General features: G+C 42.6%; 792 protein-coding genes, 16 tRNA genes, 3 rRNA genes, 20 pseudogenes, 1 CRISPR repeat array, 4 riboswitches and 2 other annotated features (2 of these 838 cut by a window edge). Of the genes and pseudogenes, 611 read left to right on the top strand and 220 right to left on the bottom strand.

Translation table 11 applies throughout. From position 1 onward, the window contains the following. The 10 genes from GKZ87_18225 to GKZ87_18180 all read left to right on the top strand — a co-directional run. On the top strand, positions 1-136 hold the end of the coding sequence (locus GKZ87_18225) for a hypothetical protein (GenBank protein QSI27288.1). The gene continues 353 nt to the left of window position 1, outside the view; only the last 136 of its 489 coding nucleotides appear in the window; the start codon falls outside the window, past its left edge; its stop codon occupies positions 134-136. A 19-nt stretch (positions 137-155) separates the two neighbouring features. After that, positions 156-788, top strand: coding sequence for a ketohydroxyglutarate aldolase (locus GKZ87_18220; GenBank protein ID QSI27287.1), 633 nt, complete (start codon positions 156-158; stop codon positions 786-788). Position 789: 1 nt separating this feature from the next. Next, entirely contained in the window at positions 790-1,740 is a 951-nt protein-coding gene (locus tag GKZ87_18215; protein ID QSI27286.1) for a 3-phosphoglycerate dehydrogenase, read from the top strand. Positions 1,741-1,928: 188 nt separating this feature from the next. After that, positions 1,929-3,116: a mannitol dehydrogenase gene (locus tag GKZ87_18210; GenBank protein ID QSI27285.1), complete on the top strand. Its 1,188-nt coding sequence runs from the start codon at positions 1,929-1,931 to the stop codon at positions 3,114-3,116. Continuing rightward, positions 3,113-4,243, top strand: a complete 1,131-nt coding sequence (locus GKZ87_18205) for a mannitol dehydrogenase (GenBank protein QSI27284.1) — start codon at positions 3,113-3,115, stop codon at positions 4,241-4,243. The genes GKZ87_18210 and GKZ87_18205 overlap by 4 nt, the downstream gene beginning before the upstream one ends. A gap of 1 nt (position 4,244) precedes the next feature. After that, positions 4,245-4,931 carry a ribulose-phosphate 3-epimerase gene (locus GKZ87_18200; GenBank protein ID QSI28011.1) on the top strand — a complete coding sequence of 229 codons (687 nt, stop codon included), beginning with the start codon at positions 4,245-4,247 and terminating at the stop codon, positions 4,929-4,931. After that, a complete protein-coding gene (gene rpe / locus GKZ87_18195; protein ID QSI27283.1) occupies positions 4,928-5,575 on the top strand; it encodes a ribulose-phosphate 3-epimerase in 648 nt (215 codons plus the stop codon). The genes GKZ87_18200 and rpe overlap by 4 nt, the downstream gene beginning before the upstream one ends. Before the next feature lie 83 nt (positions 5,576-5,658). Further along, on the top strand, positions 5,659-5,952 hold the full coding sequence (locus GKZ87_18190; protein ID QSI27282.1) for a hydrolase: 294 nt from the start codon (positions 5,659-5,661) through the stop codon (positions 5,950-5,952). Then, on the top strand, positions 5,949-7,154 hold the full coding sequence (locus GKZ87_18185) for an altronate dehydratase (GenBank protein ID QSI27281.1): 1,206 nt from the start codon (positions 5,949-5,951) through the stop codon (positions 7,152-7,154). The genes GKZ87_18190 and GKZ87_18185 overlap by 4 nt, the downstream gene beginning before the upstream one ends. A gap of 261 nt (positions 7,155-7,415) precedes the next feature. Beyond that, a complete protein-coding gene (locus tag GKZ87_18180) occupies positions 7,416-8,930 on the top strand; it encodes an IMP dehydrogenase (protein ID QSI27280.1) in 1,515 nt (504 codons plus the stop codon). A 531-nt stretch (positions 8,931-9,461) separates the two neighbouring features. Here GKZ87_18180 and GKZ87_18175 read toward each other — a convergent pair. From GKZ87_18175 to GKZ87_18165, 3 genes are all read right to left on the bottom strand, one after another. Beyond that, positions 9,462-9,833, bottom strand: a complete 372-nt coding sequence (locus GKZ87_18175) for a hypothetical protein (GenBank protein ID QSI27279.1) — start codon at positions 9,831-9,833, stop codon at positions 9,462-9,464. After that, entirely contained in the window at positions 9,830-10,099 is a 270-nt protein-coding gene (locus GKZ87_18170; GenBank protein ID QSI27278.1) for a DUF3795 domain-containing protein, read from the bottom strand. Before GKZ87_18170 ends, GKZ87_18175 begins: the two co-directional genes overlap by 4 nt. Positions 10,100-10,204: 105 nt before the next feature. Further along, the gene (locus GKZ87_18165) at positions 10,205-11,782 is read right to left on the bottom strand and encodes a diguanylate cyclase (GenBank protein QSI27277.1); all 1,578 of its coding nucleotides are present in this window, start codon (positions 11,780-11,782) and stop codon (positions 10,205-10,207) included. Between the two features lie 200 nt (positions 11,783-11,982). On the opposite strand from GKZ87_18165, the gene pgk reads away from it, so the two are divergent. The 9 genes from pgk to GKZ87_18120 all read left to right on the top strand — a co-directional run bounded on the left by pgk (position 11,983) and on the right by GKZ87_18120 (position 22,272). Then, positions 11,983-13,161, top strand: coding sequence for a phosphoglycerate kinase (gene pgk, locus GKZ87_18160; protein ID QSI27276.1), 1,179 nt, complete (start codon positions 11,983-11,985; stop codon positions 13,159-13,161). A 28-nt stretch (positions 13,162-13,189) separates the two neighbouring features. Further along, a complete protein-coding gene (locus tag GKZ87_18155) occupies positions 13,190-13,936 on the top strand; it encodes a triose-phosphate isomerase (GenBank protein ID QSI27275.1) in 747 nt (248 codons plus the stop codon). 532 nt (positions 13,937-14,468) lie between these two features. Further along, entirely contained in the window at positions 14,469-15,266 is a 798-nt protein-coding gene (locus GKZ87_18150; protein ID QSI27274.1) for a response regulator, read from the top strand. An 80-nt stretch (positions 15,267-15,346) separates the two neighbouring features. Continuing rightward, positions 15,347-17,023, top strand: coding sequence for a diguanylate cyclase (locus GKZ87_18145; protein QSI27273.1), 1,677 nt, complete (start codon positions 15,347-15,349; stop codon positions 17,021-17,023). 135 nt (positions 17,024-17,158) lie between these two features. Next, positions 17,159-17,716 (top strand): VanZ family protein, encoded by a 558-nt coding sequence (locus GKZ87_18140; protein ID QSI27272.1) that lies wholly within the window; start codon positions 17,159-17,161, stop codon positions 17,714-17,716. A gap of 90 nt (positions 17,717-17,806) precedes the next feature. Further along, entirely contained in the window at positions 17,807-18,469 is a 663-nt protein-coding gene (locus tag GKZ87_18135) for a response regulator (GenBank protein ID QSI27271.1), read from the top strand. Continuing rightward, complete coding sequence (locus GKZ87_18130) at positions 18,466-19,461, top strand: sensor histidine kinase (GenBank protein QSI27270.1); 996 nt, start codon at positions 18,466-18,468, stop codon at positions 19,459-19,461. The genes GKZ87_18135 and GKZ87_18130 overlap by 4 nt, the downstream gene beginning before the upstream one ends. Positions 19,462-19,550: 89 nt before the next feature. Continuing rightward, a complete protein-coding gene (locus tag GKZ87_18125) occupies positions 19,551-20,315 on the top strand; it encodes an ATP-binding cassette domain-containing protein (GenBank protein QSI27269.1) in 765 nt (254 codons plus the stop codon). Then, positions 20,302-22,272 (top strand): FtsX-like permease family protein, encoded by a 1,971-nt coding sequence (locus tag GKZ87_18120; protein ID QSI27268.1) that lies wholly within the window; start codon positions 20,302-20,304, stop codon positions 22,270-22,272. The genes GKZ87_18125 and GKZ87_18120 overlap by 14 nt, the downstream gene beginning before the upstream one ends. A gap of 160 nt (positions 22,273-22,432) precedes the next feature. On the opposite strand, the gene GKZ87_18115 is transcribed toward GKZ87_18120, so the two are convergent. Next, positions 22,433-22,804 carry a hypothetical protein gene (locus tag GKZ87_18115; GenBank protein QSI27267.1) on the bottom strand — a complete coding sequence of 124 codons (372 nt, stop codon included), beginning with the start codon at positions 22,802-22,804 and terminating at the stop codon, positions 22,433-22,435. Between the two features lie 573 nt (positions 22,805-23,377). Between GKZ87_18115 and GKZ87_18110 the strand changes: the two genes are divergently transcribed. Then, positions 23,378-24,028 (top strand): site-2 protease family protein, encoded by a 651-nt coding sequence (locus GKZ87_18110; protein QSI27266.1) that lies wholly within the window; start codon positions 23,378-23,380, stop codon positions 24,026-24,028. A gap of 320 nt (positions 24,029-24,348) precedes the next feature. On the opposite strand, the gene glmS is transcribed toward GKZ87_18110, so the two are convergent. From glmS to GKZ87_18095, 3 genes are all read right to left on the bottom strand, one after another. Continuing rightward, positions 24,349-26,166 (bottom strand): glutamine--fructose-6-phosphate transaminase (isomerizing), encoded by a 1,818-nt coding sequence (gene glmS / locus GKZ87_18105; GenBank protein QSI27265.1) that lies wholly within the window; start codon positions 26,164-26,166, stop codon positions 24,349-24,351. A 447-nt stretch (positions 26,167-26,613) separates the two neighbouring features. After that, positions 26,614-27,372: an AIM24 family protein gene (locus GKZ87_18100; protein ID QSI27264.1), complete on the bottom strand. Its 759-nt coding sequence runs from the start codon at positions 27,370-27,372 to the stop codon at positions 26,614-26,616. Positions 27,373-28,004: 632 nt separating this feature from the next. Further along, positions 28,005-29,063, bottom strand: coding sequence for a hypothetical protein (locus tag GKZ87_18095; GenBank protein ID QSI27263.1), 1,059 nt, complete (start codon positions 29,061-29,063; stop codon positions 28,005-28,007). 994 nt (positions 29,064-30,057) lie between these two features. On the opposite strand from GKZ87_18095, the gene GKZ87_18090 reads away from it, so the two are divergent. From GKZ87_18090 to GKZ87_17985, 22 genes are all read left to right on the top strand, one after another. Next, a complete protein-coding gene (locus GKZ87_18090) occupies positions 30,058-30,705 on the top strand; it encodes a hypothetical protein (GenBank protein QSI27262.1) in 648 nt (215 codons plus the stop codon). Between the two features lie 19 nt (positions 30,706-30,724). Further along, positions 30,725-31,255: a signal peptidase I gene (locus tag GKZ87_18085; protein QSI27261.1), complete on the top strand. Its 531-nt coding sequence runs from the start codon at positions 30,725-30,727 to the stop codon at positions 31,253-31,255. Positions 31,256-31,264: 9 nt separating this feature from the next. Next, positions 31,265-32,242 carry a hypothetical protein gene (locus GKZ87_18080; protein ID QSI27260.1) on the top strand — a complete coding sequence of 326 codons (978 nt, stop codon included), beginning with the start codon at positions 31,265-31,267 and terminating at the stop codon, positions 32,240-32,242. After that, the gene (locus GKZ87_18075; protein ID QSI27259.1) at positions 32,226-33,635 is read left to right on the top strand and encodes a hypothetical protein; all 1,410 of its coding nucleotides are present in this window, start codon (positions 32,226-32,228) and stop codon (positions 33,633-33,635) included. Before GKZ87_18080 ends, GKZ87_18075 begins: the two co-directional genes overlap by 17 nt. A 14-nt stretch (positions 33,636-33,649) precedes the next feature. Beyond that, on the top strand, positions 33,650-34,459 hold the full coding sequence (locus tag GKZ87_18070; protein ID QSI27258.1) for a hypothetical protein: 810 nt from the start codon (positions 33,650-33,652) through the stop codon (positions 34,457-34,459). A 305-nt stretch (positions 34,460-34,764) separates the two neighbouring features. Beyond that, positions 34,765-35,958 (top strand): ABC transporter substrate-binding protein, encoded by a 1,194-nt coding sequence (locus GKZ87_18065; GenBank protein ID QSI27257.1) that lies wholly within the window; start codon positions 34,765-34,767, stop codon positions 35,956-35,958. A 72-nt stretch (positions 35,959-36,030) separates the two neighbouring features. Further along, positions 36,031-36,909 (top strand): branched-chain amino acid ABC transporter permease, encoded by an 879-nt coding sequence (locus GKZ87_18060; GenBank protein QSI27256.1) that lies wholly within the window; start codon positions 36,031-36,033, stop codon positions 36,907-36,909. A gap of 4 nt (positions 36,910-36,913) precedes the next feature. Further along, entirely contained in the window at positions 36,914-37,873 is a 960-nt protein-coding gene (locus GKZ87_18055; GenBank protein QSI27255.1) for a branched-chain amino acid ABC transporter permease, read from the top strand. A 1-nt stretch (position 37,874) separates the two neighbouring features. Continuing rightward, positions 37,875-38,651 (top strand): ATP-binding cassette domain-containing protein, encoded by a 777-nt coding sequence (locus GKZ87_18050; protein ID QSI27254.1) that lies wholly within the window; start codon positions 37,875-37,877, stop codon positions 38,649-38,651. A gap of 1 nt (position 38,652) precedes the next feature. Continuing rightward, positions 38,653-39,357, top strand: a complete 705-nt coding sequence (locus GKZ87_18045) for an ATP-binding cassette domain-containing protein (GenBank protein ID QSI27253.1) — start codon at positions 38,653-38,655, stop codon at positions 39,355-39,357. A gap of 4 nt (positions 39,358-39,361) precedes the next feature. After that, complete coding sequence (locus GKZ87_18040) at positions 39,362-40,009, top strand: CBS domain-containing protein (protein QSI27252.1); 648 nt, start codon at positions 39,362-39,364, stop codon at positions 40,007-40,009. Between the two features lie 68 nt (positions 40,010-40,077). Continuing rightward, positions 40,078-40,995: an ABC transporter permease subunit gene (locus tag GKZ87_18035; protein ID QSI27251.1), complete on the top strand. Its 918-nt coding sequence runs from the start codon at positions 40,078-40,080 to the stop codon at positions 40,993-40,995. A 12-nt stretch (positions 40,996-41,007) separates the two neighbouring features. Then, entirely contained in the window at positions 41,008-41,946 is a 939-nt protein-coding gene (locus tag GKZ87_18030) for an ABC transporter permease subunit (GenBank protein QSI27250.1), read from the top strand. 14 nt (positions 41,947-41,960) lie between these two features. After that, entirely contained in the window at positions 41,961-42,974 is a 1,014-nt protein-coding gene (locus GKZ87_18025; protein ID QSI27249.1) for an ATP-binding cassette domain-containing protein, read from the top strand. After that, a complete protein-coding gene (locus tag GKZ87_18020; protein ID QSI27248.1) occupies positions 42,971-43,945 on the top strand; it encodes a dipeptide ABC transporter ATP-binding protein in 975 nt (324 codons plus the stop codon). The genes GKZ87_18025 and GKZ87_18020 overlap by 4 nt, the downstream gene beginning before the upstream one ends. Positions 43,946-44,068: 123 nt before the next feature. After that, the gene (locus tag GKZ87_18015) at positions 44,069-44,647 is read left to right on the top strand and encodes a guanylate kinase (GenBank protein ID QSI27247.1); all 579 of its coding nucleotides are present in this window, start codon (positions 44,069-44,071) and stop codon (positions 44,645-44,647) included. Then, on the top strand, positions 44,644-46,542 hold the full coding sequence (locus GKZ87_18010; protein QSI27246.1) for a prolyl oligopeptidase family serine peptidase: 1,899 nt from the start codon (positions 44,644-44,646) through the stop codon (positions 46,540-46,542). Before GKZ87_18015 ends, GKZ87_18010 begins: the two co-directional genes overlap by 4 nt. A gap of 530 nt (positions 46,543-47,072) precedes the next feature. After that, positions 47,073-48,698: a peptide ABC transporter substrate-binding protein gene (locus GKZ87_18005; GenBank protein ID QSI27245.1), complete on the top strand. Its 1,626-nt coding sequence runs from the start codon at positions 47,073-47,075 to the stop codon at positions 48,696-48,698. 150 nt (positions 48,699-48,848) lie between these two features. Continuing rightward, a complete protein-coding gene (locus GKZ87_18000) occupies positions 48,849-50,051 on the top strand; it encodes an amidohydrolase (GenBank protein QSI27244.1) in 1,203 nt (400 codons plus the stop codon). 417 nt (positions 50,052-50,468) lie between these two features. Then, positions 50,469-51,131, top strand: coding sequence for an LPXTG cell wall anchor domain-containing protein (locus GKZ87_17995; GenBank protein QSI27243.1), 663 nt, complete (start codon positions 50,469-50,471; stop codon positions 51,129-51,131). 1 nt (position 51,132) lies between these two features. After that, positions 51,133-51,798, top strand: a complete 666-nt coding sequence (locus GKZ87_17990) for a sortase (protein ID QSI27242.1) — start codon at positions 51,133-51,135, stop codon at positions 51,796-51,798. Then, positions 51,795-52,634: a hypothetical protein gene (locus GKZ87_17985; protein ID QSI27241.1), complete on the top strand. Its 840-nt coding sequence runs from the start codon at positions 51,795-51,797 to the stop codon at positions 52,632-52,634. The genes GKZ87_17990 and GKZ87_17985 overlap by 4 nt, the downstream gene beginning before the upstream one ends. 272 nt (positions 52,635-52,906) lie before the next feature. Here GKZ87_17985 and GKZ87_17980 read toward each other — a convergent pair whose 3' ends face one another. From GKZ87_17980 to GKZ87_17945, 8 genes are all read right to left on the bottom strand, one after another. Then, the gene (locus tag GKZ87_17980) at positions 52,907-53,917 is read right to left on the bottom strand and encodes a hypothetical protein (protein ID QSI27240.1); all 1,011 of its coding nucleotides are present in this window, start codon (positions 53,915-53,917) and stop codon (positions 52,907-52,909) included. 54 nt (positions 53,918-53,971) lie between these two features. Beyond that, positions 53,972-54,535: a hypothetical protein gene (locus GKZ87_17975; GenBank protein QSI27239.1), complete on the bottom strand. Its 564-nt coding sequence runs from the start codon at positions 54,533-54,535 to the stop codon at positions 53,972-53,974. An 8-nt stretch (positions 54,536-54,543) separates the two neighbouring features. Next, on the bottom strand, positions 54,544-55,017 hold the full coding sequence (locus GKZ87_17970) for a hypothetical protein (protein QSI27238.1): 474 nt from the start codon (positions 55,015-55,017) through the stop codon (positions 54,544-54,546). 15 nt (positions 55,018-55,032) lie between these two features. After that, positions 55,033-55,467: a hypothetical protein gene (locus GKZ87_17965; GenBank protein QSI27237.1), complete on the bottom strand. Its 435-nt coding sequence runs from the start codon at positions 55,465-55,467 to the stop codon at positions 55,033-55,035. 17 nt (positions 55,468-55,484) lie between these two features. Beyond that, positions 55,485-57,131 carry a hypothetical protein gene (locus GKZ87_17960; protein QSI27236.1) on the bottom strand — a complete coding sequence of 549 codons (1,647 nt, stop codon included), beginning with the start codon at positions 57,129-57,131 and terminating at the stop codon, positions 55,485-55,487. Positions 57,132-57,153: 22 nt separating this feature from the next. Then, on the bottom strand, positions 57,154-60,279 hold the full coding sequence (locus tag GKZ87_17955) for a DUF87 domain-containing protein (protein QSI27235.1): 3,126 nt from the start codon (positions 60,277-60,279) through the stop codon (positions 57,154-57,156). A gap of 105 nt (positions 60,280-60,384) precedes the next feature. Continuing rightward, entirely contained in the window at positions 60,385-60,714 is a 330-nt protein-coding gene (locus GKZ87_17950) for an NINE protein (GenBank protein ID QSI27234.1), read from the bottom strand. A gap of 84 nt (positions 60,715-60,798) precedes the next feature. After that, a complete protein-coding gene (locus GKZ87_17945; protein ID QSI27233.1) occupies positions 60,799-61,947 on the bottom strand; it encodes a tyrosine-type recombinase/integrase in 1,149 nt (382 codons plus the stop codon). A gap of 1,086 nt (positions 61,948-63,033) precedes the next feature. Between GKZ87_17945 and GKZ87_17940 the strand changes: the two genes are divergently transcribed. The 18 genes from GKZ87_17940 (at position 63,034) to GKZ87_17855 (ending at position 83,679) form a co-directional block, all read left to right on the top strand. Further along, a complete protein-coding gene (locus GKZ87_17940; protein ID QSI27232.1) occupies positions 63,034-64,194 on the top strand; it encodes an iron-containing alcohol dehydrogenase in 1,161 nt (386 codons plus the stop codon). A 593-nt stretch (positions 64,195-64,787) separates the two neighbouring features. Then, positions 64,788-65,207 carry a hypothetical protein gene (locus GKZ87_17935; GenBank protein QSI27231.1) on the top strand — a complete coding sequence of 140 codons (420 nt, stop codon included), beginning with the start codon at positions 64,788-64,790 and terminating at the stop codon, positions 65,205-65,207. Between the two features lie 420 nt (positions 65,208-65,627). Continuing rightward, on the top strand, positions 65,628-66,158 hold the full coding sequence (locus tag GKZ87_17930; GenBank protein ID QSI27230.1) for a sigma-70 family RNA polymerase sigma factor: 531 nt from the start codon (positions 65,628-65,630) through the stop codon (positions 66,156-66,158). Next, complete coding sequence (locus GKZ87_17925; GenBank protein ID QSI27229.1) at positions 66,149-66,889, top strand: hypothetical protein; 741 nt, start codon at positions 66,149-66,151, stop codon at positions 66,887-66,889. The genes GKZ87_17930 and GKZ87_17925 overlap by 10 nt, the downstream gene beginning before the upstream one ends. After that, positions 66,882-68,030 carry a hypothetical protein gene (locus tag GKZ87_17920; protein QSI27228.1) on the top strand — a complete coding sequence of 383 codons (1,149 nt, stop codon included), beginning with the start codon at positions 66,882-66,884 and terminating at the stop codon, positions 68,028-68,030. Before GKZ87_17925 ends, GKZ87_17920 begins: the two co-directional genes overlap by 8 nt. Positions 68,031-68,270: 240 nt before the next feature. Further along, on the top strand, positions 68,271-69,137 hold the full coding sequence (locus GKZ87_17915) for an ATP-binding cassette domain-containing protein (GenBank protein QSI27227.1): 867 nt from the start codon (positions 68,271-68,273) through the stop codon (positions 69,135-69,137). Then, positions 69,134-70,468 (top strand): ABC transporter permease, encoded by a 1,335-nt coding sequence (locus tag GKZ87_17910; GenBank protein ID QSI27226.1) that lies wholly within the window; start codon positions 69,134-69,136, stop codon positions 70,466-70,468. Before GKZ87_17915 ends, GKZ87_17910 begins: the two co-directional genes overlap by 4 nt. A 184-nt stretch (positions 70,469-70,652) precedes the next feature. Further along, positions 70,653-72,320 (top strand): hypothetical protein, encoded by a 1,668-nt coding sequence (locus GKZ87_17905; GenBank protein ID QSI27225.1) that lies wholly within the window; start codon positions 70,653-70,655, stop codon positions 72,318-72,320. 781 nt (positions 72,321-73,101) lie between these two features. Next, entirely contained in the window at positions 73,102-75,927 is a 2,826-nt protein-coding gene (locus GKZ87_17900; GenBank protein ID QSI27224.1) for a PRD domain-containing protein, read from the top strand. Positions 75,928-76,083: 156 nt separating this feature from the next. Continuing rightward, positions 76,084-76,518, top strand: a complete 435-nt coding sequence (locus GKZ87_17895; protein QSI27223.1) for a PTS mannose transporter subunit IIB — start codon at positions 76,084-76,086, stop codon at positions 76,516-76,518. Further along, a complete protein-coding gene (locus GKZ87_17890) occupies positions 76,512-76,982 on the top strand; it encodes a PTS mannose/fructose/sorbose transporter subunit IIB (protein QSI27222.1) in 471 nt (156 codons plus the stop codon). Before GKZ87_17895 ends, GKZ87_17890 begins: the two co-directional genes overlap by 7 nt. Before the next feature lie 17 nt (positions 76,983-76,999). Beyond that, complete coding sequence (locus GKZ87_17885) at positions 77,000-77,791, top strand: PTS sugar transporter subunit IIC (protein ID QSI27221.1); 792 nt, start codon at positions 77,000-77,002, stop codon at positions 77,789-77,791. Further along, a complete protein-coding gene (locus tag GKZ87_17880) occupies positions 77,784-78,605 on the top strand; it encodes a PTS mannose transporter subunit IID (protein ID QSI27220.1) in 822 nt (273 codons plus the stop codon). The genes GKZ87_17885 and GKZ87_17880 overlap by 8 nt, the downstream gene beginning before the upstream one ends. Before the next feature lie 20 nt (positions 78,606-78,625). After that, positions 78,626-79,699 (top strand): SIS domain-containing protein, encoded by a 1,074-nt coding sequence (locus tag GKZ87_17875; GenBank protein ID QSI27219.1) that lies wholly within the window; start codon positions 78,626-78,628, stop codon positions 79,697-79,699. A 370-nt stretch (positions 79,700-80,069) separates the two neighbouring features. Further along, positions 80,070-80,327 (top strand): HPr family phosphocarrier protein, encoded by a 258-nt coding sequence (locus GKZ87_17870; GenBank protein QSI27218.1) that lies wholly within the window; start codon positions 80,070-80,072, stop codon positions 80,325-80,327. A gap of 2 nt (positions 80,328-80,329) precedes the next feature. Beyond that, complete coding sequence (locus tag GKZ87_17865) at positions 80,330-80,968, top strand: HAD-IA family hydrolase (protein QSI27217.1); 639 nt, start codon at positions 80,330-80,332, stop codon at positions 80,966-80,968. 30 nt (positions 80,969-80,998) lie between these two features. Continuing rightward, positions 80,999-82,342, top strand: coding sequence for an MATE family efflux transporter (locus tag GKZ87_17860; GenBank protein QSI27216.1), 1,344 nt, complete (start codon positions 80,999-81,001; stop codon positions 82,340-82,342). Between the two features lie 287 nt (positions 82,343-82,629). Then, on the top strand, positions 82,630-83,679 hold the full coding sequence (locus GKZ87_17855; protein ID QSI27215.1) for a hypothetical protein: 1,050 nt from the start codon (positions 82,630-82,632) through the stop codon (positions 83,677-83,679). 298 nt (positions 83,680-83,977) lie between these two features. Here the strand turns inward: GKZ87_17855 and GKZ87_17850 are convergent, their stop codons facing one another. Together GKZ87_17850 and GKZ87_17845 are read right to left on the bottom strand one after the other, a co-directional pair. Next, a complete protein-coding gene (locus GKZ87_17850) occupies positions 83,978-84,868 on the bottom strand; it encodes an XRE family transcriptional regulator (protein QSI27214.1) in 891 nt (296 codons plus the stop codon). A gap of 105 nt (positions 84,869-84,973) precedes the next feature. Next, positions 84,974-86,413: pseudogene (locus tag GKZ87_17845) on the bottom strand (DUF4368 domain-containing protein). A 179-nt stretch (positions 86,414-86,592) separates the two neighbouring features. Here GKZ87_17845 and GKZ87_17840 point away from each other — a divergent pair. The 17 genes from GKZ87_17840 (at position 86,593) to GKZ87_17760 (ending at position 105,104) form a co-directional block, all read left to right on the top strand. Next, on the top strand, positions 86,593-86,811 hold the full coding sequence (locus GKZ87_17840; protein ID QSI27213.1) for a hypothetical protein: 219 nt from the start codon (positions 86,593-86,595) through the stop codon (positions 86,809-86,811). Between the two features lie 128 nt (positions 86,812-86,939). After that, positions 86,940-87,884, top strand: coding sequence for a helix-turn-helix domain-containing protein (locus GKZ87_17835; GenBank protein QSI27212.1), 945 nt, complete (start codon positions 86,940-86,942; stop codon positions 87,882-87,884). A 36-nt stretch (positions 87,885-87,920) separates the two neighbouring features. Next, positions 87,921-88,394: a DUF3801 domain-containing protein gene (locus GKZ87_17830; protein QSI27211.1), complete on the top strand. Its 474-nt coding sequence runs from the start codon at positions 87,921-87,923 to the stop codon at positions 88,392-88,394. Beyond that, positions 88,391-90,175 carry a TraM recognition domain-containing protein gene (locus GKZ87_17825; protein ID QSI27210.1) on the top strand — a complete coding sequence of 595 codons (1,785 nt, stop codon included), beginning with the start codon at positions 88,391-88,393 and terminating at the stop codon, positions 90,173-90,175. The genes GKZ87_17830 and GKZ87_17825 overlap by 4 nt, the downstream gene beginning before the upstream one ends. Before the next feature lie 64 nt (positions 90,176-90,239). Continuing rightward, a complete protein-coding gene (locus GKZ87_17820; protein ID QSI27209.1) occupies positions 90,240-90,455 on the top strand; it encodes a conjugal transfer protein in 216 nt (71 codons plus the stop codon). A gap of 82 nt (positions 90,456-90,537) precedes the next feature. Further along, positions 90,538-91,389 carry a hypothetical protein gene (locus GKZ87_17815; protein QSI27208.1) on the top strand — a complete coding sequence of 284 codons (852 nt, stop codon included), beginning with the start codon at positions 90,538-90,540 and terminating at the stop codon, positions 91,387-91,389. 70 nt (positions 91,390-91,459) lie between these two features. Further along, a complete protein-coding gene (locus tag GKZ87_17810; GenBank protein QSI27207.1) occupies positions 91,460-92,302 on the top strand; it encodes a radical SAM protein in 843 nt (280 codons plus the stop codon). 1 nt (position 92,303) lies between these two features. Continuing rightward, positions 92,304-92,696: a PrgI family protein gene (locus tag GKZ87_17805; protein QSI27206.1), complete on the top strand. Its 393-nt coding sequence runs from the start codon at positions 92,304-92,306 to the stop codon at positions 92,694-92,696. Beyond that, positions 92,656-95,052, top strand: a complete 2,397-nt coding sequence (locus tag GKZ87_17800) for a conjugal transfer protein TraE (GenBank protein ID QSI27205.1) — start codon at positions 92,656-92,658, stop codon at positions 95,050-95,052. The genes GKZ87_17805 and GKZ87_17800 overlap by 41 nt, the downstream gene beginning before the upstream one ends. Further along, on the top strand, positions 95,049-96,005 hold the full coding sequence (locus tag GKZ87_17795; protein QSI27204.1) for a site-specific DNA-methyltransferase: 957 nt from the start codon (positions 95,049-95,051) through the stop codon (positions 96,003-96,005). Before GKZ87_17800 ends, GKZ87_17795 begins: the two co-directional genes overlap by 4 nt. After that, complete coding sequence (locus tag GKZ87_17790; protein QSI27203.1) at positions 96,002-97,969, top strand: peptidase M23; 1,968 nt, start codon at positions 96,002-96,004, stop codon at positions 97,967-97,969. The genes GKZ87_17795 and GKZ87_17790 overlap by 4 nt, the downstream gene beginning before the upstream one ends. Positions 97,970-97,990: 21 nt before the next feature. Next, positions 97,991-98,257 carry a DUF4315 family protein gene (locus GKZ87_17785; GenBank protein ID QSI27202.1) on the top strand — a complete coding sequence of 89 codons (267 nt, stop codon included), beginning with the start codon at positions 97,991-97,993 and terminating at the stop codon, positions 98,255-98,257. Next, on the top strand, positions 98,247-98,978 hold the full coding sequence (locus tag GKZ87_17780) for a DUF4366 domain-containing protein (GenBank protein ID QSI27201.1): 732 nt from the start codon (positions 98,247-98,249) through the stop codon (positions 98,976-98,978). Before GKZ87_17785 ends, GKZ87_17780 begins: the two co-directional genes overlap by 11 nt. Beyond that, the gene (topB, locus tag GKZ87_17775; GenBank protein QSI27200.1) at positions 98,975-101,050 is read left to right on the top strand and encodes a DNA topoisomerase III; all 2,076 of its coding nucleotides are present in this window, start codon (positions 98,975-98,977) and stop codon (positions 101,048-101,050) included. The genes GKZ87_17780 and topB (GKZ87_17775) overlap by 4 nt, the downstream gene beginning before the upstream one ends. Further along, positions 101,047-101,415 (top strand): conjugal transfer protein, encoded by a 369-nt coding sequence (locus GKZ87_17770; protein QSI27199.1) that lies wholly within the window; start codon positions 101,047-101,049, stop codon positions 101,413-101,415. The genes topB (GKZ87_17775) and GKZ87_17770 overlap by 4 nt, the downstream gene beginning before the upstream one ends. 124 nt (positions 101,416-101,539) lie before the next feature. Next, positions 101,540-104,890 carry a DUF4316 domain-containing protein gene (locus tag GKZ87_17765; GenBank protein QSI27198.1) on the top strand — a complete coding sequence of 1,117 codons (3,351 nt, stop codon included), beginning with the start codon at positions 101,540-101,542 and terminating at the stop codon, positions 104,888-104,890. 4 nt (positions 104,891-104,894) lie between these two features. Further along, a complete protein-coding gene (locus tag GKZ87_17760; GenBank protein QSI27197.1) occupies positions 104,895-105,104 on the top strand; it encodes a hypothetical protein in 210 nt (69 codons plus the stop codon). Between the two features lie 201 nt (positions 105,105-105,305). Here the strand turns inward: GKZ87_17760 and GKZ87_17755 are convergent, their stop codons facing one another. From GKZ87_17755 to GKZ87_17745, 3 genes are all read right to left on the bottom strand, one after another. Beyond that, a complete protein-coding gene (locus tag GKZ87_17755; GenBank protein ID QSI27196.1) occupies positions 105,306-106,640 on the bottom strand; it encodes a relaxase/mobilization nuclease domain-containing protein in 1,335 nt (444 codons plus the stop codon). Further along, the gene (mobC, locus tag GKZ87_17750) at positions 106,601-106,930 is read right to left on the bottom strand and encodes a plasmid mobilization relaxosome protein MobC (GenBank protein ID QSI27195.1); all 330 of its coding nucleotides are present in this window, start codon (positions 106,928-106,930) and stop codon (positions 106,601-106,603) included. The genes GKZ87_17755 and mobC (GKZ87_17750) overlap by 40 nt, the downstream gene beginning before the upstream one ends. A gap of 201 nt (positions 106,931-107,131) precedes the next feature. Next, positions 107,132-107,488, bottom strand: coding sequence for a helix-turn-helix domain-containing protein (locus GKZ87_17745; GenBank protein QSI27194.1), 357 nt, complete (start codon positions 107,486-107,488; stop codon positions 107,132-107,134). Between the two features lie 398 nt (positions 107,489-107,886). On the opposite strand from GKZ87_17745, the gene GKZ87_17740 reads away from it, so the two are divergent. From GKZ87_17740 to GKZ87_17710, 7 genes are all read left to right on the top strand, one after another. Further along, positions 107,887-108,072 carry a conjugal transfer protein gene (locus tag GKZ87_17740; GenBank protein ID QSI27193.1) on the top strand — a complete coding sequence of 62 codons (186 nt, stop codon included), beginning with the start codon at positions 107,887-107,889 and terminating at the stop codon, positions 108,070-108,072. Between the two features lie 16 nt (positions 108,073-108,088). After that, positions 108,089-109,072: a radical SAM protein gene (locus GKZ87_17735; protein ID QSI27192.1), complete on the top strand. Its 984-nt coding sequence runs from the start codon at positions 108,089-108,091 to the stop codon at positions 109,070-109,072. A gap of 473 nt (positions 109,073-109,545) precedes the next feature. Then, the gene (locus GKZ87_17730; GenBank protein QSI27191.1) at positions 109,546-109,983 is read left to right on the top strand and encodes a sigma-70 family RNA polymerase sigma factor; all 438 of its coding nucleotides are present in this window, start codon (positions 109,546-109,548) and stop codon (positions 109,981-109,983) included. Beyond that, positions 109,967-110,209 (top strand): helix-turn-helix domain-containing protein, encoded by a 243-nt coding sequence (locus GKZ87_17725; GenBank protein ID QSI27190.1) that lies wholly within the window; start codon positions 109,967-109,969, stop codon positions 110,207-110,209. The genes GKZ87_17730 and GKZ87_17725 overlap by 17 nt, the downstream gene beginning before the upstream one ends. 47 nt (positions 110,210-110,256) lie before the next feature. Then, positions 110,257-110,436 carry a hypothetical protein gene (locus tag GKZ87_17720; protein ID QSI27189.1) on the top strand — a complete coding sequence of 60 codons (180 nt, stop codon included), beginning with the start codon at positions 110,257-110,259 and terminating at the stop codon, positions 110,434-110,436. A gap of 231 nt (positions 110,437-110,667) precedes the next feature. Further along, on the top strand, positions 110,668-110,841 hold the full coding sequence (locus GKZ87_17715) for a hypothetical protein (protein QSI27188.1): 174 nt from the start codon (positions 110,668-110,670) through the stop codon (positions 110,839-110,841). Between the two features lie 77 nt (positions 110,842-110,918). Beyond that, positions 110,919-112,592, top strand: a complete 1,674-nt coding sequence (locus GKZ87_17710; GenBank protein QSI27187.1) for a DUF4368 domain-containing protein — start codon at positions 110,919-110,921, stop codon at positions 112,590-112,592. A gap of 7 nt (positions 112,593-112,599) precedes the next feature. Here GKZ87_17710 and GKZ87_17705 read toward each other — a convergent pair. Further along, a pseudogene (locus GKZ87_17705) lies at positions 112,600-112,776 on the bottom strand (resolvase). Positions 112,777-112,887: 111 nt separating this feature from the next. Further along, complete coding sequence (locus GKZ87_17700; protein QSI27186.1) at positions 112,888-113,106, bottom strand: tRNA wybutosine-synthesizing protein 3-like protein; 219 nt, start codon at positions 113,104-113,106, stop codon at positions 112,888-112,890. Positions 113,107-113,183: 77 nt separating this feature from the next. On the opposite strand from GKZ87_17700, the pseudogene GKZ87_17695 reads away from it, so the two are divergent. After that, a pseudogene (locus GKZ87_17695) lies at positions 113,184-113,428 on the top strand (hypothetical protein). Positions 113,429-113,882: 454 nt separating this feature from the next. On the opposite strand, the gene GKZ87_17690 reads toward GKZ87_17695, so the two are convergent. From GKZ87_17690 to GKZ87_17665, 6 genes are all read right to left on the bottom strand, one after another. Beyond that, positions 113,883-115,097, bottom strand: a complete 1,215-nt coding sequence (locus GKZ87_17690) for a helix-turn-helix domain-containing protein (GenBank protein QSI27185.1) — start codon at positions 115,095-115,097, stop codon at positions 113,883-113,885. Positions 115,098-115,509: 412 nt separating this feature from the next. Further along, positions 115,510-115,977 (bottom strand): 6,7-dimethyl-8-ribityllumazine synthase, encoded by a 468-nt coding sequence (locus GKZ87_17685; GenBank protein QSI27184.1) that lies wholly within the window; start codon positions 115,975-115,977, stop codon positions 115,510-115,512. Continuing rightward, positions 115,978-117,183, bottom strand: a complete 1,206-nt coding sequence (locus tag GKZ87_17680; protein QSI28010.1) for a bifunctional 3,4-dihydroxy-2-butanone-4-phosphate synthase/GTP cyclohydrolase II — start codon at positions 117,181-117,183, stop codon at positions 115,978-115,980. 19 nt (positions 117,184-117,202) lie between these two features. Beyond that, positions 117,203-117,838: a riboflavin synthase gene (gene ribE / locus GKZ87_17675; protein QSI27183.1), complete on the bottom strand. Its 636-nt coding sequence runs from the start codon at positions 117,836-117,838 to the stop codon at positions 117,203-117,205. Then, positions 117,823-118,923: a bifunctional diaminohydroxyphosphoribosylaminopyrimidine deaminase/5-amino-6-(5-phosphoribosylamino)uracil reductase RibD gene (gene ribD / locus GKZ87_17670; GenBank protein QSI27182.1), complete on the bottom strand. Its 1,101-nt coding sequence runs from the start codon at positions 118,921-118,923 to the stop codon at positions 117,823-117,825. The genes ribE and ribD overlap by 16 nt, the downstream gene beginning before the upstream one ends. A 135-nt stretch (positions 118,924-119,058) precedes the next feature. Then, a riboswitch (FMN riboswitch) is annotated at positions 119,059-119,173 on the bottom strand. 107 nt (positions 119,174-119,280) lie between these two features. Beyond that, complete coding sequence (locus GKZ87_17665; GenBank protein QSI27181.1) at positions 119,281-119,418, bottom strand: helix-turn-helix domain-containing protein; 138 nt, start codon at positions 119,416-119,418, stop codon at positions 119,281-119,283. A gap of 130 nt (positions 119,419-119,548) precedes the next feature. On the opposite strand from GKZ87_17665, the gene GKZ87_17660 reads away from it, so the two are divergent. Then, positions 119,549-120,280, top strand: coding sequence for a diadenosine tetraphosphatase (locus tag GKZ87_17660; GenBank protein ID QSI27180.1), 732 nt, complete (start codon positions 119,549-119,551; stop codon positions 120,278-120,280). Positions 120,281-120,350: 70 nt separating this feature from the next. Beyond that, positions 120,351-121,172: a MerR family transcriptional regulator gene (locus GKZ87_17655; protein ID QSI27179.1), complete on the top strand. Its 822-nt coding sequence runs from the start codon at positions 120,351-120,353 to the stop codon at positions 121,170-121,172. Between the two features lie 90 nt (positions 121,173-121,262). Here GKZ87_17655 and GKZ87_17650 read toward each other — a convergent pair whose 3' ends face one another. Next, positions 121,263-122,231, bottom strand: a complete 969-nt coding sequence (locus GKZ87_17650) for an alpha/beta fold hydrolase (protein QSI27178.1) — start codon at positions 122,229-122,231, stop codon at positions 121,263-121,265. A 572-nt stretch (positions 122,232-122,803) separates the two neighbouring features. On the opposite strand from GKZ87_17650, the gene rplK reads away from it, so the two are divergent. From rplK to brnQ, 14 genes are all read left to right on the top strand, one after another. Then, positions 122,804-123,220, top strand: coding sequence for a 50S ribosomal protein L11 (gene rplK / locus GKZ87_17645; protein QSI27177.1), 417 nt, complete (start codon positions 122,804-122,806; stop codon positions 123,218-123,220). Between the two features lie 17 nt (positions 123,221-123,237). Then, positions 123,238-123,924 (top strand): 50S ribosomal protein L1, encoded by a 687-nt coding sequence (rplA, locus tag GKZ87_17640; protein ID QSI27176.1) that lies wholly within the window; start codon positions 123,238-123,240, stop codon positions 123,922-123,924. 33 nt (positions 123,925-123,957) lie between these two features. Then, positions 123,958-124,084, top strand: a sequence feature (ribosomal protein L10 leader region). A gap of 43 nt (positions 124,085-124,127) precedes the next feature. Next, positions 124,128-124,649: a 50S ribosomal protein L10 gene (locus GKZ87_17635; GenBank protein ID QSI27175.1), complete on the top strand. Its 522-nt coding sequence runs from the start codon at positions 124,128-124,130 to the stop codon at positions 124,647-124,649. A 21-nt stretch (positions 124,650-124,670) separates the two neighbouring features. Then, complete coding sequence (gene rplL, locus GKZ87_17630; protein QSI27174.1) at positions 124,671-125,042, top strand: 50S ribosomal protein L7/L12; 372 nt, start codon at positions 124,671-124,673, stop codon at positions 125,040-125,042. A gap of 71 nt (positions 125,043-125,113) precedes the next feature. Next, positions 125,114-125,725 (top strand): methyltransferase, encoded by a 612-nt coding sequence (locus tag GKZ87_17625; GenBank protein QSI27173.1) that lies wholly within the window; start codon positions 125,114-125,116, stop codon positions 125,723-125,725. Positions 125,726-125,825: 100 nt separating this feature from the next. Beyond that, positions 125,826-130,037: a DNA-directed RNA polymerase subunit beta gene (locus GKZ87_17620; protein ID QSI27172.1), complete on the top strand. Its 4,212-nt coding sequence runs from the start codon at positions 125,826-125,828 to the stop codon at positions 130,035-130,037. Positions 130,038-130,041: 4 nt separating this feature from the next. Further along, a complete protein-coding gene (gene rpoC / locus GKZ87_17615; GenBank protein ID QSI27171.1) occupies positions 130,042-133,902 on the top strand; it encodes a DNA-directed RNA polymerase subunit beta' in 3,861 nt (1,286 codons plus the stop codon). A gap of 167 nt (positions 133,903-134,069) precedes the next feature. Beyond that, a tRNA-Ser gene (locus GKZ87_17610) sits at positions 134,070-134,158 on the top strand. A 140-nt stretch (positions 134,159-134,298) separates the two neighbouring features. Then, positions 134,299-135,609, top strand: a complete 1,311-nt coding sequence (locus GKZ87_17605; GenBank protein QSI27170.1) for a hypothetical protein — start codon at positions 134,299-134,301, stop codon at positions 135,607-135,609. 387 nt (positions 135,610-135,996) lie between these two features. Further along, positions 135,997-140,265: a DEAD/DEAH box helicase gene (locus GKZ87_17600; GenBank protein QSI27169.1), complete on the top strand. Its 4,269-nt coding sequence runs from the start codon at positions 135,997-135,999 to the stop codon at positions 140,263-140,265. A gap of 1,078 nt (positions 140,266-141,343) precedes the next feature. Beyond that, positions 141,344-142,885 (top strand): 16S ribosomal RNA (locus GKZ87_17595). A 235-nt stretch (positions 142,886-143,120) separates the two neighbouring features. Continuing rightward, positions 143,121-146,029 (top strand): 23S ribosomal RNA (locus GKZ87_17590). Positions 146,030-146,079: 50 nt separating this feature from the next. Further along, positions 146,080-146,193 (top strand): 5S ribosomal RNA (gene rrf / locus GKZ87_17585). The 16S, 23S and 5S rRNA genes sit together here, the layout of an rRNA operon. A 353-nt stretch (positions 146,194-146,546) precedes the next feature. Then, positions 146,547-147,890 carry a branched-chain amino acid transport system II carrier protein gene (gene brnQ, locus GKZ87_17580; GenBank protein ID QSI27168.1) on the top strand — a complete coding sequence of 448 codons (1,344 nt, stop codon included), beginning with the start codon at positions 146,547-146,549 and terminating at the stop codon, positions 147,888-147,890. A gap of 161 nt (positions 147,891-148,051) precedes the next feature. Here the strand turns inward: brnQ and GKZ87_17575 are convergent, their stop codons facing one another. Continuing rightward, positions 148,052-148,876, bottom strand: a complete 825-nt coding sequence (locus GKZ87_17575) for a Cof-type HAD-IIB family hydrolase (protein QSI27167.1) — start codon at positions 148,874-148,876, stop codon at positions 148,052-148,054. A gap of 217 nt (positions 148,877-149,093) precedes the next feature. On the opposite strand from GKZ87_17575, the gene rpsL reads away from it, so the two are divergent. From rpsL to GKZ87_17360, 43 genes are all read left to right on the top strand, one after another. Then, positions 149,094-149,516: a 30S ribosomal protein S12 gene (rpsL, locus tag GKZ87_17570; GenBank protein ID QSI27166.1), complete on the top strand. Its 423-nt coding sequence runs from the start codon at positions 149,094-149,096 to the stop codon at positions 149,514-149,516. A gap of 25 nt (positions 149,517-149,541) precedes the next feature. Further along, on the top strand, positions 149,542-150,012 hold the full coding sequence (rpsG, locus tag GKZ87_17565) for a 30S ribosomal protein S7 (GenBank protein ID QSI27165.1): 471 nt from the start codon (positions 149,542-149,544) through the stop codon (positions 150,010-150,012). Between the two features lie 15 nt (positions 150,013-150,027). Further along, positions 150,028-152,106: an elongation factor G gene (gene fusA, locus GKZ87_17560; protein ID QSI27164.1), complete on the top strand. Its 2,079-nt coding sequence runs from the start codon at positions 150,028-150,030 to the stop codon at positions 152,104-152,106. A 68-nt stretch (positions 152,107-152,174) separates the two neighbouring features. Further along, positions 152,175-153,359, top strand: a complete 1,185-nt coding sequence (tuf, locus tag GKZ87_17555) for an elongation factor Tu (GenBank protein QSI27163.1) — start codon at positions 152,175-152,177, stop codon at positions 153,357-153,359. A 218-nt stretch (positions 153,360-153,577) separates the two neighbouring features. Beyond that, positions 153,578-153,796, top strand: a complete 219-nt coding sequence (locus GKZ87_17550) for a hypothetical protein (protein ID QSI27162.1) — start codon at positions 153,578-153,580, stop codon at positions 153,794-153,796. Next, on the top strand, positions 153,777-154,088 hold the full coding sequence (locus GKZ87_17545) for a heavy metal-binding domain-containing protein (protein ID QSI27161.1): 312 nt from the start codon (positions 153,777-153,779) through the stop codon (positions 154,086-154,088). Before GKZ87_17550 ends, GKZ87_17545 begins: the two co-directional genes overlap by 20 nt. Before the next feature lie 128 nt (positions 154,089-154,216). After that, positions 154,217-154,305, top strand: a riboswitch (TPP riboswitch). 60 nt (positions 154,306-154,365) lie between these two features. Then, positions 154,366-155,133, top strand: coding sequence for an ABC transporter permease subunit (locus GKZ87_17540; protein QSI27160.1), 768 nt, complete (start codon positions 154,366-154,368; stop codon positions 155,131-155,133). Continuing rightward, the gene (locus GKZ87_17535) at positions 155,130-156,125 is read left to right on the top strand and encodes an ABC transporter substrate-binding protein (protein QSI27159.1); all 996 of its coding nucleotides are present in this window, start codon (positions 155,130-155,132) and stop codon (positions 156,123-156,125) included. Before GKZ87_17540 ends, GKZ87_17535 begins: the two co-directional genes overlap by 4 nt. A gap of 22 nt (positions 156,126-156,147) precedes the next feature. Then, a complete protein-coding gene (locus tag GKZ87_17530) occupies positions 156,148-156,888 on the top strand; it encodes an ATP-binding cassette domain-containing protein (protein ID QSI27158.1) in 741 nt (246 codons plus the stop codon). After that, positions 156,878-157,603, top strand: coding sequence for a hydrolase TatD (locus GKZ87_17525; protein QSI27157.1), 726 nt, complete (start codon positions 156,878-156,880; stop codon positions 157,601-157,603). Before GKZ87_17530 ends, GKZ87_17525 begins: the two co-directional genes overlap by 11 nt. A 300-nt stretch (positions 157,604-157,903) precedes the next feature. After that, the gene (gene rpsJ, locus GKZ87_17520; protein QSI27156.1) at positions 157,904-158,215 is read left to right on the top strand and encodes a 30S ribosomal protein S10; all 312 of its coding nucleotides are present in this window, start codon (positions 157,904-157,906) and stop codon (positions 158,213-158,215) included. 13 nt (positions 158,216-158,228) lie between these two features. Beyond that, a complete protein-coding gene (gene rplC, locus GKZ87_17515; GenBank protein QSI27155.1) occupies positions 158,229-158,915 on the top strand; it encodes a 50S ribosomal protein L3 in 687 nt (228 codons plus the stop codon). Between the two features lie 3 nt (positions 158,916-158,918). Continuing rightward, positions 158,919-159,548, top strand: coding sequence for a 50S ribosomal protein L4 (rplD, locus tag GKZ87_17510; protein QSI27154.1), 630 nt, complete (start codon positions 158,919-158,921; stop codon positions 159,546-159,548). Next, positions 159,548-159,844 carry a 50S ribosomal protein L23 gene (rplW, locus tag GKZ87_17505; GenBank protein ID QSI27153.1) on the top strand — a complete coding sequence of 99 codons (297 nt, stop codon included), beginning with the start codon at positions 159,548-159,550 and terminating at the stop codon, positions 159,842-159,844. Before rplD ends, rplW begins: the two co-directional genes overlap by 1 nt. 59 nt (positions 159,845-159,903) lie before the next feature. Beyond that, positions 159,904-160,737, top strand: a complete 834-nt coding sequence (gene rplB, locus GKZ87_17500; GenBank protein ID QSI27152.1) for a 50S ribosomal protein L2 — start codon at positions 159,904-159,906, stop codon at positions 160,735-160,737. Positions 160,738-160,756: 19 nt separating this feature from the next. Continuing rightward, the gene (gene rpsS / locus GKZ87_17495; GenBank protein ID QSI27151.1) at positions 160,757-161,035 is read left to right on the top strand and encodes a 30S ribosomal protein S19; all 279 of its coding nucleotides are present in this window, start codon (positions 160,757-160,759) and stop codon (positions 161,033-161,035) included. Between the two features lie 15 nt (positions 161,036-161,050). Beyond that, positions 161,051-161,386 carry a 50S ribosomal protein L22 gene (rplV, locus tag GKZ87_17490; protein QSI27150.1) on the top strand — a complete coding sequence of 112 codons (336 nt, stop codon included), beginning with the start codon at positions 161,051-161,053 and terminating at the stop codon, positions 161,384-161,386. An 11-nt stretch (positions 161,387-161,397) separates the two neighbouring features. Further along, a complete protein-coding gene (gene rpsC, locus GKZ87_17485; protein QSI27149.1) occupies positions 161,398-162,189 on the top strand; it encodes a 30S ribosomal protein S3 in 792 nt (263 codons plus the stop codon). Positions 162,190-162,192: 3 nt separating this feature from the next. Next, entirely contained in the window at positions 162,193-162,609 is a 417-nt protein-coding gene (gene rplP / locus GKZ87_17480) for a 50S ribosomal protein L16 (protein QSI27148.1), read from the top strand. A 2-nt stretch (positions 162,610-162,611) separates the two neighbouring features. Then, positions 162,612-162,812 carry a 50S ribosomal protein L29 gene (rpmC, locus tag GKZ87_17475; GenBank protein QSI27147.1) on the top strand — a complete coding sequence of 67 codons (201 nt, stop codon included), beginning with the start codon at positions 162,612-162,614 and terminating at the stop codon, positions 162,810-162,812. A 16-nt stretch (positions 162,813-162,828) separates the two neighbouring features. Continuing rightward, complete coding sequence (rpsQ, locus tag GKZ87_17470) at positions 162,829-163,089, top strand: 30S ribosomal protein S17 (GenBank protein ID QSI27146.1); 261 nt, start codon at positions 162,829-162,831, stop codon at positions 163,087-163,089. Between the two features lie 17 nt (positions 163,090-163,106). Beyond that, entirely contained in the window at positions 163,107-163,475 is a 369-nt protein-coding gene (rplN, locus tag GKZ87_17465) for a 50S ribosomal protein L14 (protein ID QSI27145.1), read from the top strand. Between the two features lie 12 nt (positions 163,476-163,487). Next, positions 163,488-163,811 (top strand): 50S ribosomal protein L24, encoded by a 324-nt coding sequence (rplX, locus tag GKZ87_17460; protein ID QSI27144.1) that lies wholly within the window; start codon positions 163,488-163,490, stop codon positions 163,809-163,811. Positions 163,812-163,823: 12 nt separating this feature from the next. Continuing rightward, on the top strand, positions 163,824-164,363 hold the full coding sequence (gene rplE, locus GKZ87_17455) for a 50S ribosomal protein L5 (protein QSI27143.1): 540 nt from the start codon (positions 163,824-163,826) through the stop codon (positions 164,361-164,363). A gap of 16 nt (positions 164,364-164,379) precedes the next feature. After that, complete coding sequence (locus tag GKZ87_17450; GenBank protein QSI27142.1) at positions 164,380-164,565, top strand: type Z 30S ribosomal protein S14; 186 nt, start codon at positions 164,380-164,382, stop codon at positions 164,563-164,565. Between the two features lie 21 nt (positions 164,566-164,586). Then, entirely contained in the window at positions 164,587-164,982 is a 396-nt protein-coding gene (gene rpsH / locus GKZ87_17445) for a 30S ribosomal protein S8 (GenBank protein ID QSI27141.1), read from the top strand. A gap of 21 nt (positions 164,983-165,003) precedes the next feature. Next, entirely contained in the window at positions 165,004-165,549 is a 546-nt protein-coding gene (gene rplF / locus GKZ87_17440) for a 50S ribosomal protein L6 (GenBank protein ID QSI27140.1), read from the top strand. A 21-nt stretch (positions 165,550-165,570) separates the two neighbouring features. Beyond that, positions 165,571-165,927, top strand: a complete 357-nt coding sequence (gene rplR / locus GKZ87_17435; GenBank protein QSI27139.1) for a 50S ribosomal protein L18 — start codon at positions 165,571-165,573, stop codon at positions 165,925-165,927. A 12-nt stretch (positions 165,928-165,939) separates the two neighbouring features. After that, entirely contained in the window at positions 165,940-166,452 is a 513-nt protein-coding gene (gene rpsE / locus GKZ87_17430) for a 30S ribosomal protein S5 (GenBank protein QSI27138.1), read from the top strand. Positions 166,453-166,467: 15 nt separating this feature from the next. Next, positions 166,468-166,908 carry a 50S ribosomal protein L15 gene (rplO, locus tag GKZ87_17425; protein QSI27137.1) on the top strand — a complete coding sequence of 147 codons (441 nt, stop codon included), beginning with the start codon at positions 166,468-166,470 and terminating at the stop codon, positions 166,906-166,908. A gap of 2 nt (positions 166,909-166,910) precedes the next feature. Beyond that, entirely contained in the window at positions 166,911-168,215 is a 1,305-nt protein-coding gene (secY, locus tag GKZ87_17420; GenBank protein ID QSI27136.1) for a preprotein translocase subunit SecY, read from the top strand. A gap of 20 nt (positions 168,216-168,235) precedes the next feature. Continuing rightward, the gene (locus GKZ87_17415; GenBank protein ID QSI27135.1) at positions 168,236-168,883 is read left to right on the top strand and encodes an adenylate kinase; all 648 of its coding nucleotides are present in this window, start codon (positions 168,236-168,238) and stop codon (positions 168,881-168,883) included. A gap of 1 nt (position 168,884) precedes the next feature. Continuing rightward, positions 168,885-169,658, top strand: a complete 774-nt coding sequence (gene map / locus GKZ87_17410; GenBank protein ID QSI27134.1) for a type I methionyl aminopeptidase — start codon at positions 168,885-168,887, stop codon at positions 169,656-169,658. Further along, complete coding sequence (gene infA, locus GKZ87_17405; GenBank protein ID QSI27133.1) at positions 169,651-169,869, top strand: translation initiation factor IF-1; 219 nt, start codon at positions 169,651-169,653, stop codon at positions 169,867-169,869. The genes map and infA overlap by 8 nt, the downstream gene beginning before the upstream one ends. A 24-nt stretch (positions 169,870-169,893) precedes the next feature. Then, on the top strand, positions 169,894-170,010 hold the full coding sequence (gene rpmJ / locus GKZ87_17400; GenBank protein ID QSI27132.1) for a 50S ribosomal protein L36: 117 nt from the start codon (positions 169,894-169,896) through the stop codon (positions 170,008-170,010). A gap of 15 nt (positions 170,011-170,025) precedes the next feature. Further along, positions 170,026-170,391, top strand: a complete 366-nt coding sequence (gene rpsM / locus GKZ87_17395; GenBank protein ID QSI27131.1) for a 30S ribosomal protein S13 — start codon at positions 170,026-170,028, stop codon at positions 170,389-170,391. Positions 170,392-170,412: 21 nt separating this feature from the next. Then, the gene (gene rpsK / locus GKZ87_17390; protein ID QSI27130.1) at positions 170,413-170,811 is read left to right on the top strand and encodes a 30S ribosomal protein S11; all 399 of its coding nucleotides are present in this window, start codon (positions 170,413-170,415) and stop codon (positions 170,809-170,811) included. Positions 170,812-170,839: 28 nt separating this feature from the next. Continuing rightward, positions 170,840-171,799 (top strand): DNA-directed RNA polymerase subunit alpha, encoded by a 960-nt coding sequence (locus GKZ87_17385; protein ID QSI27129.1) that lies wholly within the window; start codon positions 170,840-170,842, stop codon positions 171,797-171,799. A gap of 27 nt (positions 171,800-171,826) precedes the next feature. Beyond that, the gene (gene rplQ, locus GKZ87_17380; protein ID QSI27128.1) at positions 171,827-172,192 is read left to right on the top strand and encodes a 50S ribosomal protein L17; all 366 of its coding nucleotides are present in this window, start codon (positions 171,827-171,829) and stop codon (positions 172,190-172,192) included. An 878-nt stretch (positions 172,193-173,070) separates the two neighbouring features. Beyond that, the gene (locus tag GKZ87_17375) at positions 173,071-174,057 is read left to right on the top strand and encodes a D-alanyl-D-alanine carboxypeptidase family protein (GenBank protein QSI27127.1); all 987 of its coding nucleotides are present in this window, start codon (positions 173,071-173,073) and stop codon (positions 174,055-174,057) included. Next, positions 174,054-175,229 carry a CapA family protein gene (locus GKZ87_17370; protein ID QSI27126.1) on the top strand — a complete coding sequence of 392 codons (1,176 nt, stop codon included), beginning with the start codon at positions 174,054-174,056 and terminating at the stop codon, positions 175,227-175,229. Before GKZ87_17375 ends, GKZ87_17370 begins: the two co-directional genes overlap by 4 nt. Continuing rightward, positions 175,229-175,807 carry an SAM-dependent methyltransferase gene (locus tag GKZ87_17365; GenBank protein QSI27125.1) on the top strand — a complete coding sequence of 193 codons (579 nt, stop codon included), beginning with the start codon at positions 175,229-175,231 and terminating at the stop codon, positions 175,805-175,807. The genes GKZ87_17370 and GKZ87_17365 overlap by 1 nt, the downstream gene beginning before the upstream one ends. Before the next feature lie 311 nt (positions 175,808-176,118). Next, the gene (locus GKZ87_17360) at positions 176,119-176,820 is read left to right on the top strand and encodes a hypothetical protein (GenBank protein ID QSI27124.1); all 702 of its coding nucleotides are present in this window, start codon (positions 176,119-176,121) and stop codon (positions 176,818-176,820) included. 203 nt (positions 176,821-177,023) lie between these two features. Here GKZ87_17360 and GKZ87_17355 read toward each other — a convergent pair whose 3' ends face one another. After that, positions 177,024-177,452, bottom strand: a complete 429-nt coding sequence (locus tag GKZ87_17355; GenBank protein ID QSI28009.1) for a hypothetical protein — start codon at positions 177,450-177,452, stop codon at positions 177,024-177,026. A gap of 574 nt (positions 177,453-178,026) precedes the next feature. Between GKZ87_17355 and amt the strand changes: the two genes are divergently transcribed. Next, complete coding sequence (gene amt, locus GKZ87_17350) at positions 178,027-179,706, top strand: ammonium transporter (GenBank protein ID QSI27123.1); 1,680 nt, start codon at positions 178,027-178,029, stop codon at positions 179,704-179,706. Positions 179,707-179,857: 151 nt separating this feature from the next. Here amt and GKZ87_17345 read toward each other — a convergent pair whose 3' ends face one another. Further along, the gene (locus tag GKZ87_17345; protein QSI27122.1) at positions 179,858-180,880 is read right to left on the bottom strand and encodes a DUF2804 family protein; all 1,023 of its coding nucleotides are present in this window, start codon (positions 180,878-180,880) and stop codon (positions 179,858-179,860) included. A 174-nt stretch (positions 180,881-181,054) separates the two neighbouring features. Here GKZ87_17345 and GKZ87_17340 point away from each other — a divergent pair, with 174 nt between their 5' ends. The 22 genes from GKZ87_17340 to GKZ87_17235 all read left to right on the top strand — a co-directional run bounded on the left by GKZ87_17340 (position 181,055) and on the right by GKZ87_17235 (position 211,230). Continuing rightward, a complete protein-coding gene (locus GKZ87_17340; GenBank protein QSI27121.1) occupies positions 181,055-181,765 on the top strand; it encodes an ATP-binding cassette domain-containing protein in 711 nt (236 codons plus the stop codon). Then, a complete protein-coding gene (locus tag GKZ87_17335) occupies positions 181,755-183,347 on the top strand; it encodes a hypothetical protein (protein ID QSI27120.1) in 1,593 nt (530 codons plus the stop codon). Before GKZ87_17340 ends, GKZ87_17335 begins: the two co-directional genes overlap by 11 nt. Positions 183,348-183,748: 401 nt before the next feature. After that, complete coding sequence (locus GKZ87_17330) at positions 183,749-187,909, top strand: leucine-rich repeat protein (protein ID QSI27119.1); 4,161 nt, start codon at positions 183,749-183,751, stop codon at positions 187,907-187,909. Positions 187,910-187,913: 4 nt separating this feature from the next. Then, positions 187,914-188,432 carry an LPXTG cell wall anchor domain-containing protein gene (locus GKZ87_17325; protein ID QSI27118.1) on the top strand — a complete coding sequence of 173 codons (519 nt, stop codon included), beginning with the start codon at positions 187,914-187,916 and terminating at the stop codon, positions 188,430-188,432. Continuing rightward, positions 188,422-189,144 carry a hypothetical protein gene (locus GKZ87_17320; protein ID QSI27117.1) on the top strand — a complete coding sequence of 241 codons (723 nt, stop codon included), beginning with the start codon at positions 188,422-188,424 and terminating at the stop codon, positions 189,142-189,144. Before GKZ87_17325 ends, GKZ87_17320 begins: the two co-directional genes overlap by 11 nt. 63 nt (positions 189,145-189,207) lie before the next feature. Beyond that, positions 189,208-189,717: a hypothetical protein gene (locus GKZ87_17315; protein QSI27116.1), complete on the top strand. Its 510-nt coding sequence runs from the start codon at positions 189,208-189,210 to the stop codon at positions 189,715-189,717. A 164-nt stretch (positions 189,718-189,881) separates the two neighbouring features. After that, positions 189,882-190,229, top strand: coding sequence for a hypothetical protein (locus GKZ87_17310; protein ID QSI27115.1), 348 nt, complete (start codon positions 189,882-189,884; stop codon positions 190,227-190,229). A gap of 164 nt (positions 190,230-190,393) precedes the next feature. Continuing rightward, positions 190,394-191,701, top strand: coding sequence for a hypothetical protein (locus GKZ87_17305; GenBank protein QSI27114.1), 1,308 nt, complete (start codon positions 190,394-190,396; stop codon positions 191,699-191,701). Positions 191,702-191,867: 166 nt separating this feature from the next. Further along, the gene (locus GKZ87_17300; GenBank protein ID QSI27113.1) at positions 191,868-194,378 is read left to right on the top strand and encodes an ATP-binding cassette domain-containing protein; all 2,511 of its coding nucleotides are present in this window, start codon (positions 191,868-191,870) and stop codon (positions 194,376-194,378) included. 132 nt (positions 194,379-194,510) lie between these two features. Next, positions 194,511-194,678: a hypothetical protein gene (locus tag GKZ87_17295; protein ID QSI27112.1), complete on the top strand. Its 168-nt coding sequence runs from the start codon at positions 194,511-194,513 to the stop codon at positions 194,676-194,678. Positions 194,679-195,001: 323 nt separating this feature from the next. Further along, on the top strand, positions 195,002-195,829 hold the full coding sequence (locus GKZ87_17290; GenBank protein QSI27111.1) for an energy-coupling factor transporter ATPase: 828 nt from the start codon (positions 195,002-195,004) through the stop codon (positions 195,827-195,829). Next, positions 195,805-196,665 (top strand): energy-coupling factor transporter ATPase, encoded by an 861-nt coding sequence (locus GKZ87_17285; protein ID QSI27110.1) that lies wholly within the window; start codon positions 195,805-195,807, stop codon positions 196,663-196,665. Before GKZ87_17290 ends, GKZ87_17285 begins: the two co-directional genes overlap by 25 nt. Beyond that, positions 196,658-197,458 carry an energy-coupling factor transporter transmembrane protein EcfT gene (locus GKZ87_17280; protein ID QSI27109.1) on the top strand — a complete coding sequence of 267 codons (801 nt, stop codon included), beginning with the start codon at positions 196,658-196,660 and terminating at the stop codon, positions 197,456-197,458. The genes GKZ87_17285 and GKZ87_17280 overlap by 8 nt, the downstream gene beginning before the upstream one ends. Then, positions 197,451-198,212, top strand: coding sequence for a tRNA pseudouridine(38-40) synthase TruA (truA, locus tag GKZ87_17275; protein QSI27108.1), 762 nt, complete (start codon positions 197,451-197,453; stop codon positions 198,210-198,212). Before GKZ87_17280 ends, truA begins: the two co-directional genes overlap by 8 nt. Before the next feature lie 266 nt (positions 198,213-198,478). Next, positions 198,479-199,009 (top strand): hypothetical protein, encoded by a 531-nt coding sequence (locus tag GKZ87_17270; GenBank protein QSI27107.1) that lies wholly within the window; start codon positions 198,479-198,481, stop codon positions 199,007-199,009. Between the two features lie 5 nt (positions 199,010-199,014). Continuing rightward, the gene (locus GKZ87_17265; GenBank protein QSI27106.1) at positions 199,015-200,640 is read left to right on the top strand and encodes an auxin-responsive protein; all 1,626 of its coding nucleotides are present in this window, start codon (positions 199,015-199,017) and stop codon (positions 200,638-200,640) included. Next, positions 200,633-203,158 (top strand): diguanylate cyclase, encoded by a 2,526-nt coding sequence (locus tag GKZ87_17260; protein QSI28008.1) that lies wholly within the window; start codon positions 200,633-200,635, stop codon positions 203,156-203,158. The genes GKZ87_17265 and GKZ87_17260 overlap by 8 nt, the downstream gene beginning before the upstream one ends. Before the next feature lie 409 nt (positions 203,159-203,567). Next, positions 203,568-204,971 carry a cation:dicarboxylase symporter family transporter gene (locus tag GKZ87_17255; protein QSI27105.1) on the top strand — a complete coding sequence of 468 codons (1,404 nt, stop codon included), beginning with the start codon at positions 203,568-203,570 and terminating at the stop codon, positions 204,969-204,971. 934 nt (positions 204,972-205,905) lie between these two features. After that, a complete protein-coding gene (locus GKZ87_17250; GenBank protein QSI27104.1) occupies positions 205,906-206,658 on the top strand; it encodes an ATP-binding cassette domain-containing protein in 753 nt (250 codons plus the stop codon). Then, on the top strand, positions 206,651-209,257 hold the full coding sequence (locus tag GKZ87_17245) for an ABC transporter permease subunit (protein ID QSI27103.1): 2,607 nt from the start codon (positions 206,651-206,653) through the stop codon (positions 209,255-209,257). The genes GKZ87_17250 and GKZ87_17245 overlap by 8 nt, the downstream gene beginning before the upstream one ends. Positions 209,258-209,351: 94 nt before the next feature. Further along, positions 209,352-210,446: a 2-aminoethylphosphonate--pyruvate transaminase gene (gene phnW, locus GKZ87_17240; protein ID QSI28007.1), complete on the top strand. Its 1,095-nt coding sequence runs from the start codon at positions 209,352-209,354 to the stop codon at positions 210,444-210,446. A gap of 1 nt (position 210,447) precedes the next feature. After that, positions 210,448-211,230, top strand: coding sequence for a phosphonoacetaldehyde hydrolase (locus GKZ87_17235; protein QSI27102.1), 783 nt, complete (start codon positions 210,448-210,450; stop codon positions 211,228-211,230). Between the two features lie 277 nt (positions 211,231-211,507). Here GKZ87_17235 and GKZ87_17230 read toward each other — a convergent pair. After that, a tRNA-Arg gene (locus GKZ87_17230) sits at positions 211,508-211,584 on the bottom strand. 478 nt (positions 211,585-212,062) lie between these two features. On the opposite strand from GKZ87_17230, the gene GKZ87_17225 reads away from it, so the two are divergent. The 18 genes and pseudogenes from GKZ87_17225 to GKZ87_17140 all read left to right on the top strand — a co-directional run bounded on the left by GKZ87_17225 (position 212,063) and on the right by GKZ87_17140 (position 228,773). Beyond that, complete coding sequence (locus GKZ87_17225) at positions 212,063-213,508, top strand: hypothetical protein (protein QSI27101.1); 1,446 nt, start codon at positions 212,063-212,065, stop codon at positions 213,506-213,508. Between the two features lie 160 nt (positions 213,509-213,668). Then, a complete protein-coding gene (locus GKZ87_17220; GenBank protein ID QSI27100.1) occupies positions 213,669-214,847 on the top strand; it encodes an FAD-binding protein in 1,179 nt (392 codons plus the stop codon). Between the two features lie 29 nt (positions 214,848-214,876). After that, positions 214,877-216,688 (top strand): thioredoxin, encoded by a 1,812-nt coding sequence (locus GKZ87_17215; GenBank protein ID QSI27099.1) that lies wholly within the window; start codon positions 214,877-214,879, stop codon positions 216,686-216,688. Between the two features lie 28 nt (positions 216,689-216,716). Next, on the top strand, positions 216,717-217,376 hold the full coding sequence (locus tag GKZ87_17210) for a helix-turn-helix domain-containing protein (protein ID QSI27098.1): 660 nt from the start codon (positions 216,717-216,719) through the stop codon (positions 217,374-217,376). Between the two features lie 146 nt (positions 217,377-217,522). Next, positions 217,523-217,855, top strand: a complete 333-nt coding sequence (locus GKZ87_17205; protein ID QSI27097.1) for a DUF3784 domain-containing protein — start codon at positions 217,523-217,525, stop codon at positions 217,853-217,855. Positions 217,856-217,907: 52 nt separating this feature from the next. Then, positions 217,908-218,117: a hypothetical protein gene (locus GKZ87_17200; protein QSI27096.1), complete on the top strand. Its 210-nt coding sequence runs from the start codon at positions 217,908-217,910 to the stop codon at positions 218,115-218,117. A gap of 66 nt (positions 218,118-218,183) precedes the next feature. Beyond that, positions 218,184-218,588, top strand: coding sequence for a hypothetical protein (locus tag GKZ87_17195; GenBank protein ID QSI27095.1), 405 nt, complete (start codon positions 218,184-218,186; stop codon positions 218,586-218,588). 61 nt (positions 218,589-218,649) lie between these two features. Beyond that, positions 218,650-219,249 carry a DUF1349 domain-containing protein gene (locus tag GKZ87_17190; GenBank protein ID QSI27094.1) on the top strand — a complete coding sequence of 200 codons (600 nt, stop codon included), beginning with the start codon at positions 218,650-218,652 and terminating at the stop codon, positions 219,247-219,249. A gap of 59 nt (positions 219,250-219,308) precedes the next feature. Next, positions 219,309-219,746, top strand: coding sequence for a GNAT family N-acetyltransferase (locus GKZ87_17185; protein ID QSI27093.1), 438 nt, complete (start codon positions 219,309-219,311; stop codon positions 219,744-219,746). Positions 219,747-219,843: 97 nt separating this feature from the next. Continuing rightward, complete coding sequence (locus tag GKZ87_17180) at positions 219,844-220,005, top strand: hypothetical protein (GenBank protein ID QSI27092.1); 162 nt, start codon at positions 219,844-219,846, stop codon at positions 220,003-220,005. A 50-nt stretch (positions 220,006-220,055) separates the two neighbouring features. Further along, entirely contained in the window at positions 220,056-220,748 is a 693-nt protein-coding gene (locus GKZ87_17175; protein QSI27091.1) for a hypothetical protein, read from the top strand. Between the two features lie 240 nt (positions 220,749-220,988). Next, positions 220,989-221,963, top strand: coding sequence for a gfo/Idh/MocA family oxidoreductase (locus tag GKZ87_17170; GenBank protein QSI28006.1), 975 nt, complete (start codon positions 220,989-220,991; stop codon positions 221,961-221,963). Positions 221,964-222,572: 609 nt separating this feature from the next. Further along, a complete protein-coding gene (locus GKZ87_17165) occupies positions 222,573-223,355 on the top strand; it encodes a DeoR family transcriptional regulator (protein ID QSI27090.1) in 783 nt (260 codons plus the stop codon). Continuing rightward, positions 223,339-224,289, top strand: a complete 951-nt coding sequence (locus GKZ87_17160; GenBank protein QSI27089.1) for a mannose-6-phosphate isomerase — start codon at positions 223,339-223,341, stop codon at positions 224,287-224,289. Before GKZ87_17165 ends, GKZ87_17160 begins: the two co-directional genes overlap by 17 nt. 3 nt (positions 224,290-224,292) lie before the next feature. After that, a complete protein-coding gene (gene hxlA / locus GKZ87_17155; GenBank protein ID QSI27088.1) occupies positions 224,293-224,925 on the top strand; it encodes a 3-hexulose-6-phosphate synthase in 633 nt (210 codons plus the stop codon). A gap of 512 nt (positions 224,926-225,437) precedes the next feature. Then, positions 225,438-226,436, top strand: a pseudogene (locus GKZ87_17150) (Rpn family recombination-promoting nuclease/putative transposase). 436 nt (positions 226,437-226,872) lie between these two features. Further along, positions 226,873-227,889, top strand: a complete 1,017-nt coding sequence (locus GKZ87_17145; GenBank protein QSI27087.1) for an ROK family protein — start codon at positions 226,873-226,875, stop codon at positions 227,887-227,889. Continuing rightward, a complete protein-coding gene (locus tag GKZ87_17140) occupies positions 227,886-228,773 on the top strand; it encodes a PHP domain-containing protein (GenBank protein ID QSI27086.1) in 888 nt (295 codons plus the stop codon). The genes GKZ87_17145 and GKZ87_17140 overlap by 4 nt, the downstream gene beginning before the upstream one ends. A 67-nt stretch (positions 228,774-228,840) precedes the next feature. On the opposite strand, the gene GKZ87_17135 is transcribed toward GKZ87_17140, so the two are convergent. Next, positions 228,841-229,758 (bottom strand): hypothetical protein, encoded by a 918-nt coding sequence (locus GKZ87_17135; GenBank protein ID QSI27085.1) that lies wholly within the window; start codon positions 229,756-229,758, stop codon positions 228,841-228,843. Positions 229,759-230,309: 551 nt separating this feature from the next. Here GKZ87_17135 and GKZ87_17130 point away from each other — a divergent pair. The 9 genes from GKZ87_17130 (at position 230,310) to GKZ87_17090 (ending at position 242,224) form a co-directional block, all read left to right on the top strand. Further along, complete coding sequence (locus GKZ87_17130) at positions 230,310-230,750, top strand: PTS glucose transporter subunit IIA (GenBank protein ID QSI27084.1); 441 nt, start codon at positions 230,310-230,312, stop codon at positions 230,748-230,750. A gap of 12 nt (positions 230,751-230,762) precedes the next feature. Beyond that, positions 230,763-231,602: a PRD domain-containing protein gene (locus GKZ87_17125; protein ID QSI27083.1), complete on the top strand. Its 840-nt coding sequence runs from the start codon at positions 230,763-230,765 to the stop codon at positions 231,600-231,602. Between the two features lie 374 nt (positions 231,603-231,976). Continuing rightward, on the top strand, positions 231,977-233,362 hold the full coding sequence (locus GKZ87_17120; GenBank protein QSI27082.1) for a protein-N(pi)-phosphohistidine--sugar phosphotransferase: 1,386 nt from the start codon (positions 231,977-231,979) through the stop codon (positions 233,360-233,362). 93 nt (positions 233,363-233,455) lie between these two features. After that, a complete protein-coding gene (locus tag GKZ87_17115; GenBank protein ID QSI27081.1) occupies positions 233,456-234,898 on the top strand; it encodes a microcystin degradation protein MlrC in 1,443 nt (480 codons plus the stop codon). 155 nt (positions 234,899-235,053) lie between these two features. After that, the gene (locus GKZ87_17110; protein ID QSI27080.1) at positions 235,054-236,496 is read left to right on the top strand and encodes a microcystin degradation protein MlrC; all 1,443 of its coding nucleotides are present in this window, start codon (positions 235,054-235,056) and stop codon (positions 236,494-236,496) included. Positions 236,497-236,597: 101 nt separating this feature from the next. Continuing rightward, the gene (locus GKZ87_17105) at positions 236,598-237,971 is read left to right on the top strand and encodes a M24 family metallopeptidase (protein ID QSI27079.1); all 1,374 of its coding nucleotides are present in this window, start codon (positions 236,598-236,600) and stop codon (positions 237,969-237,971) included. A gap of 134 nt (positions 237,972-238,105) precedes the next feature. Continuing rightward, the gene (locus GKZ87_17100; GenBank protein QSI27078.1) at positions 238,106-239,530 is read left to right on the top strand and encodes a family 1 glycosylhydrolase; all 1,425 of its coding nucleotides are present in this window, start codon (positions 238,106-238,108) and stop codon (positions 239,528-239,530) included. 162 nt (positions 239,531-239,692) lie between these two features. Then, positions 239,693-240,592, top strand: a complete 900-nt coding sequence (locus GKZ87_17095; GenBank protein QSI28005.1) for an SIS domain-containing protein — start codon at positions 239,693-239,695, stop codon at positions 240,590-240,592. 132 nt (positions 240,593-240,724) lie between these two features. Further along, entirely contained in the window at positions 240,725-242,224 is a 1,500-nt protein-coding gene (locus GKZ87_17090; GenBank protein QSI27077.1) for a family 1 glycosylhydrolase, read from the top strand. Between the two features lie 335 nt (positions 242,225-242,559). Here GKZ87_17090 and GKZ87_17085 read toward each other — a convergent pair whose 3' ends face one another. Beyond that, entirely contained in the window at positions 242,560-244,059 is a 1,500-nt protein-coding gene (locus GKZ87_17085) for a carboxypeptidase M32 (GenBank protein QSI27076.1), read from the bottom strand. A 94-nt stretch (positions 244,060-244,153) separates the two neighbouring features. Then, a riboswitch (TPP riboswitch) is annotated at positions 244,154-244,258 on the top strand. 65 nt (positions 244,259-244,323) lie between these two features. Here GKZ87_17085 and GKZ87_17080 point away from each other — a divergent pair. The 3 genes from GKZ87_17080 (at position 244,324) to GKZ87_17070 (ending at position 247,811) form a co-directional block, all read left to right on the top strand. Beyond that, positions 244,324-244,956 (top strand): HAD-IA family hydrolase, encoded by a 633-nt coding sequence (locus GKZ87_17080; protein QSI28004.1) that lies wholly within the window; start codon positions 244,324-244,326, stop codon positions 244,954-244,956. 10 nt (positions 244,957-244,966) lie between these two features. After that, entirely contained in the window at positions 244,967-245,764 is a 798-nt protein-coding gene (gene thiD, locus GKZ87_17075) for a bifunctional hydroxymethylpyrimidine kinase/phosphomethylpyrimidine kinase (GenBank protein ID QSI27075.1), read from the top strand. A gap of 352 nt (positions 245,765-246,116) precedes the next feature. Beyond that, the gene (locus GKZ87_17070; protein ID QSI27074.1) at positions 246,117-247,811 is read left to right on the top strand and encodes an EAL domain-containing protein; all 1,695 of its coding nucleotides are present in this window, start codon (positions 246,117-246,119) and stop codon (positions 247,809-247,811) included. 383 nt (positions 247,812-248,194) lie between these two features. Here the strand turns inward: GKZ87_17070 and GKZ87_17065 are convergent, their stop codons facing one another. The 3 genes from GKZ87_17065 to GKZ87_17055 form a co-directional block, all read right to left on the bottom strand. After that, positions 248,195-248,767: a sugar O-acetyltransferase gene (locus GKZ87_17065; protein ID QSI27073.1), complete on the bottom strand. Its 573-nt coding sequence runs from the start codon at positions 248,765-248,767 to the stop codon at positions 248,195-248,197. A 62-nt stretch (positions 248,768-248,829) separates the two neighbouring features. Further along, positions 248,830-250,245: an MATE family efflux transporter gene (locus GKZ87_17060; protein QSI27072.1), complete on the bottom strand. Its 1,416-nt coding sequence runs from the start codon at positions 250,243-250,245 to the stop codon at positions 248,830-248,832. A gap of 155 nt (positions 250,246-250,400) precedes the next feature. Continuing rightward, a complete protein-coding gene (locus tag GKZ87_17055) occupies positions 250,401-251,768 on the bottom strand; it encodes an MATE family efflux transporter (protein QSI27071.1) in 1,368 nt (455 codons plus the stop codon). A gap of 133 nt (positions 251,769-251,901) precedes the next feature. Here GKZ87_17055 and GKZ87_17050 point away from each other — a divergent pair, with 133 nt between their 5' ends. Together GKZ87_17050 and GKZ87_17045 are read left to right on the top strand one after the other, a co-directional pair. After that, complete coding sequence (locus GKZ87_17050) at positions 251,902-252,609, top strand: SDR family oxidoreductase (protein ID QSI27070.1); 708 nt, start codon at positions 251,902-251,904, stop codon at positions 252,607-252,609. 1 nt (position 252,610) lies between these two features. Then, positions 252,611-253,567 carry a helix-turn-helix domain-containing protein gene (locus tag GKZ87_17045; GenBank protein ID QSI27069.1) on the top strand — a complete coding sequence of 319 codons (957 nt, stop codon included), beginning with the start codon at positions 252,611-252,613 and terminating at the stop codon, positions 253,565-253,567. Positions 253,568-254,788: 1,221 nt separating this feature from the next. Here GKZ87_17045 and GKZ87_17040 read toward each other — a convergent pair. Further along, complete coding sequence (locus tag GKZ87_17040; GenBank protein QSI28003.1) at positions 254,789-255,982, bottom strand: tyrosine-type recombinase/integrase; 1,194 nt, start codon at positions 255,980-255,982, stop codon at positions 254,789-254,791. A gap of 83 nt (positions 255,983-256,065) precedes the next feature. After that, a complete protein-coding gene (locus GKZ87_17035; protein QSI28002.1) occupies positions 256,066-256,269 on the bottom strand; it encodes an excisionase in 204 nt (67 codons plus the stop codon). A 256-nt stretch (positions 256,270-256,525) separates the two neighbouring features. On the opposite strand from GKZ87_17035, the gene GKZ87_17030 reads away from it, so the two are divergent. Continuing rightward, on the top strand, positions 256,526-256,768 hold the full coding sequence (locus GKZ87_17030; protein ID QSI27068.1) for a hypothetical protein: 243 nt from the start codon (positions 256,526-256,528) through the stop codon (positions 256,766-256,768). Here GKZ87_17030 and GKZ87_17025 read toward each other — a convergent pair. From GKZ87_17025 to GKZ87_16975, 11 genes are all read right to left on the bottom strand, one after another. Then, positions 256,690-256,923, bottom strand: a complete 234-nt coding sequence (locus GKZ87_17025; GenBank protein ID QSI27067.1) for a helix-turn-helix domain-containing protein — start codon at positions 256,921-256,923, stop codon at positions 256,690-256,692. The genes GKZ87_17030 and GKZ87_17025 overlap by 79 nt on opposite strands. 6 nt (positions 256,924-256,929) lie before the next feature. Then, positions 256,930-257,361 carry a sigma-70 family RNA polymerase sigma factor gene (locus GKZ87_17020; GenBank protein ID QSI27066.1) on the bottom strand — a complete coding sequence of 144 codons (432 nt, stop codon included), beginning with the start codon at positions 257,359-257,361 and terminating at the stop codon, positions 256,930-256,932. A 587-nt stretch (positions 257,362-257,948) separates the two neighbouring features. Beyond that, positions 257,949-258,557 carry a D-Ala-D-Ala dipeptidase VanX gene (vanX, locus tag GKZ87_17015; GenBank protein QSI27065.1) on the bottom strand — a complete coding sequence of 203 codons (609 nt, stop codon included), beginning with the start codon at positions 258,555-258,557 and terminating at the stop codon, positions 257,949-257,951. 5 nt (positions 258,558-258,562) lie between these two features. Beyond that, on the bottom strand, positions 258,563-259,591 hold the full coding sequence (gene vanB / locus GKZ87_17010) for a D-alanine--(R)-lactate ligase VanB (GenBank protein QSI27064.1): 1,029 nt from the start codon (positions 259,589-259,591) through the stop codon (positions 258,563-258,565). After that, positions 259,584-260,555 (bottom strand): D-lactate dehydrogenase VanH-B, encoded by a 972-nt coding sequence (locus tag GKZ87_17005; protein QSI27063.1) that lies wholly within the window; start codon positions 260,553-260,555, stop codon positions 259,584-259,586. The genes vanB and GKZ87_17005 overlap by 8 nt, the downstream gene beginning before the upstream one ends. After that, the gene (vanW, locus tag GKZ87_17000; protein ID QSI27062.1) at positions 260,552-261,379 is read right to left on the bottom strand and encodes a glycopeptide resistance accessory protein VanW-B; all 828 of its coding nucleotides are present in this window, start codon (positions 261,377-261,379) and stop codon (positions 260,552-260,554) included. Before vanW ends, GKZ87_17005 begins: the two co-directional genes overlap by 4 nt. A gap of 17 nt (positions 261,380-261,396) precedes the next feature. After that, positions 261,397-262,203 carry a D-Ala-D-Ala carboxypeptidase VanY-B gene (locus GKZ87_16995; protein QSI27061.1) on the bottom strand — a complete coding sequence of 269 codons (807 nt, stop codon included), beginning with the start codon at positions 262,201-262,203 and terminating at the stop codon, positions 261,397-261,399. A 170-nt stretch (positions 262,204-262,373) separates the two neighbouring features. Beyond that, entirely contained in the window at positions 262,374-263,717 is a 1,344-nt protein-coding gene (gene vanS, locus GKZ87_16990) for a VanB-type vancomycin resistance histidine kinase VanS (GenBank protein QSI27060.1), read from the bottom strand. Positions 263,718-263,719: 2 nt separating this feature from the next. Then, a complete protein-coding gene (locus GKZ87_16985; protein QSI27059.1) occupies positions 263,720-264,379 on the bottom strand; it encodes a VanB-type vancomycin resistance response regulator transcription factor VanR in 660 nt (219 codons plus the stop codon). A gap of 212 nt (positions 264,380-264,591) precedes the next feature. Next, on the bottom strand, positions 264,592-264,810 hold the full coding sequence (locus tag GKZ87_16980) for a hypothetical protein (protein QSI27058.1): 219 nt from the start codon (positions 264,808-264,810) through the stop codon (positions 264,592-264,594). Positions 264,811-265,321: 511 nt separating this feature from the next. Beyond that, a complete protein-coding gene (locus tag GKZ87_16975) occupies positions 265,322-265,507 on the bottom strand; it encodes a DNA-binding protein (GenBank protein QSI27057.1) in 186 nt (61 codons plus the stop codon). Between the two features lie 144 nt (positions 265,508-265,651). On the opposite strand from GKZ87_16975, the gene GKZ87_16970 reads away from it, so the two are divergent. From GKZ87_16970 to GKZ87_16950, 5 genes are all read left to right on the top strand, one after another. Beyond that, entirely contained in the window at positions 265,652-266,023 is a 372-nt protein-coding gene (locus GKZ87_16970) for a helix-turn-helix domain-containing protein (GenBank protein QSI27056.1), read from the top strand. Between the two features lie 257 nt (positions 266,024-266,280). After that, positions 266,281-266,610, top strand: a complete 330-nt coding sequence (mobC, locus tag GKZ87_16965) for a plasmid mobilization relaxosome protein MobC (protein ID QSI27055.1) — start codon at positions 266,281-266,283, stop codon at positions 266,608-266,610. Then, positions 266,571-267,899, top strand: coding sequence for a relaxase/mobilization nuclease domain-containing protein (locus tag GKZ87_16960; protein ID QSI27054.1), 1,329 nt, complete (start codon positions 266,571-266,573; stop codon positions 267,897-267,899). The genes mobC (GKZ87_16965) and GKZ87_16960 overlap by 40 nt, the downstream gene beginning before the upstream one ends. Further along, positions 267,896-268,267, top strand: coding sequence for a hypothetical protein (locus GKZ87_16955; protein QSI27053.1), 372 nt, complete (start codon positions 267,896-267,898; stop codon positions 268,265-268,267). Before GKZ87_16960 ends, GKZ87_16955 begins: the two co-directional genes overlap by 4 nt. Before the next feature lie 182 nt (positions 268,268-268,449). After that, positions 268,450-268,686, top strand: coding sequence for a helix-turn-helix domain-containing protein (locus tag GKZ87_16950; protein QSI27052.1), 237 nt, complete (start codon positions 268,450-268,452; stop codon positions 268,684-268,686). Positions 268,687-268,985: 299 nt separating this feature from the next. Here the strand turns inward: GKZ87_16950 and GKZ87_16945 are convergent, their stop codons facing one another. The 16 genes from GKZ87_16945 to GKZ87_16870 form a co-directional block, all read right to left on the bottom strand. Then, positions 268,986-269,189, bottom strand: a complete 204-nt coding sequence (locus tag GKZ87_16945) for a hypothetical protein (GenBank protein QSI27051.1) — start codon at positions 269,187-269,189, stop codon at positions 268,986-268,988. A 3-nt stretch (positions 269,190-269,192) separates the two neighbouring features. Then, the gene (locus GKZ87_16940) at positions 269,193-270,137 is read right to left on the bottom strand and encodes a hypothetical protein (protein QSI27050.1); all 945 of its coding nucleotides are present in this window, start codon (positions 270,135-270,137) and stop codon (positions 269,193-269,195) included. Next, on the bottom strand, positions 270,138-274,058 hold the full coding sequence (locus GKZ87_16935; protein ID QSI27049.1) for a DUF4316 domain-containing protein: 3,921 nt from the start codon (positions 274,056-274,058) through the stop codon (positions 270,138-270,140). It abuts the gene before it with no gap. A gap of 148 nt (positions 274,059-274,206) precedes the next feature. Continuing rightward, positions 274,207-276,288, bottom strand: coding sequence for a DNA topoisomerase III (gene topB / locus GKZ87_16930; GenBank protein QSI27048.1), 2,082 nt, complete (start codon positions 276,286-276,288; stop codon positions 274,207-274,209). Beyond that, positions 276,285-277,514: a DUF4366 domain-containing protein gene (locus tag GKZ87_16925; protein QSI27047.1), complete on the bottom strand. Its 1,230-nt coding sequence runs from the start codon at positions 277,512-277,514 to the stop codon at positions 276,285-276,287. The genes topB (GKZ87_16930) and GKZ87_16925 overlap by 4 nt, the downstream gene beginning before the upstream one ends. Continuing rightward, positions 277,504-277,755 carry a DUF4315 family protein gene (locus GKZ87_16920; protein ID QSI27046.1) on the bottom strand — a complete coding sequence of 84 codons (252 nt, stop codon included), beginning with the start codon at positions 277,753-277,755 and terminating at the stop codon, positions 277,504-277,506. Before GKZ87_16920 ends, GKZ87_16925 begins: the two co-directional genes overlap by 11 nt. A 22-nt stretch (positions 277,756-277,777) precedes the next feature. Continuing rightward, positions 277,778-279,769, bottom strand: a complete 1,992-nt coding sequence (locus GKZ87_16915; GenBank protein QSI27045.1) for an NlpC/P60 family protein — start codon at positions 279,767-279,769, stop codon at positions 277,778-277,780. Positions 279,770-279,800: 31 nt separating this feature from the next. Beyond that, positions 279,801-282,200, bottom strand: a complete 2,400-nt coding sequence (locus GKZ87_16910; GenBank protein ID QSI27044.1) for a PrgI family protein — start codon at positions 282,198-282,200, stop codon at positions 279,801-279,803. Beyond that, on the bottom strand, positions 282,130-282,552 hold the full coding sequence (locus GKZ87_16905; GenBank protein ID QSI27043.1) for a PrgI family protein: 423 nt from the start codon (positions 282,550-282,552) through the stop codon (positions 282,130-282,132). Before GKZ87_16905 ends, GKZ87_16910 begins: the two co-directional genes overlap by 71 nt. Positions 282,553-282,565: 13 nt before the next feature. Beyond that, the gene (locus GKZ87_16900; protein QSI27042.1) at positions 282,566-283,108 is read right to left on the bottom strand and encodes a DNA methyltransferase; all 543 of its coding nucleotides are present in this window, start codon (positions 283,106-283,108) and stop codon (positions 282,566-282,568) included. A gap of 30 nt (positions 283,109-283,138) precedes the next feature. Beyond that, positions 283,139-284,002 carry a hypothetical protein gene (locus tag GKZ87_16895; GenBank protein ID QSI27041.1) on the bottom strand — a complete coding sequence of 288 codons (864 nt, stop codon included), beginning with the start codon at positions 284,000-284,002 and terminating at the stop codon, positions 283,139-283,141. Positions 284,003-284,093: 91 nt separating this feature from the next. Further along, a complete protein-coding gene (locus tag GKZ87_16890; protein ID QSI28001.1) occupies positions 284,094-284,309 on the bottom strand; it encodes a conjugative transfer protein in 216 nt (71 codons plus the stop codon). A gap of 76 nt (positions 284,310-284,385) precedes the next feature. Continuing rightward, positions 284,386-286,194: a TraM recognition domain-containing protein gene (locus GKZ87_16885; GenBank protein ID QSI27040.1), complete on the bottom strand. Its 1,809-nt coding sequence runs from the start codon at positions 286,192-286,194 to the stop codon at positions 284,386-284,388. Continuing rightward, positions 286,191-286,667: a DUF3801 domain-containing protein gene (locus GKZ87_16880; GenBank protein QSI27039.1), complete on the bottom strand. Its 477-nt coding sequence runs from the start codon at positions 286,665-286,667 to the stop codon at positions 286,191-286,193. Before GKZ87_16880 ends, GKZ87_16885 begins: the two co-directional genes overlap by 4 nt. Positions 286,668-286,741: 74 nt before the next feature. Further along, on the bottom strand, positions 286,742-286,954 hold the full coding sequence (locus GKZ87_16875; GenBank protein ID QSI27038.1) for a hypothetical protein: 213 nt from the start codon (positions 286,952-286,954) through the stop codon (positions 286,742-286,744). A 21-nt stretch (positions 286,955-286,975) separates the two neighbouring features. Continuing rightward, a complete protein-coding gene (locus GKZ87_16870) occupies positions 286,976-288,175 on the bottom strand; it encodes a helix-turn-helix domain-containing protein (GenBank protein QSI27037.1) in 1,200 nt (399 codons plus the stop codon). A 245-nt stretch (positions 288,176-288,420) separates the two neighbouring features. Here GKZ87_16870 and GKZ87_16865 point away from each other — a divergent pair. After that, a pseudogene (locus tag GKZ87_16865) lies at positions 288,421-289,116 on the top strand (AAA family ATPase). Between the two features lie 227 nt (positions 289,117-289,343). After that, the gene (locus GKZ87_16860) at positions 289,344-289,577 is read left to right on the top strand and encodes a hypothetical protein (protein QSI27036.1); all 234 of its coding nucleotides are present in this window, start codon (positions 289,344-289,346) and stop codon (positions 289,575-289,577) included. Between the two features lie 47 nt (positions 289,578-289,624). On the opposite strand, the gene GKZ87_16855 is transcribed toward GKZ87_16860, so the two are convergent. After that, positions 289,625-289,699 (bottom strand) — tRNA-Arg (locus tag GKZ87_16855). Between the two features lie 284 nt (positions 289,700-289,983). After that, complete coding sequence (locus GKZ87_16850) at positions 289,984-292,338, bottom strand: HAD-IC family P-type ATPase (protein ID QSI27035.1); 2,355 nt, start codon at positions 292,336-292,338, stop codon at positions 289,984-289,986. A gap of 201 nt (positions 292,339-292,539) precedes the next feature. On the opposite strand from GKZ87_16850, the gene GKZ87_16845 reads away from it, so the two are divergent. Then, positions 292,540-293,322: a DeoR family transcriptional regulator gene (locus tag GKZ87_16845; protein ID QSI27034.1), complete on the top strand. Its 783-nt coding sequence runs from the start codon at positions 292,540-292,542 to the stop codon at positions 293,320-293,322. 114 nt (positions 293,323-293,436) lie between these two features. On the opposite strand, the gene GKZ87_16840 is transcribed toward GKZ87_16845, so the two are convergent. Both GKZ87_16840 and GKZ87_16835 read right to left on the bottom strand, forming a co-directional pair. Continuing rightward, positions 293,437-293,727, bottom strand: coding sequence for a Dabb family protein (locus GKZ87_16840; GenBank protein ID QSI27033.1), 291 nt, complete (start codon positions 293,725-293,727; stop codon positions 293,437-293,439). A 15-nt stretch (positions 293,728-293,742) separates the two neighbouring features. Then, entirely contained in the window at positions 293,743-294,363 is a 621-nt protein-coding gene (locus GKZ87_16835) for a DUF4230 domain-containing protein (GenBank protein QSI27032.1), read from the bottom strand. A 501-nt stretch (positions 294,364-294,864) separates the two neighbouring features. Here GKZ87_16835 and GKZ87_16830 point away from each other — a divergent pair. Next, positions 294,865-295,428, top strand: a complete 564-nt coding sequence (locus GKZ87_16830) for a hypothetical protein (GenBank protein ID QSI27031.1) — start codon at positions 294,865-294,867, stop codon at positions 295,426-295,428. 467 nt (positions 295,429-295,895) lie between these two features. Here the strand turns inward: GKZ87_16830 and GKZ87_16825 are convergent. From GKZ87_16825 to GKZ87_16810, 4 genes and pseudogenes are all read right to left on the bottom strand, one after another. Beyond that, positions 295,896-296,549, bottom strand: a pseudogene (locus GKZ87_16825) (collagen-like protein). Between the two features lie 97 nt (positions 296,550-296,646). Beyond that, a complete protein-coding gene (locus GKZ87_16820; GenBank protein ID QSI27030.1) occupies positions 296,647-298,326 on the bottom strand; it encodes a hypothetical protein in 1,680 nt (559 codons plus the stop codon). A 188-nt stretch (positions 298,327-298,514) separates the two neighbouring features. Next, a complete protein-coding gene (locus tag GKZ87_16815) occupies positions 298,515-299,723 on the bottom strand; it encodes an AAA family ATPase (GenBank protein QSI27029.1) in 1,209 nt (402 codons plus the stop codon). A gap of 601 nt (positions 299,724-300,324) precedes the next feature. Further along, positions 300,325-300,786: pseudogene (locus GKZ87_16810) on the bottom strand (collagen-like protein). Positions 300,787-301,324: 538 nt separating this feature from the next. Here GKZ87_16810 and GKZ87_16805 point away from each other — a divergent pair. From GKZ87_16805 to GKZ87_16785, 5 genes are all read left to right on the top strand, one after another. Continuing rightward, complete coding sequence (locus GKZ87_16805; protein QSI27028.1) at positions 301,325-302,074, top strand: putative N-acetylmannosamine-6-phosphate 2-epimerase; 750 nt, start codon at positions 301,325-301,327, stop codon at positions 302,072-302,074. 30 nt (positions 302,075-302,104) lie between these two features. Then, on the top strand, positions 302,105-304,375 hold the full coding sequence (locus tag GKZ87_16800; GenBank protein QSI27027.1) for a pyruvate formate-lyase: 2,271 nt from the start codon (positions 302,105-302,107) through the stop codon (positions 304,373-304,375). Then, complete coding sequence (locus GKZ87_16795) at positions 304,368-305,264, top strand: glycyl-radical enzyme activating protein (GenBank protein QSI27026.1); 897 nt, start codon at positions 304,368-304,370, stop codon at positions 305,262-305,264. The genes GKZ87_16800 and GKZ87_16795 overlap by 8 nt, the downstream gene beginning before the upstream one ends. 297 nt (positions 305,265-305,561) lie before the next feature. Beyond that, positions 305,562-305,984, top strand: coding sequence for a hypothetical protein (locus GKZ87_16790; protein ID QSI27025.1), 423 nt, complete (start codon positions 305,562-305,564; stop codon positions 305,982-305,984). Between the two features lie 261 nt (positions 305,985-306,245). After that, entirely contained in the window at positions 306,246-306,455 is a 210-nt protein-coding gene (locus GKZ87_16785) for a hypothetical protein (protein ID QSI27024.1), read from the top strand. Positions 306,456-306,685: 230 nt separating this feature from the next. Here GKZ87_16785 and GKZ87_16780 read toward each other — a convergent pair whose 3' ends face one another. After that, the gene (locus GKZ87_16780) at positions 306,686-308,524 is read right to left on the bottom strand and encodes a hypothetical protein (GenBank protein QSI27023.1); all 1,839 of its coding nucleotides are present in this window, start codon (positions 308,522-308,524) and stop codon (positions 306,686-306,688) included. Positions 308,525-308,972: 448 nt separating this feature from the next. After that, entirely contained in the window at positions 308,973-309,383 is a 411-nt protein-coding gene (locus tag GKZ87_16775; protein ID QSI27022.1) for an XRE family transcriptional regulator, read from the bottom strand. A 309-nt stretch (positions 309,384-309,692) separates the two neighbouring features. Here GKZ87_16775 and GKZ87_16770 point away from each other — a divergent pair, with 309 nt between their 5' ends. The 10 genes from GKZ87_16770 to GKZ87_16725 all read left to right on the top strand — a co-directional run bounded on the left by GKZ87_16770 (position 309,693) and on the right by GKZ87_16725 (position 323,943). Further along, positions 309,693-310,358 carry a response regulator gene (locus GKZ87_16770; GenBank protein ID QSI28000.1) on the top strand — a complete coding sequence of 222 codons (666 nt, stop codon included), beginning with the start codon at positions 309,693-309,695 and terminating at the stop codon, positions 310,356-310,358. Next, positions 310,345-311,769: a HAMP domain-containing protein gene (locus tag GKZ87_16765; protein ID QSI27021.1), complete on the top strand. Its 1,425-nt coding sequence runs from the start codon at positions 310,345-310,347 to the stop codon at positions 311,767-311,769. Before GKZ87_16770 ends, GKZ87_16765 begins: the two co-directional genes overlap by 14 nt. Further along, entirely contained in the window at positions 311,759-312,514 is a 756-nt protein-coding gene (locus GKZ87_16760; protein QSI27020.1) for a hypothetical protein, read from the top strand. Before GKZ87_16765 ends, GKZ87_16760 begins: the two co-directional genes overlap by 11 nt. Before the next feature lie 176 nt (positions 312,515-312,690). Further along, on the top strand, positions 312,691-313,407 hold the full coding sequence (locus GKZ87_16755) for a response regulator (protein QSI27019.1): 717 nt from the start codon (positions 312,691-312,693) through the stop codon (positions 313,405-313,407). Next, positions 313,404-314,756 carry a GHKL domain-containing protein gene (locus GKZ87_16750; protein ID QSI27018.1) on the top strand — a complete coding sequence of 451 codons (1,353 nt, stop codon included), beginning with the start codon at positions 313,404-313,406 and terminating at the stop codon, positions 314,754-314,756. The genes GKZ87_16755 and GKZ87_16750 overlap by 4 nt, the downstream gene beginning before the upstream one ends. 281 nt (positions 314,757-315,037) lie before the next feature. Next, positions 315,038-317,176, top strand: a complete 2,139-nt coding sequence (locus GKZ87_16745; GenBank protein QSI27017.1) for a hypothetical protein — start codon at positions 315,038-315,040, stop codon at positions 317,174-317,176. A gap of 461 nt (positions 317,177-317,637) precedes the next feature. After that, entirely contained in the window at positions 317,638-319,245 is a 1,608-nt protein-coding gene (locus GKZ87_16740; GenBank protein ID QSI27999.1) for a carbohydrate-binding domain-containing protein, read from the top strand. Positions 319,246-319,563: 318 nt separating this feature from the next. Then, positions 319,564-320,880 (top strand): hypothetical protein, encoded by a 1,317-nt coding sequence (locus GKZ87_16735; protein QSI27016.1) that lies wholly within the window; start codon positions 319,564-319,566, stop codon positions 320,878-320,880. Position 320,881: 1 nt separating this feature from the next. Continuing rightward, positions 320,882-321,607: an ATP-binding cassette domain-containing protein gene (locus GKZ87_16730; protein QSI27015.1), complete on the top strand. Its 726-nt coding sequence runs from the start codon at positions 320,882-320,884 to the stop codon at positions 321,605-321,607. Further along, entirely contained in the window at positions 321,604-323,943 is a 2,340-nt protein-coding gene (locus GKZ87_16725) for a hypothetical protein (protein QSI27014.1), read from the top strand. The genes GKZ87_16730 and GKZ87_16725 overlap by 4 nt, the downstream gene beginning before the upstream one ends. 57 nt (positions 323,944-324,000) lie before the next feature. Here the strand turns inward: GKZ87_16725 and GKZ87_16720 are convergent, their stop codons facing one another. Beyond that, on the bottom strand, positions 324,001-325,434 hold the full coding sequence (locus tag GKZ87_16720; GenBank protein QSI27013.1) for a collagen-like protein: 1,434 nt from the start codon (positions 325,432-325,434) through the stop codon (positions 324,001-324,003). A 657-nt stretch (positions 325,435-326,091) separates the two neighbouring features. Here GKZ87_16720 and GKZ87_16715 point away from each other — a divergent pair. From GKZ87_16715 to GKZ87_16695, 5 genes are all read left to right on the top strand, one after another. Next, positions 326,092-326,853 (top strand): DeoR family transcriptional regulator, encoded by a 762-nt coding sequence (locus tag GKZ87_16715; GenBank protein QSI27012.1) that lies wholly within the window; start codon positions 326,092-326,094, stop codon positions 326,851-326,853. Positions 326,854-326,946: 93 nt separating this feature from the next. Next, on the top strand, positions 326,947-328,338 hold the full coding sequence (locus GKZ87_16710; protein QSI27011.1) for a family 1 glycosylhydrolase: 1,392 nt from the start codon (positions 326,947-326,949) through the stop codon (positions 328,336-328,338). A gap of 269 nt (positions 328,339-328,607) precedes the next feature. After that, positions 328,608-331,028 (top strand): formate C-acetyltransferase/glycerol dehydratase family glycyl radical enzyme, encoded by a 2,421-nt coding sequence (locus GKZ87_16705; GenBank protein QSI27010.1) that lies wholly within the window; start codon positions 328,608-328,610, stop codon positions 331,026-331,028. After that, the gene (locus GKZ87_16700; GenBank protein QSI27009.1) at positions 331,022-331,927 is read left to right on the top strand and encodes a glycyl-radical enzyme activating protein; all 906 of its coding nucleotides are present in this window, start codon (positions 331,022-331,024) and stop codon (positions 331,925-331,927) included. Before GKZ87_16705 ends, GKZ87_16700 begins: the two co-directional genes overlap by 7 nt. 404 nt (positions 331,928-332,331) lie before the next feature. After that, positions 332,332-333,297, top strand: coding sequence for an Rpn family recombination-promoting nuclease/putative transposase (locus GKZ87_16695; GenBank protein QSI27998.1), 966 nt, complete (start codon positions 332,332-332,334; stop codon positions 333,295-333,297). A gap of 475 nt (positions 333,298-333,772) precedes the next feature. On the opposite strand, the gene GKZ87_16690 is transcribed toward GKZ87_16695, so the two are convergent. Continuing rightward, positions 333,773-334,552, bottom strand: a complete 780-nt coding sequence (locus GKZ87_16690) for a DeoR family transcriptional regulator (protein QSI27008.1) — start codon at positions 334,550-334,552, stop codon at positions 333,773-333,775. A 237-nt stretch (positions 334,553-334,789) separates the two neighbouring features. Between GKZ87_16690 and GKZ87_16685 the strand changes: the two genes are divergently transcribed. Both GKZ87_16685 and GKZ87_16680 read left to right on the top strand, forming a co-directional pair. After that, a complete protein-coding gene (locus GKZ87_16685; protein QSI27007.1) occupies positions 334,790-335,863 on the top strand; it encodes a transaldolase in 1,074 nt (357 codons plus the stop codon). Between the two features lie 68 nt (positions 335,864-335,931). After that, on the top strand, positions 335,932-336,645 hold the full coding sequence (locus GKZ87_16680) for a PHP domain-containing protein (GenBank protein QSI27006.1): 714 nt from the start codon (positions 335,932-335,934) through the stop codon (positions 336,643-336,645). Positions 336,646-336,808: 163 nt separating this feature from the next. Here GKZ87_16680 and GKZ87_16675 read toward each other — a convergent pair whose 3' ends face one another. Continuing rightward, entirely contained in the window at positions 336,809-337,426 is a 618-nt protein-coding gene (locus tag GKZ87_16675; GenBank protein QSI27005.1) for an NUDIX domain-containing protein, read from the bottom strand. A gap of 389 nt (positions 337,427-337,815) precedes the next feature. Between GKZ87_16675 and GKZ87_16670 the strand changes: the two genes are divergently transcribed. The 8 genes from GKZ87_16670 (at position 337,816) to GKZ87_16635 (ending at position 344,879) form a co-directional block, all read left to right on the top strand. After that, positions 337,816-338,133 (top strand): hypothetical protein, encoded by a 318-nt coding sequence (locus GKZ87_16670; GenBank protein QSI27004.1) that lies wholly within the window; start codon positions 337,816-337,818, stop codon positions 338,131-338,133. A 181-nt stretch (positions 338,134-338,314) separates the two neighbouring features. Next, positions 338,315-338,542, top strand: a complete 228-nt coding sequence (locus GKZ87_16665; GenBank protein ID QSI27003.1) for a hypothetical protein — start codon at positions 338,315-338,317, stop codon at positions 338,540-338,542. 140 nt (positions 338,543-338,682) lie between these two features. Beyond that, the gene (locus GKZ87_16660; GenBank protein ID QSI27002.1) at positions 338,683-339,141 is read left to right on the top strand and encodes a thioredoxin; all 459 of its coding nucleotides are present in this window, start codon (positions 338,683-338,685) and stop codon (positions 339,139-339,141) included. A gap of 390 nt (positions 339,142-339,531) precedes the next feature. After that, complete coding sequence (locus GKZ87_16655; protein ID QSI27001.1) at positions 339,532-339,990, top strand: pyridoxamine 5'-phosphate oxidase family protein; 459 nt, start codon at positions 339,532-339,534, stop codon at positions 339,988-339,990. Between the two features lie 623 nt (positions 339,991-340,613). Next, positions 340,614-341,591 carry a substrate-binding domain-containing protein gene (locus GKZ87_16650; GenBank protein ID QSI27000.1) on the top strand — a complete coding sequence of 326 codons (978 nt, stop codon included), beginning with the start codon at positions 340,614-340,616 and terminating at the stop codon, positions 341,589-341,591. Between the two features lie 2 nt (positions 341,592-341,593). After that, on the top strand, positions 341,594-342,901 hold the full coding sequence (locus GKZ87_16645) for a sensor histidine kinase (protein ID QSI26999.1): 1,308 nt from the start codon (positions 341,594-341,596) through the stop codon (positions 342,899-342,901). After that, positions 342,901-343,578, top strand: a complete 678-nt coding sequence (locus GKZ87_16640) for a response regulator (protein QSI26998.1) — start codon at positions 342,901-342,903, stop codon at positions 343,576-343,578. Before GKZ87_16645 ends, GKZ87_16640 begins: the two co-directional genes overlap by 1 nt. Continuing rightward, positions 343,575-344,879, top strand: coding sequence for an extracellular solute-binding protein (locus GKZ87_16635; GenBank protein QSI26997.1), 1,305 nt, complete (start codon positions 343,575-343,577; stop codon positions 344,877-344,879). The genes GKZ87_16640 and GKZ87_16635 overlap by 4 nt, the downstream gene beginning before the upstream one ends. Before the next feature lie 428 nt (positions 344,880-345,307). Here GKZ87_16635 and GKZ87_16630 read toward each other — a convergent pair whose 3' ends face one another. Both GKZ87_16630 and GKZ87_16625 read right to left on the bottom strand, forming a co-directional pair. Continuing rightward, positions 345,308-346,009: a response regulator gene (locus GKZ87_16630; GenBank protein ID QSI26996.1), complete on the bottom strand. Its 702-nt coding sequence runs from the start codon at positions 346,007-346,009 to the stop codon at positions 345,308-345,310. Continuing rightward, positions 346,006-347,511, bottom strand: a complete 1,506-nt coding sequence (locus GKZ87_16625; GenBank protein QSI26995.1) for a HAMP domain-containing protein — start codon at positions 347,509-347,511, stop codon at positions 346,006-346,008. The genes GKZ87_16630 and GKZ87_16625 overlap by 4 nt, the downstream gene beginning before the upstream one ends. A 235-nt stretch (positions 347,512-347,746) precedes the next feature. On the opposite strand from GKZ87_16625, the gene GKZ87_16620 reads away from it, so the two are divergent. Next, positions 347,747-348,193 (top strand): hypothetical protein, encoded by a 447-nt coding sequence (locus GKZ87_16620; GenBank protein ID QSI26994.1) that lies wholly within the window; start codon positions 347,747-347,749, stop codon positions 348,191-348,193. Between the two features lie 583 nt (positions 348,194-348,776). On the opposite strand, the gene GKZ87_16615 is transcribed toward GKZ87_16620, so the two are convergent. Next, positions 348,777-349,655: an alpha/beta hydrolase gene (locus tag GKZ87_16615; protein QSI26993.1), complete on the bottom strand. Its 879-nt coding sequence runs from the start codon at positions 349,653-349,655 to the stop codon at positions 348,777-348,779. A 142-nt stretch (positions 349,656-349,797) separates the two neighbouring features. On the opposite strand from GKZ87_16615, the gene GKZ87_16610 reads away from it, so the two are divergent. Then, complete coding sequence (locus GKZ87_16610) at positions 349,798-351,855, top strand: PRD domain-containing protein (protein QSI26992.1); 2,058 nt, start codon at positions 349,798-349,800, stop codon at positions 351,853-351,855. A gap of 211 nt (positions 351,856-352,066) precedes the next feature. Here the strand turns inward: GKZ87_16610 and GKZ87_16605 are convergent, their stop codons facing one another. Then, positions 352,067-352,525, bottom strand: coding sequence for a hypothetical protein (locus GKZ87_16605; GenBank protein QSI26991.1), 459 nt, complete (start codon positions 352,523-352,525; stop codon positions 352,067-352,069). A gap of 149 nt (positions 352,526-352,674) precedes the next feature. Continuing rightward, positions 352,675-353,451: a DeoR family transcriptional regulator gene (locus GKZ87_16600; protein ID QSI26990.1), complete on the bottom strand. Its 777-nt coding sequence runs from the start codon at positions 353,449-353,451 to the stop codon at positions 352,675-352,677. 157 nt (positions 353,452-353,608) lie between these two features. Here GKZ87_16600 and GKZ87_16595 point away from each other — a divergent pair, with 157 nt between their 5' ends. Together GKZ87_16595 and rhaD are read left to right on the top strand one after the other, a co-directional pair. Further along, positions 353,609-354,667: a 3-phosphoglycerate dehydrogenase gene (locus GKZ87_16595; protein ID QSI26989.1), complete on the top strand. Its 1,059-nt coding sequence runs from the start codon at positions 353,609-353,611 to the stop codon at positions 354,665-354,667. 1 nt (position 354,668) lies between these two features. Next, a complete protein-coding gene (gene rhaD, locus GKZ87_16590) occupies positions 354,669-355,496 on the top strand; it encodes a rhamnulose-1-phosphate aldolase (GenBank protein QSI26988.1) in 828 nt (275 codons plus the stop codon). Positions 355,497-355,582: 86 nt separating this feature from the next. On the opposite strand, the gene GKZ87_16585 is transcribed toward rhaD, so the two are convergent. Together GKZ87_16585 and GKZ87_16580 are read right to left on the bottom strand one after the other, a co-directional pair. Then, entirely contained in the window at positions 355,583-355,819 is a 237-nt protein-coding gene (locus tag GKZ87_16585) for a hypothetical protein (protein ID QSI26987.1), read from the bottom strand. Positions 355,820-356,871: 1,052 nt separating this feature from the next. Next, entirely contained in the window at positions 356,872-357,561 is a 690-nt protein-coding gene (locus GKZ87_16580; protein QSI26986.1) for a hypothetical protein, read from the bottom strand. Positions 357,562-357,936: 375 nt separating this feature from the next. On the opposite strand from GKZ87_16580, the gene GKZ87_16575 reads away from it, so the two are divergent. The 4 genes from GKZ87_16575 to GKZ87_16560 all read left to right on the top strand — a co-directional run bounded on the left by GKZ87_16575 (position 357,937) and on the right by GKZ87_16560 (position 361,512). Then, positions 357,937-358,662 carry a response regulator gene (locus GKZ87_16575; protein ID QSI26985.1) on the top strand — a complete coding sequence of 242 codons (726 nt, stop codon included), beginning with the start codon at positions 357,937-357,939 and terminating at the stop codon, positions 358,660-358,662. A gap of 10 nt (positions 358,663-358,672) precedes the next feature. Then, a complete protein-coding gene (locus GKZ87_16570) occupies positions 358,673-359,437 on the top strand; it encodes a response regulator (protein ID QSI26984.1) in 765 nt (254 codons plus the stop codon). Between the two features lie 161 nt (positions 359,438-359,598). Beyond that, complete coding sequence (locus GKZ87_16565; GenBank protein ID QSI26983.1) at positions 359,599-360,165, top strand: hypothetical protein; 567 nt, start codon at positions 359,599-359,601, stop codon at positions 360,163-360,165. Positions 360,166-360,222: 57 nt separating this feature from the next. Continuing rightward, positions 360,223-361,512 (top strand): GHKL domain-containing protein, encoded by a 1,290-nt coding sequence (locus GKZ87_16560; protein QSI26982.1) that lies wholly within the window; start codon positions 360,223-360,225, stop codon positions 361,510-361,512. A 149-nt stretch (positions 361,513-361,661) separates the two neighbouring features. On the opposite strand, the gene GKZ87_16555 is transcribed toward GKZ87_16560, so the two are convergent. The 3 genes from GKZ87_16555 to GKZ87_16545 form a co-directional block, all read right to left on the bottom strand. After that, positions 361,662-363,344 carry a recombinase gene (locus tag GKZ87_16555; protein QSI26981.1) on the bottom strand — a complete coding sequence of 561 codons (1,683 nt, stop codon included), beginning with the start codon at positions 363,342-363,344 and terminating at the stop codon, positions 361,662-361,664. A gap of 118 nt (positions 363,345-363,462) precedes the next feature. Then, positions 363,463-363,729 (bottom strand): hypothetical protein, encoded by a 267-nt coding sequence (locus tag GKZ87_16550; protein QSI26980.1) that lies wholly within the window; start codon positions 363,727-363,729, stop codon positions 363,463-363,465. Positions 363,730-364,198: 469 nt separating this feature from the next. Then, entirely contained in the window at positions 364,199-364,609 is a 411-nt protein-coding gene (locus GKZ87_16545; protein QSI26979.1) for a sigma-70 family RNA polymerase sigma factor, read from the bottom strand. Positions 364,610-364,773: 164 nt separating this feature from the next. Here GKZ87_16545 and GKZ87_16540 point away from each other — a divergent pair, with 164 nt between their 5' ends. Then, positions 364,774-364,980: a hypothetical protein gene (locus GKZ87_16540; GenBank protein ID QSI26978.1), complete on the top strand. Its 207-nt coding sequence runs from the start codon at positions 364,774-364,776 to the stop codon at positions 364,978-364,980. A 93-nt stretch (positions 364,981-365,073) separates the two neighbouring features. Here the strand turns inward: GKZ87_16540 and GKZ87_16535 are convergent, their stop codons facing one another. From GKZ87_16535 to GKZ87_16505, 7 genes are all read right to left on the bottom strand, one after another. Beyond that, positions 365,074-365,439, bottom strand: a complete 366-nt coding sequence (locus GKZ87_16535; GenBank protein ID QSI26977.1) for a metal-dependent transcriptional regulator — start codon at positions 365,437-365,439, stop codon at positions 365,074-365,076. Between the two features lie 18 nt (positions 365,440-365,457). Next, entirely contained in the window at positions 365,458-367,206 is a 1,749-nt protein-coding gene (locus GKZ87_16530; protein QSI26976.1) for an ATP-binding cassette domain-containing protein, read from the bottom strand. Further along, entirely contained in the window at positions 367,207-368,991 is a 1,785-nt protein-coding gene (locus GKZ87_16525) for an ATP-binding cassette domain-containing protein (protein ID QSI26975.1), read from the bottom strand. It lies immediately after the preceding gene. A gap of 15 nt (positions 368,992-369,006) precedes the next feature. Beyond that, positions 369,007-370,479: an ATP-binding cassette domain-containing protein gene (locus GKZ87_16520; protein ID QSI26974.1), complete on the bottom strand. Its 1,473-nt coding sequence runs from the start codon at positions 370,477-370,479 to the stop codon at positions 369,007-369,009. Further along, positions 370,476-371,249, bottom strand: a complete 774-nt coding sequence (locus GKZ87_16515; GenBank protein ID QSI26973.1) for an energy-coupling factor transporter transmembrane protein EcfT — start codon at positions 371,247-371,249, stop codon at positions 370,476-370,478. The genes GKZ87_16520 and GKZ87_16515 overlap by 4 nt, the downstream gene beginning before the upstream one ends. A 113-nt stretch (positions 371,250-371,362) precedes the next feature. Further along, positions 371,363-371,965: an MptD family putative ECF transporter S component gene (locus GKZ87_16510; GenBank protein QSI26972.1), complete on the bottom strand. Its 603-nt coding sequence runs from the start codon at positions 371,963-371,965 to the stop codon at positions 371,363-371,365. 146 nt (positions 371,966-372,111) lie between these two features. After that, the gene (locus tag GKZ87_16505; protein ID QSI26971.1) at positions 372,112-373,077 is read right to left on the bottom strand and encodes a helix-turn-helix domain-containing protein; all 966 of its coding nucleotides are present in this window, start codon (positions 373,075-373,077) and stop codon (positions 372,112-372,114) included. Between the two features lie 172 nt (positions 373,078-373,249). Between GKZ87_16505 and GKZ87_16500 the strand changes: the two genes are divergently transcribed. Further along, positions 373,250-373,609, top strand: a complete 360-nt coding sequence (locus tag GKZ87_16500; protein ID QSI26970.1) for an XRE family transcriptional regulator — start codon at positions 373,250-373,252, stop codon at positions 373,607-373,609. A gap of 202 nt (positions 373,610-373,811) precedes the next feature. Here GKZ87_16500 and GKZ87_16495 read toward each other — a convergent pair whose 3' ends face one another. The 20 genes from GKZ87_16495 to GKZ87_16400 form a co-directional block, all read right to left on the bottom strand. Further along, positions 373,812-375,239 (bottom strand): relaxase/mobilization nuclease domain-containing protein, encoded by a 1,428-nt coding sequence (locus GKZ87_16495; protein ID QSI26969.1) that lies wholly within the window; start codon positions 375,237-375,239, stop codon positions 373,812-373,814. A 77-nt stretch (positions 375,240-375,316) separates the two neighbouring features. Then, positions 375,317-375,664: a plasmid mobilization relaxosome protein MobC gene (gene mobC, locus GKZ87_16490; protein ID QSI26968.1), complete on the bottom strand. Its 348-nt coding sequence runs from the start codon at positions 375,662-375,664 to the stop codon at positions 375,317-375,319. 173 nt (positions 375,665-375,837) lie between these two features. Beyond that, positions 375,838-376,422, bottom strand: coding sequence for a hypothetical protein (locus GKZ87_16485; protein QSI26967.1), 585 nt, complete (start codon positions 376,420-376,422; stop codon positions 375,838-375,840). Positions 376,423-376,435: 13 nt separating this feature from the next. Further along, on the bottom strand, positions 376,436-377,395 hold the full coding sequence (locus GKZ87_16480) for a hypothetical protein (GenBank protein ID QSI26966.1): 960 nt from the start codon (positions 377,393-377,395) through the stop codon (positions 376,436-376,438). Positions 377,396-377,575: 180 nt separating this feature from the next. Continuing rightward, entirely contained in the window at positions 377,576-377,929 is a 354-nt protein-coding gene (locus tag GKZ87_16475) for a hypothetical protein (protein ID QSI26965.1), read from the bottom strand. A gap of 177 nt (positions 377,930-378,106) precedes the next feature. Further along, on the bottom strand, positions 378,107-378,856 hold the full coding sequence (locus tag GKZ87_16470) for a DUF4366 domain-containing protein (protein ID QSI26964.1): 750 nt from the start codon (positions 378,854-378,856) through the stop codon (positions 378,107-378,109). 2 nt (positions 378,857-378,858) lie between these two features. Continuing rightward, the gene (locus tag GKZ87_16465) at positions 378,859-379,113 is read right to left on the bottom strand and encodes a DUF4315 family protein (GenBank protein QSI26963.1); all 255 of its coding nucleotides are present in this window, start codon (positions 379,111-379,113) and stop codon (positions 378,859-378,861) included. A gap of 14 nt (positions 379,114-379,127) precedes the next feature. Beyond that, entirely contained in the window at positions 379,128-380,846 is a 1,719-nt protein-coding gene (locus GKZ87_16460; GenBank protein QSI26962.1) for an NlpC/P60 family protein, read from the bottom strand. Next, a complete protein-coding gene (locus GKZ87_16455; GenBank protein ID QSI27997.1) occupies positions 380,827-383,097 on the bottom strand; it encodes a DUF87 domain-containing protein in 2,271 nt (756 codons plus the stop codon). Before GKZ87_16455 ends, GKZ87_16460 begins: the two co-directional genes overlap by 20 nt. Before the next feature lie 46 nt (positions 383,098-383,143). Beyond that, complete coding sequence (locus GKZ87_16450) at positions 383,144-383,533, bottom strand: PrgI family protein (GenBank protein QSI26961.1); 390 nt, start codon at positions 383,531-383,533, stop codon at positions 383,144-383,146. Positions 383,534-383,536: 3 nt separating this feature from the next. Continuing rightward, the gene (locus GKZ87_16445) at positions 383,537-384,091 is read right to left on the bottom strand and encodes a hypothetical protein (protein QSI26960.1); all 555 of its coding nucleotides are present in this window, start codon (positions 384,089-384,091) and stop codon (positions 383,537-383,539) included. 17 nt (positions 384,092-384,108) lie between these two features. Further along, positions 384,109-384,888 carry a site-specific DNA-methyltransferase gene (locus tag GKZ87_16440; protein ID QSI26959.1) on the bottom strand — a complete coding sequence of 260 codons (780 nt, stop codon included), beginning with the start codon at positions 384,886-384,888 and terminating at the stop codon, positions 384,109-384,111. After that, positions 384,878-385,609 carry a SpoVG family protein gene (locus tag GKZ87_16435; GenBank protein QSI26958.1) on the bottom strand — a complete coding sequence of 244 codons (732 nt, stop codon included), beginning with the start codon at positions 385,607-385,609 and terminating at the stop codon, positions 384,878-384,880. The genes GKZ87_16440 and GKZ87_16435 overlap by 11 nt, the downstream gene beginning before the upstream one ends. A gap of 15 nt (positions 385,610-385,624) precedes the next feature. Beyond that, positions 385,625-386,491: a hypothetical protein gene (locus tag GKZ87_16430; protein QSI26957.1), complete on the bottom strand. Its 867-nt coding sequence runs from the start codon at positions 386,489-386,491 to the stop codon at positions 385,625-385,627. An 11-nt stretch (positions 386,492-386,502) separates the two neighbouring features. Continuing rightward, complete coding sequence (locus GKZ87_16425; GenBank protein QSI27996.1) at positions 386,503-386,715, bottom strand: conjugal transfer protein; 213 nt, start codon at positions 386,713-386,715, stop codon at positions 386,503-386,505. A gap of 95 nt (positions 386,716-386,810) precedes the next feature. Then, the gene (locus GKZ87_16420; GenBank protein QSI26956.1) at positions 386,811-388,646 is read right to left on the bottom strand and encodes a TraM recognition domain-containing protein; all 1,836 of its coding nucleotides are present in this window, start codon (positions 388,644-388,646) and stop codon (positions 386,811-386,813) included. After that, positions 388,633-389,031 (bottom strand): DUF3801 domain-containing protein, encoded by a 399-nt coding sequence (locus GKZ87_16415; GenBank protein QSI26955.1) that lies wholly within the window; start codon positions 389,029-389,031, stop codon positions 388,633-388,635. Before GKZ87_16415 ends, GKZ87_16420 begins: the two co-directional genes overlap by 14 nt. 124 nt (positions 389,032-389,155) lie before the next feature. Beyond that, the gene (locus GKZ87_16410) at positions 389,156-389,869 is read right to left on the bottom strand and encodes an antirestriction protein ArdA (protein ID QSI26954.1); all 714 of its coding nucleotides are present in this window, start codon (positions 389,867-389,869) and stop codon (positions 389,156-389,158) included. Further along, complete coding sequence (locus tag GKZ87_16405; protein QSI26953.1) at positions 389,869-390,210, bottom strand: hypothetical protein; 342 nt, start codon at positions 390,208-390,210, stop codon at positions 389,869-389,871. Before GKZ87_16405 ends, GKZ87_16410 begins: the two co-directional genes overlap by 1 nt. Before the next feature lie 283 nt (positions 390,211-390,493). Beyond that, positions 390,494-391,942: a ParB/RepB/Spo0J family partition protein gene (locus GKZ87_16400; protein ID QSI26952.1), complete on the bottom strand. Its 1,449-nt coding sequence runs from the start codon at positions 391,940-391,942 to the stop codon at positions 390,494-390,496. A gap of 273 nt (positions 391,943-392,215) precedes the next feature. Between GKZ87_16400 and GKZ87_16395 the strand changes: the two genes are divergently transcribed. The 11 genes and pseudogenes from GKZ87_16395 (at position 392,216) to GKZ87_16345 (ending at position 400,914) form a co-directional block, all read left to right on the top strand. Continuing rightward, positions 392,216-392,788, top strand: a complete 573-nt coding sequence (locus GKZ87_16395) for a hypothetical protein (GenBank protein QSI26951.1) — start codon at positions 392,216-392,218, stop codon at positions 392,786-392,788. 15 nt (positions 392,789-392,803) lie between these two features. Beyond that, the gene (locus tag GKZ87_16390; GenBank protein QSI26950.1) at positions 392,804-393,544 is read left to right on the top strand and encodes a hypothetical protein; all 741 of its coding nucleotides are present in this window, start codon (positions 392,804-392,806) and stop codon (positions 393,542-393,544) included. 103 nt (positions 393,545-393,647) lie between these two features. Further along, positions 393,648-393,998: a hypothetical protein gene (locus GKZ87_16385; GenBank protein ID QSI26949.1), complete on the top strand. Its 351-nt coding sequence runs from the start codon at positions 393,648-393,650 to the stop codon at positions 393,996-393,998. A 443-nt stretch (positions 393,999-394,441) separates the two neighbouring features. Then, positions 394,442-395,134, top strand: coding sequence for a response regulator (locus GKZ87_16380; protein ID QSI26948.1), 693 nt, complete (start codon positions 394,442-394,444; stop codon positions 395,132-395,134). 354 nt (positions 395,135-395,488) lie between these two features. After that, positions 395,489-395,971, top strand: a complete 483-nt coding sequence (locus GKZ87_16375; protein ID QSI26947.1) for a PTS sugar transporter subunit IIA — start codon at positions 395,489-395,491, stop codon at positions 395,969-395,971. After that, positions 395,968-396,270, top strand: coding sequence for a PTS fructose transporter subunit IIB (locus tag GKZ87_16370; protein QSI26946.1), 303 nt, complete (start codon positions 395,968-395,970; stop codon positions 396,268-396,270). The genes GKZ87_16375 and GKZ87_16370 overlap by 4 nt, the downstream gene beginning before the upstream one ends. A 52-nt stretch (positions 396,271-396,322) precedes the next feature. Next, positions 396,323-397,738, top strand: coding sequence for a PTS galactitol transporter subunit IIC (locus GKZ87_16365; GenBank protein QSI26945.1), 1,416 nt, complete (start codon positions 396,323-396,325; stop codon positions 397,736-397,738). A 3-nt stretch (positions 397,739-397,741) separates the two neighbouring features. Next, the gene (locus GKZ87_16360) at positions 397,742-399,031 is read left to right on the top strand and encodes an iron-containing alcohol dehydrogenase (GenBank protein ID QSI26944.1); all 1,290 of its coding nucleotides are present in this window, start codon (positions 397,742-397,744) and stop codon (positions 399,029-399,031) included. A gap of 8 nt (positions 399,032-399,039) precedes the next feature. After that, entirely contained in the window at positions 399,040-399,735 is a 696-nt protein-coding gene (gene araD, locus GKZ87_16355) for an L-ribulose-5-phosphate 4-epimerase AraD (protein ID QSI26943.1), read from the top strand. Positions 399,736-399,765: 30 nt separating this feature from the next. Then, positions 399,766-400,572, top strand: a complete 807-nt coding sequence (locus GKZ87_16350; GenBank protein ID QSI26942.1) for an HAD-IIA family hydrolase — start codon at positions 399,766-399,768, stop codon at positions 400,570-400,572. A gap of 150 nt (positions 400,573-400,722) precedes the next feature. Further along, positions 400,723-400,914 (top strand): annotated as a pseudogene (locus GKZ87_16345) (hypothetical protein). A gap of 317 nt (positions 400,915-401,231) precedes the next feature. On the opposite strand, the gene GKZ87_16340 reads toward GKZ87_16345, so the two are convergent. Then, positions 401,232-401,307: transfer RNA gene (locus GKZ87_16340), tRNA-Val, on the bottom strand. A gap of 546 nt (positions 401,308-401,853) precedes the next feature. On the opposite strand from GKZ87_16340, the gene GKZ87_16335 reads away from it, so the two are divergent. From GKZ87_16335 to GKZ87_16310, 6 genes are all read left to right on the top strand, one after another. Continuing rightward, positions 401,854-402,450 carry a TetR family transcriptional regulator gene (locus GKZ87_16335; protein QSI26941.1) on the top strand — a complete coding sequence of 199 codons (597 nt, stop codon included), beginning with the start codon at positions 401,854-401,856 and terminating at the stop codon, positions 402,448-402,450. Between the two features lie 21 nt (positions 402,451-402,471). Continuing rightward, positions 402,472-404,544 (top strand): MMPL family transporter, encoded by a 2,073-nt coding sequence (locus GKZ87_16330; protein QSI26940.1) that lies wholly within the window; start codon positions 402,472-402,474, stop codon positions 404,542-404,544. Positions 404,545-404,557: 13 nt separating this feature from the next. Beyond that, the gene (locus tag GKZ87_16325) at positions 404,558-406,750 is read left to right on the top strand and encodes a hypothetical protein (protein ID QSI26939.1); all 2,193 of its coding nucleotides are present in this window, start codon (positions 404,558-404,560) and stop codon (positions 406,748-406,750) included. Between the two features lie 129 nt (positions 406,751-406,879). After that, entirely contained in the window at positions 406,880-408,130 is a 1,251-nt protein-coding gene (locus GKZ87_16320; protein ID QSI26938.1) for an HD domain-containing protein, read from the top strand. A 142-nt stretch (positions 408,131-408,272) separates the two neighbouring features. After that, positions 408,273-408,347 (top strand) — tRNA-Thr (locus GKZ87_16315). A gap of 210 nt (positions 408,348-408,557) precedes the next feature. Beyond that, positions 408,558-408,851 carry a hypothetical protein gene (locus GKZ87_16310; GenBank protein ID QSI27995.1) on the top strand — a complete coding sequence of 98 codons (294 nt, stop codon included), beginning with the start codon at positions 408,558-408,560 and terminating at the stop codon, positions 408,849-408,851. Between the two features lie 577 nt (positions 408,852-409,428). On the opposite strand, the gene GKZ87_16305 is transcribed toward GKZ87_16310, so the two are convergent. Then, the gene (locus GKZ87_16305; protein ID QSI26937.1) at positions 409,429-411,423 is read right to left on the bottom strand and encodes an NAD(P)-binding protein; all 1,995 of its coding nucleotides are present in this window, start codon (positions 411,421-411,423) and stop codon (positions 409,429-409,431) included. Positions 411,424-411,554: 131 nt separating this feature from the next. On the opposite strand from GKZ87_16305, the gene GKZ87_16300 reads away from it, so the two are divergent. From GKZ87_16300 to GKZ87_16275, 6 genes are all read left to right on the top strand, one after another. After that, entirely contained in the window at positions 411,555-412,151 is a 597-nt protein-coding gene (locus tag GKZ87_16300; GenBank protein QSI26936.1) for a TetR family transcriptional regulator, read from the top strand. A 119-nt stretch (positions 412,152-412,270) separates the two neighbouring features. Beyond that, positions 412,271-413,182 (top strand): nucleotidyltransferase, encoded by a 912-nt coding sequence (locus GKZ87_16295; protein ID QSI26935.1) that lies wholly within the window; start codon positions 412,271-412,273, stop codon positions 413,180-413,182. A gap of 274 nt (positions 413,183-413,456) precedes the next feature. Next, positions 413,457-414,635, top strand: coding sequence for a helix-turn-helix domain-containing protein (locus GKZ87_16290; protein QSI26934.1), 1,179 nt, complete (start codon positions 413,457-413,459; stop codon positions 414,633-414,635). Positions 414,636-414,715: 80 nt separating this feature from the next. After that, positions 414,716-416,644: an NAD(P)-binding protein gene (locus tag GKZ87_16285; protein QSI26933.1), complete on the top strand. Its 1,929-nt coding sequence runs from the start codon at positions 414,716-414,718 to the stop codon at positions 416,642-416,644. A gap of 17 nt (positions 416,645-416,661) precedes the next feature. Beyond that, a complete protein-coding gene (locus tag GKZ87_16280) occupies positions 416,662-418,590 on the top strand; it encodes an FAD-dependent oxidoreductase (GenBank protein ID QSI26932.1) in 1,929 nt (642 codons plus the stop codon). Positions 418,591-419,171: 581 nt separating this feature from the next. Continuing rightward, positions 419,172-420,545, top strand: coding sequence for a sodium-dependent transporter (locus GKZ87_16275; GenBank protein ID QSI26931.1), 1,374 nt, complete (start codon positions 419,172-419,174; stop codon positions 420,543-420,545). Positions 420,546-420,734: 189 nt separating this feature from the next. On the opposite strand, the gene GKZ87_16270 is transcribed toward GKZ87_16275, so the two are convergent. Beyond that, a complete protein-coding gene (locus GKZ87_16270; protein QSI26930.1) occupies positions 420,735-422,225 on the bottom strand; it encodes an AAA family ATPase in 1,491 nt (496 codons plus the stop codon). A gap of 20 nt (positions 422,226-422,245) precedes the next feature. Further along, a complete protein-coding gene (locus GKZ87_16265; protein ID QSI26929.1) occupies positions 422,246-422,428 on the bottom strand; it encodes an AAA family ATPase in 183 nt (60 codons plus the stop codon). Positions 422,429-422,859: 431 nt separating this feature from the next. Between GKZ87_16265 and GKZ87_16260 the strand changes: the two genes are divergently transcribed. Further along, positions 422,860-424,032, top strand: a complete 1,173-nt coding sequence (locus GKZ87_16260) for an iron-containing alcohol dehydrogenase (GenBank protein QSI26928.1) — start codon at positions 422,860-422,862, stop codon at positions 424,030-424,032. A gap of 173 nt (positions 424,033-424,205) precedes the next feature. On the opposite strand, the gene GKZ87_16255 is transcribed toward GKZ87_16260, so the two are convergent. Both GKZ87_16255 and GKZ87_16250 read right to left on the bottom strand, forming a co-directional pair. After that, on the bottom strand, positions 424,206-424,475 hold the full coding sequence (locus tag GKZ87_16255) for a DUF2087 domain-containing protein (GenBank protein ID QSI26927.1): 270 nt from the start codon (positions 424,473-424,475) through the stop codon (positions 424,206-424,208). 99 nt (positions 424,476-424,574) lie between these two features. Next, complete coding sequence (locus GKZ87_16250; GenBank protein ID QSI26926.1) at positions 424,575-424,997, bottom strand: hypothetical protein; 423 nt, start codon at positions 424,995-424,997, stop codon at positions 424,575-424,577. A 395-nt stretch (positions 424,998-425,392) separates the two neighbouring features. Here GKZ87_16250 and GKZ87_16245 point away from each other — a divergent pair. From GKZ87_16245 to GKZ87_16225, 5 genes and pseudogenes are all read left to right on the top strand, one after another. Beyond that, a pseudogene (locus GKZ87_16245) lies at positions 425,393-426,094 on the top strand (DUF1361 domain-containing protein). Next, complete coding sequence (locus tag GKZ87_16240; GenBank protein QSI26925.1) at positions 426,072-426,917, top strand: Cof-type HAD-IIB family hydrolase; 846 nt, start codon at positions 426,072-426,074, stop codon at positions 426,915-426,917. Before GKZ87_16245 ends, GKZ87_16240 begins: the two are co-directional and overlap by 23 nt. After that, positions 426,910-427,743, top strand: a complete 834-nt coding sequence (locus GKZ87_16235) for a Cof-type HAD-IIB family hydrolase (GenBank protein QSI26924.1) — start codon at positions 426,910-426,912, stop codon at positions 427,741-427,743. The genes GKZ87_16240 and GKZ87_16235 overlap by 8 nt, the downstream gene beginning before the upstream one ends. Before the next feature lie 208 nt (positions 427,744-427,951). Then, complete coding sequence (locus tag GKZ87_16230) at positions 427,952-428,671, top strand: branched-chain amino acid ABC transporter permease (protein ID QSI26923.1); 720 nt, start codon at positions 427,952-427,954, stop codon at positions 428,669-428,671. Then, positions 428,664-428,969 carry an AzlD domain-containing protein gene (locus tag GKZ87_16225; GenBank protein QSI26922.1) on the top strand — a complete coding sequence of 102 codons (306 nt, stop codon included), beginning with the start codon at positions 428,664-428,666 and terminating at the stop codon, positions 428,967-428,969. Before GKZ87_16230 ends, GKZ87_16225 begins: the two co-directional genes overlap by 8 nt. A 148-nt stretch (positions 428,970-429,117) precedes the next feature. Here the strand turns inward: GKZ87_16225 and GKZ87_16220 are convergent, their stop codons facing one another. Further along, the gene (locus GKZ87_16220) at positions 429,118-429,468 is read right to left on the bottom strand and encodes an XRE family transcriptional regulator (protein QSI26921.1); all 351 of its coding nucleotides are present in this window, start codon (positions 429,466-429,468) and stop codon (positions 429,118-429,120) included. A gap of 336 nt (positions 429,469-429,804) precedes the next feature. Next, positions 429,805-430,551 carry an SDR family oxidoreductase gene (locus GKZ87_16215; GenBank protein ID QSI26920.1) on the bottom strand — a complete coding sequence of 249 codons (747 nt, stop codon included), beginning with the start codon at positions 430,549-430,551 and terminating at the stop codon, positions 429,805-429,807. 135 nt (positions 430,552-430,686) lie between these two features. Here GKZ87_16215 and GKZ87_16210 point away from each other — a divergent pair, with 135 nt between their 5' ends. The 4 genes from GKZ87_16210 (at position 430,687) to GKZ87_16195 (ending at position 432,856) form a co-directional block, all read left to right on the top strand. Continuing rightward, on the top strand, positions 430,687-431,211 hold the full coding sequence (locus tag GKZ87_16210) for a hypothetical protein (GenBank protein ID QSI26919.1): 525 nt from the start codon (positions 430,687-430,689) through the stop codon (positions 431,209-431,211). Next, on the top strand, positions 431,208-431,735 hold the full coding sequence (locus GKZ87_16205) for a hypothetical protein (protein ID QSI26918.1): 528 nt from the start codon (positions 431,208-431,210) through the stop codon (positions 431,733-431,735). Before GKZ87_16210 ends, GKZ87_16205 begins: the two co-directional genes overlap by 4 nt. A 274-nt stretch (positions 431,736-432,009) precedes the next feature. Next, positions 432,010-432,567: a PadR family transcriptional regulator gene (locus GKZ87_16200; protein QSI26917.1), complete on the top strand. Its 558-nt coding sequence runs from the start codon at positions 432,010-432,012 to the stop codon at positions 432,565-432,567. Positions 432,568-432,586: 19 nt separating this feature from the next. Beyond that, positions 432,587-432,856: a DUF3795 domain-containing protein gene (locus tag GKZ87_16195; protein QSI26916.1), complete on the top strand. Its 270-nt coding sequence runs from the start codon at positions 432,587-432,589 to the stop codon at positions 432,854-432,856. 627 nt (positions 432,857-433,483) lie between these two features. Here GKZ87_16195 and GKZ87_16190 read toward each other — a convergent pair. Continuing rightward, on the bottom strand, positions 433,484-435,418 hold the full coding sequence (locus tag GKZ87_16190) for a PRD domain-containing protein (GenBank protein QSI26915.1): 1,935 nt from the start codon (positions 435,416-435,418) through the stop codon (positions 433,484-433,486). A gap of 293 nt (positions 435,419-435,711) precedes the next feature. On the opposite strand from GKZ87_16190, the gene GKZ87_16185 reads away from it, so the two are divergent. The 5 genes from GKZ87_16185 to GKZ87_16165 all read left to right on the top strand — a co-directional run bounded on the left by GKZ87_16185 (position 435,712) and on the right by GKZ87_16165 (position 440,492). Then, the gene (locus GKZ87_16185; protein ID QSI26914.1) at positions 435,712-436,716 is read left to right on the top strand and encodes a gfo/Idh/MocA family oxidoreductase; all 1,005 of its coding nucleotides are present in this window, start codon (positions 435,712-435,714) and stop codon (positions 436,714-436,716) included. Positions 436,717-436,970: 254 nt separating this feature from the next. Beyond that, positions 436,971-438,395 carry a PTS mannitol transporter subunit IIBC gene (locus tag GKZ87_16180; GenBank protein ID QSI26913.1) on the top strand — a complete coding sequence of 475 codons (1,425 nt, stop codon included), beginning with the start codon at positions 436,971-436,973 and terminating at the stop codon, positions 438,393-438,395. 59 nt (positions 438,396-438,454) lie between these two features. Further along, positions 438,455-439,114: an HAD-IA family hydrolase gene (locus GKZ87_16175; GenBank protein ID QSI26912.1), complete on the top strand. Its 660-nt coding sequence runs from the start codon at positions 438,455-438,457 to the stop codon at positions 439,112-439,114. An 18-nt stretch (positions 439,115-439,132) separates the two neighbouring features. Further along, positions 439,133-439,582 carry a PTS sugar transporter subunit IIA gene (locus tag GKZ87_16170; protein ID QSI26911.1) on the top strand — a complete coding sequence of 150 codons (450 nt, stop codon included), beginning with the start codon at positions 439,133-439,135 and terminating at the stop codon, positions 439,580-439,582. A 4-nt stretch (positions 439,583-439,586) separates the two neighbouring features. Next, positions 439,587-440,492: an ROK family protein gene (locus tag GKZ87_16165; GenBank protein ID QSI26910.1), complete on the top strand. Its 906-nt coding sequence runs from the start codon at positions 439,587-439,589 to the stop codon at positions 440,490-440,492. A 373-nt stretch (positions 440,493-440,865) separates the two neighbouring features. On the opposite strand, the gene GKZ87_16160 is transcribed toward GKZ87_16165, so the two are convergent. Further along, entirely contained in the window at positions 440,866-441,687 is an 822-nt protein-coding gene (locus tag GKZ87_16160) for a MerR family transcriptional regulator (protein QSI26909.1), read from the bottom strand. A gap of 86 nt (positions 441,688-441,773) precedes the next feature. On the opposite strand from GKZ87_16160, the gene GKZ87_16155 reads away from it, so the two are divergent. Together GKZ87_16155 and GKZ87_16150 are read left to right on the top strand one after the other, a co-directional pair. Further along, positions 441,774-443,504: an ATP-binding cassette domain-containing protein gene (locus tag GKZ87_16155; protein QSI26908.1), complete on the top strand. Its 1,731-nt coding sequence runs from the start codon at positions 441,774-441,776 to the stop codon at positions 443,502-443,504. Next, positions 443,497-445,296 carry an ATP-binding cassette domain-containing protein gene (locus GKZ87_16150; protein ID QSI26907.1) on the top strand — a complete coding sequence of 600 codons (1,800 nt, stop codon included), beginning with the start codon at positions 443,497-443,499 and terminating at the stop codon, positions 445,294-445,296. The genes GKZ87_16155 and GKZ87_16150 overlap by 8 nt, the downstream gene beginning before the upstream one ends. Positions 445,297-445,447: 151 nt before the next feature. Here the strand turns inward: GKZ87_16150 and GKZ87_16145 are convergent, their stop codons facing one another. Then, positions 445,448-445,789: a Tat (twin-arginine translocation) pathway signal sequence gene (locus GKZ87_16145; GenBank protein QSI26906.1), complete on the bottom strand. Its 342-nt coding sequence runs from the start codon at positions 445,787-445,789 to the stop codon at positions 445,448-445,450. A 298-nt stretch (positions 445,790-446,087) separates the two neighbouring features. Here GKZ87_16145 and GKZ87_16140 point away from each other — a divergent pair, with 298 nt between their 5' ends. From GKZ87_16140 to GKZ87_15945, 40 genes and pseudogenes are all read left to right on the top strand, one after another. Further along, a complete protein-coding gene (locus GKZ87_16140) occupies positions 446,088-446,450 on the top strand; it encodes a hypothetical protein (GenBank protein QSI26905.1) in 363 nt (120 codons plus the stop codon). Positions 446,451-446,540: 90 nt separating this feature from the next. Further along, positions 446,541-447,317 carry a histidinol-phosphatase HisJ family protein gene (locus GKZ87_16135; protein ID QSI27994.1) on the top strand — a complete coding sequence of 259 codons (777 nt, stop codon included), beginning with the start codon at positions 446,541-446,543 and terminating at the stop codon, positions 447,315-447,317. A 17-nt stretch (positions 447,318-447,334) separates the two neighbouring features. Then, the gene (locus GKZ87_16130) at positions 447,335-447,898 is read left to right on the top strand and encodes a histidine phosphatase family protein (GenBank protein ID QSI26904.1); all 564 of its coding nucleotides are present in this window, start codon (positions 447,335-447,337) and stop codon (positions 447,896-447,898) included. Between the two features lie 466 nt (positions 447,899-448,364). Beyond that, positions 448,365-449,057, top strand: coding sequence for a hypothetical protein (locus tag GKZ87_16125; protein QSI26903.1), 693 nt, complete (start codon positions 448,365-448,367; stop codon positions 449,055-449,057). Between the two features lie 11 nt (positions 449,058-449,068). Beyond that, positions 449,069-450,070 carry a GGGtGRT protein gene (locus tag GKZ87_16120; GenBank protein ID QSI26902.1) on the top strand — a complete coding sequence of 334 codons (1,002 nt, stop codon included), beginning with the start codon at positions 449,069-449,071 and terminating at the stop codon, positions 450,068-450,070. A 578-nt stretch (positions 450,071-450,648) separates the two neighbouring features. Beyond that, positions 450,649-451,581 (top strand): Rpn family recombination-promoting nuclease/putative transposase, encoded by a 933-nt coding sequence (locus tag GKZ87_16115; GenBank protein QSI26901.1) that lies wholly within the window; start codon positions 450,649-450,651, stop codon positions 451,579-451,581. Positions 451,582-451,885: 304 nt separating this feature from the next. Beyond that, positions 451,886-452,266, top strand: a complete 381-nt coding sequence (locus GKZ87_16110) for a hypothetical protein (protein QSI26900.1) — start codon at positions 451,886-451,888, stop codon at positions 452,264-452,266. 171 nt (positions 452,267-452,437) lie between these two features. Continuing rightward, positions 452,438-453,409 carry an MreB/Mrl family cell shape determining protein gene (locus GKZ87_16105; GenBank protein ID QSI26899.1) on the top strand — a complete coding sequence of 324 codons (972 nt, stop codon included), beginning with the start codon at positions 452,438-452,440 and terminating at the stop codon, positions 453,407-453,409. A 173-nt stretch (positions 453,410-453,582) separates the two neighbouring features. After that, complete coding sequence (gene amrA, locus GKZ87_16100; GenBank protein QSI26898.1) at positions 453,583-454,902, top strand: AmmeMemoRadiSam system protein A; 1,320 nt, start codon at positions 453,583-453,585, stop codon at positions 454,900-454,902. Further along, positions 454,886-455,710 (top strand): AmmeMemoRadiSam system radical SAM enzyme, encoded by an 825-nt coding sequence (gene amrS / locus GKZ87_16095; protein ID QSI27993.1) that lies wholly within the window; start codon positions 454,886-454,888, stop codon positions 455,708-455,710. The genes amrA and amrS overlap by 17 nt, the downstream gene beginning before the upstream one ends. Before the next feature lie 92 nt (positions 455,711-455,802). Further along, positions 455,803-456,972: pseudogene (gene asnB, locus GKZ87_16090) on the top strand (asparagine synthase (glutamine-hydrolyzing)). 181 nt (positions 456,973-457,153) lie between these two features. Beyond that, entirely contained in the window at positions 457,154-457,759 is a 606-nt protein-coding gene (locus GKZ87_16085) for a hypothetical protein (GenBank protein ID QSI26897.1), read from the top strand. Beyond that, entirely contained in the window at positions 457,731-458,591 is an 861-nt protein-coding gene (locus GKZ87_16080) for an AAA family ATPase (protein QSI26896.1), read from the top strand. Before GKZ87_16085 ends, GKZ87_16080 begins: the two co-directional genes overlap by 29 nt. A 1-nt stretch (position 458,592) precedes the next feature. Further along, on the top strand, positions 458,593-459,303 hold the full coding sequence (locus GKZ87_16075) for a hypothetical protein (protein QSI26895.1): 711 nt from the start codon (positions 458,593-458,595) through the stop codon (positions 459,301-459,303). A 1-nt stretch (position 459,304) separates the two neighbouring features. Next, positions 459,305-459,511 carry a hypothetical protein gene (locus GKZ87_16070; GenBank protein QSI26894.1) on the top strand — a complete coding sequence of 69 codons (207 nt, stop codon included), beginning with the start codon at positions 459,305-459,307 and terminating at the stop codon, positions 459,509-459,511. A gap of 2 nt (positions 459,512-459,513) precedes the next feature. Next, positions 459,514-459,882, top strand: a complete 369-nt coding sequence (locus GKZ87_16065; protein ID QSI26893.1) for a hypothetical protein — start codon at positions 459,514-459,516, stop codon at positions 459,880-459,882. After that, entirely contained in the window at positions 459,869-460,267 is a 399-nt protein-coding gene (locus GKZ87_16060) for a hypothetical protein (protein QSI26892.1), read from the top strand. Before GKZ87_16065 ends, GKZ87_16060 begins: the two co-directional genes overlap by 14 nt. Positions 460,268-460,610: 343 nt before the next feature. Further along, entirely contained in the window at positions 460,611-461,615 is a 1,005-nt protein-coding gene (locus GKZ87_16055) for a phosphoadenosine phosphosulfate reductase family protein (GenBank protein QSI26891.1), read from the top strand. A gap of 24 nt (positions 461,616-461,639) precedes the next feature. Continuing rightward, positions 461,640-462,137 carry a hypothetical protein gene (locus tag GKZ87_16050; GenBank protein ID QSI26890.1) on the top strand — a complete coding sequence of 166 codons (498 nt, stop codon included), beginning with the start codon at positions 461,640-461,642 and terminating at the stop codon, positions 462,135-462,137. Continuing rightward, positions 462,134-463,105: a DUF3991 domain-containing protein gene (locus tag GKZ87_16045; protein ID QSI26889.1), complete on the top strand. Its 972-nt coding sequence runs from the start codon at positions 462,134-462,136 to the stop codon at positions 463,103-463,105. Before GKZ87_16050 ends, GKZ87_16045 begins: the two co-directional genes overlap by 4 nt. Before the next feature lie 195 nt (positions 463,106-463,300). Further along, the gene (locus GKZ87_16040) at positions 463,301-464,227 is read left to right on the top strand and encodes a hypothetical protein (GenBank protein ID QSI26888.1); all 927 of its coding nucleotides are present in this window, start codon (positions 463,301-463,303) and stop codon (positions 464,225-464,227) included. A 4,451-nt stretch (positions 464,228-468,678) separates the two neighbouring features. Beyond that, positions 468,679-469,605, top strand: coding sequence for a DUF5011 domain-containing protein (locus GKZ87_16035; GenBank protein ID QSI26887.1), 927 nt, complete (start codon positions 468,679-468,681; stop codon positions 469,603-469,605). 48 nt (positions 469,606-469,653) lie between these two features. Then, a complete protein-coding gene (locus GKZ87_16030; protein QSI26886.1) occupies positions 469,654-470,445 on the top strand; it encodes a hypothetical protein in 792 nt (263 codons plus the stop codon). An 18-nt stretch (positions 470,446-470,463) separates the two neighbouring features. Continuing rightward, positions 470,464-470,706: a hypothetical protein gene (locus tag GKZ87_16025; GenBank protein ID QSI26885.1), complete on the top strand. Its 243-nt coding sequence runs from the start codon at positions 470,464-470,466 to the stop codon at positions 470,704-470,706. A 9-nt stretch (positions 470,707-470,715) separates the two neighbouring features. After that, positions 470,716-471,252, top strand: coding sequence for a hypothetical protein (locus tag GKZ87_16020; protein QSI26884.1), 537 nt, complete (start codon positions 470,716-470,718; stop codon positions 471,250-471,252). Positions 471,253-471,327: 75 nt separating this feature from the next. Then, positions 471,328-472,881 (top strand): hypothetical protein, encoded by a 1,554-nt coding sequence (locus tag GKZ87_16015; protein QSI26883.1) that lies wholly within the window; start codon positions 471,328-471,330, stop codon positions 472,879-472,881. 294 nt (positions 472,882-473,175) lie between these two features. Next, positions 473,176-473,721, top strand: coding sequence for a hypothetical protein (locus GKZ87_16010; GenBank protein ID QSI26882.1), 546 nt, complete (start codon positions 473,176-473,178; stop codon positions 473,719-473,721). Further along, complete coding sequence (locus GKZ87_16005; GenBank protein QSI26881.1) at positions 473,718-476,153, top strand: hypothetical protein; 2,436 nt, start codon at positions 473,718-473,720, stop codon at positions 476,151-476,153. The genes GKZ87_16010 and GKZ87_16005 overlap by 4 nt, the downstream gene beginning before the upstream one ends. A gap of 1 nt (position 476,154) precedes the next feature. Next, positions 476,155-477,045: a peptidoglycan DD-metalloendopeptidase family protein gene (locus tag GKZ87_16000; GenBank protein QSI26880.1), complete on the top strand. Its 891-nt coding sequence runs from the start codon at positions 476,155-476,157 to the stop codon at positions 477,043-477,045. Between the two features lie 32 nt (positions 477,046-477,077). Then, a complete protein-coding gene (locus GKZ87_15995; protein QSI26879.1) occupies positions 477,078-482,225 on the top strand; it encodes a hypothetical protein in 5,148 nt (1,715 codons plus the stop codon). A 2-nt stretch (positions 482,226-482,227) separates the two neighbouring features. After that, complete coding sequence (locus tag GKZ87_15990; protein QSI26878.1) at positions 482,228-482,503, top strand: hypothetical protein; 276 nt, start codon at positions 482,228-482,230, stop codon at positions 482,501-482,503. Between the two features lie 11 nt (positions 482,504-482,514). Beyond that, positions 482,515-483,108 (top strand): HD domain-containing protein, encoded by a 594-nt coding sequence (locus GKZ87_15985; protein ID QSI26877.1) that lies wholly within the window; start codon positions 482,515-482,517, stop codon positions 483,106-483,108. Then, complete coding sequence (locus GKZ87_15980) at positions 483,029-483,727, top strand: hypothetical protein (protein ID QSI26876.1); 699 nt, start codon at positions 483,029-483,031, stop codon at positions 483,725-483,727. The genes GKZ87_15985 and GKZ87_15980 overlap by 80 nt, the downstream gene beginning before the upstream one ends. A 13-nt stretch (positions 483,728-483,740) precedes the next feature. After that, positions 483,741-483,965 (top strand): hypothetical protein, encoded by a 225-nt coding sequence (locus GKZ87_15975; protein ID QSI26875.1) that lies wholly within the window; start codon positions 483,741-483,743, stop codon positions 483,963-483,965. Beyond that, positions 483,962-484,510, top strand: coding sequence for a hypothetical protein (locus tag GKZ87_15970; protein ID QSI26874.1), 549 nt, complete (start codon positions 483,962-483,964; stop codon positions 484,508-484,510). Before GKZ87_15975 ends, GKZ87_15970 begins: the two co-directional genes overlap by 4 nt. Before the next feature lie 10 nt (positions 484,511-484,520). Further along, positions 484,521-485,015, top strand: coding sequence for a hypothetical protein (locus GKZ87_15965; GenBank protein ID QSI26873.1), 495 nt, complete (start codon positions 484,521-484,523; stop codon positions 485,013-485,015). Continuing rightward, the gene (locus tag GKZ87_15960) at positions 484,996-486,831 is read left to right on the top strand and encodes a hypothetical protein (GenBank protein ID QSI26872.1); all 1,836 of its coding nucleotides are present in this window, start codon (positions 484,996-484,998) and stop codon (positions 486,829-486,831) included. The genes GKZ87_15965 and GKZ87_15960 overlap by 20 nt, the downstream gene beginning before the upstream one ends. Before the next feature lie 359 nt (positions 486,832-487,190). Next, the gene (locus GKZ87_15955) at positions 487,191-489,188 is read left to right on the top strand and encodes a TraM recognition domain-containing protein (protein QSI26871.1); all 1,998 of its coding nucleotides are present in this window, start codon (positions 487,191-487,193) and stop codon (positions 489,186-489,188) included. A 39-nt stretch (positions 489,189-489,227) separates the two neighbouring features. Continuing rightward, positions 489,228-490,409, top strand: coding sequence for a hypothetical protein (locus GKZ87_15950; protein ID QSI26870.1), 1,182 nt, complete (start codon positions 489,228-489,230; stop codon positions 490,407-490,409). A 191-nt stretch (positions 490,410-490,600) separates the two neighbouring features. Continuing rightward, positions 490,601-490,927, top strand: a complete 327-nt coding sequence (locus GKZ87_15945; protein QSI26869.1) for a helix-turn-helix domain-containing protein — start codon at positions 490,601-490,603, stop codon at positions 490,925-490,927. Here GKZ87_15945 and GKZ87_15940 read toward each other — a convergent pair. Beyond that, entirely contained in the window at positions 490,905-491,585 is a 681-nt protein-coding gene (locus tag GKZ87_15940) for a hypothetical protein (protein QSI26868.1), read from the bottom strand. The two genes, GKZ87_15945 and GKZ87_15940, sit on opposite strands and share 23 nt — an antisense overlap. A 166-nt stretch (positions 491,586-491,751) precedes the next feature. Here GKZ87_15940 and GKZ87_15935 point away from each other — a divergent pair, with 166 nt between their 5' ends. Next, positions 491,752-492,099, top strand: coding sequence for a helix-turn-helix domain-containing protein (locus GKZ87_15935; protein QSI26867.1), 348 nt, complete (start codon positions 491,752-491,754; stop codon positions 492,097-492,099). A gap of 67 nt (positions 492,100-492,166) precedes the next feature. Here GKZ87_15935 and GKZ87_15930 read toward each other — a convergent pair whose 3' ends face one another. Then, positions 492,167-492,511, bottom strand: a complete 345-nt coding sequence (locus tag GKZ87_15930; protein ID QSI26866.1) for a helix-turn-helix domain-containing protein — start codon at positions 492,509-492,511, stop codon at positions 492,167-492,169. A gap of 243 nt (positions 492,512-492,754) precedes the next feature. Here GKZ87_15930 and GKZ87_15925 point away from each other — a divergent pair, with 243 nt between their 5' ends. Both GKZ87_15925 and GKZ87_15920 read left to right on the top strand, forming a co-directional pair. After that, on the top strand, positions 492,755-493,471 hold the full coding sequence (locus GKZ87_15925) for a hypothetical protein (GenBank protein QSI26865.1): 717 nt from the start codon (positions 492,755-492,757) through the stop codon (positions 493,469-493,471). Further along, on the top strand, positions 493,468-494,088 hold the full coding sequence (locus tag GKZ87_15920) for a hypothetical protein (protein ID QSI26864.1): 621 nt from the start codon (positions 493,468-493,470) through the stop codon (positions 494,086-494,088). The genes GKZ87_15925 and GKZ87_15920 overlap by 4 nt, the downstream gene beginning before the upstream one ends. A gap of 48 nt (positions 494,089-494,136) precedes the next feature. Here GKZ87_15920 and GKZ87_15915 read toward each other — a convergent pair whose 3' ends face one another. The 3 genes from GKZ87_15915 to GKZ87_15905 form a co-directional block, all read right to left on the bottom strand. Continuing rightward, the gene (locus tag GKZ87_15915; GenBank protein QSI26863.1) at positions 494,137-494,547 is read right to left on the bottom strand and encodes a TIGR04076 family protein; all 411 of its coding nucleotides are present in this window, start codon (positions 494,545-494,547) and stop codon (positions 494,137-494,139) included. Positions 494,548-494,635: 88 nt separating this feature from the next. Continuing rightward, the gene (locus GKZ87_15910; protein QSI26862.1) at positions 494,636-495,349 is read right to left on the bottom strand and encodes a hypothetical protein; all 714 of its coding nucleotides are present in this window, start codon (positions 495,347-495,349) and stop codon (positions 494,636-494,638) included. Positions 495,350-495,450: 101 nt separating this feature from the next. Next, positions 495,451-495,813, bottom strand: coding sequence for a hypothetical protein (locus GKZ87_15905; protein QSI26861.1), 363 nt, complete (start codon positions 495,811-495,813; stop codon positions 495,451-495,453). A 470-nt stretch (positions 495,814-496,283) separates the two neighbouring features. On the opposite strand from GKZ87_15905, the gene GKZ87_15900 reads away from it, so the two are divergent. From GKZ87_15900 to GKZ87_15870, 7 genes and pseudogenes are all read left to right on the top strand, one after another. Beyond that, the gene (locus tag GKZ87_15900; GenBank protein ID QSI26860.1) at positions 496,284-496,700 is read left to right on the top strand and encodes a sigma-70 family RNA polymerase sigma factor; all 417 of its coding nucleotides are present in this window, start codon (positions 496,284-496,286) and stop codon (positions 496,698-496,700) included. 537 nt (positions 496,701-497,237) lie between these two features. Further along, positions 497,238-498,812, top strand: coding sequence for a hypothetical protein (locus tag GKZ87_15895; GenBank protein QSI26859.1), 1,575 nt, complete (start codon positions 497,238-497,240; stop codon positions 498,810-498,812). After that, positions 498,805-500,796 (top strand): hypothetical protein, encoded by a 1,992-nt coding sequence (locus GKZ87_15890; protein ID QSI26858.1) that lies wholly within the window; start codon positions 498,805-498,807, stop codon positions 500,794-500,796. Before GKZ87_15895 ends, GKZ87_15890 begins: the two co-directional genes overlap by 8 nt. A gap of 43 nt (positions 500,797-500,839) precedes the next feature. Continuing rightward, positions 500,840-501,511: pseudogene (locus GKZ87_15885) on the top strand (asparagine synthetase B). Between the two features lie 456 nt (positions 501,512-501,967). Continuing rightward, complete coding sequence (locus tag GKZ87_15880; protein ID QSI26857.1) at positions 501,968-502,237, top strand: type II toxin-antitoxin system RelB/DinJ family antitoxin; 270 nt, start codon at positions 501,968-501,970, stop codon at positions 502,235-502,237. Further along, on the top strand, positions 502,215-502,496 hold the full coding sequence (locus tag GKZ87_15875; protein ID QSI26856.1) for a type II toxin-antitoxin system mRNA interferase toxin, RelE/StbE family: 282 nt from the start codon (positions 502,215-502,217) through the stop codon (positions 502,494-502,496). The genes GKZ87_15880 and GKZ87_15875 overlap by 23 nt, the downstream gene beginning before the upstream one ends. Positions 502,497-502,900: 404 nt before the next feature. After that, entirely contained in the window at positions 502,901-503,062 is a 162-nt protein-coding gene (locus GKZ87_15870) for a hypothetical protein (GenBank protein ID QSI26855.1), read from the top strand. A 318-nt stretch (positions 503,063-503,380) separates the two neighbouring features. Here GKZ87_15870 and GKZ87_15865 read toward each other — a convergent pair whose 3' ends face one another. Continuing rightward, entirely contained in the window at positions 503,381-504,256 is an 876-nt protein-coding gene (locus tag GKZ87_15865) for an EamA family transporter (protein ID QSI26854.1), read from the bottom strand. A 101-nt stretch (positions 504,257-504,357) separates the two neighbouring features. Here GKZ87_15865 and GKZ87_15860 point away from each other — a divergent pair, with 101 nt between their 5' ends. The 4 genes from GKZ87_15860 (at position 504,358) to GKZ87_15845 (ending at position 508,775) form a co-directional block, all read left to right on the top strand. After that, entirely contained in the window at positions 504,358-504,993 is a 636-nt protein-coding gene (locus GKZ87_15860) for an ATP-binding cassette domain-containing protein (protein QSI26853.1), read from the top strand. Continuing rightward, the gene (fetB, locus tag GKZ87_15855) at positions 504,986-505,765 is read left to right on the top strand and encodes an iron export ABC transporter permease subunit FetB (GenBank protein QSI26852.1); all 780 of its coding nucleotides are present in this window, start codon (positions 504,986-504,988) and stop codon (positions 505,763-505,765) included. Before GKZ87_15860 ends, fetB begins: the two co-directional genes overlap by 8 nt. Positions 505,766-506,160: 395 nt before the next feature. Next, positions 506,161-507,048, top strand: a complete 888-nt coding sequence (locus tag GKZ87_15850; GenBank protein ID QSI26851.1) for a helix-turn-helix domain-containing protein — start codon at positions 506,161-506,163, stop codon at positions 507,046-507,048. 158 nt (positions 507,049-507,206) lie between these two features. Continuing rightward, positions 507,207-508,775, top strand: coding sequence for a peptidoglycan DD-metalloendopeptidase family protein (locus GKZ87_15845; GenBank protein QSI26850.1), 1,569 nt, complete (start codon positions 507,207-507,209; stop codon positions 508,773-508,775). Positions 508,776-508,882: 107 nt separating this feature from the next. On the opposite strand, the gene GKZ87_15840 is transcribed toward GKZ87_15845, so the two are convergent. Continuing rightward, positions 508,883-509,566, bottom strand: coding sequence for a hypothetical protein (locus GKZ87_15840; GenBank protein ID QSI26849.1), 684 nt, complete (start codon positions 509,564-509,566; stop codon positions 508,883-508,885). Positions 509,567-510,303: 737 nt separating this feature from the next. On the opposite strand from GKZ87_15840, the gene GKZ87_15835 reads away from it, so the two are divergent. From GKZ87_15835 to GKZ87_15730, 22 genes are all read left to right on the top strand, one after another. Then, on the top strand, positions 510,304-511,257 hold the full coding sequence (locus tag GKZ87_15835; protein QSI26848.1) for a biotin--[acetyl-CoA-carboxylase] ligase: 954 nt from the start codon (positions 510,304-510,306) through the stop codon (positions 511,255-511,257). Beyond that, a complete protein-coding gene (locus tag GKZ87_15830; GenBank protein ID QSI26847.1) occupies positions 511,254-511,838 on the top strand; it encodes a biotin transporter BioY in 585 nt (194 codons plus the stop codon). Before GKZ87_15835 ends, GKZ87_15830 begins: the two co-directional genes overlap by 4 nt. Beyond that, positions 511,816-512,775: a biotin synthase BioB gene (bioB, locus tag GKZ87_15825; GenBank protein ID QSI26846.1), complete on the top strand. Its 960-nt coding sequence runs from the start codon at positions 511,816-511,818 to the stop codon at positions 512,773-512,775. Before GKZ87_15830 ends, bioB begins: the two co-directional genes overlap by 23 nt. Beyond that, positions 512,772-513,437: a dethiobiotin synthase gene (gene bioD / locus GKZ87_15820; protein QSI26845.1), complete on the top strand. Its 666-nt coding sequence runs from the start codon at positions 512,772-512,774 to the stop codon at positions 513,435-513,437. The genes bioB and bioD overlap by 4 nt, the downstream gene beginning before the upstream one ends. 114 nt (positions 513,438-513,551) lie before the next feature. Next, positions 513,552-514,475, top strand: coding sequence for an FtsX-like permease family protein (locus tag GKZ87_15815; protein QSI26844.1), 924 nt, complete (start codon positions 513,552-513,554; stop codon positions 514,473-514,475). Between the two features lie 567 nt (positions 514,476-515,042). After that, entirely contained in the window at positions 515,043-515,528 is a 486-nt protein-coding gene (locus tag GKZ87_15810; protein QSI26843.1) for a PTS mannose/fructose/sorbose transporter subunit IIB, read from the top strand. A 21-nt stretch (positions 515,529-515,549) separates the two neighbouring features. Beyond that, on the top strand, positions 515,550-516,350 hold the full coding sequence (locus tag GKZ87_15805; GenBank protein ID QSI26842.1) for a PTS sugar transporter subunit IIC: 801 nt from the start codon (positions 515,550-515,552) through the stop codon (positions 516,348-516,350). 1 nt (position 516,351) lies between these two features. Beyond that, a complete protein-coding gene (locus GKZ87_15800) occupies positions 516,352-517,209 on the top strand; it encodes a PTS system mannose/fructose/sorbose family transporter subunit IID (protein QSI26841.1) in 858 nt (285 codons plus the stop codon). A gap of 12 nt (positions 517,210-517,221) precedes the next feature. Next, a complete protein-coding gene (locus GKZ87_15795; GenBank protein QSI26840.1) occupies positions 517,222-517,635 on the top strand; it encodes a hypothetical protein in 414 nt (137 codons plus the stop codon). Next, positions 517,632-518,771, top strand: a complete 1,140-nt coding sequence (locus tag GKZ87_15790) for a hypothetical protein (GenBank protein ID QSI26839.1) — start codon at positions 517,632-517,634, stop codon at positions 518,769-518,771. Before GKZ87_15795 ends, GKZ87_15790 begins: the two co-directional genes overlap by 4 nt. A 49-nt stretch (positions 518,772-518,820) precedes the next feature. Beyond that, positions 518,821-519,207: a PTS mannose transporter subunit IIA gene (locus GKZ87_15785; GenBank protein QSI26838.1), complete on the top strand. Its 387-nt coding sequence runs from the start codon at positions 518,821-518,823 to the stop codon at positions 519,205-519,207. Then, the gene (locus GKZ87_15780; GenBank protein ID QSI26837.1) at positions 519,200-519,619 is read left to right on the top strand and encodes a hypothetical protein; all 420 of its coding nucleotides are present in this window, start codon (positions 519,200-519,202) and stop codon (positions 519,617-519,619) included. Before GKZ87_15785 ends, GKZ87_15780 begins: the two co-directional genes overlap by 8 nt. Beyond that, complete coding sequence (locus GKZ87_15775; GenBank protein QSI26836.1) at positions 519,525-522,308, top strand: PRD domain-containing protein; 2,784 nt, start codon at positions 519,525-519,527, stop codon at positions 522,306-522,308. The genes GKZ87_15780 and GKZ87_15775 overlap by 95 nt, the downstream gene beginning before the upstream one ends. A gap of 62 nt (positions 522,309-522,370) precedes the next feature. Beyond that, entirely contained in the window at positions 522,371-523,429 is a 1,059-nt protein-coding gene (gene mutY, locus GKZ87_15770) for an A/G-specific adenine glycosylase (protein ID QSI26835.1), read from the top strand. Then, entirely contained in the window at positions 523,429-523,995 is a 567-nt protein-coding gene (locus GKZ87_15765; protein ID QSI27992.1) for an NUDIX domain-containing protein, read from the top strand. Before mutY ends, GKZ87_15765 begins: the two co-directional genes overlap by 1 nt. A 117-nt stretch (positions 523,996-524,112) precedes the next feature. Next, positions 524,113-524,787 (top strand): putative N-acetylmannosamine-6-phosphate 2-epimerase, encoded by a 675-nt coding sequence (locus tag GKZ87_15760; GenBank protein QSI26834.1) that lies wholly within the window; start codon positions 524,113-524,115, stop codon positions 524,785-524,787. Between the two features lie 401 nt (positions 524,788-525,188). After that, a complete protein-coding gene (locus GKZ87_15755) occupies positions 525,189-525,917 on the top strand; it encodes an aspartate kinase (protein QSI26833.1) in 729 nt (242 codons plus the stop codon). Between the two features lie 206 nt (positions 525,918-526,123). Then, the gene (locus tag GKZ87_15750; GenBank protein QSI26832.1) at positions 526,124-526,315 is read left to right on the top strand and encodes a hypothetical protein; all 192 of its coding nucleotides are present in this window, start codon (positions 526,124-526,126) and stop codon (positions 526,313-526,315) included. A gap of 48 nt (positions 526,316-526,363) precedes the next feature. Beyond that, entirely contained in the window at positions 526,364-526,780 is a 417-nt protein-coding gene (locus tag GKZ87_15745; protein QSI26831.1) for a GNAT family N-acetyltransferase, read from the top strand. A 315-nt stretch (positions 526,781-527,095) separates the two neighbouring features. Beyond that, complete coding sequence (locus tag GKZ87_15740; GenBank protein ID QSI26830.1) at positions 527,096-527,725, top strand: redox-sensing transcriptional repressor Rex; 630 nt, start codon at positions 527,096-527,098, stop codon at positions 527,723-527,725. A gap of 246 nt (positions 527,726-527,971) precedes the next feature. Continuing rightward, a complete protein-coding gene (gene asnS, locus GKZ87_15735; GenBank protein ID QSI26829.1) occupies positions 527,972-529,354 on the top strand; it encodes an asparagine--tRNA ligase in 1,383 nt (460 codons plus the stop codon). Between the two features lie 453 nt (positions 529,355-529,807). Further along, the gene (locus GKZ87_15730; GenBank protein ID QSI26828.1) at positions 529,808-530,395 is read left to right on the top strand and encodes a GNAT family N-acetyltransferase; all 588 of its coding nucleotides are present in this window, start codon (positions 529,808-529,810) and stop codon (positions 530,393-530,395) included. A 237-nt stretch (positions 530,396-530,632) separates the two neighbouring features. Here GKZ87_15730 and GKZ87_15725 read toward each other — a convergent pair whose 3' ends face one another. Then, on the bottom strand, positions 530,633-530,944 hold the full coding sequence (locus tag GKZ87_15725; protein QSI26827.1) for a helix-turn-helix domain-containing protein: 312 nt from the start codon (positions 530,942-530,944) through the stop codon (positions 530,633-530,635). A 321-nt stretch (positions 530,945-531,265) separates the two neighbouring features. Here GKZ87_15725 and GKZ87_15720 point away from each other — a divergent pair, with 321 nt between their 5' ends. From GKZ87_15720 to GKZ87_15710, 3 genes are read left to right on the top strand one after another with little or no spacing between them, the layout of a single operon-like run. Continuing rightward, the gene (locus GKZ87_15720; GenBank protein QSI26826.1) at positions 531,266-531,448 is read left to right on the top strand and encodes an AAA family ATPase; all 183 of its coding nucleotides are present in this window, start codon (positions 531,266-531,268) and stop codon (positions 531,446-531,448) included. Positions 531,449-531,493: 45 nt separating this feature from the next. Then, complete coding sequence (locus GKZ87_15715) at positions 531,494-532,180, top strand: AAA family ATPase (GenBank protein ID QSI26825.1); 687 nt, start codon at positions 531,494-531,496, stop codon at positions 532,178-532,180. Next, on the top strand, positions 532,174-533,025 hold the full coding sequence (locus GKZ87_15710; GenBank protein QSI26824.1) for a hypothetical protein: 852 nt from the start codon (positions 532,174-532,176) through the stop codon (positions 533,023-533,025). The genes GKZ87_15715 and GKZ87_15710 overlap by 7 nt, the downstream gene beginning before the upstream one ends. Before the next feature lie 99 nt (positions 533,026-533,124). Here GKZ87_15710 and GKZ87_15705 read toward each other — a convergent pair whose 3' ends face one another. After that, positions 533,125-533,451 (bottom strand): helix-turn-helix domain-containing protein, encoded by a 327-nt coding sequence (locus GKZ87_15705; GenBank protein QSI26823.1) that lies wholly within the window; start codon positions 533,449-533,451, stop codon positions 533,125-533,127. 447 nt (positions 533,452-533,898) lie between these two features. On the opposite strand from GKZ87_15705, the gene GKZ87_15700 reads away from it, so the two are divergent. From GKZ87_15700 to GKZ87_15625, 16 genes are all read left to right on the top strand, one after another. Beyond that, positions 533,899-534,714 (top strand): LicD family protein, encoded by an 816-nt coding sequence (locus tag GKZ87_15700; protein QSI27991.1) that lies wholly within the window; start codon positions 533,899-533,901, stop codon positions 534,712-534,714. A 44-nt stretch (positions 534,715-534,758) separates the two neighbouring features. Further along, positions 534,759-536,051, top strand: a complete 1,293-nt coding sequence (locus GKZ87_15695) for a hypothetical protein (GenBank protein QSI26822.1) — start codon at positions 534,759-534,761, stop codon at positions 536,049-536,051. A 32-nt stretch (positions 536,052-536,083) separates the two neighbouring features. Further along, positions 536,084-537,943, top strand: a complete 1,860-nt coding sequence (locus GKZ87_15690) for an ATP-binding cassette domain-containing protein (protein ID QSI27990.1) — start codon at positions 536,084-536,086, stop codon at positions 537,941-537,943. Positions 537,944-537,959: 16 nt separating this feature from the next. Then, a complete protein-coding gene (locus GKZ87_15685; protein QSI26821.1) occupies positions 537,960-538,958 on the top strand; it encodes an NADPH dehydrogenase in 999 nt (332 codons plus the stop codon). 1,113 nt (positions 538,959-540,071) lie between these two features. Continuing rightward, a complete protein-coding gene (locus GKZ87_15680; GenBank protein QSI26820.1) occupies positions 540,072-540,992 on the top strand; it encodes a cell division protein FtsZ in 921 nt (306 codons plus the stop codon). A gap of 58 nt (positions 540,993-541,050) precedes the next feature. After that, on the top strand, positions 541,051-541,968 hold the full coding sequence (locus tag GKZ87_15675) for a WYL domain-containing protein (GenBank protein QSI26819.1): 918 nt from the start codon (positions 541,051-541,053) through the stop codon (positions 541,966-541,968). Positions 541,969-541,972: 4 nt separating this feature from the next. Next, the gene (locus GKZ87_15670) at positions 541,973-543,148 is read left to right on the top strand and encodes a hypothetical protein (protein QSI26818.1); all 1,176 of its coding nucleotides are present in this window, start codon (positions 541,973-541,975) and stop codon (positions 543,146-543,148) included. A 69-nt stretch (positions 543,149-543,217) separates the two neighbouring features. Then, on the top strand, positions 543,218-544,636 hold the full coding sequence (locus GKZ87_15665) for a spore germination protein (protein QSI26817.1): 1,419 nt from the start codon (positions 543,218-543,220) through the stop codon (positions 544,634-544,636). Positions 544,637-544,696: 60 nt separating this feature from the next. Then, positions 544,697-545,047, top strand: coding sequence for a hypothetical protein (locus GKZ87_15660; protein QSI26816.1), 351 nt, complete (start codon positions 544,697-544,699; stop codon positions 545,045-545,047). 72 nt (positions 545,048-545,119) lie between these two features. Further along, positions 545,120-546,325 carry a diphosphate--fructose-6-phosphate 1-phosphotransferase gene (locus GKZ87_15655; protein QSI26815.1) on the top strand — a complete coding sequence of 402 codons (1,206 nt, stop codon included), beginning with the start codon at positions 545,120-545,122 and terminating at the stop codon, positions 546,323-546,325. A gap of 294 nt (positions 546,326-546,619) precedes the next feature. Further along, positions 546,620-548,317, top strand: a complete 1,698-nt coding sequence (locus GKZ87_15650) for an ABC transporter substrate-binding protein (GenBank protein QSI26814.1) — start codon at positions 546,620-546,622, stop codon at positions 548,315-548,317. A gap of 85 nt (positions 548,318-548,402) precedes the next feature. Beyond that, positions 548,403-549,383, top strand: coding sequence for an ABC transporter permease subunit (locus GKZ87_15645; protein QSI26813.1), 981 nt, complete (start codon positions 548,403-548,405; stop codon positions 549,381-549,383). 11 nt (positions 549,384-549,394) lie between these two features. Continuing rightward, positions 549,395-550,312 (top strand): ABC transporter permease subunit, encoded by a 918-nt coding sequence (locus GKZ87_15640; protein QSI27989.1) that lies wholly within the window; start codon positions 549,395-549,397, stop codon positions 550,310-550,312. A 12-nt stretch (positions 550,313-550,324) separates the two neighbouring features. Beyond that, entirely contained in the window at positions 550,325-551,323 is a 999-nt protein-coding gene (locus GKZ87_15635; protein ID QSI26812.1) for an ATP-binding cassette domain-containing protein, read from the top strand. Between the two features lie 2 nt (positions 551,324-551,325). Further along, positions 551,326-552,309, top strand: coding sequence for a dipeptide ABC transporter ATP-binding protein (locus GKZ87_15630; protein QSI26811.1), 984 nt, complete (start codon positions 551,326-551,328; stop codon positions 552,307-552,309). Continuing rightward, the gene (locus GKZ87_15625) at positions 552,303-552,500 is read left to right on the top strand and encodes a hypothetical protein (GenBank protein ID QSI26810.1); all 198 of its coding nucleotides are present in this window, start codon (positions 552,303-552,305) and stop codon (positions 552,498-552,500) included. The genes GKZ87_15630 and GKZ87_15625 overlap by 7 nt, the downstream gene beginning before the upstream one ends. Positions 552,501-552,682: 182 nt before the next feature. Here the strand turns inward: GKZ87_15625 and GKZ87_15620 are convergent, their stop codons facing one another. After that, the gene (locus GKZ87_15620) at positions 552,683-554,869 is read right to left on the bottom strand and encodes an EAL domain-containing protein (GenBank protein ID QSI26809.1); all 2,187 of its coding nucleotides are present in this window, start codon (positions 554,867-554,869) and stop codon (positions 552,683-552,685) included. Positions 554,870-555,190: 321 nt separating this feature from the next. Between GKZ87_15620 and ptsP the strand changes: the two genes are divergently transcribed. The 6 genes from ptsP (at position 555,191) to GKZ87_15590 (ending at position 564,041) form a co-directional block, all read left to right on the top strand. Then, complete coding sequence (gene ptsP / locus GKZ87_15615; protein QSI26808.1) at positions 555,191-556,894, top strand: phosphoenolpyruvate--protein phosphotransferase; 1,704 nt, start codon at positions 555,191-555,193, stop codon at positions 556,892-556,894. 495 nt (positions 556,895-557,389) lie between these two features. Further along, positions 557,390-558,952 carry a diguanylate cyclase gene (locus tag GKZ87_15610; GenBank protein ID QSI27988.1) on the top strand — a complete coding sequence of 521 codons (1,563 nt, stop codon included), beginning with the start codon at positions 557,390-557,392 and terminating at the stop codon, positions 558,950-558,952. 310 nt (positions 558,953-559,262) lie between these two features. Beyond that, positions 559,263-560,234: a substrate-binding domain-containing protein gene (locus GKZ87_15605; GenBank protein ID QSI26807.1), complete on the top strand. Its 972-nt coding sequence runs from the start codon at positions 559,263-559,265 to the stop codon at positions 560,232-560,234. Beyond that, positions 560,224-561,699, top strand: a complete 1,476-nt coding sequence (locus tag GKZ87_15600; GenBank protein ID QSI26806.1) for a sensor histidine kinase — start codon at positions 560,224-560,226, stop codon at positions 561,697-561,699. Before GKZ87_15605 ends, GKZ87_15600 begins: the two co-directional genes overlap by 11 nt. Next, positions 561,692-563,206, top strand: a complete 1,515-nt coding sequence (locus tag GKZ87_15595; protein QSI26805.1) for a response regulator — start codon at positions 561,692-561,694, stop codon at positions 563,204-563,206. The genes GKZ87_15600 and GKZ87_15595 overlap by 8 nt, the downstream gene beginning before the upstream one ends. A 613-nt stretch (positions 563,207-563,819) precedes the next feature. Further along, positions 563,820-564,041, top strand: a complete 222-nt coding sequence (locus tag GKZ87_15590; protein ID QSI26804.1) for a cell filamentation protein — start codon at positions 563,820-563,822, stop codon at positions 564,039-564,041. Between the two features lie 121 nt (positions 564,042-564,162). Here the strand turns inward: GKZ87_15590 and GKZ87_15585 are convergent, their stop codons facing one another. From GKZ87_15585 to GKZ87_15560, 6 genes are all read right to left on the bottom strand, one after another. Continuing rightward, positions 564,163-565,914 (bottom strand): peptidase M3, encoded by a 1,752-nt coding sequence (locus GKZ87_15585; protein QSI27987.1) that lies wholly within the window; start codon positions 565,912-565,914, stop codon positions 564,163-564,165. 587 nt (positions 565,915-566,501) lie between these two features. Then, positions 566,502-567,152, bottom strand: coding sequence for a UPF0016 domain-containing protein (locus GKZ87_15580; GenBank protein ID QSI26803.1), 651 nt, complete (start codon positions 567,150-567,152; stop codon positions 566,502-566,504). A 264-nt stretch (positions 567,153-567,416) separates the two neighbouring features. Then, a complete protein-coding gene (locus GKZ87_15575; GenBank protein ID QSI26802.1) occupies positions 567,417-568,439 on the bottom strand; it encodes an aminopeptidase in 1,023 nt (340 codons plus the stop codon). Positions 568,440-568,448: 9 nt separating this feature from the next. Next, positions 568,449-568,964, bottom strand: a complete 516-nt coding sequence (gene pyrR, locus GKZ87_15570) for a bifunctional pyr operon transcriptional regulator/uracil phosphoribosyltransferase PyrR (GenBank protein ID QSI26801.1) — start codon at positions 568,962-568,964, stop codon at positions 568,449-568,451. Between the two features lie 24 nt (positions 568,965-568,988). Next, entirely contained in the window at positions 568,989-570,482 is a 1,494-nt protein-coding gene (locus GKZ87_15565; protein QSI26800.1) for a hypothetical protein, read from the bottom strand. A gap of 590 nt (positions 570,483-571,072) precedes the next feature. Continuing rightward, positions 571,073-574,306, bottom strand: a complete 3,234-nt coding sequence (locus GKZ87_15560; GenBank protein QSI26799.1) for a calcium-binding protein — start codon at positions 574,304-574,306, stop codon at positions 571,073-571,075. Between the two features lie 180 nt (positions 574,307-574,486). Here GKZ87_15560 and GKZ87_15555 point away from each other — a divergent pair, with 180 nt between their 5' ends. From GKZ87_15555 to GKZ87_15530, 6 genes and pseudogenes are all read left to right on the top strand, one after another. After that, positions 574,487-574,897, top strand: a complete 411-nt coding sequence (locus tag GKZ87_15555; GenBank protein QSI26798.1) for a hypothetical protein — start codon at positions 574,487-574,489, stop codon at positions 574,895-574,897. 201 nt (positions 574,898-575,098) lie between these two features. Beyond that, positions 575,099-575,261: pseudogene (locus GKZ87_15550) on the top strand (ATPase). 469 nt (positions 575,262-575,730) lie between these two features. Next, entirely contained in the window at positions 575,731-577,356 is a 1,626-nt protein-coding gene (locus GKZ87_15545; protein QSI26797.1) for an ATP-binding cassette domain-containing protein, read from the top strand. Positions 577,357-577,580: 224 nt separating this feature from the next. Further along, positions 577,581-577,814 carry a hypothetical protein gene (locus tag GKZ87_15540; GenBank protein QSI26796.1) on the top strand — a complete coding sequence of 78 codons (234 nt, stop codon included), beginning with the start codon at positions 577,581-577,583 and terminating at the stop codon, positions 577,812-577,814. 149 nt (positions 577,815-577,963) lie between these two features. Next, on the top strand, positions 577,964-578,272 hold the full coding sequence (locus tag GKZ87_15535) for a hypothetical protein (protein ID QSI26795.1): 309 nt from the start codon (positions 577,964-577,966) through the stop codon (positions 578,270-578,272). 220 nt (positions 578,273-578,492) lie between these two features. Further along, a complete protein-coding gene (locus GKZ87_15530; protein ID QSI26794.1) occupies positions 578,493-578,960 on the top strand; it encodes a low molecular weight phosphotyrosine protein phosphatase in 468 nt (155 codons plus the stop codon). Positions 578,961-579,444: 484 nt separating this feature from the next. Here the strand turns inward: GKZ87_15530 and GKZ87_15525 are convergent, their stop codons facing one another. From GKZ87_15525 to GKZ87_15500, 6 genes are all read right to left on the bottom strand, one after another. Beyond that, the gene (locus tag GKZ87_15525; protein QSI26793.1) at positions 579,445-580,266 is read right to left on the bottom strand and encodes a formamidopyrimidine-DNA glycosylase; all 822 of its coding nucleotides are present in this window, start codon (positions 580,264-580,266) and stop codon (positions 579,445-579,447) included. A 233-nt stretch (positions 580,267-580,499) separates the two neighbouring features. Continuing rightward, positions 580,500-580,883 (bottom strand): hypothetical protein, encoded by a 384-nt coding sequence (locus tag GKZ87_15520; protein QSI26792.1) that lies wholly within the window; start codon positions 580,881-580,883, stop codon positions 580,500-580,502. 538 nt (positions 580,884-581,421) lie between these two features. Beyond that, a tRNA-Trp gene (locus GKZ87_15515) sits at positions 581,422-581,495 on the bottom strand. Between the two features lie 711 nt (positions 581,496-582,206). Then, positions 582,207-583,331 (bottom strand): diguanylate cyclase, encoded by a 1,125-nt coding sequence (locus GKZ87_15510; protein QSI26791.1) that lies wholly within the window; start codon positions 583,329-583,331, stop codon positions 582,207-582,209. Between the two features lie 253 nt (positions 583,332-583,584). Continuing rightward, positions 583,585-584,352: a methyltransferase domain-containing protein gene (locus GKZ87_15505; GenBank protein QSI26790.1), complete on the bottom strand. Its 768-nt coding sequence runs from the start codon at positions 584,350-584,352 to the stop codon at positions 583,585-583,587. Between the two features lie 114 nt (positions 584,353-584,466). Further along, entirely contained in the window at positions 584,467-585,708 is a 1,242-nt protein-coding gene (locus GKZ87_15500; protein QSI26789.1) for an XRE family transcriptional regulator, read from the bottom strand. Positions 585,709-585,969: 261 nt separating this feature from the next. Here GKZ87_15500 and GKZ87_15495 point away from each other — a divergent pair, with 261 nt between their 5' ends. Next, a complete protein-coding gene (locus GKZ87_15495; GenBank protein ID QSI26788.1) occupies positions 585,970-587,034 on the top strand; it encodes a flippase-like domain-containing protein in 1,065 nt (354 codons plus the stop codon). 320 nt (positions 587,035-587,354) lie between these two features. Then, complete coding sequence (locus GKZ87_15490) at positions 587,355-588,632, top strand: EAL domain-containing protein (protein QSI26787.1); 1,278 nt, start codon at positions 587,355-587,357, stop codon at positions 588,630-588,632. A gap of 360 nt (positions 588,633-588,992) precedes the next feature. Here the strand turns inward: GKZ87_15490 and crcB are convergent, their stop codons facing one another. Further along, the gene (gene crcB, locus GKZ87_15485) at positions 588,993-589,358 is read right to left on the bottom strand and encodes a fluoride efflux transporter CrcB (GenBank protein QSI26786.1); all 366 of its coding nucleotides are present in this window, start codon (positions 589,356-589,358) and stop codon (positions 588,993-588,995) included. 158 nt (positions 589,359-589,516) lie between these two features. Here crcB and GKZ87_15480 point away from each other — a divergent pair, with 158 nt between their 5' ends. The 3 genes from GKZ87_15480 to GKZ87_15470 are packed head-to-tail and all read left to right on the top strand — an operon-like array spanning position 589,517 to position 592,209. Beyond that, on the top strand, positions 589,517-590,845 hold the full coding sequence (locus GKZ87_15480; GenBank protein QSI26785.1) for an MATE family efflux transporter: 1,329 nt from the start codon (positions 589,517-589,519) through the stop codon (positions 590,843-590,845). Between the two features lie 9 nt (positions 590,846-590,854). Next, on the top strand, positions 590,855-591,550 hold the full coding sequence (locus GKZ87_15475) for a noncanonical pyrimidine nucleotidase, YjjG family (GenBank protein QSI26784.1): 696 nt from the start codon (positions 590,855-590,857) through the stop codon (positions 591,548-591,550). Then, positions 591,547-592,209, top strand: coding sequence for an HAD hydrolase-like protein (locus GKZ87_15470; protein ID QSI26783.1), 663 nt, complete (start codon positions 591,547-591,549; stop codon positions 592,207-592,209). Before GKZ87_15475 ends, GKZ87_15470 begins: the two co-directional genes overlap by 4 nt. 150 nt (positions 592,210-592,359) lie before the next feature. Here GKZ87_15470 and GKZ87_15465 read toward each other — a convergent pair whose 3' ends face one another. The 3 genes from GKZ87_15465 to GKZ87_15455 form a co-directional block, all read right to left on the bottom strand. Then, the gene (locus GKZ87_15465; GenBank protein ID QSI26782.1) at positions 592,360-593,247 is read right to left on the bottom strand and encodes a YegS/Rv2252/BmrU family lipid kinase; all 888 of its coding nucleotides are present in this window, start codon (positions 593,245-593,247) and stop codon (positions 592,360-592,362) included. 95 nt (positions 593,248-593,342) lie between these two features. Further along, on the bottom strand, positions 593,343-593,840 hold the full coding sequence (locus GKZ87_15460) for a cytidine deaminase (GenBank protein ID QSI26781.1): 498 nt from the start codon (positions 593,838-593,840) through the stop codon (positions 593,343-593,345). 367 nt (positions 593,841-594,207) lie between these two features. Beyond that, positions 594,208-594,699, bottom strand: coding sequence for a thiol peroxidase (locus tag GKZ87_15455; protein QSI26780.1), 492 nt, complete (start codon positions 594,697-594,699; stop codon positions 594,208-594,210). A gap of 192 nt (positions 594,700-594,891) precedes the next feature. Here GKZ87_15455 and GKZ87_15450 point away from each other — a divergent pair, with 192 nt between their 5' ends. The 6 genes from GKZ87_15450 (at position 594,892) to GKZ87_15425 (ending at position 602,713) form a co-directional block, all read left to right on the top strand. Continuing rightward, complete coding sequence (locus GKZ87_15450) at positions 594,892-595,659, top strand: threonine/serine exporter (GenBank protein QSI26779.1); 768 nt, start codon at positions 594,892-594,894, stop codon at positions 595,657-595,659. Position 595,660: 1 nt separating this feature from the next. Then, positions 595,661-596,119: a hypothetical protein gene (locus tag GKZ87_15445; protein ID QSI26778.1), complete on the top strand. Its 459-nt coding sequence runs from the start codon at positions 595,661-595,663 to the stop codon at positions 596,117-596,119. Beyond that, positions 596,106-598,412 (top strand): U32 family peptidase, encoded by a 2,307-nt coding sequence (locus GKZ87_15440; GenBank protein QSI26777.1) that lies wholly within the window; start codon positions 596,106-596,108, stop codon positions 598,410-598,412. Before GKZ87_15445 ends, GKZ87_15440 begins: the two co-directional genes overlap by 14 nt. Positions 598,413-598,465: 53 nt before the next feature. Then, positions 598,466-599,248 carry an HD domain-containing protein gene (locus GKZ87_15435; protein ID QSI26776.1) on the top strand — a complete coding sequence of 261 codons (783 nt, stop codon included), beginning with the start codon at positions 598,466-598,468 and terminating at the stop codon, positions 599,246-599,248. A gap of 620 nt (positions 599,249-599,868) precedes the next feature. Next, entirely contained in the window at positions 599,869-600,579 is a 711-nt protein-coding gene (locus tag GKZ87_15430; GenBank protein QSI26775.1) for a response regulator, read from the top strand. A 13-nt stretch (positions 600,580-600,592) separates the two neighbouring features. Then, positions 600,593-602,713, top strand: a complete 2,121-nt coding sequence (locus GKZ87_15425) for a sensor histidine kinase (GenBank protein ID QSI26774.1) — start codon at positions 600,593-600,595, stop codon at positions 602,711-602,713. A 203-nt stretch (positions 602,714-602,916) separates the two neighbouring features. Here the strand turns inward: GKZ87_15425 and GKZ87_15420 are convergent, their stop codons facing one another. Continuing rightward, positions 602,917-603,057: a hypothetical protein gene (locus GKZ87_15420; GenBank protein ID QSI26773.1), complete on the bottom strand. Its 141-nt coding sequence runs from the start codon at positions 603,055-603,057 to the stop codon at positions 602,917-602,919. A 2,522-nt stretch (positions 603,058-605,579) separates the two neighbouring features. On the opposite strand from GKZ87_15420, the gene GKZ87_15415 reads away from it, so the two are divergent. Further along, on the top strand, positions 605,580-607,748 hold the full coding sequence (locus GKZ87_15415) for an N-6 DNA methylase (GenBank protein QSI26772.1): 2,169 nt from the start codon (positions 605,580-605,582) through the stop codon (positions 607,746-607,748). A gap of 22 nt (positions 607,749-607,770) precedes the next feature. On the opposite strand, the gene GKZ87_15410 is transcribed toward GKZ87_15415, so the two are convergent. The 3 genes from GKZ87_15410 to GKZ87_15400 are packed head-to-tail and all read right to left on the bottom strand — an operon-like array spanning position 607,771 to position 609,317. Further along, positions 607,771-608,514 carry a restriction endonuclease subunit M gene (locus tag GKZ87_15410; protein QSI26771.1) on the bottom strand — a complete coding sequence of 248 codons (744 nt, stop codon included), beginning with the start codon at positions 608,512-608,514 and terminating at the stop codon, positions 607,771-607,773. Position 608,515: 1 nt separating this feature from the next. Then, entirely contained in the window at positions 608,516-609,082 is a 567-nt protein-coding gene (locus GKZ87_15405; GenBank protein QSI26770.1) for a hypothetical protein, read from the bottom strand. Beyond that, positions 609,075-609,317: a helix-turn-helix domain-containing protein gene (locus tag GKZ87_15400; protein QSI26769.1), complete on the bottom strand. Its 243-nt coding sequence runs from the start codon at positions 609,315-609,317 to the stop codon at positions 609,075-609,077. The genes GKZ87_15405 and GKZ87_15400 overlap by 8 nt, the downstream gene beginning before the upstream one ends. Before the next feature lie 214 nt (positions 609,318-609,531). Here GKZ87_15400 and GKZ87_15395 point away from each other — a divergent pair, with 214 nt between their 5' ends. Next, positions 609,532-610,554 carry an ISL3 family transposase gene (locus GKZ87_15395; protein QSI26768.1) on the top strand — a complete coding sequence of 341 codons (1,023 nt, stop codon included), beginning with the start codon at positions 609,532-609,534 and terminating at the stop codon, positions 610,552-610,554. Positions 610,555-610,855: 301 nt separating this feature from the next. Beyond that, positions 610,856-611,362: a hypothetical protein gene (locus GKZ87_15390; protein ID QSI27986.1), complete on the top strand. Its 507-nt coding sequence runs from the start codon at positions 610,856-610,858 to the stop codon at positions 611,360-611,362. Between the two features lie 417 nt (positions 611,363-611,779). Here GKZ87_15390 and GKZ87_15385 read toward each other — a convergent pair whose 3' ends face one another. Beyond that, positions 611,780-613,294, bottom strand: a complete 1,515-nt coding sequence (locus tag GKZ87_15385; GenBank protein QSI26767.1) for an FAD-dependent oxidoreductase — start codon at positions 613,292-613,294, stop codon at positions 611,780-611,782. A 134-nt stretch (positions 613,295-613,428) separates the two neighbouring features. Between GKZ87_15385 and GKZ87_15380 the strand changes: the two genes are divergently transcribed. From GKZ87_15380 to GKZ87_15365, 4 genes are all read left to right on the top strand, one after another. Next, positions 613,429-614,139 carry an alpha/beta fold hydrolase gene (locus GKZ87_15380; protein ID QSI26766.1) on the top strand — a complete coding sequence of 237 codons (711 nt, stop codon included), beginning with the start codon at positions 613,429-613,431 and terminating at the stop codon, positions 614,137-614,139. Continuing rightward, positions 614,136-615,707 (top strand): UDP-N-acetylmuramoyl-tripeptide--D-alanyl-D-alanine ligase, encoded by a 1,572-nt coding sequence (locus GKZ87_15375; protein QSI26765.1) that lies wholly within the window; start codon positions 614,136-614,138, stop codon positions 615,705-615,707. Before GKZ87_15380 ends, GKZ87_15375 begins: the two co-directional genes overlap by 4 nt. Positions 615,708-615,768: 61 nt before the next feature. Beyond that, positions 615,769-616,923, top strand: coding sequence for a D-alanine--D-alanine ligase (locus tag GKZ87_15370; protein QSI26764.1), 1,155 nt, complete (start codon positions 615,769-615,771; stop codon positions 616,921-616,923). Between the two features lie 599 nt (positions 616,924-617,522). After that, positions 617,523-618,617: a hypothetical protein gene (locus GKZ87_15365; GenBank protein QSI26763.1), complete on the top strand. Its 1,095-nt coding sequence runs from the start codon at positions 617,523-617,525 to the stop codon at positions 618,615-618,617. Positions 618,618-619,023: 406 nt separating this feature from the next. Here GKZ87_15365 and GKZ87_15360 read toward each other — a convergent pair whose 3' ends face one another. Continuing rightward, positions 619,024-619,890 (bottom strand): AraC family transcriptional regulator, encoded by an 867-nt coding sequence (locus GKZ87_15360; protein QSI26762.1) that lies wholly within the window; start codon positions 619,888-619,890, stop codon positions 619,024-619,026. A 262-nt stretch (positions 619,891-620,152) separates the two neighbouring features. Between GKZ87_15360 and gnpA the strand changes: the two genes are divergently transcribed. Further along, a complete protein-coding gene (gnpA, locus tag GKZ87_15355; protein ID QSI26761.1) occupies positions 620,153-622,324 on the top strand; it encodes a 1,3-beta-galactosyl-N-acetylhexosamine phosphorylase in 2,172 nt (723 codons plus the stop codon). Positions 622,325-622,922: 598 nt separating this feature from the next. On the opposite strand, the gene GKZ87_15350 is transcribed toward gnpA, so the two are convergent. After that, the gene (locus GKZ87_15350) at positions 622,923-624,128 is read right to left on the bottom strand and encodes an MBL fold metallo-hydrolase (protein ID QSI26760.1); all 1,206 of its coding nucleotides are present in this window, start codon (positions 624,126-624,128) and stop codon (positions 622,923-622,925) included. A gap of 22 nt (positions 624,129-624,150) precedes the next feature. After that, positions 624,151-626,055 carry an acyl-CoA dehydrogenase gene (locus GKZ87_15345; GenBank protein QSI26759.1) on the bottom strand — a complete coding sequence of 635 codons (1,905 nt, stop codon included), beginning with the start codon at positions 626,053-626,055 and terminating at the stop codon, positions 624,151-624,153. Between the two features lie 514 nt (positions 626,056-626,569). Here GKZ87_15345 and GKZ87_15340 point away from each other — a divergent pair. The 3 genes from GKZ87_15340 to GKZ87_15330 all read left to right on the top strand — a co-directional run bounded on the left by GKZ87_15340 (position 626,570) and on the right by GKZ87_15330 (position 629,960). Continuing rightward, positions 626,570-627,172 carry a sugar O-acetyltransferase gene (locus GKZ87_15340; GenBank protein QSI26758.1) on the top strand — a complete coding sequence of 201 codons (603 nt, stop codon included), beginning with the start codon at positions 626,570-626,572 and terminating at the stop codon, positions 627,170-627,172. A 619-nt stretch (positions 627,173-627,791) separates the two neighbouring features. Further along, positions 627,792-628,607, top strand: coding sequence for a purine-nucleoside phosphorylase (locus tag GKZ87_15335; GenBank protein QSI26757.1), 816 nt, complete (start codon positions 627,792-627,794; stop codon positions 628,605-628,607). An 18-nt stretch (positions 628,608-628,625) separates the two neighbouring features. Then, the gene (locus GKZ87_15330; protein ID QSI26756.1) at positions 628,626-629,960 is read left to right on the top strand and encodes an AAA family ATPase; all 1,335 of its coding nucleotides are present in this window, start codon (positions 628,626-628,628) and stop codon (positions 629,958-629,960) included. A gap of 398 nt (positions 629,961-630,358) precedes the next feature. Here GKZ87_15330 and GKZ87_15325 read toward each other — a convergent pair whose 3' ends face one another. Continuing rightward, positions 630,359-631,090, bottom strand: coding sequence for a sugar isomerase domain-containing protein (locus GKZ87_15325; GenBank protein ID QSI26755.1), 732 nt, complete (start codon positions 631,088-631,090; stop codon positions 630,359-630,361). A gap of 196 nt (positions 631,091-631,286) precedes the next feature. Here GKZ87_15325 and GKZ87_15320 point away from each other — a divergent pair, with 196 nt between their 5' ends. The 14 genes and pseudogenes from GKZ87_15320 (at position 631,287) to GKZ87_15255 (ending at position 641,710) form a co-directional block, all read left to right on the top strand. Continuing rightward, positions 631,287-631,643: a helix-turn-helix domain-containing protein gene (locus tag GKZ87_15320; GenBank protein ID QSI26754.1), complete on the top strand. Its 357-nt coding sequence runs from the start codon at positions 631,287-631,289 to the stop codon at positions 631,641-631,643. Positions 631,644-631,656: 13 nt separating this feature from the next. Further along, positions 631,657-631,992 (top strand): annotated as a pseudogene (locus tag GKZ87_15315) (hypothetical protein). A 529-nt stretch (positions 631,993-632,521) separates the two neighbouring features. Then, positions 632,522-632,759: a binding site (T-box leader), on the top strand. 44 nt (positions 632,760-632,803) lie between these two features. Continuing rightward, positions 632,804-633,928 (top strand): ATP phosphoribosyltransferase regulatory subunit, encoded by a 1,125-nt coding sequence (hisZ, locus tag GKZ87_15310; protein QSI26753.1) that lies wholly within the window; start codon positions 632,804-632,806, stop codon positions 633,926-633,928. After that, positions 633,925-634,557, top strand: a complete 633-nt coding sequence (locus tag GKZ87_15305) for an ATP phosphoribosyltransferase (protein QSI26752.1) — start codon at positions 633,925-633,927, stop codon at positions 634,555-634,557. Before hisZ ends, GKZ87_15305 begins: the two co-directional genes overlap by 4 nt. Beyond that, the gene (hisD, locus tag GKZ87_15300; GenBank protein ID QSI26751.1) at positions 634,551-635,834 is read left to right on the top strand and encodes a histidinol dehydrogenase; all 1,284 of its coding nucleotides are present in this window, start codon (positions 634,551-634,553) and stop codon (positions 635,832-635,834) included. The genes GKZ87_15305 and hisD overlap by 7 nt, the downstream gene beginning before the upstream one ends. After that, positions 635,831-636,865 carry a histidinol-phosphate transaminase gene (gene hisC / locus GKZ87_15295; protein ID QSI26750.1) on the top strand — a complete coding sequence of 345 codons (1,035 nt, stop codon included), beginning with the start codon at positions 635,831-635,833 and terminating at the stop codon, positions 636,863-636,865. The genes hisD and hisC overlap by 4 nt, the downstream gene beginning before the upstream one ends. Beyond that, entirely contained in the window at positions 636,862-637,458 is a 597-nt protein-coding gene (gene hisB, locus GKZ87_15290; protein QSI26749.1) for an imidazoleglycerol-phosphate dehydratase HisB, read from the top strand. The genes hisC and hisB overlap by 4 nt, the downstream gene beginning before the upstream one ends. A 1-nt stretch (position 637,459) precedes the next feature. Beyond that, the gene (hisH, locus tag GKZ87_15285; GenBank protein ID QSI26748.1) at positions 637,460-638,107 is read left to right on the top strand and encodes an imidazole glycerol phosphate synthase subunit HisH; all 648 of its coding nucleotides are present in this window, start codon (positions 637,460-637,462) and stop codon (positions 638,105-638,107) included. After that, on the top strand, positions 638,104-638,820 hold the full coding sequence (hisA, locus tag GKZ87_15280; GenBank protein ID QSI26747.1) for a 1-(5-phosphoribosyl)-5-[(5-phosphoribosylamino)methylideneamino]imidazole-4-carboxamide isomerase: 717 nt from the start codon (positions 638,104-638,106) through the stop codon (positions 638,818-638,820). The genes hisH and hisA overlap by 4 nt, the downstream gene beginning before the upstream one ends. A 4-nt stretch (positions 638,821-638,824) precedes the next feature. Then, positions 638,825-639,586 carry an imidazole glycerol phosphate synthase subunit HisF gene (gene hisF, locus GKZ87_15275; GenBank protein ID QSI26746.1) on the top strand — a complete coding sequence of 254 codons (762 nt, stop codon included), beginning with the start codon at positions 638,825-638,827 and terminating at the stop codon, positions 639,584-639,586. Further along, positions 639,583-639,909 carry a phosphoribosyl-AMP cyclohydrolase gene (gene hisI / locus GKZ87_15270; protein QSI26745.1) on the top strand — a complete coding sequence of 109 codons (327 nt, stop codon included), beginning with the start codon at positions 639,583-639,585 and terminating at the stop codon, positions 639,907-639,909. Before hisF ends, hisI begins: the two co-directional genes overlap by 4 nt. Beyond that, the gene (gene hisE / locus GKZ87_15265; GenBank protein ID QSI26744.1) at positions 639,906-640,229 is read left to right on the top strand and encodes a phosphoribosyl-ATP diphosphatase; all 324 of its coding nucleotides are present in this window, start codon (positions 639,906-639,908) and stop codon (positions 640,227-640,229) included. Before hisI ends, hisE begins: the two co-directional genes overlap by 4 nt. Before the next feature lie 529 nt (positions 640,230-640,758). Continuing rightward, the gene (locus GKZ87_15260; GenBank protein ID QSI26743.1) at positions 640,759-641,004 is read left to right on the top strand and encodes a hypothetical protein; all 246 of its coding nucleotides are present in this window, start codon (positions 640,759-640,761) and stop codon (positions 641,002-641,004) included. A gap of 106 nt (positions 641,005-641,110) precedes the next feature. Beyond that, positions 641,111-641,710, top strand: coding sequence for a tyrosyl-tRNA synthetase (locus GKZ87_15255; protein QSI27985.1), 600 nt, complete (start codon positions 641,111-641,113; stop codon positions 641,708-641,710). Positions 641,711-642,188: 478 nt separating this feature from the next. Here GKZ87_15255 and GKZ87_15250 read toward each other — a convergent pair whose 3' ends face one another. Beyond that, positions 642,189-642,395, bottom strand: a complete 207-nt coding sequence (locus GKZ87_15250) for a hypothetical protein (GenBank protein QSI26742.1) — start codon at positions 642,393-642,395, stop codon at positions 642,189-642,191. 547 nt (positions 642,396-642,942) lie between these two features. Here GKZ87_15250 and GKZ87_15245 point away from each other — a divergent pair. The 4 genes from GKZ87_15245 to GKZ87_15230 all read left to right on the top strand — a co-directional run bounded on the left by GKZ87_15245 (position 642,943) and on the right by GKZ87_15230 (position 647,017). Beyond that, a complete protein-coding gene (locus tag GKZ87_15245; GenBank protein QSI26741.1) occupies positions 642,943-643,803 on the top strand; it encodes a helix-turn-helix domain-containing protein in 861 nt (286 codons plus the stop codon). A 300-nt stretch (positions 643,804-644,103) separates the two neighbouring features. After that, positions 644,104-645,141, top strand: a complete 1,038-nt coding sequence (locus tag GKZ87_15240) for a putative sulfate exporter family transporter (protein QSI26740.1) — start codon at positions 644,104-644,106, stop codon at positions 645,139-645,141. Between the two features lie 175 nt (positions 645,142-645,316). After that, positions 645,317-645,940: a DUF308 domain-containing protein gene (locus GKZ87_15235; GenBank protein QSI26739.1), complete on the top strand. Its 624-nt coding sequence runs from the start codon at positions 645,317-645,319 to the stop codon at positions 645,938-645,940. A 198-nt stretch (positions 645,941-646,138) separates the two neighbouring features. Then, complete coding sequence (locus GKZ87_15230; protein ID QSI26738.1) at positions 646,139-647,017, top strand: helix-turn-helix domain-containing protein; 879 nt, start codon at positions 646,139-646,141, stop codon at positions 647,015-647,017. Between the two features lie 410 nt (positions 647,018-647,427). Here GKZ87_15230 and GKZ87_15225 read toward each other — a convergent pair whose 3' ends face one another. Further along, positions 647,428-648,372: a magnesium transporter CorA family protein gene (locus GKZ87_15225; GenBank protein ID QSI26737.1), complete on the bottom strand. Its 945-nt coding sequence runs from the start codon at positions 648,370-648,372 to the stop codon at positions 647,428-647,430. Positions 648,373-648,597: 225 nt separating this feature from the next. On the opposite strand from GKZ87_15225, the gene GKZ87_15220 reads away from it, so the two are divergent. From GKZ87_15220 to GKZ87_15195, 6 genes and pseudogenes are all read left to right on the top strand, one after another. Next, positions 648,598-649,485 carry a GNAT family N-acetyltransferase gene (locus GKZ87_15220; GenBank protein ID QSI26736.1) on the top strand — a complete coding sequence of 296 codons (888 nt, stop codon included), beginning with the start codon at positions 648,598-648,600 and terminating at the stop codon, positions 649,483-649,485. Between the two features lie 179 nt (positions 649,486-649,664). Further along, positions 649,665-650,093: pseudogene (locus GKZ87_15215) on the top strand (hypothetical protein). 9 nt (positions 650,094-650,102) lie between these two features. Next, positions 650,103-650,576, top strand: a complete 474-nt coding sequence (locus GKZ87_15210; GenBank protein ID QSI26735.1) for a GNAT family N-acetyltransferase — start codon at positions 650,103-650,105, stop codon at positions 650,574-650,576. 92 nt (positions 650,577-650,668) lie between these two features. Further along, positions 650,669-651,370 carry a hypothetical protein gene (locus GKZ87_15205; GenBank protein ID QSI26734.1) on the top strand — a complete coding sequence of 234 codons (702 nt, stop codon included), beginning with the start codon at positions 650,669-650,671 and terminating at the stop codon, positions 651,368-651,370. 68 nt (positions 651,371-651,438) lie between these two features. Beyond that, positions 651,439-652,062 (top strand): chloramphenicol acetyltransferase, encoded by a 624-nt coding sequence (locus GKZ87_15200; protein ID QSI26733.1) that lies wholly within the window; start codon positions 651,439-651,441, stop codon positions 652,060-652,062. Between the two features lie 48 nt (positions 652,063-652,110). Further along, positions 652,111-652,560 (top strand): DUF4624 domain-containing lipoprotein, encoded by a 450-nt coding sequence (locus tag GKZ87_15195; protein ID QSI26732.1) that lies wholly within the window; start codon positions 652,111-652,113, stop codon positions 652,558-652,560. 298 nt (positions 652,561-652,858) lie between these two features. On the opposite strand, the gene GKZ87_15190 is transcribed toward GKZ87_15195, so the two are convergent. Then, positions 652,859-653,392: a DJ-1 family protein gene (locus GKZ87_15190; protein ID QSI26731.1), complete on the bottom strand. Its 534-nt coding sequence runs from the start codon at positions 653,390-653,392 to the stop codon at positions 652,859-652,861. A gap of 111 nt (positions 653,393-653,503) precedes the next feature. Here GKZ87_15190 and GKZ87_15185 point away from each other — a divergent pair, with 111 nt between their 5' ends. The 6 genes from GKZ87_15185 (at position 653,504) to GKZ87_15160 (ending at position 661,272) form a co-directional block, all read left to right on the top strand. After that, positions 653,504-654,850, top strand: coding sequence for an amino acid carrier protein (locus tag GKZ87_15185; protein ID QSI26730.1), 1,347 nt, complete (start codon positions 653,504-653,506; stop codon positions 654,848-654,850). Then, a complete protein-coding gene (locus GKZ87_15180; GenBank protein QSI26729.1) occupies positions 654,851-656,002 on the top strand; it encodes a glycerate kinase in 1,152 nt (383 codons plus the stop codon). A 517-nt stretch (positions 656,003-656,519) separates the two neighbouring features. After that, positions 656,520-656,879 carry a metalloregulator ArsR/SmtB family transcription factor gene (locus tag GKZ87_15175; protein ID QSI26728.1) on the top strand — a complete coding sequence of 120 codons (360 nt, stop codon included), beginning with the start codon at positions 656,520-656,522 and terminating at the stop codon, positions 656,877-656,879. Between the two features lies 1 nt (position 656,880). Continuing rightward, positions 656,881-657,483 (top strand): methyltransferase domain-containing protein, encoded by a 603-nt coding sequence (locus GKZ87_15170; GenBank protein QSI26727.1) that lies wholly within the window; start codon positions 656,881-656,883, stop codon positions 657,481-657,483. 31 nt (positions 657,484-657,514) lie between these two features. After that, positions 657,515-660,154 carry a cadmium-translocating P-type ATPase gene (gene cadA, locus GKZ87_15165; GenBank protein ID QSI26726.1) on the top strand — a complete coding sequence of 880 codons (2,640 nt, stop codon included), beginning with the start codon at positions 657,515-657,517 and terminating at the stop codon, positions 660,152-660,154. 887 nt (positions 660,155-661,041) lie between these two features. Then, entirely contained in the window at positions 661,042-661,272 is a 231-nt protein-coding gene (locus tag GKZ87_15160; GenBank protein QSI26725.1) for a toxin-antitoxin system protein, read from the top strand. 158 nt (positions 661,273-661,430) lie between these two features. On the opposite strand, the gene GKZ87_15155 is transcribed toward GKZ87_15160, so the two are convergent. Genes GKZ87_15155 through GKZ87_15135 form a run of 5 tightly spaced genes read right to left on the bottom strand, consistent with a single transcriptional unit; the run spans position 661,431 to position 667,702 of the window. Beyond that, positions 661,431-663,140 (bottom strand): ATP-binding cassette domain-containing protein, encoded by a 1,710-nt coding sequence (locus GKZ87_15155; protein QSI26724.1) that lies wholly within the window; start codon positions 663,138-663,140, stop codon positions 661,431-661,433. Further along, positions 663,133-664,896, bottom strand: a complete 1,764-nt coding sequence (locus tag GKZ87_15150) for an ATP-binding cassette domain-containing protein (GenBank protein ID QSI26723.1) — start codon at positions 664,894-664,896, stop codon at positions 663,133-663,135. The genes GKZ87_15155 and GKZ87_15150 overlap by 8 nt, the downstream gene beginning before the upstream one ends. A 3-nt stretch (positions 664,897-664,899) precedes the next feature. Beyond that, positions 664,900-666,372: an ATP-binding cassette domain-containing protein gene (locus GKZ87_15145; GenBank protein QSI26722.1), complete on the bottom strand. Its 1,473-nt coding sequence runs from the start codon at positions 666,370-666,372 to the stop codon at positions 664,900-664,902. Continuing rightward, positions 666,369-667,094, bottom strand: a complete 726-nt coding sequence (locus GKZ87_15140) for an energy-coupling factor transporter transmembrane protein EcfT (protein ID QSI26721.1) — start codon at positions 667,092-667,094, stop codon at positions 666,369-666,371. The genes GKZ87_15145 and GKZ87_15140 overlap by 4 nt, the downstream gene beginning before the upstream one ends. Beyond that, a complete protein-coding gene (locus GKZ87_15135; GenBank protein QSI26720.1) occupies positions 667,091-667,702 on the bottom strand; it encodes an MptD family putative ECF transporter S component in 612 nt (203 codons plus the stop codon). The genes GKZ87_15140 and GKZ87_15135 overlap by 4 nt, the downstream gene beginning before the upstream one ends. A 186-nt stretch (positions 667,703-667,888) precedes the next feature. On the opposite strand from GKZ87_15135, the gene GKZ87_15130 reads away from it, so the two are divergent. Beyond that, on the top strand, positions 667,889-668,857 hold the full coding sequence (locus GKZ87_15130; protein ID QSI26719.1) for a helix-turn-helix domain-containing protein: 969 nt from the start codon (positions 667,889-667,891) through the stop codon (positions 668,855-668,857). Positions 668,858-669,133: 276 nt separating this feature from the next. Here GKZ87_15130 and GKZ87_15125 read toward each other — a convergent pair whose 3' ends face one another. The 5 genes from GKZ87_15125 to GKZ87_15105 form a co-directional block, all read right to left on the bottom strand. Next, the gene (locus tag GKZ87_15125) at positions 669,134-669,844 is read right to left on the bottom strand and encodes a hypothetical protein (protein QSI26718.1); all 711 of its coding nucleotides are present in this window, start codon (positions 669,842-669,844) and stop codon (positions 669,134-669,136) included. Further along, positions 669,822-671,543: a conjugal transfer protein gene (locus tag GKZ87_15120; protein QSI26717.1), complete on the bottom strand. Its 1,722-nt coding sequence runs from the start codon at positions 671,541-671,543 to the stop codon at positions 669,822-669,824. Before GKZ87_15120 ends, GKZ87_15125 begins: the two co-directional genes overlap by 23 nt. Before the next feature lie 32 nt (positions 671,544-671,575). After that, a complete protein-coding gene (locus tag GKZ87_15115) occupies positions 671,576-671,824 on the bottom strand; it encodes a hypothetical protein (GenBank protein ID QSI26716.1) in 249 nt (82 codons plus the stop codon). Further along, positions 671,824-672,138 (bottom strand): relaxasome subunit MobC, encoded by a 315-nt coding sequence (locus tag GKZ87_15110; GenBank protein ID QSI26715.1) that lies wholly within the window; start codon positions 672,136-672,138, stop codon positions 671,824-671,826. Before GKZ87_15110 ends, GKZ87_15115 begins: the two co-directional genes overlap by 1 nt. Positions 672,139-672,282: 144 nt before the next feature. Further along, entirely contained in the window at positions 672,283-672,513 is a 231-nt protein-coding gene (locus GKZ87_15105) for an excisionase family DNA-binding protein (protein ID QSI26714.1), read from the bottom strand. A 174-nt stretch (positions 672,514-672,687) separates the two neighbouring features. On the opposite strand from GKZ87_15105, the gene GKZ87_15100 reads away from it, so the two are divergent. From GKZ87_15100 to GKZ87_15005, 20 genes and pseudogenes are all read left to right on the top strand, one after another. Beyond that, positions 672,688-673,317, top strand: coding sequence for a helix-turn-helix domain-containing protein (locus tag GKZ87_15100; GenBank protein QSI26713.1), 630 nt, complete (start codon positions 672,688-672,690; stop codon positions 673,315-673,317). 86 nt (positions 673,318-673,403) lie between these two features. Then, positions 673,404-674,699, top strand: a complete 1,296-nt coding sequence (locus GKZ87_15095; protein QSI26712.1) for a tyrosine-type recombinase/integrase — start codon at positions 673,404-673,406, stop codon at positions 674,697-674,699. A gap of 125 nt (positions 674,700-674,824) precedes the next feature. Further along, positions 674,825-675,178 (top strand): annotated as a pseudogene (locus GKZ87_15090) (bacteriocin). 192 nt (positions 675,179-675,370) lie between these two features. Continuing rightward, positions 675,371-676,396, top strand: a complete 1,026-nt coding sequence (locus tag GKZ87_15085; GenBank protein ID QSI26711.1) for an alpha-hydroxy-acid oxidizing protein — start codon at positions 675,371-675,373, stop codon at positions 676,394-676,396. A gap of 14 nt (positions 676,397-676,410) precedes the next feature. Then, the gene (locus GKZ87_15080) at positions 676,411-676,800 is read left to right on the top strand and encodes an Inorganic pyrophosphatase (protein QSI26710.1); all 390 of its coding nucleotides are present in this window, start codon (positions 676,411-676,413) and stop codon (positions 676,798-676,800) included. Between the two features lie 290 nt (positions 676,801-677,090). Continuing rightward, entirely contained in the window at positions 677,091-677,576 is a 486-nt protein-coding gene (locus GKZ87_15075) for a DUF4358 domain-containing protein (protein QSI26709.1), read from the top strand. Between the two features lie 53 nt (positions 677,577-677,629). Further along, complete coding sequence (locus tag GKZ87_15070) at positions 677,630-678,448, top strand: hypothetical protein (protein QSI26708.1); 819 nt, start codon at positions 677,630-677,632, stop codon at positions 678,446-678,448. A 19-nt stretch (positions 678,449-678,467) separates the two neighbouring features. Next, positions 678,468-679,778 (top strand): 23S rRNA (uracil(1939)-C(5))-methyltransferase RlmD, encoded by a 1,311-nt coding sequence (gene rlmD / locus GKZ87_15065; protein ID QSI26707.1) that lies wholly within the window; start codon positions 678,468-678,470, stop codon positions 679,776-679,778. 331 nt (positions 679,779-680,109) lie between these two features. After that, the gene (locus GKZ87_15060) at positions 680,110-680,928 is read left to right on the top strand and encodes an AAA family ATPase (GenBank protein QSI26706.1); all 819 of its coding nucleotides are present in this window, start codon (positions 680,110-680,112) and stop codon (positions 680,926-680,928) included. Between the two features lies 1 nt (position 680,929). Next, positions 680,930-681,115: pseudogene (locus GKZ87_15055) on the top strand (hypothetical protein). Positions 681,116-681,365: 250 nt separating this feature from the next. Next, on the top strand, positions 681,366-681,905 hold the full coding sequence (locus GKZ87_15050; GenBank protein QSI26705.1) for a hypothetical protein: 540 nt from the start codon (positions 681,366-681,368) through the stop codon (positions 681,903-681,905). Between the two features lie 143 nt (positions 681,906-682,048). After that, positions 682,049-682,318: a hypothetical protein gene (locus GKZ87_15045; protein ID QSI26704.1), complete on the top strand. Its 270-nt coding sequence runs from the start codon at positions 682,049-682,051 to the stop codon at positions 682,316-682,318. Between the two features lie 92 nt (positions 682,319-682,410). Continuing rightward, complete coding sequence (locus GKZ87_15040) at positions 682,411-682,683, top strand: helix-turn-helix domain-containing protein (protein QSI26703.1); 273 nt, start codon at positions 682,411-682,413, stop codon at positions 682,681-682,683. Next, positions 682,673-682,978, top strand: coding sequence for a hypothetical protein (locus tag GKZ87_15035; GenBank protein QSI26702.1), 306 nt, complete (start codon positions 682,673-682,675; stop codon positions 682,976-682,978). The genes GKZ87_15040 and GKZ87_15035 overlap by 11 nt, the downstream gene beginning before the upstream one ends. Before the next feature lie 191 nt (positions 682,979-683,169). Then, positions 683,170-684,030 (top strand): tyrosine-type recombinase/integrase, encoded by an 861-nt coding sequence (locus tag GKZ87_15030; GenBank protein QSI26701.1) that lies wholly within the window; start codon positions 683,170-683,172, stop codon positions 684,028-684,030. Between the two features lie 462 nt (positions 684,031-684,492). Then, entirely contained in the window at positions 684,493-685,302 is an 810-nt protein-coding gene (locus tag GKZ87_15025) for a regulator (GenBank protein QSI26700.1), read from the top strand. 14 nt (positions 685,303-685,316) lie between these two features. Beyond that, on the top strand, positions 685,317-685,508 hold the full coding sequence (locus GKZ87_15020; GenBank protein ID QSI26699.1) for a hypothetical protein: 192 nt from the start codon (positions 685,317-685,319) through the stop codon (positions 685,506-685,508). Continuing rightward, complete coding sequence (locus GKZ87_15015; protein QSI26698.1) at positions 685,505-687,229, top strand: EAL domain-containing protein; 1,725 nt, start codon at positions 685,505-685,507, stop codon at positions 687,227-687,229. Before GKZ87_15020 ends, GKZ87_15015 begins: the two co-directional genes overlap by 4 nt. 22 nt (positions 687,230-687,251) lie before the next feature. Next, positions 687,252-687,884, top strand: coding sequence for a signal peptidase I (locus GKZ87_15010; GenBank protein ID QSI26697.1), 633 nt, complete (start codon positions 687,252-687,254; stop codon positions 687,882-687,884). 94 nt (positions 687,885-687,978) lie between these two features. Continuing rightward, positions 687,979-688,635, top strand: a complete 657-nt coding sequence (locus GKZ87_15005) for a hypothetical protein (GenBank protein QSI26696.1) — start codon at positions 687,979-687,981, stop codon at positions 688,633-688,635. Between the two features lie 949 nt (positions 688,636-689,584). Here the strand turns inward: GKZ87_15005 and GKZ87_15000 are convergent. Then, positions 689,585-689,899 carry a hypothetical protein gene (locus GKZ87_15000; protein QSI27984.1) on the bottom strand — a complete coding sequence of 105 codons (315 nt, stop codon included), beginning with the start codon at positions 689,897-689,899 and terminating at the stop codon, positions 689,585-689,587. 528 nt (positions 689,900-690,427) lie between these two features. Here GKZ87_15000 and GKZ87_14995 point away from each other — a divergent pair. The 15 genes and pseudogenes from GKZ87_14995 to GKZ87_14925 all read left to right on the top strand — a co-directional run bounded on the left by GKZ87_14995 (position 690,428) and on the right by GKZ87_14925 (position 727,716). Then, on the top strand, positions 690,428-690,934 hold the full coding sequence (locus GKZ87_14995) for a signal peptidase I (protein QSI26695.1): 507 nt from the start codon (positions 690,428-690,430) through the stop codon (positions 690,932-690,934). Further along, on the top strand, positions 690,921-691,430 hold the full coding sequence (locus GKZ87_14990) for a hypothetical protein (GenBank protein QSI26694.1): 510 nt from the start codon (positions 690,921-690,923) through the stop codon (positions 691,428-691,430). The genes GKZ87_14995 and GKZ87_14990 overlap by 14 nt, the downstream gene beginning before the upstream one ends. 14 nt (positions 691,431-691,444) lie before the next feature. Then, positions 691,445-692,284: a hypothetical protein gene (locus GKZ87_14985; GenBank protein ID QSI26693.1), complete on the top strand. Its 840-nt coding sequence runs from the start codon at positions 691,445-691,447 to the stop codon at positions 692,282-692,284. Beyond that, entirely contained in the window at positions 692,235-700,127 is a 7,893-nt protein-coding gene (locus GKZ87_14980) for a leucine-rich repeat protein (GenBank protein ID QSI26692.1), read from the top strand. Before GKZ87_14985 ends, GKZ87_14980 begins: the two co-directional genes overlap by 50 nt. Positions 700,128-700,242: 115 nt before the next feature. After that, entirely contained in the window at positions 700,243-700,677 is a 435-nt protein-coding gene (locus GKZ87_14975) for a recombinase family protein (protein QSI26691.1), read from the top strand. 351 nt (positions 700,678-701,028) lie between these two features. Beyond that, positions 701,029-701,310: pseudogene (locus GKZ87_14970) on the top strand (hypothetical protein). Between the two features lie 79 nt (positions 701,311-701,389). After that, positions 701,390-701,851 (top strand): hypothetical protein, encoded by a 462-nt coding sequence (locus GKZ87_14965; GenBank protein QSI26690.1) that lies wholly within the window; start codon positions 701,390-701,392, stop codon positions 701,849-701,851. 270 nt (positions 701,852-702,121) lie between these two features. Next, positions 702,122-702,982 carry a tyrosine-type recombinase/integrase gene (locus tag GKZ87_14960; protein ID QSI26689.1) on the top strand — a complete coding sequence of 287 codons (861 nt, stop codon included), beginning with the start codon at positions 702,122-702,124 and terminating at the stop codon, positions 702,980-702,982. Positions 702,983-703,548: 566 nt separating this feature from the next. After that, positions 703,549-705,366 carry an EAL domain-containing protein gene (locus GKZ87_14955; GenBank protein QSI26688.1) on the top strand — a complete coding sequence of 606 codons (1,818 nt, stop codon included), beginning with the start codon at positions 703,549-703,551 and terminating at the stop codon, positions 705,364-705,366. Beyond that, complete coding sequence (locus GKZ87_14950) at positions 705,363-706,169, top strand: hypothetical protein (GenBank protein QSI26687.1); 807 nt, start codon at positions 705,363-705,365, stop codon at positions 706,167-706,169. Before GKZ87_14955 ends, GKZ87_14950 begins: the two co-directional genes overlap by 4 nt. A 12-nt stretch (positions 706,170-706,181) precedes the next feature. After that, positions 706,182-706,358, top strand: coding sequence for a hypothetical protein (locus GKZ87_14945; protein QSI26686.1), 177 nt, complete (start codon positions 706,182-706,184; stop codon positions 706,356-706,358). Between the two features lie 45 nt (positions 706,359-706,403). Next, positions 706,404-721,346, top strand: a complete 14,943-nt coding sequence (locus tag GKZ87_14940) for a hypothetical protein (protein QSI26685.1) — start codon at positions 706,404-706,406, stop codon at positions 721,344-721,346. Positions 721,347-721,722: 376 nt separating this feature from the next. Next, on the top strand, positions 721,723-722,157 hold the full coding sequence (locus tag GKZ87_14935; protein ID QSI26684.1) for a recombinase family protein: 435 nt from the start codon (positions 721,723-721,725) through the stop codon (positions 722,155-722,157). Positions 722,158-722,677: 520 nt separating this feature from the next. Continuing rightward, complete coding sequence (locus GKZ87_14930) at positions 722,678-724,975, top strand: EAL domain-containing protein (GenBank protein QSI26683.1); 2,298 nt, start codon at positions 722,678-722,680, stop codon at positions 724,973-724,975. 743 nt (positions 724,976-725,718) lie between these two features. Next, the gene (locus GKZ87_14925) at positions 725,719-727,716 is read left to right on the top strand and encodes a prolyl oligopeptidase family serine peptidase (GenBank protein ID QSI26682.1); all 1,998 of its coding nucleotides are present in this window, start codon (positions 725,719-725,721) and stop codon (positions 727,714-727,716) included. Positions 727,717-727,830: 114 nt separating this feature from the next. Here GKZ87_14925 and GKZ87_14920 read toward each other — a convergent pair whose 3' ends face one another. Next, positions 727,831-729,234 (bottom strand): FMN-binding glutamate synthase family protein, encoded by a 1,404-nt coding sequence (locus GKZ87_14920; GenBank protein QSI26681.1) that lies wholly within the window; start codon positions 729,232-729,234, stop codon positions 727,831-727,833. Between the two features lie 174 nt (positions 729,235-729,408). Then, positions 729,409-730,057: direct repeats of the CRISPR family, unit length 34 nt; unit sequence ATTTAGATCCACAGGCTCCCGCAAGGATCCTGAC. Between the two features lie 356 nt (positions 730,058-730,413). Between GKZ87_14920 and GKZ87_14915 the strand changes: the two genes are divergently transcribed. The 4 genes from GKZ87_14915 (at position 730,414) to guaA (ending at position 735,420) form a co-directional block, all read left to right on the top strand. Then, positions 730,414-731,583 (top strand): aminotransferase class I/II-fold pyridoxal phosphate-dependent enzyme, encoded by a 1,170-nt coding sequence (locus GKZ87_14915; protein ID QSI26680.1) that lies wholly within the window; start codon positions 730,414-730,416, stop codon positions 731,581-731,583. Then, entirely contained in the window at positions 731,580-732,182 is a 603-nt protein-coding gene (locus tag GKZ87_14910; GenBank protein ID QSI26679.1) for a dipeptidase, read from the top strand. Before GKZ87_14915 ends, GKZ87_14910 begins: the two co-directional genes overlap by 4 nt. Before the next feature lie 88 nt (positions 732,183-732,270). Then, positions 732,271-732,370, top strand: a riboswitch (purine riboswitch). A 52-nt stretch (positions 732,371-732,422) separates the two neighbouring features. Further along, the gene (locus GKZ87_14905; protein ID QSI26678.1) at positions 732,423-733,757 is read left to right on the top strand and encodes an NCS2 family permease; all 1,335 of its coding nucleotides are present in this window, start codon (positions 732,423-732,425) and stop codon (positions 733,755-733,757) included. Between the two features lie 121 nt (positions 733,758-733,878). Continuing rightward, positions 733,879-735,420 carry a glutamine-hydrolyzing GMP synthase gene (gene guaA, locus GKZ87_14900; protein QSI26677.1) on the top strand — a complete coding sequence of 514 codons (1,542 nt, stop codon included), beginning with the start codon at positions 733,879-733,881 and terminating at the stop codon, positions 735,418-735,420. An 89-nt stretch (positions 735,421-735,509) separates the two neighbouring features. On the opposite strand, the gene GKZ87_14895 is transcribed toward guaA, so the two are convergent. Beyond that, positions 735,510-735,980 carry a helix-turn-helix domain-containing protein gene (locus tag GKZ87_14895; protein ID QSI26676.1) on the bottom strand — a complete coding sequence of 157 codons (471 nt, stop codon included), beginning with the start codon at positions 735,978-735,980 and terminating at the stop codon, positions 735,510-735,512. 157 nt (positions 735,981-736,137) lie between these two features. Here GKZ87_14895 and GKZ87_14890 point away from each other — a divergent pair, with 157 nt between their 5' ends. The 6 genes and pseudogenes from GKZ87_14890 (at position 736,138) to GKZ87_14865 (ending at position 739,795) form a co-directional block, all read left to right on the top strand. Then, positions 736,138-736,332: a DNA-binding protein gene (locus tag GKZ87_14890; protein ID QSI26675.1), complete on the top strand. Its 195-nt coding sequence runs from the start codon at positions 736,138-736,140 to the stop codon at positions 736,330-736,332. A gap of 4 nt (positions 736,333-736,336) precedes the next feature. Next, a pseudogene (locus tag GKZ87_14885) lies at positions 736,337-737,416 on the top strand (tyrosine-type recombinase/integrase). Continuing rightward, entirely contained in the window at positions 737,416-737,757 is a 342-nt protein-coding gene (locus GKZ87_14880; GenBank protein QSI26674.1) for a hypothetical protein, read from the top strand. The pseudogene GKZ87_14885 and the gene GKZ87_14880 overlap by 1 nt, the downstream one beginning before the upstream one ends. An 85-nt stretch (positions 737,758-737,842) precedes the next feature. After that, positions 737,843-738,163, top strand: a complete 321-nt coding sequence (gene mobC / locus GKZ87_14875; GenBank protein QSI26673.1) for a plasmid mobilization relaxosome protein MobC — start codon at positions 737,843-737,845, stop codon at positions 738,161-738,163. Next, positions 738,163-739,454: pseudogene (locus tag GKZ87_14870) on the top strand (relaxase/mobilization nuclease domain-containing protein). Before mobC (GKZ87_14875) ends, GKZ87_14870 begins: the two are co-directional and overlap by 1 nt. Then, a complete protein-coding gene (locus GKZ87_14865) occupies positions 739,451-739,795 on the top strand; it encodes a TnpV protein (GenBank protein QSI26672.1) in 345 nt (114 codons plus the stop codon). The pseudogene GKZ87_14870 and the gene GKZ87_14865 overlap by 4 nt, the downstream one beginning before the upstream one ends. Before the next feature lie 35 nt (positions 739,796-739,830). Here the strand turns inward: GKZ87_14865 and GKZ87_14860 are convergent, their stop codons facing one another. Together GKZ87_14860 and GKZ87_14855 are read right to left on the bottom strand one after the other, a co-directional pair. Continuing rightward, the gene (locus GKZ87_14860; GenBank protein ID QSI26671.1) at positions 739,831-740,034 is read right to left on the bottom strand and encodes a helix-turn-helix domain-containing protein; all 204 of its coding nucleotides are present in this window, start codon (positions 740,032-740,034) and stop codon (positions 739,831-739,833) included. Positions 740,035-740,106: 72 nt separating this feature from the next. Beyond that, complete coding sequence (locus GKZ87_14855; GenBank protein QSI27983.1) at positions 740,107-740,310, bottom strand: helix-turn-helix domain-containing protein; 204 nt, start codon at positions 740,308-740,310, stop codon at positions 740,107-740,109. 99 nt (positions 740,311-740,409) lie between these two features. Between GKZ87_14855 and GKZ87_14850 the strand changes: the two genes are divergently transcribed. The 12 genes from GKZ87_14850 to GKZ87_14795 all read left to right on the top strand — a co-directional run bounded on the left by GKZ87_14850 (position 740,410) and on the right by GKZ87_14795 (position 753,923). Then, the gene (locus GKZ87_14850) at positions 740,410-740,640 is read left to right on the top strand and encodes a hypothetical protein (GenBank protein QSI26670.1); all 231 of its coding nucleotides are present in this window, start codon (positions 740,410-740,412) and stop codon (positions 740,638-740,640) included. Continuing rightward, positions 740,630-740,884, top strand: a complete 255-nt coding sequence (locus GKZ87_14845) for a hypothetical protein (protein ID QSI26669.1) — start codon at positions 740,630-740,632, stop codon at positions 740,882-740,884. Before GKZ87_14850 ends, GKZ87_14845 begins: the two co-directional genes overlap by 11 nt. A 185-nt stretch (positions 740,885-741,069) precedes the next feature. Beyond that, the gene (locus GKZ87_14840; GenBank protein QSI26668.1) at positions 741,070-742,146 is read left to right on the top strand and encodes a hypothetical protein; all 1,077 of its coding nucleotides are present in this window, start codon (positions 741,070-741,072) and stop codon (positions 742,144-742,146) included. Between the two features lie 5 nt (positions 742,147-742,151). Next, the gene (locus GKZ87_14835; GenBank protein QSI26667.1) at positions 742,152-742,577 is read left to right on the top strand and encodes a hypothetical protein; all 426 of its coding nucleotides are present in this window, start codon (positions 742,152-742,154) and stop codon (positions 742,575-742,577) included. A 1-nt stretch (position 742,578) separates the two neighbouring features. Beyond that, positions 742,579-744,360, top strand: a complete 1,782-nt coding sequence (locus tag GKZ87_14830; protein QSI26666.1) for a hypothetical protein — start codon at positions 742,579-742,581, stop codon at positions 744,358-744,360. Positions 744,361-745,180: 820 nt separating this feature from the next. After that, the gene (locus tag GKZ87_14825; protein QSI26665.1) at positions 745,181-745,477 is read left to right on the top strand and encodes a DNA methyltransferase; all 297 of its coding nucleotides are present in this window, start codon (positions 745,181-745,183) and stop codon (positions 745,475-745,477) included. A 232-nt stretch (positions 745,478-745,709) separates the two neighbouring features. After that, complete coding sequence (locus GKZ87_14820; protein ID QSI26664.1) at positions 745,710-746,525, top strand: Cof-type HAD-IIB family hydrolase; 816 nt, start codon at positions 745,710-745,712, stop codon at positions 746,523-746,525. A 138-nt stretch (positions 746,526-746,663) separates the two neighbouring features. Continuing rightward, positions 746,664-747,353 (top strand): response regulator, encoded by a 690-nt coding sequence (locus tag GKZ87_14815; protein QSI26663.1) that lies wholly within the window; start codon positions 746,664-746,666, stop codon positions 747,351-747,353. Continuing rightward, complete coding sequence (locus GKZ87_14810; protein QSI26662.1) at positions 747,341-748,285, top strand: GHKL domain-containing protein; 945 nt, start codon at positions 747,341-747,343, stop codon at positions 748,283-748,285. Before GKZ87_14815 ends, GKZ87_14810 begins: the two co-directional genes overlap by 13 nt. A gap of 315 nt (positions 748,286-748,600) precedes the next feature. Continuing rightward, positions 748,601-750,409: an ATP-binding cassette domain-containing protein gene (locus GKZ87_14805; protein ID QSI26661.1), complete on the top strand. Its 1,809-nt coding sequence runs from the start codon at positions 748,601-748,603 to the stop codon at positions 750,407-750,409. After that, positions 750,381-752,171, top strand: coding sequence for an ATP-binding cassette domain-containing protein (locus tag GKZ87_14800; GenBank protein ID QSI26660.1), 1,791 nt, complete (start codon positions 750,381-750,383; stop codon positions 752,169-752,171). Before GKZ87_14805 ends, GKZ87_14800 begins: the two co-directional genes overlap by 29 nt. Positions 752,172-752,507: 336 nt before the next feature. Beyond that, a complete protein-coding gene (locus GKZ87_14795; protein ID QSI26659.1) occupies positions 752,508-753,923 on the top strand; it encodes an amidophosphoribosyltransferase in 1,416 nt (471 codons plus the stop codon). Between the two features lie 116 nt (positions 753,924-754,039). On the opposite strand, the gene GKZ87_14790 is transcribed toward GKZ87_14795, so the two are convergent. After that, positions 754,040-754,288: a hypothetical protein gene (locus GKZ87_14790; protein ID QSI26658.1), complete on the bottom strand. Its 249-nt coding sequence runs from the start codon at positions 754,286-754,288 to the stop codon at positions 754,040-754,042. Positions 754,289-754,393: 105 nt separating this feature from the next. On the opposite strand from GKZ87_14790, the gene GKZ87_14785 reads away from it, so the two are divergent. The 21 genes from GKZ87_14785 (at position 754,394) to pepT (ending at position 773,710) form a co-directional block, all read left to right on the top strand. Continuing rightward, complete coding sequence (locus GKZ87_14785; protein ID QSI26657.1) at positions 754,394-755,032, top strand: TetR family transcriptional regulator; 639 nt, start codon at positions 754,394-754,396, stop codon at positions 755,030-755,032. Between the two features lies 1 nt (position 755,033). Next, a complete protein-coding gene (locus tag GKZ87_14780) occupies positions 755,034-755,741 on the top strand; it encodes a hypothetical protein (protein QSI26656.1) in 708 nt (235 codons plus the stop codon). Further along, the gene (locus GKZ87_14775) at positions 755,734-756,438 is read left to right on the top strand and encodes a hypothetical protein (GenBank protein ID QSI26655.1); all 705 of its coding nucleotides are present in this window, start codon (positions 755,734-755,736) and stop codon (positions 756,436-756,438) included. The genes GKZ87_14780 and GKZ87_14775 overlap by 8 nt, the downstream gene beginning before the upstream one ends. 513 nt (positions 756,439-756,951) lie before the next feature. Next, positions 756,952-758,304, top strand: coding sequence for an MATE family efflux transporter (locus GKZ87_14770; protein ID QSI26654.1), 1,353 nt, complete (start codon positions 756,952-756,954; stop codon positions 758,302-758,304). Positions 758,305-759,000: 696 nt separating this feature from the next. Then, positions 759,001-761,589: a GTP-binding protein gene (locus GKZ87_14765; protein ID QSI26653.1), complete on the top strand. Its 2,589-nt coding sequence runs from the start codon at positions 759,001-759,003 to the stop codon at positions 761,587-761,589. Positions 761,590-762,134: 545 nt separating this feature from the next. Continuing rightward, entirely contained in the window at positions 762,135-763,559 is a 1,425-nt protein-coding gene (gene dgt / locus GKZ87_14760) for a dNTP triphosphohydrolase (GenBank protein ID QSI26652.1), read from the top strand. A gap of 3 nt (positions 763,560-763,562) precedes the next feature. Next, positions 763,563-764,186 carry a uracil-DNA glycosylase gene (locus GKZ87_14755; GenBank protein QSI26651.1) on the top strand — a complete coding sequence of 208 codons (624 nt, stop codon included), beginning with the start codon at positions 763,563-763,565 and terminating at the stop codon, positions 764,184-764,186. Positions 764,187-765,119: 933 nt separating this feature from the next. Beyond that, entirely contained in the window at positions 765,120-766,448 is a 1,329-nt protein-coding gene (locus GKZ87_14750) for a pyridine nucleotide-disulfide oxidoreductase (protein QSI26650.1), read from the top strand. 469 nt (positions 766,449-766,917) lie between these two features. After that, positions 766,918-767,232 carry a thioredoxin gene (gene trxA, locus GKZ87_14745; protein ID QSI26649.1) on the top strand — a complete coding sequence of 105 codons (315 nt, stop codon included), beginning with the start codon at positions 766,918-766,920 and terminating at the stop codon, positions 767,230-767,232. A 9-nt stretch (positions 767,233-767,241) separates the two neighbouring features. Next, on the top strand, positions 767,242-768,471 hold the full coding sequence (locus GKZ87_14740) for a redoxin domain-containing protein (GenBank protein QSI26648.1): 1,230 nt from the start codon (positions 767,242-767,244) through the stop codon (positions 768,469-768,471). Positions 768,472-768,520: 49 nt separating this feature from the next. Continuing rightward, positions 768,521-768,952: a transcriptional regulator gene (locus GKZ87_14735; protein ID QSI26647.1), complete on the top strand. Its 432-nt coding sequence runs from the start codon at positions 768,521-768,523 to the stop codon at positions 768,950-768,952. A gap of 114 nt (positions 768,953-769,066) precedes the next feature. Then, complete coding sequence (locus GKZ87_14730; protein QSI26646.1) at positions 769,067-769,351, top strand: hypothetical protein; 285 nt, start codon at positions 769,067-769,069, stop codon at positions 769,349-769,351. A gap of 220 nt (positions 769,352-769,571) precedes the next feature. Further along, positions 769,572-769,647 (top strand) — tRNA-Val (locus tag GKZ87_14725). Positions 769,648-769,655: 8 nt separating this feature from the next. After that, positions 769,656-769,731: transfer RNA gene (locus tag GKZ87_14720), tRNA-Thr, on the top strand. A 15-nt stretch (positions 769,732-769,746) separates the two neighbouring features. Beyond that, positions 769,747-769,830 (top strand) — tRNA-Tyr (locus GKZ87_14715). A gap of 8 nt (positions 769,831-769,838) precedes the next feature. Beyond that, positions 769,839-769,914: transfer RNA gene (locus GKZ87_14710), tRNA-Gln, on the top strand. A gap of 21 nt (positions 769,915-769,935) precedes the next feature. Continuing rightward, positions 769,936-770,011: transfer RNA gene (locus GKZ87_14705), tRNA-Lys, on the top strand. Positions 770,012-770,021: 10 nt separating this feature from the next. Further along, positions 770,022-770,095 (top strand) — tRNA-Gly (locus tag GKZ87_14700). Between the two features lie 630 nt (positions 770,096-770,725). Further along, complete coding sequence (locus GKZ87_14695; GenBank protein ID QSI26645.1) at positions 770,726-771,745, top strand: IS200/IS605 family element transposase accessory protein TnpB; 1,020 nt, start codon at positions 770,726-770,728, stop codon at positions 771,743-771,745. Positions 771,746-771,983: 238 nt separating this feature from the next. Continuing rightward, on the top strand, positions 771,984-772,430 hold the full coding sequence (locus GKZ87_14690) for a DUF2383 domain-containing protein (protein QSI26644.1): 447 nt from the start codon (positions 771,984-771,986) through the stop codon (positions 772,428-772,430). Between the two features lie 62 nt (positions 772,431-772,492). Next, positions 772,493-773,710 carry a peptidase T gene (pepT, locus tag GKZ87_14685; protein QSI26643.1) on the top strand — a complete coding sequence of 406 codons (1,218 nt, stop codon included), beginning with the start codon at positions 772,493-772,495 and terminating at the stop codon, positions 773,708-773,710. Between the two features lie 319 nt (positions 773,711-774,029). On the opposite strand, the gene GKZ87_14680 is transcribed toward pepT, so the two are convergent. Further along, entirely contained in the window at positions 774,030-774,665 is a 636-nt protein-coding gene (locus tag GKZ87_14680) for a pentapeptide repeat-containing protein (GenBank protein ID QSI26642.1), read from the bottom strand. Between the two features lie 366 nt (positions 774,666-775,031). Between GKZ87_14680 and GKZ87_14675 the strand changes: the two genes are divergently transcribed. The 3 genes from GKZ87_14675 (at position 775,032) to GKZ87_14665 (ending at position 779,105) form a co-directional block, all read left to right on the top strand. Then, positions 775,032-777,179 carry a S1 RNA-binding domain-containing protein gene (locus GKZ87_14675; protein QSI26641.1) on the top strand — a complete coding sequence of 716 codons (2,148 nt, stop codon included), beginning with the start codon at positions 775,032-775,034 and terminating at the stop codon, positions 777,177-777,179. Between the two features lie 169 nt (positions 777,180-777,348). Continuing rightward, positions 777,349-778,176, top strand: coding sequence for a transketolase (locus GKZ87_14670; protein QSI26640.1), 828 nt, complete (start codon positions 777,349-777,351; stop codon positions 778,174-778,176). Further along, the gene (locus GKZ87_14665; protein QSI26639.1) at positions 778,176-779,105 is read left to right on the top strand and encodes a transketolase family protein; all 930 of its coding nucleotides are present in this window, start codon (positions 778,176-778,178) and stop codon (positions 779,103-779,105) included. The genes GKZ87_14670 and GKZ87_14665 overlap by 1 nt, the downstream gene beginning before the upstream one ends. A 329-nt stretch (positions 779,106-779,434) precedes the next feature. On the opposite strand, the gene GKZ87_14660 is transcribed toward GKZ87_14665, so the two are convergent. Further along, on the bottom strand, positions 779,435-780,445 hold the full coding sequence (locus GKZ87_14660; protein QSI27982.1) for a D-alanyl-D-alanine carboxypeptidase: 1,011 nt from the start codon (positions 780,443-780,445) through the stop codon (positions 779,435-779,437). Between the two features lie 149 nt (positions 780,446-780,594). Here GKZ87_14660 and vanR point away from each other — a divergent pair, with 149 nt between their 5' ends. The 13 genes from vanR (at position 780,595) to GKZ87_14595 (ending at position 792,061) form a co-directional block, all read left to right on the top strand. Beyond that, positions 780,595-781,284: a VanR-ABDEGLN family DNA-binding response regulator gene (gene vanR / locus GKZ87_14655; protein ID QSI26638.1), complete on the top strand. Its 690-nt coding sequence runs from the start codon at positions 780,595-780,597 to the stop codon at positions 781,282-781,284. Then, positions 781,274-782,374, top strand: a complete 1,101-nt coding sequence (locus GKZ87_14650; protein ID QSI26637.1) for a sensor histidine kinase — start codon at positions 781,274-781,276, stop codon at positions 782,372-782,374. The genes vanR and GKZ87_14650 overlap by 11 nt, the downstream gene beginning before the upstream one ends. Further along, complete coding sequence (locus GKZ87_14645) at positions 782,371-783,492, top strand: sensor histidine kinase (protein QSI26636.1); 1,122 nt, start codon at positions 782,371-782,373, stop codon at positions 783,490-783,492. The genes GKZ87_14650 and GKZ87_14645 overlap by 4 nt, the downstream gene beginning before the upstream one ends. 29 nt (positions 783,493-783,521) lie before the next feature. Continuing rightward, entirely contained in the window at positions 783,522-784,037 is a 516-nt protein-coding gene (locus GKZ87_14640; GenBank protein ID QSI26635.1) for a hypothetical protein, read from the top strand. Between the two features lie 104 nt (positions 784,038-784,141). Then, entirely contained in the window at positions 784,142-784,411 is a 270-nt protein-coding gene (locus tag GKZ87_14635) for an ACT domain-containing protein (GenBank protein ID QSI26634.1), read from the top strand. Positions 784,412-784,423: 12 nt separating this feature from the next. Next, positions 784,424-785,782, top strand: a complete 1,359-nt coding sequence (locus GKZ87_14630) for a DUF711 family protein (GenBank protein ID QSI26633.1) — start codon at positions 784,424-784,426, stop codon at positions 785,780-785,782. Positions 785,783-786,064: 282 nt separating this feature from the next. Then, a complete protein-coding gene (locus GKZ87_14625; GenBank protein ID QSI26632.1) occupies positions 786,065-786,769 on the top strand; it encodes an ATP-binding cassette domain-containing protein in 705 nt (234 codons plus the stop codon). A gap of 9 nt (positions 786,770-786,778) precedes the next feature. Next, complete coding sequence (locus tag GKZ87_14620) at positions 786,779-787,699, top strand: ABC transporter permease (GenBank protein ID QSI26631.1); 921 nt, start codon at positions 786,779-786,781, stop codon at positions 787,697-787,699. A gap of 347 nt (positions 787,700-788,046) precedes the next feature. After that, the gene (locus GKZ87_14615; GenBank protein QSI26630.1) at positions 788,047-789,072 is read left to right on the top strand and encodes a methyltransferase domain-containing protein; all 1,026 of its coding nucleotides are present in this window, start codon (positions 788,047-788,049) and stop codon (positions 789,070-789,072) included. A gap of 110 nt (positions 789,073-789,182) precedes the next feature. Beyond that, positions 789,183-789,983 (top strand): helix-turn-helix domain-containing protein, encoded by an 801-nt coding sequence (locus GKZ87_14610; GenBank protein QSI26629.1) that lies wholly within the window; start codon positions 789,183-789,185, stop codon positions 789,981-789,983. Continuing rightward, on the top strand, positions 789,980-790,255 hold the full coding sequence (locus GKZ87_14605) for a hypothetical protein (GenBank protein ID QSI26628.1): 276 nt from the start codon (positions 789,980-789,982) through the stop codon (positions 790,253-790,255). The genes GKZ87_14610 and GKZ87_14605 overlap by 4 nt, the downstream gene beginning before the upstream one ends. A gap of 45 nt (positions 790,256-790,300) precedes the next feature. Continuing rightward, positions 790,301-790,921 carry a thermonuclease gene (locus tag GKZ87_14600; protein ID QSI26627.1) on the top strand — a complete coding sequence of 207 codons (621 nt, stop codon included), beginning with the start codon at positions 790,301-790,303 and terminating at the stop codon, positions 790,919-790,921. Between the two features lie 240 nt (positions 790,922-791,161). Beyond that, a complete protein-coding gene (locus GKZ87_14595) occupies positions 791,162-792,061 on the top strand; it encodes a MerR family transcriptional regulator (GenBank protein QSI26626.1) in 900 nt (299 codons plus the stop codon). A 441-nt stretch (positions 792,062-792,502) separates the two neighbouring features. Here GKZ87_14595 and GKZ87_14590 read toward each other — a convergent pair whose 3' ends face one another. Next, positions 792,503-793,702: an MBL fold metallo-hydrolase gene (locus GKZ87_14590; protein ID QSI26625.1), complete on the bottom strand. Its 1,200-nt coding sequence runs from the start codon at positions 793,700-793,702 to the stop codon at positions 792,503-792,505. 202 nt (positions 793,703-793,904) lie between these two features. On the opposite strand from GKZ87_14590, the gene nagA reads away from it, so the two are divergent. From nagA to GKZ87_14560, 6 genes are all read left to right on the top strand, one after another. After that, positions 793,905-795,044, top strand: a complete 1,140-nt coding sequence (gene nagA, locus GKZ87_14585) for an N-acetylglucosamine-6-phosphate deacetylase (GenBank protein ID QSI26624.1) — start codon at positions 793,905-793,907, stop codon at positions 795,042-795,044. Positions 795,045-795,665: 621 nt separating this feature from the next. After that, positions 795,666-796,451, top strand: coding sequence for a Cof-type HAD-IIB family hydrolase (locus GKZ87_14580; protein ID QSI26623.1), 786 nt, complete (start codon positions 795,666-795,668; stop codon positions 796,449-796,451). A 443-nt stretch (positions 796,452-796,894) separates the two neighbouring features. After that, positions 796,895-797,758: an aldose 1-epimerase family protein gene (locus GKZ87_14575; GenBank protein ID QSI26622.1), complete on the top strand. Its 864-nt coding sequence runs from the start codon at positions 796,895-796,897 to the stop codon at positions 797,756-797,758. A gap of 464 nt (positions 797,759-798,222) precedes the next feature. After that, positions 798,223-799,143, top strand: a complete 921-nt coding sequence (locus GKZ87_14570) for an aldo/keto reductase family oxidoreductase (GenBank protein ID QSI26621.1) — start codon at positions 798,223-798,225, stop codon at positions 799,141-799,143. Positions 799,144-799,331: 188 nt separating this feature from the next. After that, on the top strand, positions 799,332-800,048 hold the full coding sequence (gene nagB / locus GKZ87_14565; protein QSI26620.1) for a glucosamine-6-phosphate deaminase: 717 nt from the start codon (positions 799,332-799,334) through the stop codon (positions 800,046-800,048). Between the two features lie 337 nt (positions 800,049-800,385). Beyond that, positions 800,386-801,243 carry a Cof-type HAD-IIB family hydrolase gene (locus GKZ87_14560; protein ID QSI26619.1) on the top strand — a complete coding sequence of 286 codons (858 nt, stop codon included), beginning with the start codon at positions 800,386-800,388 and terminating at the stop codon, positions 801,241-801,243. Between the two features lie 162 nt (positions 801,244-801,405). Here GKZ87_14560 and ybaK read toward each other — a convergent pair whose 3' ends face one another. Next, positions 801,406-801,888, bottom strand: coding sequence for a Cys-tRNA(Pro) deacylase (gene ybaK, locus GKZ87_14555; protein QSI26618.1), 483 nt, complete (start codon positions 801,886-801,888; stop codon positions 801,406-801,408). Positions 801,889-802,001: 113 nt separating this feature from the next. Here ybaK and GKZ87_14550 point away from each other — a divergent pair, with 113 nt between their 5' ends. The 5 genes from GKZ87_14550 (at position 802,002) to GKZ87_14530 (ending at position 807,444) form a co-directional block, all read left to right on the top strand. Further along, on the top strand, positions 802,002-802,874 hold the full coding sequence (locus GKZ87_14550; protein ID QSI26617.1) for a Cof-type HAD-IIB family hydrolase: 873 nt from the start codon (positions 802,002-802,004) through the stop codon (positions 802,872-802,874). Positions 802,875-802,939: 65 nt separating this feature from the next. After that, complete coding sequence (trxA, locus tag GKZ87_14545) at positions 802,940-803,248, top strand: thioredoxin (protein QSI26616.1); 309 nt, start codon at positions 802,940-802,942, stop codon at positions 803,246-803,248. Positions 803,249-803,701: 453 nt separating this feature from the next. Beyond that, the gene (locus GKZ87_14540) at positions 803,702-804,415 is read left to right on the top strand and encodes a DUF554 family protein (GenBank protein QSI26615.1); all 714 of its coding nucleotides are present in this window, start codon (positions 803,702-803,704) and stop codon (positions 804,413-804,415) included. 794 nt (positions 804,416-805,209) lie between these two features. Next, positions 805,210-806,517 carry an MFS transporter gene (locus GKZ87_14535; protein QSI26614.1) on the top strand — a complete coding sequence of 436 codons (1,308 nt, stop codon included), beginning with the start codon at positions 805,210-805,212 and terminating at the stop codon, positions 806,515-806,517. A 525-nt stretch (positions 806,518-807,042) separates the two neighbouring features. Continuing rightward, positions 807,043-807,444 (top strand): hypothetical protein, encoded by a 402-nt coding sequence (locus GKZ87_14530; protein ID QSI27981.1) that lies wholly within the window; start codon positions 807,043-807,045, stop codon positions 807,442-807,444. 369 nt (positions 807,445-807,813) lie between these two features. On the opposite strand, the gene GKZ87_14525 is transcribed toward GKZ87_14530, so the two are convergent. Then, positions 807,814-808,014 (bottom strand): cold-shock protein, encoded by a 201-nt coding sequence (locus GKZ87_14525; GenBank protein ID QSI26613.1) that lies wholly within the window; start codon positions 808,012-808,014, stop codon positions 807,814-807,816. 799 nt (positions 808,015-808,813) lie between these two features. Between GKZ87_14525 and GKZ87_14520 the strand changes: the two genes are divergently transcribed. After that, positions 808,814-809,281: a hypothetical protein gene (locus GKZ87_14520; protein ID QSI26612.1), complete on the top strand. Its 468-nt coding sequence runs from the start codon at positions 808,814-808,816 to the stop codon at positions 809,279-809,281. A gap of 171 nt (positions 809,282-809,452) precedes the next feature. After that, positions 809,453-811,210: a DEAD/DEAH box helicase gene (locus tag GKZ87_14515; GenBank protein ID QSI26611.1), complete on the top strand. Its 1,758-nt coding sequence runs from the start codon at positions 809,453-809,455 to the stop codon at positions 811,208-811,210. Positions 811,211-811,346: 136 nt separating this feature from the next. On the opposite strand, the gene GKZ87_14510 is transcribed toward GKZ87_14515, so the two are convergent. Next, positions 811,347-812,243 (bottom strand): mechanosensitive ion channel, encoded by an 897-nt coding sequence (locus GKZ87_14510; GenBank protein QSI26610.1) that lies wholly within the window; start codon positions 812,241-812,243, stop codon positions 811,347-811,349. Between the two features lie 147 nt (positions 812,244-812,390). Between GKZ87_14510 and GKZ87_14505 the strand changes: the two genes are divergently transcribed. From GKZ87_14505 to GKZ87_14455, 11 genes are all read left to right on the top strand, one after another. Next, complete coding sequence (locus tag GKZ87_14505; GenBank protein ID QSI26609.1) at positions 812,391-812,852, top strand: hypothetical protein; 462 nt, start codon at positions 812,391-812,393, stop codon at positions 812,850-812,852. Positions 812,853-812,912: 60 nt separating this feature from the next. Next, positions 812,913-813,695 carry a hypothetical protein gene (locus tag GKZ87_14500; GenBank protein QSI26608.1) on the top strand — a complete coding sequence of 261 codons (783 nt, stop codon included), beginning with the start codon at positions 812,913-812,915 and terminating at the stop codon, positions 813,693-813,695. 291 nt (positions 813,696-813,986) lie between these two features. Continuing rightward, positions 813,987-815,084, top strand: a complete 1,098-nt coding sequence (locus GKZ87_14495) for a hypothetical protein (GenBank protein QSI26607.1) — start codon at positions 813,987-813,989, stop codon at positions 815,082-815,084. An 11-nt stretch (positions 815,085-815,095) separates the two neighbouring features. Further along, positions 815,096-815,947 (top strand): ATP-binding cassette domain-containing protein, encoded by an 852-nt coding sequence (locus tag GKZ87_14490; protein QSI26606.1) that lies wholly within the window; start codon positions 815,096-815,098, stop codon positions 815,945-815,947. Positions 815,948-815,953: 6 nt separating this feature from the next. Then, positions 815,954-818,287 (top strand): hypothetical protein, encoded by a 2,334-nt coding sequence (locus tag GKZ87_14485; GenBank protein ID QSI26605.1) that lies wholly within the window; start codon positions 815,954-815,956, stop codon positions 818,285-818,287. Positions 818,288-818,563: 276 nt separating this feature from the next. After that, on the top strand, positions 818,564-819,370 hold the full coding sequence (locus tag GKZ87_14480) for a hypothetical protein (GenBank protein ID QSI26604.1): 807 nt from the start codon (positions 818,564-818,566) through the stop codon (positions 819,368-819,370). A gap of 260 nt (positions 819,371-819,630) precedes the next feature. Further along, entirely contained in the window at positions 819,631-826,923 is a 7,293-nt protein-coding gene (locus GKZ87_14475; GenBank protein ID QSI26603.1) for an S-layer family protein, read from the top strand. A 208-nt stretch (positions 826,924-827,131) separates the two neighbouring features. Continuing rightward, positions 827,132-830,638 (top strand): pyruvate:ferredoxin (flavodoxin) oxidoreductase, encoded by a 3,507-nt coding sequence (gene nifJ, locus GKZ87_14470; GenBank protein ID QSI26602.1) that lies wholly within the window; start codon positions 827,132-827,134, stop codon positions 830,636-830,638. Positions 830,639-830,703: 65 nt separating this feature from the next. Then, positions 830,704-831,915 carry an AI-2E family transporter gene (locus GKZ87_14465; GenBank protein QSI26601.1) on the top strand — a complete coding sequence of 404 codons (1,212 nt, stop codon included), beginning with the start codon at positions 830,704-830,706 and terminating at the stop codon, positions 831,913-831,915. A gap of 112 nt (positions 831,916-832,027) precedes the next feature. Next, complete coding sequence (locus GKZ87_14460; GenBank protein QSI26600.1) at positions 832,028-832,762, top strand: N-acetylmuramoyl-L-alanine amidase; 735 nt, start codon at positions 832,028-832,030, stop codon at positions 832,760-832,762. A 93-nt stretch (positions 832,763-832,855) separates the two neighbouring features. Beyond that, positions 832,856-834,055, top strand: a complete 1,200-nt coding sequence (locus GKZ87_14455) for a helix-turn-helix domain-containing protein (protein ID QSI26599.1) — start codon at positions 832,856-832,858, stop codon at positions 834,053-834,055. Positions 834,056-834,444: 389 nt separating this feature from the next. Here the strand turns inward: GKZ87_14455 and GKZ87_14450 are convergent. Then, a pseudogene (locus tag GKZ87_14450) lies at positions 834,445-834,872 on the bottom strand (hypothetical protein). A gap of 175 nt (positions 834,873-835,047) precedes the next feature. Here GKZ87_14450 and GKZ87_14445 point away from each other — a divergent pair. The 3 genes from GKZ87_14445 (at position 835,048) to GKZ87_14435 (ending at position 838,915) form a co-directional block, all read left to right on the top strand. Next, positions 835,048-835,209, top strand: a complete 162-nt coding sequence (locus GKZ87_14445) for a hypothetical protein (GenBank protein QSI27980.1) — start codon at positions 835,048-835,050, stop codon at positions 835,207-835,209. Positions 835,210-835,303: 94 nt separating this feature from the next. Continuing rightward, positions 835,304-837,049, top strand: coding sequence for an IS1634 family transposase (locus GKZ87_14440; GenBank protein ID QSI26598.1), 1,746 nt, complete (start codon positions 835,304-835,306; stop codon positions 837,047-837,049). Between the two features lie 231 nt (positions 837,050-837,280). After that, positions 837,281-838,915 carry a putative manganese-dependent inorganic diphosphatase gene (locus GKZ87_14435; protein QSI26597.1) on the top strand — a complete coding sequence of 545 codons (1,635 nt, stop codon included), beginning with the start codon at positions 837,281-837,283 and terminating at the stop codon, positions 838,913-838,915. Positions 838,916-838,951: 36 nt separating this feature from the next. Here GKZ87_14435 and GKZ87_14430 read toward each other — a convergent pair whose 3' ends face one another. Then, positions 838,952-840,994 (bottom strand): diguanylate cyclase, encoded by a 2,043-nt coding sequence (locus tag GKZ87_14430; GenBank protein QSI26596.1) that lies wholly within the window; start codon positions 840,992-840,994, stop codon positions 838,952-838,954. 333 nt (positions 840,995-841,327) lie between these two features. On the opposite strand from GKZ87_14430, the gene GKZ87_14425 reads away from it, so the two are divergent. Both GKZ87_14425 and GKZ87_14420 read left to right on the top strand, forming a co-directional pair. Then, positions 841,328-843,910, top strand: a complete 2,583-nt coding sequence (locus GKZ87_14425; GenBank protein ID QSI27979.1) for an HAD-IC family P-type ATPase — start codon at positions 841,328-841,330, stop codon at positions 843,908-843,910. A gap of 709 nt (positions 843,911-844,619) precedes the next feature. Further along, positions 844,620-845,939 (top strand): HAD hydrolase family protein, encoded by a 1,320-nt coding sequence (locus GKZ87_14420; GenBank protein ID QSI26595.1) that lies wholly within the window; start codon positions 844,620-844,622, stop codon positions 845,937-845,939. A 64-nt stretch (positions 845,940-846,003) separates the two neighbouring features. Here the strand turns inward: GKZ87_14420 and GKZ87_14415 are convergent, their stop codons facing one another. After that, the gene (locus GKZ87_14415) at positions 846,004-846,894 is read right to left on the bottom strand and encodes a hypothetical protein (protein QSI26594.1); all 891 of its coding nucleotides are present in this window, start codon (positions 846,892-846,894) and stop codon (positions 846,004-846,006) included. 1 nt (position 846,895) lies between these two features. Further along, positions 846,896-847,111, bottom strand: coding sequence for a helix-turn-helix domain-containing protein (locus tag GKZ87_14410; protein ID QSI26593.1), 216 nt, complete (start codon positions 847,109-847,111; stop codon positions 846,896-846,898). 159 nt (positions 847,112-847,270) lie between these two features. On the opposite strand from GKZ87_14410, the gene GKZ87_14405 reads away from it, so the two are divergent. The 8 genes from GKZ87_14405 (at position 847,271) to GKZ87_14370 (ending at position 854,630) form a co-directional block, all read left to right on the top strand. Further along, positions 847,271-848,188 (top strand): ATP-binding cassette domain-containing protein, encoded by a 918-nt coding sequence (locus GKZ87_14405; protein ID QSI26592.1) that lies wholly within the window; start codon positions 847,271-847,273, stop codon positions 848,186-848,188. Then, on the top strand, positions 848,185-849,408 hold the full coding sequence (locus GKZ87_14400) for an ABC transporter permease (GenBank protein QSI26591.1): 1,224 nt from the start codon (positions 848,185-848,187) through the stop codon (positions 849,406-849,408). Before GKZ87_14405 ends, GKZ87_14400 begins: the two co-directional genes overlap by 4 nt. A gap of 23 nt (positions 849,409-849,431) precedes the next feature. Next, complete coding sequence (locus GKZ87_14395) at positions 849,432-849,848, top strand: hypothetical protein (GenBank protein ID QSI27978.1); 417 nt, start codon at positions 849,432-849,434, stop codon at positions 849,846-849,848. A 167-nt stretch (positions 849,849-850,015) separates the two neighbouring features. Continuing rightward, positions 850,016-850,720: a UTRA domain-containing protein gene (locus GKZ87_14390; protein QSI26590.1), complete on the top strand. Its 705-nt coding sequence runs from the start codon at positions 850,016-850,018 to the stop codon at positions 850,718-850,720. Between the two features lie 114 nt (positions 850,721-850,834). Further along, positions 850,835-851,821 carry a PhnD/SsuA/transferrin family substrate-binding protein gene (locus GKZ87_14385; GenBank protein ID QSI26589.1) on the top strand — a complete coding sequence of 329 codons (987 nt, stop codon included), beginning with the start codon at positions 850,835-850,837 and terminating at the stop codon, positions 851,819-851,821. Positions 851,822-852,199: 378 nt separating this feature from the next. Next, the gene (gene phnC / locus GKZ87_14380; protein QSI26588.1) at positions 852,200-852,988 is read left to right on the top strand and encodes a phosphonate ABC transporter ATP-binding protein; all 789 of its coding nucleotides are present in this window, start codon (positions 852,200-852,202) and stop codon (positions 852,986-852,988) included. Further along, complete coding sequence (locus GKZ87_14375; GenBank protein QSI26587.1) at positions 852,985-853,773, top strand: ABC transporter permease subunit; 789 nt, start codon at positions 852,985-852,987, stop codon at positions 853,771-853,773. Before phnC ends, GKZ87_14375 begins: the two co-directional genes overlap by 4 nt. Then, complete coding sequence (locus tag GKZ87_14370; GenBank protein ID QSI26586.1) at positions 853,773-854,630, top strand: ABC transporter permease subunit; 858 nt, start codon at positions 853,773-853,775, stop codon at positions 854,628-854,630. The genes GKZ87_14375 and GKZ87_14370 overlap by 1 nt, the downstream gene beginning before the upstream one ends. Before the next feature lie 334 nt (positions 854,631-854,964). On the opposite strand, the gene GKZ87_14365 is transcribed toward GKZ87_14370, so the two are convergent. Both GKZ87_14365 and GKZ87_14360 read right to left on the bottom strand, forming a co-directional pair. Beyond that, a complete protein-coding gene (locus tag GKZ87_14365; protein QSI26585.1) occupies positions 854,965-855,384 on the bottom strand; it encodes a hypothetical protein in 420 nt (139 codons plus the stop codon). Positions 855,385-855,577: 193 nt separating this feature from the next. After that, positions 855,578-856,540, bottom strand: a complete 963-nt coding sequence (locus GKZ87_14360) for an Rpn family recombination-promoting nuclease/putative transposase (protein QSI26584.1) — start codon at positions 856,538-856,540, stop codon at positions 855,578-855,580. A 353-nt stretch (positions 856,541-856,893) separates the two neighbouring features. Between GKZ87_14360 and GKZ87_14355 the strand changes: the two genes are divergently transcribed. After that, complete coding sequence (locus GKZ87_14355) at positions 856,894-857,289, top strand: hypothetical protein (protein ID QSI26583.1); 396 nt, start codon at positions 856,894-856,896, stop codon at positions 857,287-857,289. Positions 857,290-857,496: 207 nt separating this feature from the next. Here GKZ87_14355 and GKZ87_14350 read toward each other — a convergent pair whose 3' ends face one another. The 3 genes from GKZ87_14350 to GKZ87_14340 all read right to left on the bottom strand — a co-directional run bounded on the left by GKZ87_14350 (position 857,497) and on the right by GKZ87_14340 (position 860,385). Beyond that, positions 857,497-858,228 (bottom strand): hypothetical protein, encoded by a 732-nt coding sequence (locus tag GKZ87_14350; GenBank protein QSI26582.1) that lies wholly within the window; start codon positions 858,226-858,228, stop codon positions 857,497-857,499. Continuing rightward, positions 858,212-858,970 (bottom strand): ATP-binding cassette domain-containing protein, encoded by a 759-nt coding sequence (locus GKZ87_14345; protein ID QSI26581.1) that lies wholly within the window; start codon positions 858,968-858,970, stop codon positions 858,212-858,214. Before GKZ87_14345 ends, GKZ87_14350 begins: the two co-directional genes overlap by 17 nt. 470 nt (positions 858,971-859,440) lie before the next feature. After that, complete coding sequence (locus tag GKZ87_14340) at positions 859,441-860,385, bottom strand: mannose-6-phosphate isomerase (protein ID QSI26580.1); 945 nt, start codon at positions 860,383-860,385, stop codon at positions 859,441-859,443. A gap of 186 nt (positions 860,386-860,571) precedes the next feature. Between GKZ87_14340 and GKZ87_14335 the strand changes: the two genes are divergently transcribed. Continuing rightward, positions 860,572-861,327 (top strand): DeoR family transcriptional regulator, encoded by a 756-nt coding sequence (locus GKZ87_14335; GenBank protein ID QSI26579.1) that lies wholly within the window; start codon positions 860,572-860,574, stop codon positions 861,325-861,327. A 358-nt stretch (positions 861,328-861,685) separates the two neighbouring features. Here GKZ87_14335 and GKZ87_14330 read toward each other — a convergent pair whose 3' ends face one another. Beyond that, entirely contained in the window at positions 861,686-862,531 is an 846-nt protein-coding gene (locus tag GKZ87_14330) for a DUF368 domain-containing protein (protein ID QSI26578.1), read from the bottom strand. A 386-nt stretch (positions 862,532-862,917) separates the two neighbouring features. Between GKZ87_14330 and GKZ87_14325 the strand changes: the two genes are divergently transcribed. The 3 genes from GKZ87_14325 to GKZ87_14315 all read left to right on the top strand — a co-directional run bounded on the left by GKZ87_14325 (position 862,918) and on the right by GKZ87_14315 (position 868,366). Then, the gene (locus tag GKZ87_14325) at positions 862,918-863,505 is read left to right on the top strand and encodes a cell wall hydrolase (protein QSI26577.1); all 588 of its coding nucleotides are present in this window, start codon (positions 862,918-862,920) and stop codon (positions 863,503-863,505) included. 337 nt (positions 863,506-863,842) lie between these two features. Continuing rightward, complete coding sequence (locus tag GKZ87_14320) at positions 863,843-865,876, top strand: AAA family ATPase (protein QSI26576.1); 2,034 nt, start codon at positions 863,843-863,845, stop codon at positions 865,874-865,876. A 369-nt stretch (positions 865,877-866,245) separates the two neighbouring features. Beyond that, a complete protein-coding gene (locus tag GKZ87_14315) occupies positions 866,246-868,366 on the top strand; it encodes an EAL domain-containing protein (GenBank protein QSI26575.1) in 2,121 nt (706 codons plus the stop codon). Between the two features lie 434 nt (positions 868,367-868,800). Here the strand turns inward: GKZ87_14315 and GKZ87_14310 are convergent, their stop codons facing one another. After that, on the bottom strand, positions 868,801-869,400 hold the full coding sequence (locus GKZ87_14310) for a hypothetical protein (GenBank protein ID QSI26574.1): 600 nt from the start codon (positions 869,398-869,400) through the stop codon (positions 868,801-868,803). A 161-nt stretch (positions 869,401-869,561) separates the two neighbouring features. On the opposite strand from GKZ87_14310, the gene GKZ87_14305 reads away from it, so the two are divergent. Further along, positions 869,562-870,389 carry an SDR family oxidoreductase gene (locus GKZ87_14305; protein ID QSI26573.1) on the top strand — a complete coding sequence of 276 codons (828 nt, stop codon included), beginning with the start codon at positions 869,562-869,564 and terminating at the stop codon, positions 870,387-870,389. Between the two features lie 141 nt (positions 870,390-870,530). Here the strand turns inward: GKZ87_14305 and GKZ87_14300 are convergent. The 4 genes from GKZ87_14300 to GKZ87_14285 all read right to left on the bottom strand — a co-directional run bounded on the left by GKZ87_14300 (position 870,531) and on the right by GKZ87_14285 (position 873,347). Continuing rightward, positions 870,531-870,606, bottom strand: a tRNA-Asn gene (locus GKZ87_14300). Between the two features lie 599 nt (positions 870,607-871,205). After that, on the bottom strand, positions 871,206-872,408 hold the full coding sequence (locus GKZ87_14295; GenBank protein ID QSI26572.1) for a methyltransferase domain-containing protein: 1,203 nt from the start codon (positions 872,406-872,408) through the stop codon (positions 871,206-871,208). Positions 872,409-872,701: 293 nt separating this feature from the next. Next, a complete protein-coding gene (locus GKZ87_14290; GenBank protein ID QSI26571.1) occupies positions 872,702-872,911 on the bottom strand; it encodes a helix-turn-helix domain-containing protein in 210 nt (69 codons plus the stop codon). Between the two features lie 360 nt (positions 872,912-873,271). Then, positions 873,272-873,347 (bottom strand) — tRNA-Glu (locus GKZ87_14285). Between the two features lie 588 nt (positions 873,348-873,935). Between GKZ87_14285 and GKZ87_14280 the strand changes: the two genes are divergently transcribed. The 3 genes from GKZ87_14280 to GKZ87_14270 all read left to right on the top strand — a co-directional run bounded on the left by GKZ87_14280 (position 873,936) and on the right by GKZ87_14270 (position 876,113). After that, entirely contained in the window at positions 873,936-874,931 is a 996-nt protein-coding gene (locus GKZ87_14280) for a type I asparaginase (protein QSI26570.1), read from the top strand. Positions 874,932-875,277: 346 nt separating this feature from the next. Continuing rightward, entirely contained in the window at positions 875,278-875,808 is a 531-nt protein-coding gene (locus tag GKZ87_14275; protein ID QSI26569.1) for a DUF1836 domain-containing protein, read from the top strand. An 89-nt stretch (positions 875,809-875,897) separates the two neighbouring features. Further along, on the top strand, positions 875,898-876,113 hold the full coding sequence (locus GKZ87_14270; protein QSI26568.1) for a hypothetical protein: 216 nt from the start codon (positions 875,898-875,900) through the stop codon (positions 876,111-876,113). Here the strand turns inward: GKZ87_14270 and GKZ87_14265 are convergent. Next, entirely contained in the window at positions 876,073-876,957 is an 885-nt protein-coding gene (locus GKZ87_14265; protein ID QSI26567.1) for a metallophosphoesterase, read from the bottom strand. The two genes, GKZ87_14270 and GKZ87_14265, sit on opposite strands and share 41 nt — an antisense overlap. A 182-nt stretch (positions 876,958-877,139) precedes the next feature. Between GKZ87_14265 and GKZ87_14260 the strand changes: the two genes are divergently transcribed. Then, positions 877,140-878,312, top strand: a complete 1,173-nt coding sequence (locus tag GKZ87_14260) for an NAD-dependent malic enzyme (protein QSI26566.1) — start codon at positions 877,140-877,142, stop codon at positions 878,310-878,312. A 378-nt stretch (positions 878,313-878,690) separates the two neighbouring features. On the opposite strand, the gene fumC is transcribed toward GKZ87_14260, so the two are convergent. The 3 genes from fumC to GKZ87_14245 all read right to left on the bottom strand — a co-directional run bounded on the left by fumC (position 878,691) and on the right by GKZ87_14245 (position 881,028). Beyond that, positions 878,691-880,055 (bottom strand): class II fumarate hydratase, encoded by a 1,365-nt coding sequence (fumC, locus tag GKZ87_14255; GenBank protein ID QSI26565.1) that lies wholly within the window; start codon positions 880,053-880,055, stop codon positions 878,691-878,693. An 80-nt stretch (positions 880,056-880,135) separates the two neighbouring features. Further along, complete coding sequence (locus GKZ87_14250; protein QSI26564.1) at positions 880,136-880,423, bottom strand: hypothetical protein; 288 nt, start codon at positions 880,421-880,423, stop codon at positions 880,136-880,138. 41 nt (positions 880,424-880,464) lie between these two features. Then, positions 880,465-881,028: a hypothetical protein gene (locus tag GKZ87_14245; protein QSI26563.1), complete on the bottom strand. Its 564-nt coding sequence runs from the start codon at positions 881,026-881,028 to the stop codon at positions 880,465-880,467. 286 nt (positions 881,029-881,314) lie between these two features. Here GKZ87_14245 and GKZ87_14240 point away from each other — a divergent pair, with 286 nt between their 5' ends. After that, on the top strand, positions 881,315-882,340 hold the full coding sequence (locus GKZ87_14240) for a hypothetical protein (GenBank protein ID QSI26562.1): 1,026 nt from the start codon (positions 881,315-881,317) through the stop codon (positions 882,338-882,340). A gap of 59 nt (positions 882,341-882,399) precedes the next feature. Beyond that, the gene (locus tag GKZ87_14235; protein ID QSI26561.1) at positions 882,400-882,633 is read left to right on the top strand and encodes a hypothetical protein; all 234 of its coding nucleotides are present in this window, start codon (positions 882,400-882,402) and stop codon (positions 882,631-882,633) included. Between the two features lie 278 nt (positions 882,634-882,911). Here the strand turns inward: GKZ87_14235 and GKZ87_14230 are convergent, their stop codons facing one another. Further along, a complete protein-coding gene (locus GKZ87_14230; protein QSI26560.1) occupies positions 882,912-883,415 on the bottom strand; it encodes a flavin reductase family protein in 504 nt (167 codons plus the stop codon). A 134-nt stretch (positions 883,416-883,549) separates the two neighbouring features. On the opposite strand from GKZ87_14230, the gene GKZ87_14225 reads away from it, so the two are divergent. The 4 genes from GKZ87_14225 (at position 883,550) to GKZ87_14210 (ending at position 887,381) form a co-directional block, all read left to right on the top strand. Next, positions 883,550-884,224 (top strand): metal-dependent hydrolase, encoded by a 675-nt coding sequence (locus GKZ87_14225; GenBank protein QSI26559.1) that lies wholly within the window; start codon positions 883,550-883,552, stop codon positions 884,222-884,224. Positions 884,225-884,307: 83 nt separating this feature from the next. Beyond that, positions 884,308-884,805: a hypothetical protein gene (locus tag GKZ87_14220; protein ID QSI26558.1), complete on the top strand. Its 498-nt coding sequence runs from the start codon at positions 884,308-884,310 to the stop codon at positions 884,803-884,805. 305 nt (positions 884,806-885,110) lie between these two features. Next, a complete protein-coding gene (locus tag GKZ87_14215; protein ID QSI26557.1) occupies positions 885,111-886,067 on the top strand; it encodes an Rpn family recombination-promoting nuclease/putative transposase in 957 nt (318 codons plus the stop codon). Between the two features lie 516 nt (positions 886,068-886,583). Beyond that, on the top strand, positions 886,584-887,381 hold the full coding sequence (locus tag GKZ87_14210; protein QSI26556.1) for a ZIP family metal transporter: 798 nt from the start codon (positions 886,584-886,586) through the stop codon (positions 887,379-887,381). Between the two features lie 167 nt (positions 887,382-887,548). On the opposite strand, the gene GKZ87_14205 is transcribed toward GKZ87_14210, so the two are convergent. Next, positions 887,549-889,534, bottom strand: coding sequence for an FAD-dependent oxidoreductase (locus GKZ87_14205; protein QSI26555.1), 1,986 nt, complete (start codon positions 889,532-889,534; stop codon positions 887,549-887,551). A gap of 213 nt (positions 889,535-889,747) precedes the next feature. Here GKZ87_14205 and GKZ87_14200 point away from each other — a divergent pair, with 213 nt between their 5' ends. The 3 genes from GKZ87_14200 (at position 889,748) to malQ (ending at position 894,270) form a co-directional block, all read left to right on the top strand. Continuing rightward, the gene (locus GKZ87_14200) at positions 889,748-890,365 is read left to right on the top strand and encodes a TetR family transcriptional regulator (protein QSI26554.1); all 618 of its coding nucleotides are present in this window, start codon (positions 889,748-889,750) and stop codon (positions 890,363-890,365) included. A gap of 165 nt (positions 890,366-890,530) precedes the next feature. Next, positions 890,531-892,789, top strand: coding sequence for a glycogen/starch/alpha-glucan family phosphorylase (glgP, locus tag GKZ87_14195; protein QSI26553.1), 2,259 nt, complete (start codon positions 890,531-890,533; stop codon positions 892,787-892,789). A gap of 8 nt (positions 892,790-892,797) precedes the next feature. Further along, complete coding sequence (gene malQ / locus GKZ87_14190; GenBank protein ID QSI26552.1) at positions 892,798-894,270, top strand: 4-alpha-glucanotransferase; 1,473 nt, start codon at positions 892,798-892,800, stop codon at positions 894,268-894,270. 628 nt (positions 894,271-894,898) lie between these two features. On the opposite strand, the gene GKZ87_14185 is transcribed toward malQ, so the two are convergent. Next, entirely contained in the window at positions 894,899-896,188 is a 1,290-nt protein-coding gene (locus GKZ87_14185; GenBank protein QSI26551.1) for a PDZ domain-containing protein, read from the bottom strand. A 313-nt stretch (positions 896,189-896,501) separates the two neighbouring features. Between GKZ87_14185 and GKZ87_14180 the strand changes: the two genes are divergently transcribed. Together GKZ87_14180 and GKZ87_14175 are read left to right on the top strand one after the other, a co-directional pair. Next, complete coding sequence (locus GKZ87_14180) at positions 896,502-897,920, top strand: neurofilament protein (GenBank protein ID QSI26550.1); 1,419 nt, start codon at positions 896,502-896,504, stop codon at positions 897,918-897,920. Between the two features lie 567 nt (positions 897,921-898,487). Further along, positions 898,488-898,563, top strand: a tRNA-Glu gene (locus tag GKZ87_14175). Positions 898,564-898,703: 140 nt separating this feature from the next. On the opposite strand, the gene GKZ87_14170 is transcribed toward GKZ87_14175, so the two are convergent. After that, positions 898,704-899,954: an EAL domain-containing protein gene (locus GKZ87_14170; protein QSI26549.1), complete on the bottom strand. Its 1,251-nt coding sequence runs from the start codon at positions 899,952-899,954 to the stop codon at positions 898,704-898,706. A 265-nt stretch (positions 899,955-900,219) separates the two neighbouring features. Between GKZ87_14170 and GKZ87_14165 the strand changes: the two genes are divergently transcribed. The 4 genes from GKZ87_14165 to GKZ87_14150 are packed head-to-tail and all read left to right on the top strand — an operon-like array spanning position 900,220 to position 903,190. Then, complete coding sequence (locus GKZ87_14165) at positions 900,220-900,546, top strand: PadR family transcriptional regulator (GenBank protein QSI26548.1); 327 nt, start codon at positions 900,220-900,222, stop codon at positions 900,544-900,546. Then, entirely contained in the window at positions 900,533-901,147 is a 615-nt protein-coding gene (locus GKZ87_14160) for a DUF1700 domain-containing protein (protein QSI26547.1), read from the top strand. Before GKZ87_14165 ends, GKZ87_14160 begins: the two co-directional genes overlap by 14 nt. Further along, complete coding sequence (locus GKZ87_14155) at positions 901,134-901,985, top strand: DUF4097 family beta strand repeat protein (GenBank protein ID QSI26546.1); 852 nt, start codon at positions 901,134-901,136, stop codon at positions 901,983-901,985. The genes GKZ87_14160 and GKZ87_14155 overlap by 14 nt, the downstream gene beginning before the upstream one ends. Then, positions 901,982-903,190, top strand: coding sequence for a hypothetical protein (locus tag GKZ87_14150; GenBank protein ID QSI26545.1), 1,209 nt, complete (start codon positions 901,982-901,984; stop codon positions 903,188-903,190). Before GKZ87_14155 ends, GKZ87_14150 begins: the two co-directional genes overlap by 4 nt. A gap of 97 nt (positions 903,191-903,287) precedes the next feature. On the opposite strand, the gene GKZ87_14145 is transcribed toward GKZ87_14150, so the two are convergent. The 4 genes from GKZ87_14145 to GKZ87_14130 form a co-directional block, all read right to left on the bottom strand. Continuing rightward, a complete protein-coding gene (locus GKZ87_14145; GenBank protein ID QSI26544.1) occupies positions 903,288-904,976 on the bottom strand; it encodes a DUF1653 domain-containing protein in 1,689 nt (562 codons plus the stop codon). 80 nt (positions 904,977-905,056) lie between these two features. Then, positions 905,057-905,470, bottom strand: a complete 414-nt coding sequence (locus tag GKZ87_14140) for an Hsp20 family protein (GenBank protein QSI26543.1) — start codon at positions 905,468-905,470, stop codon at positions 905,057-905,059. Positions 905,471-906,368: 898 nt separating this feature from the next. After that, positions 906,369-907,952: an amidohydrolase family protein gene (locus tag GKZ87_14135; GenBank protein ID QSI26542.1), complete on the bottom strand. Its 1,584-nt coding sequence runs from the start codon at positions 907,950-907,952 to the stop codon at positions 906,369-906,371. A gap of 31 nt (positions 907,953-907,983) precedes the next feature. Then, positions 907,984-909,582 (bottom strand): MFS transporter, encoded by a 1,599-nt coding sequence (locus tag GKZ87_14130; protein QSI26541.1) that lies wholly within the window; start codon positions 909,580-909,582, stop codon positions 907,984-907,986. 128 nt (positions 909,583-909,710) lie between these two features. On the opposite strand from GKZ87_14130, the gene GKZ87_14125 reads away from it, so the two are divergent. Then, the gene (locus tag GKZ87_14125) at positions 909,711-911,498 is read left to right on the top strand and encodes an HTH domain-containing protein (GenBank protein QSI26540.1); all 1,788 of its coding nucleotides are present in this window, start codon (positions 909,711-909,713) and stop codon (positions 911,496-911,498) included. A gap of 230 nt (positions 911,499-911,728) precedes the next feature. On the opposite strand, the gene GKZ87_14120 is transcribed toward GKZ87_14125, so the two are convergent. From GKZ87_14120 to GKZ87_14110, 3 genes are all read right to left on the bottom strand, one after another. Beyond that, the gene (locus GKZ87_14120; GenBank protein QSI26539.1) at positions 911,729-914,659 is read right to left on the bottom strand and encodes an EAL domain-containing protein; all 2,931 of its coding nucleotides are present in this window, start codon (positions 914,657-914,659) and stop codon (positions 911,729-911,731) included. After that, entirely contained in the window at positions 914,659-916,095 is a 1,437-nt protein-coding gene (locus tag GKZ87_14115) for an extracellular solute-binding protein (GenBank protein ID QSI26538.1), read from the bottom strand. Before GKZ87_14115 ends, GKZ87_14120 begins: the two co-directional genes overlap by 1 nt. Positions 916,096-916,807: 712 nt before the next feature. Beyond that, complete coding sequence (locus tag GKZ87_14110; GenBank protein QSI26537.1) at positions 916,808-917,368, bottom strand: hypothetical protein; 561 nt, start codon at positions 917,366-917,368, stop codon at positions 916,808-916,810. A gap of 120 nt (positions 917,369-917,488) precedes the next feature. Here GKZ87_14110 and GKZ87_14105 point away from each other — a divergent pair, with 120 nt between their 5' ends. Both GKZ87_14105 and GKZ87_14100 read left to right on the top strand, forming a co-directional pair. After that, a complete protein-coding gene (locus GKZ87_14105) occupies positions 917,489-918,160 on the top strand; it encodes an HXXEE domain-containing protein (GenBank protein QSI26536.1) in 672 nt (223 codons plus the stop codon). 10 nt (positions 918,161-918,170) lie between these two features. Beyond that, entirely contained in the window at positions 918,171-918,695 is a 525-nt protein-coding gene (locus tag GKZ87_14100) for a diguanylate cyclase (GenBank protein ID QSI26535.1), read from the top strand. A gap of 225 nt (positions 918,696-918,920) precedes the next feature. Here GKZ87_14100 and GKZ87_14095 read toward each other — a convergent pair. Beyond that, positions 918,921-919,004, bottom strand: a tRNA-Leu gene (locus tag GKZ87_14095). Between the two features lie 357 nt (positions 919,005-919,361). Here GKZ87_14095 and GKZ87_14090 point away from each other — a divergent pair. The 3 genes from GKZ87_14090 to GKZ87_14080 all read left to right on the top strand — a co-directional run bounded on the left by GKZ87_14090 (position 919,362) and on the right by GKZ87_14080 (position 922,585). Further along, on the top strand, positions 919,362-920,279 hold the full coding sequence (locus tag GKZ87_14090) for an Rpn family recombination-promoting nuclease/putative transposase (GenBank protein QSI27977.1): 918 nt from the start codon (positions 919,362-919,364) through the stop codon (positions 920,277-920,279). Positions 920,280-920,848: 569 nt separating this feature from the next. Beyond that, positions 920,849-921,811, top strand: a complete 963-nt coding sequence (locus GKZ87_14085; GenBank protein ID QSI26534.1) for a gfo/Idh/MocA family oxidoreductase — start codon at positions 920,849-920,851, stop codon at positions 921,809-921,811. Positions 921,812-921,817: 6 nt separating this feature from the next. Next, on the top strand, positions 921,818-922,585 hold the full coding sequence (locus tag GKZ87_14080) for a GNAT family N-acetyltransferase (protein QSI26533.1): 768 nt from the start codon (positions 921,818-921,820) through the stop codon (positions 922,583-922,585). 27 nt (positions 922,586-922,612) lie between these two features. Here the strand turns inward: GKZ87_14080 and GKZ87_14075 are convergent, their stop codons facing one another. After that, a protein-coding gene (locus GKZ87_14075) for a GntR family transcriptional regulator (protein QSI26532.1) crosses the window boundary here: on the bottom strand, positions 922,613-922,746 show its end. Its footprint extends 1,333 nt past the window's final position; only the last 134 of its 1,467 coding nucleotides appear in the window; its start codon lies beyond the right edge, outside the window; its stop codon occupies positions 922,613-922,615.

Below are 922,746 nucleotides of genomic sequence, written 5' to 3'. Positions count from 1 at the left end.
GTTGATTGGTGCGGGCTTGTTTCTCTGTCTGGCACTGGGACAGACGCACAATACCATAGAAGCTGTGACGGCTGCGGCAGGAGGCTGTATCGCCCTGTTTGTAGGCTTGCGTCAGCTTTATAGCTTAAAAAAGTGAGAAAGTGAGGTCATGCTTTATGATGGCAGAGACAATTTGCAGAATTAAAAAAACAGGCTTAATGGGAATCGTGCGTGTGGATACCATTGAACGCGGAATAGAAATTGCACAGGGCTGTATCGACGGTGGTGTAGATGTACTGGAAATCAGCTATACAAATAACAATGCGGGTGAGGTCATTCGCGCATTAAAAGAGAAATTCGCTGACCAACTGCTGGTTGGTGCCGGCACGGTTCTGGATCCGACTACAGCACGGTTGGCTATCATGGATGGTGCAGAGTTTATCATTGCGCCTACCTTTAACAAAGAGGTGCAGGAAATGGCAAATCTGTATCAGATTCCCTATGCGCCAGGCTGTACCAGCTATACGGAAATGATAGAAGCCTTAAAGGCAGGAGCTTCCTTTATCAAAGCCTTTCCGATTTCCAATTACTATGGCCCAGATCTTGCCAAGGTGTTTAAGGTGCCTTGTCCGCAGATTCCGATTCTGGCAAGCGGCGGTGCTAATTTTGACAACCTGCACACCTGGTTTGAAAACGGTGTTGACAGTGTAGGATTGGGTGGTCTTTTGACAAAGGGAAGCAGTGCGGATATCGCAGCAAATGCGAAAAAGCTGCGGGCAATCGTGGAAGAAAGAAGAAGGACTGTGTAGCATGCATAAGGGAGTAATACTGGTAACACCGCGCGGATATGCGGCCTATGGTGCACAGGCAGCCAAGCGCTTGGAAGCCTTGGGATATGAAATGAATATCAATGATACTGGAAAGCCGCTTCCAAGAGAGACCTTTGTGGAATATGCGAAGCAAAGCACGGGCATTATCGTCGGAGTGGATGAGCTGGACGGCGCATTGTTAAGGGAATGTACAAAGCTGAAGGCAGTCGTGAAATTCGGTGTTGGTACGGATAATATTGATATAAAGACTGCTGAGGAATGCGGCATCCGGGTGGGACGCTGTGTCGGCTCCAATTCCAATGCAGTGGCTGAGCTAACCATCGGCATGATGTTTGCGGCGGCAAAGGGACTGGTTTCCAGCAATGTTCACGTGCGTGAGGGCGGCTGGAATAAGCCAACCGGACGTGAGCTGACCGGAAAGACCATCGGTATCATCGGATTTGGAAATATTGGACGGCAGGTAGCCCGCATGGCAAACGGCATCGGGATGAAGGTGCTGGCCTATGATGTATACGAGATTGCGGAGGATGTAAAGGAAACGTATAATGCAGAGCAGTGCAGTGTGGAGGTCATCCTGAAAGCCGCTGATTTTATATCCATCCATACACCGCTTACAGAGGAAACAAGAGGAATGATAGCGGATGAACAATTTGACATGATGAAGGAAACCGCAGTCATCGTCAATGCGGCCCGTGGAGGCATCATTGATGAAAAAGCGCTGTATACCGCTTTGAAAAACAGGAAAATCTATGCGGCCGCAAGTGATGTATTCACCAGTGAACCGCCTGCATCCGACGACTGGATTCAGGAGCTGATTCATATGGACAGCTTTATACTGACGCCGCATATCGGATCACGTACAGTGGAAGCAGAATCCAATACCGTAGAGATGGCAACGGATACGTTAATAAAGCTGCTGGAGGAAGCATAAGCACGATATGCTGGATGATTGCTGTGCATGATGAAGCATAGCATATATAGAAGCAGTGTACGGGAGTGAATGTGAACAGGCAGGCATTGTCTGTCTTAGGAAAACAAAAGAAGCTGCACTTTTGAGAAGATAGATGGATCTTTAACAAATGTACAGATATAAAAATAATATAGAAAGAAGGGACGCATTTGAAGGCGATGATTTTGGGAGCCGGGCGTATCGGAAGGGGCTTTGTCAGTGAACTGCTGCATGCCAATGGTGTGGAAATCACCTTTTTCGATGCCAGCTCAGCAATGGTAGAAAAGCTGAATGAAAAAAAGGAATATACGATTCATGTATTAGGAGCGGAGGAGCTGAATACCCATATGGAAGGGGTACAGGCACATTTGTTTTATGACATTGACGCAGTAAGCGAATGCTGGAAGGAAGCGGATTTCCTGTTTACGGCTTGCGGCGGTAAGAATATGGGCAACGTTGGTGAAACACTGGCGAAAGCATTTAAAAGGCTGGTGAAGGATAATGCAGTTCACGTATCCAATATCGTTACCTGCGAAAACTGGATCGATCCGGCAACGGATTTGAAGAAAGCGATTCTTGACAATTTGAATGCTGAGGAACAAAAGCTGTTTGAGGAAGCAATCGGTGTCAGTGAATCCGTTATCATGTGTACGGGTACGGGTGCACCGGATCCGGATAAGGTTACCAATGAAATGGATACCTGGGTACAGAACATGCGCTACCTGCCGATTGACAGGGATCGTATCCGGGGAGAGCTTCCTGTATGGGACTATGTGGAGTTTGTAGGGTATTTCGGTGATTTACTGAAACAGAAAATTTATACCAACAACACGAGTGTTGCGACGGTTTCCTATCTGGGAAAGCTGAAGGGCTTGACCTATGTGGCAGATTCTGCGAATGATCCGGAAATTGAGCCTATTCTGGATCAGGTATATGAGGAAATCAATTATGCACTGATTCACGGGATGGGGATCAGCGAAGAGAGTCAGATCAAATTCTCCAAAACGGCAAAGGCGAAGTATACCGATCGTGCTATCGTCGATCTGGTGGATCGTATTGCACGGGATCCCATCCGTAAGCTGGGCCCGCAGGATCGCTTTATCGGCCCGATGAAAATTGCACTTGCGGCAGGAATCAAGCCGAAGGCCATCGCACTGGGTGCTGCTGCAGCGCTGTACTTTGACAATCCGCAGGATCGCGATGCACTGCGCCTGAAGGAAATTCGGGAAAGTAAGGGCATTGACTACATCCTGGAAACAATATCAGAAATTGATCCACAGGGAGAGGTGGCACTGCTGATTAAAGAGGCAATCGAGGATCTGAAAAGCAGAGGCTGGATCAGGGAGGCGGCTATATGAAAAAAGCAGTCGTCATAGGAGCCGGACAGACCGGACGCGGATATGTGACCCGCTTCCTGTTTCAACGGGATTATGAAATCACCTTTCTTGATAAGAACGAAGAGCTCATCCGTATGCTAAGTGAGGATCGCGCCTTCTGCATTCATTTCTATAAAAAAGACCGAACACCGATTTATGTGAACGGCTTTCATGCATACCCGACCTATTCCAGTGAGGCAGATCAGGCAATTCATGAGGCTGACTTCATTGTAACCGCAACCGGAGAACAAAATCTAAAGGATGTGGCACAGCAGGTGAAAAAGGGAATGTGCAAAAAAACAAAGAAAACGGTATTTCTGACTGCTGAAAACGGCATCAATCCGGCAAGGGTACTGCGTACACACCTGCAGGAAGCCGGTGTTGAAGGGGACTATACGGTAACACAGACAGCAGTCTTCTGTTCCACAGTCAGTGTCCATGATACACGCCTGGATATTTTATCCATGAATGAAGCATATTTTCCATATGATGCAGATGAGCTGGATACCCTGGATTTTGAAGGGGCAGTTCCCATTCATAATTTTGAAAAGTTCTTTAAGCGCAAAATTTATACGTATAATTGCCTGGCAGGACTTATTTCCTATTGCGGCTATATCAAGGGCTATGAGGTCTATGGCGATGCAGCCTGTGATCCGGATATTGATGCTGTCATGATGCGTCTGATGGAGGAACTGAATCCCGCTTTACAGGATTACTTCCAGATTACGAAGGAGGATCAGGAGGCATTTACCAACCGTGCGCTTGCGAAATTCCGCGATAAGAGCATCTTGGACTATAATATTAAAAACGGACGCGCACCACGCAGAAAGCTGGGACCTACAGAACGTATCATGTCACCGATGCAGATTCTGCTGGATCATGAAAAAGACCCTCGCATTCTGGAATTTGTCGCTGCGGCTGCCCTGGTTTACTGGGATGAGCTGCAGGGAAAGACTGAACCGAAAATGGATAAGGATTTAATTACTACCTTCTGTGAAATCAATGCGCTGGAGGGGAATGAGCCTGTTGTCGAGCATGTAAAGCATTATCTGTATGAAATCAAAAAGAACAGAGACAACATCTGCATCATGCAGATTCTGTTTGGATAGTATGCGCCGCGTAACGTCCAGCCGCAGGACACTGGTGAGTGCATCCCTGTCCTGCTGTGATCTGCTGCATCTGGCGGATGCGATTGCGGAAATCAATGCATCGGATATAGATTTCGTGCATTACGATGTTGTGGATGGCTGCTTCAACAACTGCTTTGTATTCGGGGATCTGATGCTGGAAAAGCTGCGTCCGATCTGTGAAAAGCCGGTTGAGGTACATCTTGCAGTAGAACATGTACGACCTTATATTGAACCCTTCGCAAGAGCCGGGGCAGATTATATCGCCGTGCATTATGAGATTGCGGATGATCTGGAGGAAATATTTGCATTGATACGCCAGGCAGGCTGCCGTCCGATTCTGGCTATGCGAAGTGATACAGAGGTTCCTCAGGATTTCGTGAAGCTGGCTTCTCAGGTGGATTGGATTTTGAAGCTGATGGTACAGCCAGGCTATGCCGGACAGACGATGCAGCCGGATGCTTTGCGCCATATTCGTACGATGAAAGAGGAAATCCTGAAGCATCAGTTGTCTGTACGAATTCAGGCGGACGGAAATATTCATGCAGGTACCATACCGTTGGTAACGGCAGCCGGTGCCGATATACTGACAGGCGGTACCAGCGGTCTGTTTCGAAAGGGAACGCATCTGCAGGAATCCCTGCGCCTGCTGAAGGAGGCTGTTGTATGATCTTATGTCCGAGTATGATGTGTGCGGATTATGCCCGTCTGAAGCAGGAAGTACAAGAGCTGGAAGCAGCGGGAGCGGATATCTTTCACTGTGATGTGATGGATGGCTGCTTTGTGCCGAATATCACTATGGGGCTGATGGATGTTAAAACGGTGCGGGCCCATACAAAGGCCATGTTGGATGTACATCTGATGATTGAGCATCCCGCAGATAAGGTTGATTGGTTTCTGCAGGCGGGGGCTGATTTGATTTATATTCACCCGGAAGCAGAGCCGCAGGTAATGAAAACACTGATGTATATCCGTGCACAGGGGAAGCTCGCCGGTCTTGCTATCAATCCGGATACGAGTGTCAGCACGATAAAGGAGCTGCTTCCTCATTGTGACTATATTCTCATCATGAGTGTGTTTCCCGGCTTTGCCGGTCAGTCCTTTATACAAAGCATAGATGCTAAAATCCGTGAGTTAATCAGCAGGAAGCAGGAGTACGGCTATCGGATTGTACTGGATGGCGCCTGTTCTGCAGAGGTTATACAGAGGTATCATGCATTGGGGGTAGATGGCTTTGTTTTGGGAACAAGTGCACTATTCCAAGGGGAAGGCAGTTATGCGGATAACATGAAGAGACTGCGTTCCCTGCAATAGGTAAGAGGAAGAGGATGGATGCATGAAGCGTTGTGCATCCTTTTTCCAATAGAAAAGCAGGCAATGCCTGCCGGGAGGATATCATGAAAAATGCAATACGATTGAGTGAACGGGATAACGTTGCGGTATTACTGGAACCGCTGAAAGCCAAAGAGCAGCTTATTTATATGGATGAAGCTGCTGCATTGCATAGCTGTACCGTCATGGAGAATATCCCTATTTACCATAAGGCAGCCCTCTGTGACATACAAGCAGGGGAGCGCATTATGAAATATGGGGAATGCATTGGTATTGCCAGTACAAATATCGCAAGGGGGATGCATGTCCATGTACACAATGTTGCCGGAAGCAGCACACAGAAGGGAGAGGCACAATGAAATTTTCGGGCTATCGAAGAAGTGACGGCCGTGTGGGGATACGGAATAAGGTATTGATTCTGCCAGCCAGTATATGTGCGAGCGATGTCGCCCGTATCGTCAGCGAACAGGTACAGGGGACGGTTACCCTTCATAATCTGCTGGGCTGTTCCCAGACTCCGGTGGATCAGGCATGTACCCTGCATGCGTTAGCAGGGATGGCAGCCAATCCCAATGTATATGGAACGATTGTGATTTCTCTGGGATGTGAAAACTGCCAGATGGATCTGGTCACGAAAGAAATACAGAAGCGCTGTGATAAGCCGCTGGGAACCTTTATTATTCAGAAATGCGGAGGGACGCTGCATACGGTGGAGGAGGCGGTACGCTGTGCAAGGCAGATGGTGAGTGACGCCAGTTGTATGAAACGGGTAGAGGCTGATTTGTCAGAGCTGATGATAGCAACCGAATGCGGGGGATCAGATCCCACCAGCGGTCTTGCGGCGAATCCGTTAGTCGGGGCAGTGAGCGATGAAGTAGTGAAGGCAGGGGGAACCGCTGTCCTGTCGGAAACAACGGAATTTATCGGTGCCGAGTATCTGCTGGCACGTCGTGCTGTCAATGCAAAGGTGGCCAATCAGATACTGGAAATCGTCATGCATTATGAGGATGCCATGCGTCAGGTACAGGATGATGTGCGAAAGCGCAACCCGTCTCCCGGAAATAAGGCTGGCGGTATCACTACGCTGGAGGAAAAATCCCTGGGCTGTATTTATAAATCCGGGCATGCACCGATTCAGGCAGTTTATGATTATGCACAGCCGATTCACCATAAGGGTCTTGTGATTATGGATACACCGGGCAATGATCCCATCAGCATCACCGGTATGGTCGCAGGCGGCTGCCAGCTTGTCCTGTTTACAACCGGACGCGGGACACCAACCGGAAATCCGATCGTTCCGGTTATCAAGCTGTCCGCAAATCGGGAAACGGCAGCTATCATGAAGGATAACCTGGACTTCGATGCGAGTCCTCTCTTATATGGAACTACAACAATGGAAAAATCCTGTGCTGCCTTATTGCAGGAAATCCTGCAGGTCTGCAATGGAAAGCTGACCCGCAGTGAGGTACTGGGCTATTATGAAACAGCCATTGCGCGTGTCGGGCGGTATGTGATGCATGATGCGGATGGTACATCGCATGTGGAATCCTATTATTATTGATTACTAGGCTGTGCTGAAATATGTGAGAGCTCCATAAGGAAAGCCCCACATGATACCGATTGACGATACAGCTCTTATAGCGGTTAAAATATATGAGAAATATACGATGAAGACCCTGTTTCTAACCGCATCTTCTGATTCATGAAAATTTTTTCAAAAGCTTATTGACTTCAAAAGTGAATGTCATTATAATGTATTAAAATATCAATTTTTAATCGGGAAAGTTTATAAAAAATTGAATATGGAAAAGGAGATGTGAAAATGGCATATTATTTTAATGAACCTTCACGTACATTCAGTGAATATCTGATCGTTCCAGGATATTCCTCGACAGAATGTACCCCAGCAAATGTTTCTTTGAAAACACCACTGGTAAAATTTCGTAAAGGCAAGGAAGAACCGGAGCTGTCTTTGAATATACCGATGGTATCCGCAATCATGCAGTCTGTTTCAGGCGAGAAGATGGCATGTGCACTGGCAAGAGAAGGAGGCATTTCCTTCATTTACGGTTCTCAGACGATAGAGAATGAGGCTGCTATGGTGCGCCGTGTAAAAGCGACAAAGGCAGGCTTTGTATACAGTGATTCCAATATCCGTCCGGATGCGACCTTGCAGGATGTACTGGATCTGAAGGAAGAAACCGGACATGCGACAATGGCAGTTACAGAGGACGGCACTCCGGAGGGAAAGCTGCTCGGTATTATCACAAGCAGAGACTATCGTACCTCCCGTATGGATCCAGCTACTAAGGTAGCAGACTTCATGACACCGTTTGAAAAGCTGATTTACGGCAATGAGGGCTGTACGCTGAGTGAAGCAAACGATCTGATTTGGGAGCACAAGCTGAACCAGCTGCCAATCATTGATGAAAACAAGCACCTGAAGGCATTCGTTTTCCGTAAGGACTACGATTCCCACAAGGAGCATCCAAATGAGCTGCTAGATGATCAGAAGCGCTATGTGGTAGGTGCCGGTATCAATACGCGTGACTATGAGGAACGTGTTCCTGCACTGATTGAAGCGGGTGCGGATGTATTGTGTATCGATTCCAGTGAGGGCTTCAGTGAATGGCAGGCACTGACGCTGAAATGGGTTCGTGAAAAATACGGAGACAGCGTGAAGGTAGGTGCCGGAAATGTTGTCGATGCCGAAGGCTTCCGTTTCCTTGCGGAGGCAGGCGCAGACTTTGTGAAAATCGGAATCGGCGGCGGTTCCATCTGTATCACCCGGGAACAAAAGGGAATCGGGCGCGGACAGGCTACTGCTACGATTGAGGTTGCCAAAGCGCGTGATGAATATTATAAGGAAACCGGAATTTATGTTCCAATCTGCAGTGATGGCGGTATCGTACATGACTATCATATCACTCTGGCACTTGCTATGGGGGCAGACTTCGTAATGCTGGGAAGATATTTTTCCAGATTTGAAGAATCTCCAACCAAAAAGGTTACAATCAACGGTACCTATATGAAGGAATACTGGGGTGAAGGAAGTGCCCGTGCAAGAAACTGGCAGCGTTATGATATGGGGGGAAGCAAGAAGCTGTCCTTCGTGGAAGGTGTTGACTCCTATGTTCCTTATGCAGGTGCTTTAAAGGATAATGTCGATCTGACGCTGAGCAAGGTGAAGCATACTATGTGCAACTGCGGTACACTGACGATTGAGGAGCTGCAGAAAAATGCCAAAATCACACTCGTATCTTCTACAAGTATTGTCGAGGGCGGGGCACATGATGTTGTTGTGAAGGATAACACATTGGATGCCAAGGTAAAATAATTTATTATTATATATAAGGAAAGCGGGATAGACAAAATCTGTCCTGCTTTTTTTCATAATTAAACATGTTACACATAAATGTTTTAGCACAAGGAAAGCTGGATAGATAAATCTGTCCTGCTTTTTTCATGATTAAACTTCCCACACATAAATGTTTTAGCACGAGACGATCAATAGAAACATAACAATAACAAAATATAAGGATACCCATTATATAACCGGGTTGGAACTCAATTTAAGTTATGTGCTATTTATGCATCAGCACTAGCGTCGATTGGAACCGGTTCGATAGAGGAAGCATAACCGTATATATAATAATCGAATAGGATTCCTGTATCTAAGTAATACCTCAAAGACTTTACATATATTATCAGGTGCATGCATTATTATGCCGCTACACCTTCATTTCACTTACATATGAGGACAGCTAAATCCGGCTGTGCTTCATATCACGCATATCCTTCCCTTGTACATTGAAAGCAGAAGATAGTGTAAATAAAAAATGCGGATATCCATTTCTGAATCCGCATCCTATTTGCCGTGCTGTAGCTCATAAATCTGCTGTTGTTGCTTTTTCGTCAGCGTATGCAGGAAATGCTCATAGCTTTTATCCATAAGCTCCGCAAGCAGCTGCTGATCTGTTTCTTCATAACGTACACTGATCCAATGCACCTTATTCATATAATAGCCCTCGGTTATAAAGTCATATTCCTCCCGATACCAGGTCCCTTCCTCTGGTGGAAGCTTCAGTGTCAGAATCGGCTCCCTCTCCTTATTATAGCCGAGCATGGCGAACATTTTATGAAACAGCAGAAAACGAAAGGCATCCCATTCCAGCTTGAAATCCATCTCCACTCCCGCTTTTTCCTGTATAGCTTCCTTGATCCAGTCAGCACTCGTCATCCGGGCATACCATCCTTCCAGCAGCGGCAGGTTTCCAGACGCTTTCCGCCATCGCCCTGCTTTTCATCATAGGCAAATGATTTCGCAAGCTCACAGGGAAAGGCTTCACACTCTCCGCAATGAGAAAGCTGCTTTTGTTCCACACAATCCTTGATTGGACAGGCTTCCCCCCAGAAGGTTTTTTTTATGTAAATACAGCCTGCACATCCCATCTGTTCCTTGTATTCACAGCTATTACATCTGATACCGCAACGTGATTCTATCATATACACACACTCCTTATTTACTATATATATCATGATACAGGATAAACAGCCAAATGGATTGTAAAAAACCGCCAAATGATTTGACGGTATTACAAAAATTGTTACTTAACAGCAGCTATGCTTATTTCTGCCGCTGTTTTTTGATTGATACAATGCCGTATCTGCCATCATGATGGATGTTTCCAAATCAAAGCTTTCATCATTAAGAAACAGGGAGTACCCGATGGAAACCGTAGCCAGCGATGAAACCGGAGAGCTGGCATGCTCAATATGGGCAAGCAGCAAATCCTGATAAACTCTGTGCAGATAGCTTTCTATTTCCGTCTTGTCCGTATTGACACACAGACAGATAAATTCATCACCGCCATAGCGTGCCGCAAAAAAGCGGGAATCACCGTTTTCATCCAGACAGCGTGCCACCTTTCGCAACAGCTCATCTCCCTTGTAATGACCGTACAAATCATTAAATTCCTTAAAGTAATCCACATCGACCAGAATAATGCCGATGGAAGTAACATCCGGATTCTTTTGCATTACATCACACAGTGTATTAAAATAGCTGCGGTTGAACAAACCGGTCAAACCGTCAATTTTGACCCGCGTTTCCAAAACGTTTTTCTCCCGAACGATTCGCTCCTGTTCCTCCAGCATATGCTCCATCAGTATTTTTTCCTTCATGCTTTCCGCCTTGGTCTTGTTGGTTACATCCACCACCAGCTTTTGCAACAGATAATACTGCTTATATGAATTGATCAGGGTATCCTCCATATGAAAAACTTCCGCAAAATTGATCCAGCTTAAATGCAGCTGCAGCTGCTGCTCGATATCATCCTCGAGACAGATTTCCCCCATATATTGCAAATACCGTTCACAGCGCTTTTTATCCTTGATGTTTAACAGGATATCAAAAATATCATTATAAAAAGAAAAATACATATTGCGGTTTAAATGCTGATGCAGCTGCTTGGATTCAAATGCATCTGACAGTCTGCGAATTTCGTCCTCACGGTGAAAGGCGGCTGCCAGATACAGCTCACACAGGAGAAGAACATGCAGACGGATTCCCTCAGGCTGCTCTTCATGCAGCTCCGGAGAATAAGCATCATAAATATCCACAGCCTTTTGTACTTGTCCGTTTCGTATATAAAGCTGGATCAGATTGAGAATCACAATCAGCTGTGCATGCTCCCTTAACGGTGTTTGCTGCTTAACGAATACCTCATAGGCGCTTCGGATATAACGCAGTGCTTCCGCAATGTCGTTTTTCTGCATAAACACGACGCACAGATTATTGAGAATCACCATCTGCTCATGAAGATTTTCCGTATCCTGTGCGATATGATAGGCATTCATATAATACTGAACAGCACTGATTTCATCAAAATGAGAATTGTAATACAAGCCTGCAATCGTATAGCACATAAGCAAAAGGTCATCATAATGATTTTCCTCGGAAAATGAGATTGCTTCATGCAAATGCTGCAGACAGATATCCTGCTGTCTGGTCAGAATATAGTAATCCGCAAGATAGGTGTGTGCAAAAGCCTGCGCATAGGTATCCTGATGCTGCTCTGCCAGAAGTAAAAGCCTTTGTGAATTTTTATATTCCTGCTCCATATCACTGTTTTTGGATCTTTTTATGATATCCATGAGATCCTGCATGGTTTCTTTTATCGTGTTCATAGGAGGCTCCCTTACTATATGATCTGCTTCTTTCTCATTATACTATAAAAGCTGGCTTAAAAACACAGAAAACCAATGCTTCCGCTTGATTTTCACAGAATCGTTCAGAATTGTGATTTTTTTCGCAAAAAGTGAAATTTCGTTTACGAAAAAGGCTCTTGGTGGTATAATAAAGCCGATACATAAGGAGGAATTTTACTATGGCCAAAAGAACTGTAAAAGATTTAGATGTTGCTGGAAAACGTGTCATCGTACGCTGCGATTTCAACGTTCCTAGAAAAGATGGCAAGATTACAAATGACAACCGTATTATTCAGGCTCTGCCAACCATCAAATATTTAGTGGAAAACAACGCAAAGATTATTCTGATGTCCCACCTTGGTAAGGTTAAGACAGAGGAAGATAAAGCAAAGAACGATCTGCGCTGTGTTGCTGAGCGTCTGAGTGAGCTGGTTGATACGAAGGTTACCTTCGTTCCGGTTACACGCGGTGAAGAACTGGAAAACGCAGTTGCTGCACTGAATGACGGGGAAATCGTCGTAATGCAGAATACTCGTTATGAAAAAGGCGAAAGCAAAAATGATCCGGAGCTGGCTGCTTACTGGGCAAAGCTGGGCGATCTGTTTGTAGAGGATGCATTCGGTAGTGTACACCGTGCACATGCTTCCACTGCAGGTATCGCATCCATTCTGCCAAATGCACTGGGCTTCCTGGTAGAAAAAGAAGTGAAGATGCTGGGTGCTGCAGTTGATACACCAGAGCGTCCGTTTGTCGCAATCATCGGTGGAGCTAAGGTTTCCGATAAGATTGCTGTTGTAGACAACCTGCTGAAAAAGGCTGATAAAGTCCTGATCGGTGGCGGTATGGCTTATACCTTCCTGAAGGCTATGGGCTGCAATGTTGGTAAATCCCTTGTAGAAGAAGACAAGGTGGAGCTGGCAAAGGAATACATCGAAAAAGCAGAGGGCAAGCTGATTCTGCCTGTTGACCATGTATGTGCAGACAAATTTGCAGAAGATGCAAATACAGTAATCGCTGACAATGACAGCATCCCTGCAGATTACATGGGTCTGGATATCGGACCAAAATCTATCGAGCTGTACAAGAAAGCACTTGCTGGTGCAAAAACGGTTGTATGGAACGGCCCAATGGGTGTGTTTGAAATGGCACCGTTTGCTAAGGGAACTCTGGAAGTATGTACTGCTATTTCCGAGCTGCCGGGTGCTACAACTGTGATCGGTGGTGGTGACAGTGCTGCTGCTGCAATCCAGCTTGGCTTCGCAGATAAATTCTCTCACATTTCCACTGGTGGTGGAGCTTCCCTGGAATACATGGAAGGTAAAGTCCTGCCTGGAATCGCTGTAATCGCAGATAAATAATAAAAAAACGAAAATAGGAGAACGAGACATGAGAAAACCAATTATTGTTGGAAACTGGAAAATGAACAAAACCATGAAGGAAACAAAGGAATTCATGGAAGCTGTAGATGCTGCTGCAGCAAGTGAAAATGCTGTATTCGGTATTGGTGCTCCTTACACGGCACTGTCTGCTGCTGTTGCAGGTGCGAAAAACCTGGTAATCGCTGCAGAAAACTGCCACTGGGAAGACAGTGGAGCCTTCACAGGAGAAATTTCTGTACCTATGCTGCAGGAGGTTGGTGTTACACATTGTATCATCGGACATTCTGAGCGTCGTGAAATGTTCAATGACACAGACGAAACAGTAAACAAAAAGGCAAAACGCCTGATTGATGCAGGAATTACACCAATTCTGTGTATCGGTGAAACAGAAGCTCAGTATGATGCAGGAGATTCTGAAAAAGTAATCCGTGATCAGCTGACTGGTTCTCTTGCGGATATGTGTCCAAAATGTGTTGGAAACATGGTAATCGCATATGAGCCAATCTGGGCAATCGGAACAGGAAAGAGCGCTTCTGTTGAAATCGCAGAAAACTGCTGCCGTATCGTTCGTGACCAGGTACGTGTTATGTATGGTGACGAGGCTGCTGAAAACGTTCGTGTTCAGTATGGCGGATCTGTAAAGCCAAACAACATCGTTGAATACATGGCTCAGCCGGATATCGATGGTGCACTGATTGGTGGGGCAAGTCTGAAAGCAGACAGCTTCATCGAAATTATCGAAAAAACAAAATAATTTACAGTTGTAATACATGAATAAAATACGCCTTCTTATCATACACAAGGCGTATTTTTTTTGTCCATCCTTATAGAAGGGAAAGAAGTGCTTGGTAATATATAATCATACAAAGACATTAGCGGAATCCCGTTATCCTGTAGGACTCCTCCTGTCCAGACATTTTTTATTTTTCACGGCGAATGGAAAAAAGAAAATTTTTATCCAATAGCTTTTTAAGGCTTTTCTTATATAATATACAAGCTTATACGGTATTCCTGTCCATGGAATCTCTCTAATGCTTCCTCCTTATAAAGCGTAAAGAAAGTCCTACTGCAGTATATTAGAAAATCCAAAATCCAGCCGATGCTTTATCGCTGTGATACGCTTTTGATACATTATCTATGGTAAAATTTACAAGTAAATTTATTTTTGAATGTTTAAGATATCAAAGCTGTTATATAGGGCAGATAACATTGGCAGGAAATTATTCCGTATAACAAATGCAGAATGACAGATGCTTCAATTACCGTATTGCGAGGGAGAAATTCATATGAAAATTGTATGTGTCGATGATGAAGTAAATGCATTGGCAGCGATAAAAAAAGAAGTGGAGAAAATAGAAGGAATCACCGAGGTACAAGGATTCACCTCACCACAGGCTGCACTGCAATATATCTGTACACACTCCTGTGATGTTGCACTTCTTGATATACAAATGCAGGGTATTGATGGTCTTGAGCTTGCGAAAAAAATCAGGGAAGGCTCGAAAGCCACCTCTATTATTTTTTTAACAGGATACAGTGAATATGCTGTATCAGCGTTCCACTTGCACGTATCTGGCTATATTTTAAAGCCGGCATCCAAAGAGGATATCGAAAGGGAATTGCAATATATTAAAGAACAGCCTCTGTTTCAGCAATCCCGTCTGCTTCGTGTTCAGTGTTTTGGGAATTTTGAGGTGTTTGTAAATCAAACACCTCTGAAATTTGAAAGAATGAAAAGCAAGGAACTGCTGGCATATCTGATTGATCGAAAGGGAGCTGCTGTCACGACAGGAGAATTGTGTGCGGTTTTGTGGGAGGAGCGTCCGGATAGTCTGTCACTGCGTAACCAGCTTCGTACGCTGATTGCGGATCTGACACGTACCTTAAAGCAGGCTGGCATGCAGCAGGTCTTGATAAAAAGACGAAACCAATATGCAGTCGCAGTAGATTGTGTGGATTGTGACTATTATCATTTTTTACGAGGTGATACTGCAGCGGTGAATCACTATTATGGTGAATATATGGCACAATACAGTTGGGGTGAGATGACCCTGGGCATGCTGGAATGCATGAAAACCCGATAGATACAGCGCGGCGGTTTCATACGAAATAGAAAAGAGAGAATACGATGAAGCGTATTCATATGAAAAGGAAGAGATGTATTATGCGATCAATTCAAACAAAATTTATACTACTCATTCTGGGCTGTGTCCTCCTTTCTTCTTGCGTCATCGGCGGTGCTGGTATCTATAATGCAGAAAAGGTCGTTGAACGGGACTCTGCACAGGTTATGAATCTCCAATGTATGGAGAAAACACAGGAGCTGAACGCATTGTTTTCTCGTATTGAACAGTCTGTGAATACACTAGCCGTTTATGCAAATTCGCAGCTGGTAAGTGCAAAGCTGCTTATGAATGATGCAGAATATCGGAAAGCATATACAGAAAAGCTGGAGGAAGCTGCAGTAAATGCTGCAGAGAATACAGAGGGTGCCCTGGCTGTATATGTGCGCTTTAATCCGGAGACAACGCCGCCTACCTCTGGATTATTCTGGAGTAAGACATCGTTAGATGGGCGCTTCAGAAAGTTAACACCGACAGATTTTTCAGGGTATAGTCCTGAGGATGTGGAGCATGTCGGCTGGTATTATATACCAGTGAAAAATGGAAAAGCAACCTGGATGAGTCCGTATATGAATGAAAATATCAATGTACAAATGATATCCTATGTCATACCTATTTACAGAGATAATGTGACAGTGGGAGTAGTGGGCATGGATATTGATTTCGACGTTGTAAAAAAGCTGGTGGCATCTACCAGTCTGTATGAAAGTGGATATGCGTTTCTGGTGGATAAGGATGGAACGATCGTACAGCATGAGGAGATTGCGATGGGTACGCCCATGGAAAAAAGTGATAGCAGTCTGCAGAAGGTTGTAAATGAACTGGAAGCCGGAACGAGCGGAAGCAAGCTGTATTCCTATAGCTGGCATAAGGAAGATAAACGAATGGCTTTTCGCAGCTTAAAAAATGAAATGCGCTTTGTTGTAACTGCGCCGTCCAGGGAGATTGATGCAGAGAAAGATACACTGATTCTGCAGATTGTTATATCGGTTCTTTTTATTGGCTTGATTGCTGTTATACTTACCATATATATGACGCGCCGCCTGATCAAACCGCTGCGTGAATTAAATACTGCCGCAAAGAAAATTGCGGAGGGAGATTTAAGTATATCCCTTACACAGCCGACGAAGGATGAGGTCGGAACACTTGCGGAAAGCTTCCAACAAACAGTGAATCATCTGCAGAAATATATTACCTATATCAATGGACTTGCCTACCGGGATTCCCTGACTGGCGTAAAGAATAAGGCGGCTTATCAGGAAGCGGAGCAGCGGCTGGAAAATGAAATGAAGCTTGGTAGACCGGAGTTTGCGGTCGTCATGCTGGATATCAATGGATTAAAGTATGTAAATGATACCTATGGCCATGATTTTGGTGATATGCTCATCATGGATGCCTGTAAAATTATTTGCAGATGCTTTCGACACAGTCCTGTCTATCGTATTGGCGGTGATGAGTTTGTCGTTATTCTGGAGCATCATGATTTTACTCATTACCGAGAGCTGCTTGCAAATTTCGAAAAAGAAATCGAGGAGTATAACAGACATAATCCTGCGGATACGGGCATTTCGATTGCACGGGGAATCGCTATTTATAACAGTGCGACAGATCTGGTGTTCGCCAATGTATTCAAGCGTGCGGATGAAGCGATGTATCAGAATAAAGCGGATATGAAGCTGCGTATGCAGAAAGCAAGGGATGGAGCAGGCTATCCGTAAAAACCATCTTCAAACGTAAACCAGCAGGATGCGGTAATTGGAACTGAGAAACCTTAAATTTTTGTTATATTTAACTATATCTTCTTGCGCATACGGCTCATTTGTTTTACAATAAGGCAACAAGGTGGTGACCGTATGAAGAAGAGAAAAAATATGGGAATCCGCATCCTCTGTGCATTGATTTTTCTGGGGGTCTGCGGTTCCGTCATGTTCGCGATATATTCACTTTCTGCAGAGGATGGACAGGTCTCCAATGCACGCAGTGAGGTAGTAACGGAGAAAATCAAGGAACAGGTGAATACCAAGCTGGAAACAACACAGGAAGGTATTGCACTGAGTGAACGTATTAAATACTTTGTTATTTTGCACTCACCTTATGGTAGTGACTGGAATGCCAACATTAGAAAGCTGGCGCATTTTTCCATTTATTTCACATTGGCAGCCGGAGTCTATATCACACTTGCCATATTGGGAGTAAACAAATTCTGGCGGTTTCTGTTTACCGTCGGTATCTGCTTCTGTTTTGCTTTTGGCGATGAGTATCACCAGAAATTCACAGGCAGAACCTCCTCGATGAGTGATGTGTATTTGGATACGTTTGGTGCACTTGTTTCCACCTGTATCTGGACGGTCATATCCATTATTTACAGCGGTATACATCTGCTGGTGAATAAGGCGTATGGTGATGCCTAGTTCTTACAGTATTGAAAGATGGCTTTGGTCATCTTTTCTTTTTGCCGTGTGCTATTGTATAATGAAGCTGAAAAGAGAGGGACTGTGTACATGTATACGATATTACTAATTGAAGATGATGAGGCAATCTGCAAGGAGCTGCAGCTGCTGTTGGAGAAGCAGGGCTATGAGGCGGTATGCTGGAATCTGCAAAGCGATATTTGCGATGTGATCAGGCAATGTGATCCGCATATTATATTGCTGGATATCAATCTTCCCCAGGTGGATGGCTTTACGCTGTGTTCCCAGATTCGCAGCTTTTCCAAGGTGCCTGTAATCTTTGTGACAAGCAGAAATACGGATATGGATGAGCTATGCAGTATGCAGATGGGAGGAGACGATTTTATTACTAAGCCCTATAATACCAGCATCCTGCTTGCACGAATCGCTGCCTTATTGAAACGCTCCTATGAATGGAAGGATCAGAATCTGACACACAACGGTGTGACTCTGGATGTCGCAATGAGCAGAATCAGTTTTCAGAAGAAAACAAGAGAGCTGACGAAGAATGAAGTAAAAATTCTGCATTACATGTTTCAGCATAAGGGAGAGATTGTTCCGCGCGAGGATCTGATTGATTATCTGTGGGATAATAAGCTGTTTATCGATGATAATGCGCTCAGTGTCAATGTAACCAGAATCCGTAATAAGCTGCGTGAGCTTGGTGTGGATGATTTTATCGTTACCCGTCACAGACAGGGATATCAGATATGAAGGCTTATGAATATCTGGAGGATCATGGCATTCTATTCGCCGGTATCGTATTGCTGTTTCTGCTGCAAAGCACACTATTGGTGTTCTTAGGCTTATCCGCTGGATTGTCCATTCTGGTATGCAGCATATGGCTGTTATTTTTCACGGTATATTTTTTACAGGATTATCTTAGAAAGAAACGGCGTGCAAGGCTGCTGTATGAAACTGCAGGTGCGTTAAAGCAGCGGTATCTGCTGCATGAGGTACTGCCAAAAAGTGGAAGTCATGAGGAAGCATGTTACCGCTGGCTGCTGTATCTTGGAAATAAATCCATGCTGGAGGAAATCAGTGCGGTGCAGCGTGCACATAGGGAATATCAGGAATATATTGAACAGTGGGTACATGAAATCAAAACACCGATTGCGGCAATGAAGCTCTTTGTGGAAAACCAGCAGGGAGAGCGGAAACGTCAGCTTTTTCAACAGCTGGAGCGATTGGAGCATTATGTGGAGCAGGCGCTTTTTTATGCACGCAGTGAATCGGTGGAAAAGGATTTCCGCATTCAGCAGATTTCCCTTTCCTCATGCATTCAGGAGGCTCTTTTGCAGTGTAAATATTTATGTACACAGGCCGGGGTGTCCATTCATTTTCCCAAGGAGGATGCGCTGGTGTATACGGATGAGAAATGGCTGATTTTCCTGCTGAACCAGCTTATTGAAAATGCGGTGAAATACCGGAGAAAGGAAGGGGCTGTTTTGTGTCTGGACATACAGCAGCTGCACCATACGGTCATATTGTCGGTAAGGGATAATGGCATCGGTATTCCGGAACATGATCTGCCCAGAATATTCGACAAGGGCTTTACCGGAGATAATGGCAGACTGGTGCACTCTCATTCCACCGGTATTGGGCTGTATCTTTGTAAAAGGCTGTGCACCTTCCTGCAGATTGATTTGCGTGCACAATCAGGAAGGGAAGGAACGACCATGGTTCTGGAATTTGCCCATGTATAAGATTACAGAACTGTCATATTTCCGTAAGGTAATCTCCTACACATGGAACGGCATATTTTGTATACTTCGGGTAGAGAGGACGTGAGTATATGAGTGTTGTTAACGTTTCCCATGTGGAAAAATATTATGGAAATCAGGGGAATATCACCAAAGCGCTGAATGATATTTCCTTTGCTGTGGATAAGCAGGAATTTACAGCGGTTATGGGGGCAAGCGGCAGTGGAAAGACTACGCTGCTGAATGTTATTTCCACCATTGACAGCGTAAGTGCCGGAGATATTCAAATTAACGGGCAAAGTATTTGTACTATGCGGGAACAGGAGCTGGCGCAGTTTCGTAAAAAAGAGCTGGGCTTTATCTTTCAGGATTTTAACCTACTGGATACCTTAACGCTGCAGGAAAACATCGCATTGCCTTTGACCCTGTTGAAAACAAAAGCGGATCTGATAGATTCCCATGTGGAAAAGCTGGCAGAGGTTTTGCAGGTTCAGGATATTCTGGACAAATATCCGTATCAGGTAAGCGGAGGACAACGCCAGCGCTGTGCCTGTGCGAGGGCAATGATCCATGATCCGAGCCTGATTCTGGCAGATGAGCCAACCGGAGCATTGGATTCTCATTCCTCCTATCTTTTGATGGAGCAGTTTCAGAGGATGAATGAGTCGTTGAAGGCTACAATTCTCATGGTAACGCATGATGCCTTTTCCGCATCCTATGCAAAGCGCGTGCTGTTTTTAAAGGATGGAAAGATATTCAATGAAATATACAAGGGAGCACTGACAAGAAAGGAATTCTTTCAGAAAATCCTGGATGTAATGCAACTGCTGGGCGGTGATGTTCATGCTGTACGCTAAGCTGGCTTTTCGTAATCTGAAGCGCAGCCTGCAGGAATACAGTATATATGTATTCACAGTAACGATTACTATGACGCTGCTGTATGCTTTTTTTGCGATTGCTTTCTCAACGGAAATGCACAATCTGGTTACAACCTATGACAATATACAGAGTGCGCTTCTTATGGTGAGTATTCTGGTAACGCTCATCATTGCATGGCTGATTTATTATATATCCAATTTTATATTGCAGAAGCGAAGCCGTGAATTCGGTATGTATTTGTTACTGGGAATGAGGCGTTCTCAGGTAAGTCGTATGTTTCTGTGTGAACAGCTGGCAATGGGGGCCTTCGGTTATTTGTCAGGCTGTTTTCTGGGAGTCTTTGTTTATGAGCTACTGCATGCGATGCTGCTGAATATTTTCGGCTATGGATATGCATTTCAGCTTGCCTTTTCCTGGCAGGCATGTGGCAGCACCCTTCTGTGCTTTCTTGGCATTTATGTGCTGGAGCTGCTTAGGGAAGGCAGGGCACTTCAGAGGCAAAGTATTCACAGTATGCTGTATACTGAGCGTAAGAATGAGAAAACGGTGAAGGGGACGCGTTTGTCTGTATTCTATTTTCTAGTGGCGCTCATTCTTGCGGCAGCAGGACTGCTTCTCACAAAGCAGTATCTTGACAGTATGATCAACAATCAGGGATCTTCCACACTTGTGTTTATGCTGGGGGCTTTCTTTATCGTGATTTCTATTTATTTGTTTTTTTACGGGATTGCAGCAGTCCTCGGTGTTTTTCTGAATCGTCATAAACGCGTGAAATATAAGGGAAACCGTATGTATCTGTATGGACAGATTGCAGGACGTCTGCGATCCAACCGGACTGTGCTTGCAACGCTGTCCCTGTTAACCCTGCTGACGCTGCTGTTCCTATGCATTGCATTAAAATTCAATGAGGTTAAGCAATTAGGAGATGCACGCTTTGCCCCTTATGATATTATGGCAAGCGGAAATGAGCAGCTTACGATGAAATCGGTGGAACGCTATCTGAATGACAATCACATTACGTACAAGGCTGCAGATATCATTTACTACCAGTCTGCGAACGAGGATACGTTCTTTTCTGCCATTAAGGGAAAAAGCTATTATACCGACGATGAACGGCATTCCGATTATATGAAGCTTTCAGATTTTAACAGGCTGCGCTATGTAAAGGGATACGAACCGATAGCTGTCTCTGATGAGGAGTATTTGCTCGTAGCGGCTGCGGATATTAAGGAGCCTTTACACAAGTATGCGATGCAGCATCCGGTTATTGTACAAAATAAGCGCCTGACCTTCGCCCGTGTGGATGATGAGGAATACGGACAGTCAATGAACAGCGGATATTTTATCGTTGTTGCAGATCAGTATCTGGAACAGGCAACGCCATGTTACCGAGAGTGGGTGGCAAATACGCAGCCTAAATCTAAGGTTTCCTGGTATCAGGATACGGCGGATCAGGTATACGAGGATAATAAGGAAAAGGTGGATGACAGCTATTACAGCTATACTTCCTATCGTGTAAAGGCAAAATGGCAGGAGGAAAATGCTGTTGGCTTTGTCAGTATCTGCTTCTCACTCTTTTATCTGTCCTTCATTTTTATTTGCATCAGTGCAACAATCCTTGCCGTACAGCAGATGTCGGATGCACACAGGCAGCGTTATTCCTATGATATGCTGCATAAGATGGGAGTGAACCAAAGAGCACTGCATGCACTTCTCGCAAAACAGATAGCTGTATATTTTATCATACCGCTCCTGTTACCTCTTGTTTATCTGCTTCCGATCATTACGATGGTGGATTCCATTTTCCAAATGACCTATGCTAATGCTAATGTATTCCTGTATCTGATAGGAAGTCTGCTGTTTTTCCTTCTTGTTTACAGTTGTTATTATGTCATGGCATATCTGAGCTGCAAGCGTAATATTGATCAGATGTAATGTATGTTAATATGAAAACAGATTCCCATGAAGCTGCATGGAAATCTGTTTTTCTATATAAGGATGTGTGCTGTATGTGAGAATGTTGGATATATGCAAGGTATTTCAATATCCAGCGACTTCTGATAAAATCTTCATTCCTGCTGGAAGAAGCGGTGCCTTAGCTCGTTAAGATGTATGAGAATAAGGCTTTTTCAGGATTGAATAGGAGGTTGCTGCAGCATCCATGCTTTGCCGCTTTTTCAATTTCCTTGATAAGCTGCTTTGGATTTATTAGAACACAGCTGGAATCTGTTTCTATACCCAACTGTATGAGCTTCATGTTATCTCCGCTTGCATAGGCTGTTTCCAAAAATTGCTCAGCAGTCAGCGTCGGATCGATTTGCAGGCATAGTGCATACATACCTGCCATCCAGGGAGTTGACCAGCTAAAACCACCACGTGCAAAGTGGGCATAATCCTGCGTGGATAAAGGTCCGGCAGTTGTTCGATTATCCATTGGAGTGAAGATGATCTTCTGTGTTTGAAACATGGCTTTGTTCTCCTCTTTGTTTAAAAATTCAGGAAGACCATAGGATGAACTTTTCTCAGGGTCAGCTAAGCTGCTTCTGCCTGCTTGCTGCAGCCGCTTACTGTAAGAAGCAGAAAGCTGAGCATGCTTGATATGATTTTTTTCATTTTCTGTACGCATTATCTTTCCTATAGATAATTCACCTTTCTATGTGACTTTTGATGATTACAGAATCGTATGCTGAAGCAGCTATAGAGCGTACAATTACAGGGATTGGTTCTCTCTCTTTATCATACCATTCGTTTATGTGTCTTACAAGACTGTCAAAAAGGTAAACAGGATGTATGCTCTGCAGGAACATAAGAACGTGTACACGCCTATGACACAGGTTTTTATTCATCAGTCAGATGTGTTGTAACACCTAAATACAAATATCTATATGAAAATAGAAGTAACGTCATATAAATTGTTTATGAAATAGTATTTTAAAATTATTCATACAGGATTCAGATTTTTTATACACTATCCTATTTCCGGAACTTGTGTTTCCTTTAAAATATGGTATACTAACAATATTCTATTGGAGGAATGTTTATGGATATTCGTGGTTTTTTTGCTGAACTGATCTATATACTGCCTGCTGTTGCGATTGCACTTTCCGTACATGAATTTGCACATGCATTTGTTTCCTATAAGCTGGGAGATGTTTCGCAGAAGGAGCGCGGCAGACTTACCTTAAATCCCTTGAAGCATCTGGATCCGTTTGGTACCCTGTCTCTGATTTTCTTTGGCTTTGGATGGGCAAAGCCGGTGCAGGTGGATCCTTATTATTACCGTAATAAAAAGGATGGCATGATTTGGACAGCTATGGCCGGACCGCTGATGAATTTTATTGTCGGCTTTCTGATGGTTATCCTGTATATGCTGTTCATCCGTTTTGGTTTGCTTTATAAAAATCAGGTTACTTATTATTTATTTCAAGTAATTGGTACAACGGCATCTATCAATGTCGGTCTTGGAATTTTCAATCTGATTCCTATTCCACCACTGGATGGTTCAAAAATCCTGATGGGTGTTTTAAAGGAGGAAACCTATTTCAAGCTGATGCAGTATGAGCTGTATCTGTCCTTTCTTATGATATTCCTGCTGGTCAGTGGTGTTTTAAATGGCCCGTTGATTCATGCAAGAGAGGCTATTCTGGATGTGTTTGTAAAGGTGGCAAGCATGATTACCGGGCTTGGTTAAGAGAATTTGTTTTTTAGTGTTACATAGAATGCAGAGCATGGAAGCTGTTGCATACATTCAGTTGAAAGTCATATTACACCCAATAAAAGGGTGTATTTTTATAATACGTGCTTCTCGGATTTAATGCGAATGCTTTTTAATTATGCCGGTATTTTCGCTTAACTGAATAATCTTAGCAGGTCTTCATTAGAGAAAGCATGCTTCTCTTATAATAAAAAGGGCATTTTTCATGCCCTCTTTTCTATATTTAACCGCAAATGTACATGTGTGTGTAGTATCAGGAAGTTGAATGCAGCGTACACCTGCGTTAAATACCTATCTTACTCTACGGTAACAGATTTTGCCAGATTCCGCGGCTGGTCAATTTCACATCCGCGAAGCCGTGCAATTTCATATGCTAATAGCTGCAATGGAATGACGGTCAGGATTCCCTGAATCAGCTTATCCACCTTTGGTACGACCAGTACATCATCGTAATAATCAGAAGCGATATCCAGATCATCGCTGATCAGCAGCAGAACATAGGCACCACGTGCTTTTACCTCTTTGATATTGCTGATTGTTTTTTCATACAGATCCTCATCCGTTGCCAGTGCGATGACCGGTGTTCCTTTTTCAATAAGAGAAATCGTGCCATGCTTCAGCTCACCTGCCGCATATGCCTCAGAATGAATGTAGGAGATTTCCTTCAGCTTCAGACTGCCCTCCATGGACAGGGAATAGTCCAGCCCCCTGCCGATAAAGAAGACATCGTTATGCTCATATATTTTCTTTGCGAATGCTTTGTACTGGTCGGAAGCGATCAGCTTCTGCATATGCTGTGGAAGCTCCTTCAGCTCCTTTGTTATCCGTGATGCTTCTGCTTCCTCAATGTTTCCATGTACATAGGCTAGATTACAGGCAATTAAAGACAGCACAGCGACCTGCGTACAATATGCTTTCGTTGTGGCGACACAGATTTCCGGGCCTGCTTTTGTATATATGACAAAGTTCGCCTCTCTTGCAATCGTGGAACCGACAACATTGACGATTGCCAGTGTATCCACATCATGCTCCTTTGCAAGCTGCAGCGCTGCGATAGTATCCGCAGTTTCTCCCGATTGCGATACCAGAATCACAAGTGTGCTGTCAGTAAAAATCGGATTTGCATACCGGTATTCACTTGCACATACACAATCCACATGGATACGTGCTTTCGTTTCAATCAGCGATTTGGCAATCATGCCGGCATACATGGCGCTTCCACAGGCAACGATATGAATATCGTTATACTTCGCTAAATTTGGCATCGTATTCAGTAAATCCTTCATATCCACCTGCATTAAAGAATCAATGGTCTTTTTTACAACCTCTGGCTCCTCATGAATCTCCTTCAGCATGAAATGCTCAAAGCCGTCCTTTTGAATGTCTTTGATATCCATATCCGTAACAAGAATGTCACGCTTAACAAATTCTCCGCTCAATGTCTTGATAACAATACCCTCACTGCTGCAGCGTGCGATTTCTTCATGCTCCAGAAGCAGATATTTATTTGTATACTTCAGAAAAGCAGAGATATCGCTGGCCAGAAAGGCCTTATCACTGGCAACACCGAGTACCAGCGGTGAATTTTTACGCATTGCATAAATCGCATCCTGTTCGTCCGCAAATATAATGGCAAATGCAAAGGAGCCGCGGAAATGCCGGTACGCACAAGACAGTGCCTGCTGTTTATCCTGCTTTAGAAAGTAGCAGTAATCAATATAAGCACAGGCGATTTCACTGTCTGTATCACTTTGAAAGGTATAGCCTGCGTTTTCCAGTTCCTTCTTTATTTCATTATAATTCTCTATGATTCCATTGTGAACGAGTGTTGTATTACCGCTTTGGTGCGGATGAGAGTTGACTTCACTCAGCTCTCCATGTGTTGCCCATCGGGTATGAGCGATACCTACCTGTCCGTCAGCCATATTCATAGCCTGCATTTTTTCTTTCAGAAAGCTGACCTTACCCTTTGCTTTGACGATGCTTACAGTTCCATTGTTTACAACGGCAACACCAGCAGAGTCATAACCTCTATACTCCAGAGCCTCCAGGCCCTCAATTAAAACACTATTTGAGATATTGCATAATCCCGCATAGCCAATGATTCCACACATAAGTTTTCCTCCGTTTTCGTTCGTTTCGTCTTTTATGATAATTTTTGCATACTAAAAAAATGTTTTACATGAAGTATCATGCTGATTATGATTTCAAAATTTTGATAAGGCATGATAAAAAGAGCAGTAAATCTTAAATGATGGTATAAAAACGTGTGATGAAATCAGTTTTGTAGCATATGATCTTGCTTTTGTCTGATATCTTTCGATCCACACATGACCGTAACAGTACCCGCCGAATCTTTCGATAACTGTTATCCTCGTCAGCCCGTAGGCTCAGGCGCTTATTACTATATTCCTTTTGTCCCTCCCTGAAACATAATAACTGTTACTAGTATACTATACTTTCATGAGAATGCAACTTAATTTTTTTATAAATTTAACTTCAAAAGGAGGGAGATTATAAAAAAGAATCTGTGCATGCTAACACAGATTCCCTGTTCATAATCAGATTACGGGAGCAAGCAGTACCTTACCGGTTCCACGATATACATTTACCAGACCTTCTCCGGATGCCGCAGAACCAATCAAAGTTTTTCCTGATCGTTCAACTGTAAAATCCAGAGAACCGCTCCAGGCGATTGCCATATTGCCGTCAATTTTTAAAACATCATCTTTCAATGTGATTTCAATCAGCTCTTCACGAGGACAAGGCGCTTCCAGACACAGAATGCCGTTTCCTGTAATACCAAGATTGAATAAACCTTCATTGCCGGCAACGGCTGAGGATAGATTGGATCGCATAACAGCCTTATGCTTTAAGGCTGAATCACAGGCAAGGAAGAGCCCGTCGTCGAGTACAATAGAACCGTTCCACTCTGCGACATCCACAAGGAGGATGTGTTTATAAGTCGGCTCAAGAACCATGATTCCATCACCCTTATATTCAGGCTTGATTGCGGATTCTCCTGTCACCTTTCCCCGTACAGCCTTGCTGAATAAATCTCCAACACCCTTCACACCTGTGGTTGCATTCACATTACCCGCCATCCATTGCATTGCACCTGCCTGCAAGGTGATGTGAGCTTTGCTTAAATCACAGATAACCTGACGCTTTCTGACATTCATTTCATTGCAGAAATAAGCCTGCTGTGCATCTGAAGGCATGACACTGAGATCCCGTATATACTCAATTACGGTAAAAGGCCCCAATTTCGCCAGTGTTCGAATATCATCATTATTTGTAAAATTTTCAATTTGAAACATAAGCAATCCTCCTGTTTTTAATTTAGTAAAGCATGCTTCTAATAGAAGTATAAAATATTAGAATAAACATTACAATATAAAATCCAACCTTCATCTACATTTTTATGAAATTGTAAGCTATGTATACATACGACGGAGTGTTCCTTAAAACAGAAGCTAGCTGCTTTTACTTATGAAAGGAATTAAGATAGTGTCTTTGATTTAGCTGCTGCTTTAAAATTGGAAGCATTCTCTGTTCCTTTTTCATATCTTGATGAACTATAAATTTATGATGCTATGTATATATCGTGTTTTAGGTAATTTGAATAGATGCACTCATAAACAAGGATAGAACCACAACAATACCTAATAGCAGTATTGATAGATTTTTTTAAATGCGCATAACAGATAACGCGCTGCATTGCTTTTGTAAGCCTCATCATAAGCCTTAGCATCATGATGTTACAAAGAATATTTACTGAATGCTCAGGTCAAATCTTATTTCAGGATGCTTTCATCAGCTGTTTTCATACGCTCATTCCATGTATAGATACATTCTTATGATAGTATAAAGCTGATAAATTAAAATCTATGGATACAGAAAAAGAGCTGAAAATTTACAGCCCTTTTGTTTATGGATGGATATTACTTTTTTAAGAATGATGCAGAGCTTGTAAAATGGAAGGTCGAATATCTTCTTCAACGTCCAGTATATTCATAGCATCCATTGCACTGACGTTAATTCTCTGCATCAGCTTTTTTACGTGAAGAAGAGTTGCTTCCACTTTTCCCTCTGTCTTACCCTCGGCTTTTCCCTTTAATAAGCCTTGCTCAATCCCTCTTTGTTCAATAAAATCACTGAAGTTGCACATATTCATGACCTCCTTATCTAACTCTCTCTCCATAAGTATACCATACCCCTTCTGTAATTGTTCCTTTTTATCCTCTACAGCGAGATTTTTTATAAACAATATTTTTAACAGCTCCAGCAGCCTCTGCTTGTTCTCATCCATATGCTCCAATGCATACGGTATAGCCTTTCCGTTACGAACAGTTTCCTTTTTTGGATACACCATGACTGCAGTTATCAGGTCGTAGTCCTCCTTCGCTGCATGCCATATGTTTGTTTCACATGTTTCCTGTATCTGATAGGTATTGATAACATCATTCTTCTGATTGTTATGACCGATGCAGATCCAGATGGAACAGACCTTCTTGATGCTGCCATAATCGGAATGCTGAAATCCATCCTTAGGATGCTTCTGCTTTGCCATCAGTCTGCCGCAATAATACAAGGCACGCTTGATCAAAGGATAACCGGGATCATCCCTTGCCTGGCTTTCCAGATTGATAATCATGCGAAGCCTCTTTTCTGTCGAAGTGCCTTTACCTGCTTTCTTCTGTTTGAAAGGTAGCATTGCTTCAAACTGGATATCGTATTTGATCTGTGATCCCGGTATGGACTCATCCGTAACCTCTATCTGCTGATCATGAATATGTTCGCACTCTGCTGTATTCTTTATGGAAGACATTTCAATATAGGAAGGTATGTCTTCCAGTGGAATATCTGCAAATTCCGGAATGCAGGCCTTCATGACATAGGCGAGAATCTGTTTATTTGATAACAGCCTTTTACAATACATATCGTATGTCTTTTTATCATTGTAATGGGTGATAATAGATGCAGCCTCTGTATATTTCTTCATAATTATATCCCTTCTTTCTCAGATTGCTATCTATGCTTCAGGAATATAATCAGGCGGAGCTCTTGTTCTGCTATTGTTTTCGTTGACAGGAATTTGTGCAACGAATTCAGGGCTGTTAGTGCCGCCGACAAGCGATGCTCAACTGCAGCCTTTTACACAGGAAAAGTGAAGAATACACTAGAAAACTATAAACATAAGAAAAAACGCTACAAGCAGTCTGTTGAAGTATGGAAAGGCCGGGGCTTTTGCGTATGTAATACACGCGGATGAATTGTGTTTCCTATAAATTTACTCATGGGTCAGCCTCTCCTTTTTTTGTATCTACAGTGTAGCATAAATTCTATTGAAAATATAGTAAACTCCTGGAATCAGAGTTTGAAAAGGAGGGAAAGAATGCTCTTCCTTCAGGGTGAGTAAGCAGGGTGCGGTATTTCCTATAGAGATTATAATTTAAGCAAGCTGAGAAGGGGGAATACTATCCGTCTGCTGTGCAGGGGATATTGGTATGCGAACAGCTTTTTCAGCTGCCTCTTTTGTATAAAGCAGTAAGCTTCGTGTATATATGCTGATTACATGTAAAAATGTTTAACATACATGTTAAAAGTGTATTTATAAATTTGAGTCATGAAATAACATTGCTATAGCTTACAATACCCATAAAGTAGTATCGGCTTCAGCTGCTGCTCAATTTTCATTACTTGTCTTTTTGTGACAGCACAAGTTTTGTGAAATACATATAACAAGAATAGGTTAAGATGTATAAATAAATACGATTTTTCTGTCTGTAATGTATGCCTAAAAATATAACCTTTGATTTTATTCAGCAATCTTCCATAAATTGGCAAGAAAACGCTTGCATTTCCTTTCCTGTCCTTGTATTATATGGTATAGACCAAATGGTATATACCATGTGGAGCCATGACTTGGGAAACCTTGTGATGGATGCTGCAGTCCAGTATCAGAGCTGCTGCAGCTTTACGTAAAGAGAGGAAAGAGACAAATGAAAAAAATGTTATTTATGGGTGCTTTAGCACTGACGATTGGAACGTCTATGGTTGCGGGAACTATGGCGGTTTACACTCATGCAGATACACTGGCCGGAAGTAAGAATGATACGGTCAGCGCAAAGAGGTTTTATATAAACTCCACAGCAACGAATGATATCAGCATAAAGCTGGCACCGGGTAACGAAGAATTCTGGGATTTCCACGTGACAAATTATCAGGGAGATATCGTTACCGAGGTTCCGATGGATCTAAAGCTGAAGGTGGATTTGAAGGATGCAAAGGCACTGCCGGATTTAGTATGTACGTTATATCGCGTAGATGGCGATAAGGCTGTTGCACTGGCAAGCGGAACACGAAAAGATGGAAGCACAGCGATTGAATTAGAGAAGCTCGGTGAATTTGCCGCTAACGATAAAAAAGACAGCACCTATAAGCTTGGCTTCTATTGGAAGGATACAGCCGGAAGCAATGATGCACTGGATACGGCAATAGGCAGTGATAACGCTATTAAAGATGACGGACAGACGAGTCCGGGAGATAAGCTATCCAGTATTTCTGTAACAGTAACCGGAACGCAGACCACGGATGCACAAACCTTAAAGGATATGAATCAGCCGGAATATAAGCCTGCTAATAAATAAGTAAGGAAGATTCAGGACTATGAGGCAGGATGTGTATACCAGCGAAGCACAGCTGCAGGCAATGCTGGACGAACTGGCGCATGCACATGATCTGGACAGTAAGGCACATACGCGTATCGCCAGAAAAAAGCTGTTTAAGCTGATTGGTAATCTGGCAGGTGTGCTTATCATTGCCTTTCTGTTTATCACATGGCTGCAGGTGGAGGATGCAAGAAGCAAGGGAGAGGTACCAACCGTATGCGGTTATCAGATATATGAAGTGAAAACCGGCAGTATGGTGCCAACCATTCCTGTAAAATCCCTCATCCTCTCCCGCATACCAAAGGACGCGGCAAAGCTGCAGATTGGAGATATTGTCACCTTTCAGGATGATGGGGTAACCATAACACACCGTATTGTGGAGGTGATACAGGAAAACGAATCGATTGGCTATCGTACCAAGGGAGATAATCCCGCTAATTCTGTAGACCCCAATATTCTCACACCGGATCGTATACAGGCTGTTTATGTGATGAAGCTTCCCTTCCGGTTCACATCGGAAAGTGATTAGGTGATTGCTATGGAACAAACAAAGAAACGCTCTCAGTGCGTACTGATGGAGCATGTCGGCTCCATGGAATATTATCAGAGTCCACAGCAGGAGCCGAAGCAGGTGTTTTCAGATATTAACTTCGAAGCATTGGAGGGTGAGGTATGGGCTGTCCTTGGCACCAGTGCGTTTGAGGTGCGCTTGCTGCTGGAGATTATAGCGAATGCAAGGCCCTATAAGGATGGCCGCTGTGTACTGGCGCAAAAAGGCATGATGCGCAAAAAGCGAACCATCCTTCCACATGTATATTATATAGGAAGTACGAATATGCTGTTCACCAATATGAATGTGCTGGAATACCTGATGTATATCACAGCGCATGAACAGGAGGATGCGGTTATCCGGCAAAAGCGTATTTTGGAAAAAATCATTGCGCTGAACATGGGCTATGTCGCATTATCTGTTATAGGTAAGCTCACACCGTCTGAGCGCTCTGTGGTCACACTTCTTGTATCTCTGTTCACGGAAAGTAAACTGATTATTTGGAATCTGGCACGGCTGGAATACGATGAACGCAGTCTTTTGGCGATTGCCGCAATCTGTGAAGAAATCCGGAAACAGAAGCGGACGCTGTTGTTTTCCACATTTGATGATCAGCTGATTGAACGCTGTGCAACACATATCGCTCCACTGTATGATGGAAGGCTGTTATATACTGGAACGGTAGAATCCTTTGTACAGACCTGGGATCATTTGAGTACGATTATACAGGATGCGCATATTACAGCGATTCGAACTACAATAAAAACGGCACACAGCGACTATACCATTCTGGAACAGGATCAAACGCTATATGTCTGGGATCAGGAACAGAAAACGGATACCTATCACAGCATCTGGCAGGTGCTTACCAAGCATCAGCTATATCCGGATAGCATCTGCCGCCATCCGCCTTGTGTGAAAAATGCCTGGAAGGAAATAAGAAACCATCATGATTTACAACCATAATATAATTACAAAGGAACAGAAGCAGGCGTTTGTGGAGCGGAAGGAGAGCCGCAATAAGATATTCTTTTACGGAATCATTGTAGCCCTCTTAACCTTTTCCCTGCATTTCATGCTGCAGACCCTGACACGCAGCGTACTGTCCACAGCCCTGCCGCAGCTGATGATGCCAAGCTACTTTTCCACACTGTCTCTGTATATCGTCATGGCCTTTATCCTGTATACGGCCTACATGATTCGCTATTATGATTTTCTGACGTATGCGGAAATTTCACAGAATAAATGGTATACCCTGGCAAAAAACGGTTATGCGCCTCATCGCATGATTGTGGTCAAGCTGCTGATGCGCTTGTCCGAGGTGATTACCTACTATACCATTGGCTTTGCGGCTACGCTGTTTCTGACCATGTTTCTGAAATATCCGTTTGTTGTATCATATATGCTTCCTTTATATATATGTGGACTGATTGATTTGATTTTTCTGTCCCTGATTACCATGAGTGCCTCCTTGTTTATCACTCGTCAGAAAAATGCACGTTATGTAATCATCATCAGTGCGGTATGCATCTGGATGCTGCGTCTGCTATGTGGCTATTATCATTTGATCAGCGATCGTATATGGATGAGCACACCTGGCAATTTATTCGATTTATCACAAAGCTTTTACCTTATGTACTTTATCATTATGATCATCATTTGTAGCCTTGTGGTTATCATTCGTGCGAAAAGAATTGCCCAGTATACCAATTTCCCGTTTTATGAGCGGGATATGGATATGGGAGAGGATGTGAATATCGTTGTTCTTCAGGAGGATGGATATCGTGAGGTTAAGGAGCAGTATGTACGCAGACAGCGCAGAAAGGGAATGGATACACTGGTGAATCTGGTAATGGTTCTGATCATTACTTGCGGCGTAGCGATCAATATATTTGTGCTGTTTGTATCCTTATCCTCTCCAGAGCGGGAAACCAACTTCTTTGGAGTGATACCGTTTGTTTTCCACACGGAATCCATGGAGCCGCAGATTATGTATAATGATCTGGCGTTCTTTGACGCAATTGACAAACAGGAGCCATTGCATGTTGGACAGAGTATTTTGTATCATGAGGATGACAAAGCGCAGGTCGCCAGCATCAAGAAGGTAACGAAAGAAAAGCTTTCCGTTGATATTTTGAAGTATACGGATGCTGTGAAAAAAGGCGCCTATGAAAAGGTCATTGCACGTGATGCCGTTTATGGACGCTACAGCGGTAGAAGCCGATGGCTGGGCGCAGTGATTTTGTTTGCCAATACTGTGCTGGGAAGACTTATTCTGCTGCTAATTCCTGCGTTTATGCTGTATTACTACAAACCGATTCTCGCCTATTTGAAAAAGAAAGGGTTCATTACAGAGTAAGGAGGAATGTGAATATGAGAAGCTACGCAATGCTTGCTGTTGTTCTGCTGTGTGCGATTGTGTTATCCTCTGTTTCGGATACCTCTGCGATCTATACACATTCCCAATCCTACAATGGCGAGCTTACCCTTCACAGAGAAATAACGATTGATGATTTCTTTCATTATGAAATGGTGGATACCGTGGCAAACAGTACCGCAATCTATGACAAGGAACAGAAAAGCATAATCCTGCAAAATGAAGCAGGAGCGTTCATTCAGCATACCAAACTGCCAGCGAAGGGAGATTACATGGCCACTGTGGAGCTGACATCACTTACGCCGGATGCCCTGCAATCAGTAGCCTTTCAATTCGGCGGCTCTGCGAGTGTGACCAGTGAAGGCGAGGAAGACAGGACGAACTATACCGCGATGGGAAACATTCTGAAGTTTGAAGATAATGGGGATCTTGTGATTATCAATCAGGGCTTTCAGAAAAATATAAATCAGCATGATCAGTATGTGGAATATTCCAACAATCAGGTATATCATCGAATCTTACAGGCCGATTTGCCTGCTTTGCATAGCTGTCCGGTTACGCTTCGTGTATTTGTGAAATATAATAGAGATAATGAAAACTGCGCCATTTACATTGTCATCAATGACAAGCTGTTAAATGAGGATGCTGTGATACCGGCAGGCAGGGCAATGAATACCCAGTTTGCAGATCAGGTGGGATCCAATCAGATTATCACCGGTGTATCCTCTTATGGTGCCGGCAGGCAGGTAACCTTTACAAAGCTGAAAATCGAACCATGGGATGGGGAACGAAGCTCTGTTTATTAAAGCAGGGCTTTTTTTGACAGTAGAATTGAGGAAGGAGGCGAATGAAGACCTGGCAGCTAAAGCCCGATAGCCAGACATAAGATTGGCGGAATATCGGACTTTTCATCATGAATAGCTGTATATTTCTATCTTTTTACTAAATATGGAAGCATTCTGGCAGAGCTGCTGTAATAAATTACATAATGTCATGAAAATGTGTGAAAAATTTGCAGAAAGCACTTGAAAAAGAATGCGTAAACGCCTATAATAGAACTATCAATTTTAACGGTAATTGATTATTCTTTAGGAAAAGAGGAGAGAGGAACATGGGAAACTTTAAGAAATTTATGGCCATGGCTGCAGTGAGCTGCATGGCTTTGACAACAATGACTGCCTGTGGAAACAGCGGTGATGCAGGCTCTGGTGACGGAGATACAAAGGAAATCAAAATCGGTTTAAACTATGAACTATCCGGGGAAACGGCAAACTACGGTACGCCGGAATACAACGGCTCCATGCTTGCCATCAAACAGGCAAACGCAAACAAGGACAACAAGTTCAGCTATAAGGCAGTAAAAGGGGACAACAAATCACAGGCGGATGAATCGACAAACGTAGCTACCAAGCTGATTACATCCGATGGCGTAAAGGGAATCGTAGGGCCGGCAACCTCCGGTGCTTCTGCGGCTACCTATCAGATTGCATCCGATAACAAGGTGCTGGTTGTATCTCCATCCGCAACTGCAACCAATGTAACACTGCAGGATGGTAAGACAAAGGAAAGCGTTTATCCATATGTATTCCGTGTCTGCTTTGAAGACCCTTATCAGGGTGCCGCAATGGCAGTATATGCAAAGGATACCTTAAAGAAAACGAAGGCTGCTGTCATTTCCGACTCCAGCTCCGATTATGCGAAAGGACTTTCCAAGGCATTCCAGGATAAGTTTAAGGAAAAGGGCGGAAAAATCGTAACCGAGCTGAATTATCAGGCTAAGGATACCGATTTCAACGTACAGCTGACAAAAATCAAGGGAATGGACTTCGATGTCATCTATATCCCTGGATATTATAATGAGGTAGGTCTGATTATCAAGCAGGCTCGTGAAATGGGAATTGATGTACCAATCGTCGGCGGTGACGGCTTTGATTCCACCGATCTTGTGAAGCTGGCAGGTAATAAAAACCTGAACGATGTATTCTTCACGACAGCCTACACAACGGTAGATGCAAGCGACGCATTGACAAAATTTATCGCAGACTATAAGAAAGAATACAATGAAGATCCTAGCATGTTCTCCGCGCTGGCTTATGATGCGACAAACGTTTTGATTCAGTCCTTTGAAAAAGCAGGAAGCGCAGATACAGAGGCTGCACAGAAGGCTATGACTGAGCTGGATTTCAAGGGTGTAACCGGAGATTTCACATTTGATGAAACACATACACCAAAGAAGGCTGCACTTGTTGTAGAGCTGGTAGACGGCGAACAGAAGAATGCAGTCGAGGTCGATCCAAACAAATAGCAGAATACGATGAAGTATAGAATAGGGGAAAGATATTCTTTCTCCTATTTTCCAGTATAGAGGGGTGAAGGTATGACAGAATTTTTTCAACAGCTGGTAAATGGCCTTTCCATCGGCAGTATCTATGCATTGATTGCATTGGGATATACGATGGTGTATGGAATTATCAAGCTGATCAACTTTGCGCATGGTGATATTTACATGCTTGGTGCCTATGTGGGATTTATCTCCATAGCACAGTTACATTTGGGCTTTTTCCCGGCATTGCTTATGGCCATGGTGGTCTGCGGTGTGCTGGGTGTTGTAATCGAACGCATTGCCTACAAGCCACTGCGGAATGCTACACGGATTGCAGCGCTGATTACGGCAATCGGTGTCAGCTATTTTCTGGAATATTCCACACAGAAGGTCATGGGGCCGGGGGTAAAAACCTATCCATCCGTATTAAGCAATCAGACCTTTCATGTGTTTGGTATCCAGATTCAGATGCAGCAGATTTATATTCTGGTAATTACGATTATCCTGATGCTTGCGCTGCAGTTTATCGTTCGTAAGACGAAAATCGGTCGTTCCATGCGTGCTGTGTCCGTGGATGCGGATGCCGCAAAGCTGATGGGGATCAATGTGGACGCAACGATTTCCTATACCTTTGCCATTGGTTCCGCACTGGCAGGAGCAGGTGGTGTTCTTGTTGGTATGTATTATAATACCATCAATCCACTGATGGGAATGGTTCCCGGTATCAAGGCGTTTGTTGCTGCGGTATTCGGTGGAATCGGCATTATCCCGGGGGCGATGTTTGGCGGCTTCTTCATCGGTATCGTTGAGGCGCTGGTCACGGCTTATGGAAGCTCCTTATATAAGGATGCCGTTGTATATGCCATTCTGATTCTGATCCTGATCATCAAGCCGGCAGGTCTGCTGGGTAAAAATGTGAAAGAGAAGGTGTAGGCGTATGAAACATATCTTTAGTAAGCTGAACCTTTGCTGGATCTTATTCACGACGGCATTGTTAACAATCATTACGCTGCTCATGCAGGGCGGTGTGATTAACTTCTATTATCAGAGTACCTTATATACCATTGGAATTAACATGATTCTGGCAATTTCCCTGAATCTGATCATCGGTGTGACCGGACAGTTTTCGCTGGGACATGCGGGATTTATGTGTATCGGTGCCTACGCGGCTGCCATCATCACAAAGGCAACGCCGAATCTGGGCGGCTTTGCGATTGCTGTTGTAATCGGCGGTGTGATTTCCGCACTGGTTGCTCTGGTTGTCGCTATTCCAACCCTGCGGTTAAAGGGCGACTATCTGGCGATTGCGACACTGGGATTCTCGGAAATCGTTCGTATCATTGTATTGAATATGACCATTACCAACGGGGCAGCCGGACTGTTCGGTATTCCAAAGCTGACAACCTGGCCGCTGCTGCTGTTCTGTTTGATCGTATCACTGCTCATTGTGCTGAACTTTTCACGCAGTGCACCCGGACGTGCCTGTATCTCAATCCGTGAGGATGAGATTGCATCGGAAGCGATGGGAATCAATACAACGAAATATAAAACGATTGCCTTTGTCATCGGTGCTGTTCTGGCATCCCTGGCAGGTGCCTTGTATGCCTGCAACTTCTATGTCGTAAAGCCGGACTTGTTCACCTTCAATAAATCCGTGGACATTCTGATCCTGGTGGTATTCGGCGGTATGGGAAGCTTTACCGGTTCCATCGTTGCGGCAGTTGTCATCGGCTTTATCAATATGTATCTGCAGAACTTCGCGGATGTACGTATGATTATCTATGGTGCTGCTCTGGTACTGATTATGGTCTTTCGTCCGGAGGGTCTGTTTGGCACGAAGGAATTTACCTTCTCGGGTCTGTTAAAACGGTTCTCGAAAAAGAAGGAGGTGCGTTGAGATGGCTTTATTGAAGGTCAGTGGATTGACAAAGAACTTCGGCGGTCTTTGCGCCGTATCCAACGTCAACATGGAAATCAATGAGCAGGAGCTGATCGGACTGATCGGACCAAACGGTGCCGGAAAGACAACGCTGTTTAATCTGCTTACCGGTGTATATGAGCCCAGTGAGGGGAAAATCGAGCTGAATGTCGATGGTGCGATGAAGGAGATCGGTGGTATGAAGCCGTATGCGGTAACGCGTATGGGATTGGCAAGAACCTTTCAGAACATCCGTCTGTTTAAAAATCTGACAGCACTGGACAATGTGAAAATCGCAATGCATAAGAATATTAAATACGGAACCCTGCAGGCGATCCTGCGTACACCGAATTTTTATAAAGAGGAGGAACGTGTGGAGCAGCAGGCAGAGGAGCTGTTAAAGGTGGTAAACCTGTACGACAAGCGAAATGAGCTTGCCAGCAATCTCCCTTATGGAGAGCAGCGCCGTCTGGAAATCGCCAGAGCGCTTGCCACACAGCCGAAGGTGCTGTTTCTGGATGAACCGGCTGCCGGTATGAACCCGCAGGAAACAGCTGATTTAACAAAGCTCATTCATCAGATCAAGGATGACTTCCATCTGACGGTAATCCTGATTGAGCACGATATGTCGCTGGTAATGACGATCTGTGAGCGTATTTATGTGCTGGATTATGGAAAATGCATCGCCAACGGTGTTCCGGAAGTGATCAAGAACGACAAGCGCGTCATTAAGGCGTACTTAGGGGAGGATATTTAAGATGCTGAAGGTAGAAAAATTAAATGTCCACTATGGTGTTATACACGCATTGAAGGATGTATCCATGGAGGTAAAGGAAGGCGAAATCGTTTCGCTGATCGGTGCTAACGGTGCCGGTAAGACAACCCTGCTGCAGACCATCAGCGGGCTGCTGAAAAAAACGAGCGGGGACATCCTGTTTCTTGGCAAATCCATGAACAAGGTCAGTGCGAAAAATATTGTAAAGGAAGGAATCACACAGGTGCCGGAGGGACGTCATATTTTTCCCGGTATGAGTGTGTATGAAAACTTATTGATGGGGGCTTATCTGCGTAAGGATAAGGATGGTATCAAAGCGGATTTACAGGATATCTATCAGCGGTTTCCGATTCTGGAAAAGCGAAGCTCACAGGATGCCTCCACCTTATCCGGAGGAGAACAGCAGATGCTGGCGATGGGCCGTGCGCTGATGGCTAGACCGAAGATTCTGCTGCTGGATGAGCCGAGCATGGGGCTTGCGCCGATTTTGGTGAAGGAAATATTCAACATCATTAAGGATATCAATGAAAAGGGAACGACCGTCCTGCTCGTCGAACAGAACGCAAAGATGGCATTGTCCATTGCGGATCGTGCCTATGTTATGGAAACCGGAAATATCGTTATGAGCGGAACCGGTGCAGAGCTGGTCAACAGTCCTGAAATTCAGAAAGCATACCTGGGAGGATAACACTATGTACGTAAAAAACAGAATGACAAAGCATCCGATCTGTATCGATGTAAACAGTAAAATCAGTGATGTTGTCGATATCATGAGTGAAAAGGAGCTGCACCGTATTCCGGTCGTCAGCGGTAAAAAGCTGGTCGGTCTGGTCACCGAGGGCATGATCTCCAAAAAGGGTGCCAGCAAGGCAACCAGTCTGAGTATTTATGAGCTGAACTATCTGCTTTCCAAGACAAGCGTGGATGCGATTATGATTCGCGATGTGATTACGATTCACGAGGATCGTTTTCTGGAGGATGCGGCACTACTGATGTACAAGCATGATATCGGCTGTCTGCCGGTTGTCAACGATGCCAATGAGGTTGTCGGCATCCTGACGAGTAATGATGTGCTCTCTGCGTTCCTGGATATTCTGGGCTATCGCACAAGCGGAAGCCGTGTCTGTATCGAGGTCAAGGATGAGCTGGGAACGATTGGTAAAATATCGGAAATCTTTGTCCGCAACAACTGCAATATCACCCATCTAGGTGTATACTCCCAGCATAACGGCTTTGCGGATATGATCATTCGCATCGACACCTTCCAGACGGATGCTTTGGCAGCGGATTTGGAGGAGCATGGATACAAGGTTTTGAGCATTACCAAAAATCCGAATTAACACAACAGGATATTTCTGCGCAGGGAATATCCTTCTATCATATAGAGACGAGAAAAGGGGTTGTTTAGATGCCAAAGTATATCATCAAACGTGTGCTGATCGGATTTGTGACACTGTTTGTACTAGCCAGCGTAACCTTCTTCCTGATGAAGGCAACACCGGGATCACCATTTTCCCTGGCGAAGTATAAAACACCGGAAGCACTGGCTGCCGCAGAAGCAAAGTATAATCTGGATAAGCCGCTGATGGAGCAGTATGTGATCTACCTGAAGGGGGTCGCACAGGGAAATCTCGGCGAAAGTATGATCAATACCGGACGCAGTGTTTCCTATTATATTAAAACCGGATTTCCGGTAACGGCCCGTCTGGGGCTGATTGCCTTTGTGCTGGCCTTGGTTGGCGGAATAGCATTGGGAACAGGGGCAGCCCTGTCCCGGCATAAATGGGTGAACAACCTATGTATGTTTGTGGCGACGATCGGTGTCAGTGTGCCGTCATTTCTGATTGCGATGATCATGCTGATCGTATTCGGGGTACAACTGCACATCCTGCCGTTTATCGGCTTGAACAGTCCGCTGAACTACATCATGCCGGCACTATCCCTTGCATTTTATCCGATTGCCATGATTGCTCGGCTGACCCGTTCCAGTATGCTGGAGGTTATGAATCAGGATTATATCATCCTGGCACGTTCCAAGGGTACACCGTATAAGAAGGTTGTCATTAAGCATGCACTGAAAAATGCCATGCTGCCGGTGGTGACCTATGCAGGGCCGATGTTCGCCTTCATGCTGACGGGAAGCTTCGTCATTGAAAGCGTATTTTCGATACCGGGTATCGGCAGTGCCTTTGTATCCTGTATCACAACACGAGACTATCCAATCATCATGGGGCTGACGATATTCCTTGGTTTCCTTGTCATCACCTTTAATCTGATTACGGATATCCTGTCCGCGATTATTGATCCGCGGATCAAGCTGGATTAGGAGGTAAAGGCTATGAGTGAGAAAATACTGCAGGAGGAATTGAAGGACGAGCTGTTTGAGCGTCTGGACGATTCTGAAAAAAATGCGGAAAAAATAGCATATGAAAGCCGAACCTATCTGGCAGATGCCTGGCATCGGTTCCGGCAGAACAAGCTGGCGTTTGTGGGCTTCTGCTTTCTGATGTTCATGCTGCTATGTGCCATCATCATACCGATGGTATCCCCTTATACCTATGACGGACAGAACCTGGCAATACGCAATGCAGGGCCATCCCTTCAGCATCTGATGGGAACGGATAAATTCGGCCGTGACATTCTGGTACGTATCATGTGGGGAGGGCGTGTATCGTTAAGCGTCGGCTTTGCGGCTGCCTTTATTTCCCTTGGTGTCGGCGTCCTTTATGGCGGAATTGCCGGCTACTTTGGCGGTAAAATTGACATGGTGATGATGCGGTTTGTGGATATGATGTATTCCATTCCGGATATGCTGTATGTCATTATGATCGTTGTGGTCATGGGGCCTTCGATGAGCTCCATTCTGATCGGTATCTGTATATCCTCCTGGATGGGAATGGCCAGACAGGTGCGGGCACAGGTCATGACATTGAAGGAACAGGAGTTTTCCCTTGCGGCCAAGGTGCTGGGCGCGGGAACCGGTCGTATTATTTTCAAGCATCTGATTATCAACAGTATGGGGCCGATCATCGTATCCGTTACAATGCTGGTGCCGAGTGCAATTTTCTATGAGGCCTTTCTGGGCTTTTTGGGAATCGGTCTGAGTGCGCCACAGGCAAGCTGGGGAACGCTGGCGAATGAAGCAAGAAGCACCCTGACCTCTTATCCGCTGCAGACGCTGTGGCCGATTCTGGCAATCTGTCTGACGATGCTGGCATTAAACTTTATCGGTGACGGACTGGGGGATGCCCTGGATCCGAAGAAAAAAAAGAAGTAGGGAGGTAAAAACATATGAGTATGCTGGAAATTAAACATCTCTCTACGGATTTTGAAACGGAAAACGGCTTGGTACATGCTGTACGCGATGTATCTCTGTCTGTGGATAAGGGAGAGGTTTTGGGAATTGTAGGGGAATCGGGCTCCGGAAAGAGTCAGACGATGTTTTCCGTGATGGGGTTGCTGTCCGGAAACGGTATTGTGAAGGAAGGCAGTATCACCATCGACGGTAAGGAAATATCGCCAAGGGCGTTTTCCGACCGTAAGGATTATGAGCAGGTAATGGATCAGATCCGCGGCAATGATCTGGCGATGATTTTTCAGGATCCAATGACCTTTTTGAATCCGGTTCTGCGTATTGAAACACAGCTGATTGAACCAATCATGAATCATATGAACATATCGAAGGAGGAAGCGAAACAACGCGCCATCGAATTGATGCGCAAGGTTGGTATTCCTTCTCCGGAGGCGAGAATACGGCAATATCCGCATCAGTTTTCCGGCGGTATGCGGCAGCGTATCATCATCGCCATCGCCCTGGCCTGTGATCCGAAAATCATCATTGCCGATGAGCCGACAACGGCCCTGGATGTAACCATTCAGGCACAGGTTCTGGAGCTGATCTCGCAGCTGAAGGAGGAAATTGATTCCGGCATCATCATGATTACCCATGATTTGGGTGTTGTTGCGAGCATTTGTGACCGTATCGCTATCATGTATGGTGGGAAAATCGTTGAAACCGGCTCGGTATTCGATATCTTTGAACACCCGCAGCATCCGTATACCAAAGGATTGCTGTCCTGTATATCCAATCCGAACGAGCTGGAGAAAAAGGAGCTGCACCCGATACCGGGAAGTCCTCCTGATTTATTGAATATTCAGGATACCTGCCCGTTTGCGGACCGCTGTGCATCCGCTATGAAAATATGCAAGCTGAAAATGCCGGAGGAGACAGCAGTCAGTGAAAGCCATATATGCTCCTGCTGGCTGCAGCATCCCAAGGCACAAAAAGGTGGTGAGGTTCAATGAGTGATGCAGTATTAAAGGTGGAAAGCCTGAAGGTTCACTTTCCTGTCAAGGGTGGTCTGTTTACCAAAAAGCAGGTGGTCAAGGCGGTGGATGGCGTCAGCTTTGAAATCTATCCGAAAGAAACCTTTGGGCTGGTTGGAGAAAGCGGCTGTGGAAAAAGTACGACCGGACGGGCCATCGTCAAGCTGTATGAGCCAACCTCGGGAAGCATCTATTATCATGGTGAGGATGTTACCAAAATCAGAGGCAGCCATCTTGCGGAATTCCGCAGAAATGTGCAGATGATTTTTCAGGATCCCTATGCCAGTCTGAATCCCCGTATGACGGTTGGAGAAATCATTCGCGAGCCGATGGATATTCATCACATCTTCCAAACGAAGGAGGAGCGTGAACAGCGGGTGCGTGAGCTGCTGGATATCGTAGGCTTAAAGCCCGATCATATCCGCCGGTATCCGCATGAATTTTCCGGAGGCCAGCGGCAGCGTATCGGTATCGCCAGAACGCTTGCCTTAAATCCGCAATTTATCGTCTGTGATGAGCCAATCAGTGCATTGGATGTTTCCATTCAGGCGCAGGTCATCAATCTGCTGGAGCATATTCAGAAGGAGATGGGGATTTCCTATCTGTTTATAGCCCATGATCTGAGCATGGTGAAGCATATATCCGATCGTATCGGAGTTATGTATCTGGGAAATCTGGTGGAAATCGGAGACAGTGATGATGTATATCATCGTCCGCTGCATCCGTATACGCAGGCTCTGTTGTCTGCTGTGCCGATTCCCGATCCGCGTGTTGCCAGAGAAAAGAAAAGAATCGTACTGGAGGGTGAGCTGCCAAGTCCGCTGGACACACCAAGCGGCTGCGTATTCCGTACCCGTTGTCCCAATGCTACGGAGCGCTGTGCAAAGGAGAAGCCGGGAATGGTGAATGTTGGAAAACGCAGGGTTGCCTGCTTCCTGTATGAAAAATAATAGATCATAAGAATGGATAAACGAAGCACAGCCAAAGGGTATGTGTTTTCGTTTTTTTGAAAGAAAGGAAAAGGTATGGGATACAGCCGTATATGGGTTGTGTACTATATCAGGAGAAGGATCATGAACAAGGGTTTGCTGTTTGTATTAACAGGCGCCAGCAGTGTTGGAAAAAAGGATATCCGTGACCGACTGCTGCAGGATAACGAGCTGCATTTGAATTATTCCATTTCCATGACAACCCGTCCAAAGCGCGAGGAGGAAGTGGATGGAAAGGATTACTATTTTGTGGATCATGAGGCATTTGCCCATGCACTGAGAAACCGTGAATTACTGGAATATACGGAGTTTGACGGCTATTATTACGGAACACCGAAGCATCAGGTGGACTTTCTGTTAAATAGTGGAAAAAATGTCATGATAGAGGTGGAGGCGCAGGGAGTCGGACAGATCAAGCTGCAATATCCGGATGCCCTCTGCGTGTTTGTGGAGCCGGAAAGTATGGAGGAGCTGGAAAAACAGATCATGCTGCGCTACAGGGATGATACTGCGAGTGCACAGCGCCGGATATCCAAGGCTCTTGTCGAGCTGGAATTATCCACACTGTTTCGCCATACCGTGAAAAATACGGATGTGGATACGGCCTATCAGGAAATATGCAGGCTGTTAAAGGAGCATAAGCACAGGGAGGAATCCATATGAAGCAGCGTGTGGAAAAGGATGATCTATACCAGCTGCATCTGCTGAGCGGTCTGCAGGCGTCAAACAGCGGAGAGCGGCTGGTGTATGTACATGCGCAAATGGATGAGGAATCAGATTGCTATGAAAAAAGCCTCTGGCTGCTGGAAAATGAGGTATCCCGATGTATCTATCAGAAACAGCCGTTTGCTTCCTTTTTATGGGAGGATGAACACACCCTGCTCATACAGAAGCCAACCGAGGGACAAAAGAGTGCCTTTGTGCGTCTGCATCTGGAAACCCTGCAATTAACAAATGCCTTCACGCTGCCCTATATGGTCGTGCAGATCAAGAAAATCAAAGAAGGAAGCTATGCATTTCTCGCAGAGGAATCCATACAGAAAAACAACGAAGATGATACCATTGTATTGACGCAGATTCCGTTTTGGGATAACGGAAGCGGCTATATCAGTGGAAAACGCAATCATCTGTATATATTTGATGAAACGTCGCAAAAAGCTACGGCGTTATTTACGGGAAGCTGGCATGTGGAAAACCTTACGGTATCCGATACGCAAATCGTATGCAGTGCACAAGAGTACACAACGAAAAAGCCGCTGACACAGGGAGTTTTCAGCTTTTCCACCGATACGCTGAAGCAGACGCAGATTCTGCCATGTGATGAATTGCAGATCGATGCTGTTGTGTGTGAACAGGACAGGGTAGTATTCACAGGGACAGATATGAAGGAGTATGGCAGTGAGGAAGCTGCGGATTTCTATTCCTGGACAATCAAACAGGGCGTACAAAGGCTGCTGGCGTGTGAGCATTATGCGTATTGCAATATCGTAACGGACTGCCATGTAGGCGCTGCGACATCAATCATCATGAAGAATCAGACGGTATACCATTTGAAAAATGAGGAGGGCAAATGTCTGCTGTATGCTCTATCAATGGATGGGACCGATACATGTATAACACCGCAGGCAAATATGATTCGTGATTTTGCCATCAGAAAGCAGGGCTTTTTCACCCTGGAAATGGAAGCGAACAGCCTGGAGGAAATTTATGTATGTGCAAATGGATGCAATACGCGTGCTACCCGGTGGAATGCAGAGTATCTGCGTACGCATGCATGCATGGAGCCAAAGGAAATCGTGTATGCCGCAAAGGATGGAAGCAAGCGCAGGGGATGGATTTTATATCCGTACGGATATGAGGCTGATAAGCAATATCCGGGACTGCTGAGTATTCACGGCGGGCCGCGCTGTGCCTTTGGAAATGTATTTCATCATGAAATGCAGATGTTTGCGTCTATGGGCTATATGGTGTTTTATACGAATCCAAGAGGCAGTGATTCCTTTGGTGAGGCATATGCGGATTTGCGGGGGAAATACGGAACGGATGATTATGAGGATTTCATGACATTCACCGATGCAGTGATACAGCAGACCCCGGCACTGGATCACAGGCGTTTGGGGGTGCTTGGGGGAAGCTACGGCGGCTTTATGACAAACTGGATCATTACCCACACAGAGCGTTTTGCGGCAGCGGCATCACAGCGCAGTGTTGCCAACTGGATCTCTGATTTTGGTACCAGCTGTATCGGGTTCACCTTTGATCCCAACGAGATGCAGACAACGCCATGGGAGGATGTAGACAGGTTTTGGAAGGCATCCCCGCTGGCATATGCAGACCATGTAAAAACCCCGACGCTGTTTATCCATTCACTGGAGGATTATAACTGTCCCCTGAGTGAGGGCTTGCAGATGTTTACCGCTTTGCAATATCACGGAGTGGAAAGCCGCATGTGTCTGTTTCCGCAGGAGAATCATGAGCTGAGCAGAAGTGGAAAGCCTAAGCACCGTCTGCGCAGATTGCAGGAAATGGCGGACTGGTTTGATGCACATTTGAAATAATGAGAGAGCGATTATCAAAAGGACGGGTAATCGCTTTTATTTTACTTTAGCATATTTCACTGCTTAATTATCAAAAAGGGGTGAAATAGCCCGCAGGGAAGAAAATCCTTCCTTTTAGGGTTATTTTTTATTGAAAAGGATGTAAAGAAACGTATACACAAGCTTTGCATCATATCGCTTTAGAAATTAATAGGGTATGGATAGCATGAAATGATGTTGCTTCCCTCATTAGGTAGTGTAAGGTTAATTATGTTGGTGAAGAATGATATATATGCAAACTGAAATAAAAAATTAGAATAAGAAAGTAAGCAATCCATGAAGGAGTTGAATATAAAATACTTTATGTAATGCATAAGAATGATTTCTATACACTGGCTTTATACAAATATATCGGCAGTTGAGGAACAGTGTATAAACATTTCCTTCATTTTTATTGCTTTTATATAAGTTTTGTGTTGAAAGTATTTACATTTATTGAAAAATATTTAAAAAGAATGTATGATAATAAATGTAAAAAGGAGAGAAACTGTATGAAAAAGCTAAAAAAACTAATGTTATCGCTCTTTATGGGTATCAGTGTTCTCAGCCTGAGTGCCTGCGGGGGCGGCGGGGAAGAAAGCAGTAAGGAGCTCAAGGTTGCACTGGGCGGTCAGATCACGAGTCTGGATCCAGCGCGTGCGGATGACACATACTCCATGATCGTTATTCAAAACATGTATCGTACATTGTTCAAGCTGGATAAGGATGGTAATCTGGTAAAGGATCTTTGTGAGGACTATAAAGTCAGCGAGGATGGGAAGACCTATACTTTTACTATCAAGGATGCAAAGTGGAGCGACGGTGAAGCGGTAAAGGCCGATGATTTCGTTTACGGTATCAAACGAGGACTCACGTATGGTGCTGACAATGCCTATAATGCTCAGGATGGCAGAAAGTACATCGTTGGAGCGCAGAAGGCTTTCGATAAGGATATGAAAGTAAAGGACATGAAAGATGTCGGCGTTAAAAAGGTGGATGATAAAACCTTTACTGTAGAGCTGATACAGCCGGTTCTGTACTTTGACAAGCTGATGACACAGGGTATCTATACACCACTACGTTCCGATATCGCAAAGGAAAAGGATTCCGAATGGTCTTTATCGGCAGACGTACCAGTGAATGGTCCGTTTAAAGCAGAAAGTGTAAATCCTGCGGATGCAGTAGATCTGGTAAAGAACACCGATTACTATGATGCAGAAAAAACAACATTGGAGAAGCTGCACTTTAAAGTTATGGAAGATAGTGTTTCCCAGTATCAGGGCTATGAGGCTGGAGAAATTGATTTCGCTACCTATGTTGCAAATGAAGGATATACTAACTATAAGGGAAAAGATGATTTGTATCGTGTAGACCCATATGTATCTAATTACTTTATTGACATCAATTCCTTATCCACAGACAATAAGGCATTGCAGGATGTCAATGTCCGCAAGGCGATGGCAATGGCAGTTGACCGTGACGGTATTGTAAAGGTGCTGGATACAGGTGATTATGTAACTCCATTATTTGGTCTTGTTCCGCATGGTATTCAGGGAGAAAAGGAAGACTTCCGTAAAGAAGCAGATGATGCCGGTGACTATATCAAATATGATGTTAAGGGTGCACAGGCACTGATGAAGAAAGCAGGTTATTCTGACAGCAAGAAGCTGACAATCAAATATAAGACAACCGGTCAGCAGGTGAATATGGATATTGCACAGATTCTGCAGGAACAGTTCAAGAAAATCTATATTGATCTGAAAATCGACCAGGTGGAACAGGGTGTCTTCTATACGCAGGTTGATGGCGGCCAGTTTGAAACAAGCCGTTACGGTCTGAGTGCAACAACACTGGATCCTGCCGCAGCGTACCTAGGTATGTGGCAGAAGGAATCCCAGCCGGTTCTGATTTTTGATGATGCAGAATATGAAGACCTGATGGCGAAGGCTGCACTGGAAACAGATGCCGCAAAACGTATGCAGCTGCTGCATGATGCAGAAAAGCGCATGATTGTTGAGCAGGCATACTTCATTCCACTGGTAACAAATACACAGGTTATGTTGAAAAAGCCAAGTGTTAAGGGTCTGGAGCGTACACCGGCAGCAATGTTCTATTTTGAACATGTAACAATCGAATAATATAAGAAAGAAACAGGGAGACACTCTCTGTTTCTTATTCATAACTGCAGTTCATAATACGCAGGCTGAAGGAAATGAAGCAGGCAGTGCAAGCAGCAGTGAAAAACAACTATAAAAATAGTAAAGATAAAGAATAAGAGAGGCTAACCTATGAAAAATGAAAGAAAAAAACAGCTGGAACAGCTCTATGCAGATCGCGTGCAGAAAAAGGCAGAGGAGATTAGCAAATGGATTTATGACCATCCCGAGGATGGTGACCAGGAGTTTTTATCAAGTGCTTACATCTGTGAGCAGTTGAAGGAGGCCGGCTATTCCATACAGCTGCCGTACGGCTCTTTAAAAACGGCATTTCGCTGTGAGCTGAAGGGAGACAGACCGGGCCCGACCTATGCGTTTTTAGCAGAATATGATGCATTGCCGGGGTATGGTGAACAGCATAATGAACTCGGCCATGCTTGCGGACACAACTGGATCGGTGCAGTATGCGCAGGCGTAGGACTTATGTTTGCACACATGCGAAAGGAGCTGGAGGGAACTATTGTGATTATGGGAACTCCGGCAGAGGAAACGACCGGAGGAAAATGTGTCCTTGTTGAGGAAGGGGCATTTGATGATGTGGATTTTGCATTCCAGCTGCATCTTGGTGCGGAAAATAATGCACATGTCGTTACGCTTGCCATGGATTCACTGGAATTCACCTTCCATGGAAAAGCTGCTCATGCTGCTGCGTATCCTCATCTTGGCGTTAATGCACTGGATGCAGTGAATCTGATGTTTACGGGAATCAGCTACCTGCGCCAGCAGCTGCGCTGTGACACCCGTGTGCATGGAATTATCACAAAGGGTGGTGAAGCATGCAATATTATTCCGGATTTGTGTACCTGCAAATTTTATATCCGGGCGCGTGATAAGGCGTATATGGAGGAAATCAGTGCTAAAATTATCAATATAGCGAAGGGGGCTTCGCTGATGACCGGGGCCCAGATGGAATATCATAATTTTGAAAATACGTATTATGATCTGGTCAATCTGGACAGCTTTCAAAAGCTCTATGTGGAAAACGCAAGGCTTTGCGGCTCCGGTGACTTTGTGGACAGCGATGCAGATGCCAGCGGCTCCAGTGATGTGGGAAATGTATCACATGTCTGTCCGATGATGTACAGTGAGCTGGCCCTGGGAGGCCCAACGCCTGCCTATGCGCACGATGTTAAATTTCTGGAATATCTGAAGCTGCCCTGTGCTGATGATAAACTCAAAAAGGGAATCATTAGTCTGTGTATGACAGTATTCGATCTGTATAATGAAAAGCAGCGTAAAATAATCAAGGATGAATTCATTGCAAGAGGCTGTTGAGGGGGTGACTGTAACATGCTGTGTATCAGTAAAAATCAGATATCCGATAGATCAGCTGCCACTGAACGCGTAAAAATATGAAAACAATCTGCTTTATACGATTCCCTGTAATTTGGTGTTATAGAATTACAGGGGTACATGATGGCAAAGGGCATTTATATTTTCAATTCACTGCTAGGATGACATGCTGTATACAGGTACACTAGAACGCTTATTTTTCAAATATTTTAGAAGCAGGTGTTAAGACCGTAGCCATATAGTTTTAATCCTTTCGCTTTACCGGATGGTGAACAGCAGTCTTTTATCCGAAACTTATGAGCAGTTTTACAGGAGTAATCTTGCATTCGTAGCTTATTTATTATATGATAAAGGTACAGAAAAGTTGTGTTTTTATATATTGTAAGAGCTTACCAATATATGACAAACGGAAAGAGGGTACGTATGAAAAAATTATTAGCTGTTGCGGCGTGTGCCGCAATGACATTGGGCGTGCTGGCAGCACCGATTCACGCTGCGAGCGGCATTAACAAGGCAGAACAGGAAATCCTGGACTTTATGGAAAAGGGGATTCTGATTCAGGGAGAAACACTGTCTTATGGAAAGAACACAGATGTGTATGCTGCTGTTGAAGATTATTTTAATACTGATGGTGTTGATATTTCACAGGAAGCAGTTGATACCGTTAAAACTTCAGCGAAAAATACACAGGCTTTCCTGGAGAAATATTGGGATCAGACAATGACTCCGGAACTGGTTCAGGAAATGCTGGATACAATGCAGCCAGGTGTGAACGCATTAGGTGTCAAGGTGGCATATGATGTCACAACAGATGAATTGATTTTCATGACTGTGGATGGACAGGTAATTCATAAGGTTCCAAACTTTATCTATGAAGATGGGGAAGATACAGAGGAACCAACAAAACCGGGACCAACGATCAAGGACAAAACCAAAACAGAACCTAAGCTGGAAAATACCGGTGAGGATTTCTCAAGTACATACGCAATTTTTGGCAGCTTAGCAGTAATCCTGGCAGGTGCTGGTATCGTTGCTTCCAGAAAAAAGACTGTTAAAGAATAACGTGAATAAATCCTTCAAAAAAATAATGGTGTGGTTCACTATACCATTATTTTTTCTTCTTATCGGATACCTGATCATGTTTCTGATTGCGCAGCCGTATATTCGGCCGATTACATCCTTGTATCAGATGATTGCACAGAATCAGGCTCCGGATTTCTCCAGCACTGCCAGAAATTTATATACGGATAAAAAGGGACTTCCGACGGATGGTGAAATCAATGCAATGGATATTAAATCCGTAAGAGTTGGTGATACTATGGGAAAGGTGATCATCGAGGATGCGGATATTGATGTACCCTTGATTTACGGTTCTACCGATGAGTGTTTGTATATCGGTGCCGGTATCCGTACACAGTCAGGAAAACCCGGTTATGGAAAACCTGTTATGATAGCCGGACATACGATTCCTTATTTTAAAAATCTGGGAATTGTGAAAAATGGACAAATCATAACGATTGAAACGTATTACGGAATTTTCAAATATAAGATTACAGGTTCACGGGTAGCGGATGCCAGTGATTCATCCGCCTATGATCTTACACAGAATAAAGAGCAGCTGATTCTTTTTACCTGCTATCCGCTGGACGGGGTAGGAGAAAAGGAGGATCGCCTGTTTGTCTATGCGGATAAGGTGAGCGGGCCAATCGTGGTAGGTGATACAAAATGAGACGTAAAGAAAAGCTGTTAGGCGGATTATTTTCATTTTTCATTGCATTCTTCCTGTTCCTGCTGCTGTTTATTTGTGTATCAAAGGCAACGCTGCTGAATAAGGGATTCCTATTATCAACGCTGGATAAGAGTGAATATTATACAGGGGTCACGAGGGCACTTACTGAGGATTTTAAAAAGAGTGCAGGAGCGGCTGGATTTCAGCCCTCTGTGTATGATGGGTTTCTGAAGGAAGCAGATGTGAAAAAAGCGGCAATTCAATATATTGAAACAAGCTTTACCGGAAAGGAAGCTGCTGTTGATCAGGAAAGCTTTAAGAAGCAGCTCAATGATCATTTGCAGAAGGTCATAAAAACAGAAAATATTAAGCTGGATGAAGACAGCAAATTGCGGCTGGAAAACTATATCAAGGTAAATGCAAAGGGTTATAAACAATTTGTACAGTTTCCCTTCATTCAATATATCGTGATGGGAATTCAAATGATGGATAGAGTTCTGCCCTTTGCCATTGCAGCGTGTGTGTTATTGCTGCTGCTTTCTGTGTTTTTTCTAATACATATGAAATTGAAAAGGAAGGATACCCTTCTGTTTCTTGGAAGTGCGGCAGGAGGGGCAGGATGGATGCTGACATTGCTTCCTGCAGGTATATTGCTGGGAGGCTATACGCATCGGATACGTCTGGAGCCGGAATACTTCTATAAGTTCTTTGTGGCGTTTTTAGATGGATATCTGTGGATGCTTATTCTTTTTGGTCTTGCCCTGATATTGATGGGAATCATACTGATTTTGTTTATTTATAAAAAAAGAAATACCGTACATGCTGCTGGAGAATAAAATCCAGCAGCTTTTTCGTGTATTTCGTAATCATTTATACTGCCCTCAGTTATTGAAATGAAATAGAAAGTAATAAGTAACGTATAAGAGTAAGTGCACACAATTTATTATAATAAAGATATTGCTCAGTCTTGGAGAACTTACGCAATGAGCATGTATCTGAATATGCGGGATGCCTCAGAGGCAATTGTATATCATTTATAAGAATAGTATATGTATTTTATAAAGAAAGAGCTGTTATCTGTATAACATTTATGTATTAGCATTAAAATTTATTTTATGTTTTTCGCTTTAATACGATCTAAGCATTGTTCATCAATAGTGAATTGTAAATAATCGATAAGCTCAAGCAGTTTTTGTTTTGCCTTTGAATTTGAAAAGATTTTTAAATTCAAACGTGCTTCATTTGCATATATGTGTATCTTTTTAAGCGTGTATTCAAAGCCCCCAGCTTTTTCTATCAATTCTGTAATGTGAATATCAACATCACTATTTTGATTATGAAACTGCAATTGTTGTGCGATTTCCTTCAATGAATTACCATAAACTGGATTTTCAAATGTATAAATTGCAGGTAATGTATAATACCCACTCCAAAAATCATTATGGATAGTCTTTTTTGAAATATCCTGAGATGAAATAAAATCCATTAAGTCATCTCTTATCTGAAACAATAGTCCGAAATTACGTGCAAAGGACTGAACGTACTCTCTTTCGTCCATACTGCATTTCCCTTCATACGCACCTGCTCCACATGCGATTTCAAACATTGAGGAAGTTTTGCCTATAATATTATCAAGATAGGTTTGTTCCGTTATCTCGATATTGAACTGACTGTCAAACTGACCAACCTCACCATCACACATAATTTCAAGTTTCTCAAACATTTTTTTATACCATGGCTTATTCATCAGATTAGTCCGTCCGATTGTTGCAAAAATCATAAAATCGCCTGCATAAACAGCCATTTCTTTTCCAAACTTCTTTTGAAGTGAGAGTTCTCCTCTTCTTATATCAGCTTCATCAATGATATCATCATGTATTAAAGATGCAGTATGACATATCTCTATTACTGCAGCAATTTCCGTAGCATCTACTCGTTTTCCCTTTAATTTTGAACAAAGTAATGTCAAAATAGGGCGAAGCTGTTTTCCTCTTGCTAACAGAATCCAATCCATCATGTTCTGCATAGAGGTATGATTAGAATGACATAGGCGCTCCATATGTTGATTTACTTTTTTTAGGTCTAATTCCATCTCTGGAATATCACATAAATTTATCATTTTCTTCCTCTTTTCTGTGTTTTCAATTTTTTATAGCAGCGAAACTTTACTTGTTCATATAAGCGAATCACGCTGTAAATCTACAATGTCAAGATGTTTTTCAGACATTAGTTTATCAAAAGCATCAATACCCTGTTCCTGAATAAATGCTGATTCTTTATCTGTTATAGGAATGGTAAGAAGCCATGTTACAGTATAATCAAGCAGGTTTAGCGACTGAATTTTCCAAAATGCTGGGCGCATTAAAACGATGTGATGACAATTTACTTCACTGAAGTATTCCAAAATTGCATCGTTGATAATCATTCCATATTTGCAATAATGTGAATCCATTATGTTAAATGCAGCTGTGGCCAAAATATTCTCCCAACGGTGTGTATGGTGCGGTGAAAAGCATAATAATTCAACTCGTAATGGCTGGTAATCACTAATAAGCTTTATATCATGTTGTGATAGTCCTATCGTAGCAAGACTGTCAGACATCCCTTGCGTATCTGCTTTACATGTCATGATATCAACTTGCTTAGTTTCATCATCATTATAATAACGATGAACTGTCGGTGTACCTTTCAAAAAATTATATGCATGAATGGCTACTTTCTTATTGTTATTTTCCATATATCTCCTTAATCTCCAAAATAGGCATCTGTTTTATCTTCACCCTTATGGCTTCTATTTGAACTTGGCAATTCAGGTCGTAAATGTTGTGGGTTATTATATTCATCTAAAAATGTTTTCCTGTCTATCCCTCTTTGTATTGCACTCTCTCTATGCTTTTTAAACTCGTATCCTGGTTTGTGTCCCATATCCCAAGGCTTATCCTTTGACATAAATTGTCCTGTTACACTATCACGGACGCGACCGTTTACTTTCGCATTTTCCCAAACCGCATCTCTCATTCCACTCCTCCAGCTTGTGGGATGAGTATACGGGTCAGTTTCTCCATTGTTTTCCATTTCTTTCATTTTATTTGAATTAGCTTTTTCGTAATCAGATAAAGACAATTTTTGCTTATCCTCCATCTTAGGGTGCGTCAGCTCGTTACTTTTTTCTGTTTGTTCAGGACTCCAAAGCTCTTTTAACGTTTTATGATGCCTCATAATGAAATATCTCTATCATCTATCATCCATATCCATATCGCAGGTATGGGCTCTTTCTTTTTCTAAACTGCCTATATTGGGATCACCGTCTGTATTATTATCCCCCTCTGGTTTTTTTAGTTTTTCCATATTGCTATTTGTAGGTGTGGAAACTTTAATGCTATCAAGAAAGTCATTTTTCTTTTTTGCATTTTTATCAGGCTGTTCATCTAAACTCTTATCTAATACTTCAGATTCAGGTTTTTTCAATTTCACAGATTCATTAGAGGGTGATGGAGCTTCTCTGACTTTTTCGAACAGACTGTTTTTAGAATTGGAGGATGTATCAAGCGGTTCTTTTGCTACTTTATCAGGTGTTTCTATAATCGAATTAACAACTTTCCTATCTGGATTATCATTTTCATCAATATCTTTATTTTTAACTTCCTTATTCCGATTGAATAATTTCATGAAAGTCACCTCACCTTCTAAGCTTGTGATAACCAGACAAATAGAGTCATCAGACTTCCAATTGCACATATGATATATGTTCTTTTGGATTCTGCTTCTGCATCATGTGTCATACCCCAAATACTGGTAGCCATAGATATCAGTAGCAGGAAAGGAAGGAAAATACCAAAAATCCAGCAGGTAATTGCGACTTTTCCATATTTACTATGTTTGCTTCTTCGATATACTTCGAAATTACAAATCGCACTTAGATTTGTATCAGCATCATAACATCGAATATTACCTTTCCCTTCATAGTTAAGTGCTGCAGTTATTTTGCATTTTTTACCATCCTTTGAAGGATTAAAGGAGGCAATCGTTTTATTGTCTAGTGACCATGTTAAACCATCGGATAAAGCGTTTGGCGGTGTGAGCATGCATTCCAAAATCAATTGGTCGCCAGTTTTAAGGCGAAGTGACGACTGGGCAAAATAGATACTTTGCAAGACTGGTTTAATTTCTATCTTCAACTCAGCTGATACCTTTTTCCCAGATATACGTATCTTTGCAATCCCCTCACGTAAAGCTGTAACAATACCTTGTGTATTTATCTGTAATATTGTAGAATCAGAGGATTCATAAATTAATGAATTTACATCTTCAGCATTTGATGGAATCGGAATCACATTGATTTTTCCCTGGTCATGTACTTTTAAATAAGTAAAATCAGGGACAAGCTGAATTTGATTTATGTATTGATGTTCTATGATTTTTATTTGTATTATTTGTACATTTACATTATCTTGATTTTTTATTAACAGCTGTGCTTCACCTTTATGGAGTGCAGTAAGAAAGTCATTTTTATATGAAAGTAAGGAAGGGTTATCGCATTCAATAGTAAAAGACGATACAGGATAGCTATGGAAATGAAATGAACAGCTGTCGTGAACTTCCATTACTGAGGGGACTTTGGAGATATAGTAGGTTGGTTTTCCATATTTAAAAAATCTAATCTCAATCTGGTGCTCTTCATTCAGGTTCTTATACTTTAATGCATCAAAATATTGCTCTATATACGGTACCATCAGCTGATAAATATAATAAAACTCCCAAAAGTTCGATAAATTGTTTTTAGTTACCTTTACGATAGCAGTACCAGAATCATAAGAAATGTCAATATATTCGTCCAGTATAATTTTCCAGGGAAGACGCATATTCTGTGCTGTTTCTTCGGAGTCAAAAACACCAATAGTAGCTTCTAAAAAATTAGTAGTTTGAACAAAGTGCTCGTTTAATAACGGAAAGCAGGAGTTATCAAAATAAACAGATGTTGCATCTAGAGAAATAAAATCTATTCCGTAATAATTTCCAATCTCTAAGAGTCGTATATTTATATCTTCTATGTTTTGATATTCCGTTATATCATGAAAGTATATATTCTGGCAAAATTCTGAGCTCTGCATATACTGCTTTAATATCTTATATTGAAATGTTGTGGCATGATAATCAATTTCATAATCATCAAATACCTCATTGTCTATTTCTTTCAAAAGAATATTTGCTATCTGGTGGAAAGGCTTGTGTGCAATTGTAGCTAATTCACTATAAGGACTGACGGTTTCATTATTGATACGAATATCCATGAATGGATTGATGTAAGAGCATGTGATAACGATGTTGTTCATTGGTTTTCCTCCTTTGATGAACTTAATAAATTTGCTGATACAGGAGACTGTAATTTATAGCATGTTGTTCAAATCTCATAGCATACAAAATGTATTGAAGCATAATTTTTTTATGTTGATCGGTAACTTCAATATATTGTGGAAGAGCTGCATCAATTTTTGAGTACCATTGTTTTAATGAATGCTGCGTATATGCTAATGCTGTTTCAGATTCCTTTGTTTCATATGTAAGGTATTGCTCAGCTTTTCGAAACACATCAGAACAACCAATTAAACGCAGCATCGTTCGTCCGAACAAGATACTGTCGTATCCTTTTTTCATACGATTATCGAAGGCTCTTACCAAACGTCGCATTTCTTCTTTTTTTGATTCATGTATAGCAACATGATCTATGGATTCTATTATTTTAAGAATATTTTGCTCATCTTTCATTTCATATTGCTCTATTAATTCCATAAGCACTGTGCTTCGTAATGATTTTAGCTGTCTGTATTCAATAGGATCTTCGCTTTTTTTGTAAATATTTGACGCTGCATCTATTTTTGCTAAAACAGGTTGCTCCCAGTTGTTCTGCATCATAACTGCAACACCTGTTTCAAGTCTAGCTAGTTGCATAGTTTGCTGTTCGGATAGTGATACAGCATGTCCTGCAATTCCGCAATCCTGCTCTTCAGGTAATCTCATAATTATCTTTGTATTTGTATTTTTAATTGCAGCTATATCAACAGAGGTAGGAGATTGATCCACAATAATAAAGCCTTCACCATATGTCCTCATTTCAGCGATACCGTTCACAATCATTTCTACTGATTTCGCTATTACATTAGTCCCAGCAGAGCTCTGCATATTTTCCGAATTTTTTAAGATGTTATGTGCTTCTTCAAGAACTGTTATATGTTGCAGATTTCTATTCCCTTTGTTGCTTTTCGCCATTCGATACTCGTTTAACTTTAATATAATTATCCCCATAAGAAGGGACTTTGTTTCTGTAGAACCAATTCTGCTTAAATCAATGATCGTATTCTGATCAAATAATACAGAATCATCTATATCAAAATCGTCACAAAAAATCTGCCCATAAATACCGTTTGTCATAGAATGTACACGTGTGACAAGTGCACCAGTATAATCGCCTTTTGTGTCTACAGAGTATTGAGACTGCATAATGATTTTTGGAAGTTGAATCAAAACATCTGCAAATGTTGGAAAAACAGGAGGTTGATCTTCCATGTATATAGAATTCAGAAGATCCCAGCCTTTACTGACATAAGCCTCTTCCATAGCTTCTTTTAAAATTGCAGGCATTGCTGCGTACATTTCCCAGCATGTGTTGAATATTTCAATAAGGCGATCTAAATGCTCCAAAACATGAATTCCCTCACAAAAGGAAAAGGGGTTGATTTTTAACATTTGATCTATTAGCGGATTTGTACTAAAGAGATGAATATTCTTTAGTAAGCGGAATTGATCTCTGTATTCACCTTTTGCTGGTTCTATAACGAGAAAGGGAATTTTATGATCAGAATCAATAAAATGCTCTATCAGCCTGTAAACAGTATTCGATTTCCCGCTTCCTGTCGTCCCTGTTACAAAGCAGTGTGAGCTCAGACTATTTATGTTTAGGCTAACATGAGAGGATTCAACAGTGCCCATATGATAGATTGAACCCATTTTAAGTACATCATTTTTTTGATCAAATGCAAGAACATTGCGGCCAAATTCAGCCATTTCATGTACCATAACACCTTGGACTGATTTCCTCGGAAGATTAAAGAGAACAGCAAGTTCTTTACTGTTAACGTAATTTGTCGGTGTTGATATTTGTGTTCTACCAGTGGATATGGATGGTATTAAAAAACGTGGATGCTCGCAGTACCGAAGAAATTCTTTTATTGATGCAGTTTTATTCTGTGCACTGTCAAATAACGTGAGGGATGTACGTTGTGTTCCTGTTTCTTCCCCTAGCATAAGCGAATGATAGGTACTAGCAGTAATGGCTGCAGTTTTCTTATCTTCTGCAATAAAATATGCTGCAGTTTCCCACATGCCATAGGCGATTCCAGAGGTTAATCTGCTCATATGACTTTCAATTTTCTGTAGAAGGTTTTCAATATTTTTATTGCGAAATTCAATCGTTAGATTGTCATTGCTTCCCAAGGATTTCGTTGTAGACTGTTGTGTGCCATACGTATTGCTTTTCGTTGTAGTAGTAGAATTTGTTTGCATATCATTTGTGCCTGTTGTCCAGCCTTCTTGTGTCCCTGACATCATACCAAAATTGAATAATATATTTGCTCCCATGTTTGTACCAGAGCTTTTACCTGTTGAGTGACCATCAGAACGGCCTGAGGCTTTTGATATGCCTTGAGATATTGAATTAGTTATGCTTTCGTTCATACCTTCTGTAAATGAAATTCCATCATTCCTTCCGTGCGATGCTGTTTTCTTTGAGAATGGAAATAAGGCAGTGTATAATTCCTCAAAACCGTTAAGACGTTTTTCTACTTCTAATGCAGATACGGATGCAGCAATTATTTCGCAGATATAATCGTGACCTTTCATAGTATCAATAAATTTTTCAAGCCCCTGTATATATGTTTGTGATTGCTGACGCTGTGATGGTAAGAGGGTAACCTGCGCAATATTAAAATTCATCTTGGATTGTGAAATGTCATCACAACCTTCTTCCAGAAAAATATGGTCTATTGCTTTTGTAGAAACACTATTAATACGACTTCCTGGGAAATTCCCAATGAAGGAATCATGTAAAATCGAACCAGCAATTGCCGCATCGCTGATTTGTGTTGCTCTAGTACCGATGTAAAGATCTGTATGATTAGCAGATCCTTTCAAAATCAGAACCATATTCTTACAAAATGGCATGACAGAATGTAACACGCTTATCAGTTTTTCATTGATATCCTCATCTTTATCAAAAACTAGGCGTGTAATATGGAATAAACGGGTAAGATTGTGTTTTTTCTCTCTATTCTCTAATTCCTGAATATGATATTCCTGAAGTGAATCCATATATGTCGTATTGATGAACTCTTCCGCTAGGTTAAGCTGTTTTTCTAACTGATTGTTATCCATCATGATACCTCTTTCCTCAGCATTTTTCTTTATAAAAAAGCATGGCATAAACATCGATATCCATGACTGGAATCTGAGTTTTGCCAAGCTTTCTGTCTTGCGTGAAAAACGAATTTAATAATGGACTTGCTGGCATATTCATTTCTTAAAGAAATTAGTTTAATTTAAACGTTTACCTTCGCCATCTGCAAAACTTCCCACTAAAATTCTAATAAGGTCAATTACATCCCATATAAATACTGCAAATATGATAATGAAACCAATAAATAACGCTGTTGTAATCCAACCGATAATCGTGAGAATAAGCATAGCAACTCCAGAGCCAACTTTCCCCATATAAAATCTGTGAATGCCAAAAGCCCCTAAAAATAGACAAAGTAATGCTGCTACAGCTTTACTTTTTTCAGATACAGTTGACTGTGTTACAACTTCACCTTCAACACCATTCTGACTAAATTCATCACTCATTTCTTTCTCCCTTCCTTGCATAAAACCGCAATGAGTTCACATACTGATTACGTAGAGTATCTTACTCTACGAAAAGATGATTTAGGGTTAGAAGAAGTGTGCTTTCTAGCATCTTTTGACGCTATCTTTGACGGCGAATAAGGTAGATAGCTTCTGCATATTATCGGTTTTTAATTCTAATGAAGGATGGACATAACGATTCATTGTTAGGTTCACATTGGCATGACCTAGAATTTCACTTAAGCTCTTAATATCAAAGCCAAGTTCAACACAGCGTGTTGCAAAGGTATGACGTAGAGAATGAAAATTTGCGGTAGGAATTTCTAACTTTTCCAGCACTCGTTTAAATTGGTACTGCATTACTCGGGGTTCTATATATACATCTTCATTGCATGTTAAAAAAAAGCCAGTAGTTGATTGTTGATAACGCTTCATAAGAGTTAACAGATTATCTGGTATTGGAATTGTTCTGATGGAGCATTTGCTTTTCGGCGTCGTTATGATTACTTTTGTTTTATGCTTTTTATTATCCTCTATCTGAATACGCTGCATAGTCTGATGGATATACATTGTATGTTCAGAAAAAGATATATCATTCCATTTAAGGGCACAGAGCTCACCGATTCGAAGACCTGTGTATAAACATACCATAATGCCAATATGGAAAGGATTTAGATCCTCTTGGAGCACTTTACATAGAATGATTTGCTCACTGCGACTGAATATTCGCATTTCTTTTTCAGAATGTCTGATTATAATAGACTTTGTATCACAAGAGATAGGAAACCCTCTTCTGTGAGAAAAATTGAATACTAAACGTATTACAGACATTATATCAGCAACAGTTTTTGAAGAAAGTCCTGTTTGTTTTCTACCACCATTGCATAATAAATCACGACAGAATGTGTCTAATGTATGATATGAAATATCACTGATGGAAATATTTCCGAGTTTAGGAACGATATAGGAATACAAAAGATTTTGATAACGTATTTTCGTCGATAATTTAATTTGTGGACTGAGCATAGAGAGCCATTCTCTGCATTCATCTTGGAGCATAGGAATTCGTAATTTATCAGGGACTATTTCTGTATTCGTTTGTATAGCAGTAAGGAGCTTTTTCTTTACATCACGATATGATTTTGCGTATACATAGCCATATTGTCGTCGCCCATTACAGTCTTTACCTTTTAAAAATCGTCCTTCCCATCTTCCATCTTTTCGCTTATAGATATTTTCACCTTTTCTTGACATATTTCTTCCTCCTTATTATTGACTATTATTATGACGGTGATTCGTAAAGATTTGTAAATAAACCTTTGAGCTTTTAAAAGCAAAAGACATTTTTTTGTCTCTAATTCATTAAAATAGAAAAATGCATGTATACTTATCATCTATTTATCGTACTTTTGATTTATGTATTCAAAAATCTATTGTATTTCTTAGAAGAAAACTACGAATTATTCAGGGAAATCTTGACAAATCAAGTGTCTTTTTGTAAACTTAAATTAGTTTGGGTAAGGATACCTGAATATCCTGATTTTCGTAGAGTAAGATACTCTACGATTTTTTTTACAGGTTTTGCAAAATTACATAATATCTTATATTTAAGGTATGCATATGGCCATTGGCATTCTTATGTGTTCCTTATGTAATAGATATTTTTGAAATATTAGTAAAGGATTTGTCATTATTTTGAAGCTTTATAAAGACAGTATACATATGTAGAGCCGTATACTTTTTTATTCTTTGATGTTTCAACAAATACATTAATATCTCTTCGCTATGTTGCTCAGGAAAATTTACAATAAAGCAGAGGAGGCAAATCTTGATGTAAACTATTAATCAATTTTCAAAATCATGCAATCTTATAGTGAAAGTATGATGATATTGATAACACAGAGGAACTGCTGAAGCTGCCCTTTCATAAGGCTGAAAATCACTATAGCTATTTCAGTGATGAGAATTTAAAGATTATACGGCATAAAATAGAGTGGCATTCGATAGATGGAGAGCCGTGGAAGCAGCGGTCTGTCTATGGATTATAAATACGGTTTTCTTTTTCGGGTATTGTCTAGCTTGCCAGATAACTGCCGCATGATGATTTTTGTAAAGTAAAATGGCAGAGAAACAGCAGATTCTAATGGAGATTCTGATACGGTATCCTGAAGGGAAATTCTAACCTCTCTTGAAAGCTTATACATAGTATGAATTTCCCGGGAAATATCTGTAAGCTGATATTTTGAAATTTATCTGTTGCCGATTAGTTAAACATAAAAGAAAGAGCCATGTTCAAGAAGTCGCGAACGTTGTATAATAAAGGCAAGGAGGGTTTTGCTAATGGAAAACTTTATGTATTCAATTCCCACAGAAATTTATTTTGGTAAGGGGCAGATTGCTCATATCGGCGATATCGTATCCAGATACGGCAAGAAGGCATTGCTGGTATATGGCGGAGGCAGTATCAAGCGCAATGGCATTTATGATGACGTGGTTAACATCTTCAAAGAGAATGGCATTGCATGGTGCGAGCTATCCGGCGTGGAGCCAAATCCGAGAATTACCACAGTGCGTGAGGGTGTTAAGCTGTGCCGTGAGCAGGGCGTTGAGGTCGTAGTGCCGATTGGCGGCGGTAGTACCATAGACTGTGCCAAGGTGATTGCAGGTGCTGTCAGCTATGCTGGAGATGCATGGGATATCGTTTTGGATCCGGGAAAGGTTGTCAGCGTGCTGCCAATCGTAACAGTTTTAACGCTGTCTGCAACAGGAAGTGAAATGGATACCTTTGCCGTTATCAGCAATATGGAAACCAATGATAAAATCGGCACCGGGCACAATGATATGCGTCCCAAGGCATCCATTCTGGATCCAAGCTATACCTGCAGTGTTTCCGCATATCAAACGGCGGCAGGAACAGCAGATATTATGAGTCATATCTTTGAATGCTATTTCTCCAATGTGCAGGGATATATGCAGGATCGTATGGCCGAAGGACTGCTGAAGACATGTATCGAATTTGGTGTTCGTGCTGTAAACAATCCGGATGATTATGAAGCGCGTGCCAATCTGATGTGGACAAGCAGCTGGGCAATCAATAATTTCATTAAGCTGGGGAAAACTGTAGAATGGACGGTGCATCCGATGGAGCATCAGCTTTCTGCATATTATGATATTACACATGGTGTGGGACTGGCGATTCTGACTCCGCACTGGATGAAATACGTGCTGAATGATGAAACTGTGGATAAATTTAAAACCTATGGTGTTAATGTATGGGGCATCGATAAGGACAAGGATCCATTTGAAATTGCACATGAAGCAATCGAAAAGACAAGAGATTATTTTGTAGCCATGGGCATTCCGACAACCCTGCGTGAAGTGGGAATCATGGACGAAGCCAAGTTCGATGTGATGGCGGAAAAAGCGGCTGCGGATCTCAAGGGTGCTTACGTTGAACTCACAAAAGAGGATGTAAAAAACATTTACCGTGCTGCATTATAAAAACAGAAGCCTTTAAATTCGTATCAGGATAAGGAGAGTCACAATGTATTATGACTTTCCTTTTCTATAATTATAATACGCAAGGAGTACAGTTACCCTTCTTTGTTCATCATATAAATACATAACCTGGCAAGCCATGCTCCTTATCCACGCTCCGCTATTTTTATTCTTTTCTATCTGCATTTTTATAGCACACGATTATATGCCAGTAAGGAGCCGTTATGTGTATAAAGTGCAGTATCTGCTTTTGTTAAGCTAGTAAAAAATAGTCTATAATCAGAAAGTGTCCATTTAAGAAAAGCATATGTAGAAACTACTAAGGAAACCTATATAAGCAAAGGGATGTAAGCAAAACAGCTCTTTCTGATTTTAAGGCACAGGGAAGGTAAAAAGATACAAAAGGATGGATAGACATGATTTATTTGTATTTCATGACTTTCATATACCCGTTAATTGGGAAAGAACCAGCAAACTTATCCACCTGTAATTTTGAAAAACAGTAGGATAGCATAAAATGAGCGTTATGTACGTGTATTCCTGTTTTTTCTTATGTTAAAATGACAGTGAACGGGATAAATGAAGGAGGTAGAATTATGCGTAATGGTGAAGTACTGGATTTTGAAGATTTTATGTGGAGATATCTGCAGGACGGATTTACTCTGGAATGTTTGAGCAGGGCATGTGATACGCCTGTTGAGTTTCTTCAGGAATATACGCCCGGAGGCTGCAGTGAAACGAAAAACCGAAAAGATTTGCCCTGGGTCTTTAATTTCATCGTAACCTTATACTGCAATGGTTTTTATGAAGAGGATGAACATATGCTGAAGGAGTATATGAAATCCATATGCGGACTTTATGCCATTCCTGAACGTGCACTGGCAAAGTATTTGAAAATGGAGGATGGGGAATTTAAAGCATTTTTAGATGACCCGGAATCCTATCCGGGCGGTTTCCGTTATGCACTGAAATTGATGTTTGCACTTTCCTTATTCAGTCGTGTGAAAAAAGAATAAGACTGTGGTTTGGAAAAGAAGCCTTACCTTAGAATCTGCGTAATCAAAAGGCCGGGATGCATAAACAGACTGTATAAATTACATAATTATTTATATCATATGAAAAAAAGGACGTCTAAATATTGGTTAGAAAAGTAATTTATGAGGAGTGATATACAGCATTCCTCTGCTATTTTCTTATAATAAAATTTTAAATACGACGTCTTTTTTTATTCGCAGGAATGCATGAAAGCCTGCAAACATTATAAAATACAAATGTGCATATCGCCTTACACAGACTTATAGTAACTCTGTCAATTATATAGGGATTCTGTTATATTTTACTTTATGAATCAATCCGTGAACATAAGGTGAAAGAAACGTATCCTTTTTTTCGTCTTTTTATAAACGTAAACGTTATACAGAGTGAGGAGGGGCGTCATGCAGATAAAAATAAAAAAGAATGCTGTTCCTACGGATGCACAACTGGAAGCAGCTATACAGGATGCCTATCCGAAGGTGTATTCCTATCTGTATCACCGAACACTGGATGCGGCCCTGTCGAAGGATTTGACACAGGAAACCTTCTACCGCTTTTATAAGCATCTCGATCAATATGAGGAACAGGGCAAGCTGTTGAATTTTCTTTATCGCATCGCCCTGCATCTGGTGTATGATTACACGAAAACAAAACGGTTCCATATGGATGAACTGCAGGAGGAGCTGGTACGTGATGAAACCTATAACGGGGAGCGACTGTTTCAGAAGAAGGAGGAATTTATAATTCTTCGTTCCTGGATAGCAGAGCTACCCCCGCATTTGCAGGATGTGATATTGCTGCGGTATGATGAAGGCCTGAAATTCAAGGATATATCTCATATTACTGGGATTCATGTATCCACTGTGAAATCACAGGTAGCACTGGCGCTTCGTATATTAAAAAAGCGCGCCCAAAAGGAGGGATGGCAGTGAAAAAAGAAAAGATACAGCTGGAGCAATTGGATATTCCGGATATTTTGCAGGAGGATATTCTGGAGGTTATTACGAATGTAAAAGAGCTGCTGCGTATTCAGCCGGTGAAAAAGTATGAAAGCAGTACGTTTCGCATTCTGCGTGAGCTGCTGCATATACATGGGTGGAAAAGTATTCTGATACAGGCAGCGCTGACACTGCTGGTTGCCCTTGGTGTATGGCTGTGTCTGCCCAGTGGCTATAAAGTTAACTCTGTTGCCTTTCTTTCACTGGGAAGCTCTTTGCTGTCTGTCGCTATTACAGTAGAGGTTTTCCGCTGTGATATCTATGGTATGAAGGAGCTGGAAATGGCCTCACCTTATTCTCCACAGCGTCTGTTAATGTGGAAAATGCTGTTGCTGGGAGGTATTTCCTTTCTGGGAATCCTGATTATCGCTGTCTGTATTTCCATGCATTCGGATATCCGTCTGCTTACACTGCTGTATAGCGGCTGTATCCCTTTTCTGCTGCTGAATGCCTTTACCCTGCATTTGTATATCCATGATCAGGTGCTGCAGGTGTTTCTGTCGGTATACGCCTTTGCGGCAGGTTGTTTTATTGTGCTGGAGCTATACCAGGCGAGCTATTGGATGTCACTGCTGGAACGATATGGCGGACAGCTGCTTCTTATTGCGCTGGCATACAGCGTCTATGTACTGTGGGATCGCCGCAGGAGGAATGCTTATGCTTAGACTATGCCAGAGTGAGCTGCATAAATTTTTCCATTCCCGTTTGCACTGTGTACTATTGTTGATATTGCTGCTGTTTCCGATTCTACAGCTTGCCTTTACCCTGCATATAGAGGCACAGCAGCCCTCTGCCCAGCTCTATCATACCGTGGTAAGCGTAAAGGAAGCAAAGCTCATAGCGGATGACTTGCGCAGAAATATGCAGGAAACAGTACAGAAAAGCTGGGTTACCGCACGAGAACAGGAGTGGGAAGGATTATTAAAGCAGGGAATCAGTAAAGAGGATATCCGCTATCAGATACTCGATCAGGCGTATTGGGACGGCTTTCGCACCCTGGAAATGCGGGATGCCATCCTATCTGATTCGCAGACACCTGCCATCGTACGTCAGGATTTAGAGCAGCATACATGGCGCTATGGGCCGTATGAGGGCTGGCTCAGCCGTATGAAAATATTTGAGAATACAGCCAGGGTCTATGCTGTTGTCTGTCTGTTTCTGTTTGGAAACATGTTTAACCAGGAGGATTCCTGCGACATGCTGGAGCTGTTGAAAAGCTGCCAAAAGGGAAGAAAAAACCTGGCCTGTGCCAAACTGAGCGTATCCCTTTTCCTGGCAGTGATACTGGCTGCCCTGCTGTATCTCATGCTTTGCGTATCCACATCCCTCACACTTGACTTATCCGGTGGAGATACGACGCTCATGATGCTGAGAACATTGCATATTTATACCTTTTCACAGGTTGATCTGCAGGCCCTGGGGCTGCTGCTGCTCAGTGGTATAGTATGTACGCTGTTTGCTGTGTTCACCTCTGTTGCAGTAAAAAAACAGGCTGTGTCCCTAGCACTTGGCATGCTGTTCTATTTGCTTCCAATGCTGGTAACCATAAGTGGACTGCAAACCTCGTGGACATCCTTTTTCCCATCCAACTTCCTATCCTTTCAGGCGATGGGACAGCTTTTGATGACACCATGGGTTGCTGTGCTGGGAAAGCTCTATCATCGACTCCCTCTATTATGGACTGTCTGGAGTCTTTTGAGCATAGTGCTGATTGCTATAATTATCGCAAAGCACTGCAGTATTTGTTCATGGACATTTAAAAGAAGAATGTGCGGTATATCGGAAAAAGCAAAACTGCATATATAATATAAATCACCAGATATAACAAACCGGCTTATATCAGCTTGCGGAAGTCTTCTTGAAAAGCAATCCTACAGGCTGCCGGTAAGATGCGGTAAAATAAATGAAAGCCCCCCGCAAGCCGTAGGTATTTCATACGGGTTTTGAATGGATGAGGCTTAATGATATGATAGAAACAACTGCTATAAGCAACTGAATTACAGTTAGAATTATTTCACTCGTATAAATGAGAGAATGGAGGAGCATATGAATGTAAAACTGGAACAACTGTCCAAGCGGTTTGGAAGCGTAACGGCAGTTCAGAATATGAATGCTATATTAAAGCCTGGAATTATCGGTCTGTTGGGAGCGAATGGCAGTGGAAAAACAACGCTGCTGCGTATGATGGTTCATGTATTGCCTCCCGACGAGGGTCGTATTTTATACGGAGATATCGACATTCGGGAAAAGCATGAGGAATATCTTGCCAACATCGGCTACATGCCGCAGCATCTGGGGATGTATCCAACCTTTCGGGTAGAGGAATTTCTACAATATATGGGGGCTGTTAAGGGTCTGACAAAAGCCTATACCACACAGCGTATCCAGGAGCTGCTTCCTGCCGTTCACCTGGAGGCTCAGCGGAAAAAGAAAATTCGTACGCTGTCCGGTGGCATGCGGCAGCGGCTTGGCATTGCACAGGCGCTGTTGAATGATCCTGCCGTACTGATTCTCGATGAGCCCACAGCAGGACTGGATCCAAAGGAGCGAAACCAGTTTACCCAGCTTTTAAGCGAGCTGTCAAAGGATAAAATCATTCTGCTGTCTACCCATATCGTCAGTGATGTGGAATCTATAGCTGATCAGATTATGATTATGAAAAAGGGTCGCCTGATTGCTCATGATACGCCGCAAAGGCTTCTTGCAGTACTGGATGGCAGGGTGAAGGAGCGCCATGTTTCACAAAAGGAGCTGGTACAGCTGCGCAAAACCAGTACGATCTGCTATCAGCGTGCATCAACACAGGGAACACTTGTCCGTTACCTGGATGCTGCAGGCAGTCAGGATGCCTATAGTGTGGAGCCTTCCCTGAACGATTTGTATTTGTATCATTTTCAGGAGGAAGAGGTATGAGACTGTATTTACTGGAATGTAAAAAAATAATGACCTCCCGCTTTCATCTGCTGCTTTTGCTGCTGTTTATGATTTTGCCTGTGGTAATCTTTCAAAACAGGATTACAGATACGGGGAAGTATATGAATCCCTATTTGCATGAAGATGGAAGCCGTATGAGTACAAAAGAAATTCAGGCAGAGGTACACCGTGAAAAATTGAAGTGGACTGGTACGATGGATGCGGACTGGTGGCAGCGGTTAACGGCGGCAAGCAGAGCTGCTGAGAAACGCCTGGATACTCATTTTTATGATATGGAGAAAATGAATGCCTTGTATGGTGATGACTGGTATGAGCAGTATCAGGAGGATAAAAAGGCCTATGCTGGTGAGAATGAAGCAAAGGAGCAAAAGAAGGGAAAGAAAATTCTGTATCAGCGTAAGGAGCCTCTGCCGAATTACAAAAAGGATATCGCTGATGAGGTTGTCTTAATGCTGTATATGGGTTATGGAAAAACCATGCTTGCCAATAAACCTTGGAACAGCGAGGATGGTACATTTGGGACTATGTACAGTGCCTTTAATAATGAAAAGGTGGCATCTCCGGTATATTCTCTTGACGTAAGCAAGCCTGAGCTTCAACTGCTGAAAGCTTATATGAATGAGCAGGGGTCCTTTCATTATGGAGATAGTAAGGAATGGTTTTCTTTACTGGAAACCTATTCCACTGTAGGCATCGTACTTATGGTATGGGTGCTTGTGATTTCCAGCAATCTGATCTGCAGGGAGCGCAAGCAGAATATGCTGGAGGTATTAAGCTCCTGCAGCAGAGGCGGCAGCTCTTTGTTTTTATCCAAGCTGGCTGCTGTAATCACCTGTGCATGGGCTGGTCTGCTGCTGATGGTTCTGCCTGTGACACTGTATGCATGGCTGTCGGGTAATCTTGGCGACATGGCGGTCAATATCACAGAGGGACTGCATCTTGTTTCCATATTCACCTATCAGGAGGGCTTCCTCATATCTCTGGAGGTGCTTGCTCTGGGAGCTGTCGTCTGTGCGGTTTTTGGAGCGCTGGCTTCCACCTGTGTGAAATCCTCCTATGTATCGCTGGGGGTCTGCCTGCTGTTTCTGTTTGCAGGTACAGCACTGTCCTCTTATACCTCGTGGATGAAGCTGTTCCCTGTTAAATTTATGGAAACCACAAGTGTCGCTGTCAGAGGCTTTACCTGCAATCTGTTTCATCATGCCTTCTTCCTGTGGAAGCTGCTCCCTCTTATATGGATACCTGGTGCTTTGATTATTGGATATATTGCCCTTCGCATCTATCGCTCCCCATCCTATCAAAGGGTTTAATACCTATGCTATAAACTGTATGGATTCCCATATATCGCCTGTTTCAACGACAGGCGCATGCTGAGAAGAAGGGCGCAGATTTTTACATAGCAGTTGTTTGATTGACGAACTTATTAGGAAAACAGTGTACGAACAGGTCGGAATATGATATATTTATAGCAAATTCAAAAGCGAGGGACAAGCAATGAAAAAATATATATATTTTCTGATTCCTGTATATGCATTGTATATATTCGGGATGTTTTATGTGATGCTGCCGCCGTTAAACTGGCATGCCCCAGCCTTCTGGAAGTTTCTGGCACTGAGCGTTGGGCCGCTTCTGGTGCTGCTGATCGTGTTCTCCTTTACCAAACGGCAGATTGATTCCTTTCAGAACTGGCGTTCAACCTTTCATAACAAGAATGTCGTTAATCTGTCACGCGAACAGAAACGCTGGGGTACCATTTGCAAGGCTTCCATTCTGGCACTGATCTTTGTGGTTGTCTTTCCATCTGCCGCTACACTGGTTACCTCCCGTATTTTCCATGCAAAGGCATTTTCACAGCGAATCGAGCCAAAGGATGTGGATTTCAGCGAGGTTCCGCAGGTGGATTTTAAAAAGACACCGATCATTGACCGGGACAGCTCCATCCGTCTGGGGGATAAGGTTATGGGAAACATGACGGAATGGGTTTCCCAGTTTGATGTAAGTAATGAGTATACGCAGATTTCCTATAAGGATAGTGTGTACCGGGTAACGCCGCTGACCTATAACGGCTTTATCAAATACTTTAAAAATAAAAGTGGCGGGGTACCGGCCTATATCACCGTTGACAGCACCAGTGGAAAAACACAGCTGGTAAAGCTAAAGGATCTTGGTCTGGATGGCATGAAATATGTGCCATCCGCATATTTCAATAATAATCTAAGCCGGCATTTACGTTTTCAATATCCGACAGAAATCTTTGGTGAGCCATCCTTTGAAATCGACGAGGAAGGAAAGCCGTGGTATATTTGCACCACCTATACGTATTCTGGTGTCGGTAATAAAAAGCGGGTAAGTGGTGCGGTATTCCTGGATCCGATCACCGGGGACAGCACGAAGTATGATACCAAACATATACCATCCTGGGCAGACCGTATTTATCCGGAATCTCTGGTTGTGGAAGAGCTGGATGACAATGGAAGTCTGAAAAAGGGCTTCTGGAATTCCCAGTTTGGACAAAGCGGCGTTATTGTAACCTCCGAGGGCTATAACTATCTGGAGAAAAACGGCGATATCTGGCTGTACAGCGGATTGACCTCCGCAAATGCGGATGAATCCAATCTGGGCTTTGTACTGGTGAATCTGCGCACACATGAGGCTATGAAAATCGCAACAGCAGGCGCCAATGAAAAGAGCGCTATGAAAAGTGCACAGTCAGAGGTCAAAAATTACGGCTATCAGTCCACCTTCCCGTTATTGATCAATATCAAGGGAAATCCGGTTTATCTGATGTCGCTGAAGGATAACGGTCTGATCAAGATGTATGCGACAGTTTCTGCTGTGGATTATCAGAAGGTTGCTACCGTGTATACGGATGAGGGTCTGGATGCATTATTCAAAAAGACCTTAAATCTATTGGGAAGCGGCAGTGAGGATACCATCAGTAAGGATTCTTTGAAAACAGCGGATATCACGGTTGCCGGTGTGGAAAAAGTTAATGTGGACGGCAATACGATGTATTACATTCAATCGGAAAAGGGCGATATCTATAAAATCGGCTTTACGACGAAGTATGAAAATCAGCTTGTATTCCTGAAAAATGGTGCTAAGCTGAAAATCTCCTACATTGATGCTGAGGGCATTAAGACGATAAAGGAATTAAAATAATTAAAATAAGAGAAGCATCCCTGCTTTTATATGGGGATGCTTTTCTTATGAGCGCCTTTCAGAAATTATGAGATTTCATACCGCTTGATTGAACAGCTTTTATATAAGAAGTTCACAACGCTTTAGTAAAGAACCATTAAAATAGGAATTTTAAAGCACTTAGTAAAGAAAAAAGCTTTACAACGCTTTCGTGATAATCCTTTAGAAAAATTTCTTTTGAGGGCTCAAGCTGGGGATAGGTAGTTATACGAGTAGAATAGTTGAGGTTATGAAAAAAAAGATATTACGGTTCATAGATAAAAAACAGAATAATCATAAACAGTATACTTATAAAAGATGCAAACGCCTTCTATTGAATATAACATTGGAATCCGTATGCTCTCCCTGTTAACCATACAACTCATCGAACGTAGTATTGGCGCTTTGAATCGTGGCTAAGAACAGAACCAAACGATATCTATATGTTAAGCCACACGGCTAAAATCAAACATATGCGGTTACACGTTGGATGTCCATGCGTATCGGCACATGTTAATAACAAAAAAATTCCACAATAAAAGCGATTACGAATCATACAGCAATCTTCATTCTGAAAATCGCACAGCGCCTGTCTGGAAACTATTGCCCTTTCTCTGCGAAACTGAAGGAATTTCATGTATAATAAAGAGTAACAGGAAGTATTTTGTATAATCAAAAATAATATATAAAAATTATACAGAATACGTATGGGTGGTTCACTTCATGAAATATGAATACTTCATGAAAGAAAAGGAGAGAGTGCATGAGCGATAATGCGATCAAGCAGGGCATTCTGGAACTGCTGGAAAGGGAATGTAATATTCTGGATTTTGACAAATTATGGTCACCTGATGAGCTGGAGGTATTGACGGCGGCCTGGCTAAGTGAACATTTTCAGTGCAGCCGAAATCTTATTTCCCATTACATGAGTGAGCTGCAGCAGAAAGGGCAGGTTATCAAAATCAATACACGCCCGGTATATTTCTTTCTGCGGAAAACATTAGAGGAACGCTTTTCCGTACAGCTGCAGGCGGATATTTATGAAACCCTGGATGAAATGCGTGATGAATTGAAAACAGCGGATAAAAAACATGCGTTTTTGAATCTGATTGGTGCGCAGGACAGTCTGAGCTATGTGGTAGAACAATGCAAAGCGGCTGTTTCATACCCTGACCATGGACTTCCCATTCTTTTGCAGGGGCCTACCGGTACAGGAAAAAGTCTGATTGCACAGCTGATGTTTCAATATGGACAGGATACGGGTATCCTGTCTTCAGACAGTCGGTTTGTAACGGTGAACTGCTCGGAGTATGCAAACAATCCGGAAATGCTGATGACTAATTTATTCGGCTATAAAAAGGGTGCCTATACCGGGGCTGATAAGGATACCCTCGGGCTACTGGCACTGGCTGATGGCGGTATTCTGTTCATGGATGAGGTGCATGGTCTGAAGCCGGAATGTCAGGAAAAGATATTTCTGTTCATGGATAAGGGCATTTATCACATGGTAGGAGATAATGACGTCTGGTATGAATCCAAGGCGAGACTGATATTCGCAACAACGATGCAGCCAAGTGAGGTACTGCTGAAAACACTGCTGCGAAGGATTCCCCTGATTGTCAAGGTACCCTCCCTTGCAGAGCGGCCCCTGCAGGAGAAACGAAGACTTTTGCAATTTCTGATACAGGAGGAGGAATTGCATATTCAGCGGGAAATCTGTCTGTCGGATCTGGTCTATCGCACTCTGGAGCGTCACGTATTTATCGGAAATGTCGGCGGCCTGAAAAACTGTATCCGCGCAAGTGTTGCCAAGGCGTTTTTACGCAGTCAGGAGAAACAGAAGCAGGTGGAGCTGCATCTGTATGATCTTCCTAGTGACTTACTGGAAAGCACCGGCAAGGATCTGACGCTGTACAGCTATGATGATAAGACGATGATACGCAGCAGCGATATGCTGGTAAATATGCAGAAGGACGGACATCTGTATAAGCTGAATTCCTATTTGATTCACAAATATCGTACGATGAATCATACAGAGCTAAAGCCTTCCTCATATATTGAAAGCTGCTGCCGCAAGCTGGAGCAGTATGTGGATTATCTCTTTGCCGGAAACACCTATGAATCACCGAAGCTCGATATGATGAATCATCTGGTAAAGAACATTATGAATATCGTCATTCATAAATATCACCTTGAGAAATTTTCAAATAATGAAATATCTATGCTTGTTCATTTTATGAATGATTATATGCAGAATTATGCTTCCATCAACCAGCTGAGAATCAGCAACCGCAAGGATGTAGAGCAGCTGCAGAATCTTCTGCATCGTGAATACGGGCTTGAATATGAGATCGTCTGTGATATCTGGCAGCTTGTCAGTGACGCTTTAAATTTTGTACCGGGGCCGTTTGGTTTTCTTGATTTATTCCTCTTTATCCGCTATTTTGACCGGGAGCTGCAGGCTGCGGATATCCCTGCGGTGATTATCGCCCATGGCTATGCGATCGCCAGCGGAATTGCGGAGGTTGCCAATCAGCTGTTGAAGCAGCGGGTATTCGATGCAATCGATATGCCGATTGAGAGTGATTTTGATGTTGTGGTAAAAAAGCTGAGTGAGTATTTAAAAGGAAAGGAAAGCAGTAAGGAAGTTATCGTCCTTGTCGATATGGGCTCTCTGGAGGATATCTATCAGCGGCTGGGAAGTGTAAAGCTCATGGATATCGGTATCATCAACAATGTCACAACAAAGCTGGCGCTGGATATCGGAAGTATGATACTGGAGGGGATGGCGATACACGATATTTTACGTGAGGCCAGCAGTCATCTTCCTTACCATTATGAAATTATCAAAAACCGGGTGAAGCAGGATGCCGTCTTATCGGTATGTGAAACCGGCATCGGCACTGCGGAAAAAATCAGCAATCTGATGGAAGCATCCTTACCGGATCATGTCTCCATCAGTGTAATTCCCTATGATTTTGATTCTCTGATTAAAACGGGCAGAAGCTCCTCTGTTTTTGAAAAATATAATATTCTGTTTATCGTTGGTACCAAGAATCCAAAAATAGCCGATATTCCTTTTATTTCCCTGGAGGAAATGATCGAACAAAAGAGTGTGGAGAAAACGAATTCAGCATTCGCACAGCGTATGCGGCCGGATCAGATTGAAGCCTTTAATGAGAATATGATTAAAAACTTTTCTATGGATAATTTACTGGATTATCTGACGATTTTAGACAGCGATAAGATTATCAACAGTGTGGAAAAAATCATTAAAACGATCCAGAAGGAGCTGCAGCTGGTACTCAGCAGCAATATCACATTGGGCCTGTATATCCATATCAGCTGTCTGATTGAACGGCTGATTATCAATAAGAATGTGACAAAGTTTCATGATCTGGATTCGTTTATACAAAAGCACGGGGATTTTATCGCGATTGTAAAACGGGCATTTCATGATGTAGAGGTACATTACAATGTAGAAATTCCAGTCAGTGAGGTCGGTTATATTTACGACTATATCTTTAAGCGGGACAGTGTCAAGGCGGTGGATGACAGTGTCAATGAATTATGGGAAACGATTGAATGATGCTTTTTTAGCGGTAGGTATAAGGCCTTCTATAAAATTAAATAAGCCCCTGTTTAAAGGGGAAAACAACAACTGCGTGCCGGCTTGATGAAAACTGGCACGCAGTTTGCTTATAGATAAGTGAAGCGTGAAATATCAGGAAAGGAGGGGAGGAGCTTGAGAAATATCATACTGGCTTCTCATGGTTCACTGGCCGAGGGCATGCTGAGTGCAGCACAGATGATCATGGGTTGTACGCAGGGAATTACCGCATACGGGCTGGATACATATAAGACTCCGCAGGATATCTATCTGCTGCTGAAGGATCAAATCGAAAATAATCAGGAACAGGAATATATCCTGCTCTGTGATATCAATGGCGGAAGTGTTCATAATCAGCTTATGCATTTATGTATCTATCCCAGGGTCTATCTGATGACCGGAATGACGCTGTCTATTGTATTGGAGCTGCTGCTGACACGGGATCGTGGAGATACAGAAGAGCTTTTAAGAAAAACGATGGACAATGCCAGAAAAAACATTCTGTTGTTTAACTATCAAAGTGTAAAAAGTGAAATAGACAAAGGAATCGAGGATGATAAATTATGGTAGAACTTTGTAGAATTGATGATCGTCTGCTGCATGGACAGGTGGCGGTAACCTGGGTCGGGGCAGTGGCACCGGAAGCTATACTGATTGCGAATGATGAGGCAGCGACTAATGAGATGGGCAAACTGGCATTAAAAATGGCAAAGCCTGCCGGTGTAAAGCTGGCAATCAAAACGATTGATGATGCAATAGCTCTCCTCAACAATCCAAATGCAGCGAAAATTAAAATCTTTTTAATAACAAGAACGATACAGGATACCCTGAAGCTGGTAAAATCGACAGATTGTATCCATCGCGTAAACATTGGCGGTGTAAAAAATAAGGAAGGAGGAAAGATGATTGCAGCCGCTGTATGTCTTGACGATGAAGACCTTGCTGCTTTAAAGGAGCTGAGAACACTGGTAGACAGCTTAGAGCTGCGGATGGTTCCTACAGAAAGCCGCACAAATATTGATAAATACTTATAAGAAAAGGAGGAATGATTATGATTCAAGCACTATTAGTCGGGTTAACGGTAGTTATCCTAGGCTTTATCGAATGCTGGTGCTGCTTCCCTATGGTGGAGAGACCTCTAATCGTTGGAACAGCGATCGGCATCGTCTTGGGAGATGTGAAAACAGGTGTTGAAGTCGGGGCTTCCCTGGAGCTTGTATTCATGGGGGTTATGGCAATCGGTGGAACAGTACCTCCGGATGCAGTATCCGGTACGGCTGTGGGTACAGCATATGCAATCATCCTTGGGGCAGGTATTGAAACAGCATTTGCATTGGCAGTACCTACATCTATTATTTGCCAGATGCTCTTTGTACCGAAGGTTGCATTGCGTTCCCTGTATACACCTTTTATCGACAGAATGGTAGAGAAGGGAAATTACAAAGGGATTCAAAGGCTTTTCCCGCTAGTTGCAGTCACAACCTCGTTGTTTAGCGGGCTGGTGTGTGCATTGGGGGTTGGGCTCGGTGCAGATGTTATGAAGGAATTTATTAACAATGTTCCACAGACCTTACTGGATGGTATGGGCGTTGCCGCAGGTATGCTGGGGGCTGTCGGATTCGGCTTGCTGTTAAAGATGATGTGGCAGAAGAAGCTGGCTGTTTATTTCTTCCTTGGCTTCATTATGGCATCCTATTGCGGTATGCCGCTGATGGCGATTGCAATTTGCGGTATGATTTTGGTTATCATCCTTTATTTCGAAGGTGAATTTAGTAAACGCAGACAGGCAAATAAGCTTGTCACTGATACAGATACCGATGAGGAGGAGCTATTCAATGATTAAAGAAAAATTTGGTTTAACCAATGAAGAAGGAAAATTGATGGCTAAGGTGGCTCGGCGTTCTCACCAGGTTGATGCAGTGTATACTTGGGAGAAATTCCAGGCTATGGGGTATATGTGGGTTATGATTCCGGTCATCAATGCGATGTATGATAATGAGGAGGATCGTATTGCAGGCTATAAGCGGCACTATGAATTATTTAATACGAATCCGGTTGTTGGAGGGTTCATCACAGGACTGAGCACGGCAATGGAGGTACAGGCAGCGCATGATCAGAATTTTGATAAGTCTTCGATTGCCGCAGTTAAAACTTCCCTGATGGGGCCATTTGCCGGTATCGGTGATTCCATTTTTCAGAGTACATGGCGTGTTATCACTATGGGAATCGGCTTGAGCATGGCAAAGGACGGGAATATATTAGGTCCTATCGTTTTCCTGGTGCTGTTTAATCTTCTGGCAGAGCCGGTTCGTATTCTGTTCCCGTATATAGGCTATAAAATGGGAACAAAATTTATGACGCAGGCAGAGGAAAGCGGCATTATGAGCTTTGTTACAAAAGCGGCAAGTATTGTAGGTCTGATGACGGTCGGAGCCATGACGGCTACCATGGTATCCTTGAATATCGGCTATGTCTTTACAATGAATGGTGCAGAGCAATCCATTCAGGAAATGCTGGATTCCATCTTCCCTTGCATGCTTCCGTTACTGCTGACACTGGGCTGCTTTAAGCTTCTGAATAAAAATGTTAAGCCAACCCTGCTGATCGTTGTGATTATGGTACTTGGAATTGCAGGGAAATATATTGGTATTTTCTAATAGAAAAGAGGAGAAATAAAATGAGCTTACTTGATACGATTAGACGTGTCCCCAACATTGTGGATACGGTGATACAGGAAAGAAAGGAACTCACTGCTGGATTATTCACATATCTGGGTGATAGGCTTTCTTCCATCAATGAAATTGTTTTGATAGGATCAGGTACAAGCAATACCTGTTCCATGACATCCCATGAATTTGTGGAAAAAGCAAGCGGTATCTCAACAGCTGTGCTGCTGCCGAATATCTTCTTAAAGAAGCATGTGTATAATCCGAATGCTCTTTACATATTCACATCGCAAAGCGGTACATCTACATTAACACAAAAAGCCCTGCTGAAAATGAAGGAGCTGGGTAATTTGACAGTTGCTGTTACAGAGGATGCATCATCACCGCTTGCAAAGGCTGGCGGCTGCCATATTCTGATGGAAACAGATCATGAAGAATACGGCTGTCGTACGATTGGATATTGTATGTCTGCCTTTACACATATGATTACCGCTATGGAAATAGGGCTTGCCAGAGGGACGTTATCAGAGAGTGCATATGCGTCCTATATAGAGGACGCAAAAGCTGCAGCGGCGCATCATGGTGAACTGTGCGATGCTGCTATGTGTTGGTTTGATAAGAATAAATGGCGTTTAATGAACAAGAGCGGCTATGCTCTGTATGGCAGCGGCGCCCTGTATGGTGTTGCAGTGGAAGGCGCTTTAAAATGTCTGGAAATTGCAAAGCGTTATCTGTGTGTAGGGTATGAGATGGATGATGGCATGCATGGCCCGACGATGGGCTTTACCAATCAAACTGCTGTAATCATTTTGAATAATGGAAGAAATGAAAATATTGCAAACGGTCTAGCAAGCTATATCAAAACCGAGGTGGGAGATGCGTTTGTCATCGGTATGAATGCTGTAGATGAAAGAGATCTTGCCTTTGAGCCTCGCGGAAATGATTTTGCATATCTTGAATATGCACCTGTTGTAGAGATTCTGGCAGCACGTCTGGCTTCTGATTATGGAATTATAATTAAGCCTTTTGGAGCGGATGAGGAACCGATGCCGGAGGCAAAATACTTTAATACGCATGATGAATAAGGAATAAACACAGTTTACATAGAGATGCTGATAATTGCCAAATCCATAGCACTGTACAATTCCATAACGGCTGATGTATGTATGGCTGATACCGTTATGCCAAAAGCACTGTGAAAGAGGCCTTGTCAGCATCTTCTTAGTTCATGCGAATCTCTGCGGGAAGATGGAAAACGTTTTGTGCCGGATAATGATGTTGTATTATCCTGACCAATGCTTGCATCACGGAAATAAGAGAGTCTCCTGTTCCTGAAATTACCAGTATATCTGTATTTACGGTAGTGTGCTTTGATGCTATGCTAAAGGTCTTCAAGGATACAAATGAAAATTCATACGATGATTTAATGATTTATATGATATGAGAGGTGACAGAATGATTACATTCCAATATACAGTAAAGAGCCACATGGGGCTTCATGCACGGCCGGCAAGTGATCTATCCGCAATGGCACGAACATTCAGCAGTACGATAACAGTGTATAGCAGACAGCGAAGTGCCAATGTACGCAGAATCGTAGAGCTGATGGAAATCAATGTAGGAAGGAATGAAATTCTGTTCTTTGAAATTGAAGGCAGCGATGAACAGCAGGCAGCGGATGAATTGCGCCGATATTGTGAAAGAAGGTTGTAAATGTGCAAAGCTATAAAATGATTGTATTTGACTGTGATGGAACGCTGGTTGACTCTGCCGTTATGATTTCTATGCTTTATGAAGGATATCGGGTCATGTATCCCAATCGCAGCCCTTTATCATATGAACATTTTATTCCCTGCTATTTTCAGACGGATGAGGAAAATTGTACATATCTGAAAATACCGCCAGAGGATAAGGAACGCTTCGAGGATATCTGCTTTCATCAGCGTGAGAACGAAATGAATACGGTAAAGCCATTTCCCGGAATTGATGAGCTGTTAATAGAATTGCACAGGCGCGGCTATGCACTTGGTATTGCGACCTCACGCAGCTATGCAGCATTTTACGAACTGAAAAACCAACTGACAGAGGAAGCCTTCGCCTGCTTTTCCTGTATCGGCGTCCAGGATGTCGTTGCTCATACCAAGCCTGCCCCTGATGTGCTCCTTTATATCATGCAGAAAACCGGATACTCTTCAGGACAGCTGCTGTTTGTTGGAGATTCTATGAACGATGCGCTCTGTGCAAAAGCGGCATCTGTTGATTTTGTCTGGGCAAAATGGGGCAGTGTTACTCAGGTTACCCTTCCCTGCAGCTATGCCATAGAAACACCGCAGGAGCTTTTGATGATTTTATAAGCTGATGAATGCTGATCAGGAGGGAACATCATGCAAAAGAAAATAGATTTACTGCATGGCAATTTATATTCGGCCCTGCTGTGGTTTGCCCTGCCCTTTCTGGCAGCTAACCTCATACAGGTGCTGTACGGCACCGTCGATTTGCTGGTAGTGGGATGGTACAATAGCGAAGCGCAGATTTCTGCCGTATCCCTGGGTTCTCAGATTACCCAGCTTCTGCTCTCTTTTATTACCGGTCTGACAATGGGAAGTACCGTACTGATTGCACAATATGCCGGCAACGGAAAAGAAAGGGATATAGAAGCCTCTATTGCGACAACCTTTACCCTTTTTTTGTTGCTGGGAATCCTGTTAACAGTTGTAATGCTGGTGATGACACCACAGCTGCTAAGGCTCATTCAGACACCGCAGGAAGCCTACCAGGATGCCTGCAGTTATGTTTATATATGCAGCATGGGCATTATTTTCAGCTTTGGTTATAATGCTGTCAGTGCTGTTCTCAGAGGGCTGGGAGATGCCAAAAGTCCGTTGTATTTTATCACGATAGCCTGCATATGTAATATCGTACTCGATTTTCTGCTGGTTGCCGGTTTGCAGATGGGGGCTGCAGGAGCTGCCATTGCGACAACACTTTCCCAGGGGGTATCGCTTGTTTTGTCCATCATTTTTCTGCGCAAACAAAAATTCAGCTTTGATTTTCATTTATCCAGCTTTCACATACGAAGGGATAAGGCGTTCCTGCTGTTAAAAATCGGTCTTCCTATTTCCCTGCAGGAGGTTATATCGGCAATTTCATTCCTATGTATAGCTGCTATCATCAATGGCTTTGGCGTCGCTGCCAGTGCCGCTGCCGGTATCTGCAATAAATTTGAAGGCTTTGCCATGCTGCCATCTACGGCCATCGCATCCGCCATCAGTACCGTAGCTGCACAAAATATCGGAGCCGGAAACTGGAAACGTGCTGGAAAAGCCTTATGGATCAGTGTTTTATTTGCATTCAGCGCTTCTATGATTTTCTTTATCTGGGCTGGTATATCGTCTGAGAGTATTTTGCGGATTTTCAAGGCAGAGGGTGCTGTCATCATCGCGGGACAACAATATCTGCATTATTTCCGATATGATTTTCTGCTGGTTGCCTTCGGATTTACAATGAACGGCTTCTTCAATGGCTGCGGACGGACTCTATTCGCCATGATCAACGGAATCGCAGCCTCTCTTTGCATTCGCATCCCTTTGGTATTCATCCTGTCCCAGTATGGAACTCATGATCTTACCGGGATCGGTCTTGCGATTCCTGCGGCAACACTTGTATCTGTGATAGCCGGAATTATCTATTATAGACGTGGAAAATGGAAGCAGGCATTGCTTGTATAACAGCTTGCTTTTATCAAAGGGAAGAAGGGCAGGTATGTATATATGCCTGTCGTTGAAACAGAAAGGCAAGACTCCGCATTGCTTTTTTGCTGTATAGTTAATTGCGATATATATGCTTCAGACTCAAAAATACCTGGCAGCCTGTAGAAAAGCTCATCGTCTAGCATGAGGAACTACCACAGTCCTGCCGGGGTTTTTGTATTGGAAATAACCGGAATCAATTTCTGTAAGTGCTATTTATCAGGTTTTCCTGTATAATGAACGCATATGGATAAAGGAGATTATACATGAAACAAATCAAGGAAACGAGTCTGAAATTTTCAGACTCACCGCTGTGTCCGATTGCGGCCGATGTAATCAGTGACGGGGAAAGCATTTATTTTTATATGTATGACCTGGATTTTGAAAATGAACGACTGATTGCCCGCTCTGCCTGCTGGGTGAAAAATCTGATTGCGGCACCGCAGGCCTTCCAGAAGGAAAAAATCGAACAGGATCATCAACCGGTATTGCCAGGCATGTTTGTGGATGAGGATATGAATACGGAGCCCTGGGATGAGGAAGCGCTGGAAATCGTCTGGAGTAAGGAGGGGCATATTGCCGGCTTGCTATATAACGGTGAGGTTGTCTGTGTGATACCATCCTGGGCAGATGGACATAATTTTCCTGGCTATGCTCTGTATGCAAAGGAAAACAGCATGGTGGCCTGGAAGCTGAAGGATGCAAGTCCTATGGTGGAGCGCATCCTGGAGGGAAAGGCGTTTTGGAAGCAGGAATTCAATGAAGTATGGAAACACTACAATACAACGTACTTTTCCCAGCTTAGTAAAATTTTCGGAGCAGCTACCAACTGCTATGATTTAAACAAGGATCGCTTTCCCAGCAGACTGCTGCTGACCTTTGAACAGGATGGGGAAACCTATGCCTTCACAATCGGCACCGGTATGTTTTCTATGCCGAATGCAGACCGTTATTATGCAGAATATGAAGCATATGCACGCTGTGAATTTGCTGTAAAATATCCAAGCAAGGCCCTGAGCAAAGAAGAAGAGCTCGAGCTGTTTTCGTCCATTGGCGGTCTATGCTCACTGCCATGGCATGCCATAGACTGTGTCGGACACGGACATACGCTGGATATCCGTGTAAAAGGAAATTCCGGCTGTGTTTTAATTGATGATGATAAAAGTGCGGATCCACTTCCACTGCATCTAAAACAGGAGGGTGTACATCTGTACTGGATTCGCAGTGTGGAGGATGAGATTTTTGCCAAGCTGCGGGATGAAGAAAAAAAGGATTCCCTGCTGGAACAACTGAGTTTGCGAACAGAGTTGTTATAGCTGCCTATCTAATGTGAAACAAATGCAGACAAAGCCGGCTTAAACGCTTTGCTTGCATATATGCAAAATAAATAAGCCTAGCTATATACATAATACATACGGTTATGAAAAAAGACAAAGAAGCATACCCTGTAGGATCACTGCTCTTTGTCTTTTATTTCCTTTTGCGTCAGTCTCTCTGCTTTACGGGCATTTTGCCATCCTTTAAATACTCATGAATAACGTCTGTCAAGGATCCTATTCACAATGCTTTTGCTTTGAAACACCGATACCTTTTACAGTACAGCCTTTTTCTATCTTATTGCCTGGAAAGCATGCGTATTTCCTTTTTCAATAGCTCCTGCACACTCTCAAACGAAAGGGCTTCACACTGCAACATCTCCTCCAGCAGCTCCTTTACATGCGGCTGCATGATTCCCTTCGGCAGTTTTGTGCCGCTCAGCTGTACATGATCAAACCATGGATTGTTATGCAGCTGCGCCATATACTGCTCTTTAAGCTGATCCATCGTTTTCAGCTGTGCAATATATTCCTTTACATAGCGCAGTGTACGTTCCTCATCCTGCAGCTCTGCTGTATACCTGTATAGCTGTGTAGTGATGGAAAGCGGAAAACCAAATAAACGGTTTAATGCTTCTATCAGCTCCAGATAGATGTTGACTGCATCCAGGTGATGATGACGCATTGCCAGACTGCATAAATTCATCAGTATCATACCGATTTGATTATAATGTGAGAACAGCTGGGCCTGCAGCATCTGCTTTGCCTCATCCTCATCCTTGATTTTTAAAGCAAGCGTTCCCTGTAAAGCAGAGGTATCCGCAAGCCTTGGCAGCCTCTGCAGCAGCTCCAGACCTTCCTCATAGCGCTGCTCCATCGACATAAAATTTACGCAGAGTATACCCGCAAGCTGCTTGTTTTCCAAATCTGCGGACTGTAAAACCTCCTGTGCCAGCTGCTTCGCCAGCTCCAGAAATTCGTTTGCCTGCGCTTCCTCCTGTACCAGTAGAAGTACCTGCATATATAAGCGTGCTGTTGATAATTTCAGGGCCTCACTATTGGGATACTGGCGTAAAATTCCGTTCACATACGCCATGGCCTCTTTGAATGGCGCAGCTTGAAACTGCTGCAGCATTTCCTCGCACAGCTCCTTGACCTGTTCATCACTCAGGTTTTTTTCAAAATTCAACAGTTCATCAATACTGACATCAAAAATTCGTGCTAAAATGGGAAGTGTAGATATATCCGGAAAGCTGCTGCCGGTTTCCCTTAGTTAAAGATATGAACCTCTTTATCAGTCTATTTTTCCAATAAATCGGTAGTATATCTCTATTTCCTGTATTCGTTCGTTATCCTCGTTCGTTGTTGCTTCGTGAACAAGGATTTTTTCTATCATTGCATTTAATAACGGTGCTGTCAGTTCCTTTGGTACAGAATATTCCTTGATTAGCTCAATCCACTTTTCAGCACCTATCATATCCTGTTCCATTTTATTTAATTCTTCTCTTAGGCTCGCTATCTGCTGTTCCAGTTCTATCTGCTCCTGCTGGTATTTACTAGACAGCATGACGAAATTTCGTTCCGTTATCTTCTCACAGGCTCTATCTTCATACATCTTCGCAAACAACTGGTCAATCTCATTCTGTCGGTTTTCCGCTTTCTTCAATGCACTTGCTTTTTTCTTCTTTTCCCGTATTCTTTCTGCATTGCCTGCTTTCTGTATCTTGTTCAGCACTTTTTCCTCGTCCTGCTGAACAACCTTAGCCCAATACTGCAATCGTTCCAGTACGGCTTGATACAGAACGTCATAGCGGATATAGTGCATAGAACAGTTACCTTTGCCAAACTGTCCGTAGTAACTGCACGAATAATAGCTGTATGGTGTCCTGTTTGCCTTGTTTGTCGCAAATCGCATAGACCAGCCACAATCCGCACATTTGACAAGCCCTGCAAATATCGGTGTTTCTTTTTGCTTTGTCTGTCTGCGTCTGGACTTTATCTGCTCCTGCACACGATAGAACACTTCCTTGTCAATTATCGGCTCATGGGTGTTCTCAACTCTGAGCCATTCATTTTCGGGCTTTCTTACTTTCTTCTTGCTCTTAAATGAAACCGTAGACTGCATATTGTGAACGCTGTTTCCTATATAAACCTCACTTTTTAAAATTGCCTTGACATGAGCGATTGTCCACTCATAACGCTTGCTTTCTGGCTTTCCCTCAAAGATATGTGCAAACGTACCATATCTTGTAAAATTCAGCCAAGACGCTGTCGGAACTTTTTCCTCTCGCAGTATCTTTGTGATTTTAGCACTACCGTAACCTTGATAGGCAAGAGAAAAGATTTTTTCAACAATCCATTTTGTTTCTTCATCAACAAGCAGTTTTCCTTTGATGTCTGGGTGCTTCTTATATCCTAACGGAGCATAAGCCCCATAATGAGCACCCTCTGCAAACTTTGTACGAAATGCCGATTTCACTTTACGGCTCGTATCTCTTGCCACCCACTCATTGATAATGTTCTTAAATGGTGCAATCTCGCTTTCTCCTTTTTCGCTGTCTACACCGTCGTCAATCGCTATGTAACGGACGTTATGGCTGGGAAAATACAATTCCGTATATTGTCCTGTCATGATGTAATTTCTTCCCAGACGGGAAAGGTCTTTCGTTACCACGCAGTTGATTTTTCCTGCTTCTATATCCTCAATCATTCTCTGAAAGCTCGGTCTTTCAAATAATGAGGTGTGATAGCGATAGCGGCAAAAAGCTAATAAAATCAATGGTTTTGCGGACAGCGGATAGACAGGGAATGTGTTAAAAACTGAATACGCACACAAGCGGCGTTACCTTAACCCCTTTTGGGGAGAAAGTAACGCCGTTTTTTTATGCCCGCAGGAAAGGAGGCGCAGCCGGAATGTATTTCACAAAGGGCAAGCAGCGGGCGTTTGAACTGATCATGCAGCAGAAGCCGGGATTTGACCGCTATCAATCCGGTTGTGCCGGAGATGATGAAGATTGCGGTACTTGCCGTTTCTACCGCCCACAATGGAAATATGAGTTTTGCGTTTTCAAAGAGTGTCCCTATTGCCCCGGCAAAAGGACGCGGAAAACGCACGCCAGCATGGACAAATAGACGGGCAAAAGCCCTTGTGCCATGCGGCTTTGCAGACGCGAAAACGGCAAAGGGCATATTGCAATACCAAAACAGCCGAAAACGGCTTTCTAATTGTCCACGCATACCAAGAGAGGAAGTGAGGAAATATGGCAGTTTTCAGAGTGGAGCGAAATACGGGATATACCGTTATGAGCAACCACCACTTGCGAAACAAGGAATTGTCCTTAAAGGCAAAGGGCTTGTTGTCGCAAATGCTTTCGCTGCCCGAAGATTGGGATTATACCCTTGCGGGCTTATCCCATATCAACCGGGAGAAGATCGACGCAATCCGCGAAGCGGTAAAGGAACTCGAAAAAGCCGGATATATCGTGCGCAGCCGGGAGCGCGACGAAAAGGGACGCTTGCGGGGCGCAGATTACGTCATATACGAGCAGCCGCAGCCGCGAGAGCCGGAAGCAGCTACCAGCGGCGGACAGCCGCCTATATTGGATTTACCTACATTGGAAAATCCAACATTGGATAATCCAACGTTGGAAAAACCTACGCAGGAAAAACCTACGTTGGAAAATCCAACGCAATTAAATAAAGATATATCAAGTAAAGAACAATCAATTACTGATCTATCAAGTACCCATTCCATTCCTTTCCATTCCCTAAATCCCTTGCCTTATGAGCAGGACGAAGCGGCTGCGCCGCCGGAAAGGAAAAGAACGGAAGCGAAAACAAACAGTGCAATAGAGATTTATCGGGAAATCATCAAAGAAAACATCGACTATGACATTCTCATTCAAGACCCCAAAATGGATAAAGACCGTTTGGACGAGATTGTAGAAATCATGCTGGAAACCGTCTGCACAGCCCGAAAGACAATCCGTATCGCCGGGGACGACTACCCCGCCGAACTTGTCAAATCAAAGTTTATGAAGCTGAACAGCAGCCACGTTGAGTTTGTTTTGGACTGCATGAGGGAGAACACAACCAAAATCCGCAACATCAAGCAGTATCTAAAAGCGGTGCTGTTCAACGCGCCGAGTACCATTGACAGCTACTATACCGCCCTTGTCAATCACGACTTTTACGGCAGCAAATGAGCATAGCCGCAGTTTACCGGGAAAGGAGTTGATACCTTGCAGGAGGAAGTAACCCAAAAAACGATTGCCCTATCCGTCAACGTGGGAAAAGGCGCGGCAAGGCTTACCGAACAGGCGTTACAGAAAGCAATCAAGAAGTTTTTGGAGCAGAAAAGCAAAGCACCGCATGGGAAACAGACCATGCGGCAGCTTATGAAGCAAAATGCGGGGGTTTCCAACATCGAGATCACCGACAGCAATATCAAAGCCTTTGAGAGTACCGCGAAGAAATACAACATAGATTTTTCGCTGAAAAAGGTTAAGGGCGAACAGACCCGTTACCTTGTGTTTTTCAAAGGCAGGGACGCGGACGTTATGACCGCAGCGTTTCAAGAGTTTTCCGCAAAGAAGCTGAACAGGGATAAAAAGCCCTCTATCCGCAAAGCCCTTGCCGCAGCAAAGGACAAGGCGAAGCAGCTTAACGCCGCCCGCGACAAGGTAAAGAAAATAGACAGGGGGCGCGAGATATGAAGCAGATAAACTACAAAAAGCTGATAATCCCGAATATCCCGTATGTGTTCTTTGTCTATCTCTTTGATAAGGTGGGACAGGCGGTGCGGCTTGCCCCCGGCGCGGATATTTCCGAAAAGATACTCAATATCACACAGGGATTTTCCGAAGCGTTTTCAAATGCCTTGCCGAGCGTTCACCCGTTGGATTTGCTTATTGGCATTGTGGGCGCGGTGGTTATCCGTCTGATTGTCTATTTCAAAGGGAAAAATGCCCGCAAATACCGCAAGGGCGCAGAATACGGCAGCGCACGTTGGGGCAACGCCGAAGATATAAAGCCCTATATCGACCCGGATTTTCAGAACAACATCATTTTGACGCAGACCGAACGCCTTACCATGAACAGCCGCCCGAAGCAGCCGAAATACGCGAGAAATAAAAACGTCGTGGTGATCGGCGGCAGCGGCAGCGGCAAGACAAGGTTTTTCGTAAAGCCTAATTTAATGCAGCTTCATTCTTCCTACGTCTTGACCGACCCGAAAGGCACCGTCCTAATCGAGTGCGGAAAGCTGCTGCAACGGGCAGGCTACCGCATTAAGGTACTGAACACGATAAACTTTCGGAAAAGTATGCACTATAACCCCTTTGTCTATATCCGCAGCGAAAAGGACGTGTTAAAGGTTGTCAATACCCTTATCGTCAATACCAAAGGCGAGGGAGAAAAGAGCGCGGAAGATTTTTGGGTGAAAGCCGAGAGGTTACTATATTGCGCGTTGATCGGCTACATTTGGTATGAAGCCCCCGCCGAGGAAATGAACTTTACAACGCTGCTTGAACTTATCAATGCAAGCGAAGCACGCGAGGACGACGAGGAATACCAAAGCCCCGTTGATCTGCTCTTTGCCGATTTGGAAGAACGCAGCCCCGACCATTTCGCGGTAAAGCAATATAAAAAATACAAATTGGCGGCGGGCAAAACGGCAAAGTCAATCCTTATTTCTTGCGGTGCGCGGCTTGCCCCTTTTGATATAGAGGAACTCCGGGAACTCATGTCCTATGATGAATTGGAACTTGACACATTGGGCGACCGGAAAACCGCGCTTTTCCTCATAATGAGCGATACCGACGACACTTTTAATTTTGTTATCGCTATTTTGCAATCACAGCTTTTCAACTTGCTTTGTGATAAAGCAGACGACGAATACAACGGCAAATTGCCTGTTCACGTCCGCTTTTTGCTTGACGAGTTTGCGAACATCGGACAGATACCCCGCTTCGATAAATTGATTGCTACAATCCGCAGTAGGGAAATGTCCGCTTCTATCATTCTGCAATCGCAGAGCCAGCTAAAAGCCATTTACAGGGACGCGGCAGAAATCATACTTGATAATGCCGACAGCACCTTGTTTTTGGGAGGACGTGGGAAAAATGCAAAAGAGATTTCGGATAACTTGGGACGGGAAACAATCGACAGTTTCAACACTTCCGAAAATCGCGGCACGCAGGTTTCTCATGGACTGAATTATCAAAAATTAGGAAAGGAGCTGATGACACAGGACGAAATAGCAGTTATGGACGGTGGGAAATGTATTTTGCAGCTACGCGGTGTGCGTCCCTTTTTAAGCGACAAATACGACATCACGAAACACCCGAACTACAAATACCTTTCCGACTTCGACAAAAGAAACGCTTTTGACGTGGAACGGTATATGTCTACCCGTCCGGCAATCGTAAAGCCCGATGAAGCCTTTGACATATACGAAATAGATTTGTCCGACGAGGACGCAGCCGCCGAAGAATAACGGCGGCATTTTTCATTTTCCATAACATTTTTTGAGCCGCACAACGGCAGAAAGCGAGGTTTATATGGATTTCTTTAACAGCGCAGTTGGTGTATTGCAGACTTTGGTTATCGCGCTTGGCGCAGGTCTTGGCATTTGGGGTGCCATTAACTTAATGGAGGGTTACGGCAACGACAATCCCGGAGCCAAAAGCCAGGGCATGAAGCAGCTCATGGCGGGCGGCGGCGTCGCTTTGATCGGCGGCACCCTTGTTCCGCTTCTTTCCAAACTTTTTGGATAATGCCTAAAACAAATACCACCCGCCGCGCCCTCTCGGAAACGGGAGGGCGCGGGAAAGGAGGGATTAACTTTTGATATGGCAGATGATTGAAGATTGGTTTCGTGGCATTTTGACAGACGGGATTTTATCGAACCTCTCCGGCTTGTTTGACAGCGTAAATACAGAGGTTGGAGAAATCGCAACGCAAGTCGGCACGACCCCCGCCGGGTGGAACGCGGGCATATTCAACATGATACGCAGCCTTTCGGAAAATGTCATTGTACCGATTGCGGGCGTTATCATTACCTTTGTCATGTGCTACGAACTAATCCAGATTGTAATTGAAAAAAACAATCTGCACGATCTCGACACTTGGATTTTCTTCAAATGGATTTTTAAGACCTTTGTTGCGGTGCTGCTGGTAACAAACACTTGGAACATCGTCATGGGAGTTTTCGACGTTACGCAGAGCGTCGTCAATCAGAGCGCGGGGGTTATCATATCCGATACAAGCATAGACGTTACCACCGTCATTACCGACATTGAAGCAAAACTCGACGCTATGAGCGTGGGCGGTCTTTTGGGGTTATGGTTTCAATCCCTCTTTGTAGGGCTTACCATGAAAGCCCTGTCAATCTGCATTATGCTTGTGGTGTATGGGCGCATGATTGAAATATATCTTGTAACGAGCGTTGCCCCTATCCCTATGGCAACAATGGTAAATCACGAATGGGGCAGCATGGGACAGAATTACTTAAAATCTTTGCTTGCGCTTGGTTTTCAGGCGTTTTTGATTTTGGTGTGCGTGGGCATTTATGCGGTCTTGATACAGACAATCGCAGCAACCGACGACATTTCCGGCGCGATCTGGGCTTGCATGGGCTATACCGTCCTCTTGTGCTTTACCCTTTTCAAAACGGGGAGCCTTGCAAAGAGCGTCTTTTCGGCACATTAAGGGGGTGAGTTATGATTTGAAAATCGGCTTAATCGACGTTGACAGCCATAATTTCCCCAACCTCTGCTTGATGAAGCTATCCGCGTATCATAAAGCAAAGGGGCATACGGTGGAATGGTGGAACGCAAAGGGGCGGTACGACCTTGTATATAAAAGCCGCGTCTTTACGGACACCTATTCCAAAGACACGATAACCGTTACCAACGCGGAACAGGTTATTTTCGGCGGTACGGGCTACGACACGAAAAACCGCTTGCCGCCGGAAGTGGAACACAGTTACCCGGATTATTCTATCTACCCGCAGTTTTTCGGGATTGCCTACGGCTTTTTAAGCCGGGGTTGTCCGAGAAATTGCGGGTTTTGCATTGTCAGCGGTAAAGAGGGGCGCAAAAGCGTTAAGGTTGCGGATTTGTCCGAGTTTTGGAAATGGCAGCCGGAAATAAAAATCATGGACGCTAATCTGCTTGCCTGTCCCGACCATGAAAATCTCATTGAGCAGCTTATACGAAGCCGCGCATGGGTGGATTTTTCGCAAGGGCTGGATATTCGCCTTGTGAACAGGGATAATGTCAGCCTGTTAAATCGGGTACGGATAAAAGCGGTACATTTTGCATGGGATAATCCCGACGAGGACTTGACCGGGTATTTCCAACGTTTTTTGGATTTGACAGCCATTAAAAGCAGCCGCCAGCGGCGCGTGTATGTTCTTACCAACTACGGCAGCACTCACGAACAGGATTTATACCGCGTGAACACCTTGCGGGCTATGGGCTTTGACCCGTATGTGATGATTTACGAGCGTCCAACCGCCCCGCCTGTTACCCGCCATTTGCAACGATGGGTAAACAACAAGCGGCTTTTCTATGCTGTTCCCCGCTTTGAAGATTACATTCCGGGCAGAAAGGAGGTATGAAATGGCGTATGTAACCGTCCCAAAGGACTTAACAAAAATCAAAAGCAAGGTAATGTTCAACCTTACGAAACGACAGCTAATTTGTTTCAGCGCGGCGGTGGCAATCGGACTGCCGCTGTTCTTTTTGGTAAAAGGCAGCGTTGGAACGAGCGCAGCGGCATTGTGCATGGTGCTTGCCATGCTGCCTATGTTTTTGCTTGCCATGTACGAGAAAAACGGGCAACCGCTGGAAGTGATTATTCGGCAATTTGTGGAAGTGAAGTTTCTTCGCCCCAAAGAGCGACCTTATCAGACCAACAATTTTTATGCCGCCCTTGCGCGGCAAGAGCAATTAGATAAGGAGGTACGGGCGATTGTCAAAGGAAAAGAAAAACACCCAAAACGAAAAGCGTAAACTTTCCCGACAGGAAAGAAAACAGATAGATACCCTTATCCGACAGGCAAAGGGCGACGGGAAGCCCCATACGGCGCAGGACAGCATACCGTTTGAGCGAATGTATAAGGACGGGATTTGCCGCCTTGCAAACGGGCGGTATTCCAAGTGCATTGAGTTTGAGGATATAAATTATCAGCTTGCGCAGCCGGACGACAAAACCGCCATTTTTGAAGCCCTTTGCGATATGTATAACTCGTTCGACGCTTCTATCAGCGTGCAGCTTTCCCTAATCAGCCGCCATGCGAACAAGGACGATTTTAAGAACAGTATCACGATTGCACCGCAGAATGACGACTTCGACAGTATCAGAGCAGAATACACCGAAATGCTTAGGACGCAGCTTGAACGCGGAAACAACGGGCTTATCAAAACCAAGTTTCTCACCTTTACCGTTGAAGCAAAGGACATTAGATCGGCGCGGGCGCGTCTTGCCCGCATTGAAACGGACACCCTCAACCATTTTAAGGTGATCGGCGCGGCGGCGCGGGTATTGGACGGGAAACAGCGTCTTGAAGTGCTGCATGGGATTTTTCACCCGGACGGGGAACGCTTTAACTTTGCGTGGGAATGGCTACCCGCAAGCGGGCTTTCCGTCAAGGACTTTATCGCCCCGTCCTCTTTCCGATTTGGCGACGGGCGAATGTTTCAAATGGGCGGCAAGTTTGGTGCGGTTTCCTTTTTGCAGATCGTCGCGCCGGAACTCTCCGACCGTATGCTTGCCGACTTCATGGACGCGGAAAACGGGATTATCGTCAATCTGCACATTCAGAGTATCGACCACAACGAAGCAATCAAGACGATTAAGCGCAAGATCACCGACCTTGACCGCATGAAGATTGAAGAACAAAAGAAAGCAATCCGCAGCGGTTATGACATGGATATTATTCCGTCCGACCTTGCCACCTACGGCGGGGAAGCAAAAAACCTACTCCGCGATTTGCAGAGCCGCAACGAAAGAATGTTTCTGCTCACGCTGCTTGTCTTAAACCTTGCAGATACCAAGCAGAAATTGGATAACGAAGTATTTGGGGCGGCGGCAATCGCACAGAAATACAACTGCATTTTGACCCGCCTTGACTACCGGCAGGAACAGGGGCTTATGTCCTCTATCCCGTTGGGGGAAAACCTTATCCATATCCAGCGCGGCTTGACGACCAGCAGCACCGCCGTTTTCGTTCCCTTTACGGTGCAAGAGCTGTTCCAAAGCGGCGAAGCATTGTATTACGGCTTAAACGCCCTTTCCAACAACATGATTTTGTGCGACCGAAAGAAGCTGAAAAACCCCAACGGCTTGATACTCGGCACACCGGGCAGCGGCAAAAGTTTTTCTGCAAAACGCGAAATCACAAACGCTTTTCTTATTACGGCAGATGATATTATCATTTGCGACCCCGAAGCCGAATATTACCCCCTTGTCGGACGTTTGAAAGGACAGGTTATCAAGGTTTCGCAGAACAGCACGCAGTACATTAACCCTATGGATATTAACCTCAATTACAGCGAGGGCGACACGCCCATAGCCTTAAAGAGCGATTTTATCCTTTCCTTTTGTGAGTTGATTATGGGCGGTAAAAACGGGCTGGAAGCTGTTGAAAAGACCTTGATTGACCGCGCTGTTATCAGCGTGTACCGCAACTACCTTGCCGACCCGAAGCCTGAAAATATGCCGATTTTGGGCGACCTCTACGACGAAATCAAGAAGCAGCCGGAAAAGGAAGCGCAGCGTATCGCGGCGGCATTGGAACTCTATGTAAACGGCAGCTTGAACATTTTTAACCACAGGACAAACGTTGACATTCATAATCGCCTTGTCTGCTTTGATATTAAGGAACTCGGTACGCAGCTTAAAAAAGTCGGTATGCTTATCGTCCAAGACCAAGTATGGAACAGAGTAACGGTAAACCGCAGCGAGGGCAAGGCGACGCGGTATTACATCGACGAGTTTCATTTGCTCTTGAAAGAGGAACAGACCGCCGCCTATTCCGTCGAGATTTGGAAGCGTTTTCGCAAGTGGGGCGGTATTCCGACAGGTATCACGCAGAACGTCAAAGACCTTTTGACGAGCAGAGAAGTTTCAAACGTTTTTGAAAACAGCGATTTTGTCTATATGCTCAACCAAGCCCAGGGCGACCGGGAAATCCTTGCCAAGCAGCTTAACATTTCGCAGCAGCAAATGACCTATGTAACCCATTCCGAAGCGGGCGAGGGACTTATCTTCTATGGCAACGTGATTTTGCCCTTTATTGACCGTTTCCCGAAAGATACGGAACTCTACCGCGTAATGACGACCAAGCCCGGCGAGGTGTCGGCATGAGGATAGAAACGGATAAAATCTATTGCGGCGACAGCTTGCAGGTGCTTCAAACCTTGCCGGATAACTGTTTGGATTGTTGCGTAACGTCCCCGCCCTACTATGCTTTGCGCGATTACGGCACAGACGGGCAGATCGGGCGGGAAGCAACGCCGGAGGAATATGTTTCCCGCATTACGGCGGTTTTCCATGAGGTAAAGCGGGTGCTTACGCCGGAGGGTACTTGTTGGCTGAATATCGCGGACACTTATTGCGGCACAGGCAGCAAAGCCGACCACCAAGACCCGAAATACCCCAAAGGCAGGAACGGGCAGCAAGTGGCGGTAAACCACCGCGCCCCCGGCTGCAAGCCGAAAGACCTAATCGGTATTCCGTGGCTTGTAGCCCTTGCCTTGCGGGGCGACGGTTGGTATTTGCGCAGTTCTATCATTTGGCACAAGGGAAACGCCATGCCGGAAAGCACGCGGGACAGACCGACGCGCTGCTATGAATATGTGTTTCTGCTTACCAAGTCAAAGAAATATTACTATGATTGGCAAGCAGTAGCCGAGCCGATAGCCCCCACAACGGCGGTACGGCTGAAAAGCGGAGTTGGGAAAGGCAACAAATATGCCGCTACCGTTCCGGGGCAAAACCAGCCGCAGAAAATCAACCGTCCCCGCAGGAAAGGCGCATACACCGACGAAATGATTTCCCCCGTCCGCAGCCGCCGCAACGTTTGGCAGATCAACACAGCTTCCTATCGCGGCGGGCATTTTGCAGCGTTCCCGCCCAAACTTGCGGAAACGTGCATTTTGTCGGGCTGTCCTGTCGGCGGGATTGTGCTTGACCCGTTTTTAGGCAGCGGCACGACCGCAGCGGCGGCAAAAAGCCTTTCCCGCCGCTATGTGGGTATAGAGATCAACCCCGAATACTGCACCCTTGCAAAACAGCGTATTGGAGGTGATGAACATTGAGCAAGGAATTAAAAGCCCCCGACAAGGTAACGCAGAAAATGACCCGCGACGGGGCGATTGCGGAAAACCTTACGACGGGCGAAACAACGAGTATCAGCGAAAGACCGCCGGAGGAAAACTATTCAGCCCCCGTAGCGGGAGCAGCAGAAAAGACAACCCAACGTATCAGCACAGAGGTTAGCCGCCACTTTGAAAAGGGCGCGGAGAAAAAGACCCTTGACGCAGCACAGCTTAAAACCCATACGTCCCGCTTGCAGTTTTCCGAAGCGGAACGGGCAACGCCGGACCTGCAAAAGGCAATCAAAAAATCCGATACGGCGGCTGACCGTTTAGACAAAGCGCGGGCAGCTATCCCCAAACAGACCAAAATCACAAAAGAGCGCGTTTTTGACGAAGCCAAAGGCAAAGCAAAGACGCGCCTTGCTTTTGAAAAAACGGATAAGCCCCCAAACGGCAAGTTGCGTCATAACCCGTTATCCCGTCCGGCGCAGGAATTGGACGCCGCCGTACATGGAAAAATCTATGAGGTGGAGAAAGAAAACGTCGGTGTGGAAAGCGGACACAGGATAGAACTTGTGGGCGAGAAAGCGGGCGGCATGACGACGCGGGCAGTAAAACGCGGCATACGCAGCCATAAGCTGAAACCTTACCGGGCGGCGGCAGCAGCCGAGAAAAAGGCAGCAAAGGCAAACGCCGATTTCCTCTACCAAAAGGCGCTGCATGATAACCCCGCCCTTGCGCACTCCAACCCGATTTCCCGTTTTTGGCAAAAACAGCGCATTAAAAAGCAGTATGCAAAGGCGTTGAAAACGGGCGGCAAGGTGAAAAAGACCGCCGAAGCCACCGCAAAGGCGGCGAAGAAAACGGCGCAGGAAACCAAACGGGCGACGTTCTTTGTCGTCCGGCATTGGAAAGGCTGTTTGATTGTGGGCGGGATTGCCTTTATCGTGCTTCTGTTTTTCGGCGGCTTGTCCTCTTGTTCCCTGTTCGGCGGCAACAGCGGCAGCGGCTTGATTGCGTCGTCCTATCTCTCCGAGGACGCGGATATTACAGGCGCAGAAAGCGCGTATGTCGCTATGGAAGCCGAGTTACAGGATATGCTGGATAACATCGAAAGCGAATACCCCGGCTATGACGAATACCGGGTAACGGCTGACGAGATCGAGCATGACCCGTATGTGCTAATCTCTATCCTCTCCGCTTGGCATGAGGGCGTGTTTACTCTCGATGAAGCGCAAAGCACCCTTGAAATGCTCTTTGATAAACAGTATATCTTGACGGTTACGGAGGAAGTCGAGGTACGCTACCGCACCGAAACGCGGACGGACAGCGAAGGCAACGAATACGACGTTGAAGTAGCCTATAACTATTACATTCTCAATGTGGATTTGGAAAACTTCAACCTCTCCCATGTTCCCGTTTACATTATGGGCGAGGAACAGCTATCCATGTACGCTATGTATATGTCGTCGCTGGGAAACAGACCCGATCTTTTCCCGCAATCCGGCTATATTTCAAAATACTATGAAAACCCGCCAGCGGATTATGAAATCCCGCCCGCCTATCTGGAAGATGAACAGTTTGCGCGGCTCATTGAGGAAGCGGAAAAGTATGTCGGTTTTCCTTATGTGTGGGGCGGCAGCAGCCCGGAAACCTCTTTTGATTGCAGCGGTTTTGTTAGCTATGTGCTGACGAACAGCGGCTTATACAATACGGGCAGACTTGGGGCGCAGGGGCTTTACAACATTTCAACCCGCGTTTCCAACCCGCAGCCGGGGGATTTGGTTTTCTTTACGGGTACATATGACACACCGGGGGTATCTCATGTGGGTATCTACGTTGGCGAGGACGGGGACGGAAGCCCCGTCATGCTGCATTGTGGCGACCCGATACAATACGCAAAACTTGATACAAGCTATTGGCAATCCCATTTTTACGCCTATGGGCGGCTACATTACAACTGACTTTGAAAGGAGTTTATTTCTATGGCAAACACGAAACTTGACCGTATCGAAAGGGATATTGAGAAAACGAGGGCGAAAGTCCTTGAATACCAAAAAAGGCTGAAAGACCTTGAAGCGCAGAAAATCGAGGAAGAAAACGCGCAGATCGTTCAAATGGTGAAAGCGGTACACCTTGACGGGGCGCAGCTTGCCGCGTTCCTCTCCGCCTATGCCAACGGCGAAATCATTTTGCCGCAGCCGGACACAGACTATACCGACGAACAGGAGGAAACCGAAGATGAAGCATAAAAAACTGTTCCGCAGCGTTACCGCTTTGCTTGCCGCCCTTGTACTCATGGGCGGCTTTTCTGTTACCGCTTTTGCGGGCGGCGGTGATGTGAGCGACGAGCCGCCTACCCCCGTAACCGAAACCGAGCCGGAAGAAACGACGGGCGGCTATGAGCCGCAGCCCTTAACGCCGGAGGGCAACATGAGCCTTGTGGACGACATAACGGGCGAAGCGTCCGGCGATAAGCAGTTTATTACCGTCGTTACGAAAAACGGAAACTATTTTTACATCATCATTGACCGCGCCGAGGACGGAGAAAACACCGTCCATTTCCTCAATCAAGTTGATGAAAAAGACCTTTTGCAGCTTATGGAGGACGAACAGACCGAAGCCCCCGCTTGTAGCTGTACTGAAAAATGCGTTGCCGGAAGCGTCAACACCGATTGCCCCGTTTGCAGCGTCAATATGAGCGAGTGCGCGGGCAAGGAAGCCGAGCCGGAGCCGGAAGAAACCGAGCAGCCGGAGCCGGAGGAAGATAAAGGCGGCGGCATGGGCGGTGCTATTCTGCTTGTCGTGCTGCTTCTTGCCGCAGTGGGCGGCGGCGCGTTCTATTACTTTAAGATTATGAAGCCCAAAAAGGACGCGGCAAAAGGCAGCAGCAACCTTGACGATCTCGATTTTGACGAGGACGACGAGGACGAGGAAGAATTAGAAACCGAGCAGGAGGACGAGAAAGTATGAAACTTGTAATTGCAGAGAAACCGAGCGTCGGGGCGGCGATTGCCGCCGTACTTGGCGCGAATGAAAAGCGCAGAGGATATTTTGAGGGCGGCGGCTACCTTGTGTCCTGGTGTATCGGGCATTTGATTAGCCTTGCGGACGCGGCGACCTACAACGAGCAGTACCGAAAATGGAAGTATGACGATCTCCCCATTGTCCCGCAGGATTGGCAGTTTACCGTTGCCAACGGCAAGGAGCAGCAGTTTTCCGTACTCAAAGACCTTATGCACCGCAGCGACGTTTCCGAGATTGTCAATGCGTGCGACAGCGGGCGCGAGGGAGAACTCATTTTTCGCTTTGTCTATGAACAGGCAAATTGCAAAAAGCCCTTTTCCCGCCTTTGGATTAGCAGTATGGAAGAAAGCGCAATCCGCGAGGGCTTTTCAAACCTCAAAGACGGGCGCAGCTATGACAACCTCTATCAATCCGCGCTTTGCAGAGCAAAGGCAGATTGGCTTGTCGGGATTAACGCGACCCGCCTTTTCTCTATCCTCTATCACAAAACGCTGAATGTCGGCAGAGTGCAGACGCCCACCCTTACCATGCTGGTAAACCGCGACTATGCGATCAGCAGCTTTAAGAAAGAAAAATATCATGTTGTCCGTCTGGACGCGGGCGGTGTTTCGGCTTTGTCCGAAAGGTTGAACGACGAAGCGGCAGCGCAGCAGATGAAAGCGGCTTGCGAGAAATCGCAAGCCGTTTGTACTTCCCTCAAAAAAGAGAAAAAGACCGTTGCACCGCCGAAGCTGTTTGACCTTACCGCGTTGCAGCGCGAAGCCAACCGCCTGTACGGGTTTACGGCGAAACAGACCCTTGATTATGCGCAAGCCCTCTATGAAAAGCGGCTTTTGACCTATCCCCGCACCGACAGCAAATATATCACTTCCGATATGCAGGACAGCACAAAGGAACTCATTACCGGGCTTTGTTCGCTGCTTCCCTTTATGCGGGACGTGAAGCTGCAAGCAGACCTTACAAGGGTTTGCGACAACAGCAAAGTAACCGACCACCACGCTATTTTGCCGACAGCCGAGTTTTTGAAAACGGGCTTTTCTTCCCTTACCGACAGCGAAACAAAACTTATGACCCTTGTATGCGCGAAGCTGCTTTGCGCCGCAGCCGCGCCCTATGAATATGAAGCGGTTACGGCGGTTATCTCTTGCGGCGGTTATACCTTTACCGCAAAGGGAAAGACGACGCTTTGCGAGGGGTGGCGTGAGATTGAAAAGCTGTCCCGCGCCGCGTCCGAGGAACAGGACGAGGACGCAGAGCCGGAAACCGTTTTGCCGCCGCTTGCCGAGGGGCAGACCTTTGACAATCCGGCAGCGGAGATCTCCGAGTGTTACACGCAGCCCCCGAAAGCATATACCGAAGATACGCTTCTGTCCGCTATGGAGAACGCGGGCAAGGAAGAAACGCCGGAGGACGCAGAGCGCAAAGGGTTAGGCACTACCGCAACGCGGGCGGGTATCATTGAAAAACTCATTAGTGCGGGCTTTGCCGAGCGCAAGGGCAAAAAGCTAATCCCCACAAAGGACGGGTATAACCTTGCCGCTATCCTGCCCGACAGCCTTACGTCCCCGCAGCTTACGGCAGAATGGGAAACGCGCCTTACCGGGATTGCAAAGGGCAGCGACAGCCCCGCCGACTTCATGCGCGGGATTGAGGAAATGACAGCGGGGCTTGTCAAGACCTATTCCGCGATTTCCGAGGATAAAGCGAAGCTGTTTACCCCGCAGCGGGAAGCAATCGGCACTTGCCCCCGTTGCGGCGCGGCGGTTTACGAGGGCAAGAAAAACTTTTACTGCTCCGACAGGGCTTGCAGCTTTGTGATGTGGAAGAATGACCGCTTTTTTGAGCAGCGCAAAAAGGCTTTCACAAAGGCGATTGCCGCCGCCCTTTTGAAAGACGGAAAGGTAAAAATCAAAGGTATGTACTCGACCAAGACGGGAAAGACCTTTGACGGAGTTGTGCTGCTTGCCGACACAGGCGGCAAGTATGTAAACTTCCGCGTCGAGCAGAACCGAAAATGATAAGGCTTGATGAAAAGCAATACCGCGCCGTAAAGAAAATGACCCGCGCCGCTTGTGCAAACAACGATTGCGGGAATTGTCTGCTGCTGGACGACGGGGAAACTTGCGTGTGTGTGCAGAGTATCAGCTATTCGCTGTTATGCCGCTATTTCCGCGAAGCGGTATTACCCGCCGACAGGCAGCTTTGCGAACAGATCACCCGCAGCGGGGAAACCGATTTGAAGCGTTGCGCGGTATGCGGCAGCACGTTTGCGGCGGGCAGCAACCGGGCGAAATACTGCCCCGATTGCGCGGCAAAGATACGCCGCAGACAGAAAGCCCAAAGCGAGAGAAACAGGCGTTTACGGATAAAAACAACTACATAGCAAGCACAGCAAACGAGTACCCGTTTGCGAGAAATGCCCGCGCTTCCCATAGAGAGCGCGGGCATTTTGCTTGTTGGGATAGTCCCAAACCCTTAAAAATCGAGAAAGGACGTGATGAAACAATATGCCGTATTCTTCATACGACCATGACAAATTGGAAACCGCCGAAACCATGCGGATAGAACGCCGGATATATTTTGAAGCAAAGGACGGGGATATTGCCCCCTATGTTTCCTTGCCGCCGGAGCAGCTACACGCCATGCGCGAGGAAAGCGCGGCAGCGGAACAGGCGATTTTTAACGATCTCTCAAGCCGCGCCGCCGCATGGGAGGAACAGGCGGGCAAAACGCTTTTGCTTGACAAAGCGATTGAATACACAAGGACAACCGTTGTGCAGCACACCGCTAACGAGTGGCAGACCACCGAGCATAACCGCCATATTCGCAGCAACCGGGTATATCAGATGAATTACTACATTTACGAGAATACCCGCTACGACAAAGAAGCGCAGAAATCTATCCCGTATTCATGGACGCTTACATGGAGCGTGCGCACCAACAGCCCAAGCAGAACCCAAGCGAAGATTGCCGGACAAGATAGAAAGGTTTTCACCGACAAGGCAGCTATGGAAAAGTATCTGAATGGGCGTATCAAAGCGTATGACCGCTTGTTTACGGAAATCTCCCCGCCTATCCCGCAGGAGTACGCCGACTATTTCAAAGTAAACGGTATGCTCATGCCGGACTACACCATAGAGGGCGAAGAACCCCCGCAGCAGCAGCAACAGGCGGCAGCTATCCCCGAAACTACCGGGCAGGAAAAGGAGCGTGAACACATGAGCGAACAGTTTTCTATTATGATTGGCAACCGCAGCCGTTTTGAAGCGGGCGACCCAAGCGGCTATTGGCTGGATATGCCCGCCACAAAGGAGCAGCTTCACGAAGCCATGCAGAGCGTCGGCATTACCGCCGATAACCCGCAGGATTTTTCCATTCGCGGCTTTTCCGACGACCCGGAGAAACATATTGCCTTGCCTTATGAAATGGTATGCGCCGCCGACGTGGACGAACTCAATTTTCTTGCGGCGCGGCTCGAACAGCTTGACCCCGCCGAGGTTGGCAAGCTGAACGCAGCTTTGCAGCAGAAAAACGGGCTTGCAAATATTGGACAGGTAATTGACTTCACCTACAACGTGGATTTTTACGTCCATATCCCCGAAGTACATAACTACCACGATTTGGGCGACTATTACTTAAATCAATCCGGCATGGTACAAATGCCCGAAGAATGGAAAGGCGGCATTGACCTTTCTACTTTTGGCAGGAACGCTGCCGCGCAGGAAAAAGGCGCGTTTACCGAGTACGGCTATATCGTGGAAAGCGGCGACGAGTGGGAGCGTCAGTTTGAGGGGCGCGAAGTGCCGGAAGAATACCGCATTATGAGTTACCCGCAGCCGGAGCGCGGCGAACAGGACAAAGCCTATATGGACGCAGCCGAAACGCAGCAAGCAGACGCACAGGCCGCAGAGCCGCAGCAGCCCCGCCCCGTCGTCCCCATTATCCTTACTTCCGAAAAGCCCGCCGAAAAGGTAAAGGAGATCACCGCGCGTTTGGAACAGGGCGTACAGGCGATTTTTGACAGCGACCGCTACAAAGAGTTTCTAACCGCTATGTCAAAGTTCCATGATTATAGTTTGAATAACACTATCCTAATTGCTATGCAGGGCGGCAATTTGGTAATGGGCTTCCGTCAATGGGAAAAGGAGTTTGACCGCCATGTAAAGAAAGGCGAGAAAGGCATTAAAATCTTTGCCCCCGCGCCCTACAAGGTGAAAAAGCTGGTTGATAAAATCGACCCCGAAACGAGAAAGCCCATGCTTGACCGCGAGGGAAAAGTGGTAAAGGAAGAAAAGGAAATCACCGTCCCCGCCTTTAAGGTTATAACCGTCTTTGATATTTCGCAGACCGAGGGCAAGGAGTTTCCCGACCTTTCCGTTAAACCGCTGCTTGCCGATGTGGAGCAGTACGAGGATTTTTTCGCCGCCCTTGAAAAAGCGTCCCCCGTCCCGATTGCATTTGAGCAGATCACAAACGGCGCAAATGGGTATTTCAGTTTGACCGACAAGCGTATTGCAATCAAAGAGGGCGTGAGTGAATTACAGGCGGTAAAGACCGCCATTCACGAAATCGCCCATGCGAAGCTGCACGACGTAGACTTAAACGCCCCGCCGGAGCAGCAAAACCGCGTTGACCGCCATACCTGCGAGGTAGAAGCGGAAAGCGTCGCTTATACGGTTTGCCAGCATTTCGGCCTTGATACTTCCGATTACTCTTTCGGCTATGTGGCTGGTTGGAGCAGCGGCAAGGAAATGACCGAGTTAAAAGCGTCCCTTGAAACAATACAGACCACCGCAAAGGAACTCATTACCGAGATTGAGGGGCATTTTACCGAGTTGCAGCAGCAGCGGCAAGCCGAGCAGGAGCAGGGCGATACCTTTTCCATTTATCAGTTAAAGCGCGGGGACGAAACAAGGGACTTGCGCTTTGAGCCTTATGACCGTCTGCAAGCGGCTGGACTTACCATTGACCGGGTAAATTATGAACTCGTCTATACTGCACCGCTTACAAAGGATATGACGCTGGGCGACATTTGGGAAAGGTTTAATATCGACCACCCCGCCGACTTTAAGGGGCATAGCCTTTCCGTTTCCGACATTGTTGTGCTTCATCAGAACGACGAGGACACCGCCCACTATGTAGACAGTATCGGTTTTCAGCAAGTGCCGGAGTTTTTGCAGGAGCAGCAGACCCCCGTATTTGACAAGCTGCCGCCCGAACAGCAGCAAGCCTTGTCCGACACCGTACAAGACACTTTGCAAATGCTGGTTGACGCAGACAAGCGGATTTATGGCGACGTTACGGGCAAGACCCTTGAAGCAATCGCGGCGCAAGGATATTCCTACAAGGACGGGCAGCTTGAAAAGCAGCAGCCGGAAGCGACCCCCGACAGCCTTTTGACGGGTGAAACCGTTAGAACGCCGAGGGGCAATTTTCATATTACCGATATGAGCCGTGAACAGATCGAAGCGGCGGGATTTGGTTTTCACCATGCGTCGGAGGACGGGAAGTATCTCATTATGGGGAATGGCACACAGGCTTATGCCATAGCCGCCGAGCAGCCGCAGCGGGATAATCCCTTAAAGCACGTCGAGGACACCATAGAGCAGAACGACAACAATTTTGACGGGCTTATCAACAATACGCCGCAAACGCCCACCGTTGCAGATTTTGAGCAGCGGGCAAAGGCGGGGGAAGCGATTTCCGTTACCGACCTTGCAAAAGCGGTAAAAGCCGAGAAACGGGAACAGCCGCAGAAAAAACCGTCCATTTTGAAGAAGCTGGACGAATACAAGAAACAGGCGGCGCAGCAGCCGAAAGATAAACAGAAAGAGCATAAAAAGGATTTGGAGGTTTGATAGCATGAATACCCGCTTTACCATTGAGGAAGAAAACATTGTTGCGATCTACGCCGAGGACAGCCGGGAAACAACGCTTGAAAATATCCTTGCCGCCATGCCCTACATGGACGAGGATATGCGCCAGCTTGCCGCCGCAGCGGTGAACAAGCTGCAAGCCATGACGGACAGCGAGTTTTCCGAAAGGGAGTTTATCTTGACCGACGAGGAATAGCCCATAGAGAACAGGGGCGCGGTTGCCGATTTCCGGCACCGCGCCCCTGTTCTTTTTTTGTCCTTGCGTGGACAATTAGAAAGCCGTTTTTGCGGGTTTGAATATACTTTATCGTCTATGTCGTTTTCATGCGCTGGAAGCCGCAGAAACACAGGCGTTTTCAGCCCTTAACATTCCACTTGCCACCCCATGTTTTGCGCCTTATCGCTCCTGCTCCCGCGCCCTGCTTTGGGACGGGTAAAGAATACTATCGACGTTCTTTTTGACAACGCCGTATTCCTGCATTTGCTTCTTGGCTTGCCGATAATCTTCATACAATTTGGTTTTCCTGTCGTTTAAGCTTCTATACTCCTTGCGCAGCGCGGCGAGATCGGGCAGCTTCTTTATCTGCATTTCCTTTAATGCCCTTGCCGCAGCTTCAAACAGGATAATTTCGCTTTCATGCCCCCGCAGATACTTTTCCTTGTCCGGCGATTTTCGGTATTCATCGTAAATCGGTTTTAACTGTCGGTATGTGGTGGTGTGCTTGATAAGCAGCGACAAATCAGACATACGCTGTTCCACTTCCTTAACCGCCTTTGCCGCCGCGTCATGGGCGGTCATAATATCCGCAATTTTGCTTTCAAGGTCGCTATAATATTCAATCTTGTTTTCGGTCAAGAAGTTCATGCTTTTCGCAGCCTGTTTCAGATTATGGATTTTCGCCCACCGTTCATAGCCCGCCGATTGTTGGGCTTTGATACTGTTTTCAAGATCGACGACAAGCCGGATTTTCTTATCTTCCCGCAGCGTTTTTGTTTTGGCAACATACACGCCCTTGATACGCTCCTTTATCGCTTCTTCCGTATAGGCCGCGCCGAGCGTCTTTGTGCGGGTAAACCGTTCCTGTCCGGCAGCGCGAAAGGAAATGTATTTGCCCTGTTTGATTTCATACCCCATTTCCTGCAAGCGGCGCAGCAGTTCGTCAAAATCTTTCACTTGGGGAATGAGAGTATCTATCGCCGTTTTCAGCTTTGCTTTGTAGCTTGTCCCTTGCTTTTCGGCGGTGTATTCTGCATAGCTTTTTCCCTTGTCCTGTCCCGGTACGACGACGGATAGCCCATGCTCTTTACATATCCTGTCGCTGGTGCGCCGGATAAAGTGATAGCTTTGCTTGTTGGAATGGTACTTTTTGTAGTCAACGAAGCTAACCGCGTTGAAAATCAAGTGATTATGCAGATGGTCTTTATCGACGTGAGTTGTCAAAACAAACTCATACTTGCCGCCTAATACCGCCCCGGCAAGTTCCATGCCGATTTTGTGCGCTTCTTCCGGTGTGGTTTCTCCCACCGCAAAGGATTGTATCAAGTGCCGCCCTAAATGTGTGCCGCGATCTCCGGCAGCTTCCCGCGTCCATGCAAACTCAATATCGGCGGTTTCCAGCCCGCAGCCGAAAGAGGACGCAAGCAGCTTCCCGTCTGTCTTTTCGGGATTTAAGATATAGTCTATCGCAGCCTTTAAGGTTGATTTAATAGGGTGCGTCTTTGTAACCGCCATATCTCGTCCACCGCCTTTTTAATGTCCTCTATATCCTGCCTGTAAACCGTCCCCGTCGCATTGGCGCGTTTTGCAATTTGGTTGATGTTCCGGCTCACCGCTTGCAGTTCCCGGATATATGCTTTTGTGTCGCTTCGGTCAACGACAAGAATATACCCGTCTATCGCCATTTTACGGAAGTATGCCCCATACTGCTTTATGGGAAGCTGCTTCATCTTCTCGTCGATCAGCCGCTTTTCTTCTTCCGTAACGTAAAACTTCATCTGTATATTTCTCTTTCGGTTTTCCATTTCCGCACCGCCTTTCGGTATAAGGGTTTGGGATTATCCCAACAAGCATTTTCCGCAAACGGGTACTCGTTTGCTGTGCTTGCTATCTACTCCATACCCCCACCGAAAGGCGGTATTTGTTGCGCGTTCCTTTGATTTTGGACGCAAAAAAAGATTGCAGCCGCCATGCGCTGCAATCTCCCGATTTCTCATATTGTGAGGTTAATCCTCTGCTTTTTCGACTTCCGTTATCTCCCTTGCTGTTGCGGTTACAATCCGTATGCCTTTATCGCTCATACCGTCCAGCAGCGCGTCAAGCTGCCGCCGCCCGGTGGATTTCTCCGCATTGCTGTTCGGGAAGAAAAATTGATCTACCGAAATATGATACCGGGTTACAAGGTCATAGAATACCTGTAAACTCGGCTGTTGTCCCTTGTTCTCGATATTCGCAAGGTAGCGCGGGGAAATATATAACTCGTCGCTTACCTTTTTGCGGCTCTCGCCGTATTCATTTCTCGCGGCTTTTATAGCTGCCCCGAAAGCCTTAAAGTCGTACAATGGTACGGGTCTTTTTGCCATTTTCATTCACCCTGTTACATTTTACAGTTCACCTTTCTTTTTGGATATGTCCACACAATTCATATCATTAGGTTAAATACTTCCTGTTGTGTATTGACAGTAGACTGATTTTCTGATAAAATAAAATTTATGTAAAAGGAGGCGGCGTTTATGTTGCATAGCATGCGTATTAGATAAGCATTGAAAAAAAGGATTTTCCCATTTTCAACATGGGCTTTTTTGTCATGCTTATTTTGCGGATGCTATACAAAAAACTAACGACGTATAGATATAGTATAGACATAGTGCAAGCTATGCCTTAGTTTTGTTGTACTGCTCTGTGCATTATAAATGCAGGTCAATGCTCATGTTGAGGATTGACCTGCATTTTTTTGTGTAAAAAGGACGAGTGAAATATAATGCTTAAAAAATATTGGATAAAATGTCCGATTTGTAACGGAAAGACGAGAGTTCAAGTATTTCATAATACTGTATTAAAAGATTTTCCTCTTTTCTGCCCTAAATGCAAATTGACGCATATCATTGATGTAGAAAAATTAGAGATTGTAATCAAAAATACAGAAAAACAAACTTTTATTATTTAGAAGAAAGGATATAAAAATGAAACGTTTACCTAAATATACGCCTGCGGAAGTACGGAATGATCCATACGGATTTACTTACAAAGAAATGTCGGAAGTTATTGGCGAGAATGAAGCAAAAGCCTTATATGAAGAATTATATAAGCAATTACCACGCAAAAAAAATCTATCAATGTTGGTAAAAAATATTTGCAAAAGCAGTGATACTGAAAAGTATGTTTACGAACTGAAAGACAACAAATACATTGAAACGGTTTTTATCAAGCGGCGAGATGGTGGAACTGTTTGCGTGAGCACACAAGTCGGTTGTCCTGTTGGTTGTATTTTTTGTGAGTCCGGGCGAAATGGCTTTGTTCGTAATCTAACATCGTCAGAAATCGTACAACAGATTATATTGTTGCGTCGAAAAGTAAACCGTATCGTTTTTATGGGTATGGGAGAGCCTTTATTCAATTATGACAACTTGATAAAAGCAATCCATATTCTCCGAGATAGATATGGGCTCAACTTTCCAACCGACGGCATTACCATATCAACAGTTGGTCCGGTCGATCAATTAAAAAAATTGCGCGAGGAACATCTTAAAATTCAGTTGACAATATCTTTACACGCAGCAACACAATCTGCAAGAAATCGTATTATTCCTCACATGCGCATATATGCTATTGAAGATGTTGTTAAGCAAGCCTTATCCTATTCTGAAAGGCATAATCGCAAAATTGTCTTTGCGTATTTGCTTTTACCGGGTATAAATGACCGGCCCTCAGATGTAAGACAACTTGCAAAATGGTTTCGGGGCAAAAAAGTTATGATTAACGTGTTACAATACAACCCAACAAGCAATTCAAGAATTAAAGCACCACAGAAACGGGAAATAGTTGCATTCAAACATCAATTAGAGCAAGCAGGACTTGAAGTTACTATGAGAGTTTCTCATGGCAGAGAGATTAACGCGGCTTGTGGACAGTTAGCTAACACATATAATAAATTCAAAAAAAAATGATTAAAAGTGCCAGACGCATAGACGCAGAGCCGATAACGCATTAGGTCAAAAAACCTATGTGTTATCGGCTTTTTTATTTAATATTGCGCAAAAGCCGCTGTTCCCTATTATAGAATGGATTGCGGGTAGTGTATTAAAGTCGCCCTTTTTTAAGGATACGGCGGTATCGGGGAGGTATCGCCGTGTCCATTTTTATTTACTGTAACCCGCCTAATGCTTTGCGGTCAAAAAAAGCTATGCTCCGCAAGCGGGATATTCCGGCTATGAATGTGAACTGTCAATACATTTAGCTACTGCTTACATTTCCTTTGCGCCCGTCCGCGTCTTGCGGACGGGCGCATTTTGCTTTTTTCAACTTTTTTCTGAAAAGCGCACTCAAGAGCCATCTCCCGAACGGGTACGGAGCGAAAGGGGCAGAGAGGACAAGCCCTTAACTCCCGTCCTCTACTCCACGCGGGAAGGAGGTGAACTCTATGGAGCTATCTTCTTCCGACAAGGAAAGAATACAACATCAGTACGACGCATTAGCAAAGAAAACTTTGGTCGGCGAAGCGAAAAGCCACCGCCGCACTCTTGCGAAACGCGCAGCACGCGAAGTTACTTTTTCGGATTTGAGCGAAAGCGAACTCGCGCAGCTTTTCACAACGGACGAATACGAAAGCGATTATTTCCGTTTTCAAGTGTCCGGCTTTGATGTACTCGTCAAAAATGAACTGCTTGCCGAAGCCCTTAACGCTTTGCCCGAAAGGAAACGCGACATTATCCTTTTGTCCTACTTCTTGGATATGAGCGACGCGGAAATTGGCGAACTGCTGAATGTTGTACGCACGACGGTTTTCCGGCACAGGAAATCCGCGCTTGCGAAAATCAAACAGTATTTGGAGGGAAAAGCAGATGATGAATACCGTTAGGAAGTCTGAAAATCTGTTGCCGTTCCCTGTCATTTCCGCAGCGGCAAACGGCGACACAACCGCCATGTGCGCGATCTTGAAGCACTACGAGGGTTACATAGCGAAACTTTGTACCCGCACGCTGAAAGACGACGCGGGCAATACCTATTCCTATGTGGACGAGGAAATGCGTAACAGGCTGCAAGTGCGCCTTATTACCCGCACCCTTGCTTTTCATGTAGGATAATCTTTTAGCCCATGCGGGGAGCGTGTCCCCTTTCCACGCTTCCCGTTATGGGCTATTTGTCGTTCCGCAAAAGCATATCCGCTGTTGATGTGCTTTTGCAGGCCGACAAAGCCTATTGTTCTTTGACAAAGAAAGCGGCCTTTGGTGCGCAGCATAACAGGCAAACGGGTACATTCCGTCTGTACCGAGCCAGTCGGCGGGTACGCCATGACAGCTTTTCCCCGTAGGGGAAAAGCCGAGCGAGAACTACCGCGCCGTAAAACAGGTTTAGCAGCTTGTGGGCGACGACATACAAGGCGGCACAATGATACTCCCGCGTTGAACACCCTCAAAGTATTGCGCGGCGCACCCATAAGCATGGGCCGGGGTGAAACTCCCGTGAGGTTGCAGCTAACAACCGCCCGTTTTTGCCTTTTGACGAATATAGTTTATCCATACAGGAAAAGGAGGTTTTTCTAATGGATAAAAAACAGACAATTACAACCGAACGCAAAATAGGGAAAATCACCTATCTTGTTCAAGCGTTGCCGAGTGAAAAGGCAACCGATACAATCCATAAAAAGATTGAGAAACTCATTGTAAAGGATTTGCAGAAAAAGCCCGGAAATCCGGGATTTTTAGCGTCCGAGTAGTGCATTAGGCGGCGGGATATGGTATAATGATAGCAACACATTATACCTGTTTATTCGGCTGTCGGAAAGGAGGACTAATGTTACAGTCGAATAAAATCACCGCCCTTTACTGCCGTTTAAGTCAAGAGGATATGCAAGCCGGAGAAAGCGGAAGCATACAGCACCAAAAAATGATACTTCAACGCTATGCGGACGAACACCATTTTTTGAACACAAAGTTTTTTGTGGACGACGGATTTTCCGGCGTGAGTTTTGAGCGCGAGGGGCTGCAAGCGATGTTGCAGGAAGTGGAAGCCGGACGAGTGGCGACGGTCATTACCAAAGACCTTTCCCGTCTTGGCAGAAACTATCTGAAAACGGGCGAACTCATAGAGATTGTATTTCCCGAAAACGGAGTACGCTATATCGCGATCAACGACGGAGTTGACACAGCGCGGGAGGATAACGAGTTTACCCCCTTGCGGAACTGGTTTAACGAGTTTTACGCCCGCGACACAAGCAAGAAAATCCGCGCAGTTAAACAGGCACAGGCGCAAAAAGGCGAGCGCGTCAACGGGGAATATCCATACGGCTATATCCCAGACCCGAACAACCGCCACCACCTTATACCCGACCCGGAAACCGCGCCGATTGTCAAACAGGTTTTCGCTATGTTTGTTAGCGGTGTGCGTATGTGCGAAATCCAAAAATGGCTTGCGGAAAACAAAGTCTTGACGATTGGAGCGTTGCGCTATCAGCGTACAGGACAGGCGCGGTATCAGCGGGCAATGATCGCCCCCTATACTTGGCCGGACAAAACGCTCTATGACATATTAGCAAGGCAGGAATATTTAGGGCATACCATAACCGCGAAAACTCACAAGGTATCCTACAAGTCGAAAAAGACCCGGAAGAACGAAGAAGAACAACGCTATTTCTTCCCAAACACCCATGAGCCGCTTGTTGACGAGGAAACCTTTGAACTTGCGCAAAAGCGGATTGCTACCCGCCACCGCCCGACAAAAGCAGCGGAGATTGATATTTTTTCCGGCTTGCTGTTTTGCGCTGGTTGCAGACATAAGATGTATTACCAACAGGGCGTAAATATCGAGCCGCGCAAGTTTTCCTATTCTTGCGGCGCATGGCGCAACAGGGCAAGGACAGGCAGCGAGTGTACCTCTCATTATATCCGCAAAAACGTACTTCTTGATTTAGTGCTGGAAGATATGCGGCGGGTTTTGCGGTATGTTAAGGAACACGAACAGGACTTTATCTGTAAAGCTACCGAGTACGGCGACATGGAAGCGAGAAAGGCATTAGCGCAGCAGCAAAAGGAACTTTTCAAAGCACAGGCGCGTATGACCGAACTTGACACGCTTTTCCGCAAGCTGTATGAGGACAACGCATTAGGCAGACTGACAGATGAACGGTTTGTGTTTCTAACTTCCGGCTATGAGGACGAAAAGAAATCCCTTGCCGCAAGGATAGACGAGTTACAACAGCAGATCGCAACCGTTACCGAGCGAAAAAGGGATATATCAAGGTTTATTCAGATTGTCGGGAAATACAGCGACATACAGGAATTGACCTATGAAAACGTCCATGAGTTTATCGACCGTATTTTGATACATGAATTAGACCGGGAAACCAACACCCGGAAAATCGAAATCCATTACAGCTTTGTCGGACAGGTTGATACCGAGCAGGAGCCGACGCAAGTTGTCAACCATGACCGCCGCAACATGGTAGATGTAAAAAGTATCGCTATCTAACCTCAGCAAAATTCGTTCCCGACCAGCCGTCGTCGATATATTCATCAATGACGTTCAAATGATGTTCTTTGGCATACAGACGCAACATACTTCTTTGTGTGGTAATGCTGGAGCTTTCGCCCTGTAATTCATCATCTCGGCTCAGCCTAAGATAAAGTGCAGTATTGTAAATCTGTTGTTTCATTGTCAGTTATCCTCCTTTATAACTAACCCGTGTTTACAATACCTGCTTGCAAGTAAAGTATAACACGGGTCTTTTTTCTCATTCAATCTATTTCTCACAACTGCACCGATTTTATGCGATTGTCTGTTTTGCCTTTTCCAGCATGACATCAGTCAAAAGTTCTTCCATTGTCTTTCCTTTTTCAGAAAAATGTTCTTTTACTACAATCTTCGTTTTTCCTCTGTTGCCAATGCTACGTTTGTTTTTCTTCTGCATTGTCTTTACTGAATTATCAATAGCACATGCCCCCTTTCTATGATTTTTTATAAGCAATCCAACGGCTTTTGTCACAGCCCACAGGAGTTCCACCTCTGCATAGTTCTTATGTAGCCGTACCCATTGCGTGCGACGCTCTTAACGCTCAAGCTGTGGCTGTACGGGAGTATCATTATCTGACAGTACAGGTCATGGCGGTAGGAAAGGACAAATTTCTTACAGGAACACAGATAAGGTTCGCTCGCTTTTGCAGGGGAAAGGTCATGGCGTATCTGTTTCCACGGCTCGCTGTCTGCCAAACGTATCGGATTGCTTTATTCCGTTGTCAAAGAACACGAAAGAAGAAATTTTCCTTTCACATCATATAGGGAACGGAAAGTGCCTTTTGCTAAGCTGAAAATGAAATATTTCTCTTTTCACACCAAAACTCGACTGCAAAGCCCTGTTTGAATACAAAAGCAGGATATTTTTCTTCTTTACATACAACACTCTCCTGCAAAGGGCATTTTGCTAACCAAAACAGAAAAATTTTTTACTTTTTTCTTCTTTCGCACCATATAAGGACAGAAAAGGTATATATAATGACCTTTTTGAAAATTTTTTCTTTCTTCGCTCCATATAGGGAACAGACAAGCAGTTTTGCTTCCAATTTTCAAAAATATTTCTTCTTTCATCTCATATCTGTACAGCAGATGAGGTTTTTATGACTAAATCCATAAATTTCTGTCCCTATATACACATATCAGTACAGCAAAGACTGATTTGCTAAGCTAAACTGAAAAAAAGTTGAAATTTCTTTCACGCCATATCTGTACACGCTTTGATGTTCTGTTGCGGATTTTTCATGGAAATTAAAAAATACCGTCAGTTTCCTTTGAAACGGCGGTATCTATTCTTTCTTCTATGGTTGTCTTTTCAAGTTCCAGCAAGTGTCTGTACTTGTCTTTCAGCTCGGTATGCTCCAGCATATCGTCCAGTATGGTTGTATGATTCATCTTGTCCAGTTCCTGCACCATTTTAAGCGTAGGTGCTACCTGTCTTTGTAGCCAATGCAAGGCTCTTTCCATTGTGAACGGTTCTGGCTGTGTGGTTAATCGAATGGGTTCTCGGTTATCTCCTACAAAATACGCCCACTCTGGATTGATTTTCCAGCGGTTCTTCGGCTTATCTTCTTCTGGGTCTACGAAACGGATATAATGATTGATGATAGAAAATGCTGTCCTCTCTGCGTCATAATAAGTCAGCAAATCCACAACAGCCTTATAGGCTCTTTCGTTCTTCATGCGGATTTCAAAGCGGTTCTTGATTTCGCTGTCCTCAATGGCAATGCCTTTCTTGACGTATTGTTCCTTTGCCTTTTCATAAATGCAGAAATACAGCTCGCTTTGTGTTGAGCCGATGTACATCGTATTTCCTGTGCTTTCGGGTATATCAGTGCTGTTCTTGTCCGTTCCGTCATACCGCTTTTGTCTGCGAAAGTAGGAGATACATTCTCCACGCTGATACTTTTCTATGAGCTTTGGAATATCCAGCACCCCAACTCTGTCATTTATCGCAAGGTCAAGACGCTTTATCACGCCGTCAGAAGTCAGACAGTCCATCATCAAATCAAACCAGCTTCTTTGCTGTGCCAGAAGATAGCCCTCAATCTGCCTGCACCCTTTGCCTTTCAGTTCCAGCAGGACACCCAATGACGGGTTGGAAGATACCAGCACGGTAATATCGCCTAAAATATACTGTTCTTCATAGCCGTAGCGTCCGTATTCTTCATGGAGCATGTGTCTGGGCTTGATATGCAGAATGTCCTTAATAACGGTCAACGGGTCTGTGGTAGGGAAACGGACACGGAAATAGTCAACCAGTATGAACATAGGCTCTAATGGATTGAATCGTTCCAACTGCTTTTGAATTTCCGCTTTCAGTTCTTCTGTCAATGGAAGTTTTCCCGTTTCAATGCGGTTATAATGTTCTCGACTGATACCGCAGGCAACGGCAAGTCTTTTTTGCGATACTCCGTATTCCTCACGCTTAAGCTTTAATTCTTCAATAAATTTTTTATCATTCATTCTTCAATTCCTCCAATCAAAAAGGCAACTACCATGTACTGATAATTGCCTGCATTTCATTTTTGCAAAAGAAAAAGACAATCAATTTCTTATTTGAAATCAACTGTCTTTCCTATGTTGTTTAATTTTTCAAAGTGATAATAACATGATTTATATCACGCTATGTAAAATGCGGTTTTGCCCTGTACTTACAGCGTTTTCCGCTTGCTAACGTCTATTGTTTCTTGTTTTTTATGCCCCCCTTGTTAGATAACGGGGGCTTGATAATCGCTCGCCATAGGCTCGCTCACAGACGAAGTGAACCATTCCCTCGCCAGCAAGCTGGCGTGGCTCTATGTCTTCGACAGCCACCGCGAATGGATCACTTCGCCTATTATGCTTTTTCGCTCTAACTTTTAATCTACCAATCAAATTATACCTCTAATGTACGAATTAAATTTACCATTTCAATAGCTCCTTGTGCACATTCAGAGCCTTTATTTCCTGCTTTACTACCAGCTCGTTCTATCGCCTGTTCAATCGTATCTGTCGTAAGAACACCGAACATAACAGGTATTTCGGTATTTAAACTGATTTGGGCAATTCCCTTTGATACCTCACTACACACATAATCATAATGGCTTGTACTGCCTCGAATAACTGCCCCTAAACAAATAATCGCATCATATTTTTTACTTTTTGCCATTTTAGACGCTATCAACGGTATTTCAAATGCTCCCGGAACCCAAGCCACCTCTATATCCTTTTCGCTAACATTTTCTCTTTTCAAATTGTCTAATGCTCCTGCTAATAGCTTTGAAGTTATAAACTCATTAAACCTTGCTACAACAATACCTATTTTAATATTTTCTGCCACTAAATTGCCTTCAAAAGTATTCATTTATTTTTCCTCCATATTCAAAATGTGCCCCATTCGGTCTTTCTTTGTTTTCAAATAAAAACTATCATAAGGATTTGCTTCTATTTCAATCGGTACTCTGCTTGAAATTCTCATTCCATAATCTTCTAACTGATAAACTTTATCAGGATTATTTGTAAGTAAATGCAATGATTTTATTCCCAAATCTCTTAAAATCTGTGCTCCAATATAATATTCTCTTAAATCGCCTTGAAATCCTAATGCAAGGTTAGCGTCAAGGGTATCCATACCGTTATCCTGCAAATGATAGGCTTTTAGTTTATTGACAAGTCCGATACCTCGTCCTTCTTGTCGCATATAAAGCAATACACCTGAACCATTTTCTGCAATCATTTTCATAGCTTTATCTAACTGCTGTCCGCAATCACAGCGTAAAGAACCAAAAACATCTCCTGTTAAGCACTCTGAGTGAACACGACATAACACATCGTTTCCATTATCCAAATTTCCCATAACCAATGCAATATGATGTTCTCCATTCAGTTTGTTGATATAACAATGTGCTTTGAATTTTCCGTATTTTGTGGGCATTTCTACAATCGAAACACATTCTACAAGTATATCATATACTTTTCTATATTCCTGTAATTCTTTAATTGTGAGGGTAGGTATATGGTGTGTTTGAGAAAATTGAATTAAATCAGGTGTTCTCATCATTTTCCCGTTTTCATTCATGATTTCACAGCATAAGCCACATTCTTTTAATCCTGCCAACCTCAATAAGTCAACAGTTGCTTCCGTATGTCCGTTCCTTTCCAGAACACCTCCATTTTTTGCAATCAGAGGAAACATGTGCCCCGGTCTACGAAAATCAAAGGGATTTATATTCTCAACCACACACATACGAGCCGTCAATCCTCTTTCTTCGGCAGAAATACCTGTTGTAGTATCCTTATAATCAATAGAAACCGTAAAGGCAGTTTCATGGTTATCTGTATTATTTTCAACCATAGGGGAAAGCATAAGTTGGTTAGCTAGACTTTCACTCATAGGCATACAGATTAAGCCTTTTGCATAAGTCGCCATGAAATTAACATTTTCTGTTGTAGCCGATTGTGCCGAACAAATCAAATCTCCCTCATTTTCTCTCTCTTTATCATCCATAACCAAAACAAGTTTTCCCTCTTGTAACGCCTGCAATGCCGCTTTTATTTTTTGATATTTCATTATTCCTTTATCCTTTCTGTTAAAATCCATATTGGCATAATAACTCTTTCGATAACTCCGTTTTATTGCTGTTGTCTATGAGTTTCTGCACATATTTACCTAATATATCATTTTCAAGATTAACCATATTCCCAATTTGTTTATCCTTGAGAACTGTTTGCTCTAAAGTATGTGGGATAACGGATACTAAAAAGTCTGTTTTCGATACTTTTGCGACAGTAAGACTAATACCGTCAATAGCAATCGAGCCTTTTTCGACAATTAAATTTAAGATTTCTCTTTTCGTATTGATTTGATACCACATAGCATTTTTCTCTCTACGCACAGAAGATATTCTGCCTGTTCCATCAATATGCCCTGTAACAATATGACCGCCCAACCTGCCATTCATAGGTATAGCTCTTTCTAAATTCACACAACTTCCATGTTTTAATAGACTAAGAGCTGTTCTATTCCATGTTTCATTCATCACATCAACTGTGAAAGACTGGCGATTAAAACAAGTAACTGTAAGGCAAATGCCATTTACTGCTATGCTATCCCCTAAATGTATATCTTCTAATATTTTTGAAGCCTTAATGGATAGTTTACAGTTACAAATATCTTTCTGTATTTTTTCTATTTTACCGATTTCCTCTATTATTCCTGTAAACATGAATAAATCACTTCACTTTCTATGAGATAATCATTTCCTACTTGAGAAAAAGCATACGGTTTAAGCATAACGGCATCATCAGGAAAAGCAACCCCTTGCCCGCTTACAGGACTTTTTGCACTCCCACCAAATATTTTGGGTGCTATATAGACTTGCACCTCATCGACAATTTGTTGTTCAAGAGCACTCCAATTCATTGCACTTCCGCCCTCTAAAAGCAGGCTATCTATCTGCATATTTCCTAAACATTGCATTAAATTCATTAAGTCAATATGATTACCTTTTTTCTTTGTATGAATAATTTCACAACCGTATTTTCTATAAAGACCTATCTTACTTTCATCACTAGAAGAAGTAGCAATATAAGTCTTAATATCATTCGCTGTTTTTATAATTTTTGATGTAATGGGTGTTCTTAAATTTGTATCACATACGATACGGATAGGATTTTTTCCATTCTCTAATCGGCATGTCAGTAAAGGATTATCTTGAATAACAGTATTGACTCCTACCATGATTGCAGTAACCTTATGCCGAAGTTGATGTACCTGTTTTCTCGCTTCTTCTCCACTTACCCATTTTGATTGATTTGTATAAGTTGCTATCTTTCCGTCTAGTGTCATTGCATATTTCATAAAAACATAGGGAATGTGCTTTGTAACATATTTTCTAAAAACTTTGATTAACTGCTGGCACTCTTTTTCTAAAATGCCCACATCAACTTGAATATTGTTTTTCTCAAGTATTTTTACACCTTTTCCAGACACAATAGGATTACAGTCTAAAGTTCCAACGACTACTCTTGTAATGCCACTGGCAATAATTATTTCTGTACAAGGTGGTGTCTTTCCATAATGACAGCATGGTTCAAGTGTTACATAAAGTGTTGATCCTATAGGTGATTCCCTGCAATTTTTAAGTGCATTTCTTTCAGCATGCATTCCACCAAAAGTTTCATGGTATCCCTGTCCTATAATCCGATTATCTTTTACAATTACTGCTCCAACCATAGGATTAGGATTGACATAGCCAGCACCTTTTTTTGCCAATTCTATTGCTAATTTCATGTATTCTGCATCGCTCATTTTTACACCTCCAAAAAAATACATGCCTTGAATAAAAGCTATCCAAGACATGCAAAAGAGGATTTATGCGATTAAATAAAATGCTCCGAAACGATACGAAATCATTTCAGAGCACGCAAAAAAGCATAAATATACTTTCATCTTCTTTCATCCAGACTATACTGTCGGCTTTGGAATTTCACCAAATCATGCCTTTCGGCTCGTTGGCTGTACCACCGGTAGGGAATTGCACCCTGCCCTGAAGATAGTTATTCAATTACAGACAATTATAATATTTGACATTATTTCTGTCAATAGAAAGTTTTTTCTCATTCGTCAAATACAATAATTTGCAAGCAGGTAAACACAGGTTATTTCTTAATATCCTTTTGTTTGGGAAACTCCATGTTCCCATTTACTGACAGCCGCAGAGCTGACATGAAGCCGCGCTGCCAGTGCTTCCTGGGTATAGCCCAATTCATGACGAAGACGGGCGATGTTTTTTCCTATATCCATACATATTACCTTTGCTTTCTACAAGTACCTGTATCTATAGTATACGGCAGGACAGAGCTTCCTGCAATGGAGCACAGGTTAACATTTCGTTGAAAAATTCAACTGGCAGTTAATGAGAGGAGGGACTTTTATGAGTACCTATGTCATGAGTGATGTACATGGTCTGAAGGATCGCTATGATGCCATGCTGGAGGCTCTTGCACTGAAGGAGGAGGACACCCTGTATATACTGGGGGATGTGATTGACCGCGGGCCAGATGGGATTGCCATACTCCGCGATGTGATGACGCGTGAGCATGTTGTGATGCTGCTGGGAAATCACGAATATATGATGAAGCAGTACTATGAGGCGGTACACCATGTGATAACCGATATGCAAACGGCTTGGGAGGTAATCGACCGCTGGAAACGCAATCACTGTATTACGACCATAAATGCCTTTGAGCGCCTGAAGGAAACAGAGCAGCGTGAACTTCTAGACTATCTGGATCAGCTCCCGCTTGCCGTCTGTGATCTCAGAGTGAAGGATGAGCTGTTTTATCTTGCACATGGCAGTGCTCTTCCGCAATTTACACAGGGTATCGTTACACAACAGAGTATCAGGGACAGTGATGCGACAATTGAGCAGTTTGTATGGGACCGCATGGATGTGCATGAAATACCGTTTTCTGACCGCACGGTAGTTGTTGGACATACACCGACATTGTTTTTTCAGGATACCCGCCCGTATGCCGTCTGGACAGATACTGATGATCTGAAAACAGCTCATATTATGGACATTGACTGCGGCTGTGCTGCTGATGATATGCATACCCGCTTGGGTGTTGTCTGCCTGGATACACGAACTGTACAATATTTTTAAAAGAGGGATTGACTCTGACATTGTGTCATAGCGTATACTTCACATGAGCTCAGGAAAGGCAGGTACCTGTATGTTAAAGATCGGTGATTTTTCGAAGCTGTCTAGGATCAGTATCCGGATGCTGCGCTATTATGAAAAGCATAATCTGTTGAAGCCGTGTCATGTGGATGAGGAGAGCGGATATCGCTTTTATGCACATGAACAGATTTTTGAGGCTGCTAAAATACGGTTTCTAAAGGAAGCCGGCTTCAGTGTTGCCATGATGGAGGAAATCATGAGGCAGTACGACAGCCCAAAGCAGATTCAGCGATATTTTCAGATACGCAGGAAGGAGCTGGAGGAGGAACAGCAAAAAATTTCGAATACACTGATCCGACTGGAACGGGCACAGCTGCTGCTCGATAAGGAGGATACGTTTATGGATTATACTGTAGAAGTCAAACAGATTAGGGGTGTGTATGCCGCAACCCTGCGCACCGTGATTCCCGCATATGAACGGGAGGATCTGGTATGGAAGAGGATGTACAGCATTTTTGCGGAAAAGCATCTGAATGTCACCTTTGCACAGCCCCAGCACGCACGCGCATATTTCTATGATGAGGGCTTTAAAGAAAAGGATGTCGATGTGGAAATTGCCGTTGAGGTAGTCGGCAGCTGTGAGGATGTTGAGGATATCCGGTTTCGTCAGTTGAAGGATGAAGCCGTGGCAAGTGTGACCTTTACCGGAGATTACAGCCAGATCAGTGAGGTCTGTATGGCGATTACCATGTGGATCAAGGAAAACGGCTATGAGCTGGATGGCGCAAATTTCTGCATCTATCACAAGGGCTGGGGGCAGTGTGACAATCCGGAGGAATTTGTGACAGAAATTTGTTTCCCAATTCGTAAATAATTAAAGAAGACAAAAGAAAACAATCCTGTTTTAGAAGCGCACAGGATTGTTTTTGCTGTATACGTTCAGTGTTAGCAATTCCGGTATAAGCTATTTCATATGCTCATCGAGAAAGCGGAAAATCTTTTGATAATATGCCTTTGGCTGCTCATACATATTGGCTCTGTGTCCGCTGTTTTCCACAATGTAGAGATCCTTTGCGGACTGACAGGCATCATATAAGGAAAATGCCATATCACAGGGTACATGCACATCCTTTTCCCCATGCAGAAACAGCGTAGGAAGAAGGGCTTTTTCCATCTTCGGCAAAGCGCTTGCCTTGCGGATGGAGAATTTCATTTTCTGTTTTACAAGGACGCCCATGGAGTCCAGAATCGGGAAGGGAGGCATTTTATAATAATGTGTCATCTGCCAGGACAGGATGTCATATACAGAGGTGTAGCCGCCGTCTTCAATGATACAGCGTACTGCAGCAGGCAGTTTTTCCTGCGGACAGAACAGAATTGTATCTGCTCCCATAGAGATGCCATACAGAACGATTTCCGCCTGGGAATCCATTTCCAGCACCGCATCAATCCAGCGTAGTAAATCCCTGCGCTCATTCCAGCCAAGGGAAATCAATGAGCCTTCACTTTCTCCGTGTGCGCGTGCATCCGGGGTAAGCACATGGTAGCCCTGTTCATGAAATGCTCTTGCCACAGGACGCATATCCTCCTTGCAGCAGGCGTAATCATGCAGAGCAATCACCCAGCGATGGGATGTATGGTCAGGGGAAGGATAAATCATACCCACCAGTTGAACCTGATCCTCACTCTCCACGGATACCTTATCAACCGCAACATTCTGTATCCATTTCTTACACAGCAGCAGCTCCTTGTGACGCCGTGTCTTCTGTTCATCGTTTAAATCCGCATCTGCCAGACTCAGCTGCTTCCCCTTTTTCAGCTTTTTGCGGTTCAGCGTCTGGTCAAACAATGTCCGGCATAAAAAGAAATCCGTAGCGGCAGCCAGTGTGGACGCTGCCCCCAGCCCGGTAATGATTTTTAATTTTTTGCTCATGTTGTCAGCTCCCATCTATTTCGTTTGTTATCTATATTATATAATGAATTTGCTAAAAATACGAGTGGAAACGTTTACATATCGCGCATGGCATGTATCGGATCAAGCTGCTGTATCAGATTTCGATGAAAGGAGCGTATGCCGATAAAGGTTTTCTAGGAAAACATCATGTCAGGTGGGGTGTAAACAATAGCCGTATGCGTGGAGTATTTTTGAATGATCCATATGCTTCCAGCACCCATCCTGCTATATTGTATAGGAAGGCGTTACTATACACAGCCAAATCATCACTATATAAATGAACTAGGAGCTGCCAGAATAGAAGCCAATGAAACCGCTCCTATTGTATCGTTTTCTATCGCATACTGATATTTTTCTATTATCCAAAGGACTGTGTACAGGAACAGGAGGACTGCTGCATGTAATTTATGAAAAAAACAGTTGCAATTCCGATTGAATCATATTACAATACTAAGTACCGCGGTTTCGTGGTATTTTCATGCGTGGGAGAAGGAGGCAACCCTTCATTCTGACCACTGCATAAGACTTTTTAAATATAGGAGGAATGTCTTGTGAGTAAGAAAGTTGCAAAAGTTTGTAAACTTCAGTTCCCTGCAGGGGGAGCTAGACCGGGACCTGCACTGGCTTCTGCCGGTATCAACATGCCGCAGTTCTGTACAGCATTCAACGATGCTACGAAAGAACGTGCCGGTGATGTCGTTCCAGTTATCATTACTGCATACGAAGACAAGAGCTTTGACTTCGTAATCAAAACAACTCCGGCTGCTATGATGATCAAAAAAGCTGCTGGAATCAAAAAAGCTTCAGGAAACCAGAAAGAGATCTCTGGAAAAATCACAGTAGATCAGCTGCGTGAAATCGCAGAATACAAAATGCCAGACTTAAATGCTAACGATGTGGAAGCTGCTATGCGTATTGTCGCAGGTACTGCTAAAAACATGGGTGTTGAAGTTGAAGGTTTTGAATAAGAAAGGCGGAAAACAAAATGGCAAAATTCGGTAAAAAATATGCAGAAGCTGCTAAAAAAGTTGATCGCACGAAAACTTATTCAGTAGCCGAAGCAGTAAAATTAGCAAAAGAGACAAACATCGCTAAATTCGACGCATCTGTTGAAGTTAGCTTCAAATTAAACGTGGATCCTCGTCACGCTGATCAGCAGATCCGTGGTGCGATGGTTCTTCCACACGGAACTGGTAAAACACAGAAGGTTTGTGTTATTACTCAGGGACCAAAGGAGCAGGAAGCTAAGGATGCCGGCGCAGATTTCGTCGGTGGAAAAGAACTGCTGGAAGACATCCAGAAGGGATGGTTCGACTTCGATGTTATCGTTGCGACTCCTAACATGATGGGTGAGCTTGGTAAACTGGGACGTCTGTTAGGGCCAAAGGGCTTAATGCCAAACCCTAAGACAGGTACGGTTACCATGGATGTAGCAAAAGCTGTTGAAGATATCAAAAAGGGTAAAGTTGAATACCGTGTAGACAAAGAAGGTAACATCAACCTGATGATCGGAAAAGTAAGCTTTGACGATGAGAAGCTGGTTGACAACTTCAATGCACTGCTGAAGGTTATCTCAAAAGCACGTCCTGCAGCTGTAAAGGGTACTTACATCAAAAACCTGGTAATTTCCACTACCATGGGACCTGGTGTCAAAGTAGCTGTTGAAAAATAACGATTGACAAAGTATCGTTAGCAGGTTAAAATATCAGATGTTATCAATATACCATAGACAGTAACGGCCGTCAGGCTTAATCATGTTACCGAGGTAAAAGTTAGATACTAAACTTTCACCCGTAGTCTGTCTATGTCTGCGGGTGTTTTTATATCACTCTTAAAGGGTATATTGTTACATATAAATTTAGGAGGTGTGAAGTTATGAACCAGGCGATTATCGATAGCAAGAAAGCGGTCGTTTCTGAAATTGCTCAGAAAATGAAAGAATCTCAGTCAACTGTCGTTGTTGAGTACCGTGGACTTAGCGTTGCCGAAGTAACCGAGTTACGTAGAAATCTGCGCGAAGAAGGTGTTGAGTTCAAGGTTTACAAAAACTCACTGGCTCAGCGTGCTGCTGTTGAAGCAGGTGCGGATGATCTTACAAAGGATCTGATCGGACCTAACGCCATCGCATTTGGTGGTGACGCAGTTGCTCCTGCGCGTGTTCTGGCAAAATTTGCTAAGAAGCATGAACACTTGGTATTGAAAAGCGGAATCGTAGAAGGAAAAGTTGTTGGTGTAGATACCATTAAGGAACTATCCAGTCTGCCGAACCGTGAAGGTATGTTATCAATGCTGTTAAGCTGTCTGCAGTCTCCAGTACGTGGATTCGCATGTGCTGTTAAGGCAGTGGCTGACGCAAAAGACGGAGGTTCTGCTGAAGAAGCAGCTCCACAGGAATAAACTTACAGGAGGAAAATGAAAATGGCAAAATTAGCACAGGAAGATATCTTAGCTTACTTAGAAGAAGCTACCATCTTAGAACTTAACGAATTAGTAAAAGCAATCGAAGAAAAATTCGGTGTAACAGCTGCTGCACCAGTTGCTGTAGCTGCTGTAGCAGACGACGCTGCTGCTGCAGGACCTAGCGAAGTAACTGTAACACTGACTGACATCGGTGGAACAAAGGTTGCTGTCATCAAGGCAGTACGTGAAATCACTGGTTTAGGTCTGGTTGACGCTAAGGGTCTGGTTGACAAGGCACCAAGCGTAATCAAGGAAAACATCAAACCGGAAGAAGCAGAAGAAATCAAGAAGAAACTGATGGACGCTGGTGCTTCTGTAGAAATCAAGTAATTCACACTTACACATTTTACAAACAACAAAAAGCCGAAAGGCTTTTTGTCACCTAAAAAGGCGGGATAACGATGGATCATTACTTTACAGATAATCGTCATTTAGCAGAAAACCGGAAGGAAATATCTTTCCGGTTTTGGTGTTTTAACGTTTCTTTTATAACCGATAACGGTGTATTCTCCAAGGACAGTGTTGACTTTGGAACACGCGTGCTGCTCAATACGCTGCATGAGCATGAGGAAGAGCTGGGAAACCAACTTCTGGACATGGGCTGCGGCTATGGTGTTGTGGGAATCGTTGCCAAAAAGGCCTGGCCAGATAAGCAGGTTGAAATGGTGGATGTCAATCCCAGAGCGGTGGCGCTTGCCAAAGACAATGCTGAAAAAAATAATATTGAGGCAAACATTCATGTATCCGATGTATATGAACAGGTAAGTGGGAATACTTTTACTGATATCATAACAAATCCACCGATTCGTGCCGGTAAAAACGTCATCTATAAAATCTTCGAAGAGGCATGGAATCACCTGGCAGATCAGGGTACCCTGTGGGTCGTGATACGAAAACAGCAGGGAGCACTCAGCGCCGTAACGAAAATAAAAGAAGTGTTTGGAAATTGCGATATCATTCACAGGGAAAAAGGATATTTCATACTAAAAGCAAAAAAAGCATTGACAATTTGACAAACAGTTGATATTATAATAAATTGCATAATACTAAAATATTAAAATGGGTTTTTATGCCTTATTTTGATAGGTGAAACTTGTAGAAAGGATGGCGTACATGGACAAAAAACAGCCTTATCGTATTGTCGCTTCCGGTAAAAAGGCAGAGCGTCGAGACTACTCAAAAGTAAGCGGGCATCTGGAACTGCCAAACCTGGTAGAAATTCAGACGGACTCCTTCGAGTGGTTCAAGAACGAAGGAATTGGGGAAGTTTTTAATGAGATTTACCCGATTCAGAACTATGGAGGAAATATCAAGCTGAAATTCGCCGGCTATGAATTTGGAGAGCCGAAATTCAATGCGGAGGAATCAATGTATCGTGAATGTAACTTCGCGGCACCTTTGAAAGCCCGTATGGAGCTTGAAATAACAGATAACACAACTGGTGAGGTTATCAACAAATGGGAGGATGTCTTCCTTGGGGACTTCCCGCTGATGACGGAAACCGGTACCTTTATTATCAATGGAGCGGAGCGTGTCATCGTTTCGCAGATCGTGCGTTCCCCGGGTGCGTACTTTTCCACTGGATATGAGGAAAAAACAGGAAAGGAATCCTTTGCCTGTGAACTGATTCCAAGCCGTGGAACATGGCTGGAATTTCTGACAGAAGTGAAAAAAGCGTCTACAGGACGTGTTTTAAACATGAGCATTGACCGGAAACGTAAAATGCTGTCATCAATTCTGTTCAAAGCCATCGGTATGTCTGTGGATCTGGACAGAAGTGAGGATGCACATGATACCATGCAGATCAAAACCTTCCTGAAGGCTATGGGAAGAGATATCGTGGAAGATGTAGCGATTGATGATGAAGACCGCGAGTTCATGAATCTGTACCTTACATTATATGCATCTTTCTTCGGTAAGTACGAGGAAATCGAAAATACATTGATGGCAGATAAGGTCAAGACAACACAGGAGGCGTTACTGTCCATCTACGAAAACCAGCGTTCCGATGAAATCCCTACACTGGATGGTTCCATCACACTGATGAACGCGAAGTTCTTTGATCCGCGCCGTTATGACCTGACCAAAGCAGGACGTTACAAGCTGCGTAAAAAGCTGAATGCGATCAACCGTATTGATAAGCACCATCTGGCACAGGATATTCTGGATGCGGATGGGAATGTGTTTATGCCAAGCGGCACCATGGTAAACCGTGATGAGAGAAATGCACTGCGCAACGAGCTGGAAAAAGGTATGCATGTCAATGCATTCCCGTTCAATCCGCTGTTCAATCATCCGGACAAGGTTTATGTACCTAGCAGCAATCATCTCGGTCTTGTCGGACGTGTTCTGGCAGGCGATGTTGAGCTGGAGGATGGTACGCTGTACGAAGGAAGCATCCTGAGTGAGCAGGATGTGGAAGCGATTGTCAAGGGTGTGGAAAAGGTAGCGGTTCATGGCGGTATCATTGCCAAGAAGGTTGCCCTGACCAGAGAAAACGTTAATGCTGTCCTCAATTATGGACAGAGAATGTATGCATTTGCCCGTTTGACGGATACAAATGGGGAAGATGTTGTCAACGAGGAAGGCGATTTCTTCGTGGATGGTTACACGCCTCGTCACAAGCCGGAAGCACTGAGCGTAACAGCGGTTGATGAAATCAAAGCGAAGGTAAACAACGGTGCTGTCTTATATGCATGGCTCGTCGGTGCTGCGATTCAGGAGGTCCTGGTTCGTGACCACGATGGAGCAGTTGTCAAGGTGTTGGGAAATGACCCATACGCTGACAAGCACACCATTACTATTTCCGATATGTATGCATTCTATGCCTACAATCTGAACAATATGGAGGGTGTTGGAGATACCGATGATATCGATATGCTGGGAAACCGTCGTATCCGTTCCGTCGGAGAGCTGATTCAGAATCAGTTCCGTATCGGTTTAAGCCGTATGGAGCGTGTGGTTAAGGAGCGTATGTCCATTGCGGATATCGCAACCCTGACACCGAAGAAGCTGACCAATATCCGTCCGCTGACAGCGGCAATCAAGGAGTTCTTCTCCTCCTCTCAGCTGTCTCAGTTCATGGATCAGCAGAATCCGCTTGCTGAGCTGACAAACAAGCGCCGTATTTCCGCATTGGGGCCTGGTGGTATCACCCGTGACCGTGCGAGCTATGAGGTTCGTGACGTTCACAGCTCTCACTATGGACGTATCTGTCCGATCGAGACACCAGAAGGTCCAAACATCGGTCTGATTTCCAATCTGACCACCTATGGAAAAATTAACGAATACGGCTTCATTCAGACACCGTACCGTATTGTAAATGCGGATGGAACCGTACAGGAAGAAGCAATTTATCTGTCTGCGGATGAAGAAGCCGATTATGTCATCGCACAGGCCAACGAGGTAGTGGAAGGCCGTTTGATTAACGAGCATGTCGTAGCACGTAAAGCTGGAGATACCATCATCGCAAGACGTGAAGAGGTAGAGCTGGCCGACGTTTCACCGAAACAGATCGTATCAGTTGCGACTGCCTGCGTACCGTTCCTGGAAAACGATGATGCTTCCCGTGCCCTCATGGGTGCGAACATGCAGCGTCAGGCCGTTCCTCTGTTACAGCCGCATTCCCCGTATGTAGGAACCGGAGTAGAGTATAAAATCGCAAAGGATTCCGGTGTCGGTATTGTTGCGAAAGAAAACGGTGTCGTTGAATATGTCGACTCTCAAAGAATCATCGTCAGCGAGAACGACGGAAACCGCAGAGAATACCGTCTGCGTAAATTCCAGCGCTCCAACAACGGAACCAACATTAACCAGAGCCCGATCATTTCCAAGGGAGAGCGCATCGAAAAGGGTGATATCCTTGCCGATGGTCCATCCATGGAAAAGGGAGAGCTGGCACTTGGACAAAACGTTACCATCGCTTATATGACATGGTACGGATATAACTATGAGGATGCCATCATCATGAGTGAACGTCTGGTTCGCGATGATGTGTATACCTCCATTCATATTGAAGAATACGACATTGACTGCCGTGAAACGAAGCTGGGGCCGGAAGAAATTACCCGCGATATTCCAAACGTGAGTGAGAACGCATGCCGTAATCTGGACAGCCGCGGTATTATCATGGTCGGTGCAGAGGTTATGGAAGGCGATATCCTGGTCGGTAAGGTAACACCGAAGGGGCAGAGTGAAATCTCTCCAGAGGAAAAGCTGCTGCTGGCAATATTCGGTGAGAAATCACGTGAGGTACGTGATAACTCCCTGAAGGTACCGCATGGTGGTGCCGGTATCGTTCACTCCATCCGCGTCTTCAAAAGAAGCGAAGGACACGACCTTCCGCCTGGAGTCAATGAAACAGTAAAAGTATACATCGTTCAGAAGCGTAAGATTTCTGAGGGTGATAAAATGGCCGGACGTCACGGTAACAAGGGTGTCATCTCCAAGATTCTTCCTGTAGAGGATATGCCTTATATGCCGGATGGAACACCGGTTGATATCATGCTGAACCCGTTTGGTGTGCCTTCCCGTATGAACATCGGTCAGGTACTGGAGATTCATTTGGGATATGCTGCGAAGAAGCTGGGCGTGAAATTCTCCACGCCGGTATTCGATGGTATCAACAACACCGAGCTGAGTGATATCATGAAGGAAGCGGAAATGACCGTGGATGGCAAACAGGTACTGTATGATGGTCGTACCGGTGAACCGTTTGATGAACGAATTTCTGTCGGTGTCATGTATATGATCAAGCTGGCCCACATGGTTGACGATAAGCTGCATGCGCGTGCAACCGGACCATATTCCCTGGTAACACAGCAGCCGTTAGGTGGTAAGGCACAAAACGGTGGTCAGAGATTTGGTGAGATGGAGGTTTGGGCACTGGAGGCTTATGGTGCCGCTCATACTCTGCAGGAAATCCTGACTGTGAAATCCGATGATATCGTCGGCCGTACAAAGACCTACGAAGCAATTATCAAGGGAAAAGATATTCCAGAACCGGGTATTCCAGAATCCTTCCGCGTATTGAAGCACGAGCTGCAGGCTCTTGCCATCGACGTGAAGATGCTGGATGAAGACGGTAACGAAGTAGACATCAGCAAGGAGGACAACAGCGAAGCAGCCGCAACTCTGCCTCCGATTCCTGCCGCAGAGCCTGTCGGTGAGGAAGATATCAGTGATTTGGAAGTAGAAGAGGAAGATGCTGTCGCAGAAGACGAATCCGAAGATGAAATTCTTCTGGATGACGATGCAGTGGCTGATGACTTCATGGAAGATGAAGACATTGAGCTGAGCGATGATGAAAATGAAGAGGAGGCGTAAGTAAATGAGTGTTAATAATTTTGCCTCAATTCAGGTAAGCCTGGCTTCACCTGATCGAATCCACGAATGGAGTCATGGTGAAGTAAAGAAACCAGAGACGATCAACTACCGTTCTCAGAAGCCTGAAAGAGATGGATTGTTCTGTGAAAGAATTTTCGGGCCGAGCAAGGACTGGGAATGCTACTGTGGAAAATATAAGAAGGTACGCTACAAGGGTGTTGTATGTGACCGTTGTGGTGTAGAAATTACAAAATCCAGCGTTCGTCGTGAGCGTATGGGACATATTGAGCTTGCGGCTCCGGTTGCGCACATCTGGTATTTGCGCGGTATTCCAAGCCGTATGGCACTGCTGCTGGATGTTACACCAAAGCAGCTGGAAGAGGTTGTGTACTTCGTATCCTGGATCGTAACGGATCCTAAGGATACGAAGCTGGAATACAAGCAGGTACTCTCTGAACGTGAGTACCGCGAAAACATGGCAATTTACGGCCCGGGCAGCTTTACTGCCCAGACCGGTGCCGAAGCAGCGCTGACGCTGTTGACAGAGGTTGACCTGGAGGCTGAATTCAAGCATATTCAGGATGCTCTGGAATCAGCACAGGGTGAAAAGCGTAAAAAGCTGATCAAGCGTCTGGATACTGTTGAAGCCTTCCGTAACTCCGACAATAAGCCGGAATGGATGGTCATGACGGTAATTCCGGTAATCCCGCCTGATCTGCGTCCGATGCTGCAGCTGGATGGCGGTCGTTTTGCGACAAGTGATCTGAATGATCTGTATCGCCGTGTCATCACACGTAACAACCGTCTGAAAAAGCTGCTGGAGCTGGGTACACCGGCTATCATCGTACAGAACGAAAAGCGAATGCTGCAGGAAGCGGTGGATGCACTGATCGATAACGGACGCCGTTCTAAACCGATTACGGGAGCCGGCGGACGTGCATTGAAGTCATTGTCTCATTCCTTAAAGGGTAAACAGGGACGCTTCCGTCAGAACCTGCTTGGTAAGCGTGTTGACTTCTCCGGACGTTCTGTTATCGCGGTCGGACCGGATTTGAAAATGTATCAGTGCGGTCTGCCTCGTGAAATGGCAATTCAGCTGTTCAAGCCGTTTGTCATCAATGAAATCGTAAACAAGGAAATTGCAAGCAATCCGAAGACAGCGGAAAAGCTGATCGACCGTCAGGATCCGCGTATCTGGGATATTGTGGAAAGTGTCATTGACGGCTATCCGGTTCTGATGAACCGTGCACCTACGCTGCACCGTCTGGGAATCCAGGCCTTCAAACCGAAGCTGGTGGAAGGACGTGCTATGCGTCTGCACCCACTGGTATGTACTGCCTTCAACGCCGACTTTGACGGTGACCAGATGGCTGTCCACGTACCATTGAGTGAAGAGGCAAGAGCCGAGGCACTCGTCATGATGCTTGGTAGCAACAACATCCTTGGTCCAAAGGATGGAAAACCAATCGTTACACCTGGTCAGGATATGGTCATGGGTAACTTCTATCTGACGATGGAGGAAACCGCAGAGGAATTTTATCAGGAGGCTGACCGCTACAATGCGGTTGACTGCCCGAAATCCGCTGCAATCTGGAGCCGTTACGGTGATAATGAGGGACATGTGTTTGGAAGCATCAATGAGATTTTGATGGCATATCAGACACAGCAGATTCATCTGCACTCCCGTATTGCCATTCCTGCCCGTGCCTTAAACAAGGCAAGCTTTACCGAAGAGCAAAATAGAAAATACCTGCTGACAACGGTCGGTAAGGTCATCTTCAACAATATGTTCCCAACCGACTTCCCGTTCCTGAACGAAGTCAGTGCGGAAAACTTTGTAGCGACACCGGAGCGTTTCTTCCTGGAAATGGGAAAAGATGTAAAGGAAGCTATCAAGGCAATGCCGGTTACTGCGGCTTTCAAAAAGAAAGACCTCGGAAAAATTATCGGTGAAATCTTTAAACGCTATTCCACTGAGAAAACAAGTGAGATTCTTGACCAGATCAAGGATATGGGATTCCAGTATTCCACCGTTGCCGGTGTTACCGTATCTCTGTCCGATATCGAGGTCGCACCTCACAAGGAAGAGCATGTGGAATATGGTAAACAAAAGGCCGAAGAGCTGAAAACACTGCGTAAGAAGGGTAAGCTTACCATGATGGAATGGGAGCGTCACCTGAATAAGCTGTGGGCAGATGTCAAGGATGATATCGCCGAAGAGCTGCTTGGTAACCTTCCTCGTAAAAATCCAATCAGTATGATGGCGCGTTCCGGTGCCCGAGGTAATACCTCCAACTTTACACAGCTGGCTGGTATGCGTGGTCTGATGGCAAAGCCAAACCAGTCCAAGTCTGCCAAGGGTGAATATGTTCCTACCATCATAGAGGTTCCGATTTACTCCTGCTTCCGTGAGGGTTTGAATGTGTCCGAGTTCTTTATCTCCACTCACGGTGTGCGTAAAGGTCTGACCGATACCGCGCTGAAAACAGCCGAGTCTGGATATCTGACACGTCGTCTGGTTGACGTAGCACAGGATGTTATCGTTAAACAGGAGGACTGTGGTACGGATAAGGGCTATTGGGTGGAAGCAATCGTTGACCGTAAGACAAATACGATCATCGAAAGTCTGTTTGACCGTCTGGTAGGACGTTACAGCAAGCAGGAAATCACGGATCCGAAAACCGGTGAGGTTATTTTGGAAAGTGATGAGTTTATTACCGATGCACTTGCACAGAAGGTTGTGGATGCAGGTGTTGAGGGTATGTATATCCGTAGTGCATTTACATGTAAATCCATCTATGGTGTATGTAAGAAATGCTACGGCCGCAATATGGCGACCGGCAAAGATGTTGAAGTCGGAGAAGCTGTCGGAATCATGGCTGCCCAGTCAATCGGTGAGCCTGGTACCCAGCTGACCATGCGTACCTTCCATACCGGTGGTGTGGCAAGTGCCGATGGTGGAGATATCACCCAGGGTCTTCCTCGTGTCGAGGAGCTGTTTGAGGCTCGTTGTCCGAAGGGTGTTGCCGTATTGGCACAAATCACAGGTGAAATCACCGATATTCATCAGATAGATACTGGATACGAGGTTACCGTATCCAATGATAAAGAAAGCATTGTCCACAAGGTTACCCTGATCCAGGCAATTCGTCCTTGGATGAAGGTGGGAGCTCATGTGGAAGCTGGTGACAAGATTACCGAGGGTCAGGTCGATCCGAAGGAGTTATTGAAGGTTGCCGGTGTACGTCAGGTACAGAACTACATTCTGAAGGAAGTCAAGAAGGTTTACCAGAGTCAGGGTATCGAAATCAGCGACAAGCACGTTGAGGTTATGATTCGTCAGATGCTTCGTAAGGTTGTCGTACTGGAAGGTAACGATACACATCTGAATCCTGGTGTCCAGATTTCCCTGACGGAAATTACGAAGATCAACCGTAAGGCTCTGCTGAGCGGTCAGGTACCGGCTACCTTTAAACCGGTATTGCTGGGTATTTCCAAGGCATCTGTCGAAACAGATTCCTTCCTGTCTGCCGCATCCTTCCAGGAAACCACAAAGGTTCTGACGGATGCCGCAATCAAGGGTAAAAAGGATTACCTGATCGGTCTGAAGGAGAATGTCATCATCGGTAAGCTGATTCCTGCGGGAACCGGTGTAGGTGATGAGCGTCCAATGAATCTGATCATTGGTGAAAAGGCAAGAGAGCTGAAGGAGATCCGTGAGGAGCGCAACCATAAGGAAGACGATGACAACTTTATGGCTTACGTACCTGCCGGTCCTGAACGTCTGACTAGTGAAATGGTTCAGCAGATCATGGACGGTGAGGATATACCGGCAGAACAGCCTGCTGTTGAAGTACAGGAATAATGATTAAGAACATGTAGTAATGGCGTAATGCCATACTGCATGTTTTTTTCTTTTATAATGTAGATAGAATATAGACAAAATAATCAGGAAGATCAGATAAAGCAGCATGATTTTTCAAATAGTCTTGAAAAAGGTTTCTATTCTGTTATATAATCATCAATAGATATGCAGCAGTGGCAGAGTTTGGTTTAATGCACCGGTTTCGAAAACCGGCGTGTCATTGACACCGGAGGTTCAAATCCTTTCTGCTGCGCCAGAATAAGTATTAGGTATATTTACATTTCAAAGAAAGTCAATGAAGTCCTTATGTAAAGACTTTCCATGTATCTATACCTTTTTTATATATTTGGTGTCGAAAATGTGAAGTCAATATTTTAAGAATAGAGGAATCATCATATGAATTTTAAAATAAAATCATCGATTACGCATATCGATTGCCATGTAGATATATCAGAAGTACCTGTTATCAAGGAAGCACAGCTCGTATATGTAAAAGGTAAAGGTGCGCTTACAACCCGTTATCATTCTGAGCGCAATTATAATTCTATTAGCAGGAAATATGATGAGTATCAATATTACAGCCAGATCATGCTGAATAATATTCCCTTATTACAAATCAACTCTTCCGGATGTCCAACATGCAGCAGCCTTCTGGCAACAGGCTATGGGTTAGAACATACTGAATGTGAAGAGCTTACAGCCATACAAAATAGAATGAATACGCCATTTACATCGCTAAAACAATCGATTGACGATATAACTCCTATTCTTGGATTGGTTGATGCAGGACTTTATGTGATTGCCGATGCAGTATGTTATCCAACAGATGGGAACGGTAAATTTTTCTGGGATACGAGCAATGTGTTATCAGAGAATCCTGCTACTGCAGGGGTATATCTTCCGGATGATGATTATCGCTATATTTTTGGACACCCGATTTACCTGTATCCTACGCTAAGCGCTTCATGTCTTCATGAGAAGCGTGTTGAATATTACATAGATAAATTTACAAAGGAGGCCGAGCATCCTCGTGCTATTGTATATAATTTCAGTGAATTTATGAATTTCATCATAGATGGTCATCATAAGGCATGTGCTGCTTTTCTATTGAAAAAGCCGTTACATTGTATTGTAATCCTTCCGTTTACAGGAATGAGCTATAAAGAAGCAGATAAAAAAAGTATTCTGGACAAGCTTTGGTTTTCGTCTGTTACCGTGAACGCAAAGGATGTACCAAAAAAGCATATCACTTTAAAAGAAAAACGCAAGGAAGTGCCATTTTCTATCCAAACAGGGATTGTTAATAACATCACATGGGAAGAAAAATATAAGACTTCTTCAAAAAGTTATCCGACACGGATGGAATATGCTAAGTTTACTGCCTTAAAGCTTACTTATGGAAAGCCTATAGAGACTGTATTGATTATGGAGTGTTTAAACGATATAACAGACGAACATCAACAGAAATTAGAGGCAATTCTGTACTATTTGAAGTTACAAAAGGATCAAAGATTGAAACAAACAGCCCTGTTATGTGCCAAAAAGCTACCATCAGGAATAGTGAAAAAAAGTGCCTATCAGATTTTGGCTGATATTAAAAATGATGAAGATATAGAAAAGCTGTTTATTGAGTATATTGTTGAATGTGAGGATCCGCATGACAGCGTGTTACCTATTGTTGAATCCTATTGGGATGAAGAAGCATAAAATCTTATGAAGCTCTGGTATAAAATACACGTTGCTTCTTGCTTTTTGAAAAGGAAATGAGAGAAGGTCACTTTTGCAAATGACTTCAATATCAATTTTTAACGGATTCCTGCCTTTTGTATCAGACTTCAGAACAGCTATATCTGCTCTTTGCTTCTTAGTGAAAATCAAGCCTGCTTATATTACTTGCCTGTGAAGCAAGCATACGCGAAGGTATGGATAGCTCCTCTACAGAATTCTATAAAGGATTATCCTAATAACAGCAATTCTCATCCCTGTAGCTCAGGGCTGTAAGCACGTATAGCACAACTTTTTGAAATATGATAAAATCGTTATAAGTATACAAAATATGCAAAGGATATAAAGGTACATGCAGGAGGATATGGTATGGATAAAGAAAGCAATGATTATCTGAAAATGTTTACACAGCCCACAAAGGACTGGATCAACCATACCTTTTCTGCACCGACAGCCGTCCAAAAGGAAGCGTGGCCTGCGATAGCCGAAGGCGGCTCTGTATTGATCAGTGCGCCGACTGGTACGGGAAAAACACTATCAGCCTTTCTGGTCTATGTGGATAAGCTGCAGGAATTGGCAAGTCAGGGCATGCTGAAGGAAAAGCTGTATCTGATCTATGTATCTCCTTTGAAATCACTTGCTCAGGATATCCGCGAAAATCTGAATAAGCCCTTATCTGGCATTGCACAGGAGCAAAATGGACAAGGTGCTGCGGATATCAGCGTGGGGATACGTACAGGAGATACGTCACAAAGAGATCGTCAGCGTATGATCAAGCATCCTCCACATATTCTGATTACTACACCGGAATCCTTATATCTCATGCTGACCAGTGCCAGTGGACAGCGTATCCTGCGTACGGCTCAGGCTGTAATCATCGATGAGCTGCATGCATTGATTGATACAAAACGCGGAGCCCATCTGATGCTTTCAATAACGAGGCTGGAAGCATTATGTGGTACGCCGTTACAGCGCATCGGATTATCTGCGACCATTGAACCCCTGCAGACTGCGGCTGATTATCTGTCACTGCAAGCTGTGGAAATTATAGCACCAGCAATGCATAAACAGATTCACATTGAAGTAAACGGTTTAACACCTGCTCTTGGCAGACGTAAGGATCCCGTCTGGGAGGAGCTTGCAGAAAGCGTCTATGCAAAATGCCTGGAATGCAGAAGTGTGATCGCCTTTTCAGAAGGACGGCGGTATGCTGAAAAGCTTGCATATTATGTAAATCAGCTTGGCGGTGAGGAATTTTCCCGTGTTCATCACGGCAGTATGTCAAAGGAGCAGCGCCAGGAGGTGGAGACATCTTTAAGAAATGGAACACTCCGTCTGCTTTGTGCAACATCCTCTATGGAGCTTGGCATTGACGTGGGAAGCATAGATCTGGTCTTGCAAATTGGATGTCCGCGCTCTATTTCAAGCACGATGCAGCGGCTGGGCCGGGCCGGTCATAATCCGGGACGCATCAGTTATATGTATATGTATCCAAGAACATCCCTGGAAACATTATTTTGCGGGATGAGTGCTGCAGTTGCCTGCCAGGGAGGAATCGAACAGGCGGCACCACCGAAAAAATGTCTGGATGTACTGGCACAGCATTTGGTATCCATGGCCGCAACAGCGAATTCTACATATAAAAGTATGAAAAAGGAATACAGAAATATGGAAATCGCTTATACAGTTGATGAGGTCATGGTGCTATTACAGAAAACAAGCAGCTTTCAAACTGTAAGCAGACAGGAGGTTATCGGTATTTTATGTATGCTGGCAGGTGATTATGAGCACAAAAGAGAGCTGCCTGTCCGACCGCGGATTATTTATGATCGTGTACATGAATGTGTACTTGCGGATGCCTATAGCAGAATGCTCGCAGTGGCAGCAGGAGGAACGATACCGGATAAAGGACTGTATACCGCCAAAACGGAAGACGGTGTAAAGGTAGGAGAGCTGGATGAGGAATTTGTTTATGAAACACGCTTAGGTGACCGATTCATGCTGGGGGCAAATGCATGGAAGGTAGTACGGATGGATAGAGACAGTGTTATCGTTACACCAACCTATACACAGGGGGCACGCCTCCCCTTCTGGAAGGGTGAAATCAAAGGACGCAGCCTAAAAACAAGTCTGGCCTTTGGTGCCATTATGAGAAAGCTGTCAGAAGCCTATCATCGCAAAGAGCTTCCTCAGGCATTGCAGCAGCTTGGACTGAATGAGGCAGCTGTTGAGAATACCGCAGGCTTTTTGGAGCGTCAGATCAAGGCAACGACGATATTACCCGATGATCAGACTATTCTGATCGAACATTTTAAGGATCCATCCGGTAGTCCACAGGTTATGCTGCATACCATATTTGGCAGAAGAATCAATACCCCGCTCTCCCTGCTGCTGCAGGATGCTGTGCAAAGACTGAGCGGTACACATATCGGAAGTGTGGATGAAGAGGATGGAATTCTGTTATATTCCTATGGAGAAGGCAGGATTGAAGAAGGACTGCTTTATAATATTGACCCACAGCAGGTACAAAAAATCTTGGAGATCATGCTTCCTCTTACACCTGTGTTCAGTATGAACTTTCGCTATAATGCAGCACGTGCTCTCATGATGGGAATGCGCAGGAATGGCAGACAGCCGTTATGGATGCAAAGACTGCGTAGTACAGAAATGCTGGAAGCTCTGCTTCAGGAGGAACAGCATCCACTGATTGCAGAGACGAAAAGGGAATGTATGGAGGATCAGTGGGATATCCAGGGTCTTATGGAAATCCTGTATGCTATACGAAGTGGTGAAATTCGGGTGCATGAGGTACATCTGGACACACCATCACCAATGTCCTTGCCTCTGCAATGGCGTGTAGAGGCTGCAGAAATGTATGAATACACACCGACAACCCCGGGTATTCGTCAGTCTGTTTATGAGGAATTACAAAACCTGGAACAAATCAAGCCATCCATTGAGGCACTGAAAAAGGCAGGGAAGCAAAGCAAACGACCACAATCTGCCACAGAGCTGCATACGCTGCTTATGATGGAAGGCGATATGACAGCACAGGAAATAAAGGCTGTATGTCTGGATATCGAAGCTGATGAGCATTTGCTTGAAGAGCAAAAAGCAGCTGACTGGCTTAATGAGCTGGTGGCCAGGCAAAAGATAACCTACATAGAACCGGGACTTTGGATTGCCGCTGAGCATCGCAAGGAATATGAGCAGGCACTGCTTCAGAAGGAGCAGGCTGCAGGTATGCACATAATTCGCCGTATGCTGTATTACCGCCATGCACAGACATTGGAACAAATTCAAGAACGGTATTTACCAGGGAATGAAAGCATTGCCTCTTGGCTGCAGGCTCTTTGTGAGGCAAAAGAGGTAGTAGAGGATGCAGGCTGCTATTATCATGGCAGACTTTATGATCGTGCGCGGAAGCAGACGATAAAGAATCTTCGTGAACAGGCGGTAACACAGCCTCCTCATCACTATGCTGCATTGCTTTTGCACCGGGTGCTGCATAATGCACCGCCAAAGGATCAGCTCAGAGATGTCCTTGGTATGCTATGCAATCAGAAATTTCCGGCATCGTTATGGGAAAGTGTCTTACTTCCATCCAGAGTCAACGGCTATTGCGGTGAACTGCTGGATCATGAGCTGGCACAGGGAGAATATTTTTGGAAGCTGCATGATGATGGAATGCTGAGCTTTCACCGCTATGAGGATATCGACTGGGAGCAGCCAATCAATCATCAGCTGCATGTACAGCCTTCAAATGCTGAACAGGAAAATCAGGAACAAAAGGTTTACGACAGACTTTGCAGACAGGGGGCAAGCTTTCTGCATGCTCTTAACAAAATACCGGATGTCAGGGATGTACATGCCAGTCTTTTAAAGCTTGCGGAACAAGGACTGGTCTGCGCTGATAGCTTTATGCCCGTACGACAGTGGATGAAACGAAACAAAATGAAAAATGCATCGGTAAAGCAACAGCTTCATGCCCGCGTCAACGCATTATCAGCTGGCAGATGGGATGTCATTCATCCGTTGAAACCAATCTCCATGGAGGAGCTGCTGCTGTCATGCTTTCGTGAATACTGCATTGTGTGCAGGGAAACCTTTCGCCTGTTTCTGCAGCAGATGGATGAAAAGCAAAGCTTTGGCTGGAGTGAAGCCCTGGAATTGCTGAGGATTTGGGAATTTACCGGACGTGTACGCAGAGGATATTTTGTCAAAGGAATGTCCGGTGCCCAATTTATCATAAGACAGGAGTATGAAGGGATATTGCATACGTTATCACATCCGAAGAAACAGATACACTGGCTGAATGCACAGGATCCCATGCAGCCTTGGGGAAAATTACTGGAGCATTATGAAGCTACAGCGTTTATGAATATTGCAGGAACAGCAGTTGCATTCCATGCAGGTGTACCGATTATGGCGTTTGAACGTCAGGGCAGTGTGTTGAAGCTTTTTCATAAGGAATACATGGAAAAGGCCCTGCAGATATTTGTACAGGAATATCGCGGTCAGCGAATCTATCCGGATAAAAAGCGTCTGCTCGTAAAGGAATTCCCAAAGGAGGCAGTACCTTTTCTGGAGAAAGCCGGTTTTTATAAGGATATGCTGGATTATATGTTATATCGCTAGTGATGGATGTAGGGATGGTACTAATAGGTGTGGGATTTTGTAAGAAGCAGAAGCCTTTATCAGAATTTTTAAATACTGTAATATCATATTGATCCTTGATATTGTATAAGGGGATAAACAAAAACATATGTAAAATTACAGCGGTGAAACAGTCAGAGATGTACTATGAATGTGATTCTGGCAGAAAGAGTAGAGCTAAAAAATATAGTGAGTGACTGTTGAATAGGGGTCAATATGAAGCTGGAGATATCTTCTTGCTGATTCTGCTAATCCTTGTGCTTAAAGCATAGGTTCCACTGTATAACTATGCTTTCCCTTCTGTCATTTTCTGACAGCTTTGTACTATAGTTTATTTTTAAGCTGAAATTTTTCATGTTTGGATAGCGGGATGGATATATCCGCATTTAAAATCATCATGTCTGGGTTATTGAGATATCTAGGGATGATATGAAATCCATATGAAGCGATGGCGAAATGGATAGCAGGATTCCGATATCGCTATGACTGTGAGGAATTTATAAAACTAAAGCTATCAATGAAATCAGAAATAAAAGGTAAAAATGAAGAAGAGAAGCGCAGGTGATATGAGCGTGTATGAGTTGTAGAAATGTATATCTTTGATATTTGGAATAGGCGGGAGGAACAAAATTCTATCGTATGTCTTTTACATAATGGAATAAGGGATCATTTCTGAGCTGTTCAGTTAATTGCTTCCTATAGACATTGTGATTTATAAGCAGGTAAAAATAGAATACAGAAAAAGGAAATGGCTAGAAAACTACCTGTGTTTGATAAGAATATGAGACCAAACAGCCTTAAAAGTTGAAAAAATGTTACATTTATAGCAGTATGAAATAAAAAAGGCAAAAAAATAGAAAAAAAGGTTATAAAATCGTTGACAATAATCTTTAAAAGATGTATTATATACAGGCACCGAACGAAAGAACGGCGCGCACGAAATAGAAATTTCGGTCTTTGAAAACTGAACAGGAAACGTCAATTATTTGAGAAAACAATATTCTCGGAATAACGATAACTAAAATGAAATTCAAACGCAAGTCATGCGTTAGAGCTAAATCAAATGGAGAGTTTGATCCTGGCTCAGGATGAACGCTGGCGGCATGCCTAATACATGCAAGTCGAACGAAGTCTCTAGGAAGCTTGCTTCCAAAGAGACTTAGTGGCGAACGGGTGAGTAACACGTAGGTAACCTGCCCATGTGTCTGGGATAACTGCTGGAAACGGTAGCTAAAACCGGATAGGTATACGGAGCGCATGCTCTGTATATTAAAGCACCCCTCAAGGTGTGAACATGGATGGACCTGCGGCGCATTAGCTAGTTGGTGAGGTAACGGCCCACCAAGGCGATGATGCGTAGCCGGCCTGAGAGGGTAAACGGCCACATTGGGACTGAGACACGGCCCAAACTCCTACGGGAGGCAGCAGTAGGGAATTTTCGTCAATGGGGGGAACCCTGAACGAGCAATGCCGCGTGAGTGAAGAAGGTCTTCGGATCGTAAAGCTCTGTTGTAAGTGAAGAACGGCTCATAGAGGAAATGCTATGGGAGTGACGGTAGCTTACCAGAAAGCCACGGCTAACTACGTGCCAGCAGCCGCGGTAATACGTAGGTGGCAAGCGTTATCCGGAATCATTGGGCGTAAAGGGTGCGTAGGTGGCGTACTAAGTCTGTAGTAAAAGGCAATGGCTCAACCATTGTAAGCTATGGAAACTGGTAGGCTAGAGTGCAGAAGAGGGCGATGGAATTCCATGTGTAGCGGTAAAATGCGTAGATATATGGAGGAACACCAGTGGCGAAGGCGGTCGCCTGGTCTGTAACTGACACTGAGGCACGAAAGCGTGGGGAGCAAATAGGATTAGATACCCTAGTAGTCCACGCCGTAAACGATGAGAACTAAGTGTTGGAGGAATTCAGTGCTGCAGTTAACGCAATAAGTTCTCCGCCTGGGGAGTATGCACGCAAGTGTGAAACTCAAAGGAATTGACGGGGGCCCGCACAAGCGGTGGAGTATGTGGTTTAATTCGAAGCAACGCGAAGAACCTTACCAGGCCTTGACATGGATGCAAAGGCTCTAGAGATAGAGAGATAAATATGGATCACACAGGTGGTGCATGGTTGTCGTCAGCTCGTGTCGTGAGATGTTGGGTTAAGTCCCGCAACGAGCGCAACCCTTGTCGCATGTTACCAGCATCAAGTTGGGGACTCATGCGAGACTGCCGGTGACAAACCGGAGGAAGGTGGGGATGACGTCAAATCATCATGCCCCTTATGGCCTGGGCTACACACGTACTACAATGGCGACCACAAAGAGCAGCGACTTGGTGACAAGAAGCGAATCTCATAAAGGTCGTCTCAGTTCGGATTGAAGTCTGCAACTCGACTTCATGAAGTCGGAATCGCTAGTAATCGCAGATCAGCATGCTGCGGTGAATACGTTCTCGGGCCTTGTACACACCGCCCGTCAAACCATGGGAGTCAGTAATACCCGAAGCCGGTGGCATAACCGTAAGGAGTGAGCCGTCGAAGGTAGGACCGATGACTGGGGTTAAGTCGTAACAAGGTATCCCTACGGGAACGTGGGGATGGATCACCTCCTTTCTAAGGAGAAAGTACAAAAGAAGTAAGATGGTTAAGGAACATTTCCTGTTCAGTTTTGGAAGGCTGAGACTTTCCAAACGAAAAAGAAGTCGATCTTTGAAAACTGAATAACAGAAGACATATGAAGGTCTATAACGAAAGTTGTAAACGAACATAGATATTCACGAGTAGAAAGTTAAACAAAACAGAAAACTCAAGCAAAAACCTAAGCAAGAAAAGAACGCTTAAACTTAATCGTGATTAAGTGAATAAGGGCGTACGGTGGATGCCTAGGCACTTGGAACTGAAGAAGGACGCAACAAACGGCGAAACGCGACGGGGAGTGGTACGTACACAAAGATCCGTCGATATCCGAATGGGGAAACCCGGCAGCAGTAGTGAGCTGTCACCGATGAGTGAATACATAGCTCATGCGGGAGGTACCCGGAGAACTGAAACATCTAAGTATCCGGAGGAAAAGAAAATAAGAATGATTCCGTAAGTAGCGGCGAGCGAACGCGGAGGAGCCCAAACCAGATCTTGATCTGGGGTTGTAGGACCACGATATGGCAAGAGCATGGCTAAGAGAACGGCATTGAAAGGCCGACCGGAGAGGGTGCAAGTCCCGTATCTGAAAGTCTAGCGAAGCCTAGTGGTATCCTGAGTACGGCGAGACACGAGAAATCTTGTCGGAAGCAGGCGGGACCATCCGTCAAGGCTAAATATACCCAAGTGACCGATAGTGGACCAGTACCGTGAGGGAAAGGTGAAAAGAACCGCGGGAGCGGAGTGAAATAGAACCTGAAACCGTATGCTTACAAGAAGTCAGAGCCCGTTAAAGGGTGATGGCGTGCCTTTTGTAGAATGAACCGGCGAGTTACGTTATCGTGCGAGGTTAAGTAGAAGATACGGAGCCGAAGCGAAAGCGAGTCTTAATAGGGCGGCAGTACGATGATGTAGACCCGAAACCGTGTGATCTAGCCATGACCAGGTTGAAGTTCAGGTGAAACTGAATGGAGGACCGAACCGACCCCCGTTGAAAAGTTGGCGGATGAGTTGTGGCTAGGGGAGAAATTCCAATCGAACACGGATATAGCTGGTTCTCCCCGAAATAGCTTTAGGGCTAGCGTCGAGGAAGAGTCGTATGGAGGTAGAGCACTGAATGTACGATGGCCCCATCCCGGGGTACTGAGTATAATCAAACTCCGAATGCCATACAGATATACTCGGCAGTCAGACTGTGGGTGATAAGGTCCATGGTCAAAAGGGAAACAGCCCAGACCGCCAGTTAAGGTCCCAAAATGTATGCTAAGTGGAAAAGGATGTGGGGATGCACAGACAACTAGGAGGTTGGCTCAGAAGCAGCCATCCTTGAAAGAGTGCGTAACAGCTCACTAGTCGAGTGACCCTGCGCCGAAAATGTACCGGGGCTAAGCATACTACCGAAGCTGCGGATTCAACTTCAGAGTTGAGTGGTAGGGGAGCGTTGCATGCACGTAGAAGCCATACCGTAAGGAGTGGTGGAGAGCATGGAAGAGAGAATGCCGGTGTGAGTAGCGAGATGTAGGTGAGAATCCTACACACCGATAGCCCAAGGATTCCAGGGGAAGGTTCGTCCGCCCTGGGTAAGTCGGGACCTAACGCGAGGCCGAAAGGCGTAGTGGATGGAAAACAGGCAGATATTCCTGTACCCGCGATGGAAATGAAGGAATGACGGAGAAGGCTAGTGTGAGCCACTAAATGGATTGTGGTCGAAGCATATAGCAGGCTGACAGTGAAATGCGTCAGCGGGATGTAAGATGTGACAGGTAAGGGAACGCCTTCGGGCAAGTACTGAAGCACATGATGCCAGCTTCCAAGAAAAGTTTCTAGTGATAATTCCATAGCGGCCCGTACCAAAACCGACACAGGTGGGCAAGGAGAGAATCCTGAGGTGAGCGAGAGAACTGTTGCCAAGGAACTCGGCAAAATGACTCCGTAAGTTAGCGATAAGGAGTGCTCTTGTAAAAGAGAGCCGCAGTGAAGAGGCCCAAGCGACTGTTTAACTAAAACACAGCTCTCTGCAAAGTCGCAAGACGAAGTATAGGGGGTGACGCCTGCCCGGTGCTGGAAGGTTAAGAGGATTTGTCATCCGAAAGGAGAAGCAATGAATTGAAGCCCCAGTGAACGGCGGCCGTAACTATAACGGTCCTAAGGTAGCGAAATTCCTTGTCAGGTAAGTTCTGACCCGCACGAAAGGCGTAACGATTTGGGCGCTGTCTCGGCAGCAGACTCGGTGAAATCTTAGTACCTGTGAAAATGCAGGTTACCCGCAACTAGACGGAAAGACCCCATGGAGCTTTACTGTAGCCTGATATTGAATTTTGATCAAAGATGTACAGGATAGGTGGGAGGCGAAGAGACGTGTACGCCAGTATACGAGGAGCCGATGTTGGGATACCACTCTTGTTTGATTGAAGTTCTAACCTGCACCCATAAGCTGGGTGAGGGACCGTGTCAGGTGGGCAGTTTGACTGGGGCGGTCGCCTCCTAAAGAGTAACGGAGGCGCCCAAAGGTACGCTCAGATTGGATGGAAATCAATCGACGAGTGCAAATGCAGAAGCGTGCTTGACTGTGAGACAGACAAGTCGAACAGGGACGAAAGTCGGGATTAGTGATCCGGCGGTGCCGAATGGAAGGGCCGTCGCTCAACGGATAAAAGCTACCCTGGGGATAACAGGCTGATCTCGCCCAAGAGTTCACATCGACGGCGAGGTTTGGCACCTCGATGTCGGCTCATCGCATCCTGGAGCTGAATTCGGTTCCAAGGGTTGGGCTGTCCGCCCATTAAAGCGGTACGCGAGCTGGGTTCAGAACGTCGTGAGACAGTTCGGTCCCTATCTGTTGTGGGCGTTGGAGATCTGAGGAGAGCTGTCCTTAGTACGAGAGGACCGGGATGGACCTACCGCTGGTGCACCAGTTGTTCCGCCAGGAGCATAGCTGGGTAGCTAAGTAGGGAAGGGATAAGCGCTGAAAGCATCTAAGCGCGAAGCCTACTCCAAGATGAGATCTCCCATTCGTCAAACGAAGTAAGACCCCTTGAAGACGACGAGGTAGATAGGTCAGAGATGGAAGTGTAGCGATACATGGAGTTGACTGATACTAATAGGTCGAGGACTTAATCACAAAGAAACAAGTCAACTGTTATTCAGTTTTGAGGGAACGACCTCAAAGAGATCTGGTGGCGATAGCGATGTGGACACACCTGTACTCATCCCGAACACAGAAGTTAAGCATATCAGCGGCGACAATATCTGGACGAGCTCCAGTGAAGATAGCACGCTGCCAGGTAAAGTGACTCATCTTTGGATGGGTCTTTTTTAGTTTCTGGAGCACATGAAATTGATGATAGCGTATGATGTTGATTGTAGGATATGACACCGTTTATAAAGTGTGAGGCCTGTTTTGAGATACTATGGACTCAGCAGCATTATTCCTGCGATTATGTTAGGATAATAGTAGGTCACATTAGCATTGTTACCCATCTGTTTTTAAAGCAGGCTTCATTCTTTTTATGCTCCTTAGATATCGGTATAAACATGAAGAATGCTGTATACAAATGGAATGGAAAAAATCATATAAAAATAATTGCTTAAAGAGATATTATCCGCTATGATGTATAGGCATTGAATAAGGAGTTCTTTATGAAAAAACTATCTGTATTACAAATTGTATCTGTTTCCATGATGCTGTTTGCTATATTTTTTGGTGCTGGAAATATGATCTTTCCACCAGCCATGGGACAGCTTGCCGGAACCAGCTATATCAGCTCACTTGCAGGTTTTATTCTGACGGATGCTGGAATTGCCATACTGGGCGTCACTTCTGTCGTTCTTGCAGGGTCCTCAATGAGTGATCTTGGAAAGCTGGTGGGCCCCAGATTCGCCCTTTTTCTTTCGATTGGTGTATATCTGCTCATTGGCCCGCTATTTGCTTTGCCAAGAACTGGCAGTGTTTCCTTTGAAATAGCACTGCTTCCCTATATAAGCGAAAGCAGCTCTACGCTGTGGTCACTGCTGTTTACAGCAATATTTTTTGGAGTGACCTATTATCTCAGCAGCAATCCGAGCAAAATTGTCGATGTTGTCGGGAAATATCTGACACCTGTTCTTCTGCTGAGTATCCTTGCTATCTTTATCGCCTCCCTGTGTGCTTCACCATCCACTGGTTCATTCAGCTTTGGCACCATGCTGGAGCCCTCTGCGGCATATGCGGACATTCCGTTCTTTAAGGGGATGATTGAAGGGTATAATGCATTGGACGGGCCTGCCGGACTTGCCTTTGCAATCCTTGTGATTACAGCAATTCGCGGCTATGGCATAACGGATAAAAAATCCATCGCCCGCTATACCATTCTTTGCGGCCTGGGAGCTGCCGGCTTTCTTGCCATTGTATACTTCATGCTTACCTATGTCGGTGCTATAACAAATACTGCCTTTTCAAACGGCGGTGCATTACTGCATGCAGTTACCAATCATCTATTTGGCGGTATCGGCGGCATTATCCTCGGGATTGCGGTCTTATTTGCCTGTCTGACAACCTCGATCGGGCTTACTACTTCATTTGCGGATTACTTTCAGACAATTTTACCAAAGAGCTGGACATATAAACGGATTGCAGCGAGTGTCTGTCTGTTTAGCTTCGTCATATCCAACATCGGCTTGAGCCAGTTGATTACAGTTTCTTTACCTATTCTGATTATGATTTATCCTGTTACTGTTGTACTGATGCTGCTGTCTTTTATGAAAAAGCGTATAGGCTCACGCCGTATGGTATATATCCTTGCCATGCTGTTTACCTTTGCAGTGTCCTTCGTAAATGGGATGGAGAGTGCGGGCATGCAGCTAGGTATCCTTAGCAAATGGTGTGGTATGCTGCCGTTTTATGATCGAAGCATCGGCTGGATTCTACCTGCTATCCTTGGTGCGTTGCTTGGCCTGCTTCCCATATGGCCTGTTAATCGCAAAGCAGAAGAACTGGTGCTGTAATAGCAAACCATAGCTGCCCTGTGCATTGCAATACAGGAAGCAAATGAAAAAGAGATTTCCAAAATGACTGTAGGTTAACTATCATTTAAGAAATCTCTTTTATGTTTAGATATTGAACAGGACTTATCCCTATGTGAAATTGAATAGAAATGCTCCTGCTTTTATTTTTGTCCTTCGTATGCAATATCCAGATGCAGTATCGTATTCAGTGCACTGGCAACACCGTTTTCATATACTGAGGTGGTAACCATATCGGCGAAGGATTTAACATAATCGGAAGCACTTCCCATGGCGACTCCCATACCTGCCATTTCCAGCATTTTTATATCATTGGTGCTGTCACCGAAGCAGATGCACTCCTCCCAGGATATGCCTTCCTTTCGGAGAACCTGATTGATACCGACAAACTTATCATTATTTGCATTGAAAACATCAAAGCAGAAATGATCCTGTGCAACCTCGATCAGATCGCTGCGCAGCAAAGGATGCTTTGCCAGAAAGTCCTCTAAAGAACGCTGATCCTTTGTCATCAGGACTGCATTGTAGGCATTATGGCGCTTATGGTAGGAGCGCTGCTCGTCATAGAACAGATAATTTAATACATGGTGATCACGGCAGAAATAATAGAACGGATAAAATTTATCATAAATATAAGAGGTATCACCAAAATGAAACATCAGTCCGTTTTCCTGCTCTTCGCACCAGTCGACAATATCCTGTGTGGTCTGTCTGCTGAGCGGGTTTTCAAACAGCAGGCTCTGATCACGATCCAGGACATAGCCACCATTGATCATCACCATATAATCAAACTGGACACGCTCCAGAATCAGATTCATTTGATTCAGCGGCCGTCCGGTAGCCGCACATACGATATACCCCTCCTCCTTCAGTCTTTTGATTGCCTGAAGACTGGATTCCTGTATAATGTCGTTTTCCGTTTGGTACAAGGTACCATCCATATCAAAAAACACAATTTTATAAGTCATATTTGAACCTCTACTTTCCCAATATTCGTATCCGAACCCTATTATACTAGAATCATGTACGTTTTACAAAGAAAAATAAAAAAAGGTGTTGACAAGCAAATCCAGTTGCTTTATGATTATTAGGCAAGTGGATTTTTGAGGTTCCCGTTCTGCGGGAACTACATTTACACTTCAAAATGACACACCCGGAAATGTGTGTTAGTGAAAGGAGGATATTATGCCAACAATTAACCAATTAATTCGTAAAGGTCGTGAACAGAGCGTGAAGCTTTCCAAGTCACCAGCTCTGAATAGAGGATATAACTCAATCAAGAAACGTCCTACAAACTTAAGTGCACCTCAGAAACGTGGAGTTTGTACTCGTGTCGGAACAATGACACCGAAGAAACCAAACTCAGCGCTGCGTAAATATGCCCGTGTTCGTCTGAGCAACGGTATGGAGGTTACTGCCTACATTCCAGGTATCGGACACAACCTGCAGGAGCATAGTGTTGTAATGATCCGTGGAGGACGTGTTAAGGATCTTCCAGGTGTTCGTTACCACATCATCCGTGGTACACTGGACTGTGCCGGAGTTGCGAACCGTAACCAGAGCCGTTCCCTGTACGGAGCTAAAAAACCAAAAGAAGCTAAGAAATAATCAATTGTGAAAGGAGGAAATTCGAATGCCTAGAAAAGGACATGTAGCAAAACGTGATGTATTAGTAGATCCAATTTACAACTCCAAGCTGGTTACTCGTTTAATCAACAAGATCATGATTGATGGTAAAAGAGGGGTTGCACAGAAGATTCTGTACAATGCGTTCGATATTATTGAAGTAAAAACTAACGAAAAACCAATGGAAGTTTTCGAGAAAGCTCTGGAAAACGTAATGCCATTACTGGAACTGAAGGTTCGCCGTGTTGGTGGTGCCAACTACCAGGTCCCAGTGGAAGTATCCGCTGAAAGACGTCTGACTCTTGGTCTGCGTTGGATCGTAAACTACGCTCGTTTAAGAAACGAGAAAACAATGGAGCAAAGACTTGCTGCTGAAATCATGGATGCAGCAAACGGAAGTGGTGCATCTGTTAAGAAGCGTGAGGACACTCACAAGATGGCAGAGGCAAACAAAGCATTTGCTCATTACCGCTGGTAAGAAAGGAGATCCATTATGCCACGTCAGTATTCATTAGAAAACACACGTAACATTGGTATCATGGCTCATATCGATGCTGGTAAGACAACAACTACAGAGCGTATTCTGTACTATACAGGTGTTAACCACAAAATCGGAGAAACTCATGATGGAGCTTCTACGATGGACTGGATGGCACAGGAGCAGGAACGTGGTATTACCATCACATCTGCGGCAACAACTGCAGCATGGAAGGGTACCCGTATCAACATTATCGATACTCCAGGTCACGTTGACTTCACAGTTGAGGTAGAACGCTCCCTGCGTGTACTTGATGGTGCCGTAACGGTGCTGGATGCAAAAGCCGGTGTAGAGCCTCAGACAGAAACTGTTTGGCGGCAGGCTACTACATATGGAGTACCTCGTATCGTATTCTGTAACAAAATGGATGCAACAGGAGCTGACTTCCTGATGTCATGCAAAACAATCGTTGATCGTCTGGGAGCAAAATCCTGTCCGATTCAGCTGCCAATTGGTGCAGAGTCCACATTCACTGGTATCGTAGATATCATTGAAAGAAAATCTGAAATTTATACAAATGACTTAGGTACTGATATTCAAGAAGGTGATGTTCCTGAAGATCTGAAGGATCTTTGTGAGGAATACCGTTCCAAGCTGATCGATTACCTTGCAGATTATGATGAAGACTTCATGATGCAGGTATTGGAAGGTGAAGAACCAAGCGTTGAGGATATCAAACGTGTTCTGCGTATCGCAGTATGTGCTGGTGATTTCTTCCCAGTATTATGCGGTTCCGCATACAAGAATAAGGGTGTTCAGATGGTTCTGGATGCAGTTGTTGATTATCTGCCTTCTCCGCTGGATGTTCCTGCAATTAAGGGAACGCTGGAAGATGGTACGGAAGCAGAACGTCATTCCAGTGATGAAGAACCATTCGCTGCCCTGGCATTCAAAATCGCAACTGACCCGTTTGTTGGAAAGCTGTCCTTCTTCCGTGTGTACTCCGGTACAGCAACTGCAGGAAGCTATGTATTAAACTCAACAAAAGGTAAAAGAGAGCGTTTCGGTCGTATTGTACAGATGCATGCAAATGCACGTAAGGAAATCGACCAGGTATATGCCGGAGATATCGCTGCTGCCGTAGGTCTGAAGGTTACTACAACCGGAGACAGCTTATGTGCAGAGGATTCTCCAATCATTCTGGAATCCATGGAATTCCCGGAACCAGTAATCGAGCTGTCTCTGGAACCGAAAACCAAGGCTGACCAGGATAAGATGGGTCTTGCTCTTGCAAAGCTTGCAGAAGAGGATCCTACCTTCAAAACCTACACAGATCAGGAAACAGGTCAGACAATCATCGCCGGTGTCGGTGAGCTTCACCTGGACATCATCGTTGACCGTCTGCGCCGTGAATTTAAGGTAGAAGCAAACGTTGGACAGCCAATGGTTGCATACCGTGAAACAATCCGTGGAACTGCTGATTGTGAAGGTAAATACATCAAACAGTCCGGTGGACGCGGACAGTATGGTCATGTATGGATCAAATTTGAGCCTCAGGAAGAGGGAAAAGGATTTGAATTCGTGGATGCTACTGTCGGTGGAAGCGTACCTCGTGAGTATATCAAGCCTACAGAAGAAGGTCTGAGAGACGCACTTGGAAACGGTATCGTTGCAGGCTACCCTGTTATTGATATCAAAGCGACTCTGTTTGACGGTTCCTACCATGATGTCGATTCCAGTGAAATGGCGTACAAGATCGCGGCTAGTATGGCGTTAAAGGCTGCTGCTAAGAAATGTAACCCGGTAATCCTGGAGCCTATTATGATGGTGGAAGTAACTGCACCAAATGAATATCTTGGATCCGTTATGGGTGACGTTAGCTCCCGTCGTGGTGCAATCGTTGACCAGGAGGAAAGAGGTAATGCGATTATCGTTAAGGCGCACATTCCTCTGTCAGAGATGTTCGGTTACGTTACTGACCTGCGTTCCTTCACTCAGGGACGTGGAAATTACTCTATGAAATTCGACCATTATGCCGAAGTACCAAAGAGTATTGCAGAAAAAATCATTAAAAACAATAGTTCTGAAAATTAACTGTTGCTTTTATAAAAACTTTGAATTAGAATATACTTGGAAACTATTAAATTAGGAGGAAAATTAAAATGGCAAAAGAAAAATTTGACCGTTCCAAAACACATGTTAACATTGGAACTATCGGACACGTTGACCACGGTAAAACTACGTTAACTGCTGCTATTACAAACGTACTTGCAAAAGACGGTATGGCACAGGCACAGGCTTACGACCAGATCGATGGTGCACCTGAAGAAAAAGAACGTGGAATTACAATCAACACTGCACACGTTGAATACCAGACTGAAAAGCGTCACTACGCACACGTTGACTGCCCAGGTCACGCTGACTACGTTAAGAACATGATCACTGGTGCTGCACAGATGGATGGTGCTATCCTGGTTGTTGCTGCATCTGATGGACCTATGCCTCAGACTCGTGAGCACATCCTGCTTGCTCGTCAGGTAGGTGTTCCTTACATCGTTGTATTCCTGAACAAATGCGACATGGTTGATGATGAAGAACTGGTTGACCTTGTTGAAATGGAAGTACGTGAGCTGTTAAGCGAGTACGGATTCGACGGAGACAATGCTCCAGTTATCCGTGGTTCTGCTCTGAAGGCTCTGGAAGGTGACGAAAAATACGTTGGCGCTATCAAAGAACTGATGGACGCTGTTGATGAATTCATCCCAGATCCAACTCGTGAAACTGACAAGCCATTCCTGATGTCTGTCGAAGACGTTATGACTATCACAGGTCGTGGTACAGTTGCTACAGGACGTGTTGAGCGTGGTGTAGTTAAACTGGGAGAAGAAGTTGAAATCGTTGGTATCAAGGAAACTCAGAAAACTGTTGTTACCGGACTGGAAATGTTCCGTAAACAGCTGGACTTCGCAGAATCCGGAGATAACATCGGTGCATTGCTGCGTGGTATCAACCGTGACCAGATCCAGCGTGGACAGGTTCTTGCTAAACCAGGATCCGTACACCCACACACAAAGTTCAAGGCTCAGGTTTATGTATTAACAAAAGAAGAAGGTGGACGTCACACTCCATTCGTTTCTAACTACCGTCCTCAGTTCTACTTCCGTACAACTGACGTAACTGGTGTTATTACATTACCAGAAGGAACTGAAATGGTTATGCCTGGTGACAACGTTGAAATGAACGTTGAACTGATCGCTCCAATCGCTATCGAGAACAATACAAAATTCTCTATCCGTGAAGGTGGACGTACAGTAGGTTCCGGAAACGTTACTGAAATCATCGAGTAATTAACAAAACAAATGAAAAGGGCACACTTGTGCTCTTTTTTTCGGTTCATTCTTGACTCTGGGTATAGGAAAAGAGTTAAATACAAAATGAGAGATGCTTATCAATCCTTTTGTATATCATATACTTTTGTACCTTACCGTGAGAAAGAACCTTTTTTTCTACCTATACTACCTTTTCTGTAGTATAATACAGATAACAGCAGAAAGGGGAGTACGGTATGAATAGGAAAATGATGGCACCGATAACCATTGGAATTGTTATTGCATTATATATGATGCTTTGGATCAGCTCTTTGTTTTTTCTAGATGCACCAAAGCCTGTGATATTCTTATTTGGGGTTCCTATGCTTGCACTGCTTTTTCTGTGGATTCATGTAGTCAAGGAACGAATTGACGAGATAAGGAGCGGAGAAGAAGATGATCTTAGTAAATACTGATTATATTACAGGAAAAACACTGAATATGCTGGGACTGGTAAAGGGCAGTACGATTCAGACAAAGAATATCGGAAAGGATATTTCTCAGGGCTTTAAGACACTGGTAGGCGGTGAGCTGAAGGCTTACAATGAAATGATGAACGAGGCGAGAGCACTGGCGACAAAGCGCATGGTGGAGGAGGCTGAGGCACTTGGTGCGGATGCTATCGTCAATATCCGATATGCTTCCAGTGCCATCATGGGTGGAGCAGCCGAGGTTATCGCCTATGGCACTGCCGTTTGCTTTATGTAACAAAGAGGATGTCCTGTTAGGGATAGAAGGATTGCTTCGGCGTGCTTCTATCCTTTTTCTATGGACAGTAAAAAGTATCTGCATCCTGTTTTTTCTTTTCTTTTTTACAGGATACGTGTATAATATGGTTGTCATGACAGGGGTGCCGTTAGGCTGAGACAGTCCCTTATGACCTGATCTAGTTAATGCTAGCGTAGGGAGTCATATCTATCTTATTTCTTAGATTGGTTCACTTACGCCTCATGGAGGTGTTTTTTTATTGGAAAGGAGAAGAAAGATGCAGCGGTTAAAAAAAATTGGGATGCCATTGTTTACGCTGTTGCTGGTGCTTGCGGTGTGGGAAGGCTGTGTCCGTATATTTGCTATTGATTTGTATATCCTGCCGGCGCCCTCAAAAATTGTGCAGGCACTGTTTACAAATCGTGAGGTCTTATGGATGCATTCTCTGGTAACGCTGCAGGAAGCAGTTGCCGGGCTGCTGATTGCTACCCTGCTTGCTGTTGTCATTGCAATCGGTATGGATGTATCACAAATCTTTAAACACAGCATATTTCCGCATCTGGTCGTTACACAGACTGTTCCGGTCATGGTACTTGGACCGCTGTTTTCTATCTGGCTGGGATTTGGCATGGCACCGAAAATTCTGATGGTTATTTTCATGTGCTTCTTTCCGGTAGTAATTGCCTTCTGTGATGCGCTGGGTAAAGTGGATGAGCATCAGATCAGTCTGCTGAAAAGCTTTGGTGCCAAAAAATGGCAGATTTATGCATATGTGAAAATACCGGCAGCCTCTACTGCATTATTTTCCGGCTTGAAGGTGGCTGCGACCTATTGCATCGGCGGGGCGATCGTCGGAGAGTGGCTGAGTGCCTCGGCAGGTCTTGGATATTATATGATACGTGTGAAAAACGGTTATATGCTGGATAAGGTTTTTGCCTGTGTGGTTGTGATTATCGCACTGAGCCTTTTACTGCACGGGGCAGTGGTTTTACTGGAAGCGGTATTGTTTCCATATGCAGGAAAGAAGAAAGGAAGAAAAGCATGAAGAAAATTAGCTGTATGCTGCTGGCTGCATTGATGGCTGTTGCAGTAAGCGGATGCTCCGATAATAAGGAAGCATCCAAGGAGAAGGAAACGGCAAAGAAGGTAACGCTGATTCTTGATTATTTACCGAATACCAATCATACCGGATTTTATGTTGCTAAGGATAAAGGGTATTTCAAGGAGGAAGGTCTGGATGTGGATATCATCGAGCCTGGGGATGATGCCACAAGTGCAACACTGGTCGCCGCAAACAAGGGAGAGTTCGGTGTCAGCTATCAGGAGGATGTGACCTATGCGAGAACGGCGGAGGAACCGTTGCCGATCCGGGCGATTGCGACAATCATTCAGCATAACACGAGCGGCTTTGTGTCATTGAAAAAAGAACATATCAATACACCGAAGGATTTTGAAGGCAAGGTGTATGCAGGCTGGCAGGCACCGAGTGAGGAGGCTGTTATCAAGGCGGTTATGAAGGCGGCGAAGGCGGATTTCTCTAAGCTGACAATGGTTGGTGCAGATGGAAGCGGCTTTGCGTCTCTTGGAAAAACAGTGGATATTCAGTGGGAGTTTGAAGGCTGGGCTGTGACAAAGGGAAGAATGGAAGGCTATGACTTAAATTACATACCGCTGCGTGAGCTGGATGAGCGTTTGGATTATTACACACCTGTTATCATTACAAGTGAGAAAATGATCAAGGAGGATCCGGAAACAGTTCAGAGATTTATGAATGCAGTGAAGAAGGGATATGAATTTGCAATTTCAAATCCGGATGCGTCCGCAGAGATTCTGAGTAAATATGCACCGGATTATGATCTGAAGTTTTTGAAAAAGAGCCAGCAGTTTTTAAGCAGTGAATATGCAAAGGACGCAGAAGGCTGGGGTGTTATGAAGGATTCTGTATGGGATAACTATACTGCCTTTATGTATGAGAATAAGCTGATTAACGAAAAAATCAAAGCGGATGAGCAGTATACGAATACGTTTGTGAAATAAGCTGCTTCTACAGGAGGTCATCATGAAATTACAAGTGGAGGATATGGCAATCTCTTTCAACAGCAGAAGGATTCTGGAGCATGTCAGCTTTCATGTGGAGAAAGGTGAATTTGTGGCACTGATCGGGCCCAGCGGCTGTGGGAAATCAACGCTGCTGAATATACTGGCTGGACTTCTGGACAGTGAGCAGGGTACCTTTTCTGTGGATGATGTGCGTGTGCAGGGAGTTTCCTCACACTTTGCCTATATGCCGCAGGATGACCTGCTGCTGCCATGGAAGAATATTCTGGATAATGTCTGTCTGTATGGCAGGATACACGGACATGTTAAAGAGGCGAAGGAAAGCGCATTGCAGGAGTTTGAGACCTTTGGCTTAAAAGGTTATGAATATGCGTATCCAAATGAGCTGTCCGGGGGGATGCGGCAGCGTGCTGCGTTTCTTCGCACAGCCTTATGCAGTGCCGATATACTGCTGCTGGATGAGCCCTTTGGTGCGCTGGATGTCATTACACGCAATGATATGCAGGATTGGCTGCTGAAACTGAGGAAAGAGTTAAACAGAACGATGCTGCTGGTGACCCACGATATTGATGAGGCGCTGTATCTGGCAGACCGTATTCTGATTTTGGGGGGCTCACCCGCTTCCATCTGCAAGGAGATCACTTTGCAGCGATGTGAAAAAAGCCGGGAATGGCTGTATGATCAGGGGGAGCTGAAGAAGGAGATTTATCAGCTTCTGAAGGAGGGCGTTTATGATCATTGATGCACATATGCATATGGACTCTGCAACCACACCGGAAATTTTAAAGCAGCAGGGTATCACCTGTATTGTGAATGCGGCAACGCCAAAGGAATACAGCAAGCTGAAAAAGCTGCAGGCGGAAAACCCGGCGATATGGATCAGTGCCGGTATCCATCCATGGCAGGCGGATACAGTCACATGGGATGAGATGCTGCCAATGCTAAAGGAAACGAAAATTATTGGAGAGATCGGATTGGATTCCGTCTGGTGTAAAACGGATGAGGCTCTGCAGTATAGCGTGTTTGAACAGCAGCTTACGTTTGCACAGCAGCAGAAAAAGCCGGTCATTTTGCATCTGAAGGGAAAAGAGAAAGCGGCGCTAAAGCTGTTGCGGCGTTATGAAAACCGCTATCTTGTACACTGGTATTCCTGTGCGGACTGGCTTTGGGAATATATCAATATGGGCTGCTGGTTCACAGTCGGGCCTTCCTTATTGTCAGATGAAGCCGTGCAGCAGGTGGCAGCCTCCGTCCCCCTGGAGCGTCTGCTTGTGGAAACTGATGGTATCTCAGCCTGTGCATGGTGTGAGAACCGTGCAGTGACACCGCATGAGCATGGTGCAATCTTAAAGCGCAGTATGCTGCGCATCAGTGAAATGCGCAATATTCCATATGAGCAGCTAGAGCGGCAGCTGCAGCAAAACTGTGAGGCATTCCTGCAAACAACCCTGCGCTAAGGTGAAGAGCTTCTATTGATTTAGAAGCTTTTTTTCGTTTTTTTCACCGAAAATGCTATGAAAACGCTCTCATGAACAGCGGATTTCGTGGAGTGCAGAGGTTCTGAAAAAATTATGAAAAAAAGTAAAAAAAGCCGTAATTAACGCTTGTAATCAACATTTGGATGTGTTAGAATATTATCACGACCGCGAGGACATGCGAGGTTGCCGACCCACTGAGAAACGTTGTCATGGACGGCGAGGCCGGGGAATTCGCATCGAGCGAGTCTATAGTCCATATAGGCGAAAGGAGATATATTCATGGCAAAAAATAGCGTAAGAATTCGCTTAAAAGCTTATGAGCACAGAATCTTGGATGCATCCGCAGAAAAGATCGTGCAGGCAGCACAAGCTCACGGTGCTAAAAAAATTGTTGGACCAGTACCTCTTCCAACTGAAAAGCAGGTAGTAACAATCCTGCGTGCGGTACACAAATACAAAGACTCTCGCGAGCAGTTCGAGATCAGAACTCACAAACGTTTAATTGAGATTGTCGGACCTACAGCAGAAACAATCGACTCACTGAGTCGTCTGGAGCTGCCAAGTGGTGTTGACATCGAAATTAAGCTGTAATGGAGGTGACATCATGAAAGGTATTCTAGGACGTAAACTTGGGATGACACAGGTCTTCACAGAGGATGGAACGCTGATTCCTGTAACTGTAGTAGAGGCTTGTCCAAATGTTGTATTACAGAAGAAAACAGTGGAAAACGATGGATACGAAGCTGTACAGTTAGGTTTTGAAGATGTTAAGGAAACACGCAGCACAAAGGGTGAAGCCGGACATGCTGCAAAAGCGAATACGGCTCCGAAAAGATTCGTTAAGGAAGTTCGCGACAGCGAATTTGCTGATCTGGAGCTGGGTGCTGAAATCAACGTAGGAATCTTCAGCGCTGGAGAAACAGTAGATGTTATCGGTACATCAAAGGGTAAGGGATTCAATGGTACGATCGTTCGTAATAATGCGAAAATCGGTCCTAAGAGCCATGGTTCCGGACACCACAGACACATCGGTTCATTGGCTACCAACGGTATAACCTCCCGTCAGGGTAAGATTATCAAGGGTACCATCATGGCCGGTCAGGAGGGTGGTTACAGAACTACAAACCAGAACCTGACAGTGATCAAGGTTGATGTTGAAAACAACTACTTACTGATCAAAGGAAACGTGCCTGGACCAAAACGTGGAATGGTAATGGTACGCACTGCTAAATGTTCCAAGGGCAATACAGAGCCTGTGACATTAGTAGATTACACGAAAGAGGAGGAATAAGAGATGCCTAAGATGGTCGTATTAAGCCAAACTGGTAAAGAGCTGAAAGAAATCACTCTTGCAGATACAGTATTTGGCATCGAGCCAAATCAGCAATGTATCTTCGATGCTGTCATTATGCAGAGAGCATCCATGCGTCAGGGTACTCACGATACCAAAAACCGTACAGAAGTACGCGGTGGCGGACGTAAGCCTTGGCGTCAGAAGGGAACCGGACGTGCTCGTCAGGGATCCATTCGTGCTACACAGTGGAGAGGCGGAGGAATCGTATTCGGCCCGACTCCTAGAAACTATGGCTACAAGCTGAACAAAAAAGTTCGTCGTCTGGCTCTGAAATCAGCTCTGTCTGAGAAGGTGCTGGAAAACGCAATGGGCGTTGTTGACAAGTTTGAGCTGGAAGCTCCAAAAACAAAGGCGTTCAACCAGATTGTCGCTGATATCAACGCACCAAAGAAAACCTTATTCGTAGTATCTGAAGGTGAAGATTTTGAAAATGCATTCCTGAGCATGAGAAACATCCCTACTATGATGATGCTTACTGCTGATGGATTAAATGTTTACGATATCGTAAATGCTAACAAAATCGTCTTTACAGAAGCTGCTGTGAAAGATGTTGAGGAGGCACTTGCATAATGGAAAACTACAAGGATATCATCATCCGTCCAATCATCACTGAAAAAACGATGAGATACATGGACGCAGATAACAAAGTAACGTTTGAAGTTAAAAAGGGAACCAACAAAACACAGGTAAAGCAGGCCGTGGAAGCTATCTTCGGTGTCGATGTTGAGAAAGTGAACATCGTAAATGTGAAACCAAAAACCAAGAGAATGGGTAAATATGTTGGTACAACAAAGAATGTCCGCAAAGCCTATGTGAAAATCAAGGAAGGTCAGGACATCAACTTATTCGGCGAAGAAGCTGAATAATATCAGGAAGAAGCACGCTATTTCCTGACTAAATATTGCGTAAGGAGGAAATTGACACTATGCCAATTAAGAAGTATAAGCCGACCACTCCAGGTCGTCGTGGTATGACTAGTCTGTCCTATGAAGAAATTACGACAGACAAGCCTGAAAAAAGTCTGCTGGAGCCGTTAAAAAGCAAAGGTGGACGTAACAACAACGGACGTATCACAACCCGTCATCAGGGTGGTGGACATAAGAGGGCTTACCGTGTTATCGATTTCAAGAGAAACAAAGACGGTGTGCCTGCTCGTGTAGCTACCATTGAATACGATCCAAACCGTTCCGCTAACATTGCGCTGCTGAACTATGCAGACGGTGAAAAGCGTTACATCATCGCTCCTAAGGGATTAACTGTTGGTATGACAGTCGTTTCCGGTGAAGGTGCCGATATCAAAGTCGGTAACGCAATGGAGCTGAAAGATATCCCAGAAGGTACTTTCATTCACAACATTGAATTAAAGCCAGGTAAGGGTGGCCAGATGGCTCGTTCCGCTGGAACATCTGCTCAGATCCTTGGTATTGAAGAAAAATACACAACGGTTCGTTTAGCTTCTGGTGAAGTTCGTAGAATTCTGTCTAATTGCCGTGCTACAATCGGTCAGGTTGGTAATGAAGACCACAGTCTGGTAAACTACGGTAAAGCCGGACGTATGAGATGGAAGGGTGTCCGCCCAACTGTTCGTGGTTCCGTTATGAACCCTAATGATCACCCTCATGGTGGTGGTGAAGGACGTACTCCAGTAGGACGTAAATCTCCAATGACACCTTGGGGCAAGAAAGCTATGGGTGTGAAAACACGTAAAGCGAAAAAAGCGTCAACGAAACTGATCGTTCGTCGTCGTAATGGCAAATAGGCAAAGGAGGAAATGAAAAATGAGTCGTAGTCTTAAAAAAGGCCCGTTCTGTGATGACCACTTAATGAAAAAAGTGGAAGAGCTGAACAAAGCCGGTAAAAAACAAGTTATTAAAACCTGGTCACGTCGTTCAACTATATTCCCTCAGTTTGTGGAACATACATTTGCCGTTTACAACGGTAAGGAACACCTGCCTGTTTACGTTACAGAGGACATGGTAGGACACAAGCTTGGTGAATTCGTGCCAACCCGTAAATACGGTGGGCATGGCGATAATGACAAGAAAGCTAAACGATAAGGAGGAAACGTTATAATGGAAGTTAAGTCAACAGCGAAAACATTACGTATCCCACCTAGAAAAGCTCGTATTGTTATCGATTTGATTCGTGGGAAAGATGCTGCGGAAGCGGCTGCAATCTTGAAGTTTACACCAAATGTTGCAGCAGAAGCAGTTGGTAAGGTATTGAAATCTGCAGTAGCAAATGCAGTGAATAACCATGATATGGATGAAGAAAAGCTGTACGTAAAGGCATGCTATGCAAACGAGGGAGTCACTCTGAAACGTTTTATGCCACGTGCAAAAGGATCCGCTAGTGCGATCCACAAACGCACCAGCCACATTACTGTTGTGGTTGACGAGCGTGATTAAGGAGGTAGCTCATGGGACAGAAAGTTAGTCCGATCGGATTGCGTGTCGGTGTCATCCGTGACTGGGAGTCCAGATGGTATGCAGACAAGGATTATGCCGATTTATTATTAGAAGATGTAAAAATTCGTGAATTCCTGTTCGCTGAATGCAAAAATGCATCAGTGTCCAGAGTTGAAATCGAACGTTCTAAAAACCGTGTGGAAATCATGATCCGTACAGCTCGCCCTGGTGTGATCATCGGAACAAACGGTGAAAACGTAGAAATGCTGAAGAAAAAGGTTGAGAAGCTGACTGGTGGAAAGAACATCTACCTGAAGGTTCTGGAAATTGCAAACCCTGATCTGGATGCAAAACTGGTTGCCCGCAGCATTGCGGATCAGCTGGAGCAGCGTGCTTCCTTCCGTACTGCACAGAAGAAGGCTATTCAGAGAACGATGCGTGCCGGAGCAAAGGGTATCAAAACTGCCGTATCCGGTCGTTTGGGCGGAGCTGATATGGCTCGTACCGAAGGCTATAGCGAAGGTGTTGTACCTCTGCACACACTGCGTGCGGATATCGATTACGCTTGGGAAGAAGCATCTACGACTTACGGTCGTTTAGGTGTAAAGGTTTGGATTTGCCGTGGTGAGGTTCTGCCAGGACAGATGGTTCAGGAACCGGAAGCTCCGAAGAACAACATGAACGACAGACGTCGTAACCGTCGCGGTAACCGTGGTGGAAACAGAAACAACAGCCAGAGAAACAATAACAACAGAAACTCTGCTGGTGGAAATGCTCCTAGAAAAGCGGAAGGAGGAAAATAATTTATGTTAATGCCTAAGAGAACTAAATATAGAAGACCTCACCGTTTAAGCTACGAGGGACGTGCAAAAGCCGGCCGTGAAGTATCCTTTGGTGAATATGGTCTAATGGCTGACACTGGTGCTTACGTCAGCAACCGTCAGATCGAGGCCGCTCGTATTGCCATGACTCGTTACATGAAGCGTGGTGGTAAGGTTTGGATCCGTATCTTCCCTCACATGGCAAGAACGAAAAAACCTCTTGAAGTACGTATGGGTTCTGGTAAGGGTGCTCCTGAAGGATGGGTAGCAGTTGTAAAACCGGGCCGTGTTATGTTTGAAATCGCTGGTGTACCTGAAGAAGTGGCACGTGAGGCATTCCGTCTTGCGGCTCACAAGCTGCCAGTGAAGACAAAATTTGTTGTTAGAAAAGGAGAGAAGTAATTATGACAGCGAAAGAGATCAGAGAAAAAAGCAACACTGAATTATTACAAGAGATCGAAACGCTTAAAGATGAACTTTTTAATCTTCGTTTCCAACAAGCTACAGGTCAGTTGACAAACACTGCACGTTTAAAGACAGTGAAAAAGACAATTGCCCGTATCAAAACTGTGATGACTGAGCGCGAGCTTGGTAGTCAGGATTAAGGAGGATCACTAAGTTATGGAAAGATCTAACCGTAAAGTATATCGCGGGACTGTAGTTTCCGACAAGATGGATAAGACGATTACTGTTATTGTCGAAACAAAGAAAACACACCCGTTATACGGAAAACGTGTAAAATATTCTAAGAAATTCAAAGCGCATGACGAAAACAATGAAGCTAGAATGGGAGATAAGGTAGAAATCATGGAGACTCGTCCATTATCCGCTACTAAGAGATTCCGTCTGGTGAAAATCGTCGAAAAAGCTGTACAGCTGTAATCAGGAGGTAGACATTCATGATCCAGAATGAAAGTAGATTACGCGTCGCTGACAACACGGGAGCCAAGGAAGTTCTGGTTATCCGCTGCTTAGGCGGAAGCGTTCGTAAGTTTTCAAACATCGGGGATATCGTTGTCTGTGCTGTAAAGCAGGCTGCTCCTGGTGGAACTGTAAAAAAGGGTGACGTAGTCAAGGGTGTAATCGTACGTACAAAGCGTGGCGTTCGCCGTGACAACGGAACATACATCAAATTTGATGACAATGCGGTTGTCCTGATTAAGGACGACAATACACCGCGTGGAACTCGTATCTTCGGACCTGTTGCACGTGAGCTGCGTGACAAGGACTTCATGAAAATTGTATCCTTGGCACCAGAAGTACTGTAAGGAGGTGTCTTTGTGAAAATCAAAAAAGGTGATAAGGTTCAGGTTATTACAGGTGCTTACAAGGGCACGATCGGTGAAGTAACCAAAGTTTTCCCTAAGGAAGACAAAGTAATCGTGGAGGGTGTCAACCTGGTGAAGAAGCATCTGAAGCCTACACAGGCAAATCCGGATGGCGGAATCATCGAAAAGGAAGCTCCGATCCATGTATCCAACGTAATGGCTTACGATTCCAAAGCGAAGAAGGCAAGCCGTGTCGGTTATGAAACAAAGACTGACAAAAAAGGTAACACAGAAAAGGTACGCGTCTACAAAAAAACCGGCGCTGAAGTTAAGTAGGGAGGCTAAAGGATGAATCGCCTAGAACAGAAATATAAAGAGGTCGTAACACCGAGCCTGATGAAGAAATTCAACTACAAATCAGTCATGGAAGTACCTCACGTAGATAAAATCGTTATCAATATGGGTATCGGTGAAGCTATTTCGAACCCAAAAGTGCTGGATGAAGCTGTTGCAGAGCTGGCACAGATCACTGGACAGGCTCCGGTAATCACAAAAGCTAAGAAGTCCATCGCAAACTTCAAACTTCGTGAAGGAATGCCGATCGGATGTAAGGTAACTCTGAGAAAAGAAAAAATGTATGATTTCTTGGATAAGCTGATGAACATCTCACTGCCTCGTGTACGTGACTTCCGCGGTGTCAGTGCCACTTCCTTTGACGGACGTGGAAACTACACTTTGGGTGTAAAGGAACAGCTGATTTTCCCGGAAATTGACTACGATAAAATCAATAAGGTTCGTGGTATGGATATCGTTATCGTTACGACAGCCAACACGAACGAAGAAGCAAAGGCACTGCTGGAAGAAATGGGCATGCCTTTCAAGAAATAGGAGGACTTAGACGTATATGGCAAAAAAAGCAATGGTTAACAAATCAAAACGTCCTCAGAAGTACAAAGTGCGCGAGTACACCAGATGTGAGCGTTGTGGACGTCCTCACTCAGTTTTACGTAAATACAAACTCTGCCGTATTTGCTTCCGTGAGCTGGCTTACAAAGGTCAGATCCCGGGTGTAAAAAAGGCAAGTTGGTAGTCAGATAGGAGGAATACAGTCATGATTATGACAGATCCGATTGCAGATATGCTTACTAGAGTTCGTAACGCGCTTCAGGCTCGTCACGAAACAGTGGAAATTCCTGCAAACAAAGAAAAAGTTGAAATCGCTAAGATTTTAAAGAATGAAGGGTTCATCACAGACTACACAGTAGCTGGTGATGTTAAGAAAACCATCACCGTTACGCTGAAATATGGGCCTAACAACGAAAAAGTAATCAATGGGCTGAAGAGAATCTCAAAACCAGGTTTACGTGTTTACGCTAAGGTGGATTCCATTCCTCGCGTAATGAACGGTCTGGGTATTGCGATCATCTCTACATCTCACGGTGTGATAACAGACAAAGAAGCAAAAGCTAAACATGTTGGCGGTGAAGTCATCGCTTACGTTTGGTAAGAGCTTAACGGAGGTAAGAAAATGTCACGTATCGGTAATAAAGCGATTACCATTCCTGCCGGTGTTGAAGTAAGCATCGCTGCCGGGAATGAGGTGACTGTTAAAGGTTCCAAGGGAACTTTAACTCGTCAGTTTAATCCTGCTTTGGGAATCAAGGTAGAAGAAAATGTATTGACAGTAACTCGTCCTAACGACGAAAAGCATATCAAACAGCTGCATGGTACAACCCGTGCACTGCTGGCGAACATGGTCGAAGGTGTTTCCGAAGGCTTTACAAAGGAGCTGGAGCTGGTAGGTATCGGTTTCCGTGCTGCTGTAAGCGGAAGCAAGCTGACCTTGAACGTTGGGTACTCCCACCCGGTTGAGTTCGCTGTGGAAGACGGTCTGAAGGTAGAATGCTCTTCTGCTACGGATATCAAAGTATCAGGAATTGACAAACAACGCGTTGGTGAATTCGCTGCAAACATTCGTGCTGTGAGAAAACCAGAACCTTACAAAGGAAAAGGTATTCGCTATAAAGGTGAATATGTTCGTCGTAAGGAAGGTAAAACAGCAGGTAAGAAATAGTGGGAAAGGAGAAATTGAACAATGCTTAAGAAAGTTTCTAGAAATGACGAGCGTATGCGCCGTCACGTGCGTGTTCGTACCAAAATCAGCGGTACTCCTGAATGTCCCCGCCTGAACGTTTTCCGTTCAAACAGCAACATTCACGCGCAGATCATCGATGATGTCAACGGTGTAACCCTGGCATCTGCAAGTAGTGTAGAATTAAAGTTAGAAAACGGTGGAAATGTTGAAGCCGCTAAAACTGTTGGAACAGAAATTGCAAAGCGTGCAATTGAAAAGAACATCACTGGTGTCGTATTTGACCGTGGTGGATATGTTTACACAGGGCGTGTAAAGGCGTTGGCCGAAGCAGCAAGAGTTGCTGGCTTGAAATTTTAGGAGGTTATGCGAATGGAACGTAGACCAAGAAGAAATCGCGATGCTGAAAAAGAATTTGAAGAACGCGTAGTTACCATTAACCGTGTAACAAAGGTAGTCAAGGGTGGACGTCGTTTCCGCTTTGCAGCTCTGGTTGTTATCGGTGACAAGAAGGGCCGCGTCGGCTTTGGTACAGGAAAAGCCAACGAAGTACCTGATGCAATTAAGAAAGCAATCGAAGATGCTAAGAAGAATGTCTTCACAGTACCTGTTGTAGGAACTACAATTCCTCATGCAATCACTGGAAGATACGGAGCTGGAGAAGTATTCCTGCGCCCTGCTTCTGAAGGTACCGGAGTTATCGCCGGTGGTCCTGTTCGTGCAGTCCTGGAGCTGGCTGGTATCAACGATATCCTTTCCAAATGTCTGGGAAGCCGTACACCAATCAACATGGTTCGTGCTACGATCTCTGCCTTAAAAGATCTGAAAACGATCGAGGAAGTTGCTCGTCTCCGTGGTAAAAAACCAGAAGAAATTCGCGGTTAATAGGAGGATTAGAACATGAAATTACATGAAATGAAATATACTGAAGGAGCTAGACAGAAAAGCTACCGTGTTGGTCGCGGTCATGGCTCCGGAAATGGTAAAACAGCAGGAAAGGGTCATAAAGGACAGAAAGCAAGATCTGGCGGAGGCGTTCGTTTAGGTTTTGAAGGTGGTCAGACACCACTTGCTAGACGTTTACCAAAACGTGGATTTACAAACTTCAATCGCAAGGAATATGCTATCGTAAACGTTGCATCCCTGAACGGATTTGAAGACGGTACGGAAGTAACTCCGGAACTGCTGATTGAATGTGGATTAGTTAAGAAAGAACTGGATGGTATTAAAATCCTGGGCGAAGGTGAATTAGAGAAGAAGCTGAGCGTAAAAGCAAACAAATTCTCTAAATCAGCAATCGCTACCATTGAGCAGGCAGGCGGAAAAGCAGAGGTTATCTAATCATGTTTAGGACCTTTGCAGACATGTTCAAGAATAAAGATATTCGTAACCGAATATTCTTTACTCTTGCCATGTTGTTCGTCTTTCGTTTTGGTTCAGCGATCACTGTACCAGGCGTTGATGTAACCGAATTGACAAAAGGTATACAGGATAACTCACTGTTTGCGATGATCAATATGCTGGGCGGTGGTGGTCTGGAGCAGCTTTCCATCTTTGCGATGGGTGTTGGTCCATACATTACTGCCTCCATTATTATTCAGCTGTTATCTATGGATGTGATTCCTGCCCTGACAGAACTTGCCAAGGGAGGCGCAACCGGAAAGAAGCAGATCGACCGCTATACACGTTATCTGGCTGTCGTATTGAGCTTTTTCCAGGCATCTACACTGGTTTACAGCTTTTCCACACAGTATACAACACTGCTGGTAAATGGAAGCGGATGGGCTTCTATTTTATACGTTGCGACTCTGTTGACGGCAGGCAGTATGTTTATCCTGTGGATTGGAGACCGCATCAGTATGAAGGGAATCGGAAACGGTGTTTCCATGATCATTGCTGCCGGTATCATCGCCAGACTGCCATATCAGTTTACAACGGCATGGCAGACGCTCGTTGATCCAAGCAACAGCAGTGCTACCTTCAATGGTATTCTGACATACGGACTTTATATTGTCTCTTATCTGCTGATTATCGTATTCGTCGTCTTTATGCAGACGGCAGAACGTAAGATTCCGATTCAGTATACATCCAGTACCGTAACGACCCGCAAGAAGGACATGACGTACCTACCGCTGAAAATCAATTCCGCGAGTGTAATTCCTGTTATCTTCGCATCCGCTATTCTAGCGGCACCGCTGCAGATTTGCAAGATGGTGTGGCCTGCAGCCGGATGGGTCAAAACGATGGAAACCTATATGGGAATGCAGACTCCAATCAGTCTGGTAATCTATGTGATTCTGATTTTTCTGTTCACCTTCTTCTATACGAAGCTGCAGGTGGATCCGGAAAAGATCGCAGAGAACCTCGGAAAATCCGGTACCTATATTCCGGGAATCCGTCCGGGTACGGAAACAAAAGAATATGTTAATAAAGTATTATGCAGAATCACGGTTCTGGGGGCTATCGGTCTTGCCTTTATCGCTGTACTGCCGCATGCACTGCCTCTGATTCCAGGTATCAATCTTCCACAGTCGATGGGAATTGGTGGAACCGGAATCATCATCGTTGTCGGTGTGGCAATGGAAACGGTAAAACAGATTGAAGGACGCCTTACTCAGAAATCCTACCGTGGATTCCTGCAGAGATAAAACGATAAGAAGGTGAACCTATGAATATCCTGATTATGGGAGGACCTGGTGCCGGAAAAGGTACGATGTCCGCCAAAATCGTCGAGAAGTTTCATGTTAACCACATTTCCACCGGAGATATCTTCCGCAGTGAAATTGGAAAGGGAACAGCTCTTGGCATGGAGGCGAAAAGCTTCATGGATAAAGGACTGCTGGTTCCCGACGAAGTTGTTAACAATATGGTAAAGAGTTATCTGGAAAAGCTGGAAGACAAGAAAAACGGTTTCTTGCTGGACGGCTATCCGAGAACGCTTGACCAGGCCAAAGCATTCGATGCACTTGCCCAAGGCAGCGAGCTTGCCATTGACAAAGTTATCGCACTTGAAATTGACTTTGAAAAGCTGGCAGACCGTGTAACCGGACGCCGCATCTGTAAAGAATGTGGAGAAATCTACCATATTAAATCCAAGCCGAGTAAAATCGACAATGTTTGCGATGTGTGTGGTGGAGAATTGTTCCAGCGCAAGGACGATACAGTGGAAAGCTTAACTGTTCGTCTGGAGGAGTACAGCTTGCAAACAGCTCCGGTGCTTGATTACTATGAAGCAAAGGGAATTGTGACAAGAATTGATGCAAGTCAGCCAATCGAAGGCGTATGGAATGATACATTGACAGCTCTGGAGAAATAAGATGGTGAAAGCCAAAACAAATCAGGAGTTGACAAAGATGAGAAAAGCGGGTATAATTGTTGCGCTTGCACATCGTGCAGCAAGTGCAGCAATGCAGCCCGGAATTACCACGCAGGAATTGGACAGAATCATTGAAAAAGTGATTCGGGAAAACGGTGCAACGCCGTCATTCAAGGGACTGTACGGCTTTCCGGCAGCAGCCTGTATTTCTATAAATTCTGTCGTAGTACATGGTATCCCAGGCGATACCGTTTTATGCGATGGAGACATTGTTTCAGTAGATATCGGTGCCTGTTATCAGGGGTACCATGGAGACTCTGCCTGGACCTATGGTGTTGGTCAGCTCAGTGATGATGATCTCAGACTGATGCAGATCGGTGAAGAATCTTTGTATGAAGGTTTAAAAATGGCCAGAGCGGGGAATCATTTAACTGATATTTCTCATGCAATCGGAGAGTATGTGTTTACGCACGGATATTCGATTCCAAGAGACTATGCAGGACATGGTATTGGAACTTCTGTCCATGAAGATCCGACAGTTCCAAATTTTGGCCCGGCAGGCCGCGGCATCCTTCTGCAGGAGGGCATGACGCTGGCAGTGGAACCGATGGTTCACGCGGGCAAACCACAGACAAGCGTGTTAAAGGATAACTGGGGTGTCGTCACAAGAGACGGCAGTAAGGCAGTTCATTTTGAGCACACGATTGTGATTACAAACAGTGGGTATGAAATACTCACAACACTGAATAAGGAGGAACGTCCAGATAATGGGTAAACAAGATGTTATTGAAATTGACGGAGTAGTCGTAGACACTCTGCCAAATGCAATGTTTAAGGTGAAACTGGCCAACGGACACGAAATTCTGGCTCACGTTTCTGGTAAAATCCGCATGCACTACATTCGCATTTTACCAGGGGACCGTGTTACCGTAGAGATTTCACCGTATGATTTAACACGTGGGCGTATAACATTCCGACACAAGTAAGTCGTGAATTAAGGAGGAAAACGCATGAAAGTAAGACCATCTGTCAAACCAATATGCGATAAGTGCCGCATTATCAAACGTAAAGGCCGCGTCATGGTTATTTGCGAAAATCCAAAACACAAACAGAGACAGGGAAACTAACGGAGGTGTAATGTAATGGCTCGTATTGCAGGTGTAGACTTACCACGCGATAAGCGCGTAGTAGTATCATTAACGTATATTTACGGTATCGGTCGCTCCACATCAGAAAAAATTCTGGCTAAAACTGGAATCAGCGAAGATATCCGTGTAAAAGACTTAACAGAAGATCAGGTAAATGCAATCCGTAACGAAATCGATGGTGTAAAGGTTGAAGGTGACCTTCGCCGTGAGGTTCAGTTAAACATTAAGCGTTTAATGGAAATCGGATGCTACCGTGGAATCCGTCACAGAAGAGGATTGCCAGTGCGCGGACAGCGTACAAAGACAAATGCTCGTACGCGTAAAGGTCCAGTTCGTACAGTAGCAAACAAAAAGAAATAGGACGATAGGAGGAAGTAAATAATGGCAAAGAACGTAAAAGCGGGCGCACGTGGTAAACGTAAGGCACGCAAGAATATTGCTCGTGGAGTTGCACATGTCCACTCAACATTTAACAATACCATCGTTACTATTACTGATGAAAACGGAAATGCTGTAGCATGGTCTAGTGCTGGTGCTTTAGGATTCAAGGGATCTCGTAAATCCACTCCTTTCGCAGCACAGATGGCTGGAGAAGCTGCAGGTAAAGCAGCAATAGAGAATGGTATGAAGGTTATTGCAGTTAGCGTAAAGGGTCCGGGACCAGGACGTGAAGCAGCTGTAAGAGCTCTGCAGGTAGCAGGACTGGAAATTACATTGATCAACGATGTAACACCAATCCCGCACAACGGTTGTCGTCCACCTAAACGACCACGTGGTTAATGATTAACTGTAATTGAGGAGGTAAACTATGCAAAAATTCGAACGTGCACATTTTGAAGTAAAAGAATATGATGAATCTCAACATTACGGGAAGTTTGTGTTTGAACCTTTGGAAAGAGGTTTTGGTACAACCATTGGAAATGCACTAAGACGTGTTTTGCTCTCCTCTTTACCGGGAGCTGCCGTATTTTCAATTAAAGTTGATGGTGTTTACCACGAGTTCACTTCAATTCCTGGAATTGTAGAGGACGTAACGGCAATCATTTTAAATATCAAAACCCTTGTGATGAGTATTCAGGATGATGAAATCTATACTCTGCGTATCTCAAAACAGGGTCCAGGCGCAGTAACCGGTGCTGATATTATTTGCCCGGAAGGTGTGGAGGTAATAAGCAAGGACTTGCACATCTGTACACTGGAAGAGGGCGGAATGCTGGAAATGGAACTGCAGGCTCGTATTGGACGCGGGTACGTAAGTGCTGACACGAATAAGCAGCTGTACCAGACACCAAATCAGCCTCTGGGAATCATTTATACAGATTCAATTTATACACCAATCGAGAAGGTATCCTATAATGTGGAGCCGACTCGTGTTGGACAGGATGCTCACTATGACAAGGTTACTCTGGAAATCTGGACAGACTCTTCTCTGAGTCCGGCAGAATCTGTTGCTCTGGCAAGCAGAATTCTGATCGACCATCTCGAACTGCTGACGAATGTTCACGAGGCAGTAAATGATATGGAATCCGTGATGAAGGAAGCACAGGGTGAAGTACAGAATAAGGGACTTGTCATGATGATTGAAGACCTTGACTTATCCGTTCGTTCTTATAACTGTTTAAAGCGTGCAGGAATCCAGACTGTGGAGGAGCTGACGCAGAGAACAGAGGATGAGATGATGCGTGTAAGAAACCTTGGTAAGAAATCATTGAAGGAAGTTAAAGATAAGATCTATGATTTGGGACTGAGTTTCAAATCATACGAATAAATATTCGCAAGGGAGGTTAATGGACCAATGTGGAATCGTAAATTAGGACGTAAAGCTGACCACCGTAAGGCTTTATTACGCAATATGGCAACATCTGTGATCGCTTACGGTCAGATTGAAACTACTGAAATGAAAGCAAAGGAACTTCGTTCCGTTGTTGATGAACTGATCACACTGGCAAAACGTGGAGACCTGCACGCTCGTCGTCAGGCTGCAAGCTTTGTACGTGATGTGGTTGTCAATGAAGAAACAGGACAGACTGCATTGCAGAAGCTGTTTGAAGAAATCGGACCTGCTTATGCAGACCGTAAAGGTGGATATACTCGTGTTGTTAAGACAAGAGTACGTCGCGGAGACGCAGCACCTATGGCAATCATTGAATTGGTAAAATAATTCACTAAGGAAAGACTCTGGCTATCAGGGTCTTTTTTTTTCTACAATGTCATTTTACTTTAAACAAAAAAACAATCATGTACTTCATGATAATTTAGATATTTTATCCCTTTTTCGTTTCGCTGATACAAGAATGATACATTCCTATGATAAGCTTTTTGAGCTATAGTTAACAAAGCAATAGAAAATGTAAGGCATTTTGACATTTATAAAATACAGGATATAACAATTCATGGTAAAAGGTTTGTTATAAAGGGATAGAATACAGTCTCTTTGGATATAGAAAAGAGTGGGCTGCTAAACGATAGGCATGTAGCTTATACCAAATACCTTAACCAGCTATCTTACAGCGTAAAACTCCTTCTAACGAGTAAACGGATCGTATAGCTATGAATCTATATTTATTTACTTAAGACTGCTTATATCAGCTTTACAGTCAGTCAGAAATGAAAAAGCTTCTGACAAACCTGTCCACATTTTCCATATCTGTCGAAAAGAAGCGGTTATTCGAAAATAAGTAAGCAGGAAGGGATGCGGGAAAAGGAATAACAAAACGATTAGGGGACAGAGGCAATACCTGTGTAATTATTCATTAAGCAGTATGTGGCTTTTTTATATAATTAGCGATGTTTATTTTATTGCAAAGCATCTGATGAATCATGACTCTTAGGTAAGTTTCTTTCCATAGCAATGGATACAGATATTATATTTGAAGAACAACCTGGAAAATGAGTGAATGATTACATGAACTTATGTACCTTATGGAGAATGACTGTAAGGATGTCTTAATAAACAATGAAGATTTCCCTGCTTTTTATGGAAGACCCTGTACGAATGAGAGGAACCTGTTATAATATTGAGGAGCGAGGTAATACATAATGAGAAAACAAATGGTAATACTGCTTGCGGCCGGCCTTCTGGTTACAGGCTGCAGTAAGAATGAAACAGAGGATACATTGAAGAAGCACGGTATAGAAGACATAAAATCCTGTAAAAATATAGAGGCTGTGAAGGCTGCCGGGGATGCTGTGGTTAAGGATAAGGGAAGTGTATACTGTAGTATTGATACAGATAAAAACCTGAATCAGGCAACTGCCTTTGTGAAAAAGGAATACAATGCTGATCGCATTACAAGCTTTTTAAAGCTTCCGTATTATCGCAAGGAGCTGACAGAGCGTTACATTGCTTATGATGATGGAAAGAAAGCAGTGGAAGATATTGTCACCTATGTGAATATCGGACTGGATCAGCCATATTTTACGAATGTGGATGTTATCAAAGATACGGAGGATGTGCTGATGCTGGTAAATAAGTATCATCGCCTTCCCGATAATTATGAGCCTAAAAATCTGGTAAAAACACCGAATGCCTGTGTGATTGGTGAGGATTATTCCTGTCAGAGTGAGCCACAGTATTTGCGTAAGGAGGTAGCGGATGCATTCTCAAAGCTGGTACAGGCGGGGAAGGTGGAACATATCAATATCAAGGCAATCGCCAGCTATCGCAGCTATGCATATCAGAAAAATCTGTATGATTATTATGCGCAAAGTGAAGGAAAAGCATATGCGGATAAGTATTATGCCAGACCCGGGCAGAGTGAGCATAACAGTGCACTGGCTGTGGATGTGACCATAAATGATGAGAATTTCAATGAAATAGAAAAATCCGTTCATTATGACTGGCTTTTACAGCATATTGCGGATTACGGATTTATTCTGCGTTATCCAGAGGATAAGGTGGATGTGACCGGGTATCAGTATGAGTCCTGGCATCTGCGATATGTGGGAAAGGCTGCCGCAAAAGATATCGTAAAGCAGGGGTTGACCCTTGATGAGTATATTGCGAGAAAGGATGTGGAGAAATGAAAAAGCTGACAATGTTACTGCTGAGTCTGCTGCTGTGTGCGTGCAGCTCTGCAGATCAGAAAGAGAAGGAAGCACCAGACAAAAAGCCGGTGAAGGAGAATACAACGGTATCCTTTATAGGCGTTGGTGATAATCTGATACATGAAATGATTTACAAGCAGGCGGATGGAGCTGCCGGAGAGATGAATGACGGGAAATATGATTTCTCTGAGATGTATTCGCATGTGAAAAAGGATATACAGGGGGCTGATCTGGCTTATATTGATCAGGAATCCATCATTGGCGGTGATGATCTGGGAATCAGCGGGTACCCTACCTTTAATTCACCTGCCGATCTTGCGAAAAATGTGGCAGATACCGGCTTTGATATCGTAAATACAGCGAATAATCACTGTCTGGACAAGTATCAGGAGGGGATTGATTTTTCCCATGATATCTGGGCAAAGCAAAAGGGAATCATTACCGCAGGAACGTATACCTCACAAAAGGATCGTGATACGATACGTACCATAAAACGTAAGGGAATTACCTTCTCCTTTCTAGCGTATACCTATGGAACCAATGGCATAGAGCCGCCGAATCCATACAGCGTTGCCTATTTTGACGAGGATCAGATACGTGCGGATGTGAAAAAAGCAAAGGAAGTCAGTGATGTGGTGATCGTTTCCGCTCACTGGGGGGATGAGAATGTGAGCGCACCGACTGCATTCCAGAAGAAATATGCCAAGCTGTTTGCGGACCTGGATGTGGATGTCGTTGTGGGGGAGCATCCGCATGTCATACAGCCGGTTACCTGGATCAAGGGCAAGGACGGCAATAAGACACTCGTTATATATTCTCTTGGAAACTTTCTGAACGGCATGCTGGATGTAAATAACGTGCTGGGTGGCATGATCCGCTTTGATTTTGTCAAACACGCAGACAACAATGAAATTACCATAGAAAACGTGAAATGGGATCCTATGATTTCTCATTATACAGGGGATGCTTCCGATATCATGAATTCACGTAAGAATTTCACCATGTATAAGCTGAGTGACTATACGGAAGCACTGGCAAAGCAGCACGGGTTAAACGGTGTCGATGGTCAGAAGGTGCGTCTGGATGATTTGTATGCCCGTACGAAAAAGGTTATAACGGAAATACCGGTTATGGGAAGCGGGGATGAATAATGACATTGATTGAGGAAATGGAGGCATATGCAAAGGCATATGATGTTCCCATCATGCAAAAGGAAGGCATTGATTTTATGTGTGCATTCCTGAACGAGCATAAATTAACAAGGATTTTAGAGATTGGCAGTGCAATCGGCTATTCCGCTATCCGCATGGCGATGCTGCATCCGGATATTCATGTAACGACCATCGAGCGTGATGAGGAGCGATATGCCAAAGCAGTGGAGTTTGTAGAACGCAGCGGTTTGCAGGAGCAGATTACCCTGTTGTATGGCGATGCGCTGGAAACTAATGTGGAAGGCAGCTACGATATGCTGTTTATCGATGCTGCCAAGGCGCAGTATACAAGATTTTTTGAACGCTATGAGCCGTTGCTGATACAGGGCGGGTATGTGATTACGGATAATCTGAAATTCCATGGTCTGGTGGAGCATCCGGAAACGATTACAAGCCGCAATTTGCGCAGTCTGGTGCGTAAAATCGGAAATTTTGTAGAATATCTGAAGCAGCGTGAGGACTATGATACGCAATTTTATGATTTCGGCGATGGTGTGGGAATCAGCAGGAAAAAGTGAAGGAAACAGCGTCTGTGTGACTGATGCAAGGTTTCTTTCCTATGCGTTCAGCTGGGTGCGTTCTTCGTGGAGCTGAACGTATCGTTATCGCCGTCGTGAAACTCTGCAGGCTTTCTGTCACCTGTGTTTGGAAAAGCAGAGTGAAAGGCATCCGGTTATGTTTGGGATGAGGAAAGCAAAAGCTTTCATAATTCATATTTTATTAACCCGGCTGCGATGAAAATATCTCTGTTTTTGTCGCAAAACCTTTGTATTTCCTGTATCATTTCGCATGTTTTGTGATACAATAGAAACAAGAAAGTGGTGATACTATGAAAAAGATAATACCTGCACTGGCGGTACTTGCCGGAGCTGCGGCATTGGTTGCCTACAAGCTGAAAAAGGATGAGGAAAAACAGATCATAGATCTGGATCAGGGACTTCTGGAGGATGAGGATGATCTGGATGATGTGGATATGGACGACGAGATTGAAGAAGGGCCGATCAGTGATCCTGCATCCTGTATGGAGGCTGTAAAAGAAGCGGCAGCAGATACGGCAGAGGATGTAAAAGAGCTTGCCAAGGATGCTGTAGAAGAAGGAAAAGAAGTTGCTGAGGAGCTGGCGGATACGCTCAGGGATAAAGCAGAGGATGCAAAAGAAACAGTGCAGACTGCGGCAGAGGAATTCGATACAGATTTCCCGTCTCTTTTAAAGAGTGAAGTGGCTGCATTGAAGGAGCAGGCAAAAAAGCTGATGGATGATATGCTGCAGGAAGGTGACGTACATGAAAATGAACGCCCTGTTCAGCACCGTGTTGTGTTTAAAACGGCAGAGGATATGGATGCCTTTAAAAATGAAGTGATCAACAAAGGGTTTGTCATCACAAGAGGGGATGAGGATCTGGAATTGATCGTGCTGCATATCACGCCGATTGATGATATCAAGCTGATGGGAAACATCCTGTATGTTGCCGCTGAAGCTAAACTCCATCGTGGAGAATATAAGGGCTGGAGCAGTAAGGTTATTTACTGATTATCATAAGTGATACAAAAGGAAAGGACGCCAGGATATGCTGTGGCGCCTTTTTTACTACAAAAAGCCTTTGGATAGCCTGTGGAGCTTATGCGGTCTGAAAACAGCTTGAAACAGTGCATCAGCAAAATACCTATCCTTACAGAATAGAAATCCATTCCTGCATAGAAAACCCCGGCTGCTCGCACCGGGGCATGTATTCTTTAATCAAGAAATGCTGTTTCGTCTATGCGCTTTCCGTTTTTATCATAAAAACGAAGCTGAGAAATACTGGTATAAGGTGGAAGAAAGTTGTAGTTTTTGATGAGATAGGTATCCTTATTTGATAATCCACCCAGCGATATGGTAAGCATATCCTCATTGTCATTGTAGGTACTAAGATCAAATTCATAGCGTTCGGCCTTAACGATACTGTTATCAAGATAGACAGTAACACGGGTATTATCAGAAGTTCCTACGATCATATGGCCGTAAGGGATATCGGATATACTGCCGCCTTCATATAGGAAGGCAGATCCTTTTTCTTTGAATATCAACAAATTATACTCCTGTTCCTGTTTTACCAAATACATCATAAGCTGCTTATCCTCTACCACATTTAACTGCTCATAATTTTTAAAATGATTATGAATATAGTCTTCCGGAATAACGGTATCTGTGCTGTATTCGCAGGCAGAAAACAGAAGGAGACAGAGCAATAAAAGAGCTGTGCGTAATAGTTTTTTCATAAACGGTACCATCGCATTTTAGTGGGTGCTTGTATGAGGGAGATAGGATTCAATAAAATGCGATATATTCCTTTCCTGCAGGATCGACTTTAAAAGCGTATATAGATATAGGACGGTAGGGATGTATATCCTTCATCTGTATTATCTCTTATGCTGTGAATTTTACAAGACTAAAATAAATTCAGTTTATGTGGTATACTAAAGATAGACGATATAGAATGCAGTATGCAGCTTCATTTAATCGCTTTCAAAGGAATATTCTTGAAATAAAATGGAAATTATTTGAAATAAATTGTAAATTCTGTTGACAAGTATGTTTGTTTTTCATAAAATAGAGAGCATGAAGAGCAAGGGCGCTTTCAGATCACTCGGTCTAAAGGCGTCTTTTCTTTTCTCAGCATGCAGAAAGCAGCGTGTGCACAAGGGCGTGCCGTCATCGTACGGTATGCCCTTTTTACGAGAAAGAGGAGGAAATGTTATGTTATCATCAGTAGACACCATATGGGTTTTATTAGGAGCCGTACTGGTATTCTTCATGCAGGCAGGCTTTGCCATGGTGGAGACAGGCTTCACCCGTGCGAAAAATGCCGGGAATATCATTATGAAGAATCTTATGGATTTCGCTTTGGGAACGATTGTATTCTGGCTGATTGGCTTTGGACTCATGTTTGGCGGTGACGGGCCGCTGGTGGGTGGACTGGATTTTTTCATTCAGGGGAATTACGGTGGAAGCTATCCATCCAGTGCCTATATTATTTTTCAAACGGTGTTCTGTGCAACCGCCGCAACGATAGTCTCCGGTGCGATGGCAGAGCGTACGAAATTTTCTGCCTATTGTATGTACTCCGTTCTGATTTCACTGTTTGTATATCCAATTTCCGGTCACTGGATCTGGGGCGGCGGTTGGCTGGCAGAGCTTGGCTTTCATGATTTTGCGGGCTCCACTGCCGTGCATATGGTTGGCGGTATTGCAGCGTTGATTGGTGCCTCCATTCTGGGACCGCGTATTGGAAAATACGATAAGGATGGAAAACCAAAGGCAATACTTGGGCATTCTCTGACCCTGGGTGCTCTCGGTGTCTTCATTTTGTGGTTTTGCTGGTTTGGCTTTAACGGTTGTTCCACAGTATCTATGACAGGGGATGATACGATTACAAGTGCCGCAAACATCTTTGTGACAACCAATCTTGCGGCAGCGACAGCTACGGTTGCTGTTATGTTTATTACCTGGATCCGCTATAAGAAGCCGGATGTTTCCATGACCTTAAACGGCTCTCTGGCAGGACTTGTGGCAATCACGGCAGGCTGTGATATGGTAGATCCCTTCGGAGCCTTCTTCATCGGTCTGATTGCGGCCTTCGTGGTGGTGTTCGGTATTGAATTTGTGGATAAAAAGCTGCACATTGATGATCCTGTCGGAGCGATTGGTGTGCATGGCTGCTGTGGGGCTGCCGGTACGCTGCTGGTTGGTTTGTTTGCGACAGATGGTGGTTTATTTTACGGGGGAGGCTTTCACTTTCTCGCTATCCAGGCAATCGGTGTGGTAAGTGTTGCGGCCTGGGTCAGCGTCTGTATGCTCATTATTTTCACTTTGATTAAAAAGACCATCGGTCTTCGCGTCAGTGAGACAGAGGAACTGGATGGTCTGGATATCCACGAGCATGGACTGGCAAGCTCCTATGCGGATTTCATGCCGACAACCGGCGGTGCAGAATTCACAAAAACACTGGCAATGGCTCAGAATGCTTCAAGCAAGGCAGTAGTGCAGCTGAAGGAAATGCCTGCCGCAAGTGGAGATACCTCCTCTAAAATGACGAAAATTACCGTTATTACAAATCAGCGTCGCTTCGATGATTTGAAAAATGCGCTGAATGACCTTGGTATCAACGGAATGACATTCTCACAGGTACTCGGCTATGGCGTACAAAAGGGACATACTGCTTACTATCGCGGTGTGGAAATGGATGCGACGCTGCTTCCGAAAATCAAGGTTGAGGTTGTCGTCTGTGCTATTCCTGTTCAGACAGTCGTGGATACGATCAAGCGTGTTCTGTATACCGGACAGCCTGGTGATGGAAAAATCTTCATTTATGATGTGGAAAATGTGATTCGTGTAAGCACCGGACAGGAAGGAGGGGCAAGTCTGAACGACGAATAATAAAAAATAAAAAGCACGCAGAAAGAGCTTCTTCAGCTACGTTTCTACGTGCTTTCTTTGTATGCTCACAGCTACAGGATACGGACATACAAAACTGCTCGATAGCACAGCTACAGGCAGTATGATTATGCAACATAAAACCAGATGCTGATCAGTAGCGGTTGTGCACCTTTTCAAAGAAGCAGAGCATATGATCCAGCTTCAGCTCTTTTCCATCATCCAGCACTGCAGAGCCGCTAAGATAACCGAATACCTGGTGCTGATCCGTAACTATGACCACTGCACTTGTTTTGGCACAGCGATCGAGAATGGGCTGAAATATCATCTCAAAACGGCCATCGCTGGAGGTGATCTGCCATGGCTTCAGATAGCTGTCCTCAGGAATGTGGAAAACTACATCATCCAGCTTGTGCGCAACACCGTCATACAGCAAGAGATTTTCACTTGCCGCTGCGGTATCCCCAAAGCCGTAACCGACATTAAAGCCGAAGGGCTTGCCTTCTATGATGCCGTTTCCATTACCCCAGTACCAGATATTATCATATGTCCATACACCGCGTCCCCAATCCAGAGTAGCGAAATCCTTTTTAGGATCAAAATGGAGGATCGTGTTATCGAAGCGAACCTCTCCACTTGCTCTCATACAGTTGATTTTCTGATTATAGTAAAAGGCGGTTTTCTTTTCTTTCCATGGCGTTGCGATTACCATGCTGTCCATGGGCGGCTGCTGCAGCGTAAGCTCGCAATGTAACGGCAGACCGTGATAGAAATTTTGAAAATCACAGCGAATTGTACGTGCTCCCTTTGTGACCTGAAATTCGATATCCAGACGCTTGTCCTTATACCGGCAGCTTCCGGCAGTGGATGATGCAGGCATATGCAGCTTGCCCATAGGGAAGGCAGTGAGGATCGTTTCCGTATGCTCCCGCTTATTTTTGAAATCCAGCAGAGATATCGATTGTAAACCGATATAGCCATCATCGGATATGGTGAACGCAACACCATAGCTTTTGCTGAGAATCAGATAGTAATCCCATTTCTTAATCCGCCAGCGCGGTGCCTTAATATCCTTCCTTGCATATTCCTGCAGCAGGGAGCGTGACCAGCCCGGCTCTGTCAGTGTACCGGCTGCATCCAGCAGCGGCTGCCGCTTTGTTATTTCATGGTTTCGCATATCCTAAGCTCCTTTCCTTATATCTCCATTATAGTAAGAGGCTGTGTAAATTACAAGGCGGCTGGTAAATATGTGAATTTGATTGACAAATGGTTTTCACACAGGTATGCTGATACCAAGACATGGGACATTGTAGTTTTAAATAGATTACTATAAAGATGGGAGGTATTTGACATGAAGCTTCATATCAGGAATGTAAAGAAAAGCTATGATGAAAAAAGTGTGTTGGAAAATTGCAATGCCACCTTTACACAGGGGAATATTTACGGATTGCTTGGAAGAAACGGCAGCGGAAAGACAACCTTATTTAATTGTATAGCTCATGAAATTTCCTGTGACGGCGATTTTCTAATTGAAGAGCAGGGAAATTTACGCAAGGTTGAGGACAAAGATATCGGGTATGCATATTCCAGCCCGATTCTGCCTGAATTTATGACCGGTTATGAATATATACGATTTTATATGGATATTCATGCAAAAGAAATAGATGTAACGAAGAGCATTGATACCTATTTTGATTTGATGCGGATCGCACCCCAGGATCGTCACCGGCTGATTAAGGGATACAGTCACGGGATGAAAAACAAACTGCAGATGCTTGGCTTTCTCATCTCCCGCCCCAGGGTAATCCTCTTGGATGAGCCGCTGACTTCCTTTGATGTTGTTGTGGCAAATGAAATGAAGCATTTGCTTCTGGAAATGAAGGAGGAGCATATTCTTATTTTTTCAACCCATATCCTGCAGCTGGCAAGCGACCTCTGTGATGAAATTGTGCTTTTGCATAACGGAGCCCTAAAGCAGCTGGATCATGAGCTTCTGGAACAGAACGATTTTGAGGAACAAATCGTTTCTCTGCTGCAGGAGGATGATGTGCATGCTGTATGATATATTGCTGCTGTTTCGTATACGGACAACACGGAAGGTTAACGGTTTTTTCTATTTTTTCAGAAGACTTCCCTTTTTAGGAAGGCTGTTAAAGGAAGGCTGCTATGCCGCTGTTCATTTAAAGGCAGTACTGAGTGTTTTTTCATTTCTGCTGGATATCCTGATGAACCTTTTGAAAAATCTGCTGTACCTGTTTGTCATCATTGCTGTACCGCTGATCAATCTGCAAAAGGATGCGTCCGATGAACAAATATCCAACGGATTCCTGTTTGGGTTTGTCCTGTTAAGCCTTGTGGCAGGGGCTGTTTGTAATTCCAAGCTGTTAATTGCGGATGAGGAGACTTTTATTCTCAGCCGTCAGATGCGCATGGAGGCAAAGCGCTGTCTGCAATCCCGCAGCTGGTACAGCTATGGTATGAATATGGTTGGATTAAGTCTGAGTACATTTCTTTTATCCTTTATGCTTTCATTCCCTTACTGGTATGCACTTCTGGCGGGCTGCGGATATCTTGGCTCCCATCTGCTTGTGGATGCAATACAGATGCACCGCTTTGCTGTACACCGGCGCTTCTATTTCAAAAAGAACACCTATCAGCTTCTGATACCACTGGGTTCCCTGCTTGTATTGTATCTCCTATACTGGCTGCAGCTGGACATATCCTTTGCCCGGCCTCTGTTTTGTGTGAGCGCTCTGCTTTGCGCAATGGCTATATTTCCCTATCTGCGCTATGCACATACCTATTCTTGCTACAGTGAGCTTCTTACCAGGCTGCTTGTGGAGAATCACGAGATTTTAAAGCTAAACGACATGGAAATGAAGCAGATGGAGGTTGCCGTGGATGAAAAAAGCTTCACCAGTGAGGAGCTTCACCTTCAAACAGATAAAAGCGGCTATGCCTTTTTAAATGAACTGTTTTTCCGTCGTCACAAGCATCTGATTTATAAGCCGGTACGATTTCGCCTGGCAATCATGACGATTCTCTGGGGAGCTGGTACCATAGCAATAATCGTTTTTCAAGAGGATATGAAAATCACAAAGGATATTCTGGAGCTGCTTCCACCGTTTGTATTTCTTTCCTATATTCTCAGCATTTCCCAGCGCGTCTGCAAGGCAATGTTCATGAATTGCGATGTATCCCTGCTGCATTACAGCTATTATCGAAGGAAAGAGGCGGTGCTGGAAAACTTTCGGCTTCGGCTGAAAAGGCTTTGCTTTTACAATATGATGCTGCTTATGGTTTTGTGCCTGTATGTAAATATAACTGTTATCCTGTGCGGAATATCCTATACGCTGCCAACCCTGCTGTTGTTTGATTTTGCAGTACTGTGTCTGGCTGTATTTTTCAGTATTCATTATCTGTTTGTCTATTATATCTTTCAGCCGTATAACGAGCAGTTTGATATGAAGAATCCGTTTATGTCTATACTGAACGGTTTGGTGTATCTGCTGTGCTATTTGTGTATGCAGATAGAGGGCAGCCTGATGTTTGTCAGCGGTGTCCTGGCCGCTACCATAGTGTATATCGCATTCGCACTTGTTTTGGTATATCGTCTGGCACCGAAAACCTTTCATTTAAAATAAATGAATTTATATGTGGAGTATGCAAAACGTTATTATTTTGCAGAAGAATTAAAAAAGCATTGCTATAATTGGTAAAATTTGGTAATATATAAATGTAGTTGATTGTACATAAAATTATACATTTAGAGACATTTCGTTTTATAGCGATATTGTCTTTTTTTTATTCTTTTTTTCCTTTTTCCTGCATTTTTTCTATTTTCTACCACTATTTAATAAAGTATAACATTCTGCATAATCCCTGCACATATGTTGTGAACGGACAGAAAATAGTGGATATATCAGAGAAAATGTACCTTGTCTATACCCTATTCGGTAAATAAAGATATAAGTATCTTATTGAAAATCGGCAGATAACAGAAATTGAGAAGTTTCAATCATGGTGCAAAGATAGGAGGATGTATATGAAAAGAAAGTTTTTAACGTGCTTGCTAATGATAGGGATGCTACTGATGATGATTCCGCAAAATCTTATACATGCAGTTACAATGATTAGGCCTGAGGCGCCAAGTACTGAAAGTAATCACAAACATGAAAAAACTGCACTTTATGTTGGAAAAAAAATAGATACAGTGGTGCAGAGAACAGCCTTATTGTCTGCGGTATCGGTTCCAACAGATCCGACATTCTTCACATTTGATACTGCAAATCCGGGAATGATCGTAAACTATTCCGCAAGACCGGATGCACCTAAGGATATTGTGATTCCGGATTCCTATATAAAGGATGGGAAAACGATTGAAATTACAGCAATCGGACAAAGTGCTTTTTCAGGTCAGCAGCTTACATCAGTTGTGCTAAATGATAATCTTATTACAATCGGGAATAGCGCTTTTTCCGGAAATACTGGAATAACCTCCATTGTTATACCAAACAGCGTAACATCGCTGGGCAGAAATGCATTTAATGGCTGTAGCTCTTTATCCTCAGTAACACTGTCAAATCAGCTAACAGAACTTCCTGCCTCTGTATTTGAAGAAACCAAAGTTGATAATTTGATCGTACCAGAGGGTATTTTGAGCATAGGTACTAGGGCTTTTTACAAAGATAGTGCATTAAAGAACATTCAACTCCCCTCAACACTGACATCAATTGGATCATATGCATTTTACAATACTGGTAGTTTGCAATCCATCGTGTTACCTAGTAATCTTCAACTAATTTCAGAGTATGCTTTTGCATACAGCGGATTAACAAGTCTGTCACTACCGGATACTATCACGAGCATTTCCAGCAATAGCTTTTACTTCTGTACCTCTTTGCAGTATATCAAATGGCCTGTCAATCTGAAATCAGTTAAGAGCAGTGCGTTTTCAAGCTGTTTCAAACTTACAGATATAACATTACCTGAAAGCGTTGAGACGATTGATAATAAGGCATTTTATAGTTGTTCAAGCTTACAGAAGATAGTATTTGGTTCATCAATAAAGACAATAGGCCAGAATGCATTTGATGGAACAAAAAGCGGTATTGAAATTCATTTAGAGTATAAGGCTGTTAATGATGTGGTAGGGGCTCCCTGGGGTGCAGTAAATGCGCAAATATATTGGCAGAGCAATGATGATTCCTGTTTTTATATTAGTAATGACGGTAAAATATTAGGCTTTAAACCGTTGAACCATACTACAAATTCATCACAGCATACGGCATCTCAAAATCATACTATAGTTAATATCCCTTCAGTGATAAACGGAATTACCGTGACATCCATCGCGGATAATGCATTCAATAGTAATTCCAGCATTTTAGCTGTTAGTTTTCCAAATACGTTAAAAAGTATTGGTACAAGAGCCTTTTATCAATGTGGGAAATTAGGATTAAATGATAAAAAAATAGTATTTCCTGATTCTGTTACTGATATTGGGGAGGAAGCATTTGTCTCCTTTAGCCTTGCTGTCACACAGATTCAATTTGGTTCAGGGATTAAAACAATCGGCAAAAACGCTTTTAATGTAACAAACACTATGAAGATTTATTTATTGTCTAAAAATGTAAATGAAGTCATAGGAAGTCCTTGGGGAGCAAATAAAGCCTCTATTTATTGGAAGGATAGCGATAATTCCTGCTTCTATGTAGACGATGAGGGAACCTTGATTGGTTTCAAGCCATTGGATCATAACGGTCAGGATACCTCGCAGCATACGGACTCACAAAATCACACAGTTGTTACGATACCGGAAGAGGTTCGGGGTATTAAAATAACGAAAATTGGAGAAAGTGCGTTTGCAAAGACTGATATCACCTCAATTTATTTCCCTGATACGGTTACAGAAATAGCAGATGAAGCCTGCAATAATTGTACATCACTAAGCTATGTCAGATTGCCAAGAAATTTGAAAACCATACCTAAGAATATGTTTTATGGCTGTACACAATTAAAATCAATCATTCTACCTGATGGATTGACAACAATTTCGGATTACGCTTTTAGCTACAGTTCATTAGAAGCTGTGACATTACCTGATACATTGCAAAGTATTGGAACCTATGCTTTTCAAAAGACGCAGCTTACATCTTTGCGCATACCTAACAGCGTCACCAAATTGGGAGCAGGGATATTCGGCTATTGTCCAGAGCTTACGGAGGTTATTCTACCAAATACGTTGAAACAAATTCCCTCAAGCATGTTCACCAGCAATAAAAAGTTGCAAACAATCGTGCTTCCAGAATCCATTAAGACAATCAATTCATATGCATTTTCTAATTGTAGTGCGCTAACTACCCTCACATTACCATCAGGGCTTACAGAAATCTATGATAGTGCATTTCAGGGCTGTACCTCCATAAATGCTCTAAACCTGCCGGAGGGATTGATTCGGCTTGGAGAAAATGCAATTAACGGCACGAATATAACACAAATCAAACTTCCATCAACCCTAGAGTATGCATCAAAGTCTTTAACTGGCTATAAAGGAAATATTATTTATGTTCATCAGGCTCGCGACTCCTCATCAATTGCCTGGGCACAGCCATGGGGAGCAGAAGGTGCTACAGTATATTACGATGGAGAGTATACTGATATCACAACTTCTGTTACATACGATGCAGCACATAGCAGGGCGGTGATTCATGCAGTGATTACAGCACCCGAAAATGCTAATATTAAATCCGTTACGCTGCCGGATGGTGAAAAAAAAGATTTTCTGAATGTTCCAGTGTATGAATTTGATTATCCGGTTACGATGAATGGCGAATATTCCATAACCGCCTCTACAAATAGTGCGGATACGACGCAAACGGTTACTGTTCAGGAACTGGTTTATGCGTGTATAGAAGCAAATAGCTTTTCTATATCTCTTGACAAGGTGGCAGGTCTTACTGAGCAAAGCATCTTAAACAGTGCACAGGCACATGCATACCGTAACAATGATGAACAAACACCAATCACAGTAACACTGGAAACACCGCTGCAGGATATTAAACAGGCGTTGAATGCATCCGGAAACCGCATCACTGCAGTGCTATCTGCTAAGACAAAGACACCGGATGATAAGATGGATATCACAGTGAAAAAGGAAATCATCATTTCTGTCAGCAATGTAGTACGAGTTACCTTCAAAGATTGGGACGGTACGACACTAAAGGAGGCAGTAGAAATAGCTGTAGGAAATAGTGCAATTCCGCCTGCGGATCCAAAACGTAAGGGATACACCTTTACCGGCTGGGATCGTCCATTAACGAATATTCAAGAGGATACCGTTTTTATTGCCCAGTATATGCAGAAGCAATATTTAGTAAAATACGATACTAAAGGCGGTACACCTACTTATACGGATAAGCCTGTAACCTGGGAGCAGAATGGCTTACTGCCAGGAACCCCGAGCAAAGAGCATTATGAATTTCTAGGATGGCTCGTTGCAGGAAGTGATGAAAATATAACTGATGAAACTGCTTTTAAGGAGATTGCTTCTGATGATCAAATTTCATCCGTCACACTGACTGCCGCATGGAAGCCTGTATCTTATAATCTGCATCTAGTTACCAATGGAGGAAGAGAACCGGATACTGTTCGATCCTTTACAATCGAAAACAATAACGTGGATATCAGTGATGTTAAGGTCACAAAAACAGGAAACAGCTTTTCCGGATGGAATACAAAACAGGATGGCTCTGGAGATACAATTGAAAATTTGAAGAATTACAAGCCGCCATTACAAGATACATATCTGTATGCCGACTGGACAGCACAGGATGCTAGCTATTATGTGTCAATCCCTAATCGAATCACTTTAAAAAATTTATCAGGAAGCGGTTTTGCAGGTTCCACCGAAATAATCCGTGTAGATGAGTCGCATGCTGAGGATGCTACAATGCCGGATAAGACAGTTGAAATTTATTGTACACCGTCCATCACACTGACTAATGCGGAGTCAAAGCATGCTTATACTGTTACAGTGTTGAATGCTGAACAAAAACCATATGTAGATGCGTCCAAACCACTCATGATTTTAAGTATGAAGGGGACGAAGCAGAAGGAATTCCACCTCCGTACAGCAACAAATAGTCAATGGAAACGCGGCATATATGAAGGAAGCTTAATGTTTAGCTTTAAATTGGGAGAGTGATGGTATGCATAGCAAATATTACAGGCTCGCAGTAGTTCTTATTCTCACATTGATCAGTATTACTATCCTTCCTGTAAGTGCGTATGAGGTTGAGGTAAACTATGTACCGCAAGATAATGAATTAAAAACATTTCACATGGAAGTTCGTGTACAGGGAGAAGGGACCTTGATAGACCAGGGAGTAGCATTGAAAAATCCAACAATCTATACATTGCATTATGATGAAAGCAAGCACTTTATATTAAAACCTGCATATGGATATGAAATCGCCACTATTCAATATGACGGGGAAGATATAACCAATCTACTGCAGCAACAAGCCTTTACTGTAAAAGGAAAGGATCATGATACAAAGCTGATAGTTACCTTTTGTAAACAATCATCGTATGTTCAAAAAGACACAGATACAACGAACACAGGGGATACTACAAATACAGTGAATTACCTTTCGATTATATTGCTATCCACAGGCTTTATAATTTTTATAAAGAAGAAAAGGGGAAATCAGTACGATGAGAGGTAAGAGAGAGTTTAGAAGCAAGGGTGTCAATTGGCCATGCTTATCATATAAGGATATGAAAGAAAAATATCAGGATAAGACCTATGCAGTGATAGGTGAGGTTGGAACAAAAGCAATAAAAGGAAGAACAATAGATATTCCTGTTGGGAATAAGCTGATAAAGGCAGTGCCGACTGGAACCTATAGGGCCTTGTTATATCGTACATATGGTTATATTGAAGTAGAAAAGGATACATATCTAGCAGCAAAAAAGAGCAATATAAATTATATATTCTTAGTTTTTATGATGATTGCCTTGCTCATCAGTATGTTTTGGAACACTCAGGGCAATGTACCGCTTGACCCGAATTCACAGGATTATAAAGGGAAACTGCAGCGACCTTCAAATTGGGATGCAAACTCCATATTGATACCTGGATTTGATAGTCTTCGTATGAAGGCTGATACGGATATAATTTATGTGGCGTTCAGCAACCCAAGAGAGAATCCATGTTATTTCCAGTATACGGTTGTTTTAGATAAAACAGAAGAGGTTATTTATACGAGCGGTTTAATTGAGCCAGGCAAAGCAGTCGTTAAAGAAAAGCTTAGTAAACCATTGCCGGAAGGTGTTTATCCAATAACAATTAAAATTCGCTCCTATTCATTAGAAGATTATGAAAAAGAGCTGAATGGTGGTGCTGTCCAAACGAATCTTATTTCACTAAAGGAATAAAAACAGATGGTAAGAAAGAAGAAATCTTCTTACAAATAAATAAGAATAGAGGAGGAAAAAAAGATGAAAAAACTATTCGCAACAGCAGCAGCTATGGCAATGTTCCTGTCATTAGGTGCGACAACAGTATTTGCAGCAGATGAGGATACCAAGGATGTAGATGTTACGTATGACAATTCAGAAACAATTGTTGATCCTAGTGATCCTGATGCAGGAAAGTGGGGTGTACGAGTACCAGCATCTATTCAATTTACAGAAACAACGAAATCGGTAAATGCGGATCTTGAGCTTGTTGGATTGAATGGTAATGATATTGTCGCATTGAATAAAAGTGTCGATGTTACAGTAAAATCAGCAAAGGGAATGAAATTATCTCTATCTGATGGAACCGATGAATTACCGTATACTCTGGAATATGGATCTAAAAAAATGGATGGTTCAACACCAATCACTGTGAATCTGACATCACAGGCTACAAAACAGGCCGGTACTGCAACTTTGCCTGGCTCATCCATTGCTACCAAAAAAGGTGTACATAAGGATATCTTAACATACACGGTAGCAATGCATTAAAAGATCGTACAGATAAAGTCACAAGCCTATATCGCGATGTAAAGGTATTTCTGATTATATTGCAATTTAAAACGCTGACAAACGGAATCAAATTGAATGAGGAGCCTTTTCATTCTGTTTGATTCCGATTTTTTTCAACAGCTTTATAAAGATAGGAGCGTAATATGAAAAAGTCAATGAGAAACGAACAATTCAGGATAATAAAAAATAAGGATACATATTCAGTGACAATTGATATTAAAGACCATATGAAGGAATTGTTCATAAAGCATAAAGCTGATGGCTTTGTGTGCTGTGGTTATGACTGGTGCACTCTTTTGATTGCATTCATGTATCATGATGAAGTATTGAAAGACTTATGGTATGTTTTTGATTATGAACCAACCGACGATCAGCTATGTGTATTGTCAAAGGATGGTGATGCATTACAACAGCTAATGGAGGCGTTTGGAAAGGCATATAACGATGTTGATTTTATAGAGCATTTGATGCAGGAGATTGATTATAATTAAAATCCTATGGGTATAAAGAATTCCCTATTGCTTATTTATATTCAGATAGGAGGAATGTAATAACGATGATTCAGATGCAAATTGAGTATATGAAATATCCTGAAAAAATAGATTGCGGAATTTTTTCTTTTCGCTATAATTATAGGAAGTAGGGAGTTGAGGGTATGCTGAAAAAAAACTTTAATTATTTTACTATGTTTGCGACCGGGCTGTTTTTCTGTGTGCTCGGTTTTTCCTTTATCTTTGATTCTCTTGCTGTATGGAACTGGCTGTATACAACGCTCGTTATCGGAATCTCTATTGCAGGGATCATCCGTATTTTCAATATGATTCTGAACTATCGCAAGCTGAAGCACAAGGGGGGACAATTTCTGGATATCATCGTATGGCTGATTGCCATCATCATATCCCTGACAATTCCGGAAACCTTCTTTGCAATTTTTCCGCGTTTGATTGGCTGCTGGATTCTGCTACATGCCATTATCAAAATCATCGTATTTTATATCAAAATTAAGGATCGGCTTCCCATTCCGTTTATGAAGGTAATCTTTTTATGCGGAGATTTGATTATTGCCTTCTTTCTGCTGGTGAATCCAATTGCACATGAGGATGTTATCAGCTTCTTTCTGGGAGCCTATTTCATTATTTATGGGGGAAATACGCTGCTTGATCTGATTCGTGAAATATTGCCAAGAGGCAGCGGGGATAAGCTGGATCAGAAAATACAGCTATCCGTTCCCCCGGTGTTGTCTGCCGTGATTCCCCCGCATCTGATGAGTACCCTTTTGAATAAAGATAAAGAGGACGAAATCAAGGAACGCTTTGATGCAATCAAGGAGGATATACCGGTGGATATGGAGGTACTGATACATCTGGCACCAAGCGGGCCTGCGATGTTTGGACATGCAGATGTCGTGTATCGTGGACTGGTTATTTCCTACGGCTGTTACGATCCACACAACCGTCATTTGTTTGGGACGCTGGGGGATGGCGTGGTTATCATCGCTCCGAAGGCTTCCTACATACGAAACTGTCTGGAAAATGAAAATAAGACACTGATCGGCTTCGGTGTATCCCTTAATGAGGAACAGAAAAAAAGACTGAATGACCGTATTCTGGAGGTGTTTGGAACATTTTGTGACTTCGAGTGTGATGAACAGCTAAAGCAAAAGGGCCTTCCTTATAAAGGGGAATGTGATGATTATCTGAGCCGTGTCACCCGTACATCTCCGGATGCGAGATTTTATAAAATACGGGAAGGCAAGCTGAAAACCTTCTTTGTCGTATCCAGCAACTGCGGCTTCTTTCTCGGAAACCTGTTAAGCTCAATCGGCTTGAATCTGTTTGACCTCAGCGGTATTATATCACCGGGCGCATATTATGACTTTTTAAATAAGCAGTTTAAAAGTCATAAAGGATTTATCGTTTCACGAAAGCTATATCGGAAGAAGGATGCTTCCTTATTTGAATAAAGCAGGATCTTATGTGATTCTGTTTTTTATTATCCATTCAGCATAGAAACCTTACAAAATGGTCACATTTCTTTCAGACCATTGACAAAATCTCATAATCCATATAGTGTATTAGTGTAATAGATACAGTAGTACAGTTTATGAAATGTACAGGAAGGGAGTTACTATGCTGGAGCTTAAACATATAGCAAAGACCTATAAAACAGCAAAGGGAGTGAAAACGAGGGCACTAAAGGATATCAATCTGCGCTTTCCACAGCGGGGGATGGTATTTGTATTAGGTAAATCCGGGTCAGGGAAATCCACGCTTCTGAATATCATTGGCGGTCTGGATCAGGCGGATGAGGGAGAAATGATCATCCACGGGAAAAGCTCTGCGGATTTCAAGCAATCGGACTTTGATTCCTATCGAAATACGTATGTAGGCTTTATCTTTCAGGAATTTTATCTTATGGAGGAGTATACCATTGAGAAAAACATCGCCATGGCATTGCAGCTGCAGCAAAAAGAGGCAACCCATGAGGAGGTTGAGCAGATACTGGAACGTCTGGGGTTAAGCGGATATGCTGCGCGATATCCAAATGAGCTTTCAGGCGGGCAGAAGCAGCGTGTGGCGATAGCCAGGGCATTGATTAAGGAGCCTGAGATTTTAATGGCAGATGAGCCTACCGGAGCTCTGGATTCAACAACCGGAAAAGAAATATTCGATACACTGAAGGAGCTGAGCAGGGAAAAGCTGGTTATCGTTGTCAGTCATGACCGGGATTCTGCGCAGACTTATGCAGACCGGATTATCGAATTTTCCGATGGTATGGTGGTTTCAGACAGTGCCCCGCAGGTGGAAGAGCATACAGCAGCATTTGAAGCCATTCATTCTCATTTGCCGTTTAAAGACAGCTTTCGCCTCGGCTTTTCCTGCCTTGGACATAAAAAGCTGCGTATGATTTTTACGATTCTTCTCACCAGCTTTGCCTTACTGCTGCTTGCCTTGTCGGATGCGGTGGGAAGCTTCAGCTCTGTGAATGCGCAGTATAAGGCTTCTTCCGAGCTGAAGGAGCAGCTTGCCGGTGTACGGTATCAGTATCTGGATGCGTACGGAAACAGTATTTATTCCGATCTGGAAATGCAAATCAGTGACGCTGATATCCGTACCGTGTTAAAGGATAATCCCGGGCAGAAATTTGCGCGTGTATACACTTGGGAGGATGTGCCTCTGCGTCTGGGAGATCTTGGTATTGAAGCATTTGACAGCAGTGCCTATATGGCAGTGGTGGATACGTATAAGCTAACGGAAATGAGCGGCTTCGATGTTCTGGGATTTCAGGATATCCTGGGAAGCTATCCCAACAGCTATGAAGAAACAGCAATCTCCTCCTATCTGGCAGATATTATTCTTGCACAGGGCATTGCAGATCAAAAGGGCACCATGCAGTTTCCAAAGTCCTATGAGGATATTATGCAAAGCATCCAGCTTCCTATCGGAGGCAGGTGGCTGCGCATCAGCGGTATTGTAAAGCAGGATTACAGCAAATACGACATGTTAAAAAAGGTCAGTGCTGGAAATTATGACAGTAAGACCTATAAGCTCATCCGTGAATTCAGAAACATCGCAAGAATCAGCAGTGATAAAATCTTTGTGAAGGAAGGCTTTGTGAAAACGCTGAAGCAGGAAAAGAAAACCATGCTGGACAGCCGGTTATACAATCTGTATCTGCGTATGAATGATGATACCATGGGGATTTCCACGCTTTCTTATCCAACGAGTGAATTTACGTATTATGACGGAAAAGCAGTGCGTTCCACAAGGAGTGTGAAAAAAGAGGAGATCATGCTGACTCCAGATATGCTCATGCAGCTGCTTGGGAAATCAGACATTTTTTACAGCGATGCGATGGCGAAGAAGTCACCGGAGGAAATGCGTGCGTTTTTAAAGGAGAATGCTGTAAGGCTCATCGGAAGAAATGTGGAGCTTCATATCGATAAGGGCTTTAGCGAAGATGGGGAATTAGTGAAGCAGAAGGTAAAAATTGCCGGAGTTCTGATGCCAAAGGGAAATTTCACGATAGAGGATGTGTATCAAATCAACGATATCATTGTAAATAAGGCGCTGATTACGCCATACATTACAGACGCTATCTATGTAAGTGAGCTGCTTAGCAGCTTTGATGATGACACCATGAAGCCGTTTCTTGAAAAATACGACATTGACAGAAATCTGTATGCCAATACGGTTGCTACACAGGATGTGAAAAGCATTCAAAGCTTTGCGTCCTTCGCTACACGGGTATTCTTTTATGCAAGCATCGCTCTGTTTATCTTCGCGGCCGTTTTAATGATGAATTTCATCATCGTATCCATTTCGTATCGGAAGAAGGATATCGGTATCCTGCGCGCTATCGGTGCAAGGAGTATGGATGTTTTGAAAATCTTTATTTGGGAAGGTGTCATGCTGGCGGCTATTTCCTATGTGATCACCATGGTGGGATTGCAGATCGTGACGATGATAACAAATAATTTCGCCAAGGAGGAAATCGGTGTATTGATTTCTCCAGTTATCATCACACTGCGTCAGCCACTGCTCATGCTGGTAATCGTTGCTGTGGTGACCTTTATCGCCTGCATTATTCCGGTTACCAGAATTGCCCGCCAGCGTCCAATTGATGCAATCAAAAAATAAGCGGCAGTACAGCCTTTAAGAGTTACTTCAAACACATAACTATATGAGAAAGAACAGTATGAGGGCATTTTGGATACTGTTTTTTCATGCTTTAGACAAGGGCTGTGAAACAGCAGCTAATGCATTTGCAGCATGGGTCTGCTTAACGCAATCGAGTGTATCGTTATCGCCTCCTGTGTTCATTGCTTCCACAGGGGTAAAATGTTAAACCATCTGCATATCGAATGGAGGAACATAATCACGCATGCAGATGTACGCTATGGGCTTGCGATTGCTGTGAATATCCGTCAGAGTTTATAATCATTGGGCAGAAGGCCAGCGTAAAACCGGAAGCTTAAGCATCCCCTCTTTACATTCGATATCGGTAAGGATGAATTTCCATAGACTGCTTTTGCATACAAAGCTGTTTCATACCCGCGGTATATGTATATAAGGAACTATTTGAAAGCTATTCGTCATATGGGTACATATCGCATGTATTTCCCTGTTTCCTTCTTCGAAACCTCATACATATAGGAAAGATAGCGCGCTTTGCACGGTTAGTTTTGTTTTACACGGTAGATTTATTGTGTTCACTTTCGTTTCGTTGTATAATAAAAACGCTATAATTTTGAGGTGAGAACATGGAAAAGATACGTGTGGAGGATCTGACATTCTCTTATGATAAGGAAACCAATGCGGTTGAGCATGTTTCTTTTACGATTGATGAGGGAAGCTATACAACGATTATCGGGCATAACGGAAGCGGTAAATCTACGATTGCCAAGTTGCTGATCGGTCTGCTGGATAAGGATCAGGGACATATTTATGTTGATCAAGAAGAGCTGACGATGGATACGCTGTACGATATCCGTGACAAGGTAGGCATCGTGTTTCAGAATCCGGACAATCAGTTCATCGGTGCTACAGTTGCGGATGATATTGCGTTCGGACTGGAAAATCATCAGGTGGAAACAGAGAAGATGCAGCCGATCATTGAACGCTTTGCACAAAAGGTGAAAATGACGGACTACATGCAGAGTGAACCGACGAAGCTCAGCGGCGGGCAGAAGCAGCGTGTAGCGATTGCCGGTGTACTTGCCATGTCACCGCAGATTATTATTTTTGATGAATCCACAAGTATGCTGGATCCACAGGGAAAAGCGGAAATCAACGAGCTGATTCAGGAAATCCATAAGGAAAGCAATATCACGATCATTTCCATTACGCATGATATAGAAGAGGTCAGTAAATCTGACCATGTGATTGTCATGGATGGCGGACATGTGGTCATGATGGGACTTCCGGATGATATTTTGCGGAAAGAAAAGGAGCTGATTGATCTTCAGCTGGATATTCCTTTCGCTTTGAAATTTACAAAGGCCATGCGCAGGCATGGTGTGGATATGAAGGATTGTACAACTATGGAAAAGGTGGTGGACGAAATATGCCGATTACATTTCAAAGGGTAACCCATACCTATCATGCGGATTCCCCTTTTTCCTATGCGGCCTTAAAGGGCATTGATCTGGAGATACCGTTGGGAAAGGTGACTGCTATCATCGGAGAAACGGGCAGTGGAAAGTCCACACTGGTTCAGCACCTGAATGCGCTGCTGCTGCCAACAGAGGGAGAGCTGCATATCTTGGACAAGACGATAACAGCCGGAAGCAAACCGAAGCATTTGAAGGAGCTGCGCCGCCAGGTTGGTCTTGTTTTCCAGTTTCCGGAATATCAGCTGTTTGAGGAAACCATAGAAAAGGATATCAGCTTCGGTCCGAAGAATTTTGGTGTCAGTGCAGAGGCTGCTGCACAGCGCGCCAGAGAGGTGCTGCAGGTTGTAGGACTGGATGACAGCTATCTGCAGCGCAGTCCGTTTGATTTATCCGGCGGACAGAAGCGAAGAATTGCGATTGCCGGGATTCTGGCAATGGATCCGGACGTTCTGGTTCTGGATGAGCCGACAGCTGGACTGGATCCGCAGGGAGCCAGGGATATGATGCAGTTGTTTGTGGATATGAATAAGAAATATGGAAAAACGGTTCTGATTGTAACACATGATATGGAGCATGTCCTGCAGTATTGCGAAGAGGTTGTTGTTGTGCAGGATGGACGTATAAAGAAGCACTGTGATGTGCAGTCCTTTTTTGAAACCGTGGAGCTGTTAAAGGAGCTTAATATCAATCCGCCTGCCGTCATACGGCTTCGCGAGGAGCTGCGAAAGCGGGGCTTTGAAATTGAGCGCACCATTCTGGATATGGAAAAGCTGGCTGCCGCTGTTGCAGGTGAGGTGAAGAGGCATGAATAATATCGCACTTGGAAAATATCTGCCGTTGGATTCCATTATTCATCACATGGATCCTAGAGCCAAAATCGGGGCAATGCTGATCATGATGATTGCCATATTTATACCGGCTGGCTATGTTGGCTATGCTGTAATTGCTGTTGCGGTGATCGGTACCGCATTGCTGGCAAGATTAAAGCTGTCCTTTCTGTGGAGAGCGATGAAACCGATGCTGTTCATGCTCGTTTTCTTACTGGTGATCAATCTGCTGGTCATTCATGATGGGGAAGTGCTGTTTACTATATTCGGACTTTCCGTCTATACGGGAGCCATATCTCAGACACTGTACATCGTCGTACGTCTGGCGCTGATGATTATGATTACGACAATTCTGACTGCCACAACAAAGCCGCTGGAGCTAACGCTGGGAATTGAGGATCTTCTGAAACCGTTTCAGGTCATTCATGTACCAGCACATGAGATTGCGATGATGATTTCCATTGCACTGCGTTTCATTCCTACCCTGATTGAGGAAACACAGCGTATTATGAAGGCGCAGGCATCCCGTGGTGTGGATATGGAAGAGGGAAATCTGATGGAAAAGGTCAAGGCTATTTTGTCATTGATCGTGCCGCTGTTTGTGTCTGCTTTCCAGCGTGCGGAGGATCTGGCATATGCCATGGAGGCCAGAGGCTATATTCCAAACCGTACAAGAACCCGTTACAAGCAGTTGAAAATGGAAGCCAGGGATTATATTCTGCTTTTTGCATCTGTGCTGATCTTTGGCGGTATGCTTGCTTTGATGCTGTATGCCTAGATATAAAGTAATACTCAGCTATGATGGTAGTGCTTATGGGGGATGGCAGCGGCAGACAAACACACATTCCATACAGCAGGAGGTGGAAGCTGCTATCGAAAAAGTGGAGGGCCGCTTTGTCAGTATTACCGCAAGTGGAAGAACCGATGCGCATGTACACGCTCTGGGACAGGTGTTTCACTTTGATTCCGTTAAGCATTTGGAGCCGGAGAACTGGAAACGGGCATTAAATTCCCTGCTGCCGCATGATATTCGGATTCAGGAGGTATGTCTTGTGGATGACGCATTTCATGCCCGCTTTCATGCAATCAGCAAGCGCTATGATTATCTGATAACGACGGAGGTACAGAATCCGTTTTATTACAATTATATGGGGAAGGATCGCACAAGGCTGGATGTGGAACGGATGCGGGAGTGTGCCTGCATATTTCTGGGAACCCACGATTTTACAAGCTTTACCAGCAGTAAGGTTGATCCGCGAAAGTCGAAAATTAAAACGATTACCCGGCTGGATGTCGTACAGGAGGAGCATGCCGTGCGGATGATTTTTGAAGGAAACGGCTTTCTGCGTTATATGGTGCGCATGATTGCACAGACACTGATTGAGGCGGGAAAGCATCGTTTGAGTGTGGCTGCTGTAAAAGAGATGCTGTATGGGAAGGATAAGCATCTGTGTCGGTATAAGGCACAGGCAGAGGGTCTTTATCTGGTTGAGGTAAGGTATCCAAAGGATGAACAGATAATCGAATCGTAAAATAACGGCCTGCAGGTTTCTGCGGGCCGATGCTGATTCTGAACAGGATAAGGATGGAATATATAAGATGGTAATTTATTATGATACCATCTTTTTTTATATTTGTGTAAATTTCTTTATAATAATTGAAAATGAAAGTTATAAAAAACCATAATTAAATAGAATGAAAATATTGAAATCTTTACCAGTTCCATGTATGATGATACTGCAGAACAAAAAAGTATGAAAAAGAAAGTTTTGAGGAACCCGCCATGATCGACTATACTATGATAGTATTCGCATTTCTACTGTTTTTCCTTTATGATTTCAATCAGCTGTTCTTACACGCTCCGTGGCTTCAGCCATCCTTTTTCCTGGGCTGTGTTTTCATACTCACAGCCGTTACTCATACGGTGATTGTGTGCTGGCATGACGAAGTATTGTGGCTGCCGCTTGTTGGGGCGCTGCTGTTTGCCCTGCTGCTGATCTACGTGCTGTTTTTTGCCTTGCCCTTTTCCGATACCTATGTTACAGAAGGGCATCGCTGTGTATGCCGCAGCGGTGTATATGCCTTATGCAGGCATCCCGGCTTCTGGATGATGCTGTTCAGCTTCGTGTGCTTAGTACTGGCAATACAGAGAATCCATCTTCTGTATGTGGCATTGCTGTGCAATGGGGGCAATCTGACGTATATATTGTTTCAGGATATCGTGAGCTTTCCCAGACAGTTCGATGATTACGTACAATATAGACAGGAAGTACCATTTCTGATGATAACTGGTAAGTCTCTGCGGCAGTGCAGAAAGACATGGAGGTGAGTTCCATGAGGTTTGAAGATAAACGAAATACGTACACCAAGGAAGAAATATGGGAGGAATATTGCGGCTTTCTGGAGCTTTCATTAGAGGATTTTATGCTCATACAGCACCGTTTGCTGCAGGAGCAGCTGGAGCTGTGGAAAAACAGTGCGCTGGGACAATCCATTCTGAAAGGGAAGCCGCTTTCCACCTTTGAAGATTTTCAACAGCATATTCCATTAACAGACTATGCGGATTATGCGGAGCTGCTGCTGGGCAGAGATTCCTCCTGTCTGCCGCAGGAGGCTGTGCTGTGGATACAGACAACCTGGGAGGGTGGCAGTCATCCGGAAAAGGTGGCGCCGTATACAGAAAGCATGCTTCGCAATTTCAAACGCAATGTCATTGCGTGTCTGCTGTTATCAACAAGCGCAAAGCGCGGGGATTTTCATGTACAGAAGAAGGATACGATTCTCTACGGCCTTGCGCCTTTGCCATATGCGACCGGACTGGTTTCCCTTGTATTTGAGCAGGAAACGGATATCGAATTCCTGCCGCCTGTAAAGGAAGCGGTTAAGCTGTCCTTTTCCCAGCGGAATAAGGCCGGCTTCAAGCAGGGACTGGGAAAGGGAATTGATTATTTCTTCGGTCTTGGCTCTGTCACCTATTACATCAGCAAATCTCTGGACAGCATGAGCAAATCCAAAGGCTCCTTCTCTATTCGTTCATTGCCGCTTTCCCGTCTGGCAGTGCTCGCAAAGGCAAAGCTGCGCTGTCATAAGGAGAAACGCAGTCTGCAGCCAAAGGATCTCTTTCAGCTCAAGGGCTTTATGGTGGCAGGTACAGATAATGATTTATATAAGGATGATCTGGAGGAGCTGTGGGGAATTCGTCCGATGGAAATCTTTGCCGGAACAGAGCCGACACTGATTGGTACGGAAATATGGAACAGAAACGGTTTGTATTTCTTTCCGGATGCCTGCTTTTATGAATTTCTGCCAATGAGTGAGCGGCAGCGTATGAAGGAACAGCCCGGATATCAGCCACGCACCTGTTTACTGGATGAGGTCAGTGTGAATGAAACCTATGAAATCATATTAAGTGTATTTAAGGGCGGGGCCTTTATGCGGTACCGGGTAGGTGATCTGTACCGCTGTGTTTCTCTGGATAACCGCAGTGAAAAAATTACACTTCCCTGCTTCAAATACATAGACCGCGTACCGGAGGTCATTGATATTGCGGGCTTTACCCGTATCACACGCTCATCCATCGATCAGGTGATCGCCCTTTCCGGCCTGCCGATTCAACATTATTGCGCCTGTAAGGAGCTGCAGAAGCAAAGACCGTTTGTCCATCTGTATGTGGAAATCGAGCAGGCATCCGCAGGACAAAGAGCGATTACTGTTGAGGTACTGCGCCAGCACCTTTCTGTTTATTTCCGGCATGTCGATCAGGATTATAAGGATTTAAAGAAGATCCTCGGTATAGAGCCATTGCAGATCACACTGTTGAAAATCGGAACGTTTGCACGCTTTCAGCAGGCTTACGGACATGAACCGGATGTCATAAATCCTTCCAAGCATGAGCTGTATCAGCTGATGGCCCTGCAGCAGGAGTCCTATGACAGAAACCGGGGTGATCGATATGAATAGCTATGCATCCATCTCCATCATGGCACTGGTTTGTTACCTGTATCTCTTTCTGGCACTTGCGGCCAGTGAGAAAACCAGGCTGATTCGCTCCTTTATGCTGCTGCTTGCAGCTATGATTTTATGGACGGGCGGCTCCTTTGCCATGCGTATGCAATTTGGTCCATCCGTGCGCTTCTGGTATGATGTTTCTTTACTGGGACTCATGTTTCTACCGTATGTATTTTATAATTTTACAGCGATTTTCAGTGGTAGGACAAGGGATGGCTTCTGTTATGTATGGCTGGCTTTTTCCGTTGTTATGAGTATCATCAACACACGGACACATTTCTTTCTGGCAGCTCCGCAGCCTGTGAATCTGCATGGGGCAACGGTCTTTCTATATGATTTTACATGGCGTACCTATGTTATGGCGGCACTGTTTGCTATATGCTTCTTACAAATCGTGGTGATGGTTTTACGCTGTGTGCGTGACAGTGAGCTGCTGCGTCATCAGTTTCTGCCCATTCTGGCAGGCTTTGGTATTCTGCTTATGGGAAACAGTCTGATCATGCTGGATGTGTTCAAGGGCTTTCCACTGGATATCCTAAGCGGTGTTATCAATGCCTTTCTGCTCTTTTATGTCTTATATAAACGCAGGCTGTTTAAGCTGACACTGCTTGTATCACGGGGAAACTGCTATGCGATTTCCGCCGGTATCACCGTTCTTTTGTTCAGTAACCTTCTGCTGCCGATGCGTTCCTTTATCGATCAGAATTTCAAGCCGTTCGCAGCCTATTCTCTGCTTCTTGTATTTCTGCTGTTCACGCTGGCAACAGCCTTCATTTATTCTTTATTGAAAAGATTCATTGATACGGTGTTTATCAGAGAGGAGAAGCAGCAGGCGGACAGTCTGAAGATTTTTTCACAGAACGTACGCAAAACACTGAGCGTTTCGGAAATTGCAGAGGATATTTGCAAGGTCATAACCGATACGATCGATGTGAGCAGGGTGTATGTATGCATGAAGGACAGCGAGGGGAGCGGATATCATATCCTGTATGGTAATGCTCCTTTGGAACGGCAGAATTATGCCATTGACGGGGGAAATCCAATTCTGTCTGTATTAAAACAGCAGGCAGACTGTCTTTTGTATCGGGATTTCAAGCGTACGGCAGGCTATCGCTCCATGTGGGAACAGGAAAAAGAGCTGTTTGATTCTCTGCATATTGAATGCATCGTACCCTTGATGGAGCAGGAGCTGATTGGTATGATGCTGCTGAGCCGTAAGGTGAAAAAAGCATCCTTTAGCTATGATGAATTGAATTTTCTTTCCTCTGTGGCTTCCATATCCACGATTGCCTTGAAAAATTCACAGCTGTATGAAATGGCGTATCATGAAGCGATCAGTGATGAATTGACCGGACTGTTGAATCGAAAATATTTTTATAAGAATTTTTATGAGATATACAATGCCAGAAAAAAAGACAGCACGCTAACGCTGATTCTCGTTAGTCTGGATGATGTGCGTCTGTATAATCAGCTGTATGGAACAAGGGAAGGCGATAAGGCGATTGCTCAGGCCGCGGAAATTATGCGGCGTGTTTTGGGAAGCAATGCTGTGGCAGCACGCATCTCCGGTAAGGAATTTGCGATTTTGTTAGAGGAATGCAGTCTGCAGGATGCGAAAAAGCTGGCAGAAATGATTCGTCAACAGATTATGAATATGAATAAGGCAGAGGAGGGCTATGCGTTAAAGGTGGTAACCGGAAGCTTTGGCATCGCTTCGATTCCACTGCTTGCGAGCAATCCGAAGCAGCTGGAGGAGTATGCAAACCAGGCATTGTACCAGGCGAAGCGGAAAGGAAAGAACCGCGTTGTCATCTATAATGAGGAGGAAAGTGAACCAGTATCCGCAAGCCGGCAGGAGCAGGATAAGGAAAGCATCTATTCCGAATATGCGTCCACTATTTATGCACTGACTGCCGCTATAGATACGAAGGATCATTACACCTTTACCCATTCCAAAAATGTTGCCTACTATGCCACGGAGCTTGCCTATGCCATCGGCTTGAAGGAGGATGTTGTGGAAATTATAAGAGAGGCGGCACTTCTGCATGATATCGGAAAAATCGGTATCCGTGAGGATATTTTAAATAAGCATGGCAGACTGACAAAGGAAGAGTATGAAATCATGAAGGGACATGTGGAAAACTCAATCGGTATCATACGGTATCTGCCTTCTCTGGATTATGTAATTCCTGCTGTCATTTCCCACCATGAGCGCTGGGACGGGCACGGGTATCCTAGAAGAATCGCTAAGGAGGATATACCTCTGGGAGGACGTATTTTATGTATTGCGGATTCCTTTGATGCCATGACCTCAACACGCTCCTATAAGGATGCCTGTAACCTGTCTTATGCGATTCATGAGCTTACAGAGCAGGCGGGCAGGCAGTTTGACCCTTATCTTGCGGAGGTATTTGTGAAGCTGTTGAAGGAGCATACAATAACCATTCAGGAGGAACAGATATCTGTATGAGGTATTGGCAAAAAGCCCGAAGCGTAAAGAAACATAGGCCGACAGAAAAGACGGGATAAGTAAGAGTAAGCAAGACCTTAACTATATACATAGGATGCAGGATCACTTTGGATGAAATGATTTTGCATCTTTTCATTATCCCTAATATGGATTTTTACGATATATATCATAATCATAGGGAAGCAGTAACGGTTAACTTCTAAAGCTGGGAAATACATAGAGTCCACTTGAAAATAAGGACAAAACATTGTAAAAACATCCTTTCTGCATACTAAAAATTTTCATAGTATACACTAAGTGGTATAAAACCGCGGTTCCTGTTCATAACATAAAGGAAGCAGTAAGCATATGACTTGAAAATATAAAGCTGCTTGTATATAATAGTCAGGTACAAACGAGGAGGGGTTTTATGAAAAACGTATTTCTAAGCCAGTTTCTGATGATTAGTGAATGGAAATCCATACTATTCATCATCGCATATCTGCTTCTGGCTTTTGCAGTATATAAGCTACCAAAAAAGAAATTCAGCTTTTCCAGCAAGGTGCTGCTTGCGACGGTTCTGGGTCTTGCGCTTGGTTTAGCCATGCAGACGGTATCCGGCTTTGCGTCCGATCCGATGAAGATTACATTTGTGAAGGAAACAACATTATGGTATTCTCTGATTGGAAACGGCTTTATTGATTTTATCCGAATGCTGGTGATCCCGCTCGTGATGGTTTCCATTATCCATGTGATTCTGCATATGGATGAGCGTGGTGATGTGCGCAAGCTGGTAAACCGCAGTATCATCACTACGATGGGAATGGTGGCAGTGGCTGCTGTTGTCGGCCTGACGCTGGGTATTGTCTTTCAACTAGGCGGCAGCGTTTCTACGTCTATTTCCGGCGGGGAAATGAAGGAAGTCGTTCCTGTAGTTACAACACTTCGTAATCTGATTCCGGCTAATCCGGTGGAGGCCATGGTCAACAGCAATGTTGTCGGTCTGGTAATTTTCTCTGCCTTTTTCGGTCTGGCAGCCCGCCGTATGCAAAAGAAATATCCCGATACGATCAGGGTGTTTTATGAGCTGATTGATGCGCTGCATAAAATCATCATCAGTATCGCCATGACGATTATCAAAGGAATGCCGTATGCTGTTCTGGCACTGCTGGCGAATACGATTGCACAGCGCGGTCTTGACAGTATTCTGGAGGTTGGTAAGTTTATCGTGATTTTGTATGTGGCCTGCATCCTTCAACTGCTTATTCAGCTTGTTGCGCTTTCCTTTTTCAAGGTCAATCCGCTTATCTATTTGAAAAAAAGCTATTCTCTATTACTGCTCGCCTTTACATCCCGCAGCTCGCTTGGTGTTCTGCCGGCAACGATTGATACGCTGACGCAGAAGCTCGGTGTCTCCCAGGGAACGGCCAGCTTTGTATCCAGCTTTGGGACAACTGCAGGAATGCAGGGCTGTGCGGGAGTATTCCCGGCGTTGCTGATCGTCTATGTAGCAAATACCAGCGGAACACCGATTGATATCAGTTTGATCATCATGTCCGTTATCGTTATCACCATCGGGTCTATCGGTATAGCAGGGATTCCAGGAACCAGTACCATGGCGGCATCTGTTTCTTTATCCGGTGTAGGGCTGGGGTCCTCCTTTGCCTATATCACACCGATTTTGGCTATTGATCCGATTATTGATATGATGCGTACCATGCTGAATGTATCCGGTTCTCTGACCAATGCTATCATGGTTGACCGCCAGCTGGATTTAATGGATATGAAACGCTATCATGACAAAGAGCTGACAGATCCGCTGCAGGATATGTAAAAGCAGAAAATCAGCGGCTCTATACACAGCATTACAAAATATATGCGGATTCCATACATGCACTGGTGTCCGCTTTTTTTTGACAGGCAGTGACGATATAATTCGCAGGCGATCCTTTGTTATTTTATTTATGAAATTTTGCTCGATTGTATGTAACATTTTTTAAAGCGATTGCACAGGAAACGTATAGTATGGATACAAAATGTCTTTAAACGAACCTGCATACGGCTACAGGAACAGCTCCCTATACATGTGTGATATTAAGCATAAAGCAAGGCGGTGGGGAAATTATGAGCCGTTAGCCTGTCAGACAGAAGTACAGCTTGAAGCAATTTGGGAATATATTGGCAGTATTTTGGGAGTAATTGCCTAAAGCCTACAGGAAATGACAACAGAGGCAGAAGGAAAGGCTGAATATGCTTGTTGTATACATTCCATTGATTTTGGTCATATATGTATCCCGCAGGTTGCTTCTCTCTGTTATGAGCTGTATGTATGGGAGGAGCTATGTCTGCGTTAAATTCATGAAAAGCGGCAGTAGCTTCTGTTGTTTTTTGTGATTGGGCTTCCTGGTTGCATTGTATATGATGCCTTTATGTAACGTTGGAGATGCCTTACTCTTGTCACAGGGGATGAACATTTATCAGGCTTTCAGTGATTTTGATGATAAATTTCATTTTTTGTTTTTCCTTTTGAAATATGAACGAAGAACTGTCTTTATTTACAAAATTGTTAAATAAAGGCTTTTTGTGTTGCCTTAATGTGAACAAAAGCGAGTGAAAACTCTAAAAATAACTGAAAATTTACATAATTTATAAAATGTTAAGGAATGGTAAAAAGGCCGTTAACACTTTATGAAAGCTATTGTAATCTTTTTCCACTTTTCTATAATGGATGCAAGCGGACAAAAGGTTCGCGATGAGGAGAGTGAAGTATGCTGACACTGAAGAATTTGAAAAAGTCATACGACCAGACAATGATTCTCAATGGAATCAGTCTGTCTATAGAAACCGGGGAAATTGTTTCCATTCTGGGGCCAAGCGGAAGCGGGAAGACAACATTGCTGAATTGCATTCTGGGAATCACGGATGTAGATAGCGGAAGTGTTGTGTTTGACGGTCGGGATGTGACCGGCGTTTCCATGGAGAACAGGGGCTTTAATATCGTATTTCAGGACTATGCCCTGTTTCCAAATCTGAACGCTTATGAAAACATCACCTACGGCTTGAAAAACAAGCCCGGTATTTCCACACAGCAGGAGGTAAATGAACTGATTGAGCTGCTTGGCCTTTCCCAGCATCTGGATAAACACATCGACCAGCTGTCCGGGGGACAGAAGCAGCGTGTGGCACTGGCAAGAACCATGGTCATGAAGCCGAAGATTCTTTTATTGGATGAACCACTGAGTGCGCTGGATGGGGTCATTAAGGAAAGTATTAAGGAAAAAATCAAGACGATAGCCAAGGAATTTCAGCTGACGACCATCATCGTAACCCATGACCCGGAGGAGGCACTGACCTTATCTGACCGGGTTCTCATTATGAAGGATGGTATGATTTCACAATATGCAAAACCGAGAGATATTATCGAGCATCCGGAAAACAGCTTTGTAAAGGAATTTATCTTGAATCAGCTGGAAATCAAGCGGAATAATATCTTTACCTTGTTTGGAGAAGCGTATGCATAAAAAGCAGTTGGAGCTAAAGGCTCTGTATGCTGTTTTAGCTGTTTTATTTCTTGTATTTCTTTTCATGCCGGTTGCAATCCTGCTGTATAAATCGTTTGAAAGCGGAACATCGCTGACATTCCAGCACTACGTTGACGTATTCTCCAGCGGAAGGCTTGTACACGCGTTTAAAAACAGCTTCTTAGCAGCTTCCATCAGTGCGCTGTTCACAACGCTGCTTGCATTTCTGCTTGCCTATACGATCAATTACACAAATGTGTCGCAGCGTCTGAAAAGAGGAATCCACAGCATTGCTACCTTACCTATGCTGCTGCCGACCATCACATATGGCTTTGCCATTATTTATACGTTTGGAAAGCAGGGACTGCTTACCAGGCTACTGCATGTTCAGCTGTTCGATATTTACGGATTTTACGGTCTGCTGATTGGATATGTGATCTATACACTGCCCATTGCATTTCTGCTTGTGAATAATACGATGAAATTCATTGATAAGAAATTTATTATCGTATCCAGAATCATGGGGGATTCCGGAGGAAAACGCTTCTGGATTACGGCATTGTCACCGATGATACCAACACTGGCTGCCGCGTTTATTCAGGCTTTCTTTCTGAGCTTTACCGATTTTGGAATACCGGCTGCGGTCGGTGGAGAATTTGAGGTTGTGGCAACAACGCTGTATAACGAGATGCTCGGCTCTATTCCAAACTTCAACAACGGGGCGGTTGTCGCCATGATGATGCTTCTTCCCTCTATCATCAGTATTGCACTTTTGAATTATCTGGATCGCTATAATGTTCGATATAACAAGGTGAGTGTGATAGAGCTGCCGAAAAACAGGATACGCGATGTGCTTTGCCGTACGGTCTCTGTTTTGACAGGCTGTGCTGTTCTTCTGGTGTTTGCCGTTATCCTGCTGTTGCCGTTTGTGAAGGAATGGCCGTATGATATCAGCTTCTCCCTGCAGCATTTTACCGATACATTGTCCAGTGCCAATCTGTTATCCGTATATCGTAATTCCATTCTTGTTGCGCTGGGAACTGCAGTTGCCGGAACACTGCTTGCCTATGGCTGTGCACTGGTAACGACGAGAAGTGCATTGCCTAAATTATGTAAAAAGAGCATAGACGCAATCAGCAGCATCACCAATACCATTCCCGGTATGGTGATCGGTATTGCATTTCTGTTTGCTTTCAGCTCCACCTCATTGCAAAGCACCTTCTGGATTATTATTCTATGTAATATGATTCACTTCTTTTCCACACCGTATGTGATGGCGAAGAATACACTTGGAAAATTGAATACCTCCTATGAAACAACAGCTATGCTGATGGGAGACAGCTGGTTTAAAACAATTCGCAGAGTTGTCGTACCGAATTCCAAAAGCACGATTCTGGAGATGTTCAGCTATTATTTTATCAATTCCATGGTGACGATTTCTGCACTGATTTTCATTGTCGGGGCAAAAACAGCTGTGCTGACAACTAAAATCAAGGAGCTCCAGCACTTTGCCAAGTTCGATCAGATTTTTGTATTATCACTGCTGATTCTCTTAACCAATCTGCTGGTCAAGGGCATCCTGATCCTTCTCACACAGGAAAAGGAGAAAGCAGTATCACGGCGTATACGCTATCAGAAAGCGGCACTTGCTGTACTTGCCGCAGGCGTTATGATCTTCACCCTTGTATTCGGGCAGGGAAAAGAGCCGGTTGTCATTTATTCCAATGCGGATGAGGAGGCACTGATGGCAATACAGCACGCACTGGATGAAAACGGCTTTCAGGACCAGTATGTGCTGCAGTCGTTTGGTACAAGTGAGCTCGGTGGAAAAATCATGGCGGAGGGAAAGCATCTGGAGGCGGATATCATAACGATGAGCACCTATTATATAGACAGTGCTGAACAGAAAAATGAAATGTTTGAGAAGCTGACCTTTCCCACACCGACACTGAAAACATATTCCGATTATGATACACCACTGACGGCACTGGAGGGGGCGTTGATTGTCAATACCAGAGTGCTGAAGGAGCAAAAGCTGCCTGTCCCAGAATCAATAAAGGATCTTGCAAATCCCATTTACAAGGGATATATATCCATACCGGATATCAAGGCAAGCAGTACCGGATGGCTGCTGGTACAGGCAATCTTAGATAATTACGGAGAACAAGAAGGACATGCGCTGCTGTGTGATATTCTCGATAATGTCGGTCCGCATCTGGAATCCAGCGGCTCCGGCCCTTTAAAAAAGGTACGTTCTGGAGAGGTCGGCATCGCCTTTGGTCTGCGGCATCAGGCACTTGCGGATAAGGAAAAGGGGCTTCCAATCGATTGCATCGATCCTATTGAGGGAAATTATACACTGACGGAAAGCATTGCTGTGGTGAAAAAGGAGAATGTCAATAAAACGGCAATGGCGATGGCGCGCTGTATGATGGAAAACGGAAGAAGGGATATTCTGTATACCTATCCAACGGCTCTGTATGAGGGAGAACAGGTGGAGGAAGCGTATGCCAGCAAATATCCGAAGGTATTTAAAAAAGCATTAAGCGTAGAGCTGTTAGAACAGCATCAGGCATTCTTTGAAGGCTGTAGAAAATAAGGAAATGTTTGAGAGCAATTCCATTTTGTAAAATGATTGGAAGCTGCACTCATGCAAGCCTTGTACCCGCATACAACGGGAAATGGAGGAAATGATGAAAACATACAAGCTATTAACACCGGGTCCACTGACAACAACGGACACAGTAAAGCAGGAAATGCTATTTGACCACTGTACCTGGGATGATGATTACAAGCAGATAACACAGACGATTCGAAAGGAGCTGCTGGAGCTGGCACACGTAAGTGAAAAGGACTATACAACTGTACTTCTACAGGGCTCTGGTACCTTCGGTGTGGAAAGTGTAATTTCCAGTGTCATCCCACAGGATGGCTGTCTGTTATTGCTCAGCAATGGTGCTTATGGAGAACGCATCGCCAGCATGTGCCGCTATCACCATATAGCCTGTGTCCATATCACACAGGATTATGACAAGATACCGGATAAGCATAAGGCAGAGGAAGCATTGAAGAAGCATCCGGAAATCACACATATCGCAATGATTCACAGTGAAACAACTACGGGGATATTAAATGATATCCGTTCGATAGGTGAGCTTTCCAGGAAATATCAAAAAGTATTTATCGTGGATGCGATGTCAAGCTTTGGCGGTGTGGATATACCGGTGAGTGCGTGGCATATTGACTTTCTTATCAGCTCTGCCAATAAGTGTATTCAGGGAGTACCGGGCTTCTCCTTTATCATCGCAAAAAGAAGCCAGCTGCTTGCCTCCAAAGGCTGTGCCCGCAGTCTTTCACTGGATCTGTACGATCAGTGGGTCGGAATGGAGAAGGATGGAAAATGGCGCTATACGTCACCGACGCATGTCGTTTTGGCCTTTGCCAAGGCGCTGGAGGAATTAAAGCAGGAGGGCGGCATTCCGGCAAGAGGTGCGCGCTATGCACATAACCGAGATGTATTGATTGAGGAATTCGGCAGGCTGGACTTTCTGCCCTATGTGGATAAGGCAGTACAGGGCCCGATTATCACGACATTCCTGTATCCGGATACAGATTTTGATTTTGCACAGATGTACAGCTTTATCAAGGAGCGCGGCTATGCAATCTACCCGGGAAAGCTGACAGATAAGGATACGTTCCGTATTGGAACGATTGGTGAAATCTATGAAGAGGATATTCTTCAATTAACAGAAATTATGAAGGCATATATGGAAAGCAGAGGAAACTGATATGAAAATAGAAGGAATTATATTTGATTGGGCGGGAACAACCGTGGATTATGGCTGCTTCGCCCCGGTTCAGGCGTTCATGGATGTATTTCGTGAATTTGGTATGAAGGTCACGATGGAGGAAACTAGAAAACCGATGGGGATGCTGAAACGCGATCACATCCGGACAATGCTGGAAATGCCGCGAATCGCAGATTTATGGAAGACTGCACACGGCCGCGCAGCAGAGGAGGCAGATGTGGATGCCATGCACGACAGCTTTACAGAAAAGCTGATGAGCATATTGGATCAGTTTGCGGATCCGAAGCCATATGTTGTGGAAACGGTGAAAAGGCTGCGGGATATGGGGCTGGCAATCGGCTCTACCACCGGATATACTGATCAAATGATGGCGGTGGTGACACGGGTCGCAAAGGAAAAGGGCTATGCACCGGATTTCTGGATATCACCGAACAGTGTAGATAACTTTGGCAGACCGTATCCATATATGATTTTCGAGAATATGAAGCAGCTGCATATCCGAGATGTACGCGCAGCTGTTAAGGTAGGGGATACAATTTCCGATATCAAAGAGGGTGTTGCGGCTGGTGTGATTACGGTCGGTATTCTGGAGGGCAGCTCTTTCATGGGATTGACGCAAAAGGAGTATGAGGCATACAGTCCACAGGAAAAGGAAGCGTTATGCGCGCGTCTGCGTAAGGAGTATATACAGGCAGGAGCAGATTATGTATTGACAGGAATACAGGAGCTTCCCGCACTGATTGAAAGTTTGAATAAACAGTAGAACCCGCATTCAGCGGGCTTTTTATATGAAAATATGAGGTCTCATACTACAGGCGCTGTTAAGCAATTCTATGAGAATAGGAATATGAGCCGTAAGGATAGGCTGTACGTTTTTCATATTGTTTAGATTCAGCGGAAGCTATAAGTCTTGTGCTTTGCAGGAAAGATGCGTGATGATTTGATAGTGGCTTTTTTATATAAAAACGCCGTATAGTAACGCTGTGCTGCTATATCTAAAATAGAAAAAAACCCTGTACAACAGGGCTTCTATAATATTCTGGCGCACCCGACAGGGATCGAACCTGCAACCGTCAGAATCGGAATCTGATACTCTATCCAATTGAGCTACGGGCACATCATTTGCAGGATTTATTATAACATAAAATTATGGGGACGGCTACTGTAAATTTCTATTTTGCTAACTTCACTGTTTGCTTTTGCCATAGATGAAAGAGCAGATCTATCATGGATACTGAGCTGCGGTTTTATATACTGCAGTTTTTTAACTATATGCTATGTAAAGCGTCATAAATTATATTGTAATAGTATGAAACAATGTTGCATAAATGCTGTAGTGTAAATCAGAGCGCTCTTTTATGGCTTTTCCTCATGTCCTTGTTTTATTCCATAATCGGTCACTTGTAGGCAGTACCTTGTTCTCAATGTGGTAAATGGTTCATATTCTGTACTGTTCACCCTGTTCTTTCTTGTGAAAAAACACTGTTTTTTAATTTGTTATTTTATTCACAAAAAGTAGAAAAGTGTTGGATTCCCAACACGTACCGAAAAAAAGGGAGTGGTATCATTATGGTGGATCCAAGGTTGGTGGCTATATGAAAAAGAACGATGTAAACGCTTTATTAAAATTCCATATGCATCAGGAATTCGCCGTCGTACCCATCGTATTGTATGTCGTACTGAGCGGTATCATCATGATCTGTTTCCATTATTATTCTATGAAGGCGCTGATTCTGGCGGCAATCCTTGCCATACTCGTCGGATTCCTCCTTTGCGCCAGCAAGGCTGATTACTGGAATGCGATTGTATGCGGTCTTGCCCAATATGGAAATGCCCGACTGATCATGATTTTTATGGTTATCGGCATTTTCTCTAAGCTGCTGGCAGTCGGACAGATCGGTTCCGGATTCGTATGGGTCGGTATGCATCTGCATTTGCGTGGGGGAAGCTTTACTGTTTTCTGTTTTCTTGTATCCTCACTCATATCCATGGGCGCAGGTGCACCGATTGCAGCACTTCTTGCAGTGGTGCCAATCTTCTATCCGGCAGGGGTGCTGATGGGCGCTGATCCTGCGATTCTGACAGGTGCTATGCTGAGCGGCATATTCTTTGGGGATGCACTCTCCCCAAGCTCTCAGGTCATTCATACGACGATTGCTTCTCAGCATGATCCTGTTACAAACAAAAGTGCCGATCTGCTGCAGACGATGAAGGAGCGGCTTCCGTATCTTATCGCCGCAGGGATTGTATCCGCTGTTCTGTTTTATTTTTTTGGATCCAGCGGTACTGCACAGAATCCAGAGCTGTTACAAAGCATGTGTGATCCCAGGGGACTGTGGATGCTGCTTCCGATTGTATTGCTGCTGATCATCTGCTTTAAAACAAGTGATTTGTTTGTTGGTGTCACCTATGCAATTCTTACAGGCATTGTGATTGGACTGGCGACTGGATTGTTTCAGCCATCCGATCTGATCAATATTCATTACGACACCCAGGAGCTGCACGGTATTCTGTTTGACGGGATATCCGGTGTTGTCGATATCATCATTTCCACAATATTACTGTATGGGCTGATTTCCATTGCTGTAGAGGGTGGTATGATGGAGAAATGCTGTAATTATCTCACCTCACGAAGGGCGATTCAGCACCCTTACGGTGCTGAGGCTGTAATTTCCATCGGTGTCGGGATTGTCAATATTCTGCTGGCAGGCTGTGTGCTGCCATCTATTCTCATGTTTAAGGATATTGCGGACACGATTGGAAAAAAAGCCAATATTTCTCCAACCCGCAGAAGCATTTTGTTAACTGCAATGACGACAAACATTACGGCAATCATACCAATCAACAGTGCCTTTGTGATGGGGGCAGTTACCGTAATCAACCAATTAGCCGCAAATCACAGCTATTTGCCGGTAATTACACCATTTCAAATCTTCCTTTCTTCCTATTATTGTCTGTTGCTGACACTGATCTGCGTTCTCTGGGTCGTGTTTGGTGCAGGAAGAAAAAAGGAACAGGAAATTCATATTCTTCATCCTTAACGCAAAGGAGTAAGTGGTGAATGCTGTACTATGTGTAAAAGGCTTCTATAAGGATAGCGGCCATACAATATGGAATAAGAGAAACAGAAATCAGTCTTATGAGTAATAAGCTGTTTGCTGAATATACGTACTCGCAGTTGGCGAGAGAATGGAGGCAATTATGGATGAACGCTATGATGTCATCATTATCGGCGGAGGCACTGCCGGTCTGGCAGCCGCAATCTATGCAGGCAGAGCCGGACGAAAAACGCTTGTGATTGAGAAGGGAAGCTTTGGAGGAAGAATCAACGATACCCGTGAAATTCGAAACTATCCGGGTGTGATCACAGACAGCGGTGCCGGACTGATGCAGAAGTTTAAGGAGCATGCACAGGCCTATGCCACCAATACCTTTAAACGGACGACGGTTACGGCAGTGGATGTGATGGAGGATGGTACCTTTCTTGTACACACAAAGCGCCGCGGTGATATTATCGGGGACTGTGTGATTCTGGATACGGGGACAAAGCCGAGGGTCCTCGGTATTCCGAATGAGAAAGAGCTTGCCGGACACGGGGTTGCCTATTGTGCTACCTGTGATGCGGAATTCTTCAAGGATAAGGAAATCTATGTGCTAGGAGCCGGTGATCAGGCAATCGAGGAAAGCGGATATCTTACAAACTTCGCAAAAAAGGTAACCGTAATCGTTCTGCATGAGAAAGGCCATCTTGACTGTAACGAGGTAGCTGCACAGGAGGCATTCGCCAATCCGAAAATAGATTTTGTATGGAACACCACCCTGCAGGAAATTCTTGGGGAGGAGGAGGTACGCGGGTTGCTTCTGAAAAATGTCGTAAGCGGAGAAACAAGGGAAGTAAAAGCCGATGGTATTTTCTTCTTCGTCGGTATGGTACCGCAGACAGAGTTTGTGCAGAATCTGGTTGCCTGTGATCCGAAGGGCTATATCCTTGTAAATGAGAAAAAGGAAACAAATGTTCCGGGAATTTATGCAGTTGGTGATTGTACACAGACCTTCCTGCGGCAGGTAGTAACATCGGCGGCAGACGGGGCAATCGCAGCAACCGCAAGTGAGCGCTATGTCAGTGAACGCCGGCAGCTGAAAAAGATACTTACACCGGATTCCGGCAGAGTTGCTTTCCTGTTTTATAACCCGTATGAAAGCTCACAGATTGAACAGGTAACACAGCTGGAGGAAGCATTAAAGGATGATTATAAGGTGGTGCGTCAGGATATCACCAGACAAACTCTGCTGTATCAGCTGCTGCAAATGGATGGAACTCTGTCCAGTGCGATGTTTGAAAATGGCAAGCTGATAAAAAAGAATGCTAAAGAGGCATAAGAAAACCATAGAGAATGGAGGAATGAAATATGGGACAGCCTTTCGTATTTCCACATGGAGTAACGGTATATGATCCAAAAAAGTGTTGGAACGGGTACACGATCGTACCCTTGATCAATGATGGCGTACTGCTGTTTGATATGAATGGAAATGAAATACGCAGATGGAATATGCACGCTATGCCGCCCAAACTTTTACCTGGCGGCTATGTCATGGGACTGAGCGGCTATCGTCACCCGGATTACGGGATGCAGGACGGTGTAAATCTGATTGAAATTGATTATGATGGAAATATTGTCTGGGAGTTTGATAAATTTGAGAATATCAACGATCCCGGCAGAGATCACCGCTGGATGGCACGGCAGCATCATGACTACCAGCGGGAAGGCAATCCTGTGGGGTATTATGTACCGGGGATGGATGCCAAACCATTGGAAGGAAATACCCTGATTCTGGTTCATCAGACGATTAAAAACCCGGCGATATCTGATAAAAAACTGCTGGATGATGCAATGATTGAGGTGGATTGGGAAGGCAATATATTGTGGAAATGGTCAATTTCCGATCATTTTGATGAGCTGGGCTTTGATGAAGCCGCAAAGAATATCCTCGCCCGTGATCCGAACATGCGTTCCAGTGACGGTGGTGTGGGAGATTATCTCCATGTGAATTGCATGAGCTATCTGGGGCCGAATAAGTGGTACGATCACGGAGATTTGCGCTTTAAGCCTGATAATATCATATTCGATTGCCGTGAAGCGAATATTCTGGCGATTCTGGATAAAGAAAACGGTAAAATTGTATGGAAAATCGGTCCGGATTTCAACGCGACACCAGAGCTGAAAAAGCTGGGCTGGATTATCGGACAGCATCATTTCCATATGATTCCTAAGGGCCTTCCGGGAGAAGGAAATCTTATGGTGTTTGATAATGGCGGCTGGGGCGGCTATGGAGTACCGAATCCGGGCAGTAAAAACGGTTCTAAAAACGCCCTGCGTGATTACAGCCGTGTATTGGAATTCAATCCGGTTACACTGGAAATTGTATGGAAGCTGACACCCAAGGAGCTCAATCATGCGATTCCAACCGATGCCAGTAAGTTCTATAGTCCCTATGTATCCAGCGCCCAGCGTCTTCCAAATGGAAATACCCTCGTGACAGAAGGAAGCGATGGACGTATAATAGAGGTAACACCGGAGCATGAAATCGTATGGGAATGGATTTCCCCGTATTATACACACAATGAAACAGGGCCGAAGAATAATATGATCTATCGAGCCTACCGTTATCCATACAGCTATGTACCACAGGAGCCCACACCTAAGGAAATAGCGATACCACGCATTGACAATACTACCTTCCGTATGCCGAATGCCGGTGCACTGGGAGCTAAGAAGGTCATTGATGTGGAAGGAACACTGCCGTATTATCCGGATGTGGCACTGTGTGTAGCGACGGATGATGAAGAGGATATGAGTAAGCGGGAAAAGGTGTTCTCCATAGATACTGAGCTTTTTGAACCGGTGACAGGTATGTCGGAGTGGAATGACAAGGTTTTAAAGATCACGGAAAAGCCGGTGCTGGTTTTATTCGGTGCGGAACGCTGTGTTCATTGCAAGGCACTGCATCCAATTTTGGAGGAGGCTTTGCAGGAGGAATATGCGAACAGCTTTATCATTCGCTATGTTGATGTGGATGCCAACAAGGATATTGTTACGGCATGCCATGTGCAGGGAATTCCTGTTGTAGCGGTATATCGAAACGGTGAGGAAATGCAGCGCTTTAACGGGGAGCACGATTATGATGATATCTGTGATTTCCTGGATGCGGCGTTTGCCTGAGGTCCTGTAGATAGAGAGGGTGATGCTCATGCCAAAGGATGGGACTGCTTTGTTACCAATGTTTGCCCATCGCTGTATGCGGCATACGGTATATGGTAAAAAACTGCGGTATGAAACATACAAAAGCTCGCAGGTACTGCGTTCTTTGAATGATCCGATTGATTATTTCGGTCTGGTTGTAGAGGGCGTGTTAAAGGCTGAGCAGTATACGAGTCAGGGAAATGTATTGTGCAGTGCTTATTTTGAGGATAATGATGTATTTCCGGAGCTGCTGTATTTTACAGGGAAGCGAACGTATACGTATACACTGGTTGCTGTAAAGCGGACGACGGTTGCCTGGATGCATGTAAGTGATATGGAGGACATGCTGAAGGAGGATACGGAAATGATGAAGGCCTTCATGCTGTATCTGTCAAAACGCGGTTTGCGTAACCAGATGCTGCTGAGCTGTCTGATGTATCAGACGATACAGGAGCGTGTTGCATACTGGCTGCTGAGCATGAATCACTTATCGGAGCATGAACGGATTCCCCTCCCACGTTCTCAGACAATTTGGGCGAATACCCTGCATGTGAGCCGCTCCTCATTAAATCAGGAGCTGAAGCGCATGGAGAAGGAGGGAATCTTTCGGATTGACGGACACGTGTTGATTCTCCTGGATCAGAAAAAGCTGGAGGATATTCTGTAATTATTAAGAAAAGCAAGTCTTAGCTGCATGCTTGTATGCAGATCGTTAAGGCTTGTTTTTTTACCCATTTATAAAGTGCAATGACTTTCCATTATCCATATGATAAAATGTAAGTAAAGATTAGAATTTCGCGGAGGTGGGAATAGATGAATATTGGTTGCATTGTGAGTAGTATAGGCTGTTTGTTTTTTCTAATGCTCGCTCTTATTTTTACACTTTTAAAAGAGAGAGGAGCTATACTGATCAGCGGATTTAATTCTCTATCTGAAAAAGAAAGAGAGTCATACGATAAAGCAAAAATGAGTCAAGACCAAAGAAATTTATTTCTTATATGGGCCGTTATTTGGGGGATTGGCGCTATCTTATCTTATTTATTTACGCAATATATAGCGATTATCGCATGTATTATATGGCTAATTATCTTTTTTAGAGATGTACATTTTGATGAGGAAAAAGCATTTGGGAAATATAAAAAATAATCAATACCGATTTCGCAATTAAAGTATTTGATTTGAAAAGGAGAATAAAGCAATGAGTAAATATGATTCTTTGTGGGAATATGTACAGAAAAATGGAAATCAGTCGATTCAATTGACTTTTGATGAAATTGCTGACATTGCAGGGATAGCCATAGACCATTCATTTTTAAAATATAAAAAGGAACTAATGGAGTATGGTTATCAAGCTGGTAAAATATCTATGAAAGAGGAAACGGTGATTTTTAATAAAATAGAAGAGTAATTCTAGTTTATTAGAGTAATATAGAATAATGAAAATTAGAATTTGTTAAGGGAGCAAAGTAAGATAATGAACGATAAATTAAAGCCCAAAAAGATAATAAAAATCATGTATAATTGTTTAATTTTATTTGCTGCTATACTAGCAATCATACGTTGGATAAGTGCTTTCAATAATGAGATAGTAGTTATCAATGCAGAAATAAATTCTCATATTTCAAATTTTGCATTAAGTTTAATATTCTATTTAGGTGTTGGTTTTACTTGGATTTTGCAAAAAATGACATTTAAAAAAATAATTATATTGGGCTTGTTTATTATTATCGCAAATATTGTATGTGAAACAGTAATGGGTTTTATGAACACAACTGATATAATAGATGCTATATACGGTATAGTTGGAACTTTACTAGGTTTTTGTTACTTGTTATTAGTAAATAAATATGGATTAGAAAATATCCATGATGAAAGTTAAGTTATATACAAATTCCAGTTTACTGAACTGGGAAATTAGAACTTGTAGGAGGAAAATTGAAATGGATATGAAAAAAGTTAAGTGGACAAGAGAACCACGAGATTATAGCATTTCAGAAGACAAAATTGAAATCATTACAAAACCAAAAACAGATTTATGGCAGAGAACTTATTATCACTTTCAGAATGATAATGCCCCTGTTTTGCAAATGGAAACAGATAAAAAATTCTTCAGTTTTATAGTAAAAACAAATTTTGAAGAAAGTCATAATCGCTTTGATCAATGTGGAATTGTTATGTATCTTGATAGTGAAAACTGGTTAAAAGGATCTGTCGAATATGAGAATAAAGAGTTTCAGCATCTTGGCAGTGTAGTAACCAATAATGGATATTCCGATTGGGCAACAACAGAGATTCCCGCTTCTGTAAAGTCTATCTGGTATCGATTGAGTAGACGAGAGGATGATTATTGTATTGAGTGCTCCGAGGATGGAATAAGATTCAAACAAATGCGAGTATGTCATATGTATCACGGAGGAGGTCGAATTCGATTCGGGGTATATGCTTGTTCACCAGAGGATTCCTCTTTCAAGGCTGTTTTCACAGATATGAAATTGACAGAATGTATGTGGAAAGCACATGATGGTCAGCAACCTGATTAATCAGCAGAATTAAGGTTGCAAATTTATAAATTAAAATTTATTTTCCGAAGGAGGTTCATATGAAAATAAGTGAAATGTTACAGGATGATATTGGGCTTGTCCTACCCTTTTATATTGAACAATATAACGTATACGAGGGAAACTGCTGGACAGAAAAAACGGCAGGAAAACGTATACGGCAGTTATTTAGTATCAACGATAATTATGCACTTATTATGAAGGACTGCAACAATAAGGCAATAGGGTTTGTGATAGGTTATTTCAAACAATATGGTGATCTTTTTGCATATACTTTAGAAGAAATTGTGATTTCACATAATGAGCAGAATAAAGGCTATGGAAGTATGTTACTTGTAGAGCTTGAAAAAAGAGTAAAAGAAAAAGGTGGTGCGGGAATAGAATTACAGGCTGTAAAAGATCAAATGCATGAGAAGTACTATGGAAAAGCGGGTTACCGTGATGCTAATAATTTTACTATTAAGTGTAAATGGTTTTAATAAATCCCTTTGATTTGTAAGATTATGAGCATACCTCACAGTGCAAAATCCCAGTTTATCAAAAAGAAATCTAGAAGTTGTAGGAGAAGAATGTATTATGAAAAGAGCCAGTAGCTACTTTTTAGTGTTGTTTATGTGTGTCATGTTGACAGGATGTAACAACAATTTTGCTTATAAAGAATATAATGCCAGAGATAAGATTGCAGAAACAGAAGATATAAGAATAGTTGTCAGAAAGGTTTACAATCCTATATCATAGAAAAGAAAAGGGAAATCAGAATTTGATACAAGATAGGAGGTGTGACGAACATGGAAACAGATGGAACAACAATACCAGATACAAGTTTCAATGCTGTAGATTTTGGCAGTGGTAAAAGACAAAAGGATGGTATACTCTCTGTTCGCTGGCCTGATGGTGTATGCTTAAAAATACAAAAGGATTGGATGTATTCATTAACGATTGAGCGTGACGGTTATATATTCACCCGTCAAAGATTCAAAAAGAATGATAAACAGCTCTTGATTTGGGTAGAAAGAATGGCAAAGGATATTTCTAATGGAAGATATACTACCAAAAAAACCGAAAAAGAGATAATTTTGGATATCATCACAAAAAGAAATTTAGCAAGCTTTATGAACAACACAAAGTGGCGAGAATTACGTATAGGAATGCGCAAGGAATTGCCATTTATTCCCCCATATGAATATAAAACTCTTTTTGATGACAGTAACTACATTTCAGAAGATTATGTCCAATATCTTATTAAAAATGAAGGACCAAATTGCTTTTGCAGTTTGGATGAGGAAAGCTTTAATTTCTTAAACTATAAAGCGATTGAATGGTTAAAAGTTAGACCGCGCTTTTTTACGGAAGAGGGTGGACAGTTGGTAAAAAAGAAAGTATGGTATGATTGTGAAAAGGAATTTACTGAAATCCTAAAAAAATATTCGATACCATATGAATTAAAAAATGGAGTTTATACCATTTATGGATATAAATAGTCTGTATCAAAAATAACATCAGTTAAGCGATAGCTTTCAGTTCATCTTAGAAATACGGGCAGACTGTATGAAAGAGGAATAGAGGAAACGGTGACGGATGCTTATCAGAAAATTGCTGGAAAAATTGTATACAAAGGAAAAAATGTTGTATTCTCTATAAAATACCAAATTTTTAAAACTTATATTCACAGAAATAGAAAGATATGCTACATTATGAGTAAGAAAGTAGAGGGAGCTGTTATGAAATTAGGTATTGCTGGAGCAGGTATGATCGTAATACAGGGCCTGCTGGAATTTGTACATGATATAAAAGGAATAGAGCTTGTCGGCATCTGTGCGACCAAACGTTCTGAAGAAAAGCTGAAAAAACTAAGTGAGGAGCATGGCATCACATATATGTTTACTGATTATGAGGAAATGCTGAAGCTGGATGAAATCGATACAGTATATGTAGCTGTGAACAACCATTTGCATTATGAGTTCACCCGGAAAGCCATTCTTGCCGGAAAGCATGTTATTTGTGAAAAGCCGTTCACGGTTCATGTCGATGAATTAAAGGAGCTGATTGCACTGGCTGAGCAACAGCAGGTTATGCTGCTGGAGGCAATTACCAACCAATACTATCCAAATTATATCGAATTAAAAAAGCAGCTGGAGAGAATAGGAAACGTACATGTTGTATCCTGTAATTATTCTCAGTATTCCTCCCGTTTTGATGCATTTAAACGCGGGGAGATTCTGCCTGCATTCAATGCGGATATGGCAGGCGGTGCACTCATGGATTTGAATGTATACAACATACACTTCAATGCAGGCTTGTTTGGTATGCCTAAGGATGTACAGTATTATGCAAATATTGATAAGCGTGTGGATACATCAGGTGTTTTAGTGCTGGATTATGGTACCTTTAAATCCGTATGTATAGCCGCAAAGGATTGTGCGGGACCTTCGCAGGCAGTGATTGAAGGAGAAAACGGTTATCTGGAGGTGGAAGGCTCTGCTTCTGTTTGCGCGGCGGTAGCCTACTCATACCGTGATACTCATGAAGAAGGTCGTTTCAATTCTCATCCGGATGTACATCGTATGAAATTTGAATTCGTAGAATTTGAACGTATTTTGCGTGAACAGGACTGGAAGCGTGTGGAGGAAGGACAGAAGGAAAGCCTGATTGTTATGGAAATCATTACGCAGGCCAGAGAGAAGGCAGGTCTGTAGCCTGAACTAGGAAATTCTGAATTTGATCATGCGGAGCTTCTTTTCCAAAGCTCTTAATAAGAGGTTTCTCATACTGCAGATTACAGATTGATCGTGGTGTGGAAATCTCTTTTTTCCTTTATGGAAAGCTCGAACGATAAAAAAACAAGTGGAAATCTTTTTTATACATTATGGAAAGCTCAATCAAAAAAGAAAATAAAAGGAAAAACAGAGTTTGAAGTCGTTTCCTTTTTTATCTGCATAAAGCTAGTTAATCGCTTTTTACCTTTTCTGCTTTGATTAGGATGCAGCCATAAGGATGCTTTAGGATACCTTGCGGCTCATGCTACTGCAGCTGTACAAGCTCCTTCTGCTTCATATTCCCTTAAAGCTAACGAAAAATATGGCTTGACATATACTTCAAACATAAAAATGTCCCATTAGAAAGCAGACTATAGCGAAAGGTGTCTTTTACGGATTGATATATTTTCATAGATTTTATTTTATACATGACAGCTTTATCGCAAGGAAACGCAATATATATGGTATGATTGAAGAAAATCACAAGAAATCGCAATTTGTATTCCGATTACAATTTTCGTATACTGTCATCAGGAAGGAGAACGCAATGTGAAGATACCAACCTTTGAACGCCGCAATGAAATAACCAGAATGCTGCAGGAGCAGGGCTATGTGAAGGCACAGCAGCTTGCAGAGCAGTATCAGGTAAGCATGGAAACCATTCGCAAGGATTTAAAATATCTGGAGGCTGCGGGAATTGCTCGTAAGGAATATGGCGGAGCAGGACTATCGCTGCTCGATGTGGAACACACGCTTCCTGTACGAATGGAGCATGTGTCAAAAAAACAGGAAATTGCCCGTTATGCTCTTAGCTTTCTAAAGGATGCCAAGGTAATTTTTCTGGATGCTGGAACGACCATACATGAGCTTGCGAAGCTGCTGAATACCTGCCGTCCTCTGGATATTGTGACCAATTCGCTTCTGGCCTGGGAAACACTGGATGCATCACTGCATAATGTATTTCTGACCGGAGGAAAGAAACGGGAGAAAAACCGTTCTCTAACAGGCAGCTGGTGCGTACAGGCAATCGAATCCGTGCATGCGGATGTATGCTTTTTGGGAACCAGCGGTATATCTGAACGGAAAGGACCAACCACACATTCCTATCAGGAGCTGGAGGCAAAAAAGGCTATGATACGTCAGAGTGAAAGAATTTATGTTTTAGCGGATAGTGATAAATTTCAGGAATCCGGCTTTCATACCCTGTGCAGCTGGGAGGAAATTGACGGTATCATCACGGATGCTTCTTTATCCGCGAGAGCTTATGAGCATTATGAAAAGCAGGTGCCGATCTGGATGGCACAGGAGGATGGATATGAAGAAAATCGTTAAAATACTACCGTTTTATGAACCGCGTATGTGGGGCGGCGGAGACCGTCTGGAAAAGGAATTTCACTATCATACAGATGTCAAGCCGCTGGGAGAGGTATATAATGTCGTGGCACTGAAGGGGCATGCGGATTGTGATGTTCCGGAAATGAAGCTAACATTGTCCGCATTATACAAGGAATACCCGCACTGGTTCAACTGCGATACAGATGAGCTTCCCGTGCGCGTCAATATACTTGATCCCGTCGCTGATCTTTCCGTGCAGCTGCATCCGGATGATGCATTTGCCAGAGCATACAATGGCGGACGAGGAAAACCGGAAGCATGGGTAATTCTGGATACAACTGAAAATGGAAGGATTCAGTTTGGACATAGGGCGAAAACGATTGAGGAATTTAAAGAGAAAACTGAGCAACAGGACTGGGAGGGACTGCTGAAATATCTGAAAGCGGTCAAGGATGCGTTTATTGATATTCCTGCCGGTACACTTCATGCGATTGGAGCTGGTGTGCTGACATATAATATATCCAGAAATGCAGATTGTACGTTACGCTTATATGATTATGACCGTAAGGATCCCTCTACGGGAGAAAAGCGTGCTATACAGCCGGAACAGGTTTATGAAAATGTAAATATGCCGGATACTTCAACGGAATTTGTACTGTATCCTTCCAGCTTTGAGCGTGGAATTCATGTGACAAGATACTGGGATGAGCCTGGACTGTACACCCTGATGCGTCTGCAGGTTGAAGAAAAGGGTACCTTCTCACATCCGCGCTTTGCGTTTTATACGTGTGTTGAAGGCGAAGGAAGCATACAGGGAGTCTCAATCAGAAAAGGAGAGACTGTGCTGGTACCGGAGGGTATGGGCATGCTGGAGTTTAAAGGAAACATGGATGTCTTTTTGGCATCCTATCGAAATGAGAAGGAGGATTAGCTTATGAAGCTGCAACTGGCATTGGATGATATTACACTGGAGGACGCGATAGCCCTTGTACACAGGGTACACGATTATGTCGATATTATAGAAATCGGTACACCGTTTGTGATTGCATACGGTATGGAGGCCGTACGTGTGATGAAGAAGGAATTTCCGGAAAAAGAGCTTCTGGCAGATTTGAAAATTATGGATGCCGGAGATTATGAGGCAGAGGAAGCCCTACAGGCCGGAGCGGATTATGTTACAGTTTTGGGAGTTACCGATATTCTGACAGTCAAGGGCTGTGTCGCAGCGGCTAACCGTTATGGAAAACAGGTTGTTGTGGATATGATTTGTGTGGAGGATATGCCAAAGAAAATAGCCCAGATGGAGGAAATTCAGGCACATATTGTTGCTGTACATGTCGGTGCTGATCAGCAGGCGGCAGGGAGAGAGCCGCTTCAGGATTTAAAGCTGATGAAGCAATGTGTAAAAGCAGCCGGTGTATCTGTGGCCGGAGGAATCAATGGAAACACAATTTCCGATTATGTGGCGTTGGAGCCGGATATCGTCATAGTAGGCTCCGGTATTACGCATGCACAGGATCCAGTCAGGGAAGCTGAACGGATTTATAAAGCGGTACACAGCAAATAACAGCATTCACATTTATACTGTGGGAAAGCTGAAGCAGCTGCATATGTCTATGAGCATGTTATATAGAGGCTGTAATTGTAATATTGTCAGCTAGCTGTTAACGGATGAACTCTTGTTTGTGCTAGGGGGATTTATGATAAAACATGACAATTCTTATACGCAGGAACAGGTAAAAGTGATGCTGTAAGCAGCCTATGAAAGTATTAAAAGAATGAATAACAAATAAGCATAGCGTTGAAGATGGTAAACTCAAAAACGCTATGTTTATATGTGTTCTTAAACATTCATATTTACAGAATATAAAGAGGTCTTTATTATAGACAATGAACTTTGTGATTATTCTATTTCCTTTAGTATCATGAAGCTAATAGATATATCAAAATATGAGTTATCTAATTTTTATCTATGATTTAATAAAAATGGAGAAATTTTAAAATATTTTAGGAATTACAACATTTCCTTTCGTATATAAGAGTGTAAGGAATAACCTTGCAGAAACGAGGAAATGTCAAATGACAAGAAAACAACAAGAAGATGTATTGAATTACCGCAACGATTTGTTCTTCAAGTACACCCTCTCTCGTGAGGATGAAGGCTCCATCTTTGCACGCAACACCATTATCGAACGTGTGACCGGGATACGGGTTAAGGAAAGTACGGTTATGAATCCTAATCTGGACCCCAAGACCATCGGAAAGAAAAAGATTATTTTAGATGTCCACGTAAAGGATGAAAACGGCCAGCTGTTTTGCATCGAAATGCAGACAACGTTTACTGAAACAGAATTGAAGCGCTTTGAGTTTTATGGGGCAAGAGCGCTGAATGATCAGTTAAACAGCGGGGAGAAGTATGAGCTATTGAAGCCTGTCCATCAGATAATTTTCATTGATGAATATCCATGGAATAATCAAAATCTGATGAATCATTACCAAATGCGTACCGAAAAGGGAGAGGTGGAGAATAAAAAGGCACTGATAAAACGCAGCTACATACATCTACCGGTAATCAATGAGCTGGTAAGGAAGCAGGGGATTTTGAAGTTGAATGACTTTGAGCAGTTGTGTTAGGTTCTGCCCTCTGGGTATCTGTTTGAAAATAATGAAAATGATGCTATACTAAAAACGAAGGAAAGGCTGGTGAAAGTGTTCGTGGAAAAGTACAAGGAAATGCAGAAAAATGACAAGCTATGGTCAACGGCAATGGCAATTCAGATGGGAGAAGCACGCTATCGCAATGGTCTGAATGACAGCTATAAGGAGGGTCTTGAAAGAGGGCTTGAACAAGGATTAGAGCAAGGATTAGAACAGGGAATTGAAAGAGGTATTAGAAAAGGAAAGGAAGATGGAGAACGGTTGCTTCTGAAAGGTCAGATTGAGAAAAAATATCATGAGGATGCCACAAAATGGTTAAAGACGCTTACATCAGAACAGCTCATTTTGATATCAGAACAGCTGTTTACCTGCGATACACTCGGTGATTTAAAAAAGAAAATAATAGATAATGATGAATAATTAAATCTAAACATGTTTTAAGAGTTGCTTTATAGGAAATCCCTATCTATAAGGCAGTTTCTTATTGCTGAAAGATGAAAGGCATTTGATTGCAATTAAGTTATCGTCAATAGTCATTTCTGTCATATAGGTATTGAATTTCCTAACAGATAACATATAATGGAATTAAAATAAGAAGCCATGACAATTACTTACAGACAGATACTCGTACAGATAAGCTTGATTTAACGATCACAACCGCAACAGTCAATCGATAATAAGAAGATATAGCATTATCAGATATTGGTGATGCTATGTTTTTTATATCGGGTAATAAGAGCATTTGCATTTGAATATGGCAGATCATTAACTGAAATAAACAGTTGACATTTCAAAGGACATCCTGTACAGTATAAGTGACTTAGTAAAGACTCTTTAAAAAGAGAGGGGTGATATTTTGGCCTGGAATCCCATACAAATGAAAAATGAAAATTTATCCGTATTACGGGGTGTGTTTTTAAATCAGCGCTGTGCGACTAAGCCGCAGCTGGCCAAGCTGAGCGGTTTAAGTGTCGTAAGTGTCAACTCCCTGTTGAATGAGCTGCTGGAAAACGGTGAAGTACAGCAGGATCAAATGATGCCCTCAGGCGGAGGCCGGCCGGCATGGCAATACCGCTATAATGAACGATATAAAATGGCACTGACTGCGTATATGTATGTTCACAATGGCAAGGAACAGCTGTATCTGGAGGTACATGATCTCTTTCAGGAGCTTCTGTCATCCGTTAGGTATGCCATAGAGGAGCTCGATGCGGATAAGCTGGAACAGATTATTTCACAACTGATGAAGCAGTATCCCACAATATCGGTTATGGTATTCGGTATACCGGGAACCGAACACAAGGGGAAGCTGAAGGTTATGGATTATGCAGTCTTTCAGTCGCAAAAGCTGTTTAATAGACTTCGCAGCACCTATCAAATACCGGTGCTTATCGAAAATGATATCAATGCGGCCTTATTCGGATACTGCCAGCGTCAGAATATCCGCCAGGAATGTACAGCCGGACTATATTTTCCAAGAAAATACTCCCCTGGATCAGCGGTCTATATCCGGGGAGATATCTATCGCGGTGCCAATCATATGGTCGGTGAGCTGGACCAGCTGCCGCTTGGTGTTAATTGGACGAAAGAAAATCTCAGCGATGAGGAGCAGCTGCATAATATGGATCTGCTGATACAAAGCATTGCCTGTATGTATGATCCTCATGCACTTCTGATTTATTGTGATACGATGACAGAAGCATTGCTGAAGCAGCTGATTAGCATCATAAAAACAGAATGGAAGGTGCTTACACCGCCGGATATCATTCTGAGGAATGATATACACGAGGATTTCTCTCTCGGTGTTCAGGCGATTGCCGCCAGAGAGCTATTTGATCAGATTATACGAAAAGAAAGAGGTGCATCCCTATGATAAAACTGGATCTTCACATGCATTCACGCTATAGCGACGATGGACAATATGAACCAACGGAATTACTTCAAATGTGCAAAAAAGCCGGTCTGGATATGATGGCAGTGGCAGATCATAACAGTGTAAGAGGCAGCCGTATAGCCCTTCATCACCAGGCAGAATATGGTATTACCTGCATTCCTGCCATTGAAATCGACGCTGTTTCACAAAATATTGGATATCATATTCTCGGATATGGTATTGATGTGCATCACCCGGTGTTTGACGAAATTGAGGAGCATGTGGCATCACAGGAGCGGGAAGCAAGCAGGAAGCGCAAACAGCTGGTACGAAAGCTGGGAATTGATTTTGATGATAAGCGGATACAGGAGCTGAGTCCGGGAGGAATTACAACCGGAGAAGCAATCGCTGAGGCTGCGATGGAATATGATACAGATAAAAAAAATCCACTTCTGCAGCCGTATTATCCGGGTGGGGAGCGCAGTGATAATCCCTTTGTCAATTTCTACTGGGATATCTGTTCGCCAGGAAAACCGGCATATGTGGAAATTATATATCCGGATGTAGCTGCTATTGTGGAAATGCTGCATCAGCAGCATGCGATTGCCATCGTTGCTCATCCCGGTATGAATGCTAAGGAGCAGCCTGATCGCATTCATGATCTTTTGGAAGCAGGAGTTGATGGATTTGAAGTATATAGCTCCTATCATACGCCACAGCAGACACAGTTTTATTATGATCTGGCGAAACGCCATCAGCTGTTGATGTCCTGCGGCAGTGATTTTCATGGGAAAACAAAGCCCTCAGTACAGATTGGGATGTGCAGTATGCCGGAGGATGAAAATGCTCAGCTGGTGGAACGACTGAAAGCCCTAATAAAATAAAGCGGAGCAGGGAAGGATGATTTTAGCCATACAACCCTGCTTTTTTTGTATGCAAATCGCTGTATTCTCATATTGTTATGCCAGAGCGCTCCAATCCTCCCTGTGTGAAATGCCAGCTTTTTATATGCCGGTTTCTGCATATAAGTGTGACATAAGCCTCCCCCTGTAGGGTTTCCGATATTCTTTCCTTCATATTTCCATCCTTCGGCGCCGCAAGTATCTGTCCCTGATCTCCAAAAAAGCGTATCCGCAATTTCAGGGGATATTGTCTTAGGATCAATTCGTGATGCTTTTTATCCCAAGTTACACGACAGCCTAAATAAGTCGCAAAGCGAAGCTGACAGCTGCCGGACATCAGGACACAGATACAGCCCTGAAATGTTGTTTTAAGAAAAGGAATCTGTGCCAATGAAAAAAAGAAGCAGGAGGAAGTATCTGCACTGCAATTGGATTGAAACCATGCATACGCGCTGGGAAAGGAGGTGCCGCGGTCTTTCTCCATATATCCAATACCGCGAATATCAAAGCGTGTCTGCTTCAGTAAAAGAGTCCCTTCAACGCTATGATGCAGAGAAATGATGGAGTGCGTGCATTCCATGGGGACATATGAAAAAGGGCCCATAATGGTAGGGGCATAGCGGGAAGCTGTCAGCGGGGTCAGTGCGCTATGCCTGAGGTCAGCCTGCAGGTATGGAAGCCGCAGTGTAACCGTGTTTAAGGTAAGCCTGTTTTCCTGTAAGCAAAGCTCAAAGGGATGCTGCCTAATGCATACCGCCTTCCATGGAAATTCAACATAGCGGCTTGTTTGTGTATGAGTGTCAAGAAATTGGATAAAAGCACTTTTCTTTTGACTGCTTATTTGCAGACCGAAAATGATGGCAAAGCTGATTTCCCTTGTACAAACACGAACATACCAGCCTTCAAACCAGGGCTTGTTTTCTTTTGGAACGTGCAGTGCGAATTCCTGATTGCTATCGGTTCTCATAGGATTCCTCCTGTTGCATTTATGAGGTAGTATATGCTATGGTTATAGGATTATGCCAGGATGAGAAAATCACTTACTTTAACAGATTTCAACAGAATGTGAATATGTATATAGCATTTATCCATAGAAAAGGAAATACACTGCAGGAAACCTGGAAAATAATACACAGGATTATACACACTTAGATGCTGCATGTTGTATGATATGTTCTATGCGATTAGTAGATGATACCTGCATAGAAAACATGTGAAAATATACATAAAATTGGTATTGACAACGCTTTCAGCAAGGTGCTATACTTTAGATGCGGATAAAATAATGACTGGATTGTAATTCTTAATTCGATTTTAGGAAGCAAGACCTATCTGTAAATCCAATTTTTGGTATGATAACGTCTTGCTTTTTTGTATTCTGATAGAAGTATGAAGCAGGGATTTATCACTCTTACAAGCAGGAATGCTTTTTGAAAGGAAGGCTGATAAACGGGATGGAATGACAAAATAACAGGGTGATATGCAGATTTTTAAAAGCTTTGATAAGGAGGAAGCAGTATGGAAATTTTATTTAGCCCGGTAAACGGGAAAGCAACGAAGCTGGAAAATGTTAAGGATGAAATGTTCGCAGAAAAAATGCTGGGAGATGGTATTGCCGTCATACCTGAAGAAAATGAGCTGCGAAGTCCGGTGGATGGTACGATAACGATGATTTACGAAACACAGCACGCCATTGGTATTACCACAAAGAAAGGTTCTGATATCCTTATCCACATCGGCATTGATACCGTGGGCTTAAAGGGGAAGCCGTTTCAGACAAAAGCCAGAGTTGGAGATCAGGTAAAGCAGGGGGAGCTGCTGACAGTGGTTGACTGGGATATGATTCGCAGTCAACATCTGGATGTGATCGTACCGATTATCGTCACTAATAAAAAGGTTGAACAGATGGAAGTATATGGGGACATCAAAGTGGGGGAGCCTCTGTTTGAGATTGTGTAAGCAGGTACACCTATGCTAATTAAGAAAATTTATAACAATAACATCGCCATGGTTATCAATGAAAAGGGTGACGAGGTTATTCTGGTTGGAAAAGGTATCGTATTCGGTATGAAAAAGGGGGATGAAATTCAGGCTGAGAACGCAGAAAAGAAATTTGAGCTGAAAGGGGAAGCTAAGCATAAGTTTGAAAAAATGATACAGGACACACCATTGGACTATATCCTGGTATCAGAGGAAATCATCGCTTATTTTAAAGAGCACAGTACAAAAATTTTGGATGACGGTATTTATGTGACGCTTACAGATCATATAGCGAATACCATTGAGCGCATCCGTATGGGAATTGATTTTGATATGGCAATGCTGCTAAATGTAAAATCCCTTTACAGGGAAGAGTATAAGCTTGCACTGCACGCTATTGAACTGCTGCGCAACGCATTCCATCTGCATATCGATGATAATGAAGCGAATTTTATCACATTACACATTGTGAATGCGGAGTTTAAATCCAATATGATGCAGATTTATACGATAACATCCATTTTGGAAAGTATTAACAATATCGTATTGAAATGCTTCAAAATAGAAGTACAGGACAATTATGACTTTGACCGGTTTCTTACACATTGCCGTTTCTTTGTACAAAGGATCGTAAATGCGGAAGCCGACGCACAGCAATCTGCAGCTAACCAGGAAATCTTTCAAATTATGAAGGAACACAGTGTACGGCAGTACGCATGTGTGAATGAAATAGCGCAAATGCTGGAAAAGAAATATAACTACATTGTAAATGATGAGGAGAAATTATACCTTCTGATTCATTTGAATAAATTAACAAAGGACAGTGTTTAGAACAAGCTGGAATCCTGAATAAAACATCGTAAATGAAAGTTGCAAAGTTATTTATATGAAACAGGAATGATTGTTATCTGCTTTATCTGTTTTCACTGATTTAAAAGGATAAGTATGGTATCGTCGAAGTGCGAAGGTATCGCTGTAAAACAGTTTCATGAGGAACAACAAGACTTGGGGCTTATCATAGCTTTTGCATCTGGTGTTTGATTTCAGGTTCTGATAAAGAATCAGTGAGAAAGGGATATAGATCACCACTGAGATATCTCAGGTAACGCATCTATACTAGGTAGAAAGCAACAGCATTGGATGGTAACGGGAAATCCGGCCAAACCTCTTAGAAAATTTATTTTCATTAAAGGAGGAAATTTTAAATGGCAAAATATACAGAAATGGCCAAAGGTGTTTTAAAGGATATAGGTGGTTTAGAAAATATTAAATTCGTCGAACATTGTGCAACAAGGTTGAGAATTCATTACAAGAATAAGAATATAATCGATATCGAGGCTCTGAAAAAAGAAGACCGCGTTGTAGGCCTGGTGGAAAAAGCCGGACAGATACAAATTATTATCGGGCCTGAGGTAAATGACGCATACAACGATTTTCTGGATGTTTCCGGATTCAAGGTAATGGATGAAAACGAAGCATTTACGGATGATACCGCTGAGGATAATCAGGAAAAGAATTTCATGTACTATCTAAATGTATTTGGAAATAAATGTGCTGCGATTTTTATGCCAATCATTCCGGCTATGATTACCGGAGGCTTGATTCTGGCTATTAAAAACCTGATGGTAAACTATTTTGGAATGAGTGCAGATGGTGGAACAGCACAGCTGTTATTGAATATCTTTACGGCAGGTTTTTCATTCTTCCCGATTTGGATTGGTTACTCCTTTGCGAAATCATTGCGCATGGAGCCTATCATGGGTGGTTTTCTGGGAGCTGTTTTATTTGTCTGCAGTGATGCAAAGGGACTGGATTTCCTGGGGTTAAGTGTACCTACGGTATCGTATGCAGGCAGTGTATTCCCAATCATCCTGGGTGTTGCTGTTATGTATTTTGTGGATAAGCTGCTGAAGAAAGCCATACCGGAGATGTTTGTTTATTTCTTAAAGCCGATTCTGACGATGATTATCGTCGTACCGATTACATTGATTATTTTGGGACCGATCGGTACAGAATTAAGTAATGCTGTGGGTGCTGCAATTCAGGCTGTAATGAAGGTAGCCGGATGGATTGCGATGCCTATTCTATCTGCTTTGTATCCTTACATGGTTATGCTGGGGCTGGATAAAGCCTTTACACCGATTATGGCGCAGTCAATAGCGGAAATCGGATATGATCCATTTAATATGGTAATGGGTCTGGTATCAAATTTATGTATTGGCGGCAGTGCGCTTGCTGTGGCATTTCATTTAAAGGATAAAGCGCAAAAGGGTATGATTTCCTCTTTCGGAATTACTGCTCTTTGCGGTGTTACGGAGCCTGCCTTTTACGGTTCCTTAATCATGCGTCCTAAATGTCTGATTGGAACGGCTGTTGGTGCGGTTTGTTCTGGACTTATCGCAGGTATATTCGGATTGCAGAATTATGTTGTCGGGGGGTGTCCGGGATTATTATCCTTCTTCTATTTTCTGCCTGCGGATGGTTCCACCGGAAATATTATTTTATACTTCATTGTGGCTGCTGTTGCAATCATCGTATCCTTTATCGCTACAAGCTATATTCTTAAAAAAACAGATACAGTAAAGGGATAATGAACGAAAGGACTTTAACGAATATGTATTTGTTGAAGTCTTTCTTATAGGAAAATGTAATACTTGAAAACAAGAATGAAAAAGGAGGAGCCTATGAAGGTAATCGTTGGTGAGTTTATTACAGAGTCAAATGCAAATATTCCTGATCTATGCACAATAAAGCAGTATGATATCGGATTTGGTGAGGATTGCATCAACAAAATGGGGGTGCGAAGGACATTTGATAAGAATGGAATTCAGCTCATTGCGTCTATTTATGCAAATGCTGGTGCCGGTGGTGTTGTTGAAAAAGCAGCATTTGATTATATCGAGGCCGCATTTATACAGACGGTAAAGGACCATTTGCAGGAGGCTGATGGAATCTTTCTGATGCTGCATGGCGCAAGCGAGGTAGAAGGTATCGGATCCGGGGATCATCACATTTTAAAGGAAATTCGTAAGATTACAGGCCCGTATTTACCGATTGCTGTTGTTTGTGATCCGCATGGAAACTTATGCAGGGAATATGCAGAAGCAACGACGATAATAAGAAGCTATCGTGAATCTCCCCATACAGATGCGGACGCAACCATGCAAAAGGTGGCGGAGATGCTGTGTGAGCTGTTGAAAAACAGACGCAATATTCATTCCATATACCGTAAGCTGCCTCTGATTCTGGGAGGAGAGCAAAGCGTTTCCAGTGATGAGCCGGTACGCTCCATCAATCGCTATATGGATGAAATGGAGCAGGATCAGCGTATTTTAAGCTGTTCCTGGCACGTGGGATATATTCGTCATGATTGTGATGTTGCAGGCTGCGGTATTATCGTTGTTCCAAACAGTGAACAGGATTTCCCATACGCACAGGAATGTGCCGATAGACTGGCAAGCTATGTATGGGATAAACGACATGAATTTCACTACACAGGGCAATCCGCAAATCCTGAGGAAGCCTTGCAAAGTGTATTGGAATTTGACGGAAAGCCGGTGTTCCTCACCGATTCCGGGGATAATGTAACCTCCGGAGCTACCGGATGGAATACGTATATTCTGCGTCAGGTACTGGAAGTCGATGCCTTGCAGAAAGCCTTCCTGTTTGCGACGATATGCGATCCGCAAGCGTATCAAAAATTAAGCGGGTTAACCATAGGCCAGATGTCACATATCACACTGGGTGTGAACCGGGATGAAATGAGTAAGGCTGTGGAGCTGGATGTTATTGTAAAATCCAGCGGTGTGCTGACAGGCTTCATGATGCATGACCACAATACGGTATTTGGACATTGTGTCAATGTGACGATTCAGGGAACTGCTATTGATATCATGGTAGCAGATACCGGATGGGCAATTTGTGAGCTTCATCAGTTTTCAAGTGCCGGTATTGACATGGATGCCTATGATGTAATCGTCGTGAAACAGGGCTATATTTTTCCGGATTTCAAAAAAATAGGCAAGCTCTGTATCATGTCTCTTACGCAGGGAGCTACCTTACAGGATACTGCCCGGTTACCGTTTAAGCGGATTATGCGTCCGATGTACCCGATTGATGAGATATAAAGCAAAAGGATTTTTATACGTGGATACCATCATAAATATCCATGGACTATCATTGGGTGATATGGAAGCATCTATTTAACTGTTTGACATCCTGCAGAGATTTGTTCTGCAGGGAAAAGGTTTATTTTAACAAATAAAAATCAGGGAGGAATCTTATGAAAATTTTAGCTGCAAAATTTGTTCTGGAAGCGAATGCAAATGTGCCGATGCTGTGTGATCTGGAAAATGTGGCTTTGTCCTATGGACAGGATGCTCTTACGCATATGCAGCTTGGAAATGTATTTGACGCAGACGATATTGAAGTTATTCCTGTTTTATGTGCGGATGCAGCCTGCAGCGGTGTTATGAAAAAGGCATGCTTCGATTACATTGAACAGCGTATTCTCACTGCTGTGAAAGAGCATCTGAGTGAGCTGGATGGGATTTACCTTCATTTGCATGGGGCAAGCTATGTGGAGGAAATCGGCTCCGGGGAGCATCATCTTGTCCGCTGTATCAGAGAGCTAATCGGCCCTTATCTGCCAATCGCTATCTCCTGTGATCCTCATGGCAATCTGACAAAGGAATATGTTGAGAGTACGGCAATCATTCGCAGCTTTCGGGAAGCACCGCATACCGATATACCGGAAACCGTACAGTTTGTCTGTAAAGCATTGGTGGATGAAATACGCAATCGCAGGCATATCCAGGCAATCTACCGTAAGCTGCCCCTTATTCTGGGTGGAGAACAAAGTGTTTCATCGGATGAGCCGGTTCACTCGATTAACCGTTTTATGAATAAATTGGAAGAGGATGAACGGATTTTAAGCTGTTCCTGGCATGTCGGATATTTGCGCCATGACGCACCGGAAGCCGGATGTGGAATTGTTGTTGTCCCAAGTGCAGAGGCATATCGGGAATATGGTGAGGAAGTGGCAGACATCCTGATGCGCTATGTATGGGAAAAACGTCATGAATTTCATTATACCGGGCGTACAGAAACACCCGAAAAGGCTTTGCAGGCAGCGCTGGAGTTTAATGGAAAGCCAGTGTTTATCACAGATTCCGGAGATAATGTAACATCCGGTGCTATGGGAGCCAATACCTTTATTTTGCGTCAGGTACTGGCTTGCAGGGAGTTGAAAAAGCGGATCCTGTTTGCGGCAATCAATGATCCCAAAGCATATCAGAAGTTAACAGCATATGAGGTAAATGACAGTCTTTGCATCCGGCTCGGCATGGAATGCGATGAATTAAGCAAAGCGGTTGAGCTTGCTATTACGATACGTGCGTTTGGCAGACAGGAAGGAACCTTTATGTACGGTGAAGAAGGGGACTATGGCGGTTTGGTGACAGTAGATGTCAGGGATATGCCGGTAACCATCGTGGTCACGGAGAATAATCATTCCTTTGTGGAAAAGCATCAGATAGATGCCTGCGGTGTGGATTGGGATGATTATGATATCATCGTCGTTAAGCAGGGCTATATTCATCCGGAGATGAAAGCAAAAGGAAAGCTGTGCATCATGTCATTAACCGATGGTGCAACACCACAGGATACAAGGCTCATACCGTTTAAACGCATTATGCGTCCGATGTATCCGCTGGATGAAATTTAGCAGAGCAGATGCACATATAGCATATAAGGCAGTACTTGCTTTACAGATGCTCTGTACTTCTGCGGACATTGATAAAAATAGTTATAGAAAGGAAGCAGCATATGATTACATTAAAAAAAATAGCAGCACCTGAAATTGAACAAAATCTAATTCCTGTAACGCTGTGTGATGAAACGATGCAGGAGAGGAAAACAAATCTTTTATCAAGAATGAAAGAGGATGGCTTTGATACGGTTGTCGTATATGCGGATTTGGAGCATGGCAGCAATTTTGAATATCTGTGTGGCTTTTTACCACGCTTTGAGGAAGCCTTGCTTATTCTTCATGCGGATGGAAAAGCATATATGGTGCTGGGAAATGAGAATCTGAACAAGGCCGCTAAGGCAAGAATTGAAGCAGCTCCGATACATATGCCGCATTTTTCCTTACCGAACCAGCCGATGAAAACAGAAAGGAAGGCGGCTGAAATTCTGGCACAGTGCGAGCTGCAAAGGGCTAAGAAAATCGGATTGGTTGGATGGAAGAATTTCACGAGTCATGTGGAAGACAATACAGCCCTTTACGACCTGCCGTATTTTATAGTAGAGGCGTTAAAGGAAGCTGCCGGTGATGCTCAATTTTTAAACGCGGCCTATCTGTTTATCGGTGAAAATGGTATACGGACAACCAATAATGCGAATGAAGCAGCTCATTATGAATTTGGAGCTGCCCTGGCGGGAAACTGTATCTTACAGACGATGGATAAACTGGAAGCAGGCAAAACAGAGATGGAAGTCGCAGAATCCCTGGCTGCCGCAGGACAGCGGCACAGCGTCGTAACGATTATGGCGACCGGTGAGCGTTTTGAACATGCGAATATGTATCCTGGAAATAAAATCATTCAGTGTGGCGATAAAATATCGATTACAACCGGCTTTAAGGGTGGTCTGCAGAGCCGGGGAGGATATGCGGTGGAAAGTGCCGAGCAGCTTTCAGCAGGAGAACAGAAGTATTTGGAGGCTGTCGCAATTCCATATTTCCATGCAGTGAAAACCTGGCTGGAAAGCATACAAATCGGTATGAGCGGCGAAGCATTATACAATGCAGTGGAGGCTGTACTGCCGCAGGCTGTTTATGGCTGGACGCTGAATCCTGGGCATCTCTGTGCTGATGAGGAATGGATGTCCTCACCGGTGTATCCGGCATCCAAAGAGGTGCTGAAAAGCGGAATGCTGCTTCAGATCGATATCATTCCAAGTGTAGCCGGATATGGCGGAGTCAGCTGTGAAAGCGGAATACTGCTGGCGGATGAAGACCTGCGCAGGGATATCATGCAAAACTACCCTGCCATGTGGAGCCGTATGGAAAAACGCAGAGCGTATATGCAGGATGTGTTAGGTATCCGTATTCATGAAGAGGTGCTGCCTACAAGCATGGCTACAGCGTATCTGCGTCCGTATTTATTGAATAAAGAATTGGCACTGACCTGTGCCTAAGACCATGGCAAAAGCCGTTAAGGGTTCTCGAAGGATAAACCGTAAGGCTAGGGGATATGATGAACCCTTATTGTGGAAAATAAACAGCAAGAAATAGAATGCGCATCGTATTGGATGCGGGAATGGAGAAACCTATGATTCAGAAGAATAAACAAAAATTTTTATGGGGCAGTGCAACAGCAGCCTATCAATGTGAAGGGGCATGGAATGAGGATGGAAAGGGAGAAGGAGAATGGGATGTCTTCTCTCATGGGAATCCCTTAAATATCAATGGTGCCACCGGAGATGTATCCTGTGATTTTTATCACCATTACAAGGAAGATATTGATATGCTCAAGGCAGGAGGACAGAATACCTACCGGTTCTCTATTTCCTGGGCAAGAATTCTGCCGCAGGGAACAGGGCAGGTCAATCAAAAGGGGATTGATTTCTATAACAGGGTGATTGATTATTGTCTGGCTCAGGAGATTGAGCCCAATGTTACGCTGTTTCATTATGATCTTCCAAAGGCCATATCGGATGAAGGCGGCTGGGAAAATCGTGCAATCATTGACGCATTTGCAGCCTATGCGAGGGTCTGCTTTGAAGCCTTTGGAGATCGTGTAAAGCTTTGGGTGACAATCAATGAACCGAAATATTATGCTTATTGCAGTAACATGGTTGGAAATTATCCTCCAAATCACCGTCATGATTTCAACCGCTATTTCACAACAGTCTATCATGAAGCAGTTGCGAGTGCAAAGGCTGTTGCCATCTACCATGACATGCAGCTGGATGGAAAAATCGGTATCGTTCACGATTCCAGCAACGTAGAGCTTGCACCGGATGCAAAAGAAAAGGAACGCATCAAGCTCATAGCGGCTCTCTTTTATAACCGTATCATTCTGGATACTGCAATGAAAGGGGAGCTGCCCGGCAGTCTTATCCCGTTGCTTAGAGAATATCAGATGGAAACCTCTTTTATAAAATTTGAAGATATGCTGACCTTCCAAAAGGGGATAATTGATTTTCTGGGTCTTAATGTATACAACCGCTTCTACATTACAGACTATACAGAAGGAGAAACAGAGGTATTCCATAACAATAAAGGTGCCGGCTCCAATGCAAAGGAAGGAATTCGTATCCGGGATTGGTATGAAACCACGATTGATCCGAATACCAAACGGAATTTGTGGGGACGTGAAATCTATCCGAAATGTATGTATAACACGCTGATGGAAATCAAGGAGCGCTATGGGGATATACCTGTATATATCACGGAAAACGGACACGGCTGCTATGAAACACCGGATGCAGATGGTTATGTAGCGGATGATGAGCGTATTGAAATGATGCAGGGATATATTGATTATATGTATGAGGCAATGAAGGATGGCTGTAATGTCTGCGGCTATTATGCTTGGTCTACAATGGATTTATACAGCTGGGTCAACGGCTATGAAAAGCGCTATGGACTTGTTCGAGTGGACTTTGACGATCATAATAAACGCTATCCGAAAAAGAGCTATTACTGGTTTAAAAAGCTGATTGAGGATTTCCAAAAGACAAAAGAATCGTAGTTAACTTTAAATTCAGCATACTGCTTTTCCTAATATAAATGATAAGCATTGAGAAGTATTTCTAAAATCATTCGTGAGCAAGAGCTATGTGTGGAAGTGATAGCATCTTGCTTTCTTTGTTTTTACATGAGGGAGAAAGTGCCGCATAGAAATGAGGTTAATATGTTACTTACACAATTGTTGAAATCGAATGAATATTTTTCAAGTATAGATAAAATAATAGCAAGCTTTATACTGGACAAAGGAGAGGATTTGGAAAATGAAACTGTTCGATCCATAGCAAATAAAACCTATGTATCACCAGCAACTGTAATACGATTCTTTCAAAGACTAGGATATAGTGGTTATCGTATGTTTAAGCAAGACTATTTATCGGAATTAAAATATTTTTCATCACACTTTCAAAATATTGATCCCAATATTCCTTTTCAGCAAAAGGATGATGAAAGAACGATAACCAATAAATTAGCAGCATTATTCAAAGAAACGATTGAAGATGTTTTATCTTTGATGGATTATGCAATACTTCATAAAGCGTTATATGCACTAAAAAGGGCTGAGATTATTTATATATATAGTGCAGGAGCACAAATCGGCATATGCGATATTTTTAAAGATAAAATGATAAAAATAGGAAAAAATGTTATTGTATCAAACGTTATAGATGAGTTGTATTATCATGCTAGCTTCACACAAAAGGAAAATACATTTATCCTCGTATCGTATTCAGGAGAAACAAGAAACGTTTTGGACATCGCAGCAAAATTAAGAAAACGAGGTGTTTCATTTATCGCTATTACTTCTTATGGTAATCACGGGCTTTCAAAATATTCTGATTGCTGCTTATATGCATCCACAAGAGAGAAAATAAATGCAAAAATCGGTGATTTTGGTTTCAATATATCTGTACTTTTTTTAATGGATCTTCTCTATTCTTATTACTTTTCTTCTGATTATTTTGTGAATTATCAAAATAGAAAAAATTATTTAACTGACTTTGAAAAAAATAGAGGAAGTGTGAAAAAAATAATTCGTAATCCTATATTGAAAGATGATGATTAAAAAGCGTTACAATGTTCCGCTTAAATAAAGCGATTTTAATTTATTTTAGTACATTGTTTTTATACTCCTGCTAACTATTGTTTTAGTCGAATGAGAAGGATATCATAGCATTATGAATAAGGAGGATGTAAAATGAAAGCATATCAGGATAACTTTCCAAGTGATTTTTTATGGGGAGGAGCAACTGCAGCAAATCAATTGGAGGGGGGCTTTAGACAAGGTGGAAAAGGTCTTTCAACAGCGGATATGACACCGTTTCGTGAGGAAGCTGTTGAAAAACATATACCTGTTATGGATGCAACCTATGAAGAAATTATGAATTTCAAAACGAATGGATTCCAGGGTAATTTTCCAAAACATCGTGGAAATGATTTCTATCATAGATGGAAAGAAGACATAGCGTTATTTTCGGAGTTAGGGTTTCGATGCTACCGCATGTCGATTGCATGGACAAGGATTTATCCAACGGGATTTGAAAAAGAACCAAATGAAGAAGGTCTTCAGTTTTATGATCAAGTATTTGACGAGTGCTTAAAGCATGATATTATGCCGATTGTAACATTATCGCATTATGAAATGCCAATAGAAATAACCTTGAAATTAAATGGCTGGGAAAGCCGAGAAACCATAGACCTTTACTTGAAATATTGTGAGGTAGTGTTCAAGCGATATAAAAATAAGGTTAAAAGATGGATTCCTTTTAACGAGATGAATCAAATGACTACAGTACCTTATGTTGGCGGTGGGGTGTTACTGGAAAAAGCTAAAACGAATAATATTCTTGAAGTGGAATATCAAGCAATTCATCATCAGTTGATTGCCAGTGCATTAGCTGTGAGTTTATGTAAGAAGATAATTCAGGATGCGTGCATAGGAAGCATGATTGCAGTCATAGATCCTTACCCTGAAACCTGCCATCCCGCAGATGTGTATGAAGCATTGCATGAAAGTCAATTGAATATGTTTTATCTAGATGTTACCGTAAGGGGATATTATCCGTCATATATGGCAAGATATTTTCATGAGAATAATATACATATAAAAATGAATACAGAGGATGAGGAAATATTAAGAACAGGAACTGTCGATTTTATTTCCTTTAGCTATTATATGAGTTATATCTCTTCACATATCAAACAAAAGAGTGAGCATAAAAATAGTGTTATTATGGTGGATAAACTCAATCCCTACCTGGAAGTGAGTGATTGGCGTTGGCCTATTGATCCTACAGGATTGAGAATCGTGTTGAATAAGCTTTATGACCGGTTTCAGCTACCGATTCTGATTGCTGAGAATGGACTTGGTGCTGATGATATCCTAAGTAAGGACGGAAAGATTCATGATCAATACAGGATTGATTATATGTGTAAGCATATCGTAGCTATAAAGGAAGCAATTAAAGATGGCGTTGATGTCATGGGATATACGATGTGGGGACCTATTGATATAATTTCACAGGGTACATGTGAAATGAAAAAACGATATGGTGTTATATATGTGGATGCAGATAATTATGGAAACGGCAGTTATAAAAGGATACGAAAGGATTCTTTCTATTGGTATGCTAATCTGATAAAATCAAATGGAAAAGAACTATATGCAAATATTCGATTGAAGGAAAAAGAGGGATGAAATACCAGTAGAGATGGTGTAGTAAAACATAATGCTATAAAAATATAAAACCGAAAGGAGCTTAAAACGCATATCCTTTCGGCTTTTCTTTGATTTATTTAGATGCTTCCTTTCACAACTCGTTCTTCCTTTTTCAGATTCAACTGAATAAGAAAATTCTGCTTTGTAATTGCTGAACGGAATTGTTCAAAAGGTGGGAAATGCATAAGAATATGGCGGGCTTTAACCGTTGGCAGCTAATTGTTTTGACTGCAATATTGCAAGCTGGAAAAAAACCAAAAGAAGTACATACATATTTCGTTTTGGTTTTTAACAGTGATTTCTTCAAGCAATCCTTATTCAGCAGTTATCTGATACAGCTTTGCATATTTATTCTTCAGATAGTTGATGTAATACTTCGGATCAAATGCCTCCCCGCATACATCCATCATCAGCTCATCCGCATCCTTATATGCACCGTACTGATGAATATTCTCCTTCAGCCAGCCGCTGATCTGTTCAAAGGCTTGGCTGCGCAATGCTTCCTCCACATCTATATCCTGTTCCATTTGGTGATAGAACTGTGCGGCAAATGCACTCCCCAGCGCATACGTAGGGAAATATCCCAGCAATGCACCACCCCAGTGCATATCCTGTAAAATCCCCTCCTTATCATGCTCAGGGCGGATTCCCAGATACGCCTCATATTTATCATTCCACATCGTATCCAGGTGATCATAATCCACCGTACCGTTGAAAATTTCCTTTTCCAGCTCATAGCGAATCAGAATGTGAATCGGATAGGTCAGCTCATCCGCCTCTGTACGAATAAAGGAAGGACGTGATACATTGATCATTTTCATGAAATCATCAAGTGATACCGCCTCCAGCTGTTTTGGAAAATGCTTCTGCAGCTTTGGATAATTCACTTCCCAGAAAGCGCGGTTTCTGCCAATATGGTTTTCCATAAAACGGGATTGGGATTCATGCATGGCAGTGCCGATTTCACTAAACAGAGATGTTCCCTCATACGCTTCCTTCACCTGCAGGCCGTATTGTGCATGTCCGTATTCATGAATCGTTGAAAAAATGGCAGACATGACATTATGCTCATGGTAATGTGTGGTAATACGCGCCTCATGTGCAGAGAAGAAATCCGTAAACGGATGCTCCGTTGTAGTCATATAGCATTCCTTGTCATTGACCTTCATATAATCGAGCAGCTCCTGCATGAAGGCTTCCTGCTCACTTACAGGAAAGGAGGCAAACAGTGGGGAATCATCAATCGGCGTTCCTTCCTTCAGCAGCTTTTTCAGGAAGGGAAGCAGCTCCTTGCGGATTGCATCGAAAAACCGGTCATAATATGCGATATCCGTATTGATCTGATAGCTGTCCAGCATATAATCATAATCGCTTTTCTTATCGTGAATATAGGACAGAACCTCTTTCTGCTTCTCAATGACCTTAATCAGATGCGGTTTGAATATCTGATAATCATCCTGCTCCTTCGCCTCATGCCAGGCAGCCTCACTATCGGCTATCGTCCTGCGGTAATCCACATAGACCTCTCTTGGCAGTACACGCAGATCATTCAGCTCTCGTAACAGCAGCTGCAGCTCCTTTTTACGTTCCGGTGTCAGATTTTCCTGCTTTGCCAGCTCTTCGATTTTGCGGATGCTTTCCATATCCGCCATTTGATCAAACGCCTCACCGGAAAGAATTGCCGTCATGTGGTTGCGATACGGAATTCCGTTTTTTGGCGCAATCGTAGCCTGATCAAAATACATGGTACTCAGTGCCATTTGATAGGCACTCTTTTTTTCTTTGTAGTCCTGAAAGAATTTTTCTAAATCCATTTTATCACCTCTGTCTGTATTGTACCACAGCTAAGGATAAAGCATAGCATTTCTTACTCTTTATTGACGAAATGATAAGGGAATGGTATGATAGGCATGGAAATAAGGGAGCTTGTAAACAGGCTGAGAGGAAGTTGTGAACTTCGACCGATTACCTGATTTGGATAATGCCAACGTAGGGACTGCAGGAAATATCGCGGGTTATGCATACATGGCATAGCCCTTTTTTCATATGTTGAAAGGAAGGCGGTAACGATGAAGGATATGAAGGGCTGCATCTTTGATTTGGATGGCACATTGGTGGATTCCATGTGGGTATGGAGGGATTTAGGAGAGGTGTATCTGAAAGCAAAGGGGATTCCGGCAGCGGGGAATCTCAGTGAAATCCTGCGTCCGATGACGATGAAGGCTGCCATTCTGTATCTGAAGGAAGCCTATGCTATTGAAGATTCTTTCTTGCAGATGAGTGAGGAGGTTTATGCGATCGTCCGTCATCGCTATCAACATGAGGTTGCTGTCAAGCAGGGGGCGGAAGACTGCCTGCGAAAATTAAAGGCAAAGGGAGTGCGTATGGGAGTGCTGACCGCATGTGAGCGTATCTCTGCAGAGCAGGTGCTGAGACGCTGTGGATTGCTGCCATATTTTGATTTTGTCGCAAGCTGTGAGGAGCTGCCCTATGATAAGCAGGATGGCCGTTTGTATGAATACATAGTGAGAAAACTGAAAACCGATCCGGAAGAAACCATGTTTGTAGAGGATGCTCTGCATGCCGTAAAAGCATTGAAGGAAAACGGTTATCATGTAACTGCGGTATATGATGCGGCCAATCAGGCACAATGGAAGGAAATCTGCGGCCTTGCGGATGAGGCGCTGGATTCCCTAAAACAAGTAGAATAAGGAGATTATCATGAAAAATGTATTAACGATTGCCGGTACTGACCCGAGCGGAGGGGCTGGGGCACAGGCGGATTTGAAAACCTTTATGGCGCATGAGGTGTATGGGATGAGTGTAATTACAGCACTGGTGGCACAGAATACCACAGGGGTTACGGCGATTATGGATGTGCCACAACAGTTTCTGCGAGAACAGCTGGACTGTGTATTTACCGATATACGGCCGGATGCTGTGAAAATCGGTATGGTATCTCGGCATGAGCTGATTGCAGTCATTGTGGAAAAGCTGAAGCTGTACAAAGCAGAAAACATTGTTGTGGATCCTGTTATGGTCAGTACCAGCGGCTCCAGTCTGCTGGATGCTTCAGCGTTACAGCTGTTGAAGGAGGAGCTGCTGCCTCTTGCGGATATCATTACGCCCAACATACCGGAGGCTGAGGTTCTGGCAGATATGCGGATACAATGCAGAGAGGATATGCAGACTGCGGCAGCCGTAATTGCGCAAAGCTATGACGGCTATATACTTATCAAGGGCGGTCATTCTATGAAGCGCTGTGATGACCTGCTGGTATACAGAGGGAAGCAGCACTGGCTAAGCTGTGAGAGGATACAAAATCCGAATACGCATGGTACCGGCTGTACGTTGTCCAGTGCCATTGCCTCAAATCTTGCCAAGGGGTATGCGATGGTGACAGCAGTGGAAAAAGCAAAGGCATATATCAGCGGTGCCTTGCGTGACGGTCTTGATTTGGGAAAAGGAAGCGGCCCGCTGAATCACTGCTGGAATATCAAACAAAAGCAGCCTCTTTAAAGAAGCAGATATGTATAGCTGTGCAGGTTAAATGCAGAACCAATGATAATCAGGTCATCCACATACGAATCAATCATGATCAGATTATGAAAATAAAGAGCCACATATGATTGGGATGCATGTCCGTTCTGTATGCAGAACGGATTCACTTTACCTTTTTGAAGTTAGATTGATAGACAGGCTGTTTCCATCAATTCATTTGAAATAGCCTTCCTTTTGAAAAAAGGTTCCGTGTTTTTGATAAAGATGTGGTATGATATAGGAAGAAAGGGGTTTCTGGTGATAATGTTGGTAAAGGTGAATAATCTCTGCCATTTTGCCGGAGCCTGTGTGTAGAAACGGGGTTGTTGCTATGAAAAGCAGTAAGGAGCTTCTGGATGAATTTCAGTTAGATCCATGGATGCTGTATGATACGATTGTCAACAGTACGGATGATTATATCTATCTTGTGAATATGCAGGAGGATCGTGCATTGATATCGGAAAATATGCTACAGGATTTCGATCTTCCTGATTTAATAGTCCCTGGCTTGATTCCATTGTGGGGAAATCTAGTTCATGAACGTGACCGACAGCGGTTTGACGATTCCATTGCGGCGATGCTGCGCGGAGATACGGATGAGCATAATGTGGAATATCAGGTTCGCAATCGGAAAAATGAATATATCTGGGTCATTTGCAGAGGACTGCTGAAACGCAATGCGCAAGGAGAGCCGATATTTTTTGCCGGTATTGTAACAAACCTGGAAAACAAGGGGAAAATTGACTCCATAACAGGACTGTTCACACAAACAGCCTGTGAAAATACAGTAACACAGCTGCTGAAGCATCAATGCAAGGGTGGAATCCTATTGCTTGGACTGGATGATTTTTCACATATCAATGAATTGAATGATCATATCTTCGGGGATGCGGTTCTGCGTCAGTTTTCGCAAACCATGCAGCGGCTTCTGCCATCTGCTGCACGAATGTACCGCTTCGATGGTGATGAATTTGCTATCGTATATGAACAGGCAACCCGCAAGCAGGTGCGTGAGCTGTATAAAATCATCCATGCATATTGCAACCGCAGACACCGTATTGATAATACCGGTTATTTCTGCACGGTATCGGGAGGTATTGCCATGTTCTGGGAGGATGGCGATAATTATCTTGATCTGATCAAATATGCAGATAATGCTCTGGAAGCAAGTAAGTACCGCGGTAAGAATCAGTGTACACAGTTTTCCCATGAGCTGGTAAAAATCAAACGCCGCCGTTTATCTATTACGAATCAGCTGCAGAATTGTGTATTGCGCGGTATGCAGGATTTCTATTTGGTATATCAGCCGCTGATCAATGCTGCCAGCATGCAGGTGGAGGGGGCAGAGGCATTGCTGCGCTGGACGAGCAGTGAGTATGGCAATGTACGGCCGGATGAATTTATCCCCATACTGGAATCTGCCGGGCTGATCCATCAGGCGGGGAAATGGGTCTTTCAGGAGGCGGTGAAAACCTGTCGGGAATGGGTGCAGGAAAATCCGCAGTTTGTAATGAATATCAATTTCTCTTACATACAAATGCTGAATGATGATCTTCTGCCCTTCATACGTAGGACACTGAAGCAGGCAGAGCTATCTCCTGAGCATATTGTGATTGAGCTTACGGAAAGCTGCTTTGTGACCGAAATGGATGCTCTGAAGCGCTCTTTCCAGCAGCTGCGGGAAATGGGAATCCGTATCGCTATAGACGATTTTGGAACCGGATATTCCTCATTGGGAATGCTGTCACAGATGCCGGCGGATATCGTAAAGATCGATCGGCTGTTTATTTCCGCCATTCATGAAAATTCCTTCCATCAAAGCTTTATCAATGCGGTTATCCAATTATGTCACAGTGTGGGAATTCGCGTCTGTGTGGAAGGGGTTGAGGAGCAGGCGGAGCTGAAGGTCGTGCGTGATATTCAGGCAGATAATATTCAGGGCTTTTATTTCTCAAAGCCGGTGGAAAAGCGAGCCTTTCATGAGCGCTTTCTTGATGCAAAGCCGGTGATGCAGGGTGATTTATAAAGCAAAAATGTCCATTGGATACGGCGCGAATGCTGGATCTGATGGACTTTTCTGTTATCAATGGCAGGCGTTAAGGAATATATACCTGACAGATTTTTCTGATTTTAAGAAGAAGATACAAAAGAATTGATACCTGCCAATGAGTTTGTATGTTACGATTCTCCTATAGCCAAATCGCAAAAACTGCGATAGCTGTTCCTTGATTTCTTTTCGTCTTTGTTTTTGTATGTTATGCTAATTAGCATAACATGAGCGACTTTTAAGATAGCTGCTGTAATCTTTACTGTCTGCAAGCGGTATAGAAAAGAGACACCCAATAGAGTACAGTCTTTATTTTACCATGCAGAAAACAGATAATACACAGACCTGCAGCAGCTGGAGCTTTATGTTTCTATAATATCATTTTCAATACTCTTTATGACTCTGGCAGGAATACCTCCGACAACACAATTATCTGGAATATCCTTGGTGACGACAGCACCAGCCGCTATTATTACATTGTCTCCTATTGTGACACCGGGCAAAATTGTAACATTCCCTCCTATCCACACATCATTGCCAATGCTGACAGGCTTTGCGATGCCAAGATGTCTGCGACGCTCAAGGGGAGAAAGAGGATGGTTTACCGTAGTGATTAAGGTATTCGGACCAATCATAACATAATCTCCTATGTGAATGGGAGCAATATCCAAAATTGTCACATTATAATTGGTTAGAAAATTTCTTCCTGCATGAATATTTTTACCATGATCACAGTTGAATACAGGCAGGATGACAGCATTTTCTCCAACAGAGCCAAAGAGCATGCTCATAGCCTCTGTCCGTTCTTCTTCATTTTGCATAGGGATAGCATTTAATTTTTGACACCATGTCAAAGCATGCAGCTTTCTGCCATCTACTTCAGCATCCCAAAAATCATATGCCAGCCCTGCTTCCAATTTTTCAAGCTCACTCATATGTTTCAGCATCCTTTCTCTACATGAAGGCAATTACATCATCAGGTCTTTATCTGAATTTCTTATTCTACTGCGTGCAGTTCCAATACCAAGGCAGAGCTATCCGTGTTTTCTTTTGTGCTCCTTGCCTTCCTTTCATCGGAAAACGGTCTTTGTTTGCAATAGGATATGATAAGAAAAAGCATACAGACAATCCAGATAATTGGTTCTGTAAGACAAACACACAGATATCCAAGCATCGGAATCAGCCATATTCCGGCTAGTACCTTTACAAAAAGCTCAAAAGAGCTTGCAATAACAGGGATTATCTTTTGACCGATTGCCTGCAGGCTTGTCCGAAGTGCCAGCAAAATCCCCAGAGCAGGATAACATAAAAAATGAAGTCGCAGGCTTACTACTGCATTGTCAATCACCTGCGGATCTGTAGTGCCAGTAAGCATCTGCACGGCGGTACCTCCAAGCAAGAAGATTGCAAGGCAGGAGAACAGTCCCCAGCTTACCTCCATCGCCATTACCTTTTTTAAAGTCTGGCGAATACGTTCTGTTTTTCCTGCACCCCAGTTTTGACTGGTGAATGTGGAGAATGCTGTTGCAATCGACGCTAGCGGCATCATCATAATACCAATCAGCTTTCTGGCCGCCGTATGAGCGACAATCAGCATTTCCCCCAGCTCATTTATTGCACGCTGATATACGACGGAGCCGATATCCACAACACAAAGCATAAGCGCCATGGCAAAGCCTGCAGAAACCATTTCTTTTAATAGAGGTACTTCCAGATGAAAATGCTTTTTACCTGGAAGTATCTCCCTATATTTACGAATTACATAAATTCCTGAGAAAATGGCACTAGAGCTCTCTGCAATAACGGTCGCAGCCGCAGCACCCTGTACTCCCCAGCCTAAGCCCATGATAAACAAGCAGTCCAGACTGAGGTTGATAATACAGGAGAGGATTAGAAAATAAAGCGGTGTTTTGCTGTTGCCGACAGCTCGCATAATGCCTGCCAGCATATTGTAAAGGATGGTAGCCAGCATGCCTGCAATGATAATTGCTATATAGGCATAAGCATCAGTAAAAATACGATCCGGGATATTGATCAGCTGCAGCAGGGGTGTTAAAAAAAGCAGTGAAAAAACGGTAAGTATCAGGGTGATTACCAGATCCAGCACAAGCATGACAGCAATCGATTTTTTCAGCCGATCCGAATCCTTTGCGCCAAATGCCTGTGCTACAACGATTCCATAGCCGCTGTTTAGACCGGATGCAAAATTCATAAGCAGAGAAAATACGGAGCTTGTTGCACCAATCGCTGCAATCGCGCTATCCCCGAGGTTATAACCGGCAATCATTGTATCAGCTATATTGTAAATCTGTTGAAAAATATTACCGATAAATAATGGAATAGCGAAAGCCAAAATCAGCCGGATCGGTTTTCCCTTTGTCATATCATTTGTTATGGTTGTTTTGTTTGCCAAGCCTATTCCTCCTAAAAGTAACTCTGTTTTTCTCTAAAAGTGTTCGTCCTCATATAATTATCTCCTATATGAACTTCTCTTACATTTTAATGGTATCTCTTCATATTTTCAGCGCTAAATCTTCATATAAAGGGTGGTAATTTCTCAGATTCAGTTTATAACGACTCTCTTGTAATATTTTTTAACCAGTCGTATTTTTTATAGTGAAGAATAGCAGCCGGAACCTTTACCACCTCATCCAGATTGATAACAAGAAACACGATAATCACAGGGAGTTGAAAATAAAAAGCAGCTAGAAAACCTGCAGGGACAGCAAATATCCACATTGTTACTGTATCGCAGAGCAGGCCAAACCTGGAGTCTCCTCCGGCTGGAAAAACACCGGCTATCGTCATCATATTGATGGATTTTGCAATCATATAGCAGGCACACAGTAGCAGCATCCATTTTAAATATTCCGTAGCCTGTGGACTTAGCGCTGTCACCTTGATAATGAGGGGTGAAAGTGCAAGCAAAAGTATACCGGATATGACACCGCTGCTTATTGCCAGCTTCCACAAAATACTTCCATATGCTTTTGCCTGCTCTAAATTTCCTGTCCCCAGCTCATTTCCAATGATGATGCCGCCGCCATTGACAAGGCCGGTACAAAAGCTTACGATAAGATTTTTTACAATATTGGTAATGGAATTCGCGGCAACTGCATCATTGCCCAAATGTCCCATAATGACTGAATACATGGTAAAGCCTACGCCCCAGACAAGATAATCCCCCAGCATAGGCAAAGTGTATCGCCAGTAATCTTTTATCAGCTGCTTATCTGCAGAGAAGCAGTATTTAACATGCAGCCGTACATGCCGATCCTGCAGTGATTCTATAAAAGCCCATAGCAGCTCGATGAATTTTGAGACTGCTGTCGCAAGAGCAGCACCGGCAATCCCCATCGCTGGAAAAAAGAGAAATCCAAAGATCAGCGCGATATTCAGAAAAATATTTATCATAACAGAGGCTGAACCAATCACCATGCTTTTCACAGCATAGCCTGTGTTTTTTAATACGCAGAGATATATCTGTGATATCCCGGTAAATACATAGGATACAGCCACAATGCGAAGGTAGGTAACACCTCCGTCAATAAGCTGGGATTCCTGTGTGAATATCCGCATCAGCTGCTCAGGAACAAAAAAAGAGGCAAGGAAAAAAATTGCAGATATCAAAAACGATACCTTCGTAACATAAGCAAAAATTTTTTCGATGGAATTCATATCACCTCTGCCATAATACTGTGCAGCCAGGATACTTGTCCCCATTGTCAGGCCGCCCATAAAAAGATTAAATACAAACGTTATCTGACCAGCTAGAGAAACGGCAGAAAGAGAATCCTGATTAACAAATCCAAGCATCAATGCATCCGAAGCACTGACAGCCGCCAGCATGAATTGCTGGAAGGCAATTGGTAAAACAAGCGAGCATAATCTATGGTAAAAAGCGGTATGCTTTCCACCAGTATCTTTATATATCATAATAACCTCCTCATAATGTCCCTATTGTAAAGAAAATTACAAAGCAAAACAGCGCTAAATCTTAATACATTTAGTGGTATTTTCAAATATACTTGGTATAATGAAATAAGAAATTGCATAGGAGGTTACTGTCATGTTTCAGGATAAAATTGTTGTCATTACCGGTGGAGTACAGGGAATCGGCAAATGTATTGCCGATGAATTTCTAAAGGAGGGCGCGATGGTTTGTGTTATTGATAAACAGCCGGGCGGTTATTTTACAGGGGATCTGGCTGATGAAAGAACCCTTTCTGCATTTGCGGAAAAGGTGATTTCCGAATACGGACATGTAGATTATCTTATCAATAACGCACTTCCGTTGATGAAGGGAATAGATACCTGTTCATATGATGAATTTAATTATGCTTTGCGTGTCGGTGTCACTGCACCGTTTTATCTTGCTAAACTATTTGCACCTTATTTTTCGCAGGGAGCTGCAATCATTAACATTTCCTCAACCAGAGATCGCATGAGCCAGCCGCAGACAGAAAGCTACGCAGCTGCGAAAGGCGGTATATCGGCTTTAACGCATGCCCTTGCAGTCAGCTTTTCAGGCAAGGTGCGCGTCAACTCAATTTCTCCAGGATGGATCGATACGAATTTCCAGGAATTTGACGGTGCAGATTCCGCACAGCATCCAGCAGGACGTGTCGGTAATCCGCTTGACATTGCCAATATGGTTTTGTATCTTTGCTCAGAAAAAGCAGGCTTCCTTACAGGAGAAAACATTTGCATTGACGGAGGAATGAGCCATCAAATGATCTATCACGGCGATTTTGATTGGACTCATGGAAAGGGATAATATGGGAAAGGAATTATTTTGCGCTTCCATACAGCAGCTCCGCCAGCAGTTTCCGGCATTGGATTGGACGTATCATGATGTTCTTATTGGAAGCCAAACGGAGAAAATGTTTCGCTGGCCGGGAGAGCCTGATGAGGAAATTCTCATCTGTGTGCATCAGAGCAGAGGAAGGCAGGAATTGTTTCACCGGCATGATTTCTTTTACTTCAACTTTACATATGAGGGGGAATATGATTCCATTAGTTTTAAATATGACAATCGAATTACGATACATGAAGGAGAGCTTTATGCCGGACAGCCCTTTGCCGGACATGCGTTATGTGTCCATGATGATTCTGAAACAACTATTATCGGTGTTTTGATTCAGCGTGAAGCATTTTTTAGAACCTTTTTACCTATGCTTTCTTCCAATATCAGACTGTTTCATTTCTTGCTGGATCCTGCGACAAATCAGTTTTCCGATGAATTTATCCATTTTAAAATAGAAGATGACTGTACGATACGAGCACTGCTTGAAATGATGGTTATTGAGTATGCACACAAGCAGGATGACAGTCAGGCTGTATTAAAGGCGCTCACTCTTTCTTTTTTGTTACAGGTGGCGCGGCAATTTGTGCAGGAGCATCAAAGCTCTGCCAGTGAAAGGCTGTCTGAGAAAATTGTGCAGTACATGAGTGAGCATTTTGATCATGTGACCTTAAAAGATATCGCACATCATTTTTCTTACCATCCAAACTATGTTTCCACACTTCTTCATCGGGAGCTTGGCAAATCATTTTCTGAGCTTCTCCTTGAGCAGCGGATGGAACGTGCCGTTATTTTATTAAAAGGCACAAATTTACCTGTAGACGAAATCGCCACATTGCTTGGCTACAGCAATAGCAGTAATTTTTATAAAGCGTTTCGGGAATATTTCAATGCTTCCCCTCGCGAATATATTGCATCGCAAACAGTATAGAAGGGAATAAAATAACTTTTCGGGTATGCGAACATAGTACTGCACAAACAGACTAAGAAGCATTACGTAGTAATCACCTTTTTTATCCTGTTGATATAGCATGAGGTTCAAATACGGACAGGTTATTAGACGATGTAATGTTTAAAATTTTGCTCTTGTGAATGTCAGACAAAGCATGTCGTTTATAGAGCTTGTATACGACATAAGAGTGTTTATGCTATACTTTAGCTGTAACACAAGGAGGATGAGTATGAGTGTAGAAATCTGGAGCATCATCGGCATCATAGCTGTTCTATGTGTGATTGGATCAATTCTAGAAGTTCGCTTTGTCTTGCGCAGACGGGATCACCGACGGAGTGAGGAACTAAATGACGTGGAGAAATAGAATCAATAGCTATACCATGTATTGATTAAGAGCGTAAAAAGGGATGCGTTTTTCGACACCCTTTTTATTTTTACCGAAAGAATTGATTGAGCGTTCTTTATAAGTGAAAGTGTGTGTAGACGGAAAGAGCGAATACAGTCCCTGTTATGCGGTGACAGGTACAGGCTTTTTCTTATTCCTTTTCAGGATTGCGTTATCTTTTCATCGGTCTAAAAAAGGCTATACGGTGTTTAACGGTAAAAAAAGCTGATTTGTATGATGCTTGAAAGCTGTTGTCTGTTTTCTGGCGTTAGATAAGGCATATTGACATGCTGGGAACAAGTGTACATTTTGATCTATATACGTATGGAAGCAAGCTCAGCGATGGCTAGCTTCCTTTGAGGTAACCTGTGCATTTCTTATACAAATAAGAAAATACAAAACATCTGTTTTCATACATTCATAAAATATGATAATCAAAAAGCAGAATACTATTCGCGTGTAACATCATAAATTCAAATATGGTGATAGAACGATCATAAGCAGTGCAGCTTCTGCAATGCAACATAGCGGCAAAAAATTTCCAAATATTACAAAATAACTTATGATGAACACATCCTTTTCTTTCAGTATAATTAGGAAAAGAAAGAGGAATGTGAGAAGGATGAAAAAGTATTCTGTCGAAAATTATATGGGATTTTAGATTATCTTTTTAGAAGTTCTTGAATGTCGGTATAGCCCGTGTTTCCGGGCTTTTCCGGCATTTTTGATATTGTTAGATACTTACAAATGTTCTTATTACCTCTCACCATTTCCCCCTCAAAAGTAGTAAATGGAGTAGTAAAACCGGCCTTGTGTCAGGCTGCCAGCCGTTCCATTTCTGCCCTTGCGGAATCGAATGTGGCGTGTGCATAATAGTTCAGCGTCATGGTGATATTGGAATGTCCCATAATGTACTGCAAGGCTTTGGGGTTCATTCCCGCATTGGCTAACCGGGTGCAGAATGTATGACGCATAGCATGGGGCGTCGTCGTTTTCGGCAACGCTTCTTCATGGCTCTTGTTGTACTTCTTCACAAGCCTGCCAAACATCCCGCCATAATCTACCGCCGTCATGGGATAGCCGTTCTGTTTGAGAAACAGGAAATTGGCATACCCGTCAATAATGAACGGCTTTGCACCTTTGCGGTTTTTTATCACTCGCTGGAACGCCTGATACACTTCCTCATTCATGGGGATTTTTCTGACGCCGCTTTGGGTCTTGGGTTCGTCAATATAGTAACCGACGCCGGTATTTCTCAAAAGCTGGTGGCTCACGATGATTACCCGGTTTTCAAAATCCAAATCTTTGTCCGTCAGTCCGCACAGTTCCGAAATGCGAAGCCCTGTCCCCAGCAGAATAACGATTGCGTCATAATGCTTTTGGTAAACCTTATCACCTTGAATAAAGGACAGAAAACTTTCTTCCTGTGCTGGTGTAAGAGGCACCTTTGGTTCCGTATCGTCGTCCAGAACGTCACTAAGCTGGAAGTCAAACGGGTTTTTTCGGATGCAATCGTCCTGTATGGCGGTGTAAAAAGCCGCTTTCAGGGAACGCTTGTCGTTATTGATGGTCTTATAAGAAAGGCCCTTTTCTTTCATCCGAAGCGCCCATTCCTTTGCGTCGGACAGCTTCACACTGTCAATCGGGCAGCTCCCCAGCCGATCTTGTTCCAGAATACGCATCAGCCGTTCCCGGCCCAGTTTGGTGTTGTGCTTCACATTGCCCCGGTGCCTGATCTGCTTGGCGTAGAGCTGGCAGACGGTCATTTTCTTGCCGATGGTGTCTATCCCGTCGTCAAGGTCTTTCTGGATTTCTTTCTCCTTTTCCCGGAGTGAAATATCCTCCCGTTTACCTGCCGGGGTCTTATCCGTAGGCACTAACTTCCATGAGTAAACAAACTGCGGTTTTCCAAAGGTATCAACATATTTGTAAGCATATCGTCCGTCTTTTCTCTGGCTCTCTCCAGACCGCAAAACGCGATTTTTGCTGTCTCGTCTTTTTTCTGACATCTCGTCATGCTCCTTTCCATGACGGAAAGAGCCGCATATATGCTTATAAATTATTATAACATATCTGCGGCCCTTTTTCACTATTAGATTGTGTCCAAAGTGTCAATTATTTTCTCAAACTGCTTGCGTTTGATCTGGATGCGGTTGCCATTCATAATGACCCAGCCAGAGGCCGGATTTTCCTCGGCCAGCTTACGCAATTTGTTTTCTCCGATACGGAAATATTTAGACGCTTCCTCAATCGTCAGCGTGTATTTTTCCCAAATAGGCACATCATGGTTCATAATGCAGCCCCCTTTCACAAATTCAAAGGTTTGTGTGATTTAGGGGCATAGACGGACGGCTGCTGGCACAGCTCCACGGGACTTTCACCCCCGCGTGGTTCTCACGCGGCCCTACCCATTGCCTGCGACGCTTTTAACGCTCGGACTGTGGCTATAAGGGAGTATCATAGTCCTGCCTGTACGTCGTCGCCCGCAAGCCGCCACGCTCACATTGCGGCGTGGTGTTCCTCGCTCCGCTTTTCCCGTAGGGAAAAGTATCATGGCGCACCAGCCGTCCGGCTCGGCACAGACAGAATGTGTCCGTATGCCCTATGATGCGCCGCCGTTATCTTGCGGGCATATTTATCAAGGTGCGATCAGGCCACCGGGAAAACACCGAAACGGGGAAAGGGTAAGCCGTTTCATGCTGCCGGGGCCGGTTCGTCAGTTCGTGACGATAGCGTGGATGAGCTTGATTTCCAGACGGCGCTTCATGGCCTCGTCCAGACACACATGCGGATAGCCGTTTTCGTCATAGAGCGTCCGGGTACACAGCTTGTTCATGTAACCGCTGTAATACTGCAAAACGCGCTCTACGGCTCCGGCATCCCCAGCGCGGGCGGCCTCGATCACCGAAAGGGGCAAAAGCTCAATGCCCTTGTAGTTCGGGTTCTTCATCCGCGTCTAACCTCCCTTCGGCATCAACGCCTTTAGCTGTTTCCGCAGCTCCGATAAGGTATTTGTCCTGTGCCGCTGAACGGCACTCCGGGACATTCCCACAAGGCCGCCGATCTCACCATCTGCCATATCCAGAACACAGTGCAGGATTAAAATACTCTGCTCCATGCTGGGCAGCGCGGCAAAGGCTTCGGCAACAAGCTCATTGTTGATATGTAGGTCATAGCCATGCGACGAAAACGTAAAGCTGTCGCTGGGGTAGTGATCTACTGTACAGAGCTTGTCCAAATCTGCCTGTGACAAAGAGCTTAGTGACACTTCACGGTCACGGCGGCGCTTCATTTCAGCCAAGTAGCTTTTGGCCTCGTTACGCAGTACCGTCTTGCAAAAAGCATCGAACATGCACCGCGCTTCATAGTCGCGGGGGATAGCATCCATCTTCTCACCCCCTTTCTGTGGGGGACTTAGGTGGTTCTCTCCCTTTCCGCTAACAAGACTTTGACAAGGCCGCCAGCTACCCGCTAAATACCTCCTTTTTGAAAATTTCTCAAAAAATTTTTTTGGGGACAGCCGGGCCGCAAAAGACGACAAAAATCGCCCGGCAGGTCGCAAACCTACCGGGCGAGAAAATGCTTTGCTATGCTGCTGATTTACATGGTATAGTACATACTCATAACCGGAATAGCCCTGTGGAGGGGCAAGGCTTTTTTTGAGTGGTGGAAGTGGATTAGAGCATGGCAATAGCAAAACAGCATAGCGGCATCCTCCTATGGGCCGCCACACCTTTTGCTGCCAGAAAAGAACGGCGGCCTTGATTTCTCAAAACCGCCGCCAGCAAAATACAAAATGGGCGTGGGAAAGGTCTGCCCAACAGCGGTTTTTTTCTTTTCTGCCGCTGGGCAGATTGAATACTATAATTTGCAATGTATTACAAAAGATGCTTTAACCACTTTCCAGTAAAAGATTGTCCATGACCAGCATAGATTTTATCAAATCCAAAATCTGATACAAAACCAATACTTTCATTATGAAACGGCAAAATCAAAATAGGTATCGGGGTATGGCTCATCAATCAACTTATAGTGCCACCATTCAAAGCGATAAGACTGAAATCCGCTGCTTTCCATGATTTTACGCAAGCATCTTCGATTTTGTGCCTCTGCATCCCCTATCCCTTTTGCTGTATGATGCGACCGTTCGTCCATAAAATCGAAGTTACTTCCCATTGAAACAAGTTCCCCTGTATCCAGGTGGTAGAGCGTAAGATCAATTGCGCTTCCACGGCTATGGCTGGATTGTGAGGCCACATAACCCTTTGTAATCAACTCGGCTCGCTCTATATTGGGGTAAAATTTTTCTTTTGTGAGCTTGTCCTCCGGTTGCGCTGCCCAACGCAGGAAGCAGTCCACCGCAGTTCTTGGCCGATATCCATCCCATAAAAGCAAGCCATAGCCAAGCGCAGCCGCATGGATTTGTGCCTCGCGCAGAGCAAACGCCACGGCCTTTGTGCCGATGATGCGATTCACCTCATACCCATCCACCGGTTTTCCTGTGAAGTTATCCCATGTGGCGTACTTGGCATCCCAACGGACGCCATGCAACATTTCATCTAAAAACAAAAAACCATTTTCCATACTTATCACCTCTTTAACGCCAATGTAATCAGGCTGTCAATCAGTGCAGGAAGCGTGATTCCTGCGGCGGCCACCATACGTGGGTAGCGGCTGTACGATGTAAAACCGGGCATGGTATTGACCTCATTTAGAACGATGCCGCCATCCTCCTGCAAAAAAAGATCAACACGGGCAAGCCCTCTGCATCCAAGCACCCGATATACTTTCTTTGCCGTTTCCTGCACCCGATTTCGTTCCTCGACCGGAATGTCTGCGGGAACTGTAATCATCGCATTTTCTGAGCCTTTTTCCGGCTCGTTTTCCTGATGGATGCGGAAGATACCGTGGCTCAGCCGGATTTGATCCACTTCGCCGACAATCAAATCATCCTCGTTCCCCATGACCGCACACCCGACCTCACAGCCCGAAATCGCTTGCTCAATTAAGATTTTTCCATCATATTGTCCTGCCGCTTCTATCGCAGCGTTAAGTTCTTCCGTACCGTTTACTTTGGTTACGCCAAAGGACGAACCTGACCGTGCCGGCTTCACAAAGACAGGGTAGGTAAGCGCACCCGCCTCCGGCTTGTCACCTTTATCAATCATTTGAAATTCGGGAACGGCGATGCCCGCATTTTTTGTAAGAATGTAGGCCAGTGATTTGTCCATGCAAGCTGCGGAGCTTTGAATATCACAGCCCACATAGGGGATACCAGACAATACAAACAGCCCCTGTATCGCACCATCCTCCCCGCATTTGCCATGCAAAACCGGGAAAGCCACATCAATACGCCGTGTTTCGTATTCGCTTTCTTTCATGACAAGCAGCCCATGCGTTTTCCTATCCGGGGAGAGTATGGCGGGGAGACTGTCGGCTTCCCATTCCGTACATGGCTTCTTGCATAGCTTCCATACACCGTTTTTTGTAATTCCGATGTAGTGCGGATCGAATTTTTCCGTATCAATGTTCGCAGCAATTTCTATTGCGGATTTTACCGACACATCATGTTCCTCCGAGCAACCGCCGAAGATGATTGCGACTTTTATTCTATTCATGCTGTAAACTCCTTTCAAAATTGAGACAATTCCTGATTGTTTTTTCTGTAGTATCCTGCAGCACACGCTCAGTGTAGTACGCCGTATGGGGTGTGATGATCACATTCGGCATCCTTAAAAGCTGCGACAAAAAGGGATGGTCAAGCACTTTCTGCGAGCAATCGGTATAAACAAACTGATCCTCGCCCTCCAACACATCCAGTGCCGCACCACCCAGCTTTCCGCTTTCCAACGCCTCCACCAGCGCCCCGGTATCGACAAGCGCTCCGCGCCCGGTGTTGATTAAAAATGCGCCTTGCTTCATCTCTCCAATTTGCTTCTGACCGATCAGATGGCGGGTATCCGCACAAAGCGGCACATGGAGCGTAACAATATCGCTGTTTTTTAGAAGCTCATCAAGCTGGACATAATCTGCATCCATTTTTCGGCTGTTATCATAGGCCAGCACATGGCATCCAAATCCCCGCAGCCTTTTGACGACCGCTTGCCCGATATGGCCGGTTCCAATAACTCCCACAGTCATATCCCCCAGTTCTTTCCCCCGGATACGATCCAATCTGAAATCTTGTTGCGCCACGGCGTGCATGGTGGGTTTTGCACCCCGTATGGCCATCAGCATCAGCATCAAAGCATAATCCGCAACGCTGTCCGGCGAATACGCAACCGTGCCAACCGAGATTCCCATTCTCTCGGCGGCAGTCGTATCAATGTGATCGCAGCCGATGCTGCGGGTAGAAATGTATTTTACCCCGACCTTTCTCAGCGCAAGAATTGTCGCCTCGGAAACCTCGGACTTATGGCCTACGCTAACGCATTGATTGCCAGCGGCCAATTTTGCGTTGTCTGCCGATATCGCATCGCTAATCAGCGTAGGGATAATATGAAAATCCGGCGATAAAGCGCGGAAAGCATTTGCCTCATCCTGTTCGCATCCAAAAACAGTAATGCCCACACTTTTTCTCATTGGTTCTCCTCCTGAATATCCACACTTTCCGGGAGGGGATAACAGATTTTGCATTTGTTTGTATAAAGCAGCTTGCAATCTATTATTTCCCCGGTACCTAAGGCAACTTGCATCCGTTTAACCTGGGCATATTCATAAATCCCGCCACTTTCACGGACATACTGGATACTGCCATTTGTAATTTTGTATAATGCTTGGGGCTCTTTGTCGGCGGACACCTGACCGATGATTTTCTCATCATCTAAGGTCACCCATATTTGGTAGGTGCAGTCGGTATCGTTTCGCACTTTTAAATCAATCCAGCCCTCTGAAATGGTTGCATCCACCCCTTTAATCTCGTCACTGTTTGGCTCTGGAAACTCCTTTACTTCGTGACCTCTGCGCTGGATAATTGTCAATGGCGTATGCAGGAACATCCAAAATAGTAAATTGCTCATCTGGCACATACCGCCGCCCGACATGGTGGTGAGTTTACCATTGGTCACCGTAAGGCCGTCTTTATAGGGGGTATCTTTGTCCGCATGGCGTACCAGCCACCAGAAAGAAAAGGTTTCCCCCGGTCTTATCAATAAGCCGTTTAAGGTCTTTGCTGCCAGCTTTAAGTTGAACACCTTGTTTTCCTGGTATATCATGTCAAATCCGGTATTGTGGTTGTATAATGCGCAATCCGTTTCAAAGAGCAAATGGGAAAGCGATTTTTCCCCTATCGTCTGCGCATAGCGACAGCCGTCAAATCTCATTCCCGCATAAAAGCACATTTTTCTCTGCGCCCGTCTCATTGGAAGCAGGAACGGGAAACGCTGTGTCAATCTTTTTCTGTCCATAACATAACATCCTTTTCTCATTTTTCTGGTTTTAAATATTCCTCAAGGCAAACCCCTTGGTTGTACATCTCTGTGGCAGCTTCGATGCCAACATATCGGTAATGCCACGGCTCGTTGCTCACACCGGTTATCTCTGTCTTGTCTGGTGGGTAGCGACGAATAAAACCAAAACGATAGCTGTTTTCATCCAGCCATCTATAAACCTCGTTGCCTGTTGAATGAATTCCGTCCGCATTGATATCCACAGCAAGACCAAGCTGATGCTCGCTCGTTCCCGGCACGGCCACCCAAGTTTCTGCTTCCGCTTTAGCCTGTGCAGAGGTGTAGCCTTTCGCCTTATATTCGGCAATTTTTTCATCCATAATTTCTTGCTGTTTTTCTGTTGTTCGGTATCCGGATGCGACAATCGGGTAAACTCCATCAGTTCTTGCGGCATCAAACAAATCTTGAAGATAGGGAGAAATCCGAATATCTATCCGCTCACCATTTGATAGTTGCTCAAGCTCCACATCGTACTGTGCGGGGATGGGGTTCTGCCTGTTCACTAAAATCAGGCTCCATTCCTGTTCATCTCCCTGTTCTTTGGCGGTGGCAAGAGCGTTTTCCTCCAAATTCTCCACTACGTCAGTGCTGCTGCCTGTATGAGTTGCAGGGATGGGCGGTATCTGTGTTGCCTCCAATACGGAAGCCAGTCTCCACCCCAAAAACAGCGTGCAGACTGTGAACGAAATAATGAACGCACATAGAAAAGCCCGCTTTTCCACGGATTGTTTCATATGCCGTTTGTGATGATCCGCATTGGAATGATAGTTGCTTTTTTCCATTTGATCGAATGCCTCCTTTGCAATAAAACTACGATTTGTGGCTGGTACGATTGTTATTATGGCAAGCGCATCTGTACTTTCCCTGTAGCCAGTCTGTAGTTTTCCTGTAGCAGCAAAAAAAGACCGGCAGGGTTATACCTGTCGGTCAAAATCATTTAAGTTTTAAATATTTACAATGTTGATGTGAGCGGTAAATCCAGCCAGAACAAAACGCCATCCGAGGTGTTTTCCAGCGCATACTGGAGGCTCATGGCATCCAGCGTTTTTTGTACGATGGCAAGTCCTAAACCGCTTCGCCCACTTTTTCTGCTTCGCGCCTGATCAATGCGATAGAATGGGGTGAACAGCCTTGGAAGCGCAGTATCATCAATGTGAACGCCCATGTTCAAAACAAAAAGGCGGCATTTTTCAGCACCAGGCTCACTCCATATCCGTACCTCGCCTCCCTGCGGCGTGTTCTGAACTGCATTCAATATGACATTGGATAGTGCCTTTTGGAGCAGCCTCGGATCGGACAGGACAATTTGCCCGGCTGGAATATCTGTGACGAACCGCTGGTTGTTTGCCTCTGCCAAGGTTTGAAAATCGGGCAGCAACTCGGCAACCGTGCGCCCTATGTCCAACGGTTCAGCTATGGGTACGATTCTCCCATCATTCAGGCTGACAAGCTCCAGTATTTCGGAAATGATTTTGCCCTGCCTATCCATCATTTTGATGCATTCGCGCAGATACTTAGAATGATCTTTGTAGTCACCGATATTTTCAAGCATTCCCTCCAACAGAACGCTTGTAGCCGCGATGGGCGTTTTTAGCTCATGAGAAGCTGCCGCAAAGAAATATCGCTGTGTTTCCTCCAACTCATGTTCCCTTGCGATTTCATCCTCCAGCCTTGCGATGGTTTCTTTCAGCCTGACATACATGGAATGCATATCATGAGCCAGTGCGCCAAGCTCATCCTTTCGCTCCAGCGGCGGCGGTACATCTTTCAGGTTTGCCATTTTATTCGCACTGTCCGCTAAGGCTTTGATCGGCGTTGTCATTTGCCGCGCAAAGATATACGCGCATAAAAGGCTGAATACAACCATTATCGCAATCATAACAATTCCCCGAATTGTCAGCCCTTGATAAAGCAATCCCGCACCTGCCTTGCTTTGAGCAACAATCGAAATATTATCATCTCTATGTACCACATAAAGAAAGTCGGGTCTAAAACTATTTGATGTATTGGCATTTGGTGTGGCATAGAGTACGCTTCCCTCTTTATCTTCAATATAAAACTCAAAGGATTGGTTATTGTAGTGAAACAGCCCTGCCACCTCTTGAATATCAAGCCTATCGCTATTCTGAATCAGTTCCACCAATGGCTGATAGGATTTTACTGTTTGCTGTAATTCCATCACTCTGAAATAAGACACAAATTGCTGTGCAAACAGTGTTGCTGTTACACCGACAAGCAGTAGCAGGACAATGATCGTATAGGAAAAAACCTTAATGAAAATCCCTTTTCTTTCCATTATTATGATTCCTCCAATCGGTATCCTACACCGCGAATGGTTTTGATGATATTTTCCGGCAGCTTGGCCCGCAAATTTTTGATATGAGTGTGGACTGTGCTGCCATCACCCTCAAAGTCATATCCCCATATACGTGACAAAATGATTTCATGCGTTAAGGTTCTGCCTTTGTTCTGCACCAGCAGCAAAAGGATTTCAAATTCTTTTCGTGTCAGGGGCAGCTCTGTACCGTCACAAAGTACCGTGAAATCCTCCGGCAGAAGTGTCAGCCTGCCGACACGGATTTCCTTTGCCAGCGCACCGCTGCGCCGCAGCAGGGCTTCCACCCGCTTTAGTAAAATCTGCATCTTGAATGGCTTTGTTACATAGTCGTCTGCCTCTGCATCAAACGCCCGGATTTGGTTTTCGTCATCCGACAGGGCTGTCATCATCAGAATGGGAGTATCATTTTTCGCACGAAATTCACGCAAAAGTTCATGCCCGTTCATACCGGGCAGCATAATATCAAGAATAACCAGTTGATAAGTGTTTTCGTAAAACTTGGTGTATGCCTCATTTCCATCTGTGCAGGCATCCACCTGATATCCTGCCTCAGCCAGAAACGCCCTTACTGTATTACAGATATGATCATCATCCTCGACAAGTAGAATTCGTATCGACATAAAAATCCCTCCATTTTAAGAAGATAACATAACAGTCTGTAGTTTCCCTGTAGTTTCAAAGCGATTTCTTTTCGGATTTTAATCATCCGTCATTGGGATACTCGCTTCTTTTCATGGTGTATGTATCTATATTATTGGTTTAAACGAATTAAATCAAGATAATAATAATTAACACCTTCTTAATGTTTGGGATGTTTCGATTACAGCGGTTGTCAAAACATCCCGATAATACTGGCAAGCAATGGATCAGAATATCCTTTACGGATATTCTGATCCACCACTTGCCCGCCTGCGGCGTTCTCGTTTTGCTTGTTGGGGACACCCCAAGCCTCAGCAAAATGCGCGGCCTCTTTTTTGCGAATGCACCTTGCGGTATGGCTTTTCACACAGGCAGGGCCTGTGTGTACTCCCTCCGGTCGCTCTTGCCGCACTCCGCGCAGCAGATTCAGTCCTAATACCGTTCAAGACAGTAGAAAATCAGCAAGTCTATATTCCTCATATCTTCATCATCCGTGTCCTTGCAGTTACAGGAAATGTAATAATCGCCAAATGTAAATCCCAGAATATTTTCCTCAAAAAGCCGTACCTCCCCGGTATTAAAATCAATCACCCCATACTCAAAGGCGCATTAGACCAGCAGTTATCCAATGTCTGGAGACTTCACCATAAAGAATCCAGATGCCGGCCTTTTCAATTCTACCATATACGGCTGATACAGCAGCAGCTTCCTCGTCTTTGTTTCGGGCATTTTCCATTTCTGTCATGATAAAGTTTCGCTTCTTCATACATCCATGTGTAAATCTTTTCTTTCTGTTTCAGATGAGAATACTTTTTATCGGTCTGGAGCAGCCTGCCATCTATCATCTTATAGTTTTTCCGTGACAAAATACCATGCTTTCTCTCTCTTCAAAACCATATCCAAAATGCGCCGGTTTCATTATACTATTCAGTAACCGCCTTTCCTTTCTTTGTACGCCTGTCAATCGGCTTTTCCGCAGTTTTGGGAATGAGCCAGATCGTCGCCATCTTTACAGCGCCGGGGATGCGTCCCGCAGCACAATAGTAGTTTATCCATCGTGGGGGCACACCCCATTTCTCGCCTGCCTCTTTCAACGTCATGTAGTCCATAGTACACCTCCACAGGGTACATTATAATTCTTTTGCTCGAAGAATAAAAGAAACAAAATGTGAAATATAAACTTTAAGAAAGGTGCATATACCAACATTCCACGGGCAGAGTATGAAATATACAATGTAAGTGGGAGGTGCGATATGGCGAATATTGAAGATTGTCCCGGCTTTGAAACTTTCGGCGCGGATGTGAAAGCGGCCCGGCAAGCAAAGCGCGTTTCGCGCAAAGCAATGGCAGAGAAAATAAATATTGACTGGCGCTATCTTGCCAACATCGAAAACGACGGGGCCATTCCCAGTCTGCCGGTTGTCATACAGCTTATTAAAGCCTGCGGGCTTCCTGTGGAACGCTACTTTAACCCGGAGATCATGCGGGAGGAAAGCGAACTGCGGCAAAGGGTCAGCCACAAGCTGAAACTCTGCCCCGAAGAATACCTGCCGATCATCGAGGGCGCGATTGACAGCGCCATACTAATTGAAAAGCCGAAGAAGAATGAAACGGAGGATGTGTAACTGGCATCCTCTGTTTTACTTTTAGCGGGAGCTGCACAGCGTAGCTTCTATTTTTTTGCACTTTTTTCTTTCCAGAGGGCTATTTTGCGGGTAGTTTGGGGCTTTGGAAACGTCTTGTTAGTGGAGAAACAGTAACGTAGCAAGCATAGGGAGTGTAGCCACTCCCGGAAAAACGGCCTGCCCCGTCCCTGCCGGGCCGCGTCCGTTTTGCTTGTTGGGGAAATCCCCAAACCCCTGAATGGAAAGGACGGTGAAGCATGGCAAACAGAAAGCGAAAAATCGTGCTGCGCGTCCCTGTGACGCCGGAGGAACGGGCTATGATTGAACAGAAAATGGCGCTGCTGCATACGAAGAACTTTTCAGCCTACGCCCGGAAGATGCTCATTGACGGCTATATCGTCAACATGGACACCAGCGACATCCGGGCGCAGACCGCCGAGATACAGAAGATCGGCGTCAACGTCAATCAGATTGCAAAGAGGCTGAACGGTATGGGGCCGGTGTACGCACAGGACATCGAGGATATAAAGGGGGCGCTGGCGCAGATATGGCAGTTACAAAGATACATCCTATCAAGTCAACGCTGAAAAAAGCCCTTGACTACATCGAGAACCCGGACAAAACTGACGGCAAGCTGCTGGTGGCCTCCTTTGCCTGCTCTTATGAAACAGCGGACATTGAATTTGAAATGCTGCTGGCGCAGGCATACCAAAAGGGCAATAATCTGGGCCACCACCTGATACAATCCTTTGCCCCCGGCGAAGCCACGCCGGAACAGGCCCATGAGATCGGGAAGCAGCTTGCCGAGGAAGTGCTGCAAGGGAAATATCCCTATGTGCTGACTACCCATATTGATAAGGGCCACGTCCACAATCACATTATTTTCTGTGCCGTGGATATGGTAAATCAGCGCAAGTACATTTCCAACAAACAGAGCTATGCCTATATCCGGCGCACCAGCGACAGGCTGTGCAAGGAAAACGGATTGTCCGTGGTGAAGCCCGGCCAGAGTAAGGGCAAGAGCTATGCCGAGTGGGACGCCCAGCGGAAAGGGACGAGCTGGAAAGCGAAGCTCAAAGCAGCCATTGACGCCGCTATCCCGCAGGCAAAAGATTTTGATGATTTCCTGCGGCTCATGCAGGCGCAGGGCTATGAGATCAAGCCGGGAAAGTTTATTTCTTTCCGCGCTCCCGGACAGGAACGCTTTACCCGCTGCAAGACATTGGGGGAAGCCTACACCGAGGAAGCCATCAAAGAGCGTATCAAAGGCCGCGTTATCACCAGAGCGCCCAAAGAGCGCAAGGGGATTTCTTTGCGGATTGATCTGGAAAACAACATTAAGGCCCAGCAGTCGGCAGGCTATGAGAGGTGGGCGAAGCTCCACAATTTGAAGCAGGCCGCAAAGACTTTGAATTTCCTGACTGAACATGGGATAGACACCTACCCGGATTTGGAAAGCAAAGTGGCCGAGATCACCGCCGCCAGCGACGAGGCCGCCGCTACCCTCAAAGCTATGGAACACCGGCTTGCGGATATGGCGGTGCTGATAAAGAATATTTCTACCTACAAGCAGCTCTGGCCCGTGGCTATGGAATACCGCAATGCAGCGGATAAGGCAAAATTCCGGCGTGAGCATGAAAGCACGTTGATTTTGTATGAAGCTGCGGCAAAGGCCCTAAAGGGACAGGGTGTGAAAAAGCTCCCCGATCTGTACGCCCTGAAAGCCGAGTACAAGCGATTGGCCGAGGAAAAGGAACGGCTGTATGAGAAGTACGGCGAAGCGAAAAAGCAGATGCAGGAATACGGCATCATCAAGCAGAATGTGGACGGCATTTTGCGTATGACGCCGGGAAAGGAATGGACGCAAGAGCTATGAGTATTCCACGAATGAATTACCCTCAATATCGCAAGGCCCGGAAGCTGACGCATGAGTGCTGCAACTATTGTGACGGCAACTGCCTGTTGCTGGACGACGGCGAAGAATGTATTTGCGTACAGAGCATTTCCTATTCGCTTCTGTGCCGCTGGTTTAAGGCCGCTGTCCTCCCGCTGGATGCGGCCCTGTATGCCGAGATCACCAAAGACCGGGACGAAGTGAAACGCTGCTGTGAGTGCGGGGCCACGTTCACGCCGAAGTCTAACCGGGCCAAATACTGCGCGGCCTGCTCCAAACGGATGCGCCGCCGCAAAGAGGCCGAGCGCCAGCGGAAAAGATACTGGAAACCTACGCACTTAGAGCTGTAAAAGCCCTTATATTTCAAGGCTTTTCCGGCATGGTCAGCGGGGTATGTGGGTGTTTTATCCTATCCCCGCCGAAGTGCTGTTCTAAATGCGTAGAATTTACCAGCAGAAAAGCGCCGTTTTCTCTGGTTCCATGCTTCCGAATATGGTATCATAGAAAAAATCAGTCTGACGGGGGTATCAGGATGGACGGACAAGAAAAGCTGCTGGACTATGAAACGATCAAAGCCGCCGTTGCCGGTGAGAGGTGGGCCACGGAAAAAGTGTTGGCCCATTATGCTGACTACATCAACGAGCTTTCCACGGTGGAGATCAGACAGGCAAACGGCAAAAAGAAGAAAGTCATTGACGAAGATATACGGCAGCGCATTTCCCTGAAACTGCTGGAAGCATTGCCGAGCTTCCCGCTGGAACAGAGATAGACGGCAAGAGGGCTGCACCCTCTTACGCCGCTTTGCGGCTATCACCTGCACACCCCTGAAACAGATACACCCGCTGCGCGGCTATATCTGTTTCAGGGGTCTAATTATAGCTGCAACCTACGCATTTAAGGGATTGAAAACCGCCCGCTGCAAGGCTTCTCCCGCATGTTTGCAGGGGCAAGCGAATACTTCATCCTATCCCCGACAATACCGGGTTCTAAATGCGTAGGAATAGGCAAAAAGAAAAGACGCCGGACGCAAGCGACCACATGGCCGCCGCGCCCGGCGTCTGCTGTTCGTTATTCGTCTGTGAAGTGGAACTTCTGGCCGTCATAGTCGGCATCCGTCATGCGTTCCAGCTTGGAAAGGGTCTGCTGGGCCTGCGCCCGCATATCCCCATCCATAACCGGCATGACGGCGGTGAGCCTGTTTATCGTTCTGCGCCGGTCTGCATTGTGGTACATACAGATCAGGTTTTCTTCCTCCACGGTAAAGTGCATCATTCCTTATACCTCCAATTCATTCTTTTTGGTTCTGGCCGCCGCCTTTTTTGGGCTGGCGGCCTGTTTGCTGTCGGATAGCTGCTTGCGGATAGAGGGCCGGGGCCTGCGAATACTCACATCCCGGCGCTCGTCCCGGTTAATCACGGCATACACGCCATGCCTGCCTTTCATCCCGGTAAAACACAGGGATTTATAGGGCAGCATGGCAAAGAGCCGGTCATTATCCTTGGTGGAAGCAATCGCCGCAAAGTGCGGGGAGATCTCCACCATGAAATGCGTTTTATTGGGGCTGTTAGGCGCGGACAGATCTTTCAGGCTGTCCACAATACGCCGGGCCTCGGTTTCAATCCGGCTGTCATGCAAAGCGGTGACGTGGACTTTGAAATCGCCGGGGACGGCCCGCCCCCGGCTGTGCTGCTCCGTCCGTAGCGCCTCCTGCAGCACAGCCGGGTCATGGGGCTGGGCCTCATAGTACAAAAAGTTTCCCAATACCCGGTCAGGGCTTCCGTCAAAACGCTGGCTCTCCGGGATGTCACGGGTGCCATGCTCATAAAAGAGCCGGTTCACACTCACCGGCTGGGCGGTTTCAATGACGTGCCGGAAATGCTGCGGATAGTCCAGCTCATAGAGATTGCCCCGGATAGTGCCGCCCTGTGTGCCGGTCAGCTCCACCGCGTAGGCCAGTATCTTGTCACGGGTCTGCTCCCCGTAAAATTTCCATGTGTTGTACTGTCGGGTGTCTTTCAGGAAAACATCACGTTCCCGGAAACAGTACGTCCCGGAGGGCCGGGACATCCAGAGCAGGGTCTTGTCTGCGGCCTGATCGCTGGCGGCATCCCGCCTGATAATGTCTTTGTCAATGCCAAAGTCACTTTGATAAAACGCGGTGTTCTGCCGCATGATCTGTTCCAGCGCGGCCAGAACGTCCACATTTTCAAACTTCTGCATTTACTCTACCTCCAATCCCTTTGATTTTTCCCGCGCCGGTGGCTGCTTGGCCTGTTCGGTCTTGGCCGCGTTGAGCTGCGCCCGGATAGAGGGCTTTTCTTTCTCCCTGCGGGCCGCAAGCTGTAAGGCGCTGGGCTTTTCGCCGGAAAGGGGCTGGATGCACTTGATACGGTCAGCGACGCGGATTGTGGTGTCGTTTAACTGCCGCTGCCATGCCCCGGCCTTGGGCGACCAGCGGAAACCGTTGCTTTTCAGCTCGTCGCGTACAGCAGCATCCGGCTTCCCCTCAAAGAAGATTTGCAGGCGGTTGGCCACCCGGTTGATCTCCACAGTGCCGCCGTCAAACTCCCATCCCACATAGGCCGCCTCCTTTTGGCGGGTCAATTCCTCAATGCGGCCCTTTAACCGGCGTATCTCGGCGTTATTGTTGGAGAGCTGCCAGGACTGGAACGGTTTTTTCTCATAGTGCCAGCCCGACGCCATATCCGCTTTCAGGTTTTCAATGCCTCTTTCGGTCAGATGGGGGCATCCGTCCAGCGTCCCATGCTTGCGGTAGTAGGCATTGACGGCCTTCATCAACTCCTGCGACGCTTCCAGCTTTTCCAGTTTCTTTTCCAGCTTGGAAACGGCCTGCGGATCGTCGGCGCTGATACCACCCATGCCGGTGCTGCGGATTTTGTCAAGCAAGCCCTGAATGTACTGAAATTCCTCCATGTTGCGGTCACTGGCGGCGTTCTGCTTTTCTTTCGCCCGTACCGGGAAATTGGACGGCCCGGCAATCAGGACAGAGGGGACGCGGGCGGTAATCTCATAGCCCTTATTCATGTTCTCGGCCAGCTTGCGGGCGTAGGTGTCAAGGAGGCTGTCTATCTTTTCGTGATACTCTGGCTCCACACGCTTTTTCTGGCGCTCCGCAATTTCCACGGCCTGATCGACATAGTGCCGGTATTCCGCCGTGGCGCTGCCGGGCCGGTAGTCAGAAAAGCTCATGGCTTCCTTGGCGCGGCGGGCGGCTCCCTCATTGATGGGATAATAGCGGACAGCCGTTTGCGGGGGCGCAGCCTCCGGGGGTTCCTCCTGTGTCTGGCCGGAAGCAACTGCCACATCCTCAAAAGATAGCTGTTCGGGTTCCTCCGGCTGCGGTTCGGGCGGCGTATTGTTGATAATGCCGTCAATCATGTTTTCGTTCTGCTCCGTAGACAGTTCGGCGGTACGCAGGGGATTTTCCCGCAAAAACTCCGGCACTTCCATATAGCCGAAGCTGTCTACATAGTGGGCGGTGTCCTGTCCATTCTGGTGCAGCACCACCACGTCGGAAACGGAAAGGCTGTGTCCCCTAAAATCTGCCGGGTGGTCGATGTTGAATGTGCGGTAAATATCCTCCAAAGACGTGCTTTTATCCAGCGGTGCCGTATAAACAAGGTCATAGTTGGCACTGTCCACGGCCAGCCCTGCGGCCTGTAAACGCTCGTATGGCTCAAACCGATAGTCGCGGGTTTCCTCCCCGCCTCGAAGCTGGTAGATGGAAAAGGTGTCCTGTTGGGGTGCTTCATAGCCAGCCGCCGCGTATTCCTCCACGGTCATACCGGCTGCGGCGGCCTCCTGCGCGATCTCGGCCTGTACCTGTGCTTTGTAGTCCTGCAAGCTCTGGTCGAAGTCAGCCAGTTTCGGCGGCTCCGGCAACTGATACTGGCCCTGATTGAGCATGGGGCGGCACTCCTGCACATAAGAGAGAAGCGCCCCCAAATAGGCCGTTTCCTCCGGCGTCAGGGTTTCCCCGGACTGTAAGCGGCCCTGCGCCGTCTGTTCCATTTGGGCAAGGCTGCAATGCAGCTTCATATAGGGGACAAACTCGCCTAACAGCATATCCCGATGGGCCTTGTCCTGCTCCCAGCCCTCTATGCCGGTTGTAGCGATTACATGCTTTTTCCAGTTTTCGTCCTGCGCGTAAAATTGGTGGTAGCTCTGGATATGTTCGATCAGGGAACCGTCCCTATCTCCAAAATCCTGCCGCCCCTCGTAGCTGTCCGGCTCGCCCTGAAAGATACAGTCAATGCGGAACGCGGTTTTGTCATAGCCTGCCTCTGCCGGATATGCTGCATCCAGACGGGCAAACAGCGCGTCGGCCTCATGCAACGGCATTTGCTGGCCGTCCTTTAGCTGGGGGCTTTCGCTCCATAGCACAGTCACAAGCGGCTCGGCTGCCGGATCAAGGGCCGGGGCCTGTTCTTCCTCGGCCTGCGCCGGGGCCGCTGCCTCCGGGGTAACGTCAACCGTGACGGCCTCCTGTTCCTGCCGGGCCTCGCGCTCCTGCTGAAGCTGGGCAAAATGGCCGTCGATCTCAGTTATCAATTCGCTGGCCGTGGCCCGGATGGTTTCAAGGGAGGCTTTCAGCTCGGATAACTCCCTGCCGCTGCTCCAATCGGCCACATAGCCAAAAGAATAGTCCGACGTGTCCAGCCCGTAATACTGGCAGACGGTATAGGCCACGCTTTCGGCCTGTACCTCGCGGGTGCTGCGGTCTGGCCGGGCCGCCTGTTCCTCGGCGGGGGCCTCCCGGTCAATGGCGTGGAGCTTGGCATGGGCAATCTCATGGATGGCGGTCTTTAGGGTCTGCAATTCGCTCATGCCCTCGTTGATGGCAATGCGCTGTTTTGCGTAGAAGCAGCGGCCCTTGGCCCCGTCTGAAATCGGCTCAATGCTTATGGGATAGGGTGATGTCCGTTCCAGCGCGGCAAAGAAATCCTGATACTGCTGCACGTCGCCGGTAAGTTCACTGATATAGGGCATGGGAAAATCCTTGCCCTCGGTCTGGCTGATGTCAAAGACTGTCACCACCTTAAAGGCCGGAACCGTCACTTCCTGTTCTTCGGTCACGGGCTTGCCGTCCGCGCCGATCACGGGCTGCTGGGTGGCCGGGTCGATTTTCTCCATCTGCTGCTTAACCTTGAACGGGGCCGGGGCCAGTATCTTAATGCCTTTCTCGCCCCGCTTCACATGGCGGTCAAATTCATCCTGCCACCTGTTATAGCCCGCCACAATCGAACCGCCCTGCATGGCGATCAGCAGCGTATTGTTCAGACTGTAATCGTGCATCTTGGACATAGCGGATAAGTAAGCCATATAGCGGCTACTTTCAAAAAGCTCCTGTACGCCGGTTTCCAGACGGTCAGTAATCACTTTCATGCGTTCTTTGCTGTTCATGCCGTCCAGCATGATCGGGATAACCGGGGGCGGCGCTTTGTCGGGGCTTTCGGATGCCTCCGGCTGCTGGGCCTGCGGTTCCTCCCGGTCAGCTTCCGGCTGGGGGTAGTGCATCACCCGGTATTCCTCCGGCACCGGCTGGCCCTCATGGACGCGCTGCCATTCGTCGCCGCTTCTCACCAGATAGCCGTACTGGGTAAAAACGCCTTGTTCCTGCTGGGCAATGTGGCGTCCAAACTGCGCCGTATCAATCCCGGCTTTCCATTCCTCCGGCATATCCACCATGCCGGAACGGTTCAGGTAGTAGTCGCCCAACTGTCCATCCCCCCTAACGTCGGGAAGATGCACATAGTAATCCACATTTTCGGTGTAGTCGATGATCTGGCCGATATTCTCAAAGCCGCCACGGGGATTTTGCAGGGCGGCGTTCAGCTCTGCGATCTCGGCGGCGTCAAGCTGGCCCAGCCGGGCGGCAAGGAAATTCAGCTCGTCCACGTCGGCGGCCAGCACCATGTCATAGGGAATGGCAAGGTGTCTGTCCTCCGGGCAGGAATACCCGTTGATAAAAAAATCCTGCGGATTGTCGGCAGTAATGCCAACATCCCGCAGGGCGGCTTGCAGCGTTTCGGTTGTGGTGGGCAAATCCAGCCAGACGCCTTGTTTGCCCTGTTCCAAAAACTGCCGGTTATGGACTTGGATAGAAAATACTTCGTTCACGCGGTCACTCCTTTCTCTGTTCTGTTTCAAAAAATAGGGGGTTGGGGACTTCCCCAACAAGCAAAAATCCCCGGCCCGGCAGGGACGCGGCCGGGGGATTTTACCGGGAGTGTAGCCACACTCCCTATGCTTGCTGTGTTACTGTCCTTTAGCTCCTGTGTTCAATGCGGTAGTTGACGTACTTGCCCCCGGTATCAGCCAAAAGCACCGTCCCGTCGTAGGTTTTGCCGGTCTTTACGGAATAGAGGCCCTTTACCTTGACTTTGCCGGTTTTGAGCAGCGCAGCGGCGATCTTCGGGGTGAACGCTTTCTTGCGTTCCTCAAAAAATCGGTCATTCTTCCACATGACGAACTGGCAGGCCCGGTTTCCGCAGTAGTAGTTTTTCTTGCCCTCATAGACAGCCTCACCACAGCGGGGACACGTCCCGATAGGAACACGCTCGGCCTGAAACAATTTCTGCTTTTCCTCACTGATACAGGAATAGGTCTGCACCAGCTCCCGCGCCTGCGTCTCGATGCCGTCCATAAATTCGTCAGGATCGGCCTGCCCCTTGGCGATCTCGGTCAGCCGGTTTTCCCATTCGGCAGTAAGCTGGGGAGAAGTAAGCGCCTCCGGCAGCACCACAGCCAGATTGATGCCGTCCTTGGTGGGAATGAGCTGCTTGCCTTTTCTCTGGACAAAGCCCATCTGCACCAGCTTTTCCAGAATGGCGGCGCGGGTGGCCGGTGTGCCTAATCCCTTGCGCTCGGCATCCTCCGGCATATCCTCGGCCCCGGCCCGTTCCATAGCGGACAAAAGCGTATCTTCGGTGTAGGGCTTGGGCGGCGTGGTGAAATGCTCGGTGACAGAGGCGGCCACGTCTGCAAAGGTCTGGCCCTCGCAAAGCTCCGGCAGCTCCCGCACCGCCTCGGCGTCCTCGTCGGCGTCGGTCTTTAAGGAAGAACGGAACCGGCGTTCAATCTCTTTCCAGCCGGGGGAAAGGACGGTCTTGCCCTTGGCGGTAAACTCCTGCCCGGCACAGGTAAATGTGGCGGTGACGGCCTCATAGATATGCGGCCCGGCCACGGCACATAAGAGCTTGCAGCAGATCAGGGACAGCAGCTTTTTTTCACTCTCGGCCAGAGTGCCAAAGCCCTGCTTCACAAATTCAGCGGTGGGGATAATGGCGTGGTGGTCGGACACCTTTTTGCTGTTCAGGATGCGGTCAAACTGCGGGGAAAGGTTCAGGCCCTTGGCAAACGGCACCAGCTCCCACAGGCCGGACACAAGGCTTTCCACGGCGGGCAGCATATCGTCGGTAAGATATTGACTATCCGTTCTCGGATAGGTCAGCAGCTTCTTTAGATACAGTGCCTGGGCATAGTCAAGGGTCTGCTTGGCGGTATAGCCGAAAAGCCGGTTAGCCTCCCGCTGCAAGGTGGTAAGGTCATAGAGCTTGGGCGGCTGTTCCGTCTTTTTCTCCCGCGTCACGGAAACGCAAACGGCCTGCGCTTTTGCACAAGCCGCCTTGACGGTGTTTGCCTCGGCAGCGTCGGAAAAGCGGCTGCTTACCGCGTCCGCGCCGCCCGCCGTGATATGGACGATGTGATATTTCTCTTTCTTGAAATCGGTAATCTTGGCGTCCCTGTCCACCAGCATTTTTAAGGTCGGCGTCTGGACGCGGCCCACAGTCAGGTTCTTGTGGTACAGGACGGAAAAAAGCCGGGTGGCGTTAATGCCGATCAGCCAGTCGGCCTTGGCCCGGCACAGGGCCGATTGATACAGCGGATCATAGTCGCCGCCCGGTTTCAGGTGGGCAAAGCCGTCCTTAATAGCACTGTCCTCCATAGAGGAAATCCAAAGGCGCTCAAAGGGCTTTTGGCATCCCGCCATCTGGTAGACGAAACGGAAAATCAATTCCCCCTCGCGCCCGGCGTCGGTGGCGCACACAAGGCCGGTCACGTCGGGGCGCTGCATCAGCGAACAGAGAACGTCAAACTGCTGTTTCTTGTCGTCGGGGACGATGTACTGCCATGTTTCCGGGAGAATGGGCAAATCCTCATAGCGCCATTTTTTGAAACGCTCGTCATAGCGTCCGGCGTCGGCAAAGGACACCAGATGTCCGATGCACCAGCTCACCAGATAGCCGTTCCCCTCCAAATAGCCGTCGTGTTTCTCCGTGGCCCCGATCACGCCCGCAATGCTGCGGGCCACGCTGGGTTTTTCCGCGATTACAAGTTTATATGTCATTCCTCGTCCTCCTGTTCACTCACAAAATCAGCTTCCGGGTCAAACTCGGTTTCGGGTTCCTCGTCCTCCAAATCCTCGTCCTCCCCAAAATCATACTCGCCCAAATCGTCGCTGCCGGTGGTTTCAGCCTTGGGCTTTTTGAACTTGAAATAGTAAAGGGCCGCACCGCCGCCCGCCAGCGCCACCAGCAGGAACACGATCAGGCCGCCCGCGCCGCCCTTGGGTTCTTCCTCCGGGGCTTCGGGTTCCTCCGGCTGGGGTTCCTGCGGCTCCGGGCCGCTGCACTCGGTCAGGTTGGTTTTACATACCGGGCAATTCGTGTTCACAGCCCCGGCCTTGCATTTCGTGGTACAGGAGCAGACAGCAGCGGGGGTGACGGTTTCCCCGTCCTCCATCAGCGTCAGCAGATCGGCTTCATCCACCTGATTTAAGAAATGGACAGTTTCTTTTCCCTCGTCGTCCCGGTCAATAATCAGATAAAACACATTGCCGTTTTTGGTTTCCACGGTGATAAACTGCTTGCCATTTTTCGCGGCGCTGCCGATGTCGTCAATCAGTGACAGGTTCCCGTCCGGGGACAGGGCGGCGCTGGCCCCGCCGCCATTGAACAGTTCCAGCAGAGAAGCAATTTCCTCCGGGTCAATGGAGAGGGAAAAACCGCCCTCGCCGGTAGCCGCTACTTCCTTTTCGCTGACGGTCATATAGTCGGAATGGACATAGCCGATGCGCTCCGGCAAGAGAATTTTAATCCAGTCGCCGTCTGTGCCGACTACCTCAACCGTCGTCCCATTGGGAAGCTGGGTGAACGCGGTCTTGTCAAGCCCCGCGCCGGTGCGGACATTCAGCCTGCCGCCGTTGGTGGTGACGGTGCCGGTCTGTTCAGGTTCTTTTTTGTCGGTGCCGGTGGTGATCTGGATGCCGTCGTCCGTGGCGGCAATGCTCACCTTGGAACCGAACAGCGCGGAAAACAGGTCGGTGATGTCCTTGCCGGTCAGAGGGCCGGTATCTTTTTCGGCCTCGGTTTCTGTCCCGTCCGTGGCGGTGCCGGTTTCGTCTGTTTCAGGCTCCAAACCGCCCGTAGCGGGTTCGGTTGTAGCCTCCGGCAGCGGGGCCGGTGCCGGGTCATTGCCGCCTGCAAGGGCGGTAACGGGAAAGGCCGTGACGCAGAGCATCACGGCCAGAAGTGCGGGGAGAATACGGGAAATCCGTCTGGTCTTATTCTTCATGGGCATTGTCCTCCTGTTCATGGTAAGGGGTTGCGGCAGGGGCGGCCTGCATTGCGCCGCTGCGTAAGAACGCGGCAAATTCCTCCGGCTTCATGTTCATGCCGCGCACAAGCTGGATGATCTGCAAATTCTCCTGTTCGGTTTTCTGCGTTTCCAGCTCCCGAAGCTGTTTCTGAAACTCCGCGATCTTAGACTTGGTTTTCTGGATGTCCTTTTCGATGCGGTCAAGTTTGGTTGCCATAATTGAAAGCTCCTTTCTGGCGTTAAGGTAAACGCCCGTAACTGTAAAAATGGGATTGCCAGTAGTTTGAAGTAAGGTTCGTGTAGGAAATCGGGTTCCCGCAATGCAGCATCACATTGTTGCCCACATACAGGCCGACGTGGGACACGCCGGGGGTGTCGTAGGTTCCCTTGAAAAATACAAGGTCGCCGGGCTTGGCCTGCGAACTGGAAACAGGGGTGCAGATGTTATATAGGCCCTGCGCCCCCAGCCGTCCCACGTTCCATCCACTATGATTGATTACCCACGAAATGAAGCCGCTGCAATCAAAGCTGGTGCTGGGAGAGCTGCCGCCCCACACATAGGGATAACCGATATATTTTTCCGCCTCTTTGAGCATGGCGGCAAAGGTGGCATCCTCCAAAGCCTCCGGGGGTACGTCGTAGTAGGTCGGCGGCGTCAGGGTGGAGGCGTTGGGGTACTGGCTGCCGGAAAACAGATCAGGCCGGTTTCCTAGCGTGGACATATACAGGGAATAGAAACTTAGCGTTTCCTCGTCCATGATATAGACTGGCACATGGGACAGGTCGAAGTTTTCCAGCGTGACGTAGCAGATGTAATAGTCATACGGCACTTGGTAGGTGTCTGTATGGGTGTTGCCCTCCGCGTCCGTCCATGTATCGGTTTCGGTGCGGTAACGGGTTTCTACCACGACGTTTTCTGTCAGGATATATTGCTTGTCAAAGAGCATGGACAAATCACCCTGTACCTCCCCGATGGTAAATATCCCGTCATGGAGCGCCGACAGAATGGAAATCAGCACATAGGGGTCATGGCTGATCTCGTCAAGGTCAAAATGGTATTCGTCATAGTCATGGGTGGCCTCGTAGTTGTCCAGATAGTCTTGCAGCTCGGCTTCCAGCTCCGCGTAGGCGTCCTCGGCGGCCAACATATCGCTATCCTCGGAAAAGTAAGAGGACGCCGTGATGCCGCTTCCGGCGCTGCCGAACATGGCGGTGCAGGACTGTAAGCCGCCGATGATAAGCAGCATCAAAAGCCCCAACACAAGGACGGCCAGCGCCCCTTTCCAGTGGCGGGCCACAAAGGAGGCCGCCCGTTCACTTTCTTTGGCTGCGGCCTTGGCCGCTTTCGTGGAGGCCCCGGCTGTCTTGGCCGCGCCCTGTGCCGCCGCGCCTGCGGTCTGGCCCGCTGTCCGGGCGGCCTTGGCGTACTGGCGCTTGATCTGCTGTTTCTGCCAGAACCGGGAAATGGGGTTGCTGGCCGCCTGTGCGATCTCCGGGTTATCCCGCAAAGATTTCTGGTAGAAATACTCCGCGTTGGCAGACAATAGCCTGCGCTCGGCCTTTTCCGCGTCCCAGTAGGGTTTCAGCCTGTGGTGCCGGATGGTGCTGCGGATGGCTTTTCCGGCCTGCCGCTCGGCAAGTTCCTCCCCCTTATGGCCGCCCTCCACACCCACGTTTTCATGCTCGACTTCATGGATTTTCCCGTGGCCGAATAGAAAAACCTCGGAAACAGGACGGCCTGCCGGATTGGGTTTCAGGGAGGGAGGCCCCTTGTCCTGTTTGTCAAAGTGCAGGACGGTCTTTGCTTTGCCGCTTGCCTCGTCAAAGACGGTTTCCTTGACCGGGACGCGCTTCTTGGGGATGGCGGCGCGGGCCTTATCCAGCTTATCGGCCCGTTTGTCCGATTTTCGGATATAGGGCTGTAAATCCGGGTCGGCCCGTTCTTCCTCCGACAGTTGGAGCCGGGCGGATGGCCGGTGCAGGGCAGCGTCCCCCTCGGCGGCCACAGCCCCGGCCTGCTTCGCGGCTTTCTTGGCCTTATGGCCGTCATGGATGGCGTCGGCCCGTTCCAGCAGCTTATCGGCGGTGCCGCCCGGCCCCGGCGCGGACAAATCCTGTTCGGCCTCCCGGCTGGAAATGTTCTCCACCTCGCCGGTGGCCTGATTTTCCAGCGTCAGCCCGTCGCGGGTCATGGCCTGCGTCACTTTCGCCTTGGCTTTCAGCTCTTTCATGGTGGTTCACCTCCTTTGTGGCGTCGCCGGGTCATACTCCCGCCACCTCGTTTAAGCGGGTCGTCATAATCTTGTAAAGCTGGGTGTTGTGCGGGATGGGGTTGGTAAAGGGCAGCACCACGTTTTCAAAGATCAAAAGGCCCTCGCCGGGTTCGGAATTGTCGATGTACTTCTGCTGTTCGGTGGACAAATTCAAGCGTTCCGCAAGGATTTTTCTATCCCCGGACGCCTGATTGAGCAGCGTAATGAAGTCGCTGTTTTCAAGGATATTTTCAATTTCCGGGGAGGAAAGCAGGTCTTTGACGTTCTGGGTGGCACCTGTTGGAATGCCGCCCCATTTCCTAAACCGCTTCCAAATCTCCGCAGAATAGGCCGCCGTCTGTTCCTCTTTCAAAAGCAAATGGAACTCGTCGGCAAAATACCATGTGGCCTTTCCTTGGCTTCGGTTGGCCGTGACGCGCCCCCATATCTGGTCTTGGACAATGAGCATCCCCAGCTTTTTGAGCTGCTTGCCCAGCTCCTTAATGTCAAAGGACACAAGCCGGTTGCCGATGTCCACGTTGGTACGGTGGTTAAATACGTTCAGGGAGCCGGACACATACAGGTCAAGGGCCTGCGCCACCCGGTCAGCCTCCGGGACATGCTGATCTAACAACGCTTTGTGGAGGTCGGACAGGATCGGCATATTCTCCGGGCGGGGGTCTGCCAGATAGGGCCGGTAGATCACGCGCACAGCCCGGTCTATCACGGTCTTTTCAATGGCTTCCAGCCCGTTCTTGCCGCCCATGACAAGCTCACAGAACGACAGCACAAAGTCGGATTTCAGGGCCAGCGGGTTATCGTCCTCCGAATAATTCAGGTTGATGTCCAGCGGGTTCACAAAGTCCTTGCTGGTAGGCGACAGCCGGATTACCTGTCCGTGGAGCCGTTTGACAAGGGGGTAATATTCGGCCTCCGGGTCTGAAATAAAAATATCGTCAGGCGTCGTTAAGAACACACTGACGATCTCGGATTTACAGCTCATGGATTTGCCGCTGCCGGGGGTGCCGAGCTTCAAGGCATTGGGGCAACGGGCCTGCTTCCTGTCCAGCATAATCATGTTGCGGGACTTGGCGTTGATGCCGTAATACATGGCCGCGCCGCCCTGAAAAAGCTCCTGCGTCACAAAGGGGACGAACACGGCCACGCTGGAAGTCGTAAGGCTGCGCTGTATCTTGATCTGATTGACGCCCAGCGGCAGGCTGCTTGCAAGGCCCTGTTCCTGCTGGTAGTCCAGCCGGACAAGGGGACAGTTATGCTTTTGGGCCACGCCTGCGGCTTGGAACACGTCGTTATTCAGCTTTTGCTTGGTGTCGGCCACGTTGAGGACAAGGAACGTCAACTGGAACAGCCGTTCATTGCGGGTCTGCAACTTTGTCAGCAGCTTCTTGGCGTCCTCGCCGTAGGTGGCAAGGTCGCTGGGAAGAATGTCCATATCGTAACCGCTGCGGACGGCCTTTTTCTGCTCCGCAATCTTCATAGCGTCAAGGTCGGTAATTTTGCGCTTGATGGTCTTGATCGCCTTGGTCTGTTCAATGGCCTGCACATGGAGATTGACTAAAACACCGCTTTCCGTATTGAGGAAGTCGGCCAGCATATCGTCCGACAGCTCCGGGGACAGGATTTGCAGGAAACTTACCGCGCCGTATTTGCCGCCCATGCCGAATGTCTTTGCATTGCCGAAGCACAGGGAGGACGGGGCAATAAAATCCTTGGTGGAGAGGCCGGACGGGGCCAGCCACTTCCAGTCAAAATTGAATATCTCGCCGTCCGGGTGGTACACGCCATGCAGCAGGTTCAGCCGTTCCCAGCCGTCCATCACATGGGCTACGGCCCCCATGCTCTTGAAATAGCCTAACAGGTCAAAGCCGATGCGCTTCAATCTGGCTCGCGCCGCTTTCACGCTTTCGGCCTCGATGGTGAATGTCAGGTATTTGGTCTTTACCATGCCGTTGTTGCCGTTTGCAAGCTGCTTTTGCAGAATGCCGGTGTACTCGGCCCGGATGTCGTCGAAGTCGTCCCCCTGCGGCGCGATCTCAAAGCTCTTGGCGTACTGCACCGGGTCAACTTTCCGATTGAGGAAAGAAAACTGGATATGAATGGAGGCGTCCACATAGTTATACAGGTCGCACAGTTTTTCAAAGATAGCCGTCTGCGTGTCCGGCTGGGCAAGCTGATAGCTGATGTCCGCAAACTCAATGCACTTGGAAAAGACGCCGGGCGATACCCGGCACACGCCGTCCGGGTACATGACCTCGTAGGGGATGCTCTGCTGCGCCGTGTGGGGCCTGCCGTCGCCCTTATATTTACGGATTACCGCGTCAATTTCTTTTCGCTGGGCGCGGGTCAGCTTTGTTTTTTCGGTTTCTCTTGGGATTTCCTTTTTGGACAATGGCCTTTACCTCCTGTTCCATCTGGTATTGCCGCACAAGGGCGGTGTAGGTGTTGTCGGTCTGATAGGGACGCTCCTTTGGCTGGATGAAGCAGCACTGGATGATCTGCATAATCACCACTTCAAGGGGCTGGCCGTGACGCTCGTACATGGCAAGCAAAAAGCCCGGCAGCATGGCAAATACCATGAGCAGGGCCGCCGCGCTGTTGGTAAGATAGTCACGGGTGAGAAAATATAAGGGGACGCCGATCACCAGCGCCCCGGAAAAACAGATCAGTTGCCGTTTGGTAAGCCCAAACACAACCTTGCTTTTCACATGGGTTAAGTCCTTGGGGACGGTTACATAAGCCATTTGGCACCTCCTTTCACGTCAGGATAAGGTCACATTCCACCTCGTTCCCCCACACGTCCCAGCCGGGGGTTTTCTGTCTGGCAAACAGCTCCACGCGGGGCAAATCGCCCGCCAGCTCTACGATTTTTTCACGGGTCACATCCGGCTTTTTGCTGTGTTGTTCAATCGGGCTGATAATAAACTGATGGACAGAGGCAGAACGACGCTTCGGCTTGCCGTGTGTTGCCAGCAGGCAGATTTCCGCGTTTCCCCTTGTCCAGCGGCCCAGCCCGTAAAACCATGTAAGGCTTTTACGGTTCTGTTTCAGCCATACAAAAGCCACGGTCTTGAATGAAAAGCCCCACGCTTTGATTAACCGCAGAGCTTCCGGCAGCATGGGGAATGTGGCCCACAAAAACAGCAGGCAGTCTTTGGACGCCAGCCGTTCCACCGGCAGGGCGCACAGCTCGTCAATGCTCATGGTGGAATAGTGATTTTCCGCTGCGCCCTGTACGTTTTTGCAGTCATACCGCCACGGCGGGTCAGCGTAAATGATGTTGTACGTTGAAATAAACAAGTTCCTCCTGTGTATGCTTGGATTTTGGGATCAATGCGCCCCGAATACGGCCTTTGATATACTGCCGGTCTTGAACAGGCAGAAGCACAGCAGCACCGTATAGCCCATACAGCCCCAGATTGCGCCGGATATGTCGGAAGCGGAACCGATATTCTGTATCAGCACCGCGTAGATACCCACCACAACCATGATTAAAAAGGCTTGGAAGCCCAGCGCCAGCAGGGATTTCAGATACCCTTGGCCCATGCCGCGCCATTCCGCGTTGCCCATTGTGGCAAGGGGGATAGGCCCCAGCGACGTGACAACATAGATTTCCACCATGCGGCCATAGGTCACAAGGAAAATGCAGATGGAAAGGATATTCATGGTGAGGCCCACAACAAGGGTTTGGAACCACAGCCCCAAAAGAGCGCCCACGCTCATAGCCTCCAATTGGCTTTCAAGGTCTGGTATCAGGGTGTTAAAATCAATGGATGTCTGCCCGATAATCACACCGGCGCTTTGATTGACGACGCTTTGGGTGGCGTCGAATACGCCCATGACGATGTTCCATGTGTTCGTTACGATCAGGATTGCAAACGCGGATTTGAATATCCAGCGGAAGAACATGGAGCTGTCAAAGTCGTGCATATTGTTCTTTTCCGTTATCATCTGGATAAGCTCATAGCACATGACAAGGGCGAGTATGGCCCCGGCTATGGGGACGATCACGGTTTCCGACAGGCTGTGCAGCATATTGAAAATACCGCTGTTCCATGCCTGCGGGGTTCGTCCCACGTCGGCGGCGATTTCTCCGACTTTGGCATTTACCGTATCGAACAGCCCGGACAGGTTGCCCGTGATACCGTCCATGAGGATGCCTTTTATCCATTCTTCAATGATTTCACTAATCACGGGTAGCACCTCCTTTCCCGCGCCCTCCCGGTCTGGCCGGGAGGACGCGGAGGCGATTAGTTAAGGGTTTGGACAGGGACAAAGGCCAGGATCAGCCCAGCAGCCCGGACAGCAGGGGAACCAGAGTGACACCGATCAGGGCCACGCCGCCGCCAGCGACAAGCTGCTTGACACCCTGCGATTTTGCCCCCGGATTGTCCTGCCCGTATCCCTCCAACAGATTGATGCCGCCCCATACGCACAGAGCGCCGCCCAGTCCGATCACGATAGTCTGCAAAGTAGTAACTGCGGAATTAAAAAATGCCATAAATTTACCTCTTTCTGCCGGTTTCCGGCTCATAATGATTTTTTGATTTTGTTGTTGGAATGAAAAAAGCCGCTGTTTATTCAGCGGCGGCGTCCTCGTCCGACAGGTCGATTTCATACAGGTCGAATACTTCATCCTGCGTTACCACTTGCTGCCGTTTCCGGCGCGTGATAGTCAAAAATCTGTCCACGTCAAAGGTATTCTTCTTGTCGGCGTCGGCAAGGTATTTGTACCGGGGATGCTTGGTAATATCGAATTTCTCCGATAAAAACGGGCGCACACCCCGTAGCTGCAAGATACACTTGCCGCCGTCCATCACGGCAATTTCGTCTTGGGACATCAACTCCTTTCCTAATTTTTGATAGTTCAATCCGTGGGACGTTTGGCTTCCCCGGTTCTCGCTGGTGTTGAAACTGTCAATCGTTTCTTTCCCCAGCGCATCGGAAATCTCCTTGGCATTTTTGCCGCGCCCACTAAGGAAAAGCACACTATCGCAGTTATCCGAAATGATCTCGGCGGCGTCCTTGTAAATCGCTTTTAGCTGCGACTGGCTCTGCAAAATAATAGAGGCCGATATTTCACGGCTTCGAATGGTGGCAATGAGTTTATCGAAATTGGGTATTTGGCCAATGTTGGCAAATTCATCCAAAATCAGGCGTACATGGACAGGCAGCCGCCCGCCGTACACATCATCAGCCCGGTCACAAAGCAGGTTGATTAGCTGGCTTTGGAGCATAGCCAGAATGAAATTAAAGGTCGTGTCCGTATCGCTCATAATGAGATACAGCACCGTCTTTTCGTCCCCGATGGTGTCCAGCTCCATTTCGTCGTCCTCCATCAGCTCGCGTACCTCCCGGATGTCAAAGGGCGCAAGTCTGGCACCGCATGAAATCAGGATGGAAGAACGGGTCTTGCCTGCGGACAGCAGGAATTTCTTGTACTGGCGCACCGCAAAATGGTCGGGGTCTTTCTGCTCCAAACGCTCAAACATGAGATCGACGGGGCTTTGAAACTCCGGGTCGTCCTCGCGGGCTTCACTGGCGTTTATCATTTCCAGCAGCGTTGAGAAGTTCATTTCCTCCGCTGGGGCCTCGTACCAGATATAGCCGATCAGGGCCGAATAAAACAACCGTTCCGACTTCACCCAAAAATCCTCCGCTGACTTTTCCCCCTCGCCCTTGGTGTTGGAAATCAGGGTATTTACCAGCTTTAGCACGTCCTTTTCCGAATGGATGTAGACAAAGGGGTTGTACTTCATGGACTTGGAAAAGTTAATGGTATTCAGGATTTTAATGCGGTAGCCCGCCTGCTGGAACATCCTGCCGGTTTCCAGAACCAAAGTGCCTTTCGGATCTGTCACCACAAACGAAGTCGGATAGTCCGTGGTCGGAAAGCATTGCATCAGGTTGGGTTTCACGAAAAATCTCGTTTTCCCTGAACCGCTGCCACCGATCACCAGCACGTTTTTATTCCGCGCTGTCTTGGGGTCTTTGGGCCTGCCGGTCATGGTAAGCCGTTCCGTTTGGGTGAGCAGGATATTATTTTCAAACTTGGGGTCGATGTAAGGCGCTATGTCTTTGGCCGTCCCCCAGCGGGCGCTGCCATACTCCATGCCTTTGCGGTATTTCTTCACGTTCTTGCTCTTGCAGTACACCACCAGCCGCACGATCACGGCACCGGCGATACCGATACACAGGTCAAACAGGTGCAGGCTTGGCAGCGGGTTGGCAAAAGCCGCCGCAAAACCATCCGCAAAATGCAGGAGCTTCCCCGACAGGTCAGCACCAGCGGCCAGCCGGTACGCCTCCCCGCATTTCGCAAACAGGTACACAAAAATCAGATACGGGAGGTTCAGGATCAGCAATTTCTTTACGTCAGGCTTCACAGTTCCAGCCCCCTTTCCTTGATTTTCTCCTTGGCCCGCTGCTTGGTCTGGGCCGCCGCCTTTTGCTTCACAGCGGACAAAACCTTGCGGATAGAGGGCCGCTGCTCCTTGGAAAGCGTCTTGGCGGTAAACTCCCGAAACGCCAGATCAAGGTTATCTGCATCCTTGGCCTTGAAAATCACAACGTAGTGGGGCGGCTGGGTGGTCTTATCTTTTCGTAAGGTAAAATCCACGCCGTATTTCTTGGCGCATGGCTTGAACGCTCCAATGTTGGCCTCGGTGATCTCAATGTTGGAGAGATCAGCCCCATGCTTTTTAAGCTGCTTTAGGCTCTGCTGGCCGTGGTGCAGCGTGTTTTTGCCCTTGGCCCGGTGTTGCAGGTACTTTTTCAGCGCCGCTTGCAGCACTTGAGCCGTGAGCTTGCCCGTTTTCATGGACAGGGCAATGGTCTTTTGAGTAACTTCTTCCTGCAATCGCATCCCTCCTTGTCAGAAAGTCAAAAGCGGCGTCTAAGGCGGAACCACCAGACGCCGCAGGTAGATATAGGTCAAATCCGCACCCGCAGGCCGGAAAGGTCGTCGGCCCGGATGCCGACAAGATACCAGTTTTCGGCCATTTCAATGCGGGTGGGCCTCCATTTGCCGCCGATCATCACGTCGAAACACTCCCCGCAATGCAGGCCGCCGTAATAGTCGGCCAGATCAAAGCGGATGTCGTAACGGTCTGTTCGCTCGTCAAAAATCAATGCGCCCTGCTTCATAGGGTCGTCCTCCTTTTCTCGTTACAGGCTTTCGCCCTCGCCGCAGGAATAGTCCGGCAGGCCGGATTTAGGCTTTCCCCAATCGGGCTGTGCCATGTCGTGCGCGACAAGGGCCGTGTAGTAGTTGGAAATGGTGCTGGGGGCGTTGAACAGCATAGCCCGCAGGTATTGTTTGATATTGCGGACTTTCGTTGTGTTCTCCCGCAGACAGTCAAGGACAAAGCGGATATGTTCGCCGGTCAGCTTCATGTACTTGGATTTCACCAGCTCGGCAGGGTAGTCGTCCCCGGCGACACGGATTGTCTTTCGGGCGGTGCAGACGGTTTCCAGCATCAGGTCTACGATTTCGTCAAGCTGTTCACGGTCAATGCTCCTGTCCTGAATGAGATAGGCATACTCGATGTTCTCCAAAATGATTTCCCGATAAATCCGTACAGCCTCATCCTTTCCTGTCCTTTTCCGTTCCGGCGGCGTAGCCGCTGCCTCGCCCTCCATAGGGGCAGGGGTCGGGGATGGGATAGGAATGGAATGGGTACTTTGTCCATCTGTAATTATTTTTTCTTTTTTTGATAAGTCAGTTCTTTGTACTTCTTTATTTAATTGCGTTGGATTTTCCGACGCCGGATTATCCGATGTCGGATTTTCCAACACCGGGTTATCCGATGTTGGATTTTCCAATACCGGGTTTTCCAATACCGGCTGTTCGTAGATGGTATAGACCATATCGGCCATTTTGCCTTTTGCGTCACGGCCCTGCTCACGCCGGATATATCCAGCTTTTTCAAGCTCCCATACCGCTGTCCTGATCGCGTCGATGCTTTCCCGGTTGATATAGGACAGTCCTTTTAGGGTATAGTCCCAATCCTCCGGCAAGGACAACATCTGCGACAGCAGGCCCTTGGCCTTTAAGGTCAGGTTCTTATTCCGCAGGTGGTGATTTGACATCACCGTATAGCCTTTGTTCTTTTCCACACGGAAAACTGCCATAGCGTTGTTCGCTCCTTTCACTGTGAATTTGACCGCTGCATAGTCGGTCAGCTTGCCCGGCTGATAGGGACACTCTGCAAACTGGCAGAATTGATATTTCCAATCCGGGCGGTAAAATCGGCAGGTGCCGCAATCCTCCGGCGCGTCCGCCCCGCCGCCGTCGTAGTGATCGAAACCGGGCTTTTCCTGCATCAGCCGTTCAAACGCCCGGTCAGGGCCGGAAGTAAATAGCATGGCGTCGCCTCCTTTCTCTATTTGGGCATAAAAAAGCGGCGTCCTGTTCTCCCATGACGGGAAAGAGGAACGCCGCGTTTACGGTGTCGTATTCAATTTATGATGTGCCGTATTTGGGGTGGCGGGTATTAGCAGTATGGTTCAGCATATATGCGGCTCAATCCGAAAGTAGTAAATTGGTAGTAAATTGAGTTCTCATATCCTGCGAAATGCCCGTATTTCCGGGGCTTTCAGCGATAACCTAAAATTTTATTATAAAAGTATACCCTAAACTTATCTCTGAATACCCTGTTCCATTTCAAATGAGAGATTCTTTGCAAAGAAATGATGAAACTAAACTTCATGTAGCTGCAAGAGAGGCACTGGTTAATTCAGTCATTCATGCTGATTTTAAAGAGGAAAGTTGCTCAATATTGATTGTAAAAAAGGAGGAATATATTTCTTATTCAAATCCGAGCTTACTAAGATTACCTATTGAACAAATATATCAAGGGGGAATATCTGTTCCTAGAAATATCACCTTACAAAAGCTTTTTAGGTTTATTGGATTTGGAGAAAGCGCTGGATCTGGGTATGATAAAATATTAGAGCCTTCAAGATTAGAAGGATTTAAAGTTCCAGAGTTGAGTGAGAATCAAGAAATGAGAATGACAAATCTTAAATTATGGGTTGTAAAGGAAGAAAGTAGGGCATTAAATGGGGCATTAAATGGGGCATTAGAATATGCATTAAGTGAAAAAGAACAGGTTGTTTTAAATGTGATCAAAGAATATCCTAATTTAAATAGAAAAAAAATCTTTGAGAAAACTAAGATTCCTTTGACCAGTTTGGATCGATACTTAAACAAGTTAATCGCTTTAGGTTTAATTGTAAAGAAAGGTGAACGTAAAACAGTGGGTTATATTGCTAGTGATTTAACACATAATGATCTATTAATCTAACAAAATGTATAAATATTTGCATATGAAAATGAACAGGGTATATTTTGAGTAGAAAGAGATTAAACTCTCTGTGGATATAGGTTTCTGACCGCTTGAGGTTGGATATGCAGTTTGATGCGCGCCTATATCCTTTCTATATCTGAAATACAATATTTGAGGTACAATAACTAATATTATTATGTCATTTTTTCATTTAGACAAAATAAAAACAATGGAATGTGTAGTAGATGAACGCAGGCGCAGAAACAGTAATGGTATCTATTTTTACATATAATCCGCGTCTGATGAATCAATTTGTAGAAGCATTAAAAAATAAGGGGTGTCTCCTATTTTCTTTTTGGGAATGTGGAAAACAGGAACAAATTTTCTTTTTAGCAAAAACTCAGGACATGGTACGATTTCTACAAAATTACCAAGCTAAAATTTCACAAACTTTTTGTGTGAAGGTCAATTACAAATAAAAAAGACACCTTACAATTTCATGTAAAGTGTCAAAAAACCTTTAAAATGGCACCCTCGTCCAGAATCGAACTGGAAATCCAGCTTTAGGAGAGCTGTGGTATATCCGTTTACCTACGAGGGTAGCTGTGAAATATCCCGGTTATTCTAAAACTGTATATATCCGTAACGGAAGCTGGAGCATTCCTGCATTTTTCTTATACAATAACGGGATAAACGAAATGCCGTCTTTAGTATTATACCATAATCTTTGATAATGAAAAGATGATAAACGTAAAAATTTAACCCAATATCAGAAGGAATATGATCAATTTATTTATACACATAAGCAGGCAGCGTACGGGAATGCAAAAGAAAACAAAACAGCACTCCTATGGAAAGTATGCACTGTTTCGTGTTCTTTAAACATTAAGATAGGGAGTGCTGCCGGGATTTCCTCTTTTCCGGTCGCAGGGCAGGAATCAAGGGCAGCAAGAGAATCAGAATCTGGCGAAGCAGAATGGCCGACATAATGAGAATGACGCTCAGAATACCAAGGCGGTAAGAAAGCACCGTTAAGTGCAGCAGATTGTGGAAAAGTACGATTGCCAATACAAAGCCGGCTGTCATACACAGGCAGACCAATGCTCTTAGCCGGTTCCATGGCCGTAGGGAACGATAAACGGAAAGCATGGATATAACGGAAACACATAAATACATCATCGTAACTGCTTCTTCATAACGGATAGAAAATCCTTCCCTCATATACTCAATCGACAAAAAGCTGAACACAATGGCTATCGCATTTGGAAGCGCATTGCGCAAAACCGTGGTAAGAAAATCTCCGGAAACCTTCTTATGATCCGGCTCCAGCATGGTAAGAAAGGAAGGAAAGGCCTCGATGGCAAGGTCGATCAGTGTGATTTGAACGGGGATAAACGGAAACGGAAGATTCATACCGATACAGATTATGGAGAGCAATACCGAATAGATTGTTTTAATGAAAAATACACCGGCTACACGGGTCGCATTATTCACAACACGGCGTCCCTCCTGTACAAGCAGCGGCAGTGTGGAAAAATCGGAATCCAGCAGTACGATTTGGGACATCTGCTTGACCGCATCGCTTCCCTGCGCAATAGCGATACTGCAATCTGCCTCCTTTAATGCCAGCATATCATTCACACCATCACCGCTCATAGCGACGGAATGCCCATGCTTCTGCATTGACTGAACAAGCAGCTTTTTCTGTATCGGTGTTACTCTGCCAAAGACGGAATACTGCCCTGCGAGCTGTTCGATTGTCTTTACATCATTACCGACACTGCTCATATCAACACAGGCATTCCAGCTATGCAACCCCGCCTTTCTGGCAATGGCAGAAACAGCAGTAATATGATCGCCGGAAATTACTTTGATTTCCACACCCTCCTCTTTGAAAAACTGCAGTGTTTTTTCAACATTTGGACGTACGGTATCCGACAATACAACAGCACATAAGGGAACAACCGCAGGCAGAGGCTGATCTTCCACAAGCTCGTTTTTACACCTTCCAATCAAAAGGATACGTTTTCCTTCCTCCATTGCTTCTGTGAAGCTGGGATCAAGTGTGGGAAGCAGCTTATCCGGAGCTCCCATAATCAATGTACCGTATTCGGCAAACGTGACACTGCTCCATTTCCGCACAGAAGAAAACGGAATACGGGATACCGGGGTGTAAACCGCTTTGGTACCGAACGATTCGCAAAGTGCCTGATACGTTGCATTATTGTCATCACTGTGATACAGAAAGGACTGTATATACTCCATATCCTTCTGTGTATACCCGTGAAGTGTCCACATGGCTTCCACCTTTAAATCTCCGGTAGTAATCGTACCTGTTTTATCCAGACAGAGAATATCCACATTTGCCAGTGTTTCCAGAGAGTACAAATCCTGTACGAGAACCCTGTGCTTAGCCATACGTCCGACACCGGCCGCAAGGGATACACTGATGAGAAGAACCAGACCTTTGGGAAGCATTCCCAGAAGTCCGGCAGAGCTGGTAATGACGCTTTCCTGAAGGGAATCTCCCCGGATTCCCCAGGCCTCTAAGAATAACAGAAGGCCGAGGGGAATGATTGCAATTCCGGTTAAACGGGTAACCTGCTTCATCGCCCTTAACAAACGGGAATTGACAGAACGCACCTCCTTTACCTCACTGGCAATTCGGTTGGCATAATTATCCTCACCGACATGAAGCACCCTTGCATAGCATTTCCCGGAAATAAGTGAGCTTCCCGACAGAAGCTGATCTCCTGCACGCTTATGAACCGGATCAGACTCTCCGCTTAATAATGCCTCATTGATTTCAGCCTCTCCTTGTACCAGCAAGGCATCACATATGATTTGTTCACCGCTGGACAGTACCATAATATCATCCAGTACAAGCTCCTGAGCGTCGATCTGCAACAGCCTGCCATCGCGCATGACGGATACCTTCTGGCTCATAAGCAGGGACAGCTGATCCACCAGCTTTTTCGCATGCAGCTCCTGCAGGATGCCGATGCTGATATTGCAGAAAATAACCGCCAGAAACATCAGATTGAACCATGCGTTGACAAGAATCAGTGCCAGCGCAATCAATATATTAAGCAGATTGAACAGGGTGCATATATTTTCCTTGAAAATCTGACGCCGTGTTTTCGTAATCGAGCGTGACGCGCTGTTTTTTTGATGCTTCAGAATACGTTCCTCTACCTGTTTCTGCTGTAAGCCTGTTATTGTATAGTTTGTAAATTCCATTTCATCACCTGAGCTTTCTTTATGCTCTATTATGGACAATAATCGTAAAGAAACCTTTCGCATCTTCTTAATAAACTATAAACTTTTTATAATGTAATGGATATCATACATAAATTCTTAAAAAATGCTGAAAAAAAAGTGCATGGATGCACAGGCAGCGGGAATTCTGTTATAATGAAATGTGTATATGAGGTGAGTGAAATGAATAATGATAAGAAAGCAAGGCGGCGGCATCAGCGCATCTGTGAGGTACTTCAGGAACAGGAGCACATGCAGGTTTCTGAACTATGCGAGCTGTTTCATGTCTCACCGGCAACCATCCGTAATGATCTTACCCTGCTTGAAAAAAAGCAGCTTTTAAAACGTATTCCCGGTGGTGCGGTTTCTACAGGACGTATGCCGCAGAATACAATTTTCACGACTAGAGAGTCCCTGCATATGGACTTAAAGGAGCATATGGCTGACTATGCTGTAAAGCATTTGATCAAAGAGGGGATGAGCGTTGCCCTTGATGCCGGTACAACCTGTTATGCGATTGCCAAAAAGCTGGCGGAATCAACACGCAGCTGTTCGGTTATCACATACTCACTCCCGGTTGCCAATGCGCTTGTCCACAGTGAGCATGTAGAGGTTTTCCTAATGGCAGGAAGGCTTGACAAGCAGCATGAATCCTTTCATGATGATGTAGCGCTTGCGGCGATGAAGCACATGAACAGTGACTTGTTTTTCCTGTCTCCCAACGGTGTTGATCCAACAGCAGGTATTACCAGCTCGGCAACGGATGAGAATATTATGAAGCTGCTGCTGCATGAGTGTGCAGAGGCTACGATTGTCTGTGCGGATCACAGTAAATTCTCAAAAAAGGCATTCAAAACGATATGTCAATTATCACAAATACAGGGAATATTAAGCGATGCTGCTTTGCATGAGGATATACAGAGGCTATATCAGCAGCTGGGTGTACAGCTATATCTGGCAGAATAATAAAAATAAAAGCATACAGGATACTGTGAGGATGCGGGGAATCCATCACGTACAGTGATCTGTATGCTTTTTATATAAGTATGAAATAAATGCTTCTAACTCTGCGTACTTCTGCTAAAATTCGTAATCAACCGTTGCACTGCCGCTGCGTACAGCATGGATATACGGCTTTACTTTTTCCACATGATAGGCGTTTTTCTGGTAGTCCTCCAGCGCCTGTCTGTCATCTACGATTAGCTCCAAGACAACATCGTAGGAGCGTTCGGAATGCAAATAGTCGATTCCGACCTGCAGATCACGAATGAAATCAATTTGCTCCTTCATGGATAAAAATAATGCTTTTACCTTTTCACATTCCTCGCGGGAAGGATTCTTCATTTTCACAAATAACACATGCTTAACCATAGCTTTTATAACCTCCTAGGATTTGAATTGAACCTCAATGCTGTAATGCTCCTTAATTTCCGGTATCATATTGAAAAACTTGCGGATTGCGGATTGTGATTTCGTTGCCGCTTCACTAAGCAGTCCGTTTTCAACTGCTTCATCCGCAACCTTATCCTTTTGTTGCGTGGCAAACGCTGTGTAGTCCTCAATGCTGATGGGATTAAAAATATTTTTTGTTTCATCGTATACCTCAATGCTTTTCTCATCAATGACATTGCTTAGAATCTCAACCTCTGGCAGGAATACGGTGATGGTGTTCCCCTTGACCTCTACCTCTGCCTGGTCCATATGAACCCCGGCTTTCAGCTGCCCTGCATAAGTAAGCAGAAAGCTCTTTTTTGTTAAGGGAATATTCCATCCGTTCAATGTCAGAGAATTTTCAAATTTACCAACCTTTGTATAATTATATTCCATAACAGCCAGATCGCTTACCTCCTGCAGCTGCTGTGTCAGGGCTGTTGATGTAATTTTCGGTTCACTCTGCTTTCCTCCGAAAATGGTTCCTGCAAAGAATATAGCCGCAGCCAGTATGCATATGGCGATAACTCCGCCAATGGCCTTCTTAGTTTTCCCCAGGGTATCCAGTATTTTCATTCGCTACCTCCCGTTACAGGTAAAATTATACCATATTTGCAGGACTTAGCCTATATGAGATATTCTTACATTTTTCTTTCTGTTTGCTGTATTACAAGCAAGCAGATCATATCGCCAACTGTTTTGTGCTGTTGAAAATGTGCAGCTTGAAAAAATATCTGCGGATATGCTGTCGCGAATGAAGTATAAGGAAGCAAAGAGGAGTACTACCTCAGTCATGAGGTACAGGCAGTGCAGCTTTGTTGGCTGCATCAGCTTCAGAAAAGGAATGATGGAAGGGGTGTTCAACTAAGGCAGCTGTTACAGTCCTTGTGATTTCTATTTCTTTATTATGTAAGGGACTGTAAAGTAGAGCGGCAGCTTTTCCTATTATATGAGCCTGTATGTTATGGTGCAGCTGTGAAATAGAATCCTGCTTCTGCTTTCTTTTATGTTTTTTCGATTCATGCTTTCTTTTCCAGACAGTTCGTGATACCATATGGATACACTTGGAGGGATGGTATGCTTTTTTCTATTAAGTACGTACATAGACTGAAGTGGAACGGATTTTATCAGTCACTGATGTGGAGCTGCTTTGGTATCATGTTCATGATTTTATATCCGGTAAGTCCGGAGTTGATGACGTTTATCGGAGGAATCATGCTGTTGTTTCAGGGAGTACCGCAGCTGATCCTGTTTCTCGAGGAGGATGAACGGTTTCTGATATCACTGCTGTCCCTGATTGAGTGCCTGCTGGTCAGCTTTCTTGGTGTGTGGATGCTGACAAATCCGGAGGAGGTTTATGATACTCTGCCTGCCGTACTGGCTTTTGTTACGTTTATCCATGCCTTCAGTAATATGATTGTAACGGGAAGGATTCGCCATTTACGATATGCAAGGTGGTGGATTGCGGCGATCGTTACTGCTGCGAAAATGATTGCAACGGCTGGTCTGGCCCTGCAGTTTCATCTGCATAGTGAATTTATGGTAATTGGAACCGGTATTTGTATGCTTCTGGATGCAGTGAGTGATATCTGGATTTGGAGAACGCTGGAAACGTTGATTATAGAGGATATGGGAATCTGATGTGCAGACTGTGTACATCTTTTCTTTATGACAAATGGATATTGCTTGAGCTTCGAATATGGTGTTGATTTATCACATAGCGTAAATAAATTTCCGTTATATTCATAAGACGTCTTCTGTAAAAAAACGTCTGGAACGGCTGCTGCAGAATATGAGGAGCCCCCCTTTTAAAAGCTGCTATCGTTGCTTGGCATTATGGACAGGGAACAGAAAAGGATCTGTACGGTAGCATATGGAATTGCTATCCTGCTGTATATTTGACGATTTTCTGTTAGAAACGCAATTATTGGAAAAAATAAAAATAAATATCAAGTTAAGCGCGATTTGTTACAAAATCTATTTTTTTATGTAAAATATAAGCATGTGATGATCTATCCCCAAGATGATCACATTACTGGAAAGGATGAGGTGATTAGCCTCATGCGAAAAGGGCGGATATATAATGTATCCGTCCTTTTTCAATAGATTCAGCGCTCCAGCTTTACAATGACCAGTGTCAGCTGACCGTCTGTATTGGCAACATTGGAATTGTAATTGACCGTAAACGGGGTTGCCTGTGTCACCTCAATAAGGAAGTGACTGCTTCCCTCCGCAGTATTTTGCGGGGAACCCGTTCGTGAATAAATACCAAATTCAATGTGTGGAGCACCATTGTAGGCCGGGGTGATCTGCATATAGCCGGCAGTTGTCAATATCGTGCTAACCTCCAGAGAAATCTGATAGAAGCCAGGCTGTAATAGCAATCTGGTCGTAGAAGTAGATGTGATATTCTGTGTTGTATCTGCAATGCTTGGATGCAGCGCCATTGGCTGATTGTCCACAAAGGAGTCCGCAAAATCCGCAAAGCTGGCGAAGGATTGTGTACCAAGGCCGCGAGGCCCTGTGGCTCCTGTTGCCCCTGTTGCGCCGGTGACTCCCTGCAGACCTCTTTCCCCCTGCGGCCCGGTTGCCCCTGTTGGCCCGCTCGGTCCGGTTGCCCCATCAGCTCCGGTATTTCCGGTCGCACCGCGAGGCCCTGTCGCCCCTGTCGCGCCGGTGACTCCGGTAGCTCCGGTTGCGCCGGTCGGCCCGTCTCTGCCATCCATTCCTGTTGGGCCAATATTCCCCGTCGGGCCTGTAACGCTGCATTTTCGAGAACATTTATCATCAAATTGTTTCGGATCTGTAACGTTTTGCCTGTAACACAGCATCTATGAGAAGCATTAGCGCACTATCTGCTTATGAGACAATTTCGCCTTTTTTTCTTACCATACCAATATATTTCGAAATATCGCTCTTGAAGTATACTTCGATATTTCTATCTTTATCCACCTCTATTTTGTCAACTAATTGAAACATCAGTTCGTGTGTAGGTTTTTCAAATATTACGAATTGCTTTAAAAGTATTCTGATTTCATTGATTTCCTTTTGCTTGTCTACAGCAGGAAATGCTTTAATTTTTGCTTTCACTGCCTCTTCCTTTTTCTCCAATGCATCTAAAATATCATCATACCTCTTTGACATCATAACATATTGCCTGGCAGATATAATTTCATTCAAGCGGTCATCGTATAGATTGGCGATGATTTTTTGGTTTTTCTCCTTTTCTGATTCAAGTTTATGAAGCTCCTGCTGATTTTGAATCAATTCCTTTTGTTGGATCATTACTGCTTTTGAAATCAGTGCTTCATCATCGTATTCAGAAAGAAACGCTTCCCCTGCTTCCTTTAGAACATGTAATAAAGCATCTTCTAAAACCTGATAATCAATACGATGTGTACAACACATACCGTATTTACTATATTTGGAATAGAAATTGCATTCAGCACTATAGGATGTAAAGCTTTTATTCTTCCTTGCAAATATGCTCATATTATGTCCACAATCCTTGCACCTTAATAATCCCTGAAGCAAATGCTTTTTCTCATTCTTTGCGGCATATCGCTTCCTATTGCTTAATTCCTTTTGTACCTTATCGAATAATTCCTGCGAAACAATAGGTTCATGTGTATTTTCCACTACAATCCACTGAGCTTGCGGCAATTCTAATAATTTCTTTGAATTATAACTCATTTTCTTCCATCTGCCCTGCACCATATGACCCAAATACATTTTATCAGTGGCAATGCTCTTTACTGTTTGTGGGCGCCATATACCATTTCCCTCATTTAATTCCTTTTGAATATTTGATCTATGCTCTTTTTTATAGATCGATGGAATCGGAATGCCTTGTTTTGTCAGGCGGTGTGCTATCGTACTTATTCCCACACCACTGGCTATCCATTCAAATATTTGAATAACGATGTGATCTGCTTTTGGATCACGAATGAGCTGCTTTGGATTTTCAGGATTTTTCATATATCCGAATTTCGCATAAGAACCAATATAATCGCCCTTTTTCCGTTTCGCATCGAATGTTGATCTTATTTTTTTTGATGTATCTCTGAGATACAAATCATTAACACTTAACCGAATACCCAGCATAGCATCACCAACCTCTGAATCATAGCCATCATTGATTGCGATAAACCGGATATTCTTAGATAAGAAGTATTCTTCTATATAAGCGCCCGTTTCGTAAAGCTCTCTGCCTAAGCGAGATAAGTCTTTCACAATAACGCAATTTATGCGTCCATCTTCGATTGCTTCTTTTAATTGCTCGAAGCCGGGACGATTGAAGTTAGATCCTGTAAATCCATCATCACAATAATGCTCGATAATTGTAAGATTATTAAATTTAGCAAAGGAATCAATAATCATTTTTTGACTTGCTATGGACGAGCTTTCGTCCTTTCTATCATCCTCACGGGATAAACGTTCATATCCGGCAGCCTTGTAATTGGAAAGAAATCCATTCATAATGTGACTCACCCTTCTCTTTATTAAATAATAAGCACAATTTCCGTGCTTCTTTAACATGCATTTGTACTTTAGAAAACCATGCAATTTTTATATTCGCATTTTTTATATAGCAGTCCCTTATAAAACCCGGTGGACGCGATGATGTTTCGTTATCACTGTTCTGTTCCCCCTTCTATTTCCAATCTATTCATCAGTCTATAAAAAAAGACCCTATCATCCTATAAGGTCTTAGTATTGTTACAAAGCTATCGTGTTGTATCCATGAGCCAGTCCAAGGCATTCAAACGACGAATTCCATCATAATCTGCTTCAGGATCTTCGTCTAAGGTGAGCAGCAGCTTTGGATAATGATCCTTTATTTTTTGTAAGGATGCAAGCTCTCTTGTTAATGTTTTTTCATCTCTTACAGTAGCTGCAACCTGTACATAAAGAATAGATTTTTGCTCCATAGCGACAAAATCAATTTCTAAATCATCAATTTTCCCAACGTATACATCATATCCTCTACGTATCAATTCCAGATAAATCACATTTTCAAGTACATGACCTACATCTGCAGCACGCGTCCCGAGCAGCATATTTCGCATTCCAATGTCCGCTACATAATATTTATCCAAAGTCTTCAGATATTGCTTTCCTTTGATATTATAACGCTTTGCCTGATAGATAATAAAGCTTTCCACAAGCCCATGTACATAGCGTTCTACTGTTTTTACATCAATTTTTCTGCCATTCGAGGTCATCGTATCTGCTATTTTTTTGGTAGACATCTGACTGCCAATGTTATCAAATACAAATCTTGCGATACTCTCCAGCATCATGGAATCTACTATTTTTTTTCTCTTTGATATATCCTTTACAACGATTGTATTATAGATACTGTCCAGATAATCCCTGATTTCTTTTGGTTGTCCTCTTAACTCTAATACATATGGAAAAGAACTGGTTTCAAGATATTCACGATATGCCAGTGCAAGATTAGCTTCATTTTTCGTTGCCTTAACGTACTCATAAAAGGATAGAGGCAGCATTGCTATTTCTACATAGCGTCCAGAAAGCAAAGTTGCAAGCTCGCTGGAAAGCATATAGGCATTTGATCCTGTTAGATAAAGATCTGTATCCTTTTTAATATATAAACTGTCCACAACCCTGGGGAAAGATTCACACTGCTGAATTTCATCGATAAAGATATAGGTTTGTTTTCCATCGACAAGCCGTTCCTTGATATATGCGTGTAACTTCATGGGATCACGTAGCTCATAATAATCATAATCTTCTAAGTTGATCGCGATAATCTGTTCCTGTAAAACCCCATGGCTAAGCAAATATTCCTGATACATCTCCATCATCGTGGATTTGCCGCATCTTCTTATTCCAGTAATAACCTTCATAATTTTTTTATCCTTAAAGGCGATTAACTTATCAAGATACTGTGTTCGTTCTATTTTTTCCATATTAAAATTCTCCTGTACTTTTATATTAACCTTATCCCATAATTATCATAGTGTCAATAGTTTTTGGACTCTATGTCACAAAACTATTATTTTGCAAGACTTTTTGGAATTATCTTACTAATATTTTCGTTATAGTGACTGGAAAAAGGTTTAATCAAAGCACAACATCCTATGCTATTCGTCCCTTTCCATATTTATGCCATCGTAAAGTTTCTATTCAGGTATATATTGCTGACGTTACTGCAGCTACTTACTAAGTCATACACAGATACAACACTAATACTTATTCATTTCTTAAGCTTTTGATCAATAATAAGAAATGATATTCCAATATCTTACCAAAATCCTCCTTTGCATCCTCAAAATGAAGCTTAATTGTATACTGCTTGCTTTTTCTATTTGCCATGATATCCCTCCAATCCCACCTTATTCATATATTTGAATAAATAGAACGTTTTTTGTGTTACATATAAGAATGTGTGACTTTGATACTGCTTTTTAGATTTCGGTTTACTTCCGTCATTTTTCCATACTTCGAAATTGTATGTAGGTTAGAATCTGATTGTTTTCCCATAAAATCGCATCGGAACTGTAAGGTTACACCTGTAACCCCTGGTGCTCCAGTAGCACCTGTCGGCCCGATTGGCCCCTGTGGGCCATTGCTTCCAGCAGGGCCAGTTGCCCCAGTCGGCCCAGTAGCCCCATCAGCGCCTGTCGCCCCGGTAGCGCCGGTTATGCCGGATGCGCCGGTAGCCCCTGTTGCTCCGGTAACACCGCGAGGCCCAGTCGGCCCAGTCGCTCCATCGGCTCCCGTATTTCCTGTCGCGCCCGTTGGCCCGATTGGCCCGGTTTCTCCAACGCCTGGCCCCGTAGGCCCCATTGGTCCAGTTGGTCCGGCAGGCCCCCGAAAGCCTCTTGGCCCTCTTGGTCCCGGCGGACAGCATCCGTTCGGGTAGGGTTCACAGCAGCATGCTTCCACTCCAGTGTCATCTTGCCGCATCGATGCATCCTCTGCAGCAAAGTCGTCTGTATAATCGTCATAATAATCATCCTGATATGTCATCATTTCACCTCATCCTGTCGGGAATTCAGATAAATCCTTATCCGCTTTATCCTATGTGTTGCAGGATGTTATGCTCATGGCAAATGCCTATCATTCGATTATGGACTAGTGGCGCATCGGTTGAAATATCAAACATGAAATTGTCATATGGATACCTCCTAAAGCTTTCTGTACCTTTGCTTTTACTATAACACCGAAAGCTGACTCCGGGTCAATGATAAGTTTAAGAAAAAGATAACAGGATACTTACCTGGCTTTGGTTATAGGCGTAGAGTCTTTGTGTCTGTAAAGGAACTGCAGCAAAAATTCTGGAACGGTTATTTCACACCATATATTTTCCTGTTCCTTATCATGTCATATGCAGCTTCCATCCTTCCGTATTCATATACAAAAAAATGCAGACTTACCAATAGGAAATCACTTCATATGTGAATCGTTATGAATCAAAATAAATTGAAATGAAATAAAATGATTGACAACCTCTGGAAATGCTTTTATAATAAAATTGAAGTAAGGACATAGAAAAGGAGAACATGGAATGAAAACTACTGATCCTAAGAAAAGAGCATTGCTGGACAGTCTGAAAGACGGACTGATCGTATCCTGTCAGGTACAGAAAGATGACCCAATCTATACCGATGACATCGTTGTAAAAATGGCGGAGGCTGCTAAATGGGCAGGTGCGGTGGGAATCCGTGCAAACTCTCCGGAACAAATCAAAGCAATTAAGGATAAGGTGGATCTGCCAATGATCGGGCTATGGAAAATCTGGCACGATGATACGGATGTCTTCATTACACCGACCATGGAAGCCGCAAGAGCAGTATGGGAGGCAGGAGCTGAAATCATCGCCTTGGATTGCACAGCACAGATTACGCATGAAAAGACACAGGCATGGGATCTGATTAAAACCGTAAAAAAGGAAATTCCGGAGGCAATCATCTTCGCAGACGTATCCAATATGGAGGAGGCTGCTCGCGCTGTGGAAAACGGTGCTGACATTGTTGCACCAACACTGTATGGCTATACAAAGGAAACAGAGCATATCGAGGGAGCCGATTACCGTATGTTTGCGGAAATGTGCAGAACCTTTAAGGATGATGCCTTTGTTATGATGGAAGGACACATCTATACACCGGAGGATGCGATGAAGTGCATTTATCTGGGAGCACACTCCGTCGTTGTCGGCAGTGCTATCACACGTCCGCATCTGACCGCAAAACGCTTTGTCGACCTGCTTGGCGGTTATCAGGATAACTGGAGAGAAGCAGAAAAGGCAAAGCACTAGCATCGTAATTGGAAAGGAAGGCACAGGAGCATGAAAAAGAAAATCAGTATTGACGGGGCGCAGAATGTTGAGGTATCCAAGCCGATTCCCTGCGAAAAATCACCACAGGAACAGCTTGCCATCATGGAGGCTTATACACAGGCTCATAAGGACAGTGCAGGCATGGATAAGGCAGAGCGTGAAATCCGCTGTCTGCGTACCATCTTCCCTGCATTGTTTCGAAGCATTGAAAGCGATGATCTTCTTGCGGGACGTCTGGATTTTCTCCCCATCGGCTTTGGCAGTGTTACCAGCATTGGCGGCGTTGGACATTACTGCGTTTTTCATAAGCTGCGCGCCTTTAAGGAACAGCTGGACACAGAGCAGGAGCGTGCAAGAGTGGATGCGCTGTATGCATATTGGGAAAATCATGATACCAAGGCGATATATTGTGCGGATGTATTGAATGAGGATACAACCGGACGCTTTATCGACTGCTCGTATCCGTTCATGGCAACTGCGCGCCTGTCCGGTATGATGCTGAATTACAAAAAGCTGATGGAGTATGGGCTGGAGGGATTGAAGGAGCTTATCCGTTCACAAAAATCCAATGCGTTTTTACACAGCTGTCTGGATAGTTTACAGCTGCTGCAGGAGGTTATTGACCGCCAGATTGCGCTGGTGCGGGAAGCGAAGCAGTCTGCTAGCCTTCAGCGGCTTCGTGATCTGGAGCTGATGGAAAGGGATTTAGCTGTCATTCGTACACAGAAGCCTTCCACCTTTCATCAGGCACTGCAGCTGTTCTGGATTTACGCCCTGGTCGCTGGAGTTATCAATTACGGCCGCATGGATGATGTACTCGGCCCGTATCTGCAGCGTGACCTGGACGATGGCATACTGGATGAAGAGGAAGCCTACCGTTATCTGAAATCCCTGTGGAAAATGATAGAAAACCGTCGTACCACCGTAAACGGCCGCATCATTGTCGGTGGAGAGGGAAGAGAGCATCCAAAGGAAGCGGATACCTTTGCCCGCATCTGTCTGCGTGTCTGCCGGGATACCCGTTATGTGGAACCGCAGTTTACCTTACGTATCTGCAAGGACACACCGGACGATATACTGGACATGGCATATGACTGCATCGGCTCCGGTGCTACGTATCCCACCTTATACAATGATGATGTCAACGTGGATGCCGTCATGTATGCGATGCGTGTGGATCGTGCAACAGCACAGCAGTATGTTCCCTTTGGATGCGGGGAATTTGTCATTCAGGGAAAAAGCGTCGGGACACCGAACACTTTATTAAACCTTTTAAAAATTCTCAACATCACATTGAATGCAGGAATCGATCCGATGGATGGAAAGGCCAAAAACGGGCCAGTAGCCATTCCGGACTGCTCCGCCTTTACAACCTTTGACGAGCTTTATACAAAATATAAGGAGCTGCTTGCTTATTATTTTGACCTCAGCGTGGAAGCACAGAAGCACTCCTATGAGGTTATGAATCAGGAGGTTTCCTTCCTGTTTACCTCCATTCTGATGGATGACTGCATCACTCGCGGAAAGGCATTGCTGGATGGCGGTGTGGAAATACTGGGCGGTACCAATGAAACCTATGGAAATATCAATACGAGTGATGCGCTGTATGCAATTCGCAAGCTGGTCTATGAGGATCAGGTATACACGCTACCGCAGCTGCATGAGGCACAGCTTGCCAATTTTGAAGGCTATGAGCGTATCCGCAAGGATTTGCTTACTGTGGATAAATACGGAAATGATAAAACGGAATGTGATGAACTGGCAAACGATCTGTTTGAATATGTCGCAAAGGGCATCCGGCAGCGTGGAATTGATGCCGGTCTGGGATATTATCTGATCGTGATTTCCAACAATCAGACAAATACGGACTGGGGGCATCAGACCTTTGCCAGTCTGGATGGACGAAAAACAGGAGTATTTATGAATCCTGCCAATAATCCGCAGGGCGGTGCTGCGAAAAGCGGACCGACTGCCTGCCTGAATTCTCTAAGCCGTTTCCAGGCGAAGTATCATGGAGGCAGTGTACAGAATATTAAATTTACGCCGCGTATGTTCAATGAGGATCGTACAAAGATCAGAAGTATGTTTGATACGTATTTCAAAAAGGGAGGCTGTCAGCTGATGGTGACGGTTGTGGATCACGGAATACTGGAGGACGCCCAGAAGCATCCGGAAAACTACCCGGATTTGATAGTCCGTGTTGCAGGCTACAGCGCAGTCTTTGTGAATCTGACAAAGGATATACAGGATGAGCTGTTAAGCAGGATGCTGTATGATTAACGTAACCAATATAGAACGGTTTGCGACACATGACGGCCCGGGTATCCGTACAACAGTCTTTTTAAAGGGATGTCCGCTGTATTGTCCGTGGTGTGCAAACCCGGAAACACAGAAAGCAGAAAGTACAATGTTTCATTATAAGGAACGCTGTGTAAGCTGCCGCCAGTGTGAGCAGGTATGTCCAATGCAGGCCATCACCTTTGAACAGGGTCGCTTCACGTATCATGAGGAACGCTGTCAGGGCTGCCGTCAGTGTGAGCGTACATGTCTGCAGGATGCCATACAATTTCAGGGAACCGATATGAGTCTGGATACGATTATGGAGGAGATTCGCAAGGATAAGGACTATTATGATAATTCCGGTGGGGGTGTGACCTTCAGCGGAGGGGAGCCGTTTGTACAGCATACAGCGCTATGGGAGCTGTTGCAGGCCTGTAAAAAGGAGGGCTATCATACCGCAGTGGAAACAACCGGAAATTACGCTAGGGATTTGCTGGTATCCATGATGCCGCTGATTGATCTGTTTCTGTTTGACTTCAAGCACTTGGATGATGCTGTCCTGCATACGGTAACCGGAGGAAACGGCGCCCTCATTAAGGGGAATCTACAATATTTATTAAAGGTTGATCCGAAGAAGGTCATTGTACGCATTCCTGTAATACCCGGCTTCAATTATGAAAGGTGCTTACTGGAGAATATGCTGACATATCTGAAATCCATCGGCGTGTGGCAGGTTAATCTTCTTCCCTATCATACACTGGGAAAAACGAAGTATGAGCATATGGGAAAACCGTATACGTTATCCAAAACAATGCTGCAGAAGGAAGATCTTGCGTATTATCAGGGCTTTGCCAACAAGCTGGGATTGCAGGCAAACATCGGCGGATAGAAAAGGAAATCCAGGAAGATACACTGTTTTCCAGGCAGGCTGTCGGATCTACGTCCGACAGTCTTTCTGCGTTTCTGTTTATGATTATACAGAGCATACTATTGTAATGTCGTTTACCATCCAATCAGGCGATGGTTAAAGGAACGCAGAAGTATCGTATTTTGCGATATCTGCATTTATACATCATAAGAAATGCTTTGCATATCTGACTGGAAAAGAAAACAAAATCACTGTTTCAATCAATCCAGACTTTTGGTATACTGAATACGTAAAAACGAAAAAGAGAGGAGTTTTTCTATGTTAGCGGAAACTGCAGTAAAATATTATCAGATGGGATACAACTGTGCCGAAAGCATCATTCGTGCAGGCAATGAGGTATATGATCTCGGACTACATGATAAAGATATGGTAATGACAGCGGCTTTTGGCGGAGGCTTTCAGATTGGAGATGTATGCGGTGCTTTAAGCGGTGCAGCCTGTGTAATTTCCAGTCGCTATGTGGAAACAAAGGCGCATGACTGTGATTTTATCCGGCCTCTGACACAGAAGCTGGTTATTGCCTTCCAGAATAAAATGGGCTCCCGTTTATGTGCAAAAATCAAACCGGTATATCACAGCAAAGAAAAGAAATGTGAGCATACGGTGGAAACCGCAGCAGCGGTTTTGGAGGAAGTTATTCAGGAATGGGATGAGGAGGCAAAGGAAAAGCAGAAGGTCTAATGATCGCTTTGTGATCTGTCATCGCGTTATCTACGCTATACAGGCATCAGCTCCTGGAAAACAATAGATAAGGATGTAAAGGCAATCCAATACAGGATGCTTCCTATCCCTGGTATTCGTGCTTTCTTTTATGTAAAAAAAATACCGGAACGTATTTGCTGTCTGTATACCGGAGTAGTTTTGAATATCCGTGATGCCGCTTTGCATATCGCTGGTATTTTTTCAGCTTTTTGCATATCCTATACATAGGAGATGATAGTGATGAAGGAAGGCACATTGGTTTATTATATCGATGAAGGACAGATTCATGACGGGCATGTCATAGATGTGGAAACAACATCCGACGGCTTTGTTTTTCATATTGACAGCTATGGGGAATGTGGCGGCTTCTGCCGTATTGATTGTGCGCAGATCAACCGTACAGTGTTCACAACGTACGAGGATGCCGTAAAGCATCTGTATAAACAGTAAAAAAGAGCAGAAGCACAGGAATGCTACTGCCGGAATAGGAAACTTAAAATTTAAGAGACTTCAAAATCGATTGCATAGCTCAAGGGATTTGGAGGTCTTTTTTTCATTACACCCAAAGATGTGAAGGATTTCATAGTACAGGATAGCTCTAAAAATGCAGATATTCGCAAATTTACGTAATTTTCATATACTTTGTTTTTATATATTGCAGGAAGGAAAGCCAGCCGCCTTTAGTAGGATACAGCCTCATCCTTTTGCGGATACAGCCATGCAAGAAGATCGGATATAAGCACATCCCTTCCTTTGGCCGTCTTATAAAAGGCCGCAAGCTCCGGATTATCCGTTACGATTCCATCAATATCCATTGACAGCAGGCGCTGCAATTCCTTATCCCTGTTTACCGTCCATACAAAGACCTGTTTATTCTGCTGATGCAGAGCACGCAGCATACTTTTATTTACAAAGGTGGATTCAATGCTGTAGATATCCACATAAGGAAGCTCATAGTAGTTACCATAAGCTACCGGCGCGATATATACGGTCTGAAAGGACGGATCAATTTCTTTCACACGCTGCAAAATTTCCAAATCCATAGAGGCAATCACACACTGCTTTTGAAATTTATATTTCTGTAGAAGTGCGACAGTATCCTCTACGAGATTTTTTTCATGCCCGTTTTTCTTTAACTCGATCATCAGCTTTATATTGCCATCTGCTTTCCTGATCATGTCCTCCAGTCTTGGCAATCGCGTGTTTCTGTACGCATAGGAAAAATAGCTTCCAGCATCATAGGTATCGATTTCGCTGCTGTCTACATCCCAGATATTTTTATTTACGCCCGCTGTTCTCTTGAAATTTACATCATGCATAACATACAGCTTTTTATCCCGTGACTGCTGCACATCAATTTCCGCATAATCCGCTTTTGCCTGAATCGCATAGGCAAGAGCAGGAAGTGTATTTTCCGGGGTAAAGGTTGTTCCCGCACGATGGGCTGCAATGGCAACCGGCTTCTCTGCAAGCTGAAGCCGCTCATAGACATTTCCCTGATAATCAAAGTAAATCCCTAAGAGCAGAGCAGTCAGGATAAGCTCTCCTGTTCCAAGCAGAATCTGCTTCCAGGAAATTGTTCTTTTTCTTGCCTCGCCTCGTGTTTCCTGATACCCGCAGATGCTTTTGAAATTATACAGCATGACAAAGAGTCCGATACTGAACAGAATGATTGGGTACAGAAAATCAGCGTATTGTCTCCATTGCATATAGTTAAGGAGAAAGGCTGTCCTATTGGAGGCGGTATTTTCCTTATCGGCAAAAAGGACAAGCAGGGCTATTGCGAACGCATATACCAGAAGAAGGAAGATTCCCACCACTGCCATCATAATCAGATTTTGAAGCAACAGTCTGCATTTTCGTTTTTTCAACAGCAGCCGGCACTCCTGAAAGGCAGTACGAAAGCTTTTATCCTGCAATAGAAAGACGGCAATCACATGCAGCATATAAAATGCCAGAAGGTTGATAAGCAGCAGCGCTAAGAGGTAGGCGGCGTAATACTTTGTACCTGCTTCCCGAAGAAAATCTATGAAATACTCCGGTATCCGGATACCGGAAAGTGATGAGGGCTTCAGTAACAGCACAGAGAAGGGAAGCAGACACAGAATCGTTAAAAGAATGGACCAGTTTTTTGGATGCAGCGTGCGCCGTACCTGCTGCAGACAGGTAATAAGGAGCCCAGGCAGGGTAAAGACTTGCTTATTCCATGCATGCTCATAATAAAAAACGAGAAATATAATTTCATAAAATACATAAAGTCCCAGCAGGAGCAGTACCAGAACAACAGTCAGGATGGAGAAGGGCCGTTGGATCCAGGAAAAAAGCACCTGCATATTCAAATATTGCAGACCGCTGAAGTCCAGGCTCTTACGGATGAGCAGCTGAAAGAAAGGCAGCAGCACCAGTCCACCAAATAGCTTATAAACAATTTCAAAGGCCAGCAGTCTTTTCCAGTCCCACAGGCAGTCATTCCGGATGTTTCTTAATGTTTGAAGACAGGATTTCATAGTTACCTCCATTCTTATATATCTAACATACAGGCATACCGCTTGTATAAACACTGTTTTCCAGCTTCCTTTTTCCTATGAAACAAGCCACTTTCATATGCTTCTCCTATTGGAATTGCTCCGGGTATTGCTGACTGGAAAGATGCATTCATACCCGCAGCCATACGCAAGGAGGATTGGCTTTTACAATGCTATAGGGAACACGGCCTTATATAAATAACATGAGCAAGCGTATGCAAAGCGCATAGGGAACACGGTCTAATCGGTAAGGATAACAGCTGCCATTTATAAGCATGGAGAATACGTAAACCCTTATATATTCCAATTGGATTATCAAAAGGCTATGCAGAGGAGCCCATTTGGTATGGGAGCTGCTGTCCCTGCAGCCTGCTGTTAACGTTTTTATGCGAATAGAGCATTCCCGTGATAGATCATCGCATCTAAAATCATGTTCTATTGTTTATTCAGGCTGTCTTTGCTTTAATTCCTTCATCATTTCCGCAAATGGAAAAAGCAGATTGCTGAGTCTGCAAAGCTGTGCGGACAGTGTATATTTTTTTTGCAGAGAAAGATCCTTTCCCTCCATAAACGCTGTGATATCCGTATTACTCACACCAAACGTCGAGGCAAGAAAGGAAAGGGGAAGCCGGTATGTATGCAGCAGTACATCCAGGATGGCTCTTACGATATCATCATTTTCCACATGAATGAGCGGAAGTGTGGAGAACCCTGTAAGAAAGGCATGAAGCAGAATATTCTCCTGCTCCGTATGATCCCCTTCACAGGCACTGATTCCCATGGCTTCCAGCAATGCTTCCATATCAATTCCCAGCTTTTCCTGCGCCAGCTGCACATCGTCAAATAAGTCCATAACACACCTCCATGTACCAAACGTATCTTTATTCAGTATACACCGTAATGCATCATCATACACAAGGATATCTTTTTGTATGCATGCTACCTACAGTTTAACGCAGCGATTTCCATATGGGAAGAATAAAATATGATCAGTTTTGTAATAGTTTGCCATAGGGATGCATGTCTTTTCCTTTTGAAGCAGCTGCCGCAATGGTTTGCCTGTGTGTTTTATGATAAAATGATAAGTATCCAAGTGAAGCCCTGCGCTGATACAAGTTGGATACAAAAATCAGATATAATAGAAAGTATGAGAGGTGATAAAATGCGTCTGCTGATCATTGAAGACGAGCGTCCGATTGCGGAGGTTATGATGCTGAATTTGAAGCGAATCGGCTATCAGTGCGACTATGCCATGGACGGGGAACAGGGAGCCCGCATGGTTGAGAAGCAGAGCTATGACCTGATTCTGCTGGATATCATGCTTCCGAAAATCAACGGATATGTGCTGATGGAATATCTTTCTGAGCTGGAAATACCGGTAATTTTTATAACGGCAAAGGGAAGCGTTCAAGAACGGGTCAAGGGACTGCGTATGGGGGCGGATGATTATCTGGTAAAGCCGTTTGCCATAGATGAGCTTCTGGCAAGGGTAGATAACGTATTGCGCCGCTATCATAAAAGCATGCAGGAAATTCACGTACTGGATGTCACGATTCATACGGCGACCCGTGTTGTCAAGAAAAAGGGTACGGTGATTCCGTTAACCAAAAAGGAATTTGATCTTCTGCTGTATCTGGTACAAAATAAAAATATCGCACTGTACCGGGATACGATGTATGAAAAGCTGTGGCATGAGGAGGATTATGAGCAGACAAGAACGCTGGATCTGCATATACAGCGTCTGCGCAAAAAGCTGAACTGGCACAGCGTTATCCAGACTGTTTATAAAATCGGGTATATGCTGGAGGTGCCGGATGAAATTCAGTGATAAGCTTACGCTGAGCAGTACAGCAGTGATTGCTATTATTTTCTCGATTGGCGCCACCTTCATGATGACACAAAATCATGAGCATCTTTTACAGTCCTATATCACCCGCAATATGCAGACGCATGATTTGGAATCCTTTACGCTGGAATCCAAGCTGACACAAGATGCGACGGTGAATCTTACGACCTATGGAAGTGATGAGAAAGCAATGAAAACCCGCGCTATTTATTATATCCAACAGATTTCCAATCATATGAAGCAGCCGCAGACCGTGTATGCTTTGCTGGATCAAGAGGGCAGGGTACTGTATGCGACAGGACAGCAGGCTTTTTTTGAACAGCATTCCCTGAAAAAGCCGCAGTCATACCGGATACAGAATTATGCTGGTTCTCATATGATGCTGGTAAGCAGCAGGATCACGGCAGGAAAATTCACTTATTTACTGGAAAGCGGGTATGATATCACATCCTGCTATGAGGAGCGTGACCGGCAGTTTCAGACCTTTTTTCTGACGCTGCTCTGTGTTTTACTGTTGTCGTTTTTATTACTGAAAAGACTTTCCATCTATCTCAGCAGGCCGATTTTAAGACTGCATGAGGCAAGCCGGCATATCGCTTTGGGAAATTATAAGGAGCGTACCAATATACAGAGCGATGATGAAATCGGAGAGCTGAGCCGCAGCTTTGATGAGATGGCAAAGGCTACAGAGCAGACGATTCACAAGCTGGAGGTGAGCCTTGCACAGCGTGAAGATTTTATGAGTAATTTTGCCCATGAAATCAAAACGCCAATGACAGCGATTCTCGGCTTTGCGGATACCCTTCGTACCTACGACTGCGATATCGAAACAAGGAAGAAATGCGCCGATTATATTTATACAGAGGGAAAGCGTCTGGAAACCTTATCCTATACCCTGATGGATTTGCTGTCCCTCAGCGGAAGGGAAATACAGCTGCAGCCGGTATCCATGCGTTCCGTAATAAAGCAGCTAAAGCAGTATTATGAGGCGGTTCCCAACACCTGCACACTGGACTTTCAATGTCCTGACAGCTTCGTATATTCCAAAGAGGAGCTGTTGTTCACTATGCTGCGCAACCTGATCGATAATGCAATCAAGGCTTCTCCGCCAACTGCAACGGTTTTCATTTGTGGAGCACTGTGTGATGAAGGATATCGCATAACGGTCAGGGATGATGGAATCGGTATGCGTGAGGAGGATATCGAACAGGCTTTACAGCCGTTTTATATGGCAGATAAGTCAAGGGCACGCAAGCAGGGAGGCGCTGGACTGGGGCTGAGTATTGTGAAGCGCATCTGTGATCTGCATGGCAGTCCGCTTCAAATTGCAAGCAAGCCGCAGGAAGGATGCAGTGTGACATTTCTGCTGGAGGTGATCAGTGATGAAAACTAGAACGGCCGTGCTGCTGTGCTTGGGAATCTGCTGCCTGAGTGTATTGCTGCCTCTGGGCATTTTCCGGCTGCAGGATGGGATGGCGGCTGATAAAAATGTAAGCTGGACTTCCTCCACGGAGGATATTGCCGGAAGGTATCCAGTAGTGGCCAGCGTTTATGCAAACTTCTATCAAAAATTGGACAATCCGATATATGAGAGCTATAACTTATCGGATATAGCTGCATATCCAAAGAAACAACAGACACAGATGAAGGAAATGCAGGATACATTCAGCAGGGAGTTGAATACGCTGGTGAAGGAGGAGGTGCTTCCCCGTACATGGCTGGAGCTGAAGAAGGAAGAAGCCTTTGCGGTGAAGTTTGGAACATTGTCACATTCGAGTGGGAAAAATGGGATTTGGCAGTTGAATCAGGTATACCGGATCAACAGCGATATGGATACGATGGGGGAGTTTACCCTGGATAAACAAACAGGCAGGCTTTTAAATATTCATTTTTTCAAGGATCACACAGAGGTGTATGGGGAGGAAAGACGTAAGGAGCTGGCCTGGAATATGATCCGTTATCTCGGATTGGATTCCATTCACGATTGGACTTATACGAAATATGGCTATGAATCCTACGAGGCAAAGGTACAGGTTTATTGCGATGTGGAGAAAAACGGAGTGACCACGCATTTCAGTATGGGAATCGCACCGCTGGGACAGCATACGCATAATTCTTTGGTTTCCTTTTTGGGATAATGAAAACGCTGATGCAGGTTAGCGTTTTTTTCTGTTTCACTGAGGTGTTTAAAGCCATGTGTTTCATAAACTACGCAGACCGTTATTTTCTATCGTAAGCCGTTGCTTTGAAAAACAAAAATGAATAGTTCATATGCTATAATTACATTATATCAATCAGGCGAGGAGGAATAGATATGCGGATCATCATCTGTGAAGATGCTAAGGAAGATCAGACATTGCTTATCTCTCACTGCCTTCATTTTCAAAGAGAACGACAAATTCAACTGGAAACAATTGTTTATCAAAATGCCGGACAGATGCTTGCGGATGAGGCTGCCATACATGCGGATGCATTGTTTCTTGATATTTATATGGAAGGAACCACGGGGGTTAAGGCCGCAAAAATCATGAGGAGCAAGGGATATGCGGGAGCGATAGTTTTTGCTACAAACAGTATGCAGCACTATGCAGAGGGCTATGAGGTAGAAGCTATTCACTATCTGATTAAGCCGGTTACCTATCCTGCATTTGCAGAAGCAATGCGTAGAATACTGGCACTGTATAAGGCTGCTGTTCGTATGATTACGGTGAATTATGGTAAACAGCAATTACATATTCCTGTGGATAGTATTCATTATGCTGAGGTCTATGATCATAAAACAATTCTGCATACAGGTAACGGGGACCTTGTGATTTCCCAATCACTATCTGCTCTTGAAAATATTCTTGGAGGACATCCCTTTCTCAGATGCTATCGCTGTTACATTATTCATATGGATTATGTGGAGAAGATGAAGAACACGGTATTTCTAATGAAGGATGGCAGTGAAATTCCAATAGCAAGAGATAAACGCGGGGAATTAAAAAAGCAATATGTATCCTATATATTTCAAAGAATGGAGGAATCATGATGCAGGCTGTGATTAGTGCGTTTTTTGTGGCTTTCTTTCAGGCGGCGGGAACAGCTGTAATTTGCTATTTCACTGTTCGGCATCAAGTACGATATCCAAAAAGGCGTATCGTATGTATTATTTTGCTACTGACAGTTGGATATGCTGCTGCTTTTTCCATTCTGGAAACGACTGTGTTTGCTTCCTTACATGACGCTTTGAAGATGCTTCTTAATTTGCTTTTTTTATTATCCAGCTTTTTATATATGAAGCATGTAGTAAGGGATGGCTGGCCTTGCCTTGTATTTTTACTTTTTATGGCAGTGAATACATTTGCCGTATGCCAGTCTGTTACTTTTCTGCTTTACTATCTGCTGTTTCCAAGCTGGAATTCCGGCCCGTATATTTATGAAGATATTTTATTTTTTGCAGCGCCGATTATCGTATTGACACCGTACTTTCTTTACATCATCAAACGGCTTTACAGCCGGCTGGAGGAAATTGAACAGTCACAGTTAAAAAATATTTTTACAGTCCCTCTGATATTTGCAGTTTTATTTATAATGGCTGTAAATCTGTTTCCTGCTTCTCTGATTGGAGAAGCTTCATCCAATGCAGTGCAAATTATTATAACAGCATGTGCCTTTATAACATATTCACAGATGAGCCATACGGTTGTGAATGCAGCAAACGCTGCACGGGAGCGTGAAAAGTTTGAACAGGTGAATACCCAATTGGAGCTGCAGGCAGCACGTATGGAGGAAATGAGTGCACACGCGGATGAGCTAAAGCGGATTCGCCATGATGAAAGGCAGCATCTTGCAGCCTTGAAAGGTATTCTGGTACAGGGGAGTATGCAGGAAGCGCTGTCCTATCTGCAGGAATACGAAGCAAAGATTCAGGAAAGAATCCAGCCGCCTCTATGCGAGCATTTTGTTGTAAATGCATTGTGTCAGCAGTATCTTACACTATCCAGACAAGCGAATATACAGACGGATATTGATATTGTACTGCCTGCCTGTGTGGGAATTTCCAATAGTGACTTGTCTGTATTACTGGGAAATCTATGGGAAAATGCGATTGCGGCAGCTTCCTTTTTGGCAGAAGAAAAACGATATATCCATTTAAAAATAAAAAAAGAAGAGTGCAGAGTTATGATTCGCATGGACAACAGCTTCCAAGGCGTTATATATGAGGAAAACGGGCATTTTATCTCAACCAAACGGAGTGATAATAGAGTGGAGGGAATCGGAATCAGGAGTATAAAAGCAATTGCAGAGCGCTATGACGGCATGGCGGTTTTTACACATACTTCGGAATTATTTACTGCATCTATATTGTTATATCTCAATGCAGCAGATACAAAGTGAAGCCATTTATGCTTTGTTTTACAGGGAGAAGGATGAGGTGATATGCAATGCATTTTCTGCTCATGTTTCAGTATCACAATAAGGAAGGAGGAAGCATCTTTTTCATGGAAGCAAGTAATTCGTTATGAAATTTTAGGATTCATTCACAAAATCATACCTTAGGAGATAGTATGAAAAACATGAAAAAAGCCTTTAAAAATTATAAAAAAAGGCATTCCAGCAAGGAAAACCATATGTCTATATAGGTATAAATTTTGAAACAGAGAAGGAGAGAAACCGTTATGAACAGTAAAAAGAAGACCGTTGCAGTCGCAATGGCAACCGCATTGGGAGTAAGTGGGATGATGAGCCCTGTTGCAGTCTATGCACAAGAAAAATTAGTCAACGGGCAGAAGCGGATAGAAGAAAGCCAAATAAAGCAGAATGCCAGTCAGCAACCAATCACCATAGATAATGGGGGTACACCAATAAGCGGCGACATTAACATCAATGAAACAAATTTCCCGGACAAGGAGTTCAGAGACTGGATTAAAACCCATATAATAGGTGCAGATAACGATGTTTTGACACCGGATGAAATCAGCAATATTACAAGAATTGATGTAAGTAATGAAAGTGAAATCAAAAATCTAAAGGGTATTGAACATTTTACTGCTTTGAAAGGATTATATTGCCACAACACAGGCATCACGACACTGGATGTCAGCAAAAATGTACTGTTGACAGAGTTGTTTTGCGGCGGCACAGGCATCATAACACTGGATGTCAGCAACAATAAAAAGTTGATATATTTGAATTGCGACGATACAGGCATCACGACACTGGATGTCAGCAACAATGAACAGTTGATATATTTGTCTTGCTACAGCACAGGCATCACGACACTGGATGTCAGGAAAAATGATCAATTGACAGAATTGTATTGCTCCCACACAGGCATCACGACACTGGATGTCAGCAACAATAAACAGTTGACACTGTTGTATTGCTACAACACAGGCATCACGACACTGGATGTCAGCAACAATAAACAGTTGACAGAGTTGATTTGCTACAACACAGGCATCACAACACTGGATATCAGTAAAAATAAACAGTTGACAGAGTTGGATTGCAACAACACAAGCATCACGACACTGAATGTCCGCAACAATGAACAGTTGACAAAGTTGATTTGCGACCACACAGGCATCACGACACTGAATGTCCGCAACAATGAACAGTTGACAAAGTTGATTTGCGACCACACGGGCATCACGACACTGGATATCAGTAAAAATAAACAGTTGACACTGTTGTATTGCTACAACACAGGCATCACAACAATGGATGTCAGCAACAATGAACAGTTGACATATTTGGCTTGCTACAACACAGGCATCACGACACTAGATGTCAGCAACAATAAACAGTTGACACTGTTGTATTGCTACAACACAGGCATCACGACACTAGATGTCAGCAACAATAAACAGTTGATAGACTTGTATTGTACCAACACACCTTTAGCTTTCCTGAAACTGGGAAGTTTGAACGCATCCAATACATTTATCGTTCCATCTTCAACAACAGCCAGTCTGACGGTGGCAAGCGCTTCTTTTGATATAACGCAGGCATTTGCGGGAATCGATACCACTAAAATATCAAATATACAGGGTGCAGAATTAGATGGCAATACTGTGAAAGGGTATTCGGTGGGAACACCTATCACCTATACCTATAACTGCGGTACAAATAATGGCATTCCTGTCAAATTAGATGTGACTTTGAATTTATCAATATCAAAAAAAAGCAGTACGATTGCAATCACAGGCAGTCTTGATACGACTTACACCGGAAAACCAATAGAAAAGCCTACCATCAGTAAAACAGGCAGTACAGGTGATGTTACCTTTGCTTATCAGGTGAAGAATGGTGATACATGGGAAACGTACAATGATACACCAATCAATGCAGGAATATATCGTGTAACAGCACATCTTACAGAGGATGACTTTTACAAGGATGCAGAGACAACTAAAGAATATACAATATCGCCAAAGGACATTAAGGACGGCAACATCACAGTCTCAAATATAAGCAATGACAGTGATGTCGAAAAGCTGATAGTCAAGGATGATGACAAAGTGCTTGTGAAAGGCACTGACTATGATGTGGAGACGAAAATGGATGGCAGCAAGACGACTGTCACCATCACATTTAAAGGCAATTATGTGGGAACGATTGAAAAGAATTATACCGTCAAGCAAGAGCAGAAACCACAGGATAAGCCAAAAGATACAGGAAGTGTAAAGACAAGTGACAGCACGCAGACGGGCTTACTTGCAATGCTTAGTATGATGTCTGCTGGATGTATCGCTTTACTTGCAGGAAAGAAACGAAAGAAGAATATGAAAGAAGATGAAACCACGCCACTGTAAATACGGAATGCAGATGTACATAATATGAAGAAAGCCTGCTGAATCTGGCAGAGCTTTTTTCATTTAAAGATATGCCTGAATAGCACTATACAAGGTAGTCAGCTTTTTTATATCCTCAATTTAACCTGTTGTTTCGTATGACTAAAATACTTTTTAATGAGCATGCAATAGAGCTTTCCGTAGGATAACTGAGTAGAAAAATATTTGAAACAGATTGCATATGTACGGTTCACGTTGTATTCATACGGATTACGTGTGATGTGTGGCAAGTGGTCTGTTTATCTGTAATAATCAAAGATATATCCAGTGCTGAAAGGATCAGAGGGAGGCTATATCTTATGAAAAAAGTTATATTGCGTACCGGAATCTGTTTTGTTTTACTGCTCACTCTTTTTATTTCATCCGGTATCTTATCAGTGAAGGCAGAAGCATCACATCAGACTAGAACGACCACACTTGATTTGTCAGCAGCTGCAGATTCTGTAAAGAATGCTACGGAGGGCTGGGAATGGGTGGATAATAAAGACGATACTTATACGCTTATACTGAGTGATTTCACTTTGGAAACAAGCGATTCCGAGGGAATCATACTGCCGCGTGATCATGATGTCCGTATCATTCTTCAGGGACAAAATACAGTTACCTGCGCTACAACAGGATTGTTGGAGAACTGGGTCAGCCTTGGTCCTGGCAGATATAAGACAAAAACTATAGAGGGAAAAGGAAGTCTTGTCCTGCATGTACCTAACGGTATCAATATTGACAGGCTAATCATCAATAGCGGAACGTTAAAGGTTTATGCAGATAACGCATTCTTAGGCGGTTTAACAACCAATGAAGCATATATTCAAAATGGCGGTAATGTATACGTCAGCAGTACGGCTCTTGGTTCCGACGGGCTCTACTTGGTTGGAGAGATGCAACTGCATGACGGTTCCTTGCATATTGAAGCAAAGAATGGCATTGGTATTTTTACGGATGATGCAAGCAGCGTCTATAATGGCATTCTCATAGACGGGGGATCGCTGTTTATTGAAGCTAAACGTGGTATTTATCGCAATAGGAGAATGAATGTAGATGCTGCCTTGATGCTGTCAAACGCAGATATTTCTATACATGCTACGGATACAGCGTTTATAAACAAGGAAGGGGAAATACATATTCATGATATAACATCGTGGGATGTTACAGCACCAACACTATTTGGAGGTAAGTATTCTCTTACTCTTGATTTGGCAGATTACCAGGAGATTGATGAACAATTATCGAAGGTTCACATGCTGCAGGAATCGCTTTATACATCGGCATCCTGGAAGGCATTGCAGGATAGTGTGAATCGTGTAACAAGAGACAAGTATTTCTTTGAACAGCAAAAGGTTGATGCCATGCTGCAGGATATCAAAACGCATATGGATCAGCTTGTGTATCTTCCTGCCAATTATAAAAAAATCATGGAGGCGTTACAGAGAATACCGTCAGATAAGGAAATCGAAGCTTATACGGATACATCACGTATGGAAGTTTATAACCTCGTTTCTTCAATACCATGGGATAAAAATATTACAGAGCAAAGCAGCCTAGACAGCTATGCCGCAAGGCTGAATGCAGCTATTGATCATCTAACTCTGAAACCAAAGCCTGAACAGGTAAAATTGCAGCTGCTTGGGGGAGCTCATCAGAGAATACGACAGGGAGAAGCAGCAGTTTTTCAAACGAATGGCAGCGTGCCGGATATAGTAAAGGTGACGATAAATGGCCGGGAGCTACCTGCTCCTTATTACCGTGTGAATTATACGCAAACGCTAAGCTTGTCATTGCAGCCGGAGTATACAAAACAATTGCAGCCGGGACTATATTCAATCAGTATCCAACTTGACAGGGAAAATATAGAAACAGATTTTACTGTGCTTTCCGTATCTGAAAGAGGTACAGGACATGAAGAGATATCAAAGCTAAAGCATCCAGCTTCGATAAATACAGGAGATACCACCAATACGGTTCTATGGCTGGGAATTATCATCCTGGCAGTACTGCTGATGAAAGGGATAAACAAATACAAATATAAATAATGCATAGGCAATGCAGGAATCGCAGAATATCAATACCTACACATAAATGAGGCAGAAAGCGGTGTATGGAATCAGACTTCTACCGGCTTTCAGGTACAAGTGGCATTGCTGGAAAAAAGAAGGAAAGCTCTCAATCACATTTATGGAGCTTACCTTTTTCTTTCATTTTTTATCATTGCAGTATTTATGGAACAGCAGAAACGCTCATAATATTGAAACTGAACGCGGGAAGCCTGCGTTTTTTTCTTCCGCATCCCGTTCCCTTAGATACAAGCGTGATACAAGCACATGGTAGAGTAGCTATAAGGAGATGATAGCATGAAAAAACGATATATCCTGTTTTGCTGTATCGCACTGCTGACAGGCTGCAGCAGGGAAGCATCCACACAGCAGCCAGAGACCAAAAAAGCACAACCGGCTGTCAGTACGAAGGAGCCGCTGCAGATTAAGAAATGGATACTGCGCTCTCCCAGTCAGGGAGACGGCAATGAACAGGGCTTTTACCGGATCAAAAGTACGGATAATGGAAAGGGGGATATATACTCCAATCTGTTATATACCGATTATCAAAGCAGAAAGGAGATTTATCTGTGCGATAAACCGGAATGCAGACACAATAATGCATCCTGCACCTCCTATTATCCTGGCTTGGATGCAGTTACACAGCTTATCGTCCACAAAAAGCATATTTATCTGATTGCAAATGAGGATTTCAGACGCAATGAACAGCAGGAGTATGTGAGTGTGCCTCCGCGTATCATACAAATGGATCTGGATGGAAAGCATCAAAGAGAGCTTATGAAGCTGCCAGCCGGTTTCAGCTTCAGCTATGAGGATATGGCTGTCGCAGATGATATGCTGTATATCCCGGTAGAGAAAACAGAAAATGTGAGCACAGACAGTGACAGTATAAACACCGCTGCAGTTCAGGTGATACGTGAAAAGCAGCTTTATGCCATCCGTCTGGATAGCGGGAAATACAAGGCGGTAGTGAATTTGAAGAATAAACAAATCATTGGAAGCATGGGGGGGCGTGAGCTTGTTGTCAACGCTTACCATTATAAAACCGATCCTAAAAAGCTTCTCGATCAGGGGGATTTTGCGGGCTATGAGGCTGTAACACAACAGGCGGATATCACCTATGAGCGTATCTCAGTTGATACCGGAAGGGTTATCAAAAGCCATGAGGCGGATGCGGAGCTGCTGGGGATATTTGCTTATGACAGCGTATATTATACGGATGATACCGGCTGTCTGAAACAATTAGATATGAAAACAGGAAGGGTGAAGAAGCTGAAGCAGCTGGATGCTTCCTCCGTAAATCTGATGTATGCGGATGAACAGCAGCTGTTTCTATACATCAATGAAAAGGAATATATCTATTCCCTGAAAGAGAAGACGCTGCTTCCACACACATTGAAGCTACCGGATACGCAGGAGCCGATTCGTCTGCTGGGAGAAACCAGTACCATGTATTATGTAATATATGCCCAGACGGGAAAGGTAAAACGGACATGGGCAGGTACAGATCAATATGAGGCAGCCAGCTATTCCTACGGTCTTATCAAAAAAGAGGATTACTGGAAGAATAAGGCATCGTTTCTTCCGGTTGAGACTTTGAAGGGAGTGCTGTAGGATGTTGGAAATCAGAAATGTTAGTAAGTCCTATCAGAATAAAAAGGTACTGCATAGCCTTCATATAAAGCTTTCCCATGGTATATATGCACTGCTTGGGCCCAATGGGGCAGGGAAGTCAACCCTGATGAATATTTTATGCAATCAGCTAACCTATGAAGAAGGGGAGGTTCTTTATAACGGGCAGGCGATTGGAACATTGAAGAAGGAATATTATCGCAGACTTGGCTATGCTCCTCAGCAGCAGGGGCTGTATGATGAATTTAGCGGTGAACGTTTTTTGACCTATATGGCGCTGTTGAAGGATATCGATAAAAAGAGGATACCACAGGAGGTGGAGCGGGTGGCTGCTTTGGTGAATATGCAGCCGCATCTCAAGCAGCGCTGCGCTACATATTCCGGAGGGATGAAGCAGCGGCTTCTGGTGGCACAGGCACTTCTTGGAGAACCGGAAATCTTGTTATTTGATGAGCCGACGGCTGGTCTTGATCCCAAAGAGCGGGTTTCTTTGCGCCATGTATTTGAAGCGCTGAAAGAACAGCACACGCTGCTGATAGCCACGCATGTGGTAAGTGATGTGGAAACGATTGCGGATGAGGTAATCTTTCTGAAGCAGGGACATTTGATTGCCCAGGGAGGTGTCAAGGAGCTGCTGTTGCGGAATCCGGACATAGATTCTCTGGAGAAGCTGTATCTGAAAATATTTCAGGAGGAGCAAAAGGAATGAGGTCACTGCTTGTCATGGAGCTGTACAAGCTCTGGAGAAATAAGCGCTTTTTACTGCTTCTCGGTATCCTGCTGCTATGTAATATCGGGTTTCTTTCGTATGAGACCTGGGGACAGGGTGAGGTACCGGTACAGGCATACCGTAAACTTTCTGCTCAGCTTCACACCATGGATCCTACACAGCGCTACACCTTTATACAGAAGCATCAGGCACAGGTGGAGCTGGCAGAGGTAAAGGCTTTACTTGTACAGCTGCGCAAACAGCATACTCCAGAAGCTGAAATACGAATAGAAGCGCTGCAGGAGCAGTATCCGGACAGCAGGAAGGGGAGCGAAAATCCGTTTCTGTATACCGGAGCTCTGGAAGCAGAAACAGCCTTCATGGAATCGGTTAAGACACAGGCTGATATCGTAAAGGAATATCCTGCCTTTTTGAACGAAATTCAACAAAAGGCCGCCACGATTTCCTCAATTTCTATCTTCTCTGAGCAGGATGGCTTCTCCAGCCGCAATATTCAAAAAAGCAGTGCTGATTATGCGGCTATGAAGTCGGTACAAATTGATTTCCAGCTGGAGGATGGCTTGCTTCGGGCGGTATCCTCTCCGGTTACCGCTATGCTTGTATTGCTTAGTATATTGTTGTATTCCACTATGGTACTCATGCAGGAAAAGGAACAAAAGCTGCTTCCTATGGTTTATGGTACCGTGCGCGGTGCTTCCTCCCTCTTACATGCGAAAACAGCCGCAATCATACTTTCCTCTCTTGTGATACCGGTTTTATTTTATGGTGGCAATCTTCTGCTTATGGGGATTGCTTACGGCCCTGTAAAGGGAGCTGCCTCCATACAGTCCCTCGCCTCCTTTCAACAGTCCTCCCTTCCACTTTCCATATGGGAGCTATTGCTTTTATTCCTGCTGCTTAAAATTTGCATTTGTGTGATAGCTGCGCAGGCAATGCAGGCGTTTTGTCTGCTGTTTCAGCATAAAATTACATGCTATGTATGTATCTTAGGATGTGTGATACTGGCAATGCTTATGCATAATTTTATATCCCCAGTTGGCACCTTCCGTGTCCTGCACTATATCAATCCGGTACAGCTGTTTCAGGTCATTCCACTGCTGCAGACGTATGTGAATTTCAATTTTTTCCAGCATCCAGTCTCTTTGCTTCCTGTTTATCTGGGAACGCTGCTTCTGCTGTTAATTGCGCTGTATGCTGTCTTGCATATTCTGGTGAATAGACCGTTAAGGGTACGCAGTTTTCCTCAGCCTTTGCAAGGACTGCGGTTCCTGCATCTGCCAGTCAGCCGGAAGCTATGGCTGCAGGAATGCTATAAATTTTTCTGGGTTCAAAAAATTTGGATCATATGCCTGGTGTTTGCGGGACTGCAGCTGTACAGCTATTCCCATACGCAGCAATATACAAGTACACATGAACGCCTATGGATTTCTTATCTGCAGAAGCTGCAGGGGCTTTTAACTGCGGATAAGGAGGCATTCCTTCAAAAGGAGAAGAAATATTATGAGGGTCTGCATGAGCAGGAGGCACAGCTGCTGCAGCGGCTGCATGAAAAGGATATCAGCATGGAACAGTATCGCCGTTTGATGGAGCCGATCTCTAATGTGCTGCAAAAGGAAGAAGCCTTTCAGGAGGTGCTGCAGGAATATGCATATATAAAGCAGGATCCATCACGGCAGTTTGTTATTCCGTTCGGTTACCGCCGTCAGTTTTTTTCACCGGATGTATGGATACTGCCGATCGCTCTTTTATTGTTTTTGATAAGCATATCGAATCTGCATACGATTGAGTATCGCAATCAGCGACATATTCTGCTGCAGGCCAGTGTTCATGGCGGAAGGTCTATGGCGCACAGAAAGCATTTGCTGGCATTGCTGTGCGGTATGCTTCTGCTTGCTACAGCGCTTCTGCCACAGCTGCTGCGGAATATGGAAATGTATGGTCTGCCCTGCGGAGATGCTTCCATCACATCTCTGCGTGAATTTGCACATCTTCCAGCCTGGATCAGTCTTTCGATGTTTATGGCAGGCTCCGCATTGATAAAGGTAAGTGCACTGCTCCCTGTCATTTTATTAAGTCATGCAATAGCTGTAAAAGGACAACGGCAGCTGATTACCCTTCTGTTATCCGTACTGCTGTTTCTTGTACCCCTGATAATATCTGCTGCCGGAATACATTTGCTGGATGGTGTGAGTCTGTATCCGCTGCTGTATAATGAAGGCTGTATGACATCCGTATCCGGTATGTGGAATCTGCTTTTTTCAATACTTGGATATGGAGCATTGTCAGCTATTTGTTATCGTATAGCATCACGTTAACAATTATTTGTGATAAAAAGGCTTCCTGTTTTTGTTGGAAGCCCTTTTGTATGCGATTTAGGTGTTGGCTGTGATATCATCCAGACGCTTAACAGATAGTGTCACAGTAACACCAGTGCTTAAAGACAGTGTTAAGGCTGCCAGTGCACTTACCGCCATATCCAGAAGATCACCTGCTGAAAGATTTTCAATAACACTTCCGGAATATATGGATTCGGTGGCAACTGCCAGCAGGTGCTGTTCCTCTGTGCTTGGAATGATTGTCCCATTGCGTCGAACAGAGAGTGTAACAGAGGCACCGACCGATGCGGAAGCGTTAAACATATAATTGATTTCGTAGACACCGCTTTCCTGAATTTGCAAAGCATTTACAGGGGAAAGATCCACATTGGATGCAGGCATATCCACTGCAAGAGGCAGTTGTTCCTGTGATCCGATCAAAAGATTCAGTGTTTGTGCTGTATCGTTATATTTGCCACCGTATGCGAGCAAACCACCACCGCCGCCCGGCCCGGTATCTCCGCGTGGAATCGTGAAGGTAAGCTCAATGCCGTCTGCGGTTTCTGTAGATGCTACATCGGCATCTGTGCCCGGCTCGGATGTGACAGTCGGCCCGATGGTGACAACAGGTGTTGCTCCGGTCGGCCCCGTTGGCCCTGTTTCTCCGGTTTCTCCCGTTGGCCCTATTTCACCCTGCGGCCCGGTATCTCCGCGTGGAATCGTAAAGGTAAGTTCAACGCCGTCTGCGGTTTCTGTAGATGCTACATCGGCATCTGTACCTGGCTCGGATGTGACAGTCGGCCCAATGGTGACAACAGGTGTTGCTCCGGTCGGGCCGGTTTCCCCCGTAGCTCCCATGGCACCTGTTGGTCCTGTATCGCCACGAAGTCCAGTGGCTCCAGTGACCCCGGTAGGCCCCGTAGGTCCCGGTTCTCCAGTAGGCCCAGTAGCTCCGGTATTACCCCGAAGTCCGGTTTCTCCGGTAGGCCCCGTAGGCCCTGTTTCACCTGTATCGCCTTTCGCTCCGGTTGGTCCGGTTGCGCCAGTTTCACCCGTAGGCCCGGTGGCACCTGTCATTCCGGTAGCCCCGGTTTCACCAGTTGGCCCCGTAGGCCCGGTATCTCCTACACCTGGGCCTGTCGGCCCTGTTGGCCCGGTAGCTCCGGTATCTCCGCGTGGGATTACAAAATCTAAAATGTGATTTGATCCTCCACTGTCATGAACCTGTGCGGGCGTACCTGGCTCTGCCGTCGTTGTGGAACGAATCGTTATCGTATCGCCTGTACCGGTAGCGCCGGTTGCCCCTGTTGCTCCTGTATTTCCTGTAGCCCCGGTTGCTCCATCAGCACCAGCCGGCCCTTGCGGCCCTCTGAATCCGCGCGGCCCGCGTGGCCCTGGAGGACAACAGCAAGGATTTTCTTCCGCTTCACAGGATAAAGAGCAGCAATCGTCACAGCAGCTTGTTTCATAATCATAATCTTCATAATGCATATCGTTCACCTCATTTTCTGATACGTTACAGTATATGGGAAACCGGCGGCAGTGTATTGGCAATATCCCAGGATTTAACGATTATTTTTTCCTATGGTTGAATAAGGCTGAATGCTTCGATACTGTGGAACGATCATAATACCGCTTAGCTTTGAATCTGATAGCTTCTGCCTTTATATACGATCAGACTGCATTTATAAGGCATTAGCGGATAGTCAGTGCAGCGTAAGGGGAGAGAAACAGCTTCTATTTATGATAGTGATAAAAACACTGCTGTTATGCCTGAGATACTGTATCAAGCACAATGCCTCATGATTTTCGGATATCATAATTTTTTATTTCAAGGAAAATATAGCATTGAGAAATGACAATATAGTAGTATTTCCCGGGAAAAGCTACAAAAAGAGTCAAAATGAGAAGGACTTCTACAGCTAATAGGGCAGAACATGACGGTAGTTGAACCAGCTCTGTCTTCTTTCTGCCATGATGCAGTATTGCTGATACGATCTGTTTCCTATATCCGCCTGTATCTGTCAGGACTTAGCATTTATAACGGCATATTAAAAGCAATACTGTGAAATAAACCATGTACAGCGGATTCACCTGACACTGTTAGGTAATCTGTGATATACTGATACCATAAATGAGGTGATTGCTATGCTGTCAACAGAGCGTAAATTATATTTGCTGCAAAAAGTCGAAAGAGAAGGAACGATCCATGTTCGGGATGTAGCCAAGCAGCTGAATATCAGTGAAACAACGATCCGCCGCGATCTGATGGAGCTGGAGCAGGAAGGAAAGATTCGCCGTGTACACGGTGGTGCAGTAAGGGAAAATCTGAATCAGATTTTAACGGAATCCCGTGAGGTTCTGATGCAGGATCGTATGCTGATCAATTTTGACCGGAAATCCAGAATCTGCCGAAAGGCCAGTGAGCTGGTAGAGGATGGGGAATGTGTCTTTCTGGATGGAGGAACAAGCATTGTACCGATGATTGATTATCTGCAGAGCCGTCCTATTAAAATCGTGACGCATAACCAGCTGATCGTACAGCGGCTGCACGAGCCTGTAGCACAGATTATTATCATTGGCGGTGACTTCAATATCAAATATCATATGAGTGAAGGACCGATGGCACAGAATATGCTGAATCTTTACAATTTTGACAGAGCCTTTATCGGGTGTGCCGGTATGGATCCGGTGAGTGGGCAGTGCTATACGGCAGAGATGGGTACCAGAGAATTAAAGGAGATAGCGATGAAAAACTCCAACCACAGCTATCTTCTGATTGATGACAGCAAGCTGTTTGTGAAAGGCTTCTGCAAATTCACGAATGCGGCTGCCTTTGAACAGATTTTCTGTAATACACTTGCGGAAAGTGTGGAAAACCTGCCGGAGAATCTATGCTTTGTGGAATAGGGTGAAACTGATGTTCATCCTTTTTTTCTTTGAAAATTCCTTTCTCTTTTCCGGTTTCTGCTATATCATAAAGATATAGAAAAGAGGGATAGTATGGCAATTCACATACCGGACGATTTCCTGATCGGAACAAGCAGCAGTGCATGGCAGATTGAGGGAACAGCTGGAAAAAGCAGGGAACAGAAAAGCTGGGCGGAGCTGTTCTATGAAGCAGCGCCTGAAAAATGGCACAACGGCATCGGCCCCCAAAAGGCGGCAGATTTTTATCATCGTTACAAGGAAGATATTCATACGATGGCATCCCTTCATATGAGAGCCTTCCGCTTTACCATTCAATGGGCACGGTTCATGAAGGATCCGATAGCCGGAATCGTGGATGAGGAGGCAGTTGTCTATTACCAGAATGTAATTGATACCATACGACAGGAAGGTATGGAGCCGCTCATTTCACTGGAGCACTGGGATCTTCCGGCAGTACTGATTGAGCGTTATCAGGGCTGGGCTGGCAGAGAAACACTGGACTGTTACAAGGTATATGTCGAAGAGGTATTAAAGCGCTTCGCTTCTAAGGTGACCTGGTGGTTTGCCTTTACGGAGCCCAATATTCCCATCGACAACGGTTATATGGATGCGATATGGTATCCGTTCACCCATGATCCGAAAACGGCATACCAGGCGCATTTTCATAAAATACTGGCAACCTCGTATGCGGTGGAATGTATAGAGCAGTACCGTAACCAGGGCTGTCGTATGGGAGCGATGGTGCATATGACGCCGGTTTATGCAAAAAGTGGAGAGATTCAGGATGTAACAGCCGCCTGGTATGCGGATTTGTTCCATGTCCGCCTGTATCTGGATCCCTATCTGAAGGGAGAATTTCCGGCTGAACTGATTCACCAGCTCGAGCTGCATGACTGTATGTTTACGTATCAGGATGCCGATTTGAAGCATATACGGGATTACCGCATTGATATGCTGGGCATCGACTATTATTTTCCGATTCGCGTTCAGGCACGGACACAGCCGTATACAGGCGCCTTTCATCCAAGGAAGTTTTACGAGCCCTGGATCAAGGAGGATCGTAAATTCAATGCAGACCGCGGCTGGGAAATATATGCGCAGGCAGTGTATGATATCGGTATGCGTTTGAAGCATGAATACGGAAATCCGGACTGGCTGATCAGTGAGAACGGCATTGGAATTGAACACGAGGAGCGCTATCGTGATGCACAGGGAATGATTGCGGATGATTATCGCATTGCTTTTCTCAGCGAGCATTTGCAATATGCACTGCAGGCAAAGGAGGCAGGCTGTCATTGCCATGGATATCTGGTATGGTCGTATATCGACAATGTCTCAGCTATCAATGCCTTTAAAAACAGATACGGTCTTTTGGAGCTGAATCTGGATACAGGGGAACGGATTCCCAAGAAATCAGCATACTGGTTTTCCGATATTCTTAGGAAAACGCATGAGAATGGTTGATTGTGCATGGTTTTAATTGATGAAACGAACATAATCGTTCAAATATGAAATAATATGAGCGCAAATGCCTTGCATGTATTAGCGAAACCTCTTATAATATGCATATAGAAATCATGCTTTACAGATTGCTATGGAATGTGGGATGAGGTGCGCTTACTATCTTTATTTGAAGCAGGAAGCAGCACGGATTCCCAATCGTGCTGTTTTTTTACGTATACTGCCTGCCATGAGGCAGCTGATCAGGCTATATATTATGAAGGAGGCCGTTTATGAAAGAATTTCTGTTTTATAAGCCGGAAGCATCCGGTGTTGACTGGAAACGCATAGACTCTTTACGCCATGTTATGGAAAAACGCACTGCCAGTATATGCTCTCAACGTGCATTACTGTACACAGAATCGTTTCAAAGCAGTGAACATGAGCCGTATATCATCCGCAAGGCAAAGGCGTTTGCACATACTCTTGCTCATATGGATATCTATATCCAGAAGCATTCTCTGATTTTCGGAAATCAGGCATCCGCAAACTTCGCAGCACCAATTTTTCCGGAATATTCCATACAATGGGTCATTGACGAGCTGGATTCCTTTGATCAGCGAAGTGGGGATGTGTTTCAAATTGATGAAGCAGTCAAACAGGATTTACGCAGCATCGCGCCGTACTGGCTTCATCACACACATGAGGATGCGGTCAATGCACGGTTAAGTGAGGATATTCGTCTTGCGGAAAAGCAGGGGGTTCTCCACCGTGGTGGAATCTCCATGTCCGGTGACGGTCATATCGTCCCTGATCATGAAATGATTCTCAAACGGGGATTCCGCTCCCTTATTGAGGAGGCACAGGAGGCTTTGCAAGGCTCAGGTCTGGATGAAAATCAGCGCAATTATTATGAAGCGGTGATTATTTCTCTGGAGGGTGCACTGACATTTTTCCGCCGCTATGCCAAGCTGGCAGAGGAGCTGGCAGAAAAAGAAGCGGATGAAAAACGGAGTCATGAGCTGAGAGCGATAGCAGCGATGGCCTCTACGATGATGGAACAGGGAGCCAGAAGCTTTTATGAGGGTGTTGAGGTCTGCTATATGGTTCATGTCCTGCAGATGATAGAAAGCAATGGTCATTCCTTCTGTTACGGACGTTTTGATCAGTATATGCTGGAGCTGTATGAGCACGATCTTGCAAAGCACGTGATCACGAAGGATCAGGCATTGGAAATTATCACCCATATGTTTATAATGAATTCCTCCTGTAATAAGGTACGTCCATATGGTCATACAAAATTCTCACAGGGTTATCCGCTGTATTCGAATTTGGTTGTCGGGGGTAAGAAGCCGGATGGAACAGATGGTACCAATGCGCTGTCCTATCTATGCATTGAGGCAATGAATCTGACAGCTCTTGCGGAGCCGAATTTCTCTGCACGCTATCATAAGGATACACCACGCGAATTTTTAAAAGCCGCAGCTTTGCTGATTCGTACCGGATGTGGGATGCCGAGTATGTTCAATGATGAGGTTGCCGCAAAAGGAATTGAAAATCTGGGAATACCGAAAGAGGATGCACTGGATTACTGCCCGATTGGCTGTGTGGAAACAGGTGTTCCGGGCAAATACGGACATCGTGCGACCGGTATGACCTATGTGAACTGGGGAAAGGTGCTGGAGATTCTTCTGCATAACGGTGTGGATCCGGCAAGCGGCATCCAGATGCTGTCGGTTAATGGCAGCACAGGCAGTGAAATCACCTTTGAAAGCTATGAGGAATTGTGGCAGGGCTGGGAAAAGCTGTTGAAATTTTATTCCGATATCTCCGTGGAATGTGATGCGATCTGTGATGATGCACTTGTTCAATATGATGCCGATCCGTTTGCCAGCTGCTTTATTCATGATTCTATGAAGCTTGGAAAAACATTAAAGGAGGGCGGCTGCCGCTATGATGTGATTTCTCAATCCAATATCGGGCCGTGTGTTGTAGGAAATGCCTTATATGCAATTAAACAATTGATTTTTGATGAGCATGCGATAACATGGGACGAGCTGCTGGCTGCGATGCATGATAACTGGCAGTCTCTGGAATCTGCGAAGATTCATAAAAAAATACGGCATGCCGCAAAATTTGGAAATGATGAGGATGCTGTGGATAAGATTGTGAAGGATGTTTTTGATTCTTATCTGAAGCTGCTTCCATCTTATCGTACCCAGCGCTATCAGCAGGGGCCGGCAGTAAGCTGCTATACCATGTCTACCAGCAATATCACCTCCTATGTTCCAAACGGCTTTGTCGTAGGCGCTACACCGGATGGACGCTTTGCAGGAACACCGTTGAATGAGGGCTGTTCACCGACGCAGGGAAGTGACACCAGCGGCCCGACTGCGGTCATCAATTCCGTTGCCAAGCTGCCTAATGAACAGGTTGCGGCAGGCCAGCTGTTGAATATGCGGTTTTCACCTGGCGCACTTGCGGGAGAGGAAAATCTTGATAAATTTGTGGATTTTCTGATTGCTTCTGCGAAAAAGCATATCTATCATAATCAATTCAATGTCATAGACAGTACTACCCTGCGGGATGCGCAGAAGCATCCACAGGATTACACAGATTTGATCGTGCGTGTTGCGGGATATTGTGCACAGTTTGTTTCCCTGATGCCGGAGGCACAGGAAGCCATTATTGCAAGGACGGAGAATGCATGGTAAGCCTGCATGTATCTACCATTCAGCGCTATTCCACAAAGGATGGCCCGGGTATCCGTTCCACAGTGTTTCTGATTGGCTGCAATCTTCGCTGTGTATGGTGCTCTAATCCGGAACTGATGCTGCCAGGGGATAAGCTGCTGCATTTCTCATCGCTGTGCCGGAAATGTCAAAGCTGTGTACGCGCATATCCGGATGCGGTATATATGCAGGATGGAGAACTTCATATGCACAAGACGGCGCAGCTGCGTTCTTGCGAGCTGGAGGAAATCTGTCCTTATGACGCTCTTGAGCATACCGGTATGCAGGTGGATCCGGTTACTCTTGTCGAGCAGCTGTTAAAGGATCGTATCTTTTATGAGGAGTCCGCAGGCGGCGTTACCTTCAGCGGCGGGGAACCGCTGTTACAGGCAGAGGCGTTATACGATGCGCTTTATCTTCTGAAGCAAAAGGGTATTTCGGTATGCGTGGATACCGCTGGAGATGTGGAATGGAAGGTTATGGAGAAAGTTGCATCACAGTGTGATCTGTTTCTCTACGATATCAAGGCGTACGATAACAGTGTGCATCAGCGTATTACAGGAGTCGGGAATGCACGGATTCTGGATAATGCACGAAAACTGGCTGCTATGCATAAGCCCTTGTGGATTCGCATGGTTATTGTAAAGGGACAAAATGATGATTACAGGGATTTGCTTGACAGATTAACGTTTGTTTCCTCCTTAGGAACCGCGGTAAAGCGTGTGGATCTTTTGCCGTATCATTCACTTGGTGTAGGAAAATATAAAAGTCTGGGATTGCCGTATCCAATTAAGGAGGATGCAACGCCTGATGCGGAAACACTTGCCTATTGTATAGAGGTGGGGCGCAACCTGGGACTTTCGATGTACATGGAAGGATAGTGAAAGTGTTCTAGCTGTCCTTCCATTTTTGTGATTATTGAGGGCTGTATACCTTTAAGAATGTTCGCCGATTAACGGTATTGGAAACATATGAAATAAGGTACTTTCCTATTTAAAGAACAATACTTCATAGGTTCATTTTCCAGTTTCATGCGCGGATTGTATGAAAGATTGGTTGAATTCCTTGAATGACCTGGTTAACAGTCTGGTAAAAGAATTGAGCAGATGTATTTTTAATGGATAATAACATCACTTGATAATATAAATAATGAAATATATAAAGATTTTTCTAATTTTTTAGGAGTTTTACATTTTCCTTACGTATGTAGTAGTGTAAAGCATAAGACTGCATATGAAAGGAAGTGAATACTATGCTTACAAAAGATGTAATAGAGAATAAAGAAATGAAGGTAGAGGTGCAGGAACGACTGAAATATGATAACGATATATTTTTTAAGTTCGCTCTTGGCACAGAGGATGAAGATGCTGCGTTTATCCGTAACACCATTATTGAACGAGTGACAGGAATCCATCCTAAGGAGAGTACTGTATTAAATCCTAATCTGGATCCTGCTATTCTCAAAAAGAAAAAAATGGTATTGGACATCCGTGTGAAGGACAGCGAAGGAAGAGAATACGGCATCGAAATGCAAACCACGTATTCAAAGCAATCAGAGTTAAAACGCTTTGAACTGTACGGAGCCAGAATGTTATCGAATCAGCTTGATAGCGGAGAAAGGTATTATGATCTTCTTCCTGTTTATCAAATTATCTTTCTTGATTCCTATGCAGAACACACCAGGAAATTGATTGATGCCTATCAGATGAGAAATGAGGAAGGCGAAGTAGAAAGTAAGCGAAGCCTGATGAAGAGGATTTACATCTATCTGCCGGAGATAAATGCAATCGTCAAGCGCAAGGGATTTGAGAAGTTGAATGACTTTGAACAACTGTGCTTCCTGTTTAAAAATAATGATGAAGATGGTATACTAAAAACAGAGGAAAGGCTGGTGAAGAAGGTAATGGAGAAGTACAGAAAATTTCATGATGCAGAAGACCTCTGGTCGATAGCGATGGCAACGCAGATACAGGAACAGCGCGAAAAAAATGCCATTTTGGATAGTTTTGAAGATGGTGTTGAACAGGGAATCAAACAAGGGATTGAACAAGGCGTCGCGCAAGGAATTAAACAGGGACAAAAAGAAGGGGAAAGAAAACTGTTAAGTAGACAAATGGTAAGTAAATATCATGAAGACTGCTCAACATGGCTATGTTCTTTGACAATGGAACAAATCGACCTTGTATCCAATTTGTTACTTACCTGTGATACCTTGCAGGAACTAAAGAATCAGCTCATGGGCAATAAATAAATACATACAAAGCTACACAAAAAAACTGTTTTATGTGAATGAAAACAGTTTTTTATGCATGTTTTATACGAAATGCTTATGAACCAGCACCTCGAGATATGCTGGTTTTATCAGTGAATTCATCAAAGTATGAATAAAAATAGATAATCATAACACTTTAAACTCATTTGCAATCTATGAAATGTGATACAATAAACTTACATATGGAATCGTGATAACTTTGAGCATACTGTAATAAACTAACGCTCAGAAAATACTGGGTTTGTATCTTATATGATACAAGGAAAGTAGCTTTTCCTTACTTTTAACGTGAGAGCATCTGAAAAAGGTGCTTTTTTCAAATGTCAAAAGCTTATGAATATCTTTAAGAAGCTGTGTTTATCTTTGACTTACAATTGCATGAATTTCAGATTTTATGAGAGCAGTAAGCGTGTATTTGTAAATAGCTTCTACGATTATATCCTATACAGCAATATCACAAAAACTCATAATCCTTATCTGATACGCAAATCAGTTGCTTAACCTCTTTTACCATATGCTGCTCCTGCTCTGTAATCTGATTTGTTATCAGGATGTCATAATCTGACCACCTCGCGAAGGTATAGGAGGAAGACTTGCGGAACTTGGAAGAATCGCATAACAGAATTTTCTGCGTTGCCTTCTGCAGAACATGCTGCTTGACTTCCATTTCCTCATGGGAAAAGGTTGCCGGTCCAAAGGAATCAAGAAATCCGTCGCAACCCATGAACGCAGTGTCTATGTGAAGTGCATCGATCATGCTGTTTGTGAATCCGCCGATGGTAGCCTTGCCCTGCTTTTGAAGCAATCCGCCCGCAATAATCAGCTTATGACTGGTTTCCGATACCATGGATGCGATGGCAAGGGAATTGGTGACAACAGTCAACCCCTTACGCAGTCGCAGATATTTTGCAAGGTATAAAATCGTACTGCCGGGATCAAGAAAAATAACGGTATTGTCGTGTATAAAATCTAATGCTTTTCGGGCAATCAGCTGCTTTTCATAAACATGTTCACTCATTTTGACATCTAACGGCAGCTGATAATATGTGTTCTTTATTTCTGCGCCGCCATGATTCTTAATGATGATTCCCTGCTCATCCATACTGTTGAGATCTTTTCGAATCGTTTCAGTTGTGACCTGCAGCTGTTCTGCCAGCTCCCTTACACGAACACTTCCCTGTGACACAATCATGCGATATATTTCATTTCTTCTCTGCTGTGTTGTTTTTGCCATGCAAGCTACCTCATTTCATATACCTTTATGGTAGCGCAGCATCACATATTCGTCAATATGATTCATAGCTTTCTATTGGGATTTCATTGTATTTATTTGCTTAATGCTTTTCTTTTCTCACTTAAAACAAGAAAAAATGATTGGTTCTTCTGTAAATACAAGAAAGCTGTTGAATTTGTAAAGAAATGCTTTATGATGTAGACATAGCAGAGATAATCTGATTAGGAGGAAAATACGATGAAGAGTAAGCTGATTGAAATGAGCGAGAAGTTTCCACAAACGGAATTATGGACAGATTCCTTTCATACGGATCACCATGCATACGGACTGACACAGGGTATCACCGGCATCACAACAAGCCCTACCTGGGTTTCCCGTATGCTGTGCAATGAAGAGGGAAGTGAGCATGAGGAAGTAATTCATGAGCTTCAAAGAATGCATCCTGAATATAATGAACAGGAAATGAGCTGGGCATGGACACTGGAAATGGGAAAACGCAGAAGCAAGGTCATGCTGCCGCTTTGGGAGCAGGGAAATCCGAAGAAGGGGCGGTTCTCTATTCAGACATCAATCTATGATTACAGTAATACGGAAAAAATGGTACGCATGGCAGAGGAAGTAAATAGCTGCGGGCCGAATATGCAGGTGAAAATTCCATCCACGAAGGAAGGAATCAAAGCGATGGAAGAGGCAACGTTTAAAGGAATCAGTGTTATGGCAACTGTCTGCTTTAGTGTGGATCAGGCAATCGCAGCTGCAGAAGCGATTGAGTGTGGAATGAAGCGTAGAACAGAGCAGGGATTATCCAATGATGGTTTGAATCCAGTATGTGCCGTGCTGCTGGGGATGCAGGAGGACTGGCTGAAATCCTATGCGGAAAGCAAAGATATTGTCGTCCATCCGGATGCACTACCTTGGTGTGGTGTGGCAATCTGTAAAGAGGTGTATCGCATTTTTAAGGAACGCGGTTACAAAACCAGAGTGCTGACGGCATATTACCGTCATCAGCTGCACTGGTCAGAGTTTATTGGGGGAGATATCATTATGACGATTCCGACAAAGTGGCAGAAGCGCTTCGCAAATTGTGATGTGGAAATCAGAGACTATATGAGTGATGCAGTGGCAGAGGATAAGCTGAAGCAGTTATATCAGCTTCCGCCATTCGTACAGGCATATACAGAAGGATCCCTAACAAAGGATGATTTTAACAGCTTCGGTCCTGTCATTTTAACAATACGCTATTTCACAGAGGAGTATGAAAAGGCAGTTCACAAGGTGCGTGATCTGATGCTGGCAGATCCAATCAGGTAAAGCGCTTTTATTCACAAAAATAGTTTCTGAACACAGAAACTCAGCTGATAGAACAGGAGGAAGCCATAATGAAATTACTCTTGGATATTCATACGCATACGCTGGCAAGCGGACATGCATATGGGACCATTCGCGAAATGGCAGCTTCGGCTGCTGAGCACGGGCTGCAGCTGCTTGGCATTAGTGAGCATGCGCCGGGAATACCAGGAACAATACATCCCTTTTATTATAATAATTTGGAGGTTATTCCCAGAACCTTATATGGTGTGGAAATTGTTCATGGCTGTGAAATCAATGTGTTGAGCGGCGGTGCGCTGTCGCTTGAAGAATGCTATATCGACCGTCTGGATTATGCCATTGCTGGAATCCATAAACAATGCTATACGGATGAGGGCAGACAACGGAATACGGAAAATCTGATAAACTGCATGAAGCATCCGAAGGTATGCTTTGTATCGCATCCCGATGATGATCATACACCTTTGGATTATGAACTGCTCGTCTGTGCAGCAAAGGAATATCATGTTGCGCTGGAGGTTAATAACAGCTCTCTGCACAAGAAAGAACAGCGCTGGAACTGTGTGGAAAACTATAAGACTATGCTTGCACTTTGTGCACATTATCAGGTGCCCGTCATTCTTAGCTCGGATGCTCATGATCCTAGTGATGTTGGAAATTTCACACTGGCTCAGGCGCTAATCAGGGATAATGGCTTTGATGAACAGCTGATTCTGAACACGGACATGGATGCATTTAAAGCATTTATAAATTTTATTGAGTAATAAAAAAGAAGTTCAATGCTGAGCCCTCTTCATTTTCAGCATTGAACTTTTTAAACGATTAAGAATATCCTTCATTTTATGGAAGGTATGCAGGCGGCTCAGGATAGAAAATGATTTTTCTGACAACGTTGCTGATACGCATTCAAAAAGCACATATTTTTTTCTACTGGCAGCTTCTGTACGCCCTTACGGAATCAGCCAGCGGTGTATATTCTAATGACTGCAGAGCATCTGCAATCATCTGCACATGGTCAAATGCCAGAGCTTCACTGTTCGATTCCTTCTTGCATATCGGCTTGATTTTGTAACAGATACAGTGGTCGTTATGTTTCAGCGTCAGTATATTTCCATTGGATTGTACATCAAACCATACCGCATCTTCTGCATCGTCATTTGCTACAACCTTTATTTCCTGATTGATCAAAGCCACATGAGCAACGGAAATAACCCGCATTCTGGGATCCCGATGAACAGCACCATAGGTGTGCAGCTGGTATAAATGCACCTGTTCCGGATTGATGGAGGTTTCTTCCTTCAGTTCCCGATAAGCAGCTTCTGTAATATCCTCGTCAATATTTAGAAATCCTCCCGGTAAGGCCCACTGCTGTATATAAGGATGATTTTTTCTGCGAATCAGCAGTAGCTTGAGCCGATTGTTATTTCTTGCAAATATGAGCATATCCACACTGAGCGCAGGGCATGGATATCGCGTGGCATCGTATGCTTTCAGAAATTCTTCTTCTGTCTGTCCTTTGACGTTTTTCAATGGTGTCATAATCATCAGCCTCTTTTCTGCTTTAAGGATAGCACAGGTATTTCATGATGAACAGAGATTGATTAAAAATTGTTTCTGATTGAGGAAATCATTATATGTTATCTGCGTTATTGGTTGGAGTTAACGTATTAGTACGACCGTTTCCTACTCGTATGTAGGCTGATTCTTTTTGATATAGAAAATTTTTATCATTTAGTTGAAATCACAGCCAGGAATTGAGGGCTTGGTATTTATACGTAGAGTAAATAAGGCTATATGTGTATGATAACAATTATCACAGCATTATAAACGATATAGATCGAAAGGACTTTCATTAAATGGATAAAAATATTACAATAAATAAGGAGCTCAGCACATTATTATTGCTTTACTGATTCACAAGGAGGAGCAGTTATATGTTTGACAAATGGAAGACCTTTAAGGATGGTATTGAAATTTATGGGATGATAACTGACATAAAAGATGTATATTTGTTATCAGCACACCCACAATTACCGTCAAAGAAAATAACTGTAAATTATAAATTCAATGGCAGTTCTTATACGGTTACTCAGGTAATCAAAAATATTTTGCCAATACACAAAAAAACGATGATATTAGGAAATTATATACGTGTGAAAGTAATCGAAACCCGGCCACAAATCGCGTATATAAACGAATATGATTATCCAGAATATAAATTATGGAAGGTAATAGATAAGTTAAAAAAATAACAATTTGATATGTGGTTATTAAAAGGATTGTCTACTTTACGTAAAAAAGTTAGTTTGTTATTTCAGTCCTGTGGATTCGTATACATACATTTTAAGAGCATTCGTTGTATTCCATGATGAGCAGAGAGGAAATTCTGCTATGGATGTGATATGATGATAGCGAAGAAACGGAGGTTTGCTTATGGATACAAGAATTGCAGAAAAGCTGTTTGTCCTGATAACATCAAATTTGGATCGTACCTATGAGGATGAGTGCAATATGGCAATGGATGTGTTTCTGGAGGAGGAGTTTGATATGGGAGAGCTGAAGCGTATGCTGCTATATCTGCTGGATAAGGTTAAGGTTGACAGAAGAACAGCTGTGAAGGAAAGAATTGAGCAACAGATTGGTGATCTGCAGGATCAGTGATAAAGGGCATACAAAAACAAATGCTTCTGTGATGAATAATCTTTTTCTTTACGGAGGGTTCCTTGCATATATTGCCAGCACGACCCGCTTTTCATTTCCTGAAAAATAAGCTATACTGATAGCATATATGGAGGTTTTATATGAAGAAAATTATCAGATTATGCAGTATTGTAGCCTGTACACTTCTGCTGTTAACCGGATGCGGCTCAAAATATGAACGAGATGATAATCCGGGTAGGGTAGAAAATATTACTGTTTCACAGATGCAGAAGAAAATTGAGAATAAGGAAAGCTTTGCTATCGTGTTTACACAGACAACCTGTTCACACTGTATTGATTTTAAAAAAATGCTGGACGGATATCTGTTGGATCACAATGTAGTTTTATATGATGTCGTACTCGATGAAGCACCTGCTTCACAGCGTAAATCAGATTTGAAGAAGATTCGTGAAACATTCCCGGAAATGAATGAAACACCTTCTTTGTATTATGTGAAGGATGGGAAAATGGACAATCTTCTGGAAAACGGTGATGATGGGCTGACAGAGGAAAAATTTGATAACTGGGTTCAGCGCTACAAGCTGGATGAGAAAAAATAAGGGATGGAACTGGTATTCAGCTATGGCAGGTGTATAGTTGAATTCCTTTGAAAATTAAGAAAGTGAAAGATGCAAAATCGTCCGAAACGCAGGATGATGGTGCATCTTTTTATATTGTTGCAATCCCTTTGCGTTCCTCTTTGGAATATAAAGGATATAAATGTTTATTTTATATGCTTCGTAAATTATACGGATACTGCCTTTTTACAGAAGTCCATATTGAATGATGCATTAAAAGCAAAATTAAAAAAAATTTGTATAAACAAAGAGGATGTATTCACAGCAGCTTATAGGAATGCATCCTTTTTTATTGGACAGGCAGGATTGCCATTTTGTTTTAATCCCTGTATGATACAGGTAAGGTTTTGATACATGGAAAGGCTGGAGCATATGAGAAGAAAAGACAGAGAAACATCAAGGGAAGCGGCATGGGAAATTTTTGATCAGAGTGCTTATTCCGTACTATCTATGATTTATGAAGGGAAGCCCTATGCAACGGCACTTTCCGTGGCACGCATCGGAGAAACACTTTATTTTCACTGTGCCAGAGAGGGAGAGAAGCTGCAGGCATTGCGTCATAATCCGCAGGTCTGTCTGCATGCCGTATCCCATATGCGTAACTGTGCAGAAAAATTCACTGTTTATTATGCCTCCTGTACGATAAAGGGATGTGCAAAGGAGGTACAAACGGAGGAAGAACGGCATCAGGCTCTGCTTGCAATCTGTGCCGCCTTTACCCCGGGAAATATGGAAAAGGCACAACAGGAAATCCAGTCTGCAGGCAGCAGTACAAGTGTGTGGAAAATTCAGGTGGATGAAATCAGCGGAAAGTGTCATCCGGAAAAATGATAGGGAAGATAGCCTTCAGGTAAACACCAGGAAACCCCATATTGACGGTGAGACGCTGCTGGATGAACGATGTATTATAACTTTCAGGTAAAAGTGAAGAAAAGCAGGTGTCTGTTTTCCAGAGTATGGAAAAGCATACAAGGGATACTCATTATGCATCTCCTGAATCAGATAAAATGACAAATGTAATAAAAAACAAATGACAATTGAAAGTTGTATTTTATGGAAACCTTTTGTAAAATATACCTGCAATAAAAAATTGGAGCTGTATGGTGGTAGTGCAGCAACAATTATGGTATTGTGGTGAATTTAAAAATTGGTCTTATTAAATTCATAATTACAACATTGCTTGAAGCATCGTATGTGTCTGCAGATGTTTTGCTGGTAACATTCATATGCAGAGAACCCATTCATAATCTGATCCGCTGAAATCCTGAATCTGGAATAGACATGAAACCCTTCAACATATAACCAGGCGGATAATCTCATACCGGTGCATGAACTTCAATCAATATGCAAACTATTTTATCGAAATCGCGATAAAATGGAAAAGAACAAGCCAAAAGAGAGAGTGGCTTGTTTTTTTATGTTATAATAATTGTTGATAAAAAGCGAGGGTCATTATGTCAAAGCTGAAAGTGAATATACGTTCCATTGTCATTTTTCTGTTCGCATTGATGTTTGTCGTGGCAGGACTGTCACTCCTGAATCGTTATACCAGCGAACAGTTCATTTATCGTAATAAGCGGCCTCAAAAAATCGGGGCAACCTATATGACGCTGAACAATCCTTTTTTTAATGTCATTGATGATGAAGTGCGAAGTATTGTGGAAGCAAACGGAGATGTCCTGATTTCTCTGGATCCCGCACTGGATCTTCAGAAGCAAAAGGAACAAATCCGCTATCTGATCGATCAGGATGTTAGTGCGATTATTATCAACCCGGTAGACTTCACTGGTCTGAGTGCTGAGCTGAAGGAAGCAAAGGAAGCCAATATACCTGTTATCACGGTGGATACTGATGTATTTGATGAAGGACTTGTTTCCTACTCCCTGATGTCGGATAATTACGATGCGGGAGTACAGTGCGCAAAGGATATGATGAAGCATAAGAAATCAGCGAATATCGTATTGCTGCAGCACAGCACTGCTTACTCTGCTGTTCAGCGTATTCAGGGATTTGTCGATACGATTAAGGATAAACCGCAGTATCACGTAATCGAGCGTATTGAATGTGAGGGGCAGCTGGAAATCGCCATGCCGAAAATGGATGCTTTTCTTGACAAGGATATTCCCTTTGATGTCGTTATGGCTTTAAATGATCCAAGTGCGCTGGGAGCGCTTGCCTCCATGCAGGATAAGGGGCGCCTGCAGGGGGTGCTTGTCTATGGCATTGACGGCTCTCCGGAAACCAAAGCTCTGGTTAAGGATCATATCATGACGGGCACTGTATCACAATCTCCCAAAACAATGGGGAAGGACGCTGCTGAAATCGTATATAAGATACTGGAAAACAAACCGTACAGCGATAAGGCCAGGATACCGGTAGCCCTGATAACGGAAAACAATATTGATCAGTTTTCTCTGGAAGGGTGGCAGTGATCATGTGGTTTATGAAATGGAGCAATGATGAGAAGCTGAAGGTCATTCACTGGATGATGTGCTTTCTCAATCTGACAATTATTTTATTCATTGGCACGGTCATGTACATCACAACACTGCGCATCTGTGATATGTATGAGGCAAGAACGTTTTTGTCTACACTTACCTGTCTGCCGAAGAATCCGCTGCGAATCATGATAGTTTCCATCTCAAGCTTTCCAATTCTGCTCTTTGTTATGCGGCTGCGTCAAAGGATTCAGCTGACAACCTGGAAGCTTGCCGGAAGCTTTCTGCTGGAAACCTGTCTCTGTCTGGTCATCATGCAGTCTCTCAGCTTTTCCACAAACAGTATTCTGCTGCTTGTCATGGCAGACCTGCTGACCTATATCAACACCAACCGGGAGCGTGCGCTCTGTCTTACCGTTATGATTATCATTTATCTTTGCGGAAACTATGATTTTCTGTCCGGACGCTTTGCAATCGTATCCTTTAATGATTATCTTGCCTGTTACAATTCCATGACCCAATCGGTATTGTCGAGTATTCACAACACGCTGGCCTCTTTGAATATCATCATGTTTATTCTGTATATGATCTTTCTGGTACAGGAGAAAATAAATGAGAGTAAGAAATTCCTGCAAATGAATCAGGAGCTGCAGGATTTGAATGAGCAGCTGAAGGAATATGCAAACATTCGTGAAAAAATGGGAGCGACAAGGGAACGAAACCGGCTTGCCAGAGAAATACACGACACGCTGGGACATACGCTAACCGGACTGTCCGTAGGTATTGACGCCTGTGTGCTGATGAGTGAGATTGATCCTGCAGCAACCAGAAAGCAGTTAAGTACCCTGGCAGAAACAGCGAGAAACGGCTTAAAGGATGTCCGCCGTTCCGTGGATAAGCTGCGTCCGGATGCATTGGAGCATTATACCCTGAAGGAAGCGCTGGATAAAATGATTCAGGAATTTCAGGGAGTCACTGATGTAGTCATACATTTTGTCTGTCATCTTCCGCATCTGACATTCGATAAGGACGAGGAGGAAGTCATATACCGCATTATTCAGGAAGGAATGACGAATGCCGTGCGTCATGGTAAGGCAAAGGAGATTTTTATATCCATTGCCAAGGAAAATGATACACTGATTCTGATTATCGAGGATGACGGGATCGGCTGTGATAATATCAAACCGGACTTCGGTCTGCACCACATGCAGGAGAGAATCGCCCTTCTGCAGGGAGATATCCGGTTTTACGGATCCAACGGGTTTGTGATCCTTGCAGAAATTCCAATCAGGGAGGGAATCTGATGATTAAGATCATGATTGCGGATGATCAGGAGCTGATCCGCGAGAGTCTGAAAATTATATTGAGTACAAAGGAAGAATTTAAGGTAATCGCCACGGTAGGCAGTGGAAAGGAAGTCATTGAAGCTATCCGCAGGGAGCTTCCGGATGTTATTTTAATGGATATGCGAATGCCGGATATGGATGGTGTTCACTGTACGAAATTCGTGAAGGAGGTCTATCCGGATGTAAAGGTAATCGTATTGACAACCTTTGATGATGACGAGTATGTATATTCCGCATTAAAATACGGAGCGAGCGGCTATCTGTTAAAGGGCGTATCTCTGGATGAGCTTTCCAATGCGATTAAGACGGTGTTGCAGGGCGGTGCTATTTTTAATCCCAATGTTGCCAGCAAGGCGATACGTATATTTTCACAAATGGCGAAGAATAATGTCGTAACGGAAAAATTCCAGAATCAGAGTGACCTACCGACCCTGAGTAATACGGAATGGAAAATCATTCAGCAGGTGGCGCAGGGCTTGTCCAATAAGGAAATTGCAGAGCTGCTGAAATTCACAGAGGGGACGATCCGTAATTATCTGAGTGTTATTCTGGATAAGCTGGAGCTGCGGGATCGCACACAGCTGGCAATCTGGTATATTCATAGGGAAAAAGCAGAACAGGATGATAACGGATGAAACGGCGGCTGTTGATTACATTGCTTCTTCTTTTGCTTTGTATCGGAGGAATCGGCTGGTTTTCCTACATGCAGCAAAAAACTGTCGTATTGAAATTCGGCATGTTTGCAGGTAGCAACTGGGATGTTCCAAACGGGGACAGCTATAAGATTATTGATCAGGCAATCGAACGCTTTGAAGAAGCGCATCCCAATGTCAGGGTTGAATATGTAAGCGGACTTCAGAAAGCGGATTATTCTGAATGGTTATCCCAGCAGGCACTGGAGGGGAATCTGCCGGATGTATATATGGTGCTGTCCGATGATTTGTATACCTTTGCGGATATCGGTATGCTGGAAAAGCTGGATTCCTATATACAAAGGGATGATGATTTGCAGGTGAAGAATTACTTTACGCCTGCCTTAAAAAGCGGACAGATGGATAAGCAGCAGTATGCACTTCCCTATGAAAGTGTTCCAACCATGATGTATGTGAATAAGACACTGCTTGATAAATTCGGTATTGCTCTGCCAAAAAATGACTGGACATGGGATGATTTCTATGCCATATGTGAAAAGGTGACAATGGATCGTGATCAGGACGGATCGCTGGATACCTTCGGTGTGTACGGATACGGATGGCAGAATGCGCTTGCCTCCAATGACGCGACGATTTTCAATGCCAGTGGTACAAGTGCAACCCTGGCAAATGATAAGGTATATGAGGCGGTTGCATTTACAAGAAAGCTGGAAGAATTAAATCAGGGACAAAGTATAAACAGCGATATGTTTGATAAGGGGATGGTGGCGTTTTGCCCGATGAAATTCAGCGAGTACAGAACCTATAAGCCGTATCCCTGGCGTGTGAAAAAGTATACCAATTTTGAATGGGATTGTATTCCGATGCCTGCGGGTCCAAAGGGGGACAATGTTTCCCAGCTGGATACGCTGAGTATGGGAATCAGTGCCAGCAGCTCTCATAAACGGCTTGCTTGGGAATTTCTGAAAACTCTGTGCTATGATACAACGGCGCAGAAGGATATCTTCAAGTATTCCCAGGGGGTTTCCGTACTGAGAGATATTACCGGCTCCAAGCAGGTTATGGAATATTTATTGAAGGATGCACCGGGTGATTCCACCTTCAATATGGATTTCTTTAATGATACGATGGAGCATGCGATTCCAAATACAAAATTCACGGACTACGATCAGGTCATATCCGTTGCGGACAGTGAAATACGCAGACTTTTGGGAACGGATGAGGATATCAAAACGAGTATCAATACCCTGCAGACAAAAATTGATCTGATATTAAAGAAATAGGCAGCGGCACATTTGATTGAAAGTGGAAGCTGAATGAACCAGAATACCGTTATCCAATGATCTGTATCTTGTTTCTTCGCTTATCAGTTTTTCATAATAAGCAGTGCATGGAGTATCTGTGCAGGAATAGGGAACAGCAAAGATGGAAACGTTAAGGACGTAGTATTTATAGCTTTGGAGAATAGGAAAAGGATAACTGTCAATGAGGTTCTCCTCACATTCGGATACAAGGATACTATTGAAAAAAGAAGAAGGAAAGCTCTGTGAATTATTGGAGTTCTCCTTCTTCCTTTTGTTTTTTTAGGCAAAGCCGTTCTCTATTCATGAGTAAAAGCTATATTTAAAAACGGTGGTTTTGCAGGAAACCTTGTGTATCGTATAGCTGTAAGCGGGTAAGCATCACCTGTGATTAACTGCTGCTGTACAGCTTAGGTGGTTTCATATTTACGGAAGCGGTAGCCGCTGCCCCATACTGTTTCGATAAATTTCGGATTGGCACTGTCCTTCTCTATTTTTTCCCGGATACGGTTAATGTGAACCGTTACAGTAGATATTTCACCAATAGCGTCCAGTCCCCATATTTTTTCAAAGAGCTGATCCTTGCTGAAAACAATATTCGGATTCTTCGCAAGAAATACGAGCAGCTCAAATTCTTTATTGGGAAGAACAAGGGAATTACCATCCAGGAAAACCTCATGTGAATTCAGGTCGATAGTCAAATTCTCAATCTGGAGCTGATTTTCTTTTCTCTGCGTTCCCTGTGTCAGCCGTTCATAATTGGCAATCTGTGATTTAACTCTGGCGATCAGCTCACTCGGATTGAATGGTTTTACGATATAGTCGTTTGCTCCAAGGCCAAGTCCACGGATTTTATCCATATCCTCTCGTTTGGCAGATACCAGAATAATCGGTACATTTTTCACGGCTCTCAGATTTCGGCATACCTGAAAGCCATCCTCCTTTGGCAGCATGACATCCAGCAGAATCAATGCAAAATCCTCCTGCAGGGCACGCTTCAGTCCACTTTCTCCATCCTCGCAAATTTCAACCTCATAGTCGTTTGCTTCCAGATAATCGCGTTCCAGCTCAGCAATCGCTCTATCATCCTCAACAATCAATATTCTTTTCATAGCCTTGTTCCTCCTTTTAAAAGCGGCAGTCTTATGGTTATACACAGACCCTTGTTTATTTCTCCGCTGGCACATATGGTTCCCTTCATTTGGGTTATGATTTGCTTGGTAATCGACAGACCCAGTCCGTTTCCTTTTACCTTTGAGCTTCTTGCAGGATCGCTGCGGTAGAAGCTATCAAATAATCTTGGAGCCTCCAGGGGATCGATCCCCTGACCGTCATCCTCAAAGGTCAGGATACAGGATTCCTCCTCACATCGCAGGGTGACATGGATATGCACCGGATCCTCTCTTCTATATTTTATACTATTCTGACACAGATTGTCTAATACTCTGATGAAATGTGTGCGATCCATCAGAATCTGCAGCGGTTTCCCACTTTCATTTTGGTAGCTGATAACAGCATGATCGTAACGGGATGTGCATTCCTGATACCAGTCCTGCAGAAAATCCGGAAGATTCACACACTCATCATGAAAGGGAACCTGTCCCAGATCAAGCTTGGAAAGCAGAAAGAGACTTTCCACCAGCGCATTCATGGCATTTGTCTTCTCTTGTATGATATGCAGATAATGCTGCTGTTTTTCCGGTGTATCCGCAATACCGTCTAATAGGCCGTTGACATAGCCCTGCATGGAGGTAAGCGGAGTGGACAGGTCGTGGGAAATACCGGCAATCAGTTCCTTTCGATTCAGATCGTATTGGGTACGAAGCCGTTCAGATTCAATGAGCTGCTTGCGCATCGCTTCAAAATTGGAGCACAGCTCACCGATTTCATCCTCTTTTTCAACCGATATCTCCTGCTTCAGATTACCGTTTCGTATTTCACTGGTGGCTTCGTTAAGGTCATATAAAGGTATCAGAATATGCTGTGCCAGCTTTCTGGTCAAAAAAGCACCCAGGGCTACAATGAACAGCACCATGAATACCCCTGTCCCTACGATGGAGATTTTAATCATCAGCTTGGTATGCTCCCATGATTCATAGGAATCCTGTGGTAAATTGAGATCTTTACCGGAAAAGGTGATGCGCAGCGTCTGATCAGCTGCATTTTTTAATTCAGCCTGATAGGCCATACCGTTTTGATTCCATATAATATAAGGAAGGGAATACTGATTTGTTTCCGCAATGCTTTTAAACTCCTGCTGCATACTGCTGCGATTCACCCCGGCACTGTGATACAGGATTTCATCGTTTTCCTTTTCTTCAACGAAAATATGAAGACCTGACTTTTCCAGCTGTGCAAGGATACGTTCCGCTTCATCGCTGATGGTATCACTTCCTGCAAGCTCATCATTCATTGTCTTAATTAACAAGGTGGGGCCGTAATTGGAGGTGTTTAACAGCACGTTGCGAATCATGGCAGCGGGAGAATGTGTCACAAAGGAGAACCCCAGCAGCAGACTGAACAGAATGAAGCATACAAAAATGATGGGAATGAGAACCATCAGAAAATTGGAAAGCAGAATTTTTTTGCGTATGGATATGTCCTTATAGTGCATGAAACCACCCCTTTGCATTTCATTATGTAGGAAATTCTGTGGAAAAGCAAGGGGGAAGGCGCAGTGTTTATAGAATATATAGAATTACATTTCCCTTATTTGAAAAGTATCCTTCAGCCATGTATTTTTATCAGGATGGCATAGTGGATAAAGATTCGTGTATAGAGCGATGGAAAGGGTGGGAAGGTATGTACTTCTGTGGTAATATATAACTATAGAAGATGGAGGATATTGTATGAAACGTGTGTTGCTTTCCTGTATGGTATTGTTATGTCTGATGGTAACCGGCTGTCGCAGGATACGTACAGGCAGCGTGGAGATGAATGGACATAAGATAAATTTACATGATATGGCTATTCATCAGCAGATTGAGGAAGACTATGTTCTGGAGGGAACAAAGGAGGATAATCAGGTTACGATCATTCTTCCCGATGATACACCAAATGATGTGGAAATCAAGGCAGAGCTGCTGGATTTGAAGGGAAATCCGTTATATGAGGGGCAGGCATTTGATTTGTCCTATGAGCGTAAGGGGGAAACCATTACCTTTGCAGTTGATCCGGATCTGATAATTGCATTAAGCAGTGATTCCACGATACAAAAGCATTGTCTGTTCGGATATCATGTGGTGAGTAAAGCCCTGGATAAGGAATGGCTGTTTGTCGTTAAAATATCTGAGTAGACACCCCTTGCTTTTTTTGCGGGAAGCTAAATATCCCCGATTCAGATGTCCATTCCTGAAGGAGCTGACAGCGTGAATATTCTGTCAGCTGGAAGAAAGAAAAAGCAATCCCATAGAAATAGGAAAGCATAGGTCTGAATATGGGTTTCATGGTAAAAGAATGATAATAGTGTGTGGAGCTTTTTTCAAAGAAAACAGAAGCATCCATATAAATGGTTCACACTTTTTGATTACTCTGAAAAAATGAAGAAAGAAAGCTTTGGCAAAGACAGGGACTTTCTTTTTTCGTTATTTTGTTTGTACTCTAAAATAGAAAGAACTCGTGAACAACACTGCTCTTTTTACCGCTGTTATCTCCGATTATTCCTGTATAGGAGAACCCGTGAACAGCACCGCTGTTTTGCTGCTGCTATCTTTCGGTTTTCCTGTATAAAAGGTAAGCAGTTTTGCATGATGGAATTGATATACTGAAAAATCAGACTTACTCGATGCCGCATTACGACAGCTTGTGTACGTACAGAATAATACATATATGATGAATCGTGTTGTAATACTACAGGCTATTGCTCTTTCATTGCCATCGTTATGAACCTGTTTTCTGGAGATTTCGTTTAGCCTTTCTATCTCTGATTTTATTTACAAGATGCTTCCAGTTTGGCATATACTCGCCTTCCTGTTCCTCTTTTTTCTTTCGCACCTTACGCTTCTGCTGGATATCCTTATTCTGAATCCAGCTTTTCACAAAGCGCAAATATTCTCTTGGATTGCCAAGACTGAAATCACCATGTGTATAATTCATCAGCATGAAAATCTGTGCATCCGGCAATGCCGCCTTGAGAAGGTCAGCACTTTTCTTCATGCTTTTCTTTTCCCGCTGCCCTACCAGAATGGCTGTTTTACAGGTGACCTGTTCCAGATTATCCGGCACCTGAAAGGAGCTTACAGCATCCAGTATGCACTTCAGATTATCCCTTGTCATAGCCTGATAATTGCGGTAATAATCTTCAAAGGCATAATCGTCATTGAATACGGTATAATACATGAATTTATTGAACCATTTCTTTCTTGCCAGAGCATTGGCATAAACGCTTGCATAAGCACTCCAGCTTCGCAGCCGGACAGGCTGCATCATCGCACTTTCCAGCATTGCATAATCGCAAAGATCCGGCTTCATGGAAAGCATGGTTACGGCGATCTGTGCACCAAGGGAAAAGCCGGACAGCACCTGAATATGTCCGTTGAAATGCGTCTGGATGTAGGAAAGCAGCTGCTCTGCGCAATCTTGAATACTGATAAACGGCTTCTGAGCTTCACCTCCATGACCATCCAGAATTGGGACAATCAGCGTATAATCCTTCTTCAGCTCCCGTATTTCCTCCTGAAAGCTGAAGGCGGACAGACATTCTCCGTGCAGGTACATATAGACCGGTTTGTTTTTTTGCATATAGGTTTTAAATTGCATGATGATCAACCTCACTTTACAGTTTCATTATACGTCATGAAGCCGTTATCAGCTAACCAACTTCTTGCGGAGTCTTCTGCAGAAAATTAACCTTTGCTTTTTCCAATATTTTCTATATGATATACAGTGAGGTAGATAGCTTATGAACAAACGTGCACGAGAGATAATATTCTGGATCATGGAGAAGCGGGATTATCAGGAAACCTGTACCATCACGGATCTGATTGACAAATTCAAGGTATCTGAACGGACAATCCGTTATGATCTGGAGGGAATCACAGATTTTCTTCTGGAAAATAAGCAGAAGCCAATTCAGCTATGCGAGCATGGCGTAATCGAGCTGCAGAAGGATACCGATGCCATTCGTTCTCTGCTGGGGCAGAACGATTTTTACTCCTTTAAGCTGAGTAAGGAAGAACGGATGAACATGATTTTGTATCTGATTGCGAATACGAGTGAGCATGTGACACTGCAGCAGCTGGCGGATATTCTTTTTGTATCCCGCTCCACCGTTATTCATGATGTGGATGATGTACGTAAAAGCATCCAAAAGCATGATTTGGAAATCGTATCCCTGCGCAGAGGACTGCGAATCCAGGGGAAGGAGAGCAGCCGCAGAATTTTGTTAATGCATCTGCTGCGTATGCCGTATGTACAGCAGTTTCGCACAACGGAATATACGCATATGATGTCACCACAGGATTTGGATAGTCTGAAACGGATGATTAAGGATGCCGAATTATCCAGCAGTCGCTTTCTGACCGACGGCTCCTTTGAGGATTTGCGGCAGTATCTGATGCTGATGATTGAACGCTATCACAAGCATCTGTTTGTGGAAATAGATTATGTATCCCAGCATATGTCCACACAGAAAATGGCAAACCATCTGATGAACAAGCTGGAGGATTATTTTGGTATGGAGCATCGCCTGCAGGAGGAATATCTGCTGGCGGACATCCTGTATAATATGCATTATCTCAAGCGTAATGATGCCGATGAGAAAATCATGCAGATACAGGTCATATCCAAGCAGTTTATTGATGCAGTTGCGCATGATCTGAATATTGATTTGCGCAATGACTTTCAGTTTTATCAGAATCTGACCAACCATCTGCAATCCACCTTTAAGGATCTGGATATGGGCTATGACAGCGATTCGGAGCTTTTATATGAAATTGTGAAAAAGAATCCGGAGGTAGTAACAGCCATCGAAAAAAATCTGCAGCCGCTGGAGGCATTTGTGCAGAGGGCAATCACCAATGAGGAAATTGCCTATATCACAATTCATGTCTGCGCGGCAATGGAGCGCAACCGATACCAGGGCTCGCAGTTTACGATCCTTCTCGTATGTAATTCCGGCGTGGGAACCTCGCAGCTGCTGTTAAGCCGGTTGAAAAAATATTTCCAGTTTTATGTTGCGGATGTACTGCCGGTGCATGCGCTTGCCAATTATGATGTCACAGGGATTGATCTGATTATTTCAACCGTACCGCTGAAGGAGGAACGCTGTGAAACGATCATCCTGCATCCGTATCTGAGTGATGAGGATTGTATCCTGCTGGGAGAAAAGCTGGAAACACTGAAAAGCAGTAAATACCGCGTAAATTCAAATTCGAATTTTCAAAGGCTTCAGACACTGATTGCAAATTCCATTGCGTACAGTCCGCTGGATAAGGACGAAATATATAAAAATATCATTAAGGATTTACAGTCGCATTTCTTTCCGGTTGCGCCAAGTGACAAGGCGACACTGCGGGAGCTGCTGGCGGGTCATATTGAGGTGGATGTGGAATGTGCAGACTGGAAGGAGGCTGTGAGAAGAAGTGCGCAGCCATTACTGGACCAGGAGTATTTGAGTGAACAATATATCACGCAGATGATTCGCAATATCGAAACAATGGGGCCGTATATCGTGCTGGCACCGGGCTTTGCACTCCCGCATGAATCTCCGGATGTGGGCGGGAAGAAGCTGGGAATGCAGCTGATCCGCCTAAAACAGCCCGTACCCTTTCATTCTCAGTTTTATGATCCGGTAGATTTTGTGTGCTGTTTATCTACAATAGATAAGGATTCACATTTAAAGGCGATGTTCCATTTGATGAATTTACTGGCAAAGGCGGATTTTTGTGAGAATATCCGAAAGGCGAAATCCGCAGAGGAGATTTATCAGATCATTTATGAATACGAATCCATACTGTAAGCATCCCAGTCTGTTAAACATATATAATGCATGAAGTCTTTATGTCTCCCTGTGCTTTTAGCGGCTATGGACAGTCCTGCGGTTGTATATGCAGGAGAGTGCCTGTATACCTGTATGGGAACCGCCGCAAAGGATAGGTAATGGATTCCTTCCTGCTATATAAAAAAGCTTTCAGATAGAAACGTTATGCTTCCCTCTGAAAGTTTTTTGCTTATTCTGCCAGCAGTACGCCGGTATAGGTGGCTGTTACGGTGTTCTCTGTACCACGCACGACCTGCATGCACTGCAGGTCACCATGTAGGGACAAGGCTGCATCCCTTTCCTGATATGCTATGGTTTTAGGGAAATCTATGTAGTCAGTCATTTCCTTTGTCACGGTAACGCTGCGACAGTGGAAGGGTGCAGGAATCAGCTTCTTTACCTTATCATACAATATATTCTCTGCAAGCTGTATATCTGTATCCTTTGTGACATATGCACTATCCAGTTTTACGGATACTGTTTTACCGATAGAAAAGCGTTTATCCGTTCCTGTTTCCTTGATTACATGTTCCTCATCTGCTGATTGTTTGTTGACCCACGGCTGTGCATCCTCCTTTGCGAGAACAGGTGTGGATACTGCACAGCATGCGGTCAGTAATGCTGCGCTCATCAAAAGCTTTTTCTTCATATTATATCTTCCTCCCTCTTTGTTTTCTGTACAGCAATTTGTACTATATGTAATAGTATAGCACAAAAGGCATACAATGTGGCATGTTATTCTGTTGTCTAGCAGACTTGGCAGGAAGCAAAGACTGTGATTAGCGAAACATTATAAAATCAAACAGGCAGAGAAGTGTCCGCAATGCGGATACCACGTTGGCGATAGGCTTCCAGTATGCTCTGATCTGCCTCTGAATCAGTGATGAGGGTATAGCTCTGCTTATGAGATATCGCTATAAAATCACGGGTATTCAGCTTACTGGAATCACAGAGAACATAGACTTCCTCTACAATAGAGAACAGTGTTTCCAGCAATCCGCTTTCTACCACACTGTCCGTATAAAGGTTCCCCTTTTCATCAATCGCATTCACACTTAAAAAGGCCTTTGTCAGCTGAAACTGCCTCAGGTTTGCCTGTGCAATTGGGCCGGTCAGCGTCAAGGAATTTCTGCGCAGCTCTCCTCCGAGCATATAGATGGAAAGTCTGGTATCCTGATACAAATCATAGGCTACATTTACCGCATCCGTTACGATTGTCAAAGGGAGAGCATGCATGAGGGAGGAGGCAAATATATCCATCGTGGAGCCGCTGGCGAGAAAGATACGGTCATGCTCCTTCAAAAAGCTTTTCGCAATCCTGGCGATCTGCTGTTTTTGTTTTGTATGCAGCTTACGGCGTTTCGCAAACGGGGTCTGTGCATCAAAGGTTTTTTTCTCCTTTGCGATGGCACCTCCATGTGTCCGAATCAATACTCCCATCTGTTCCAGCTCCATGAGATCGCGTCGTGCAGTCATGGCTACAATATGAAAATTCCGGCATATGGTCTGTACATGAAGCTCTCCTTTTTCCTGCAGAAGCGCAAGTATCGCTTTCTGCCGTTCCTGTTTCGTCATAGTTATCACCTGTGTTTACTATAACACAAAATGTTCGTTTCAAACAATAAAATTAAAAAATAATGGAAATATAAACATTAAACTAGATTTATATTTCTGTTTTTTCACTTTTGTACTATGATAAATGTGCGAAACGAACAATTAAGGAGGAATGTTTATGAAATGTGTTGCTGTTGGAGATATGTTTCTGTCAGAGGAAGCATTTGCAAAGGTTTTGAAGGGGCAATCTCTGTTTAGCTCCTATCAGGGCTTTTCATGGAAGGCAGATTTAGATCGTGTAGCTACCAGGACATTGATCCGCAACATTGAAACAAAGGGAAGTGAGGCGTATACAATCAAAGGGGAGTTGAAGGAGGCCATGCTTGATGCGGATGTGATTTTCATTCATATGTGTCCGGTAGGAAGGGATATCATTGAACAGGCATCGCATTTAAAATACATTGTCACAGCAAGGGGCGGTGTGGAAAACATCGCGGTGGAATGTGCAAGGAAAAAAGGAGTACGCATCCTTCACTGTCCTATGCATAATGCATTTGCTGTGGCAGAGCTGACAGTGGGGCTGATGATTTGTGAAACACGGAATGTGACAAGAGCAGATCGTTCCTTGCGTGAGGGTATCTGGAGAGAGTCCTATCCGAATAGCGGATCTATCCGTGAGCTTCGCAGTATGCGTGTTGGTCTGATTGGCTTTGGTGCCATCGGACAGCTTGTGGCACAGCGACTGCATCCGTTTGGCTGCAGTATTATGGTGCATGATCCTTATCTGGATGCATCCATCATCGAACGAACGGGGTGTAAGGCAGTCGATAAGAAGACACTGCTTCAGGAAAGTGATATCATATCCCTTCACGGACGCATCGGCCCAAAGGATCCACCAATCATCGGACGTTATGAGTTAGCCCTTATGAAACCGCATAGCTATCTGATCAATACAGCAAGGGCAGTGCTGGTGGATATGCCTGCGTTGGAGGAAGCATTGCAAAGCGGCAGAATCATGGGGGCAGCGATTGATGTATTTCCAAAGGAGCCGCTGACGAAAGAGGATAGAATTGTACAGCTGGATAACTGTACGCTTACCAATCATCGTGGCGGGGATACCCTGGATTCCTATGAACGAAGTCCAGAGCTGCTGCTGGAACAATTAAAGGAAGCTGTGGAAACAGGTACAACAAGCTATATGATTATGCCCTACGATGAGGAAGCTGGAGGAAAATGATATGAGAGTAGAAGAAGCTAAATTTTTAAAGGAATATGTTGAGATGGCTGATTATGGGGATGCATTGGGCTGGCATGAACGCAATGGAGGGAATTTCACCTATTGGATGAAGCCGGAGGATGTGGAATGTGTACAGGATCAGCTGACACAAAGCGGGGAATGGCTGCCGATTGGCACGAATGTGGAATATCTGGCAAATGCATATTTCCTGATCAGCGGTACGGGGAAGTATTTCCACAATATGAAAAAGGATCCTGCACATACTGCAGGCATCATACAGGTGGATGCCACAGGCCTAAACTATCGCATCTGCTGGGGACTAAAGGATGGCGGGCGACCTACCAGTGAGCTGCCTACCCATCTTATGAATATGGCAGTAAAGGCAAGACTCACAAACAATGAGAACCGCGTTATATATCACTGTCACTGTCCCAATGTAATTGCACTTACCTTTCTGCTTCCATTGAAATCAGAAATTATCACAAGAGAAATCTGGGAAATGATGACGGAATGTCCGATTATTTTTCCAGAGGGAATCGGAGTTGTGGAGTGGATGGTGCCGGGTGGCCGTGATATTGCGGTTGTCACCAGTAAGCTGATGGAAACCTACAATGCAGTTATTTGGGCACATCACGGCATGTTTTGCAGTGGCGTCGATTTTGATTCTACCTTTGGCTTAATGCATACGATTGAAAAGAGTGCCGAGATGTGGATCAAGGTGCACTCCTGCCGACAGGAAAAGCTGCAGACAATTCCGGTTGAGGGCTTTCACAGGCTTGCGGATGCGTTTCATGTTACACTGGATGAACGGTATTTATATGAAAAGTAAAACAGGATATTGCCTGTGAACGTTTAAAACTCCAGTCTTTTCTACAGAAAGACTGGAGTTTTTGTATGGGTGATACATGTTTTTTCCTATTTCTGATTCTCCCTGCTTTTATTCAGAAACAGCAGAATACAGGAGAGTGTTGCCAGAATTGAGATAAAGAACAGGAGCCAATACAGCATCCCATAGGATTCAAAATACTCTGTGACACTGATCATTTCATCCAGTGCAATTCCGCTCGTCCATAAGAATACAGCAGAAATAATCAGTGCTGCAAGGGAACATAGGAACAGGAAAAACAATACATATTTTTTAAATTTTGCCATATACAATCCTCCGTTTCGGCGCTAACGATTTTAAACAAATTTGAGGTTCGTTTATCTATTATCTGATCTTGATTTGAAATACCAGTATAGCTTTGTTTTCTTCCTAAATACATATATGAAATATATGATAATTGATGATACGATTAAAATACATCCCACTATGATTGATAGTGTTGTTTCAGTAACGATACAATCAATTCCCTCAAGAAAAAATAATGTCAATATAATATAGATTGCTCCATCCATTTTATTTCACCTCCAATTAAATCGTTAACATTAAGAAACATAGTACAAGTATAGCACAAAATTTTTAAGCACAAGTTAATTGTTTAAAGGTTACTGCGTATTTTCTTACTTCATGGAAATCAATCTTGCATAAAAAGACGAAATAATTTATTGCAAAGAAGACTCGTAAATATAAATATAATTTCTATATTACAGAATGTTACAAAAACATGGAAACTATTAAAAAACAATTCTTTATTTGAATATCTGCAATAATAAAAAATAATTATAATGAAAAAAAAGCTAATGTATTTGACGATAAATTCTAATATTTTTAGTTTATGTTCTTTTAAGCAGTAGTAAAAGTGCCATATCGAGATGAATGTGCCTAATATACTTAATATTTCACTTATTTTTATAAAAGAAATGATTATAAAACTCATACCTAATAAAATAAAATTAATATTAATAAATAGCGTATCATACAAATTGTTTTTTTTCATACATATCACACTTTCCATTTTGGCTTTAAAAATTACAGCCTTTGTTCTATTTTATACATTATTTTTAGAAAAAGCAGTCTTAATCATTAAAGTATCAATACTGCTTTTTTTTATAGATTGTACCATACTGAATTTCGAAGATGCATATAAATTGGAATAATTAAATCTTTTCTATGAAGTGTAAAAATTATATCCTAAGCATTCATATTCATACGGTGATTTTACGTACATAGGGGGTGTTGTTGCTGTTTGCTATGTGCTAAAACAAATTTCTTATCAAATTTAATTCAGATTTGAGATGATTTGCTTAAAGTTAGTTTACTTTTAACCTATTGGGGTGAAGCTGAAGCTTTCTTTTACTTCAGGTGCTGTAAATGTTGACCAACCATATCCAGCAATGCTATACGACCAAGTTGGCACAAATTTGGCATTTATTTTAATACTAGCACCATTTTTAGTTGCGGAACATGATACATTTGTCATTGAGTAAGACTTATCACTACCACCTATAATAGAAAGTCTAGGCTTTGTATAGCTGATTATTTGCCCTTTATTATTAGATGTCGCATTTCCACTAATTTCATAGCATATGGAAATTTTTTCTGTTATAGTATTGCCAAATATTCCAGGTCTACTACCAGTTCCTTTCACTATTTTTTTATATTGCCTATGATACGCTTTCGTCATATTACGGGAAGAAATATTTGAAATTGGCGTCTTTTCAAACAATAAATCATATTCATAAATATAGTCTTCAATAGCTTTATAATTATTGTTATTATACAATTCTTGTGTGTTCATTATAAAGCTGTGAGTAACATTCTCATTATTTGCATTATATACAATTATATTTTTTGCTTCATTGTATAAGGGTTCAATAAAAGTTTTAAAGCTTTCAGAAGCCACCTCATTTGTTATATGCGTTTCATCTTTGGCAAAACCATCAACGGTAGATCCACAAAGAGTAGTTGTAAGTATCAAAGTAGTGACAAATATTTTCTTAAATAATTTCATGCTTTCTCCATTCTTACGCTATTCAGCGTACATTCTTGTAAGTCCATATTTTCAATATCTAATATTTCCATAGGTTATTATCATACTATTATTACAGGAAGAAATATTTTCTTTATTCTCAACTTTTGTTTTTTGTTGTGAGCTTACATTTGTTTATGCTTCATCAAGTACTTGCATCTTCAATTTTACCCACTATGTGGAAAAAGTAAATAGTCTTTAGGATAAGCGGTATGAATATGAGTGTATTCGGTAAAGAATATAGTTGAAAAACTTGCTTTTTAATAAGAGAATGCTTAAAAATGACCGTTTCATACCCAGGGATTACCGTTCATCCCTGATCTATTTACTTTAGGTTGATTATTTTATACTATATAAATGTTACTGAAAGAAGATGCTAATATGTTTAAATATTCACTGTTAATTGTTGATGATAATAAAAAAGATAGAGAAATGATTTCTAAGAAAATCCTTGAAATCTTTCCTGATAAATTTAATATGGTGTTAGTGGATGATGTAAATGCAATGAAATATATAGAGAATTCAATTTATGACGGTTATCTTTTGGATATCGAAATGCCAATTTATGATGGTTTTGCACTAGTATCTAAGATACAGAATATAAATTGCAATTCACTTATTCTTTTTTTAACATCTCATGAGGATTATTCATTGAAAGGCTATGAATATAACATTTTTCGATTTATAAGTAAGTTTAAACTAGGTAGTATGCTTCCAAACGCTCTTTCCGATATTTTAGACGAACTTCAAAAAAGAGAAACTTATATTGAAGTAAAAGATAAAGATAATACTATTTTTCAGTTATTAACAAATTCCATACATTACGTGTCTACAAGTGGAAATAATTTGAGAGTATGTACAGGTAATAAGGAATTTATGATGCAAAGTTCATTATGTGATTTCTCAACAAGATTTAAAGAGTTCCCTTTTGCTGAGCCTAGAAAAGGTTTTTTAGTGAATTTGAATTACATAGAGTGTATAGATTTTGATAAAGATATAATTCATATGAAATCCGGGCGTAAAATAAGCATAAGCAGAAGGAAGAGAAAGACGTTTTATATGCGATATTCATTAGGTTTATAATTAAATAATTATGTTTAGACAAAATTTTGTTATAATTATAGTAATGAAGGAGTGGTCAGAAATGTCATTTGCTGTCTTGGTTGTTGATGATGATTTAGATTTTGCAGAAAGTGTGAAGAAGGACATACAATATATGTTTCCTGATCACTTTATAGTAGATGTTATGAGTGATGTACAGATTCTAAATAATATCAATACAGCTAACTATGATCTGTATATTCTTGATATTGAAATGCCTGCTATTGGCGGGTTCGACTTAGCAGAAAAACTACACGATAGAAAACAGGAGTCCTTGCTTGTATTTCTTACCACCCACCATGAGCTTTCGATAACAGGTTACGAGTATCGTGCATTTCGTTTTCTCGTTAAAGATAATTATTTAAAGTCTCTGATAAAAATGTTAAATGCAGCCCTTATGGAATTAAATAAACGAAATAAATTTTTAGATGTGAGAAACGAAGCGTCTGTTCCTGTTAAAATCCTGGTCAAGGATATTATATGTGCCTATACTGTAAAAAATTATTTAGTGGTTGAAACAGAAACAGGACTTTACCAAGCAAGAATATCATTACGTGAGTTTCAGGATAGTAATTCACTATTTCCTTTTGCATCACCTAATAAAGGTATGTTGGTTAATTTGAATTATATAAGTCATATAGATTTTGATAAAGCTATCATTTATTTAAAGGGCCATGGAAATATGCCGATTAGCAGAAGGAAGAAAAAAGAGTTTTACATGTTATATGCAAAAGGCGTTCATAATAGCTATGATTAACTAAACTATCCTTTTGTATTTTGACCGTTTCGCCTCATCTGAATACCGTTCATCCCAGAATCCTTTCTTTTTCATCATTCTTAATTTATGATGTAACTGCAAATATTTGTAAGCATTTTGTGAAGCTCACGTAAGGGATGAAAGAGGAGGAAGTAAAGGAAATGAAAAAGTTATTAACCGTTTTATTTGCAGGCTTTTTAACGCTATCCTGCATGACAGGAAATGTGCATGCAGAAGAATCCATACTGGATTACAGTGAGGAAATCAGTATGTTTCAGGATTTTTATGAGCATCCAGGGAAATACATATTTCAGGATAGTGAAGGAAATGATATATCCGCATTTGTTTTGCAGCAAAAGGAGAATTTTCAAAGGGATGCCTATCATACAACGGATTTTCTGATGGAAACGGTGAAAAGTGTGCAGGAAGAAACGCCTGCAGCGACGACAAGAGCTGCTTCGAAAAGCAAAACATGGAATAATCTGAAGGTGTATTTCCAAAAGAACAAATATTGTATTTATAGTGTTACGGGTACATATAGTGTATCTGGTGGAAAGATTACAAATGGAAAGGCTGTACCGAAAATAATTGATAATTATCATAGAACTTATAATATATCATATAATGGAAAAACAATATCAAAGACGGGAAAGACAATAACCTATAAGTTATCGCATACTATTGATAGACTATACATTGTTAAAACTCAGCATAGTATATCTATCTAAGGTAGATCAAGATTGCTTTTATATATCACTAAATGCTATACTTTATTTGGTGATGTTATGCTTACATTTAATTTTATTGATAATTTCTTCTTTGCTTATTCAATGTTATTTATATACTTTATACTAAATCTAAAGATATGTCCACTATCAGCAAAAAACACATTTTCTCTATTTTTAATTATTTTCATTATTTTTATATCGGATTGTTATATCTACTATACTTTCTCCTGGACAACACAGTTTGGAGAAATAAAACATGTACCAAACTTTATTGAAAATACTATTATGTTAATCGTTTTCCTTGTACTATATAGACATAATTGTCTAAAGACTCTCTATTATATCGTCTTAGGATTTGTTGTCATACAATTTAGTTCATTGATTTATAGAGTTATGTTAACGAATAGTGAATATCAAGAATGGTACTCGTTAAGTCGTTTTATTATTTTAATTGTATTCTATGTAGTTATTAGAATAGGCAGGAAGAGTAATAGAATATATGAGTCAAAGGATTGGATATCATTTTCTGTTTTAGCAGGTGTATTTTATATATATTTATTTTATATTACAGAAGAAGTACCAAAGCTAGATTTTACAGATATGAATGTTATTGTAATATTTGAGTTTATTCAAATAGCTTTTATGGTGAGTGTATTCTGTGTATTTTATTTCTATCTATCTGTTTTGGGAGATAGAAATAAGGATTTGAATAATGTAGGTCTTCAGCTAGACAATCAGAAACAACAGAAGCAGTTGCTGGAGGAATTAAAAAAAGCGAATCAGGAAAACAGAAAGCTACGTCATGATTTAAAGCATCATTTTCATTCATTGGAATATATGATGAATACAGATCCTGAGAAAGCAAAAAGCTATCTGCAGGAATTAAGCGAACATGTGGAAGCTGTAAAGGTTCTTACTACAAAGAATCCTGTCCTGGATTATATCGTAAATTCCAAAATGGCAATTTGCAGAACGAAAGGCATAGCGTTTACTTATGAAGTGCAGGATAATCTAAAGCAAATGCAGGATTTTGATCTGATATCCTTATTATCCAATGCTTTGGATAATGCAATCGAAGCACAGGAGTATGTGGATAACAAATTTATAAGCTGTAAAATCCTGGATGGGAAAACAGCAACGAAGATTTTTATTGAAAATGCATGTGATACAGCAAGACTACAAAAATCAAACGACACTTTTCAAACAATAAAAAAGGAAAAAGGACAGCATGGTATTGGATTGGGAAGGATAAAGACGATTGCGGAAAGCTACCATGGATATATGAAGATTAAGCTGCAGGATTCTTTTCTCTTAGAAATCAGTATTGCAAAAACAAAAACTGTATAAGATAAGAAAAGTGGATAATAATTCACTTTTTTTGACCGTTCAATACCTAAAACGACCGCTTGCATATATAGCTGTTTACTTATAAGGCAAAATTAGTATGATTAGCGCCTATTAGGAAAACACACTGTCAAAGGGGTTTGTAGCGGGGGTTAGCCCGCTACTGCGGTATCTTCCGTAGTGTTGATTTCAATGTACTCGGCAATCTTGCGGAGCTCGTCAGCAAATTTGAATTTCACGCTGATATTGCCGTTTTCATAGACCTTGATATAGTCCACAAGTTCAACCAAGATTTCACGGTTGAGGGCTTCAATGTTCTGATACTTCATAAAGGCTACCAGTGCAGGATGCTCGTTGTCCACACCGTTTGCCAGTTCTGCGCGTTCAGCGTTCAGCCGGGTAAGCACCGCGGAAATATCAGAAGTCTGCCGTTCATAGTCAGCCTTCATATCCCGGTATTCCTGCTGGGTGATTTCACCGTCTTTCCAGTCCTGATAAAGAGATTGCTTGTAGCGTGTTATCTTTGTCAGTTCCCGCTCTTTTGCAGCTATCAGATCGTCCAGTCGGTAAGACTGGCTTTTTTTGATTGGAGCGGAATTGATCTGCGTGACGATTTCCGAGTAGGAAACAGCCAAATGTACCTGATGCTGTACAGCGAACAAAACAGCAGCCTCCAGCCGTTCATGCTTGATTGAGTGCATGGTGCAGGCTGTCCGGGAACGGTTCTTGTAGGTTGAGCAAGAATAATATACATTGTTGTTCTTGCCAACGCATCGGGTAATGGCCCGCCCGCAATCGGCACATTTCAGAAAGCCGCTGAATAAATGTACCTCACGGCCTTTCGGGGAAGTACGGGTATCACGCTGTAAGAGAGCCTGTACCTTGTCGAAAGTTTCATAGTCGATAATGGCCTCATGCGTTCCAGCCACTTCCACCCATTCCTCGCGTGGAACAGCTTCAATCTGGTGTACCTTGTAGCTTTTCACCCGGCTTCGGCCTTGGGCTAAATCCCCGGTGTAGGTCGGATTGGTAAGAATGGAGTGGATCATGCGGACTCCCCACATAGGATCGTCATACCCTCTTGTCGAAACAGGCAAGCCCTTTTGTACCTTGTAAGCCGAGGGGCTCGGTACGCCGTGTTCGTTCAGGTACAGCGCGATAGCACGTTTTGATGACCCTTGAATAAGCATTGTGAAAATGAGTTTGACATTTTCAGCAGCATCGGGATCAACAATCAGCCTGTGCTTGTCCTTTGGGTGCTTTACATAGCCGTAAGGAGCAAATGCTCCGATATACTGGCCGTTGCGCCGCTTGTAATCAAATACCTGCCGGATCTTTTTGGAAGTCTGATAGCAGTAATTATCGTTCATCACGTTTGTAATGGGAACGATGATATTTGAAACGCTGTCGGGGTTCTTGTAGCTATCTACATTCTCAGCAAGGCTGATAAAACGAACACCCATTTGAACAAACAGGTTGTCGATCAAACTTCCGGCATCGCTATAATTTCGTGCGAAGCGGGACAGGTCTTTTACTATAACGCAGTTGATTTTACCACTCATGACATCCGCCAAGAGCCGTTGAAAATCTTCACGATTAGCGTCCGTTCCAGTATGTCCGTCATCTACATATTCTGTGATGCTTTCAAACTCATCAATGTTGCGTCGGTAAAAATCGTTCAGTAGGTCACGCTGGTTTTTTACGCTGTTGCTATCGTCTTTTCCTTTTTTCAAATCTTCCTTTGAAAGCCGGATATAGATGCCCAGCCGCCAGCGGCGGATTGTGTAAGAGGGAGAGAAACTCTGCTGATACCCTCTGTTTTTTGCTCGTGCCATTGTTCCTCCTTCCCTATCACATTACACTTATATTATAACTCTGTCCGGGGAGGACAACAAGGATGCCTCCGCTTCGGGACACTTTGTCTCGAAGAAGCAAAACGAGCTGTAACCGAAGTTACAGCCCGCTTCTTTGCCGCAGCAGGAAATCCGTCAGCTTATCTTGGAGAGATGGCCCGCTTTCAGCAAATTCAATTTTCACGCCAACACCACCGATGCAAAAGCAGTATGGATTTTTGACAGTCTGCAAAAATCGAGAGATGCGCTCCTTTCGGGAAAGCGCATTGTCAAAGGTCATACCGCTCACATCAGGCAGGGACTCGGCAGCCACCGCGCCAATGTCAACGCTTCTCATTTGTTCAAGTTCCTGTGTAGTTAATTTCACGGTAAACCTCCTTCGCAGATTGATAGAACGCCCCCCGCTGTTTGGTGGGGAAACGCAACAGGCCAGCACCACCGGGATGCTGGCCTGTTGCCTTACTCCACCTTGGGACACTTTGTCTCGAGGTTTATTATAGTTTTTGAATATTAGAGAGCGCCGTACATATTTACTTGGCCTGTCCAAAGACAATCGTTATTTTCTGTGCGGCGCTCTCAACGCAAGTAAAGCGACAAGCCCGGAGGAACAGGCAGCCAACCTGTTCAGCGCCGGATCATGGACTTGGGATGACCGGGCCCATTTACAGTGTTGGTGTTGTTCGTTCAATCTCTTTTAGGAGATGTCACTGCGCACCCACTGTCTGGCTCCCCGTACTTACTCAGGGCTGCCGTTATTCCCTTGCGTTAGGAAGAAAACCTCCTCTCATAAACCGAGACATTTTTTCATCAATTCCAAGTGGGTTAAGATGAAAAAATCAAAAAGTTTTTTTCATGCGTTCAAGGCCACGCTTGATCGACTGGCGAATAGACTCCTCATGTACGCCCTCGGCCTCGGCAATTTCCTTAATCGACTTGCCAAGAATGATATGTGCGTCAATTCTGCGGCCCTGAATCTCCGGCAGAGAATTGAGAGCGTTCCACAGACGAAGAAAGGTTTCCATTCGTTCAAGGAGCTCCTGCGGGGTCGGCTCATGCAGGCAAGCGGAATACTCAATCCCGTCATCGCAGTCCAGAGAATACTGCGCCTTGTGCCGGGAGAGCCGCCGCTGATAGGCCATCTCATAGCGGGCATCGGCCTTGAATACCTCGGCCACCTCGTCAGAAACTTCGATAAGCTGATCCTGCGTGTACCAATAATAAATATCTTTCAAATTGATAGTAGTCATCGTAAAATCCTCCATTTCAGTTTGTTCGGGGTTGGTCGGAAACGAAATGGAGTAACGGCGGAGAACGGCACCGCACCTCGGGACACTTTGTCTCGAAGTCTGGAAAGCAAAATGCGCCTGCGCGACACAAGGCCGCACAAGCGCACGAAAATATATTATCGGTTATGTACTGTTTAATTTCACATTCAAAGCCCGACTGCTCCAATGGAGGGGCTACGCTTTTTTTAGCTGGTGCAGATCATGGATGCTGCGAAAAAGAGAAAAGGACACGGCAAAATAACCTCCCATCGACTACCGTGTCCCTGCAAGTCGTCATTGGTTTGTGTAAACGCAAAGAAACGGCGGCTCTGATTTCTCAAAACCGCCGTTAGGGTAATAACTTAAAATAGGCGCGCAAAATCACCTGCCCCAACCAACGGTTTTTTTCTTTCCCCGTAGTCGGGGCAGGTTCATACGCTATCTAATTATTCTTTCGTGACTAATTCTTTCAGCCGTTCATAGGTTTCTGCGCTAATATCATGTTCAATCCGGCAGGCATCAGCCTCCGCCGTTTCAGGATCAACGCCTATAGATATAAGTTGCTTCGTTAAAAAACAATGGCGCTCGTAGATTTTTTCAGCCACCTCCTGGCCAAGATCGGTCAGGTGTAGATAATGGTTTTCGTCTGTTGTCAAAAAGCCGCCCTCTCGTAAAGTTCCTACTGCGTAACAAACGCTGGGTTTTGAAACCTCCATGTACCGAGCAACATCCACGGAACGCACCATACCGAGCTTCTTTTGAAGTATAAGCACGGCCTCCAAATAATCCTCTCCGGCAGTATGAAGTTTCATAGGCAGCTCCTTTCGTCATTAAGCAAGACTCCAGCCAGCCGCACTCTTTCGGATATTGACAAAATCCTGATAGATACCAGGCTGTTTCAAAAGTTCCTCATGGGTTCCTTGCTGTGCAATCTGGCCGTTGTCTATAACTAAAATCTGATCGGCGTTCTGGATGGTATTTAGGCGGTGAGCGATTACAAGCAGGGTCTTTCCCTTCACCAATTCGGAAATAGCCTCCTGAATATAGCTTTCATTGTCCGTATCTACACTTGCGGTAGCTTCATCCAAAATGACAATAGGCGCGTCTTTCAGAATACAGCGGGCAATCGAAATACGCTGTTTTTCGCCGCCGGAAAGTGTTGCACCGCCCTCACCAACCACCGTTTGGAATCCGTCGGGCAAAGCCATAATGAAATCATAGCAGCGGGCTTTTCTGGCAGCCTCATAGACTTCTTCTTCCGTGGCATCCGGCTTTCCCATGATGATATTGTTGTAAATGGTGTCCTGAAACAGATACACGCGCTGGAATACCATGCTGATCTGATCCATCAATTCCGACAGAGGTACATTGCGAATATCCACGCCCCTTATCGCCACATTGCCGGATTTTACATCCCAAAGTCGCGCCAGCAAGTTTGCAATGGTGGACTTACCGCTACCGGACGGTCCAACCAGCGCTGTCATAGAATTTTTCTTCATGGCAAAACTGATATGATGCAGAACCTCTTTATCCTGATAAGCAAATGTAACATCGTTGAACAGGACTTCCGGCTGTCCCGGCTGTTCCTGAGCCGGAATATGCTGCTTTCCGTTGTCGGAAAGTTCCGGTTCATCCAATACCGCTTCAATACGATCAAGGGCAGCGTTCATAACGGTTAGTCTGGATGCTTCTCCATAGAGAGCCTTCAACGGGCCAAAAAGATCAAATACAAATAGCAGAACACCCAACACATAAGCCAAAGAAAGCGCACCGCTCTGTTCCAACACAATAGACAGGCCGAAAATTGCCGCAATACCAATACCGTAAAGGATATTCAGCCCCATTGTCCACGGGGTCATTTTTCGTTCAAAGTCAAGCGATGTATTTCTGGAACGCTTGAAATTGCCGGACAGTTCTTCGGATTTTTCTCCAAGCAGGTTATAGCTCTTAATAACACCAATGCCCTCCACAAAAGACAGCACCGCATCGGTCAGCCGTTCACTCTGCTCCTGACGGCCTGCTGCTTCTCGTAGGGAAACTTTGTTCATTCCCTTAGATACCAGCCATGCCAAAATAGTAACTATCGCAGCGATCAAGCCAAGCTGCCAATTCAGATAAAACATGAAGGCCAGCAAAACCAGCGAGGACAGCAGATAGCTCATCATGTTTCCCAGCGTACTCATAGCGACTTCTTCAATGAACACCATGTCGGTACTGAGGACAGAACTGATCTTGCCAATATTGCCGGAAGTGAAATATCCCATCGGAAGTTTCCGCAGATGGCCGCCCAATTCGATACGCTTGTCAGCGAACATCAAATATCCCGCTGCACTTTGCAGGCTGTCACTAAGATAATGGACGAGCATCTGAACCAGCACAATAGCGGCAAGGCCAAGTCCCACATAAAGGCAAGTCTGCCCGGTAATGGTCTTGTTTGCAAATCCACTCAAAACCACAAAGGCCAGAAAAATCGACATTTTGGACAGAATGGATTCCAGAAACGCACAAACAAATGCGCCCTGAATACGGCTCTTATAACGGCCGGAAAGTTTCAATATTCTTGAAAACAAAGCAAACATTTATTTCCCCTCCTTTGCAGTGTGTACTTTCCACTCGGCGCTGTCTTGTGCCGCTTTCCACAACTTTTGATATTCAGGGCAGGACTGGATCAGCTCTTGATGTCTGCCCGTTGCAACCAGTTTTCCGTGATCCATAACACAAATCTGATCTGCGTTCATAATGGCTGGTAATTTGTGTGCAATAACCACAAGGGTCTTACCTTTTACAAGCTCTGCAATGGCGGCCTCCATCTTTTCTTCGTTTTCAGGATCGGCATAGGCAGTTGCCTCGTCAAGCACCACAATAGGAGCATCCTTTAAGATTGCCCTTGCCAGAGAAATACGCTGGCGCTGACCTCCGGAGAGCATTTTTCCTGCATCACCAGCCATCGAATGAATACCCTGCGGAAGTTTCTCAAGGAACTCCATACACTGAGCTTTCTTTGCGGCCTCCACCACTTCTTCATCCGTTGCGTTCAGCCGACCAAGCCGAATGTTTTCGAGCAGAGAGGTATTGAACAGGTATTGATCCTGTGCCACATAGGAGATACGGCTGTTGAGTGCTTCAAGACTCATATCGCATAGTTTCTGCCCACCGATGGAAATACTGCCTTTCTGTGGGTCATAGTAGTGAATCAGCAGTTTCGCTAATGTACTCTTGCCGGAGCCAGATTCACCAACAAGGGCTGTTTTCTGTCCAGCTTTTGCCGTAAAGGAAATGTCATGGAGAACTTCATCCTCAATTACAACAGGCTTTCCATCCGGGCCGGGCTGTGTGGTCTGATAAGCGAAAGAAACATGGTCATAAGTAATGGTGTCATCTTTCCCGTGGAACGCATCTTCTGTCTGCTGGAGCTCCGGCGCATCCAACACCTGCTCCAATGCAGAAATTTTATAGTTAAGCTGGGGCATGGTAGGCAGGAAACCGAGAGATTTCAGCAGCGGCATACCAATACTTAAAGAAAGACACAGTACCAAGATCAAATTAGGCAGAGTAGACCAGCCAGAGAGAACAAACCATGCGCCAACAGGCAAAGTCAGAATAATGGTGCATGGAAGCAGACTGCTGTAAATTGCCATCCACGGCCACGCCGCCTTGTACCACGCCAGAGTATAGTCCCGATAATCTGATACATCTTTGCGGAACCGCTCATAGGAATCTGCGTCCTTATTGAATACCTTGACAACTTCCATACCGTTAATGTACTCAATAATGGTATTGTTCATCTTTTGTCCGGCCATGTAGTAAGGCCCCATTTTCTTCATGCCAACGGAATACATCGTCATCATGGCAATCAGACTGATCGGAATGGATGCCAGCGACAGAAGCGCCAGTTTCCAATCCACAAAGAACATTGCCACATAAACCGCAATAGGGATCATCAGGTTTGCAATTCCCTCCGGCATGGAGTGAGCCAGCAAAACTTCCAGACTGTCTACATCATCCACGAACAGCTTTTTGACTGTGCCGGTGCCTTTATCCTGAATGACACCGAGGGGCAGCTTTTCAAACCGTTTTTGAAGTGCCGTCCGCAGACGGAGCAGCGTGTCGTAAGCGGCTTTGTGAGAAAGATTCAGTCCCCAGCCATAGAAAAGGGCTTGCAGCACCAGACACGCCAAGACAAGAACCACGCGCAAAATGATAAAGGATGCTTCAATAGATTCACCCATGACCAGCGGCGCGATCACCTGATAAGCCAGCACAAAGGGCAAGACACCCATCAGGACGCTGACCAGCACGATGGCCGTTGCTGCATAAAGCCCCTTCTTATGAGGCCCTGCATACTCAAATACTTTTTGAAACATAATTCCAACCTCCTATCAGGTAAAATATTTTTCGGACAGCGTTTTCAAAATTTCTGGTGAAAGCCTTTGATTTTGAATAGCCCCGTCATCATCCAACTGAACCACCTCCGTACAGGTACGGACAATAAACTCAAAATCGTGGGACACCACAAACACGATCACACCAGAGCTTGAAAGCTGTTCGATCAGTTTGCTGACACGCACCATAGAATCATAGTCCAAACCACTGGTAGGTTCGTCAAAGTAGATTACCGGGCTGCCCTTTACGATTGCCGCACCGATAGTAACCCGTTGCTTTTGACCTCCTGAAAGGGATGCCGGATGCCGTTCCCGGTAATCTGATAGTTCCAGTGCTTTCAGTGTTTCATCCACTTTTTCTTTGCAATCGTCCCTCATTCCAAGGGATAGTTCTTCCTCCACGCTGCTGGCAAAAAGCTGATAATCCGTATCTTGCATGACAAGATAGGAAAGTGACCGCCGCTGGCGTGGTGTAAGTTTTTTCCCGTCAAAGCAGACCTCGCCGCGCTGCTGCTTTAGCAAACCCGTTAAAATAGATAAGAGGGTTGTTTTTCCAGCCCCGTTATGGCCCAGAATACCGATCACATCTCCTGCATGAGCTTCAAAGCTGACATTTTGAAAAATATCCGGCCCCTTCTTGTAGGCAAAGCCTAAATTGTGAACATTCAGCCGATGTGTCTCATCCTTTGTGTGCGGTCTTTCCTGATAATGTTCTGCATCGCGTTCCGGGTATGCTGTCCGCAGACCATAAGAAATTCGTGTTTCTTCGGGCAAAGAGCAAAACTGTTCCCCTGTGAACTCATGCTCAATTTTTCCGTTCTGAATCAAAAAGGCTCTATCAATCAGATCGCGCAAATAATAAAAACGATGCTCTACCACAAAAATTGTGTATCCAGCGTGTTTCAGTTTTCCCATAATTTCTGCCAACCGTTTGGTAGCGGCATAGTCCAGATTTGCCGATGGTTCATCAAAAATATATACTTTTGGCCCCAGCGCATAGACAGAACCGATTGCGATCTGTTGCTTCTCCCCGCTGGATAATGCAAAGATACTTCTGTTCAAGTAGTTTACCAATTCCAACTCTTTCGCCGCTTTTGCAATGCGATCAATCGTTTCCTCGCGGGGTAGTCCGAGATTTTCGCAGCCGAAAGCCAGTTCCCGCGTGGTATCCGTCATAAAGAATTGAGAGCGTGGGTCTTGGAATACCGTTCCAACCTGTCCGGCTAATTCAGACGGCTTCATTTCCAGCAGCGAATGACCATCCATGAGCAGATCGCCTTGGATTTCTCCGGGATAAAAGTGCGGAATCAGACCGTTGAGTGAGCGGATCAGGGTTGTTTTGCCGCAGCCGCTTCGCCCTGTCAGAAGAATGAACTCACCCGTCTGTACGGTCATATCAATTCCACGGAGGGTGAAGTCTTTGCTTTCTTCATAACGAAAGCTAAAATTCTGAAATGAGATCATCGTCATACCCTCCACAAAATGATTTCCCCGATTTTAGTCTGATCGATAAAAAGCAAACCGACCAAAAAGAGGATACCAAACAGCGATACCACGATTTCCGGCCACGAAAAACGGATTGGCCGCAGCGCGTATCGTTTGCACTCCAACTCCAGACCGCGTGTTGTGCCGGATGCTGCCAGTTCATCAGTGACTTTCAAGCACCGCATCAGCAGAGGTATCAAAATATATTCTATGGTTGCTAACGGATGGGATACCCGTTTCCACACGGTATCACTGATACCGCGAATATCCATCGTGCTTCGGATTTGTCGGTATTCAATCCGTAAAGTAGGGATATAGCGGAACATAACAACAAGGGGGATTGTGACTGCCTGGGGCAGCCGCATCCGTTGAAGTGCCACCATTAAGTCATCCATGTATGTAGTTCGCAATATCCAAAGTCCCATCATCATGATAGGGATCAATTTTAAGACCGTCACGCCGAACACGCTCATAATCACACTTAAAACCGGAACTTGGACATAACGGAGCAGGGCATTGAGATAAGCAACAATAATATAGGTCACTATCATTTTGACAGCCCATTTTCCACCGTTACCCAAGGCAATAAACAGCCCATAAACCAGCATGAGCGCGAGACTGACAACTTCTCCGGCCAGAAAATAACTGACAAAACCAATGCAGACCAAAAGAAGTATCTTGCAGCGTGGGTCGAGGAGCGCAGAGCCATGTAGGGGCTGGCGCTCAATTATTTGTTTAATTTGTGCTTCTTCCATTCAAATGTCTCCCTATAAAAATCAAAGCGCGGGACGGTTCTCAGCCCCACGCTCTGAAGTCAGGCAGCCCGCTTGCCTGTATTGTCTGATAAAGTTTCAGGGGGCTGATCCTGTTATTTTACTGAAACAAGTCCAGCTTTGATAAAGTGTTTTTTCAATGCTTTCTGACCGATAAAGCCACCAATCAGACCGCCCACCAATCCGGCAGCAACAATGACTACCAGCATGGGAACGGAAGTAATGCTCAACATTCCCTGAATGTACTCCGGGGCAATATTGTTTTTCTCCATTGCTCCGACAAATGCGCTTTGAAGAAATTTGATGGGGCAGATAGCACTAAAAGCGAAGATAGCACTGAACAGCGCATAGGCTGCCATCATGGACTTCATTGTGATTTCATTCCGGCTCATAACCAGAAAATCGCAAATGATACCGCCAATTACCAAGCCGATAGGAATAAACCAGAAAGCACCAACCAGCAGGAACAGGATGGCCTGAATTGCGGCGCAAATGGTAAACACGCCTTTCTTCGGAACCTTAGCCAGCAGGAGCATCATAACGATGCCATTCGGGATCGCAACAACGGACGGATAAAATACGTTTGTCACCGGGCCAGCCACGCTCATAATGGTGCTGATAACCATGCAGATAATCCACATGAGGGCCGTTAAAACACCGATGAGAATAAAATCTTTCGCATTTAGCTTTTGTTTCATACTCTTATTCCTCCTCACTTTATTTGGAAAATAAAAAATGCGATGTGGTTAATGTTCTCTAACCACATCGCAAATTGTACCAATTTCCGTTGTTACATCCAACCCAAACCCGATTTCATTCTACCCAAAATCGGTATTTTTTAGGTTTAGCCAATCGTATTTTCATCTTTATAGTTCTTAGGTATTACTCCATATTTCTTTTTGAACGCAGCCGCAAAATTGCTTGGTTTTGAATATCCAACCAGCGTTGCAATCTGGCTTACGTTCAAGTCGCTTTCCAAAAGTAGCCCGGCTGCCTTTTCCAGTCTTTGATCTATGATATATGCGTGAACAGATGTCCCAAATAAAGAATTAAATCCCTTTGTCAGTTTGGAAACACTGATATTTACCTTTTTCGCCAGTTCCTCACAACTTGGTGCAAAAGCAAGCTGGCTGTCGATGATCCGTTTTGCTTCGGTAATCGAGTCCCTGTCACTTTTAGAAATACTGATATAGCTTGATGAAAGAATACTAAGTTCCAATACTTCACTCAAATACACGGACAGCAATTCAAAAACCTTACTTTCCAGAAATAAATACCCTAAACCGCCCCGGTATTGCGTAAAATCTTTTACCTCCGCAAAAATGTGCTCCATATACGGGGTAATGTTCACTTTTGAAATGCCAGTCAATAACTTCTTCTCATAAGCATCTATCTCACTATCTTCAAAGTAGTCATTCAAGATTTTGTGAAAATAGGGCATGGGAATTTTTATATTTTTGAAAAGGAAGTCTGTTTTCCCGGAATAACACAGGTATTCCATCTTACCATGTCCTCGATAAATACAAGATTCGCCTTTCTGTATGCTGACACTTTGACGTGCATCTGCAATATTCCACGATACGCCATCATTGAAGCAAAATAAAAGTTGAATATAATCTTCGCAGCTTACACCCTGCACATTCATATCAGAAAAATAGTTCATTTTCCAGTCTGATACAACAGCTCCTTGCTTTGTAACAACCTGTGAAATCTGGCCTGTTCCCATATCAGCCGGAATATCTATTGTCACTGTCTGCGGAGAGTTGGAGAGCAGATCATGGTACAGCTTCGTCATGTATTGGTTTGTCATCGTGCGCCCTCCTTTCTGGGTTAGCCAAGGCTAAGCATATAATACTTTATATTTTGATGGCAGTCAAGGTAGGGTCGCCAATTGCTAAAGTGAAATTAAATAGTCAGTAGTATGAAATAGATAGTCGTTCAAATAATATCACATGAAATGTAAAATCATATCAGGTGATGTTATGAAGATAGAACGAGATGAAAGACGCTTTGATTTTCACGATATAGGGCTCGCCATCAAGCGGGCAAGAGAAGCCAGCGGCATGACACAGGAGCAACTGGCCTATATTGTTGACCGCGCTCCGCGTACCATTATGTATAATGAAAATGATGGTCAGCATCCAAGCTTCAACACCTTTTATCAGATGGTCACAATGTTTGATATATCGGTGGATCAATACTTTTACCCGTCCCAAAATAGCGGGAGCGAGTGCAGAAAGCGGATTGATGCCATGTTGAACGCCTTGGACGAAAGAGAATTGAAAATCGTTGAAGCTACAATCCAAGCGATGAAAGCATCGAAAGAAACGGAGGAAACGTAAAAGAAAGCGTAACCTCCGTTTTTTTGCGCCATGTTGCGGGTTGCGCGTTTTGGCAAGCAATTCGGGTGTGGCCACACTCCGAAATTTTTGCAGGGCGCAGGGCCCGCAAAAATGCTTGTTGGGGAGCTCCCCAAACCCGCTGTACTTCGGGACAAATTGTCCCAAAGTCCCGGTGCACTGCACCGTAGTCTGCGGCCCGTCACTATCGTTCCTGTGCCTTATTCTCACGCTCGTCCGTTATGCCGAGCAGATGATCAATGTTCGCTTTTATTGCCACGGCCTCCCGCATTTGCCGCTGGGCATCCCGGTATTCTGCATAAAGCTCTTTCTTTTGTCCCGCCAGCTCACGGCGGGATTTTTTTAGTGCTTCAATCTTAGGGAGCTTTGCGCCGTTCAGTATGGTGTTCATGGTATCCTTTGCCGCCCGGTAAGTGGCAAGCTCCACTTCATGCTGGGCCAGATACTTTTTGCTGTACCGCGCAGCCTTGTACCCATCGAACACCGGGCGGGTCTTGGCATAGTCCACCGTGGCAGCCATCAGCTCCGAGGTTTTGGAAAGGGCCTCCTCCGTTGTGCGGAGCTCGTCAGACAGCTTGTGAAAGTGATCCACAGCAGCCTCGGTGCGGGCCGTCAGCGCCGCATAGTCTGTCAGATGATGCTCCTGCAAATACTGGAGCGCGGCAGCCATCTGTTTTAGGTTGTATATCTTGGCCCATCGTTCATAGGCCGGGCCCTTGCCTTGGGCCATCCGCTCTTGAATGTCGATGATGAGATTAACTCGCCGTGGCGGAACCTTGGGCTCCTCTGGCAACTCGGGGAGCGGACGTTCCCCGGCAATTACTGCCTTGATGTCCTCCGGGTCAAATCCAGCTCCCAGTGTAGAAGCCCGGAGCCGGGTCGGTTTTTCCTGTCCGGGCGCGAGAAATGAGATGACACCGCCTCGTCCCTGTTTCACCGAAAAGCCGGACTCCTCCATAAGCCGGAGAAAATCGGCAAAGTCTGTGGGCTTTTTCTCCAAAGCAGCGAGAATCGCCAGACGTACCCGCTGCTTGGCAGAGGGCGGCTTTTCCCCGATCCACTGGCCATAGTGAAGAAAGCGGCCCTTGCTGTGCTGGCACGGATTTTGGATGACAGACAATTCATGTTCGATGCACACGCGGTCAGAGAGCCGCCGCAGGGCAAAGGACGAACCAATAAAATTATGAAATTTCCGGGAGCGGTCAAAGGCCGTCGCATTGAAATAAATGTGATTGTGGATATGGGCCTTGTCGGTATGCGTACAGACGAAGAACTGATACTTTCCCTTTGTCCAGCGCATCGCCGTTTCATAGCCGATACGGTTTGCTTCTTCCGCCGTAACCTCCCCGGGCAGGAACGCCTGCCGGATCTGAAAGAACAGGGCCCCGCGAGATACGGCCCGGCCTGTCTCTGCAAGGTATTGACTTTTTACCAGAAGAAACTCGGCGGGGGCCGTGTTCGGATCGCAGAGATAGGAAGATACGGCTCCCAGCTTTTCTGGGTTCAGGCCATAGTTGAAACGATCCTCCATCGTTTGAATTGCACTTTTTCCCGCCGCTGTTTTATAAGGGCGGATGTAGGTGGTCGCCATAGAAATCCCTCCTTCCGGCAAATAGTATTTTTACTTTGGGACACTTTGTCCCGAAGTAGAAAAAGCCGGGGAGCGGTATCAACCACTCCCCGGATGGGTCAGAGCTCTACCAGCGCGGAGAGCTGTTTCAAGAGATCAGACAGCGGCCCCCACAAAGCGGCATAGTCCCGCTGCAAGGCCGCGAGTTCTTCGGGATAAATTGCGCCGTAGGTGTTGGCTTGAATTGCCACTTGGTTCAGATTGTTGGAGCATCGCCGCTGGAGCGAAACCAGCTCACGAACAGGCGAAAGGTCAACATGAAGCACATACCCACTCAGGGCCATTTTCCGCATATAGGCTCCCATGTTACGGATGCCAGCCTCCGCCATACGTTCTTGAATCAGGGCCTGCTCCTCCTCCGACACCATCACATGAAGATGGATCGGACGGCGGCGTTTCTTTGTCATCGCTCCTCACGCTCCCGGCTGCGGCAGGCGCGGGGCGGCTCCTTTACCTTATCCAGCGGCTTTTCCTGTTCGTCTGCCGGAACGGGGCGCGGCAAATGAAATTCACGGTGCAGGCGCAGCGCCTCCAGTACAGACAAATCCTGTTCACGTTTCTTTTCCATATACGCACCTCCTTATCTATCGCCACGGTCAGGCTGCTTGCGCTGGGGAGCCGGAGCCTCCGAGCCGCGATCTGCCTCCGCCAACTTTGCCGCATTTTTCATCTGCTCGGCAATCGGACGGGGCCTGTCGGGATTATCAGGCGCAGGACGCAGCTCATAATCGGATGCCTGTTTTTCCGTCAGCGGGCGGGTATAGGTAAGATAACCCCAAGCCAAGAACGAGCCATTTTCCACCGGGATGCGCTGATCGTAATTGAAGATTTCATCCGGCTTGTTATAGGGCGGCTTCGGGAATGTCCCGATGTCCACAGGCCGCTGGGTCGAATAATACTTGTAAAGACCGGGAGCCTCGGTCTGCCTGATCCCCACGTTATAAATACGCTGATAGTCCTGCACCCGGTCTGTAAAATCCTGTTCCATCGCGGTGCGGTCATTTCCATAGTGACCCCATTCGTACTGCCGCAGACCGTCTTTGTCATCATAACAGGCCCATGTGACATAGCGGGATGGCGCGGTGGGATGCTCGCCCAATGCAAATCCCCGCCCATTTTCCAGCATGACCGCCTTCAAAATAGCGTAGCCTTGATTTTTGTCCATAGTACACCTCCCATCATCGAGACATTTCTTTGTTTTCTCTTTTCACAAACGGCTGGAGCTGATAGGGGCTTGTACCGTCCTCGGGTCGCAGAAAGTCTATCCGGGCCGCAGCACGGATGGCGTTCTGGTTAAGCTGCCGCTGCCATGCCCCTTGGCTGGGAGCCCACTTAAAGCCGTTGCTTTTCAGTTTCTGCCGCTGATCGGCATCGGGCTTTTCCTCAAAAATAAGCTGCAAACGGTTTTCAGCCTCGTTGATTTTTGCCTCACCTCCGGGGAATGTCCAGCCAGCAAACTCGGAGCGGCTGCTCAGTTCCTCAATGCGCTGGCGTACACGGCGGATGTTGGCGTTGTTGTTGGAAAGCAGATAGGCGGGGTATGGCTTGCTTTTGTCCAAGTGCCATGACTGCGCCATATCTGCTTTGAGCTTTTCGGCCTGCTCCGGCGTAAGCTCCGGGCAGCCGTCCAGCGTTTTGTGTTTCCGAAAATACGCATTGACCGCCTTCATGGTGGTCTGCTGGGACTCCAGCCCCTCCAGCTTTTTTGTCAGTTTTTCCACGGCCAGATCGTCATCCGCGCTGATCCCACCCATTCCAACAGAGCGGATTTTATCAAGCAGCTTTGAAATCTCTGCATACTCTCCATAGTTGCGATCCCGGGCGGCGTTCTGCTTGTGCTTCTTTGCCACAGGGAAATTGCCGCCCCCGGAGATCAGAATAGAGGGTACACGGGCATCAATCACATTGCGTTCATTCAGATTTTCCGCAAGTTTCCGGGCATAGCGATCCACCAGTGTGTCAATCTTATCGTGGTACATGGGATCGACACGGGCTTTCTGGCGTTCCGCCGCTGCATACGCTTCATCGACCATTGCCCGGTAGCCCGCCGTAGCGGAGCCCGGCTGATAGTCGGAAAAGCTGTTCATATCTTTTGCCCGCTTTGCGGCTTCTTCGTTGATCGGATAATATTTCGGCATAGTACCTCCTTCCACAAAAGGTCGGAACTTTGGGACAAATTGTCCCAAAGCCCCGGCAGCTAAAATGTTGACAGCATCTCACGGAAACAGGGCCGGACATAGAAACATACACCTCCCGCAGAAAAGGGCCTTAAAAAGCCTTGTCATAAGCGGGTTTAGACTGGCCTAATTGTCAACACATCAGCCCCGTTTTTTCCGCATATATTCCCGCTGCTGTCTGCGGTGTGCCGCCTTTGCACAGGCCGCCGAACAATAGGTTTGCCGTCCATCAGGAGCCACGGCTCTGCCACATACCGGGCAAGCCTTGAAATCCGGCCTTGGCCCCTCTGTCAGCAACGCAGCCTCCAGCGCCGGATCAAGGGGCAGAACTGCCTCGCGGAAGTAGCGGCAATAAGCCCCCGTCCAGCATTTCCCAAACATATAGCACTCGCAATCCAGCGGCAGGCAGCCGCAGTCCCGGTCATAGTTGGCACACCATTTTGACACCAGCCTGCGGATTGCCGCTTTTTCTGTCCGGGTCAGTTCTCGGCCCACAGCATCACCTCCCGTTGCCCGGTGGTTTGAGCTGCTCCCAGTAGCAGAACACGCAGCCGATCCCGCGCCAGTAAGGGCAGCCGTCACAACGGGAGCCCTTCGGCGGCAGGCTGGGCGGCACACCCTTAAAGTAGCTTTTTTCTTTCATAAATCCCTCATAGGGGTTGTTGGTAAATCTCATTCATTATCCTCGCTTTCGGTATCGTCCTCGTCCCAAGGCGGCCCATCGTCCTCGGGATCGTCATAATCAGCCAGTTCCTCACTGTAATCCTCTTCGGGTACAGCAGCTTTTTCATGCTTCGGGCGGTAGATTTTGAAGTACCAGCCTGCACCGCCGCCCAGAATAGCCACTGCCAAGATCAGCAGAAGCGTCCCGGTATTACTTTTCTGCTGGGGCTCGGGTTCCGGCTCCTCCGCAGGTTCCGTTACCGGGGCGGGTTCGGGAGCTGTGCCAGCACACTCGGTCATATTGACCGCGCAGACCTCGCAATCCGTATGGATGGCTCCGGGCGCACATTTTTCTGTACAGGAGCAGGCCGGAAGTTCTCCGCCAGCGGCCTCCAGTGCCGCCAGCAGATCGGCTTCATCCACCATGTTCAGAAAGTAGGTGTGATACTGTTCGCCGTCCTCGTCCACAGGCTTGTCATAATCAATGACAATGTAAAAGGTGTTGCCGCCGCTGGTTTCCACCGTGATAAACTGTTTGTTGGTTGCAGCATCATAGAGCAGATCGCGGGTCACAAGGTTTCCATCCTCCGAAAAGCCCGCGCCCGGGGTAATGGTAGGTGCAGGCTCCGGGGCCGGAGTTTCTTCCACAACAGGCGGTTCCTCATTCCCACTGTCCGAATAGGCGTAGGCTGGGATCGCAAAGCCGCATAAAAGAACGGCGAAGCAAAGCCCCGCCGCCAACATACGAAAGTGTTTCATATTCAGTTCTCCTCCTTCTTTTCTTCTTCGGACTTCGGGACACTTTGTCCCAAAGTGCCACCGTCCTTCAGCTTTTCAAACAGCAGCGGGAGCTCCGTAAGGGAGATGCTCATACCGCGCACAATGTCCACGATCTCGCTGTTTTCCGCCTCCAGCTTTTTCTGCTCCAGCTCCTTGAGCCGGGCCTGCTGTTCACTGATTTTAGCCTTGACCTTATCAATCTCGGCCTGAATTTTCATGCTTTTGGTAGTTGCCATTTCAAAACCTCCTGTCACGGTAAACGCCCGTAGGCGTAAAAATGAGATTGCCAGTAGCTTGTATTCAAATTTGCGTAGCCGATGGGATCTCCGCAATGCAGCATTTTTCCGTCACCGACATAAATCCCGCAATGACTCACGCCCGGCGTGTCATAGGTGCCTTTGAAGAACACCAGATCACCGGGTTTGGGAGAGCTGGTCGGCGTACAGATGTTATAGAGCCCCTGGGCTCCCAGCCTGCCAACATTCCAGCCGGAGTGATTGATGACCCATGAAACATAGCCCGAGCAATCAAAGGAAGTAGCCGGAGAACTGCCGCCCCACACATAGGGATAGCCGATGTATTTCTGCGCCTCGGCAAGCATCGCGGCAAAGGTTTCATCGTCCAGATATTCTCCGGGTACTTCGTAATCACCGGGTTTCCCGGTAATGTACTTGTTCACATAGGGAGAATCCGGGAACAGATCGGGGCGGTTTCCCAGCGTTGCCATATAGATGGCATACCGGGAAAGCTGATCCTCGCCCATGACATACACGGGTACATGGGATAAATCAAAGTTCTCCAGCGTGACCGTACAGATGTAATAGTCGTAAGGCACCTGATAGGTGTCTGTATGGGAGTTGCCGTCCTCGTCCGTCCATGTGTCGGTTTCTGTGCGATACCGGGTTTCCACCACCACATCCTCCGTGAGAATGTATTGGCGGTCAAACAGCATTTGCAGCGTTCCCTGTACCTCGTCTATTGTCCATTGTCCCTCATGGAGCGCACACAAAAGAGAAAGCAGCACATAGGGGTCATGTTCGATTTCGTCCAGATCGAAGTGGTATTCGTCATAGTCATGGGTGCTTTCATAGGTATCCAGATAATGCTGCAAATCATCTTCCAGCGCACAGTAGGCAGCTTCGGCGGCCAGCATATCCCGATCCTCGCAAGGATAGGTGCTGGCCCCTAATGCACCGGCCCCGGCGTTCCCCAGCATAAGCATGGTAGAGGAACAGGACTGCATAGCAAACAGGAGTAACACACAGAGCACCGCAACCACGGCACCTGCGGGATGACTTTTGACAAATTCCACTGCCCGGGCGGTCAGGCGTTCTGTGGCTGTGGCAGTTTTCCCAGCCGCAGCCGCGCCCTGCTTTGCAGCCTCCTTTGCCTGCTTGCGGTATTGCCTGCGAAGCCGTTGCTTTTGCCAGTAGCGGGTAAGGGCATTTTTCGTCAGCTCCGGGTGCTCCTGTGCGGCGGTGTGAAAATGGTAGTCCGCCGTGTACTTGGTATAGCGGGCTTCGGCCTTGCGTACCACTTTTGCCGGATGTTCCCGGACTTTACGGCGCACAAAGCGGGAGCCGTGCCGCAGCGCGGTTTCTCCCACAAGCTCAGAACGGTGTGCGCCTTCTGTGCCGACATTTTCCTGTTCCACTTCAAAAATCTTGCCATGCACGAAGCTGTGAACGGAACCACTGGCAACACGGCCTATGCGTTTTACCGGGCCGGGCTTTTTCGGCGGCTTTTGTTTTGCCAGCTTCTCCCGGGCCTGTTCCAGCTTTTCGCCTTGGGACTCCATACGGAGCTTTGCCGCCGCAGCCTGTTCCTGCTGGCTCTTTTTGCGGAACTTGGACTTCGGGACACTTTGTCCCGAAGTGTCGGAAGCCTCCGGCCCGGGCTGTTCCCCGTCAGGGGCGTGGGCGGTCTGCGACCAAGCCTCCTCCTTGGTCTTATTCGTTTTTCGTTTCATTCTTCATATCCTCCGGGCGGGTAGTCAGCAGGTCATAGATTTCTCCGCGAGGGAACCGATCCACAAACGGAATGGTTACATTTCCATAGAACAACAGCCCCTCACCGGAATTGCTGTGTGTGATATAGGAAAGCTGATGCTCGGAAATGCCGAGCTGTTTTGCCAGAATGGTACGGTCACTCTGCGCCTGCGAAAGCAGAATCATAAAATCCGTGTTGTCCAGAATGTTCTCGATTTCCCGGCTGGCCAAAAGGTCTTTGACGTTCTGCGTCAAAGCAGACGGCACACATCCTTTTTTACGCAGCATTTTCCAGACTGCCACAAAGTAGCTGGCTGTCAGCGGATCGCGGAGCAGGATATGAAACTCGTCAAAGTAGCACCAAGTCGCCGCGCCCTCGTGGAAGTTCTGATCCACCGCCTGCGAAACAAACTCATTTGTGATGTGCATTGCAATCTTTCTAAGGTTTTCGCCCATGTTTTTCAGAACGATGCACACCACACGGCTGTCCGTCTTGACGTTGGTAGGATGGTTAAAGAGATTGAGGGAGCCTGTGCAATAAAGCTCTAAGGCAGTTGCCACGCGCCGGGCTTCGGGCTCCGGCTGGCGTAAGAGCTCTTCGTACAAATCCTGCAACAGCGGTGTTTTTGCGGTTTCCAGTCCGAGCGCCTGCTCCCGATACACCAAACGCACACAGCGGTCAATGACCGTCTTTTCAATGGGCTGCAAACCTTCCTTGCCGCCAACCACCAGCTCGCACAGGGACAAAAGAAAATCCGCCTTCATGGAAAGCGGGCTTTCTCCGGCAGCCATATTGAGCTCCACATCCATCGGATTGAGGTGGTGCGGGCTGTCCGGGGCAATCTCGATCACCTGGCCGCCCAGCCTTCGCACCAGCGGAGCGTATTCGCCCATCGGGTCAACCACGATGATCCGATCCTGCGGGATGGTGAGAAACACATTCAAGAGCTCGCGCTTTGCGGCAAAGCTCTTTCCGGAGCCCGTAGAGCCCAAATACATCCCGTTTGCTGATTTCAGCTTTTTGCGGTCAGCCATGATGACATTGTGAGAAAGTGCGTTCATGCCATAGTAGAGGGCCTGCCCAGCCATGCGGAGCTCCCTTGTCATAAAAGGAATAAAGATGGCTGTGGAGCTGGTGGTCATACCGCGCTGGATTTCTACCTCGTTGTAACCAAGGGCCAACGAGGAAACAAAGCCCTGTTCCTGTTGCCAGTCCAGACGGCGCAGAGCGCAGTTGTATTTCTGCGCGATACCGCCCACGGTAAACACATCGTTTTCCAGCCGCTGGCGGTTAGGAGCAAGGTTTACCACCGTAAAGGTCAGCAGAAACATTCGCTCATTGCGGGATTGCAAATCAGCCAGAAGCTCCGCCGCGTCCTTGCTGAATGTGATCAGGTCAGGGGGAAGAATATCCGGGTCATAGCCGGAGCGCACAGCCTTTCTCTGTTCCTCCACCTTCATTTTTCCGATGTCAGAGATTTTCCCCTTGATGGTCTTGATTGCCTTGAGCTGATCCACGGTCTGAATGTGCATGGTCACGGTCATTTCCGCATCCAGCTCCAAGATTTCCGCCAACAACTTATCCGAAAGCTCCGATGCCATAATCTGTAAGTAGGACACCGCGCCCCAATACTGGCCGATGCGGAATGTGCGGGACTGGCGGAAGTCGAGACTGTCCGGGGCAATAAAGTCTTTTGTGCCGAGCCCGGTCTGCGGGATGTCTTTCCACGAAAAACGGAACGCCTCACGGCTCCCCGGGTGCATCTGGCTATGAAGCAGCGCAAGGCGGGCCCGTCCGTCCATCGGCTCCGAGGGAACGCCCAGTCGCTTAAAGTTTCCCATGACATCGGCCTCCACACGCTCCAGACGGGGCCGTGCCTCCGCAATCCCCTCGGCGGGTATGCCAAAGGTGATGTATTTTGAGCGTTCAATGCCGTTATTGCTTTTGGCAATCTGATTTTTCAGCATCCCGGTAAACTCATCCCGGACGCTGTTATAGTTGTCATCCGCTTTCGGGATATTGACTTGATAGCGGCTGCGGGAATGGGAACGACGGTTGATAAAGGAAAGCTGGAACGGCAGCGAACTGTCAAAGTAGTTGAGAAATGAACTCCATCCGCTGAATATGGCAGTCTGATCCTCGGTGGATGCCACGGAGTAATTGATGTCCTCATATTCCACGGTTTTTGTATAGAGCCCACCCGGGAGCTTGCACACACCGTCCGGGTGCATGGACAGATACGGGATTGTCTGTTGGGCAGACAGGGTTGCCCGGCCTTTACCCTTGGCGGCGGCTCCGTTTTTCTTCTTTGTGTTTTTCAATCACATCCTCCTTTCCAGCGCCCGACCCGGCAAAGGGCGCATAAATGTTTTCGGTTCGGTAGGCCCTGATCCCCGGCCTTAGAAACTTGGCCCGGATGATATTCCGCACCACCTTCTCAAAGGGTAAGCCGTCCTTTTCATACATGGCCAGCAGGAACGCCGGGAGCATAATTCCCAGCATGAGAAACATCGCCCCGGTATTGCCGAGGGTGCCACGGGTCAGCAGATAGGCCGGAATCCCTACTGCGCCCGCGCTGCCGAAGCAGACAAGCTGGCGTTTGGTGAGGTTGAAAGCCATCTTTGTTTTGATTTTGGATAAATCGTTTGGTACGTTTACATAGGGCATAGATCACACTCCTTTCTGTACTTCGGGACAATGTGTCCCAAAGTCCGGGATGGTTGGTGTTACTTCATTTCCCCATACAGCCCAGCCGGGCGGGGTCTGCCTGGCAAAGAGCTCCACGCGGGGCAGATCGCCCATCAGGGAAATGATTTTGGCGCGGGCCTCGTCCGGCTTTTTGCTATGGGCTTCAATCGGGGAAATGATGAATTGATGAATGTTGGCAGCCTGCCGCTTTGGATGTCCCTTGGTTGCCAGCAGGCAGATTTCTGCATTGCCCCTTGTCCAGAAGCCAAGGCCGTAAAACCAGCTATCCGCCTTCTTGTTCTTTTTCAGCCAGACGAAAGCAACGCTTTTGTAGGTGAAGCCCCAAGCCTCGATCAGCCGGAGCGCCTCCGGGAGCTGCGGGAAAGTAGCCCATAAAAAGAGTGCGCTGTCCGGGGCTGCAAGATCAGCCACAGGCAACGCACATAAATCCTCAATGCTCATAGTGGGATAATGATTTTCCGCCGCACCCTGTACTTTCTTAGCCGAGTAGCGCCAAGGGGGATCGGCGTAAATGATAGAATACTGCTGGATAATTACACTCCTTTCTCGCCGGAGCTTTTTACTGCCTGCGCCGCACGGATGCGCTCACTGGCGGCGGCATAAAAGGACGGGGCCGTTTCAAAGCATACAAAGCGGCGTTCTGTGTTGATGGCTGCAATCGCGGTTGTGCCGGAGCCCGCGCAAATGTCCGCAACCAGTTCGCCGGGGTGGGTATAGGTGCGGATCAGATACTCGCAGAGCTCCACGGGCTTCTGCGTAGGATGGATGCCGCCGGACACCGTAGGCACAAATAGTACATTTCCGGGATAGCGGCGGCCATCGTTGGACTCGGAGCCCTGCCGTTCAAATTTCCCATAGTTGGAGCTTGTACCGCTTCTGGAATGTACGCGGGTATAAGGCTTGCCATAAGTAAACTGCGGATTGTAGACCGGGGACTTCTGGTAAAACACCAAGATATTCTCGGACTTTTTCAGTGGAGCCCGGTTTGCATTGAGAAAGCCCGTTCCGCGCTCCTTATACCAAATCCACTCATAGCGGAGCATGGCGAGGTTGGATGCGCCCAGCACCTTGTCAAAGGGGCACTGCGCGAAAAACAGCACCGCGCCATTCGGCTTGACCGCCCATTTCACCGCCTCCCACAGCTCCGGGAGCGGCAGGGGCACATCCCAATAATTCCGGGTTGTGCCGTAAGGCGGATCGGTCAGCAGCATATCCACGCTATGTTTGGGCAGGGAGCGCAGGCCCTCAATGCCATCCATGAGAAATAAGCCCTCCTTCGGGACACTTTGTCCCAAAGTGCGGCTATCGGTCATTGCGGGCCTCCTTTTCCTTGGCAGGCGCAGGCCGGGCGGCGTTTTCTTTTCCTGCCTGCTTTGCGGCCTCGGCCATCTGCTCCTTGATCGGGGCAGGCCGTACCGCCTGAGCCCGCGCAACAAGCTGTTCCACCGCCGCATGATACGCTTCCACACCAGCCGCGTTAATCCGTTCCTGTGTGGCGCGGTCAGGAATCCGAACCGTAGCCCGGTATCCCGTCCGGCTGGCAGGATCGGGTTTAGAGGGAGCTCCAAGAAAAATTCCGTTTTTCCCGTCCACAACCTTAAAATCATCGATGACCACACCGCCAAAATTGACGCTGGCGAAGCCGATCAGTTTTCCCTGCGGGTCAATCGGGCGGACAGATACCGTGATCGGAACAACCGCCTCCTGCAAGACAGCATCTGTCCGCATTTTTACTGCCTCATCAATGCTAACGCCCTTGACTTCTGCAAGCTCCGCGATGGGAGCATCAAACAGCCAGCGCCGTTCCTCCGCAGCAATCTGCTCCGGGGTCAGCAATACATCGTCCTTCTTACTCAGATAAAATTCCTCCTTTCCGCTTGCCGGAGCAGGCTGGGCGGGGTCGTCCATCAGCTCTTTTTTTTGCAGGACGGCCTCCGTTTCCGCCATAAAGCGGTAAGCGTCCGCTTCAGTAAACTCCTCCGGCGTTTTTCCATTCCATAAGCGCGTTCCATCCGCCCCGTATCTTCTCGGCATAAGCACCTTCTCCTGTTAATGAGCGCCAAAGATACGCTGGGCAATGCTCCCGGTCTTAAAGAGCATGAAGCAAAGCAGAACCGTGTAGCCCACAGTTCCCCAAATCGCCCCAATGGGATCGCCGCTTGTTGCGATGCCTTGAATGAGCACCGCGTAAATTGCAACACATACAAGAATCAGCAGCCCTTGAAAGCCCACGGCAAACAGGGACTTGATGTAGTTTTGCCCGGTGCTGCCAAGCTCCCGGTTGGAAAGCGTAGCAACGGGGATGGGGGCCAGACTGGTCAGCAGATAGATTTCCAGCATTCTGCCATACACCAAAACGAAAATGATAATCCCCATCGCCTTCATCGTAAATCCAATGAGCGCAGACTGCAGCCAAAGCCCCAAAAGCGGCCCCAAGTCCATCGCCTCCAGCGAGGTTTCCAGTTCGGCAAGCATATCCGCCGAAACATCGGTGGAGCCTTGAATGAGCCCGCCTGCCTGCGCGATAACGCTCTGCGACACATCGAACACAGCCATGACGATATTGAATGTATTTGACAGGATTAAGATTGCACAGGCTGTTTTGAACATCCATTTATAGAGGTTCGCAACGTCAACCTCGTGCATATTGTTCTTTTCCAAAAGCATCTGTATGAGCTCATAAGTGGCAACAAAGGTCAGCACCATTCCGGCAATCGGCAGGATCACCGTTTCGGAAAGCTGTCGGATCAGGGAGAAAACCCCGGCGTGCCACGCCGCCGGGGTAGTCCCTACCTGTGCCGCAATCTCTCCGACTTGGGTATTGACAGTATCAAAAAGACCTTCGAGGTTCCCCATGATCCCACCAATCAGAAGCTCTTTGAGCCAGTTTGTGAGCCAGTCGGTGAGAAAATCCATAAGCGCCTACCTTAAAACAGGCCAGACAGCAGAGGGATCAGTGTGGTGCCAATGACGATGATGCCGCCGCCCGCCATGAGCTGCTTCATGCCCTGGGACTTGGAGCCCGGGTTATCCGAGCCGTAGCCCTCCAGCAGATTAACCACGCCCCACACGCCAAGGCCAGCACCGAGAGCAATAACGAGGGTCTGTAAAGTGTCGATTGCAGATGAGAAAAATGCCATATAAGCCTCCATTTCTCCGGGATTTTCCCGGTAACAAAAAAGCCGCCCTTGCAGGCGGCAGGTTACAAACTTCGGGACACTTTGTCTCGAAGCGTTTATGCAAAGGCGTCTGGATCGTCGATGTCATCATAGTTGAGGATGTCCTCGTCCTCTTCCGTGAGTGCATCGTCCGGCACAGTCACCTCATACATCGTACACGCCTCGTTCAGCCCGGGCCGCCTGCGGCGGTTAATGAGCCTGTCGAGGTCAAAAGCGTTTTTCTGTTTATCGGCCTCCGCCGTATAGCGGTAGTTCGGATGCCGTTTCAGATCATACTTGGGAGAGAAGAACGGGGGCAGGCCCCGAAGCTGCAAAATACATTTGTCTCCCGGCATGGTTGCAAGCTCGGCTGGGGTCATTAGTTCCCGGCCCAGCCGCTGGGTATTTTGACTGTAGCTTTCCGACTGACCACGGGAGCGGCTGTCGGTCTGCATACTGATTGTGGCTTTTCCCAGCCAGTTCTCGGAGATTTCCTTGATAGTGCTGGCTTCGCGGCCACCGAGGAACACCACGCTGTCCATGTTGCCGAGGATTGTCTCGGCGTGCTTATCGTAAATGGCCTTGCACTGTGCCAACTGCTGATACAGCAGGCAAAGACTCACCTCGCGGGAGCGGATAACCGCGACCAGCTTTTCGAGCTGGGGCACCTGTCCCGTGTTGGCTGCCTCGTCCCACAGCACCCGTACATGGTGCGGCAGGCGGCCACCGTGAATATTGTCCGCCCGTTCACACAGGAGGTTGAACATCTGCGAAAAAGCAAGCGCCACTAAAAAGTTGTAGGTCTGCGTGGTATCGGAAATAATGAAGAATACCGCCGTTTTCCGATCTCCGATGCGGTCAAGCTCCAATTCGTCATAGGCCATGACTTCACGAAGCTGCGGGATGTCAAAGGGAGCCAGCCGCGCACCGCAGGAAATTAAAATGCTTTTTGCCGTCTTGCCGCTGGCCAATTTGTACTTTTTATACTGTTTGACCGCGAAGCAATCCGGCTTGCGCTTTTCAAGCCCGGCAAACATATAGTCCACCGCGTTCATAAAGTCCTCGTCATCCTCCTTGACCTCCATGCCGGAAATCATATCCACAAGGGTATTCATGTTCCGATCCTCGGCAGGCCCCTCGAAAATGATGTAGGCAATCAGAGCGCAGTATAAAAGCGTTTCCGATTTCGTCCAGAATGGATCGCCTTCCTTGCCTTCGCCCTTGGTGTTGGAAATGAGGGCATCCACGAATTTCAGAATATCGGCCTCATTGCGGATATACGCCAGCGGGTTATAGTGCATGGATTTTGAAAAATCTATGCTGTTGAATACCTTGATTTTGTACCCGCGTTTTTGCAGGAAAGCTCCGACCTGTCCCAGCACACCGCCTTTGGGATCGACCACCACATAAGAGGAATGAGCCTGTAAAAGCTGGGGCGTGAGCCAGAAGCGGGTTTTGCCGGAGCCGGACGAGCCGATAATGCAGCAATTCAGGTTTCGGGCATTTGCGGGGATTTTCGGGCGGGTGTTCATCGTGAGAAACTCCGTCCCGGTCAAAATCACGTTGTTTTCAAACCTTGGATCAACAAACGGTTTGATGTCTTTTTCCGTTCCCCACCGAGCGCTGCCGTATTCTGCATCCCGCCGAAACTTCTTAGCGTTCTTGCTTTTGAAATAGATCAGCAGCCGGAAACCAACTGCGCCTACAATACCGACAAGCCAATCCAGCGGAGCAAGACCGGGTGCAAAGTCAGCAAAGGCCGGGCCAATCGTCTGGCCCAGCCCGATGAGCTTATGTGCAAAATCGTTCCCCGCCGCCAGCCGGTAGGCCGTTCCCAGCTTGAGGAACGCCCACAGGATGAACAGATAGGGAATGTTCGGAATGAGATATTTTCTGATCTTATCTGTCCTCATGGGCCACCTCCTTTGCACGTTCTTTCTGCTTCGGCTTTTCTTTGGAAAGCTGATCTGCCGCCTGTTGCAGTTGTTCCCGGATGGGAACACGGTTCGATTTTGCTTTGCTTAACACCTTCCGGGAATACTCAGAAAAGCAGGCGGTCATTGCGTCTGCCTGTCCAGCCTTGAAAAACAGCAGGTATTTGTCCGGCCCGGTTTTATAGAACGCATAGTCCACATTCCATTTCCGGGCCACGCGGTCAAAGGACTTGGCATCCCCGGATAGCTCAATGCTGTTGGTGGCTGTACCGTGGGCCATGAGCTTTCGCACACTTTGTTTTCCATGCGGTACTTGGCGCCCACGGTATGCCTTGCGGATCTTCCGGCCCACCATGCCCAGCACATACGCCAGTCCCCGCGCCGTCAGCTTGGTTGTTTTTACGGATATGGCTATCGTGCGCCGGGAAATATCTTCATCAATCAGTTACACCGCCTCCTTCCTTGGGACAATTTGTCTCGAAGTACCGTCACCGATCCCCACGGTCTTTTTTCTGCATTTGACGGTAGCCCTCCAAAGAAGAACCGTCTATGATTTCCTGATAGGCCGCCATTTGCTCCCGAATAGAGAGCTTCGGGAAAGAGAACACCTTATGCTCCTTGGGAATATCCTGCAAGCCGTGATACACTTCCACGAAATGATCGCTTTCTTTGACAACATAGCCGCCCGGGGCAAAATGGCCGTTTTCGTGGATGCAGGCATCCCGGCCATACGCCTCATAATCGAAATACGGTTTTACCTGATCCGGCACATCCAACATTTCCAGATCGTCCACATAAATACGCCCCAGCGTTTCCTCATCGGATACGCCGGGGTAAAAGCCGTAACAGTCCAGATTTTGTGTCAGATTGATGATGTCCCGCACCGAAGAACAGTGATCGCCGCTGTCGAGGACGGCCTCCAGTGTTTCCAGCTCCGATGAGGTAAGCTCGGAAAGCAGGCAGGCCAGATGATTAAGCTCGTCCAGATTTTCATACTCGCTCAAATGGTCATAGAGCCCCAGCACATCCCCATCGAAAGAGGTAATAAAAATTTCCTGATAGCGGACGCCATCCACGCCGATCCGTTTCAAGAGAGCCTCCACATCCTGGGCGGTTGTGGGAAATTTCAGTGTTTCACCCACAAGCTGGCCCTCGCTGTACTTTCCGGCGTTGGTAACGTAGGCTTCAAACAGGGTCGCCATCAGCGACGGCCCTGCCCCTTGACGGTCAGGATACCCTCAAGGGTTGTTGCCGTAATTCCCAGCCGCTGGGCCACGGCAATATCATTTTTCATGGATTCGGTCATACTGTGCCCGCAGACAACCAGCACATGAGAACGGCGGAGCAGGTCACGGCTCATGTCGATGCCGCTTTTATGCTCCTCGGGAACAGCATCGTTGAGAAACAGGGGCAAGTACAAAGGCGGACAAACAGGAGAAAAGCCTGCCTCATACACGGTGCGGCAATACTGCGCCGCCAGTTCTGCGTTTTCGCTATCGCCGCCGAGCCATGCAGCGGTGATATAAGCAAGGGGTCGTTTCATCGTTCATACCTCCGATATTTTAATAAGAAAGTTCAACCCAAACCCCACGCCCTTTCCCAGTCTTGGGAAAGGGGGCGGCTCTGAAGGATATACCCCCGCCGCTTGCCGGGGAAATAGCACAGCCGGGGCAGACCGTCAAGGGCGAGCCGCCGAAAACGGCGGTGCGCTGCACCCTTGACGGCCCACTCCCGGCTGTACTAAAAAACAGGCGGCGACGGGGGATATATACCACCAGAGCCTCTGCGCGAGGTCGGGGCCCTCGGGACAAAGTGTCTCGAAGTTGTTACTTGTCAAGTTCCTGCTTTTTCGGGGCTTTTGCCAGCTCCGGCGGCTGTTTTTCTTTCCAGTCATCCAGCAGGGACATAATCTGTTCTTTCATTTTGGCGGGAGTGACCTCCTTGCCAAAATACTTTTCCAGTTCCGCAGTAGAAATAATCACGCCTCGATCCTCCTTTTTCTGTTCTGATAAGATGCCGTCAATGACATCGCCGTTGAGCTTGCCTTCCTTATCCAGCTCCCGGAGCCGTTTAGCTTGGGCCAGCGAGGGCGAAGCCTGCTCCCCGTCAATGGAAACAGCAATAAGCCTCTGATTTTTCGGTTTGATGTAGGACAGTTCCACGGCAGGCATAAAGCCCATCTTTTTATCGTCTACCTTATCCAGAAGCTCCGGCACAAGGGAGTTGAGTCGCAAGTAGCGCATGACCTTTTTATAGTTCATCTCATGCGCCTCGCCCACAATCTCAACCGAGCGTTTTCCAACATCGCCTTCCGCAACGCCTTTCAGCCGCCCGCCCTGATGCTTAATGTCCTCAACCTCAAGTTCCAGCAGCGCGGCCAATTCACTGGGGAGCATCCCGTCACGCTGCTTGTTGCTGTCCTTCATGGCCTGCACCGCTTCGTGGTCGGTCATTTCACGGACAATAAAGGGCATTTCCTTCAGCCCCGCCAGTTCACTGCCGTGGGTACGGCGATGGCCCGCTACAATTTCATAGCCGTTTCCGTCTTTCTCCGGGCGGGCAAGACCGGGAACCATTACACCGTTTACGCGGATAGAAGCCACGATTTCCTGCATCTTCACATCGTCCCGTACCTTAAAGGGGTGCGGACGGAATGTGTGAAACGGATGAACCTCGGAAAGTTTCAGATAAACCAGCTTGCCTTCCTCAACCGGGCGGGGCGGTGTAGTCGGCTCGGGAGCCGTCTGTTCCACAGCAGCAGTTTCCTTCAGTGCCGTATCCTGTGCGGGCTTAATGGGCTCCTTGGCATCCGGGGCCTTTCCATCGCTTCGGGACACTTTGTCTCGTTTGGACGGCTTGGGCTTGTCAGGGGCCGCCTTATCCGCCTTGGGTGGGCGGCCCTTGCGGGCCCCAGCCGATTTCTCCGCTTTCTGATTTTCAGTCGCAGCCTTTTCCGCTTTCGGCGGACGGCCACGGCGCGACTTTTTCGGCTCCTCCGTATTGGCGGGCTGCGGTGTTTCTCCGGGGGCTGCCGCCTCCGGCGTTTCGGGCGTTTCCGCCTTTTCGACTTCGGCGCGGGCGTTCTGCCTCTTTTCCGCCATAAGCTCATTGATTTTGTCAAAGGACACAACCACATCGCCGGGCTCAGGTATGGTAGGCCCGGTCTGTTCCCGCCGGGGCTCAGACGCTGCGGCCTGTTCGGGTGTGGTGATAGGCCCGGCGCCCTCCGGGGAAGTATTCTCCGCAGGGCCTGTGTTCAGTTTTTCATCGGCCATTTACGATCCTCCTTTTCGTTAAAGTTGCACAAATTTGAACGCTAAAATTTTGTAGTTATTTTTGTGCCTCCTTTCCGTCTATCCACGCAAAAAAGCCGCCCGTTTTTCATGCCGGACGGCTTTTTGCGTAATGTGATAGATCAAATATTATTTTTTCTGATTTGTAGGCTCCGAAAAGCCTTGTATTTACAGTGTTCCTAATAGGAAGTAATCATATGATATAAGTATACAAACGTTTGTTCGTTAAAAAAGTAATTCATGGAGGAAATGGTGATGAAAAAATTAAGTCATTTTGTAATCATTATGGTCTTGTTTTGTTTGTTTGGAGCAAGTATCAAAGCAGTTGAGAATAGATTTCCAAACAATGCTAAATTTACACGTGGGGTAGGAAACACCTGCTTCTGGGTTTCTAGTTCAGCATCGAAATATAAAGCATCCATTCGTACACGTGCACAAAATTGGATGTATACTGGATATGATAACAAAATTTATATGACTGAGGTATCAAGTAATTATGCGACACATATGGATTTCTATGCAAAATCATCGGATAGTGTTATTAAAGGCAAGGTACTTGGTTATACAGCTTACTATGATGATAATGGTAACAGGTTAAGCCCATTAGGAAAAGGGCCTTCAAAAAATTATTTTTATACAGAGATAATTTTAAAGACTTCAGTACCGACAAATGATAATAAGGGAACCATTGCACATGAAATGGGGCATGCTTTTGGACTTGCTCATACAGAAACTTCAAAGGCGAGGCTGATGTGGCATGATACCAGCAGAACTAGAATAACACCTGCTAAACAAGAAAATGATATAATAAATTACTTATATAAATGATGGAGGGCTAAACGAATGAAAAAAACATTTTGCTTTATACTGACTGCCCTGCTTCTTACTGGATGCAGTACAATAACAGAAAAAGAAAGCACACCTAAAAACAATAAAAATGTATCAGAAGAAACATATACAGCGTCTACCTATATTACAAAGGATATGAAAAAAAAGGCGGGAGAAGCCTCATCTATTACTGCAGAAACCATAAGTAAAACAATAGGTGAATGGTCAGAAGATGCTGATTTAGTCGTCTTAGCTACTGTAATCTCGATTGATGAAGCTAAAACTGTATTAGCAAGCGGAATAACGGATGAGCTTGGCTTTACCTTTAGTACAATTCTTGTTCAACAAACCTATAAAGGTGAGGATATGAATGGGAAAACATTGAAAACATTGAAGCAGGGAGGAATTCTCACACAGGCACAAATCGAGCAGGCAAGTGACCCTGAGGCTGTTAAAAAACACGAATATCTGAGAAAGAAAAATGGCGGTGAGGATCCTGCTAATATTTATGTTAATACAAATTTAGAAAATGATGTAATGCTGGAAGAAGGAAAAACATATCTGCTGCTACTGAATTATGTTAAAGAAGAAGACCGTTATGAAATTCTAGGATTAAATAATTGTACAAGAGAAGCGCAGATACCGCAAACACGAACAATTAGACAACGTGACTTCAAAAAGGATGAAATTAAGTTAAAGAACTATGATACACAGGTGTTTGAATCCTTAGACAGTGTTTTATCTCAAATTCGATAAATCAATTACTATTAGTACGACGATATCTGCATTACAGCGACTTTATATACTGGATACGTATCCCGAAAAAGCAAAAAGCTACCTGCATGAATTGAGCGAAATCATGAAACAGGGGAAAGGACAGCATGGTATCGAAATGAATACTATTTACATCACACACCTTATTCTGAAGGGGAATATTAAAAGGCAGACGATAAAGACAAAAAAGGGATGGATTACATTTTCTGAGGCTGTGCAACGGTATCGAGGGCATATACGAAAATTTGAGTTGCTGAACAGCTTCATCTGGTATCCGTTTGTACTCGTTTTAATGTATGCTTACCCTATAAAGCTTTCTTTCTGCATATTTTTGATCCTGCTTCCATTTATCTTACTCTATTTTGTTACCTGGATTGGCGTATCAACAGGATATCTACAGACGAATGATTTACAGTATGACAAGACAAGCAAATGACAATGTGTGTGTTAAAAGCCTGTTGATCATCATAAGGTCTGTTTTTTGTAAAGAAAGTCAGGATGGATAGCTCATTGCGAAAGAGTGATTAAAAAACAATAAGTGATAAGCTATGAATAAAGATAACACATATATACACAATCATTTAGAAACAGGGAATTAGCTTGTGCTGCAGCATTTCCTGTTTTTTTCTTTCGTTATACAAACAGAGCCACGTTACAGAAAATTTTTTATCTCAAAATGACCGAATGATACCTGTAGCATACCGCTTGTCCCAGAATCCTTTCTTTTTTTTTCGATTATGCTATTGTATATATAACGCACGAAGGATAGAAATCATACCTGAATGTATCTATAAAGGAAGTTCCCCTCTATCCTGTGTGCTTTACCATATACACGGTATCAAAACACAAGGCAACACGCCATGCCACAGGGAGGATCCTATGAAACAATATACCATACTGATAATTGATGACAGCAGAGAACAGGCACAGGTAATCAAAAAGAAGATAGAAGCCCTGCATCCTGCCTTTCAGGCAGATATCGCCAATGATGCAAGCTATGCATGCAAGGGTACCTATGATGCCTATCTCAGCGATATGATGATGCCGGTTCACTCCGGTATTGAAATCGGAAATATGATTTATAAAAAAAATCCGGATGCAATCATTATTCTCATGTCCTCACTGGATAATTTTGCTATTGAGCGCACCCAGCAGTTCTCCGCATTTGCCTTTCTTCCAAAATCGAAGATGGATCAGGAGCTGTCCCCGCTGCTTCAGCGTCTGGAACGCCGCCTGAACTATGTCAATATGCGCATCCATGTCAAAGCAGGGAACACAAGCATCGCCATACCGATTTATAAAATCCATAAGGTCAGCGTTGTGAAAAAGCAGCTCTGTCTGGACATGGGGGATCAGGTCTATACCTGTGATATGTCAATGGAGGATTTTCAGCGCATATACGATGATTGCTTTGTCTGTCCGAAGAAGAATCTGTTAATCAATCCATCCTGCGGCTATTACTATGAGGCAGAGCATACCCTGCAGCTGAAGGATGAGGCTGTTCGTGTAAGTCTGCTGAAACGGAAGGAATTTAAGGAGAAATACTGGAAATATTATCATACCATGATGTAAGCAGCTGTTCATATATAAGAAATAATACAAGCAGATGCTAATGCTCAAAAGAGCCTGCATGCTGAAATTACCAATAAATATTATAAATAAGGGAAGCTTTAAAATCATTGCAGTCGTCAATGAAAGAGGCTTCCTTTTTCGAATGCAGGACAGCTTTTGAAAAATCTTATGCTATGGTACAATTCACCTTATGCGCTTTTGCAAACAATTCCACTGTTTAAAACTCTGCAAACCTCTGCGCAGTCTTTTACTCTTTTATGAAAGCGCTTTTTGCATTACACTGTAGGTGGATAGAAACAGCGCGATACATGAGGGGAACAGCATTCCTCATGATCAACAAAAAGGAGTATGGAAATGATTTGGGAAGACTTAGATAAAAATTTGATTCACCTACAGGCAGATGCACAGCATGCCAATGATATTTTTGATCAGCTGGGTGGCTGCTTTGTAAAGGAGGGCTACAGCAGAAGCGATTATGTGAAGGCCCTGAAACAAAGAGAAGCACAGTTTCCAACCGGATTGGATATCAATGGATTCGGTGTCGCAATACCGCATACGGATGCCGGCTATGTACTGCATGAAACCGAAGGAATCATGACATTAAAACAGCCGGTAACGTTCATTCAAATGGGCAGTGATGATACACAGGTGGCGGTGAAGGTTGTCTTCATGCTGGCGATTGCGGATCCCAAAAACCACATAAAGAAGCTGCAGCAGATTCTGCGTATCATACAGGACAGCGCCGTACTGGAGAAGATTTACCAGGCTTCCAGTGCTGACGAGGTCATAGATATAGTAAAACAGAAGGAAATAGAAATAGGAGGAGAAAACTTATGAAATCAGTAAACATTCTATCAATCTGTGGTTCAGGAACTGTCACCAGCAGCATGGTGGCCGCAAAGCTGAAGGATCGCCTGTCAGAACATGGCTATCAGGTAAGTGCTACCGAGGCAAAGCCAACCGAGGCTTTAAATCTGGCACAGTCAAAACGCTTTGATATTATCGCACACACCTCCCCGCTTCCTAGGGGAGATTACGGGATTCCCTGCGTCAATGCCTTTGCCTGCATTACAGGGATGGGAGAAGACAAATTCTTTGAGGACTTCCTAAAGGCACTGCAGTCAATAGGGAAATAAGCATCAGACTTTGCAGTACACAACAGTATAAATTATAAAGGAGAGATTACGTATGGTTATATTAGAATTTCTGAAATCGATGATCGACAACTTTGGGGCTGCGATTATCGTCCCGATCATCATCGGCATCATCGCCTTATTCTTCCGTGTTAAACCGCAGAAGGCCTTCCTTTCCGCTTTATATGCCGGAGTATCTCTGGAGGGAATTTCCCTGATGGTTGGTGCATTTACACCGATCATCACACCGCTGGTAAAGAATATGGCAGATGCCATGGTCAATATCACAGGTGTAAACCTGAATGTATTCGATGTCGGCTGGCAGGCAACCAGTCTGGTCGCATTCTCGACAAGTGCCGGTATGATCTATCTTGGGCTTGGTATCGTATTACAGACGGTGCTGTTTCTGATCAAATGGACAAAATGCTTCCAGCCGTCTGATTTATGGAACAACTATTCCTACATGGTATGGGGAGCCATGGTAATCTTTGCGACAGACAACTTTGCGCTGGGAATCGCATGTATGGTGCTGCTGAACCTGTATTCCCTGCTGATTTCCGATATGCTGGCTAAGCGCTGGTCTACGTATTATCAGTATCCAAACTGTACCATCATCGCGATGCATAACATTGAGCCTGGAATCTTTGCTATTGTTTTCGATCCGATTTTGAATGCCATTGGGTTTAATAAGCTGAAGCTGAATCCGCAGACGATCCAGCAGAAAATCGGATTCATGGGGGAACCGATGACCATCGGCTTTATATTGGGCGGTATTATCGGTATTCTGGGGAATCTATCTAATCTTGGTACTATGGCAGGCTGGGGCTCTGTGCTGACTGCCGCTGTCGCTACAGCTGCGGTTATGGCCATCTTCCCGAAAATTACCGGCTTCTTTGCACAGGCATTTGCACCAATTACCGAGGGTGCCCGTAAATTCATGGGGAATACCGGAGATCGTGAATGGTATATCGCTGTCAATGATGCTGTCGGATATGGCGAGCCTGCAACGCTGACCTGTGGTCTGCTGCTGATGCCGGTCATGGTACTGATTGCCTTCTTCCTGCCTGGTAACCAGACACTGCCGGTTGTCGATCTGGTCGCAATTCCTTATATGGTAGAGGGTCTTGTAGCCGTATTCAATGGAAATATGGCAAAGGTTATCGTAACCGGAGCTATCTGGTTCAGTATCGGTTTACTGATGTGTACGTATACAGCACCATTGTTTACCGAGGTTGCCAAGGGCGCAGGCTATGCAATTCCGGCAGGGGCAGCGATGATTACCAGCTTTAATATTCTTGGAAAACCGCTGATGGGGCTGATATTCCTCGCGTTCCTGAGCGGAAGTCCGTTATGGATCGGTGTTGCCGTCGTAGCATATGTGGTCTGCTATGCCGGATATCGCATGAAACAGAAATCCGTAGAGGATTATCTGGAAACACAGGCATTGAAAAACGCAGAAGCGGAGGCGTAGCGCATGAAAATAGATGTAGAGCAATTCCGTAAGCCGTGTGCCTGCGGAAGAACACATGAAATTGTTGTAGATGACATGATTATTGAGAAGGGCGCCATTCAGCGCCTTCCTTCCATCATGAAGAATTATTATAGTGAATACAAGAGAATCGCTATGCTGTGTGACGATCATACGTATGCGGCTGCCGGAAAGCTTGTGGAGGAGTTGCTTCCGGGTATCATAACCATACAGCTGAATTCTGAACATCTGCATGCGGATGAGCATGGAGTGGAGGCTGCACAGAAGCAGCTGGACCGCTATGAGGGGATTGACTTCCTTATTGCGGCAGGCTCCGGAACGATTCATGATATTACCCGGTATCATGCCTATGAGAAAAAGCTTCCGTTTCTGAGTATTCCAACTGCCGCAAGTGTAGACGGCTACGTTTCCACTGTTGCCGCGATGACATGGCACGGCTTCAAGAAAAGCTTTACGGCGGTATCACCCCGCTTTGTGCTGGCAGACAGTGAAATCTTTTCAAAAGCGCCGCTTCGTTTAACGGCAAGCGGTGTCGGTGATTTGCTGGGAAAATTTACAGCGCTGTGTGACTGGAAAATCGCACATGCAGTTACCGGGGAATATATCTGCGATACCGTTGTAGATATGGAATACAAGGTGCTAAAGGATTTGTGTGATAATCTGGAAGGTATCCAAAGCGGAGATTTAGCCGCTTATGAAAATTTGATGTATGGATTGCTGCTGAGCGGCATTGCAATGCAGATGATTGGAAACTCCCGCCCGGCATCCGGTGCGGAGCATCATATGTCGCATTTGTGGGAGATGTCCGCAATCAATAAGCCGATTGATTTCTATCACGGAGAAAAGGTCGGTGTCGGACTGTGCCTGGCTACAGCTGTGTATAAAAAAGCAGAACAGAGGCTTCGTGCAGACGGCTATCAGGTCAAAGACCATATGGAGCTGGAAACGGAGTTTATCAAAACGCATATCATCAGTCCTGTTTTACAGGAGGAGATTCTAAAGGAAAACACACCGAATCTGCTGGAGGATATACAGGGAGCTAAGCTGAAGGAAAAGGAAGCGGATATTCTGGCAATTCTGGCAGAGCTGCCGGATGCGGAAACGATAACTGGATGGATGAAAAAGGTACATGGTTTGACAACCATGCAGGAGCTGACACTGGATGAAGCATTGAAAGCGACAACACAGCGTCTGAGTCCATATGTCCGCCAGCGTCTGACCTTCATGCGGCTGTTAAAATTCTACGATTTCTATGATGAAATCACAGAAGGGTAGGGATCGATATGCTGGAAGAATTGAAGCAGCGTGTTCTGGAGGCTAATGTTTTGTTACCAAAGCATGGACTCATCACCTTTACCTGGGGAAATGTATCCGGAATCGACCGGGAACAGGGCATCGTGGCTATTAAACCGAGCGGTGTGGAGTATGAGCATATGACATATGCAGATATTGTGCTGTGTGATCTGGATGGAAACGTGGTGGAAGGAAAGCTGAAGCCAAGCAGTGATCTGATGACACATCTTGAATTTTATAAGAATTTCCCCAATATTGGCGGGGCAGTGCATACACACTCCCGCTGGGCAACTGCCTTTGCGCAGGCGGGACGGGCAATTCCTGCCTTAGGGACAACGCAGGCAGATTACTTCTATGGGGATATTCCATGCACCAGGTTGATGAGCGAAGCGGAAATCCATGGGGAATATGAGCTGGAAACTGGACGTGTTATCGTAGAAACCTTCACAAAGGAAAATTTGAATCCAGACAATATGCCGGGCGTGCTTGTGCACAGTCATGGGCCTTTCGCATGGGGAAAAGACCCCTTTGAAGCAGTGCATAACGCTGTGGTGATGGAAGAATGTGCAGCGATGGCATTTGTGAGTGTCATGCTGCAAAATAACACGGTACAACCGATGCAGCAGGTTTTACTCGATAAGCATTTCAAGCGAAAGCACGGGCCGAATGCCTATTACGGGCAATAGCTTTTGTACAACATATTAAGGATGGATATTATGATACGAGATAAGGAACAAATTCAGGAAGCGATGAAGCCTATACGGGCATTTATTCTGGATATGGATGGAACGATTTATTTAGGGAATGAATTGTTCCCCTATACCCGCCGCTTTCTGGATTCGGTAAAGCAAAGCGAAAGAGCGTATTATTTCTTTACAAACAACTCCTCAAAGGATGTCATGACGTATATTGATAAGCTGCATACCATGGGAATCGATATCGATAAACAGCAGATGATGATCTCCACACATGTCATTCTGCGCTGGCTAAAGGAGCATCATGATGGAAAAAGCGTGTATGTGGTAGGGACACCTGCACTGCTTGCGGAGTTCAAACTGCATGGCTGGACGATGGATGAAGAGCATCCGGATATCGTCATTCTCGGCTTCGATACAACACTGACCTATGACAAGCTGTCAAAGGCGTGTCATTTCATACGGGAGGGAGCAGCCTATTATGGAATCAATCCGGATTTGAATTGTCCGATGGAAAATGATACCTTTATACCAGACTGCGGAAGCATGGCAAAGCTCATCGAAGCAAGCACCGGGCGTTATCCGGAGTTCTTCGGAAAGCCAAGTCCGAAAACTCTGGAGTACATCATACAGGAAACCGGTTTTGCGGCAGAACAGATCGCTATTATCGGGGATCGTTTGTATACGGATATCGCTGTGGCAGATCACAGTGCAGTTACAAGTATTCTGGTGATGAGCGGAGAAACAAAGGAAGCGGATATTGACAAGAGCGAAGTGAAGCCAGATATCGTGATAGAAAATATTGGTGCTCTGGCGGAATTGTTATAGATGTACTTATGGCATATGAAAGAAGCGTCCTGGTAGAAAAAGGACGCTTTTTACTGTCTATGATATTGCATATGGCTTTACGTTCTTTGTAAATAGTATTTATCCTTTTTAACATCAAAAAGGCAGTAACAAGGTCTAGAAAATTGAAATATGCCTATAGTAGTAATGGAGGCTGAATTTATAAGGTATACGGTGACATCTACGATTAAATGAAAAAATCCAAGCCGCAATGGCTATCACTTTACCGGCTGGTACACGGATTCCGCATGTAAAAAGAAAATAACCGGTATTCGTAAGGTGACAACGGGAAATAAGGTGATTTATGCAGGCTGGAGAAAATAAGCATGGAATAAGAAAAAGGAGTGCGAGCTGCACTTCTTTTCTGTTTCTGAATACCTGTGTTTTTGAAATGATAACGATAAGCGTTATTTATTTCATATGAACAAATACATTATATGTAAAGACGTTCTATCCGTGGAGAAGCTGCTGTTTATGAACATGTGTGTCATGAGGACGGACGGCGTTGTGAAAATTCATGCTATGTATGAAGGTGACTAAAATGCCATCAATGCTGTCACAAAACTTTCAGATGGAGGATTTTATATAAAAAAACGGGTCTGCCTGATTGAAAGGTTAGAGCCCGTTATGCGTTTATTTAATGGTGGAGGCTGAGGGGCTCGAACCCCCGACCCTCTGCTTGTAAGGCAGACGCTCTCCCAACTGAGCTAAGCCTCCATCGACGATATTTATAATATCATAAAAGACCTTATAATGCAAATTATTTTTTAAAATTCTTAATAAAATTGATTAGCTTCCTTATCATACACGATGAATGCTTTTCATTTTAATATGTCTCTGCTGTATCTTCCATTTCTTTCCTTAATCAGAATGCAGAAATATTTCTTCTTGACCTATTATCATAATTTCATTTGTATGCATTTAAGAAACGTAACCGAAATTACATGATCTTATCCATGTTATATGACGTATGTATATACCACTCTTTTTATTCTGCCTTCAGCTTTCAACAAAAAGGACTCTGATAATAAATTATGTAAATCATCATGTTTAAATCTTCAGAATTATGTTCACGATCAGGAATCAGTTAAAGACTGCAACAGCATGGCTTTTCATGGCGTTTAGACAAATACGAAATATTGTATAAAGAACTTATTTCAAACCCGCATATAAATTATTGACGAAACGTCATTTTTGCAATATCCTTTTCATCGGTTAGAAAAAATGACGAATAGTCATCATGCGGAACTGGAGAGAATGCATATGAAAAGCAAGGTACTTCTGAACAAGAGTGAAAAAAAGAAGCGTATTGAAATAGCTGCCCTAAAGCTATTTTCCTGTCATGATGTCAACAAGATCTCCATCGATCAGATTGTCCAGGAAGCAGGAGTCGCAAAGGGAACGTTTTATTTGTACTTCCATGATAAGGTGCAGCTGATCAACCATCTGATTGTCAAGGAAAGCTCGTCCATCATCAATGAGGCATTACAGGAAGCCAAACGTCAGAATATCGACGATAAAATTGACGAACTGATTTTTCTCATTGATCATGTGATCGCTTATTTCCGAATGCATCCGGAGGTCATCAACATCATTCAGAAGAACCTTTCCTGGAATCTTGTCGGAGGAAAGCTGAGGGAGGGTGAAAATTATGAGGTGGCTGCACATATGAACAGCTATTGTGATTTTCTGGAAACCATCGGATACACCCGCCGGGAGGCATATCAGCTGCTGTTCATGATTTTGGAGCTTGTTTCAACACTCTGCTACACCTCCATCATTCTGCATCAGCCGGATGATATTGAACAGTTGAAGCCGATGCTGTTTACCACGATTCGCAAAATGATCGAACGATCATAAACAAGATTGGAGATGAAATGTATGAAGAAGCTTTCTGATTTTATAGTTAAGAAAAGAAATCTGATTCTGCTTGTTGCCGTATTGCTGCTGATTCCCAGTGTAATTGGGTATGCGCGTACGAAGGTAAATTATGACCTGCTGAGCTATCTGCCGCAGGATGCCGAATCCATGATAGGACAGAAATCGTTAAGTGATGATTTCCATCTGGCAAGCACCGGGATGCTCGTAGTCGAAAACATGCCGGATAAAAATGTTGCTGAATTAAAGAATGAAATAAAAGCGATTGACGGTGTTAAGGATGTACTATGGCGCGATGACGTGCTGGATATCAGTATCCCAAAAGAGATCATCCCCAAAGATATCCGCGAAATGCTGTACTCCGACAAGGGAACACTAATGGTTATCACCTTTCAGGAGGAGACATCCTCTCAGCGGACGATGGATGCCATTAAAACCATCAAGGGCTATGCCGAGCGCGAATGTTATCTGGGAGGCTTTTCTGCCATCACGGAGGATACGAAAGATTTAATGAATGCAGAGACTCCGCTATATGCTGTCACTGCAATTATCCTTTGCATGCTTGTACTGTTCATGGGGCTGGAGTCCTCCATCGCGCCGTTTGTATTTGTTCTTGGCATCATATTTCCGATTGTGTACAACTTTGGAACCAACATCTTCCTCGGACAGATATCCTATATCACCAAAGCACTGGCGCTTGTTTTACAGCTTGGTGTTACGATGGATTATTCTATTTTCCTACTCCACCGCTATCAGGAGGAAAAGAAGAAAAGCAATGACCGGGATGAGGCGATGTCAAATGCGATACAAGCAACCTTTACCTCTATTACAAGCTCCTCTATCACGACGATAGCCGGCTTTCTGGCTTTGTGCGCGATGCAGCTGACGTTAGGGAAGGATATTGGAATCGTCATGGCAAAAGGGGTTGTGTTCGGAGTATTATCCACAATCATTATCCTGCCTGCATTGCTGATGCTGTTTGATAAATATATAGAGAAATGGAAGCATCCGATTATTCTGAAGGAACCAAAAAAACTGCCGGGATTTCTTACCCGTCATTATAAATCCATATTACTGGTCTTTGTTATTATTTTCATACCGATGATTTATGCACAGGCACATACGAATGTATACTATGACCTCAATGCCACCATGCCGAAGGATTTCGCAAGTGTGATTGGTACAAATAAGCTGAAGGATCAGTTTCATATGACAACAACACATTTTCTTCTAGTGGATGATAAATTGGAAAATTATGAAATCAAGGACATTTGCGATCAGGTGGAAAAGCTACCGGGTGTGTATTCCGTAGTTTCCTATGAAAGCCTGATTGGTGGAGGTATCCCGCAGCAGCTGGAGCCTGCAGCAGTCAAGGATATCCTGCAGAACGGCGGAAAGAAAATGATTCTTGTCAACAGTACCTACCGTTCCGCAACGGATGAAGAGGATGCACAGCTGAATAAGATAGACGCCATTATGCATCAGTATGATAAGCATGCAGTCATTGCCGGAGAGGGCTCTTTAACCCGTGATTTGATTACAACCACCGATATCGACTTTAAGATGGTCAATATCCTGTCTGTTGCTGCCATCTTTCTGATTATTGCCGTTACCTTTCAATCACTGGCACTCCCAATCATTTTGGTAGCCTCCATTGAATTTGCCATCTGTATCAATATGGGCATTCCATTCTTTACCGGTTCAACGCTACCGTTCATTGCAAGTATCGTTATCGGAACAATACAACTGGGAGCAACGGTTGACTACGCCATATTGATGACAACGCGGTATAAGGAAGAGCTTAGCAATGGCAGTACCGTGATTGAAGCGGCGCGTGAGGCGGCAGCGAAATCTGCGCCAAGTATCATCACCTCGGGTCTGTCCTTCTTTGCGGCATGTATCGGTGTATCCTTTATTTCCAAAATGGATTTAATTAAGAGTCTGTGTACACTGATTTCCCGCGGTGCAGTTATTTCCATGCTGTCTATTTTACTGGTGCTGCCTGCAATGCTGATTATATTTCATAAAGCGATTGAGAAAACAACAAGAGGCTGGCCAAAGGCGAACCTGAAATAAGGAGGTATTTCATATGAAGAAAAATGTAAGAACAATAACCTGTGCTGCATTGAGTATGCTACTGGTTAATTCCGGTATGGTGCTGTATGCAAAGGATGATGAAACAGAAAAGGATGAAACTGTATATGCGATGCTGCATAGCGATGGAAGCGTCGATCAGGAAATTGTCAGCAGTTGGCTGCACAATGATGAGGGGCTTCACAATATTAAGGAGAAGCTGGAGCTCAGCAATGTGAAGAACGTAAAGAGCGATGAAAAGCCTGAGGTTTCAGGAAAAACCTATACCTGGAACTCCGATTCCAATGATCTATATTACGAGGGAACAAGTACAAAGCAGCTGCCGGTGCAGGTAAAGGTCACATATGAGCTGAACGGTAAAGCCATCAGCGGAAAGGATTTGATTGGGAAAAGCGGAAGTCTGAAAATTCATATTGCATTGAAAAATACACAGACAAGGAATGTGGATATCAATGGTAAGCAAACGCGGATTCATCCATTTTATATGGGAGCCGGAGTTCTTGATCTCTCTGCGGATCATTTTACCAATGTGAAATGCGAGAATGGCAAGATTTTATCTGAAGGAAATAATACCATGGTAGCTTTTGTGAGTGTTCCGGGTCTGCAGGATACATTGGAAAGCGCCGGTATTACTGCTGCAGATGCATTGCATATACAGGATGAATTTACAATCACCTGTGAGGCGAAGGAGTTTGAGCTTGGACCAATTATGTTTGCAATGACACCGGAGGTACCTGTGGAAAAGCTAAAGAATATCAATTCCATGGATGATCTGACAAACGGACTGGATGAGCTGACCAATGCTAGTGCACAGCTTTTGGATGGTACATCACAGCTTTCACAGGGAACGACAACCTTCAATGGCAAGATGCAGGAGCTGGTAAATGGCGTGCCGACACTGACTAACGGTGTATCTGCATTAAAGAATGGTACACAGGAGCTGGTGAGCGGTTCTTCCAAGCTGAACAGCGGCTTAAAGGATTTGAATACCGGCATGGTACAGGCGAAGGAGGGTACTGCCAAGCTGAATAAGGCAACAGACGGTTTGAGTACACTGGTAAGCGGTGTTGATGAAATCAATACGAATATGCAGGGATTGGCAAAGGGCTTGCAGGATGGCAGTGATGAATTAAACACTTCTTTAGATATGGATAGCCTGAAAAACATACTGGCCTCAATCAGCGGTTTACCGGATGACATTATTGCAATATCGGATCAGGCAATGCAGTTACAGGATGCCATGAATTCCCTGAATGGTATTTTGAATGATGCAAATCTGAAATCAGCAAGCAATGGTATGAAACAGGATGCAAAGGAATTGAGCGAATCCCTTTGCAGTACAAACCCTAATTCGGATTCCTGTGTACTGGCCCAAAGGCTGGTACTGGAAACAGGCAGCGTCGATAATGCTCTGTATGGCGATGTTGATCATAATGGACATAATGCTTCCAATATTACGGCAGGACTGACACAGGGAATAACAGAAATGACGAAGAAGCTGCCTGAATATAAGAAACTGGCGGAAAGTATGAAGACAACACTCTCACAATTATCATCCATGGTAAAGGAGCTGGAAGGACTGCAGGCGAAGCTATATACAGCATCTCAGGGTGCACAGCAGCTAGCGCAGGGTACTCAACAGCTAAGTGATAAAGCATCTTCTCTTATGGAATTGAAAAAAGGTATTACAACCCTGGATTCCAGTCTTTCATCCGCTGTAGGAGGAAGCAGTGAATTATACAAAGGAAGTCAGTCTCTTACAGCTGGCTTGCAGAAGGTTGATCAGGGAGCAGGCACATTGCAGAACGGCTCCGCAGTAATCAGCAGTGGTGCTGTGCAGCTGTATGATGCATCTACTCTGTTAAAGGATAAAACAGGAGAGCTGCATGCAGGCATGAGCAAATTCAAGACATCCGGTATCGATGAAATGAAAAAGCAGGTAAACCTGTCTTTGGATGATGTAACACAGCTTTTGGCTATCAAGGATGAAATTGTAAAAGAGGCTGAGCAGGAGCATACCTTCAGCGGTGCGCCAAAAAACAGCAGCAGCAAAGTAAAGTACATTTATAAAACAGAAGAGCTGCAAAAGGAAAAGAAAGCAGATACAAATGAGAACAAAAAAACAAAAGAGGAAACAAAGGATGATTTCTTCGATAAGATATCAAATTTCTTCTCAAAGCTGTTTTAAAATCAACAGAGGACAGGCATCCTGTCTTCTTTTTTTTGTTCAGAAAAATACTTCAACAGCTATAAAAAATATTGTGGAAAACGAGTAGGTACAGTATAATGGTAAAAGTGAAATTCACAGGGAGGCCGCATGGAAATCATAGAACATAAGCATGTCATATCAATTATTAGAAATACTTTAAATGCATTGGATGCGCGGCTGGTGGATCACGGCTATCGAATCGCTTATCTCATGGAGCAGACACTGCGTCATGCAGGTCTTTATGAGGGCAGGGAGCTCAGAGATATTGTCATGACCTGCTTTCTGCACGATATCGGGGCCTATAAGACCGAGGAAATTGAACAGCTGATTCAGTTTGAAACCTGGAATATATACCAGCATTCCGTTTATGGCTATTTGTTTCTAAGAAATCTGTCTCCATTGCGTCCTTATGCGGATATTGTATTATATCATCATATATATTATCGAAAGCTCAAGAATCACAATATTCCCTATGCTATCGTGGCACAGCTACTCAGCTTATGCGACCGGCTGGATGTTTATCAATTGGAAAAGCCGTTACGTGATGTGGAAGCATTCCTGCGTCAATATGAAAATGATTATTTCAGTAAGGAAGCCATTGATCTGTTTCTTTCAGCGGATGCAGAAAATCATATGCTGGATCGACTTTATGTAAAGCGTCAGTCTGTAAAGGTGAATGTGTTTGATGATATCCCGTTTACAGAGGCTGAGGGCAAGGCGTATCTTCATATGATCAGCTACGCGATTGATTTTCGAAGTGCATTTATGGTCGCTCATACGATTACAACGACGAGTGTTTCTACAACTCTTGCATCATTATGTGGCCTGCAGCAGGCGGAAATTGAAAAGGTGTATTACGGAGCGCTGCTGCATGATGTTGGAAAGGTTGCTATACCGGTGACCATTCTTGATTATCCGGGAAGGCTGAGTGAGCATGATATGGCGATTATGCAATCGCATGTGACGTACTCTATGAAAATTTTGCATGGAGTAGTCGATAAGGAAATCGAAGGTATTGCGGTTCGGCATCATGAAAAGCTGAATGGAACGGGATATCCTCTGGGACTTACACAACAGGATCTGACACTTGCCGAGCGCATTGTAGCGATTGCGGATATCATCAGCGCTCTGATTGGAAAGCGCAGCTATAAGGAAGCCTATGATGTAGATAGGATACAGGATATTTTACAGACGATGGCAAAGCAGAAGCTGCTGGATGGCGATGTTATAACTACAGCATGTGAGAACATGGACTATATTCTGCAAACGGTGAAGCGGGACTGCACACCTGTCATTGCGATGTATCAGGATATACAATCCGATTACAAAGCTCTGATGGTCAAAATCGCCAGGTGGTGAACGTGTAGCCCTTAGTATGGTTGAATTTGGCTGGAATTTTAATAAAATTTTCTTTTTGATTATGTACAGAAAGGAAAAAAGATGGTATAATAATCGCGTTCTGAAAAATAGTTTCAGCAGGAGGATAGTGTCCTCGGTATCTGCCGGAGTGGCTCAATGGTAGAGCAACGCACTCGTAACGCGTAGGTTGGGTGTTCGATTCACCTCTCCGGCACCATCTTCATATGATCAGGTTATACATTTCACCGTAAGGTTAAAAAGTCAATAAGAAAGACTTTTAGAGATGTGTAACCTTTTTTTATCAAAAGTATAGAAAGCGAGTTACAATTCCTCAGTGGAATTTGCTGAGCATGCAGCCCAGGAAAATCTGCGGGAGCAGACTGCAGAAGCCAGGATAGTAGAACCTGAAAGAGGTTTTCAACAAGGAATGGAGGAAGGGTTGGAAAAAGGCTTTGAAAAGGGCATTGAAAAAGGTATTGAAAAGGTGATAGAGAAGGGTATGGAAAAAGCTCTTCTAAAAGGAATGGAAAAGGGTAGTGTGGAAGGTCTGGAAAAAGGAAAAAAGATATTGCTGAAGTCACTGTTATTACATACATATGGAGCTGATGATGAATGGGTGGAAGTACTGGCCGATCAACAGATTGAAGAAGCGCTCAACCATATTCCGGAATGTGATACCCATGTAGCTCTAAAGGAAAAGCAGGGAATTAAAGAAATATAATGCAAATGTAAGGATAAACAGATTTTATAGCTGAATTTCATATTACAGGATTCAGCTTTTTTTCTGCGGTATCATAACATTCACGGTTAAGTATATGAAGCTGGAGAGGCTTCTGTTTTCTATTTTTTTCCGGCTGTATGGCATACATGAAAACGTAATGTGAATGCATTCATTACGGAATCGTTACACAAGCATCATGCAGCTGTAAAGAATTGCCCTGTTGGAGTATGCATTTCACGCAAGCATCTGTGCGCGGATTCCATCGTAGTCATAACCATACCCAAGGTGTTGGAATGTGCAATCCGCACAAGTTTCTGTGCGGGTTCTGAATTAACCTTTGACAAAGCATTAAGCTAATTGGACTGACAGGGAAAGCGAAAACCCTGTTTACTGATATCAGAAAGAGGATACTTATCATATCGAACAACCCCTAAAAAGCAGGGAAATCATACAGATAAAAGCATGCAGGAGAGCTTTGCCAGGCACAAAGACAGGCGAAGCAGCCATAACATTAAAAAGCCTCCGGAACACTTCATTCCAGAGGCCTTTTCTAATTAAGGTAAGCCAAAATCATATATTACAGGTGAGAGCACAGCTCATAGGCATCCCAGATGCCCTCCATGATGTCCTTTGGATGAGCGCTGTCTCCAATATTATAAATATCCTTTGCCTTCAACAGAATCTGGTCATACAGGAAGCGGTTACTCCGGTAGCCCAAAGCCAGAATTGTGCATTTGCTTTCCAGCTCCTGATCATTGCCATCTGCTTCGATAACGATGCTGTTCTCACGAATTTCCTTCAGCTTTGCCTGCAGCCGGATATCCACATGATGATGCTCCAGCAGCTCCAGAATCATCTGCTTATTCATATCCGCAGGTGCTCCGGTAGACATCAGCTTATCTGCCATCTCCACTATACGCACTCGTTTTCCATGCTGTGACAGCCAGATTGCCAGCTCACAGCCGACAAGACCGCCACCGATAATGGTCGTTTCTTCAGCGGCAGTAATTGTGCCTTTTAATACATCCACTGCTGTTACACCATGCTCTATGCCCTTGATTGGCGGCAGGAATGCATGACTGCCGGTTGCACAGATGACTACATCAGCTTCTGCAATACGGGAATCCTCGGGCTGTGCCTCACAATTTACTACAACCTGTACATGCAGGCTCTCCATCTGATGCTCATACCATTGAAGCAACAGCTTTCCATCATCCTTAAACTCCGGTACACTTGCCCAGCGGTACATTCCGCCAAGCCTTGCCTCCTTCTCCAGCAGCGTAACATGATGCCCGCGAAGTGCCAGAACTCTTGCGGCCTCCATACCGGCTGGTCCACCTCCGATAACAAGGCAGTTCTTTTGGGTATCCGCCTTTGCGAATGCCGCCTCTTTTTCCCGGTTGCACTGCGGATTGACCGCACAGGACATCAGACGCATGGAATGTGCCCGGTTAAAGCAGCCGTCATGGCAGGACAGACACGGACGGATATCCGCTACATTTCCAAAACGCATTTTATTTACGAACTCCGGATCCGCAAGCAGTGGTCTTCCCAATACCACCATGTCACATTTACCATCATTTAACGCATCTGCGGCAAGCTGCGGATACCCCATACGCCCGGCTGTTAAAACCGGTACCTTAACAACCTCTTTTACCTTTTCTGCGAATGGCAGATACAAACCGCGATCCTGGAAGAACGGCGGATGTGCCCAGTACCAGGCATCATAGCTTCCGGCATCCACATTCAGCGCATCATAGCCGGCTTCTGTCAGAATTTTCGCAAACTGAAGCCCCTCTTCAATATCTCTGCCCAGCTCCGGATAGGATTCACCAGGCAGAATACCATGACGCTCTGCACGGATAAAGCTCTTTAAAGAGAATCTTAAAATTACAGGGAAATCCTTTCCGCAAGCCTGCTTCACCGCCTGCAGGATAGCGAGTGGGAAACGCAGTCTGCCCATCAGATCACCGCCAAACTCATCCTCACGATGATTGAAATATTCCATCGTGAAATTATCCAGCAGATATCCCTCATGAACGGCATGCACCTCAATACCGTCAGCACCGCCCATCTTTGCCAGCATTGCACAGGTCGCAAAATCCTTAATCAGCTCGTAGATTTCTTCCGTTGTCAATGCACGGTGCTGAATGGAAGGATCCCAGCGATTCGTGGTAGCACTCGGTGCCACAAAGGTATTATCCAGAATCATGGCAGGAATGGCGGAACGGCCCAGTCCGGCAGTTAGCTGAACAAACAGCTTGGAATTGTAGGAATGGATATTATCGCTCATTTTTTTCAGCTGTGTCATGTAGCTTTGCGGATCCTCCAGAGGACATGGAAAGCTTGCCTTACGATGCTTCTCAATTCTGTTTTCAATGAAATTGGCACCTGTGATAATCAGACCGGTACCGCCTCTGGCACGCTCTGTGAAATAATCAATGGATTCCTGCTTGTAGGCCCAGTGATCATCCAGCTGTCCCATCGCCATCGGTGCCATGGCAAAGCGGTTTCGTATCTCAACCTTACCGATACGAATTGGTGTAAATAAAGCTTCATATTCCTTTTTCATATGCTTCCTCCTCGTAAGTGAACGTGTTCATTTAATTATATGATAGCACTTACATTCTGGATGTCAAGAGCTATCTTCATTGAATTTTTCACAGGGATACGATACAATGATGAACAGAAGCAGGTGACGATATGAAAACGGAAGAAAAAGAAATACGGCGCAGACCGCAGCAGACGGAACAAACAAGACGGAAAATAGTGGAGGCTGTGCACGAATGTATGAGGGAGGCAGATCTCAGCGATATCACGATTCGCAGTGTATGTCAGCGGGCCGGGGTATCCATCGGAACCTTCTATTTATATTTTTCCTGTAAGGAGGCTGCGCTTTTATATGGTTACCGGCAGGCGGACGCACAATTTGAAGCATTAAAGCTAACATCAGAGCCATGGGAAAATATACAGCGTATTATGACCTGCTATCTGCATATGGTAACACTGGATGATATGCATACGATACGACAGATTTATATATGTCATATCAAATATCATGATGCGTATTTTTTCGATGAGCAGCGCTCTATATTCAAGCTGCTGGCAAATGAGCTGGAACAGCTGGTGCCTCATGGGGCGGTTGCGGCAATCACATGGGGCCTGTTGACACACGCAAGAGGTCTGATTTATCATGCCTGCTGTCTGCAGGATGATCAGATTGAACCGGACTGGCATCAAACGCAGCTTCAAGAGCTGATGGACTATCTTGCATACCGTATACAAACACATAAGGGATGAATGAAATAGCAGAAGAAAGCCTGTAATTTATGATTTCTTGTGAAGAATTATTAAAATCGTGTTGTAATCCTTTTCATCAAATTCCAACTATGATAGAATAGGGACAATGAGGTGAGATAATGAAAGATGTGACATTAGTTGTACTGGCAGCCGGTATGGGCAGCCGTTATGGAGGACTGAAGCAGATTGACCCGATTGGGCCGAATGGAGAAATTATTCTTGAAATGTCTGCGTTTGATGCAATCCGTGCAGGCTTCAACAAAATCGTGTTTATTATAAAGAAAGCTATTGAGGATGATTTCAAGAAAGCAATCGGAAATAAAATTGAAGAGCATATCAAGGTGGAATATGTATTCCAGGAAATGGATGCCTGTCTGCCTGAAGGGTATGAAATACCTGCAGACCGTGTAAAACCATGGGGTACCGCGCATGCGATTTTATGCTGTAAGAATGTTATTCATGAACCGTTTGCAGTTATCAATGCGGATGATTATTACGGCATTGCTTCATTCCAGAAGCTGCACGACTATCTGGTTTCCAATACGGATGAGACTGCATACAGCATGGTTGGCTTTGTGCTTGGAAATACGCTGACTGATCATGGCAGTGTTGCCCGTGGCGTGTGCAAGGTGGAAGATGGCAAGCTGGCTGGCGTCGATGAGCGCACCAGAATTGAAAAACGCGATGGCAAGGTGCAGTATTATGAAAATGATACCTGGTATGATGTGGATGCCAATTCCCTGGTATCTATGAATATGTGGGGCTTCACACCGAAATTCATGGAGGAAGTGGAGGAACGCTTCCCAACCTTCCTGCAGGAAACTGTAAAAGAAAATCCGTTAAAGAGTGAATTTTACATCCCGGTAACCGTTGATACACTGATTCGTGAAGGAAAAGCCAGTGTGACGGTATTATCCAGTGATGATAAGTGGTATGGTGTCACCTATCAGGAGGATAAGCCAATGGTGAAGGAAGGTATTCGCAAGCTGATCGAAGCAGGCAAATATCCGGTACCGCTCTGGGGTAAATAACAGCAAGGGGAAAACTCCCCTTTTCTTTTTGACCTATATGACGGGATATGTGGTATGTGAAGAACAAGGCGGCTTGTGTAGTTTTTTCCTAATAGGAAATAAAAGATTGAACATTGGGTACCTGCAGGATTCATTAAAGGTATGCTGTTTCAATTCTTAGCCTTTAGGTTTATATGGGATTTCGACAGGCTTCCATAACATCCTTCATAGGCGATGCAGTATGATACGGTATACTTTTACTATTTTTTCTTATGATAAAAAAGGATGTGAGGGAATGCAGCAGCAAAGGGACTGGTATACAGGGATTGATTATTTTCAGTCCTATAAAGAGCAGGAGATACAGGTAGATACAATGGAAATTTTTCAGGCGCTTCCACTTACCCAGCATGAGCGTGTGGAGCTCTGGTATGTGCTTGACGGGGATGGGGATATCATCGTAAATGGTGTTGCGTATACCCTGAAAAGGGATTCGTTTCTCTGTCTGTATGCCCATCATCTGTATGAAATACCAGAAATACGAACCTCCCTGCATATTTTGCGCATACGGTTTTATATCGGACTGTTTATGCATGCCATGTGGGAAAAGCATCCAAGAGGAAGAAATGCTTCGCTGGTATATGAGACACCGGCTTGTCTTGCATGTACGGATACAGCACTGCTGGCTATGTTTCAAAACGCTTTGCAGGAATATGAAAGCACAGCCTTTGGTTCCCGGAATATGCTGATGTATATTGTCCTTCAGATTCATATGCTGTTTTGCCGCTATGCATTGCAGCTGCAGGAAGCATCGCCTGAGCCGCCTGTTTGGAAGCTGATCAAGCGTATCATCGTCGCATCTCAGGAGCAGTTTTCTTTACAGGATGCCGCTGAACTGCTGCAGCTGCATCCCCGTTATCTCAACCAGCTGGTAAAGGATACGTGTGGCTACAGCTTTTCCCGTCTGCAATCCTTTGGGAAAATAATCAATGCCTGCGCCCTTCTTCACTTTGAAGACTTATCTGTTTCTTATATTGTCGATCTGTTGTCATATTCCTCCACTGCAGCCTTTTATCGGCAGTTTCAGGCGTGGACGAAAACCTCACCGCAGGATTATCAGAAGCATCGCATTCTTGACAATGAGCATTTCTATTGCCGTAAGGATTTGTATTTGCAGATCATGCAGTATCTTTACCAGCATTTCTCACAGGATATCACTGTAGAGGATATGGCGAAGCAGTGCCATCGCAAGGGCTATGAGCTGGAACAGCTGCTAAAGCAGGAATATCATACAAGCTGGAATCAGGAGCTGAACCGTGTACGAGTACAGCAGGCAGCCGCCCTTCTTGCGGCAACGAGGCGTACCATTACCTCGATTGCTATGGATTGCGGCTTTTCCTCACTGGCAGTCTTTGAGCGGATATTTGTTTCAATAATGGGCTGTACACCGGTACAGTACCGTCAAAAGCATATGTAAAAATGAGAAAAAGACCTTTGATTTTAAATATACGTTTTTTGTGTAAGCGTTATAATTTAAGTATCAGGAGGTCTTTTATTATGTTTGAAAAACTATTTGAACCACTAAAGATTCGCGGAATGGAAGTAAAAAACCGGATTGTGCTGCCTGCTATGGGAACGAAGATGGCGGCAGAGGATGGAGCTGTGACACAGCAGATCATCGATTATCAGGTAGCCCGGGTAAAGGGCGGCTGCGGTCTGAATCTGTCTGAGGTATGTGCCGTGCATGCACCAAGTGCTCCCAGAAAATTTCTGGCCTTGCATAACGACTCCTATATCCCTTCGCACAAAGCATTTTGTGATGCTATTCATGAGGCAGGAGGGAAATGCGGCGTACAGCTGTGGCAGGGAAGTCTGGCAGCCAGCATGGATCCAAAGGCAAGGATACTGGTTGCCAGTGATCTGAATGTACATGGCTATACCATCCCTGCAGTTGATGTGGAAACGATTGAAGAGGTTGTCGCATGCTTTGGAGCTGCGGCAAAGCGAGCAGTGGAAGCAGGCTATGACTGTGTGGAATTTCATTGCGGGCATAATTATCTGCCGCATTCCTTTCTGTCACCTGCCTTCAATCATCGAGAGGATGCCTATGGAGGAACCTTTGAAAAGCGCTGTAAATTTCCGCTGGACTGCATTCGTGCAATCCGTGAAAATATCCCGCAGGATATGCCGCTTTTGATGCGTCTGGATGCACAGGATGATTATCTGGAAAACGGATTGACGATAGAGGATGTGATCCGCTATTGTAAGCTGGCCAAAGAGGCTGGTGTGGATGTATTGGACATTTCCCGTGGCAATATGATCACCGCAGGTCTGAAATATGAGGTGCCGCCGATTGATATTCCAAAGGGCTTTAATGTAGACAACTGTGCCAAAATCCGTAAGGAAACCGGTATGCTGTGTATCGCAGTCGGCCGTATCAATACACCGTTTCTGGCAGAGGAGATTCTGGAACAGGATAAAGCAGATCTGGTTGTCATGGGACGTGCACAGCTGGCAGATGCGCAGTTCTGTAACAAAGCAAAGGAAGGCAGGCTACAGGATATTGTCTATTGCATCGGCTGTGATCAGGGCTGTTATGACGGCTTCACGGATCCTGGTGTTCCGTTTATCACCTGTATGCGAAATCCATACCTTGGGAAAGAGGCGCAGGATCAGCTCATCCCTGCACAGAAGCCGAAAAGGGTGCTGGTGGCCGGTGGCGGTGTAGCCGGTTTAGAGGCAGCCTGTATTTTGAAGCAGAGAGGTCATATGTCTGTGGTTTATGAGGCAAGCGATACGCTGGGCGGCCAGTTTGTGACGGCGGGAAGAGCTCCGCGTAAAGAAGAAATGAAAGCAGCTGCAGAGTCCTATGGAGAAAAGGCAAAGCGGCTTGGTGTGGAAATTCACCTGCAGACTCCGGTAACTGCACAGCTGATTGCGGATGGCAGCTGGGATGAGGTAATTCTTGCGATTGGTGCAGAGCCGATACATTTGCGTATCCCGGGCGCAGACCGTTCAAATGTATACAATTCTCATGATATTCTGAATAAAAAGGTAAAGGCAGAAGGGCATGTAGCTGTGATTGGCGGCGGTCTGGTCGGTGTGGAAACCGCGGAATTTCTGAGTGAACAGGGCTGTCAGGTAACGGTGATTGAAATGATGGATGCCGTTGCGAAGGATTTGGGCGCCTTGCGGAAAATCTGTGTGATGGAATCGCTGTATATGCACCATATTGAAACCGTGGTGAATACATCCCTGAAGGCAGTCAGCGAGCATGGAATTCTGGTAGAGCAGGAGGGCTGTGAAAAGGAAATCGTCTGTGACAGTGTTGTAATGGCCGTTGGCGCAAAGGCCAGAGAGCATGAAGCCCTGGTACAGGCATGTGAGTCTAAACAGCTTCCGTATCATATCATCGGAGATGCGAAGCAGGCAAGAAGGGCATTGCAGGCAATCGCAGAAGCACATGAAATTGCCCGGCAATTATAATAGGAGGTAAGTAGTTTATGAACGCATCAAAGCTTTTTCAACCGTTGCAGATTTCCACTATGAAGCTGCGTAATGCGACCTTTATGGCACCGATGTCATTGGGCTATGAAAGCAGTGACGGCTGTGTAAATGAGCGCATGCAGGAATACTGGCTCGAGCGTGCACGCGGCGGTGTTGGCTGTATCATTCTGGATGCTTTAAGCGTTGATCCATCTGTTCCTTATCTGGGAAATACCCTGTGCTTCCGCAATGAGGAAGCCATCGCCTCCTATAAGGCGTTTACGGATAAGATACACGAAGCAGGAGCTTGCATTATACCACAGATCACGCATCCAGGGCCGGAAAGTATATCCGCCTTCATGGGTATCCCTCCGCTTGCCAGCAGTGTGTATGTAAATTCTATGGGACAAAAAACAAGAGAAGTAAAGCTAGAGGAGCTGCCGCATATTATTGAGCTGTATGCAAATGCTTCCCTACAGGCAAAGCAGGCTGGCTTCGATGGTATCGAACTGCATTGTGCGCATGCGTATATGCTGCTTGGCTCCTTCCTGTCACCGATGCGCAATAAGCGCTGTGATGCGTATGGTGGAAGTCTAGACAACCGTGCCCGTTTGTTGTTTGAGGTGATCGATGCAATCAAGGCTGCCTGTGGAAAAGACTTTCCTATCATTTTGCGCATGAGCGGTGATGAAAAGGATGCACAGGGGAATACGGTGGAGGATATGTGTTATCTGGTTCCAAAGCTGATTGAGCATGGCATCGATGCCTTTGAAATCAGCGGAGGTACACAGTATGAGCGACCGAATAAGATCATTCCAAGTCATGGTGAGCATGAGGGTGTCAATGTTGCTGAGGCTGAAAAAATACGAAGGGTAAGCAGTGTTCCTGTTATCGTGGTTGGAAAGATTCTTGATCCTTGTATGGCAATGGATCTGATGGATAAGGGGACTGTGGATGGCATTGTTTTTGGACGCGCCCTGCTGGCAGATGCTGCGCTTGTTAAGAAAGCCCATGAGGAAAGATTCGATGAGATTGCGCCATGCACCGGCTGTGTGATCGGCTGTGTAGGAGAACAGACAAAACGGCATCCGGCAAGCTGTGTAATCAATCCTGCCTGTGGAAAAGAACTGGAAATGAAGCTGGTTCCAGCACCGATTAAGAAGAAGGTTGCAGTGGCCGGGGGCGGTATTGCCGGTATGGCTGCCGCAAGAACACTGGCCCTTCGGGGACATACGGTTACGCTGTTTGAAAAGAGTGAGCATTTGGGAGGGCAGATTCTGCTGGCCTGCGTTCCGCCGTTTAAACAGCCGGTTAGTAAATGGATTGTATATCTGGAGCATGAGCTGAGCCGTCTGTCCGTAGATATACGCAGAAGCACAGAGTTCACAAAAGCGATGGCAGATGCTTATGATGCAGTGATTGTGGCAACCGGGGCAAAGGAGGCATTACCACCAATACCGGGCCTTGCACAGCATGGCATCGGAGCATGGGAGCTATTGAGAAATGATCAGCTGATCCTTGGCGGTAATGTTCTGGTTGTCGGCGGAGGTATGGTAGGCTGTGAGGTATGCGAACATTTGTTGCATAATAAGCGCGGGCCGCTGTATCTTACCATGATTGAGATGACGGATGAAATTGCGGCAGGTATGGTCGTGAATGAAAGGGTGCTGCTGATGGATCGCCTGCAAAAGGAGCATGTGCAGCTTATGACCGGTACAAAGCTGTTATCTGTGGATGAGCATACGGTTGTCATGGAGGTGCACGGCGAACAGATAACCCGTCATGATTTCACTCATGTGGTTTATGCGACTGGTTCTCGCAGTGATACAGCACTTGCACAGGAATTATCCGGTATGGAACAGGTGAGTGTAGTTGGGGATGCAGCTTCCGTTGCGCAGGCTCTCGAGGCAGTGCGTGATGCGACACTGGCTGCCATGGCTATATAATCAAGTGCTAATCGTTTCGTAAGGATAAATATAATAAAGAAAAACCAATTCACAATAGCAGAAGAAGGTCTGTGCTGGAATTGGTTTTTTTCTGCTGCATGTTTTACTGTTATATCTATCTCTTTAGGAGGGCAGGCAGATAAAATATAAGGAGCTATACGCAAAAGAGGTCAGTATTATTGATTCACTGTGTATCCTTCCCGTTTGGCTATCTCTAAGTGTTTATACAAAATGTATTATAAGGTAACCAGGACTATATCGTTTCTATCTTTGCAAGAATATACAGCTTGATATACATAGAAGATTTTGCATGGAATAGCATACAGAACATTATAATAGCTTTTTTCGTTTGACTTCCTTCACAATTTCTTTTACAATGGAGAGCGTCTTTACCCACAGGGCACATTACCCACAGGGCACATTACCCACAGGGCACTTTACACATTGGGAATGTTATCGCATAGTTCATTTATCCGCAGGGTATTTTGTCTACAGTATGCTTTATCCACCGGATGCATTACCCACGGTGCACATTACCCATGGGCACTTTACCCACAGGGCACGTTATTAAAGGAGTTATTATGGAAAATAAAAGAGAAAAACTATCCTCACGACTGGGCTTTATCTTTCTGTCGGCAGGCTGTGCCATCGGACTTGGCAATATATGGCGCTTTCCCTATATGGTTGGAAAGTATGGGGGCGGGGCTTTTGTTCTTGTCTATCTGTTCTTTCTGGTATTGCTGGGACTTCCCATCATCGTCATGGAATATTCAGTAGGCCGAGGGAGTGGAAAGAGTGTAGCTAGGAGCTTTCACGTTTTAGAAAAGCCCGGTCAGCTATGGCACCGTTTTTCCTATGTGGCAATGACTGGAAATTATCTTCTTGTTATGTTTTATACAACGATATCCGGCTGGATGCTTGCCTACTTCGCAAAAATGATATCCGGTGAGTTTAACGGATTGAATCCAAAAGAGGTGGAAGGGGTGTTTACCTCGTTGCAACAGAATCCGCAAGCCTCCTTATTTTGGATGCTGCTGATCGTGGCGATAGGCTGTGGGGTTTGTGCACTTGGACTGCAAAACGGCGTGGAGAAAATCACAAAAGGAATGATGGGGCTGCTGCTGGCAGTCATGGTTCTGCTGGTTGTGAAATCCTTGAGCCTGGATGGGGCGATGAAGGGTGTTTCCTTTTATCTGGTTCCCAATTTTGATGAATTGATAAAAAATGGTATTTTTAATGCGGTTTATGCAGCAATGGGACAGGCATTTTTCACCCTGAGTATCGGTATGGGCGGTATGGCGATATTTGGAAGCTATATTGACCGTAAGCATTCTTTAAGCGGTGAGGGAGTGCGCGTTATGGCATTGGATACCTTTGTGGCATTTATGGCAGGCATGATTATTTTCCCTGCCTGTATGTCCTTCGGTGTTGCTCCGGATAGCGGCCCCGGTCTTGTGTTTGTGACATTACCGAATATTTTTAATGAAATGGCAAACAGCCAGCTATGGGGAACACTGTTCTTTATCTTTATGAACTTTGCGGCACTTTCCACCATTATCGCGGTATTTGAAAACATCGTTTCCTTCACCATTGATTTATGTAACTGGTCAAGACGGAAAAGTGTTCTTTTAAATTTTGTGATCATAGCGATTGGCAGTATCCCCTGTGCCATCGGCTTCAGTATACTGTCCGGTTTTCAGCCTTTCGGGGAAGGTAGTGCTGTGCTGGATCTGCTGGATTTTCTTGTCTCCAATGTTATTATGCCGCTTGGTTCTCTTGTCTTTCTGTTTTTCTGTACGAGAAAGCTTGGTTGGGGATGGAAAAATTTTGTGGCTGAGGCAAATGCCGGAAGTGGTCTGCGTTTTCCTGAAAAAGCAAGAGGCTACGTATCCTATGTGCTGCCGCTTATTGTATTCTTCATTTTTCTGTTTGGTCTGTGGGAAAAATTCAATTGATACAATAGATAAGACCTATGTCCACTTGCCAGTGTATATGATAGGCTTGCCGTAAGGTAAGAAATTTGTGTAAAATATCATCATACTCATATGGAGAAGTATATAAAAAGAAGGAGAGACGCATTTCTGTGTCATGATCCTTCTTTTTCATTTTGTAAATTTTCTGCAGCCTTACGATTAGGATACATCTTAAAGCGCTGTAATTATGCAGGATTTCTTATAGAAAGCAACGCCATATCCGAGAATATCCTCATATCCCTTCTTCTGTAAGCCCTCAATATATTTCATGTCTCTTATCTGCCTGCAAGCTTCTTCCGATAGCTTCTGCAAATCCTCCTCCTGCTTTGCGACCTTCAATTCCAGTACCACACCTCTAGACATCCGGCTGAGTGGAAGGATTGCTATGTCAAATCTACCAAGTCCGGCTTCCCCATTGGACACTGTCTGATATTCACTCAGCATTCCTATTAACAGACCGTGATAGAATTTTTCGTCATAATCAAAATAACTGATGGATTGAAACAGGATATTGTTTAGAATATCTGCTGCCTGTATTAGATCTTCCTTCATCAGAGCCTCCACAAAGGAATTGCCGCTGTGCTCCACCTGCTCGTCAAACCATTCACTGAATATGGACAGAAACACCCGCTTAATTTCCTTGTTTGGTATCATTAACTGATAAATCCGCTTATCTTCATCCAGACAGCGGATAGCCTTTAAGTAGCCTGTATACAACAAAAAGCTGTATACATTACTGATCTGATCCATCTCCCTGTAGGTTATATCATCCTTAATTGCCTTTTCAATCATTCCTCCAGCTGCCAGAATATCAAATTCATCCCGCATTTTTGGGTTCGCTTCTTTTATGTAACGGTAAATGATATCATTACCGCTAGTATTCGCCCAGAAGGATTCCGGCTCCCTTCTGCTTGTATTCGCTAATTTATCCACATACATCAAGGCACTCCATGGATTGTAGATATCACAGCCACCGAATTGATAACCATCATACCATTCCTTCATTTGCTTTTGGTAATCCTTCCGCTGATAATCCTGCAGCATCATATCAATTTCTGGCTGCGTAAAGCCAAAGCGCTGATTGGAGATTTCATCGAAAATAGAAACCACCCTAAAATTGTTCAGACCGGTGAAAATTGACTCTTTTGCGATTCTCAAACAGCCTGTGAGCACCCCTTTTTCCAACGCATCATTTGTCTTAAAAGCTGCACTGAATACATTTCTGAGAAAATTCACCATCTCATCATAATACCCATTCAAATAGGCATTCTGTAAGGGAACATCATATTCGTCAATCAGAAGAATGACCTTTTTCCTATAATGATGATATAGACAGCTCACAATGAATTTTAAGGCATTTTGTAATTCTACTTCATTTTGTACACCCCGATACAATCGTGCAATTCGCTCTTTTTCAATGCTATTGATGTTATCGCTGGTTAGAAGCTCCTGATGATTACTTATAATTTCCTGAATCAATAAGGAAAACATAACCAGCTGCTTATCGAAGGAGCTGTTTTTCATATCCTTTAAGGTTATAAAAATTACCGGAAACTGATTCTGATATGAAACTACATCCATGCACTTTGATATTTCAAGCCCATTAAAAAGATAAGCATTTTCTTTCTGCCTAATGGAAAAGAAATAATAAAGCATACTCATGTTGAGAGTTTTGCCCGCTACTAGCGCGCCTCTTGTCGGATACCAAAGGTATCGACACTATTTCGGTGAAATCGGCGGGGTCTTGTATATAAAATTACTTTTTCATTGCATACATCTTGGATAAACATTGTTTTATCAACATAATAATAGTTATGATCAATCAATTCCTTAAAGTTCTCAATTCCAATCGGCAATCGCTTCATAAGATCAGCTCCTCATCTCTAGGTGTATTATAACAGTCTTTAGATGCAGATAAAAGGGGAAAGAGGTGATATGTAGCGCAATTATATACTCTCTTTCCTTAACAACTGGATGCCTTCAGCATCCTTGCGTCTGCAGGCTACACAAACTTCTGATAGGCAAAAAATTGTTAACGTTATACAGGAAATGAAGGTATTAGATGTACAGCAAGCTGATAGCAGCTAAAGGAAGATTTCGGTAATTATCATGATTTTATTCTGGATGAACACCACGGTTTTATGCATCTGCATGACATTACTTTATTTGCATTTTGGAAATATGGAAGGAATGTCCGTTATCATTCAATGGAAAACTGCTTTTTTTCAACTTGTGAAAGCAGCTTGCGTATCATGCGGATTCGTTGTAAACTTAGGACATATACAGGAGGTAAGCTATGGGCAATTTTACATTCTATGCACCTACGCGCGTTTTTTTCGGACGCAAGGAGGAGGAACGCATCGGGACTATATTGAAGCAGGAGGGCTGTCATAAGGTATTGGTGCACTATGGCGGACAAAGTGCTGTGAACAGCGGTCTGCTTTCACGGGTTTTAGAAGCGATAGAAAAAGCAGGAATCTCTTATGTCACTTTGGGAGGTGTTGTACCGAATCCGCAGCTATCCAAAGTGCGGGAAGGAATCGAGCTGGCAAAAAAGGAACAGGTTGATTTCATCCTTGCCGTGGGAGGAGGCAGTGTGATTGATTCTGCCAAGGGTATTGGCTATGGTGTTGTGAATGAGGGTGATGTCTGGGAGTATTATGCGAGAAAGAAGAAGGTCACAGGCTGTCTGCCCATCGGGGCAATTTTAACGATTGCGGCAGCTGGCAGTGAAATGAGTAATTCCAGTGTGATAACCAACGAGGACGGCTGGCTGAAACGGGGACTTAGCTCTGATTATGGACGCTGCCGGTTTGCAGTCATGAATCCGGAGCTGACAATGACGCTTCCGTACTACCAGACGGCAAGCGGATGTACGGATATTATCCTGCATACGATGGAACGCTATTTCATAAAAAAGGATATGATGGATATCACTGATGGTTTTGCGGAAAGTCTGATGCGTACGGTGATGAAGCATTCACGCATCCTGATGAAGGAGCCGGACAATTATGAATCACGTGCTGAGGTGATGTGGGCGGGAAGCCTGTCCCATAATGATATCACCGGAAGCCGCGGCTTTGGAGACTGGGCGTGTCATCAGCTGGAGCATGAGCTGAGCGGTATGTTTCAGGTAGCCCATGGCGCAGGGCTGGCAGCAATTTGGGGCAGCTGGGCACGTTATGTCTATAAGGAACAGCCATCACGTTTTGCACAATACGCCAGAAATGTTATGGGCATCAGCGAAGAAGATGATACAGCCTGTGCACTTGCAGGAATTGAGGCAACAGAGCAATTCTTCAAAGAAATCGGGATGCCGACATCCATACATGAAATGGGAATTGATCTGCAGGAAGATGATATCCGTAAGCTGGCGTGGAAGTGCAGCTTTGAGGATGAACGAACCATTGGTTGTTTCCGTGTTTTGAACAGACAGGATATGGAAACCATCTACCGTATTGCCAAATAACATAATAAAAAGCTGATTTATAACTAGACGAAGACTCTAACTGTCTATGACATGAATCAGCTTTTCGTATGCTTCTAAAGACTTTATCAGCGTAGGGTAAGATACCATCATACAAGATATTCCAAAACCCTTTGCTTGGAATGATAATAGTTCCAAGCAGCATATAGCGGCAGTTAGTTAAGGTCTGGACAAACAACATGATAGCAACTTCCATCCCTGCTTCGTGTTAACAGGCCGTAATCTACCAGATACCGGCGAAGCTCTACAAAATCCTCATACATGGGCTTTAAAATTGCATTCAGCTCCTGCTCGCTGAGCGCCTGATCGGGAAGTTGCGCTGCTGCCAGGGTCAGTATCATATACCGCGGCTCCTGTTTCCTTGGTATCTGATGAATGTGAAAAGGCATCTTTTGATAAAAAGTGTCCAGATTTTTGTTTTTCATAAACAATTCTCCTTTCTGTTTATTAAAAAAATAAACTATAGTGAAATAATAGCAGCTTTTGTTTATAAAATCAATAAACAAAAAGAGGAAATGCCTATTTTATTTCCTCTTTATACAATATTTCTGAATGCTGGAAATCAAATCCATATAAGAAGTGTTGTTTTCATCATAATTCTCTATCATCTTTGTCAGCCTGCGAACGATGCTCCCCTTGGTTACCTTCTCCTTTACAGTGAGCTTTACCTGTCCGATAGCTTCATCCTCCATTTCAAAGATGGTTTGCGTTATATGCATATTGCTTTGCGCAAAGGGATAACGCTCCATGACGATGCGGTTTTCCTGTACATCGGTAAAATAAAACTTCATCAGATACTGATTCCCGTAATCCTCGATCCAGCTTTTCTCATCCAGCTTCTGATATGCCTCATATTTGCGTATATTACAGGTTTCCGGATGCAGAATAACAGATGCAAGCTGTTGCTTTGTATAAGGCAGAATTTTACTGTTTTCACTTTTCTTCATATTATGATACCTCTCTTGCGTGTGATATAGTATAATGTAACACGAAATGATAAGAAAGAAAAGATACAGAATGTCATGGAAATGGAAATAACGCCAGTTTCCTGTACAGACTGCTTTGCGCAGGTATTGTATTGTGAATGTGAAATATGAACAGGTGGAAAGGAAGCATAAGGCAGTAGGACAGGCTGTTATGGTTCTTATCCATTATTGAATAAGATGCGAAGGTATAGGAAAAAAGCAGGATTATGTATATTGTATAACTCTGCCTTGTCCACAGGCATTTGTATTCGGTGATATGCAAAGTGGTAGGAAGTGCTGTTATTTTTGCATTTCTTTCAAAGGTGCAGTGTGTCAGGAATTTGTATACAAAGATTGATAAGCAAGGAGGGATGTCCATGATGAAAAAGCTATAGAAGCAGAATTTCTGGCTTCTGGCAGCGTTAGGAGTTTATGCACTGATCAGCTTTTATGTCTACCGGCAAAGTGGGATTTTTATTCACCGGGCAATCGTATGGAATGTGTTTCTAGCCCTTTTATCCTATCTGTTCATGACATTGTTCTTTGCCGCATATGAGCGAAAGAGCACACCGGGCATGGTGATGGCCTTTCTTTGCTGGCTGCTGCTGTTTCCCAATGTGCCGTATCTGATTACGGATTTCATACATATCTCACCCCTGACCTTTTATATTTTTCAGGAAAGTGGAAGCATTTATGTGCGGGAGCTTCTCCCCTGGCTGGAGCTGCTGCATCTGGCAGTTGGTATATTCTTTGGAATTTTAAGCGGCTACCGCTCCTTTTATCTACTGCATGAATTTACTGCACGACATATCGGACAGCTTCGTTCCTGGATCATTGCAGCCCTTATCTGTCTGGTGAGCAGCTATGGCGTTTACCTGGGAAGATTTCTGCGGCTGAACTCATGGGACATCATGCATCCCTCTTCTCTCATCGAAAAAATCATACAGGGCAGTGATACGTTTAGTCTGCAGTTTACGCTGGTATTTTTTCTGTTTCTGTTTGTGACCTATGGTCTGTATTATTTCTGCTTTCATAAAAAAATAGGAGGAACGCATCATGAAGACACTATATGTCAGTGACCTGGATGGAACCCTGCTCAACAGCGATACAAGGCTATCCGATGCCACGATAAAAACAATCAATGCTTTAGTAGAGGAGGGGATGCATTTCACCTTTGCCACAGCACGCTCCATCACATCAGCTTCTCTGGTATCCAAGGGCCTGCAGCTCAAAACACCGCTGATTGTATATAACGGGGTGTATCTGCTGGATCCGGATACCTACAGGATTTTATATTCCCATTCGTTTTCCAAACAGGATGCGCAGGAAATTCTAAGCTATCTGCTGGAGCATGAGATGATTCCCTTTGTCTATTCGTATATCGACGGTGTGGAGCGTGTCAGCTATATGGAGCAGGGGATGCATGAGGGCGGTATATATTATATGGAATCCCGTCCATATGATAAACGCTTTCGCAAAGTGGAAAGCACAAGGGAGCTGCTGGATGGAGATGTGTTCTACTTTACCTGTATTCATGACGGGGAATTTCTAAAGCCGATGTATGAGCATCTGGAGGAAACAACCGATTATGTCATAATTTATCAGCAGGAGCTGTATCGAAAGGAATACTGGCTGGAAATCATGCCGGGCGGTGTTTCAAAGGCGCAGGCAATATTGGAGCTGAAGGAAAGGGGCGGTTTTGAAAGGGTCGTATCCTTTGGCGATGCAGTCAATGATATAGCAATGTTTCAGATCAGTGATGAATGCTATGCGGTGGAAAATGCCATAGACGAGCTGAAGCATCATGCGACAGCGGTAATCGGTGATCATGATGAGGATGCTGTGGCATTGTGGCTGAAGGCCCATTATAAAAAAGAAACAGGAGGAAACGGTGATGTATAAACTGATCGCATGTGATTTGGATGAAACGCTTTTGAATACGGATAAGGAAATCTGTTCACGAAATATAGAGGCGATCAAACGTGCTGAGCGTGACTATGGTGTACGCTTTGTGCCTGCAACCGGACGGGGCTATACCTGTATCGATAATGTGCTGCATACACTGGATGTTTTTGATGCAAGCCATGAATATACCATTTCCAATAACGGCGGGGTTGTGACAGAAAATAAAAATTATCGAAAGCTGTCCTTTCATGAGCTTTCCTTTGAACTGGCAGAGCAGCTGTTTGCCTTCGGTATCAAACAGGATGTATGTATCCAGATTTTTACTGCGGAGGATGTTTATGCCTTTCATTTGAATGAGGATGAAAGAACGTGGCTGTTTTCCTTTAAGTCGGATTCGATTGTGTGTGAGGAAGCTACCATAGCGTTTTTAAAGGGAACGCCGATTACCAAAATCCTGTTTCAGAATACGGACATTCCTTATCTGCATACACTGGCGGAGCAGCTGCATGACATAACGGATAACCGAGTGGCTGTTTCGTTCTCCAGCAACCGCTATCTGGAGCTGAATCCGTTTGGCGTGGATAAGGGGCTGGGCTTGCGTGATCTCTGTGAGCATCTGCAAATCGATCTATCAGAAACGATTGCGATCGGTGATAATTTCAATGATATCGGAATGCTGCGGGAAGCCGGCCTGTCTGCGGCTGTTGCGAATGCAGTCCCTGAAATCAAGAATATGTGTGATTACGTATGCAAGGCGGATCATAATGAGGGGGCTGTCGCGGAGGTTATAGAGCGTTTTATCTTTTCTCATACGGCTGTATGAGTGTGAAGAATTTTGTCTGAATATCCTTTCTTTCCCATAATAGAATCGTGATTTAACTTCTTTTTCAGGAGACTGTGAATACATTCATATGGTGAAGGATTGGATTTTTCTTGTTCATAACCGCTTTTTACAAGGCTGTCTTTTTCTTTTTCGCTCTTTTAAATCACATGGATTTCTTGTATAATGTTACCTAAGTATTGAGGGGTGTTTGAAATTGGAAGTAGTGGAAAATAGATTTCGGAAGGGGATGCAGGATGGCGTGCCGATCGGGCTTGGCTATCTGTCTGTATCCTTTACGTTTGGGATGATGGCGGTATCCAATGGAATCCCTGTTGAAGTGGCTGTTGTGATTTCTCTGACAAATGTGACAAGCGCCGGACAGTTTTCCGGACTGACACTGATGCTGGCTCATGGTTCGTATGTGGAGCTGGCACTATCGCAGTTTATTATCAATTTACGTTATGCACTCATGTCCTTATCCTTAACACAGAAGGTTGACCGTCATATGAAAACGCGGGAGCGTGCGTTGATTGCCTACGGGGTTACCGATGAGATATTCGCCCTTGCCAGCAGTACATATGAGCGTGTTGGAAAATGGTACATGGCAGGACTTATTGCCTTTCCGGTGTTCTGCTGGACGCTGGGGACCTTTTTGGGAGGTGCTGCCAGCACATTGCTTCCGGATGCTGTGCGAAGTGCTTTGGGTATTGCGATTTACGGGATGTTTCTGGCAATCATCATACCTCCCGCAAGAAAGCTTCGCTCCGTACGTATCGTTTTGATTCTTTCCGTCCTCATGAGCTGCCTGTTTTCCCTCCTGCATGAGGTTGTGGCTGTCAGCTCCGGTTTTGTTATTATCCTGTGTACCATAACGGCAGCCGCCTTTGGCGCATGGTTTTTTCCGGTAGAGGAGGTGCAGCATGACTGAATATCTTCCCTACATCCTGGTGATGGCAGTTGTTACGTATCTGATCCGTATGCTGCCACTGACATTCTTCCAGAAGGAAATTAAAAGTCCGTTTATAAAATCATTTTTATTTTATGTACCCTATGCGGTTCTTGGAGCCATGACATTTCCTGCAATATTTACAGCTACCGGACACACATTGGCAAGCTGTGCCGGCTGTCTTGTCGGATTCCTGCTGGCGTATAAGGGAAAAGGGCTGCTAAGTGTAGCAGTTGCCTCCTGTATTACTGCTTACATAGTAGCCTGTATAGTATCGTAGGCAGATGACGGCATCTACACTGTAAGCTTAACGTGCCTTTCTGTATTTCTGATCGTAATAAAACAGGCACAGCATCTTAAACTAATGTGATGCTGTGCCTGTTTTTGCATGTGTGAAATATGGGCCATCCTCATTTACAGTTAAGAAACTAAGTGGCACCATAATGCGTTTGTTCCTGCTTCAGTAATTGTTCCGCATACTCATTGATCATTTCCTTATGCTTATTATTCAGCTTTATAACCTTCTGATATATGATGTGATCCAGTTGACTTGCATTATCTTTTTTCAAATCAAGAACGATGCGAATATCCAGATGCAGCAGCTGTACAATAGCTACCAGATCATATATATGCGGGGTTCTGTGATTTAGGATAAAACAGCTCATTGTCTGTGGAGAAACATGAATCGCCTTTGCGACCTCCTTTTGTGTCATGTTGTTCAGGACGATACCTTCCTTGATGGCACCGCCAATATCGATAAACATTTGGTTTTTCTTCATAACTTCACCTACTTGTACTCTTTCCAACCCCACCGGCATTATTATAAATGATAAATTTATGTATAATGGAAAAAGTAAACAAATACGGGATTTTTTTTATGAAAAAATAAGGGTTTTAAAAGTTACATATATAAATGTGTTATAAAGGCCCAGTTTAATAGAATTTAACTGCATAGTACAGCATGAGGTGGAAAGAATGGAACCTAAAAGAGAAGATGTCATACTGGCATATCTGACACTGTTGCTTGTATTGCTGATTGGCTTGCTTATGGTATGGGTGGTCGCAATGCTTTTACGCTGAAAAAAGGAATGGAGCATTTCCATTCCTACATAGCATCAGATGCTGTAACCACCGTCCAAGGGAATACATGCACCATTGATATAGCTGCCTGCAGCACTGCACAAAACCAGAAGCAGACCATCCAAATCCTCCCAGGTTCCCCAGCGTCCTGCCGGGATATCCTGTAATATGGATACATCATCCTGCTGTCCTTCACCGCTTTGCAGCTTGTTTCCCTCATTCATGAAGCCCAGTGTGATTGCATTGATTTGGATATTCTGTCCTGCAAATTCATGTGCCATATATTTTGTCATCGCCTCGACAGCACCCTTGCTTGTAAAATAGGCACAGTATTCATTTGTTCCATAGGGCAGTATTCCGGACGCATTGATGATCTTACCTCCATGCCCTTGACTGATATACTGACGTATTACCTCCTGTGATAAGGTGAATGCAGCCGTCACATTGATATCCAGGGCACTTTGAAATGCCTGCCTGCTGATTTTCAGGGTGTCCTCCTTTTTTAGAATCCCTGCAAAGTTCAGTAAAATATCCACATGACCATAGGCCGCAAGCACCTCCTTCATGACCTCATGAATACTGCCGGGCGTCGTAAGGGATACCGTTAGGGAATGATAGCTTCTTCCCAGTGCCTCAACCTCTTTTTTCAGTGCGGAGTCATCTCCGATACTGACACCGAATATATCTGCACCATATCTGGCCAGTGTGCGTACACAGGCATATCCAAGACCCTGTGAACAGCCGCTGACCAGGGCAACCTTTCCAGCTAGCTCTAATTTCATAAACAACAACCTCCTGTCATCCTTAGTATGCCATGCAGGCAACTTCATAAACCTGTTCCTGCTAAAAGAAAATAACTTTTCAGAAACAGGAAAGGGTTTTCATGATATACTGAGAGTAAGAAAGGGGGAATCGTCATGAAGGTTGTATTTCTTGATATCGACGGTGTACTATACCCCTGTTTTTCCAGAAGAACCAAATGCTTTGATGCGGAAGCTGTCCGCTTGAGACTTCACAGGGACGGAATATCCACGAAAGGTATATCCGATTGGGATGTGTGCAGCGTTGCGTGCGGGTTTCAGAAGGAGGCGGTGGAACGGCTGCGCAGACTATGTGAGCAATGTGATGCCCGTATCGTTTTGGAAACCTCATGGAAATGTATGCGGAGTCTGGAAGAAATGAAGCGGCTGTTTTCATTATGGAGACTGGACAGCTATATAGAGGATATGACAGATAATGAGGAAATGTTTTTTAAGGAAGGGGCGATTCAGCGATATTTACAGGCTCATCCAGAGGTGGAAAGCTATGTCATACTGGATGATATATCCATGCGGAAGGCATTTCCTGAGCATGATGTTGTTACACCGGATATCTTTGATGAAGAAAGTTACCGGCAGGCAGTGCATATACTGATGCAGACGACAAAGGAGTATCGTTCATGAATGTAATCTTTCTTGATATTGACGGTGTTTTGATGCCGCTTGGCTCCCATGAATATTTACGCAGTGATGCACAGGCGTTAAAGGCCTTTTATGTATCACAGGATAAACGCTTTGAAAAGGTGAATGCATATGATATTGCGGCGGTGGATCTGGACTGGTATCCACGGGCGAGCAGCTATATCCGTACACTGGCAGAAGCCTGTCATGCATCCATCGTGCTGACATCATCATGGCGGATTCACCGTTCGCTGGATACCCTGAAGCTTCTGTTTTCTCTGCATGGACTGGATCGATATCTGGTGGATGTAACGGTGGATACTGGAGATAAGGCAGAGGAGATTCAGCTGTATCTGTGGGGATATCCTGCCATCAGACGCTATGTGGTCATAGATGATATGGATATGAGGCGCAGCTTTCGTAATCATGCGGTACATGTACGGGATAAATATTTCAATGAGGAAAACCTGAAGGAGGCAGTTTCTATTCTCTTGGATACTGACTCGAATACGGTGGTTGAAGATTAAGAGCTTTCAAATTCTGTTGTATTCCAATGGATTGAAAAGTCTCTTTTTTTTGCCGCATCGGAAAGCAGGAAACTTCTATTATCTCTATTAGGTTCTAACTCATTTTAAGGTACAAGAAGGAGATGAGATACAAAAGAATCAATACTTATCGATTCCTTTGCACTTCACGATTTCCATATACCCGGAGTCGATAAAGAATCGCTATGATAGGGATAGCGCCTTTCTATTGACAAGTACTATATAATATAGTAGTATAAAGTAAAGAGGTGATGTTGTGACATCTTCCATTGATTTGATTTTGCTGGGCATGGTATACGAACAGCCCCGCAGTGCTTATGAAATACAAAAGCATGTAGAGTACCGCAATCTCGCACATTGGGTGAAAATCAGCTCCCCATCGGTTTATAAAAAGCTGCGAGTGCTGGAACAGAAGGGGTATCTGGATGTGAAACGGCAGAGGGATGGCAATATGCCGGAAAAAAGCATATACGCTATCAGCGAACAGGGAGTGCAGTATTTCCATGAGCTGATGAAGGAAATCAGCGGGCAGCCGTTTGATATCCTGTTTGATTTCAATGCCGTGGTTGTCAGTCTGAATAAGGTAAGCAAAGAGGAAGGGATGCAATGCGTTTTGCGGATTGCGGAAAATATGGAGCAGAGTGAACGCTATTTGCGAAAGCAGCAGGCGGCGCGCAGTGAAATACCTTATGTAGGCAGGAGTATTCTGGATCAGCAGCTTCGTGTATGTGAAACACTGCGTCAATGGTGTGATGAGCTGAAAGAGGAGCTGCAAAACAGTGACGGTTTGGAAAAGATGAAGGAGCTTCCGTAGCGAAGCGGAAAGGAGAAGTATGTGTTCATCAAGATGTGGTGTTGATTGTACGCAATGTGAAAGAAAGGAAGAGGTGCATTGTCTTGGCTGTAATGCCATGACGCTGCCGTTTTGGGGCAGTCCATGCGAAGTGAAAGCATGCTGTGAGAGTAAGCAGCTTTTGCATTGTGGTGTATGTGAGGAATTTCCATGTGAGATGTGTGCGAATATGGGGAAGGATAAGGGCTTTGATCCGGCACCCAGACTAGCGAATTTAAAAGCATGGGCGAATAAGAAAATAGCTGGATAGAAGCTGTCCACAATTCAACAGCTGCATATCAAGCTGCGTGCCTGGTAATAAATATGAAAAAGGGATAAAGGAGAATTTCGTTATTGTCAATAAGGGGCTATTTCCCTGTAGAAATTTGCCGGCTTCACTCCTTGATGCTGTAGGAATACATAGACATCATGCAAATTCCCAACATCTCGCTGCTTGTAAGCTGCCTTAATCCTTTCTTGGCTGTGTCAGGTAAGGACATAATGTATCATTCCCAATTGGATAATGTATTGCAGAGGGGTGATTTCCTTTGATAAAAGAAAAGGGCGCGCTGAGGATAGCTGCTGAAAAGTAATTTTATAAATAGCGCAGCACGTGAAAGCAATCGTTTCATGAAAATCGTAGAAAGGAAGAACTTGTTTTCCTATAGCTTTATGTTATGTGGACATAAAAAATAGATATCTAAATATCGAAGGGATAAAAAAATAGACGATTCGATCGTCTATTTTTTAGCAGCCTACGCTGATGCTTTTTCTTTGCGTACACTTTCTGCCTATAACATTTTTGTCCATTAGAAATATCTCTGCTTCGTGTCACGCATATTTGAGCTGCTATCTATTTATGAAACATCTGCGATATGCATTAGCTTAGAACGCTTTTTCAATATGCATCCTCATGAAGATTCTGCTTCAGTATATTCAGAAATTCAGAAAGGCTTCCTGCATGAAACAGTAGCTCCTGCAGCGGGGCATTATGCGTCATCGCGACAAAGGTATCATACAGCTTTTCAATATCCTTTTTGGCATCATCCGCAAGTCCCAGCAGAAGGATGATCTGTGCACTGTCTTTTTCGGACCAGGCGATAGGCTTCTGCAGAACACCGACTGCGATTTTGCTTTTCAGAGAACACATAACAAGGGGATGGGGAATGGCAACCACGCCGTCCATTGCGATTGATATACGCTGTTCCCGCTCCAGGACACTGGCTTCAAAATCGTCTTTTATACATTGCTCCTGATGAAGCATCGTACATAGGGTATGAATGATTTCCTCCTTGCTGTTTGCGGTTGTATTGATAAACAGCTGCTCATCAAAAAACTGTGTGATTTTATCAATTGGATGCTGTTCATCCATCGTGATAGCTTTCGCCACGTTTTCAATATCCCTTCTGGATAAGGGGATATCCACAACGACAACTGGCAGCGTCACCTGCTTGAGGGCAACGGTGGAAATCACCATATCAGCCTCATGAAGCTTGCTTTCCCCGATTTCATGGGAGGGATATCTGCCGATAATTTCCAATGTTTCCTTAAACAGGGTATTCAGCTTAGAGGCAAGGAAGCTGCCTGCCGCATAACCGCTGTCATAGACAATGACGGCTTTTTTATGCTTCAGGTATCGGGAATCAAAATAACGCTCGATCGCTGCGCCGATATGCAGGGAAATATATCCGATTTCATCCTCGCTCAGCTCAAACGGCTCATTCGCAAATGCCTGCTTGATTGCCGTTCCGCTGATTTCATAGGCTAAGATATAATTGTTGCGAATCGTATTCAGCAGCGGATTCTTTTTGTTTAGATTATAATATCTGGCATTCAGAATCGACTGCAGATGATGCGTCAGATCATGCTCCAAAATCAGGTCTGCGCGTAAATCAAAGTGATAGGATTCAAAGATGCATTCCAGGATATTTGCGACCAGGCTGTGGATATAATCTGTATTTTTCTGTGCATCCAGAAGCTCATTCGTATTCGATACATAGTGTGAGTAGATATAGTTTTTTTCATATTCATTAAAGACTATGTGAAAATCACGTTCAATTCCGTGAATCAGAGGATCCAGCAATGTACTGAGCGCTTCATGATCCGGTATTTTATACTCCTCAATCGGCTTGGATACAAGCAGTCTGGAAATGGACAGTGCGATATGCAGAATGAGATTTTTCAAATTATAGTCAGAGAAATGCAGGTCATTTTCCCGATTGAATTCCATAACGATATCCTTGATCTGTTCCAGATTGACATGGTTCAGCAATGCTGTCTGCTCCTGAGAAAAACGAAATTCGTAATGCTGGTAATTGGTTGTTATCAGATCGATGATACATCGACGCTTATCAGCCTCTTCGCCGGTTACGATATAACCGAGATTCGCCTTTGTCTGAAGACTGAGCTGATATTTGGACAAAATCAATCGAATCGTTTTCAGATAATTGATAATGGTGTTGATGGATACAAAAACCTCATCTGCCAGCGTATCCTGTGTGAGATAGGTATTGGCATACAGCATCTTGATAATGATGTGGTTTATTCGTTTATCAGCCGAGTCCATCAGCTTTTCATCCTCATCCATCAGCATATGCTCCAACAGCGTTCTCGTTTGTTCGTCTTTGATCTGCAAAGCATAGCCCTGACCGCGCTTCATGATAATTTGGGCATCATAGACAGAAAGCTCGTTGTTCAGGTTACGGATATCACTGCGTAGTGTCCGTTGGGAAATGTGGAGATGCCTTGTTAACGCAGATGGTGAAGTATAATCCTTGTGCGACAGAATATAGTCAAGCAAATTCTGTAATCGTGTGTATTGAAACAAGATTATCCACCTCCTTATCCTACGCTAAGCTCCCTCCCCCGGTACTCTTATTATATAGATTTTAAAACACAGAAGCAATACAAGGCTTTGCCGTTTCCTTTGGCGAAGCGGCACGAAGTAAATCATAAGCTGCAGCCATTTGAAACGGAAACTGCTGCTGAAGCTGTATGGATTCGGCTGCCATTTCATATGGAAAACGGTTGTCTTTCCTTTTGTGATATCTGTGAATTACAATGGAGACAGAAATTGAAAGAGATTTCAAGGCAGTGTTGAGACGCTGCATGAGAGGAGGATTTACAATGAGTAAAATTAGAGTAGGTGTTATCGGTGTAGGACAGATGGGAACATATCATGCCCAGATTTACCAGAAGCTGCCACAGGTGGAGCTGTGCGCTCTGTGTGAGTTTAATGACAGCCGCAGAAAGGAACTGGAAACAGAATTTCCAGGTATTGCACTGTACAAGGACTACAAGGAGCTGTTGAAGGATGAATCTATAGAAGCGCTGAGTATTGTTCTGCCGGATAATCTTCATCGAGAGGCTGTGGAGCGATCAGTACAGGCAGGCAAACATATTCTGCTGGAAAAACCACTGGCGAAAGAATTGGAAGATGGAAAAGCCTTATATGAAATCACGAAGGATTATGATAAAGTATTTACAACAGGCTTCCTGCTTCGCTTTGATCCGCGCTTCGCTATGATTAAGGAGAGACTGGAAAGTAATGAGCTGGGGGATATCATTCACTGTTATGTCAGAAGAAACAGTCCAATCATCGGGCCGAGACGTTATATCGGCGCAAGTGATTTGAGTATGCATGTTATGATTCATGATATTGATTATATCAACTGGTGGATGGATTGCCAGCCGGTGAAGGTGTTTGCGAAAAACCGCAGTGTTCTGTTGAAGGAAAACGGAATGAATGATGTGATCTATGCATTGGTTACCTATGAGAACGGAGCTGTCGCATGTATGGAGGCCTGCTGGACACTGCCAGAAAATTCCCCGACGATCATTGACGATAAGGTGGAGCTTGTCGGTACAAAGGGGGTTGCCTATGTGGATTCCTGTGATTACGGCATCCGCTTTGTTACAGGACAGGGCGTTCAGTATCCGGACAGTCGTCACTGGTATTATGTAAACGGTGAGGTATGCGGTGATTTGGCAGAAGAGGTCATGGCTTTTGTGAACAACGTTGCGACCAATACAAAATCTGTCATTACGCCGAAGCAGTCCTATGATGCATTGCGTGTTGTAGATGCAATCGAGCGTTCCATTAAAGAAGGAAAAGAAGTCGTGCTTTCATGATCGCTTTCCCTCATAAAAAGGGTGTCGTGATATTTCCTTATCATAAAAAGCGCCGAATCATGAGCTGTTTTGCTGGCTATGTGCCCGTCTGTAGGTTATGAAAATATTCTGAAGCAGTAAGGACGAATCATAAGGGATCTTCCTTATATAGCTAACCTTGTAGAACAGAGCCATTTATGAAGATAGGTAGTCATGAAACATACGATATATGTTTATCAAAAAAGCTTCAATTATATAGAAGAGGAGAATTAAACATGTCAAAAGATGTATCTTTGCGTGTGAAGGCCCAGCGCTTTGGCGGAAAACTCAGTGCCATGGTGCTTCCGAATCTGGGAGCGTTTATGGGCTGGGGGATTCTGACAGCATTGGGAATCTGGCTGTCAAACGATATGCTGAAGGCCTTTATAACACCGGTACTAACGTACCTGCTTCCGCTTTTGATCGCAATTTCCGGGGGGAAAATGATATATGGAGAAAAAGGAGCTGTCATTGGTGCTTTTACCACGATGGGGGTTATCATCGGTGCAGATATTTCCATGCTGCTGGGAGCCATGATTATCGCTCCGCTGTCCGCATGGCTGCTGAAAAAGCTGGATGCTGTGGTTGAACCGTTTATTCCCGTAGGCTTTGAGCTGCTGATTGGAAATCTGACGGTTGCTGTTCTGGGGGCTGCTATCGCGGTGATTGGCTGTGTCTGGCTTGCTCCGGCAATCACATCGCTGTCCGCTGTATTCTCTGCCGGCGTTTCGACACTGGAAAATAATAACCTGCTGCCACTGACAGCTATCTTTATTGAGCCTGCCAAGGTGCTGTTTCTGAACAATGCCATCGGTCAGGGAATCCTGACACCGCTGGGTACCACACAGCTGAATGAATTTGGTAAATCAGTCCTGTTTTTGTTGGAATCTAATCCCGGACCTGGACTTGGCATTCTGCTGGCATACTGCTTCTTCGGTAAGGGGAATGCAAAAGCAAATGCCTATGGGGCATCTGTGATCCATTTCTTCGGTGGTATTCATGAAATCTACTTCCCGTTTATCTTGATGAATCCCCTGACCGTGCTGGCAGCGATTGCCGGAGGCATTACCGGAACCTTCCTGTTTACACTATTCAATGTTGGTCTTGTGGGGGTCAGTTCACCTGGCAGTATCATCACGATTATGATGATGGCCTCGGCTGGAGATCAGCTGCTGATTCTGCTTGCAGTGCTGGCTTCAACCGCAGTGAGCTTTCTGGTCGCCTCTGTGATCGTGAAGCATTCTAAGCAGAATGATGAGGATGTAAATAAAAACCTGAAGGAAGCTGCGAAGCAGATGGAATCTTTAAAAGGAAAGAAATCACGCATTTCCTCTGTATTTGAGGAAAAGGAGGCTGTGACAGATTTCCATGCGATAAAACGTATTGTGTATGTATGTGATGCCGGGATGGGTTCTTCTGCCATGGGCGCGAGTGTGATTGCAAAGCGACTGCGAAAGGCAGGAATCACGGATATCACGGTTGAACATGCCCGTGTAATGGATTTGCCTGATGCCAAAGCGGATCTCATTGTGACCCATGTCTCCCTGAAGCAGATAGCGCATGAAAAGCAGCCGGATATCGAAATCATATCGATTGAGGATTATCTGAATGCACCTGAATATGATGAGCTTGTAAACAAAATCAAAGCAGCGAGATCATAATGCTGGTGAAAGGAATCTGAAAGCATTTAAGGATTCCTTTTTTAAAAAGGAGGGGTTTAATGTTAAAGGCGCTCGTATTTGATTTTGATGGTGTAATCGTCGATACAGAAACACAATGGTACTATATTTACAGGGATTGGCTGAAACGGATGTATCATTATGATTTAAGCATACAGGATTATCTGGTATGCGTTGGCTCCAGCAGTGAACGGCTGTTTGCCTTTCTGAAGCAGGAGCTTGGTACGGATGAGGAAATCCGCAAATTTGAGAAACAGGCGATGACTGAATTTATCCAGCGTACGCAAAATCTTCCGGCGATGGAAGGCGTGCGGGAGGTGGTCATAGCGGCTAAGGCAAAAGGACTACAGCTGGCGATTGCGACATCTGCGACCAGAAAAAAACCGCTGGTGCATCTGGAGCGTCTGCAGCTGCTGGAATATTTTGATGTATTCTCAACAGCGGAATTAAGCCGGCATATCAAGCCTGCACCGGATATATTTTTAAAAGCCGCAGAGCTTCTTGGCTGCTCCAGTGCAGAATGCCTGGCGGTAGAGGATTCCCGCAACGGTCTAATTGCTGCCTGCCAGGCCGGGATGCCGTGTCTGATCGTACCGAATAAAATAACAGAATCCAGTGATTTTACAGGCTGTTATCGTAAACTTTCCTCTTTAAAGGATCTGAAGCTGGAGGAACTCATTGCGGATTTTCAATTCTCATAACAAAGGAGAAATAACATCATGTTAGAACATATAAATGAAGAAAATGTCGATGTCAGGGTACATGCGGCAGATTGGGAGGATGCAATCCGCATATCCGCACAGCATTTGCTGGAAACCGGAAAAATAGAGGAGCGCTATATCGGTGCAATGATTGATGCAGTACACCGCGTAGGTCCTTATATCGTATTGGGAAATCATGTCGCTCTGGCTCATGCCAGACCGGAATGCGGTGTCAATGAGCTGTCTGTTCATTTCACCACATTAGAGCCACCGGTACCTTTTGGGAGTGAAAAATTTGATCCTGTATCGCTGATTATCACACTGGCTGCTGTTGATGCCGATAGTCATTTGGAGCTGATTAGTGAGCTTGCGGACATCCTGATGGAAGAGGATCATGTAGAGCGGCTTTCAAACAGCGCAACAAGGCAGGAATTTATAAGACTGCTGCAGGAAATGAGGGAGGACTAGCCATATGATTATGACATTTGATATCGGCGGTACCTCAATCAAATATGGACTGATGATTCTGAAGGACAAGCATCCCGAGTTTCTGATGCAAAAGGAAATAAGCAGTGATGCCAGAATTGTAAAGGGGCCGGGGATTTTGCAGAGGGTTATTGATTTGACAGCGGATGCGATGCAGCAACAGGTTATCGAGGGTATCGCAATTTCAACAGCGGGGATGGTGGATACAGAGAAGGGCTGCATTCAATATGCGAATGATAATATTCCAGAGTATACCGGATTGCAGTTTAAGAATGTACTGGAGGAGCGGCTTCATATTCCCTGCTGGGTGGAAAACGATGTGAATGCTGCGGCTCTGGGAGAATCGGCCTTTGGTACCGGAAGAGGTGCTGCCCATGTACTGATGCTGACGATTGGTACAGGAATCGGAGGAGCAGTAGTGATTGATCATGCCATTTACCACGGAAGCAGTGGAAGTGCTGGAGAAATTGGTTACATGTGGGTGAAGGGACATCATTTTCAGGATATTGCAAGCACGACGGCACTTGTTCAGCGCGTACAATCACAGACGAGCGAAGCTAACCTGAACGGGAGAATGATATGTGCACGGGCAAAGCAGGGAGATGCTGTGTGCATGCAGGCTGTTGAAGAGCTGTGCAGCAATATCGCAATCGGTATCAGCAGCTGCCTTTGTATGATAAATCCACAAATCGTCATACTGGGAGGTGGCATCATGACACAGAGGGAGCTGTTTGCACCGCTGATAGATAAGTATTTGAAAATGTACGCGAATGAAGAAATCTACCGTCATACAAAGCTTGCGTTCGCTCAGTTGGGAAATCATGCGGGAATGGCAGGAGCATTCGCCTATTGGATGGATAAGGAAGGTATCCCCTATGCGGAAAGCGATTGAAAAAGGAAGAACTAGCTGTTTGTACTGCCAGAAGCCAAAGCAGTTGAATGGAAGATAAAAGCATCACCACCTGCTTATCATCGCTAAGGTGTGTTCTTCTGTTTGTTTTTGATAAAATCATAATAGCTGCATTTATGACAAGAAAACCGGAGTATATCACATTGCAAGCTGTGTATATCCGGTTTTTTCTTATTTGCGACTTGCTTACAGGCCGTTTTTATGAACCTCATATGCTTAGCAAATCGCTGTATTTCCACAATACTTCAGGTATCTGTGTTCCGAGTAATTTAATAAACCTTACTATGTTTGTAAATCGTATATAGACAGCTGTTCTTCGATTGCTGGTAGGATCGTATACCTAGACAGGAATTTATTATATAGCTTCATCTATTACATCCATGCGTATGTAGGTAACATATTGCGTATAATCCTTTTGTGCGATATCCGCAATCAGATATTCCTCATAAGCATAGGGGCCGATGGTTATGCCATGCTTATTCGCATACTCCAGCATGTGCTCATAGGTTTTATGGATAGTGTCGTAGCTCCCCTTATGCCATGCGCAAAGATACCTTCCCTGCGTTCGGATATGCGTGTTTTGATGGATATCCTTTTCAATCTTCATAAACAGATAGGAAAAATTCAGGTAATCCCGGTTGCGTATCGTATCCGTTTTGATCATACAGCCAACCGATTCCTGCACAAGTACATTATGCTCCTTGCAGAAGCTGATATATTCCTCCATAAAGGAGGCAAAGCTTCGGTTGGTGGCATTTTCCAAATCATCGCTGCAAAGAAGGATTTCCCTAGGATAGCTGCGTATGCAGATAGCATCCTCCTCATGCGTTACCGCAAACAATGTGCTCTCCTTCATGTAGACCATCATCCGCTTTAAAGCCAGCAGCTTTTCAATTTCTCTGTCCACCTCGTCAAACTTATCCTCCAGCAGCTGTAAAAACAGACCGGGACTGCGCTGTTCCAGATATACCTTGATATCCTTTAACGGCATTCCCATTTTCTTCAGCTTGGTGATGACAGAAAAGGTATCGTACTGATGATAGGAATAATAACGGTATCCGTTCTCATTGATCATCACCGGCTTGAAAAGACCGATTTCATCATAATGAAACAGCACATGCTTCTCCACACCGCAGATTTTTGCAAACTGCCCGGCTGTCAGATATTTCTTTTCCATATCTCTATTCTCCTCTTGACTATAAGGTTACCTTATAGTTTATGATAGTATAGCTCACGAACTACGTCAAGAAAGGAAGGGATATTTTGAAACTTATTTTGCATTATCTGAAACGATATAAAAAACTATGTATCATCAATGTCATCTCTGTTTTCGGATTTGCATTGGTGGAACTTGGCATCCCTACCATTATTGCGGATATGATTGATGTCGGTGTGATGAACTCCGATACCGATTATATTATCCGTATGGGATTTGTCGTCCTGCTGATTTCCCTGATCGGTGTCAGTATGACGATTCTTCTCGGGTACTGCTGTGCCAGAATTTCAACGGCGATTACCAGAGATATCCGAAATGATATTTTTGATCATGCCCAGCGCTTTACAGCGTATGAATTTAACCGGTTTGGAATTTCATCCATGATTACCCGAACCAACAATGATGCTTTTCAGATTCAGATGTTCGTCAATGTGCTGCTGCGTACTGCATTGATGACGCCGATCATGTTCGTTGCGAGTATTATCATGACGGCAAGGGCATCACTGCCTCTAAGCGGCATTATTGTGGCAACAATTCCACTCATTATCATTGGAGTTTTCGTCGTAGCGAAAATCAGTAAGCCGATTTCAGAAAATCAGCAGGCATCTTTGGATTGCCTGAATCGTATTTCCCGTGAAAATCTAAGCGGAATCCGCGTCATCCGTGCATTCGACAACGATGCCTATGAACAGCAGCGCTTTGATGAAACAAATGCAAAATTCACAGGCTATTCCAAAAAGCTGTTCAAGCTGATGATGATGACCTCACCGATTTTTTTCCTGCTTATGAATGTGGCAGGACTGTGCATTTACTGGGTGGCATCCTTACTGATTCAGGGAGGCTCTCTGCCGCTTGGTCAGCTGGTGGCCTTCATGGATTACCTGTTTCACGCCATGTTCTCCATCATGCTGTTCTGTACGGTCTTTATGATGTATCCGCGTGCCGAGGTCAGTGCCAAGCGTATTGAAGCGGTATTTGATACTGTGCCGCTGGTACACAATGACGGCAAGCAGCTGGATGGAAATCAGGAAGGTACGATCTGCTTTGATCATGTGACCTTTGTATATCCGGATGGAGAGGAGCCTGTCTTAAAGGATGTCAGCTTCTCTGCGAAAAAAGGAGAAACGATCGCCTTTATCGGAAGCACCGGCTCGGGAAAGAGTACGCTGGTTAATCTGATTCCGCGCTTTTATGATGTCAGTGAGGGCAGCATCCGCATTGATGGTGTGGATATCCGCGAGTATGATGTATATGAACTGCGCTCACGCCTTGGTGTGATACCGCAAAAGGCATTTTTGTTCAATGGAACAATTGCGGATAATATTCGCTTTGGAAAACCGGATGCCACTGAGGAAGAAATTATACAGGCTGCGAAAACAGCACAGGCATACGATTTCATTATGGAAAAGGAGCATGGCTTTGAAGAAGAAATCACCGAGGGTGCGACCAATGTATCCGGAGGACAGAAGCAGCGCCTATCCATTGCCCGTGCCCTGGTACGCAAGCCGGATATTTATGTGTTTGACGATTCCTTTTCTGCCCTGGACTTCAAAACGGATGCCACCTTGCGAAAGGATTTGAAAAAGGTAACAGCAAATTCCATCGTTATGGTTGTGGCGCAGCGTATCTCCAGCATTATGGATGCAGACCGCATTGTTGTCCTGAATGAAGGAAATGTAATCGGTATGGGTACACACCGTGAACTGCTGAAGAGCTGCGAAATCTATAAAGAGATTGCATTGTCTCAGCTAAGTGAGGAGGAATTGGCACATGAATAAGAAGCTGTCATCACTCACACGCATTATTTCCGGTTTAAAACCGTTTATTGCCCCATATAAGTGGGAATTTCTGGGAGCTATCCTGATGGTCATCATCAGTGTCGTTACCATGGTCAGTGCACCGAGTGTGGAGGGGATGATCACCACACAGCTCGCAAATGATATCAGTCTTGCCGAGCGGATTGGCAGGCTGCAGGTCAACTTCAATGAAATCACAAAAATTATGCTGATTCTGGCTTTTATCTATCTGGTAAAAACGCTGTCGCAGGTATTCGCTGTTATCTGGCTCACAAACGCTATTCAGCATGCGATGCAGGATTTAAGAAATGCACTGCAAAGTAAAATCCGCCGTCTGCCGGTACGCTATTTTGACAGCCACCAGTTCGGTGATGTGCTGAGCCGGATCACCAACGATGTGGATGCCATCAGCAATGCTCTGCAGCAGAGCTTTGTCAACGTGGTAACCGGAGTTTTAACAATTCTTCTGGCACTTACTATGATGATTCGCATTCATGTTCTTATGGCATGTATTGCGTTTATGATCATTCCGCTGTCATTACTGATTACGGTCTTTATCGTCCGTCATTCCCAAAAGCGCTTTAAGGCGCAGCAGGATGCTCTGGGTGCATTGAATGGCGCTATTACAGAGCTGTATACGGGTTACAATGAAATTCTGTTATTCAATAAGCAGCAGGAATCTATTGAAAGATTCCGGAAGCTGAATGAGAATCTGCGGCAGAATGCCTGTACGGCACAGTTTGTGTCCAGTACGATAGGCCCGCTGAATGCGTTGGTTACGTATTTAACGATTGGCGGTGTTGCAGTTGTCGGAACGATTCAGATCATTCACGGAAATCTGAGCGTCGGAAACCTGCAGGCCTTTGTCCGCTATATCTGGCAGGTCAATGATCCGCTTTCCCAGATTTCCTCCCTGTCCGCTCAGATTCAGTCTGCCTTTGCGGCAATCGAGCGTGTGCTGGAAATACTGAATGAGGAGGAGGAAGTCGCAGAGCTGAGCCCTGCAAAACAAATTGAACATGTAAAGGGGAATGTTTCCTTCTCACATGTGCGCTTCGGTTATGGGGAAGAGCCGTTGATGAAGGATCTCAATGTCGAAGTAAAAAGTGGGCAGATGGTCGCTATTGTCGGCCCGACAGGAGCGGGGAAAACGACCCTGATCAATCTGCTGCTTCGGTTCTATGATGTAAACGGGGGAAGCATCTGCATTGACGGTGTAGACATCCGCGATATGAAGCGGGGAGAGCTGCGGGATCTGTTTGGTATGGTACTGCAGGATACCTGGCTGTTTTCCGGAAGTATTTACGACAATATCCGTTACGGGCGTCTGGATGCGCGCAAGGATGAAATCATACGCGCAGCCAAAATGGCAAATGTACACCACTTTATCCGTACACTGCCCGATGGCTATCATTCCGTTATCAATGAGGAAGCTAACAATATTTCACAGGGTGAAAAGCAGCTGCTTACCATTGCCCGTGCGATATTGAAGGATCCGCAGATTCTGATTCTGGATGAGGCAACCTCCTCCGTCGATACCCGTCTGGAGAAAATGCTGCAGGAGGCAATGCACCGCGTCATGGAAGGAAGGACGAGCTTTGTAATTGCCCACCGTTTGTCCACTATACGCAGTGCTGATCTGATTCTGGTTATCAATAACGGGGATATCGTGGAACAGGGAACCCATGAGGAGCTGATGAAAAAGCAGGGCTATTATGAAAAGCTGTATAATTCACAGTTTGCACAGAAGGGTGTATCTTCTGAGCTTTCCTAATTGCATAGTACTGTACAAAGGGCAGTTATAGCAGTAAACTGCCTGCATGATAAAAAAAGAGATTTCACGGTCTGTAAGCAGCTGTGAAATCTCTTTTCCTATACATAGAATGTTTCATAAGGATGAACGAACATCTTGGATTTTCCAATTATTAAGCGATATGCTCCTTCAGCTTTTTCTGAAGCTTACGGGCGTGCTCCACCATGTTATGATATTCCATATTTCCGCGTATGAGCACCTGATCATTCATTTGGATATCCTCATACCCATCCTTTAACTGAACACGTAAAATGATATTAACCTGTTCATTGGCATTAGCAATGCTGCTTGTCACAGCGTTGGTAAGTGCATTTGCCACGGTAGCGCCTGCTTTTTTCAGCACCGGATGAATCCGTACCTCACTGCTGCATATATCCTGCAGTGCGACCCTTCTGCCGCTTTTCACAAATACAACCGTGTCGTTTTCAATCTGCATAAAATCACTGAACTTCATAGCATACCACCTCCTGGTATTATTGATTACTATCTATAATATAACACAATAATGGAGATTCAGGCAGTAAAAAGTAAAAGATGACAGGATTTTGGAAAGATTCTATGTAAAAAGGTTTTGCCTGCTTGTAAGTGTGAATAAAATACGGTATAGTAATGGAAGAAGAATTATATAGATAGAAAACACAGGAGGTGCTTTTCACGGTAATTGACAATCGTTTTTTTTCATTAGGAACCTTTTTTGTATTTTCAACATATAATTGCATAAGCTATTAAAAAGATAATGGAGGAATCAATGAATGAGAATCAAGAATGACGATGTTCTGGCACATTTGCGCAGTTTTGGCTTTACTTTGCAGGAAAGCAATGCTCAGGGGTTTGTCCGCTGGCAAAAACGCATTGGAGATATGCTCGTGACAATCGCGAACGGACAGTTTGAAAATAAAATCCGCGTATCTCTTTTACAGGATGCTGAAGGATGCATCCGTACGTCCTATAAGGATATCCTTGCATATACAGAGCTGATTTGCTCACTGCAGGATGCCGGTCTGACAGGAATGAGCCAGGACTGCACCTGTTATGCAGATGAGGATACCGTAGAGCCTATGGAGAATCCGCTCATTTCCTTTCCGAGAAAACCGGAAGGCTTTATGGCACAGTAAAGCATAGTAAAGGGGAATCAGTTGCAATCCCACCCTTCTGCAAGTATAATGTAGGAAATAAAAAGGGGTGATATCGTGATTGACGGACATATGCATTTGGAAAACGGCCCGCTTACGGTGGAATATGCGATGAAATTTGTGGATGCCGGTGTAAAAGCCGGGATGGACACGATTCAGATTCTGGATCATACCCACCGCTTTCTGGAATTTCAGGAGATGTATGAGCCTTTGAAGCAGGCTTCCAGTTATCAGAAGGAATGGTTTGAAAAAAAGAAGCTGGAGCCGTTGCAGACATATTTTGATTTAATAGAAGAAATGAAAAGGATGGAGCTGCCGCTTACGGTACGCTTTGGCCTGGAGGTATGCTATGCGCCGCAGGATAAAGCGTTTCTGCGCGATTTGCTGGCACAGTATCCTTACGATTTTCTGATTGGCAGCATTCATTCCATAGACGGTCTGCTGTATGATATGAATGGTTTTTCCCGGGAAATATTATGGGATAAATATGATACCAATGCCATTTACAGGCGGTATTATGAAATTATGGAGGATATGATCGAGAGTGATTTATTTACACAAATCGGTCATCCGGATCAGCTAAAGCTATTTCATTATGAGCCGGACTATGATTTGAAGCCGACATATGAAAAGCTGGCGGTGCTGGCGAAACAGCATGATGTATATATGGAAACCAATACCGGCTGTCACTACCGGTATCATCATGAGGATATCGGTACCAACCAAGACTTTCTGAACATTCTTATGGCACATGGCGTAAAGATCATGACTGCCAGTGATGCGCATCAGCCGCAGCATGTTGGCATGCATATTGCGCAAATCAGCAAGCAGCTGGATTTGAAGCAGTAGAAAGGATAACAGAAACGATGGGACTATATTTTGTAAGACACGGACAGACAGATTGGAATGTCAGGGGAAAGCTGCAGGGAAAAAGTGATATCGCATTAAATGAAACCGGAAAAGCGCAGGCGGTGGAAACAAGGGAAAAGCTGAAGCATGTACACATGGATGCAATCTACTGCTCCCCACTGATGCGGGCAAAGGAGACAGCGCAGATTATCAATGAGCTGTGGAAGCTGCCAATTCAATGTGATGAGCGGCTGATGGAGCGAAGCTTTGGCAGTATGGAAGGTGCACTTCGAAGGGATGTTCCCTTTGATGACCTGTGGGCATTTTCCTCAGCCTCCATGTTTGCAGGCGGAGAGGATACCGCACATTTCTATGAACGCGTGGAAGGCTTTCTGAAGGAAGTGCTGCCCTATGCAGAGCAACAGGAAATTCTGATTGTAGCACATGGCGGCGTTAGCATTCCATATCAGTGCTTTTTTGAAGGGTATGCGTGTGTGGATAATCTGAGTGATCTCATCATCGCAAACTGTGAGGTGAAGCATTATGCCTCTGATCGGATACAGGAGCTTGTTAAGGGATGAAAATCCCTTTTTTTTGCGTTAGCGAATAGGAAGCTACAGCGCAGGGTTCAGATTATGGTAGTACAGGGTCTTACAAGGTGCAGCTTCCTTAATTGGATTCAAAACTATAAGGTGTCTGCGTAATGAACGATAGTAAAGGATAACGATCATTTATAAAAGCTGAAAAAGTATATATATTCTGTTTGAAAATATTCATAGTCTGGACGTTTTGAAAATGTAATTTTATTGTTTATATATAGGCTAAAAGCTATGGTAAGCATTGACATAACCATGGAAAAGAATTACAATTAAATGGTGGGTAACGATTTCTTGTGAAATAATGCACGAATAAGAAAACGGTACATATCCGCTCTTGCAACTGTTGTTTGATAGAGGAGATGACATTGCAGAAACAGCTACAGCTTTCCTGTGAGGGAAGGTGGCATAAAAGTAAATCTATCATGGATTATGAGAAAGGAGAAATGACATGATTTATTCAAAAGAAGTTGAAAACATGTGCACTGTAAAGTGTGGTGCGAGCCATGGGTGTGCACCTATTCCTGAAGAAGGAAAATGGGTTTATTCAAGAGAAATCAAAGACATCTCTGGTTTGACACACGGTATTGGCTGGTGTGCTCCTCAGCAGGGTGCCTGCAAACTGACATTAAACGTAAAAGAAGGTATTATTGAGGAGGCTCTGATTGAAACAATCGGATGCTCCGGTATGACACACTCCGCTGCTATGGCAAGTGAAGCAATCGTAGGAAAGACACTGCTGGAAGCAGTGAATACTGACCTTGTTTGTGACGCTATCAACACAGCTATGCGCGAACTGTTCTTACAGATCGTCTATGGACGTACACAGTCTGCATTCTCTGAAAACGGACTTCCTGTAGGAGCTGGTCTGGAGGACTTAGGTAAGGGAACACGTTCTCAGGTTGGTACTGTTTACTCTACAAAGGTAAAAGGCCCTCGTTACCTGGATCTTGCAGAAGGATATATTCTGAAAATGGGTCTTGACGAAAATGGAGAAATCATCGGTTACGAATATGTGAACATGGGTGTCTTCATGGATGCTGTCAAGAAGGGTGTAAACGCTGAAGAAGCTTTAAACAACGCTAAGAAAACATACGGTCGTTACGCAGATGCTGTTAAGTACATCGACCCGCGACACGAATAGGAGGAAAAATCATGGCATTATTTGAAAGTTACGAAAGACGTATTGATACGATCAATAAAGTTTTAAACTCATATGGTATTTCTTCTATCGAAGAAGCAAAAAAACTGTGTGACGATTTAGGTGTAGATGTATACAACATCGTTAAGGAAATCCAGCCAATCTGTTTCGAGAACGCTTGCTGGGCTTATATCGCTGGTGCTGCAATCGCTATTAAGAAGGGCGATAAGAGCGCATATGAAGTAGCGAAATCACTGGGTGAAGGTCTGCAGAGCTTCTGTATTCCTGGATCCGTTGCTGATGACCGTAAGGTTGGTATCGGACATGGTAACCTGGCTGCTATGCTACTGAGCGATGAAACAAAGTGCTTTGCATTCCTTGCAGGACACGAAAGCTTTGCTGCTGCTGAGGGTGCTATCGGTATTGCCCGTAATGCAAACAAGGCTCGTAAAGAACCGCTGCGTGTTATCCTGAACGGTCTGGGAAAGGATGCTGCAAAGATTATCTCCCGTATTAACGGATTTACTTATGTGGAAACTCAGTTTGATTATTTCACAGGAGAACTTAAGGAACTGTCCAGAACGGCTTATTCTCAGGGAGAAAGAGCTGCTGTTAACTGCTATGGTGTGGATGATGTTCGTGAAGGTGTTGCAGTAATGCATCATGAGGGAGTAGATGTTTCCATCACCGGTAACTCTACAAACCCAACACGTTTCCAGCACCCGGTTGCAGGTACATACAAGAAAGAATGTATCGAACAGGGCAAGAAATACTTCTCTGTAGCAAGTGGTGGTGGTACCGGACGTACGCTGCATCCAGATAACATGGCTGCTGGTCCTGCTTCTTATGGTATGACTGACACAATGGGACGTATGCACTCTGATGCACAGTTTGCCGGATCTTCTTCTGTTCCTGCTCACGTAGAAATGATGGGTCTGATCGGTATGGGTAATAACCCAATGGTTGGTGCCAGCGTAGCTGTAGCTGTAGCTGTTTCTGAAGCAATGAACAAATAAATAAACGTTAAAACACGATAAATAAAGGCTTTTCGAGTGTAGTTAGATGTGGGAGAAAACAGATAAGTGTAGGTTGTTCCTACATTATTCCTATACTCATATTCCTACACTGCCTTCAATAAGTAAAAGGAAGATTTAAACTGTCATTTCATTTGCGATAGTCTAAGTCCTCCTTTTTTATGTTTATCCAACATTCTATTTTGTTCAAGGGAAGTCCTCTAAAGGTAATTTTTCAATATGAAACCAGATTTCCATGGTTTTTTTTTCTTATATCGAATTATAACGTCATTATATTTCAATCATGTATGCTGCAGAAGTGAATTATTTGAATCTGATCATCCGAAATATAAAGAATGAGCTTCTTGTTTACAGAACCATAATCCGTCATACATGATTAATTCCTTACAGGTAAGCTACCATATCTTACAACAGTAAGCAAATAGATATTTCAAAATTATCTAATACCTGGCTATGATTTAATAAAAATGGAGAAATTTTAAAATATTTTAGGAATTACAACATTTCTTTTCGTATATAAGAGTGTAAGGAATAACCTTGCAGAAACGAGGAAATGTCAAATGACAAGAAAACAACCAGAAGATGTATTGAATTACCGCAACGATTTGTTCTTCAAGTACACCCTCTCTCGTGAGGATGAAGGCTCCATCTTTGCACGCAACACCATTATCGAACGTGTGACCGGGATACGGGTTAAGGAAAGTACGGTTATGAATCCTAACCTGGATCCCAAGACCATCGGAAAGAAAAAGATTATTTTGGATGTCCACGTAAAGGATGAAAATAATCAGCTGTTTTATATCGAAATGCAGACTACGTTTTCTGAAACAGAGTTGAAGCGTTTTGAATTTTATGGGGCAAGAGCGCTGAATGATCAGTTAAACAGCGGGGAGAAATATGAGCTGTTGAAGCCTGTACATCAGATAATTTTCATTGATGAATATCCATGGAATAATCAAAATCTGATGAATCATTACCAAATGCGTACCGAAAAGGGAGAGGTGGAGAATAAAAAGGCACTGATAAAACGCAGCTACATACATCTGCCGGTAATCAATGAGCTGGTAAGAAAGCAGGGAATTTTGAAATTGAATGACTTTGAGCAGTTATGCTTCCTATTTGAAAATAATGAAAATGATGCTATACTAAAAACGAAGGAAAGGCTGGTGAAAGTGTTTATGGAAAAGTACAAGGAAATGCAGAAAAATGAAAAGCTATGGTCAACGGCGATGGCAATTCAGATGGGAGAAGCACGTTATCGCAATGGTCTGAATGACAGCTATAAAGAGGGCCTTGAAAAAGGGCTTGAGCAAGGACTTGAGCAAGGAGAACGGTTGCTTCTGAAACGTCAGATTGAGAAAAAATATCATGAGGATGCCACAGAATGGTTAAAGACGCTTACATCAGAACAGCTCATTTCGATATCAGAACAGCTGTTTACCTGCGATACACTCAGTGATTTAAAACAGAAAATAACAGAAATGGATGAATAATTAGATTTAAACATTTTTTAAGAGCTGCTTTATAGGAAATCCCTATCTATAAGGCAGTTTCTTATTATCAATGGATAAATCGCTTTTAAACCTTATCATATCCCATATCATATATACATTCTGAAATCATCGTCGTATTTTATTATTGACATAGGCTCATAAAGAGTGATAAGTTGTAGACAGGAGCGCTATGCTCATAAAAATATATGATTCAAAACATTACATTTTTATGATATAGCATCAGATGACAGCGGCTTACAGCTATAAGACAGCCGTATTGATTTTGTGACTAGGAGGAGTGAATATGAGCTTTGCGGAGGGGGAACTGGCATCCATTTTTCAATTCGTCGTATTTTTACCACTTTTGTTTAAAATACCTGTTTATGCTTCGGCGTTTTCAAGAAGCAAGCGCAATGCGTCCATTATGCTCCACCAGATTTTTCTAGTTAGCGTGAATGCTGCATTTTTATGCAGTCTGTATGCTACCTCCACTATTCCTGTCAGCCTTATAACAATAGGGATATCTGTTATGATTATTCCGGCACCCGTGCTTGTAATCTCTATGATGAAATCTTACCGTATTGGAAAACCCGTTGAACGCTATCTGATATATTTCGGTATTCTGCAGCTTCTCATATGGCTGGCCTTTATGCTGTTGCCAATATTCACCATATATTCCGGTTAATTTACGGGGTTGCAGGACTTTTATACGGGTATACTGAACCATATAATCATGGCTTCAGTCTGTAAAAGTAAAAATTTATCAAAAAGATTCGTGTTTCTTTGCTTTTACTGGTAAGAAATGGTATATTATTATTGGAAATTCGACAATGCATGATATGAAAGAAGGTTAAACATGGCAAGAAAAATTGGAATTGACTTGGGAACGACAAATTTATTGATTTGTGTAGATAACAAAGGAATCCTGGTGGATGAACCTTCCATCATTACAGTAGATGCCTCAACAAAAAAATGTATCGCAGCAGGTCTTGATGCAAGAGATATGCTGGGACGAACTCCAAAAAATATGATCTGTATCCGTCCTTTGAAGGATGGGGTCGTTGCGGATTTTGAAGCAACCGATATGATGCTGAATTATTTTTTGAAGAAATGCGACCTGAAAGGGATGTTTAAGAAAAATGTAATTTTAATCTGCCATCCAACAAAGATTACATCTGTAGAGAAAAATGCAATTCGTGACTGTGCTTACCGTGCAGGTGCCAAAAAGGTGTATCTGGAGGAGGAACCAAAGGTTGCTGCGCTTGGTGCCGGTTTGGATATTGGGAAAGCGAGTGGAAACATGGTATTGGATATTGGTGGAGGTACCAGTGATATCGCTGTACTTTCCCTTGGGGATATCGTCTGTTCGACTTCGATTAAAACAGCAGGTAATAAAATTACACAGGATATTCTGGAAAATGTACGTATACAGAAGAAAATGTATATCGGTGAACAGACAGCGGATGAAATTAAGCGGAGAATCGCCAATGCACTCGTTGTAAAGGAACCGGAAACAATCACGATTTCCGGACGTGATGTGGAAACAGGACTTCCGCATTCCATTGAAATAAACAGTAATGAAGTGGAAAGCTACATAAGAAGCAGTTTGCAGGAAATCGTACACGCTACAAAAACGATTTTGGAGGTTACTCCGCCAGAGCTGGCTGCGGATATTGTTCAGCATGGTCTGGTACTGACAGGTGGCGGTGCCTTATTGAAAAATCTGGATCAGCTTATGCGCAATGAGCTTCAGATTCCTGTTTATGTTGCGGAAAATGCATTGAAATGTGTTGTTGACGGCTGTACGATCATGCTTCAGAATTTATAACATTGATATAACGGGAATCGCATACCTTGCGGTTCTCTTTTTCGTATGGAGAGGTAGACAGACGATATATTGTTTGTATATGGATGAGACAGTTTAACGGTGCTGTATATTTCCATGGAGAGGTTTAAAAAGAAGGCAAGAATGTGTATAATGAAGATAAAGGAAGTGATACGATGTTAAAGAAAGCATATATTGTTCCGCATCCTCCAATCATTCTGCCGGAAGTTGGAAAGGGACAGGAACGCAGTATTCAGAATACGGTGAATGCCTATCGTATGATTGCGCATGATATAGCAGCGACAAAGCCGCAGACCATTATTATATTTTCACCGCATGCACCATGTTATCGGGATTATATACAGATTTCTCAGGGTGCACAGGCCTATGGGAATTTTGAAGCCTTCGGTGTAGAGGATTCTGACATGAAGGTTTTGTATGATGAGGATTTTGTGGATATGCTGTGCAATGCCGCCGCTGCACAGGGATTGCCTGCCGGTACACTGGGAGAACAGAATCAGACCCTGGATCATGGTACGATGGTACCGCTGCATTTTATTCTTCAGGAGTATACGGATTTTCGATTGGTACGCATTTCTGTCAGTGGACTGGATCGCAATACGCAGGTGCTGTTTGGTGATTGTTTACGCAGAGTAATTGATGAATCACAGCGTAATGTGGCTGTCATTGCGAGTGGTGATCTGTCGCATAAACTGAAGGAGGATGGGCCGTATGGCTTACATCCTTTGGGAGCGGTGTTTGATGAACAGATTGTAAGCATCATAAAGGATAACGATTATGCCCGGCTGCTCGATATGGACGAGGAGATTGTTGAAGAAAGTGCAAATTGCGGCTATCCTGCATTTCTAATGCTGTACGGTGTATTGCAGGCATATCCGATTGATTCCCAGTTCCTATCCTATGAGGGCCCTTTTGGAGTCGGCTATGCGACGGCCATTATCAGTGTGATGAAAAAGGATCCATATGTAGCGCTTGCCAGAGAATCTCTGGAGGTATACATCCGTTCACAAACCGTGCTGCCAGTACGCAGCACCCTGCCAAAAGAATTGCTTCAACGGCGGGGAGGCGTCTTTGTATCTCTGAAAAAATTCGGGGAGCTTCGTGGCTGTATCGGAACGATTGCACCGGTTCAGGAGAATCTGGCACAGGAGATAATTTCCAATGCTATATCTGCTGGTACAAGAGATCCCCGCTTTATGCCGGTGGAAGAAAAGGAGCTGCAATATCTGGAGTATAGTGTGGATGTGCTGAAGGAAGCTGAACAGATTGAAAGTCTGGAGGAACTGGATGTAAAGCGTTATGGTGTTATCGTCAGTGATGAACATCGCCGTGGCTTACTGCTTCCTGATCTGGAGGGTGTGAACACGCCGTTGCAGCAGATACGTATTGCTTTAAACAAGGCTGGAATGGATCCGGATGAACCGTTTATGCTGGAGCGGTTTGAAGTCGTACGGCATCATGAAGACCGTATGTGATCTGTGTCCGCATGCCTGTCAGCTGCAGGAGGGACAAACGGGATTCTGCGGTGTCAGAACGCTGAAAGAAGGAAAGCCTGTATCCACCACCTATGGAAAAATATCCTCGATGGCACTGGATCCGGTTGAAAAAAAGCCGCTTCGTCACTTTTATCCTGGAGCACAGATTTTGTCCATTGGCAGTATGGGCTGCAATATGCGTTGTCCCTTCTGCCAGAATCATGAGATATCCATGCATTCAGATGCTCCTTTTGTGAAGCTCATGCAGCCGCAGGAAATTGTCGATCTTGCACTCCAACTAAAACCGCAGGGAAATATCGGTATTGCCTATACGTATAATGAGCCGCTGATCAATTTTGAATTAGTCCTTGATACCTGCAGACTTGCACATCGGTATGGACTGAAAAATGTGATTGTCACCAACGGCTGTATCAAGGAAGCAAAGCTGCTCGAGCTTCTTCCATATGTTGATGCCATGAATATTGATATCAAGGCATTTCGTGAAGACGGATACAGAAGGCTGCAGGGCGATTTTAAAACAGTTCTGCGCTTTGTGGAGCTTGCCAGTCAAAGGATTCATGTGGAAATTACTTCCCTCATGGTGCCGGGGATTCATGATGATTTGAAGTTGATAGAGCAGGAGGCTGTATGGCTTGCTTCACTGAATCCGGAAATACCGCTGCATTTGACACGGTTTTTCCCGCGCTATCATATGCAGCAGGAAGCTGCCACGGACAAAGAGCTGCTCTTTCGTGCCGTAAAAGTGGCATCCAAATGGCTGAAGCATGTCTATGCTGGAAACATCTGACAGGAAACAATACAGAAAAATCGCATATACTACTATGGAACAAGGGTGTTCTTCTGTAACGGGGAGAACCCCTTTTTTAAGGAGGATATAATATGTGTGGTATTGCAGGTATTGTAGATGGAGAGAATCGTCTTACGTATAGAAATCTGCAGGCGGTAGAGGCGATGATGCAAACGATGAAGCGCAGAGGTCCGGATCAGCAGCATACGTATACTGATGTATCGGTAACACTGCTTCATGCGAGATTGAGCGTTATGGATATAGAGCATGGGATACAGCCAATGCAGCTAAAAGGAAATCCACGCTACATCATGGTCTATAATGGAGAGCTGTATAATACAGAGGAGTTACGCAGAGAACTGAAGGAAAGGGGATACAGCTTTCAGGAAACAAGTGATACAGAGGTATTGCTGCAGGCGTTTATTGAATGGAAGGAGAACGTGGTTGAAAAGCTGAATGGTATTTTTGCATTTGCCGTATGGGATAACAAAGAGCGCCGCTTGTTTATGGCACGGGATCGCATGGGCGTAAAGCCGTTATTTTACACGCTGCAGGATGGAGCGATGATCTTTGCTTCAGAAATCAAAACGCTGCTGGCACATCCATGCATCGACCCTGTTTTACATGCGGATGGCATAGCGGAAATTATGCTCATAGGGCCTGGAAGAACTCCAGGATATGGTGTATTTCATAATATACGTGAGGTAAAGCCAGGACAATATGCATGGTATGATCATCAGGGAATGCGATTGACTACCTATTATCATTTACAGGATATAGCACATACGGATGATTTTGAAACAACGGTACAAACCGTCCATGACCTCGTACTGGATGCTATACGGCGGCAGCTGGTTGCCGATGTAGATGTCGCAACCTTTTTATCAGGCGGCCTGGATTCCAGTATTATATCTGCAGTGGCAGCGCGGGAATTTAAAAAGCAGGGAAAAACGCTGCATACCTTTTCGGTAAATTATGAGGATAATGAGAAATACTTTCACGCTACAAAATTTCAACCCAATTCCGATCAGCATTATATAGCAGTCATGCAGGATTTTCTGCAGAGTGAGCATCATAACATCGTGTTAAAGACCGAGGATCTGGTAGATGCTCTGTATACGGCAGTGGATGCCAGAGATTTACCCGGTATGGCGGATGTGGACAGCTCCTTACTGCTGTTCTGTAAGGAAATACGCAAGTATTGTACAGTTGCTTTATCGGGAGAATGTGCAGATGAAATATTCGGGGGATATCCGTGGTTCGATGTTCAAATGTGACCCTCTAAAATCCTATACATACGATTTTGAATAATATTTGTTTGACAATATCTACATTGCTTTAAAATAAAGGTTCTATTGAGAAAAAGTAAATAAAAATAGTTAATGTTGTTCTTTGTCTTGGGTTGTCTATATGGCAACCCTTTTCTTATACAAGGAGGAAAAAATGCAAAAAATAGTAAAACCACCACGAGTTGAGCTAGATGATATAAAAGATAGTCTAATAAAGCTTATCGTGAACAATGAATATTATGAAAAAGAATACGGATATGATTTTCTCAAAACACATAATCTTACGCTAGAAGATTTGAACACTCTTTCTATAGATGAGTTATTCATGTGGGACTACATTAAAACTTGTGAAATCCAAAATCTAATCTGGAGCAATACTTCACAAAGAAATATAGCAAGACTTATCCCAAACGAGGTAAGGACAGCTATGAAAGTACTTGAGGATCTCAATATCATTTATGCAAAATCTGAATCCTGTCTTAATACTCACATGAATTACAGTGACAGCATAAAAAAATCGAGTAATCCATATTTTGATACAATCACAAACCATTTGAAATCATTATCATTTGAGGAACTATTACAACTGATTCGTGTTGTTAATAATGAGGCTATTCAAGGTACTGAAACACCTCAAGGTTTGAATTACTTATCATATGGTGCAGTTAGACAATTAAGAAATTTAGCAAATCAGCAGAATATGGACTTGGATATTACTGAGCAAGAATTTGATGAAAATGAGGATGAAGAAGAATTATAGATTCACTTTGAGAGGAGATGAGAAAGGAGCTAAAAAAATGAAAACTATTGCAATTTATCAAAGAAAAGGCGGTGTCGGAAAAACGGTAACTGCTGTTAATTTGAGCCAAGGATTAAATTTACTTGGCATGAGAGTATTACTTATTGACTATAACGAGCAAGCAGACTGCACTCGTTATTTTATTGATGATAAGGATGTGATTATCGGCATGGATAATCTAATAACCATTGATACAAAATCTGAACTTGATCGTTATTGTAATGAATGTCTTATACATACAAAATGTGGTATTGATCTGATTGGTACTCATGAAAATAAGCTTAAAGAAGCATTTATACGTATCCAGTTAGGTAAAATGGAGCAAACAAAGCGTTTATCTAAGGTTCTCAAAAGATTTAAAAATGATTATGACATCTGTATTATTGATTGTCATAACAGTGAGGATTTAATGTTCCTTAACATCTGTTTATCAGCCGATATGATACTAGCACCTAGCAAAACAGATGACGGTAGCATAACAGGGTTATATTCTTTGCGCCAATATATAGACGATATTGCTTTAGAGGATAATTATGATCGCAGAATTGATTTAAAAATCCTGTTTACAATGGTCAATCGTAATAATGACGATAAAGAAAAAATTGCTGATATCGAGAGTGATCCCCTGTTTCAAGGTATGGTCTTATCAACAAAGATTCGATATCAAGCAAAACCTATAACTAAACTGTCATTGAAACATGATTTAGTTGTTGATTATAGTAAACAATACAATGTTGGTCATGATTACAAAAGACTTGCCACAGAAATCTTGGATATCCTAACTAGAGAATAATATGGGCTTTGTTCTTAATGAAGCATCCAAGGGCATGATTATAAAGGATATTGAAATTGATAAGATCAAAAAAAATCCTTTAAATGATAACCCAATTATAGATATAGATACGCTTGTATTAGACATTCAAGTTTCAGGCTTATTAGTACCATTATCAGTTTACAAGAATGATGATGGTACTTTTACTTTGATAAGTGGTGAACGAAGATACACCGCCATATCAAAAATCTTTGCTAAAGATGAAACCTATCTATTTAATGATAGAGAGTATGAAGATGCAGTCCCCTGTTATATTTTAACGAAATCAGATAATGCCTTGATGGAATACGAACAAATCAATAGAGCAAATGATACAAGAGATATGAATGAAAATGAAATGATTGAATTCACTAGACTTGTATTAAAAAGATATGAGTATTTCAAAGCAAATGGTTTACGACCTAAAGGTGAAAAAAGAGAATGGGTTGGAAGAATGATACACAAGAAAGGTAGAACTGCATCCAACTGGATCGCTAAAGCTGAGGGTCAAGAGCCTAAAGAAAAAAAGGAAAGAGAACCACAAAAGATCAGCTTTGAAACCATGTTATCTAAGACCATTAAGCAAATCGAGAAATTATTGGAGATTGCAGAAAATGAATGTAATGGTGGAGCAACTCAACAAATTGCCCATGTTATAACATTGTTAAAAAACATAGAAAAAGGAGAAAATTAAAATGGAAGATGTAACGATTTTAGCTATCACAAGAGAAAATGATGAGACAAACATTGTTTTAAACAGCGATTTAGTACTTGTATTTGATAGTCTTAAAACTACCTTTGAAATCATGATCGAAGGAGAAATCATAAATCGCAACACACTCATTGAAATTCTATATGCAACAATCAATGAAATTCGTATTTCTACGCCAATTAAAAATTAGTTATGTTAGCAGAAATCAATAACAAAAAGACAATAAAAAACATAAAGGAACGTTTGAACATTTATGCTATTATCATGCAATCAGGCAGATATAGTATTGATATGCGTAATCCATTATGGTGTAATCGTCTTATTGTAAATGATGAAAATGCAAGTGCTGGAGAAATAGAGTATGTTACAACTATTACATGTGCTTTAGATAAAATACCAGCAATCCAAGCTGAAATAATCTATAGTATATATGTGATGAAGTACACTATAGAGGAAACCAAAGAATACGTGTCTAATACAAATGTACATAGATTGTTACGTAAAGCACATATCAATTTAGCTTTATTATTAGGAGAGGCGGTGTTTTATGAGATACAATAAAATTGATCGTGACTTAACTATCTTAAAAATAAATTTGATATTAGAACGATTCAGAAACTTAATTCTGTCACAGGACTATCTAGTGCAAAATAAGTTTAGATCAAATACAGGTATAATAAAATTGCCTGATAACAATAATAGTGATTATGAAAAACAAGTCATAAATAAAATAGTAGCAAGTGATCAGGAAATAAAGTTAATTAAAGATACTTTAAATGCAATTAGCAAACTTCCCTATAAGCAAAGATATATCATAACTGAAATCTATATTAAAAATCATGATATCAGTGATTTAAAAAAACAAATTCATGGATTTACAAAGAGCTATAAAGAAGCTTTATTCTGTTTAGCTGTGAATTTGGATATCGTCGAGTATATAGATTGATAAAATTTTGAATGATATTTTGAATGATATTTATGACAACGTTTTACTTCTAAGTTACTAATGAATGATAAAATAGGGTTAATATTGACCTGTAATAATCAATATTTCATCATATTTTGATTGATGTTTGAAAATGAAACTGTCAGTTTCATTCCCCATCGAATGATAGTAATATATTAGTATGGAAGTAAAGGGCATATCTCATTTGAGCAATGCCCTTTTTACATTCCAAGGAGGTGAAACTTTGATTCATATTAGACTACCAACATAAAAACTATTATCTGTATTAAGAAAGTGAGGCGATAAAATAAACAATGATCTAAATAGGAAAATAGTAGTTGCGATGGAGCGAATAGAGTCTCTATACTATGAAACAGGTGGAAAATGCTACTTATCATTCTCAGGCGGTAAAGATAGTATGGTAGTTCTTGCCTTAATCAAAATGTGCCAAGATATATATACCTTACCTATCAACGCAATACCAGCCATATATTGTAATACAGGATTAGAGCTTAATGCTACTAATAATTTTGTTTCACATATATCTGAAAACTATTATCCTAATACAGTGGTAATAAGACCTGATCCAAATAAGTTGTTTCCTTGGATTATAACAAATTATGGCAAACCAATGAAATCAAAGTTAAAGAGTGAAAATTTATTTCGATGGCAAGCAAGAAAAGACCAAACAGCTTTAGACTTGTTGGTTGGTGTCAATAGTAAATTTACTAAAACACGCTTAGCCAATAAAGATATGCATTTACTTCATCCTGATTTTAATATAAAAGTATCAGAGAAATGTTGTAAGTATTTGAAAAAAAGACCATTTGAAGATTTTGCAAAGCAAAACTTAATGAAAGGATACATAACTGGACTGCGCATAGCTGAAGGAGGTGCAAGAGAATTAAACGCATCTCAAAGACTTAAAAATGGCGGTAAATTATGTACAGCCTATAGAAAAAATCTAATTATCAAGATGCCAATTATTGATTGGACAGATAATGATATAGAACAGTTTATACAGAAATATGCGACACCCTTGTCTAATGCCTATACAATGTATGGGTATAAACGTACAGGGTGTTTTTTATGTCCATTTTCATTGCATTTGGCGGATGATCTAAAAAAATTAAATGAATATGAACCAAACAGATACATGGTTGCAATGAATTGGATGCAAGATGTTTATATTGCTCAAAATGTATGCTTACCCTTTGATACTATGTACGAGGAAAAAAGAAAGCAGAAGTGGGAGCATCTATATGGTAAAATGCGATATGAATCTTTATTACTATATAGACCTAAAAAAGCTAATAAGTACAAAAGTTTTCAACCATCACTCTTTTAATCAAACAAAGAAAGAGAGGTTTTCATGAAAAATACAACAAGAGTTATCAAAGTTGCTGATGATATACTATTGATACATAATTGTAAAATAGATGATATATATGATATTGTAGATAAATTATTTATTGATATCAATTACAGTGTAATTACGAATGATGAAGTATGTGCTACAGGCTTATACATTTTGGATAGTAGCGGATTCGTCTATTCTGAAACCCTTTATCATTTTATCAAAAATAAAATGAATAGCAAATTAGTGTCAAAATTAAAAGCAAATGTGAAATTTACAGCATTACCTAGACATTTACAGCAATTACTATTGTATGTGTGTAAAGACAAGAAAAGTGTTTCTGTACTAGATTGTGATTTATTTTCATGGACTAAGGATGATATGAAGATATTGAAAATAGAAATCAATAAATTCAATTTTCAAAATCTTATAACGTTATCCAAGAATAAGATTATAATATCAAATGGTATTCATAATCATGTCAATTATATAAATTCAGGAATAAAATTATGAAAAAGAATGTTACGATCGGTGAAATCGCTCGATCAATTCCTATACAAGAATTTGCCCAACATGAGTATGGATTAAAACCCGTGAAAAAATCAAAGTATTGGTCTTTTGCTGGTGAAAAAGGTATATCAGGTGATGGTAGCAGTATTATGATATATCCTGATAATACTTATTGTAGTTTTTCAAAATATACAGGAGGAAATTTGGTTAATTTCATTATGGAAATGGATAATACTAACCTAATGAATGCAATAGAGCATTTATACAGGTATTACCGTGAACATGGTGCGGTCATACAAGATAATATTATTCTTCCGAATCCAATAAAAAAAGATTTGTCATCAGGGATTCCATTACCCAAAAGAGCGAGAAATAATAATGCTATTATTGGATATTTATATGAAAAAAGGAAAATCGCTTTACCCGTAATCATGGAATTTATTAACAAAAACTATTTATATCAGGATGAGTATAGAAATTGTATTTTTGTTGGTTATTATAACAATAAGCCAGCTTTTGGTTTTTCACGTTCTACTGGTACAGAGCATGAGTTAGTCTATAAAAGAGATTTAGCAAGTAGTTTCAAAGAGGTAGGCTTATTCATAGACAATAGTTCAGATGTACTTATTTGTTGTGAAGCAATTATTGACGGTATGTCTATTATGACAAAAATGATAAACAAAAATATTGATTATCATGATTTTAATTGGTTGCTTATGTCAGGAGCTGGATCATTTATAAAATCATTTGAATTTAATTATATACAAAGAATGAGAAATGTGAAAGTAGTAAGACCAGCTTTAGATAATGATGAGAAAGGTCTGCTTAATTTAGATAAGTTTAAACTATATTGTAAAGAAAAGCATCCTGATATTATTATTGATCCCCTATTATCTAAATCAAAGGATCACAATCTTGATTTACAAAATGAATGCAATTTAGATTATGAGAATGACTTAGATTACCCATAATTTCAAGGGTTGTTATTCTTTAGAAACACTGCCACAAAACATCATAAAAGCCTTTATTTAAAGGTCTATTTGCCTCTTTCATGTTTAAAAAATGCCTAAAATATGGTATAATATATATGTGGGGATAACACACAAGAATATATCAATATACATACTCTTTAATAGAGTTTATATATAGAAAGAGGGGGTATACCAATGAATAGCATAGTACAGAAGTATGGCAAAAAGAAAATTTTATATGTTAGTTTAATTGTTATTTTAGTAATATCAGCTTTAGGTATAGGAATATGGTATAAGATGGAACAAGATTATAAGCAAAGTATTTTAGATAAATTATCTATTACTTGGGTTGAAGATGTATCAGTGGAATGTGGTTCTGAGGATGTTGATTATAAGTCTTTCATTTCAGATAGTTACGGTGATGTGCTTGTACCCAAGAATCAGCTAGATACTAGCAAGGTAGGTAAAATTAAAGTTGTCTATAAAGTTTCATCACAAGGATATAGTAAAGAAATTCCGCTTGAGATATCAATAGTTGATACTACTGCCCCAAGCATAAAACTAGCTGATGATCATATTGAATTGGATATTGGTAGTAAATATGATCTAAAAAGTAATGTAACAGTGACTGATATTGCAGATGGGGTTATCAATGAATTTAAAATCAGTGGCGATATTGACTATGATACTGCTGGCGATTATATCTTAACGGTTACCGCTAAGGATAAAGCTGGTAATGAAAGTTCAAAAGATTTTAAAGTTACAATCGTATCTAAAGACTCTGATGCTGGTATTGTAGAGCAGAAGAAACAGGAAAGTAATTCTTCTACAACAACATCTAAGAATACTCAATCAGGTAATACACAATCAAATAATTCTCAATCACAGCAAAGTCAATCTAATACACCAACACAACCTAAGCCTACTGAACCACAACCTCCTGCTTGTGATGCAACTCAATGGAAACAAATTGGTAATAGTGGACATGTAAGCCGAACATGGGATGAAGCGAATACTTGGGGAATGAATAATACACCCGAAGGATATTTATATGGTGTGTATCTTGTACATGATCAATGTGGTGGTGAAGGATGGACAGTTGATTTTGAAAAACAGAATTAAATAATTATAGACACTTGGTAAATCTTAGCCGAGTGTTTTTTTATGCCAAATTGAAAGGAGCATACACATGAATTGTATAAAAAAATTAGCTAAAAGAATCGCTTTAATATGGCTGTGCTTATTGTGTGCATTCACTAATACTGGAATAACGATTTATGCGACAACGTATACACCTACAAATTTAGGAACTATATCAGGAACAGGTGCTAAATTAAGTCAAGGTGGTAGCTGGGCATATTGGAAAATGGGAATTGGTAAAATATCTGTCAACGGAGAAATAGCTTTTTGTATAGAGCCTATGACATTGGGCTTAGGTGGTACATATAGTAAAAATGATGACATTCCTATTTCGCTACAACGTACCCTCTCTAGGATAGTCTATTATGGCTGGGATACGAGTAATAAAACAAATGATGATTATGCAGTTACCCAATACATGGTATGGGAGGCAGTCGGCGCTAACATTGACGAATGGTATGGCGATTTTGGTAGTCGTTATAATTCTCTAAAAGCTAATGTGCAACATAAAATTGATCGTCATACTCTTGTTCCCTCTTTTGCCAGTGGGAATTATGAAATTGATCTAGGAGAAAGTTTAACAATTTCTGATACAAAAGGTGTGTTAAATGAATTTCACGTTAAGTCTAATGCTGGAGCAGATGTGAAAATCAGTGGAAATAATTTGATTATCACCCCAAATGAAAACACCCCTGATAACATCACGATATCACTGCAAAAAGAACTTGAAAGTTGCGTTGGTACTTCAATAGCATATAGATCTTCTGCTGATGATGGACAAGATGTCGCAGTAATTAAAGTTTCTGACCCTAGTATTGTCAATATTAGAGTAAAAGTAAATAAATTTGGAAATATGAATATTGCTAAACTCAATGAAGATGGAGTTAGCGTTCCAAACACAAAGTTTAAGCTTTCTTATAATGCAGATATGTCCGATCCAATTGGTACGTTTACAACTGGTAATGATGGCACTGTACTCGTTCAGAAATTGAAACCTAAAACAGTTTATGTACAAGAAGTAGAAGTACCTGCGCCTTATGTATTAGATAATACTATTAGATCATTAAAAGTTATCGCTAATGATACAGTGGCATTTCAAGCTAATAATCGCTATAAGGTAGGAAAAGTCAAAATTCAGAAAAAAGATGCAGATACTCATGTGAATGTATCTACTTCTAATGCTGAATTTGATATATATACTACTTCAGGAACCTTTGTACAAACAGTTAAAACGAATGCCAATGGCGTTGCGGAAAGTGGATGGCTAAGGTATGGAGATTATTTCTTCACTGAAAAACTAGCTCCTGATCAATATACACAAAATACGAGCAAAGTATATTTTAGTGTTCACAAAGATCAAGAAACTATCCAAAAGGAAATTGAAAATAAGCGAGTTACTGCATCATTACGTATCTATAAACATGATTCCGTGAATGGTAACAATCCACTTGGAGATGCGACATTGGAAAATGCAGTATATGAATTATATGCTCAGGATAATATCATATCTCCTGATGATAAGCATATAGTACATAAAAAAAATGAACTTGTTGCAACCTTGACAATTAAAAACGGTACTGCCAGTATGAACAATTTGTATCTTGGAAATTATTTCTTAAAAGAGAAAAAGCCTAGTGATGGTTATACTCTTGATACAAATACATATCCAGTTTCTTTCAAGTATGCAGACCAAAATACTGCAAATATTCATATTGAAAAAACTTTAAAAGAACGTGTTATTGCCCAACCATTTTCAATTATTAAAATAAGTAGTGATGGTACTTCAGGTGAAACACCTACAGTAGAAGGTGCTGAATTCACTGTTAAATTAAAAAAAGATGTTGAAAACATGGGATGGGATGATGCACCTGTTGCTAAGAATGCACAAGGAAAAAATACGAATATCCTGATTACAGATGCTAAAGGATATGCAGTAAGTGATGAACTACCTTATGGTACATATATCGTAAAAGAAACTAAAGTGCCTGATAATATGTATACAGGGAAATCTTTTGAGGTTGTAATAAATGAGGATAATCGTGAACCGCAAGTATGGCGCATATATAATAATGCCCCTTTTAAAGCTTATTTAAAAGTTATTAAATTTGATGAAGAAACAAATTCAACCATCACTTTATCAAATGCTAGTTTTAAAATCAAAAATACAGATACTGGTCAGTATGTAAAACAGTGGGTAATGTATCCAATTCTCCACCAAGTAGAAACTTTTACAACTTCAAGTGATGGAAGTTTTATGACCCCTAAAGAAATGCCAGTTGGAAATTATGCGCTTGAGGAAGTAAAAAGTCCTGAGGGATACCTTTTGAGCAAGGATCCGATCCCTTTTGTAATTGACAAAAATCAAGCCTATGAAGCTGGAGAAGATGAAGAAAGTATCATAATAAAAATTGAATTTGGTAATAAGCCTGTTAAGGGTCAAATAAAAATTAAAAAGGAAGCAGAATTGTTTGAAGGATTTGACTTTAGAAATACTGAATATGGAAAAGTATATGAGCCTATTTTTAAAAAGGGTATCTTAGGTGGTGTTACTTATCAAATCTATGCAAGAAATGATATTTTAACAAATGATAATACTCTTTGGTATAAAAAAGGCGATCTTGTTGAGGAAATTACAACAAAGAAAAATGAAATTCTGTATAGTAGTAAATTACCATTAGGCAAATATACCGTTGTAGAAAAAAGCACTCCTTCAGCTTTTATCAAAGATCCAAAAACATATGATGTTGATCTTGAGTATGATACTCCTGAAAAAGCTATTGTTACGGAATCTATGGTTTATTGGAATGATCGACAGCGTGGGTATATAGAATTTAAAAAGAATATCGAAGATTCTATCCATGAATATGATAAAGAAGCTTATAAAAATATAAAATTTGGTTTATTCACTCAAGAACCACTTATTGTAGATGGAAAAGAAGAATTGCCTAAGGATACATTGTTATCTGTACTTACACTTAATCAAACCTTACAATCATCTTTTCAAATTGATTTTGCTGGTAAATTCTATATCAAAGAATTGTCAACAGATAATAATTATCAATTAACTTCTGATATTTATTCATTTGATTTTTCATATAATGATAATAATAAGCCTATGACTAAAATATCAGGAGATACTGTTTTCTATAACACTTTAAAAAGAGGAAGTGTTCGCATTACTAAAACAGATGAGGAAACAAAAAAGCCATTGGTAAACGTAAAATTTGATTTAAGTACGACTAAAGATATGAAAAGTGTTATTAAAACCACTTCTTCAAGTGAGCAAGGCATTGCAGTTTTCGAGGAATTGGAGTTAGGAACTTATTACATTCGTGAGCGTGAGTTACATGGTTATGTGACAAACGATAAAATCTATGAAGTTACAATAAATGAGGATGAAGAATTGATAGAAATTGAAATTTCTAACAAACCGATCAAAGGTTTAGTAGAGTTCACGAAAACAGGTTTGACATTCAATGCCGTAAAAGAAATTGAAACACCGTTCGGTATTGCAAAACAACCTATATGGGAAGAAACACCTTTACTTGATGCAGAGCTAACCGTTTATGCAAGTGATGATATAGTGGGATGGGATGGCACTGTTTGGTACAAAAAAGATGATGTTGTGTGTAAATTAGAATCAGATCTTGAAAAAGTACAAAGCAAGCTACTTCCTGTGGGTAAATATTATGCTGTTGAGACTAAAACACCTAAGTCTTATATTCAATCAAATGAAAAATATGAATTTGAAATTATAGGTAATGGTAAAGCAAAAGTACAAATCAATAGTATTAGTATTTATAATGAAAGATTGAATCCTACCCTTAATATGCATAAGGTATTAGAGGAAAATGAGTATTATCCTGATAAAAACGCTTATAAAGATGTGGTCTTTGGGTTGTATACAAGAGATGACACCTATGATTACAGAGGAAATGTTTTACTTCCAGCAAATACACTAATCCAAACCTTTGGTATAAATGCTGATGGAACATCACAAGATATAGTTGGTTTACCGATTGGAAACTATTATATCAAAGAACTACAAACTAGCCCTAATCATAATCTTGATCCAACAGAATATGATTTCTCTTATGAATATCAAAATTCTAATATAACTGAATTTGCTATTGATATCAATAAGGGTAACGACATCCATAATGAATTAAAACGGTCTACTATCGTTATAAGTAAAGAAGATAAATATACTCATAAAGCATTATCAAATGCCGAATTTACACTTTATGATAAATACATGAATGAAATAGCCAAAACAAATAGTGATGAAGTAGGAAAAGCATACTTCAAAGACTTGCCAAACGGTATTTATTATTTAAGAGAAAGTAAAGCACCATCAGGTTATGCATTATCTAAAGAGACTGTCAAAGTCATACTTGAAGGTACTGACAAGGAATATAAAGTTACAATGACTAATGTATTATTGCCTAGTACTACTGTTAATACAGGAATGCAAGACTATTCAATTACCTATCTGTTACTTATGGCAATCTCAGGGTGTTTATTTACTATGGCATATGTACTTCGCAAAAAGAAAAGCTAGTTTATCTGCGATTTTATTGTTACTGTGTGCGTGTAGTGTTTCAGAACCTTATAAATTAGAATATAAGGATGACCCCATCCCATATGAAAGCAATATAAATTCCTGTAACCTTATTCTATCGGTTAATGGCGAATCATTGCCTACTACAAACAATAATTATATTGTCTATAAAGATGTATCTATAACATGTCCATCTTTAAATACGAATGAACTGGGTACAAAAGAATTAGTTTTTGTACTGAATGGTGAAAAATATACGCATACCTTTAATGTAGTAGATGTTGTATCTCCTATCATAAAGGGAGAAACAGATATTGAAATTACAAAAGGTGCTGATTTTGATTTAACAAATCATTATACAGTTTATGATAATGCAGATCCTGATCCTAAAGTGTCAATTATAGGTGAAATCAATATTAACGAAGCTGGTAGCTATAAAATCAAAATCAAGGCTATTGATGCATCTAAAAATGAAAGCTATTTTGATATGGTTATTCATGTAAAGGATAAGGATGAGCAATTATCTTCACCAAATGAAGAAAAGGAGACAGTTATACAAAATAATGCCTCTCCACCATATAAAAAGCCTGCCATAGATAAGCAAGAAAGTATGCCACAACTTGAAAAGCCAATAGAAAAAAGCTTTTTGTTCTCTGCTGGCTTTACTTATGAAAGTGCATATACAGCTTGTAATCAATATGGTACATCATTGATCAACGATAATAAAACAAATGGATATACGTGTACCCCTATTAAATCAGATGATGAATATTTAGGATACCGTATTACTTTTCCATAGGGATAGCCGTGAATGGTTATCCCTTTTTTCAAAAAGGAGGATATTAGAATGGCAACAAAAAAAGCAAAAACGACAAAAAAAAGTACAAAGAAACAGGTTGATGAAACAAAAGAAAAGAAACAAGAGCAGAGCAAAAGCACATCAGACAACTTTGTGAATTTCCATTTGAAAAAAGGACAATTCCGAGAACTAACTATAAATGAAAAACAATTCGCTAGTATTTTATTACCAGGCACACCTGAACAGGTCTATGAATCTTTTCTATTACCTATGTCTTTGGTAAGGAAAGCATCTTATTATTCTGATAAAAACCCTGTATATAATGTTGGTATCCCTAAAGATTGGGAAATACAAGTGCGTTCAGAAGAATTCAACCCAAATACAAATGAGTATACCATTTTGAAAGAATACAAGGTAAGCCCTATTGATATAGCAAGTAAATTTGCTAAAAAACCTGAAATGGTAAAATTCAGTGTATCCAAAAAGCAGATTATTCAAAATGGCATTCTACGTAATGAAAAAGAATATTCCAAATTATTGTTACCTCAAAATACAGCTATAGGTGGAGGAACTTTTGAAATTAAATCATCACTACTAATACCTAATCCAAATAATGAAAATCGTATGATTGTGATGCTACCACCTCAGAATAGCATTACTGTCACTCGTATGGTTGATCAAGGTGATGGAACAAAGATTCCTATTGAGGTTCAACATGATCCTAAAGACATTCAGCAAGCATATGTTGATGGGCGTAAAAATTTCATAAATCAAATGAAAGAGAAAGTCCAAAGTATTACCCCTACTGCCGAAGCAGAGGAGGAAGAACCCGAATTATAAAGAAAGAAAGGAGCATGTATGAACTGGAATACTCTATTAGAGAAACTTAAACCTTTTTTATCTGATGCATCAACAGCATTATTAGTAATTGCCCCATTAGTTGCGGTACTGATGGTAGGTGTTAATAAAGTTTTAGAAATGGTATCCGACGGTCAACAAGATCAAATGTATTCCCAAAAAACAAAAAAAATATTCGTATGTCTAGCTGTAATTTTTCTAGCTTCACTTATTGTTAAAATAGTTGAAAATTACTTAAAGTGATGATTAAATATGGAAAAAGATTATGATGAGCAAGGTTTAGATCAATTTACAGATCTAAACCTTTCTGATAAAAATTACGAATATTTAAAAGAATGTTTAGATACATATGGGATACCTGAGGATAAAACTTTATTTGACTTGTATGATATGTTTGATAAGAAAAAACGTTTTTTTCTGAAAGACCGCAAAGTTATTGATGAATTTTTTAATATAAAACCACCAAAGAAATTAGATTTAATGAACAACAATACAAATTCTGACGATAAACAGATGTTGCATATTATTGATATGCTGGAAATGCAAGATAAGGTAAATGAAGAAATTATTTATTATTTGTATGATATATATAATACGAATGAGATCCTAAAAAACGAAAATAAGGCATTTAAAAAAACTATTGAAATTTTGCTTAAAGGAAATAATTCATTAACAGTAGAAAGCATGAAAGAATTATTGAATAAAGCGATACTCCCTATTAAGTATTTCTTGACTATAACAGTCTTTTTTATATTGGCTATCTTATGCTTTATACTAATATTCAAATGATATATGTTTGATTTTTCATGGATCGAGGATCTTATACGGGAGTTTCAGTGGTTAATTTGTAAAAGTACGCTTGATATGCTATCAGGATTATTAAATATTTTAACTGGACATATATTACCATTTAGTATACTAAATGATAGTTTTGTAACCTCTAGTTTCAATGGATTGGTAGTTATTGCATTTGCTATCTTACCAGTAAAATGGTCGTTTGAAGTATTATGGGCAATGATGAGAGATGATGAGCAAAATCTTAACATATATCGTAAATCTCTTACGATTATCACGGTAGCCATCGTAATGCTGGCAACACCTATTGCATTTAATATCGGATCCTCTATTGTATCATCATCCAATACAATTATACTTTCTGGCAATGATACGAACACCATATCAGAAGGAGTTAATGAAATGCTATTTAAGTCATTTGGAGGGTTAGACGATCCTACAACAAAAAAGATCATAAAAGAGCTTAAAGATAATTCATTAGATATCAATGAGGAGGATGAAGATGACAATTACATCTATGATTTAAATTTCTTTTGGACTATTGTAGGATCTTTGATATTTTGGATACTTTTAGCTGTGATAACGTTACAGGTTTCGTTAAGAATAATTTCTTTAGCGTTTTATAAAGTCATTACACCTTTATGTGCTTTATCATTAACGAACTATAACAATGCTACTCCTTTCACTGTTTTAAGAAATAGCGTCTTATCAGCTTTCATTCTTAATATTGCACAAATATATTTGTTAGTTTTTTTGACAAAAATAATTGTTAGCATAAATCAAGTAGGTGATACATGGGCAAAATTATACTTATATTTGGCTGGACTTATCTTTGTTGTGGCAACTCCTAATATCATAAATAGCATGGTTGGTGGATATTTTGCTGGTATATCAGATAGTTTGAATCAAATGAGTAGTGCGATGCGGACATCTATGGCACCATTACGGATGGCACGAGGTGGATTTCAAGCAGTTTTTGGTAAACCGTCCATGACTGGTGAAGGTCGCTATGGAGGCGCAATAAATTCAGCAAAAAAATTAGGCAGACATATAGGCTCACTAGGACAAAAATCAAATTCAAATTCAGGTAAACAAGACAGTAAAACAAATGGATCAGCAAGTAATTCTGCAAGAAGTTCCCCTAGTAATTATTCATACCCTAATGCAACCTCAGATTCACAATCACAAAAGCCATATTCAAATAATACTGCATCTACAAGTGATAATTCAACAAGTAATGATAGTATGCAACCTGAACCAACTGAAATGAATAATGGATATGGAGAAGATACAAAGAGCGATAATCAAACACCACAGCATTCTGCCCCTATTGAAAGTATGAATAAGCCAAATAATAACGTTACTAGCAATCCTAATAAAACAGTAAAATCAGCCAATAAACCTATGAGCAATGATTCCACAAAAAAAGATACTGCTAATACCAAAGCAAAACCTTATTTTGATGCTACATCTAAGAAAGATATAGCAAGGCATAACACAGATTTCTTTAAAAATTCATCCACACCAAAAGAAAGCATTGATACACTGCAACCTGAAAATGAGCAAATAGATGATTTCAGAGAAGATAATGACAGATTGAAGTCTATATTCAAAAGGAGGTAACTATGGACGATTACAAGATCATCGTAAACAACATTAAAGTTAAAGAAAAAATCTTCATGATATGGGACGTAAAAGAGGTTTTTAAGATTATAGCGGTTTATTTTAGTTTGTATATTCTTTTGTTTTACCTGTCAGATTTACTACGTATTTTTATATCTTTGATGATTGCATTGTTATCAGGTGTATTTTATATAACGATTCCACAAATGAACCAATCGTTATCAATTATTATTCACAAAGTTATAAAAGACTTTCGAGAACCATCGTATTTATATTTTATTCCACGGAGCAATTATGACGGATTGTAAGATAAATTTCTATGATAAAAATGTAAGTTATCAAATTAAAGATATAGGAGTAAATGCATTAAGTGCTAATGATTTTGGTGTTATAGAAAAAGCAGAGTTTTTTGATGTAAGATATTCTGTAAAAAATAAAAATTGTGATATTGAATCTATCTTAATATACTATTCAGATAGTTTTGGTTTATGGGATATTGATAAAATAAAACACGAAATCATGGAAATGAAAATTGAAAATTATATCAAATTTGAAGAATTACCACTAACTTTACAGTATTTGACTAGAAAGTTATTGAAAAGTGATAATGGTATATATTTTATGGATGTTCCTGAACCTGAATTTATGAAGTTGCCTGATTTTGATAATTTATCAAATGATTGTAAAAAACTTGAATATAGTTGTGAATTATTGACGGATGACAATACCCCTTATATCACTGTATATGCTGGAGCTTTGGAAAGGATAAATTTTATTGATTGTCCTGAATTATTAGACAGATATATGGAACAAAATAAGGAGGAAGAATTAAATATATGAGAAAGAAAAAAAGTACTAAAAAGCAAATTACAAAGAAAATCAAAACTCATAATTCAATACGTGATTCACTTCCATTCTCATACGATTATGACAAGGCGTTGTACTACATAAAAAACAATAAAGAATATATTAAAATGATACAGCTTTCTGCAGTAAATATTTTTGGTTTATCTAAAGATGATCAGTATGATTATATCTCAACTTATCAGCATATTTTTACCGCAAGATGTGGACAATTATTTAGCTATGAAATTGGCGCAGATATTGATGGATACTTAAATGAAATAGATGATTTACAGGCTATGATTGATTTCACAGATGAACAAGATATGATGCGTTATGAAGTATTAGAACATGACAAGCAACAACTTGCCAATACAGCAAAAGAAATGACACTGATTGATCGAGCATTTATCTTATTATTAAAAGATACGGATATAGATCGTCTTGATAATAAAGTATCTGAGATAATTAGATCAATTAGCAATCTAATTCCCTGTAAAGTATTATCTATTCTTGATCAGACTAAGATCATATATAATTACTATAATCCGTATACAAGCTCCTTTGATGGAGCTTTCTTTGATGTACTGGGTAATGATATCATGGATTACATATGTCCTACTGTTATGGAAAAGGCAAAAGATGGTTTAAAAAAATCAATTTGCATTGATGGAATTTATACGAAAGAACTATTTGTATATTCTTATACAGCAACTCCTATATTTGCCTATCTATCATACTTGACAATGATGCCTGATGTAGACTTCTCTTTACATTTTGAACAAACAGAGGGAAATGAACTAAGCAAACAATTAAATAAAACACATAAAACATTAACTCGATCTTATAATAGAGAATCAGATACAACAGCAAAAGCTTCTATTCAAAAGCAACTATTAGATATAGAGAAAATTATAAGTAAAATGACAGGTAGTGACTATAAGCCATTATCTTTTTTTGTTTCCTTGCGGATCAAAAATTCAAATTTAGAAGATTTAAAACGCCAAATTCTTGATATAAAAAACTATGCACGTGACATTAACATAACATTACGTGAAGGAATTCAAGAGCAAACCAAGCTACTTCATACAACCGCCCCTATATGTAACAATCTTTTAAAAGAATATAATAAAATGACTACTCAAGACACTTTAGCATGGGGATTCCCTTTGGTTTTTGAGTCTCTTTATGACAAACACTTAGCTGTATTTCTTGGGTATACAGATTGGTCGAATGGTGTGGTTTTTTATAACAACTGTATCAGACAAAACGATCGTAGTAATAGCAATGAATTTCTTGCTGGAAATAGTGGTATGGGTAAGACAACCTTACTTATGTTATTGATTCTTACACGCTTTGCACGAAACTATAAGCAATATATCATTGATGTAGAAGGCAAGGAATTACCAAAACTTGCACGTTATTTAAAAGGTGCAGTAATTGATTGTGCCAACGGTAATAAAGGTATTATCAATCCCCTACATATACGATTTGACCTTCCTGATGATGATAGTGACTTAGATAGCAAAGTTGATTTAAAAGATATTTTTCCGTTATCAAGACATATACACTTTTTACGGACATTCTTTCGATTATACATTCAAGATACTATTGGCATTTTGCATTTTTCAGAAATAGAAAGAGCTTTAGAGGAAATATATGAAAAATGTGGTATTACGTATGATACCAGTGCGGAAGATATAGTGAAAAACTATAGTTCTCAAGACTTTCCTATTATGTCAGATTTATATGATCATCTTATGAAAAAAGAGGATGCATACATAGAAAAATACGGGAAAGAAAGTAAAAAGGTTGAAAGGCTTAATGAAGTTGTTGCTTTGATTCGACCTCTAGCAGTTGGTGCTGATAGTGCAATTTTTAATCATCATACAAATATAAATCTAAACAACAAATTGCTATGCTTTGTGATTTCAGGATTGCAGAATGGCGATGAACGTATATTAAGGACACAATATTACAATATCATTTCATATGTGTGGACTGATATTCTATCATCTGATGATAATACTTGGAAACAACTATATGAGGATGAATTTCATGTAATACTTGATCCTGATATGCCTGAAACTGGTAAATTTCAAAAAAACATAGTGAAACGCATTAGAAAATACAAGGGTGGTTTATCCTGTGCAACACAACAAATATCAGATGTCTTAAACGATTCAGTGAAGGAATATGGTGAGAGCATTATAGAAAATTCGACTTATGCTTTTTATTTTGGCTTAGGTCATGCTGGTGTATCCTATTTGACTTCAACGAAGCTTGTACCTAAATCAGAGCTTGATTTTGTGGCAAAAGCAAAAATAGGTCAATGCTATATGCGTATCGGTACGAATGCATCATGTCGGCTTAATGTAGCTTTGGATACAGCTACTAAAGAATTATTCGATGCTATGAAAAAAAATTAGAATGGAAGTTAAAAGAATTCTAAAATTCGCTGGAGGTGGAATTTTAGGTATAGTAATTTTGCTTATATATGTAACAATACAGGCATTTACAGGTATTTTTGCAAGTAGCCAAATGAGTGATGAGATACCTAAACAATTTTTCCAAACACCCGAAGGAATAAAATTATATAATGAGATTTATTATCCTGTTATAAATGAGTATAAGGAAAAATATAGCATTGAATTACCCTTATCTTATTTAGTAGTTCCTAATTGGTCTGCCAATATAAAAGAAACTATTGAAATTGTGAAATCTGAAGCTGAACAAGCAATAAATGCACAAGGAAAACCATTTTTACTTAAACAAATTAAAGAATATAGTGAATCATTAGTTAAGTTAAGCTTATATCAAAAACTTGATCCAATACAGTTGTCAGAAGATATTGCGAAATATAGTTATATTGATAGAGGTAATGTAAATAAGCCTAACCCTGATGGAGATAAGGATTTGCAGAAGAAGTATATATTTGCCTATCCATTTGCGCAACGTTATCCTATCAATGCTGGTTTTGGTATGTATGCTCCTTTTGGTGTGTCAACTATGCATTATGGTGTTGATATTGGTACACCTGATGGCACTACAGTTTATGCTAGTCATGACGGTATTGTAACCTATAATGGTTATGATTCTATTTCAGGCAATATGATTATAATAAAAGTTGATGATGATTTATCATATCTTTATTGTCATCTTAGTAGTTTATCCCCTCTATCCGTTGGAACCAATATAAAAAAGGGGCAAGCAGTAGCACATACAGGACACACAGGCAATGTAACTGGCGCTCATTGTCATTTTGAAATCAGATTATATGGTAAAGCAATAGACCCTATGCGAATAATCAATTTACAATAAGACTTGTTAAAAACTTCACTTGGAGGTAAAATATGAGTAAGAACAAAGGAGTGATAAATAATGATGAAAGCCAAATCAGCTTATTCGCCAGTTTTGATTGGGACATCGATGCAAAAAATGATCGTGGAAATTTTGAAACAGGAGAATCCGAAAGTTTATCACAAATTACGTTTTCAGAAAACCTTGACAACTCAAGTAAAATTGTTAGAAGAAGAAGTAGAAAAAGTAGAAGTACGAATTATGAAGAACCTAAGCTTGATCTATGGGACACCAGAGACGAGCTACCCAGAGATGACCGCAAACATAGTAAAAATAAAAAGCGAAGCAGAGAGACAGACAATGGATTACTTAGTTCAACAAGTTCGCAACATGACTTTAGCATAGAGAATGAAGATCAATCTTTAAATGCAAAGCAGAAGTTCAAGAACAATCTTAAAGCCATAAAAACTTTAAGATCATTAGAGGCAAGTGAAATACAGCTAACACAAGATGTACAGGAAATTTTATCGCATTATACAGGATGGGGCGGTCTACCCCATCTTTTTGATAATCAAAATCCTGATTGGAAAAAAGAACGAGAAGAATTACAGAAATACATATCTGATAAAGAATACAAAGAATGTATGGCATCCACTTTAACAAGCTTCTATACACCGCAAGTAGTGATAAAGTCTATGTATGAGATTGTACAGAAAATGGGATTTGATTGTGGAAATATCTTAGACCCTTGTGTTGGTACTGGTAATTTTATTGGATTGATGCCTAATGATATGCGTACAAATAGTAATATCAATGCGGTTGAAATAGACAATATATCCGGAAGTATCTGCAAATATCTTTATCCAAGTATTGAAGTGCAAATAAAAGGTTTTGAGAAAACTGAATATCAAAATAATTCGTTTGATTTAGCCATATCTAACGTACCCTTTGGTAGATACAGTGTTTACGATCGAGAGTTTGCTAAATATAATTTTCAAATCCATGATTTCTTTTTTGCTAAAGCATTATCAAAAGTCCGCCAAGGCGGGCTTTTGTGTTTTATAACCTCAACGGCAACATTAGATAATCCAAATAATAAAATACGTGAATGGCTATATGAGAGAGCAGATCTAATCGGTGCAATACGCCTACCTAACAACACATTCACAAAGAATGGAGCAAACACCACTATAACGAGCGATATCATATTTTTAAAGAAACTAGATCAATTAAGAGTTACCGTTGATGAAGAAAACAGTTGGCTTAAAACAGATGAGTTTCAAGGCAAACATATCAATCATTATTTCACTAGCAATCCTCATATGATACTCGGAACACTAACAACGAGATCTAATGCTTTTGGTGGTCATGAATTAACTGTGAATCCAAACAAAGAGTTTACTCTTGCTGAAATGCTACAAAGAGCAGTTGATCACTTCCCTGATGATATTTATCACGAAGAAGAAATTTTCTTAAATGAAAATGAAACTCAAATCACAAAACTAGAAAGTGAATACCAAAATATAAAAGATGGTGCTTATTTTTTGATTGATCGTGATATTTATCGTAGGCAAAGTTCAAATAAAATAAAATTAACTGATTATAAAAATGAGAGTAGAATTAGACAGTTATTGCTTATAGAAAACATTATAGAAAAGCTCATTCATATACAATTACATAATTTTAATCAAATTGAATTTCAAAATTTACAAGAGCAACTTAAACAATCCTATAATGAATTTATTATTCAATATGGATATATCAATTCAAAAGAGAATTTCAGGATATTCAGAAATGATCCTAACTTTTATATGCTTATGGCACTTGAAATCATTGATAAGAAAACAAATAAAGTGTCTACATCAGATATTTTTAGAAAAAGAACTATTAAACCTCGTGATCAGATAATACATGCTGAATCTGCCAAAGACGCTATGTTAGTTTCTTTAGATAAGTTTGGACGTATAAATATAGATTTTATGCAAACAATTTACAACAAGAGTAAAGAAGATATAGAGGCTGAGTTATTGAAAGAACATCAAATTTATGTTGATCCTAAAGATGGTTCCCTAACCCCTAGCAATGAATATCTAAGTGGCAATATAAGAGAGAAACTAAAAATAGCAGAAAGTAAAAATGATGATGGTAGGTTTGACAACAATATTACAGATTTAAAACGTTTTCTACCTGAGTGGATAACAGCAGATAATATCACTTGTCAGCTAGGAACTACATGGGTTCCAGCAAAATATGTATCTGAATTTATTTGTCATCTTCTAAATATCAAAGGATATCAAAAGGATTCAGTAAAAGCTAGTTATTCTCCCTTACTGGGAAGTTGGGATATAATGATTCCAAAGTATATACTTAATATGAACTATTATGATAACTGGGCAGTACCCCCATCTGAAAACTTGGATATAAAATACAGACAACCTGACTATAGTATAATTGATTTAATGGATGATGTTATTAACTCCAAAACCATTAAAATCATGAATTATTATGATGTTTACGAAAATGGAAAAAAGAAAGTAAAAAGTAAATTGAATAAAGAACGTACAATACAAGCTCGTTATAAAGCGAACAACTTGGATTCTGTATGGCAAGATTGGATTTATAGTGATTTAAACCGTAGAGAAGATTTAGAAAAAATCTATAATAATTTATATAATTCTGATGTTTTGCAAACGTATGACGGTGCGTATCTTACTTTTCCTCAAATGAATCCACTAATCACTTTAGAGGATTTTCAGAAAAATAGTGTTGCACAAATGATGTTTGGAGGTAATACCCTACTAGCTCAAGCAGTTGGTGCTGGAAAAACTTTTGAGATTATTGCAACAATTATGGAACTAAAACGTATTGGTTTAAGAACAAAACCTATGATAGTTGTACCTAATCATTTGGTTATGCAATGGTCACAAGAATTTTATACGTTATACCCATCTGCAAATATTCTATGTGCTACAAAGAAAGATTTACAGAAAGATAATAGAAATGCTTTTATCCACCGTATAGCAACTAATGATTATGACGCAATAATCATTGCCCATTCGTCCTTTAAATTGATTCCTTTATCAAAAGATTATCAGATAGATAGCATTAGAAATATGATTGATGATCTATCCGTTGCTATAGAGTTAGAGAGAGAATCAGATGTAAAAAACACATATTTGATTAAACGTTTAGAAAGTTCAAAAAAATCATATGAAACTAAAATAGAATCTTTGCTTGATCATAAAACAGATGACGGTATTGTATGGCAACAGTTGGGTATTGATTTATTATGTGTAGATGAGGCACATTATTTTAAAAATTTAGCTATAACAACGAGAATGTCTAACATTGCTGGTGTAAGTACGACTGCATCGCAAAAAGCTTTTGATTTATATTGTAAAGCAAACTATATCAAATCTAAAGGTGGAAGTGTTATTATGGCTACAGGTACTCCAATGAGTAATTCCATGACAGAATTATATACATTTCAGCGTTATCTACAGGAGGATCTATTACAGGAGAAACAAATTTATAGTTTTGATGCATGGGCTAAAAATTATGGTAAAGTCACGCAGACACTAGAAATCAGCGTTGATGGTGGTAGTTATCAAACAAAAGAAAGATTCAATAAATTTTTCAATATACCTGAACTCATGCAAATGTTTCGTAAAAATGCGATCATTATGACCTCTAATATGCTTGCAAACGAAATGAAAAATAGTAAATTACAGAGGCAAAACTCTACGATACCTACTAGAATTGGAGGAAAGCCAATAATCATCCAAAATGAACCTAGTCCTGAATTAAAAGAATACATGGAGGATGTGGTTGAAAGAATGGAACTTATACATGCGAATGCTGTTGATCCTAGAGTAGATAATCCGCTTAAAGTGAATACCGATAGTAAAAAGGCATCTATAGACCTTAGACTTATTGATGAAGAATATGGGTGCATAGCTGGCACCAAAATCATCGGTATAGCAAGCAATGTGAAAAAAGTCTATGACGAGTTTGCAGAAAACAAAGGTGTACAAGTGTTATTTTGCGATTATAGCACTCCTAATAATGATAAATGGAATATATATTTTGAATTGCGTAAATTGCTTGTTGAGCATGGAATACCAAAAGAAGAAATAGCCTTCATACATGATTATCAGACAGAAAGTGAAAAGAGTCTACTTTTTGATGAATTAAATGATGGTATAAAAAGAATAATAATTGCCAGCACACCAAAAATGGGAGCTGGAACAAATATACAACAACGCTTATGTGCAATACATCACATTGATGTTCCGTGGAAAGCAAGTGACATTGAACAAAGGAATGGACGTGGGTTTAGACAAGGCAATATGTTTGATGCCATATATGAATTTAGATATGTAACTGTTAAGAGCTACGATGCATATTCATGGCAGATTATTGAGACAAAGAGTACCTATATGCAACAGTTACTTGAGGGATCAAACACAATTCGTACTATGGATGAAATGGATGAAAATATATTATCATATGCTGAAATAAAAGCAATCGCATCAGGAAATCCCCTCATACGTAAAAAAATGGAAGTAGATAATCAAATAAGACAATTACAGATGAAAAAATCTAATTTTTTAAAGCAGAAATTTCAAGCAGAAAAGAGTATAATAGAGTTGCCAGCAAAGATTAAAAAATTAGAAGATCAAATAGCCTTATTAGAAGAAGATGTTTCTATGAAAGATAATAGTAAAACATTCTCTGTTACAATTAACGATATTACTTATACTGATATAAAAAGGGCTGGCGAAGAATTACAACGGCTAATTCAAAATTTCAATTTATTAACAGATAATAAAAAACCATTTGGGAAATATCGTGGATATGACATGGCTATTCAAAAGGTTGGACTTGAATTATACTTCATTCTTATCGCTAAAAATGATTCTTATCGTCCAGCTAGTATTAGTAATTTAGTGCAAGTGAATTTTAATAGATTCGATAAACTGATTTCAGAAATGGAAGATCAATTAACCACATTACAAAATCAAAAAGCCGTTCAGTTAGATAACCAACTTGTATTAGAAGAAATCATATCGAGTCAATTCAAAGATGCAGAAATGCTTAACCAGTTATTAAACCGACAAAAAGAAATAGATCTTGCTTTGAACGATCCCTCTACCACTGTTGAAATCGTAAATGAAGAAAACATCGAAATGGAGGCATGAGCATGAATAATTTGATACAAAGTATGTTGCATCATCTACCAAATTCATTTTATGAGGAGTATTCTAATTGGTATGAGAATATCAATAATATTCAGGAAAAGATGGAATTTCTTGTTTGTTTACTACGCAGAATAGATGATTGTTATTACAATGAATATTTTCCTGAAGTACAAAAAATTCTAAGAAAACATAACACAGATATTGATAAAATAACATCGAAACTCTTGAATGATGCTTGTTGGGCAGAAGATCAAGAATATGATGATATTGAAATATAAGGAGGGACTTTATGAAAGAATATGATTATAACGAATTTAACGTTGATTTCAGCGAATATGAGCAACAAGAAAATGATCAGAAATATAAAGTATATCTTGCATATAAGATTGCTAAGAAAGCTCATAAAGGGCAAATGAGAGATGAAGGCACAGAGTATATATCGCACCCTATCGCAGTATCTAAAAGACTTACTAATCCTGATGAAATAATCATTGCTTTACTGCATGATACTCTTGAGGATACAGATGTTACATATGAAGAAATTAAAAAAGAGTTTGGTATAGCAATAGCCGATAAAATTCAGTTATTGACGCATAAAAAAGGTATATCTTATTCAGATTATTTAAAGCTAGTATGCACTGATTTAATAGCACTTAAAATCAAAATGTTAGATAGAATTCATAATGTTAGCTCATTAAAAAATTGTCCTAACCCAATAAAGGTACAGAGATATATAGATGAAACTGAAACGGTTTTCTTACCTATTATTGATACTCATTTAAGTGAATTGAATAATCCTCACTATGATGATCTTTTTGCAGAACTTGAAAAGGAGGTTCAGAATGTCAAACAGCAAATTGAAGAAATCGGCAATATTCTTTAGAAATTATCTTGAATCACAAGATTATTTAAAACTACTACAATTTGATCTCATCCAGCTACTAGAATCTAGTGGCTTTTTTTATGGCTTTGATTATTCACTGAAAGGTAGATATAAAACACCACAAAGCATTATTGAAAAAATTGATCGAAAAGGATATAAAGAAATGAAGCAATTAACAGATTTAATGGGTGTAAGTATTGTTTGCAGAAGTCAGGAAGATGTACCTAAAATTCAGCATATAATAAACGATCATTTTAAATGTGTTGAAATTTCTGATTACTATAAGCATACCCCAAAATCAGGATATACCGCTTTGCATATGGATATCAAATATAAGACGATGCCAGTAGAAATCCAAATTAAAGATACACTCTCTAAGATAAAGCAAAAATATGTTCATGACCGAATTTATAAATCAGATCTCGAAAATAAGGAAATGGTAAATGCCATTTTTGTTAAAAAAATTGATGAAATTTTTTCTAAGAGAAAGATCACATCATTAGATGAGTATTTGACAGCACGTGATATCAAAAAATTAGATAAAGAATTATCTCATTTTCCTCAAAAAAAACGTCAGATCGTTCATTCCGTTTCTTGTGAAGAAGCGGTTGAGCTATAGAAAGTAGGCAAAAATGCCCACTTTTCAACAAAGGGAGAATGCGATCAAACGTGCATGGACAGCAAAAATATTAGAGTTAGTCATGGATTATAATATTTATGCTTCCGAGAAACTGGAGTTATCTGATTTTACGAATTATCTTAAAGGAAAATCTGTTAATGAATATGAGAAATGCTATAAAGATTTACAGAATAGGTTTAATCAAATGATCCTTGAGGAAGAAGAACCCACCTTATGAATAATAAAATACTCTTGACTTTTGATATGTCAGTGACAATCAAGCAAAAGCGTTTAGATAAACACATTAAACAAGTCGAAGTATCTGAACATCTACATATTGATATAAACTTGTACCGCAGAATTGAACAGTTTAAAATCAGAAAAGTAGATGCTATTGTACTAAAAAGAATTTTTGATTATTATGATATACCTATTATTGACTTCATACCTGCTCCAACGATAACAGTGAGTAGCAGATTGAGCGAAACAGTTATGAATGATTTAGAAAAAATCAAAGCAAGAGAACATTTAGATAATACGTCAGAAGCAATAAGGTACTGTGTTGAACAGTACCTTTACTTTGATAAATTGGCTGATTCAAAAAAAGAGATCATAAAGTTAATTGAGGATACTTTATATATAACTTATATAAAACAGATAAGGTCTGATCAAAAACGCATTGATAACCTATTGAATATTTTGAAACTGAATGGATTAAGTGATCAAGAAATATCTAATTTAGAAAATCAAGGATATAAAAAATATCGTTCTAAGACGATCTAGGAGGATGAATATGAAAATAATCGTATTTGGAAGTCATGAGTTTATGGATAATTTGCAAAAGGAATTTCATGAATTAGACAGCACCTTATATTTCATAAATCATTATGAAAATAAAACTGCTATAAACCTTATTGCGTTGCGAGTAACCAACTTGACACATATCCTAATTGATGGGGATATGTATAATGATGTAGACCTTTATTACGCAGTTAAAACTTTAAAGCTCCTGAATCCCGATGTAAAAATTATTTGTGTGATCACACAGGAAAGAGAATTAGTATGCCATTACCTTACTACTGACGAGCTTGCATACATTGTGGGTACTGGAATTGAAATTGAGCATCTTTTTCAAAGTGATTTCTCTGAATTCAATAAAAATCTCACATTTAATAATATATCTCAAAAAAAGGACAAGCGATTACGTAAAAAGTTTTATAAAACAGGATATGAGAATATGTATGTAAAAAAGAATCGAGGAGAAAAAAATGGACGAAAAAAGAAATGATTTATATTTTAATGAAATAATCAATATACTATCTGATGCTCTAAATGACCAAAATTATATGAGTGGTGGATTCTCAAATAATTTTAAATATTGCAAAGATATACTACGCACATATAACGCATTGTATAGCCAAAACGATATAGATCATTTTAGAAATTATGTAAATGAATACTTAAATAAATATAAGAATTGGCAAGAAGATAGGTTAAAAGGTATTCAAGAATTTATAATAATGAAAGGACATGATCTTACTGATAGAAACAAAGAATTGCTAAAAAAACATGCAATAAGAGGTGACATCAGTAAGTTGTCATTTCTCAGAAATGTATCTTTGGATTATGTAAATGAAATAGAGAGCTACGCTGATAGATATTGTGAGAGATGTCAGTATGAAACACCTATTACCTTAGATATAGATATACGTGATACAGTTTGTAAAGCGTCTGAGGATGAGGAGAACAACATCGCTAATTATCATGATTATTATAGACATCATTGCTATATATCGAAGAAAGATGAATTTAATAATATGACATGGTACGAACTTGTTAGAGGTGAAAAAAGACCTATGAATGATAAAGATATCATTGATATTGTTGATAATCATGGTATTTTTCAAAAACGTTTATATTTTATGATGAATGAAGATGGCGAAATAAAATGCCATACAATTTTAGATAACAATAAATTTGAAAAAATAGATTTTTGTCAGATAGGATATCCCCTACCTTTGTATTTAATAGATGATATGCATAATCAGTTTGATTTAACGCTATTAACTAGATCATTCATATTTTATGTGAATGAGAATGGTGATGAACTAAAAATGTATAGAACGGAAGATTTTGGACTTGTATCAGATAATTATTTTGCTGAGGTAGGATACGTAGAAGAAATTATAGAACTGTTCCTTGAAGGAAAGGAATATAACTTAATCTATATGGATGATAATACAAAATATAATTACAAATACCTTTTATTAGATAATAAAGGGGAGATGAATGACGAAACAGACCTATATCTTGATTTACTGTATAATGATGATTTGCTGTCAGTCGATAAAATAAAAATTGAAAATGAATTAAAAAAACTGTTTCTTGAATCTAATGAATTAGAAAATATAAAATTTGATGATAACTCGTCAGTTGGGTTATATCAGATGAATAACAAAAGCGATTATAGAAACGAAATACAATCCATGTATGCAGTTATAACGAAAGACAATACTATTACAAAACTAGATTATGTTGGCTTTAATCATTCCCTAGCATATGAGTGTTTTCAAGAAATTATCAATGGAAATATTATTGAAAACTCACAAATCATAAATGCCAAAAATGTGTTAGCAATGACATCAGATTATGGCTCAAACAAATATTGTACGAATATGGATGCCATAATTGATAATTTCTATGATATAGTCGGGACAAATAAAATCTATATTATGAAAGCAGAAAATCTAAGATATGGTCAAGATAAAAAACCTGAATATTTTGCACATCAGGATGGTGACAAATATTTTATTCAAGATTTAGTCAATCATGTAAATGGCACCATTATGAAAAACGAAAATGGTGATCTCATCTTATATACTAGAGATGCGGATTTCTCTGATGATTATTTAGATGGTAAGTACCACATGACTTTGCAAAAAATAACAGTTCGTCTATCCCCTAATCAGAATACATATGAGGTGATAGAAGCGGATCCTGAAACATTATTCAATGAATGCCAGCAAGAACATCATTTAGGAAATAAAATAAATGATATTATACAAGAAGATATTTCATTGGATGATGAAGAAATTGATCTTTAAAATTTTATAGAAAAGTATCCAGCTATTCGATTAGCCCTACCAATAACAGATTATTTATAATCTGTATTGGTAGCAGGATAAGGTCGTAACGAGTTTCGACTTTTTGGTGCTTGTTGCCAGTGGCAACAACAGATTTTACTTTAAAACAACGATAAAAACAAATAATCAATATTAACGACTTAGTGATTCTTAAAATCACTTTTTTTGTTGTGAAAATTAGATATTTTCCTTTACTAATAATGTATTTCATAGATTTTTTATATTGTCAGTAATATAGATTATTTCATCATTAAACTATTAAAACCATTCTATAAAACTATCTAATCAAAAATCATTTATTATGACAGAAAGGAGCGGTTATGAATAAACATAAATTAAATAAATGGGTAGGATTCTCAATTATATTCATAGCTTTTATGTTGATATTTCCCTTGTGTATTACAATTATAATTTCCACTTTAACAAATACTGAAATGATAGAATGTTTTCAGTTAAATAAAATTGAAATCATTATGCTATCTTTTGGTATCTCAATATATCTTATATGTGCCATGATATTTAAAATCACATATAATTTAGAAAAATCAACGAAACTTGCATCTTCTAGGTGGGCTACATTAGACGAACAGAAAACTTTTTTTGCTCAAACGAATATGGATGAGAATTTAGATGTTGGTGGCTTGCCTATACACTATCTGCCCAAAGGTATTAAATTTTGGAAAAAGGATGAATTACTTTATGAAAAGCATGATGTACATAGCTTAGTAATTGGTACAACTGCAAGCGGTAAAAGTAGAAAAATTGTACGTATTTTAATAGCACTTATTTCAAAAGCAAAAGAAAGTATGGTAGTGAATGATCCAAAGAAAGAATTATTCTTCTTATTTAGAAATTTTTTAAAAGGATTGGGATATGCTGTTTATTGTGTTGATTTTAGAAATCTTGAATATAGCGATAAATGGAATCCTTTAACTAACATTATTAGATATCTACAAGAAGATAATATTGACGATGCGGACGAGTTAGCTGGTGATCTATCCAATAGTTTAGTAATAGATAATGGAGCTGGTGAGAAAATATGGATTGACGGTCAGCGTGCCTTAATCAAGGGGTTGATATTAGCAGTAGCCCAAGCAAATGTTCCTGATTCTAAAAAGAATTTTTATAGTGTGTATCAAACTTTAGCTTTATTATCAAAACCAATAAATAAAATCATTCCGTTAAATGAATTTTTCAATTCCCTTGGTGAAACGGATATAGCAAGAGTAGCGTTTACTACAGTACAAAATGCTCCTGATAAAACAAGGGGGTCTTTTTATACATCATCACTTGCAACATTAAACATTTTTTCCAGTATAAAACTGGCTAAAATGATGGCACAATCCTATTTCGACATTTCAACATTTGGTGATAAACCATGTGCATTATTTTGTATAACTCCAGACGAAAAAACCAGTAAGGATGCTGTTGTATCCATGCTACTTGATGAGATTTATAAAACTTTGGTATTTAAAGCCAATGAATACGGCGGACGATTACCACGGAGAATACATATGATTTTAGACGAATATGGTAATTTGATAAAACAGGAAAATATGAGTAGAAAAATTACTGTTTCAAGATCAAGAGGAATCATTTATCATTTATTTGTCCAAGATACAAGTCAGATTGATGAAATCTATGGTGAAAAAGTAGCAAAGACTATTAGAGGTAATTGCAATTTATGGATATATATCGCCAGTGGTGAATATTCTACATGTGAGGAAATTGAAAGAAAAATAGGATCAGAAACAATTTGGACAGAGAGTTATTCACAAAACTATAATTCTTCTGCAACGGTTCAAGGCGGAGGTAGTTCTTATCAGCAGACCAAAAGATCATTGATTGATGCCAATGAATTGCAAACTTTAAACAAGGAGAAAGGTGAAGCTATAGTTATGAGAACATATATGCAACCAATCTTTACTACACTCCCCGATTGGTCAAAATATAGATATAGTAAAATCATAAAAGAAGATAAGACAGAAACACCAGTAGCTGATATGGAGTTACATTATGCGGTTCCAAGAGCAGTAGATTTTTTTGGTATAACTTTTTGGTATTGGTCTCAGCGTAACGATATAACCGCTCAAGTTCAGGATCATATATTAGATTATTTTGAAACTGAATGTGATGAAGATGAAATAAATCCTGAAATAATAGATAAAATTGCAGATTATTTAAACAGTCAGACATTTCAAGATTTTATCAATCATTTGGATGAGCAAAATACGTTTAATAATTCATTATCTTCAGAAGAACCCGATATAGATCCTGATACCTTATTCAATGATATTATGAATGTACTTAATAGCTAGGAGGTGTTAAAAGTAGGCAATATTGCCTACTTTTATCAAATGAAAAATAAAGATAAAGCTCAAATTATTGTGAATTTGAGATACAGGAAAAATGACGGTATCAATATTTACAGGATGTTGAACTATTACGATCGAGATGACAGATGTTGCAAATTTTCAGTAGAAACAAATAAGATGCTGGATTATTATGAATACCGACTAGGTAGTACAGGGTGTTTTGGAAAAAATGGCATTTATGAACGTAAACAAGTTGAGAAAGATATATTGAAATATCATCCTGATTCTTACTACCAAATGGTGATATCTGTAAGGTCAGAGTTTGCTATTGAGAATAATTTAACAGATATTAAAGATATGCAACAATTCATAACAAAAACAATGAACAGAAATATTATTGAATTAGGACTTGATCCTAGTAATGTTATGTGGGGAGCATACTATCACACAAATACGGACAACCCGCATGTACACATATGGATGTATGAGAAAATGCCTACAAAAAAGCTTCTTAAAATCAACAAGAAAAAATTTATGAAAATGAAGTCTACACTTGGATCGTACCTCATAAATTCTGCTGAATTACTCTCAACAAAGGATACGGCATTCAATGATTTCATAACTATATTGCAAAACAGTAATGTAGATAAAAAAGTGATAAAAAGTGTTCAAAATCATTCCTTCAGCAAATTTTTTTCACATGATACATCCTCAAAAGATTTGTATCCATTACTAATGAAATTATATAATACACTTCCTGTATCTGGTTCGTTAAAATATAATAGTGCTAATGTTTTACCATATAAAAATGATATAAATGAAGTAATTAAAATAATAAAAGATGATAATGAGATTGCACAAGCTATACAGGAATACGAATTGCAAGTAGAAAAAATTATAGACAAAAATATATTTCTTTATGGTGGGAATAAATTTGACCAACGTTATCAAAAATATAAAGATAATCAAATGAAAAAAATTGATGATCGGATCGGTAACCTAATATTGCAAACGATAAAGCAAGCACGCACTATTGATCAACCAGTTAAAAATAAAAAGAGTTTAAGTAAAAAAGAATGTAAAGCATATTCTAATTTCCTTTATTCCACCGTATTTCATGATGTTACATATGATTTAGCAGTGTTATCTTATACAGCGAATCGTTTAAAACAAGAGGCAGAATTAGCTAGAGAATATGCAGTTCAAGATAGTATTGAATTTTAAGTATCTGAATGATCAAAAAAACCAGTAGAACGATTTATGTTCACTGGTTCTTTTTTTTATGTATATTTTTTTAATGATTGCCTATACTAAAAACAGGATTCCTATATTTTAGTAATTCATTAGATAAAATCATAGGAATACAAAGCGCAATAATCTCAAATATCTTATAATAGCCACAAGGAGCGTGTTATATGAAATGTTTTAGTGAATTATTATCAGATGCTTTAGCTATATCAAATATTACACAAACTGCTTTAGCAAAGCATATCGGGTGTAGTTCTAGGACAATTTCATCCTATGCGACTGGTAAGAGTGAACCTGATTATTTAACCATGTTACGAATATGTGCATTTCTACATATAGATCTTAATGCACAGGTAGTAGGATTAAGACCTGATGTATTAAGTGTTAATGAACGATATTTAATAAAGATGATTCGTGATTTGAAAATTTCTGATGAACATATATTAAAATTGATTGATTTTCTGCAAGAATTCAATCATCCCAAAAGGACATAAGGTAATCCCCACCTGGAAGTCCTTTTTTTATTCTATTATTGACTTCTTCAATACGTAATACTACTTTATCAAGATAAATTGGATCAGTAAGAACAGGAAGATTTTTATAATGGCTTAATATGTACAACTCTCCAGCTATATCACTTTCAAGAATAAAACTTGTTTTCTCTTTTACTAAATTGAAAAGGTCAAGAATAGGAGAATCAGTTGTATATGTGAAGTTTTCAGGTAACTGATTCCATCTTTTTAAGATAAATATATAATCATCCAAAATTTCATTTTTTTTATAATCTAGCACTATATCTAACATCTCTACCAATGTATTCACTTCAAAAGTTCTAACATGATCTTTTTCGTTAAAACTAATGAAAAAGCGTTTACTGTTCCCTGTATCTAAATTTATATTGAAATTCTCAAATATGTGTTCTAAATTACTTTTGATCTCACAATTTGTTCCATATGCCATACTATGAATATATAACCTTAACTGATTATACACTTCATCTATTTCATAATTTTCGAGCTTTTCTCTTAATAATTCTTCTGTAATTCCGAAATTTTCTTTTAAATAAGCCTTTAACTCCGATATTCTCCCTTCAAAATACTCATCTGATGAATCATTCCCATTTTCATCGAGTATGCTTAATTCTTTTGGCATGTTTGTTTCTCTCCTCCTTAATGCCACGCCCCAAGTTATTTTAGATGTATCTATGTGATTTGTCAATGTGCCTGTCAGTTTTTTAAAAGTATACGAATGTGTCGCAAAGCGGGATTATGATGTGAAAAATTATATAATTTAGCTGTCGGAGAGGGTAAGTGATATTATGAAATTTGGCAATGTATTGGATATAGCTTTAGATAAAAACGATCTATCTGTTAGCCAATTAGCTAGTGAATTAAATGTGACAGATCGTACAGTATATCGTTGGTTGGGAAATACTAACGAACCTGATTTTGATACTCTATGTAAGATTTGTATGATTTTGGATATTGATTTCAATGAGATTATTAAAATCAAGCATGAAGAAAAAACTAATATAATAAACATTGTGCAAGATAAACAAGAATGTTATTTGTTAGAATTATATAGGGATTTGAATAATAAGCAAAAAAAGCTTTATTTAAAAAATGCCAAGTTATTTGCAGAAGCACTTCATCTTCATGAAAAATAAATAATTATAACTGGAATAATAAAGGGAAGTTTAAAACTATAAACATAGTTATTAAACTTCCCTTATTTTATTTTGATAAGGCATTTATGATTATATCAATCTTTTCTTGTTCTTCTTTTGACGCATGTCTATAATATTTTAATAAAGCAACTTCTTGTTTGTTATGTAAAATGATTTCTGTGCTTGGCTCTGCTAGTATTTCACAAATCTTATTGACATCTACCTTTAATAATTTGCAAAATCGCAAAAATGTTAAAATATCAGGAGAGGTAGTACCATTACGCCATCTGTTAATCTGTCTTGGCTTTACGCCAATTAAGTCAGCTAACTCAGCAGTTTTAAAATCAGTCATCTCTAAACAAAGATCAATTATTTGAGATACAATATCATTTTTCATATGTTCACCTACCATTATCCTGTACTTAAAATTATATAATATTCATTAGAGGATAAGTCGAAATTGGTCACAATAAGGCTAATGGTATTGAAAAATGCCAAAAATTGGTTTATTATATACGTGTTGAACCCAACAAACACTATTTTTCTTTATAATAAATCCTAGAAATAAAAAAATAGAAAGGAGGTCAGCTTCATAATTACCAATGTAATTATAATTTTTATTGCTACAAGACTAGGCTTGTAAAGCTGTCAGCATATGAAAAAATATAGTATTAGAGAATTGTATGAGTATGATCACTCTATGATCGATGTAATTGAAAGGGAGGATGGTATAATTCAATATCCATCAGGTAAAGTATTTTTAGATAAATATCATTGTACATTAGAGTATATTTCCGATAAAGTTAATTATACTTTACCTTTTTTTGTTCCGTTTACTCAATATTCTTCGATAAGTGAAATTTATGATGCTTATGGAAAAGCATTAGAAGTTTACTATCGTTTATGTTATGATAAACATCCTTATTCCACTATTCAAATGTATATATTTGCTCATGCAATAGATGTTACTTATGGCACAACAAAACGATTCAAAGCAATAGATAGGTATACGAATAATGGATTTGAATTTAATGATTTTAAAGAATTTGTAGATCATGAGTATTACGAGCTAGAAAAATATGCAATAGAAAATATATTCAACTGTTATGAAAATTATTCAGAGGAATTGATTCAATACATTAGTAAGCTGAGGGATAGAAAATTTAATTTACAAAATCTATATAAAACACTTTCTTCAAACATTGATGTATTATATCAAATAGATATTTCTCCGCTATATCTCATATTAAATTTTAATACATTGGATATTCTCGATGCACCTGATTATCAAGATAGGATTGTACAGCGAATTAAGGAGCTGGGAGACTATTGTTCCGAGGAATATTTGTTTCCTGATGAAGAATTCAAATGAGTGAATACTATTATATAGTTCATGAGTTTCTTAACTCTACTTTGACTTACGAACAACGGCTATCATGTGTAAATGATAAAATAAAACAGATAAATGATTATATCATTGTGGATCACGAAAAATTACGCTTTATTGGGCTTGATTTATTAAATGAAGATATTTTAAATTCACTATATGATAATTTGGATGTTATATTAAATAATCTCAAGTACAAATATCATCCTTTTAATACCCTTATATTACTTTTAGATCAAATGGATTATGAGCTGAGGCTAGGCAATAAAAAAAGATTTATGATTATTACGAATAATAACAGAAAAGAATTTAATAGTATATATTCAATCATTGCTTATTATTATAATGGATTTTATAAATGCGTGCATCGTGTTATTTGTCATACTTGTAGAACAACTACAGTTTATGCTAAAGATATAAAAGAGCAATTATTAGAATTAAACCTAAAAGAAATCTACCAAAAAATAAAATCGGATGATAAATTTATTATGTTGGAATCCGTAGACGGTGTATATCTGTTAAATAATTATAAACGATTGAAAATTCTAAAAGATACAGACTTTAATGATTTATGCGTAGAATACTTGAGAAATATAAAATAAAGTGCCTGATAATAAATTAGGCACTTTTCTTAAACTGGAATTTGTTTTTTAGCCAGTATATGCGGTATCTGCACTATTGGAGAAATCCTGTTTCTCAAGCCATATTCTTTCTTCCTCCGTTTCAGGAATATCAATTCTTTCAATCTTAAAAATAACTGGTCTTGTACCATCATTGCAACAAGCTATCATCATCCTGTCATCATTTGTCCAATTACGCATGATAGAACCACCTTGTAATGCTGAATATACATATCTGCTAATTGCATCCCATGCCTCTCCACAAAATTTCCCATTCATTAAATGATAAAAATCATCTCTTTCAAGGGTTCTTTTTAGAGTAAAGGTGTCTCCCACTTTGAAAAACGGACAAGCACCTGATTTCGGATTCGCAAGATATTTTTCTTGATAATCGACAAAAACTTTTGTTTCCAAAACTGTAATTTTGCATTCATGTTGCATTTATATTCCCTCCATAACTTCTAATTCTTCAACTCATTTAATTCTAATTTTCCAGTTTGACAAACTGAAATTTATCATGCAGAAATGGTTATATTTTCATAATTTCATCAAAATGTCTAATGACGAAAATTTCATTACAAGATAAATAAATAGACAAAGGTTGGTTACGCTTATAAGCATCTACTTCCTGCATCAAAGATGCTTGTTCTGTTATATACTTAGAAACATAACGTTTTGCCATATCAATTGCATACTGGTGTCCAATATAATCCTCTATGAATGGAATACTTATGTATTTATTGTTATCATCGTTATTGTAAATGGAATCATATGTGTAGAGAAGTCCTTCTTTGGACAGTCGTATTCCTGTCGCTATAAAATCTTTTTCAAATTCATTTGCTAGTAAAACAATGCTATTTTCTAGTTGAAAACATATATCTTCAACAACACCATCAAAATATTCTTTATATGTGATATCATACCATTTATTTCCGCCTGATAGTTTTGAATCTAAGGGTTCATAAGGATATGCAAGAATAAGCTTATTCGGGATTTTATATTTTCTACAATTCACCAACGATACCCATTCTATGCGAATAGATTCCCCTTGGTGATTCCATTTAGACGTATCAAAACAAATCTCAAAGGATAAATCTCCAACAACTTTTTTATGTTTGCGACTACTTTTTAGATACTTCCAACCATGTTTAGCCAACTTATTTTCTATCATTGTATTAACAGTTTCAATCGACTCTTTGACAGGTAATGCTGTTTTTCTTTTTTTAAATAGGTTTTTGATCATAATATTCACCAACTATCTATATACTAAATTCTAATTTATAGAATAATTATAACATCATTAACTTATAGTGATAATAAAAAAGTATCAAATGGATACTTTTTTTATACATATTCTTTGATTTTGCCTTTTGCATTAACTGTTATAAGACTAATGTTGAGCTGTTCTCTCACATATTCAGAAATACTTTTGAAAGTCATTGTATCAGGCGCACTATGCTCAATAAGTATACTGAATTTATCTGCCTTAGTTCGATCTACAGTTTTGATCATATTAAACAACTTTGTTTGCATTGTTGTTGGCTTACCTCTAGTTTCCAGCAGTAAGTTTACGATCCATTGCCCATATTCTCCATCCACAATACAAAGATCGTCATTCACAGTATAACTTAGACCAGCCTCATCCAACCAATTTAAAAAAGCTGTTTTCTTAAATTCTGATGATATGTGATTATCTTTCTTCTTCACACTCTCTCCTCCTCACATAATAGTTACATATATTATATTTCATTTTTCAAAAAAATTCATTATAAAATAACATCTTTAGTATTTTTAAAGTATTTCCACGTAGGATCAGATGAAAATGTTTGATTAAAACATTAGTATATTTGGTCTTTTTATTTTTTGCTAAAAAGTCAATAAAACTACAGGAATCAATATAATAGTGCAAATTATCTTATGTTATTTTAATTTTCGGTTTTTGTAGTCACAAATTGACAGAAAACGCAAATGTAACCGCTTACTATAAATGTGCAGGGTGAGGTTTTAAGTTAGCAGAAAGGAAAAGCGCCTGCTATCTGATTACGTTTTACCCAGTATTTGCTAACGCTCACTCTTGTGGGCGTTTTTTGCCATTATGAAAGGACATAGCTGGTATTACGCACGTTATCCATAACCTATCCAATTTTTCAGACCTAAGAAAGATTGGAGGGTTTTATATGACAAAAAAATATACTTTAAAGGTCAAGGGTAAGGCTATACCAGTTACGCAAGAGATATACAAAGAATACTACAGGATACATGATCGACAACAATACCTCGATAAGCTGGCAAAACAAAAAAATATATATTTGGAATTTTGTGAAGAAAAAGGAATTCCTATTGAATATGAAATCTATAAGCAGAACAAAAAAGCAGATGAAGAATTACTCCAGCATGAGGAGGATATACAAAAGTTAAGAAAAGCATTCGATATGCTAGATGAAACTGAAAGAAAAATAATTGATGTTTACTACTATAAAGGATTAAATACAGCAGAATCTGCACGTCTTTTACACATGAAAACTACTACTTTACATAACCATAAGATCAAAATTCTAAAAAAGTTGAAAAAAATCATGCAAGAAATGGAATAACTTACCAATTTTTTCCCTAGATAGTGAGGAGGTGACAATCATTTGATCTTTGACAATCGAATATATGCAATTACGTTCCTGATTGAGAGCCATTTAGGTACGCCGAGATACAGTCAATCTGTTAGCGAAATAAATCCTATAAATATATGTGGCAATATATGGCGATGATTCAATCAGGCATAATGATACTCCCATTGAGTCGAGGTTAGCCCAGACAATGGTCGCTTTGATTAGCGATGGGTAATCCAGTGGTACGTGCTACGTACAAATTGCATATTTGCTTATGTGAACTGCATACACATAATAAAGAGGAGGAGATAAAATGATTGTTACAGAAGTTTTCAACGAGAAAGGAAATACTTTACAAGAGATATTAGAGAAGATTTTACCCGACATGGTAAGAGAAGAAATAGAGAAAAAAGATTCTCTTAAACCTGAAAAAAGCACTCACTAATTAGCTGTCAAAGATAGAAAAAACCGCCTATTTATGGTATAATATAGGTGACAAAGGACAGCGTTAATTAGGAAAGGAGCGCTATGATTGAGGTCATAAAAAACGCTGAATTGATGTCGGGTACATGGGGATTATATTATCGCTTATCGAGAGATAACAACGTTAACGAGAGTGATAGTATTAAGAACCAACGTGATCTAATAACCAAAGTAGTAAAACGTAGTGGCATTAAAAAATTCAAAGAATATAAGGATGATGGCTTTTCAGGTGGTAATTTCAATCGACCTGACATTGAACGATTAAAGCAAGATATTCTAAACGGAACTATTAAAGGTGTAGTAACAAAAGATTTCTCTAGACTTGGGCGTGATCATGTTGAGACTGGTTATTTCATTGAAACATTCTTTCCTGAACAAAGAGTACGCTATATTAGTCTTTTGGATGATTATGATAGTGGTGCTGAAAGAGTGAATAATGCATTACTGCCTTTGAAACTTGGTAGTAATGATATGGTTCCTTTACAAACCAGTATTTCAACTAACAGTGTATTCAAGACTAAAAGAGAAAATCGAGAATATTGGCATAATCATCCACCTTACGGTTATATGCGTGATCCAAAAGATGCCACCCACCTTATTCCAAATGAGGAGCAAAGTATCATTGTCAAAGAAATATTTATGCTTTACATCAACGGTAAACCTTATTCTGAAATTGCGAAGTTATTAACCGCAAGGGGTGTAAAAACACCTTGTCAGTATTTGCCTAATCCTCAAAAATTAAGTAAACACCCTGAAATATGGAAAGGCAATACAATCAAAAGGATAATAAATCATAAAATTTATAAAGGTTGCTATGTATCAGGTACTACAAAATCTGTAAGTTATAAATCAAGAAAACGTATACCTGTTGCAGAAGAAGATCAGGCAATAGAAAGTAATTGGACTGATGCTATCGTTGACGAAGAAACTTTCGCATTGGCTAATGCCATTTCCAACAGGAAAACGAAAGAATGCGCAGATAATAAAATTGATTATGATAAATGTCTCCTTAAACCTCTCTTGTTTTGCTACGATTGTGGTGCAAAAGTTTCCCTTTCTTTTGATAAGAATAAGAAAAAATTCTTTTGCCAATGTAACACTTATAAAAAGTTCAGCTCTAAAGGGTTATGCAGTTCACACAAATTAGATTATGATTCACTCGAAAAAGCTGTTTTAAACAACATTAAAAAACTGTTTTTACAATTCGACTATGATAATATTGATGATATTGTTGCTGTATGCAATGATGTACAGGATATCAATAAAATGATCCAACGATCAAGAGATAATATAGATGGGTTAAAACGTAAGCTAAATTTACTTTATGAAGATAGACTTAATGAGGTAATTGAAGCAAGTATCTATATGAGGTTTGCTAATCGAATTAACAATGAAATTGAAATAGAAACAGAAAAAATAAAAGAATTGCAATCTAGGCTTGAATCACATAAAACATCTGATCTTGATAATGATGAAATAAAACGGATTATAAAATCCTTTCTGTCATCTGATACTCCATCGAAAGAAATTATAAATCGCCTTATTGAAAAGGTATATATTGATAAAGAGCGAAATATAAGAATCCATTATCGCATAAGGAAGTTAAATCATTATGCGTAAACTGAATACTACCTACTATAAGTCAAATAAAATTGCTTTGTATTATAGACTTTCAGTAGCGGATGGAGATGATGTAGAGAGCGAAAGTATCAAGAATCAAAGAAAACAACTTCATTTATATATGGAAAAGCATAATTTAACATATGTTGATGAATATATAGATGATGGTATAAGTGGAATGACATTTGATCGTCCTGATTTCAATAGGTTGATGCAAGATATTGAAAAAGGAAGAATAAATACAATCATTACTAAATCTCTTGAAAGATTTGGCAGAGATTCTAACAAGGTTGGATTTTATGTTGAAAAATGGTTTCCTGAGCATAGAATACGTTATCTTGCAATAAATGATAACGTTGATACTGCGATAGAGTGCGTTAACAGTGATTTAATTCTTAAAATAGGGTTCAATGACTTCTATCCATATCAAACGTCAGACAGCATAAAAGCAGTGATTTACAGCAAGCGACAAAAAGGAGAATATTTATCTTCATTTGCTCCTTATGGATACATGAAAGACCCTACCGATCATCACCATTTGATAATTGATGATTCATCTAGCAAAATTATCAAAAAGATATTTGAATTATATATAAACAATCATTCTGCTAAGGCTATTGCTGATATTTTGACTTCAGAACATATTTCAACTCCAGCGAGATATCGCAAAACTGGAAATTTGTATGAGACAGATACAGACACTTGTTATAAATGGGATAAATCTTTCATTTTGAATACAATACAAAATAAAGTTTATTTAGGAAGTGTTCTAAGTAACAAGTATATAAAAGTAAGTCTCAAAAGCAAGAAATCTGTTAGGCTGGATAAAAAATATCTATTATGCAAAGATAACCGTCATGAACCTATCATTGATGAAGAAACCTTTGATATGGCGAATACAATGAGACTTGATAAAAAAAAGATTGCAAAGGATGTTCACAAAGCACATCATCGTTTTACCCTATTTGGCTACACACATGACAGTAATGATTATTATTCATTAGTTATTGACGAAAAGGTTGCCTACATTGTACATGAAATTTTTGATTTATATGAACAAGGATATGGGTATAGAAGTATTGCAGATATCTGTAATGAACGTAACTATATTACACCGAAATGCTATTTAAAAACACAAGGTTCTACAACTTTTAAGGATGTATGGACACCTGATAAAATCAGATGTGTACTAAAAAATGAAGGATATTATGGTTGCAATGTTCGTAAAGTAAATGGTGTGAAAATCGTAACTCCAAACTGTCATATTGCTTTGATAAGTAAAGATCAGTTTGAACATGTACAGGAACTGATGGCAACAAAGCAAAAACCAACTGCTTTATTAGATAAACCCATTCTATATCAATATATATATTGCGGATGCTGTGGACGAAAAATGCAAATAACTAAAATTACTGAGAAAAGGAAAAAGCAAAATGTATATTGCCCCTCTGAAAAAGTAAAGCATATCATTCCTTGCAGTATCAGCCAAAAACATATATCTTATTTAGATATAGAAAATGAAGTTACTTTACGATTAAAAAATCTTTCAAAATATGTGCAGAGTAGTGACTTTGAAAAAAAAGTTGAGCAAATATATTTAGAACCTGTTGCATCTCATATAGTAGAACGCAATCGCTTGGAAAAGGAGCTAGATATCCAAATGCACAAAATTGATATGATTTATTCTGATCGAGCTAACGGTATGATTTCTGATTCCTTATTCTATGATAAGATTAAGGAGTATCAAAAAAATGCCATCCTGCTTAATAAGCAATTAGATATTGAGCGAGACATTATCTCAAGCTATAAACGTAAATCAAAGGCTGTTTTGGATGAAGCAGAACTACTCAAAAATATTTTTAAGAGTAGGAATTTCAAAACAAGGTTCTTAGATGAGATTATCTCAAAAATCAATGTAACAGAAACTTCTATTGAGATAGTATATAAGATCAAAAATCCTATATTGATTGGTGAATCTGAATGATTCACTAAAAAATATATGGTGGGGGTCACTTTTACCCTCGACGTGGTACCGGGATCCGAAGATTCGCTCTGCCTATGGATTCCCATGGGCACAGTCCACAAAATACCGCATGAGCTTTCTGAAGGATGAGCTGGCGGAACACATCAACGGAGTTACCTATGTTGATCAGCGGTATCAGGAAACACTGAAGCAAAGTGATATCCTATGTGGACGCTCCAAGGAAGAACGCCGTCTCCGGGAAATGGTGAATCTCAATATGAAGTGGTTTATGCAAACGCTGCTTGACCGCAAGGATCGCATGTCTATGTACAATTCACTGGAGGTGCGAGTACCCTTCTGCGATATGCGTATTGCACAGTATCTGTACAGCATTCCATGGGAATTTAAGGATTATCAGGGCTATGAAAAGGGACTGCTGCGGGAAGCGGTGAAGGGATTGTTACCGGATGAGGTGTTATGGCGTAAGAAAAGTCCATATCCGAAAACATGGCATCCAAAATACCGTGAGCTGGTCAGTAAACAGATGGAGGAGCTGCTGGCACAGGGCGATGAACCGCTACTTCAAATTGTGAAAAAAGAGAAGCTGCAGGAGCTTTTAAGGGAAGACCGCTCGATTCCATGGTATGGACAGCTGATGAATACCCCGCAGACGATCGCATATCTGCTGCAGGTAAATTACTGGATGAAAAAGCTTCAGGTACAGATTCAAATATAGTGAAAGCATAGCTTTGTCAGAGCGAAAAAGCAGCGAGTACCCGGTATGTATCAGGGCTGCTGGCTGCTTTCTCTCATGAAAAGAACAGAAACTTACTGCAGATATATAATCTGCATATGAAGCAGACTGTATGTCCCAGAAAAGGGAAGAAACAAAAAGGATTTATTTTGTTTTTTATTGTTATTATAAATTCATTGTAGTTGTTAATCATAAATAAGCCAGTATGATTTTCATCAATTATTACCTCTTTTCAAATTCAAATAGCTGTTTAGATTTTAAAGTGATTTTTCTTGAAATCGCCTGTGCAAGCTACAAGGTATAGGCAATACTTTATATGAAATTCTTATGCAATGGTTAAAATATATACATTATGATATTGTATTACATTGTATATGTTATGATAGACAATGTATTAAATAGCTGATATAATATAGCTATAAGAAAGGTGGTATATGCATGGCAATGATAAGTGTAAGGATTGACGATGATTTAAAAAAAGAAACAGAAGAAGTATGTAACGAATTGGGTTTAAATATGACTACTGCTGTTACAATATTTCTAAAGAAATTATGCCGGGAACAACGTATTCCTTTCGAAGTATCAATGTATAATGAAAAAGTGACGCAAGCTATAGAGAATGCTTTAAATGGAACAAATTTAAGCAGGAAATTTCATAGTGTTGATGAATTACTTGAGGATTTGAATGATGAGAGCGATAAGGTATGAGAATAACTTTAAAAAAGATTTAAAGAAAATAAAGAAACGAAGCTATGACTTAGAGAAAATAAAAGCAGTAATCAATATGTTAGCAAATGATATTGAGTTACCAGTTGAATATCGTGACCATGATTTAGCTGGCAAGTATAAAAGTAGAGGAATTCGTGAGTGTCATATAGAGCCGGATTGGTTGCTAATGTATATTAAGGATAATGAAGAGTTAACACTTATCTTAGTAAAAACTGGCACACACTCTGATTTGTTTTAACTTTAAAAGATAAAAAAGAGGGGGCTTAGTCGCTAATGGGCAAAGGCGCTATCTAAACAGCACGGGAAATTGTGCTGTTTTTACTACTTCATTAAAAAGGTATATAACATTTCTTATAGGGGACTAATTTGCTTATTCTATATGAATACGCTTCATGAGTTTGAATTTGTTATTTCTAAATCCAGAATTATATGAAAAGATATTGCGTTCTTGACTAAATCTTTTATATATTTGGGTATTTCTATAATATAAGATAACGTAAAGATACAAACATATCTTATATGTAATAAGCTGATTTTACATTCTTTCATATATTTTTGCTTTGTTTGCTTCTCTGTTTTGATTAGAATCTGATATACATAAGGGATGTGACTGCTACTCTCATAATATAGATATTTCAATGTATGAAGAAGGAAAAGGAACGTAGTGATATATCGAATCAGTCTGTTTTCGTAGTAAAGAGCCTGATGACATATGAAATTACGTATTCTCATTTGAAGAACCCTTGTCTAGGTAACATGATGGTACCTGCCATGATACAGGGAAGTACAAAGCAGTATATCTGAGAAAAGCACAGCAACGCAAAGGAAAATGCATAAAAAAACAGTTTCATATTGAAACTGCCGGGATTAGGTGTTGATTATTTGTGTGAGCGGATCTGATGAATAATCAGATACAGAAAAGCAGCTCCGCACAGGGCAATGAGTATGTAGGAAATGATTTCACTTCTATGCGACGTATATTTACCGCCGATTTCTGCTATACTGGCAAGATTCAATGGTTCCATGGGACTCCTTCATATATATGCTTTTTTGTTTTCATTATATCATAGTTTTTACCGTTTCCTATAGCATCATGCAAAATCCTGTAAATTTTAAGAAATATTAAGAAGCTTCTTTCTTCTTCTGTTCTCTGCTCATGATAATCAGTGCCGTAAGTATGATAAGACATCCTGCTGTTTTTGCCGGAGTTAAAGCCTCCTGAAGAAAGAAAACACCGCAAATTACGGATGTGATTGGCTCAAAGAGACAGAATAAGGAAGCGGTACTGGAGCCCAGCTTCTGAATCCCCTTCTGTAAAAGTACAACGGCCAGAAAGCTGGATACCAGACTGAGCAGCAGAATCAGCAGATAGGCATTCCATGGCAATATAAACTGAATTGAGGAGAACAGCAGGTGATAGACGAGGGTTTCAAGGAGAATGAAAATGGCGAGATAAAAGGATATCTTATAGGCATTTTGATGGGATAGCCGTGTTTTCTCCAGCTGCACCATATAAAATGCATAGGTGAGTGCAGAGCTTGCGGCCATGATCAAACCGGTGATGCTTCCTGCATTGGTCAGATCAAAAAAGCAGAGAGCTCCAACAAATGCCATCCCCAAAGCCAGCAGCTTGCGTCTTCCAAGCCGTTCATGATATACCGCAAAGCAGAGAAGCGACACAAAGACCGGATACAGAAAATGCAGGGTAGTTGCACAGCCGACATCAATATAGGCATAGGAAGAAAACAGCAGGATGGTTGTCAAACCGCTTCCGAATACGGCTATGATACCGGTATTTCGCAAATCCCTTACAGAAATGGTAAAGGATATCCCTCTTGCTTTCATGATAACTGCCAGCATGGGAATTACAAACAAGGAACGGTAAAACACAACGGTCATGGAATTAGCCCCGTATCCATAGACGGCAGTTGTAATCAGTGGCGTTATGCCGAACAAAACAGCAGATAAAACAGTATATAGAATACCCTTGGTATACATACGATCACCCTCATGCTAACAATTATATATCATATGGTGTATGTGTGGAAGTATTTTTAGAATTGTGATATTCTGAAAAGGTAAAGAAAGGGATGAATATCATGTTTGAGCTTAAAAATGTTACATTTAAACATATTCTTCATATACAGCATGTATGTCTGGATCGCTGTGTTACCTGTATAACCGGTCCCAGCGGCAGCGGGAAAACAACAATGCTAAGATTATTAAACCGTTTGAATGAGGCCGATGGGGGAACCATTTTGTTTCACGGTGAGGATATTCAGAAAATGAATCCGGTGGAGCTGCGCAGAAGGGTTGTCATGCTGGGGCAGACGCCTGTGATTTATCCGGGGGATATAGAAGAAAATCTGCAAATAGGCTTAAAGCTCAGCGGACGCCTTCCGGCAACGCGGCAGAAGCTGAAGGAGTATCTGAAAAAGGTTGATTTAAACAAGGAATTGAATGAAAGCTGTGCGCGGTTATCCGGAGGGGAAAAGCAGCGCTTATGTCTGGCTAGAGTCATGCTGATGGAGGCTGAGGTCTACCTGGTGGATGAGCCTAGCTCGGCGCTGGATAAGGAAACCGAAGGCTTTGTGATTGAAAATCTGGTACAGTTTGTGATGGAGCGTAACCGTCAGTTGATCATGGTAACACACTCGCAGGAGGTATCCGCAAAATATCCAAAGAGTCTGTTGCGTATCGAAAACGGCGATACAAAGGGGTATGTATATGAATAATTCAGTTATGGATCTGTCGCTTATCAATCTTTCCATCGCCTATATTTTTGTGCTTGTATTGCTGATTATCTTCCGCGCAAGAGGAATCCGCAGAGAGCGCATGATTTTAATTGCGACAACCCGTATGACTATTCAGCTAACCATTATGGGATACATTTTGCTGTATGTGTTTAAAAATCCAAGCTGGTGGCTGACTCTGCTTATGCTGGGAATCATGCTGGGCTTTGCCATTTACAATGCACAAAAAAGAGTACGCTATCAGATGAACAGTGATTTAAAACGCCTCATGGCCATTTCTATGACCGTCGGCTATCTCAGTACTGCGGTTATTTTCATGCTGCTGGTTCTGCAGGTACGCCCCTGGTTCAATCCACAGTATTTCATTCCAATTTCCGGTATGATTATTGGAAATTCTATGACAGGCATCGCACTTGGCGCAAACCGTCTGTGCGCCAATATGCAGGATCACAGAGAAAAAATTGAAAACTCACTGATGCTAGGCGCATCACCAAAGCTGGCGGCTCATGAAGAAGTGAACGACGCCTTTGACAGTGCCATTTTACCAACGATGAATAATATGATGACAATGGGAATCGTTTCGCTGCCGGGAATGATGACCGGACAGATGCTATCGGGAACCTTTCCTCTGACAGCGATTAAATACCAGATCGGCATCATGCTTGCCATTCTGGGCTGTACGGCAATAACGGTTGTTGTCTTTGTGACCCTTGGCTATAAAACATTTTTCACACGTCATGCATCCCTGAAGTAAAAAGATCTTCGATTTTTGTTTGCTGGATAGCATTTACAAGCACAGTATAATAAAGAAAGAGAAGGATTGTCACAGAAATACCAGAGTGAAACATCATAAATATAAGATTAACTTTCTTATGTACTGGGGTGATAGAAAATTTGCTTTTTAATTCGCTGTATTCGACTGGTAGATAATTTTCTTTCTAATTATCATGGGTTTCCTCATCCGATGCAGTACTGCTTTTCCATATCCTGCTATGCTGTATGGCAGGATTCTTCCGGATTTGCGCATGCTGCAGTAGGTAATATATATGAAACAGCGCGTGAGTCACTGCTTTTATGCTTTCACAGGGCATTGTGTGCAAAGCCAAAATGATAAGCGTTAGGGTATACTCATAGTGGAGGTGATGCTGCATGCAGGCATGGGATGCAATACAAAAGACATTGGATTATATGGAGGAGCATTATGATGAGGAGCTGACAATCGAGCAGCTTTCTGAAATCGCACATCTTTCCAGATTTTATTATCAGCGCTTATTTTACAGACTGGTGGGGTATACCGTTAATGACTATCTTCGCAGCGTGCGTCTGAAAAAGGCGGCAGGACTGTTAAAAAAAGAGGAAATGAAAATCGTGGATATCGCTATGCGGTGCGGATTTTCCAGTCACAGTGCATTAACAAGAGCTTTTCGACAGGTGTATGGTATTTCACCGACAGACTATAAAACAAAGGATATTCATCTGGATCATGTGATACGACCACAACTGGGAATGAAATATACCCTGATTGATGAGGGTGTTCCGCTGATCTGTGATGATATGGTACTTGAAATTCATCGCGTAGTATGTAAGGATGCCATCTGGTTCAGCGGTTATTTGAAAGAAGAAGATCAAACAAAAATCGCACAGCCGAAGGAAAATACACTTGTGGAGCTCTGGAACAGGCTTGAACAGGATGCACTTTTACAGGCAGCCGCCATGGATGAGGGGGATGACATACTTACGCCTTCACAAAGCCCGGGTATTTTTACATATATGGCTGCGGTACAGACAGAAAACCCGGTGCAGGGCTATGCCTCCTTTCAGATGCCGCCGGGTACCTATGTGATGTGTGAATATGAAGCGGAAAGCTTTGAGATTCTGGTGCAGGAAGCGCTGTATAAGGCCAGTGCCTATCTTTTTGAGGTGTGGCTGCCAAGTCACGGTTATGAAAGCGATGCCTTTTTGGTTCAGCGCTATATTCATCCAAAACAGGAGGCTTGTAAAATACAGCTGTGGGTCAGAGTATCAGAAACATTTTAATCGTGTACAGATAAAGAACAGACACTGTCTGCCATGGATTTTATGAAGAATGGATTGACAGTGTTTTTTCTTTACTTTTCATAGTGCTTACGTTATCATATACATGCAGGAAGTATAATAAAATACATATCCAATCATATGACAGGAGGTATGTGCAAATGAAAAAAAAATATGCGGTTCTGTTTGTCAGCGGGGCATTGCTGATCAGTAATGCGGGCCTTCTGAAAGCAGAAAGCTTTGAAGGCAGAGAAAGTGAAATGAATGCTAAATGTGCAGTCATTAAGGATACGAAAACCCAGGAGGAATGCAGCAGATATAAGAGTTATCTGCAAAGCAAGTCGGATAATCTGGATAAGGAAATCCGTGATATTAAGAGTCAGATTGCCAGTGTTAAGGGAGATGCAGAGCAGGTAAGCAAGCTGATTGCGGAAAACAATAAGAAAATTGAGAGCTATGAGAAGGAAATCAGCAGTATTCAGGCGAGCATTGATCAGACGCAGAGCTCTATCAGTGATTTAAAAAAGCAGATTAAGGATAAGGAAGAAAGCATTAAGGAACGTGACAAGCAGATGCGTGCACGGCTTTTGGAAATGCAGGCATATACGGGAAGTAATTATTATATTGATTTCCTTATGGGATCAACAAGCTTTACCGATCTGCTGAGAAGAACAGAAATTGTTGGCGAATTAAACAAGTATGAAAATGATCAGATCAAAACGCTGAATAAGGAAAAGAAAAAGCTTGATCAGGACCGCAAAATCGTTGAGGAACAAAAGGAGCTGCTCGTTGTACAGCAGAAGAATATAAAATCCAGTAAGGCGAAGGTGGAAGCCTTTAATGAGGTAAAAAAGGATTTGTTAAGTGATTATCATGAGAAGGAAGCAAGTCTGGCAGCACAGAAACGTGAGGCGCAGATGGCGCAGGCAAGTCTGCCAAAGGTGGATTTATCGCTTGCCGCAGATTTTGACGAACCTGCTGAAGAGCCGCAGAAGCCGGACAATTCTCAAAATAATGGAAACGATACCGGAAATAGCGGCAATACGGATAATGGAAATACCGGAAACAATGGGAATGAAAATGGCAATACGGATAACAGTGGCGGAAATTCCGATAATAATTCTCAGGGTAATACTGGAAATTCAGGCGGTAACACAGGTGGAGGTTCATCTGGCGGGGGAACTGCACAAAGCTCCGGGTTTATAGCTCCGCTGCAGAGTGGCTGGCATTATGAAGCTGGTACCTGGGCATATCCGGGTGGCGGCGGTCACATGGGAATGGATTTCTCTACCGGATCAACAACAGGCATTCCGGTGGTGGCACCGGCAAACGGTATCATCATTCATACATATCAGGGCTGTGGATACGGTGCTTTGAATAACTGGTGCGGTATTCCGGCTGGCGGTGGTAATAATGTTGCCCTGCTGACCAGAGTGAATGGTGTTGTATATGCGATGCCGTTCTATCATTTAAGCTCTGTGGCTGTAAGTGTGGGGCAGCGTGTGAATCAGGGACAGGTTATCGGATATTCCGGAAGCTCCGGGAACAGCTCCGGGCCGCATTGTCATGTGGAAATCATCCGTGTCGGATCAATGACAATGTCTGCTGCACTGAATCAGTTTAACCGTACAGGCGATTTGACCTTCGGCACAGGCTGGAATGCGGATGCACCAAATGCATGCGGGACAGCGCCATGCCGGGAACGGCCGGAGCAATACTGGCTGCAGTAGCTTACGATTTTAAAAAAAGAGGCTGTGACAACTAGACATAAAGTCTGCGTCACAGCCTTTTCGTATGGATTCAGTTAAATTAAAAATATATCATGATATTTGTTTTTTTATTGCCTATATAGCTTTCCACCGGCATCTATTGTATCATCCTTCTCACAATACCGTAGGAAGATAGGCTGCGGATTCATGCTGCCTGTCTTATATTCTGATTTGAATTTATCCAGGTCCCAATCAAGTTCATAGGTCGTACAATCATCATTTTCATCCGTCATTTTTACATCGATTATCGTGTATTTATAATCTGCATTTTTAAATTGAAAGGTGTCATCTTTGATTATATAAGTGGTTGTTCCATCTGCACTCCTCCATGTACCTTTTAAAAAAGACGGAATGACATCTTCTTTTACTTCACCACTCTTATATACTAAATAAATGCCGACTGTTCCGGATCCACCTTCACTTTTTAAATCATCAGAAATGACTTTAATGCTGATTGTATCAGTATCCTGGCTCATAGTAGTAAAGGAAAAGCCAGTTGAATCCGTGATTTTTAAATAAGCTCTGACTTTTTCTATTGCGAAATCAGAATCAAAAGTATTGTTTTTCTCCTGTGCTTTTAAACTATTATCTTCTTCATTGACTTGTTGTCCAGGCTTATTATCATTCTTTTTACTGTCTGTAACATTCTTCTTATTATCTGTAATGTTATTTTGGTTTTCCCTGTTCTTCTTTGTTGATGCACATGAAGAAAAGCACAGACATGCAAGTAGTAAAATGAAAATTTTTTTCATAGCTATGATCTCCTTTATGGCACTATTTTATTCTTATCCTCAGAAAAATACAAGAAACGATTCCTTAATTCTATTCCCGATAAAGAATAAAAAATATTATCTATAAGCTCATAGATTTATTACATAGATAATGAAATAAGAGGGATGTCATGAATCGAATAATTATTGAAGTTGGAAAAATGATCTTATAGGAAGTGCGGAGAAGGAAAAGCATGTAGGGGTTTTTCGTTGTTCATATGTGGAGCTGTAGACGGCTAAAGCATAGTTATACGCAACTGTGATATGCTCATAGATGAGTTTGATTTTTACGATGCTGCCTACATAGTATGCTAGTATTTATTTCTTATGAAGAGAGTAAATAAGAACATGCTTATAAACATCTGTTCTACTATTTATTTGCTTGTTTTTTTACTTATTTTAGTTAGGATTTCTCTGCCAGGCTTGATGATCGTAATCTGTAAAATCCTTCAGCTTGGTTTAGCAAACAGGCTTGATTTTCTCATACAGCTTGCTAAATATACTGAAAACATTGTTTATAGTAATGAATAAAAAAATGATTTTTAAAAATGCAAAAGGAGCATTATCAGTGCAAAGGAGTGTTTGCCTGTATTTACACTTCATACTAGAAAATCCACAAGCCATAAAACACACCAATGTAAACTAAAAATGAAATAATGGTTTACAAAATGAATAAAGTTTGATATTCTAAGTATCAGTTATGAAAAGGAGCTGTTACGATGTCTATACGAAGTGATTTGATTAAAGAGCTGGAACAAAACAGAGCAAAGCCGATATCCGGACAAGAGCTGGCAGACCGGCTGCATGTCAGCCGTAATGCGGTATGCAAAATGATTCATACGCTGAATGAGGAAGGGTTTGAGATATGCTCATATCCGCGAAAGGGTTATCTCATGGCCGCTACCTCAAATAAGCTTTCATCGGAAGCAATATCCTGTTATTTAAAGCAGCAACTGCCGGTATATACCTTTGAGCAGGTGGATTCGACCAATCAGCTGTTAAAAAAGATGGCGATTGACGGGAGTGAGCATTTAACACTGGTAGCCGCAGAGGAACAACGTGCAGGGAGAGGAAGATTTGGTAGAGCATTTTATTCACCCTCCCGTACAGGAATCTATATGAGCCTGCTGTTGCGATTGCCACAGCAATTCAGCGATGCCTCTATGATCACAATCTATACCGCCGTCGCTGTGCACCGTGCCCTGTATAGGCTGTATAAAATTGATACACATATAAAATGGGTCAATGATATCCTGTATCAGAAAAAGAAGCTGTGCGGTATCTTATGTGAGGCTATTAGTGATTTTGAAAGCGGGCAGATTGAGGCTGTTATTGTCGGAATCGGATTGAACGTTTCCACTATGGTATTCCCTGAGGAATTAAACGATATTGCAGTATCGCTGCCTCCGTTATCCGTAAACCGCAATGAGCTGATTGCCTGTATTGTCAATGAGCTGCTGGAGCTGCAAAACGAAGACAGAGACGCAGTGCTTGCACAGTATCGTGAGAAATCAGTCGTACTGCATCGTCATATCACATGGATGAGGAATGGAATGCGCTGCAACGGATATGTAGAGACTATCAATGATGCCGGGAATCTGGTTGTGAGCTGTGAAGGAACAAGGGTTATTTTAAATTCCGGTGAGGTTTCCGTGAAGGAGGCGCATGTATGAAGCGTTTGACTACCCGAGAGCTGACGCTGTGTTCCCTGTTTGCGGCATTGATTGCCATCGGTGCCTTTCTTCAGATTCCGCTTCCCAATTTTGATTACTTCACCCTGCAGTTTTTCTTTGTACTCATGGCAGGCATGCTGCTGGGGGCGCGTCTTGGTGCTATGTCAGCGGCCTTGTATGTTCTTACCGGCTTGCTTGGTATACCGGTATTTGCGGCAGGTGGTGGAATTTCCTATGTGCTTCGCCCCAGCTTTGGCTTTCTGCTTGGCTTTATTGTCACAGCGTATTGCAGTGGCTGGATCATGGAACACGGACAAAGAAACTGGAGAACCTGCTTTCTGGCAGCTCTGGCGGGGTTACTTGCGACATATGGTATCGGCCTGGTGTATAAATATATGCTCTTAAACTATTATACAGGCACAGGTATTTCTTTTTATCTGCTGCTGCTCTCCTGTTTTCCTCTGGATTTACCCGGAGATATTCTCTTTAGTATTCTTGCGGCCTATGCCGCCCTGCGCTTTCCTACTGCTGTATTGCGGGGAAGGGAAAGGAGTCTGTATGCTGAGCATATACAAAAATAAGGTTTTACAGGGCGGTTCTTTAAGCCGGGCGGAGGCAATGCAGCTGCTTACTGCGGATTTGCAAGAGCTGTGTACAGCGGCTGATCAAATTCGCGCGTATTTCTGTAAGGAGCAGGTTGACCTGTGCTGTATCATCAATGGCAAAAGCGGTTCCTGTTCGGAAAACTGCCGGTATTGTGCACAGTCTGCTCACTATCCGGGAACCTCCCTACAGCATGAGCTGTTATCAAAGGAAACCATTTTACAGGACGCATTGTGCAGACAACGTGAGGGAATCCAGCGGTATTCCATCGTCACCAGCGGCAGAAGACTATGCAAGGAGGAGGTAGAGAAGCTGGTACAGGTTTACCGCCAGCTTAGCGAGCAGACCACGTTATCCTTATGCGCGTCCTGCGGTCTGCTGGACAGGGAAGACTTTCTCAAGCTAAAGGCTGCAGGAGTCACGCGCTATCACAATAATCTGGAAACCAGCCGTTCCTTTTTTCCGTCCATTTGTACGACACATTCCTATGATGATAAAATGCAAACGCTGCATGCGGCAAAGCAGGCAGGTCTTGATCTTTGCTGCGGAGGAATTCTGGGGCTTGGTGAGCGCTGGGAGGATCGCATTGATCTGGCACTGGAGCTGAGAACGTTGGAGGTCTTATCTATTCCTATCAACTTTCTGAATCCTATCCCCGGCACCCCATTACAAGCACAGCCTGTCATGAGAGAAGAAGAAATGCTGCGCGCTGTTGCCATTTTCCGGTTTCTGCATCCGCGTGCCTTTCTGCGGCTTGCAGGAGGCCGTTCCCTGATGAGGGATAAGGGAAAGCGATTATTACAAAGCGGCGCAAATGCCTTAATCAGCGGGGATATGCTGACGACAGCAGGAGTAAACACCGCAAGTGATTTACAAATGTTAAAGGAGCTGGGAAGACAGGTAGTCAGGTTATGAGTCAGGGGATTTTTATCACCGCGACGGCAACAGATGCTGGAAAGACCTATGTCAGTGCGGGATTGCTGAAGCAGCTGCTGTCAGAAGGTATTCATGCCGGTTATTACAAGGCTGCCGCAAGTGATGCACATCGTGTCGAAGGAAGTTGGCTGGCAGATGATTTGGATACCGTTCGAAGGCTCAGCGGAGTAGAGAAAGAAAGCAGCCTTGTTTCCTACACCTATCACAGCAGCGTGTCCCCTCATCTTGCGGCCGTACTGGAGCAGCGTCCCATAGAACGCAGTGTTATAAAAAACGACCTGCAGCACATGTTGGATACACATGAGTTTTTAATTGTTGAGGGCAGCGGCGGTATGGTCTGTCCGCTTCGTCTTGACGAGGAGTGTATCATGCTCAGTGATGTTATGCGTATGAGTGGCTTTGCATTGCTCATTGTTGCGGACGCAGGACTGGGCACGATCAATTCCTGTATGCTGAGTGTCCATTATGCACAACAGCTGCATATCCCGATTGCCGGCTTTTTACTCAATCATTATCATGACAGTGACCGATTGCATCAGGATAATAAAAAAACAATCGAACTGCTCAGCGGTTACCCTGTACTGGGCTGTCTTGCGGACAATGAGCCTGTTCACCTGAATTTACAGCGTTTATTTCCATAAACAGGGTAGTGTAAACCGCCTGTTTGCAGCATTTGAAGAAATTTCAAATCTTACAAATTCTGAAACTGCTTTACTTTCCACTATCGCTAGGGTATCATTATTAGGTAAGAGAAATTGAGTGATAAGCCTATGAAAAAACTTTACAGATATATAAAATTTCATTTGAAAATGACCTATAAAAATATAGTCCGGCACTTTGGTCTGACCTTTTCCGCATCCGTAGCGGTAGCCATTACCCTGATTCTGATTTCCGTATTCATGCTGATTACCAGCAATCTGAACGGGTTTACAAAAAACATCGAACAGCAGGTTACGATACGTGCCAGTATTGATACGATCGTAAAGGATAAGCAGAAGCAGCAGCTATTGCAGGATATTAAGAAGCTGGATACGGTGAAAAGTGTGAAGCTTTCCACAGGAAAAGAAGAGCTGGAGAATTATAAAGCAGAATACAGTGAGGATTCCTCTTTGTTTGATATGTATGAGGGGAAGGCAAATCCAATTCGCGACACATTTCTGATTGAAATGAAAAACGGAAAGGATATTCAGCAAACAGCTAAAAAAATTGCGGATATGAAGGGAATCGTATCTGCGGAATATGGCGGGGAATCCACCAGCGGTATGATTGCCACCTTTGAAAAAATCCGAGAGGGCGGCATGCTCTTCATCATATTCCTGGTAATCATTGCCGTATTCCTGATATCGAATAAAATTAAAATGTCCATCTATACGAGAAAACAGGAAATCGCTATTATGCGCTTTGTCGGTGCCAGCAACTGGGCGATTAAGTTTCCTATGATGCTGGAGGGAATCTTCATCGGTCTGCTGGGAAGTCTAGTGCCTGTCCTGCTTACGATATTTGGATATCAGTATATTCATAATGCTCTTGGCGGTACGTTTATGAGCAATATGTTTGTGCTGCAGAAGGTATTTCCTTTAACTCTTGAAATATCAGAGGTGCTGGTTCTGATTGGCATGCTGGTCGGTCTTGTAGGAAGCTTTTTTTCCACAACCAGATATCTGCACTGGAAGCGCTAATTATATTTATGCACGAAGATAAGGTAGAAGGCTGTATGAATCAGCAGCTGCTTACCTGCAAGAATTAAGAGCCGGCATAGTCTGCACGGCTTTTTTTGTGCCAAGCTGTCTCTGCTTACATTTCGTACGGGATAGAGATGAATCAAAAAACATGAAGCAGCTGTCTGGAATTGCATTCTAACCGGCTGTTTTTTTTATTTTCTTTACGAACAAGGCGTATGTTAGATAACACAATAACATCATTTATAGCCCTACACTTTTTTGACAATGCTCCCTTCCTGTCCGACAGATTGTAGAATATGTGTAACACATATATATACATCGTTTATTTTGTGATTTTTATGATGGAAATGCAGACAATTGATTTTTCTTTTAATTTTTATGATAATCTATAGCCATGGAACGTTCTTCGTCGAGTAATAATCATGTAAAGTAGAGGTGATGTCTAAAAAAAGAACACAGCAGCATGTTAAACAACGGAAGAAAGCTATACCAGGATATGCTCGCAAAATGCGAACAATGGTTTATGTATCTGCAGGACAGGATAAAGGATAGGAGGAAGTGCAGATGATCAGCTTATATCGTATTGATGACCGTGTGATACACGGGCAGACAATTGTAAGACTACTGCCTCAATATGCATGTGATGGCATTATCATCATTGATGATCATATTTCAGGAAATCCGCAGCTGCTCGGTATCTATAAGCAGGTTGTACCGGATACCACAAAGCTTTATTGCTTTTCGATAGAAAAAGCACAACGGAAGCTGCAAGAGGCAAAGGTGTCTAAAAAGCATTATATTGTCATTTTCAAAAGTATTCTTACAGTAAAGGAGCTTCATGACAGAGGTGTGAAAATCATGGAAACAATCAATGTAGGAACAGCGAGTAGAAAAAATGACGCTAAGGATCTGGTTGTCGGATTTGCATTAAATCAGACAGAGATTGATTCTTATAATTATCTGGATGAAAAAGGATATACATTTTCGATTCTGCCGGCAGGTGGTGTGAAGAAAACACTATCCTGGAAAGAATTAAAAGACAAGGCATAGAAAAAGTGAGGAGGAAAAAATATGTCATTTGTACAATGTTTACTGGTTTCTGTTTTCTGTATAGTCAGCGGAAATGAATTTCCACTATATGGTTCGCAGTTTGGATGGTATGTTTTAGGGAGACCGTTAATCGGGGGCTTCGTATGTGGAATCATATTGGGAGATGTAGCGGCAGGAATACAGCTGGGTGTTGCGGTTCAGCTTGTTTACCTGGCACTGGTTACACCGGGAGGCTCCGTTCCCGTGGATATTTCTTTTGTTTCCTATCCTGCTATGGCGATAGCCCTGGCTGCCAAAATGGATAGCGGAACAGCAGTGGCACTGGCATCTACTATTGGTGTTCTCGGTTCCTTTATTCTGCAGTTCGATCTGACGATTGCGGCATTTTTCCATAAGCTGCAGGACAATGCGATTGAGGATGCAGATTATAAGAAATACAATAAAGCAATCTGGCTGTATCCACAGCTGGCAAAAATCATAACCCGTGGAGTACCGTGTTTTCTGGCTGTATATTTCGGAGCACAGTATGTCGGAGATTTCATGAATCACATGCCGGAGTTTGTACAATCTGCATTGCTGTCCTTAGGTGCTGTGCTTCCGGCAGTGGGAATCGGAGCACTTCTGACACAGAGTGTTCGCGATAATTCCTATATTCTGTTCTTTCTGGTAGGCTTTATTAGTATTGTTTTCATGAATTTAAATATTCTGGCACTTACTATCTTCGGCGCTGTATTGGCATATTTGTATTATAAAGCAAGCACGGGAGAATTAAAAACCTCTGCAGCAGATGAAGAATTAAGTGATGATGAGGAGGTATTATAGGATGAGCTTAGAAAGAAAACCAGAGGCTGTTTCAAAGCAGCGGCTAACAAAAAAAGAATTGAACCAGATTTGGCGAAGATTTGCATGGTCTTTTCCGGCAGCCTGTTCATGGGAACGTTTTCTGGGAATGCAGTATTCCTGGTCTCTTATCCCGTTATTCAGAAAATATTATAACAAAGAGGGTCAAATTGATGGTATGAAGCGACATGCGACCTTCTTCAATACGGAAAGTGTTTTCGGTAGTGTTATCTGGGGTGTGACAACAGCAATGGAGGAACAAAAAGCACTTTACGGGAATGTGGATGATGATTTGATTGAAACAACAAAAATCAGCTTGATGGGCCCTCTTGCAGGCATTGGGGATGCGATGAATCCTGGAATGCTGATTCCGCTTTTGCTATCCATTGCAATAGCGTTCTCTGAAAACGGTAGTCCTGTCGGTGCTATTTTCTATATGATTGTGTACACTGCCATTGTAACCGTCATTATGAAGGTGCTGTTTCGTAAAGGCTATGAACTGGGAATCAATGGGATTCAGACACTCATTGGGGAAAAAGCTAATAAAATAAAGAATGCAATCATATTGTTTGGTACGACAATCATGGGAGGTGTGGCTGCGAGCTATGTAAATCTGAATCTGATTCTCTCTATTCCGAGTGGAAATGATAAGGTTCTGATTCAGGATTTACTGGATGGCATCTTTCCGAAAATACTGCCGCTCCTGCTGGTACTGGGGACCTGGCAGATCATGCGAAAGAAAAAAATCTCTACCCTGAAAATGATTCTGATTTATCTTGCAGGAACCTTTATTCTATCCTTCTTCGGTATTATTGGATATAGTACGGGACATCATGGATAGGATGTGTTCAAAATGGAAAAAATATTGATCGTTTCCCATGGAAATCTTGCTCAGGAGTTATGCAAAGCCTGTGAAATGATAACAGGACAGCAGGATTTACTGGATGCAGTTTGCTTAAATGACTGTGGTCTGGAAGAATTTGAAGCTGGAATTCAATCGTATCTTGAAGTAAATCAGAAGCAGACTCTTTATATACTTTGTGACCTTCTTCATGGTACACCATTTAATCAGGTATTGATTAAGATGCTGGATTATACAGCAGTGGATTACCATATGATAACCGGTGTGAATCTTCCGGTGTTACTGACACTGTATATGAGTTTACTGAATAGAAATGATGATGATGCCCATACCGTCTGTAAAAAGGCTATAGAGGCTGGACAGACTGGAATTACATTGCGGGAAGCAGAAAGGACAGACATATGAAAAAAGTATTGATTGTAGGTGCCGGTAGACTTGGTAAAGGGTTTCTTGGTGAGGTATTTGCTGCGGCTGACTGGCAGGTATCGTTTCTGGATAAGGATGCTGCTGTTATCGATGAAATGAAGAATGGTTATACTGTTGAGATTTATGGTGTAGATTCTATTTGTAGAAGAAAAGTAAGAAATTATGATACATATTTGTGCAGTGATAAGCATGAGGAGCTTTCCAGTTTTCTTGAAGCGGATATCGTTATGCTGCCTTTGTATCCGGATGATTTAGAGGACGCCTTTCAATACCTGTTGTATGACTTGAAGCAGCAGATGCAGAATACGCCGGATAAAAAGCTGGACATGGTCTTGCTTACGAATATGACCTATCTCACAGAGAAGCTTTGTGCATATGTGAAGAATCTCACGGATACGGCGTTTTATACATGGTTTCATGAACATATCTTCCTGCGTGATGCGATTATCAGACGCTCCACCGATGCTGCAGATGATAAGGCAAACCGGTCTGTAACACTTACGAGTATGGCTGCGGCCTCTTTGCTTATCGAACAGCCGTTGCATACAGATCTGGGGAATGTACAATGGATGGAGCCGGCAAAGAATGTCCCAACACTGAAGGAAATAAAAATATTTACGCTGAATGGCCCTCATGCAGCTACTGCATATGCCGGTGCTTATTATGGCTATGAGGATATCCCGACCGCATCATCTGATCCGCAAATATCACGTTTTGTAGAACAGGTTGCACAAACCATTAACCAGGTATGTATGAAGGAATTTCATGTAACAGAGAAGGAGCTTGAAAATCTGTCAAGAATACCGAAATTAAAAGGAGAATTACCGGATAGTGTTTTCAGAGTCGGATATGATCCTATACGAAAGCTGGGAAATGCAGATCGACTGTGCGGACCGCTCAAGCTGTGCCTGAAGCACCATGTGGATGCTTTGCCTTTGATAAAAGCTATTGCCTATGCCTTACACTATCAGGATGCAAAGGATGAAAATTCAATACAGCTGCAAAGGATGCTTACAGCTGCAGGAACAGAAAAAACAGTTATTGAGCTGACACAGCTGCCTCAAAATATCGTTATGCAAATCGTTGAAGAATATAACAGTCTCAAAAAGAGTTGACAGCGTCAGCTCTTTTCGCCAATATAATAAGTAAACGGAGGTTGTGATAATGGAACATTACATAATAGCAACGCATGGGAATCTTGCAGAGGAATTGAAAGCGTCACTTTGCTTTATCGCAGGAGAGGCTTTACCAATAGCAACGGTATGTGCCTATACAAGAGATTGCGATCCCGAGGAAAGAATAGCTTCTCTTGTACAGAGCTGTGCAAAGGAGGATCAGCTTGTAGTTTTCGCAGATATGCTGGGAAGCAGCGTATGCAATGAATTTATGACCTATCTGGATGATCCGCGTCTGTATCTTCTAACCGGTGTAAATATAGATATGCTGTGCAATGTAATCCTGCATACGGAAACGCCCCTATCTACAAGGATAGCGCATGCCCTAAAATCCTGCAAAAAGCGTATGCTGCTGCTTGGTGAACACGATGCATAGGCTGTTATATGTTGATTACCGGTTTTTGCACAGCAGGATTTTTGTTGCCTGGCGAAAGGCTTATCAGTTTGATACTGTTGTAATTTTGAATGATAGGATAGCCGTTAATCCGATGAAGCAGGCGATATATCAATCCATCCTGCCACAGGGGATGACGCTGCAATGTCTGCGGTTACAGGATTATGAAAAGGTCTTAGAGAATGAATTCTGCTTCTGGATCGTAGAAACTCTGAAAGATGCATACTGGCTAACAACACATATGGATAATCAGACCAGTATTAACATCGCAGCACAGAGAAAGCAGGATACAACGGGCAATGCAGATATCCTTGCGGCATTATCAAAAGCAGGTGTTTCAGTTATGTATAAACAGGTTCCTGATGAAGGGAGTGCGGGCTATGGCAGAGGCTAAATGGGAAATCATGCAGTATCTGGATCAGAGCAGAGATGTGAGAAATCTGATTCAGCAGGAGGCTTTGAAAGAGTTTACGACCATTCAGATTGCAGCCTCACTACATATCAGCAGAGGTCTTGCATCACAATATTTAAATGAGCTGTATAAGGAAAACCGATTGGTAAAGATACAATCAAAGCCTGTATACTATTTTTCACTACATCAGCTGGAGATAAATTATCAGCTGGATTTCAAGCATAAGCTGTTTATGAGTGTTGAGGAATTTAAAGCCTTTTTACATACTGAGCATCAACAGGCAAGTGACTTCCGTGCTGCCATTGGATATGACAGCAGCCTTGCGCATGCTTTGACGCAATGCAAAACTGCTCTGGAATATTCGGATCATGGCATTCCTCTTTTGCTGTATGGTGAAAAGGGAACAGGGAAAACATTTCTGTCAGTGCTGCTGTTTGAATATGCTTTGAAACACAGATTGCTTCCTGCAGATTCGTTTATGGCACTCGTACAGGGGAAAACCTTTCAGGAGGATAGCCGTTGCCTTATGGTGAAAATATTTGACAGCCGCCTGAAAGTTGAAAGGAAGGAAATGTCAATAGATGATCTGTATATGCTGATCAAGGAGCCATGCATTGTATTCTTTGATGATGTAGAGTACTTAGGAAGCAAGCAAAGGCAGGAGCAGATTATCATAGATATGATGATGAATACATTTGATACATCCGCTGCTTATCTGGTGTTTACGACCTCTGTGATTTCCAGTGAATATCTGAGTGAGAATATTGTCAGAAAAATACCTGTTATCATAGAGCTTCCATTACTGAAAAATCGTTCAGTCAGCGAAAAAAAACAGTTTCTGAAATCCATTCTATTGAAGGAAACAAAGCGTGCAAAAGAACAGATTAGAATCAGCAGCAGTGCATTGAATGCCATTATCGCCGGAATCTATACCTCCAATATTCATGATTTTATCAAAGCTATTCAATACAGCTGTGCTTTTTCTGTGAAACAAGGAAAGGATAAGATCATCTCGGTGATGTCTCTGCCGAATGATATTCTTCAAAATCTGGATCTACCGGATACAAATGAGGACTGGAGCCAGTCCCTGCTCCCTGAGGATATTCGTATAGATGAATTTGCGATAGAATATCAAACACTTTTACGTCAGCTCTGCCAGTCGTATACTGCAATAGGGAAAATAGATGAAGCAATCTGTAAGGAGTGGTATATACGCTATCTTGAATTTGCGGATTTTCTTATGTATGAGCAAAATTATAGTAATGAGAAAATAGATATTTTGAATGATATGCTGCATGATCTGTTCCAGAAGCAGGAGGCAAGACACACCATCGTGATTCCTTCCAGCTTTTCCCTGTTGTTCGCAAGATATTTGTATTTGAAGGAAACTGTGGGTATTTCCATGGATACCAATATGGAGAAGCATATGCGGCTGGTGGAGACGATGCTGGAGCAGACAGCCTCCCAATATCCGAATCAGATTTTTCTGGCAAAGGATACAGTTTCCAGACTTGAGCTTGTTCTAAATATGAAAATGGATGCTATGGATTTGATGATTCTGTTTGTGAATTTTCATCATCATAATAGAAACATGCTGATTAACCGAAGCTTATCCTTCATCATATGTCATGGATATTCTACTGCCAGTTCCATTGCGGATGTGACAAACACGATTATAGGACAAAAGATTTTCAATGCTATAGATATGCCAATTGACAGCAATGCACAGGATATTTCTCACAAGCTTTATAAATTTATCAGCCAGCACCAGAAACGGCAATATGACAAGATTGTTATCCTGATTGATATGGGTTCCTTAAAGGCAGTTGCACAATCTTTGAGAAATCTGCTGGATGTGACTGTCTGTATGATTAACAATGTTAGTACGGGAATCGCTTTGGAGGTCGGTCTGCAGATAAAAAATCACACCTTCCAGCCTGCGGAAATTAAGCGGTTATGCAACCAGGTGCGCTGTGAATTCATGGAGCTTGAGGGAGCCAGAAAGCAGGATACAATCCTTTTTGTATCAGAGAATGAAAATGACGGTACCGATCAGATTCTGGCGTTGTTTAAAAAAAGTATGCCCTACGACACAAATATTGAAATTTCCTCCTGTGATATTCGCGTTGTGACAGACCCACAGCAGTGGGAGGATATTCAATCCCGGCATAATATTCTGTTTATATCTGGCTTAAACACCACATGCTGCAAGGATGCTCCGTTTATTCCTATCGAAAAAATTATATCTAAGGAAGCGCTGGAAAAAATAAAAATACTATTAAAGCCGGTTATGGAAACATCCATGATTGATGAATTCCAGTCAAATCTTGCTAAATATTGTTCACTTGAGAATATTATGGAAAGTATAACCTTTCTCGATCCAAACAAGCTTTTTGAACTCGTTCAGGATTCTGTTCAGAATCTGGAATTGAATTTATGCAGAAAATTTGAATTTGGAACAAGAGTGGGTCTATATATCCATGTCAGTTGTTTGATTGAAAGACTGGTCACAAAGCAGGAGGTGAGTTATCACTTATCTGAGAATAAGGAGGTTGACGCAGTATTCCGTAAAAAAATACGTGACAGCTTCTATAACGTGACAAACGTGTTTGGAGTAGAATTACCACAAAGTGAAATAGCATACATATATGAATATATTCATATTAGCTGATAGCAATAATTTCATACAGCATTTTCTTTTCCATAAAGGAAACACTGTGCTATACTGTACACATGAAATTACAACATGATAAACAGAATTTTACAAAAGAGCTATTGCAATGGTACGATGAAAATGCCCGTGTTCTGCCATGGAGAGAGGACGCTTCCCCTTATCGCGTGTGGGTGAGTGAAATCATGCTCCAGCAGACGCGCGTGGAAGCAGTAAAGCCGTATTTTGAACGGTTTCTGCAGGCATTACCAACTCTGAAGGAGCTTGCCGAAGCGGATGAGGATACCCTGCGTAAGCTGTGGGAGGGGCTGGGCTATTATAACCGCGTCCGCAATATGAAAAAATGTGCGATGGTATGTATGGAGCAGTATGGAGGACAGCTTCCGGATACCTATGAGGAGCTGTTGAAGCTTCCCGGCATCGGCGCCTATACGGCAGGGGCAGTTGCCTCCATTGCCTATAAACGATGCGTTCCTGCAGTGGATGGCAATGTATTGCGAGTCTTCAGCCGTGTCCTGGTGAGTGAGGACGATATCCTAAAGGAGCGGACAAAGAAAAAATTTCAGAACATTATACAGGATTACATACCGAAAAACAGAAGTGATGCATTTAATCAGGCACTGATGGAGATCGGTGCGATGGTATGTGTACCCAATGCGGCGCCCCGCTGCAACATCTGTCCGCTGGCTAAGGATTGCATGGGATACCAGAGCGGGGCAGCTCATCGTCTGCCAAATAAAACAGCAGGCAAGGCAAGACGAATCGAAAAAAAGACGGTACTGGTATTGCTTTGCGGCGATAAGGTCTATCTTCACAAGCGTGAGGATCAGGGTTTACTGGCCGGACTATATGAATTTGTCCTGCGGGATGAATTGTTAAGCCGTAAACAGATTCAGGAAGAATTTCAGGAGCATCTCATAAAGCTTGTACCGCTGCATAAAGCAAAGCATATTTTTTCTCATGTGGAATGGCATATGAGTGGCTATATGCTGGAGCTGGATAAGGAAATTCTGCAGGGAGTCTGGTGTACACGCAAGGAGCTGCTGGATAGCTATGCAATTCCAACTGCGCTAAAGGTATACAAGGAGGCGCTGCTGGCATGGATGAGGGAGGAAGACTGATGGAATTATGTGATGAGCTGCTGGATTATATCCCTTATAATATACAGGAGGAAGCAGACCGTACGGTCATGCTAAGATATTTAAGGGATTTTTCCAACGTTTATACAAGAGAGAATGTATATGGTCATATCACAAGCAGTCCATGGATCATCAATGCGGATGCTTCCAGAGTATTGATGATTTATCATAATATTTATGATTCCTGGGGCTGGTGCGGCGGACATGCGGATGGTGACAGAGATCTGATTCATGTGGCGCTGAAGGAAGGAACAGAGGAAACCGGACTGAAGCATCTGCAGCTGCTGGATAAGCGGATACTCGCCATTGATATTCTTCCGGTACCTCCGCACATGAAACGGGGAGCCTTTGTTTCCGCTCATGTACATCTGAATGTTACCTATTTATGTCAGGCAGATGAGCAGGAAGCACTGACAAGCAAGCCGGATGAAAACAGTGGTGTGAAATGGATACCGGTTGAGGAAATCGAGCAAATCGTCACAGAAGAAGATATGAAGCCTGTCTATCGGAAGCTCATGGAGAAAAGCCGAAGCCTTCTTCGTTTATAAATGGGTGTAAGCGTATGCAAATAGATGTTTTCTATGAAAATCATCCATGAAAAAGGAGACAAAAAAAAGAAAAAGGATTATACTGTAAGTGTAATATCAGGAAAGGTTGGTCTTAATATGAACATGCTGGAACAAATTAAAGGTGGACTTGTAGTGTCCTGTCAGGCGCTGCCTGATGAACCATTGCATTCTTCTTTCATTATGGGAAGAATGGCACTTGCGGCGAAACAGGGAGGTGCCGTAGGTATCCGTGCACAAAGCAAGGAGGATATCATCGAAATTAAAAAAGTCGTTGATTTGCCCGTTATCGGTATTGTAAAACGCAGCTATCCGGATAGTGATATTTACATCACTGCCACGAAAAAGGAATTGGATGAGCTGTTTGAAACAGGCTGTGAAATGATTGCGATGGATGCGACACTTCGTGATCGTCCGAATGGTGAAAAGCTGGAGGATTTGGTGAACTACGTTCATGAACACGGGATTCTTGCAATGGCAGACTGCTCTACATATGAGGAATGTGTAAATGCAGAAAACATCGGTTTTGACTGTGTATCCACAACATTATGCGGATATACGCCATATTCTAAGAATGTGGACGGACCGAATATCGAACTGTTCAAGAAGCTTGCAGAAACAATCAAGGTACCGATTCTTGCAGAGGGAAAAATCAATACACCGGAGGATTTGGCTGCTGTATATGAAGCAGGTGCTTACAGTGCTGTTGTCGGTGGAGCCATCACACGTCCAAAACAGATTACAGAGCGTTTTGTGAAGGCTTTGAAAAAGTAAAAAGGGATATAAGGATATCGTAGGATGTTATGTGTGAAATTGCATGAAACAGCTTACGGTATCTTTTTTTATACAGGAGATATTATAATTTTAAGCTCATAAGGAAGCATAACAAAATCCTGAAATGTATTTGTAAAATCATATTTGTATAATCAAGACAGTATAGTCTGGCTAGTAAGCATTTTGAAGTCCAATAACCGATACAGGAATCTCATTTCGTGTACACAGGATATTCATGAAATCATTGTGTGCAGAGTCAGTCGTTTGCATAACAAGTATGCTGCATATATGATTATGAAGTATTTGATAATCTGCATGATCTGTAGAGAAATAGGCAATACTAGGCGAAAAAACCGCACATTCTGTCAGCTTTTGACATATGGTATAAGGAATGTGGGGTTATGCATATGAACATGAAAGTTATGAAATTTGGCGGTACATCCTTACGCAGTGAAGCGACAAGGAAATATGTGTACCGTCATGTGCTGGAATGCAGCAAGACAAATAAAGTAATTGTTGTTGTATCGGCCATGGGTCGTTATCCGGATGCGTATGCAACGGATACCCTGCTGTCTATGGGCAGTGAATTTCTGACCAGACAGGAAAAGGCCAGACTGGTTTCCATGGGAGAACAGCTGTCTGCACTGAAAATCTGCAGTGAACTTCTGGATATGGGAATACGGGCGTATGCGCTCCCTTTTTTCGATTGCGGAATACTTACTGACGAGAATTATGATTACGCCAAGGTTTTAAAGCTGGATCATACCGGAATTCGTAAAAAGCTGAACAGCTATGATGTGCTGGTGGTGGGAGGCTTTATCGGAATCTCTCCCAGCGGACATGTTACAACGCTTGGCAGAGGCGGCAGTGACTATAGTGCAGTCCTGTTTGCGGATATGCTGGATCTCAAGGAGGTCGATATTTATACGGATGTCGATGGTGTCTATGACAAGGATCCCAAGCTGAATGAATATGCAATCAAATATGATAAGCTGACCTATGATGAAATGCTGAATATGAAATCACGGGTGCTTCATGATCGCTGCGTGAACTATGCGAAGGATCATCATATACGCATTTATCTGAAGGGTACCTTCTCAACAAGTCAGGGAACCATCGTGGAAGATTAAGCCTTTTTCGGAAAAGCATCATTCATATAAATGCGGGAAATCATATAAGTGCGTACAGGGATTGGTTTGAGCTTTACAGCAGGATTTTACTGATTATGAGCATTCTTTCTAAAATAGGAAATAATCTTCTTACAATTCACGAACATTCTTATCAAATATTGGATTGTTTATATGGATTGTGATACAATAACAACGAGGTGATCAGCTTGAAGAACATCATATTGGTAAAGCATCTGGATGATGCTGCCAAGGCTAAAAAAATAGAAACGGCACTGGCTGAAACAAGGGTAGATTTTCAGGTAAATCTGGAGAAGCAATGTGTTATCGTGGAAGGAAATTCCGATATGGTTGCGGTTGCCAGAAAAGTTATCAATGATCTTGGTTTTATGATTATATAAGAAAAGGCAGCTATGTTTGCAGTTGTCTTTTTTCTTGGAGGAAAGCGTATGATACAGATTAAAATAAAGGATAATGAACAGGATTACAGAGCTGTCCGCATAGAAGTTTTTATGAAGGAGCAGGGGTTTCAAAATGAATTTGATGAAATCGATGCCGTTGCCACACATCTGACGGTATATGTGGATGGAGAGCTTGCTGGCTGTGCCCGCTGTTTTCCACATCAAGAGGATGCGACCTGGGTGTTTGGCCGTATAGCGGTATTGCCGCAGTTTCGTCATCAGGGACTGGGGGGTGTTCTCCTGCAGGAGATGGAGAAGCTTGTTAAAAGCCGCGGGGGAAACCGATGTCTGCTGGATGCTCAGTGCCGTGCCTGCGCCTTTTATGAACGTTATGGTTATACCGTATGTGGACAAGAGCATATGGATGAGCATGTACCGCATGTCCAGATGGAAAAAATGCTGTAAAAGAGTTGTGAGTAACCATCGAATTAAGAAAAGCCTTTTTCTTTCTGCAAGAAAAACGTGAAGCGTGGGGACTGCTGTGTGAGTGAGTGTGGATTATCAATATAGGTAAATAGTCAGAATACAATTCCTATATTTTTCCATACTTTTCTTACATAAGATATAGGTTATGATAAAGCACGGTATGAAAGCCAGTCATATAACAGGTGTGTGAAGAAATTACATACATTGAGGAATTTCCTTTTTAAGAAAAGTTAAATATGCTAGTTTATTCACAAAGTTAAAAAAGTGTGCTATACTATGCAATAGGTGATAAACATGACAGAGAAAAATGTGCCCAAGGCAACGCTGCAGCGATATCCTGTCTATCTGAAGGCATTGCGCAAGCTGAAAAGTTCAGGTGTAGAAAGAATCATGTCCAAGGAGCTGGCCAGTGTCGTTAATATTGAACCAACGACAATCCGCCGTGATTTTTCTTTTCTGGGAAATCTGGGAAAGCAGGGATATGGTTATGATGTCAATCGGCTGATTGAGATTTTTAATCAGCAGCTTGGTATGGATTTTGATGAAAAAATCATTCTGGTTGGTGCCGGTAATATGGGCCGGGCACTGATGAAGTATAATAAATGGGATTATGTTGTAGGTGAGATAGCCTGTGCCTTTGACGTCAATCCCGACCGTCAGGGTGTCCGCTTCGGTATTCCGGTGTATGATATTGCAGATCTGGAGCAGAAGGTTCCCGATGGCTGCCGTATCGCAATCCTGGCGATTTCCGAAAATATCCAGCAGACAGTTGATCGTTTGATTGCCTGCGGTATCAGCGGTCTTGTGGATTTTACACACGAGCATATACAAATTCCGAAAGGGGTTGTATTAAAGAGTGTAGATGTGGTATCATCTATACAGGAGCTGGTCTTTGAGACCAACAATTTGAATGTAGAGCGTTGAAGCAGAACAGCATAGATTACGTGCGACTAGCGAATGCAGGAAGGTGGAAGCTGCATGCAAACGGATGTATGACTGAACAGCTGCGGAGCTGAACCGGAGAACTTATAGTAGACGGTTTCGTGTGGGAACGATATATCCCGTAAAAGATGCTCATGCTGCATGCAGTATGGGAATCAGGATGGCACCGCGTATATTACGTTCCTGAAAGGGGACGTTTTTTTGTGCTATAAAAAGGAGGAAATGAAAATGTTTGAATTTATGACAATTCGCGAGCTGTATGAGATCGTCATGAGCGGTTCTCATGTAGAACAGGACAGTATGGAATATGTGCAGCTGCAGGGGTGGATTCGTACAAATCGCTGCAGTGGAAAGCTGGGCTTTATAGAGCTGAATGATGGAACGTATTTCCGCAATGCTCAGCTGGTGTATATGAAGGAGCTGAAGAACTTTGCGGAGGTTGAAAAATATCCGACAGGAGCTGCGATTACCGTAACCGGAAAATTCGTGCTGACACCGCAGGGAAAACAGCCGTTTGAAATTCAGGTAACAGAGGCAACGCTGGAAGGTGACTGCGATCGTGATTATCCATTACAGAAGAAGCGCCATAGCTTTGAGTATCTGCGGGAAATTGCGCATCTGCGTCCTCGTGCAAACTCTTTTTATGCAATCTTCAGACTGCGTTCTGTTTTATCTATGGCAATCCATGAATTTTTTCAGGATCAGGGCTTTGTTTATGTACATACTCCGATCATTACAGGAAATGACGGCGAGGGTGCAGGAGAAATGTTCAAGGCGACAACCAGAGAGGATGCGGACTATGAACAGGATTTCTTTGGAAAGGAAGCATTTTTGACAGTTACGGGCCAGCTCCATGTTGAAGCATTTGCCATGGCATTCCGTGATGTCTATACGTTCGGCCCTGCATTCCGTGCGGAAAATTCCAATACCAGCCGTCACGCCAGTGAATTTTGGATGATAGAGCCGGAGATTGCCTTTGCGGATTTAGAGGATGATATGAATCTGATTGAGGATATGGTGAAGTACTGTATCGATTATGTTCTGGAAAACGCTCCGGAGGAAATGAAATTCTTCAATACGATGATCGATAAGAGCTGTATTGAGCGTATCACGAAGGTGCGCAATTCTGATTTCAAGCGTATGACCTATACGGAAGCAATCGAGCTGCTGCTGCAGGCGGATGTGAAGTTTGATAACAAGGTAGAATGGGGCATGGATTTAAATTCCGAGCATGAGCGTTACATCTGTGAAAAAATCGTAGACGGCCCGGTATTCCTTACGGATTATCCAAAGGATATCAAGGCATTCTATATGCGTGTGAATGATGATGGAAAGACCGTGGCAGCGTGTGACCTGCTTGTTCCCGGCGTTGGAGAGCTGGTTGGCGGAAGTCAGCGTGAAGAGCGTTATGATGTGTTGGAACAGCGCATGAAGGAAATGGGTATGACGACAGACAGTCTGCAGTGGTATATGGATCTTAGAAGATATGGCGGCTGCAAGCATGCCGGCTTCGGTCTTGGCTTTGATCGTCTGCTGATGTATCTGACGGGTATGCAGAATATCCGTGATGTGGAGCCATTCCCGCGGACACCGAAGAATCTGCTGTTTTAGCCATAAAACAGATACAATGATATGAGCAGAGATGGGCTGTGCGTGAGGCTTGCCTTTCTCTGCTTTTCTTAACGATTGATTTCGGATAAAGATATTTCAGGGGCTGTTTTGAAGGCTTATTGCCTGGTGCTGTAGCCGCAAGTCTAGAATATACTGCTCATGAAAGCACGGTATACACAGTGAAAATATTATGAAGAAAGTTCATTCGTATCTGTAAGAGCCGCTATGCTATATGGTTGCCTGTTATTTATTATAGTGTTTAATTTCTATAGCATTTTATATTATTTTTCGGGTCTATCTGTTATTATTAGTGACAATCACAGCATTGCTGGTGGTTGCTGTTTACCATATTCCCAAAATTCCATATACCGCTGAAAAATATGTGTTACAGCAGCTTGGGTAGATGGTAAATAAGCTTGTAAAGAAATCAATGAAAGAAAAAAGAGGGGCTTTATGAAAACAATACGCTTTGCGCAATTATCGGATGCACCGGCACTTCTTTCTATCTATGCATATTATGTGGAAAATAGTGTTATTACTTTTGAATATGAAGCTCCAACGCTGGAGGAATTTGAAGGACGAATGATGCATATTCAGCAGGAGTATCCATATCTTGTTTGTGAAATTGATCAGAAAATCGTTGGCTATGCCTATGCACACCGTCATATGGAACGCGCCGCTTATCAATGGAACGTGGAGCTGTCCGTATATCTGCAGCCGCAGGCTCAGCATCGTCAGATTGGAAAGGCATTGTACACTGCACTTTTGGAAATTCTTAAACTGCAGCGTCTGCAAACAGCGATTTCCTGTATCACATTGCCCAATGCGGCAAGTCTGGCATTGCATAAGAGCTTTGGCTTTAAAGAGATGGGCATACTGCATAATGCCGGTTATAAATTTGATGCATGGAGAGATGTGATCTGGCTGCAAAAGGAGCTGCAGAAGCATACCGTACCACCGCTGGAATGGCTCAGTATCGAACGTCTTGATTTTATCCGTATCATGGAGCTGCTGCATACTGCCTGTATGATGATCATATAAATACGCAGTATGCAAATGAAGTCACGTACCGGAAATGAAGGAGTTAGTCAACGTTATGGTAGGATTCCTATATCAAAATGATTTGATATTAGAAAAGATGCAAGACCATTCCTGGAGCGGATAATTTTGCATCTTTTTGTTATTGTTCTAAGAAAGAATCATAGGCAGTATACCTATGTTTCGCTTATAAAATAGCAGTGATAACTATTTTCTGCTATATATAAGCATATATAGCATTTACTTGCTTATCAGCAGGTCAATAAATTTTAGAATTGCCTGTTTCTGTTCTTTTGTCATAAGCTCCCACTTTCTCAGGAGATTTTGTTCCTCCAGCTCATGCTTTTTCATGAGTGCTTCTTCATAGAAAAACTCACTCAATGTCATATCCATAGCTTTCAACAGAGCCTCCAAAGTAGGAATCGTGGGCAGATTATTTTTACGGAACAGGGAATTGATGGTGCTTTGTGCGACATCTGCTTTCTGAGCTAATTTATATTCCGTAAGATTGTGCTGCTTCATAAGAAATTTAAGCTTCTCTAAATAATCCATAGCGACCTCCTGTATACATATCTATTGTAATACGTTAAAACGTTGTAAAACTAACGTAAAGGCGTTATATAAAACGTATATACGTTAGTTTTAACGGAAAAGCGATAGATATGTTATGTTAAATAGAATTTATGGTCTCATCCTAACAATATGGTTTATAATAAGACCTAAAACGGTACGAATATGCAATTTCTGAAATTATCATAGGAGAGCTTTTTATATAGGACAGTATAGAAAGCATATAACCTATTTCATATAATTTCTTATTTGGTTGAAATGCTTTGCATGTTATAATGGAGCTATAGACAAGGAGATGACAGGATGAAACGTTTGCCGATTGGTGTAGAGAATTTTAAAACAATGATTGATAAGGATTTTTATTATGTGGATAAAACGAGCTTTATTCAGGATGTTTTAAATGAAGAAGTCATATTGTATACAAGACCTCGTCGCTTTCACCGAAATAGTGTCGATACCTTTGGTATCCGACAAGAGGCGCGCTAGTAGCGGGGAAAACGTTGAATATGAGCAGGCGGTGCCCGCTCAGGCGTGCTTTATTATTTCTTTTCTATTAAAGAAAAGGAGCATGCGGATTTATTTCATGGCTTGAGCATCATGTCGAATCCAAAGGCTTTGACCTATCAGAATCGCTATCCTGTAATCTTTCTAACTCTGAAGGATATGAAAAATAATACGTTTGAAAAGCAGTTGAAAATGTTTAGTAAAATCATAGTCAATATAATCGAAGCATTTCCGGAATTATGGGATAGTGATAAATTGAGCAGTGCTTCTTTAAAGACGATAGAGATGTATCATGAAGGAGCACAGGAAGAAATCGATTTGCAGGTATCCCTACAATTTATCGCACAATGCCTGATGCAGCATTATGGAAAGAAAGTAATTATCATAATAGATGAATATGATGTACCTTTGCAGAATGCTTATCTGAATGGGTATTATGATGATATGGTGAATTTTCTCAGAAATGTATTCAGCACTGCCTTGAAAACGAATGATGCATTGGAAAAAGGGGTATTAACCGGTTGTCTGAGAATTGCAAAGGAGTCGACACCACAGGCGGGCTTTAGCCTCTTTACAGGACTGAATAATTTTAAAGTGAATTCCATCTTTGATGAAGTATCTAGACAGAGATTTGGGTTTACGCAAAGTGAAATAGATCTATTGCTTCAGGCGTATCATGCTGAGGAATACAAGGCTGTGGTAAAAGAATGGTAGGCGGTGCCCACCCATGGCGTGACGGCTATGAATTTGGCGGCTGTGATGTGTACAATCCCTGGAGTGTCCTGATGTACATGGATCGTTTGCTCAATTCCAGTAGAAAGCTGCCGGAATCCTTTTGGGCGAATACGAGCGGGAACGATATCATTTATCGTTACGTAAAGGAGGCAAATCCTCTCATGCGGGAGGAATTTGATGTACTGGCATCCGGCGGTATGATTGAAAAGCCGATCAAGGATGATTTGACCTACCGTGAAATGGATCAGATCAATAATGTGTATAGCTTTCTCTTGTATACAGGATATTTAAAGGTTGTAAGCTGTGTGAATGAGGAAGAAAAAAGATACCGTCTGATGATACCTAACAAAGAGATTAAACGGGTGTATGTATCCATATTCAGGGAATGGTTTGACGAGCAGGTAAAAAATAACGGAGCCACCTTTGTGGAAGCGTTGAAGCAAAAGGATATATCAGGCGCAACAGAGCTGTTAAATACTGTTTTATTTCAAAGCATCAGTTATTTTGATTACGATGAGAAATTTTATCATGGCTTGTTGCTTGGAATGATGAGCGAATATCAGATCGTATCCAATCAGGAGTCAGGGTTGGGAAGAAGCGATATCACACTGCTGCCAATCAGCAGGCTATCAAGAGGGGTGCTGCTTGAATTAAAGGTCGCAAAGCGTGAAGAGGATTTACAAAAGCTGGCAGAGCAGGCGTGTAAGCAGATTATTGATATGAAATATATCGAAGGCCTAGAGCGAAAAGGGTATAAAGATATCATTGGCTATGGTATTGCCTTTTATAAAAAATCCTGTGTGATTGTAGCTGTCTTGGATTAACTGAGGGAGTATTTAGGCATTGTAAGCAGATAAAAAGCCACTGTTTGATCTAGGATAGTGACTTTTTTTGTACACCTTTCGCACTCTGTTTATATTTCGCTATCTGTTTTGAGAGTTGGTATCGAGTAGCAAATCAATCAGTTTGAGCATACAGCGCTTCTGCTCCTTTGTCATGAGCCTCCAATTTCTAAGTAAATTCTGTTCTTCCAGTTCAAGCTTTTTCATGCGTGTCTCATCATAAAAGAATTCACTCAGAGTCATATCCAGGGCTTCAAGCAATGCTTCCAGTGTTGAAATCGTAGGAAGGTTGCTTTTCTGGAATAAGGAATTGATGGTACTCTGCGGTACATCTGCCTTTTTAGCAAGTTGATTTTCATTTAGTCCATGCTGCTTCATCAGAAATTTCAGTTTATTCAGATAATCCATGACAATCTCCCCTTCTATATATATTGTAATACGATAAAACGTTATAAAAATAACGAATAGACGTTATAATTAACGCATAAACGATAGCATTAACGAAAAAGCGATATATTTATGTCAACATATACGGAAAGTTCTGGTAGATAGATAAGTTGTCCTGTTCTTCCGTTTTACATTGCACATTAACACTGCATAAAAGTAAAATCACACTACAAAAGAAATAGGATGGATCATTTCTATTCACGGATATTTTCCATATGTGTGAGGCAGTGTTGGATGGTATGAAAAATGAATAGCACGATTCTGCTTTGTGAAACAGCATATTGTTGATCATTTCTGTATCAATATTAAATATGAAGCAGTAGAGGGTTTCTTACCATTTTGTGATATTTAGCGAAAAGCGTTGTGTTCCCTTTATTTATCTTCTATAATATAACATGGTGATTTATGATGAAAGAGTACATATTAAAGACGAAAAAAGATGGCTCCAGCATTACGGTACGGGATGTACAGCTTGTACTTCTGGAAATGCTGAAGGATATAGATTCACTGTGTAAAAAGCATAACATCAAATACTGGCTGACTGGTGGAAGTGCCCTTGGTGCGGTACGCCATAAAGGCTTTATTCCATGGGATGATGATGCGGATATCGGTATGCTGCGGGAAGACTATGAAAAATTTCAGAAAGTAGTTCAGGAGCTGGGGGATGACTATATCACACAGTGTTTTGAAACACATAAGGAATACAATGTTCTTGTTCCTCCGATGAAGGTACGTAAAAAAGGCACCTTCTGTGTGGAATACAATGCATTGCTGAAAAATAAATGTAAGGACAGTGACGGTCTGTTTATTGATATCTTCGTTCTGGATCATGTGAGTGAACATAAAGTAAAGGACTTTATTTGGAGAGTGCGTAATGGAATCCTGATGGTGCTGATAACGATATTTGAAAATCTGCACATCAATCCACTGCTGTTGAAGCGCCGCTTTGTACGCAATGCAAAGAAATATGGCGAAATCAATAAAAATTCTCCTTTGATCGGATATGATCTGACCTGGACGTTTAATTCCTTTTTTCATCCGGTTGTATACAGCATGGAAAGTGTTTTTCCTATACAATATCTGGAATTTGAGGATACGATGCTGCCGGTTCCAAAACGGCCTAAGGATATGCTGGATGTTGAGGTATCTGTCCAGCATATGAGCTATCCGCCGTTAAAGGATCAGGTACCCAAGCATATTAAGGATATCGAACTGCATGTTTAACAAAAAAATGGATGGAAGAAGAAAACAGAAACGGAGGATTTCTTATGGCTTACGCACCCCGGCAAAGAAGGTATAAGGTTCGCTGGAAGATTGTCATACCACTGCTAATACTCGTAGCTCTTGTTTTGTATGCAGCCGTGGGACTGCTATTCCCGCAGAAAAAGGAAGAAGTAAAAAAATTCACGGTTTGCGGATTAAACAGTGAGGATACCATACAGCTTTTAGATAAAAAATCCGCAGATACGATAACCGTGAAGGATTATGTGTTTTATGGAGAATCTTTGGGCTTGTATACACAGACCTATAATGCCAAAAGCGACAAGGATGATCTGGCTGGTAAAACAGTGGAGCTGCATAACCTTTGTACCGATGAGACTATACCGATGACGATGGATTCTACTGTCGATCAGAAAATAACGCTGGAGGATCTGGCTCCGGGATATTATGAGGTAACTGTGATTGATAATCTAGTGAAAAAGCGTGTGATTTATGATGGCTCTTTGACATCCGAGGCGTTTACGACCGTACAGCGCAAGGGAAGTGTCAATGAAGTGAGGCTGATTGCACAAAAGGATTTGTTGAAGGATTATGATAAAACGCTGGATCAGAATTATTTGTTTTTATCCGTGGAAAAAGCAAAACCAAAGGCTGGAGATATTGATGTGTTACTAGATCCTTATGGCATGAATACTGATTTGACCTATATACCGGATGAGGGAAATAAAGGAAACGGTATTACAGAATATAAGGAAACCTATCAGGCTGCCGTATGGATGAAGGAAGAGCTTGAAAAACACGGCTTGCGTGTGGAAATAGCAAAGAACAGTGCCAAAGAACAGCCAAAGCCTGCCTATGGTGAGGATGGAAGACTGGCAGACGGCTATAAAAAGCATGCTCGCTACTATATTTATCTGCGCTTTAATACTAATCCGGATGAGAGTGTGAGCGGTGTGGAAATCTGGCATAGTGCTTATAGCAGTCCAACGCTTGGGAAGCATATTATGTACGGACTGGAAAAACAGCTGGGTATGAGTGGCAGTGCCTATACAGATGCCAACAATCCTGGGGTCGGTGCAAGTCCGCTGATCAGTGGCGGCTATGACATGTATTCTAACATTCGGGAAGCAGGCGGGCGCGCCACCATGGCAGGAAAAGGCAGTGAAAATGCCCGTAAGGAAAATCAGTCCTTTGTGAATGCGGATGGCATGCAGGGGATTGAAATTGATTTTGCCTATGTAACAAATAAAGAAGATGCGGAAAACTGGCTGAAAAACAAAGAGAAGATCGCCCGTCAGGCGGCTGCTTCTTTCGCCGGCGGTATCAATGCGGCTAACTAAGAATACGAATCGAAAAGAAGAAGGTGGAGATGATGAAATATCAGATTCATAAGGGAAGCAAATATTACGGAGCGACAACCGTATTTGAAAATATACAATTTGAAATAAGGAATACTGAAAAAATAGCCATTGTCGGACGCAACGGCTGTGGAAAAACAACACTGCTGAAAATCATTGCGGAGTCAGAATCCCTGGACAGCGGGGAAATCCATAAGGAAAACCGGTTGAGCATCGGCTATCTGGCACAGACAACCTTCGTGAACGAGACTGCCCTTGTTGAGGATGAAATGGAGAGTGCCTTTGAGAATGTGAAGGCGCTTGCTAGACGTCTGGAGGAGCTTACTGAAAAAATGCGCAGCGATCATGGTGATGATGTGCTGAATGCCTATGCGGATGCACAGCAGCGCTTTGAAGAAATGGGCGGATATACGTACTGCAGTGAGCTTATGACGATTTTTACGAAATTCGGATTTCAGGAGGAGGATCTCAAACGTCCGGTTTCCTCCTTTTCCGGAGGTCAGAAAACACGTCTGGCATTTGTCAAGCTGCTGCTGAGTAAGCCGGATATCCTGTTGCTGGATGAGCCGACGAACCATCTGGATATCGATACGATTGAATGGCTGGAGGGATATGTGAAGCGCTATCCAAAGGCTGTGGTTCTGGTATCGCATGACCGTATGTTTCTGGATGATGTCGTTGATGTTGTTTATGAAATTGAATACGGTGTCATGCGCCGCTATCCGGGAAATTACAGCAATTACGTGGAAGTGAAGAAAAGTGATATGGAGCAGCAGAAAAGCGCTTATATCCGCCAACAGAAGGAAATACAGCGGATGGAGGAGCTGATTGAAAAGTTTCGCTATAAGAAAAACAAGGCTGCGTTTGCACAGTCGAAAATCAAGTACCTGGATCGAATGGAGCGAATAGACGATCCCAAAAGTAATGAAAAAAGCTTCCATGCCCGTTTTGTCCCCAATGTAAAGGGTGGAAAACGGGTGCTGGAGGTGCAGGATCTGACCATTGGCTATGATGAGCCTTTATGTACTGTGAATCTGGAGGTCATGCAGTCTGCCAAGATTGCAGTCATCGGGCCGAATGGAAAAGGAAAATCAACCTTTATGAAAACACTGATGCATCAGGTGGAGCCGCTTGCGGGAAGCTTTCTGCTTGGTCATCAGATTGAAATCGGTTATTTTGATCAGGAGCTTGCACAGTTCAACAGTGCCAATACGGTTCTGGAGGAGGTCTGGAATGATTTTCCGGATTTGAATCGTACGGAGGTACGCACGGCACTGGGCTGCTTTCTGTTTACCGGAGATGATGTGTTTAAAACTGTTGACTGCCTGTCCGGAGGAGAAAAGGTTCGCCTGAGCTTTGTAAAGCTGATGCTATCACATCCGAACTTTCTGTTGATGGATGAGCCGACCAATCATCTGGATCTGATAGGTAAGGAAGCACTGGAGGAGTCCCTAAAGGATTACGAGGGAACCATGCTGTTTGTTTCTCATGACCGTTACTTTATCAGTAAGCTGGCAACAGCAATCCTGGTGATTGATGATGGAAAGGCACTCTATTACCCTTTGACCTATCATGAATATATGAATAAGGATAAAGAGCAGCCGGTAGAGAAAAAGCAGCGCTCTCCTGAGAAAAAGGAAACCGGCAAGCCGGAGCGCTATATCAATTACGGTAAGGAAATCAGTAAGCTGGAAAAGAAGATTGCCGGAAAGGAAGAAGAGCTGGAAGCCCTTCGGGAGCTGCGCTTTGAACCGGAATATTATCATGATTATCATAAAATGCAGGAGCTGGATGATAAAATTGACCTTATTCACAATGAAATTGAAAATCTGATGCAAAAGTGGGAAGAATACAGTGAGAAAGTAGAAAGCTAAGAAAGAAGGGATTCATTTGAAGGTTTTTGAACATAACAAGCTGGGACATATGGAGCTGAGCAATCGCATCGGAGTACCTGCCATGTGCACCTATATGGTGGAAACGAAGGATGGTGTGGGGAATCTGCATCATGTGGCACATTATGATACCCTGGCGAAGGGACGCCCTGCCTTTATCGTACAGGAGGCGACTGCGGTCAATGCCCATGGGTATATCAATGCGGAATGTCTGGGGATATTTACTCCGAGACAGCGGCAGATATTGAAGGATATTGTAGATTGTGTACATGTTTACGGTGTGAAAATCGGTATTCAGCTGAATCATGCCGGAATGAAGAATTCCTTCGGAAATCAGAAATACGGACCAATGGATAGGGACGATGTGATTGGTCTGGATGAAGCAGGCATTGAAGAAATCATTGTGAATTTTGAATTTGCAAGCCGCTGGGCGAGAGAGCTTGGCTATGATTTTGTAGAGGTGCATGCAGCGCATGGATATCTGATCAATCAGTTTTTATCACCGCTAACGAATCAGCGAAGCGATGCTTATGGTGAAGATCGCACTCTGCTTTTGCGTCGTATCACAGAAGGCTGCCGTGACAACTTTGAAGGGGATGTCATTGTGCGTATTTCTGCTGAGGAATATGAAGCACAGGGATTGCATGTTGATGATATGCAGCCAGTCGTTCAGGCGATTGAGGAAGCTGGAGCTGTCGCAATTTCCGTTTCAAGCGGCGGATTGAACAGCTCCGTGATTGAAGCATATCCGATGTATCAGATTCCCTATGCTAAAAAAATCCGTTCAATGACCTCACTGCCTGTCATGGGAGTCGGGCTGATTACAAAGGAAGCTGAAATCGAACAGCTTTTAATGGAAGAAAGCTGTGATTATGTTCTGCTGGGGCGTAAGCTTTTGCGTGATCCGTTTTTTCTACTGAAATGGCTGGATCATGTGCATATGCTTCATGAGGATGAAATTGGTCAGTGCCTGTATCGGGGAATCCATAGGAAATAGAATACGGCAGCCTTTGGGCAAATGTCGTGAAGCTAAGAAAGCAAAAACAAAGCAACATCTATTTGTGTTATTTAGATGCTGCTTTTTTACTGTTCACATTATGAAAGCGTAAGGAAATGTTAAATTTTTTTCGAAAATAAGTCAAAAGTATAATAAAAATGTTTTCATGTTATACAATTAAAATAATATGTAAAGCGGCTTTTGTATAATGATGCTGAACTTCGTCCTATTCTTTATCCTGATATTTATATGGAAGCATTATTATTTCTTAGCTTCCTTATTTATTAAAGTAGTTAAACTTAATACCAATCATTGGTCTTCGTGCTGTTTTTTATTTTCATACAGCGTAAGAAACAGCATGTGTCAAAAATGAAACATGAGGTATTGTATGATACATATAGGCGGTGATGACATGGTTGTGCAAACAGAACTGGTGCCTGTATGTATGAATGCAGCGTGTGAACACAGAATAAATAGAATGCGTGCTGAGGTAGTTGAGGCTTTGTGTATCGAAATACATGCTGTAAAGATCATAAAGCTGCATCATATGCTTATTTGGGCTATGCGCTTCAGAAATTACAAACAGCTCTTACGTATTTTGAATGAAAGCAATGTATCTACAAATACAGACCTGTGCTATTTTTTCTGGTATGAGGATGAACCTGTATTTCTTCAGAAAGAGCCGTTTTATGATATATATTGTAGGCTATGCAGAAAGAGTCGTGCATCTGTTTCCATAACTGCATTAAATAATAGAGCATCACAGCTGTTCAGTCAGTTTCTAAAGAAAGCTTATCGAATAGACATCTGTAAAAAGCATGTGCGTATTACTGAAAATTATCGGAGGGTAGACATCGTATTCTGTAGCAGTAGCTTTCACATCCTTCTACAATATGCCTGCTTTCTGGCATTGTATGAACTACTTTCTGTATGTGGAGCTATCGTGCTTGTGGATTGCTTTATGAGGCTAACTGCAGAGCAAGCTGTCTTGGTATATGGAAGTATATGTGATTTGAATATTCAGAATAAACATATTATTTTTATAAACAGAAGAAATTGCAGGGCATTGAAAAATCATGTTGCAGGATTCCCGCAACAAGAAAAGGTGGTTTAATGAGACAGATAACGATGAAAATTTTTGGTATCGGTGATCGGGGAAATTCTATGATTTGGCATATGCTGCAACAACCGCTGCAGGGCGTGGAATATATCGCAGTGAACACCAATCAGCATTCTCTGAAACAGTTTTCTGTTAAGCAAAAGCTTTTGCTTGAACAAAACCCTATAAAAGGATATGGTACAGAAGCTGCTACAGAGCTTGGAAAACGTTCTGCACGATCCTGTAAAGAAGAAATCATTGCACGTATGAAAGGTGCTGATATGGTATTGTTATGTGGCGGGCTTGGCAGTGACATGGGAAGCGGCGCACTTCCTGTATTTGCACAGCTTGCAAAGCAAATGCATACCCTGACGATTGCCTTTGTGACATTGCCCTTTCCTTTTGAGGAGGAAAAGCGAATGTGTATAGCGAAGAGTGCACTGGAAGATATTTATACAAATGCAGACACCTGTATCACTTTATCCAATCAATATATTCTCCAACAGCTAAAAAATACGGAAATCGAAAGTGCCTGTTCCATGGCTGACAGGATGATACAACAGGGAATTCAGGCGTTATATGAACTAATTACCATACCGGTCTATATCAATGTGGATTACGCCGATATCCGTACAACGATGGCAGAGCAGAAGCATGGTTTTATTGGTGTTGGTTATGGTCGTGGTGCATATAAGGGGGAGCAGGCTGTCGCACAGGCTTTGTCGGCATGTTTTTTGGAACATGATATAGCGGGATTGCATCATGCAATCGTACATATATGTGGAAACAGTGCACTGACGCTGGATGAAGTACAACAAATCATAAACCGTATTCATGATGAGGCAGGAGAAGCATTGGATATTATTTTTGGGATGGCATTTAATGAAAACCTGCAGGATGAACTTATTGTGACGGTATTAGCAGCTGGGGGATAATGCTTTTTACGCCTATATCAAAATCGTGATATAATGAAAGAATGAAAGGAATGATGATGTGAATAAAAAAATGCTTCCTGTATGTGTATTGAAAATTTTGGAGGAATACAGTGATGCTTCTCATCCCCTGCAACAAAAAGATATCATTCGATTGCTGGAAGAAAATTATCAGCTGGAAATCGCAAGAAAGGCACTGGGAAATGTTTTGCGTGAGTTGGAGGAGCTGGACTATGATATTTGCTATAAAAACGGATACTATCTGGATGAGCGTCAGTTCACAAAAAGTGAGCTACACTTTCTGATTGACAGTGTTTTAGCAGATACCACCATGACCAGGCTGCAAAACAGAGAGCTGCTTGAAAAATTACTTGGTAAGGAAAGCGCGTATGTTAAAAGGGGATTTACCCATGTACATACTGTCTCTCAGCTCTCTCATGGAGATAATCCTGAATTTTTTCTGTCCATTGAACTGATACAAGAAGCGATTGAAAAAAACTGTAAGGTTTCGTTTGATTATTATTCCTATGGGTTAGATTTACAACTGCACAAACGCAGAGAGCGTCCATATGTTGTAAACCCGTATGAAATGATGGTATCAAACACACATTATTATCTAATAGGAAATTATGATGCCTATGATGATATATCTCATTATAGAATTGATAAAATACGAAATGTAAAGATCCTAGAAGCATCACGCAAGGCTGTTACACAATTACCAGAATGCAGAAATGGATTTGAATATCCAAGGCATCTGACGGAGCATATGTATATGTTTGCAGGAGCAAGTGAGCATGTGAAAATCAAATTTAAAAACTGCATTGTCGATCAAATTGTGGACTGGTTTGGGAAAGAATGCCGGATAGAACAGATTGATCATATGTATTCCTATCTATTTGTAAAGGTGAACCGCAATGCTTTAAATTACTGGCTGAAACAATATGATGAATTTGCAGAAGAAATAAAGGAGGAGTAAGTAAATGGCAATAACATACAAAGGAGAATTTCTGACACATAATATGTTTGATTATGCTACAAGTGAATTATCACAGGATGCGTTTTTCTGCTGGCTGCTGAGTTATTCTACACAACAGGATAAAAAAGAATATGGAGATTTGTTTCGAGTGTCACAAAGCTTTTTGAAACATATGCTAGGTAAGGAAGAAAGTGATTGCGAATATTTCGTAGAGAAAATCGAACGGCAGAAGAAAATTATAAGCAAAGATCAACAGGGATATATTGATATTTTTGTGACATTGAAAAACAAGGGTCAAACTCTGTATCTGATCATTGAAGATAAAATCAATACAGGAGAACATGATAACCAGTTAACAAAATACTATTCCGCGTTGCTTCAGGAACAACAATATAACTGTGATAATTTATTTCTGTCGTATGTAAAATCAGAGTATATGATAAAATCTGAAAAACAGGCTATGGAGAGTTTAAAAGAAACTAAACTTTTTCATGGACACATGACAGTGATTGATCAAACAATGCTGTTACAGATTCTTAGACAAGAAGGTGATGCAGCAGAACACATTATTTTAAATGATTTCATAAAAAAACTGAATGATAAAATAACTGTGGTGAATTTCAATGATTCTGCTTCATTTAAATTGGTTGGAACAAACAGTACAGTGAATTATGAATATTTTGAGTTTCTTACACAGCTGGATATTATCAAAGATCATAAATTTTGCTGGTGCGGTTATGTAAATAATGCAAGAGGGGGATTTCACTGTCTTACATGGAATGAGCATAAATTTGATAAGGAGCCCTTTTCATCCATCTATTTGCAAATGGAAATTCCGCCCTATAGTGAAGAAGAAGAGAACAAGGAATTGCGTATTGTGTTGAAGCTGAAGGCATATGAAGAAAAAAACGCACTGTTGGCTGCTGATCCTGATCTTGGACAGAAAATCAGAGCAATCAGGGAAGAAATCAATGCTTCCATTATGAAAACTGATAATGGAGATGAAGAATTTTCATATGAAACAAAGTATTTTAGGATAGGACATACGATGAGAGCTGGATATATAGCATTTGAGGCAAAAAAATATCATGATGCAATCAATACAATGAATACATATGTGGATAGTGTCTTGGAAACCTTGCGCGCGAAGCATATAAATGAATCTGAAGCTAAGGAATAATAATGCAGGTTATAAAATGAATACGCATAATTCCTTTCATTCTGCACATCTTAACAGCAGGTGATGCAAATGAATAAGGAATATGAGAAACTGAATACCCGTTTAAAGGAACAGATGCAGACGGATTTAAACTTCGATATCGTCGTAAAGCCGCTGCTGGTGCAGGGTGTTCATATGAACCTGTATTTTGTGGACGGCTTTGCAAAGGATGAAATACTGGAAAAAATGATGGAATTTCTGTTGAAGGCTGATCTAAAGAACTGCGTGGAAACTCAGGATGTGCAGACCTTTTGTGATTCATGGCTTTCTTATCTGGAGGTAGATGTACAGCCGGACTTTGCGGCAATGATTACCTCTGTATTGAGCGGCAGTGTGCTGTTGATTGTGGAAGGATATACGAAAGGCATTGTCATTGATGCCAGAACCTATCCGACAAGAAGCATGCAGGAGCCGGAGGATGATAAGGTGCTGCGCGGCAGTCGGGACGGTTTTGTGGAAACCCTGATTTTTAATACGGCACTGATTCGCAGAAGAATACGGGATACCCATCTGCGAATGGAGTATCACAGTGTCGGCTCGATGAGTAAAAGTGATATCGTTTTATGTTATATGGATGGTCTGGCTGATAAAGATTTACTGGATGACATCCGCACAAAGCTGTCGGAAATCCATGTAGAGGCGCTGACCATGGCACAGGAGAGCATTGCAGAGGCACTGGTTCCCCATAAATGGCTCAATCCGTTTCCCAAGGTGCGTTATACCGAGCGGCCGGATGCTGCCAGCAGCAATATACTGGAGGGAAAGGTCATTTTAATGATTGACAACTCTCCCAGCGTCCTCATTCTGCCAACCAGCTTTTTTGACTTTATACAGGAGGCACAGGACTACTATCTCCCTCCGATAACCGGAAGCTACTTACGCATTGTGCGGATTATGGTTTTCTTTTTGACGCTGCTGGTTACACCGCTCTGGTATTATCTGAACTGCAATCCTGCACTCACACCCGACTGGCTGCAATTTGTCCTCATTCAGGATAATATGAATCTGCCGATTATCGTGCAGTTTCTCGTATTGGAATTTGGTATTGACGCATTAAAGATGGCATCCCTGAATACGCCCAGCTCGCTGAACAGCTCCTTCAGTATTATCGGAGCGCTGATCCTTGGCGATTTTGCGGTAAATGCCGGCTGGCTGGCACCGGAAATCATTTTATATATGGCCTTTGTAGCACTGGCAAACTTTACACAGCCAAGCTATGAGCTGGGGTATGCGATCAAATTCATGAGAGTAATGCTGCTGGTGTTTGTCGCAATCCTGCCAGTATGGGGCTTCTGGATTGGTCTTGCCTGTATGCTGGTCATTATGGCAAGTAATCGCACGGTTACCAAAACCTCCTATTTCTATCCGCTGGTTCCGTTCAATCCGCATGACTTTAAAATGATTTTCGCAAGGAAAAAGCTGCGTGGAAAAAGCAGCAGCCGTTCTTAAAAAATTTTCTTCCATAATCCGAAAAACATGTTACCATATGCATGAGGATGTGATCTGCATATGGAGAAAACGATACAGGATAATTTATTGGCGCATTTCATGGAGCTTTTGCTGATGCCGGCTCTGCTGTACAGCTATCGCGATGGCGGTGTCCTGTACTGGATTGTATTGATTCTGATGGATGACTATATAATAAAGCATCAGGATGTGAAGGGGTTGCTGCCGCTGTGGGGGGATGAACGCTATAAAAAGGATGTCCGTCTGTTGCTGGTTCTTGAGGGCTTCATGCTTGTGGGAATCATCATCATAGCCTTTAAAAACTGGCAGGTTTCCGCAATTCTGCTTGTGAATGACCTGATTCTTGATTTTATCGGGATTTTTGGACAGGATAATACAAAGAAAAACAAATAGGAACTTTAAAAATAGTGGATTATGTGCTAAAATAATGCCGTAATGTTAAATGTTAATAGGAGGAATTATAACATGGCAAATTGTTTAGTTGCACAGTCTGGTGGACCAACTACCGTTATTAACGCATCCTTGGCCGGTGTGGTACGCGCAAACCAGTTGAACCCTGTATATGACCACGTATATGGTGGATTAAATGGTATTGAAGGAATTCTGGAAGACCGTTTATACGATCTTACAAACATGAGCGAGTACGAAAACAGACTTCTGCGTCAGACTCCGTCTTCTGCACTGGGAAGCTGCCGTTACAAGCTGAAGAGAAACGATGAAACAGATTACCGCAAGCTGGTTGAAATTATGGACAAGCATGACATTGAAATTCTGTTCTACATCGGTGGAAATGACTCTATGGATACTGTTGATGCACTGAGCCAGTGGGCAAAGGCAAACAACATTAACAAACGTTTTGTTGGTATTCCAAAGACAGTTGACAATGACCTGATGGTTACTGATCACTGCCCTGGATTCGCTTCAGGAGCTAAATTTGCTAATGCAGTTGTAAATGCTACTTGGCTGGACTACAACGTATATACACGTGAGGAAGTATTTATTCTGGAAACTATGGGTAGAGATGCAGGATGGCTTGCAGGTTCTACAGTTGTTACCGGAAGAGTTGACCTGATCGTTCTGCCAGAGGTTGATTTCGATAAGGAAAAATTCCTGGCACAGGTTAAGAAATGCATGGATGAAAAAGGAAAATGCTATATCGTTACAAGTGAGGGTGCTCACTATGCAGATGGTACATACATTGCAGCAGGGGAAGCTGTAAATGACGGTTTTGGACACGCTGTATTAGGCGGTGCCGGAGAAAACCTGAAAAACATGATTCTGGAGGCTGGAATCGCTCCACGTGCAAAGGTACAGGATTTAAGCACAGCTGCAAGAAGCTCTAACTTCGCACAGTCACTGGTTGACGTAACGGAAGCATTCGAGCTTGGTATGTCTGCACACAGCAGAAGCGCTGACGGTAAGTTCACAGGACATGTAGTTGCTGTACAGAGAGAATATGTGGATGGAAAATACAACGCTAAATTCATCTCCGGACCAGCTGAAAATTTCGCAAACCATGTAAAGCATGTACCGGTTGAATGGATTCTGCCAGATTACCAGGGTCTGACTCAGGAATTCTATGACTATATCACACCACTGATTCAGGGTGAACCTACACTGATCATGGAAAACGGTATTCCTAAGACAATCGTTCCTTTTAATAAGAGATAGTCGGTAAATAAACATCAAGGAGGATGTGTTCTCAGATTGAGACCATCCTTTTTTTGTACTGTGATAGAAGTGCGAAAGGGTGTCCATAAATAATGCACAAATTTATCATTTTGTCTGAAAATAAAGTGATTCACAGCAACCTGATGCATTTGCTTTCATAAAAATGATGGTTTTCTTTCATGAAAATGTAAACAAAAATGACATTTTCGTGTGAAAGTGAGAGTTAAAATATTGTAATTCTATGTGAATTACGATATAATAAGGTCATTATCAGGAATGATAGGAGGGAATTAGATGAAAAAGCTATTAAAAGTGATGGCCGCAGCAGCATGTGCGCTTTCACTGACAGCCTGCGGTTCATCCAAAAAAGAAGACACAGTCGTAGTTGGATGTGAGGAACTGACAGGAACCTTTTCACCAGTTTATTATTCTTCTGCATATGATGGATATGTAGTAGACCTTGTTTACAATAAACTGATGGAATATGATTATGACGGCAATCTGCAGCCTGCATTGGCTGAAAAAACGGATGTTGCCAAAGATGGAAAAAGTATCACCTTCCATTTGAGAAAGGGAGTTAAATTCTCAGACGATTCTCCATTTACAGCAAAAGACGTAGAATTCACTTACAAGGTTGTAACTGATCCTAGTTATACTGGACGTTATGGACAGACAACACAGTATGTTAAGGGATCCGACAACTATCGTAACAAGAAAAACAAAAAGGAGCCTGAATTCCCAGGTATCCAGGTGATTGATGATTATACAATCAAATTTGAATTTACAGAAGCTAGAAATGACAATCTGCTGACTCTGATGAGTATCGGTATCATTTCTTCAAATCAGTTCAAGGATGATTACGCTTACAAGAACACGAAGCCTCTTGAAAAAGCAATGGGTACTCCAATTGGTACAGGACCGTATGTGCTGAAAAAATGGGAATCCGGTTCAGGTGCTTCTTTCACCAAGAATGAAAACTACTGGGGTGATGGTTTTGAAGGCGTAAATAACATTGTCATCAAGCCTACAAAAATGGAGACAGAATATCAGGAGCTGAAGTCTGGTAACGTTGATATGCTGTTAGGACAGATCGAGCCTAAGAAAATCGGGCCTGCTTCTACAAATAAAGATCTGGCTATGAACCACTATCTGCGTGGTGGAATGGGTTACATTATGTACAACACTGCTAATGGTGCAACAAGTGATGTAGCAGTACGCCAGGCACTGACATATGCATTCGATCGTCAGGCATTTGTAGATTCTTACTATGAGTGCAAGGATTGTAAAGATCTGGATGGTGTAAGTATCGGTTATGTTCCTACTACTTATAATAACCCTATTTCTAAATTAGGTAAGGTTATTGATGGTACGGAAAAGGTTGACGGATTAGATAACTATTCCTATGACATTGAAAAAGCGAAGAAGCTTCTGGATGATGCAGGATGGAAAGTTGGTTCTAGCGGATTCCGTGAAAAAGACGGTCAGAAGCTGGAAATTAAAATCCTGTCCATCAAGGATCACGATATTCTGAGCAATCTGATTCCTATGTGGAAAAAGGCTTGGGGTTCTGAACTGAAAGCTGATGTTAAGGTTGCTACAGTTGACTTCAATACATTGCTGAGCAAAGTATATGCTGACAAGTCTCTGAGTGAATGGAACCTGTTCTTCATGGCTACTTCTTATACTTCAGATTCTATGTCTGACATTTACACAACATTCAATTCTGCATATGCAAAAGAGAATAACGATAACTATTCCCGTCTGAAAGATACTACTCTTGATAAGCTGATGGACGAAGCTATCCAGGAAATGGATGAAACTAAGGCTATCAATAAATGGGTTGACGCTCAGAAACGTATCAATGAAGACGCTGCAGTAATCCCTGTATACGGAAACACTTACTTCGATATTTATAACACGAAAATTAAAAATCTGAAGACGAGCGCTCTGTATCCTTGGACGAAGGGTCTGAAAGACGTTACGGTCGAATAGTAGTACTGGCTATAAACGAAAGTGTTTCAAATAAGAGCAAGGAATACTTGCTCTTATTTATGTTTTTTATTTCGGAGGTGATCTCATGCTGAAGTATATAGCAAAACGTTTGTTAAATCTGATTCCCGTAATCTTTATAATCTCCATTGTGATTTTCGGTACTGTAAAAAGTATGCCAGGAGATCCGGTTGATGCATATCTGGGAGTCGGTACACGCGCAACACCGGCACAGAAACAGCAGATACGTGAGCAGTTGGGATTGGATAAATCCATACCTGAACAGTACGTTATCTGGATTTCAAACATGGTAAGAGGTGATCTGGGTCAATCCATGAAGTATAAGGCACCAGTGTCTGATATCATTGGTGACTATGTTTGGAATACGTTCCTGCTGAACCTGGTTTCTCTTATCATTGGAGTGGGATTGTCCATTCCAATTGGAATCCGGCAGGCAACAAAAAAATTCTCAAAATTTGATAACTTCTGGACAGTGTTTTCCTTACTTGGAGTCTCTGTTCCTACATTCTTTTTCGCTTTAATTCTGATTTTCTTCGTGGCGTTGCCTTCAGGGTTTATACCTGTAAATGGTATGCGAACCCCGAATTTGGCAATGTTTGGTTATGATAACATCTTCCAGGAAATCAGTGATGTCGCATTGCATATGCTGCTGCCAACCATAGTACTTGCGTTTGGTAACTTTGCGACATTCTCCCGATATGTGCGAAGCTCTATGATTGATGTTATCAATCAGGACTATGTACGTACAGCTCGTGCTAAGGGATTGAAAGAAAAGACGGTTATTTATCGCCATGCCTTTAAAAATGCACTGATTCCACTGGTTACCCTTCTGGGCTTATATATTCCGTCCCTGTTCAGCGGTGCCATGATTCTGGAAACCGTATTTTTATGGCCTGGTCTAGGTAAAATACTGATTGAGGCAATTAACTCACAGGATCAAAGTATTATTACAGCATGTCTGATGTTTTCAGCTATTCTGATGGTTTTGGGGAACCTGCTTTCAGATATCCTGTACTCCGTGGTTGATCCGCGTGTCAAAGTAGAATAGAGGTGATTGGAATGGCAAATGAAAATGTAAAAGAAAATAAAACAATTAAACTGGACAAAAGCGATACAATGGGCCCTTGGCAGATTGCTTGGAATAAGTTTAGACAAAATAAAATTGCTATGGCCGGTCTAATCATCTTTGTGTTGATTGTTCTGGCAGTTATATTCGTTCCTATCATTAGTGGAGTGGATGTGGATGATTATAGTTTTGATTTAAAAAATATTGCGCCAAATAGTACGCATTGGCTTGGAACTGACCAGCAAGGACGTGATGTATTCTTCCGCTTATTCCTGGGAGGACGTATTTCTATCATGGTTGGTATTATAGCTGCATTGATTACGGTTTTCCTTGGTTGTGTGATTGGTGGCGTTGCCGGATACTATGGTGGCTGGGTCGATAATCTGTTAATGCGTTTTGCAGAAATTGTATACTCTTTGCCATTTACACCAATGATTCTGGCATTGGCATACAATATGCTGTGGACTCCTTCCAACATTAAAATGTATGTCGTATCTCTGCTGATTGGTGTTCTATCATGGCCGGGACTTGCCCGTTTGGTGCGTGGGCAGATATTATCTTTACGAGAACAGGAATTTATGCAGGCTTGTGAAGCACTTGGTCTGAATGATTTCTCTAAGATATTCAAACATCTGATTCCGAATGTATTATCCATGATTATTGTTAATGCGACATTGTCAATGGCTAGTGCAATACTGACAGAGGCAGGTCTGTCCTTCTTGGGTATGGGAGTTGCTGAACCTACTCCATCCTGGGGGAATCTTATGTATCAGGCTCAAAACTCAACGGTTTTCCAGACGTATCCGTGGGACTGGCTGCCTGCTGGTGTCATGTGTTTGCTGACCGTTATCTCCATCAACCTGATCGGAGAAGGATTACGTGATGCCTTTGACCCGAAAGATATACGATAGGAGCTGGTGAGTATGGAACAAGTAAAGAATAAGAAAATATTAGATGTGGAAAATCTGAAGGTTTACTTCTATACAAAAAAGGGAGTTTCCAAAGCGGTCGATGGGAACAACTTCAAAATGTATGAAAATGAAACACTGGCTATCGTTGGTGAATCCGGTTGCGGAAAGAGCGTTACTGCCATGAGTATTCTTGGTCTTGTTGATGAGCCTGGTAAAATTGGTGAAGACAGCAAAATCATGTATGGTGATAAAAATCTGGCAACCTTAAAGGATGATGAAATACGTAAGATTCGTGGAAATGATATCTCTATGATTTTCCAGGAACCGATGACTTCACTGAATCCGGTATTTACTGTAGGAAATCAGATTATGGAGAATATCCTGCTGCATGAGGATGTAAAAAAAGAAGAAGCACACGAGCGTGCTGTCAAGCTGCTGGATATGGTTGGAATTTCCCGCCCGGAAAAGGTCGTTGATAATTATCCTCACCAGTTATCCGGTGGTATGCGTCAGCGTGTCATGATTGCCATGGCACTTGCATGTAATCCAAAGCTGTTGATTGCGGATGAACCGACCACTGCTCTGGATGTAACGATTCAGGCGCAGATTCTGAAGCTGATGAATGATCTGAAAGAAAAAACAGGAACATCCATCATGCTGATTACCCATGACCTTGGAGTCGTTGCACAGATGGCAGATCATGTAAATGTCATGTATGCAGGAAAAGTGGTAGAAAGCGCACCAGTATTTGAAATCTTCAAAAATCCAAAGCATCCGTATACTGTTGGTCTGATGAGCAGTATGCCGTCTTTAAATAGTGGAAGCAAACGTCTGAGTACGATTGAAGGAAATGTACCAAATCCTATCAATTTACCAAAAGGTTGTTATTTTGCTGACCGCTGTCCGAATGCAATGCCAAAATGTAAGGAATCTCAGCCACACGATGTAAAGGTTGGATCCAAACATCATGTCAGCTGTTTCCTGTTTGATGAAACGAAAGGGGAGGAATAGTTATGGAAGATAAAAAAGTAATTCTTGAAGTCAAAGATCTGAAAAAATATTTCCCTCTTGGAAAAGGAAAGCTCGATAAAAATAAAAAATATGTTAAAGCGGTTGATGGTGTTTCTTTTAAGCTCTATGAAGGTGAAACGCTCGGTCTCGTTGGTGAATCAGGTTGTGGTAAATCCACATTAGGACGTGCTATCTTACGTCTGCATGAGCCAACAAGCGGCGAAGTTCACTTCAATGGTGAAGATATCCTTAAAAAAAGCCGTAAGGAAATGCGGAAGCTGCGTGAGGATATGCAGATTATTTTCCAAGATCCATATAGCTCCCTAAATCCTCGTATGAATGTTTATAATATTCTGAGTGAACCTCTGGTTGCACATGGATATTTTAAAAAGGGTGAAGATCTTAAACAATATGTTCTTAATCTGATGGAAAAGTGTGGACTTCCTCCTTATTACTGTTACCGCTATCCGCATCAGTTCTCCGGTGGACAGCGCCAGCGTATTGGTATTGCCCGTTCTTTGGTTCTTGATCCAAGCTTTATCATTTGTGATGAGCCTGTTTCAGCACTGGATGTATCCATTCAGTCGCAGATTATCAACCTGATGATGGATATGCAGGAGGAACGTAAAATTTCCTACATCTTTATTTCTCACGACCTGAGTGTTGTAAAACACATCAGTAACCGTGTTGGTGTTATGTATCTTGGTTCTCTGGTTGAGCTTGCGGATAAAGATGAAATCTATGAAAATCCGCAGCACCCGTATACCAAGGCGCTGATGGCTGCCATTCCGAAACCGGATCCGACACAGCGTTCCAGTATGGAAGCCATTCATGGAGAGATTCCAAGCAATGTCAACGTACCTAGCGGATGTAAATTCCACCCTCGTTGTCCATATGCAAAGGATATCTGTAAAACGCAGGAGCCGGCCGCAAAAGAAATCAGACCGGGTCATGTCGTTCTCTGCCACTTCGGTGGTGAATTCTAGTGTTTAACAGACCAAAATTCAGAGAGCTGTTGAGAAAGAAAGAAGTACGGGAGGGGAAGGAAGCAAATCTGGAAAAAGGTGATTTCCTCGCTCTTGTTATGGCGGCATTCACGGTATTCGTACCGGTAATTCTGCTTTTCTGCGCAGTTCTGGGTGTTTTTATCTGGCTATTCACTTTGTATTTTCATTGATATAATAAAGCATGTATGTATTCCTATTATGCATATATGCTTTTTTTATTGCTACTTGCAGATACAAACGGTATGACGGCTGCATCGGTATGTATCGTATGCTTTCAGAAACAAAACAGCTATGGTAAATTCATTGTAAATGCATATAATTATATTTATGCTCTGCCTGAAAAAAAAGCACATCATTTTGTGCTTTTCTTCATAAGTGCTTTCAGGTAGGTATCCGGATCGTGTGGATGTAATCTAAGTATTTCTTCTGTAATATTTTCCACGCATCCAACAGCGCGGACGGATTTTCCCTTTTCGTTTTGTATAGCTGTCAGTGTTATCCGGTTAAAGACATCCCCTTCTGCCATATGGGCGCGAATCACACAGGATGCGCGCGGACTGCCATTATAAATGTCATTATAGATACTGCGGAAAATATCCTCATAACCTTCGCAAACACTGCCTTGTTCGATAAAGCCTTCCGGTGCATTGATCATAATACAATCATCAAGATCAAAGGCTCTCATCGCATTTTGAGAATAAGAGGCAACCCTATTTTCTATATCCAATTCAAATATAGTGATTTGGCTCGCTTCCATCGCTATACGGAAGGACTCTCTGGATAAACGCAGGTCTTCCATAGTCTGCATGTAATCACTGACATCACTAATGGAAGCATATACGATTTGTGTGTTTCCACGCGTCGCAAGGAAATAACACCGATATTTTAACCAGCGATCACCTGTCTGTGTTTTTAAGTGCAGAATTTTTTCACTTCCGTGTTCATGAAACTCATGGGCATGAACAATCAGATTCTGGAATTCTGTTCTTCCGTTATCCAGAAAATCAAGCAAACCATCCTCCAGCCGTATGCAATCAGCCGTCAGCTGATAATATGCATCATTGACTCGGTATAATTGAATCGTATGCTCCATAATGCGAAATACTGCGACAGCACCAAGGATGTGATTCAACATCATATCAGAAAGCATATCCTCTCGGAAAAAGTCCTTTAAATGAATAGGCTGATCCCGGTAATCCGGACTTTGCAGATAATCGGAGGTATCAACAAGCTCACTCTGTAAAAGGAGCTGTTCAAATTCCTGCAGCGGCATCGGTTTATAATAATAAAAGCCCTGTGCATGCATACAGCCGATATTCAACAGAAAATCCGCCTGATCCTTATTTTCCAGACCTTCAGCAATAACCTTCATACCAAGCCATCTTGCCATCTGCAGGATAGAATCCAGAATATTGCGGCTTTTACTGTTCTGGCTGTCAAGGAAGCGCATATCCAGCTTCAAAATATTGATATTGATATCCTTCAGAATATTTAAAGAGGAATACCCGCTTCCAAAATCATCCATCAATACAGTAAATCCATGATTCATGAGCTGATCAATCGTATGTATGATTTCTTCACTTCCGGCATAGGCACTTTCTGTAACCTCAATTTCCAGCCAGGAGGGATCCAGCTTATATTTGCGTATCAGATCCTGAAAATAGGTGTACACATTCATTTCCATAATATCCATACGGGACACATTGACGGATACAGGCAGAACAGGATGTGTTTTTGACCATTTATGAAGCCATATGGCTGTTTGTTCCCATACATAGGCATCCAGCTTTTTGATAAAGCCGTTTTTTTCAAAGATAGGAATAAAATCCTTTGGCGGTATCAATCCCTTTTTCGGATGAATCCAACGGACAAGCACCTCACCACCGACGATCTTTCTCGTTTTCATATTGCATTTTGGCTGAATATACAGCTGGAATTCCCCATGTCCCAGCGCATTATCGACATTTGTAAGAAGCTCCTGCTCCTCCATGAGAACATTACGCATACTATCATCATATCTGCACCAGCGTTTTTCATACTTTCCTTTTATGGAATTGGCTGCCATCATGGCACGGTCACACATCAGGGGGATCGGAATATGACGGTCTTTGATATCATAAACACCAATAACATAGCTTACATCCAAACCTTGCGCACATTGCCTGAAAATCGTACCGATATCCTCACAAATTTCTTTTTCATGACCCTGTAAAACAAGAATAGCAAAGATATCGGAATGAATCCGACCGCAGGCTGTTTCTTCCTGTTGAAAGCTTTTAAACAGCAGTTCTGCAAAGGACGTCAGCAATTCATCACCGCGTCTTGTGCCGTATTGATCGTTAATAAGCTTAAAATGCTCAAAATCTATTATGAACAGCTGGTAGGAGAGCGAAGGAAATGCAGTTAACAAATAATCTGCATGGGCATAAAAGCCATGCTTATTATAAAGTCCGGTCAAAGAATCATATTCCTTGTACTGCTTCAGCTCCTGTTTCAGGTCATTGATTTCCTGCTGGAGCTTCCTGATTTCATCTTTCACGGGTATTCCCCCTTTTATATATATAGTATAGTCAGGAAAGGGGAAAGATGTAAAGGTTTTGTTTCAAAATTAAGCAGGAAATATGCAAGATGAAAAGGCAGTATATTATATTTATTTTTCAAATGTGAAAAACAGTGCTGCAGAAAACGGAAATGGATGGAAACACCGTGAAAAAACAGGCTGTGATTGCATTCTATATTGCTTATAGGCTCAAAAAATGTTATTATTTTAGATAGAGATAGACTCATGGAAGCGTTGTGATTCTATCAGATAAGGACTACTTTTTATAAGTATTATATGAAGTAAGAGGAGGACATACTTATGTTAAAAGGTATTGCAGCATCCGCAGGGATTGCGATCGCAAAGGTTTACAAGCTGGAAACACCGAGCTTCGAGATTGTCAAAACAGAAGCAGCACCTGCAGAAGAGATAGCGAAATTTAACGCAGCTCTGGAAAAAACGAAAGCTGATATCGAAGGTATCAAAGAACGTGCCGCAAAACGTCTGGCTCCGGAAGAGCTTGCCGTGTTTGATGCTCACCTGATGATGGCAGGAGATCCTGAGCTTGCCAGCCAGATCATAGGAATGATCGAAAACGATAAAGTGAATGCGGAATTTGCAACCAATGAAGTAGCTAACATGATGGTTACCATGTTTGAATCCATGGATAACGAATACTTTAAAGAAAGAGCAGCAGATGTTAAGGATGTTACATTCCGTTTGAAATGTAATCTGCTTGGACTGACAATTCCGGATCTGAGTGCAATCAATGAGGATTCCGTCATTATCGCTCATGACTTGACACCTTCCGATACTGCTCAGTTAAACGAGTATGCGAAAGGCTTCGCTACTAATATCGGTGGTAAAACAAGTCACTCTGCCATTATGGCAAACTCTTTGGAAATTCCTGCAGTAGTAGGCTGCAGCGGTGTGCTGGATGCTGCTAACAATGGGGATACAGTCATTCTGGATGCACTGGATGGCGTAGTCATCCTGAATCCAACGGGTGAAGAAATCAAAGAATATGAAGCAAAACGTGCAGCTTATATGGAAGAAAAGGAAGCATTGAAGGTATTGAAGGATGCAAAATCCGTTACAACAGACGGACATGAGGTTGAACTTGCCGGAAACATTGGTACACCGGATGATGTTGAGGGTGTGCTGAACAATGGTGGTGAAGGAGTTGGTCTATATCGTACAGAATTCCTGTATATGCACTCTGATCATTTCCCAACAGAGGACGAGCAGTTTGAAGCCTATAAGACGGTTCTGGAAGGTATGGGAGGACGCCGTGTTGTCGTTCGTACACTGGATATCGGTGGTGACAAGAAGCTTCCTTATTTCACATTTGATCCTGAAATGAATCCGTTCCTGGGATATCGTGCAATTCGTCTGTGTCTGGACAGAACAGAAATCTTCCGTACGCAGCTGCGTGCATTGATTCGTGCTTCTATTTACGGAAAACTGTGCATCATGTTCCCAATGATTGCTACTGTTGATGAATTCCGTCAGGGTAAGGCAATTTTTGAGGAAGAAAAGGCGAAGCTGATCGCTGAGGGTGTTAAGGTTGCAGATAAGATTGAAGTCGGTATGATGGTGGAAATTCCGGCAGCTGCAGTAAATGCTGATAACTTTGCAAAAGAGGCAGACTTCTTCTCTATCGGTACGAATGACCTGATTCAGTACTCTATGGCAGCAGACCGTATGAATGAAAAGGTTTCTTACCTGTATCAGCCATACAATCCTTCTATCCTGCGTCTGATTAAAATGACGATTGACGGCGCTCACAAAGAGGGAAAATGGACTGGTATGTGTGGAGCAATGGCTGGTGAAGAATACGCAGTGCCTGTCCTCCTTGGTCTGGGACTGGATGAATTCTCCATGTCTGCAACACAGATACTGAAGGCTCGTCAGATGGTGACAAACCTGAGCAAGAAGGAAATGGAAGGTCTTGCAGAAGAAGCATTGCAGCAGGCTACTGCTGAGGATGTTCTTGCATTGGTTAAGAAAGCAATCGCAAAATAATGATAATTTAGAAACCGGATGGTCTATGGCTGTCTGGTTTTTTTTATTATCTGTGTGATACACACATAAAGATCATGAATGAAAAGCTGTGCAGCAGCCTGTATGGCTTATTGTTTCCATAAGGAATTGGTGAATCATCTGCTAGGAATGAATACCTGAAAGAAGCATTCTCCTATGGTAATCTGTAATACCTTATAAAAATATCTGCATTCCTTCCTAATGAACTGCCAAAATTAAAGACCGGTAATACCAATAATGATAAAGGTCTTCTACATAGTTGTAATGCCTCAAAAACTCAAAACAGCGTGTTATACAAGAGCTTTCTATGGAAATTCCTATGTGAATGCATTCGGATCAGCGGGATACATTTCGGATTCAGAAGTAAAGATTATTGTACGATGTATCATTTCCTTTATTTAAAAATGTGCATTTATAGACATCTAAGCCTGCGAGAGTGTTTAAAAATAGGTATGAATGTGATATGATTATAGTATGATGAATGCTGAAACAATGGAAAGCCTGTATGCGCATATTGAAGAATGTCGGATCCTTCATGATTTTGAAGGTATTTTTCATTATGCATCACAGCTTTATGACATAAGCAGAGAACAAAAGGATAAGCATTATCAGATTATCGCCTGTTACTTTTTAGGTAATGTATCCTATAACAGGGGAGTATATCATGAAGCAATGCTGTATCTGCAGGAAGGGATATGCATCGGTGAAGAGGAGCCCTATCCGTTTTTTCAAATGGTATCCTACAACCTGGCAGGGATGGTCAGCGCTACAGTTGGCGATGAAATCATGTCTGTTGAATATATGCTGAAATCCTACTATATTGCACTGGAGCATCAGGAGCTCGGATATTTTTACATTATTCTCAATAATCTCGGTGTTCTCTTTCTTGATCTGGGGTATTATGAAATAGCAAAGGAGTATTTTAAGAAAGCTATTGCAGAACGCAGTATCAAATGCTTTGATGATTTAAAAATCAATGACGGCTATAATATTATCAATCTGCTTGGCACAAGTGTATTCCTGCAGGATGAGGAGGAGTATGCATATTGGCTTCCATGGTATTGGGAATATCACAAACGGTTTAAAGAGATTACGGTAGATAATGATTTTCAGTTGTATCAGGTCTTACGTGCCGGCTATAAAAGCAATATAGATGTCTTTCGTGATGAGGTAACACGCTTGTTGGATATCGTAGATAGAGAATCGGATCGTTTGCATACCTTTAAGAATTTGCTGAAGGTATTCAAAATTTGTATGCAATATAAAGATAAAGAGCTTACCTCCCAGGTGCTTGAGAAGCTGAATCTGATATTGCAGGAATATCCGGAGTATCAAAAGCATTCCGAACTGAAAGAATGTCAGGTTCTTTATGCAACCATCTTTGGCAAGGAAGAAGAACGATTGACTGCTCTGCAGGAATATTATGAGGTTCGTCAAATGGAGCTTGCATCTGCGCATAACAATATGAAGAATACCCTGCTTTTGAAAATTGATATGGAGCGTCTGTTATATGAACGCAGTCAGATTCTGGAGAAAAATAAAGAGCTGGAGCGCCGTTCGGAAATAGAGGAATTTACAAATGTTATGAATAAGACAGCATTTCGTTACCATGTGACAGAAGAACTGGAGATTATGCATCAGGATCAGTATGTCTGTCTGCTGGTGATTGACATTGATAAATTTAAAAATATCAATGATACGTTCGGTCATTTGATTGGCGATCAGGTTCTTCTCAATGTGGTTGCCGTACTAAAGGGAATGCTGCGAAGCAGTGATTTTGCCGGACGGATCGGTGGGGATGAATTCTGCGTTTTCATGAAGAATATTTTATCTCTGTCATATTTGCATGAATGGCTGGACGAGCTGTTAAAGCGTCTGGTGAATACGACAGTGAAGGATCAAAAGGTGTTGAGTGCCAGTATCGGTGTTTGCATGAGTGATCACACCTGCCGCTATGATGAAATTTTTCAAAGGGCGGATGAAGCGATGTATCGCGCAAAGCATGCAGGTGGCAACCGCTATGAGATCATAGAGATATAGGATGACAAGATATTGCTAAAAATGACAAGATTTTTTATGTTTGATACGGTATACTAGGTACTGTAGCCGGCATTATGCCGCTTGATTACAATGTTATCAGAATAGGAAAGAGCCGCGGTAAACCCCAGACATGAATACAGTTCAACGGTTTTTGACTGATAAGACGGTATGAGGATCGTCTTGTACCTGATAATTTTGTATAGAGAAATGATTCTTACGTTCCCTTTCAAGAATCATTTTTTTTATTTGTTTGTGCGTTTCCAATCGGGTCTTGATATGTTAGAATGATTTCATGAGAGCAGGGATGAGAATGAGAAAAATAGGTTTATTGATAGTATGTCTGTTTGTCTGTTTTATGAGCGGCTGCAGTGTTCCGGAAAAAAAGGTAGAAAAGAAAGCCTCCCTGTATTTTCTGTTTGCTACACCGCTGTCCACACATACGTTATGGCAAAAGGCCAGACAGGGAATGCAGGATGCCTGCAGTGAGCTGGAGGTGCATTGCGACTGGAAAGGGCCGATTAAGATTTCCACAAGCGATATGGTGGATGTTATCAATACAGGGCTGCTGAAGGAAGCAGATGGAATTATTACACAGGGAGTCATTGATAAGGCGCTTATACAAAAGGGAAAGGATAAGGGGATTCCGTTTGTCCTTGTCGATTCTCCTGTCGAGGGAAGTGACCCGCTGACAACGATCAGTAAGGACTTTGATGAACAGGCCAGATTGCTATTAACGGATATTGAGAAAAAGCTTGGCAGGGATAAGCCGCTTCGTATAGGAATACAGGTCAGTGATTTGAGCTTTGATTTGGCGAAGGAACAGATTAAATCCATTGAACGGGTATTTGCTGCACATCCCGGCGGCTTTGAAATCGTCGCAAAAAGTGAATCACGAAGCGATCAGCTGACTTCACGCAATGAGTGGGTTAAGGTATTGCAGAGGTCCACAGGGATGAATGTTTCAATAAATCTGGCCGGAGAGAATGCGATTGGCTTTGTAGATGCGAGGGAGTATATGAACAATAAGGATCATATTCTTGTATACGGTGTGGATGACATGAAGGAAACGCTGGAGCTTATACAGTCTGGAAAGGTGGAGGGAAGTATTGTGACATCCTTTTATCAGTACGGCTATGAGTCCATACATATTCTTTATGATTATGTAGTAAAGGGGATACAGCCGGAAAAGAAAAAAATTCCGTCCTATCTTATGCTTGTGAACCGGGATAATTTGAAAACCTATGCTGCTTCCCTTGAGAAGGAGGAGAAGCATGTGGAATAAATCTAAGAGCTTTCGCAGTAAAATCATGAATTATAATCTGATGCTGATCGTTGTGATCGTACTTGTTTGTACTACCTATGTGCTTATCAATGACAGGACGATTAGAAAATACAATTCCACGTATACCACATACAATGAACTGAATCAGTTTTATGATAATCTGAAAAATCTCAACGATGCTTTGCAGGTATATCTGTATTCTCCGGATGATGTAAATTACAATACATTTCACCGGTATCGCCTGGTTCTGGAGAATAATTTAGAAAAGGTAAAGGAAAGTCTGAAAAATCAGGATCATGTATGGCGGTTTGAGCTGCTAAACAACATGGTGAATGGATATATGGCGCAGGCAGAGCTGGTTATTGCTTCAGATCTTCAACAGGAAAAGGAGTTTAGTGGCAAGTATCAGGAGCTGCTGTATGATTATGATCTGATCAATAAGACGGCAAGTGAATATTACGGTCTTGCGACACAGGATATGCAGCTGCAGAAGGCGGCTGTTAACAGCAATCAGAAGACGATGCAGCTTGTTTCTCTGTTTTTTATCCTCTATCTGATTGTGTGGATGATTTATTTCTCTATTTCCACGATTAAATCAATTACCGATCCGCTGGAAAAGGTGATCAATAATATGAACCGTATTAAAAAGGGGGAATATGATCTTACACAAATTTCCAATACGAATAAGGAAATGAATGTCCTTTGTCTAGCTCTGGAGGATATGGCAGACAGTATTGAAAAGAATATCCAGTATGAAAACGAAAAGGCAAGGCTGGAGCGCCGTGTTCTGGAACAGCAAAACGAGAATCTGAAAAAGGATGAGCTGCTGGCACAGAGTGAGCTGCGCATTCTGCAAAATCAGATCAATCCGCATTTCCTGTTCAATACGCTGAATATGATTTATAAAAAGGCATATAGTGAGGGAGCGTATGAAACAAGTGAGCTGATGGAGAGAACCAGTCAGCTTCTGCGCTATGGGTTGGACAATGCCAGTAAAATAAGTTCTTTGAAAAAGGAAATCAAGGCAATTCAAAATTATAATTATATCCAGGAGAAGCGATATGGTGACAGGATACGTTTTTTGATGGATGTGGAAGACGATCTGCCGGATATTCCAATGCCGACGATGGTTTTACAGCCGCTTGTGGAGAATGCGGTATCTCATGGTCTTCAGGATACGATTGAGGATGGGGAGGTCGTCATCGAGGTCAGTCTGCTGCATAACGACATTATGATCTCTGTAAGTGATAATGGCAAAGGGATGCCTGCGGATGAGCTGGAAAAGCTTATTCTAAACGATTTTCGTATGGGGAGTGATGAACGTTCCCACCTGGGTCTTTATAATGTCACAAGGCGTTTAAAGGCCTTCTATGGTGATGCTGTGCGTATTATTGTAAACAGTCTTGAGGATTGCGGATTTGAAATCAATATACAGATTGATTTGAAGGAGAACGGTTATGTATAAAATCATGATCATCGAGGATGAACAAATTGAACGGGAAACGCTGTATAAGATTATTCAGGACAGCTTTCCCGAATGCAGGGAGCTGTATGCGGCTAAAAACGGGAAAGAGGCCCTGACGATGTTTGAGGAATATCATCCGGATATCATTCTAGCGGATATCAATATTCCGGGAATTAACGGTCTGGAGGTTATCCGCCGGATTCGTAAGACGGAAAGTGAAGTCGGCTTTCTGATTCTGTCCTCCTATAATTACTTTGAATATGCACAGGAAGCAATACGTCTTGGGGTTGAGGATTTTATATTAAAGCCGTATACGATTGACCATCTGAAGGAGGCTCTGCATAAGACAATGGAGCATCTTACACAGAAGCAGAATGAAAAAAAGCATCAAAGCGATTTGCTGGAGAAAATAGAAAAAATCACACCTGTTGTTGAGAATGAATGTCTGTTTGCGATATTATCCGATGAGGATGAGCTTGTTCTGCGTAAGAATCTGCGTCTTTTGAGTCCGCGTATTTGCAGTGGCTTCTGCTTTATCATCCATTCCTCCCATTATGATCAAAGCTATATGGAAACGGTATCCTCTGGGTTCAAACAGCTTGGCTTTCGCTGCCTGAAGGAGCTGTTTCATGAACTGCAGATATTTTTTATCCTGGCAGAGCGTGCCATCGTTCAGGAGGATATTCAGCATCTGGAAGACTATATCGAAAAGCTGAGAGCAGATACCTTTGAGTTTGGTATTGGGCCAATCGTAAATGAGCTTGCATTGTTTCACCATTCCTTTCAAATGGCAAGAGAGCGGATTGGAAGCATAGAGTCGGTGAGTGTACAGCTTCTGCAGGATCATGAGGGAAAGGGCAGTACGGATATAGATCTGGATAAAATTGTTGCACAGTTTTTGATCATCTTTCAGAAAATGGATGAGGAAGGGCTGAAGAAGGCTATTCATCAGCTATGTCTGACACTGATTCCGCATGAGCGTGCTCAGATCGTACAGGAAGTCAGTGCGTTATTCGCAAAGCTGCGCAGCGCTTTACAGGAGGAATATGTACATATCGATTTGCAGGGGATTGAGATCGTTCCCTTGCAGATCAGTACGAATATTCATCAGGAGGTACCGCTCTATCTGCATATGCAGATGCATCGTCTGTATGATCCCATTGTTGAGGAACGCTTCCGCAATACGAATCAGCTGGTGCGTCAGGCAGTGCGTTATATCGATGCCAATTACCGCAGGCAGATTACATTGAGCGATATGGCGGATGCCCTTCAGATATCCCCGTTTTATCTCAGTAAGCTGTTGAATACTTCATTGCATAAAACCTTTACCGAGCTGGTCAGTGAGCGGCGTGTGGAGGCGAGTAAGGAGCTGTTAAAAAGCGGGAAGCGCATTAAGGAAATTGCATACGAGGTGGGCTTTCAGGGACAGAACTACTTTACGAAAATATTCAAGAAGTATACAGGGCTGACACCGAAAATGTATAAAAATTCATTCGATGATAAGTAGAAAAGAATGCTAACTGCAAATTATTGCTAAAGATAACAAGATTTTACTATTTTAACAGTTATATAATAACATTGCAGATAAAAAAGACCAATTTAACTATCATAATACTATCTGCAATACCATAATGGTAAGGCTGTTACCAGCCGGCCTTACTTTAATCCTTTTTCTTTAAAAAAACCATGTTTCTCCCAGAACATGGTTTTTTTATGGTGCTGTGCATGGTATTGATCTAAGCGGTATTGCCTGTCAGCTTGTGAAGGTAACTTACAAAAATGATGCTTTGTATACATGTAAATAGGATATGGATTCACAAATACATTAGAATTAGAAGTGTTGCATTTGCTCTGCTTTGTGTTGAATGATTCAGCAGGTGTAGCTTCTAATCTACTTCAGATATCCTGAAAACAGTAAAATAAGAAGGGTGCTTATGCGCTATATCTTTACTATCCTTTATTTGTGTGAATTGTAAAGAGTAACAGATTATCACGACTTCATGTCTTACAAAGATATTTATACAAAGGAGGAACGATGATATGACACTTAAATGAATTATGTATCACAGATTCAGTCGAGCTTGCACGAATTGGAGGAAAGATAAGCGGAAGCTGGATGGATGCAGCCTTTAAAAAAAGAGCTTAGTCAGGACATTGATTGGAGCATGGTTGATAAAGAGGATAATCTTCTCACTATGGAACGCAGCCTAAAAAAGGGCGTGGAGTTAAAATACCTGCTGAAAGCGGCTCATACGGACAAAAGCTATGACCAAGAGGTCTATAGGAAAGGCATTGATACCAGCTATTACTATGAGGGTTACACAATCTACAGGGCAAAATAGAGTATTCGAGCGAAGCATAAGCTGGAGATACTTGCTCGACGTATACCGGATACAGAGGCAATATGAATAGCAACAAGAAAAAGCAATTCCTTGAAAATTCGGGAATTGCTTTTTGTACCTTTTACTTTGTCAGCTCCAGAAATTCATCAATACGCTGTGCGCAGGTTTCCAGACAGCTTGTCCAGAATGCCTTATCACACAAATCGATGTCTGCCATTGCGGCAACATCCTCCACACTGGAAACTGTGGTTGCCTTTAACAGCTCGCGGTATTTCGGAACAAAGGCTTCCTTTTCCTGCTGATATTTTACAACCAAACCTCTTGCGAACAGGGCACCGAAGGCGTATGGGAAGTTATAAAAGCTCAGACCGCTGGAATAGTAATGGGATTTACAAATCCACATATACGGATGCAGGTAGTTTGGATCCAATCCATCTCCATATGCCTGCTTTTGTGTTTCCACCATAATTGCTTCCAGCTCATCCGCAAACATAAAGCTGTCGGCTCTTTTTTCAAACACCGTTTTTTCAAAGAGGAAACGGGAATAGATATCACAGATGACCTGCGTCAAATCCTGCAGCTGATTTTCAATCAGAGTGATTTTTTCCTTTCCGTTCGCTTCTTCGATTGCGGCATTCATAATGATGTTTTCATTAAAGGTGGAAGCCGTTTCTGCGACAGGCATTGAATAGTCGGTATTCAGCGGGCGGTGATCCTCAATCATCATGCCGTGATAGGCATGTCCCAGCTCATGTGCCAGGGTAACGATATCACCGAGTGCTCCGTCATAGTTTGTCAATACACGGCTCTGCTTTACACTGCTTAAATTTGCACAGAAGGCACCGCCGACCTTTCCCTTGCGTGGAAAGAAATCAATCCAGCTTTCATCAAAGGCGCGCTCCATCATATCCGCCATGTCATCCGCAAACGGGCGGAAGTGCTTTAACAGATACTCCTTGGCCTCCTCGACACTGTAGGTTTTGGAGTCCTCTCCCAGCGGAGCAAACAGCTCGTACCATGGAAGCCCGTTCGTATATCCCAGAAGCTCTGCCTTCCGTTTCAGATAAGCATGAAATTTCGGCATATAGGTCTGCATTGTTTCCAGCAATGCATCCAGGGTTTCCTGTTTCATATGAGAATTGTGCAGTGTCATGGCAAGCGGAGAAGCAAAGCCGCGAAGCTCGCATTCACTCAGTACCTGCGCCTTGATACTGTTCAGAGAAAAGGCAACGGCATCCCGTATTTTATCGTATGCCTTTAATTCAGCCTCATAAGCAGCTTTCCGCACGGATGCATCACTGTCATAAGCCTTATTGCGAATCTGTGATAGGGTTGCTTTTTCACCGTTATAGTCAACCTCTACAATGCTTGTCAGGTATTCCTGAAGATTTGCCCAGGCATCACCACCGCTGATATTCATTTTTGACAGGACTTCCTCTACATCATCACTCAGCAGATACTTACTGTCCTCTTTGATCGTATGCAGCAGATAGCTGTACTCCCGTAACAGATCATCCTGTTTGATACAGGCATCCAGGTTTTCGATTTCAGCCACATAACGGTTGAACTTAGCATTCGCCTTGGTAATACCGCTGCATTTTTTCGCATACTGATTCATTAGGGAAACTGTTTCCCCATCCGATGTATTCGTTGACTGCTTCAAAGAAATAAAGTGTCCCAGCTTATCGGCAAGTATATGAAATTCTTCCAGCATTGCCAGCAGATCATGCAATGTCTGCACCTCATCCTCATGGGACAGAGTATCCGCCCTCTGTGAGCAGGTCTGTATCATGGCATCCATCTTTTTAAAATCACGGATGAACGCTTCATCATCATATCCCTTGTATAAAACATCTAAAGACCATTCCTTCATCATATTATCTACCTTCTTTCTTCCTTTAGACAATACCCATATTATATCCCATCTATACAGGAAATGCATAGCTTTGGCCGTTTATTTTAGGGAAATGCAAATATTCGGCATATAGAGCTGCTATTATCTCGGCAGAAGCAAAACGGAAAGGGATTCTACAGACAACAGCCAAAGTGCATCGTTCAAATCTCCTTCTGGAACGTGCGTATTTTTTATGAAGGGTGAATAACCAAACGACTGATACAGTATGAGGAAAGCTAAAAGAAGCACTCACTCATGCTTTTAAATGTCTTGCTTAAACAGCTTTTTTTGTACGATGAATGAACAAACAGCTGAAACAGATTCGAATTCTTGTAATGTAACATACATGAAAGCTCTAAGCAGTGAATCATGATGAATATAGGCTGTAGTTATCATATAGGATTGCCTGTGCAGAACAGAGCACCTGTTCAGCTGTTAAAGGCAGGCTCTAAGGTATTCAATATAATAGTTATCAGCTTAGAAAGATGCTAAATGGAGAATGTTTACTGTCTTCCTAACAGGGCATATATTGGGGAAGACTAAAAAACTGTCACTCAGACAGTTCCTCATTGCATATTTGTATGACGGCGGGAAATTGTGTAGATCGCATAGGCACACAGGATTAGAACAGTGCTGTATACGATGAATATCATCGTGCTTCCCGGTACAGCTTCAAACAGTGTCAATGAGCCAAAGAGGAAAAAGATAAAGGAGCTTCCCACCTTGACGGTATCCTCACGTAAATGAGAAAAAATAAGCTTCCCGGCAAAAATACCAAGAATATTTGCCAGTATCAGACCAAAAGATGCGCCAAGAAAGACAGGCAGATGCTCTCCCATATGATCGGCTGCCAGCGCTACAGTTGCCAGCTGTGTCTTATCTCCCAGCTCTGCGACTACAAAGGTAAAGGCAATGGATACCACCGGTATTTTCAATGCAAAATGATGACCCTCCTCCTCACTGTCATTACAGCGAAGATTCATTAAGCCAAAAAACAGAAACATGGCACTGGCCGCAAGCTTAATCAGCCGCATGGGGATAAGATCACCGATCAAATCACCGGCAAGCACGGAAACACCGCTGATCGCAAAGACACCGAGTATCATACCGGCAATTACGGTTTTTACAGAATAGCGGTTTGTCAGCGCCATAATCATGAGCTGTGTTTTATCCGCCATCTCTGCCAGAAACACAAATAGAAATGTATGAAACAGCATAGGTTCACCTCCTTCAAATATATGTGTTTATGGCTTCTGCTATGCATGATACAATGAAATCTCCTAAAATAAAAGAAGAAGTAAAAGCAGGTATACAAAAAGAAGGTTCTTACTCGCTTGTGGGTACAACCTGAAAAAGAGAATTCAAAACTATTGTGTTCTCTTTTTCATAAACGCCCTAAAGTAAGAAAGAACCAAAAAGAAAAGATTCCTTTTTGCTGTTTGTGCTTTTGACACTGTTCGCAATAGGGAATCTGTTCAGCTTTAGGAAATGTATGCCAGAATCAGCTTCATGGTATTTTCCACACCGTCATAATGGGTACGCTCCATGCCGTGTGAAGCATGCACACCAGGGCCAATCAGGGCACCACGGATATCACTGCCTCCACGCAGGGCTGCACTCACATCACTGCCATACATTGGATAAATGTCCACAGCGTAGTTCAGATGCTCCTGCTTGGCAAGCTCAATCAGCCGGCTGGTCATTTCGTAATCATACGGCCCGCTGGAATCCTTTGCACAGATGGAAACATCCTGTTCACTACAGGCAAGATCCAAACCGATACAGCCCATATCTACGGCAATCAGTTCACTGATGCAGGAAGGGATGTGTGCCATACCATGTCCAACCTCCTCATATGTGCTCATCATAAAAATCAGATCACACGCAGGAGTTATGGCATGCTCCTTCAAATGCTGTAGAACACCCATCAATGCACTGGCACTGATTTTATCATCCAGAAAACGGGATTTGATAAAGCCGCTTTCCGTGATTTGTACCTTAGGGTCAATCGCGATGAAATCACCGTTGCAGATCCCCAGGGCTTCCACGTCCTCCTTACAGCAGACAACCTCATCAATGCGTATTTCCATCTCGTCAATTTCACGCTTTCTTGTAGAGGCGTCCTTATATACATGAGATGCCGGGGAGCAGGAAAGAACAGTACCGGTATAGCTTCTGCCATCCCTTGTATGGATGCGGCAGTATTCCCCATCCAGTGTCGGAATGATCGGTCCTCCGATATTTGTAACTGCAAGCATACCGTTGCTCTTGATTGAGCGTACCATCAGACCCAGCGTATCACAGTGTGCGCAAAAGCCGATGGTCTTTTCACTGCTTGCGCCCTTCACATAAATTAAAAGATTTCCTTTGTTGTTCCGTTTTGTTTCATAGCCTAAAGCAGCAGCTTCGTCTGCTACCAGATCGATTGCTTTTTTTGTAAACCCGGTCGGGGAATCTGTCCCTAAAAGCTTTGCCGCAAAATCCAATACATACGTTTTATTCATTTCATTACCTCACTTGCTTAAATAAACGCCGTCGTTGCCATCAATTTCACTGACTCTGACACGAATGACCTCGCTCAGAGAGCTTGGAATGTTTTTTCCTATATAATCAGCGCGGATGGGGAGCTCCCGATGTCCGCGATCCACAAGAACAGCGAGCTGAATTTCTCTGGCTCTCCCATAGTGCATAATGGCATCCATAGCAGCCCGTACCGTTCTTCCCTTAAAGAGAACATCATCGACAAGGATCACCTTTTTATCCTTTACCGGCAGGGAGCTTTTGGGAAGTGGATAAGGCTCCTCCCGATCATCTCTCCAATGAGACACATCCAATGCAAAGCAGGGAACCTTTACAGCCTCTACATTCTCTATGATATCTGCCAGACGATTGGCGAGTATCTCTCCTCTTGTCTTAATGCCGATGAGAACAATATCCTCTACACCGCGATTATGTTCAATGATTTCGTGCGATATACGAACCAGAGAACGTTTTACCTGAAGCGCGTCTATGATTTCCTTTGTTTCCATGTACTACCTCCTGACGTGCAGCTACTATAAGTATAGCTGTTCATCCTCGTTTTCGCAATCATTTCCAAGGATTTCACGTAAAATGGCAGATGCATATTCCTCATATAGAAGAGTGTTGGTTTCCGCTTCTTTTGTGTACAGAACATACACAGGGATATCCTGCAGATAAAGTATTGTGAAGAAGTCACGGATGAGGGTATCGCAGACCCTTTTGTTTTGCGCACAGCCCAGCGGGTTTATGAAATAGGAGGAAATTAGCTGTCCATGCCTGCGGCAGGGCCCCTTGCGGAAAAGGTCCAGACATTCATCCAGTGTATCCAGTCTGCGCCAGCCATGCTCATCACTGACATTATCCAGATAAAATACGTGTGTAACCTTATGAAACTGCAGTGTCTGTTCATGGGGGACAAGGGGCAGTATCTGGTACAGCTCCTGATTGTCCTGCAGTAGAAAGAGGCTGCTGGAATATTGGGTGAACACTGTTGTGATACGGGAATGCGTGATATTTTTTAAAGCACCGATTTCTCCGCCGGTACTGACGATTTCCTCATCCAGATAATGCCATGTTCCATGATCATCATACACCGCATGTGCACTAAGCGCTTCCTGTTCACAAAAGCGGAGGCATTCATATAGCAGTTCACTCTTTCCTGTACCGCTCTCACCTGCGAAAACGAGTCCTTTCAGCTGTTTTTGTGTATCCAGCTGCAGCATGGAGGCGTGTACGGGAAGGTCATGCTTTTTTAAACAGATGGTATTGTATAGGGTTTGCAGCATATCCTTTAGATATTGTATGTGATGCATTCGCTGCGTACCGCTGACCAGACCGATGGTGATTTGATTGGTTTCATCATAATAATAGCTTGCCTGTTCCTTTCCACAGGATAGGCCAAATATCAGAATAAAGTCCTGCTTCAGCGCCGGCGGGATCAGCGGGTACAGCGCAGATAAACAGACGGCTAGCTGTACACAGTCACGGGAGATATAGACGATACCCTTTTTATCAGCGATCGCAATGCTCATGGCAAAAAAAGCATTGGCATCCATACTGATATCACGGTAGATAAAGGAGGAGGAACGCAGGATTGGAAAATCTGACGCATCCGGCTGGTGAAAAAGCGGTATATGGTGGAGCTGAACCTTGGAAATAAACGGGATATGCTCCAGCGGAAGATGGGCATAGGGGTGGGAGAGTGCGTATGTGGTCAACTGCAGTGTGGCATCAAAGCTGAAGGGCTGCATATGCAATAGACTGCTGTCCTTTTGCCGCAGAGCACTCATATTCTCAAACAGGCTGTCAAGGGAAGGCGTCAGCGCTGCTTCACAGCTGCATAATCGAAACTTGGGGAGTGAGGCTGCGTACATCAGAAATTCCACAAGATAGGGACTGGGGTGAGGCTGTGTGGTAAGCAGGTCAAAAATTTTTGTTTCTTCGATATCGTAGGGATATGCGTCAATAAGACGGCGCAAATACTGTGTTCCATCACAGTCCTGCGGAAAGAGAAGCTCTTTTTTCATGAACGATCACCTGTTTGTAAGCTATGCGAATGCTGTCATAAAAAGTACAAAGAAGGAGAACAAATGTGTTCTCCGGTGTTGTTGAAAAAACGTCCTGGTGAAACATCTGCATGTTCATATAGCACAAGCAACAGGCTGTCTTTAACAGGAGGCTTCTCAGATTTGGTTATATGAGCATCGTGCAATTTAGGATATTTAATGCTTATCAATCCTTTTGTACTGTCTTTCCTTATCTGTGCCTTAACGTGTGAAATTTGTATCTTAATGTGCAAATATACTGTAACCGGAAGCTGCCAGGTTATGTATGAAACGCTTCTTTAACGTTTTATTTTCATAAACCGCTGAAAGGCACCATTTTTTATGCGGCAATTCATTACTCTAAAAATCAGGGAGATGGTAAAGTAGGTGCCCTATGGTTATAGAATGGATATATAGCGACAGGCGGATAGCTATTTCCGGTAGGTGTTTTATTTCGATGGAAGGCTGTTTAGACTTGATTTGCATGTGCATCATAGCTTTTCTTCATATTCTGAGCTTTTTACACAGCGCAAAGGATAATTTTTAAGGAATGAATGTTATAAAAAGGTTACTTAGAACAAATCCATCAGCTCCTCTTTGCTCATGCTTGTGATTATGCCTTCGTTATTGTGAATAATAGAATCACTCAGATCCTGCTTCAGGCTCTGCAGCTGCATGATTTTCTCTTCAATCGTATCCTTGGCAATCAGCTTTACTACCTGAACGTTGTTATGCTGACCAATACGGTATGCCCGGTCGGTTGCCTGATTTTGTGCGGATACATTCCACCATGGATCAAAGTGGATGACCACCTCTGCACTCGTCAGATTCAACCCGGTACCGCCTGCTTTTAAGGAAATCAGGAAGACCGGTGTATCATCACTGTTAAAGCTGTTAACCAGCTGCTGACGCTGCAGCTTTGGCGTGCTTCCCTTTAATAAATAATAGGGGATATCCTGCCGTACAAGCTCTTTTTCCAGCAGGGATAGCAAAGAGGTAAATTGGGAGAACAGCAGAACCTTCTTACCGGATTCCCGGCAATTTTCAATAAATTCCATGCAGGCGCTGATTTTGGCACCGACACCGTTATAATTTTCATACAGCAAACGCGGATCACAGCATAACTGACGAAGTCTTGTCAGCATACTTAAAATCATGATTTTACTGTTTTCAAATCCCTTTTCCTTGAAGCTCTTATGTAAATCATCGCGAATCAGGGATACATTGGCCATATATAATTTTCTGGTTTCCTCATCCAGCTCGATCAGCATGGTGTTCTCCACCTTTTCCGGAAGCTCCTTGAGTACGTCCTTTTTCACACGCCGCAGTATAAACGGTTCCACCATACGCTTGAGCTCCTTCAGCATTCCCATATCGTTTTCCTTGACGATTGGCAGCTCGTACTGCTTTTTGAAATACGTATAGGTATACAGATATCCCGGCATGAGGAAATCAAAGATACTCCAAAGCTCTGCGAGTGAGTTTTCAATCGGTGTACCTGTCAGGGCGAAGCGGTGCTGTGCATGAATCTGCTTGACACTGATCGCATTTTTGGTGTTATGGTTTTTGATATACTGTGCTTCATCAATAATCTGATACTGGAAGCTTAATTGCTCATAGGCTTCGATATCCCGTTTCAAATAGTCATAGGATGTGATGACGACATCATAATCCCTGCATTGCATGATTGCCACCCTTCGCTCATCACTGGTACCGCTGATAATGATATTTGTCAGAGTTTTGGAAAACTTCTCTATTTCACTTTGCCAGTTGAGAATAAGGGAGGACGGACAGACGACAAGAGACAGGGAGTCGCTGTTATGCAGCTTTTCATCCTCCAGCAGAGTGATGACCTGCAGGGTTTTACCGATACCCATATCATCCGCAAGGATACCGCTGAAGCCATAGGCAGCCATGGTTTTCATCCAGCGAAATCCGGTCTTCTGATAGTTACGTAAAATGGATTTCAAAGCCGGCGGTACAGCAAAATCACTGTCCTTTACATTCCGGATTCCACGGATGATATCCTTGAAGGAGGAATCTCGATCCACCTTGATCATTTCACTGTCCTTCAGACTGTTGTCAATATACAGGGAACGATATTTCGGTACCTTGATAACACCGCTGTTCATTTCTTTTTCACTTACATGCATCCCATCAAGAATGGCACTCAGCTCCTGTAAAGCACTGTCCTCGATATTGACAAAGGAGCCGTTTTTCATGCGGTAATACTTCTTGTTCATCCGATAGGAGGCCAGAACATCCTGCAGCTCATTGACAGGAAAATCATAGGTGTCAAAATTGATTTCCAGCAAATCGCTTTCAATGCGCACACCCATGGAGATATTGACGCTTTCCTTGATTTGCAGCTTCTTGAATTTATCGGTCGCAAATACCTCACAGGTTGTTCCCAGCTCCTCAAGACCATGATTGAGAAATTCATACATGGCATCCTGGGAATGCTCGATATAGGCGATTCCCTCCATGGCGTCAATCCGGGTCATATAGCGGGTAAATACAAGGCGGACCGCAATTTCATCGTTGAAGTTTCTGGAGGTGGAAAGGGCACTTGTACTGAAAGCGTTGTATTCCTCATTTCCATAGCAGTACATCAGCCGTGCGGAAATGACATTATGCTTGGGCATATCAATATATAGTCTGCATTCCAGCGGCAGCGGAGCAAATTCTGAAATATCCACTCCGTGCAAGGGAATGTGTTTGCGTGTATTCATAATCACATTATTATAAAAGGTCGGCATCAGCTCTTTACTCAGAACCAGCGGCTTTTTCTTTTCCAGACAAGTCGTAAGCAGACGGCTGCAGGTTTTTGTGTAGGCCTCATCACAGCGGTACAATATGTGATCCATCAGTACATACAGGTGATTGCGTCCTTCAAAGAGCCGATAATTCAAAGTGCTCAGGGCAATTTCGTAGGAGGTATCCTCCAGCTTTTTCACCTCCATGTGCAGCTGCGGATTCTCGTCTGTAAAGCGCATATTGATCAACATTTTTTCCTTCATCCGGTGCATGACATCCTCTCCGGCGTACAGGCTGTAAAATTCATCCAGTGCATCCGGTGTCATACACATATTCCGTGCCTGCGGACAGCGTGCCAATGCATGTCTGTTTTGAAAATAAAGGACGTCATGCTCATGATGCAGCATGAAATCAATCAGCTTTTGGCTTTCTTCATCAAAGCTCAAACGGTTATGCAGAAATTCAAGCTCCTTGCCATAGCTCTTTTTCACATTATGACGGATATCATCCAAAAATTGGGCAATATCCTTTACGATATAGCGCTTTGCATTTCCAACCTTCAGGGTCAGAGCCAAAATAGTACGCTGCCGTATCTCCAGCACCGGCTCGATATGTATCGACTGCTTCAGATTCATTGCCAAGGAGGAATAAATAATCTGTTCCTCATAAGCATTCATGAGGGCAATCGCATAGCTGTCATGCTCCTGTGCGGGTATCTGGGCATCTGCTTCCTTCTGCTTCTTTTCATGCTCCTCATTCAGCTTTATTAAAACAGCGGTACAATGTACACAGGACAATGTGTTTTTTCCATGCTGCGGACAGCTGCATAAATGTGCGCGCACGGTTACATCATCCTTATCAATGGACATATTGACTTCCCTATAGTCCTTTCCATCTTTGATCGTAGCGTTGACCATAATAATCTCATTGGATGTAAAATCATCAATATCCAGAGAGACGATTCTTTGTTCCTCTACCAGCCTTTTTGCGTTTTCATATTGTTCATCACTTCCGGCGAAATCCCGGATCTGTGCATTCGTAAACTCCATACATACACCCCTGCTTTCATCTTATTATTGTACCATCTTTTTCAAGTAATTTGACCTTGTATATGAAATGTTTTTCTATAAAAGACAGGAAAAGGTACTGTAAAGAGTCTGTTAAGGATATCGGTCTGTGCTTGCGCAGGGCTTTGGTTTATGGAAAAATGAAGAACAGGAGGCGGTGCTATGCGTTTACGATACAGATGGCTGACAGTTTTTTTGCTTGCTTTGTGCTGCGGCTGTCAGGCACACAGAGCTAAGGCAGAGGTAAAAGAGGTTACGATATATGATGTGGCAGCCATGGTTAAGGAGAAGCAAAGCTTTGTGGTTGTCCTTACGCAATCCATGTGTTTCTCCTGCAAGGATTTTAAGACGATGCTTTCCACATGGGAGCCATCACAGGATACGATTCTTTATGTCGTAAAGCTGGAGGAGGCAGCACAGCAAGAGGGAATTGTAAAGGAGCTGTTTCCTGATTTCTATGCGACTCCGGGCATTTACTACCTAAAAAAGGGAGCTGTGTCAGACCGGTTTTCAGCTTCTGATTACAGAAGCTGTGCAGAGGCTTTTACTGCATGGATCAAGAAGCATGAGTGATTCTTGTGCAGGAAACGGCGTATCGTCTAAGAAGGGGAAAACACGGAAATTTTATCCGGTATAAAGTAGGTATAATTGGTGCGAATGGTCCTAACGCAACTCGTGAAAACCACATCAAAGCAAGGCTTACGGCAGCAGGCAGATGCGTTTTATACAGTCGATATATATTCATTTTCCTTTACGCAGTATGGCATAATGTGTATATATGTTCAAGTGTGCTGCAGACTGCCGAAGGAATCAGATTGAGCGGTTCGCCAATCTCCTTGAGATTAAAGACCAGTATCTAAAATATGTTGTTATGCTTGACGAGCATGCGGCAGGTAATCTCAATAACGTAAAAATCATTCATCTGGCGGATTTTCTTCCAGTAAAGAATCCGGATATGATTCAAAGAATACGCTACAGCATCATGCCGTTTTCCGTGTGACAGGCGGTAAGACATAGTTGTTGTAATACTGAGGTAAGCTGCATACGTATCTAATAGGAAAAACTATGACTTGACTAGGAGCAGGGCTTGCGATAAAGAAAATAGTCAGCATAGAGCAGAAGCAATCAAATACGGACTTGACGAATTGAAAACATGCCGTATAATAAAGCTATAAGAAGAAAGATTGAGGAACAGAAGCGATGAGAATTAGATAATTTCATAAACAGTATCGGATAAAACGTTTAGCATACCCTTGTGTATGTATTGTTTTGCGGATTGTAATGGAATTATCATTGTGTTTTTATCATTTTGTTCCTTTTATAATGCCTGCTGTATCCTATATAGCAGAAGCAGGAGCATAGATTTTTATATATGGTAATCCACCCGCTATAAGGGAGGAATCATAATGCTGCTTGAATTACAGCAAATAGTAAAGAGATTTGATGACAGGGAGCTGTTCAGGATACCGCTGTGGCAGCTCCACCAGGGCCAGCGAATTGGTCTGATTGGTGCTAATGGAAGTGGAAAAACGACGCTTCTACGTATTCTGGAGGGCAGCTGTATACCGGAGGAAGGATGCTTGAAGCGGTTTTGTACGCTCTCCTACTTTGCACAGCTGTCCCAGGATACGGTGTATGGTGATGGTAGGAAATTACGTGAATTATCAGTTGCCCATCTGCTTGAACAGGAGCAGTTTAGTGGCGGAGAGCGGCAGAGACTTCGTTTATCAGAGGCATTGAGTAAAAATTGTCATCTTTTTCTGCTGGATGAACCAACGAGTAATCTGGATCAAAAGGGGATAGCCTATGTTAAGCAGCTGCTGCAGACAATGGATACCTTTGTGCTTGTTACACATGACCAAACACTTCTTCAGGATGTATGTAATCAGATCATTGAGCTTTCATATGGTACCCTGCATGTGTATGATGGAAATTATGAAAGCTATCTTCGACAAAAGGAGGCGCTTAGAAGAAGTCAGCAGCACCGCTATGAGACGGTTGAGAAACAACGCCGTAAGCTGCAGGATGCATATGAGCGGAAAATCAGACAGGCTGATAAGGCGGCAAGAAAGCCGCGGGGGATTTCCAGCAGTGAACAAAAAATGCGAGGAAAGGTGGCTTTGCGAAAGTCAAAGGATGGTATTTATAAGGCGTTGCATCGCCAGGCGGATGCGATAGCCACACGTATTGACCAGCTGGAAAAGGTGAAGCCTGTTGATGAGCAGGAAGCGATTCGTATGAACCTGCAGGCGATGGATCTGCCGCAGGGGAAATGGCTGTTAAAAGCACAGAGGCTGCGTGTTTCATATGGCGATCACTGTGTGCTGAAAGATATTCATTTCTTTATGAAAAATCATAGCAGAGTAGCTTTGGTTGGGGAGAATGGCAGCGGGAAAACCACGTTGCTTCATGCGATTGCAGAGGGGAATGACGCAGTATGGAAAGCACCCCGTGTTAAAATCGGACAGCTGTTTCAGCAATTTGAAAATCTGCAGGAGGATAAGACGGTGTATGAAAATGCGGCTGCAGACAGTGTACAGGGGGATGCAGTTATCCGGGGAATACTGGATCGCCTGTTGTTTCGGCAGCAGGATTTAAGCAAACGGGTTGCGTTTTTGAGTGGCGGCGAACGGATGCGGTTAAGCTTTGCCAAGCTGATGGTAAGTGCTTGTAATCTGCTTTTACTGGATGAGCCGACGAATTATCTTGACCTTCCATCCATACGCTGTATGACAAAGCTGCTACAAAATTATGAAGGCAGTGTATTGTTTGTATCACATGATGCTGCCTTTATCCGGGATGTCGCAACTGAGGTATGGAAACTTCAGGGCGGAACACTCTATCTGCCACAGGAGCGTGTAAACAAAGCGGATAAGGGAAAAAAGGACTATGAACGCGAAAGGGAAACAAGGCGGATGATTCTGGATATGCGCAGGAGTGAGGTGGTGAATCGTCTACTGCAGAATCAAGGAGATAAAGAGGTACTGGAGCAGGAATACGATGAAATCATGGAAAAACTGAAAAATCTGTAGAAAGGGATTTGTCAATCACAGCATTTCATGATACCATGGACAGGTAACAGGGAAACAGCAGAACATGTACAATATGCAAAAGCGTGAGGTTTCATTGTTACGATTGCTTATAAGACGTGTGGATTTGTTTCAGCACCATGCGTTATATAAAAACTCATGCAGGGGAAATCGTGTGCATGAGGATAAATTCTGTGAGGATAGTGATATCCAGGAGTCAAAGCATTATGAACAATGGAAAAGGCATAGAGGATGATGGGTGCAGTTATGCATCATTGCTTCAAAATATTTTGCAGAAAGCATCAGTGTCCAGGACAATTAGGTGCTGGATTCAGGAGCTTTCATTGTTCATAGCCAGGATGAAACAGACACTACATGAGAGAGAAAATTACAGGAAGCTCATTTACATTACGAAGGTGAATGCTTTGCCAATCCTGCGGCATATTAAAGCAGTGAAGTGATAGGGAAAGCAAATCGATTGCATTTCTTATGGCAGCAGCGGGAATACAAATATGTGAGCTTTGCGATGTGCGTAAGATTATAGCAGCGTAGAGTTAAATGGAAACAGGCTGTGTTTATCAAAATAAAATGTTAACAAGGAGAAGCATACATGGATATACATAATCATAATCTGAACATACATTATTCAATACCTGAGAATCTCTGGAATGCGCTTGTGGAGATGTTTGCGCAGCTGCCGCATTACAGAGGGTTTACGGATGGATGTCCGCAATGGTACGGCTATGATGGAAAACTGATTGAGGCGTCGCTGGAGGCTAGCGGATTACAGTTTTATGCTGAACTGCCACAACAGGAATGGGATGACTGGTTTGCGGATTTCAAGAACAAAGCGGAGAAAATTCTGGGATATCCGATTGGTGAGCCGGAGGATGGGTTTGATTTTCGGATTTATGAATGAGTTCACCGCATAGGGAATATGTGCTAGGCAATGGCTGCTTATGACTTCAGAGGCTTATTAAAAGCAGGAAGCATTGTAAACTGAGGGCAAGTAATGGTCGTACAAGGTATCCTGGAATAGTCTTGATCGTGTGTAAGGAATATGCGCAATTGTATAAAGCAGTAATACGAATTTGTATTCTTTGTATAAAGGATATGATGATATAAGGAGATTTAGGTAAATGATTAGGATATTATTTATATGCCACGGCAACATATGCCGTTCCACAATGGCGGAATACGTTATGAAAGATCTCGTGAAAAAAGAAGGCTTGCAGCAGCAATTTTATATTTCATCTGCTGGTACAAGCCGGGAGGAAATCGGGAACGGTGTACATTATGGAACCCGTCGCAAACTAAAAGACGAAGGTATACCGGTTGGTGATCACAGGGCCGTTCAGCTACAGAAAGAAGATTATAAAGCATATGATTATCTAATCGGTATGGATGATGCGAATATGAGAAACATGGAACGTATTCTACATGGGGATCGTGAACATAAGCTGTATCTTCTGCTTGATTTCACAAATCGCCCCGGAGCTATTGCTGATCCCTGGTATACTGGTAATTTTGACGATACTTTTCGGGATGTAACAGAGGGCTGCAGAGGCTTTCTGGAATATTTGAAAAAAGAAGGCTGCTTGAAATAACGCATAACCCAGAATATAAAAGGGTAGGTTACATACCAGGATTCTACTATCCGCTAGTATAAAAAAGGACAAGCTTCTGGAAAGATGATACGGGAATAAGATTCTTTTAAAGCATAATAGAAGCTGTAACAAAAGCTGCCCCTGGTTAAGATTTCTTGTGGATACAGTCACAAACCATATGTCAGATCAGCATCTGAGGCATTTGCTATATATTTTATAATTTGATATATAAATAAAAAACCATCGATTCCTTTCTGTCAGATATCTGTGGTTTTTTTAACATATATTTATCAAGCTGATGATTGAAATACTTATTTTTATGAGTGATAAGAGTGCTGTATTATGAAAAATCTGCATATAATTTCTATTCCCATACCTACGCAAATATTTCACACATTAAAAGGTGAAAAGCATTCAATTTATGGAATTGTATAAACCAAATCGATAAGCATCCTTTTATAGCTGTATAGCTTACAGGAGGACTCTATTTCTGGCAGCTTGGACAATAATAAATACTGCCTCCCATATACTGCTCCTTTTGAATAGTGCCGCCGCATTTTGGACAGCCTTCTAAAAAGTGCCTGGATGACATGATGGTATGATAACCGCCCTTTTCATTAAATATGGTCTTTTCTGTATCCCTGCCTCCATCATCCACCATTCTCTGCAATGTATGCTTTATAGAAAGAAATAAAGAGCTTCGCTCATCACCAGTTAATGTGTGTACTTTTCGTTTTGGATGCAGACCGGCATGAAATAGAATATCCTGACATACACCATTACCAATACCGCTGAAGCGTTGCTGTGTTGTTAAAAAGGCTTTGATACTCAGTTTTTCAGTTTCCTCATTTATTTCATTTAAAAAGGTATCGAGGGTGAAGCTTGGATCTAACGGGGACAAGCTATGAAGCTCTTTTGTATAATATGTATCCTGCCAGCCCACTGCCTTTGAGAACACGCTGATTACCGCATACATAGAGGTTGTGATATTCAGACAGCTTCCATCTGTAAAGGTAAGCAGAAGCTTGCTTTTTTTGAAGGCTCTTGGCTGGGTATACCATCGTATATTAGCACCATCCCGAAAAACAAGCACAAAATCCTCAATTTCCAGTTCAACATAAAAATTGCGGTCTATGATTGCTGTTATGCTTCTTCCCTTCAACAGCTCATGATAAGTATCCGGGTCGCCGTAATAAAATGTAAATTTGTGATCGGTAAAGTTTCCAGATATGCTCTGGATGGTTTTTCCGATACAGCATTTTCGTAAATCCTTTGCAATGGTCCTTGCCTCCGGCAGTTCAATCATATATATCACCTGTCTGCATTGTATCAGAAATTTCAGGTTCTGCCTATCAATAAGCTGCAGAATACAGTAAAACAGCATAAAATGCCAAAAAGGATGAAAAGTTTACTGTGGGCACTTCTATATATCAGCCAGAATCCGTTATAACATAGGGTAGTTACATGACAGTTGTTACATAAAATTCAATATAAGAAAAACACTCTACTCCTTTTTCACGGGCAGAGTGCTTTCACTGCTTATCTAGTATCGTATAAATCGTGAGGACTTATATCGATCGTGTTAGTCTTAGGGGGCCTGCCATTACAGCATTGCATAATAACGGTCAAAGCAGAATGTGTGTCAGAAAATATCTGCACACCGTTGATTACTTCTTTATCATAATCCTCTTTCGTAACATGTACATCATATTGCGCATATGGACATACTTGCGGATCGCTATGCATGGAGTGTATGCTGTCTGGAGCAGGAAGAGGGATAGGCTCGCTTTGTCCTGTTTCATCGGTATAACAGCTCATGATAAATGAAGAAGAATCCTCCGTTCTCTCATAAACGCTTATAACTGCCTGTTCAACAGGAGAGCCATTCGCTTCCAGCGTTTCAATTGTTAATGTACCTGTCAATTTTCTCACCTCCATTATAAAATATGCGATGTGAATTGCATTGTTTATGAAAAGAGCTGATATTCCTTTCAGGATTTATATTTGACCTCTATATTACAATATTCGGTATTCATGCTGTCTGGTTTCCATTTGGAATTATGAGGTAGCATCTATTATTATTGCCTACACATTACGGGTAAAAATTAAATACTCTGTATGTATGCATCAGATTCTTTCTGCCATCAGTTAAAAAAAATAAACGAAAAATCACAGACGCTCTTTCAGTTTTATGAATCCTTTTCTTGTACCTTCATACAGAACAGTTTTACATATTATAGCGGTTTATAATGAATGGTACTAAAGCCTTCTTCAAAAATGATTAGAGATTTTACTGACGATATGATATCCATCATTTGACACAGGATATAATTATCACCTTATGCAATAGCTCTTGTTTAAGTAGTCTATTTAATAAAAGAAACCGATATTTCAAGATATTTTTGGGATTACTGAATTTGAATACAAAAAAAGCCTTTATTTAAAGGCTTAAACGACTTTATGGCAGGGGTAGAGAGGATCGAACTCCCATCAGCGGTTTTGGAGACCGTTATACTACCATTGTACTATACCCCTAGGTTTTAACGCTTTATTATATTATCATAAAATTGAACGTATGGCAATAAGAAAATTTCAAAAAATGAAGGAGCAGCCATCCTTGTAAATATATATCCGTAAATAAAAATACATTTGCAGTATGTCATTTTAACCTACTTCTATATCATGCGATCAGATGTAAAAACATCACTCCTTTTTCTTCTCTGTAAACATCATCATACAAACAACTATACATGACTTATTATCTTAACCACCTGCATTCGTATACCCATGTGATTTACCAAAATACAAGGTGTGGTATTATCCTGAAAAGGAAGGGTGTGAGCATATAGGTTTGCAGAAAAAATAAAAAGTGATACAATAGCATTGCCATCAATCTTCTCTATTAACTCCCGATGGTGCTGCTCTTAACATCCAAAGAGCGGCTTTTTTTATGCATTTAACATAAAATATGACCTGTATTTCTAAAAAGCAACCATACCTTACCTATAATGTGGAGAAGCTCCTGTGCATATGCTTGAAAAAGAAAAATATAGTATGCTTCAGCGCTCAATCCTCTGTGTAAAACGGTGAAGGAAGAACAGTCAGAAAGAAGAGGATGTTTCTTCCACATGATTTCTATACGATACGTAAAACCTGCAAATCGCACAGTCAGACAGCATGATAATGCAGATATGGAATCAGTCCTGCGTGACTAGGATATTGAGCTTTATACTGATGATTAAAGACCTATGTATACATATCAGCCCTGCTGACAATCACTCGGTTTTTACCGTTTCGCTTGGCCTCGTATAATGCTTTATCTGCTGCATTGATCATTGCAGTCGGACTATCAAATGCTTCCTCATAGACTGCAAGCCCTGCACTGAAGGTAACCTGATGCCCGTTGATTTCATCAATTTTCAGATTTTCAAAGCTTTGCCGCAGAATGTTCATTAGCTGCTCTGCTTCTTTTATACTGCAGTCTGTAAATAATATACAAAATTCCTCACCGCCATAACGTGCAGAAATGATATTGTCCGCTTCTTGCTCTTTCATAATGGCTGCCAGCTTCCGTAAAACACAGTCTCCGCATGTATGACCATAGGTATCGTTAATAGTTTTGAAATTATCGATATCCAGCATTGCAAGAACAGGCTTTTGATCATGCGCTTTTCCCTGTTCGATAGCATCCTCCAGTATTCTGTAAAAGGCATTATGATTATACAGCATAGTCAGTGCATCCATGCGGAGTCGTTCAATTAACAGAGCCTGTTCCTCATTATAAGAAATTAGTCTGCACCTTACCTTTTGTTCATATTGCAAAATACTGCGGGTAATCAGATATGCAGCAACCATCAGAATCGCTCCTGCAATCATATCAAGTATCAGAAAAAGACGGCTTTGCGGCTGTGCCAGGGCATAGCTGAGAAGCATACAGCTCAGATAACAGCAGCTGTTCAGGAAAAATGCTTTTCGGGTTACTTTGAAGTCCGCGAAGATTGCGCTTAGAAAAATCGGGAGAACAAAGCTCACCGATGCAATGCGTACTGCATTATGTACAACGGCAATTGTCAGGCACATAATTGTGAACGTCATGATGAGTAAAGCATTTTTACTGGATGAGGAGATACCCGTATGATATTCGGTATAATGATAAAGACTTACGGCAATCAGATTCACAAGTGTGGGGAGTACAATATACTTCACACTGTAGGAAAGCGGGTCATCCCCCTCGATGATCCAGCCATTGCATGCCCAGATAATACCGATGATTGACTCAAGAAGAAAAATCAGCAGCAGAAGAATCCAGGCAGATGCTTCAATTTTGCGGCGAAACTGTTCATACAGCAGTTTGTTATCTTTGTACTGCATATCGTGTCACCGCCCCTTTTCCTATACTAACGTATCCATTATACATGAAAAAGAGATCGAAAACCATGAGTTTTTTATACCTGTAGGATTTCCTGCTTCCATACAGCAGTAAACAAAAAGTAGAGAGCAGAAAATATCGGTATTGTATCATAAGCACTGTATATTTCTGTTCTCTGAATGCTGTGAATAGAGATATATGTGAAGAATATCTCTGTACTTTCATAATATCAATGCATAATATAATTACCTATAGCTACTGATCCTTTTTTTCAGTGATAAACAGATTGTGATTGCTATGTCCCAAAAAGGATGGTTTTTCACAGGTCTTTAAATGATAACGCATCCACACTGCAAATTCCGCAGCTGTAAAACGGTTGATTCGCTCACTCATCAGCTCCGCAAGACCATCTGCGGCGATATGCTTCTTTTTGATTAACGGAAATGGCTGAAACAGCTCCTCAATATGTTGCTCATCATGAAAGACAAACGGATCATTGTGCAGCTGCAGGGTTTCATGATCGAATGCATCACCTGTAAGAAAGCCCTCCACATGCATGGCTTCGGATGCCAGAACCATATCGTGTGGAATATAGGCAAACAGCAGGATGCCTCCTTTGCGGCAGACACGGCATGCAGATGCTATTGCCTGCAGCTGCTGCTCCTTCTCCTTCAAATGGTACAAGGGGCCTAAGCAAAGCACCATATCAAAGGTGTCTGTCCAATCATCCGGCAGATGTGCTGCATCACTCTGCAGAATTGTAAAATCCATAGTTGCAGTTTTTCCGGCTTTCAGTAGCTCCACATGTCTATCCACCGGTTCCACTGCGGTTACGCAGAAGCCCTCTTTTGCCAGCGCCAGAGAATAAGCACCGCAGCCTGCACCAAGCTCCAGAATACGTGCCGGTCTTTTTGCATACATATGAATATACTGCATCGTAGTCAGATATTCCACCTGACTTGCATAGCCCTGAAACAGTCTTGTTTCCTCATGAAAGTCCTCATACAATTCTTGTAAATTCATTATCCTATCTCCTTTCCTTTCCATCAGTATAACGGAAAACAGGGAAGGAAATTGGAAATCTGCAGTTTGATTGGAAAACAGCTGCTTAGATATCGGAAAAAAGGACAGGTGCAATTACAGATGCAGTTGTTCCATATAAATATGAAGGTCCTTATAATTCCTCGTCCTTGTGATTAGCAGTTGCAATTCATGCAGAAAGACAAGCTGAAACTCTAAAGCGAGTTCAGACAGCAGAGGCAGACATTCTTTCATGATATAGCTCTGTGCAGCTTTTGCATCGGTATGAGGCAGCCGCTCGTAAAATCCCCATAAAATCTGTAAGCGCTCGCTGCAATCTTGGACATCGTAGGTGTGGGATAACAGAGAATCGATGCATTTCTTTTGCAGCCGCTGATTGTGAATATACCAGAATAGAAACGGAAGAAGCTGTTTTTTACGCTCCGCAAGAAACAGCTGAAGATAGTGCTCCTCCTTTGCATAATCCTTTGCCGTATGATAAACGCCGGACAGATTGAAATAGTATGTAAGCTTGCGTTCCTCTTGAATTGCATGGTTTTGCAGCAGTCGTTCACAGGTCATATGCAGACCTTCAAAGGCTGGCACATGGATCCGGGCACTAATCAGGCAAAGCCAGTGATACAGATCAAACAAGGCTGTCCAGTTTCCGCTGTTTTCCTCCTGCTTTCTGTACTTCTGCAGCTGCTGCCAGGCAGGCAAATCATTATGCTCCAGATTGGTCTGATGCAGTGCATAGGTGATACAATTTCTGACACCGTCCGGATGAGCGAGCATGGGGAAGAGATGAAGCAGCTCTCGCAGCTGCTTTTGATCATGAGGCAGCTGATATTGATACTGGTACAATATGGTGGCGAGCACAGATTGCAGCTTTAACGGATATATGCTGCGATACTGCATAAACCAGGCGTATTCTGATTGTGTAAGCAATCTGTCTTCCTTAACAGCCTCAAGCAGGATAAGAATACTGTCATACAGGATGGCTTCCCAGCTGTATTGCCTGTAAGGGGCAAGCAGACGCAGCAGCTCTTCCAAACAGGTGATACAAGCTGTATCTTCATAGGCATTCCAGGCACGGAATAGCTCTTCCAGTACAGGGTTCAGCAGGGGATCAGGATCACATGTATAATTATAATGAAGATCAAGCTGAGCAAATATCTGATCATACAGCTCCATATCCTGTAAGATTTTTCCATTTTCCATCGCGATATAGCTGCGCAAGGAAACTGCATGGTGAAGCTCTTCGATCAGCTCCTTTTGCGTATAGCCCGATTGCAGCCTTTTCTGGCGAATCAGGCATCCATAGCGTTTCCTGTGCGTCTTACAAATATCCAGCAGCATAGCATTACCTCCCTTCATTTGATTTCTATATTCCGGTTTTGCAGGTAAGTGCATTATATCATATCTTCTTTTTCATTTTGATAAAAACAGACAGCTTTCATTTAGTTTTATTGGGATATCTATAGAGCTGTCCTTACAGGGAAGCATCACTTTGAATAGAAAATTGGTGGGAACAGTGTTTGAGGAATGATATGAAAATATTTAGAGAAAGTTAAGATTTACCTGATATACTTACTGTCAGTTGAGAGAGCGGGGTGTTTCATGCAGACTACATTGAGAAAGAGAATCCTTCAGATTCTGCTGCTTTTGTCCCTTACTGCCTTTGCCTGCTGGTTTGCTTTAAAGGACGATTGTGAGGAGGTTCTATATAATATATCCCATATATCCTGGTATTGGATCGTTGTCCTGATCGGTTTGGGAACTTTATATTATCTGCTTCAGGGAATTGTACTATATCGGATTGCACGGCCATATAAGGCGGATATCCGCATACGGGATGGTATTCACAATGCATATATCGCTGCCTTTTTTAATGGTGTTACACCGCTGGGCGGAGGACAGGTAGCGCAGACCTATGCGTTTCGCAAGCTGCATTTGCAATACAGTGATATTGCAAGCATTCTCTGGAAAGATTTTTTTCTGTATCAAAGCACTGTTCTGGTATACGTATCCGTTTTGCTTCTGCTTCGTTTTACGTATGCCCTAAAGCATTTTCAGTTTTATTTCTTCCTTGTTCTGCTTGGCTTTGCGATCAATGCCTCTGTCATTCTTATTTTATGGACGATGGCCAGATTTCCAAGGCTCTATGTAAAAATAAGCCGCGGTATCGTAACGATCGGCTATCGTTTTCATATCGTAAAGAATAAGGCATATACGCTGGAAAAATGGCAAGGTCAGATTTTGTATTTCAATGAGGAAATCAAAAAGCTGAAGCAGGATGGACGTATGATTGTAGAGGCTGTTCTTCTGAATTTTCTGCGTATGACGATTTTTTATGCGATTCCCTTTATAGCTGCAATCGCATTGCAGGTACCGCTGGCATTATCGGATCTGATCAATGTTTTGCTGATGTCAGCCTGTATTCATATGCTGAATGCCTTAACACCACTGCCCGGAGATACCGGATGGACGGAAAGTGCCTTTATTCTGATTTTTGCTGTACTGTTTGGCAGAACGGATGCAAGCAGTGTTATGATACTATGGAGGGTGGCAACCTATCATATACAGATACTTATCGGTGGAAGTATCTTTCTGTATGTAAAATCCGCAGAGCGATCTCCTTCTGATAAGGAGACTAGTCCTGCCGAAGTGAATATAAAAACGTAAACATATTCGTATAAAAAGCGATAAACAACAGGCTGCATGTACGCCTCTATTGTAGCTGCAAAAGAATAAAAATACCATCTGCTGGATATCTTTAACCATATGCGGGATAGGACAAACATATGTGACAGCAGCTCTTGTACATGCGCAGAATCTAAATCCGTATACGAGTGCAGGTTGATACTGGAAGGCAGGTCTATTCCAATGTATAAAGGCAGAAATAATGCAGTGAATGAAGTGATGTTTAACATTCCGGATACCATAAGATGCATAAAGTATGATAAAATAGTAAATATAGAAAAAGGATAAAAGGATCTTATGGTATGAAGATAGATAATAAAAACGGAAATGTATTATTTCAGCGCAATGACCTGTGCTCTGTATATGCAAGCCTGCATCCGCGTAATGAATACACGCTTCTGCATTTCAATATAAAAAAGCTTCGTTACTTCATCGGACGTCATGATTATGAAACAGGGGAAGAGCTGCTGCAGGCTGTTTTAAAGGTTTTCATTAAAGAGCTAAAGGAGGATCAGTATCTTTTGTATGAAGGCAGGGATGATTTTTTGTTCCTGATTCATGAATGGCGGAAAAAAGAGCTTATAAATTTTCTTATGCGAATGGATTATGCTGGTTATGAATTGGAAGATGTTCGTTTTTTTAATAAAGTGTTTTTTTCTATCGGTGTCTGCCGTTTTCGTGATTTTCCAGATGCAGATTTTGAAACGTGCTGCTTTTATGCAGATCTTGCACGACTGACTTCCAATGAGCGGGAAAAGAAAAGCTCGGATTATAAAATTTTCACTAAGAAAGCCTTACAGCGGTTTCAGCAGCGTTCTTTGCTGGAGGTAAAAACAGTAGAAGCCTGCCGTAAAGAGACCTATGCAATTTACATTCAGCCCAAGGTAGATGCCAAAACACAAAAGATTTGTGGCGGTGAGGCCTTACTGCGTTGGTTTGATGAAGCAGGAAATGAGATTCCACTGACAGCTTTTTTACCTGTTCTTAATGAAAACAGTTATATTCGCTATGTCGATCAAATGGTATTTGAACTGGTTTGCGGTATGATACAGGATAGCCTGCAAAAGGGAATGAACATGGTTCCAATCAGCTTTAATCTTTCAAAAGCGAGCTTTGAGGATGCGCCGTTTATGAGAGAATATATGGAGCTGTTTAAAAAATTTGACATTCCTAAGGAATACATAGAGTTTGAGCTGCTGGAAAGCATCAGTATGGATCACTCCGGCAAGCTGCTTGAGGTTGTGGAAACAATTCATGAGGCCGGCTTCCGCTGTGCTTTGGATGACTTCGGCAGCGGTTATTCCTCGATGAGTGTACTTGTCAGTGCACCACTGGATATCATTAAGCTGGATCGCTCTCTTTTCCAACTTCGCTATGACGGAATGGAAAATTATGCTATTGTGGACGGATTGCTTGATATCCTTCATCATTTTCCTGTTAAAATCATTGCAGAGGGTGTGGAGGATGCGGCTATGGCAGAGCATTTACGTCAAAAGGGCTGTGACATGATACAGGGATTTTATTATTATCGACCGATGCCCATGCATACATTTCAGAAGCTGATTGCAGAGCAGGAATAGCTGTCGTGTTTGAAATAAACTATTCCCTTGATTCTTTGTATCCTGAAAAGATGTTTCGTATTCTTTTCGTAGGAAAGGAAATGGAAAAGAGGAATGGATAAAACAGCAGATGTGGATATATGCAAAAAGTCAACCTGAGAAAGCAGAAAAAAAGCTTATATGCCCGCATTACAAAATAGATGGCATATAAGCTTTTTTATCATCTAGCTGCTAGTTTACAGTCATTAACAAGGCTCTATTTTCATATAAGCATGAAGAAAATAAGGATAATTCATGCATATAGTAACCATGCCGATTTTTTTGGATACCAGATTGGTTGCGGTTCCAAATAATGCAAGAGACAATCTGATTCACGAAAGGCTACAGCCAATGAACAGCACTTTTTCCTAGCAGTACACCAAGCAGGCAAAGCAGTATTGATGCTGCAATATAGGTGATTCCCAATCCTGTTTTATGCTGCTCCAGCAGCGTGACAGCCTCCAGGGAAAAGGTGGAAAAGGTAGTAAAGCCGCCGCAGACACCTGTTTTCAGTAATAAGAGGCTATCACTGGTCAGCAGGGTCTGCTTTATACTCAGCGCAGCCAGTATACCGATGATGACAGCACCAAGAAAATTGATCAACAAGGTCATAAACGGAAACTCACTTTTCACCGGTATCATGGACATGCCATAGCGCAGCATGGCGCCTGCTGCACCACCAAGACCTACGAGTAGAAATTCTTTCATATACATCGCTCCCACAGCTATTTTAGCATATTTCAGAAATGAAAACGCATACCTTGTTAAACTTTTTCCAAACAGGCACATTGTTTCTCAAATTCCCTTGCGGATTCACTGATATAAGCTATAATAGGTACATTCAAGGGAGATTAGGGAGTGATGTAATGTTTACAAATGAGAATCTGAAACGGCTGATTCTGCCTCTTATCGTCGAGCAGATTCTGGCTGTGACCATCGGTATGAGTGATACAATCATGGTTTCCAGTGTTTCAGAGGCAGCGGTTTCCGGACTCAGCATCGTGGACACCATCAATATTTTGCTGATCAATATTTTTGCGGCGCTGGCAACCGGTGGAGCAGTCGTATGCAGCCAGTATCTTGGCAGTCAGGATCGAAAAAGGGCATGTGTTGCCGCAAAACAGCTGATTCTCTCCACCGGTTTTCTGGCTGTGATCATTATGGTGATCGCATTGATTGGATGCACATTTATTTTACAGCTTGTTTTTCCGAATGTTGAATCCTCCGTGATGTGGAATGCACAAACATACTTCAGGATTTCCGCCTGGTCTTATCCATTCATCGCTCTGTATAACTCGGGGGCTGCATTGTTTCGTTCCATGGGGAACTCCAGGATATCCATGATTACCTCTCTGTTTATGAATGCGTTTAATATTGCAGGAAATGCCGTTTTAATTTACGGCTTCCACATGGGGGTGGCCGGTGCTGCCATATCCTCACTGGTATCCCGTATACTGGGCTCGCTGTTTATGCTGTATCTGCTGCGAAGTCCTGATAATACGATTTACATAGACGATTACCGTAGGCTGGAATTTCATCCGGCTATGATTCGCCGCATTTTAACCATTGGAATACCAAACGGCCTTGAAAACGGGATGTTTCAGATAGGAAAAATTCTTGTGCAGGGGCTGATTGCAGGGTTTGGCACGGTCGCAATCGCTGCTAATGCAGTTGCGAACAATATTGCACAGATGGAGATTATTCCTGGTGCTGCCATCGGTCTGGCAATGATTACAGTTGTCGGACAATGTGTAGGGGCAAAGGATTATGCACAGGCACGCCTGTATATAAAAAAGCTGATGAAAATTGCCTATGCTTCCATGATTGCACTGAATCTTCTCATACTATGTCTTGTGCCTTTTATTCTGAACATATATAATTTAAGTGCACAGACTTATGATACCGCACTGGAGCTGTTGCTGTATCATGGCATTTTCGCCATGGTGCTTTGGCCGGCATCCTTCACGTTCCCCAATGCACTGCGGGCGGCAGGAGATGTACGCTTTACCATGTGTATTTCCATTTTGTCGATGTGGCTTTGCCGCATCTGTCTGAGCTGGCTGCTGGGTAGTATGCTAGGGCTTGGGGTGCTGGGCGTATGGCTTGCTATGTTTACAGACTGGCTGTTTCGGATTCTCTGGTTTCTGTGGCGGTATCGCAGGGGTACTTGGATGAAGAAACGCATACTTGTGTAAGGAGAGATTATGAAATATACAACGCTGTTATTTGATGCGGATGGAACCCTGCTGGATTTTGATGCGACGGAAAAACGTGCTCTCCAAAAGGTGTTTGACCTGCATGGCTATCCACTGAATACTGCTATGAAAAAGCGGTATCTGCAAATCAATCAGGAATTATGGTCTGCGTATGAGGACGGCAGGATTTCCCGCGATACAGTGATCTACACCCGCTTTGGTAAGCTGTTTCGTGAGTTTGGAATCGCGGATGACGGGATAGCATTCGAGGATATCTATCAAAAGGAGCTGGGAAAGGGGCATGATGTAATTGCACATGCACTGGAGGTTGTCCATACGCTGTATGCTCACTATCAGATGTGCATTGTGACAAACGGTGTGGTGGCTACGCAATATTCCCGGCTGAGAGATTCCGGACTGGATCAGTATTTCCATCATATTTTTGTATCAGAGGAAATCGGTCATCAGAAACCGGAAAAAGCATATTTTGATCATTGCTTTAAGAAGCTGGAGCATTTCAATCCAAAGCATACACTGATTATCGGTGACTCTTTATCCAGTGATATGCAGGGAGGATGTAATGCTGGTATTGCGACATGCTGGTTTAATCCCCATGGCAAGCAGAATCACAAGCAGCTTCCTCTTACCTATGAAATACAGGATTTACGGGAATTGTATACAATTTTGAGGGAGGACGCATCATGAGAAAGGATATTTTGCTGTTTGATTTAGATGGTACATTAACAGACCCTAAGGCCGGCATTACCAGGTCTGTGGCATTTGCATTGGATAAGGCGGGTATCCACGTCGAACGGCTGGATGATTTATGTTCCTTTATCGGACCTCCTTTAAAGGATATGTTTATGGAACAGTATCATTTCAATGAAACACAGGCACTTCAGGCGATAGAGGATTACCGGATATATTTCAAAAGGCAGGGAATGCTGGAAAATGAGGCTTATCCCGGTATTATAGAGCTGCTTGCGGATTTACGGGAAAAAGGAAATACACTTCTTGTGGCAACCAGTAAGCCGGAGGAGTTCGCAACCAAAATCATGAAGCATTTCCAGCTGGATTCCTATATGCTGGATATATGCGGTGCCACAATGGATGGCAGCCGCAGTGAAAAAGGGGATGTCATCGCCTATGCTGTGGAAAAGCATCAGCTGCCTACAGAGCGCTGTGTTATGATTGGTGATCGCCGGCATGATATCATTGGCGCAAAGAAGAACGGAATGCTTGCAATCGGTGTACTGTATGGATATGGCAGTCGGAAAGAGCTGCAGGAAGCAGGTGCTGACATCATTGTTGAGAATATGCAGGAGCTGCATAAAGTATTTGATAAAGGAGGATTCTATGGCTGAAAAAAAGAAAAAAACCTCTGCGGAATTGCTGGAGCAGGCGCGCAAAGCAAAGCAGAAGCCTCGTACCAAGGCGCTGGAAAAAACGCTTGGTAAGGGGAAAAACAATGCGAGATTCAATAAAGTAAATTTCAATGGATAGAAAAAGGGCGGCTATACCAGTATGGTAACCGCTCTGTTTTTATTTTCTATATGAACGCATGAGGTGGTACCGCCATCCTCACCATCCAGCGTCCATGATATGTCTTCCTGTGATTCTATGCGGATATCGGCAGCCTTGCGGAAATACATCCAGGTTTCATTCACCTCATGCTTCAGCAGAGCCGCGATAATATTTTGAACATCCAGCGGATTGTTGGGAACCCTGATCAGCAGCAGCTCAAATTGTCCGTCATCCAGCTGTGCATCCTTGGAGTTCACAGCAGTAAAGCCGGCAACAAACTTGGAATTTGTAATACAGCCGAAAATACAGGAGTCCTCGATTATTTCTTCCTTATCTACGATTGCTCTGACATGATAACGGGGAATATTGGTCAGCTGCTTTACGCCTTCCAGAAAATAAGCTATTTTGCCGAAGGAGTTTTTTGTGCTCTGCGGTGTGGAGTAAGATATTTCTGTGAAGATTCCAAAGGCGGCAACATATGTGAAAAAGCGATTGTTAAACTTCCCGATATCACAAGAGAACGGACGATACTGCTCGATATTGTCCATCATTCGATGTGCGCTTTTTGGCAGCTTCAGCGTTGCCGCAAAATCGTTGACGGTACCGCTTGGCAGATAGGCCAGCACTGGTTTGTTTTCCGTTTCCATAACGCCGCTGATGACCTCATTCCAGGTCCCATCTCCACCGATACATACCAGAATATCACAGCATCCCTCACAAGTTGCCGCAAGCTCCTTTGCATGACCGCCATATTGCGTCACATGAACCTGGACACTGTCCTGCATCGCGCAAAAACGTTCGCAGATCGTAAATAATGCAGTTTTTGCCGTTTGCTTTCCTGCCTTTGGATTCATGATTACACGGATAGTTCTATTCATAAGCATGCCTCGTTCCTATATCTGTAATTGTAATGCATAATGATGGAAAAGAAAAGTGCAGTGCAAGTAAATTTATTGGGTTATACACAGTGAGTTTAATATCCGAGCACCCCGTTTACGGATTCATCCGTTAGCACCCAGTCTTTATATACATCAATCATACGATATTCTGTTGGCGTATCCCGTATGATAACTCTTGCTATTCCGGCATTGATAATCATCCGTTTGCACATGGAACAACTGTTAGAGTGCTGGATCAGCTCTTTACTGTCTGCTTCATAGCCTACCAGAAAGAGGTCAGCATCCAGCATTTCACTTCTTTGTGCACTGATAATAGCATTCGCCTCTGCATGAACACTTCGGCATAATTCATAACGCTCACCTCTTGGTATTTGCAGCTTTTCACGGATACAGTGATTCAAATCCAGGCAGTTGGTACGCCCGCGGGGAGCACCTACATATCCGGTGGAAATAATTTCATCGTTTTTTACGATTACAGCGCCGTAGCTTCTTCTTCGACAGGTGCTTCGCTGTGCCACGGTTCCGGCAATGTCAAGATAATAGTTGATTTTATCTACCCGTTCATGATTCATATAATGTTCCTTCTTTCGTAAGTATTTTAATTTATTATATAGGTAAGTGTTTTAGAATACAATTATCTAAATATAGCAAATATAAAAACATATCATCCTTTATCTATTTTTAGGATAACTCATGTCCAGAAATTCCTGAATTAAAAGAAAGCTTTCTTTATAATTTGTAAAAGATGTGTCATAGAAAATGAAAAAAGAAATAAAGCTCCTAATCATTCATAGGGCATTTATTTCTTCTTTTTGTTATATCCGCATATCTGCTTGTATCCGAAAATATATAAGATTCTCACGAATCCATTCTATTCAGCTAGATGAGATTTCTGTAAGATTTGGAAAGCTCGCCATAAGCATAAAATAAACTTCAGATTTAAAGTCCTTTTATACAGGCAAGAACTGCATCATAATTTGGTTCCTCTGTAATTTCATTTACATATTCCACATAGCGGATTGTATTTTCATCATCAACTATAAATACAGCACGTGTCAGGAGGCCCAGCTCCTCAACATAAGTTGCGGTAGCATTTGCGAAGCTATGATACTTATAATCACTTAATGTAATAACATTTTCATTGTTCTTTGCCTGACACCAGCGATCCAGCGCAAATGGCAGATCCATGGAAACAGCATAAACTGTTACATCCTTCAATTCCTTCGCATACTTGATAAACTTTGCGACCTCCATGCTGCATACACCGGTATCCAAAGAAGGAACACTCAAAAATATACGTTTTCCACTTGTTTCCTCACTTTTCAACTCGCTCATATCATTTTTCACAGCAGTGAACGGCTGCATTTTCTCGTTGATCTTTACTGCTTCCTTCTGTAATGTTACAGGATTTCCCTGAAAGGTAATATTCATTTGATAACCCTCGCTTTCTGTAACATAGTATACCCAGAATGTTTGAAAAGGTGAACTTATTTGCCTGAGAAATTTTTCAGTATTGTTATGTCGGACACCTCCTGTATTTTTTTCTTATACATTGTTTATAAAACTGTTTTAATTTCAGCCTGAATCCGCTATACTGTTAAAGGAAAGTTGAGGGGTTGTGAAATGAATACAGATCAGCTGCTGGATGTGGCCAGCTATGCAGGCAAGCTTTTGATAGAAAGCGGTGCAGAAATCTATCGTGTGGAGGAAACCATGGTACGCCTTTGCAAAAGCTTTCCTGAAGTGGAGGATGCACAAAGCTTTGTAACAACGACCGGCATTATGTTTTCAATTACGGTTGCGAAAAAAACACATACAAAAATCCTCCGTGTTCACACACGCGGTGTTGATTTGAATTGCATTGATAAGATCAACAGCCTTTCAAGAGAAACAGCAGGAAGTAGCTATACCATAGATCAGCTGACGCAAAGGCTTGAAAGAATTGGAGAGGAGCGCCGCTATTCCTTCTGGACGACATTGTTTTTCGGGGCATTGAGTGCCGGAGGATTCGCTGTCTTCTTTGGCGGCAGCTATATGGAGGCGATTTTAAGCTTTTTGATTGGGTTGGTAATTAAGGCAGTCAGTGCGCTTATGGAACAACGCGGGCTGCATGGTTTTTTCACCAATGCGATCGCGGCGGCAATCGGAGCATTAACGGCTTTAGCTGCACATGCGCTTTGTCCGCAGACAGATGTGGATATTTTAATCATATCCAGTATCATGCTTCTGGTTCCTGGACTAGCCATTACCAATGCCATCCGGGATACGGTGTCCGGCGATTATCTGTCCGGTGTAGCCAGAGCGACAGAGGCATTTCTGGTAGCTATTGCTATAGCAGTGGGTATCGGTGTTGTTTTATCCATGTCCATCGGACTGAGCGGAGGTATGTAGGATGTATTTGATGAAAATGTTGATTGCCTCCTTTTTTGCCTCTTTAGGCTTTGGGGTAATGTTTAATATACGGGGCAGTAAGCTGATTCTGGCAGGAATAGCCGGTTCCATCGGGGGTGTTGTTTATCATGCTTCACTTATTGTGGGATGTGGAGAATTAACTGCGATGTTTTTAGGCTCCGTTGCCTTGTCATTATACTCTGAAATATTTGCCCGTATCTGTAAGACTCCGGTTACCACCTTTATAATCTGTGCGCTGATTCCTCTGGTTCCCGGTGGCGGTATGTATCGGACAATGCTGAAAGCAATCGAAGGAGATGTCATGCAGGCGCTGACAATCGGTCTGGATACCCTTACCATCGCCGGGGTGCTTGCCCTGGGGATTCTTGTAGTATCAACGATTATGAAAGCAATTTTCAAACCGGAAAGAAGGAGTGTGAGAAAGCATGTGGAACGCTGAAAAGAAAGTAGAATTGCTGGCTCCTGCCGGCTCTATGGAAGCACTTCGTGCAGCGGTGCAGAACGGCTGTGATGCGGTATATCTGGGCGGTAGTATGTTTGGCGCAAGAGCCTTCGCAAATAATTTTGATGAAGAAGAGCTAATAGAAGCGATCGCCTATGCTCATGTATATGGCGTACGCGTATTTGTCACTGTTAATACACTGATTCGTGAGGAGGAATTTGACGACTGTGTTGCTTATGTGCAATTTCTGTATGCGCATGATGTGGATGCTGTGATTATACAGGATCTGGGACTTTTTTCCGTTTTGCATGAGCGTTTTCCGGATATGGAGCTGCATGCCTCCACTCAGATGCATATCCATAATCCACAGGGGATTCGCTTCATGGAAGCCTGCGGTGCTAGTCGAGTCGTAGTACCAAGAGAAACATCGGTAGAGGAAATACGGGAATATGCGGAACTTGGTGTTGATCTGGAGGTGTTTGTGCAGGGGGCATTGTGCGTATCCTACAGCGGACAGTGCCTGATGAGTGCTTTGACACTGCATCGAAGTGGAAATCGTGGAGAATGTGCGCAAAACTGCCGGATGCGGTATCAGCTGGAACAACAGGATGGAAAGGAAACTAAGCTTTTCAACGGTAAGGGAGAATATCTATTAAGTCCAAAAGATATGAATACTTTGCAGAGGGTGCCGGAGCTGATTGAAGCAGGTATTGCATCCTTTAAAATAGAAGGCCGCATGAAGCGTCCGGAATACGTGGCGCTGATGGTGTCATTGTACCGCAAGGCTATTGACGCATATTACGAGGGGCAAGCGTTTTCCTATGATGAGGCAGTGGAGCTTCAAATGAAGAAAATCTTCAATCGTGAGTTTACACAGGGACATCTGTTTCATAATTACGGGCCACAGCTGATGAATCCCATACGCCCCAACCATATCGGTGTTGAAATCGGTACGGTTGTGAAGGTGAGCAGAGATAAAATAGGAATCCGCCTAAGCAGAGCGCTTCATCAGGGAGATGGTATCCGTATCTTACAGGATGGCAGGGATATCGGATTCAAAGTGAACTTTCTATATAAAAACGGTCTGCTTGTGAATCACGCAGATGCACAGGATATTGTAGAGCTGGATAAGACGGAGGAGATATCCAAGGGTAGTAAAGTACTGAAAACAAGTGATACGCAGCAGCTGCGGGAATTGCAGAAAAGCTATGAAGGCTTCGTGCGTAAGCTTGAAATTTATGGTCAATTTACGATGCAGATTGGCAAGCCGGCGATTTTGGAAATCATGGATCTGGAGGGAAGAACCGTCTGTGTAAGAAGTGAGTCAGCTTGTGAAGCAGCCAGGAAGACGCCGCTGCAGGAGGAACGCATCAATGCACAGCTGAAAAAAAGCGGAGATACACCGTTTGTATTTGCACACATTTCCTATCATTTGGATGCCCAGGGAATCCTGCCAATCAAAGAAATCAATCAGATGCGGCGTATGGCACTTTCACGTATGGAGGAGGAACGGAAAATCTGGCATAAAGACCGCCGTATTGAAATGAAGCCTAATGTGATGCTAAAGGAAAAGGCAGAGCTTCCCGCACTCTGTGCTATCGTACATACCGAAGAACAGCTGAATGCCTGTCTGGATGAAGGAATTGAAATGGTATTTGTGGAAAGCAACAAATTGTATGAAGCGTATGCAGATAGAGAACACGTATTTCTACGTACGCCAAGAGTCATGAAGGGCGTATATTCCTCATCCCTTTCCATGATACAGGAAACCGGGGGATTAAGCTGTAAGCAGGACTTTGTATGTGATACCTCTTTGAATATGATCAATTCTCATACCGCTGCATTTCTGTTCGCACATGGTGCTGCGGGAGTTACGTTTTCTCTGGAGAGCAGCTTCCAGGATTGCATAAAAATTAAAGAATGCTTTCGCAGTCAATATGGAATTGATGCCCCCTTCCTTTATACCGTATACAGCAGAGATGAGCTGATGCTGAGCGAATATTGTCCCATTAACGCTGTTGTATGTAACAGCACAACACGTCACTGCGGCGCGTGCAGGGGAAGTGCAAGCTATGCGCTTGTCGATATGAAGAAGCACCGCTATCCGATTTTATGTGATGATGACTGCCGCACTCATATTCTGCATTATGAAATACGCAACCGCATAGACGAAATACAGGAAGCGAAGAAGCAGGGAATAAGGCATTTCCTATGCACCTTCACGGTGGAGGATTCCCATACCTGTCATGATATTTTAAAGGCCTGCAGGAAGCAGCTGCAGCATGCATAGGGAATATCATTATTTAAGCTCTTGTATGATGTATGTGCTGAGGGAGGATTTGTATGATTGATATAAAAAAGGCAAGGCAGCAGTTTCAGGACTATGTTGGAGCATACGATATCCGTGATGAGCGTATCGCATTGAAAATTGTACATTCCTATAAGGTTGCCGAGATTGCTAAGGAGCTGGCAGTGCATCAGAGCTGTTCACAGGAAGATGTGGAGCTGGCGGAGTTGATTGGACTGCTGCATGATATTGGCAGATTTGAACAGCTGAAGCAGTATGGTACATTTCTTGATGCTAAAAGCGTAGACCATGCTGCTCTTGGTGTGCGTATTTTACAGAAACAAAAGCTGCTGCCGCTGTTCTGTGATGATTCCAGACAAAGGACGCTCATTCTGCATGCGATTTCATATCATAACAAATACGAGCTGCCAAAGGGATTAAGTGAGCAGGAGACACTGCAGGCCGCTATACTGCGTGATGCAGATAAAACGGATATTTTTCGTGTCAATCTGATGGAAAAGGAAGAAAACGTCTATCTATGCAGAAAAGAGCAGCTGTTGCAGGAACATATCACATCAGAGGTGCTTCAGGACTTTATGAGCTGTCGCCCTGTTTCATCGGCAAAACGAAGGACACATGTCGATATTCTGCTTTCACATATGGCATTTGTTTTTGATTACCATACTGTATATGGCTTATCAATCGTTTTAAAGAACCGTTATATCGAGCAAATGGCAGATCGGTATCAGTTTTGTGATTCACAAACACACCGTGCTGTTCAAGCGGCCAGAAATCATGCGTTACACTATATGCAGGATAGGATAAACAGGGAATCTTAATGTTTTCCATAAGCATCGTGATTTACAAATGAAATGAAACAGGCATCTGAAGCTTATGCTCTTTGGATGCTGTTTTTATGTTGCCATACCACTCCTGAAAAATAAAGTGATGTATATACAAAACAAAGATACTTATTATAAATGTAGTAGCTTGAAGCCTGCAGATCATAAAGGAAACATAATAGAAAGCATACATATGCTGCATATCCGTAAGCTCTGATACATGCAGTCTGTAAACAATTTAGAAAAGTTTAAGAATTAGGTATCCTATATGATAAGAAATCGCAGGCATAATGGATAATGTAAAGAAGGGGAATGATGACAAGAAAAAATATTTCATTTTTGAGAGTAAGGCAGCAGGAATATTTGACGAACGCAGAAAAAGAAAACAGCTGCTGCACCTTGTATCTGATGGTAAGCGCCAAAGAATATCATGATCGTTGTTTTAGCTGGTATTGGTAATACTGCTTGCAAAAAAGAAAGGAGGAAACGGCTTTATGTTAGAATTTATTATCTGTACCTTTTGCGCAGTCACAACCTTTCTGGGGTTTCTACTGCATAACATGGAAGAATCGTCTGGAATATAGTACAATAACACATAGTAAGAGGGAGTGAACGCTATGGATCATACAATACTCGTTGTAGAAGACGAAAAGGGAATACGGGAAGCAATACAGATTTATTTGAAAAATCAGGGATATCATGTGTTTCTGGCAGAAAATGGACAAGAGGGCTTGGAAATTGCGAACAGAGAAACGATTCATTTAGCTGTTGTGGATATCATGATGCCGGTGATGGATGGCATCACGATGACGATGGAAATACGAAAAAAATACGATTTTCCTATCATATTTCTGAGTGCAAAATCCGAGGATATCGATAAAATAACAGGTTTGAATATCGGAGCGGATGATTATATCACAAAGCCGTTTGGCTCTATGGAGCTACTGGCCCGTGTCCGCAGTCAGCTGCGCCGCTATGAACAGATTTTACTGCTGAAGGAGCATGCGTCCTCCACGCTCAAGAGTGAAGAGGAAATTTATTGTATAGATGCTCTAACATTGAACAGTACGACAAAGGAGGTCCTTGTGGATGATGTGCCGGTGAAGCTGCGTCCAAAGGAATTTATGATTCTGGAGCTGCTGATGAAGCATCCCGGACGGGTATTCTCTGCTCAGCAGATTTATGAGGCGGTTTGGAATGAAGAGGCAATCAATACAGAAACCGTTATGGTGCATATCCGTAAGCTGAGAGAAAAAATCGAGCTGGATCCCAAGCATCCGCGGTATCTAAAGGTAGTTTGGGGAATCGGCTATAAAATAGAAAAATAAAGCAGGTGGTTCTATGAAGAAAAAAAATATATTTCTCACATCGTTCATTGCATTGCTTACCGTAATGAGCTTCGCAATTTGTTCTGTTTACAGAAATGACCAGATTCAGGAGCTTGGCCGTTCCGGGAAACAGGCTGTTACGTGGTATCTGGAAAATCAAATACAGGAAACAGTGCGTGGAATGGCGCAGTCAGTGCGTCCGAATGACGAAATCGTGAAATTTGATTCCGGGCTTCCGGATTATATGAAAAGTATGATTACCAACGATTTGAAGGAGAACTTTGCGAAAAGCTATCTGGAGTTGAAGAAGGATAACAATTTTCAATATTATATCAAGGATTTAAAAAGCGGAAAAGAGTATGGAGATAAACGTCTGAGAGACATGTCACAGGAGGAGCTTCGTACAAGCAGTCTGTTGTATGGTTTGATTGAGTATGATAAGGAAGGGAATCCAAAAATATTTGGTGATTTCGATGATTTGGATTTCCAGACGCAATCGCTGACACAATATCTGCATTATTTTGATGTAACACAGGAAAAGGGGAACATCGTCACATATCAGGTGAATGATGAAAAATTTACGCAGTCTCAGGTGGTTATTCAGAATCCCAGACAAATGAAGATTATGTTCCGTATACCGGAGAAGGTTGTTAAGGATCAGGGAGTCATTGCACGTACGGTTTATGACTGGACAAATTATACACAGTTTTCCGTTATTGCGGCGTTGATTGGAACCTTGCTGTTGATTCTGTACCTGCTGTTTTATCCGATTTCGATTGTCGAGGAAGTGAATCCGTTTTTAACCTTTAAAAAAGTGAAATTCGGAATTCTGTTTATCCTTCTGGCAACCGGTATCACCATGGGAACAGCTGGTGTTCTGGCATTAAGCGGAGCAACGATCAGTGGTACTTTGCTGAGTGTATTGAACGAGTATCACATCATGATGCCGCAGCAGCTGCTGTTTTTGGCAAATCTTGTTTGCTGGATGCTGTTCTTCCTAATGGTCAGTATCGCTCTGTTTGAGATAAAGTATATCTTTGTTAAGGGCTTCTGGAGATTCCTCAGGGAGGATACGCTGGTAGGAAGCATGGTTAGCGGTATTCATCGCCATATCGACAGCTTAGCGGATATTGATTTGAAGGATGATGCAACGCGATGCCTGTTGAAGTTTATGCTGCTGCAGATTGCCATCATGATGGTACTGTGTCTGTTCTGGTGGTTTGGAATGTTTCTGGCTATTCTTTATGGATTTGCTCTCTTTATGTGGCTGAAGCAGAAATTGAACAGCATACAAAGCGATTACGAAATCCTGTTGAAGCAGTCACAGGAGCTGAAGGAAGGAAATTTTCAGACAGAGCTGCCTGCGGATGTGGGGATATTTAATGCCTTGAAGGATGAGTTTTCTGAAATCCGTACAGGCTTTGAGAAAGCAGTACAGGAGGAAACCAAGTCTCAGAATATGAAAACGGAATTGATCAGTAATGTATCTCATGATTTGAAAACACCGCTGACTGGTATCCGCAACTATGTGGAGCTTCTGCAGCAGGAGGGCATCAGCGAAGAACAGCGAAAGGAATATGTCAGTATGCTGGATCAGTATGCAAGGCGTCTGCATATCCTGATGGAGGATCTGTTTGAGGTTAGTAAGGCAAACAGCGGGAATATTCAGCTGGATATGGTAGAATTGGATATCATTGCACTTGTGGAGCAGGTTCAGGCAGAGTGCAGTGAGCTGTTGCAGGAGCGGCAGTTAGAGGTTGTATGGAACCGTCATGATTTGAAGCAGGTAAGTGTTATGCTGGATGGAAATAAGGCTTTTCGTATATTTGAAAATCTGTTTATCAATATTCATCATTATGCATTGGCGCATACCCGTGTCTATATCGATATCCGGCAGGTAAAGGATCAGGTGCGCATTGAATGTAAAAACATTTCGAGGGAACCGCTGAATTTTGATGCGGATGATATCGTTGACCGCTTCGTTCGGGGAGATAAATCTCGGCATGATGGCGGCAGCGGGCTTGGACTGGCAATCGCCAAGAGCTTTACAGAGGCGATGAAGGGAAGCTTCCGTATTGAAACAGACGGGGACTTGTTTAAGGCGATTGTTGAATTTCCGCTGATAAATGATTGAACATTCGTCACAGTAGGAAGAAAAAATGCTCTCTAAATTAACGTAGAGTTTTAAGATGATTGAGATAGGTTCTAAAGTATTTTAGGATTTCAAAAAGGCAGTGAAAATGTCAGAGTATGAATTTGCACTGCCTTTTAAATATCAAATAACATCTTATGAGAAAGACTATTTTTTGTATTTCCCTTGTTTGTGCCCCTTCGTTTTTATGGTATATCACAACCAGCTATATTGAGAATAGCATCTTTATTCATATGGTACATACAACTATTTCTGAATCTGGCAAAATTAACATATCCAGTACCTGTTCTCTTAATCAATTTAACAATAGAATTTCTTGATTCCATTATGCCATTGGATAGACGTCTGCCATCAACCACTATAAAAGAATGATTGATTTCGTCATGTCAATTATTCAACATATGGAGGGTTTCAACCATTTTAGGTATTTTGCAATCCTTTACCTATTCATGAAATCAGAAAATTTATCATCTGCATTCTTGTGATCACTGGTCATGTTAAAAATTGCATAGGAATCTTTTAACAAATACGCCTCCTTAAGTTCGCCTGATATATCTAAGATCAGCTCAAGCAGCTGGAAACAATTGATATATCTGCGCAATTGCTTATTAAATTTACGCTTATTTTCTCTTACTTCACCAGCGAATACCACCCTATGGAAGTTTTAAAGTAAATAATAATCAATTGAATTGGTCTTTCTCCCTTTCATGAAGCGAATTCTTACCTTGTCTAAAATGGAATTGATATTTTTCATTACATGAAATGAATAAACAGGGATAGATGTATTTTTGAATTTTATATGGAAACATCACGATAAAATACCATACATGTCCATAATGATATACCTTATACTGTTCCTCTCTCGAACAGGAATTCTTATCAAAATAATTCAAAAGAGAATATTTTTATCTATTAGGCAGCATATCAACTAATTCATGAGCATTAAAGTTAAGAAGAATACAGAAATACTTACTGTGGTTATCCTTCAGTGCATAAACCCATAAATATAGATGATTTTAGATACAGGGCTTTTGGGTACCCATATATACAAATTAAATATCTATTGTACTTTTTGGGTGATATGAAAATATGTCAGGCAAAACTGGAGAAAGTTGCATTAGATTCCTTAAGCTCCTGTAAAGTATTGATAAAAGTTAAATTACTTAAAGAATGGCCAGGAGGAATATAAGGATTATCCTCATAAAAATTTTTCCACACTGGTTATAGAAAAGACGTTTTGCATGGTACTCGATCACATAAGATAGAGTGCTTGATTCGTTTGGTTTTATATTTTTACGTGTGATGTAGGTGTATCACAAATTGGGCAATTACAGGGTAATGGATTTAAGGTATGCAGGATGATGAGTATGACATTTTCAATTCGTGAGGATGCATCTTAAATTGATTCTTGAGGAAGATTGAGTAAATTTATTATAATGTCCGGTTGAAGGATATCGCTGCCAACTGGCATTGGCATGTCACACCTAGGGTGTAAATCACAAAAAGCGTAGTTGCCAGCGAACTCGTGGCCTAACGAACATGAAGTCCGACTCAACAGATCAGACGGTTGATATAAGGCGGTGTTGACGGATGAGGTGACGAAAAACACTAAAGTCTAAATTGGCAATTGGAACTCAATAGCATATTTCAGATAGGTAAACAAGGAAAGGTATGTGAACTATCCCATCATATGAAAAAATGAGCAAAGCAAAGAGACACGTGTGTGCCTAAAAAGGAATACATAGTGTGGATGGTGTCTCCATGGATTAAGTAGATGAAGATATCAAAGAGCTTTAACAACCTATCAAATGATAAATCCTAAACTTATAAGCACACACTGACAAGGAGAATATATATTAAAGCAGAATGGAGAAATGCATAACCTAAACATACCTACAGTAATGGATAAAATCATTTTACAAGCTATCGTGCAGGTGCTTACATCAATCTATAAACTTTATTTCTTACTGTATAATTATGGGGTTAGGTACAATAGAAGTCGTAAAAGGCAATTCTTAAAATGGTAGAATATTTAAAATAATGAGTTTATTTGGATGTCCAACATCGACTTGGAAAAATTATTTGATAGAGCACCGCATGATATGTTGATGAGGCAGTAGGACTTAGTAATATTATCATGTCAGAACATAGACGCTCTGTTATTTTAAATGTAAGTCTCACTCTCTGCCAGATAACTGGTCTTAATTGTCAGATTTTTGAAGTATTTGTAGACTATCTACTGACTGTACTCAGCTCAAATAATGAGGAATCAACTATGAATTGAGACTAATGTAAGAAACCATACAAATATTCAAACATACCAAGAATTTAGATACCTTTCCAAGGATACCAACAGCAACAGTAATTCCTTTTTTTAATCGTAAGTTCTAATAATATTCTTAATGACCTGTAAAATGAGAAAATCAAAAAGAGGTATTATGCGTGGCTAATTTTATCACAAGAGAAGTTTCAGCGCATAATAGCAATTTCTCAATACCATCTATGAAGAATGTAAAAATGATGACGAGATGTTGATTGCGTTCGGTGATATCGAAAAATGATTTAAATGTGAAAAATGCGGCTTTGTGGGAATGACAGGAAGAAGTCGTTGATATAAAGATGAAAAGATGCTCATAATCAGTGTAACAATCGATATGATATTGAAAAAATAAAGCAAATTTGTATTTTATGAAATTCATCATAGCTCGCTATTCTTTTCTTTGATCATCTTACTTGCTGTATTTTCTTTTACATCCCTATATTCATAATGAATATAATCAAACAGATAACTAATGTTGTTTTTATTCGTACTTGCGTATATAATAGCAATTATAATAAGGAGGCCTTTATGGATTATATTTCAGTTAAAGACGCTGCTATTAAATTTAATATTTCAGAAAGAAGAATACAAAAACTTTGTGAGACCAATAGAATAGCTGGATGTGAAAGAGTGAGCGGTGTATGGATAATACCTTCAGATGCAGTAAAACCTATGGATGATAGAATTACATTTATTCCTGACGCATCTGATTATTTGTCACTCAAAGATGTTTGTGAGGAGCTTTCTATTTCTATGGCAACTGGACGAAATTGGATTAAGCTGGGAAAACTGATCCCTGAAAATAGTGTGGCTAAAAAAACATACTTTGCAAAAGAATACATATCAAAGTTAAAGACAGAATTACAGTCAGGGAAAAATTTTGCATTAAAGAGCAGGCGTAATAAAAAATTTGTATCTGGAAATGCCTTATATAATTCTTATGTATCGGAAAATTGTATAAATATAACTGTTTTACAAAAGCTATTAGCTTTAGTTTCAGAAAATGAAATTGAGCTTACTGAAAGTGTAATACAATACATAGTTGCAGATTGCGCCTTACATCTATTCGGAAATAAAAATAATTTTGAATGGAATAATCAAAATTATTTACTTTTGAAATTTTTAAGACAAGAAATTTCTATTGGAATTCATGATTCACTTATTCTAGACCTAATAGATAATAATAAGACTGCTATATTATTTTGTGAGCAAAATAGTTTTTTGTTCGAGATGATTTATGAATATGAATTTCAAGAGGATATTCTCGGTCTTATCTATATTTCATGTAAAAATATAGGCAATAGAAAAGCTACCGGCTCATATTACACCTCAAATAAGGTTGTCAAACAACTGATAAGCAAATTTGATTTCCAAGAAAACGAACGAATTCTTGATCCATGCTGTGGGACTGGAAATTTCTTGCTACAACTTCCAGATACAGTATCATTTGATAATATCTATGGAAACGATATTGATGCCATTAGCGTAAGGATTACAAAACTAAATATGGCATTAAAATTTGAAGCAAATATTGAAGCTATAAACAAACATATCACCAAACTTGATTACCTTACAGAGTTTGAAATTAGTAATAACTACCATTACATTATCGGTAATCCACCATGGGGATACGACTACTCTGAAGATAAAAAGTCGATATTAAAAACCATATTTAAATCTACTTCGGGTAAAAATTTAGAATCCTATGATCTATTTATAGAGCAGGGCATTAAAAATCTTGCTGTTGGAGGACACCTTGCATTTGTATTACCTGAAGCATTATTAAATGTTAAGGCTCATACAGATATTAGAAGTATAATACTAAATCAATGTTCTATTCGTAAATTAGATTTTTTAGGGAATGCCTTTTATGGAGTGCAATGTCCATGCATTATAATGGATTTACAATATCAAAATATGCCACTAACTACTATTGGAATGATTGTTAGTAACAAAAATTTAACATTTACAATCAAAACGGAGAGAACAATTACTCCAGACTATTTTAGATTTATAGCTTCAGATGAAGAATATGAAATTCTTCAGAAAGTGCGTGATGTGAATTCTGTTTGTTATTTAAAAGACAATTCAGATTTTGCGCTTGGAATTGTAACTGGTAATAATAAAAAATATATTTCTGAAATTAAAACAAATGAGAATGAAATGATTTTGAAAGGTGCAGATATAAGTAAATATCATATCAATAAAACATCAAATTATATTGTTTTCAAACCAGAAAATTTTCAGCAAATTGCACCTATCGAAATGTACCGTGCTCCAGAAAAATTACTATATCGTTTTATTAGTAACCAACTTGTATTTGCATATGATAACCTACAAACACTTTCCTTAAATAGCTGTAACATAGTCATTCCAAGATTTGCTCAAATAAAAATGAAATATGTTCTAGCCATTCTTAATTCAAGAGTAGCCCAGTTTATTTTCAAAAAGGAATTCAACTCAGTTAAAGTACTCCGTTCTCATATCGAAAGTATACCCATTCCTTTTGTTGATGAGCAAACACAGGATAAAATAATCGCTGTAACGGATTTACTCATTGGCGGCTTAAGCAGCGAACAACTATATGCTAAATATGATGAGCTCGATTTACTTATATGTGAATTATTTCAATTAACAGCTAGAGACCAGAGAGTTATTAGGCAAGCTGTAGATGGAGACAATAAATTTCTCGAATAAACATATGAAACAAAATCAACTATCATTGCAATATGTTATTAAAACCTTTTCTCTTTACAGCATTCATAACTTCATTTTCAGCAACGCAAAATGGAGCAAGTTCCTCCTCTGTCATAAACACCTGTCCTTCAAATACTTCTGCTCCTGCTATACCTGTATTTTCGTTTCTATGTTGAGGGCCCAGTTTTCCTGTTTGTAGTAGTTCTTTATCAGTTAATACCCAATAAATTAAATCATCTCTGCACACACCAATCCATATAAATACATCGCAACAAGAAAGTTTCAACTGCTGGTAATGATATTTGAATGAGCTCTTTTTTGCTTCAGAGTGTAGATATGCTCTGCTTGCAAGGCTACCTCTTGTACTTGTGTTGTTCGCACGACACGCTTTTACCTCTATGCGAATTCCGTCTAGCCATAAATCAAATTCTCCATCAAATCTGGGATACATTGAAGAAATGTTTTCTTTCGTGGCTTTTTTTAATGCTGGAAAAAGATTCAAAATATGTTTTTCTCCCCAAGTTTCTCCAAATGTACGCGGAGCCATATCAAATAGATCCAGATACTGGTTTCGCTTTGTATATGCATTTTGCAATTCTATATATTTATCATAACTAATAGTTCTCATAGATATTAAATATGCTAATATACGTCCCTCGATACTAAACGGGAAAACAGCTTTCTCATTTTTCAATGCTTCTATTATTCTTTCGTCTGCATCAGTTTGAGATAATAACATATCTAATTCATGCTGTAATTGTTTCATATTACCAATTCTCCTCTTGAAGTATCCTATATAATTCCGTATAACTTAATATCTGATCTAAAAAACACTTTCTATGTAATTGAATATTTCTTCTGTTTAAGTGAAACTGTCCTTCGCCAACATTTCCACGATGTTGTTTATTTGAGTAGTTTTCAAAATTCAACACTTCAGAACGTGTAACTTTATATATTTCTATTCGATCTGAAAAGAATAATCCGTAATATAAAATGTCAAACTCCTTTCCTTTAATTTGTTGTATATTTGAATCAAAGTCATAAATGTCAGCTTCATGTGAAGAAATAGCTCTTGTCTTATAGTCTGCATTCATGACTTGCCGCAATACGTTACGATCATTGATAGCCTCTTCATTTTTCTTTAATGCGGTAGAAAATTTTATCTCCACGCGGTCATTCGTATTCATATCTCTTTTATCGAATGCTAATGTCCCAGAATCATCCATTCCATATAATTTTTTAATCATGATTTCTGCTACTGTACCAAATCTACGAGTTCTTAAATCAAAAATTCCATTTTTAAATTGCTGAATTTCATAACTATAATCATCCATTTAAATTTTTCTTCCTTTCTTCCAATTCTTCCATTGCAGTAAATAACTCACTTAGTGAAAGATTGAAACCATTTGCGATTTTAGAAATGTTTTGTAAAGAAATATTTCTTTTTCCGGCCTCTACGGAAGCATAATATGTTCTATCCATTCCAATAGAGAGTGCAAATTTTTCCTGACTCAAACCTATACCCTCTCGAATCAGTTTTATTGTTTTTCCAAAATCCATTTGAATCATTTAGGCACCTCCTTTATTATTTATAATTCTACCGATTCTATGTCTATGAAACAACGGATTATAAGTAACATCCATAATACAAAAAAACTACACAAGATTATGGTTCTTACTCGGTTATGGGTAAAATGGCTATCTAAACAGCACGCGAATTGTGCTGTTTTCTTTTGTTTATATATTTCTTATATTTGGGTATTATGGTATAATATTGGTAAGGATGGTACTGAATATGAAATATAATAAGCTTGATCTAAATGAAAAACTGTTTGGCGATGATTTCATCGTTTATGATTGGAAAGAAGACGATAAGAAAATCGAAATTTATGTGAAAGCTACCGCACATAAAGATATATGTCCTGTTTGTGGATTTCCTGTCAGCGACCTACATAATACATATCACAGAAGAATACAGACTTATCCCATCAGAAGTAAATGTACTTATCTGGATGTCATTGCTTATAAGTATGACTGTACAAATGATGAATGCGACAGAAAGGTGATCATGCAGAATTTACCTTTTGTTACTCCTTCCCAGAGAAGAACAGATGAATTGAATTGCCTCATACTTGCTGTCTCTATGTTTTTAAGTAACGAAGGTGCGAGTAAAGTATTGAAGCTTTTAGGCGTCGTAATTAGTAATGATTCAATCAAAAGACTATTGGACAAAATTCTTATTGAAGACAATCCTTCAGTTGAACAAATAGGAATTGATGATGTAGCTATCAGAAAAGGACAAACCTACTCAACAGCAATTTATGATATGGAAGATCATCATTTGATAGCACTTCTTGATGGAAGAGATAAGAACATTGTGAAGGAGTGGCTTAAGAACCATAAGAAAATAAAAATCGCTACACGAGATAGAGCGAGCGCCTATGCTTCTGCACTTAACGAGGTAATTCCTGAATGTATACAGATAGCTGATCGCTTTCATCTTCTTCAGAACTTGATTGATAGAATGAAGGATATATTTAAGCAGGAACTACCAGAAATGATTTTTATAAGAGATTCTCAAATAATGGATGAAGAACCAAAAAAAGCAGACGTTTTAAAGATTGATTTAGATTATGACGGATTAAATGAGCTTCATTATGATAATAGTGAACCAGCTGATGAAAATGGAATTATCATAAAATTTGATAAAAGTTTCTCAGATAAAAGTAATAAGCAGCACAAAGAAAACGCGGAAAGTCGAAAAAAAACAACAGTTGATAAGGAAAATACAACAGCGATGGAGTGAACTTGATAATAAAAAATATAAAATAATCATGGTAGAATACAAAATATCGCAGTTGACCACCAAAAAATATATACATATGAGCGAAGAAAAAATACAATCACTGGATAATCCTACAGTATACAAACCTAAAAAGAAACCTACCAATGATTACGTCAATATCATCTATAAAATGTATGTTGCAGGAATAAAGCCAGAGGTTATATTCAGCTATATCTGTAAATCAGGCTACAATGGCTCATGGAGTGCTTTGGATGGTCATATCAGACGGATGTTGAAAAATAATTTTGGAGTGAAATTACCGATGAAATGGTATCTAAAAAGTGAGTATCCACAAGATATTACAGCCATTAAGAGAAACGAAGTTCTAAAATATATCACAACTAAAGATGAGAAAAAAACGAAGAGTGGGAAAATAGAAATAAATATAGCAGCTATTGAAACAAAATATCCAATAGTCTCAAAACTAAAAGAAATATATGATTCCTTTCATACATTACTTATGGGAGATGATCCTAATAATTTGAACGATTTTATAACAATGTATAGAGATACAAAATCAAAAGGATTTATAGAAGGCATAGAAAAAGATATTGCCCCGATCAAGAACGCAATATCCCTTCCGTACAGTTCTGGATTTGTTGAAGGAAACAACAACAAATTCAAACTCATCAAACGTATTTTATATGGTAGAAGCAATTTAGTCAATCTATTTCGTAAATGTTATGTTCCTTTTTTGATGAATAATAAATATTTTAGCTTAACCGCATTATTAAATGGTGAAAACAGCACAATTTCTCGTGCTGTTTAGATAGCCATTTTACCCATAACCGAGTAAGAACCAAGATTATGTGTAGCCTTTTCTCTGTTTTATTTTAGTTATATAGGAAGGTTTAAATGAAAATTTGATTTTCTCATATTCCTAATTGAGTCTATAAAACGTGGATCCTTTTTCTATGCAGGAGTCATTTTGAACAATCTATGCCGGATATCTTTCTGCATTTCCTCTGATTCTATATCCAGTATATTTTACCAAACTCATAATTTTGTATTCTACTGAAGCCATCATATTCTATTGAAATGCTGCCATGTAAAGTATAAGTGTAACGGATGCGATTTCCATCATTCTTATAGTATAGAAATGGGAAGCTATCTGCATCATCATAGCGCGAATTCATTCCTAAGCAGATAGTACAAGCTGCTTTTTATTCCTAAGTGAAAGCCACGGTTATTTGCTTTTCAGAATATGGGGATCAACCTTGTTATGCTCCTCATGTATGGTATGCAGCTTCTGCGTGGCAGGCCCTTTGATAATTTCTCCGGTATAGGAAAATCTGGATCCGTGACAGGGGCAGTCCCAGGTTTTTTCATCCGCATTGAATTGCAGAGTACAGCCCATATGCGGACACAGAATATCAACGATATACAATGCATCCTGTTCGTCACGGTAAACCCCATAGCGGTGATCATCCAGCTCCATGATCGTTCCTTCTCCGATACGCGGATAATCACTGCTGCTTTTTTGCAGCTTACTCTTCAAAAAGGCACTGACAACATTTAGATTCTCTTTGACGAATTGTAAAGAGAAGATATTTGAAAGCCGCTGAGGAGAAAACATCATCCGGTAAGGAGAGCCGCGATGCAACGCATAGGAGCATAGCAGCTTTCCTGCGATGCAGCTTGTGGTATTTCCCCACTTATTATAGCCGCTGGCAAACAGGACACGATCCTCGTGCTTATCCAGCTTACCTATCAATGGCAGCTGGTCAAATGTCATATAATCCTGCGAATTCCAGGCAGCGGTGATCTCCTGTACGATGAAATCTTCGCGCAGTGTATTTTCAAATTCCTGTCTGTTCATATCCGCATTATGTCCGCTTTTATAGCTGTTTCCGGCATACAGCAGCGTATCCTCACAGGTATTGTAAGACTGTACCACCGGATCAATGGACAGCATCATATCCTTTGGAAGCTCCTGCTTCACACGGGCACTGATTACACTTTCCTGATCGCAGTACATACGGGTAAAATAGAAATGGCCCTGATCGATAAAAGGAAACTGGGTGGCAAAGATAACGATATCCGCATGGACGCTCGTATTGTTGACAAGCAGCCGATACCCGTGCTCCTCCTCCTGCATATCTGTTACAGGGGAATGCTCGTAAATATCGATACCGCCCTCATTCGCGATGCTCGCAAGGGCACAGCCATACGCATACGGGTCAAAGCGTGCCTGATACTGCATACGCAATCCTGCCTCCATGGGAAATGGCGCATCCGTTTTATCGATATAGGTACACGGGATATGCAGATCCAAATAGGCCTGGTATTCCTCCTGCAGCTTTGCAGTCTGTACAGCATCACGAGTAAACAGCAGGGCATCGCAGCGTGTAAAATCACATGAGATATCATGCTCTTTGATAATTGCCTCCATGGAATTTAAGGCTTCTTCATTTGCTTCATAATACTGTCTTGCCAGAACCTTATCATAATGCTCTATTAAATCCGCATAAATCAGCCCATGCTGCATGGTAAGCTTTCCTGTATTCCTTCCGCTGGCACCAAAGCACAGCTGATCCGCCTCTAAAAGAATCGCATCCTCCTCAGCCTGTGCCAGATAATAGGCGGTACTGATTCCTGTTAATCCGCCTCCGATAATGGCAATATGTACATCCGTCTCCTTTTGCAGTGTTGGATAGTTTGTCGTTTTTGTATTCCGTTTCATCCAGAAAGATTCACTCATGTTCTTCACCTCACTTACAGACTTCCCAGAAACGTGCATTTCTTTCAAAAAAAGAAAACTCCGTTTAAAAATTTTGTCGAAGCCCGCGGTCTATCATTTCACAACTATCATATACTTGAAAGAGGAGGAACAATATGATTACCATTCAAGATATAAAAGTGAATGTTACACGCTCTGGGAACGGAGCGCCTGCTGTGGTTCTGCTGCATGGCTGGGGGCAGAATCAATATATGATGAAATTCCTGCAGGATCATCTTTGCGACAGCTTTACGGTTGTCAATCTGGATTTACCGGGATTTGGAGAAAGCGAGGAACCAAGAACGGTATGGAGTGTTGATGACTATGCTACGTTTCTGCATGAACTGTTAATGCATATTCATCTTACACGCGTGATATTTATCGCACATTCCTTCGGAGCCAGAATTGCCCTTCGCTATGCATACCGCTATCCTGTGGAAAAGATGGTACTGACAGGTGCCGCCGGTATTCAGGCAAAACGCGGACTGAGCTATCATATCCGTGTAAAAACATATAAGCTGCTCAAACGGCTGCATGCTGCCCCAGCTATGGGAAGCAGTGATTATCAGGGGGCATCGTCTGTTATGCGGGGAGTTCTCGTTGCCAGCGTTGAGGATGATCTGCGACCACTCCTAAAAGACATAGCCACGGAAACATTGCTTGTGTGGGGAGAAAGAGATACGGCTACGCCGCTTTGGATGGGCCGTGTCATGGAGGAGGAGCTGCCGGATGCCGCCCTGGTTGTTCTGCCAAAAGAGAATCATTTTGCCTACTTCCACCTCAGTATACAATTCTGCCGCATCGTGGATGCGTTTCTAAGACCATGATGCTGCTCTGTTTTCTGGCGGTGTATCTTTTTTTTCTTTATGTTCCATTGAAGCAAGCCATGCATATGTTCCAGCAGAATCGCTATAACAGGGGACGTTATCAGGCGTGGCTGCGTTCCTATATCCGGATTTCCTGGAAAACGATGGCAGCGATATTTCTAACGCTGCTGCTGAGCTATGGACTTTTCTTCCTGCAGCCGACTTCCATGCGGGAGGTACTGCTGCTTATGCTGGTCACAATTTTTGCCTATATCAGCAGTAAGCTCGAGGAAGAACGAAGCTATCGCAAGCCATTCGTGAAAACTGCAAGAATTCATCGTCTTACCGTATTCTTATACACCTTCTATACAGTGATTTTGTGTATGCTCCATACGCTGTGCTCCCCTGCTGTATGGATACTAGTCACTCCGTTTTTATATGGTTCCCCATGGCTTGTTATATTGCTCTGTGCATGGATCCTGTCTCCACTGGAAACCGCTATCCGAAATCATTATGCGAGTGATGCGCAAAGATTGCTTCAGGAGCATGGGGATTTGTCCATTATCGGCATAACCGGCAGCTATGGAAAAACAAGTGTAAAAACCATTTTGAATGAGCTATTATCCGGTGTCTATTATACGCTGATGACACCCGGCTCTTATAATAATCAGATGGGAATTACACTGACGATTCGTACAAAGCTTCAGCATCTTCATGAGGTGTTTCTATGTGAAATGGGAGCGGATCATGTAAGGGAAATACACGATCTGATGCAGTTTGTAAAACCGCGTTATGGTGTTGTGACCTCCGTTGGTCCGCAGCATCTTGCTACATTTGGTTCCATGGACAATATTCTACATGAAAAAATGCAGATGATCGAGTGTCTGCCACCGGATGGCACCGGCTTTGTTAATCGGGATAATGCCTATATACAAAGCTACACGATAAAAAACAAGTGTCATATTGTCTGGTTTGGCATGCATGAGAGTGCGGACTATCGCTGCAGTAATATCCGCTATAGTGAAGAAGGTACCTCCTTCACGGTGACAGCAGAAAACCAGGAGCACTCCTTTCATACCCGGCTTTTGGGAAAACACAATGTCGTGAATATCACCTGTGCTATCGCAGTGGCGCATACGCTTGGTATTTCCTGGGAAATTATGGCGCTTGCTGTCGAAAAGCTGCCCTATGTGGAACATCGTTTGCAGGTTCGCAAGAGCTTCTGTACCCTGCTGGATGATGCCTATAATTCCAATCCGGAGGGAGCGCGCTGTGCACTCGAGGTTATAAAGCAAATGAAGCATAAGCGTTTTATTATTACTCCCGGCTTTCTGGAGCTGGGGGAAAAGCAGGAGGAGGAGCAGTACACACTGGGGCAGGAAATCGCAGACAGCGTGGATGTTGCCTTGCTGGTCGGACGCATACAGACAAAAAGTATTGTAAAAGGACTTCAGGCACGGCAATTTCCTGCTCAGAATATCTATATATGTGACAGCTTTCAGGAGGCTTTATCTATCGTTCAAAAGCAGGCAGATCCGCAGGACTGTGTTCTTTTGGAAAACGATCTTCCGGACGCATTTAATCATTAGTACATGAACACGTTTTAGGCATTCGCATACACTGATAATGTGTAAGGAAAGGAAGAATGCTATGAAACTTAAAATTGCCGTGGCGTTCGGCGGCAGAAGTGTAGAACATGAAATCAGCGTTTTGTCAGCACAGCAGGTGATGGCAGCGATGAATGAGGAGCGTTATGAAATACTGCCGCTGTATATTGCGAAGGATGGCAGGATGTTTTGTGAGGAAGAATTGCGGGAACTGGAAACCTTTCAGCATATTGAGGAATTCATAGCAGATCATGACAGTGTTTCTTTGATACGCAGAGATGCACATACCTATCTGATTCCATCGCGCAGACGATTGTTCGCAAAGGAGCGGGAGGTTGATCTGGTTTTCCCTGTATTACATGGTACCAATGGTGAGGACGGGACCTTTCAGGGATATCTGAAAACACTTGGTGTACCTTATGTCGGCTGCAGTGTGCTGGCAGGGGCTATCGGTCAGGATAAGGTGATTATGAAGCAGGTGCTGCAGGATAGCGGATTGCGAGTGGTTCCCTGGTTTTTCTGGACATTGCATCAGCCGATGGAACAGTCTTTTTTCAAGAAAGCACAGCGACTTGGCTATCCTCTTATCATCAAACCGGCAAATTTGGGAAGCAGTGTCGGCATTGCGGTAGCGCATAATGATGTGGAGCTTCATAAAAGCATGATTGAAGCTTTTCAATATGATCATAAGGTCGTGATTGAAAAGGTGATTGAACCGCTGCGGGAAATCAATGCATCGGTATTAGGGGATGAGGATGGCTGTCGTTGCAGTACGCTGGAAGAGGTTATCAAACAGGATGAAATTCTGTCTTATCAGGATAAGTACAACGGACAGGGGAAATCCAAGGGTATGGTTAGTACGAGCCGCAAGCTGCCGGCAGAGCTGACAGAGGAACAAACAGAGGAAGTACAGCGCATGGCGATGGATACATTTCGTTCCTTGAATGCTGCCGGAGTGGTGCGGATTGATTTTCTGATGCAGCAGGACAGCGGAGAGCTGTATGTGAATGAAATCAATACGATTCCAGGCTCTCTGTCATTTTATTTGTGGGAACAGGAAGGGTTGTCATTTTCGGCTCTGCTGGATGAGCTGATTGCTCTGGCATTGCAGCGGATGCGCAGGGAGCATACGATGATTTTCAGTTATGATACAAATATTTTAAGAGATTACAAAGGCGGCGGGAAGCTTATAAAATAAAAAGACTGCGGACAATAAGGAGTTCTACTCACTTTAAGGTACAAGGAAGGAGCATGAGATATAAAGGCTTATTGAACATTGATTGTATTTCACGATTCCCTTTTACCCGAAGACGCGAAGAATCCAACAAGGCTCGCGTCTTTTCTTTTTGCACAATAAGGCTAAAAGGGCATGAACTCTAAATAGAATAATTGAGAAAGGATACTTGTATTTTTGAATTCAGATATGGTACACTGTAGGCAATTCATGTAGGAAAGGAAGGGGTTTTTCATGACAGCATATGTTCCAACCGGCAATATGATTTCTTATATCCAAAGACCCCGGCTTTTCTGTCTTTTATAAGTATTCAAAAGGCATGCCTTATTCTGTATACCCTGTGTTCATAAGACACGCATTCAAGATTGATAACCTTAACAGCATGCATCCTTCAATAACAGACCTGCAACAGCCCCGGCCATGGTGTAGGGACTGTATTCATACATGATAGGAGACAGCCCTGCTGCTTATGGAGACCTGCTTTTTATGGTGCACATTATCAAAGAGGTCTGTCTGATCATATTCCATAACTAAGACAAGCTTTATTAGAAAGGAATGTGATCATGAAGGAAAATTTAACCATAGCATCTGTAATTTCAACATACAGTAATAAGAAAGCGTATGATAATTATTGCAAGAAAATCTTATCGAATAAACAGATTCTGGCATATATTTTAAAGGGATGTGTTCCGGAATATGCAGATACAGCATTAACGCAGCTTCCGCAATATATAGAAGCCGTCTTTGAAAGGGATGCCATCACGAAGGAAAGCATCTATGGTAAAAATGTTGAGGATGAGGCAATACCGGGAGCATTGATAAAATACGACCTCCTGTTTGAAGCAGCCCTGCCGCAATCAAAGGGTGCAGTAAGGAAAAAGCCCCTGCTTGAGGAACAGAAACGATTCGCACAGGACAAGGCATGCTTGATAATCAATCTGGAAGCACAGTATAAGGATGATCCGGGATATCCTCTGGTGAGCAGGGCTTTATACTATTGCAGCAGATTGATGGCAAAGCAGAAAAACGCAGCGGATGGATTCCAGCATTCGAGATTTGGAGATATGAAAAAGGTGTATTCCATATGGATTTGTATCAATCATTCAGAGTATAAGAATGATGTCGTCAATAAGTATGATGTTCATGAAACATGTCTTATGAAGCCCTGGAATGCACCAAAGGAGCAGTATGATCTCATGACTGCCATTATGGTATATCCCGGAAAGCAGTATGATGGTGCATATGCGTCAGCACAAAACCCAGCAGACAGGAATATGAAAAAATTACTGGAGCTGTTAAACATTTTGTTTATTTCCGGTCTTCCAGCAAGGTCGAAGATAGAACTATTGGATAAAAAATATGGTATAATGATGACGAAGGAAATAGAAAGCGAGGTCATGACGATGTGTAACCTGAGTGAGGGGATAGAAGAAAGAGGGATTATGAAGGGCCTTAAGCAGGGGATGACGCAGGGCTTACAACAAGGAATCGAACAAGGAATATCACAAGGAAAAGCAGAGGAAAGGATAAATACAACTCTGCAACATGTGAAAAATCTAATGCTGGCAACGAATACCAGTGCAGAAAATGCAATGGATCTGCTTGATGTAGAAGCAGATATCCGACCGGTTATATTCGACGCTTTGAAATGCTCCTGATGCGATAAAAAATAGCTGCGAAGACTTACTATATAATAAAAAGGACTGTGAAGTGATTTGCAGTCCTTTTAAATGATATTTAAAATGGATATCTAAATTATCGTGAGGAGGAAAGGGTGCTTTTAAATCGTATGAAATTCACGAATTTTTAAATGATATAATTTCATATCCACACGATCTGTTCAGATGGCTTATGAAATGCTGTCTTCACTGTATCCTTGAGCATAACAGAATCATATTATAAGTTTTAAGAAGCCCGAATATTATTACTGTCTATTTATTTCAGAGTATTTTTCATTTCCTGCTGGTGGATGCCTGTACCATACAGCCTTACACAATCACATTCGCACACCTTGTAGGCAGCTTTCTGTTTATGTAAATAGGGGGAAAAGCCCTGGTATTCATGTTATGCAATATCATTCATAACGACCTTGCTTCGATCACTGCTTTTTCGATAAGCATTGGGAGTCATACCGCAGGCTTTTTTAAATACCTGTGAAAAATATGACTGGGAAGAAAAGCCACAGGAATCGGAAATCTGTGCAATGGAATAATTTGTAGTCTCCAGCAATTCCTTTGCCTGCTGAACACGCAGCCGGATGAGGTAATTGATAGGAGAAACCCCTTTATACTGCTTAAACGCATGTACCAGATAAAACTTATTCATATAGGTTTTTTCACTCAGCAGCTCCAGTGTGATATCTTCCTGATAATGATTGTTAATATACTGCTCAACAAAATGACATTCCTTGGTGATTTTCTGAGAGGGTGCTACTATTAGGTTTGCCTTTGTCCTGCGTACCATATTGATAATCAGTACCTCCAGAAGATTCTGGCATATGGCTTCATAATCATCATCCTGCTGTGCCATTTCCTGTACCAGGGTTTTCAGATAAAACAGGATCTCATGCTTGAACTCATAATAATTATGGACACTGTAATCCTCATACTCCATGTGATTCGTAAAGCTGGTAAACTGCAGTCCTTCGATTCCAAGAACGATATATTCCAGCGGAGATTCATCTCTGCTCATTTCTGTATGCATGACATTGGGATTTACGATAATTAAATCATCGGCCTTAACATCAAATACATCATCATTAACAAGAAAGCTTCCTTTCCCGCTGGATACATAAAACAGCTCCGTACAATGATGGGCATGCGGTGTGCTGTGCCAATCCCCTTCATAGCGGCTTGTGGAAATATAAAGAAGGTGGAAGCTCATTTTATCCAATTTGCGATTTTTCAGCTGATAGCGTTGTATGCTCATGATATCACATCCTTATATCTACTTTTATTATAATAGACACTGTACGAGAAGACAAGAATTATATTTGTTGGCAAAAAGTGAAATTAACCAATATATCTAAAAAGCAAGACTGCAGACATCGGTTTATCAAATGAAATGGAACAGGGAATTCTCCTTTTTTAGATATCTTGCCGGATTTTTTTAAATACAGGGATTTTTGGAATTTGACAAGCCTGCAGGAAGCCAATAAAATGAAGGCAATGGATATAATCAGGAGGAAAACGACATGAATACGAAGAAGGGTCGTGTAACAGTACCGACCGATGTGGATGTTATTGATGAAACCTTACAGATCATTGAACGGTGGGGGGCTGATGCAATACGGGACTGTGATGGTACCAATATGCCTGAACAGCTTCAAAAGCTGGATGTAAAGCAGTATGCGACGTATTATACGACAAGGAAGGATAATGCATGGGCTAGTGCCAATCCGCAGGAAATACAGCAGATGTATCTGATGAGCGATATGACGACAGCCTGTGAACCTACGCTGTGTATACCGCTGATGAAGCATTATTACAAGGATCAGCTCAAGGTCAATACGCTGGATGATATCAAACGCTGGTGGGAGGTTATCGACCGGACTGCTGGAGTGGTTGTGGAAACAGCGCAATGGGAATATGATGAAGAAAAAGAGGCGGTTATCATACATGACTGTATACCGTTTCATGCATATACCGTTAGCTTTTTGGCCTTTGTCATATGGGATCCGGTGCATATGTACAATGCACTGACCAATGACTGGAAGGATGAGGAGCATCAGATGACCTATGATGTGCGACAGCCGAAAACAGAGGCATATGTGCTGGACAAGCTGCGCCGCTGGATCGATGAGCATCCAGAGGTGGATGTGATCCGGTTTACGACGTTTTTTCATCAGTTTACACTGATGTTTGATGAACAGGCGAGAGAAAAATTTGTAGACTGGTTTGGCTACAGTGCCAGTGTTTCCCCCTATATACTGGAACAGTTTGAACAAGAGGCAGGTTATCGCTTCCAACCGGAATATATCATAAACCAGGGCTATCATAATTCCACCTTTTGTGTGCCGACAAAGGAATATCGCGATTTTATGAATTTTCAAATGCGGGAGGTTGCTAAGCTAGTGAAAAAGCTTGTGGATATCACACATGAAGCAGGCAAAGAGGCTATGATGTTTTTGGGTGACCACTGGATTGCGACAGAGCCGTTTGGCCCATATTTCAAGGATTTAGGAATCGATGCGGTGGTTGGCTCTGTTGGAGATGGACGTACCCTGCGGCTGATCTCCGATATCAAAGGCGTACGGTATACGGAAGGACGCTTCCTGCCATATTTTTTCCCGGATGTATTTCATGAAGGCGGAGATCCTATCAAGGAAGCAAAGGTAAACTGGGTTACCGCACGGCGTGCAATTCTTCGTTCACCGCTGGATCGTATCGGATATGGCGGATATCTGAAGCTTGCTCTGCAATTTCCGGATTTTATCGATTACATTGAGACTGTATGCAATGAATTCCGCGAGCTGTATGAGCATGTGCACACAGCGCAGCCAATGTGTATGCCGTTTAAGGTAACTATATTGAATTGCTGGGGTGCATTGCGCGGTTGGGGAGCAGAAATGGTTGCCCATGCATTGTGGTATAAACAGATTTATTCCTATTCCGGCGTTCTGGAGGCACTCAGCGGTATGCCGTTTGATGTGCAGTTTATCAGCTTCGATGATATTCTTGAAAATGAGCATATCCTGGATGATGCCGGAGTGATTATCAATGCCGGAGATGCTTATACTGCCTTCAGCGGCGGGGATTACTGGAAGGACGAGCGAATCGTTTCTGCATTGCGCCGGTTTGTTTATGAGGGCGGAGGCTTTATCGGTGTTGGAGAACCAAGTGCGGCACAAAAGGAAGGACATTTCTTCCAGCTGTATGATGTACTCGGTGTGGATAAGGAGGTTGGCTTTTCCCTGTCTCAGGATAAGTATAACTGGCAGGAGCAGGAGCATTTCCTGAAGGAGGGGCTGTCAAATACGCCTGAGCTTGGTGAGGAAATCCGCAATATATATGCCCTTCGCAATACGCGTGTTCTGATCAATGAACGGCAGAATGTACGCTTTGCGACAAATGAATATGGAAAGGGGAGAAGTGTTTATCTCAGCGGTCTGCCCTTCAGCTTCGAGAATGCGCGTCTGCTTTACCGCTGTCTGTTTTATGCGGCAGGAAAAGAGGCAGATATAAAAAGATGGTATAGTGAGAACTGCAATGTGGAGGTCAATGTGTATCCGAATACAGATAGCTACTGCGTCGTGAATAATACGTATGAGGAACAGAGCACACGCATCTATACGGATCAGGATGCATTTGATATATGCTTGAAAGCAAATGAAATCCGCTGGTTTTCCATCAGTGGAAAAAAATAATACAGAAAAAGCGGCTGGCTGCCGCTTTCTTCATGCTGTAAGCATATTTATAAACGTTTTGCTTCCTATATAGAGACATGTCGGTTTACAAATTGGGAATATGCTTATACCGATGGACGCTTAAGCCAGTGTTATAAGGCAGTATGATATGCCTGATTACGTATGGATAGGGTATCCTTATACTTGAAGAAAAAGCATTCTTCCTATCTGCATGCTGTTGTAGGATAAGCGATGTTACTTACAGGAAAATGGGATTTCTTTCTGGTATATAACAGCTAACAGCCACTAAGGCATTATAAAATATCGCAGCTTTTATTGTAGGTGATCAAAGCGGGAAAGCGTCCTGTGCAGGTAATGCTGAATTTCTTATACGTATACGAATGATGGGTGTTCATATACGCAATACCATGCTTGCTATTTCTGAATAGAATCATTCTGAAAAAAGAATATCATAGCTTACTTTCCAGATTTCCGATAAGAAAGAAAGGATGTCCAAAGATTCACAGCTTACACGGTACACTAAATTAGCATAGGCCAAGAATAAGGTACTCTAAAAGAAAAGAATTCTCCGTTTGTGAAGAATCCTTTTTACGTTTGATCAGCCTTCCATGGAATCAATGATGCTGTCTACCAGATTATCCATTTCCGACTTATTATTATCACCTAAAGAGCTAATCATGGATACCTCAGAATTCAGAATACTCATCTGCTTCATCTGATTATCCAGGAAGTCCTTCATCAGGGAACCGGATTTCGGTGCCCAGGAACCGTTTTCTATAATACCAACCGTACGCTTTTGCATATTGAGGGCCTTCATATGCATGAGGAAGTCATGCATAACCGGATAGATTCCCAGATTGTAGGTTACCGAAGCCAGTACGATGTGACTGTATTTGAATGCATCACTGATCAGATAGGATACGTGGGTATTGGAAACATCGTGAACAACGACATTCTTTACACCTTTATCCACCAGCTTTGCCGCCAGTACCTGTGCAGCGGATTCCGTATTTCCATACATGGAAGCATAGGCAATCAGCACACCCGTTTCTTCCGGCTCATAACGGCTCCACTTGTCATATTTGTCGAGCAGATAGCCGAAATCATTTCTCCAAACTGGTCCATGCAGCGGACAGATCACCTTGATATCGATCGTACCGGCTTTTTTCAGCAGCGCCTGTACATGCGGTCCGTATTTACCGACGATATTCGTATAATAGCGGCGTGCATCATCCAGCCAGTCGCGGTCAAAGTTAACTTCATCGTTAAACAGCTTGCCATCCAGTGCTCCAAAGCTACCAAAGGCATCGGCAGAGAACAGAACACCATTCGTCACATCATAGCTGACCATAGCCTCTGGCCAGTGAACCATTGGAGCCTCAACGAATGTGATGGTATGCTTACCAAAGCATTTGGTATCACCCTCCTTGACCTCCTCTGTACGTCCGTCAACGTGGAAGCCAAACTGATGCATCAGCAGAAAGCTCTTTTCGGTAGATATGATTTTTACCTTTGGATAGCGAAGCAGAATTTCCTCAATGCTTGCACCATGATCTGGCTCCATATGATTGATTACCAGATAATCCAAATCACGTCCATCCAAAAGATGTGCTACATTTTCCAGAAACTGGCGGCAGGCATCCCAGTCCACTGTATCAAACAATACCGTTTTCTTATCCAGCAGTAAATAGGAATTATAGGATACGCCGCGGGGAATCGGGTGAATATTTTCAAATAGGGCAAGACGGTGATCATTTCCTCCCACCCAATACAGATCGTCAACTACTTTTCTTACACAGTACATACTACATCCTCCTTCTCTTTATTTAATCCAATGTCTCAATGAACTGATCCTTTGCTTCTCCGCATTCCGGACAGATCCATTCCTCCGGCAGCTTTTCAAACGGCGTACCCGGAGCGATATCATTTTCCGGATCTCCCAGCATCTGATCATATTCATAGCCGCAGCCATTGCAGACATGACGCATATAGGAAGGAGCTTCCTTTTTGATAAACGGACGTTTCATTTTTTTCATTGGCGGAGCCGGTTTCTTTTCTCCGGTATCCAGAGCCTTGCTTAACAGCGGCAGTATTTCCATAACATCACCGACAATTCCATAATCAGCATTTTTAAAGATTGGCGCATTGGCGTTGGTATTGATTGCCACGATGGTTGTAGCATCCTTAATTCCTTTCAAATGCTGTCCCGCACCGGAGATACCGCAGGCGATATACAGGTTGCCTGTGAACTTCTGACCGGACATGCCAACATAACGATCGATTGGTACATATTTCAGGGTCTCTGCAACTGGACGGGAGCTTCCGATTGCTGCACCTGCACTTCTCGCCAAATCCTCAATCAGCTTCATATTCTTCTTATCACCGATTCCCTTACCGGCAGATACGACACGCTCTGCGTTGACGATTGGTGTATCCATCGGTATACCGACAGTGAAATCATACCCATCCTTCTGTAAGGCTTCCACTAACGCATTGACACGCTCCTGTGCTTCACCTTCCTTGAAAATCTGTTTCTTACGTTCACCGGTAATTGCGCCCTTTTTCTTGCGTACACCGCCGTCCTTTGGCGCTTTTCCTATGATATGAGAGGCGATAACGACTCTTTGGATTTCATTGGTTCCTTCATAAATTGTAGTGATTTTAGCATCACGGTAGGCGCGCTCCACTTCCATGCCCTTCAAATAACCGCTTCCACCGAAAATTTGTAAGGCATCGTTGCAGATTTCCAGTGCAACATCACTTGCATATTGCTTTGCCATTGCGGATTCCATTCCATATGGCTCATGGTTTTCTTTCAGTTCAGCAGAGGAATAAATCAGCATTCTAGCACAGCGAAGCTTCGTAGCCATGTCTGCCAGTTTAAAGCTGATAACCTGCTGCTGTGCAATCGGTTTTCCAAACTGTACACGCTCCTTTGCATATTCCAATGCATGCTCATAAGCACCCTGTGCAATACCAAGTGCCTGTGCCGCAATCCCGATCCGGCCGCCATCCAGTGTGGACATCGCAATCTTAAAGCCCTGACCTTCCTTACCAAGCAGGTTTTCCTTCGGTACCTTTACATCATTGAAAATCAGCTCTGCAGTTGAGGATGAACGGATTCCCATCTTATCGTAATGATCGCCGAACGTAAATCCATCCCATCCCTTTTCCACGATGAATGCGGATATTCCTCTGGTTCCCATATCCGGGTTTGTGGATGCGAAGACAACATAGGTATCTGCCTTATCCGCATTGGTGATAAAGATCTTTCCACCATTCAGAATATAATGATCACCCTCCAGAACGGCTGTTGTTTCCGTACCTGCCGCATCACTTCCGGCATTTGGTTCTGTCAGACCAAAGGCACCGATTTTTTCACCCTTTGCCAATGGTACCAGATATTTCTGCTTTTGTTCCTCATTTCCGAATGCAAAAATCGGATAGCTTCCCAAAGAAACATGAGCGGACAGGATAACGCCTGTTCCACCATCCACGCGGGATAATTCTTCTACGGCAATGGCATAGCTGAGAACATCCAATCCGGCGCCTCCATATTCCTTTGGATAAGGGATCCCCATCAGACCCATTTTTCCAAACTTCGCGATTGCTTCACTTGGAAATTCATTTTCCTTGTCGAGCATAAAGGCAATCGGTTTGATTTCGGTTTCCGCAAATTCCCGTACCGTCTTGCGGATTTCCTCCTGCTGCTGTGTCGTTGTAAATAGCATAGTTTACGTCCTCCTCACTTATCTCTATGATATTCCTTCTGTTTTCATGATTTTTCTTAATATGAGAATCATTTTAAGAATAGAAATCACTTTACACCTTGATGATATCATAGCGCTTACAATATGTCGAAGCATATGCTCACAGAATTTTCCTTTTTTATACTCCTGCTTTTGAAGCATGTGAAAAACAGCAGTACAGTGTAGGAAGCATCATGCTGAAGGAAGATGTATTGTCAGGTAATGGAGCAATGTATTGTGGAAAGCTGCGCATCGTATCCTTTAGTAAAGATAGCTCAATTAGCTATTGCATGTTATGGATGCTCAAAGAAAGTCTAAGCGCTCTTTTCGATAGGGGATGCTATGATTTTTTTGTTTCCGTAAGAATTGACACACATCAGCTTGGTTTTATTGATATAGCTTGTGCATCTGCTTATTTTATACACACAGCCTGCGGACATCCGCTCTGTCGTATGGTATACTGTACATAGTGGAACTGATGGAAAAGAGGGATTATATGTCGGAAAAGAAAAAGGCGGAGGAAGGTTTCCTGTATAACGCAAACTACAACTCAGCATTGCTGGACGAGCGCGCCTGGTGTAAGGATCAATGTCATGCATGCAATCAGCTGCGCCCAAGTGAAACGGAAAAACGCAATCAGATTTATCGCAAACTGTTTAAACAGATGGGACATCATGTATCCATAGAACCGCCGTTCTGGTGTGATTACGGCTATAATATCACCATTGGAAATGAATTTTTTATGAACCATAACGGTATCATCCTGGATGGGGCTGAGGTGACCTTTGGTGATTATGTCTATATAGCACCAAACTGCGGCTTTTATACGGCAGGACATCCATTGGATGTGGAACAGCGCAAGCAGGGATTGGAGTATGCCTTTCCCATTCATGTGGAAAGTAATGTGTGGATTGGTGCAGGAGTGCAGGTGCTGGCAGGTGTTACGATTGGCGAAGGTTCGGTAATCGGGGCGGGCAGTGTAGTGAACCGGGATATTCCTCCGCATGTTCTTGCGGCAGGTGTTCCCTGCAGGGTGATTCGCAAAATTACAGAGGCTGACCGAAAAAAATACCGTGTGCTTGAGGAGGAAGCACAGTAAGGGATGTTCGCTGCTCATTATCATAATTGCATCCTTCATGCAGTGTAATAAATTGGTGAATAACAGCAATGAATTTTCCGATATCATAGTTTATAAAAAGAACAGGCAGGGGATTATTGCAGCCTGTTTTTTAGTGATGTAATATTTTGATTGCAATTTGCCAGTTTCTAAATGATTTTGCGTATATTTGATAAGTGAAAGAAGAATAATCAACCTTTGTAGGGTATGGTTGGATTAGCATCCTGTATGAGCACTCTGACTATTGCAGGAAGCCTTCCCTTTTCCATTACAGTATCCGACGAGTAAGCGTACAGAAAAATTCACAAAGCAGGTATTACTACATCCTTTTATGCCCCTCTCTGTATCGTATGAGATCGATCAGCATGCATAGGATGTAATCGCAGTGCATATAAGAAAATCAGTGCAGAGAATAGCTCGGTACAACAGCATTTAAACGGGAGCATATCAAAAGGTTATAAGCTGTCATTGGAATGCAGCTTCTTTCCATATATTATGGAGCGTATATTATGGAGCGTGCAAGAACCCTGAAAAGATATCGTTTTTTCTTTGCCACAGGAAAGGCTGTGGTATAATAAGGATACAGCAGGAGGACGATACTATGTTTTATGATAACGTAAAAGAATCTGCACAGTTTATCTGTGAGCATGTAAAAACAAAGCCGGTGATTGGTATCATTTTAGGGAGCGGACTAGGCTCTCTGGTTGATATTATGGAGAACAAGGAGATACTGTCCTATCGGGATATCCCGCATTTTCCGCAATCCAGGGTAGAAGGCCATGCAGGGAACCTGGTGTTTGGCAACATTGGTGAGCAGTCTCTGGTTGTTATGCAGGGAAGATTTCATTATTATGAAGGCTTTTCTATGAAGGAGGTCACCTATCCGATTTATGTGATGAAGCTGCTCGGTGTTCAGGATTTGATTGTCACCAACGCCTGTGGAGGAATCAATACGGCATTTAAGCCAGGAGATTTAATGATCATTGATGATTTTATCAATTCTTTGGATGTGAATCCTCTGATTGGTGCAAATGATGAACGTTTTGGGCCGCGCTTTCCGGATATGTCAGAGCCGTATTCCACAGAGCTGCGTAACAAGGCGAAGCTGGTGGCGGAAAGTCTTGGAATTCCCTATCAGCATGGAGTTTATACACTGTTTCAGGGGCCGTATTATGAAACAGCGGCAGAAATCCGCATGTTTGCCAGAGCAGGCAGCGATGCAATCGGTATGTCCACCGTGCCGGAAACTATTGCGGCAAATTATCTGGGAATGCGGGTGCTGGGAATTGCGTGCATCACCAATATGGCGACTGGTATCGCTAAGGAAAAGCACACGCATGAGGAAGTGGTCAAAATGGCAAATAAGAGCAGTGTACAGCTGTGTTCATGGATGGAAACACTGCTGAAGGAGTGGTGAAAGGGAGCGTGATGCTGAATGGAGCAGGAATCGCTGTTTCAAAATGAATTGCAAAGAGATCCTCTTGCGGCAAGGCTTCGGCCTTCCTCCCTGGATGACTATGTGGGACAGAAGCATCTGCTGGGCAAAGGAAAAATTCTTTATAATCTGATTGCAAAGGATATGGTTTCCTCCATGATTTTCTGGGGACCTCCGGGTGTTGGAAAAACGACGCTGGCAAGAATCATCGCTAAGCAGACGCAGGCACATTTCATCAATTTCAGTGCTGTCACAAGCGGGATTCGAGAAATTAAAGCCGTGATGAAGGAAGCGGAGGATGCCCGTTTGTATGGTCGTAAAACCATCGTATTTGTAGATGAAATTCATCGTTTCAATAAAGCACAGCAGGATGCGTTTCTCCCCTATGTGGAAAAGGGAAGTATTATCCTGATTGGAGCTACGACGGAAAATCCATCCTTTGAGGTCAATGCCGCTTTGCTTTCCCGCTGCAAGGTATTCGTGCTGAAGGCATTGGAGGTAAGTGATTTAATCGAGCTGCTGCATCACGCATTAAAGGATGAGCGCGGCTTTGGCACACAGAATATCCTAATTGAGGAAGACCAGCTCCGTATGCTTGCCATGTTTGCCAACGGAGATGCAAGAACAGCGTTGAATACCCTGGAAATGGTTGTGTTAAACGGAGAAAGCGAGGATGCCGGTATCCGCATTACCAAAGAGGTGCTGGAACAGTGTACCTCACAGAAGTCTCTGTTATATGACCGCCAGGGGGAGGAGCATTATAATTTGATCAGTGCTCTGCATAAATCCATGCGTAACTCCGATGTGGATGCGGCAATCTACTGGCTTGCCAGAATGCTGGAGGCCGGAGAGGATCCATTGTATGTCGCAAGGCGTCTGGTTCGTTTTGCAAGTGAGGATATTGGAATGGCAGACAGCCGCGCTTTGGAAATCTGTGTAGCGGCATATCAGGCATGTCATTTTCTGGGAATGCCGGAGTGCAATGTACATTTGACACATGCCGTCACCTATCTTTCCCTTTCTCCCAAGTCGAACGCATTATATATGGCATATGGGGCAGCGAGGGAGGATGCGATGCATATGCTGAGTGAACCGGTGCCCTTACAAATCCGCAATGCGCCAACCTCCCTGATGAAGGAGCTGCATTACGGGGAAGGATATCAGTATGCCCATGATTATGATGAAAAGCTCACGGTCATGCAATGTCTTCCGGATGCTCTTGCGAATAAAGAATATTATCATCCAACCATGCAGGGAAGTGAAAGCCGAGTGAGCAAACGATTGCAGGAAATCAAGGATTGGAAAAAAAATCATCGCAACAGCAATACGCGATGATACAGATATGATATGCGGCTTGAAGAAGGTATGAAGTGCTAAAAAAATTGAGCCAAAGAATAAAAACAGAGGAATACGATTGAAGTGAACCCCCATGCATTTCAGCTGTGATCACTCTGTTTTTTTATGGTGTATCCTAACGGCTGAAATGTATCCTGTACACAGGTAAAAGATCTGTTTGAAAAGGTACATAAAGCTGACAGCTTATTCAATAAGGTATAAAAAAACGGCAGGATATAGAAACAGGCTCTTACACACAAATGGGAAAGCAAATTAACATGCAGGTAACACAGGATCACCTTATGCTTGGGAGCTGCAGTTGAAGGTCTGCAGATACAAAAAATTCCACCTTTGAATAAGAACTAAAGCATATTCTACCGTTTTTTTCTTTTCTAACCCTATTTCGCTATGGATTTGATTACATATCGTTGAAATAATTCACGATTTCTTTCGTCCGCTCCATCCATATTGCTGGAGGCGAAGACAGGGGCATCCATACCGTGCTCCTTTAACAGCTCCACAAATCTTCCCATCACACACTGAGCGAGAAAGCATCCGGTCAAGGTACTTACCGGCCCCATGCTGCAGGTATCATCGATTGGTGTGGTAGCATCTCCATAGGGAGCATGGTTATCCAGTACGACATCCGCCAGCTCAAACAGCCGCAAGCCGCTTTCATGCCGTGATGCGATCGTTTTACTATGCGATAACGATGTAATGGCGATAATCTTTGCGCCCTTCTTTCTGGCTCTCATCGTGTATTCAATTACCAGTGGATTTCGACCGGAATTACTTGTGACAATCAATACATCCCCTTTTTCCACCGTATAAATTGCATCCAGTACATCGGCATAGGAAGCAGTCCGCTCCAGTGTGGTACTTTTGGTAGGATGGGTTGCAAGTGTCATTTCGATTTCATTGATAGGATACACCTTTGCATAGCCGCCGGCACGGGCATAAATATCCTGTCCGATCATATGAGAATGTCCGCTGCCAAACGTATAAATGGTGTGCTTATCCTTCTCTGCTTCAAGCAGAAGCTCCGCTGCCTGCTCGATTGCTTCAGTTTCTTCCTTCATGAGCGCAAATCGCTGTTCAACCTCTTTAAAATACGTGTCAATAAATGCCATAATCAATCCTCACTTTCTTATAAAATCAGTATACCACGATTATATGTAAAATCTATAATTCGTTATAAAGTTATATCAATTTATACGATTTATGTAAAATGTATGATATTTTCACACAAAACACCTTTAATTATTCTATTCTGCAAATATGGAAAAATTTTCCATTATAATAAAACCATATATTGGAGTGGACGGAATGAAAAAAGTAACGGAAATCAATTTAAAAGTGGGAGATGCAATTAGGAAAGGGCTTCAGAGAAAAGGAATGACACAGAAGGAACTCGCAATGCTTGTTGGTTCAACACAGCGTTCCATATCCTCTTATATCAACGGAAATGCACAGCCTCCGCTTGATATTCTATCTTTAATTTGCCGCATACTGGAAATAAATATGAATCAGATTTTACAGATTCCTGATTATAATTTTCCAGGGCGTATGCTGCACGATCCGCTGGAGCTGGAGGTTATGAAGGTATTTGATCAGGTGCCCGATGAAAAAAGAATCACATTTACAAAGCTCATGAAAAGCATCATAAGCTTTCACTTGGAATAGGGTGTTATGAAACATGTTACATAATGTTAGAATTATTATAATTCTGATATAAAATTACAAATAGCAAAATCAAAGCAAATTTTATTTTTACGAATAAATGCCGTATTTATCGGTGTTTTTTTATGTTTATCCGAATTTTAATATGGCAGAAAACTTTTTCATTATATATACTATATATGTAAAAGGGAGAGAGAGGAGGAATATGGAAGAAAAGCATACATGTGAATTAAATCATGATGAGTACGAGCTATTGTGTTTTTATCGCGAGCTGAGTGAGGAGCGTAAGGAAAAGTTTTTTGATTTGGTGCAGACCCTGGAAACGCTGCTGATTCAGCAGGATGATGAATAGGTGTTTTGAAAATAAACGGGCTGAATCTAACGATAAGGCTCAGATCATGCTTCTGTGAAGATTGTTGTAGTCTGTTACATAGGGCAGTAAGTAGGATATCCGCTGTAAAATCAGGAACGCTTGTGCATTTGCGAACGCTGTCCTTTATAGCGTGGGGATGGATTCGCAAGGGCTTTTGCTTTTTGTCATGTATATCATCAGAGACAAAATTCATAAGCAGTATATGGTAGAAAGCACCAGCATGATCACTTATTCATGCAGAAACAGGATCAGGCCTTTCGGGGCCTTTTCCATTTCTGATCTATAGGAGTATGGTTTTCTATCGTTAATCCTTGTCCGGGGCGGATAGACAGGCAGAGAAGCTACCTGCCAGGATGTTATCCTTAAAAAAGCAATACAGAGCCAGATCCTTATGAATATCTTAACCCTGTATTTATCAGCATACATAATTTTCTTACATAAATATTTCATGAAAATATTTCACAAAATGATTGACTTTTTCATCGCTGGATTGTACTATAGACATATATGAAATGCGTTGACGGGAAATAGTAGGTATATGGACATGACAGAGAGTCTTCGGCCGGTGCAAGAAGATATGCGAAGTATTCGGAACACATCCCTGAGCAGCAAAGGTGAATTCAGTAGCTTTTGCCGGTATCCTGCATCCGTTACCGTGCTAGAGTATGATGGTACTCGAAGAGATTGATATCGTGAGGTATCAATAAAATAAGGTGGAATCACGTAAGGTAACTTTCGTCCTTTGGATGGAAGCTTTTTTTGTATAAGAGTATAAGGGAGGATACAGTGTATGAAGAAATTTGCCATACCCGAGGGTACGCGGGATCTGATTTTGGGAGAATGTACTGCAAAGAAACGATTACAGGATGCTATTGAACAGGTATTTGACAGCTACGGCTATAAAGAAATCGTAACACCGAGCATTGAATTTTATCAGACCTATCAGACAGGCTTTGAACAGATTCATGACGAACAGATGTATAAATTTTTCGACCATAACGGTGGTATTCTGACACTGCGTATGGATATGACCGTACCGATTGCCCGTGTGGCGGCAACGAAGTTTAAAGACCAGAAGCCGCCGCTTCGTTTCCGTTACTGTGCCAATGTATATAAGGTAAAGGAATCCTTTGCGGGGAAGCGCAATGAGGTAACCGACTGTGGCATTGAATTGCTGGGGCTGGGTGAGAAGCAGAGTGATTTGGAAATTCTCGTCTGTGCGCTGGAGGTTATGGAATGTATGAAGCAGGCATCATTTACACTGGAAATCGGCAATGTGAATTTTTTCCATACGGCAGTGGAGCTGTTGGGACTAACAAAGGATGAAACGCAGATATTGGCGGATCTGATTGACCGTAAGAGCCTCACGGAGCTGAAGGAGTATCTGGAAACCTTGCGGCTGGATGCTGTGGATAAACAGTTTTTCCTGCAACTGCCATGGCTGTGTGGAAGTGCGGATATGCTGCAGGAAGCACTTGGCTTCTGCTTTGACGCACGTCTGAAGGCAATCGTGGAAAATCTGCAGCTGCTGTATGAGCAACTGTCTGCACTGGGCTATGGAGACCGTATCACCTTCGATCTGGGTAAGCTGCCGCACTTGAATTATTACAGCGGTATTCTGTTTGAAGGCTTTGTAGAGGGAATCGGAACCAGTGTGTTAAGCGGGGGACGCTATGATTCTCTTTTAGAAAAATTCGGAGAAGCACTTCCTGCTATCGGGTTTTCCGTCAAGCTGGATGCTGTGTTACCGGTATTGCATTTAAAGCAGCAGGAGGCAACACTGACGCTGTGCTATCCATATGAGAAAAAGGTGGAGGCTCTGCGCCAGGCAAAGGAGCTGAGAAAAAGCACACGGGTTGAACTGCTGTGTGGAGATTATGACGATATTATCGTGAAAGGGGAGAACGTCGCATGAGTATATCCGTTGCATTGACAAAGGGGCGTCTGGAAAAGGCAACTGTTAAGCTGCTGGAAGAGCGGGGCTATGGAATTGAGAGCCTCAAGGATAAGGGACGTGCTCTAGTTTTTCAGGATTCCCAGAAGGATATCCGTTATTTCCTTGTGAAAGCCAATGACTGCATCACCTATGTACAGCACGGGGTTGCGGATATCGGAGTTGTCGGAAAGGATACCCTGATGGAGGGTGGTAAGGATTATTATGAAATGCTGGATCTGGGCATTGGGAAGTGCAAATTCATCGTTGCCGGATTAGCACAGCATAATCTGTTTGATAAGGTAGGACATGTAAAAATCGGAACCAAGTATCCTAACATTGCAAAGCAGTATTTCCTGGAAAAGGGGATGGATGTGGAGTGTATTAAAATCGACGGGTCTGTGGAGCTGGCACCGATTCTGGGCTTATGCGATGGTATTGTGGACATTATGGAAACTGGAACGACTCTAAAGGAAAACGGACTCGTGGTATTTGATACGGTCTGTGATATCAGTGCGAGAGTGATCGTGAATAAAGCGAGCTTCAAGCTGAAGCGAACGGAAATATTAGCGATTCTGGAGGATATGAAGAAAGGATTGGAAACATGCTGAGACGAATGAAGGCATCGGATACGGCACAGCTGCAGACGTATCTGGAAAGCAGAACAGAGGATATCGACACTGAAATCATCGCTAAGGTCAGTGCCATCCTGCAGGATGTTAAAGCACGCAGGGATGAAGCGGTAAAGGCATATACCCGTCAGTTTGACGGTATAGAGCTGGATGATTTCCGTGTTTCCCCATGTGATATCGAGGCAGCGGCAGCGAAGGCGGAGCCCTTCTTTGTGGAAAGCATGAAAAAGGCAAAAGCGAATATCGAATATTATCATACTGCACAGAAGCAAAACGGCTATCTGCTGCAGAAGGAAATGGGAATCTACCTAGGACAGCGCGTGCTTCCACTGGACAGTGTGGGGATTTATGTACCCGGAGGACGGGCACAGTATCCAAGCAGCGTGCTGATGAATGCAATTCCTGCCCGTATTGCAGGGGTGAAGCGGATCGTTATGATAACTCCGCCTGCACAGGACGGCAGCTTGCATCCCAATATTGCTGCAGCGGCAATAATTGCGGGAGTAGATGAAATATATAAGGTTGGCGGTGCACAGGGAATTGCGGCACTGGCATATGGTACAGAAAGCATTGCGCCGGTGGATAAAATTGTCGGACCGGGGAATGTGTTTGTAGCGGCAGCGAAAAAGCTGGTGTTTGGCAAGGTGGATATTGATATGATTGCCGGGCCGAGTGAGATTCTGGTGATTGCGGATGAACATGCACCGGCAGAAAGCGTGGCAGCGGACCTGTTATCACAAGCAGAGCATGACCCGATGGCCAGTGCGATTCTTGTGACTACAAGTGAAACCCTGATCGACAGGGTGGAACAGGAGCTTCGTAAACAGACGGATGCCCTGCCGAAAAAGGAAATAGTGGAACAATCTCTGCGTGCATATGGAACTGCAATTTTGTGTGAGAGCATGGAGTCCTGTCTGGCAGTATCCAATGCGGTTGCACCGGAGCATCTGGAGCTCATGGTGGCTGCACCAATGGACTATCTTGGTATGGTACGCCATGCTGGTAGTGTGTTCCTTGGCTATCATACATGTGAGAGTGTCGGAGATTATTTCGGCGGCTGTAATCATGTTTTGCCAACAAGCGGAACAGCGCGGTTCTCCAGCGCTTTGAGTGTGGACAGCTTTATTAAAAAGAGCAGCTATCTGCATTATACAGAAGAAGCATTGCAGGCATATGGTGCCAATATCATAGAAATGGCGGAGCAGGAAGAGCTGCAGGCACATGCCAATGCTGTGAAAGTGAGGCTGAAGTCATGAAAAATATTGAAAGCTATGCAGCCCGTGTGAATGGCAGCATCATGCTGAATGCAAATGAGTGTTATAAAAATATAAGTGGGGAGATCGTAAAGGAGCTTGCGGCCGCAATCGGTGATCTGGCGATGAACCGCTATCCGGATGAAGCCAGCACGGAGCTGATCGAGGCGTATGCCAAGGTCAAAAAGCTGTCTGCCGACCGGCTTTTGGCGGGGAATGGAAGCGATGAAATGCTGGGGCTTATGATCGGCTATTTCCTGGGAAAAGGTAAGAAATTACTTACCCTATCACCGGACTTTTCCATGTATGACTATTACGCATCCATGCACGAGAGCGAGGTAGTGAAATTTCCATGTGAAAAGGATGGAGCCTTCAGTATTGCGGATTTCATTGAATTTGGCAGAGAATATCATGTGGATATGGTGCTGTTTTCCAATCCGAACAATCCTACCGGACATTTTGTGAGCAATGCGGATGTGTGCAGAATCGTGGAGGCATTTCCGCGTATTCCGGTAATCATTGATGAGGCCTATGGGGAATTCGCAAAGGAAAGCATGCTGGAGTATCTGGACACCTATCCGAATCTGTATGTGACCAGAACCCTGTCCAAGGCATTCGGCTTTGCCGGTGCACGACTGGGCTTTCTTATCAGCAATCCCGGCAATATCGCTGCTCTGCGTCCGTATATGGTACCCTATAATATCAGCTGTCTTACCCAGAAGGCTGGAGTTATCATCCTGCAGCATGCGGCAGAATATGAGCTGCTTGTGGAGGAGGTACAGCTGGAGCGGGATATGCTGTATCATAAGCTGAAGCAGCTGAAAAACGTAACCTTTTATCCAAGCCAGGCAAATTATTTATATGGAAGAAGCAAACAGAAGCAGCAGCTGTTGGAGGCATTGCATAAGGAAGGCATCGTCATACGTGATTATGAAGGAAAGGACAGCTTCCGCATAACCGTTGGTTCCCCTGGTGAAAATGCAATCGTCTTATCCGTGCTGCAGGAATTTGACAGAAAGGTGTGTGTGGTATGAAAAGTAATGCGACAAGCAGATGCGCAGAGCAGAACCGGGATACAAAGGAAACAAAAATCAGCTGCTATATGAATCTGGATGGAGACGGTACAAGCGATATCCATACCGGAATCGGATTCTTTGATCATATGCTGACCCTGTTTTCCTTTCATTCCGGAATCAATCTGACACTTTCTGCACAGGGCGATCTGGAGGTATGCGATCATCATACCGTGGAGGACTGCGGCATCCTGATGGGAGCCTGTTTAAAGGAGGCGCTGCAGGATAAAAGAGGAATTGGGCGCTATGGAAGTATGCTGTTACCGATGGATGAGGCACTTGCACAGGTAGTACTGGATATCAGCGGACGCAGCTTTCTGGTGTATAACTGTGAGCTGAAGCGTGATACGATTGGTTCCTTCTCCTGTGAGATGGTAGAGGAATTCTTGCGTGCCTTTGCCTTTCAGGCAGGCATTACGCTGCATGTGAACGTACCCTATGGAACCAATGATCATCATAAGGCGGAGGCCATCTTTAAGGCGCTTGGACGCGCATTAAAGGCAGCGATTGCCGTTAGCGGGGATGCGCTGCCGAGTACGAAGGGAACGCTGTAATATGATAACGATTATAGATTACGGGATGGGAAATCTGCACAGTGTGGAAAATGCCCTGCGCCATATCGGCTGTACCTGCTGTGTTTCTGATAAACGGGAAGATATAGAGCGTGCGGATCAGCTCATTCTGCCAGGTGTCGGCGCCTTTGCGGACTGTATGAAAAACCTGCAGGAGCGCGGTCTTGTAGAGGTGCTTCAGATTGAGGTTATGCAGAAGCATAAGCCGCTTTTAGGTATATGTCTGGGTATGCAGGCATTGTTTGAGGATAGCGAAGAAAATGGTTATACAAAGGGCCTGGGCTTTTTAAAGGGCAATATTGTAAAGATGAAGGACACGCTTGTGCCAGCTTCTGAAATTCAAACGGAAAAGCATGTCCGCATTCCGCATATTGGATGGAACCTGTTGGAGCCCTGTCAGCCCTCCCCTGTATTTGAACGGCTGAGTGAGCGTCCCTTTGTGTATTATGTGCATTCCTATTATGCGCAGAATTATGATGAACGGGATTTGCTGGCAGACAGCGGGTATGGGAGGATGCGCATACCGGGGCTTGTACGAAGGGACAATGTGGTCGGGGCGCAGTTTCATCCTGAAAAAAGCGGTGAGGACGGACTGCAGCTTCTGCGGTGGTTCAAGGAGGAATTTGTATGATAATTTTACCGGCAATCGACATCCTGGATCAGCAGCCGGTACGGCTGTACCAGGGAGATTATGAGCAAAAGGAATGTGTGGGTGACAGCATTGCGGATATTGCCAGAGCCTTTGAACAGCAGGGGGCGGAATATGTGCATATGGTCGATCTCAACGGTGCCAAAGAGGGAAAGAAAATCAATCAGGACAGCATTGTGAAAACAGCGCAGAGTCTGTCCATACCGGTAGAGGTTGGCGGCGGTATCCGCAGCATGGAGGATGTGCGGTTTTATCTGGAGCAGGGCATCAGCCGTGTTATTTTAGGCACAGCAGCCATAGAGAATCCGGATTTCCTGCGGGAGGCGGTTTCAATGTATAAAGAAAAAATCGCCGTTGGCATTGATTGTAAAAACGGTATGGTTTGTGGTCATGGCTGGCTGCAGGAAAGCGAAGTACAGTATATCGACTTTGCGATTCAGATGGAGGCTGTCGGAGTAAAGACCATCATCGTGACGGATATTTCCAGAGACGGAACGATGAGAGGGCCGAATACGGAGATGCTGGCGGAGCTGAAGAAAACAGTATCCATCAATATTATCGCTTCCGGCGGTATTAAGGATATATCCCATATCCGCGCATTAAAGGAGCTGGATATTTACGGTGCGATCACCGGCAAGGCAATGTATGCCGAAACATTGTCTCTGTCCCAGGCGATTGCGCTTTGTAAGGAGTAATCATATGCATACAAAGCGCATCATCCCATGCCTGGATGTAAAAGACGGCAAGGTTGTTAAGGGAATCAATTTTGTCGGGTTGAAGGAAGTCGGTGATCCGGTTGATCTGGCAAGAGCCTATTATGAGCAGGGAGCTGATGAGCTGGTATTTCTGGATATCACGGCAACGCATGAACAGCGGGATACCATGGTACAGGTGGTGGAGCGGGTAGCCCGTGAAATCTTTATTCCGTTTACGGTTGGCGGCGGTATCCGTAGTGTGGAGGATATTCGAAAAATGCTGCTGGCAGGAGCGGACAAGGTATCTCTAAATTCTGCGGCGGTTAGAAATAAGGAGCTGATCCGGCAGGGGGCAGAAATGTTCGGCAACCAGTGTATCGTATTGGCAGTCGATGGAAAACGCCGTGAGGATGGCAGCGGATGGAATGTATTTGTGGCCGGAGGACGTGAGGATACCGGTATGGATTTGCTGGAGTGGGTAGTGGAAGGTGTACGCCTTGGGGCAGGAGAGATTCTGCTTACCAGCATGGACGCGGATGGTACAAAGCAGGGCTTTGATATCGAGCTGTGCAAGGCTGTGCATGATTTGGTGGATGTACCGGTGATTGCATCGGGAGGCTGCGGAGCTCTGGAGCATTTTGCGCAGGTATTTGAACAGGATGCCAGCGATGCGGCACTAGCGGCAAGCATGTTCCATTATAAGGAGGTTACCATTCCACAGGTAAAGCGCTATCTGAAGGAGAAAGGAATCGCGGTACGTATATGATACAGGTGAATTTTGATAAAGGAAACGGACTTGTTCCTGTCATTGTACAGGATGTGCATACGCATGCTGTCCTCATGCTTGCGTATATGAATTCGGAAAGTCTGCGCATGACGATGGATACCGGACGTGCGACCTATTACAGCAGAAGCCGTCAGGAGCTGTGGATCAAGGGAGAAACCAGCGGGCATTATCAGTATGTGAAGGATATTCGTATTGATTGTGATGAGGATACGATTCTGTTACTGGTGGAGCAGGTCGGTGCTGCCTGCCATACAGGACACACGAGTTGCTTTTACCGAAATATGGAGGGAGAGGAAGTATGAACGAGCTAGATGCATTATATGAAACGATAAAGGATCGCAAGGCGCATAAAGAGGAAGGCAGCTATACCACCTATTTATTTGAAAAGGGGCTGGAGAAGATTTTAAAAAAGGTCGGTGAGGAGTGTACCGAGGTTGTGATTGCCTCTCTGATACAGACCAGAGAGGATCAGATCAATGAAATCGGTGATCTGCTGTATCATCTGACCGTGCTGATGGTAGAGAAGGGCATCTCTATGGAGGATGTCAATGCCGAGCTGAAGCGACGTGCTCAGAAAACGCACAATCTGAAGGCAGAGCGAAAACCGATTGAGCATCTGTAGGCCGAGAAATCGGCTTTTTTTCGTATAATAAGAATTTCGATGCGGCGATTAGAAAAAGGGTATTATAAAAATGTTGAATTAAGTAATTCAGTGCATAGACAATTTTTTTTACATAATATCATCCCATTCGGAACAGATCATTTGATACAGATTAACATCGCTAAACTCATTTATTTCATCCAGTACCCATAAAGGTACATCTTCATCTTATCCGCAGTTTTTGCATTTCATTGATATATTTTTTCTTCACATTTAAAATATATCTATTTGCTTCCTATTGTAAGAAATGTGATCTGCCCTGTAAATCACGTATTACAGATTATGATTTTGCAAACAAGTCTATTTCCTATCGGTATAAATGTCATCATGATAGAGGTCTGTGCATCTGATTTATCTTAGTAGATATTATAACGCAAATGCTTTTTTTGATTAAAAAATAGAAAAAAATAAACTTTTTTTAGGAATTACAACATTTCCTATCGTATATAAGAGTGTAAGGAATAACCTTGCAGAAACGAGGAAATGTCAAATGACAAGAAAACAACCAGAAGATGTATTGAATTACCGCAATGATTTGTTCTTCAAGTACACCCTCTCTCGTGAGGATGAAGGCTCCATCTTTGCACGCAACACCATTATCGAACGTGTGACTGGGATACGGGTTAAGGAAAGTACGGTTATGAATCCTAACCTGGATCCGAAGACCATCGGAAAGAAAAAGATTATTTTGGATGTCCACGTAAAGGATGAAAACGGTGGGTTACGGATTCGCTAACAAAGGTATGCAGACTACGTTTTCAGAAACAGAATTGAAGCGCTTTGAATTTTATGGGGCAAGAGCGCTGAATGATCAGTTAAACAGTGGGGAGAAGTATGAGCTGTTGAAGCCTGTACATCAGATAATTTTCATTGATGAATATCCATGGAATAATCAAAATCTGATGAATCACTACCAGATGCGTACCGAAAAGGGAGAGGTGGAGAATAAAAAGGCACTGATAAAACGCAGCTACATACATCTGCCGGTGATTAATGAGCTGGTAAGAAAGCAGGGAATTTTGAAGTTGAATGACTTTGAGCAGTTATGCTTGGTTCTGCCCTCTGGGTACCTATTTGAAAATAATGAAAATGATGCTATACTAAAAACGAAGGAAAGGCTGGTGAAAGTGTTCATACCCACAGGGCACCAAGTGGAAAAATACAAGGAAATGCAGAAAAATGATAAGCTTTGGTCAACGGCGATGGCGATTCAGATGGGAGAAGCACGCTATCGCAATGGTCTAAATGACAGCTATAAAGAGGGCCTTGAGCAAGGAGAACGGTTGCTTCTGAAACGTCAGATTGAGAAAAAATATCATGAGGATGCCACAGAATGGTTAAAGATGCTTACATCAGAACAGCTCATTTCGATATCAGAACAGCTGTTTACCTGCAATACACTTAGTGATTTAAAACAAAAAGCAATGGAAAAGGATGAATAATTAGATCTTAACATTATTTTAAAAGCTGCTTTATAGGTTATCACAATCTATAAGGCAGTTTCTTATTGCTGAAAGATGAAAGGCATTTGAACTTTTTTATGATTTCATATCCTATAGTAATACTGATTTATATGATTATGTATTGAATTCAACGAACAGATAGACTTTAATGAAATTGAAAGATAAATAGGAAACCCAAGACATACATTCGTGTATGTCCTGTTTTATTTTTAGGGGATTTCTATAAAAGTCTTATTGAAAGATAAATAGGAAACCCAAGACATACATTCGTGTATGTCCTGTTTTATTTTTAGGGGATTTCTATAAAAGTCTTTTACGAACTTTTATCCTTACATATCTTGAATTGTATACATACGTAAATGATTGAGATTTTATAATGATTATTTTAAGTGCCCATAGCAGAAAGGAATTGATTGTATGAAGTTTGCTAAAAAAATCTCAAAATGAAATACGATATTCAAATGGGAAAATTCTTAAAGTATGCCTGATGTTCCTTGTCTTCCTTTCCATACTTCACAGTATACGTCATCACTCCCTTGTACTCTCCTCTGTCTTTATCCTTCGCAAGTTCTGTGATCAGCACTGTCTTCAAGGTGAATGCGGCTGTTTCCTTATGCACATAGTTCAATGATGCAAGCACGTTCTTATCTTCCGTCAGCTTCATCGTAGACACTGACAGTAAAAGTATCCTTGTATAAGATCCCTCATTGTGTAATGTGATCGTAGGTAGTGTATAAGCCATGAAGAAGCTGAGAGTGATGCTGGCAGTGTATATGGCGATGTCACTTTTCAATGTAACTGCATATGTGACAGAGGCAAGTGGAGAAGCATAAAACATGGAGGAAACGGTAATGAAAAAGAATAAGGCAGTATGTACAGCAGTGGCATTCGCATTGGCAGCACCAATGTTCTGTGACAGGTATGCCACAGCATTTCTTGTACTGTAAAATTTTGGTAGAGGCCAGCTGTTTTTCTATGGAAGGTCAGCTTTTTCATAAACGTAAGCCAGTTTTATGGTGCGCAATGTATGAACACATTACAGGACGCATTGCCATATAAATTTGAGCTTGAAATGGTAATCACGTCGGATAATAATGCCAAGAATGATGAATATAAGATATACGTATGTTCTGTTATACTATAGCTGTAAGGATGGTATGAGTAGCAGGAGGGTATTGCCTGGTACGTTCATATGAGGATTGGAGATACGTATGGAAACGAATGGAGAGCTGATTATCGCTGTATTAAATTACATTGAGGAACACCTGCAGGATCATGTGACATTACAGGATGTCGCAGCCTATAGCGGATATTCCCCATATCATATACATAAATTGTTTACCGGAATGTGTGATATGCCGCTGCATGCCTATGTGCGACGCAGACAAATATCCAGAGGGGCTTTGCTGCTGGTGAACAGTAAGCAGGATATTGCAGAGATTGCATATGCATGCGGATACCTGTCACAGCGCTCCTTTCATAAGGCATTTGTACAGCTCTATCGGACAAGTCCGGCAGCCTTTCGCAAAAAAGGAATCGCCTATGAGCTGCAAAAGCCGCTGGAGCTTAAACTGAAACCGTTTGTGAATCAAAGAGAAATGAAAATTGAGGTGCAGCAATGGGAAGAGCTACTGCTTGAGGGATACAGTGCAAATACTAAGCACGGGTTTCATGTCATTGGAAGGTGTCATCGTCAATGCAACCGTGCTATGAGGAAGTATAGCCTGTGTGATGATGCTTGTGTCGTGTATGGTGTGAATGATTATACTGACTTTGATACAGAAGCGAATCAGCCAGCGTTTCAATACTTTGCAGGCTTTGCGGTTTCACAGGTGCACAATAAAAAGCTGACACATATGATATTGCCAAAAGGAAGCTATCTGGTATTTACGTTTTATGCAGATCCGAAGGCTTCTATGGAACCATATGCACAGGATATCTATCATAACTGGCTGCCGCAGAGTGCATACAGACTGCGCCAGGATTGCTGTATGGATATCGTGAAGTATCATGCAGAAAATGATCAGGGAATCGCAGAGATTGCATATTGCATTCCTCTTTTAAAAGCATAAATACGTGTATTTTGATAAAGAAATCGTCTTTGCGTAAGGAGATTGAAAAATAAGAGCCTCCATATCTGTTACATATAGTAATGATTTGGAGGTTTCTTTTTTACCGCATTCAAGAGAGTAGGCGCATGATAAGGGTGTGTGCTTTTCTCTTTTTTTAAGATGGTGGCATCGCAGGATAACAAAGCGTTATGCAGACATAAATATTTATAATTTCATTTATTGGAAAAGGTGTCGTATACTGACATGGCTGACTCGCAAAGTAAAGCTGGACAGTAAATAATCTATGAAAAGGAGAATTGTATGATATTTATAAAAGAAAAGGGAAAAGGACTGCTGTTATGCTTTGGGATTGGAATTGCAGGATTGCTGCTGGGGCAGTGGTTTCCTATTATCGGAGGGCCGGTGTTTGCTATTCTCATTGGGATGCTTTTGGCATTGCGCGTAAAGGAACAACAAAGTCTGCAGGCGGGTATCGCCTTCACCTCAAAAAAAATATTGCAATATGCAGTGATTTTACTGGGATTCGGTTTGGATTTATCTGTGATTGCGGAAACTGGAAAGCAGTCGCTTCCGATCATTCTGGCAACGATTACGACATCCCTTGTGATTGCCTATGTATTAAAACGTGGTCTTCACATACCGACAAATATTTCCACTCTGGTCGGTGTCGGCTCCTCGATTTGCGGAGGCTCGGCTATCGCTGCGACTGCACCGGTCATTGAGGCGGATGATGAGGAGGTGGCACAGGCGATCTCTGTTATCTTTCTGTTTAATATCCTGGCCGCTATCCTGTTTCCATGGCTGGGAACCATCCTGCACTTTCATGGAAGTGAGGGCTTTGGGGTATTTGCCGGTACGGCTGTAAATGATACGTCCTCTGTTACAGCGACTGCATCCACCTGGGACAGTATGTATCAAACAGGCTCTGCCACACTGGATAAGGCAGTTACCGTCAAGCTGACGCGAACCCTTGCCATCATTCCCATCACGCTGTTTCTGGCATTTCAGAGAATGCGGAAAGAGGAGCAGGAGGAAAAGCTGGAAGGGAAAAAGCTGGAATGGAGAAAAATATTTCCGGTATTTATTTTATATTTTTTATTGGCATCCATCATTACAAGTGTTTCTACGAATGTATTTCATATATCAGCCGAGGTCTTTCTACCGTTTAAGGAGCTGAGTAAGTTCTTTATTATTATGGCAATGGGGGCCATCGGACTGCATACGGATATCGTAAAGCTTGTAAAAAATGGAGGAAAGCCGATATTTATGGGATTTTGCTGCTGGCTTGGAATTACTGCGGTATCGCTGCTCATGCAAAAGCTGCTTGGAATCTGGTAGACAGATAAAAAAAGTGAAATCTATCGCCTGCTATTTTGAAAGCAGAAGATGCCTGGACAGAGTGATTTCTAATTACAATCTGCACGATCAGGCTTGTAAAAAACAATTGAAGTTCTTGCGGATAATTGCAGGGAAATATGATATGATAGAAACAGATATATGAGGAGGCTGTTGTATGAATTTGAAAATTGAAAACTGGAAGCTTCTGATTCTTTCCATTTTTTATCTGATATTTTCTATCCTTTCCTATACGATTGAAAAGGAAAAATTTCTGAATTTCTTCCAGATAGCAGGTATTGCTATCATACTGGCAGGATTGTTTCAGATTTTGGTGTATTTCTTTAAAAAGGAATATATGAAGCCAAATGAATTCAGCTTTTCCTTTGGTGTTTTATATTGTATTGCAGGACTGATCGTTGCCACAAAGCCGTATCTGATTGTGGATAATTATCCTATCGTTATCTCCGGACTGGTTGTGCTGGATGCGACACTGCGTCTGCAATATTCCATGAATCTGTTTCGTTTACAGGATGCACAGTGGAAAATTCACCTGGTACTTGCTATTGTACCGCTTGTTATGGGAATGGTTCTTATTCTTGTTTCTTTTGAAGAAAAGACATTGCATAATCTGTTCAGCTTCCTGCTGATTCTGGATGCGATTGCCAATTTTTATACGATTCTGTATTATCGCGGTGTTGCCAGACGCTATGGAAGACATAGTGAACAGATTCTTGATTTATCTAGTCAGGAAGCAGCGGTACATGAGGTGATCGACGGAAAAGACAATATGGTAGACTAAAGAGCGGTGGAAGCATCGCTTTTTTATACAGTGTGGGTAAGCTCTGCGGTGATTGGATACCGGATGGTACGCTTTGGCATATGCTGTGTAATACATATCATATGGAATCATAGATAGAAGCAATACGACAAAGCAAAGCAGAAAATGACAGGCAGTACAGCCGTAAAAACAGTATACTGTGTACAGGAGGTGGAAGCTATGGATTGGATGACATGCCTGCAGCAGGCAATCACGTATATGGAGCAGCATCTGCTTGACGAGCTTCATCCGGAGAATATCGCTGAGGCAGTACATGTGTCTCCATTTTACCTGCAGCGTGGATTTCAGATTTTGACAGGCTGTAGTCTCATGGAATATGTACGGAATCGCAGGCTGTATCTGGCCGCAATGGAGGCTGTTGACAGCAATATAAAAATAATTGATCTGGCATATAAGTACGGCTATCAGACGCCGGAAAGCTTCACAAAAGCTTTTTACCGCTTTCATGGATATACACCGAATCAAATGCGTGAACATGCTGAACGTGTCGCTCCATTTCTGCCTCTGCATATCAGAATTACCATACAAGGAGGATATAATATGGATTACATGGTAGAACGTTTAAAAAGCTTTCAGGTGATTGGTGTAAAAAGGCAATTCCAATATGATCGTGGATATCAGGATATTCCAATGTTCTGGAAGGAGCTTATGGAGCAGCACTGTAAAAACGGACATACGCTGTCGGTTATCGAGAACTTTGGTCAATACGGAATCTGTATGGAAAACGAGCAGAAGAAGGACAGCTTCACGTATATGATAGCGGGCAGTTATTTTGGAGGTGACATTCCGGACGGTATGGAGGTTGTGACGATTCCTGAGCTTACCTGGGCTAAATTTACAAGCATCGGCCCATTACCGGTTTCTTTACAGACTGTTAATACAAAAATTTTCTCAGAGTGGCTGCCGGGAAATCAGGAATATGAAATCGCGGAGAATATGAATTTAGAATGCTATACGCCGCACATGGATACCACTGCAGCTGATTACAGAAGTGAGGTATGGATTCCTGTGAAAAAGAAAGCAGGAGCTAAGCTCTGAAATATCGTTGACCTGGTAAAACAGGTCTTTTTCTTTCAACAATAGCGTACGGATTCTGCCTTGTATAGGCGATAGCGGATGCGATGGAGTGTGTATCCAGGCATCTGTCCCCTGTAATGGATTAAATATGATTGGCAGGCAGTGAAGTGACGATCTTCTGGTTACCATGCCAAAGCAAATGCACTACTAAAAGCTGACTGCATGAAAATATATAGGCTATGTTTATCTGAAAAATCCATCTTACTGTAGTAGCTTTTATATCAGGTGTATTATGTGTAAGCTGCTAATACTAAAGAGCATATACCGCTCTGTTTGTGGCTCTTGCTCATTCAAATGAAAAAAAAGAGACTTTCGCATCCATTGCTATATGCAATAGATTTTGAAATCTCTTCCTTCGATAAAGTGCACGGTTAGTGAAACATATCCTTTTTCTTGAAAATCAGCGTTGCGACAACACAGGCAACAATGGCAATCAGTGTCGGCACCCACCATACAGGGCCGGGTAATCCGGTAACATTCATACCATAGAAGCTGAAAATAATATTCGGTATTGCCATAACGATTGTGATCACGGTCAGAATCTTCATGACGATATTCAGATTATTGGAAATTACGGAAGCGAATGCATCCATAGTTCCGGATAAGATATTGGAATAAATATTACACATCTCAATCGCCTGGTGAATTTCAATCAGCACATCCTCCAGAATATCCTGATCCTCCTCATACAGCTTAATCAGTTTACCGCGCATGATTTTGTTTAAGGTAACCTCATCGGTTTTCAAAGAGGTGCTGAAATACACCAGAGATTTCTCCAGACCCAGCATCTGAATCAACTCTTTGTTTTTCATCGACTGATGAAGACGCTGTTCTGTACGTGACGAAATACGGTCAATCTGGCGCAGATAAATCAGGAAGCGCTGTGAAATGCGCAGCAGCAGCAATAATAGAAAACGGGTCTTCATATCTGTATTCATACCCTTGATTCTACCGTTTGCCATATCCTCAATACTGAGATTCTCATACAGGGAAATGGTAATGACATAGCCCTTCATGATAACCACACCAAGAGGCAGCGTTGTATACAGCAGTGTGTTTTCATCCAGGTTATCATCTTCCTCTGCACTTGGATAATCGACGATGACCAGTGTCTGATTTTCATCATCATCGTAATCGATATGAGAGCTTTCTTCCTCATCCAGAGAGGATTTGATAAATTCTGGCAGAACACCGATTTTGTTTGTCAGAAAATCGATATCCTCCTGTGTAGGGGCAACGGCGCTGATCCAGCAGCCTGCCTCCGGCTGTTCCAGTTTTTTTGTGACAGTTCCATATGTCTTGTAAAATTCCAACATAAAAAAGACCTCCTTCTTACAGGAGGGATGAATATACGCCTCCTGTATTATACTTTATACTACTTCGACATGGACTTTCGGGCTCAGGAGACATACAAACACCTTCTTTCTCAACTTAGCTATTATACCATAAAAATGGTATCGTGAAAGAGCCAGGATAAAGGAAAAAACAGAAATTTTACAGATTTATGATACAATAGAGGTAATTGAGGAGATGGATATGTTATGAAGGTACGTTTTTATGACTCTGTAGCTGACGAAAAGCTGAAATTTGCAGTCATAGCTGTCTGGAGTCTGGAAGGCTGGCTGTTTGTCAGACATCGTATGCGTGATACGTGGGAGCTGCCTGGCGGTCATCGAGAAGAAGGGGAGAGCATTGATGCGTGTGCCCATAGAGAGCTGTATGAGGAAACAGGAATTAGAAAGGAAGAGCTAAAGCGTATTTGTGTATATTCTGTTGAGGGCAGAACAAGAGTGAATGAGACCGGGGAGGAGTGCTATGGAATGCTGTATATGACATGTGCAGCAGCCGCAGCAAAAATACCGGAAAGTGAAATCGCAGAGGTGAAATGCTATCGGACATTCCCTATTGCATGGACGTACCCGAATATTCAGCCGCAGCTTTTACGAAGGGCTGTACAAAGCAGCTTACGCTATGAGACAGGCTATGACTGTGATGCGAACAGTACGCGTTTTATCTTGCAGCAGCTTCCGGAATGGTTTGGATTGCCGGAAGCATTGGAAGAATATGTGCAGGATAGTATGCGCATGGATAGCATCTGTTGCTTTTTGGGAAATCAAATGGTAGGCTTTCTATCTCTGAAGCAGACAAGCCCACAGGCATTAGAGGTTTATGTTATGGGGCTTTTGCCGCAGCTGCATCATATGGGAATCGGTACCGTGCTGATGAAAATGGCAGAACAGCTTGCTATACAAAGGGCATTCTCTTATCTCCATGTTAAAACGCTGTCACCGGATGCTAAGGATTCCTCTTATTTGAAAACCTATGCATTTTATGAAAAGGCAGGCTTTTGCCCGCTGGAGGTTCTGCCGTTGTGGGATGCGTGGAATCCATGCCAGCTTATGGTAAAGTATATAGGAAAACCAGCATAGTGGTTCCTTGCCTGTAAGCTTTAAGCATAGAAATTTTCAGAAGGCAATTCAGATATGAAAGGCAGGAGTGCTAAAAGCATGAAGTCAGGATGTAAAAGAAGCGTTACCTGATTCAAAATAGTTTCTCTGTGTTGTGGAGTGATACTCTTATTTACAGAGAAGCTATGAAGGAAACACATATGTGGGCTTGTCCCATATGTGGAAGAACGTTCAAATGAACAAATCAGGGACATTATTGCGGAACAGCACCTGAAACAGTGTTAGAATACATAGCCTCGCAGCCATTGGAAACTCATCTTCGTTTAAAAGAAATGATGATAATCCTGCAAAAGAGTGTTCCATCAATACATGAACGCATTTTATGGAGTATGCCATATTATGAAAAAGAAGGAAATTCTATCTCCTTTTCTGCATGTAAAAAACACATTCATTTCAATGTTGGAATTGGAGCAATCAGAGAATTTGCATCTGCGTTGGATGGATTCACTTCAAAGAAAAATGCAATTTATTTTCCTTATGATGAAGTACTGCTCGCAAAACTGATTACAAACAACGTCACATGGTGTTTAAGCTGCTTTGTAGGCTTCCAGCTTATCTGGATACTGTAGGAGGAAGTTATGAATTATGAAATCAGAGCAATAACAATAGGAGAGGAGCATATACTTGAAGCTTTTTTGTATGAGGCTGTTTTTGTACCGGCAGGAATATCTGCCCCACCAAAATCAATAATCAAGCAGCCGGAATTGCAGATATACATATCCGACTTCGGGAAGAAAAAGGATGACATAGGATTGGTGGCTGAGGTTGAAAAAAAGGCAGTCGGAGCGGTTTGGGTACGTATGATGGATGATTATGGACATATCGACAACGAGACTCCTTCCCTTGCGATTGCCCTGTATAAAGCTTATAGGGGCTTGGGAATAGGTACTGCTTTAATGAAAGAAATGCTCCGTGTTCTTAAAGCTCGCGGGTATAAGCAGACATCACTCTCCGTACAAAAGGCAAATTATGCTGTACATATGTATAAACAAATTGGATTTGAGATTATTGATGAAAATGAGGAAGAATATATCATGCTCTACCGGTTTTGAAAAAAGTACTGTATAAATTCAGAGAAGAACCGGCGTTTCATGAGCTGTTTAAGAGGTAGTTAAATATAAAAAAAACAAAGGAGGAAAATAAAATGTGTACAAGTATTGTTTCAAATGGAAAGAAAACAATTATCGGCTGGAATCTTGATCTTCTGGATATGGAATATCAGGTTGTAGCAGAAGATGATAAGGTTTATATAGCGATTATGGATGAAAAAGAAGGCTGGCTGCCGCTTTTTGGCGCAAATGCCAGAGGAGATTTTGTGGCGATGCCGACATGCTGGCCATTCGATGAAAGAAGCAATCCGGGGAATGCAGAACGTAACAATCTCCTTATGCTGGATATGGATTTACTCCTTTGTAAAAAAACATTGGATGAAATCAAAGAGATCGCTGAGAAGGAGCCTGTCTGCAGTGTTCCGGGCGTCACATTTCAGGTACAGCTATCAGACAAAGCAGGAAATGTTTTACAAATCGTTCCTGGACAAGGGATACGCTATCTGACAAAGCCGGAATTTTCGGTTTTAACAAATTTCTCTCCCTTCAAAGGAAATACAGAACAGCACCCATGGATGGGATGGGACAGGTATCTCACGGCTGTAGAAATGCTGGAAAACAAGCATGCGGATTTTGATATTTCAGACTGCTTTGAAATATTGAAAAAGACCTCACAGACCATATGTCCTACGGTGGTATCCATGGTGTTCGATGTTGCGGAAAATACAGTGTACTGGTGTGAGCACAGGGATTGGAATACGATAGAGAAAAGAAAAATGGTACATAAGGCTTTGTAGGAAATAGTAAAAGCAGTTATAAGTGAGCATGAAGAAGTGAAGCAGAGAAGCAGGAGGTGGAGGATGCAATGGTAAAAGAAATGCAACCGGAAGACACAACAAGAGCAATGGCTTATGAGCTTTGGCTGAATGCACCAAATCCAATGGTAACCTTTTTTAAGACCTTGGATGTGACAAATCTGATAAAAATCAGTAGAAAAAAAGGCAGGAAGCTTCATATGCTGCTGGATTATTGTATCGGAAAGGCTGCTGTGAGTATCAAAGAATTTTATATACTTCCTGTTGGTGATAAGCTGATGCAATATGATACGCTTGCGGTTAATACGATTGTAAAAAATAAACAGGGGGAGGTCAATTCCTGTGATTTATTATATATGGAGGATTTAGAGGCATTCCAAAAGCAGTATGAAGAGTATACCACGCAGGTCGCAGAACGCTGTCAGGATAGAGATTTGTCTAATGAATGCATGGTCATTGGAACGTCTGCTATCATAGATACGGAAATTGACGGTGCCGTGGGGATGAACAGTGGTATTTTTAATAACCCGTTTCTCATTTGGGGAAAATATAAAAAGAAATGGTTTCGGTATTATATAACACTTTCCTTTCAATTTCATCATACCCAGATGGATGGCGCCCATGCGGGCAGATTTTTGGCTAATTTACAAAAGGAAATACACGCGTTAAAATAAACAGCTTCGGTATACGATTTGAAAAAACAGCATGATGGAGAAAACGATATGAAAAAAACTGTACTGCAACTTCTGATATTGATCAGTATCACTGCTTTGACTGCGTGTAGGGATTATCACGCGGATTCCTCGGAAGCAGAAGCAGCTTCCATAACGATAAAGCTGGAATTAAATAAGGCTTATGATGATACAGATCCCTTTGTTAACGAAAAGCTATTTATCGTGACAGAAGATCTGGATGCCTTGATGGCGGAAGGGACGATTACACTGGATGGGGAACATGTGAAGGTTGAAGTGAAAAACAATAAAACAAAGGACGTTTTATGGAACAGGGAATATAAGGGAAAGGTTATGGCAGAAGATTTCTCTCTTTCACTGAAAAATCTGAAAGCAGGAGATGAGTATGTTGTATGTATGACAGGAACAAGGATTGAGCGTGCATTGCTGGATCTGAGCTTTGACAGTACCCTGGTGCAGGAAAGAGAACGGCCTGCCTGATTGCACAGGGAATGCCATCCATAAGGTATGCCTGTGCTTTTTATCTATAATATTTTCTATAGCAGGTTTTCTGATAAAGACGTTCCTTACGGTATTTCATATGGTATCCAAACAAAAAAGAGACTGCGCAAAATCCGGCTCTTTCTCGACTCTGGGTATATGGGAATCGTGAAATACAAAAGAATCAATGGTTATCCATCCTTTTGTATCTCATATCCTCTCTTATACCTTAAAGTGAGTAGAACCCAAAATCCGCTGTCTCCTTTTTCATAGCCAAAATCGCAGGCAACTGGGAAGGCTAATAATAAATGGAAGCCTTGACCTCCTGTGCCTTTTCATGCCCTTCCAGCTTTTCGATGATAGCAAACGCAAAATCGATCACTGCCGCAGCACTTCTTCCGGTGATGATATTACCATCGCTTACCGTATATTGATCCACATACGTTCCTCCGAAATCCTCATTCATGCTTGTAAAGCAGGTATAGCGTTTTCCTTTTAAATATCCCTGTCTTCCAAGAATGGTCGGAGCGGCACAAATCGCACTGACCAGCTTTCCCTGCTCCATAAATGCTTTCAATATCGTAAGCACCTGTTCGCTGGACTCCAGCTTTTGATAATGCGGGCCACCCGGCAGAAAGAGCATATCATAGGCTGCCGGATCCGCATCCGTTAGCTCCTGCAGGCTGCTCATGGTGATATCAAAACGTCCGATCGCTGAGGTATGATCTATGGCGAAAACATCTATGCAGATGTCTGCTCTTCTAAGCAGGGCAATGGTGCCGACTGCTTCCAGCTCCTCAAAACCGTCTGTAAGTATACACATAACCTTCATATCGTATTACCTCCTTAACGACACCATTATACCACCTTTTCCAGATCACTTCCTTCGATTTCATTCTTTTTATAGCGCTATAAGAATATAGTATAACAGGAGTGTGAGATTATGGATAAGCTGATGCTGATGAATGAACAGATCAATGGGATCGTATGGGGAAAATACATGATCTTTTTTTTATTGTTTACCGGATTCTGGCTTATGATACGTACGAAATTTCTGCCATTTACCCATGCAAAACTAATTATGCGGAAAACCCTTGGTTCTCTGGGAAGAAATGCAGCGGGGGACGGGGTAACGCCGTTTCAGGCTGTCGCAACAGCGCTTGCGGGAACCCTGGGGGTTGGCAGCGTCGTCGGTGTCACAACAGCATTAACGATGGGCGGTCCCGGGGCATTGCTCTGGATGTGTGTCAGTGCCGTATTCGGTATGATGACCAAATACGCAGAGGTTGTACTTGCGATTCACTATCGCAGCAAACATCCGGACGGCACGTATATCGGCGGGCCGATGACCACCCTGGAGAATGGCTGTCATATGGGCTTTCTCGGTATCCTGTTTGCTGTGCTATGTATCTTTGCATCCTTTGGAATTGGAAATGTAACGCCCGCAAATACCATTGCACATACGATCACTTCCTATATTTCTATCCCTACCTGGATACTTGGTGTCATAATGACCGCATTCATCGCATGGATCATATTCGGTAAGGGCAATCTCATCATGCGTTTTAATGAAATTACGATTCCCGTGATTTCTGTTCTCTATATCGCAGCCTGTCTGTATCTGATTTTTCTTCATGCGGATCAGCTTCCCCATGCCTTACAGCTTGTATGGGAGGATGCCATGCGGCCAATGGCGGGGATCGGCGGTCTTGGGGGCTTTGCCATCAGCCGGGCAATGCATTTTGGAATTTCCCGCGGTGTATTTTCCAATGAGGCCGGTATGGGAAGCTCTCCGATATCCCATGCCTCCGTATCACATGCCAATGCGATTGAACAGGGCTTCTGGGGGATTTTTGAGGTATTTTTTGATACCATCGTTGTCTGTACGATTACCGGACTGATGATTCTGACAAGCGGATTGCTGGACAGCGGCATGGAGGGCGTGGCCTTAACAGTTGCCTGCTTTACCTCCGGCTTTGGAAGTCTTGGCGGTATTATTTTCTCCTGCTCCATCGTTGCCTTTGCCATACCATCGATTCTAGGCTGGTATTATTATGCACGCGAATGTCTACGATATCTGTTTAAGGGAAAGCTGATGCTATATATATATCAGATCATATTTCTGGTTCTGCTTGTGTTCGGAGCGCAGCTGCAGCTTACCTTTGTATGGGATGTTGCGGATACGCTGAACGGGCTCATGGCGATACCGAACCTGATTTCTCTGGTAATTTTATGCCGAGTTGTGGTAAAATTAACGAAAGAGTATATGGAAGAACATGGGAGTGATTAGATGAAGGTTGTAATTGCCTGTGATTCTTACAAAGGCTGTATGACGTCAAGAGAGGTTGCCAGACGTATTGAGGAAGGAATCCGGCAGGTGGATGATGCCGTAATTACAAAGTCCTATGTCATTGGTGACGGCGGGGAAGGGACAGTAGAGGCATTTCATGAAACCTGTCAGGGAAAGAAACAGCCGGTAAGTACCACGGATGCTTATGGAAAGAAAATCATGAGCGAGTATACGATCATTGATGATGGCAAAACCGCTGTTATTGAGGTTGCGAATATCATAGGACTGAATATGCATGAACGTGAAAAGCGGGCACCCTTTTTTGGCAGCAGCTTTGGTGTGGGAACCGTTATGCTGGATGCTGTGGCGAACGGGTGTCAGAAAATTATCATAGGTCTAGGCGGAAGTGCCACCAATGATGGCGGTATGGGACTGCTGCAGGCTCTGGGATGCCGCTTTTATGACAGCTCCCATAAGTATCTTTCCCCACAGGCGATGAATCTGGATAAGGTGCGCTATATTGATTTTAACCGTTTAAACAGGTTGGAGGGAATTGAGCTGATTGCCGCCTGCGATGTAAAAAATCATTTACTTGGGGAGAATGGGGCTACCTTTGTGTTTGGTAAGCAGAAGGGCTTTTTTCCGAATCAGATACGCAAAATTGATTTGGGTATGGAAAATTTCCGCAACCAGGTACGGCGGTATCTGAAGGTGGATATCGATTCATTTGAGGGGGGCGGTGCAGCCGGAGGAATCGGTGCTGTTCTGATTGGTATTTTGCAGGCAAGAATGATTCCCGGTATTGAACTGCTGCTGTCGTTTAGCGATATGGAGGAGCAGGTAAGGGATTGTGATCTGGTGATAACAGGAGAGGGACAAAGTGATCGCCAGACGATGTTTGGTAAGGTGCCGGTAGGTATTCTGAAGGTCGCAGAGCGTCATAATAAGCCGTGTATCTGTATCAGCGGTGCTTTGGGAATTGGCTATCAGGAATTGTATGATCTGGGCTTTATCGGTATTTACAGCATTGCCGATCGGGCCATGACATTCCAACAGGCATTGGAAAATGCTCCTGAAAAGCTGACAGCAGCCACGTACGGTGTTATGAAAACTGTCATGTATTATATGAATCGGATAAACGGGAACAGATGAGCATCTGTTCTTTTCTTTTATTTGTAGAACTTTATACCTTATATAATATAGCTTTCTATTACTTGTATAGCTTTCTATTACTTGTACAGCTTTCTATTATTATCGTTTCTATCATTTGTATAGTGTTTTACTATCTGTGCAGGCTTCTACTGCCTGTATTTCAGTATTTTTATAGTTTCTCTTACTTGTGTGTTTTATATCATTTTATAGCTTTCTACTATTTGCATGGCTTTTGACGATTTATATATCTTTTACATAGAAAGTGTAAAGGGATGAAAGCAGGAAGGATTCGTCCTTCCTTTTCGTTTCCTGTTCATGAAATGGTTACAGGCTTCTTGGAAAAGGCGGCTATAAATGGTTAGGCGTAGCCTATGGCTGTCAGATATTATACTGACTTTTTATATACAGCAGGTGATATAGGAAGAAAAAAAGCAATTTTTTGTTTACAAATGATAAAATATCACATATAATACATATGAACAGATGTTCATATGTTTGAGAAAGCGAGGAACAGGCTATGACAAAGGAAGTAATGGAATGTGAAATTACGGAGGTACATCCGGCTGCGGTAGCCAGAATTAAGGATACGATGCTGACGCAGGAACAGTTTCAAATCCTGGGAACACTCTTTAAAATGTTTTCCGATCCAACGCGTTTGAAAATACTGAGTGCGTTGTTTCAGGAAGAGCTTTGTGTATGCGACTTATCAGAGCTGCTGGAAATGACACATTCTGCAGTTTCTCATCAGCTTAGCGTGCTGCGGCAGAATCGTCTAATAAAATATCGCAGAAGCGGGAAGAATATATATTATTCACTGGATGATGAGCACATACAGCTCATATATGATGCCGGCTTATCCCATATTATGGAGGACTGAGATGCTTTCCTATCTGGCATCGCAGTTTCATAAGCCAAACGGCTTTGGCGGGCGCTGCGCCACCTTGGCCATGAATGTTATAAATCGTGCGCAGTATCACTGTGTTATGACTCTAATTCCACCGCAGGGACATATTCTGGATATCGGGTTTGGAAACGGCAGAATGCTGAAACGTCTGCTGCAGAAGGGATATCGTAATCTGTATGGTACGGAAATCAGTGAAAGCTGTTTGTCTATTGTGAAAAGAAAGCTGCTTTGGGCTACGCAAAAGGGATATGTACACCTGCAGAGAGGAACTGCTGAGCAGTTACCATACGATGCTTCCTGCATGGACTGTATTTACAGTATCAATACGATCTATTTCTGGCATACATTGCATGAGGGCCTGCAGGAAATTGCGCGTGTTCTCAAGCCGCAGGGAACGCTGGTGCTGGCATGTTATGACAAGAAATGGATGGGACGCCTTCCCTTAGCAGCGCATGGATTTCAGTTATATGAGCTGGAAGAAATTTGTACTGCTTTAAAACGCAATGGCTTTATGTGCGTGCGAGTTGCTGTTGTAAAGGAAAATAAGGCATATTGCATATATGCAAAACGTTTGTAATTGGAAGAAAAATAGTAGAAGGAGGTAGTGTATGGAACGGATTTATATACTGGATGAGCTTGATTGCGCGAATTGTGCAATGAAAATAGAAAAGCATGTAAGTAAAATAAGCGGAGTCAGAGAGTGCTCTGTGGATTTTGTAAGTAAAAAAATGTTTGTGGATATGGAGCATGCAGGGATTGAGGATATCGTAAGGAATACGGTAGCTGCCATTGAACCGGATGTGACACTGCGTCACAAAAATCAGGGGAAAAACAGGAATACAGCACCTGTTGAAGCTGTACATGACCATGAACATAAGCAGGAGGAACATACGCATTCACACGGTGACCATGATACCTGCGAGCATGACCATGCGCAGGAAGGTCATGAGCATTCTCATAATCAGGATGGATGCAGTTGTGCACATTCACACGGTGACCATGATACCTGCGGGCATGACCATGCACAGGAAGGCCATGAGCATTCTCACAATCAGGATGGATGCAGCTGTGCGCATTCACACGGTGCAGAGCATCACCATGAGGATTGCGGATGCGGGCATCATCATCAGGAGGCGCATGAGGATCGCGAAATACAGGGGGCAGTCAAGCTGTATGTAAAAAATCTTGATTGTGCAAACTGCGCAAATAAAATAGAAGCCTATGTGCAAAAAATGGAGAATGTGAAGGACGCAAGTATGAACTTCTCCGGTGGGGTTCTCTTTGTGGAGCTGCAGGATTCAGCACGCAGAAAGGAGACGATTACAGAGATTATAAACGTTATACCCACACTGGAGGATGGCGTTGTTGTCGAAATGGAAAAGGAGCAGGGAGAAGAAAAGCCGTCCCATATGTTTTCCTTTCAGGAAAATGCCCGTTTGTATTTGGGAATCCTTTTGTTTGCGGCAGCAATCGTGTTTGAGGCGCAGAGCTGGTCTGTCTGGCTGTTTCTGGCAGCTTATCTGATGGCAGGAGGAAAGGTTGTCTATATAGCATTGCGCAATATTGTGAAGGGCGAGGTTTTTGATGAAAATTTTCTGATGAGTGTTGCGACAATCGGTGCACTGGCAATCGGCTCCTATAAGGAAGCTGTGGCAGTTATGATATTTTATGAAATCGGAGAGATGTTTCAATCCTATGCCGTCAATCGTTCACGAAAATCCATTTCCTCTCTAATGAATATTCGTGCAGACTATGCCAATCTGTGGAAGGATGGCAAAGAGGTGCGGGTAACGCCGGAGGAAGTGGCTGTTCATGATATAATTCTAATCAAACCGGGAGAACGCGTACCGCTGGATGGCATTGTCATTGAGGGAAGCAGTGCTTTGGATACCTCTGCATTAACCGGGGAGTCTCTGCCAAGAGATGCAGGAGTGCAGGATGAGGTTCTTGCGGGCGTGGTGAATTTGAGCGGAGTATTAAAGGTAGAGGTCAGTAAGCCATATGGAGAATCCACCGTTTCCCGTATTCTGGAGCTTGTCGAGAATGCGAGCAGTAAAAAGGCACCGATGGAAAAATTCATCACACGCTTTGCGAAGGTGTACACGCCAACGGTTGTCTTTCTTGCAATAGCACTTGCCGTATTGCCGATGCTCTTTATTCAGGATGCTGTCTTTACTGAATGGCTGTATCGCGCCTTGACGTTCCTAGTTGTCTCCTGTCCGTGTGCCCTGGTTATCAGTGTTCCGCTGGGGATGTTTGCAGGAATTGGAGCTGCAAGCAAATCCGGTATTCTGATTAAGGGTGGAAATTATCTGGAAGCATTAAAGGATATTGACACGGTTGTATTTGATAAAACCGGAACATTAACAAAGGGAATCTTTACCGTAACAAAGGTGCATGCTGTTTCTCGCAGTGAAGAGGAATTACTGGAAATGGCTGCTTATGCGGAAAACTATTCCTCTCATCCAATCGCGCTTTCCATCCGTAAAGCCTATGCAAAGACGATAGATGTGCAAAGACTGCGTCAGTATGAGGAGGTAGCTGGTAACGGAATACACGTACAGCTGGATCAAACGGAGCTGTTGGTTGGAAATTACAAGCTGATGCAGGCAAATAAAATTGCCTATACCGAAAGTGATGCCCTGGGAACCATCGTGCATATAGCAGCAGATGGTGTGTATGAGGGATATATCGTTATTGATGATGAAATCAAGGAAACAAGCAAGGCGGCTATTTCCTCTTTGAAAAGCAGCGGTGTCAAACGCTGTGTCATGCTGAGTGGAGACAGACAGCAGGTAGGTGAGCATGTAGCCGCAGTGCTGGGGCTGGATGAAGTGCATATGCAGCTGCTTCCTGCCGATAAGGTGGAAAAGGTGGAAGAGCTGCTGAAGCAGGAGTCGGAGCATGGCAAGCTGGCATTTGTCGGTGACGGTATCAATGATGCACCGGTGTTAGCCAGAGCGGATATTGGTGTTGCAATGGGTGGGATTGGAAGCGATGCTGCGATTGAAGCAGCGGATGTCGTTTTGATGAAGGATGATCCCTCTTCCCTCAGCACAGCAATCCGGATTGCAAGGAAAACCATGCAGATTTTATGGCAGAATATCGTTTTCTCTTTGGGGATTAAAATCGTAATTCTGATTCTGACAGCATTGGGTATGGCAAATATGTGGATGGGTGTCTTTGCGGATGTCGGAGTGACACTGATTGCTATTTTGAACTCCATGCGGGCATTGAAGATACGCTAATTACAGAGTATAAAGGAATTCCGCCTTATTTTGTTTTGAATACATGGCGGGCTTCCTTTTTCTGCTTGTAGGACGCAACAGCAGAGCAGGCCGTTTTATGCAAATAAAATATAATTTACATATATGAAAAGCACAGATGAGTTACTGAACGCAGGTATGCGGTTAATCAGGGCTGTTTCCAGTGGATTCCTTATGTTCAAGCAAAAGCTTTATTTATATGTAAGACAAAGCTTTATATCGAAGCAAAAGTTTTCGGCAAAAAGAGCTTGGATGGTTAAGTGCGAAGGGATGATTATGAGATAAAAAAACGGTATTCTGCAGGACAGTCTCTGGATAAGCCTTCTGGTTTTTCTTGCCGGATTGTAATGGAAGTTAGTTGGAGAGAAGCGATTCTGTTTTGTCTAGTGTATAAGAGATAGAATAAGACATAGCGTATTCTTATTGAATAATTGTTATGAAATGGGTATAATAGGAACTATTCTGACATAGAATGAGGTGACATCATGAAAAAATTTATGATATCTGTTCTGTGCTGTATGTTTTTGCTTACCGGCTGCAGCAGCAAGGAACAGGAAAAGGGAAAGGTTCAGCAAACTGGAATTGAGATTTCATATATTCAAAGGGATTTAATAACTGTTATATTTTATTATCAAATATCTCTCAAGCCCTTGAAAACACTAAGTTTGTCGCAGGTGAGCTTTCCCTTATTGTTTCCCTTGTATTATATTGTCCCATGAGTTTTTACGAACTCTGATAAGGGAAAAAACAAGGGAAAGAAAATCTTATAAAACAGTATAACACAAAATAAAAGTGACATGGTGAACTGATTGAAATGCTTCTGATTTTTGCAACAAATGATTGATTGAACGATAAGGAGATTTGATACGATGAGAACGATATTTGCAGAATACAATCCACAACGCAACAGCATTGATGTTTATACTTCTGCTGGCTATATGCTCCGCATTGACTGCTGGGAAGCGGAGAAGAATTTAACAACTACTCCCGGATCTGACTGTGCATTAAACGCACTTGCCATTGATGAACCACTTGAGTATGCAAGATTGTATCTTGATGGAACGATGCAAATGTGGATAGATGCGGAAGATTCCTTTTAGGTATACGCAAGAAACGGCGGCTCTGATTTCTCAAAACCGCCGTTAGGATAATAACTTAAAATAGGCGCGCAAATTCACCTGCCCCAGCCAGCGTTTTTTTCTTTCCCCGTAGTCGGGGCAGGTTCATGCGCTATGCAATTATTCTTCTTTAGCTTCTATCAAGCCGATATTTTTTGCTCTGCGTTCCACATAGCTGCATATTTTCCGCCCTTCGCAAGCAATTCTTCGTGGGTTCCTGATTCAGCAATTCTGCCATCACCCATTACAAGGATTTGATCTGCATTTTTGACAATGGAAAGGGTATGAGCAATCATTACCACTGTCTTTTTTTCTTTTAGCAGATTGGCGATGGCCTGCTTTACGGCAAGCTCATTTTCAATATCAAGAGATGCTGTTGCTTCATCCAAAAGTAGGATGGGGCTATTTTTCAGGATAGCGCGGGCTATTGAAATTCGCTGACGCTCACCGCCAGAGAGAAGATTTCCATTCTCGCCAGTCGGCGTATCGTATCCCTTTTCCATCTTACGGATGAAGCTGTCACAGTTAGCCTCCCGGCAGGCAGCCTCGATTTCCGTGTCCGTAGCATTAGGGCGAGCGTGGCGGATATTATCCCGGATGGTATCATCAAAAAGAAATACGTCCTGGTCTACCATAGAAACTTGTTCCAGTACACGCTCTGCGGCAATATGGTTAATGGGTTTACCGCCAATCGAAATCGTCCCGCTCGTTGCTTCATAATATTTTGCAATCAGGTTCAAAATGGTAGATTTGCCGGAGCCAGAGTCTCCGACAATGGCCGTGAGCTTTTGATCTGGTACCGTAAAGGTGGCGTGTTTTAGTACCGGTTCACCGGGAACATATGCAAAATCTACATTGTCAAATGTGATTTCATGGGTAGCTGTGTGAAGCGGTTCCATGCTTCCAGTTTCCTCCGGCTCATTCATTACACCCAAGATTTTGTTTTTCGAGATCATCAGGTTCTTATAACTGGTGAGGTCTACAAAAATCGAGTTAGCCAACTTTGCACAAAACAGGGGTAACATACAAATCAAAAGGTAGTCTACTGTGTTCAGTGTCCCTGCGATCCAAGGTGCATAGGACAACCAGATAACCAGCGGACAGGACAGCCAACTTAAAATGCCAAAGCCCGCACCAATGGGAAGCACCTTTGCTTCGTATATAAAGCTGATCCGGCAAAACTCCCGCATGGCGTTGATAACGGTTTTGTTCTTCATACCGCCTACACCATAAGCTCGGAAAGTCTGAATACCAGAAACATATTCAACAATGCTGCTGACGTTCTCCGCACAAATATCGTTCTTTTCTTTTCCATATTTCCGTACCATGCGGAAAGAAAGCCACAGGCCGGGGATTAAAAGAAGGTCTGCTATCAGCAGGATAATTCCAGCTGGAACATAAAGCGTCACAACAAAGACAATCAACATCAATGACAGGGCAAAATTCTTTGCCAAATCTCCGACTTTATGGGTCAGGATTTTTTCGTAGTTGTTTACATCGCTTGTGATGGTGTTGATATAATCGCCGGTCTGCCCCTGCGTAAAGCGGGACAGTGGGATGCGCTTCAAATGGTCACCCATAAAAAGCCGAATATTCTTACTGACCTCCGCACCGCCAATCTGCGCTTTGGTATAACCGTAGCTGTAAATCAGGATACGGAGAAGAAAAACCACTGCAATAATACCGGTCAGAGCCAGAACGCGGTTCATGTCAAATTGACCCGACCACAAAAACTGCATAACAGAGTAAAGCAGCATAAACAGGCTGCCGGAGAGAAGTCCTTCCAGAACGGTTCCGCCGACACCAATATAGAAATTGCGTTTTTTTTTCAATACATCATGCTCATTCATGCTGCTCGCCTCCCTCCAACTGATAAGTGATATTCCGGGCTGTCTCGTAGTCTTTCCACGCATTTCGATAGTAGGCGTTGTTCTTCCGAACTTCCTCATGGGTGCCAACGCTGGTAATTGTATGATTTTCCACCACAGCCACCCGGTTGCACATTTTCAAAGCACTCAAACGGTGTGCTACTACAATGACTGTTTTGCCTTTGCATAGATTTTGAATAGCTTTATCAATCTCCATCTGATTTTCCGGGTCAGAGGCACTTGTGGCCTCGTCCAAAATTAAGATAGGTGCATTTTTCAGAATTGCGCGGGCAATCGCGATCCGCTGTTTTTCACCGCCGGAGAAGCGAGAGCCAAAGCTACCCACTTTCGTGTCATATCCATCTGGCAAGGACATGATAAAATCGTCAATCTGCGCCTCTTTTGCAGCAGCCCGCACTTCTTCCAGAGTGGCGTTGCTGCCCATTCGGATATTTTCTAAAACGCTGTCACGGGTCAGGAATGTCTTTTGAAATACGATGGCTACATTTTTCAGAATGGTATCGTAGTCAAGCTCTTTGACATTTTTTCCACCAATCAGCACTTCGCCCTCCTGCACATCATAGAAGCGGGAGATCAGTTCAATCACAGTGCTTTTACCGGCACCAGACTGTCCCACAAGAGCCATGCGTTCCCCGTCATTGATTTTGAGGTTGACGCCTTGCAGTACATCGGTCTTGCCGTCATAGGAAAATCGGACATTGCGAAGTTCAATATCGTGATTTTGGGGAAAGTCCGTTCCACCCTCATAAATCGGAATATCCAGGATTTCTTTGGTCTTGGTAACAGCGTTCAGTACATTAGCAAAATTAGTCCCCAGTTCTTGCAGGGGGCGGATTTCCGTCAGATACATGGAACCTACATAGACGAACAGCAAAAATGCGCTGGCCGCCAGTGAGCCTTTGAGGAAAAACATTCCGCCGATTGGAACCATCAGCAACATCCCACATTCGATGATAACAACAAAGGCCGCATAAGGTGGCCCCATGCGCCGGGAAGTTTCATTCCACATGGCGTTTTCTTCCTGGATAGCGTCTGAAAACTTTTGAAACGATTTGCTCCCCATGTTATAGGCTTTAATCAATTTCATACCGCTGATGTACTCAATCATAACCGAGTTCAGTGTGGTAATGGAGCGATTGGCCCGTTCCATCAGGTCATCCGTGTTGCGGAACATCATCCCCATTACAACAACAGCAAGGATTAGCGGAACCAGGGAAATCAATGCCAGAGGAATATTGACGGTCATCAGGTAAATAAAGATGACTACCGGCCCAACCAGATAGCACACAAGGTCAGGAAGGTTATGGGCCAGGAACAACTCCAGCTTTTCAATATCTTCATTCAGAACCGTTTTTATATCCCCGGTGCGCCGTTCATTCAAGGCCCCCAAAGGCGCTCTGGCCATGTGTTCCGCAACCATGCAGCGCACTTTGAACAGTGCGCCGTATGCGCCTTTATGGGCTGCCACGCCGGAACAGCCGAATAATGCAAAACGCAGGGTGACAGCGGCGGCAATCATTGCCACAGTCTGTACCACAAGTTCTTTTGTGCAGGCATTGTTAAATGTGGCATCCATCAGCCTGTAAATCCCAATATACGGAACAATAATGCAAAGCCCACTGCACATGGACAGCAGGATTGCCAGGAACAGCCAGATTTTCTGGCCTCCGGCCCAATGGAGCAGCAGTGCTACTCTGTTTTCTTTTTTCTGCTTCATAGACTACCTCTCCTTTCCATCTGAAACAGAGAACAGCTCTCTCAATTTCGGGAGGGCATCCATTGTAACTGGTACATCATCGGGCATTTCTCCCTCGTCAAAATGCAGGACACGTGAGCAGGTACGGCAGACAAATTCAAAATCGTGGGTGACAATGAAAATAACTTTTCCCATATTGGACAATCGGCGGATCAGTCCTGCCACCTGCGTCATACTGTCAAAGTCAAGGCCGCTGGTCGGTTCATCGAATACCAGCAGATCTTTCCCACAAATCATACTGACGGCTACCGCCACCCGTTGTTTTTGACCGCCGGAAAGTGTGTTTGGATGGCGTTCCCGGTATGGAGCAAGCCCCAGTTCCTCCAAAGTCACATTTACCAGCGTTTGATTTGGATTGCGGATGCCAAAGGAGCACTCTGCCTCCACGCTGTCAGCGAAAAGTTCATAATTCACATCCTGCATAACCATGTAAGAGCGTTTCAGCCTTTCCTTACGCTCAATCGGCTCGCTTTCCCACAAAAATTGTCCATCGCAGTCTTTGTGAAGCCCACAGAGAGCGCGGGAAAATGTAGTCTTTCCAGCTCCGTTGTGGCCGACCACACCAATCACTTCGCCCTTTCCGGCGGATAGCTCAATGTCATGCAAAATTGTTTGCTTCTTGTAGCGGAGCGTCACATTCCGCAGCTCCAATACAGGGGGAGGCGCAGGCAAGTGGGCTTTTGGCGGGAATACCGCCTGTAGATCAACAGCTCGCAGACCCATGTGTTCACGATCAGGTTCAGATAGCTGCCGAAATTCTTCCGGGGTGTATATTCCTTTGATTTCTCCTTTTTCCAGATAAACAATTCGGTCAGCCAACTCCATCAGGTAGTACAGACGATGTTCCGCTATCAAAACTGTTTTGCCCTGTTTTTTTATCAGCCGCAAATGTTCCTTTAGTTCCTGGATCGAAGTCATATCCAGATTAGAGGATGGTTCATCCAATAGATAAATCTGTGGGTTCATGGCATAAACAGAAGCAAAGGCGATTTTCTGCTTTTCTCCGCCGGACAACTCAAAAATATTTCTGTTTCGTAGCTTTTGAATATGCAAATCTTCAGTTGTCTGCTCTACTCGCTCAGCCAATTTTTTGGGAGGGCGAGCTTCATTTTCAATTCCAAAGGCAATCTCACTGTCTGTATCAACATTGAAAAACTGCGTCCGTGGATTTTGGAAAACGGAGCCAACCTTAGCGGCAATCTGGTACATGGGGATATTGCTGATTTCCTGACCATCTACCAGCACACGGCCATGAAGCTCCCCCTGATAAAACTGAGGAATTAAGCCGTTCACCAGCCGTGTGATCGTTGTCTTTCCGCACCCACTGCGGCCACAGAACAGGACACATTCTCCGTCCGAAATTTTCAAATTGATGTCATGCAGCCCGCCATGTTCCTGTCCTGTATAGGAAAACGATACATTTTCAAACTCAATCAACCGATCACACCTCCCCGCACACATAATTCAAAAATCAGATAAGCTACGGCAACGGTCATGACGCCCCAATCGGCAGCTCCGCATTTTATCTGGACAAGGCAGGTGCGTGGATTGGGATTTTCAATTCCACGGGTGACAGAAGCAACAGAAAGATCATCCGCTGCTTTTGAAGCTGCCATCAACAAAGGCACATAAATACACTCAACTGTCATGCCCGGATGTGCTAAAAAGCTCGCCAGAGAAGGTGAAACATCTCTCATCCGCATAGCGTCCTTGATATAGCGCCAGTCCTCTTGAATAGTTGGAATGTACCGTAGCATAACTGCCATAGGAATTACTAACTTTTTGGGTGCGTGGACACGGTTCATAGCAGACAGGAACTCATTGACTTTTGTAGTAGTCAGAACAATCCCAGCCAAGGTTCCGCACGCATAGACCTTATGAAACAAGCCTAAAAAGGCAATAAACATTGTCCGCAGCGTGCCTGTCATTTCTGCCATGATCCAAACTGTCAGGGCACAGATGACCGCATAAAAGCATACAGCCTTAATGACATATTTCCACTTTCCAAAGAAAGCCCCCAATATCGCAATCAGCATAACAAGGATAAATTGATATGCAAGTGAGGGCGCAAACATGGACGATAAAACACACATAAGAATAAGAAAGAGCTTGGCCCGTGGGTCGAGCCAAAGCTCTTTCTTGTGGCGTTTACCGCTCATGCTGTAATACCTGCTTTTTCAAACTGCTTTTTCAGCATTTTGCAGCCTACAAAAGCGCTGATTGCAGATGTAATAATAGCAGCGGCAAACATGGCAATCAGGATGCCGGTATTAGCGGTTGCCTGCATGGTGTCGATGTAGCTCTGTTCGGTTCCATTCCCCAACATGGTCTGCGCCCAACCATTGGGGTCAGCAAAGAAAACGATATACGATCCAGTACCGCCGAGGGAGAACAGGATGTAAGACAGACTGTTGAGTTTTTTGCTTTTGTACTGCCCTGCACCAGCAACAAAGTCCGCGACAATCGCCATGATCAGGTAGCCCAATGCAAAAGCCCAGTGCATACCGGTCACGAACCAAATAATACCCATGATAACGCCCATTATAGAAAGGCTCCAACGCTTATGTACTTTTGCAATCAGCAAAAGATAAATGGGGCCAGCAAGCAGCCCACCTCCTGCCGGCATGAAAAAAGTAAGTACAGGATTCGTTGCAAAAAAAACGCCGCCCACCAATACAAAAACAAATAACAGTGCAGTAAAAATACCTGTTGTTACAAGGTCTTTCACTGTCAGACCTTTGTTCATAGAATTTACTTGATTACTCATTTTGACCTCCTACCTTTCATTGTCTTGACTCGACAAGTGGTTTGTGATATTCTTCGGTTAGATACCTCTAATCTTCGCCTAATACAATACGCATTTATCGAACAACATTCAATAGGTTCCGGCAATGTTCGTCTGTTCCTTTCAAAAGTTCGTCTAATCGTTGCAAAAAGGAGGCGGTCTGTTTTCATGTCTGAAATTATTGACCAGTTTTATACACCGCTACTGATTGAACACGGTTTTATCCGTAACCCAGACAACCAGCAATATGGAGCATTAGGTGACTGCTGGAAACTTTCTCCCGAAGTTGGAGAAGGCACCTACTGGACTTATGGACAGAAAGACTTATATGATATTAAAATCCATAACTTTTCCTTCCACGAAGATTTCATGTTGGAATGCTCCATGCCGGAATGTCTGAGTATCACTCGGTATGACTCTATTTCCGGGGAGGAATTATCTCCATACCGTAGACTGTCTGCAGGTTGTATCAAAACATTTATTGGAGGCTACGCTCCATACAAGGCTTTGATACATAAAAATATTCCAATCCGTTCGGTTGGGATTGAGATTGCACCGGCATATTATGAGGACTACCTGAAAAAACTGTACCCGGAGGCACAGATCAATCCTGTGGATGCATTTCGGAAGATCGACCAAACATCCGACTTTCCAGAAATGTCACGGTTACTCACAGAAATCAAAGACTATCGCGGGGAAGGGATTGCAGCAAAACTTTTTTATGAGGGTAAAGTCGCAGAAGCTGTTTCAATGGTGGTGGAATATCAGAAGAAACATCCTGATAAACCAGCCCATAAGCTCTCTCAACAGGATATTGAAAATCTCCAAATAGTTGCCGCTTATCTTAGCGACCACTATGCTTTTGATATTCCCCTGGAGCGGCTAACACAGATTGCCTGCATGGGAACGACAAAGCTCAAAAGCTGTTTTAAGAAATACTACGACTGCACCATCACGGAATATGTTCAACAGCGGCGCATGAGCCAAGCAGAATATCTGCTGGCATATACAGAGCTGACAGTCGGACAAGTTGCCCAAACAGTAGGCTATTCCACTTCAAGCCGATTTGCAGAATTATTCCGAAAAAGCACGGGATTGTTGCCATTAGAGTACAGAAAAAACGCACAGCGAAAGTAAAATGAGCGCCAGAGGGAACTCTGGCGCTTGTAAAATTTTTCACCCACATTCTAGTCGGGCTTAGCCATGTGTGGAATATATACGAAATGCATCGTCAATATTTCACTGCAACTTGCGGTTGTTACCAAGATAGTGAGAGCTCATCTGAACACAAAGTTTCCATTGCCCTTTTTCGTACCTAAACGAAGTAAGATTTCATGTGCATGCTCATCACTGAATTTTTAGAATAATCTGTCCTAGCACTAAAGTAAATATGAATAGTTTTCTAATAATTTTTTAATAATATCCTCTGGCTTCTTGCCATCCTTTTACATACCACCTAATTCCAACATATACCAGTTGCACCAATAATAAGAGAAATAGCATATTGATCGGCAAGACTGTCTTTATCCAATCTCCAAAGTAGATTGCTATTTCCAGGCTTATAAGTGTTACCAGTATGGTAATCATATCCCAACAGTATTTCTTATATAGCCCTGCAATCTTTATCCCTATAAACGCTACAAGTATTCCCGCACCCACCAGACATCCATCGCAAATCAATATTCTTATCAGCCAGTTTATAATTCCGGCAACGACAGGATTGGATATTCCATTACTAATCTGTGCCACATTCTTTCCTATCAGTGCAATCCAGCCAGCAATAGTCTGTGTGAAAGTTCCGATTGCATCAAAGAATATTCTGCAATCAGAAATAAATACCTTTGACTGTATCATCTGAAAAAGAGTAGTTGATGCGGAATACCATATCAGCAGAAACATCAATGCTTCATACATAGCTGTTTTTGCTTTATATCTGCCTGCCATTTTTTCTCTCTGCGTATCATACCTTTCCTTCGCTTTCAGATAAGCTGTCTGGTTACAATTCCTGCACTTTTGATAGAGCACCGACTTTTCAACCGGTATCTCTACTTTTTTCTGATGGGAGAGTGCATAATCCCGTTCCTGTTCTGCCTGTCTTAGCTTATCGCGACATTCCTCTATCATGTCCTTTGCGGTGAGCGTTTTCTCTTTCTCGCTCTGCAATAATTCTTTTGTTTTCCTCAAGTCGTTCTTTAAGGCTTGAATGTTCCCTGCTCTGTTCTCGCTGTTTAACCTCTCGTTCAAGGTCAGCGATTCGTCGAGCTGCACTTTCAGTTTCCTGATAGTCCGGTCTTTCTGGTCGAGTTCTTCCTGCATCTGCTCTGTCAGCAGAAGCAACTCTTCCAGTTGATCGTCGCTCTTTGAGTTTCTTAATTCGTTCATCAATCAACCTTCCTTTCTCTAATTGCTGTTCAAGTTCAGTAATTCGCTGTTCTGTTTCTGCAATAGCCGGTTCTCGCTGTTTAATTTCTGTGCCAATTCCTGCCATTGCTGATTTTCGTCTGTGAGTTTCTGTATCTGGTCTGTCTTTTCTTCCAGAAGCATCAACAGTTCTTCTGTATCCGGTAAGATTTGTAGCAGCTCTGACAATTCTTTCTCTAATTGCTGCAATCGTTCTTCCTGCTCCTGAAAGCACATCAGCTTCTCGTCCTTTTCCTGTATCTCCTGAAGCATCTCTGCCATGATATTCTGCTGTTCCTCTATCTGTGTAATCATTGCTTCCATCATGGGAATTACTTCTTTGCTTTCTTCTAATGTCATTCAACCACTCCTTCCATATTGACAATGCACCGGATACCTTACCAAAGGTTGCGATTACCTTTTTCAGCAGTGCATTTTGTTTTTTAATCATCTGGTTTTCCTCGACCTTCCATGAACCTTTCCTTATCTGTCCGGTGAGATATTTTTTCTCAATCTTCCTTGCATCTGCACCCTCATGGATAGTAGGGACTTTTAATTTTCCCTGTCTTTCATAAGAGCGGTGGTCAATCTGATTGTCTATGGATAAATGTCGGTTACACATCTTTGCCCATTCGCTTCGCCATAACTCACAATTTTTTGGATTGTTCCAGCCGGTAGCATCGGTCAGAACTCGTTTCCATTGTTTTCTGTTTCTTGCCCCGACTTTCTGTACTCCGTTTTCATCAAGTACCGGAATACGGATTCCATGCCGGTCAGGATTTTTCTTATCCTGCCACCAGTCAGGGTGGGATTCATCAACCACGATATTTCCGTCAGTATCTCTGACAAAATCCCAGTCCTTGACTTCTTTGTTGCCCCATGAGTGGTCTGGATTGAATGGTCGCATGGTTACAAGTAAATGCACATGTGGGTTCCCATCGTTCTTATCGTGTATGCTCCAATCGGCACACATTCCCTTGTCCACGAAAGTTTTTTGAATATATTCGGTTGTATAATCAATCTGTTCCTGTCTGCTCCATTCTTTCGGTAAGGAAAATTCAAATGAGCGTCCAAGCTGTGCATCTGCATTTTTTTCTATCTTCAAGACCTCATTCCATAGCCACTGTTTCTGAAATGTGATTTTAAACTTTTCCAGTGCGGCTTCCTTATCGTCCGCTCTTTTATAACGAATAGACTGTTGAAACCTTTTTATATTTTCTTCCGGTACCTGCAGCCATTCAGGAGGTGCATTTTCGCACATCATCAGACTGGTGTAGACAACTTCCTTTTTGGAAGTATAGTAACTGATCCTGCCTGTTTCCTCATTCTTCATCACATCTCCATTAAGATATGCCGATGTGGATATGACAGATTTTCCTTTACTGCGTCCGACAATCTTTACTGTAAAGTGAAATATCGCCATGATACGATTCCCCCTTTCTGCCGTATCCGGCATTAATTTCCGACAGCACCTTCTTCTGGTTTGGCAGGAGTGAAGCTGTCGGAACGCCCTCTGCGTAAGAGTGCCCCCTGCGGCATGAGCAGGTCTGCATGAAATGCCCGCCGACGGAACGAGCCCGGCAAGCGTAAGCGCAGACCGGTTGCCACTTGTGGCAAACTTATAAGGACGACCTCTGGTTGTCCATAAGTGCGCCCTTCATTCAAAAGCAATGAAGGGAATGGAAAACCCACTCCCTCCGCCATCACACTTCCTCCATGTCTGTAAATGGTTCTTTTTGCATCGCCTTTGAGAAAAACTTTCCGTTTGTTTCCTGCCTTTTTAAGAAGCCTATCAGCTTTGGTAAATCTTCCTCTTCAATCGGACAGCCAAGAACCGATTCCACCGCACCGCCAATCTGACAGAGCCTGTGGGTTCGTTTTTTACTTTCTTCCGCTTTCTTTCGTTTTTCCAGTTCCTTTCGCTGTGCAATGAGCTTTTTGGTAGCTTCGATGCTTTCCTGTTCCTTTTTCTCTAATGCACGTATTCTTTCTTCATAAGTCTTTGTTGATTTCGCCATATCATCTTCATCCTTTCTTTTTCCGATAAACAACAGTTCCCGGTTGCATATCAGGAGAAGCACATGGTATAATCCTCTTGCGTGTAGGTATATCATGGCTTCGGTCTGATAGAACCTTTGGCGGTTTCGTAGGAAGCCGCCTTTTTAAGTTGCCACATTTCTTGTGACAGCTTTTACATTTCCTTTATCCCTCAGATCTCGCCCCTCGTTGGCTTCCATGAACTTTTCCAGAATGTCAGTTTTAATAAGAACTTTTCTTCCGACCTTTAATACCGGAAGTTTCTTCCATTCAACCAGCTTTCTCAAAGTGTTTCTGCCAATTCCTGTATAGTCGGCTGCTTCCTCGATGGATAATGCAATCTTTCTTTCCGTCATCTTGTCACCTCCTAGCAAATTGCATTATGCAACTTTTATCGTGCTGTTAGTATAACGGTTTTATATCGTGTTGTCAAGCATTATGAAATTTTAAAAATAATTATTATATTGCGTATTGCAATTATGTGAGGTACATGCTATAATTCATACATACCGAAAAAGGAGGCAATCAGCATGAAAGATAAAGAACTACGCAAGCTGATAGGCAGCAGGGCAAAACAGCGTCGTCTGGAATTAAATCTGACACAGCCTTATGTTGCAGAGAAGATGGGAGTTACAGCTTCCACAATCCTGCGTTATGAGAATGGTTCGATTGACAATACCAAAAAGATGGTGCTGGAAGGTCTTTCGGAAGCACTTCATGTATCTATTGAATGGCTCAAAGGGGAAACCGATGAATACGAAACCGATATTACGGATAAGAAAGAATTACAGATTCGTGATGCAATGGGTGATATTCTCAAACAGTTACCTCTCGACCTTAGTAAAAAGGAAGATGCTTTTTCCAAAGATTTACTGCTGTTAATGTTAAAGCAATATAACCTGTTTCTGGAATCATTCCAGTTTGCCTGCAAGAATTACAAGGGCAATACGAATGAAGCGGATATTGCAAAAGTAATGGGGTTTGAATCGAATGATGAATATAACGAGATTATGTTTCTCCGGGAGATCACCCATACCGTTAATGCCTTTAATGACATGGCAGATATTGTAAGGCTCTATTCCAAGAAACCGGAAATGGCAGAACAAAGGCTTGAAAATCTTTTATCAGAAGTTTTGTATGAAGATTCCGATTCGGTATAGAACGACAACCGGAGTTATGATATACTTACACGCAAGAAGCATTTCATCAGTTCCGATTGTCTGATATCGAAAGGAGACACACGATTATGGCAAAAGGATCTGTAAGAAAAAAAGGAAAGAAATGGTACTACCGCTTCTATGTAGAAGATGCAAGCGGCAATCTAGTTCAGAAAGAATACGCTGGAACAGAAAGCAAAAGTGAAACGGAAAAACTGCTCCGTCAGGCAATGGACGATTACGAAAGCAAAAAATTCATTGCAAAGTCGGAAAATATTACAGTTGGAGAATTACTTGATATATGGGCAGAGGAAGAATTAAAGACCGGTACTCTCAGTAATGGGACAGTCCAGAATTACCTCGGTGCAATTACCAACATCAAGAAGCATCCAATTTCAGAGAGAAAGTTGAAAAATGTAACATCTGAGCATTTACAAGCCTTCTTCGATCTGCTTTCCTTTGGTGGCACTTATCCAGATGGTTCAGAAAGAAAAGGTTACAGCAAAGATTACATTCGTTCTTTCTCGGCAGTATTACAGCAGTCATTCCGGTTTGCAGTATCACCAAAGCAATATATCACTTTCAATCCGATGCAGTATATTAAGCTGAAATACCAGACGGATGAGGTTGACCTGTTTTCTGATGATGACATGGATGGCGATATACAGCCAATTCCACGAGAGGATTATGAAAGACTGATTGAATTTCTACAGGATTACAATCCACCGGCAATACTTCCAATCCAGATAGCTTATTATGCAGGACTTCGTATCGGTGAAGCCTGTGGTCTGGCATGGCAGGATGTGAATCTTGAAGAACAGTGCCTTACAATCAGACGCAGTATCCGATATGATGGTTCAAGGCACAAGAATATCATCGGACCAACCAAACGAAAAAAGGTAAGGATTGTTGATTTTGGAGATACACTGGCAGAGATTCTTCGCAATGCCCGAAAGGAACAACTTAAAAACCGAATGCAGTACGGAGAACTTTACCACAAAAACTACTACAGAGAAGTAAAAGACAAAAACAGAGTTTACTATGAGTTCTATCATCTGGACGGAACAGAGAATGTTCCAGAAGATTATAAGGAAATATCCTTTGTCTGCTTAAGACTGGACGGAAGTCTGGAACTGCCAAGTACATTAGGAATTGTTTGCAGGAAGATTGCACAGAAACTGGATGGATTTGAAGGATTTCACTTTCACCAGTTGCGCCACACCTACACAAGTAACCTTCTAGCAAACGGAGCAGCACCAAAGGATGTGCAGGAACTGTTAGGGCACTCAGATGTCAGTACCACAATGAATGTCTATGCTCACTCCACAAGAAAAGCCAAGCGGGAATCAGCAAGGCTGCTTGATAAAGTGGCAGGCAATGACTAAAAAAAGAAATTCCCTTATTTCCCTTACAATTATCTCATAAGGGCAAAAATAAGGGAAAATACATATCATTTCACTAATGAACAGGCTGGAATGCCTGTAAAATTGGGAAAGTTAGCCAGATATTTCGGCAAATATGAATTGAGGATGCTTTTTCCAAGATGGATAAAAAGGAAACCTTTCTGCTTTTGATTACAAGAGATAAATGCTATTACTGTCAGCTGATGCATAAGATGCTGGATGATACGATAGAGGATCATCCGACGGTGATTTATAATGTGAAGATGGATGATTCTACGACAGAAAAGCTGTATGCTGATCATGATCTGTTGAAAACGAGGCTGAAAAAGCCGGGAACCACCCCGCATGTATATTATATTAAGGATGGCAAGGTTGAAGCGGATATGACAGGCTTTGATGAGGAGCATCCGTTGGAATTCTGGGACTGGGTAAAGGAACAGAAGATTGAAAATCTGAAATAAAGGACAGAGAATGGACAGGCTTCATTCTCTTATTTTATGAAGCTGCCCGCCTTTTTATGACAGTGGAATGATATAAAATGAAAAAAGCTATGAAAATCTTTTAAAAGGATTGATAATTTTTTTCATAACCGCTATAATAGTAAAGTGAGTTAGAAAAATTTTCATGGAAGTTGAAGAAAGTGATGTGTTACTATGAAAACGTGGCAGGAGGTTTATGCGAACGCAAAAACTCTGTGCGCAAAATGCAGATGCTGTCCGGTGTGCAATGGATTGGCATGTCGCGGCGAAACACCCGGCCCTGGCGGCAAGGGGAGTGGAAGTGCATTTGTTAGAAATGCTGAAATGCTGAAAAAGGTATTTATAACGATGGATACCATCAGTGACAATACGGAAATCGATACGACTTCCGAATTTTTTGGCCATACGGTATCGTTGCCGGTGTATGCAGCACCAATCAGCGGTATTTTACAAAACTATGGCGCAGAGCTGGATGATATGAGCTATACTAGAGCCCTTGTGGATGGTTCTTTACGAGCAGGGACGCTGGCATTTACCGGAGACGGGATGCATGATGAAATGTTTCAGGGGCCGATGTCTGTCGTTAAGGAGCATGACGGATATGGCGTACCGACCATCAAGCCTTGGAGCAAAGAGCATATGGCATGGCGGATACAGCTGGCGAAGGAAGCCCATGCACTGGCGATTGCCAGCGATATTGATGCCAGCGGTTTAACAAATTTAAGAACAAGCATTACACCAGTCGGTTTCAAGAATGTGGAGGAACTGAAGGAAATCACAAAAATATGCGGAGATGTTCCTTTTATTCTAAAGGGGATTCTCAGTGTGAAGGGTGCCCGTAAGGCATTGGAAGCAGGAGCATCCGGAGTTATCGTCAGTAACCACGGAGGTCGTGTTCTGGATGATTGTCTGTCCGGTATCGAGGTACTGGAGGATATCGTCAAGGTGGCAGACGGCCGTATGAAGGTATTTGTGGATGGTGCATTCCGTACAGGAAACGATGTATTCAAGGCGCTTGCACTCGGGGCAGACGGTGTACTGATCGGACGTCCGGTTTCTCAGGCGGTGATTGGAGACGGAAGTGACGGTCTTGTAACCTATTTTGAAAAGATCAGACTGGAGTTAAAAGAAGCTATGGCGATGGCTGGTTGTAAAACGATTCAGGATATAACCAGAGACTGCGTCAGCGTAAAATTCTAAAGGAGGAGATCATAATGAATTCTTTTGAGAACAATGCATTTTTCTGGCAGAAGCTGGATACTTTGTTTTTATCGAGCAAGCTCGTAATTGACAGACCTAGAAATACCTGTCATTACAAATACAGCAATCTGGTATATCCGGTGGATTACGGATATCTGAATGACACGACCGGCTCCGATCAGGCACCGATTGATGTCTTTAAGGGTAGTGAAAAAAGTAATCTGGTACAATCCGTTGTGATCAGTGCGGATATCCTGAAAAAGGACTGTGAGGTTAAATTACTGGTTGGCTGTACAGAGGAAGATGAAAATGATATTTTGGAATTTCTGAATCAGACGGAATTTCAAAAGGCGGTTTTGATTCGCAGAGGAAATGAAGTACCAGAATGGGCACAGAACGATTAAGCTGAAGCAATTCAGCTTTTTTTGAACAAAAATTACCTATTCTGAATTGTTCTTGCCTGCATTCTGAACGGTTGATACTTATATACGGAGTCATTCCTACGTTAAGGTATTCCTTGTCTGCATACAAAAATACATAACTGCGTTTCTGAATAAGCCCCCTCATTACGAGATGTCCTTGCGGTTGATTATATTATCCACTGCGTGTATTACACTGATTTGTTTGTGATTTTATCAAGGAAAGGAATGAATGTGCCTCTTTTTCCATAAAGTAGAAAAGGAGGTCTTTTATAATGAAAAAACTGATAATGATAGGGCTGCTTCTATGCCTTATGAGTGGCTGCGGAAAGGATTACGGTACCTTTGAACAGGGGGATAAGGAGCTTTCCAGGGTGTTTTCAGATATTAACGAACAGATTGATAAAGGGAGCTTTTCCATTCCTTTGCTGAATGATCGTGCGTTGAGTGACCGGGAGGTGGAGACTCTATATCATTTGGATATGACAAAGATAGCGGATTGTATGGTAAAAACAGCTGCGGTACAGGCACAGCTTGGCGAAATTGCGATTTTCAAGGTGGAGAAAAAGAATGAGAGCTATGTCAAAAAGGCAATTGAAAGCCGTAAGGAAGCATTAAAAAAGCAGTGGGGTTCCTATGTGGAGGAGGCTGACAGTCTGCTATATCAGGCAAAAGAAGGCAGAATTGGACAGTATTATTACTTTGTTCTTGGTTCAGACAGTGAAAAGGTGGTAAACTATATGCAGAAGATAGATGCATAATACAGGCATTTATGGTATAGTAGAGCAGTTAACGAAGCAAGGCAGGTGAAGGTATGAAGTGGTTGATGGATCTGTACCGAGAATTTACATCATTTGAAGGAAGCTTGTTTAAATACTCCCTTTCTTTTTCTTTGCTGCTGGCACTTGCCCCCAGCCTGCTGCTGATAGCGATGCTGTTTCGGTTTGCTTATCTGCCAATGGATATCATTATGAAGTTTCTGATTAGCTTCATGCCGGATATGAGCATGGATGGTCTGGATCAGGTGTTTCAGTTTTTTGCCAATCAGAATTATAACATCACCTCCTTTATTGTGACGATGTGTGTATCCTTTTATCTGGCAAGCAGAAGCATCTTTTCCTTTCTCCTGATCAGTGCGTCTCATGAAAGCGTTGAGGTACCGAAATGGTCGATACGCATTAAGTCGGTTGTTTTGTTTGTATCGCTTGTTTTACTGCTGGTGCTGTCCATATTCATCGCAACCAGACTGAATGAATTCCTGCCGATTGTTTCTGCGGTAATTATGCTGCTGTTGTTTACGATGATGTACCGGGCGTTGAGCTTTCGTAAGCGCAACTGGTCATTTGGAATCATCGGGGCGATGTTTTCCACCATCTGCATACTGGGATTGGCTGCCTTATTTGTAACTATCGTCAGTCACTTTACATCCTATAAGGATGTTTACGGCCCTCTTGCATCTCTGGTCACTCTGCTGTTGGCCATCTATCTAATCTCCTGCATCATTTATCTAGGATTCTGTTTGAATCTGATCTGTGAGGAGGATTATGGCAGGGAGGAAGCATTACCGTTAAAAAATGAACGGTTTTTTCTATTATGCAGTGAGCTGACGAAGCGGATACGCAAGCGTTTTTAAAAGAAAGAGGAAGAATTATATGAAAGTAACGATTAAGAAAACAGGAATCAACGGGGAAGGAATCGGGTATATTGACCGTATGCCGGTATTTGTACCGCAGGCACTGATTGGTGAGGAAGTGGAAATCCGTATTGTCGATAAGCAAAAGCGTTATGCGACTGCTGAGCTATTGCGTGTGGTGAAAAGCAGTAAGAACCGCATCCGTCCAAAGTGCTTTATTCAAAATACCTGCGGAGCCTGTCCGCTGATGATTGCCCGTTATCCGGCACAGCTGGAATACAAGCAGGATCTGTTGAAGCAATCTCTGATTAAATATGCGCAAATCGATCCAAGAAAGGTCGCAAAGGTGAAAGCAAGCGAGCAAGTCTTCGGATATCGCAATCAGTTCAAGCTGCCTTGTGCTATGGAGGAAGGACGGCTGGTTAGTGGTTTGTTCATGCCGAATTCCAATTATTTTATTGATGTTAAGAGATGCTGGATACATGAGGATGGCTTGGAGCGTATCCGTATGGATATCATGCGTGTTTTGAATGCACATGGCTGTGAATCTTATCAGCCGCATGATAAAAAAGGTATCCGCAATCTGGTAGTCCGTGGATTTGAAGGACGGTATCAGTGTACGATCGTGACCGGGAATGATGAGCTGAATGAGTCCCTGATAGCAGATTTGATGCGGATAAAAGGGGTTTGCAGTCTGTGGCAGAGTATACATACAGTTAAAAAGACTCCGGAGGTTTTCGGGAATAAAATGATCCATCTGGCTGGAGATACCAGTCTGGCTCTGACATTTGACGGGTTACAGCTTCAGATTTCACCGCGATCATTTTTTCAGCTTAACAGTGCGCAGGCGGTACAGCTGTATCGTACGATTGCGTCCATGGTGAAGGAAGGCAATGAGCTGATTGTGGAGGCTTATAGCGGAATCGGGGCGATTTCTTTATATCTGAAGGATAAGGCGAAGGAGATTATCGGAATTGAGAGTATTAAGGACGCAGTTGTGAATGCGAACCAGAATGCAAAGCTGAACGGCTGTGGGCATGTTTCCTTTCTGTGTGATGATGCGGCAAGTAAGCTGACATATTTGTCAAAAAAGCGTGCGATTGATGTCCTGGTTGTGGATCCGCCAAGGAGTGGACTGGACGATGCTATGCTGGATTGTATTTTGAGAAGCAAAATCAAAAATATCGTGTATGTGTCATGTAATCCGGCAACGCTTGGAAAAAATCTGGCTGTTTTAGGTTCACGATACAATGTGGAGAAAATTCAGCCGATTGATATGTTTCCACATACTCCACATGTGGAGTCAATAGTATTGCTATGTAGAAAATAATTTTAAAAAGCCTTATAAATAAAGGCTTTTTTGATTTTTATGCTTATTTTAATATCGTTAAAAACACCGTTTTTATCACAATATGTCATGTTTTTTTATAGTCTTGGAAAAAAGACAAAAATCTAGTGTACAAAGCTATAACCATACACGTAACCTAGGTGTGGTGTATAGACATAAAGATTGTTTGCAAATTTAAACATGATTGAATCATCTTTTTGGTGAAATGTTAAGGTGTAAAGCCTCTATTTTCTCATGTTCAAATTTGAACATGAAATTTACGATAAGCCGCTGACATTCATCTAAAAGCACGACATAATGATGTTAAGAGGTGATGAAAATGAAAAACGATATTCAAAAAAATGGGTTTTTAGGTGAAGTTATTGCTGTTACAAACCAGAAAGGGGGTACTGGTAAAACCACTCTTACAATCAATCTTGGCGTTGCTTTATGTAAGCTGGGCTATAAGGTTCTATGCGTAGATGGTGATAAACAGATCAATATGACAAGTGGACTTATCAAAAATCCTAAAATTGTTGAAAATAAAGATCTGGGTATGCTGCTCAAAAATATTCTTAATGATAAGAAAATTCAAGTGCAAAAATACATTACACATACAAGATATGTAGATATCATAGCCGGTAATCGTGCATTGTATAACTACATGAAAGAGTTTGATAAAAGGTCTGATAGAAACACAGTCTATCGGAATATACTTGAAGGTATCAAAAAAACATATGACTTTATTCTTATTGATTGTCCACCAACTGCTGGATCTGAAAATGTTCAGGCATATACAGCAGCAATACAAATTCTGATCGTATCAGAGCCATCCCTATATAGTTCTGATGGTGTGATTGATGCTATTGAAATCGCTCAGATAGCAAAGCAAAAGACAAATAAAGACCTGAAAATACTGGGTGTCGTTATCAATAAGATGAACTTTGGCTGGAGTGATCATCGAGATTATGAAGCTGATATCAGACAGTCCTATCAGAAATACGTACATGTATTTGATACTGTGATTCCATGTCGTGCCTGTGTGGCTAAAGCAACATCAAAGGGGAAAAGCGTATTACAGCACAGAAGTAAAGATAAAGCATCTTTAGCATTTCAGGAGCTTGCTCTGGAAGTCATAAAGGAGGTTCTGTAATATGGTAAGGCGTCCGCGTGATCTTGACAGTATTTTTGGAGATGATGGCGCACCAATCATATCAGATACAGAGTTGAATGAAGTGCAGATATCTGAGTTAAAACCATATCCAGGACATGGCTTTAAACTTTATAGTGATATCAAAATGCAGAAAATGGCCGAAAGCATCAATACAGTAGGAATCCTACAGCCTGTCATCACATATGAGCACGATGGAGAGCTATTTCAACAGAGTAGAGGGATGCAAAATAGCGAATAAAAGGACAATATCAGCTATTGTGAAGAGGGGCCTTACAGAGATCCAGCAAGTTGAAATCATCAACTTTACAAACTTCTTTCAGCGAGGAACACGAGATTATAGTCTATCTGAACTAGCAAGAGCATTCAAGATGGAATATGATGTCTTACTGCAGGAAAAGAAGAATTGTAAAGATGACATGGCAGGAAATGTTGTTCGAACATATCTTGCAGATATGTATGAAATGACAGATTCCAAGATGCAAAGATATCTGACTCTCAGCAAGCTTATACCAGAGCTGTTGGACTGCTTGGATTTGGGAATATTAAAGGTATCTGTAGCGCTGATTTTTGCTTCCCTAGATGATGTACAACAGTTAAAAGTTTACAACTGTCTGAAAGAATATTCAGGTAATATCAGTATCAAATCAGCAAAAGAAATAAAAAAGGCTGCTATGAATGAACATGTGGAGAAGATAGAAATTTCTGAACTGGAAAAGGTACAGGATAAACGTGAACAGGATATCAGGAATAGCGGCTCTAAGGAAGAATCTAAAGGATATGATGATATCATCATCACTCAGTCATTAGAGTTCACACAGCAGCTTCTCCCAAATTGGTTTAAGGAACATCATATACAGGTGAAAGAAGATCCTAACACATATATAATGGATCTGTTGGAAAAGGTCTATCATCAATTTCCTGAATTATTATCAGAAGAGCAATTTGTCCATTCATAAGGACATTTGCTTTTTTTTATGTTTCCATGTTCAAATTTGAACATATGCAGTTATTATCATATTTCTTTTCTAAATTTGGATATTGCGTGATTTGAAATAATGATCAGATAATGTAATAATATTAGAAAACAGGGAGGTAGCATATGAGCAGAAGAGAAGAACAGCTTAGAAAATTAAGAGAACAAAAGATCACTGAAACTGTAAGCAGCATATATGTAGCATCGCTTGTTGATGTATTATGTGATATTGTCTTGATGGATGATTCTAAGTTATCAAAAGATGAGATGGAATATATTCTGGGACTTTTAACAGAAAAGGTTGAAAACCTGACAAAAGGATACATTGATCTGGATACATATATAGAATCGATTGAAGAGAAGTCAGGAATCAAATTAAATACAAAAACAAATTAGAAAACTTTCTGGTACTGATATGGAAAGTTTTTATTTTGTACGCTGACAGATAGCGTACAGTACGACATAATGATGATGAGGAGGCGAAGTGAATGGAATCAAATAAATCAACAAGGATAAGACCAATTCCATATGACAAAGAAGATAAGGAACTTTTAAGAGAACTGGGGGAGAGAATAAATCGATTAAGAGTTGAAAAGAAGCTGATGCAGAATGAACTGACTAACATGGCCGGAGTCCATAAGAATTTTATATGCATCATTGAAAATGGAGTACAGAATCCGTCACTTTTGAGTTTGTATCATATCATTAGAGCTTTAGACACTTCTCTGTATGAATTTTTTGGAGGCCTTTATGGAAAATGAAAATCTGTTGTATATGTTTTATGAAGGATGCAAACTGGGAGATCATTCACGATGTCTTGATTCCATAGAGTATAAAAACAATTTGAGAAAGATGGAAGATCTGGTAAGTCAGTTGTTGGATAATGCTGCGGATGAGCAGAAACAGCAAATTGAAGAACTTTCAAATCTGTGCCTAGACATTATCAATTATTCAGCACCGTATGACTTTGAAAATGGTTTTGCACAGCAGTCAATTTTTTTAAAAGTATCCATGAAAGAAACGTTTATGTCAAAACTATGTCTGAGTTGCGTATGAAGACAAGAGAAGGATATGAAAATAAAAAAGAATTATTTAAGAAAATGCTTTAAGGAGCATTTTTTTAAATAATATATTGCAGTATTTATCGAATAAAATTGAATTTCACTATATAAATACCAATTATTGCCAGTGATTCTAATATAACAAAATGATATGATTGGATTAAAACATCAAAGGAGCTGGATTGAATGAAGAAGACGGTATTAAATATGAAAATGATAGGGGAATTCAAAACATATTTATATGGGGAAGAAAGAAGTAAAGCAACGATTGAAAAATATATGAGGGATATCATGCACTTTTATGAGTATCTGCCTGAAAATGATAAAGCTATAACAAAAGAGAAACTGGTTGCGTATAAGAATAGTCTGTCTGAGGAATATAAGGTATCTAGTATCAACAGTATGTTGGTCGCATTAAACGGTCTGCTTGATTATTTAAATCTAAAAAATTTAAAATTAAAATTACATAAGGTACAACGTACTGTATTTTATGAAGAGGAAAGGGAGCTTACAAAAGATGAATATAAGCGTTTGTTGGATACTGCCTTAAAGAAAAAAGATAAACGTCTATATATGTTGCTGCAGACGATATGTGGTACAGGTATCAGAGTATCAGAACATAAATACATAACGGTAGAAGCAGTAAAAGAAGGGAAGGCAGTTGTACGAAATAAAGGGAAGACAAGAACGGTATTTATTCCAAAGAAATTAAAGAGATTGCTTAAAGATTATTGTAAACAGGAAAGCATATTAACAGGTGCTGTCTTTATCACAAAGAGTGGAAGACCAATGGATCGTAGTAATATTTGGAGTGCCATGAAAAAACTATGTCGTGATGCCAGAGTCGATGATAAAAAAGTATTCCCACATAATTTGAGACATCTATTCGCATTGACATTTTATCGTCTACAAAAAGATGTTGTAAGATTGGCGGATATATTGGGACATGCAAGTATCGAGACTACAAGAATATATACTATGATAACAGGTAGAGAATGTCAGAAATCCCTATCAAAAATGGATTTGATAATTCCTTTAACCGTATAATAATACAACATAATGCGTATTATGTTGTAAAATACTTTTATATCGGCTAAAGCCCTTTTAAATCGCCGTTTTTTGTATGTTTCTCTATCAAAAATATAAGTAACAATTTTATTAAAATGAAATTGTAACCGTTTTACATAAAATATCTTACCATTTTGTACCAGTCTCAACAATAGATATTGGTAAACAATAAAATATTTTGGGGAAACCTAATTTTTATCACTTTTTATGTGATATAAATATGATAAAGCTGAAAAAAAGGGCGCAAAAAAGCTATGAAAACGGTATAGTTAAAGAAACATATACTGATTCCTGATGAAGCTTTCTGTCATATAATTATTCAATCGGCATCCATTCGTGATGCCTTTTTTGTGTTTTTCCTATGTATCTTCTATCTGTCTGGATAGGGTCTACAACATAATACGCATTATGTTGTTCAAATCAGAGGGAGATAGAGAGAACATGAAAAAGGAAGAAATCAGTCACTGTATAGAACTGACTAAGGAGATCATGATTCGTCATTATCAAAAGGATGATGACTTTGCAATCAACTATTTACATAGAAGCTGCATCTGGATCGGTTCCTGTGCAGAGGAATTCTATGTTGGTAAACAGACGATAGCCGAAGTCCTCAAAAAGGAATCAAAGGAACTGCCGGATATTGAACTAACCGCCTTTGATTATGTGTGCGTATCCAATGATACGCATGAATGTGTCATTACGGGAAGACACACAGGTCATACAACATGCACATCTGGAGAGATCTACAGTGATATGCAGAGGATCACTTTCGTATGGAAAAAGATGAAAGATGAGCTCCTCATCATGCATATCCATGTATCCAATCCAATGAACAATCTGCAGGAGGGTGAGATCTTCCCGCATAAGATAGGCAAATATACAAAGGGATATTTTGAAATGCTGGTCAATCGTGATATTAAGAAAAATGGATCTATTACCATTAAGGATCAGAAGAACCGATACCATATCATCAATATCCATGACATCCTGTACTGCGAGGCATTCGATATGAACTGTATCATCCACCTTGCAAAGAATGATGTCTTTGGACGCATCACGCTGCTTGACTTTGAACAGAAGCTGAATGAAAAAAACAAAGATATGTTCAAGCGGGTGCATAAGAGCTACTTAGTCAATCGCTATCATACGAAGTCTTTAGCACGCTATGAGCTGATGCTGAAGAACGAAATTAGGATTCCAGTGTCACAGGAGCGATATAACGATGTAAGGGATTGGCTGAATCAGTGCTAATGGGAGGAAAATCAATGAAAAGAAAGATCGTGGCAAGACTGCCGGATATGTTTACACATGAGCAGTATCGGAGTGCCGGTGTTGCACATCTGGTTAATATGGATCAGGAGATTGAATTTTACTATAGGGGAAAACCAATAACGAAGGAACAGGCAAATGAAATGGTGATAGAGCATTATAAAAGAAAGAACGCTCTGTCAAAATGAACACAATGAGGATGGCAGGAGTGATAGGATGTGGCGACAACAATTTATCGGATCAGATCAGCTGGATAGGTACGGGAGTCAATGAGATATGCAGCAGCAAGAAAGAAGCGGTCATGTTTTTTGAGGAGGAATCCAGAATCTATGACGGATATTTTCTGATAGAGAATGCATGGTTTCATGGCATTGAGATCAGCAGTAATCTGGGGATCGTTATGGTAACACTGACTGCTAAGACCCTGCCGGATGCTTCCTGCGTGATGAAGATGCCTCTGCGATTTTCTGTTGTATGGCACAAGGATAATAATTTGTGGAAGGTCATTCATGTGCATAATTCGATAGCGGATACCGACCTGAAGGAACATAACTATTTCAATATTGAGGCAGCGCAGTCGGCCTATTCACAGATGAATGAAAGACTCAGCAATGCTGTCAATACCGATGCCTTAACAGGAATCAGTAATATGAATGGCTTCATTCGTGATACAGAAAAGATATTCAAGAAATATCCTGATGATTCGTATGCCATCATCAAGTTTGGTATCAAGAACTTCCGCTATATCAATCGGGTTCATGGATATGGCATGGGAGACAAGGTACTGCAGAACATTGCGAAGAATCTGAAAAAGACATGCCGGGAGGGAGAAACATGCGCAAGGATAGAGAAGGACATCTTTGCGATGACCTATCGTTTCTTTACAAAGGATGAAATGTCGTATCGAGAGAATAAGGTACGCATGAAGCTCATTGACAAGCGTATCAGCAAGAAGATCAACATGGACATCTGCTTTGTTGCAGGCATCTATCTGCCGCAGGACATCCGACATGAGCATGTCATCGACATGCTGGACAAGGCACTGATCGCCCAGCAGAGCGTTCCCAAGAACATCACAGGAAGCCGGTCAGTCTATTATGATGATGCAATGATGAATAATATGATCCAGAAGAATGAACTTCTGGAATCGGCAATCCCTGCAATGCAGAACGACGAATATAAATTATACATACAGCCTCAGTTTGATATTCAGACACATCGCATCATCTCGGGAGAGGCGCTGTGCCGATGGCAGAAAGAGGATGGAACACTTATCCCGCCCAATGACTTCATACCGGTATTTGAAGAATATGGTATGATCATCAGTTTCGACTTTCATATGCTGGAACTGCTCTGCCGGCAGATGAGAAAGTGGATGGATGAAGGACTGGAACTGAAGCCGATATCCATCAATCAGTCCCGACTGCACATAGAAAATGAAGCATATCTTGAAGATTTCTGTTCAACAGTGGACAGATATGGCATACCACATGAGGACATTGCCTTTGAACTGACAGAATCAGCGTTCGTAGAACAGCAGGACGAAATGCTGAAGCTGGCATCTAATCTGCATAAGCGTGGATTTCAATTAGCTATTGATGACTTTGGAACAGGGTATGCCTCCCTCAACTTCCTAAGTGTCGTATCAGCAGATATTCTGAAGATAGATAAGTGCCTGCTTGACGGGATTGAAAATAATAAACGTTCCCGTTCGATCATAGAAAAGACAATCGAGCTGGCACATGAGATCGACATGACAGTCATCTGCGAAGGCATAGAAACAGAAGAACAATTAGAATACCTTAGCAGGATCGGCTGTGACATCGGACAGGGCTTTCTGATTGGCAGGCCGATGGAATCCAGGCAGTTTGAAAAGCTGTGGATGCAGGATAAAGTATTATCGAATTAAAGAAAATGAAGGAGAGGAAGAAATGAAAAGAGTCAAGCCATCCAGCGTGATAGGGATCATAGCTTGTATCATATTTATACCGATCATCGTTGTCAATCTTGTGATCATCTTTAATGGATTTCAGGATAATGAAAATATGCCGGGCTTCATGGGCTATCGGCCTGCGATCGTCTTATCAGGTTCCATGGAACCAACCTTTGATGCAGGAGATGTCATCGTCATAGAAAAAGCAGAAGATACAGGGAACCTGCAGAAAGGTGATGTGATTACATATCTGGTATCAGGCAAGGCGACAACGCACAGGATCATCAGCGTAACGGATCATGAAGGAAAGACAGCCTATGTGACAAAGGGAGACTACAACAATGTAGAGGATAGACTGGCAGTGTATCCGGAACAGATACAGGGTATCTATAAGGGATTTCGTATCCCCAATCTAGGGAATATCCTGATGTTCATGCAGAGCACGCAGGGAATGCTGATATGTCTGGGAATCCCATTTGCGCTCTATATCCTGTATGACATCTTTAAGCGAAGAAAAGACAGCAGGAAAGAGAATGAGGCACTGCAGGATCAGCTGAAGGAAAAGGAAAGACTGGAAGCAGAGCTAGCAAAACTGAAGGCAGAGAAACAGCAGATAGAAGAAACAGAATAAAAGATATGAAATCGTTGTAATACACATCTGATAGGTTGGCACAGAACATTGGATGATGTTTACATATAAAAGGAAAAAATGGAGGAAAGAAGAAATGAAAAGAAAGAAAAGCATAGCCGGGCGATTAGGCATGGCAGCTTTTGCGCTGACTCTGGTAACGACATGCATTTCCGGAGGAACGCTTGCGAAGTATACATCAGAAGTTGAAGGTACTGGTACCGCTATTGCAGCTAAATGGAGCTTTAAAGCAGGTGTCAATAGTGGAAGTACATCAGATTCAAAAATTGCTGATTTTGATTTATCGACAACAAGAACATCCAATTCAGCAGTAGCAAGTACAAAACTGGGGCCTGGAACAAGTGGTAAGTCTACATTGAATTTTGACCTTACTGGAACAGAGGTTTCGACTAAAGTAACAGCATATGTCAAAATCACTTCTGAAGAAGCTGCTAAACTGCCAACCAATCTTGAAATCAAGGTCAAGGATGGAAATGGGACTAAATGGGTAAAACCATCAGCGTTAAGTGAATATACGGAAGTAGAAAGTGTATCAAAAAAACTATCGGATATTACAACTTCACCTACAGGAAATATTGAAGTGGAGTGGAGATGGACTTTCGATGAATCAGGCAACACCAGCAAAGATACACAGGATACAGATGATGGAAAAGATTCAACTAAAAATTCAACAGGTGGAAAGATAACAGTAAAATTGACTGCAGAACAATTGGAAACAGATCCAACAGCATAAAGTCAAAACAAGATGAGGCACAATCTAAGGAGCAGTGTCCTGTGCCAGCACTGCCCTTTAGCAAAACCCACAGAATACTCTGTGAGCTTTGCTAAGGGAAAAAGAACAGGAGAATGATTATGGATGATAAATTGAAAGATCAAAGTACAACTGAACAGATCAATCAACAGGATGAAGGGAAAAGGCATAAAAAACTGATTCTTTTATTACTGTTGCTTTTACTTTTTTCCAGTGTCGGCGTCAGTCTCATGCTGAATCATCATACAGAGGAGCTTCCTACTGTCGATACCATAACGATCGATCCTGTCGAGAAACGTAATATACACGTATCAGGTCAGGTTATGTATTCTGATGGAAGGGTCTATCAGAACGGTCGTGTGCAGCTGCATTCCGAAGTGAAGGAAACAAAGACAGATGAGAATGGATGGTTTCTGTTCAAGGATGTCGATCCTGCAGAACATACGCTATCTGTACTAGATAAGGATGATAATGTCATAGCAAAAGCACTTATATCTGTGGAACAGAAACAGAAGGGACAGAATTTCAATATAACGAAGAATAAGGATGGGGAATATGTTGTTCATTTATCAACAGCGATCCGCTACCTTGAACTGAAAGTTGAGGTCGATGGAGATAAGCTTCTGCTGATACCGGAAAGCAGCTATGCAGTAACAGATAAAGGAAATGTCTTTACACAGGATGGACAGCTAAAAGTCGATGATGGACAGATTGTACTGCCATCAGGAACCGTTGTTCTGGAAAACAATAATATCGTGCATTATCCATACATGGTAAAGCCGGACAATACGATCATCAGCATTCCTGAAGATGGCGTCAAACTGGAAGATGGAACAGTGATACAGGAGGATGGAACAATCGTATTCCCTAAGGATGATGTAGAAATCAACGATGAAAGAGATGAAGTCACGAATGGTAATGACGGAACTACTCATGAGATACCAAAGGATAAGCCGTCAAATGTGAAGCCGGATGGTGATGTAGAGCCAATCGTGCCTAGTGAACCGGACACGCCAACCGATTCCGATAAACCAGTTGATCCAGACAAGCCAGTCGATCCGGATACTCCGGTTGATCCAGATAAGCCAACAGATCCAGATACGCCAGTAGACCCAGACAAGCCAGTCGATCCAGATACTCCGGTTGACCCTGATAAGCCTACTGATCCTGATAAACCAGTCAATCCAGACAAACCAACAGATCCAGATACTCCGGTTGATCCAGATAAGCCTACGGAACCGGACACGCCAGTAGATCCCGATGATCCACTTTCTCCACCAAAAGGTTATATCGTGAGAGGGAACAATAGGGCAGGCTGGACAAGTCCATGGAATGTGACAACACCATTAACTGCATTGGATCTCTTTGATACAGGAAAGATAAACAGTGAGAATGTGCCTGTCATACAGCCGGGATCAGAAGGAAGCTACATCTTCTGTCTGGAAAACAATCGTTCAACCAATCTCTCAGTAAAGATCTATCTTGAAAAGGTATCAAAGGTTGAATTTCCACTGGAATATAGACTGTCTGAAATTCAGAGCATCGACAGTGTAGTAGATGATGATGTGAAATGGCAGAGTCTAAAGGATGGAGAACTGACGCTTTCTGCAGATGGATCCATTGGTCATAAGAGTACAGATAATCGAAAGCTATACCGTCTGGAATGGAGATGGCCATTCGATAAAACAAATAGTAAAGATACAGAGCTAGGAAAGAATCAGTCAAAGTTTGAAATCAAGCTAGGTGTCCGTGTAGAAGAACTGGTAAAAGAGAAATGAGAAACATAATCACAAAAGCTGGAACATTGGTGCTTGGCATTCTCGTATGTCTGCTGATCATCATACTTGGCATTCAGGCATACAACAAACTCATTGTTCGTGATGAAACTGCCGGCATTCTCGGCTATAACTACAAGACAGTTCTGACAGGTTCCATGGAACCAGCAATACCAGTTGGCAGCATCGTCATTACAAAAGAACAGAGTAGTTATGAAATAGAAGATATTATATCCTTTCAGGAAGAAGGAGCCATCATTACACATAGAATCATCACCATAGACAGGGAACGATACATAACAAAAGGTGACGCCAACAATGTGGCAGATACAGAAGAAGTCCAGCAGAAACAGATATTAGGGAAAGTGATTCTGACGATACCGCTGCTTGGCTATCTGGTCATGTGGCTGATGTCACCAGTCGGAATCATCAGTTTATTTATCATCATAGGAATCTGGTATATAGCGACAGGAAGAAACAGAGGTGCAGGAAATGAAAAGGAATAGGACAACATTAAAGAAAACAGCAATCGGATTAGTATTCATACAGCTGGTTATGGGTGCTGTGACACTTGCACGCTACACTTCTTCCGTACAGGGACAGGGAACTGCAACAACTGCCTTATATCAGAATAATGCCACCTTTACCTTGACCGGTGATGACATTCCTACTCATCCCAATGACAGCAGAACTATCGAATTTATCGTGTCAAATACTAAAGAAAACAAAACAGCAGAAGTCGCACAGATTTATGAATTCATGATTCAAACTGCTGAGAACATTCCATTCAAATTTGAATTATCAAAAGATAATGGATCAACTTGGAAAGAAGCTAAAGCAAATGTAAAAACAGATTATAAAGATAATATTCTTAACTTGAATGAGCAAACAGATACATGGAAATTAAAGATTACATGGCCTGATTCTGCAAGTGAAAGTACCTATACAAATGAAATTGACTATGTACAAATAAAAGTGCTGATGGAACAGAAAACAAGTTAAAGGAGGAGCATTGCATGAAAAGAAAGAAAAAATACAATAGTAAAGCAATACAGAAAAAACTCCTTAGGATACTTGTTGTTTTAGTGCTGATCGTTCTCACATTAGGCAGTCTTACTCTGGCAAAGTATATGAGCCAATTGAATTCAGATAAGATTATAGGCAGACCGGATGGTTTTTATTTTGAAAGTGATTATCTGACTGTCAACAATTCTCCTTATGAGATGCAGAACTGGAACAGAGATAAAGATTACAGCTTCATTGTGGACATTCGAAATTTTCAGGACTCATTGAGAGCATCAGAAATGGATGTGTCCTATAAACTCGTAATATCTGAGCTGGGATCAAATGTGAATGCATCATTGAATGGAGATGATGTAACAAATAATACAACTTTTAAAATGTCAGCGGACCAGACCGTTACGGATCAGCTATTGATTACTGTACCAAAAGGAAAAACACCATCCAACAACAAAATTCAGATAAAAGCTACAGCAGTCCCGGAATCATCAAATGGATATTCCAAGGAAATCAGTGCTGTGTTTACACTTATAGAAAACTCATCGACATTTGAGCTGCAGTTGGAAAATCACAAAGATTATTATGATCTGCTGATAGGTGTTGCGAAGTCAGGTCAGACCATGGCGATAAACTGGCCGAATGGCTTTACACCGGATAGCACTGTTACAGAGTTAAAAAGTGCAAGCACAATATCCGCAAGCTATACAACAAATGGGGATGATACAAGTGTCAGGCTGCGATTCTTTGTGACAGGTACGATTGATAAAACAAAATCATTCTCTGTCAATGATGGTAAAGGTACTGAAAAAACTGTCAAGATCAGTGATGCACAATAAGGAGGAACATATGAAGAAATTAAAATTTAAAAAGGATGTATTACATAAATTAAAAGTATTTATTTCTCTCTTTATTGTAGGAACAATGATGATCCAGTTTTTGAGTAATGACTATGTACTAGCTCATACACAGGACGATGTCATTGCAACCTATGATATTGGTGTGGATAAAGGGAATGTGACAGCTACATTAACATCGGATGGTAAATTAACAATCAGTGGAACAGGTGATATTAAAGATTATACAGAAACAACAATGCCCTTCTCTGATAACATAAAATATATTTCTAGTTTGGTTATCGAGGATGGTATCACATCTATTGGTGACTATACATTCTTTGGATGTAAGAATCTGAACGATAAACTGGAGCTTCCTAAGACAATAACCAGCATAGGAGACTATGCATTCAGTGGATACAGCAAAGAGACAGCGCCAGCATTTACCTATATTACAAATGAGTTTACATCAGCAGATATTACTGTACCGATTCCAGAAACGAAAGAAGATAATGCTGAGGAACCAGTAACAGATAAGAAAGAACAAGAACAGCAAAACAGTGAAAACACATCTTATGAAAATGCTAATGTTCAACAGAATGCAGAAAACGTCGCTTCGGATTCAATTGAACCTGCAGGCGATGATCAGTCTAATGTGAATAATGAGGAAACATCTCAAGTTGAAGATGAAAATAAAACTCCTCAGACTTCCGGTAAAATGGAAATCAAAACAATTACAGAACAAGAAGTAGGAAAAGACATCTTCTTTCCAAATCAAACAGGTGGATATAAAGCGAAAGAAACAAATAAAAGTTTTAGAACAGCTTCGGAGAATGCAGGGTATATTGAAGCAGATCGATTTGTAACAGTGAAGCTTGATAATATCATCACACAACATCTTCCCGTTAAAAATGGCAAACTGATTGTGCCTAATCGACCAAATTATGGAATAGAATCACCAGTACCTGATGATGCCTATACAATACATACATTTAAGGGCTGGAGCATAGATAACCAAACAGTGCAGCCTAAGGAAGAATATGCAATTGCAGATAATTTAGATGAAATTACATTAACATCCCAGTGGAATACAGAGTGGAGCATCAAGCCTCAAATTAAGATAGAGGCAAAAGAAGACGTATCTGTCTATAGTGTGATTGACGGAAATACACAGAAACCATTGGAACAAGCAGAAGGATATATCTTATCGGTACAATGGCAGATCAACAGTAAAGATGAGAAAGATGATGCATCATGGGAAGATATAGAGGATGCAACCTCTCTTACCTATGAACGAAAGGTACAGGCGAAGGATACCTCTAGCTTCTTTAGAGCAAAGATAGCAATCGCAAGACAAACAAAGCTAAGAACGGCTGCCGAAGTAAATGAAATAACAACAGAAGCAGTTAATGGTATCAATTCGCTTACTCCTATTATAGTGACATATAATACAGGAGAAGGCGGAACTGGTACTATTGAAAGTAAAGATCTTAAAGATGGTGAGAACTATAAGCCAGAAGAAAACACTTTTACTCACCCAGATGACAAAGTCTTTACGGGATGGAAAGTAAGCTTAACAAATGTTACCGCAATAAAGAATGATGGTACTGCAATAAATGATGGAGATATTGTACACTCATATGATCCTCTTACTATATCTTTATTCAATGCAGAATCAGGATTAATGACTTTAACTGCACAATGGGATACGCAAACGGTTATTTATGTGGATAGTACCAAATCATCAAGTGGGAATGGATTAGCACCTGAAACAGCGGTAAAAACAATAAATGAAGCCTATGAACTATTGTCAAGTACAGGTACAATAGATACTAATAAAATAGTTTTATGCAGTAACTATAGTTTTAGCGGAACTTATACGATGCCCTCATCGGGCAAAAACGCCACAATTACAGCTATTAATAGCGCAGAATTGATTTTGAATAGTGATATTAGATTAATTATGGCTAGTGATACAAAATTTGAAAATATAACAATTAATTCAAAAATCACAACAGATTATAATTATTCGCAAGCAATCTACGCTAATGGATTTATTTTAATAATGGGAAAAGATATTAAAGTAATAGGAAGCAAATTGAAAGTATTTGGTGGATCAACAGGTGGAACCTTAAATAAAAATACAAATTTGTATTTTTATTCAGGAACATATGCAGAAGTTGGAGGACTAAGCTGGGGTGGAATATTAAATGGAGACTCTAACACCTATATATATGGTGGTGTATTTGCTTCTGTATACACATCTGGGAGTACTTATGCAAATTCAAATCCAAATAATATGAAAATAAATGGAAGTACACATCTTACTATTTTTGATGGTCAAATTACAACGGTGTTTGGTGGTAACAGATCAGGCATAATCTATGGAACTAACCATGATTATGCTGTCAAAATACAAATTTATGGAGGAAAATTTGGGATTATTGGTGGAGGCAATCATGGAGGAGGCCAGCAAGCCCAAACTAAAAAGCAAGTTATTATGCATATTGAAAATGCAACCGCAAAACAAATTCATATGGGAGGATTTGATGCAAACAGAGGTACAGGAGCTGCAAATGTTACAGGTGATGTAACAGCAGATATTATAAACTGTAAAATCACAGATAATGTCTATGGAGGAGGAGATGATTCTTGGCAACCTACTGGAAATATTGATATAGATGGAAATGTAAAAATAAACATCATAAATAGTATTGTCAATGGCAATGTTTATGGTGGCGGTAAATATGGTAAAACAAAAGGAAATGTAGAGATAAATGTTATTGATTCTAAAATTGGAAAGTTTTTCGGTGGTGGACAAGGTGATGCAAGTAATAATGTAACTTCCAATATCGAGGGTAATGTAATTTTAAATATTGATGAAAAATCAATTATAAATGAGGTGTACGGCGGAGGCGATACGATTTCAACAATAACAGGAAGTGTAGAGATTGTTAGTAATGGAACAACAAAAGATATATATGGTGGTGGATATGGTGGAAAAACAAACGTCAATGGTACTATATCTATTAAATCGAATGAAAATGCTGTTGTGAATGGAAGCATCTATGGTGGCGGAGAGCAAGGTGTAACATATGATACAAATATAGAAATAACAGGAAGTAAAATAAATGGCAGTATATATGGTGCAGGAAATAATGCAGGAAGTCAAACTACTAATGTTAAAATATCAGATACAGCATCAATTATTGGTAATATATATGGCGGAAGCAATGCTTCAGGAACAACGACAACATCCAATGTGAATATTGAGGGAACAGTTGCAAATAATGTATATGCAGGAGGCAAAGGTAGTGGTACTACTGTAACTACTGCAAACCTGAATATCAATATAGGCGCTGATATTAAAGGGAATGCTTTTGGTGGAGCCGAAGAAGGTGCTGTAGGTGCTTCTAACATTAAATTAAATGGTGGTAAAGCAAATAATGTTTTTGGCGGTTCCGATAAGGCAAGTATCTCAGGTGCTGTTAATATTGAATCCAGTGCAGGTTCATTCGTAAAGAATATTTATGGAGGATGTAATTCTTCTGGAGCTATTAATAGCTTATCTATGAACCTTGCAGGTAAGGCAGATAATGTATTCATGGGTGGTAATGCAACTCCTACTGAAAGTAAAGATATAACTGGAGAAGCAAAGATTGATGTTATCACAAGTGAAGCAAACAGCATTGGTAATATCTATGGTGGTTCTAATTCAACTGGATCTGTTACATCTCCAATTATCAATATCAGTGGCTATGTAACTAATGTCTATGGTGGTGGTAAAGGTTCTTCCACAACGACGAATACTCCTAGCGTTACAATCAAATCAGGAGGTCATGTCACAGGCAGTGTCTATGGTGGTGGAGAAGAAGGGATCACACATGGAACAACTGTGACTTTAGATGATGGTAGTATCGTTAATGATGCTTTTGCCGGTGGAAATAAAGTGGGTGTTGATGGTACTGTTGCAATCAATGCATCTACTGGCTCTAAGGCTAATAATATTTATGGTGGTTCTAATAATTCTGGAACTATGGATAAACCTACTGTCACTATCAAAGGCGAAGCAGAAAATGTATACGGTGGAGGTTATGGTGTCGATACAACAACAAATGATCCTATTGTAAATGTAGAAGCAGGAAGTAACATAACAGGTAGTGTATTTGGTGGTGGTAATCTAGGACAGGTAGAAAATCCTACAGTTAACCTTAATGGTGGTACTGTGAACAATGCTTTTGCTGGAGGAAATGCAGTAGGTGTAACCGGTACTGTAGCCCTTAATGTAAAAGATGGAGTAACCGCAACAAATGTTTATGGTGGATCAAATTCATCAGGCAATGTAGATAATCCTTCACTTTCAGTTAAGGGAGGAACCATTACAAATATCTACGGTGGAGGTTATGGTGGTGCATCTAATGATGGCAATAATGGAACCATCACATCTAATCCTAATATTACTATAGAAAACGGAACAATCGACAATGTTTATGGCGGTGGCGAACGAGGTGTTACAACAAAGACGAATACAATATCAGTAACTGGAGGAACACTGACGAATACCTATGGTGGCGGAAACAAAGCACAAGCGGAGAATACAGTTATCAATTTGAATAATACAACGGGTTCAATCAAAAATGTGTATGGTGGTTGTAATAATACTGGGACTGTACAGAGCTCAAAGATATATATTGATGGTACGATTACCAGTGTGTTTGGTGGTGGTAAAGGTGAACAAACATTAGTCAAAGAATCCTATGCTAAGACAGAAGCGTCAGCGAAAGTCACAGATATTTATGGTGGCAGTGAAAATGGTACGGTTACCAATGCAACGCTTGTGGTTCATGGGCCAGTGGATGGTAGCATCTATGGCGGTGGTCTTGGTGCGTCTTCAGTCATTAAAGGTAATACATGGGTATATGTATCTAATAGTGTCAAAGGCAATGTCTATGGCGGAGGTAATCAGGGGAAAGTTGTTGGTAATACACACGTGGATTTAGCATCTGGTACCATTGGTATAAGTACCAATGATGATACGACAGGTAATGTTTTTGGCGGTTCGAATCAAGCCAAGGTGGAAGGCAATACGCTTCTTCATATTGGAAGCTATGTCGTCAAGGCTCCTGAAGGCGCTGTACTTCCAGAAGGTGATGAGAAAAATCTTATTGTTTATGGCACTGTGTTTGGTGGCGGGAATACCACTTCAACTGGAAAGGATTTCGATGCCTCTGATCCCTATGTAATGGGGACTGCAACTGTAGAAATTGGCGGTACAGGCTATAAAAAAGTTGATATTCAAAAGAGTATCTTTGGTGATGGAAATAAATGTGTTACCAATGGAGATAAAACCATTGAGATCAAAGATTATAAAGCGTTGGCGAGCAATGCGAATAAATCTATTCAACGTGCATCGACCTTGAAAATCATCAATAGTGATATTGAATTGGTTGGAGAAAAGGATACCGCTAACTTAGTGACGACGATTGATTATTCATTAAATCGTATTGATAATCTGATTTTACAGAAGGGTAGTCTATTGAAATTACAATCTCCAGTCAACCTTGTTATGGGATTTGAAAGCCAGAACGAAGATGGCTCATTACAAACGATTGAACAGGCTAATAACGATACAACAGGAAATAGACTCTATGTACAGCAGGGACAGCATATCGAATTGAGAATCAATGAAGATGTTAGCCGTCCGGGATATGGAGATGTGAAAGGTTTTGCGCAATTAGGAAGATACTATATAGATGGTAAATCTCTTGATAAAGATGCACAGGGTGTTTATGTCATGGGTAGTTACTATAGCAATGAAGCTAATAATACAGATAGTGGTTTCATTGTCGCAGAAGCAGAAAACTTTGTTGATCAAACTGAACTTAAGAAAGGGGATGTCATTGCACCTACTACAAATTCCACATCTTGGAGAAATTGGCTGTTAGGGTCATCTATTAAAAATGTAGAAAAGAATATGATTATTTCTGATGAGCCGGCAGACGGAAAAACAGCACAGATTACAGAAACATGGGCAGCCGATGGATCCATCTATCGAATTGATCAGAATAGTGTTGAATTGAGTGGAAGTAAATATACGATTGTCAATCCTGATCAAATTACATCATCAAGTGATGAGGATACGATAGGACTTAGTATTGAAACAGGACAAACTGGTTGGTTGGAACAGGTCAAAGCTGGGTATATAGATAGTAAAAGTAAATCAGTTATTCCTTATAAGACAGATACAACTTTATCTGTAAATAACAGTCTGGATATGCGTTCTCTTGTTAATACAACGCAGAACCCTGTTATTAACATAAAACTATATAATGCTGACAATATAACTTCAACTGATTCTGAACCTCTTGTTGTTACATTTAAGATTGATCGTATCATCCAGCAGACAGATGGATCTGAAGTCAAGATGGGTTCCATCATAGTAAAATTGAACATTACCAAGAAAGAAACACAGACTTATTCTAATGTTCTTGTTTCACAAGGAAAGACCTATGATCGAGGAGAACAGTCTTATAACTATGATACTGCAACTGATAAGATTGCGACTACCGTATCGGGTAAAAGTTCTATTACGGCACAGTTTGCAGAGAAATCAGATACTGCAAAATCTGTTTCAAAATATGAACTTGTTTTAACAAATGGATCGAGTGGAGGATATTCAACACTTCCTAAAGGAACAAAGGTATTGATGATAGATAAAAGTGGAAGCACTCCAGTGTATTATAACTATACCGAAGAAGCAGGAAATACATCTGTAGAATTAACAAAATTTAAAAAGAATGGTACAGATGAGTATTATAAGATTCCTACATCAGCCATTACAAAGTCAAATTTCATTTTTGTATTTGATTTTGCAGATGTTAGTAATAATGATAATGACTTTTTAGTAACATTTAAATCCACTTATTCGAATGGATCACCATCGGAAAAGAAATTAAGATTTGCTGTAAAAGGCGATCCAAGGACATATGATCTGAATAGTCAACAGGATAACAGTTCTGCAACTGGAACCGCGATTCCTTCATATCGAATGAATGGTTCCTTCGGAATCAATCTGAATACAACTGCAACAGCAACAGAGGGTGCAGGGACAGATACAACCGGAACTGATATGCAGATGGCAGCGAAAGTACAACTGAAGCTGACAAATACGAGCACTGGAACCGTGTTGCCAATTCCAAAAGGCTGGCTGATACAAAGCAATGGTACTCGTTATTCAACAAGTGGAGATAGCGCAACAATCATTCTAGCAAACTGCCTGACCGCAACAAGCTCTGATATTTATGTCATCATGAGTAATATGGGTGATGTGTCTGCCGGTGATTATAAGTTGGAAATTTCACTTGTTACTGGTGCAATGGCAAATTATCCATCTGCTACATTAAGCAGTGAAAACATCATTTATAAGTTTAAACTAACTGATGATCGTTATTCAATCAAATCAACTATTCAGGATGAGAGCAAACAGGTTATTACAAAGGATAGCACAGATAAAAAGCTTACCTATGATGTGATTCGTGTAAAAGATAGTTCATCCTCTACCTCCGATATAAAAACGAAACTAACGCTATGGAAAAAAGAAGTCGATACATATCAAGAGGTAAATTTTGCAGATTATATAGCTAATGTTAAAGATATGACAACAAACAAAACTATTACAAATCAGGAAATACCTTGGTCAATCTATAAAACGATCTCAGTACAACTGAAAGATGATATATCTGCTGGTACCTATCAGTTAAGATACGATATTATACAAACTACGACAGGTAGTGGTGAACAAATCTTAGCAACAGAAATCAGCCCGTTTATCATTACAAATGAATAAAGAATGATAGAAAATCTTAAATGATACTCTAATGATTTATGTTTTATGAATTTGATACCGGAATTTTGGCAAATCCTTATCACATGATAAGACGAATGATCAAAGGAGAGCTGAAGTGAGTGAAAAAGTAGAGATAGATTCCTTTATATGCTTGGGGAATGATTTAACAGAAGTCAGAAATAGTTTGAAACTTTTAGCTGAAGGGAGGATGATGATAGCCTGTAATGGCTTAAAAGCGGATGCTTCATTATTACTTTGTTTCTATGATTATCTCTTAGAACTGAATCGACAAAAGTTAAAAGCAAGTCAGAAAAAAGGAATTGAAAAAGCCTTACAGAGAAAATCTGAGGGAAATGGAAATTATGGCAGACCGAAAACTGTCTTGCCAAATGATTTTGAAATACGTATCAAAGCCTGTCTGAGCAAAAAACAGAAACTATCTGATTATTGTGATGAAACACAGATGAAAAGATCGACTTTTTATAAATATGCAAATCGGATAAAAGAGGCAATGTATACGGAAGATTTAACTAGATTCAATCAAAATTAAATTAAGGTAGGGAAAAAGCATCACTTTAATATCATGGTCTATTGATCCTTAATTACAGAAGGGCTCGCGGGTACAATCAAACGAGCCCTATTTTATATTCTGACCATGGTCTTGATAATTGATCTATATCATGAATGTATCTCTATCCTATGTAAGCAAAAAATTTACCAAGGAAGAAAAAATATGGTTTGCTTATGTAGTAAAGAAGTGCTACGAAACAGCTCTTTTTTTGCTGTGAGAAGTATAAATATCGATTTAGAAAGACCTTTTGGATACTGAATTCAAGAGGTTTTTTTGCGTCAACGATTCATAAGGTCAGATTTAACTAGCAGCAGGAGGAGGGTGGACATCATGAGATATGGTTATCTGTATACTAGAAAACATATGACAATGAGATTCATTCTGGAAAGTTATCAATCCGATTCAGAATTGAAAGAATGCTATCTTAGATTGATGGAAATACAAGATAGCGAGATCAATACATCATTTCTGAAAAGAGATCTTATCAGAATCAACGACAATTTGGAATTTGTAGAAAACAGAATCGAGAAACTGCCTGATAGAGAGCGTGAGCTATTATATGATGTCTACATGAAAAAAGAGTGTGCGACGATAGAAGATTTACGTAACAAATATAAGTCAACACAGCAGGACTGCTATAAGAAGATTCGAAAAGCAATCATTAAATTTTCGGAACTGGATGAGCTCATGTATGAATGAACTGGAAGATATCATTGATAAAATAGTTAAATCTTTTGAGAACGAACTTCGTGAGTACCGATATTGGAGTACATATCTAATACAGCTGGAGGAAAGGCTGAACCTTTTGAATACAAGAATGTATGATATATCAGCAGTCAGATTTGATAAGCCTCCGGGAAAGAAAGGGAGATCCAATAGAGAACATATGCTGATGCGTTTCATTAGGGAGAAGAATGAGATCGAACGTGAAATCTATATCATAAAAGACAAGGTAGATCATGTTGATGAATTGCTCGAAATGTTAAATGAAAAGGATCGAACATTCATAGAAGCTGCACTGATCGATCGTATGCCTCGTGAAACGAATGATATGATAGCGGTCAGACTGGGAATCTCGGAAGCAGGACTCAGATATAAAGTTAAAGCAATCCTGAAAAGCTGTATCAGGAAGAAAATCCAAAAGGAGGATTGATGAACGAAAACAGCAGGAAGTCTACACAGGGAAAAGAATGGAGAATTAGATCTCCATGTTCAAATTTGAACATATCAATTTATTATTGTTAAAGTAAAAATAATAGTTTTTTAATTTAGAATTATTATTTGTTAGTATCTTTTTTTAATTATATTCCATTGAATTCATCAAATAAAATAGAACTTCACTATATAAATACCAATTATTGCCAGTGATTCTGATATAACAAAATGATATGATTGGATTAAAACATCAAAGGAGCTGGATAGAATGAAAAAGACGGTATTAAATATGGAAATGATAGGGGAATTCAAAACATATTTATATGGGGAAGAAAGAAGTAAAGCAACGATTGAAAAATATATGAGAGATGTCATGCATTTCTATAAGTATTTGCCAGATAATGATAAAACAGTTACAAAAGAGAAACTGGTTGCGTATAAGAATAGTCTGTCTGAGGAATATAAGGTATCTAGTATCAACAGTATGTTGGTCGCATTAAATGGCCTGCTTGATTATTTGAAACTGGGAAATCTGAAATTAAAATTACATAAGATACAGCGTTCTGTTTTTTATGAAGAGGAAAGGGAACTTACAAAAGATGAATATAAGCGTCTGCTGGATACGGCATTAAAGAGAGATGATAAACGTTTGTATATGTTACTGCAGACGATATGTGGTACAGGTATCAGAGTATCAGAACATAAATACATAACGGTAGAAGCAGTAAAAGAAGGGAAGGCAGTTGTACGAAATAAGGGGAAGACAAGAACGGTATTTATACCAAAGAAACTAAAAAAACTGCTTAAAGATTATTGTAAACAGGAAAATATATCTGCAGGGGCAGTCTTTATCACAAAGAATGGAAGACCGATGGATAGAAGTAATATCTGGCAGGCAATGAAGAAATTATGTCAAGATGCTAGAGTCGATGATAAAAAAGTATTTCCGCATAACTTGAGACATCTATTTGCATTGACATTCTATCGTCTACAGAAAGATGTTGTAAGACTTGCAGATCTGCTTGGTCATGCCAGTATCGAAACGACTAGAATCTATACGATGATAACGGGAAAAGAATGTCAGAAGTCACTTTCAAAAATGGATCTGGTGATACCACTGACCATATAAAATAAGCACAACATAATGTGCATTATGTTGTGCGATACGTTTCTTTCCTATAATTTCATTACTAATTTTGTCAATCTTATCCCATAGCGATTGCAAAAATAACACGATAAAATGGACTTAATCAGCACATTTAAACAGGACGTTGTATAATTTAACACTAGCACGAGTAATCACATATAAATCATACAAAACATCCATTCTATAAACATATTATCATGTTTTAAAATCTTTACAACCGTTTATTGTGAACGGGTATATATGTTTGTGAATAGTTTATTTTTGCCAAATAAAGATTACCAAATGACTTGCATGCTTAAAATAGATCATCCTGTAATGATCTTAAAACAGCCGAAAATGCCTATAAACAGGCACATATAATAAAATCAAATATAGAAAGCCACAATGTGTTGACTTTTTTTTATGCCATGAATCGTGATTTGAAAGGTAGAAATTTCCATTAAAAAACTTTCCATTGATAAGCCTTTGATCATTCTATCTGACGGATACCACATAATGCACATTATGTGGTAAACAAGGGGAGTAAGGAAGAGAAAATCTAAAAGGAGATGCTTGAGATATTATGCAAGCGGATAGTTGAGGAAATCGGAATGATTACGGTAGAAGATCAGATTGAGTGTTTGAGTCGTGAAGTAACTGTACTTTATTTTAAGGAGCGGGATTATAATCAGCTTTCTTTTTATCTTTGTGAAGATATCACATGGATAGGGACTGGTAAAAATGAAGTATGTCTGAATATGAAAGATGCATATCAGTTCTTTCAAAAGGAAATGGATATTTATAAAGGACACTTCGTTGTGCATGATGAATGGTATGAAGTGCATCAGTTGTCAGGAACCATTTGCATCACGATGGCAATCATAAAGATACATGTAGAAGATAAGAAAATGATCCTTCCTGAAGATGGTATGCTGCGATTCAGCGTGGTTTGGAAACATCTGTCAGATGGATGGAAGATCAACCATGTCCATAATTCGATTCCTGCAAAAGTACAGGGAGAAGAAGTTTACTTCAACTATAGTGTAGCAAAATCACAATATACAAGAATGATGGAAGATATCCAAAAAGCTACTTTTATCGATCCGCTGACACAGATCAATAATCTACAGGGATTTGAGTATGCTGCAAATGAAATTTTACAAAAGGAATCCGATAAGCAATACGTACTGATCAAGTTTGGCATTCGGGATTTTCGTTTTGTCAATCGGAAATTCAACTATCAGACAGGGGATCGGGTCCTAAAAAGTATTGCAGAAAACTTACAGAAGACGCTGCATGAGAATGAGACATGCGGTCGTATGGAAAAGGATATCTTTGCCATGCTGTATCAATTTGAAGATAAAAAACAGTTAGAAAAAAGATTGAAACATGTCCGTAAGCAGCTGATCGATCAAGATATGATAAAAACACTTGGCATGGAAATCAATTTGAATGCAGGTCTATATTTGATCAAAGACAATCGTAAGGAATATATAAAAGATATGACAGACAGAGCGCTGATGGCGATGCAGAGTATCAGTAAGACGTTGTCCGGCAGCCACTATGTCTATTATGAAGATGGCATGATGAGCCGTCAGTATTATAAAAGCAAGATCCTGGAGGATGCACCTGTTGCAATGCTACAGGATGAATTTCAGCTCTATATACAGCCACAATTTGATATACACACATTAGACATCGTGTCTGGTGAAGCGTTGACCAGATGGAAACTGCAGGATGGAACACTTCGTATGCCGGATGATTTTGTTCCGGTATTTGAAGAATATGGCATGATCCTGAGTTTTGATTTCTACATGCTGGAAAAAGTATGTCAGCGTATTCGTATGTGGATCGATAAACATATGGAGATCGCACCGATTTCTATCAATCAGTCAAGACTGCATATCGGTGAAAAGAGTTATCTGAAAGACTTCTGTTCTGTCGTGGATAAATATGCTATACCGCATCACTATATCGCATTCGAACTGACGGAATCTGCATTCGTGGAAAGCAGTGAACAAATGATGCAGTTAGCGAATGAATTACATAAAAAGGGGTTTCAGTTAGCGATCGATGATTTTGGAACCGGCTATGCTTCTTTGAACCTATTGAGTGTAGTATCTGCTGATATCCTGAAAATCGATCGTTCTTTACTGATCGACTGTCATACGAATCCAAGATCTAAGATCGTCATGGAAAAAATCATAGAGCTGGCACATCAGATGGATATGACCGTAGTCTGTGAAGGTATCGAAACCAGAGAACAGTTAGAATTTGTAAGATCTGCAGGATGTGATATAGGGCAGGGATTTTTAGTGGGAAAACCAGTTCAAGCAGATGAATTTACAGAAATATGGGAGAAGGATAAGGAAGTGATAACGATATGAAAAAAGAAAAAATCACGGAGTGTATACGATTAACTGATGAGATGCTGACAATGCATTATCGCGGAGATCATCATCTTGTTGTGAAACATCTTCATGATGATTGTTTATGGATCGGTTCCAATGCAATCGAATATTATCAGGGAAAGGCAATGATCCTGCAACAGCTGGAAAAAGAAAAATCAGATCTTCCACAGATCACTCTTTCATCTAAGGATTTTCAATGTATATCACATGATCGAAACAGCTGTGTTATTGCCGGGAGATATATCGGAATCACGGACGAAGTAAGCGGAGAGATCTATCGGGATATGCAGCGTGTCACCTTTACTTGGAAAGAGGAGAAGGGGCTTCTGTATCTCACACATATGCATGTATCGAATCCTTTGGCCAACGTCGAACATGATGAGATATTTCCTCATGGAGTAGGTAAATTTACAAGAAAATATGTCGATATGTTGATCAAGAAAGAAGTGGAACGTTCCGGGTATCTAACGGTGAAGGATCGAGATAATGTGATTCATAACATACAGACGAGTAATATCCTGTATCTGGAGGCATTCAATGTCAATACCCTGATTCATATGATAGATGGCGATGTCTTTGCCAGATTGAGTATAACAGAGCTTGAACGGCAGATAAAAGATCTGAATGAAGATATGTTTGTAAGAGTACATAAGAGCTTCTGTGTTAATCGCTTTTATGTCACAAGTATAAAAAATTTTGAGGTTTGTCTGGCAGAACAATATATCGTGCCGGTATCTAAGGGTAAATATACAGAGGTCAAAGAACATTTGCATATGTAATCGGAGGGAAATATGAAAAAGATTGAAGATAATGGTGAGTTCACACATTTGGATTATCGAAAAGCAAAAGTAGTTCATTTGGTGAACCGTGAGCAGGGCATCCTGTTCTATCATCGGGGGAAGTCAATAACAAAAGAAGAAGCGGATGCAATAACGCAAAAGTATATGGACGATAAGAAAAACAAATAAAGAGTGAGAAAATGAGTTGAAAACATTCATGAAAGAGGTATTGGTATGAATAAAAGAAAAGGAAAAGCAATGAAGTATTTAAGAAATCAGGTCATGATCGTGTTTGTATGCGTCATCATGATCGTTGGCCAGTTTCCACTTGGAAACTTTGTGTTTGCACAATCCAATGGATATATGCAGACATCTGTAAGTGAAGAAACAGATGTACATACACAAAAGATCAATGTCAGCCATGTCAAAGAAGGCATAACAAAGATCGAACTCTATAAGGAAGGTGCTCTGATCGAAACGAAACCGGTGAGTGAAGCACTGAGTTTTGATGTTCATCAAAATGGAGAGTATACCCTTGTAGGATTGGATGATACCAATACAAAGCAAGGAGAAGAAACCATCCATGTTGATGCCTTTGATGACCTCATGATTGAAGAAGATAAAGAAACACATGCTGTGACGGTCGTTTCAAGATATCATTCTACATTTGATATCACAGTAAATGGAAAAGAAAGTCTTGGAGCTGCAGAAATATCTGACGGTGTTTATCAGGGAACCTATATCGTACCAACGAATGGAGCTTATACATTTTCTGTCGTAAATGCAGAGGGAAAAGTATTGGAAAGCAGTAAACTGACATTTGCAGATATACCAAATGTTGCGAAAACAGGAGAAACCATCATCAGCAGTGCGGATGATCTGAAGTGCATCGTTGCTGATCCATCTGGATCTTACATTCTGGATGCCGATATCACTTTATCGTGTGATCTGTTGAAGGATGTCAATTTTACCGGAATATTGGATGGTAATGGATATACGATTAGTGGAATCAAGAATAGCTTATTCAATAGTATTCAAAATGCAACGATTTCTAATATCGTGATAAAAGGAAGATTGGCAGAAAGCAGTACGAATTCCACTATCACGAATGCCGGTTTTTATGTCGAGGCAAATGATAAAGAAAAAGATTTCGCTGTTATCATGAATAGCGAAAGAACAACTATAAACAATAGTTTTGCTTTGATGAATGTAGAAGGCAAAACTGTTTCGGGTTTTATCTTAAAGGGAACCGGAACGATCACGAACAGTTATGTGAGTGGTTATTTAAAAGGGAATGAAGTCTATGGCTTCGGAAAAGATGTTGATGTCAATAATAGTTATATAACAGCTTCTTTATCAGGTGATAAGAGAATTCTATTTTCTAATGAAAAACGAGAAAATTGCTTTTATGATGCTCAGATCAATGATCTTGAAGATACGAAGGCAACCCCTTATTATACAAAGGATATGATTTCGGGAAATTTGAGTAACGAAGGCTTTTCTGAAACAAAAGGATCTTATCCGGAAATAAAAGATATCAATAAATTTAAAGAATCCGCATTGGATATTTCTAAATTAAGTGTTGTTTGTGTTAAGACAGGCAGCAATCTTTCTGCTTTAGAGGATAAGGTAGAGACAGAAGAAATTGAAGATGTCGACTGGAAGAAAAATTCTAATGAAATTACAGCAGAAAGCAATAATCTTATCAATCGCTTTGCGTTAAAAGCGGCGGAAGAAAGATCTGTCATCAGTGCTGGAGCTTCTACGAATGCAAAGACGACACAGATCACCTATCCAACAACGATGGGAAATTATTATAAAAACGTAAAGTCTAGTGAAACAGCACCTGTGTTGCCAACAAGTCATAGTGACGCTATTGCAAACGGATGGAAGATTGTTTATTGGTCCGGAAGTAATAAAGCGACAGGATTAGATTGGAATACAGAGTATGCAGTCTATAGTACCGATTTAAGGAATGTATCTAATGAAGGTACTATCAAGACCAATTATGGAAAGAATGGTGGAAAGATAGCGTTAACAGGAACTTATGATGTTAATGAAACCATGACAGCAACTCTTTTAGGAACAAATACAACCAAAGGAACACTTTACTGGGAAACGGCTTCTACATTAGATGCAAAAGACACAGACTGGAGTACTGTAAAAACATCAATCATTGAGGGGACACAGAGCAGTGATACTTATACAGTGACGACAAATGAAGATTCAAAATATCTAAGGGTACGCTTTGTATCAGATGATTCAACAGGGTTTAAGGGGACACTCACAGCTGCTACAGATAGTATCATCAAGCAGGCAATTACAAGTGTTACGATTGAAAATAAGACAACCACAGAGAGTAATACTTATACACTGAATGATAAATTAGTGGCGAATATGCAGCCATCAGGCAAAGAAAATGAAGTGACGTTCCAATGGTTCTATTCTGGAGAAAACACAGATACGCCGATCGGAACCGGGCGAAACTATGAAATCAAAGGCAGCGATGTCGGGAAAAAATTATTTGTACGCGCAGTAGCCAAGAAAGACGGTGATTTCAAAGACTATAAAGACAGTTCTGAAACAACCGAAGTACAATCAATCAAATGTACGACACCGATAGCAAAAGACCATCTCATGAAGGTCAGCAATGATGATATTACGGTCACTTTAACGATGAATACGGACAGTGGATTATATCGTTATGGATACAGTACAACGATAGGCGGTGAAATAACCCCATATACAGTGCTGGCAAGAAACAAGACAAATACAACAATTACCGGATTGAACGCACATACAACCTATTACTTCTATGTACAGGAAGTCGGAGAAAATGGATATTCCGATTCTGACTGGAGCAGTGATTATTTAGAAGTGAAAACGGATAATGATCATGTAAAGGGTGATGTGACAATCAGTGGAGATAATGTTTATAAGAAGACGTTAACTGCAGCGATCACAAACGCTCCTTTTGGACAGACTGGAAGATTCGTATGGTATCGCTTGGATAAGGATGGAAATAGAGAGTCAACGCCGCTCGCAGAAGATACGGATACATACGCTCTAACAAAGGAAGATATCGGATTCAAAATCGAAGCAGTGTATGTGGGAACGCAAGATTACAGTGGAGAAGTATCAACGGTCAGCGATACGATCATAAAGGAAGAAAAAACAGCGCCTACCGATAATCTAACAATCAGCAGTCATGATGATACAACGATCAGTGTCACTCTTCCAACCAATAGTGATCAAGAGAAATATATCATCGGTATCAGCAGTACGAAGGATGCTGTACCGATCGAGCAGCTGAATGAACAAAATGAGTTACTGACATTTGAATCAGGAGCAGATTACACCATTACAGGATTAAGCAGAGATACAGAATATTTCCTGTTCGTTCGTTATGCAGAGAATGATACCCATCAGAAATCAGAGTGGATCAATGCAGAGAAGGCTGTTTCTCAAAAAACGACAAAGAAAGCATTTGAAGCCACGATTGAATTTACATATGAAATGAAATCAGGAGAACTGATGCAGGGACAAAAGCTAACGGCAGCCTTGAAGCCAACCGATACATCCTTCAACTATAAAGGAATCTGGAAATGGTACAGTGTTGATAAAGATGGTAAGGAAACCGAAATCAATAACTTTGAAATGGAGAATGACAAACAGGGAACTTCTTATATCGTACCTGATAATGCAGTCATAGGAACGAAGTATAAAGTAACATTTGAAGCGAATGTAGGATATACAGGAACCGTAGATAATACAAGTGCAGCTGTTACCGCTACGGTCAAAGCACAATATGAGACACCGGACCCAAACAAGATCGTAATGGAAGCGATCGATGATACGAGCTTCAAGGTCATGATGAGTGAAGGGGAAGGAAAATATCGTTTCTGGTATAAAGAAGCAGATAATAATCCATGGGATTCTTTTGTAGGATTTTTAAACAAGACTTTTGTAGATTCTAATGATGGATACAATGAGATCGAAGTCAAAGGAGATACCGGGAAAGATGTCTACAGCAATGTAGATGTCGTTATTGAAGGACTGAAAAGAAATACAAATTACTGGGTGAGAGTTCAAAGAGTAGGTGACGATAAAGGAACGACAAGTGAATTTGCGTATTCAACCGATGCAACGAAAGAAGCAGATCAATCTGTTACGACAAAGAAAACAGAAATTGCAGGCCATGTGACCATTGAAGGAACGAACCGTTATGGGGAACACCTTACTGCAAAATACAATGAAGCATCTTACGCGTCAACGGGGAGTGGAGCAGATACAGAAGGATCATGGCAGTGGTATCGTGGAAACACGGCAATATCAGGGGCAAATTCTACTACATATATATTAACAAAAGAGGATATTGGTAAAACAATCAAGGTCATTTATAGCATGCCTGCAGATCATGATTTTACGGGAAAAACAGAAGCAAAGACGGAAACAATCAAGAAAGCAGTTTGTGATAATCCAAAGATAGATGAAAACGGAATCGTTGATAAGCAAAATGAAGCAGGGGATATGATTCTGGAAGTATCAGGAAATGCCGATCCGAGTGAGAAATATATTTACTATCGTTTACAAAAGGCTGAAGGGACAAGTGCACCAAGTTTCCCTAATAACGATGAACAGTTGAAAAATGAATGGACGAAAGTCAATACAACAACGATTACGATCGATAAGGATGCGAATAACTATTCATTAGAACCAAATGTAAAATATATCTTATATGTCATTAAGCAAGAAACAGAAACAAACGAAGCCAGTGCAGTCCTTTCGTGGAGCCATACGGTAGGAAGATACCAACAAAAAGGTAAGATCACCATGAGTGGAGATTTTGTAGTTGGAAAAACGGTAAAAGTGACCATGAGCGATCAGAATAATGATCAGGGAACATGGAAATGGTATATGAGTAACGATGCCTATGATGGAAGTACCGTAACCACTATGCCGAGCGTGAACGATGCAAATGCATGGAGCGAAATCACCAGTGGTTTCTCACCAACCCTCAATGGAACAACAAGTGAGCTGAATGTTACAGAAGAAATGTTTGCACATTATATACATGCAGAGTTTATTGCGAATGAAGAAAAGAATTATCAAGGAACGCTTTCGAGTCAGGAAGCAAACTATGTCAAGAAAATTTATGAAGAAACATTAACTATTACCAGTTCCACCAAAGATGGAAATGGAAATCCAAAAGCGTATTCTAAATCGATTATCACAGGAACGATCGATAACTATGTTGAGAGTGGAAATATTGACAGAAATATCGTACAATTCAAAGTTGGCGATACAGTTATTAAAGAAGGCATTATATTAGATAAAGGAAAATTTACTTATGAAATGCCAAATAATCAAAGCTATGATGGGAAAGAAATTACAGCGGAGATCAGTACGCCAAAAATCATAGGATTATATGTAGATAAGGAGTTGAAAGCATTAACTACTCCAATGATCAATAGTAAGACAAGCACAAATACATCGTTCAATTATGCATATGGAATACCTATCAGTAATGCGGATGATTTAGAAAGTTTCATGAAACAGACTGGTAATTATACAGATAGAAGTTCCAATTCAGTTTATATTATCACCAATAATATTAATATGTCTAATAAAGGAGTTATAAGCTATTCATCTAATTCTTTTGGCGGTAAATTTGATGGAGATTATCATACTATTACAGGGTTGCAAAATCCCCTTATTGGGTATGTTGGTTTCAGTACAACAAGTAATAGAGATAGTTTAGCAATAATTAAAAATTTAGTTATAAATGAAGCATATATAAATACGACTAAATTTTCTGGACAAGCAGCTGGTGGAGCAGTTTTAGCAATGTTGGCAAAGTATGCGCATATTGAGAATATTTTCCTTACCAATGCAACTGTAAAAGCAGGATATGATGCAGGAATGTTAGTGGGAGGGGCAGGATTTGATAGTAATAATCAAAACGGTTATATAGAAGTGGTTAGATGTGGGTCAGCAGGTGGCGTAATAACAACAACGGCGGGTGGTTCTTCGGCTGGAGGATTAATTGGTCATCTGAGATCAGGAATGTTAAGTGACTGTTTTGCATTATCTTCATCAGTAAATCTAGCTAAAGATGGTGGTGCAAAATCTGGCAATGTTGGTGGTGTTGTAGGTAGTTCCAGTGTTGGAATACAAAATTGTTTTTCAAATTCATTGATTGGTAATGCTAATAATAGAGGTGGAATAGTTGCAACTGCAAACTCTGCAAATAGTAACCTATATTATGATAAGAGTATATTAAATGATAATTTGCCAGATATTCTAAAAGGAGAAGGAAAAGCAACAAAGGAATTGGTTGGTAATGGATTAGAAGAGAATTACGGATTAGAAAATTGGACATATAAAAATGGATTTTATCCTAGACTATCTTGGACGAGTAATCATCCAATTGCTAAACTCTATTCATCAACTCGAGGTGCTTTTGCCTCAGTAGATAAAGCAACCTCATCAGATGATATATTCAACGGCGATATATCAGGATCGATTCAGATACCAACAGAACTTCAAACATCGAATTATTCCATCACATCAAGCAATGAAAACGTATTAAAAGTGACAGATAGTGGTGTAATTATACCTGTAGGTAATGCAGGTGAAAAAGCTACTATTACAATCACGTATACAGAGCCGGATGAAACAATCGGAGGAACGGCTTCTAATACCTATGAATTCACAGTGAAACAAAAAGTAAATGCAATGAGCGAAGTCAATATAACAGATACGGAAGGCAATGCATATACGTCAAGTGATAAAGCTATTGCTTTACCAAATCCAAAGATGAATCAAACACTATCGGTACAATCGAATGAAGGAACATCTTATCAGTGGTATAAACGGAAAACCGGAAGTACTAAAAGTGAACTGATTCAAGGGGCTACCGCTTCAACGTACACGGTAAAAGCATCAGATATTGGATATGAACTGTGTGTGTTGGTAGAAGCAGATGGATATGCTTCCACTTACAGCAGCTATACCAAGGCTGTGACATCGATCCAACCTGATGCACCAACGGTTTCAGATGTAACAGACAGCAGTGTAAAACTTAAGGTCAAGAATGGTGAAGCAGGATTACAATATGAATTTGGTTATTTGAGAGATGATCAGAACGCGGCAGTCAATCTGATTGAGAATCAAAAGGTTGATAAAGATGGTCAAGTAGAATTGAATAACCTTCAACGAAATAAGAAATATAATTTCTATGTCAGAGTAGCGGCCGCTGATGATGGCAGTTATAAAGTCAGTGAATGGAGCGAAGCAACCATCAGTACACTAGAGAAAACATCTGTATCAGGTGAAGTGTTATTAGGTACAGGCATCAATAAAGGATCAGATCTCAGTATCAGGATCGAATCCATTAATGGACAGACAGGTACATGGAAGCTGGAACGAATGGAAGCGGATGGAGTCACAAAGAAAGCAGATATCAGTGAAACATCAAATAAAAATAGTTTTAACTACACACTGACAGATGCTGATGTAGGATTTAGAATCAAGGCAACCTATACAGGAAACGGTGATTTTAAAGAAAGCGTAAGCGCAACTTCTGAGGTTATCAAAAAAGCCTTTGTAGAAAAACCAAATAAACCAACAGAGGTAAGTAAGAGTGATTCTTCATTAACGGTGAAGATGACAGATGCAGGAACGTATGATATCGGTTATGCAGAAAGTGCTTCTGGAGATATCACGATCGCTCAACAAGAAGTTAATGCAAACACAGAAGTTAAGATCGAAAATCTAAAGAGGAATAAGGATTACTATATCTTCGCAAGAAAATCAGAAACGGCTTCATCAGTAGAAAGTGCATGGAGTGATGCTTTGATCGTTTCCACTGAAAAAACAGTAGTGAGTGGAAATATTACGGTGAATGGTACATGCAAGGTTGATGAAACTGTGATGATCAAAGCGCCTGTATTAGAGAATCTAAGTGGTACATGGAAGCTGGAAAGACAGATCACGAAAGGAAGTACGACGACGATCTCTCCTTCTGTATACACCGTTGATCCAGTAAATAATACCGTTTCCTATCAAATCGATCCAAAGGATGCCGGTGCAACCATCAAAGTTACATTTACGGCAACAGGAGATTACAAAAGCAGTGTTGATATGGTTACAGAACCAATCAAGAATGCAAAATTGGATACAAACAATATACCAAGTGGTATGACCATAAGCAGTATCAGGGATTATTCCATGAATGTCACTGCTGTTGATGGAACGGATATCTATCAGTATGGCTATGCATTGAAGGGTGCAGCTGTAACTACGGTTAAGGCAGAGGATGCGACAGGAAATGCCGGAACAGTTATTACCCTGAATGGATTAAAGAGAAATACAGAGTATGATCTTTATGTCCGCAAGGCGGCAAAGACCGGATATGATGCCAGTGATTGGGTTAAACTCGATACCAAGACGACGGATAAGAGTATCTTAACGGGAACGGTTGAGTACGTGAAAGTAGTTGATGGTATAGAGAAGCCTGCAGCGGTTGGTGTAGCAGACATTGGTGTTACATATAAGGCAAAATATCAGGCAGGAACATATGATCAGAGCGCTGATGATACAGCAGCCGGAACATGGCAGTGGTATGCAAATGATGTCGCTATTAAAAATGCAACATCAGAAACATATACGATCGAGCCGATGGAAGGCGATGTCGAGATTACGGTAAGATACCTTGCAAAAGAGGATAGCGATTTTAAAGAATCCAGAGTCGCAAGTATCGGAACGTTAACAAAACCGGCATATGACGCACCTTCTCAGCTGCCTACAGTCACTGCATTAGCAGAAGATGGAACATCCGGAAGTAAATTAAAGATCACAAGCAGCATTACAGATCATGTTTTCTATTATGTACAGGAGGCTAGCAATACGACTGTTCCAACAACCGTTGCAAGCAGCACGGTAGAGAACAATGAGGCGAAAGCCGGACAATGGTTCAAAGCAGCAGCAGCTGATATGACATTAGATCTGAAAGCCAATACGGAATATGTCGTGTATGTGGCAAGACTGGAAGACGGTACTCACCAGAGCAGTGGTGTTATCTCACAGCGTGCGGTAAGAACAGTAAAAGAAGACTTAAGTCATGCAGGTAACACGATCATGATTACTGAGGCAGATGATACGAATTGGAAAGTATTACAGAATAAAGAATTAAGAATCAGTGATAACGGAAAAGCAATCGATGGTATATGGCAGTATTATGTCACCACAACACCGGAGGTCGAGAATACCTGGGCGAATATCACTTCTGAAATCAAAACGAATACAGAAGAAGGAAAGACAGATACATATTCCTATGCAAAAGTGAATATACCATTGAAGTATGCAAATGGGTATCATGTCAGAGCTGTATTCACCGGACGAGGAGATTATGAAGGCAGCAAGACTTATACATCAAATACAGCACTGATCGGAACACAGATACAAGGCCGTGTGGAGATTACAAAAGGCGATACGACAAAGGTATTCGTACCGATCGAAGTGAAGTATATCTATGCGACAGATGCTGGCGGAGCAGAAATCAAAGATGAAGTGAATGGAATCTGGACATGGTATCGGGAAACAGCTGTGAATAGCGGGACTTATGAAAAAATCGTAAGAGAAAAGGATACGGTAGGAATCAGCGATGCATACACACCAACCGCAGAAGATGTCGGAAAGAAAATCTATGCCGTGTATACAGGAGCACCGGAGGGCATCTATTCAGGAAGTGTGGAAAGCAGCAAACTGAATAATGTCAAACGTTCCGAACAAGCTACACCAAGCGATATTACAGTGAAACAAGTCAATGGGACAAGTGTTCAGATCGTATTACCAACGAATATGAAAACTGAAGGTAAAACGATCGCACAACCACGACTGGAATATCGCATCAAGAACACTGTCGAATGGAAACAAAATAGTGCAGGAGAAGCATGGATCTATGATTTGAAGGCGAATACAGAATATGAAGTGAGAGTCTTGTTTGAAGGAACGAGTGAATATGAGCCAAGCGCATACTCAAGCGTCATCACAGTCAAAACGGGCAATCAATCGTTCGATGAAGAGAATCTGACGATCAGTGAACCTGATGTGTTAGAAGTAGGGAAAACGATAACCGCCACATTCATAGGCAGTGGTTACGATGATGGCCATTTTGTTGTAAAACGAAGTGATGGAACGACTATTGAAAATATCGAATCGAAAATCGAAGGTACCATCAAGAAAAGAACGCTGTTTACAAGTGGAACAAATACGATGGAGTATAAAGTACAAAGTGCAGATATCGGAAGTAATATCGTGATCCAGTATCAGGCGAATGATGATGCTTCTACGTATGGCGGCTATATTGAAAAGAGTACCAAGGAAGTCGCTAAACCAATCAATCCTACAAAGGCTGGAACACCAGTACTGGAAACTGTCACATATTCAGAAACGACATTGAAGGTAAAAGTCAATGATGCCAACGAGTATGTATTCAATGAAAGTGCAGCTGCAGTCAGCGAAACATCAGGAGAATGGCAGAAACTGAAGGCCGACAGTGAAGGCTATCATACATTCACAGATCTGGATAAGATGAAATCCTATTATCTTCACGCAAGAATAGCGGAAACAGTCAATTATCGCTATAGCGAAGATGATGTGAGCGCAGGTACAAAACCATGGGCAAGCACACAGTACACGATTTCATATGAGAATATGGATGGTGCAACTAATGGAGATCCGGCAAATCCTACACAGTATACAGAACTCAGTGAAGAGATCGTATTGAAAGATGCAAGTAAAACAGGATATACATTCAAGGGTTGGACAACGGATAGTATTACTACACCAACTAAGGGTTTAACGATTCCGACGCACAGCAGTGGCAATAAGACATTCACTGCAAATTGGGAGATCATCACGTATGACATCAGCTATGATCTAAAAGGCGGATCATTAGAAGATGGTAAGACGAATCCTACCACATATGATGTGGAAACGGAATCAATTACCTTGAACAATCCAACGAGAACGGGCTACACATTTAAAGGCTGGAGCGGAACTGGAATTACTGGATTGCTGGAGACGGTAACCATTCCTAAGGGGGAAACCGGAGCGCGCAGCTATAGCGTAAACTGGGAGAAAATAACCTATGACATTACGTATGATCTTGGCGGTGGTACGAATGATGCCAACAATCCATCAACGTATGATGTAGAAAGCAACGATATTACACTATCTGCTCCTACCAGAAATGGTTATACGTTCGAAGGTTGGACAGGTACGGATATTACTGGAACAAGCAAAAATGTTACGATCAGTAAAGGCTCTACAGGAAAACGTGAATACACAGCAACATGGGAACCTGTCACTTACAGCATTACATATGTCCTTGATGGTGGAACAGTAGCGACTGCCAACAAGAGTGAGTATACGATCGAGTCAGAAGCCTTTACATTGATCAATCCAACTAAGAAGGGTTATAAATTCTTAGGATGGAGTGAAGGAAGTTCATCTGATAAACAAGGAACGGTAACGATTGCAAAAGGAACGACCGGAAACAAAACATTTACAGCGCACTGGGAAGAAAACACCTATACCATCAGCTATGAATTAGATGGCGGTACCAATGGTGATGGTAATCCTAGCACCTATAAAGTAACGGATAATGACATCAAATTAGCAGAGCCTACGAAAAAAGGTTATACGTTTGAAGGCTGGACAGGTACAGACATTTCCGAAACAAGCAAAGATGTTACAATCAGTAAAGGCTCTGTAGGAAATCGAACGTATACAGCGAACTGGAAAGCAATTACTTACCAAATCACTTATGATCTTGATGGTGGAACAGTAGCGACTGCCAACAAGAGTGAGTATACGATCGAGTCAGAAGCCTTTACATTGACCAATCCAACCAAGAAGGGATACACCTTCACTGGATGGAGCGAAGGAGATTCATCAGATAAACAAGAAACGGTAACGATCGCACAGGGTACTACTGGTGATAAGAGTTATAAAGCAAACTGGTCGATTGATACGTATACGATCACCTATGACCTTGACGGTGGTACTAATAATGTAGATAACCCTAGCAGTTATCAAGTAACTGACAGTGATATAACGTTGAAAGCACCTACGAAAAAAGGATATACTTTTGAAGGATGGAAGTTGAATGGAACAGGTGAACTGCTGACAACCGTGACGATTTCTTCCGGCAGTACAGGAAATCTTTCTTATACAGCAATCTGGAAAAAAGTGAACTACACAGTGACCTTTGATTCTCAAGGTGGAAGCAGCGTGTCGGAAACAGGTGCAGATTATCAGGAGACGATCACAAAGCCTGAAGATCCGACTAAGACAGGCTATACATTCGATGGCTGGTTCAAAGAGAGTGCATGTACGAATGCATGGAATTTTGATATGGATGTCGTTGAAGAAACCATGACGCTGTATGCAAAATGGACGATCAACGAGTATACGGCAATCTTTAATGCCAATGGCGGAGAAAGTGTCAGCCCAGAAACGATTAAAAAGAACTATGATGAAGCATTAGGTGATCTGCCAACTGCCACAAGAATTGGTCATACCTTTGTTGGTTGGTATACGAAGGCAAGTGGTGGAGACAAAATCACCAAAGATACAAAAATGCCTGCTGATGGTGCGACATACTACGCACACTGGACAGTTAATCAATACACGGCGAAGTTCGATGGAAACGGTGGAAGCAATGGAGCAGATATTACTGCTGATTTCGATTCAAAACTAGGTACACTTCCAACATCTTCAAGAACCGGATATACCTTTGATGGCTGGTTTACGACAGCGGATGAGACCGGTACAAAGATCACGGAAGAAACAACGATGCCGGTAGATGGCGCAACCTACTATGCACATTGGACGATCAATCAGTATACAGCGAAGTTTGACGGAAACGGCGGAAGTGATGGAACAAATATTAAGGTCGACTATGATGCAAAATTAGGCACACTTCCAACATCTACGAGAACCGGTTATACCTTCGATGGCTGGTATACTGCCAAAACAGGTGGAATGAAGATTGATGAAGATACGAAGATGCCACTCAATGGAGCGACCTACTATGCGCATTGGACAATTAATCAGTATACGGCTACCTTCAAGAGCAGTGATGATCCGACAGATGATAAGACTATTACAAAAGATTATGATGCGGAACTAGGAGAATTACCAGTCGTCACAAAGACGGGATATGACTTCAAAGGCTGGTATACAGCACAAACAGGTGGAACGAAGATCACAATGACAACGAAGATGCCTGCCGATGGTGCAACGTATTACGCACAATGGACAGCTCATGAATATAAGATCGAGTATGACTTAAATGATGAAGGTACAGGCAAGGCTAAGAACGATCCTGCCAATAAAGCGAAGTATACGATCGAAGATGAAACGTTGACATTGAAAGCACCAAGCTGGTCAGCTCATGTATTTACAGGCTGGACATATGATGGTATGAGTGATCCTTCTGTACCTGAAATGGAAGTTAGCATTTCGAAAGGAACGACGGGTGATTTGAAATTTACTGCAAACTGGCGAAAGAGTGCCCATACAGTAACCTTTGATTCTAAGGGTGGCAGTGAAGTTGAAGCACAGGGAGCTGAAGATAATGGACTTGTACCGGAACCAAGTAACCCAACAAAAGTAGGATATACTTTTGTTGGTTGGTATACGACAGATGATGCAAAATGGAATTTTGCAACAGATACAGTAACCGGAGATTTAACATTGTATGCGAAATGGAAAGTTAATGCGTATACGGCAACCTTCGATGTCAATGGTGGAGACAGTGTAACACCGGAAACGATCACGAAGAACTATAAAGAAGCAATAGGCGATCTACCAGTTGCGACAAGGATTGGTCATACCTTTGTTGGTTGGTATACGAAGGCAAGTGGTGGAACCAAAATCACCAAAGAAACAACGATGCCACTTAATGGTGCGACTTACTATGCACACTGGACGATCAATGAATACACTGTGACATTTGACAGCAATGGAGGAAGCGAGTGTGATCCAATCAAGAAAGATAACAACACGAAACTAGGAACACTTCCTATTCCAACAAAAGTTGGCTATACCTTCTTGGGCTGGTTCACAGAGCTTGAAGATGGAACACAGATTACGAAAGATACCCTCATGCCAGTGGACGGTACAACCTACTATGCACATTGGAAGATCAATACCTATACTGTGAAGTTTGAAACAGATGGGGGAACAACGATCGAATCAATGACCGTAGAGCATGGTGATAAACTGGAAATGCCGGCAGATCCAGAGAAAGAGATGTATCATTTCAGAGGCTGGTACTCCGATAAGGAACTGAAATACGAATACGATATTGATACCCCTGTAATTACTGACATGACGCTGTATGCAAAATATGAGGCGGTCGTTTCAGGTAAGGCGGAAATCAATATCGATAAGGACAGTCCGATTCAACTTGGAAATAAACAGGAAGAAATCATTGAAGCTGTTCTTAGTGAAAAAGAATATCACGATTATCGCTATGGAAAAGATGTGAGCATCCGTATCGAATGTAATGAGATCGAAGAGGATGAGCGTGATATTGTAAAAGCAGTCTTGAATGGCAGAACGATTGCGAAATACTTCGATATCACGATCTACAAGACGATCGACGATAAAGAAGTACAGGTAGATAAACTTCGCAAAGTCATTAAGATCGTACTGAATATTCCAGAGGAATTATATCCTGCTCAGGGTGTCGTAAGAGTCTTCGATGTGATCCGTATCCATGATGGAAAAGCGGAGATACTGGCAGATCTTGACAAGGATGAAAAGACGGTAACGATCGAAAGCGATGCTTTCTCAACGTATGTGCTCTGTTATACAGACAGTAAAGAAGATACTCCTGTGATTGCACCGGCAGAAAAACCACAAACAGGAAGTAAAGAGCCTGGAAATGGTGAGTTCAGTACACAACTGCCATCAACTGGAGAGTATGAAGAAGAAGCTGAAAAACCGGGACATCAGTTGAAAGAAGAAAAGGAGAATGTCGCTAAAAAGAAGGAAGAAGCAAAGAATACGATTTACTACTTCCTGCTTCCGATCGCTTTACTGCTGACAATCTGCATTGCTTTTGTCATAAGAATCAAACACAGATCCAATAAGAAGTAAAGTTGGAAACGTAAGCAAATAGAGTGCGAGAATAAATATGTATGATATTTTCGCACTTTGCTTTTGAAAAAACGGTATGCAGTAAGTCATATCAGAAAGGCATGTAATACATGAAGTTATTTAAGGATAAGAAGAAAAAGGTAAAGAAAAAAGAGAAGAACATGATTATAAAATGTGGAAAAGATGATGTGAGAGTGTATCCAAAGGAAACACTGCTAGTATCGCATTTGAAGCATGAAGAATGATGAATATTCAATGATATAAATCGTTTTAATGCAGTATGCTCTAATGATGTTAAGTTTGAAATTTTTGATAGGAATTTTGGCAAATTGTTTCTTATCGTGAAATTTGATAAGACTAGATCAAAGGAGACAATATGGAAACTAAAATAGAAATTGATACGATCGACTGTTTGGGGGATGATCTAACAGCCATTAGAAACAGTCTTGAAGAATTTGCTGAAAAAGATACGATGATAGCCTGTAATGGCATAAAGGCAGATGCTTCATTATTGTTACGATTTTATGATTATCTTCTAGAACTGAATCGACAAAAGCTAAAAGCGAGTCAGAAAAAAGGAATTGAGAAAGCATTACAGAGAAAATCTGAGGGAAATGGAAATTACGGCAGACCGAAAACTGTTTTGCCAAATGATTTTGAAATGCGCATTAAAGCCTGTCTGAATAAGAAACAGAAATTATCTGATTATTGTGATGAAACACAGATGAAAAGATCGACTTTTTATAAATATGCAAATCGGATAAAAGAGGCAGTGTACACGGAAGAATTAACTAGATTCAAACAAAATTAAAAATTAAGGAGGGAAAAAGCATCACTTAAATATCATGGTCTATTGATCCTTAATTACAGAAGGGCTCTTGGGTATAATCAAACGAGCCCTATTTTATTTAATAGGAAAGTTCTCTTAAGAAAAGATGAATAATTATTTTTCCGTAACATGATGACGATGTTGTGTATATAGTATTACTATAATTTAACAGACTATGTTTTACATGTGGAAGCTGTGGTTTCACTGAAGCGAAAATAAGCTGTCCTGATTAGTGAGGATGCGGGCTTTTGATCCAGCTCACATCTTTTTTCTAGTTTATGCATATACGGAATCAAAAGAAAACCATCTATGTAAATAAGGAGTTGTCTCTGGTATGCTATTCCTTGAAAAACGAGAGACTTTTATATAAATCTTAACTATTTTGTACAATTTGCTGATGAAAAAAAGTAAATGACTTATTGTGTTCAGCCATAAATATATTCCTCTTTTACATGAAGTATAGTATAATAATCATAACTGAGTGCTTGAGAGGGGGCCATACATGAATTCCCTGAGTAAGAAACAGAAAACACACACGCTTCTAACAATTGTTATCCTTGTTCTCATGATTCTGACAATGACAGGTCTGAGTTTTCTTATGGTTCAGCGTAGTAAATCCCTTATCATGAATGAAACACAGCGGTATCTTTCAGAGCTATCCAAGCAGACCTCTACCCGCGTTGAGCAAAACATTGCCAGAAATATGTCTCAACTACGTGAGGTCAGCTCTAATTTATCACAGGTTGCGACCAATGATGCAATCGGACAAAAAATCATAGATACATCACTGGAGGAAAACGGATTTTCCTGGATTGGCTATGTGAATCAGAAGGGAACTCTTTATATCAAAGACCATACCAGCGTCAATATCGGTAAGCTGGATGTTGTCCGTGATGCCATGCATAAGCAGCAAAGCGGTGTTAGTAAACAACTGGAACAACTGTATGGAGAGGATGGAATTCTGTATGCGGTACCCTTTTATGTAAAGGGTGAGACAAAGGGGGCAATGGTGGCATGGAATAGTACTGCGGATTTACAGCTGTTATCGGATACAGATACATTTAATGGAGTCGGCTTCAGCTATATCATTTCGCAGAATGGTGAATTCATTATGCATTCCAGTAACCGCTACGCTGTGTTTCAGGAACAGGGGTTTTATGAAAGCATTGAGGATGTTGCGGATATCGACCGAGGAAGCTCTTTGCATACGATGATGGCAGATCTTCAAGCTAGAAAAAGCGGGACGCTGCATTATACTGTTCATAAGGATGTTCGTGGTGAATCTGAGGAACGTACCCTGTATTATACGCCACTGCAGGAGGGAAGCTGGTATCTGCTGTCCATTGCACCGAGTATGATTTATGCGGAGAATATTCAGGGCTTTACAAACTTTTCTGTCATGATCAATGTGTTTATCTTTCTTGTATTCGGTATTCTGATTATATATATACTGTTCTCCAATAATAAATTCAATAAGGAAATCTATCGGGTAGCCTACGTGGATCCGATAACCGGCGGATTTACAGCACCGCGATTTGAAAAAGAGCTGCAAAGATTACTCAGTGACTTTCATCCCTTTGCATTTGTATCGCTGGATATACGCAAATTTAAGCTGATCAATGATTCCTTTGGAAGCGGTGACGGCGATCGTGTCTTGCACTATGTACACGGCTGCCTGCAATCAATATTGAAATCGGATGAGTTTGTTGCCAGAATTTCTTCCGATACGTATAACCTGATTTTACAGACAACGGATGCTGCAGAGATTAGAAGGCGTCTTGAGGATGTGACAGAAGCAGTCAATTCCTATAATCAAACAAGAGAGCATACGTATTATCTGCCATTGGATTGCGGTGTGTATATCGTTACGGATAGAAGTATTGATATCGTCAATATACGAGACCGTGCAAATACGGCAAGGAAAAACAATAAGAACCGGACAGGTCGTTATGTGTGCTCCTGTGTATTCTATGATGATCTGGATCGTGTGCAGATGCTGAAGGAAAAGAAAATGGAAAATACCATGGAGCAGGCACTTGCGAATGGTGAGTTTATTGTATACCTACAGCCAAAAATCAATCTTGCAAAGAGTGAAATTGTAGGTGCTGAGGCATTGGTACGCTGGAATTCCCCAAAGGATGGACTGATTTCTCCGGGAGAGTTTATACCGTTTTTTGAGAAAAACGGATTTATTGTCAAGCTGGATCTGTATGTGTTTGATTGCGTATGCCGTCTGTTAAAGGACTGGAACGCAAGGGGAATCAAAGCAGTTCCGATTTCTGTGAATCTGTCGAGAAATCATCTTTCGGATCCGCAGTTTCTGGAAAGGTTTGAGGCTATACAGAAAAAATATGGGGTTGCTTCCAGTCTGCTGGAATTTGAATTGACGGAAACGGTTGTATTTGAGAATCTGGAGCTGTTGAAGAATGTCATTGAACAAATTCATGCTGCAGGCTTTCAGTGCTCTATGGATGATTTTGGAAGCGGCTATTCCTCTTTAAATGTGTTGAAGGAGATACCGGTGGATATCTTGAAGCTGGATGGTGTTTTCTTTGATAAGGAGGGCGATCCGCGAGGGAATGATGTCGTTGAATCAGCGATTGAGCTGGCCAGAAAGCTTGGTATGAAAACGGTGGCTGAGGGTGTAGAAACATTTTCTCAGGTGGAATTTCTGAAAAATGCCGCATGTGATATGGTACAGGGATATGTTTTCTCAAAGCCGTTGTCGATTGAAAATTTCGAGATTCTTGCTTTTTCTGCTACTATGAAAAAGGCAGGTAAAAACACTACCGAGGAATGATAGAAGGGTAATGGAATTCATAGGATGGATGCATTGAAAAATCATGGAAGTGCCTGTTAAGTCCCTTGGATGATCCTTTCAGGTGATGGTAGTCATATTGCAGTATCATTGCTTGTGTGGGAAGCGTCTCATATAAAATTTGCTTTGGAAATCTGTTGCAGTTTACAGGTTTCTTTTTTTATAACGGAGCTTTATAGCGTATGCCGGTCTTATTTTAAGATAGATTGAAAGCTGCCACGTTCATCAAAAATGAAAAAGCATAAGAAAAAGGGAATGCTGTTATAGGGAGAGAAAAAGAAAAGGATGAACCAGACTACTAGCTGGATATGAATGGCTATAAGTGATTTTAATAGAGCTTTTATAAGAAAGCTATTTTGCAGATTATGATGAGCAGCTATGTCAGTAACACATCTATCTTTTGGATTCGTCAGGGAGTCGTTTGCTTTTATCTGTAGAGTATAAGGAGATTAAGCATAAGGAAAGACGGGGATGTGATTTTAATTCGCCTTTGGATTACTGCGTTCTTTATTATAAGAGTTGAAATGATAGATGTGTGTGATCGGGATACATGATATGAAAATACTATATTGATTGCTTGCCAAAAGCCTCGGATATAAGAAATTCCAGTTTTATCAGGAAAGACGTAGTGACAGATAATCATGTAATGAGGGAGTTTTGTTTAAAGTCTTTTTATTTCACAGCTTTTGTACTAGAATAGAAGAAGAACAGTAAAGGAGGGCATTATGAAAGAGATCATCAAATTGAAGGATTTTCTGGATTTTACATTTTTAAGCGATTTGACGTTTGCACCGGATGAGGAGCATGGTGTTTTTGCCGCAAGCAAATGTGTGGAGAAGGATAACAGCTATCAGACATATTTATATGTGACAGATGGTAATACGGTGCGTCAGCTGACCAGCTATGGAAAGGAGCAGTTGTATATCTGGGAGGATGAGGAAACGGTATTGTTTGCCAATATGCGTGATGCTGAGGATAAAAAAGCCGTTGAGAACGGAGAGGAACGTACCTGCTTCTACCGAATCAATATTCATGGCGGTGAGGCAGTAAAGGCGTTTACCATTCCGTTACGAGTGACCTCTATTAAAAAAGTAGCAGCTGGTGAATATGTGTTCTGTGCTGATTATCACCTGAAATATTCCTGTATGTATATGCTGGATGAGGCTGATAAGAAGGCTCTTTTGAAGGATAAGAAGGAAATGCAGGACTATGAGGTTTTGGATGAGCTGCCTTTTTACGGAAATGGTCAGGGTTATACAAATAAGAAAAGAAACACATTGTTCCTGTATCGGGAGGCTGAAGAAGATATTATTCGGATCAGTGATGAGAACTGCAATGTGTATGATGTGGAGCTGTCTGAACAGCGGGATATTGTCTATTATACAGGTGAAAGCTATGTGCAGAAGCCGAAGAATAAGGAAGCTGTATATGCCTATGATTTGGCGAAGGCGAAGGGACAAGTCATTCTGCCGTCAAAGCTGTGGTCTATTGGAAAGATATTGCCTTGGAACGATTGTATTCTGATGATAGCCAGTGAACAGAAAGCCTATGGATTAAATGAGAATGGAATGTTTTATCTGTTACATCCGGATACGGGAGAGGTAAGTCTGCTGGCTTCCTATGAGGATGCGACAGGCTCCAGTGTGGGAAGCGATTGCCGCTATGGTGGCGGATCAAGCATCTGTTTGTATAAGGATACTGTGTATTTTATTACGACCTTGTTTAACAGAAGTGCAGTTTATGCATTGAATGACAGGGGAGAAATTACTCCGGTATATGATACGGAGGGAAGTGTTGACGCCATTGCGTTTGCTAAGGATCAAATGTATTTCATCGGTATGCAGGATATGCGGCTGCAGGAACTGTATGTATGTGATCTGCATGGTGAGAATCGCTGTCTGCTGACAGACTTTAATGAGGCATATTTTGCTGAAAAGGATGTGCGGCCGTGTGTGCCTTGTAATATTCTGCAGGGGGATATGGAATTGTATGGCTGGGTTTTGGAGCCTCGAGACTATGACCCAAACAAAGCGTATCCTGCAATTCTGGATATTCATGGCGGCCCTAAGACAGTATATGGAGAGGTATATTACCATGAAATGCAGGTTTGGGCGAATAAGGGATATTTTGTGTTCTTTATGAATCCGCGTGGAGGAGATGGCAGAGGAAACAGCTTTGCGGATATTCGTGGTAAATATGGAACGATTGATTATGATGACCTTATGAAATTTACGGATGCAGTTTTAAAGAAATATCCGGCAATCGATGCAGAGCGTGTTGGTGTAACTGGCGGCAGCTATGGCGGATTTATGACAAACTGGATCATTACGCATACGGATCGGTTTCAGGCTGCAGCAAGTCAGCGTTCAATTTCAAACTGGGTGAGCTTTGCACATACTTCAGATATTGGAGAAATGTTTGGTGCAGATCAGCAGGCTGGAGATACCTGGAAAAATGTGGAGAAGCTGTGGTGGCATTCTCCGTTGAAGTATGCAGATCAATGTAAAACACCTACGCTGTTTATCCACAGTGATGAGGATTTCCGTTGTCCGTATAGTGAGGGCTTGCAGATGTATAGTGCGCTATGTGAGCACGGAGTGGAAACGCGTTTGTGTATGTTCCGTGGGGAGAATCATGAATTGTCCCGTAGTGGAAAGCCGAAGCACAGGGTTAAGCGGCTGGAGGAGATTACAGCCTGGATGGATGCACATCTGTGTGATTGACAGAGAATGAAGAAAAGAGCAGTACTGTAGTGATGATTACAGGGTTCTGCTCTTTTTTGCTTGTTTTCCGGAAGGGGGCTTAGGATGCTAATGGCTGCATTATGATACGTGGAATCAGCAGTGAGGAATGTTGGTATGATTGGATATTTCCGAGCTGGTTGTGCAAAGGTCATCCTCACTGAGATCATGTATGGAGGTATGTCCACTGATTCTTGCGAAGGATTTTAGTTCTTCTCTTAATACATTTAGATAGTTTTCTAAGCGTTTTGCCCCTTTTTCTATGGAGAAGTTTTTACGCAGCTCTGGATCCTGTGTCGCAATTCCCATAGGGCATTTTCCATTGTGGCAGATACGGTATTGCTGGCACCCGATGGCCATCATGGCAGCACTTGCGATTGCTACAGCATCAGTTCCCATAGCGAGGGCTTTTATCATTTCACCGCTGGTACGAAAGCCTCCTGTGATGATGAGCTCCTGGGACATATGATGTTTATCCATATATGCCCGTGCTCTGGCTAATGCGTATACGGTTGGTACGGTAGCATTATCTTTGAGATATTTCGGTGATGCGCCAGTTGCACCGCCACGACCGTCAATGGTTATAAAATCAGGCTGAGCATATGCTATCCATTCCAGGTCAGCTTCAATATGCCCGGCAGCAATTTTTATGCCGATCGGTCGGCCTTCACTGCGTTCTCTCAGGGAGGATACAAGATTTTTTAAATCGTCCTTTGTTTTGATTTCTTCAAATTTTGAGGGGGATATGATATCTTTATGCAGAGGCTTCCCGCGTATGGCGGATATTTCTTCAGTGACTTTTTCTGCAGGAAGGTGACCACCCATGCCTGGTTTTGAGCCCTGCCCGATTTTGATTTCAATAGCGTCACTGCGTTTCAGATTTTCATCCGTTACACTGTATTTGTTGGGAACATATTCAAAAATGTATTTATATGCATGATTGATTTCATCCGGCAGGATACCGCCTTCTCCGCTGCATTGAGCGGTATGTACAGCAGCTGTGCCCATGGCAAGTGCTGTTTTCGCTTCTTTTGAAAGGGCGCCGAAGGACATGTGGGATACGTAGACAGCATGCTCCAGAACCATCGGTTTACGCGCGTGTTTTCCTATGATTGTTGTTGTGTCAACATCGGCTTTATCAGCGAGTGGTGGATTGGATAGTTGACCGCCTAATAGAAGGATATCGTCCCATCCGGGTACAGGTTTGCGGGTACGCATTGCTTCTATACGGCTGGAGCCATGGACAGACATCTCATGAATAAGTGACATATTGGATTCGAGTGTATCTTCTTTTTTGGCATTTTTTTGAATGGACAGTGTGGATGCATTTTTATTTGTGTCGGTTATCTGTTTATCACTTTCTTCTGTTTTATCAGGCTTAAAGCATGCTTTTGGAGCAGTGCAGAGAGGACATGACCAGGTATCGTCCAGGTTGTTCCAAGGAGTACCTTCCACAGTTTCGTCATAGATATAGCCACATATTTCGCATACATATTTCATATAGTAAATCTCCTTTCTGTAAGCGTTTTCTTTATATAAGGTAATTGTACGCTTGTTGAAAGGAGATTGCAAATGGTATTGTGATTATGAGGCGTTTGCAAATAAGTTTGAATGTATTCATTTATCTGTGAAGAGGTTATCGAAAACATATGAGATTAAGAAAAGGGGATAAGGTATTAAAGTTCACAGGATCCACAAGGACCCTGACGACCATGATTTTGTATCCATATCCATCCTGTAGATTTAGATCCACAGGATCCCGCAAGGATCCTGACTTATAATGTGGATTCTTATCTATTTGCAGATCTTATTTAGATCCACAGGCTCCCGCAAGGATCCTGACTGCTGGTGGGTCGATTTCATGTTGCTGTTTATCTATTTAGATCCACAGGCTCCCGCAAGGATCCTGACGCAATCAAAGCATTCAATAGGAGGGTGAGACATGACATTTAGATCCACAGGCTCCCGCAAGGATCCTGACCCAAAACGATTCCATTTATTGTCATGTAAGCTGTTATTTAGATCCACAGGCTCCCGCAAGGATCCTGACCAAGCGCTGCAAAATCTATTGCCGGAAAGAGAGGAAATTTAGATCCACAGGCTCCCGCGAGGACCCTGACTATATGTCATGCAACCCATTTCCCGTAGTTTCTTATTTAGATCCACAGGCTCCCGCGAGGACCCAGACAAACAAACTCATCCACTAGATTCAAAGATCGGTATTTAGATCCACAGGCTCCCGCGAGGACCCTGACTTAATGGTTCAGGCGGTGCTATTGAGATGTATAGATTTAGATCCACAGGCTCCCGCGAGGACCCTGACTGTGAAATTTATAATAAACAGCTGCAAATGTAACAAAAATCTTGTTTTCATTAAATAATCTAATCATCATTCCATGAAAATAGTTACATTTGCTTGATTAAAACAATTTCTAAGCGCGAACCTCCCAGGGATTTCATGTGAGCTTAGGGTTCGCGCCGTTCAATTGTATATATAAATCTCTCTATATCCATATTATAACAGATTCTTTAGAGGATGATTATGTAATTTATGGTCAGTTGTATATTTATATAAGTATACAGCGCTGGAAGAAACTAAAATCTAATCCATAGCTATTGAAGGGAATGTATTTTTCTTTTATAATGGGGGAAATTGATAAATTAGAAAAGAGGAAGAATATGAAATTTTCCAAACGAATGGAAACACTTACGGAAAGTGTGTTCAGTAAGCTGGATGAAGAAAAGCAGAGAATGCTCAGCAATGGTAAGCCGGTATATGACTTTACAATTGGATCACCTAATATCGCACCTAGTAAAGCAGTTATGGACGCATTGATAACAACCGCTCAACAGCCTGAAAGTTATATGTATTCCTTGCATGATACAAAGGAATTCAGAGAAACTATTCAGAAATGGTATAAAACACGTTATCAGATAGAACTAAATCCAGAAACAGAAATATTATCACTTCAGGGTTCACAGGAAGGTCTGGCCCATGTTGCACTCGCATTATGTGATGAGGGTGACATTGTGTTAATTCCCTCACCGAGTTATCCGATCTTTGCGAATGGACCTAAAATAGCCGGAGCTCAGCTTTACGAAATGCCAATGCTGAAAGAGCATGAATACCTTATACAATTTGACGCAATTCCAAAGGAAATCGCAGACAGAGCAAAAATGATGATTGTATCCTATCCAAATAACCCAACCGGCGCAACAGCTCCGGATACATTTTATGAAAAACTGATTCAGTTTGCGAAAGAACATGAGATCATTGTAATTCATGATACGGCCTATAGTAATCTCGTGTTTGATGGAGAAGAAGGAAAAAGCTTTTTATATTATGAGGGCGCAAAGGACATAGGCATAGAATTCAATTCCTTCAGTAAGACCTATGGCATGGCAGGAGCACGCATTGGTATATGTGTAGGTAACTCGGAAATTGTTGGTATTCTGAGAAAACTGAAAAGTAATATAGATTATGGTATGTTTTTACCGATTCAAAAAGCTGCAATAGCTGCTCTGACACAGGATCAAAGCATTGTGAAAGAAACACGCGTGACATATCAGAAAAGAAGAAACCGTATTGTCGAGGGAGCGAAGGAAGCAGGCTGGGAAATTGAAGCATGTAAGAGTACCATGTTCTTATGGGCTCAGATACCGGCTGGTTACGGTAACAGTGAAGATTTTGCCATGCAACTGTTAAAAAAAAGCGGTATGCTTGTAACTCCTGGCAGTTCCTTTGGTGCATATGGTGAAGGCTTCGTGCGTATTGCGTTAGTACAGAGTGATGATGTAATTGAACAGGCACTGCAGGCTCTAAAGGACAGCCGTTTCTTTCTAAAATGAAAACACTGATAGCAATTGGAGGCGGCAGCTTTCAAAAACAGGAAACAAGAGCTATTGATATGTACGCGATAGCAAGATGTGGAAAGTCAAAACCGCGTGTATTGTTCCTGCCGCTTGCAAGCAGGGACGATCAGGGATATGCCAAGCGCTTTAAGCAGTATTATCGAACCCTTGGCTGTGAGGTGCAAGCATTACGGCTTCTGCATACCAAACTGCATATTGAAGAAATCTATGATACATTTCGCAGACAGGATATAATATATCTCGGGGCCGGCGATACCACATTTCTTATGGAACAACTGCAGTTACGCAAGCTGGATTTGCTGTTGCATGAGCTGGCTGATCTGGGAATTGTTATATGCGGACTCAGCGCCGGAGCAAATGTGTTATTTGAATATGGCTACAGTAATATTACAACGGATCGTTATGATATCGTAAACGGAACCGGGTTGATCAAGGGAGCTTTTTGTCCGCACTATCAAAAGCAGGAGCGGAAAGCATTTGATACAATTTACCTGAAGCTTGGTTTACAGAGGATTTGCTGTAAAGATAATCAAGCTTATGTTGTAGAGGACGAGAAAGCGTTTTTTCTGGAATGAAGATGCCTTCTCGTTTTCTTTTGATTTTTTTTCTATGAGTAATTCAGGTAAAAAATTACTTGCAAATTGTTTCATTTTTGTCTATAATGTACAAGTCTTATAGAAACATCGTATATACTTTCGACATTATGGTGAAAGCGTTTCTACCTGAAAACCAATTTCAGACTACGATGGAAGCATATATACGAATACTGCAGCTTGCGGTGTTTTTTTGTTTTGGGAGACGGAAAAGAGGGAATTATGTTAGAAAAGATATTTAAGTTAAACACGAAGAAGACTTCTGTTAAAACTGAAGTACTTGCCGGAATTACCACCTTTCTGGCTATGGCCTATATATTAGGTGTAAACCCGTCCATTCTGCATGATGCCGGTATGGATCGCGCATCTGTTTTTATGGCTACTGCTATCTCTGCAGGCTTTGCCTCCATTGTTATGGGGCTGGTCGCAAATTATCCGGTTGCCTTAGCTGCAGGTATGGGGGTTAATGCATTATTCGCCTATACGATTTGCGGACAGATGGGAATGAGCTGGCAGGCTGCGCTGGCTGGCGTATTTATTTCCGGTCTGATTTTTATCGTGATTTCGGTTACTGGTATCCGTAAGGCAATCATCAATGCCATTCCAAAGCAGTTGAAAATGGCGATTGGTGCCGGTATTGGTTTCTTTATTGCTTTTGTTGGACTGAAAAATGCTGGTATTGTTGCCGGTAGTGCATCTACTTTTGTAACAATCGGTGATTTTTCAAATCCTACGGTATTGCTTGCACTGTTTGGTATACTGCTTACCATTGCTCTGATTGTAAAGAAGGTTCCTGCTGCTGTTTTTGTGGGCATGGTAATTACGGCTGTAATCGGAATTGTGTGCGGAGCTGTATTCCAATTAAAGGGTATGCCGGCACTTCCTGATAACTTCTTTGAAATGAATTTCCATCTGAATGCGGCTGGCTCTTTTGTAGATGGTATTGGAGAATTGTTTGCGAATCCGTTGAATGCATTTATCGTTATTTTCTCCTTCCTGTTTGTTGATTTCTTCGATACTGCAGGTACTCTGGTTGCAGTTGCGAACCGGATTGGACTGGTAAATGAGAAGGGGGAATTGGAGAATGTGGAGCGTGCGCTGGTAGCTGATGCGGTAGGTACTGTTGCCGGAGCTGCTTTAGGTACCTCAACGGTTACTTCCTTTGTGGAATCTACTTCTGGTGTTGAAGTTGGTGGCAGAACGGGTTTGACCGCATGTACGACGGGAATTCTGTTCTTTGTATCCATTCTGTTTGCCCCAATTGTATTATCTGCTGTGACCAATGCAGTAACTGCTCCTGCTCTTGTCGTTGTGGGAATTTTGATGGCTCAGCAGTTAAAGGAAATCGAATGGGATAATATGATTTATGCGACTGCCGGTTTCATTACTGTAATCATGATGATTCTGACGTATTCCATTTCCAATGGTATTGCATTTGGATTTATCGCCTATGCAATTGCGATGACAGCTGCCGGTAAAGCGAAGGAAGTTCACATCACGGTATGGGTATTGATGGTGATTTTCCTAATCTATTTTGCACTGCCGCAATTTATGTAGAAAAAGATTTTAAAATCAGAAAAATAATGATATTATAATACAGGAAATATCAGTATTTCGATGACGCCGATACTATACATATTCGATATGGTATCGGCTTCTTAATAAGGAGGATACATTTATGGCTGATAAGATTATCGTACTTGACTTTGGAAGTCAGTATAACCAGCTAATAGCACGGCGTATTCGTGAGTTTGGTGTTTATTCTGAATTGCACCCGCATACGATGACACTGGAAGAAATTCTGGCACTGAAAGATGTCAAGGGAATCATTTTCTCTGGCGGGCCAAACAGTGTATATGATGAGGAAGCATTCAAATGCGATCCTGCAATTTTTGAATCCGGAATTCCTGTTCTTGGCATCTGTTATGGTATGCAGATGACACATTTTATGAATGGCGGAAGTGTGAAGGCATGTGAAGCAAAGGAATACGGAAGAACAGAGATCACGGTTGAAACAGATTCGCCGATATTCAAAGGACTGCCGGAAAAGCAGATCGTCTGGATGAGTCATGGGGATCAGGTGGATACATTGGCTGATGGCTTTGTTAAGGATGCATACAGTGATACCTGTACATTTGCGGCTACAAGCAATACAGAGAAGAATATTTATACGCTGCAGTTCCATCCGGAGGTGCGCCATTCTGAGTATGGAAATGAGATTTTGAAAAATTTTGTATTTGAGGTTTGCAAGGCAAAGAATGACTGGTCTATGCATAGCTTCATTGATATGGAGATTGAGAAAATCCGCAAGACTGTTGGTACGGACAAGGTGCTGCTGGGATTGAGCGGAGGCGTGGATTCCTCTGTTGTTGCGGCATTGCTGCATAAGGCGATTGGGGATCAGCTGATTTGTATGTTTATTGATCACGGCTTGCTGCGCAAAGGCGAGGCGGAAAGCGTTATGGAGACATTCGGACGCGAGATGAATATCAATCTGGTGAAAATCGATGCAAAGGAGCGTTTCCTGAGTAAGCTGGCTGGTGTGAGTGATCCGGAGAAGAAGCGTAAAATCATTGGGAATGAGTTTGTGTATACCTTTGATGAGGAAGTGAAAAAGCTGACATCAGGTGAGGATATCAAATGGCTGGCACAAGGAACTCTGTATACGGATGTAATTGAGTCAGGGACTAAGACTGCGCAGACAATTAAGTCACATCACAATGTAGGCGGGTTGCCTGAGGATATGCAGTTTCAGCTAATTGAGCCATTGAATACGTTATTTAAGGACGAGGTTCGTGCATTGGGGACGGAGTTGGGATTGCCTGATGAGATGGTATGGCGGCAGCCGTTTCCAGGACCTGGATTGGGTATCCGTGTGCTGGGCGATATTACAGAGGAAAAGCTGGAAATTGTTCGGGATTCTGATCTGATTTTGCGTGAGGAAGTTGCGAAGGCTGGATTGCAGAAGGAGGTTTGGCAGTATTTTACATGTCTGACGAATATGCGTTCCGTTGGTGTTATGGGGGATCAGCGTACATATGATTATGCGGTGGCTATCCGTGCGGTGACTTCGATTGACGGCATGACGGCGGATTGGGCGAAGATTCCGTATGAGGTGCTGGATGTAATCAGTAATCGTATTGTGAATGAGGTGAAGCATGTGAATCGGGTGGTGTATGATATTACGAGTAAGCCTCCGGGGACGATTGAGTTTGAGTAGTACCCAAATTACTAAAAAAGCCGATTAAATCGGCTTTTTTTGCGTCTATAGGGAGGTGAATGATACTGTTTTGATACTATTTCCTAAAATCATCTACGCCATTTATATTTTGGTTTATCGCCACTTGATAATGGCCAATTTACTTTCCAATCCAAAAACTCTTCATATGTAATTTTGCCTTCTGTTAATTCTGTACGAATATTAACCAATTCATTTAAAAAATCATTAAATAGAAAATTGTCTATACTGATTGCATATTTACAGTGTTTATCATCAATCGGGTAGAGTGTAATATCTGCCGTTTCCTCCATGTCGATCAAATCAAAAATAATACTTGTGATAGGACTTGCTGGTCGTTCATTCATAATCGTTAAAACATGAGCATTCAAAGCATTTGCTAATTTACTAATCATATCTGCTTTTGGTGTTCTTGTACCCGATTCATATTGGGCAATACGAATATCAGCATTTTTCTCGTCAAAACCTACTGCAATTCCTAATTGTTTTTGAGTAAGACCACGAAGTTTGCGTAGTTCTTTAATTCTTTCGCCTATTGTCATATGTATCTAGCCTTTCGTTTTAGTAATAAGATTATAACACATACCAAACAAAAATTAAACAAAATTGTTAAACCTTGTTGACTTAAACAAAAATGTTTAATATAATACAAATACATTAAGCGAAAATGTTTAATAAAAAACAGGAGGTAAACTATAGTTGAAAAATGATTTATTTATTAGTGCAGAAGAAGTGGCAAAGGAATTAGGAATGTCAAAGGCATATGCTTATAAACTTATGCAGATATTCAACAAAGAATTAAAGGCAAAAGGTTATATGGTTATTCGTGGCAAGATTAGCAGAGAATATTTTGAAGAAAGATTTTACGGAATGAAAGATAAAGAAAGGAAGTGATACTATGCCAGCCTACAAAGATAATACGAAAGGAACATGGTATGTTTCATTCTATTTTGAGAATTGGAAAGGCGAAACAGAGAGAAAATTAAAAAGAGGTTTTAAGACCAAACGAGAAGCCTTGGTGTGGGAACGGTCGTTTAAAATGCAGAAAGAAAAAGATTTTGATATGTTATTCTCTGATTTTGTTAAAATTTATAAGCGTGATGTTAGTGCAAGGATAAAATTAAGCACATGGCTTACTAAAGAGGCAATCATTGATCAAAAAATAACTCCCTATTTCGCTAAAAAGAAATTAAATGATATACGGGCATCTGATGTAATTGATTGGCAAAATGAAATGATGAGTTTTAAAACAAAGAAAGGAAAACCTTATGCTCCAACTTATCTTAAAACATTGCATAGTCAATTAAGTGCGATACTTAATCATGCTGTAAGATTTTAAGATTTGAAAAGTAATCCTGCTAAAAAAGCAGGAAGTATGGGAAAGGGAAAGGCAAAAGAAATGAGTATATGGACGAGAGATGAATATTTGAAGTTTGCTGATTCAATGATGGATAAAGAAATATCCTATCATGCATTTGAATTGTTGTATTGGTGTGGCATGCGAATGGGAGAGATGCTTGCATTAACACCAAATGATTTCGACTTTGAAAAACAAACGGTATCTATTAGTAAGACTTATCAAAGATTACAAGGAAAAGATGTGATTACTGATCCAAAATCAGTAAAGAGTAATCGTGTCATACAGATGCCTACTTTCTTAAATGAAGAGATGCAAAATTATATCACTCATATTTACCATATCAAGAAAGATAATCGAATATTTCCTGTTACAAAATCATATATCGAACATGAAATGATAAGAGGAACTAGAGAACAGGGATTGAGAAAAATAAGAGTTCATGATTTACGTCATTCTCATGTATCCTTATTGATTGAACTAGGTTTCTCTGCTGTAGCGATTGCTGATAGAGTGGGTCATGAAAGCATAGATATAACATATCATTATGCTCATTTGTTTCCATCAAAACAAGGAGAGATAGCTAACCAATTAGATAATTATAAAAGAGAGGTATGCTGATGACTGCAAAAGTTTACGATAATAAAGGAAGATGGCGACATTATAATACTGCATTTCGCATGTCCAAAGAAGAACATGATGAATTAAATAAACGTGTAGAATTATCGGGATTGACTAAACAAGATTATATGATTAAAAGAACCTTAGAAAAGGAAATAATCGTTGTCGGAAATATGCGTACGTTTAGAGCATTAAGAAATCAAATAGTTGAACTTAGAAGCACACTTGAAAAATGTATGAAAGGGAATGAGAATATAGATAATGAAATCATTGATAGGATTAAATATATCGTAGAAATATTAAAGGGATTAACCGATGAAGAGGATACTTCGATATACTGACGTATTGGATTAGCAAGCAACGTATTTTGTCCCCAAAATTCAGATTTAGGGCGTACCCTAATACCCCTAGGAAAGGAGAGCGTCTATAGGTAAACGAACTAAAGAAGTGAAAGTGAGATTGTCTGAATTGGAATTAGCAGAACTGAATGAAAAGGCAACCTTATGTAAATGTAATAGAGAGAAGTTTCTTCGGTTGGTGCTTTCGGAAGTATCATTGAAAGCATCACCACCATTAGAATATTATCAGCTTATAAAAGAGTTCAATGCTATAGGCAATAACCTTAATCAGCTAGTGAAATTAGCATACGTAAGAGAGATTGACAAAACACAAATTGAAGATGTGCTTTCAAAGTTAGATACCCTTATCAAAGAAGTAGATAAACAGATAAGGTGTTGTGATAATTAATGGCTACGACTTCGATGTGGGCTGTTAGATCTAGGTTAGATCATTTAGTGAAGTATGTATCTAATGAAGAGAAAACAACGCTTATACAGACAATTATTGATTATACAATCAATAAAGAAAAAACTATGTCCCTCCAATTGGTGTCTTGTATTAACTGTATGAAGAATGATCCCTATAACTCTATGGTGCATACAAAAGAACTCTATCATGATGAGAAAGTAATACTCTGTTACCACGGCTACCAATCCTTTATGGAAGGGGAAGTAACACCCGAACAAGCACATCAGCTAGGTGTAGAACTAGCTGAGAAGTTATGGGGCAATCGCTTTGAAGTCATTGTATCTACGCACTTGAATACAAAAAATATTCATAATCATTTCTTAGTCAATGCGACCTCTTTTGTAGATGGTAAACGCTACTGTAATACTAAGCATGACCGATATATGATGATGACTATATCGGATGAAATGTGCAGACAATATGGATTATCAATAATCGAAGTAAAAAGACACAAAGCCGAGGACAATATCGAAATGAACAATCATTAAGAGGTAAGATAAAACAAGATATTGATGATATCGTTCAAAACAGTTTGACGGTAACACAGTTCTTCAATCAATTAGAATTTGAGGGATATAGTATAAAACGCACAGGCAAAAACATATCCTTATGCCACCCTCAGCATGAGCGATATATCCGTCTATCATCATTAGGCGAAGAATATAACATTGATAATATCAAACAACGGATACTACAAAATACAATGCACCCATTGGAAAGGAAAGACATCTATCAAAAGAAAGGATTTGATATCACGCCATATTATAAGAAGTACAAAGAAAAAAAGCTTACAGGCTTTCAACGGTTGTACCTACATTATCAATATAAACTAGGTATCATTCCAAGGCAAAGTAATACCAGACCTAAGTACACAAAAGATTTACGGGAAGCTATCAGAAAAATTGATGAAGTATCGAATCAAACCATTCTGTTATTTAAACATAATATCGAAACATTAGAACAGCTGGAGCAATACCAAAAACCACTAGAGGAACAGATGAAAATGTTGTTGAGCCTTCGTCAGCAATGCTATTCTAAAATTAGAAGATGCAGAGATAATGATATAAAGGATAACTATAAAACGGAAGCAAAATCATATACACCACAAATTCGAAAACTTCGTAAAGAAATAAAATTATGTAATGGCATCAAGGATCGTTCCACTAAGATTCAGCAACTAGATTTAGATAAACAAGAAAGGCAACATGCCGTAAAGAGGATCAGAACATGAAAATTGAATATGATAAAGTAGGCGATTATTATTTTCCTAAACTTAAAGTAGAGGACTTGAGTACCTTATCAAATTATGGCAGAATGAAATTACGATATCTAAAGGAATATGAACAACCCTTTTATTTTAATTTATTGGTAAAAGGAAAGCTGAAGGAGTATCTAACTTCCATTGATAACCAAGCAAACGATTTATATGATAAACTCCTTATCGATTTCAAAAAGCAGAGAAACATAACCGAAGAATTAAAAGCACAAGACCAAATGCACTGGGTACAAGAAATGAATAATATACAGAATTGTATTGATGAAATAATTCGTAATCAATGTATTTATAAATAGGAAAAGAAAAATGACTTACAATCTCATGTTGTAGGTCATTTTTTATCTATGCGATTCACTAGGTAATCGATACTTGTATGATAATATTCTGCTAATTGAATTAAAACTGAAATAGGAATTTCTCTTCCACCTGTTTCATAATAAGAATAAGTACGTTGAGAAATATTAAGATATTTCGCGATTTCCGTTTGTGTTAAATCGTTATCTTCACGTAGATCTTTGATTCTTTGATAAACCATATATATCACCTAAGTGGATTATAATGCAGAACGATTCGTTCTATTAAGCTTTAGAACAACACGTGCTATCAGCTATTTATTATCAGTTCTATTTACAAGATAATCAATAGATGTTTGATAGAAAGTAGAAAGTTTTGATAATACTTCAATCGGAACTTCTCTATCTCCAGTTTCATAATAAGAATACGCTCTCTGTGTTATATTAAGATATTTTGCTATAGCTTTCTGTGATAAATCATGATCTTCTCTTAAATCGCGTAACCTTTTATAAACCATTGTAATCACCTCGAAACAATTATAGTTTAGAACTATATGTTCTATTTATATTTAGACCAATATGTGCTAAAACTTGTATGTATAATCAAGGAGGTACTTATGAATTACGATAAGAAAAAAGTTAAAAAGCATATAAAGAGTGTAGCTGAAAGCAGAGGGATTTCTGTGGCTGAATGTCGTAAAGACATGGAGTATGCAATAAAAATGGCAAGTGAGAAGCCTACAGAATTATTTATAAGAATGTATGGGAGAAGAACACCGAGTTTAGAAGAGTTTATTTACAAACTTTTAGATGCTGTTGAGAAAGAAGGACGAAATTATGATGCATGAAAATAAAGCATTATTAATTGATGAATTCATGGGATTGTATTATGAACTTCCTATAGAGTATCAACGAGCTGTTTTATGGATAATGGAACATTATGAATTTGTAAAAGATCTAGTAGCGAGTAAAATAGTATCTGCAGGACAATTGGACCATGATATAGAATATGCAAAATTAAACAATCAATACCTCTTACATTCTATCTTGGTATTGAAAAAAGAGTTCGATGAGAGTATTTCAAAAAATTAACGATATCTTGTTTTGTACTTTTTAAACAAGGTATTGTTTTTTTTTAATTGCTTGTTATAAAGATTAAATGTATAATATTCTTATAATATGATATCTAAACAATTCAATCATATGTAACTAGATGATTATTTATATTACAATGTTTATCAAATGTATTTATTGAATAATAATATAAGAGGGTGTAAATAGTGGGAGAACTAATTGTTTTTGAGAAATTTGAACAAAAAGAGGTTGAGGTGGATAAATCTGTTTTTAATAATGTTATTCCTCCTAGAGAACGAGTTTTATATTTTTCACCGACAATTTTTGAAACTTTTATATGTGAATGGGCTTCCTTTAAAGGTATTTATACTGATATACATAGGATTGGTCAAGCCGGTGATAAAGGGCGTGATGTTATTGCTTATCTTGAAAATGGAGATATACATTATTATCAGTGTAAAAGATATAAAGAAAAGTTATCGCCAAGTGAATATTGGATAGAATTTGGAAAACTTGTTTATTATACATATGAAAAAGAAATAGTGATTCCATCGAAGTATTACATCATAGCAGCAAATAATTTGACTTCTAAATTATTAGATTTAGTCCATAATCCTAAAAGTATAAATAGCGGATTGATTGATAATTGGGATACATGCTGTAAGAAAAAAATAAAAAAAGGATCAACTATAGAATTAACTATTTTCTTAAAAGATTATATACAAAATTTTGATTTTGGTATTGTAGAAACAATAGATATTGACTCCATCATAAGAGATTATTCTAATACTCCATTATTTTATTTTCGCTTTGGAGGCAATAATGTTCCTCAAAGAAGCAGTATAATGAAGCCACCAAAAAAAATTAACACATATAAAGAAAAGATATATTTAACTCAATTATTAGAAATATATAGTGAATGGAAAAATATACAATTTTCATTAAAAAATGTAAATTGTAATTTAGAAGTTTATGAAGATTTTTTGGAAAATAGATCATATTACTATAATGCTGAGTCTCTCCGGCGTGATTTGAGAGATACTTATTTGGGAGATACTGAATTCAGTTTTATTAAAAATGAGATGTTATCAGGTTTAAGGAATTATATGAAAAGTAGTTTCAATACCTCATACGATAAATTAAACGCTGTATTGCATGAAGCTACCAAAGTAGATCTTACTGCTTGTACTTCTCATTCATTACTTAATTTTGTTCATAATGATGATAAAAAAGGAATATGTCATCATTTGGTTAACGATAAGAAAATGAGGTGGAAGTAGTGAGTATGATACAATTATTCAATTCTGATGTTGAAATTGGGATAAGAGTTATGATAATACTTGAAGTATGTAATCCTATTGCAATGGCTTTAGATAAAATAATGTATTTAGATTATATATTGTTATATGGTATCAAAAATGAGAACGGTGAGACACTACACCCTTCATATCATTTACAGATACTTGAATTAGAGGGACAAAGAAATAAGTTAAAGAATAGTATTCTATATTTAATAAAAAAAGATCTAATTTCTGTTACTTTTAATGATGAAGGTATATTTTATCATTCAAATGTTAATTCATTGTGGTTTGTTCAAAATATGAATAATGATTATGCAAAACGAATGGTGGAATTTGCAAAAATTATGGCTGAAGACTATAAAACATTGTCGGTGATGCAATTGAAAAAAATTGTTAGAGAGGAAAAATAATATGAAAGGATTTTATATCAATAAAATTATTGTGATCGGCAAAGGAAAAAAATCAACAATTGAATTTAAACGCGGACTTAATGTTATTACAGGACCTTCTAATACAGGGAAAAGTTTTTTATTTCAATGCATTGACTATATGTTTGGAAGAAAGGCTATTAAGGAAATTGAAGAACTTGAGGGTTATACTGATATTTATTTGGAAATAGTAACGTATGAAAAAAAATATTATACATTAAATCGTGAGATTAAAGGGGAAAATATATTTATTTGTGATGGAAATTTTGAAAATTGGAATATTGATTCAGCTCAAAAAAAGAATCTGAAACATAGTTCAAAAGATAACAATATATCATCGTTTCTCTTAAATTTGATGGGTATTCCATCTTATATTAAAGTTCTAAAAAATCAATTTGGAGAAAAAGAAGCTTTGACTTTTCGTAGTTTATCTGAATGGTTTATTATAGATGAAAATACAATAATATCTGAATCAGAGTTATTGTATGGGGAGTATAAGAATGCTACACCAAAGCAAAGCACATTACAATACGTAATTGATGGTTACGTGTATGATTTAGATAAGAAAATTGAAAAGCCTGAAGTTACTGAAGCAAGAATTTCTGGAAAATTGGATATTTTAGAAATGAATTTGAAAAATAACAGATTAAGACAAGTACAGCTTAATAAATTTTTAAACACTAAAGTTAACTTAAGTGATGATAAGTTAAAACAGTATAAAAATGAATTACTAGAATTACAAAAGAAGATAAATGAATTGAATCAGAGTATTACAGAGTTAAATAGAGAATCTCGAAAAATTACTGAATCAATAAATCTAAAGCAACAGCAAATCGATAAGTTTGATACATTAAAAAAACAATACAATATTGATTTGGATAGATTAATATTTATAAAAGAAAATTCTGAAAAGTTAATTGGAATGAAGTCAAAGATATGTCCCTTATGTGGCAATCAAATAGGAAATGAGATAGATGAAAGTGTCATAGCTTCATGCCATGCTGAATCTAATAACATAAGAATAAATTTACACGAACTTGAAGAATTAAGGCTTGAAATAGATAACGAAAGAAGAAAGCTAGAGGAAAAATTAAAAATTACCATTGAAAGTATATCTGAAAAAAAGGAATCCGTTACAGATTATTATAATCAAATTGAACCTTTGAAATTATCCATTGATGAATATATTAAACAAAGACAATTTGAAATAGAATTACAGAATTTGAAAAAGATAGAAGAGCAATTACAAGAGGAAATCAATTCACAAATAGAACATAAGAAATTAAAGGGTAACAGAATAAAACCAGCTGAGAAACCTGTTACAGAAAAAAGAAATGAATTTACAAAGTTTTTAAAAGAACTATTTTATGATGTAGATAATTCTATTATAAAAATAGATTTTTCTAAAAATTTATTAGATATAATAATCAATGATAGAGATAGGCGGAATAATGGAAAGGGTTATAGAGCCTTCTATAAGAGTTTATATTTCTATGCCATGATCTTGTTTAAATTTCAAGATGATAATTATTCTAAATTTATTCTATTAGATTCACCGCTAACGACATTCAAAGAAGGAGATAAAATAAATGAAGAAGTAAATAGCACTCTTCAATATAAATTTCTAAAAAAATTATCAGAGAGAAAGGATATTCAAGTGATTATATTTGAAAATAAACAAATACCAGAGACTTTAAAAGATAGAGTAAATCTTATAGAATTTACAGGAAATAAAACAGGCGGCAGATACGGATTTCTAGAATGATTTTAAAATTACCTATTGAAATAAATTAGGATAGTGACAATACAATGACAATATAATTTTTAAATACTATGAATAATGGAAAACTTCATACTGAAAAATCTTAATTAAAATGCTATAATAATACTGGAAAACATAATAAATAAGCATAATAATATCGAGTTCGAATAGTATACAGAACTAAAAAAATGCCTTTTTCAGGGCATTTTTTTAGTTCCAGGGAGTTTTTGATATCACGAATTAAAATTGAACAATTTCATTTTCTTTTGAGATAGCAGTGCATAACACAAATCTTACGGGAGTATATTCAGTAAAGAAATTTTGTATCCAAATAGAATGAAGTTTTTGGAATAATCAAGCAAAACCGTCTTTATACATAATAAATAGAGGTGTCTTGAAAACGAAGAAATGAAGATCGTTAAGGCTATTTTTTTGCTTGAAATTGAAATCATAATTATTTTAATGTATCACTAGGTGTGATAAAATGTGTATGTCTATTTACAGATATTTATATAAGAGTTTTCCTTATCACAACATAAATCAGATCATTGAATAAAGGTATAAGAGATATGGAATATTTAGAGAAAGTAAAAGAACAGCTAAAGAAAAAATACATAGAAAAAGGATGCATATATTCTAATGCAGGCGAAATTGATTTTCTACAGCAAGCAGGATGAATTTTTAATATTACTATCAGGGGCAAAGAAAATTATGAATATGCCAATTTGATAATATAGATGTATTCTGTAAGAGGACTGAAACAGGTAACATAAAGGAAATCTGAACCTGTAGCTACGCTATTACAAGAATCGGAGGTCTCAAAATGGATGAACAATTTATATACATCGTTTTGGAAATCGTATCAGAAATACCCAGAGGAAATGTCGCAACCTACAAACAAATTGCAGAATTAGCCGGTAGAGAGCGAAACGCCAGACAGGTTGGCAAAATTCTTTCCGCAGCCTCCCTGTATGGCGAATACCCCTGCCACCGTGTCGTAAACAGTGCCGGCAGAACTGCACCCGACTGGGACGAGCAGACAGATCTTCTTCTGGAGGAAGGCGTTACCTTTAAACCCAACGGAAACGTTGATCTCAAAGCCTGTCAATGGAAAATCTAAAAGATTCCTATCGCAACATACAAAAAGTAAAGAAGACGCATAGCTAACAACACCTCATATTTTTCCATACCGTATGATAGCGTATGCGCACATTTTGCACAAAAACAGCAAATCTTTTCATGAGAATCCATCATTTTCCGAAATAACGCTAACAGATTCAGGAAAAGTGTTTTATAATGAACCTAATAAGGGAGACTCCCTATAAAATCTATCATACAAGGAGCAATCGATTATGGAAAAAAACATTCGTCTGGTTATATGTGATATTGACAGTACGCTGGTCACTTCGGAAAGGGAACTAACACCAAGAACAAGAGCTGTCATCCATCAGCTGCACACAAAGGGTATTTACTTCGGCATTGCATCCGGCAGACCGCTTGATGAATTGGCGAAAAAAGCAGAGCTGTGGGGAATTCAATATCCTTTTGATATTCTCATTGGCATGAATGGCTCTGAGCTCTGGGACAACCTGCATCAAAAGGAATATAGCTATTTCAAAATGAAAACGGATTGGATCAGGGAAACCATGGAGCTGATGAAGCCCTTTGATTCCAACTGCTTTATTTACCGCGATGATTGCCTGCTCTGTGAGCGTGATGATGCACAAATGCGTAAATCCGCACTGACCAGTGATAAGCACATGGTTGTTGTGGATTCTCTTTCCACCATGTATGAGCAGGAAAATGCCAAAATCATGTACCGTGTGAAGGAAGATATCGTAGATGATATTGAACAATATCTAATGCTGCATCCATCACCATATTACAAGGGCTTCAAAACACAGCCGACACTCATCGAATTTGCCGATAAGCGCGTTTCCAAAGCTTATGCCCTGAAAAAATTTTGTGAATTCAACAGGATAACACCAAAGGAGGTGGTTGCCTTTGGTGACACGACCAATGATAATGATATGCTGGAATACAGTGGTCTTGGCGTCTGCATGATCAATGGCAGTGATGATACCAAAGCGATTGCGGATGATATAACAAAATTTAGCAACGATGAGGATGGCTTCGCTATTTATATGGAAGAACATTTTTTGAAATAGCAATGCAAAAGACTAATCACCTAGGCAGCTTCAACTGCCAAACCCCGAAAGCATACTTTTTACCAAACGGGTAGAGATTAAACGGTATAGAGGGCTTTATAAAGCTGTTGAACATCAATACATGGGAAGGAGGAGACTATGAGAATAGCCATTGTTGAGGATGAATCCGCACTTGCAGAAGAACTGCATGCACTCCTGCAAAAGCTTGGCACATATGTCATAGATCTGTTTTCCAGCGGAGAACAGTTTTTATTCGCATGGGATGAGCAGCCTTACGATCTAGTGCTTTTGGATATCCAAATGAAGGGTATGAATGGTCTGGAAACAGCAAGGAAGCTGCGGGAAAAGGATACGCATGTCCACCTGGTTTTTCTGACAAATGATCCCTCCTTTGTATTTGACGGCTATGAGGTGGATGCTGTCCGTTACTGGCTGAAGCCGGTGCAGGAAGATAAACTGAAGAAACTCCTGGAACAACTCGAGGTACCAAGACCCTATCTGCTTTGGATGATAGAGGGAGAACTGCATAAGCTGTACGAGGATGATATTTATTATATGGAAAGTGATGGACATTATGTCCGCTGCCATCATCGCAAGGGGGTATATCGTATCAAAACAAGCTTTCAGAAGGAATGTGCAAAGCTTTCTGATGATTTTCTGAGCTGTCATCGAAGCTATTGTGTCAATTTGAATCATATCCATGTCCTGCGCAGGGATGGCTGTGTTCTGGATAATCAGGAATGCATACCGGTAAGCAGAACGATGAAGCAGCGGCTGCAGGAGGAAATCATGAAGCGCTGTCAGAGGGAACTATTATGCAGATTTTGATTCTTCCAGTCCTGCTATACCACCTGTGGCAGATTAAACGGCAGACAAAACGGCTCCTAATTCATGCTGTTTTATCCCTTTTTCTGTTTCTAGCCATCCTGCTTGTTAACGTCCAGTGGCTGTATGCTGCTGTTTTATTGCTAGTGCTGCTTCTGGATACAAGAGGACAATATATGCTTCACGCTTTTGTGCTGGCTTTGCTTCTTCTGACATGGCCGTTATCCTATGCTCCGGCTGTATGGACACTGCTGGAACTGGGGCTGGTTCTCTATGATAAGCTCATGGTGAAAAGCTATGAACAGCAGCTGCAGGAATACCAGAACAAGGTTTTTGACCGTCAGGTACAGGAGGTCGAGCATATGTATACGACGATGCGCGGCTGGCGTCATGATTATCATAACCATCTTCAGAATTTAAAAGCAAAGCTGCGTAAAGCAGAGATTGCCCAGTCTCTGGAATATCTGAATGAACTGGAACAGGAGCTCGCTGATATCCATCAGCTAGTGGAATGCGGCAATGCGAATATGGATGCAATTCTAAATTCAAAGCTTTCTCTGGCTGTTGCACAGGGAATTGAAATTCATGTAAAGGCAAATGTACCTGAACAAATTGCAGTTGGAGATACGGATATGTGTGCATTGCTTGGAAATCTGGTGGATAATGCAGTGGAGGCCTGTGCAAAGGTAAAAGAGCATCCTTTCCTGCGTCTGTACATCGGATTGTATAAGGGACAGCTCTATATTTCCTGTACCAATGCAACCAGTGAAGTTGTGCGGAAGCTGGATGAGGAATATGTGACAACCAAACGCGGAAATCATGGGCATGGTCTGAAACGGATGAACAGAATTGTTGAAAAATATGGCGGGTTTATCCAGCGTAAGAATGAGCCTGGAGTTTTTATAACGGAAATCATGCTGCCTTTCCAGGTATAAAAAAGGCTTTACCTGCCTCCAAGTCTGTTATGATAGTGTGAAATCATGCTGTCCCTGCAGGTATAAAAGGGTACAGACCGTCAGATTATTGATTATTCAGCTGGTCCTTCGATGAAAAGGATGAAGCAGTTGTAAGATTTCGGCAAGCATACGATCAGCTTTATTAGTATGCTGTACGAGGAAGTCTGTCTGTTCATACAGCAATCTGGCTTCTTTTAATATTTAAAAACCATTCGTGTACGGAGCGCTGCAATTCGTGCACATTTTATTATCAAAAGAGGATTTTGTTTTATACTGCTGCTGTGAGGTGAGAATATGAAAAAAACGATACCGGCTAATATGCTGTATCTGCTTCGTGTATTATGGAGAATCGATCGCGGAACCTTTTTCAGCATGACTGCACATATCGTGCTGGGGGCAGTGGCTCCCCTTGTATCGGTGCTAATACCCAGCGTGATTATAAGCCTCCTGCTGCATCATCATGCAATCCTGGACTTTTTCCTAATACTGGGCGGTCTGCTTCTGCTGTATGGGATCCTGCAGGGACTGGTCAGCTATCTGAATGAGTATAATGCATTTGCATTTATCAAAAGCCGTGGTCTGTATTTTATAAAAAAGGTCTATTTGTCAAGAGCAAGACTGGACTATGCACTGCTTGAACAAGAGGAGTACAAGAACATACTGGAGGATGCGGCACAGGCAGTTGATAACAACAATATGGGGCAGGAAGGCATGTACCATGACTTCATTACACTGGGGACAGCAGTTTTAGGCCTTTTACTATATACTGTGGTAAGCTCAGGACTGAGCATTCTCTTTGTTTTGGGACTGCTTGCGCTTGTAGTTCTTCAATATTTTTTCTTTTCCATGGCCAGGCGGTATGAATACTCTCATCGTGATGAGCTGGACACTCATATGCTTCAGGCACGCTATCTGAATCAGCTTGCATATGATATTTCTGCTGGAAAGGATATCCGGCTCTATCAGCTGCAAAGCTGGATCAATGCGAAATTTGAAAAGGTAAACCGTCTCATGACCCATATACGTGCTAAGGATTATAGTGCATATATGCTTGTGGATACACTTGGAATCCTTCTGGATTTCTTACGTGATGTCGCCTGCTATGCCTTTTTGATCAACCGTCTGATGGAGGGAATGGCAATCGATCAGTTTGTATTTTATCTGGGCATCATATCCGGATTTTCACTCTGGTTTAAAAGAGTGGAGGAAGCCTATGCCAGTATGTCGGTGAACAACGCTCTTGTGAACCGTATGCAGGATGCTTTTGATATTCCTAACCGCCTGCAGCATGGCTGCGGTGAGAAGCTTACGGGAACGGCTGTCACAATTACCTTTGAACACGTAAGCTTTTCCTATCCGGGCCAGAGCAGGAGAATTCTGGATGATATCTCCTTTACCCTGTCTCCGGGACGAAAGCTGGCGCTTGTCGGTGTCAACGGTGCGGGGAAAAGTACGATTGTAAAGCTGATTCTGGGCTTCTATACACCGACAGAGGGAACGATTTACATTAACGGTATACCTACTGATGCTCTGGATATTGATGATCTTTATACACATATCACAGGAATTTTTCAGGATTCCGGTATGCTCAGCTACACCATTGCTGAAAATGTCAGTATGCAGGATATATCACAAACGGATACAGAAAAGGTTAGAGCCTGCTTACAGCGTGCAGGATTGTGGGAGATGATTGCTGTCCTGCCGCATCAGGAGCTGACCTATATAGGAAAGGATATTGACGCAGATGGTATGCAGTTATCCGGCGGACAGAAGCAGAAGCTGTTCATGGCCAGAGCATTATACCGAGACTTTGGCTGCCTGCTGCTGGATGAGCCGACAGCGGCACTGGATGCACTTGCGGAGAAGGAATTGTATGAGAGCTATCACCATTTGCTGCAGGATACCTCCAGCCTGTTTATATCCCATCGGCTGAGCTCTACAAAATTCTGTGATGAAATCCTCGTTCTGGATCACGGGCGGATCGCAGAGCGGGGAAGCCATGAGGAGCTGCTGAAAAAGCAGGGAATATATGCGGCGATGTTTCAGGTACAGTCGAAATATTATGAGGAGGGTGATGAACATGCAGGCATGGAAGGAAATTAAAAAATTCACGGCGATTGTTCGTCTGAGCAGCCCGCATATCGTTTGGATTTGGACAGGCTATGGCTTCACCAATGCCTTGTCTCCGTATATCACCCTGTATTTTTCAGCCGAAATTCTGAATCAGCTGATCGCAAAGCAATATGCTGCTGCTTTTCATACAGTGCTACTCATGTGCGGCAGTGTGCTTGTTTGCACGCTGATCGCCAAGGCCTTTTATAACCGTCTTCAGGTTATCTGTCGAACAGCGGTACAGCGTATTGATCAAAAGCTGCTGCATAAGGCAATGCTGATGGAATATGAGCTTTTGGAAACGCAGGAAACTTTGGATACCCTGAGACGAACACGCAATTCCAGCAACGGCTCTGGAAATATTGACTCCGCAATCCGGTTTGTTGCACGCTGCTGTGAATCACTGGCAAAAATTATCCTGGCACTGGTAGCTCTGACGGTGATGATGCTGCAAATACGCACTTGGGATATTTATCTGTTTTTACTGCTTGTTGTTTTAGCAGTATTCCTTGTGTTCAAAAACGTATTTGCCAGAAAGCATGGGGAATTACTGGAGGCCTTGTGCAGGGAAAACGATCACAGCAATGCGATGACCGGTTATCTTTTGAACCTGTTTTATAAAATGGATATGGCAAAGGAAATCCGGCTTTATCGTATGGGGGATCTGTTTTCATTGAAGGCGGAGAAGCTGATGGATAATCCGGCCTTTCGTAAATTTGGCAAAGATAATGGAAGGCTCTTATTTCAAAGTGATCTGCTGGGGCAGGTACTTTCCTTCAGTGCCTATATCTATGTCGTATCCCTAGCCCTTCGCTCAATCATATCCGTCGGACAGGTTCTGTATATGGCAGGCATCATACTGAGTGCAGTCGATGCGATTGCAGTATTTCAGGTGGATTATGCACAGCTGCGGCATCAGCTATCCTATCTGAATGCATTTTATGATTTTCTCTATCTGCCCAATATGCATTATGAAGGTACACTGCCGATTGAAAAACGGGATGATGGGGAATATGAATTTGAATTTCGCCATGTATCCTTTCGTTATCCGGGACAGCGTGAGGATGTGCTGCACGATGTGAATATCCGTTTTCATATAAAGGAAAAGCTGGCCATCGTCGGAAGAAATGGTGCGGGAAAGACAACCATTGTAAAGCTGCTATGCCGTCTGTATGAACCAAGTGAGGGAGAAATTCTATTAAATGGTATCAATATTGAGAAATACGATTATGCGGAATATGCGAGTATCTTTTCTGTTGTATTTCAGGATTTTGCTTTATTCTCCTATCCCCTGAATGAAAATATTGCCGGATCGGCAGAGCCGGATGCTGGTAAGGTTGAGGCTGTATTGAAACGGCTGGATATCTGGGATCGGATTCAATCCTTTACAGATAGGGAGCATAGTATATTGTTCAGCGATTATGGAAATGGAGTGACGCTATCCGGGGGAGAGGCACAAAAGCTTGCCATTGCCCGTGCATTGTATAAGGATGCTCCGTTTGTTATCCTGGATGAACCGACTGCTGCACTGGATCCGATATCAGAAGCGGAAATTTATGAAAATTTTGATGCGCTGGTAGAGGGGAGAACCACCTTGTATATATCCCATCGCATGAGCTCATGCAAATTCTGTGACCGTATTCTTGTTATGGAACAGGGCGAAGTGGAGGAGGAAGGAACGCATGAGGAGCTGCTAAACAATGCAGGAGTGTATGCAAAGCTGTGGAAGGCACAGGCGGAGTATTATAATTAACAATCCGGGCTACAGATATCGAAGGGTTATCTTTATTTCTCCATCCCCACAGTGATTTATCAGTTCTTATTTACCGATGAAAGTCCAAAAAAACAAGGAAACAAGTGTTCCATCAGAGAGCCTGGTTTCCTTGTTCTGTTATATTTAATAATGAAAATGGCAGGTATAGCACTTTGGTTGTATCTGCTATAGCGCTCACATTATCGTGCATAGCAGCATTTGTAATTAAGAAAATGTAAAAAAAACCATCTTTTTATTTTCATACGCCACAAAAAGCGTTAAAATGAATCTGTGCTATGCGCAAAAAGAAAAGAAAGAGTTAATTGGAGGTAAGACATGAGCGGTTTTTTTGGAGTAGCTTCAAAAGAAAACTGTGTACTGGATGTGTTTTTTGGTGTAGATTACCATTCACATCTGGGCACGAGACGTGGAGGAATGGCGATACATGGAGAGAAGGGCTTTGCCCGTGCCATTCATAACATCGAGAATTCTCCGTTTCGTACAAAATTTGAAAAGGATATTGAGGAATTTGATGGAAATCTTGGAATCGGATGTATTTCAGACAATGAGGCGCAGCCGCTTCTGGTGAAATCCCATTTGGGATCCTTTGCCATCACAACGGTTGGCCGTATTAACAATCTGGAAGAGCTGCAAAGTCTGTGCTTTGAACGCGGGGTTACGCACTTTTTGGAAATGAGTACCGGAGAAGTGAATCCAACAGAGCTGATTGCATCACTGATCAACCATAAGGCGACAATCGTAGAAGGTCTTCAGTATGTGCAAAGTCTAGTTAAGGGAAGCATGAGCATCCTGCTGATGACGCAGTATGGGATTTATGCCGCAAGAGATTTGCTGGGAAGAACGCCGATTGTACTTGGGGAAAAAGAAACCGGCTTCTGTGCGACATTTGAAAGTAGTGCATTTTTAAATCTTGGCTATCATCATTATCGTGATCTTGGTGCCGGAGAAATTGTATTTATCACACCGGAGCGCATTGAGGTGCTGCAAAAGCCAAAGGATAAAATGAAAATCTGTTCCTTTCTGTGGGTGTATTACGGGTATCCGACGTCAACCTATGAGGGAATCAATGTTGAGTGTATGCGAAATCGCTGCGGAGAATTGCTTGCAGGACGTGACAATGTAGAGGTTGACAGCGTTGCAGGTGTTCCGGATTCCGGTATTGCACATGCTGTTGGTTATTCCAATGCGTCCAATGTACCATTTGCCCGACCGTTCATCAAATATACACCAACCTGGCCGAGATCCTTTATGCCGACAAGTCAGACGCAGCGCAATATGGTTGCGAAAATGAAGCTGATTCCGGTTCAGGAGCTGATTAAGGACAAACGTCTGCTGCTGATTGATGATTCCATCGTGCGCGGAACACAGCTGGGAGAAACGACGGAATTTTTATATGAGAGTGGTGCGAAGGAAGTACATGTCCGTCCGGCCTGCCCGCCAATTATTTTTGGATGTAAATATCTGAATTTTTCCCGCTCAAAATCTGAAATGGATCTGATTACGCGCAGAGTGATTCGCAAGCTGGAGGGAGACGATGTTTCCAGCGAGGTTCTGGCAGAATATGCAGATCCGGATAGTGAGCGTTATCAGAATATGTGCGAGGAAATCCGTCAGCGCTCTAATTTCACATCCCTGCGTTATCACCGCTTGGATGATATGATTGCATCCATCGGTCTGGATAAATGCAAAATGTGTACATACTGCTGGGATGGCAAGGAAGACGATGAATAACAAGTTAAAAAACTAACGTAATGAAAACACAGGAGAGCTAAACAAACTGCCTGTGTTTTTTTCTTACCGTGTAAGGTTAATAAGCCCTTCCTTTCATAAGTTGGTTCATCATCAGTTCATATGAAATATACACCATCACTTAAATAGATACCTATGCTCGTGAGCATCACTAATGGGAATACCCGAAAGCGTACTAGCCTTTCATTCATTTCAATGCTTTCTTTTCCTGCACGATGTTTTTTGAAATAGCGGCAATAAGCATATCCTGCAGAAAGGAATGCACTTTTTTTATTTTGCAAAGAATCTCTCAAAGCTTCAATCGGTAGCGGTACATACAGCCTGACAGAAGGATCTACTTTTTCCATTATAAAAGAAATTTCCAAAAATGCTTATTTATCTTGACAGCTAACGATTATTAGCCTAATATGTAAGAAGAAAAGGCTAATGGATATTAGCCGGGAGGACGTGAAATGGAAGGAATATCAACAAAAGAGAAGATACGTATTAAGGCTTTGCATCTGTTTGCCAGTTACGGCTATGATGCAGTCAGTGTCGCACAGATTGCCAAGGCGGTTGGCATACAGGCCCCATCACTCTATAAGCACTATGCAAGCAAGGAGGATATCTTCCATGCCATCATAAGAGAAATGGAACAGCGCTATGCACAGCATGCGGCTAAGCTGCATATCAATGGAACGGATGCCGAAACGGATATGATGCTGTACGAACAGATTACAGATGATCAGCTGGTTGATATGGGATTGCACATGTTCTCCTACTTTCTTCATGATGAGTATGAAAGCAGCTTTCGGAAAATGCTGAACATGGAACGCTATCATAACACACAACTGGCAGATTTATTCCAGCAGCAGTACTTTGAGGATGCGATTGCTTACCAGACGATGATTTTTCAGCATTTGATGCAAGCGAAAATCTTAAAACCAGGAAATCCTAAAACAACTGCCATTCAGTTTTATGCCCCCATTTACCTGCTGTTGGAGCTCTGTGACTCCCGTGCCGCATTTGAAAGAGAAGCCATTGCCCTGTTGCAGGAGCATATTCGTCAGTTTCTAAAACTCAATTCAACAAAACAGACAGCAGGTAACTGATATGAAGGTCACACTTATTCATGGTCAGAATCATCACCAGACCTCCTATCATGCGGCTCATATGCTGCTGGAACACCTGCAAGCCGAGGCATCGTATGAATTTTTTCTTCCAAAGGATATGCCTCATTTTTGCTGTGGCTGTTACCGCTGTATGAAAACCGGAACAGCGCACTGTCCGCATGCTGCATGGCTTGCGCCAATTACACAGGCACTGGAGGAAGCTGATCTACTGATTTTTACAACACCGACCTACTGCCTGCGTACCACCGGTTCTATGAAGGCCCTGCTGGATCACTACTTCACAAATTTTGTAGTTCATCGTCCCAGAAAATCCATGTATCACAAGCAGGCAGTAATTCTAGCATCCGGAGCAGGAAGTGGAATGAAAAAAGCCGCAAAGGACATTCATACAAGTTTATCAGGCTGGGGAATCTCACAGATCAGGACATATGGCTTTCGCTCCATGGCAGTCGCATGGGAAGCTGTACCTGAACATAGAAAAGACAGACTGAACAAGGATTTCATAAGATTAGCCAGATGGATAAACAACAAAAACAGACATTGCAGAGTCAGCGGGAAGCAGCGACTGATGTTTCATGCTATGCGGCAGATGCATAAGCACCATATGGGTGCAGGAGAGCTGGATTATTCATATTGGAAGCAGCAGGGATGGCTGGATTGTAAACGTCCATGGAATAATTATGAATAGAATTCGCATATGGACATCCGGAAGCTTCTTCCTCTTTGCCTGCTATTGCTTGCTGTTTGATAGAAATCTGCCCTTTCAGCTGCCGCCTCTGATCTACCTTGTGGCTTTCCTGTATTTCTGCATCTTCCCGATAAAGGATATGCTTTCCTTTTGTAATTCCACACTATATAAAGGACGGCAGTTCCAGAAAAATTATGAAGCAAATGACGTTACACAGGAAACGCTGCGTACTGTAAAACACATCTATGATCGACGTGCTTTCCACGCTATGCTGTTCTGGCTTTTTTTCCTGGCTATCCCCGGTGTGCTTTATAGCACTGGTATGCTTGATCGTATCTGGATATTTTTTCTGTTTGCTCTATCAGACTTCTCCGTTTACTTTGCCATCTTTGCCTGGTGTCCCTTTCACTCCATTTTGATTCGCCCTGACTGCTGTATGGAATGCAGAATCTATAATTGGGATTCCTTTTTTCAGTACAGCTTTCTGGTTTTCTTTCCTAATATTTTCACGATTACGCTTGTCCTGCTTGGACTTCTCTCTTTAATAGTCTGGGAAATTCGACACGCTATGCATCCCGAACGGTTTTATAAAATCAGCAATGCTAGGCTAACCTGTGAAAGCTGCGACCTAGACGGCTGCCGTAAGCATAAAAAGAAGCTGTTTCATAAAACACTGAAACAGGAAGAGGACATATAGGGGGGAATAATTGATACTGTGGAGAACGTAAAGATAAAAGAATAAACGCTGTGTAAACAGATGAATGCTATAGTAAGGAAATATATCCGCAAATAGGGCGGTAAGGATTTCCTTCTTTTTTATGTCAGTTATCACATTACCAAGTGTTTTTTTACGTAAGGATTCAATAGGAATCTTTTACATAGGCAGTAAAGTAGGATTTCCTACCAGACAGCGTAAGCATAAGCTGAAATGCCGGTTTACGTGCATCCTTATGCAGGCAGATTTCACCATGTTGCGATTCACTGCCCTTAAAATCAAAAAAAGATTAAGAGAATACAACAGCCTGCTATACAAGCAGCATTATATTATCATTCTTTGCTGAGTCTGATTGCAAATTACAGAAAGCTGCATCAGCTGTTATTCAAAACAATAGTTCCTCATGACGCGAAAGAAGTACATTCCGTGCTTGACTAAAGGAAGGAGTGTGCGTATGATAAATACTGGCATTTAAAAAGGGAGAGTAGGAATTTTATGGAGGTAGAAGAATCAAAAAATTTAATGACAGAGGGAACGATATGGAAAAAAATCATGTTCTTTGCGCTTCCACTGTTTTTTGGAAATTTGTTTCAACAGCTGTATAACACAGCGGATTCACTGATTGTGGGGAATTTTCTCGGCAGCAATGCATTGGCGGCCGTCAGCTCATCTGGAAATCTGATTTTCCTGATGGTAGGCTTCTTTAACGGTATCGCCATCGGTGCAGGAGTTGTCATTGCCCGGTATTTTGGAGCCAGAGATATTGACAACATGCAAAGAGCGATTCATACGACGGTTGCCTTCGGTCTTGTCGCCAGCATTATTTTAACTATACTGGGAGTGCTTCTTGCGCCGCAGATTCTAATCTTAATGGATACACCGGCCAACGTTCTGCCACAGTCGGTAACCTATTTCCGCATCTATTTCATGGGATCGCTGGGTCTGGTTATGTATAATATATTTGTCGGTATACTGCAGGCCGTGGGAGACAGCCGGCATCCGCTGAATTATCTCATTATTTCATCAATTATCAATATTGTACTGGATATCGTTTTAATCGTAGTCTTTCACATGGGAGTCGGCTCTGCAGCCTTTGCGACCATTTTATCACAATTTGTCAGCGCCCTTCTATGTATGAACAGACTGCTGCGTACAAAGGATTCCTATCGTCTGCAGCTGCGTAAAATTCGGTTTCATACCGATATGCTGAAGCTGATTATCCGTTATGGTCTGCCAAGCGGACTGCAGAATTCCATCATTGCGATTGCGAATGTCGTTGTGCAATCCAACATTAACGGATTCGGTGAAATGGCAATGGCCGGCTGTGGTGCATATTCAAAAATCGAAGGGTTTGCATTTCTGCCAATTACCAGCTTTACCATGGCATTGACAACCTTTGTCGGACAAAATCTCGGGGCCCGTCAATATGAGCGAACGAAAAAAGGCGCAAAATTTGGAATGCTGTGCTCTATGGCGATTGCGGAGGTCATAGGAATTATCATTTTTATCGGTGCCCCGCTGCTCACTGCTGCATTTAATAATGACCCTCAGGTAGTAATGTTTGGTACTGAACGGGCAAGAACATCATCCATGTTCTTTTTCCTGCTCGCATATTCTCACTGCATATCCGCTATTCTGCGAGGGGCGGGTAAATCCATGGTACCGATGATTGTTATGCTGCTGTTCTGGTGTGTCGTACGTGTAACCTTTTTGACCGTCATGATTCATTTTCTGAATGATATTGCTGTTGTATACTGGGTTTATCCGCTTACCTGGTCATTAAGCTCGATTGCCTTCTTTATATACTATCGAAAGGTTAATTGGATGCATGCATTTGAACAGGCTTGAGTAGGCAGACAACAGGATAGCGAGGCTTGTTAGTGGAACCGTTATAGGGTTCCTATTTACAGCCTTATTGTATACCTTCTTATGAAGGAAGCATTGCTGACTGCGATACACTCATCTGGTTCAGCTTTTATGCATAATGAAGAAAGTACGTATGCTGGAGTATGAATATGCTGTACGCCATGCATAGAAATGGTTTCGATTTTATGATAGGCTAACTGACCGGCTTGTGAATGCAATCCCCACTCATACAGCCTTACGGTATCGGCTGATTCGCAGTCGTATCAATCGCTGTTATCGTAGGATATATCCTGCAATTAAAAAAAGAACTGCATATGCAAAGGTGTCCACGGTATGGGAAGCATCCTACGCATAGGGCAGTTTTTTTATGCTTATGTATTAAAAACATCGCGAATTAAATACCGACCCATCGCTTGTCTATAGGAAAACAAAGCATTTGTGCTTTCTATAACCTTAGCTGCCGTAGAGCAGGAATATACAGCTATATTAAAGCGATGATCATACTTCTGTCGTGGCTTTTGGTTTATCGGTGCATGACAATATCCTGCAGGAAAAGACAAAATTATTTGCATTTTCTATAACTGCTCTTATAATAGAGAGTACAGAATATGCTGTCTCATTTCGTTAAGAGATTTGAGGAAATTGAAGCAGCATCTGTTTTAGAAAGAGTGTGAGTAAATGAAGTATATAAATATAGGCCTGCTGGCGCATGTAGATGCCGGTAAAACAACCTTATCAGAAGGTCTGCTCTATGCCTGTGGCAGTATTCGTCAAATAGGGAGAGTCGATCACGGAAATGCATTTCTGGACTATGATGTACAGGAAAAGAATCGCGGCATCACAATTTATGCCAAACAGGCGGTGATTTCATGGAAGGATACGCAGATCACATTGCTGGATACCCCCGGACATGTGGACTTTTCGGCAGAGATGGAGCGTGTGCTGCAGGTGCTGGATTATGCGGTGCTGATTATCAATGCACTGGATGGGGTACAATCTCATACGGAAACCATATGGAAGCTGTTGAAGCATTATAACATTCCAGTACTTGTATTTATCAATAAAATGGATGTCAGCTATACACAGAGGGAAGCTCTCATGACGGATGTAAAGCGGCTGCTGGATGAGCGGTGTGTGGACTTCAGCCTATGTGATGAGCAGCTTCAGGAGCAACTGGCAATGTGCAGTGATGAATTGCTGGATACATATATGGAAGCAGGTAGCATACCAAAGGAGCAGATTGCTGAAGCTGTATCCCAAAGAATCCTGTTTCCCTGCTGCTTTGGGTCAGCATTAAAAATGGAGGGGATACAGGAGCTTCTGGATATTTTGGACTGCTATACAAAGCCGAGGCTGTATCCCGAAGAATTTGGTGCGCGGATATTCAAAATCAGCAGGGATGAAAATGGTAACCGCCTAACACATATGAAGATCACAGGCGGAACACTGAAGGTGAAAACAAAGCTTGGCGAGGAGGAAAAGGTCGATCAGATCCGGCTGTACTCCGGGAATCGCTACCAGCTGTGTGATGAAGCGGCAAGCGGCAGAGTATGTGCGGTAAAGGGATTGCATAGATTTCATGCCGGAGACGGACTGGGGTTTGAAAAGAACAAAAATGAGGTTCAGCTTTCTTCCTTTATGAACTATCGCGTTTTGCTGCCACAAGGCTGTGATGCGTTCGTTATGCGCAAACAGCTGCTTCAGCTTGCCGAGGAGGATCCGCAGCTGCATGTCAGCTATGATACACATCTGAAAGAGCTGCATGTGCGGCTGATGGGGGATATTCAGACAGAGGTTTTAAAGCATACCATACGGGAACGGTTTCATACCGAAGTGGAATTTGATGAGGGCAGAGTCGTATATAAGGAAACAATTCTGGAGCCGGTGGAAGGCGTTGGACACTATGAACCACTGCGTCATTATGCAGAGGTTCATCTTCTGCTGGAGCCTCTGCCAAGGGGAAGCGGTCTGCAGTTTGCAAGTGACTGTAAGGAGGATGCGTTGGATCGTCACTGGCAGCGGCTGATTTTGAGCCATCTGCAGGAACGGGAGCATATCGGTGTATTGAGCGGTTCTCCAATTACCGACATGAAAATAACACTGCTCTGTGGACGTGCACATCAAAAGCATACTGAGGGTGGTGATTTCCGGCAGGCGACATATCGGGCAGTGCGGCATGGGCTGCGCAGTGCAAAAAGTATACTCTTGGAGCCTTATTATGAATTTACCCTGCAGGTTCCCGCATCCTGTGTCAGCCGTGCGGTATTCGATATCGAACGATTTAACGGTACCTTTCAATTAGAGGAGGAAGCAAACGGGCTGAGTGTTATCAGCGGTTGTGCACCAGTCAGATGGCTTCAAGGCTATCCGCAGGAGGTCTATGCATATACGCGGGGGAAAGGGCGGCTGTTTTGTAGTTTGAAAGGGTATGAGGAGTGTGCGAATCAAAGCGAGGTACTGAAGGAGCTGGCGTATGACTGTGACAGCGATATGGAGCATCCGTGCGGTTCTGTCTTTTGCTCTCATGGAGCCGGATATTATGTGCCATGGGATGAGGTAAGGAAACATATGCATATGCAAAGCGAATGGGGACGTATCCAGCTGAAAAAGGAAAGCTATCAAAGCTATACTGCAAAGCCTGTGGATGAGAAGGAGCTGGAAGAAATATTCATACGAACCTATGGCCCAATCAAGCGCAGGCCTTTACAGCGTGAGAAAACAGTCTCGAATATTATAGATTTGGAAAAACAGAATATCAGCTATCAGCCGCTGCCGGAATGCCTGCTAGTGGATGGCTACAATGTTATTCACGACTGGGAAGAGCTGAGCTATCTGGCAAAGGATCATCTGGATGCCGCAAGGCACCGTCTCATTGATATGATGGGCAGCTATCAGGGGTATCGCGGCTGTGTGCTCATTCTCGTATTTGATGCATACAAGGTGAAAGCAGGCACCGGAGCAGCTTATAAGGATGGAAGTATATATGTTGTATATACAAAGCAGGCACAGACAGCAGATATGTATATTGAACAGGCGACACATCAGCTCGCAAGTGAATTTCGGGTGACGGTGGCTACCTCTGATGGTATGGAGCAACTGATTGCAAGCGGGCAGGGGGCAAGCCGTATGTCTTCCAGACAGCTTCGTGAGGAGGTCTTACGTATGAATGAGCACTCTGTCAAGGAATATGAAAGCAGGCAGCGCCGCGGTAATGCGGAGCCGTTAAAGAAGCTGCGCGAGATTACGCTGGAGGATTCTGATAGCTGATACCGTCAGGGAAGCAGTTACAAAGCGGTAAGCGATGTGCAAATGTAGAAGGCTGTTTGCTAAAACGAAGCTAGGTGCGTACGTATGATGCTCTTGCGGTTGAGCGTGGAGTGATGCCGTACGGGAGGCAGATTGGCATCTGTCTTTGCAGAATATAACAGACAACCGGCTATGTTATAGAGCTTGTGTTGCAATACATAGGAAACGCAAGGAAAGCAGCTTTGCATACATGCTGTGAGCATATCCGTACGAATGCTGTGTGAAAAAGATTTCAAGGCGGTTTGATCCAGGCTGAGAAATCTTTTTTTGTCTTTCAGATATCATAAAATACGGCCTTGACAATCTCTTTGGGACTTTGTGAGTCACATACATGCCATAAAGTGATAGCGAACTGACAGCAGCTGTGCTTTTCTTTGTATCATAAGGGAAAAAGAGTGCATGGTATGATACAATAAAAGAAAGCAGAGAACTTTAATTCATACATAAGGCACAATCGAGCGTATACGCTCACCGTCAAGTGAAACAACTCTGCAGGAGGTAATAACATGCATAAATTATCATGGAATAAAATAACAAGTGAAGAACGAATTCCTCAAAAAGCATCAGGGAATGCAGGAAAATACCGCAGTGAAATTGAAAGTGATTATCATCGTATCATTCGCAGCGCATCCTTTCGCAGATTGCAGGATAAGACGCAGGTGTTTCCACTGGATTACAGCGATTTTGTACGCACAAGACTGACACATTCTCTTGAAGTATCATCCATCGCTAAGCTGATTGGCAAGCAGGTATGTATGCAGGTGCTAGAGCAGCAGCGCGCTCCTGCTGAGGATGCTCCGGATTCTCTGAAGGTGATTGAAATTTTGAATTGTGCGGGACTTTTGCATGATATCGGAAATCCACCATTTGGCCATTTTGGGGAAAGCGCAATTCGCAACTGGTTTGAAAAAAATCTGTCACATTTAGATTATAAGGGAAAGCCGCTGATGGCATGGCTGGATGAGCAGCAGGCTGCTGATCTGCTGTATTATGAGGGCAATGCACAGGCACTGCGTATCATCACCAAGCTTCACCGGCTGACAGGTAGAAGCGGTATGCATCTGACGAGCGGCGTGATGGATACGATTATAAAATATCCTGTAAATTCTCTGGAAAAAACAGCCGAGGATAAGAAGGAGAAAAAACAGCGCAGTCTGCTTAGGAAAAAGGTTGGCTATTATCAGAGTGAGACGAAGCAGTTTCTGGAAATTAAGCAGAATACCGGTACTATGGGCTGTCGCAATCCGCTCTGCTTCATTTTGGAAGCGGCGGATGATTTGGCATATACCTTTGCGGATTTGGAGGATGGCTATAAAAAGGGGTTGTATTCCTATGAACAACTGCTGGATGTGATAGAAGCTGCACAGGATGAGCGTGGTGCTGCCTTGCTGCGGCAGGGACTGGAGGAAGGACGGCAGCTAAAGAAAACGAGTGAAAAGGGATTTGATCCTTATCAGCATGCGGTGTTTACATGGCTGACGAAAAAACAGTTATTCAGTATCTCCGGCGTGTCGGATGCATTTTTAAAGCATTATGACGATATTATGAACGGCGTGTTTGAGCAGGAACTGATTGCAGTCAGCAGAGAGGGAGTCCTGATTGGTGAATTAAAGAAATTTGCCTTTGAACGTGTATATAATGATGCCGCTATTCTGAAGCTGGAGCTCATGGGGAATGAAATTATCACCTTTTTGCTGGATCGCTTCATGGATGCCCTGCTTCCATATGACAGCGGACTGAAAATGAGTGAAATCCAGGAGAAATATATTGATTTGCTGTCAGGGAACTATCTGAATACCTATCAATATACTGCACAGGGGAAGGAAGAAGGAGAACGGCTGTATTTGCGGCTGCTGCTGGGAGCTGATTTTGTGGCGGGAATGACGGATAGCTATGCGATACGACTCTATCAGGAGCTGAAAGGAATTTAAAGAATGGTACAAAAGCAGGACGCCTTTGAACAGCTAAAAATGGAAATCTGTGCCTGCCGGCTCTGCGCAGATACCTTTGAACATGAGCCGCGGCCGGTTTTTCGTGGAAAACAGAAGGCCAGAATTATGCAGATTTCGCAGGCGCCTTCAATTCATGTACATAACAGTGGATTGCCCTTTGATGATGCCAGCGGGAAAAAGCTGCGAAGAGAATGGTATCAGATTGAGGATGCACAGTTTTATGATGAGTACAGCTTTTATATCACCTCCATGGGTCACTGCTATCCGGGTAAGGGAGCACAGGGAGATAAGAAGCCGCCTCGTATCTGTGCTAGGACATGGTTGAAAAGAGAACTGGAGTCTGTTGATAATGAGCTGTATATAATTATCGGTGCAATGGCAGCCAGAGAGCTGTTTCCAAACTGCAGCTTTGAGGAGCTCGTTTTTCGTGATCAAAGGCTTTATGGAAAAACGGCGCTGATATTGCCGCATCCTTCTCCACTCAATGTCCGGTGGATGAAAGAGCATCCACAGTTTGAAACGAAGCGACTGCCCTATATCCGCTCGCTTGTGCATGCAGCTCTTGCACATGAACATAAGTCATGTAAAGGAAGCACAGATTTATGAAATGCTTTCGTGGAGGTTGGTTTCATTGAGCCTTGATCTAATCGATTTAAAGGATGATTAGCTTGAAAGATAGTCAGCTGTGATAACAGGATTGCAGGATCAGGCAGTGTGCAGAAGCAAATATTCTGGAAGTGTAAAAGTGGCAGAATTATTTGCTTCTTTTTTTATAAGTAACACTTGCCGGTGTGTTGCTTACGTATGCCTATGACAATATGGATCACGATATACAAGAAAGAAATCAGATTTGACAATTTACAGTTAACGTGACTTTTTTGATGTATCATATAATCAGTAGAAGACTGAATGTAAGGATGGATCGTATCGCAGGCTGTTATTTTGTTTCCTTTGCCATATATTTATATATTATTTTACCTAGTATTATTTAATCTGGTATATCTAGAATTATTTAAACAAATATTATTTAAACAGATCTTATCTTAACAGATATTATTTAAACAAATATTATTTAAACAAATATCATTTAAACAGGTATTATTTATCCTATATCATTATCCTATCTTATATGATTTTTTTAAAAATTCTTATTCAGCATTTATTATCATACATCGTTTTACTTGTTTTCTGCCGCTTTGCATAATATATTTCAGTTTGTTGAAATATACAGCCTAGGATGAAAATATAGGTTAAAATTATAAAAATGTCAGAGTTAAAGGATATTGTTAAAGAAATAAAATCGTGAGAAGCTTCCCAAACGCAGGAAGGAATGGGAAAGACTTTATTATAATGAAACATCATCCTGTTCCTGCATACCCTCCCTAAGAAAATTATATGAAATTACGGTATTTTGCTTGTCATTCATAACGTATAATAAGAAAATACACTTTATTATAGCAAATTACTTTAATAAATAAAGTCACTGTGTTATAGTAAGCATATAAAGCAGAACAGGATGCTATAGGAGGATACATGATTATGAAAACTTACGACGCAATTATTGTTGGATTTGGAAAAGGTGGAAAGACGCTTGCCGGATATATGGCAAAGCAGGGCAAACGGGTGGCTATGATTGAAAAATCAGCTCAGATGTATGGCGGCACCTGTATCAATGAAGGCTGCATACCCTCCAAATCACTGATTATACAGGCAGAACAACAGTCCTATGCACAGGCTGTAGAACGCAAAGAAGCTCTCATCACTAAGCTTAGAAAGAAAAATTTTGATAAGCTTGATTCCCTTGCCCTGGTGGATGTAATTACGGCCGAAGCAACCTTTATCAGTGACCACGAAGTACATGTACAGGGAAACGGCATCGATGAAATATTGTATGGCGAATATCTATTTATCAATACCGGATCTACCGCAAACATACCTGCGATAAAAGGAATCAAGGAAACAAAGCATATCTACACAAGTGCTGAAATGATGAAGGAACGCAGTCTGCCAGAAAAGCTGACGATTATTGGCGGCGGCTATATCGGTCTTGAATTTTCCAGTATGTATGCGCGCTACGGAAGTAACGTAACTGTATTTGAATATGGAAATCGTCTGGTAAAGCGAGAGGATGCGGATATAGCAGATGAAATTCAGAAGGTGTTGGAAAAGCAGGGTGTCAGCTTTGTATTTGAAAGCCGTGTGAAAGAGGTCGCCAATGATAAAAAACAGGTGGTAATCACCTATGATGATAAGGATGGTGCTGAGCAGAAAGTTACAGTCGATGCAGTACTGTTAGCGGCAGGACGGAGTGCCAATACAAAGGGACTGGGCTTAGAGAAAGCCAAAGTAGCGCTGGATCAGCGAGGCAATGTCATTGTAAATGAATACCTGCAGACCAGCGTGCCTCATATCTATGCAATGGGGGATGTAAAAGGCGGATTGCAATTCACCTATATATCTTTGGATGATTATCGTATTGTGAAGGATCATCTGTTTGGAAGTAAGCTGCGTACGAAAAAAAACCGCGGACATATCGCTTATTCCGTATTCATTTCCCCTACATTCTCTCGTGTGGGATTGAGTGAACAGGAAGCACGGGAGCAGGGCTATGAGGTGAAAACAGTCTCTATGCCGGCAGCAGCAATTCCACGCGCTAATGTAATATCACAAACGGATGGCATACTGAAAGCGGTTATTGATGCGAAAACAGATCAGATTCTGGGCTGTGTGCTGTTTTGTGCAGAATCAGAAGAAATGATCAACTTTGTACAGCTTGCTATGAACCAGAAACTGACCTATAAAGAGGTAGGAAATCACATTTTTACACATCCTACTATGAGTGAAGCACTCAATGACTTGTTTGGATGATGTATGCATATGTGATGTATATAAGAAAAGCTGAATTGCTAAATTGGAGTCTTAAGAAATCAGAAGGAAAGTGCCTTTTTAGACGGCAAAAACATCGCGGGTTTGTTAATAAATAAATTTTTACCAATATAAGGCGTATTCCGTATCTGCATATGCTTATGGAAAAAGCCTGCTTTCATTCCTGTAGCTTGTCTATAGATAGCTTTAAATCAAAAGGAAGCAGTAATTTGTGGACATTATAGAGGTGGCTGTTATTCAACATGATGCTATAGGAAGAGGCGGCAAATTGCGATACTTCTCCTCATCTATGCTTGTTAGAAAGCTTTAAGGTAAAAGCGCATATGATGTGTCAATTTACTGTACCTGGTTTATATTATCGGCAAATCGTTACGTTGAAATAATTTGATATTGTATTGTGCGAGCTTTGCATTTGCACAGATAAACATGTAAAATATAGGAGGAACATAACATGTCAAAAGTACTACACACAAATGAAACAGAATTTAATGAAATTATTAATAAGGAAGAATTGGTGCTGGTCGATTTCTTCGCAACCTGGTGTGGGCCATGTAAAATGCTTAGTCCGGAGATTGAAAGACTGGCAGAAGAATGTGATGGAACGGCGAAAGTAATCAAGGTGGATGTTGACAAGGAGCAGGCACTGGCAATGCGTTATCATGTTCAATCCATTCCAACTCTGATCGTATTTAAAAACGGTATCCAGACAGAGCAGCGCCTTGGCTATCAGCCGTATCCGAAATTAAAAGAAATGTTAAACAGATAGGAGAATAGAATGCTGAATCCCAACGACGTATTAAGCCATATCAGCTTTCTGCTGGTATTCTTAGAGGGCTTATTATCCTTTTTATCCCCCTGTGTATTGCCATTACTTCCTGTATATATGGGATATCTTGCAGGGCAGGATCAGAAACAGCCGCACTCTCAGCGGAGAATCTTCATGCTCACTGTGAGCTTTGTTATTGGTATCTTTACTGCAATCATGCTAATGAATATCTCGGTTCATGTGCTTAGCAGCTTCTTTAAAGATCATATGGTATACTTTGTGCGGATTGGAGGTATACTGATTATCCTTCTGGGACTTCATCAGATGGGGCTTTGGAAATTTAAATCACTTGAGCGCACATGGAAGCTGCCGTTTCAGAAAAAAGGTGGCATGAATAGTGTTATTGCATTTCTGATGGGCTTTACCTTCAGCTTTGCATGGACTCCTTGCATCGGGCCTGCTTTATCATCCATATTGCTGCTGGCGTCAAGCTCTGGAAGCCTGTGGGTATCGACATTCCTGATGATTTTGTATGCTTTGGGATTTACAATACCATTTCTTATTCTTGGAATGTTTACAGGTAAGGTACTAAGCTGGATATCGGATCATAAGAATATTATGAATGCTGCGGTAAAGCTGGGAGCTGTAATTTTAATTGTAATCGGTCTGATGATGTTTACTGGTAAATTAAATACAATTAGTACGTACATGAGTGCTTCCACGGACAACTCCTCCATACAGGAAAAGAAAAATGAAAAAGCACCTGCAACTAAAGAAGAATCTGCTGATGATAAGGACGAGGCCTCTGATGTTGAGCAGTTAAACTTTGTGTTAAAGGATCAAAACGGTGTGAAGGTTTCTTTTTCTGATTATAGGGGAAAAGTGATTTTCCTTAATTTCTGGGCTACCTGGTGTCCGCCATGTCAAAGAGAGCTTCCACATATTCAGGAGCTTTATGAGAAATATAAGGATAGTAATGAGGTTGCTGTACTTACGGTGGTCAGCCCGGGCGGTCAGGAAAAAAATGCTGCAGGTATTAAGTCCTTTTTGGATGAGCATAATTACTCCATGCCAGTTTTATTTGATGATGGCTCGATGTATTACTACTTTCAGGTGACCAGTATGCCAACAACGTTTATGATTGATAAGGATGGTAAGCCATTCGGTTATGTAAAGGGGCAGTTAACGCCGGATATGATGGAGACAATGATACAGCAAACACTATCAGGGAAAAAATAAGAGTATAGACAGAATATTTGATTCATGTAAAATTTTATGAGGTGATAGGATGAAAAAACAGTATGACATGCATTGCAATATAGCGCAAACGTTAAATTTGATTGGTGACAGATGGACATTATTGATTCTGCACGCTGTTCGTGAGGGAAGGCGAACGTATAAGGAGCTACAGGAAGGTCTGGAAGGAATACCGACGAATTTATTATCAAGCAGATTGAAGTCGTTGTGTGAGGATGATTTGCTTTCCTGTAATCTATATCAGGAGCATCCGCCCCGTTACCAGTATGAGCTTACGGATAAGAGTAAGGATCTTGACGATATTTATAATGCGATAATGATATGGGGAGATAAGCATTTGCATAAAAGTTATAAGTGTTTGAAGCATAGGGAATGCGGAGGTTCTGTGGAAGTCCAGTATGTGTGTGGAAAATGCGGGAAGGTTATTGATAAAAATGACTTAGTTGCAGAACCCGTGGAATGATAAAAGCATTCCGTCATGATTGATAGTATCTTTTCCAAATGATTTTGGGAAATTAAAAAGTTTAAGGTAAGATTATGAAAAATGTGATATGATATTACCTGAGGTGAGTCTTTCATGAAATTGATGTTTATCATTGCAGGGGATGAATATGCTGTTGATATTTCAGCGAAACTGAAGGAGCACGCGTTCATGGCTACAGAGGTTGGAAGTACGGGTGATTTTCTGCAATATGGACAGACGGTTTTGTTGCTGGGGGTGGATGCACAGGATTGTGATCGTATTATTTCGATTCTTGACCCAGATGCAAAACAGGAGGGTGCTGATCACAAAAAGCCTTTTCATGAGGAAGTTTCAATTTTTATTACGGATGTTAATGATTATGTGAAGGTGAATGCTTAAAGATGGTTATTCTATTGTCTGTTTATTGATAAAAGACATGACCATCTTTTCTATTGATAATATGGTTAAAAGGCCTTATTTTAAAGGCTTTGAATAGGTTCGATTCTTATGCTTTAAAAAATTCAAAAAAATTCAAAAAAATTGTTGACATAAAAAAAGTCTAATGGTATTATATATGAGCGCTGATGAGAACGGCGTAAAAAGAAGTTAAAAAAGATGTGGAGGCTTAGCTCAGTTGGGAGAGCGTCTGCCTTACAAGCAGAGGGTCGGGGGTTCGAGTCCCTCAGCCTCCACCATTAAATGTGCCGACTTAGCTCAATTGGTAGAGCAACTGACTTGTAATCAGTAGGTTGTGGGTTCAATTCCTATAGTCGGCACCATCTTTAAAAAAAGTCGGGGAGGTAGCGAAGTGGCTAAACGCGGCTGACTGTAACTCAGTTCCTTATGGTTCGGCAGTTCGAATCTGCCCCTCCCCACCATTTTTTATTGGGGCATAGCCAAGCGGTAAGGCACCAGACTTTGACTCTGGCATTCCACTGGTTCGATCCCAGTTGCCCCAGCCATTTAAAATACAACATGTAAATGACCCGTTAGCTCAGTTGGTAGAGCATCTGACTTTTAATCAGAGGGTCGGGCGTTCGAATCGCCCACGGGTCACCATTTATCTGTTGCGGGTGTAGTTCAATGGTAGAACTTCAGCCTTCCAAGCTGACTACGTGAGTTCGATTCTCATCACCCGCTCCATGTTACTAACTAAGTCGATATCCATCGGCTTTTTTTGTACTTTCTGAAATTTTGACCAACTAATTGACAAACATTATTATAGAAATTCGGAATGAATTGTTCTATTTTTTTATATTTAATGAGCGGGTGCCCGAAGGCTTAATTTTCTTATACTTACTACACTGGTCTTTTTTCGCAATGCCCTCGTCGCGATTCAAAACATCATAATAAAGTCAGAAGCTGCCTTATATTCCTGGCTGGGGCTTACCTAGCGTAGTGGAATCCCCTGCCAACCGCATGGCTATTCTTTTATTATCTGACTTTTTAAAATTTAATAGTGGAGGAATCCTGTGTATCTTCCCCCTTCCTGATCAGTGGAAATTCGTGACAGGCAGACGCTGGCATGCTGTCATTCAAAACTAATATTTGCACAGAAATGGATTTGAACTTAGACAGATATATCACAAAAACGATATGTCAATTCACAGCAGATATGGTCTTCCTACTAAAACATTCATTATATGAAAAAAGGTGTCGTTATCTTTTAACACTACATAGCTATATATAGATAATTTTTACTTTTTTTCTTATTATTTAGGATTTTCAAATATTGTAAACGTATATATAAGTATAAAAAGGAGGTGAGAAATCATGTATATAGCAGTAAAGCTTTTTCTCAAGCTGAATCCTGAGCAGGAAATCCGATTGAAATGGTACGAGGCTGTTTTTAAATTTGAAATAGAAAGAATATCTAACATATTCAAAAATAAAGGACATGCATTTGAATATCGGTATAAAGATATCAGTAATCATATTTCCTATAACAGTAAACATCTGGTACTGGTACAGGCAAAAGCAAAATATACAACAGAACAGAAAGACAAAAAATTCACAATGCCATTTACCAGTATCTGGAGCAATTCCTCCTATGAGCTGCAAGCGGACTGTATTCTTTTTGAGCTGGGCTTGTATGAGCATAAAGAATTGTTGCGTATTCCCTGCTATATAAATAAACAGCAGAAATTGCGATTAACAGCAGGACGGCATACGAATTTAAAGCTAGTATGCAGCAGAGGAAAATGGCATGCTCTTGTTTATGTGGATATTCCTTTTCAACAAAGAAGTGGCCAAAATCAGATGGGAATCGATATTGGATTAAAGGTACCAGCTGTTGTTGCTTTGAGCACTGGAGAGATAAAATTTTTCGGAAATGGCAGAGAAATAAGGTTTCAGCAAAGAAGATATCAAAGTCACATTGAGGCAATGATCCGGCATCATCAAAAAAAGAAATTTGTGCAGTTTCAGCATAAGCTTCATCATGTTATGAAGGATTATGATCACAAGATTGCAAAGCAGATTATCAACTATGCTATACAAAATGAAGTGAGTGTAATAAAAATGGAGAATCTTATGTCAATCAACAAACGTTATGAAAAAAATGGAAGCAAGGCACTGCATCACTGGTCTTATCGTAGACTTCAGGATTACATAGAATATAAGGCGGCTCTTGCGGGTATCCGTGTTTTGTATATCAAACCCTACAACACATCGCGTAAATGCCCTCAATGTGGCAGAATTAACGTACCTAAAGACCGTGCATATCACTGCTCCTGCGGATATCAGGGACATCGTGATGCCGTGGCGGCTATAAATATTCTCCATACACTTTGAACAGAAATGTTCGGCCTGCAGTATCTAACAAGATACCGCTGCAGGACGGGTGAAGGCACATCCATATCTGTCGATGTTGGACAGAAACAAAGCCAAACGGTTCGAACGAAAAGTAAAACAGGCGCATTGACTTTCTTTCTGTGCCTGTTTATGTATAAAATAAAAGTAGGGAAAAGCTTTGAATCCATTGTATGAACTGGTAAAATGCTACTCATACTATTTACGAGGTGATATACAAATGGATAATACTGCAATCGTAGTGGAATTAAATCAATTGCTGAAGGGTACTCATATGGGTATCGGTATTTTTGAAGATTTAGAAGGAAAACTGCAGAGTGAGCGACTAAAAAAGGAATTTCACGGTCTGCTGGATAAGTTGAAAATGCACGCACATTCACTGAATGCTCTGATTCAGACATGTGGTGGAGATCCTGTGGAGAGCGCAGGATGGAAAGGTATGGTAACAGATGCTGTTGAGATGCTGAAAAATCTGATGATTACCAGTGACAAACAGGTGCTGGAAGAGGCTGTTAAGAATATGAAAATGGCACAGAAGGCATTGCACGCATTTGATGAAAAGCATCTTGTATTGAATGACCAAATGAAAAAAACTATGCGTATTATGCAGGAAGATTATGAGTCTATGTATCACATGCTGCATAAATATCTGATTGAATTTCAATGATCCTGCTGGAGTGTTGTGATAAATTTGTGTATAATCGTACTAGATAGAAAGAAGGGTTATACATGAACGTTCAGGAAAGATTTTTACATTATGTATCATTTGATACGCAATCAGATGAGCATTCACAAACCACGCCCAGCTCATTGAAGCAGTTAAAGCTGGCAGAGGCATTAGTGGATGAAATGAAGGCAATAGGTATTACGGATGCCTATGTGGATGAATTTGGCATCGTATACGGTACGATTCCCGCTAATACGAAAAAGGATGTAAAAGCGATTGGCTTTATAGCACATATGGATACATCTCCGGATATGAGTGGAAAGAATGTCAATCCTAGAATTATTCCAGCTTATAACGGCTCAGATATCGTATTGAATGAGGAGCTTGGCATTTCCATGGGGGTACAGGATTTTGATTGTCTGAAGCATAAAATCGGGGATGATTTGATTGTCACGGATGGTACTACTCTGCTTGGCGCAGATGATAAGGCTGGGATTGCCGAAATCATGACGATGGCAGAAGCTTTGCTTCGTGAAGACCGTGAGCATGGAAAAATATGTATAGCATTTACGCCGGATGAAGAAGTCGGACGGGGAACGGATCATTTCCGTGTACCTGCCTTCGGTGCTGATTTTGCGTATACCGTAGATGGCGGCGAGGTTGATTGTGTGGATTATGAGAATTTCAATGCTGCAAGCGCTCAGATTCAGATACAGGGTCTCAGCATTCATCCAGGCAGTGCAAAGGATAAAATGATCAATGCCCTGCTGGTGGCGATGGAGTTTCATTCCATGCTGCCGGTTGAAAAAAATCCTGCGTATACACAGGGATATGAAGGATTTAATCACCTGACCGAATTACATGGAGAATGTGAGCATGCCTATATGTCCTACATTATCCGTAATCACAATGAAGATTTGTTTGAAAAGCAGAAGGAGGATTTCCGCAGAATTGCGGATTACCTCAATCAGAAATATCCGGAACATACCATCCAGCTTACGATTCAGGACAGTTATGCAAACATGCGGACGATTATTGAAAAGGATATGAGCATCATTGAGCTGGTTAAATCTTCTATGAAGCAGCTTGGACTACAGCCAAAGTCCACAGCGATACGTGGTGGTACAGATGGCGCCCGTCTGACCTATGATGGACTGCCTTGTCCAAACCTTGGTACAGGCGGTTATAATTATCATGGGAAATTTGAATTTGCTTCCATCCAGGAAATGCAAACGAGTGTGGAGCTGCTGCTGAAAATTGTTGAAAACAGTCTGAAGTGAGTGAACTAAAAAGCAAGAAGTGTTGAGGTCCTCTTTTGATATATAGAGAACAAATGACTTCTTGTTTTTTTTGTGATGAAACCATAGTGTATCCTATAGACAAACATGCGGTACGCGGATATGTATACAATATACAAACAGTATGGGAAAAAATCTGTTCCTATGGCTGTATAGGAAGTTTATTGCATAACATTATTGCATAACATTTAGATACATACAGTAATCAAAAAAATCACAAACCGAAGAAAACGTGCGAATATATGCAGCATCATACAGCTACGACGATTTCAGGAAAAGCTTATTTGCAGTAATGTGCGTGTTATTCTTTAACGATGATACCAAGCAGCTGAACAAGCCGCAGCGCCTGCTGCTCATTGACGATGACTCCGCGTATATGATCCATGGTCAGACTGATTCCTTCAATATCACTGGAGGAAAGATCCATGCCTTTCAGATTTGTATTATGGAATTCACTTTCCTTTAAATCACAATGGTCATATACCGTCTTCTGGTATTCGCATTGTATAAAGCTTGCGTTTGAGAAATTGCTGTTATCAAATATCACCTGCCGGAAACGGGAGCCTGACATGTTGGCATAGGCGGCTTTCAGATTCGTGAAAAGGGTATTGTGTATCACACAGTCGCTGAAATCAATCCCCATACAGCGGCAGTTTCGGAAAACACAGCGATGAATCGCTCCCTTTGTGAAGTGCAGATTGGACAAATCACAGTTTTCAAAAATGGTATCTATCATATCAATTGCGTCAAATTCACAGTCCTCGAAAAACACATTGCGAAATATACAGCCGTCCAGATGCAATGCTGTATGCTCTTCATTTTGAATGCTGATGCCGTCAAATTCCATGCCCTCCACATAATGATCCATATCAATGCATTCCTGCAGACTTTGTGCCATATCATATGACGGGCGTAAACGGGGTTGTACTATTTTCATAATTTCCACATCCTTTAGGTTCTATTGTACCATATTCCACACCTGATGAAAAGGAAAATTCCAGGAATGGATAATCTTACAGCTTAGGATGAAATGAAACAGCGGCTTATCCTGGAAAAAGGGCTGATAAAGCCGTGACGGCTATGAATGTTTAAAAGCTCTTGTTTCCTTAGCATTTAAGGACTATACGTTTATAAAGTACCCATATCCCTATCGCTGGTGATGATAAACGCACAGTCACATAAAGGCAAGTCTTGTATTTCCAGAATTTCCTCTATATAATAAATGCGTTGTAAAAATGATGTTTGCGGATTGCAGGACAGACACTGGCAATATCCGCATTCTTAATGAAAGAAGGTACATAGTATGGAGCATATCATACAGCCGATGGCGGCGCAGCTGCACATTCAGCCGGAGCAGATCCGAAATACGCTGCAGTTATTGGAAGAAGGAAATACCGTTCCGTTTATCGCCCGTTATCGTAAAGAAGTGACGAAGGGTCTGGATGAGGAACAGATTCGTGTGATTCAGGAACAATATGAGTACCAGGTAAATCTGGAAAAGCGCAAGGAGGATGTCAAACGCCTGATTGAACAGCAGGGTAAGCTGACGGATGAAATCATTGCAGGAATCAATGCCTGTGAAAAGCTGTCACAGGTAGAGGATATTTACCGGCCATATCAGCAGAAGCGCAAGACCAGGGCAAGCGATGCGGCGGCTAAAGGACTGAAGCCGTTGGCGGACTGGCTGCTGCAGCTGTATCGGGATGCAGATGTGAAGGCTGAGGCAAGGAAGTATCTGAATGATAAGGTGAAGGATGTTGAAAGCGCTATTCAGGGGGCTGAGGATATCCTGGCAGAGCTGGCGAGTGATGATCCTGCTGTGCGGCAGAAAATTCGCAGCAGTATGGAGCGCTATGGACGCCTCACTACAAAGGAAAAGAAGAAGCATACGGATGATAAAAAAGTTTATAAGATGTATTATGATTACAGTGAGCGTATTTCCACATTGGCGAGTCACCGTATCATGGCAATCGATCGCGGTGAAAAGGAAAAGGTGCTCAGTGTAGCTGTCGATTTCGATAAGGATTATATCACAGACTGGACGATTCGCCGCTTTACGAAAAAAAGACAGAGTCCCTGTGTGCCATATATTGAGGAGGCTGTCCGTGATGGGTTAAAGCGTCTTGCCTTTCCTGCTGTGGAGCGTGAAATCCGGGCTCAGTTGAGTGAAAAGGCACATGAGCAGTCGATTGAGGTATTTTCCTTAAATCTGGAACGTCTGCTGCTGCAGCCGCCGGTAAAAAATAAGATGGTGCTTGGCTTTGATCCCGCTTTTCGTACCGGATGTAAGCTTGCAGTTGTGGATAAGAACGGAAATATGCTGGATGTCAGTGTAATTTATCCAACACCGCCAAATGCGAAAATAAAGGAAGCAAAGCAGAAGATGCTGCAGCTTCTGAAAGAGTATCCCATTGATATTATCGCTATTGGAAATGGGACGGCAAGCCGCGAGAGTGAAGCGTTTGTAGCATCCCTGATTCGGGAGTACCATCTGAATGTAGCTTATACCATCGTCTCTGAGGCAGGGGCTTCCGTATATTCCGCAAGCAAGCTGGCGCGGGATGAGTTTCCTGAGCTTCATGTGGAACAGCGCTCTGCCATTTCCATTGCGAGAAGAATCCTCGATCCGCTTTCGGAGCTGATTAAAATTGATCCGCAGTCAATCGGTGTGGGGCAGTACCAGCACGATCTTCCAACAGCGCGTTTAAAGGAGCGCTTGGATTTTGTTGTTTCCAAGGCGGTGAATCGGGTCGGTGTCAATGTGAACACGGCTTCCCAGGAGCTGCTGAAAAATATTTCCGGTCTCAGCCAGGCTACGGCGAAATCCATCGTAGAGTACCGCAAGGCAAACGGGGAGCTGAAAAACCGTAAGGAATTGAAAATAATACCGAAGATTGGTGCGAAGTCCTATGAACAGGCGGCAGGCTTCTTACGTATCGAGGATGGGGATGAGATGCTGGATCGTACAAGCATTCATCCGGAAAGCTATGCGATTGCCAGAAGGGTGCTGCAGCAGCTATCCATAGCAAGTCAGGATATGGGGAGTGAACAGGCACAGGAGGCAGTAAAGCAGGCCGATGTGGGTGCATTGATCAAGGCCTGTGAAAGTGACCGCTATACGATTCAGGATATCCTGGAGGCGATAGCGACGCCGCTGCGGGATTATCGGGATCGTTACGATGCACCTCTTTTGCGAAGTGATGTTTTGGAGCTTGAGGACTTGCATATCGGAGATCAGCTGGAGGGGGTTGTCCGCAATGTCGTAGACTTTGGAGCGTTTGTCGATATCGGACTGCATGAGGATGGTCTTGTCCATATTTCCAAAATGAGCAGACACCGTGTATCTCATCCAAGTGAGCTGGTTTCTGTGGGTGATATCGTCAAGGTATGGGTGTATCATATTGACGAGGAAAAGCAAAAGGTACAGCTGTCGTTGCTTCCTGTACAATAAGCAATGCCGCGCTCCTATTGAAGAAATGTCAGAATATTCATAAGCTGCAGCCGTTAGGAGCATTTGTTCTGAAATACGGCTGCTCTTTTACAATTTCACATAATATTCTTTGTGCAATACAGGGGTTTTATAGTATAATAAACGTGTTCAAAACAAGGAGGACTATAGAATGTACCAAATAGAAGATCTAAAGGGAAAAGCAAACAACATTCGAAAGAACATCGTAAAGACGGTTACAGAAGCAAAATCCGGTCATCCGGGTGGGAGTCTGTCTTCTGTAGAAATCGCAACGGCTATCTACTTTACGCAGATGGACATCACCAAAGACAATGTGGCATCAACGAATAGGGATCGTTTTGTCCTGTCAAAGGGTCATGCTTCTCCGCTGCTGTATTCCGTACTGGCAGAGAAGGGCCTGATTGAGGAAGAAGAGCTTTCTACTTTCCGTAAAATTAACTCCCGCCTGCAGGGGCATCCAAGCATGCGTAAGCTGCCTGGTGTCGATATGTCAACCGGATCACTGGGACAGGGTATTTCCTGTGCAGTTGGTATGGCGATTGCGAATAAATACAATAAGGAGGATCACCGTATTTATACGATTTTAGGTGATGGTGAATGTCAGGAAGGCCAGGTATGGGAAGCTGCTATGGCTGCCGCTCATTACAAGCTGGATAACCTGCTGGCATTTGTTGACCACAACGGTCTGCAGATTGACGGTAACGTAACGGATGTTATGAATCCAACACCGATTGATGAAAAGTTTAAAGCGTTTGGATGGAACGTAATCGTTCTGGAGAATGGAAATGATCTGGAAAGCGTGATTGCTGCCTGTGAGGAAGCGAAAACAGTCAAGGGAAAACCAACGGTTGTCGTAGCGCACACAGTGAAAGGCAAGGGCGTATCCTTCATGGAAAACAAAGCTGGATGGCATGGAACTGCACCAAGTGCAGAACAGTGTGCGGAAGCAATTGCAGAACTTGAAGGAGGATGTAAATAATGGCAAAGATGGCTACTCGTGAAGCGTATGGAAAAGCGCTTGCTGAACTGGCAAAGGAAAATAAAAAAATTCTGGTACTGGATGCCGATTTATCCGGTTCTACAAAAACAGGAGAAGTAAAAAAGGTTGCTCCTGAACAGCATTTTAACTTCGGTATAGCGGAAGGTAATATGATGGCTGCTGCTGCAGGTATGGCAACAAGCGGAAATATCGTATTTGCAAGTACATTCGCAATGTTTGCGGCTGGACGTGCATTCGAACAGGTACGTAACTCTATCTGCTATCCGCATCTGAATGTGAAGGTGTGTGCAACACATGCCGGACTTACGGTCGGTGAGGATGGTGCCAGCCACCAGAGTGTTGAGGATGTTGCTTTGATGAGAAGCATTCCGGGTATGGTAGTAATTTCACCGGCTGACGGTGTGGAAACAAAGGCTGCAATCCGTGCGGTTGCGGCTTACGACGGTCCTTGCTATGTGCGTTTGGGAAGAATGGCTGTTGAGGATGTTTATACGGAGGATACATTGAATTTCCAGATTGGAAAAGGAAATGTGATTCGTAAAGGAACCGGTGTTGCACTGATTGCTACAGGAATCATGGTAGAGGCTGCTATGAAGGCTGCCGCTGCATTGAAGGATAAGGGTATGGATGTAACAGTTGTTGACATGCACACAATCAAACCGATTGATGAGGAACTGATTGTTGAGCTGACGAAGGATCATGATCTGTTTGTCACCTGTGAAGAGCATAGTGTGATTGGCGGACTGGGAAGCGCAGTTGCTGAGGTTCTCAGCCAGAAGGCTCCAAAGAAGCTTGCTATGGTTGGAATCAAGGATACATTCGGTGAAAGCGGAACACCTGCTGCTCTGCTTGAGAAATACGGCCTGACAGCAAATGATATTGTCAAGGCAGTAGAAGAAAACAAATAAGAATAGAGCAAATCGCTGTAAGCTACCTGATGTTCAACGGGGCTTGCAGCTTTTTAATATGTGAAAAACCCCAGATAACTAAAAGGAGCTTCTTTTTCGGTTGTATAGATCAGGAAGCACATCTCATGATGCTGGTGAATAATTATTGTGGTATGCTGTTGATCCTTGCGGGAGCTGTTAAACGAAAAAAGGGTTTTGATAAATATAAAGCAAACTTAATTTCTTGACAAAAAAGTTATCCACGGACGTCTTCGTAGATAACTTTTCCTATCTCATACTTTTTTACTTTTTCTATTCAACTGTGAATAGTAACTTCATATTTATTTCTTCTATTTCTTTTTAACCTCTGCGATTGCAGCATACACGGTCTTTGCATCCTGTATATTGCCATATTCCGCATCGGTACTGCTGCCTTCTTCTACGATTGAAAAATCTGTTTTATCTGCCTTTGCACTAATCATCATGTAGGAATGACCATCCTTCATTTCAGCCACACTAATTAGGCAATAGCCGGCTTCCGGTGTATACCCGCTCTTTCCGCCGATGATGCTGCCGCCGTCAAATTTCAGGTCATTGTCATAAAACAGCAGCGTGCTGTTCAGCTTTAAACCCTTAGGATGCTGCTTTGTGGCAGGAAGACTATAACGCAGGGTCGTCATCACCTTGCGAAAGGCCGGATTTTTCCAGGCATGATCCATCATTTTTTTCATATCCTGCAGTGTTGTATAATGCTGCTTATCGTGCAGACCTGTCGTATTCGTGAAATGTGTATGTGTCATTCCCATGCCGTCTGCCTTACTGTTCATATCCTTTACAAAATTGGATACACTGCCGTTCAAATGGTTAGCCAGTGCATTTGCGCCATCTGCACCTGAAGGCAGAATAAGGGCATACAATAAATCCTCTATTGTTACCTGTTCTCCGACGGCTAAGCCTGCTACACTTGCATTCGCCTCTGCCAGTCCCTTAATATCCTTGTTTGTAATCGTGATTTTTTTATGTAAGTCCTCTGCATTATCCAGGGCAACGATTGCTGTCAGCACCTTGGTCAAGGAAGCCGGAAACAACTTTTTGTCGCTGTTTTTTTCATACAGCACCTGCTGATCCTTTAAATCAATTACCATCGCATAGCGGCTGTTCAGCTTCACGGAGGCCAGCTTTTTTTGAATTGCCTGCTGCCTGGCATCCAGCCCCTGTGCAGCGACAGGCTGGGAAACCTCTTCCTGTTTCATAAAATCTGGATAATACTTTCGAATCTGTATATACATGGCGACATCCGCAAACAGCAGAACCAGTGCCGCCGCTGCCACAAGCCACCATCTTTTTCTAATTTTTCGCATTGTTGTCAACTCCTCCAATATCATACCATAGATGGTAAAATAGTCCATGATGAATATAAAAAAAGTCCCCTTAATTTTTTCTTACATTGCAAACTTGTCGGGACGAATGATGCTGGATTTGTTATAATAGGAATATGGAGGGATTTTTCATGCAGACAAAAATACTAGTATTAGATGATGAAAAGGAAATCGCAGACCTCGTTGCACTGTATCTCAACAATGAGGGCTATGAAGTACATAAATTTTACGACAGCAGGGATGCTTTGGAATATATGAAGAATAACCGTGTCGATCTGGCTCTGCTGGATGTGATGATGCCTGAAATCAGCGGCTTTGAAATATGTAAAATCATACGAGAGAAATATATGTTCCCCGTGATTATGCTGACGGCAAAGGTGGAGGATGTGGATAAAATTCAGGGTCTTTCCTTAGGCGCTGACGACTATATAACCAAGCCGTTTAATCCGCTGGAGCTGGTTGCCCGCGTCAAGGCACAGCTGCGCCGGTATAAAAAATACAACCCGTCACAGGAAAATGTGAATGTGATAGATTTCAAGGGATTGATCATCGACAACGATTCCCATCGGTGTACCCTGTATGATGAGGTGCTCAATCTGACCCCGATTGAGTTTTCGATTTTGTGGTATCTGTGCAAGAATAAGGGACGTGTTATCACCAGCGAGGAGCTGTTTGAGGCTGTATGGAAGGAAAAATACTTTGACAGCAACAATACCGTCATGGTGCATATCCGCCGCCTGCGTGAAAAAATGCATGAGCCGCCAAGAAATCCGAAATTCATCAAAACGGTATGGGGCGTAGGCTACCAGATTGAAGAATAGTACGTATCGCAGACTGCGCAAGCATCTTGCATATCTGTATCTGTTCATGACAGTATTCGTTATGGGAATCATTGGCACTATCGTGTTTCTGCTAGATCATTATGCGCAGTATTTCAGCAGTCAGGGAACACTCAGGGATTCCGATTTCCTGTTGTTTTATCTGAAGCATGAGCTGGAAATCAACATGTTTCTTCTAGCAGCGGGAACTGCACTGCTGCTGTATCTATTTGTATTGCTCTTTTTTCAAAATCTCGATGTATTGCTTGACACCGTGCAGGGAAAGCCGGTGGAGCGGGTACCGTTCAGCTACCGCTATCTGCCGGAAATGGATTTAGCCAGAGGCCGGATTCAGGATATGCTGGAGAAAAAGCAGCATACCCAGCAGCTTTCCATTCAGGAAAAGGAACATAAAAATGAATTACTGATGTATCTTGCACATGACTTAAAAACACCGCTTACCTCTATGATCGGTTATATCAATCATATACTCGATCACCGCGTGGATGAGGAACAAATGGCGACATCCATACGGATCACCTATGAAAAAGCGCAGCGACTGGATGATCTGATTGACGAATTTTCAGAAATATTACGCTATGACGATAAGGTGTCACAGTTGGAAATTACCCGGATTGATTTGAACAGTATGCTTCAGCAGCAGCTGGCGGGCTTTTATCCGCTGATGGAGGAAAAAGGAATCCGACTTCAGGTACAGCTGGTCGACCATATGGAAATCAGCGGAGATTTTGATAAGCTGCAGCGTGTATTTGACAATCTCATGCGTAATGCAATCAATTACAGTATTCCGCAAACAGAAATCCGGATTACCGGAATGCTGGAGGAGAATGGGGTCTGTCTGCAATACAGCAATGAAGGTGAGGCTATGGATGCTGTTTCTGTACAGCATTTATTTGATAAGTTTTATCGTGCAGGCAGCGCCAGAACCTCCACCAGCGGGGGTGCCGGGCTGGGATTGGCGATTGCCCGAGAAATTATCGAGCTGCATCAGGGAAGCATTCGTGCAGATATGGAGGGATCGACGATCACCTTTACTCTTCGTTTGCCGTATGAACAGCAGGTGACATTATGAAGCGGGCCCATTTAAAAGCGCTCAGGCGGCGGCTGATTGTGAAATATGCCTGCATCATTATTGGCATTGCCCTGGGGACTGTAACACTGGTGTACCTGTTTGATGATGTACTAAATGGTGTGGTTATTGATTTTATCCGCCTGTTTATGGATACCGGTGATCCATTCGCGATGTTTCGTAAAATTTATGTCATCGTATTGCCGCTGCTGATTGCGGCTGCGATTATTGTAATGATCTATTTCCTGTGCCGTGACCTTGTAAATTATATGCGTATATTGATGCGTGGGATGGAGGATGTCATGCGCAAGGATCGCTCCCGCTTTGATTTTCCAAAGGAAATGAAGGAAGCTGAACAGCTGATTCTGGCCTTGTCGGATGATTATCAGAATTATCTGAAGGCAGCTGCTCAGGATGAGGAAAAGAAAAAGGATTTGATTTATCTGCTGGCGCAGGATATCAAGATGCCGTTATCCAATATTCTGATGTATCTGGAATTCCTGCATAAGGAAACACGAATTTCTCCGGAAATTCAAAAGGACTTTGTTGTACAGGTGCTGCATAAATCTCTGGCCCTGGAGGATATGATCAATGAATTTTTTGATATCACCCGTTTTAATTTGCAATATGCAAAGTGGAATCCGGAGCATATGTATCTGGATCGCATGATGGAGCAGGTGGTGGATGAATATTATATGCTGATGGAAGATAAGCAGATGGAGGTTTCCATGGAAAGCGGCAGTGCTCTTGCGTTGTATGCGGATAATGAAAAGATTGCTCGTGTCATGCGTGATCTGCTGCGTAATCTGGTGGAGCTGGGTGTTCCGGGCTCTACTATACACATCCGTATGCAGGATCTGCATGAGCGATATGAAATTCTCATGCAGGTGGAATCCAGACATCTGTCGGCCTATCAGATTGCCCACATCTTTCATAATTACTACCGCCTGGAGGATGTGCATGGGGAAGGAAAGCTGCATGTTCTAGGTCTTGGAATCGCCCGGCAGATCATGGATATGCAAAAGGGTACTCTGCGTGCCAGCTCCATTGATAAAACATTGAGCTTTACGATACAGATTCCTAAGGCATTTGTACCGGCAAGCAGGAATCCCGTGTTATAATAGATAAGAAAGAAAAAGCAGGTGAATGTATGAATGTAGAAATTGGTGGAATTTTTCCTTCCGATATCGAAGCGGAAGGTACGGTAATGGATGTAGTCGATGATGAATTTGTATTCGTCATTAAGGATGAAGTGTGGACGGATGAGGAATGTCAGGCAATGAAGCGCAACCCGCTAACACTGGATTTTGTATATAAATATGATATCGCGGTCTTTCTGCTTACGCTGGAGGATGCTATTGATACGAGTGATTTTATATTCAATGTACACGACAACGAGTATCCGGATGGGCTGTATCGCTCCTTTGCACAGGGGGACGGCTATGGTATGACGCTGTATCTGATCGATCAGGAGAATAAGGTATGTGCCAAACGCAGAGTACGCATGTCGCAGGGGCTATCCAATACAATTTCCGATTGTTTGAAAAAGCAAAAGGCTGCGCCCTTTATGGAAGAGGAGTTTTTATGCAATCTGCAGGGGCTTCAGGCTGCCTGGGAGCCGTTTGAAATGCAGAAGATGGCATTGGAAAGCGAAACCTTCAAATAAGCAATGTAAGAAAATGAAACTGTTATGTAATTTTTATCATTTTATATTGTGATTTTTTCACAATTACAGTATAATGGAAAATAAGCTTGAGAAGGAGGAATTGTATGAGAGCAGTTGTGAGTGTGATCGGAAAGGACATGGTGGGGATTCTTGCCAAGGTCAGTGCCGAATGTGAAAATGCTAATATGAATGTGATTGAGGTGTCGCAGACACTGCTTCAGGATATGTTCGCAATGATCATGTTAATTGATATTACGAAGGGAAATACAACACTGGCCGATTTTGCGGCTCATATGGAGAATGTGGGAAAACAGAGTGGATTGACCATTCATGTCATGCATGAGGATATTTTCAATTCCATGCATAAGATATAGGATGGTGAACGTATGATAAACGTACATGATATACTGGAAACCATTAAGATGATCGATGAGGAATATCTTGATGTCCGTACGATTACGATGGGAATTTCTCTGCTGGACTGCTGTGACAGCGATATCGACAAGTCCTGTGAGAAGATTTACAATAAGATTACGCGTCTGGCCAAGGATCTGGTCAAGACGGGAGAAGATATTGAACGGGAATACGGGATTCCGATTATTAACAAGCGTATTTCTGTAACACCGATAGCCATGCTTGTGGCAGTCAGCGGAGGAGATCCGGTGAAATATGCACATACTCTGGAGCGCTGTGCACAGGCGGTCGGCGTTAATTTCATCGGTGGTTATTCTGCCCTTGTTCAAAAGGGCTGTGCGGCAGGTGACCGGGAGCTGATGGAATCTATTCCAAGGGCTTTGGCGGAAACAGAGCATGTCTGTGCTTCGGTTAATGTCGGTTCTACAAAGGCCGGTATCAACATGAATGCGGTTGAGCTGATGGGACGTATGGTGAAGGAAGCGGCTGAGCTGACTAAGGATCAAAACTGCATCGGTGCTGCCAAGCTGGTTGTGTTCTGTAATGCACCGGAGGATAATCCGTTTATGGCGGGTGCGTTCCATGGAGTCGGTGAGGCTGACTGTGTTATCAATGTTGGTGTCAGCGGGCCTGGTGTCGTTCGTGCCGCATTGGCGAAAGCGGATAAGACGCTGCCAATGAATGAATTAGCGGATATTATCAAGAAAACAGCATTTAAGGTAACCCGTATGGGACAGCTTGTGGGTACACTGGCAAGTGAGCGCCTGGGTGTACCGTTTGGTATCGTCGATCTGTCACTGGCACCTACGCCTGCAATCGGTGACTCCGTTGCTTATATTTTAGAGGAGATGGGGCTGGAAAGCTGTGGTGCCTATGGAACAACGGCGTGTCTTGCAATGCTGAATGATGCCGTGAAAAAGGGTGGTGTCATGGCCAGCAGTACGGTTGGCGGACTTTCCGGAGCCTTTATCCCGGTAAGTGAGGATGCCGGTATGATTGCGGCAACCCGGGCAGGAACCCTGTGCTTGGAAAAGCTGGAAGCGATGACTGCTGTATGCTCAGTAGGTCTTGACATGGTTGTGATTCCAGGCGAAACGACGCCGGAGGTTATTTCCGGTATCATTGCGGATGAGGCGGCAATCGGTATGGTTAATTCCAAAACAACAGCTGTACGTGCAATCCCGGCCATCGGTAAAAAGGTTGGGGAAGAACTGGAGTTCGGCGGTCTGCTGGGAAGCGGTCCGGTTATGAATATCAATCAGACAGACTGCTCTGTCATGATTCACAGAAAAGGAAGAATCCCTGCACCAATTCAGGCATTAAAAAATTAAGACGGTAGAAGACAGCTGAAAATAAAAGGTTTTTGATATTAGATATGTGTACATAAGAGATTTCAAGCATGACTGTGCAAATAGTCGGTTAAGAAATCTCTTTTCATTTGTCTGTGCTATAGGCGTTGTTGTGGTGCCAAAGAGTGGGGAAATTCAATCCATCGCGGTAATTGAGCAGCAGTAACTAAAAGTAGGAAAATTATAGGATTTCTTTTCCAAATCATTATATATTTTACAAAATCTGTGCTAAAATAGTAAAAGCATTGGAAAAGGAGAGATAACATGCTGGAATTGTGCAATGTATCCTTTGAGGTAGATGGAAAAAAGATTTTAAACAACATCAGTCTTACGATTGAGGACAATAGATTTACAGTCATCACAGGGCCAAACGGCGGTGGAAAATCAACACTGGCAAAGCTGATTATGGGAATAGAACAGCCGACAGACGGTACCATACTGTTTGACGGAGAGGATATTACTGCTATGTCTATTGATGAGCGTGCCAAGCGTAAAATTGGCTACGCATTTCAACAGCCGCCAAGGTTCAAGGGAATGAGTGTGCGAAAGCTGCTATCACTGGCACATGGCAAGGATCTGGATGAGGAGGTCTGCTGCAGCTATCTGACAGATGTGGGATTATGCTCGAAGGACTATCTTAACCGTGATGTGGATGCGTCATTATCCGGGGGAGAGGTAAAGCGGATTGAAATCGCCTCCATTCTTGCGCGTGATCTGAAGCTTTCCATATTCGATGAACCAGAGGCAGGTATCGATTTATGGAGCTTTGCGAAGCTGGTGGAAACCTTTCAGCAGCTGCAGAAGGAATCCAGGCAGTCCATCATTCTGATTTCTCATCAGGAGCGGATCATGCAGCTGGCGGATGAAATTGTGATTATAGAAAACGGCCAAATCAAAACAAAGGGCAGCAGGGATGAAATTCTTCCAACCTTAATGAGTGAATTTGAACCCTGCGAATTTAAGAAGTAGGTGAAGCATATGGAACAGATGGAAAAAAAGCTGCTGCAAACAGTGGCAGATATCAGCGGATTTATGCCGGGCAGTGCCTTCAGTTTAAGAAAAAACGGGGCAGGTGTGGAGCGTCATTCTACAGAGCATGTTAAAATTTTGGCTAAAACAGATAAGCCGGGTATTGATATTATTGTGGATGCTAATACCAGAGGGGAAAGCATTCATATTCCGGTAATTCTGACAGATAGTGGTATTCAGGATATGGTGTACAATGATTTTTATATCGGTGAGGGTGCAGATGTGGAAATCGTTGCAGGCTGCGGGATTCATAATGACGGCTGTGATACCTCACAGCATGATGGCATTCATACCTTTCATATTGGAAAAAATGCAAGCATTACCTATACGGAAAAGCACTATGGGGAAGGGACTGGCAGCGGGGGAAGAATCTTGAATCCGACAACTATCATACATATGGAGGATGGAGCGTTTGCGAAAATGGACATGAGCCAGATCAAGGGCGTAGACTCTACCTTCCGTAAAACAGAGGCAAATTTGAATGCGGGTGCGAAGCTGGTCATCAATGAAAAGCTGATGACACATGGCACACAAACAGCACATTCCGATGTGACGGTGAATTTAAACGGAGAGGACAGCGTTGTACAAATTGTATCTCGTTCTGTTGGTAAAGATTCTTCTGTACAGGTATTTCATCCAATCGCCGTTGGAAACAATCGTTCCCGAGCACATATACAATGTGATTCTATTATCATGGGACAGGCAAAAATCAGCTCCATTCCGGAAATTGCGGCGAATCATGTCGATGCGGAAATCGTGCATGAGGCGGCAATCGGGAAAATCAACAGTGACCAGCTGATTAAGCTGCAGACATTCGGACTGAGCAGCGAGGAAGCGGAAAAGGTTATTGTGGATGGATTTTTGAAATAAGCAAAAAATAGTTATTAGGAAGTCTGCAGGCTCTGCCTGCATTTACGCAAAGGAAAAAGACTTCCTTTTTTTGCGGCTTTGTTTTCCATGGGACAGTAACGATAAAATTGATGAAGAGGCTGTACCATATATTTAGGGATAGAAAAAGAGTATGAAGCAAAAAAAGAGTATAAAGCATAGAAAAAGAGTATAATGTTTGGAAAAGAGCTTAAAGCATAGAAAAAAAGTGCATCCTTTTTTCCGTGGAAAGCAGCCTGCCTTGCTTCTCTCACATATATTAAAAGATTTCTCTTTTTCCTTGACCTTCATCCAACGCGAAGGTATATCATAAGCATGAGGTGATAAGCATGTATAAAATAAAGGAGCTGGCAGAGCTGTATGGGATTCATACGAACGCTTTGCGGTTTTATGAGAAAAAGGGGCTGCTTTCTTCCCGGCGTCTGGAAAACGGCTATCGTATGTATGAGGAAGCGGATAAGGAAATCCTGCAGAAGATCCTCCTGTACCGTGCGATGAACTTTTCCATCGCAGATATCAAGGAACTGTTGGATAATGAGAAAGAGCATGCACATGAGCTGTATTTTCAACAGCTGCAGCTTTTAAACAGGCATCTGCATGAGCTGAGCATTATCCGGGATCATATACTGTATGAGCTGAATGCCATGCTGAATGACAGCTATGATGAAGCGCAGGATCATGAACAGCTGCAGAAGCTTTTACAGGATTTAAACAAAAGCCAGGCATGGAAGGATCGCTGGGATTTTGATTCCTTTGCGACGGTGTATGATGAGGTTGTTCAGCATCCCTCAACAGACGGCTTGCCGTTTTATGTAGATTATGAGTGTGTTCTGGATGAAACCGCACGTATTGCGGCAAAGCGTGGAAGCACAGTATTGGATATCGGCTGTGGAACCGGAAATCTGACTGAACGTCTGCTTCGTAAGGGACTGCAAGTAGTCGGAGTGGATCAATCCCTGGAAATGCTGGTACAGGCAAAGAAAAAGCTTCCCTCTGTCCTTCTTCATCAGGGAACGTTCCTTGCGCTGCCCTTTGAAAAACAGGAATTTGATACCATCACTGCTTCCTATGCATTTCATCACTGTGATGAGGAGGAGCGGTTATTGGCTGTTCGTGAAATGAAACGGGTCTTGCGTTCTGGCGGTCGTATCATCATTGCTGATTTAATGTTTGCGGATAAGAAAGCGCGCTCCCGATATGAAGAACAGTGTACAGCAAGACAAAGAGCAGAGCTGGAGGATGAATGCTTTACCACAGTAGAGGCGCTAACGCAGCTTTTTACTGCAGAGGGATTTATGTGTTCAAACTACCAAATTTCTGACAGTATCTGGATATTTTTGGCTGAACTTGCGTAAACTGAGGGTAAAAACAGAATGTATGTGCCTCTTTTCCTATATCTACGATTCGTCGATAGGCGTTTTATGCAAATCATGATATGATAACGGCATAGAAACGAGGTGCATGTATGCAGCAAAGGGAGATTGGCATGCAGATAGCAGCAGCCAGAAAGAAATTAAATTATACGCAGCGGGAGCTTGCGGAAAAGCTGGGAGTCAGCGATAAAACAATCAGTAAATGGGAACGCGGTGCAGGTTATCCGGATATAGCGATTCTGCTGCCATTATGTAAGGAGCTAGGGCTGGAGGTATCGCAGCTGCTCGGAGATACAGATCTGCAACAGACGGGAAGTGAAAAAAATCTGAAATATCTTGCAGAGTACGCGGTATTGAAGGTAAAGGAAAACAGGGAGCGGATTCAGCGCTGGATGTGGCTGGTGACTACGATTCTGGCAGTACTTTCCATTGTGATCTGCCTGCTGGTGAATTATGTGTTGGAGGAAGCTGTCACCTGGTCATGGATTACAACCGTATCCATTGTTTACGGCTGGATGCTTCTTACCGTGCTGCTTTTGTCCAAGCAGTATACCATTGAAAAAACGCTGCTTACAGGCATGGTCATGATCTTTCCATATTTATATTGCCTGTCCTTACAACTGGATACATCGTATATTTTATGGCAGCTGTGGAGCATAGCTGCTGCCAGTGATGGCTTGCTAATTATCGTATATCTGCTGTTATGCAAATGCACGATATCCATCTGGTACCGGCTGGCGTTGATCGTCCTATGCTCCGGTATTCTAAATGTTATTATTCAGCTGATTACCGGGACAACAATACAATCAATTGCTGTTCAGTTTATTGGAAATCTGGCGGGTGGTACCCTGCTTGCTTGTGCAGGCATCTATCAAAGGAGGAAAGTGCAATGACACCTATGAAAAAAATGGAACAGCTACAGGATCGTGTGGATAAAACAAATAAAAAGGTACTGGAGAAAAGGAAACAGCTCCTGAGCCCTACACCTGAACAGTTGGATATGCAAATCAGGTTTTCCAGTTGTGGCAGTGGTTTGCTACTTGTGACAGGAGGCTTCATCCATATTGTGTATCATACCCAATCTGCCGCGATTTCACTGTATATCACAGGAAGTCTTATGTTGCTGAATGCCGGAATATTAAAAATAAAAAAAAGCAAGTCTTGAGTACAACATAATTTTCATTATAATAAAGCTCATGGAGAGGATATTATGAAGAAAATTATGTTTTTTTGTCTGCTGCTCATACTAGCAGCTATGCCGATACAGGCAAACACAAAGGAAGAAGTGGAGTTCAGTAAATGTACGGATGGGGATACGGCGCATTTTTTAATCAAGGGAAAGGATACAACCGTCCGGTTTCTTGCAATCAATGCTCCGGAATATACCAAAACGAAGGAGCCGTATGGTAAGGAGGCCAGTGAATATGTATGCGATATCTTGACAAATGCCAATACGATTGAGCTGGAGTATGATGATGGCAGCGATACACTGGATAAATACGGTCGTACGCTGGCATGGGTATATGCGGATGATGTGCTTTTACAAAGAGAGCTTGTTCAGCGTGGACTGGCGGAAGTGAAATATATTTATGGTGATTATGCGTATACTGAGGAATTAAAGACCTTGGAAAAGGAAGCGAAAAAGGAAAAGCTGAACATGTGGAGCGATGGGAAGGCGGCTGCACAGGAGCAAACGGATGACCTGCAATATATACTCGGTGCTGCTGGTGGGCTTGTCCTGATCATATTTGGTCTTTTCTTTGCAAAGGGCAAACGAAACAAAGAGCGCTATATCCGAAAAGGTGTCAAACAGATTCGTAAAAAACGATGAATATGCTGTTCTGTTTCGAATGCTGTGAACGATACAAAAACAGAGCTATATGAAGCATGCATTTTATAACTGCCTGCATACAAGTGGTAAATGGCTGTTCCAAGGCCTTGTATAAGCTTTCAGTGTCCCTATGAATAAAGGCTTTCCTAACCATTGAAAATTAAGATTGGGGAATAGAAGATAATCTGTTGACCTGTCCCCGGCGTACAGGTATATGGTTAAGTAGAAGGTGGTGATTTCATGAATATACAGGAGGTGGCACAGCAGGTGCATATGACAAAGCGTGCCATTAAGTATTATGAGGAAAAGGGACTATTGCAAGTGGAAAAGGGAGAAAACGGCTATCGTGTGTATACTGATGAGCATGTAGTGATTCTGCAAAGAATTCAGGTGTATCGCAAGCTTGGTATGGAGCTTTCCGCCATACGCAGGATTTTGCAGGATCCGCAGGTGGAGGCTCATGAGCTGCGGATGCTTCAAGAGCAGCTGCAGGAAAGTATGGAGCAGCAGTCCCGCCAAATGGAAACCATACAGCTTATGCTGGCTGGAGCAAGTGACTACGGTAAGCTGGAGGAACAGCTGGACTATCAGACGATAGCGAGTGCAATACAGGAAATGGTTCCCGGTGTGTATGGAAAGATGTTTATGCATCATTTTCTACCCTACCTGCAGATACCGATCGTAACACAGGAGCAAAGAGATGCCTATTATGCAATCATTCAATTTTGGGATACAACAAAGCTGCACATGCCGTTGTCTATGAAGATTATTTCCTGCCTATTAAGCTTTTTGCATAAAAATCAGGTCGCAGGCATCCAGGAGAAGCTGGATCAGCAGCTCAAAATGCTGTTAGAGCCGGATGAAAAGCGGTATGCACAGATGAAGAAAGCTGTACTGCGTCAGTATCGTATGCAGAAATATTTTCTGTTTCGCTATTTGCCATCCTCGCTCAGCAAACGCCGCTGGATGATGGAATTGCAGAGAAGCGGTTATAATGATGTATTTCTGCCGAATATGGAAAAGCTGAGTCCCTCTTATCGGGAATATCGCCGTGCCCTGTTTGCAATCAACGATAAAATCTGTACTGAGCTAAACCTTGTCTATGATGAGCATTTCTGTCTGGTCAAAAAGGCGAAGTGAACGCTCTATAAGCGGAAGAAAATAAAAACACGTCCTAATGCGATCATATGGGGCGTGTTTTCGTATCTCCTTTGTATGGCGGCGTTGCTTCTTGTTTTTTATACAGGATACAAGGTCTGCTTTTTAGCTGCAATGACCGCTTACCGCTTCTTTTTATGCGAGTAAAAAGCTTTCTGCTAATACAAGAAAATTGTATCCGTAACAATATGGTTTCCTGCAAAAAATTGAGGCTTTTATCATCCCTCCTTCGTGCTCCTTATGCTTGGACATGTCTTTAGGCTTCCTTGTTTACCAGTCTTTCTTTCCATATATAACCATTCTTTTTATATCATAGAAATACGCTCTAAATGATTAAAAGCATGATTCGCTTCCATCCTACTGATACAAAAAAGGGTACTCCATGGAATACCCTGTATATACTACAACATGAAATATTTGCTGTTACATCGCTTTGATTTCTTCTGCAATCTGCTTTCCAAGCTCCATCAGCGCATCGAGATCCTCTTCACTCGGCGTGTAATTCTGAGATACCACCTCATCATTCAGCAGAGTGATCCCTGCTTTCACAAGGCGGGCATTGATTTCCTTTGTGACGAGATTTGCCCAGCCATAAGACCCAAAACCAAGTCCCTTTTTGTTTTTCACCTTGCATGAAATCAGCTTTTCCAAAAATGCCGCAATACTTCCTGACATGGCATTGTTATAATTACCGCTTCCCACAAGAATTGCCTTTGCATCCAACAGCTCCTTTTGAATAATGGCTGGGGATGTCATAGAGCATTTAAAAATTTTCACACAGACGCCGTTTCTTCCCATGCCCTCCGCAAGAGCCTCCGCCATCATCTGTGTATGCTTCCATACACTTTCATATACGATCACTGCCTTATCCACAGACTGGAAGGTCGCAAATTCCTCATATGCCTGAAGTAATTCCGGTATGTAGCTTCTCCAAATAACACCATGTGCCGGAGCAATCATATCGATGTCAAGATTCATATCCCTAATCTGTTTCAGCTTATTGGCGACCTGCATTCCATACGGCATAACGATATTTGCATAATAATCCTTCGCTCTGTCAATACACTTGGCAGCTCCGTGCGCATCATCGAAGATATCATAGCTTGCGATATGCTGTCCAAATGCATCATTGGAGAAGGCAATCTTCTGCTCTGCGACATAAGTCAGCATGTTATCCGGCCAGTGAATCATCGGCATTTCCACAAATGTCAGAGTATAACGTCCTGTAGACAGGGTATCTCCGGTTTTCACCTTTTGAAAATCATAATTTTTGAAATACTGCTTCAGCATGATACCCACGCCTGCATTGCTGGCATAAGGCTTGGCATCGGGATAATCCTTCATAAATTTCAGGAAGCCTCCGGAATGATCCGGTTCGGCATGCTGTACGATGACATTGTCAATGGTACGCTCACCGATCACAGAGCGAATACGCTCCATCATCGTATCATAAAATTCTTCCTCCACGGTATCAATCAGTGTCACCTGCTCATCCACAATCAGATAGGAATTGTAGGTAGTTCCCTCCGCAATCGGAAACAGATCCCCGTGAAAATGACGGCAGTTAAAATCATGAACACCGACCCAGTACATATTTTCTTTTATTTGTATTGCTTGTTTCATTTCCTTCACCTCTGGTTTCTATTTTAATATGATATACAGTGCTTGTCTACTTATTTGATTTTTTATTCACAAAGATTTTAAGTTTCGTAATTTGCAGTTTTTAACAGAAACGGTATACGAATTGAAAATTAAGTTGCAAACCCGTTTAAATATAAAGATTCGGGTAGTATAATATAGATATCAATAAAGGAGGAGCTATTTCATGATTATTCAAAGTAAGAGAGTCTGGGTGCTCGGTCACTTCATCGAAGCCCAGTTAGAGCTGGAGGATGGCAAAATTAAAAATGTTCTGGCTTATGGCGCAAAACCGGCTGACAAGGACTATGGAGAAAGACGAATCGTACCAGGATTCATTGACGTTCATACACATGGTGCCTATGGCTTTGACACCAATGACGCAGAGGAAGAAGGTCTGCGCAACTGGATGAAGCACATTCCTGAAGAAGGGGTTACCGGAATCTGTCCTACCACAATTACACAGACAGAGGAAGTGCTGACAAAGGCTGTGAAAAATGTCGCAAAGGTTGTAGAGGAAGGCTATGAGGGTGCAGAAATCCTCGGTATTCATTTTGAAGGGCCGTATCTGGATATGGTATACAAGGGAGCACAGCCGGAGCAATGTATCGTAAAACCGGATGTTGAGCAGTTCAAGCGGTATCAGAAGGCTGCCAACGGACTGATTAAAATTATTACGATGGCAACGGAGCGTGATGAAAATTTTGAATTGACAAAATATTGTGCTGCCAATGATGTGCGTGTAAGCATCGGTCACTCTGCAGCTACGATTGAAGAAGCAGGTATGGCGATTGCTAACGGTGCTACTTCCATGACACATATCTTTAACGGTATGACACCGTTCCACCACCGTAAACCCGGGCTGGTAGGTGCTGCAATGCGTTTCCGTGACACCTTTGGCGAGGTAATCTGCGACGGTAATCATTCTACACCGGATGCATTGAATGATCTGTTTATGGCAAAGGGCAGAGATTATACGATTATGATTACCGATGCACTGATGGTAAAGGGTCTGCCGGTAGGAACAAAGGTTCTCTTTGGCGGAAATGAAATTGAGCTGTATCCGGATGGCAGTGCACATCTGACCGGCGCAAAGAGTCTTGCGGGCTCTACACTGAAGGTAAATGAAGGATTGAAGGTGCTGGTTGAAAAAGCAATGATTCCTTGGGATTACGCAATTAACTCCTGTACGCTGAATCCGGCCAGATATCTGAATGTGGATGACCGTAAAGGTAAACTAGTTGCCGGTTATGATGCAGACATCGTTGTATTGAATGATGATTATTCTGTTGAAATGACCTATGTAAGAGGAAATGAAGCATTCTAATTAACAGACAAAAGCAGAGGGGAATCCATAGGATTCCCTTTCTTCTGCATTTTCACGGTATTGCTCACATAATTTGGGGTGGACTTTGCTGAATTACACATAATTTACCATGATCTATACATAATATATTGATAGACATTTAGTATACTATAACCAAGCAAGAGGTATCTTGCTTGTATGAACTATTTCCCCCAAAATTATTCATACTTTCTCCCTTTCAAAATAATAATTATCATATACAGAGAAGATGCTTCCCCCAAGGCATCTTTTTTGTTGGCAAATAGGGAAGTAAAACCAGAAAGGGATCCTGGATGATCAATGCGTTTCCTGAAGCTAATATCATAGAGAGAGGGTGTATCATCACACAATTTGGGTTCAAGCATTTGAAAGAACACACATTTTTACAAGCTCTCTACATATTTATCATATAACTTTCGGGTATACTGTAGTCATGCAGGAGGAATCCTGCAGATATGAATTTTTCCCCTCAGAAAATTTTTCATACTTTTCCTTTCTATTATAAATAATAAACAGCAAAAGAAGCACTTCCCCCAAGGTGCTTCTTTTGTTTTGCCCGCCTGTCATGGTATAATGGTAAGCGTATGAAATGAGGACTTTGATATGAATACTATAAAAGCATTATTCTTCGATGTGGATAATACGATTTATACACATCGCATTCATGATTTTCCAGCATCTACCCAGCAGGCACTGAATCGTCTGAAGGATAAAGGGTACCGCATCGGTGTGGCGACAAGCCGCTGCCGTTATGAGGTTTCTAATCTGCCTTCCTTCTTTCGTGAGTTTCCTTTTGATGCGGCGATTTTTGACGGCGGAGCACTGGTTATGGGGGAACAGGAGGTCATTGCCAGCTTTCCTTTGCAGCAGGAACAGGTATACCGGTTAATCAGTCATTGTGAGCAAAAGCATATTCCTGTCAGATATTCCACCTTTGACAAGGATTGCCTGACAACGCCATGTCCCCACTCGATACGGGATGAGTTTTTTAAGCTGTATATGAATATGCCAACCGTTAAGCCGTATGAAGGGGAAGAGGTTTACAATATGCTTGCCTATCCGCAGGATGATATACAGCGAAAGCAAATTAAGGAGCTTATGAAGGATGCCTTCATTGTTACACATTCTTCAAATACGCTTGAAATTACAGCAGAGAATGTTGATAAAAGTAAGGGTGTGGAGGCCATGGCTGCACATTGGGGTATTTCAGTTCATGATGTTGCCTGCTTTGGTGATGGTGCAAATGATGTGGGGATGCTGCGTGCGGCGGGAATCGGTGTGGCAATGGGAAATGGAAACCCTAAGGCGAAGGCTGCAGCGGATCATATTTGCGGCTCTATTGATGAGGATGGTCTTTATCACTTTTGTAAACGGATGGAGTGGATATAATTGCCTGTTCGATACCCGTATTTCATCAGTTACATATAATGGGTGAAAAGATTTAGAGTGCGTACCACAAAACAAAATAAGCATAGCGTTATCTGAGCGTGACAACTCAAAACGCTATGCTTTTATTTATATATTTCTGAAACATTAGTATTTTTATAATCCTTTACAATAGGAAGCATATAGGTATTCCAAACTGTGAATTGCCGCCTTTCAGTCAGTAAAATAGGAGAAATTAAACATATTTTAGGAATTACAACATTTCTATAAGAGTGTATGGGATAACCTTGCAGAAACAAGGAGATGTCAAATGACAGGTGATGCGGTGCTTTTCATATATGGGGAGCACTTGTGTATATATATGGCACAATCCTTTTCTATTTCTGATGAATCCGCTTTGTTTCGTGCTATAATAGTACTAAACAATGTGTGAGGAGAGATATGATATGAAACTGAAAAATGATCGTTATGAGGTGACCTTTACAACAAAGGGTGGAGAAATAGAAAGCTTCACCGATCTGCAGACAGGCATTCAGTATATGTGGCAGGGACATCCGGATTACTGGACAGGGAAAAATCCCGGTCTGTTTCCATTAGTAGGAAATACACTGGATGGAACCTATGAAATCAATGGCAAAACATATTCCATGAAAAATCACGGATTGACACGGTATGCAACACTGGAATGCATAAAGGATGATGGCAGTGAGGTAGTAATGGCTTATGACAGCACTGAGGAAACAAAGGCACAGTATCCTTTTGATTTTCATTATGAGGTAGGCTATACGCTACAGGAGGATACACTGACAATTACCTATCGTATTACGAATACCGGGGAACAGGAAATGCCGTTTACCTTCGGTTTGCATCCGGGCTTTAACTGTCCTCTCTGTGAGGGAGAAGCATTTGAAGATTATACAATGAGCTTTACGAATCCGGAACAGTTAAAGCAGATGGTATTTGATCCTGAAAAGAAGAAGCCTTATGAGTTGGTCGATGTAGAGCTTCAGACGATTCCCTGCAGCTATGAGGAAATTGAGAAATATGCGACGCTCATTTATCAGGGAATGAAAAGTCCCTATCTGACATTATCCGGCCCGAAAAAGCACGGTGTCCGTATTTCTATTACGGGTTATCCTTATCTGGCCATCTGGACAGCTAAAAAAGACGCACCGTTTATTTGCCTGGAGCCATGGTACGGACATGCGGATTTTTCAAAGGTAGAGGAAGATTTCTATCATCGTGAAGGAACCATGCTGTTATCTGCAGGAAAAGCCTTTACGACCTCGTATACAATTCAAGTATTTTAATACAAAGAGGATATGCCTGCTGAAGTGCATATCCTTTTATCACAGATAAGTAAGTTGGTTGTATTAACAATGTGATAACCGTATTTGTGATTTGTATTGATAACGGCTTATCATTTATATACAAAGTACAGTGTTTGATGAATGAAAGAAGAACAGGGACAGGGCAAGGCTTCAGCATATAATGCAGAAACTGCCAGCCCTACCTTGTGTCTACATATGATAAAGCAGCGATTATAGGATATCCGTATATAATATCTTTTCATATTTTTATTCAACAAATGAATACATCCGCTTTGTATACCTCCTGTTTGCCGGTTAGATCCTAAGCAAGAGAAAAGGGGCATCATGGTATCGTTATAATCTGATTAACGAGCATTTATGTGATTTTGAAGTTCTTCATATTCAATCAGATGAAAAAGAAGTATAATGGGGATAGTAGATAAGTTGAAGGAGGAAGCATTTGTATGAAACATATTAAAATTGCCGCTAAACAGGCTCCTGCTCTTGTACAGGGCTGTATGCGTATCGATGCTATGAGCATGGAGGAAGTGGAAACATTGATCCGACAGGATCTTGAACTGGGAATCAATTTTTTTGACCATGCGGATATTTATGGCGGAGGCATGTGTGAGGAGATATTTGGAAAGGTACTGAAAAAGAATCCATCTCTGAGAAATAAGATGGTGATTCAATCAAAATGCGGTATTCATCGCAGTGAAACGACACATTATGATTTTTCAAAAGACTATATTCTAAGCTGTGTGGATGCGTCTCTGGATCGTCTGCAATGTGGTTTTCTGGACTATTTGCTGCTGCATCGTCCGGATGCACTTATGGAACCAAACGAAGTGGCAGAGGCATTTGATCAGCTTTATACCTCTGGCAAGGTAAAGCATTTCGGTGTCAGCAATCATAATCCCTTCCAGATTGAGCTGCTGAAAAAATATGTAAAGCAGCCAATCGAGATCAATCAAATGCAGTTGAGTGTTATGCATACACCAATGATCGATGCGGGTGTCAATGTCAATACCTTTGATCAGCGCGGAATTGATCGCGATAATGGTACGCTGGATTACTGCCGTCTCAATGATATTACCATACAGTGCTGGTCACCCTTCCAGTATGGTATGTTTGAGGGAGTATTCTTAGATAATCCAAAATTTCCTGAGGTAAATAAACGCATAACGGAGCTGGCAGAGAAGTATCAGGTCAGCAATAGCGCAATTGCGGCGGCATGGCTTCTTAGACATCCTGCAGATATGCAGGTTATCCTGGGCTCTACCAGTCTGACAAGGATTCAATCCATTGTAAAGGCTTGTGATTTCACGCTAACCCGGGAGGAGTGGTATTCCGTTTATGTTGCGGCGGGGAATTTGCTTCCATAAAGGGTAGCGGTATATGATCTTTGGAAATATATGACCTATATCGGATACTTTATTGAACTATCCTGAGGCTTTTATTCTAAACCATCATAAGGAAACGGCAGAATTATTGGATATGCATGTTCCATCATTGAAAACGTGCTTTCAAAATGGTATGATAATACTGTGTAATATCAGGAGGAGAAAAGAAAATGAAAGTTATTGTAGTGAAAGATTACGATGCAGTAAGCAAAGAAGCATTTAACGTTATGAAGGAAGTCGTAACAAGCAAAAAAGATGCTGTTTTAGGACTTGCGACAGGCTCCAGTCCAATCGGATTGTACAAGAACATGATTCAGGATCATAAAGACAATGGTACAAGCTATGCACAGTGCCAGTCCTTCAATCTGGATGAATATGTTGGTATTGACAGAAACCATCCGGAATCCTACTGGACATTCATGCATGAAAACCTGTTTAAGGGAATTGACTTACCGGAAGATAAGATTCATGTACCTTATGGAAGCACAAAGGAAGATTGTGAAGGCTATGAAAAGGCAATGGAAAATGTCAGTGTAGATATTCAGGTTCTGGGAATTGGCGGAAACGGACACATTGGATTCAATGAGCCAGGTACACCTTTTACAGAGGAAACACATATCGTTGAGCTGACCGAGAAAACACGTTCCGATAACGCGCGTTTCTTTGATAATGATATCAATCAGGTACCTACGCATGCCATTACAATGGGAATTGCGACTATCATGAAAGCAAAGAAAATCCTGCTTGTGGCATCTGGTGCAAACAAGGCGGATGCTGTTGCGGCTATGGTAAACGGCCCGGTTGATCCGGCATGCCCTGCAAGCGTACTGCAGAATCATGCAGATGTTGTCGTTGTTGTGGATGAGGCAGCAGCTGCTAAATTATAAGATAATGAAACGGACATTTCCTTGGAGGTGTCCGTTTTCTTCATTCTGATAAAACTTTGGATATATGCGGGCAGTCATTCATTAGCAGTAACTATTCACCGAAAAACCTAGAAAGTGTTAATTAAGTATTTATATAATCATATTGTGTGAAAAGGAGCATAGAAACACTACAGCAGGTCGTTCTCTAAGGCGCTTTTCATAACGCTCTTCCTAAATTCTATCTTTTATCAATGAATAGTAACTATTAGCATTCTGTGATTTTCTTTACAGGTATTACAGGTTTACTTTTTTTCTATATTCGCTATAATAGGGGTGATGAAGAAAGTAGAGGTAGGATATGGCGATAAAACTGATAGCACTGGATCTGGATGGAACGCTGCTGACCACGCAGAAAACGATTGATGAGGAAACAAAAAAACGTCTGATCAAGGCACAGGAGCTGGGAATTTCCATAACGATCGCTACGGGGCGCGATAAAGGCGGTATTGATTTCGTATATGAGCCGCTGGAGCTTGAACATAGGGGCAATAACTTTGTTGCCGGGGTAAATGGACAGATCATATATGATTTTCATAAAAAGGAATATTTTGTAGATAAGGTGCTGGATGGCAGTGACGCAAAAAAGGTAATGGCATTGGGGATGAAATATAATTTTGAGGTTATCAGCTGCTGCGGCTATGATTTTTATGACTTGATTTCCAAGCGTTTAAAAGCGATGAAAAAGGTACGCAGTGTTGTATTTGGACAACCGATGGATTATGGCTTTAATCAGGGAAAGCGTAATTTTATACCGCTGGAGGATGCGGATTATGAGATTATGCAGGATGTGAATAAATTTGTTCTGATACAGACGGCTTCCTTTTTTAAGAAGCATCTTCCACATCTGCGTAAGGAATTAAAGGATTATGACCTGCTGGAGGTTGGCCCGGCATGGATTGAGGTCATGCCAAAGGGAGTATCCAAGGCAAGTGCATTGCTGCGAATCGGTGAAAAGCTCGGTATTTCCACGGATGAAATGATGGCGTTTGGAGATGCGGAGAATGATATGGAAATGATCAAGACGGTGAAGTACGGCATCGCGATGGGAAATGCGATGGAATCTCTGAAAAAAGCAGCCTGGGATGTAACGGACACTAATGATCAAATGGGAATAGCGAAGGCACTGGATAAATATGTATTTGCATCAGGAGAGTAATCTCTCCTTTTTATTTATATTATTTTATTATATGAAGTTCATTGCGGCGAGGAGAAAACGAACAACAGCTCCGTTGACAATGAAAAGTGGTTTAAAAGAGGGCTTTAAAAATATGAAAGAAATCAGTTATAAAAAAACAGCTGTCAATAGGATGAAAGCTGTTTAGGATTCACAAATTATATCTGCTGTTTCCGCATGAATCAGCTGCAGCAGCTCCCTTGGATTCATTTTGATTTGTACACCGATTTTTCCTCCACTAAACATAATGCTGTCAAACTCCGTACAGCTTTCGTGCAGGAAGGTGCGATACTGTTTTTTCATTCCGATTGGGGAACAGCCACCCCGTACATAACCGGTTATTTTGTTGATATCCTTTACATGGATCATTTCCACAGATTTCACACCTGCCGCCTTTGCACATTTCTTTAGCTGCAGCTCATGGGCAACAGGAATTACGAATACGATATACTCTTTTGTATTCGCAACCGTCACCAGTGTTTTGAATACCTGCTTTGGATTTTCATTCAGCTGTGCAGCAACGTCCAATCCGGCAACTGCTTCTTTTCCATGTGTATAGCTTAACACCTCATAGGAAAGGTGCGCGCTGTCCAGTATACGCATAGCATTCGTTTTTTGTATTTTCATGACCATACCTCCCACTTGCGCATACAGTATAGCATTGTTTGCCGTATCCTTCCAGTAGGATTTTACTTCTGAAGCTATTCATTGTATAATCCTATGCATAAGGGGTGATGAGAATGATACAAATGATTGTGATGGATATGGACGGAACGCTGCTGACCAGTGATAATACGATTTCACCAAAAACGAAGGAAATGCTGTTACAGGTTCAGAAACAGGGTGTGCGTCTTGTGCTGGCCAGTGGAAGGAGCTATTGCAAGCTGCTGGAGTATGCAAAGGAGCTGCAAATGGATACATACGGCGGCTATCTGTTGGAGGTGAATGGGTTGATCCTGTATGATTTAAGTACGGGAGAGCGTCATATCCGCAAGCAGATGGGAAGTCGGGAAATGGAGGAAATATTTACCTACTTTCGACAGTGGGATGTTGAAATCATGGCACAGTTTGATGACGGGCTGTTTGACTATAATCCGAAAAGTGTATTGCAGGAAAAAGCAAGCTATCGCAGGGAGCATAAGCTTCCTGAGGATTTCCCATGGACAGGAGGTGCCTTTGCCCTTCTAGCGGACAATCGAAAAGGATATCCACATATTTATTATATTGATTCCTGGAAGGAGATTGACCGCAGCATCAATAAGGTGAGTATTGCCTATTATGCGGACGTGATGACACAGGTGAGTGCGCAGGCAAAAAAGGATTTGAAGGATTCCTACTGGCTTGGGCTCACTACACCAAAATGGCTGGAGCTGATGCCTCTGGGCATTACAAAGGGCAGCGGACTTCAGGCTCTTACAGAGCTGCTGCATATCCCGATGGCAAATGTAATGGCATTTGGGGACGGGGAAAATGATATCGAAATGCTGCAGGCGGCAGGTATCGGTATCGCCATGGAGAATGCAATGGAGGAGGTCAAGGCTGCTGCGGATGATATCACCGCCGGCAATAACAATGACGGGATTGCTGCTGCACTTCGGAAATATTTTATGTAAGGAGCATTTGCATGCATGTTTCCTGCAGAATGTGATATACTGTGGGTAGTTGGAGGTATGAGCTTATGAAAGTAATAAATAAAGCAGAATTTGAACAAATTACAAAACAGGGTGTTGTCCTGGTGGATTTCTTTGCGACCTGGTGCGGGCCGTGTAAAATGCTGGCACCTGTGCTGGAAGAGCTGGCAGAGGATATGAACGGAAAAATGGAAATTGTTAAGGTGGATGTGGATCAGGAAGGTGATCTTGCGATGAAATTCGGAATCATGTCTGTTCCTACCATGATCGTATTCAAGGATGGAGAAGCTGTAAAACAGATTTCCGGTTATCAGGCAAAGGGACAGCTTTTAAATATTCTTAATCCCCTGCTGTAAAAAAGCGTAGGCGGATGTACCAACAAGCAATCGCATGAAAAAATAAATGGTATGACGCTGTAGCTTATGAACTAAGAAGTAACAGATAAAAGAGGAAGTGATTTCATTGCTCAGGTGATGGACTTACTTCTTTTTTCATACATACCCGCCAGCAGACACATTGTTTTATTATATACAGGTCGTATTACCTGTGATATGGCTGTAGGTCTTTCTTCCTATATATTGCGGTTATTAAAAGTGGTGAGCTGTCTTTTTGATGAGCATAGGAAATGTGCAGGTTATATGGATTTTACAGAAAATGTGATGAAAGTATATAATATCATTGAAATCAATATCATGGGTAAGCCATGTATCGTAAAATGCATACCGCTTTCATCTGTCTATTATCCGTTATCGTCATTGACTTTTTGTTTACGCGGTGGTACATTTGTAGGAAAAAAAGGGAGGCAGGTTATGGGAACACTGATTAACGCTGCAGCTGTCATTGTCGGAGGGGCGATTGGCATGCTGGTGAAGGGCGGACTTCCCGTGCGTATGCGGGAGCTGCTTATGCAGGCATTGGGACTTTGTACCTTGTTTATCGGTATTACCGGTGCGCTTGGAGCTATGATGCAGGTGGAAGGAAACCAGCTGCTTACAGATGGAACCCTGCTTTTGATTTGTTCACTTGGCATTGGGGCGATTCTTGGTGAGCTGCTGCGGCTGGAGGATCGCATGGAGGGGCTTGCGCATCGTTTGCAAAATATGGTTAATAGCCGGGATGATAAATTTGTAGAGGGCTTTGTAACGAATGCACTCGTTATTTGTGTCGGAGCAATGGCGGTGGTCGGCGCTCTGCAGGATGGACTGATGCATGATGCTTCCATGCTCATCACCAAAGCGATTCTGGATGGTATTATTTCCATGGTCTTTGCCTCTGCCCTTGGTATCGGTGTCCTGTTTGCGGCAATACCGCTGTTTCTGTACCAGGGCTCAATTACACTTTTGGCGGGGCTGCTTTCTCCACTGTTCAGTGAAGCACTGATTCAAAACCTGTCAATGGTAGGCAATGTCCTGATTTTTGGTGTCGGTATCAATTTGTTTTTTGGAAAACAGATCAAAATCGGAAACTTGCTTCCGGCATTGCTGATACCGGTCGTGTTTGCGGTAATACAAAATTTTTTGTAATAAATACCGGGATATGCATTCGCTGATATCTGGTATATCTATGAAAAAAGGCTTATGGTTTTCGTGTGCTGTAGACACTGTATGAAATCTGTGTCCTTAGGGATAAAGCTACAGAAGGCTATAGCTATGCTTCCTTGTGCTTGAAAATATAAAAGAAAAAGAACGCTGAGGGGGTGCGTTCTTTTTCTTTAGAATTATAAAATTAAATGAAAGGGAGAAAGTATGAATTTCATTTGAGGGGGAAATTATCATACTTGGCAAGAGTTCCTCTTGCTGACTACAGTATACGAAAATGTTATCTGAAAAATATGTCGCAACTATGTGAAATTATGGAGTTATCAGATATTCTTTTCTTCCTTATTGTTTTTTGAAAAAATCAGCAAAAACAAATATATGAAAAATAGAAACGCACTGCTTGGGGGACAGTGCGCTTCTATTATTATCAGTTTTAAATGAAAGAGAGAAAGTATGAATTTGCTTTGGGGGAATTATCATACTAGCAAGCTTTCCTTACTTGCTGACTATAGTATACGAAATACTTGTCAATAAATAATGTAGAGAATGTGGAAAACTATGTTATATTCAGGTATTTTCATTTTACATTATGGGAGGCAGCCCGTATCAGTGTGGTATAATGGTAATAGCTTTTAAGCGGAACAGGAGGGAACAGAATGAAATTACCATATGCTGAAGCTCCATGCAAAGTCTAGGATGAATCGCTTGCATGGAGCAATGAGTACGGATTCATCCTCTGACTTTGCCTGATATAGAAAATGTAAAGGAGCAAAGTCAAAATGAATACAATAAAACAAATAATCAGGGAGCTGCATGTTTTTCTGTTACTCTGGAGTACACAGGCATGCTCGCAGCTGGGAAGCTCTATGACGAGCTTTGCCCTCATCATATGGAGTCTGCAGCAATCGGAAAGTGCGATGGTCAGTGCTATGCTTTCGATTTGTTCTTATACGCCATATGTGCTATTCGGCCTGTTTGCCGGTTCTTTATGCGATCGCTGGGATAAGAAAAAAACAATTCTGATCTGCGACAGTCTGGCGGCAGCTTCAACTGTTGTGATCGCTGCTTTACTGTGGCAGGGAAAGCTGGAAATATGGCATTTGTATATTCTGAATGCTGTTAACGGTTTGATGAACACGCTGCAGCAGCCCTCCAGCGAGGTAGTGATTACCCTTCTGACACCGAAGAAGCATTATGCAAGGGCAGGGGCTCTGCGTATGCTTTCCAATTCGCTGAACACACTGCTTGTCCCCATACTTGCAACCTCGGTCTACATGCTGTTCGGTATGCAAACCATCATCCTTTTTGATCTGCTTACCTGCTGTATTGCATGTACAGCCCTGCAATTTTTTATCCAGCTGCCTGCTAATGAGCAATCTGCAGCCGAAGGGGAAAAACAGGAACACATTCTGACTGGAGTAAAAAGCGGGCTGTGCTGGCTTCGGACGCATCGCGGGGTGTTGGATCTGGTTCTGTATCTAGCTGCTATCAATTTGATTGCGTCCACCTATGATGCAGCACTTCCTTATATGCTGCTGATGCGTGAAGGCGGCGGTGAGGGGGGAGTGGGGCTAGTCAATACATGTATAGGATTTGCTAATCTGTCAGGCAGTCTGCTTCTGTTGCTGCGACCGACAAAGGATCACCGCGTACGGCTGATACACAGAGCCCTGCTGATTAGTATGGGAACAGAGAGCTTTTTTCTGGCCTTTGGCAGAGAATCTGTGATATGGTGTCTTGGCGCGATACTTGGTTGGCTGTTTATACCGGCAATGAATACGAATATGGATGTGCTGCTGCGGGAACATATCCCCCTCACTATGCAGGGGAGAGTATATGCCGCAAGAAATTCTCTCCAATTTTTCACGATACCTGTCGGCTATTTTCTAGGAGGGGCATTGATAGATTATATTTTGGAGCCCTTCATGGCAGGACAGGCTGAAGCATCACTACTGGTAAGCATACTGGGCTCAGGTAAAGGAAGCGGTGCAGCTTTGCTGTTTCTCATACTGGGATTGGCAGGTATTGCAGTTTGTCTGCTATTTCGCAGAGATAAAAACATCTGGTCACTGGAAGAACATAAATAAAACAAAAGAAGCTCATGCTTGGGTTCATGAGCTTCTTTTGTAAATCATTATGTTTTATATTGAAAGGGAGAAAGTATGAAGTATTCTTTGGGGGAATTTTATCATACCAGCAAGATTACCACTTGCTTGCTTATAGTATACAGGAAACTTACAGTTTAAATACGGCGCGATCATGGTAAAATATGTGGAATTCATAATAACCTTGCACAAATTGTGTGATAGCCTCCACAATTTTGTGGATCGCAGCGCAGTGCAACAAAAAAGACGTTTTGGGGGAACGTCTTTTTTGTATTATATTATTTAATTGAAAGGGAGAAAGTATGAATTTATTTGGGGGAAATATGTCATACTAAGCAAGCTTACCACTTGCTTGCCTATAGTATACAAAAAACTTTCCGTTTAAATATGGCGTGATGATGGAAAAATGTGTGGAAACCGAAACTTCTTGACACAAACTGTGTGATAGATGGCGCAGATCGTCAAAATCGTGGAAATTCGTGCTATAATACATGGCATAGGAAGGTGATGGATTTGCAGATTACAGGACTAGATCAGCAGGAAATCGCACAGGCTGCAGCTGTGAAATTCCCTGGGAAATATGTGGAAGCTGGAGAAAGCGACTTGTATTTGCCGGATATAGAAAAGGGAAAACTCAGGATTGAAGGGATTGATAAACCGGTGTTTGCCAGTACGCATTATGCATATGAGGACAAGCTGGTCAACGGAAACAAGACGCGGTATAAAATTCCTTTAGCAACTGTGCTTATCAAGCGTGATAAATATGAAGTGATATATGACAGCTATGGCAAGTATTATGTGGCATTTAAAGACGAAGCAGGGATTCAGTTTGTTTTGTATGAGGATTTTTATGAGCTGCTGAAACCGATGATTCATCTGGAAGAAGAAAAAAATGAACAGGCGACATAATTCGACAAATTACGAAATATGTGTGCTGTATAGTAATGATGGCAGATGAGAAAACTGCTGATACGTAAATGATCCCCGAAAACTATCCCTAATTTACGTATAACATCATTCTATCCCCTATAATTTTAGGAAAGGCCCTGCTGTGTTGGGGTCTTTTCTATTACCTGGCGGTATTGTATGCATAGCTTTGTTTCGACAGGATCATGATTTGGTTGCTTATAGAAAATGAAGGAGCAGCACTATTCCTGAAAAGCAGAAACGAAAAGTTATCTGCATATCGAAGTTTAGCTTTACAGCTTATCAGGATGTGATGTATCAAACGTATGCGTATGCATAAAAAAACCGCCTGAGCGGTTTTTATTTCGTAAATTAGATTACGGTTACGTTAGCTGCGTGATCTCCACGATCGTTCGTGTTGATTTCAAAGCTTACTTTAGATCCTTCTTCCAGTGTACGGAATCCGTTTGTCTGGATTTCAGAATAATGTACGAACAGATCCTGTCCTGCATCTGTTGTGATAAATCCGTATCCTTTGTCTGCATTAAACCATTTTACTTTACCTGTACTCATATTAGTACCTCCTTATGATGTAGATAAGAAGCACTCTCATGGTATAAAAAAACACATACGTGAATTGTACAATGAGATAATTACAATTCCTGATATGTGAATATTGAAATCATAGTTATTTGCTTGTTATTACTTCTCCAGTATAACACATAGAAATTGAAAAGCAAGAACTTTCGCATTTATTTTTTTCTGAATCTTTCATATTTATTTTTAGCTGAAATATGTACTGGTAGGTTTCAAAGAGAATTACAGAAAATCCGGTGATAAAGCCGTCATAGTTGTAAATTCCTGCTAAGTGATTTATCCAGGATAAGAACACATAGTCTGAGTCAAGACTATGCTACACCGGTAGAAGGATGAAATTGCACGATGGAATCCGTTCTGGAAATTTTTGGTGATGTTCACCGCATACGTAGATTTCTAATCAGAGATAGAACAATTCATAAATGAAAGCAGTATGAAGCGTTGATAATCTATGGCGTTTTGTATATATAGGGAATTTCTGTATATACTAATATGGAAGCGTACTTATACGGCAAGTGTTAAATGAATACTGTATTTGTTAATCATCTGCTTTTCAAAAAAAAGATTTTATGTATATGATATTTGTTCATCCGATTTCTGAAAAGGATCAAAAGGGTTTCACTTATCCATATAGTAAGGAATTGCAGGGCAATAACGATAGCTTTTAGTTGATCAAAAAGTGCTCTATTGCCTATATTTCGCCTGTGTTCCTCTTGAAATTCGTTTGACTTTTTCATAGAAAAGGCATAGACTGAAGATATTGAGGTAAGTAAAAATGGTAAACTACGAAGAAAAGGTATTTCATCCAAACCTGGGCATCTGTGATGTTACAGGCATCGACAAGAAGGAAAAACGTATGGTTATTACGGCAGCAGATGGAAGTACCTGTTCCATACCATTCAAAAGCCTGCCCCTGGTAGGTGTGAGAAATCTGATGGAAAGCAAAGAGGCTGATCTGATTTTGCAGGAATTATTTGAACCTCAGCATGCTTCCTCTCTGCCAGCGAGTCTGACGCTTATGCAGATACAGCAGAGTATTGTAGACTATAAGATGGAGCAGCAGGTACAGCTTCTCATCGGTTTGCTCTACTGGAAGTATGTGGAAGGAAAAAAAGGTATCCGGTATCAGGAATGTCTGAATCGTATTGAAGGCGTGCTTTGTGAAGAGCTGTCCTTTGTACTTGATCTTTCTATGGATAATCTGGTTGAGCGGCTTGAAAACCGGTATCGCAGCATGGTATAGAATATAGAAAACGGTGAATATCTGCACTGTTTTTTTCTTTTTCTGAATGTCATGATTTTATATGGGAAGGCTGTTGAATGAAAAATAATAAATTGACGTATGTAGCATCATATGGTAAACTTAGTAAGTTATTACGAGTTTTTAACCTGCAATGATAGAAAGAAGGTAACAATGACAACATTTAATGAATTACAGATCAGCAGCGAGGTAATGAAGGCTGTTGAAGAAATGGGATATGAAAATGCAACCGATATTCAGGCGCAGTCCATTCCGCTTATTATGGAAGGCAAGGACGTGCTTGGTCGTTCAAATACAGGAACAGGTAAAACTGCTGCATTCGGTATCCCGGCAATTGAGAAGGTATGTCAGGGAACAAGAAATCCGAACGCACTGATTATCTGTCCAACAAGAGAGCTGGTCACACAGGTGGCTACGGAGCTTAGAAAATTTTCAAAATACAAGGAAGGCGTTAAGATTGTTCCAATTTACGGAGGTCAGCCGATCGATCGTCAGATTCAGCTTCTGAAAAGAGGCTGTGGCATCGTAGTCGGTACACCTGGCCGTATCATGGATCATCTGAACCGCCGCACATTAAAGCTGGACGATACGAATATGGTTATCCTGGATGAGGCGGATGAAATGCTGAATATGGGATTCAAGGAAGATATCGAGGAAATCCTGTCCATGATGCCGGAAGGCAATGAGCATCAGACAGTGTTATTCTCTGCAACCTGGCCTGCTGAAATCCTGCGTATTACAAAGCAATTCCAAAATGACCCTGTTCGTGTGGAAATCAAATCATCACAGCGTACCATCGATACAGTAGAGCAGATTTACTATGAAGCTCCACGCGGGAAAAAAGCAAATGCACTGCGTGTATTGCTTTCCCACTATGATCCGGATCTGTGTATGATATTCTGTAACACAAAGAAAATGGTGGATGAATTGTGCGATGAATTAAATAAGCATGATATCAAAGCAATTTCTTTACATGGGGATATGAAGCAGGAATTCCGTTCCCGTGTTATGGAGCAGTTCCGTTCCGGTAATTATCCGATTCTGATTGCAACCGATGTCGCGGCACGCGGAATTGATGTGGATGATATTGATCTGGTTGTGAATTTCGACATTCCACAGGATAATGAATACTATATTCACCGTGTGGGACGTACGGGTAGAGCCGGTAAAAAGGGGCTTGCCATTACTCTTGTAAGCGGAGGAAAGCAGCGTGCCGGAATCCGGGATATCATCCGTTATACAAAAACGAACATCATTCGTCATGCGCTGCCTACCAGTGCACAGATGATGGAGGCGAACCGCAATGCGTTCGTAGCTAAGGTTAAGGAAGCCTGTGATGAGGGAATTACGGAAGAAAGCATGGAAATTGCAAATGAGCTGATAGCAGAGGGTATCGCTTTGGAAAATATCATTTCTGCATTGATTTCCATGACCTATAAAAATGAAATTATCGATATTGAAGCTGAGGAAGATGCAAAGCGTTATGCATCCGCATTCGATGCAATCAGCTTGAAATTCAATGTCGGTAGAAACCATGGTGTACAGCCTGGCAATATTGTCGCTGCAATCATTGAAGAGACCGGTCTGAATGGAAAAGCAATCGGACGTATTGATGTACGCAAGGATTTCACACTGGTTGATGTGGAAGCCAGCAAGGTTGATGCTGTATTAAACAATATGCAGCGCAGCCATATCCGCGGTGTGGAGGTCATGGTGGAAATTGACAGTGCTCCGAAGCGTAAAAATAATAACCGTTCCGGAAATGGAAGAAATTTCGGTTCAAAGGGCGGCTATAATAAAGGCGGACGCGGCAGAAGCTATGATAACAATTCATCTTCACAGCGCCGTGGCGGGAAGCGCACCTCCGGCAGTCACGATAAGAGCGTAAGAAAAAGCAGAAAAGATAAATAACAGCTAAAAAAGATAAAGAAAACAGCATTCCAAATCCTGACAGGAGGAGGGATGCTGTTTTTGCGTAATAGTAATGTGCAGTGAACTTCTTTTTCCAGTGATTCAAATGAGGTGTTTCAGGGCAGGTGACTCATCATTACAATTCCGGCTGCTTACTTTCATTGGACACTTCATCCGCTGCAGTCTTATACGTAATGGTACGGTGAGGATATGGAAATTCTATGCCCTCTTTGTCAAATCGTTTTTTTATAGCGATTCGCAGATCGGACAGCATCGCAAAGCCCTCGGAGTTATCGCGTGAATACACGGTTGCACGCAGCGTCAGGGAAGAATCGTTGAAGGAGGTCAAACGGATGATGACCGGCTCTACATGATTACGTAAATCGTCTTCACTGCGGGGATCTACATAGGCAGGATGCCGAATGATTTCCTCTTTCATAATGCTCATTGCCTTATCTAAATCACTTTCATACGCGATATCCAGTGTTAGAAAATTTCCTTTTGTATGATTCGTCAGACTGACATTTTCCAGTACCGCCTTATTCATGGTACTGTTCGGGATGATAACCTTTGTGTTTTCATAGGTGCGTATCACTGTATCACGCAAAGAGATATCGACAACATATCCTTCATACTCACCATTGTTAACCTTTACCAGATCACCGATTTTAAACGGCTTGAAGGTAGTGATCAACAGCCCGTTCACAAAATTTCCCATCGATTCCTGTGCGGCAAGGCCTAGTACAACTGCGATGATACCAGCACTGCCCCATATCTTGCCAAGGACGCTTTCAAAGGGGGTCAGCAGCGATAAGCAGCCGTAAACAGCTATCGTGTATAAGGTGATTTTGACGATGCGCATAATAAACTTGGCATTGACGATTTCCTTTTTGCGAATCCAGCGGTTGATTGCCCGTTTGCATAGATAAGCACAAAGCAGGTAAATCAGCATAAAAATAAGGCTTCCCAGAAAACCGAATTTAAACAGGGTACCGTATCCCCATTGATTGATATCGTTCAGGATGTCCAGCATGACAACACGTCCTTTCTGTGTGATGATACAGGAATATTATACATGGAAATATGCGAAATATATATAAGAAATAAGTGGAATTGTGTGATTATATTGATATAATAATTATTTCATATATAATAATTTCTAGATAAGAAGGTGTCGAACGTGAACGTAAAAAGTAAGGTGCTAAAAATCAGAAATTTGCCCACAGACGGCAGGAAAATCGATCAGATCAATGCGAAGCCGTATCTGATTATTGCCGTATTCCTTTTCATCGGGATTGCGTTGCTGTTTACCCGTGTCTATTCGATAGGAATCGTAATTACCTTTCTGTTTCTGTATTGCCTGCTGTTTGTGAAGGATGTCGTGCTGATTGAGTTTTTTGAAAATTATGCGGTATTCTATCTCAATAACGGCAAAGAGGAATGCTTCCTTCTGTTTTGGCAGGATGTTGCGAAATGGTCGATTACCTCCAGCCGCAATGACCTCGATGTATTGAATATCGAATTGAAGAATCAGCAGTGTATTTCTCTGAAATGCGTATCGCGCAAGAAGGTTGAAAAATACTTTCTGCAGTTCGCCACTACCTTGAGGGAATCTGAAATCACCAAGCAGCATGCTCTGTGAGCGGTTGCTTTTCTTTTTGCTTTCCCGTATAATACTCAGGAATGGTTAAAGGAGAATTTTATGAAAACATATCAAGAATATAAGGTACAGCTGAGTGAGCAGTTGAAGGGCCACCATCTCCGTCTGTTTGCAATTCTGTTCTTTTCCAGCCTGCTGATTTCTCTGTGTAAGGATTCCCTCATCTTTGTTATGGATGCAAAATCCTTGTTTTATTCTATTGTAAGCTTCTGCTTATCTTTATTTTTCTCACTGGTAAATTATGTGATTTTATTTTTATTTATTAAAGGAGTGCGCAATGAAGCCTTCCATTTAAGGGATATCCGTTTTGGTGCCTCCCGTTTTCTATATTTGATAGCAGCGGGTCTGCTTGTCAGCATTGTGCAGCTGCTTGTCAGTACGGTCGCAACCCTTCTGATCATGGTACCGCCGTTGTATTATGTGGGAATGAGTATTTTGAATGTGTTCTTCATTTTATGGAATGCCCTGATTGCCTATGGGGTATATGATGGAGTAACGCAAATAAAAGCTCTGGTTGCTGGAAGCTTTCAGCTGTTATGGGAACAGCTACGTGTAATTCTGCGCGGCGCTCTTGTGTACATGATCTGGTTTGTTATTGCTCAGGTAGGTATTCTGCTTGTTGTACAGTCCTTTCTTGGAAACGGTGTCAGCAATAATCTGATGGAGGTGTTTACCATCGCATTCCAAAATACACAGGCGTTAGTCAGTATCGTTGGCATTTATCTGCTGTATTATGTTGTGCAGTTCTATCTTCTGGTACCGCTGTATCTGTTGAGTGCCAATGTATATGAGGATGGAAAAGAGCGCTGGATGAAGATAATATAAGTATTAAATATGGAAATCTTCCTGTATAGTTGGCAGGGAGATTTTTATTTTTTCTGGATAGCTAACGAATTTATCATAAAGAATTGACAAAATATAGTTAATGGTTTATTATGAAAATACAAATAGAAGCGCTTACATTTTGGAGGTGAGGCGCTTTTGTAAAAAGAAAGAAATTTACGCTGGCAGCATTGTTCCTTTTGGATTCGCCTTATTTCATACGCATATTCCTCCTGGCTTCCCAGAAGGAATTATTCTAATAATTGGATAAGTTTATTGTAAGGGGTAATTCTTATGAAAAAAATTTTAACTAAAATAATTGCGTTGTTTATAATAGTTTCTTTGTTAGGCGGCTGCAGCAGTAAGCAGACACAGACAGTTGATGATAAGACTCTGCATTACGAAGCTGATTATGCTACTCTGAAAAATTCTATGGCATCATCCTCTTTCATAACAGATATCAAGGGGGGGATATTATTGTTTCCCGTTTTTGAAAATTCTGAAGGTACACATCAATTTACAGTTTTTTATGATGGTAAAAACACAAATATAATGGATTCAAATCCTGAATCTGGATGTGATTTTAATAATATAGAAAGTTGTAGTAGCGTTTCTAACGAAATGCGTTCAAACTATACTGCATATGGTGATAAGCTTTACTATGTAGTAGAAGCTTTTAATAAAAAAGATCAATTAACAGAAACTATAATAAGAAGTAATTTTGATGGGACGAAGGAAGAAAAAATTCTTTCTGTCACAAAAAGTGATGAAGGTGAGGATGTTTCCTTTGCGTTTACAATACATAAAAATGTTTTATATTATGCAGATAAAAACAAGGTACACGGTTATGACCTGTCTGATAATAAAGATGAAATATGCTTTGAATTAGAACCTGATACAAAGATAGTAAATATGTTTTTCGAAGATGACAATGTATATATAGCTACAGAAATTTATAAGGATAAAAAAGAAGTTATAAAAAATGCCATATTAAAAGGATCACTTACAGATTATAGTATGAAACTCTGGCAGAAAGAGAAAAGCGTTTATTATGCAAATAGCCAGTTTTTAATTGAAGTGGGGAATGGAGAAAAGGAAGGTGTCTCTTACTATGATGTTCGCTCCAACAAGAAAAAGAAATTATTGGATACCTATTCTTTTAGTGCTTTCGTAAATGATGACTACATTGTTCTGTGTGATATTGATATGAATAATCTTTATCTATTTAACAGAAAAGGTGAACTGCTTGATAAGACGGCTTGCAAGCATATGGGAGGACTTCCGCAGGGAATCGTACATCAATCATTCTATTTTGCAAATGGAGATAAGTTTTATATGTATCCAATCAAAGAGGACAAATTTCAAAAGTATGTACAGATTGAACTGAAATAAGGGGGTATCTCATGGTATCGTTAAATGTTCAAAAGGTGACGAAGAAGTATGGAAAAACAGTAGCTGTACGTGATGTGAGTTTTGTGTTGCACCCCGGGGTTTATGGTATTATCGGACCAAACGGTGCAGGGAAAAGTACTCTGCTTCAAATGATTACAACAAATTTAACGCAATATGAAGGCATGATTTCTTATTGCGGGGATGAAATAAAAAAAATGGGCTCTGCCTATCGCAATATTCTTGGCTACATGCCGCAGATAACAACAGGGTATGGTGATTTTACCGCTAAGCAATTTTTGTATTATATGGCAGCATTAAAAGGAATAAAGAAAGAGGAAGCGAAAGAAAAAATAAATGAATTGAGCAGTATACTAAGTCTGGATACTTATCTGAATAGAAAAATTAAAGCTTATTCTGGAGGAATGAAGCAGCGATTATTTTTCCTACAGGCGTTATTAAATGATCCCAAGGTGCTAGTACTGGATGAACCAACAGCAGGCTTGGATCCACTAGAGAGAATACGTTTGCGTAATTATATTTCTGCAATTGCAAAAGATAAAATCGTTTTAATTGCTACTCATGTTATGCAGGATATTGAGACGATCGCAAGAGAAATATTATTCATAAAAGAAGGAAATCTGTTATTTGAAGGTAGCATAACGGAATTGATTGAACGCTTAAAGGGGAGAGTGCAGGAAAAATGGATTGCAGAAGATATATGGGAAGATTTCCAGAAAACACATAAAATTACCAGATCAATGCGTTTGGACACTATATTTCATGTACGCTATATAGTTGATGAAGTCAGTGAAACCGCTGTTCTCCCTTCACTTGAGGATGCTTATCTGTATTATATGGGGTGATGCTTTATGCAGCTAATATGGTATGAGATAAGAAAGCTTACATCAAAGCGCAATCTGCTTGTTGCCATTCTTTTTCTTCTTTTTGCGATTTTCACCTTTCTATATATGGAACAATTACAGAGTACAGATGTAATGGCGAAACATAAAGACTTATATTTTAGCATAAAAACAGAATTGAATGGTAAAAGTCTGCAAGATAAAAAAGCATGGATAGGAAAAACACATACGTTTTATACACAGGTAAAACAATATGAAGAGCAGCTTCATTTATCTAAAGCCTTTGATGAAGATCCTGCGGCACAGGACGTTGATACAGATTTTCTATCAGAATATCAAAAATTACTGCAAACAGATATCTATACAAATTTAAATGATTATTTGCAGATATATCAATATCTACATTCCTATTATAATCGTATAACAGGCTATGAAGCCTATTTAGACGGTATTCTGGAGAAAACGGAGTTTCTCAAAAATAACCCTATGCATATGACAATATCGGATGAAAAGGTGAAACAGCTGGAACTAACACAAAAAACATACGAAAAGCTTCGGAAAACAAGCTTCAGTGACGAAGGCTTCCTTGTCTTTGAACGTTATGTAACAGGCTCCGTCTCTGTAATGATTTGCTTTGCATGGCTATTTATAGCAATTATCGTATTACAGAACGATGAAACGGCAGATATGACTTCTTTGATAACGACTACGAAATATGGTAGGATCACATCACGTTTATCTAAATGTACAGTTATTTTTATCACTGGCTTTTTGCTTACAATGCTAATAGAGGGAGGTTATCTGCTTCTCATACAGGGATTGTATGGCAGCATAAATTGGGGAGCTTCAGTACAAAGCATACCATCTCTATACACAAGTGCATTTCAAGGGGATTTAGGCTTGTGGTATGGCATAACATTCCTGATAAAAATCATTACAGGTTTTACTTTAGCTATGCTTTTTGCATTTTTGTATCAATGTTTTCATAAATTTTCTATCCTTATTATGAGTATGTTCCTGGCTATTTCTTATCTGCTTGTTCAAACTATTTCAACGAACTCTATTTTTCGTATTCTTCATTACCTGAATTTTTATGAAATCAGCAATACACATACGGTTTTTCAGGATTTTATAGTATTTACATTTCGATCCTATACAATATCATTAGCTGAGCTCTTATGTATATGTATTATCATATGTATGTTTCTTTTTACAGCGCTATTCCTATTTACACATAAAATGATAAGGATACCTGAATGTAATGTTCATTCGCTTGCTATTGTGCAGCACACCAATTTGCTGGTACATGAAGTTCAAAAAATCATAAATAACAATAAATTTTTTATTGTATGTGTACTGCTGTGTGTTTATCAAGGATATTATGTTTATACAATTGCCAGTCAGCGACAGGATTCTATCATTGAAGAAAAGGTAATTGAATTATACAAAGAATATGGCGGCGTACTAAATCCTGTTAAGAAGAATAATATAGAAAAACAATATAAAATGTTTGAGGAGCAGGAAGCAGAACTAACAAAGCTTGCGGCAGAGAAAGAAAAGGGTATCGTATCGGAAGCAGATTACCAGTCTTTATTAAGAAAGAGTCTGGATCAAATAAAAGATAAAACAGCGTTTTATACATTTTATAAGGACTATCAGGACGGCAGAGAGGTTCTCGTTTATAAAAAAGGATATCAGGCGATTTTTGCTATGAATACGCAAGAACGAGATATTCAAATGAGTATCCTGTTAATTGCTTCTCTTGTATTTGCGATTCATGGAATTTATACATTTGATCAGCAGAAAAAGGAATATATACTGTATGAAACTACAAAAAAAGGAAGAAGATCAATATGTAAAGCGAAGTTCCTCGTTGTGCTAATGGTATCAATTTTCCTATTTCTATTCTATAACCTAAGTGATGCATTCGCGTTTAATAGATTATATCCGATGTTTCAATGGGATGCTCCATTGCATGCTGTTGTCCCTGATGACTGGAGTATTGCAACTTCATTACCAATGGATCTTTCATGTATGCAATATGCTTGTTTGCTGTATGTTATCCGTTGTTCGGGTGTTGTGCTTAGCGGTTATATCATAACCCTAATATCAAAAAAAAGTGAAAACCTTCTTGTTAGCTGTTTTTTGAGTTTATTCATATTACTGTTCCCTATGATTCTTTATTACAACGGTGCTGATTTTATTTTATATGTTACTGTCTTTGATTTGGTACAGGGGAATCTCTTTCTCTATCAAAACTTGAATTTTTTTAAATATATTGCAATTGTTCTGATTCTAGTATGCTTATCTTTGAGACGATTTCCATATTATTTAAAAAGATAAGTTTAATGTAAAACTATTTGTTAGATAATTGTGGCTTTTTGTAATATACTTAGAATTTAAACAAAACCTTCTTCCGTTATTATCGGCAGGAGGTTTTTCTAAGAAAGAATAAAGGTTAAAGAGCAAGTACAGATATTAAACACTATTTTATAAAATGTATATAATCCAATGAAGCCATATCTGATTACTATGTGTATACATCATCAGACTCATCCTTTATAGCATTTCCCATTTTTCAAAAAATATGGTAGAATAACCTATACCTGAGGTGATATTATGAAAACATGGAAGGACTTTCTGTCATTTACCAATATAAAAGAACGCATTGTCAGTTTGCTGCTCATGCTGATGCTGCTCAGTATTCTCTACTGCTCCATTTACAGCATGGGAATCTCTGTTGTCAGCCGTGCCGGTAGTATGCTGGTTTCCTACTTATTCCTGTATCTGATCGTCATCGTGGCAGCCTATGTATATTTGATCGTCATGTTTCAGTTTATCCGTACCAAACGGGAAGACAGCCGTACACTTGTCATGAAGGACTACATGCTGCCGCTGATTGGTGTTCAGACCCTATTATTTGCAGCTATGGCAGGAAGCAGCTGGCTTTCCTTTCAGGTCATGCTGAACGATCAAAACAGTATCAATGCCATATTGACACCCGTTATGCTGCTAATGATGATGTTTTATATTCCGGTACAGGTATTTGCCTGCTATGCCATTTATGATGGTGCACGCAATCCTTTCCTTATTATAAAAGACGCATTTGTTAAAATCATTCGGCATTACCGATCCTCTTTTTACAGTATGCTGGTCATTTTTCTGATCGCCTTTGCTTATACCTCTGTTATGGATGCCTTTTTCCAATACGGAACACGATTTGCCGCCAACAGTGGTGTTGTGGATATCATGACCCGCAGCAATCCGTTTATGGATGCGATGGAGCTTGGTCTTTCCCTCTCTGGGAATATGCAGCTTCTGCCTGCCTTTATCCTATCCATCATCTATGGGGTTCTCATGTGTCTGATGCTTGTATTCTACTATATCTTTATGGTGTGCATCTATGATGAGGATGTACACATATAGCATATCTTACATACGATAAAGCAGGTGATGGCGATGAATACTGAATATGATATCCCGTTTGTTGTAGCATTGCACATGAATAATACCTATCTTGTACTGCGTGTACATGTAATTAAAGTGGAAGGGCAGCCCTACGTGCTGCTGCAGCTGGAACCGTTGATGAATTAACGGTTCTTTTATTTTGTAGAACAATTTCCATGTGGGCTCATATACTAGAATGTATAAGAAATGAATCGCTTATATGAAGAAGGAGGATAAAGATGAGCAAACGCTTATGGAACGTCTTTTACCGCATGCTGCCTGTCAGCCTTCTGGAAACGGCACAGCCGTGCATAGAAAATGCGAGCATGGATATTGTCATAGAGGAGAGAATGCGCGAGGGTAGTGCAAAAGAGATGTGCAAAATGCGGCATATCAAGGTTTGTCATTCCCAAAACGAATGCTGCTATTATGATGTACCCATCGATCCAGCTACCGGTATTGGAAAAATCACGATTTCCGATATTCAGGCAGTTCAGCATGTCATTGTACAGACAGATGAAAGCGGACAGCAGATGATCAACGGGGATGAGGTGGATATCACCTATATGGTGGACGAGGAGGTCATGCAGGAGGACTATGCCAGCGTGATCTTCACAAGTACGACCTCACATCGCAGTGTCCGTATTATCAATCAGCAGCTGAGTGAGACACAGCTGCATGTTGTTAAGAAGCTGGTGGATATGAATGGAGATCCTTTAGAATTTCAGGAGGACATGGCATTTACCCTGCACGTTATGCAGCATGGAACAGAGCACTGCGTAACCCTGGATGCGTCCAATGACTTTCAGGAAACCATCTGTGACCTGCAGCCAGGCTATACTATGGTGGAAGAAAGCGGCTGTACAGGATATGTGACCCGCTGGAGATTCAATGATGAAGGGGAAACCTCAGACGGCCGCTTTGATCTGCTGCCGCAAGAGAACGAGCTTGTCATGATCAATGAGCTGCGTGCGGATACTTCCATGAAAATTGAAAAGTATATCCGTATGGAGAACGGCCATCTGTGCAAGCCGGGCTGTGGTGAGGTATATCAGGTGCGTATTATATCCGATAGTGATGACCGCCTGATTGAGCTGAGCGAGGACAATGATTATTGTGCCGTATTATGCGGATTGCTGCCGGGATATTATGATATCAGTGAGCTTCGTGATCCGATGGAAGCAGAGCCTGTCTATATCGTCAACGGACAGGAGGAGCGCTGCTATGCCAATGTGGAGCTGAACGACTGTGAGCAGGCATCTGTCATGATTATTAACGGAAATGAAAATCCTTGCTTTTGTGAGGACCTGCAGTCTCCGCTTCGTATCTGTAAATTTATCCGCGGCTGTGATGGAACGATTTCTAAGCCATCAAAGGATTTGCAGTTTACGGTCATGCTGAGCGGCTGTGGCAGGAAGGAAGCCTTTAATCTGAATGCGGGCAATAATTTCTGTGTGGATATCGCCAATTTATGTAATGGAGAATATGTCATTGAGGAAGTAAGCTGCAATACAGATTATACGACCAGCTATATCATCAACGGGGGAAGAGAAAGTACAAGCGCCTGTGTGCGGATCAATGGGGATTCTGCATTCTGCGTATCCGTAATCAATGAGGAACGCAATGCTGGAACCGTAAGCATCTGCAAATATGTGCGTAATGAGTTTGGAGATTTGATCAAGCCGCAGAAGCATCAGTGCTTTACGGTGACACTGAGCTCCTATTTCTGCAAACGCACCTTTGAATTAAATGCCGGTAACGACTGGTGTGTGTGCTTTGATGATTTACGTTTTGGAAGCTATGAGGTACGCGAGGATACACCGTGTGCATATGAGGTCAGCTATCAGGTCAACTGCAGCAAAGAAAGTAAGGCAGCACGCTTTGTCGTCGATGACTGCTGTGAAAATGAAATCCGCATTATCAACAGTGTTGCGAAGAGCAGCTGCGGAATTTTGAAAATTTGTAAATTTGAGGAAACACGTAGTGGCGAGCTGGTAAAGCCGGGCCGTGATGAGGAATTTGAGGTCTGTGTGGAAAGCACCTGCTTTAGGGAAACGTATGTGCTAAAGGCAGGCAATAACTGGTGCGTCATGCTGGAAGGACTGATAGAGGGGGAATACAGCATAACGGAGCTGGATAGCTTTGACTATGATGTGTCCTATCTCGTCAATCAGCAGGAGCAGTGCGATGCTATTGTCTGTATGGATGGCAGCAATCAAGAGGTCAGCATTATCAACCGCCGCAAAAATAACGGTATGCTGAAGCTGCGCGGAGTTGTACGCTGCTGCAATGGAGAACTGCAGCGCCCGTCCCGCGGTATGCTGCTGGATATTCTGGTAGAGGGAAGAGAGTGCAGTGAGCATGTGTGTCTGCGTGCGGAAAACAACTGGTGTGTTATCCTGGATTATCTGCCGCAGGGCCGCTACCGCATTGTCCAAAAGGATAATCTTGGCTTCCGTGTCAGCTATATGATTGATGGAAACGAGGAAAGCTTTGGTAATGTGGAGCTAGGTCAGTGTGATGTGGAAGTGCTAATCGTGAATCAGGAAAGCGATTGTACGGGTACGGTGCGCGTTACCAAGTATCTTGAGGATGAGCGCGGTAATCTGTTCATGCCATGTCCACAGGATGAATTCCGCTTCCTGTTACAGGGACAGGGCTTCAGTCGTACCTATCGTCTGTGCGCACGTAATGATTTCTGTGTGTATTTTGATGATCTGCTGGAAGGAAGCTATGAAATCAGCGAGGTTGATGAAAACTGGAATGTCCGCTACCGCGTTAATGGGGAGTGCGTCGATAAGGCATGCTTTACACTGGGCTGTGAGGATGCATACATTGATATCATCAACAGCGAGCAGCAGTGTGGAAGTGTAACGATTGAAAAGCGGATACGCGATGGCAACCGGCTCGTCATGCCGGATGAGGATGCAATATACCGGGTTCTTCTCAAGGGGAAAAACTGCCATGAGGTATATGAGCTGCATGCGGGCAATGACTTCTGTATTTGTTTAAACAATCTTGCCAACCAGCATTATGAGCTGCGCGAGCTTGGCAGCGGCAGACATGTGTATGATATCAATGGAGAGCTGCATGATGCATGTTATTTCCTTTATGAGGGAGAAAGCATGCATATCACCGTGATCAATGAGGAAATGCGCTATGGCTGTATGCTGCTGGAGAAGCGGATTGCGAATCGTGACGGTAATCTGCATATGCCATCACACGAGGAGAGCTTCTGTGCCATTGTGGAAGGTGAAACGTGTACACAGAAGGTGGAGCTGAACAGCGAAAATGATTTCTGCGTCCGCCTGTACGATTTGCCGCAGGGACATTATGAGGTTCGTGAAAGTCCGTGTGAGGGCTATGCGGTCAGCTGGCTGATCAATGAGCTGCCATGTGCGTCAGCCGTCGTGGATGTGTGTGATGAGGATATCCATATCACCATGATCAATACACCGAGTCCAAAGGGCTGCATCTGTGTGAACGCCGTAGTCGAAGAGGATGGCATGTGCCGGGAATTGTGTGCGGATGAGGAAGTCCGTGTGGAAATTGTCAGCGAGCATAGCAAGGAAACGCTCTGTCTGAACAGCTGCAATGCATTTACGGACTGCTTGAAGCATCTGTTGCCGGGTTCCTATACGCTGCGTGTACTCAACCAGGGGGCTGTGCGCTTTGAAATTGAGGAGTGTGTATTTGAGGATGTCGTCTGTATTGAATTGAATGGGGAATGCGTGAATGTATGTGCGGTAATCAAACGCATGCACCGCGGGAATATCACCGTCACCAAATGCATGGAAAATGCCTTCGGTGAGCGCAGTCGTCCGGATCAACATGACACCTTCCGCATCGAGCTTCTGCACGATAAGGAAACACAGGAATGCATCCTGAGCAGGGAGAATGACTGGACGGCAGTCTTTACCCAGCAGGCGTGTGGAGCATATGAAATCCGTGAGCCTGGCAATCATGAGGTTCGTTATCAGATCAATGAACAGTGCCCGTCGGATTGCGGCTATTTCGAGGTCGGAAAAGAGGATGTGAGCATCGTTGTTCTGAATGCCAGTGAAACGATGGCGAAGCTGCATCTGGAGGCAGTGGTGAAAAACTGCGAGGATGATTTGGTACAGCCGCATAAGGATATGGTCTTCCACATGCGGGTAAAGGGAAAGCATATTGATAAGACCTTTGTGTTAAACGAGCGAAACCAATGGCATCAGATGGAAGAGCTTCCGCAGGGGGAATACCAGGTGATGCAACGAGAGGAAGCAGCGTTTAAGGAGCTGTATTATCTGGTGGATGATGCACGGGAGTGCACAGCGGATATCGTCTTAAAAAATGATGTCCATGTCCAGTCCGTCAATGTGATGAAGTGCGCGATGGGCAGTATCACCCTGTCCAAATATGTACGAGATGCCTCCTGCGGCTGTCTGAAAAAACCACAGCAGGAGGATGAGTATGAGGTGGATGTACGAGGGGAAGCATTCCATCAGATCATCACCCTGAATTCCTGCAACCGCTGGAAGGAAACGCTTCGCAATCTTCCTTTGGGCATGTATGAGCTGCGTGAGCTGAATGCAGAGGGTACTGTGTGTTATATTATCAACGGAGGAAAGGAATCACAGAGTGCGCTGATCAATGTGTGTGAGGAACATGTGGATGTCAAGGTCATCAATGAGGAAGCGCAGACAAGAAACGGCAGTATTGAGCTGTGTAAGCTGATCCGGGATACAGAGGGGTGTTATTGTTATCCGCAGGAGCAGGACAGCTTCTGGATCCGTATCAAGGGAGAAGAGGAAACAAGCAGAGTTCTTCTGAATTACGCAAATCATTTCTATGCCAGTGTCCGCAATCTGAAGGATGGCTGGTATGAGGTCATGGAGGAACGTGAGCAAAAGGGCGTACAGTATGTTGTCAACAATGCGGCGCCGCTGGCCAGGGGAATCGTTCATGTCATGCAGAATGCCAATACGGTGAATATCATCAATCCGCAGGGGGCAGGAAATACCGGAAGCATCACTTTGAGCAAGTATATTGAGGATGCACAGGGACTGCTGAACAGACCGGTGCAGGGAAGCTATCGCATTCATGTATCCTCTCCGGGATATAATGAAATCTATACGCTGTCTGATCGTAACGGCTTTACGGAAACGATCGGCCCGCTGCCGAATGGAACGTATGTGGTTGACGAGCTGGATCATGATGATGTCTCCTATATCATCGACGGCGGTACGCAGGTAGACCGTGCCATTGTAGTTGTAGAGCACAGTGGGCATCAGGTGCAGATTATCAATCAGGAGCAGATACAGGACAGCGGCAGTATCACGATGGCGAAGTATATCCGCCAGGATGGTATGCTGATGCGTCCGCACAGGGATGCCTCCTATGTCTTTCATATTTCCGGACCATCCTATAACCAGCTGGTTACACTGGATGCGTCCAATCGCTGGATGTGTATGCTTTCAGATTTAAAGGCGGGCGATTATGTCATCAGTGAAACGACTACCACAGATGCGGTCAGCTTTATTATCAACGGGGGAAATGAAGTGGATCGCGGAATCGTACATGTCGCAGGCAGCGGCAGTACGGTGCAGATCATCGATACGCCGCAAAGCAGTGCCTCAGGCAGCATTCAGCTGGATAAATATATGCGACGCAATCAGGATTTGGTGCGTCCGGATGAGGATTTTGTATCCCGTGTACACATTTCCCGTCCGGGCTACAATGAGGTGTTTGTACTGAACCGGGAAAACAACTGGTCTTTAAGGGTCGATGATCTTGCGGACGGTGTGTACGTCGTGGATGAGGTTGACGACCAGCATGATGTGAGCTATATCGTCAACGGTGCAAGTGAGGTCAACAGTGCAATCGTCAATGTGGAGGCAAACAGCAATACGGTACAGATTATCAATACCGTCCGGGAAGCCTTTGGCAGTATCCGCATCGAAAAGTTTATGCGCGGCGAGGGTGGAAAGCTGACGCGTCCTACAGCGGATTTTGTGACCCGTGTGCATGTTTCCAAGCCAGGCTATAATGAGGTGTTCACGCTGAATGCAGCCAATGACTGGAGCATCGTACTCAAGGATCTGATGGATGGCTGGTATGTGATTGATGAGGTTGACAGTGATGATCAGGTGACCTATATTATCAACGGCGGCAGCGAGGTGGCAAACGGTATCGTGCATGTCGAAAAGAATGCCAATGAGGTACGCATGATCGATGCCACAGCAGGCAGCGGCGGTGCAATCACCTTGTCCAAATTCATCCGCAATGCCAGCGGACAACTGGTTCTGCCATCCGATACCCAGCGCTTTGTCGTTGCTTTGAGCGGTGCGGATATGCAGACCAATGTTGTGCTGCAAAAGAATAACAACTGGAAAAGCACCCTGCGCAATCTGGCAGCGGGAACCTATCAGGTAAAGGAGCTGGAGGTCTCCGGCTTCGATGTGACGTATATCGTGAACGATGCACAGGAAAGCTCCTCTGCTACCGTGCAGGTACAGGGGGATGCCCATAATGTCAGCATTATCAATGCACTGAAAAGCAGCTATGGAAAGCTGGAAATCACGAAATTTATCAAACAGGCAAACGGAACGCTGATCCGCCCGGCGGATGGAGACCACTATACCGTTGAAATCTATAACATGACAACGATGCGCAGGGTTGATCTGAATTTCGGCAATTCCTTCACCTATGTGGTCAATGATCTGCCAAAGGGAACCTACAGCATACGCGAAATCAATAATACACAGTTTATCACCACCTACCGTGTCAACGGCGGAGCGGAAACCGACAGTGCGACGGTAACCATGGGGGATGCCGCCAGCAATGTAGTAGAGGTTATCAATGAGCTGATCGTCAATCGCAGCACGATTGAGGTATTCAAGTATATGCTGGATGATGACGGCAACTATCTGCCGCCGAGCGCACCGGATACGTACCAGTTCCGCATTACGGGGGAAGGCATCGATCAGGTATATGATCTGACGGTTGATAACAGCTGGCATCAGTCACTGAACACCTATCCAAGCGGCACCTATCAGGTACAGGAGATCGGATCTTCCTATCCGATACAGTATCTGGTCAATTCACCGGAGCTGGTGGATGAGGCGAAGTTTACCGTTCTGCCGGGTACCACCATGGTCATCGGTATTATCAACCGTACCGGCGGTGTACAAAACGGTACGATGAAGCTGACCAAGCAGCTGCGCAATGCACAGGGGGAGCTGCAGCGTCCAGCGGACACACAGTCCTATGTCATGCAGGTGACATCGGATACCTTCAACCGTTTCGTAACACTCGATAAGGATAACGATTTCATTGAGCAGCTGGAAAACCTGCCGTATGGAACCTATCAGATACGGGAAACCAGCGGAAGGGGAAGTGTCAGCTTTATCATCAATCAAGAAGCGGAAACCGAGCAGGGCATACTGAAAATCGAAAGCGGCATGGCGAATACGGTCGATATCATAAATACGGAATCGCAGCCGTTTTATCGCAGTGATGCGGCAAATACCGTGAAAATTGTAATAGAATAAGGAACAGAAAAGACCTTGAAAACAGGTCTTTTCTTACATTTTATATACATTTTCTTTCATGGAGTGAAAATAAGCGATGCAAACTTTTCAATTCCCAAAATAATTACAAAATTCCCTTGAAATCCAACGAAAAATTGCTTAAAAATCCTAGTAAAATCAAAGATAAAGTTTTATAATAGAGAAGTAAGTTATGCAAGGAGGAAAACAAATGACTAAGAAATTTATGTCAATGGACGGTAATACTGCAGCCGCACATTGTGCGTACGCGTTTACCGAGCTATCTGCGATCTACCCGATCACACCGTCTTCACCTATGGCTGAAGTTGTGGATCAGTGGGCTACACAGGGTCGCAAGAATATTTTTGACAGTGTTGTAAAGGTTGCTGAGCTTCAGTCTGAAGGCGGGGCAGCTGGTGCAGTACATGGTGCTTTACAGGCAGGATCTCTGGCTACAACCTTCACGGCTTCCCAGGGTCTGCTGCTGATGATTCCAAACATCTATAAGATGGTTGGTGAGTGTCTGCCAGGCGTTATCCACGTTGCAGCACGTGCACTTGCTACAAGAGCACTGAACATCTTCGGTGACCATGAGGATGTATATGCATGCCGCCAGACAGGCGTATGTATGCTGGCTTCTCACTCTGTACAGGAGGCTATGGACCTGGCTGGTGTTGCACACCTGTCCGCAATCAAGGGGTCTGTACCATTCATGCACTTCTTTGACGGATTCCGTACATCTCACGAAATTCAGAAAATCGAAGTAATGGATACAGAAGTATTCAAGGATTTGATTGACAAGGAAGCACTTGCTAAATTCCGCAAGAACGCTTTAAACCCTCACACAAACCCGGTAACCCGCGGTGGTGCTGAGAATGATGATATCTTCTTCCAGGGTGTGGAAGCAAGAAACAAGCACTTCGATGCAATTCCTGACATCGTTGCTGACTACATGAAAAAAATCAGTGAAATCACTGGTCGTGAATATGCACCATTCACTTACTATGGTGCAAGTGATGCAGAACGTGTAATCGTTGCTATGGGCTCTGTAACAGAGGCTGCAAAAGAAGCAATCGATGCATTGACTGCTGCCGGAGAAAAGGTTGGTATGATCAAGGTTCACCTGTACCGTCCATTCTCTGTGAAATACCTGCTGGCTGTACTGCCTGAAACAGTTAAGAAAATTGCTGTTCTGGACCGTACGAAGGAAACAGGCTCCATGGGAGAACCTCTGTACCTGGACATTCTGTCTGCTCTGAAGGACAAGGACATCGAAATCATCGGTGGACGTTACGGTATGGGTTCCAAGGATACACAGCCTTACCACATCAAAGCTGTCTTTGATGAACTGAAAAAGGATGAAATGAAGAACAGCTTTACAATCGGTATCGTTGACGACGTTACCAACCTGAGCCTGGAAGCAGATTCCAACTTCCACGTTCCTGCTGACTACACTTCTTGCTTATTCTGGGGACTGGGATCAGACGGTACGGTTTCTGCAAACAAATCCACTGTCAAGATTATCGGTGACAATACTGATCAGTATGCACAGGCTTACTTTGCATATGACTCTAAAAAAGCCGGTGGTGTTACCCGTTCTCATCTGCGCTTTGGAAACTCTCCAATCCGTTCTACTTACTATATTGGCAATGCAGACTTCATTTCCTGCTCACTGGATGCTTACATGTTCAAATATGACATGGCAAAGGATATCAAGGAAGGCGGAAGCTTCCTGCTGAATACAACCTTCTCCAAGGAAGAAATCGTTGAGCACATGCCAAACCGTATGAAGGCTCAGCTTGCGAAAAAGCATGCGAAGTTCTACATCATCAATGCAACTAAGATCGCTCAGGAAATCGGAATGGGACGTAGAACCAATACGATTCTGCAGTCTGCATTCTTTGCACTGAATGAGCAGATCATGCCATACGATACAGCTGTTGAGCTGATGAAGGCAGCAGCTAAGAAATCCTACTCTAAGAAGGGTGATGCTGTTGTACAGCTGAACTACAAGGCAATCGATGCCGGTAAAGCAGGTATTGAAGAAATCGCGGTAGATGCAGCTTGGGCTGATCTTCCTTACGATTCCAGCCGTAAGCTGACAGGCGATGAATACTTCGACAACCATGTTGCAGTAATCAACGGTCTGGAAGGATACGATATGCCGGTAAGTGCATTTGCCGGAGACTTCCTGCTGGATGGTTCTATCCGTAACAATGTAGCATTTGAAGAAAAACGTACCATTGCAGTTCAGGTACCAACATGGCATCCTGAAAACTGTATCCAGTGCGGTATCTGTAGCTTTGTATGTCCGCATGCAACGATTCGTCCATTCCTGTTAACAGAGGAAGAGGTAGCTGCAGCACCAATGGAATTTGAAACGATTACACCAATGGGTAAGGGTGTTGAAAACCTGAAATACCGTATCCAGGTTACTCCTGCAAACTGTGTAGGCTGTGGTCTTTGTGCGGTTGAATGTCCAGGTAAAGCCGGAAACAAGGCTCTGGAAATGGTTGACATCAACGAAAAGCTTGGTGAGGAACCATTGGCAGATTACCTGTTCAAGCATACAGAATACAAATCTGAGTTCTTCCCAACTGATACAGTTAAGGGATCTCAGTTCCTGATGCCTTACTTTGAAGTAAGCGGATCTTGTCCTGGATGTGGAGAAACTCCATATTACAAGCTGGTTTCTCAGCTGTTTGGACGTGACATGCTGATCGCCAATGCAACAGGATGCTCTATGATCTACTGTTCTTCTACTCCATCTACTCCGTTTGTAAATGACAAAAATGGAGAAGGTGTTGCCTGGGCAAACTCCCTGTTCGAGGACAATGCAGAATTCGGATACGGTATGGCTCTGGCACAGAACTATAAAGAATCAAGAATCCTGAAGACTATGGAGGACAACATGGAAGCTGTTGAGCCTGCTCTGAAGGATGCATTTGCAAAATATCTGGAAGTACACGGTGACCGTGATGCAGAAAGAGAAATCGCACCGACCATCAAGGAGCTTGCTGCAAAATCTGATATCGCTATGGTAAAAGAGCTGGCAGACGTTGACCTGATTTCCAAATCTATCTGGATCGTCGGTGGTGACGGATGGGCTTATGACATCGGTTACGGCGGATTAGACCACGTATTGGCAAACGACCTGAACGTAAACGTTCTGGTTCTGGATACTGAGGTTTACTCCAACACTGGTGGACAGTCTTCCAAATCCAGCCAGGCTGCATCTATCGCCAAGTTCGCTGCAGGTGGTAAAACAACTGCGAAGAAAGACCTGGGACAGATCGCAATGGCATACGGACACGTTTATGTAGCATCCATCTCTATGGGCGCTAACAAGAACCAGACGCTGAAAGCAATCAAGGAAGCAGAAAGCTATGATGGACCATCTCTGATCCTGGCTTACTCTCCATGTGCTGAGCATGGTATCAAGGGCGGTCTTGCGAACCACCAGAGAACACAGGCAAAAGCTGTTGAGTGCGGATACTTCGATCTGTACCGTTATGATCCAAGAAAAGAAACTCCTCTTACAATCGACTCCGAGGAGCCGGATTACGAGAAGATGCTGGACTTCATGATGACGGAAACACGTTACAGCCAGCTGCCTAAGGTAAAAGGTGAAACAGCATACGAAATGTTTGAGAAAACAAAGAAGGATGCTATGAAGCGTCATAAGAGATTACTTGCAATCGCAAAAGAAGAAATGTAAGAAATCATAAATAAAAGGATTGGATACGTCCAGTCCTTTTTTTCAAAAGAAAGAAGGGATGCTGAATGAAACTGCCTTTTCAGGATAAAGAAGTGATCCGTTCCATACGGCCCTGGATTTACCTGAGCACTTATATTCTTCTATTGGGATTTTTCCTGCTTCATGTATCTGATTTGAAAAACGGATTTGACTTCGTATTGTCTGTATTCCGTTCACTGCTGTATGCGATTGTCTTTGCCTATGTGCTGAACCTTCCGATGAAGCATATTGAAAGCTTTCTCATACGGCATACAAAAAAGGATTCCTTTCTGCAGAAAAGGAAGCGTGTTATTTCCATGCTGCTAACCTTTCTGCTAGCTTTGATCCTGATTATTCTCATCGGAAGCATTATTCTGCCAAGTATCATAGATTCTCTGATTTCCCTAATGGAAAATCTGACATCCTTTTTTACGAATATTGTAAAAAATATTGACGGTGTGCTGGCATATTTTCATATTGATTACCGGATTGAGGATATCACACAGGTAGAGCAGTTTATACAAATGCCATGGGAGAAAATCGTAACCAATGTAATCAATCTGTTATCCGGCAGTGCCAGCGGCATTCTGTCGAGTGCAACCGGCTTTGTATCCAGCTTTGCGGTTGGATTTACCGGCTTTATGTTCTCCCTGTATCTGCTGAGTGGAAAGGAAAACTTCATCCGTCAGATGCGTAAGGTCACCGCTGCATTTTTCGGATTTGATAATTCTTCTACCATTTTCCACTATGCATCCCGGGTAAATCGCATTTTTTCCAGCTTTATTGGCGGTCAGCTAACAGAGGCATGTATATTATGGGTACTGTATTACGTATTCATGCGCCTGTTTCAATTTCCGTATCCGGAGCTGATCTGTACACTGATTGCGGTCTGCTCACTGGTGCCTGTCTTTGGCTCCATGTTTGCGATGAGTGTGGGCGCTATTATGATGCTGTCAAAGGATCCCCTGCAAAGTGTGTGGTTTATCGTATTCTATCAGGTACTCAGCTATTTTGAGGATAATGTCATTTATCCGCGTGTGGTTGGAAATTCTGTCGGACTTCCCGGCCTCTGGGTGCTGTTAAGCATCTTTGTATTCGGTGATCTGTGGGGTGTATTTGGCATGGTTATGGCGGTACCGACAACTGCCTGTCTCTATGTATTCTTTACAGAATTTGTGAACAACCGCCTGCGGAAACAGAAGCTGATTGTCACGGAGGATGCTGTATACAGGGATGAGAAAGGTATAGATTCTGAATAGGTTAAGATTTCTAAAATCTAAGGCGGTTTTCATCTCACTTCCGTCATATAAAAGGTAGGAATTTTTTGCGGTATCTGCTATAATTACATCAGTTTGAAAGTCAGGTGACACAGTGGCAAAACGAAGAAATAAAAAAAGAGGGCTCAATCCGATCCGTCTACTGATGATCGTTGCCATGGAATTTCTGGTCATACTGGGCCTGCTGATCATATGTGTGAAGGTATTCCCGGATAATCCGATTCTGGCACCTCTGCTCAGTAAAAAGGCGGAGCCGCCTGTTGTTGTGTTGGATGCCGGACATGGAGGCTATGATGCAGGCAGTACCTATGAGAATATATATGAAAAGGATGTGACGCTGGCTCTGGTAAAGGATATTGGAACGCGTCTGGAAGCTAACGGCTATCCAGTTGTTTACACAAGAGACAGTGATGAGGTACCATGGCCGGGCAATGAGGTAGAGGATCTTACCGAACGGGTTCGTATATCCAATGAAAGCGGCGCAAAGCTTTTTGTTTCCATACATACGAATGCAGCAGAAGTCGTGAACGGCTCCTATGGCTATGAAATCTGGGGAAAGATGAAGGAAGACACGGTTGTCTCTCTTTCAAAGAACATCTTGACGGAGCTGGATACCCTGGGGTATTCACAAAATCGTGGATTAAAGGATCAGGATCTTTCTCCGATTCAGGTGCTTCAGAATAATAAGCTTCCTTCCATTCTGATAGAAACCGGCTTTCTGGCAAGTGAAAATGACCGTCTCTATCTGATGGATGAGACAAAGCGTAAGGTGTTTGCGGATAAAATTGCAGATGGTATCATGAAAACACTGGCAGAGGAAGAAAAATAAGCAGCAATCCACGATACATGGAGTAATTCCGGTATTCGTGGATTGCTTTTATTGTGAAAATTCGTCATACTATAGATAGAGGAGGGATGGAAAATGAATAAAGAACAATTTGCGGAAAAAATCATCCGGCTGCGGAAAAAGAAGGGGTATACGCAGGCACAGCTGGCAGAGCTACTGAATGTCAGCAACAAGGCGGTGTCGCGCTGGGAGACGGCTGAGGGCTATCCGGATATTACCCTACTGAAGCCGTTGAGTGAGGCACTGGGAGTTAGCTGTGATGAGCTGCTTGGTGATTCTGAAAGCTACAGTGATCTGTCCCGGTATGATTTACAGCGGTATCTGCCATATGCACTGACACTCCTTGCGCTTCTTTTGTACTATATATTTCTGAAGCTTCAAATTTCTCAGTTTTTAGCATTTGCGGCATTTTTAGGAATGACAGTATTCAGCTTTGTGCTGATGATTCAGCATACAGATAAAAAGGGACTTCCTGCACTGACGCGCTGGAATCTGCTGCTAGTATATTTCCCGCTTACATCCTTTTTGCAGTTCCTGTATCTGCTGTATGTGATTACACAATTTGGTGTAACGAATATATTGGAAATGATGGCAGCATCTTCTATGGAACAGTTGGACCCTATCAATTTTCTGAATGGATTTGGCACAGGGCTTCGGATATATCTATTGATATATGTACTGGTCTTTATCCTGCTTCTGTTTGTTTATATCTGTTTAAGGCACCAGTTCATCATGCGCTATGATATCAGCTGGAGAGGCCTGCAGAAAAAGCTGTATACAAAGCAGCAGGAGGAACAGCGGTTTCTGTTTCGCAAATGGACGGAAAAGGGGGAGCGAATCCTTCGTATACTGCTGCCACTGGCTGCCATTGTGACACTGACTGTGATTTTTGCATACCTGTATCGGGAATACCGGCTTCTGATTGAACAATTTGAGCATACTATTCCACCGGATTATGGTGCTAACGATTATGCGCTTATGGTATCAAAGGAGCTGTTGAACAGCTTACAAGGAAAGCTGCTGTTACTGCTGCTAGCTTCCTGTCTATTGCAGGGACTTGCGGCAGTGAAAAGCAAACGGGCGCTGCATTATATCGGAAACATCTGCGGATTCTTTATGTATATGGTGATTACGATTTTCTTCACCGGTATTGTAGATCGTTATTTTATAAAGCTGCCATTTGTATTTGTAATTCCGGCAGGACTGCTGTTGATCCTGTGGTATTGCCGGGAGCTGATACGAAAAAATGTTAAAAAAAGACAGAAAACGGTATAAATAAAAAGACATATTTTAGGTTCTTTCCAGCTTTAGGTACATATGAGGAAAGAAGATGCAAAAGGATTGTGAAAGATCGATAAGCTTGTATCTTGATTCTCATATACCGGAGTCAAGAAAGAACCTGTTTTTGTGGTGATATGCCTTGTTTAAAAAGGAATGGCGGTGTCTATACGGAAATCTCTTATTGAATAATCATTGCTTATCGGTATCATTTCATAAATAACACCTGTATATTAGAATTATAAACATATAGAATATGATAATAATGTCTGGATATGAAAATTATAAATCCCGCTTTAACCGCATATATGAAGCGGAAATATCGATAGAAGCAGTAATGAGATCAAGCGTATGTATTGTCTATATGCTTTTAAAATTTCTGTATTCTATCTTTTTTTATGCTTTTCATTACGCTGTATTCCATCTTTTCTTTGTACAAAAAAATAAAGCTGATAGCCTTCCCCGATAAGTAGCAGTCCATATGTAACCATCAGTAACAGCTGTTCGTTTTGAAAGCCGCTGATAATTACAGGACTGATGGAAAGGATGATACCGGGAAGCCAGATCAGGACAGAGTAGAGCAGGACAGCGATGCTGTTCAGTATAAGGAGGATACCATCCCCCTGTATGCAAATCCAACGAATGTAGAAGAATAAAAATATGGTACATATACCTGCTGTAATTGTCAGCATATCTGTATAGGTATCGTACTGCATCATAGAAGCAGCCTGCCTGCGCCAATATTCCTCAGGATACAGACAGCCAGAATCATATAGGGAAATAGAAAAATAGCCGCACGCTTTATTGTGGACATAGAATCGCCTCTTTCCTATTGTTTTCCATAGTATACCACATTTCTGGTACGCATGGTACGGCAATCAAGCAGGAAGCTGAATTATTTAATTACACGTAAAAGATAGCGCTACCACTGGAAAAAGGATGCTAAATAAGGTACAATGAACATAAGAAAACAGGGGAGTGAAATCGTAATGAAAGACGTTGTTCATATTATCGGGCACAAAAATCCGGATACGGATTCCATTGTGTCGGCGATTGCATATGCACAGTTAAAGCAAAAGCTGGGTGTGAATGCCATTGCCGGGTCTTTAACACTTGTAAAAATCATAGAAATCAAATTAGGCTTTAGTTAAAGTCTTTTTTTATAGATTTTTTGTCAATTTTTATGTATTTATATATAGTATTATATCGTATTCTATGATATAATATTATCAAGTAGGTGATATCATGCGTGTTACAACTTCTAAATCTAAAAACTCTGAATCCTTCTATATCAACTTCGCTTATATCGATGAAAATGGTAAGAGCACCTCTAGAATTTACAGAAAGTTAGGTACTTTGAAGGAGTTATCTCAAAAACTTGACACTGATCGTAACGGTGTCATGGCTTGGGCAAAAGAACAAGCTAGGTTAGATACCGAAAAATACAACAAGGAAAACGAGATCCTTTCTATCCCCTTTTCTCCTAATCAATTGATTGAAAAAGGCACTCAGCACTCCTTTAACTGCGGTTATCTCTTTCTTCAATCTATCCTCGCAGATCTACGCATTGACAATATGTGCAGAAATATCAAAAATCGCCATAAATATGAATTTGATCTAAAAGCTATCTTCTCTGATCTTATCTATTCTCGTATACTATATCCTTCCAGCAAACGAAGTTCTTATAACTTCGCTCAATCTCTCTTGGAGCAGCCCAAATATGATTTACACCACATTTACCGCTCTTTGCCCATCTTTGCTAGTGAATCTGATTATATTCAGGCCGAGGTATACCGCAATAGCAATTTCATCCACAAGCGGAATACAAAAATCCTCTATTATGATTGTACGAATTATTACTTTGAGATAACTCAGGAGGATGGTGATAAGAAATATGGTAAAGGGAAAGAACATCGTCCTAACCCTATCATTGGTATGGGGCTGTTCATGGATGCGGATGGTTTTCCTCTAGCCTTTGACCTTTATCCAGGAAATCAGAATGAACAAAAGACCCTAAACCCCCTTGAACAAAAGGTGATTCGTGATTTTGGATGTAGTGAGTTCATTTACTGTTCTGATAGTGGTCTTGGATCACAAAACAATAAACTTTTAAATGATACAAATGGCAGAGCTTATATCATTACACAGTCTCTTAAGAAATTAAAGAAAGAAGTACGTTCCACTGCATTGGATTCAAATCAGTATAGAAAACTTGGCAGCAATCGGTTTATCAATCTGAACAGTCTGGATGAAACGGACAAAGAGGTGTACAATTCTATTTACTATAAATCGATACCTATCGAAGGTACCAAAATCTCAGAAACATTGATTGTGACGTATTCCCCTAAATATAGGGCATATCAAGCTAAAATCAGACAAGCACAGATAGAACGTGCTATGAAAATGATCGGGAAAGGTGGTAAGCCAAAGAAGAACAGAAAAAATCCAAATGATCCAGCAAGATTCATAAGAACGACAGCAGTAACGGAGAATGGTGAAGCAGCGAGTGAAATCTTTTGTGAATTGAATCAAGAAATCATTGATCAGGAAGCGATGTATGACGGATTCTACGCAGTTACTACAGATTTAGATGGTGATGTATCTGAGATTATCGCAATCAATCAGCGAAGATGGCAGATCGAAGAATGTTTCAGGATCATGAAAACAGATTTTGAAGCTAGACCGGTATATGTTCGTTTAGAAGAATGTATCAAAGCACATTTTCTGACATGTTTCCTAGCACTTCTCGTCTATAGACTGTTAGAAAAAAAGCTTGAGAACAAATATACGGTAGAAACAATACTAGATACCCTGAGACAAATGAATGTTTGCGAGTTAGAAGGATATGGTTATATCCCGACTTACAAGAGAACTGATCTAACAGATGAGCTACATAATCTATTCGGATTCCGCACAGATACTCAGATTATTAAGAAAACAAAAATGAGAAATATTATCAAGTGTAGTAAGATGAGAGATAAATTACGATAATTCGATACAATTAGAAAAATGTCCGAAACTCGCTTATTTAAGGCGTTTAGGGACATTTTTTTCTTTATCAAGTGTTAAAGACGGGATTATACCACATTTCTGGTACGCATGGTACGGCAATCAAGCAGGAAACTGAATTATTTAATTACACGTAAAAGATAGCGCTACCACTGGAAAAAGGATGCTAAATAAGGTACAATGAACATAAGAAAACAGGGGAGTGAAACCGTAATGAAAGACGTTGTTCATATTATCGGGCACAAAAATCCGGATACGGATTCCATTGTGTCGGCGATTGCATATGCACAGTTAAAGCAAAAGCTGGGTGTGAATGCCATTGCCTGCCGTCTAGGAGAACTGAATCCGGAAACGGATTTCGTTTTAAAGAAATTTCAGGTACCGGAGCCGGTATATATTCAAAATGCCAGAGTAAAGCTGTATGATGTGCCGTTTGACGAGCCGCTGCTTTTAAAATCAGAGGATACCATAAAGGAAGCATGGGACCGCATGGGGATGCGTTCCACCAGTGCTTTGTTTGTTGTGGATGAGGCACAGCGGCTGATTGGTGTTGTATCACTGTCTGATATGACGAATATCCTGATGAGTGATAAGGGAGAAAAGCCAATCTCACTGATGAAAAACACATCCTGTGATAATATCCGAAAGGTATTGCAGGGAGAATTTTTATATGAGTGTGAATCGTATCGCACCAATGGCAGAATACACATCCTGTGCAGCCGCAATGCGGAATACAGCGATATCAGCTATCGGGATAGCATTGTCGTTGTAAATGATGATTTAAAGCTGCAGAAACGAGCCTTGAGTGATGGGGCAGGCTGTATGATTCTGGTGGATGTGGATATCATTTCCCAGGGAATTATCCGTATGGCAAAGGAAGCGAACTGTACAATCATCAAAACACCGCTGAATATGTTTCAGGTTGCCCGCAGCATGTATCGTTCACCGAGCGTGAATCTGATTATGAAGCGTCAAATTATCAGCTTTAATAATCATGCATATATTGATGATGTTTATAAGCAGATGTCCAAGTCAAGATTTCGATCCTATCCGGTTGTAAATAATCAGGGAATCGTGCTGGGCTCAATTTCCCGCTATCATCTGTTGAATTATCAGAAGAAAAAATTCATCCTTGTGGATCATAATGAGCTTTCCCAGAGTATTGATGATTTGAAGGAGGCGGAAATTCTGGAGGTTGTGGATCATCACCGTATCGGCGATGTGGAAACAACGACGCCAATCCGTTTCCGCAATGAAATCATCGGCAGTACGGTATCCATCATCGCCCGTATGTATAAGGAAGCAGGTCTAATTCCTGAGGCCAAAACAGCGGCCATCATGTGCTGTGCGATCATCAGTGATACGATGAATTTTAACTCGCCGACAACAACCCCGGTGGATAAGGAGCTGGCAAAGGAGCTGGCAGCAGTGGCAGGTATTGATCTGGATGCCATGGCGAAGGAAATGTTTGGTGCAGTCGCAACCATTAAGGGAAGAAGCATGTCGGAAATTTTGTATAATGATTTTAAGGAGTACAACATCGACGGAAAGCGGATTGCCATTGGACAGATCAATATTGCGGATGAGCAGGAAATCGTGGAGGTACAGGATGAAATTCGTGCCTATATGAAAAAAATCAATGAAATCAATAAATTTGATCTGCTCATGATGTGCTTTACCGCAGCGGATGGCAGCGGCAGCAATCTGGTATTTATCGGTTCACTCAGTTATGTTGTGGATGAAGCGTTTAAAGAGGATATTATGGATGAGCTGTATTTTGTGGATGGTGTGATTTCCCGCAAGAAACAGATTATTCCCATGCTGTCCCAATGTCTGGAAGCAATGTAGAATATAGAAAAAGGGATGCCTGTGCGGGCATCCCTTCTACATCTGAACATAATTTTTACCATTTCGCTTAGCGATATACAGACGCTGATCCGCTTCGTTAAACAATTCCTTCAGTGTGGATGCCGGCTGTTCCTGATAACAGCAGCCAATACTGATGGTAAAATGTATACTGGCATTTTCAAAAGAAATCTCGCAGGTTTCACATGCATAGCGGATATCCTCTGCCAGCTCATACAATTCCTGCTTGCTGAGCTGATCGATCAAAAGGATAAATTCCTCACCGCCAAAGCGTGCAATGATACCATGCTGCTGCTTTTGCTTCATAATTGCCGTTACCTGCCGTATAACCTCATCACCCTGCATATGACCGAAGGTATCATTGATTTGTTTAAAATCATCGATATCCATCATCAAAGCTCCGATGGAATGAGCCTGTCTGCGGGCGCTCTGTAGCATATCCTCTCCATACTGCATAAGAGCGCTTCGATTGTAAATTCCACTGAGATAATCATAGCTGGATTTATCCAACGCATCCGCAAATTGTGCGACATTGTGAATGGCAATGGCGATATAATCCGCAAATACCTGCAAAAGACGCTGATCGGTACGGCTGAAATTATCTACCAGATTGGATTTCATGCAGAATAAGGCAAGCACAGTTCCCTGATAGGTGATGGGCTGCAGCAGCATGGAACGGGTTTGCTTATCATAGAGTGTGCCAAGGCTTTTCGCTGTTTCACTGTCAGCTGTCAGGTTAGGTAATCTGCGTGAGGTATATTCCCTTGTACATGCTTTCAGTATCGGATGGGAGTCCAGTGCATAGGACACATTGGCAAACGAACGCAGCAGCTGCTTTGGCTCCTCATAAAGCAGAACCTCCCAATTGTCATAGGAGAATATTCGACCTGCATGCTGGTCAATGACTTCATTAAGCTGCTTCCAGCTTAAACAGGAGGTAACAATTTTTCCAAATTCTGTCATATCAAGCAGACGGTCATACAATACCTCATAGGACAGCATCCGGTTCTTTTCCCATACATCCTCAATTTCCTGACGGTACATATCATCAATAAAACCGGTATAGGCGTTTGTCAGTGCATGAGCCTGCTTCAGACAGGCATGTGCCTTTTGATAATCCTCAAGGCATTCATACAGGCGGGCGGATTCTTCCAGAATATGACGCTTATACCCCAGCAGCTCCTCCATATGAGAAAGCAGATGCTCATAATATTCCTGTGCCTTTTCATAGTTTTTCTGATACAGGTGATAACGGGCCAGTGACAGATATACTTCGTTATTATCCAATTCTTCATTTTTAGTAAAATCGTAGGTATTTATGAGAATTTCATACCAGTGCTCAGCGGTGGGCCGATCATCATCAAGGATTGCGGCCTCCATATACTGCTTATAGAAAAGAGCAGTATCATAATAATCACTCGCAAGCAGCTCAGGCATATGTACCTTTAGCAGCTCGCGTACCTTGTCTGTTTCCTTCGTGCATAGATACAGACTGGATAAGAGAAAGATTGTCACAAAGAAATTGCTGGTGCCAATCAAATCGCGCTTTTGCAATGTTTCTTCCACCTGCTGGATCGCTTTCTTATAAAGACCGAATTCCCGCAGGATGATGGCTCCGTTGTTTAAAAAGGCAGAGTAATAGGAAATACGGCCTCCCTTTTCCGCGATCGGCATAGCAGCTGCAATTTCCTGATAAGCTGCACCATAGTCTCCCTTTAATATATGGGCAATGACAGCATTATTCGCCACGGTCAGGATACCATCCCGCTCTTTATAGTCCGATTGCTTCATAAACAGCTCTCTGGCTTTTTCATTATAGGAGATAGCCAGGTCAATATCTGTACCATATGTTATAAAAAACATCATGGCATAGCCCAGAGGAACGGCATAAGCATATTCTTGTTCCTGTGCAATATTCAGAAATCGCTGAATTACAGGAGTCAGCTCATCGCCGAGTCCGACCTGCTCCAGTACTGTTTTCTTTATCTGCTCACAAACATTCTCATCCTCTCTGAATTGCTCCAGATAGTTATCGAATGTTTTTTGTATTTCTTCTTTCATAGGATCACCTTCATTATTACCTCTATGATACAACATTTCGGAAGCTTACGCGTATATATATTTACAGAAATGTAAACATTTTGTAAATTTCCGTAATGCGGTTTACAAAAGCCTCTGTTTCATGGTACACTGTTACTAAATAAGGGAGTAGTCAGCACAGTATTTTTGTGTGAAGCCGGTCAACAAACCCGAAGAGCATATCTCTTCTGGCCTGCATTCAGTGATTGACGAGACTTATAGAAATTTTCTATAGTCTCGTTTTTATTTTGAAAAAATGTCAAGACTATAGAAAAGAAGATAAACAGGAAAGTAGAGGTCTTGAGATTGAAACAAATGTATGAAAAGGATGTTGCTCAGGTATTGGAAGAGCTTGGGGCAACCGAGCGGGGCTTGCGCAGTGAGGAGGTCATCTCACGGCAGAATACCTATGGAAGAAATGAGCTGGAGGAGATAAAGCCTGACCACCCGTTCATCGTATTTCTATCACAGTTTAAGGATCTGCTGGTTATTATTCTGATTGTGGCAGCCGTTATATCCATGATCAGCGGTGAGATAGAAAGCACCATCGTCATTCTGGCTGTCATTACCATGAATGCAATTCTGGGAACTGTGCAAAGTATAAAGGCACAAAAATCACTGGATGCCTTAAAGCAGCTTTCCACACCGCACAGCCGTGTTTTGCGTGATGGAACCCTGATGGAAATATCCAGTCAGGAATTAACGGTCGGTGATATTTTATTTCTGGAGGCCGGAGATGTCGTAGGAGCGGATGGCCGTATTCTTGAAAATCATTCTCTGCAGGTTAATGAGAGTGCATTAACCGGTGAGGTGGAGAGTGTGCATAAGCAGGTTGACGTCATCGAGGGGGAATGCGGTCTTGGAGATCAGAAGAATATGGTGTTCTCCAGCGGATTGGTAACCTATGGACGCGCCCGTGTAATTGTAACAGCAGTTGGTATGAAATCGGAGATCGGGAAAATTGCCACCTTAATGAATACTGCACAGGAGCGTAAGACACCGTTACAGAAAACACTGGATGATTTTAGTAAGAAGCTGAGCATTGCCATCATCGGTATATGTATCCTTGTATTTGCTTTGAATGTATGGCAGGGAAATGCCATCATAGATGCCCTGATGTTTGCCGTTGCGCTTGCTGTTGCGGCTATACCGGAGGCGCTGGCAAGCATTGTCACAATTGTACTGGCAATGGGAACCAGCCAGATGGCAAAGGAAAATGCTATTATAAAAAATATCAATTCGGTGGAAAGTCTGGGCTGTGTCTCTGTAATCTGTTCCGATAAAACAGGGACGCTGACGCAGAATAAAATGACGGCGCAGCAGGTATACCGCAATCATGAGCTGCTCCATGCCAACAATATGAAGGAAGCCTCACCGCTGGATCGTCTGCTGCTGCTTGGCTTCGCGCTGTGCTGTGATGCGACAACCAATGAGGATCAGCGAATTGGTGATCCTACCGAGCTTGCACTTGTGGATTTGCTGGAGCTGTATCGCATTGATGAGCTGAAAACAAGAGAAAAGTATCCGCGCATTGATGAGAACCCATTTGATTCCGAGCGGAAGCTGATGTCTACTTTGCATATGATTGACGGGGAATACCGGCTGCTGCTGAAGGGTGCCTGTGATGAAATCCTAAAAAAGGCTACACATATACAAACAGAGCAGGGAATCCGTGAAATTACAGAGGATGACCAAAAACGTATTTTGAATATGAATCAAACCTTTGCAGAAAACGGACTGCGTGTATTAGGCTTTGCGACACGCATTGTGAGTAAGGATCACATTGATGTGGACGATGAGGATCAGCTGATATTCCTTGGACTGATTTCCCTGATGGATCCCCCTCGTGAGGAAAGTAAGGCAGCTGTTGAAAACTGTCAGCGTGCCGGTATTATTCCGGTTATGATTACCGGCGACCATAAGGTTACGGCGAGAAGCATTGCCAAGGCGCTTGGTATTTACAATAACGGGGATCAGTGTGTGGATGGTACTGAACTGAATGCCATGAGCGAGGAGGAGCTGATGAACCGTCTGGAGCATATCCGTGTCTATGCGCGAGTTGCACCGGAGCATAAAATCCGTATCGTCAATGCATGGCAGAAAAAGGGAAAAATTGCGGCTATGACCGGGGATGGCGTCAACGATGCTCCTGCTTTGAAGCAGGCAGATATCGGAATCGCCATGGGAATTACCGGAACCGAGGTCAGTAAGGATGCCGCCAGCATGATTCTGACGGATGACAACTTCGCAACGATTGTCAAGGCTGTCGCAACTGGTAGAAATATCTATGCCAATATCAAGAATGCCATCATCTATCTGCTGTCTGGAAATCTTTCGGGTATTATCTGTGTACTGGCTGCCTCCTTGTTATCCCTGCAGGTGCCGTTTTTACCGGTACACCTGTTGTTTATCAATCTGGTTACCGATTCTCTGCCAGCCATTGCCATCGGTATGGAGCACAGCACAAGAGATATTCTGAAGGAGAAGCCAAGAGATCCTTCCGTCGGAATTCTTACACCGGCTACCATGAAGCAGCTTGGTGTGCAGGGAATTTTAATTGCGATTGTCACGATGAGTGCATATTTCCTCGGCTTAAAGGAAAGCTGGGAAATTGCTACAACAATGGCATTCTCTACCCTGTGTCTGTCCAGGTTATTCCATGGCTTCAACTGCCGTTCCCAGCGTTCTCTCTATCGCATTGGTCTGTTTACCAATAAATACTCCATTTTAGCCTTTATCATCGGCTTTTGCTTCCTGAATGCGATTCTGCTATGGCAGCCTTTGCATTCCTTATTCTCAGTGACAACCATTACGATAACACAGCTATTTACAATTTACGGTCTTGCCTTTCTGCCAACCTTACTCATTCAGACAGGAAGAATGCTGCGGCACCGATAAGAAAAAGCACTGTTTTTTCAGCCTTTGCTGTATGTGATTCTTTGAGATATCGTGCAGTGCTGTATATACCTTCAAATGCCCTATCTTCACGCATCAGGAACAGATAAATATAAAAAAGTGACTAAGGAAGAGAAGCCTTTTGATTTGCTAGTCTAAGGAAAGGACTCCACTTCAGCTGGATTCTTTCCTAGCTTGCGGCTATAAGATACGTGTGAATACCAAATAATCGATGTCTATCAATCCTTGTATCACCGTTGCTTCCTTACACCTTAAATGAGACAGAGCCTTCCACAGCTTCTGTCTCTTTTTTCTTCATAGCCGCATGAGACATATCACATATGGTATAGCTGCCTGCTTTATGGGGAGAATATCGTTCACGCTGTATAAGAAACAACTTTAGCCTTATAGTACATATGTTATCTATTCTATATAGGTGATTCATAACTTTAAGATAAGCTAATGGAACCATTCACAAAAAAACTGACAAGTAGTAACGAAAGTATTTCTATATAATCATATTGGGTGCAAAAGGGCATCGTATACACCAGCAGGTCTTTCTCTAAGGCGCTTTTCATAACGCTCTTCCTAAATTTTATCTTTTATCGGTGAATAGTAACTGGATAGACCTACCCTTATAATTTTCACATGCTCCATCTATTTACATTTCAGGAAACAGCGCTATAATTATAACCATTGGAGGAATGATATCATGCCAAGAATCGGAAAACGTATTCTAAAATCATCCCTGGCAGTTTTTATATGCTTTCTGATCTATCTGCTGCGTAATCAGGAGGGAATTGTTTTTTATTCCTGTATTGCCGCTGTATTATGTATGCAGCAGGATACATCCAATACCCAGCGTGTGGCGGCAAACCGCGTTGTCGGTACATTGATCGGCGGCTTTTGCGGTATGGCTGTCCTGTTGTTTGAAAAGCATATCCTGCCGGACGTGCCACTTTACCAGTATGCTCTGATTTCCTTTATGATCATCCCGGTTATTTATATAACGGTACTACTGAAAAAGACTTCGGCATCCTACATATCCTGTGTGGTTTTTATGAGTGTCACCGTATCTCACGCGGCCGATGTAAATCCCTATGTGTTTGCGATTAACCGTATGCTTGATACACTGATTGGCATCGCTGTAGCCTATGGCATCAACTGTATCCATCTCCCTGTGCGCTTACAGAAGGATATGCTGTATGTTTCCACGCTGGATCATACACTGCTGCAGGAGGATGGACGCTTATCTCCATATACAAGGGTTAAGCTGCGTCAGCTATTGGAACAGGGGGCGGCTATCACGATTGCCACCTCCCGCACACCGGCAACGCTGCTGCCCATTTTGGAGGGGATTCCTTTAACTCTTCCGGTAGCCGTCATGAATGGCGCAGCCTTATATGATTGTCAAAAACAGACCTATTCGCATACATACTGTATAAAGGAGGATTGCGCCGCACGTATTTTAAAGCTGCTGGAACAGGAGCACATGAATTGCTTCCAGCATGTCATCCTTCATCATATCCTGCATGTATATTACAGTGATTTTCGCAATCCGTTGGAAGAAGAATATTATCACAGAATGCGAAAGCAGCCGTATAAAAATTATGTATATGAAAAAAAAGCACAGCCGCATGCTGCTGTCTGCTTCACCATCCTGCATGAGGAAGCAGGAATACAGCGCTTGTATGAACAAATAAAGAAACAGGAGTATGCATCCGATTTACAGCTTATTGTGCGACCGAGTGAGGAGCAGAAGGGATATGCCATACTGGATATTTACAGTGCATCAGCGGATACCTGCCGCGCTGTACAGACTATACAGACGATGTATGGATATCAGCGTCTGTGCGTATTTGCCTGTCACAAGAAGGATCTTGCACTTGTGCAAAGCGGGGATGAAGCGTATACCGTTTCACAGGGGCATGATGATATCAAAGCGGCTGCCAATGTACTTGGCAGTGTGGAAAAGGATGTTGTGATTCGTGAAATTGACAGGAATTATCACGGACATAAAAAGAAAATATAAACCGGAGGTACAGGGAAGGATGACTCATAGAGACGCCCTCTTTATTACTCCGGTTTTTTTTGTATCATAAATTATTTTCCAGCTCGACACAAAAACGGTATGCATTTTCAGGAAACAGCAGAATATCACGTCCGTCATAACAGTGAATACAGACCTTATCCTTGGCATAGCCAACATTGAAGGTATCCTGCTGCTTGACGCTTTCAATTTCCTCATAGCGCAGAAAGCCGCCCTTTCCATTCCAGAGGGCTTTATGGTAAATCAGGCCGCTTTCATTGAGTATATATTCATTATGCGGGGTATGAAAGCCGTAATACCAGATCATAAACAGCATCAGTCCTGTTCCTGTCACAAAGCCGATTTGAAACAGGGCATCAAAGGGAATCGGTAGTATGGACAAAAAGATAATTGCAACGATGATCGCGTTGACAATCTGCTTTCGGGAACGAAAATGCAGCTCTCCCTGATAGATTTCCTGTTCCATTGCCAGCCTTCCCTTCTGATAGACGCGGTTTGCGCCCAGATAGAACAACAGGAAATACAGAGGCCATAAGAGGCTTGTGAACCTGAAATAAAGCGAATCAGCGTGAAACAGGATACCGAATACATGCAGCGCATTCATAAGCAGGGTCGGTGTAAAGCCCAATGCCGGTATGACCAGTATTTCAAAATTGACATCAATGCCGATCACCTGCTGATAACAGGAGCGAAGCAGATAGTAATAGGTCAGTGCGCCAATAAGACTCACGGATATGTTCAAATAGCTGAAGGTGCTTTCCTTCTCATAAAAATCCATGTAGCCGTAAACAATCGTGAATACCATAAATGCAAGGAGTACGGATTTTGCCAGTTCCATATACAAATCCTTCAGGGCATCCATCTGCCGCTCATCCAGCGGTGCTTTTCCCTTGGTTTTCGCATACCGGATGATATCGCGAAGCAATGAAGTCTTCATCCTATAATTCCTCCTTGTCATAGATATCCTCCCAGAACAGATCATCCAGATGCTTATGCAGTGCAATACAGATTTTGATACAGAGCTTGATAGACGGATTGTAGCGGCCTGCTTCAATCAAACCGATTGTCTGCCGTGTGGCTCCCACCTTATTTGCCAGCTCCTCCTGCGACATATCCAGCTCCATGCGCGCCATTTTAATTTTAAGATTTTTCATAGCTGCACTCACCTGTTCCTTCTTCTACGTATATTATTATAGGAAATCCATGATGGAAAAGTCAAGGTAATATGAAAAATATATCGTACAAATGCAAAATATATATTGCATGATGTTTCATTATGTACTATAATGCAAATAACAAAAGGAGGGAATCGTATGGAATTACAAGTGCAAGATCTGCATAAGAGCTTTGATGGCAGGGAGGTTCTGCATGGTATTTCTTTTTCCATCGCCAGTGGAAAGGCCCTGGGATTGCTGGGGCGTAACGGTGCCGGCAAGTCTACAACGATCCGTATTCTGATGGATGTGTTCAAGGCAGATTGCGGAGCTATGAGTATGGATGGAAAAGTCTTTCATGCGAAGGATTATAATATCGGTTATCTGCCGGAGGAGAGAGGACTGTATCCGAAGAAAAAGATTTCGGAGCAGCTGATCTATCTGGCAACACTGCGCGGGTTGTCCCGTACAGCAGCGAAGACCAATTTCAAAAAGTGGATGAAGCGGCTGGGGATTACGGAATATGAAAATCGTGTTCTGGATACCCTGAGCAAGGGAAACCAGCAGAAGGTACAGCTGGCACAGACACTGATGTGTGATCCGGATATCGTCATTCTGGATGAGCCGTTTTCCGGCTTGGATCCAGTGAATTCACAGATTTTGAAGGAGGTTGTGCAGGAACAGATCCAGTTGGGAAAATTAGTTATCTTTTCCTCTCATCAGATGAATTATGTGGAGGAATTTTGCGAGGATATTGTCATTCTGCATCATGGGGATGTTGTTTTACAGGGGAATCTGAAGCAGATTAAGAAGGAATATGGTAAGAATCGCATTGTACTTCGTGCATTGTATCCGGACGCAGAGCAGTTTCGCTTATTGCTGGAAACACAGTGTCAGGATTTGCTTCATATATATGAGGAAAAGGACGGCGGCTTTATTGTAGAGCTGCAGCCGTATGTGAATAAACGGGATGTGCTTACGAAAATGCTGGAGCTGGAGGTTGACCTTGAGGCGTTCCAGATGTATGAGGCATCCTTAACGGACATCTTTGTATCAAAGGCAGGTGATGAGGAATGAGAGAGTTCTTATTGGTATTGAAGTTTGAGCTGCAGGCAATGCTGCAGAAAAAATCATTTTTGATTTCCACTGTGCTGGTGGCTGTTGCCGCCTTTGTCATCCTGTCGATTCCACGCTTTTTCTCGGATGATGATAAAACGGATGCTGAGGGTTCTCAAACAAAGGATAAGACCATGCTGATTTATGATGGCAGCGCAATTCTGAAAAATCAAAAGCTTGTGGAACAGCATTTTCCGGAGTATAAAATCACATATGCCAAATCACTTTCCGAGGTGCAGGATAAGGTGAAGGATAAGGAAGCAGATGCAGGCTTTGAAGTAAAGGCGGCAACCAGCTTTGTCTATTATGTGAATAATTCTTCATTGAATGACGCGACATCTTCACGCTTTGAAGCCGTACTGCAGCAGCAGTATCAGGCAAGCGAGCTGGCAAAGCTGAGCTATGATGCATCCAAGGTACAGGCAATTTATCAGACGCCTGTTACTTACGACACCACTGTGTTGGGAACGGATGGTATGAACAATTACTTTTATACCTATGTTCTGATTCTTGTTCTGTATATGATGATTCTGCTGTATGGAAATCAGATCGGTGTGGGCGTGGCAAGTGAAAAGAGCAATCGTGCTATCGAAATTCTGACAACGAGCTGTTCGCCGAATGCTTTGATTTTCGGTAAGGTCATTGCCGGTGCGATTGCTGGTGTGATTCAGACGGCGATTATGCTGGGCTCATTTTTGCTGGCATATCAAATGAATGCCGGGGCATGGGATCATATGCTGGATAAATTCCTGGATATACCAAGTCTTGTGCTGATTACCTTTGCCTTGTTCGGTATCCTGGGCTATCTGCTGTTCAGCTTCTTGTTTGGTGCAGTTGGTGCGCTGTGCTCCAAGGTGGAGGAAGTAAATGGAGCTACCATGCCGATTCAGCTTCTGATTGTTGCCGTGTTTATATTAAGCTTTATCACATTGCAAAATCCAGATACACTGTTTGCGAAAATTATGTGCTATTTCCCATTCTCATCCTGGATGTGTATGTTTGTCAATGTGGCAATGGGAAGTGCTTCTGTAATTGAGATCATAATATCTCTGGTAATCCTTGCGGCTACTACTTTAGCAATGGGGATGCTTGGGGCGAAGCTGTATCGCAGAGGAACGCTGTCGTATGGCAATTCTGTGAAGCTCAAGAATATTATGAAAATGATAAAACAGAAAGATTAGAGGCGGTCAATTTGAAATTTATCATGTATGCCCTTCTGGTAATGACACTGCTGGTATTGCTGTGGATGCTGCGTTCCCGATACCGTATGCATCAGGAGCAGGCTGTATTGACTGTATATAGTAAATGGAATTATGTACTTGGTGCGGCATTTCTGCTTCTGGGTATCATCAGTCTGTTCGATGAGGAACGATTTCTTTATGGCATCGTTATGACGTTAGTCAGTATCTTCTATGTGACGAGAAAAAGCGGCATAACACAGCATGATCTGTATGTGGAGGGAAGAAGGATTCCTTTGCAGGCTGGAAAGGTCGTAGTACTGAATGAAAAGGATGGATATCTGCAGTTGTATTATGAGCTCGGTATCCATAATGGAACGATGAAGTTTTCATTGGATAAGAAGGAACAGCTTCTTGAAATCATGAAAGCCTGTGGTTATTAAATCACAGGCTGTTTTTATGTGGGCATTCTCTGGATAGCTTATGGAAGAATGCAATTTTCCTCTTCTTTCGATTGGTTTCGTTATGATTGTGTATATGTTTGGTTAAATCTTGGTAAAGCTGAGTAAAAAGTAAAAACTGCATGATAAACTATCATGGAGGTGAGGCTATGATGACAAGCTGGGAACCGGTGGTAGATTATCTTCTGGAGAACATGCAGAAGCAGACCTACAAAAAGGATGAACGACTTCCAAGCGAGCATGAGCTGGCACAGCGCTTTGCTCTGACAAGAATTGAGATCCGAAAGGCATATGATCGCCTGAAGGAAATGGGGTATGTCTATTCCCGTCAGGGAAAGGGTAATTATTATGCAGGCTATCTGGAAAAGGTGGAGCTTGCGCTATCCTCCGCTGACAGCTTTTCTATGAAAATGAGTTCCTTATCCGGACGGTATTACACGCGGCTTATCAGCTGCGAACGCATTGCATTTCATAAGGATATTTTTGAACGTCTGCAGGCAGGAGAATGTGAATCCATCGTCTGTATAAAGCGGCTGCGTTATCTGGATCACATGCCCTCCGCTATGCATATCTCGTATGTTAAGGAGAGCAGGTTTTCAGATATCCGGGACAGCCTGCAGAAAAATCCGAGTCTGTATGCCTATTTTCAGGATAAAGGAATCAAACATATTACAACAGAGGATACACAGCTAACGATATCCACCTTGAACACAGAGGAGCGCCTGTATATGAAGGTGAGCGGTATCGTTCCCTGCATGATGCTAAAAAGTATCAGCCGCAATCGGGATACTGGTGAGCTGCTTGAGGTATCCACGATTATCTATCGGGGAGATAAGTTCATTTTCCGTCTTTGATTATTGAAATCATAACAATCTGTTTACCAGACATTCACAATTTACAAGGGAAAAAGCTTTATCATATGCATGTGCTGAAAACAGCATGAAGATGATAAAAAGGAGAATCTGTAAATGAAAAAGATGTTGAATTTATGTATGGCAGCACTCTTGTCCTGCGGCATGCTGGCAGGCTGCAGTTCTGGCAATGACAACAGTGACACCGGGGAGAAAAAGGATATCACGATCGCCTTTCTGCCAAATGAAGACGAGAATGCAGAACGCAGCAGCGAGGCTTTCCAAATGCTGAGAGATGAGGTGCAGGTGGCACTTGGAGATAATTACAACGTAAAAATCGCCAAGCTGGATAACTACAATGCGGTAATGGAGGCAATGGTTTCTGGAACTGCACAGATTGCATGGGAAAGCGGGGCAACCTTTGCGGCATCCTATATGAAAGATGAAAAGATTCAGCCAATTCTGTCCTATGGGCCAAACGGGGATCCGGATAAGAGTGGATACAACGCCTATATTGCGACAAACAAAAAGCATGCTGCTGATTTTGAGGGGATGAGCAAGGAAGAAAAATTGAAATCTCTGAAGGGGAAATCCTTTGGCTTTGTATCACCAACCTCCACATCCGGATGCCTGGTACCGACTACTACCTTCTGGAAGCTGTTTGGGCCGGATGGTGACAAAACGGTGACGAAAAAGGACCAGATCAATATCAAAAATGAAGCAGATGGCGGTATCTTCTCGGAGGTACAAAACGGTGGAGATCATCAGGGCTCTGTGCAGCTACTTGTAAATGACAAGGTGTATGCCGGTGCCTTCTGCTGTACGTATGGTGACAGCGTAAAGGATCAATTGGAAATTCTGGATACGACATTTGTACCGAACGGCCCGCTTTGGGTGAATACCTCTGCATTGAACGAGGAGGAAATCAATAAGCTGACAGATCACTTTGTAAATCTTACGGCAGATACTGCAAAGAACAAGGATTTCTTTGACAAGGATAAGGGCTTCTTCTTTGAAGCAGAGGAGGATCCTGCAACCTTCAAATTCTTTAAAACAGATGTTTCACGCTATCAGTTCATTTTGGATATGTACAAGGATCAGTAACAATATGCAGAAAACATGACAAAGCAGACGGTCATGTTTTTTTATAGAAAGCCTCCAGTTTGCAAGGGGCTGCTGCATACATTAAAAGGGTTTTTTCTCGTCGTTAGACATATGAGAAGCATGAAATGCGAAAGCATTTAGCCCATCCATCCTTTTGTATCTCTTTCCCTTTCTTGTACCTTAACGTGAAAAGAAACCCATAAAAGGGCTGTCATGTTTTTCATACTAGCAAACCTCCAGATAAATGGTGGATGCTGTTTACATAAGGGTATGCGGTATTAAAGAAAGGATTACGAAGGCTTAACAGCCGCTTAACACTTCATCGATCGTTACAGAGTACAATATCCATGTGTTAGAAAAGAAAAGGTGGTATGGTGAATGAGTGAAATATTACGTGTACAAAACGTTTCAAAAACATATGAAGAAAATGCGGTAAAGGCATTGTGTAACGCCAGCTTCGATGTGCATGAGGGGGAGCTGATCTCTGTTATCGGACCAAGCGGCTCAGGGAAAAGTACGCTGCTGCGCTGTATAAACCGCATGATTGATGTAAGCAGCGGCAGCATTCAGTTTCTCAACTATGAGGTGACATCCGCAAACAAACGGCAGATTAAAGATATTCGCCGCAATATTGGCATGATCTTCCAGCATTATAATCTGGTGTATCGTCTGAATGCTCTTGAGAATGTGCTGCATGGCAGACTTGGCTATTATCCGACATGGAAAAGCACACTGGGACTGTATACCGCAAAGGATATTGAGCAGGCTGCAAGACTGCTGGAAATGCTGGGGCTGGGGGATAAGCTGTATGATAAATGCTGCGATCTATCCGGCGGGCAGAAGCAGCGAGTCGGCATTGCCCGTGCTCTGATCCAAAATCCGAAGATGGTGCTTTGCGATGAGCCGATTGCTTCCCTTGATCCGCAATCCAGCAAGGTCATTATGGAATATTTGAAGGATATTACAACAAGTATGAAAATCCCGTGTATCGTGAATCTGCATCAGGTGGATGTAGCGCTTCATTATTCCGACCGCATCATCGGCATGCATCAGGGAAGCATCGTGTTCAATGGCAGACCGCAGGATCTTGGCAGTGATATGATTGAAAAAATTTATGGTGTTCCTATGGATGCACTGATCAGTAAGGTGGAGGAGATGAAGGCATGAAATATTTTACGAGAAAACGTTTTTCCCTGGGGATGTATGCCGGTGTTATCCTAGTGCTGATGACCTTGTGTACCTGGCGTCTGGAAATTGACTGGGGACTGATTCTAACTAATTTTCAGGTATCGGTTATCCGTTTTACCAAAACCTATCTGCCTCTTGACCTCTCCCAATGGTCACAGCAGCTGTACCAGTTGTGGATCACAGTTGTTATATCCATTGCAGGAGCATTTGTCGGTATGGTTCTGGCATTCTTTTCCTCCCTTGCTATTTCCAGCAGAACCTCCCGCTTTCGTGCTTTGAAATATGTTGTGCGCGCCTTTGCATCTCTGACAAGAAATATTCCAGAGGCGGTGTGGGCGGTGCTGCTTCTGCCCTTGTTATGGTATGGTGATTTTCTTGGATTTATCGTACTGTGCATCATATCCTATGGATTTCTCACCCGCTCATTTGCGGATTCCATAGATGAAACAAATGCCAGCTGTATGGAGGCGCTGGAGGCAACCGGAGCGGGCTACTGGCAAATCGTTGTACATGCCATCCTTCCGGAAACGATGCCTTCCCTAATTTCCTGGACGCTGTATGCAGCGGAAAATAATATCCGAAGTGCCACAGTTGTCGGAATGCTTGCCGGCGGCGGTATCGGGTATTTGATGAGTATTTATCAGGGCGGACTGTATGTCGGCTATACCGGCTATCAGCTAATGGCTTCCTGTATTTTGCTCATTATCATCACCGTTATTATTACAGATCAACTATCATCACAGATCAGAAAGAGGATTATGTAATGGAAACAGTAACCTTGACGGCCGCTTCTGTGCCGGTGCTTGAGAAAAAGAAGAAGGGGCGCTATATCCTGCGCAGAAAAGACACCTCCCGTTTCCTGTCCTGGGGTGTTGTGCTGGTCTTTGCACTTGTATTTCTGTATTTTATTATGCTGGTTTGTCCCTATAAATGGGATCAGGTGCGTCCGGAGCTGATTACGACTTATCTGAGCAGCTTTCTGGATTTCACGTCAGTAACTCAGAAAACAGCCATTGAGGTGTTCACGAGTCTCGTCAATACGATTGCACTTGCATTTGTCACTACCATTATCGGTGCAGTGATTGGTATGCTTCTGGGATTGATGGCTGCACGAAATCTGTCCCATCCATGGATCTGTGGCCTTGTGCGCGGATTTGCCGGACTGATTCGTGCAGTACCCACAATTATCTGGGTTCTCATCTTTATATCCGGCTTTGGTCTGACGGCGACAACGGCTATCGTCGGTATGTCCTTCCACAGTGTAGCCTATTTTATCAAATCATATTCGGAAGCCTTTGAGGAGGTTGACCCGGGAGCGATGGAGGCTATGAAGGCAAGTGGTGGCAGCTGGTGGCAGATTGTATGGAGCGCTGTTATTCCAGTATCCTTTACAAAGCTGCTATCCTGGATTGCCATGCGAAGTGAAATGAATTTCGCGGCTGCTGTTATTATCGGCCCTGCCGTCGGTGTTCCAGGAACGATAGGCTCCATTCTGAACTCCTATCAGAGAAGTGGTGGTTATGGCACTGTCGGACTCTGCGTTCTTGCAATTTTTATAACGGCTTTGCTGTTTGAAATTATACTTACTCTATACAAGCAGAAAAGCATAGTTAGCGGATAAAAAGGGATGCTCATTGAACATCCCTTTTACGATTCCGCAAAGCGCAGCTACATACGCTGCAGGATGTATGCTTCCTCCTCATAGTAGAGTATTTTTTTAAGGATACTGAAAAAATGAAAATCAGTATATTCTGTGGCTGATCATCACGATTTTCATGAATGATCATATGCTCAATTATGTAGAAAATGTTTTTACCTGATTCAGTCTATTTATGAAAGCAGCAGGCTGTTAATTTTTCTACAATTATAAAATGAAAAAGGATCAAATGCATGCTTTTGAGCTGCGTTTGATTCTTTCTGTCTTCTAGGGATACTTCAGTCTTAGCTTTCTTCTATTATTTTTTTACCGGATGTTTCTGAATCCAGCGTCGATGGGAGGTGTTTCGCTTCACCTCCAGAAATTTCTCACCGGGGAAATGTAGCGGATTTTCCTTTGTCTGTTCATAAAACTTTAGTATATCCTCTGCATCCTCACGCAAATATTCCAAGCTCATGGAGCCGTATAAGCGTGCAGGAATAATATACAGGGGAAGCTGGAGCTTGTTTTTCTTAACCATTTCCTGTGCACTATACATCGTATGCGGACAAAGCATTGCGATATCAAACTCCTTCTGATGGGCTTCAAGAAATAAAAGCGGCATGAAAGCGATTGATATTTCATTCTGCCAACCCTTTTCCTGTATTGCTTTTTCTATCTGTAAAGAAATCACGCTGGAAGACATGCCTCCACCACAACATATTACCATTCGTAACATATGCTCCTCCTTTATGTCGCTATTTAGCGACATGATTGTATCACAGGAAGATGTAAAAGGAAAGTAGATTCAGAGAATCTACACGCTAAAGGTAAAGGTGAATAGCTATGTAGTAACTCAAATAAACAGCAGACATAGGCTGTTACAGAATCACCTATGTCTGCTGTTTCTTTACAATACAGATAAATAACAATTATTTATTTTCTATTTTTCTTTTTAATTGATCCAGCGTTTTACAAGTGTGCAGGTTTTCTGGAATAGAAGTAATCTGTCCAGCTGTGAGCGTTTGTAGCCATATGGAGGCGTCTTCATGATATATGTTTTCAATCAGCTGCTTTAGGATTAGTCGTTCCCCTGTCTCTTTCCCTTCCTTTATTCCTTCTTCTCTGCCTTTCTCTAATCCTTGCTCAAGGCCTTTTTCAAGGCCCTCTTTATAGCTGTCATTCAGACCATTGCGATAACGTGCTTCTCCCATCTGAATTGCCATTGCCGTTGACCATAACTTGTCATTTTTCTGCATTTCCTTATATTTTTCCATGAACACTTTCACCAGCCTTTCCTTCGTTTTTAGTATAGCATCATTTTCATTATTTTCAAATAAGAAACACAACTGCTCAAAGTCATTCAACTTCAAAATCCCCTGCTTCCTTACCAGCTCATTGATCACCGGAAGATGTATGTAGCTGCGTTTTATCAGTGCCTTTTTATTCTCCACCTCTCCCTTTTCGGTACGCATCTGGTAATGATTCATCAGGTTTTGATTATTCCATGGATATTCATCGATGAAAATTATCTGATGTACAGGCTTCAACAGCTCATATTTCTCCCCGCTGTTTAGCTGATCATTCAGCGCTCTTGCCCCATAAAATTCAAAACGCTTCTTTTCTGTTTCAGTAAACGTCGTCTGCATTTCGATGCAAAACAGCTGACCGTTTTCATCCTTTACGTGGACATCCAAAATAATCTTTTTCTTTCCGATGGTCTTGGGATCCAGATTAGGATTCATAACCGTACTTTCCTTAACCCGTATCCCGGTCACACGTTCGATAATGGTGTTGCGAGCAAAGATGGAGCCTTCATCCTCACGAGAGAGGGTGTACTTGAAGAACAAATCGTTGCGGTAATTCAATACATCTTCTTGTTGTTTTCTTGTCATTTGACATTTCCTCGTTTCTGCAAGGTTATTCCTTACACTCTTATATACGAAAAGAAATGTTGTAATTCCTAAAAAATCATCTAATTGTTTACTTATTGCTTTGTTATTGAGAGATAACCTTAAAAATGCGCTTTATTTTCATAACATGAGTACGATAAGATGGATACATGATATTTTCCATATTCCACAATCTGGATAATATCTGCCCGTATTATAACAGCTTGTATTCCTATGAGTGCCTGAAGTGAAAAGCAGAAAGCCTGTGAAAAAATTGAAAAATATCGTATAATAAAAGAAATTAGCAAAATGATAGAAATATCCTGTACACCCTGACATGATGAGGAGTTGTTCATATGATCAATCTGGATGAGGTACTGACATTTACCGAGGCTGCAATGAAATGGGGATTGGCTGATGGTAAAACGATACGCAAAGCGGTGGAACGCGGACGATTTGAGGCGTATGAAATAAAAAAGAGCGGTAATGTGTGGCTGACAACGTATGAAGCAATGCAGCGCGTTTTCGGCGAGCCCAAAGCTATAACGACTATACTGTACTATACAGATCTTTATGAGAATACAAGAGAGCGCCTGGATCAGTTTTTTGAAAATGCAAGATGCAGGCTGCAACAGGGAGAAATGGTTTCTATCGTGGAAAGCAGAGAGCATCCAACGCGCATTATATGTATTCTGAAAAGTCAGGAAGAGCTTGCAGGGATGAAACACAGACTTCAGTATTTCATGCGATAACAATTTAGGGGAAATCTATATGCATGATTTTGTCCATACATAAGCAATGGATATGCAGCTGTATTTCACAGCTTATAAGAAGATTCAGAAGGAAAAATAATTCTGATGTACCCAATGTATCAGAATTAGTAAGCAAAACAGTATGAGCTTATGATGTAGCTTCATAAACCCATACCGTTTTTGTATTTCAGATTCTCAGCATACTACTTATCCGAATTTATGTTTAATTAGCAGCCGCACCTGAATATATGCATACACAGCTGCATATGCCAGCAGCTGCAGACAGTAGAGGAAAACCTGCCTCATCAATACCTGATCCCAGCTGGCACTTTCCACACTGATATCCGCAACCGGAGGAAACAGCCAGGCTGCAATGGCAGGGAGCTGCAGATCTCTGATGAGGGCAGAGAACGTAAGTGTGAGAATAAGTAAAAGGCAGGCAAGAGGCAGAGCGAGCTTCTGATTGGAGATGATACGCGGATGAAGCAGGGAAATCATTGTTCCTCCACATATCCCGGTGCATATATGCAATAGATAATAGCCGATAAACATGTTGATTCGTAAAGGGGAAACTGCATAACCGCGGCCGTAATATACATAATACAGAAACGGAATCAGCAGAATGATAGCACTTAGCGCAAGATCACAGAGAAGAAAGAAGATCAGACGACTGCTATAGTACAAATGCTCATTTCTTCCACTCTGCAATATGAGAATCTGTTCCTCCAGGGCATCCTGCTTTTGCAGAGAATGCACGATCCATCCCATCACCGCGAAGGATAACAGTATTGTCGCACCAAAGCTGTTATACAGATTGAGGTTTTTCTCATTATAGAAAACACCGCAGAATACAACGGTAAACACCAGTGGCATGACCAGCTGCGTAGAGGTCAGTGTCCTGCGTATGTAATAGCGGTTCAGCTCAATAATTGTTTTCATGATACAGCTCCTCCAGATGCCATCCCTGCTGTAGATACTTCTGTATGCAGGCATCGCTTTCCTCTTTCGTACAAACGATATGTTCCAGCTTGCCATATCTGCTGAACTTCATTATCACCTGATTGTTGAAAGCAGTCTGTGCGCTTCTGTGCAGTACCCCATCCCGCAGCTCATAGACGATATCCGCCAGCTGTTGTATCATACGCTGTTCATGTACGGCCATAACAATACAGACATCCTTTTTCTTAAATTCCTTGATCAATTCTGCAAATACCTGCTGAGATGCGATATCCTGACCATTCAGTGGTTCATCCATAATCAAAACATCCGGCAGCTTCAGCAGCGCCTGCAATACGGCAACCTTCTGCAGACTACCCTTAGACAGGTATTTCATTGGTGTCTTTGAAAGCTCCTCTAAATGAAATTTATGAAAATATTCGCGTAGGACAGCCTGAACGATATCACGATCGATTCCCTGTATCGCTCCCATACGCATGAGAAACTCCTGTGCATTCATGCCGGTGGTGAAAAAATGATCGGGAATATACTGGAGCTCTGCATCCTTCAGCTCAACCTCTCCGCTGTCTGCACGCAGAAATCCAGTAATGATATTCAACAGGGTGCTTTTTCCGCAGCCGTTATGACCACATATGGCTATACAGCTTCCAGGCAGTAAATCCATGGATATATCACGTAATACCATATGATTTCCAAACGATTTCTGTATATGTCTAAGTTGCATGCAATTCCTTCTTTCCATGTACTGTACTACCGTTATGATAGCACAAAGCAGGCATCTTGGTGTATAAAAAGAAAGGAAAACGGATTTTTTTGATTCCTTATGCTAATAGATTATTTCTGTTTGTAATCGTAAGGTTTCATTCCGAAAGCATGAGTTTAATATCATCCTGATATAAATATACTATTTCCGCTATGGAAATGGGAATACGCTTTTTTCCTTTATCAAAAATCTAAAGGTGTTGATCCAAAGGACTTGATATTCGAAAAGACTGCTGTTTGACAGAATTCTCATAGTATAACAGAAAAAACCAGGAATTTTTACCGTATCCTGGTCTTCTTTTTATATGGCAGTGTTTTCTGGCTGTCATTGAACTAGAGCGGCCTTATCATGCGATGTGTTTATATGAACGAACATGTACGTATCCGTTTTTGATGAGTTGATAGGGACAGGAAACCTTCCTCAACAGACGGTTATGGTTTGATATAGGTAACATAGGTAAGGGAAAGTGTTCCTGTGATTGTCAGTTCGCCATAATGGCATGGAACAAATACAGTCTCTCCACCTTTGATGTACGTATCTTGAATTGTGCCTTCGCCTTCGATACAGGTTAGAAAATAGAATTCCTCGCGCTTGTAGGTGCCGGATTCCGCAACATCGATTCGTCCGCACGTATATAACCCGGGTTCATTGTGCAGCTCATGGATCTCACAGCCTTTGGTAGTCCATGCTTTCTGCAGAGCTGGTTTTCTTTCCGCATCCGGGATATTGACACATTCAATAACCTTTTCCTGATGAAGGACACGCGGTTTTCCTGTTTTAGGATCGAGCATTGTACGGTCATAATCATACAGACGGTATGTTAAATCAGCATTTTGTGAAAATTCAAAGAAAGTCAGCCCCGCACCCAATGCATGCAGGGTACCAAATGGCATGTCAAGAAAATCTCCTGCTTTTACGGGAATATAACGTAATAGCTGATCCCATCGCTGTTCCTCTACGAGGCTTTGAAACTCTCTCCGTGTCCGGGCAAAATGTCCGAATACAACGCTGCCCTCTCCATCGAGGACATAGACGCCATCCGGTTTTCCAAGTCTACCGTCATGTGCCATGGCATAGGCGTTATCCGGATGTATCTGAACAGACATCGGTGCCCGTGTACAGGACATGGCGGCACGTACCGGCATGATTTCTGTATCGCAGTTAAATAATTCGCGATGTGTGTCATAAAAGTGAGATAAGGGCTCCTGTGTTTCTGTTACTGTACAATCCAGATGAGAGGGCATTGCGATGACATTGTAGCATTCTCCGATATTTGCCAGATCGGTTTGATAGCCATATTTTTCAATAAGCTGCTGTCCTCCCCACAATGCTTCTGTAAATACTGGTTCAATATGATATAACTGTTTCATTATCACTACCTCCTATACCTGCAGTATAAGGAAGCATCGAGGGAGAAACAAGACAAGTTTGATTATGTTTATTCATTTTTCATCAGAAAAGGAATAATGATGCAGCCTTTGTAGAATAAATCTGCATATATTTGCAGAGATGATTGAAAATGAACATTTCTTTTTGTACAATACAGAAAAGAAGGTGATGCTATGATTTCCCTAAAACGTAGAGAGTTGATTGAAGAATTGCTGCTGATACAGGATACGGTCACTGTGGCAGAGCTTGTTGATTATCTACAGGTTTCTACTGCGACCATTCGACGAGATTTGCTGATTATGGAAAAAGAGGGACTTCTGATTCGGATGCATGGCGGTATCCGCAGGAAAGAAAAGGGAAGCAGAGTCAGTGAAATAGGTGAATTACCTGCCAGACAGAAGCTGGATTTACGTGCTGCTGAAAAGTTGAGGATTGCGCGTTATGCAGCCTCCTTCATACAGGATGGCGAATGTATCTTCATTGACAGCGGAACAACTCCTGCCTATATCTATGATTTCATAAGACATAAAAGCATACTGATTGTTACTAATAATTTATTGCTGATTGGGAATATCCGCTCAACGGATCATGCCAGAGTAATTCTTGGTGCAGGCGATTATAATTCACAGCACCATCTGGTAGATGGACAGTTATTTCTTGATGTGCTTATGCAGTTTAATTTTCAGCATGCATTTATCGGTGTCAGCGGATATGACTGTTTAACGCATACTCTGACATGTACTTCGTTAAATGCTTCCAGTATTAAAAAGCATGCCATGCGGCAAAGCCTGCATACGTATGTCGTTGCCGACAGCAGTAAACGAACGGAGAAGGGGATTGTGACCTTTGCGAAAACCGAGGAGGTAACTGCTATTCTGACAACAGCATGCGGTGACATACAGGATGTAAAGAATCTGATTAGCTGTTAAACAGGCTTTACAGGCATTTTTATTGAAAAATACTTCACGTATCTTTTCATAAATCTCATGTTTGCCTTAGGACGGTGCTGCTTGTAAATCTAATGTCTAGGCGATGATTATTATTTTTCTTTTAAGTTTATTTAAAAAGCGATAGACTTTTACCAATGCTATATATGCTTCACAAGCCGTATGTTTATGATTTGTAATATTCAAACAATGCAGAAATTTCTATTCCTTGCAGATTTTGGAGGTTTACAGAATGCCTCCTATTCAAAGGGATTTACAAACCGATAACAGCTATACGATCACTTACTGTAAAGCTATCCTTTCATCACAATAAAAAAGGAACAGTTTACCTGCTCCCATACTAATGCTCACTGATATCCTTCATTTTCTGAAGACCGAAGATAATGGCCCCTCCGATGATGAACCAGAGAATTTCAAAGGTTTCCAAGCTTAACGGTGCCTGCGGGGTCTCCAGGGTCTGTGGTCCCATGATGATGGCATAAAAGGAACCTAGCATCATTCCGATAATCAAAAATACCATGACGCTGCGATGCTTGTCCAGCGCAAATTTTATCAGACGCACAACCGTAATCACACCGGTGATGATACCAAGACCGAATACAATCAGAATAGGCAGATAGGAAAAATCAAAGCCCATCAATGCCTTAATGGCAGAAATAACTGGTACATACAGACCAAAAATCAATAGCAGTGTAGAACCGCTGATGCCAGGAAGCACCATTGCGGAAATTGCAAACATTGCGGATATAAAAACATAGACAATCAAGCCAATATCCAGCTGTGCCAGATTTACACTGGAGCCGCTGCCTGCGACAGGATTGAAATAGGTAATCAGTGCCACAACTGCAATACCGACAAGCAAAGCGATAATGCTGGGTGCATTGACCCTCATATTTTTCTTTTCCTCGCGGATCACGATTGGTATCGCAAACAGAATGAAGCCCATAAATAATGAAGAAATTGCATATATCTGCGTGTGAAAAATGCTGGCAAGAACGGAAACAGCCATTAAAAATCCAACAATCCATCCAATCCCCAGCTTCAGCAGAAAGATGACTGCCTCTTTTTTCTGCTGCATATTGCCGCTCATCAGTGCATCCAGTGAACCGATGAATTTATCATAAAAGCCAAGCAGAAATGCTATCGTTCCTCCGGATACCCCGGGAACACTGTCTGCCAGTGCCATACAGAAGCCTCGAATAAAATTTAAAACCACTATGAAGTACCTTCCTTTCGTATCAAGGTTTATTATACTGTATATTTTTCAAAAGCCAACCGCTTTTTTATTAAATTTTCGTAAACGAAAGCGGGAAAGTCGTACTATAGTGGTTCATGAAGTACATTACAGAGAATTGAGGATATAGGCAGAAAGTATTACATCTGAGTAAAAATGGGTTAAAGGACGTAGGCAGAAGCATTGCATCGGTTCCTGCATGAAAGCAATGAAGGACGATGCTGCAAATTTACAGGCAGCTTTCACAGTTATTAAGGAAATCGTAACGGATAAATAATGCGTCCTGCAGGAACCCCGCCTGCTTTTTTACATAGTATATCCAAAAAGGAGGTTGTTTCATGGCTGTTAGAATTTATGTGGATCAGGGACATAACCCTGGGAATATCAATGCGGGTGCAAGTGGGAATGGTGTTGTTGAATCTGAGGTTACCTATTGGGTTGGTATTTATCTGGCTGGCTTTTTGTTTGCGGATCCCCGCTTTGAGGTAAAGGTGTCACGTCCATTTCCTGACACGGTGCTGGGTTATGATCAGGCAAGCAGTCTGCGTGCTCGTGTGGATGAGGCGAATGCATGGCCGGCTGATTATTTCATCAGTATTCATGTGAATTCCAATCCTAATCCGGCAATCAATGGTTCTGAGGTATATGTTTACCGTGAAAATTCCATAGCATATGATTTGGGTGTTGATGTACTGGAGTCCATTGTCGATCTGGTGGGGACGCGCTACAATCAGGTGCGTACCAATCCGTCTTTGTATGTCCTGCGGCGTACTGTAATGCCCGCTATTCTTGTCGAGCTGGCCTATCTTTCCAATCTGCAGGATGCAGAGAAGTTGAAAAATGATCAGTATCTATTTGCTTTTTCCATATATATCGGCATACTGAATTATCTTGGCTATTCCTATGATTCTTTTCCGGTACGTTGATTTTAAATGTTACATTTCATGACTCCTTGTAAAATAGAGGGTATGACATGATAGAAACATGCTACGATATGACCTGTTACAGGAGCTCTATATGTCAAATGTAGATAGCTTTCTTTTATATGTATGACCTTGTTTTGAATATATAGGAACTAAAAAACAGGAAAATCGTAAAAGTATATGCAAAATACTTGTGTTTAAGAGAGAAATATGCGCAGATTGAGGTGTAAGAGGTTACAAGGTAAGAAATGGAAATAAAGTGGGAAAAAGTTTTAAAAAGGTTAGTATTTGGGAAGAATATAAGGTATAATTATGAATCGTTGAGAAGTGAGTGGTGAATATGGATATAAAAGAATTATGGAAGGAATATAACATTACATTAGATGATAAAAAGCAGGAGCTGGTAAGTGAGCTGCAGCATCCTCTTTTGATAAATGGTACAACAGGGAGTGGTAAAACATTCCTTTTATTAGCCCGTAATGCATATCTGATGAAGGTGGAGGAGGTTTCACCTGCGGCTATATTAAACCTTGTGCATGATCCTGCCATCGCAAAGCGTGTAGCTAAGGATTACCGGTATCTGTATTGTGATGATGAGCAGATGCCTTCCTTTGTGGATATGCACAGCTTTGCATACCGTGTGATTCGTTTTCATGATAAAACGATGCAGCGGGAATCCTGTAAGGCCTATCGTGATATGGAAAAGGTGATTCGCCGCCTGGTTAAGGATATGTTTGCCTTGGAGCTGACTGGCTTGCAGCTGCGCCGTCTGCAGCGACAGATCAGCACATGCCGCAGTATGATGATGAGTGAGCGTGAAATAGCCGCAATCAATTTTGAAGGGATGGATTTTCCGGCTTTTATGAAGGCCTACGCGAAATTCAAGAATGATCGGAATATCTATGATCAGGATGATATCCTGTGTGAATGCGCACGCATTTTAATGAGTACGCCTGCTGTGCTTCAGACCTTTGCAGCAAGGTATCAGTATGTGCATATCGATGATGCGCAGGAGCTATCCTTTGCGGCTCATGTAATAATCAAGCTTCTGTTTTCCAGTGATGCTCAGTTAATGATGCTGGCGGATCGGGATCAGTGTCTGGATCTTGACAAGGCGGCATATCCGCAGGCACTGGACAGCTTTGCGGATACGTATATGGAAGCGCGCATTGAACGACTGGAAGGAAACTGGCGTAATAACCAGACGATCACTGCACTGGCAAATGAATTCCTTTACAAACAGGAAGCCGGAATGCAATGCAGCAGTGAGGAAACCTGTGAGGTGAAGTTCAAAGGCTTTGCGCAGCTGGAGCGCATGTATGAGTATGCGCTGCGTATGGTGGTGGAGGATGAAAGCGATATTGCTTTCCTGTATCATGATGCAGCCATGGCAATGCCTCTGCTTGAATTGTTCATGCAGCATCAGGTACCGTTTCACTTTCATGGAAGCGTTAAAAAATTTCTGCAGGAGCCGTTAGTTAAGGATCTCTGTAATATCATAGAGCTGTTGATCGATCCCAAGGATATGCGTGCCTTTTATGAGGTGTATGAAAAGCTTGGCTTTGATATATCGAAGAAGGTGCTGCTGGAGGTTGCCGAGCGTCTGCGTGATGATGAAAGCGTAGATGTTTATCAGGCTATGATGGAAAGCAGCTACCGTGCTGCCGGAAAGAAAAAGCTGGCGGCTTCCATGGAAAACATACGCATGGCCTCTACGCTGGAAACACATACGATGATTACCTTCATTATGGATAAGCTGGGTTATCGTGCCCGTTTGTTGAAAGCCAACATCCTGATGAGTGAATCCAGCTTGCTCGCCTTGCGTGTCATTGCTGCACGCTATCATGATCCTGCACAATTTCTCAATCGTCTGTGTGAGATGGGGGAATTTCTATGTGAGCCTGTGAGCCGTATACAGCTTCGCAGTGTTGCATCCGCAAGAGGGATGGAGTTCAGCCGTGTGGCATTGCTGGACTGTCTGGGATCAACCTTTCCAAGAGCAGGGTTACAGGAGGAAGAGCTGCAGCTGGAACGCCGTTTGTTTTTTACAGGGATTACAAGAGCAAAGCATCAGCTGGAATTTTTCACAAGCAAGCGCTGTGATCTCACACGATTGGAAATATCACCGTTCCTGTATGAGCTGCATGCCCCTAAGGAGGAAGAAGCAAAATCTGCCGGTGAACGTCCTGTGCCACAGCCTAAAAAGCTGAAGGAGAATAATCTCAAACGCGGTATGTGCATCCGTCATGCGACACTGGGGGAAGGCCGTATTGTGAAGATCAGTGAAGGTATGATGCATGTACAGTTTACGAGCGAGCTTAAAATTTTGAATATTCGCCACTGTATTACAAATGAGCTGATTGATCGTGCATAAGAAAAACAGCGTTCATTATATATATTGAAAAAAGGGAAAGTCTGGATGGTTGTTTGTAGCAATCCTACGGCTTTCTTTTTTACACCATGCTATCAGATAAATAGATCATGGCTTCTTTTGTTATACCTTACAGAAGGCTGTCAGCTATTGAAATAATACAATATGCGGAAATGTAACCACTCACTGTACATTCTGTTACATCACACGTTTATTGATTGAATTTTTGGAATTGTACATCACAGCTTTTTCCTGTACATTCCTTTGAAAGCGGTAAGAATCGCTTTGCAGGGAATAAAAAATGCGGTATAATTACCTATAGAAATACTATGAATTACAAGCTGGACGAATATCGGGAAGCAGGGGATACTTATGAAGGAACATGAACGGAAACAAATATCATCCTATGCACAGATCATTATGGATGAAAGTGATAATCTGGTGTATCTGTGTGATATGGATAGCTATGAGCTGCTGTATCTGAACCGCAGAGCCAGAGAAGCCTTCGGCTATTTAGGGAATGATGAAGTGTATGGCAAAAAATGCTACAGTATCCTGCAGGGGAGAACTGCACCCTGTCCTTTTTGTACCAATCATCTGCTGAAAGAGGATGCTTTTTATGAATGGGAGCATTACAACCCACTGTTGAGAGGCTATTTTCTGATGAAGGATAAGAAGCTTTCTGTAGAGGAACGCAATGTGCGTATGGAAATAGCAGTCAATATCACAGAAAAGCAGAAGGAGACACAGGAGCTGCAAAACCGTTTGACCAATGAGGAAATGCTGGTTCGCTGTATTCATACATTGAGCGGTGTGGATGTGGATAACGCTATTTGCCGGCTTCTGGAGATGGTAGGTAATTTCTATGAGGGGGAAAGAGCCTATATATTTGAATTTGATAATGAACACAAGCTGTTATCCAATACGTATGAATGGTGTGCGGAAGGAATTGTGCCCCAGCAGAGCAAGCTGCAGAGGCTGCCTCTTTCCATCATCGAACGCTGGATGCAGTATTTTGAAAAAAATGGGGAATTTTATATCAATTCCCTGCAGGCATCTGTCCATCCGGATTCATCGGAGCATGCCATTTTGAGTATGCAAAGCATTGATTCACTGATTGCGGCGTGTCTGAAAAAGGATCATGAAATCACGGGCTTTATCGGTGTAGATAATCCAAAGCACAATATGAATGATCTTACACTGCTGTCCTCACTGACATATTTTGTGAAGAATGATCTGGAAAAGCGTCATATGCTGCAGCAGCTTGAGCGCATGAGCTATGTGGATCTGCTGACGGGATTGTATAACAGAAACCGCTATAACTGTGTCTTGCAGGAAATGGAAGATGATCATCCTGATTCACTTGGGGTTGTGTATGTGGATATGAACGGACTAAAGGAGCTCAATGACAGCTATGGACATGACTATGGTGATTTCATGATTCAGGAAACAGCCCGTATACTGCTTCAGGTATTTGACAAGGATGCGTACCGTATTGGCGGGGATGAGTTTATCATACTGTGCCGTGATGTAAGTGAACAGACTTTCCACAGCCGCATTGATGCATTGCATCAGCTTCTAAAGCAGCATCAGAATATCAATGTATCCATTGGCTTCTTTTGGAATGCAGGAGATTTTGATATCCGCCATGAAATTGCACGGGCCGATGAACGTATGTATATTGAAAAGCAGGAATATTATGATTCCATGACTTCCCGGCGGTACGATAATCATGCATTGCTGGCAAGAAATCTGTTAAAGGAAATTCAAGGGGGCAGATTTGAGGTATATCTGCAGCCAAAGTTTGAAATTCAGACAAACCGTCTGATTGGTGCGGAGGCACTGGTACGTAAGCGGGAGGCAGACGGAAAACTGCATCGTCCGGCTCAGTTTTTACAGATGTATGAAGAAGAAAACATCATCCGCCATATTGATTTTTTTGTGTTGGAAACAGCCTGTAAAACACTGCAGTCCTGGAAAGAACAGAATTTGCAGGAGTTGAAGCTGTCCGTTAATATTTCACGAATAACGCTGCAGGAGTATAAAGTGGTAGATAAAATTCACGATATTTGTAAGAAATACAGCATATCCCCCTCCCTGGTGGATATTGAAATTACGGAGCATCATTCCCGTGAAATGGAACAGATTATACGTTCCGTAGAGCAGGAGCTGATGAAGCAGGGATTTACTGTCGTTTTGGATGATTTTGGTGCGCAGTTCGCAAATCTTGCCAGTCAAACGGAGTTTCGCTCTCACAAGCTGAAGGTGGATCGCAGTCTTGTAGGCAGTATGGAGAATAATCAGGAGAGCAAATCCATAGTGCATCATACAATTGATATGTGTCATGAGCTGGAGAATACCTCTGTAATTGCAGAGGGAATCGAAAATAAGGCACAGCTCGATATTCTGGAGGAATTTGCGTGTGAATATGGACAGGGATATTATTTTTCAGAGCCGCTGAGTATTGAGGAGTTTAGAAAACAATATTTATAATAGATGCCGCTGATGATAAGCCTGCAAACATTGTCAGTAGGAAAGTTGGTAGCTTGGCTAATAGCTGCCGATTAAGTGAAATGAAACGATCAAAGCACTTCGTTAGGAAGCAGGAAAAAAGCAGATGTTGACTTGTGAAGGTTCTTTCTCACTTTAAGGTAGAAGGAAGGAATATGAGATACAAAAGGATTGATGAGCATTGATTATTTTGTATTTCATGATTCTCATATACCCAGAGTAGAGAAAGAACCCTTGTGAAGTTCATCTGCTCTTTTATTATGTAAAAGGATGAAAATTTATATGTAGGATGTATACGGCTTATAGATTGATAGCCCTGACGGTGTTTACTTGCTTTTGGTGTCCTAAAAAAGAAAAGGATAAGGTACCTGCATAGCTTGTATATTTCTTATGAGCCATGTACTTTATAATGGCTTTCATCTGCTTTTTAGCGGAATAGAGCTACTATGCTTTCTTTGGAAGCTGTGATTGGAGGGGGAAGCAGAGCTGATCATGATCGCAGCAAGCTGTTCGGAAGAAATCGGGCAGTCTTCCAAAATCCATTGACAAAGGATGGAAAAGCTTCCGGTACAATGATATAAGATTTCATAGCGCTCCGTGATTTCGTTATCTTCCCCCTGTTTTTGTAAAAACTGCTTCGTGAAATACTGGAACAGCTCCCGTTCAAAGCGATGCTCCTCATTGCGGCGAAGCAGGGTCTGAAACAGAAAGCTGTGTGCTCTCATATAATCAATGACTGCCGTAAGAAAAATGCGCTGTGTATCAATATCCTGTTCCATGGCAGCCTTTTGCGAGGCCTTTACATAAATATTCATTTCCTCAAACAAATCCTCATGTACAGCGGTAAGAAGCTCATAAATATCCTTATAATAGTCATAAAAGGTGGAGCGGTTTAGATCGGCACAGTCACATAGCTCCTTAATGGTGATGCTGTGTACGGGCTTTGTTTCCATTAGCTGGAGCAAAGCATTTTTCAAAGCTTTCTGTGTACGTACGACACGCCTGTCATTCTTCATCTTTTCACTCTCATTTCTTCCGACACCTCATCACAGAATGTCGGTTAACCGATGCTCTGCATTATATTGATGGTTGTAATCAGCATATATTTCATTATACTTGAAAGTATAGAGAATGAAAAGTATTCCGTATGGAATAGCTGGAAAGTGAGGTCATGCTTATGAAATCGATTTGCGTAGTTACCGGGGGCGGTAGTGGTATGGGCTTTGAAACTGCACGTATATTGGGAAAGACACAGTATATCATTTTGGTGGGACGTACGGTAGAAAAGCTGGAGCATGCCGTTGCATCCTTGCAAAAGGAAGGGATAGAGGCTGAGGCTTTCCCATGTGATGCCAGCAGCCGTGCGTCTGTAAAAAAGCTGGTGCAGCATGCCGCAAGTCTTGGTGAAGTAACGACGGTAATTCATGCGGCAGGTGTCTCTCCACATATGGCAGACGGGGAAAAAATATTTTCCATCAATGCGCTGGGAACCATCCATATTGATGAGGAATTTGCACAGGTGATGAAGGAGGGAAGCTGTATTTTGAATGTTTCTTCCATGTCGGCCTATATGCTTCCGGAGGCACAGGTTCCCAAACAGATTTACAAGCTGGCTCTGCAGGACGAAGCAGCCTTCCTACAGGCGGCTAAGCAGATGATTGCAGGAGTACCTATAGAGAAGCAGCCGGGAATGGCATATACAGTATCAAAAAACTTTGTCGTATGGTATACATCCAGAATGGCTGTACGTTATGGCTCAAAGGGAATCCGTGTGGTTTCCATTTCTCCGGGAACCTTTAAAACGCCAATGGGGGATATTGAAGGAGAAGAAGCTGCAGCATTTGCATTACGAGGAGCATTGGGACGTCTGGGTGAACCAGAGGAAATCGCCAATATGATGGCATTTATGGTTAGCGATGCATGCAGTTACCTGAGTGGTACGGATATTCTGTATGACGGCGGTGCAGTTAGTGCAATGCGTGCGATGCTGGAGGATCAACAATAAAAAAGAGAAGGATTAGTTTTTTTGAGAACTGATCCTTTTTCTTAATCCTCCACGAACACATGAGGATTTTGGAATATGAGGGAACGGTAAACATTGACTAGAATAACAAAAAACCCGTTTTCACGGGCTTATTCTTTATACTGGCGCCTTAAACAGGACTTGAACCTGTGACCTGCCGGTTAACAGCCGGATGCTCTACCAACTGAGCTATTAAGGCGTATCTCAAATGCTTAATAATAATACCATAGCTATGTTGTTTTTGCAAGATGAAAAATCAAATTTCATGTATTTAAAATAACAAAATACACTGAAAATCAAAAATCATATTCTGATTTCCAGTTTCAGGGAAGATCACTCCTTGCTATCCCGCAATTAACAGTTTAAATTTTCTAAAGTAAAGCTCATATATTCCTGAACATAGGGGCATTCTTTGAATACAGATCGTCTGCTTTTTTATCGCAAAATTGATAAAGTGTTTTGACTTTCAATGATAGCATTATAACAAGTTATAAATGGGGAATAACAAAAGGAATTTAAAATTCTATATAATATCTTAACATCCTTTTCCAAAAATAAAATGAGTATTTATAAAGCAGGAAAGTGTAGAGGCAGTTCAGGGAATCGGCTCGTGTATTTTTATAAGGCTTTCGTTATCTCAATCCTGCATCATCAGGCAATAGCTTACAAGCTGACATGGCGTAGTATTGCTGAAGCATTATTAAAAAAGAAAGCGGATATCAGAAAGAGCAGCAAGTGGATTCTTTCCTCCTGAATCATCAGCTTTCCTATGTATAATTTTCCTTACAGAAGCTGCCCTTATACAATCTGAAAGATATAAAATTTCAAATATGAGGTTTCTTCCATTGTCCACAAAATTGGATGATCATGATTTTGCTGTGTGACAGAAACCTGCTTCAGAGTAACACCGGTTTCCTGTGCTGCTTCTCTCAGCATTTTTTCAAAATTATCTATCTCCATAAAACGGGAACAGCTGCAGGTAATCAGATAGCCGCCTCTGCCTAACAGCTTCATGGCTTTCTTGTTTATGCGCTTGTAGCCGTTATAGGCGTGATCAATGGTTCTTCTTGATTTCGTAAAGGCAGGCGGATCCAATACGATAATATCAAATTGTCCTTCCTCACATGCGTCCAGATACTTGAATACATCTGCTTTTACGAAGGAAATTCGATTCTCTAATTGATTTAATTTTGCATTTTCATAGGCCTGATCCAGAGCGGTCTGTGATACATCAACTGCAACTACCTGTTGTGCGTTGCCATAAGCGGCGTTCAGTGCAAAGCCTCCGGTATGAGAGAAGCAGTCCATGACCCGTTTCCCTTGTGACATTTCGCGAAGCAGTACTCTGTTTGCCTTCTGATCAAGAAAATATCCTGTTTTCTGTCCTTTTTCAACATCTACATGCAGCTTGATTCCATTCTCATTTATGATGGTCTTTGTTGGTAAATCAGCATGACGCCAATAGCCCTTTTCCAATGGCAGCCCTTCCTTAGTGCGTACCTTAATGTCGTTTCGTTCGTATATTCCTTTGACATCCTGACCATCCTCATGCAGCACCTCCAGCAGTACCTCGTACAGCATATCTTTGCGCTGATCGAGCCCGAAAGAACTAATTTGGGCAACAAGAATTTCATTATAGCGGTCTACGGTCAGACCAGGCAGCTGATCGGCTTCACCGAAAATCAGGCGGCAGTTTGTGATATTTCTGCATTCCAGTGTTTTGCGAAAATCATAAGCGAATTTTATTCGTTCCTTAAAAAAGGCTCTGTCAAAAGCATCGCTTTTATTTTTGGATAAAATTCTAACAGTTATATGGCTGTTTTTGGATAAGAAGCCAGTACCAAGATATCGGTCATTCGTTGTTACTATATCAACCAGTGCTCCGTTTTCAATACTTTCATCAAGGTGTACCACATTATTTCTATACATCCACATCTGTCCGTTGTTCAGCCACTTTTCTCCTTCTTCAGAAATGGTGACCTTTGGATACATTCTATTCATATTTTTACCTCACTATTACTCTATAACCATGCTATTATACCATATATTATGTCACAGCTAAATGGTAAAGGTGTATGTTATTGGTATATGGACTAAAGGGTCAAACGTATCACTTTAAATATGTATGAATACTTTCTGAAAATTGAAGTGTTCGTACAAACATGGTTGATTTCTGTATCACTGCATTTTAAATGCTTGTATATGTAAAAAGATTAGAATCCTACGTTTATCAGCTGTAGCTATTCTAATCTTCTTTTTATTTAATCCTACCCCCAACAGAGAGGCCTGCTTGATTAAAGTTTTTTTTCCGGCCTGAATGTTACGATATCCTGTATATCACATTCAAGGATCATGCATAGATCGTGTAATGTATTTAGTGTGACACTGCTTCCTTTACGAAATGCATCCAGTGTTCCAGTACTTACATGATACTTATTTATTAAGGTATATTGGGAAATCTGCTTTTCCTTTAATGTTCTCCATAATGGTTCATAGCTTATCATGTAATTACCTCATTTCTATGTAGATTATAATTCAGATATTTATATTGAGCATTGCCGAATATCAGGCTATATCGATGATGACCTATGATATCAAAAGAGAGAGGGATATTATAAATAAGGATAGGTTAAAGCTGATGAAGAACACAGGGTGATTATAATAAGGTTCTATAATGGTTTATCTGTCGGAAGAAAGGCTGCATTTATGAATTTAATAGATACTCTTTCAGGATTGCTGGTTAAGGATAATCACTAGGCCTTTGTCATATAGAAACCTTTTTATGTGTATGTAGAAGACTGATATACATATAACGGAGAACACGAAAAAAAGCCCCTATCATAAAGGGACTTCATTTACCTTATTGGTGACGCGTACGGGATTCGAACCCGTGAATGCTTGCGTGAAAGGCAAGTGAGTTAACCGTTTCTCCAACGCGCCATCAGTATTAACCGCGAATGCCTGTTTATAATATCATAAGAAGGAGCAGGGCGCAAGACTTTTATTGAAAAAAATGAAAAAATTATAGTACTATATTATGGTACACCGTTGCCACAGGTTCTTATTATAGTTAATTATAACAGGGAAAAGGAAATCGGATGTAATATAATTCTTATTTCCATCTTTTGCATCCTTTCAATATTCTTGTATGTTATGGCTGTAAATAGTACCTGCTGCGTTTAATGTACAAAACAGAAAACATTTTATAATTCCAGATCGAAAGCCTTGCTTTTTATTAGCGGTGTATTGACCATCATTCGTTACTGCTTTCCATCCTATACAGGAAAGATACGATAGCTATGTGATTTACTGCGAGCATATCGTCATAAGGAATATTCATTCTTGAAAGGTACGGTGGCCTTACTCGTCATTCAACACTTTGCTGGGTCTGCATATCTCCTTACTACATAACATATGCGGTCGAAGGAGGCGAAAACGGGCAGCAGCTGCGAATTCTTCATAATAATGCTTTTCAATATATAGGGATTCTGCGTATAATATATGCGGTTAGGAAAAAGAGGTAAAAAGATGAAGAAGATATTATTTTTAACAACTGGCGGAACGATTGCATCCAGCTCCAGTGAGGAAGGCCTGGTACCGTCTTTGACCAGTGAGGAAATACTGCATTATCTTGGTGAGCATCACGATGATATTGAAATCGTATGTGAGGATTTACTGCGGCTGGATTCCAGCAATATGCAGCCGGAGGAATGGCAGCTGATCGCCAGACGGATCGCAGAGGCAAAAAACGGATATGATGGTATCGTGTTAAGCCATGGTACGGATACGATGGCCTATACGGCAGGTGCTCTTTCGTTTATGCTGCGCAATCTCGATATACCTGTCATAATCACGGGAAGCCAGCTTCCGCTGCTGCATCCGCTGAGTGATGGCGTGGAGAATATACGTGTGGCCTTTACTGCCGTTTGCGAGGATATTCAGGGAGTCTATGTGTGCTTTAATCGTAAAATCATGCTGGCAACACGAGTTGTCAAGGTACGTACGATGAATTTTGACGCCTTTGAAAGTGTCAACCTGGAGCCGTGCGGACTGGTGGATGCCAGAGGACTGCATATGAATAAAAAGCTGCTCATCCATACAGAGGGCGCCTTTGCCTTGGAGGATGAGCTGTGCAAAGATGTGGTACTGATTAAACTGATTCCGGGAATGAACCCGCAGCTTTTTGATAAGCTGGCGGAAATGGATATCCGCGGTATCGTTATCGAAGCCTTTGGGGCAGGAGGAATCAACTTTGTGCGGCGCGACCTGATCAGCGAGCTGGAGAAAATCGTATCCTGCGGTATCAGCGTGGTGGTATGCAGCCAGTGCCTTTACGAATATAGTGATTTCTCTATTTATCAAACTGGGCAAAAGGTTTTGCAGCATGGTGTGATTCAGGGCTATGATATGACGAGTGAGGCATGTGTCACCAAGCTAATGTGGGCATTGGGAAGAAGCAGTGACACAGCGGAAGTGAAAAAAATATTTGAAACGAATTATGTAAATGAAATCACTTTACCATAAGCTTTGTAATACCTGCTCAGGAAGATAACAACAGAAAATTCATATCTGCATACAGGCAAAATAGCATGCAGGCTTATGCTGTATGGGGGTGATTTTCTGTCTGATTGCTATACGATTGAATCTCAAAAAATTGAATTTGATTTTTTGTATCAGCTTCTTTTGGTTAAGAAAAAACTGTCCTCCAGCTGTCTGCATCTGTGAAAATCGCTCCTTTTTAAAGGGTTTCAGCTATAGGAAGCTAATATATTCCTATATACATCATTTAGTATCAAAAAACATATAAACTGGTAAAATATATTAGTTGACAATTCATTGACGGAATGCTACGATATGCTTGGTGATAAATATGATAGAGAAAAGAAAAGCACCGGCATTTCATTGTCCCCGCTGGGAGGAGCTGCCGGATATGGATTTATATATGGATCAGGTGGTAACGCTGCTCAATGAATACCTCAAGCCGTTTCACGCCAAGGATCAGGAAAAGATGGTAACCTCCACCATGATAAACAACTATGTGAAGCATGGGATTGTTTCTCCTCCCATTAAAAAGAAATATACAAAAAATCATGTTGCTTATCTGATGGTTGTCTGTATTTTGAAAATCGTATATCGCATGGATGAAATCAGTAAGTTGATTCGTGTGCAGATTTATAAATATCCAATCGACCAGGCGTATAATTATTTTTGTGCAGAGCTGGAATGCTGTTTGAAATGTATTTTCGCGCACAAAAAGGTACATCATGCGCCAAGTGATGATGATGGCAGTCTGGTGGTGGATTTGATTCGTAATACCGTACAGGCAGTGGCTTATACAATTTATGTGCGTCATGAATTGGAGCATCCCCAAATCATGATTCAGGAGGAATCTGAAACATAACGGGCTTTCACAAAAATGTGTGAGAGTCTTTTTTTGTTATCAGTAGTTTTCGATGGGGAAGTGCATATACTGTAGTAAGAGGGATGTCTATGAACGAACTGCTGGTGCTTGCCTGGCTGCTGATACCGGCAGCTGCATTGCTTTTACAATATTACTTCATACAAAAACGACAGAATCTGCTTTGGATTCTGCCGCTTGCCAGTCTGGCGGCAACTTTCTTTATTGGGCTTGCTGCTGTCCTGTTTGCTTTTTTTCTTATCTTATTTACAAAGGTTCTGATGGCAGAAGATCCGCATCAAAGCTGATGACCTCCTGCTTTTTCATGTCAAGGATATATTCATGGGATAGAATCCAGCGTCCTTTTTTATAATCCCGTGTCCGCAAATAGAGAAAATCTGAATAGAAGCGTAAATGAAACCCGATCTGATCCTGTGAATCTCCATGCTCGATACGGACAAAGGAGGGCAGATTGATAAGGAATAGGTTATTTGTAGCCAATACCTCACACAGTGCAAAGCTGTTATGCAGATGTCCGCTGATAATAAGAATATGCGGATGCAGCGCTTTCAGCATATCTTTAGTAAGCTGCTGCTGGGTACCGGTATGCTGCTCACTTCGCGGATGGGTATCCTGCAGAGGCTGATGTGCGATAATGCAGACCGGTTTGCTTTTATCATCCTGTTTCAGAACATTGAGCAGCCAGTCCACCTGCTTATGCGAAAGAATCATATCATTCTTGCTTGGCTGTTCACTGTTCAGTATATAGAAATGAATGCCCTCTACATATTGATCAAAGTAGATGCTTTCCGCATGTCTTGGCAGCAGCTTACGGTATTCCGGATGAATACGGTTCTGCGTGCGGGAAAATATATTATAAAGATCATGATTTCCCAATGCCGCAAGGACGTGAATGGGAAATTCCTGCAGCTGTGTCAGTACCTGCTTCATTTGAAAGGAATATCCGTTGTTTGTCAGATCACCGCATAGGATGACATGACGTACCTTGCGTTTCCACATATCCTCCAGTGCAGCCTCCAGTCTGGTATTCTGTCTTGGCAGTGTGACATGTAAATCAGCCAGTAAATCTGTCTGCAGATAGCTTTTTTCATTACAGATCCGGTTGGCGAATGCAGTTCTTTTTTTATCCATGGCAAGTCTCCTCCTGCTGTATATTGTGGACAGAAATCACTGTTCTATAACGGCAGCAGAAAAAAGAATCCATTGTTCTTTTGAGGTAGTTTCCAAGCGGAATATTTACATTTTCTGTTTATATCTTTTTTCGCTTGTGATACTATAATACTGAACGAAAAAGAAAGTTGAGGTATGCGAAGATGGATTATGCAAAAGAAGCACTGCGTCTGCATGCAGAGTGGAAAGGAAAGCTGGATATCGATCCCAAGATGGAAATCAATACCAAGGATGATCTGAGTCTGGCATATACACCGGGAGTTGCTGCTCCCTGTCTGGAAATTGAAAAGGACATCAACAAAAGCTACGAGCTGACGGGAAGAGGCAATTTGGTAGCTGTTGTTACCGATGGAACAGCTGTTCTTGGTCTGGGGGATATCGGGCCGGAGGCAGGTATGCCGGTCATGGAAGGAAAATGTGTTCTGTTTAAGGAATTTGGCGGTGTGAATGCCATTCCGCTATGTATAAAAAGCAAGGATGTGGATGAAATCGTCCGTACGGTTGCGTTATTATCCGGCAGCTTCGGCGGTATCAATCTGGAGGACATTGCGGCACCACGCTGCTTTGAAATTGAAGCGAAGCTGAAGGAGCTATGCGATATTCCGGTATTCCATGACGATCAGCACGGTACTGCAATCGTTACGGCTGCGGCTTTGTTAAATGCGGTGAAGCTGACAGGGAAGAAAATGGGAAGCCTGCGTATCGTTATCAATGGCGCAGGTTCTGCAGGAATCGCCATTGCCAAGCTGCTGCTTAACATGAAATTCGGCGATGTCATTCTCTGTGATTCCAGAGGAAGCGTATATAAAGGAAGGGAAGGCATGAACGAAGGCAAGAAGGAAATTGCTGAGGTTACGAATAAAGGAATGCTGAAGGGCAGTCTTGCGGATGCCATGAAGAACAGTGATATTTTTATCGGTGTATCTGCACCAGATGTAGTCAGTGAGGACATGGTTGCTTCTATGAATGAAAAATCCATCGTACTGCCAATGGCAAATCCGGTACCGGAAATCATGCCGGATAAGGCGAAAAAGGCGGGTGCGTATGTCGTTGGTACAGGACGCAGCGATTTTGCAAATCAGATCAATAATGTATTGGCCTTCCCGGGTATTTTCCGAGGTGCTCTGGATGTTCGTGCAACGGATATCAATGAGGATATGAAGGTAGCGGCAGCATATGCTATTGCCTCCTTAGTAAAAGAGGATGAGCTGCATGCGGATTACATCATTCCAAGCGCATTGAATAAAGAAGTGGGAGCAGTGGTTGCCAAGGCAGTTGCACAGGCCGCAAGGGACAGCGGTGTAGCCCGCATATAGAGAAATACAAGCAATACGGTGTAAAAGCCGTATTTTTTTTCGCACAGCAGCATGAAAAAGGAAGCATCATGACAGCAAACTAAGCATCTTCTAGCTGTTTTTGTTGGTCAGCAATGCAAATATAGTGTCTGTGGTGTATGCGCATATGAAGCTGTATCGTTTCTTTAGATGATTTCCGCTGCAATTTGCCAGAGCATAGCTGTTAAAAAAGCAGCTTCTGATAGAAATCAGAGCAGTACGTTTTCATATATGCAAAAAAGGCACAAGCTCACCTGTACGGATGATTTTGTGCCAATTTTACAAGCTTAGCTGTACGGATAATTTTCTGTTAATTTTACAAGCAGGATTACTGATAGACAGGAAAGGCTCTGAACTTTCCTATACCATGTTTTCAGGAATAACATAGGCATCGAATTCCTCTTCCCGCAGGAATCCAAGGGATACGCATGCTTCCTTTAAAGAAATTCCATCCTGAAAGGCTTTTTTTGCTGTCTTTGCAGCATTTTCATAGCCGATATGCGGATTCAATGCTGTCACAAGCATCAGGGAATGCTGCAGATACTCCTTCATTTTTTCCTGATTAGCCTGAATGCCATCTACACAATGGATGCGGAAGCTGCGCAGAGCGTCACTAAGCAGGGTCACAGACTGCAGGAAGTTATAAATAATGACGGGCATAAATACATTCAACTCAAAATTTCCCTGGCTTGCCGCAAATCCAATAGCTGCATCATTTCCCATGACCTGTACAGCAACCATGGTCATTGCTTCACATTGGGTTGGATTGACCTTTCCCGGCATGATGCTGCTTCCTGGCTCATTTTCTGGTATCCGGATTTCCTGCAGACCGCATCTCGGCCCGCTTGCCAGCCAGCGTACATCGTTTGCAATCTTCATACAGTTTGCCGCCAGTGCCTTTATTGCGCCATGAGCAAAGCAGATATCATCCTTTGCGGATAAGGCATGAAATTTATTCGGATCACTGATAAACTGGGTGTTAAGCTGTTCACTCAGCTTTTCACATACGCGCTCACCAAAGCCCTGTGGTGCATTTAAGCCGGTTCCAACCGCAGTACCGCCGATAGCGAGCTTACGCAGGGAATCGATTGCCTTCTGCAGCATATCGATATTGTTTTCCAGCATCCCGCGCCAGCCACTGATTTCCTGGGAAAAGCGCAGAGGTGTTGCATCCTGCAGATGGGTACGTCCGATTTTTATGATATTGCAATTTTCCTTTTCCAGACGCTTGCATACTGAAATCATTTCCTCCAGCTCTGGCAGCAGCTGCTTTCGGATTGCCTCAATCGCTGCGATATGCATAGCGGTGGGGAAGGTATCATTGGAGCTTTGCCCCTTATTTACATCATCATTGGGATGCAGCAGCACTTCCCTTGCCAGCTCATTGCCGCGGTTGGCGATAACCTCATTGACATTCATATTGCTCTGTGTACCACTTCCAGTCTGCCACACGGCAAGCGGGAAGTGGGAATCCAGTCTGCCGCACAAGATTTCATCACAGGCAGTGGCAATCATATCTAGCTTTCGTTCCTCCAGCCGTCCAAGCTCATGATTGACCTTTGCACATGCCAGCTTCAGATGAGCAAAGGCGTTGATAACGCTCAGTGGAATCTTTTCGTCTCCGATTTTGAAATTTTCATAGCTGCGCTGAGTCTGGGCACCCCAGTATTTATCTTCCTCAACAGCGATTTCACCCATAGAATCATGCTCGATTCGTGTTTTCATAGACGCACTCTCCTTTTTCTTTCTATAAAGATTTTACCATGTTCGCACATGAAAAAAAAGAGCAGTCATGAAAGACTGTCTCAAAATAAAATACACAGGGTTAGCAGACTTAGAACTAGAAGTCCTGAAATGCTGGTGCCGATGATTCCCAGAACAAAGCCGGCAATGGCTCTGCCTACAGACTGCAGCTGTCTGCCCTTTACACCCAGGATAATGGCGAGGATGCCGCATATCAGAGCAGCAGCGGCTACAGCTATCGCTTGCAGTATCCAGAAGAACGAAAAAATCATAGCCAGTATACAGAGCGATACGGAAACAATACCCAATACCATAGCTGCAATAGAAATACGGCTACCTGTAGGATTCATATCGAAGCCTCCCTTTTCAAATAAAACGGGCCATAGCCCGTTTAACCGCCAATCTGATAATCGTCATCCAGTACCTTGATCTGGCTGTCTCCAATAATGAAGTAGTGTGGATAATGATACAGCAGATTCTTATTCACAAAGGAAATACTGCCTAACAGGATATCTACCGATTCTATAGAGGTGCGTGTCATTAAATCGGAAATAAAATTGAAATCTGTTTTCATTTCCTTATACTGTGCGTCAGAGAAGGTATAGATTTTATCTTCCGGAATAAAGCCGGTTGCTCTGCTTAACGGCTTAATAACATTTCTTGCGTATGCAGGAGCGCTGATTTCATAGCCGTTCATACTTAACGGGGTACCGTATTCAACGATTGCCTTCAGAATACGGGCATTTCCAATCACCTTTTCCAGGGAATCATCCTTAACATTGATAACGAATTTACGCCCTTCCGCAAACTGACTGATATGATATTCATTCTGGAAGAACAGGTACATGTGATGATTTAATGTCTTCGCAACATCTTCCTTAATCGGCTCATAGCCAACCCAGCCTCCAAAATCATTTACATCTGCAATTTCGATTCCATACATAACTTGTTTCATATGAATTCTCCTCTCGTGTGTAGTTCTTACCTATATTATATACTGAATTGCATATAAAAAACAGATTTACTGTGTAAATTCTACATGCTTTTCCTTATACATATGTCTGCTTTTGTTAAAAAATCGTATACTGTACAAAAAAAGGATGCGGTTTTCTTTTACTATGTTCTATGATTTACGGCATACATATGATAAAATTATAGATAGTAAAGCAGCTGTATATAACAGGGAGTCTGCCAATATCTGGGGATTGAAAGTGATTGGGAATGGAAAGTAGGATGATGGAATGGAGAGAAAACGCATCTGTGAAGACTGTGGAAATATTTGTAATGATGTAAACTGCCCCATCTGCGGAAGGAAAACGAAGGTTTATGCCGGATCCAGACAGGAGGATACACTTTATGATGCTTCAAAATACCGCATGTCTGATAATACCGGCTGTACGAAGAAAGAACAAAAGAAGAAGGATGTATTTGAACAAAAAGCTCGCATGGATGACGATGGAAGAACAAAGGAGCATCGCTTTAACCATGTGGGCGGAAAAAATCTACGGCTGCGCATGGAAAAAGGGGGGCACCCTTATTATGAGCATGTCAGAGCAGGGAAAAATCAGTATGCTGTAACTGCAGTGCATAAGCTTAGCGCATTTCTTTTGGGCGTGATTATCATAGCGGTGATTGCGATCGTGATAGGCTATAGCAACTCTCATAATGAGGAAGCTGGCATACCGGATTACGGGGATGAAGAAAATCAGGGCTTTGTGAGCGGTAATATTTCTATGCATGAGGTGAATGAGAAGGTAGACTTAACCTGTATGGTCATGGATTATGGGGATGTTGAGGGAGCACAGATCGTTATTGTGGAAAATACGAGTCCGTATCTGGTAAAGAGTGACCTGATGAAGGGGGATGAAACGGTAGGGTATTTGAGCCTTCCAGCAAACTCTAATACGGAAACACTTATCTATGATGCAGCCTTATCCTCCTGTGATAATAAAATTTACGGTGTATATGAAATGGAGCTTGAAAAGCCGCAGGTTGCATATACATTAACGACTTCATATAACAGCGAATATGAATTAGATGCCCGCATTGATGTCAGGAAAAGAATAAATGAGGATCAACTGGAGACTTTGCTGCGTTACCTCTATGCACAGGCTAGTGCGGCGGATATGTACAATCTAAACGATGTCGGTGTTCACTATAAGGATGATATGCTCTATAGAGCAGTCTTTGATTATACAAAGGGAAGCATTGAAATCGAAAGCACGCAGGATTCTGCGGCACCGTATACGATCTATATTGAAAATTAGGACTTTTTCTGAGGGTCAAAACGTGGTAATATAGTAAGGTATATGAAGGAGAAATAGCTATGAAACATACCGTGCGTTTACAGGAAGAGATTTCTAAAAATGTGTCCGCAAGAAAACATATCACTACACAGATCGAATACTTCTGCGATAGCGAGGAGGATACTAGAAATCTGACACAGAATATCACTGAAGTGCTGACAAAGCATCTCGGTGACAGCAGCTTGGCAAAAATCACATATGACTACCATCCATCTGAGAAAAAGGTAGAGGTTGTCATTATCGAACACAAGTAATATTCCTATGCGATGCCCCTGTGGCATCGTTTTTTCATTTGTATATTGAAATGATGCAGAAAACTGTACAGCTTATGGAATGACTGGCATCAGGCATTTTCTTTTTCTTAAAGAAAGGTACAGGCCGCAAAATTTTGCATATAACGATATTTGTAGGAAGTATTTCAAAAGATACGTATCAGTGTAAATAGAGGAAGCTGAAAAAAGAGAACATTCACGCCTGTGAACATCCTCTTTATGTGTATGCTTAATGCTTTGTGAAACGCGTGAAGGTGCTACTATTTTTGATATGCGTGTTCTATTTCAGCAACATACATAGTATGGTAGTCCTTCTGCGGATAGTTTTTATCAATTAAAGAGAGATCCAGGAAGCATTCCTCTTTCATTTCCTGCGCATACAGCTTACGGCATACAAGTACCGTATTTGCTTCTATAAAATATGGCGCATCATTCACGAAGGCGGTATGCAGGCCGGATGCTTCGATTTTATTTTCATCTCTACCGCTGACTGTGCCCAGATAGGTTAGCGCTTTACGATAAGTCTCATCATAAAAGGAAAGTGTAAAGATTTCACCCTGGTCAATAAATTCTTTCGTATAACGCTGCGGGCGCAGGAAGACAAATGCGGTTTGCTTGTTCCACAGGATTCCCAAACCTCCCCAGGAAGCAGTCATCGTATTGACAACACCGTCCTTTTGAGCTGTAACAAGCATCCATTCCTTACCAATCATTGTAAAAGCATCATTGTGAAGCTGACTTGTCTGTATTTCTTTTAATTCCATATAATCAGATCCTTTCTTTTGACAATATTATAGTGTATGCAGTTTTCTTTTACAAGTTGAACATGCCGTGTGTTCTGCTTGCAAAGAGTCCTGTTCTGCATTATGATAGCCGTAAAAGAGAAAGAGGGATTTTTATGAATATAACATATATCACACACAGCTGTTTTCTGGTGGAGCTGGAAAGCTGTTATCTGCTGTTTGATTATTATAAAGGAAAACTACCTGAACTAAAGGCACAAAAGCCGTTGTATGTGTTTGCCAGCCATGCACATCAGGATCATTATAGCAGCCGTATTTTTGAGCTGAGAAATCATGCCGTTACATGGATTTTATCTAATGATATCCATACCGCGCATTCACATATTCAGGTAGCGGCAAATCGGGAATACGATATTGACTGTCTGCATGTACAAACACTTACCTCAACAGATGAAGGCGTTGCTTTTCTGGTGCACTGCGGCTCTGTGTGCATATACCATGCCGGTGATTTGAACTGGTGGGATTGGGGGAAGGAGGATACACCCCAGGAGTCAAAGCTCATGAAGCAGCAGTATGTAGGGGAAATGCGGAAATTAAAGGGAATGCATATTGATGTCGCCTTTGTTCCTGTTGATCCAAGACTACAGGAGCGTGCGTTGCAGGGCGTACAGACATTTCTGGAATATGCATCGTGTGATCTGCTGGTGCCAATGCATTTCTGGAAGGATACTTCTATTTTTCAACAGCTTCAGGATTCTGAACACATATGGAAGAACGCTACGAACCTGTGGCTGAATTTCCAGGAGCTGGAAACGTTTACAAAAGTATGATGTTTTATCACCTTAATATGGAACTTTCTCCTGATTTATGCTACTATTGTACTATATAAACAAGAGAAAAGGGAGTATGGATAATGGAAACAAAAGAAATCATCAAATGTGCCTTAAAGGATTATCAGAATATCACCGGTCTGCGCAGCTATGTTGTGTATGATAATACGGTGATTCAGAGTGCTTCTGAGAAAAATTATTTTTGCAAGTGTCTGAAATCCAGCAGTAAGGCTTTAAAAAAATGTGAAGAATGTACACAGGAAACATATGAAAATGCCCGCAGCATTGACCATGAATGTGTATATTCCTGTCATGCCGGGCTGATCAAATGGGCGGTTCCGGTAAAACGCGGTGATTTCCACTGTGTAATTGTCAGTGAAGGTGTCCTTGCTATGAAGCAGATGGAGGATGCGGATAAATGGGCAAAATATCTCAGCAGAGAGTATCAGCTGGATGAAGCGATGCTGTTGAAAAACTTTAAAATCATTCAGACCATGGATGAGGATCAGATGAATGCATCTATAGGTCTGCTGAAGGATTTATTGTCCTATCGCTTTGCAATGGCGGAAAGAAAGGTGTAGCCCTTTCTTTTTTTGACTAGAAAAGTCCTTCGAAAAGGAATTTTAAAAGATATTATGAAAATACTGCATTCATTCCAATAGGAAACAGTCTTATTTACAGAATCATAATCTATAATACGTGATTGGATCCTTACAGATCGGTTGACATGTTTTACAATAGAAAGCAAATAGATATTCCAAAATTATCTAATTCCTACCCATGATTTAACAAAAATAGAAAAATTTTAACTTTTTTAGGAATTACAACATTTCCTATCGTATATAAGAGTGTAAGGAATAACCTTGCAGAAACGAGGAAATGTCAAATGACAAGAAAACAACCAGAAGATGTATTGAATTACCGCAACGATTTGTTCTTCAAGTACACCCTCTCTCGTGAGGATGAAGGCTCCATCTTTGCACGCAACACCATTATCGAACGTGTGACCGGGATACGGGTTAAGGAAAGTACGGTTATGAATCCTAACCTGGATCCCAAGACCATCGGAAAGAAAAAGATTATTTTGGATGTCCACGTAAAGGATGAAAACGGTCAGCTGTTTTGTATCGAAATGCAGACGACGTTTACTGAAACAGAAAAGAAGCGTTTTGAATTTTATGGTGCAAGAGCGCTGAATGATCAGTTAAACAGCGGGGAGAAGTATGAGCTGTTGAAGCCTGTACATCAGATAATTTTCATTGATGAATATCCATGGAATAATCGAAATCTGATGAATCATTACCAGATGCGTACAGAAAGGGGAGAGGTGGAGAATAAAAAGGCACTGATAAAACGCAGCTACATACATCTGCCGGTGATCAATGAGATGGTAAGAAAGCAGGGTATTTTGAAGTTGAATGACTTTGAGCAGTTATGCTTCCTATTTGAAAATAATGAAAATGATGCTATACTAAAAACGAAGGAAAGGCTGGTGAAAGTTTTCGTGGAAAAGTACAAGGAAATGCAGAAAAATGACAAGCTATGGTCAACAGCGATGGCAATTCAGATGGGAGAAGCACGCTATCGCAATGGTCTGAATGACAGCTATAAAGAAGGACTTGAACAAGGATTAGAACAGGGAATTGAAAGAGGTATTAGAAAAGGAAAGGAAGAAGGAGAACGCCAGCTTTTGAAACGTCAGATTGAGAAAAAATATCATGAGGATGCCACAGAATGGTTAAAGACGCTTACATCAGAACAGCTCATTTGGATATCAGAACAGCTATTTACCTGTGATACACTCAGTGATTTAAAACAAAAAGCAACAGAAAAGGATGAATAAATAGATATTAACATTATTTTAAAAGCTTCTTTATAGGATATTCCTATAAAGCGGTTTCTTATTGCTGAAAGATGAAAGGTTTTTGAATTCTTTTATGATTTCATATTATGTATTTATTTTATTCTCCTGAAATCATTATCGTATCTTAGGAAAGACATAGAGCTATAAAGCGTGATAAGTTGAAGACAGGAGTGCTATACTCGTAAGATTTATAATATTACATTTCTCTGATATAGCATTAAATGACAGCGGCTTATAACTATAAGAAAGCTATAATAGTTTTATGGAATAGGAAGATGAGAACAGGAAGCAAGCAGAATGCATCCATTATGCTCCTCAGAATTTTTAAGGGAATAAAGATGCACTGGTATCTCGTATTTCATAACCTAATTGCACGCTCTATAAAAGTAGCACTGTAGGAATGCTTCTTCCAGCAGCATTTGCATATGAATGGCGAAAAGAAACTGTATCCTTTATAATAAAGATAGCTACAATAATAAAGAAGAGGGTGAACATATGACAATAACGAATCCATATATACTTGCGGCGATTGGTACAGGATTTACCTTTCTGATGACCGCACTTGGCGCTGCAACGATCTTTTTGATTCGCAAGGAAATGAAGCAGGGGATGCAGTCTGCCTTTCTCGGCTTTGCGGCCGGGGTTATGATTGCGGCTTCCGTATGGAGCCTGCTGATTCCCAGTATGGAGCAGGCAAAGGAATTGGGAATGCCGGAATGGCTGCCGGCTGGCGGCGGCTTTGTTTTAGGCGGCTTGTTTTTACTGGCATTGGACAAGGCATTGCCGCATCTGCATCCGGGAAGTGATGTCCCGGAAGGGCCGAAGAGCTCATTAAAGAGAACAACAATGCTGGTGTTTGCAGTTACGCTTCATAATATTCCCGAGGGAATGGCAGTGGGCTTGTCCTTTGCACTTTCCACAGCAGCCGGAGCTTCAACGACACTGGCTGCCGCTATTGCACTGGCAATCGGTATCGGTCTACAAAATTTTCCGGAGGGTGCTGCGATTTCCTTACCGCTGTATAAGGAAGGCTGCTCCCGTGGGAAATCCTTTCTATACGGGGCATTAAGCGGTATCGTGGAGCCGATTGCAGGTATTGCGACGGTAGCAATCGTCGGCGGTGCTACTGTGGCTATGCCATGGCTGCTTTCCTTTGCGGCGGGTGCCATGATCTATGTTGTGGTGGAAGAACTGATACCGGAGGCGAATCTGGATGAGCATTCCCATGCCGGAACCTTTGGTGTGATGATTGGCTTTCTTATCATGATGATCATGGATGTTGCACTAGGCTGAGGGAAGCTAAAAAAATGTGTTTCAAGGTGCTTCCTTAGCAATAAGGAAGGGCTGTATCTATAAAGAAAAAAGAAAGCTCAGACATATCGTGGAGCTTTCTTTCTTCTGATTTATTTACACGTATAACGGTAAGTGTAAAGCTGTTGGTGACTGTTTTTTTATTTCTGCTAAATATTTCGGGCAAGCTCGTAAGCGTCCCAGATGGCATACATAATATTGTGTACTCTGTTGGAGTCGCCGATATTATGCACCGGTATATCCAGCTCCTTCAGTTGTTCATAAATTGCGTTATTTGCAAGATATCCAACCGAAGTGATAATGCCGTCTGCAGGCAGTGTGATGTCCCCCTGCTCAGTGGAGATAACAACACCGTCTGTAGTAGATGTTACAACGCTGGCTTTCGTGTGTACGGCAATCTTATGATAGGTTATCAAATCCTCCAGCATAAAATGGTTCATATGAGGAAGTGCTCCAGCACCGCCCAGAATTTCGTCAGCAACCTCAACGATGGTTACCTGATTACCCTGCTGAGCCAGCCAGATTCCTGTTTCACAGCCAACCAGACCGCCGCCGACTATGACGACATTGCCCTTTATAGCTTTATGTCCAAGCAGTACCTCATCGGCACTTGCCACAGGAAGCGGCCCGTCGATATGCAGCTTTCGCGGAGTGGAGCCGCTGGCACATACAATGACATCCGCATGATAGCGGTCAATGCCTTCTGCCGTAACTTCCTCGTTATAACGCACATCAACTCCGAGCAGCTCCATCTGGCGTTTGTAATAGGAAATCAGTTTGCGGTCATACCGTTTGAAATGCGGAACGCCTCCCGGAATCAGATTTCCTCCCAGCTGATCGCTTTTTTCACAAAGGATGACAGAATGCCCTCTTTTTGCACACACGCGGGCGGTCTCCAGACCGGCAATACCACCGCCGATGACAAGCACTGTTTTCTTTGTGCAGGCTAAAGAAATACCATATATTTCTTCACGACCGCAGGCCGGATTCACTGCACAGGAAACCGGGCCGTTGGCGATTCTTCCAAGACAGCCTTCATGGCATCCCAGACACGGGCGGATTTCATCGGATCTTCCGGTTCTGATCTTTTCCGCAAATTCTGCATCCGCAAGCAGTGGTCTTCCATAGCTGATGATATCACAGCAATCCTGCAAGGCCTGTACAGCCATATCCGGATCGTCCATGCGCCCTGCCAATATGATTGGAACGTCAACCTCTTTTTTCAATATTCTGCCAAACTCCCGATACATACCATCCTCAAAATACATTGGTGGATGATTCCAGTACCAGGAATCATAGGTTCCTGCATCGACATTCAGGGAATCATAACCTGCCGCAACCAGAATTTTCGCAGCCTCTATACCTTCCTCAATGTCCTTTCCTGCTTCCTTGTATTCTTCACCCGGTAAACCACCCTGCCGCACTGCCTTCATGCAGCTTTTCAAGCTGTAACGCAGAGATACCGGAAAATCAGCTCCGCATACCTTTTTGATACCCTTGACGATTTCTGTGGAAACACGCAGACGGTTTTCAAGAGAGCCGCCAAATTCATCCGTGCGTTTATTAAACAAGGCAATGGCAAACTGATCCAGCAGATAGCCTTCATGTACAGCGTGAATTTCCACACCGTCAAAGCCTGCTTTCTTGGCGATTGCCGCAGATTCGATAAAGCGCTTAATCAGGTTCATGATTTCTTCCTTTGTCATTTCACGATGTGTAATGCGCGGATCAAAGCGGTTTGGATTTTCACTCGGTGCGATATGCTTTGCGGTAAAGCCTGGCAATGCACTACGTCCCAGACCTCCGGTAAGCTGTAGAAAAATTTTAGCGCCATGTGCGTGAATTCTGTCATTCATGCTGTAGGTGCTGTGAATGAACGCAAGGGGATTCGTTGTCGGGCAGGGAAGTCCGTTGGATGGAATACCTTCAATGCTCATATCAACGGAGCAGATTCCGGTGATAATCAGTCCGACATTGTTTTTGGCACGCTCCACATAATAATCCTGCAATCTCTGGTTGAATCCACCAAAAGCATCCGCATAGCCCACAGGCCCCATAGGAGCCATAGAAATCCTGTTTTTGATTGTACAGGCTCCAATCTTTGTTTCTTGAAACAATTCGCGATGATGTGTCATAACGTCCTCCTTACCGAATGTGTTCGGTCAATATCTAATTTCATTTTAACAGCCGATGTAAGCGTTGTCAATACAAACCGAATGTATTCGGTTAAATGATTTGTATGCACTCTTTGTATGTGGTATAATCATTTGGAAAACAGTGTGAGACAGTATGTGGTAATATGTAAAACTGTATGAAGCCTAGACACTGGTAAAAGAACGGAGTCAGATATGGATAAAAAAATTACAAGAAAGGAACAGGCACTGCATACCCGTGCCAATATCCTTGCAGTATGTACGAAGCTGCTTTGCGAGTATACCTTTGATGAACTCAGTATTTCCATGATTTGCCGGGAAGCCGATATTTCCGTTGGGGCCTTTTATCATCATTTCAAAACAAAATCCGATATTATCGTTGAGCTGTATCGGGATGTGGATGATATTTTTCTGCATGACATTCTGCCGAAGTGCAAAATGCTTGCACCTGTGGAAGCCATACTGCAGTATCTTTGCGAACAATGCGGCTATGCGGAAACAATGGGTATCGACAGCATTAAAAATGTATACAAAGCACAGATTGATAATGGAAATACATTTTTTGCGTCCAATGAGCGCGGTCTGCCCGATGGTCTTCGTCAGCTTCTTCTTCGTGCGGTGAAGACACAGGATCTGAACCCTGCTACGGATATTGAAAAGCTGCTGGAGGAGCTGCTGATTATGAGCAGGGGAGTCATCTATTACTGGTGCATACGAAACGGAGCAATCAATGTGCGGACGTATATTTACGACATGGCCAATATGTATTTGCGCTCATATATACAAAAGCCAGCAGGAGCTGATAATCTATAGCTGAATCGCTGGTAAAAACCTGCAGCTACAGGGACATAGAAGGAAAAAGTACAGAAATATGAAAAAACTGTACTTTTTTTAATTTCTTCACGTATTCCTTAGTGATTTGTGTTAAAATATTGATAAATGATAAACGCTTACATATTTGTGTAAAGGAGGCAATTTATGACGGTAATGAGACAGGAGCTGTTACAGGATATAAAAACTATGGCAGGAAATAAAGCAGATGCAAGGATGCTTTATAAGGCCATTCATACAGCGGTGAAAAAACAGATGGCAAAGATGGAAACGATTGTTTCCAAACGGAAGCTGTATTACATCTCTGCGGAATTTCTGCTTGGGAAAATGCTGACGAGCAATTTGATACATTTACAGGCGCTGCAGCAGGTGCAGACACTTGTAATGGAATACGGAGTCACCTGGAAGGAAATTCAGGATGTGGAATGTGAACCGAGTCTTGGAAACGGTGGATTAGGCCGTCTGGCAGCCTGTTTTCTGGATTCCATTGCGGAGCTTGGGCTCAGCGGTGATGGTATCGGTCTGTATTATCACTTCGGTTTGTTTGAACAGAAATTTCAGAATCGTAAGCAAATGGAGCTGCCGAATGCATGGATTGATACGGTCAGCTGGTTTGAAAGGATACCGGTGGATTACCAGGTGCATTTCAAAAACTGCACCCTGCAGCCAGTCCGCTATGATATGGATGTTATCGGATATGATGGAAAGAAGAACCGTCTGCATCTGTTTGATGTGGAAAGTGTGGATGAGGGCATTGTCCATGATGGCATATCCTTTGATAAACGTGATATCACACATAATCTGACACTGTTTCTGTATCCGGATGACAGTGATGAAGCAGGCAGACTGCTGCGTATCTATCAGCAGTATTTCATGGTTTCCTGCGCTGCCCATATGATTTTGGAGGAACAGAAGCAGCTTGGACATGATCTGCATACACTCTATGAGCATGCCGTGATACAAATCAATGACACGCATCCTTCTTTGATCATACCGGAGCTGATTCATCAGCTTATGCAGGAGGGAATCTGTATGAAGGAGGCTGTGCGCATCGTCGAAAAAACCTGTGCCTATACCAATCATACCATTCTGGCAGAGGCTCTGGAAACCTGGCCAATGTCGTATCTGGAAACTGTAGTACCGCATCTGACAGGCATTCTGCATGCTTTGGATACGGCTGCTGATCAGCGTGACAGGGATGCTGCTGTGGCGTTGATTGATGCAGATAACCGCATGCATATGGCACACATGGACATTCATTTTGGAAAAAGTGTCAACGGGGTGGCGGCTCTGCATACAGAAATTCTGAAGCAAAGCGAGCTGCATGCTTTTTATAAGCTGTATCCGGAAAAGTTTAACAACAAAACAAACGGCATCACGTTTACCCGATGGCTGCATGCCTGCAACACGCAGCTGTATGATTATCTGATGGAGCTGCTGCAAATGGATAACTGGCAGGATGATCAGCTGCATAAGCTCATGGAGTATGCGCAGGATGAAACCGTGATTGCCCGTTTGCTGGACATCAAGCAGGAAAAGAAACGGGAATGGTGCGCCCATATAAAAGCAAAGCAGGGAATGGCAGTCAATCCCAACAGTGTGTTTGATACCCAGGTGAAACGTCTGCATGAGTATAAACGCCAGCAGATGAATGCGTTATGGATCATTTATAAAATGAAGGAAATACGAAAAGGGAATCTGCCTTCCCGTCCGGTTACCTGTATATTCGGGGCAAAGGCGGCACCTGCCTATACGATTGCCAAAGATATCATTCATGTGCTTCTCTGTCTGCAGGATATCATTGCAAATGATCCAAGGGTATCCCCGTATCTGCAGCTATGCTTCATTGAAAATTACAATGTGAGTGAAGCAGAGCAAATCATACCGGCAAGTGATATATCTGAACAAATTTCCCTGGCAAGCAAGGAAGCTAGTGGAACGGGGAATATGAAGTTCATGTTAAACGGAGCGGTAACTCTGGGTACCCGGGATGGTGCCAATGTGGAAATTGCCGATTTGGTCAAGCAAGATAATATTTATATATTTGGAAAGAGCAGCGAGGAAGTTATCGCACATTATGAGAAAGCGGATTACTGCTCCAGGGAGTATTATGAACAGGATCCTGTACTGCATGAGCTTGTGGATTATCTGGTTGATGATGAAATGCTGCATACAGGAGATCCAATATCCTTGCGGCGCTTTTACGAGGAGCTGCTGCATAAGGACTGGTTTATGACACTTCTGGATACCAGGGACTATATTGCATGTAAGGAACAGATGCTGAAGGATTATGAGCAACGCAAGCTTTGGGGACGCAGGATGCTGCATAATATTGCATGCAGTGGCTTCTTCTCCAGTAAACGTACGATTGAGGATTATAACCGGGACATCTGGAACTTAGGATAGGAGGAATTATGGAGAGACAAACGGGAATTTTAATGCCTATTTCATCATTGCCGGGAAATCAGGGAATTGGAGATTTCGGCAAACACACCTATCGGCTTATCGATGCCATCAGTAAACAGAATATCCGAATCTGGCAGATTCTGCCGTTGAATCCTGTTGGCTATGGAAATTCACCTTATCAGCCGTTCTCGTCGTATGCAGGGGATGATTTGTATATCAGTGTGGATACACTTGCTGATTACGGCCTGTTGAAGCAAAGCTCCATCCGCAATTATAATAAGTTTTCAGAAGCGGTTGATTTTGATGGAGTTCGCGCATTCAAGGCGCCCTATCTGAAAAAAGCATATAAGACCTTTTTGAAAATGCAGGACAGCTTCGCCCAAGAATACCAGTTGTTCTGTTCCACTGCGGAATGGCTTTATCCGTATGCTGTCTTTATCACGCTGAAGAAGCATAATCATATGGCAAGCTGGACAGAGTGGCCCAAGGAACAAAGAGAATGGATTCGCAACCGCCGCTTTTCTCTGAAGGAGTTTGAAGAGGATATCCGCTATGAGCAGTTTCTGCAGTTTATCTTTTATAAGCAATGGAAGGAAGTAAAATCCTATGCCAATGCGCATGGGGTGGAAATTATGGGGGATTTGCCATTTTACGTAGGCTTGGATAGTGCAGATGTATGGCAGCATCAAGAGGACTTTCTGCTGGATGGCCAGGGAAATCCGAGTCATATCGCCGGCGTACCACCGGATTATTTCAGTGAAAACGGTCAGCGCTGGGGAAATCCAATCTATAACTGGAAGCAGATGAAAAAGGATCATTATGACTTCTGGATGGAACGTCTGGCCTGGAATCAGCAGCAGTATGATATCATCCGTCTGGATCATTTCCGCGCCTTTGACACCTTCTGGAAAATACCGGCAGCCTGTGAAACCGCGAAAGAGGGAGAATGGATGATGGGGCCATCTTATGAATTTTTCGATGAGGTATATCGAAGATTTCCCGATATCCGTCTGATTGCTGAGGATCTGGGAGATTTGAGAAGACAGGTTGGTAAGCTTCGTGATCATTATCATCTAATGGGTATGAATGTCATTTCCTTTGAATTACAGCCAAAGCTGTTAAAAAAGCCGCGAAAAGAACATATTGTACTGTATACGGGAACGCATGATAATGACACCCTGGAAGGCTTCTATCAACAGCTGACACAGAACCGCCGCATTGCATTACGCAGATTTTTCCATAATTGCGGATATGATAACCGGATGTTTCATGAGCTGGTAATCCGCTATTGTCTGGACAGTGCCGCTGATGTCGTCATACTTCCAATGAGCGATATTCTGGGGCTGAAAAGTGAAGGGCGTATCAATACCCCGGGAACGATAGGCAGTCCCAACTGGGAATGGAAGGTGAAAAACCTGAAAGAGTTCTATGCGCTTCTGCCAAAGCTGGGAGAGTGGATTCGTACGAGTGGACGGGGCTGATTTAATAGGAAGGCCAACGTATCGTATAAATATTGAGTATTCTTCCATGGCTTGAAATTTTTAATAGCCATGGTAAAAAAGGATGCAGAATCACCCGATGTATGGGACGGTTTTGCATCTTTTGTATACTTATAAAGGCGGACTTTTCTTTATAAGCATGAATTCGGATAAGCGTAGGCTTTTAAAGTGCCTGATCTTTTTCATGAGGTGGGAGTATTGTACAGCCAGCGTATCAGGAAATGCATACCGGCAATTATCTAGTGACTGTAATGATTAAGATAAAAGCAATTCTTGTGCACTAGGCTATCAACGCAGAGGAATGCACAGCTTTGTTATGAATGAGCCTTTGAAAACAGTCTGCTTCTATAAAGCAAATTATACAGTACATCGTTTTGCAGTAGTAAGCTCTTTATTTTCGTATCAGATTAGTTTACCCTAACTGAAGATTACCTGTTTTTACAGAAACATGGAGTTTGTGATGCAGATACATACAGTGTGATATAGTAGCTGCTATATCGGTCGATAAAATAAAATGGAAGCTTGGCAGGGATACTTTATAAACAAAAAAACCGCCAAGCACAATTCACTGTGTAGGGCGGTCGATTCAATAATGCTTTTTATTTCATAATCAGCGATTTTGATTTGGTGTTTTCTGCTGGTTGGAGCTGTTATCAGACGTACTAGTTGTATCTGCTTCTCCAAGTGTTACCGTAAATGTCTTTGTGGAACGCTCACGCAGAACTGTAATTTTCATTGTTTCTCCTGCTTTATGGGAATTTACAACAGTCTTTACATCGGAAATATTTTCCACATCCTTGTCGTCAACCTTCAGAATCTGATCTCCGGCCTGTAAACCAGCTTTATCTGCAGCTTTTCCATCCTCTACCTTAGCGATGTAGACCTGCGTGCTGGTATCTGAGCTGAACGGATTGTTACTTGTTCCCAGTGTCAGCGTAACACCAAGGGAAGCACGACCCTTTACATAACCGTTTTCAATTAGGTTTGTTATTACATCCTTTGCATGGTCAATAGGAATGGCAAATCCCAGACCCTCAATATTAGAGCCGCTTGACTTCGCATTAACGATTCCAATCAATTCTCCCTGATCGTTGAACAAGCCGCCGCCGGAATTTCCCGGATTGATTGCCGCATTGGTTTGCAGCAGCTGCATTGTCTGGTTATCAATCGTGACCTCACGATCCAGGGCAGAAATAATACCACTTGTTACGGTACCGCCTAGCTCACCGAGCGGATTACCGATCGCTACCGCTGTATCTCCTACCTCAAGCTTGGAGCTGCTGCCCATAACCGCAGGCTTTAAGCTTGTAGCCTCGATTTTTATCACAGCCAAATCGGTAGAGGAGTCGGTACCAATCAGCTTGGCATCATAGGATTTTCCATCCTTTGTAGTTACTGTGATTTTGCTGGCCCCATCTATAACGTGGTTGTTTGTTACGATATAACCATCCTTACTCAGGATAACACCGCTTCCTGCACCGGATTGTACTGCCTGCTGGAAATATTCGTTATTTGAAACAGACTCTGTTTTTATTTCCACAACACTGTCCATAGCCTCATTGGCTACATCTTTAACTGACATACTGGATGCATTTGCCGTATTGTTTTTAGAATTTGTTTTTTCTACAGACTGATACAGCACAGTGCCGGAGCCGTTTGATTTATTGAGCTGATACGCCAGTGTAGCTCCTCCAAAGCCGCCGCCGACTGAGATAAGCAGACAGCCGCTTATGATACATGCATTGCGATGCCGCCGGATAAAGGATGGCTTCTTTTCTTTTATCGGATTTGTTTCAGGATTCCCTGACATGTTCATATCAGCTGCTTTCACATCCTCCTGGAACGTTTCCTGTTTTGTTTCTTCCTCATTATGTTCTTCATATACTTCAAAGTCTTCCATATACGTATCCTCCTTTTATGAATAGGACTCTGTACAGCCTTGTCCTTTTACGAGTCTTATTCTACACAAATATTATCTCAGAAAAATATAGTAAATGTGTGAATTTCATATGAATTCTGGATGGAATGTGTGAAAAGATGCCGGAAAAAATCGAAAAATAAAGAAATAATAGTGAAAAACACGGAAACTTCCTTAACCATACAGACATGTTGTGCTATAATGAAAAGGGATTTTCTGAAAAGAAATGATTATCGTCTGTAGTTTGCGATTAACATAACACGATTGAAAATAAAAAAGTTGGAGGGTAAAGCGTATGGCTAAAACAACGAAAAAGAAAACATTGACAAAGAAACCGGCAGCAAAAGCAACTGCAAAGGCTGCGGTAAACAAAGAGGAAGCAAAAGCAGCACAGGAGCAGCTGAAGCTGACGGCTGAACCGGAAGCGAAAAAGATAACCGCAGAAAAAGAACCGGAAAAAATCACAACGAAAAAAGTAGAGAAAATTGCAGCCGCTAAAGAGGCAGAAAAACTGACAACGGCACCGGAACCGGAAAAAATTGAGACAAAGGAAGCTGTAAAACTGGAAGCTAAGACAGTGAAGACTGCTGCGAAGGCAGAGGAAGCAAAAACAGAGGAGCCAAAGACAAAGGCAGAGCCTGCGAAAAAAGCGACAGCTAAAAAACCGGCAGCGAAAAAAGCAACGGCGAAAGCAGTGAAAAAGGATGAAGGAAAAGAAGCAGCTGTAAAAGCAGAGGAAAAGCCTGCCAAGAAGGCAGGGAAAGCAGCTAATAAGACTGCAGCGGCAGAAGCTGCGAAGCCTGCAGCAAAGAAGGCTGTAAAAAAGACTGAGGAAAAGAAGCCTGCAGCAAAAAAGACACCGGCAAAAAAGGCGTCAGTGAAAAAAACAGACAAGGTTAAACTGGATGCTTATGCGGCATTGTCACTGGATGAAGCAATTCAGAAGGTTCAGGCTATGGGTGTACAGCATGTATATGAGGATTACACAAGATTCCTTCTTGATGAAGCGGATTTGAAGCAGCTTGCAAAAAATATCATTGAGGGAAATGCTCTTGCAGATAAAGGATTCACTTATGAAAAGGATGGCGTTGATACAGATTTAATTTCTGTCGTTCTGGAAAAGGTGGCGGATACAATGGATGTAAAAGCTATGGACTACAAGGATCTGAAAAAGGATATCACAGCTTGCCTGAAGGCTGAAATGGGGGAAGATGCTGAAGCAAATGCTGCCGAGTACCTGAAGGAATTTAAGGTTTGCGAGAAGCTGCTGATGATTGGACAGCGCAAGAATATTACAGAGGCATCTGTTATCAGTGATCTGGTAGGTGCGGATGTGGATGCATTTGTAGCACATTTCTTCCAGTTCGCATATGCAATCCTTCCAGGATGGCAGTATGATGATGTGAAGTTCTACGAGGATTTCGCTTTTGCGGTTCTCTCTCAGTACAGTGATCTGTATGAGAAGTACCAGCTGAACATCCTGCTGGATGTTGCGGATCTTTATATCAAGCATGGTGATTTCGGTCATGGTGATGCATGCTATGGATATATTCTGCGTGATAATCAGATTAAGGACTATATTTATTACCGTTTTGCATCCGTATATGAGGGGATTGATTTTAACAAGGCTAAGGCACTTGCTTATGAATCTCTGCAATACGTTGACGGACGTTACACATACTATCAGAATATCATGGATATCATTAACAAATAAACAAGAAACGACCGGAGATCATATATTTGATTTCCGGTTCATTTTATATAAGATAGTGATTACAGCAGTAGATGGATTGTACAAATAGCCGCAAAAGCAAAAAATAGGGCTCCATAGCTGCATATAGATTATTGTAATTGTACTGCATTACTTGTTTGTATACGCATGCTTATCATGATTTTAACAGGTTGTGATATTGTTTACAATTACCATATGACCGTAGTGGGATGGAAAATCAACTCTGGCTGTTGTACTCTTATACTATAGAAGAAAAGAATATATAGGTAGGATGACCTTAGTATCATATATTCATTTTCCTTTTTTATCAATTAGTGAGGAATTCTTCATGTATACATTATTCACAGACAACGCGATGCTCTGTGATCTTCTATCGAATTAAGGAAAAATACGAAATGTGATAAACTATTCTATTACAGGAGTTACAGTAATTTCAAATTCTTATACGACTGAAATAGTAATGCTTTGTAGAAAAATTTGCAAAAAAAGCAAAAAGTGCTTGACGTAAACGAATGTTATTTGTTATACTATACAGGCAGTTAGTTATATGGCGCGTTGGAGAAACGGTTAACTCACTTGCCTTTCACGCAAGCATTCACGGGTTCGAATCCCGTACGCGTCACCAATAAGGTAAATGAAGTCCCTTTATGATAGGGACTTTTTTTCGTGTGCTCTGTGATTTACACAAATATCCACCTTCTACATACACATAAAAAGATCTCTATATGATGAGACCTTTTCTATTCCATTGGCGATATGCAGCTTTTATTCCTTATCCAGCAGTTGAAAGAAATCATCCAGCGGCATTGGCTTATAAAAATAATATCCCTGTATCGCATCACATCCGATAGATGTAAGAAACTCCACGTCCTCTTTGCGCTCTACACCTTCAGCAATAACATGCATTCCAAAGGACTGAATCATTGTGATCAGCATTTTCACTATACTTTTCGTATCCTTTGTCATATCATGCCCAAAAAAACAGCGGTCAAGCTTAATCGTGTCCAATTTACTGTTACAAAGAAGATTATAATTAGAAAATCCGTTGCCAAAATCATCCAGGGCACAGAAAAAACCTTTTTCATGAAAATTCTGAATGTGCTCCTTCAACATATCTGCATCAATTTTAATTGTTTCCATAAACTCCATTTCCAGATATTTAGGATCCATATGATAGGTATCTGTAATCTTGCAGTAATCCTCCAGCAGCTCCTGACTGTAGAAAAATGAATTGGAAATATTAAAGCTGATCCGAACATTCTTTTTCCCCTTAATCTGGCGCTGTGCCATTTCTTTTACGACCTTATCACATAAAAACAGATCAATGACACGGACAAAGCCATTTTTATTCAGGATTGGAAGAACCTCCGCAATAGGTATCATGCCGCCTTTACCATCCGGAAGCCGCATCAGCATCTCTCCACCAATAATCTTCCTGGTCTTTAAACTGACTTTCGGCTGTATATAGGGAAGATAGCGCTCCTCCGTCTTTGCCTTTGCCGTGAATACCTCCAACTGACAATACTGCATATACGTTGTTTTCATTTCCTCCTTGTATATCTCATAGCTGAATACTCTGCTCTTTATGCTTCTGCTGAATTTGCGGCAAAATTCTGCTCGGTCATATGCAGTCTCAAACGGGCAGCTTTTATCATTCATTAAAAAGATACCAAAGGAAGTATAAATGTTGTGAAAGATATCGCGATCCTCTATATCAAATATCGCATCTACTGCATTGACGAGCCAGTGCTTTTCTAATTGCTCCAATGCTATATACGCTTTTAAAATTATGAAATTATCATCATCATGATAAACAATAACATCATCCTTATTCAATACAGCTTTCACTGCTTCCATAATCAGGCTCAAAATCTCAGCAGCACGCTTTGTACCATATGTATATTCGATAAAACGAAATTTTTTTATATTCATCGCGATTAAAGCATAGGGCTGATCAGTTAGAAGTGCCTGGTTATATGCCTTCTTCATTATATCCATTCCTTTGGAATTTCTCATGTCCGCACCTCTTTACAGCGTGATTCAATTATATTGTAATCCGCTTCTGTTTATATTATATCACGAAATTCAGTATTCTTATGCGGCATCGAGTGTTTTTTAGAAAGGTGCTTTCGTAACAGCAACGATTGAAGTGAACATTCGATCATTGGGCAATACATTAACTGTGATGTGTACAAATATTGCCTCTTTCATTATTTCAGATAGAATGCATTGCATTATAATATTATATGTCATATAATATTGTTGAAGAAAGGTGATATATATGACATTTCAGCTTGGATCTGCATTACTGGATGCCTGTGTGCTTGCGACGCTGCATAAAGAGGATACCTACGGATATCGGCTGACACAGGAGGTCAAAGTCGTAATGAGTGTGAGTGAATCAACGCTGTATCCGGTACTGCGCAGACTTATGAGAGAGGGATATCTGGAAACCTATGACCAGCAGCATATGGGAAGAAATAGAAGATATTACCGGCTTACTGATGCAGGGCGAAAGAAATACAAGGAATATGTAGAGGAATGGAAGACATTCTCTATGAAAATCAATGAAATTCTAAAGGGAGGAAATGAACATGAGGAAGGATGAGTATATAGCGGAATTAAAGCACCGTCTGGCAGGCTTTTCAGCATCGGATATGGAGGATGCGGTTTCGTATTGTGAAGAATATTTTGAGGAAGCAGGAGAAGGGCAAGAGCAGCAGGTCATAAATGATCTTGGCTCACCGGCAAGATTTGCAGCACAGCTGAAGGCAGAGCGTTCCATACGGCAGGAGCAGCAGTATCACGGAGATTCCAGAAGGAAAAATCCGAACAGCTCACTGAAAAATGCAGGAATGATCATACTGGGAATCTGTGCCTTGCCGATTGCATTGCCCCTGATGCTTGCCGTTGTGGCGGTCATATTTGCCCTTATCGTTACCGTATTAGCGCTTGGTGTGGCAGGGATTGCTTCCTTTGCCTCCATTCTGATAACCGGTATTCCATTGCTGGCATCGGCGGTTACGAATTATCAAACGGCAGGAAATGCCTGGATTGCAGGAGGCGGAGGACTTTTATGCATCGGGCTTGGCCTGTTGCTGTCCATTCTGTTTTTTACACTGATTCGCTCCGTGCTTCCGGCATTTACAAATGCTTTAACACGGCTCTATCATAAAGCACAGGGAGGAAGACGTCATGAAAAAGCATAGGGGAATACGCATCGCTGTTATCGTATCTATCATATTGATGATTACGGGATCTTTATGTATCGGGGTAGGAATTGCAAGCGGTGGTGATCTGCGCTATCTGCATGTGGGAAAGGATACCGTTTCCTGGTGGCCGTTTCAGGGAACCTTTGGCATAGGCTTTGGGGATTACGATACCGCTTTCTGGCTGGATGATGATGAAACAGATACAGCTTCCCGTTGGGAACAGCCTCTGCAGGAGGTCACATCACTGACCCTGGATATCAGACTGGGGGATGTTCGGATAGAACGGGGCAGTGAAAATAAAATCGCATTTCTGCATATCCGTAAGCAGGATGTTTCTGTCGATGACAAACAGGGTGTGATAACTGCAAAGGTTGAGAATTCCGATGTGTTAAGAAACAATCGCAAGGATGCGGTAATCATCACACTAAAGGACGCGCAGTATGATCGTATCCAAATAGATAACAAGCTGGGAGATGTGCAGATTCACAATCTTTCTGCACGGCATATCGGTGTGGAAGAAAAGCTTGGGGATATATCACTCAAGGATATTATATCCAATGACTTAACGATAAAACAGTCAGCCGGTGATATCGAAGTGGAAGGCCGTCTAATGGGAAACAGCATCATCAAAAGCAGCATGGGTGATATCGAGGTTCAGGTGCATGGAACGCAGGAGGATTACCGCTATAAGGTAAAAAATTCTATGGGTGATACGCAGATACAGCAGCATGATTATGATGTACATTGCGATGTGGAGGAAGGAAACAGCTCCAGTAAAAACTATATACAGCTGCATAGCAGTATGGGGGATATCGAGCTGCATTTTGCATCATGATGGACTTTGATGCACTCACGAGGGACTGTAAAGCAATATGGCAATCCTGCGCTGAGACAAGGCTGCGGCTGCCTGCCGTAAAAAAAGAGCTGCAGAAGGAGAACATGAAACAGCTGCATGCAATGAGGAAGGACTGGCAGACATTTATGGACAGGGCTATGGAGCATCTGCAGGATGAACAATGGAAGCAGGAAATGGATCTGCGTGTGCTGGAGCTGCTGCGTAAGGAGAGCATATTGAATTTTAATGCCCTTGAACCACAGGTACAGCAGGAATTTCTTCATATCACCAAGCAGTTTATACGCGATGCCATGCGCTTTGATTGTGAAATACAGCTTGCGGATATCATGCAGGCAATGCGTAACGTATGGATCATTCTTCTGCTAGAGTGTATGCTGGAAAGGCCGCTGTGTTATCATAAGGCGATCTTTGCTTATAGTATGCTGTATCCGTATACCGATAATTTTCTTGATGATCCAGGGATAACACCAGCACTGAAAAAGGCTTTCAACCACTGGCTGACGAAGCGGCTCAAGGGGGAGGTGCAGAGAAATACACAGCCTTTATATCAGGTAGTAGATAAGCTGATTACTATGATTGAGGAAACCTTTCACCGCCCGCAGTTTCCACAGGTTTATGAGGCACTGCTGCGCATCCAGGAAGGACAGGTTCTTTCTCTTTGTCAGGGGGAGAGGCTGTCCAAAGATGAGATATTAAAAATTTCCATCTATAAGGGAGGGGCCTCTGTTCTTGCGGATGGCTGTTTAATGGATGGCACGTTACAGCAGAAGGAAGCAATGTTTTGCATGTCTTACGGGTTTTTACTACAGGTTGCGGATGATATTCAGGATATGGAGGAGGATCGTCAGGCACAGCAGTATACACTGGCAAGTATATTAAGCAGCAGACAGGAGCGTTTGAAGCTGGCGGAACAGCTGCATACGTATATACATGAGGTACTGTATCATCATTGTCCAATAAAGAAGCAGGCTATGATCTCCTTTGTTGAACAGAACTGCCGCTTTTTACTGCTTGCATCCCTGGCCAAACAGCTGCATATGCTTCCTGCAATGTTTGCAATCCGGCTGCGAAAAAGTCTTCCCATTGAATTGGATGAATTTTCCCTCATGCTTCAGGACAGCTCCTCCTGGCTGCAATCCAACAGGCTGAAAACAGTGCTGCACGCCTATACGAAAGCTATATGACAATACACTGTAAACGTAAAAAAGACTTACCCGCTCACAGCTATGAACTGTGTATTGGATAAGTCTTTTCACTGTGTAATTCCTTTAAGGATATTATCTATTTTCCGATATACGTAAATCGCGGTGTCAGCTTTCCATCTACGAGAATACTCTCACAGAACATGGAAATTGGCCGGATCCAAACAGAGCCGTCACCATACAGCTGACGATATACGACATAGCGCTCCAGTGTTTCACTATGGGTTGCCACATACAAAACACTGTAATGCTTACCCTTGAAATGCTGATACTTACCAGGCTTGATTTCCATGCTCTCCACGGGAACACCTTCAGGCTCTTCCAGTGATTTCACAAAGATAGGCACGGAATAGGCGGCGGTACCTTCCGGAATTTCTTCCAAACAGTCTACGCTTTCTTCCTGCACCTGTAACGGCTCTTTTATTTCGGAAGGCAGGGCATTGTCATCCTTTTGCAGAATGCAGGCACGTTTGGTTTGGATTAAAAATTGCAGCGTACCATGTACAGCCTGATACACCTCATTACTTAACAAATCTCTCCAGCAGCCATCTGCAGCATGTATTTCAGCACAATATTCCTCATCCGCAACATTGCATGCAATGTATAACGTTTCCTGTTGATTGCTTCTAGCAAATACGAATTGTTCATTGCGCAGCAGGATTTGTTCATAGGCACCCTCACTGCATGCGTTCAGCTTATGCACAGCAGAAAGCCTTGCAATATGCTCACAGAGTGCATCGAAGCTATATTCCTTTAGCTTCAGACACGGCCGGATATCGGCATCACTTCCATTGTGCTTGCATCCCTTTACCGCAAACTCACTGCCATAGTAAATACTTGGAATACCCGGCATCGTAAAGAGCAGAGTATAGATATTAAAGAGATCCTCTTCCTTTTTTACTGTGCTTGCCAGACGGTTTACATCGTGGTTATCAACGAAATTGTAGAGCCTTAGCTGCTTGTAAATACCGCCGCTGCCAAATTGACGGTTTAAGGAATATCCAATTTCAAAATAGTTTTTCTCATTGTGTGAGGAATACAGGCCCTTATAGCATTCATAATTGGTAACGGAATCCAGCATATCCGGATTTGCCCAGCGGTTGTAATCCCCGTGAATAATTTCTCCCATCAGCCAGAAGTCTGGATTTTTTTCCTTACAGAAGGCTTTGAGTCTGCGGAAAAATTCCGGACGAATACAATCTGCGGCATCCAGACGCAGGCCGTCAATATGGAATTCATCCATCCACATAGCGATGCTGTCCAGCAAATAACAAACAACATCTTCATTTGCCAGATTCAGCTTGACCAGATTATAATGACCTTCCCATGCATCATAGGTAAAGGCATCGTTTAACGGGCTGTGTGCATGAAAGTGCAGATTGGAAAACCAACTGCAATACGGAGATGCCTCTCCCTTTTCCTGTACATCGCGAAAGGCCCAGAAGTACCGTCCGACATGATTGAATACGCCATCCAGTACAATGCGGATGTCCGCATTATGCAATGCTTCACAAACCTCCTTGAAATCCTCATTGGTTCCTAGGCGATGATCGATCAGGCGATAATCGCTTGTATCATAACCGTGCTCATAGCTTTCAAACACCGGCCCGAGATACACGGCATTGATTCCCAGCTTTTTCAGATGGGGAATCCAGTCTGCTATCTTTTTAATAGAATGTGTAACCGTTTCCTCGTGATATTGTGCTGCGCCGACAAAGCCCAGCGGATAAATGTGATAAAATACTGCTTCCTTGATCCAGCTTGTCATAAATTCACCTCTGTATATAGTATACCATGGAACGGGAAAGTCAAAAAGAAAAAGGATACCTTTCGGCATCCTCTCAGCGTTTATTCAATAGGAATAAACCGTTTTTCTTCAACCTTTTTGCTTTCTTCCTTCGGGAAGGTGATCTTCAGCTCTCCATTATCAAAGCTTGCACGGATATCCTCCTCACGGATGGAATCTCCGACATAGAAGTTACGTGTGCAGGAACCGCTGTAGCGCTCCTGACGGATAATGTTACCTACATCATCCTTCTCTTCGTTGGAACTGTTTCGTGCGGCTGTAATGTTGAGGTATCCATCCTTTAATTCCAGATGGATGTCTTCCTTCTTATAACCAGGCAGCTCCATGTCCAGCAGATAGTTACCGTCTACCTCACGAACATCTGTTTTCATGCAGCTGTTGCTCTTTGTGAAAAACGGATCCTTCCACATGTCTTCAAATGTGTCTGTAAATACGTCTGGTAAAAATCTCATCATAAAGTCCACCTCTTTCTATATAATATATGAATCAGATTTTTCAGATGAGTATAAACGATTGCAGGATTACTGCCTGAACACATCGCCTCGATTCCTGAAACTCATGTCCTGCAGAGGCCCTACCTCATCTTCACTGTTATTATATCACATATTTTAGCACTGTCAATACAAGAGTGCTAAAAAGAAGTAATTTTCTTGTTTTGATTCGTAGTTAACCTAAGCCTATGTGAATTTCAAGTAGAATATGGTATGAAATGGGAGAGAGGTATTATTCATCCATACTTCTTCTGACTTTTTATGGCTGTGAATTGTAATATTCCCATATGGGAAAGAGCGAGCAAGGGGCTTCAAGAGCGATTGCTAAAAAGAAATTACTTCCGATACAGAATGAACGGTAAACACAAAGCGCCGCCGGCAGAGTGATATTTCCATAGGATTCATCCAAATACCTTGTGATAAGGAAAGAAATTGCAGCATGCATCGTAGCATCTGAAAATTTGTAAATAGATACAGTTTTTCAGAATTGATCAAGGAATTGCACTATTCATCATAGCATCCATGATTTATAGAAACAGCTTCAGAGAATCCTTCGATCATGATATGCAGACTGATATGCGTAGGCTATAACAGAAACCTGTTATTAACAATAGGAAGCTATGCATGCTATGAACAAGGAAAGTCCAAGCATCAAAGTCTTAAAAGGGAAGGGAATGGATGCTGAAAAAAATAGACGATTTTCTATACCGTCTATTTCTACGATTATATTTCAATGAAATTGCAGGGAAAATAAATTTTTCTTTTTCACAAGCTTCATAAGGAGATTACTTTTACAGACCGCGTAATTTATGTCTTTGTATATTCAGCAGCCTTTGTGTGTGATTCTCCTTTTACAGCCGCTTTATGCGGAATGCTTTGAATAGATTGTGTGACCTTCCTTAATGGTTTCCATGACCTGAATATCACGTAGCTTCATCGGATCCGTTTTCAATGGATTTTCACTCAGAATGACCAGATCCGCAAGCTTTCCGGATTCCAGTGTACCTTTCTTATCCTCTTCAAAATACTGATAGGCTGCATTGATCGTGACTGCCTTTAATGCCTCCAGAACACTGATCCGCTGCTGTTCTCCTAAGACCATGCCGTTTTTGGTTATACGGTTTACTGCTGTCCATACACTTTCCAGCATATCCGGAAGAATGACCGGTGTATCCTGATGGAAGGTGAACGTGATGCCGTTTTGCAGGGCGCTTGCTGTACAGCTTATATTTTCCGCACGCTCCTTACCGAAATTTACAAAATGTACATCTCCCCAGTGATAAACATGGGCTACAAAATAGCTTGGCATGACCCCGGTTTCCTTCAGCTGCGGCAGCTGATCCGGACGCAGTGTCTGAGAATGAACCATGACAGGGCGTGTATCGGTTGTTTTCTGTCTGCTGTGATGAAAGCCGTTCAGCATCTGCTGGCTGGCTGCATCCCCGTTACAATGAACCAGAAGCTGGCGGTGCTCGTCCAGTGCCTGCTGAACATAGCCATCAACCTGCTCATCGGTATAGATTGGATAACCGCAATAATCACCACTGTTTTCATACGGCTTGCTCATCCATGCAGTCTTACCCTGTGGAGAGCCATCCAGAAACAGCTTGTAGCCTCCGATACGGAAATGCTTTTTATAATCTTTTAGATCGGTTCTGTTTTGTACAACCTCACTGTCCTCAACGATATCCACATAAGCAACCATATCCAGCAGCATTTTTTCATTATTTCCCAGCCGCTCGTAAATATCCACTTCGCTTTTATGAGCGAAGCCCTCCTGCGCTGTTGTAATACCGAAGCTGGCATAGATTTTCTGTGCCTCAACCGCATAATCATCAATATGATCCAGACTCATGACACGTTCTCCGGGGCCGCGCATGAAGGTTACCTCCTCCATATAGCCGTTCAGGTGTCCGTTCTCATCACGGCCATAGCTGCCACCCTCCGGATTCTGCACACTGTCATCCAGCCCGTACAGCTGCAATGCCATAGAATTCAATACTCCCATATGGAACGAGGAATGCGCAAGAATGATTGGATGTCCTTCACTTACCGCATCCAGCTCCTGACAGGTTGGATGGCGATGCTCTGCTAGTGCATTGTGGTCATACCCGAAGCCCATGACCCACTCTCCACTGGCAACCTGCTTTTCTTCGATATAGCGTTTGATTTCCTTTTGAATATCCGCCACGCAGGTACAGCTTTTCAGGGGAACAAACTTCAGGGTGTTCGCAAACTGCAGCAGGTGGGAATGTGCATCGATAAAAGAGGGCATCAAACACTGTCCGTTCAGATCAACGCGCTCACAATCCGCTTCACATAATGCTTCCAGGCTGGATTTTGACCCAACAGCCTGAATTAAACCGTCCTTAATCAATAAAGCCTCGCTGTATAAATCGTCATCCTTCATCGTTAAAATCGTACCATTTGTATATAATTTCTGCATCCTTCATCATCTCCTTTGTTTAGATGCATGCTTACGCCTGTTCTTTTTTTGTAATCGTTATGCCGCCTGTGCTGAGAATACATACCAGAGAGAGGATTCCTAGCACATAAAGAGCATATTGTGTGGAGTGCATACGGGCCTGTGCATTGAGGCGGACAAGCTCCTGCTGCTCCTGTGGCTTCATGGGAATATCGGAAAGTGTGGAAATAAATGCTGTATCCGACATAAAGCTAACGTTTTTTGTTTCCTCCTGCTGTATGACAGCTGCGGATATTTGGTTATCCTTCTTCATGCCGCTGTCCAGATTGGCATTGATCGTGAATATCATCACCATACCCAGAACTGCAACACCGATTGCCTGTCCGACATTTCTTGCGGTTGCCTGTATACCGCCGGATTGCTGTGCATCACGCTCATTAACTGCCAGTGCGACTACATTGCTTGCCTGTGAGCTTAACATGCCCTGACCGACTCCGGCGATAATCAAACCGATATACATACCGATGGAGACACCGTTTTCCTGCAGGGATAATGCCATAGGGATGACAGATACAGCAAGCAGGATATAACCGATACGAAGAATCGTTTTCGGATGAATTTGCGCTGCGTACTTCGGTATTCCCATGGATGCCAGAAACATCGGAGCACCCACACAGATCATGGCGATTCCGGTTTGTACGGCATTAAAGCCACCGACTACCTGCAAATAGGGATTCACCAGCATGACCGTTCCACCCAGATACAGAAAGACGATTGCACTTGCAAATAGTCCGGCACGTACCTGTGCAGATTTCAGAAAGGAGGAAGGAAGCAGAGCACAGCCGTTTTTCTGCTCAATGCTTTTCTCCATAACGACCAGCAATGCAAGGACGATAATGCCAAGCGCAGCCAGCGGCAGGGAAGGGGAAATACCGAATACGGTAAACGGTGCCTGCAGCGGCGTAATTAAACCCCATACCGAAATTTTGGAAATTCCAATCAGAAACAGGAACAGTCCAAGAGCGGCAACAATGGTTCCGCGTACATCCATTTTCAGTCTTTGTGCGGAACGCTCCACATCGGGAATCGCATAGGAGCCAATCAGAATCAGCAGGAAGTAAACCGCGAGTGCTCCAAATGCAACACGGAAGCCAAAGGCATCCAGTAAAAAGCCTGCGACAATCGGTCCCGCAGCAGCGGCAATTCCGGTAGCGGCGCCGATGGCACCAAAGGCAAAGACACGCTCCTTTCCGCTATAGATTCCCGGAATCAAACCAAGAACGGAGGGAATCATAAAGCTGGCTCCAAGACCAACCAGCAATCTGCCGCCCCAGGTAAACATCACAACATTTGTAGAGATTGCCAGCATGAGCTCTCCTACGATTGCGAGAATCACACCGATGCGGAAATTCTTTTTCCAGCCGATAATGATTCCCAGCATACCTCCGGCAACCATAAAGGCTCCGGCACAGAGCGAATAGACCATGTTGGCAAGCTGAATATCATTCATACTTGCGTTCAGTGCGGTTATTAGTGAATTCGTTGCGACACTGAGCACTGCATTATCCCCGGATGTTCCAATTTGTGTAAACATTAGAACAATCAGTGGAAGATATATCATCTGTTTCTTTTGTTTTAGTACAGTTTCCATGTTATTGCCTCCTCAAATACTACTTACTTTCTATACCATAGACTATTATAGGCCTGTCTATGGCGTTGTTAAGTAGTAAAATTACCGGAACTGTGGTAAAATTTTTACATATAGAAGGCGGGAAAAATATGAACCAGCGACAGCGAAGAATGCTTCTGTATCTGTTATCACAGAAGCACTATCAGCCGATTCAGAGTATATGCCAGGAATTCGGCTTCAGCGAAAAAACGATACGCAACGATATCAAGGCAATCAATTCCTATCTACACAGAAACAGTGTAAATTCCTTTATAGAGGCAAAACGGGGCAGCGGTGTGCGGATGCAGCTGCAGGAGCAGGAGGAGGAATATGTCCGCTATATTCTGGAGTCCAGAGTGCTGGAAATCAAGCCGGATCTGGATCGGTTTTATCACGGTATGATCCTTTTACTGTTTACACAGGATGTATATACGATGGATACACTTGCCGATGAGCTGTATACCAACCGGCTGCAGCTTAAGGAGGATTTGCAATGCTGGGAGAGTATGCTGCGCATGTTCCAGTTGAAAATAGAAAAAGGTACGCATCTGCACATTGCCGGAGAGGAGCAGCAGATTCGTCTGTTTGTTCTTTATTATTTTTACCAGCGTGCAGATAAGGCGATGATCATGAGCATAGAGCCGGTATTCCTGCAGGAGCATAAAGCCCTGTTCCGCAGGATTCTTCATATTTATGAGGAAGCCTATCAGCAGCGCTTTACAGCAAATGCACTGCATCACTTCAGTATATATCTTGGCATCATGATGAAGCGGATTCAGATGGGGCATGGGCTGCGGGACGCAGTATGCTATAAAGGAAATGAAACTGTACACAGGCTGCTGCAGGAGTATTTTCACATGGATGTCAATGCGTTGGAAATGCAGTTTCTGGAACAGATGATCGAAAGCGGTGCACGGCAGTGGAATAGAAGCATGCTGCATAATTTTGCTCTTACTAAGGAAACAAAGGAGCTGGCTAACCGGTTTTTTAACGGATTGGTTCAGGAATATGGGCCGCTTGAGGATGAGGAGCTGCCGGTTTTGTTTTCCATATTGCTACAGACCGCAATACTACGCAGACAGCATGGTATGCGGGTGCTGCATTATCACGATAACCAGGTGAAATACGATTCCATGGCAGAATGTCTATGTGTGATGCGTTTGTTTCACAGGGATGCGGCATTGCAGGCGTTGCAGCTATATGAAAGTGAATATACCCGCTTATCCATGCTTCTCCTTCCTTATTTTCATCAGCTCAAGAAAACAGAACGGTTTCGTGCAGGCCTGATTGTAAATTGCTCGCTGGAGCTGGCATATTATGGACGCATGCGGATTACAGAGGCGATCGGACAGATTGATATCGCAAGAATCCTGACAGAGGATGAAATCGATGCTGCTGCGGATGAGGTGGATTTTTTCATCACCTTTGATTATCTGCACCAAAGGGTTCCCAACGTTGAAATCAGCAGTATGATTCAGGACAGTGATATACAAAAGCTGCAGCTTTATCTGAAACAGCTCAGACAGAGCCGTGCCATGAAGCAGCCCATCCCCTGTACCCATCATCGCCGCCATGCGGAGAATGAGGATGCACTGCATCAGCTGTTATATCAAAAGCTGCATGATCATTGTACGGACATGAGCTTTCATGAGTTTGTATCCATGCTTGCGATGCATCGTCTGCTGCTGCAGGACTGTATGCTGATCGTGCTGTATGATGAGCGTATTTCTGCTTCCTTTATCTCGATGCTGGAGCTTAAAAAGCAGCTGTATATCGAAGGAAAGGCAATCCAGCAGGTATGTCTGGCAGGCTTTGCAGTATCCGGCTATGAGCATTTGCAGGAGGATATCATCCAGCTAAAGGAGCAGCTGAAAAAGCTGCTGCCGCATTTCACATAAAAACAGGAAGCCGTCGATGATGCTTGCGGTTTCCTGTTTTTTTATATCCAATTATATGGTAAAGACATAATAAGCTTTTATGCTTAGGTACAGCTTTGTTACGAGGAACAGGCAGTCTGTACATCTATGGAAAAGAAATAAGGTGCTTTCTTATTCTCAGGATTTTCCTGCTTCCTGCTCTCTCATGTATACGGATACTCTAAAGGGAGTAAATTACTGCTTTTATACAATTATACATCGGAAAGCTTATCCCGGATATTCTCTGCATCAATTTCTTCAATGCGTAAAGCAGGCTTCCCCAGATAATAGCCCTGTACAAAATCCACACCCATGCGCATTAGCTGCTGAAGCTCTTCCTTAATTTCCACGCCCTCTGCGATTACCCGGATATTTTGACGATGTGCGAAGCTGATCATATTTTCCACCAGCTTCTGACGGGTTTCATCCTTATGGATATCCCGCACAAACATCATATCAATTTTGATATAATTCACCGCTACATTCAACAATGTGGAATCATTGCTGTAGCCGCTGCCGAAATCATCAATCGCAATATGGGCATTCCAATGCTTTGCAAATTGCTGCTTGGTTTCCAGATAATGCTGTTCAATTTCATCGGTTTCTATCATTTCAATGACAAGGAGCGGCAGATATTCCGTGTATGCCTGCTCCAGACTGCGGGTCAGATCATCCAGCATAGGAATGCTTGGAATGGAATTGATAAACAGACGGGCCTTCGGGAAGGTTTCATGAAATGCATGAAACTGTGCTATGGACTGTGTCCAGGTCATAAATTCCACACGGTACAGCTGACTCTGCGAACGGGCAACCCGCAGAATATCCACCGGTGATGTAATGATGGTGCTACGTGGACGCATCAGCGCTTCAAATGCGTAGATGCTCTTTGTTTTCAAATCGACGATTGGCTGGTAGGCATAGCTGACCAGATTATGATCCAGAATCTCATTCAGCTCATTACGTCCGCTGAGCAGCAGCTTGTCCTTATGATATGTGCTTGCCTTGAATTGTTCAATACCACCCTTTTGTGTACTCTTTATGGAGTACATGGCGAAGTCCGCATACTTACTAAGTGTATCAAAATCCTTTGCATTTCTTGGATACCAGGCGATACCGGCAGACAGCCGGATCCGAATCTGTTCCTCTCCGGTAAAGGTGATCGTACCGGAATTGATCTGGCGGTGCATTCCCTCCACAAGAGCAAGGATTTCACTTTCCTTTTGATAATGGTGGAAGAAGACAAGGAATTCATCCCCTGCCATGCGGGATACGATACAGCGTGAGGAGGTCAGCTTTTGCAGGTAGCGTGCAGTTGCACAAATCAGCTGATCCCCGGCATCATGACCATAGGTATCATTGATAACCTTCAGATTATCCAAATCCCATAAAATCATGGCGCATATTCCGCAGCCTTCACACTTTAAGACCGTTTCCACACGGGAACGGAAGGCTCTTCTGTTAATAAGCTGTGTAAGGACATCATGATCACGCTCGTAGGTCAGCTTCTGCTTTTCGCGGATTTCATCACTGACATCCATGACCACAATAACGTGTGTCCCTTCATGTTCAGAAAGAATGAAGCGCAGCCATGTTTCATGATCCTCACTCTGATGAGAAACTACATATGTCTGTACCTGCCGTCCCTCCTGCCATTCCTCTTTTTCTTCAAAAACCTCGGTTCTTGTCTTAAAGCTCTCAATTTCACGGTTAAATTCATCCCTTGTATAGGCCGTCCGCTTTCTGTTCTGGAAGCAGAGCAGATGCGGTATTTCCTCGGTACAGTAAATCAGGCCGGAATCGTAGACCTCGATCGCACCGATTGGCATATCCAGCGCATGAATTACCTGGGAGAGACGGGATTCCGCCGTGGACAGATTACGGCTGAGATCCTCAATGGAGGAAGCAAGCTCGTCAATCTCCAGAATGTTAACTCTTGGCAGAGCCATTTCATTGCTTGGATCAAAGCTTTTCAGCGCGCCTGCAAGCCGGGCAATCGGATGGGAGAATTTCATACTCGTAAACAGTGCAATGATAAAGGCGAGTACAATTGAGCCCATCATCGTCCACAGAAAGGTTTTCTGAAGCCGGATCGCACTGCTGTATAGTGCATTATATTCCAGCGTTCCAATCAGATACCATTCCTGTTCTACAAACGGTGTATTGCTTTCATACAGATGCAGCTGCTCCTGCTGCATAACCAGCTCCCGCTCATCTATGCGCAAAGAGGATCCCCGCTCTCCCTCAGCCTCCTCCAGCTTAAAATGCTTGCCGACAGGAAAGAGACTGCGATAGGTGGGGCCGTTGCTGTAAATAACCTCATAGGTACTGCTTCCCTTTTGCTTGCGTGCCAGCAGATAGGCATTGCTGGAATCATCGTTCAATTCCTCATAGGGAAGATATTTCTTTAGAAAATCCAGGGAAATCTCAACTCCGGCAACGCCGTACACCTTGTGGTCACTACTGATCAGGGGAAAGGAATAGGTGATAAATTCTGTTTCATAGCTTTGAAAACGGATGCTGTCTCCCCAGTAGCCGTAGCTTTTGATATTCTCTGTTGGATTTTCTACTGCCGCAAGATACGGCTGAAAATAAAAGCCGTCATTTTCATCCTCCCGGGTTAGCTTCATGGAGGTTTTCCATTCCGAATGCAGGGGATAGCCCGCCTGCTTCAGTGCCGTAGCATTTCCAAAGCGTGCGATAATATCACTTTTATCATTATAGGTATCTCCGGGCGTCCCATCTGTCAGATAATACGCCGGATACGTATCCGTATGAAAAACATCCTTATCAAAAATCACATACGAACCGGTGATATATTTCAGCTTGGAGAACGCCTCCATTTTATCCAGAACAGCCTTAGGCAATTCTATTTGTGACGGATTCGCGGCAGCACTCTGATATACCTTTTCACATTCCGATAACAGCTCCTCGTAGTTTTCCTGCTGATAAATATCGGTAGTCATGATTTCCTGAAGATCGGATACACGGAATTTCACCCGTTGATGAAACAGATGATAGGAGATATCCTTCAGGCTGGAGATGGTTCCGCCGGCAAAAACCGTTCCCATGAAGATCAGACAGATTGCCGCACCGGTCAGTGTCAGTGTAATCAGCAGTCTGCGAAACAGGGAATTCCTTTGCATTATGCATCACTGTCCTTCATCTTTGCATTGATATCCTTTGTGATCTGTGTAAACCATTTCTCGAAATTAGCATCGCTGAGATAGGGCTTTACTGCCTGCTCGTGGCTGGTACCGTTCTGCACTGCCTTTTTTACAGCCGCAGCATCCGCACTGCATTTTTCATTCAATGCGGTTTCTAGGTAATTGCGGATTCCATAACTGCCGTCAAAGGATTTCTGTGAGGTCAGTGTGCTTTCGGATACAGTTTCCATTGAGGTTTTCACAATATCCTTTACTAGCTGATTGGCGGTAATCTTTTCTTCTTTTGTAATCGTATTCCAGGACGCAAAGGAATTGGCGTCCTTTTTGACCGGCAGATAGGAGGATTGTACAGAGAACAGTGTATTTCTCTCCTTTTCTGTGAACCATTTCAAAAACTGGATGGATGCATATTCCTGTGTTTCATCGCTTTTACTAATTGCCATTCCCGCTCCCTGCGTGATGGCGTAGCTTTTTTTACCTGCGAAATTTGGAACGCGGCGTACGATATAGTTCACATCATAGCTATTTCCATCACTGCCTACGATTTCATTTGGAAAGAAGGTTGCACCAGCTGAGGAAGCCACACATGCAATGATATCCTCTGTTTTCATATCATCACTGGCAAAGCGTCCGTTTTTCGCATAATACCCCTTCACAAAAGGAATATAATACTGATCCCAGAGCTTGCGCATGGTTTCCTTACTGACGGTGAAGGAGGCCTTTTGACCGGATATGGTAAATAGCGGTGTCCCCAGCTGTTCACTTCCGGCATTGAGATAATTCATCAGGGCATCTCTTCCAAAGAAGGATTTTCCTCCACTGTATGTATAGTATTTTTCCGAAACAGAGGTGAGTCCCTCCCAGGTATCCAGATCGGACAGCGACACCTGCTCCTTTTTCGCAAAGTCATCCCATATATTTTTATTTATGACCATGATTTCCGTTGCTTTCGCAATCGGGAAGATATTTACATATTCATGATCGTACAAACTGCCGTCCTTCATATAATCATCCACGTACTCCGCCATCTCCTCATCGGACATATAATCGTTTATGGCTACCAGCTTATCTGCCTTTTCCATATCCTCAGCAGTATCTCCATAGGCAGCGAATATATTTGGCAGCTCCGGCGCATTGACCTTTTTGTCTAACGAGCTTTTTAAATCTGTGGATATGTTGGAAATACTTCCTTTCGCAACAGCGTCTACATTGATTCCCTGTTTCTTTCCCTGTGTTTCATTAAATTCATCCACAAGCTCATCAAATGCCTGTTTCTGTGAACCGCTGTAATAATGCCAGAGCGTTAGTGTGACCGGCTTATCTGGATCCAGCCCATGATCGTTGCTGGAGCATCCCTGTAACAATACAGCAGATGACAGGAGCAGACATGTGGATATAAGTCTGATTTTTTTCATGAAAATGTCCTCCCTTTCATGGTTTTTGTCTATTTCATTATACCACATAATATTCCATATTTGTTTCCACATACGGAAAAGCTGTCATTTCCGAAAAAAAGATGTTCCGATAGGGACAAGGTATCGTGATTAACATTAAAAACAAGGATGAAAGAGGAGCGCTTTGCTTGTGGCATCATTATTTTAGGGGATGACAAGAGCAATTTCTTCCTTCGCCTGTTAAAAATCATGAAGACAGGTCATGAAAAGCTTTCTCAGGTAGAAATAATGGCTTTATAAAGCGGGAGCTACGATTCACAGTTTTTAAAATATATGGATGAAAACACAATGGTACAGCTTGCATAAAATGAACAATACATGCTGTTTTTCTCTGCTTCTGATGAAAAACAGGGAAGACTGCGTTGACTGTGATCCATTATGGAAGGGATACAGTATGGATGAATTATGAAATACTTATATGAAAAATTTATGACAGATGGAGCTAAGAACTGAAAACGATACGCGCAGTTTCCTTTAAAGCACCACTTTATATAAAGGATTTCCTATTCGTCAAAAATATTATGGAGCTGTAGAAAAAAGAGATTATATAGATAACAAAAAAAGTCAAAGGAGGAGCGGGATAACCTTCTCAGAAAGCATTGTATATTGAAGTTTCATATGATTGTTCTTAAGCTGTAGGGATGTTTTTGCATTGGGAGATATTAAAAAGAATTTATATTTTATTAGATAAGGCAGGCCAGTACCACTTTGTGAACAATTCCCTGATAATCATTAACAATTCCTCATCACTCATTTCTTGCGGATGCTGTAATTGATGGATGATAGCAGAAAAGATTCCATTAAAATAGATATCCATAATAACACGATTATGAGCAGAAGCATCTTCAGGCGCGTTCAATGATTGCTGTAATCGCTGCTGCAATCTTCTTATAAATGAAGCTCGATTAGCTTCGCTTAGAATAATTCCCAGGAGTTCTTTGGAATCGTAAAAGTGTTCGAGAATAATCTGAAAAAAACGATCATCTAAAGTGGGGGATAGTAACACCTGTGGTAGAAGAACAGAGAGAATTCCATCAATAAACTGATCTTCTGCATATTCGATTAGTTCAAAGACATCTTCAAAATAGCGATAAAATGTAGTACGGTTATAACCGGCAAGATTTGTTATTTCCTTGATTGTGATTTTGTATATATTCTTTATTTCTGCAAGACGAAAAAATGCAGTAATAAACGCTTCTCTTGTAGCATCTGTTTTTTCGGGCTGTTTGTTCATGATTTCCTTTCCTATATCATGCGACACATGCTTATATTTGTTGCTTGATGATATGCCGCCATGTCACTATAATATGAATTATACAACATATGTCGCATAAAAGAAAGGGATGATGAATAGATGAAAAAAGATAAACTATATCAATGGTGTGACCAGCTTTGGTTACATGTACTGTATGGAATAGGTATCATGATGAGCTGCTTTTTAATAGTAGGATGGTCTGAATCATCGATTCCAAGTAAATTGATGTATTTGCTTACAATCATGGTTCCATTACATGTGTTTGAGGAAAACACACTGCCAGGCGGTTTTTTCTTTATGAACAATCTGGGGCAGAAATCGGATAAGCCTATGATGTATCCTCAAAATATGATGACCAACATGATTACCAATCTTGGCGCTGAAATAGTGTTTATTACAGTACTTATCTTTGCTGATTATATTCCCAATTCAGCAGTTGTGGTCGTAATAGTATTTGGATATGCAGAATGCATTCATCACACTATGGATGGTATTCGAATGTACAAAAAATATGCAGGCAGAGGTAAAAAGACCATTTACGGCCCGGGTACAATTACATCCTTTGCCGGATTGATACAGTTAAGTACATACGGTTTGGTATGGTTAACAAAACAGAGTGTAGGTGTAAATGAGGTGATTATTGGAATCGGGATAATCTTATTTGTTGTGATTGGACTGATTTTGATTCCGTTTCAAATATCAAAACGACTGCGGAGTCAACGTTTTGCATTTCATAGTAAGGGATATTTTGAAAAATACGAAAAAATATAAGGAGGAAAAAATGGAAAATCAGGTATTAGAAGCATTAAAAACGAGAAGAAGCGTGAGAGAATACAGTGATCAGATGGTGGAGCAGGAACAGCTTGATGCTATCATGGAGGCTGCAACGTATGCACCGACAGGGATGGGACAACAGTCGCCTGTTATCGTACTGGTAAAGAACAAGGAAATTAGAGATAAAATATCGAAACTGAATGCGAAAGTAATGGGAAGAGATATTGATCCATTTTACGGAGCACCTGTAGTTGCCATTGTCTTTGGGAATAAAAAATCTGTTCCTACCTGGCTGGAGGATGCAAATCTTGTTGCGGGGAACCTATTGAATGCGGCTCATGCAGTTGGTGTGGATTCTTGCTATATCTATAGGGCAAAGGAGGTATTTGAATCGGAAGAAGGACACAAGCTGTTAAAAGAGTGGTGTCTTAATGCAGACTATGTTGGAGTAGCCAATTGTATTTTGGGATATGGGAAGGGTGAAATGCCTGTTGCAAAAGAACGAAAAGCAAACTATATAATTGAAGTGTAAATCTATTAGCATAATTATAAACAGGAGGTACAGAACGTAAAAGGAGTGATTCTCATTCGGTGGATTACTCTTTTTCTTTATGGGAAGTATTCTAATTTTAACACATTTTAAAGTAAGAAAAATTTAAAATCAAATAGGGCTTTTTTCCGTATTAAATGATGATCAGTTAAGAATAAAAAAGCTTCAAAACCCTTATAAATAAAGGCTTTGAAGCGTTAAATTCAATGGTGCGGGCGACAGGACTTGAACCTGCACGCGCGAAGCACTAGATCCTAAGTCTAGCGTGTCTGCCAATTTCACCACGCCCGCATGAGTGAATGCCATATAATAATACAATAAAAATAGCCATTTGTCTATAAGAAAATCGATTTTTTCAACCTTTTCAGATGAAAAGGGTTATTGTTCACCTATGTATAAGAAACAGCTTTAATTTCATAATACATAAATGCATGACTTGGTTAACAGTCTGGTAAAAGAATCGAGCAGATGTATTTTTAATTGCCAATAACATCACTTGAAAATATATATTATGAAAAATATAAAGAATTTTTCTAATTTTTTAGGAATTTTACATTTTCCTTACGTATGTAATAGTGTAAAGCATAAGACTGTATACGAAAGGATGTGAAGAATATGCTTACAAAAGATGTAACAGAGAATAAAGAAATGAAGGTAGAGGTGCAGGAACGACTGAAATATGATAACGATATATTTTTTAAGTTCGCTCTTGGCACAGAGGATGAAGATGCTGCTTTTATCCGTAACACCATTATTGAACGAGTGACAGGAATCCATCCTAAGGAAAGTACCGTATTAAATCCTAATCTGGATCCTGCTATACTCAAAAAGAAAAAAATGGTATTGGACATCCGTGTGAAGGACAGCGAAGGAAGAGAATACGGCATCGAAATGCAAACCACCTATTCAAAGCAATCAGAGTTGAAACGATTTGAACTGTACGGAGCCAGAATGTTATCGAATCAGCTCGATAGCGGAGAAAGGTATTATGATCTTCTCCCTGTTTATCAAATTATCTTTCTTGATTCCTATGCAGAACACACGAAGAAGTTAATTGATGCCTATCAGATGAGAAATGCGGAAGGAGAAGTAGAAAGTAAGCGTAGTTTAATGAAGAGGATTTACATCTATCTGCCGGAGATAAATGCAATCGTTAAGCGCAAGGGATTTGAGAAGCTGAATGACTTTGAACAACTGTGCTACCTGTTTAAAAATAATGATGAAGATGGTATACTAAAAACAGAGGAAAGGCTGGTGAAGAAGGTAATGGAGAAGTACAGGAAATTTCAAGATGCAGAAGACCTCTGGTCGATAGCGATGGCAACGCAGATACAGGAACAGCGTGAAAAAAATGCCATTTTGGATAGTTTCAAGGATGGTGTTGAACAGGGGCAAAAAGAGGGTGAAAGAATATTGTTAAATCGACTGCTGGTAAAAAAATATCATGAAGACTGCTCAACATGGCTATGTTCTTTAACGACGGAACAGATCGATCTTGTATCCAATTTGTTATTCACCTGTGATACCTTGCAGGAACTAAAGGATCAGCTTACGGACAATAAATAATACATATAAAGCCACAAAAAAACTGTTTAATGTGAACGAAAACAGTTTTTTTAATGCAATTCTTATACGAGATGTTTATGAACCAGAGCCTCAAGTTATGCTGATTTTATCAGGGGATACAGTATAGTATAAATAAGAATAGGTAATCATGCTCTTTTGATTCATCTGATGTCTATTCTATATAGGTGATTCATAACTTTAAGATAAATAATGGAACAATTCACAAAAAAACCTAGCAAGGTATTAACGAAAGTATTTTTATATAATCATATCGGTGAAAAAGGGCATAGAATGACTACAGCAGGTCTTTCTCTAAGGCGCTTTTCATAACGCTCTTCCTAAATTTTATCTTTTATCGATGAATAATAACTGAAAAACGTATGCTTTTTCTTATGTACTATGCCATATGCTCATTTCTGCAGCTGTCTGGCTGAGAATCTGTTTTGTATATTCTATAGGAAACCATTCCTGCTGTATTATTTTTATCAAGCTTATTGACACCGAAACCTAATGGGCATAAGATGTGTACAGAGTATCCTTTATAAGGATTAAAAAGTGAGGTATGTGATATGAGCGTACGCTATGGTATGATTTCCGTTGCGTCTATAACCGATCGATTTATGCATGCAGTCCTGGAAAACGGAGATGTCATAACAGCAGTAGCATCTCGATCGCTTACCAAAGCAAAACAGAAGGCTGATCAATACGAGATAAAAAGGGCATATAGCAGTTATGAGGATGTCTACCGTGATAATGATGTCGATATCGTCTACATTGCTGTAAATAATGCAAATCACAGCAGGGAAGTAAAAAGAGCGCTCCAGCATGGAAAGCATGTTCTGTGTGAAAAGCCCATCGCACTTTGTGCTGAGGATGTAGAGGAGCTGTTCACCTATGCGAGAAAACAGGGCCTGTTTCTAATGGAAGCACAGAAGAGCCTGTTTCTGCCTGTAACACAGGTCGTACGGACGCATATACAAAAGCAGACACTGGGCAGGCTGCATCAGATTGAAATGAGCGCCAGCTTTCCGAATCCTACTGCGGCATGGATGCATGATCCCGCACAGGGAGGTGTTGTTTACGGCAGCGCCAGCTATACGATTGAATATCTGGACTATCTGCTTGCGCCGAAACAAATTCATACCTCCACAATGGGTACCAAAGAGGCAGGTGGAGCGTGCGATCGAATCAGCATGAATTTTCTGTTTGACGATATTCTGGTAAACAGCAGAATATCTATGAACGGGCCTACACAGCACCATGCGATCTTTTATTTTGAAAAAGGATATATTCATGTACCGGATTACTGGAAAGCCAGAGAGTATACCCTTGTCAAGGGGAAGGATCACCAGCGCTTTACCTTTCCCTGTCTGTATGAAATGAAATACGAGGCTGCACATGTGCGGGAATGCCTGAAAAACGGATGGCAGGAAAGCCCTATCATGCCTGCGAATCGCAGTATTCGCTGCTGCTCTATCGTGGATAATATCATGCAGCAGCTGGAACAGGTGTACATAGAAGAAGGGAGGTAAAAAGATATGATTTATAAACTGGAGCATCCGGAAGTCGCAGAGAGCCTGTTTGTAAACGAACAGGACACAATGATTCTTTCCTGTTTGCAGAATGTCATGGGAGCTGTATATGCAGACGATCCCATTCACCCGGACTCCGCGATGGCTGTACTTGGTGTCTTCTGCTTTTTCGCTGGAAAAGCAAATCGTGCGCTTGTACAGTTTAAGCCGGAAGCATATCCGATTCCTTTTATAATTATGTCGGCGTCAGATGCTTCCTGGAAAGCGCTGATAAAAGAGTGCTATGGAAATAAGGTTAAAGAGGTTGTACGCTATGCAATAAAAAAGGAAAAGGATGTATTTTCGAAAGAACGGCTGCAAAGGCTTGTCGATGGTCTGAGCAAGACCTATGAAATCAAACTGATTGATAAAGAACTATTTGACTGGAGCAGAAAGCAGGACTGGTGCAGAGAATGGACTTCTCTGTATGCTGATTATGCGGAGTATCAGGAAAAAGGACTCGGCGTTGCAGTGCTGAAGGATCATCTACCGGTATCCGGTGCTTCCTCATACAGTTCCTATCGCGGAGGAATCGAAATACAGGTAGATACCAAAAAAGAATACAGAGGCTGCGGCCTGGCTTCGGCAGCCAGTGCAAAGCTGATTCTGGAATGTCTGCGGCGTGGCTGGTATCCATCCTGGGACGCGCATAATATTAAATCTGTTGGTCTTGCGGAAAAGCTGGGTTATCATTATGCAGGGGAATACAGCGTATTTGAAATACATGGATATTAAATGAAAAACTGCAGAGCTGCAGTTTTTTTATAGAGAATCGCAAGGAGGTGTTTTCATATAAGTGGCTTCTGATAATCCAAAGGCGATCATATGCTCGCGGATGATTTCCAGAATATGCACGTAGCACAGACACATTTGTGAGACAAAGCGCTCCTCATCGT

Source organism: Erysipelotrichaceae bacterium 66202529, from assembly GCA_017161075.1.
Lineage (GTDB): Bacteria > Bacillota_I > Bacilli_A > Erysipelotrichales > Erysipelotrichaceae > Clostridium_AQ.
Note: the sequence above shows the minus strand (reverse complement) of the source record. Positions and strands in the feature narration are given on the sequence as shown.

Coding starts and splice junctions, on each gene's coding strand:
- GKZ87_18220 (QSI27287.1), top strand. CDS start 156: ATGATGGCAGAGACAATTTGCAGAATTAAAAAAACAGGCTTAATGGGA.
- GKZ87_18215 (QSI27286.1), top strand. CDS start 790: ATGCATAAGGGAGTAATACTGGTAACACCGCGCGGATATGCGGCCTAT.
- GKZ87_18205 (QSI27284.1), top strand. CDS start 3,113: ATGAAAAAAGCAGTCGTCATAGGAGCCGGACAGACCGGACGCGGATAT.
- GKZ87_18200 (QSI28011.1), top strand. CDS start 4,245: ATGCGCCGCGTAACGTCCAGCCGCAGGACACTGGTGAGTGCATCCCTG.
- rpe (QSI27283.1), top strand. CDS start 4,928: ATGATCTTATGTCCGAGTATGATGTGTGCGGATTATGCCCGTCTGAAG.
- GKZ87_18190 (QSI27282.1), top strand. CDS start 5,659: ATGAAAAATGCAATACGATTGAGTGAACGGGATAACGTTGCGGTATTA.
- GKZ87_18185 (QSI27281.1), top strand. CDS start 5,949: ATGAAATTTTCGGGCTATCGAAGAAGTGACGGCCGTGTGGGGATACGG.
- GKZ87_18180 (QSI27280.1), top strand. CDS start 7,416: ATGGCATATTATTTTAATGAACCTTCACGTACATTCAGTGAATATCTG.
- GKZ87_18175 (QSI27279.1), bottom strand. CDS start 9,833: ATGACGAGTGCTGACTGGATCAAGGAAGCTATACAGGAAAAAGCGGGA.
- GKZ87_18170 (QSI27278.1), bottom strand. CDS start 10,099: ATGATAGAATCACGTTGCGGTATCAGATGTAATAGCTGTGAATACAAG.
- GKZ87_18165 (QSI27277.1), bottom strand. CDS start 11,782: ATGAACACGATAAAAGAAACCATGCAGGATCTCATGGATATCATAAAA.
- pgk (QSI27276.1), top strand. CDS start 11,983: ATGGCCAAAAGAACTGTAAAAGATTTAGATGTTGCTGGAAAACGTGTC.
- GKZ87_18155 (QSI27275.1), top strand. CDS start 13,190: ATGAGAAAACCAATTATTGTTGGAAACTGGAAAATGAACAAAACCATG.
- GKZ87_18150 (QSI27274.1), top strand. CDS start 14,469: ATGAAAATTGTATGTGTCGATGATGAAGTAAATGCATTGGCAGCGATA.
- GKZ87_18145 (QSI27273.1), top strand. CDS start 15,347: ATGCGATCAATTCAAACAAAATTTATACTACTCATTCTGGGCTGTGTC.
- GKZ87_18140 (QSI27272.1), top strand. CDS start 17,159: ATGAAGAAGAGAAAAAATATGGGAATCCGCATCCTCTGTGCATTGATT.
- GKZ87_18135 (QSI27271.1), top strand. CDS start 17,807: ATGTATACGATATTACTAATTGAAGATGATGAGGCAATCTGCAAGGAG.
- GKZ87_18130 (QSI27270.1), top strand. CDS start 18,466: ATGAAGGCTTATGAATATCTGGAGGATCATGGCATTCTATTCGCCGGT.
- GKZ87_18125 (QSI27269.1), top strand. CDS start 19,551: ATGAGTGTTGTTAACGTTTCCCATGTGGAAAAATATTATGGAAATCAG.
- GKZ87_18120 (QSI27268.1), top strand. CDS start 20,302: ATGCTGTACGCTAAGCTGGCTTTTCGTAATCTGAAGCGCAGCCTGCAG.
- GKZ87_18115 (QSI27267.1), bottom strand. CDS start 22,804: ATGTTTCAAACACAGAAGATCATCTTCACTCCAATGGATAATCGAACA.
- GKZ87_18110 (QSI27266.1), top strand. CDS start 23,378: ATGGATATTCGTGGTTTTTTTGCTGAACTGATCTATATACTGCCTGCT.
- glmS (QSI27265.1), bottom strand. CDS start 26,166: ATGTGTGGAATCATTGGCTATGCGGGATTATGCAATATCTCAAATAGT.
- GKZ87_18100 (QSI27264.1), bottom strand. CDS start 27,372: ATGTTTCAAATTGAAAATTTTACAAATAATGATGATATTCGAACACTG.
- GKZ87_18090 (QSI27262.1), top strand. CDS start 30,058: ATGAAAAAAATGTTATTTATGGGTGCTTTAGCACTGACGATTGGAACG.
- GKZ87_18085 (QSI27261.1), top strand. CDS start 30,725: ATGAGGCAGGATGTGTATACCAGCGAAGCACAGCTGCAGGCAATGCTG.
- GKZ87_18080 (QSI27260.1), top strand. CDS start 31,265: ATGGAACAAACAAAGAAACGCTCTCAGTGCGTACTGATGGAGCATGTC.
- GKZ87_18075 (QSI27259.1), top strand. CDS start 32,226: ATGATTTACAACCATAATATAATTACAAAGGAACAGAAGCAGGCGTTT.
- GKZ87_18070 (QSI27258.1), top strand. CDS start 33,650: ATGAGAAGCTACGCAATGCTTGCTGTTGTTCTGCTGTGTGCGATTGTG.
- GKZ87_18065 (QSI27257.1), top strand. CDS start 34,765: ATGGGAAACTTTAAGAAATTTATGGCCATGGCTGCAGTGAGCTGCATG.
- GKZ87_18060 (QSI27256.1), top strand. CDS start 36,031: ATGACAGAATTTTTTCAACAGCTGGTAAATGGCCTTTCCATCGGCAGT.
- GKZ87_18055 (QSI27255.1), top strand. CDS start 36,914: ATGAAACATATCTTTAGTAAGCTGAACCTTTGCTGGATCTTATTCACG.
- GKZ87_18050 (QSI27254.1), top strand. CDS start 37,875: ATGGCTTTATTGAAGGTCAGTGGATTGACAAAGAACTTCGGCGGTCTT.
- GKZ87_18045 (QSI27253.1), top strand. CDS start 38,653: ATGCTGAAGGTAGAAAAATTAAATGTCCACTATGGTGTTATACACGCA.
- GKZ87_18040 (QSI27252.1), top strand. CDS start 39,362: ATGTACGTAAAAAACAGAATGACAAAGCATCCGATCTGTATCGATGTA.
- GKZ87_18035 (QSI27251.1), top strand. CDS start 40,078: ATGCCAAAGTATATCATCAAACGTGTGCTGATCGGATTTGTGACACTG.
- GKZ87_18030 (QSI27250.1), top strand. CDS start 41,008: ATGAGTGAGAAAATACTGCAGGAGGAATTGAAGGACGAGCTGTTTGAG.
- GKZ87_18025 (QSI27249.1), top strand. CDS start 41,961: ATGAGTATGCTGGAAATTAAACATCTCTCTACGGATTTTGAAACGGAA.
- GKZ87_18020 (QSI27248.1), top strand. CDS start 42,971: ATGAGTGATGCAGTATTAAAGGTGGAAAGCCTGAAGGTTCACTTTCCT.
- GKZ87_18015 (QSI27247.1), top strand. CDS start 44,069: ATGAACAAGGGTTTGCTGTTTGTATTAACAGGCGCCAGCAGTGTTGGA.
- GKZ87_18010 (QSI27246.1), top strand. CDS start 44,644: ATGAAGCAGCGTGTGGAAAAGGATGATCTATACCAGCTGCATCTGCTG.
- GKZ87_18005 (QSI27245.1), top strand. CDS start 47,073: ATGAAAAAGCTAAAAAAACTAATGTTATCGCTCTTTATGGGTATCAGT.
- GKZ87_18000 (QSI27244.1), top strand. CDS start 48,849: ATGAAAAATGAAAGAAAAAAACAGCTGGAACAGCTCTATGCAGATCGC.
- GKZ87_17995 (QSI27243.1), top strand. CDS start 50,469: ATGACAAACGGAAAGAGGGTACGTATGAAAAAATTATTAGCTGTTGCG.
- GKZ87_17985 (QSI27241.1), top strand. CDS start 51,795: ATGAGACGTAAAGAAAAGCTGTTAGGCGGATTATTTTCATTTTTCATT.
- GKZ87_17980 (QSI27240.1), bottom strand. CDS start 53,917: ATGATAAATTTATGTGATATTCCAGAGATGGAATTAGACCTAAAAAAA.
- GKZ87_17975 (QSI27239.1), bottom strand. CDS start 54,535: ATGGAAAATAACAATAAGAAAGTAGCCATTCATGCATATAATTTTTTG.
- GKZ87_17970 (QSI27238.1), bottom strand. CDS start 55,017: ATGAGGCATCATAAAACGTTAAAAGAGCTTTGGAGTCCTGAACAAACA.
- GKZ87_17965 (QSI27237.1), bottom strand. CDS start 55,467: ATGAAATTATTCAATCGGAATAAGGAAGTTAAAAATAAAGATATTGAT.
- GKZ87_17960 (QSI27236.1), bottom strand. CDS start 57,131: ATGAACAACATCGTTATCACATGCTCTTACATCAATCCATTCATGGAT.
- GKZ87_17955 (QSI27235.1), bottom strand. CDS start 60,279: ATGTTTATGCCATGCTTTTTTATAAAGAAAAATGCTGAGGAAAGAGGT.
- GKZ87_17950 (QSI27234.1), bottom strand. CDS start 60,714: ATGCAAGGAAGGGAGAAAGAAATGAGTGATGAATTTAGTCAGAATGGT.
- GKZ87_17945 (QSI27233.1), bottom strand. CDS start 61,947: ATGTCAAGAAAAGGTGAAAATATCTATAAGCGAAAAGATGGAAGATGG.
- GKZ87_17940 (QSI27232.1), top strand. CDS start 63,034: ATGGAAAACTTTATGTATTCAATTCCCACAGAAATTTATTTTGGTAAG.
- GKZ87_17935 (QSI27231.1), top strand. CDS start 64,788: ATGCGTAATGGTGAAGTACTGGATTTTGAAGATTTTATGTGGAGATAT.
- GKZ87_17930 (QSI27230.1), top strand. CDS start 65,628: ATGCAGATAAAAATAAAAAAGAATGCTGTTCCTACGGATGCACAACTG.
- GKZ87_17925 (QSI27229.1), top strand. CDS start 66,149: ATGGCAGTGAAAAAAGAAAAGATACAGCTGGAGCAATTGGATATTCCG.
- GKZ87_17920 (QSI27228.1), top strand. CDS start 66,882: ATGCTTAGACTATGCCAGAGTGAGCTGCATAAATTTTTCCATTCCCGT.
- GKZ87_17915 (QSI27227.1), top strand. CDS start 68,271: ATGAATGTAAAACTGGAACAACTGTCCAAGCGGTTTGGAAGCGTAACG.
- GKZ87_17910 (QSI27226.1), top strand. CDS start 69,134: ATGAGACTGTATTTACTGGAATGTAAAAAAATAATGACCTCCCGCTTT.
- GKZ87_17905 (QSI27225.1), top strand. CDS start 70,653: ATGAAAAAATATATATATTTTCTGATTCCTGTATATGCATTGTATATA.
- GKZ87_17900 (QSI27224.1), top strand. CDS start 73,102: ATGAGCGATAATGCGATCAAGCAGGGCATTCTGGAACTGCTGGAAAGG.
- GKZ87_17890 (QSI27222.1), top strand. CDS start 76,512: ATGGTAGAACTTTGTAGAATTGATGATCGTCTGCTGCATGGACAGGTG.
- GKZ87_17885 (QSI27221.1), top strand. CDS start 77,000: ATGATTCAAGCACTATTAGTCGGGTTAACGGTAGTTATCCTAGGCTTT.
- GKZ87_17880 (QSI27220.1), top strand. CDS start 77,784: ATGATTAAAGAAAAATTTGGTTTAACCAATGAAGAAGGAAAATTGATG.
- GKZ87_17875 (QSI27219.1), top strand. CDS start 78,626: ATGAGCTTACTTGATACGATTAGACGTGTCCCCAACATTGTGGATACG.
- GKZ87_17870 (QSI27218.1), top strand. CDS start 80,070: ATGATTACATTCCAATATACAGTAAAGAGCCACATGGGGCTTCATGCA.
- GKZ87_17860 (QSI27216.1), top strand. CDS start 80,999: ATGCAAAAGAAAATAGATTTACTGCATGGCAATTTATATTCGGCCCTG.
- GKZ87_17855 (QSI27215.1), top strand. CDS start 82,630: ATGAAACAAATCAAGGAAACGAGTCTGAAATTTTCAGACTCACCGCTG.
- GKZ87_17840 (QSI27213.1), top strand. CDS start 86,593: ATGTATTTCACAAAGGGCAAGCAGCGGGCGTTTGAACTGATCATGCAG.
- GKZ87_17835 (QSI27212.1), top strand. CDS start 86,940: ATGGCAGTTTTCAGAGTGGAGCGAAATACGGGATATACCGTTATGAGC.
- GKZ87_17825 (QSI27210.1), top strand. CDS start 88,391: ATGAAGCAGATAAACTACAAAAAGCTGATAATCCCGAATATCCCGTAT.
- GKZ87_17820 (QSI27209.1), top strand. CDS start 90,240: ATGGATTTCTTTAACAGCGCAGTTGGTGTATTGCAGACTTTGGTTATC.
- GKZ87_17815 (QSI27208.1), top strand. CDS start 90,538: ATGATTGAAGATTGGTTTCGTGGCATTTTGACAGACGGGATTTTATCG.
- GKZ87_17810 (QSI27207.1), top strand. CDS start 91,460: ATGAAGCTATCCGCGTATCATAAAGCAAAGGGGCATACGGTGGAATGG.
- GKZ87_17805 (QSI27206.1), top strand. CDS start 92,304: ATGGCGTATGTAACCGTCCCAAAGGACTTAACAAAAATCAAAAGCAAG.
- GKZ87_17795 (QSI27204.1), top strand. CDS start 95,049: ATGAGGATAGAAACGGATAAAATCTATTGCGGCGACAGCTTGCAGGTG.
- GKZ87_17785 (QSI27202.1), top strand. CDS start 97,991: ATGGCAAACACGAAACTTGACCGTATCGAAAGGGATATTGAGAAAACG.
- GKZ87_17780 (QSI27201.1), top strand. CDS start 98,247: ATGAAGCATAAAAAACTGTTCCGCAGCGTTACCGCTTTGCTTGCCGCC.
- topB (QSI27200.1), top strand. CDS start 98,975: ATGAAACTTGTAATTGCAGAGAAACCGAGCGTCGGGGCGGCGATTGCC.
- GKZ87_17770 (QSI27199.1), top strand. CDS start 101,047: ATGATAAGGCTTGATGAAAAGCAATACCGCGCCGTAAAGAAAATGACC.
- GKZ87_17765 (QSI27198.1), top strand. CDS start 101,540: ATGCCGTATTCTTCATACGACCATGACAAATTGGAAACCGCCGAAACC.
- GKZ87_17760 (QSI27197.1), top strand. CDS start 104,895: ATGAATACCCGCTTTACCATTGAGGAAGAAAACATTGTTGCGATCTAC.
- GKZ87_17755 (QSI27196.1), bottom strand. CDS start 106,640: ATGGCGGTTACAAAGACGCACCCTATTAAATCAACCTTAAAGGCTGCG.
- mobC (QSI27195.1), bottom strand. CDS start 106,930: ATGGAAAACCGAAAGAGAAATATACAGATGAAGTTTTACGTTACGGAA.
- GKZ87_17745 (QSI27194.1), bottom strand. CDS start 107,488: ATGGCAAAAAGACCCGTACCATTGTACGACTTTAAGGCTTTCGGGGCA.
- GKZ87_17740 (QSI27193.1), top strand. CDS start 107,887: ATGCTTAAAAAATATTGGATAAAATGTCCGATTTGTAACGGAAAGACG.
- GKZ87_17735 (QSI27192.1), top strand. CDS start 108,089: ATGAAACGTTTACCTAAATATACGCCTGCGGAAGTACGGAATGATCCA.
- GKZ87_17730 (QSI27191.1), top strand. CDS start 109,546: ATGGAGCTATCTTCTTCCGACAAGGAAAGAATACAACATCAGTACGAC.
- GKZ87_17725 (QSI27190.1), top strand. CDS start 109,967: ATGATGAATACCGTTAGGAAGTCTGAAAATCTGTTGCCGTTCCCTGTC.
- GKZ87_17720 (QSI27189.1), top strand. CDS start 110,257: ATGGGCTATTTGTCGTTCCGCAAAAGCATATCCGCTGTTGATGTGCTT.
- GKZ87_17715 (QSI27188.1), top strand. CDS start 110,668: ATGGATAAAAAACAGACAATTACAACCGAACGCAAAATAGGGAAAATC.
- GKZ87_17710 (QSI27187.1), top strand. CDS start 110,919: ATGTTACAGTCGAATAAAATCACCGCCCTTTACTGCCGTTTAAGTCAA.
- GKZ87_17690 (QSI27185.1), bottom strand. CDS start 115,097: ATGAATGATAAAAAATTTATTGAAGAATTAAAGCTTAAGCGTGAGGAA.
- GKZ87_17685 (QSI27184.1), bottom strand. CDS start 115,977: ATGAATACTTTTGAAGGCAATTTAGTGGCAGAAAATATTAAAATAGGT.
- GKZ87_17680 (QSI28010.1), bottom strand. CDS start 117,183: ATGAAATATCAAAAAATAAAAGCGGCATTGCAGGCGTTACAAGAGGGA.
- ribE (QSI27183.1), bottom strand. CDS start 117,838: ATGTTTACAGGAATAATAGAGGAAATCGGTAAAATAGAAAAAATACAG.
- ribD (QSI27182.1), bottom strand. CDS start 118,923: ATGAGCGATGCAGAATACATGAAATTAGCAATAGAATTGGCAAAAAAA.
- GKZ87_17665 (QSI27181.1), bottom strand. CDS start 119,418: ATGGATATAGGAAAAAACATCGCCCGTCTTCGTCATGAATTGGGCTAT.
- GKZ87_17660 (QSI27180.1), top strand. CDS start 119,549: ATGAGTACCTATGTCATGAGTGATGTACATGGTCTGAAGGATCGCTAT.
- GKZ87_17655 (QSI27179.1), top strand. CDS start 120,351: ATGTTAAAGATCGGTGATTTTTCGAAGCTGTCTAGGATCAGTATCCGG.
- GKZ87_17650 (QSI27178.1), bottom strand. CDS start 122,231: ATGAGCAAAAAATTAAAAATCATTACCGGGCTGGGGGCAGCGTCCACA.
- rplA (QSI27176.1), top strand. CDS start 123,238: ATGGCAAAATTCGGTAAAAAATATGCAGAAGCTGCTAAAAAAGTTGAT.
- GKZ87_17635 (QSI27175.1), top strand. CDS start 124,128: ATGAACCAGGCGATTATCGATAGCAAGAAAGCGGTCGTTTCTGAAATT.
- rplL (QSI27174.1), top strand. CDS start 124,671: ATGGCAAAATTAGCACAGGAAGATATCTTAGCTTACTTAGAAGAAGCT.
- GKZ87_17625 (QSI27173.1), top strand. CDS start 125,114: ATGGATCATTACTTTACAGATAATCGTCATTTAGCAGAAAACCGGAAG.
- GKZ87_17620 (QSI27172.1), top strand. CDS start 125,826: ATGGACAAAAAACAGCCTTATCGTATTGTCGCTTCCGGTAAAAAGGCA.
- rpoC (QSI27171.1), top strand. CDS start 130,042: ATGAGTGTTAATAATTTTGCCTCAATTCAGGTAAGCCTGGCTTCACCT.
- GKZ87_17605 (QSI27170.1), top strand. CDS start 134,299: ATGAATTTTAAAATAAAATCATCGATTACGCATATCGATTGCCATGTA.
- GKZ87_17600 (QSI27169.1), top strand. CDS start 135,997: ATGGATAAAGAAAGCAATGATTATCTGAAAATGTTTACACAGCCCACA.
- brnQ (QSI27168.1), top strand. CDS start 146,547: ATGAAAAAACTATCTGTATTACAAATTGTATCTGTTTCCATGATGCTG.
- GKZ87_17575 (QSI27167.1), bottom strand. CDS start 148,876: ATGACTTATAAAATTGTGTTTTTTGATATGGATGGTACCTTGTACCAA.
- rpsL (QSI27166.1), top strand. CDS start 149,094: ATGCCAACAATTAACCAATTAATTCGTAAAGGTCGTGAACAGAGCGTG.
- rpsG (QSI27165.1), top strand. CDS start 149,542: ATGCCTAGAAAAGGACATGTAGCAAAACGTGATGTATTAGTAGATCCA.
- fusA (QSI27164.1), top strand. CDS start 150,028: ATGCCACGTCAGTATTCATTAGAAAACACACGTAACATTGGTATCATG.
- tuf (QSI27163.1), top strand. CDS start 152,175: ATGGCAAAAGAAAAATTTGACCGTTCCAAAACACATGTTAACATTGGA.
- GKZ87_17550 (QSI27162.1), top strand. CDS start 153,578: ATGAATAGGAAAATGATGGCACCGATAACCATTGGAATTGTTATTGCA.
- GKZ87_17545 (QSI27161.1), top strand. CDS start 153,777: ATGATCTTAGTAAATACTGATTATATTACAGGAAAAACACTGAATATG.
- GKZ87_17540 (QSI27160.1), top strand. CDS start 154,366: ATGCAGCGGTTAAAAAAAATTGGGATGCCATTGTTTACGCTGTTGCTG.
- GKZ87_17535 (QSI27159.1), top strand. CDS start 155,130: ATGAAGAAAATTAGCTGTATGCTGCTGGCTGCATTGATGGCTGTTGCA.
- GKZ87_17530 (QSI27158.1), top strand. CDS start 156,148: ATGAAATTACAAGTGGAGGATATGGCAATCTCTTTCAACAGCAGAAGG.
- GKZ87_17525 (QSI27157.1), top strand. CDS start 156,878: ATGATCATTGATGCACATATGCATATGGACTCTGCAACCACACCGGAA.
- rpsJ (QSI27156.1), top strand. CDS start 157,904: ATGGCAAAAAATAGCGTAAGAATTCGCTTAAAAGCTTATGAGCACAGA.
- rplC (QSI27155.1), top strand. CDS start 158,229: ATGAAAGGTATTCTAGGACGTAAACTTGGGATGACACAGGTCTTCACA.
- rplD (QSI27154.1), top strand. CDS start 158,919: ATGCCTAAGATGGTCGTATTAAGCCAAACTGGTAAAGAGCTGAAAGAA.
- rplW (QSI27153.1), top strand. CDS start 159,548: ATGGAAAACTACAAGGATATCATCATCCGTCCAATCATCACTGAAAAA.
- rplB (QSI27152.1), top strand. CDS start 159,904: ATGCCAATTAAGAAGTATAAGCCGACCACTCCAGGTCGTCGTGGTATG.
- rpsS (QSI27151.1), top strand. CDS start 160,757: ATGAGTCGTAGTCTTAAAAAAGGCCCGTTCTGTGATGACCACTTAATG.
- rplV (QSI27150.1), top strand. CDS start 161,051: ATGGAAGTTAAGTCAACAGCGAAAACATTACGTATCCCACCTAGAAAA.
- rpsC (QSI27149.1), top strand. CDS start 161,398: ATGGGACAGAAAGTTAGTCCGATCGGATTGCGTGTCGGTGTCATCCGT.
- rplP (QSI27148.1), top strand. CDS start 162,193: ATGTTAATGCCTAAGAGAACTAAATATAGAAGACCTCACCGTTTAAGC.
- rpmC (QSI27147.1), top strand. CDS start 162,612: ATGACAGCGAAAGAGATCAGAGAAAAAAGCAACACTGAATTATTACAA.
- rpsQ (QSI27146.1), top strand. CDS start 162,829: ATGGAAAGATCTAACCGTAAAGTATATCGCGGGACTGTAGTTTCCGAC.
- rplN (QSI27145.1), top strand. CDS start 163,107: ATGATCCAGAATGAAAGTAGATTACGCGTCGCTGACAACACGGGAGCC.
- rplE (QSI27143.1), top strand. CDS start 163,824: ATGAATCGCCTAGAACAGAAATATAAAGAGGTCGTAACACCGAGCCTG.
- GKZ87_17450 (QSI27142.1), top strand. CDS start 164,380: ATGGCAAAAAAAGCAATGGTTAACAAATCAAAACGTCCTCAGAAGTAC.
- rpsH (QSI27141.1), top strand. CDS start 164,587: ATGATTATGACAGATCCGATTGCAGATATGCTTACTAGAGTTCGTAAC.
- rplF (QSI27140.1), top strand. CDS start 165,004: ATGTCACGTATCGGTAATAAAGCGATTACCATTCCTGCCGGTGTTGAA.
- rplR (QSI27139.1), top strand. CDS start 165,571: ATGCTTAAGAAAGTTTCTAGAAATGACGAGCGTATGCGCCGTCACGTG.
- rpsE (QSI27138.1), top strand. CDS start 165,940: ATGGAACGTAGACCAAGAAGAAATCGCGATGCTGAAAAAGAATTTGAA.
- rplO (QSI27137.1), top strand. CDS start 166,468: ATGAAATTACATGAAATGAAATATACTGAAGGAGCTAGACAGAAAAGC.
- secY (QSI27136.1), top strand. CDS start 166,911: ATGTTTAGGACCTTTGCAGACATGTTCAAGAATAAAGATATTCGTAAC.
- GKZ87_17415 (QSI27135.1), top strand. CDS start 168,236: ATGAATATCCTGATTATGGGAGGACCTGGTGCCGGAAAAGGTACGATG.
- map (QSI27134.1), top strand. CDS start 168,885: ATGGTGAAAGCCAAAACAAATCAGGAGTTGACAAAGATGAGAAAAGCG.
- infA (QSI27133.1), top strand. CDS start 169,651: ATGGGTAAACAAGATGTTATTGAAATTGACGGAGTAGTCGTAGACACT.
- rpmJ (QSI27132.1), top strand. CDS start 169,894: ATGAAAGTAAGACCATCTGTCAAACCAATATGCGATAAGTGCCGCATT.
- rpsM (QSI27131.1), top strand. CDS start 170,026: ATGGCTCGTATTGCAGGTGTAGACTTACCACGCGATAAGCGCGTAGTA.
- rpsK (QSI27130.1), top strand. CDS start 170,413: ATGGCAAAGAACGTAAAAGCGGGCGCACGTGGTAAACGTAAGGCACGC.
- GKZ87_17385 (QSI27129.1), top strand. CDS start 170,840: ATGCAAAAATTCGAACGTGCACATTTTGAAGTAAAAGAATATGATGAA.
- rplQ (QSI27128.1), top strand. CDS start 171,827: ATGTGGAATCGTAAATTAGGACGTAAAGCTGACCACCGTAAGGCTTTA.
- GKZ87_17375 (QSI27127.1), top strand. CDS start 173,071: ATGAGAAAACAAATGGTAATACTGCTTGCGGCCGGCCTTCTGGTTACA.
- GKZ87_17370 (QSI27126.1), top strand. CDS start 174,054: ATGAAAAAGCTGACAATGTTACTGCTGAGTCTGCTGCTGTGTGCGTGC.
- GKZ87_17365 (QSI27125.1), top strand. CDS start 175,229: ATGACATTGATTGAGGAAATGGAGGCATATGCAAAGGCATATGATGTT.
- GKZ87_17360 (QSI27124.1), top strand. CDS start 176,119: ATGAAAAAGATAATACCTGCACTGGCGGTACTTGCCGGAGCTGCGGCA.
- amt (QSI27123.1), top strand. CDS start 178,027: ATGTTATCATCAGTAGACACCATATGGGTTTTATTAGGAGCCGTACTG.
- GKZ87_17345 (QSI27122.1), bottom strand. CDS start 180,880: ATGCGAAACCATGAAATAACAAAGCGGCAGCCGCTGCTGGATGCAGCC.
- GKZ87_17340 (QSI27121.1), top strand. CDS start 181,055: ATGAAGCTTCATATCAGGAATGTAAAGAAAAGCTATGATGAAAAAAGT.
- GKZ87_17335 (QSI27120.1), top strand. CDS start 181,755: ATGCTGTATGATATATTGCTGCTGTTTCGTATACGGACAACACGGAAG.
- GKZ87_17330 (QSI27119.1), top strand. CDS start 183,749: ATGAAAAGAAAGTTTTTAACGTGCTTGCTAATGATAGGGATGCTACTG.
- GKZ87_17325 (QSI27118.1), top strand. CDS start 187,914: ATGCATAGCAAATATTACAGGCTCGCAGTAGTTCTTATTCTCACATTG.
- GKZ87_17320 (QSI27117.1), top strand. CDS start 188,422: ATGAGAGGTAAGAGAGAGTTTAGAAGCAAGGGTGTCAATTGGCCATGC.
- GKZ87_17315 (QSI27116.1), top strand. CDS start 189,208: ATGAAAAAACTATTCGCAACAGCAGCAGCTATGGCAATGTTCCTGTCA.
- GKZ87_17310 (QSI27115.1), top strand. CDS start 189,882: ATGAAAAAGTCAATGAGAAACGAACAATTCAGGATAATAAAAAATAAG.
- GKZ87_17305 (QSI27114.1), top strand. CDS start 190,394: ATGCTGAAAAAAAACTTTAATTATTTTACTATGTTTGCGACCGGGCTG.
- GKZ87_17300 (QSI27113.1), top strand. CDS start 191,868: ATGCTGGAGCTTAAACATATAGCAAAGACCTATAAAACAGCAAAGGGA.
- GKZ87_17295 (QSI27112.1), top strand. CDS start 194,511: ATGGGTCTGCTTAACGCAATCGAGTGTATCGTTATCGCCTCCTGTGTT.
- GKZ87_17290 (QSI27111.1), top strand. CDS start 195,002: ATGGAAAAGATACGTGTGGAGGATCTGACATTCTCTTATGATAAGGAA.
- GKZ87_17285 (QSI27110.1), top strand. CDS start 195,805: ATGCCGATTACATTTCAAAGGGTAACCCATACCTATCATGCGGATTCC.
- GKZ87_17280 (QSI27109.1), top strand. CDS start 196,658: ATGAATAATATCGCACTTGGAAAATATCTGCCGTTGGATTCCATTATT.
- truA (QSI27108.1), top strand. CDS start 197,451: ATGCCTAGATATAAAGTAATACTCAGCTATGATGGTAGTGCTTATGGG.
- GKZ87_17270 (QSI27107.1), top strand. CDS start 198,479: ATGATAGTATTCGCATTTCTACTGTTTTTCCTTTATGATTTCAATCAG.
- GKZ87_17265 (QSI27106.1), top strand. CDS start 199,015: ATGAGGTTTGAAGATAAACGAAATACGTACACCAAGGAAGAAATATGG.
- GKZ87_17260 (QSI28008.1), top strand. CDS start 200,633: ATGAATAGCTATGCATCCATCTCCATCATGGCACTGGTTTGTTACCTG.
- GKZ87_17255 (QSI27105.1), top strand. CDS start 203,568: ATGAAAAACGTATTTCTAAGCCAGTTTCTGATGATTAGTGAATGGAAA.
- GKZ87_17250 (QSI27104.1), top strand. CDS start 205,906: ATGCTGACACTGAAGAATTTGAAAAAGTCATACGACCAGACAATGATT.
- GKZ87_17245 (QSI27103.1), top strand. CDS start 206,651: ATGCATAAAAAGCAGTTGGAGCTAAAGGCTCTGTATGCTGTTTTAGCT.
- phnW (QSI28007.1), top strand. CDS start 209,352: ATGAAAACATACAAGCTATTAACACCGGGTCCACTGACAACAACGGAC.
- GKZ87_17235 (QSI27102.1), top strand. CDS start 210,448: ATGAAAATAGAAGGAATTATATTTGATTGGGCGGGAACAACCGTGGAT.
- GKZ87_17225 (QSI27101.1), top strand. CDS start 212,063: ATGAAAAAGAACGATGTAAACGCTTTATTAAAATTCCATATGCATCAG.
- GKZ87_17220 (QSI27100.1), top strand. CDS start 213,669: ATGGATGAACGCTATGATGTCATCATTATCGGCGGAGGCACTGCCGGT.
- GKZ87_17215 (QSI27099.1), top strand. CDS start 214,877: ATGGGACAGCCTTTCGTATTTCCACATGGAGTAACGGTATATGATCCA.
- GKZ87_17210 (QSI27098.1), top strand. CDS start 216,717: ATGCCAAAGGATGGGACTGCTTTGTTACCAATGTTTGCCCATCGCTGT.
- GKZ87_17205 (QSI27097.1), top strand. CDS start 217,523: ATGAATATTGGTTGCATTGTGAGTAGTATAGGCTGTTTGTTTTTTCTA.
- GKZ87_17200 (QSI27096.1), top strand. CDS start 217,908: ATGAGTAAATATGATTCTTTGTGGGAATATGTACAGAAAAATGGAAAT.
- GKZ87_17195 (QSI27095.1), top strand. CDS start 218,184: ATGAACGATAAATTAAAGCCCAAAAAGATAATAAAAATCATGTATAAT.
- GKZ87_17190 (QSI27094.1), top strand. CDS start 218,650: ATGGATATGAAAAAAGTTAAGTGGACAAGAGAACCACGAGATTATAGC.
- GKZ87_17185 (QSI27093.1), top strand. CDS start 219,309: ATGAAAATAAGTGAAATGTTACAGGATGATATTGGGCTTGTCCTACCC.
- GKZ87_17180 (QSI27092.1), top strand. CDS start 219,844: ATGAAAAGAGCCAGTAGCTACTTTTTAGTGTTGTTTATGTGTGTCATG.
- GKZ87_17175 (QSI27091.1), top strand. CDS start 220,056: ATGGAAACAGATGGAACAACAATACCAGATACAAGTTTCAATGCTGTA.
- GKZ87_17170 (QSI28006.1), top strand. CDS start 220,989: ATGAAATTAGGTATTGCTGGAGCAGGTATGATCGTAATACAGGGCCTG.
- GKZ87_17160 (QSI27089.1), top strand. CDS start 223,339: ATGAAGAAAATCGTTAAAATACTACCGTTTTATGAACCGCGTATGTGG.
- hxlA (QSI27088.1), top strand. CDS start 224,293: ATGAAGCTGCAACTGGCATTGGATGATATTACACTGGAGGACGCGATA.
- GKZ87_17140 (QSI27086.1), top strand. CDS start 227,886: ATGATAAAACTGGATCTTCACATGCATTCACGCTATAGCGACGATGGA.
- GKZ87_17135 (QSI27085.1), bottom strand. CDS start 229,758: ATGAGAACCGATAGCAATCAGGAATTCGCACTGCACGTTCCAAAAGAA.
- GKZ87_17130 (QSI27084.1), top strand. CDS start 230,310: ATGGAAATTTTATTTAGCCCGGTAAACGGGAAAGCAACGAAGCTGGAA.
- GKZ87_17125 (QSI27083.1), top strand. CDS start 230,763: ATGCTAATTAAGAAAATTTATAACAATAACATCGCCATGGTTATCAAT.
- GKZ87_17120 (QSI27082.1), top strand. CDS start 231,977: ATGGCAAAATATACAGAAATGGCCAAAGGTGTTTTAAAGGATATAGGT.
- GKZ87_17115 (QSI27081.1), top strand. CDS start 233,456: ATGAAGGTAATCGTTGGTGAGTTTATTACAGAGTCAAATGCAAATATT.
- GKZ87_17110 (QSI27080.1), top strand. CDS start 235,054: ATGAAAATTTTAGCTGCAAAATTTGTTCTGGAAGCGAATGCAAATGTG.
- GKZ87_17105 (QSI27079.1), top strand. CDS start 236,598: ATGATTACATTAAAAAAAATAGCAGCACCTGAAATTGAACAAAATCTA.
- GKZ87_17100 (QSI27078.1), top strand. CDS start 238,106: ATGATTCAGAAGAATAAACAAAAATTTTTATGGGGCAGTGCAACAGCA.
- GKZ87_17095 (QSI28005.1), top strand. CDS start 239,693: ATGTTACTTACACAATTGTTGAAATCGAATGAATATTTTTCAAGTATA.
- GKZ87_17090 (QSI27077.1), top strand. CDS start 240,725: ATGAAAGCATATCAGGATAACTTTCCAAGTGATTTTTTATGGGGAGGA.
- GKZ87_17085 (QSI27076.1), bottom strand. CDS start 244,059: ATGGATTTAGAAAAATTCTTTCAGGACTACAAAGAAAAAAAGAGTGCC.
- GKZ87_17080 (QSI28004.1), top strand. CDS start 244,324: ATGAAGGGCTGCATCTTTGATTTGGATGGCACATTGGTGGATTCCATG.
- thiD (QSI27075.1), top strand. CDS start 244,967: ATGAAAAATGTATTAACGATTGCCGGTACTGACCCGAGCGGAGGGGCT.
- GKZ87_17070 (QSI27074.1), top strand. CDS start 246,117: ATGAAAAGCAGTAAGGAGCTTCTGGATGAATTTCAGTTAGATCCATGG.
- GKZ87_17065 (QSI27073.1), bottom strand. CDS start 248,767: ATGAGTGAGCTTGAAAAATTGGAAGCAGGGCTGGCATATGATTTTTGG.
- GKZ87_17055 (QSI27071.1), bottom strand. CDS start 251,768: ATGATATATAAAGATACTGGTGGAAAGCATACCGCTTTTTACCATAGA.
- GKZ87_17050 (QSI27070.1), top strand. CDS start 251,902: ATGTTTCAGGATAAAATTGTTGTCATTACCGGTGGAGTACAGGGAATC.
- GKZ87_17045 (QSI27069.1), top strand. CDS start 252,611: ATGGGAAAGGAATTATTTTGCGCTTCCATACAGCAGCTCCGCCAGCAG.
- GKZ87_17040 (QSI28003.1), bottom strand. CDS start 255,982: ATGTCAGAAAAAAGACGAGACAGCAAAAATCGCGTTTTGCGGTCTGGA.
- GKZ87_17030 (QSI27068.1), top strand. CDS start 256,526: ATGGCGCACCAGCCGTCCGGCTCGGCACAGACAGAATGTGTCCGTATG.
- GKZ87_17025 (QSI27067.1), bottom strand. CDS start 256,923: ATGAAGAACCCGAACTACAAGGGCATTGAGCTTTTGCCCCTTTCGGTG.
- GKZ87_17020 (QSI27066.1), bottom strand. CDS start 257,361: ATGGATGCTATCCCCCGCGACTATGAAGCGCGGTGCATGTTCGATGCT.
- vanX (QSI27065.1), bottom strand. CDS start 258,557: ATGGAAAATGGTTTTTTGTTTTTAGATGAAATGTTGCATGGCGTCCGT.
- vanB (QSI27064.1), bottom strand. CDS start 259,591: ATGAATAGAATAAAAGTCGCAATCATCTTCGGCGGTTGCTCGGAGGAA.
- GKZ87_17005 (QSI27063.1), bottom strand. CDS start 260,555: ATGAGAAAAAGTGTGGGCATTACTGTTTTTGGATGCGAACAGGATGAG.
- vanW (QSI27062.1), bottom strand. CDS start 261,379: ATGGACAGAAAAAGATTGACACAGCGTTTCCCGTTCCTGCTTCCAATG.
- GKZ87_16995 (QSI27061.1), bottom strand. CDS start 262,203: ATGGAAAAAAGCAACTATCATTCCAATGCGGATCATCACAAACGGCAT.
- vanS (QSI27060.1), bottom strand. CDS start 263,717: ATGGAAAGAAAAGGGATTTTCATTAAGGTTTTTTCCTATACGATCATT.
- GKZ87_16985 (QSI27059.1), bottom strand. CDS start 264,379: ATGTCGATACGAATTCTACTTGTCGAGGATGATGATCATATCTGTAAT.
- GKZ87_16975 (QSI27057.1), bottom strand. CDS start 265,507: ATGGACTACATGACGTTGAAAGAGGCAGGCGAGAAATGGGGTGTGCCC.
- GKZ87_16970 (QSI27056.1), top strand. CDS start 265,652: ATGGCGAATATTGAAGATTGTCCCGGCTTTGAAACTTTCGGCGCGGAT.
- mobC (QSI27055.1), top strand. CDS start 266,281: ATGGCAAACAGAAAGCGAAAAATCGTGCTGCGCGTCCCTGTGACGCCG.
- GKZ87_16960 (QSI27054.1), top strand. CDS start 266,571: ATGGCAGTTACAAAGATACATCCTATCAAGTCAACGCTGAAAAAAGCC.
- GKZ87_16955 (QSI27053.1), top strand. CDS start 267,896: ATGAGTATTCCACGAATGAATTACCCTCAATATCGCAAGGCCCGGAAG.
- GKZ87_16950 (QSI27052.1), top strand. CDS start 268,450: ATGGACGGACAAGAAAAGCTGCTGGACTATGAAACGATCAAAGCCGCC.
- GKZ87_16945 (QSI27051.1), bottom strand. CDS start 269,189: ATGATGCACTTTACCGTGGAGGAAGAAAACCTGATCTGTATGTACCAC.
- GKZ87_16940 (QSI27050.1), bottom strand. CDS start 270,137: ATGCAGAAGTTTGAAAATGTGGACGTTCTGGCCGCGCTGGAACAGATC.
- topB (QSI27048.1), bottom strand. CDS start 276,288: ATGACATATAAACTTGTAATCGCGGAAAAACCCAGCGTGGCCCGCAGC.
- GKZ87_16925 (QSI27047.1), bottom strand. CDS start 277,514: ATGAAGAATAAGACCAGACGGATTTCCCGTATTCTCCCCGCACTTCTG.
- GKZ87_16920 (QSI27046.1), bottom strand. CDS start 277,755: ATGGCAACCAAACTTGACCGCATCGAAAAGGACATCCAGAAAACCAAG.
- GKZ87_16915 (QSI27045.1), bottom strand. CDS start 279,769: ATGAAAGAGCTGAAAGCCAAGGCGAAAGTGACGCAGGCCATGACCCGC.
- GKZ87_16905 (QSI27043.1), bottom strand. CDS start 282,552: ATGGCTTATGTAACCGTCCCCAAGGACTTAACCCATGTGAAAAGCAAG.
- GKZ87_16890 (QSI28001.1), bottom strand. CDS start 284,309: ATGGCATTTTTTAATTCCGCAGTTACTACTTTGCAGACTATCGTGATC.
- GKZ87_16875 (QSI27038.1), bottom strand. CDS start 286,954: ATGAAGCAGGGCGCATTGATTTTTGACGAGCGAACAGACCGTTACGAC.
- GKZ87_16870 (QSI27037.1), bottom strand. CDS start 288,175: ATGCTATTTACTTCCGGCCCTGACCGGGCGTTTGAACGGCTGATGCAG.
- GKZ87_16860 (QSI27036.1), top strand. CDS start 289,344: ATGAACGCAGGCGCAGAAACAGTAATGGTATCTATTTTTACATATAAT.
- GKZ87_16850 (QSI27035.1), bottom strand. CDS start 292,338: ATGGAATTTACAAACTATACAATAACAGGCTTACAGCAGAAACAGGTA.
- GKZ87_16845 (QSI27034.1), top strand. CDS start 292,540: ATGAATAATGATAAGAAAGCAAGGCGGCGGCATCAGCGCATCTGTGAG.
- GKZ87_16840 (QSI27033.1), bottom strand. CDS start 293,727: ATGGTTAAGCATGTGTTATTTGTGAAAATGAAGAATCCTTCCCGCGAG.
- GKZ87_16835 (QSI27032.1), bottom strand. CDS start 294,363: ATGAAAATACTGGATACCCTGGGGAAAACTAAGAAGGCCATTGGCGGA.
- GKZ87_16830 (QSI27031.1), top strand. CDS start 294,865: ATGCTTTTTTCTATTAAGTACGTACATAGACTGAAGTGGAACGGATTT.
- GKZ87_16820 (QSI27030.1), bottom strand. CDS start 298,326: ATGTTAAAGAAGCACGGAAATTGTGCTTATTATTTAATAAAGAGAAGG.
- GKZ87_16815 (QSI27029.1), bottom strand. CDS start 299,723: ATGGAAAAAATAGAACGAACACAGTATCTTGATAAGTTAATCGCCTTT.
- GKZ87_16805 (QSI27028.1), top strand. CDS start 301,325: ATGAAAACTACTGATCCTAAGAAAAGAGCATTGCTGGACAGTCTGAAA.
- GKZ87_16800 (QSI27027.1), top strand. CDS start 302,105: ATGAAAAAGAAAATCAGTATTGACGGGGCGCAGAATGTTGAGGTATCC.
- GKZ87_16795 (QSI27026.1), top strand. CDS start 304,368: ATGATTAACGTAACCAATATAGAACGGTTTGCGACACATGACGGCCCG.
- GKZ87_16790 (QSI27025.1), top strand. CDS start 305,562: ATGTTAGCGGAAACTGCAGTAAAATATTATCAGATGGGATACAACTGT.
- GKZ87_16785 (QSI27024.1), top strand. CDS start 306,246: ATGAAGGAAGGCACATTGGTTTATTATATCGATGAAGGACAGATTCAT.
- GKZ87_16780 (QSI27023.1), bottom strand. CDS start 308,524: ATGGAGGTAACTATGAAATCCTGTCTTCAAACATTAAGAAACATCCGG.
- GKZ87_16775 (QSI27022.1), bottom strand. CDS start 309,383: ATGGACTTATTTGACGATGTGCAGCTGGCGCAGGAAAAGCTGGGAATT.
- GKZ87_16770 (QSI28000.1), top strand. CDS start 309,693: ATGCGTCTGCTGATCATTGAAGACGAGCGTCCGATTGCGGAGGTTATG.
- GKZ87_16765 (QSI27021.1), top strand. CDS start 310,345: ATGAAATTCAGTGATAAGCTTACGCTGAGCAGTACAGCAGTGATTGCT.
- GKZ87_16760 (QSI27020.1), top strand. CDS start 311,759: ATGAAAACTAGAACGGCCGTGCTGCTGTGCTTGGGAATCTGCTGCCTG.
- GKZ87_16755 (QSI27019.1), top strand. CDS start 312,691: ATGCGGATCATCATCTGTGAAGATGCTAAGGAAGATCAGACATTGCTT.
- GKZ87_16750 (QSI27018.1), top strand. CDS start 313,404: ATGATGCAGGCTGTGATTAGTGCGTTTTTTGTGGCTTTCTTTCAGGCG.
- GKZ87_16745 (QSI27017.1), top strand. CDS start 315,038: ATGAACAGTAAAAAGAAGACCGTTGCAGTCGCAATGGCAACCGCATTG.
- GKZ87_16735 (QSI27016.1), top strand. CDS start 319,564: ATGAAAAAACGATATATCCTGTTTTGCTGTATCGCACTGCTGACAGGC.
- GKZ87_16730 (QSI27015.1), top strand. CDS start 320,882: ATGTTGGAAATCAGAAATGTTAGTAAGTCCTATCAGAATAAAAAGGTA.
- GKZ87_16725 (QSI27014.1), top strand. CDS start 321,604: ATGAGGTCACTGCTTGTCATGGAGCTGTACAAGCTCTGGAGAAATAAG.
- GKZ87_16720 (QSI27013.1), bottom strand. CDS start 325,434: ATGCATTATGAAGATTATGATTATGAAACAAGCTGCTGTGACGATTGC.
- GKZ87_16715 (QSI27012.1), top strand. CDS start 326,092: ATGCTGTCAACAGAGCGTAAATTATATTTGCTGCAAAAAGTCGAAAGA.
- GKZ87_16710 (QSI27011.1), top strand. CDS start 326,947: ATGGCAATTCACATACCGGACGATTTCCTGATCGGAACAAGCAGCAGT.
- GKZ87_16705 (QSI27010.1), top strand. CDS start 328,608: ATGAAAGAATTTCTGTTTTATAAGCCGGAAGCATCCGGTGTTGACTGG.
- GKZ87_16700 (QSI27009.1), top strand. CDS start 331,022: ATGGTAAGCCTGCATGTATCTACCATTCAGCGCTATTCCACAAAGGAT.
- GKZ87_16695 (QSI27998.1), top strand. CDS start 332,332: ATGAAGGTAGAGGTGCAGGAACGACTGAAATATGATAACGATATATTT.
- GKZ87_16690 (QSI27008.1), bottom strand. CDS start 334,552: ATGGCAAAAACAACACAGCAGAGAAGAAATGAAATATATCGCATGATT.
- GKZ87_16685 (QSI27007.1), top strand. CDS start 334,790: ATGAAGAGTAAGCTGATTGAAATGAGCGAGAAGTTTCCACAAACGGAA.
- GKZ87_16680 (QSI27006.1), top strand. CDS start 335,932: ATGAAATTACTCTTGGATATTCATACGCATACGCTGGCAAGCGGACAT.
- GKZ87_16675 (QSI27005.1), bottom strand. CDS start 337,426: ATGATTATGACACCATTGAAAAACGTCAAAGGACAGACAGAAGAAGAA.
- GKZ87_16670 (QSI27004.1), top strand. CDS start 337,816: ATGTTTGACAAATGGAAGACCTTTAAGGATGGTATTGAAATTTATGGG.
- GKZ87_16665 (QSI27003.1), top strand. CDS start 338,315: ATGGATACAAGAATTGCAGAAAAGCTGTTTGTCCTGATAACATCAAAT.
- GKZ87_16660 (QSI27002.1), top strand. CDS start 338,683: ATGAAGAAAATTATCAGATTATGCAGTATTGTAGCCTGTACACTTCTG.
- GKZ87_16655 (QSI27001.1), top strand. CDS start 339,532: ATGAGAAGAAAAGACAGAGAAACATCAAGGGAAGCGGCATGGGAAATT.
- GKZ87_16650 (QSI27000.1), top strand. CDS start 340,614: ATGTCAAAGCTGAAAGTGAATATACGTTCCATTGTCATTTTTCTGTTC.
- GKZ87_16645 (QSI26999.1), top strand. CDS start 341,594: ATGTGGTTTATGAAATGGAGCAATGATGAGAAGCTGAAGGTCATTCAC.
- GKZ87_16640 (QSI26998.1), top strand. CDS start 342,901: ATGATTAAGATCATGATTGCGGATGATCAGGAGCTGATCCGCGAGAGT.
- GKZ87_16635 (QSI26997.1), top strand. CDS start 343,575: ATGAAACGGCGGCTGTTGATTACATTGCTTCTTCTTTTGCTTTGTATC.
- GKZ87_16630 (QSI26996.1), bottom strand. CDS start 346,009: ATGAAAAGAATATTGATTGTTGAGGATGATAGAGCGATTGCTGAGCTG.
- GKZ87_16625 (QSI26995.1), bottom strand. CDS start 347,511: ATGCACTATAAGGACATATCCATACGCAAAAAAATTCTGCTTTCCAAT.
- GKZ87_16620 (QSI26994.1), top strand. CDS start 347,747: ATGAAACGTGTGTTGCTTTCCTGTATGGTATTGTTATGTCTGATGGTA.
- GKZ87_16615 (QSI26993.1), bottom strand. CDS start 349,655: ATGCAATTTAAAACCTATATGCAAAAAAACAAACCGGTCTATATGTAC.
- GKZ87_16610 (QSI26992.1), top strand. CDS start 349,798: ATGAACAAACGTGCACGAGAGATAATATTCTGGATCATGGAGAAGCGG.
- GKZ87_16605 (QSI26991.1), bottom strand. CDS start 352,525: ATGAAGAAAAAGCTTTTGATGAGCGCAGCATTACTGACCGCATGCTGT.
- GKZ87_16600 (QSI26990.1), bottom strand. CDS start 353,451: ATGACGAAACAGGAACGGCAGAAAGCGATACTTGCGCTTCTGCAGGAA.
- GKZ87_16595 (QSI26989.1), top strand. CDS start 353,609: ATGAAATGTGTTGCTGTTGGAGATATGTTTCTGTCAGAGGAAGCATTT.
- rhaD (QSI26988.1), top strand. CDS start 354,669: ATGAGAGTAGAAGAAGCTAAATTTTTAAAGGAATATGTTGAGATGGCT.
- GKZ87_16585 (QSI26987.1), bottom strand. CDS start 355,819: ATGGCAAAATTTAAAAAATATGTATTGTTTTTCCTGTTCCTATGTTCC.
- GKZ87_16580 (QSI26986.1), bottom strand. CDS start 357,561: ATGAAATTATTTAAGAAAATATTTGTCACTACTTTGATACTTACAACT.
- GKZ87_16575 (QSI26985.1), top strand. CDS start 357,937: ATGTTACTGAAAGAAGATGCTAATATGTTTAAATATTCACTGTTAATT.
- GKZ87_16570 (QSI26984.1), top strand. CDS start 358,673: ATGTTTAGACAAAATTTTGTTATAATTATAGTAATGAAGGAGTGGTCA.
- GKZ87_16565 (QSI26983.1), top strand. CDS start 359,599: ATGAAAAAGTTATTAACCGTTTTATTTGCAGGCTTTTTAACGCTATCC.
- GKZ87_16560 (QSI26982.1), top strand. CDS start 360,223: ATGCTTACATTTAATTTTATTGATAATTTCTTCTTTGCTTATTCAATG.
- GKZ87_16555 (QSI26981.1), bottom strand. CDS start 363,344: ATGGCACGAGCAAAAAACAGAGGGTATCAGCAGAGTTTCTCTCCCTCT.
- GKZ87_16545 (QSI26979.1), bottom strand. CDS start 364,609: ATGACTACTATCAATTTGAAAGATATTTATTATTGGTACACGCAGGAT.
- GKZ87_16540 (QSI26978.1), top strand. CDS start 364,774: ATGTACTGTTTAATTTCACATTCAAAGCCCGACTGCTCCAATGGAGGG.
- GKZ87_16535 (QSI26977.1), bottom strand. CDS start 365,439: ATGAAACTTCATACTGCCGGAGAGGATTATTTGGAGGCCGTGCTTATA.
- GKZ87_16530 (QSI26976.1), bottom strand. CDS start 367,206: ATGTTTGCTTTGTTTTCAAGAATATTGAAACTTTCCGGCCGTTATAAG.
- GKZ87_16525 (QSI26975.1), bottom strand. CDS start 368,991: ATGTTTCAAAAAGTATTTGAGTATGCAGGGCCTCATAAGAAGGGGCTT.
- GKZ87_16520 (QSI26974.1), bottom strand. CDS start 370,479: ATGACGATGATCTCATTTCAGAATTTTAGCTTTCGTTATGAAGAAAGC.
- GKZ87_16515 (QSI26973.1), bottom strand. CDS start 371,249: ATGGAAGAAGCACAAATTAAACAAATAATTGAGCGCCAGCCCCTACAT.
- GKZ87_16510 (QSI26972.1), bottom strand. CDS start 371,965: ATGAAACAAAAGCTAAATGCGAAAGATTTTATTCTCATCGGTGTTTTA.
- GKZ87_16505 (QSI26971.1), bottom strand. CDS start 373,077: ATGACAAACCAATACATGACGAAGCTGTACCATGATCTGCTCTCCAAC.
- GKZ87_16500 (QSI26970.1), top strand. CDS start 373,250: ATGAAGATAGAACGAGATGAAAGACGCTTTGATTTTCACGATATAGGG.
- mobC (QSI26968.1), bottom strand. CDS start 375,664: ATGACAAAGAAACGCCGCCGTCCGATCCATCTTCATGTGATGGTGTCG.
- GKZ87_16485 (QSI26967.1), bottom strand. CDS start 376,422: ATGGACAAAAATCAAGGCTACGCTATTTTGAAGGCGGTCATGCTGGAA.
- GKZ87_16480 (QSI26966.1), bottom strand. CDS start 377,395: ATGCCGAAATATTATCCGATCAACGAAGAAGCCGCAAAGCGGGCAAAA.
- GKZ87_16470 (QSI26964.1), bottom strand. CDS start 378,856: ATGAAACACTTTCGTATGTTGGCGGCGGGGCTTTGCTTCGCCGTTCTT.
- GKZ87_16465 (QSI26963.1), bottom strand. CDS start 379,113: ATGGCAACTACCAAAAGCATGAAAATTCAGGCCGAGATTGATAAGGTC.
- GKZ87_16460 (QSI26962.1), bottom strand. CDS start 380,846: ATGAAACGAAAAACGAATAAGACCAAGGAGGAGGCTTGGTCGCAGACC.
- GKZ87_16455 (QSI27997.1), bottom strand. CDS start 383,097: ATGCACCCGGACGGTGTGTGCAAGCTCCCGGGTGGGCTCTATACAAAA.
- GKZ87_16450 (QSI26961.1), bottom strand. CDS start 383,533: ATGCCCTATGTAAACGTACCAAACGATTTATCCAAAATCAAAACAAAG.
- GKZ87_16440 (QSI26959.1), bottom strand. CDS start 384,888: ATGACCGATAGCCGCACTTTGGGACAAAGTGTCCCGAAGGAGGGCTTA.
- GKZ87_16435 (QSI26958.1), bottom strand. CDS start 385,609: ATGCCGAGAAGATACGGGGCGGATGGAACGCGCTTATGGAATGGAAAA.
- GKZ87_16430 (QSI26957.1), bottom strand. CDS start 386,491: ATGGATTTTCTCACCGACTGGCTCACAAACTGGCTCAAAGAGCTTCTG.
- GKZ87_16425 (QSI27996.1), bottom strand. CDS start 386,715: ATGGCATTTTTCTCATCTGCAATCGACACTTTACAGACCCTCGTTATT.
- GKZ87_16420 (QSI26956.1), bottom strand. CDS start 388,646: ATGAGGACAGATAAGATCAGAAAATATCTCATTCCGAACATTCCCTAT.
- GKZ87_16410 (QSI26954.1), bottom strand. CDS start 389,869: ATGGCGACCCTGTTTGAAGCCTACGTTACCAACGCCGGAAAGTACAGC.
- GKZ87_16405 (QSI26953.1), bottom strand. CDS start 390,210: ATGAAACGACCCCTTGCTTATATCACCGCTGCATGGCTCGGCGGCGAT.
- GKZ87_16400 (QSI26952.1), bottom strand. CDS start 391,942: ATGGCCGATGAAAAACTGAACACAGGCCCTGCGGAGAATACTTCCCCG.
- GKZ87_16395 (QSI26951.1), top strand. CDS start 392,216: ATGAAAAAATTAAGTCATTTTGTAATCATTATGGTCTTGTTTTGTTTG.
- GKZ87_16390 (QSI26950.1), top strand. CDS start 392,804: ATGAAAAAAACATTTTGCTTTATACTGACTGCCCTGCTTCTTACTGGA.
- GKZ87_16385 (QSI26949.1), top strand. CDS start 393,648: ATGAAACAGGGGAAAGGACAGCATGGTATCGAAATGAATACTATTTAC.
- GKZ87_16380 (QSI26948.1), top strand. CDS start 394,442: ATGAAACAATATACCATACTGATAATTGATGACAGCAGAGAACAGGCA.
- GKZ87_16375 (QSI26947.1), top strand. CDS start 395,489: ATGATTTGGGAAGACTTAGATAAAAATTTGATTCACCTACAGGCAGAT.
- GKZ87_16370 (QSI26946.1), top strand. CDS start 395,968: ATGAAATCAGTAAACATTCTATCAATCTGTGGTTCAGGAACTGTCACC.
- GKZ87_16365 (QSI26945.1), top strand. CDS start 396,323: ATGGTTATATTAGAATTTCTGAAATCGATGATCGACAACTTTGGGGCT.
- GKZ87_16360 (QSI26944.1), top strand. CDS start 397,742: ATGAAAATAGATGTAGAGCAATTCCGTAAGCCGTGTGCCTGCGGAAGA.
- araD (QSI26943.1), top strand. CDS start 399,040: ATGCTGGAAGAATTGAAGCAGCGTGTTCTGGAGGCTAATGTTTTGTTA.
- GKZ87_16350 (QSI26942.1), top strand. CDS start 399,766: ATGATACGAGATAAGGAACAAATTCAGGAAGCGATGAAGCCTATACGG.
- GKZ87_16335 (QSI26941.1), top strand. CDS start 401,854: ATGAAAAGCAAGGTACTTCTGAACAAGAGTGAAAAAAAGAAGCGTATT.
- GKZ87_16330 (QSI26940.1), top strand. CDS start 402,472: ATGAAGAAGCTTTCTGATTTTATAGTTAAGAAAAGAAATCTGATTCTG.
- GKZ87_16325 (QSI26939.1), top strand. CDS start 404,558: ATGAAGAAAAATGTAAGAACAATAACCTGTGCTGCATTGAGTATGCTA.
- GKZ87_16320 (QSI26938.1), top strand. CDS start 406,880: ATGGAAATCATAGAACATAAGCATGTCATATCAATTATTAGAAATACT.
- GKZ87_16310 (QSI27995.1), top strand. CDS start 408,558: ATGGAGGAAGGGTTGGAAAAAGGCTTTGAAAAGGGCATTGAAAAAGGT.
- GKZ87_16305 (QSI26937.1), bottom strand. CDS start 411,423: ATGAAAAAGGAATATGAAGCTTTATTTACACCAATTCGTATCGGTAAG.
- GKZ87_16300 (QSI26936.1), top strand. CDS start 411,555: ATGAAAACGGAAGAAAAAGAAATACGGCGCAGACCGCAGCAGACGGAA.
- GKZ87_16295 (QSI26935.1), top strand. CDS start 412,271: ATGAAAGATGTGACATTAGTTGTACTGGCAGCCGGTATGGGCAGCCGT.
- GKZ87_16290 (QSI26934.1), top strand. CDS start 413,457: ATGCAGCAGCAAAGGGACTGGTATACAGGGATTGATTATTTTCAGTCC.
- GKZ87_16285 (QSI26933.1), top strand. CDS start 414,716: ATGTTTGAAAAACTATTTGAACCACTAAAGATTCGCGGAATGGAAGTA.
- GKZ87_16280 (QSI26932.1), top strand. CDS start 416,662: ATGAACGCATCAAAGCTTTTTCAACCGTTGCAGATTTCCACTATGAAG.
- GKZ87_16275 (QSI26931.1), top strand. CDS start 419,172: ATGGAAAATAAAAGAGAAAAACTATCCTCACGACTGGGCTTTATCTTT.
- GKZ87_16270 (QSI26930.1), bottom strand. CDS start 422,225: ATGAGTATGCTTTATTATTTCTTTTCCATTAGGCAGAAAGAAAATGCT.
- GKZ87_16265 (QSI26929.1), bottom strand. CDS start 422,428: ATGAAGCGATTGCCGATTGGAATTGAGAACTTTAAGGAATTGATTGAT.
- GKZ87_16260 (QSI26928.1), top strand. CDS start 422,860: ATGGGCAATTTTACATTCTATGCACCTACGCGCGTTTTTTTCGGACGC.
- GKZ87_16255 (QSI26927.1), bottom strand. CDS start 424,475: ATGAAAAACAAAAATCTGGACACTTTTTATCAAAAGATGCCTTTTCAC.
- GKZ87_16250 (QSI26926.1), bottom strand. CDS start 424,997: ATGAAGAAAAGTGAAAACAGTAAAATTCTGCCTTATACAAAGCAACAG.
- GKZ87_16240 (QSI26925.1), top strand. CDS start 426,072: ATGAAGACACTATATGTCAGTGACCTGGATGGAACCCTGCTCAACAGC.
- GKZ87_16235 (QSI26924.1), top strand. CDS start 426,910: ATGTATAAACTGATCGCATGTGATTTGGATGAAACGCTTTTGAATACG.
- GKZ87_16225 (QSI26922.1), top strand. CDS start 428,664: ATGACTGAATATCTTCCCTACATCCTGGTGATGGCAGTTGTTACGTAT.
- GKZ87_16220 (QSI26921.1), bottom strand. CDS start 429,468: ATGAAGAAAAACCAAATGTTTATCGATATTGGCGGTGCCATCAAGGAA.
- GKZ87_16215 (QSI26920.1), bottom strand. CDS start 430,551: ATGAAATTAGAGCTAGCTGGAAAGGTTGCCCTGGTCAGCGGCTGTTCA.
- GKZ87_16210 (QSI26919.1), top strand. CDS start 430,687: ATGAAGGTTGTATTTCTTGATATCGACGGTGTACTATACCCCTGTTTT.
- GKZ87_16205 (QSI26918.1), top strand. CDS start 431,208: ATGAATGTAATCTTTCTTGATATTGACGGTGTTTTGATGCCGCTTGGC.
- GKZ87_16195 (QSI26916.1), top strand. CDS start 432,587: ATGTGTTCATCAAGATGTGGTGTTGATTGTACGCAATGTGAAAGAAAG.
- GKZ87_16185 (QSI26914.1), top strand. CDS start 435,712: ATGAGTAAAATTAGAGTAGGTGTTATCGGTGTAGGACAGATGGGAACA.
- GKZ87_16180 (QSI26913.1), top strand. CDS start 436,971: ATGTCAAAAGATGTATCTTTGCGTGTGAAGGCCCAGCGCTTTGGCGGA.
- GKZ87_16175 (QSI26912.1), top strand. CDS start 438,455: ATGTTAAAGGCGCTCGTATTTGATTTTGATGGTGTAATCGTCGATACA.
- GKZ87_16170 (QSI26911.1), top strand. CDS start 439,133: ATGTTAGAACATATAAATGAAGAAAATGTCGATGTCAGGGTACATGCG.
- GKZ87_16165 (QSI26910.1), top strand. CDS start 439,587: ATGATTATGACATTTGATATCGGCGGTACCTCAATCAAATATGGACTG.
- GKZ87_16160 (QSI26909.1), bottom strand. CDS start 441,687: ATGGAAAAGAAATATCTGACAGCCGGGCAGTTTGCAAAAATCTGCGGT.
- GKZ87_16150 (QSI26907.1), top strand. CDS start 443,497: ATGAATAAGAAGCTGTCATCACTCACACGCATTATTTCCGGTTTAAAA.
- GKZ87_16145 (QSI26906.1), bottom strand. CDS start 445,789: ATGAAGTTCAGTGATTTTATGCAGATTGAAAACGACACGGTTGTATTT.
- GKZ87_16140 (QSI26905.1), top strand. CDS start 446,088: ATGAGAATCAAGAATGACGATGTTCTGGCACATTTGCGCAGTTTTGGC.
- GKZ87_16135 (QSI27994.1), top strand. CDS start 446,541: ATGCATTTGGAAAACGGCCCGCTTACGGTGGAATATGCGATGAAATTT.
- GKZ87_16130 (QSI26904.1), top strand. CDS start 447,335: ATGGGACTATATTTTGTAAGACACGGACAGACAGATTGGAATGTCAGG.
- GKZ87_16125 (QSI26903.1), top strand. CDS start 448,365: ATGATTTATTCAAAAGAAGTTGAAAACATGTGCACTGTAAAGTGTGGT.
- GKZ87_16120 (QSI26902.1), top strand. CDS start 449,069: ATGGCATTATTTGAAAGTTACGAAAGACGTATTGATACGATCAATAAA.
- GKZ87_16115 (QSI26901.1), top strand. CDS start 450,649: ATGACAAGAAAACAACCAGAAGATGTATTGAATTACCGCAACGATTTG.
- GKZ87_16110 (QSI26900.1), top strand. CDS start 451,886: ATGAGCTTTGCGGAGGGGGAACTGGCATCCATTTTTCAATTCGTCGTA.
- GKZ87_16105 (QSI26899.1), top strand. CDS start 452,438: ATGGCAAGAAAAATTGGAATTGACTTGGGAACGACAAATTTATTGATT.
- amrA (QSI26898.1), top strand. CDS start 453,583: ATGTTAAAGAAAGCATATATTGTTCCGCATCCTCCAATCATTCTGCCG.
- amrS (QSI27993.1), top strand. CDS start 454,886: ATGAAGACCGTATGTGATCTGTGTCCGCATGCCTGTCAGCTGCAGGAG.
- GKZ87_16085 (QSI26897.1), top strand. CDS start 457,154: ATGCAAAAAATAGTAAAACCACCACGAGTTGAGCTAGATGATATAAAA.
- GKZ87_16080 (QSI26896.1), top strand. CDS start 457,731: ATGAAAATGAGGATGAAGAAGAATTATAGATTCACTTTGAGAGGAGAT.
- GKZ87_16075 (QSI26895.1), top strand. CDS start 458,593: ATGGGCTTTGTTCTTAATGAAGCATCCAAGGGCATGATTATAAAGGAT.
- GKZ87_16070 (QSI26894.1), top strand. CDS start 459,305: ATGGAAGATGTAACGATTTTAGCTATCACAAGAGAAAATGATGAGACA.
- GKZ87_16065 (QSI26893.1), top strand. CDS start 459,514: ATGTTAGCAGAAATCAATAACAAAAAGACAATAAAAAACATAAAGGAA.
- GKZ87_16060 (QSI26892.1), top strand. CDS start 459,869: ATGAGATACAATAAAATTGATCGTGACTTAACTATCTTAAAAATAAAT.
- GKZ87_16055 (QSI26891.1), top strand. CDS start 460,611: ATGGAGCGAATAGAGTCTCTATACTATGAAACAGGTGGAAAATGCTAC.
- GKZ87_16050 (QSI26890.1), top strand. CDS start 461,640: ATGAAAAATACAACAAGAGTTATCAAAGTTGCTGATGATATACTATTG.
- GKZ87_16045 (QSI26889.1), top strand. CDS start 462,134: ATGAAAAAGAATGTTACGATCGGTGAAATCGCTCGATCAATTCCTATA.
- GKZ87_16040 (QSI26888.1), top strand. CDS start 463,301: ATGAATAGCATAGTACAGAAGTATGGCAAAAAGAAAATTTTATATGTT.
- GKZ87_16035 (QSI26887.1), top strand. CDS start 468,679: ATGTATTATTGCCTAGTACTACTGTTAATACAGGAATGCAAGACTATT.
- GKZ87_16030 (QSI26886.1), top strand. CDS start 469,654: ATGGCAACAAAAAAAGCAAAAACGACAAAAAAAAGTACAAAGAAACAG.
- GKZ87_16025 (QSI26885.1), top strand. CDS start 470,464: ATGAACTGGAATACTCTATTAGAGAAACTTAAACCTTTTTTATCTGAT.
- GKZ87_16020 (QSI26884.1), top strand. CDS start 470,716: ATGGAAAAAGATTATGATGAGCAAGGTTTAGATCAATTTACAGATCTA.
- GKZ87_16015 (QSI26883.1), top strand. CDS start 471,328: ATGCTATCAGGATTATTAAATATTTTAACTGGACATATATTACCATTT.
- GKZ87_16010 (QSI26882.1), top strand. CDS start 473,176: ATGACGGATTGTAAGATAAATTTCTATGATAAAAATGTAAGTTATCAA.
- GKZ87_16005 (QSI26881.1), top strand. CDS start 473,718: ATGAGAAAGAAAAAAAGTACTAAAAAGCAAATTACAAAGAAAATCAAA.
- GKZ87_16000 (QSI26880.1), top strand. CDS start 476,155: ATGGAAGTTAAAAGAATTCTAAAATTCGCTGGAGGTGGAATTTTAGGT.
- GKZ87_15995 (QSI26879.1), top strand. CDS start 477,078: ATGAGTAAGAACAAAGGAGTGATAAATAATGATGAAAGCCAAATCAGC.
- GKZ87_15990 (QSI26878.1), top strand. CDS start 482,228: ATGAATAATTTGATACAAAGTATGTTGCATCATCTACCAAATTCATTT.
- GKZ87_15985 (QSI26877.1), top strand. CDS start 482,515: ATGAAAGAATATGATTATAACGAATTTAACGTTGATTTCAGCGAATAT.
- GKZ87_15980 (QSI26876.1), top strand. CDS start 483,029: ATGATGATCTTTTTGCAGAACTTGAAAAGGAGGTTCAGAATGTCAAAC.
- GKZ87_15975 (QSI26875.1), top strand. CDS start 483,741: ATGCCCACTTTTCAACAAAGGGAGAATGCGATCAAACGTGCATGGACA.
- GKZ87_15970 (QSI26874.1), top strand. CDS start 483,962: ATGAATAATAAAATACTCTTGACTTTTGATATGTCAGTGACAATCAAG.
- GKZ87_15965 (QSI26873.1), top strand. CDS start 484,521: ATGAAAATAATCGTATTTGGAAGTCATGAGTTTATGGATAATTTGCAA.
- GKZ87_15960 (QSI26872.1), top strand. CDS start 484,996: ATGGACGAAAAAAGAAATGATTTATATTTTAATGAAATAATCAATATA.
- GKZ87_15955 (QSI26871.1), top strand. CDS start 487,191: ATGAATAAACATAAATTAAATAAATGGGTAGGATTCTCAATTATATTC.
- GKZ87_15950 (QSI26870.1), top strand. CDS start 489,228: ATGAAAAATAAAGATAAAGCTCAAATTATTGTGAATTTGAGATACAGG.
- GKZ87_15945 (QSI26869.1), top strand. CDS start 490,601: ATGAAATGTTTTAGTGAATTATTATCAGATGCTTTAGCTATATCAAAT.
- GKZ87_15940 (QSI26868.1), bottom strand. CDS start 491,585: ATGCCAAAAGAATTAAGCATACTCGATGAAAATGGGAATGATTCATCA.
- GKZ87_15935 (QSI26867.1), top strand. CDS start 491,752: ATGAAATTTGGCAATGTATTGGATATAGCTTTAGATAAAAACGATCTA.
- GKZ87_15930 (QSI26866.1), bottom strand. CDS start 492,511: ATGGTAGGTGAACATATGAAAAATGATATTGTATCTCAAATAATTGAT.
- GKZ87_15925 (QSI26865.1), top strand. CDS start 492,755: ATGAAAAAATATAGTATTAGAGAATTGTATGAGTATGATCACTCTATG.
- GKZ87_15920 (QSI26864.1), top strand. CDS start 493,468: ATGAGTGAATACTATTATATAGTTCATGAGTTTCTTAACTCTACTTTG.
- GKZ87_15915 (QSI26863.1), bottom strand. CDS start 494,547: ATGCAACATGAATGCAAAATTACAGTTTTGGAAACAAAAGTTTTTGTC.
- GKZ87_15910 (QSI26862.1), bottom strand. CDS start 495,349: ATGATCAAAAACCTATTTAAAAAAAGAAAAACAGCATTACCTGTCAAA.
- GKZ87_15900 (QSI26860.1), top strand. CDS start 496,284: ATGACAAAAAAATATACTTTAAAGGTCAAGGGTAAGGCTATACCAGTT.
- GKZ87_15895 (QSI26859.1), top strand. CDS start 497,238: ATGATTGAGGTCATAAAAAACGCTGAATTGATGTCGGGTACATGGGGA.
- GKZ87_15890 (QSI26858.1), top strand. CDS start 498,805: ATGCGTAAACTGAATACTACCTACTATAAGTCAAATAAAATTGCTTTG.
- GKZ87_15880 (QSI26857.1), top strand. CDS start 501,968: ATGGCAATGATAAGTGTAAGGATTGACGATGATTTAAAAAAAGAAACA.
- GKZ87_15875 (QSI26856.1), top strand. CDS start 502,215: ATGATGAGAGCGATAAGGTATGAGAATAACTTTAAAAAAGATTTAAAG.
- GKZ87_15870 (QSI26855.1), top strand. CDS start 502,901: ATGAAGAAGGAAAAGGAACGTAGTGATATATCGAATCAGTCTGTTTTC.
- GKZ87_15865 (QSI26854.1), bottom strand. CDS start 504,256: ATGTATACCAAGGGTATTCTATATACTGTTTTATCTGCTGTTTTGTTC.
- GKZ87_15860 (QSI26853.1), top strand. CDS start 504,358: ATGTTTGAGCTTAAAAATGTTACATTTAAACATATTCTTCATATACAG.
- fetB (QSI26852.1), top strand. CDS start 504,986: ATGAATAATTCAGTTATGGATCTGTCGCTTATCAATCTTTCCATCGCC.
- GKZ87_15850 (QSI26851.1), top strand. CDS start 506,161: ATGCAGGCATGGGATGCAATACAAAAGACATTGGATTATATGGAGGAG.
- GKZ87_15845 (QSI26850.1), top strand. CDS start 507,207: ATGAAAAAAAAATATGCGGTTCTGTTTGTCAGCGGGGCATTGCTGATC.
- GKZ87_15840 (QSI26849.1), bottom strand. CDS start 509,566: ATGAAAAAAATTTTCATTTTACTACTTGCATGTCTGTGCTTTTCTTCA.
- GKZ87_15835 (QSI26848.1), top strand. CDS start 510,304: ATGTCTATACGAAGTGATTTGATTAAAGAGCTGGAACAAAACAGAGCA.
- GKZ87_15830 (QSI26847.1), top strand. CDS start 511,254: ATGAAGCGTTTGACTACCCGAGAGCTGACGCTGTGTTCCCTGTTTGCG.
- bioB (QSI26846.1), top strand. CDS start 511,816: ATGCTGAGCATATACAAAAATAAGGTTTTACAGGGCGGTTCTTTAAGC.
- bioD (QSI26845.1), top strand. CDS start 512,772: ATGAGTCAGGGGATTTTTATCACCGCGACGGCAACAGATGCTGGAAAG.
- GKZ87_15810 (QSI26843.1), top strand. CDS start 515,043: ATGATCAGCTTATATCGTATTGATGACCGTGTGATACACGGGCAGACA.
- GKZ87_15805 (QSI26842.1), top strand. CDS start 515,550: ATGTCATTTGTACAATGTTTACTGGTTTCTGTTTTCTGTATAGTCAGC.
- GKZ87_15800 (QSI26841.1), top strand. CDS start 516,352: ATGAGCTTAGAAAGAAAACCAGAGGCTGTTTCAAAGCAGCGGCTAACA.
- GKZ87_15795 (QSI26840.1), top strand. CDS start 517,222: ATGGAAAAAATATTGATCGTTTCCCATGGAAATCTTGCTCAGGAGTTA.
- GKZ87_15790 (QSI26839.1), top strand. CDS start 517,632: ATGAAAAAAGTATTGATTGTAGGTGCCGGTAGACTTGGTAAAGGGTTT.
- GKZ87_15785 (QSI26838.1), top strand. CDS start 518,821: ATGGAACATTACATAATAGCAACGCATGGGAATCTTGCAGAGGAATTG.
- GKZ87_15780 (QSI26837.1), top strand. CDS start 519,200: ATGCATAGGCTGTTATATGTTGATTACCGGTTTTTGCACAGCAGGATT.
- GKZ87_15775 (QSI26836.1), top strand. CDS start 519,525: ATGCAGATATCCTTGCGGCATTATCAAAAGCAGGTGTTTCAGTTATGT.
- mutY (QSI26835.1), top strand. CDS start 522,371: ATGAAATTACAACATGATAAACAGAATTTTACAAAAGAGCTATTGCAA.
- GKZ87_15765 (QSI27992.1), top strand. CDS start 523,429: ATGGAATTATGTGATGAGCTGCTGGATTATATCCCTTATAATATACAG.
- GKZ87_15760 (QSI26834.1), top strand. CDS start 524,113: ATGAACATGCTGGAACAAATTAAAGGTGGACTTGTAGTGTCCTGTCAG.
- GKZ87_15755 (QSI26833.1), top strand. CDS start 525,189: ATGCATATGAACATGAAAGTTATGAAATTTGGCGGTACATCCTTACGC.
- GKZ87_15745 (QSI26831.1), top strand. CDS start 526,364: ATGATACAGATTAAAATAAAGGATAATGAACAGGATTACAGAGCTGTC.
- GKZ87_15740 (QSI26830.1), top strand. CDS start 527,096: ATGACAGAGAAAAATGTGCCCAAGGCAACGCTGCAGCGATATCCTGTC.
- asnS (QSI26829.1), top strand. CDS start 527,972: ATGTTTGAATTTATGACAATTCGCGAGCTGTATGAGATCGTCATGAGC.
- GKZ87_15730 (QSI26828.1), top strand. CDS start 529,808: ATGAAAACAATACGCTTTGCGCAATTATCGGATGCACCGGCACTTCTT.
- GKZ87_15725 (QSI26827.1), bottom strand. CDS start 530,944: ATGGATTATTTAGAGAAGCTTAAATTTCTTATGAAGCAGCACAATCTT.
- GKZ87_15720 (QSI26826.1), top strand. CDS start 531,266: ATGAAACGTTTGCCGATTGGTGTAGAGAATTTTAAAACAATGATTGAT.
- GKZ87_15710 (QSI26824.1), top strand. CDS start 532,174: ATGGTAGGCGGTGCCCACCCATGGCGTGACGGCTATGAATTTGGCGGC.
- GKZ87_15705 (QSI26823.1), bottom strand. CDS start 533,451: ATGGATTATCTGAATAAACTGAAATTTCTGATGAAGCAGCATGGACTA.
- GKZ87_15700 (QSI27991.1), top strand. CDS start 533,899: ATGAAAGAGTACATATTAAAGACGAAAAAAGATGGCTCCAGCATTACG.
- GKZ87_15695 (QSI26822.1), top strand. CDS start 534,759: ATGGCTTACGCACCCCGGCAAAGAAGGTATAAGGTTCGCTGGAAGATT.
- GKZ87_15690 (QSI27990.1), top strand. CDS start 536,084: ATGAAATATCAGATTCATAAGGGAAGCAAATATTACGGAGCGACAACC.
- GKZ87_15680 (QSI26820.1), top strand. CDS start 540,072: ATGAGACAGATAACGATGAAAATTTTTGGTATCGGTGATCGGGGAAAT.
- GKZ87_15670 (QSI26818.1), top strand. CDS start 541,973: ATGGCAATAACATACAAAGGAGAATTTCTGACACATAATATGTTTGAT.
- GKZ87_15665 (QSI26817.1), top strand. CDS start 543,218: ATGAATAAGGAATATGAGAAACTGAATACCCGTTTAAAGGAACAGATG.
- GKZ87_15660 (QSI26816.1), top strand. CDS start 544,697: ATGGAGAAAACGATACAGGATAATTTATTGGCGCATTTCATGGAGCTT.
- GKZ87_15655 (QSI26815.1), top strand. CDS start 545,120: ATGGCAAATTGTTTAGTTGCACAGTCTGGTGGACCAACTACCGTTATT.
- GKZ87_15650 (QSI26814.1), top strand. CDS start 546,620: ATGAAAAAGCTATTAAAAGTGATGGCCGCAGCAGCATGTGCGCTTTCA.
- GKZ87_15645 (QSI26813.1), top strand. CDS start 548,403: ATGCTGAAGTATATAGCAAAACGTTTGTTAAATCTGATTCCCGTAATC.
- GKZ87_15640 (QSI27989.1), top strand. CDS start 549,395: ATGGCAAATGAAAATGTAAAAGAAAATAAAACAATTAAACTGGACAAA.
- GKZ87_15635 (QSI26812.1), top strand. CDS start 550,325: ATGGAACAAGTAAAGAATAAGAAAATATTAGATGTGGAAAATCTGAAG.
- GKZ87_15630 (QSI26811.1), top strand. CDS start 551,326: ATGGAAGATAAAAAAGTAATTCTTGAAGTCAAAGATCTGAAAAAATAT.
- ptsP (QSI26808.1), top strand. CDS start 555,191: ATGTTAAAAGGTATTGCAGCATCCGCAGGGATTGCGATCGCAAAGGTT.
- GKZ87_15610 (QSI27988.1), top strand. CDS start 557,390: ATGAATGCTGAAACAATGGAAAGCCTGTATGCGCATATTGAAGAATGT.
- GKZ87_15605 (QSI26807.1), top strand. CDS start 559,263: ATGAGAAAAATAGGTTTATTGATAGTATGTCTGTTTGTCTGTTTTATG.
- GKZ87_15600 (QSI26806.1), top strand. CDS start 560,224: ATGTGGAATAAATCTAAGAGCTTTCGCAGTAAAATCATGAATTATAAT.
- GKZ87_15595 (QSI26805.1), top strand. CDS start 561,692: ATGTATAAAATCATGATCATCGAGGATGAACAAATTGAACGGGAAACG.
- GKZ87_15590 (QSI26804.1), top strand. CDS start 563,820: ATGCAGCCTTTAAAAAAAGAGCTTAGTCAGGACATTGATTGGAGCATG.
- GKZ87_15585 (QSI27987.1), bottom strand. CDS start 565,914: ATGAAGGAATGGTCTTTAGATGTTTTATACAAGGGATATGATGATGAA.
- GKZ87_15580 (QSI26803.1), bottom strand. CDS start 567,152: ATGCTGTTTCATACATTTCTATTTGTGTTTCTGGCAGAGATGGCGGAT.
- GKZ87_15575 (QSI26802.1), bottom strand. CDS start 568,439: ATGAATAAAACGTATGTATTGGATTTTGCGGCAAAGCTTTTAGGGACA.
- pyrR (QSI26801.1), bottom strand. CDS start 568,964: ATGGAAACAAAGGAAATCATAGACGCGCTTCAGGTAAAACGTTCTCTG.
- GKZ87_15565 (QSI26800.1), bottom strand. CDS start 570,482: ATGAAAAAAGAGCTTCTCTTTCCGCAGGACTGTGATGGAACACAGTAT.
- GKZ87_15560 (QSI26799.1), bottom strand. CDS start 574,306: ATGGAGTTTACGAATGCACAGATCCGGGATTTCGCCGGAAGTGATGAA.
- GKZ87_15555 (QSI26798.1), top strand. CDS start 574,487: ATGCGTTTACGATACAGATGGCTGACAGTTTTTTTGCTTGCTTTGTGC.
- GKZ87_15545 (QSI26797.1), top strand. CDS start 575,731: ATGCTGCTTGAATTACAGCAAATAGTAAAGAGATTTGATGACAGGGAG.
- GKZ87_15540 (QSI26796.1), top strand. CDS start 577,581: ATGAACAATGGAAAAGGCATAGAGGATGATGGGTGCAGTTATGCATCA.
- GKZ87_15535 (QSI26795.1), top strand. CDS start 577,964: ATGGATATACATAATCATAATCTGAACATACATTATTCAATACCTGAG.
- GKZ87_15530 (QSI26794.1), top strand. CDS start 578,493: ATGATTAGGATATTATTTATATGCCACGGCAACATATGCCGTTCCACA.
- GKZ87_15525 (QSI26793.1), bottom strand. CDS start 580,266: ATGATTGAACTGCCGGAGGCAAGGACCATTGCAAAGGATTTACGAAAA.
- GKZ87_15510 (QSI26791.1), bottom strand. CDS start 583,331: ATGCAGTACAAAGATAACAAACTGCTGTATGAACAGTTTCGCCGCAAA.
- GKZ87_15505 (QSI26790.1), bottom strand. CDS start 584,352: ATGAATTTACAAGAATTGTATGAGGACTTTCATGAGGAAACAAGACTG.
- GKZ87_15500 (QSI26789.1), bottom strand. CDS start 585,708: ATGCTGCTGGATATTTGTAAGACGCACAGGAAACGCTATGGATGCCTG.
- GKZ87_15495 (QSI26788.1), top strand. CDS start 585,970: ATGCAGACTACATTGAGAAAGAGAATCCTTCAGATTCTGCTGCTTTTG.
- GKZ87_15490 (QSI26787.1), top strand. CDS start 587,355: ATGAAGATAGATAATAAAAACGGAAATGTATTATTTCAGCGCAATGAC.
- crcB (QSI26786.1), bottom strand. CDS start 589,358: ATGAAAGAATTTCTACTCGTAGGTCTTGGTGGTGCAGCAGGCGCCATG.
- GKZ87_15480 (QSI26785.1), top strand. CDS start 589,517: ATGTTTACAAATGAGAATCTGAAACGGCTGATTCTGCCTCTTATCGTC.
- GKZ87_15475 (QSI26784.1), top strand. CDS start 590,855: ATGAAATATACAACGCTGTTATTTGATGCGGATGGAACCCTGCTGGAT.
- GKZ87_15470 (QSI26783.1), top strand. CDS start 591,547: ATGAGAAAGGATATTTTGCTGTTTGATTTAGATGGTACATTAACAGAC.
- GKZ87_15465 (QSI26782.1), bottom strand. CDS start 593,247: ATGAATAGAACTATCCGTGTAATCATGAATCCAAAGGCAGGAAAGCAA.
- GKZ87_15460 (QSI26781.1), bottom strand. CDS start 593,840: ATGAATCATGAACGGGTAGATAAAATCAACTATTATCTTGACATTGCC.
- GKZ87_15455 (QSI26780.1), bottom strand. CDS start 594,699: ATGAATATTACCTTTCAGGGAAATCCTGTAACATTACAGAAGGAAGCA.
- GKZ87_15450 (QSI26779.1), top strand. CDS start 594,892: ATGAATACAGATCAGCTGCTGGATGTGGCCAGCTATGCAGGCAAGCTT.
- GKZ87_15445 (QSI26778.1), top strand. CDS start 595,661: ATGTATTTGATGAAAATGTTGATTGCCTCCTTTTTTGCCTCTTTAGGC.
- GKZ87_15440 (QSI26777.1), top strand. CDS start 596,106: ATGTGGAACGCTGAAAAGAAAGTAGAATTGCTGGCTCCTGCCGGCTCT.
- GKZ87_15435 (QSI26776.1), top strand. CDS start 598,466: ATGATTGATATAAAAAAGGCAAGGCAGCAGTTTCAGGACTATGTTGGA.
- GKZ87_15430 (QSI26775.1), top strand. CDS start 599,869: ATGGATCATACAATACTCGTTGTAGAAGACGAAAAGGGAATACGGGAA.
- GKZ87_15425 (QSI26774.1), top strand. CDS start 600,593: ATGAAGAAAAAAAATATATTTCTCACATCGTTCATTGCATTGCTTACC.
- GKZ87_15420 (QSI26773.1), bottom strand. CDS start 603,057: ATGGAATCAAGAAATTCTATTGTTAAATTGATTAAGAGAACAGGTACT.
- GKZ87_15415 (QSI26772.1), top strand. CDS start 605,580: ATGGATTATATTTCAGTTAAAGACGCTGCTATTAAATTTAATATTTCA.
- GKZ87_15410 (QSI26771.1), bottom strand. CDS start 608,514: ATGAAACAATTACAGCATGAATTAGATATGTTATTATCTCAAACTGAT.
- GKZ87_15405 (QSI26770.1), bottom strand. CDS start 609,082: ATGGATGATTATAGTTATGAAATTCAGCAATTTAAAAATGGAATTTTT.
- GKZ87_15400 (QSI26769.1), bottom strand. CDS start 609,317: ATGATTCAAATGGATTTTGGAAAAACAATAAAACTGATTCGAGAGGGT.
- GKZ87_15395 (QSI26768.1), top strand. CDS start 609,532: ATGGTACTGAATATGAAATATAATAAGCTTGATCTAAATGAAAAACTG.
- GKZ87_15390 (QSI27986.1), top strand. CDS start 610,856: ATGAAATGGTATCTAAAAAGTGAGTATCCACAAGATATTACAGCCATT.
- GKZ87_15385 (QSI26767.1), bottom strand. CDS start 613,294: ATGAGTGAATCTTTCTGGATGAAACGGAATACAAAAACGACAAACTAT.
- GKZ87_15380 (QSI26766.1), top strand. CDS start 613,429: ATGATTACCATTCAAGATATAAAAGTGAATGTTACACGCTCTGGGAAC.
- GKZ87_15375 (QSI26765.1), top strand. CDS start 614,136: ATGATGCTGCTCTGTTTTCTGGCGGTGTATCTTTTTTTTCTTTATGTT.
- GKZ87_15370 (QSI26764.1), top strand. CDS start 615,769: ATGAAACTTAAAATTGCCGTGGCGTTCGGCGGCAGAAGTGTAGAACAT.
- GKZ87_15365 (QSI26763.1), top strand. CDS start 617,523: ATGAAGGAAAATTTAACCATAGCATCTGTAATTTCAACATACAGTAAT.
- gnpA (QSI26761.1), top strand. CDS start 620,153: ATGAATACGAAGAAGGGTCGTGTAACAGTACCGACCGATGTGGATGTT.
- GKZ87_15350 (QSI26760.1), bottom strand. CDS start 624,128: ATGTACTGTGTAAGAAAAGTAGTTGACGATCTGTATTGGGTGGGAGGA.
- GKZ87_15345 (QSI26759.1), bottom strand. CDS start 626,055: ATGCTATTTACAACGACACAGCAGCAGGAGGAAATCCGCAAGACGGTA.
- GKZ87_15340 (QSI26758.1), top strand. CDS start 626,570: ATGTCGGAAAAGAAAAAGGCGGAGGAAGGTTTCCTGTATAACGCAAAC.
- GKZ87_15335 (QSI26757.1), top strand. CDS start 627,792: ATGTTTTATGATAACGTAAAAGAATCTGCACAGTTTATCTGTGAGCAT.
- GKZ87_15330 (QSI26756.1), top strand. CDS start 628,626: ATGGAGCAGGAATCGCTGTTTCAAAATGAATTGCAAAGAGATCCTCTT.
- GKZ87_15325 (QSI26755.1), bottom strand. CDS start 631,090: ATGGCATTTATTGACACGTATTTTAAAGAGGTTGAACAGCGATTTGCG.
- GKZ87_15320 (QSI26754.1), top strand. CDS start 631,287: ATGAAAAAAGTAACGGAAATCAATTTAAAAGTGGGAGATGCAATTAGG.
- hisZ (QSI26753.1), top strand. CDS start 632,804: ATGAAGAAATTTGCCATACCCGAGGGTACGCGGGATCTGATTTTGGGA.
- GKZ87_15305 (QSI26752.1), top strand. CDS start 633,925: ATGAGTATATCCGTTGCATTGACAAAGGGGCGTCTGGAAAAGGCAACT.
- hisD (QSI26751.1), top strand. CDS start 634,551: ATGCTGAGACGAATGAAGGCATCGGATACGGCACAGCTGCAGACGTAT.
- hisC (QSI26750.1), top strand. CDS start 635,831: ATGAAAAATATTGAAAGCTATGCAGCCCGTGTGAATGGCAGCATCATG.
- hisB (QSI26749.1), top strand. CDS start 636,862: ATGAAAAGTAATGCGACAAGCAGATGCGCAGAGCAGAACCGGGATACA.
- hisH (QSI26748.1), top strand. CDS start 637,460: ATGATAACGATTATAGATTACGGGATGGGAAATCTGCACAGTGTGGAA.
- hisA (QSI26747.1), top strand. CDS start 638,104: ATGATAATTTTACCGGCAATCGACATCCTGGATCAGCAGCCGGTACGG.
- hisF (QSI26746.1), top strand. CDS start 638,825: ATGCATACAAAGCGCATCATCCCATGCCTGGATGTAAAAGACGGCAAG.
- hisI (QSI26745.1), top strand. CDS start 639,583: ATGATACAGGTGAATTTTGATAAAGGAAACGGACTTGTTCCTGTCATT.
- hisE (QSI26744.1), top strand. CDS start 639,906: ATGAACGAGCTAGATGCATTATATGAAACGATAAAGGATCGCAAGGCG.
- GKZ87_15260 (QSI26743.1), top strand. CDS start 640,759: ATGACAAGAAAACAACCAGAAGATGTATTGAATTACCGCAATGATTTG.
- GKZ87_15250 (QSI26742.1), bottom strand. CDS start 642,395: ATGAAGCTGACGGAAGATAAGAACGTGCTTGCATCATTGAACTATGTG.
- GKZ87_15245 (QSI26741.1), top strand. CDS start 642,943: ATGGAAACGAATGGAGAGCTGATTATCGCTGTATTAAATTACATTGAG.
- GKZ87_15240 (QSI26740.1), top strand. CDS start 644,104: ATGATATTTATAAAAGAAAAGGGAAAAGGACTGCTGTTATGCTTTGGG.
- GKZ87_15235 (QSI26739.1), top strand. CDS start 645,317: ATGAATTTGAAAATTGAAAACTGGAAGCTTCTGATTCTTTCCATTTTT.
- GKZ87_15230 (QSI26738.1), top strand. CDS start 646,139: ATGGATTGGATGACATGCCTGCAGCAGGCAATCACGTATATGGAGCAG.
- GKZ87_15225 (QSI26737.1), bottom strand. CDS start 648,372: ATGTTGGAATTTTACAAGACATATGGAACTGTCACAAAAAAACTGGAA.
- GKZ87_15220 (QSI26736.1), top strand. CDS start 648,598: ATGAAGGTACGTTTTTATGACTCTGTAGCTGACGAAAAGCTGAAATTT.
- GKZ87_15210 (QSI26735.1), top strand. CDS start 650,103: ATGAATTATGAAATCAGAGCAATAACAATAGGAGAGGAGCATATACTT.
- GKZ87_15205 (QSI26734.1), top strand. CDS start 650,669: ATGTGTACAAGTATTGTTTCAAATGGAAAGAAAACAATTATCGGCTGG.
- GKZ87_15200 (QSI26733.1), top strand. CDS start 651,439: ATGGTAAAAGAAATGCAACCGGAAGACACAACAAGAGCAATGGCTTAT.
- GKZ87_15195 (QSI26732.1), top strand. CDS start 652,111: ATGAAAAAAACTGTACTGCAACTTCTGATATTGATCAGTATCACTGCT.
- GKZ87_15190 (QSI26731.1), bottom strand. CDS start 653,392: ATGAAGGTTATGTGTATACTTACAGACGGTTTTGAGGAGCTGGAAGCA.
- GKZ87_15185 (QSI26730.1), top strand. CDS start 653,504: ATGGATAAGCTGATGCTGATGAATGAACAGATCAATGGGATCGTATGG.
- GKZ87_15180 (QSI26729.1), top strand. CDS start 654,851: ATGAAGGTTGTAATTGCCTGTGATTCTTACAAAGGCTGTATGACGTCA.
- GKZ87_15175 (QSI26728.1), top strand. CDS start 656,520: ATGACAAAGGAAGTAATGGAATGTGAAATTACGGAGGTACATCCGGCT.
- GKZ87_15170 (QSI26727.1), top strand. CDS start 656,881: ATGCTTTCCTATCTGGCATCGCAGTTTCATAAGCCAAACGGCTTTGGC.
- cadA (QSI26726.1), top strand. CDS start 657,515: ATGGAACGGATTTATATACTGGATGAGCTTGATTGCGCGAATTGTGCA.
- GKZ87_15160 (QSI26725.1), top strand. CDS start 661,042: ATGAGAACGATATTTGCAGAATACAATCCACAACGCAACAGCATTGAT.
- GKZ87_15155 (QSI26724.1), bottom strand. CDS start 663,140: ATGAATGAGCATGATGTATTGAAAAAAAAACGCAATTTCTATATTGGT.
- GKZ87_15150 (QSI26723.1), bottom strand. CDS start 664,896: ATGAAGCAGAAAAAAGAAAACAGAGTAGCACTGCTGCTCCATTGGGCC.
- GKZ87_15140 (QSI26721.1), bottom strand. CDS start 667,094: ATGAGCGGTAAACGCCACAAGAAAGAGCTTTGGCTCGACCCACGGGCC.
- GKZ87_15135 (QSI26720.1), bottom strand. CDS start 667,702: ATGAGTAATCAAGTAAATTCTATGAACAAAGGTCTGACAGTGAAAGAC.
- GKZ87_15130 (QSI26719.1), top strand. CDS start 667,889: ATGTCTGAAATTATTGACCAGTTTTATACACCGCTACTGATTGAACAC.
- GKZ87_15125 (QSI26718.1), bottom strand. CDS start 669,844: ATGATAGAGGAATGTCGCGATAAGCTAAGACAGGCAGAACAGGAACGG.
- GKZ87_15120 (QSI26717.1), bottom strand. CDS start 671,543: ATGGCGATATTTCACTTTACAGTAAAGATTGTCGGACGCAGTAAAGGA.
- GKZ87_15115 (QSI26716.1), bottom strand. CDS start 671,824: ATGGCGGAGGGAGTGGGTTTTCCATTCCCTTCATTGCTTTTGAATGAA.
- GKZ87_15110 (QSI26715.1), bottom strand. CDS start 672,138: ATGGCGAAATCAACAAAGACTTATGAAGAAAGAATACGTGCATTAGAG.
- GKZ87_15105 (QSI26714.1), bottom strand. CDS start 672,513: ATGACGGAAAGAAAGATTGCATTATCCATCGAGGAAGCAGCCGACTAT.
- GKZ87_15100 (QSI26713.1), top strand. CDS start 672,688: ATGAAAGATAAAGAACTACGCAAGCTGATAGGCAGCAGGGCAAAACAG.
- GKZ87_15095 (QSI26712.1), top strand. CDS start 673,404: ATGGCAAAAGGATCTGTAAGAAAAAAAGGAAAGAAATGGTACTACCGC.
- GKZ87_15085 (QSI26711.1), top strand. CDS start 675,371: ATGAAAACGTGGCAGGAGGTTTATGCGAACGCAAAAACTCTGTGCGCA.
- GKZ87_15080 (QSI26710.1), top strand. CDS start 676,411: ATGAATTCTTTTGAGAACAATGCATTTTTCTGGCAGAAGCTGGATACT.
- GKZ87_15075 (QSI26709.1), top strand. CDS start 677,091: ATGAAAAAACTGATAATGATAGGGCTGCTTCTATGCCTTATGAGTGGC.
- GKZ87_15070 (QSI26708.1), top strand. CDS start 677,630: ATGAAGTGGTTGATGGATCTGTACCGAGAATTTACATCATTTGAAGGA.
- rlmD (QSI26707.1), top strand. CDS start 678,468: ATGAAAGTAACGATTAAGAAAACAGGAATCAACGGGGAAGGAATCGGG.
- GKZ87_15060 (QSI26706.1), top strand. CDS start 680,110: ATGAAAATGAAAAACGATATTCAAAAAAATGGGTTTTTAGGTGAAGTT.
- GKZ87_15050 (QSI26705.1), top strand. CDS start 681,366: ATGGCAGGAAATGTTGTTCGAACATATCTTGCAGATATGTATGAAATG.
- GKZ87_15045 (QSI26704.1), top strand. CDS start 682,049: ATGAGCAGAAGAGAAGAACAGCTTAGAAAATTAAGAGAACAAAAGATC.
- GKZ87_15040 (QSI26703.1), top strand. CDS start 682,411: ATGGAATCAAATAAATCAACAAGGATAAGACCAATTCCATATGACAAA.
- GKZ87_15035 (QSI26702.1), top strand. CDS start 682,673: ATGGAAAATGAAAATCTGTTGTATATGTTTTATGAAGGATGCAAACTG.
- GKZ87_15030 (QSI26701.1), top strand. CDS start 683,170: ATGAAGAAGACGGTATTAAATATGAAAATGATAGGGGAATTCAAAACA.
- GKZ87_15025 (QSI26700.1), top strand. CDS start 684,493: ATGAAAAAGGAAGAAATCAGTCACTGTATAGAACTGACTAAGGAGATC.
- GKZ87_15020 (QSI26699.1), top strand. CDS start 685,317: ATGAAAAGAAAGATCGTGGCAAGACTGCCGGATATGTTTACACATGAG.
- GKZ87_15015 (QSI26698.1), top strand. CDS start 685,505: ATGAACACAATGAGGATGGCAGGAGTGATAGGATGTGGCGACAACAAT.
- GKZ87_15010 (QSI26697.1), top strand. CDS start 687,252: ATGAAAAGAGTCAAGCCATCCAGCGTGATAGGGATCATAGCTTGTATC.
- GKZ87_15005 (QSI26696.1), top strand. CDS start 687,979: ATGAAAAGAAAGAAAAGCATAGCCGGGCGATTAGGCATGGCAGCTTTT.
- GKZ87_14995 (QSI26695.1), top strand. CDS start 690,428: ATGAGAAACATAATCACAAAAGCTGGAACATTGGTGCTTGGCATTCTC.
- GKZ87_14990 (QSI26694.1), top strand. CDS start 690,921: ATGAAAAGGAATAGGACAACATTAAAGAAAACAGCAATCGGATTAGTA.
- GKZ87_14985 (QSI26693.1), top strand. CDS start 691,445: ATGAAAAGAAAGAAAAAATACAATAGTAAAGCAATACAGAAAAAACTC.
- GKZ87_14980 (QSI26692.1), top strand. CDS start 692,235: ATGATGGTAAAGGTACTGAAAAAACTGTCAAGATCAGTGATGCACAAT.
- GKZ87_14965 (QSI26690.1), top strand. CDS start 701,390: ATGAATGAACTGGAAGATATCATTGATAAAATAGTTAAATCTTTTGAG.
- GKZ87_14960 (QSI26689.1), top strand. CDS start 702,122: ATGAAAAAGACGGTATTAAATATGGAAATGATAGGGGAATTCAAAACA.
- GKZ87_14955 (QSI26688.1), top strand. CDS start 703,549: ATGCTTGAGATATTATGCAAGCGGATAGTTGAGGAAATCGGAATGATT.
- GKZ87_14950 (QSI26687.1), top strand. CDS start 705,363: ATGAAAAAAGAAAAAATCACGGAGTGTATACGATTAACTGATGAGATG.
- GKZ87_14945 (QSI26686.1), top strand. CDS start 706,182: ATGAAAAAGATTGAAGATAATGGTGAGTTCACACATTTGGATTATCGA.
- GKZ87_14940 (QSI26685.1), top strand. CDS start 706,404: ATGAATAAAAGAAAAGGAAAAGCAATGAAGTATTTAAGAAATCAGGTC.
- GKZ87_14935 (QSI26684.1), top strand. CDS start 721,723: ATGGAAACTAAAATAGAAATTGATACGATCGACTGTTTGGGGGATGAT.
- GKZ87_14930 (QSI26683.1), top strand. CDS start 722,678: ATGAATTCCCTGAGTAAGAAACAGAAAACACACACGCTTCTAACAATT.
- GKZ87_14925 (QSI26682.1), top strand. CDS start 725,719: ATGAAAGAGATCATCAAATTGAAGGATTTTCTGGATTTTACATTTTTA.
- GKZ87_14920 (QSI26681.1), bottom strand. CDS start 729,234: ATGAAATATGTATGCGAAATATGTGGCTATATCTATGACGAAACTGTG.
- GKZ87_14915 (QSI26680.1), top strand. CDS start 730,414: ATGAAATTTTCCAAACGAATGGAAACACTTACGGAAAGTGTGTTCAGT.
- GKZ87_14910 (QSI26679.1), top strand. CDS start 731,580: ATGAAAACACTGATAGCAATTGGAGGCGGCAGCTTTCAAAAACAGGAA.
- GKZ87_14905 (QSI26678.1), top strand. CDS start 732,423: ATGTTAGAAAAGATATTTAAGTTAAACACGAAGAAGACTTCTGTTAAA.
- guaA (QSI26677.1), top strand. CDS start 733,879: ATGGCTGATAAGATTATCGTACTTGACTTTGGAAGTCAGTATAACCAG.
- GKZ87_14895 (QSI26676.1), bottom strand. CDS start 735,980: ATGACAATAGGCGAAAGAATTAAAGAACTACGCAAACTTCGTGGTCTT.
- GKZ87_14880 (QSI26674.1), top strand. CDS start 737,416: ATGACTGCAAAAGTTTACGATAATAAAGGAAGATGGCGACATTATAAT.
- GKZ87_14865 (QSI26672.1), top strand. CDS start 739,451: ATGAAAATTGAATATGATAAAGTAGGCGATTATTATTTTCCTAAACTT.
- GKZ87_14860 (QSI26671.1), bottom strand. CDS start 740,034: ATGGTTTATCAAAGAATCAAAGATCTACGTGAAGATAACGATTTAACA.
- GKZ87_14855 (QSI27983.1), bottom strand. CDS start 740,310: ATGGTTTATAAAAGGTTACGCGATTTAAGAGAAGATCATGATTTATCA.
- GKZ87_14850 (QSI26670.1), top strand. CDS start 740,410: ATGAATTACGATAAGAAAAAAGTTAAAAAGCATATAAAGAGTGTAGCT.
- GKZ87_14845 (QSI26669.1), top strand. CDS start 740,630: ATGATGCATGAAAATAAAGCATTATTAATTGATGAATTCATGGGATTG.
- GKZ87_14835 (QSI26667.1), top strand. CDS start 742,152: ATGATACAATTATTCAATTCTGATGTTGAAATTGGGATAAGAGTTATG.
- GKZ87_14830 (QSI26666.1), top strand. CDS start 742,579: ATGAAAGGATTTTATATCAATAAAATTATTGTGATCGGCAAAGGAAAA.
- GKZ87_14825 (QSI26665.1), top strand. CDS start 745,181: ATGGATGAACAATTTATATACATCGTTTTGGAAATCGTATCAGAAATA.
- GKZ87_14820 (QSI26664.1), top strand. CDS start 745,710: ATGGAAAAAAACATTCGTCTGGTTATATGTGATATTGACAGTACGCTG.
- GKZ87_14815 (QSI26663.1), top strand. CDS start 746,664: ATGAGAATAGCCATTGTTGAGGATGAATCCGCACTTGCAGAAGAACTG.
- GKZ87_14810 (QSI26662.1), top strand. CDS start 747,341: ATGCAGATTTTGATTCTTCCAGTCCTGCTATACCACCTGTGGCAGATT.
- GKZ87_14805 (QSI26661.1), top strand. CDS start 748,601: ATGAAAAAAACGATACCGGCTAATATGCTGTATCTGCTTCGTGTATTA.
- GKZ87_14800 (QSI26660.1), top strand. CDS start 750,381: ATGAACATGCAGGCATGGAAGGAAATTAAAAAATTCACGGCGATTGTT.
- GKZ87_14795 (QSI26659.1), top strand. CDS start 752,508: ATGAGCGGTTTTTTTGGAGTAGCTTCAAAAGAAAACTGTGTACTGGAT.
- GKZ87_14790 (QSI26658.1), bottom strand. CDS start 754,288: ATGGAAAAAGTAGATCCTTCTGTCAGGCTGTATGTACCGCTACCGATT.
- GKZ87_14785 (QSI26657.1), top strand. CDS start 754,394: ATGGAAGGAATATCAACAAAAGAGAAGATACGTATTAAGGCTTTGCAT.
- GKZ87_14780 (QSI26656.1), top strand. CDS start 755,034: ATGAAGGTCACACTTATTCATGGTCAGAATCATCACCAGACCTCCTAT.
- GKZ87_14775 (QSI26655.1), top strand. CDS start 755,734: ATGAATAGAATTCGCATATGGACATCCGGAAGCTTCTTCCTCTTTGCC.
- GKZ87_14770 (QSI26654.1), top strand. CDS start 756,952: ATGGAGGTAGAAGAATCAAAAAATTTAATGACAGAGGGAACGATATGG.
- GKZ87_14765 (QSI26653.1), top strand. CDS start 759,001: ATGAAGTATATAAATATAGGCCTGCTGGCGCATGTAGATGCCGGTAAA.
- dgt (QSI26652.1), top strand. CDS start 762,135: ATGCATAAATTATCATGGAATAAAATAACAAGTGAAGAACGAATTCCT.
- GKZ87_14755 (QSI26651.1), top strand. CDS start 763,563: ATGGTACAAAAGCAGGACGCCTTTGAACAGCTAAAAATGGAAATCTGT.
- GKZ87_14750 (QSI26650.1), top strand. CDS start 765,120: ATGAAAACTTACGACGCAATTATTGTTGGATTTGGAAAAGGTGGAAAG.
- trxA (QSI26649.1), top strand. CDS start 766,918: ATGTCAAAAGTACTACACACAAATGAAACAGAATTTAATGAAATTATT.
- GKZ87_14740 (QSI26648.1), top strand. CDS start 767,242: ATGCTGAATCCCAACGACGTATTAAGCCATATCAGCTTTCTGCTGGTA.
- GKZ87_14735 (QSI26647.1), top strand. CDS start 768,521: ATGAAAAAACAGTATGACATGCATTGCAATATAGCGCAAACGTTAAAT.
- GKZ87_14730 (QSI26646.1), top strand. CDS start 769,067: ATGAAATTGATGTTTATCATTGCAGGGGATGAATATGCTGTTGATATT.
- GKZ87_14695 (QSI26645.1), top strand. CDS start 770,726: ATGTATATAGCAGTAAAGCTTTTTCTCAAGCTGAATCCTGAGCAGGAA.
- GKZ87_14690 (QSI26644.1), top strand. CDS start 771,984: ATGGATAATACTGCAATCGTAGTGGAATTAAATCAATTGCTGAAGGGT.
- pepT (QSI26643.1), top strand. CDS start 772,493: ATGAACGTTCAGGAAAGATTTTTACATTATGTATCATTTGATACGCAA.
- GKZ87_14680 (QSI26642.1), bottom strand. CDS start 774,665: ATGAAAATAGTACAACCCCGTTTACGCCCGTCATATGATATGGCACAA.
- GKZ87_14675 (QSI26641.1), top strand. CDS start 775,032: ATGGAGCATATCATACAGCCGATGGCGGCGCAGCTGCACATTCAGCCG.
- GKZ87_14670 (QSI26640.1), top strand. CDS start 777,349: ATGTACCAAATAGAAGATCTAAAGGGAAAAGCAAACAACATTCGAAAG.
- GKZ87_14665 (QSI26639.1), top strand. CDS start 778,176: ATGGCAAAGATGGCTACTCGTGAAGCGTATGGAAAAGCGCTTGCTGAA.
- GKZ87_14660 (QSI27982.1), bottom strand. CDS start 780,445: ATGCGAAAAATTAGAAAAAGATGGTGGCTTGTGGCAGCGGCGGCACTG.
- vanR (QSI26638.1), top strand. CDS start 780,595: ATGCAGACAAAAATACTAGTATTAGATGATGAAAAGGAAATCGCAGAC.
- GKZ87_14645 (QSI26636.1), top strand. CDS start 782,371: ATGAAGCGGGCCCATTTAAAAGCGCTCAGGCGGCGGCTGATTGTGAAA.
- GKZ87_14640 (QSI26635.1), top strand. CDS start 783,522: ATGAATGTAGAAATTGGTGGAATTTTTCCTTCCGATATCGAAGCGGAA.
- GKZ87_14635 (QSI26634.1), top strand. CDS start 784,142: ATGAGAGCAGTTGTGAGTGTGATCGGAAAGGACATGGTGGGGATTCTT.
- GKZ87_14630 (QSI26633.1), top strand. CDS start 784,424: ATGATAAACGTACATGATATACTGGAAACCATTAAGATGATCGATGAG.
- GKZ87_14625 (QSI26632.1), top strand. CDS start 786,065: ATGCTGGAATTGTGCAATGTATCCTTTGAGGTAGATGGAAAAAAGATT.
- GKZ87_14620 (QSI26631.1), top strand. CDS start 786,779: ATGGAACAGATGGAAAAAAAGCTGCTGCAAACAGTGGCAGATATCAGC.
- GKZ87_14615 (QSI26630.1), top strand. CDS start 788,047: ATGTATAAAATAAAGGAGCTGGCAGAGCTGTATGGGATTCATACGAAC.
- GKZ87_14610 (QSI26629.1), top strand. CDS start 789,183: ATGCAGCAAAGGGAGATTGGCATGCAGATAGCAGCAGCCAGAAAGAAA.
- GKZ87_14605 (QSI26628.1), top strand. CDS start 789,980: ATGACACCTATGAAAAAAATGGAACAGCTACAGGATCGTGTGGATAAA.
- GKZ87_14600 (QSI26627.1), top strand. CDS start 790,301: ATGAAGAAAATTATGTTTTTTTGTCTGCTGCTCATACTAGCAGCTATG.
- GKZ87_14595 (QSI26626.1), top strand. CDS start 791,162: ATGAATATACAGGAGGTGGCACAGCAGGTGCATATGACAAAGCGTGCC.
- GKZ87_14590 (QSI26625.1), bottom strand. CDS start 793,702: ATGAAACAAGCAATACAAATAAAAGAAAATATGTACTGGGTCGGTGTT.
- nagA (QSI26624.1), top strand. CDS start 793,905: ATGATTATTCAAAGTAAGAGAGTCTGGGTGCTCGGTCACTTCATCGAA.
- GKZ87_14580 (QSI26623.1), top strand. CDS start 795,666: ATGAATACTATAAAAGCATTATTCTTCGATGTGGATAATACGATTTAT.
- GKZ87_14575 (QSI26622.1), top strand. CDS start 796,895: ATGAAACTGAAAAATGATCGTTATGAGGTGACCTTTACAACAAAGGGT.
- GKZ87_14570 (QSI26621.1), top strand. CDS start 798,223: ATGAAACATATTAAAATTGCCGCTAAACAGGCTCCTGCTCTTGTACAG.
- nagB (QSI26620.1), top strand. CDS start 799,332: ATGAAAGTTATTGTAGTGAAAGATTACGATGCAGTAAGCAAAGAAGCA.
- GKZ87_14560 (QSI26619.1), top strand. CDS start 800,386: ATGGCGATAAAACTGATAGCACTGGATCTGGATGGAACGCTGCTGACC.
- ybaK (QSI26618.1), bottom strand. CDS start 801,888: ATGAAAATACAAAAAACGAATGCTATGCGTATACTGGACAGCGCGCAC.
- GKZ87_14550 (QSI26617.1), top strand. CDS start 802,002: ATGATACAAATGATTGTGATGGATATGGACGGAACGCTGCTGACCAGT.
- trxA (QSI26616.1), top strand. CDS start 802,940: ATGAAAGTAATAAATAAAGCAGAATTTGAACAAATTACAAAACAGGGT.
- GKZ87_14540 (QSI26615.1), top strand. CDS start 803,702: ATGGGAACACTGATTAACGCTGCAGCTGTCATTGTCGGAGGGGCGATT.
- GKZ87_14535 (QSI26614.1), top strand. CDS start 805,210: ATGAATACAATAAAACAAATAATCAGGGAGCTGCATGTTTTTCTGTTA.
- GKZ87_14530 (QSI27981.1), top strand. CDS start 807,043: ATGGATTTGCAGATTACAGGACTAGATCAGCAGGAAATCGCACAGGCT.
- GKZ87_14525 (QSI26613.1), bottom strand. CDS start 808,014: ATGAGTACAGGTAAAGTAAAATGGTTTAATGCAGACAAAGGATACGGA.
- GKZ87_14520 (QSI26612.1), top strand. CDS start 808,814: ATGGTAAACTACGAAGAAAAGGTATTTCATCCAAACCTGGGCATCTGT.
- GKZ87_14515 (QSI26611.1), top strand. CDS start 809,453: ATGACAACATTTAATGAATTACAGATCAGCAGCGAGGTAATGAAGGCT.
- GKZ87_14510 (QSI26610.1), bottom strand. CDS start 812,243: ATGCTGGACATCCTGAACGATATCAATCAATGGGGATACGGTACCCTG.
- GKZ87_14500 (QSI26608.1), top strand. CDS start 812,913: ATGAAAACATATCAAGAATATAAGGTACAGCTGAGTGAGCAGTTGAAG.
- GKZ87_14495 (QSI26607.1), top strand. CDS start 813,987: ATGAAAAAAATTTTAACTAAAATAATTGCGTTGTTTATAATAGTTTCT.
- GKZ87_14490 (QSI26606.1), top strand. CDS start 815,096: ATGGTATCGTTAAATGTTCAAAAGGTGACGAAGAAGTATGGAAAAACA.
- GKZ87_14485 (QSI26605.1), top strand. CDS start 815,954: ATGCAGCTAATATGGTATGAGATAAGAAAGCTTACATCAAAGCGCAAT.
- GKZ87_14480 (QSI26604.1), top strand. CDS start 818,564: ATGAAAACATGGAAGGACTTTCTGTCATTTACCAATATAAAAGAACGC.
- GKZ87_14475 (QSI26603.1), top strand. CDS start 819,631: ATGAGCAAACGCTTATGGAACGTCTTTTACCGCATGCTGCCTGTCAGC.
- nifJ (QSI26602.1), top strand. CDS start 827,132: ATGACTAAGAAATTTATGTCAATGGACGGTAATACTGCAGCCGCACAT.
- GKZ87_14465 (QSI26601.1), top strand. CDS start 830,704: ATGAAACTGCCTTTTCAGGATAAAGAAGTGATCCGTTCCATACGGCCC.
- GKZ87_14455 (QSI26599.1), top strand. CDS start 832,856: ATGAATAAAGAACAATTTGCGGAAAAAATCATCCGGCTGCGGAAAAAG.
- GKZ87_14445 (QSI27980.1), top strand. CDS start 835,048: ATGAAAGACGTTGTTCATATTATCGGGCACAAAAATCCGGATACGGAT.
- GKZ87_14440 (QSI26598.1), top strand. CDS start 835,304: ATGCGTGTTACAACTTCTAAATCTAAAAACTCTGAATCCTTCTATATC.
- GKZ87_14435 (QSI26597.1), top strand. CDS start 837,281: ATGAAAGACGTTGTTCATATTATCGGGCACAAAAATCCGGATACGGAT.
- GKZ87_14430 (QSI26596.1), bottom strand. CDS start 840,994: ATGAAAGAAGAAATACAAAAAACATTCGATAACTATCTGGAGCAATTC.
- GKZ87_14425 (QSI27979.1), top strand. CDS start 841,328: ATGTATGAAAAGGATGTTGCTCAGGTATTGGAAGAGCTTGGGGCAACC.
- GKZ87_14420 (QSI26595.1), top strand. CDS start 844,620: ATGCCAAGAATCGGAAAACGTATTCTAAAATCATCCCTGGCAGTTTTT.
- GKZ87_14415 (QSI26594.1), bottom strand. CDS start 846,894: ATGAAGACTTCATTGCTTCGCGATATCATCCGGTATGCGAAAACCAAG.
- GKZ87_14410 (QSI26593.1), bottom strand. CDS start 847,111: ATGAAAAATCTTAAAATTAAAATGGCGCGCATGGAGCTGGATATGTCG.
- GKZ87_14405 (QSI26592.1), top strand. CDS start 847,271: ATGGAATTACAAGTGCAAGATCTGCATAAGAGCTTTGATGGCAGGGAG.
- GKZ87_14400 (QSI26591.1), top strand. CDS start 848,185: ATGAGAGAGTTCTTATTGGTATTGAAGTTTGAGCTGCAGGCAATGCTG.
- GKZ87_14395 (QSI27978.1), top strand. CDS start 849,432: ATGTATGCCCTTCTGGTAATGACACTGCTGGTATTGCTGTGGATGCTG.
- GKZ87_14390 (QSI26590.1), top strand. CDS start 850,016: ATGATGACAAGCTGGGAACCGGTGGTAGATTATCTTCTGGAGAACATG.
- GKZ87_14385 (QSI26589.1), top strand. CDS start 850,835: ATGAAAAAGATGTTGAATTTATGTATGGCAGCACTCTTGTCCTGCGGC.
- phnC (QSI26588.1), top strand. CDS start 852,200: ATGAGTGAAATATTACGTGTACAAAACGTTTCAAAAACATATGAAGAA.
- GKZ87_14375 (QSI26587.1), top strand. CDS start 852,985: ATGAAATATTTTACGAGAAAACGTTTTTCCCTGGGGATGTATGCCGGT.
- GKZ87_14370 (QSI26586.1), top strand. CDS start 853,773: ATGGAAACAGTAACCTTGACGGCCGCTTCTGTGCCGGTGCTTGAGAAA.
- GKZ87_14365 (QSI26585.1), bottom strand. CDS start 855,384: ATGTTACGAATGGTAATATGTTGTGGTGGAGGCATGTCTTCCAGCGTG.
- GKZ87_14360 (QSI26584.1), bottom strand. CDS start 856,540: ATGACAAGAAAACAACAAGAAGATGTATTGAATTACCGCAACGATTTG.
- GKZ87_14355 (QSI26583.1), top strand. CDS start 856,894: ATGATCAATCTGGATGAGGTACTGACATTTACCGAGGCTGCAATGAAA.
- GKZ87_14350 (QSI26582.1), bottom strand. CDS start 858,228: ATGAAAACAATTATTGAGCTGAACCGCTATTACATACGCAGGACACTG.
- GKZ87_14345 (QSI26581.1), bottom strand. CDS start 858,970: ATGCAACTTAGACATATACAGAAATCGTTTGGAAATCATATGGTATTA.
- GKZ87_14335 (QSI26579.1), top strand. CDS start 860,572: ATGATTTCCCTAAAACGTAGAGAGTTGATTGAAGAATTGCTGCTGATA.
- GKZ87_14330 (QSI26578.1), bottom strand. CDS start 862,531: ATGGCACTGGCAGACAGTGTTCCCGGGGTATCCGGAGGAACGATAGCA.
- GKZ87_14325 (QSI26577.1), top strand. CDS start 862,918: ATGGCTGTTAGAATTTATGTGGATCAGGGACATAACCCTGGGAATATC.
- GKZ87_14320 (QSI26576.1), top strand. CDS start 863,843: ATGGATATAAAAGAATTATGGAAGGAATATAACATTACATTAGATGAT.
- GKZ87_14315 (QSI26575.1), top strand. CDS start 866,246: ATGAAGGAACATGAACGGAAACAAATATCATCCTATGCACAGATCATT.
- GKZ87_14310 (QSI26574.1), bottom strand. CDS start 869,400: ATGAAGAATGACAGGCGTGTCGTACGTACACAGAAAGCTTTGAAAAAT.
- GKZ87_14305 (QSI26573.1), top strand. CDS start 869,562: ATGAAATCGATTTGCGTAGTTACCGGGGGCGGTAGTGGTATGGGCTTT.
- GKZ87_14295 (QSI26572.1), bottom strand. CDS start 872,408: ATGAATAGAATGTATCCAAAGGTCACCATTTCTGAAGAAGGAGAAAAG.
- GKZ87_14290 (QSI26571.1), bottom strand. CDS start 872,911: ATGATAAGCTATGAACCATTATGGAGAACATTAAAGGAAAAGCAGATT.
- GKZ87_14280 (QSI26570.1), top strand. CDS start 873,936: ATGAAGAAGATATTATTTTTAACAACTGGCGGAACGATTGCATCCAGC.
- GKZ87_14275 (QSI26569.1), top strand. CDS start 875,278: ATGATAGAGAAAAGAAAAGCACCGGCATTTCATTGTCCCCGCTGGGAG.
- GKZ87_14270 (QSI26568.1), top strand. CDS start 875,898: ATGAACGAACTGCTGGTGCTTGCCTGGCTGCTGATACCGGCAGCTGCA.
- GKZ87_14265 (QSI26567.1), bottom strand. CDS start 876,957: ATGGATAAAAAAAGAACTGCATTCGCCAACCGGATCTGTAATGAAAAA.
- GKZ87_14260 (QSI26566.1), top strand. CDS start 877,140: ATGGATTATGCAAAAGAAGCACTGCGTCTGCATGCAGAGTGGAAAGGA.
- fumC (QSI26565.1), bottom strand. CDS start 880,055: ATGAAAACACGAATCGAGCATGATTCTATGGGTGAAATCGCTGTTGAG.
- GKZ87_14250 (QSI26564.1), bottom strand. CDS start 880,423: ATGAATCCTACAGGTAGCCGTATTTCTATTGCAGCTATGGTATTGGGT.
- GKZ87_14245 (QSI26563.1), bottom strand. CDS start 881,028: ATGAAACAAGTTATGTATGGAATCGAAATTGCAGATGTAAATGATTTT.
- GKZ87_14240 (QSI26562.1), top strand. CDS start 881,315: ATGGAGAGAAAACGCATCTGTGAAGACTGTGGAAATATTTGTAATGAT.
- GKZ87_14235 (QSI26561.1), top strand. CDS start 882,400: ATGAAACATACCGTGCGTTTACAGGAAGAGATTTCTAAAAATGTGTCC.
- GKZ87_14230 (QSI26560.1), bottom strand. CDS start 883,415: ATGGAATTAAAAGAAATACAGACAAGTCAGCTTCACAATGATGCTTTT.
- GKZ87_14225 (QSI26559.1), top strand. CDS start 883,550: ATGAATATAACATATATCACACACAGCTGTTTTCTGGTGGAGCTGGAA.
- GKZ87_14220 (QSI26558.1), top strand. CDS start 884,308: ATGGAAACAAAAGAAATCATCAAATGTGCCTTAAAGGATTATCAGAAT.
- GKZ87_14215 (QSI26557.1), top strand. CDS start 885,111: ATGACAAGAAAACAACCAGAAGATGTATTGAATTACCGCAACGATTTG.
- GKZ87_14210 (QSI26556.1), top strand. CDS start 886,584: ATGACAATAACGAATCCATATATACTTGCGGCGATTGGTACAGGATTT.
- GKZ87_14205 (QSI26555.1), bottom strand. CDS start 889,534: ATGACACATCATCGCGAATTGTTTCAAGAAACAAAGATTGGAGCCTGT.
- GKZ87_14200 (QSI26554.1), top strand. CDS start 889,748: ATGGATAAAAAAATTACAAGAAAGGAACAGGCACTGCATACCCGTGCC.
- glgP (QSI26553.1), top strand. CDS start 890,531: ATGACGGTAATGAGACAGGAGCTGTTACAGGATATAAAAACTATGGCA.
- malQ (QSI26552.1), top strand. CDS start 892,798: ATGGAGAGACAAACGGGAATTTTAATGCCTATTTCATCATTGCCGGGA.
- GKZ87_14185 (QSI26551.1), bottom strand. CDS start 896,188: ATGGAAGACTTTGAAGTATATGAAGAACATAATGAGGAAGAAACAAAA.
- GKZ87_14180 (QSI26550.1), top strand. CDS start 896,502: ATGGCTAAAACAACGAAAAAGAAAACATTGACAAAGAAACCGGCAGCA.
- GKZ87_14170 (QSI26549.1), bottom strand. CDS start 899,954: ATGAGAAATTCCAAAGGAATGGATATAATGAAGAAGGCATATAACCAG.
- GKZ87_14165 (QSI26548.1), top strand. CDS start 900,220: ATGACATTTCAGCTTGGATCTGCATTACTGGATGCCTGTGTGCTTGCG.
- GKZ87_14160 (QSI26547.1), top strand. CDS start 900,533: ATGAGGAAGGATGAGTATATAGCGGAATTAAAGCACCGTCTGGCAGGC.
- GKZ87_14155 (QSI26546.1), top strand. CDS start 901,134: ATGAAAAAGCATAGGGGAATACGCATCGCTGTTATCGTATCTATCATA.
- GKZ87_14150 (QSI26545.1), top strand. CDS start 901,982: ATGATGGACTTTGATGCACTCACGAGGGACTGTAAAGCAATATGGCAA.
- GKZ87_14145 (QSI26544.1), bottom strand. CDS start 904,976: ATGACAAGCTGGATCAAGGAAGCAGTATTTTATCACATTTATCCGCTG.
- GKZ87_14140 (QSI26543.1), bottom strand. CDS start 905,470: ATGATGAGATTTTTACCAGACGTATTTACAGACACATTTGAAGACATG.
- GKZ87_14135 (QSI26542.1), bottom strand. CDS start 907,952: ATGCAGAAATTATATACAAATGGTACGATTTTAACGATGAAGGATGAC.
- GKZ87_14130 (QSI26541.1), bottom strand. CDS start 909,582: ATGGAAACTGTACTAAAACAAAAGAAACAGATGATATATCTTCCACTG.
- GKZ87_14125 (QSI26540.1), top strand. CDS start 909,711: ATGAACCAGCGACAGCGAAGAATGCTTCTGTATCTGTTATCACAGAAG.
- GKZ87_14120 (QSI26539.1), bottom strand. CDS start 914,659: ATGCAAAGGAATTCCCTGTTTCGCAGACTGCTGATTACACTGACACTG.
- GKZ87_14115 (QSI26538.1), bottom strand. CDS start 916,095: ATGAAAAAAATCAGACTTATATCCACATGTCTGCTCCTGTCATCTGCT.
- GKZ87_14110 (QSI26537.1), bottom strand. CDS start 917,368: ATGAACAAACAGCCCGAAAAAACAGATGCTACAAGAGAAGCGTTTATT.
- GKZ87_14105 (QSI26536.1), top strand. CDS start 917,489: ATGAAAAAAGATAAACTATATCAATGGTGTGACCAGCTTTGGTTACAT.
- GKZ87_14100 (QSI26535.1), top strand. CDS start 918,171: ATGGAAAATCAGGTATTAGAAGCATTAAAAACGAGAAGAAGCGTGAGA.
- GKZ87_14090 (QSI27977.1), top strand. CDS start 919,362: ATGAAGGTAGAGGTGCAGGAACGACTGAAATATGATAACGATATATTT.
- GKZ87_14085 (QSI26534.1), top strand. CDS start 920,849: ATGAGCGTACGCTATGGTATGATTTCCGTTGCGTCTATAACCGATCGA.
- GKZ87_14080 (QSI26533.1), top strand. CDS start 921,818: ATGATTTATAAACTGGAGCATCCGGAAGTCGCAGAGAGCCTGTTTGTA.